General features: G+C 70.1%; 746 protein-coding genes, 1 tRNA gene, 10 pseudogenes and 2 riboswitches (2 of these 759 running past the window's edge). Of the genes and pseudogenes, 389 read left to right on the top strand and 368 right to left on the bottom strand.

The genetic code is table 11. From position 1 onward, the window contains the following. From VZQ01_RS23370 to VZQ01_RS23380, 3 genes are all read right to left on the bottom strand, one after another. Positions 1-1,166, bottom strand: partial view of a metallophosphoesterase gene (locus tag VZQ01_RS23370; RefSeq protein WP_370640393.1) — the 5' portion only. It extends 13 nt beyond the left edge of the window; only the first 1,166 of its 1,179 coding nucleotides appear in the window; its start codon is at positions 1,164-1,166; its stop codon lies beyond the left edge, outside the window. A 34-nt stretch (positions 1,167-1,200) separates the two neighbouring features. Then, positions 1,201-2,325, bottom strand: a complete 1,125-nt coding sequence (locus tag VZQ01_RS23375; protein ID WP_046716674.1) for a response regulator transcription factor — start codon at positions 2,323-2,325, stop codon at positions 1,201-1,203. A gap of 468 nt (positions 2,326-2,793) precedes the next feature. After that, complete coding sequence (locus VZQ01_RS23380; RefSeq protein WP_223749588.1) at positions 2,794-3,198, bottom strand: hypothetical protein; 405 nt, start codon at positions 3,196-3,198, stop codon at positions 2,794-2,796. Positions 3,199-3,208: 10 nt separating this feature from the next. Here VZQ01_RS23380 and VZQ01_RS23385 point away from each other — a divergent pair, with 10 nt between their 5' ends. The 3 genes from VZQ01_RS23385 (at position 3,209) to VZQ01_RS23395 (ending at position 7,667) form a co-directional block, all read left to right on the top strand. Beyond that, complete coding sequence (locus VZQ01_RS23385) at positions 3,209-3,640, top strand: hypothetical protein (RefSeq protein WP_426744587.1); 432 nt, start codon at positions 3,209-3,211, stop codon at positions 3,638-3,640. Beyond that, positions 3,637-6,480, top strand: coding sequence for a lipoprotein N-acyltransferase Lnb domain-containing protein (locus tag VZQ01_RS23390; protein WP_426744589.1), 2,844 nt, complete (start codon positions 3,637-3,639; stop codon positions 6,478-6,480). The genes VZQ01_RS23385 and VZQ01_RS23390 overlap by 4 nt, the downstream gene beginning before the upstream one ends. A gap of 698 nt (positions 6,481-7,178) precedes the next feature. Then, positions 7,179-7,667 carry a YajG family lipoprotein gene (locus tag VZQ01_RS23395; RefSeq protein ID WP_223749591.1) on the top strand — a complete coding sequence of 163 codons (489 nt, stop codon included), beginning with the start codon at positions 7,179-7,181 and terminating at the stop codon, positions 7,665-7,667. Between the two features lie 32 nt (positions 7,668-7,699). On the opposite strand, the gene VZQ01_RS23400 is transcribed toward VZQ01_RS23395, so the two are convergent. Further along, a complete protein-coding gene (locus VZQ01_RS23400) occupies positions 7,700-8,368 on the bottom strand; it encodes a dienelactone hydrolase family protein (RefSeq protein ID WP_223749592.1) in 669 nt (222 codons plus the stop codon). A gap of 93 nt (positions 8,369-8,461) precedes the next feature. On the opposite strand from VZQ01_RS23400, the gene VZQ01_RS23405 reads away from it, so the two are divergent. After that, positions 8,462-8,968, top strand: a complete 507-nt coding sequence (locus VZQ01_RS23405; protein ID WP_408888876.1) for a GreA/GreB family elongation factor — start codon at positions 8,462-8,464, stop codon at positions 8,966-8,968. Between the two features lie 9 nt (positions 8,969-8,977). On the opposite strand, the gene VZQ01_RS23410 is transcribed toward VZQ01_RS23405, so the two are convergent. After that, a complete protein-coding gene (locus tag VZQ01_RS23410) occupies positions 8,978-9,694 on the bottom strand; it encodes a class I SAM-dependent methyltransferase (protein ID WP_426744591.1) in 717 nt (238 codons plus the stop codon). Positions 9,695-9,784: 90 nt separating this feature from the next. Between VZQ01_RS23410 and VZQ01_RS23415 the strand changes: the two genes are divergently transcribed. The 9 genes from VZQ01_RS23415 (at position 9,785) to VZQ01_RS23455 (ending at position 20,920) form a co-directional block, all read left to right on the top strand. Then, positions 9,785-10,891, top strand: a complete 1,107-nt coding sequence (locus VZQ01_RS23415) for a vWA domain-containing protein (RefSeq protein ID WP_426744593.1) — start codon at positions 9,785-9,787, stop codon at positions 10,889-10,891. Further along, positions 10,888-12,318, top strand: coding sequence for a choice-of-anchor D domain-containing protein (locus tag VZQ01_RS23420; protein ID WP_426744595.1), 1,431 nt, complete (start codon positions 10,888-10,890; stop codon positions 12,316-12,318). The genes VZQ01_RS23415 and VZQ01_RS23420 overlap by 4 nt, the downstream gene beginning before the upstream one ends. Before the next feature lie 773 nt (positions 12,319-13,091). Beyond that, positions 13,092-13,775 carry a hypothetical protein gene (locus tag VZQ01_RS23425; protein WP_426744597.1) on the top strand — a complete coding sequence of 228 codons (684 nt, stop codon included), beginning with the start codon at positions 13,092-13,094 and terminating at the stop codon, positions 13,773-13,775. Further along, positions 13,772-16,852 carry an IPT/TIG domain-containing protein gene (locus VZQ01_RS23430; RefSeq protein WP_426744599.1) on the top strand — a complete coding sequence of 1,027 codons (3,081 nt, stop codon included), beginning with the start codon at positions 13,772-13,774 and terminating at the stop codon, positions 16,850-16,852. The genes VZQ01_RS23425 and VZQ01_RS23430 overlap by 4 nt, the downstream gene beginning before the upstream one ends. After that, complete coding sequence (locus VZQ01_RS23435; RefSeq protein WP_267699117.1) at positions 16,849-17,901, top strand: hypothetical protein; 1,053 nt, start codon at positions 16,849-16,851, stop codon at positions 17,899-17,901. The genes VZQ01_RS23430 and VZQ01_RS23435 overlap by 4 nt, the downstream gene beginning before the upstream one ends. A 122-nt stretch (positions 17,902-18,023) precedes the next feature. Beyond that, positions 18,024-18,512 carry a hypothetical protein gene (locus VZQ01_RS23440; protein WP_223782848.1) on the top strand — a complete coding sequence of 163 codons (489 nt, stop codon included), beginning with the start codon at positions 18,024-18,026 and terminating at the stop codon, positions 18,510-18,512. A 105-nt stretch (positions 18,513-18,617) separates the two neighbouring features. Beyond that, complete coding sequence (locus VZQ01_RS23445; protein WP_223749600.1) at positions 18,618-19,343, top strand: SDR family NAD(P)-dependent oxidoreductase; 726 nt, start codon at positions 18,618-18,620, stop codon at positions 19,341-19,343. After that, complete coding sequence (locus tag VZQ01_RS23450; protein WP_426744601.1) at positions 19,340-20,161, top strand: dihydroneopterin aldolase; 822 nt, start codon at positions 19,340-19,342, stop codon at positions 20,159-20,161. Before VZQ01_RS23445 ends, VZQ01_RS23450 begins: the two co-directional genes overlap by 4 nt. A 15-nt stretch (positions 20,162-20,176) precedes the next feature. Beyond that, positions 20,177-20,920 (top strand): queuosine precursor transporter, encoded by a 744-nt coding sequence (locus VZQ01_RS23455; RefSeq protein ID WP_223749602.1) that lies wholly within the window; start codon positions 20,177-20,179, stop codon positions 20,918-20,920. Positions 20,921-20,929: 9 nt separating this feature from the next. Here VZQ01_RS23455 and VZQ01_RS23460 read toward each other — a convergent pair whose 3' ends face one another. The 7 genes from VZQ01_RS23460 to VZQ01_RS23490 all read right to left on the bottom strand — a co-directional run bounded on the left by VZQ01_RS23460 (position 20,930) and on the right by VZQ01_RS23490 (position 27,081). After that, complete coding sequence (locus VZQ01_RS23460; protein WP_426744603.1) at positions 20,930-22,243, bottom strand: outer membrane protein assembly factor BamB family protein; 1,314 nt, start codon at positions 22,241-22,243, stop codon at positions 20,930-20,932. Between the two features lie 89 nt (positions 22,244-22,332). Beyond that, positions 22,333-23,100 carry an ATP-grasp domain-containing protein gene (locus VZQ01_RS23465; RefSeq protein WP_426744605.1) on the bottom strand — a complete coding sequence of 256 codons (768 nt, stop codon included), beginning with the start codon at positions 23,098-23,100 and terminating at the stop codon, positions 22,333-22,335. 8 nt (positions 23,101-23,108) lie between these two features. Beyond that, positions 23,109-24,017, bottom strand: coding sequence for an alpha/beta fold hydrolase (locus VZQ01_RS23470; protein WP_223749605.1), 909 nt, complete (start codon positions 24,015-24,017; stop codon positions 23,109-23,111). Then, on the bottom strand, positions 24,014-25,138 hold the full coding sequence (locus tag VZQ01_RS23475) for an alpha/beta fold hydrolase (protein WP_267699122.1): 1,125 nt from the start codon (positions 25,136-25,138) through the stop codon (positions 24,014-24,016). Before VZQ01_RS23475 ends, VZQ01_RS23470 begins: the two co-directional genes overlap by 4 nt. After that, the gene (locus VZQ01_RS23480) at positions 25,135-25,548 is read right to left on the bottom strand and encodes a hypothetical protein (RefSeq protein ID WP_074954179.1); all 414 of its coding nucleotides are present in this window, start codon (positions 25,546-25,548) and stop codon (positions 25,135-25,137) included. The genes VZQ01_RS23475 and VZQ01_RS23480 overlap by 4 nt, the downstream gene beginning before the upstream one ends. Before the next feature lie 40 nt (positions 25,549-25,588). Beyond that, positions 25,589-26,155, bottom strand: coding sequence for a Uma2 family endonuclease (locus tag VZQ01_RS23485; protein ID WP_248544661.1), 567 nt, complete (start codon positions 26,153-26,155; stop codon positions 25,589-25,591). A 176-nt stretch (positions 26,156-26,331) separates the two neighbouring features. Next, positions 26,332-27,081, bottom strand: coding sequence for an SDR family oxidoreductase (locus VZQ01_RS23490; RefSeq protein ID WP_223749609.1), 750 nt, complete (start codon positions 27,079-27,081; stop codon positions 26,332-26,334). A 430-nt stretch (positions 27,082-27,511) separates the two neighbouring features. Between VZQ01_RS23490 and VZQ01_RS23495 the strand changes: the two genes are divergently transcribed. The 3 genes from VZQ01_RS23495 (at position 27,512) to VZQ01_RS23505 (ending at position 33,113) form a co-directional block, all read left to right on the top strand. Next, on the top strand, positions 27,512-29,170 hold the full coding sequence (locus VZQ01_RS23495) for a right-handed parallel beta-helix repeat-containing protein (protein WP_426744608.1): 1,659 nt from the start codon (positions 27,512-27,514) through the stop codon (positions 29,168-29,170). A gap of 168 nt (positions 29,171-29,338) precedes the next feature. Next, positions 29,339-31,204 carry a PAS domain S-box protein gene (locus tag VZQ01_RS23500; RefSeq protein ID WP_255653490.1) on the top strand — a complete coding sequence of 622 codons (1,866 nt, stop codon included), beginning with the start codon at positions 29,339-29,341 and terminating at the stop codon, positions 31,202-31,204. A gap of 10 nt (positions 31,205-31,214) precedes the next feature. Continuing rightward, a complete protein-coding gene (locus tag VZQ01_RS23505) occupies positions 31,215-33,113 on the top strand; it encodes an ATP-binding protein (RefSeq protein WP_223749710.1) in 1,899 nt (632 codons plus the stop codon). 16 nt (positions 33,114-33,129) lie between these two features. Here VZQ01_RS23505 and VZQ01_RS23510 read toward each other — a convergent pair whose 3' ends face one another. The 3 genes from VZQ01_RS23510 to VZQ01_RS23520 all read right to left on the bottom strand — a co-directional run bounded on the left by VZQ01_RS23510 (position 33,130) and on the right by VZQ01_RS23520 (position 40,644). Further along, positions 33,130-38,022, bottom strand: coding sequence for a hypothetical protein (locus VZQ01_RS23510; RefSeq protein ID WP_426744610.1), 4,893 nt, complete (start codon positions 38,020-38,022; stop codon positions 33,130-33,132). Between the two features lie 214 nt (positions 38,023-38,236). Then, the gene (locus tag VZQ01_RS23515) at positions 38,237-39,325 is read right to left on the bottom strand and encodes a bifunctional methionine sulfoxide reductase B/A protein (RefSeq protein WP_267701165.1); all 1,089 of its coding nucleotides are present in this window, start codon (positions 39,323-39,325) and stop codon (positions 38,237-38,239) included. 440 nt (positions 39,326-39,765) lie between these two features. Then, entirely contained in the window at positions 39,766-40,644 is an 879-nt protein-coding gene (locus VZQ01_RS23520) for a GspE/PulE/PilB domain-containing protein (RefSeq protein WP_267699127.1), read from the bottom strand. Positions 40,645-40,967: 323 nt separating this feature from the next. Between VZQ01_RS23520 and VZQ01_RS23525 the strand changes: the two genes are divergently transcribed. From VZQ01_RS23525 to VZQ01_RS23540, 4 genes are all read left to right on the top strand, one after another. Then, positions 40,968-41,708 (top strand): MotA/TolQ/ExbB proton channel family protein, encoded by a 741-nt coding sequence (locus VZQ01_RS23525; protein WP_046716649.1) that lies wholly within the window; start codon positions 40,968-40,970, stop codon positions 41,706-41,708. 130 nt (positions 41,709-41,838) lie between these two features. Beyond that, positions 41,839-42,327 (top strand): ExbD/TolR family protein, encoded by a 489-nt coding sequence (locus VZQ01_RS23530; RefSeq protein ID WP_046716648.1) that lies wholly within the window; start codon positions 41,839-41,841, stop codon positions 42,325-42,327. Positions 42,328-42,351: 24 nt separating this feature from the next. Beyond that, positions 42,352-42,930, top strand: a complete 579-nt coding sequence (locus VZQ01_RS23535; protein WP_141327011.1) for an ExbD/TolR family protein — start codon at positions 42,352-42,354, stop codon at positions 42,928-42,930. Between the two features lie 84 nt (positions 42,931-43,014). Further along, the gene (locus tag VZQ01_RS23540) at positions 43,015-43,674 is read left to right on the top strand and encodes an HAD family hydrolase (protein WP_223749614.1); all 660 of its coding nucleotides are present in this window, start codon (positions 43,015-43,017) and stop codon (positions 43,672-43,674) included. Positions 43,675-43,684: 10 nt separating this feature from the next. Here VZQ01_RS23540 and VZQ01_RS23545 read toward each other — a convergent pair whose 3' ends face one another. Beyond that, a complete protein-coding gene (locus VZQ01_RS23545) occupies positions 43,685-44,446 on the bottom strand; it encodes a helix-turn-helix transcriptional regulator (RefSeq protein WP_426744613.1) in 762 nt (253 codons plus the stop codon). A gap of 145 nt (positions 44,447-44,591) precedes the next feature. Between VZQ01_RS23545 and VZQ01_RS23550 the strand changes: the two genes are divergently transcribed. The 3 genes from VZQ01_RS23550 to VZQ01_RS23560 all read left to right on the top strand — a co-directional run bounded on the left by VZQ01_RS23550 (position 44,592) and on the right by VZQ01_RS23560 (position 46,928). After that, entirely contained in the window at positions 44,592-45,194 is a 603-nt protein-coding gene (locus VZQ01_RS23550; RefSeq protein WP_223749616.1) for a putative glycolipid-binding domain-containing protein, read from the top strand. Positions 45,195-45,267: 73 nt separating this feature from the next. Further along, a complete protein-coding gene (locus tag VZQ01_RS23555; protein WP_267699133.1) occupies positions 45,268-45,822 on the top strand; it encodes a hypothetical protein in 555 nt (184 codons plus the stop codon). A gap of 233 nt (positions 45,823-46,055) precedes the next feature. Further along, positions 46,056-46,928 (top strand): hypothetical protein, encoded by an 873-nt coding sequence (locus VZQ01_RS23560; protein ID WP_426744615.1) that lies wholly within the window; start codon positions 46,056-46,058, stop codon positions 46,926-46,928. A gap of 64 nt (positions 46,929-46,992) precedes the next feature. On the opposite strand, the gene VZQ01_RS23565 is transcribed toward VZQ01_RS23560, so the two are convergent. Beyond that, positions 46,993-47,214 (bottom strand): DUF5683 domain-containing protein, encoded by a 222-nt coding sequence (locus VZQ01_RS23565; protein ID WP_046716643.1) that lies wholly within the window; start codon positions 47,212-47,214, stop codon positions 46,993-46,995. Positions 47,215-47,407: 193 nt separating this feature from the next. Here VZQ01_RS23565 and espC point away from each other — a divergent pair, with 193 nt between their 5' ends. Further along, positions 47,408-49,882: a serine histidine kinase EspC gene (gene espC / locus VZQ01_RS23570; RefSeq protein WP_426744616.1), complete on the top strand. Its 2,475-nt coding sequence runs from the start codon at positions 47,408-47,410 to the stop codon at positions 49,880-49,882. 25 nt (positions 49,883-49,907) lie between these two features. Here the strand turns inward: espC and VZQ01_RS23575 are convergent, their stop codons facing one another. Together VZQ01_RS23575 and VZQ01_RS23580 are read right to left on the bottom strand one after the other, a co-directional pair. Beyond that, positions 49,908-51,953 carry a PKD domain-containing protein gene (locus VZQ01_RS23575; protein WP_426744617.1) on the bottom strand — a complete coding sequence of 682 codons (2,046 nt, stop codon included), beginning with the start codon at positions 51,951-51,953 and terminating at the stop codon, positions 49,908-49,910. Positions 51,954-52,118: 165 nt separating this feature from the next. Continuing rightward, entirely contained in the window at positions 52,119-53,366 is a 1,248-nt protein-coding gene (locus VZQ01_RS23580; protein ID WP_426744618.1) for a serine hydrolase domain-containing protein, read from the bottom strand. A 75-nt stretch (positions 53,367-53,441) separates the two neighbouring features. On the opposite strand from VZQ01_RS23580, the gene VZQ01_RS23585 reads away from it, so the two are divergent. From VZQ01_RS23585 to trxA, 6 genes are all read left to right on the top strand, one after another. Beyond that, positions 53,442-54,083, top strand: coding sequence for a TetR/AcrR family transcriptional regulator (locus VZQ01_RS23585; protein WP_426748986.1), 642 nt, complete (start codon positions 53,442-53,444; stop codon positions 54,081-54,083). Positions 54,084-54,230: 147 nt separating this feature from the next. Beyond that, positions 54,231-54,890, top strand: a complete 660-nt coding sequence (locus VZQ01_RS23590) for an LON peptidase substrate-binding domain-containing protein (protein WP_223782831.1) — start codon at positions 54,231-54,233, stop codon at positions 54,888-54,890. Positions 54,891-54,983: 93 nt separating this feature from the next. Then, positions 54,984-56,876 (top strand): NAD(+) synthase, encoded by a 1,893-nt coding sequence (nadE, locus tag VZQ01_RS23595; RefSeq protein ID WP_426744620.1) that lies wholly within the window; start codon positions 54,984-54,986, stop codon positions 56,874-56,876. A 152-nt stretch (positions 56,877-57,028) separates the two neighbouring features. Then, complete coding sequence (locus VZQ01_RS23600) at positions 57,029-58,177, top strand: outer membrane protein (RefSeq protein ID WP_223749624.1); 1,149 nt, start codon at positions 57,029-57,031, stop codon at positions 58,175-58,177. A gap of 144 nt (positions 58,178-58,321) precedes the next feature. Further along, positions 58,322-58,645, top strand: a complete 324-nt coding sequence (locus tag VZQ01_RS23605) for an FKBP-type peptidyl-prolyl cis-trans isomerase (protein ID WP_046716635.1) — start codon at positions 58,322-58,324, stop codon at positions 58,643-58,645. A 40-nt stretch (positions 58,646-58,685) separates the two neighbouring features. Continuing rightward, a complete protein-coding gene (trxA, locus tag VZQ01_RS23610) occupies positions 58,686-59,066 on the top strand; it encodes a thioredoxin (protein ID WP_141326991.1) in 381 nt (126 codons plus the stop codon). A gap of 58 nt (positions 59,067-59,124) precedes the next feature. Here the strand turns inward: trxA and VZQ01_RS23615 are convergent, their stop codons facing one another. Next, the gene (locus VZQ01_RS23615; RefSeq protein WP_223749625.1) at positions 59,125-59,718 is read right to left on the bottom strand and encodes a DUF2378 family protein; all 594 of its coding nucleotides are present in this window, start codon (positions 59,716-59,718) and stop codon (positions 59,125-59,127) included. Between the two features lie 66 nt (positions 59,719-59,784). Then, complete coding sequence (locus VZQ01_RS23620) at positions 59,785-60,657, bottom strand: hypothetical protein (RefSeq protein ID WP_426744621.1); 873 nt, start codon at positions 60,655-60,657, stop codon at positions 59,785-59,787. 113 nt (positions 60,658-60,770) lie between these two features. Between VZQ01_RS23620 and VZQ01_RS23625 the strand changes: the two genes are divergently transcribed. Together VZQ01_RS23625 and VZQ01_RS23630 are read left to right on the top strand one after the other, a co-directional pair. Continuing rightward, the gene (locus VZQ01_RS23625; protein ID WP_426744623.1) at positions 60,771-63,689 is read left to right on the top strand and encodes a TonB family protein; all 2,919 of its coding nucleotides are present in this window, start codon (positions 60,771-60,773) and stop codon (positions 63,687-63,689) included. Continuing rightward, positions 63,686-64,534 carry a hypothetical protein gene (locus VZQ01_RS23630; protein ID WP_267699144.1) on the top strand — a complete coding sequence of 283 codons (849 nt, stop codon included), beginning with the start codon at positions 63,686-63,688 and terminating at the stop codon, positions 64,532-64,534. Before VZQ01_RS23625 ends, VZQ01_RS23630 begins: the two co-directional genes overlap by 4 nt. Here the strand turns inward: VZQ01_RS23630 and VZQ01_RS23635 are convergent. After that, on the bottom strand, positions 64,529-65,782 hold the full coding sequence (locus VZQ01_RS23635; protein WP_426744625.1) for a sterol desaturase family protein: 1,254 nt from the start codon (positions 65,780-65,782) through the stop codon (positions 64,529-64,531). The genes VZQ01_RS23630 and VZQ01_RS23635 overlap by 6 nt on opposite strands. Before the next feature lie 67 nt (positions 65,783-65,849). Between VZQ01_RS23635 and VZQ01_RS23640 the strand changes: the two genes are divergently transcribed. Beyond that, positions 65,850-66,437, top strand: a complete 588-nt coding sequence (locus VZQ01_RS23640; RefSeq protein WP_074954110.1) for a Crp/Fnr family transcriptional regulator — start codon at positions 65,850-65,852, stop codon at positions 66,435-66,437. 49 nt (positions 66,438-66,486) lie between these two features. Here VZQ01_RS23640 and VZQ01_RS23645 read toward each other — a convergent pair whose 3' ends face one another. The 10 genes from VZQ01_RS23645 to VZQ01_RS23690 all read right to left on the bottom strand — a co-directional run bounded on the left by VZQ01_RS23645 (position 66,487) and on the right by VZQ01_RS23690 (position 74,891). After that, positions 66,487-67,737 (bottom strand): Ig-like domain-containing domain, encoded by a 1,251-nt coding sequence (locus tag VZQ01_RS23645; protein WP_426744627.1) that lies wholly within the window; start codon positions 67,735-67,737, stop codon positions 66,487-66,489. 108 nt (positions 67,738-67,845) lie between these two features. Continuing rightward, the gene (locus tag VZQ01_RS23650; RefSeq protein ID WP_426744629.1) at positions 67,846-68,550 is read right to left on the bottom strand and encodes a hypothetical protein; all 705 of its coding nucleotides are present in this window, start codon (positions 68,548-68,550) and stop codon (positions 67,846-67,848) included. Positions 68,551-68,695: 145 nt separating this feature from the next. After that, a complete protein-coding gene (locus VZQ01_RS23655) occupies positions 68,696-69,337 on the bottom strand; it encodes a hypothetical protein (protein ID WP_426744631.1) in 642 nt (213 codons plus the stop codon). 126 nt (positions 69,338-69,463) lie between these two features. After that, positions 69,464-70,072 (bottom strand): hypothetical protein, encoded by a 609-nt coding sequence (locus tag VZQ01_RS23660; protein ID WP_223782823.1) that lies wholly within the window; start codon positions 70,070-70,072, stop codon positions 69,464-69,466. 58 nt (positions 70,073-70,130) lie between these two features. Then, the gene (locus VZQ01_RS23665; protein WP_426744633.1) at positions 70,131-70,817 is read right to left on the bottom strand and encodes a hypothetical protein; all 687 of its coding nucleotides are present in this window, start codon (positions 70,815-70,817) and stop codon (positions 70,131-70,133) included. A 792-nt stretch (positions 70,818-71,609) separates the two neighbouring features. Further along, a complete protein-coding gene (locus VZQ01_RS23670; RefSeq protein WP_408888902.1) occupies positions 71,610-72,146 on the bottom strand; it encodes a MarR family winged helix-turn-helix transcriptional regulator in 537 nt (178 codons plus the stop codon). Between the two features lie 201 nt (positions 72,147-72,347). Next, positions 72,348-72,977, bottom strand: coding sequence for an EcsC family protein (locus VZQ01_RS23675; protein WP_223749636.1), 630 nt, complete (start codon positions 72,975-72,977; stop codon positions 72,348-72,350). 36 nt (positions 72,978-73,013) lie between these two features. Continuing rightward, positions 73,014-73,457 (bottom strand): hypothetical protein, encoded by a 444-nt coding sequence (locus VZQ01_RS23680; RefSeq protein WP_223749637.1) that lies wholly within the window; start codon positions 73,455-73,457, stop codon positions 73,014-73,016. A gap of 102 nt (positions 73,458-73,559) precedes the next feature. Continuing rightward, on the bottom strand, positions 73,560-73,952 hold the full coding sequence (gene panD / locus VZQ01_RS23685) for an aspartate 1-decarboxylase (protein WP_141329993.1): 393 nt from the start codon (positions 73,950-73,952) through the stop codon (positions 73,560-73,562). A 96-nt stretch (positions 73,953-74,048) separates the two neighbouring features. Then, a complete protein-coding gene (locus VZQ01_RS23690) occupies positions 74,049-74,891 on the bottom strand; it encodes an LEA/WHy family protein (protein ID WP_223749638.1) in 843 nt (280 codons plus the stop codon). Positions 74,892-75,028: 137 nt separating this feature from the next. Between VZQ01_RS23690 and VZQ01_RS23695 the strand changes: the two genes are divergently transcribed. From VZQ01_RS23695 to VZQ01_RS23715, 5 genes are all read left to right on the top strand, one after another. Then, the gene (locus VZQ01_RS23695; RefSeq protein WP_426744636.1) at positions 75,029-76,522 is read left to right on the top strand and encodes an alpha/beta hydrolase; all 1,494 of its coding nucleotides are present in this window, start codon (positions 75,029-75,031) and stop codon (positions 76,520-76,522) included. Positions 76,523-76,535: 13 nt separating this feature from the next. Further along, positions 76,536-77,270 (top strand): ABC transporter ATP-binding protein, encoded by a 735-nt coding sequence (locus VZQ01_RS23700; protein ID WP_223749640.1) that lies wholly within the window; start codon positions 76,536-76,538, stop codon positions 77,268-77,270. Beyond that, positions 77,267-78,436, top strand: a complete 1,170-nt coding sequence (locus VZQ01_RS23705; protein WP_426744639.1) for an ABC transporter permease — start codon at positions 77,267-77,269, stop codon at positions 78,434-78,436. Before VZQ01_RS23700 ends, VZQ01_RS23705 begins: the two co-directional genes overlap by 4 nt. A 95-nt stretch (positions 78,437-78,531) precedes the next feature. Further along, positions 78,532-79,599 (top strand): DUF2804 domain-containing protein, encoded by a 1,068-nt coding sequence (locus tag VZQ01_RS23710; protein WP_426744640.1) that lies wholly within the window; start codon positions 78,532-78,534, stop codon positions 79,597-79,599. A 96-nt stretch (positions 79,600-79,695) separates the two neighbouring features. After that, positions 79,696-80,808, top strand: coding sequence for a hypothetical protein (locus VZQ01_RS23715; protein WP_426744642.1), 1,113 nt, complete (start codon positions 79,696-79,698; stop codon positions 80,806-80,808). A gap of 35 nt (positions 80,809-80,843) precedes the next feature. Here VZQ01_RS23715 and VZQ01_RS23720 read toward each other — a convergent pair whose 3' ends face one another. The 3 genes from VZQ01_RS23720 to VZQ01_RS23730 all read right to left on the bottom strand — a co-directional run bounded on the left by VZQ01_RS23720 (position 80,844) and on the right by VZQ01_RS23730 (position 85,424). Continuing rightward, on the bottom strand, positions 80,844-82,199 hold the full coding sequence (locus VZQ01_RS23720; RefSeq protein WP_408888906.1) for a DUF6986 family protein: 1,356 nt from the start codon (positions 82,197-82,199) through the stop codon (positions 80,844-80,846). A 27-nt stretch (positions 82,200-82,226) separates the two neighbouring features. After that, positions 82,227-84,785 carry a M1 family metallopeptidase gene (locus VZQ01_RS23725; RefSeq protein ID WP_426744644.1) on the bottom strand — a complete coding sequence of 853 codons (2,559 nt, stop codon included), beginning with the start codon at positions 84,783-84,785 and terminating at the stop codon, positions 82,227-82,229. 114 nt (positions 84,786-84,899) lie between these two features. Next, positions 84,900-85,424 carry a hypothetical protein gene (locus VZQ01_RS23730; protein WP_223782818.1) on the bottom strand — a complete coding sequence of 175 codons (525 nt, stop codon included), beginning with the start codon at positions 85,422-85,424 and terminating at the stop codon, positions 84,900-84,902. 189 nt (positions 85,425-85,613) lie between these two features. Between VZQ01_RS23730 and VZQ01_RS23735 the strand changes: the two genes are divergently transcribed. Further along, positions 85,614-86,273, top strand: a complete 660-nt coding sequence (locus VZQ01_RS23735; protein ID WP_223749647.1) for a CHAP domain-containing protein — start codon at positions 85,614-85,616, stop codon at positions 86,271-86,273. A gap of 188 nt (positions 86,274-86,461) precedes the next feature. Then, positions 86,462-87,226, top strand: coding sequence for a transglycosylase domain-containing protein (locus VZQ01_RS23740; protein WP_370640395.1), 765 nt, complete (start codon positions 86,462-86,464; stop codon positions 87,224-87,226). 140 nt (positions 87,227-87,366) lie between these two features. Here the strand turns inward: VZQ01_RS23740 and VZQ01_RS23745 are convergent, their stop codons facing one another. The 3 genes from VZQ01_RS23745 to VZQ01_RS23755 all read right to left on the bottom strand — a co-directional run bounded on the left by VZQ01_RS23745 (position 87,367) and on the right by VZQ01_RS23755 (position 90,758). Next, the gene (locus VZQ01_RS23745) at positions 87,367-89,265 is read right to left on the bottom strand and encodes a CBM96 family carbohydrate-binding protein (protein ID WP_426744647.1); all 1,899 of its coding nucleotides are present in this window, start codon (positions 89,263-89,265) and stop codon (positions 87,367-87,369) included. A gap of 198 nt (positions 89,266-89,463) precedes the next feature. Further along, entirely contained in the window at positions 89,464-90,048 is a 585-nt protein-coding gene (locus VZQ01_RS23750) for a hypothetical protein (protein WP_223749650.1), read from the bottom strand. Next, positions 90,045-90,758: a hypothetical protein gene (locus VZQ01_RS23755; RefSeq protein ID WP_408888909.1), complete on the bottom strand. Its 714-nt coding sequence runs from the start codon at positions 90,756-90,758 to the stop codon at positions 90,045-90,047. The genes VZQ01_RS23750 and VZQ01_RS23755 overlap by 4 nt, the downstream gene beginning before the upstream one ends. A 241-nt stretch (positions 90,759-90,999) precedes the next feature. Here VZQ01_RS23755 and VZQ01_RS23760 point away from each other — a divergent pair. Together VZQ01_RS23760 and VZQ01_RS23765 are read left to right on the top strand one after the other, a co-directional pair. Continuing rightward, positions 91,000-92,340 (top strand): annotated as a pseudogene (locus VZQ01_RS23760) (AHH domain-containing protein). A 49-nt stretch (positions 92,341-92,389) separates the two neighbouring features. After that, a complete protein-coding gene (locus VZQ01_RS23765; protein ID WP_426744649.1) occupies positions 92,390-92,935 on the top strand; it encodes an imm11 family protein in 546 nt (181 codons plus the stop codon). A 27-nt stretch (positions 92,936-92,962) separates the two neighbouring features. Here the strand turns inward: VZQ01_RS23765 and VZQ01_RS23770 are convergent. Further along, a pseudogene (locus VZQ01_RS23770) lies at positions 92,963-93,658 on the bottom strand (IS630 family transposase); the annotation flags it as partial. A gap of 119 nt (positions 93,659-93,777) precedes the next feature. Here VZQ01_RS23770 and VZQ01_RS23775 point away from each other — a divergent pair. Beyond that, complete coding sequence (locus VZQ01_RS23775; RefSeq protein ID WP_426744651.1) at positions 93,778-94,956, top strand: IS256 family transposase; 1,179 nt, start codon at positions 93,778-93,780, stop codon at positions 94,954-94,956. A 1,215-nt stretch (positions 94,957-96,171) separates the two neighbouring features. Here the strand turns inward: VZQ01_RS23775 and VZQ01_RS23780 are convergent. From VZQ01_RS23780 to VZQ01_RS23850, 15 genes are all read right to left on the bottom strand, one after another. Continuing rightward, on the bottom strand, positions 96,172-97,383 hold the full coding sequence (locus VZQ01_RS23780; RefSeq protein WP_426744653.1) for a helix-turn-helix domain-containing protein: 1,212 nt from the start codon (positions 97,381-97,383) through the stop codon (positions 96,172-96,174). Next, positions 97,376-98,482 carry a virulence RhuM family protein gene (locus VZQ01_RS23785; protein ID WP_426744655.1) on the bottom strand — a complete coding sequence of 369 codons (1,107 nt, stop codon included), beginning with the start codon at positions 98,480-98,482 and terminating at the stop codon, positions 97,376-97,378. The genes VZQ01_RS23780 and VZQ01_RS23785 overlap by 8 nt, the downstream gene beginning before the upstream one ends. Next, positions 98,479-99,225 (bottom strand): hypothetical protein, encoded by a 747-nt coding sequence (locus tag VZQ01_RS23790; protein ID WP_426744657.1) that lies wholly within the window; start codon positions 99,223-99,225, stop codon positions 98,479-98,481. The genes VZQ01_RS23785 and VZQ01_RS23790 overlap by 4 nt, the downstream gene beginning before the upstream one ends. Further along, complete coding sequence (locus VZQ01_RS23795; RefSeq protein WP_426744659.1) at positions 99,222-100,487, bottom strand: hypothetical protein; 1,266 nt, start codon at positions 100,485-100,487, stop codon at positions 99,222-99,224. The genes VZQ01_RS23790 and VZQ01_RS23795 overlap by 4 nt, the downstream gene beginning before the upstream one ends. Continuing rightward, entirely contained in the window at positions 100,484-100,759 is a 276-nt protein-coding gene (locus tag VZQ01_RS23800; RefSeq protein WP_426744661.1) for a hypothetical protein, read from the bottom strand. The genes VZQ01_RS23795 and VZQ01_RS23800 overlap by 4 nt, the downstream gene beginning before the upstream one ends. 257 nt (positions 100,760-101,016) lie before the next feature. Then, complete coding sequence (locus VZQ01_RS23805) at positions 101,017-101,850, bottom strand: TIGR02391 family protein (RefSeq protein WP_426744663.1); 834 nt, start codon at positions 101,848-101,850, stop codon at positions 101,017-101,019. After that, the gene (locus tag VZQ01_RS23810) at positions 101,850-102,788 is read right to left on the bottom strand and encodes a hypothetical protein (protein WP_426744665.1); all 939 of its coding nucleotides are present in this window, start codon (positions 102,786-102,788) and stop codon (positions 101,850-101,852) included. Before VZQ01_RS23810 ends, VZQ01_RS23805 begins: the two co-directional genes overlap by 1 nt. After that, positions 102,788-104,533, bottom strand: a complete 1,746-nt coding sequence (locus VZQ01_RS23815) for an AAA family ATPase (protein WP_426744667.1) — start codon at positions 104,531-104,533, stop codon at positions 102,788-102,790. Before VZQ01_RS23815 ends, VZQ01_RS23810 begins: the two co-directional genes overlap by 1 nt. A gap of 196 nt (positions 104,534-104,729) precedes the next feature. Then, positions 104,730-106,235 carry an ATP-binding protein gene (locus VZQ01_RS23820; RefSeq protein WP_426744668.1) on the bottom strand — a complete coding sequence of 502 codons (1,506 nt, stop codon included), beginning with the start codon at positions 106,233-106,235 and terminating at the stop codon, positions 104,730-104,732. After that, positions 106,232-111,607 (bottom strand): hypothetical protein, encoded by a 5,376-nt coding sequence (locus VZQ01_RS23825; protein ID WP_426744669.1) that lies wholly within the window; start codon positions 111,605-111,607, stop codon positions 106,232-106,234. The genes VZQ01_RS23820 and VZQ01_RS23825 overlap by 4 nt, the downstream gene beginning before the upstream one ends. Further along, complete coding sequence (locus VZQ01_RS23830; protein WP_426744670.1) at positions 111,604-112,521, bottom strand: hypothetical protein; 918 nt, start codon at positions 112,519-112,521, stop codon at positions 111,604-111,606. The genes VZQ01_RS23825 and VZQ01_RS23830 overlap by 4 nt, the downstream gene beginning before the upstream one ends. Continuing rightward, complete coding sequence (locus VZQ01_RS23835; RefSeq protein ID WP_426744672.1) at positions 112,518-113,729, bottom strand: restriction endonuclease subunit S; 1,212 nt, start codon at positions 113,727-113,729, stop codon at positions 112,518-112,520. Before VZQ01_RS23835 ends, VZQ01_RS23830 begins: the two co-directional genes overlap by 4 nt. Then, on the bottom strand, positions 113,726-115,234 hold the full coding sequence (locus VZQ01_RS23840; protein WP_426744673.1) for a type I restriction-modification system subunit M: 1,509 nt from the start codon (positions 115,232-115,234) through the stop codon (positions 113,726-113,728). Before VZQ01_RS23840 ends, VZQ01_RS23835 begins: the two co-directional genes overlap by 4 nt. Further along, positions 115,231-118,635, bottom strand: a complete 3,405-nt coding sequence (locus tag VZQ01_RS23845; RefSeq protein WP_426744674.1) for a DEAD/DEAH box helicase family protein — start codon at positions 118,633-118,635, stop codon at positions 115,231-115,233. Before VZQ01_RS23845 ends, VZQ01_RS23840 begins: the two co-directional genes overlap by 4 nt. 67 nt (positions 118,636-118,702) lie before the next feature. Beyond that, on the bottom strand, positions 118,703-120,226 hold the full coding sequence (locus VZQ01_RS23850; protein ID WP_426744676.1) for a sigma-54 interaction domain-containing protein: 1,524 nt from the start codon (positions 120,224-120,226) through the stop codon (positions 118,703-118,705). A 121-nt stretch (positions 120,227-120,347) separates the two neighbouring features. On the opposite strand from VZQ01_RS23850, the gene VZQ01_RS23855 reads away from it, so the two are divergent. Then, on the top strand, positions 120,348-122,036 hold the full coding sequence (locus tag VZQ01_RS23855; RefSeq protein ID WP_426744677.1) for a hypothetical protein: 1,689 nt from the start codon (positions 120,348-120,350) through the stop codon (positions 122,034-122,036). A gap of 30 nt (positions 122,037-122,066) precedes the next feature. Then, positions 122,067-123,137: a DUF3644 domain-containing protein gene (locus VZQ01_RS23860; RefSeq protein ID WP_426744678.1), complete on the top strand. Its 1,071-nt coding sequence runs from the start codon at positions 122,067-122,069 to the stop codon at positions 123,135-123,137. On the opposite strand, the gene VZQ01_RS23865 is transcribed toward VZQ01_RS23860, so the two are convergent. From VZQ01_RS23865 to VZQ01_RS23880, 4 genes are all read right to left on the bottom strand, one after another. Then, complete coding sequence (locus tag VZQ01_RS23865; protein WP_426744680.1) at positions 123,123-123,329, bottom strand: hypothetical protein; 207 nt, start codon at positions 123,327-123,329, stop codon at positions 123,123-123,125. The two genes, VZQ01_RS23860 and VZQ01_RS23865, sit on opposite strands and share 15 nt — an antisense overlap. 208 nt (positions 123,330-123,537) lie before the next feature. Next, complete coding sequence (locus VZQ01_RS23870; protein WP_426744682.1) at positions 123,538-125,097, bottom strand: recombinase family protein; 1,560 nt, start codon at positions 125,095-125,097, stop codon at positions 123,538-123,540. Further along, positions 125,094-125,579 carry a DUF2924 domain-containing protein gene (locus VZQ01_RS23875; protein WP_426744683.1) on the bottom strand — a complete coding sequence of 162 codons (486 nt, stop codon included), beginning with the start codon at positions 125,577-125,579 and terminating at the stop codon, positions 125,094-125,096. Before VZQ01_RS23875 ends, VZQ01_RS23870 begins: the two co-directional genes overlap by 4 nt. Further along, on the bottom strand, positions 125,576-125,767 hold the full coding sequence (locus tag VZQ01_RS23880; RefSeq protein ID WP_426744684.1) for a hypothetical protein: 192 nt from the start codon (positions 125,765-125,767) through the stop codon (positions 125,576-125,578). Before VZQ01_RS23880 ends, VZQ01_RS23875 begins: the two co-directional genes overlap by 4 nt. Before the next feature lie 122 nt (positions 125,768-125,889). Between VZQ01_RS23880 and VZQ01_RS23885 the strand changes: the two genes are divergently transcribed. The 8 genes from VZQ01_RS23885 (at position 125,890) to VZQ01_RS23920 (ending at position 132,954) form a co-directional block, all read left to right on the top strand. After that, the gene (locus tag VZQ01_RS23885; RefSeq protein WP_426744685.1) at positions 125,890-127,206 is read left to right on the top strand and encodes a CHC2 zinc finger domain-containing protein; all 1,317 of its coding nucleotides are present in this window, start codon (positions 125,890-125,892) and stop codon (positions 127,204-127,206) included. A gap of 1,277 nt (positions 127,207-128,483) precedes the next feature. Then, positions 128,484-128,888: a helix-turn-helix domain-containing protein gene (locus tag VZQ01_RS23890; RefSeq protein ID WP_426744686.1), complete on the top strand. Its 405-nt coding sequence runs from the start codon at positions 128,484-128,486 to the stop codon at positions 128,886-128,888. 29 nt (positions 128,889-128,917) lie between these two features. Next, the gene (locus VZQ01_RS23895; RefSeq protein ID WP_408891716.1) at positions 128,918-129,466 is read left to right on the top strand and encodes an IS630 family transposase; all 549 of its coding nucleotides are present in this window, start codon (positions 128,918-128,920) and stop codon (positions 129,464-129,466) included. A 125-nt stretch (positions 129,467-129,591) separates the two neighbouring features. After that, on the top strand, positions 129,592-130,110 hold the full coding sequence (locus VZQ01_RS23900) for a hypothetical protein (protein ID WP_426744687.1): 519 nt from the start codon (positions 129,592-129,594) through the stop codon (positions 130,108-130,110). 238 nt (positions 130,111-130,348) lie between these two features. Then, positions 130,349-130,912 (top strand): hypothetical protein, encoded by a 564-nt coding sequence (locus tag VZQ01_RS23905; protein ID WP_426744688.1) that lies wholly within the window; start codon positions 130,349-130,351, stop codon positions 130,910-130,912. 25 nt (positions 130,913-130,937) lie between these two features. Then, positions 130,938-131,510 (top strand): hypothetical protein, encoded by a 573-nt coding sequence (locus tag VZQ01_RS23910; protein ID WP_426744689.1) that lies wholly within the window; start codon positions 130,938-130,940, stop codon positions 131,508-131,510. After that, complete coding sequence (locus VZQ01_RS23915; RefSeq protein ID WP_426744691.1) at positions 131,507-132,193, top strand: hypothetical protein; 687 nt, start codon at positions 131,507-131,509, stop codon at positions 132,191-132,193. Before VZQ01_RS23910 ends, VZQ01_RS23915 begins: the two co-directional genes overlap by 4 nt. Then, entirely contained in the window at positions 132,190-132,954 is a 765-nt protein-coding gene (locus VZQ01_RS23920) for a hypothetical protein (protein WP_426744693.1), read from the top strand. The genes VZQ01_RS23915 and VZQ01_RS23920 overlap by 4 nt, the downstream gene beginning before the upstream one ends. Before the next feature lie 348 nt (positions 132,955-133,302). On the opposite strand, the gene VZQ01_RS23925 is transcribed toward VZQ01_RS23920, so the two are convergent. Next, positions 133,303-134,433, bottom strand: a complete 1,131-nt coding sequence (locus tag VZQ01_RS23925; RefSeq protein ID WP_426744695.1) for an IS630 family transposase — start codon at positions 134,431-134,433, stop codon at positions 133,303-133,305. Here VZQ01_RS23925 and VZQ01_RS23930 point away from each other — a divergent pair. The 7 genes from VZQ01_RS23930 (at position 134,432) to VZQ01_RS23960 (ending at position 142,827) form a co-directional block, all read left to right on the top strand. After that, positions 134,432-134,734 (top strand): LexA family protein, encoded by a 303-nt coding sequence (locus VZQ01_RS23930; protein WP_426744697.1) that lies wholly within the window; start codon positions 134,432-134,434, stop codon positions 134,732-134,734. The genes VZQ01_RS23925 and VZQ01_RS23930 overlap by 2 nt on opposite strands. Before the next feature lie 106 nt (positions 134,735-134,840). Next, the gene (locus VZQ01_RS23935) at positions 134,841-136,214 is read left to right on the top strand and encodes a phosphatidylglycerol lysyltransferase domain-containing protein (protein WP_426744699.1); all 1,374 of its coding nucleotides are present in this window, start codon (positions 134,841-134,843) and stop codon (positions 136,212-136,214) included. A 181-nt stretch (positions 136,215-136,395) separates the two neighbouring features. Continuing rightward, positions 136,396-137,709, top strand: a complete 1,314-nt coding sequence (locus VZQ01_RS23940) for a cytochrome-c peroxidase (protein ID WP_223749655.1) — start codon at positions 136,396-136,398, stop codon at positions 137,707-137,709. A gap of 13 nt (positions 137,710-137,722) precedes the next feature. After that, positions 137,723-138,841 (top strand): metallophosphoesterase family protein, encoded by a 1,119-nt coding sequence (locus tag VZQ01_RS23945; protein WP_141325564.1) that lies wholly within the window; start codon positions 137,723-137,725, stop codon positions 138,839-138,841. 15 nt (positions 138,842-138,856) lie between these two features. After that, on the top strand, positions 138,857-139,696 hold the full coding sequence (locus tag VZQ01_RS23950; protein ID WP_426744702.1) for a c-type cytochrome: 840 nt from the start codon (positions 138,857-138,859) through the stop codon (positions 139,694-139,696). A 162-nt stretch (positions 139,697-139,858) separates the two neighbouring features. Further along, positions 139,859-140,587 (top strand): 2OG-Fe dioxygenase family protein, encoded by a 729-nt coding sequence (locus VZQ01_RS23955; RefSeq protein ID WP_426744704.1) that lies wholly within the window; start codon positions 139,859-139,861, stop codon positions 140,585-140,587. 149 nt (positions 140,588-140,736) lie between these two features. Next, positions 140,737-142,827, top strand: coding sequence for a prolyl oligopeptidase family serine peptidase (locus tag VZQ01_RS23960; protein ID WP_408888913.1), 2,091 nt, complete (start codon positions 140,737-140,739; stop codon positions 142,825-142,827). On the opposite strand, the gene VZQ01_RS23965 is transcribed toward VZQ01_RS23960, so the two are convergent. The 4 genes from VZQ01_RS23965 to VZQ01_RS23980 are packed head-to-tail and all read right to left on the bottom strand — an operon-like array spanning position 142,824 to position 146,015. After that, entirely contained in the window at positions 142,824-143,630 is an 807-nt protein-coding gene (locus VZQ01_RS23965; protein ID WP_046716604.1) for an ABC transporter permease, read from the bottom strand. The genes VZQ01_RS23960 and VZQ01_RS23965 overlap by 4 nt on opposite strands. Positions 143,631-143,634: 4 nt before the next feature. Next, positions 143,635-144,393, bottom strand: coding sequence for an ABC transporter ATP-binding protein (locus tag VZQ01_RS23970; RefSeq protein WP_426744707.1), 759 nt, complete (start codon positions 144,391-144,393; stop codon positions 143,635-143,637). Next, complete coding sequence (locus tag VZQ01_RS23975; RefSeq protein ID WP_426744709.1) at positions 144,393-145,346, bottom strand: YdeI/OmpD-associated family protein; 954 nt, start codon at positions 145,344-145,346, stop codon at positions 144,393-144,395. Before VZQ01_RS23975 ends, VZQ01_RS23970 begins: the two co-directional genes overlap by 1 nt. A 30-nt stretch (positions 145,347-145,376) precedes the next feature. After that, a complete protein-coding gene (locus VZQ01_RS23980; protein WP_426744711.1) occupies positions 145,377-146,015 on the bottom strand; it encodes a macro domain-containing protein in 639 nt (212 codons plus the stop codon). A gap of 47 nt (positions 146,016-146,062) precedes the next feature. On the opposite strand from VZQ01_RS23980, the gene VZQ01_RS23985 reads away from it, so the two are divergent. Further along, positions 146,063-146,836 (top strand): glutathione S-transferase family protein, encoded by a 774-nt coding sequence (locus VZQ01_RS23985; RefSeq protein WP_426744713.1) that lies wholly within the window; start codon positions 146,063-146,065, stop codon positions 146,834-146,836. A gap of 6 nt (positions 146,837-146,842) precedes the next feature. On the opposite strand, the gene VZQ01_RS23990 is transcribed toward VZQ01_RS23985, so the two are convergent. After that, the gene (locus VZQ01_RS23990) at positions 146,843-147,607 is read right to left on the bottom strand and encodes a hypothetical protein (RefSeq protein WP_223782804.1); all 765 of its coding nucleotides are present in this window, start codon (positions 147,605-147,607) and stop codon (positions 146,843-146,845) included. A gap of 121 nt (positions 147,608-147,728) precedes the next feature. Between VZQ01_RS23990 and VZQ01_RS23995 the strand changes: the two genes are divergently transcribed. Both VZQ01_RS23995 and VZQ01_RS24000 read left to right on the top strand, forming a co-directional pair. Then, entirely contained in the window at positions 147,729-149,072 is a 1,344-nt protein-coding gene (locus VZQ01_RS23995) for an AHH domain-containing protein (protein ID WP_426744715.1), read from the top strand. 15 nt (positions 149,073-149,087) lie between these two features. Then, positions 149,088-149,657 (top strand): imm11 family protein, encoded by a 570-nt coding sequence (locus VZQ01_RS24000; RefSeq protein ID WP_426744716.1) that lies wholly within the window; start codon positions 149,088-149,090, stop codon positions 149,655-149,657. 70 nt (positions 149,658-149,727) lie between these two features. Here the strand turns inward: VZQ01_RS24000 and VZQ01_RS24005 are convergent, their stop codons facing one another. Further along, on the bottom strand, positions 149,728-150,762 hold the full coding sequence (locus VZQ01_RS24005; RefSeq protein WP_011556714.1) for a rod shape-determining protein: 1,035 nt from the start codon (positions 150,760-150,762) through the stop codon (positions 149,728-149,730). A gap of 185 nt (positions 150,763-150,947) precedes the next feature. Continuing rightward, positions 150,948-151,496: a putative ABC transporter permease gene (locus VZQ01_RS24010; protein WP_141325547.1), complete on the bottom strand. Its 549-nt coding sequence runs from the start codon at positions 151,494-151,496 to the stop codon at positions 150,948-150,950. 379 nt (positions 151,497-151,875) lie between these two features. Between VZQ01_RS24010 and VZQ01_RS24015 the strand changes: the two genes are divergently transcribed. From VZQ01_RS24015 to VZQ01_RS24025, 3 genes are all read left to right on the top strand, one after another. Next, positions 151,876-152,352 (top strand): hypothetical protein, encoded by a 477-nt coding sequence (locus tag VZQ01_RS24015; protein ID WP_408888919.1) that lies wholly within the window; start codon positions 151,876-151,878, stop codon positions 152,350-152,352. A gap of 185 nt (positions 152,353-152,537) precedes the next feature. Next, positions 152,538-154,652 carry a monovalent cation:proton antiporter family protein gene (locus VZQ01_RS24020; protein ID WP_223782801.1) on the top strand — a complete coding sequence of 705 codons (2,115 nt, stop codon included), beginning with the start codon at positions 152,538-152,540 and terminating at the stop codon, positions 154,650-154,652. Between the two features lie 218 nt (positions 154,653-154,870). After that, positions 154,871-155,560, top strand: a complete 690-nt coding sequence (locus VZQ01_RS24025; RefSeq protein ID WP_223749667.1) for a hypothetical protein — start codon at positions 154,871-154,873, stop codon at positions 155,558-155,560. Between the two features lie 114 nt (positions 155,561-155,674). Here VZQ01_RS24025 and VZQ01_RS24030 read toward each other — a convergent pair whose 3' ends face one another. Continuing rightward, positions 155,675-156,394: a glycosyltransferase family 2 protein gene (locus VZQ01_RS24030; protein ID WP_223749668.1), complete on the bottom strand. Its 720-nt coding sequence runs from the start codon at positions 156,392-156,394 to the stop codon at positions 155,675-155,677. Between the two features lie 200 nt (positions 156,395-156,594). On the opposite strand from VZQ01_RS24030, the gene VZQ01_RS24035 reads away from it, so the two are divergent. After that, on the top strand, positions 156,595-159,090 hold the full coding sequence (locus VZQ01_RS24035; protein WP_426744719.1) for an ATP-binding response regulator: 2,496 nt from the start codon (positions 156,595-156,597) through the stop codon (positions 159,088-159,090). Here the strand turns inward: VZQ01_RS24035 and VZQ01_RS24040 are convergent. Then, positions 159,068-160,510 (bottom strand): pyridoxal phosphate-dependent decarboxylase family protein, encoded by a 1,443-nt coding sequence (locus VZQ01_RS24040; RefSeq protein ID WP_408888922.1) that lies wholly within the window; start codon positions 160,508-160,510, stop codon positions 159,068-159,070. The genes VZQ01_RS24035 and VZQ01_RS24040 overlap by 23 nt on opposite strands. 129 nt (positions 160,511-160,639) lie before the next feature. On the opposite strand from VZQ01_RS24040, the gene VZQ01_RS24045 reads away from it, so the two are divergent. Continuing rightward, positions 160,640-160,876, top strand: coding sequence for a SelT/SelW/SelH family protein (locus tag VZQ01_RS24045; RefSeq protein ID WP_255653472.1), 237 nt, complete (start codon positions 160,640-160,642; stop codon positions 160,874-160,876). A gap of 64 nt (positions 160,877-160,940) precedes the next feature. On the opposite strand, the gene VZQ01_RS24050 is transcribed toward VZQ01_RS24045, so the two are convergent. Beyond that, positions 160,941-162,611, bottom strand: a complete 1,671-nt coding sequence (locus VZQ01_RS24050) for a DUF1501 domain-containing protein (RefSeq protein WP_223749671.1) — start codon at positions 162,609-162,611, stop codon at positions 160,941-160,943. Between the two features lie 22 nt (positions 162,612-162,633). Further along, positions 162,634-165,030, bottom strand: coding sequence for a carbohydrate-binding domain-containing protein (locus tag VZQ01_RS24055; protein WP_426744721.1), 2,397 nt, complete (start codon positions 165,028-165,030; stop codon positions 162,634-162,636). A 208-nt stretch (positions 165,031-165,238) separates the two neighbouring features. Between VZQ01_RS24055 and VZQ01_RS24060 the strand changes: the two genes are divergently transcribed. From VZQ01_RS24060 to VZQ01_RS24070, 3 genes are all read left to right on the top strand, one after another. After that, positions 165,239-165,586: a hypothetical protein gene (locus VZQ01_RS24060; RefSeq protein WP_426744722.1), complete on the top strand. Its 348-nt coding sequence runs from the start codon at positions 165,239-165,241 to the stop codon at positions 165,584-165,586. 54 nt (positions 165,587-165,640) lie between these two features. Then, positions 165,641-166,465: a 2,3,4,5-tetrahydropyridine-2,6-dicarboxylate N-succinyltransferase gene (locus tag VZQ01_RS24065; protein WP_082165473.1), complete on the top strand. Its 825-nt coding sequence runs from the start codon at positions 165,641-165,643 to the stop codon at positions 166,463-166,465. A gap of 67 nt (positions 166,466-166,532) precedes the next feature. Next, the gene (locus VZQ01_RS24070; RefSeq protein WP_426744724.1) at positions 166,533-167,171 is read left to right on the top strand and encodes a cupin domain-containing protein; all 639 of its coding nucleotides are present in this window, start codon (positions 166,533-166,535) and stop codon (positions 167,169-167,171) included. 36 nt (positions 167,172-167,207) lie between these two features. On the opposite strand, the gene VZQ01_RS24075 is transcribed toward VZQ01_RS24070, so the two are convergent. Next, entirely contained in the window at positions 167,208-168,659 is a 1,452-nt protein-coding gene (locus VZQ01_RS24075) for an ankyrin repeat domain-containing protein (RefSeq protein ID WP_408888927.1), read from the bottom strand. Between the two features lie 193 nt (positions 168,660-168,852). Here VZQ01_RS24075 and dapE point away from each other — a divergent pair, with 193 nt between their 5' ends. Then, positions 168,853-169,935, top strand: a complete 1,083-nt coding sequence (gene dapE, locus VZQ01_RS24080; protein ID WP_046716586.1) for a succinyl-diaminopimelate desuccinylase — start codon at positions 168,853-168,855, stop codon at positions 169,933-169,935. 56 nt (positions 169,936-169,991) lie between these two features. On the opposite strand, the gene VZQ01_RS24085 is transcribed toward dapE, so the two are convergent. Further along, the gene (locus VZQ01_RS24085) at positions 169,992-171,578 is read right to left on the bottom strand and encodes an IS1182 family transposase (RefSeq protein ID WP_408891322.1); all 1,587 of its coding nucleotides are present in this window, start codon (positions 171,576-171,578) and stop codon (positions 169,992-169,994) included. Between the two features lie 150 nt (positions 171,579-171,728). On the opposite strand from VZQ01_RS24085, the gene VZQ01_RS24090 reads away from it, so the two are divergent. Further along, entirely contained in the window at positions 171,729-172,856 is a 1,128-nt protein-coding gene (locus VZQ01_RS24090; protein WP_426744727.1) for a sensor histidine kinase, read from the top strand. Then, positions 172,853-173,611 (top strand): LytR/AlgR family response regulator transcription factor, encoded by a 759-nt coding sequence (locus tag VZQ01_RS24095; protein ID WP_141329175.1) that lies wholly within the window; start codon positions 172,853-172,855, stop codon positions 173,609-173,611. The genes VZQ01_RS24090 and VZQ01_RS24095 overlap by 4 nt, the downstream gene beginning before the upstream one ends. A 4-nt stretch (positions 173,612-173,615) precedes the next feature. Here VZQ01_RS24095 and VZQ01_RS24100 read toward each other — a convergent pair whose 3' ends face one another. Then, positions 173,616-173,975, bottom strand: coding sequence for a hypothetical protein (locus VZQ01_RS24100; RefSeq protein WP_426744729.1), 360 nt, complete (start codon positions 173,973-173,975; stop codon positions 173,616-173,618). 179 nt (positions 173,976-174,154) lie between these two features. Between VZQ01_RS24100 and VZQ01_RS24105 the strand changes: the two genes are divergently transcribed. Next, positions 174,155-175,309, top strand: a complete 1,155-nt coding sequence (locus VZQ01_RS24105; RefSeq protein ID WP_426744731.1) for a tetratricopeptide repeat protein — start codon at positions 174,155-174,157, stop codon at positions 175,307-175,309. A 130-nt stretch (positions 175,310-175,439) separates the two neighbouring features. Then, positions 175,440-175,832, top strand: coding sequence for a hypothetical protein (locus VZQ01_RS24110; RefSeq protein WP_046716582.1), 393 nt, complete (start codon positions 175,440-175,442; stop codon positions 175,830-175,832). A gap of 280 nt (positions 175,833-176,112) precedes the next feature. On the opposite strand, the gene VZQ01_RS24115 is transcribed toward VZQ01_RS24110, so the two are convergent. From VZQ01_RS24115 to glpK, 5 genes are all read right to left on the bottom strand, one after another. After that, positions 176,113-177,573, bottom strand: a complete 1,461-nt coding sequence (locus tag VZQ01_RS24115; RefSeq protein WP_426744733.1) for a hypothetical protein — start codon at positions 177,571-177,573, stop codon at positions 176,113-176,115. Between the two features lie 302 nt (positions 177,574-177,875). Next, positions 177,876-179,138, bottom strand: a complete 1,263-nt coding sequence (locus VZQ01_RS24120; RefSeq protein ID WP_223782909.1) for a hypothetical protein — start codon at positions 179,136-179,138, stop codon at positions 177,876-177,878. Between the two features lie 29 nt (positions 179,139-179,167). Next, positions 179,168-179,479 (bottom strand): 4a-hydroxytetrahydrobiopterin dehydratase, encoded by a 312-nt coding sequence (locus VZQ01_RS24125; protein ID WP_223749685.1) that lies wholly within the window; start codon positions 179,477-179,479, stop codon positions 179,168-179,170. Between the two features lie 45 nt (positions 179,480-179,524). Continuing rightward, on the bottom strand, positions 179,525-180,901 hold the full coding sequence (locus VZQ01_RS24130; RefSeq protein WP_426744736.1) for a hypothetical protein: 1,377 nt from the start codon (positions 180,899-180,901) through the stop codon (positions 179,525-179,527). Then, the gene (gene glpK / locus VZQ01_RS24135) at positions 180,898-182,388 is read right to left on the bottom strand and encodes a glycerol kinase GlpK (protein ID WP_223749687.1); all 1,491 of its coding nucleotides are present in this window, start codon (positions 182,386-182,388) and stop codon (positions 180,898-180,900) included. Before glpK ends, VZQ01_RS24130 begins: the two co-directional genes overlap by 4 nt. Before the next feature lie 241 nt (positions 182,389-182,629). On the opposite strand from glpK, the gene VZQ01_RS24140 reads away from it, so the two are divergent. After that, positions 182,630-183,604 (top strand): MBL fold metallo-hydrolase, encoded by a 975-nt coding sequence (locus VZQ01_RS24140; RefSeq protein WP_426744738.1) that lies wholly within the window; start codon positions 182,630-182,632, stop codon positions 183,602-183,604. Here the strand turns inward: VZQ01_RS24140 and VZQ01_RS24145 are convergent. The 6 genes from VZQ01_RS24145 to VZQ01_RS24170 form a co-directional block, all read right to left on the bottom strand. After that, positions 183,579-184,409, bottom strand: a complete 831-nt coding sequence (locus tag VZQ01_RS24145; protein WP_426744740.1) for an AraC family transcriptional regulator — start codon at positions 184,407-184,409, stop codon at positions 183,579-183,581. The genes VZQ01_RS24140 and VZQ01_RS24145 overlap by 26 nt on opposite strands. Before the next feature lie 27 nt (positions 184,410-184,436). Next, on the bottom strand, positions 184,437-184,994 hold the full coding sequence (locus VZQ01_RS24150) for a hypothetical protein (protein WP_426744742.1): 558 nt from the start codon (positions 184,992-184,994) through the stop codon (positions 184,437-184,439). A 45-nt stretch (positions 184,995-185,039) separates the two neighbouring features. Continuing rightward, complete coding sequence (locus VZQ01_RS24155; protein WP_426744744.1) at positions 185,040-186,284, bottom strand: lipocalin-like domain-containing protein; 1,245 nt, start codon at positions 186,282-186,284, stop codon at positions 185,040-185,042. Between the two features lie 4 nt (positions 186,285-186,288). Further along, on the bottom strand, positions 186,289-188,826 hold the full coding sequence (locus VZQ01_RS24160) for an FtsX-like permease family protein (protein ID WP_426744746.1): 2,538 nt from the start codon (positions 188,824-188,826) through the stop codon (positions 186,289-186,291). A gap of 328 nt (positions 188,827-189,154) precedes the next feature. Then, positions 189,155-189,865: an ABC transporter ATP-binding protein gene (locus VZQ01_RS24165; RefSeq protein ID WP_408888943.1), complete on the bottom strand. Its 711-nt coding sequence runs from the start codon at positions 189,863-189,865 to the stop codon at positions 189,155-189,157. A 54-nt stretch (positions 189,866-189,919) separates the two neighbouring features. Further along, positions 189,920-190,720 (bottom strand): alpha/beta hydrolase, encoded by an 801-nt coding sequence (locus tag VZQ01_RS24170; RefSeq protein ID WP_267701168.1) that lies wholly within the window; start codon positions 190,718-190,720, stop codon positions 189,920-189,922. A 69-nt stretch (positions 190,721-190,789) separates the two neighbouring features. Between VZQ01_RS24170 and VZQ01_RS24175 the strand changes: the two genes are divergently transcribed. Next, complete coding sequence (locus VZQ01_RS24175; protein WP_046716576.1) at positions 190,790-191,080, top strand: DUF3467 domain-containing protein; 291 nt, start codon at positions 190,790-190,792, stop codon at positions 191,078-191,080. A gap of 13 nt (positions 191,081-191,093) precedes the next feature. Here VZQ01_RS24175 and VZQ01_RS24180 read toward each other — a convergent pair whose 3' ends face one another. After that, a complete protein-coding gene (locus VZQ01_RS24180; protein ID WP_426744748.1) occupies positions 191,094-191,348 on the bottom strand; it encodes a hypothetical protein in 255 nt (84 codons plus the stop codon). A 193-nt stretch (positions 191,349-191,541) separates the two neighbouring features. Between VZQ01_RS24180 and VZQ01_RS24185 the strand changes: the two genes are divergently transcribed. The 7 genes from VZQ01_RS24185 (at position 191,542) to VZQ01_RS24215 (ending at position 196,825) form a co-directional block, all read left to right on the top strand. Then, positions 191,542-192,297 (top strand): hypothetical protein, encoded by a 756-nt coding sequence (locus VZQ01_RS24185; protein ID WP_074953978.1) that lies wholly within the window; start codon positions 191,542-191,544, stop codon positions 192,295-192,297. 23 nt (positions 192,298-192,320) lie between these two features. Then, positions 192,321-193,235, top strand: a complete 915-nt coding sequence (gene hemF / locus VZQ01_RS24190) for an oxygen-dependent coproporphyrinogen oxidase (RefSeq protein WP_141330512.1) — start codon at positions 192,321-192,323, stop codon at positions 193,233-193,235. A gap of 5 nt (positions 193,236-193,240) precedes the next feature. Further along, entirely contained in the window at positions 193,241-193,723 is a 483-nt protein-coding gene (locus VZQ01_RS24195; RefSeq protein ID WP_223749695.1) for a hypothetical protein, read from the top strand. 315 nt (positions 193,724-194,038) lie between these two features. Further along, complete coding sequence (locus tag VZQ01_RS24200; RefSeq protein WP_426744751.1) at positions 194,039-194,956, top strand: Immediate early protein ICP0; 918 nt, start codon at positions 194,039-194,041, stop codon at positions 194,954-194,956. Positions 194,957-195,034: 78 nt separating this feature from the next. Next, the gene (locus tag VZQ01_RS24205) at positions 195,035-195,649 is read left to right on the top strand and encodes an RNA polymerase sigma factor (protein ID WP_141330510.1); all 615 of its coding nucleotides are present in this window, start codon (positions 195,035-195,037) and stop codon (positions 195,647-195,649) included. Between the two features lie 79 nt (positions 195,650-195,728). Continuing rightward, on the top strand, positions 195,729-196,370 hold the full coding sequence (locus tag VZQ01_RS24210) for an anti-sigma factor family protein (protein ID WP_046716569.1): 642 nt from the start codon (positions 195,729-195,731) through the stop codon (positions 196,368-196,370). Next, positions 196,367-196,825, top strand: coding sequence for a hypothetical protein (locus tag VZQ01_RS24215; protein ID WP_420715346.1), 459 nt, complete (start codon positions 196,367-196,369; stop codon positions 196,823-196,825). Before VZQ01_RS24210 ends, VZQ01_RS24215 begins: the two co-directional genes overlap by 4 nt. 50 nt (positions 196,826-196,875) lie before the next feature. Here VZQ01_RS24215 and VZQ01_RS24220 read toward each other — a convergent pair whose 3' ends face one another. Both VZQ01_RS24220 and VZQ01_RS24225 read right to left on the bottom strand, forming a co-directional pair. Next, on the bottom strand, positions 196,876-197,661 hold the full coding sequence (locus VZQ01_RS24220; RefSeq protein WP_223749698.1) for a hypothetical protein: 786 nt from the start codon (positions 197,659-197,661) through the stop codon (positions 196,876-196,878). A 116-nt stretch (positions 197,662-197,777) separates the two neighbouring features. After that, the gene (locus tag VZQ01_RS24225) at positions 197,778-198,350 is read right to left on the bottom strand and encodes a hypothetical protein (RefSeq protein ID WP_223749699.1); all 573 of its coding nucleotides are present in this window, start codon (positions 198,348-198,350) and stop codon (positions 197,778-197,780) included. Positions 198,351-198,754: 404 nt separating this feature from the next. On the opposite strand from VZQ01_RS24225, the gene VZQ01_RS24230 reads away from it, so the two are divergent. From VZQ01_RS24230 to VZQ01_RS24240, 3 genes are all read left to right on the top strand, one after another. After that, positions 198,755-198,991, top strand: a complete 237-nt coding sequence (locus tag VZQ01_RS24230; RefSeq protein WP_046716565.1) for a hypothetical protein — start codon at positions 198,755-198,757, stop codon at positions 198,989-198,991. A 72-nt stretch (positions 198,992-199,063) separates the two neighbouring features. Further along, entirely contained in the window at positions 199,064-200,680 is a 1,617-nt protein-coding gene (locus VZQ01_RS24235) for a phospholipase D-like domain-containing protein (RefSeq protein ID WP_223749700.1), read from the top strand. A 124-nt stretch (positions 200,681-200,804) separates the two neighbouring features. Next, positions 200,805-202,208 (top strand): hypothetical protein, encoded by a 1,404-nt coding sequence (locus VZQ01_RS24240; RefSeq protein WP_223749701.1) that lies wholly within the window; start codon positions 200,805-200,807, stop codon positions 202,206-202,208. Positions 202,209-202,219: 11 nt separating this feature from the next. Here VZQ01_RS24240 and VZQ01_RS24245 read toward each other — a convergent pair whose 3' ends face one another. After that, complete coding sequence (locus VZQ01_RS24245; protein WP_426744753.1) at positions 202,220-204,523, bottom strand: PAS domain-containing sensor histidine kinase; 2,304 nt, start codon at positions 204,521-204,523, stop codon at positions 202,220-202,222. A gap of 197 nt (positions 204,524-204,720) precedes the next feature. On the opposite strand from VZQ01_RS24245, the gene VZQ01_RS24250 reads away from it, so the two are divergent. The 4 genes from VZQ01_RS24250 (at position 204,721) to VZQ01_RS24265 (ending at position 210,358) form a co-directional block, all read left to right on the top strand. Continuing rightward, complete coding sequence (locus tag VZQ01_RS24250) at positions 204,721-205,107, top strand: BlaI/MecI/CopY family transcriptional regulator (RefSeq protein ID WP_426744755.1); 387 nt, start codon at positions 204,721-204,723, stop codon at positions 205,105-205,107. Positions 205,108-205,110: 3 nt separating this feature from the next. Then, positions 205,111-207,297 carry a M56 family metallopeptidase gene (locus tag VZQ01_RS24255; protein ID WP_426744757.1) on the top strand — a complete coding sequence of 729 codons (2,187 nt, stop codon included), beginning with the start codon at positions 205,111-205,113 and terminating at the stop codon, positions 207,295-207,297. Positions 207,298-207,388: 91 nt separating this feature from the next. After that, positions 207,389-209,107, top strand: coding sequence for an aldehyde dehydrogenase family protein (locus VZQ01_RS24260; RefSeq protein WP_426744759.1), 1,719 nt, complete (start codon positions 207,389-207,391; stop codon positions 209,105-209,107). Positions 209,108-209,185: 78 nt separating this feature from the next. After that, the gene (locus VZQ01_RS24265; protein WP_141330287.1) at positions 209,186-210,358 is read left to right on the top strand and encodes a tetratricopeptide repeat protein; all 1,173 of its coding nucleotides are present in this window, start codon (positions 209,186-209,188) and stop codon (positions 210,356-210,358) included. 237 nt (positions 210,359-210,595) lie between these two features. Here VZQ01_RS24265 and VZQ01_RS24270 read toward each other — a convergent pair whose 3' ends face one another. From VZQ01_RS24270 to VZQ01_RS24280, 3 genes are read right to left on the bottom strand one after another with little or no spacing between them, the layout of a single operon-like run. Continuing rightward, positions 210,596-211,726 carry an NAD-binding protein gene (locus VZQ01_RS24270; RefSeq protein ID WP_223749705.1) on the bottom strand — a complete coding sequence of 377 codons (1,131 nt, stop codon included), beginning with the start codon at positions 211,724-211,726 and terminating at the stop codon, positions 210,596-210,598. Next, positions 211,723-213,318 carry a cation:proton antiporter gene (locus VZQ01_RS24275; RefSeq protein ID WP_223749706.1) on the bottom strand — a complete coding sequence of 532 codons (1,596 nt, stop codon included), beginning with the start codon at positions 213,316-213,318 and terminating at the stop codon, positions 211,723-211,725. Before VZQ01_RS24275 ends, VZQ01_RS24270 begins: the two co-directional genes overlap by 4 nt. Positions 213,319-213,366: 48 nt before the next feature. Next, entirely contained in the window at positions 213,367-214,533 is a 1,167-nt protein-coding gene (locus tag VZQ01_RS24280) for a PQQ-dependent sugar dehydrogenase (RefSeq protein ID WP_426744762.1), read from the bottom strand. Between the two features lie 211 nt (positions 214,534-214,744). Here VZQ01_RS24280 and VZQ01_RS24285 point away from each other — a divergent pair, with 211 nt between their 5' ends. After that, a complete protein-coding gene (locus tag VZQ01_RS24285) occupies positions 214,745-215,326 on the top strand; it encodes a type 1 glutamine amidotransferase domain-containing protein (RefSeq protein WP_426744764.1) in 582 nt (193 codons plus the stop codon). 141 nt (positions 215,327-215,467) lie between these two features. On the opposite strand, the gene yjjJ is transcribed toward VZQ01_RS24285, so the two are convergent. Both yjjJ and VZQ01_RS24295 read right to left on the bottom strand, forming a co-directional pair. After that, positions 215,468-216,769: a type II toxin-antitoxin system HipA family toxin YjjJ gene (gene yjjJ / locus VZQ01_RS24290; protein WP_426744765.1), complete on the bottom strand. Its 1,302-nt coding sequence runs from the start codon at positions 216,767-216,769 to the stop codon at positions 215,468-215,470. 194 nt (positions 216,770-216,963) lie between these two features. Continuing rightward, the gene (locus tag VZQ01_RS24295; RefSeq protein ID WP_426744767.1) at positions 216,964-217,893 is read right to left on the bottom strand and encodes a DUF1684 domain-containing protein; all 930 of its coding nucleotides are present in this window, start codon (positions 217,891-217,893) and stop codon (positions 216,964-216,966) included. 113 nt (positions 217,894-218,006) lie between these two features. Here VZQ01_RS24295 and VZQ01_RS24300 point away from each other — a divergent pair, with 113 nt between their 5' ends. Genes VZQ01_RS24300 through VZQ01_RS24310 form a run of 3 tightly spaced genes read left to right on the top strand, consistent with a single transcriptional unit; the run spans position 218,007 to position 219,433 of the window. Continuing rightward, positions 218,007-218,852, top strand: a complete 846-nt coding sequence (locus VZQ01_RS24300; RefSeq protein WP_223750650.1) for a 2-oxo acid dehydrogenase subunit E2 — start codon at positions 218,007-218,009, stop codon at positions 218,850-218,852. 32 nt (positions 218,853-218,884) lie between these two features. After that, complete coding sequence (locus VZQ01_RS24305; protein WP_141330261.1) at positions 218,885-219,118, top strand: hypothetical protein; 234 nt, start codon at positions 218,885-218,887, stop codon at positions 219,116-219,118. An 18-nt stretch (positions 219,119-219,136) separates the two neighbouring features. Then, positions 219,137-219,433 (top strand): cyclic-phosphate processing receiver domain-containing protein, encoded by a 297-nt coding sequence (locus VZQ01_RS24310; protein WP_223782775.1) that lies wholly within the window; start codon positions 219,137-219,139, stop codon positions 219,431-219,433. Between the two features lie 148 nt (positions 219,434-219,581). Here the strand turns inward: VZQ01_RS24310 and VZQ01_RS24315 are convergent, their stop codons facing one another. The 3 genes from VZQ01_RS24315 to VZQ01_RS24325 all read right to left on the bottom strand — a co-directional run bounded on the left by VZQ01_RS24315 (position 219,582) and on the right by VZQ01_RS24325 (position 223,842). After that, positions 219,582-220,487, bottom strand: coding sequence for a hypothetical protein (locus VZQ01_RS24315; protein ID WP_426744770.1), 906 nt, complete (start codon positions 220,485-220,487; stop codon positions 219,582-219,584). A gap of 83 nt (positions 220,488-220,570) precedes the next feature. Continuing rightward, a complete protein-coding gene (locus tag VZQ01_RS24320; protein WP_426744772.1) occupies positions 220,571-221,350 on the bottom strand; it encodes a hypothetical protein in 780 nt (259 codons plus the stop codon). 50 nt (positions 221,351-221,400) lie between these two features. Further along, entirely contained in the window at positions 221,401-223,842 is a 2,442-nt protein-coding gene (locus VZQ01_RS24325; protein ID WP_223782772.1) for a TonB-dependent receptor domain-containing protein, read from the bottom strand. A 173-nt stretch (positions 223,843-224,015) separates the two neighbouring features. Here VZQ01_RS24325 and VZQ01_RS24330 point away from each other — a divergent pair, with 173 nt between their 5' ends. The 5 genes from VZQ01_RS24330 (at position 224,016) to VZQ01_RS24350 (ending at position 238,375) form a co-directional block, all read left to right on the top strand. Then, the gene (locus VZQ01_RS24330) at positions 224,016-224,906 is read left to right on the top strand and encodes a hypothetical protein (RefSeq protein ID WP_426744774.1); all 891 of its coding nucleotides are present in this window, start codon (positions 224,016-224,018) and stop codon (positions 224,904-224,906) included. A 420-nt stretch (positions 224,907-225,326) separates the two neighbouring features. After that, positions 225,327-232,493 (top strand): HAMP domain-containing protein, encoded by a 7,167-nt coding sequence (locus tag VZQ01_RS24335; protein WP_420715383.1) that lies wholly within the window; start codon positions 225,327-225,329, stop codon positions 232,491-232,493. A gap of 122 nt (positions 232,494-232,615) precedes the next feature. Beyond that, positions 232,616-234,595 carry a hybrid sensor histidine kinase/response regulator gene (locus tag VZQ01_RS24340; RefSeq protein ID WP_223750657.1) on the top strand — a complete coding sequence of 660 codons (1,980 nt, stop codon included), beginning with the start codon at positions 232,616-232,618 and terminating at the stop codon, positions 234,593-234,595. Positions 234,596-234,848: 253 nt separating this feature from the next. Further along, positions 234,849-235,832: an AAA family ATPase gene (locus tag VZQ01_RS24345; protein WP_223750658.1), complete on the top strand. Its 984-nt coding sequence runs from the start codon at positions 234,849-234,851 to the stop codon at positions 235,830-235,832. Positions 235,833-235,852: 20 nt separating this feature from the next. Further along, complete coding sequence (locus tag VZQ01_RS24350) at positions 235,853-238,375, top strand: S8 family peptidase (RefSeq protein ID WP_426744776.1); 2,523 nt, start codon at positions 235,853-235,855, stop codon at positions 238,373-238,375. Between the two features lie 35 nt (positions 238,376-238,410). On the opposite strand, the gene VZQ01_RS24355 is transcribed toward VZQ01_RS24350, so the two are convergent. Then, positions 238,411-240,702 (bottom strand): hypothetical protein, encoded by a 2,292-nt coding sequence (locus tag VZQ01_RS24355; protein ID WP_223750660.1) that lies wholly within the window; start codon positions 240,700-240,702, stop codon positions 238,411-238,413. A gap of 116 nt (positions 240,703-240,818) precedes the next feature. Continuing rightward, positions 240,819-241,763 carry a drug/metabolite exporter YedA gene (gene yedA, locus VZQ01_RS24360; RefSeq protein WP_426744778.1) on the bottom strand — a complete coding sequence of 315 codons (945 nt, stop codon included), beginning with the start codon at positions 241,761-241,763 and terminating at the stop codon, positions 240,819-240,821. Positions 241,764-242,023: 260 nt separating this feature from the next. Between yedA and hrcA the strand changes: the two genes are divergently transcribed. Next, the gene (gene hrcA, locus VZQ01_RS24365) at positions 242,024-243,055 is read left to right on the top strand and encodes a heat-inducible transcriptional repressor HrcA (protein ID WP_046716540.1); all 1,032 of its coding nucleotides are present in this window, start codon (positions 242,024-242,026) and stop codon (positions 243,053-243,055) included. A 32-nt stretch (positions 243,056-243,087) separates the two neighbouring features. Here the strand turns inward: hrcA and VZQ01_RS24370 are convergent, their stop codons facing one another. The 3 genes from VZQ01_RS24370 to VZQ01_RS24380 form a co-directional block, all read right to left on the bottom strand. Beyond that, the gene (locus VZQ01_RS24370; protein WP_426744781.1) at positions 243,088-245,958 is read right to left on the bottom strand and encodes a carboxypeptidase regulatory-like domain-containing protein; all 2,871 of its coding nucleotides are present in this window, start codon (positions 245,956-245,958) and stop codon (positions 243,088-243,090) included. A gap of 52 nt (positions 245,959-246,010) precedes the next feature. Next, positions 246,011-246,916, bottom strand: a complete 906-nt coding sequence (locus VZQ01_RS24375) for a lipid kinase (protein ID WP_324289149.1) — start codon at positions 246,914-246,916, stop codon at positions 246,011-246,013. 526 nt (positions 246,917-247,442) lie between these two features. Beyond that, positions 247,443-248,303, bottom strand: a complete 861-nt coding sequence (locus VZQ01_RS24380) for an EF-hand domain-containing protein (protein ID WP_426744783.1) — start codon at positions 248,301-248,303, stop codon at positions 247,443-247,445. Positions 248,304-248,466: 163 nt separating this feature from the next. On the opposite strand from VZQ01_RS24380, the gene VZQ01_RS24385 reads away from it, so the two are divergent. Next, positions 248,467-248,937 (top strand): transcriptional regulator, encoded by a 471-nt coding sequence (locus VZQ01_RS24385; RefSeq protein ID WP_267699218.1) that lies wholly within the window; start codon positions 248,467-248,469, stop codon positions 248,935-248,937. A gap of 150 nt (positions 248,938-249,087) precedes the next feature. Here the strand turns inward: VZQ01_RS24385 and VZQ01_RS24390 are convergent, their stop codons facing one another. The 3 genes from VZQ01_RS24390 to VZQ01_RS24400 all read right to left on the bottom strand — a co-directional run bounded on the left by VZQ01_RS24390 (position 249,088) and on the right by VZQ01_RS24400 (position 251,096). Further along, positions 249,088-249,804 (bottom strand): HAD family hydrolase, encoded by a 717-nt coding sequence (locus VZQ01_RS24390; RefSeq protein ID WP_141326661.1) that lies wholly within the window; start codon positions 249,802-249,804, stop codon positions 249,088-249,090. A gap of 42 nt (positions 249,805-249,846) precedes the next feature. Next, the gene (locus tag VZQ01_RS24395) at positions 249,847-250,647 is read right to left on the bottom strand and encodes a hypothetical protein (protein ID WP_223750665.1); all 801 of its coding nucleotides are present in this window, start codon (positions 250,645-250,647) and stop codon (positions 249,847-249,849) included. 101 nt (positions 250,648-250,748) lie between these two features. Then, positions 250,749-251,096, bottom strand: coding sequence for a hypothetical protein (locus tag VZQ01_RS24400; protein WP_223750666.1), 348 nt, complete (start codon positions 251,094-251,096; stop codon positions 250,749-250,751). 212 nt (positions 251,097-251,308) lie between these two features. Between VZQ01_RS24400 and VZQ01_RS24405 the strand changes: the two genes are divergently transcribed. The 5 genes from VZQ01_RS24405 to VZQ01_RS24425 all read left to right on the top strand — a co-directional run bounded on the left by VZQ01_RS24405 (position 251,309) and on the right by VZQ01_RS24425 (position 258,148). Further along, entirely contained in the window at positions 251,309-252,304 is a 996-nt protein-coding gene (locus VZQ01_RS24405) for a site-2 protease family protein (RefSeq protein WP_267699220.1), read from the top strand. Then, positions 252,301-253,053 carry a hypothetical protein gene (locus VZQ01_RS24410; RefSeq protein WP_223750668.1) on the top strand — a complete coding sequence of 251 codons (753 nt, stop codon included), beginning with the start codon at positions 252,301-252,303 and terminating at the stop codon, positions 253,051-253,053. The genes VZQ01_RS24405 and VZQ01_RS24410 overlap by 4 nt, the downstream gene beginning before the upstream one ends. A 139-nt stretch (positions 253,054-253,192) precedes the next feature. Then, the gene (gene yoaA, locus VZQ01_RS24415) at positions 253,193-255,190 is read left to right on the top strand and encodes a DNA repair helicase YoaA (RefSeq protein WP_223782770.1); all 1,998 of its coding nucleotides are present in this window, start codon (positions 253,193-253,195) and stop codon (positions 255,188-255,190) included. 132 nt (positions 255,191-255,322) lie between these two features. Continuing rightward, positions 255,323-256,642, top strand: a complete 1,320-nt coding sequence (locus VZQ01_RS24420) for a hypothetical protein (protein ID WP_426744787.1) — start codon at positions 255,323-255,325, stop codon at positions 256,640-256,642. A gap of 102 nt (positions 256,643-256,744) precedes the next feature. Beyond that, complete coding sequence (locus tag VZQ01_RS24425) at positions 256,745-258,148, top strand: hypothetical protein (RefSeq protein WP_426744789.1); 1,404 nt, start codon at positions 256,745-256,747, stop codon at positions 258,146-258,148. Positions 258,149-258,151: 3 nt separating this feature from the next. On the opposite strand, the gene VZQ01_RS24430 is transcribed toward VZQ01_RS24425, so the two are convergent. After that, the gene (locus tag VZQ01_RS24430; RefSeq protein ID WP_426744790.1) at positions 258,152-260,383 is read right to left on the bottom strand and encodes a TonB-dependent receptor; all 2,232 of its coding nucleotides are present in this window, start codon (positions 260,381-260,383) and stop codon (positions 258,152-258,154) included. Between the two features lie 143 nt (positions 260,384-260,526). On the opposite strand from VZQ01_RS24430, the gene VZQ01_RS24435 reads away from it, so the two are divergent. Beyond that, positions 260,527-260,850 carry a hypothetical protein gene (locus VZQ01_RS24435; RefSeq protein WP_426744792.1) on the top strand — a complete coding sequence of 108 codons (324 nt, stop codon included), beginning with the start codon at positions 260,527-260,529 and terminating at the stop codon, positions 260,848-260,850. Here VZQ01_RS24435 and VZQ01_RS24440 read toward each other — a convergent pair. Together VZQ01_RS24440 and VZQ01_RS24445 are read right to left on the bottom strand one after the other, a co-directional pair. Continuing rightward, positions 260,839-261,117, bottom strand: coding sequence for a LysR family transcriptional regulator (locus VZQ01_RS24440; RefSeq protein ID WP_046718573.1), 279 nt, complete (start codon positions 261,115-261,117; stop codon positions 260,839-260,841). The genes VZQ01_RS24435 and VZQ01_RS24440 overlap by 12 nt on opposite strands. A gap of 108 nt (positions 261,118-261,225) precedes the next feature. After that, positions 261,226-261,483 carry a hypothetical protein gene (locus VZQ01_RS24445; RefSeq protein ID WP_426744794.1) on the bottom strand — a complete coding sequence of 86 codons (258 nt, stop codon included), beginning with the start codon at positions 261,481-261,483 and terminating at the stop codon, positions 261,226-261,228. A gap of 290 nt (positions 261,484-261,773) precedes the next feature. On the opposite strand from VZQ01_RS24445, the gene map reads away from it, so the two are divergent. The 4 genes from map (at position 261,774) to VZQ01_RS24465 (ending at position 266,460) form a co-directional block, all read left to right on the top strand. After that, complete coding sequence (map, locus tag VZQ01_RS24450) at positions 261,774-262,580, top strand: type I methionyl aminopeptidase (RefSeq protein ID WP_223750676.1); 807 nt, start codon at positions 261,774-261,776, stop codon at positions 262,578-262,580. 554 nt (positions 262,581-263,134) lie between these two features. Continuing rightward, positions 263,135-263,581, top strand: coding sequence for a hypothetical protein (locus tag VZQ01_RS24455; RefSeq protein WP_426744796.1), 447 nt, complete (start codon positions 263,135-263,137; stop codon positions 263,579-263,581). Beyond that, positions 263,578-265,341 (top strand): zinc metalloprotease, encoded by a 1,764-nt coding sequence (locus tag VZQ01_RS24460; protein ID WP_426744798.1) that lies wholly within the window; start codon positions 263,578-263,580, stop codon positions 265,339-265,341. Before VZQ01_RS24455 ends, VZQ01_RS24460 begins: the two co-directional genes overlap by 4 nt. Before the next feature lie 471 nt (positions 265,342-265,812). Then, complete coding sequence (locus VZQ01_RS24465; RefSeq protein WP_426744800.1) at positions 265,813-266,460, top strand: hypothetical protein; 648 nt, start codon at positions 265,813-265,815, stop codon at positions 266,458-266,460. Between the two features lie 19 nt (positions 266,461-266,479). On the opposite strand, the gene VZQ01_RS24470 is transcribed toward VZQ01_RS24465, so the two are convergent. The 5 genes from VZQ01_RS24470 to VZQ01_RS24490 all read right to left on the bottom strand — a co-directional run bounded on the left by VZQ01_RS24470 (position 266,480) and on the right by VZQ01_RS24490 (position 271,899). Beyond that, positions 266,480-267,004, bottom strand: a complete 525-nt coding sequence (locus tag VZQ01_RS24470) for a GNAT family N-acetyltransferase (RefSeq protein ID WP_267699232.1) — start codon at positions 267,002-267,004, stop codon at positions 266,480-266,482. A 61-nt stretch (positions 267,005-267,065) separates the two neighbouring features. Beyond that, positions 267,066-267,884: a hypothetical protein gene (locus VZQ01_RS24475; RefSeq protein ID WP_426744802.1), complete on the bottom strand. Its 819-nt coding sequence runs from the start codon at positions 267,882-267,884 to the stop codon at positions 267,066-267,068. 56 nt (positions 267,885-267,940) lie between these two features. Next, a complete protein-coding gene (locus VZQ01_RS24480; RefSeq protein ID WP_426744804.1) occupies positions 267,941-269,044 on the bottom strand; it encodes a type IV pilus twitching motility protein PilT in 1,104 nt (367 codons plus the stop codon). 1 nt (position 269,045) lies between these two features. After that, entirely contained in the window at positions 269,046-271,070 is a 2,025-nt protein-coding gene (locus VZQ01_RS24485; protein WP_426744806.1) for a type IV pilus twitching motility protein PilT, read from the bottom strand. A 292-nt stretch (positions 271,071-271,362) separates the two neighbouring features. Then, positions 271,363-271,899, bottom strand: a complete 537-nt coding sequence (locus VZQ01_RS24490; RefSeq protein WP_141331932.1) for a GNAT family N-acetyltransferase — start codon at positions 271,897-271,899, stop codon at positions 271,363-271,365. Positions 271,900-272,188: 289 nt separating this feature from the next. Between VZQ01_RS24490 and VZQ01_RS24495 the strand changes: the two genes are divergently transcribed. The 19 genes from VZQ01_RS24495 to VZQ01_RS24585 all read left to right on the top strand — a co-directional run bounded on the left by VZQ01_RS24495 (position 272,189) and on the right by VZQ01_RS24585 (position 293,479). Then, positions 272,189-272,908, top strand: a complete 720-nt coding sequence (locus VZQ01_RS24495; RefSeq protein ID WP_223750683.1) for a GTP-binding protein — start codon at positions 272,189-272,191, stop codon at positions 272,906-272,908. Further along, positions 272,905-274,407 carry an ATP-binding protein gene (locus VZQ01_RS24500; RefSeq protein ID WP_408888968.1) on the top strand — a complete coding sequence of 501 codons (1,503 nt, stop codon included), beginning with the start codon at positions 272,905-272,907 and terminating at the stop codon, positions 274,405-274,407. Before VZQ01_RS24495 ends, VZQ01_RS24500 begins: the two co-directional genes overlap by 4 nt. Positions 274,408-274,518: 111 nt before the next feature. Continuing rightward, entirely contained in the window at positions 274,519-275,106 is a 588-nt protein-coding gene (locus VZQ01_RS24505; protein WP_426744808.1) for an NYN domain-containing protein, read from the top strand. A 170-nt stretch (positions 275,107-275,276) separates the two neighbouring features. Beyond that, a complete protein-coding gene (locus VZQ01_RS24510) occupies positions 275,277-275,699 on the top strand; it encodes a VOC family protein (RefSeq protein WP_223750685.1) in 423 nt (140 codons plus the stop codon). Positions 275,700-275,703: 4 nt separating this feature from the next. Beyond that, positions 275,704-276,045, top strand: a complete 342-nt coding sequence (locus VZQ01_RS24515) for an ArsR/SmtB family transcription factor (RefSeq protein WP_223750686.1) — start codon at positions 275,704-275,706, stop codon at positions 276,043-276,045. Positions 276,046-276,061: 16 nt separating this feature from the next. After that, positions 276,062-276,553 (top strand): SRPBCC domain-containing protein, encoded by a 492-nt coding sequence (locus VZQ01_RS24520; RefSeq protein WP_267699235.1) that lies wholly within the window; start codon positions 276,062-276,064, stop codon positions 276,551-276,553. Positions 276,554-276,992: 439 nt separating this feature from the next. Further along, complete coding sequence (locus VZQ01_RS24525) at positions 276,993-278,600, top strand: hypothetical protein (RefSeq protein ID WP_223750688.1); 1,608 nt, start codon at positions 276,993-276,995, stop codon at positions 278,598-278,600. 191 nt (positions 278,601-278,791) lie between these two features. After that, entirely contained in the window at positions 278,792-280,684 is a 1,893-nt protein-coding gene (locus VZQ01_RS24530) for a Hint domain-containing protein (RefSeq protein WP_223782759.1), read from the top strand. Between the two features lie 110 nt (positions 280,685-280,794). Then, a complete protein-coding gene (locus VZQ01_RS24535; protein ID WP_426744812.1) occupies positions 280,795-282,543 on the top strand; it encodes a hypothetical protein in 1,749 nt (582 codons plus the stop codon). Between the two features lie 28 nt (positions 282,544-282,571). Continuing rightward, entirely contained in the window at positions 282,572-283,522 is a 951-nt protein-coding gene (gene thiL / locus VZQ01_RS24540) for a thiamine-phosphate kinase (protein WP_223750691.1), read from the top strand. 116 nt (positions 283,523-283,638) lie between these two features. Further along, complete coding sequence (locus VZQ01_RS24545) at positions 283,639-284,982, top strand: methyl-accepting chemotaxis protein (RefSeq protein WP_255653669.1); 1,344 nt, start codon at positions 283,639-283,641, stop codon at positions 284,980-284,982. After that, a complete protein-coding gene (locus tag VZQ01_RS24550) occupies positions 284,979-285,869 on the top strand; it encodes an MmcQ/YjbR family DNA-binding protein (protein ID WP_426744814.1) in 891 nt (296 codons plus the stop codon). The genes VZQ01_RS24545 and VZQ01_RS24550 overlap by 4 nt, the downstream gene beginning before the upstream one ends. Positions 285,870-285,884: 15 nt before the next feature. Continuing rightward, a complete protein-coding gene (locus VZQ01_RS24555; RefSeq protein WP_046716504.1) occupies positions 285,885-286,307 on the top strand; it encodes a chemotaxis protein CheW in 423 nt (140 codons plus the stop codon). 75 nt (positions 286,308-286,382) lie between these two features. Next, positions 286,383-286,757, top strand: a complete 375-nt coding sequence (locus VZQ01_RS24560; RefSeq protein ID WP_046716503.1) for a response regulator — start codon at positions 286,383-286,385, stop codon at positions 286,755-286,757. 50 nt (positions 286,758-286,807) lie between these two features. Next, complete coding sequence (locus tag VZQ01_RS24565; RefSeq protein ID WP_426744816.1) at positions 286,808-289,528, top strand: chemotaxis protein CheA; 2,721 nt, start codon at positions 286,808-286,810, stop codon at positions 289,526-289,528. Beyond that, positions 289,525-290,124, top strand: coding sequence for a chemotaxis protein CheC (locus tag VZQ01_RS24570; RefSeq protein WP_426744818.1), 600 nt, complete (start codon positions 289,525-289,527; stop codon positions 290,122-290,124). Before VZQ01_RS24565 ends, VZQ01_RS24570 begins: the two co-directional genes overlap by 4 nt. Before the next feature lie 24 nt (positions 290,125-290,148). Next, positions 290,149-290,901: a nickel pincer cofactor biosynthesis protein LarB gene (larB, locus tag VZQ01_RS24575; RefSeq protein ID WP_046716500.1), complete on the top strand. Its 753-nt coding sequence runs from the start codon at positions 290,149-290,151 to the stop codon at positions 290,899-290,901. A 5-nt stretch (positions 290,902-290,906) separates the two neighbouring features. Beyond that, on the top strand, positions 290,907-292,079 hold the full coding sequence (larC, locus tag VZQ01_RS24580) for a nickel pincer cofactor biosynthesis protein LarC (RefSeq protein ID WP_426744820.1): 1,173 nt from the start codon (positions 290,907-290,909) through the stop codon (positions 292,077-292,079). A gap of 140 nt (positions 292,080-292,219) precedes the next feature. Beyond that, positions 292,220-293,479, top strand: a complete 1,260-nt coding sequence (locus tag VZQ01_RS24585; RefSeq protein WP_426744822.1) for an SH3 domain-containing protein — start codon at positions 292,220-292,222, stop codon at positions 293,477-293,479. A 45-nt stretch (positions 293,480-293,524) separates the two neighbouring features. On the opposite strand, the gene VZQ01_RS24590 is transcribed toward VZQ01_RS24585, so the two are convergent. From VZQ01_RS24590 to VZQ01_RS24605, 4 genes are all read right to left on the bottom strand, one after another. Then, a complete protein-coding gene (locus VZQ01_RS24590) occupies positions 293,525-294,238 on the bottom strand; it encodes a hypothetical protein (protein WP_426744823.1) in 714 nt (237 codons plus the stop codon). Continuing rightward, the gene (locus VZQ01_RS24595) at positions 294,235-295,803 is read right to left on the bottom strand and encodes a Ycf46 family AAA ATPase (RefSeq protein WP_223750699.1); all 1,569 of its coding nucleotides are present in this window, start codon (positions 295,801-295,803) and stop codon (positions 294,235-294,237) included. The genes VZQ01_RS24590 and VZQ01_RS24595 overlap by 4 nt, the downstream gene beginning before the upstream one ends. A gap of 88 nt (positions 295,804-295,891) precedes the next feature. Next, a complete protein-coding gene (locus tag VZQ01_RS24600) occupies positions 295,892-296,653 on the bottom strand; it encodes a VOC family protein (RefSeq protein WP_426744826.1) in 762 nt (253 codons plus the stop codon). 39 nt (positions 296,654-296,692) lie between these two features. Continuing rightward, positions 296,693-297,688, bottom strand: coding sequence for a Gfo/Idh/MocA family protein (locus VZQ01_RS24605; RefSeq protein WP_426744828.1), 996 nt, complete (start codon positions 297,686-297,688; stop codon positions 296,693-296,695). Between the two features lie 131 nt (positions 297,689-297,819). Here VZQ01_RS24605 and VZQ01_RS24610 point away from each other — a divergent pair, with 131 nt between their 5' ends. Further along, positions 297,820-298,533 carry a DUF2238 domain-containing protein gene (locus tag VZQ01_RS24610; protein WP_426744830.1) on the top strand — a complete coding sequence of 238 codons (714 nt, stop codon included), beginning with the start codon at positions 297,820-297,822 and terminating at the stop codon, positions 298,531-298,533. On the opposite strand, the gene VZQ01_RS24615 is transcribed toward VZQ01_RS24610, so the two are convergent. Both VZQ01_RS24615 and VZQ01_RS24620 read right to left on the bottom strand, forming a co-directional pair. Next, positions 298,520-299,017, bottom strand: coding sequence for a hypothetical protein (locus VZQ01_RS24615; protein WP_046716492.1), 498 nt, complete (start codon positions 299,015-299,017; stop codon positions 298,520-298,522). The genes VZQ01_RS24610 and VZQ01_RS24615 overlap by 14 nt on opposite strands. A 149-nt stretch (positions 299,018-299,166) precedes the next feature. Continuing rightward, positions 299,167-300,555, bottom strand: coding sequence for an ATP-binding protein (locus tag VZQ01_RS24620; RefSeq protein WP_223750702.1), 1,389 nt, complete (start codon positions 300,553-300,555; stop codon positions 299,167-299,169). Between the two features lie 229 nt (positions 300,556-300,784). Between VZQ01_RS24620 and VZQ01_RS24625 the strand changes: the two genes are divergently transcribed. Then, positions 300,785-302,332 (top strand): ATP-binding protein, encoded by a 1,548-nt coding sequence (locus VZQ01_RS24625; protein ID WP_426744833.1) that lies wholly within the window; start codon positions 300,785-300,787, stop codon positions 302,330-302,332. Positions 302,333-302,335: 3 nt separating this feature from the next. Here the strand turns inward: VZQ01_RS24625 and VZQ01_RS24630 are convergent, their stop codons facing one another. The 12 genes from VZQ01_RS24630 to VZQ01_RS24685 all read right to left on the bottom strand — a co-directional run bounded on the left by VZQ01_RS24630 (position 302,336) and on the right by VZQ01_RS24685 (position 318,680). Next, on the bottom strand, positions 302,336-303,358 hold the full coding sequence (locus VZQ01_RS24630) for a sensor histidine kinase (protein WP_426744835.1): 1,023 nt from the start codon (positions 303,356-303,358) through the stop codon (positions 302,336-302,338). Between the two features lies 1 nt (position 303,359). Further along, positions 303,360-305,021: an FAD-dependent oxidoreductase gene (locus VZQ01_RS24635; protein WP_426744837.1), complete on the bottom strand. Its 1,662-nt coding sequence runs from the start codon at positions 305,019-305,021 to the stop codon at positions 303,360-303,362. A 105-nt stretch (positions 305,022-305,126) separates the two neighbouring features. After that, positions 305,127-307,172: a DUF7151 family protein gene (locus tag VZQ01_RS24640; RefSeq protein ID WP_408888982.1), complete on the bottom strand. Its 2,046-nt coding sequence runs from the start codon at positions 307,170-307,172 to the stop codon at positions 305,127-305,129. Positions 307,173-307,226: 54 nt separating this feature from the next. Next, on the bottom strand, positions 307,227-309,119 hold the full coding sequence (locus tag VZQ01_RS24645) for a DUF7151 family protein (RefSeq protein ID WP_426744838.1): 1,893 nt from the start codon (positions 309,117-309,119) through the stop codon (positions 307,227-307,229). Continuing rightward, a complete protein-coding gene (locus VZQ01_RS24650; RefSeq protein WP_426744839.1) occupies positions 309,116-311,056 on the bottom strand; it encodes a DUF7151 family protein in 1,941 nt (646 codons plus the stop codon). Before VZQ01_RS24650 ends, VZQ01_RS24645 begins: the two co-directional genes overlap by 4 nt. 26 nt (positions 311,057-311,082) lie before the next feature. Next, on the bottom strand, positions 311,083-312,813 hold the full coding sequence (locus tag VZQ01_RS24655; protein ID WP_223750709.1) for a caspase family protein: 1,731 nt from the start codon (positions 312,811-312,813) through the stop codon (positions 311,083-311,085). Beyond that, a complete protein-coding gene (locus VZQ01_RS24660; RefSeq protein WP_194869257.1) occupies positions 312,810-313,556 on the bottom strand; it encodes a hypothetical protein in 747 nt (248 codons plus the stop codon). The genes VZQ01_RS24655 and VZQ01_RS24660 overlap by 4 nt, the downstream gene beginning before the upstream one ends. Beyond that, positions 313,553-314,248: an RNA polymerase sigma factor gene (locus tag VZQ01_RS24665; RefSeq protein ID WP_223750710.1), complete on the bottom strand. Its 696-nt coding sequence runs from the start codon at positions 314,246-314,248 to the stop codon at positions 313,553-313,555. Before VZQ01_RS24665 ends, VZQ01_RS24660 begins: the two co-directional genes overlap by 4 nt. Before the next feature lie 209 nt (positions 314,249-314,457). Beyond that, on the bottom strand, positions 314,458-314,886 hold the full coding sequence (locus VZQ01_RS24670) for an ADP-ribosylation/crystallin J1 (protein ID WP_223750711.1): 429 nt from the start codon (positions 314,884-314,886) through the stop codon (positions 314,458-314,460). Between the two features lie 93 nt (positions 314,887-314,979). Next, entirely contained in the window at positions 314,980-315,279 is a 300-nt protein-coding gene (locus VZQ01_RS24675) for a MafI2 family immunity protein (RefSeq protein WP_223750712.1), read from the bottom strand. Then, on the bottom strand, positions 315,276-316,127 hold the full coding sequence (locus VZQ01_RS24680; RefSeq protein WP_426744840.1) for a polymorphic toxin type 50 domain-containing protein: 852 nt from the start codon (positions 316,125-316,127) through the stop codon (positions 315,276-315,278). The genes VZQ01_RS24675 and VZQ01_RS24680 overlap by 4 nt, the downstream gene beginning before the upstream one ends. Before the next feature lie 276 nt (positions 316,128-316,403). Then, positions 316,404-318,680 (bottom strand): lamin tail domain-containing protein, encoded by a 2,277-nt coding sequence (locus VZQ01_RS24685; protein WP_426744841.1) that lies wholly within the window; start codon positions 318,678-318,680, stop codon positions 316,404-316,406. Positions 318,681-318,882: 202 nt separating this feature from the next. Here VZQ01_RS24685 and VZQ01_RS24690 point away from each other — a divergent pair, with 202 nt between their 5' ends. The 5 genes from VZQ01_RS24690 (at position 318,883) to VZQ01_RS24710 (ending at position 324,207) form a co-directional block, all read left to right on the top strand. Next, entirely contained in the window at positions 318,883-319,368 is a 486-nt protein-coding gene (locus VZQ01_RS24690) for a transcriptional regulator (protein ID WP_223750715.1), read from the top strand. Positions 319,369-319,464: 96 nt separating this feature from the next. Next, on the top strand, positions 319,465-320,367 hold the full coding sequence (gene grpE / locus VZQ01_RS24695; RefSeq protein WP_223750716.1) for a nucleotide exchange factor GrpE: 903 nt from the start codon (positions 319,465-319,467) through the stop codon (positions 320,365-320,367). Positions 320,368-320,372: 5 nt separating this feature from the next. After that, positions 320,373-322,196 carry a molecular chaperone DnaK gene (dnaK, locus tag VZQ01_RS24700; RefSeq protein ID WP_141326698.1) on the top strand — a complete coding sequence of 608 codons (1,824 nt, stop codon included), beginning with the start codon at positions 320,373-320,375 and terminating at the stop codon, positions 322,194-322,196. Between the two features lie 89 nt (positions 322,197-322,285). Further along, on the top strand, positions 322,286-322,585 hold the full coding sequence (locus VZQ01_RS24705; RefSeq protein ID WP_223750717.1) for a hypothetical protein: 300 nt from the start codon (positions 322,286-322,288) through the stop codon (positions 322,583-322,585). 143 nt (positions 322,586-322,728) lie between these two features. Next, on the top strand, positions 322,729-324,207 hold the full coding sequence (locus VZQ01_RS24710; RefSeq protein ID WP_267701169.1) for a serine/threonine-protein kinase: 1,479 nt from the start codon (positions 322,729-322,731) through the stop codon (positions 324,205-324,207). 72 nt (positions 324,208-324,279) lie between these two features. Here the strand turns inward: VZQ01_RS24710 and VZQ01_RS24715 are convergent, their stop codons facing one another. Beyond that, positions 324,280-325,140 carry a YsnF/AvaK domain-containing protein gene (locus VZQ01_RS24715; protein WP_426744842.1) on the bottom strand — a complete coding sequence of 287 codons (861 nt, stop codon included), beginning with the start codon at positions 325,138-325,140 and terminating at the stop codon, positions 324,280-324,282. 366 nt (positions 325,141-325,506) lie between these two features. On the opposite strand from VZQ01_RS24715, the gene VZQ01_RS24720 reads away from it, so the two are divergent. The 8 genes from VZQ01_RS24720 to VZQ01_RS24755 all read left to right on the top strand — a co-directional run bounded on the left by VZQ01_RS24720 (position 325,507) and on the right by VZQ01_RS24755 (position 334,571). After that, positions 325,507-326,715, top strand: coding sequence for an ABC transporter substrate-binding protein (locus VZQ01_RS24720; protein ID WP_141331476.1), 1,209 nt, complete (start codon positions 325,507-325,509; stop codon positions 326,713-326,715). After that, the gene (locus tag VZQ01_RS24725; RefSeq protein ID WP_046716478.1) at positions 326,716-327,636 is read left to right on the top strand and encodes a branched-chain amino acid ABC transporter permease; all 921 of its coding nucleotides are present in this window, start codon (positions 326,716-326,718) and stop codon (positions 327,634-327,636) included. Further along, positions 327,636-328,700, top strand: coding sequence for a branched-chain amino acid ABC transporter permease (locus VZQ01_RS24730; RefSeq protein WP_248543065.1), 1,065 nt, complete (start codon positions 327,636-327,638; stop codon positions 328,698-328,700). Before VZQ01_RS24725 ends, VZQ01_RS24730 begins: the two co-directional genes overlap by 1 nt. Beyond that, the gene (locus VZQ01_RS24735) at positions 328,697-329,581 is read left to right on the top strand and encodes an ABC transporter ATP-binding protein (protein ID WP_267699254.1); all 885 of its coding nucleotides are present in this window, start codon (positions 328,697-328,699) and stop codon (positions 329,579-329,581) included. The genes VZQ01_RS24730 and VZQ01_RS24735 overlap by 4 nt, the downstream gene beginning before the upstream one ends. Next, positions 329,578-330,333, top strand: coding sequence for an ABC transporter ATP-binding protein (locus VZQ01_RS24740; protein WP_267699255.1), 756 nt, complete (start codon positions 329,578-329,580; stop codon positions 330,331-330,333). The genes VZQ01_RS24735 and VZQ01_RS24740 overlap by 4 nt, the downstream gene beginning before the upstream one ends. Before the next feature lie 188 nt (positions 330,334-330,521). Further along, entirely contained in the window at positions 330,522-331,295 is a 774-nt protein-coding gene (locus VZQ01_RS24745; RefSeq protein ID WP_426744843.1) for a hypothetical protein, read from the top strand. 163 nt (positions 331,296-331,458) lie between these two features. Continuing rightward, positions 331,459-333,678: a WD40/YVTN/BNR-like repeat-containing protein gene (locus VZQ01_RS24750; protein ID WP_426744844.1), complete on the top strand. Its 2,220-nt coding sequence runs from the start codon at positions 331,459-331,461 to the stop codon at positions 333,676-333,678. A 125-nt stretch (positions 333,679-333,803) separates the two neighbouring features. After that, on the top strand, positions 333,804-334,571 hold the full coding sequence (locus tag VZQ01_RS24755) for a methyltransferase domain-containing protein (RefSeq protein WP_426744845.1): 768 nt from the start codon (positions 333,804-333,806) through the stop codon (positions 334,569-334,571). A 9-nt stretch (positions 334,572-334,580) separates the two neighbouring features. Here the strand turns inward: VZQ01_RS24755 and VZQ01_RS24760 are convergent, their stop codons facing one another. The 4 genes from VZQ01_RS24760 to VZQ01_RS24775 form a co-directional block, all read right to left on the bottom strand. Continuing rightward, positions 334,581-336,644, bottom strand: coding sequence for a MopE-related protein (locus VZQ01_RS24760; RefSeq protein ID WP_426744846.1), 2,064 nt, complete (start codon positions 336,642-336,644; stop codon positions 334,581-334,583). 85 nt (positions 336,645-336,729) lie between these two features. Then, complete coding sequence (locus VZQ01_RS24765; protein ID WP_426744847.1) at positions 336,730-337,347, bottom strand: YiiX family permuted papain-like enzyme; 618 nt, start codon at positions 337,345-337,347, stop codon at positions 336,730-336,732. A 233-nt stretch (positions 337,348-337,580) separates the two neighbouring features. Continuing rightward, on the bottom strand, positions 337,581-338,135 hold the full coding sequence (gene thpR / locus VZQ01_RS24770) for an RNA 2',3'-cyclic phosphodiesterase (protein WP_426744848.1): 555 nt from the start codon (positions 338,133-338,135) through the stop codon (positions 337,581-337,583). Positions 338,136-338,138: 3 nt separating this feature from the next. Beyond that, a complete protein-coding gene (locus VZQ01_RS24775) occupies positions 338,139-338,663 on the bottom strand; it encodes a metal-dependent hydrolase (protein ID WP_223750728.1) in 525 nt (174 codons plus the stop codon). A gap of 102 nt (positions 338,664-338,765) precedes the next feature. Between VZQ01_RS24775 and VZQ01_RS24780 the strand changes: the two genes are divergently transcribed. After that, on the top strand, positions 338,766-340,010 hold the full coding sequence (locus tag VZQ01_RS24780; RefSeq protein ID WP_426744849.1) for an adenylate/guanylate cyclase domain-containing protein: 1,245 nt from the start codon (positions 338,766-338,768) through the stop codon (positions 340,008-340,010). A 69-nt stretch (positions 340,011-340,079) separates the two neighbouring features. Here VZQ01_RS24780 and proS read toward each other — a convergent pair whose 3' ends face one another. Then, the gene (gene proS / locus VZQ01_RS24785) at positions 340,080-341,513 is read right to left on the bottom strand and encodes a proline--tRNA ligase (protein ID WP_223750730.1); all 1,434 of its coding nucleotides are present in this window, start codon (positions 341,511-341,513) and stop codon (positions 340,080-340,082) included. A 401-nt stretch (positions 341,514-341,914) separates the two neighbouring features. Between proS and VZQ01_RS24790 the strand changes: the two genes are divergently transcribed. After that, on the top strand, positions 341,915-342,538 hold the full coding sequence (locus VZQ01_RS24790; protein ID WP_223750731.1) for an MXAN_6652 family MXYO-CTERM-anchored protein: 624 nt from the start codon (positions 341,915-341,917) through the stop codon (positions 342,536-342,538). Between the two features lie 83 nt (positions 342,539-342,621). After that, positions 342,622-343,464, top strand: coding sequence for an endonuclease/exonuclease/phosphatase family protein (locus VZQ01_RS24795; RefSeq protein ID WP_223750732.1), 843 nt, complete (start codon positions 342,622-342,624; stop codon positions 343,462-343,464). Here the strand turns inward: VZQ01_RS24795 and VZQ01_RS24800 are convergent. Together VZQ01_RS24800 and VZQ01_RS24805 are read right to left on the bottom strand one after the other, a co-directional pair. Then, positions 343,451-344,002, bottom strand: coding sequence for a hypothetical protein (locus VZQ01_RS24800; RefSeq protein ID WP_426744850.1), 552 nt, complete (start codon positions 344,000-344,002; stop codon positions 343,451-343,453). The two genes, VZQ01_RS24795 and VZQ01_RS24800, sit on opposite strands and share 14 nt — an antisense overlap. Before the next feature lie 111 nt (positions 344,003-344,113). Continuing rightward, positions 344,114-344,497: a hypothetical protein gene (locus VZQ01_RS24805; protein ID WP_194869560.1), complete on the bottom strand. Its 384-nt coding sequence runs from the start codon at positions 344,495-344,497 to the stop codon at positions 344,114-344,116. Positions 344,498-344,657: 160 nt separating this feature from the next. On the opposite strand from VZQ01_RS24805, the gene VZQ01_RS24810 reads away from it, so the two are divergent. Together VZQ01_RS24810 and VZQ01_RS24815 are read left to right on the top strand one after the other, a co-directional pair. Beyond that, positions 344,658-346,019, top strand: coding sequence for a hypothetical protein (locus VZQ01_RS24810; RefSeq protein ID WP_426744851.1), 1,362 nt, complete (start codon positions 344,658-344,660; stop codon positions 346,017-346,019). Between the two features lie 35 nt (positions 346,020-346,054). Beyond that, positions 346,055-346,705 (top strand): YdcF family protein, encoded by a 651-nt coding sequence (locus VZQ01_RS24815; RefSeq protein WP_426744852.1) that lies wholly within the window; start codon positions 346,055-346,057, stop codon positions 346,703-346,705. On the opposite strand, the gene VZQ01_RS24820 is transcribed toward VZQ01_RS24815, so the two are convergent. After that, positions 346,686-348,194: a trypsin-like peptidase domain-containing protein gene (locus VZQ01_RS24820; protein ID WP_223750736.1), complete on the bottom strand. Its 1,509-nt coding sequence runs from the start codon at positions 348,192-348,194 to the stop codon at positions 346,686-346,688. The two genes, VZQ01_RS24815 and VZQ01_RS24820, sit on opposite strands and share 20 nt — an antisense overlap. Positions 348,195-348,296: 102 nt before the next feature. Continuing rightward, positions 348,297-348,827, bottom strand: coding sequence for a MarR family winged helix-turn-helix transcriptional regulator (locus tag VZQ01_RS24825; protein ID WP_194869602.1), 531 nt, complete (start codon positions 348,825-348,827; stop codon positions 348,297-348,299). A gap of 98 nt (positions 348,828-348,925) precedes the next feature. On the opposite strand from VZQ01_RS24825, the gene modA reads away from it, so the two are divergent. Genes modA through modC form a run of 3 tightly spaced genes read left to right on the top strand, consistent with a single transcriptional unit; the run spans position 348,926 to position 351,428 of the window. Then, positions 348,926-349,687 (top strand): molybdate ABC transporter substrate-binding protein, encoded by a 762-nt coding sequence (gene modA, locus VZQ01_RS24830; RefSeq protein ID WP_223782732.1) that lies wholly within the window; start codon positions 348,926-348,928, stop codon positions 349,685-349,687. Further along, on the top strand, positions 349,684-350,361 hold the full coding sequence (modB, locus tag VZQ01_RS24835; protein WP_223750738.1) for a molybdate ABC transporter permease subunit: 678 nt from the start codon (positions 349,684-349,686) through the stop codon (positions 350,359-350,361). The genes modA and modB overlap by 4 nt, the downstream gene beginning before the upstream one ends. Next, the gene (gene modC, locus VZQ01_RS24840) at positions 350,358-351,428 is read left to right on the top strand and encodes a molybdenum ABC transporter ATP-binding protein (protein WP_223750739.1); all 1,071 of its coding nucleotides are present in this window, start codon (positions 350,358-350,360) and stop codon (positions 351,426-351,428) included. Before modB ends, modC begins: the two co-directional genes overlap by 4 nt. Positions 351,429-351,492: 64 nt before the next feature. Here the strand turns inward: modC and VZQ01_RS24845 are convergent, their stop codons facing one another. The 4 genes from VZQ01_RS24845 to VZQ01_RS24860 all read right to left on the bottom strand — a co-directional run bounded on the left by VZQ01_RS24845 (position 351,493) and on the right by VZQ01_RS24860 (position 359,107). Further along, a complete protein-coding gene (locus VZQ01_RS24845; RefSeq protein ID WP_426744853.1) occupies positions 351,493-354,498 on the bottom strand; it encodes an Ig-like domain-containing domain in 3,006 nt (1,001 codons plus the stop codon). 205 nt (positions 354,499-354,703) lie between these two features. Beyond that, positions 354,704-356,731, bottom strand: coding sequence for a glycosyl hydrolase family 18 protein (locus VZQ01_RS24850; RefSeq protein ID WP_426744854.1), 2,028 nt, complete (start codon positions 356,729-356,731; stop codon positions 354,704-354,706). 160 nt (positions 356,732-356,891) lie between these two features. Beyond that, positions 356,892-358,058 (bottom strand): N-acetylglucosamine-6-phosphate deacetylase, encoded by a 1,167-nt coding sequence (gene nagA, locus VZQ01_RS24855; RefSeq protein WP_426744855.1) that lies wholly within the window; start codon positions 358,056-358,058, stop codon positions 356,892-356,894. Next, a complete protein-coding gene (locus tag VZQ01_RS24860) occupies positions 358,055-359,107 on the bottom strand; it encodes an SIS domain-containing protein (RefSeq protein WP_426744856.1) in 1,053 nt (350 codons plus the stop codon). The genes nagA and VZQ01_RS24860 overlap by 4 nt, the downstream gene beginning before the upstream one ends. Positions 359,108-359,369: 262 nt before the next feature. Here VZQ01_RS24860 and glgC point away from each other — a divergent pair, with 262 nt between their 5' ends. The 3 genes from glgC (at position 359,370) to VZQ01_RS24875 (ending at position 363,266) form a co-directional block, all read left to right on the top strand. Continuing rightward, on the top strand, positions 359,370-360,617 hold the full coding sequence (gene glgC, locus VZQ01_RS24865) for a glucose-1-phosphate adenylyltransferase (RefSeq protein ID WP_426744857.1): 1,248 nt from the start codon (positions 359,370-359,372) through the stop codon (positions 360,615-360,617). Positions 360,618-360,885: 268 nt separating this feature from the next. Beyond that, positions 360,886-361,782 carry an HmuY family protein gene (locus tag VZQ01_RS24870; RefSeq protein WP_426744858.1) on the top strand — a complete coding sequence of 299 codons (897 nt, stop codon included), beginning with the start codon at positions 360,886-360,888 and terminating at the stop codon, positions 361,780-361,782. A gap of 44 nt (positions 361,783-361,826) precedes the next feature. Continuing rightward, positions 361,827-363,266, top strand: a complete 1,440-nt coding sequence (locus tag VZQ01_RS24875; protein WP_426744859.1) for an MXAN_6640 family putative metalloprotease — start codon at positions 361,827-361,829, stop codon at positions 363,264-363,266. 35 nt (positions 363,267-363,301) lie between these two features. Here VZQ01_RS24875 and VZQ01_RS24880 read toward each other — a convergent pair whose 3' ends face one another. Beyond that, positions 363,302-364,432 carry a TonB family protein gene (locus VZQ01_RS24880; RefSeq protein ID WP_426744860.1) on the bottom strand — a complete coding sequence of 377 codons (1,131 nt, stop codon included), beginning with the start codon at positions 364,430-364,432 and terminating at the stop codon, positions 363,302-363,304. 263 nt (positions 364,433-364,695) lie between these two features. On the opposite strand from VZQ01_RS24880, the gene VZQ01_RS24885 reads away from it, so the two are divergent. The 5 genes from VZQ01_RS24885 (at position 364,696) to VZQ01_RS24905 (ending at position 369,761) form a co-directional block, all read left to right on the top strand. Further along, positions 364,696-365,781, top strand: a complete 1,086-nt coding sequence (locus VZQ01_RS24885; protein ID WP_426744861.1) for a type III polyketide synthase — start codon at positions 364,696-364,698, stop codon at positions 365,779-365,781. Then, entirely contained in the window at positions 365,775-366,350 is a 576-nt protein-coding gene (locus VZQ01_RS24890; RefSeq protein ID WP_426744862.1) for an isoprenylcysteine carboxyl methyltransferase family protein, read from the top strand. Before VZQ01_RS24885 ends, VZQ01_RS24890 begins: the two co-directional genes overlap by 7 nt. After that, the gene (locus VZQ01_RS24895) at positions 366,343-366,621 is read left to right on the top strand and encodes a phosphopantetheine-binding protein (protein ID WP_141332129.1); all 279 of its coding nucleotides are present in this window, start codon (positions 366,343-366,345) and stop codon (positions 366,619-366,621) included. Before VZQ01_RS24890 ends, VZQ01_RS24895 begins: the two co-directional genes overlap by 8 nt. A 44-nt stretch (positions 366,622-366,665) precedes the next feature. Beyond that, entirely contained in the window at positions 366,666-368,372 is a 1,707-nt protein-coding gene (locus VZQ01_RS24900; RefSeq protein ID WP_426748987.1) for a fatty acyl-AMP ligase, read from the top strand. Between the two features lie 291 nt (positions 368,373-368,663). Then, on the top strand, positions 368,664-369,761 hold the full coding sequence (locus VZQ01_RS24905) for an NAD(P)/FAD-dependent oxidoreductase (protein ID WP_426744863.1): 1,098 nt from the start codon (positions 368,664-368,666) through the stop codon (positions 369,759-369,761). A gap of 8 nt (positions 369,762-369,769) precedes the next feature. Here the strand turns inward: VZQ01_RS24905 and VZQ01_RS24910 are convergent, their stop codons facing one another. Continuing rightward, on the bottom strand, positions 369,770-370,414 hold the full coding sequence (locus VZQ01_RS24910) for a TetR/AcrR family transcriptional regulator (protein WP_426744864.1): 645 nt from the start codon (positions 370,412-370,414) through the stop codon (positions 369,770-369,772). A 90-nt stretch (positions 370,415-370,504) separates the two neighbouring features. On the opposite strand from VZQ01_RS24910, the gene VZQ01_RS24915 reads away from it, so the two are divergent. Both VZQ01_RS24915 and VZQ01_RS24920 read left to right on the top strand, forming a co-directional pair. After that, on the top strand, positions 370,505-371,548 hold the full coding sequence (locus VZQ01_RS24915; RefSeq protein WP_223782724.1) for an SDR family oxidoreductase: 1,044 nt from the start codon (positions 370,505-370,507) through the stop codon (positions 371,546-371,548). A 97-nt stretch (positions 371,549-371,645) separates the two neighbouring features. Continuing rightward, positions 371,646-372,755: an MBL fold metallo-hydrolase gene (locus VZQ01_RS24920; protein WP_426744865.1), complete on the top strand. Its 1,110-nt coding sequence runs from the start codon at positions 371,646-371,648 to the stop codon at positions 372,753-372,755. A gap of 3 nt (positions 372,756-372,758) precedes the next feature. Here the strand turns inward: VZQ01_RS24920 and VZQ01_RS24925 are convergent, their stop codons facing one another. Continuing rightward, positions 372,759-374,114: a DoxX family membrane protein gene (locus tag VZQ01_RS24925; RefSeq protein WP_426744866.1), complete on the bottom strand. Its 1,356-nt coding sequence runs from the start codon at positions 374,112-374,114 to the stop codon at positions 372,759-372,761. 348 nt (positions 374,115-374,462) lie between these two features. Further along, positions 374,463-375,404: a LysR family transcriptional regulator gene (locus VZQ01_RS24930; protein WP_223782722.1), complete on the bottom strand. Its 942-nt coding sequence runs from the start codon at positions 375,402-375,404 to the stop codon at positions 374,463-374,465. Positions 375,405-375,510: 106 nt separating this feature from the next. Between VZQ01_RS24930 and VZQ01_RS24935 the strand changes: the two genes are divergently transcribed. The 3 genes from VZQ01_RS24935 to VZQ01_RS24945 all read left to right on the top strand — a co-directional run bounded on the left by VZQ01_RS24935 (position 375,511) and on the right by VZQ01_RS24945 (position 379,209). Next, positions 375,511-377,235, top strand: a complete 1,725-nt coding sequence (locus VZQ01_RS24935; protein WP_426744867.1) for an alkaline phosphatase family protein — start codon at positions 375,511-375,513, stop codon at positions 377,233-377,235. Positions 377,236-377,739: 504 nt separating this feature from the next. After that, positions 377,740-378,303 (top strand): regulatory protein RecX, encoded by a 564-nt coding sequence (locus VZQ01_RS24940; protein ID WP_046716438.1) that lies wholly within the window; start codon positions 377,740-377,742, stop codon positions 378,301-378,303. A 129-nt stretch (positions 378,304-378,432) separates the two neighbouring features. Continuing rightward, positions 378,433-379,209, top strand: coding sequence for an alpha/beta fold hydrolase (locus tag VZQ01_RS24945; protein ID WP_223782720.1), 777 nt, complete (start codon positions 378,433-378,435; stop codon positions 379,207-379,209). Between the two features lie 3 nt (positions 379,210-379,212). Here the strand turns inward: VZQ01_RS24945 and VZQ01_RS24950 are convergent, their stop codons facing one another. Further along, a complete protein-coding gene (locus VZQ01_RS24950; protein WP_426744868.1) occupies positions 379,213-380,124 on the bottom strand; it encodes a LysR family transcriptional regulator in 912 nt (303 codons plus the stop codon). A 90-nt stretch (positions 380,125-380,214) separates the two neighbouring features. Here VZQ01_RS24950 and VZQ01_RS24955 point away from each other — a divergent pair, with 90 nt between their 5' ends. Then, the gene (locus tag VZQ01_RS24955; RefSeq protein ID WP_426744869.1) at positions 380,215-381,330 is read left to right on the top strand and encodes an aldo/keto reductase; all 1,116 of its coding nucleotides are present in this window, start codon (positions 380,215-380,217) and stop codon (positions 381,328-381,330) included. 3 nt (positions 381,331-381,333) lie between these two features. On the opposite strand, the gene VZQ01_RS24960 is transcribed toward VZQ01_RS24955, so the two are convergent. The 7 genes from VZQ01_RS24960 to VZQ01_RS24990 all read right to left on the bottom strand — a co-directional run bounded on the left by VZQ01_RS24960 (position 381,334) and on the right by VZQ01_RS24990 (position 387,755). Beyond that, a complete protein-coding gene (locus VZQ01_RS24960; protein ID WP_426744870.1) occupies positions 381,334-381,852 on the bottom strand; it encodes a Uma2 family endonuclease in 519 nt (172 codons plus the stop codon). 121 nt (positions 381,853-381,973) lie between these two features. Then, positions 381,974-382,564 (bottom strand): Uma2 family endonuclease, encoded by a 591-nt coding sequence (locus tag VZQ01_RS24965; RefSeq protein ID WP_426744871.1) that lies wholly within the window; start codon positions 382,562-382,564, stop codon positions 381,974-381,976. A gap of 64 nt (positions 382,565-382,628) precedes the next feature. Next, positions 382,629-383,366 carry an SDR family oxidoreductase gene (locus tag VZQ01_RS24970; RefSeq protein ID WP_046716433.1) on the bottom strand — a complete coding sequence of 246 codons (738 nt, stop codon included), beginning with the start codon at positions 383,364-383,366 and terminating at the stop codon, positions 382,629-382,631. Between the two features lie 24 nt (positions 383,367-383,390). Then, positions 383,391-384,782 carry an FAD-binding oxidoreductase gene (locus VZQ01_RS24975; protein ID WP_223782717.1) on the bottom strand — a complete coding sequence of 464 codons (1,392 nt, stop codon included), beginning with the start codon at positions 384,780-384,782 and terminating at the stop codon, positions 383,391-383,393. A 13-nt stretch (positions 384,783-384,795) separates the two neighbouring features. After that, on the bottom strand, positions 384,796-386,241 hold the full coding sequence (locus tag VZQ01_RS24980; RefSeq protein ID WP_426744872.1) for a UbiA family prenyltransferase: 1,446 nt from the start codon (positions 386,239-386,241) through the stop codon (positions 384,796-384,798). Between the two features lie 75 nt (positions 386,242-386,316). Then, positions 386,317-387,360, bottom strand: coding sequence for a class I SAM-dependent methyltransferase (locus tag VZQ01_RS24985; protein WP_046716431.1), 1,044 nt, complete (start codon positions 387,358-387,360; stop codon positions 386,317-386,319). Positions 387,361-387,371: 11 nt separating this feature from the next. Continuing rightward, positions 387,372-387,755, bottom strand: coding sequence for an MXAN_6627.5 family MYXO-CTERM protein (locus VZQ01_RS24990; RefSeq protein ID WP_426744873.1), 384 nt, complete (start codon positions 387,753-387,755; stop codon positions 387,372-387,374). A gap of 114 nt (positions 387,756-387,869) precedes the next feature. Between VZQ01_RS24990 and VZQ01_RS24995 the strand changes: the two genes are divergently transcribed. Further along, complete coding sequence (locus VZQ01_RS24995; protein WP_141326514.1) at positions 387,870-389,198, top strand: response regulator; 1,329 nt, start codon at positions 387,870-387,872, stop codon at positions 389,196-389,198. 73 nt (positions 389,199-389,271) lie between these two features. Here VZQ01_RS24995 and VZQ01_RS25000 read toward each other — a convergent pair whose 3' ends face one another. Then, complete coding sequence (locus VZQ01_RS25000; RefSeq protein ID WP_267699283.1) at positions 389,272-389,919, bottom strand: hypothetical protein; 648 nt, start codon at positions 389,917-389,919, stop codon at positions 389,272-389,274. A gap of 57 nt (positions 389,920-389,976) precedes the next feature. On the opposite strand from VZQ01_RS25000, the gene VZQ01_RS25005 reads away from it, so the two are divergent. The 4 genes from VZQ01_RS25005 (at position 389,977) to VZQ01_RS25020 (ending at position 392,739) form a co-directional block, all read left to right on the top strand. After that, positions 389,977-390,477, top strand: a complete 501-nt coding sequence (locus tag VZQ01_RS25005) for a hypothetical protein (RefSeq protein WP_141326511.1) — start codon at positions 389,977-389,979, stop codon at positions 390,475-390,477. A 57-nt stretch (positions 390,478-390,534) separates the two neighbouring features. Next, positions 390,535-391,491 carry a thioredoxin-dependent thiol peroxidase gene (bcp, locus tag VZQ01_RS25010; RefSeq protein WP_223782715.1) on the top strand — a complete coding sequence of 319 codons (957 nt, stop codon included), beginning with the start codon at positions 390,535-390,537 and terminating at the stop codon, positions 391,489-391,491. 283 nt (positions 391,492-391,774) lie between these two features. Further along, entirely contained in the window at positions 391,775-392,260 is a 486-nt protein-coding gene (locus VZQ01_RS25015) for a hypothetical protein (RefSeq protein ID WP_141326506.1), read from the top strand. A 98-nt stretch (positions 392,261-392,358) separates the two neighbouring features. Further along, complete coding sequence (locus VZQ01_RS25020; RefSeq protein WP_223782714.1) at positions 392,359-392,739, top strand: hypothetical protein; 381 nt, start codon at positions 392,359-392,361, stop codon at positions 392,737-392,739. A 285-nt stretch (positions 392,740-393,024) separates the two neighbouring features. Here VZQ01_RS25020 and nagZ read toward each other — a convergent pair whose 3' ends face one another. After that, positions 393,025-394,089 carry a beta-N-acetylhexosaminidase gene (gene nagZ, locus VZQ01_RS25025; RefSeq protein ID WP_426748988.1) on the bottom strand — a complete coding sequence of 355 codons (1,065 nt, stop codon included), beginning with the start codon at positions 394,087-394,089 and terminating at the stop codon, positions 393,025-393,027. Between the two features lie 231 nt (positions 394,090-394,320). Here nagZ and VZQ01_RS25030 point away from each other — a divergent pair, with 231 nt between their 5' ends. Both VZQ01_RS25030 and dbpA read left to right on the top strand, forming a co-directional pair. After that, positions 394,321-394,713 (top strand): DUF488 domain-containing protein, encoded by a 393-nt coding sequence (locus VZQ01_RS25030; protein WP_426744874.1) that lies wholly within the window; start codon positions 394,321-394,323, stop codon positions 394,711-394,713. A 91-nt stretch (positions 394,714-394,804) separates the two neighbouring features. After that, entirely contained in the window at positions 394,805-396,187 is a 1,383-nt protein-coding gene (dbpA, locus tag VZQ01_RS25035) for an ATP-dependent RNA helicase DbpA (RefSeq protein ID WP_223782710.1), read from the top strand. 6 nt (positions 396,188-396,193) lie between these two features. On the opposite strand, the gene VZQ01_RS25040 is transcribed toward dbpA, so the two are convergent. The 4 genes from VZQ01_RS25040 to VZQ01_RS25055 are packed head-to-tail and all read right to left on the bottom strand — an operon-like array spanning position 396,194 to position 401,114. Continuing rightward, entirely contained in the window at positions 396,194-397,090 is an 897-nt protein-coding gene (locus VZQ01_RS25040) for a hypothetical protein (protein WP_426744875.1), read from the bottom strand. Positions 397,091-397,101: 11 nt separating this feature from the next. Continuing rightward, complete coding sequence (locus tag VZQ01_RS25045) at positions 397,102-399,204, bottom strand: BatA domain-containing protein (protein ID WP_408889010.1); 2,103 nt, start codon at positions 399,202-399,204, stop codon at positions 397,102-397,104. Further along, positions 399,201-400,079, bottom strand: a complete 879-nt coding sequence (locus tag VZQ01_RS25050; protein WP_408889011.1) for a DUF58 domain-containing protein — start codon at positions 400,077-400,079, stop codon at positions 399,201-399,203. Before VZQ01_RS25050 ends, VZQ01_RS25045 begins: the two co-directional genes overlap by 4 nt. 6 nt (positions 400,080-400,085) lie before the next feature. Then, entirely contained in the window at positions 400,086-401,114 is a 1,029-nt protein-coding gene (locus tag VZQ01_RS25055; protein WP_223750775.1) for an AAA family ATPase, read from the bottom strand. A gap of 268 nt (positions 401,115-401,382) precedes the next feature. Between VZQ01_RS25055 and VZQ01_RS25060 the strand changes: the two genes are divergently transcribed. The 3 genes from VZQ01_RS25060 to VZQ01_RS25070 all read left to right on the top strand — a co-directional run bounded on the left by VZQ01_RS25060 (position 401,383) and on the right by VZQ01_RS25070 (position 403,553). Next, complete coding sequence (locus VZQ01_RS25060; protein ID WP_426744876.1) at positions 401,383-402,756, top strand: hypothetical protein; 1,374 nt, start codon at positions 401,383-401,385, stop codon at positions 402,754-402,756. A gap of 84 nt (positions 402,757-402,840) precedes the next feature. Beyond that, positions 402,841-403,158 carry an ArsR/SmtB family transcription factor gene (locus VZQ01_RS25065; protein WP_223750777.1) on the top strand — a complete coding sequence of 106 codons (318 nt, stop codon included), beginning with the start codon at positions 402,841-402,843 and terminating at the stop codon, positions 403,156-403,158. Further along, the gene (locus VZQ01_RS25070; RefSeq protein WP_426744877.1) at positions 403,155-403,553 is read left to right on the top strand and encodes an SRPBCC family protein; all 399 of its coding nucleotides are present in this window, start codon (positions 403,155-403,157) and stop codon (positions 403,551-403,553) included. Before VZQ01_RS25065 ends, VZQ01_RS25070 begins: the two co-directional genes overlap by 4 nt. A gap of 57 nt (positions 403,554-403,610) precedes the next feature. Here VZQ01_RS25070 and VZQ01_RS25075 read toward each other — a convergent pair whose 3' ends face one another. Further along, positions 403,611-405,320: a DUF3466 family protein gene (locus VZQ01_RS25075; RefSeq protein WP_426744878.1), complete on the bottom strand. Its 1,710-nt coding sequence runs from the start codon at positions 405,318-405,320 to the stop codon at positions 403,611-403,613. A 232-nt stretch (positions 405,321-405,552) separates the two neighbouring features. Between VZQ01_RS25075 and VZQ01_RS25080 the strand changes: the two genes are divergently transcribed. After that, positions 405,553-407,004, top strand: a complete 1,452-nt coding sequence (locus VZQ01_RS25080) for a metallophosphoesterase (RefSeq protein WP_426744879.1) — start codon at positions 405,553-405,555, stop codon at positions 407,002-407,004. A 58-nt stretch (positions 407,005-407,062) separates the two neighbouring features. Here the strand turns inward: VZQ01_RS25080 and VZQ01_RS25085 are convergent, their stop codons facing one another. Together VZQ01_RS25085 and VZQ01_RS25090 are read right to left on the bottom strand one after the other, a co-directional pair. Further along, positions 407,063-408,478: a fibro-slime domain-containing protein gene (locus tag VZQ01_RS25085; protein ID WP_426744880.1), complete on the bottom strand. Its 1,416-nt coding sequence runs from the start codon at positions 408,476-408,478 to the stop codon at positions 407,063-407,065. Positions 408,479-408,691: 213 nt separating this feature from the next. Further along, complete coding sequence (locus tag VZQ01_RS25090; protein WP_426744881.1) at positions 408,692-409,870, bottom strand: hypothetical protein; 1,179 nt, start codon at positions 409,868-409,870, stop codon at positions 408,692-408,694. 143 nt (positions 409,871-410,013) lie between these two features. Between VZQ01_RS25090 and VZQ01_RS25095 the strand changes: the two genes are divergently transcribed. The 3 genes from VZQ01_RS25095 to fliB are packed head-to-tail and all read left to right on the top strand — an operon-like array spanning position 410,014 to position 415,129. Continuing rightward, on the top strand, positions 410,014-413,595 hold the full coding sequence (locus tag VZQ01_RS25095; protein WP_426744882.1) for a TIGR02266 family protein: 3,582 nt from the start codon (positions 410,014-410,016) through the stop codon (positions 413,593-413,595). Positions 413,596-413,613: 18 nt separating this feature from the next. Then, positions 413,614-413,853, top strand: a complete 240-nt coding sequence (locus VZQ01_RS25100; protein WP_426744883.1) for a ClpX C4-type zinc finger protein — start codon at positions 413,614-413,616, stop codon at positions 413,851-413,853. 13 nt (positions 413,854-413,866) lie between these two features. Further along, positions 413,867-415,129, top strand: coding sequence for a flagellin lysine-N-methylase (gene fliB / locus VZQ01_RS25105; protein ID WP_223746927.1), 1,263 nt, complete (start codon positions 413,867-413,869; stop codon positions 415,127-415,129). Between the two features lie 26 nt (positions 415,130-415,155). On the opposite strand, the gene VZQ01_RS25110 is transcribed toward fliB, so the two are convergent. After that, positions 415,156-415,776 carry a DsbA family oxidoreductase gene (locus tag VZQ01_RS25110; protein WP_426744884.1) on the bottom strand — a complete coding sequence of 207 codons (621 nt, stop codon included), beginning with the start codon at positions 415,774-415,776 and terminating at the stop codon, positions 415,156-415,158. Between the two features lie 220 nt (positions 415,777-415,996). Here VZQ01_RS25110 and VZQ01_RS25115 point away from each other — a divergent pair, with 220 nt between their 5' ends. Continuing rightward, positions 415,997-418,030 (top strand): alpha/beta hydrolase family protein, encoded by a 2,034-nt coding sequence (locus VZQ01_RS25115; protein WP_267699298.1) that lies wholly within the window; start codon positions 415,997-415,999, stop codon positions 418,028-418,030. 74 nt (positions 418,031-418,104) lie between these two features. On the opposite strand, the gene VZQ01_RS25120 is transcribed toward VZQ01_RS25115, so the two are convergent. The 8 genes from VZQ01_RS25120 to VZQ01_RS25155 all read right to left on the bottom strand — a co-directional run bounded on the left by VZQ01_RS25120 (position 418,105) and on the right by VZQ01_RS25155 (position 428,229). Continuing rightward, positions 418,105-418,383 carry a hypothetical protein gene (locus VZQ01_RS25120; RefSeq protein ID WP_141332695.1) on the bottom strand — a complete coding sequence of 93 codons (279 nt, stop codon included), beginning with the start codon at positions 418,381-418,383 and terminating at the stop codon, positions 418,105-418,107. A gap of 61 nt (positions 418,384-418,444) precedes the next feature. Continuing rightward, positions 418,445-419,152 carry a DUF4142 domain-containing protein gene (locus VZQ01_RS25125; RefSeq protein WP_267699299.1) on the bottom strand — a complete coding sequence of 236 codons (708 nt, stop codon included), beginning with the start codon at positions 419,150-419,152 and terminating at the stop codon, positions 418,445-418,447. A gap of 428 nt (positions 419,153-419,580) precedes the next feature. Continuing rightward, positions 419,581-421,335 carry a peptidase MA family metallohydrolase gene (locus VZQ01_RS25130; RefSeq protein WP_223782696.1) on the bottom strand — a complete coding sequence of 585 codons (1,755 nt, stop codon included), beginning with the start codon at positions 421,333-421,335 and terminating at the stop codon, positions 419,581-419,583. A gap of 11 nt (positions 421,336-421,346) precedes the next feature. Further along, a complete protein-coding gene (locus VZQ01_RS25135; protein ID WP_426744885.1) occupies positions 421,347-424,490 on the bottom strand; it encodes a DUF4175 family protein in 3,144 nt (1,047 codons plus the stop codon). 446 nt (positions 424,491-424,936) lie between these two features. After that, complete coding sequence (locus VZQ01_RS25140; protein ID WP_223747243.1) at positions 424,937-425,482, bottom strand: MarR family winged helix-turn-helix transcriptional regulator; 546 nt, start codon at positions 425,480-425,482, stop codon at positions 424,937-424,939. A gap of 277 nt (positions 425,483-425,759) precedes the next feature. Next, positions 425,760-427,472 (bottom strand): dipeptidase, encoded by a 1,713-nt coding sequence (locus VZQ01_RS25145; RefSeq protein WP_223746933.1) that lies wholly within the window; start codon positions 427,470-427,472, stop codon positions 425,760-425,762. A gap of 158 nt (positions 427,473-427,630) precedes the next feature. Then, positions 427,631-427,984, bottom strand: a complete 354-nt coding sequence (locus tag VZQ01_RS25150) for a ComEA family DNA-binding protein (protein ID WP_267699302.1) — start codon at positions 427,982-427,984, stop codon at positions 427,631-427,633. Next, positions 427,981-428,229, bottom strand: coding sequence for a hypothetical protein (locus VZQ01_RS25155; RefSeq protein ID WP_194869429.1), 249 nt, complete (start codon positions 428,227-428,229; stop codon positions 427,981-427,983). Before VZQ01_RS25155 ends, VZQ01_RS25150 begins: the two co-directional genes overlap by 4 nt. A gap of 310 nt (positions 428,230-428,539) precedes the next feature. Between VZQ01_RS25155 and VZQ01_RS25160 the strand changes: the two genes are divergently transcribed. The 3 genes from VZQ01_RS25160 (at position 428,540) to VZQ01_RS25170 (ending at position 430,957) form a co-directional block, all read left to right on the top strand. Continuing rightward, entirely contained in the window at positions 428,540-429,436 is an 897-nt protein-coding gene (locus VZQ01_RS25160) for an MBL fold metallo-hydrolase (RefSeq protein ID WP_426744886.1), read from the top strand. Between the two features lie 194 nt (positions 429,437-429,630). After that, positions 429,631-430,092: a carboxymuconolactone decarboxylase family protein gene (locus VZQ01_RS25165; RefSeq protein WP_223746936.1), complete on the top strand. Its 462-nt coding sequence runs from the start codon at positions 429,631-429,633 to the stop codon at positions 430,090-430,092. 61 nt (positions 430,093-430,153) lie between these two features. Further along, positions 430,154-430,957, top strand: coding sequence for a sigma-70 family RNA polymerase sigma factor (locus VZQ01_RS25170; RefSeq protein ID WP_426748989.1), 804 nt, complete (start codon positions 430,154-430,156; stop codon positions 430,955-430,957). Positions 430,958-431,092: 135 nt separating this feature from the next. Here VZQ01_RS25170 and VZQ01_RS25175 read toward each other — a convergent pair whose 3' ends face one another. Then, complete coding sequence (locus tag VZQ01_RS25175) at positions 431,093-433,954, bottom strand: hypothetical protein (protein ID WP_223782692.1); 2,862 nt, start codon at positions 433,952-433,954, stop codon at positions 431,093-431,095. 268 nt (positions 433,955-434,222) lie between these two features. Between VZQ01_RS25175 and VZQ01_RS25180 the strand changes: the two genes are divergently transcribed. From VZQ01_RS25180 to VZQ01_RS25250, 15 genes are all read left to right on the top strand, one after another. Next, on the top strand, positions 434,223-435,476 hold the full coding sequence (locus VZQ01_RS25180) for a dipeptidase (protein WP_426744887.1): 1,254 nt from the start codon (positions 434,223-434,225) through the stop codon (positions 435,474-435,476). A 160-nt stretch (positions 435,477-435,636) separates the two neighbouring features. Then, a complete protein-coding gene (locus VZQ01_RS25185) occupies positions 435,637-436,737 on the top strand; it encodes a hypothetical protein (protein WP_223746939.1) in 1,101 nt (366 codons plus the stop codon). A 44-nt stretch (positions 436,738-436,781) separates the two neighbouring features. Next, complete coding sequence (locus VZQ01_RS25190; RefSeq protein ID WP_426744888.1) at positions 436,782-437,378, top strand: RNA polymerase sigma factor; 597 nt, start codon at positions 436,782-436,784, stop codon at positions 437,376-437,378. Then, on the top strand, positions 437,375-438,238 hold the full coding sequence (locus VZQ01_RS25195) for a tetratricopeptide repeat protein (RefSeq protein WP_426744889.1): 864 nt from the start codon (positions 437,375-437,377) through the stop codon (positions 438,236-438,238). The genes VZQ01_RS25190 and VZQ01_RS25195 overlap by 4 nt, the downstream gene beginning before the upstream one ends. Next, the gene (locus VZQ01_RS25200; RefSeq protein WP_426744890.1) at positions 438,235-439,512 is read left to right on the top strand and encodes a DUF7305 domain-containing protein; all 1,278 of its coding nucleotides are present in this window, start codon (positions 438,235-438,237) and stop codon (positions 439,510-439,512) included. Before VZQ01_RS25195 ends, VZQ01_RS25200 begins: the two co-directional genes overlap by 4 nt. A gap of 74 nt (positions 439,513-439,586) precedes the next feature. Beyond that, positions 439,587-440,108 (top strand): FHA domain-containing protein, encoded by a 522-nt coding sequence (locus tag VZQ01_RS25205; protein WP_223746943.1) that lies wholly within the window; start codon positions 439,587-439,589, stop codon positions 440,106-440,108. A gap of 9 nt (positions 440,109-440,117) precedes the next feature. Continuing rightward, a riboswitch (cobalamin riboswitch) is annotated at positions 440,118-440,364 on the top strand. A 59-nt stretch (positions 440,365-440,423) separates the two neighbouring features. Next, the gene (locus tag VZQ01_RS25210; RefSeq protein WP_426744891.1) at positions 440,424-442,385 is read left to right on the top strand and encodes a TonB-dependent receptor plug domain-containing protein; all 1,962 of its coding nucleotides are present in this window, start codon (positions 440,424-440,426) and stop codon (positions 442,383-442,385) included. A 333-nt stretch (positions 442,386-442,718) separates the two neighbouring features. Beyond that, the gene (locus tag VZQ01_RS25215; protein WP_426744892.1) at positions 442,719-444,332 is read left to right on the top strand and encodes an MXAN_6577-like cysteine-rich protein; all 1,614 of its coding nucleotides are present in this window, start codon (positions 442,719-442,721) and stop codon (positions 444,330-444,332) included. 19 nt (positions 444,333-444,351) lie between these two features. Beyond that, a riboswitch (cobalamin riboswitch) is annotated at positions 444,352-444,567 on the top strand. 185 nt (positions 444,568-444,752) lie between these two features. Then, a complete protein-coding gene (locus tag VZQ01_RS25220) occupies positions 444,753-446,129 on the top strand; it encodes a hypothetical protein (protein ID WP_223782915.1) in 1,377 nt (458 codons plus the stop codon). Further along, entirely contained in the window at positions 446,126-446,854 is a 729-nt protein-coding gene (locus tag VZQ01_RS25225; protein ID WP_426744893.1) for a cell surface protein, read from the top strand. Before VZQ01_RS25220 ends, VZQ01_RS25225 begins: the two co-directional genes overlap by 4 nt. Continuing rightward, a complete protein-coding gene (locus VZQ01_RS25230; RefSeq protein WP_426744894.1) occupies positions 446,851-447,342 on the top strand; it encodes a QcrA and Rieske domain-containing protein in 492 nt (163 codons plus the stop codon). Before VZQ01_RS25225 ends, VZQ01_RS25230 begins: the two co-directional genes overlap by 4 nt. A 151-nt stretch (positions 447,343-447,493) precedes the next feature. Next, on the top strand, positions 447,494-449,176 hold the full coding sequence (locus tag VZQ01_RS25235; RefSeq protein ID WP_223746948.1) for an adenylate/guanylate cyclase domain-containing protein: 1,683 nt from the start codon (positions 447,494-447,496) through the stop codon (positions 449,174-449,176). 176 nt (positions 449,177-449,352) lie between these two features. Further along, positions 449,353-453,066 (top strand): serine/threonine-protein kinase, encoded by a 3,714-nt coding sequence (locus tag VZQ01_RS25240; protein ID WP_426748990.1) that lies wholly within the window; start codon positions 449,353-449,355, stop codon positions 453,064-453,066. 75 nt (positions 453,067-453,141) lie between these two features. Further along, a complete protein-coding gene (locus VZQ01_RS25245; protein ID WP_223746950.1) occupies positions 453,142-454,833 on the top strand; it encodes a carbon starvation CstA family protein in 1,692 nt (563 codons plus the stop codon). 21 nt (positions 454,834-454,854) lie between these two features. After that, the gene (locus tag VZQ01_RS25250) at positions 454,855-457,575 is read left to right on the top strand and encodes a fused MFS/spermidine synthase (RefSeq protein ID WP_426744895.1); all 2,721 of its coding nucleotides are present in this window, start codon (positions 454,855-454,857) and stop codon (positions 457,573-457,575) included. 2 nt (positions 457,576-457,577) lie between these two features. Here VZQ01_RS25250 and VZQ01_RS25255 read toward each other — a convergent pair whose 3' ends face one another. Beyond that, a complete protein-coding gene (locus VZQ01_RS25255) occupies positions 457,578-458,354 on the bottom strand; it encodes a YoaK family protein (protein WP_223746952.1) in 777 nt (258 codons plus the stop codon). A 65-nt stretch (positions 458,355-458,419) separates the two neighbouring features. Beyond that, on the bottom strand, positions 458,420-458,764 hold the full coding sequence (locus tag VZQ01_RS25260) for a histidine triad nucleotide-binding protein (RefSeq protein ID WP_223746953.1): 345 nt from the start codon (positions 458,762-458,764) through the stop codon (positions 458,420-458,422). 197 nt (positions 458,765-458,961) lie between these two features. On the opposite strand from VZQ01_RS25260, the gene hprK reads away from it, so the two are divergent. The 7 genes from hprK (at position 458,962) to VZQ01_RS25295 (ending at position 465,651) form a co-directional block, all read left to right on the top strand. Beyond that, complete coding sequence (hprK, locus tag VZQ01_RS25265; protein WP_223747245.1) at positions 458,962-459,927, top strand: HPr(Ser) kinase/phosphatase; 966 nt, start codon at positions 458,962-458,964, stop codon at positions 459,925-459,927. Positions 459,928-459,962: 35 nt separating this feature from the next. Continuing rightward, positions 459,963-460,787, top strand: a complete 825-nt coding sequence (rapZ, locus tag VZQ01_RS25270) for an RNase adapter RapZ (protein WP_248543098.1) — start codon at positions 459,963-459,965, stop codon at positions 460,785-460,787. Positions 460,788-460,793: 6 nt separating this feature from the next. After that, positions 460,794-461,342 (top strand): manganese efflux pump MntP, encoded by a 549-nt coding sequence (locus tag VZQ01_RS25275; RefSeq protein WP_223746954.1) that lies wholly within the window; start codon positions 460,794-460,796, stop codon positions 461,340-461,342. A gap of 143 nt (positions 461,343-461,485) precedes the next feature. Continuing rightward, on the top strand, positions 461,486-463,009 hold the full coding sequence (locus VZQ01_RS25280; protein WP_426744896.1) for a flavin-containing monooxygenase: 1,524 nt from the start codon (positions 461,486-461,488) through the stop codon (positions 463,007-463,009). Then, a complete protein-coding gene (locus tag VZQ01_RS25285; RefSeq protein WP_267699318.1) occupies positions 463,002-464,105 on the top strand; it encodes an alpha/beta hydrolase in 1,104 nt (367 codons plus the stop codon). Before VZQ01_RS25280 ends, VZQ01_RS25285 begins: the two co-directional genes overlap by 8 nt. Further along, positions 464,102-464,947 (top strand): SDR family NAD(P)-dependent oxidoreductase, encoded by an 846-nt coding sequence (locus tag VZQ01_RS25290; RefSeq protein WP_141328636.1) that lies wholly within the window; start codon positions 464,102-464,104, stop codon positions 464,945-464,947. Before VZQ01_RS25285 ends, VZQ01_RS25290 begins: the two co-directional genes overlap by 4 nt. Beyond that, positions 464,944-465,651: a QsdR family transcriptional regulator gene (locus VZQ01_RS25295; protein ID WP_426744897.1), complete on the top strand. Its 708-nt coding sequence runs from the start codon at positions 464,944-464,946 to the stop codon at positions 465,649-465,651. The genes VZQ01_RS25290 and VZQ01_RS25295 overlap by 4 nt, the downstream gene beginning before the upstream one ends. Before the next feature lie 3 nt (positions 465,652-465,654). Here VZQ01_RS25295 and VZQ01_RS25300 read toward each other — a convergent pair whose 3' ends face one another. Then, positions 465,655-466,380 (bottom strand): immunity 52 family protein, encoded by a 726-nt coding sequence (locus VZQ01_RS25300; RefSeq protein WP_426744898.1) that lies wholly within the window; start codon positions 466,378-466,380, stop codon positions 465,655-465,657. 13 nt (positions 466,381-466,393) lie between these two features. Then, positions 466,394-466,630: a hypothetical protein gene (locus VZQ01_RS25305; RefSeq protein ID WP_426744899.1), complete on the bottom strand. Its 237-nt coding sequence runs from the start codon at positions 466,628-466,630 to the stop codon at positions 466,394-466,396. Positions 466,631-467,068: 438 nt separating this feature from the next. On the opposite strand from VZQ01_RS25305, the gene VZQ01_RS25310 reads away from it, so the two are divergent. Next, the gene (locus VZQ01_RS25310; protein WP_426744900.1) at positions 467,069-467,692 is read left to right on the top strand and encodes a hypothetical protein; all 624 of its coding nucleotides are present in this window, start codon (positions 467,069-467,071) and stop codon (positions 467,690-467,692) included. A gap of 149 nt (positions 467,693-467,841) precedes the next feature. On the opposite strand, the gene VZQ01_RS25315 is transcribed toward VZQ01_RS25310, so the two are convergent. The 12 genes from VZQ01_RS25315 to VZQ01_RS25370 all read right to left on the bottom strand — a co-directional run bounded on the left by VZQ01_RS25315 (position 467,842) and on the right by VZQ01_RS25370 (position 484,530). Beyond that, entirely contained in the window at positions 467,842-468,486 is a 645-nt protein-coding gene (locus tag VZQ01_RS25315; protein ID WP_426744901.1) for a putative glycoside hydrolase, read from the bottom strand. Further along, positions 468,483-469,037 carry a hypothetical protein gene (locus VZQ01_RS25320; RefSeq protein WP_194869357.1) on the bottom strand — a complete coding sequence of 185 codons (555 nt, stop codon included), beginning with the start codon at positions 469,035-469,037 and terminating at the stop codon, positions 468,483-468,485. Before VZQ01_RS25320 ends, VZQ01_RS25315 begins: the two co-directional genes overlap by 4 nt. Before the next feature lie 10 nt (positions 469,038-469,047). After that, entirely contained in the window at positions 469,048-472,377 is a 3,330-nt protein-coding gene (locus tag VZQ01_RS25325) for a glycoside hydrolase 5 family protein (protein ID WP_426744902.1), read from the bottom strand. Continuing rightward, positions 472,374-473,744, bottom strand: a complete 1,371-nt coding sequence (locus tag VZQ01_RS25330; protein WP_141328648.1) for a GH1 family beta-glucosidase — start codon at positions 473,742-473,744, stop codon at positions 472,374-472,376. The genes VZQ01_RS25325 and VZQ01_RS25330 overlap by 4 nt, the downstream gene beginning before the upstream one ends. Beyond that, complete coding sequence (locus tag VZQ01_RS25335; protein WP_223746964.1) at positions 473,725-474,720, bottom strand: ABC transporter ATP-binding protein; 996 nt, start codon at positions 474,718-474,720, stop codon at positions 473,725-473,727. Before VZQ01_RS25335 ends, VZQ01_RS25330 begins: the two co-directional genes overlap by 20 nt. Beyond that, positions 474,717-476,471: a dipeptide/oligopeptide/nickel ABC transporter permease/ATP-binding protein gene (locus tag VZQ01_RS25340; RefSeq protein WP_426744903.1), complete on the bottom strand. Its 1,755-nt coding sequence runs from the start codon at positions 476,469-476,471 to the stop codon at positions 474,717-474,719. The genes VZQ01_RS25335 and VZQ01_RS25340 overlap by 4 nt, the downstream gene beginning before the upstream one ends. After that, positions 476,464-477,444, bottom strand: a complete 981-nt coding sequence (locus VZQ01_RS25345; RefSeq protein WP_141328654.1) for an ABC transporter permease — start codon at positions 477,442-477,444, stop codon at positions 476,464-476,466. The genes VZQ01_RS25340 and VZQ01_RS25345 overlap by 8 nt, the downstream gene beginning before the upstream one ends. 2 nt (positions 477,445-477,446) lie before the next feature. After that, the gene (locus VZQ01_RS25350) at positions 477,447-479,096 is read right to left on the bottom strand and encodes an ABC transporter substrate-binding protein (protein ID WP_426744904.1); all 1,650 of its coding nucleotides are present in this window, start codon (positions 479,094-479,096) and stop codon (positions 477,447-477,449) included. Then, positions 479,093-479,938, bottom strand: a complete 846-nt coding sequence (locus VZQ01_RS25355) for a glycoside hydrolase family 16 protein (protein WP_426744905.1) — start codon at positions 479,936-479,938, stop codon at positions 479,093-479,095. The genes VZQ01_RS25350 and VZQ01_RS25355 overlap by 4 nt, the downstream gene beginning before the upstream one ends. After that, positions 479,935-481,161, bottom strand: coding sequence for an ROK family transcriptional regulator (locus tag VZQ01_RS25360; protein ID WP_426744906.1), 1,227 nt, complete (start codon positions 481,159-481,161; stop codon positions 479,935-479,937). Before VZQ01_RS25360 ends, VZQ01_RS25355 begins: the two co-directional genes overlap by 4 nt. 43 nt (positions 481,162-481,204) lie before the next feature. Next, positions 481,205-481,948 carry a hypothetical protein gene (locus VZQ01_RS25365; RefSeq protein ID WP_267699326.1) on the bottom strand — a complete coding sequence of 248 codons (744 nt, stop codon included), beginning with the start codon at positions 481,946-481,948 and terminating at the stop codon, positions 481,205-481,207. Positions 481,949-482,460: 512 nt separating this feature from the next. Further along, positions 482,461-484,530 (bottom strand): hypothetical protein, encoded by a 2,070-nt coding sequence (locus tag VZQ01_RS25370; RefSeq protein WP_426744907.1) that lies wholly within the window; start codon positions 484,528-484,530, stop codon positions 482,461-482,463. A gap of 166 nt (positions 484,531-484,696) precedes the next feature. Between VZQ01_RS25370 and VZQ01_RS25375 the strand changes: the two genes are divergently transcribed. After that, a complete protein-coding gene (locus tag VZQ01_RS25375) occupies positions 484,697-485,332 on the top strand; it encodes a dioxygenase family protein (RefSeq protein ID WP_267699328.1) in 636 nt (211 codons plus the stop codon). On the opposite strand, the gene VZQ01_RS25380 is transcribed toward VZQ01_RS25375, so the two are convergent. The 5 genes from VZQ01_RS25380 to VZQ01_RS25400 form a co-directional block, all read right to left on the bottom strand. After that, on the bottom strand, positions 485,333-487,381 hold the full coding sequence (locus VZQ01_RS25380) for a TonB-dependent receptor plug domain-containing protein (protein ID WP_426744908.1): 2,049 nt from the start codon (positions 487,379-487,381) through the stop codon (positions 485,333-485,335). A gap of 89 nt (positions 487,382-487,470) precedes the next feature. Continuing rightward, positions 487,471-488,484, bottom strand: coding sequence for a PEGA domain-containing protein (locus VZQ01_RS25385; RefSeq protein WP_223782667.1), 1,014 nt, complete (start codon positions 488,482-488,484; stop codon positions 487,471-487,473). Positions 488,485-488,535: 51 nt separating this feature from the next. Continuing rightward, the gene (locus VZQ01_RS25390; protein ID WP_223782666.1) at positions 488,536-489,750 is read right to left on the bottom strand and encodes a serine/threonine-protein kinase; all 1,215 of its coding nucleotides are present in this window, start codon (positions 489,748-489,750) and stop codon (positions 488,536-488,538) included. A gap of 119 nt (positions 489,751-489,869) precedes the next feature. Further along, the gene (locus VZQ01_RS25395; protein ID WP_426744909.1) at positions 489,870-490,586 is read right to left on the bottom strand and encodes an imm11 family protein; all 717 of its coding nucleotides are present in this window, start codon (positions 490,584-490,586) and stop codon (positions 489,870-489,872) included. Between the two features lie 164 nt (positions 490,587-490,750). Further along, entirely contained in the window at positions 490,751-491,458 is a 708-nt protein-coding gene (locus VZQ01_RS25400; protein WP_408889049.1) for a metallophosphoesterase family protein, read from the bottom strand. Between the two features lie 214 nt (positions 491,459-491,672). On the opposite strand from VZQ01_RS25400, the gene VZQ01_RS25405 reads away from it, so the two are divergent. Both VZQ01_RS25405 and VZQ01_RS25410 read left to right on the top strand, forming a co-directional pair. Beyond that, positions 491,673-492,686, top strand: a complete 1,014-nt coding sequence (locus VZQ01_RS25405; protein WP_370640336.1) for an SPFH domain-containing protein — start codon at positions 491,673-491,675, stop codon at positions 492,684-492,686. 24 nt (positions 492,687-492,710) lie between these two features. Continuing rightward, entirely contained in the window at positions 492,711-493,631 is a 921-nt protein-coding gene (locus VZQ01_RS25410; protein ID WP_408889050.1) for a diacylglycerol kinase catalytic domain-containing protein, read from the top strand. A 24-nt stretch (positions 493,632-493,655) separates the two neighbouring features. Here the strand turns inward: VZQ01_RS25410 and VZQ01_RS25415 are convergent, their stop codons facing one another. From VZQ01_RS25415 to VZQ01_RS25425, 3 genes are all read right to left on the bottom strand, one after another. Further along, a complete protein-coding gene (locus VZQ01_RS25415) occupies positions 493,656-494,225 on the bottom strand; it encodes a protease (RefSeq protein ID WP_223746977.1) in 570 nt (189 codons plus the stop codon). A gap of 120 nt (positions 494,226-494,345) precedes the next feature. After that, positions 494,346-495,452 carry a M35 family metallo-endopeptidase gene (locus VZQ01_RS25420; protein WP_426744910.1) on the bottom strand — a complete coding sequence of 369 codons (1,107 nt, stop codon included), beginning with the start codon at positions 495,450-495,452 and terminating at the stop codon, positions 494,346-494,348. A 489-nt stretch (positions 495,453-495,941) separates the two neighbouring features. Next, on the bottom strand, positions 495,942-496,433 hold the full coding sequence (locus VZQ01_RS25425; protein ID WP_223746979.1) for a peroxiredoxin: 492 nt from the start codon (positions 496,431-496,433) through the stop codon (positions 495,942-495,944). A 429-nt stretch (positions 496,434-496,862) separates the two neighbouring features. Here VZQ01_RS25425 and VZQ01_RS25430 point away from each other — a divergent pair, with 429 nt between their 5' ends. The 7 genes from VZQ01_RS25430 to VZQ01_RS25460 all read left to right on the top strand — a co-directional run bounded on the left by VZQ01_RS25430 (position 496,863) and on the right by VZQ01_RS25460 (position 501,905). Further along, the gene (locus VZQ01_RS25430) at positions 496,863-497,285 is read left to right on the top strand and encodes a PTS sugar transporter subunit IIA (protein WP_223746980.1); all 423 of its coding nucleotides are present in this window, start codon (positions 496,863-496,865) and stop codon (positions 497,283-497,285) included. Positions 497,286-497,318: 33 nt separating this feature from the next. Continuing rightward, the gene (locus VZQ01_RS25435; RefSeq protein ID WP_046716356.1) at positions 497,319-497,804 is read left to right on the top strand and encodes a PTS sugar transporter subunit IIB; all 486 of its coding nucleotides are present in this window, start codon (positions 497,319-497,321) and stop codon (positions 497,802-497,804) included. Positions 497,805-497,808: 4 nt separating this feature from the next. After that, positions 497,809-498,528, top strand: coding sequence for a PTS sugar transporter subunit IIC (locus VZQ01_RS25440; protein ID WP_223746981.1), 720 nt, complete (start codon positions 497,809-497,811; stop codon positions 498,526-498,528). Next, positions 498,525-499,292 carry a PTS system mannose/fructose/sorbose family transporter subunit IID gene (locus VZQ01_RS25445; protein ID WP_141327233.1) on the top strand — a complete coding sequence of 256 codons (768 nt, stop codon included), beginning with the start codon at positions 498,525-498,527 and terminating at the stop codon, positions 499,290-499,292. Before VZQ01_RS25440 ends, VZQ01_RS25445 begins: the two co-directional genes overlap by 4 nt. Positions 499,293-499,313: 21 nt before the next feature. Beyond that, a complete protein-coding gene (locus VZQ01_RS25450; protein ID WP_141327235.1) occupies positions 499,314-499,592 on the top strand; it encodes an HPr family phosphocarrier protein in 279 nt (92 codons plus the stop codon). Between the two features lie 46 nt (positions 499,593-499,638). Next, positions 499,639-501,459 (top strand): phosphoenolpyruvate--protein phosphotransferase, encoded by a 1,821-nt coding sequence (ptsP, locus tag VZQ01_RS25455; protein WP_223782661.1) that lies wholly within the window; start codon positions 499,639-499,641, stop codon positions 501,457-501,459. An 86-nt stretch (positions 501,460-501,545) separates the two neighbouring features. Further along, the gene (locus tag VZQ01_RS25460) at positions 501,546-501,905 is read left to right on the top strand and encodes a hypothetical protein (protein ID WP_267699335.1); all 360 of its coding nucleotides are present in this window, start codon (positions 501,546-501,548) and stop codon (positions 501,903-501,905) included. 12 nt (positions 501,906-501,917) lie between these two features. Here VZQ01_RS25460 and VZQ01_RS25465 read toward each other — a convergent pair whose 3' ends face one another. The 5 genes from VZQ01_RS25465 to VZQ01_RS25485 all read right to left on the bottom strand — a co-directional run bounded on the left by VZQ01_RS25465 (position 501,918) and on the right by VZQ01_RS25485 (position 508,732). Further along, positions 501,918-502,403: an MgtC/SapB family protein gene (locus tag VZQ01_RS25465; protein ID WP_255665582.1), complete on the bottom strand. Its 486-nt coding sequence runs from the start codon at positions 502,401-502,403 to the stop codon at positions 501,918-501,920. A 33-nt stretch (positions 502,404-502,436) separates the two neighbouring features. Next, positions 502,437-503,036 (bottom strand): MXAN_6521/LA_1396 family lipoprotein, encoded by a 600-nt coding sequence (locus VZQ01_RS25470; protein WP_223782658.1) that lies wholly within the window; start codon positions 503,034-503,036, stop codon positions 502,437-502,439. Positions 503,037-503,122: 86 nt separating this feature from the next. Beyond that, the gene (locus VZQ01_RS25475; protein WP_223782657.1) at positions 503,123-505,801 is read right to left on the bottom strand and encodes an efflux RND transporter permease subunit; all 2,679 of its coding nucleotides are present in this window, start codon (positions 505,799-505,801) and stop codon (positions 503,123-503,125) included. A gap of 111 nt (positions 505,802-505,912) precedes the next feature. Then, positions 505,913-508,048: a site-specific recombinase gene (locus VZQ01_RS25480; protein WP_426744911.1), complete on the bottom strand. Its 2,136-nt coding sequence runs from the start codon at positions 508,046-508,048 to the stop codon at positions 505,913-505,915. A 108-nt stretch (positions 508,049-508,156) separates the two neighbouring features. Further along, positions 508,157-508,732 (bottom strand): Tgt2/MlaC family protein, encoded by a 576-nt coding sequence (locus VZQ01_RS25485; RefSeq protein WP_141327244.1) that lies wholly within the window; start codon positions 508,730-508,732, stop codon positions 508,157-508,159. Positions 508,733-508,963: 231 nt separating this feature from the next. Between VZQ01_RS25485 and metK the strand changes: the two genes are divergently transcribed. Next, positions 508,964-510,142 carry a methionine adenosyltransferase gene (gene metK, locus VZQ01_RS25490; protein ID WP_223746987.1) on the top strand — a complete coding sequence of 393 codons (1,179 nt, stop codon included), beginning with the start codon at positions 508,964-508,966 and terminating at the stop codon, positions 510,140-510,142. 92 nt (positions 510,143-510,234) lie between these two features. On the opposite strand, the gene VZQ01_RS25495 is transcribed toward metK, so the two are convergent. Beyond that, complete coding sequence (locus VZQ01_RS25495; RefSeq protein WP_426744912.1) at positions 510,235-511,059, bottom strand: penicillin-binding transpeptidase domain-containing protein; 825 nt, start codon at positions 511,057-511,059, stop codon at positions 510,235-510,237. Positions 511,060-511,379: 320 nt separating this feature from the next. Here VZQ01_RS25495 and VZQ01_RS25500 point away from each other — a divergent pair, with 320 nt between their 5' ends. Continuing rightward, the gene (locus VZQ01_RS25500; protein WP_426744913.1) at positions 511,380-514,040 is read left to right on the top strand and encodes a CHAT domain-containing protein; all 2,661 of its coding nucleotides are present in this window, start codon (positions 511,380-511,382) and stop codon (positions 514,038-514,040) included. A gap of 45 nt (positions 514,041-514,085) precedes the next feature. Continuing rightward, entirely contained in the window at positions 514,086-514,742 is a 657-nt protein-coding gene (locus VZQ01_RS25505; RefSeq protein ID WP_223782654.1) for a hypothetical protein, read from the top strand. Positions 514,743-514,818: 76 nt separating this feature from the next. Here VZQ01_RS25505 and VZQ01_RS25510 read toward each other — a convergent pair whose 3' ends face one another. Both VZQ01_RS25510 and VZQ01_RS25515 read right to left on the bottom strand, forming a co-directional pair. Next, positions 514,819-516,621, bottom strand: coding sequence for a TIGR02996 domain-containing protein (locus tag VZQ01_RS25510; protein WP_426744914.1), 1,803 nt, complete (start codon positions 516,619-516,621; stop codon positions 514,819-514,821). Between the two features lie 10 nt (positions 516,622-516,631). Continuing rightward, complete coding sequence (locus VZQ01_RS25515; RefSeq protein WP_046716343.1) at positions 516,632-517,102, bottom strand: YchJ family protein; 471 nt, start codon at positions 517,100-517,102, stop codon at positions 516,632-516,634. A gap of 126 nt (positions 517,103-517,228) precedes the next feature. Here VZQ01_RS25515 and VZQ01_RS25520 point away from each other — a divergent pair, with 126 nt between their 5' ends. Together VZQ01_RS25520 and VZQ01_RS25525 are read left to right on the top strand one after the other, a co-directional pair. After that, the gene (locus tag VZQ01_RS25520) at positions 517,229-518,122 is read left to right on the top strand and encodes an undecaprenyl-diphosphate phosphatase (RefSeq protein WP_426744915.1); all 894 of its coding nucleotides are present in this window, start codon (positions 517,229-517,231) and stop codon (positions 518,120-518,122) included. A 19-nt stretch (positions 518,123-518,141) separates the two neighbouring features. Further along, on the top strand, positions 518,142-518,753 hold the full coding sequence (locus VZQ01_RS25525; RefSeq protein WP_082165458.1) for an NUDIX hydrolase: 612 nt from the start codon (positions 518,142-518,144) through the stop codon (positions 518,751-518,753). On the opposite strand, the gene VZQ01_RS25530 is transcribed toward VZQ01_RS25525, so the two are convergent. Both VZQ01_RS25530 and VZQ01_RS25535 read right to left on the bottom strand, forming a co-directional pair. After that, positions 518,750-520,168 carry an MBOAT family O-acyltransferase gene (locus VZQ01_RS25530; protein ID WP_426744916.1) on the bottom strand — a complete coding sequence of 473 codons (1,419 nt, stop codon included), beginning with the start codon at positions 520,166-520,168 and terminating at the stop codon, positions 518,750-518,752. The genes VZQ01_RS25525 and VZQ01_RS25530 overlap by 4 nt on opposite strands. Before the next feature lies 1 nt (position 520,169). After that, on the bottom strand, positions 520,170-523,106 hold the full coding sequence (locus tag VZQ01_RS25535) for a GDSL-type esterase/lipase family protein (protein ID WP_426748991.1): 2,937 nt from the start codon (positions 523,104-523,106) through the stop codon (positions 520,170-520,172). Between the two features lie 70 nt (positions 523,107-523,176). On the opposite strand from VZQ01_RS25535, the gene VZQ01_RS25540 reads away from it, so the two are divergent. The 6 genes from VZQ01_RS25540 (at position 523,177) to tpx (ending at position 530,585) form a co-directional block, all read left to right on the top strand. Beyond that, positions 523,177-524,241: a mannose-1-phosphate guanylyltransferase gene (locus tag VZQ01_RS25540; RefSeq protein ID WP_426744917.1), complete on the top strand. Its 1,065-nt coding sequence runs from the start codon at positions 523,177-523,179 to the stop codon at positions 524,239-524,241. Between the two features lie 201 nt (positions 524,242-524,442). After that, the gene (locus VZQ01_RS25545) at positions 524,443-526,386 is read left to right on the top strand and encodes a serine/threonine-protein kinase (protein ID WP_426744918.1); all 1,944 of its coding nucleotides are present in this window, start codon (positions 524,443-524,445) and stop codon (positions 526,384-526,386) included. A gap of 796 nt (positions 526,387-527,182) precedes the next feature. Next, complete coding sequence (locus tag VZQ01_RS25550) at positions 527,183-528,553, top strand: phosphomannomutase/phosphoglucomutase (protein ID WP_426744919.1); 1,371 nt, start codon at positions 527,183-527,185, stop codon at positions 528,551-528,553. Further along, a complete protein-coding gene (locus VZQ01_RS25555) occupies positions 528,550-529,101 on the top strand; it encodes an NADPH-dependent FMN reductase (RefSeq protein ID WP_141328863.1) in 552 nt (183 codons plus the stop codon). The genes VZQ01_RS25550 and VZQ01_RS25555 overlap by 4 nt, the downstream gene beginning before the upstream one ends. A gap of 14 nt (positions 529,102-529,115) precedes the next feature. Next, positions 529,116-530,048: an ROK family protein gene (locus VZQ01_RS25560; protein ID WP_426744920.1), complete on the top strand. Its 933-nt coding sequence runs from the start codon at positions 529,116-529,118 to the stop codon at positions 530,046-530,048. 18 nt (positions 530,049-530,066) lie between these two features. Next, entirely contained in the window at positions 530,067-530,585 is a 519-nt protein-coding gene (tpx, locus tag VZQ01_RS25565; RefSeq protein ID WP_223747000.1) for a thiol peroxidase, read from the top strand. A gap of 30 nt (positions 530,586-530,615) precedes the next feature. On the opposite strand, the gene VZQ01_RS25570 is transcribed toward tpx, so the two are convergent. Continuing rightward, positions 530,616-531,020, bottom strand: a complete 405-nt coding sequence (locus tag VZQ01_RS25570; protein ID WP_267699351.1) for a hypothetical protein — start codon at positions 531,018-531,020, stop codon at positions 530,616-530,618. 134 nt (positions 531,021-531,154) lie between these two features. On the opposite strand from VZQ01_RS25570, the gene VZQ01_RS25575 reads away from it, so the two are divergent. Continuing rightward, on the top strand, positions 531,155-531,964 hold the full coding sequence (locus tag VZQ01_RS25575) for a helix-turn-helix domain-containing protein (protein ID WP_305070652.1): 810 nt from the start codon (positions 531,155-531,157) through the stop codon (positions 531,962-531,964). A gap of 63 nt (positions 531,965-532,027) precedes the next feature. Here VZQ01_RS25575 and VZQ01_RS25580 read toward each other — a convergent pair whose 3' ends face one another. The 3 genes from VZQ01_RS25580 to VZQ01_RS25590 are packed head-to-tail and all read right to left on the bottom strand — an operon-like array spanning position 532,028 to position 534,778. Next, positions 532,028-532,576 carry a M23 family metallopeptidase gene (locus VZQ01_RS25580; protein WP_223782648.1) on the bottom strand — a complete coding sequence of 183 codons (549 nt, stop codon included), beginning with the start codon at positions 532,574-532,576 and terminating at the stop codon, positions 532,028-532,030. A 52-nt stretch (positions 532,577-532,628) separates the two neighbouring features. Further along, positions 532,629-533,603, bottom strand: coding sequence for a HEAT repeat domain-containing protein (locus VZQ01_RS25585; protein WP_426744921.1), 975 nt, complete (start codon positions 533,601-533,603; stop codon positions 532,629-532,631). A gap of 11 nt (positions 533,604-533,614) precedes the next feature. Continuing rightward, the gene (locus VZQ01_RS25590; RefSeq protein ID WP_223747003.1) at positions 533,615-534,778 is read right to left on the bottom strand and encodes a HEAT repeat domain-containing protein; all 1,164 of its coding nucleotides are present in this window, start codon (positions 534,776-534,778) and stop codon (positions 533,615-533,617) included. A 183-nt stretch (positions 534,779-534,961) separates the two neighbouring features. Here VZQ01_RS25590 and VZQ01_RS25595 point away from each other — a divergent pair, with 183 nt between their 5' ends. Then, on the top strand, positions 534,962-537,814 hold the full coding sequence (locus VZQ01_RS25595; RefSeq protein WP_426744922.1) for a cation-translocating P-type ATPase: 2,853 nt from the start codon (positions 534,962-534,964) through the stop codon (positions 537,812-537,814). Between the two features lie 3 nt (positions 537,815-537,817). Here the strand turns inward: VZQ01_RS25595 and VZQ01_RS25600 are convergent, their stop codons facing one another. Continuing rightward, entirely contained in the window at positions 537,818-538,735 is a 918-nt protein-coding gene (locus VZQ01_RS25600) for a DUF547 domain-containing protein (RefSeq protein WP_426744923.1), read from the bottom strand. A 241-nt stretch (positions 538,736-538,976) separates the two neighbouring features. Here VZQ01_RS25600 and VZQ01_RS25605 point away from each other — a divergent pair, with 241 nt between their 5' ends. After that, positions 538,977-542,174, top strand: a complete 3,198-nt coding sequence (locus tag VZQ01_RS25605) for a TonB-dependent receptor (RefSeq protein ID WP_426744924.1) — start codon at positions 538,977-538,979, stop codon at positions 542,172-542,174. Between the two features lie 27 nt (positions 542,175-542,201). Next, entirely contained in the window at positions 542,202-542,945 is a 744-nt protein-coding gene (locus VZQ01_RS25610) for a hypothetical protein (RefSeq protein WP_223747009.1), read from the top strand. A 336-nt stretch (positions 542,946-543,281) separates the two neighbouring features. Here the strand turns inward: VZQ01_RS25610 and VZQ01_RS25615 are convergent, their stop codons facing one another. From VZQ01_RS25615 to VZQ01_RS25630, 4 genes are all read right to left on the bottom strand, one after another. Beyond that, on the bottom strand, positions 543,282-544,610 hold the full coding sequence (locus VZQ01_RS25615) for a right-handed parallel beta-helix repeat-containing protein (RefSeq protein ID WP_267699361.1): 1,329 nt from the start codon (positions 544,608-544,610) through the stop codon (positions 543,282-543,284). Between the two features lie 201 nt (positions 544,611-544,811). Beyond that, positions 544,812-546,005, bottom strand: a complete 1,194-nt coding sequence (locus VZQ01_RS25620; RefSeq protein ID WP_426744925.1) for an LLM class flavin-dependent oxidoreductase — start codon at positions 546,003-546,005, stop codon at positions 544,812-544,814. A 187-nt stretch (positions 546,006-546,192) separates the two neighbouring features. Continuing rightward, positions 546,193-546,948: a DUF5953 family protein gene (locus tag VZQ01_RS25625; RefSeq protein WP_426744926.1), complete on the bottom strand. Its 756-nt coding sequence runs from the start codon at positions 546,946-546,948 to the stop codon at positions 546,193-546,195. Continuing rightward, the gene (locus VZQ01_RS25630; protein ID WP_426744927.1) at positions 546,945-547,841 is read right to left on the bottom strand and encodes a DUF6310 domain-containing protein; all 897 of its coding nucleotides are present in this window, start codon (positions 547,839-547,841) and stop codon (positions 546,945-546,947) included. The genes VZQ01_RS25625 and VZQ01_RS25630 overlap by 4 nt, the downstream gene beginning before the upstream one ends. A gap of 103 nt (positions 547,842-547,944) precedes the next feature. On the opposite strand from VZQ01_RS25630, the gene VZQ01_RS25635 reads away from it, so the two are divergent. The 8 genes from VZQ01_RS25635 (at position 547,945) to VZQ01_RS25670 (ending at position 556,961) form a co-directional block, all read left to right on the top strand. Then, entirely contained in the window at positions 547,945-548,931 is a 987-nt protein-coding gene (locus VZQ01_RS25635; RefSeq protein ID WP_408889065.1) for an RNA ligase family protein, read from the top strand. Between the two features lie 187 nt (positions 548,932-549,118). After that, entirely contained in the window at positions 549,119-549,985 is an 867-nt protein-coding gene (locus VZQ01_RS25640) for a TolB family protein (protein ID WP_223747015.1), read from the top strand. Beyond that, positions 549,982-550,623, top strand: a complete 642-nt coding sequence (locus tag VZQ01_RS25645; protein ID WP_426744928.1) for a M23 family metallopeptidase — start codon at positions 549,982-549,984, stop codon at positions 550,621-550,623. Before VZQ01_RS25640 ends, VZQ01_RS25645 begins: the two co-directional genes overlap by 4 nt. 64 nt (positions 550,624-550,687) lie before the next feature. After that, entirely contained in the window at positions 550,688-551,893 is a 1,206-nt protein-coding gene (locus VZQ01_RS25650) for an RICIN domain-containing protein (protein ID WP_223747017.1), read from the top strand. A 303-nt stretch (positions 551,894-552,196) separates the two neighbouring features. After that, positions 552,197-554,518, top strand: coding sequence for a Kelch repeat-containing protein (locus VZQ01_RS25655; protein ID WP_426744929.1), 2,322 nt, complete (start codon positions 552,197-552,199; stop codon positions 554,516-554,518). Positions 554,519-554,663: 145 nt separating this feature from the next. Next, complete coding sequence (locus VZQ01_RS25660) at positions 554,664-555,308, top strand: HAD family hydrolase (RefSeq protein ID WP_408889068.1); 645 nt, start codon at positions 554,664-554,666, stop codon at positions 555,306-555,308. Between the two features lie 23 nt (positions 555,309-555,331). Then, on the top strand, positions 555,332-556,378 hold the full coding sequence (locus VZQ01_RS25665) for a Rieske 2Fe-2S domain-containing protein (protein ID WP_426744930.1): 1,047 nt from the start codon (positions 555,332-555,334) through the stop codon (positions 556,376-556,378). Between the two features lie 7 nt (positions 556,379-556,385). After that, positions 556,386-556,961, top strand: a complete 576-nt coding sequence (locus VZQ01_RS25670) for an RNA polymerase sigma factor (protein ID WP_223747021.1) — start codon at positions 556,386-556,388, stop codon at positions 556,959-556,961. A gap of 137 nt (positions 556,962-557,098) precedes the next feature. On the opposite strand, the gene VZQ01_RS25675 is transcribed toward VZQ01_RS25670, so the two are convergent. Both VZQ01_RS25675 and VZQ01_RS25680 read right to left on the bottom strand, forming a co-directional pair. Further along, positions 557,099-557,311, bottom strand: a complete 213-nt coding sequence (locus VZQ01_RS25675) for a hypothetical protein (protein WP_267699368.1) — start codon at positions 557,309-557,311, stop codon at positions 557,099-557,101. A gap of 151 nt (positions 557,312-557,462) precedes the next feature. Beyond that, positions 557,463-558,887 carry a TolC family protein gene (locus tag VZQ01_RS25680; RefSeq protein ID WP_426744931.1) on the bottom strand — a complete coding sequence of 475 codons (1,425 nt, stop codon included), beginning with the start codon at positions 558,885-558,887 and terminating at the stop codon, positions 557,463-557,465. Positions 558,888-559,204: 317 nt separating this feature from the next. Between VZQ01_RS25680 and VZQ01_RS25685 the strand changes: the two genes are divergently transcribed. Continuing rightward, positions 559,205-559,696 carry a MarR family winged helix-turn-helix transcriptional regulator gene (locus VZQ01_RS25685; RefSeq protein WP_223747024.1) on the top strand — a complete coding sequence of 164 codons (492 nt, stop codon included), beginning with the start codon at positions 559,205-559,207 and terminating at the stop codon, positions 559,694-559,696. Positions 559,697-559,715: 19 nt separating this feature from the next. Here VZQ01_RS25685 and VZQ01_RS25690 read toward each other — a convergent pair whose 3' ends face one another. The 4 genes from VZQ01_RS25690 to VZQ01_RS25705 all read right to left on the bottom strand — a co-directional run bounded on the left by VZQ01_RS25690 (position 559,716) and on the right by VZQ01_RS25705 (position 563,132). Beyond that, entirely contained in the window at positions 559,716-560,513 is a 798-nt protein-coding gene (locus VZQ01_RS25690; protein WP_426744932.1) for an energy transducer TonB, read from the bottom strand. A 16-nt stretch (positions 560,514-560,529) separates the two neighbouring features. Continuing rightward, entirely contained in the window at positions 560,530-560,964 is a 435-nt protein-coding gene (locus tag VZQ01_RS25695; RefSeq protein ID WP_141333310.1) for an ExbD/TolR family protein, read from the bottom strand. Positions 560,965-560,967: 3 nt separating this feature from the next. Beyond that, positions 560,968-561,681: a MotA/TolQ/ExbB proton channel family protein gene (locus tag VZQ01_RS25700; RefSeq protein ID WP_046716312.1), complete on the bottom strand. Its 714-nt coding sequence runs from the start codon at positions 561,679-561,681 to the stop codon at positions 560,968-560,970. Positions 561,682-561,854: 173 nt separating this feature from the next. Continuing rightward, the gene (locus VZQ01_RS25705) at positions 561,855-563,132 is read right to left on the bottom strand and encodes a PQQ-dependent sugar dehydrogenase (RefSeq protein ID WP_426744933.1); all 1,278 of its coding nucleotides are present in this window, start codon (positions 563,130-563,132) and stop codon (positions 561,855-561,857) included. Positions 563,133-563,366: 234 nt separating this feature from the next. On the opposite strand from VZQ01_RS25705, the gene VZQ01_RS25710 reads away from it, so the two are divergent. Then, positions 563,367-563,789, top strand: coding sequence for a hypothetical protein (locus VZQ01_RS25710; RefSeq protein ID WP_426744934.1), 423 nt, complete (start codon positions 563,367-563,369; stop codon positions 563,787-563,789). Between the two features lie 10 nt (positions 563,790-563,799). Here the strand turns inward: VZQ01_RS25710 and VZQ01_RS25715 are convergent, their stop codons facing one another. The 6 genes from VZQ01_RS25715 to VZQ01_RS25740 all read right to left on the bottom strand — a co-directional run bounded on the left by VZQ01_RS25715 (position 563,800) and on the right by VZQ01_RS25740 (position 569,614). Then, on the bottom strand, positions 563,800-564,729 hold the full coding sequence (locus VZQ01_RS25715) for a hypothetical protein (protein WP_426744935.1): 930 nt from the start codon (positions 564,727-564,729) through the stop codon (positions 563,800-563,802). Between the two features lie 134 nt (positions 564,730-564,863). Continuing rightward, positions 564,864-565,154: a hypothetical protein gene (locus tag VZQ01_RS25720; RefSeq protein ID WP_046716308.1), complete on the bottom strand. Its 291-nt coding sequence runs from the start codon at positions 565,152-565,154 to the stop codon at positions 564,864-564,866. 112 nt (positions 565,155-565,266) lie between these two features. Continuing rightward, entirely contained in the window at positions 565,267-566,262 is a 996-nt protein-coding gene (locus VZQ01_RS25725) for an aldo/keto reductase family protein (RefSeq protein WP_426744936.1), read from the bottom strand. 12 nt (positions 566,263-566,274) lie between these two features. Beyond that, positions 566,275-566,757, bottom strand: coding sequence for a DoxX family protein (locus VZQ01_RS25730; RefSeq protein WP_141331101.1), 483 nt, complete (start codon positions 566,755-566,757; stop codon positions 566,275-566,277). A 50-nt stretch (positions 566,758-566,807) separates the two neighbouring features. Next, complete coding sequence (locus tag VZQ01_RS25735; RefSeq protein ID WP_408889073.1) at positions 566,808-567,584, bottom strand: helix-turn-helix domain-containing protein; 777 nt, start codon at positions 567,582-567,584, stop codon at positions 566,808-566,810. Positions 567,585-567,646: 62 nt separating this feature from the next. Next, positions 567,647-569,614, bottom strand: a complete 1,968-nt coding sequence (locus VZQ01_RS25740) for an alpha-amylase family glycosyl hydrolase (RefSeq protein ID WP_426744937.1) — start codon at positions 569,612-569,614, stop codon at positions 567,647-567,649. A 240-nt stretch (positions 569,615-569,854) separates the two neighbouring features. Here VZQ01_RS25740 and VZQ01_RS25745 point away from each other — a divergent pair, with 240 nt between their 5' ends. From VZQ01_RS25745 to VZQ01_RS25780, 8 genes are read left to right on the top strand one after another with little or no spacing between them, the layout of a single operon-like run. Continuing rightward, positions 569,855-571,510 (top strand): hypothetical protein, encoded by a 1,656-nt coding sequence (locus VZQ01_RS25745; protein WP_426744938.1) that lies wholly within the window; start codon positions 569,855-569,857, stop codon positions 571,508-571,510. Between the two features lie 20 nt (positions 571,511-571,530). Then, complete coding sequence (locus VZQ01_RS25750; protein WP_223747035.1) at positions 571,531-572,529, top strand: AAA family ATPase; 999 nt, start codon at positions 571,531-571,533, stop codon at positions 572,527-572,529. Then, complete coding sequence (locus tag VZQ01_RS25755) at positions 572,522-574,288, top strand: hypothetical protein (RefSeq protein WP_426744939.1); 1,767 nt, start codon at positions 572,522-572,524, stop codon at positions 574,286-574,288. Before VZQ01_RS25750 ends, VZQ01_RS25755 begins: the two co-directional genes overlap by 8 nt. Then, positions 574,285-575,259 (top strand): ABC transporter ATP-binding protein, encoded by a 975-nt coding sequence (locus tag VZQ01_RS25760; RefSeq protein WP_223747037.1) that lies wholly within the window; start codon positions 574,285-574,287, stop codon positions 575,257-575,259. Before VZQ01_RS25755 ends, VZQ01_RS25760 begins: the two co-directional genes overlap by 4 nt. After that, complete coding sequence (locus VZQ01_RS25765) at positions 575,256-576,779, top strand: ABC transporter permease (RefSeq protein WP_223782626.1); 1,524 nt, start codon at positions 575,256-575,258, stop codon at positions 576,777-576,779. The genes VZQ01_RS25760 and VZQ01_RS25765 overlap by 4 nt, the downstream gene beginning before the upstream one ends. A 14-nt stretch (positions 576,780-576,793) precedes the next feature. After that, the gene (locus tag VZQ01_RS25770; protein WP_267699378.1) at positions 576,794-577,642 is read left to right on the top strand and encodes a DUF58 domain-containing protein; all 849 of its coding nucleotides are present in this window, start codon (positions 576,794-576,796) and stop codon (positions 577,640-577,642) included. Further along, the gene (locus VZQ01_RS25775; RefSeq protein ID WP_426744940.1) at positions 577,639-579,369 is read left to right on the top strand and encodes a vWA domain-containing protein; all 1,731 of its coding nucleotides are present in this window, start codon (positions 577,639-577,641) and stop codon (positions 579,367-579,369) included. The genes VZQ01_RS25770 and VZQ01_RS25775 overlap by 4 nt, the downstream gene beginning before the upstream one ends. Beyond that, positions 579,366-582,131, top strand: a complete 2,766-nt coding sequence (locus VZQ01_RS25780; RefSeq protein ID WP_426744941.1) for a VWA domain-containing protein — start codon at positions 579,366-579,368, stop codon at positions 582,129-582,131. The genes VZQ01_RS25775 and VZQ01_RS25780 overlap by 4 nt, the downstream gene beginning before the upstream one ends. 33 nt (positions 582,132-582,164) lie before the next feature. Here the strand turns inward: VZQ01_RS25780 and VZQ01_RS25785 are convergent, their stop codons facing one another. Beyond that, positions 582,165-583,421, bottom strand: coding sequence for a calcium-binding protein (locus VZQ01_RS25785; protein ID WP_426744942.1), 1,257 nt, complete (start codon positions 583,419-583,421; stop codon positions 582,165-582,167). Positions 583,422-583,727: 306 nt separating this feature from the next. Here VZQ01_RS25785 and VZQ01_RS25790 point away from each other — a divergent pair, with 306 nt between their 5' ends. Beyond that, positions 583,728-585,410 (top strand): hypothetical protein, encoded by a 1,683-nt coding sequence (locus tag VZQ01_RS25790; protein ID WP_426744943.1) that lies wholly within the window; start codon positions 583,728-583,730, stop codon positions 585,408-585,410. A 47-nt stretch (positions 585,411-585,457) separates the two neighbouring features. On the opposite strand, the gene VZQ01_RS25795 is transcribed toward VZQ01_RS25790, so the two are convergent. Next, entirely contained in the window at positions 585,458-586,771 is a 1,314-nt protein-coding gene (locus VZQ01_RS25795) for a hypothetical protein (RefSeq protein ID WP_267699382.1), read from the bottom strand. Between the two features lie 245 nt (positions 586,772-587,016). Between VZQ01_RS25795 and VZQ01_RS25800 the strand changes: the two genes are divergently transcribed. After that, positions 587,017-588,072: a hypothetical protein gene (locus tag VZQ01_RS25800; RefSeq protein ID WP_426744944.1), complete on the top strand. Its 1,056-nt coding sequence runs from the start codon at positions 587,017-587,019 to the stop codon at positions 588,070-588,072. 25 nt (positions 588,073-588,097) lie between these two features. On the opposite strand, the gene VZQ01_RS25805 is transcribed toward VZQ01_RS25800, so the two are convergent. Both VZQ01_RS25805 and VZQ01_RS25810 read right to left on the bottom strand, forming a co-directional pair. Further along, positions 588,098-592,810, bottom strand: a complete 4,713-nt coding sequence (locus tag VZQ01_RS25805; protein WP_426744945.1) for a translocation/assembly module TamB domain-containing protein — start codon at positions 592,808-592,810, stop codon at positions 588,098-588,100. Continuing rightward, on the bottom strand, positions 592,807-594,936 hold the full coding sequence (locus tag VZQ01_RS25810; RefSeq protein ID WP_228556874.1) for a BamA/TamA family outer membrane protein: 2,130 nt from the start codon (positions 594,934-594,936) through the stop codon (positions 592,807-592,809). The genes VZQ01_RS25805 and VZQ01_RS25810 overlap by 4 nt, the downstream gene beginning before the upstream one ends. 166 nt (positions 594,937-595,102) lie before the next feature. Between VZQ01_RS25810 and VZQ01_RS25815 the strand changes: the two genes are divergently transcribed. Continuing rightward, positions 595,103-595,411 (top strand): hypothetical protein, encoded by a 309-nt coding sequence (locus tag VZQ01_RS25815; protein WP_141325756.1) that lies wholly within the window; start codon positions 595,103-595,105, stop codon positions 595,409-595,411. A 65-nt stretch (positions 595,412-595,476) separates the two neighbouring features. Here the strand turns inward: VZQ01_RS25815 and VZQ01_RS25820 are convergent, their stop codons facing one another. Continuing rightward, a complete protein-coding gene (locus VZQ01_RS25820; RefSeq protein ID WP_426744946.1) occupies positions 595,477-597,027 on the bottom strand; it encodes a 4-alpha-glucanotransferase in 1,551 nt (516 codons plus the stop codon). Positions 597,028-597,161: 134 nt separating this feature from the next. Between VZQ01_RS25820 and VZQ01_RS25825 the strand changes: the two genes are divergently transcribed. The 4 genes from VZQ01_RS25825 to VZQ01_RS25840 all read left to right on the top strand — a co-directional run bounded on the left by VZQ01_RS25825 (position 597,162) and on the right by VZQ01_RS25840 (position 599,775). Continuing rightward, on the top strand, positions 597,162-597,749 hold the full coding sequence (locus VZQ01_RS25825) for a DNA-3-methyladenine glycosylase (RefSeq protein WP_141325767.1): 588 nt from the start codon (positions 597,162-597,164) through the stop codon (positions 597,747-597,749). A 35-nt stretch (positions 597,750-597,784) separates the two neighbouring features. Next, positions 597,785-598,399, top strand: coding sequence for an RNA polymerase sigma factor (locus VZQ01_RS25830; protein WP_141325754.1), 615 nt, complete (start codon positions 597,785-597,787; stop codon positions 598,397-598,399). A 69-nt stretch (positions 598,400-598,468) separates the two neighbouring features. Beyond that, the gene (locus VZQ01_RS25835; protein WP_046716292.1) at positions 598,469-598,708 is read left to right on the top strand and encodes an anti-sigma factor family protein; all 240 of its coding nucleotides are present in this window, start codon (positions 598,469-598,471) and stop codon (positions 598,706-598,708) included. Further along, positions 598,705-599,775, top strand: a complete 1,071-nt coding sequence (locus tag VZQ01_RS25840) for a radical SAM protein (RefSeq protein WP_426744947.1) — start codon at positions 598,705-598,707, stop codon at positions 599,773-599,775. The genes VZQ01_RS25835 and VZQ01_RS25840 overlap by 4 nt, the downstream gene beginning before the upstream one ends. A gap of 14 nt (positions 599,776-599,789) precedes the next feature. Here the strand turns inward: VZQ01_RS25840 and VZQ01_RS25845 are convergent, their stop codons facing one another. The 11 genes from VZQ01_RS25845 to VZQ01_RS25895 form a co-directional block, all read right to left on the bottom strand. Continuing rightward, positions 599,790-600,107 carry a hypothetical protein gene (locus VZQ01_RS25845; protein ID WP_426744948.1) on the bottom strand — a complete coding sequence of 106 codons (318 nt, stop codon included), beginning with the start codon at positions 600,105-600,107 and terminating at the stop codon, positions 599,790-599,792. A 26-nt stretch (positions 600,108-600,133) separates the two neighbouring features. Continuing rightward, positions 600,134-600,568 (bottom strand): hypothetical protein, encoded by a 435-nt coding sequence (locus VZQ01_RS25850; protein ID WP_223782614.1) that lies wholly within the window; start codon positions 600,566-600,568, stop codon positions 600,134-600,136. A gap of 35 nt (positions 600,569-600,603) precedes the next feature. Continuing rightward, positions 600,604-600,789 carry a hypothetical protein gene (locus VZQ01_RS25855; RefSeq protein ID WP_141325749.1) on the bottom strand — a complete coding sequence of 62 codons (186 nt, stop codon included), beginning with the start codon at positions 600,787-600,789 and terminating at the stop codon, positions 600,604-600,606. Between the two features lie 39 nt (positions 600,790-600,828). Beyond that, positions 600,829-601,626: a barstar family protein gene (locus tag VZQ01_RS25860; protein ID WP_426744949.1), complete on the bottom strand. Its 798-nt coding sequence runs from the start codon at positions 601,624-601,626 to the stop codon at positions 600,829-600,831. 837 nt (positions 601,627-602,463) lie between these two features. Beyond that, positions 602,464-609,336, bottom strand: a complete 6,873-nt coding sequence (locus VZQ01_RS25865) for an RHS repeat-associated core domain-containing protein (RefSeq protein WP_426744950.1) — start codon at positions 609,334-609,336, stop codon at positions 602,464-602,466. A gap of 64 nt (positions 609,337-609,400) precedes the next feature. Continuing rightward, positions 609,401-610,876, bottom strand: coding sequence for a putative metal-binding motif-containing protein (locus VZQ01_RS25870; protein WP_426744951.1), 1,476 nt, complete (start codon positions 610,874-610,876; stop codon positions 609,401-609,403). 516 nt (positions 610,877-611,392) lie between these two features. Beyond that, positions 611,393-612,127 carry an SAM-dependent methyltransferase gene (locus VZQ01_RS25875; RefSeq protein WP_426744952.1) on the bottom strand — a complete coding sequence of 245 codons (735 nt, stop codon included), beginning with the start codon at positions 612,125-612,127 and terminating at the stop codon, positions 611,393-611,395. 189 nt (positions 612,128-612,316) lie between these two features. Further along, positions 612,317-612,502, bottom strand: coding sequence for a hypothetical protein (locus VZQ01_RS25880; protein WP_223782609.1), 186 nt, complete (start codon positions 612,500-612,502; stop codon positions 612,317-612,319). Between the two features lie 7 nt (positions 612,503-612,509). Beyond that, on the bottom strand, positions 612,510-619,553 hold the full coding sequence (locus tag VZQ01_RS25885; RefSeq protein ID WP_426744953.1) for an RHS repeat-associated core domain-containing protein: 7,044 nt from the start codon (positions 619,551-619,553) through the stop codon (positions 612,510-612,512). A 31-nt stretch (positions 619,554-619,584) separates the two neighbouring features. Continuing rightward, on the bottom strand, positions 619,585-621,039 hold the full coding sequence (locus tag VZQ01_RS25890; protein ID WP_426744954.1) for a putative metal-binding motif-containing protein: 1,455 nt from the start codon (positions 621,037-621,039) through the stop codon (positions 619,585-619,587). Positions 621,040-621,526: 487 nt separating this feature from the next. Beyond that, positions 621,527-623,005, bottom strand: coding sequence for an amino acid permease (locus VZQ01_RS25895; protein WP_426744955.1), 1,479 nt, complete (start codon positions 623,003-623,005; stop codon positions 621,527-621,529). A gap of 364 nt (positions 623,006-623,369) precedes the next feature. Between VZQ01_RS25895 and VZQ01_RS25900 the strand changes: the two genes are divergently transcribed. Beyond that, on the top strand, positions 623,370-624,527 hold the full coding sequence (locus VZQ01_RS25900; RefSeq protein ID WP_426744956.1) for a DUF6183 family protein: 1,158 nt from the start codon (positions 623,370-623,372) through the stop codon (positions 624,525-624,527). Between the two features lie 96 nt (positions 624,528-624,623). After that, on the top strand, positions 624,624-626,210 hold the full coding sequence (locus VZQ01_RS25905) for an IS1182 family transposase (RefSeq protein ID WP_408891322.1): 1,587 nt from the start codon (positions 624,624-624,626) through the stop codon (positions 626,208-626,210). A 1-nt stretch (position 626,211) separates the two neighbouring features. Here VZQ01_RS25905 and VZQ01_RS25910 read toward each other — a convergent pair whose 3' ends face one another. Continuing rightward, positions 626,212-626,538 carry a hypothetical protein gene (locus VZQ01_RS25910; RefSeq protein ID WP_426744957.1) on the bottom strand — a complete coding sequence of 109 codons (327 nt, stop codon included), beginning with the start codon at positions 626,536-626,538 and terminating at the stop codon, positions 626,212-626,214. 157 nt (positions 626,539-626,695) lie between these two features. Here VZQ01_RS25910 and VZQ01_RS25915 point away from each other — a divergent pair, with 157 nt between their 5' ends. Together VZQ01_RS25915 and VZQ01_RS25920 are read left to right on the top strand one after the other, a co-directional pair. Continuing rightward, positions 626,696-627,316, top strand: a complete 621-nt coding sequence (locus tag VZQ01_RS25915; RefSeq protein WP_223747059.1) for a DedA family protein — start codon at positions 626,696-626,698, stop codon at positions 627,314-627,316. 67 nt (positions 627,317-627,383) lie between these two features. Further along, positions 627,384-629,522: a hypothetical protein gene (locus VZQ01_RS25920; RefSeq protein WP_426744958.1), complete on the top strand. Its 2,139-nt coding sequence runs from the start codon at positions 627,384-627,386 to the stop codon at positions 629,520-629,522. Position 629,523: 1 nt separating this feature from the next. Here VZQ01_RS25920 and VZQ01_RS25925 read toward each other — a convergent pair whose 3' ends face one another. Further along, entirely contained in the window at positions 629,524-632,667 is a 3,144-nt protein-coding gene (locus VZQ01_RS25925) for an ABC transporter substrate-binding protein (RefSeq protein WP_426744959.1), read from the bottom strand. A 66-nt stretch (positions 632,668-632,733) separates the two neighbouring features. Here VZQ01_RS25925 and VZQ01_RS25930 point away from each other — a divergent pair, with 66 nt between their 5' ends. Further along, entirely contained in the window at positions 632,734-633,753 is a 1,020-nt protein-coding gene (locus tag VZQ01_RS25930; RefSeq protein ID WP_426744960.1) for a lasso peptide biosynthesis protein, read from the top strand. A gap of 277 nt (positions 633,754-634,030) precedes the next feature. On the opposite strand, the gene VZQ01_RS25935 is transcribed toward VZQ01_RS25930, so the two are convergent. Continuing rightward, positions 634,031-635,056 carry an arginine N-succinyltransferase gene (locus VZQ01_RS25935; protein ID WP_408889097.1) on the bottom strand — a complete coding sequence of 342 codons (1,026 nt, stop codon included), beginning with the start codon at positions 635,054-635,056 and terminating at the stop codon, positions 634,031-634,033. A gap of 350 nt (positions 635,057-635,406) precedes the next feature. Between VZQ01_RS25935 and VZQ01_RS25940 the strand changes: the two genes are divergently transcribed. Beyond that, a complete protein-coding gene (locus tag VZQ01_RS25940) occupies positions 635,407-636,372 on the top strand; it encodes a heparin lyase I family protein (RefSeq protein ID WP_426744961.1) in 966 nt (321 codons plus the stop codon). A gap of 43 nt (positions 636,373-636,415) precedes the next feature. On the opposite strand, the gene VZQ01_RS25945 is transcribed toward VZQ01_RS25940, so the two are convergent. Then, a complete protein-coding gene (locus tag VZQ01_RS25945) occupies positions 636,416-637,168 on the bottom strand; it encodes a hypothetical protein (RefSeq protein WP_426744962.1) in 753 nt (250 codons plus the stop codon). 117 nt (positions 637,169-637,285) lie between these two features. On the opposite strand from VZQ01_RS25945, the gene VZQ01_RS25950 reads away from it, so the two are divergent. Both VZQ01_RS25950 and VZQ01_RS25955 read left to right on the top strand, forming a co-directional pair. Continuing rightward, complete coding sequence (locus VZQ01_RS25950) at positions 637,286-637,744, top strand: MarR family winged helix-turn-helix transcriptional regulator (RefSeq protein WP_223747065.1); 459 nt, start codon at positions 637,286-637,288, stop codon at positions 637,742-637,744. 54 nt (positions 637,745-637,798) lie between these two features. Next, positions 637,799-639,028: a hypothetical protein gene (locus VZQ01_RS25955; protein WP_426744963.1), complete on the top strand. Its 1,230-nt coding sequence runs from the start codon at positions 637,799-637,801 to the stop codon at positions 639,026-639,028. A 60-nt stretch (positions 639,029-639,088) separates the two neighbouring features. Here VZQ01_RS25955 and VZQ01_RS25960 read toward each other — a convergent pair whose 3' ends face one another. After that, complete coding sequence (locus VZQ01_RS25960; protein ID WP_426744964.1) at positions 639,089-640,033, bottom strand: haloalkane dehalogenase; 945 nt, start codon at positions 640,031-640,033, stop codon at positions 639,089-639,091. Positions 640,034-640,100: 67 nt separating this feature from the next. Between VZQ01_RS25960 and VZQ01_RS25965 the strand changes: the two genes are divergently transcribed. From VZQ01_RS25965 to VZQ01_RS25980, 4 genes are all read left to right on the top strand, one after another. After that, positions 640,101-641,012, top strand: coding sequence for a LysR family transcriptional regulator (locus VZQ01_RS25965; RefSeq protein ID WP_267699408.1), 912 nt, complete (start codon positions 640,101-640,103; stop codon positions 641,010-641,012). 169 nt (positions 641,013-641,181) lie between these two features. After that, positions 641,182-641,448: a hypothetical protein gene (locus VZQ01_RS25970; protein ID WP_408889101.1), complete on the top strand. Its 267-nt coding sequence runs from the start codon at positions 641,182-641,184 to the stop codon at positions 641,446-641,448. Positions 641,449-641,610: 162 nt separating this feature from the next. Beyond that, on the top strand, positions 641,611-642,201 hold the full coding sequence (locus VZQ01_RS25975) for a hypothetical protein (RefSeq protein WP_426744965.1): 591 nt from the start codon (positions 641,611-641,613) through the stop codon (positions 642,199-642,201). 161 nt (positions 642,202-642,362) lie between these two features. Continuing rightward, on the top strand, positions 642,363-643,064 hold the full coding sequence (locus tag VZQ01_RS25980; protein ID WP_223747071.1) for a hypothetical protein: 702 nt from the start codon (positions 642,363-642,365) through the stop codon (positions 643,062-643,064). 50 nt (positions 643,065-643,114) lie between these two features. Here VZQ01_RS25980 and VZQ01_RS25985 read toward each other — a convergent pair whose 3' ends face one another. Both VZQ01_RS25985 and VZQ01_RS25990 read right to left on the bottom strand, forming a co-directional pair. After that, positions 643,115-644,581 carry a hypothetical protein gene (locus VZQ01_RS25985; RefSeq protein WP_426744966.1) on the bottom strand — a complete coding sequence of 489 codons (1,467 nt, stop codon included), beginning with the start codon at positions 644,579-644,581 and terminating at the stop codon, positions 643,115-643,117. A 72-nt stretch (positions 644,582-644,653) separates the two neighbouring features. Continuing rightward, complete coding sequence (locus VZQ01_RS25990; RefSeq protein WP_223747073.1) at positions 644,654-645,451, bottom strand: TetR/AcrR family transcriptional regulator; 798 nt, start codon at positions 645,449-645,451, stop codon at positions 644,654-644,656. A gap of 89 nt (positions 645,452-645,540) precedes the next feature. Here VZQ01_RS25990 and VZQ01_RS25995 point away from each other — a divergent pair, with 89 nt between their 5' ends. Both VZQ01_RS25995 and VZQ01_RS26000 read left to right on the top strand, forming a co-directional pair. Beyond that, positions 645,541-645,945, top strand: a complete 405-nt coding sequence (locus VZQ01_RS25995; protein WP_223747074.1) for a VOC family protein — start codon at positions 645,541-645,543, stop codon at positions 645,943-645,945. Between the two features lie 53 nt (positions 645,946-645,998). Next, entirely contained in the window at positions 645,999-646,580 is a 582-nt protein-coding gene (locus VZQ01_RS26000) for a pyridoxal-dependent decarboxylase (RefSeq protein WP_426744967.1), read from the top strand. 15 nt (positions 646,581-646,595) lie between these two features. On the opposite strand, the gene VZQ01_RS26005 is transcribed toward VZQ01_RS26000, so the two are convergent. After that, positions 646,596-649,598, bottom strand: coding sequence for a DEAD/DEAH box helicase (locus VZQ01_RS26005; protein WP_426744968.1), 3,003 nt, complete (start codon positions 649,596-649,598; stop codon positions 646,596-646,598). Between the two features lie 527 nt (positions 649,599-650,125). Then, entirely contained in the window at positions 650,126-650,896 is a 771-nt protein-coding gene (locus tag VZQ01_RS26010; protein WP_426744969.1) for a Hachiman antiphage defense system protein HamA, read from the bottom strand. Positions 650,897-651,129: 233 nt separating this feature from the next. Between VZQ01_RS26010 and VZQ01_RS26015 the strand changes: the two genes are divergently transcribed. The 5 genes from VZQ01_RS26015 to VZQ01_RS26035 all read left to right on the top strand — a co-directional run bounded on the left by VZQ01_RS26015 (position 651,130) and on the right by VZQ01_RS26035 (position 656,597). Continuing rightward, positions 651,130-652,653: a pyridoxal-dependent decarboxylase gene (locus VZQ01_RS26015; RefSeq protein WP_426744970.1), complete on the top strand. Its 1,524-nt coding sequence runs from the start codon at positions 651,130-651,132 to the stop codon at positions 652,651-652,653. Between the two features lie 375 nt (positions 652,654-653,028). After that, positions 653,029-654,504 carry a serine hydrolase domain-containing protein gene (locus tag VZQ01_RS26020; protein WP_426744971.1) on the top strand — a complete coding sequence of 492 codons (1,476 nt, stop codon included), beginning with the start codon at positions 653,029-653,031 and terminating at the stop codon, positions 654,502-654,504. 60 nt (positions 654,505-654,564) lie between these two features. Next, positions 654,565-655,848: a TIGR04013 family B12-binding domain/radical SAM domain-containing protein gene (locus VZQ01_RS26025; RefSeq protein WP_248542895.1), complete on the top strand. Its 1,284-nt coding sequence runs from the start codon at positions 654,565-654,567 to the stop codon at positions 655,846-655,848. A 57-nt stretch (positions 655,849-655,905) separates the two neighbouring features. Next, positions 655,906-656,241 carry a hypothetical protein gene (locus tag VZQ01_RS26030; protein WP_141325406.1) on the top strand — a complete coding sequence of 112 codons (336 nt, stop codon included), beginning with the start codon at positions 655,906-655,908 and terminating at the stop codon, positions 656,239-656,241. A 104-nt stretch (positions 656,242-656,345) separates the two neighbouring features. Continuing rightward, on the top strand, positions 656,346-656,597 hold the full coding sequence (locus tag VZQ01_RS26035; protein ID WP_267699413.1) for a hypothetical protein: 252 nt from the start codon (positions 656,346-656,348) through the stop codon (positions 656,595-656,597). Positions 656,598-656,613: 16 nt separating this feature from the next. Here VZQ01_RS26035 and VZQ01_RS26040 read toward each other — a convergent pair whose 3' ends face one another. The 3 genes from VZQ01_RS26040 to aceB form a co-directional block, all read right to left on the bottom strand. After that, the gene (locus VZQ01_RS26040; protein ID WP_223747079.1) at positions 656,614-657,045 is read right to left on the bottom strand and encodes a hypothetical protein; all 432 of its coding nucleotides are present in this window, start codon (positions 657,043-657,045) and stop codon (positions 656,614-656,616) included. A gap of 193 nt (positions 657,046-657,238) precedes the next feature. Further along, on the bottom strand, positions 657,239-658,525 hold the full coding sequence (gene aceA / locus VZQ01_RS26045; RefSeq protein WP_223747080.1) for an isocitrate lyase: 1,287 nt from the start codon (positions 658,523-658,525) through the stop codon (positions 657,239-657,241). 40 nt (positions 658,526-658,565) lie between these two features. Further along, complete coding sequence (gene aceB / locus VZQ01_RS26050; RefSeq protein ID WP_267699414.1) at positions 658,566-660,191, bottom strand: malate synthase A; 1,626 nt, start codon at positions 660,189-660,191, stop codon at positions 658,566-658,568. Between the two features lie 270 nt (positions 660,192-660,461). Here aceB and VZQ01_RS26055 point away from each other — a divergent pair, with 270 nt between their 5' ends. The 4 genes from VZQ01_RS26055 (at position 660,462) to VZQ01_RS26070 (ending at position 663,803) form a co-directional block, all read left to right on the top strand. After that, entirely contained in the window at positions 660,462-660,812 is a 351-nt protein-coding gene (locus VZQ01_RS26055; protein ID WP_223747082.1) for a PspC domain-containing protein, read from the top strand. Between the two features lie 231 nt (positions 660,813-661,043). Further along, positions 661,044-662,438, top strand: coding sequence for a class II fumarate hydratase (gene fumC / locus VZQ01_RS26060; protein WP_426744972.1), 1,395 nt, complete (start codon positions 661,044-661,046; stop codon positions 662,436-662,438). 151 nt (positions 662,439-662,589) lie between these two features. Beyond that, positions 662,590-663,198, top strand: coding sequence for an ATP-dependent Clp endopeptidase proteolytic subunit ClpP (gene clpP, locus VZQ01_RS26065; RefSeq protein ID WP_141325392.1), 609 nt, complete (start codon positions 662,590-662,592; stop codon positions 663,196-663,198). Positions 663,199-663,380: 182 nt separating this feature from the next. After that, the gene (locus VZQ01_RS26070; protein WP_141325391.1) at positions 663,381-663,803 is read left to right on the top strand and encodes a hypothetical protein; all 423 of its coding nucleotides are present in this window, start codon (positions 663,381-663,383) and stop codon (positions 663,801-663,803) included. A gap of 1 nt (position 663,804) precedes the next feature. Here VZQ01_RS26070 and VZQ01_RS26075 read toward each other — a convergent pair whose 3' ends face one another. From VZQ01_RS26075 to VZQ01_RS26085, 3 genes are all read right to left on the bottom strand, one after another. Next, the gene (locus VZQ01_RS26075; protein WP_426744973.1) at positions 663,805-665,592 is read right to left on the bottom strand and encodes a bifunctional metallophosphatase/5'-nucleotidase; all 1,788 of its coding nucleotides are present in this window, start codon (positions 665,590-665,592) and stop codon (positions 663,805-663,807) included. A 137-nt stretch (positions 665,593-665,729) separates the two neighbouring features. After that, positions 665,730-667,685, bottom strand: coding sequence for a bifunctional metallophosphatase/5'-nucleotidase (locus VZQ01_RS26080; protein WP_426744974.1), 1,956 nt, complete (start codon positions 667,683-667,685; stop codon positions 665,730-665,732). 121 nt (positions 667,686-667,806) lie between these two features. After that, positions 667,807-668,265, bottom strand: coding sequence for a DUF3293 domain-containing protein (locus VZQ01_RS26085; RefSeq protein WP_223747086.1), 459 nt, complete (start codon positions 668,263-668,265; stop codon positions 667,807-667,809). 267 nt (positions 668,266-668,532) lie between these two features. Here VZQ01_RS26085 and VZQ01_RS26090 point away from each other — a divergent pair, with 267 nt between their 5' ends. Further along, positions 668,533-669,162, top strand: a complete 630-nt coding sequence (locus tag VZQ01_RS26090) for a hypothetical protein (RefSeq protein ID WP_267699418.1) — start codon at positions 668,533-668,535, stop codon at positions 669,160-669,162. Positions 669,163-669,174: 12 nt separating this feature from the next. On the opposite strand, the gene VZQ01_RS26095 is transcribed toward VZQ01_RS26090, so the two are convergent. Both VZQ01_RS26095 and VZQ01_RS26100 read right to left on the bottom strand, forming a co-directional pair. After that, positions 669,175-669,687, bottom strand: a complete 513-nt coding sequence (locus VZQ01_RS26095) for an ester cyclase (RefSeq protein WP_223747088.1) — start codon at positions 669,685-669,687, stop codon at positions 669,175-669,177. A 68-nt stretch (positions 669,688-669,755) separates the two neighbouring features. Continuing rightward, the gene (locus tag VZQ01_RS26100) at positions 669,756-672,095 is read right to left on the bottom strand and encodes an acyl-CoA dehydrogenase family protein (protein WP_223747089.1); all 2,340 of its coding nucleotides are present in this window, start codon (positions 672,093-672,095) and stop codon (positions 669,756-669,758) included. A gap of 143 nt (positions 672,096-672,238) precedes the next feature. Here VZQ01_RS26100 and VZQ01_RS26105 point away from each other — a divergent pair, with 143 nt between their 5' ends. Beyond that, on the top strand, positions 672,239-673,519 hold the full coding sequence (locus VZQ01_RS26105; protein WP_223747090.1) for a phospholipase D-like domain-containing protein: 1,281 nt from the start codon (positions 672,239-672,241) through the stop codon (positions 673,517-673,519). Between the two features lie 3 nt (positions 673,520-673,522). Here VZQ01_RS26105 and VZQ01_RS26110 read toward each other — a convergent pair whose 3' ends face one another. Together VZQ01_RS26110 and VZQ01_RS26115 are read right to left on the bottom strand one after the other, a co-directional pair. Next, positions 673,523-674,236 carry an endonuclease III domain-containing protein gene (locus VZQ01_RS26110; RefSeq protein ID WP_426744975.1) on the bottom strand — a complete coding sequence of 238 codons (714 nt, stop codon included), beginning with the start codon at positions 674,234-674,236 and terminating at the stop codon, positions 673,523-673,525. 162 nt (positions 674,237-674,398) lie between these two features. Further along, positions 674,399-674,905: a GNAT family N-acetyltransferase gene (locus VZQ01_RS26115; protein WP_223747092.1), complete on the bottom strand. Its 507-nt coding sequence runs from the start codon at positions 674,903-674,905 to the stop codon at positions 674,399-674,401. 201 nt (positions 674,906-675,106) lie between these two features. Here VZQ01_RS26115 and VZQ01_RS26120 point away from each other — a divergent pair, with 201 nt between their 5' ends. Then, on the top strand, positions 675,107-681,256 hold the full coding sequence (locus tag VZQ01_RS26120; protein WP_426744976.1) for a hypothetical protein: 6,150 nt from the start codon (positions 675,107-675,109) through the stop codon (positions 681,254-681,256). Positions 681,257-681,327: 71 nt separating this feature from the next. Continuing rightward, entirely contained in the window at positions 681,328-682,242 is a 915-nt protein-coding gene (locus VZQ01_RS26125) for an NlpC/P60 family protein (RefSeq protein WP_426744977.1), read from the top strand. Positions 682,243-682,256: 14 nt separating this feature from the next. Here VZQ01_RS26125 and VZQ01_RS26130 read toward each other — a convergent pair whose 3' ends face one another. Beyond that, complete coding sequence (locus VZQ01_RS26130; RefSeq protein WP_141324046.1) at positions 682,257-682,607, bottom strand: DUF2019 domain-containing protein; 351 nt, start codon at positions 682,605-682,607, stop codon at positions 682,257-682,259. Beyond that, positions 682,607-683,962: a SitA5 family polymorphic toxin gene (gene sitA5 / locus VZQ01_RS26135; RefSeq protein WP_223747094.1), complete on the bottom strand. Its 1,356-nt coding sequence runs from the start codon at positions 683,960-683,962 to the stop codon at positions 682,607-682,609. Before sitA5 ends, VZQ01_RS26130 begins: the two co-directional genes overlap by 1 nt. A gap of 162 nt (positions 683,963-684,124) precedes the next feature. Here sitA5 and VZQ01_RS26140 point away from each other — a divergent pair, with 162 nt between their 5' ends. Next, on the top strand, positions 684,125-684,547 hold the full coding sequence (locus VZQ01_RS26140; RefSeq protein ID WP_223747095.1) for a hypothetical protein: 423 nt from the start codon (positions 684,125-684,127) through the stop codon (positions 684,545-684,547). 34 nt (positions 684,548-684,581) lie between these two features. On the opposite strand, the gene VZQ01_RS26145 is transcribed toward VZQ01_RS26140, so the two are convergent. Beyond that, positions 684,582-687,185, bottom strand: a complete 2,604-nt coding sequence (locus VZQ01_RS26145; RefSeq protein WP_426744978.1) for a protein kinase domain-containing protein — start codon at positions 687,183-687,185, stop codon at positions 684,582-684,584. A gap of 154 nt (positions 687,186-687,339) precedes the next feature. Here VZQ01_RS26145 and VZQ01_RS26150 point away from each other — a divergent pair, with 154 nt between their 5' ends. The 7 genes from VZQ01_RS26150 to VZQ01_RS26180 all read left to right on the top strand — a co-directional run bounded on the left by VZQ01_RS26150 (position 687,340) and on the right by VZQ01_RS26180 (position 702,891). Then, positions 687,340-696,897 carry a flagellar hook-length control protein FliK gene (locus VZQ01_RS26150; protein WP_426744979.1) on the top strand — a complete coding sequence of 3,186 codons (9,558 nt, stop codon included), beginning with the start codon at positions 687,340-687,342 and terminating at the stop codon, positions 696,895-696,897. A 21-nt stretch (positions 696,898-696,918) separates the two neighbouring features. Further along, positions 696,919-697,518 (top strand): hypothetical protein, encoded by a 600-nt coding sequence (locus VZQ01_RS26155; RefSeq protein ID WP_223747098.1) that lies wholly within the window; start codon positions 696,919-696,921, stop codon positions 697,516-697,518. After that, positions 697,518-698,216 (top strand): 7-cyano-7-deazaguanine synthase QueC, encoded by a 699-nt coding sequence (gene queC, locus VZQ01_RS26160; RefSeq protein ID WP_141324036.1) that lies wholly within the window; start codon positions 697,518-697,520, stop codon positions 698,214-698,216. The genes VZQ01_RS26155 and queC overlap by 1 nt, the downstream gene beginning before the upstream one ends. Continuing rightward, positions 698,213-698,872 carry a D-alanyl-D-alanine dipeptidase gene (ddpX, locus tag VZQ01_RS26165; RefSeq protein WP_426744980.1) on the top strand — a complete coding sequence of 220 codons (660 nt, stop codon included), beginning with the start codon at positions 698,213-698,215 and terminating at the stop codon, positions 698,870-698,872. The genes queC and ddpX overlap by 4 nt, the downstream gene beginning before the upstream one ends. Before the next feature lie 88 nt (positions 698,873-698,960). Beyond that, positions 698,961-700,358, top strand: coding sequence for a YfbK domain-containing protein (locus tag VZQ01_RS26170; RefSeq protein WP_426744981.1), 1,398 nt, complete (start codon positions 698,961-698,963; stop codon positions 700,356-700,358). Between the two features lie 8 nt (positions 700,359-700,366). Then, complete coding sequence (locus VZQ01_RS26175) at positions 700,367-702,190, top strand: sensor histidine kinase (protein WP_426744982.1); 1,824 nt, start codon at positions 700,367-700,369, stop codon at positions 702,188-702,190. After that, positions 702,187-702,891, top strand: a complete 705-nt coding sequence (locus VZQ01_RS26180; protein WP_223747102.1) for a response regulator transcription factor — start codon at positions 702,187-702,189, stop codon at positions 702,889-702,891. The genes VZQ01_RS26175 and VZQ01_RS26180 overlap by 4 nt, the downstream gene beginning before the upstream one ends. A 6-nt stretch (positions 702,892-702,897) precedes the next feature. On the opposite strand, the gene VZQ01_RS26185 is transcribed toward VZQ01_RS26180, so the two are convergent. Both VZQ01_RS26185 and VZQ01_RS26190 read right to left on the bottom strand, forming a co-directional pair. Then, positions 702,898-703,812: a hypothetical protein gene (locus VZQ01_RS26185; protein WP_426744983.1), complete on the bottom strand. Its 915-nt coding sequence runs from the start codon at positions 703,810-703,812 to the stop codon at positions 702,898-702,900. Continuing rightward, on the bottom strand, positions 703,809-705,644 hold the full coding sequence (locus tag VZQ01_RS26190) for a protein-arginine deiminase family protein (RefSeq protein ID WP_426744984.1): 1,836 nt from the start codon (positions 705,642-705,644) through the stop codon (positions 703,809-703,811). Before VZQ01_RS26190 ends, VZQ01_RS26185 begins: the two co-directional genes overlap by 4 nt. Positions 705,645-705,807: 163 nt before the next feature. Here VZQ01_RS26190 and VZQ01_RS26195 point away from each other — a divergent pair, with 163 nt between their 5' ends. After that, entirely contained in the window at positions 705,808-707,412 is a 1,605-nt protein-coding gene (locus VZQ01_RS26195) for a DUF1800 domain-containing protein (RefSeq protein WP_426744985.1), read from the top strand. Between the two features lie 28 nt (positions 707,413-707,440). Here the strand turns inward: VZQ01_RS26195 and VZQ01_RS26200 are convergent, their stop codons facing one another. The 4 genes from VZQ01_RS26200 to VZQ01_RS26215 form a co-directional block, all read right to left on the bottom strand. After that, positions 707,441-708,019: an imm11 family protein gene (locus tag VZQ01_RS26200; RefSeq protein ID WP_426744986.1), complete on the bottom strand. Its 579-nt coding sequence runs from the start codon at positions 708,017-708,019 to the stop codon at positions 707,441-707,443. Between the two features lie 2 nt (positions 708,020-708,021). Next, positions 708,022-709,344, bottom strand: coding sequence for an AHH domain-containing protein (locus VZQ01_RS26205; RefSeq protein WP_267699432.1), 1,323 nt, complete (start codon positions 709,342-709,344; stop codon positions 708,022-708,024). Between the two features lie 246 nt (positions 709,345-709,590). Then, entirely contained in the window at positions 709,591-714,561 is a 4,971-nt protein-coding gene (locus tag VZQ01_RS26210) for an alpha/beta fold hydrolase (RefSeq protein ID WP_426744987.1), read from the bottom strand. 165 nt (positions 714,562-714,726) lie between these two features. Then, on the bottom strand, positions 714,727-715,647 hold the full coding sequence (locus VZQ01_RS26215; RefSeq protein WP_426744988.1) for a LysR family transcriptional regulator: 921 nt from the start codon (positions 715,645-715,647) through the stop codon (positions 714,727-714,729). A 104-nt stretch (positions 715,648-715,751) separates the two neighbouring features. Here VZQ01_RS26215 and VZQ01_RS26220 point away from each other — a divergent pair, with 104 nt between their 5' ends. The 3 genes from VZQ01_RS26220 to VZQ01_RS26230 all read left to right on the top strand — a co-directional run bounded on the left by VZQ01_RS26220 (position 715,752) and on the right by VZQ01_RS26230 (position 718,676). After that, positions 715,752-716,456, top strand: a complete 705-nt coding sequence (locus VZQ01_RS26220) for a type 1 glutamine amidotransferase domain-containing protein (protein WP_426744989.1) — start codon at positions 715,752-715,754, stop codon at positions 716,454-716,456. 138 nt (positions 716,457-716,594) lie between these two features. Beyond that, positions 716,595-717,833 carry a DUF1501 domain-containing protein gene (locus tag VZQ01_RS26225; protein ID WP_267699436.1) on the top strand — a complete coding sequence of 413 codons (1,239 nt, stop codon included), beginning with the start codon at positions 716,595-716,597 and terminating at the stop codon, positions 717,831-717,833. Positions 717,834-717,884: 51 nt separating this feature from the next. Continuing rightward, complete coding sequence (locus VZQ01_RS26230) at positions 717,885-718,676, top strand: alpha/beta hydrolase (RefSeq protein ID WP_426744990.1); 792 nt, start codon at positions 717,885-717,887, stop codon at positions 718,674-718,676. 20 nt (positions 718,677-718,696) lie between these two features. Here the strand turns inward: VZQ01_RS26230 and VZQ01_RS26235 are convergent, their stop codons facing one another. The 4 genes from VZQ01_RS26235 to VZQ01_RS26250 all read right to left on the bottom strand — a co-directional run bounded on the left by VZQ01_RS26235 (position 718,697) and on the right by VZQ01_RS26250 (position 720,599). Continuing rightward, entirely contained in the window at positions 718,697-719,137 is a 441-nt protein-coding gene (locus VZQ01_RS26235) for a CBS domain-containing protein (RefSeq protein ID WP_426744991.1), read from the bottom strand. 100 nt (positions 719,138-719,237) lie between these two features. Beyond that, positions 719,238-719,771 (bottom strand): SRPBCC family protein, encoded by a 534-nt coding sequence (locus VZQ01_RS26240; protein ID WP_223782562.1) that lies wholly within the window; start codon positions 719,769-719,771, stop codon positions 719,238-719,240. Further along, the gene (locus VZQ01_RS26245; RefSeq protein ID WP_426744992.1) at positions 719,764-720,237 is read right to left on the bottom strand and encodes an SRPBCC family protein; all 474 of its coding nucleotides are present in this window, start codon (positions 720,235-720,237) and stop codon (positions 719,764-719,766) included. The genes VZQ01_RS26240 and VZQ01_RS26245 overlap by 8 nt, the downstream gene beginning before the upstream one ends. Beyond that, positions 720,234-720,599, bottom strand: coding sequence for an ArsR/SmtB family transcription factor (locus VZQ01_RS26250; RefSeq protein WP_223747114.1), 366 nt, complete (start codon positions 720,597-720,599; stop codon positions 720,234-720,236). The genes VZQ01_RS26245 and VZQ01_RS26250 overlap by 4 nt, the downstream gene beginning before the upstream one ends. 96 nt (positions 720,600-720,695) lie before the next feature. Here VZQ01_RS26250 and VZQ01_RS26255 point away from each other — a divergent pair, with 96 nt between their 5' ends. The 3 genes from VZQ01_RS26255 (at position 720,696) to VZQ01_RS26265 (ending at position 723,422) form a co-directional block, all read left to right on the top strand. Then, positions 720,696-721,580, top strand: a complete 885-nt coding sequence (locus tag VZQ01_RS26255; protein WP_267699443.1) for an S-methyl-5'-thioadenosine phosphorylase — start codon at positions 720,696-720,698, stop codon at positions 721,578-721,580. After that, a complete protein-coding gene (mtnA, locus tag VZQ01_RS26260; protein ID WP_426744993.1) occupies positions 721,577-722,683 on the top strand; it encodes an S-methyl-5-thioribose-1-phosphate isomerase in 1,107 nt (368 codons plus the stop codon). Before VZQ01_RS26255 ends, mtnA begins: the two co-directional genes overlap by 4 nt. Before the next feature lie 76 nt (positions 722,684-722,759). Next, complete coding sequence (locus VZQ01_RS26265) at positions 722,760-723,422, top strand: class II aldolase/adducin family protein (protein WP_223747117.1); 663 nt, start codon at positions 722,760-722,762, stop codon at positions 723,420-723,422. Here the strand turns inward: VZQ01_RS26265 and VZQ01_RS26270 are convergent. Both VZQ01_RS26270 and VZQ01_RS26275 read right to left on the bottom strand, forming a co-directional pair. Further along, a complete protein-coding gene (locus VZQ01_RS26270; protein WP_426744994.1) occupies positions 723,403-724,671 on the bottom strand; it encodes a metallophosphoesterase in 1,269 nt (422 codons plus the stop codon). The two genes, VZQ01_RS26265 and VZQ01_RS26270, sit on opposite strands and share 20 nt — an antisense overlap. A gap of 169 nt (positions 724,672-724,840) precedes the next feature. Further along, entirely contained in the window at positions 724,841-725,377 is a 537-nt protein-coding gene (locus VZQ01_RS26275) for an FHA domain-containing protein (protein WP_223782557.1), read from the bottom strand. Between the two features lie 311 nt (positions 725,378-725,688). On the opposite strand from VZQ01_RS26275, the gene VZQ01_RS26280 reads away from it, so the two are divergent. The 4 genes from VZQ01_RS26280 (at position 725,689) to VZQ01_RS26295 (ending at position 729,305) form a co-directional block, all read left to right on the top strand. Then, a complete protein-coding gene (locus tag VZQ01_RS26280) occupies positions 725,689-726,039 on the top strand; it encodes a hypothetical protein (protein ID WP_223782556.1) in 351 nt (116 codons plus the stop codon). Positions 726,040-726,197: 158 nt separating this feature from the next. After that, a complete protein-coding gene (locus VZQ01_RS26285) occupies positions 726,198-728,228 on the top strand; it encodes a hypothetical protein (protein WP_426744995.1) in 2,031 nt (676 codons plus the stop codon). Positions 728,229-728,550: 322 nt separating this feature from the next. Continuing rightward, a complete protein-coding gene (locus VZQ01_RS26290) occupies positions 728,551-728,853 on the top strand; it encodes a hypothetical protein (protein WP_223747121.1) in 303 nt (100 codons plus the stop codon). Then, positions 728,850-729,305 (top strand): hypothetical protein, encoded by a 456-nt coding sequence (locus VZQ01_RS26295; RefSeq protein ID WP_426744996.1) that lies wholly within the window; start codon positions 728,850-728,852, stop codon positions 729,303-729,305. Before VZQ01_RS26290 ends, VZQ01_RS26295 begins: the two co-directional genes overlap by 4 nt. Before the next feature lie 48 nt (positions 729,306-729,353). On the opposite strand, the gene VZQ01_RS26300 is transcribed toward VZQ01_RS26295, so the two are convergent. The 3 genes from VZQ01_RS26300 to VZQ01_RS26310 form a co-directional block, all read right to left on the bottom strand. Next, the gene (locus VZQ01_RS26300; RefSeq protein WP_223747123.1) at positions 729,354-730,994 is read right to left on the bottom strand and encodes a long-chain fatty acid--CoA ligase; all 1,641 of its coding nucleotides are present in this window, start codon (positions 730,992-730,994) and stop codon (positions 729,354-729,356) included. A 101-nt stretch (positions 730,995-731,095) separates the two neighbouring features. Continuing rightward, on the bottom strand, positions 731,096-732,133 hold the full coding sequence (locus tag VZQ01_RS26305) for a 6-phosphofructokinase (RefSeq protein ID WP_141332983.1): 1,038 nt from the start codon (positions 732,131-732,133) through the stop codon (positions 731,096-731,098). A gap of 78 nt (positions 732,134-732,211) precedes the next feature. Continuing rightward, positions 732,212-733,639 (bottom strand): amidase, encoded by a 1,428-nt coding sequence (locus VZQ01_RS26310; protein WP_426744997.1) that lies wholly within the window; start codon positions 733,637-733,639, stop codon positions 732,212-732,214. A 193-nt stretch (positions 733,640-733,832) separates the two neighbouring features. Here VZQ01_RS26310 and VZQ01_RS26315 point away from each other — a divergent pair, with 193 nt between their 5' ends. Next, positions 733,833-734,576, top strand: coding sequence for a glucosamine-6-phosphate deaminase (locus VZQ01_RS26315; protein WP_426744998.1), 744 nt, complete (start codon positions 733,833-733,835; stop codon positions 734,574-734,576). 4 nt (positions 734,577-734,580) lie between these two features. Here the strand turns inward: VZQ01_RS26315 and VZQ01_RS26320 are convergent, their stop codons facing one another. Further along, positions 734,581-736,212 (bottom strand): vWA domain-containing protein, encoded by a 1,632-nt coding sequence (locus VZQ01_RS26320; RefSeq protein ID WP_426744999.1) that lies wholly within the window; start codon positions 736,210-736,212, stop codon positions 734,581-734,583. A gap of 590 nt (positions 736,213-736,802) precedes the next feature. Here VZQ01_RS26320 and roxB point away from each other — a divergent pair. After that, entirely contained in the window at positions 736,803-738,824 is a 2,022-nt protein-coding gene (gene roxB / locus VZQ01_RS26325; protein ID WP_426745000.1) for a rubber dioxygenase RoxB, read from the top strand. A gap of 300 nt (positions 738,825-739,124) precedes the next feature. Here the strand turns inward: roxB and VZQ01_RS26330 are convergent. Then, a pseudogene (locus VZQ01_RS26330) lies at positions 739,125-739,832 on the bottom strand (IS256 family transposase); the annotation flags it as partial. 75 nt (positions 739,833-739,907) lie between these two features. On the opposite strand from VZQ01_RS26330, the gene VZQ01_RS26335 reads away from it, so the two are divergent. Further along, positions 739,908-740,237, top strand: coding sequence for a hypothetical protein (locus VZQ01_RS26335; RefSeq protein WP_426749042.1), 330 nt, complete (start codon positions 739,908-739,910; stop codon positions 740,235-740,237). 27 nt (positions 740,238-740,264) lie between these two features. On the opposite strand, the gene VZQ01_RS26340 is transcribed toward VZQ01_RS26335, so the two are convergent. Together VZQ01_RS26340 and VZQ01_RS26345 are read right to left on the bottom strand one after the other, a co-directional pair. Next, positions 740,265-740,486, bottom strand: a complete 222-nt coding sequence (locus VZQ01_RS26340; RefSeq protein WP_426745001.1) for a hypothetical protein — start codon at positions 740,484-740,486, stop codon at positions 740,265-740,267. 685 nt (positions 740,487-741,171) lie between these two features. Beyond that, the gene (locus tag VZQ01_RS26345; protein WP_426745002.1) at positions 741,172-741,393 is read right to left on the bottom strand and encodes a hypothetical protein; all 222 of its coding nucleotides are present in this window, start codon (positions 741,391-741,393) and stop codon (positions 741,172-741,174) included. 433 nt (positions 741,394-741,826) lie between these two features. On the opposite strand from VZQ01_RS26345, the gene VZQ01_RS26350 reads away from it, so the two are divergent. Both VZQ01_RS26350 and VZQ01_RS26355 read left to right on the top strand, forming a co-directional pair. Continuing rightward, positions 741,827-743,167 (top strand): endonuclease/exonuclease/phosphatase family protein, encoded by a 1,341-nt coding sequence (locus VZQ01_RS26350; RefSeq protein WP_426745003.1) that lies wholly within the window; start codon positions 741,827-741,829, stop codon positions 743,165-743,167. Between the two features lie 98 nt (positions 743,168-743,265). Then, positions 743,266-744,093 carry a glycosyltransferase gene (locus VZQ01_RS26355; RefSeq protein ID WP_426745004.1) on the top strand — a complete coding sequence of 276 codons (828 nt, stop codon included), beginning with the start codon at positions 743,266-743,268 and terminating at the stop codon, positions 744,091-744,093. 66 nt (positions 744,094-744,159) lie between these two features. Here the strand turns inward: VZQ01_RS26355 and VZQ01_RS26360 are convergent, their stop codons facing one another. Both VZQ01_RS26360 and VZQ01_RS26365 read right to left on the bottom strand, forming a co-directional pair. Further along, positions 744,160-745,098, bottom strand: a complete 939-nt coding sequence (locus VZQ01_RS26360) for a lytic transglycosylase domain-containing protein (RefSeq protein ID WP_426745005.1) — start codon at positions 745,096-745,098, stop codon at positions 744,160-744,162. Between the two features lie 10 nt (positions 745,099-745,108). Continuing rightward, a complete protein-coding gene (locus VZQ01_RS26365) occupies positions 745,109-745,825 on the bottom strand; it encodes a TetR/AcrR family transcriptional regulator (RefSeq protein WP_426745006.1) in 717 nt (238 codons plus the stop codon). Positions 745,826-745,922: 97 nt separating this feature from the next. On the opposite strand from VZQ01_RS26365, the gene VZQ01_RS26370 reads away from it, so the two are divergent. Then, the gene (locus VZQ01_RS26370; RefSeq protein ID WP_141332766.1) at positions 745,923-746,438 is read left to right on the top strand and encodes a hypothetical protein; all 516 of its coding nucleotides are present in this window, start codon (positions 745,923-745,925) and stop codon (positions 746,436-746,438) included. A gap of 7 nt (positions 746,439-746,445) precedes the next feature. Here VZQ01_RS26370 and VZQ01_RS26375 read toward each other — a convergent pair whose 3' ends face one another. The 7 genes from VZQ01_RS26375 to VZQ01_RS26405 form a co-directional block, all read right to left on the bottom strand. Then, the gene (locus tag VZQ01_RS26375; protein ID WP_223747133.1) at positions 746,446-746,991 is read right to left on the bottom strand and encodes a hypothetical protein; all 546 of its coding nucleotides are present in this window, start codon (positions 746,989-746,991) and stop codon (positions 746,446-746,448) included. A 17-nt stretch (positions 746,992-747,008) separates the two neighbouring features. After that, the gene (locus tag VZQ01_RS26380; protein ID WP_223747134.1) at positions 747,009-747,638 is read right to left on the bottom strand and encodes a hypothetical protein; all 630 of its coding nucleotides are present in this window, start codon (positions 747,636-747,638) and stop codon (positions 747,009-747,011) included. A gap of 214 nt (positions 747,639-747,852) precedes the next feature. Next, complete coding sequence (locus tag VZQ01_RS26385; RefSeq protein ID WP_223747135.1) at positions 747,853-748,335, bottom strand: acyl-CoA thioesterase; 483 nt, start codon at positions 748,333-748,335, stop codon at positions 747,853-747,855. Then, positions 748,226-749,302: a YheT family hydrolase gene (locus VZQ01_RS26390; RefSeq protein WP_426745007.1), complete on the bottom strand. Its 1,077-nt coding sequence runs from the start codon at positions 749,300-749,302 to the stop codon at positions 748,226-748,228. Before VZQ01_RS26390 ends, VZQ01_RS26385 begins: the two co-directional genes overlap by 110 nt. Next, positions 749,295-750,026 carry a hypothetical protein gene (locus VZQ01_RS26395; protein WP_141332770.1) on the bottom strand — a complete coding sequence of 244 codons (732 nt, stop codon included), beginning with the start codon at positions 750,024-750,026 and terminating at the stop codon, positions 749,295-749,297. The genes VZQ01_RS26390 and VZQ01_RS26395 overlap by 8 nt, the downstream gene beginning before the upstream one ends. Before the next feature lie 5 nt (positions 750,027-750,031). Continuing rightward, complete coding sequence (locus VZQ01_RS26400) at positions 750,032-751,030, bottom strand: fatty acid desaturase (protein WP_426745008.1); 999 nt, start codon at positions 751,028-751,030, stop codon at positions 750,032-750,034. 247 nt (positions 751,031-751,277) lie between these two features. Continuing rightward, positions 751,278-752,162: a sigma factor-like helix-turn-helix DNA-binding protein gene (locus VZQ01_RS26405; RefSeq protein WP_426745009.1), complete on the bottom strand. Its 885-nt coding sequence runs from the start codon at positions 752,160-752,162 to the stop codon at positions 751,278-751,280. 41 nt (positions 752,163-752,203) lie between these two features. On the opposite strand from VZQ01_RS26405, the gene VZQ01_RS26410 reads away from it, so the two are divergent. Then, the gene (locus tag VZQ01_RS26410; protein WP_426745010.1) at positions 752,204-755,365 is read left to right on the top strand and encodes a tetratricopeptide repeat protein; all 3,162 of its coding nucleotides are present in this window, start codon (positions 752,204-752,206) and stop codon (positions 755,363-755,365) included. 12 nt (positions 755,366-755,377) lie between these two features. On the opposite strand, the gene VZQ01_RS26415 is transcribed toward VZQ01_RS26410, so the two are convergent. Then, a complete protein-coding gene (locus tag VZQ01_RS26415; protein WP_223747140.1) occupies positions 755,378-757,633 on the bottom strand; it encodes a CocE/NonD family hydrolase in 2,256 nt (751 codons plus the stop codon). A 334-nt stretch (positions 757,634-757,967) separates the two neighbouring features. Between VZQ01_RS26415 and VZQ01_RS26420 the strand changes: the two genes are divergently transcribed. From VZQ01_RS26420 to VZQ01_RS26430, 3 genes are read left to right on the top strand one after another with little or no spacing between them, the layout of a single operon-like run. Beyond that, entirely contained in the window at positions 757,968-758,423 is a 456-nt protein-coding gene (locus tag VZQ01_RS26420; RefSeq protein ID WP_426745011.1) for a hypothetical protein, read from the top strand. Between the two features lie 38 nt (positions 758,424-758,461). Then, entirely contained in the window at positions 758,462-758,914 is a 453-nt protein-coding gene (locus tag VZQ01_RS26425; protein ID WP_223747142.1) for a phage tail protein, read from the top strand. Beyond that, complete coding sequence (locus VZQ01_RS26430; protein ID WP_426745012.1) at positions 758,907-760,151, top strand: hypothetical protein; 1,245 nt, start codon at positions 758,907-758,909, stop codon at positions 760,149-760,151. Before VZQ01_RS26425 ends, VZQ01_RS26430 begins: the two co-directional genes overlap by 8 nt. 137 nt (positions 760,152-760,288) lie before the next feature. Here the strand turns inward: VZQ01_RS26430 and VZQ01_RS26435 are convergent, their stop codons facing one another. After that, positions 760,289-760,852, bottom strand: a complete 564-nt coding sequence (locus tag VZQ01_RS26435; RefSeq protein WP_223747144.1) for a hypothetical protein — start codon at positions 760,850-760,852, stop codon at positions 760,289-760,291. Between the two features lie 129 nt (positions 760,853-760,981). Between VZQ01_RS26435 and VZQ01_RS26440 the strand changes: the two genes are divergently transcribed. From VZQ01_RS26440 to VZQ01_RS26450, 3 genes are read left to right on the top strand one after another with little or no spacing between them, the layout of a single operon-like run. After that, a complete protein-coding gene (locus tag VZQ01_RS26440) occupies positions 760,982-762,307 on the top strand; it encodes a hypothetical protein (RefSeq protein ID WP_223782541.1) in 1,326 nt (441 codons plus the stop codon). Positions 762,308-762,353: 46 nt separating this feature from the next. Further along, a complete protein-coding gene (locus tag VZQ01_RS26445; RefSeq protein ID WP_426745013.1) occupies positions 762,354-763,679 on the top strand; it encodes a hypothetical protein in 1,326 nt (441 codons plus the stop codon). A 14-nt stretch (positions 763,680-763,693) separates the two neighbouring features. Further along, the gene (locus VZQ01_RS26450; RefSeq protein ID WP_426745014.1) at positions 763,694-764,998 is read left to right on the top strand and encodes a hypothetical protein; all 1,305 of its coding nucleotides are present in this window, start codon (positions 763,694-763,696) and stop codon (positions 764,996-764,998) included. Between the two features lie 37 nt (positions 764,999-765,035). Here the strand turns inward: VZQ01_RS26450 and VZQ01_RS26455 are convergent, their stop codons facing one another. The 3 genes from VZQ01_RS26455 to VZQ01_RS26465 all read right to left on the bottom strand — a co-directional run bounded on the left by VZQ01_RS26455 (position 765,036) and on the right by VZQ01_RS26465 (position 768,183). Further along, entirely contained in the window at positions 765,036-765,575 is a 540-nt protein-coding gene (locus VZQ01_RS26455) for a dihydrofolate reductase family protein (RefSeq protein ID WP_426745015.1), read from the bottom strand. A 383-nt stretch (positions 765,576-765,958) separates the two neighbouring features. Continuing rightward, positions 765,959-767,776 carry an EF-hand domain-containing protein gene (locus tag VZQ01_RS26460; RefSeq protein WP_426745016.1) on the bottom strand — a complete coding sequence of 606 codons (1,818 nt, stop codon included), beginning with the start codon at positions 767,774-767,776 and terminating at the stop codon, positions 765,959-765,961. A 23-nt stretch (positions 767,777-767,799) separates the two neighbouring features. Next, positions 767,800-768,183 (bottom strand): hypothetical protein, encoded by a 384-nt coding sequence (locus VZQ01_RS26465; RefSeq protein WP_223747150.1) that lies wholly within the window; start codon positions 768,181-768,183, stop codon positions 767,800-767,802. A gap of 169 nt (positions 768,184-768,352) precedes the next feature. Between VZQ01_RS26465 and VZQ01_RS26470 the strand changes: the two genes are divergently transcribed. Then, positions 768,353-769,762 (top strand): FAD-binding oxidoreductase, encoded by a 1,410-nt coding sequence (locus VZQ01_RS26470; protein WP_426745017.1) that lies wholly within the window; start codon positions 768,353-768,355, stop codon positions 769,760-769,762. An 18-nt stretch (positions 769,763-769,780) separates the two neighbouring features. On the opposite strand, the gene serA is transcribed toward VZQ01_RS26470, so the two are convergent. From serA to VZQ01_RS26485, 3 genes are all read right to left on the bottom strand, one after another. After that, on the bottom strand, positions 769,781-771,034 hold the full coding sequence (serA, locus tag VZQ01_RS26475; RefSeq protein WP_267699472.1) for a phosphoglycerate dehydrogenase: 1,254 nt from the start codon (positions 771,032-771,034) through the stop codon (positions 769,781-769,783). Between the two features lie 191 nt (positions 771,035-771,225). Next, a complete protein-coding gene (locus tag VZQ01_RS26480) occupies positions 771,226-772,887 on the bottom strand; it encodes a trypsin-like peptidase domain-containing protein (protein WP_426745018.1) in 1,662 nt (553 codons plus the stop codon). Positions 772,888-772,983: 96 nt separating this feature from the next. Further along, complete coding sequence (locus tag VZQ01_RS26485) at positions 772,984-773,361, bottom strand: SpoIIAA family protein (protein ID WP_426745019.1); 378 nt, start codon at positions 773,359-773,361, stop codon at positions 772,984-772,986. Between the two features lie 217 nt (positions 773,362-773,578). Here VZQ01_RS26485 and VZQ01_RS26490 point away from each other — a divergent pair, with 217 nt between their 5' ends. Both VZQ01_RS26490 and VZQ01_RS26495 read left to right on the top strand, forming a co-directional pair. Further along, complete coding sequence (locus VZQ01_RS26490) at positions 773,579-773,932, top strand: hypothetical protein (RefSeq protein WP_141326168.1); 354 nt, start codon at positions 773,579-773,581, stop codon at positions 773,930-773,932. A gap of 25 nt (positions 773,933-773,957) precedes the next feature. Beyond that, a complete protein-coding gene (locus VZQ01_RS26495; RefSeq protein ID WP_426745020.1) occupies positions 773,958-774,953 on the top strand; it encodes a serine/threonine-protein kinase in 996 nt (331 codons plus the stop codon). Here VZQ01_RS26495 and VZQ01_RS26500 read toward each other — a convergent pair. Then, positions 774,922-776,883: an alpha/beta hydrolase family protein gene (locus VZQ01_RS26500; RefSeq protein ID WP_426745021.1), complete on the bottom strand. Its 1,962-nt coding sequence runs from the start codon at positions 776,881-776,883 to the stop codon at positions 774,922-774,924. The two genes, VZQ01_RS26495 and VZQ01_RS26500, sit on opposite strands and share 32 nt — an antisense overlap. Positions 776,884-777,059: 176 nt before the next feature. On the opposite strand from VZQ01_RS26500, the gene VZQ01_RS26505 reads away from it, so the two are divergent. Further along, entirely contained in the window at positions 777,060-778,088 is a 1,029-nt protein-coding gene (locus tag VZQ01_RS26505; RefSeq protein WP_426745022.1) for a class I SAM-dependent methyltransferase, read from the top strand. A gap of 5 nt (positions 778,089-778,093) precedes the next feature. Here VZQ01_RS26505 and VZQ01_RS26510 read toward each other — a convergent pair whose 3' ends face one another. Continuing rightward, complete coding sequence (locus VZQ01_RS26510) at positions 778,094-783,043, bottom strand: protein kinase domain-containing protein (RefSeq protein WP_426745023.1); 4,950 nt, start codon at positions 783,041-783,043, stop codon at positions 778,094-778,096. A 353-nt stretch (positions 783,044-783,396) separates the two neighbouring features. Between VZQ01_RS26510 and VZQ01_RS26515 the strand changes: the two genes are divergently transcribed. The 3 genes from VZQ01_RS26515 to maiA all read left to right on the top strand — a co-directional run bounded on the left by VZQ01_RS26515 (position 783,397) and on the right by maiA (position 785,741). Beyond that, positions 783,397-783,984: a hypothetical protein gene (locus VZQ01_RS26515; RefSeq protein ID WP_426745024.1), complete on the top strand. Its 588-nt coding sequence runs from the start codon at positions 783,397-783,399 to the stop codon at positions 783,982-783,984. Positions 783,985-784,104: 120 nt separating this feature from the next. Beyond that, complete coding sequence (locus VZQ01_RS26520; RefSeq protein WP_074953112.1) at positions 784,105-785,085, top strand: fumarylacetoacetate hydrolase family protein; 981 nt, start codon at positions 784,105-784,107, stop codon at positions 785,083-785,085. Beyond that, positions 785,082-785,741, top strand: coding sequence for a maleylacetoacetate isomerase (gene maiA, locus VZQ01_RS26525; protein WP_223782530.1), 660 nt, complete (start codon positions 785,082-785,084; stop codon positions 785,739-785,741). The genes VZQ01_RS26520 and maiA overlap by 4 nt, the downstream gene beginning before the upstream one ends. A 46-nt stretch (positions 785,742-785,787) precedes the next feature. On the opposite strand, the gene VZQ01_RS26530 is transcribed toward maiA, so the two are convergent. After that, positions 785,788-786,204 carry an OsmC family protein gene (locus tag VZQ01_RS26530; RefSeq protein WP_426745025.1) on the bottom strand — a complete coding sequence of 139 codons (417 nt, stop codon included), beginning with the start codon at positions 786,202-786,204 and terminating at the stop codon, positions 785,788-785,790. 117 nt (positions 786,205-786,321) lie between these two features. Here VZQ01_RS26530 and chrA point away from each other — a divergent pair, with 117 nt between their 5' ends. Further along, positions 786,322-787,512 carry a chromate efflux transporter gene (chrA, locus tag VZQ01_RS26535; RefSeq protein ID WP_426745026.1) on the top strand — a complete coding sequence of 397 codons (1,191 nt, stop codon included), beginning with the start codon at positions 786,322-786,324 and terminating at the stop codon, positions 787,510-787,512. Here chrA and VZQ01_RS26540 read toward each other — a convergent pair. The 4 genes from VZQ01_RS26540 to ygfZ all read right to left on the bottom strand — a co-directional run bounded on the left by VZQ01_RS26540 (position 787,499) and on the right by ygfZ (position 791,148). Further along, positions 787,499-787,972 (bottom strand): hypothetical protein, encoded by a 474-nt coding sequence (locus VZQ01_RS26540; RefSeq protein WP_223782527.1) that lies wholly within the window; start codon positions 787,970-787,972, stop codon positions 787,499-787,501. The genes chrA and VZQ01_RS26540 overlap by 14 nt on opposite strands. Continuing rightward, positions 787,969-788,448 carry a hypothetical protein gene (locus tag VZQ01_RS26545; protein WP_223782526.1) on the bottom strand — a complete coding sequence of 160 codons (480 nt, stop codon included), beginning with the start codon at positions 788,446-788,448 and terminating at the stop codon, positions 787,969-787,971. Before VZQ01_RS26545 ends, VZQ01_RS26540 begins: the two co-directional genes overlap by 4 nt. Further along, positions 788,445-789,938, bottom strand: coding sequence for a fused MFS/spermidine synthase (locus VZQ01_RS26550; RefSeq protein ID WP_408889158.1), 1,494 nt, complete (start codon positions 789,936-789,938; stop codon positions 788,445-788,447). Before VZQ01_RS26550 ends, VZQ01_RS26545 begins: the two co-directional genes overlap by 4 nt. Before the next feature lie 133 nt (positions 789,939-790,071). Continuing rightward, a complete protein-coding gene (gene ygfZ, locus VZQ01_RS26555; protein ID WP_223782524.1) occupies positions 790,072-791,148 on the bottom strand; it encodes a CAF17-like 4Fe-4S cluster assembly/insertion protein YgfZ in 1,077 nt (358 codons plus the stop codon). A 38-nt stretch (positions 791,149-791,186) separates the two neighbouring features. Here ygfZ and VZQ01_RS26560 point away from each other — a divergent pair, with 38 nt between their 5' ends. The 3 genes from VZQ01_RS26560 to VZQ01_RS26570 are packed head-to-tail and all read left to right on the top strand — an operon-like array spanning position 791,187 to position 793,267. After that, complete coding sequence (locus VZQ01_RS26560; RefSeq protein WP_223747165.1) at positions 791,187-791,513, top strand: cupin domain-containing protein; 327 nt, start codon at positions 791,187-791,189, stop codon at positions 791,511-791,513. After that, entirely contained in the window at positions 791,510-792,868 is a 1,359-nt protein-coding gene (locus VZQ01_RS26565) for a vitamin K epoxide reductase/DsbA family protein (protein WP_141332824.1), read from the top strand. The genes VZQ01_RS26560 and VZQ01_RS26565 overlap by 4 nt, the downstream gene beginning before the upstream one ends. Before the next feature lie 12 nt (positions 792,869-792,880). Then, positions 792,881-793,267 carry a translation initiation factor gene (locus VZQ01_RS26570; RefSeq protein ID WP_141332825.1) on the top strand — a complete coding sequence of 129 codons (387 nt, stop codon included), beginning with the start codon at positions 792,881-792,883 and terminating at the stop codon, positions 793,265-793,267. A 111-nt stretch (positions 793,268-793,378) separates the two neighbouring features. On the opposite strand, the gene VZQ01_RS26575 is transcribed toward VZQ01_RS26570, so the two are convergent. After that, a complete protein-coding gene (locus VZQ01_RS26575; protein ID WP_223747167.1) occupies positions 793,379-794,383 on the bottom strand; it encodes an isocitrate dehydrogenase (NAD(+)) in 1,005 nt (334 codons plus the stop codon). Positions 794,384-794,516: 133 nt separating this feature from the next. Further along, positions 794,517-795,293 (bottom strand): DUF2270 domain-containing protein, encoded by a 777-nt coding sequence (locus VZQ01_RS26580; RefSeq protein ID WP_223747168.1) that lies wholly within the window; start codon positions 795,291-795,293, stop codon positions 794,517-794,519. 197 nt (positions 795,294-795,490) lie between these two features. On the opposite strand from VZQ01_RS26580, the gene VZQ01_RS26585 reads away from it, so the two are divergent. The 3 genes from VZQ01_RS26585 to VZQ01_RS26595 all read left to right on the top strand — a co-directional run bounded on the left by VZQ01_RS26585 (position 795,491) and on the right by VZQ01_RS26595 (position 799,407). Then, a complete protein-coding gene (locus tag VZQ01_RS26585; RefSeq protein WP_426745027.1) occupies positions 795,491-797,557 on the top strand; it encodes a hybrid sensor histidine kinase/response regulator in 2,067 nt (688 codons plus the stop codon). A 288-nt stretch (positions 797,558-797,845) separates the two neighbouring features. Further along, entirely contained in the window at positions 797,846-799,123 is a 1,278-nt protein-coding gene (locus tag VZQ01_RS26590) for a tetratricopeptide repeat protein (RefSeq protein WP_426745028.1), read from the top strand. Beyond that, positions 799,123-799,407: a hypothetical protein gene (locus tag VZQ01_RS26595; protein ID WP_267699489.1), complete on the top strand. Its 285-nt coding sequence runs from the start codon at positions 799,123-799,125 to the stop codon at positions 799,405-799,407. The genes VZQ01_RS26590 and VZQ01_RS26595 overlap by 1 nt, the downstream gene beginning before the upstream one ends. A 72-nt stretch (positions 799,408-799,479) precedes the next feature. Here VZQ01_RS26595 and VZQ01_RS26600 read toward each other — a convergent pair whose 3' ends face one another. Beyond that, positions 799,480-800,097 carry a DUF4230 domain-containing protein gene (locus VZQ01_RS26600; protein ID WP_426748992.1) on the bottom strand — a complete coding sequence of 206 codons (618 nt, stop codon included), beginning with the start codon at positions 800,095-800,097 and terminating at the stop codon, positions 799,480-799,482. Position 800,098: 1 nt separating this feature from the next. On the opposite strand from VZQ01_RS26600, the gene VZQ01_RS26605 reads away from it, so the two are divergent. Beyond that, entirely contained in the window at positions 800,099-800,791 is a 693-nt protein-coding gene (locus VZQ01_RS26605) for a 2OG-Fe(II) oxygenase (RefSeq protein WP_426745029.1), read from the top strand. Position 800,792: 1 nt separating this feature from the next. Here the strand turns inward: VZQ01_RS26605 and VZQ01_RS26610 are convergent, their stop codons facing one another. After that, positions 800,793-801,350, bottom strand: coding sequence for a helix-turn-helix domain-containing protein (locus VZQ01_RS26610; protein WP_046718499.1), 558 nt, complete (start codon positions 801,348-801,350; stop codon positions 800,793-800,795). Between the two features lie 91 nt (positions 801,351-801,441). Between VZQ01_RS26610 and VZQ01_RS26615 the strand changes: the two genes are divergently transcribed. Both VZQ01_RS26615 and VZQ01_RS26620 read left to right on the top strand, forming a co-directional pair. Beyond that, entirely contained in the window at positions 801,442-802,164 is a 723-nt protein-coding gene (locus VZQ01_RS26615) for an SDR family NAD(P)-dependent oxidoreductase (RefSeq protein WP_426745030.1), read from the top strand. Further along, on the top strand, positions 802,161-803,186 hold the full coding sequence (locus VZQ01_RS26620) for an S-adenosylmethionine:tRNA ribosyltransferase-isomerase (protein WP_426745031.1): 1,026 nt from the start codon (positions 802,161-802,163) through the stop codon (positions 803,184-803,186). Before VZQ01_RS26615 ends, VZQ01_RS26620 begins: the two co-directional genes overlap by 4 nt. Positions 803,187-803,196: 10 nt before the next feature. Here VZQ01_RS26620 and VZQ01_RS26625 read toward each other — a convergent pair whose 3' ends face one another. From VZQ01_RS26625 to VZQ01_RS26640, 4 genes are all read right to left on the bottom strand, one after another. Next, positions 803,197-804,417 carry a zinc-dependent alcohol dehydrogenase gene (locus tag VZQ01_RS26625; RefSeq protein WP_223747176.1) on the bottom strand — a complete coding sequence of 407 codons (1,221 nt, stop codon included), beginning with the start codon at positions 804,415-804,417 and terminating at the stop codon, positions 803,197-803,199. A 155-nt stretch (positions 804,418-804,572) separates the two neighbouring features. Then, complete coding sequence (locus VZQ01_RS26630) at positions 804,573-806,096, bottom strand: Ppx/GppA phosphatase family protein (protein WP_426745032.1); 1,524 nt, start codon at positions 806,094-806,096, stop codon at positions 804,573-804,575. A 122-nt stretch (positions 806,097-806,218) separates the two neighbouring features. Continuing rightward, positions 806,219-807,358, bottom strand: coding sequence for a phospholipase D-like domain-containing protein (locus VZQ01_RS26635; RefSeq protein ID WP_426745033.1), 1,140 nt, complete (start codon positions 807,356-807,358; stop codon positions 806,219-806,221). Between the two features lie 64 nt (positions 807,359-807,422). After that, a complete protein-coding gene (locus tag VZQ01_RS26640) occupies positions 807,423-807,629 on the bottom strand; it encodes a hypothetical protein (RefSeq protein ID WP_248542812.1) in 207 nt (68 codons plus the stop codon). Positions 807,630-807,811: 182 nt separating this feature from the next. Here VZQ01_RS26640 and VZQ01_RS26645 point away from each other — a divergent pair, with 182 nt between their 5' ends. Both VZQ01_RS26645 and VZQ01_RS26650 read left to right on the top strand, forming a co-directional pair. Beyond that, entirely contained in the window at positions 807,812-808,822 is a 1,011-nt protein-coding gene (locus tag VZQ01_RS26645; RefSeq protein ID WP_426748993.1) for a serine/threonine-protein kinase, read from the top strand. Positions 808,823-808,840: 18 nt separating this feature from the next. Next, positions 808,841-809,035, top strand: a complete 195-nt coding sequence (locus VZQ01_RS26650) for a hypothetical protein (RefSeq protein WP_141325293.1) — start codon at positions 808,841-808,843, stop codon at positions 809,033-809,035. A 59-nt stretch (positions 809,036-809,094) separates the two neighbouring features. Here VZQ01_RS26650 and queF read toward each other — a convergent pair whose 3' ends face one another. Beyond that, positions 809,095-809,457, bottom strand: a complete 363-nt coding sequence (gene queF, locus VZQ01_RS26655; RefSeq protein ID WP_141325292.1) for a preQ(1) synthase — start codon at positions 809,455-809,457, stop codon at positions 809,095-809,097. 196 nt (positions 809,458-809,653) lie between these two features. Here queF and VZQ01_RS26660 point away from each other — a divergent pair, with 196 nt between their 5' ends. After that, entirely contained in the window at positions 809,654-811,573 is a 1,920-nt protein-coding gene (locus tag VZQ01_RS26660) for an ATP-binding response regulator (protein WP_408889168.1), read from the top strand. 99 nt (positions 811,574-811,672) lie between these two features. Here VZQ01_RS26660 and VZQ01_RS26665 read toward each other — a convergent pair whose 3' ends face one another. Genes VZQ01_RS26665 through VZQ01_RS26675 form a run of 3 tightly spaced genes read right to left on the bottom strand, consistent with a single transcriptional unit; the run spans position 811,673 to position 815,661 of the window. Beyond that, a complete protein-coding gene (locus tag VZQ01_RS26665) occupies positions 811,673-812,422 on the bottom strand; it encodes a carbohydrate deacetylase (protein ID WP_426745034.1) in 750 nt (249 codons plus the stop codon). A 19-nt stretch (positions 812,423-812,441) separates the two neighbouring features. Beyond that, a complete protein-coding gene (locus VZQ01_RS26670) occupies positions 812,442-813,461 on the bottom strand; it encodes an extracellular catalytic domain type 1 short-chain-length polyhydroxyalkanoate depolymerase (RefSeq protein ID WP_426745035.1) in 1,020 nt (339 codons plus the stop codon). Positions 813,462-813,471: 10 nt separating this feature from the next. Next, positions 813,472-815,661 carry a serine/threonine-protein kinase gene (locus tag VZQ01_RS26675; protein WP_267699500.1) on the bottom strand — a complete coding sequence of 730 codons (2,190 nt, stop codon included), beginning with the start codon at positions 815,659-815,661 and terminating at the stop codon, positions 813,472-813,474. A gap of 788 nt (positions 815,662-816,449) precedes the next feature. Here VZQ01_RS26675 and VZQ01_RS26680 point away from each other — a divergent pair. Next, positions 816,450-817,733, top strand: a complete 1,284-nt coding sequence (locus VZQ01_RS26680) for an amidohydrolase family protein (RefSeq protein WP_223747250.1) — start codon at positions 816,450-816,452, stop codon at positions 817,731-817,733. A 50-nt stretch (positions 817,734-817,783) separates the two neighbouring features. After that, the gene (locus VZQ01_RS26685) at positions 817,784-818,329 is read left to right on the top strand and encodes a peroxiredoxin (protein WP_408889172.1); all 546 of its coding nucleotides are present in this window, start codon (positions 817,784-817,786) and stop codon (positions 818,327-818,329) included. 10 nt (positions 818,330-818,339) lie between these two features. On the opposite strand, the gene VZQ01_RS26690 is transcribed toward VZQ01_RS26685, so the two are convergent. The 6 genes from VZQ01_RS26690 to VZQ01_RS26715 form a co-directional block, all read right to left on the bottom strand. After that, a complete protein-coding gene (locus VZQ01_RS26690; RefSeq protein ID WP_046716146.1) occupies positions 818,340-818,849 on the bottom strand; it encodes a GNAT family N-acetyltransferase in 510 nt (169 codons plus the stop codon). Between the two features lie 107 nt (positions 818,850-818,956). Beyond that, on the bottom strand, positions 818,957-821,062 hold the full coding sequence (locus VZQ01_RS26695; protein WP_426745036.1) for a chloride channel protein: 2,106 nt from the start codon (positions 821,060-821,062) through the stop codon (positions 818,957-818,959). Positions 821,063-821,162: 100 nt separating this feature from the next. Further along, positions 821,163-821,981 carry a DUF1109 domain-containing protein gene (locus VZQ01_RS26700; RefSeq protein WP_426745037.1) on the bottom strand — a complete coding sequence of 273 codons (819 nt, stop codon included), beginning with the start codon at positions 821,979-821,981 and terminating at the stop codon, positions 821,163-821,165. After that, a complete protein-coding gene (locus VZQ01_RS26705; protein WP_248542805.1) occupies positions 821,978-822,541 on the bottom strand; it encodes an RNA polymerase sigma factor in 564 nt (187 codons plus the stop codon). The genes VZQ01_RS26700 and VZQ01_RS26705 overlap by 4 nt, the downstream gene beginning before the upstream one ends. Before the next feature lie 123 nt (positions 822,542-822,664). Further along, positions 822,665-823,756, bottom strand: a complete 1,092-nt coding sequence (locus VZQ01_RS26710; protein ID WP_426745038.1) for an acyl-CoA desaturase — start codon at positions 823,754-823,756, stop codon at positions 822,665-822,667. 86 nt (positions 823,757-823,842) lie between these two features. Continuing rightward, the gene (locus VZQ01_RS26715; protein WP_426745039.1) at positions 823,843-825,279 is read right to left on the bottom strand and encodes a M50 family metallopeptidase; all 1,437 of its coding nucleotides are present in this window, start codon (positions 825,277-825,279) and stop codon (positions 823,843-823,845) included. Positions 825,280-825,373: 94 nt separating this feature from the next. On the opposite strand from VZQ01_RS26715, the gene dusB reads away from it, so the two are divergent. Further along, entirely contained in the window at positions 825,374-826,396 is a 1,023-nt protein-coding gene (gene dusB, locus VZQ01_RS26720) for a tRNA dihydrouridine synthase DusB (protein WP_223747191.1), read from the top strand. Between the two features lie 16 nt (positions 826,397-826,412). Here the strand turns inward: dusB and VZQ01_RS26725 are convergent, their stop codons facing one another. Beyond that, positions 826,413-827,699 (bottom strand): glycoside hydrolase family 1 protein, encoded by a 1,287-nt coding sequence (locus VZQ01_RS26725; RefSeq protein ID WP_223782509.1) that lies wholly within the window; start codon positions 827,697-827,699, stop codon positions 826,413-826,415. 363 nt (positions 827,700-828,062) lie between these two features. Here VZQ01_RS26725 and VZQ01_RS26730 point away from each other — a divergent pair, with 363 nt between their 5' ends. The 4 genes from VZQ01_RS26730 (at position 828,063) to pyk (ending at position 832,387) form a co-directional block, all read left to right on the top strand. Beyond that, positions 828,063-828,281 (top strand): hypothetical protein, encoded by a 219-nt coding sequence (locus tag VZQ01_RS26730; RefSeq protein ID WP_046716140.1) that lies wholly within the window; start codon positions 828,063-828,065, stop codon positions 828,279-828,281. A gap of 98 nt (positions 828,282-828,379) precedes the next feature. Next, positions 828,380-829,837: an NFACT family protein gene (locus VZQ01_RS26735; RefSeq protein WP_426745040.1), complete on the top strand. Its 1,458-nt coding sequence runs from the start codon at positions 828,380-828,382 to the stop codon at positions 829,835-829,837. Between the two features lie 316 nt (positions 829,838-830,153). Beyond that, positions 830,154-830,858 (top strand): hypothetical protein, encoded by a 705-nt coding sequence (locus VZQ01_RS26740; protein ID WP_408889178.1) that lies wholly within the window; start codon positions 830,154-830,156, stop codon positions 830,856-830,858. Positions 830,859-830,959: 101 nt separating this feature from the next. After that, entirely contained in the window at positions 830,960-832,387 is a 1,428-nt protein-coding gene (gene pyk / locus VZQ01_RS26745; RefSeq protein ID WP_223747194.1) for a pyruvate kinase, read from the top strand. 249 nt (positions 832,388-832,636) lie between these two features. Here the strand turns inward: pyk and VZQ01_RS26750 are convergent, their stop codons facing one another. Continuing rightward, positions 832,637-834,166: a GAF and HD-GYP domain-containing protein gene (locus VZQ01_RS26750; protein WP_426745041.1), complete on the bottom strand. Its 1,530-nt coding sequence runs from the start codon at positions 834,164-834,166 to the stop codon at positions 832,637-832,639. Between the two features lie 172 nt (positions 834,167-834,338). Between VZQ01_RS26750 and rpe the strand changes: the two genes are divergently transcribed. Then, a complete protein-coding gene (rpe, locus tag VZQ01_RS26755) occupies positions 834,339-834,995 on the top strand; it encodes a ribulose-phosphate 3-epimerase (protein WP_408889180.1) in 657 nt (218 codons plus the stop codon). 10 nt (positions 834,996-835,005) lie between these two features. On the opposite strand, the gene VZQ01_RS26760 is transcribed toward rpe, so the two are convergent. Next, positions 835,006-835,386, bottom strand: a complete 381-nt coding sequence (locus VZQ01_RS26760) for a response regulator (protein WP_046718495.1) — start codon at positions 835,384-835,386, stop codon at positions 835,006-835,008. Positions 835,387-835,653: 267 nt separating this feature from the next. On the opposite strand from VZQ01_RS26760, the gene VZQ01_RS26765 reads away from it, so the two are divergent. Continuing rightward, positions 835,654-835,730: transfer RNA gene (locus VZQ01_RS26765), tRNA-Pro, on the top strand. Between the two features lie 227 nt (positions 835,731-835,957). On the opposite strand, the gene istB is transcribed toward VZQ01_RS26765, so the two are convergent. From istB to VZQ01_RS26780, 3 genes are all read right to left on the bottom strand, one after another. Then, positions 835,958-836,635, bottom strand: a complete 678-nt coding sequence (istB, locus tag VZQ01_RS26770; protein ID WP_426745042.1) for an IS21-like element helper ATPase IstB — start codon at positions 836,633-836,635, stop codon at positions 835,958-835,960. A 263-nt stretch (positions 836,636-836,898) separates the two neighbouring features. Beyond that, entirely contained in the window at positions 836,899-837,459 is a 561-nt protein-coding gene (locus VZQ01_RS26775; RefSeq protein ID WP_223782506.1) for a hypothetical protein, read from the bottom strand. Next, positions 837,456-838,667: a helix-turn-helix domain-containing protein gene (locus tag VZQ01_RS26780; protein ID WP_426745043.1), complete on the bottom strand. Its 1,212-nt coding sequence runs from the start codon at positions 838,665-838,667 to the stop codon at positions 837,456-837,458. Before VZQ01_RS26780 ends, VZQ01_RS26775 begins: the two co-directional genes overlap by 4 nt. 334 nt (positions 838,668-839,001) lie before the next feature. Here VZQ01_RS26780 and VZQ01_RS26785 point away from each other — a divergent pair, with 334 nt between their 5' ends. Next, positions 839,002-839,127 carry a hypothetical protein gene (locus VZQ01_RS26785; protein ID WP_426745044.1) on the top strand — a complete coding sequence of 42 codons (126 nt, stop codon included), beginning with the start codon at positions 839,002-839,004 and terminating at the stop codon, positions 839,125-839,127. 55 nt (positions 839,128-839,182) lie between these two features. On the opposite strand, the pseudogene VZQ01_RS26790 reads toward VZQ01_RS26785, so the two are convergent. After that, a pseudogene (locus VZQ01_RS26790) lies at positions 839,183-839,506 on the bottom strand (transposase domain-containing protein); the annotation flags it as partial. Here VZQ01_RS26790 and VZQ01_RS43465 point away from each other — a divergent pair. The 3 genes and pseudogenes from VZQ01_RS43465 to VZQ01_RS26800 form a co-directional block, all read left to right on the top strand. Further along, positions 839,494-839,625: pseudogene (locus VZQ01_RS43465) on the top strand (hypothetical protein); the annotation flags it as partial. The pseudogenes VZQ01_RS26790 and VZQ01_RS43465 sit on opposite strands and share 13 nt — an antisense overlap. 118 nt (positions 839,626-839,743) lie before the next feature. Next, positions 839,744-839,932, top strand: coding sequence for a hypothetical protein (locus VZQ01_RS26795; RefSeq protein ID WP_426745045.1), 189 nt, complete (start codon positions 839,744-839,746; stop codon positions 839,930-839,932). Further along, positions 839,919-840,251: pseudogene (locus VZQ01_RS26800) on the top strand (recombinase family protein); the annotation flags it as partial. The gene VZQ01_RS26795 and the pseudogene VZQ01_RS26800, both read left to right, overlap by 14 nt. A 121-nt stretch (positions 840,252-840,372) precedes the next feature. Here VZQ01_RS26800 and VZQ01_RS26805 read toward each other — a convergent pair. Genes VZQ01_RS26805 through VZQ01_RS26820 form a run of 4 tightly spaced genes read right to left on the bottom strand, consistent with a single transcriptional unit; the run spans position 840,373 to position 843,065 of the window. Continuing rightward, positions 840,373-840,729: a hypothetical protein gene (locus VZQ01_RS26805; protein ID WP_426749043.1), complete on the bottom strand. Its 357-nt coding sequence runs from the start codon at positions 840,727-840,729 to the stop codon at positions 840,373-840,375. Positions 840,730-840,740: 11 nt separating this feature from the next. Then, positions 840,741-842,222: an IS66 family transposase gene (tnpC, locus tag VZQ01_RS26810; protein ID WP_426745046.1), complete on the bottom strand. Its 1,482-nt coding sequence runs from the start codon at positions 842,220-842,222 to the stop codon at positions 840,741-840,743. 43 nt (positions 842,223-842,265) lie between these two features. Next, positions 842,266-842,691 (bottom strand): IS66 family insertion sequence element accessory protein TnpB, encoded by a 426-nt coding sequence (tnpB, locus tag VZQ01_RS26815; RefSeq protein ID WP_426745047.1) that lies wholly within the window; start codon positions 842,689-842,691, stop codon positions 842,266-842,268. Then, the gene (locus tag VZQ01_RS26820; protein ID WP_426745048.1) at positions 842,688-843,065 is read right to left on the bottom strand and encodes a transposase; all 378 of its coding nucleotides are present in this window, start codon (positions 843,063-843,065) and stop codon (positions 842,688-842,690) included. The genes tnpB (VZQ01_RS26815) and VZQ01_RS26820 overlap by 4 nt, the downstream gene beginning before the upstream one ends. Before the next feature lie 144 nt (positions 843,066-843,209). Between VZQ01_RS26820 and VZQ01_RS26825 the strand changes: the two genes are divergently transcribed. Next, positions 843,210-844,049, top strand: a complete 840-nt coding sequence (locus VZQ01_RS26825; RefSeq protein ID WP_426745049.1) for a recombinase family protein — start codon at positions 843,210-843,212, stop codon at positions 844,047-844,049. A gap of 333 nt (positions 844,050-844,382) precedes the next feature. On the opposite strand, the gene VZQ01_RS26830 is transcribed toward VZQ01_RS26825, so the two are convergent. Next, on the bottom strand, positions 844,383-845,165 hold the full coding sequence (locus tag VZQ01_RS26830) for an IS66 family transposase (protein WP_426745050.1): 783 nt from the start codon (positions 845,163-845,165) through the stop codon (positions 844,383-844,385). A gap of 160 nt (positions 845,166-845,325) precedes the next feature. Between VZQ01_RS26830 and VZQ01_RS26835 the strand changes: the two genes are divergently transcribed. Continuing rightward, positions 845,326-846,912, top strand: coding sequence for an IS1182 family transposase (locus tag VZQ01_RS26835; protein ID WP_408891322.1), 1,587 nt, complete (start codon positions 845,326-845,328; stop codon positions 846,910-846,912). A gap of 38 nt (positions 846,913-846,950) precedes the next feature. Here VZQ01_RS26835 and VZQ01_RS26840 read toward each other — a convergent pair whose 3' ends face one another. The 6 genes from VZQ01_RS26840 to VZQ01_RS26865 all read right to left on the bottom strand — a co-directional run bounded on the left by VZQ01_RS26840 (position 846,951) and on the right by VZQ01_RS26865 (position 857,235). Next, positions 846,951-848,297 carry an IS4 family transposase gene (locus tag VZQ01_RS26840; protein ID WP_223786035.1) on the bottom strand — a complete coding sequence of 449 codons (1,347 nt, stop codon included), beginning with the start codon at positions 848,295-848,297 and terminating at the stop codon, positions 846,951-846,953. Positions 848,298-848,382: 85 nt separating this feature from the next. Continuing rightward, positions 848,383-849,237, bottom strand: coding sequence for an IS66 family transposase (gene tnpC / locus VZQ01_RS26845; RefSeq protein ID WP_223786036.1), 855 nt, complete (start codon positions 849,235-849,237; stop codon positions 848,383-848,385). A gap of 109 nt (positions 849,238-849,346) precedes the next feature. Beyond that, on the bottom strand, positions 849,347-849,712 hold the full coding sequence (tnpB, locus tag VZQ01_RS26850; protein ID WP_267699515.1) for an IS66 family insertion sequence element accessory protein TnpB: 366 nt from the start codon (positions 849,710-849,712) through the stop codon (positions 849,347-849,349). Positions 849,713-849,716: 4 nt separating this feature from the next. Beyond that, positions 849,717-850,031 (bottom strand): IS66 family insertion sequence element accessory protein TnpA, encoded by a 315-nt coding sequence (gene tnpA, locus VZQ01_RS26855; protein ID WP_223786038.1) that lies wholly within the window; start codon positions 850,029-850,031, stop codon positions 849,717-849,719. 176 nt (positions 850,032-850,207) lie between these two features. Further along, complete coding sequence (locus tag VZQ01_RS26860) at positions 850,208-855,745, bottom strand: protein kinase domain-containing protein (protein ID WP_426745051.1); 5,538 nt, start codon at positions 855,743-855,745, stop codon at positions 850,208-850,210. Between the two features lie 311 nt (positions 855,746-856,056). Then, positions 856,057-857,235, bottom strand: coding sequence for an IS256 family transposase (locus tag VZQ01_RS26865; RefSeq protein WP_426745052.1), 1,179 nt, complete (start codon positions 857,233-857,235; stop codon positions 856,057-856,059). A 185-nt stretch (positions 857,236-857,420) separates the two neighbouring features. Here VZQ01_RS26865 and VZQ01_RS26870 point away from each other — a divergent pair, with 185 nt between their 5' ends. After that, positions 857,421-857,687 carry a hypothetical protein gene (locus tag VZQ01_RS26870; protein WP_426745053.1) on the top strand — a complete coding sequence of 89 codons (267 nt, stop codon included), beginning with the start codon at positions 857,421-857,423 and terminating at the stop codon, positions 857,685-857,687. Between the two features lie 848 nt (positions 857,688-858,535). Here VZQ01_RS26870 and VZQ01_RS26875 read toward each other — a convergent pair. After that, positions 858,536-859,039 carry a hypothetical protein gene (locus tag VZQ01_RS26875; RefSeq protein ID WP_267699520.1) on the bottom strand — a complete coding sequence of 168 codons (504 nt, stop codon included), beginning with the start codon at positions 859,037-859,039 and terminating at the stop codon, positions 858,536-858,538. Positions 859,040-859,231: 192 nt separating this feature from the next. Here VZQ01_RS26875 and VZQ01_RS26880 point away from each other — a divergent pair, with 192 nt between their 5' ends. Next, complete coding sequence (locus VZQ01_RS26880; protein ID WP_426745054.1) at positions 859,232-860,368, top strand: alpha/beta hydrolase fold domain-containing protein; 1,137 nt, start codon at positions 859,232-859,234, stop codon at positions 860,366-860,368. A 184-nt stretch (positions 860,369-860,552) separates the two neighbouring features. Next, a complete protein-coding gene (locus VZQ01_RS26885; protein ID WP_426745055.1) occupies positions 860,553-861,224 on the top strand; it encodes an RICIN domain-containing protein in 672 nt (223 codons plus the stop codon). A gap of 43 nt (positions 861,225-861,267) precedes the next feature. Here the strand turns inward: VZQ01_RS26885 and VZQ01_RS26890 are convergent, their stop codons facing one another. After that, positions 861,268-862,593 (bottom strand): IS701 family transposase, encoded by a 1,326-nt coding sequence (locus VZQ01_RS26890; protein WP_223752272.1) that lies wholly within the window; start codon positions 862,591-862,593, stop codon positions 861,268-861,270. 447 nt (positions 862,594-863,040) lie between these two features. Here VZQ01_RS26890 and VZQ01_RS26895 point away from each other — a divergent pair, with 447 nt between their 5' ends. The 3 genes from VZQ01_RS26895 (at position 863,041) to VZQ01_RS26905 (ending at position 865,511) form a co-directional block, all read left to right on the top strand. Next, positions 863,041-864,282 (top strand): lipase family protein, encoded by a 1,242-nt coding sequence (locus VZQ01_RS26895; protein ID WP_426745056.1) that lies wholly within the window; start codon positions 863,041-863,043, stop codon positions 864,280-864,282. A gap of 294 nt (positions 864,283-864,576) precedes the next feature. Continuing rightward, entirely contained in the window at positions 864,577-864,765 is a 189-nt protein-coding gene (locus VZQ01_RS26900) for a hypothetical protein (RefSeq protein ID WP_223747208.1), read from the top strand. A gap of 83 nt (positions 864,766-864,848) precedes the next feature. Then, positions 864,849-865,511 (top strand): hypothetical protein, encoded by a 663-nt coding sequence (locus VZQ01_RS26905; protein ID WP_426745057.1) that lies wholly within the window; start codon positions 864,849-864,851, stop codon positions 865,509-865,511. A gap of 10 nt (positions 865,512-865,521) precedes the next feature. Here the strand turns inward: VZQ01_RS26905 and VZQ01_RS26910 are convergent, their stop codons facing one another. Together VZQ01_RS26910 and VZQ01_RS26915 are read right to left on the bottom strand one after the other, a co-directional pair. Further along, the gene (locus VZQ01_RS26910; RefSeq protein ID WP_408889190.1) at positions 865,522-867,498 is read right to left on the bottom strand and encodes an eCIS core domain-containing protein; all 1,977 of its coding nucleotides are present in this window, start codon (positions 867,496-867,498) and stop codon (positions 865,522-865,524) included. Positions 867,499-867,667: 169 nt separating this feature from the next. After that, entirely contained in the window at positions 867,668-868,210 is a 543-nt protein-coding gene (locus VZQ01_RS26915) for a DUF3060 domain-containing protein (protein ID WP_426745058.1), read from the bottom strand. 175 nt (positions 868,211-868,385) lie between these two features. Here VZQ01_RS26915 and VZQ01_RS26920 point away from each other — a divergent pair, with 175 nt between their 5' ends. Next, on the top strand, positions 868,386-868,814 hold the full coding sequence (locus tag VZQ01_RS26920) for a hypothetical protein (RefSeq protein ID WP_426745059.1): 429 nt from the start codon (positions 868,386-868,388) through the stop codon (positions 868,812-868,814). 51 nt (positions 868,815-868,865) lie between these two features. Here the strand turns inward: VZQ01_RS26920 and VZQ01_RS26925 are convergent, their stop codons facing one another. Beyond that, complete coding sequence (locus VZQ01_RS26925) at positions 868,866-869,687, bottom strand: trypsin-like serine peptidase (protein WP_426745060.1); 822 nt, start codon at positions 869,685-869,687, stop codon at positions 868,866-868,868. Between the two features lie 259 nt (positions 869,688-869,946). Between VZQ01_RS26925 and VZQ01_RS26930 the strand changes: the two genes are divergently transcribed. Then, the gene (locus VZQ01_RS26930; RefSeq protein ID WP_426745061.1) at positions 869,947-871,881 is read left to right on the top strand and encodes an ankyrin repeat domain-containing protein; all 1,935 of its coding nucleotides are present in this window, start codon (positions 869,947-869,949) and stop codon (positions 871,879-871,881) included. Positions 871,882-871,955: 74 nt separating this feature from the next. On the opposite strand, the gene VZQ01_RS26935 is transcribed toward VZQ01_RS26930, so the two are convergent. Together VZQ01_RS26935 and VZQ01_RS26940 are read right to left on the bottom strand one after the other, a co-directional pair. After that, positions 871,956-873,479, bottom strand: coding sequence for a PKD domain-containing protein (locus tag VZQ01_RS26935; RefSeq protein ID WP_426745062.1), 1,524 nt, complete (start codon positions 873,477-873,479; stop codon positions 871,956-871,958). Between the two features lie 137 nt (positions 873,480-873,616). Beyond that, positions 873,617-875,713, bottom strand: a complete 2,097-nt coding sequence (locus VZQ01_RS26940; protein ID WP_426745063.1) for a lectin — start codon at positions 875,711-875,713, stop codon at positions 873,617-873,619. A gap of 371 nt (positions 875,714-876,084) precedes the next feature. Between VZQ01_RS26940 and nrfH the strand changes: the two genes are divergently transcribed. After that, the gene (nrfH, locus tag VZQ01_RS26945; RefSeq protein WP_223747217.1) at positions 876,085-876,603 is read left to right on the top strand and encodes a cytochrome c nitrite reductase small subunit; all 519 of its coding nucleotides are present in this window, start codon (positions 876,085-876,087) and stop codon (positions 876,601-876,603) included. Then, positions 876,600-878,084, top strand: a complete 1,485-nt coding sequence (locus VZQ01_RS26950; RefSeq protein WP_426745064.1) for an ammonia-forming cytochrome c nitrite reductase subunit c552 — start codon at positions 876,600-876,602, stop codon at positions 878,082-878,084. Before nrfH ends, VZQ01_RS26950 begins: the two co-directional genes overlap by 4 nt. Before the next feature lie 63 nt (positions 878,085-878,147). Here VZQ01_RS26950 and VZQ01_RS26955 read toward each other — a convergent pair whose 3' ends face one another. After that, entirely contained in the window at positions 878,148-878,432 is a 285-nt protein-coding gene (locus tag VZQ01_RS26955; protein WP_223781484.1) for a hypothetical protein, read from the bottom strand. A gap of 116 nt (positions 878,433-878,548) precedes the next feature. Next, positions 878,549-880,762 carry an RCC1 domain-containing protein gene (locus VZQ01_RS26960; protein WP_426745065.1) on the bottom strand — a complete coding sequence of 738 codons (2,214 nt, stop codon included), beginning with the start codon at positions 880,760-880,762 and terminating at the stop codon, positions 878,549-878,551. 244 nt (positions 880,763-881,006) lie between these two features. Between VZQ01_RS26960 and VZQ01_RS26965 the strand changes: the two genes are divergently transcribed. Next, positions 881,007-884,405 carry a hypothetical protein gene (locus tag VZQ01_RS26965; RefSeq protein WP_426745066.1) on the top strand — a complete coding sequence of 1,133 codons (3,399 nt, stop codon included), beginning with the start codon at positions 881,007-881,009 and terminating at the stop codon, positions 884,403-884,405. A gap of 90 nt (positions 884,406-884,495) precedes the next feature. Here VZQ01_RS26965 and hflC read toward each other — a convergent pair whose 3' ends face one another. The 3 genes from hflC to VZQ01_RS26980 all read right to left on the bottom strand — a co-directional run bounded on the left by hflC (position 884,496) and on the right by VZQ01_RS26980 (position 887,009). Continuing rightward, positions 884,496-885,434: a protease modulator HflC gene (hflC, locus tag VZQ01_RS26970; protein WP_248546311.1), complete on the bottom strand. Its 939-nt coding sequence runs from the start codon at positions 885,432-885,434 to the stop codon at positions 884,496-884,498. After that, positions 885,431-886,498, bottom strand: coding sequence for an FtsH protease activity modulator HflK (gene hflK, locus VZQ01_RS26975; RefSeq protein ID WP_223747224.1), 1,068 nt, complete (start codon positions 886,496-886,498; stop codon positions 885,431-885,433). Before hflK ends, hflC begins: the two co-directional genes overlap by 4 nt. 127 nt (positions 886,499-886,625) lie before the next feature. Then, complete coding sequence (locus tag VZQ01_RS26980; protein ID WP_223747225.1) at positions 886,626-887,009, bottom strand: hypothetical protein; 384 nt, start codon at positions 887,007-887,009, stop codon at positions 886,626-886,628. A 135-nt stretch (positions 887,010-887,144) separates the two neighbouring features. Here VZQ01_RS26980 and VZQ01_RS26985 point away from each other — a divergent pair, with 135 nt between their 5' ends. The 3 genes from VZQ01_RS26985 to VZQ01_RS26995 all read left to right on the top strand — a co-directional run bounded on the left by VZQ01_RS26985 (position 887,145) and on the right by VZQ01_RS26995 (position 889,315). Then, positions 887,145-887,921, top strand: coding sequence for a helix-turn-helix domain-containing protein (locus VZQ01_RS26985; protein ID WP_267699536.1), 777 nt, complete (start codon positions 887,145-887,147; stop codon positions 887,919-887,921). A 158-nt stretch (positions 887,922-888,079) separates the two neighbouring features. Continuing rightward, positions 888,080-888,805, top strand: a complete 726-nt coding sequence (locus VZQ01_RS26990) for a sulfotransferase domain-containing protein (protein WP_141327776.1) — start codon at positions 888,080-888,082, stop codon at positions 888,803-888,805. Between the two features lie 15 nt (positions 888,806-888,820). Next, entirely contained in the window at positions 888,821-889,315 is a 495-nt protein-coding gene (locus tag VZQ01_RS26995) for a VOC family protein (protein WP_426745067.1), read from the top strand. A gap of 7 nt (positions 889,316-889,322) precedes the next feature. Here VZQ01_RS26995 and VZQ01_RS27000 read toward each other — a convergent pair. The 3 genes and pseudogenes from VZQ01_RS27000 to VZQ01_RS27010 all read right to left on the bottom strand — a co-directional run. Continuing rightward, positions 889,323-889,451, bottom strand: a pseudogene (locus tag VZQ01_RS27000) (imm11 family protein); the annotation flags it as partial. Positions 889,452-889,639: 188 nt separating this feature from the next. Beyond that, entirely contained in the window at positions 889,640-891,319 is a 1,680-nt protein-coding gene (locus VZQ01_RS27005) for a carboxylesterase family protein (RefSeq protein ID WP_426745068.1), read from the bottom strand. Between the two features lie 129 nt (positions 891,320-891,448). Then, positions 891,449-892,195 (bottom strand): hypothetical protein, encoded by a 747-nt coding sequence (locus tag VZQ01_RS27010; protein WP_426745069.1) that lies wholly within the window; start codon positions 892,193-892,195, stop codon positions 891,449-891,451. A 308-nt stretch (positions 892,196-892,503) separates the two neighbouring features. On the opposite strand from VZQ01_RS27010, the gene VZQ01_RS27015 reads away from it, so the two are divergent. The 4 genes from VZQ01_RS27015 to VZQ01_RS27030 are packed head-to-tail and all read left to right on the top strand — an operon-like array spanning position 892,504 to position 896,118. Further along, the gene (locus tag VZQ01_RS27015) at positions 892,504-893,076 is read left to right on the top strand and encodes an RNA polymerase sigma factor (protein ID WP_141333301.1); all 573 of its coding nucleotides are present in this window, start codon (positions 892,504-892,506) and stop codon (positions 893,074-893,076) included. Between the two features lie 3 nt (positions 893,077-893,079). Next, complete coding sequence (locus VZQ01_RS27020; RefSeq protein ID WP_426745070.1) at positions 893,080-893,850, top strand: hypothetical protein; 771 nt, start codon at positions 893,080-893,082, stop codon at positions 893,848-893,850. 10 nt (positions 893,851-893,860) lie between these two features. Continuing rightward, positions 893,861-895,519 (top strand): caspase family protein, encoded by a 1,659-nt coding sequence (locus VZQ01_RS27025; RefSeq protein WP_426745071.1) that lies wholly within the window; start codon positions 893,861-893,863, stop codon positions 895,517-895,519. Continuing rightward, the gene (locus VZQ01_RS27030) at positions 895,519-896,118 is read left to right on the top strand and encodes a carboxypeptidase regulatory-like domain-containing protein (protein WP_223747233.1); all 600 of its coding nucleotides are present in this window, start codon (positions 895,519-895,521) and stop codon (positions 896,116-896,118) included. The genes VZQ01_RS27025 and VZQ01_RS27030 overlap by 1 nt, the downstream gene beginning before the upstream one ends. Before the next feature lie 6 nt (positions 896,119-896,124). Here the strand turns inward: VZQ01_RS27030 and VZQ01_RS27035 are convergent, their stop codons facing one another. The 3 genes from VZQ01_RS27035 to VZQ01_RS27045 all read right to left on the bottom strand — a co-directional run bounded on the left by VZQ01_RS27035 (position 896,125) and on the right by VZQ01_RS27045 (position 898,526). Then, positions 896,125-897,219: a glycosyltransferase family 4 protein gene (locus VZQ01_RS27035; RefSeq protein ID WP_426745072.1), complete on the bottom strand. Its 1,095-nt coding sequence runs from the start codon at positions 897,217-897,219 to the stop codon at positions 896,125-896,127. Between the two features lie 149 nt (positions 897,220-897,368). After that, on the bottom strand, positions 897,369-897,917 hold the full coding sequence (locus tag VZQ01_RS27040) for a P-loop nucleotide/nucleoside kinase family protein (protein ID WP_426745073.1): 549 nt from the start codon (positions 897,915-897,917) through the stop codon (positions 897,369-897,371). A 42-nt stretch (positions 897,918-897,959) separates the two neighbouring features. Beyond that, entirely contained in the window at positions 897,960-898,526 is a 567-nt protein-coding gene (locus VZQ01_RS27045; RefSeq protein WP_426745074.1) for a hypothetical protein, read from the bottom strand. Positions 898,527-898,812: 286 nt separating this feature from the next. On the opposite strand from VZQ01_RS27045, the gene VZQ01_RS27050 reads away from it, so the two are divergent. The 4 genes from VZQ01_RS27050 to VZQ01_RS27065 all read left to right on the top strand — a co-directional run bounded on the left by VZQ01_RS27050 (position 898,813) and on the right by VZQ01_RS27065 (position 902,863). Beyond that, complete coding sequence (locus VZQ01_RS27050; RefSeq protein WP_223747237.1) at positions 898,813-899,493, top strand: MotA/TolQ/ExbB proton channel family protein; 681 nt, start codon at positions 898,813-898,815, stop codon at positions 899,491-899,493. 166 nt (positions 899,494-899,659) lie between these two features. After that, positions 899,660-900,526, top strand: coding sequence for a DUF6345 domain-containing protein (locus VZQ01_RS27055; RefSeq protein ID WP_223781497.1), 867 nt, complete (start codon positions 899,660-899,662; stop codon positions 900,524-900,526). Between the two features lie 44 nt (positions 900,527-900,570). After that, positions 900,571-901,473 carry a hypothetical protein gene (locus VZQ01_RS27060; RefSeq protein WP_223747239.1) on the top strand — a complete coding sequence of 301 codons (903 nt, stop codon included), beginning with the start codon at positions 900,571-900,573 and terminating at the stop codon, positions 901,471-901,473. A gap of 202 nt (positions 901,474-901,675) precedes the next feature. Continuing rightward, positions 901,676-902,863 (top strand): site-specific integrase, encoded by a 1,188-nt coding sequence (locus VZQ01_RS27065; protein WP_223747240.1) that lies wholly within the window; start codon positions 901,676-901,678, stop codon positions 902,861-902,863. On the opposite strand, the gene VZQ01_RS27070 is transcribed toward VZQ01_RS27065, so the two are convergent. Beyond that, positions 902,838-903,266: a hypothetical protein gene (locus tag VZQ01_RS27070; RefSeq protein ID WP_223747241.1), complete on the bottom strand. Its 429-nt coding sequence runs from the start codon at positions 903,264-903,266 to the stop codon at positions 902,838-902,840. The genes VZQ01_RS27065 and VZQ01_RS27070 overlap by 26 nt on opposite strands. A gap of 2,339 nt (positions 903,267-905,605) precedes the next feature. On the opposite strand from VZQ01_RS27070, the pseudogene VZQ01_RS27075 reads away from it, so the two are divergent. The 13 genes and pseudogenes from VZQ01_RS27075 to VZQ01_RS27130 form a co-directional block, all read left to right on the top strand. Continuing rightward, positions 905,606-905,800 (top strand): annotated as a pseudogene (locus VZQ01_RS27075) (hypothetical protein); the annotation flags it as partial. An 18-nt stretch (positions 905,801-905,818) separates the two neighbouring features. Further along, entirely contained in the window at positions 905,819-907,606 is a 1,788-nt protein-coding gene (locus VZQ01_RS27080; protein WP_426748994.1) for a tetratricopeptide repeat protein, read from the top strand. A 1,766-nt stretch (positions 907,607-909,372) separates the two neighbouring features. Next, positions 909,373-910,263 carry a DUF2381 family protein gene (locus VZQ01_RS27085; RefSeq protein WP_223751404.1) on the top strand — a complete coding sequence of 297 codons (891 nt, stop codon included), beginning with the start codon at positions 909,373-909,375 and terminating at the stop codon, positions 910,261-910,263. Then, positions 910,260-912,047: a serine/threonine protein kinase gene (locus tag VZQ01_RS27090; protein ID WP_223751321.1), complete on the top strand. Its 1,788-nt coding sequence runs from the start codon at positions 910,260-910,262 to the stop codon at positions 912,045-912,047. Before VZQ01_RS27085 ends, VZQ01_RS27090 begins: the two co-directional genes overlap by 4 nt. 175 nt (positions 912,048-912,222) lie before the next feature. Further along, entirely contained in the window at positions 912,223-913,377 is a 1,155-nt protein-coding gene (locus VZQ01_RS27095) for a serine/threonine protein kinase (RefSeq protein WP_223751322.1), read from the top strand. A 145-nt stretch (positions 913,378-913,522) separates the two neighbouring features. Continuing rightward, on the top strand, positions 913,523-913,840 hold the full coding sequence (gene tnpA, locus VZQ01_RS27100; protein WP_426745075.1) for an IS66 family insertion sequence element accessory protein TnpA: 318 nt from the start codon (positions 913,523-913,525) through the stop codon (positions 913,838-913,840). A gap of 4 nt (positions 913,841-913,844) precedes the next feature. Further along, entirely contained in the window at positions 913,845-914,210 is a 366-nt protein-coding gene (gene tnpB, locus VZQ01_RS27105) for an IS66 family insertion sequence element accessory protein TnpB (protein ID WP_223786037.1), read from the top strand. 109 nt (positions 914,211-914,319) lie between these two features. After that, entirely contained in the window at positions 914,320-915,660 is a 1,341-nt protein-coding gene (gene tnpC, locus VZQ01_RS27110; protein ID WP_426745076.1) for an IS66 family transposase, read from the top strand. Beyond that, positions 915,608-915,718: pseudogene (locus VZQ01_RS43470) on the top strand (hypothetical protein); the annotation flags it as partial. The gene tnpC (VZQ01_RS27110) and the pseudogene VZQ01_RS43470, both read left to right, overlap by 53 nt. A 118-nt stretch (positions 915,719-915,836) precedes the next feature. Beyond that, positions 915,837-916,025, top strand: coding sequence for a hypothetical protein (locus tag VZQ01_RS27115; RefSeq protein WP_267697237.1), 189 nt, complete (start codon positions 915,837-915,839; stop codon positions 916,023-916,025). Further along, a complete protein-coding gene (locus VZQ01_RS27120; RefSeq protein ID WP_426745077.1) occupies positions 916,012-917,292 on the top strand; it encodes a recombinase family protein in 1,281 nt (426 codons plus the stop codon). Before VZQ01_RS27115 ends, VZQ01_RS27120 begins: the two co-directional genes overlap by 14 nt. A 3-nt stretch (positions 917,293-917,295) precedes the next feature. Beyond that, on the top strand, positions 917,296-918,114 hold the full coding sequence (locus VZQ01_RS27125; RefSeq protein ID WP_426745078.1) for a hypothetical protein: 819 nt from the start codon (positions 917,296-917,298) through the stop codon (positions 918,112-918,114). A 10-nt stretch (positions 918,115-918,124) separates the two neighbouring features. Then, positions 918,125-918,367 (top strand): annotated as a pseudogene (locus VZQ01_RS27130) (transposase domain-containing protein); the annotation flags it as partial. Between the two features lie 222 nt (positions 918,368-918,589). Here VZQ01_RS27130 and VZQ01_RS27135 read toward each other — a convergent pair. Both VZQ01_RS27135 and VZQ01_RS27140 read right to left on the bottom strand, forming a co-directional pair. Then, the gene (locus VZQ01_RS27135) at positions 918,590-919,318 is read right to left on the bottom strand and encodes an HNH endonuclease family protein (protein ID WP_223751323.1); all 729 of its coding nucleotides are present in this window, start codon (positions 919,316-919,318) and stop codon (positions 918,590-918,592) included. Between the two features lie 13 nt (positions 919,319-919,331). Continuing rightward, positions 919,332-920,011: the 3' portion of an AAA family ATPase gene (locus tag VZQ01_RS27140; protein ID WP_223751405.1), read on the bottom strand. It continues 382 nt past the right edge of the window; 680 of the gene's 1,062 nt are visible here — the last part of the coding sequence; its start codon lies beyond the right edge, outside the window — the gene reads right to left on this strand; its stop codon occupies positions 919,332-919,334.

The raw sequence follows: 920,011 nt of genomic DNA on the forward strand, positions 1-920,011 counted from the left end.
GTCCGAGCGGCGGCGGCGCGCGTGTCCAGGTCGAACAGCTCGTAGGACTCGACGGGGCAGTGGCTCATGCCTCCGTCGACGAAGACCAGCGCCGCCTGGGTGTCTCGCGGTGGCGGCGGCGCGCCGTGGGCGCAGTCCACCCGGGTCCCGTCCGTCACCAGGTTTCGCACCACGCCGTCGCGCGGCGTCAGGTTCGTGACGCCCATCAGCTCCAGCACCCGCTTGTCGCGCGTGTGGCCCACCACCTGGGTGAGCCCCCTGGGCAGTCGCCTCGGGTCGAAGCGCCGGCGCGGCGTCTGTCGGGTGCGCTCGGCGTCGTCGGGCTTCAGGCTGGGGCGCTGGTAGAAGATGCCCGTGCCCTCGCCCCGCGCGGCGTCGCCCGGCTGGTGCAGGTGGGGCACCTCCAGCGGTCCGCCCTTCCACCGCGCCACCGCGTCATCCACCGCGCCGTTGAGCGCGCGCGCCACCGCGTCCGCGTCCGCGTGCTGCTCGGGGGCGAGCCCCACCAGGTCCAGGTCCTCCCGCGTCACGCCCGCGTGGAGCACGACGAGCCCGGGGCCCGCGGCGTGGGCGGTCCGGAAGCGCCGCGCGCGCAGGAGGAACTCCACCCACGTGCGCTGCGGCTCACGGAAGTTGCCGAAGTCGCGCGCCACCAGCTCCGCGGTGGGCACCTGGGGCCAGCGCTTCAAGAAGGCCTGCTCACCCGCCTCGTCCGTGTGGCCCTTCTGGTAGACGCGGTCCGCCTCCGCCTGCGCGGTGGCGAAGCTCGCCGCGTCGAAGCCCGCGAGCTCGCCCACGCGGCCCAGGTCATGATTGCCGAGCAGCAGGGTGACCTGGTCCGCCGGGTGCGCGGAGAGCCACGCCACCAGGGCCAGCGCGCTGTCCGCGGCGCGCTGACGCTCCTCGGGCGGACCCCAGTCGAAGTGGTCCCCCACGGAGACGAGCTGGACGTCGGGCAGGAGCCAGCCCTCCGCGCTCAACAGCCCGTGGTGGTCGAGGATGCCCAGCACCTTGTCGAAGTCCGCCTGCGGGTCCCCCATCACGAGGCGGCGACGCCGGGGGACGCCCTCGGGCGGGGCGGAGAAGGGGCCCGAGTCCAGCGCGTGTCGGGCGCGGGCGCGGGCGGCCCGGAGGCGGAGGGCTGCGGAGTCGTTCACTCCGCCCATTGTAGACGCGCGGGCCCCGCGGGCGCGCGCGTCATCAGGACGTCTGGAAGAAGCGCGCGATGAGGGCCGAGCGGCTCTCCACGTGGGCCTTGGCGAGCAGGTGCGTGACGTGGACCTCGACGGTGCGCTCGGCGCAGCCCAGCCGGCCGGCGATGGACTTGTTCGTCTCGCCCTGGACGATGTGCGTGAGCACCTCCGACTCGCGCGCGGTGAGCGACCAGCGCGCGGCCAGGGCCTGCACCCGCGCCGCGGCGCTCGAGGCCGTGCCCGTGTCGATGGCCAGGTAGTGCGGAGGCAGCCCGGGAGTACGCAGCGGCGTGAGCGTCAGCGGGCCCGAACAGGGCACCCCCTGCGCGCCCCGGCGCAGCTGCTCCATCAGCTCCGGCTCTCCTCGGTCCAACCACACGCGGCCCGCGCTGTTGGCGTGCACCACGCGGCCGCTGCGGCTGACCACCCAGGCGGCGCGCCCCAGGGCCTCCATCGCCACCTCCAGCGCGGTGGACATCAGCCCCGACTCGCGCAGCCGCGTCTCCATCGTCAACCGCCGCTGCAGCGCGGGCGTCAGCGCCTGGAGCACCCGCTGCTCGCGCTCGGTGAAGGGCTCCTCGCGCATCAATCCCATCCAGCCCAGCAGCGCGGGGCCCTCGCACACCAGCGTGCGCAAAAAGGCCATGCGCTCCATCCCGAGCTGGCGATACACCGCCCCGGAGCGCACGTTGACTCGGTCCCTCTGCGCCTCCAGCTCCGCCTCGCTCAATCCCAGACGCCGCCCCACCTCATACGCGGGCAGGTCATGCAAGGGCATCTGCCGCGCCTCGGACTCCTGGAGCGAGCGGAAGTGCAGCGCCCGGTTGCGCTGGGCGGGCGCGGGACGTGCGGGGTCGTACCAGCCCCAAAGACTCTCCCGGTCCGACAGGAAGGTCTCCAGCGCGTCGAAGACCGCCTCCGTCGGCTGCGGGAAACCCGAGCTGTGGGAGTAGCTGACGTGGTAGCGGTCAGGTCCCACATCCACGCCGTAGGCCACCGCGCGCTCCGCCTTGAGCGTGTCGCGCAATGCCTCCAGGACCATGGGCAGGGACTCAGACCCCGGCTCCGCCTCGACGAGCAGGGCCTCCAGGTCCGCCAGGATACGCTGTTCCTCGGAATTCAAACGAATCAAGGTATCCTGAGTATACGATGCCAATGAGTGGCTCCCACTATCCCACCCGGACGTGGAAGTTGTGAGCTGTTGAGCATTGAGCTGCGACATGCCCTGGAGTCTGAGATGTCCGGGTGGAATCCGACATCAGGGGTTCCCCGGATGGTATTCCCATTGCGCTCGAAGAGACAATGAGGGGCAGGCCCACCGGGGGGAGGGCCTTTCGCGGTAGGTTTCATGTGAGCGCGCGCCGGGGTCGAAAGTCGATGCCCGGCGCGTTGCCCTTGAACCCCGCACCTCCCCGCCGCGTAGCGCCCGACGCACCTCCTGGGATGCCCGCTTCGCGCCTGGAGCCTGTCCTGGCCTCCCAAGGCCGCGAAACATCATGTGTTCCAGGCTCGGCACGTCACTGGCTAATTGATTCATGGAAATGAATTCCTTCCGTGAAATTGCACGGTGTCTCGTCATGCTTTCACGTCGAACGAATGCTCATTCACCAGGGAGGGTGTCTGGAATGACGACCAGGAGCTCGGCGCGTGCGTTGGGAATGGCGGTGTTGTTGGCGGTGACGGGGTGCAGGACACCCGGGGCGATGGGCCATGGCGGGATGAGCGCGTCGGAGGGCTCGTCGGATGGCTCTGGTTCCGGCTCGGGCTCGGGGGACTCGTCGAACGGGTCCGGTGACTCGTCGAATGGTTCGGGCGATTCGTCGAACGGGTCTGGGGACTCGTCGAACGAGTCGGGGGACTCGAGCGAGCGGACCTCGCACAGCTCGGAGGAGGGCGGCTCCAGCGAGTCGCGCTCCAGCGACCGCAGCGAGACGGGGACGAGCGAATCGGAGAGCGGCGGGGAGGGGAAGGAGTCGCGCTCGGAGACGAGCAACAGTGACAACAAGGATGGGCGCGTGGTGTCGGCGACGACGGTGGCGGCCACGGTGATTGGGCTGGGCGTGGTCATCTGGCGCGTCGTGGCGGCGGCGGAGCGACGCAAGGGGCCTCCTCCCGAGGAGGTGGGGCGCGCGGCGCAGGTGTATCTGCAGTCGAGGACGCACCAGCTGCGCGAGGACCTGGCGCTGGGCGCGGGGCCCACGGTGGAGGACCTGGCGGCGGCGGCGAGCATCCGTCGGGAGAACCTGCCGACGTTCGGCCGGCTCCTGCGCGCGAACCGGCGGGAGCTGCTGGCGATGGCGGACACGCGGACGCTCACGACCGAGCGCGCGCTGGCGTGGCTGGCGCGGGTGGGGGAGCTGGCGCGAACGGACCCGAGGCTCGATGAGGACCGACGCGCGTTCCTCGCGGTGCATGGGGAGGAGGTGGCCGCGGAGGTGGCGCGGTGAGCCGCGGCGTGGTGTGGCTCGTGGTGCTCCTCGCGCTGCCCGTGTGGGCGCGAGCGGCGGGGGTGGTGCGCGAGGGGGACTCGGAGCCGGGGGCCTCCCCGAACGAGGACTCGCTGGCGGCCCGTGTCCACGCCCTGTCCCGCGCGGGACTGGTGCTGCGAGACGCCGCGGCACGCGACGCCGTGCTCGTGCGTGAGGTGGAGCAGGGACTCCAGTCCCTGCCCCCCGCGATGAGGCGCTTCCCGGGCGGCCCGCTGGAGCTGGTGCTCCACGCCGAGTCCTCGCCGTTGGGCCTGGGAGACGGAACGCAGACTCGCCCCGACTGGTCCGAAGGCCACGCGCGCTTCCATCTCTACCGGTACGCACCGTCGAAGTACCGTCGCGCCACGCTGCGCCTCTCCCGGCTGACGGACGAGGACGCCGAGCGGCTGTGGCGACGTCGCGCGGTGGTGCACGCGGTGACGCAGCGGTGGGAGGACGTCTTCGCCTGGAGTCGAGAGACACGGTGGCGCCGGTTGTCCGGCTGGATGAAGCCCTTCGAGCGTCCCCTGGTCTGGAAGGAGCAGGCGCGCCTGCACTACGCGGGCGCCTTCAGTCGCGAGCGAGGTCAGCACAGCGCGGCCCTGGACCTGGTGACGTTCGCCGAGGAGCTGTTCGTCCCGGTGGAGTCCCTGCGCGAGGACGCGCTGTCCGTGGACGAGCAGGTGCGCTGCCAGGAGTTCTCCAAGACGCGCGCGCTGACGGAGTTGCTGGAGTCCTCGGGCCTGGGCGCCTGGCCCGTGCGCGCACCCTGTCCCGCCTTCGATGCCTGGGCCGAGCGCGACCTGCTCTCCCACCTCGAGGTGCTCATGGTCGCCGCCACGGGACGACAGCCCGAGTCCCTCTTCGGACATCTCCTCCTGCGCCCGGTGTGGCGCGAGGGCGCCCAGGTGCGCGGCCCCTCCTTCGAGCGTGTGGTGCAGCTCGTGGCCCTCACGGGCATGGAGCCCAAGGGCCTGGGCTATGTGGTGAAGGGGATGACGGGGAGCTACGACACCGTCTTCCTCACCGGCACGCTGGGCGACCTCGCGCACGAGTCGCTCGAGCTCGAGCAGCGCACCATCCGCCGCTTCCGCCTGCGCCTGACGCACGGTGAGGAGACGCGGATGCTCGAGCGCATCTGGGAGCTCGAGCGGCGCGGGTACATGGGCTACTACTTCTTCACCGACAACTGCGCGAGCGCGCTGCTCTTCCTGCTCAACGGTGTCCTGGAGAATGACCGTCAGGTGCGCCCGCCCGGACTCATGTGGGTCCTGCCCTCGGCGACGCTGGATGTGCTCGCGAGGCTGGAGGTGCTCGGCAAGGCAGGGCCCGCGGGCCCGCTGCTGGAGCTCGTCCCGGACGCCTTCGAGTCCACGGGAGAGCGCGCCGCGCGAGCGGACAAGACGCGCCGCGAGGCCCTGGAGTCGCTCTCCGGACACGTGGACGCGCGACCCTTGTCACGCCTCCTGTCCCTCCACGCGCAACTGCAATCCCGCGAGCCCGAGGTCCGAGGCGAAGCCTACGCCGCGCTTCCGAGAGTCGTGACGGCGGTGCTCGACACCGCGACCCCCTCCGCGCGCGCCACCGTGCGCCAGACGCTCCACGCCTACGTGGCCCACGCGGTGCGGGTCGAGCGCGCGGCGGTGGACCGCATGGACGGCGAGCGGCTGCGAATCGAACGTCAGCGATTGCTGGCCCTGAGGACGCCCGTGGCCGGCTCGGCCGAGGCGGGGATTCGCGAGCGCCAGCGGGTCTTCGAGCGAGAGGACGCGCTCCAGCGCAAGCTCGCGGTGCTGGACCGCACGGCGCTGCTCCAGCAGGCCCTGGCCACCGCGCCCCGTCGTCCACCGACGCCCGAGGAGCTGAAGGTCCTGGTCCGCGCCGAGCGCACCGAGGCCACCTTCATCCTCGCCACCGACGCACAGGGCGCACTCAACGACGGCGTGTTCGCGGACGTGGACGCGGTCGCCTTCCTCGGTGAGGACCGCCGCCGCAAGGTGGCGGACGAGACGCGCTGGGCGGCCTCGGCGCTGCGCGAGTCGGGCGCGGCGCGCACGGTGGTGAGCGTGGGCGTGGGCTTCCCCGACACGGGCGCCGTGCGCCCCCTGGTCAGCGTGCGCACCGCGGGCCTCGCGGAGGCGCTGGGCGATGCGCGCCAGCACGGCTTCCAGGCGAGCAGCGAGCTGCGCGTCCTCGACGGCGAGCTCTCGCTGGAGCCGCGCTGGGGACCGCCGCGCGTGGTGTCCACGGACATGACGCTGGTGGGCTACCGCACCTTGCAACGAGAGCCGCTCGCGCTGCGTGGCTCCGCGTGGGACTCGCTGGGCTGGGGCGCGGAGGCGCGCGTCGCCACGGACACGGCGCACGCGGAGCCCTACCGCGCCACCGTGCAGGCGGAGGCGCTGGTGGTCATCGACGAGGCCGCGCGCTTCTCGCGCTTCACGGCGGTGGGCGTGGGCGGGCTCGCGCGGATGCACTGGAGCCAGACCTCCCTCGCGCCCGCGGCGGGACCTCGCTTCTCGCTGACCCACCGCACGGGGCTGCCGGGCTCCGGCGCCAACGCGGTGCGCCTGGAGGCCGCCTACGCACCCACCTGGCGCCTGGGCGACGCGCGCCTCACGCACGAGGTGGGCGCATGGCTCCAGGTGGAGCTGTGGCTGGGGCGCGCGGGGCCCTTCGGCGTGCTGCTCACTCCTCGCGCACAGGCCCGGTGGGAGGGCTCACTCGCTCCACCGTCACGTCGGGATTCACCCGCACCGTCGACGTGGTGGTCCGGTATGTCGGACCGTCGGCTGCTGGTCGGGTTGGAGCTGCGCTGAGGTCCTCGGTGAACAGGGGGCGGCTGGCCGCGCCCGTCACGGCGCCGATGAACGTGCCGATGACATGCAGCGCTATCCAGCCTCCGAAGCCCAGCCCGGAGAAGATGCGCAGCGAGTTGTTGCCGGCGAAGAACGACAGCCCCGCGAGGATGGCGGGCACGGCGATGGAGCTCACCACCGCCGCGGCCAGCGCGCGCTTCAAGGTGCGCGCATGGAAGCCGCCGAACACGCCGCCGATGAGCCCGTTGAAGAGCGGCACGAAGAAGACGACGAGGCTGGTGAGGACCATCGTCACCACGCTCACGTCGAAGCGGTTGTGCTTGAGGTGGATGCCATCGGGCTTCATCCCGATGCCCGGCGGCAGCTCCGCGTAGGAGAACTCCCGGTGTACGTCGTGCACATAGGGCGGAGGCGAGGTGTCCTTGTCGGTGCGGACCATCTCCATGGGGTACGAGCCTTTCGCGGCGGGCGCGGTGCACCCGGCTCCCGTTCAGGTGGGGCTGGCGGCGGGCATCGGGAAGGGCCGCTGACTCCACCGGAGGGCGGGCCGGCTGGGTGGCCCCAGGCTCCTTCCGGGGAACAAACCCGGGAAAACCGCTTCCGTGCCCCGAGGGGCGGACGTGGTGGGGCTTGGCGGCCCGCCGTCTGCGGCTATGCTGCCGCGCCCGGTAGTCCCCTCACGTCCGTACGGAATTCCCATGAGCCTTCGTCGAGCCCTGCTGACCGTCGTCCTCTCCTCCACCGCCCTCCTGTCCGCCTGTGCCCTGCGCCCGACCTACCGGGAGCTGGTGGCGCCGAACGCCGCCGAAGTCACCGCGGGCCAGACGGTGGCGCTGCGCGTGGTGGACGGCGCTGGCAAGCCCGTGCAGGGCGCCAAGGTGCGCGCGGGCGAGCGCCGCACGCGCATGAACCTGGTCAGCGACGCGGACGGCCTGGTGACGCTGGAGACGAACGCCGACCTGCTGAAGGAGAACCCGCTGGTGGAGGTGGTGCTCCCCAAGGGCGTGTCGCAGTACCGCCTGCAGCTCGTTCCCTCGGGTCAGTCCCCCGCGGAGCTCGCGCCCCAGGCCCCCGCCGCCCCGGAGCAGGCGCCCGGCACCGAGGCCCCGGAGGCCCAGCCGACGACGCCCGCCTCGCCGGAGACCGCGCCCCAGGCTCCCGCCACGCCGGCGACCCCCGGCACCTGAGCCGGGAGTCGTGAGCCCCCTTCGCGCGAGGCTCAGCCGAGCTTCGCGCGGAGGAAGTCCACCGTCCGGGTCCACGCCCGCCGTGCATTGTCCGGCGAGTAGACCTCCGGACGGGTGTCGTTGAAGAAGGCGTGGTTCGCGTCGTAGCGGTGGAGCTCCGCCGGCACGTTCGCCTTCTTCAGCTTCGCCTCCAGCGCGTCCACCCGGTCCGGCGTGCACCAGTCATCCTGCGTCGCGAAGTGCCCGAGGATGGGCGCGCGGATTCGGGTGACGTCCACGCTGTCCGGCGGAATCCCGTAGAAGGGCACCACGGCGTCGAGCCCCGCGTCGTTCGCTCCCGCCAGCAGCGTCAGCGCGCCGCCCATGCAGAAGCCCAGGACGGCGACCTTCGTGCCGGCGCCGCCACGCTGGCGCAGCGCCTCCGTGGCGTCCTTGAGGGCCTGGCTGGCCTTGCCCCAGTCCATCTGGGACAGGAGCTTGTCGGCCTCCTGCGCGTCCTTCGTCGTGCGGCCGCCGTACAAATCGGCGGCGAAGACGGTGAAGCCCTCCTTCGCGAGCCGGTCGGCGATGCCTCGGATGTGCTCGTTGAGGCCCCACCACTCGTGGACGAGGACCACCGCGCCCTTCGCTGGAGTGGCTTCACTCAGATAGCCCGCCAGTTCCTGGCCCTGCTTGCCCGTCAGCCTTGCCTGCCCTGCCATGCGTGCACCCCTTGAGTGATGGACGAGGCGGCGTAGCTTAGTCTCACGGGCGCGAGGTGCCCGGGTCCGAAGTGGACTGTGTCGGAGGTCGGAATGTCGAAGGCGTTCACGAAGGAGGACTCGGGCGGGGACGAGGTGTTGGTGCCGCCGCGGCCGAAGTCCTCCTCGGGCGACAAGCGCTACATCACGCCGGAGGGCTATCGCGCCCTGCAGGAGGAGTTGGCGGCCACGCAGGGGCCGGACTCCGGGGCCGAGGGGCTGACGCCGCTGGAGGCGGGAGTCCGGCGCCAGGAGCGCGAGCGCCGCGCGCGTCACCTCGCCGCCACGCTGGAGGAGGTGCGCGTGGTGGAGCCGGAGGCGGCGCGGGAGGGCCGTGTCTTCTTCGGCGCGTGGGTGGAGCTGGAGGACGAGGGCGGCGAGCGCACGCGCTATCGCATCGTCGGCCTGGACGAAGCGGACGTGAAGTCGGGCCGGCTCAGCGTGGAGTCTCCGCTGGCGCGGGCACTGCTCGGCAAGGAGGTGGGAGATGCCGTGGTGGTGGAGCGGCCTCGCGGGGCGGTGGAGTACACCGTGGTGTCCGTGGAGTACGCGTCACATTGAGGCGCGGCGTCAGCGCTTCGTCGCGATGACGGTGGCCAGGGGCGTGAAGGGCTCGGGGAGGATGCCGTCGCGGACCTCGACGCTGAAGCCCTGTGCCTCCAGCAGCGCGCGGGCGCGCGGCACCAGGAACGTCAGGTAGTACATGACGAAGGGCGGCTTCCACAGGGCGTTGCGCACGCGCATGGCGGCGTTGAAGCTCCGGGCCACCCAGTAACCGGGGCGCAGCTTCGACGGTGGATGGCCGGTGACGAAGAGGAACCGCCCCCCGGGACGTAGGGCCTGGTGGATGCGCTGAATCAGCCGGGGCTCATCGGCTTCGAGGATGTGGCCGAAGGCGCCGAAGCACGTGGCCACGTCGAACGCGGCGTCGAAGGTCATCTCCAGCGCGTCACCCCGGACGAACTCGAGGGCGGCGGTGCCCGGTGCGCCGGAGAGCCTGCGGTCCGCTTCCTCGAGCATGCCCTGGCTCACGTCGATGCCGGTGACCCGCTCGCGGGCCAGCGGGCGCAGGTGGCGCATGGCGGCGCCGGTTCCACAGCACACGTCCAGCGCGGTGCCGACGGAGCCCGAGGGGCCCAGGGCTTCGATGGCGGCGCGGAGCACGGGGTCCGGTGTGCGGAAGGGCGTGTAGTCGAACTTGGGGGCGAGCAGGTCGTAGCCTTGCTCGACGGAGGAGAGGGCCTGCTCGGCCAGCTCGAGGAGGGTGGGCCCCTGACGGTGGAACATGGTGCCCGGGGATGTAGCGCACCCGGGGCCCGGTCAGGGCGGGTTCTCGGCGGAGATGTGCACCATGAACGCTCGGGGTAGGCTGGGCGGATGCGCCGTGTCGCCGTCGTCGCCTTCCTGGCGCTCCTCTTCGTCGACTGTCGGGATGAGCGATTGGTGCCGTCGCTCCCGCCGGGCTTCCACGTCGATACGTACGCGCAGCGCTCGGCGTCGGCGGTGGATGTGTTGTGGGTGGTGGATGATTCGGCCTCCATGGCGCCTCGCCAGGAGTCGCTCGCGCGCAACTTCCAGGCGTTCATCTCGCTCTTTCGCGAAGGGCGCATCGACTACCGCATGGGCGTGGCGACCACGGACACCTTCGCGCGTCCCGGGGAGCTGGTGGGCACGCCGCGGGTTCTGCGTCCGGACACGCCGGGGCTGGAGCAGGCCTTCGCGGACAGCGTGCGAGTGGGGACGGGAGGGAGCGCGTACGAGACGGGGCTGGAGGCCGCGCGTCAGGTGCTGGAGCGGCTGGCGCGCGAGAACGCGCCGGTGCTGGAGGCGCGAGCGGCCTGCGTGTCGAGCTGCGCCACGGATGCGTGTCGGGAGGCGTGTCGCGCGACACATGCGGTGGAGTTCCTGCGTCCGGACGCATGGCTGTATCTGGCGTTCGTGACGGACGAGGACGACCGCTCGCCGCACGACGTGCGCATGTACTGGCGGGAGTTCTCGCGAGCCAAGGGGCTGGGCAATGACGGGACGGTGGTGGCGTCGGCCATCATCGGGGATGTGCCCTCGAATGGCTGTGGCGCGGAGCCGGGGGCGCGGTACGCGGAGCTCGTGTCCTGGATGGGCGGAGCGCTGGGGAGCATCTGCGACGAGGACTTCGCCGAGACGCTGCGCACGCTGGCGACGAGCGCGGTGGGGCTGAGGCGCTCGTTCGCGCTCGCGCGTGTGCCTCGGGAGGACTCGCTGAGGGTCCGTGTTCGCCACGCCTGTGGGACGCCGGAGTCCTCCCTGAGGGCCTGTGTGTCGGTGGACCGCGCGGCTTGCGAGGGGCGGTCGGCGGAGGCGCTCGAGGTGGTGTGCGTCCCCGAGGCGGGAGGCGAGCACGGGTGGGTGTACCAACCCGAGCGTGGGACGGTGTTCTTCGCGGGGGACTCGGTGCCGGGGCTGGGGTCGCGGGTGGAGCTGGAGTACGTGGAGGAGGGGTCGTGAGGCGCGGGTGGCTCGTGTGCTGGCTGTTGGTGGCGGCCTGTGGGAGGGACGCGCCGCCGTCCTCGGTGGTGCCGCGCTGGGTGGCGCCCGCGTCCACACTGGATTTCGGTGCCGTGCCCGCGCTGAACGAACGCAAGGTGTCCCTGCCGTTGGTGAACGTGGGACGCGCGTCGCTGCGAGTGGTGAGCGCGGTGGTGAAGGAGGACGGCAGCCCGTTCCGAATCATCTCCGTTCCCGAGGAGGTGCCCGCGCAGGCAGAGACCCCACTGGTGCTGGCCTTCGTGCCGCCGCGTGAGTCGAGCTACACGGCGACGCTGGTGCTGCGCACGGACGACCCCATTCAAGAGGACGTCGAGGTGTCGCTGCGAGGAGAGGGGCGCACGGCCGCGGCGCTGGAGCTGGAGCCCGCGTTGCTCGACTTCGGGCGGGTCGCCGAGGGACATGTCGTGGTGCGGCCGGTGAGGCTTCGCTCGCGAGGGAGCGCGCCGCTCGTGCTGGAGTCACTGACGCTCGAATCGCCTGCGTCTCCTGTGTTCCAGCTCGTGGGCTCCACGCGGACGCCCGCGGTGCTGGACCTCGCGAGTGAGGTCGAGGTGTCGGTGCAATACGCGGTGCCGTCCGGTGTCGCCGCCGAGGACGTGAGTGGAGCCCTGGTGCTGCGGACCACGGACCCGGACCAGCGCGAGGCGCGAATGCAGCTGCGAGGCAGCGTGAATCTCGCGCCGGTGCCCGTGGTGAGCGCTCCGGGCGAGAGCGTGCCGGGAGGCGAAGTGGTGCTGGAGGGCACGGCCTCGATGGACCCGGATGGAGACGGTCCGCTCACGTACGCCTGGGAGCTGGTCTCGCTGCCCGTGGGCGCGCGTGCGCAGGTGTTGTCCCCAGGGGCGTCCAGCAGCGTGTTGCGCTTGGACCCGGTGGTGTCGGGTGAGTACGAGGTGGCGCTCACGGTGACGGATGCGGCGGGCGCGCGCAGCCTGCAACCCACGCGTGCGCGAGTCGTGGCGGTTCCCGCCCAACAACTGTGGGTGGACGTGACGTGGAGCCACGCGGAGACGGACCTGGACCTGCACGTGCTGCGAGGCGTGGACGCGGTGCTGGGGTCCGTCGATGACTGTCACTACGCGAACCCGCGTCCCGACTGGGGCGCACCCGGATTCGCTGAGGACCCGGAGCTGTTGAGGGATCGGCTGACGGGCTTCGGTCCGGAGGTCTTCGGCTACGAGAACCCCGTGTCAGGCACGTACCGGGTCGCGGTGGTGCTCTCGCGCGAGAACGGCGCCGTGGACCCGCGCAGTGAGGCCACGGTGCGGGTGTATGACCGGGGCGTGCTGAAGGGCGAGTTCCGTCGCACCCTGTCGCGCCAGGGCGAGGTGTGGACGGTGGCGGACGTGCAGTGGCCCTCGGGCGTCGTCACGGAGGCGCCGTGAGGACGGGGTGGTGGCTGTTGGGGCTGTGCTGGCTCTTCGCCTGTTCCTCCACGGAGAAGGTGCCACCGGGGCCGGATGTGGACCCCGACCCGAAGACCTGTGCACGGCGCGAGGACTGTGATGGAGGGCAGGTCTGCACGCTCGCCGAAGTGTGTGGCGCCTGTGAGTCGAGCGGTCAGTGTCGGCTCCGTGAGCGCTGCGAGGCCGGAGCCTGTGTCGCGCGCGAGGGCTGGGGCGAGGCGTGCGTGGCGCACGCGGACTGCGCCTTGGGACAGTGGTGTCGCCAGGGACTGTGCCGGGCGAGGGCCGACGTGGTGCTGTGCCCGATGGGCACACGTGAGGAATGTCCGACAGGTGAGCGGTGCAACGCGGGCGCGCTCGTGTGCGAGGAGGACCTCGGGTGCATCGAGGACTCGGACTGCGGCGCCGAGGAGCGCTGCAATCCGGGCCTGCATGCCTGTGTGCCACGCTGCACCGAGTCCACCGCGTCGGCGGTCTGCGCGGAAGGGGAGCACTGCTCAAACGAGCGCTGTGTGCGGTGCGAGGAGGATTCGGACTGCGCGGTGGGTTTCACCTGTGACGCCGCGGGCCGCTGCTCGGTGACGCCGAGGTGCTACTCGGACCGAGGCTGCACGGTGCCCCACGTGTGTCACCTGGCTAGTGGGCAGTGCCTGCCGAGCCTGCCGCCCTGCTCCTCGGACGACGACTGTGAGTCAGACCGACGCTGTGACCTCGGAAGCAGGGCCTGCATCCCCAGGAGCTGCCAGCCGGACGTGCTGGAGCCCAATGACACCGTGGCCACGGCCCATCCCGTGAGCGCGAGTCGCCATGTGCGGCTCACCCTGTGCCCAGGTGACGTGGACCACTATTCGCTCACGTTGGAGCGGGGTGACCAGCTCGGTGTGAATGTGGAGGCGGAGGTGTTCGCGGAGCCGGTGTTCTCCTCGTCCCTCCAGGATGCGAGTGGAAGGGTGCTGGCGACGGGGCGCTTCCGGTTGTCGCATGTCGTCGCGGAGCGAGGCCTGTACACGGTTCGCATCGCCTCCCGGGACGCGGTGCCGAGAGCCTACGACGTGGGCTTCTTCCTCTCGCGGGGAACACCTTGCGACGATGACGACCACGAGCCGAACGACACGGTCGAGACGGCCACGGCGTTGCCGGAGGACCTGAGGCTGGACGGGATGCTCTGTCCCGGGGACGCGGACCACCTGCGGTTCTCGGTGCCGCCCTCGCGTGGCGCACGGGTGTCACTGTCGGGCTACACGGCGGACCGCGGGCTGCTGCGCCTGTGTGTCCTGGAGGGTGGCACCGAGCTGGGGTGCTCAATCGACACGACGGGTGCCACGGTGGAGCTGCCCGCGTCGGCGGTGCAGGGCCAGTCGCTCACGGCCAGGGTCACTGGTGATGATGCGCGCACGACGAACGGCTACACGCTCCAGGCGGAGTGGCTCCCATGAGGACCACGTCATCGCGGGTGTTCATCCTCCTCGCCACGTTGCTCGCGGCATGTGGTGGCTCCCCACGCCCCCCAGGGATTCCGCCAGACGCAGGGAGCGTTCCTGATGCGGGAGCGCAAGACGCGGGGACCCACGCCGATGCGGGCGCACCGAGCGCGCCGGTGATTCAGTCCGCGCTGCCCGCGCGAGGTGGGCGGGGCGGCGGGACCTGGGTGACGCTGAAGGGCCGAGGCTTCGTCGAGGGCGTGGCCCGTACCGCACCCGAAGCAGCAGCGCGCACGACGCTGCGAGTCGGCTCGAATCCCGTCCGTGACTTCCAGCTCATCGACGACTCCACCCTCGACCTGCGCACGCCTCCTGGAGTGGCAGGCACAGTGGACCTCACGCTCCAGAACCCGAACGGCACGGCAGTCTGTGAGTCCTGCTTCACCTACGTCGAGAGCTTCGACGCCCGCGCGCTCTCGGAGGACACGGGGGCGCTCTCCGGAGGAGAGACCGTGTCGCTGCTCGGCGAGGGCTTCCCCGAGGGGCCAGGGCTCCAGGTCCTCTTCGGTGACATGGCGAGCCCCTCGGTCACGCGGGTCTCCTCGTCGGAGCTCCGTGTCCTCGTCCCCAGGGGGCGCGTGGCTGGCTCCGTGGACGTGCGAGTCCAGGGCCACGGTGTCGGTGACGTGCTCCGACGCGCGTATCGCTACCTCGAGGACACGCGCGTCACCCAGGTCTCACCGCTCACGGGTCCAAGAGAGGGAGGCACTGTCACCGTCATCACGGGCCAGGGCTTCGAGGGAGCGACCCAGGTCCTCCTCGGAGACACACCCGCCACCGGGCTCCAGGTGGAGTCCTCCACGCGAATCGTGGTGACCACTCCACCCTCACTGTCCATCGGAGTCGTGCCCATCCGCATCGTCACGCCGAGAGGCACCTGGACGGTGCGCCAGGGCTTTGCCTACGTGGACGACTCCCCGAGTGCACCGCTCGCCCTGCATGGAGTCTTCCCGAGAGTCGGAGCCCGGGACGATGGCACCGTGACGCTGATGGGGACCTCGCTCGATGCGCCCGACCTGTCCGTCACCTTCGATGCCGTCCAGGCGCAGCTCGTGAGTGCCACCGCGACGACTGCCACGGTCCGGGTCCCTCCCCGGGAGACGCTCCCGCGCACGGTCTCCGTGAGTGTCCAATCCGGCGCCATGAGCGCGAGCCTCACCCAGGGCTACACCTTCCGTCTCGCGCTCGACCAGGTGACGCCGGACCATGGGCCCGCGACAGGCGGAACCCAGGCTCGACTCACGGGAACCGCACTGCCTCCAGACGCCGTGGTGCACGTCGGCGCACTCTCCGCGCCACAAGTCACGGAGTCGAGCGAGACGGAGCTGCGCTTCCTCACACCACCAGGAGGCGCGGGGCCGCACTCGCTCCATGTCTCCTCCGCGAGCGACCCGGAGAACGAAGCGCTGCTTCCAGCGTCCTTCACCTACGAAGCCGCGCTCACCCTGTCCCAGGTCGAGCCCTCCCGTGGTGCCGTCGCTGGGGGCGCCCGGGTCACGGTAAGAGGCGCGGGCTTCGTCGACGGAACGTCCGTCACGTTCGGAGGAGAACCCGCCACCGACGTGCTCATCCACGACGCGCACACGCTGACCTGTCGCATCCCGGCCTCACGAATCCAGGGACCCGTGGAGGTCGCCGTCGTCCATGGCTCACAGCGCTCGGCGCTCCCCGAGTCCTTCCACTACTTCGACCCACGAGGCCCCGGAGGTCTCTCCGGCGAGCCCCTGATGGGCACGTTGAACGTCACGGTGCTCGACACGTCATCGGGGAGCTATGGCCAACCCGTCTCGGGAGCCACGGTGCTGCTGGGCCCGGACCCCACGCCCCTCCTCCATGGCGGCACGGACGCGCGAGGACAGCTCACGCTCTCGGACCCACGCATCGCGGGCGCGCAGGTCATCACGGTCTTCAAGCCGGGCCACGACGCGGTGACGGTGGCGGGCATCCGCTCGGAGAACCTGACGGTGCACCTGCGCCGTCTCGACCGTGAGGGCAACCCCGGCAATCCGCCCGTGCCCGCGACCGCGCGCGTCTCCGGCCGCGTGCGAGGCTTCAAGCCCCCGCGACCTCTTGGCGCCAATGAGGTGCTCGAGGCGCGAGTCTTCGTGGCCCAACCCAGCCCCTCGTCGGGTCCACCGTTCACGGGAACGGGCGACCGCCGCGCGGAGACCTGGCGAATCCGCGAGGACGGAGGCTCCTTCCTCGTCCTGGCCCAGCCCGGGCTGCGCGCCGTGTACGCGGTGCTGGGGGTGCTCAGGGACGGCGTGGACTTCGAGCCCTATCTGCTCGGCATCCGCCGAGGTGTCGCGGCCTCGGGGACGCGGGCGGCGGAGAGCCAGGACGTCATCTTCGACATGCACCTGGATGTCACCGCACCGCTCACCGTGGAGGGCCCACTCGTCATCGAGGGAGGAGAGGCACGGCATCAGGTCTACGCCTGGTTGGACCTGGGCGCGGAGGGCCTCGTGCCCCATCCCCACAACTGGGGCACGGGCACGCGCCTCTACACGAGCATCGAAGGACCCGGACCGCGCCTCGCTTTCCCACAGCTTCCCCACGTGGACGGCGCGAACCTGCTCTTCCTCGACCTGCTGCGAGGAGCCACCGCGTATCCCCAGAGCCTGCTGTACCACCGTCAGCCGGGAGCCCTGAACGGAGGCGTGACACTCGCGCCGATGTTGCCACTGCCTGTCTTCACCCAGCCGGGTGCTCGCTTCGAGGGCATGGTGTCTTGGACGCCCACGGCCTCCACCGCCACGCCCGAGGTGCAGTTGCTCACCCTGCTCGCGCCCGGAACGGAGGGCGGCGTCCGCTGGACGGCCGTGCTCCCGGGAGGGCAGACGCAGGTGACGCTCCCCGGACCCGCGCTCGCGGCACTCCGCGCAGAACTGCCCGAAGGCGCGCGACTGCGAGCCGACCTCTCCCTCGCGCGAGTCCCCCGCTTCGAGTACTCGCAATGGACCCATGACGCGTTGTCCACGGCGACCTGGACGGCGTATGTCCTCGGGCGCTCGGAGGTCTTCGACCCGTGATGCGCCGTTGGACGTGGCTCGCCGTGCCCCTGTTGCTCCTCCTCGCCGCGTGTCCGAGTGACTCCTCCGTGGACTCGGAGGGCTGTCGGGTGGACGCGGACTGTGGCTCGCCCACGGAGTGGTGCAACTCCGCGGGCTTCTGCCAGGACCGCGCTGGCTGCGAGTCGAACGCCGACTGCGCCGACGACTCCCTCTTCTGCGACACGAGCACCGGCACCTGTCTGACGCGAGGGCGCTGCGCCACGGATGTGCACTGCCCGTTGGGCGAAGTCTGCGACGTGTCGCGGACCACCTGTGTCACGGGCTGCCGCTCCTCCGGAGACTGTCCAGGCACCGCCTGTCGCTGCCAGGACGCGCCATGCCTCTGTGACGCCACCACGCCCGAGGGCCGCGCGGCCTGTGCGCTCGGTGTCTGCGACGCGGGCTTCTGCGCGGACGCGAGCGACTGTGCCTTCGGCGAGCGCTGCGGTGCCGCGACATGCTTCAGCGACTTCGACCCCGTGCGCCGTCCCTACTGCGCGAGCTGCACGTACGGCGGCGGTCTCCAGGTCTGTGGCCGTGGCGCCAACTTCTGTCTGCGGGAGACCGCGAGCCCCGGCACCGCCTTCTGCGGCGCGGACTGCTCGGAGGGACAGGGCTGTCCCCACGGCTACCAGTGCGCGGACGTGGTGGTCGTCGCCAGCCGTGCGCGCTGCCGCTCGGATGCGGAGTGCGCGCCCTCGCCGTCGCTGCCGTGCCGCGAGGATTCACACTGCGGACGCGGCGGTCAGTGCGTGAAGACCCAGGGCCAGGAAGTCGGCGCGTGCGCTGGGCGCTGCTCCATCGCGGAGGGCGACGTGGAGGGCTTCTGCACCTGCCAGCAGGACACCGACTGCGTGCAGGACGCGTGCAGCCAGGGCACGTGCACGGTGAGCCGTCGCGCGTGTGGCAGTGACGTCGACTGTCGCCCCATCCGCTGTGTGGACCACCAGGGCGCGGGGGGCTGCCTCGTGGGCCGCAACTGCGCGCCCGAGGAGGGCCTCACCTGTGCCGAGGTCGCTCCTCGCTGACGCCTCCGTGGAGTTCATGTCCTACATCGGCCCCCTATGTCCGAAGGGGGCGGAACTCCTGGTGTTTGAATGTTCCTGGGGGTGCCCCGTCAGAAGGTGCAACACGACGGAGGATGGACGACATGGCTTTCAAGACTGCTCTCGCGACCCTGGCTCTCGGCACCCTGTTCTTCGGTTCCTCGACGGCCCTCGCGGCCGACAGCAGCATGCGCGACTGGGCCACGCAGCAGGCCCGCCGCAACGATGACCGCCGCCACGACGACCGCCATGACGACCGCGGTCCCCGTCCCGACCGCTACGAGGCCCACGTCCACAACGGCCACTGCCACCACGCTCCGGCGCCGCGTCCGCCGCCGCGCTCGCAGGGCCGCTACGAGATGCAGACGGTGAGCCGCTGGGTCGAGGGTCGCTACGACCAGGTGTGGGTGCCGGAAGTCTGCCAGGAGCGCGGCAACCGCCGTCACCGCGTCACCCGCTGCACCGGTGGCTACTACGAGAACCAGTGGGTGCCGGGCCGTTACGTGCAGACCACGGAGTGGGTGTGGGTGTCCTACGACCGTGGCGGTGACTGGCGCTCCAACCGCGTGCACCCGGCCAGCTACGTCCGGTAGCACTCGCTGAAAGACCTCCAAGGGGACGAGGGGCGGTGCCGGGATACGGGGGTATCCGGCATCGCCCTTCGACTTTTCAGCGGGGCCTGTTAGTCAGTGCGCCGCATGGGGACGGCCTTCATCACCGGAGCAGGAATCCGCATCGGTCAAGCGGTGGCGAGGGCGCTGGCCCATGCCGGATATGACGTCGCGCTGCACGCGAACCGCTCGCTGGAGCCGCTGAGCTCGCTGGCGGACGAGCTGCGCGCCCTGGGCCGCCGGGTCACCGTGCACGCCGCCGACCTCAGCCGCCCCGAGGCGGTGGATGCCCTGGGCGCGAGCGTGCGCGAGGCCTGGCCCGCGCTCGACGTCGTCGTCCACAATGCGGGCCTCTACGAGCGTGTGCCCTTCGAGGACATCTCGCGCGAGCAGTACCGCACCATGCTCGGCGTCAACCTGGACGCGCCCTTCTTCCTCACGCAGGCGCTGTTGCCCTCGCTGCTCGCGGGGAAGGACCCCGTGGTGGTCCACATCTGCGACATCGCGGGCGAGCGGCCGGAGAGCCACTTCGCGCACTACTCGGTGAGCAAGGCGGGCCTGCTGATGTTGACGCGCGCGCTGGCGGTGGAGCTGGCCCCGCGCGTGCGGGTCAACGCGGTGTCGCCCGGCGTGGCCGCCTTCCCGGAGAGCTTCGACGCCGTCGCTCGCGAGCAGATTCTGCGCCGCATCCCCATGGGGCGCGAGGGCAGCGTGGAGGACGTGGCGCGCGCCGTCGTCTTCCTCGCGAAGGACGCCCCCTACATCACCGGGCAGGTCATCGCCGTCGACGGTGGCAGGAGCGTGATGCTGTGAGCGCCGAGCTGGCCTTCCATCCTCCCGTGGTGCGCGACAGCCAGGGGCACTCGCTGGATGTCATCGAGCTGCGCGGCCTCACGGTGGACTGCATCGTGGGCGTGTACAACCGCGAGCGCGTGCTGGCCCAGCCGCTGCGGTTGGACGTGGCCCTGTTCCTGGACACGCGCAACGCCGCCACGGGCGGACGGCTCGCGCACACCGTCAACTACGGGCGACTGGCGGGCGAGCTGCGCTTCCTGTTGGAGGCGTGTCGGTTCGAGCTGCTGGAGTCCGCCGTGGAGGCGGTGAGCCGCTACCTGCTCGTGCCGCCCACCCAGGATGTGCCGCGCGCGCAGGTGCAGGCGGCCACGGTGCGAGTCATCAAGCCCCTGGCGCTCGGTGGGCTCGCGCTGCCATCGCTCCAGGTGCACCGCACGGCCGAGCAGATGAGCTACGCCTCCGAGGAGCGCTCCTTCGGTCACCTGGACGTCATCCACGAGGGCGCGGGTTACGGCGTGCACCGTCTTCGCGTGAAGCCTGGTGGCAGTCTCCCGGCGAGCGAGGAGGCGGCGGTGGAGGCGAGCGACCTGGTGCTGGGGCCGGAGCTCCTGATGCAGGGCCACCCCGTGGCGCGAGGCATGGCGTTCCATGATGCCCCGTCCCTGGCGCGTCGTTACGACAACCCCTCGACGCAGGAGCAGACGGTGCTGCGGGTGTCTCGGCCCCGCGTCGTGACGTCCGAGGCGCCCCGGGTGCACGAGGCCCTCGGCGGGACTTCCTATTACCCTCTCGACGAGCCCGCGGCGCCGGGCCTGGCCGCCGACACGCTGCCCTGAGGACGACGCGACACCATGCAGCTCGACAGACGGATGCAGCTCTTCGTGGTGCTGGCGGCGGTGTTCGTCACGGCGCTGGTGGTGGGAGACCTCATCGCCGTGAAGCTGTTCGAGGTGCACCTGGGCGGCGTGGTGGCGGTGATGTCCATCGGCATCCTGCCCTTTCCGGTGACGTTCCTGCTGACGGACATCCTCAACGAGTTCTACGGCAAGAGGACGGCCCGCTTCGTCACGTGGGTGGGCTTCTTCATGGCCATCTTCGCCTTCGCGGTGATTGCCATCGCGGTGCAGGTGCCCATCGCGCCGCTGACGCGCGCGCCGGACTACCAGGGCACGGTGGAGAGCGCGTTCAACAACGTCTTCGACGGCTCGCAGCGCATCCTCGTCGCGTCGATGGCGGCCTATCTGGTGGGCCAGTTCACCGACATCGCCCTGTTCAACCTGCTCAAGCGCGTCACGAAGAACCGGCTCCTGTGGCTGCGCGCCACGGGCTCCACGCTGGTGTCACAGCTCATCGACACCGTGGTGATGCAGTTCGTCGCGTGGACGGGCGTGCTGCCCACGAAGGTCATCGTGGGCATCGTGCTCTCGTCCTACGTCGTGAAGGTGCTCGTGGCGGTGGGCCTGACGCCGTTCATCTACCTGGGCCACTCGCTGGTGGAGCGCAAGCTGGGCATCAAGCCCCTGGTGTTGGGCGCGGACGGTGAGCCCGAGCCTGCCGCGGACCTCGCAGCCCCCGCGCAGTCGCGCGCCGCCTGAGGCGGGGGCTCACGGCACCAGGCGCTGGAGGAAGGTGTCGGTGTCGTCGGCGGTGAAGGGCTCCTGGGCGCCGAAGGCCCGCGTGCCGGTGAACGAGCCCGCGCTCGCGAGGTCGCCTCCTGGCAGGAAGGTGATGTCCCGCAACTGGAGCCCCGGCGCGCAGGGCTCGGTGACATAGGGGGCTCTCCACGACAGCGCTCCCCGGGCGCTGAGTCGCGCCAGCTCCGAGCCGCAGCCATGACGGAAGAGCACCGCCGTGCCGCCGTTCACATCCGACGTGAGCCGCGCGCCGCTGGCCTCCGCCGACGCCGTGCCCGTCAGCGCGTGTCCCCACAGGGGGCGTCCCGCCGCATCCGCCGCGAGGATGAACGCGGCGCGCGGACAGCCCCGCGCATCACAGGTGGGCGAGAGCACGGAGCCACCCCAGTGCAGGGTGCCCGCGAAGTCGCCGGTGAAGCGCAGCCCGCCGTCCGCGGCGAAGGCGACGTGCGTGAAGTTCGGTGCGTCGGGGCCCACCTCCAGCTCCCAGTACACCTCGCCGACGGGTGACAGCCGGGCGATGAAGCCGATGCTCTCGAAGGGCGCCAGGGGCCGCTGGCCCACGAGCACCGCGCCGCCATCCGGGTCCAACGCCACGGCGGACGCCGAGGACATCGCGGGGAGCTCCTGGGACCACCGGACGGTGCCTCGCGCGTCGTAGCGCGTGACCAGCCGTCCGTGCGCCACCACCACTTCACCCTCGATGTCCGGCGTCAGCGCCTTGAGCGTGCCCGTCGAGCGGGCCCACTGCGGCGAGCCGTCCGCGGCCAGCTTCGCCACGAAGTGGCTGTCGGCGATGAGCGTCTCGCCCAGTCGCAGCCGTCCCTCCACCTTGCCGGCGATGAAGAGCTCCGCCGTGGAGGCGATGCCCAACAGCTGCGCGTGCGCGATGGCGGGGCCTCCCTCCGAGGAGGGCTCGGCCGTGAAGGTCCGCGTCCAGAGCACCTGCCCCGCGCCATCGTGATGCGACAGCACGAGCGACGTGCCGTTCGCCTCCACCGATGTGGGACCGGAGGTGCCCGTGGCCCGCGAGGTGCCCAGGAGCACCAGGCCGCCGAGCCCATCCGAGGCCAGGGCCACGACCTCCTGCTGTCCGGGGAGCCGCGAGTGGACGGTCCACCGCGCGTCACCGGGCTCGAGCTTCGGAGGCTCGGGAGGCTGCGGAGGAGGTTCCTCCTCGCGCGGAGGAGGCTCGATGGGGGCGTCGCTCCCACCACAGCCGAGCATGGTCCACATGCCCAGCATCAGCCCCGCCGTGCTTGCCCGCCACCGTCCCATGTTCATTCCCCGTGAATCCGCTCGTCCTCCGGCCGGTGGCCAAGCTGGGGTCCGATGCTCCCGGAGGCAAGGTGGGCGTTGGGGACTGAACGAAGTCAGGGCAGGGAGGCGCGCGAGCGGGTCAGCTCGCGCCAGCGCGCGAGGGTCAGCGCCGTGTAGGGCCCGCTCTCCAGGCCATAGGCGCCCAGCGAGAAGCCGTCATTCCACTCCACGAGGGCGGTCTCCCCCGAGGAGAGCACGCCGAAGTCCACGGCGTAGCCCGCGGTGGCCTCCCCGGAGGTCTCCAGCAGACGAAGGGCCTCGCGCACGCGCTCCTCGTCGAGCGCGACGGTGGGGTCCCCCGCGTAGTGACGGATGCCCACGGATGTGCCCTGCGCCACGAAGATGCGGTACTCGGTGCGCCACTGCACCACGTCCGAGCAGAGGAGCGGCGTGGCCCGAGACGCCCTCTCGAGGAAGAGCAAATCGTCGGCGCTCTGGAAGACATGCCCCGTGAAGCGCTTCCTGCGTCCCTGGGGCTTGGCGAACACAGGGGGACTGGAGACATCGAGCACCCTCGCGGTGAGCTCGCCCACCGTGCTGCTCCACAACCGGCGGTGGAGGAAGGGCGTGAGGCAGGAGGGATAGTCCCGGGTGGGGGGCGGCTCGATTCCGAGCTGCTTCAAGGCGCCCAGGACCGTGGGCACATAGCCCGCGACGAGCGTGTCCGGGGTCAGTGGGAGCTGTCGCCGCTCCAGGCGCTTGGCGGTGAAGCACTCCGTGGGGATGCCCAGCGCGCGCAGGCCCTCGAGCAGCAGGCGCATCTCCGGCTCCATCCGCCCGTGCGACTCCTCCTCGATGAAGGCCCGCGTCAGTCCGTGCATGCGGTGCCTCAGCCTCCCGCGCGCGCGAGCGGCGTGAGGATGTCGCGCCAGTGCGAGTAGAGGGAGAAGTGCCCTCCGCCCGGCAGGAAGTGGGGCACGGCGGTGGGGATGCGCGAGGCGAGATAGCGCCCCATCTGCGGCGGCACGATGCTGTCGCCGTCCCAGTACCAGAGGTCCACGTCGCGGCGAATCTCCTCGAGCGGGAAGTCCCACGGCGACGCGAGGATGTGGGCCTCACGGCGGATGCCCGCGACACCTTTGCGCGTGGCCTCGCGTCGCCAGCCCTGCACCTGCGCGGCGATGAGCGGGTCGGACAGCACGCGACGGTCATCCGGAGAGGCGTGGGCCATCACCGCGGCGAGCGCGCGGTCGGGGTTCGCGCGCACCTGTCGGTCATGCATCGCGAGCAGCGGGTGCAGCACCCACTCGGGCCAGGCGGCCATGGCGTAGGCGTTGCGGTAGTCGCGATTGACGCCCTCCATGCCCCCGGGGCGCTTGAGCGGCGAGGCGCCGGAGACGATGGCCGCGCGGAGGATGCGGTCGTCCAGGTGCCACGTGGAGACCGCGGCGTAGGGGCCACCCGCGGACACGCCGAAGAGGGAGAAGCGCCCGATGCCCAGCGCGTTGGCGAGCTGCTCCAGGTCGCTCGGGAAGTCGAGCAGCGTGCGGCCGGGTTGATGGTCGGACAGGCCGTAGCCGGGGCGGTCCGGCGTGATGAGGCGCACGCCGAGCCCGTGGGTGATGCGGTCATCCGGGTGGCGCATGTAGCGCGAGCCCGGATTGCCGTGGATGAAGAAGACGGGGACGCCGTCCAGGTCGCCCGACTCCACGTAGGCGAGCCGTCGCCCGTCCTTGAGTCGCAGGGAGCCTTCGCGCACCTGCACGCCGGAGGTCCTGTTCGAGAACGCGGTGTTCATGACTCCATCGCTTTCGAGCGAGCGCCAATCCATTCGGCGATGGAGGGCCACACGTGGGTGGAGCCCTTGCTGGATGCGGACAGGCCGATGTGGCCGACGGGGTAGCGCCGCGTCTCGGCGTCCTTCGTGCCCACCAGCTTCACCAGGGGCTCGCTCATGGCGGGGAAGGCGATGGTGTCCTGCTCGGCGATGACGTTGAGCACGGAGGCCTGGATGCGTCCCAGGTCGATGTTCTCTCCGCCGACCTTCATGCGTCCCTGGTGGAAGAGGTTCTGCTGGTAGCAGTCCTTGATGTACTGGCGATAGACCTCGCCGGGGAAGGGCACGGGGTCGGCGCCCCAGCGCTCCATCGCGAGGAACGTGGTGACGAAGTCCGGGTCGTCGATGCGGCGGCACACCTCCAGCCAGCGGGTGACGCGCTGCACGGGCGCCACCATGAGGAAGCCGCTCTCCAGCACGGGCGTGGGCACGTTGCCGTAGGCGTCCACCAGCGAGTCCACGTCGAAGTGGTTGGCGGAGGTCCACAGTGTGTAGACGCCGCCCTTGCTGAAGTCCACGGGCGTGGCCTGCGCCACCAGGTTGCGGATGCCCTCGGGATACAGCGACGTGTACGCGAGCGCGAGCGTGCCGCCCATGCAGTAGCCGTAGAGCGTCAAATCCCGGCTCTTGCTGACCCGGAGCGTCCAGCGCACGGCGGTCTGGATGAGCCCGCCGAGCAGGTCGGACCAGGTGAGGCGCTCCTCTTCCTGGCCGGGCACGCCCCAGTCGATGGCGTAGACGTCGAAGCCCTCGTTCGTGAGGTGCTCGATGAGGCTGCGGCCCGGCAGGAAGTCGAGGATGTACCAGCGGTTGATGAGCGAATAGACGAAGAGGATGGGCGTGCGGTGGCGTCGGCGGGGCGCGGCGTAGCGGAGCAGCCGCATGCTGCCGCGCGTGTACACCACGGTGTGGGGCGTGGCGCTGACGGGCGGCTCACGGACGCCGGACGCGCGCTCGATGAAGGGCTTGAGGTACGGGTACGGGTTGAAGGGGCGGGCCTTGAGCGCGTGGGCGACGGCGCGGGTGAGCTGGAGCTGGCCCGTGACGAAGGAGCGCAGGCGCTGGGGCGAGGAGGCGGTCATGGCGCGTCACCGGGCTTCTTCGCGGTGTCGGAGGCGGCCTCTTGTTTGTGGAGCAGGTCCACGACGACCTCGAGCTGGGAGCCGAGGGCCTCGACCTGGTCGTTCACGCGGCGGAGCTGGTCGCGGAGGTTCTCGACCTCGGACGTGGTGGGCAGGCGCAGGGTGCGCAGCGCGCCTTCGACGAAGCTGTTGCGGCGGATGCGGGCGTTGAGGCCCTGGCGCATCACGGTGCCGCTGGCGCGCAGATAGGTGGGGCTCTCGGCGACGCGAGAGAGGGCGCGGGTGAGGCCCTGTTCGGCGCGGGTGAACACCTTGCCCGTGCGCGTCTCCGGATGGGTGAGGTGGCCCAGGAGCTTCAGGCTCCGGGCGAGGAGTCCCCGAGGAGGAGGCGGACGTTCCGAGTCGCTCATGGCCTTGAGGCTAGCCCAAGGGTGCGCGGGAGCGCAGGGGTCAGCGCTCGAAAAGTGAACCGAGATTCATGTTTTGAGCGGCGAAGGGCTCGGCCCGGATGTTCTCGGCGCCGGTGTGCGTGGCGCAGGGCGTCCAACGCCCGGCCTCCAGCCGGTAGACCTCCAGTTGCTGCTGGCGTGGGTCCAACAGCCACAGGTGCTTCACGCCCGCGCGGGCATACAGGTTCATCTTCGCGCCCCGGTCCCGGGAGGCGGTGGAAGGGGAGAGGACCTCACACACCCAATCGGGAGCGGTCGTCATCCCCACGACCAGCGGGAGCTCGGGCATGCGCTCGTGTCGCCACGCGGCCAGGTCCGGCACGAGCACGTTCGGCCCCAGATGCAGCTCGGGCTCGGGCAGGAAGACCCAGCCCCCGGGGCCTCGCCTGCGGAGCCCCTGCTCGAACGGACTCAGCACGATTGCCAGCCGGATTGCCGCACGTCCATGGGGAGGCAGCGGACGCGGACTGACGTGCAGCTCACCGTCGATGATCTCCCCGACCACATGCTCAGGAAGCTCCTCGAGCGCTCGGTAGAGGCTCCTGTCGATGGGCGACTCGTCACTCATGTCGCCCCCAGGATGAGACTCCACCACCACCCGTGCAACCCGACCCCTGACCTCGTGCTGGATGTCCTCGTTCATCCGTTCAGCATGCATCATACCTCTGACATCCTCAATCAGCCTGAGGACTCATCAGGTATGAGACCCGGAGACCACGAAAACTCCGGGCCCTTCCAGTCCGCTCAGCCCTGACGCTTCACCGCGAGCGGCCCGAAGGCCTGCGCCACGGGCATCAGCGACATCACGTTGATGTTCACGTGGGCGGGCCGCGTCGCCACCCAGTGCACCGTGTCCGCGATGTCCTCGGGCGTCAGCGGCTGCGTGTTGGCGTACACCGACGCGGCGCGGGCGTCGTCACCGCGGAAGCGGACGTTGGAGAACTCCGTGCCGCCCACGAGCCCCGGCTCGATGTCCGTCACGCGCACCGCCGTGCCCAGCAGGTCCGCGCGCAGGTTCAGGCTGAACTGCTGCACGAACGCCTTGGTGGCCCCGTAGATGTTGCCACCCGGATACGGATAGTCCGCGGCCACCGAGCCCATGTTCACGATGTGCCCCCGGTTGCGCGCCACCATCCCGGGCAGCACCGCGTGCGTGCAGTACATGAGCCCCTTCACGTTCGTGTCGACCATCACCTCCCAGTCCTCGAGCTTCGCCGACTGCGCGGGCTCCAACCCCAACGCCAGCCCCGCGTTGTTCACCAACACGTCCACCTCGGCGAACCCGGCGGGCAGCCCGTCGACCACCCGCTTCACCGCCTCGCGGTCCGTCACGTCGAGCGTCACCGGCAACAGCCGTTCCCCCAGCTCCGCGCGCACCTTCTCCAACAGCTCCGTGCGGCGTCCGGTGGCGATGACCCGCGCGCCCTCCTGGATGAAGCGTCGCGCGATGGCCAGGCCGAACCCGGCCGTGGCTCCCGTAACCAGCACGTTCATGACGTCTCCTTCGGATGCGTTGCCCGCGCGCTAGATGGCACGGCCCACCGGCTCGCGCACGGGGAAAGGCCCGCCCTTCCTCCACTCCACGGCTCGTCAGGGCCGGCTTCACGACGCGCCCCCGCTCGCACGCTCCCGCCCGGAGCGGGCTTCTCCCAGAGTGAAGTCTGCATTCCCATCTCGGGAATGAATCCGCCTTCATCCGCACACCTCCCGAAATAGCGAGGCGAATCCGAGGCCGTCCGGACATCAGCACCGCTTCTTCGTGCTCCACGCAACCGCCTGGAATCGCGTTTCTCGCCTTCTTCCCCTCCGGCCTGGCGAGCCTGGCTTGCCGTTGCATCGGGGAATGAACAGGGCGCGAGCCCCGATTGGCGGCCGTCCCCGCGAGCGCCCCACACGCCGCGACCCACACAAGGAGTCCGACCGGATGCGCCAACGCTTACCGCTGATGACGGCTTGCTGCTCCGTGGCCCTGCTTGCCCTCCTCGCCTGCAACGGCAAGAGCGAGCTGACGCAGAACACGGGCTCAAGGCCGTCTCCGGACGGCACACCCTCGACGGGCACCGGGAACCCACCCGCGCCCACCACTCCCACGACGCCGACGAACCCCACCCCCGAGCCCTCCTCGCCCGACCCCGAGGAGCCCTCCGAACCCACCCCCACCCCCCAAGAGCCCACGCCGGAGCCAGAGCCGCAGCCGCCCCCCGAGCCGCCGAAGCCCAGCTACACGCGCATCCTCTGGGTGGCGCCCTCCGGCAGCGACAGCGCCTCCGGCACCGAGAACGCGCCCCTGCGCACCGTGACGCGCGCCCTGACGCTCATCGCGCCGGGCGAGGCCATCTATCTGAAGACGGGCAACTACGCCGAGCGCCTCAAGCTGGAGGAGCGAGGAGGCTCGGAGGCGAAGCGGCTCACCGTGAAGGCGGCGCCGGGCCACGCGCCCGTGGTGAAGCCCAGCGGTGAGTCCGCGCTGGTGGACGTGCGCGGCGCGTACTGGAACGTGGAGGGGCTCACGCTGGACGCGGCGGGCAGCTCCACCTTCGCCGTGCTGTGGCGGGGCAGCGCCGCGCACCACGGCGTGCTGCGCGACTGCGTGGCGAAGAACGGCACCGCGGGCGCGGGGCTCAACGTGTCGGAGAAGGCCCACGACATCCTCATCGAGGGCAACACCATCTCCAACTTCAGCCGCGGCAGCAGCGACAGCCACGGCGTCATCGTCCAGACGACGTCCAAGAACGTCGTGGTGCGCGGCAATGACATCCACCACAACTCGGGCGACGCCGTGCAGTGCATCGGCCCCGAGGGCGGCGCCACCGTGTCCGGCACCCCGTTCGACAACCTGCTCGTGGAGGACAACGAGCTGCACGAGAACCGGGAGAACGGCGTGGACGTGAAGACGTGCACCCGCGTCACCCTGCGCAACAACATCATCTGGGGTCACAAGGCCACGTCGTCCTCGCGCGGCGAGGGCATCGTCATCCACCTGTCCGCGTCCGACGTGACGGTGGAGGACAACGTGCTCTACGGCAACGGGCGCGCCATCAACGTCGGCGGCAACCGGGTGAACGGGCCGCCCGCGCGCATCGTCATCCGCCGCAACCTCATCCGCGACGGCCTGGGCGGCGGCGAGGACGGCGGCGGCATCCGTGTGGACACCACCAACGACGTCAAGGTGCAGCACAACACGGTGTGGAACATGCCGGGGCCGTGCCTCACCTTCGGCCACGGCGACACCGGGCCGAGCGCCAGCCTGGACGTGCGCAACAACGTGTTCGCGGGCTGCGCGGTGAATGTGCGCGCGGGCTCGGGGCGCTCGGGCGCGGTGATGGACGGCAACCTCTTCTTCCGCACGTCGGGGGCGGCCGTGTTCAACGTGGATGGCTCGGACACGGGGCTTGCGGACTGGCGCTCTCGCACGGGGCTGGACAAGCGCTCGTTGGAGAAGACCCCGGCCTTCGTCAACATCGACACCGGGGACTTCCGTCTGGGAGCGAACTCGGCGGGTCGCAACGCGGGTCTGGGGTTGGGATTGACCTTCTGTGGCACGGCCCCCGACCTGGGGGCATTCGAGTCGGACTGCCCCTGAGGCATCGGGGCGTGTAGAGTGGGCACCGTCCCCCCTACCGCCCCGACCCTCCACGTGCCGTCTCCGTTGGAATTCGCTCTTGGCATCACGCTGGTGCCTCCGGCCTCGCCCGCGCGGGAGCTCCTGGCCGCGTCCGCCGCGCGCGCCGGCCTGCGCGTGGTGGATGGCATGGAGGGCGCCGCCCTGGTGCTGGTGGACCTCACCGCGCTGGGCGGTGGCCCGGACCTCCAGGCCCTGCTCGACTCACCGCGCGCCTCGCACGTCACCCTGGTGGCCCTGGTGGAGCCCACCGAGCGGGGCTTCGCCGCCGCCGAGCCGCTGCGCCCCGCGGACGTGCTCACGGTGCCGGTGGCCGCGCACGAGCTCATCTTCCGCCTCCAGCGCGCCGCCGGACGACACCTGGAGCGCGAGGCCCAGGAGCGCGGTCAGGAGGACTTGTCGCTCCTGTTGGAGCTGACGGCCGACTACGCCGAGACGTCGGACGTGGAGGCGCTCCTGCACGGCGTCACCCGGCGTCTGGCGGAGAAGCTGGACATCGCGCGCGCCACGCTGGTGATGCTCGGCCGCAACGCGGACGAGGGCGTCATCGTCGCGGCGAGCGATGACCCGGCGCTCAAGGATTTGCGCATCGAGCTGTCGCGCTACCCGGAGATTCGCGAGGTGGTGCGCACCGGTCGCCCGGTGGTGATGGAGGAGGCGCCCACGCATCCGCTGCTCGGCGACGTGGAGCGGCGCGCGGTGGCGGCCCGGGGCATCCACGCCATCGCCGCGCTGCCCCTGCCCATCCGAGGCGAGGTGCGGGGCGTGCTGCTGCTGCGCGCGGCGGGACGGCGGCGGACGTTCACGCCTCGCGAAATCGACTTCCTCACCACGGTGGCGCACGCCACGGCGGTGGCACTGCGCAACGCGTCGGTGCTCCAGCTGGTGCGCGGGCAGACGGAGGCGGAGAAGACGGCGCGCCTGGCGGCCGAGGAGCAGGCGGCGTCCTTCAAGCCCTACCAGCTCTTCTTCGCGCACGTCAGCGAGGGTGTGGCCATCCTCGACGACAAGGCGAGCGTGCTGTCGCTCAACCCCTCCGGCGCGGCGATGCTGGACTATCCGGCGCCCGAGGCCCGGGGGCGGCACCTGCACCAGGTGACGCAGCCGGTGGACGACGGCGTGCTGATGGAGCTGGTGACGGCGGCGTCGCGCGGCGAGGCGCGCTCGGGCGTGGACGTGGAGGTGTGCACGGCCACGGGGCGCAAGCTGACGCTGTCGATGTCGGCGGCGCCGCTGCGAGACGAGGACGCGGCCACCATCCTGTCGTTCCGCGACGTCACCGACGCGCGGCGGCTGGAGGACGAGCTGCGCCAGACGAAGGACTTCCTGGAGCGGCTCATCGACTCGTCGGTGGACGCCATCATCGCCGCGGACCTGAAGGGGCGCATCATCCTCTTCAACAAGGGCGCGGAGGCGCTGTGCGGCTACACCGCGCAGGAGGCGATGGCGAACCTCACCGTGGAGCAGCTCTATCCGCCCGGCGTGGCGCGGCGAATCATGGCCACGCTCCGGGGGGCGGAGCACGGCGGCAAGGGCCGCATGTCGCTGACGCGCGAGGACCTGGTGCACCGCACCGGTGAGCGGGTGCCGGTGAACATGACGGCGTCCATCGTGTACGAGGGCGGGCGCGAGGCGTTCAGCGTCGGCATCTTCACGGACATGCGCGACCGGATGAAGCTGGAGCGCAAGCTGTCCGACGCGGAGACGCGGCTGGAGGAGAGCGAGAAGAGCGCCGTCATCGTCGCGCTCGCCGGCACCGCGGCGCACGAGCTCAATCAGCCGCTGACCTCGGTCATGGGGTACGCGGAGCTGCTCAAGCGCAAGCTGAAGGAAGAAGACTTCGCCTGGAAGCCGGTGGACATCATCTACCGCGAGGCGGAGCGCATGGCGGAGATCGTCCGGAAGATTGGGAAGATCACCCGCTACGAGACCAAGGCCTACATGGGGGAGCAGCAGATTCTCGACCTGGACAAGGCGACCTCCCATGAAGACTGAGACCCGCGCCATGCGCATCCCCAGCGGCCCAGGGCCCGAGTCCTTCCAGGCGTTCTTCGAGGCGCTCGACGCGCCCGTGGCGCTGTGTGACCCCACGCTGCGGCTCTTGGCGGTCAACGAGGCCTTCCACCGCTTCTGCGCGGACCACCAGGTCACGGTGGAGGACGTCGCGCGCACGCTGTCGTCGGTGGGCGTGCCGGTGGACAACTCGAGCTGCGACGTGGAGCTGCCGTTCGCCGGGAAGCCGGGCGCGGTGGTGACGCTGTCCAGGCGGGGGGACGTGGTCGCCGTGCGGGCGAGGAACGACCCGGAGCTGGCGCGCAACCGGCTGGTGGTGGCGGAGCGGGCGCTGCTCGAGCAGGCGCGCACGGAGGGCGTGCTGCTGGACCTGGGCCGCAGCGTGGCGGAGGCGGGAGGCGAGGAGGAGCTGGTGGCCGCGGTGGCGCGCGGGGTGAAGGAGCTGTTCCCCGGGCGCTCGTTCTGCATCCGAATCACCGACTCGCGCACGGGCGGGCTGACGTCGCTCTACGCGGAGGGCCGGCTGAAGGAGGGCGCGCACGAGCCGCTGGTGTTGCTGCAGCGCGCGGTGGAGAAGCTGAACCTGGGGCGCGCGGCGCTGCCGCCGGGGCGGGTGACGGTGCTGGGCGAGGTGCCGCTGCTCTTCGTCGGGAGCACGCATGGCGTGAGCGCGCCGCTGGTGGCGAGCGGGCAGCTCTTCGGCGCCATCAACATGGAGTACCCGGAGGGACTGGACGCGGACGTCCAGCACGACGAGCGCGTGCTGTTGCAGCTGGCCAGCCAGGTGGCGGTGGCGGTGAAGAACGCGAAGCTCATCGACGAGCTGACGTTCGTGCGCAAGTACCTGGAGGACCTGCTGGAGAAGGCGAACGCGCTCATCCTCGTCGCCAACCGGGACAAGCAGGTGGTGGTGTTCAACCAGGCGCTGAGCGCGCTCACGGGCTTCCGGAAGGAAGACGTGCTGGGCAAGGACATCTTCTGGCTGGTGCCGGAGAGCGAGCACCTGCGGCTGTCGCAGGTCATCGCGGCGGCGATTCGCGGCGAGTCGGTGAACAGCTTCGAGACGCGGCTGTTGTCACGCGAGGGCCACGAGGTGCGGGTGTCCTTCGCCACGTCGTCGATGCTGGCGCACCACGGCGAGGTGGAGGGGGTCATCGCCATCGGGCAGGACATCACGGTGGTGAAGGAGCTGGAGAAGCGCATCATCCACGCGGAGAAGCTCGCGTCGATTGGGCAGCTCGCGGCCAGCGTGGTGCATGAAATCAACAACCCGATGACGGCGGTGGCCACGTACGCGGACGCGCTGTTGCAGCGCTCGCGGACGACGCCGGGTGCGAACCCGGCGGACCAGGAGAAGCTGCGGAAGATTCTGGAGAGCAGCCATCGCATCCTGCGCTTCACGCGCGATTTGGTCAGCTATGCGCGGCCGGCGCAGGACCGGCCGGAGCGGGTGCAGCTCAACGCCGTGGTGGACATGGCGGTGGGCTTCTGTGAGCACGTGGTGGGGCAGGCGCGGGTGAGCGTGCACCGGGAGTACTCGGAGCTGCCGCCGCTGTCGGCGGTGCGGGCGAACCTGGTGCAGGTGTTCGTCAACCTCATCACCAACGCGTGTCACGCGATGCCGCCGGGCGGCTCGGTGATGCTCTCGACGCGGCGCGAGGGTCAGGAGGCGGTGGTGTCGGTGCGAGACACGGGCACGGGCATCGACCCGAAGCACCTGCAGCGCATCTTCGAGCCCTTCTTCACGACGAAGCCGGAAGGGAAGGGCACGGGGCTGGGGTTGTCCATCTGCCAGGGCATCGTGGAGAACCACGGTGGCCGGCTCACGGTGGAGAGCACCGTGGGCGCGGGTACCACGTTCTCCGTGCGACTGCCGCTGCCCGTGGAGTGACAGCGGCCGCCTGTGCTCAGTCCCAGCCGCGCAGCTCCACGCGGACCTTGCGCACCAGCAGCTCCCACTCCTGACGCTTCATCGTCGTCAGGATGCGACCGCCGATGAGCGTGAGGCCCGCGAGCGTCATCACCAGGAAGCCGATGCGATGGTCCCTCAGGCCCGCGTCGAGCAGGTTCGCCACCACGTCCAGCGTGAGGAACAGCGTGCCCAGCGCCAGGTACGCGCGAATCTGCAGCGCCATGCCCACCACGACGCCCAACAGGCACACACCTCCGAAGACGAGCGCATACGTCCCGTCCGGCGACTGGCCCACGCTCATCGCCAGCTTCGACGCGGCCGGCACGTACAGGAGCAGCCCGCCCAGGATGCGCACCGTGTTGCGCGCCGCGTGCGTCAGGCTCTCCGTGAAGAGCTGCCCCAGCATCAGCAGCAACAACCCCAGCGGCGCCAGGTAGATCTCCAGCCCCTCCAGTCCGAAGGCCAGCGCCGCGATGAGCAGCGCCAGGTTGCACGCCGCCGCCGCGAAGGCGCCGAACATCCGGCTGCGCTCCACCGCCCCCAGCGCCGCGTACAACAGGCCCGAGCCTCCCGCGAGCAGCGCCGCCTCCCGCGTCGCCTCGCCCGGCAACACCAGCGCCATGCCGATGGGCAAGAGCGCCGCGAACCTGCGCGTCGCCGCCTCCACCGGCTTCACCCCCGCGCGCCGCGCCATCACCGTCACGCCCACCAACACGAAGCCCAACGCCAGCGCGAAGAGCGCGTCGTGCTCGGCCCGAAGCCCGGAGGCGTACAGCGCCCGCACCATCGCGTACACGCCCACCACCGCGAGCTGCACGAAGTAGACGTGCCGCCCCGTGTGCTCCACCCAGGCGCAGTGCAGCGCCACCAGCACCGACAGGCCGATGGCCGCGATGGCCAGCCTCAGCGCCTCGTCGGACGGCTGCCCCACCACGGCGAAGAGCGCGAGCATCAGCCCGCTCGTCACCAGCCACCCGTCGCGCCCCCACGTCATCCCGCCCGCGATGTCCGGCCGCCGCGCCCGCGTCCACCGCTGCGCCGCCTGCATCGCCGCCACCGCTCCCGCGGCCGCGAGCGCCAGCGCCGCGCCATGCGCCGAGAACAGGTCGTCATAACGAAGCCAGGGGCCCGACAGGCTCGCGCGAATGGTGAAGAACGTCATCACCGAGGCCACCACCGTGGCCCCCATCATCCCCGTCGCCACCGCCGCGACGAGTGACGCGAACGCGCCCTTCCAGCGGAGCGCCGCCACCATCACCGCCGCCGAGGACAGCGCCAGCGTCACCGCGAAGGCCGGTGACACCATCCACGTCCCCCCCAGGCCGATGAGCACCTCTCCCAGGAGGTTGAGCGCCGCGAACGTCGGCGACGTGTCACCGTTCACCGCCAGCGCGTACAGCCCACCGGCTGCCAGGTAGACCATCATGGCCTGCTGGATGCGGACTCGTGCCGGTCCCTCGGGCATCCCACGCCGCGCCACCACCCACGGCCCCACCGTCACCACCAGCAGCCCCACCAGCGCCAGCAACGGACCCGGCCACGCCTCGAGGATGGGCACGCGATGCGCCGCCGCGTGCACCAACAAGAGGACGCTCACTCCCAGGACGCCCCGCCCCTTCGTCCGTGCCCCGCCGACGAACAGCACCACGCCCGTGGCGAAGACCAGCCCCGCCGCCGTCAGCCCGGGCTGGAAGAGCGCCGCCAGACTGACGAGCACCACCGTTGTGACCGCGCGACGGTGCAGCAGGTGCCGGAAGGACTCGGGCAGCCCACGAATCGAGGCCGCGGCGTAGACGAGCCCCACGGCCGCGATACCCACGAACGCGCGCTGCCACAGCAGGAACAGCGTGTCCCCGGGCGAAAGCCACGCGCCTTCCTGGAGCCAGTGGTAGCCCTCCGCGCCCGCTCGCACCCACTGTCCATCCGGTGGCGCCAGCGACACGAGCGACGGCCCCAGCAGCGACTGCCGTGCCGCCCAGAGCGCAGCCCCTGGAATCCCCAGGTACAGCCCCACGTTCGCCAGCGGCACCGAGCGGAACGAGCGCGCGAGCAACAACATCAGCATCGCCGCGCCCAGCACCATCAGCGGCGGGATGATGCCCAGCGCGCGAGACGGGTCCGGCAGGCCGACGAGCACCGCGCCCTTGAGCAGGACGAACACCAGCGCCAGCACGCCCGCGTGGGGCACCAGATGGTAGTGCGGCCCGTGAGAGGGCTTCTCCAGTCGCGCCGCCACCCACGGCCCGAAGCGCCGCGTCGCCAGCGCAATACCCCACAGCGCGATTCCGACGAGCGGATGGCGCATCGCCACGATGTCCGGAGGCAACGGACGACCCGCGCGGTTGATGATGGCCGTCAGCGCGATGAAGCCAGCCATCGCCGCCAGCGCCACCACCGTGCCGCGCAGCTGCCAGTCCACGAACCCACGCGACACGAAGGCCAGCAGCGCCACCGCGGCGAGCATCCCTCCCGCGAGCAGGCACAGCGCGCGCTCCGCGTCGGAGGGCAGCGTCAGCCAGTGGGCCAACGTGAGGGTCGCGATGATGGCCTGGGCCAGCGCCACCGTCGCGAAGCCGTCCGTGTAGAGCGACAGCCCTCGCGCTCCCAGGGGGAGGGGGACCAGGTCGAACACCTTCCGTCCCCAGAAGCCGCGCACGGGCGGCGTCCCGTCGGTCACCACGGGCACGCGAGGACGCAGGGCCGCGAAGACGGCGAAGCCGAACGCCACGGACGCGGCGACGAGCGCCGCCCGCGCCGACTGGAAGTCCCACGTGGTCCCCAGCACCTGCGACACGACGAGCGAGACACCCAGCGCCGCCAGGAGGGTGACCAGCCGGGTTTCATCCCGCCGCGCTCGCAGGAGCAACCACGCGGACGCCCACGCCGTGGGCAGCGCGAGCCACGCCGTGCCGGGCAGTCCCGAGAGCAGCTCGGGGACCACCGGCGAGACGGCGACGGACAGCACCACGCCCGCCGAGGCCAGCACCATCGAGAGGTCATCCAGCGGCAACAACGCGTCGCGCGGAGCCGCCGGCTTCGCCCACGCGAGCTGCACGTGCCCCACGACGCCGTAAAGCGTGGCCAGCAGCGCGAAGACCGCCAGTCGGCTCCACTCTCCCGTCAGCTCCGGGGTTCCATCCACGTAGGCCAGCGCGCCGAAGAGCGCGGCCAGGCCTCCCAGGTAATGCAGCGCGCGCCAGCGCCAGCCGCCCGTGACATGCGCGACCAGGGCGATGCACAGCCCCGTCAGGACGCGCGGCCACGGCGTGCTCTCGCCCTCGAAGCGCGCCACCAGCGGCATCGACGCCACCGTGGCGACGAGGCTCCACGTCAGCAGCTTGATGCTCAGCATCGCCGCCGCGAACCTGCGTGAAGCGAACATCAACCCGGACGCGGCCACGGCGCCGCCGAACACCCACCAGCCCGCATCCGTGGGCGCCACGACGCGCGCCACCAGCACACCCGCCAGCAGCGTGGCCATGACCGCGGGATGGACCAGGGCCCGACGTCGCGACTCGAGCAGGAAGAAGACTCCGGCGGCCACCACGGGCGCGAGCGCCGACGCGGCGGCGACCTGGAGGTCATCCCCGTCGCCCAGGGTGAACGCACCCAGCGCGCCCGCGAGGGCCCCGGCGGACAGCACCGCGTGCGCCACCGTCTCGACCACCGCGCTCAGTCGCGGATGCGTCCCGCGCGCGAACTCCGTGGTCGCGGCCAGCGCGAGCACCGTGGCGAGCCCCTGCGTCCAGAGCGTCATGCCCGCGAACAGCGCGCCGCCCGGCTCCATCGCGTCGAAGCCCGAGGGCGCGCTCGCCACGGCGAACACCGCCAGCCAGAGCGCGCCATAGAGCGCGGCGCAGGCGGACACCAGCACCGTGCTCGCGTCCTTCGCGGCCCGCCCTCGCCACAGCGTGGCACCCAGGGCCACCACACCCACCGACGCGCAGAGCACACGCGCCCACGGCGCATCGTCGAGCCCCATCAACGGCAGTCCCGCGAGCAGCGACGGGAACAGGGCCAGCGCGAGCGCCGACGCGGACGTCCCGTACAGCAACCGGCCCGCGGAGCGCAGCGGCACCAGTCCAATGGCCGTGACTCCGAGCGCCACGGGAATGCCCACCGTCAGCGACAGGCCCACGAGCGAGGACATCGCGATGAAGGCCACGGGCAGCAGCGCGAGCCCGATGCCCGACAGCACGCGGCCCACGGGCAACGAGCGGCGTGACAGGAACACCCCCAGCCCGATGAAGGCCGCGTGGTAGCCCCACAGCGCGCCCGTCACGAGGAGCTGCCGGGGCACGCCGCCCAACGCCTGCCAGGCCTCGCGCACGCCCATGAGCGAGCCGCCCAGCACCAGCACCGCGCCGAGGAACCACCAGATGAAATCATTGAGCCGGGCCGAGCTCGCGGGCTCCGCATCCAGCGCTACCATCGCCTCCAGCCCGCCGCTCAGCGCTCCAGAGGCATCCCGCGCGAAGAGCGACTGTCCCGAGCCCAGCGCGGAGCCCAGGTCGTCCTCGCTCGCGTCGCGGTCCCCGTGCTTGCGGCGAGCGGCCTGCTCACGCTCCTCCTTCGCCGCGTTGTCCAACGAGCGCGCGAGCGCTCCGGCCCATCCCCACGTCCAACCCTCCGCGCCTCGCACCGACGCGGCGACACCGTCCGCCCAGGCCTCCACGCGCGCGGCGGGGTCCAGCGGCGGCGCGACGGGCTCGACGGGGACGACTTCCGGCGCGGTGACGACCGCGGGCTCGGCGATGACCGGCGTCAGCGTTCCTTCGAGCCGCAGCGCGGTCGACTCATCGATGAGCGCGCCGTCGCGCCAGGACGCGATGTGTCGCCACAGCGTCGTCTTGACGAGGGCCTCGAAGTGCGGCTCGGTGACGGGCACGAGGGCGTTGCCACATTCCTGGCATGACTCCCCCGATGCCCCGTCGCGAAGTCGCGCGCAGACTGGGCAGATCATCCACCCAGCATAGCCGCACTCACACCCACCTCGCTTCGCCTGCTCGGCGGGTCATGAAACATCCAGCCTGAGTCGCGAAGTGCTCTCACGCTTTCCCCATCTCTGGGGCGTACGAGCGGCCTCGAGGGCGCGGGGTTTCTCAGTCCCTCATGTAATGGCAGGTGTATCCGCCTGGATTCTTCACCAGGTAGTCCTGGTGGTAGGCCTCGGCGGGGGTGAACTCACCGGCGCGGACGATTTGCGTGACGACGGGGCGCTTCCACTTCCCGGAGGCATCGACGCGGGCCTTCACGGCCTCGGCCACCTGCCACTGCCTGTCGGAGAGCACGAAGAGGGCGGAGCGGTACTGCGTGCCCACGTCATTGCCCTGGCGGTTGAGCGTCGTCGGGTCGTGCATGCGGAAGAACCACTGCTCCAGCAGCGTCTCGTAGCTGAGCACCTTGGGGTCGAACACCACGCGCACCGACTCGGCGTGTCCCGTCCTGCCCGTGCTCACGTCTTGATACGTGGGCCGCTCCAGCGAGCCCCCCGTGTAGCCGACGTCCGTCTGGAGCACGCCCGGAATCTTGCGCAGCAGGTCCTCCATCCCCCAGAAGCAGCCACCCGCGAGCAGCGCCGTCTCGGTGACACCGGACGCGGCCAGCGCCTTGCCCACGTCGACCTTCGGCGCCGCGGCGCTCGTGGGCTTGCGACCGAACAGCGCGAGCCACTCGCCGTACCCCTGCTTCTCCAAATCGTTCACGGACACGAAGCGCAGCGACGCGGAGTTGATGCAGTAGCGCTGCCCCGAGGGGCGCGGGCCGTCATCGAACAGGTGTCCCAGGTGCGAGTCGCCGGCCTTCGAGCGGACCTCGACGCGCACCATGCCCAGGCTCTCGTCGCGCTTCTCGACGACGCGGGCGGTGTCCACGGGCTTGGTGAAGCTGGGCCAGCCCGTGCCCGAGTCGAACTTGTCGCGCGAGGAGAACAGCGGCTCTCCGGTGACGACGTCGACGTAGAGCCCCTCTTCGTGGTGGTTCCAGTACGCGTTGCGGAACGGTGGCTCGGTCGCCGACTCCTGCGTCACCTGGTACGCGACAGGGGAGAGCGTGCGGCGCAGCTCCGCGTCCGAGGGCTTCTCGTAGCGGCGGGTGTCCTTCGTCACCGCGAGCGTCCCCGACTCGAGCGCGCCGCCTCCCGAAGCCGCGCCGCTCGCCTGGGTGCACGCCGCGAACACCGCGAACGCCATGCATAACCACAGGCTCCGCGAGGCGCTCGCTGAAGCGCGACGCGAGGTGACGACGAAGGTGGACGACATGGCGCAGACCTCTTCCGGTGACGCCGCGACGCGCGGGGGTTCTGTTCCCTTACGCGCGGGCCCCGAAGTCGGTTTCAGCCGCGGTGACACTTGTTTCGCGGGCGCCCCGGACAGCCGGCGGACGACCGAGCCCGCCGCGCCACGCATGCCCGCGAAAGACACGTCGCCAATCCCGCAGGGAGTCGAGGGAGGACCGGCCGTGGCGCCGCGCTTCGAGGCTCACGTGATATCGCGGTCGTTTCGAGCCCGCCGCGCTCCCCGACACGCACCTCGCCCTCGATGCGGGATGTCGGCGTCTCGAGGGCAGCCCCGCGAGGTGCGGATGAGTGCTGTCGCGACGCCCGCGCCAGCACCCGGAACGACGACGAGGCTCAGCCCTGCTGGGGCTTGTCCTCGTCGTCCAGCTCGCGGCTGAACTCCTCGTTCGTGAGCAGGCCCTTGCGCGCCATGATGCGCATCAGCGCCCAGAACTTCCGCTCCAGCTCCTCGACGCGGTCCGGGTCCTCGCGCGCCTGGCCGAACAGATAGTCCAGATCATCGAGCACGCCGCCGCCCGAGGCGGGCTTGGGCTTCGCCGCGGACTGCTCGCGCTTCTGCTTGCGCTGCTCCTCTCGCGTGCGGATCAACTCCGCCAGCGACGTGCGCTGCGTCGTCTCACCCGGAGGAAGCTCCTCGCCGACGATGACCTCCTCGTCATCCTCCTCGGGCGCGACCGGCGCGGGCTTCGCGGGCACCGCCGGACGCGGACGCGCCGTGGGGGCGGGCCGGGGCGGGGTCGCCGCCGCCGTGCCGCTCGCGGTCGCCACCGGCACCTTGTGGTAGTAGCGCAGGATGGCGCCACGCACGGCCGACAGCGCCGCCACGCGCACGCTGACCTTCAGTCCCGTGGTGAACTCGATCTCCTCCACCGCCGGCACGTTGAGTGGATCACTCATCGCGACCACGAGCTGACGGCGCCCGCCCACGCTCTCCAACGCGATGGGGAACAGGTCGTGCTGCTCGCAGAACCTGGCGCGCAGCATGTGCACCGCCGCCCACTCGGGAGTCACCGCCGCCAGGTCCACCTGCGGCATCCCCAGGGCCTGGCTCAGCGCCCCCGCGAGCGTCGCCTCGGTGATCGCCCCCTGCGCGATGAGTGTGGCTCCCAACCGCTGGCCCGATTTCCGATGGGCCGAAAGCCCCGCCTCGAGCTGCGCGACGCTGATCGCCCGCTGCTCCAGGAGCAGCTCGCCAATGCGCTTCCTCGCCATGGCGCCGGCATTACCACGCGGCCCCCAGGCGCCCAAGCGCCCGCAGACACAACCGCCCGTTCTTGGGAAGCCCCCGGAAATGGCCCGCATTGCTGCCTGGAGTCCATGCTGGCAAGGGGTACTCCAGCGCAAAATTCCTGTGAGATTTCAGCACTTAACGCCGGGCCCCCTGCCTTGACACCCCAGACAGCCATTCCTAAAGTCGGCACCACCGTTTTCAACATCCATTCCTGCCGCCCAATCACTGGGGCGCACGCCCGGGGGGGCGACAGGTTCTGGAAGGTCCGGAGCGCCGGGCCGAGCCGCCGTGGAGGCAAGACGCGATGAACCTGGGGTTTTTGACGAATCTGGCCGTGCTCGCCAACGCGGGGGGCCCCGAGCGGGGCTTCTTCGAAGAGATTGCCAAGCGCTGGGAGGCCGGTCAGTGGGGTATGTACCCCATCGCCGCGTGTCTCGTGGTGGCGCTGTCCATCATGGTCGAGCGCACCATCGTGCTGTTCGGCAAGGCCTCCATCAACAAGGAAGCCTTCCTGCGCGGCCTCAAGAAGCACATCTACGCGGGTGACCTGGACAAGGCCATCAACTACGTGGCGGGGCAGAAGTCCACGCCGCTGACCAGCGTCATCAAGGCCGGTCTGATGAACGTCCCGAAGGGCCAGGACGAAGTGCAGGCGGCGCTCGACGAGGCCACCCTGCGCGAGACGCCCCGCCTGGAGGCCCGCTCCGGCTACCTCGCGATGCTCGGCAACGCGGCGATGCTCGCCGGTCTGCTCGGCACCGTGTCGGGTCTCATCTCCTGCTTCGAGGCCGTGGCCAACGTGAACCCGGCCGACAAGGCGACCATTCTCGCCAACGGCATCTCCGAGGCCATGAACTGCACGGGCTTCGGGCTGGTGACGGCGATTCCCTGCCTCATCGCCTTCTCCGTGCTGATGGGTCGCACCCAGTCGCTGGTCAACGACATCAACGAGACCAGCGTCTCCGTGCTCAACCTCATCGTGGCGAACAAGGACAAGTTCAAGAACCTGAACGTCCCCGCCGCTCGGGACCACCACGACGACTGAGTCGGGCGCCCCGCTTCGGGGAACCCGCGACCCGGGCGCGCTGTCCTGTCCCCATGAGTGGGGACATACGGCGCGCCCCTTTCAGTCTCTTGCCGCGCCTCACCGCGCGGGGCCTTAGGAGGAGAACGCCATGGCCGGCGGAATGGACACAGGTCAAGGTGGCAAGGGCGGCAAGAAGCCGCTCGATACCGCCATCAACCTGACCGCTTTCATCGATCTGATGGCAGTGACCATCAGCTTCCTCATCATGACGGCCGTCTGGACCCAGATCGGTCGTCTCCAGGTGTCCCAGGCGGGAGGTCCCTCCACGGAGGAGGAGCCGCCCCCGACGGAGACCAAGACGGTTCAGTTGACGCTGCTCATCACCCCGACGGAGCTTCGGCTGTCGGCGGACCAGAGCACGTTCGACCCCATCCCCCTCACCAAGGACGGCAAGGGGAAGACGGACCTGTCCAAGCTGGTGGCGCGCTTCAAGGAGTTGAAGGCGCAGCTGCCGGACCAGACGGCCATCACCCTTCAGCCCGAGGACAAGGTCCGCTACGAGGACCTGGTCCGCATCATCGACGAGTGCATCGGCTCTGGGTTGCCCCAGGTGTCGGTGTCCGCGGCGATGGGCTAGCCGAGCACGGAGCCACACCCAGTCATGGCCATCAAGGTTCCAGGCAAGCGGTACGGCAAGCGCCTCCAGCACTCCAAGGTGTTCGGACACGGCGCGCACGGCAAGCGCAGCGGCTACGCCGACCTGCTCATCACGCCGCTGGTCGACATGTTCGTCATCATCGTGCTCTTCCTCATCGCGAACTTCTCCGCGACGGGTGAGGTGCTGATGATGACCAAGGACATCCAGCTGCCCGAGGCGGTCAACGTCGCCGAGGTGGAGATGCACCCCGTCGTCATGGTCTCCGGCGACCAGGTCAGCGTCTCCGGCACCATCGTCGGGCGCGTGGAGGACTTCTCCAAGGACGAGTACCTCAACATCCCCGCGCTGGAGGAGAAGCTGCGGGACATGAAGAAGCAGTTCGAGGACCTGCACGCGATGGCGAACGACGACGCCAACACGTTCAAGGGCGACATCAACATCCAGGCGCACAAGGACGTGGAGTACGCCATCATCAAGCGGGTGATGTTCAGCTGCGCCACGGCGGGCTACAACAACATCAACTTCGCGGTGATGACGGTGGCGCCCTCGGACGGTGGTGCCACCGCGGCGGCCACGCACTAGCGACGCGCATCCTCGAGCGGTCTGCTCGAACGCCCTGGCCCACCGTGGCCGGGGCGTTTTCGTTTTGTCTGGAGACCTCATCCCATGCAGCTTCGTGCCGTCTTCTTCGACCTCGATGGGACCCTGGTGGACTCGCTGGGCGACATCGCCGACGCGATGAACCATGCGCTCGCGCACCATGGCCTGCCCACGCATCCGGAGGCCGACTACCGCCGCTTCGTCGGCGAGGGGGTGAGGGAGCTGGCGCGCCGGGCGGTGCCCGCGGGCCGCGAGGACCAAGCGGCGCCGGTGCTGGAGACGTATCGGGCGTACTACGACGAGCACCTCTTCGACCGGACCGCGGCCTACCCGGGCATCCCCGGGATGCTGGACGCGCTCGCGCGGGACGGCGTGGTGATGGGCGTGCTGAGCAACAAGTCGGACAGCTTCGTGAAGCGGCTGGTGGAGCGGCTGTTGCCGGGGCTCCCCTTCGCCCGGGTGTATGGCGAGCGGCCCGGCATCCCGCGCAAGCCGGACCCGACGGCGGTGCTGGGGATGGCGACGGAGCTGGGGGTCGAGGCGGGCGTGTGCGGCTTCGTGGGGGACACGGCGGTGGACATGCTGACGGCGCGCGCGGCGGGGATGTACGGCGTGGGCGTCACGTGGGGCTTCCGCGACGTGGCGGAGCTGCACGGCAATGGCGCGCGCGCGGTGGCGACCACGGCGGAGGAGCTGCTCGCGGCGCTTCGCTCGGCCCGGGGCTGACGTCACGCGTTCAGACGGACCGGGTCCTCCTCGCGGCGCCCGGTGTCTGTCCGTAGCGACGGCGGAAGGCGTTGCCCAGGTGGCCCTGGTTGGCGAAGCCCGCCTCCAGCGCCACGTCCGCGAGCGGCAGCCGGGTGTCCAGCAGGAGGGCGAGCGCGTGTCGCAGCCGCACCTCCTGGAGGTGCTGGTGGATGCCGGTCCCCGTCACCTTGCGGAAGACGCGGCAGGCGTGGAACGGGGAGACGCCCGCGCTCGCGGCCAGGGTCTCGACGGAGACCCGCGTGTCGAAGTGAAGCGCGGCCTCGTGTGCGATGGCGTGGGCGATGTCGCGCTCGCGCGGGCTCACGGTGGTGGAGCCTCGCTCGCCGGGCGTGAGGATGAGGCCCAGGGCCTCCTCCACCTGGACGCGCTCCACGGGGTCCTCGCGGAGGAGGGACTGGAGGCGCACATAGGCCTCGGCGCTCACGGCGAGCGTCGACGCGTCCGGGTGCGACCAGCGACGCAGCCACGCTCCTCTCACGGACAGGCAGGCGTCGCCGCCGCCATGGGGATGGCGGATTTCACAGGGCCGCTGGGGACCGAGCCTCAGTCCGACGCCAGGGGACACCACGGCCCGCGTCCGCGAATCGCGGTACTGGAAGCGCCCGTGCAGCGCGAGGACGAGCCGCTCGCTGTCCACGCCTTCCTCCCGGGGCCTGGGGCTGTCGTGTCCGTCGCAGGTGACGCGGGCGAGCTGGAGGTCCGGCGCGCTGTACAGGAGCGAGGCGTGCATGCGCGGCATGTCGTGAACATGGCGCGTCGCCCGAGGCGCGGGCAAGCGGTCCGGTGCGCGTGTGCTCGCGAACAGTGGGAGCAAGGATGTGTAAGACGGCGCCGCCGCTGTTCCCTAGGGTGGTCTCTCTTCCACGGGCTACCCCATGACCTACCTGGACCTTCTCTCGAAGTCCTCGCGCCGCTGCGTCCGTGCCTGGCAATGGACGCGCGAAGACGAGCCCTGCGGCGAATACGCGGAGCTGCACGAGCTCGCTGATGGCTGGGCCCTGGCGGGCTCGGTGGTGCTCTCACGGGAGGGGACGCCCTTCCTCGCGGAGTACTCCGTGGAGAGCGATTCACGGTGGCGGACGCGACAGGTCCACGTCGCGCTGCGAGGGGCGGGTGTCTCGCGGACGCTGGACCTGCGCGTGGATGAGGGGCTGCGCTGGTGGCGAGGTCGCGAGGAGGTGGTCCAGTTCGCGGGCTGCACGGATGTGGACCTGGCCTTCTCTCCGTCGACGAACACGCTGCCCATCCGCAGGCTGTCGCTGGAGGTGGGGCAGGGCAGCGACGTGACGGCGGCGTGGGTGCGCATGCCGGACCTGTCGCTCGAGAAGCTGCCGCAGCGCTACACGCGCCTGTCCCCCACGCGCTATCGCTACGAGAGCGGCGGTGGCCGCTTCACCTCGGAGGTGGAGACGGATGAGCTCGGACTGGTGACGCGCTATCCGCCCGCGTGGGTGCGCGTGTCCTCCGCTTCGCGCTGAGTCCATCCCGGACAACGCAGTGCCATTCACAGGGGCGCCGAGCGACTTCGGTGCCTGATGGGAGACGTGCATCATGATGTCGAAGCCCGAGTCACCGCTCTCGCAGCGTGCGCTGGAGCTGCTGCGCGCGGACGGACCCTTGCCCGCGCTGGCGGATTCCCTCGCCTTGTTCGGCCGCTTCATCGGCGCCTGGGACGTGGACGTCGCGTTCTTCGACGCCACCGGTAGACAGACCTACCGCCAGCCCGGCGAGTGGTCCTTCTCGTGGGTCCTGGACGGACGCGTCATCCAGGACGTGCTCATCTATCCGAACCCCGAGGGGCTCGATGCTTCCGCGGGAGCGAGGCGCATCGGCACATCGCTGCGGCACTTCATCCCGGAGCAGGGCACCTGGCGTGTCGTGTGGATGGGCGCCACCGCGGGGTACCTCGTCTCGCTCGTTGGTCGCCCCGTCGGCGATGAAATCCACATCGAGGGGAAGGATATGGACGGCAAGCCGCTGCGCTGGATGTTCACCGCCGTCACCGACGACGCGTTCCTCTGGCGGGGCTTCATGTCGGACGACGGTGGTGCCACCTATCGGCTCACGCAGGAGATGCACGCGCGCCGCCGCGTCCATCGCACCTGAGTCGCAGGGGGCGCCTCACGGCGGGTGGCTTTCGCGGCCCCTCCCCACCCTTTACGATGGGGCCGTGAGGTGCATCGCTTGATGGAGCAGGGCCACGTGCCTGGGGTGAGGGGGCTGGCGGAGCATCGTCTCGGACGCAGGTCCGCGTGGACCGTTGGACGAGGCGTGCTCGCGAGGGTCCGATGCGCCGCGAAGCCGCAGTGCACGAGCCGTCATCTCCGGGAGGGGGTGACGTGAGCACCGCGACGAAGACGGAGGGCGCGCGAGCCGAGGCCGCCGAACAGAGCGCCGCTCCCTCCGGCGAAGTGGCGGCGCCATTGAACGAGCTGGTCGCCGTGCAAGCGCCGCCCGGCGACGCTCCGACAGCGACGGCTCCCAAGAGCCCACGTCGAAGCGCGGTGAGCGCGGCCCTCTCGAACCTGTGGCCCGTGCTGCGCGTGACGTTCTCGCTCCTCGGCTCGGGGCTGTGGGGCGCGCTCAAGGGGTTCTTCATCTTCGGTTGCGTCGGCCTCGCGCTGGCCCTCGCCTTCGTGCTGGCGCCGCTCTGGCTCGGGAGCGCGCGAGGGCCTCCCTGGCTGGACATGCTGAGCCTGGTGCTCATGCCCCTGTCGCTCGCGGTGACGGGCGGCTACGCGATGATGCTCCGTGGCGGCGCCTCCCGGCTCGGCGCGGAGGCGGAGAAGCGCGGCTGGCTGGGCTACCTCTACGCGGTCATCAAGCCCGCGGCGCGGCAGCTCGCCGGGCGCCTGCGGAGCAAGGGCACGCTCAGCCGCAAGGAGCTGCTCCGAGCCGTCAAGGAGTCGGTGGCCGAGCGCGCGAGCGAGCCCTCGGCGCCGTCCACCGTCGCCTCGCGACTGGGTGGGCTGGAGCGCTTCTTCATGGAGCAGTCCTACCGGGTGCTGGGCGCCATCGCCGTGCGCGCGGTGGTCGCCTCGCCGGATAGCGCCACGGCGGTGCGGGAGCTGGAGTCGCTGGCCATCGAGCGGCTGCAGGTCGCGCTCGTGGAGCGGCTGGAGGACCTGTTCCTCGTGCAGCAGGTTCTGGCGCTCGGCGTGGGGCTGCTCGTCGGCGCGATTCCGCTGTTCATCCTGCTGCTGCTGTCCTGACGAAAAGAAACGCGGGTCGGCCCTCCCCCTGGACCGACCCGCGCGAGCCCGCATCTCACGCCGTTCAGACGACGGTGACGCGGTACTTCTCCTTGTCCTCCGCGCGGTTGTAGGCCGTGGCCGCGGCGATGATGTGGCACACCCAGCCGAGACATCCGCCGGTGCCAATCCAGAAGCCGGGGGTGATGATGAGCCAGAAGACACCGCGCAGGATGTCCCCGTTGTAGATCTGCCCGACGCCTGGGATGAGGAAGGACAACAGGGCTGCGATTCCGGGACGCGACATCGTCTTGGTACCTCCTTGTTCTTCCCTACGCGCGCCGGCCGGAGCCATTGCATCCGGAGGGGCATCCCACCTATCGGCTCCTGGACGCTTGGCTGCCCTGCGCGGCGAGGGGAAGGTGCAATACCGTTCCCAGCCCGCTACCATGGTCCCACTTTGTGAACCCGTCGGGTCGGCGGACGGGCTTTCCGGGGGGATGGTCATCATCGGGCTGCTTCGAGCCAGCGCGCGCGCGCTTCGCGGGCGGCATCTCGTCGAGATGCTGGTCCTGGCCGGCGTGTACCTCGCCGTCGCTCGGCTGGGCCTCTCCCTGGCCACCGTGGGTGGAAATGTCAGCCCCGTGTGGCCCCCCACCGGTGTCGCGCTGGCCGCACTGGTGCTGCGTGGACCCGTGCTGTGGCCGGGCGTCTTCCTGGGCGCATGTCTGGCGACCCTGTCGACGGGAGCGCCCCCGGCGGTGGTGCTGGGCGTGGCCACGGGCAACACGCTGGCGATGGTGCTCGGCGCGCTCCTGACGCGGCGGCTGCGCATGGACGCGGACCTGTCACGCATCCGCGACGTGGTCGTCCTGTGTGTGGGCGCGGGCGCGGTGTGCACCGGGGTCAGCTCGCTCGTCGGGCCGCTGTGCCTGTTCTGGGGCGGCGTGCTGCCGTGGGAGCAGATGGGCCACGCCGTCTGGGTGTGGTGGGTGGGGGACATGATGGGCGTGCTCGTGGTGGCGCCGCCGCTGCTCGTGCTCAGCCGCCCCGCATGGCCCGCCCGCCTGGGCGAGGCGCTGGCGCTCTCCGGGCTCACGACGGTGCTGGGCGTGGGCATCTTCCTCTTCCGGAACTCGCAGCCGGGGCTCGCGCACGCGGCCAGCTTCCTGCTGTTCCCCATCTCCGCGCTGGCGGCGCTGCGCTTCGGACCGCGCGGCGCGGCGCTGGCGACGCTGGCCATCTCGGCGGTGGCCATCGTCGGCACGGTGCGCGGACAGGGGCCGTTCTCCTCGGGCAACGTGGCGCAGGACCTGCTCGTGCTCCAGCTCTTCATCGTCATCAACGCGGTGACGGGCCAGCTCCTGGCGGCGGCGAGCGAGGAGCGGCGGCGCGCGGTGGAGCGGCTGCAGCTGCTCGCCACCACGGTGCGCGGCGTGCACGAGGGCGTCTTCATCGCGGAGGTGGTGGGGCCCGGCCGGCTGCGCACCGTCTTCGCCAACGAGGCGCTGAGCATGCTCCTGGGCCGGCCTCCCGAGGAGATGGTGGACCAGGACCCGTGCCTGCTCTACGGCGACCAGGACCCCCGGCTCACGCAGCGCGTGCACTCGGCGCTCCAGGCGGGCGAGTCCCTCTGCGTCGAGGTGACGGTGCCGCGCAGGGATGGCCGCATCGTGTCCACGGAGGTGCTGCTGTCGCCGGTGCGCGCGACGGGCGGGGACGTGTCCCACTTCGTGGCCACCCATCGCGACATCACCGCGACCAAGGAGCTGCAGGCGCGGCTGGTGGCGGCCGAGCGCGTGGCCGCGGTGGGGACGCTCGCGGCGGGCGTGGGGCATGAAATCAACAACCCGCTGGCCTACCTGGTGCTGAACCTGGAGTCCGCCTCTCGCGCGCTGTCGGAGAACGGGATGATGGCGATGCGGGACGTGCAGGCCAGCGTGCGCGGCGCGCTGGAGGGCGCCGAGCGCATCCGCCTCATCGTCCGCGACCTCCAGGTGTTCAGCCGGCAGGGGGACCAGGAGCGCTCGCTGGTGGACCTCAACGCGCTGGTGCCTCCGGCGGTGCGCATCATCAGCCATGCGCTGCGCCACCGCGCGCGGCTGGTGGAGGAGTTCGGCCCGGTGCCCAAGGTGCTGGGCAGCGAGGCGCGACTGGGGCAGGTGCTGCTCAACCTGCTGGTCAACGCGATGCAGGCGGTGCCCGAGGGCAACCCGAGCCTCCACGAGGTGCGCGTGCGCACCAGCACGGACGTGACGGGCCGGGCCCGCGTGGACGTGGTGGACACGGGCGTGGGCATCGCCCCGCAGGTGATGTCGCGCATCTTCGAGCCCTTCTTCACCACCAAGCCCTCCGGAGAGGGGACTGGGCTGGGGCTCGCCATCTGCCAGCAGATCGTCCGCACGCACGGGGGCGACCTGGAGGTGCGCAGCGAGGAGGGCAAGGGCAGCGTCTTCACCATGTACCTGCCGGCGGCGCCGGTGCAGGTGGAGGTGCCGCCGCGCCCGGTGCCCCGGAGCAAGGTGCCCATGCCCTCGACGGGCAGGCGGGGGCGGGTGCTGGTGGTGGACGACGAGCCCCGGCTGGCGCAGTCGATGCGGCTGCTGCTGGAGCCCTACCACGACGTCGTCACGGCGACGCGCGGCCAGGATGCGCTCGCGCTGGTGGCGGCGGGGAACCGCTTCGACGTCATCCTGTGTGATTTGCAGATGCCGGAGATCGACGGCGCGGCGCTCTTCCGGCGCCTGGGGGTGATGGCGCCGGAGTTGATTGAGCGCGTGGTGTTCATCTCCGGCGGGGCCTACACCGCGGAGACGCGCGGCTTCATCGAGACGGTGCAGAACCTGGTGCTGGAGAAGCCCGTCCGGCCCGAGGTGCTGATGGCGTCGGTGGACGCCGCGCTGGCCGCGCTCGACTCGCGAGACGAGGACGAGCGCGAGCCGGTGGTGGCCCGCGCGGGCGGCGCGCGTCACTGAGGACGGCGCCACCCGGCGGAGCGTGTCACGGCTGACGGGTGCTGATGCGCTGCTGGAAGAGCCAGGTCCAGAGCGCCGGGTCCGCGAAGGCGTTCTGCCACACGGTGTTGGAGTGTCCCACGCCCGGGTAGGTGGTGATGGCGTGCATGGCGCTGGTGGTGCCTCCGCACTGCGTCTCCAGCTTCGTCTTGAGCGCGGTGGATTGGGACGCGGCGCCCATGGTGTCCGAGCCGCCATGGAAGGGCCAGATGGGCAGCGTGCGCAGGTTGCAGAGGTTGGTCGTGTTGGCGGAGACAGGATAATTGGTGACGGCGAGGGGGACGAAGGCCGAGACGCGGTCCATGTAGCTGGCGAGCCCGGTGGACTCGTAGAGGACGTTGGCGCCGCCGCTGAAGCCCGCGAAGTAGACGCGGTCCGCGTCGACCAGGAGGTCGCGCTTCAGCTCGCCAAGCAGCGCCATCAGGCTGCTGACGTTGAAGTAGGCGTTCTCTCCACTGACACGGCCGTTGGTCCAATAGTGCATGGACACGGCGATGGCACCGAAGCCCGCGCGGTAGGTGGCGTCGCGCAGGTTCCAGGCGAGCCCTTCCGCGTTGGTGTTCACCGCCTGGTGGTCGTTGGTCAGCATCACACCGCCGGTGCCGGGCAGCGAGAAGACGATGGGCCAGCGGGTGTTGCGGTCCGCGTTGTATCCGGCGGGGAGGAAGAGCGCGTAGGAGTAGCGGGCGTCCTGCACGGCGATCTGCTCACCGGCCGTGCACGACAGCGGACCGGTGGTGGGCGTGGTGGGATGGCCCATCACGCGCAGCTCGCGCACGTGGGCGTTGCTGGGGCCCAGGCCGGTGGCCGGGTCTCTGTATTCGAGCCACAGGAGGCGGACCTTGGAGGCGACCACGGGCATGGTGAAGGTCACCGTCTTCACGGTCGTCGTCTTGGGGTTGTTGCGCACGGAGCCGCCGGGGATGGGCTTCCAGCAGCCACCGTCCCACGCCAGCAGGTCGAAGTTGACGAGGGCCTCCGGGGAGTCGACGTAGAAGGACGAGTGCAGCTCCACGCCGTGGATGAGGAAGCTGCCCTGGAGGTCGATGTCCAGGTGCGTGCCCCGCTTGGTCGTCCAGCCGGACTTCCAGAAGGTGGACAGGTTGTCGTCGGTGACGCGAGCGGGGACGTTCGCTCCGTCGGTGGACAGGGCGGTGGCGGGCTTGTTCTTCGCCACGTTCGTCAGCGTGGTGGTGGGGTTGCTCACCGTCACGGTGACGTCGTCCGAGTGCGTGGCGCCGTCATCGTCCGCCACGGTGAGCCGGAAGACGTACGTGCCGGCCACGAGGCCGCTGAGGGAGAGCGTGGCGGTGTTGGCCCCCGTGAGGGTGACCGCGGGGCCGCTGACCTTCGTCCACGAGTACAGGGCGATGGTGCCGTCCGCGTCCGTGGCGGAGCCCGTGAGCGTGAGGCTCGACGTGGGCAGCACCACGCCCTGGTCCGCGCCGGCGTTGGCCACGGGCGGCTGGTTGGCCCCGGGCGTGGCGGGCGCGCCGAACACCCAGAGCTCCTTCACGCGGCAGTTCGAGCCCGCGGGCTCGTTGCACAGGAAGCGGACCTTCTGGCCCCGCACCACCTGCGTGAAGGTCCGGGACACGGCGACGCCCGTGGCCGGGTTGCCCGTCACCGTCGAGCCAGGGATGGGCTGCCAGCTCGTCCCGTCGTGGTACTGGAGCGCGAAGCTCGAGATGGCCCTGTCGCCCTGGTAGCCCGTGTAGACCTCCATCCGGTGGAGGTCGAACGTCCCCTGCAGGTCCACGTCGAGATACCGCTGCGAGGTGAAGTACTCACCGGTGCACCAGCGCGAGTCATCCGAGGTGATGTTCCCGTCCACCGCGTACTGCGGGAGGAAGACGTAGGGGTCCGTCTGGTATTGCGATGCCGTCGCCGGCTTGTTCAACGTGACGTTGACCAGCGTCTCCAGTGACGCCGACCGCGAGGACTCCTCGATGGGCGCCTGGGGCGTCGGGTCGCAACCGCTCAGCGCGAGGGCGCTGACACAGCTCCCCAGCAGGATGAAGGACTTGTTCAAGGCGAAATCTCCCGGACAGAACAGCAAAACAAGTTCTAGTCCAGGAGTGCACTCCAAGTACACGGGTAGGCTGGATGCTGAAGTTTCAGCGATACAGAAACATGTAGATGTCGCTAGCAGTCACCCGGCCCAGGCGATGCGGATGAGGCCCTTCGAGGCGCCGGACTACGGCTTCAGCCCCGCGTAGACGGCGTCACGCACGGCGCCGGGGAACGCGCCCGACATGCCCTCGAACGCGGTGTTGGTCAGCGTCACCACGGTGACGCCGCTGCGCGGGTCCACGAACCAATTGTGTCCGTACGCGCCACCCCACTGCCACGTGCCTTGCGCCTGCTCACCCTGCGCCTGCTCCGCGTCCGCCAGCACCGCGGAGATGAGCCCCCAGCCCCAGCCCGGTCCCTGCGTCTGCGACTCCGGCCCCACGTGCACCGCGCCGAGCTTGTCCACGGTGGTCTTCTTCAGCACCGGCGCGCCGCCCTTGCGCAGCGCCTCCAGGAACTTCACGTAGTCCGCCGCCGTCCCCACCATGCCCGCGCCGCCCGAGGCGTACGCCTCCGCGCTCAGCGCCCGTCCCGGTGAGAAGCGGACCTTTCCTCCCCAGAGCGGCACGTCCTGCGTCCTGCCCATGCGCGTCGGCGTGGGCTTGCCGTCCGCGTACGCCGCCACCAGTCGCGAGGCATCATCCGCCCGGAAGGACGTGTCCTTCAGGCCCAGGGGCCTGGTGACGAGCTTCGCCACGGCCTCCGGCAGCGGCGCCCCCGCGGCGCGAGAGACCACGGCGCCGAGCACGTCCGTCGACAGCGAGTAGTTCCAGCGCTGCCCCGGCTCGGAAGACAGCGGCACCGTCGCGAGCCTGCGCAGGTTCTCCTCCAACGTGAGCCCAGCCACCTCGTCCAGCCCGTCGGAGACGCCCGCCTTCTCATGGGCGGCCTCGTTCTGCGGCTGGAAGCCGTACGTCAGCCCCGAGGTGTGCGTCAGCAGGTGCTTCACCGTGATGACCGGCTCGCGGCCATCCGAGAGCTTCGGCCGGAAGTCAGGCAGCCACTTCGTGACGGGGTCCTCCAGCGACAGCTTCCCCTGGTCCACCAGCGCCAGCGCCGCCACCGAGACGAGCGGCTTCGTCATGGACGCCAGCCGGAACACACTGTCCTCGCGCATGGGGTGCTTCGCCTCCCGGTCGGCGAAGCCCGCGGCGCGGCGGTAGACGACCTTTCCATCGCGGAGCACGGTGACCACCGTGCCGACGATGCGCTGCTCGGCCAGGGCCTGGTCGATGACCGCATCCAGGTTGCGGGCCACCGCGGCCGGGCCGGTGGCCGTCGGGGCCGCGGTGGACTTGGGAGGGGACGTGGGAGCAGCGGAGGACACACCGAGGCTGGCAGCCACCAGCAGGCTGGCGATGGCAGGATTCATGGGTCGGGACTCCTTTTTATGTAGCGGGTGTTATTTAAATAGGACCCACCTTTGGGGATTTCAATAGTGAGCGTTATGAAAAAGGACCTGGCCCTCCATCCCCGACCCCGAGGTCGGCCCCGGGAGTTCGACGAGACGAAGGCCGTGGACCGGGCGCTGGAGGTGTTCTGGCGGCTGGGCTACGAGGGCGCGTCCGTGGCCCAGCTCACCCAGGCCATGGGGCTCACCGCGCCCAGCCTCTACGCCGCGTTCGGCTCCAAGGAGGGCCTGTACCGGCGGGTGCTGGAGCGCTACCAGCAGGGCCCGGGCGCCTACACCTGGAACGTGTTCACCGAGGAGCCCACCGTGAGGGCCGCCGTCGAGCGACTGCTGCGCGAGACGGCCCATCACTTCACGCGCCGCAAGCAGCCTCCCGGCTGCATGATTTCCACGGCGCTCCTGCGCTGCGCGGAGGAGCACCAGCCGGTGGCGGACTTCGTCGCGAGCCTGCGCACCCGCGCGGTGGGCGTGTTCCGCGAGCACATCCAGCGCGCCATCGCCAAGGGGGAGCTGCCCGCGGGCACGGACGCGGAGGCCATGGCCCGCTACCACGGCGCCATCATCCAGGGCATGTCCGTGCAGGCCCAGGACGGCGCGAGCGAGGCGGAATTGCTCGGGCTGGTGGAGGTGGCGATGCGGGCCTGGAGCCCTCCGGCCAGCCGGCCTCGCGCGCGCTGACCCGGGGGAACACCGCCCTCCCGGGCCAGAAAGTCCCTGCGAATCCGGCCGGTTGCGCCGCTCCTTGTCCCACCTCCCCCATGCCGCGCGGGTTTGCGGTGCGACGGGCGTCCGGGAGGCTTATCAACACGGGTAAGGATGCCCGACATGACCGCCCAAGAACGCGTCGAGACCGCCGCCGCCCGCGCGCTGAAGGTGTTTCCGCTGCCGTCGGCGGTGCTCTTCCCCCACACCCTCATCCCCCTGCACATCTTCGAGCCGCGCTACCGGGACATGGTGCGTGACGCGCTCGCGGGGGACCGCGTGGTGGCGCTGGCCCAGCTGGAGACGGGCTGGGAGGGCAACTACGAGGGGCGTCCCCCCATGCAGCCCATCATGTGCGCGGGCGTCATCGCCTGGGACGAGCAGGTGGAGGAGGGCCGCTACAACATCCTCCTGCAGGGCGTCAGCCGCATCCGGATGATCTCCGAGCTGTCGGGCGACAAGTCCTACCGCGAGGTGCGCGCGCAGGTGCTCGCGGACCACCCCTACCAGGGGCCCGAGGAGGAGCGGCTGCGACAGGCCGTCTTCGAGCTGGCCGGGCGCGTGCCGCCCACCTTCGCGGAGAGCCTGCTGCCGGTGGCGGCGCGCGCGGGCGGAGGGATGCTCGCGGACGTGGTGGCCTCGGCCATCATCCCGGAGGCCGAGCGGCGCCAGCAGCTGCTCGTCGAGCTGGACGTGAAGCGCCGGCTGGAGGCGGTGCTCGCGGACGTGGGGGAGCTCATCGCCCGGCTCCAGCCCGTGCGGCCCTCCGGCCCACTGAACTGAAGCACCCCGGGCCCCCCGTCGCGGGGCTTGCCTTGCGCGTCGCTCCAGGCATTGCTGGGCCCCTCGTCGGGAACGAAAGGGGAGTGGGGAACCATGCGGCTCGTGAAAGTCGGCATCGCCAGCGTCAACACCGTCGTCGGAGCCTTCGTCCGCAACACGGACCGGGCCCTGGCACTGGCGAAGCGGATGGCCGAGGACGGCGTCACCGTGGGCGTCTTCCAGGAGCAGCTCATCGCCGGCTACCCGGCCGAGGACATGGTGCAGTGGCAGGGCTTCATCGACCGGCAGTGGCCGGAGCTGGAGCGCTTCGCGAACCAGACGGCGTCGCTGCCCACGGTGTTCCTGGTGGGCGTGGGCGTGGCGCTGCAGGGCCAGCGGCTCAACTGCGCCGCGGTGGTGGCCGGAGGGCGGGTGCTGGGCCTGGTGCCCAAGGAGAAGCTGCCCACGTACAGCGTCTTCTATGAGGCGCGCACGTTCGGCCGCGGCCAGCCGGGCATGGCGGAGGTGTACCGGGGCGTGCCCCTGGGCGACTACCTGTTCCAGTTCGACTTCGGCCTCATCGCGCCGGAGGTCTGCGAGGACATCTGGAGCGCGGATGGCCCCATGCGCCGGCGCACGTACTCGGGCGCGGAGCTGGTCATCAACCTGTCCGCGTCCCCGTTCCGGCTGGGCTTCGTGGAGACGCGCCGCGAGCTCATCGCCACGCGCGCCGCGGACCACCAGTGCACCATCGCCTACTGCAACGCGGTGGGCAGCAACGACGGGCTCATCTTCGACGGCGGCGGCTTCCTCAACCAGAACGGTCGCCACGTCATGGAGACGCCGCGCTTCCAGGAGGGCTACGCGGCGGCCGTCGTCGACCTGGACCGCACCCTGCGCCTGAGGGGCGAGGCCACCACCTGGCGCGTGGACCGCGAGTCGTGGCTGTCCTCCGGTGGCAAGAGCGTGCCGGTGCTCGACTGCACCAAGACGGTGGCCACGCGGCGCGAGGCGCTCACGTACCCGGTGCCGCCGCACCGCAGCTTCTTCCTGCCCGCCCCCGACAAGCGCCGCCCCGCGCGCGAGGCATTGTGCGAGGACATCCTGGACGCGCTCGCGCTGGGCGTGGGCGACTACTTCGAGAAGACGCGCGCCTTCAAGGTGCTGGGCATCGCGCTGTCGGGCGGACGTGACTCGCTGCTCACGCTGCTCATCGCCCACCGCTACGCGAAGCGCGCGCGGCCGGAAAATCCTGGCTCGCTCATCCAGGCGTTCTACATGCCCAGCCGCTTCTCCAGCGACTCCACGCGCGAGGCGGCGGAGACGATTGCGCGCGAGCTGGGCGTGGCCTTCCAGGTGGTCTCCATCGACGAGGCCTTCGAGCGCGAGCGCGCCGTGGCCGAGACGATGCTGGGCGGTGCTCCCGTCACCGCCATCACCGAGCAGAACATCCAGGCCCGCCTGCGCGCCCAGCGCATGTGGAACTGGAGCAACTCCTGCGGCGGCCTGTTCCTGCAGACGGGCAACATGAGCGAGAAGTCGGTGGGCTACACCACCATCGGCGGAGATTTGATGGGCGCGCTCGCCGTCATCTCCAACGTGCCCAAGACGGTGGTGATGTACCTGCTGGACTACCTCCAGGAGACCACGGGCTACGAGGGCATCCGCAAGGTGCTCGCCAAGCCCGCGGGGCCAGAGCTGGCGCACAACCAGGTGGGCGAGGAGGAGCTGATGCCCTTCCCCATCCTGGACGCGTGCTTCTACCTGTTCGCCGCGGAGAAGCTCACGCCCGCGGAGATGCTCCAGGCGCTCACGGCCATGTTCCCGGAGGTGGACGCGACGCGGCTTGCGGGCCACGTGGACAAGTTCGTGCGGCTGTTCAACCAGTCCATCTACAAGTGGGTCCAGTCCCCGCTGTCGCTGCACATCGGCAACCTGGACCTGGACCGCGAGCGCGCGCTGCAGCTGCCCGTCGTCACCGGCTCCGAGTGGCTGCGCGCGAAGTGAGCCACTGAACGCGCCACCGTGTTGCCCGTGCCCCACGCCCGCCCGCTTGCTGGGCGTGGGGGCGCGCTGGGGTGATCTCCACCCTTGTGCTCCTTGCCGGATGTCGCCCCGGAAACAACCTTCATGTCAGCCACTCGACGACGGAGGGTTGGATGAAAGCGAAGATTCTGGCTGGCGCCATCGGGGCGCTCATGTACGGCACCTCGGCCTTGGCTTCGGATGGCGATTGCCCGCCGCCCCAGGCGAGCGCGGAGCGCCAGGGGCAAGGCGTGTTGTTGGCCCAGTCGCAGGACACCTCTTCGGGCAGCTCGGACGTGCTGCAGGAGGAAGACATCATCATCGAGACCGAGCCGGTGCCCGACTCCATGGGCGTGGACGACGACTCGGGCATCGGTGGCAGTGGAACGAGCGGGCAGGATGACTCCTCCAGTGGGAGCAGCCAGGCCCTCCCGCCCGCACAGGGCGAGCTGCGCATCAACATGCCGCTGCGTTGTGAGCCCGCGGACTCGCAGCAGCAGGGCACGGGTGGCAGCGGCTTCGACAGCCAGCAGCAGGGCATCCAGAGCGTGCCAGCTCCGGCCCCCGCTCCGTCCGCGCCGCAGCCTCGTCCCGAGGCGGGGGCTCCGGTGGAGCCGCAGTCGGAGTCCTATCCGGCGCCCGAGCAGGACGCCTTCGGTGGGAGCGGCGTCGCGGCGCCTCCTCCGGCGGACTATCGGCCCTCGGCGGAATCGGCCGAGCCCATCGAGCCGCTCGAGGTGAAGAAGAAGGACAAGCACGACATGAAAGGGCTGAGCCTGCTGCTCAACGGCGGTGTGGAGGGCTACACCGGCGCGCTGGCTCCGCAGCTCAACCCGGGCCCCACGGCGGGTGTGACGGCCGCCATCCGGCCCTCGAAGGTGTTCGGCATCGAGCTGGGCTACACCGGCGCGCTCAACAACATCGACTCCAAGCGCGGCGAGGTGGACACGGACGGTCCGGACCTGGTGCGCAACGGCGGTCAGGCGGTGGCGACGCTCGGGCTGACGCCCACCCCGTGGCAGCCGTACGTGCTGGGTGGCATCGGCATCAGCGACTACAACTTCCGAGGCGGCCAGTCGCTGGGCTACAAGGATGACACCGTGGGCAACGTGCCGGCTGGCGTGGGGCTGCGTGGCCACGTGGGCAACTTCACCGTGGACGCGCGCGCCAACTACAACTTCCTCTTCGACAAGGACTTCGCCCCGGGCATCGACTCCGGCGGCGGTGACTTCGACGGGGGCGGCAGCTACCAGGGCACCGTCAGCGTGGGTGGTACCTTCTGAGTGGCGGTCCTGACGCCTTCACACAGGGCGTAATCAGTGGCGCGGTGCCCGGTAGCCAACGGGCCCGCGCCGCTGTGTTTTCAGGTGCGGCGCGCGGGGCACCCGCGGGTTAAGGTGAAACCTTCCACTGCAACAGGAGAGGGAATGAGCCTGAAGGTCGAGGATTCGAAGGTGGGCACCGGGACGGAGGCCACCGCCGGCAAGTCGGTCACCGTGCACTACGTGGGGACGCTGACGGACGGCAAGAAGTTCGACAGCAGCCGGGACCGGGGCCAGGGCTTCACGTTCCGTCTCGGCGCGGGTCAGGTCATCCAGGGTTGGGACCAGGGCGTTGCGGGCATGAAGGTGGGCGGCGTGCGCAAGCTCACCATCCCCCCGGAGCTGGGCTACGGCTCGCGCGGCGCGGGCGGCGTCATCCCGCCCAACGCCACCCTGGTGTTCGAGGTGGAGCTGCTGGACGTCCGCTGAAGTCATGCCCCGCTGACGGCGGGGAGAAACGAGGGCCGTCATGGCGACGGTGGAAATCACCAAGGACAACTTCAAGGAAACCGTCGGCAAGGACGGTATCGTCATCCTGGACTGGTGGGCGTCGTGGTGCGGCCCGTGCCGCCTCTTCGCGCCCACCTTCGAGACGTCGTCCGGCAAGCACCCGGACATCGTCTTCGGGAAGATAGACACCGAGGCTCAGCCGGAGCTCTCCGGGGCCTTTGAAATCCGCTCCATTCCCACCCTCATGGTGTTCCGTGACGGCATCCTCCTGTTCGAGCAGGCGGGCGCGCTGCCGGCCGCCGCGCTGGAGGACCTGGTCCGTCAGGTGAGGGGCTTGGACATGGCGCAGGTGAAGAAGGAAATCGAGGAGCGCCGGGGCAAGGAAGCGCCCAAGGCCTGAGCGGCCTGGCTTCGCGCGAGCGGATGGAGGTCCGTCCGCTCGCGTGAGGTGGGGCGGCTCACCAGTGGATGAGCAGGGAGAAGTCCTTGTAGGGCGGCTCGCCCGACTCCAGCTCGACGCGGAAGCGGCGCTCGGGGTTGGTCTGCAAGAGGCCGCTGCGCACCAGGCCGCTGCACCACGCGGGGCCGAAGAACTCGTCCTTGAAGCTCAGGCGCGCGGTGGTGTCGGAGACGCGCTCGTACTCGCGCTCGCCGAAGGTGCTGGTGGCGCCCGCCAGGCCCGAGCCCACGGACAGGCCGCGGTGCGGGTCCTCGCCGGTGATGGCCATGACCATCTCGCCCACGGGGGCGGAGAAGACGTGGGAGGCGGCGGTGAAGGACAGCTGCTCCACCGCGGCCGCGTAGTCCTCACCCAGCTTCTCTCCCACGGACAGGGCGCCCTCGTGCAGCAGCGCCAGGTAGTCGCTGGCGGGCCGGTGGGTGGGCGCGCCGCGCGCGGGGACGGCGGGGATGGGCGCTTGGGCGGCGATGGCGAGCGACTGGCCCATCCTCCTGGCGATGCTCTCCCTGAGACAGTGGACGAACAGGTCGAGCACCAGGTGTTCGGGACGGCAGAGAGCCATGCGGGCTTGCAGGTGCGCGGGAGAGTCCATGTCACTTTCCTAGCGGCGCCCGGTGGGCCAAGTCCAGGGGGGCGGGCTCGTCCGCGGGTCGCTCCGTCATTTGGCGACCGTGCAAACCCCTCCGCCGTTGAGGTGGGCCTGGTCGACGATGCTCTGGGTGACGAATTGCTGCAGCGTGCGCACATCGTGGGCGCCGGGCAGATACACCACGGGTTGACCCGCCGCGTCGCGCAGCTCGCCTCCGTCCCGACCTCGCAGGTCGGTGAGCAGCTGGGAGGCGAGTCCCTCCGGAGTGATGAGGTTTCCCTCGGTCGCCGTCGCGGCGATGGCGTCGAAGCGCAGCTGCACGCCCCGGTGGGTCCCGAGCCTGTCGTAGAACATGTGTTCGGCGTGGATGGTGACCTCCACGTCCGCGCGTGAGCCCTCGGGGACGATGATGCCCTGGGTGCCGTCCACCCCGTTGATGCAGTCCACCATGCGCGCGTCGACGGGGAAGCCCATCCGGAATTCGAACACACCCACACCGGACTTCACCGCGCGCCCCTCCACCCAGTAGCTGAAGCCGCGCTCGCGCATGCTCCGCAGGTCGTCGGCGGAGACCTGTCCGTCCGCCAGCTCGGTGCCGTCGTGGGGAGGGCTGACCCGGAAGCCCACGTCCCAGCGGCCCGCGGGCAGGCCCGAAAGCTCCGTGAGCGGGATGTCTCCCTTCTGCACGTCCACCAGCACGTGGCGCGGGCTTTCGCGCACCTCGCCGGACGCGGACGTCAGGCGCACCTCGCCCAGGGACACCAGGTACTTGGTGAACTGCACGGACCAGCCATCCTGGAAGAGGGTGTCCGGCAGGCCGCGCTGGGTGCCGTCCCCACCGCTCATCGTCACGTGCACGTCTCCGGTGGCCACGTTGTCGCAGCCCGCGAACAGCAGGGGGGCGAGCACGCAGAGCAGGAGACCTCTCGGGTTCGTTTTCATGTTCCCGGGATGTATATGCAACCAAGTTGCGATTCAAGCGGGCTCGTTGTATCTGCGAGCGGTCGACGTTCGCGGTGGCGGGTGCCGCCGGTTCCAGGAGTGAGGGCCTCGCCGTGTGGATTGCGATGCTGGTGATGTGTGCGATGGGGGCGCTGGAGGAGGTGCCCATCACACCGCCGGTTCCGGTGGAGGCGGCGCCGCCGTCGATGCCCGTGGATGCGCCGGTGCTGGAGCGGCCGGCGACGGTGGTGTTGCGGCTGACCATCGACGAGGCGGGGGAGGTGTCGCGCGCGGAGGTGCAGGCCTCGGCGGGGCGGGTGTTCGACCGGGCGGCGATGGAGGCGGCGGTGCGGTGGCGCTTCCAGCCGGCGCGACGGGGTGAGGCGCCGCTCGAGGTGCGGGTGGATGTGCCGGTGCACTTCGTCCCGGAGGCGGCGGGTGGCGTGGGGGCGCACCATCATGGTGAGGCGATGGCCGCCACGGCGGTGCCGGCGCGAGGGAGCGAATCGACGGGCGCCCGGTCCACGTCGAATGGTTCGGCGGCTGGCGCAGAAGCGCCGAGCGAAGCGCCCGGTTCCGCGATGGAGTCCCGCTCTTCGCGGGATGCTTCGGCGCGAGGCGCGGCGGCTGGCTCAGAATCGTCGAGCGATGCGCCCGGTTCTGCGGCGGAGTCCGGCTCGTTGCGGAAGGCTTCGGCCCAAGGCTCGGCGGCTGGCGCTGCGTTGCCAGGCGAAGCGCCCGGTTCTGCGACGGCGTCACGCCCGGCACGGGGAGCTTCCGCCCTGGGCTTGGCGGCTGGTGGCGCATCGTCAGGCGAGGCGACGAGCCCCGCGTCATCGACGCAAGCAGGCTCCGCGCAGGGCGCTTCGACCCCGGACGACGCAGAGAGTTCGGATTCGTTACGGGAGCAGGGCGTCACAAGGGAGACGAAGTCCTCCGAGCGGGTCCTCTCCACCACCGTCCGCGATGTCGCCGCGGCGCCTCCGCCCGTCGCGGTGGGCGACTTCCACATCGAGGTGGGGCAGCTCGCGGACGTGCCGCGCAACTCCGCCTCCGACCTGATGTTGCTCGCGCCCGGCGTGATGCTCGCGAACCACGGAGGCGAAGGACACGCGGAGACGGTGTTCATCCGGGGCTTCGACGCGGGCGAGGGCAAGGACGTGGAGATGCGCCTCAACGGCGTGCCCCTCAATGAGGTCTCCCACGCGCACGGCCACGGCTACGCGGACACGTACTTCATCATCCCGGAGCTGGTGGACGCGCTTCGAGTGACGGAAGGTCCCTATGACGCGTCCCAGGGAGACTTCGGCGTGGCGGGCACGGTGGAGTACCAGCTCGGGCTGAAGCGCCGGGGGCTCACCACGTCGGTCAGCTATGGCAGCTTCGCCTCGCGTCGGCTCGCGCTGGTGTGGGGCCCGCCCGAGTCCAGCGAGGCCACCTTCGTGGGACTGCTCCTGCGTCAGGGCGACGGCTTCGGGCCGAATCGCTCGTTCGCCAACGCGAGCGCCATGGCGCAGGTGGAGCTGCTCCTCGGTGATGACACCCGGCTGCGGTTGCTCGGCACGAGCTATGGCGCGCGCTTCGCCTCCGCGGGTGTGGTGCGCGAGACGGACGTGGTGGACTCGCGGCTGCCCTGCGCGCCGGACGCGGACTCACAGTTCTTCTGCTTCTACGACGAGAACCAGGGCGGCGCGAGCCAGCGCCACATCGTCTCCGCCGAGCTCCAGTCTCGGCTGAAGCGCGGCGGCCGACTGGTGCAGCAGGGGTACGTGGTGCTGCGCCAGACGCGCATCCGCGACAACTTCACCGGTTTCATGCAGGACACCCCGCCCGTTGGTCAGTCCCAGCGAGGCGACACGGCGGAGGGCTTCTATCGCGGCAACACGCTGGGCCTGCGCGGTCGGTACATCCCGGGGCTCACGTTGCTGGGGGAAGCGCGTCCGCTGGAGCTGGGCTACGTGGCCCGCTACGACGACGTGCGCACGCGCTCACGGCGACTGCGGGACAGCGGCGGCGCGCCCTACGCCACGCTCTACGACAACCAGGTGCGCACCACGAACCTGGGTGGCTACGCGTCCCTGCGTGTCTCGCCCCGTCCCTGGCTCACGCTGCGCGCGGGCCTGCGGCTGGACACATTCCTGTTCGGCGTGGAGGACCTGAACCGTCCCGCGGTGGACCGGGACGGGCCCCGGCTCACGGATGAGTCCGTGGATGCCTATGGCTTCTTCGCCAGTCCCCGGGCCAGCGCGGAGGTGAAGCTGTCGCCCCGGCTCACGTGGATGACGAGCGCGGGGCTCGGCGCGCGCTCCAGTGACGCGGCCGCGCTGTCCGACGCGGAGCTGGCGCCGTATGCGCGGGTGGCCTCGGGAGAGACGGGGCTCGGCTGGCGGCTGGAGGGCGAGGGGCATCCGTACACCCTGGAGGCACGCGGCGCTGTCTTCGCCACCCGTGTGTCGCAGGACTTCGTCTTCGACGAGCGCCTGGGCCGCAATCAACCCATCGGCGCGTCGCAGCGCCTGGGCGCCTTCGCCACGGGCCGCTTCGTGTGGAGCGAGTGGATGGACGTGCAGGCCTCCATCGCCTGGGCGCGCGCCACGCTGCCCACGCCCGGCGCGTCCGCGTGGAAGCTGTGGGATGGCGCGGTGATGCCTTACATCCCGGCGCTGCTGGGTCGACTGGATGCGTCGGTGCGCGGCGACGTCACGCTCGCGGGGGAGCGCGTGGGCTGGAACGTGGCGTTGGGGCACAGCGCGGTGGGGCCTCGGCCGCTCCCGCTCGACCGCTACAGCGCGCCCGTCTTCCTCTTCGACGTGGCCACGCGCGCGCGCTGGAGCTGGGTGGAGTTCGGCGTGTCCGTGGAGAACGCGCTCGATACGCGCTGGCGTGAGACGGAGCTCAACTACGTCTCCAACTTCCGTGGCGCGGATGCGCCCGCCTCGCTGCTCGCCACGCGGCACTTCACCGCCGGGCCTCCGCGCACCTTTCGCGGCACCCTCACGCTGTACCTGGACTTCGAGGAGGACTCTCCATGAGCTCGCCCGTGTTTCCTCGCGGCATGTCCCGCCGTGCCTTCACGCTGGGCCTGGGCGCGGCCCTCGCGGCGGGTGGCTCAGCCTGTGGACTCTCCGGCACCGGTGGTCGCGGCATCGTGTTCCACATGGGCCTGCGCACCGCGCTCGCGCCCGAGGCCACGCAGCTCGGTGAGTTCACCACGGACACGGGCTGGGGCGTGCGGCTCACCTCGGCGCGGATGGTGCTGGGACCCATCTACCTCTTCGAGAACGCGTCCCCCCTCCAGCAACAGGCGCGCGGTGTCCTCCGCTCGCTGATGGACGTGCTCCTTCCCACGGCCCACGCGCACGACGGAGACTTCTTCTCCGGAGGCACGGTGCTCGGTGAGTGGGACCGCGAGGTGGTGTTCGACCTGCTCGCCCAGGGTGATGCGCGGGTGCTCGGGCGCTCTCCCGGCATCGCGGGCCGTGCGCGCTCGTTCTCCCTGCTGCTCCAGCCGCCCTCTCGGGCACTCGGCGACGAGGGCGCGGCGCTGCAGGGGCACTCCGTGCTGATGGAGGGCACGGCCTTCCGGGGCGAGCAGCGCGTCCCCTTCCGCGTCGCGCTCGACTTCCCTCCGCCCGTGGAGCTCCAGCGCGTGGACTTCGTGCCCATCGAGGCGGACCTGGACGACGACGGCCTCTTCGTCGTGGAGGTCCGCCCCCATCAGTGGTTCCAGGGCGCGCACTTCGACCGGCTCCCTCCGTCCACCGAGGGGCTCCCGGTGGACGTGACGGCCGAGACCCAGGTGCACCGCGCGTTGTCCGTCAACGTGCGGCGCTTCACCGCCTTCTCGGGGGCGTGGGAGCCGGGCTTCACGTCATGAGGTGCTCGCGCCACCGGGCACGGGCGACGCGCTCCGGCCGCTCACTCGCGAGATGCTCAGCCACACCAGCGTCACCGCGAGCCAGCCCACGGTGAGCGCCCGCCAGGACATGGGCGCGTTCGCCTGGACGAGCCACAGCGTCACGGCGCCCCCCATGGCGAACACCCGCGCCATCTCCAGCGGCAGCCCCCAGCGCTTGGACTCCATCATCCCGCCCCACGCGGTGGCCATGCCCCAGAAGAAGACGCTGAGCACCAGCTTCTGCCAGCCCGACAGCGGCGAGGCGTGGTGGCTGACCAGCAGCATGAAAGGCATCGACGCAATCATCTGGAAGACGAGGTAGCCGCGGATGTTGGGCAGCTCGGTGGACTGGAACTTCACCTCGACGCCCGTCTGGTTCCACTTCGTCTCCACGCGGGCCGGCAGGTCCGCGGGGCGCCAGCCGGTGGGCATCACCCACAGCCGCAGCTTGTCCCACCAGCTGCGCGTCTTCACCGCGTCGCTGCACAGCTTCGCCCAGAACTGGAAGTTGATGACGGTGGGGTCCCAGGTGTTGGGCGGCGTGGTGACGCCGTAGGAGCACTCCTCCGTCTCCTCCCGGTACGTGCCGAACAGCTTGTCCCAGATGATGAGGAAGCCCGCGTAGTTCTTGTCGATGTAGACGTCATTGCGCGCGTGGTGCACGCGGTGGTGCGACGGCGTGTTGAGCCAGGACTCAATCCACCGGGGCAGCTTGGGGATGACGCGGGTGTGGGGGATGAACTGGAGCACCAGGTGGAAGGCCACCATGGCGAGCACGGCCTCCGGCGAGAAGCCGATGACGACGAGCGGCCAGTAGAACAGGAACGAGAACAGCCGCTGGGTGACGCTGGCGCGCAGGGCCACCGCGTAGTTGAGCTCCTCGGTGGAGTGGTGGGGCGAGTGCGCGGCCCAGCCGATGTTGGTGCGGTGCCCGAAGCGGTGGAACCAGTAGAAGAGGAAGTCGACGCCCAGGAAGAGCCCGACGAGCGCCCACGGCGAGGTGCTGTCGATGCGCCAGAGGGACAGCTCGCCCAGCAGCGTGAACAGGGGCAGCACCATCAGCGCCACGGCCACGTTGACGCACTGGTTGAGGACCGCGGTGCCCACGCTCGCGATGGAGTCCTGGAAGCTGTAATAGCCGTTGCGCTTCGCCACGCAGTAGATGAACTCGCCCAGCGCCAGCGCGATGACGAAGGGCGTGGCGATGGCGTAGACGTTGATGGACATGCCCTCGGGTGTACGGCGCCCGGCTCGCTGGGCGCCTTAACCTGGGTTAACCTCGTCCCACCTACCCGTGAGATTCCCGACGCTCTACGAGCAGCTCGCCCCGCTCGGCCCCATTCCCCCGAGTGAGTGGGAGCGCGCCGAGTCGTTCGCGAGGGAGCAGGCGGTGGAGCGCAAGGCCCACTTCCTGCGTCCCGGAGACCCGGCGGACCGCTTCGCCGTGGTGCTCCAGGGCGTGTTCCGCCTGGTGCGCGTCTCCGCGCGGGGCGGCGAGTCGGTGAAGGCGTTCCGCGCCGAGGGTGAACTCCTGGGCGCCTACGCGGAGATGTTGCAGCGACAGCCGTCGATGACGTCCATCGAGGCGCTGGAGCCCGCACGGGTGCTGGTGTTCCGCACGCAGGACTTCCAGGCGCTGGAGGAGGGCCACACGTGCTGGGTGCGCGTGGCGCGCCGCGTCGCCGAGCGGCACTTCCTGTTGAAGGAGCGCCGCGAGCAGGAGTTCCTGGAGCTGTCCGCGGAGGAGCGGCTGGACACCTTCTGGGCGGAGCACCCGCACCTGCGCGGCCGCGTCCCGCAGCGCGACGTGGCGGCCTACCTGGGCATCACCGAGGTGGCCCTGAGCCGCATCATGTCCAGACGGCGCAAGCGCACCGAGTGAAGCCCGCACCCAGGGCCCACACGGTGCGCTCGGTCCTTCGACGCGCGCTTCAGTATCGCTCGAAGACGAAGGTGAACTTCTCCAGCGGCGTCGGGCCGTAGGTGAGGCGCAGGAAGCGGTCACCGGCGGGCGCGGTGAACTTCAGCGTGTGGGTGATGGCGGGCAGACAGACCTGCGGCGCGGGCGTCACGGTGGAGGGGACCACCGTCTCGGCCTCCGTCACGTCGTGCACCACGATGGGCACGTCCTGGTTCAGGTACAGGACGACCGGCCGGTCGCGCTCGTCCGAGACGACCTCCGAGTAGCCGAGGAACGCGCCGCCGTTCGCGGGGAGCGTCAGCTCGTAGAACTCGTGGGGCGCGTCCGTCGCGGGATACATGGCCGTGGGGGATGCGCCCGCCGTGACGGCGACAGGGGCCTCCAGCAGGGCGTGGCCACAGGCGTGCTCGGTGACGCCGTCGCGCTTGCCCGTGGTGAAGTCGAGCCGCCCGTCTCCCAGGCTCGCGTGCGTGGTGTCCAGCGCATGGCCTGCCTCGTTGCGCAGGAGCGTGAGGTCCACCGAGTAACGGCTCTCCTCTTCGAGCGGCGGCAGGTCCGACTCCGGCCGGGGAATCGAGACGGTGAGCGTCAGCGCGTCCTCGGACCAGGTGCCCGTGAGCGAGCGCGGGGCGTTGGCGGGCGCGCTCTCGTCCCGCAGCGTCACCCGGCCCTCCGTGACGTCCATCTTCTCGTTGAACGTGACGGTGACGAGCCGTCGCAGCGTCGTGCTCGTGCCGGCCTTGTACGTCTGCACCGGCAGCACACCCGTGGCGCCCTCCGCCGGATTCGAGGTCACGACGTGGGGCCGCGCGACGTCCGCGCCCACCTGGAACGAGAAGCTATACGCCGTCGCCTGTCGGTTGCCGGCGAGGTCCTCGAAGCGCTCCACCGTGACGTCCACCTTCGCGCCAGCGCGAAGGGGTTGTGTGGGGTGCGCGATGAGCGTGCGCCCCTCGTCCTCCCAGTGCCCCGTCTCCAGCGAGAGGGTGACGTCGCCATCCGCGGCGCGCACCGTGCCCGAGTCCCGCTGGACGGGCTCGCTGAAGCGCACCGTGATGGCGCTGCCGGGCGCCACGTCCACCGCGTCGGCCGCGGGCGTGGTGCCCGTCACCGTGGGCGGCGCGGTGTCGCCCGCGTCGGGGCCCGCGTCCGTCGTCGAGCCTGCATCCGGAGGCGTGGGCGTGGGGTCGTCATTGTCGCAGCCCGTCAGGGCCAGCAGGGTGCAGGTGGCCAGCAACGTGGCCGCGTTGGAGAAGCGCATCGGGTGTGACCTCGCGAGGGTGAGCCAAAGGACGAGGGCGGAGCACCCCGCATGTCTGGGGTGCCCCGCCGGGAGTCACGCGGACTCCTTGTGACGAATCAGCGACTGTCAGCAGTTGAAGATGGCGGGGTTGGTGTCGTCGCAGTCGAAGCGCGTCTTCGAGTAGCCGCTGTTGACCTCACAGGCGAAGCGGTAGACGGGCGTGTTCACGCCGTAGCCGTCACCGTCCTGGTCCCGGTAGTAGCGGTCGCGGTTGTTGTAGAGGTACTCGGGGACGATGCCCACCTGGTTGCCCGACGCGGTGGCCGAGACGACGATGTACTCGGTGCCCGGCGTGAGGTCGTAGACCTGCGCCTTGATGAGCGAGCAGCCCGTCTCCGCGACGGACTCGTTGATGAGCGGCGACACCGTCGCGCTGGTGGTGGCGTTCACCACGGTGAGGGCCACGTTCTTGTTCACGTAGAACGCGACGGACTCCACGGTGCCGCTCCCGGACACGTTGGTCGGGGTGAACGTCACCGAGCCCTCGGCGCCCGCCGGCAGGGTGAGCGTGTAGTGCTTGTGCTGCGTGCTGATGTCCGGCGCCGTGTCCACACGCGTGGCGCTGGCCGTCACGTTCACGTTGTCGCCGCTGTTGCTCGCGTGGGTGCACGCGTGCGTCGTCATGAGGGTGTCGTCCACCGACACGCACCCGGCCTCCAGCGGCTGCTCGGCCTGGCCGGTCGACTCCTGCTCCATGTCCTCCGTCGGTCCGCAGGCCGCGAGCGACAGCCCGAGCAACGCACCGCAGAGGGTCTGCTTCAGCATCTTCATGTGGGATTTCCTTTCAAGGCCGGGCGCGACGCGCGGGCACCGGAGCGGCGTCCCGAGACACGCCACGGCGCCGGTATTCATGTCTTAATGGTAACTCAGTTGCAATAACGGCGCGTACGATTTCCGGGAGTCATCGCGTGTCGCGTTACTGGAGGTGTTCGATGACCATGCCGAGCTCGGTGAGCGAGGTGGGGCCGAGCGTGAGCGTGTATTGGACGCGGTCGGTCAGCTCGTAGCCGACCATGTGTTTCAAGCCCGAGCAGAAGTCGCCGGTGGGCCTGGTGCCCGCGGGGGTCACGGTCTTCTGGACGGCGGTCTCCACGAGGGTGACGGGGACGTCCGGGGTGCTCAGGTAGACGACAAAGTTGCCGGAGGCGAAGGCCTTGTAGCTGAACGTGCCGGTGTACTGGCCATCCACCTCGCGCAGCTTCACGGTGTAGTAGGTGTGGAAGTCGTCGACGCGAGGGTCGCGGGTGGTGGAGGCGGTGACGGTGACGAAGGGTCCGCTTTCGACGTGCCAGCAGGCGTGCTCTCCGTCGTCGCCGAAGTCGAAGCCCTCGCTGGGGACGTAGTCGGGGTCCACGACGCAGGAGAGGCCGTCCTGCGCGGCCAGGTAGCCCTTGTTGCAGTGACACCAGTCACCCTCGGGCTCGCGGTGGATGTGGCCATGGGGCTCGCACGGGTCCGCCGAGGGCTCGGGCTTGGGTTCGGGCGGAGGGTCGTCGCCACCGCAGGCGGAGGTCGCCAGGGCGAGCGTGGCCAGGAGGGCACGGAGTTTCCAGCGCATGGGGGAGCGCTCCACGAAGGCTCGAGAGGTGGATGTCATTGAGAGGCGGGCTGGGAAGAAGGTCTTGAACGACGCTGCCTGGGGCGGAAGTGCCCGGAACGGTTCCAGGCACCCGCCGGTGAGGGGTTACTCCTCGTGGTGGTGACCGGCCTCCTCGACGATGAGCGAGAAGGAGGCGTTGCGGCGCAGCACGGAGCGGAACTCCAGGTAGTACTCGGTGTCGGCCTCGAGGTCCGCGAGGATGGTGGTCTTCAGCGCGCCGCAGACCTCGGCGGGGATTTCGTAGCGGCACTCACGCGCCACCTCGGTGCCGGTGGCCGCCTCGTAGATGCGCAGGCCGCGGTGGCGCGACAGCATGAAGGCGAACTCACCGGACTCGTCCGGGAGGAACGAGACGCGGCCGGCCCAGCCCCAGGAGTTCGTGCTCCGCGGCAGGCTGATGTTGAACGTGGTGTGGGGCGCGCTGACGTCCACCAGCACGGGGGCGCCGAGAGCCGCGGCGGTGACGGGCTCGAAGGGTCCCATCTCCGCGTGGATGCACGCGTGCTCGATGACCTCGTCGAGCTCCTCCGGCTCGTCGCAGGAGGGCAGGGCGCCGAAGAGCAGCGCGGACTCGCTGGTGGTCAGCGCCTCGGCCTGGACGGCCGGCTCCTCGGCGGTGGTGCCGCAGCCGGTGAGCAGGAGCGCGACGCTGGTGGCGAGCAGGGACTTGTGCAGCAGGGACTGGGGCTTCATCTGGGGACTTCTCCTTGTTGTGGGTACGGCGGGTGTGTCGACTGCGAAGGGCGGTGGCTCAGGGCGTGTCCGGGCGGAGCACGACCCAGGTGGCCAGGACCTGGCCCGAGGCGAGGTGTTCGGCGGGGAGTTGCAGGTGCGCGGCGTTGCCCGGCAGACGCAGCTCGGGCGTGAGGCGGAAGGCCGCGTCGTGCGTGGCCGCGTCCGGGAAGGTGACGCGCGTGACGCAGCCCGCGGCGAAGCAGCGCGGTGGCTCGGCCTCGACGGGCTGGATGCTCGTCGCCATCCGCTGTCGCCACGTGTCCAGCGCTTCTCGGGCCCCGGCGGTCCAGGGCTCCTGGCTCGCGCCCGTGGACTCCAGTGACGCGAGCACGGCGTCACGGCGCGCCTTGGGGTCGGCGGGGGCCTTGCGCAGGGCCTGGACGAGCAGCTTGCGTGACTCGGAGAGGGGGCGGCGTGCGCGGACGGAGGGCGCGGGTGGGAGCTGCTCGAGGTCGGGCGACTCGAACTCCAGCGGCTCGGGCTCGTCGGGGAGCGGAGGCTGGGTGGGCGCGGAGGACGGGGGGCGCGAGGGCGCCATGGGCTGGGGAGCCGCCACGACGGGCTCCTCCCGGCGCGCGGGCTCGACGTGGAAGTCCTGGGGTTCCACGGGCGGCGTCGGGAGGTCGGGGAGTCGCAACAGCGCGGACGCGACGCACGCGAGCGCGAGCCCCGCCACTCCCACGCTCCAGATGATTCGCTTCATCGCTCTGCTCCCGCGCCAGGACCGTGTCGGCGGCCGACGAGGGCGTCAGCCGGTCAGTCCCCGCGAACCCCGCAAATATGCAACTGAGATCTAAAAGTAATCAAGTTGCATTTACTGGACATGGCTCCGGCCTGGTCCGAGGGGTGGGCGAGTCGGGACCCGCTGCGGGGGTGTGTTGGGAGGCGCCGCGAACTCCGTGATGGGTGGCGGTGCGCCCCCGCGGCCGGTGGACTTGCGCGGCCTCGGGGGCCCGCCGCGCCGCGCGTCACGCGCACGACGTGCCCGCGCTGCTCGCGCGAATGCGAGGTGACTTGTTCCGGACGGTGAGGTCACCGTCGGACGCTCGCGGAGGGGCGGCACCTCGGGATGCAGGGCGCACGTGCCCCGGCGGCGATGTTCATGTGGATGTGGGAGGCTGCTCCCTCTGGAGTGGCAACCGTCCAGCGCTCGCGGAGCGAGGGCGTCACATCGGGAGGCCGCGTGGGTCGCCCTGGCCGCGACGCTGCACGAGTGCAGGGGCTGGTCCGTCCGGAGGGCACACGTCGTGCGCGCGAAGAGACGTCATCTCGGGATGCGTGAGCATCGCGCATGCCGTGATGCCCATGTTGGTGAGCGGAGGGCTGGCATCCAGTCGAGGCGCGGGTCCGCTGGGAGCGCTCACCCGTCACCCCGTCGCCGAGGAACACTCAGGTCGACGGGCGTCAGGGAGCCAGGACTTCACCGAGCCTCGCGCTCGGGGGCGACAGGAAGGCGCCGGACCCAGGATGGCCGGCGTCCACGAAACTCAGGAACTCAGGCCGCGCTGGCAGTGACGCCTACGTCCTCGACAGCGGCGAGTCGAGGTCGATGCGCCTGGGCCCGGTGGTTGGCCTCGGCCTCTTCGGCGGCCTGCTCCTCGGCGCGGTTCCAGCAACCCAGCGCCTCCACCCAGCCCTCGAGCAAGTCCATCAGCGCGCTGCGCTGCTCGCCCCCCAGCGGCATCAACAGGCGCGCCATGCGCTCCTGCACCACCGAGTCCGCGTTCTCCGCCAGCGCCCGTCCCTGCTCGGTGAGCCGCACGCGCACGCGCCGGCGGTCATGCCGCACCGAGCGCTCGCGCTGCACGAGCTTGGCATCCTCCAGCCGGTCCAGCAGCCGGCTCAGGCGGGGCAGGGCGATGCCGCCCAGGCGGTCGGCGAGCACGTTGACGGGCAGCAGGCTCTCGGCCTTCAGCCACCAGATGGCCTGGACCTCCATGGGGTCCAGCTCATGGTGAGGCAAGGCACCCAGGGGACTGGCGAGCGCGCCACACCGCGCCACATCGATGACCAGGTTGCGTAACCGCGCCACCTGAACACGCACTTCCGCCGAAAGCTCGGTCATCTTCGTGCCTCCGCCTCGCGGACACCGTCTCCCCGAACCGGCCCTTGGGAGTCCGTCGGTCGTCCGCCATGAATGGAGGGCTTTCGCCCCCTGCTTGGGGACGTGAACGTGGCGGCGAAGGAGGCATATCGGACCCGTTGGAATATTTCCGGATCCGCGGGGAAACCCTCACCCCGCCTGCTGGGGGCGCTGGGCCTTGGCCTTGGCGTGGGCCTTGTCGAAGCCCTCGTAGAAGCGCACGGCCTGCTCACCCACGCGCTGGATGTGCTGGTTGTTGAAGTACGCGGTGATGGGCGCGGCGACCAGCGGCATGGCCCGTCCCAGCGTGTGCATCCCGCCCTTCTCCAGCACCATCGCGGCCAGCTTCCCCATCACCTTGGGGCTGGAGCGCTGCACGGGGCCCAGGCCGTTGGCGTAGCCGAACAGGTCCAGCATCTCCCCCCGGGCGCGCTCGCTCTTGAGGTTCACCTTGTAGAGCGTGGCCACGTCCGTGAGCAGGATGATCTGCAGATAGGACATGAACAGCAGGTCCGCGGGCAGCGCCACCAGGCCGAAGACGCCGCTGACGCCGCCCACCATGCTGGCCAGGTTCTTCTTGTCGTCCACCAGACGTTGGGCCAGCTCCCGGGTGTCCGCGCGGGGGTAGCGCTTCTCCAGCTCCGCCACCCGCACCCGGGCCCGCTTCGTCTCCTGCAGGACGATGTCCGACAGCCGCGCCGCGCCGAGCTTCTTGAGCTCCGCCGGGGTCAGCTTCTTCATGAAGGCCAGCCGCTCGGCCACGCTGTCGTAGAAGGCCATGAGGTGTGTCTCCCGCCTCGGGTTGTCCCGGGTCCTCTAATAACCCCGCTCGGCGAGGTAGAGGTCCACCAGCGCGCCTTCCTCGTACCAGGCGTGGCGCATCTCCGCGTTGAACCAGCGCGAGTCCGGCTTCGCCCCGCGCACCTCCAGCTTCACCTGGTTGGGCGACGTGTCGATGACGGCCGCGCGCGCCTTGCACGCATAGCCCGGCTCCTCGCCGTAGCCCCCCTCCAGGCAGACCTCGTCACCGACCGAGAGGCGCCGCGTGTACTCGGTGGCCAGGTAGAGCGCCTCGTCGCAGTGGCCGCGCACCGAGGACTTCCCGTGGCCGGCGCAGCGCGTCTGGGGCGGCGCCTTGATGACGGGGATGGCCCCGTAGAGAGGGTCTTCGTCGTTGGGGTTGGGCCGGAACGAGCCCACCCCGGAACATCCGGAGAGTCCCAGCGCGAACACGCTGACTCCCGCCCACAGCCGCCTCATCGTGATGGTGCCTCCGGGGCCATGGGCCCCCCTCTAAAAGGTGGGGCGAGCATGGCAAAAGGCGCGCGGAGGCGAAAGCCGACGGCGGGAGGACGCCTGCCCTCAGGCAATCCGGCGGGCGGGCCCTGGAATCTCTTCCGTCTGTCCGGGGACGATGCGGTTGGCCGCGTCGACGAAGACGACCTTGGGCTTCCAGTCGCGGGCCTCGGCGTCCTCGACCTCGGCGAAGGTCGCGATGATGACCAGGTCGCCGGGCTTGTTGAGGTGCGCGGCGGCGCCGTTGATGCAGATGACGCCGCTGCCGGGCTCGCCCTCGAGGGCGTACGTCTCCAGGCGCGTGCCCTGGGTGACGTTCCAGATGGCCACCTTCTCGTTGGCGATGATGTCCGCCGCGCGGAGCAGGTTCAGGTCGATGGTGACCGAGCCCTCGTAGTCGAGGTCGGCCTGGGTCACCGTCGCGCGGTGGATCTTGGACTTGAAGAGGATGCGGCGCATGGCGTGTGTCCCACGAAGGGCGCCCAACCGTAACGGCTGTGACGCCCTGGGACAACCTTCAGGTGCGCTCCTGCCCGCCCGGCGCCCGGACGGGCGTCATTTCACGATGTTGACCAGCTGGCTCAGGTTGAGCGGGACGGACTGCGAGTCCGAGGTGAGCTTGCCGTCCAGGCTCAGCTTGGCGTTGCCCCCCGAGCGCAGCGCCACGGCGGCGGAGGCGGCCCGGGCGAAGTTGATGGTGAGCGGCAGCGTCACCTGCTTCGTCCCGCTGCCGTCGAGCATGCCCAGGTTGCCGGTGGACAGCGTACCCACATCCGCGCCGGCGACCTTGAGCGCGCCGGTGATTCCGGCGACGGGCAGGGGGAAGCTGTTGCGGTTGGTGATGGCCAGGGGGAACTCGACGGTGGCGCTGGTCAGCCCGATGTTGGTGATGCGCGGGGGCTGGAAGGCGACCTGGGGAATCTTGGGGACGTCGAACGCGCCCTCCTTCTGGAGGGGGAAGGAGAGCACGCCGATGGGCGTCTGCACGCCGACGCTGCCCTGGGCCTTGTAGGCGGCGCGGTCCTTGTTGAGGAAGGTCTCCACCACGGGGACGATGTCCGCGAAGCGCACGTTGGCGGGGAAGACCAGCTCGCTTCGGCCATTGGCCTTGAGGTTCAGGCCCTTGCGAGGCTTGCCGGCCACCACCTGCTTGCCCTCGACGAAGAACGAGTAGTCCACCGAGGCCAGCTCCAGACCGAAGCCGTTGGGGTTGTTGACCTCGTAGACCAGGTCGACGGTGGCGTCGGAGAGCGACGCGCTGGACAGCCGCGCCGTCTTGAAGGTGAGGGTGGGCTTCTTGAAGGCCTTCTTCAGCGCGCTCTGCAGGCCAGCGCAGCCGGCGAGGGTGGTGAAGCAGAGGGCGAACAGGACGAGGGCGAAGCGTTTCATCGTGGGCATGGGCGTATCACCAGACGGCCGCGCCCGCGTGGGATTCACGCTCGGGCGGTGTCGAGGCAATCACTTGCGGGGGCGGGTGTACTAGGAGGCGGCAGGTGTTAAAGGTCGGTGCGCCCGCACCCTACAGGGAGACACACTTGGCCGGGGCCCACACCCACATCTGCTCCATCCTCCGCCGCCTGACCTGGGTCCTCGGGCTCGTGGCGCTGTCGGCCTGCTCGCGGGGCGGTTCGTCCCCCCAGGCGCGCACCTTGAAGCTCGAGCCCTGCCAGTTGGAGGGGCTGGCGCCCCAGGCGCAGTGCGGCACGCTGGAGGTCTTCGAGAACCGGGAGGCGAAGACGGGCCGCAAGCTGTCCCTGCGCGTGGCGGTGGTGCCCGCGCTGGCGGCGCAGCCCCAGCCCGACCCCCTGGTGTTCCTGGCGGGAGGGCCCGGGCAGGCGGCCACCCGACTGGGCGCCGTGCTGCGCGCGGTGGAGCACATCCGCCGCCAGCGCGACATCGTGCTGGTGGACATGCGCGGCACGGGGGACTCGAGCCCGCTGGACTGCGAGTTCCTCCCGAAGGACGCCGGGCTGGCCGACTACTTCAGCGAAGACGACGACCTGGCGCCGCGCATCCGCGCGTGCCGGGAGCGCTGGGACGCGGACGTGCGGCAGTACACCACGCCCATCGCCATGGCGGACCTGGACGAGGTGCGCGCGGCGCTGGGGTACGAGAAGCTCAACCTCTGGGGCGGCTCCTACGGCACGCGCGCGGCGCTGGTGTACATGCGCCAGTATCCGCAGCGCGTGCGCACCGCCATCCTGGACGGCGTGGCGCCCATGAGCCTGTACCTGCCGCTGTACATGCCCCGCGACGCGCAGCGGGCGTTGGACCTGCTGCTGGCCCACTGCGAGAAGGACGCGGCCTGCGAGAAGAACTTCCCCCGGCTGCGCGCGCGCACGGAGGCCCTGCTGGAGAAGCTCTCCCAGGAGCCGGTGCGCGTGCGGGTGGCCCATCCGCGCACGGGCGTGCCGGAGGACATCGTGCTGACGCGCCAGGCCTTCGTCGGGTCGCTGTTCGGGCTGCTCTACAGCGCGGAGGACTCGTCGATGGTGCCGCTGATGCTGGACCGGGTGACCCAAGGTGACTGGGCGCCGTTCGTGGCGCTGAACGTGGGGCGCGGCGAGCGGATGGAGAAGACGCTCAGCCGGGGGCTCCAGATGGCGGTCATCTGCGCGGAGGACGTCCCGTTCCTCGACACGGCCGCGGTGGAGCGCGAGGCGAAGGGGACGTGGTTCGGCGCGGGGATGGGCCTGGAGATGATGAAGGCGTGCGAGGGCTGGCCCCGGGCGACGCTGCCCGCGGGCTTCCGCGAGGCGGTGGTGTCGGACGTGCCCACGCTGCTGCTCTCCGGAGAGCTGGACCCGGTGACGCCTCCGGCGTGGGCGGAGGAGGCGAAGCGCACGCTGAAGAACAGCCTGCACGTGCAGGTCCCGGGCGTGGGGCACAACACGCTGGGCGTCGACTGCGTGCGCAAGCTGATGGTGGACCTGGTGGCGGACGGTCGGGTGGACACGCTGAAGCCCTCGTGCGGCGCGGGACTCGCGCGTCCGCCCTTCTTCACGTCCTTCGCCGGACCGGTACCCTGAGGACGCGACGCGGATGATTCGAGCGACGAATCTGCACAAGCGGTTTGGCGCCGTGACGGCGGTGGAGGATGTGTCCTTCACCGCCGAGGACGGGATGATTACCGGGCTGCTCGGCCCCAACGGCGCGGGCAAGACGACGACGCTGCGGATGCTCTACACGCTGGTGCGCCCGGACAAGGGCACCGCGGTGGTGGACGACGTGGACGTGGTGGCGCGTCCCGAGGATGCGCGCCGGGGGCTGGGCGTGCTGCCGGACACCCGGGGCCTGTACCCGCGGCTCACCGCGCGCGAGCACGCGCGCTACTTCGGGGAGCTGCACGGGCTGTCGGGCGCGGCGCTCGACAAGCGCGTGGACGAGCTGGTGGACCTGCTGGACATGAAGGACATCGTCGACCGGCGGGTGGAGGGCTTCAGCCAGGGCGAGCGGGTGAAGGTGGCGCTGGCGCGGGCGCTGGTGCACGGGCCTCGCAACGTGCTGCTGGATGAGCCCACCAACGGCCTGGATGTGATGAGCACGCGCGCGGTGCGCACGCTCCTGCGCCGCCTGCGGGACGAGGGGCGGTGCATCGTCTTCTCCAGCCACGTCATGCAGGAGGTCGCCGCGCTGTGCGAGCGCGTCGTCGTGGTGGCGCATGGCCGGGTGGTGGCGGAAGGGACGCCGGAGGCGCTGCGGCAGGCCACCGGCAAGGACAGCCTGGAAGAGGCCTTCGTGGCGACCATCGGCAGTGAGCAGGGGTTGATGCAATGAAGCGGCTGGTGGGCAGTGTCCTGCGCAAGGAGCTGACGGACCACGTCCGGGACCGACGCACGCTCAGCTCCTCGCTCCTGTGGGCGGTGTTCGGTCCGCTGGTGTTCCTGGCGACCTTCCAGCTCATGTCCAACATGATGCGGGACAAGCCGCTGGAGCTGCCCGTGGTGGGCCGGCAGCACGCGCCCAGCCTGATGGCGTTCCTGGAGCGCCAGGGCGTGACGCTGAAGGAGGCGCCCTCGGACTACGAGGCGCGCGTGCGCACGGGCGTGCTGGACGTGGTGCTGGTGGTGCCGGAGGGCTACGGCCGGGACTTCTCCACCGGGCGCACCGCGGACGTGAGCCTCATCATGGACAGCTCGCGCACGGCGGCCCGCAAGTCGGTGCAGCGTGCGCGGATGATGGTGGAGATCTACTCGCGGCAGGTGGGCGACCAGCGGCTGTACGCGCGCGGCATGGCGCCGGAGCTGGCGATGCCGGTGGACGTGGAGGAGCTGGACCTGTCCACGCCCGAGCGCACCGCGGCCACGCTGTTCAACATGCTGCCGCTGTTCCTGGTGATGGCCACCTTCACGGGCGGCCTGCAGGTGGCGAGCGACACCATGGCGGGTGAGCGCGAGCGTGGCTCGCTGGAGCCGCTGCTGCTCAACCCGGCCCCGCGCGGGGCGCTGGTGGCCGGTAAGTGGCTGGCCACGGTGACGATGGCGGCGAGCACGGTGCTGGTGTCGCTCGTGGGCTTCGTATTGGTGGTGCGCGCGGTGCCGCTGGAGGAGCTGGGGCTCAAGGCGCGCATGGACCTGCCCATCGTCCTGGGGATGGTGCTGGCGGTGCTGCCGCTGACGCTGGCGGCCTCGGCGGTGCAGCTGTGGGTGTCCACCTATGCGCGCTCGTTCAAGGAGTCGCAGACGTACCTCAGCCTGCTGACGGTGGTGCCGACGCTGCCGGGCATGTTGCTGGCGATGTCGCCGGTGCAGACGCAGACGTGGATGTTCGCGGTGCCGGTGGCGGGCCAGCAGATGCTCGCGGCCGAGGTGATGCGGGGCGAGGCGCTGGGTCCGCTGCCCTTCCTGCTCGCCGCGGCGTCCAGCGTTCTGCTGGCGCTGGTGGCCCTGCGTGTGACCACGGGGTTGTTGTCGAAAGAGAAAATCGTCTTCGGCCGGGCCTGAGCGGGTGTGGGCAGTGTCGTCGAGGCGTCGGTTGGGGATGCGGGCTGGCCGACGCCGGGTGACATCGGCGGGAGGTTGGCCTCCAATGGGGTGTGATGACACCCGAGAGAGAAGCCCTCCTGCCCATCGCCCCGGCCTCCGTGGCCACCGCCCAGGGCGAGCCCCGATTCGGCACGTACCAGGGTGAGCTGCCCGAGGTGGACCTGCCCCGGTTGCTGGGCCGCTGGGCGCCCGAGCGCACCACGCGGTTGCTCAAGCGCAAGCGGTGGCACTACACCTTCACGGCGACGCCGGAGGTGGCCGCGCTCTTCGCGGTGGTGGACCTGGGGTACTCGGCGAGCGCGTTCGCGGTGGCGTTGGATTTGCGCGAGCGCAAGCCGCTGTGTGACGTGAGCTTCCTGGGCGTTCCCTGGCCCATGGTGTCCTTGGGGGACAAGCCCGGCGCGGGGCTCGACGCGTCGTTCCGCACGTTGGGTGGGAAGCTGGCCATCCGTCGGGGCGAGGAGGACGAGCGCTACCAGGTGGAGGTGGACGTCAGCCGCGTGCGCACGGGCAGCCTCAACACGTTCCAGTGGAATGGGGAGATGTTGGTGGCGGGTGGGCCTCCCGCGCTGACGGTGATTGCGCCGGTGCAGGGGGACGGGCTCGTCAACGTCACGATGAAGCGCAACGGGCTCTTGTCCTTCGGCAGCATCGAGGCGGGCGGCAAGCGCTTCCGGTTGGACGGGGGCGTGGGCGGCATCGACTACACGCAGGGGTACCTGGCGCGGCACACGGCGTGGCGCTGGGCGTTCGCGGCGGGGCGGCTGGCCGATGGGACGCCGGTGGGGCTGAACCTCGTGGAGGGCTTCAACGAGACGGCGACCGAGGCGAACGAGAACGCCTTCTGGCTGGGGGACCGGCTGTATCCGCTGGCGCGCGCGCGGTTCGAGTACGACACGAAGGATTTGCTCGGGCCGTGGCGGATGACGACGGTGGATGGCGCGGTGGACCTGCGCTTCACGCCGTTCTACGTGCACCGCGAGGAGCGCAACCTGCGGCTCATCATCAGCCACTTCGCCCAGCCGGTGGGCTTCTTCGACGGCACGGTGACGGTGGGGGGGCGGACACACCAGCTCTCGCACGTCCCCGGCGTGAGCGAGGACCAGGACATGCTCTGGTGAGGTCGAGGGGCGTGCGCCCGGGCTCGCATCGTGCGTGGTGCCCGGGGCCGGAGGCGCTAGGCTGGGAGGCCCACGCCGTTGGTCCGGAGTGAGCCCATGTCGTCGTGTCCGCACTGCGGTCAGCCGCTTTCCGATGCTCGCGTCTTCGCGTGCCCGTCCTGTGGGCAGAGCGTGGGGGCGTCCGCGCGTGGGACCGAGTTGCCGGACGACGCCGCGGAGTCGGCGCGCCGGGCCGCGGAGGCCACGGGGCGCGCGGTGCGCACGGTGCTCGAGGACCCTCGGCTGCGTGAGCGGCTTCCTGGGGGCTCGTTGCCGCTGCTCGGCTCGGGGCTCGTCGCGGCGGCGGTGCTGCTGCCGGGGCTTCCCTTCATCAGCGGGACGATTGGCATCCCGTGGTCGGTGGTGATGCTGGGCGGGAGCCTCCTGCTGGGGGCTCGGGAGTGGAGCGCGGCGGGGCGGCCGGTTCCTCCGCTCCTGGAGCAGCTCGCGCGGATGGCCGCGTCCGCCACGTTCCTGTTGCTCTACACGTCGCTGGTCATCACCTTCGCGTTCCTCTCGCTCGGGCTCGGGTTGGTGCCGCTGGTCTGGGTCGCGGCCGCGGTGGTGCTCGGGTATGTGCAGTGGCGCGTGTTCCAGGCGTCGGCCGCCGCGATGCCGGAGCTGCGGCCCGCGCCGGGGGCCGCGCGGTTGAAGCGCTGGGTGCTCGGCGGCGCGGCCGTGTGCGCGGTGTCGCTGCTGCTCACGTGGGGCTCGGGGATGCGGACGTGGACGTCGCTGGGTGGCTACGGCTACGACAACAGCCTCGTGCACGAGGTGGACAGCACCGGTCGCTCCACGGGGCACTCGTACATCGAAACCCGTTACGGGTGGCAGCCGGGCATCACCAACACGTTCACCTCGTTCGCGACGTCCGGGCGTGCTCGGCCCGGGGCGCCGCTGGTCGTCATGGCGCTGATGTCGCTCGCCATGCTGGCCGCCGTGCCCCGGCTCCGCGAGGCGATTCCGTCCCAGACGCCCTACATCCTGGCGGGCGCCATCACCGTGTGGGGGCTGCTGGGCCTGTCCCTGCGGCTGGGGCCGCTGGTCTTCCTCGCGGGGGCATTGGCCATCGACTTCGCGCTGTACCAGGCGCATCGCGCGGCGAACGCGCGGGAGGAGCCTCCGCCCGGGAACGGCGACTCATCGAGCTCCGGCCCGACGAGCGCCTGAGTCACGGGCCCGCTGTCATGGCGAGCCCGTGGGTCTCACCTGCCCGCGCGGCGTGACTCGACGATGGCCTTGAACGAGCGGCTGCGCAGTTCGTCCAGCGTGAGCCCCGTGGCGAGCACTTCTTCCTGACTGAGCGCGCCACAGCTCGAGCCGCGCAGGAAGAAGTTGAGCAGGCCCTGTCCCGTGGCCGCGTCGTCGAACACGTCGCCCACCAGCGTCGCCTGCGCCGCCTTCTCCATGAAGGCCTTGAGCCGCCGCGTGGCCGCGTCCAGCCCTTCGAGGAAGAACGCATACACGGCCGCGTAGCGCACCGGGAGCTGGGCCGGATGCAAGTCCCACCCCTGATACCAGCCGCGCTCCAGCGAGTGCCGGATGTGGCGATACGACATCTGCCACACCCGCTGCACCGCCTCCGCGTTCTCCCGCAACTGTGTGGGCAGGAGCGCCGTGTCCCCCTGCTTGCGATGCGGAGGCACCGGCATGACGTTCGTCGCGCCGTCCGCCATCTGGATGCCCGTGCCCGCGAGCGACACCTGCACCAAATCCCGCAGGAAGTCGCAGGCCGGGTGCAGCATGCTCTGCACATGCGCGCTCACACTGAGCGCCGCCGTGTAGTCATACAGCCCCAGGTGCACGCTGGAGCATCGCCCCGCCCCCGCGGCCACCAGCGCCGACAGGTGCAGCTTCCCCTCCCGGTCGAACAGGGCCTGCGGCGTCTCCACCATCAGCTCCAACCCCAGCGCTCCCTTCTCCAGGCCGTGCTCCGTCTCCAGCACCTCCAGGATGCGCGCGAGCGCGGCCACCTGCTCGGGCAACGCGACCTTGGGCAGCGTGACGACGAACGACGGCGGCACCTTTCCGCCGCTCTGCTCCAACAACGTCGTGACGAACAAGTCCAGCGTGCGCGACGCCCGCTCGAACAGCTCCTCGCTGAACGACTTCACCCGGATGCCGATGAACGGGGGCAACGTCCCCTGCTCGAGCCCCCGCGCCAGCTCCTTCGCCGCGGACACGGCGTGGCCATCCTCCTCCGCGTCGGAGCGGTGGCCGTAGCCGTCCTCGAAGTCGATGCGGTAGTCCTCCACCGGCTCGCGCTGGAGCTTGTCCACCACGCGCTCGTACACGCGCTGGGCGAACCTCCCTCGCTGGGGCAACCCCAGCCCGTGCGCCAGCTCGGCCGAGTCCGGCGCATAGTCCTTCAACGCACCGAGGGCCAGGTCCCCCAGCTTCCGCGCCGCCTCCGCGCGGAAGAGGTGCGCGCCGCCGTACACGACGTGCACCGGCTGGCGACGGGGGGAGTCCCCCGGGTACGTGCGTGAGAACCCGGCGTTGGCTCGCCGGAGGGACTCACGCACGCTGGAGAGGCTGTTGGGTGTCAGGGTGGTCTTCATCGAGTGCCTCTCGAACGGCGGCTCACGCTACGGCTGGCGCTTCAGCCAGGCGCTGACCTCCGGACCGCAGCGCTCCCGCAGCTCCACGTCCTGCGACAGCCGCTCCAGCGTCTGCGCCGTGGCCTGCTGCGCGTCGTTCACCGGCTGCTCCTTGAGCAGCGTCCTCACCGCGTCCAGGTGCTCGCGCGTGAGCAGCATGCCCAGCGACTCCACGATGCGGCGCACCAGCATCGGCGCGCCGCCCGTGCGGGCGACCACGTCCTTCCACTGCTTGCGCATCTGCGCCCACCAGGACTCGCGGCCCGTGCGGTTGGCGAGCAGGCCCGTGGCGAAGCTCGCCACGTCCTGCGTCTTCACCGTGTCCGAGAAGAACAACGCGCGCGCACGCTCGGCCAGCGCGGGCTCCTCGAACGCCGTCAGCGCCATCAGGTACCGGCGCTGCGTGGCCGGGTCCGGCTCCTTCGGCATCCGCTGCAGGAAGGTGTCGAACAGCTCCGAGTCCCCCGCGCGCGCCGCCATGGACACCGCCGCGTCGAGCAGGTTGGGCTCCAGCGCGTCACGCTCGCCCTTCAGCATCGACGTCACCCGCCGCCGCGCCTCCTCGAGCACCTTCGGCTCCCGCGCCAGACCGCCCAGCGCGCGCACCAGCGCCGCGCGCCGCAGCTTCACCCGGTCCGTCTCTCCGGCCAGCGCCTGCCACCCGAGCTTCTCCAGCCCCGGGCCCAACAGGCGCGCCACCCACGCGCGCACCCGCGCCTGGTCCTCGCCCTCCACCAGTCGGCTCTCCACGTACGCCAGCCGCCCCACCAGCTCGTCCAGGACCGAGTCATCCTCCTCGTTCCCGAACAGCGCGGCCAGGTCCAGCATGTCTCCCACCGTCGCCCGCCCCGAGCGCACCAGCGCCCACTGGTCCGCCAGCAGGGAGATGCGCTCCGACGGCGCCAGCACGTGCAGGTTCGCCGACAGGCCCGCGAGCGTCGCCTTGTCGTAGGCCACCCGGTAGAAGCCCGTGGAGCCCGCGTTGGCGCACAGCCACTTCACCGCGCCCGAGCCCGCCTCCAGCTTCACCGTGGCCTGCTTGTCGCGCAGCAGCACCCGCTGCTCCTTCACGCCGCTGGCGTCCTCGTACCGGAGCACCATGGGCACCGGCCACTTCTCCGCGCTCGCCACGCCGGGCTCCGAGTAGAAGCGCTCCTGCGACAGCGTCACCTCGCGGCCCTCCACGCGCGCCGTCACCAGGGGGAAGCCGCTCTGGCCCACCCACGCCGTGGCCAGCTCCTCCACCGGCTGCTTCGCCGCCTCACCCAGCGCGTTCCACAAATCCTCCTTCACCGCGTTGGCGCGCGCGTGCCGGCGCATGTACAGCCGGATGCCGTCGCGGAAGGGGCCCTCGCCGAGGAACCCTTCAATCATGCGCAGCACCGCGCCGCCCTTCTCGTAGGTGATCGCGTCGAAGCTCTCGCCCGCCTCACCCGCGTTGTTCACTTCGCCGTGGATGGGGTGCGTGGACTTGAGCGCGTCCAGGAACAGCGCGCTGGTGCGGTGCGAGTCGAAGTCCAGCCACATCCGCCACTCGGGGCGCCACTGGTCGACAATCTTGAAGGCAATCCACGTGGCGAACGCCTCGTTGAGCCACAGGTCGTCCCACCACACCATGGTGACCCAGTTGCCGAACCACTGGTGCGCCAGTTCGTGCGTCACCACCTCCGCCACGCGCTTCTGCACCGACAGCGGCGCGGTGGCCGGGTCGAGCAGCAGCGCCACCTCGCGGTAGGTAATCAGGCCGGCGTTCTCCATCGCGCCCGCCTCGAAGTCCGGGATGCCCACCTGGTCCACCTTGGTGAAGGCATACGGCAGGTCGAAGTATTCTTGGAGTCGCGGCAGCACCGCGAGCGCCACGTCCTGGCCGAAGCGCGTCAGGTGCTTCTTCTCCTCCAGCGCCCAGGTGCGCACGGGCACCGTGCCCACGTGCTCCACGGGCGTGCCCACCAGCGGGCCCACCACGAGCGCGATGAGGTAGCTGCTGAGCACCTCCGTCTCCTGGAACGTCACCTTCGTCAGCGCGCCGTCCTGCTCCTCCTTCACCACCGGGCCGTTGCCCAGCACCGCGAGGCCCTGGGGCACGCGGACGCTCAGCGACCACTTCGCCTTGAAGGCCGGCTCGTCGAACGAGGGGAAGACGCGGCGGGCGTCCGCGGCCTCGAACTGCGTGGCCGCCACCTTGCCCGCCGAGTACAGGCCGCGCAGGCCGTCCGTGAAGGGGCCCGTCCAGGCGACGTCCAGCTGCGCCTCGCCCTGGGGCAGCGGCGCGTCGAAGGTCAGCCGCACCGTCTCGCTCACGGCGTTGACCTGGATGGAGGCGGGCTTGTGCGACGCGCCACCCTTCGCGCGGAACGTCACGTCCCCCAGCTTCAGGGAGATGGCGTGGAGGATGATTTCGCGCGTGGGCTCCGCCAGCGTCACGTCCACGGTCTGCTGACCAGAGAAGGTCTTCGCCTCCAGGTCCAGGGTCAGCGTGGCCGCGTAGCGCTGGGGGCGAACGGTGAGGGGAAGGCGGAAGTTCTTGTCTTCGGTCGGATGCGCCATAGGGAGGCGGAATCTAGCCTCGCTCAGGGCGCGCGTTCCCACTTCTGTCACGCCGGTGCAAGAAACCTGTCGCCGGCCGGGTGGGGTGTCGTCCGCCACACCCTTCCCGCGGGCCTATCCCCGAGCCCCCTTCGGGCCGCGCGGGACGGGCTTGGGCACCAGCTGGTGGAAGAGGCTGGATTCGCGCTCGAAGAAGCCCTCGGTGTGGAAGGAGTGGGGCAGCTCCAGGAGCTGGAAGTCCAGGTGGTGACACAGCTCGTGCAGCAGCGTGCGCAGGTACGTGCGGAAGGCCACGACGCGCGCCTGCTTCGCGGTGCGCATCCAGACCTGGAGGCGGGGGAGGCGCCCGGCCTCCCAGGTGTACAGGCCGTGCAGCTCACCCTCCTCGGAGGACGGGCGGACCTCCAGCACCTGGACCCGGACGGTGGCCACGTCCAATCGCTCGCACAGGGCATCCGTCAGGGCCCGGCTCGCGCGCTCCAGCGGGGCCCGGGCTCCGCTGGCCAGCGTCTCACGCACGGCGTCGACGAGCGGCGCCAGCGCCCCGGGGGCCCTCACCCGCAGGGACTTCACCCCGTCGCTCATGCGGTAGCTGCGCTGCTGCTCGGGGTCGAGGTTCTCGTAGTAGGCGAAGGGCACGGGGCGGCCGCGCACTCTAGGCGACCGCCGTGCGGCGTGATGCGTCGAGGTGCCAGGAGGACGACTCACCGGGGCAGGGTGGGAAAGGGATTGCTCAAGGGAGGGGCGTGCGTGGGGTGGGGAGATGTTCGCGAGCGGACGTCGGAGGCGTCGAGGGACAGGGCACGTCCATTGCTGTGGCGTGCGGGTATGCATCGTGGCGTGTGGTTGGGGGCGTTGGTGGGGTTGTGGCTGTGGGGTGGAACGGCCGAGGCCGCGAGGCGGAGCCCTCCGAAGCGGGCCGCGGCCGTGTCCCTGTCGGACCGGGCCGTGTGGCGCGCGAAGGGCTGGGTGGGACTGGGCTCGCTGAAGACGGTGAGCAGCTCGGTCAACGATGACTGTTCGGGCCTGACGCAGCTGGCCTACCGCCGCCCCGGGCTCAGCCTGATGCCGTCGCTCACCCTGCCCGGGGAGAACGGCGTGAAGGCCATCTACCGGAAGGCGGGCTCTCTGGGCGCGCTTCGCCAGACGCCGAAGCCGGGGGACCTGGTGTTCTTCCGCGAGACGCTGGACCGCAACAAGGATGGACGTCGCAACGACGGGCTCACGCACATCGGCATCGTCGAGAAGGTGGGGAAGGACGGCACCGTCACCTTCGTGCATCGCGCGGGCGGTGGGGTGAAGCGCGGCCGCTTCAACCAGGCGCGCCCGGACGTGCACAAGGACGAGAAGGGGCGCGTCGTGAATGACTGGCTGCGCCGCCGCGAGAAGCGCCAGCGGGCCTACCTGGCGGGCGAGCTGGTGGCCGGCTTCGCCTCCGTGGACGACAGCTGGCAGGCGCCCGTCACCGCGTCTCGGACGCAGCGCTGAGGGGGAGGTGACGTCCGGGTCGTGAGGCGCTATGCACGGCGCTGATGTCGACCACGGATGGACGACCGGAAGGCTCGCCGGAGGGTCCCGAGGCCACGGCCCGGACGCCTTCGGTGGCGGCTGTGTCCTCGCAGGCCCCCGCGCCTCGTCGCCGTAGGACGTGGCGATTCAAGCTGGTGCTCGGGGCCGTGGCGCTGCTCCTCGGCTTCGGGCTGTACGAGTACGTCACGCTCCCCAAGGCCGCGTCACTCGAGAAGGAGAACCCGAAGTCGACCGCGCTGATGGACCAGCGCGCCGAGGAGGCTCGGGCCGAGGGGAAGAAGGTCCGTCGGCGCCAGCACTGGGTGCCGCTCGCGTCGGTGCCGAAGCACGCGGTGGACTCGGTGCTCATCTCCGAGGACGCGAGCTTCTATCTGCACGAGGGTGTGGACACGACGGAGATGCGCAAGGCGCTGGGGGAAGCGTGGGCGAAGGGGCAGCTGGGGCGCGGGGCGTCGACCATCACCCAGCAGCTCGCGAAGAACCTCTGGCTGTCGACGGACCGCAGCTTGTTCCGCAAGGCGAAGGAGCTGGTGCTCGCTCGGCGATTGGAGGACGCGCTCTCCAAGAAGCGCATCCTCACGCTGTACCTCAACGTCGTCGAGTGGGGGAACGGCGTCTATGGCATCGACGCCGGAGCGCGGGAGCACTTCGGGGTGTCCGCGTCACAGGTCTCCGTGGCCCAGGGGGCCATCCTCGCCGCGATGCTGCCCGCGCCGCGCAAGCGTGGTCCGTCCTCCGGCTCGCGCGCGCTGTGGCGGCGTGCGCACTGGATTGTGGACCGGATGGAGTCCGTGGGGCGCATCTCCGAGGCGCAGGCCACGGATGCGCGTGCAGACATCGACCGGTTGTTGGGGCGCACGCCCGCGGGGAAGAGCGACGACGGAGACGAAGGCGCGGACGACGACGCGTGACTTGCGCGATGGCTCGCGAAGCGCCAGGTGCCATCGTGCGCCTGGTTGATGCCCGTGCCTCTTCGCGCCGTCGCTCCGTGGAGCCTGCTTCACGAGCCTCCAAGGCGGCTCGTGGCCTCAGCTGAGCGGTGGTCGTGCGTTCAGTGCGTGAGCTGGAGGAACAGCAGGTCTCCCGCGCCTCGCGAGGTGTACGACGCGTCTCCGGGCGCCAGGGCTTTCGTGAAGGGAACGCAGAGCCGGGCCTGGCCACCATACGTGACTTGGAGGGCCACGCTGTCCGGCGCGGTGCTCCCCAGCTCCCGGGCGTCGAGGTGCTTCCCCGTGCTGTCGTAGCGCGCGACGAAGTGGAGGACTTCACCCCGTGAGAGCGCAGTGCTCCCGAGCGCGCCGCCTCCGAGGTCCAGCTTCGCGTCCCGCGTCCAGCCGGCGACGACCAGCTCGCCCTTCGAGCTGCGGCCCAGGGACTGGCCGCGCGCGGCTCCCGCGCCGCCCATGACGCGCGCCCAGCCATCCGCCGCCGTCTCGTGCAGCGTACCGAGCAGCACGTCCTCGCTCGCCTCGACCTCCTTCCCGTCGAAGGAGAACCGGCCGCTGACGTCACCGACGAAGGCCACGTCCCCACGTGCCATGGGCGTGAGCGCACGGATGCTGCCCTTGGCTCCGTTGAACGCGCGGAACCACTGCGGCGTGCCGTTCGCGGAGAGCTTGCCGAGGAACGGCGTCTCTCCGCCCGTCGCGTTCAGCAGCCACGAGTCCGTGTGCCCGCCGATGTAGATGAAGCCCGCTCCATCCGTGGCGAGTGCCTCCGCGCTCGAGCCCTCGTCCCCACCAGGAAACGCGAGCGACCAGTCGTGCGCCCCGCTCGCATGGAACTTCGCGAGGAAGAGGGCGGGCACGGAGTCATCCCGCGTCCGGTTCCCCGGGTCCGCGTAGAGCCTCCCGCGCCCCAGGCCCATCTCACCCGTGAAGTGGCCCGTGATGATGACGCTCCCTCGCGAGTCGAGCGTCACCGCCTGTGCCCTCGCGAGCCCCGAGCGCGTGTCCGAGAGCTCCGCGCGGAAGCCTCGGGACCACAGCGGTGTCCCTTCCGGGGACAGCTTGAGCAGGAAGATGCCGGACGCCACCGATGCCTCCTCGATGTACGTCAGCGCGCCCGTGCCCAGGTCTGGGTCACCCTGATACGCGCCCACGACCCAGACCTCACCCGAGGTCGCCACCGCGAGCCCCGTGGCCTCCACGCGCTCGCCCACCGCGTAGGCTCGCGACCACTGGTGCGAGCCATCCGCGCCGTAGCGCGCCACGACGAGTCCTCGCTCGCCCTGGAAGATTTCGCCGCCGAAGTCACCGCTGTCCTTGAAGGCGCCCGCGACGAGGAAGTCGAGCCCATCCTCCGCGCTCGCCATCGCCGTGACGCGCTCGTCTCCTGCTCCACCTCGATGCCAGCTCCAATCCGGTGCGGGTGTCCGAGGAGGCGCCGTCGGCTCCCGTGTCTCCACCACGAGGCGCGGCCGCATCGCCGGGTCCACGTCCTCGCGCGAGGCGAAGTCCGCGCCGTCGATGTCCGTCGAGAAGAGTCCGAAGTCCCGCGTGCCGTTCCCCGTCACCGCGGACGTCACATCCAGCTCCACCCAGCGGCCGGCGCGCACCTCCTTCGCGCCGGACAACGTGGGGCCCACCGCGGCGGGCTGCCGGTCGAACGTGACGCTGTCCTCCTTCCAGTCGGAGTCCACCAGCCGGACGACAGGCCCATGGCCCGAGCCGTTCGTCACGAACAGTCGCAACACCGCGCGCTTCACCGGGCCCTTCAGCCCCGACACCTCGAAGCGCAGGAAGGAGCGGTACTCGACGGGGGCGTCGTCCACGTAGAGCTGTGACGCGGCGCCGAAGTTCTTGTCGGGCCTGACGGAGTCGACGTGGGCATCCGCGACGGCGACGAAGGTGCCGCCTCCGGTCGCGAAGTCGCCCTGCTGGTCCAGGGGCGTCACCGCTTCGGGTGACGTGAGGCCGCCACAGTGCGGCAGCAACGCCAGGACCGCCATCGCCCCCGCCTCTCGCCATCCCCGCTTCCTGCTTCCGTGCATCGTCCCCCCCACGCCGCGTGCTCGCGAGGAGGCCGGCTGTGCATCGGGGGTGCCGCGCGCGGACGTGCGCGGCCCGACCCTCGCCTCATCCCGACGGACGAGGCGAGGGGCAAGGCGCTTCCTCCGAGGAAGAAGACGAGGGCCCGGCGTGGGGCGCTACAGTCCGCCCGCTTCCAGCGCGCCACCCAATCCCGGGAAGGGCTTGGTCAGCACGGCCTGGAACACGATGTCCTCGAGGACAATCTCGACGGGGAACCGGGGCGTACCCAGCCCGCTGCGCACCACGGTGTTGCTGACGATGAACCAGACGCGCCGCTTGCCCACGGCGTCCTTCAGCGCGGGATGGTCCAGTCGGATGGGCGTGCGGGTCTCCGGGTCGAAGTCCCGCGTGGGGAGGATCTCCGCCGCCTGCGCGTAGTACGCGGGCCGGTTCAGGTCCGAGTAGACGAGGGGCTCGTCCGGTGTGGCCTGCCCGGTGAAGGACAGCCGCATGGACGTGCGCAGCGTCAGCGACGGGGATGGGTTGACGATGGTGAACGTGGAGGAGACCTCCTCCACGACGATGTCCAGGTCCTCGGTGTTGACCGACTCCTCGGGCAGGTCGAGCGCCACCTCGGCGTAGACGGGCTGGAGCACGGAGGTGACGGGCACGCGCACGTCGAAGGGCTCGGTCGCGATGTCGATGCGCGCCGAGCAGCCGGACAACATCAGGACACTGCAGGCGAAGAGGGCGCGCATCATCGGAAGGACCAGGAGACATCGAAGACGGGAAGGACGGGGAGCGTCTCGCCGGGGACGGCCGGGTCGCTCAGGTCGACATACGTGGCGCCGAGGCCCAGGCCGAAGCCCTCGCCGCCGTAGCGGATGCCCGCGGCGGCGCGCAGCTTCGCGCCACCCTTCACCCGCACGCCGGCCTCCGCGACCACGGACCAGTGCCCGACGAAGTTGAAGGCCGCGCCGCCGGTGAAGGACAGGTAGTCGGTGGTGTAGCGCGCGTAGCGGGCCTCGCCCTGCACCAGCAGCCGGCCGAGCGACAGGCCGTAGACGGCGTAGAACGAGGGGCCCTGGAGCTCGGGCTCGAAGCGTTGCAGGCCGGTCGTCCGGGACTCGACGATGCCCGAGTAGACGGAGGCGCCGACGAAGTGCGTGTAGCGCGCGCCCAGGACGAAGCGGTGCGGGCCGGACGCGAGCGCCCAGCGCAGGCCCAGGTTGGGTGCGAGCAGCAGGTCCGCGTAGACGGAGGTGTCCAGCGCGAGCCCCGCGAACAACGGCAACGCGGAGCGCTGCAGCCCGAGCACGGGCGCGTCGATGACCTCCGCCGCGTCCGAGCCCATCAGTCGCGCGGTGTTGGTGCGCACGCCGACCGAGGGCTCCGCGGAGGCGGGCAGGGGAGACAGCCAGGAGACGAGGAGACTGCACAGGGCGGCGGTTCCGGTGCCAATGGCTCGCACGCGAGAACATCTGGAGTGTTTCAAATGGGGTGCTCCTGAAGTGGGCGACGCGGGTCCGGCGTGCGCCTCACGTGCGTCATCTTCGCACTTGGGTCCTCAGCTCGCCAACCACCTGACTGGCGGCCTCGTGCGAAGAGGATGGGGCGGGGGGAGAGGTCGTGCTGACACCAGATGTCAGGTGGCCATCACAGATGCTCCGGCATGGCATGCTCTTCCAAGGGACGCTTGTGAGGGGCATTGCATGCGACTTTGCTGGGCAGTGCCGCTGCTCCTGCTGATGTGCATCACGGGCTGTGCGACGACTCGCATCGTGCGGCTGGAAACCGGACAGGATTCCTTCGTTGTCACTCCGAGCGAGGAGCCAGGCGCGGAACTGGCGTCCGTCGAACTGGACGACGACGAGTTCGAAGCAGCTCTCACCGTGCTCGCTCGAGACGTTCGCCCGCAACGCAACCCGATGAGGCAAGCGAGAGACCTCTTTGGCGTTCCGCCCCGCGGTGGCGTGTATGGCTATGAGAGCCACCCGCCTCGGTTGACACTCCAGTCTCGAGAAGATGCGGACGGCCTTCGCCTGCTGGAGGCCTACGCGGACGAAGAGCTGACGCGTGCCTATGGACAGTGGTGCCAGCGAAAGGACCGGCCCGGAGACTGCCTGCGCCTGTTGGAGGAAGGCCCCTTGCTCGCCAGCGACGGCAAGTTCACCTGGGCCTTTGCCATCGCGATGGACTCGGTGTGGGAAGAGACCGCCGAAGCCTTGGAGGACATGGTGGACCCCGTCGCGGTCATGTCCACCATCACCGCCGGCGCGACGATGTAGCTCATGCTCTGGGCGCTGCCCGAGCCGCTCTCGAAGGGTGTCGCGGCGGCCTTCACATCCCTCGCCATCGCCTACCTGGGGGTGGATACGGTCTGGCGCCTGTTGGACGGCTGGCTGACGTTGGTGCGCGAAGTGGAGCGGGCGACGACCTACGCGCAGCTTCAGGTGGCGAGTGAGGCGTATGGAGAAGTGTTGGGAGAGAACGCGGCGCGCGTCTTCGTGATGCTCGCGACGGCCGGGGTGGGCAGCACCGCGGGGCTGGCTTCAAAGGCCGTGGGGCTGCCGGGGTCCGCCCAGGCGGCTCTCGCCGTGGAGTCTCAGGCTGGCATTCGCTATGTCGCTGTCGGAGGCGTGCGGACCGTCGCCGTGACGACGGAGGGCTTCACCTTGGCGCTCGCTCCCACCGCCATGGCCATGGCGAACCAGGGCGCGAGTGGTGGTGGTGAGCGGCACCACATCGCCACGAACAAGAACGATGTCTCATCGGCGAGAGGTGGACCCTGGTCGCCGCGATTCAGGCGGCTGTTCGCGAGGGCTGGCATGGAGCTCAAGGATCCTGAAAACATCGTCAGGGTCTCAGGTCACCAGGGGCCTCACCCCAAGAAGTACCATGATGCGGTCTTCTTGCGGCTCCAGGATGCATTGGGGCCGTGCCGGACGGTGGAGGCTTGCCGTGCAGCGCTCACGCGAGAGCTGCGCAATCTCGCCACGGAAGCCCAGACTTCAGGACCGGTCATCAACAGGCTCCTGACTCAAGGTAAGTAGGACCGGCGAGCAACCCACCATGCCGAATCCATCGCGATACTTCAGGCTCATGGAGAACGTCCAGGCAGGGAACTGGTACCTGGGCGATCCGCTCACGAAGCAGGGACACGAGCTGGAGGACTTCAGGGAATTCTCGTCGGGGCGACCCGCCCAGGTCTTCGACCGCCTGACAGTTCCCATCGACGAGCCCGGGAGGCGATTGGATTTCAGCACCGCGGGTGCCGGGGCGACCCCCATCGTGCACGTCAGGGTGGCCACCCTCTTCGCGGAAATGGCCCCGAACGACGTGCAGTTGATCCCTGTGAGCATCAAGGGCTGCCCCGATGAATACCTCATCCTCGTCGCGACGCGCCTCGTCCGATGTATCGACGATGAAGCCTCTGAGGAGGTGTTGTACTGGAAGCCGGAGGATGAGCGCCCGGACAAGCTCGGCATGTATCGAAGCGTCTTCGGGATGCGGATCGACCCCGCTCAAGTGGGTGACGCCAGGGTGTTCCGTCCCTGGGGATGGTCTGGCGTGCTCATCGTCTCCCAGGACATCAAGGCGGCGCTGGAGCGCGCGAACGTCACGGGCGCTGAGTTCGAGGAGGTCTAGTAGCTCGGCACAGAGGTTTTGAAGGGTTCAGGCAGCGGCTGTTGCTGCCTGGGCCTGGGGGTATGCTCGACCAAGCTTGGTGCGGGCGCCCTCGATGGTGAAGCGCCAGCGGATCCGGGCACGTTCCTTGTTTCGCATCCGCTCCCATCGGGCCACCTCCCGCTTCAGGGTGGCCTTGTTGGGGATGCGTCTGTCCAAGCACTGGCGGTTCAGCACGCCGATTTCAATCTCCACCATGTTCAGCCAGCTGGCGTGCTTGGGCACGAAGTGGAACTCCAGTCGTTTCAGAATCCGCCCGGCTTCTTCTGGAGGGAAGGCTTCATAGAGGGCGCCGGGGCTGTGCGTGGACAAATTGTCGAGTACTACCCGGATGGTGTCCGCCTCCGGGTAGTGCACGTCCACCAACTCGCGCATCCGCGCGGCGAAGTCCTTGGCGGTGCGCTGGTCCGAGACTTCGACGTGGCGCCAGGGGCGGTGCACGTCCAGAAAGACGAAGAGGTTGGCTGTTCCGTTCCTCTGGTACTCGTAGTCGTAGCGTCGGGGCTTGCCGGGCTCGGCAGGCAGAGGGGTGCGGACTTCTCCGATGAGCTGCGTGGGCGACTCGTCGAAGCACACTACCGGCCTCTTGGCATCCGGCGGCTCGGCGTAGAGTTCCAGCACGTCCTCCATTCGGGCGACGTACTCGGCATCCACCTTGAGGATGCACCACATGCGCTGCTGCCAGGTCGTGTCCCTATAAGTGTGTAGAAGGCAAGGAGGGACGAGCGGGAAAGAGGGAAGCTCCTCGGTGAAACCAACCGAGACGGTCTCCCCCTGGCAGGGGAGCCGAGGAGTTCCCTGAAGTGGACGATACCGAGTTTGCCGCGCCCTCGCACGAGGAGGTGCGCACCGACGTGCGAGGCCTGTTCCTGGGAGCCATCCGCATGACGCTGGAGATGCTGCTGGAAGAAGAGATTCGAGGGCTGGTGGGGGCCGGGCGATGGCAGCAGGTGGCGGGGCGGAAGGACCAGCGCAACGGCAGCTACCTGCGCGGCCTGCTGACGTCCATGGGGCACCTGGAGGTGGCCGTGCCCCGGACGCGGGCCAGCGGCTCAGCGGAGGCCGTCCTGGGGCGCTACAAACGGCGCAGCGAGGAACTCGACGAGGCGATTACCAGCGCATACGTGCAGGGCGTCTCCACGAGGAAGATGGGCCGGGTGACGCGAGCGCTCATGGGTGAGGAGGTTTCGCGTTCGACGGTGAGCCGAGTGACGAAGTCCCTCGAAGAGAAGGTGGAGGCCCTTCGCACCCAGCCTCTCACCCAGGCCTTCCCCTACCTGTACCTGGATGCCACCTTCCTGGACGCCCGGTGGGCGCGCACGGTGCAGAACGTCTCCGCCCTGGTGGCCTACGGCGTGGGAGAGGATGGGCACCGGCACCTGTTGGCCGTGACTCTGGGTGGCAGCGAGTCGCAGGACTCCTGGCTGGAGCTGCTGCGCCAACTGCTCGAGCGAGGGCTGAGGGGCGTGCGCCTGGTCATCGCCGACGGGCACGCGGGGCTGGCCGCCGCGGCCCGGCAGGCACTGCCCGAGGCCCAGCTCCAGCGCTGCACGGTGCACCTCACCCGGAACGTCCTCGCCAAGGCTCCCTGGCGCCTGCGCGGACGCCTCGGCAAGGAGACCTCGGCCGTCTTCGAGGCCCCCTCTCTCCAGGACGCCAGGAAGCGCCTAGAGGCGCTCCAGGCCGGGCTGGGCCGCCAGGTCCCCGAGGCCATGGCGTGCCTGCGCGAGGGCTTCGCCGCCGCCACCTGCTTCTTCTCCTTCCCCAAGGCCCACTGGAAGCGCCTGCGCAGCACCAACGGCCTGGAGCGTCTGCACGGCGAAGTGAAGCGCCGCATCCGCTCCGTGGGCGCCTTCCCGGACCGTGCCAGCGCGCTGCGTCTCATCACCGCCGTCGCCCTCGAAGTCACTGGCATCTGGGACGACCGTCGCTACCTCGACATGGCCCTGCTCAACTCAACCCCAGACACCGCCGCTGATTGACACCGCCAAGGAGCATTCCTCCCCCGAACCCCCTCCGAACAACTACACGCGATTCGGGACTTGACCCTCTCGCGCAGGCAGGCGGTATTTGTTCACGCGCAGCTCCGCGCGGGCGGAAACGGCCTCGCCTCTGCGGATCATCAGGGCCGTCTTGGGGCGGTCGCGGCGGACCGCTGCGCGGGCCTCGGCACGGCCCCGCAACGGGCGCTGGCGGCGAACGCGGGCGCATCCTCGGGTTGTCCCTGTCCTCGCCCAGCCGGAGCCACCACGGCGCGCGGGCAAGGGCCGAGAGGAGGGGCAGAGGGCCGTGCCGAGGACGCGGCCAAGAGTTTCTGAGGGCCGTCTCGGAGAGTCTGCGCGTGCGACGAAATCAGGAGTACCCAGTAAGGACTGAGGGCGTTTCGCTCTCTCGGTTAACAGAAACGAAGGGCCGGACTGGCCTCAAAAGGCTCCGGGCCGTCTTGGAGACAGGGAAGCGAAGCAACCCTGGAAGGTACGACATCGAAAGGCCTGGATTGTTAGAATCGGTCGTCCGAAGTGGTTAACAAAACTGTTAACCACTCTCGGCCTCTCTCTCCCCAAAACGGGTGAAAGAGCGGTCCAGAGAGCCCAATCGGCGGCGGAGGAGAGGGGGCATCTCGCTCTGCGGGGTAGAGAGCCGAGAGCGCCCTCTTCAGCACCGCGAGCCAGAATCCCTTGGGATTCAGCGGCTTAAGCACGAAGGCCCCGCGATATCATCGCGAGGCCCTGTTAAACAAAAAGGGCCCTACCGGTTGGTAGGGCCCTTCAAGTAGCTCCGGGACCGGGCTGCTTCGGCGAGGTCCGACGCGCCGTCGAGCCGAGAGAGCGCGAATGCGCAGACGCCCGCGGAGGATCGCGGCGCGCGGCGTTGAACGCGGGTCTCGGCGGAATGTTCGTCGCGTAGGTCGGGGTCGCCGTCGCCGATCGGCGTTCGGAGAGGGACCCGAGAACCGGAGGGATACCCCGCGTGGTCAACAGGTGTCGAGCGGCCTCCAGCCAGATCCCAAGAAACCTCCTCGGCGGCGTCCTCGACGACGCCGGCCCCCTTCGACAGCCGCCACCAGGCCGCCCACGTTGGCGCGAGGCGCGCAGGAAGTCCGGGTTGGCGCGCCTGGCGCGGCCTGCGGACAAAGGGCGACCGTGCGCGCCGTCCGCGAAGCAGGGGCGCGAAGGTGAGGTCCGCAGGTGTCATCGTCAGGCAGCCTTCGCGGGCGAGGCGTCGGCCACGAGCGCGTAGCCCTGGAGAATGCCGTTGGCGTACGGGCGGCGCTTGCGAACGTCGGCGAGGTCGATGACCGCGGCCTCGGGTTTGCTGGCCGCGAACTCCTCCGGCGTGCGCCCGTCGATGCCCTGGTGGGGGCGCTCGGTGTTCGCGTAGCGCCGGTACTCGTCGAGATAGAACTGGAGCTCCTTCGCGTCGGCCACGCGGATGTGCCGGAGCAGCTCGCGGCGGACGGAACCGATGGCACGCGCCGCGTAGCAGTTCATCGACGGCAGCCCGGTCAGCGTGACCTCCTCCTCGATCTCGAGCACGCGGAGCTGGCGCGCGAACTGCCCGGCGAAGTGCGTGCCGTGGTCGTGGACGACAGCCTTGGGCGCGCGCTTCTCGCGGGCGCAGACCTCGTTGAAGGTGCGGATGGTCCACACCGAGTCGACGTCCCAGCCGTCGTGGACGCGGAGGTCGAGCAGCTCGCGGGTGTGCACGTCGATGATGAGGAGCGCCTGGAGCCACACTCCCTTCGCCGTCTGCACCGCGAAGAAGTCGAGCGCCCAGAGCGCGTCCTTGGCGGTGGACCTCACGCGCTCGAAGTCGAGCTTCCTCCCCGGGCGCGGCGAGAACCCATTCTCCCTAAAGATGCGGGCGATGGTCGGTTCGCTCACGCGGATGCCCATGCGCCGCAGCTCCTCGCGGATGCGCCGCTGGCCCCACGCGCGGTTCTCGCGCTTCAGCGTCAGGATGAGCTCGACGACCTTCTCGTCGAGCGGCGGTCGCCCGCCCGTGGCTGGGCGCCGTCGCAGCGAGCGGAAGCGGGTCGCCCAGCGCCTGATGGTGCGCAGCGAAGCCGAGAGGAAGTAGCGCTGGAAGGGCTCGTCGCCGCGCGTGAGGAGGTACGCGAACACCTGCGCGGCGCGCGTGGCCATCGGCGTCGGCGCTGGCTCGGTGCGCTGAGCGAGCTCGGCCTCGAGCGCGTCGAACTGGGCCTTGAGCGCGATGTTCTCGCGGTACAGGCGCGCGGCCTCGGGCATCGTCGTGTTGCGCGGGAGGCGCGAGACGCGGTCCACCGTTGTGAGGAGCAAGTGGTAGAAACCGAACTCGACGGCGCGGAGCGTGAGCGCGGCCGCGCCCTTGATGCGGCCGCGGAGGTCGAGGGTGCGCGGCCTGGAGATCTTCGACGGCTCACTCATCGGAGGACTTCTTCCCTCGGGCCTTGCGCGGCCTGGGGGTCGACGCCGAGGGCTCGCCGCCCGCGAGCCGCTTCGTCTCGGCCACGACCCGATCGAAGTCGCTCTCGAAGAGCCGGTCTTGCACGATGCGGTACTTCTCGAACTCGCTGAGCGCGTGCTGTTTCGCCAGCTCCGCGCTCACCTTGCCGGCGTCCTGCAAGATCTCGCGGTCCCACAAGCGCAAGAAGCCTTGGAGACGTTCCTCCCAGTCGGCCATCGTCATCGGGATGCGCCGCGTCGCCTGCATCTCAGCCATGTCGAGGTAGGCCGAGACGATGCGCTGCATCTGGTCCATCTCGGTCGCCGAGAGGTAGTTCTTGGCGATCACCACGTCGTAGCGGTGGATCTTCCCCTGCGGCGCGCCCTCCCAGGTCGTCAGACCCATATGGGGCTGCTCGGCGTCGGCGCGATCGACGATCACCTCGGCGGCGGTCTGCCCATGCACCGCGAAGTGCAACTTGTTCTGCACGGCAGCGAAGAAACGCTGCGTCGCTGCGGCCCTCGCGTCGTAGTCCACCGAGGTCGCGTAGATGTCGGTGATCTTCTGGTAGAACTTGCGCTCCGAGAGGCGGATCTCCCGGACCTTCTCGAGCTGCCGATCGAAGAACTCCTGGGTGAGCACGCTGCCGCCGGACTTCAGGCGGTCCACGTCCATCACCCAGCCTTGGATGGTGTAGTCCCTCACCACCTGCGTGGCCCACTTGCGAAACTGGACCGCGCGCTCGTTCTCGATCTTGAAGCCGACGGCGATGATGGCCTGCAGGTTGTAGTGCTTGACGTTGTAGGTCTTTCCGTCGGCTGCAGTTGTTAAGTACTGCTTAACAACTGCCTCCTCAATGAGCTCCCGGTCCGTGAAGATGCGCTTGAGGTGCTGGCTGATGGCCGGGACGGTGACGTCGTAGAGCGTCGCCATCATCTTCTGCGACAGCCAGATGTTCTCGTCCTCGTAGCGCATCTCGACGGCCTGCTGCTGCGAGCCGGTAGCGGCGACGAAGGTCAGGTACTCGGCCGCCGACGAGCGCACGATGGAGACCTCGGGCGGTTGCTTCTTGCGGGTCACGCCGTGCCCCCCGGACTCGTTCTCGGCTTGAAGACGAGCGTTGCCACATCGTGGCGCTCGCCCGCGCTTCGGACCTCGACGAGAACCATCGGCCCGAGCGCTCGACCACTGACGTTGACGTCGACTGGGGGGCCACCCACCGGCTGCAGGCGGCCCTCCGCGAAGAGCTGGAGCGCGGCAGGCATCATGGCATGCACCGTCGCCGTGCCGTCTTCAGCGACTGCCCCACTGTGGCGGGCGTAGGGGAAGCTGAGAGACGAGGTTCTGTCGAGGCGAATCCTCACCTCATCGAGGAAGACACCGCCGATCGCGATCCGCTTGTCGACGGGCGGCGGCACCTCCGCGCGAACGCCGTCGGGCAAGCCCACGGTGCAGGTCAGCCGCCGCGCGCCCATCGAGTCCTCGTCGTAGGACCAGTCCTCTACGAGTCGCGGGTCGAGCCAGTGCGGGTTGAAGCGCTCGGCGAGGACGTCGAACGTCGCGGAGCCATGGCATTTCTGCCCCTGGAGTTGCTTCTTCAGCTCGTTCAACTCCTTCACCCGGCGTCGTTCCCAGCGCTTCGACGCGCGCACGCTGGCGTTCCAGAAGGACACCACCAGCGCGAGCACCTCTCTCGCCTGCTCGAGGGGTGCCCTGGAACCAAGCTCGCTGAGCAGCGGCGCGCCGACCTCGAGCACGAGCTCGGCGAGGTCAGCTTCGGGGAGGCGGACGCTCGTCCACGAGTTGGCGTAGCCGCGCGTCATGGATCCTCACCCTCCATCTCCTCCCATGTCTTTCCCGCCTCGACGGCGGCGAGGTTGAAGCGCGCGCCCTGGTTGTCGCTGGGGTTCAGCCAAAGCATCTTCGTGAAGACCGCCTTGGCCACGCGCAGGTCACCGAGACGCCACGCGCAGAGGCCGACGCCGTGCAGACAGCGCAGGAACGGGCGATTGTCGATGAGGCCCCACGCAAGCACGCCGTCGAAGTCCTTCCCGAGCGAGACGCCACCGATGGTGGTGCCCATCTCGTAGTGTCGAAGCGCCTGCTTGGGGTTGCGCTCGAACTCGATGTTGCCGAGGTGGGCGTGCGCGTCGAGGCAGCGAAGATCCTTCGCGAGCAGGTTCATCAGCAGGTCGTATGCGCCCCTCTCGTCGCCTGCCGAGCGCAGCTCAGCAGCTTCGAGAATCGGGTCGGAATCGAAGTCCTCGGGGTCGGCGCTGGGGATGACCTGCTCCAGCTCGAACATCGGCCGTTTGCCGCGCGCGATGATCGGCTTGGCCCAGTCTTCGATGGGCTCGCCTTCTTCGCCCCAGTACTCGTCGTTCGGGTCCCAGTCGCCTTGCTGGTGGAGGGCGAGCGGCGTCAGACCCAGCGCGAGCGCGTCGCAACGAGTCGAGCTGATGGAGCCCGAGATGTACGGATGCCGGGCGTGTGTCCACTCCTTTGTCGGCGTGACCGTGATTATCGACCCGGGCACCTCGTCGCGGACGGCGGTGCGCAGCGTCACCTCGCGGGCGGTGCCGAGCAGGCGGCAGCGGATCGCGTTCGACTTGCAGGCGAGCACGATGAGTTCCACGGACTTTCCGACGACGATGTCCTCGCTCGCGACCTTGTGTGGGCGCGGGGCGGTAGCCACCTGCGCGCTCGCCGCTGGAAGTCCAAGCCAGGCGCGGTACCTCGACACGAGCTGCGCGGCAGGGCTACCGAATGCGAACGTCACGTCCGCCAAGCCGACTTCGTAGGTGTTCTCGCCTCGCTGGCAACTGGCCAAGAGCCCGACGTGCGGCAGGCCAGGGTCGCGGAGCGCAGTCACCGTGACGGGCTCGCCGATCACGTGGGCGTCGGCAGGCAGCCTGAGGTCGGCGCGGGCCTGTGTCTCGAACTCTCCGAGGCCAGCCACATCGTCCTTCGCGCGCCGCCCGGGGACTCCTTCCACGAGGGCGACGTGGTCTGCGCTTTGTGGGTCAGCCGAGACGCGGCTGAGCTTCGCCTTCGTCTTTGAGGCCTTCTTCGGCGGCGTCTTCACGTCGGGATCCTCTCGTCGTCGTCGGACGCGGCGGCGTAGGCTTGGTTCGGGTGGGTCGGCTCGCCGGGGAACAGGCGGCGCAGGCGCCCCTCGGCAACCATCACAGAGGGGGCGAGGTCGGGCGGGAGCCCCGGTCGATCGGCCTCCGACTCCGGGTGATCCGCAGTCAGCTCCGGTCGATCCGCTTCCAACCCCTGCGTATCGATCGGGGGCTGCGCCCTGGGCCCCAACTCGTTGTAGCTCTTCGGCCCGGCCGCGTGCAGGGCGAGCAACTCGCGCTCACGCAGCCTGTGAGCTCGCGCCGCGAGTCCAGCGCCGGATCTCGGTGCGGACTTAGTGCCGACTTGGTGCCGCGGTGGCACCAAGTCGGGCGACGGCAGCATCGAGCAAGCGCTCCCCCGGTCGAACCCCTGCGTACTTGACCCCAATCCCTGGGTACGTGGCCTCAACCCGTGTGTACCCTCGGCCGAGAGCCCCTGTGTATGTGGCTCGAGTTCCGGCGCCCTGACACGCTCGACGCGACCGGTCATCATCGGCCGCCTCCTGGCACCCGTACGGCTCCTTCGAGACGGCGGTGAACGACCGGCACCATCGTCAGGAGGTCGAGCGCCTCCTGCTCGTCGACCGCCCAGCGAGCCTTGAGCTCGTGCGCGGTTGGGTTGCGGAACACTGCGAAGATGCCCTTCATCATGTGCGTCATGCAGCGCTGCTCGCTCTGCTCCGAGATCGAACGGAGCGTGTTCAGCGCCAGGATCGGCGTGCGCGAGCGACGATCGCGGTCGCGCATACCGAAGGCCTCATCGACGAGCTCCGATCCGTCGAGCGTCAAGCCTGAGAGCTGACGGACCTTCTCGGCCACGCTCTTGGTCGCTTCGAGCACTGCATGGAAGTAGTTTTCTTCGAGCAGCTCCGCGCGACAGGCCTTCAGCACATCGGCGTGAACCTGTCGCCGGACAAGCTCGGCCCGTAGGCGACCGGCGCGCGCTTCGGCCTCGCTCGCGGTACGGGCCCGCTGCGCAGCGACTACCTGACCCTGATCGTCAATGCCGAGGCCGCCCAGCGAGAGCACGGCGTTGAGTCCAGCCTGCCGCTCTGCGAACAACTGCGACTTGCCCACGTACCGCGCCGGGTGCATGGCGGCCTGCACGAAGGCGAGCACGTTGTTGGCCACGCCGTCACGCTGCTGACGCGCAGCCAGCGCCTCGTAGAGCCGATGTCGCTTCGTGATGCCTGGCGCGACGTCGTCGATCTGGCACTGACGAAGCAGCCCGCCGATCTCGGACCCCGTGAGACCGCCGCCCGTGTCACCGAGCACACCGCAGAGGGCTTCGAGGGTGGCGGTGTCGAGTCGCTCGATCGCCATCACGTCCCCTTCACGGTGAAGCGGTGGCGGGGAGCACGACGCGCAGAGTCGAAGCCGCGCTGGACGGCGTCGCGGTCATCGCGACCGAGGCGGGTCCAGGTGGTTTGCTCGTTGGGCTTCTTCGTCGTGCCGAACCCGTACGGCAGGCTGATGCCGATGAGGTCAGTGATCAGGTAGCGGTCGTGGATGTCATCCCAGAGGAAGACGTCCACCGAGAGTCCTGCGGTCCTGGCCGCCGTGGTGATGGCTGGCGTCAGCGCCGCGACCACGTCGTTCACCTGAGGGCGCTTGTCGTTGCCACCGCCGTACCAGGCCGCACGATGAATCTCGACGAGCGGCTTCACCGAACGAGAACGCAGCCCCGCAAGGAGCTTCATCAGGTCGCCGTACTGGTGGTGGTCCGTAGGATCGATGAACGGGTCGACGAAGATGAGCGAGTTGGCGTGCCGCAACACCGGCGCGAGGGCGGCCTCGTAGTCCACGAGCGTCCGCCCGAGGCGCAGCGACGGGCTCCGCGACGCCCACCAGGGCGCGCTCGATAGCTTGCTCACGGAGCTGACGATGGCGTTGCGAGCGTGCGGGACTGCCGTGGCATCCGTCGCGATCACGCCCGCGAGGGGCCGCGCCGAGTGGCTCGCGAGCGCCTCGGCGCACCAGTCGGTGTCGGTCTGCGGGGCCGTGGCGACGGCTGCGTCGGCGAGAACGATGCGCTGCTGCGTCCGCAGCTTCTTCAGCAGCTCCTTGCCGCGCTGGTGCCATGGGCGCGACGAGTCGTCGAACGTCTTGACCCATTCGCCGGAGCGCAGGTTGCGGACGAGTCCTTCGTGGAGGAGCACGTCCTTGAGGGCTTGCAGATGGAGGCCGCAGACCTCCTCGCTGGTGTAGGCCGTCACATCGAAGACACCCGGCGTGAGCGCGTACTCGGCGAGCAACGCCATCACAGCACCTCTCGAAGGCCTTCTTCGAAGAAGCCTCCGGGCCATGCCTTGACCAGCTCTCCGCGCTCGTTCAGCGGCATCTTGCGGCTGATGCTACGCGAACCGTCTTTCTCGACCAGCACCACGGAGACATCCTCTGGACGTACGGGGCGAACACCTTCCGGCACGGTGCCTTCGTGAGTCTCGCGCATGCGCCGCATGACCCGCAGGAGCAGATGCTCGCTGTGGGTCTCGACGAACATGATCCGGCGCTGCCCCTCACGGCTCGCGGCATCGAGGAGGAGATCGCCAAGCCCCACCTGCACGGCCGGGTGAACATGGATCTCCGGCTGCTCGACGAGCGAGAGACCACCGCGCCCTTCGATCGCCGCGACCACCACGGGGATGAGCTGAGAGATGCCGGCGCCCACCTCCGACGGCAGCACGAACGAGCCCGCGCCCGTGTCGAGCAAGAGGCGCCGCACTGTCTTGTCGACATGGCCTGCCGCGACGTCCTCGGCGTCGGCGTTGCCTTCGAAGAGCTGCTGCACGACCACCTTGCAGCCGACGTTGAGCTTGCGCAGCCAGTCGTTCGTCCGCTCGACGAGCGTGAGGCGATCCGCGAGGAGCAGGTCCCACGCGGCCAGGCCGTCGGCCCAGCTCGTGATGCGGCCGGCCCGCTCGTAGAGAAACCCGCGCGGCGGGATCGTGCGCAGCGGCCCGATGTATTGGGCGTCACGCAGGAAGCCCGTGAGCTGCGAGATCGTGCCGAGCACGACCATCTCCAAGAACGTGCGGACCTCCAGCGCAGCGTGCTCTCGGAGGGCAATGGACGCCTCGAGCGCCTCGACCTGTCGCTTCACCTCGTCGGACGCAGGCTTGAGTCGGAGCGAGACGAGCTCTTCTTTGTCGCCCTCGATGTCGCCTGCCGCCACGACCCGCAGGGGCTCGCCCGGCGCAGGCAGGGCTGACGCCCGAGTCCGCGCGAGCGCGAACACCGGCAGCGAGCGGCCATCGCCGAAGCCGCTGCCGTCGCCGAGCCCGGCGCCAGCGCCGCTTCCCCCGCCGTAGCCGCCTCCCTCGGCTTCCAGCTCCCGGTGCAGCTCCTCCTCCGGGATGGCGATCTGCTCCCAGGTTTCGGTGACGTCCGCCGGTGCGTGCTTGGCGGTGAGGGGGCGCCGAGTACCATCGGCCTCGATCGCGTAACCACCAGGCAACTCCCGCGTCTCGGTTGCAAGAAGCGGATGGCCAAGGTTGACGCGCGCGTGGAGCGGCTCCCCCTCGCGCATCGTCGCGCCGACCTCGAGCCACAGGAGGGGCTCGGAGTCGCCGTTCACGCCGATGCGCACCTGGCTGACGATCGGGCCTTGGAACGCGGTCGTGGTGCGGTGCTCGATGGTCAGCTCGAGCCACGCGCTCTCCACCTCGTCGTCGAGGTCGGGGAACGGGAAGTCGGTCAGGTCGCGCCCGAAGCGCTCGAGGCCGCCGGGCGTGGCGAACTCGGCGCGCAGCACGATGCCGCGCGCGGTGTCGTGCTGGTGGACGAGCCGAGCGAAGCCGCCGAGCTCGAGCACGTGGCCGCCCAGCTCGGTGCGATCGACGTCGGCCGAGCCGCGCTCGATCAGCTCGTGCAGGTAGACGAGCGCCTGCAGGATGCTGCTCTTGCCCGCGCTGTTCGCGCCGAACAGGAGGGTCAGCGGCGCGAAGTCGACGCGCTGGCGAGCCCCGATGCCCTTGAAGTTCTCGATCTCGAGCGAGGTCAGCATGAGGTCTCCTGCAAGCCCGCCAGCAAATGCCCAGCAAACACGCAACCACGCGTAAACACGCCGGAATCCATCCTCGGAGGGCACTCCCAGAGGGCTCGCAGCAAATACCCAGCAAATGACGTAAGGGCTCGACTTCGCGAAGGATTCTGGCTCGTCCGCCCCAGCGCCGGGTACCTCGCAGCAAGGAATGCCAGCCTCACGGCTTCCTCCTGGTGCTCGGGCCTGCGGCGTCGGCTGTCGCCCACCAGGGGATGTACTTCATGAGCTTCTTCGCGGCGTTCTCGTCAACGGGAGCGATGAGGCCTGCCGCGACCGTCTCCTTGATGAGCCGCGAAGCGGAAGCACTGTTCGCCTCGTTGAGGCCGAACCGCGCCCGTACCGAGGCGTTCGTCAGGTACTCGCGGTTCACGTAGCGAAGACACGCGTGTAGATAGCAGGAGCGGGTTCGCTCTTCGGCATCCATGCGCGAGAGAGGGCGGTGCGCGAAGAGAACCGCCCGCGTCGAGCCGACCGGCACCTCGAAGAGCGGCGCAGGGAGCTGGTATGACTCGGTCTGCGAGACGACCTTGTCCACGCCGCTGCCTCGCTCCTCGCAGATGCCCATGCGCCGCATGAGCGAGGCGAGCGCCTCGTTGCGCGAGCGCGGTGGCGCGTCCACGAAGCGGTCGGCCGCGACGAGCGGCTCCCCGGGGTTCGTCACCTCGAGACGGTCGGCGAACAGCTCCACCATCGGCCCAGCACCGGTGACGAAGAAGTCCTGGTGGATGAGCGCGTTGGCGACCAGCTCGCGCACCGCCAACTCAGGGTACATCGGCACCGACTTGCGCAGCGCCTGCCCGATGACCTCGTTCGACGGCACGAGCCCATTCACGAATGCGATGAGCGTCTCGAAGCCCGCCGCGTAGCCCTTGGACTCCACCTGCTCCTTGAGCGTCTTGAGTCGGCCACCGCCCTCGTAGACGATGACCCGCACGGCCTTGCGCCCGAGCGGACCGAAGTCGGTCAGCTTCTTCGCGAATAGCACCGCCCCAAGGTTGGTGATGTTCCAGCTCCCGGCGTCGCTCTTGCGGATGAGGGCGTCTTCTTCGAGCGCCGCGAGAATGCCTGTGCGGTGGTCCGGGAGCGGCCTGCCCGTCAGCTCGAAGTAGCTCGGATAGTCGAGCAGCGACAGCACCTCGTCACTCGTGGCGTTTTCGCGCGCGACGCCGATCTCGAAGGGCGTCTGGTCGAAGACGCGCCACAGCGCGCGCTCTTTCTCGGGCACGTCCTTGAGCTTCTTCTTGATGCTGCCGACCCGGACGTACTCGACGCCCTCGAAGCGAGTGGGCTGTCGCTGAGCTCGCTCGACCTCGAGCAACACCACTCGCTGCCCATCGACCTCGACGACGAAGAAGCGGAAGTGCAGCTTCGGCTCGAGCAGCCGCAGGAGCCAGCTCTCCAGCTCCTCGTTGCCGACCTTGGTCGCGTGCGGGTCGAAGCGCGTTCCGACGATGGCGTGGTCGCCGTCGCGCACGCCCCACAGCAGGTAGGCGAACGCCTTGCCCTCGAGCCCAGCGCTGTTGGCGAGCGCCGAGAGGTATTCGCCGATGAGCTTCGGCTCGGCGTTGTTCTCCTTGAACTCCACCCACTCGGTCTCGCGCGGCAGCTTGCACAGTTCGCGCACGAGGCCCGTGAGGTAGTCGGTCGACCGCGACGTTGTCATGCGAGCCCCCCAATGCGCCCTTGGAGTTCCAGTCCAAGAGGGTTCTGGCGCTCGACGAGCCATGCGAGGAGGCCACGAAACGCAACGAACGATTCACTCGACGCACGCAGCCGGTGTTGGTCTTGGTCCCAGACCATGTTCAGGAGCTTCGCCAGATCGTCGTCAACATCCTTCTCGCGGTACGTCGACTGCTTCTCCTCGAGCTGGAGCACCTTCAGGAACCACTCGAGCGTGCGCAGGCGAATGTGCACAGCAGGCGGCGTTGCGAGCCAGCGCGCGAACTTTCCTAGACGGCGCCCTTCCAGCGGTACTTTCTCCATCCAGGTGGTGATCACATCCCAGATGGAACTGACGTGATTGGCATGCCGCTCTGCCCATACGTCTTTGACCCAGTAGTCGATGCCGATGAGCGCGTCCCACACCTCTTCATGCCATGGCCAGCGCAGCTCGCCGTCGACCGCAACCAATGCGCGCTGCATCATCACACGGAGGAGCGGCGCGTAGCTTGCTGGCGTCCGTTCGGGCGCGAGGGCGCGCCGGTGTAGAGCTGTCAGGAAATTCTCCGGCCAATCATGTGCGTCGCTGTGAAGTTCGATGACCGCCGCACAGAACTGCTCGGGGTTTTCAGCCGGTCGCAATTGAAGCACCGCCGCAGCCACTCGCTCGAGGACCCATATTTCGTCCTCTTGGGGGTACTGATGATCACGTCGTCGCAGGTCTGCGCGTGGCCTCTCGGCGACGACCTCAAGGGCGACTCGCCAGAACTGGACAACCCTTGCCCGCTCCGCCGAGTCCTGCGCTTCATCGGGCAGCGGTATCCATTCGTGGCTGCAGCGCACCAGATGGAAGTCCAGATGCCTGAATCCGTCCCACTTGCGGCGAATTTCGTCGAGCTCAGCGAAGCGACTCGCGTCATCGAACCTGCGCCAGTCTTCGGCCAGAACACCGAACGAGCCCTCGACGAATGAAGAAATCGACTGCTCTACCCATGCTCCAATTTCAGTGACGAGGCGCTCGCGCGTCGCCTCATCGAACGGCGGGACCGCGTGCTGCAGTCTGCGTAACGCATCGATGCGAACCCGCACGTGGGCCCATCCGATCACGAGTCGGCGAAGTCGCTCGAAGTCGTCCCCAAGCGAGGCGCGACGCTCTGCACATCGCGAGAACAGCAGGCGGACCGCTGCGTACTTCTCCGTAAACACCAGATCGGCCACGAGACGACGCCACCGAACGTCCTGAGGTGCGCGTGCCCACAGCATGGCGGCCGACTCAGCGATGAAGCAGTCCCACGTCCATGTCGACACGTCGTGCTCGGAGTGGAACCCCTCGCGTTCAGGGAGATCGCTCGCCAGGAGAGATTCAAGGGCGACCTCAATCGCTGTACGTCGAGTCTCATCCTGGGAGGGCCACTGGTCGTGCCACAGAAATACAGCCGCGCCGCCAGTGATGGCATTGACGTACTCGTCCCCCAAACGCTCCTCGCCACCAGGAAGAGCAGGGCCATTCTCGGCAAGCTCCCGAATCCGTGCCCACGTCTGCCAGAGGTCCTGTAGCTGTGCGTCGGTCTGAACGCGTCGTTCATCGAGGATCGTTCTGCAGCGAATCGGAAAGCTCGTGACGAGCATCCGATCGTTCATCTCTTGCTGTTCGGTGGTTCTCTCGGCTTGCACGCGCTCGAGAGCGACGTTCACGATGACGTGGCCGTGTGTCGGGTCCTCGCGGACCTCGTAGTTGGCAGGGTCAAGCCACAGGTCGAGTTGTGTGGCCATCTCGCCGAGTTGGTCCCCGTCGGCCTCGCGCTTCTTCCACCAGTCTCGGGTCGACGAGAAGAAGGTCTGCATCTCTTTGCTCGTGAAGAGCCGCTCTGTCGCCACGTAGCGGAGGTCACGCTTTCGGTGTTCAAGACCGTGGAACTGTTGCGCAAGCTTGATGAACTCCTGCCCCCGCATGAAGGCACCGATCATCAGGTGGTTGCGCCCGTGCACGAGCTTGTTGATCTCCCACGAGTACAGTTCGGGAGCGGACAGCAAGGCCCGCAGGGGCCCGTCGAAAAGGCTCGGTTGCCTCTTACCGAGATCGCAGAGAACCCCGAGCGGCGCTACCGACTTGCTGCGAGCGAGAACAGCAGAGACCTCTTCGGCGATGTCATCGCCCGCGTCGAGGCGCATATAGAAATACTGCTCGAGCGCCATGAGCGAGGCTTCGACCGCGTCAGGGGGATTCCCGAGCCCTGAACTCCAGCCGTAGACGGTCGCATCACCTTGGAAGGTCAGAATGGTCGATCCCCCGTCGTGCAGGAGCAGACGCAGCACCGGGGCGGCAGCCATTGCTTGATCGACTTCTGCTTCGGTGTGCCCGTCCGCGATGGCGCGCGCGCACCACTCCCGCCGCTCGCGCTCGGCGCGCTCGCCAGCGCGTGCAGCGGCGAAGTCGACGAGCTGCATGATCAGCTCCAAGCCTTCTGCGAAGTTGCCACGAAGACACGCGAGGAACGGGCCCTGCGTGTAGAGCGCTGGGTGCCACTTATGGCGGCTCACGAGATCCAGTTCTCGCTCGTGCAGCCCACCGGATCCCCAGTACTCCTCGCGAGGCGGCTTGATCAGCGTTGCGAGGACAACTTCGCGAGCGACCGCCGGGCGCACTCGGTAGAGATGGTGAATGGCCGGAGTGTCGAGAACTACATCTTGAAAAGCCTCATCGACGCGCGCCAGTGGGCCGTCAGGCCACGGGCCTCGCATGACTCCTGTGCTGAACATGCTCCGTGGACGCAATCGCGGAGGTGGCGACTCATCGGCAGGCTCGACTGGCCGTGGAATGCGCTCCGCAGCAGTCCTCGCTATCAGCGCGACACCGTCTGGCCGCTCGGGCGCTGCCATCAACGCGCACTTGTAGAACCGCCCACGCTCGTCACGCTCTCTGTAGTCATGGCGTGAATCAACGGCGCGCTGGCCGAGCATGACAGCAAGTTCGGCAGCTTCGCGTCTCCGAACGGACCCGGTCGGAACGAACTCCAGCCACATCTGGACGATCCTGGCGATCTCGGGCGCGGCGCCACCAAGAGCGTCGCCGCGATGAGCGTGTAGGACTGCCAGGACATCGAGCCAATAGGGCCAATGGGGACGGCGGAAGGTCGCGCGAGCCTCGTTGGTATCCATGCCAACGGCACGAGCGATCTCCTGCATGCGCTCGTCGGGAACCGTAGCGAAGGCAAGGAAGCGCGTCAGAAGTCGGCGCAGAAGCTCGCCGTCTCCAGCGATGAGGTCCGGGAAGACGCTCTCGAGCAGCTGCCCAGCATTCATCGCGAACGCCGGAGCTTCGAGAAGGAGGTCTCGAACGATCGCCAGATTGCCGTCGCCGAAGGAGGCCATCAGCGTCCTCCACTCCGCGATACCGTTCGCACGCTCGAGCACGTGAATGCCGAGGAGCCGTATCGCTCGATGCCAGAGAGGCGATTCGTGTCGCGTTTGCAAGAACGCCGCGAGGTCGGCTCGATGGTTGAGGAGGACTCGAAGGCGAGCCCAGTCGCCATAGAGGTCGTGCGCGAACGCGAGGCGATCGTCAGGCAACTGCACGAGCAGTTGATCGGCGGTGAGCGAAGCAGCGGCAGGCAAAGAACCCGCGTCAAGGGTGTCAACCGAGACCGAGACTACGAGTTGGTCTGCCTGCGCCTGAGCGAGGCTGCGAGCAAACTGCCCGCGAGCGAGACGATCGGAGCCTCGATCGATCTCTGCGCTCCAGAACCACTCAGCGACGCTCGACTCGCCGACCCAACCAGAAGCATCAATGCTCGTTCCGCCGTCGAGGCGACGAACCACCAGATCGAGGAGCTTGAGGTTCGTGAGGAGCGACCCGACTTGCGGCTGAAGGAGAAGGCGCGCTAGCGCCGGAACGGCCTGTCGCGCTGGCTGAAGGTCCTCAATGCGAAGGGCCGATGTCGCATGAATGCTCCACGGGGTTACGGGCGCACCCGCGCGTTGCAGGCCTTCGAGCACTCTCGGCCACTCCTGCGACTGGCACACCGCGACGACGCGCCACTTCGTCGCTTGCGAGCTGGCACATGCCAACCGAAGCAGGGTCGCGACCATTCGGAACGACTGCTCTGCGTAGAGTCGATCGAGTCCATCGAGAATGACGACCGGCGCTCGGCTCGTCTCGCTCCCGAGTAGTTCCGCGAGAGGATGTCGAAGCTGGAGCGACGACTCAAACGCCCCAAAGTCCGCGGCGCGGTCGAGCGAAGAGGCATCGACCCATAGCGTGCGCTCACGATGCGGGACTCGTTGCTCGAAGACGGCCTTGGCCAACGCGGATTTCCCGACGCCAGACGAACCAAGCAGCGCGACCTGCGGGTGTTCGGAGATCGCCTGGATGATCTCAGCAACACGCTCAGCACGAGGCAGGCGAATGCGGTCGGCAATCGCGTCACGCACCAGACCAGCCTCGCGCGCCGAGCGCGCATCCAGCGTCACCCAGTCCCCGGCGTGGTCCGGGTAGTCAGCCAGCGCGATGCGCGCGCGTAGCCTGTCGACGAGGCCGAAAAGCGTGAGACTCCCGGCCTGCGGGCGCAGCTCGGCCGCAATTTCGCGAAGGATGCTCCACAGCGTCTTGGCGTCAGCCGCGATCTGGCTTCGTACGGCCCGACGGCACAGCTCAAGCGCACGGTTCTGTGACTCCGAGGCGACAGCTCCAAAGTCATGTTGGACGAAGCGAAGGCGTTGCAGAATGCGAGAGGTGTCGACGTTGGTCGTCGATCGGCCAAGTGACGCTGGGCACGAGAAAGTCTCGAACAGCGCTCGCTCGTCTGCGCTAGCCCAGCCTGGCGTCGCAAGGCGCGACGCGAAGAGTGCCGGGTCATTGGCGCGAGCCTTCTCGATCAACCCCGACACGGAGCCTGCGGCAGCCCCAGAGAGCGGGGCGGTGACAAGCCCCATGAAGTCGAGGGAGACGTCGAACACATTCGAGCCGATGTGGAACCACTGTTCCCAAGCGACGGCAACGAAGTCGGAGGGTGCAGACATGGCGGTGAACTGCGCGTTGCTCTTCACGGACAGCGCGAACCGATGGTGGGTGGCACCGGTCGCTGTCGTCACCAGTACGTCGTCCAGGAACCAACCATCGGGCCGCGTTTGGAAGTCGAGGCGAATCGGCGGACCATGTTCCACGCCGAAGACGGGCTCTCCCACCAGCGTGGCGGCGAGCAGCCACGCGCAGACGTCGTCCTCAAAGACGAAGCCGCCTCCACCTGTGTTCTTCGGCGGCGCGACGTTGGACGCCGCGGAGACGTTCTTCGCGGACGCGCGGGAACTTTGTGCAAGGGGGGCTTGCACAATCGTGGCCTCCGAGGCGGCTGCCTTGTTGCCGCGCGAGGTGGTCACGGTGCGCTCTCCTTGGTGGCGCTCGTGGCAGCCGCGTCAGCGCCCCAGCGGGGCGCGAGGCGCAGGATCGCTGCCGTTATCGCGATGGCGAGGTCTGCGTCCTCGCGGCTGAACTCCTCGTCGGGCACGCCATCGTGATGCGCGGGCGACAAGAAGAGCTGCATCGCGATCTGCAATACCGAGAAGCGCTCGGCCTGGGACAGATTGCGCGCGTTCTTCTGGAGGAACTGCGCGACCTCGTCGGATGCCCGACCGCCGAAGCCAGCGGTCTTGAGCGCGTCGAGCGCGATGCGGCACTCCTGCACCGTGTTTCGGTAGCGCCCGTCGTTGCGCGCGTTGACCGCGTTCATGACCCTCTGTCGGCCCACGCTGGTGGCCTCGGGCCCGTTCGTCGGAAGCCGCAGCTCGGTGAGGATGGAGTCGCAGTACCCGACGCTCTTGAGTACCGCGAGCCACTGTTCCTTCGGCACCTCGAACGCACGTTGTTCGACCGTCGGCACGACCTCGATGCCGGGTGCATACCCTTGGTGTTGCGCAAGCCGTACCGGATGCGCGACCAGCGTCATGAACAACGCGATCGAGCCTCCATCGCGCGCAGTCTCCAGCGCGACGAGCGCCTGGGTCGACAGCGCCAGCGTGAAGTGAACCGAAGCCGCCGAGGAGTGGCTTGGGGGCGAGACCAGACTCGTTGGGTTCGGTAATGCGAAGCCGAGGTTCAGCTCGCCGCGAGCGAAGCGCGCCGTGACCTCGCTTGGCTGAGGCACAAGGGAGATCGGGCCGTTCTCCTTCCATGGCCACTCGACCAATCGGAACGCAACATCGACGTGAAGCTGTGCGCCACCCGCGATTCTCCTTCCGCGAACGGCCGCCCCCGTCGCGTCCGCGACGATGCGCTGTCCGACCTGCCAGCTCATGAGAGGTTCCCTGAGAAGGCGCGGGCGACGAGGGTATTGAATAGGTCCTCGGTCTCTGTATCCGTCGTCATCCTCGCCGTCACCGCTCGTCCACGAAGAGTCACCCTCGCGAACTCTCGCTGGCGTTCGATTGGAGGCACCGGAATCCGCAGTGCCTTGATGAGCCCGAGGTTGAGCCCGCTCATGATCGCGCCACGATTCGCAGCGGCAATCTGCTGAAGGACCTCAGGATGCCTGAAGAGTGCCTGGGATACGAACTCGGGTTCGGCTTGCTTCCGATCGAGAGTGATCGTTGCGAGGTGCTTCGTCGTGATCGCCGTCGGAATGTCATCAGGCACAACCGCCGATCTGCCAGTGGTGCCCATGATCGTGACGATCACGTCGCCAGGGCGCACCGTGTAGCGTCGAAGGTCGTCGTACTTCTCCTGCGTGATGAAGCGTCGCTCCCCCCACGCGAAGCGGTTCTGCACCGCGTTGTCGATGCCCAGAACTGCGATGCCATCATCGACGAACTCGGAGTGACGAAGGTCGCTACCGAACGGGCCGGTACGCATCGCGTTGGGAATCTCCGCAGCAAGACTCTCGATCGTCCTCACCGGCCACGTCGAGTAGTCGCGCGCAGCAGGGCCCACCATGTCCAGGAACGCCGAGCGCAGCAGCTCCTCGGTGAGGGCGATGGCCTCCTTGCGCTTGCGGCGGATGGCGTCGGCCTTGTCGAGGATGTCGGCGATGCGCCGCTGCTCGGGGAGCGGCGGTACGGGCACGGGTAGGTTCTCAAAGACCTGGCCGGGCAGTCGCTTCGTTCCATGAGACGACTCCTCGGTGCTCGAGAGAACTCGCGGCTGAAGCCAGCGGAGGCACCGCGTCAGATAGCGCGAGTCGAGATCCGGCGCAGGGATCAGCGCTTTTACATCCTGGTTGAACGTCGCCTCGACGAGGGTGCGGCTGACGCGGAACTCGTTCGCGAGGCTCATGCCTCTCACGACGAAAAGGACAGTGCCGGGAGGCACAAGATTGCTGCCATTCGTCGCTCCCTCCGACGACACGTGCAGCTCGCTGTCACTGAGTTCGAATGCCTTCAGCTCCTTGGAGCTGTACCAGGGGATGCGACCCTCCCAATACGACGCGTTCGCCTTACTGGGCGTGCCACCGGAAAGCAGTCGACCGCACTCGGCGAGCGGACGTACCGGCCAAGACGAAGTCGTCACAACATCGCCTCCAGCTCGCTCAGGTCCTTCGCGATCTCCGCTTCGAGCTTGCGCAGCTTGGCGATGACCTTCTTCGGCGGCTCGTAGGTCACCGCTTCGTGCTTCGCTTCCTTGTAGCGGTTGATCGAGAGGTCGAAGTCCTTGGCCTCGATGTCGGCCACCGGCACCATGAAGTGCTTCGCCGTCCTGTCGGTGTCCTTCTTCGCGCTCCGCTTCCGCCAGCGCTCAAGCGCGTCGGGCAGGTCGTTGTCGCTCACCACGTCGCGCTTGTCGTCGAGCGAGAAGCCGTCGGCGCCGACGTCGTAGAAGAAGACATGGTCGGTCTTGCCCCCCTTGCTGAACACCAGGATGGCCGTCGACACGCCCGCGTAGGGCTTGAACACGCCGCTTGGCAGCGAGATGACCGCCTCGAGCTGGTTGTCCTTCACCAGCATGGCGCGTAGCGCGGTGTGCGCCTTGCTCGATCCGAACAGCACTCCGTCGGGCACGATGGTCGCGCTCCGTCCGCCCTTCTTGAGCATTCGCAGAATGAGCGCCACGAAGAGCAGCTCGGTCTTCTTCGTCTTCACCGCCTGCGTCAGCGTCGGGTGAACATCGCCCTCGTCGAGGCTGCCCTTGAACGGAGGGTTTGCGAGGATGACGTCGAAGCCGCCCATCGCCTGCTTGGCGAACTTCTCGGGGAAGCTGTTCGACAGCGTGTCCTGGTAGTGGATGTCAGGGTTGTCGACGCCGTGGAGCATCAGGTTCATCGACGCGATGCGGAGCATGGTCGCGTCGAAGTCGAAGCCGTGGAACATGCCGCCCTGGATGTGCGCGCGGTACGGCTCCAGCTTGTCGCCGGTGTAGATGACCTCGCCGTTCTCGCCCTTGAGCCGGCCCTGCGGCGAGGTGTGCTCCTTGAGCAGGTACTGCATCGTCTCGACGAGGAAGCCCGCCGTGCCGCAGGCCGGGTCACCGATGGTCTCGGTGGGCTTGGGCTCCAAGAGCTCCACCATGAAGCGGATGATGTGGCGGGGCGTGCGGAACTGGCCGTTGATGCCCGCCGTCGTGAGCTTCGAGAGCAGGTACTCGTAGAGGTCGCCCTTCGCGTCGCCGTCGGTGATGGGCAGCTTGTCGATCATGTTCACCGCCGAGACCAAGAGGCTCGGCTTCTGGATCATGAGCTGCGCGTCCTGCATGTACTCGGCGAACGTCGTCCCGCCGTTCAGCTTGCGGAAGTGCGGAAACACCTCGTCACGCACCACCCGCAACATCTCGGCTGCGTCCTTCTGCTTGAAGTTCTTCCAGCGGCGCGGGTCGGTCGCGCCCTTGAAGCGACCGTGGAACTCCTTCTTGGTGCGCTCGGCCTTGCGCTCGCCGGTGGTCTCCATCACGTCGAGGAGCCGCGCGAACATCAGGAACGAGATCTGCTCGATGACGGTGAGCGGGTTGGTGATGCCGCCGGTCCAGAACTCGGTCCAGAGCTTGTCGATGTCGCTCTTCTGCTGCGTGGTCAGGGTACTCATGCACTCACTCGTTTCGGCTCGAAGACGCTCAAGATGGCCAGCAGCTCATCGACGTCTGCCTTGTCGTTGAAGATGCCGTCCACGCTCTCGGCGTGGAGGGTGGTGAACGGCGGCTCGTACAGGCGTTCGAGCTCGATGCCGCCGTTCTGGGCGATGTAGTTCTGCAGCACCTGCAGGAAGCGGAGCTGCTGCGACGACAGGCGGGGGTGCTCGTGGACGAAGGCGGTGAAGGCCTTCTCGACGGCCTCGGCTTCGAGGCCCACGAGCCCACGGAACACCGAGAGCAGCGACCGCCGGGTCTCCGGGTCGTGCCCTGCGAGGTGCGTGACGTTGGCTTTGTCGTCGACCGAAAGGACGAGACGCGCCAGGTCTTCGAGTTCGGCTTCCTGCACCGTCTGCCCGGCGCGGATGCGAAGCAAGACCGGGTTGTTGGCGAAGTGCTCCTTGAGCACCTTCTCCACGCGCGTGCGGTACTCGACGAGGTCGAGCCCTTCGAGCTTCGGGATGTACGCCTGCGCGACATGGCCATCGTCGGTTACGTCGAAGACCTGCGGCGCCACGCGCGTCGTCGTGGGGAGCTGCTGGTACTTCATCACCGACCGCAGCTCGCTCCGCAGCCCTTCGAGGTGCTGGACCTCGACGGCGCTCCAGAAGCCCTTGTCGCGCACCTGCTTGATGGAGTCGGCCTTGGCCTTCACCGGCTGGAGGTTCTTGCCGAGCAGCTCCACAGCCTCCTCGACGCGGCCCTTCAGGTCCTGCACCTTGGGCCCGCTCGGGCCGCCCTTGAGCAGCTCGATCTGCAAGCGGGTCATGAGCAGGTCGAAACGGTAGGCGTCTTCGTCGCCTCGGATACTCCGGAGATGCTGCAGAGGGGCGACGATCGACAGCAGATCGGCCTTGGTGGCGGCGGCGAAGTGGTGGACGCGATCGCCGTCCGCGAGCTGCGTCAGCTCCTTCCACTTGTCGCGGGCGTCGATGGCGTTCGTGTCTCGCACCGCACGGATGTCGCCGAGGACCTGCTGCTCTGCGATCCCGATCGCGGCCTCGTCCATCTTGTCGATGGCGACCGAGAGCAGCTCCACGCGCGCCTCGAACAGGTGCTGAAGCAGCGACTTCTGCGGCGCGGGCTGCGCCTCTTTGTACTTCTCGTCGAAGAACCAGAAGTTCTGCCAGTGGTCGAAGATGAGGAACTCGGTCTTGTCCTTGCCGGGTCCGAAGAGGTCTTTGCGCAGGCGCGTGCCGCGACCGATCATCTGCCAGAACTTCACGTACGACTTCACCGGCTTGGCGAAGACCAGGTTCACCACTTCGGGCACGTCGATCCCGGTGTCCAGCATGTCGACCGAGATGGCGATGGTCAGCTCGTTCTCGGAGTTCTTGAAGTCGTCGATGAGCTGGTCCGCCTTTGCTTCCTGATTGTCGATGACGCGACAGAAGGCCGAGCCGTACTGCGGGTAGAGCTCGCTGAAGACCTCGGCGAGATGCACCGCGTGCAGGTGGTTCCGTGCGAAGACGATGGTCTTGCCGACATGCTGCCCCGTCGCCTCGCGGATGCCGCCCTCCATCAGCGAGCGCCAAATGGCGCGCGTGGTGTCCTTGTTGAAGAAGTACTTGTCGAGGTCTTCACTGTCGTAATCGACGGCCTGCGCTTGTGGATCCTGGTCCTCGAGCTCTGCGCGCTGCTCGGCGGTCATCTGCGAGTAGCGGAAGCCGTCGCGTGAGAACTTGGTGCTGACCTGCATCACCCGGAACGGGACGAGGTAGGCCGGCTTGGACTCGATCGCCTGCTGGAAGTCGAAGGCCGACGTGGGATCGCCGTTCTCGCAGGCGAAGAGCTCGTAGGTGTTGCGCTCGATGAACTTCACCGGCGTCGCGGTGAGACCGACTTCCAATGCGTCGAAGTACTGGAAGAGCGAGCGGAACTTCTTGTAGATGCTGCGGTGCGACTCGTCGGCAATGATGAGGTCGAAGAAGCCGACGTCGAAGTCCTCGTACGCCTTCATCATGGCCGGGTACGTCGCCAGGTAGATGCGCTTGTCGCGATCGTTGGCCGTCGAGGCATCGACGATCACGCGCGGCTCACCGGGCATGAACTCCTTGAAGACGCGGTCGGCCTGGCGGCGCAGCTCTTTGCGGTCGCAGAGAAAGAGGATGCGCTTCACCCAGCCCGCGCGCATCAGCACGTCGCAGAGGGAGATGGCGACGCGCGTCTTGCCCGTGCCGGTGGCTTGTACGACGAGGGCCTTGCGGAAGTTGCTCTCGAAGCGCTCGGACACGCGCTTGACCGCTTCGAGCTGGTACATGCGGTTGGCGATCGCGAGGTTCGGCTCTGCGTGGGCAAGCGCCTTCTTTCCAGTGCGCTGGTGGACTAGGTACTCGAGGCTGTCCTTCGAGTAGAAGCCATAGACCTTGCGGTACGGGTATCCCTGCGCGTCATCCCACAGGAAGACGTCGATGCCGTTGGTGAAGAACACGACGGGGCGCACGCCGGTCGCCTTCTCGAGCGCGTCGGCGTACTGGCGCGCTTGCTCGCCTCCTGCGCGCGCATCCTTCGCGGTCTTCTTCGCCTCGATGACCCCGAGCGGCTTGCCGTCGTCGCCGTAGAGCACGTAGTCGGCGAAGCCATCGCCGCTCGGCGTCGGGAGGCCCGCGAGCTTCAGCTCCTGCTTCACCTGCTCGGTGTTCTTGCCATCGATGCCGACGTTCCATCCGGCGGCGAGCAGGGCCTGGTCGATGAGGCGGCGGCGCGTGGTCGCTTCGTTGAACTCGAGGGCAGAGGCGACCTTCTGGCCCGCATCACGCAGCTTGGTCAGCTCGCTCGCGTTCTCCTCGGCAGTGCGCGTGGCTTCCGTCGCGGCGCGTTCGGCCTCGAGCCGCTTCTTGGTCTCCTCGTCGAGACGCTTGAGGACGGACTCGTACTTGGCTTCAGCGAGACGCAGCTTCTCGAGAGCGTCCTTCGTCTTGGCGGCGCTCGCCGGCTCGGGCGGTGGCGGCGTGTACTTCGGCGTGGCCTCGAGCTTGCCGCCATCGAGCTGCACGAAGAACCAGCGCGCGATGTCGAAGAGCTGCGCCAAGCACTCGAGCGAGAGCTGGCTGGTGATGGGGCGTCGCGGGTGCGCGGCGTGGTTGCCCGCCTTGCGCACGGCGTGGAGCTTGTTCTGGACGACCTCCGGCACCGCCTGCCGGAAGGCGGTCTCGTTCATCAGATCGTTCAGGTTGTCGGAGTACGGCGGGCGTAGGCGATAGCTCTCGTAGATGGCCGCGACCGCGTGCTCCACGAAGCTGCGCTGCTTGATGAGGGAGCTCGCAGGGTCTTCGTGGGCGTAGCGCTCGGCGAAGCCCGCGAGATCGGCCAGCCCGGCGCGGCGCGCGCGGAGGAACTCGAAGTTCACGGACTTCATGAACGGGACCTCCTCTCCTCGCGCGGCGTTGCTGAGCATGCCGGGCCCCATTTCAATGAACGTGCCATCAGCCCTGCACCTCGTAGGTCTTCAGCCAGTTCGTCAACGTCTGGTAGCTCGGCAGGCCCACGAGCTCCGTCGCCTTGGTCTTGTTGCCCTGCGCTTCGTCCATCGCTCGCTCGAGGTAGTGGCGCGCGACTTCTCTCAACAAGTCTCGCAGGTTGAAGCCGCCGCCGAGGGGCCGTCCGAGCACCTCTGGTCGCGTGCTCTTGGCGACTGGAAGCAGCGCTTCGCGCACGTCCTCCGATGAGATCGCGGCACCATCGCTCCAGATCGCGGCGCGGCGCAGGGTGTTGCCCAGCTCGCGCACGTTGCCCGGCCAGGGGTGCGAGAGAAGAAGATTCCTTGCGCCTACGGAAAGCTTCTTCTCTCTGAAGCCGGGCTCGCTCTGGGCCTCGCGATTCACCTGGACGAGCAGGTGGTCGATGAGCATGCCCACGTCGCCCTGGCGCTCGCGGAGCGGCGGGAGCTTCAGGACGGCCACGGCGAGCCGGTAGAAGAGGTCTTCGCGGAAGCGACCCGAGGCGATCTCCTCGGTCAGCGTGCGGTTGGTGGCGGCGACGATACGCACGTCGACCTTCACGGGCTTGCTCTCGCCAAGGGGCACGATCTCGCCCTCTTGGATGGCGCGCAGCAGCTTCACCTGCGTGGGCCCAGGCAGCTCGCCCAGCTCGTCGAGGAAGAGGGTCCCGCCGTCAGCCTCCTTGAAGTGGCCCTTGCGGTCCGCGCTCGCGCCCGTGAACGAGCCCTTCTTGTGACCGAACAGCTCCGACTCGACCAGCTCGGGGGGAATGGCGCCGCAGTTGACCGCGATGAATGTCCTGTCGCGGCGGGGGCTGGCGCGGTGGATGGCTCGGGCGAGCAGCTCCTTGCCGGTGCCCGATTCGCCCTCGATGAGGACCGGCACGCTGCGGACGGCGACGCGGCGGGCCCGCTCGATGAGCCGACTCATCACGCGGCTCTTGTGGATGATGTCGGCGAACTCGGGCGCCTCGGGCGGCGCGCCGGTGGCGATGTGCTTCAGGCGCTCGTCCTGCTCTCGGAGAAGGTCGGGCAGGAACTCGGCCGAGAGGTCGAAGGGCACCGAGGCCGTGCGGACGCCGTGCTCTCGCGACGACTCGATGAGCTCAGCGGGGAAGCGAGTCTTGCCGAGGATGATCCACACCGCCGCCATCGCGGGCGTGCCGGGCGAAAGGTGAAAAGAGAGCTGCGCGTCCTTCGCCTTGCCGAGGGCGTGCTCCACACCGCGTACCGCGGCCTCGTAGATCTCACCGAAGTTGGTCGGACCTGAGAGCTTGTGCGGTAGGACCTCGACGCGCGTCTTCGTGCGGCCCCTGAGCCACTTGAGGTACGGCTGGACGAGCTTGTCGTCGTAGTCGGAGAGGAGGAAGGCCTCGTGGAAGTCGAGGCTAGCGAGCGCCTGCGCGATCGGCCCCTGGCCCACCGACTCACTCTCGGTGGGCGCCCTCAGATCGGTCTTGCCGAGCCAGGCGACGAGCACATTGCGCACCAGCGGAGGATACAAGAACACTTACGGTACAACAAGAGGTCTTGTCAGGCGCAAACGCCTTAAACTATCGAAAAGACGGGAGCAGGAGGACCGGAGCGGGGTCCAGGCGATTGGCGCGGCGGCTGCAATGAGGCCCGGCATCATGACGAACAAGAATCGCACCGAGCCCCTGTCTGCCTCCGTTCTCTTCGCCGCCGAGGAGGTGACCCTCGATCTCCGCGATCGCCGCCCCGACAGCATCGCGCTGTTCGGCGATCTCGATGAGCCCGCGCGCGACCAGCTCGCGCACGACGCGTGGGCCATCGGCCTGCGCGCTCTCTCCAACGCTCACCAAGCGGCCCAAGAGTCGAAGCTGAAGGACATCGGATCGGCGCTCCTCGGCGACATCGACAAGCAGCTCAAGGTCTACGTCGAGCAGCAACAGCAGACGATCGGCGCGGTGCTCACGCGCTTCTTCGACCCCAAGGACGGCCAGGTCACGCAGCGCCTCTCGGCGTTCGTCGACGATCAAGGAGTCCTGGCGAGGCAGCTCCAGAAGTTCCTCGGCCCGCAGGGCAGCGTGCTCGCCGAGACGCTGGCCAAGCAGGTGGGCGAGACCAGTCCGCTCTTCAAGAAGCTCTCCCCCACCGACAGCACCGGCCTGGTGAAGGTGCTCGAGGCGCAGCTCCGCACCGTCATGGGCGAGGGCCACGCCGAGCTGGTGCGCGCGCTCGATCCGCTTGCCGAGGACGGTGCCGTGGCGCGCTTCCTCAAGAGCCTGCGCGAAGAACTGAAGGGTGCCGACGAAGATCGCCAGAAGCAGCTCTCGGCGGCCCTCGCCGCGCTCGACGCCAACGACGAGCAGTCGCTCCTGAGCCGCCTCGTGCGCGAGACGGAGCGCTCGCGCCGCGCGGTCTTGTCGGCCGTGAACCCGGAAGACCCGGCGTCACCGATGGCGATGCTGAAGGCGAGCCTCTCGAAGCTGTTGCAAGAGCAGTCGGCCTCGCAGCTCGCCCTGGTGAAGCGCCAGGAGGAGCGGCAAGTGCAGTTCGAGAAGGAGGTGCGCGAGGCGCTCGTGCGCATCGAGACCAAGCGCACGCAGGAGCTGAAGAGCACACGCGGCGGGCTGGTGTTCGAAGACGCGGTGATCGCCTTCGTGCGGAGCGCGACGCAGGGGGGCCCGTGTGTGTTCAACGCCACCGGTGCCACCGCGGGCATGGGCCGCAGCAAGAAGGGTGACGCCGTGGTGCGCTTCACCCAGGAAAGCGCGTTCGCGGGTGCGGGCGTGGTCTTCGAAGCCAAGCGCGACGCGAGCTACTCGGTGCAGAAGGCGCTCGACGAGCTCGATGCCGCCCGCAAGAACCGCGACGCGGCGGCGGGCGTCTTCGTGATGGCGCGGTCGCACGCGAGCGACGTGTTCCCGCGCTTCGCCCGTTACGGCAACAACGTGCTCGTCGTGTGGGATGACCAGGACCCGTTGACGGATGCCTACCTCCACGCGGCAGTGCTGCTCGGCGTCGGTCTCGTCACGCGCACCAAGACCGTCGGCGACGAAGGCGACATCAGCGCCCTGCGCGACATCGAGAAGCGCATCGAGGACGAGCTGGCTCGCCTCGAGAAGATGGAGAAGCACAGCGAGAACATCCGCAAGAACGTCGACGGTATCAGCGACGAGATCCGCAAGGCGCAGAAGAAGCTCGACCTGCTGCTGCGGAACGCGCGCAGCACGCTAACCGCGCTGAATGTCGAGGTGAGCGACGAGGCGCTCGAGCTCGAGAGCCCGATCGCCCTGCCGAAGGGCTCGTTCGATGCCGCGGTATTGGCGCTTCCCAGCGGCGGCGAGGCTGCGTGAGACTGATCGGCTCGCAGGAGACCGCACGAGATGCCCAAGTTCCGCCGCGACGTTCAGCCCTTGCTCGAGAGGTCGATCGATTCTCTGACCTTGGGAATTGAGCTATTCAACCGCCCCACCGACACGGCGCGAGCGCACGCGGTCCCGATGCTGCTCCATCACGCGTTCGAGCTCGTGTTGAAGGCTGCGATCCTCCAACGTGGGCGTCGCATTCACGACAAGACTTCCCGCTACACGTTCGGCTTCGACAAGTGCCTCGCAGTCGCCGAAGAGGAGCTGAGGCTGATCACGAAGGACGAGCGCGCCACCCTCTCGATTCTCGACGCGCACCGGGATACCGCCGCACACTTCTACGCCGAGATCAGCGAAGACGTGCTCTACGTGCTCGCCCAGTCGTCGGTGACCCTCTTCGACCGCCTGCTGACGACGGCGTTCAAGGAGTCGCTGGCCGACCGCATGGCTACCCGGGTGCTGCCGATTTCAGCACGTCCGCCGCGTGACCTGAATCTCTTGCTGGCCGCCGAGCTCACCGAGGTCGATGACCTCTTGAAGAAGGGGAAGCGCCAGGGAGCGCAGGCTGCCGCGAAGCTGCGGTCCATTCTCGCATTTGCGACCGCCGCTCGCGACGAGGCCCAGCGCGTGGCCGAGTCCGAGCTTCACGCCGCGATCGGTAAACGCCGTCGTGGCGCCGCGTGGGACGTGATTCTCCCCGAGGTCGCGCAGCTCAAGCTATCGACCGAGGGCGCTGGCATCCCCGTGACAATGAAGATCTCGAAGCAAGGCGCGATCCCGGTGCGAATCGCGCAGCCCGGCGAGGCCGTCGAGGGCGTTGTCGTCAAGCAGGAGGTCAACCCGTTCGACAAGTACAACCTGGGACGAGATGAGCTGGCCTCGAAGCTCAATCTCTCCGGTCCGCGGACCTCCGCGCTCATCATCGACCTCAAGATCTGCGACGATCCGGAGTGCTACCGAGAGATCAAGATCAAGAGCCAGGTGTGGAAGCGCTACAGCCCGAAGGCGCTGGATCGAATCCGTAGCGCGATCGCGGGCGGCGTGAGTGTGGACGAAGTGTGGCGGCGACATCGCTCAAAATTCACGTGAGCCGGTGGCCGGCGCCGCGACGGTCGGCAGCCCGCCCTTCAACCCCTCCCACTGCCGCCGCTGCTCCTGCCAGTCGACCGTCCCGAGCACCGCCTCGCGGAGGCCGCGCTCGCTCACCGGCTGGGCGCCCGGGGGACGCTCGAGGAAGAGGAGCTCCTCCTGCACCTCAGGCGCGAGGAGGAGCAGGTCCATGAGCTGGGTGACGCGCGCGTGAACCCGAGCTGGCGGGCCATGTCGGCGAAGTCGGCGAACTCCCCGCGCTCGAGTCGGCGGCGAAGGGAATGCGCGAGGGCGAGCTGCCGGGCGATGCGCGCGGGGTAGCGGCGCGTCGGGGCTCGCTTCGCGGCCTGCTGGTGCTGGCGCCAGGCGCGCCCGCCCTTGAAGGCGATGACGACCTCGGTCACGGCGCGGCCTCCGTCGTCGGCTGCGTGCTCGGCGGCGGCGCGGGCTCGTGGAACGTGACGCGGAGCGTGCCGCTCTCGGGGTCGACGCCGACGCGCGCGATGAGGGCGCGCAGCACCTCCCGGCGCTCCTCAGGCACGAGCGCCTCCCAGACTTCGTCGAAGGCGTCGAGCAGCTTGGCCACGTGCTCGCCCTTGGTGCGGAGCGCGGCGCAGGCGCGAAGACGCCGGTCGAGGTCCGCGATACCGGCGCAATGCTTGTCCGTCTCGCGCTCGAGCTCCCCGAGCCGCTCGGCGAGGAGGCGCCCCCCGGCATCGACGCTGCTGAACGCGCCGAGCAGGCGCTTGGCCTCGGCTCCGAGCCCGGTGATCCGCGCCTCGAGCCGGTCCTTCGTGGCTACCAGCTCGGCCTCGCCCTCGTCGCCCTCGGCGAGCGTCGCGAGGATGCGGTCCCGCAGCGCGCCGCTCTTCGCCAGCGCCTTCACCTGCGCGACGACGGCGGCCTCGACGTCGTTGGCGTTGAGCAGACCCGTGGGGCAGCGCAGGCCCTCCTGCGAGGCGCGGCAGCGGTAGTAGCGGTAGCGCTGCTTCTTGTGGTTGTACGCGTGGCTCGTGCTCATCGCCGCGTCGCAGGGCAGACAGCGAAGCAGTCCCGTCAGCAGCGACTCGCTCCGTCGCGGGCGACGCGTGCCGGCGCCGGCCGCACGCAGGTCGAGGGTGCGCTGCACGCGCTCGAAGACGTCCGGGTCGATGATGGGCTCGTGCTCGCCCAGGAAGAGGTCGTCGTTGTGGCGCACCTTGCCGATGTAGAGCGGGTTGCGGAGCAGCCGGTGGACGGCGTTCTTGTTGAACGGGCGCCCACGGGTGGTGCCGTCCTCGGCCACGCGCGTCCGCAGCGTGAGCCCGCGCGCGTTGAGCCGCTGCGCCGTGAGTGCCATCGAGAGGGTGCGCTCGTAGAGCTCGAAGACCAGCTTCACGATGGCGGCCTCCTCGGGCACGACTTCGAGCGCGCGGCGCTGGCGGTCGACGCGGTAGCCGAGCACCAGGGGGCCGCCGGTCCACTTCCCCCGGCGCTTCGCGGCGGCGATCTTGTCGCGCGTGCGCTCGCTGATCAGCTCCCGCTCGAACTGCGCGAACGAGAGCAGGATGTGAAGGACGAGCCGGCCCATCGACGATGAGGTGTCGAAGTGCTGCGTGATGCTCACGAAGGCGACGCGGCGCTTCTCGAAGCGCTCGACGAGACGCGCGAAGTCGAGCAGCGACCGGCTGAGGCGGTCGACCTTGTAGACGACCACGGTGTCGATCTCGCCGCGCTCGATGTCGTCGATGAGCCGCGTGAGCGCCGGGCGCTCGAGGTTGCCGCCGGTGAAGCCGCCGTCGTCGTACCGCGTGGGTAGCGCCTTCCAACCCTGGGCGGCCTGGCTCTTGATGAAGTGCTCGGCCGCCTCGCGCTGGGCGTCCAGCGTGTTGAAGTCGGAGTCGAGCCCCTCGGTCGTCGACTTGCGCGTGTAGATGGCGCACCGGACGACCTTCGGCTCCTTCACGAGCGCCGAGCTCATGCCGCCCCCTTCGCGCCGACCTTGAAGAACAAGAAGCCGTTCCAGCGCGAGCCTGCGATCTTGGTGGCGAGCGTCGAGAGGCTCGCGTAGCGTTCGCCGCGGTACTCGAAGCCCTCGGTCAGGACGCGCACCTCGTGGACCTCGCCGCGAAACTCGCGGCGCAGCACCGTACCCACGGGCGGGAGGCGCGGGTCGCGGGCGCTGGTCTCGACGATGCTCACGCTCGCCACGTTCCGGGGCGGACGGCGGCGCACGGGCGCCTTGTCCGCGAGCTCGGCGGCGCGGGCCTTGGCTCTCGGCGAGAGGCCGCCGTAGCGCTGCTCCTGCATGCGGTAGGCGATGCGCTTGAAGAGGTAGTCCTTGTCGCGGCTGGTGCTCTCCTCGCCGAAGACGGCGAGGTAGCGCTCGCGCAGCGCGGAGACGGGCAGCTCGCGCAGGGCGAGGATCTCGCGGATGAGCGGGTCGGTGGGCGTGTCGTTCATCGGGTGGTCTTCTCCTGGTTCGAGGCCGCGCCCATGACGGCTTCGGTCGCGCGAACAGGCAAGGCGTCGTTCTCGCGTTCAACAGCGCCGTGTTCGTGCGGGATGTCGGCGCCGAGCACGCGGCGCACGCCGCGCGCGAGGACGGTTGCCGCGATGTCGAGCCGGCGTTCGTAGTCCGTGGTGGCCATGCGGGATGCAAAGGCACCGCGCCCGGCGAACAGGGGACAAGCGACCGCGATCGGTCCGCCTGCGTGCGCACCTGTCCCCCGCTCGTTCGCGCCGTGGCTTTGCCTGTCCCGGAGATCGCCGCGTGGACCAGAGCAGCTTCGACCAGCTCGTCGCCGACGTGAAGGCGAGGACGGACCTCGTCGCCGTCGTCCGTCGGCACCTCGAGCTGCGCGAGAGCGGGAACCACTACGTCGGGCGATCCCTCAAGAACCCCGACACGACGCCGTCTCTCGTGGTCTGGCCCGACACGCAGAAGTGGCACGACTACTCGGGCGGTGGTTCGGGCGGCGGCGACGTGTTCGCGTTCGTGCAGTACGCCCGCGGCGTCCCCTTCATGTTGGCGCTCCGCGAACTGGCAGCCGACGCGGGCGTGCCGGTGCCCGGCACCTCGAACGCGGACCTCGAGCGGCTCCACGGACGGCAGCGTCTCGAAGAGCTCCTGACCGCCGCCGCCCGCTACTACCACCAGCAGCTCCGCGACCCGATGCGCTGGGACCTCGAGCGGGAGCGCGGCTACACCGAGGCCACCATCGACAAGAGCTGCCTGGGCTTTGGCGCGGGCGACCTGTGGGGCCATCTCGGCGAAGTCGGCGCGACGGACGACGAGCGCCTCTCCACCGGCCTCTTCGTGCCGCTCGGAGGCGGCCGGCACGCCGACTTCTTCGCCAACCGCCTCGTGTTCCCGTACTGGCGTGGCGGGCGAGTCGTCTACCTCATCGGCCGACGCACCTCGGCCTCGACGGACGCGGAGTGGGACGCGGCGAAGTATCGGAAGCTCCCGATGCGCTCGGAGCGGCACCCGTACATCTCGCCGCTGATCACGAACGACTACTTCTTCGGCGAGGACGACGCGAACGCCGACGGCCTGCTGCTCATCACGGAGGGCATCGCCGACGCCATCGCGGCGCAGCAGGCGGGCTTCAAGTGCCTGTCGCCGGTCACGACGACGTTCCGGGCGCAGGACCACGAGAAGCTGGTCCGCCTCACCGCGAAGGCCAGGCGCGTGGTCATCGTCAACGACAGCGAGGACAGCGGCGCGGGCGAGCGGGGCGCGCGAGACCGCGAGGGTGCTGCATGCGGCCGGCCGCGATGTGCGCATCGCCACCATTCCGAGGCCGGAGGGCGTCGCCAAGATCGACGTCAACGACGTCGTGCGTGCGCAGGGGGTCGACGGACTGGGTGCCGTGGTCGACGCGGCGAAGTCGCTGCCGATGTTTATGGTCGAGTACATCCCGGAAGGCATCGACCGCCGCGAGCTGGTCGACGCGCTGAGGCCCGTGGTCGAGGCGATGCGGCGGCAGTCGCCCATCGAGCAGAGCGAGCTGAAGGCCGTCATCGGCGCGCGGTTCTCACTCGCCAAGCGCGAGCTGAACCAGCAGCTCGCCGTCCTCGAGCGTGAGCTGCGGCGCGATCGGGCACGCGAACACGCCGACAAGCCGGTTGGTGACAAGCCCGGCATCATCGTCAACGACCGCCAGCGCAGCGCGCTCATCGGGGAGAGCAGCGCCGTCCTCACAGCCGCGAACGCCGCGCGCATCGATGAGGCGAAGGGAGCCGTGCCGGTGGGTCTGCCGCTGCTCTTCGTTCGAGGTGGCCGGGTCGTCGGGCTTCTGCGCGACAAGGAGGGCGAGGCGCCGAGGCTGAACGACCTCAACGCCACCGAGATGTACGGGCTCCTGGTCCGCTACGCCGACTGGCTCAGGCGGCGCGCCACCGAAGATGGCGTCACCTACGACGCCACAACGCCGCCCTTCGATGTGCCGCAGGACCTGCTCGCGTTCCCGTCGAAGGCGCTCTCGTCGCTCGACGCCGTCGTGTCCACGCCGGTCTTCGCGCGCGACGGCTCGCTGGTCTCGACGCCGGGCCACCACGCGAGTGAGTCGCTCTGGCTGCACCGCGATCCCTCGCTGGGGGAGCTGCACGTGCCTGAGTCGCCGACCGCAGCAGACGTCGCCGGCGCGCGCGGCCTGCTCCTCGAGCACCTCTTGTTCGACTTCCCGTTCGTCGACCCCAGCGACCGCACGCACATGATCGCCGCGCTGATCTTGCCGTTCGCACGGCGGCTCGTCACAGGCTGCACCCCGCTGCACGTCATCGAGGCGCCGACGCCAGGCTCGGGCAAGGGACTGCTCACCAACCTCCTCGGCATCATCGCGACCGGCGAGGTCTGCAACGGCTGCACGCTGCCCGGCGAGGAGGAGGAGGTCCGCAAAAAGCTCAGCGTCGAGCTGGCGATGGGGCGGCCCATCGTGTTGCTCGACAACCTCCCCGAGAAGCGCGTGACCGACAGCGCCACGCTCGCCTCGGTGCTGACGTCTGAGACGTGGACCGATCGGCTGCTCGGCGCGACGCGGATGCTGACCTTGCCGAACCGGGCGGTCTGGCTGTGCTCCGCGAACAACCCGCGTTTTCGCTCGAGCTCGTCCGGCGGTCGGTGCGCATCCGCATCGACCCGAAGCAGGACATGCCGTGGCACCGCTCGGGCTTCCGGCACGACCCCGTCCTAAGTAGGTCGCCGGAAGTTCCGAGACAAATGCCGGTCGCATGCGCATTTTCTGGACCATGCGACCGGCAAGGAGCCCTGCCGAACTGGGGCTGACAGCAGAGGACAGGCGGAAGCTGGAGCATGCGCTGCGAAGCGTGCGCGACGCCCGCCACTTCCGTCGACTACTGGCAGTGAGACTCCTCGCAGAGGGCAAAGGCCCGGGCGAGGCTGCGCATCTGGCAGCCCTGAGCCGGCCAGCCGTCTACTTCTGGCTGGAGCGCTATCTGGCGCAGCGTGACCCCGAAGCGCTGCGAGATGCCCCGCGGCAGGGGCGGCCGAGGAATGCGCCGCGCCTGACGGCCGAGCGCCTGCGCGAAGTCGTCCGAGGCAGCCCAGAGAAGCAGTCCTGGGCGAGCCACGGCTGGACGGTGCCGCTGCTGTGCACGCACCTGAAGCGACAGGGCATCGAGGTGTCGCCCCGTACACTGCGCCGCCGGCTGCACGAGGCGGGCCTGGCGTGGAAGCGGCCACGGTACGTGTACGCCACGGCGGCGCCCCATCCAGGGCAGAAAAAGGGGGCCTTGTCCGCCGTCTGAAACGGCTCAAACGCCTGTTCCCCCGGGCCGTGCTGCTCGTCATGGACAGCACGGTGCTGCGGTGGTTTCCGCCGCTGCGCGCCGCCTGGGCCCCCAGGGGAGAGCAGGCCGTGGTGCCGATTACAGGCGAGAACGCCAAGCGCACACTGTGGGGCGCCATCAACCCTCGCACCGGCAAGCGCGTGCTGCTGGCAACCCAGCGCGCCAGACGCGAAGACTTCATGGATTTTCTGCGCGCCCTGCGTGCCGCCTACCCCGGTCGCCCTCTGCTGCTGGTGTTGGACCGCGCCAGCTGTCACACGGCCCAGAAGTCCCAGCAGCTCGCCGCTCGCCTCGGAATCCACCTGCTGCTGTTGCCCAAGCAGCGCTCAGAACTCAACTGCATGGACCACTTGTGGCGCTCCCTGAAGCAACGCGTTTCCGCCAACCGTCAGTACCCCACGGTCGAGCAGCACGTCGGCGCCGCCATCCGATGGGTGCTGGGCCTTTCTGCACGGGACGCCCTCCGCAAGGCCGGCTGCCTCGCCGAGGGCTTCTGGCTACGCGATTTGTTAGAGAACTTCTGGCGACCTACTTAGACTGGGCGCGCGACAACCGACCGAAGCTCGTGCGCGCGCTCCTGACGTTGATTCGGGCCTGGGTCGCAGCAGGCAGACCCGCAGGCAAGAGGAGCCTCGGCAGTTTCGAGTCGTGGGCGCGCGTGATGGGCGGCGTCCTCGAGGTCGCCGGCATCGACGGCTTCCTCGCCAACTCGACGGAGTTCTACGCCGAAGCCGACGAGGAAGGCGAGGCGTGGCGCGCCTTCACGCGGGCGTGGTGGGAGAAGTTCGGGCCGACGCCGGTCCGCGTCCTCGATCTCAACGAGCTGTGCGACGTGCACCAGCTGCTCGTGCGCGAGCGAGGCGACGGCCCGGCAAGGTCGCAGCAGACGAAGCTCGGCAACCTGCTGCGCGCCAAGCGCGACCGCGTCTTCGGCGAGCTGCGCATCGGCCTCGCCCACGACGGCGGGCACAAGGGCAAGCTCTACGCGCTCGCCCTCATGAATGCCGAGCCGGCAGCGCCACCGAGCAGCGCCGAAGTCGGAGCGTGCGGCGGCTTCGTGGACCCGTGGGCCGACGACGCGCCCGCTGTGGCGCCGGGGAACCTCGAGGCCGAAACGGGAACCTTTGGGGAACGTTCGACGGGCCAGGTTCCCTCAGAGAAAGCCCCGGTCTCTCCATGAGTTACGGACCCGCGGGGAACCTCGGGAACCACTCGCCTCCTCTACGCGCGAGGGCGGCGAGATTTCTTTCAGCGCGGACGAGGAGAAGAATGAATATGTCTACGCATAGGGCCGGAGAGGGGCGTCCAGGTTCCCGAGGTTCCCCAGCCACCAGAAAGCTGGGTGATGTCGACGGGTTCGCGCCGGGAACCCCTCGGGGAACCTTGAGCACGTTCCCGCGACGGTCGGTGCGCTCCGCGTGCCGGCGACGCCGATCTTCGACGCCGCGTTCGCGAACGAGCTCATGCACGCGCTCCGTGGCAGCGTCCTACAGGCTCTTCGCAAGGCGCTCCTGCCTGACCACCGGTGCGTGCTCGCGGGCCATCTGCGCGAGGCGCTGTACTGGAGGTCGAAGCGAGGCGTGGTCGAGTACGCCCGCTGCGAGCCTCTGTTCGTGCTCTCGGGCGACAGGCGCTGGCCGCTCATCGTGCGGCTGACGATCAACAAGGGCCTCTCGGGCGTGCAGGGCAGCATCTTCGCTCGGCGCCTGCGCAAACCCGGCGACAACGTGTGGCGCGAGCCGGGCTGGGACTTCGAGCTTTTGGCGCTGCCCCACGAGGTGCTGGCCTACGTGCCGTACCTCGAAGGCGTCGTCCGGCAGCACGAGGGCAACGACGAGCCCGTCGTCCCGCCGCCGATCTCGACGAGGCTCATCGAGCACGATGGGAGCACATGGGCGGCGAGCCAAGGCGCGTGGCTCCTCAGCGAGAGCAGCCCGTTCTGCGCGTGCGCGGTCCCCTCGCCGCCGAACGCGGGGCTTTGAACGAGCAGCGAAGGAGCGCACGACGATGACCGATCCGATACCGACCAACGCCACGCCAACGACGGCCACCGACCTCGGCGCGGTCACCAGGCACCCGACGGTGGTGAAGCTGCGGGAGCTGTTCTTCGACGTGCTCTCGTTCGAGCTGCACCGCTTCACCGCGCTCGGGGACGGCGCCTCGTTCCTCTGCTGGCGCTCGAAGGACGGCAGCATCGCGTCGGCGCGCCTGGACCTGTTCGCGAAGCCGACCCGGGACAACCCGAGGCGTCTCGTCCTGCGCGTGGTCATCAACAAGGGTCCCGTCGATGACGTCGCCAACGTCGCCCGTCGGCGTGGGCTGCTCGCCGAGGGGGAGCTGTGGCGCAGCCCGAGCTGGGCGCTCGAAGCGTTCGTGACGCTCGACGAGCTGCTCAGCTCCGCGCCGTTCCTCGCGAGCCTGGTGCGCGCGCACGAGGAGAACGACGCCTCGCTGGTCATCGCCGCACCCTTCAAGACGGTGCTGGCGTCGGGCGATCCGCTGACCTGGGACGTGGTGGCGAGCGAAGCCGCGTGGGCGTCGATTGAACCACGCCTCTCGGGTCGGAAGGAGCGCGCATGACCCCCTCGACGAAGATCCTCGACGAGCGCGCCGCCGAGTGGCTCGAGGACCCGCCGGAGGTTCCGACGCTGCCGAGTGCCACCGGCTCCGAGCGGTACACAGCGGTCCTGTTCCGCGCGTTCCTCGCGGCGCTCGGCATTCGACTGCAGCGACCGACGGCGCGCATCTCGCGGTCGAGCCTCTGCTGGCGCGCGAGGAACGGCCGCGTCGAGCACGTCACCTGCGAGCCCTTCTTCTGCCCTTCTGAGGAGCCGCCGCATCACCCACTCCTCGTGCGCGTGCTCGTCAACAAGGTCGCGGTCGGCCTCATCAGCGAGGTGGACGCCGTCGCGGCGGCGGTCGCCCGTGAGAGCGGCCTCATCGAGGAGGACGATGAGCCGCGCCGACCACCACGGTGGTCGCTCGAGCTCGCCGTCCTCCCTGGCGAGCTGCTCCGCGTCGCGTCGTACATCGCCGACCTCGTGCGCGCCTCCGAGCGCGACGAAGACGAAGGCGCGGTCGAGCCGCCGATGCCAGCGGAGGTCCTCGTCGAGTCCGAGGGGCTTCACGGCACGCGGGCTCTCTACGTGTGGAGCGAACGCGCGTGGGACTACTTCGCGGACCGCGTGTGGATGGACGAGATCGTCCCCTCGAACTCGCACTTCATGGCTTTGCGAGGACAGCGAAGGAGCGCACAACGATGACCGATACCACCCAGGCGAACACCGAACAGACGGCGAAGAAGCTGGGACGCCCTCGCAAGGCCGACCCGCAGCGCGTCGACTACCACCAGATCGACACGCTGCTCGTCATGGGCGAGATGCGCGTCGACGCCGAGCGCGGGCCGGTGACCGAGTACCCGTCGTACCGCGAGCTCGCCAAGCGCTTCGGCATCAGCCACAGCCTCGTCGCGGCGTACTCGTCGAGGCACAACTGTCTGCGCCGTCGTGAGGCGGCCTCCGAGAAGATCCGCAAGGTCACCGACGAGAAGGTCATCGCCCGGCGCGGGACGGCGCTGGCCGAGGCGAAGGAGCGAATCCTCGCCATCATCGACCGCTTCCTCGAGGAGTTCGGCAAGGCGCTCGAGGAGGGCCGCGTGCGCGTCGACAGCGTGGCGGACCTCAACATCATGGTGCGCCTGCGCGAGTTCCTGCAGGGTGGGCCCGACTCGCGGCAGGAGGTGCGCGGCATGCCGTCGCTCGACGAGCTGTCCCGCCGGTACGCCGAGGCGCAGCGGCGCGAGAGGGAGGAAGGACCGAACGCGGGCGGCGTCGTGCGTCGCGAGCGCGCGCCCACGTCTGACGGACGCGCGCTGCTCGCGGAGCCCCCGGCCACCGCCTTCGCGAACGGTTCTACCGAACTGCCCGGTCACATCGAGCATGATCTCGACGAGGACGACGAGGACGACGAGGCCGCGCTGGATGCCGACGACGATGGCGACACCGACACCGCCGCTTCCGGTTGAAAGCGGCCATCCTCAACGCGCGCGGGCACGCGTTCTCGCGGACTTCGCGCGGGCGACAGAGCCCGAACGCCGCCGAGACGATGGCCGCTTTCCGCGCGTACGCCGTCGTGAAGAGTGACGATCGGCCGGCGCCGCGCGACGACGATGGCCCCCCCAGGGGGGAGGGTCAATTTTCGTGGCGCCGCCCGCGCCGGGAAGAGTGCCCGGGGCCCCTTCCGATAGAGGTCGATTCGAGGAAGTGACCAGGACCCCCGCGCCGAAGTGAGCGTCCAGAAACAGCGGTCGCGACGAGCGCCCTGGTCACTTTCGACCTGCAACTAGTAGCTCGGCACAGAGGTTTTGAAGGGTTCAGGCAGCGGCTGTTGCTGCCTGGGCCTGGGGGTATGCTCGACCAAGCTTGGTGCGGGCGCCCTCGATGGTGAAGCGCCAGCGGATCCGGGCACGTTCCTTGTTTCGCATCCGCTCCCATCGGGCCACCTCCCGCTTCAGGGTGGCCTTGTTGGGGATGCGTCTGTCCAAGCACTGGCGGTTCAGCACGCCGATTTCAATCTCCACCATGTTCAGCCAGCTGGCGTGCTTGGGCACGAAGTGGAACTCCAGTCGTTTCAGAATCCGCCCGGCTTCTTCTGGAGGGAAGGCTTCATAGAGGGCGCCGGGGCTGTGCGTGGACAAATTGTCGAGTACTACCCGGATGGTGTCCGCCTCCGGGTAGTGCACGTCCACCAACTCGCGCATCCGCGCGGCGAAGTCCTTGGCGGTGCGCTGGTCCGAGACTTCGACGTGGCGCCAGGGGCGGTGCACGTCCAGAAAGACGAAGAGGTTGGCTGTTCCGTTCCTCTGGTACTCGTAGTCGTAGCGTCGGGGCTTGCCGGGCTCGGCAGGCAGAGGGGTGCGGACTTCTCCGATGAGCTGCGTGGGCGACTCGTCGAAGCACACTACCGGCCTCTTGGCATCCGGCGGCTCGGCGTAGAGTTCCAGCACGTCCTCCATTCGGGCGACGTACTCGGCATCCACCTTGGGGATGCACCACATGCGCTGCTGCCAAGGCTTCAGCTCGTTCTGTGCCAGCCGTCGGCGGACCGTTTCCCGCGAGAGGTCCTCGTGCTCGGTCAGCCGTACCAGCTCATCGGCCAGCAGCTGAAGCGTCCAGCGCGCACGCCCCTTCGGAGGAATCGAGCAGGCCGTGGCCACCAGCAAGGCCTCCTGCTTGCCCGTCAACTTGCGCGAGGCGCCGGGCCTCTGCCTCTCGTGCAGGGCATGCTCCACGCCCCCTTCCACGAACCGCCGTTTGACGCGGTAGACGGTCGAGACGCCTACCCGGACGCTTCTGGCAATCTGCTCGTCGGTGGCTCGGGCATGAGCGGCTAGAAGAATCTGCGCGCGCTTGACCTGGCGCACCCGCCCCGTGCCGCCGCGCACCAGCGCCTCCAACCGCGACTTCTCCTCGGCGGCCAGGGTGACGAGGTAACGTACATTCATGCGCTCCGACTCCGTGAAAGGGGAGTCGGACTACCTCGCTGCCGCCGTGTCGATTCCCTCCGCCACCCCGCCCTTTACCGAGCTTCAAGGCCAATACCTGGCCTTCATCTACGCCTACACCAAGCTCAACCAACGCCCTCCAGCGGAGGCCGACATGCAGCGCTACTTCGGCACCACTGCCCCCTCTGTCCACCGCATGGTGCTGGAGCTTGAACGCCGAGGGCTCATCCGGCGCAGCGCCGGACAGGCCCGCAGCATTGAACTGCTGCTGGCCCCGGAACTTCTGCCCGTCCTACGCTGAGCAGGTCCAAGGCCAATCGGTCAGAACCTCTGTGCCGATGTACTAGTCCGATGGGCACGTTGTCGCCCGTGGGCTACCCTCGCGAGGAATGAGGAGCATCGAAGCCGTGGACGTCGAGCAAGCACACGCAGGGGAGGAGCGGGAGCTCGCGCTGGAGCTGCTGCGCCGGTTCGGCTGGAACGCCACGTCCTTCCAGGTGCTGATGCCGGGCTTCCGCTACTGGTTCGACCCCTCGGGTGACGCCTTCGTCGCGTACGTGGACACGGGTGGCGCGTGGGTGGCCGCCGGAGCCCCCATCGCCGCGGAGGCATCACTGGCTCGCGCGGCGGAGGGCTTCCGTGAGGCAGCGCGGCGCGAGGGTCGGCGCGTGTGCTTCTTCGCCACCGAGCCGCGCTTCACCGAGGCCGTCCCCATGGAGTCGCTCTCCATCGGCGAGCAGCCGGTGTGGGACCCCTCCCGCTGGGACACCGTGGTGCGCGGCAGCAAGAGCCTGCGTGAGCAGCTGCGCCGCGCGCGCTCTCACGGCGTGGCGGTCCGCGAGCTGCCCTCGGAGGCGCTGGAGAATCCGGAGCACCCCTCGCGGCAGGCGCTGGAGCGGCTCAAGAAGCGGTGGCTCGCGTCGCGGCGCATGGCCCCCATGGGCTTCCTGGTCCAACTGCGCCCGGACTCCTTCGCGCGCGAGCGGCGCGCCTTCGTCGCCGAGGCGAAGGGTGAGCTCATGGGCTTCCTGCTCATCTCCCCCGTCTACGCGCGCGACGGCTGGTTCCTCCAGGACCTGGTGAGAGATCCGGAGTCCCCCAATGGCACCGCGGAGGCCCTGGTGGACGCGGCCATGCGCACGGCCGCCGCCGAGGACCGCCGCTACGTGACGCTGGGCCTCGCGCCCCTCTCCGGCCCGGTGCGTCCGTGGCTGCGCCTGGCGCGCGCCTGCGGCCGACCCCTGTTCGACTTCGAGGGCCTGCGCACCTTCAAGGCGAAGTTCCGCCCCGACTCCTGGGTACCCCTCCACCTCTCGTATCCCGAGCCGCGCGGCGGCGTGCTCGCCGTCTACGACGCGCTGCGAGCCTTCGCGCGCGGCAGCCTGGTGCGCTTCGGCGTGGCCACGCTGCTCAGGCGGCCCCGCCTGCTGGTGCACGGGCTCGCGGTGCTGCTCGTGCCCTGGACGGCGCTGCTCGCGCTGCCCACCACCACGCGCTGGTTCCCATCGCTGCGCGTGCAGTGGAGCTGGGTGCTGTTCGACGTGGCGCTGGCCGCGGGCCTCTTCTCGCTGGTGCGCCGCTGGCGCGATGGACTGGCCACCACCCTGGTGTGCCTCACCGCCGCGGACGCGTGCCTCACCTTCGTCCAGGCCGCCGTCTACAACGCGCCCCGGGCACGCGGCCCCGTCGACTGGCTCGTCATCACCGCGGCCATCCTCGCGCCCGCCACCGCCTCCGGCCTGCTCGTGCGCGCTCGCGACTTCCGCCTGCCCGCGCGCTGACGCGCCGCGCTCATTCCCTGGCGGACATCCCGCCCTCGCGGGTTTCCACAGGTCGACACTCCTCCGAAAGTCGCCTGGACCCGAAGGCAGGGAGAATGGTGTTTTCCGGAAAGAGCTGTTCCGGCTTCGGGCGCCGCGACTTTCTCGCGGCGCCGTCCGTCGCCGGTTGGGAGGGGTGACCATGCGAACGCCGTGGGGCGTTGCCCTGTCGCTCGCCGTGTTGCTGTGGGTCCACGAGAGCCACGCCGCGCCCGAAGCCCCGCGCTCGGCTCCGCCACCCTCGCCGTTGCCGCCCGGGGTGTCGGCCGTGCTGTGGAAGCTGTCGGTGCCGGAGAGCGCGGCGCCCACGCCGGAGCGGGTGGCGTTGGGAGAGAAGCTCTACAACGAGAAGCGTCTGTCCCTGGATGACAGCGTGTCGTGCGCCACGTGCCACGACCCGGCCAAGGGCTTCACGGACCACCTGCCGGTGTCGGCGGGCGTGAAGGGCCAGTTCGGCATGCGCAACAGCCCCACGGTGCTCAACGCGCTCTTCAACGCCTCGCAGTTCTGGGACGGGCGCGCGGCGACGCTGGAGGACCAGGCGAAGCTGCCCATCCTCAACCCGGTGGAGATGGCCATGCCGTCCCCCGAGGCCGTGGTGGCCAAGCTCAAGGGCATCCCCGAGTACGTCACTGCCTTCCAGCAGGTCTTCAAGCGCGACATCAACTACGACGACCTGGCCGCGGCCATCGCCGCCTTCGAGCGCACGCAGTTCTCCGGCAGCGCCCGCTTCGACCGCTTCATCCACGGCGAGACGAAGGCGCTCAACGAGTCCGAGCGCCGGGGCTGGGCGCTGTTCAACGGCAAGGCGCGCTGCAACTCGTGCCACGCGGGCAACGCCGTGTCGCCGCTGTTCAGTGACCAGAAGTTCCACAACATCGGCGTGTCCGCCCACAACCAGGACTTCCCGCAGCTGGCCCGCGAGGGCCTGAAAATCGTCCGCCTGGGCGACGAGAAGCAGATCGACGAGCTGGCGCTCCAGACGCGCTTCTCCGAGCTGGGCCGCTTCCTGGTGACCAAGCAGGAGAACGACGTGGGGGCCTTCAAGACGCCCACGCTGCGCAACGTGGGCATCACCGCCCCGTACATGCACGACGGCACGCTCGCGACGCTGTGGGACGTCATGGACCACTACAACAAGGGCGGCGTGGCCAACCCGTTCCTCGATGGAGGGATGCAGCGGCTGGGGCTGACGGAGCCTGAAATCGACGACCTGGTGGCCTTCCTCTTCACGCTCACCGACGAGCGCTTCACGAAGCTCAACGGCCAGGAGCTGGCGAAGCAGCGCGCGCGCAAGAACAAGCGCCCGGAGCGGGACACCGCGGTGGCGATGGGGAAGAAGGGGAACCTGGGAGACCTGGCGCCCAATCCGGACCTGGCGGTGAAGAACCCGGCGGACATCGGCGCGTATGGCACCGAGACCTTGCCCAAACCCGCTTCGACGAAGCAGCCATGAGGAGGCGCCGTCCATGGGGAACAAGTTCCGCAGCATCGAGACGAAGCACCACGAGGAGCGCGACGCCTTCTTCGAGGGCCTCAAGCGCCTGGACCGCCGGGCCTTCCTGCGCGTCGCGGGCATGTCCGCCGGCATCGTCGCCGGCATGGGCCTGCGCACGCCGCAGAGCTTCCAGCTGGTCAACGTGGCGGAGGCACAAGGCACCAAGCCGCGCTTCACCTTCGCGTACATCTCCGACACGCACCTGTACGAGCAGAAGCTCAATGACCGCTTCGTGCGCTCCATCCTGAAGGCGGTGGACGACGTCAACGGGTTGGACCCGCAGCCGGACTTCGTCCTCTTCGGCGGGGACCTCGCCCAGCTGGGCGCGCCGGGTGAGCTGAAGCTGGGCGCCCAGATTCTCAAGAGCGTCAAGGCGCCCGTGAAGATGATGGTGGGCGAGCACGACTGGTTCCTCGACATGGGGGACATGTGGAAGGACCTGTTCGGCGCGCCGAACTACTCGTTCGACCACAAGGGCGTGCACTTCGTGGTGCTCAACTCCATCCTGGAGAAGGACTTCTGGACGGAGCGCAAGCTCACGCCGAAGGAGCGGATGCAGATTGTCGCGGGCCTGGACAACGGCATCCAGTCCCGCTTCGAGGTGGGCGAGCCGCAGCGCGCCTGGATGAAGCAAGACCTGGCGAAGGTGGACAAGAAGACCCCGGTCATCGTCTTCAGCCACTCGCCGCTCTACAAGTACTACCGCCCCTGGAACTTCTGGACGGATGACGCGGACGAGGTCCAGGCGCTGCTCAAGCCCTTCGACAAGGTCACCGTCATCCACGGGCACACGCACCAGTTGTTGTCGAACCGCATCGGCAACATCCAGTTCCACGGGATGCTGTCCACCGCGTGGCCGTGGCCGTACGCGCCCGAGGGCCTGCCGCAGCTCACGGTGCAGATGAACCGGCCGGACCCGTTCAGCCAGTTCGACGGGTGCGGAGACGGACGCATGGACGTGCTGGAGTCGGGTCTGGTGGACAAGCTGTACAACCTCTGGGAGCGCAACCCCATCACCGTCCGGGCCAGCTACCTGGGCTCGGGTGGGAAGCAGGACGCGCCGCCCCGAACGAAGCTCCCGAGCTACTGAGCGCGAGGCGACACGATGAACTTCCGGATGAAGCTGTGGGTGGGAACCGGAGCGCTGCTGTCCTTCGCGGGAGGCGTGGCCCTGGCCACCAGCCCCGCCGAGCGCCCCAAGACGTCCTCGCTGAAGACAGAGCCGCTGCCGCGTCACCAGGTGCCCGTGTCGAAGGACGGCAACCTGGTGGTGGGCATGTGCGACGGCCAGACGTCCCTGGAGGTCAAGGGCGTCAAGGAGGGCGAGTCGCTCACGCGCGAGCAGGCCCAGCGTGTGTCCGACGAGCTGATGGCCGCGTGGCACCAGAAGAACCCCGACGCGACGTGGGACCCGCCGCCCGTGCGGCGCGTGGTGGCGCAGGCCGCGAAGCAGCCACAGAAGCAGCCGCAGCCGAACCCGCCCATGGGCACCAACCAGCCCTCCACGGGCGGCGTGGTGCGCGAGGGCGGCGTCACCGCGGAGAGCGGCGGCCGCGAGGTGCGCAAGGAGGCCGGCGCGAACATCCAGGACGGCCACTCCTACGGCGCCTTCACGCCTCGCGATGAGGCGGTGTGGGCCGCGTCCACGCAGCAGTTCGTGGAGGAGGGCCACCGCGTGTTCCACGACGCGGCGGCGGTGGGCGGCACCATCGCGGTATCCTGTGACATGTGTCACCCGGATGCATCGAACACCCACCCGGAGACGTATCCGAAGTACCAGGTGCAACTGGGCCGCGTGGCGCTGCTCCGGGACATGATCAACTGGTGCATCGAGAACCCGGTGCGCGGCAAGCCGCTCGCGGATGGAGACCCGCGGATGCGCGCGATGGAGGCGTACATCTACGCGCAGCGCAAGGGCGTGAAGCTGGAGTACGGGAAGAAGTAGCCCGGGCGCGGGCCCGTGCCTCGCCGGAGCGGGGCACGGGTGCACAGTCGCGGCGACGGGCCACCAGAACAGTCCGGGGTCGGTTGGGGGACCGACGAGCCCGGGGCGCACGCGAGGGTTGACGGCGGTGTCCGGAAGGACGATGTCTCGCCGGCAAGACGCATGAGCTTCTCGCCCCCCATCAGCGCTCCCTCCGAAACCGTCAACGCCCTGAGAGACAGGGGCTACGCCGTGCTGGACCGCGCGGGCCTGTCCGCGCTGGTGGGCATCCCCGCCGCCAAGCTGGATGCGTGGCGGCCCACCTGGGATGCGCTGCCGGCGGACGGCTACCTGCGCGACGGTGGCCGGTATCGCACGCGCCGCCACTCGTGCTTCGTCGTGGAGGGCGACACCGTCACCCAGGTGCCCCACCGCGCACACTGGCAGCCCGTCGAGTACAACGCCCTGCACGGCGGCCTGGAGCGCTGGTTCGAGCCGATGACGTCCACCGTCGTCGAGCACCCCGAGTGGCCCCGGCTGCTCAGCCGCCTGGCGGCCTGCGGCTCGGCGCTCAAGGGCGCGCAGCCCTGGTACGTGGAGGCGCACCAGTTCCGCATCGACACCACGGATGGCATCGGCCGGCCGACGCCCGAGGGCGCGCACCGCGACGGCGTGGACTTCGTCGTGGTGCTGCTCGTCGGACGCGACGGCATCAAGGGCGGCGAGACGCGCGTGTTCGAGGCCGCCGGCCCCAACGGCATCCGCTTCACGCTGACGGAGCCCTGGTCGGCGCTGCTGCTCGACGACGAGCGCGTCATCCACGAGAGCACGCCCATCCAGCCGCTGGAGGCCGCGGGACACCGCGACACCCTGGTGCTCACCTTCCGCGCCAAGGGCTTCCAGGGCCCCTGAGCCGACGGGGTGACGGGGCGTGGGTGGTGGGGACCCCGCGCTTCAAGGGAAGCTGCCTGCCGTGTGGGAGGAAGCGGGGCCGCGGCCTGGAATGGGCGCGGCCGAGCCGTGTTGGAGGCCCGCCGCATCCCCACCAGGAGACGAGGACCATGGGCAGGTTGTTTGTCGCGCCGCTGCTGACCGGGCTGTTGACCGCTTCGGCGGCGATGGCGGAGGAGGACCCCTTCCTGTGGCTGGAGGAGGTGCAGGGACAGCGCGCGCTGGAGTGGGTGCGCGCGCAGAACGCGAAGACGGAGGCCGTGCTGGAGAAGGACCCGCGCTTCGAGCCCTTCCAGGCCGAGGCGCTGCGCATCTTCACCGCCACGGACCGCATCCCCGGGCCCTCGTTCCGCGCGGGCGGCGTGGACACCTTCTGGCAGGACGCGGCGAACCCTCGCGGCCAGTGGCGACACACCACCACGGAGGGCTACGCGAGCCCCACCATCCCCTGGCGGACGGTGCTGGACGTGGACGCGCTGTCGAAGACGGAGGGCGCCAACTGGATCTGGAAGGGCAAGGAGTGTCTGCCCCCCGCGGACCAGCGCTGCATCGTGCGCCTGTCCAACGGCGGCAAGGACGCGGTGGAGGCGCGCGAGTTCGACGCGGGCACGAAGCAGTTCGTCGAGAACGGCTTCAAGCTCACCGAGGGCAAGCAGTCCGTGGATTGGCTGGACGCGGACACGCTGCTCGTGGGCCGTGACTGGGGCGGGGACACGCTCACCGAGTCCGGTTACCCGTTCGTGCTCAAGCGCTGGAAGCGCGGCACGCCGGTGGAGCAGGCGACGGAGGTGTTTCGTGGCGAGCGCACGGACGTGTCCGCGTCGCCCATCATCCTGCGGGACGAGGAGGGCGTGCTCCAGGCGGTGTTCGTCAACCGCGGGGTGACGTTCTACGAGTCGGAGCTGTACCTCCTGGGAGACGCGGCGCCCGTGCGGCTGCCGTTCCCGAGGAAGGTGTCCTTCCAGGCCTTCCTCCAGGGCCAGGTGGTCTTCACCATCGAGGAGGACTGGGGCGGCTTCAAGCAGGGCGCGCTGCTGGCCTATCCGCTGGCGGCGCTGAAGGCGGACCCGGCGAAGGCGAAGCCCACGCTCATCCTCCAGCCCGGTCCTCGCCAGGGCATCGAGCGCGTGGCGGCCACGCGCAACCTGCTGCTCGTCAACGTGTACGAGGACGTGAAGGGCGCGCTGGACGTCTACACGCCGGGCAAGAAGCGCTGGACGCGCAAGCGGCTGGCGATGCCGAAGAACGCGTCGGTGGAGATCGTCGACACGTCCTCCTCGCACGACCAGGTGTTCGCGGGCGCGGAGGGCTTCCTGGAGCCTGGGTCGCTGTGGTTCGGCGACGCGGCGGCGGGGAAGGTGAAGCGCATCAAGTCCCTGCCCGCGCGCTTCGATGCGTCCAAGCACCGCGTCGAGCAGTTCTGGGTGAAGTCGAAGGACGGGACGAAGGTGCCGTACTTCCTGGTGCGCCCGGTGAAGCCGAAGGTGGCCGGCGTCACGCCGACGGTGGTGTACGGCTACGGCGGCTTCCAGGTGTCCAAGCCGCCCGTCTACCTGCCGGAGATGGGCAAGCTGTGGCTGGAGCGGGGCGGCGCGTACGTCGTCGCCAACATCCGCGGCGGTGGTGAGTTCGGCCCGAGCTGGCACCAGGCCGCCCTGCGCGAGAAGCGTCAGCGCGCGTTCGATGACTTCGCCGCGGTGCTGGAGGACCTGGTGCGCCGCAAGGTGACGTCGCCGAAGCACATCGGCATCTACGGGCGCTCGAATGGTGGCGTGCTCACCAGCGTGGTGATGACGCAGCGGCCGGAGCTGCTCAACGCGGCGGTCATCGAGAGCCCGCTCATCGACATGATGCGCTACCCGAAGCTGCCCGCGGGCGCGTCCTGGGTGGGCGAGTACGGCGACCCGGCGGTGCCCGAGGACGCGGCGTTCATCTCGAAGTACTCGGCCTACCAGAACCTGAAGCCGGGCGTGCGCTACCCCAAGCCGTACATCACCACGAACACGAAGGACGACCGCGTCCACCCGGGACACGCGCGCAAGTTCGCCGCGAAGCTGGAGTCCATGGGTCTGCCGTATCTGTATTACGAGAACACGGACGGCGGGCACAGCAACGACTCCGACCCGATGCTGAACGCGCGCCGGTGGGCGCTGCACCACGTGTACCTGTCGCAGCAGCTGATGGACGCCGCGGCGCCCTAGCTGACGCTCTCCGCGCTGTAGCGGGCGATGAGGCCCGTGCGCACGGCGTGGCGGAAGACGCGGGTGAAGAAGAAGGCGGCCAGCAGGATGTAGAGGATGGCGAGGCCGCCTCCCAGCGCCACCGTGGACCAGGACACCGAGCCACCGGCGACGATGGCTCGCATGCCCTCGAACACGTACGAGGGTGGCAGCATGCGGCTGATGCCCTGCATCCACGAGGGCAGCGTGGACAGCGGGTAGAAGACGCCGACGAACGGGGACAGGAGCGCGGGGATGGGCCAGATGAACCACTCCGCGGACGGCCCCAGCCGCAGCACCACCGCCGTGCCGATGATGCCCAGCGCGATGCCGAAGAGGAACAGCACGAGCAGGAACGGCACCAGCATGGCGCCATAGACGAGCATCGACAGGCCGAACACCGTGCCCGCGACGACGAGCATGACGACGAGGCCCACCGAGCTGGTCGCGATGCTGGAGAGCACCAGCCCCAGCACGTACTCGCTGATGGACATGGGCGTGGCGAAGACGTTGAGGAAGTTGCGCGACCAGACGTCCTCGAAGAAGGCCATCGTCACGCCCTGCATGACGCGGGTGAGGAAGTCCCAGAGGAGGACGGCGCCCAGCAGCGCGGGCACCAGGTCCATGCCGGGCTCGTGGGTGATGGTGCCCAGATAGCGGGTGATGAAGCCCCACAGGACGATGTCGATGGCCACCCACGCGAAGAGGGGGAAGACGCGCGAGGGGCTGCCCTTGAGCAGGTAGAACTGGCGCAGGACGACGGCGGCGGCGCGGGACAGTCGCATGGCTTCAGTGATTCCCCAGCGCGAGCGGCTCGCGGGCGACGGTGATGAACAGCTCCTCGAGCGTGGCCTTGCCGTGCTCCCGCGGCAGCTTGCGAGGGTCTCCCTGGAGCAGCACCTCGCCGCGCGACATGAAGAGGACGCGGTCGCAGACCTCCTCGACCTCGTACATGTTGTGGGACGTCCACAGCACGCCGCCGGTGCCCTGGGCCGCGAAGTCGCGGATGCGGGCGCGGATGTCCTTCGCGGTGGCCGGGTCCAGGGACGCGGTGGGCTCGTCGAGCAAGAGCAGCTGTGGCTGGTTGAGCATGGCCTTGGCGAGCGCCACGCGGGTCTGCTCGCCCGAGGACAGCACGCCGCTCTTGGTGTCGCGGAAGCGCACGAGGTCGAATTCCTTCAGCAGGGTCTCGGTGCGCTGGGAGACGTGCTTCACGCCGTAGATGAGCCCGAAGTAGCGCAGGTTCTGCTCGACGGTGAGGTTGCCGGGCAGGGGCGCGTAGACGGCGGCGAAGTTGGTGCGCTCCAGGGCCTGGGAGCGGTGCTTCGCCAGGTCCACGCCCTGGATGTGGATGGAGCCGGAGGTGGGCTCGAGCACGCCGAGCACCATGTTGATGGTCGTGGTCTTGCCGGCGCCGTTGGGGCCGAGCAGCCCGACGATTTCGTTGCGGCCCACCTCGAAGGAGATGCCGTCGACGGCGACGGTGCCCGCGTAGGTCTTGCACAGCTCGCGCACGGCGAGCACGGGGGAGGAACTGGAGGCGGGCATCAGGTGTGGATCTTCTCGTTCCGGGCGAGCATGTCGACGTACTCGGCGATCTTGCGGGCGCGGGTCTCCGCCTTCTTGACGTTCTGGACGCGGAACAGGATGGCGTAGCGGTTGACGGAGTTGAGTGTCGCGAAGAACGCCTGGGCGCGCGGGTTGGCGGCCAGGGCCTGGGCGAGGTCCTCCGGCACGGTGGCTGTGCGCGCGGAGTCGTAGGCGGCGTCCCAGCGGCCGTTCTTCTTCGCGTTCTCGACTTCGGCCAGCCCCGTGGGGCGCATCTTCCCGGCGTCGATGAGGGCGAGCACCTTCTCGCGGTTGATCTTCGACCAGATGCTGCGCGGGCCGCGTGGGGTGAAGCGCAGCAGGTACGCGGTCTCGTCGAAGCGGCCCTTCTGGCCGTCGATCCAACCCCAGATCAGCGCGACCTCCAGCGCCTCCTGGTAGGTGACCGAGGTGGGGCTGTGGCCCTTCTTCGTGAACTTGAGCCACGCGCCGCGCGTGGTGTGGTGCTTCTCCATCCAGCGGTCGAAGGCGGCGGGGGTCTCGAAGAAGACGATGGGCAGGCCGTCCGTGGGGGCGGGGGCGGACGGCGTCTTGGTCGCGGCGGGCGCGGACTTGGATGGCATGGGCGGGTTTCGAGCGGCGCTGGTGGTGGGCTTCGCGGCCGGGGACTTGTGGGGCGCGGCGCTGGCGAGCGTCTTTCGAGCACCGGCCTTGCGCGGCGCGGTGCTGGCGGTGGGCTTCGTGGCCGAGGACTTGCCGGTCGCCGCGCTGGCCGAGGGCTTCGGGGCGGAGGACTTGCCGCCCCTGGCGCCGCGAGGAGGCGTCTGCGGTGCCACGGACTTCGCGGCGAGGGCGTTCCGGGCGGCCTTCACGGGGGCGGTGGTCTTCCCGCGCTTCGACGCGGGGCGGGAGGACTGCTTCGTCGAGGAGCGGGGCTCGCGGGCAGGGCTCATGGGCCCGGCTTGTAGCACGGGTCCGCGGCGCTATGGCTTCAGCCGGGCGTCATCCGTCGCGGCTGCGCGGAGGGTGCCGGGGATGAAGTCCGGTCCCACCACGGTGCGCAGCCACGCGTCCTTCATCTGTCGCGCGCAGCGGAGGGCGGGCATGCGGCCGACGGCGGTGCCCAGGCCTGGGGTGAGGATGGTGCGGATGGGTGTCTTCGCCGTCTTGTTGTACGCGAGCACGCAGCGCAGCGAGGCGCGCATGGCGAGGTAGGCGTTCACCGTCTCGCTGACATCCGTGGGCACGCGCATGGTGGGCGCGCTGATGCACCAGGGAATCTCCTCGCGGCCGGTGGGGACGAGCACCGCGTTGCCCACGGGCAGCTCGCCGCCCCAGTCCTTCTCGAGCAGCTCGCGCAGGCGGTCCTGGACCTGCTGGCCGAGCTGGTACGTGTACACGGCGTCGATGCCGCCATCCATGAACCCGAAGCTGTTGGCGGGGCTGATGATGGCGTCGGCGCGGATGTCGATGGGGTCTTTGGGGGACACCTGTCCCTCTCGCTCGGAGAAGATGTCTCCTCGGGAGATGGTGACGCCGTCGAGGCCCGCGAACTCCTGGCGCCAGGCCTCCACCAGGGAGTGGCTGAGGTCACGCAGGTGCAGTCGGAGGGGAGGCGTCATGTCCTGGTTATACATCCCGCCCTGGTCCGGCGTAGGTTCCGGGGCCTATGCGCACTCTGTATGGGTTGCGGTACTCGGGTTGGACGGAGAAGGCCCTCTGGGCGTTGGACCACCACGGTGTCGACTACCGCTACCGCGAGCACACGCCGCTGACGGGTGAGCTGGCGCTGCGCTGGCGCACGCCGAAGGGCACGCGTCCCACGGTGCCGTTGCTCGTGGAGCCGGAGGGGGCGACGACGGGTTCGTTCTCGATTGCACGCAGGGCGGAGGCACAGGGGCGCGGTGCGCCGCTGTTTCCCGCGAGTGCGATGGAGACCATCGAGCGCTGGGAGCTGGTGAGCGACGCGGTACTGGGTGTCGCCCGGGCGAACGTGCTGCGCCGGATGCTCGAGAATCCGCGTGCGCAGCGGGAGAGCCTGCCTGGGTACATCCCTGGGTTTCTTCGGGGGCTGTCCGCGCCGGTGGCCCGACTGGGGGTGCGGTTCATCTCGCGCAAGCATCACGCGGTGGCGGACCCCGAGCGGGTGCTGCATGAGAAGGCGGTCCCCGCGTTGGAGCGGCTCCGCGCGGAGCTGAAGGGGCGTCCCTATCTGATGGACGGCTTCACGTACGCGGACATCACGGCGGGGCTGATGCTCCAGTTCGTGCGGCCCGTGGATGACGCGTGGTTGCCGGTGGGGCCGGGGACGCGTGAGGTGTGGCATCACGAGTCGCTGGCCGCGGCGTTCCCGGACCTGCTCGCGTGGAGGGACTCGCTGTATGCGAAGCACCGCCGCCCCGCGTTGTTGGGGGCTGGCGGTGTGGTGGCTCGCGCGAGCTGAAGCGGGCTACTTCGTCTTCGCGGGCGGGGTGCTCTGGGGGGCAGCCATGCGCTGACGAATCATCTCTTGAATCTGCTCGGGGGACTTGCCCTTGAAGTCCTCGGGCTTGAAGGAGCCCATGACGGAGTCGTTGGGGCCGGGGGCGTCGAGTTCCTCGTAGTCAGCGGGGATGGTGAAGAGGGAGGCAGGCTGCTCGCCGACCTTGATGTTGGTGACGTCGATTTCGGCCTGGAGCTTGCCCTTGGTGTCGAAGGTCTGGCTGCGCACGTAGGCGACCTCGGGGAGGTCGGTGGGGCGCCACACCTTCTGACGCTCGACGGCGCCCTCGGCACCGGGAGGGACACCTTCATAGATGACGGTGGGGTGGCCGTTGACCTTCTGGGTGCCGACCTTCTTGAAGCCCTGCTCCTTGAAGCACGCGTCGAAGTCCTGGTTCTTCCCGGAGCAGGCGCCGGGAATCTTCACGGACATGTCGTCGAGGTTGCGGGTGGTGGCGGCCTTGCGCTCGTGGAAGAGGGTGGAGCCGGTGCGCTTCTCCCAGTTGAAGAGGATGGACATTCCGCCGGGGACCTCGGCGGGGGACAGGTCCATGCGCAGCATGCCGGTGCGGCCGTACATCTTGCCCTTGGTCTCGGGGGCGGCCTTCTGGCCGGGCGGGGGCGCGCTCTTCACGCGCAGGTCACCGACCCAGTCCGCGAGCGCGGGCGAGGACACGAGCAGCGTGGCGGCGAGGACCTTCGACAACGTGTGACGAACCGTGGATGTGCTCATGGGCGCACCACAATCCAGGGCCTGTGTGGGTGTCAAACCCGCTCGTGCTCCCTTTCTGGCCCGGGTGAGGGGACGTGTCAGGGCCGCGAGGCATGGTTCGGGCTCCTGACACGGAGGGCCCATGTCGCCACGTTGGTGCGTCGCGCTGCTCATGCTGTTGACGGGAGTTGGGTGCTCCTCGGCCCGGGTCGTTCGTCTCGACACGGGGCGCGAGGTCCTGACCCTGGCGCCCCATGAGGAAGAGGGTGCGGAGCTGGCCGAGGCCCGACTCGAAGATGACGAGTTCGAGGATGCGATGAAGTCCCTGTCGCGTGATGTCGTTCCCTCGAACAACCCCATGAGGCAGGCCCGTGAATTGTTCGGGCTCCCCTCCCGCAGCGGGCTGTACCTCTACGAGCACCGGACGCACCGGCTCTCGGCCAGGGGCGAGCCTCCTGGTGAGGGGCCACACCTTCTGGAGACTTATGCGGACGAGGAGATGACCCAGGCCTATGGCCGATGGTGTCGGAACAAGGGGACGCCGGGCGACTGCCTGAGTCTGCTGGAGGAGGGTCCTCTGCTCGGCAGTGATGGCAAGTACGTGCTGGCGATGGCCATCGCCATGGGCTCGGTCTGGGAGGAGTCAGCCGAGGCGCTGGAGGACATGACCGACCCTCGGCAAGTCCTCTCGGTAGTGATGGCCTCGGTGACGATGTACATGCTCCTGTGGTCTCTGCCCGAGCCCGTGTCGAAGGGACTGGCGACGTTGCTGACAGTGACGGCCATCGCCTACCTGGGCGTCGACACGGTGTTGGGCATCATCGGTGGATGGTGCGCGCTCGTCAGGGATGTGGACCGTGCCACCACTTTCGAGCAGCTCGACGAAGCGGGCTCCGCATTTGGAGCGGTGCTGGGGGAGAACGCAGCGCGTGTCTTCGTGATGTTGGCCACCGCCGCTATCGGCAACACGGCGGGGTTGGCGGCGAAGTCAGCGCAACTGCCGGGCTCCGCACAGGCGGCGCTGGCGGTCGAATCTCAGGCGGGTTTCCAGTTCGCGGCCATGGGGGCGGTGCGTTCGGTCGCGGTGTCGGGCGAGGGACTCACCATCGCGCTCGCACCCAATGCGCTGGCGATGGCGGGTCGGGAAAACGGTGCGAGCAAGCCGCATCGCCATCACATCGCCACGGACAAGAACAGCATCTCCACTATCCGGGGTGGGCCCTGGACCCCATTGTTCCGGAAGCTGTTCCGGAGAGCAGGAATGGAGCTGAAAGACCCGGAGAATATCGTGGAGGTGAGGGGCCACAGGGGTCCTCACCCGCAGCGGTATCACGAAGCCGTCTATGCTCGGCTCAACGACTCGGTAAGGAGCTGTCGTACCGTGGAGACCTGTCGCAAGGCGCTGACCGCCGAACTCCGGTCCGTGGCCATCGAAGTCAGGACGAAGGGGACAGAGCTCCACGAACTGGTGACGAAGAGGAAGTGAGATAGAGAGCCAGATATGCCCAAGCGCTACTTCAAGCTCGCGCAGGTGATGGAGTCTGGGAACTGGACCCTGGGGGACCCCGCGGATGAGACGGGGCAGGAGGTGGAGGACCCATTTGTCTTCCGTGCCGGGCGAGCGCTTCCACCGCAAGGACGTTTGAGCATCCCCATCGAAGAGCCCGGGCGAAGCCTGGAGTTCAGCACCACGGCCCTCGGCATGGCGCCCGTCGTCCATGTCCGGGTCGCGGAGCTCTTCGCGGAGCTGGCACCTGACACGGTGCAGCTCCTCCCCATCGAAATCCAAGGGATGCCGGACCAGTACCTCCTCGTGGTCGTTACCCGGCTCATCCGCTGCATCGACGACCAAGCCTCCGACGAGGTCCGATACTGGAAGCCTGAACACGGCCAGCCCGACCGGGTGGGTGACTACAAGTCCGTCATCGGCATGCGCATCGACAAGTCGAAGGTCGGTGACGCCAAGGTGTTCCGCACCTGGGGCTGGGACCTGGGCCTCATCGTCTCCGAGGACCTCAAGCTCGCACTGGAGCGCGCTCAAGTCACCGGCGTGAGGTTCACCGAGGTCTGACCCCTGGAAACACGAACGGCGCCGGCCTCCAGGAGGCACGGCGCCGCGGTGCTCACGACAGGGCCGAGGCTCAGCCCGGCTGGCAGACCTGGCGGAGGATGTCGAGCGACTCCAGCGCCTTGCCCGCGCCAATCACCACGGCGGAAAGTGGGTCCTCGGCCAGGAACACCGGCAGGCCCGTCTCCTCACGCAACAGCGTGTCCAGGTTCTTCAGCAGCGCGCCACCACCGGCCAGCACGATGCCCCTGTCGGCGATGTCACCGGCCAGCTCCGGGGGCGTGCGCTCCAGCGTCAGCTTCACCGCCTCGACGATGCCGTTCACCGGCTCGGCGAGCGCGTCACGCACCTCGTCGCTCGACACCGTCAGCGTGCGCGGCACACCGGCCACCAGGTCGCGACCCTTGATCTCCATGGTCATGACCTCGTCCGTCGGATACGCCGTGCCGATGCCCATCTTGATGAGCTCCGCCGTGCGCTCGCCGATGAGCAGGTTGTACTTGCGCTTCACGTACTGGATGATCGCCTCGTCCAGCTTGTCGCCGCCGATGCGCACGCTCTTGGCGAACACGATGCCCGCCAGGCTGATGACCGCGACGTCGGACGTGCCACCGCCGATGTCCACAATCATGTTGCCGCTGGGCTCCGTCACCGGCAGGCCCGCGCCGATGGCCGCCGCCATCGGCTGCTCAATCAGGTAGACCTCGCGCGCGCCCGCGTTCGCCGCCGCCTCACGCACCGCGCGGCGCTCCACCTCCGTGATTCCAGAGGGGATGCCGATGATGATGCGCGGGTTCACCAGCGTCTTGCGGTTGTGCGCGCTCTGGATGAAGTAGCGCAGCATCGCCGCCGTGATTTCGAAGTCGGCGATGACGCCGTCCTTCATCGGCCGGATGGCGACGATGTTGCCCGGCGTGCGGCCCAACATCTCCTTGGCTTCCTTGCCCACCGCGAGGACCTTCTTGCCCCCGCGCGCGTCCTGCTGGACGGCCACCACCGAGGGCTCGTTGGACACGATGCCCTGACCGCGGATGTAGATGAGCGTGTTCGCCGTGCCGAGGTCGATGGCGAGGTCGCGCGAAAAGAGGGTGTGAAGCCAGTCGAACATACGAGGGCGGAAACTTTCGGAGAGTCGGCGGAATTTCCCGCTGGCGCGTGGGGGAATGCGGCCGCGAAGGTACTACGCGACGCGGCACGGAGGAAGAAAAGCCGGAAGCCCTTTCACAACCGCCTGGGGAGCAGTCGACCAGCGGACTCGGGCGGGGGAAGGTCCACCCCCCACGAACCCCCGCCTCAGGGGGAGACTTCCACCACCTGGGCCCGCTCGAAGCGCGTGGCCACCACACCCGCCTGCTCCGCCTCGCCCTCGGGAAGGCACCCGGCGGGCACCACCCCGGCCTCCTCGGCCTCCCGGTACTCGGGCGTGTGCCGCAAAGCCTCGCTGGTGACGTGGAGCAGCCCGTCGCGGACCGGCTCGAACAGCAGCGCGGTGAGGTACCAGGCGGGCGCGTAGTCCAGGCGGATGAGCCCGTGCACGCTCCAGCGGTGCGGCGTGTAGTCCCATGGGCAGCGGCCGAGCACCTTCTTCAAGAGCCACCCCGTGGCGTACTCCGCCCCGAAGATGAGGGCCGTGTAGGCCAGCGCCCTCACCGGCCGGGGCAGGGGCTTGAGCCTGGCGGAGACCTCCTCCAGCGCCAGCGCCGTCCCCCCGTAGATGGGGTGCATCCAGAGATAGGTCTGCGCCGTGGCGCTCCTGTCCCGGCGCAGGGCCGCGTTCGCCCCCGTGAAGAGGACCTCCAGCACCCAACCCGTGCACCCGTAGAGCAGGAATCGTGAAAGCACATCCCCAACCTAGGGATGCTCCCCCTCGGCGGCACGCCCATGCACGCGCCGCATCGACGCCTGCCATCGCTGTGCACGGGCGGACGTTGTCATCGTCCACGCGCGCCTTCGCGCCCCGTCCCGGTCGACTCATTCGTGGAGAGGAGGACATGGGCCTACAGCCCGGTGACGCACCCGCCTGGAACGGGGTGTCGTCCCCTCGCGTCAGGGCGCGTGGAGCCACGGGCACATGGCCGCGCCGCCGCTCCGCGCGCTCGCCACCTCGTCCGCGCGGTGGGGCTTGAGCGGACTGGCGGGCGGGGGACAACCCGCGCTTTACGGGGCCATGTCCGGCGTAGTACCTGAACGGCCGATGCGCTCCCCCGGCCCGACATCGCGAATGCCCGGTTCCGGGGGTGAACTGCTCCGTGCCGGGCTGCTGGCCCTGGGCATGGCGCTGGTCCTGGCGACCGTCCTGCGCGCCGGGGACGCCGAGTGCCCCACCCGAAGCACCCCCGAGCGCGGCTTCTACGCCGACTCCGGCGTGACGTCGGTGCTCCAGGGCGCCGGGTCCTCCAAGAAGTCCTCGCGGCGCTGGGGCGCGCAGTTCCACATCACGGACCTGGGCGGCTGGGACCTGGGGCTCCATGTGGGCGCGGGGCCCGTCGTCTTCGCGGCCTCCTCGGTGCGGACCCGCACGGGGCTGGAGCCGGACCTGCTGGCCCTGTACCGCTGGGGCCGCGAGCGTCACCACGCCTTCACGCGCGTCACCCTGCGCGAACGTCGTGCCCCGGCGGCGCCCACGTCGAGCGGGGAAGTCGCGGACCGTCCCTCCATCGCCAGTCGGACGCTGCGCGGACCGCCCGAGTTCGGCTGACCCGTGCGCGACGCGGGCCCTCTGCCGGGCCGGGGTCGCGCGTGGAGTCCCGCGGTGGTCCGGGCGAGAAGCCCGGCGTGACGTCGTCTTTTCCTTTCATCCCCGAGGGATGGCCCTTGTCTTTCCGAGTCCTCGGAAAAAAGCGGGGCGCGTCCCGTCCGAGTCTTCCAGATTGAGGTGACCTGATGCACGGAGCCCACGAGGTCCTCCAGGCCATTGCCATTGTCCTGTGCGTCGCCGCGGTGACGACGGTGGTCTTCCAGAAGCTGCGCCAGCCCGTGGTGCTCGGCTACATCCTCGCGGGCCTCGTGGTGGGCCCCTACCTGCCGATTCCGCTGGTCGCCAACCAGGAGGTGGTGACGACGCTGTCGGAGCTGGGCGTCATCCTGCTGATGTTCTCGCTCGGGCTGGAGTTCAGCCTGCGCAAGCTGTTCTCGGTGGGGTTCACCGCCGGGCTCACGGCCGTCATCCAGTGCAGCATCATGGTGTGGCTGGGCTTCGTGGTGGGGCGCGCCTTCGGCTGGACGACGCTGGAGAGCATCTTCACCGGCGCCATCATCGCCGTGTCCAGCACCACCATCATCGCCAAGGTGTTCGACGAGCAGGGCATCCGCGGGAAGCTGCGGGAGCTGGTGGTGGGCGTGCTCATCGTCGAGGACCTCATCGCGGTGCTGCTGATGGCCACGCTGACGGCCATCTCCACGGGCGCGGGCCTGTCGGTGAAGGACCTGACGCTGACCACGGGCAAGCTGGTGGCGTTCCTGGTGGGCCTGGTGGCGGTGGGCCTGTTCATCATCCCCCGGGCCATGCGCGCGGTCATCAAGCTGAACCGGCCGGAGACGACGCTCGTGACGAGCGTGGGCATCTGCTTCGCGGTGGCGCTGCTGGCCCAGTCGTTCGGCTACTCGGTGGCGCTGGGCGCGTTCCTGGCGGGCTCGCTGGTGGCGGAGTCGGGTGAGGAGAAGCTGGTCGAGCACCTGGTGCAGCCGGTGCGCGATATGTTCGCGGCCATCTTCTTCGTGTCGGTGGGCATGCTCATCAGCCCCGCGCTCATCATGGAGCACTGGGCGGCCATCCTGGTGCTCACCGTGGTGGTCATCGTCGGCAAGCTGGTCAGCGTGGCGCTGGGCGCGTTCCTGACGGGCAACAGCACGCGCACCTCCGTGCAGGCGGGCCTGAGCCTGGCGCAGATTGGCGAGTTCTCCTTCATCATCGCCGCGCTGGGCCTGTCGCTGAAGGCCACCGGCTCGTTCATCTACCCGGTGGCGGTGGCCGTGTCGGCCATCACCACGCTCACCACGCCCCTGCTCATCAAGGCCTCGGGGCCGGTGGCGTCGTGGGTGGACCGCAAGCTGCCCAAGCCCCTGCAGACCTTCGTCACGCTGTACGGTACGTGGGTGGAGCGGCTGCGGCAGGCGCCGCGTCGGGAGACGTTGGGCGCGGGCGTGCGGCGCCTCATCCGGCTGTTGGTGCTGGACGCGGTGCTGCTGGTGGTCCTGGTCATCGGCACGGCGCTGATGGCGGACCGCATGGCCCACTTCGTCGAGGTCCAGACGGGCGTGGACGAGGACCTGTCGAAGAACCTCATCCTGGGCGGCGCGGTGCTGCTGGCGGTGCCGTTCATCCTGGGCGTCATCGGCATGGCGCGGCGGCTGGGCTCGATTCTGTCGGAGGCGGCGCTGCCGGCGCGCAAGGACGGCAAGCTGGACCTGGCCGCGGCGCCTCGGCGGGTGCTGCTCGTCACGCTGCAGGTGGGCATCGTCCTGCTGGTGGCCATCCCCGTGGTGGTGGTGACGCAGCCCTTCTTGAAGGGCGTGGCGGGCCCCCTGGTGTTGCTGGTGCTGGTGGGCGCGCTGGGCGTCGCCTTCTGGCGCGGGGCGACCAATCTGCACGGCCACGTGCGCGCCGGCGCGCAGGTGCTGGTGGCGGCGCTGGCGGCGCAGTCGCACTCGAAGGAGCCGGGCGCGGAGGAGCACGCGCTGGACCACGTGCAGGGGCTGTTGCCGGGCCTGGGCGCGCCGGCCTCCGTGCGGCTGGAGGAGTCCAGCCCCGGCGCGGGCAAGACGCTGGCCCAGGTGAACCTGCGCGGCCTCACGGGCGCGACGGTGCTGGCCATCCAGCGTGGCGAGCAGAGCCTGTCGGTGCCCACCGCGCAGGAGGTGCTGCGGGTGGGCGACGTGCTCGCGCTGACGGGGACGAGCGAGGCGGTGGACGCGGCGAAGGCGCTGCTCCTGGGCGCGCCGCCCTCGGTGCCGCCGCCCGAGCCCCCTCCCACGGAGGAGACGCGCGCCCACGGGTAGCCTGTCCGCCTGGGGGGCGGTGAGCCTCACCGCCCCCGTCGCGCGACGCGGCCCCCGCGCCCGTGCGAGCACGCTCCCTTGCCTCACAGTCCACGGAAGGGGCGATGTGTCTGGGCGTCCTGCTCTCCGAGCGACGGCCCGACACCCGCCGCCGTGCCCCTGTCCTTCGTGCGCCTCGTTTTCACATTGAGAGGTCCACAGTGGTGGGGAGCACGACCATGAAAGATTTCCGAAGAGGGTGGTTGATTGGCGCGCTGGTGCCGGCGATGGCGCTGGGCTGGGCCTGTGAGTCCCGGCAGTCCGCGGATTCACGCAACGAGCAGGGCACAGGGGGCTCGGGTCGCACGACGGAGATGACGGGGGGCTCGCAGGACGCCGTCCCGAGTGGCGCCACGCAGGACCACGGCGGTGCGGGCTCGAGCGACGACGGCATCGGGGGCAGCGGCAGCAGCTCCGATGTCCAGGGCTCGGGCGCCCAGCCGGGCAGCACCGGCTCCGGTGTCTACGGCACGGGCGCGGGGGGCAGCAGCACCGGCTCGGATGTCAGCGGCTCGGGCTCGAGCGGCACCGGCTCCGACCTCAACGGCACGGGGGCGGGTGGCAGCGGCACCGGCAGCCAGGGCACTACCGGCTCCGACCTCAACGGCACGGGCTCCGGCGGCAGCGGCGCGAGCGGGACGGACACCACGGATACGTCGGGCACGAGCAGCACGAACGACCCGGCCACCAGCGGCACCAGCCCGGGAGGCACCGGCGGCACGGGCGCGAGCGGCACCAGCACGGGCAACCCGAACACCACGGGCGGCACCGGCGGCTCGGGCGCGGGGCTCGACAACAGCGGCTCCGGCGGCACCACGGGCACCAACGCGGGCCCCTCGGGCACCAGCGACAGCGGCACCCGGCGCTAGTCGTGAAGGGGCGTGTGTCCGGGCGGACCTCGTGCACGCGAGGCCCGCGCCGGACGACCCGGGAGGTCACCGTGTCCCGCGAGGGGACGGGGTCTTCCCGGACGACGCGCGTGACTAGCGCTTCAGCGCGTACTTGCCGATGGCGTAGAGGGCGCGCACGCCGTCCTTCCAGCCAATCTTCTTGCCCTCCTCGTACGTGCGCCCGTGGTAGCTGATGGGCACCTCGTAGATGCGCCAGTTGCCGCGGGCCACCTTGGCGGTGATTTCGGGCTCGAAGCCGAAGCGGTCCTCCTCGACCTCGACGGAGCGCAGCACCTCGGCGCGGAAGGCCTTGTAGCAGGTCTCCATGTCGGTGAGGTTCAGCCCGCTCGTCATGTTGGAGAGCGTGGTCAGCAGGTTGTTGATCACCGTGTGCCAGAAGTACAGCACCCGGCGGGGCGTCCCCGTGAAGCGGCTGCCGAAGACGACGTCGGCCTCACCGTCCAGGATGGGCTGAATCACCCGGGGGATGTCGCGCGGGTCGTACTCCAGGTCCGCGTCCTGCACGAGGATGATGTCCCCGGTGGCCTCGGCGAAGCCCCTGCGCAGCGCGGCGCCCTTGCCCTGGTTCTGCTCCTGGAACAGCACCCGGATTTCGTTGCGGTTCTTCGGCGTGCCCCCCAGCAGGCCCACACCCTGCTCGGCCAGCTGCTGCAACAGCTCCCGGCTTCCGTCCCGGGAGCAATCGTCCACGAGGACAAGCTCCTTGGGGAAGTCGACCGCGATGCAGCGGCGCAGCAGCTCCGCCAGGGTGGGAATCTCGTTGTAGACGGGGATGACCAGGGAGACGAGCATGTCGCCCCGGGCTCTATCGCATTTCGACCCGGGGGGCGACTGTCCAGCACCCGGCGCGTGTACCCACGTCTCCTGCCCTTTCCCCTCGCCCCGGTGTGAGATGGGGGGTGGCAAGAGTCACCTGTTTTGCATGGAATACTTCCTCCGGGGGGAACAGCCGTGGGGGCCCTCCGCCATGCGTGACAGTGGAAGGGAACGCCATGAACGACCAGCTCGGACATGCGGTGCGCGGCGCGGTTTCCCTGGAGCGGTTCTCCCAGCTCACAGAGGGCCTGCGGGACTTCTTCTACGGTGCCTGGAACATGCCACACGGGCACTGCTACCTGTGGAAACAGGACCTGGTGGCGATGCACGTCCTGTCGGACGTCCTCATCGGCTCGGCGTACTTCTTCATCTCGCTGACGCTGTACGCGCTGGTGCGGCGGGCGCGGCTGCCCTTCGGCGGGATGATTCTGTCGTTCGGGGTCTTCATCGGCGCGTGTGGGCTGACGCACCTGATGGAGGTGTGGAACGTCTGGTACTCGGCCTACTACCTGGGGGGCGGCATCAAGGTGGTGACGGCGGTGGCCTCGGTGGCCACGGGCATGTACCTGGTGCCGCTGCGCGGGCGGGTGGTGGAGGTGACGGAGGCGGCGCGGCTGTCCGAGGAGCGCCGGGTGCAGTTGGAGAAGAGCTCGCGGGAGCTGGAGACGCTGTACGCGAAGCTGAAGGCCTCCGAGGCGCAGCGCACCGGCTTCTTCGCCAACGTCAGCCATGAGCTGCGCACGCCGCTGACGCTCATCCTGGGGCCGGTGGACCGGCTGCTCCAGCAGGGCACGCTGCCGGACGCGGCGCACCGGGACTTGGAGGTGGTGCGCCGCAACGCGCGGGTGCTGCTCCGGCACGTCAACGCGCTGCTCGACGTGGCCAAGCTGGACGCGGGGCAGATGCGGCTGTCGTACGAGGAGGTGGACCTGGCGCGGCTGGTGCGGCTGGCCGCGGAGAACTTCGAGGGGCTGGTGGCCGAGCGCAAGCTGGACTTCGCGCTGGACTTGCCCGCGATGCTGCCGGCGCAGGTGGACCCGGAGAAGGTGGAGCGCGTGGTGCTCAACCTCCTGTCCAACGCGGCCAAGTTCACGCCCGAGGGCGGGCACATCCGCGTGGCGGTGAGCGCGGAGGCGGGGCAGGGGCGGCTGGTGGTGGAGGACAGCGGGCGGGGCGTGCCCGCCGAGCAGCGCGAGAGCATCTTCGAGCGCTTCCGCCAGGGGGACGCGGCCACCACGCGCGACACCGGGGGCACGGGGCTGGGGCTGGCCATCGCCCGGGACTTCGTGGCGCTGCACGAGGGGCGCATCTGGGTGGAGGAGCGCCCGGGTGGCGGCGCGCGCTTCGTGGTGGAGCTGCCGCTGCTCGCGCCCACGGGGGTGAAGCTCGCGGCGCGCGCGGACGCCCCGGCGCACGAGGTGGATGTCGAGGCGGCGCGCGCGGAGCTGGACGTGCTGCGGCCGCCCGAGCGCGAGGTGGCGGTGGCCACGCGGGCGGATGACTCGAGCCGGCCGCGCGTGCTGGTGGTGGAGGACACCCAGGAGATGCGCCGCTACGTGGTGGACACGCTGGCGAAGGACTTCCAGGTGGCCACCGCCGAGGACGGCCTGGAGGGGCTGGCGAAGGCGGAGCGGATGCTGCCGGACGTCATCGTGAGCGACTTGATGATGCCGCGCATGGGCGGAGACCAGCTGGTGCGCGCGGTGCGCACGCGCCCGGGGCTGGAGTCCACGCCCATCCTGCTGCTCACCGCGCGCGCGGATGATGCGCTGAGGGTGGACCTGCTGCGCGGCGGCGCGCAGGACTACGTGGTGAAGCCCTTCGTGTCCGAGGAGCTGGTGGCGCGGGTGACGAACCTGGCCGTGATGAAGCGCACGCGCGAGGTGCTCCAGGGGCTGCTCGCCGCGCGCTCGGTGGACCTGGAGGCGATGGCGCGCGAATTGGGCATGCGCAAGCGGCAGCTGGAGGTGGCGCTGGAGACCACCGAGCGCGCCAGCGCGTCGCGCAGCACGCTGCTGCAACTGGTGTCACACGAGCTGCGCACGCCGCTGTCGGTGTTGCAGCTCACCCAGCACGCGCTGCAGCGGGAGCTGGGAGGGCTGCCGCCCCGGGCGCTGGACATGTTCGACCGGATGCACCGCTCCACGCTGCGGCTGCGCGACATGGTGGAGATGGTGCTCCAGTACAACCAGCTGGAGGAGGGCAGGCTGGTGGTGCGGCGCGAGACGGTGGACCTGGGCGCGGTGGTGGACGAGGTGGTGGAGGAGGCGCGGCTGGAGGCGCGGCGCAAGGGGCTGGCGCTGGAGTGGGACCGGCCCCGGGGGCAGGCAGTGGCGCGCACGGATCCGCGCATCGTGCAGATGGTGCTGCTCAACCTGGTGTCCAACGCGGTGAAGTACACCGAGCAGGGCGGGGTGTCGGTGGCGGTGGAGGCGCGGCCCCAGGGCTGGCGCCTGCGGGTGCGCGACACCGGGCCTGGCATCCCCCGCGCCGAGCAGGCCCACATCTTCGAGCCCTTCTCACACCTGGAGCCCCTGGACCACAAGTCCAAGCCGGGCGTGGGGCTGGGGCTGACACTGGTGCGGGAGATGGTGTCGGTGCTGGGCGGCGTCGTCTCGGTGGCGTCCGAGCCCGGCGTCGGCAGCGAGTTCACCGTCGAGCTGCCGTCCTGAGCGCCTCCATCAGCGCGTCCAGGTCCGCGTCGGTGGTGAGCGGGTTGATGACGGTGACGCGCAGGAACACGCCCTGGGGCAGCTTCGTCTGCACCAGATAGAAGTCTCCGCGCGTCACCAGCCGCTCGCGCAGGCGCGCCTGCAGCGCGTCCCACGCCTCGGGCGGCACGTGTCCGGGGGTGTGGCGGAAGCAGAGGATGTTGCAGTCGGGCGGGACGGGGACCTGGAAGTCGCCGGCCTGGGAGAGCCGCTCGGCGAAGCGGCGGGTGAGGGCGTAGGACTCCGTCACCGCGTCGGCGAACAGGCGGGTGCCCAGCACGCTCAGGCAGGCGTACAGCTTGAGCGCCATCATCTCCTTGGTGCACTCCATCGTGCGCAGGGCCACGTCGCTCCACGGGCGCTCGGTGTCGCCGAAGAGGTAGCTGGCCTCCTGGGCGAAGGACTCGAAGGAGCGCGCGCCGTCGCGGAAGAGCACCGCCGTCACCAGCGCGGGCATGAGCAGGCCCTTGTGCGCGTCCCAGACGACGGAGTCCGCGCGGGCGATTCCGCGCACTTGATGTCGATGGGCGGCGCTGAGCGCGGCGGAGGCGCCGTGCGCCGCGTCCACGTGGAACCACAGGCCGTGGTGCTCGCAGAAGTCCGCCACGGGCTCCAGCGGGTCGAACGCGCCGGTGGCGGTGGAGCCCGCGCTGGCGACGACGGCGATGACCTTGCGGCCCTGCCGCGTGGCGGACTCCAGCGCGGGGCCGAGCGCGTCGGGGTGCAGGCGGAAGCGCTCGTCCACGGCGACGGGGATGGCGCCGCCCTGGCCCCAGCCCATGACGCGGAGGGCGCGCGACAGGCTGTAGTGGGCGGTGGCGGGCACCAGCACCGCGAGCGGCGGGCCCGCGTGGGCGCCCTCGTTCCAGGCGTCGTAGCCGGCCTTCGCCTGGCGGGCGGCGAGCAGGGCGGTGAGGTTGCCCAGGGAGCCGCCGGAGGTGAGCACGCCGTCCGCGGACTCCGGCAGGCCCAGGCGCGCGGCCATCCAGCGCAGCACGTTGCGCTCCATGGCGGTGGAGACGGGGCCCATCTCGTACACGGCCATGCCGTTGTTGAGCAGCGAGGAGACGGCGTCGCACAGCGCGGCCAGCGGCACGGGGGCCGTCACCTGGTGGCCCACGTAGCGCGGGTGGTGCAGGTGGTTGGAGCCGGAGAGCACGCGCGCCACCAGCTCCGCGAAGTCGCCCGTGGGCTCCTCGGGGAAGGCGGCGGGGAAGCGGTCCACACTCACCGCGGGCGCGGCCCAGGGCAGTACCGGCAGGCCCTCTCCGCGCTCGGCCTGGGCCAGGTAGTCCGCCAGCGTGTCCACCAGCCGCTGGCCCTCGCGGCGGAAGGACTCGACGTCATAGGCGGCGGCGATGCGCTCACGAAAGTCCGTCATGGCGGAGAAGAACCTAGCGCCGCGGACGGCGCGCGTCCTGTCCCCGGCGCCAGGCGTGGGCTGGCTCGCGGGCCGCGAACGCATTATCTCTTCGGGGACGGGGTCGAGCCCCGCGCGAGGAGACACGCCATGGCCGACAAGAAGGTCACGATTACGTACTGCAACTCCTGAGGCTACAAGCCCAGGGCCGCCCGTGCGGCGGCCGCGTTGAAGGACGAGCTGGATGTGGAGGCGGAGCTGAAGCCCGGGCCGTCGGGCAGCTACGAGGTCGCCGTCGACGGCAAGGTGGTCATCCGGAAGGCGTCGCTGGCCTTCCCCACGGACCAGGAGGTGGTGGACGCGGTGGCGCGCGTCCTCGACGCCTGAAGTCGCCTGAGCCTTGGGGGCCGCCTCCGGAGGGACGGTGGCGGCCCCGCATCATGCGGGCGCTTCAGCGCTTGATGAACGTCATGGGCGGGCGGTCGTTCTTGCCCTTGCCCGCGGCCTTGAGCGCCGCCGGGTCCAACCCGGACAGGTGGAGCGCCGTGGCGTACACGTGGCCGGCGTCGGACACGAAGCTGGTGGCGTTCTTGGTCCGCCCCGGCACCAGCAGGCCCGTGTCCGGGTCGTACGCCGGGTCCAGCGTGCCGTTGGGCATCATCGGGATGCCGTCCAGGGACGCGCTGCCCACGCGGCCATACTGCGTGTTGCCGCGCACGGTGCCACCCAGGAAGGCCACGCTGTTGACGCGCCAGTGCTGGCAGCAGTCCTGGAGCATGATCTCCTCGTACTTCTGCGCGTCCGTCACGCCCGCCTTGGCGAGGATGCCCTCCACGTCGCCCTGAATCGTGCGGCCCATCTCCGAGGCGAGGACGATGGTGGTGAAGTCGTAGTAGCTCTTGCCCGTGGTGCCGTAGGGCGTGGACTTGAGCTTCGCCACCAGCGTCCTGAGCGGGTTCCAGAGGTTCTTGCGCATCATGTCGCGCTGCTCCGTCTGGCCCTTGTTGTTCATGATGGAGCGGCGGTCGCGGTGCGTGTCGAACTGGCGCAGGCCGCGGTTCTCGATGAAGAAGCCGATGGACAGCCCCTTCGTCATCATCTCGTACGTCATCAACGCCTGCACGTTGGTGTTGGGCGTCTCCTTGGTGCGCGCGGGGTTGCCGTTGATGGACGACGAGTCCGTGGCCTCGTCCGCCGCGGTGATGCCGAACTCGGCGCGCAGCGTGGTGTGGGTGAACAGCGTGCGAGGGTCCAGGTTGATGCTGCCGCCGGCCGTCAGCGCCCGGTGAATCTGGAGCGCGGAGTTGAAGGCGCGCACCGACTCGCTGTTCTTCTCCGCCAGGAAGCTCGCCTGCAGGTTGTCGGTGAACTGGCGGATGCGCGCGTCGCGCTGGCCCTGCGCCACGTTGCCCAGCGACGCGAGCCGCTCGCGCATCGCCGCGGGCGTCTTGCCGTAGAGCGTGTGCGCGTGCACCGGGCCCAGCTTCTCGTAGTAGCCGGTGCCCTCGGGATAGGACGGGATGGACAGCTCACCGTCGGACAGCCACCGGTGCCACGAGACGTGGGGCAAGAGGAAGCCCGTGCCGTACGCCTCGCAGAACGCCTGCATCACCGTGCGCTCGTCCGCGCCCCGCTTGCCCGACAGCGACGCGCTGTACTTGCCGTAGTGGTACTCCCACCGTCCGCCCGAGTGGAAGGTGTTGCCGTTGTGGCTGGACACCACCGCCAGGTCGGGGAACAGGTCCAGGCCGTCCTGCGCCAGGTAGCCGTACTGGATGTTGCCCTGCGTCTTCGGCGGGTCCGACGGCGTGGCGCCGTAGCCCTTGGGCCGGTAGCGGTGGTTCGTCCACGACGGGGTGGGGCGCAGTTCGCCCGCGGGGATGACGCGGATGGAGTCATTGGGCGTGTGGACGGGGTTGAACATCGAGTACCCGTCCCAGCCTCCCTCCTGGAACCAGTAGATGAGGAAGCGGGGGTTGTCGGCCTCGGCGGCGGCGGCCTCGGCGAAGCCCAGCTCCTTCTTCGTCCCGGGCACTCCGAAGGCGCGGAAGAAGCGGAGCCAGTCCAGGGTGCTGATGGCGGCGCCCGCGGCGGCGCCCGCGAGGAATCGGCGGCGGTTCATGGCGGCGGTCCTTTGGGCGGCGCTACTGGCGCAGGTATTCGGGAGAGGTGGCGAGGGTCTTGAGCACGGCCTTGAGGTTGCCGTCGTGCTCGTGGCTGACGTCCCACAGGCGCTTGTAGATGGCGCGCTCGTCCTGCTCGTGGCGCATCTCGCGGCCGAACAGCAGGGCGAACTGGGCGTTGAGCGTGCGGCGCACGAAGGCCTCCTTCTTCACCGCCTGCGTGGCGAAGGCCTCCATGCCCTGGCCCTTGAAGGCATAGGTGGCGGCGAGGTTCCTGTCCGTGTCGTCCAGCGTGACGCCCTGCTCGTCCTGGGTGCGGTAGTTGCCCTCGTCGTCCCAGCGCAGGCGCTGGTGCGCCAGCGGGGTGAGCGTCTGGTGGCAGGAGTAGCAGATGCTGCTGGGGTCCACGGTGGAGGACGCGGTGGCCGCGCCGCGCATGTCGAAGACCTCGGCGGGGACCTCGTACAGGGTGCCCATGAAGTCCGTCATCACGCGCGCCGCGTAGTTGTAGTGCGGCAGGCCCGGCTTGTTCTTGATGAAGCCCTTCATCGTGAGCACGCCCGTCTTGCCGTGCTGCGGGGGGCGCGTCACCTGCTGGAAGCTTCCGTCCACCGAGTAGTCGCCGGTGAGCAGCTCCCCGAACGGCCGCTCCTGCTCGACCAGGAAGGTCCACAGCCGCGCGGGCTCGTCCGTGTCGGGCGTGCCCTCGCTCTCGGTGCGCACGCGCATGCGCTTGAAGTAGTTCGCCCGGAAGTCCGCCGAGGCCAGGTATCCGTCCACCATCGCCTCCCACGACTTCTGCCCGTCCTCCAGCGCGGTGAAGTCCTGCGCGGACGGCGGCCTGCCCAGCAGGTCCATGGCCAGCTTCACCAAGAGCAGCCGCTCGCGCTCCTTGCCCGTGAAGCGCTCGTACGAGGGCGGCAGCGTGAAGAGGAAGTCGGGCGCGCGCATCAGGCCCTCGCACAGGCCGCTCCAGGCCTTGGTGGCGTTGGCCTCGATGCCCAGCAGGTCCGTCACCAGCGCGTAGCCGTTGGCGCGCTCCTCGGGGGAGGAGGCCCGGTACAGCATCCGCCGGTAGAGCGTGTCCACCTTGGCCTTCGCCGCGTCCGCGCGCTGGGTGCCGGTGGCGGCCTCCGTGGGGCCGTACACCACGAGCGCGTCCACGTGCAGGTTGCGGTCGCAGACACCCGTCTCGCCGTAGTCGTTGGTGAAGCCCACCGTGAGGAGGTGGTCCCCGCCGGCGACGGCCTGCGTGTGCACGAAGTCCGCGTAGGCCGTGTTGTTGGCGACGCTCCACTCCTTCACCAGCACGCCGTCCACCTTGAGCTGCATGTTCGGCAGGTCCGGGCCGCACAGGTCCCCCTTGGCCTTCACCGTGAAGCGGTAGGTGGCGGACGCGGGGAAGACGTAGGGCTGCAGCGTGGTGAGGGTGCCGGTGGTGTAGAGGTTCCAGCCCGTGCTGCCGGACTTGCCGCCGGTGCTCGCGAGAATCTGCGTGCCCGCGGGGAGGGTGGTGCCCTCGCGCGCGGCGGCCTCCATCTCGTATGTCTTGGTGGTGGGCGCGGGGATGTCCGTCAGCGGCTGTGCCAGGTCCAGGCCCGTGAAGGGGCCCGTCTTGTGGGTGGCGGCCGTGAGGCACACGTCGCGCGACAGGTCATCCAGGCCCAGGAAGAAGTCGGCGGTGGCGACGCGCGCCTCGACGAAGTGGTCCTTGTAGTCCACGCCCCCGAGCAGGCCCACGTTCTGCGCGAAGCGGTCCACCCCGCCGCGCACCCAGTCGTCGTCGAAGACGGCCTTCACCTTGCCCTTGAGCTGCTCGAAGCCCAGGAAGGGATTGTCATACGTGGCGACGGAGGGGCCCCGGTAGGGCTCCAGGAGCGCCGGGGGGAACTCCTCGTCCGGACGCGACGAGGGCTGGCGCGTCTCCACCGCCTTGAGCTGACAGGTGAGCGCGGCCACCGCGGCGATTTCGCGCGCGTTCCACGCCGGCTCGCCGCGCGGCATGCGCGCGCTCTCGTCCGTCGTGACGAGGCGCGACAGCATGGAGCCCGACGCGGGCGTGAGGTAGCCGGCGGCGCGGATGGCGTAGAAGTTCTCCACGCCGTTGAGGCCCACCTTGAAGAGCCGGCCGCTCGTCGTCGCGTGGCAGGAGATGCAGCCGGACACCTCGCGCACCAGGGCCGGGTGCACCTCGCGCTCGAAGTCGGAGGCGATGCTCGCGAGCGTCACGCCCGCCGGCACCCGGTCCAGGTCACAGTCGAGCGTGCCGTCCTGCTGCACCGGCGGGGGCTGGGGGTTGGGGTTGCCGGGGCCCGGCAGACCTTGCATGTCGAGCGCCGCCTCGCCGAGGCATCCGGCGACGAACGACGCGAGCACTGCCACGGCGAGGCTCCACGGGCGCGAGGGGGTAGCGCTCATGTGCCCTCCAGGGGGGTGAGGGGTGACCCGATGCTGGCACGACCAGGGGACGATTGACCAGTTGTGGACACTGCTCAACGCGACAAAACAGAGAGTTGTCGGAATCCTTGGGGTTCAAGTTGCTGAGAGCAGGCGAGGAAGCGGACGCGCGAGGGGTGCTCCTCTGTGGGCAAGAGGAGGTGCACCTTGGGGGCAGGAGGTGGAACGCATGGCCTGGCCCGAGACGGCGTCGCCCTATGAGCGGCGCTCCATCACCCGAGGGATGCGCGTGCGCGACGAGGGCGGCGCGCTGCTGGGATACGTGGCGCTGTTGAGCGACACGCACCTCTACGTGCGTCGCTGGCCCTTCAGTCGGACCTGGGGCGAGGTGCCCATGGCCCGGGTGAGACATGTTTCACGGGGCGCTGTGGAGCTGGAGGGACGCGGGCACACGGAGGTGGCGCCCCGGACGTTGCATGGGGAGATCACCACGCAGACGCTCCCGCTGGCGGAGCCCGGCGGGCTGATTGAACCGGACGCGGGCCAGACGACGGAGCCGGACGCGTCCCACCCCTGAGGGCGGGCAGGTTGGTGCGGCGCGGCGCGCCGAAGTGTGCTTCAAGGTGGCGCCATGTTGCCCATCGAAGAACTGTCCCAGAAGGTCTCGGCCGCGTTCGCGGACCGGACGAAGCTCAAGGATGCGGACTTCGTGTCCGCCGTGCGCGAGACGGTGGCGCGCCTGGACGCGGGCGAGCTGCGCGTGGCGGAGAAGGGCCCGGACGGCTGGAAGGTCCACGCCTGGGTCAAGGAGGCCATCCTCCTGTTCTTCGCCGTGTCGGAGATGAAGGTGATGGAGGTGGGGCCCTTCGAGTTCCACGACAAGGTCCCCCTGAAGAAGAACCTGGACAAGGCGGGCGTGCGGGTCGTCCCGCCGGGCACGGTGCGCTACGGGGCCTTCGTGGAGCGGGGCGCGGTGGTGATGCCCGGCTACGTGAACATCGGCGCGCGCGTGGGCGCGGGCACCATGGTGGACACGTGGGCCACGGTGGGCAGCTGCGCGCAGGTGGGCAGCGACGTGCACCTGTCGGGTGGCGTGGGGCTGGGCGGGGTGCTCGAGCCGCCCACGGCGTCTCCCGTCATCATCGAGGACCGCGCCTTCCTGGGCAGCCGCTGCATCGTGGTGGAGGGCGTGGTGGTGGAGGAGGAGGCGGTGCTGGGCGCCAACGTGGTGCTCACCGCGTCCACGCAAATCATCGACGTCACCGGCCCCGAGGAGCGCGTCTACAAGGGCCGCGTCCCCGCGCGCAGCGTGGTGATTCCGGGCATGCGCGAGAAGCAGTTCCCCGCAGGCAAGTACATGGTGCCGTGCGCGCTCATCATCGGCCAGCGGACACAGTCCACGGACAAGAAGACGAGCCTCAACTCGGCCCTCCGCGACTTCGCGGTGGCGGTGTAGCCCCCAGGGAAATCCACCAGGGCGGCGGCTTCCGTAGTGCCCGTGTGATGGGACGGGATGGGACGCGATGACGGAGCACCTCGACGACATCCTGGCCGAGTGGGCACTGGGGACGCTGGACTCCTCTTCTCGGGAGGCCCTGGAGCGACACCTGGCGGCGTGCGAGCGCTGCCGGGTCGAGGCCGACCGCCTGGCCTCGGTGCGCGGGGGCCTGCTGGCGCTGGAGTCGCCGGTGGAGCCGCCGGCCGGGGTGCTGACCGCGTTGATGGCGCGGATGGAGGGGCCTGGCCGGCTGGAGCGCTTCACGCAGGAACTGGCGGCCTTCTTCGATGTGACGCGGGAGCGGGCGAGCGCGCTGCTCGAGTCGCTGGAGGATGCGTCGCTGTGGATGCCGGGGCCGGTGGAGGGCTCGGAGTTGTTCCCGGTGGAGACGGGCCCCGCGCGCGAGGGGATGATGGCCGCGGTGCTGCGGCTCAACCCGGGCGTGCGCTATCCGCGTCACACGCACCTGGGGCGCGAGTGGAACCTGGTGCTGGAGGGCGGGCTGCGCGAGGACGGCGGACACGAGGTGTGGCCTGGTGAGACGCTCGACAAGCTGGAGGGCAGCGCGCATGGCTTCACCGCGTTGCAGGGCCCCGCGTGTCTTTGCGCGTCGCTGCTGGAGGGCGCGACGGAGTTCGAGGAAGCGCTCGCACCGGCCGGCTGAGCGTGGAGCTCGACTTCATCCGGACGCTCTGAGGGGCTACTCGCGGAAGACGGGCAGGCCCTTGCTGATGCGGTGGAAGAGCTCGCCCTTGTCGAGGCGGGCCGGCTCGCCGTCCTCCTCTTCGTCCGTCTCCTCGGCGGTCTCGAAGACCTCGTCGACGAAGAGGGCCTTCAGCTCCTCCGCCACGCCGTCGCCGTAGCCCTGCGCGTAGGTGTCGATGTCGAAGTGGTGCTGCGCCTCGGTGCGGGCATCGAAGGCGTGGTCATCCTCGATGACGACGCGGGCCCGGATGGTGTTCGCCGAGAGCAGGTGGTCGTTGTAGTAGCCGAGCACCACGTCGCGCGCCTCGATGTCCTGGGCGACGCTGAACTCGCCGCTCGAGTAGAGCCCGTGGCACGTCAGCTTGCCCAGGATGTTCACCAGCGAGTCGTTGCCCGAGTCCCACACCACGCCGTGCACGATGACGTCCCCCGTCACCGCGAACGGCCGGCCGATGTCCAGGTCGCCGTCCACCTCCAGGTCGCCGTGGTGGAAGAAGGCGCTCCGGATGCTCAGCGACTCCCGGATGTGGACCTTCCTGGGCGGCGTGGTGAGCGTGTCCCGCAGCGTCTCCAGCTTGCCGAGGGCCTCGGCGGGGTCTCCATGGCCGTGCAGTCCCGTGATGGCCTCCTGCGCGGAGGCGATGGCGTGCTTGAAGGAGAGCTTCTGCTTCTTCTCCGTCAGGGCCCCGCGGAACGCCGCCTCGTCGATGGGGTAGGGGGCGAAGACGTCATCGCTCAGGGGAATGGCGACGCTGGCCTTGCCGCCCGCGGCCTCCAGTACCTGGATGACGGCGTTGAACCCGGCCGTCCGCTTGTTGTGCGCGACCCAGACCTCCTCCTTGGTGCGCAGCGCGATGCCCAGCGCCGTGCGGCCCTGGCCGTCGATGGCGTTCACATCGGCGCCGCGCTCCAGCATCAACTGGATGACGTCGGGGTCTCCGGAGACCACGGCGCTGTGGAGCGGCGTCCCGCCCCGCTCGTTGCGCGCGTCGAGGCGAGCCCCCGCGTCGAGCACCTCCTTGAGAAGCCTGGCGGTCGTCCAGCGGAACGCCGCGCCGTTCCCGTCCACCACGTCCGAGGGCACCTTCCCACCAGCGGCCTTCAAGAGGGCGATGAGCTCCAGCGCCAGCGCCTCGTTCTCCGGGGTCTTCTCCGAGGGGAAGGCGCGGGTCAGCGGCGTCTGCTGGTGGTTGTCCCGCGCATTCACATCCGCGCCCGCCTCGATGAGCGCGCGCACCACCGCGACGTCCGGGAGCGGATCCCCCTTCTGGTACTGCCCCTGGACGGCGTGGTGCAGGGCGCTCTGGCCATTGACGTCCCGAGCGTTCACGTCCGCGCCCTCGGCGAGCAGCTTCCTCACCGCGTCCACGGTGAGCTCCGCCTTCCATCGGCGCTTGTCGCCACAGAGGGAGAGCAGGGCCTGGGTCGCTTCGCTGTTCGACGACATTTCATCCTCGGAGGATTCGGGGCGGCGGCAGCTTCGGTGAACGTGCGATCAGTGTCACGCCCCGCCTTCGAGTGAGACGACGGAATCACCGGGCGTCAATCCGGAGGCTCTGGAGTCCTGGGGAGACCGGTTCGTTGTCGGAGAGCGGGGAGGCCAGCGAAGGGGGAGGGGGTGGGGTTATGGTGGTGTCCGCATGTCCTCTCAAGACCTCGCCACGAGGCTCGCCCGCACGACGCTCGAGCTGTGCCGCATCTCCAGTCCCATCACGCAGGAAGGCCCCATCGCGGACTTCGTCGAGCGCTGGGCGCTCCAGCACTTCCCACCCGGGGAGGTCTTCCGCGTGGGGCACACGTTGTTGCTCGGTCGTCTGGAGGACCCTCGCCCCACGGTGGCGCTCATCGGTCACCTGGACACGGTGCCCGCGCACCCGAGCGACCAGGGGCGTGAGCCTCGCATCGAGGGAGAGCGCGTCTTCGGCCTGGGCGCCTCGGACATGAAGGGCGGGCTCGCGGTGATGATGGCGCTGGCGGAGGACCTCCGTCGCGACACGCTGCCGGTCAACCTGGCCTTCCTCTTCTACGAGCGTGAGGAGGGCGCGTATGCGGAGAGCGGCCTCATCCCGTTGTTCGCGGCGCGCCCGGACCTGGCGAAGGTGAAGTTCGGCATCGCGATGGAGCCCACGGACAGCGAGGTGCAGGTGGGCTGCGTCGGCTCCATGCAGGTGACGGTGCGCTTCGGCGGACGCAGCGCGCACTCGGCGCGGCCGTGGCAGGGTGAGAACGCCATCCACAAGGCGGGCCCGTTCCTCACGGAACTCCTGGCGCGTCAGCGGGTGGAGGTGGATGTGCAGGGCTTCCGCTTCTACGAGGTCATCAACGCCACGCTGGCCAAGGGCGGCCGCGCGCGCAACGTCATCCCCGAGTCGTTCGAGCTGAACCTCAACTACCGCTTCGCGCCGGGAAAGAGCATCGAGCAGGCGAAGGCGGACGTGCACGCGCTCGTCGCGGGACGCGCGGAGGTCATCATCACGGATGCCTCGCCCAGCGGCCCCGTGGTGGCGGGCAATCCGCTGTTCCAGAAGCTGCTCGCCATCACCGGGCTGCCCGCCGCGTCGAAGCAGGCGTGGACGGACGTAGCCCGGTTCGGTGAGTGGGGCGTGGACGCCATCAACTACGGGCCCGGCGAGACGGCGCAGGCGCACCAGGCCAACGAGAGCGCGCCCATTGCTCCGCTCGCGGTGGCATACGAGAAGCTGGCGGCGTTCCTGAAGGGCTGAAGGGACGGGCTTCGGCAAGGGACGCGTGGACGGACTAGAGCGCCGAACAGGTTAGGTCACGCCGCGCGCTGGTAGCGAGCGGCGACCTCAAGGTTTTGGACGGCCGCGAGTCGCCTGAGGTCAAAGAGGTTGCGGCGCGTGCCTCGATAACGGGCCTTCGGGCCCTGGCGGTTGGCGAGATGTGCCAGGCGATGCTCGACACCGACACGCTCGCGGAGTTGTGCACGGCCTGCGCGCGACTGCAGACGTGAGCGAAGGCGCTTCTGGAGCCGCTCGTCGTCGCCCATCGTGACGCTGCGCCCCTTGCCGGACGCCGCCTGGGTACAACTCGGGCGCAGCTTGCACGGTCCGCAGGCTTCCGGGTCGAAGTGCACGACGGCGCCGGGCTCGAAGGGCTCCACCTCGCCAGCAGGACACGTAATGGTGCCGTCGCGGATGTTCACTTTGAAGTCGCGCTTGCCGAAGAGTCCGGGCTTCGCGCTGGCTCCACGCCACGGCCGGCAGACGACGTCGCCGCCGCTGGCCAGCACGTCTTCGGTCATGGGGCTGTTGAGGTACGCCCTGTCGATGAGCAGGACGTCGGGGAAGAGCTCCTGGTGGGCCATGTCTTCCTGCAGGGCCCCCGTCGCCTCCTCTTCGGGTCGGTTGGCCGGCGTCACGGCGCAGGCCACCACGAGCTCCGTGTCGAGGTCGGTGCCGACGTGCTGCTTGTAGCCATTGAAGCGCTTGCTCTTGCTCTTGCGCCCGTGGCGCATGTCCGGGTCCTCGATTGAGATGCGACGGTCGGCCGCCACGCCCTGCCGAATCTGCACTCCGCCCTCGGGACGCGGCTCAAGGTCCTGCGCCTTCACCTGCGCGAGCGCTTCGATGTAGCGCGTCAGTGGAGCCGCGACGCACGACTTCGACTGCTTCGCCACCCAGGCCATGAGACGGTCGAGCTGTCGGCACAGGCGATTGAGTGCGTCGAGCTTCGCGTCGGGCGCGCTCCAATCGATGTCGAGGCCGGCCTTGATGCTGCTGGCCATCAGCAACGGCGCATTCGCCTGCTGACACACCTCCTCGACGTCGGTGCCGAGCGCGAGCGCCATGCCCTCGGCCACCTTGCGGCCTGCGTGGCCGAGCAGGTTGATGGTGTCCTCAACCCGCCCGGCCCCTTCCAGAGGGCGGCTGTCCACCCCCACTCGCAGCGTCTTCGGCGTCTTCTTCGGGTCGAAGCCCTTCGTCCGCTTCGCCACCTCAACGGTGCGCTCCAGCAGCCGGCGGTCCATCTCGGTCGCGATGAGTCGCTCCCTGAATTGCTGCAGCCCGCCCTGGGAGAAGGCGGGCTCGTCCTCGTCCGCGCCGAGTCGGTCCAACACCATCCGCCACCGGCTGTCAGTGCCCGACAGGCACACGGCTTCGGCGTCCGATGCCTGCGTGTAGGCCTGCACCAACAGCGCCATGCACATCATCGCGGGCGGCTGCGGCTCTTGTCCCTGGCCCGTCTGTCGGTACATCGCTTCGAGCTCGTCCTGAAAGGCCTCGTCGAACAACTCGTGCCGATGCTCGCGCAGGAAGACGAAAAGCTTCCTGCTCTTCCCCGCCAGCTTCAGCAGGCGCTGCTCCCGTGCGCTCTGCTCCACAGCCGGCTTCCAGCGTTCCATGCGCCACCTCCGAAGGTGGCGACCTGATCACGCGACCACAGCCCGAGTCGATCCCCTACCGCTTGCCTGCTCCCTCGCCATAACCTGATCGGCGCTCTAGAGTCCACGCCGTCCATCATGTCGACGAGCCCGACCGTGTCATGGAGTCCCGTGTCCGCCGCTGAGTCCTCGTCCACCGGGGCTCGGTGGGGGCTGTCCTCGCGGTGGTTCTGGCCCGCGGTGATTCTGGCCGGGTACACGGTGCTCGCGCTGCTCTATGGGGCGCAGCTCTTCGTGTACCGCGCCTCGCACGGGGAGCCGCCGCGTCTGGGCGAGGCCCTGCTGACGGGCGCGTGTGTCTGGTACGCCTGGGCAGCGCTCACGCCGTTCGTGCTGGCGGTGGCGCGTCGGATTCGCGCGACGGGCCGGCCGTGGTTCGTGCAACTGCTGCTGCACCTGGTGCCCGGCGTGGGCTTCGCGGTGCTGGCGCTGGGGCTGTTCGCGGTGCTGCGCGAGTGGCTCGTGGTGGAGGTCAGCGGCGGCGCGTCCGCGGCGTGGACCTACTTCCTGTTCATCGCGTCGAAGACGACGGACTTCGACCTGCTCATCTACTTCTCCCTGGTGGGCATGGAGGCCGCGGTGGCGTACGCGCGGCGGATGCGCGAGGAGGCGGTGCGCGCGTCCCAGCTGGAGGCGCAGCTCGCGCAGGCCCAGCTGCAGCTCTTGCGCAGTCAGCTCCAGCCCCACTTCCTGTTCAATACGTTGCACGCCATCTCCGCGCTGATGCACCGGGATGTGGAGTCCGCGGACCGGATGGTGGGGCAGTTGAGCGAGCTGCTGCGCGCGAGCCTGGAGCGCGACGGGCGACACGAGGTCCCGCTCTCGGAGGAGCTGGAGCTGCTCTCGCCCTATCTGGACATCGAGCGCACGCGCTTCTCGGATCGGCTCCAGGTGGATGTCGATGTCGCGGAGGACGCGAGGGACGCGCTGGTGCCGTCGCTGTTGCTCCAGCCGCTCGTGGAGAACGCCATCCGACACGGCATCGCGCCGCGCAGGGGACCCGGGAAGGTCTGGGTCCGGGTCCGGCGTGATGGTGCGCGGCTGGCGGTGGAGGTGGAGGACGACGGGGTGGGGCCGCCGGCGGGGCGCACGGAGCTGGAGGAGGGAATCGGGCTGGGGGCCACGCGGGCGCGACTGGAGCGACTGCACGGTGTCGAGCAGTCGGTGACGTGGAAGGCGCGTGCGCCGAGCGGGTTCCTGCTCTCGCTCTCGCTGCCCTATCGGAGGACGCGGGCATGACGGTGCGCACGCTCATCGTCGATGACGAGCCGCTGGCGCGCGAGCGACTGCGGACGTTGCTGGCATCGGAGACGGACCTGCATCCCGTCGTAGAGTGCGGGGACGGGCAGGAGGCGCTGGAGCTTCTGGCGCGCGAGCGGCCGGCGCTGGTGTTCCTGGATGTGGAGATGCCGGAGCGGGACGGGTTCGGCGTGCTGGCGGAGCTGGGGCAGGCCGCGCCTCCCGTGGTCGTCTTCGTCACGGCGTGGCCGCAGCATGCCTTGCGTGCGTTCGATGCCGCCGCGGTGGACTACCTGCTCAAGCCATTCACGGTGGAGCGCTTCCGGCGCACGTTGACGCGGGTGCGGGAGCGACTGACGGCGCCTCCGGGAGACTTGCGGCAGCAGCTCCAGCGGATGTTCCAGGAGCTGAAGCCGGAGCCCACGGAGCGGCTCGTGGTGAAGTCGGCGACGCGGACGCTGCTGGTGCCGGTGGAGGACCTGGACTGGGTGGAGTCCGCGGGGAACTACGTCACGCTGCATGTCGGCACCCAGACACATCTGTTGCGCGAGACGATGGCGGAGCTGGAGGGGCGACTGCCGGCGCGGCGGTTCGCGCGGGTGCATCGCTCGGCGCTCGTGAACGTGGACCGGATTGTCTCCCTGACCCCCACGCTGTCCGGGGACCATCGACTGGTGCTGAAGGACGGCCAGGAGCTGACGCTGAGCCGCACGTACCGGGCCCGGCTGGAGCAGGTGCTCGGCCATCCGCTGTGAGCCGTCAGTCCTCTTCGAGCAGCGCGAGGGCGAGCGGCTTCGTCGTCCGGTTCAGGTTGATGGGCGACACCGCGCGGATGCGCTCCACCGACTCGCGGTCCCCGAGCAGCGCGAGCCCCAGCGAGGCCAGTCCGTATTCGTTGTGGGAGTTCGTCCTGGCGAAGAACGACTCGTCGAACACCCGGCGCAGCGTCGCAATCGCGCCCGTGTCCCCCGCGAGCGCCTGACGCGCCGCCACCGCGAGCTTCCGGTAGCCATTGCTGTCGTCCTCGCTCCACCGCATGGGGGACTCCCAGCGGACCACCTGCTCCAACAGGAGCGCCCGCGCTTGCTCCACGAGCTTCTGTCGTTCCTCGGCCGTCATGATGTCGCAGAGGGTAACCCCATCCGAGGCACCCCCGACAGCGGGACACTCATCCTTCCCCGTCCGCGGCTCGTCCCTCCCATCCGCGTCTCATCCCATCAGCGCCCCACGGCGCGACTGACTCCCTAGCCTCGTCTCCGCGATGGAGGGGCACGACGCCTCTCCCGGAGGACTCGGACATGCGGCAGGTCATCTGTGTGGGACTGGCATCACTCGTCACCGCTTGCGCGACCGGCCGGCCCGCCCAGGCCATCAACGCCGGCACCGCCGCGGAGCAGGGCCGCCCCTTCAGCGAGGCCGCCGTCACCGTGATGCAGGCCTACGATTTGGAGAGCCGCTTCGATGACGCCGTGTCGCTGGGTCAGTTCGCCAGTGAGCGCGCTCGGACCCTGAAGGACCCGGGAGGGGAAGCCCGCATCCTCGCCGAGCAGGGCCGCGTCATGTCCCGCATGCTCCGTCACCAGCCGGGGATGGACACCACCCAGGTGCTCGACGTGCTGCGCCGCGCGCGCCGCCTCGCCGACGCCTCGGGCGACGCCCGTGCCCGCGTCGCCGCGCTCGACGCCGAGGGCATGTTCCACTACTTCATCGTGCTCCTCACCGGCCAGGGCGAGTGGGCCCCCGTCGTCGCCCTCTTCGAGCAGGCCCGGGACCTCGCCGCGTCCTCCGGTGACACGCGAGGGCACATCGAGGCCCTGTTCCATCTGGGCCTCACCCAACAGTTCCAGGGCCAGGCCGAGGCCGCGAGGTCGACCTACGCGCATGGCCTGTCCCTCGCCCGCGCCTCGAACGACGTCCTGATGGAGTCCTACAACCTTCGCCACCTCGCCTCCCTCGACGAGGACCAGGGCCGGCTCGACTCCGCCATCACCCTGTATGAACAGTCCCTGCGGCTGCGCGAGCAGGTCGGCTTCAACACCGGCCAGATGTTCGCCCTGGTCGCCCTCGCCAACGTGCGCTCGCGCAAGGACCCCAAGGACGACCAGGCCCTGGCGCTCTCGGAGAAGGCCCTCGCCCTGGCTCGTCGGGTGAAGGACCCCGCCGGCCAGCGCGAGGCCCATACCTCCCTCGGCCGGCTCCACCTGCGCCGGGGCGATGTCCCCGCCGCGCTGCCCCATCTGGAGCAGGCCCTCACCAACGCGGAGTCCCACGAGGACTGGTGGTCCGCCGTCGATGCGTTGCTGGAGCTGGGCCGGGCCCACGCGCTGCTCGGGGAGAAGGCGCGCGTCGAGGAGCGACTGCGGCGCGCGCGCGCGGTGGCTTCCTCACGAGGACTGAAGGAAGCGCTCGGACAGGTGGAGAAGGCGGAGCGCGAACTCGGCTACGCACCCTGATGGGCGAGGCCCGACGCGCCATTCGTCCGCTGTCGTTCATCTTCGCGAGGGGGAGGGCTCTCATCGCGCGCGCACAGGCGTACGCTGCGTTTCGCATCGCCTGTTGTTCTCGTTCACCGGAGGAGATGGAATGACTCACGAGACCGTCAATTCGCAGATCACCGACAGCCTGGCCCCCTCGGAGATGGCCCTGGCTCCCTCGACGTCCTCGACGCGCAAGTCATCCTCGCGGCGCCGTCGCGCCACGAAGAAGGCGTCGGGCCGCACCGGTGCTCGCGCGAAGAAGACCACCTCGCGCCGCAAGGCCGCGGCGAAGCGCACGACCACGCGCGGAAAGACTGCTCGCAAGAAGACCCCGGCCCGGAGCAAGCGGGGCGGTGCTCGCAAGACGACCGCGCGTCGGACCGGAACGGCGGGTCGCACCGCTCGCAAGAGCCCGGCCCGTGGCCGCACCACCGCGCGCAAGGGGGCGGCTCGCAAGGGCGCGGCCCGGAAGACCTCGCGTCGCACCACGCGCCGCTAGGCGCCTTGTCCACACGCTCCGGTGAGCCGACCGCCTCGGGATGCAGGTGCCTTCCGAGCGGCGGCTGACCGGGGACTTCCGGCGCGAAGGCCACGCGCGCGCCGCGGATGTGTCTGTCTCGAGGCCCGGTGGGCTCAGCCGCCCCGGCGCCGCGCACCCATCACACGAGGGTGGACCCGACACGAGGCTCGACGCCGCTCGTCGCGGCGTGAGCCAAGAAGCCCGTGTCATCCGAGCGGAGGCGAAGGGCCCCGAGTCATGCTCGAGGCCCTCGCGCCGCCTATTGCTTCATGCGCAGCAGGAACAAATCACTGCGCGCCGGCGCGCGCCGGCCCGTGCCGAAGTCCGAGTTGCGGTCCGTGTGGCCGAACAGCAGGACATCGCCGTCCGGGAGCATGCCCACGAAGCGGAGGTCTTCCACGCCGTACAGCTCGCCTCGGGGCTGGGGCGGGTCGGAGATGTACAGCTTCAGCCCGAGCGACGCGCCGTCCGCGCCGTAGCGCAGGGCCACGGGCTGCGCCGAGCCCAGTCCATCCGGCCCCGCCGCGCCGTCCACGATGAGCGAGTACGTGAAGCCGCCCACCACCAGCTCGCCCGAGGGCTTCACCCCGAGCGCTCCGGCCCGCAGTCCATCGCCCAGGTTGCGGCTCCAGCGCTCCTTGCCCGCCGCGTCCGCGGACACGAGGAAGGGGCTCGCCCGGTACGCGTGGCCCTGGAGCTTCGCCGTCCCCCAGGACACCGTGCCCAGGAAGGAGCCGAGCGCCACCACCGTGCCCCGCGCATCCACCCCCACGTCGCTCACCGTGCCCTTCGCCTGCGCGAGCGGCCGCGCCCAGACCAGGGCACCCGTCGGCAGGTACACGGCGACGAACGCGCTGCCCTCGGAGGCGCCCTCCGAGCGCTGCGTCCCGAAGCGGACCGCGCCCGTGTAGCGCCCGCCCACCACCACGTGCCCGTCCGGCCCCAGGGCCATCGTGGTGATGAGGACGCGCGCGCCCTCGCCCTCCGCGCGTCCGACGTTCAGCGCCTGCTCGGGCTTGCCGTCCACCGAGTACGTCACCACCACCGCGCCGGAGCCGACCACGCCCTCGCCGAAGTCGGTGGAGCCGGAGGTGTTGAACGCGACCATCGGCCGTCCCTGGGCGTCGAGCAGCAGGTCCGCCACCGTCGCGTCGCCCCCGGGGACACGCGCCGTCCAGACCAGGTTGCCCGCCGAATCCAACCGCGCCAGGAACGCGCCGTCCCCCAGCTCCTGGGGCTCAAAGTCCACCAGGCCCCGGGCATCCACGGCCACGAAGAGCCCTCCCTCCGGTGCCGGCGCGACGCGTGCATTCACCTCCGCGCGCAGGGACTCCGGCGTCTGGGCCACGCGCACCGGATAGGCGCGTGTCCACCGCACGTCGCCCGTCTCCGCGCGGCGGGTGAGCACCAGCCGCACGGTGTCGTCCGTGGGCTGACGTTCCTGGAGGTCATCCAGCTCGTACTGCGCCGCCGTGAGGATGTCGCCGTTGGCGTCCACCGCGGCGCCCAGCGCCAGGTCATCCTGCGCGGTGCCCTCGCGCGCCATCCACAGCGTGCTCCCCGTCGTCGCCGGTGGCGGCGGAGGCGGAGGCTCCAGGGGCGGTGGACCCGCGTCGGGTGTCCCCGCGTCTGCCTCGGGAGGTGGAGTGCCCGCGTCCTCCTCGGGAGGAGGGAGCTCCTGCGCGGGTTCGGGACAGCCCCCTCGTCGTGGTTCGCTCACACAATCGGTTGGCTCCTCCGGGTCCGAGTCCTCACAGCCCGTCAGCCAGCCCGCCCAACCCAGCGCTGTCGCGCACGCGACAGTCCGCAACCACCGCCGCCCTTGATGCATGAAGCCCCCTCCGCACTCGGAGGGTCTCCATGCTGGTAGGTGCCAGCAATACCGTGTGCGATGTCTGCTCGCTCGCCCGCTTCGACGCGCGCGCCAGGTTTCCCACGAGGAGTGGCCGCGCGCCCTGGTCGCGCACCCGGTGTCGCCACGGAGGCCCGCGCGCTACCCACGTGCGGGCGCGCGCCGCGCCTTCAGCGCCAGAAGCCGATGGACAGACCGACGTTGGTGTAGCGGCTCGCCAGGTCGAAGGAGGCGTTGATGGACCAGTCCTCCCAGTAGCGCAGGACGAACACCTCGAAGCCGCCGGTGATGTGCGGCCGCGGCGGCCGGCCATCGAAGGGCGAGGGCTCCGCGTACACGCCCGCGCGCAGGCGAATCATCCCCGGCACGGTGTCGTGCTCCACGCCCAGCCGGGGCGCGAACTCGGAGGTGTGGCCCACGAGCTGCTCCTGGGCCGTGGACGCGAAGGTGCGCAGCGGCACCGCGTTGTCCACGCCGGACAAGAGGTCCACCTGCGCGCTGATGAGCCACCGTCCCGCGGGCGCGTCCCGGGGCTCCTCCTCCGGCACCGGGAGCGCGTCCCCGTCCACGAGCAGCTGCCGCCGCGCCGCGGGGGACAGGCGGTTGTAGCGCTCCGCGCCTTCGCCCAGCCGCCAGCTCGCGCCCAAAGACAGCACCGCGGGCGACACCACCGCGCTGAACAGCGTGCGGTCCGCCAGCACCGGCGCCTGGCCGTCCTTGCGGCGCCAGTCCGCCACCACCTCGGGCCGCACCGTCACGCCCAGCCGCCAGGCGCGGCCATGGGGGCGGTACAGCATGTCCACGGCCACGCCCGTGTCGCCGTAGCGCCAGTCCTCACCGCCGGAGGACAGCCGGAAGGTGGCCTGCGCCGCGTAGATGCCCAGCGCGAGGATGAAGTCGTCCTGGCCGAAGGACACCGCGCCCGCCAGCACCGACTGCGTCATGGACACGCGGATGCGCTCGCTGTCCGTCGCGCACGCCACCGTGGCGCAGTAGGTGACGGCGCTGTTGCGCAGCGCGAAGCCGATGCCGAAGCGCTTGTATTGCAGCAGCAGGCCGCCCAGCAGCTGCCGCCGGTCCTGGGACTCGTCCGCGCGGCCGTCGTTGTCCACGTCGCGCGCGCGTCCGCTGGTGAACGGCAGGTCCAGCCAGGACAGGGTGACGCCCAGGTCCCAGTCCTTCTCCAGCGCGGGGCCCCGGTGGGCCAGCGCCGCCAGGTTGCTGGGGAAGCCCGCCGCGCCCTCGGCGATGCCCACGTAGGCGCCCCCCAGCGCGACGACGCGCGCCGAGCCCAACAGCGAACCGGGGTTGAAGTACAGCCGCTCCGGACGCGGCTCCGTGGGCTGCTCGTCCTGCGCGAGCGCGGCGGACGACAGCATCACCACCGCGCACCCGACGAGCGCGCGCAGCCCCGCGAGGGTCCTGGAGGTCATCACGACGAAACCACTCACAGCCGAGGTGCTCACTTCTGGGGTACCACCTCGTCGAAGAGCCGGTCCGCCTCATGGGCGAGGTCGGTGTCCTTGGACGTCAGGCCGTTGGAGTCGTGTGTGACGAGCGCCAGCGTCACCTTGCGCCAGCGGATGTCGATGTCCGGGTGGTGGTCCGCCTTCTCGGCCGCGTGCGCCACGCGCTCCACGAAGGCGATGCCCGCGAGGAAGGACGGGGCCTCATAGGTGCGGCGAATCATCCCGCCTTCGTGCTTCCACTCGGGATGCTGGGCGAGGAAGGACTGGAGGGCCTCGGGCGCGAGCAGGGGGGCTTTCTGGGACATGGTGCCCTCCTTCATATCCGCTTGGCCGCCCGAGGAAAGCACCCGTCAGGGGGAGGACGTCCACGGATGCACGCGCACCCCCGGCGCGCCGAGACGGTTCACCGTCCAGGTGAAATGGTCCGAGATGCGCGTAATGTGATTCGCGTGTCCGGGGTCGGGTAGCAACGCGAGCACGAGCGCGGTTCGCTCCGCGTTCCATCGGGGCGTGGCGAGGGTTCCGACTCCGCTCGAGGACTTGAGCAGCGGATGGGAGGGCCCGGGCCGCAGCTCCTGCACGAAGCTGGTGATGCTGCTGTCCAGCGAGAGCGCGCCCGCCTCCTGGAGGCCGTGCGCGGCGCTCACTTCATGACGGTGCAGCACGGGGATGAAGCCGGTCGAGGTCTGCACCGTGTCACGGGTCCACACCACGCCCTCGCCATGGCCCACGGGCTCGCCGGCGAGCACCGCGCACGCGCGGGTGGTGCTGGGACGATAGAAGCCCCGCGCGTCCACCTGGAAGGGACAGGCCTGGGTGCGCGGGGTGAAGGTGACGGAGTCCTGCGCGGAGCTCACCAGCCACACGGTGTCCCCGCCGCGCACCAGGATGGCGCGGGTGCTGTCGGTGCCGAAGGTGAGCTGTGGTGTGGAGAGCGAGCTCCAGGGGGTGTTGGAGAAGGCGAGCACCCCTTCACCCTCGCGGAAGATGAAGCGGTGCAGCGTCGTCGCGTCCGCCACCAGGTACTCGTCCTCGGTGGCGAGCCGCGAGTGGGGCGTGCGGTCCGTGTCGTACGAGCCGGGCGGTAGGGGCGCGGCGCCGGTGAGGATGAGGGGGCCCGTGCCCGGGTCGACGTAGCGGCGCACCTCGGTTTCCGTCATCGCCCACACCACGTCTCCGGCCACGGCGGTGGCGGGCTGGGTCTCACGGCCCACGGGCTGGGGCAGCGTCCCCGGTTCGCGCAGGGCCAGGTGGTCGCACAGCCAGGTCCCGCTGCGCGTGCGGTCCACGAAGAGACAGGTGGGGCGCGGGTCGAGCGTCGCCACCGGGGGGAGCGAGCGCTCATCCTGGGCCACGTGGACGTCGAACTGACGCAGGCTACCCACGGGCGCGAACGCGACGATGACGTGGTGGCGGCCCGTGGACTTCGGCGTGAAGCGCACGGTGGCGAACCAGGTGCCCGGCTGCAACTCCACCGTGGCGGGCACGGGCAGGTTGTCGGGGCCGTGGACCTCCACGGTGACGGACTCGGGCGTGTGGGCGTCCTCCGGCGTGTCGCAGACCTGGGGGCTGGTGGCGGGGACGCGCACGCTCGCCGTCTCCCCTTGCGCGATGATGAGCGTGGGGGGCTCCGCCGCGCCGGTGAGGAAACACTCCTCGGGAGGCAGGGCGCCCGGGCAGCCCGTGAGCAAGGCCAGGGCGAGCAGGAGGAGCCGCCGGGACTTCATGCGCGCTCCACCGCGCGCTTCCACTTGGCGAGGTGACGCTCGCGCTCGGGCGGCTTCATCCTCGGCTTGAAGGTCTTGTCCGCCTTCCACGCGCGCTTGATGGCCTCCGGGCTGTCCCAGACGCCCGCGCCCAGGCCGCCCAGGAAGGCCGCGCCCAGGCTGGTGGTCTCCAGGTTCTTCGGACGCACCACGGGCACGCCGAGCAGGTCCGCCTGGTACTGCATGAGCAGGTTGTTGGCCGCGGCGCCGCCGTCCGCCTTGAAGACGGGGATGGTGCGGCCGCTGTCACGGCGCATCGCCTCGGCCAGGTCGTGAATCTGCAGGGCGATGCCCTCGAGCACCGCGCGCGCCATGTGGGCCACGGTGGTGGAGCGGTCCATGCCGGCGAACAGGCCGCGCGCCTCGGGGCGCCAGTGCGGCGCGCCCAGGCCGGCGAGCGCGGGGACGAAGACGACGTCGCCGGAGTCCTTCACGCTGGCGGCGAGCGCCTCGATGTCGGGGGCGCGCTTGATGGCCTTGAGGCCGTCGCGCATCCACTGCACGGCGGCGCCGGCGATGAAGCTGGAGCCCTCCAGCGCGTACGTGGTGGAGCCGGTGCCGCCCAGCCGCCACGCCACGGTGGTGAGCAGGCCCGCCGACGAGCGCACCGGCTCCGTGCCGGTGTTCATCAGGAGGAACGCGCCGGTGCCGTAGGTGCACTTGGATTCGCCGGGCTCGAAGCAGGCCTGGCCGAAGAGGGCGGCCTGCTGGTCGCCGGCCATGCCCGCCACGGGCACGCCGTCGGGCAGGCTGCGCATGCCGCGCGTGGTGCCGTAGACCTCGGCCGAGCCGCGAATCTGCGGCAGGCACGCGCCGGGCACGTCGAGCAGCGAGCGCATCTCGTCGCTCCACTGCAGGGTGCGCAGGTCCATCAGCAGGGTGCGGCTGGCGTTGGACACGTCGGTGACGTGGGTGGTGCCGCCGGTGAGCTTGTAGACGAGCCACGTGTCGATGGTGCCGAAGCACACGTCGCCGCGCTCGGCCTTGGCGCGCGCGCCCTTCACGTGCTCGAAGAGCCAGGTGAGCTTGGTGCCGGAGAAGTACGGGTCCACCACCAGGCCCGTCGTCTCGCGCACGCGGGGCTCCACGCCGCGCTCCTTGAGCTTGCGGCACAGGTCCGCGGTGCGCCGGTCCTGCCAGACGATGGCGCGGTGCAGGGGCTTGCCGGTGTCGCGGGTCCACAGGCCCGTCGTCTCGCGCTGGTTGGTGATGCCCACCGCGGAGATGTCCCGGCCGGTGAGCCCCGCGCTCTTGAGCGCCCGGGCGATGCACCACTCGCTGGTGGCCCAGATTTCATCCAGGTCGTGCTCCACCCAGGACGGCTTGGGGAAGTGCTGGGTGAACTCCTTGTAGGACTTGCCCACCACCTTGAGCTTCGAGTCGAGGATGGAGACGTGGGTGCCAGTGGTGCCCTGGTCCAGGGCCAGCACGTACTTCGTCTTCGGCATGAGGTGGGTCCTCCCGGGGATGTGGGGGGAACCTACTCCACGTCCCCGGCCGGTGTGGATGCCGTTGGCGGGGCGGTGTGTTGGCGCCCGCACGAGTCGGGCCCGTGGAGGGGCTTCGGCCGGGATGGCGGGTGGGAGCAAATCGATGGCTGATGCGCGAAAGCAGGCCAGGGGCCGCTGGCGCATCTTCCGCCTCGTTCGCCGGGCTCTCGGGTGGGGCCGGCCTTTCGACACGAGGTGGATGACGATGCGTGGGTTCGGGATGAAGTCGGTGGTGTGGCTGCTGGGCGCGCTGTTGGGGGTGGGCTGCGCGGGGACGAAGGCGGGGCTGGGGGAGGCGCGGCTCGAGCGCTACACGAGTGACGCGAGCGGGTTCGACACGCACTCGTTCTTCTACGACACGGGCGCGGAGGTGGTGGTGTTCGACGCGCAGTTCACGGAAGGGGAGGCGAACAAGGTGCTGGAGCACATCCGCGCGCGCACCGCGCATCCCATCCGCTACGTGGTCATCACGCATCCGAACCCGGACAAGTTCAACGGCGCGGCGGTGTTCCAGCGCGTGGGGGCGAAGGTGGTGGCGAGCAAGGCCACCGCCGAGGCGATTCCCGCCGTGCACGCGTACAAGAAGTTCTATTGGGTGAACGTGGCGAAGGCCTTCACGGAGGAGACCTATCCCGCCGAGGCCACGGTGGATGTCACCTTCACGGGGAGCTACTCGCTGCCGCTCGAAGGGGGCGCGAAGGTGGAGCTGACGGAGCTGAAGCACTCGGGTGTGACGGTGACGCAGACGGTGGCGTACGTGCCGGGGAGCGAGGCGCTCATCGTCGGGGATTTGGTGCACCACGGCGCGCACGCGTGGCTGGAGGGCGGGGTGCGCGAGGGCAAGGTGGTGCCGGACGTGGCGTCATGGAAGGCGGCGCTGGGGGAGCTGTCCGCGTGGCCTCGGTCCACGGTGCATGGCGGGCGAGGGGACAGCGCGCCGGTGATGGATGTGATTGAAGCGCAGCGGCGCTATTTGGATGGGATGGTGACGCTGGTGGAGGGGTACGCGGCGGAGCTGGGCGAGCGCGGGTCGGAGCTGTGCGGCGAGCAGGCGTCGACGCACTACGGGCAGTTGGAGCAGCGCGCGGTGGCGGCGTTCCCGGAGCTGAAGCTGCCGTACCTGGTGGGCTACGGCGTGTACGGCCTGGTCAACCGCGTCGCCTGCGGCGGGTAGGGGAGGGGAGCGCGGTGGTGCCCTTGGCGATGCGTTGGCGGAAGTCGCGGGGGCGCTCACCGGTGAAGGCGGTGAAGGCGTGGGTGAAGGCGGCGAGGCTCTCGAAGCCCACGGCGTAGGCGGTCTGCGTGACGCGGGCGCCGTCCTCGGCGAGCAGCTCCATGGCGCGCAGCATGCGGGCGTCGTGGAGGAAGCGGCGCCAGGAGGTGCCGGCCTCGTCATCGAAGCGGCGGGCGAGGGTGCGCTGGGAGAGTCCCGCGGCCTTCGCCGCGCCCGCGAGGGTGACGGGGCCTGGGAGGTGGGCCAGGGTGTAGGCCATGGCGCGCTCCAGCTCGGGTGTGCGGGCGCGGGGCAGGCGCCAGTCGCGAGGCTCCGCGCTCCATTCGGACAGCAGGTGCGCGAGGGTGGAGAAGAAGCTCTCGGCGACGGGGTCGCGAGGTGAGCGCTCGGGTCCCCAGCGGGTGGAGTGGAGGAGCATCTCGCGCGCGAGGGGTGGCAGGACGAAGACGCGGCAGTCGCCGGAGGGAGCGGCGGGGACGCGCGAGGGCTTCAGGTAGACGGTGCAGAGGGTGGCGGGCTGGGTGGTGCGGACGCGGTGGCGGGTGCCGGCGGCGAGCCAGGCGGCGCGTTGAGGAGGCAGGAGCCACTGGGCCTCGGCGACCTCGAGGTGGAGGGCGCCGCTGGCGGCGTAGAGGAGCTGGTGGCGACGGTGGGTGTGCCACGGGGAGGTGGAGGGGGACAGGGCGTCGGTGAGGCAGAAGGCGGACGCGGGCGCCGAGTCCACATCGACCAGGGGTCTGGGCACGGCTCCTCCGGGCTCGGGCGCGCGGCGTCACGAGCGGGCCCGAGCATACCGGGCCCGCAGCATCAACCAGTCCTTCAATTCGGGGTGCAGCCGAGTGAGGTCTGGCTCGGCGATTCGAGACAGGATGTTGAGTGCGTTCTTGATGTCCCGAAGCAGGAGCAGCTTATCTCGGGGGAACGCACGGATGTCTGACGAGGCCAGCAGGGCTTGTGCCTCTTGTGGGGCCAAGGTGGCCACGCGTTGGAACCACTCCCTCACGATTTCAGGGTCCAGGATGTCGTCCCCTTGTCGTGGACCCAGATCCTCGATGAGGCGTGCGCGCAGGTTCATGGCGGAGAGCCAGAACGAGTGCGCGGCGCGTGCCTGTGCGCTGTGGGCGAGCGCTTCGTATGTCCGCAGCGCGATCCGAGCCCATGGGAGGCTCTGCTCCTCGCCGGCTCGTGTCGCTATCGTGAAAGCGAAGACCTCCCAGTTGAAGTCCTCCTGGTCGACGGGCTGGCCAATCGTCACGTCTTCGAGCCACGCCGCGACCTCTTGGGCCGGTCTGGCCAGAACAGCATCGAAGAGGTCACGAGGGGTGTTCATGGCTCGCTTCTGTCGAGGGTTGGTATCGGTTTCGAGGTGTGCGCGTCAGTTCCCGCCGCGAGTCTCCGGGGTCCCACGGGCCCGGGTCTCCGGTCGCCTCGTGGTGGCGTGTGTGTCCGCGTAGCCCGTCAGCTCCACGTAGCCGCGTCCTCGCACCGGCTGGCCCGCACGATTGCCATCCAGCGCCACCGAGCCCTCCCAGTAGCGCACGCTCACCGGCAGCTCCTGGTCCGCGAGCTTCGGCGTCACCGTCAGCTCCAGCCCGAGCTTCGCCACGCGCAGCCTCCATCGCGACGGATACTCCCCACCGCGCGGGCTCTTCCACGTGCTCAGCACCGACAGCTCCACGTCGTCCCGGTTCAGATGCATCGACGCACTGTCCGCCGCGCCCACCGGCGGCACCCACGTCCCCGAGCTGAACGGGTCCACCGAGCCGTCCTTCTTCCTCAGTTGGTAGTACATCAGCTCGCTGCCGTCGGAGAGCTGCAACGAGAACCAATCCCAGCCCACCTGGTCCGGTCCCAGCGCGCTGGTGCTCCACTCGCGGTCCATCCAGCTCTCCCCCGTCACCGCGTACGTCTGTCCCTCCACCTTCACCGTGCCCCGCGAAGGCATCCGCGTCATCGAGTAGTAGTACGATGCGTTCCCCGGCTCCGCGCTCTTCTGGCTCAACCCCCGCTCACCCTCGAGCACCGGCGGCTTGCCCGGCTCCAACAACAACTCCAACGTCACATCCTCACCCTGCGCGCGCAGCCGCACCGGCCACATCGACGCGCCCGCGCTCGTGGCCTCCCAGCTCTCCAGCCACACCTTGAACGGCTGCGTGCTCGCCCCCGCCAGTCCCAGCGCGGCCCGGCTGTAGCGCTCCGCGACGTGGAACCGTCCCGCCGCCACGTCCGTCACCGTGAAGTGCCCCAGGTACACCTGCCGCGCTCCCCACGCCGAGTCACGCTGTGACTCCGTCGGCGACAGCGCATTGCGGAACAGCGTGAACTGATACCCGAACGCCCGTCCGTCCGCGGTCTCCAGATTTCCCGTCCAGTACCACCACTCCGTGCGGAACTCCGGATGCGGACCGTGGTCCTCGGGGAAGTGGAACTCACGAGGCTCGAAGGCCCGTGCATAGCCCTCCATCCCACCGTCGCTCCCGCCAAGCGCCGACGCCACCGTCAACGTGCCGCCCCGTGTCAGGGGCGGCAGCTCCGTCTCGCGCGTCACGAAGTACGCCGCCACCGCCAGCGCCACCAGCACCACCGCCGTCCCGATGACGAGCCCTCGGCCGTTGCTCATGGCGTCACTCCTCCCTCAACGCGAGCGCGGGATTGGCTCTCGCCATCCGCCACGCCGGGTACAGCCCCGCCAGCGCCGAGGCCACCAGCGCCAGCAACATCGCCTGACCCAACGTCTCCGACGTCCCCGCGAGCCGCAGCGTCCACCCGAAGGAGCGCTGGTTGATGACGTGCACCAGGATGTACGCCAGCCCCACGCCCAGCGGCATGGAGAACAACCCCGCCAGCAACCCCAACAGCCCCGTCTGCAGCGACACCAGCCCCCACAGTTGCCCCGGCGTCAGACCCATCGCGCGCAGCACCGCGAACTCGCGCGAGCGCTCCAGTTGCAATGACATCAACGCGCTCAGCACGCCCACGAACGCCACGCCGATGGCCAACAGCCGCAGCACCTGCGTAATCGTGAACGTGCGGTCGAACACCTCCATCGACGCTTGTCGCAGTGAGCGATTCGGGCGCACCAGCAGCGCCTGTTCATCCCCCGCTTGCGCTCGCACGGTGTTCACCAGCGCGTCCACGTCCTGCCCCGGCGCCGCGTACAGCGCGACGCCGCTGACGCCCCGGTCGTCGAACCAGCGGTCATACGTAGCGCGAGGCATCAGCATCGTCCCCACGTCGGAGCCGTAGTCGAAGTACACCCCGGCCACCTTGAAGTCATGTGGCCCCCGGTCCGTGGAGAGCCGCACCGTGTCGCCCACCTTCACGCGCCGATGGAACGCGAAGGGCTCGGACACGACGAGCGAGTCTTTTGACGCGTCCAGCTCGCGCCACACCGCGGCCTCGTCGCCGCCCTCCTTGAAGCGATAGGGCCGCGCCGGGGATTGGCTGAAGTCGACGGCGATCAGGTCCGTGGGAATCTCATCCGCGCGCACCAGCGCCACGCGCAGCGTGCTGCTGCCCGCGATGCCCGGCGTCGCGCGCAACTTCTCGGCGAGCCCCGGCACCATCGTGGCGCCACCTCGCCGCGCCACCAGTGACGGCGGCGAGATGAACACGTCCGCCTGGAGCGACGTCTCCAGCCAGGACAGCACCGTGCCCCGGAAGCTGGACACCATCAGTCCCACGCCCACCGTCGTCGCCACCGCCACCATCAGCGCCGCCAGCGCCACCGCCGTGCGGCTCAGGCTGGTCCTCACCCCACGCGCGGCCATGCGCCCGAGCAATCCGAACGAGAGCCCCAGCGGCAGCGCCGCGTACAGCGACAGCCGCTCCGTCACCCACGGCACCAACAGCGCCGCGCCAAGCAGCACCGCGAACAGGCCCACGTACGCGGGGAACAGCGCTGGCGTGGACCAGCTCAGGAGCCCCACGCCCACCGCGAGCACGGCGACTCCCAGCACCGCGAGCCGAGGCGCGCGAGTCCTCGACACATCCTCCAGCGTCGAGCGTCGCAGCGTCGTCGCCGGAGCCGAGCGCGCGGCCTCCCAGGCCGGCACCAGCGCCGCGAGCACCGTCGCGCCGAGCCCCAGCGCCAATCCCTTGGCCAACGTGAAGGGCTCCAGCGCCAGCCCGCGCACGCTCACCACGAAGTAGAGGTCATTGATGGTCTGGGTGATGAGCCCCACCAACCCACGACCCAACAGGATGCCGAGCAACAGCCCCGCCACGGTGCCCACGACGCCGAGCACCAGCGCCTCACCGAGCACCAGCGCGAACAGCTCGTTCCGCGTGATTCCCACCGCGCGCAGCCGTCCCAGCAGCCCGCGCCGCTGCACCACCGAGAACGTCATCGTGTTGTAGATGAGGAACATCCCCACCACGAGCGCGAGGAGCGACAGCGCGGTGAGGTTGGTGCGGAACGCCCGCGTCATCTGCTCCACCGTGTTCGCCCGTGCCGACGAGCGGACGACCTCTACGCCCTCGGGCAGCGTCGAGCGCAGCGCCTCTGCCTGTTCCTCCGTCAGTCGCAGGTCCACGCGCGTCAGCCGGCCCATGCGCCCCAGCACCTCCTGTGCCGTGGACACGTCCGTCAGCACCAGCGCCTCCAGGGCGCGCGCGGTGTCCTCGTCGGCGGGAGCGAGCAGCGCGGCGATACGCAGCGAGACCTCACGACCCTCCACTCGCACCGGCAGACGCTCTCCCGCGCGGACACCCAGGGCGCGCGCGGCGCGCTCACTCAAGAGCACCGCGCCCGGCTCGGTGAGCAGCGCGCCCACGTCACCGACCGCTTCGCCTCCCGCGTATGCGCGAAAGGGGGACTCCATGAACGGGTCCACGCCCAGCACCGTGAGTGTGCGCCGGTCTCCGACAGCGGCCTGCACGTAGCCCTCGACGACGGGTGCCGCCACGGGCGCGTCCTGTCGCAGGCGCAGGTTCCGATACACGTCCTCCGACAATCCCGACGTCCCGCCCACCAGCTGATGTGTGGCACGCCCGGCCACTGCGTCGGTGGAGCGCTCGAAGGCGCGAAGCGCGCTGCCGCTCGCCAGGTCGATGGACACCACCACCGCAACACCCAGCGCGATGCCGAGGAGGGACAACGCCGTCAGCCACGGATGCCGCCCCAGGTGACGCAGGCTGGAGCGCACGAGCAGGTTCCTCACGGGCGCCTCCCGGTCCGTGCTTCAGGAGCGTCGCGGTTTCCATCCTCGATGGCCGTATAGCTCGCCCACTCTCGGGCGCTCGTGTGTGCGACACGCCGTTCCGCACCCCGACCGCACCAGTTCATGCGCGCTTCTTTGGCGGCGCCTCGCGCTCCATCAAGAACGATGCCCTGACAGCTCGCCCACGCCCTGGCGCCCCTTCGTGCGAAGCGCTGTTCCGAACCGGGCCGGTTCACGCGTGCTTCTCTCGCGGTGCCTCGCGCTCCATCCATCTCGATGCGCAGGTGGCTCGCCCACCCCCAGGTGCCCGTGCGTGCGATGTCCCCGCTCACGGCCGCTCCCTTCGTGGCGCCTCGCGCTCCACCAGTCTCCCGCCCACCATCTCCAGCACCCGGTCCGCGCGCGCCACCAACCCCGGCTCATGCGTGACGACGAGCGCGCACGCCTGTCCCCGCCGCGTGAGCCCCTCCAGCAAATCCAGCACCTGCCGCCCTGTGGCCTCGTCCAGGTTCCCCGTGGGCTCATCCGCCAACAGCAACGGCGGCGCATGTGCCAGCGCCCGCGCCACCGCCACGCGCTGCTGCTCTCCGCCCGACAGCCGGTCCGGGAAGCTGCCCCCGCGGTTCGCCAGCCCCACCTGCTCCAACAGCTCGCGCGCCCGCGCCCCCGCCTTCGCCGCGTCGCTCCCGTTCAGCTCCACCGGCAGCCGCACGTTCTCCTCCACCGTCAACGTGGGCAGCAGGTTGAAGGCCTGGAAGATGAACCCCACGCGCTCGCGGCGCAGCAGCGTCCGCTCACGCTCGCTCAGCGCGCCCAGGTTCTTCCCATCGACGTGCACCTCGCCGCGCGTGGGCAGGTCGATGCCGCTGATGAGGTTGAGCAGCGTGGACTTGCCCGAGCCGCTGCGGCCCAGCAGCACCACGAACTCACCGCGCCACAGCGACAGGCTCACCCCGGAGAGCACCTCGCGCGCGGTGTCGCCTTCGACATAGGACTTGGTGACGTCTCTCAGCTCGACGACGGGAGGCGTGTCGGACATGGGTGGGCTCTTGATACACGGGTGCCCGGCTTTTCGCCGCGCCCCGAACCCACCTCATGCGCCCGCGGGTTGTGGCTCCCATTCCCCGAAGTCACGCCACTGCCCCAGGAAGTCCGCCACCTCCCGCGCGAACAGCCGCCCGTCCGTGTCCCGCGGAATCACATGGAAGCCGCGCCGCAGCGACACCACGCGCACACACGGCGACGCCGTGAGCCGCCGCGCCAGCCACCGGCCCCCCTCCGGGTCCACCACGTGGTCCTGCTCGGCCACCGCCACCAACACCGGACAGCGCACCTGCGCCACCCGCCGCGCCGCCTCGTCCTGCAGCGTCACCAAGTCCCTGAGCCGCGCCACCGGGAACGCCGACAGCACCGGCGCCTCCGCCAGCGCCACCGGGTCCGAGATGTCCGTGCCCGTCTTCTCCACCCACGGCCGCGCCCACTCCAGCAGCGGCGTGCGCGACAACTGTCGGATGAGCATCATCCGAGGCCCCCGGAACCGAATCGCCGGCGCCGCGAGCGCCAACGCCCGCACCGCCTCCGGCCGCTCCGCCGCCAGCCCCAGCGCCAACAACGCCCCCATGGACAGCCCCGCCACGTAGACGCTGGAGTGCCCCCGCAAATCGTCCAGCGCCTCCAGCGCCGCCTCCCGCCAGTCCCGCCAGGTGACGCGCAACAGCGCCTGGGGCGTCGTGCCATGGCCGGGCAAGAGGGGGGCCACCACCCGCATGCCCCGCGCGGCCAGCGCCTCGCCCAGGGGCCTCACATCCCAGGGACTGCCGGTGAAGCCGTGAAGCAAGAGGCACGCCTCCGGGCCTTGCCCCAGGTCGAAGGGCCCCGTCTTCGCCGCGTCCATCGGGAGCAAGGTGTCCATCATGAAGACACGCTGGTCACGCGAGGGCCCAGGCGCTATGCCACATGCCTCATGGCGGACACTCCGAAGCCCCCGGACATGCAGTTGCAGATTCAAATCGACGAGGACGTCGCCAATGGTCAGTACGCCAACATGGCCCTCGTGAACCACACGGACACGGAATTCACCCTGGACTTCATCTACGTCCAGCCGCAGCAGCTGCGGGCCAAGGTGCGCTCGCGCATCATCACCAGCCCCAAGCACATGAAGCGGCTGATGCTGGCCATGCAGGACAACCTCAACCGCTACGAGGCGAAGTACGGCCCCATCGTCCTGCGCGAGGACGACGGGGGCATGCACTGACGCCCGGGCGCGCTCACTCCTCGGTGGGCTCGCTGGGGTCCCTGCCCAGCGCCAGGTAGTGCTGGGCCCGCGTCTCCAGGAACGCGGCGAAGCGCGGCTCCACCCGCTCCAGCACCTCCCACTCGAAGTCCGGCGCCCGGCGCACGACGGGCTTCGACGGCGACAGCGGCTCGCCCAGGACGTACGTGCCCGTGGGCGCCTGGGCCAGCTTGGAGTCGCGGTCCCCCGCGCCGAGGCTCGGTTGCGACCTGGCCAGGCCGTCACCCACGTCGAGAGGCGTGGGCGCATGAGGATGTGTCCGGAGGTGGCCCCGTACGTGGAGTGACGTGAAGCACGGTCCGACGCCCGGGGCGATGGCGTGGGCTTCGCGTGCTGGAACGCACGGGGCGTGGTCCCCATATCGCCCGGGCCCGGGAACGGATTTGGCATCCACCCCGCAGGGGCGCAGACTTGGCTCCACCGTGCTCCGATTCCTCGTGCCGTTGTTCGTGCTGCTCCTCGCCCGCGACGCCTTCGCCCAGTGCCTGGGGGACGGCGTGCAGGTCTTCCCCACGCCGGGCGCCATCGTCCCCATCAACAGCCGCTTCCTCCTGGAGGGCGTGGGCACGGCCCGCGAGCCGGTGGTGGCGCTGGTGGGCAAGAAGCTGCGGCTGGTGGCGGACGGCCACGAGGCGGAGGTGAAGGCGCAGCGCGGTTGGGAGAGCAGCCTGGGCCGGGCCACCATCATCCTCAAGGTGGTGGGCAAGCTGGAGGCGGACAAGCGCTACACGCTGCGCATCGACGAGGCGCTGCCCAACGTGGCGCTGCTCAACGGCCGCGGCGGCGCGGTGCTGCCCGAGTGGCACACCGGCAAGGGCGCCGACACCCAGCCGCCGCGCTGGCTCAAGCGCCCCGCCGTCTCCGAGGGTTTCCTGCGTCGCACCGCCCAGGGCACCGCCCGCTTCGTGCGCTTGAACCTGTCCCTGCGCGAGGAGAGCCCCGCCTACCTGGTGGTCAAGCTGGAGCCCCGGCGCCCGGGCCCCAGCGTGCAGCAGTACGTGGTGCCGGTGACGAACAACGCGGCCTTCATCGGCCATGAGGCGTGCAGCGGGACGTTCGCCATGGAGGACGGCCGCAGCTACCGCGCCCGCATCGAGGCGTTCGATGCCGCCGGGCACAACGCGCCCCCCGTTCCTCCTGTGGACTTCGAGGCGCCGGCCGACTACTCCGCGCAGTGAGTGGGCATCGCCGGGAGCCGAGCATGACGAAGGTGGACGTGGAGAGTCTCAAGGAGCGGATGGCCGCCTTCACCCAGTCCCTGCAGGACGAAATCTGTCAGGCGCTGGAGACGCTGGATGGCTCGGCCCGCTTCCGCGAGGACCCGTGGCAGCGCCCCGGCGGCGGCGGCGGGCGCACCCGCGTGCTGGAGGACGGCGCCGTGCTGGAGAAGGCGGGCGTCAACACCTCGGTGGTCTTCGGCGAGCTGGAGGACCAGTTCGCCAAGAAGCTCCAGGGCGAGGGGCGCAGCTTCTGGGCCGGCGGCATCTCCCTGGTGCTCCACCCGCGCAACCCCCACGTGCCCACCGTGCACGCCAACTACCGCTTCATCCACCAGGGCGGCAAGGCGTGGTTCGGCGGCGGCGCGGACCTGACGCCGTACTACCTCTACGAAGAGGACGCGGCGCACTTCCACCGCGTGCACAAGGCCGCGTGCGACAAGCACGACGCCGCCTACTACCCGCGCTTCAAGGCGGCGTGCGACCAGTACTTCTTCCTGCGCCACCGCGACGAGACGCGCGGCGTGGGCGGCGTCTTCTTCGAGAACATGGGGGGCGAGCTGGAGCGCGAGTTCGACTTCGTGCGCGACTGCGGCCGGGCCTTCGTGGACGCGTACCTGCCCATCGCCCAGAAGCGCAAGGACACGCCCTACACCCCCGAGCAGCGCGTCTGGCAGGAGGTGCGGCGCGGCCGGTACGTGGAGTTCAACCTCGTGTACGACCGGGGCACCGTCTTCGGCCTGGAGACGCGCGGGCGCACCGAGTCCATCCTCATGTCCCTGCCGCCCCAGACGCGCTGGCGCTACGACTTCCACCCGGAGCCCGGCACCTGGGAGGCCCGGCTGGTGGACGTGCTGCGCAGCCCGCGCGACTGGGCCGCGTGGACGAAGGAGGGCTGAGCGCCATGGCGAAGACACCCGCACCGAGCGGTATGGGCAGGAAGTGGCCCTTCGCCGTCGTCGGGCTCGTGCTCGCGACCGGGGCCGCCTTCGTGTTCGCGTACCGGCTGTCGCCCGCGCCCGCCGAGCCGCTGACGGACCGCGAGGCGCGCCTCAACGTGCTGGCTTTGTGTGACGCGGTGCAGGCCTACCGCGACGAGCACGGCAACTACCAGCTCGCCGGGCCCACGCCGCGGGAGGTGCCCCGGGGCGGCCGCGCGGTGCCCTTCCCGGAGGACGAGGCCTTCCACCGGCTGGGCTTCGAGCCCCAGGACGGCGTGCGCTTCCAGTACGAGGTGGTGCTGCAGGAGAGCCCCGTGGGCGAGCCGGAGGTGTCGTGCCTGGCGCGCGGCGACTTCGACGCGGACGGGCTCAACTCCGTCTACCGCGTGCGCCTGGACTCCAATGGCATGACGACGCCCATCGAGGTCGAGCGCGAGGGCGAGTAGCCCCCGGGCGCAACCCGCCCCGCTCCTGGCGCGAGAATCCGGGAGATGGGCCACGTCGGAGACATCCGGGCGCCTCGCGAGGGCCCCCGCTCGGGCAGGGGAGGTGGGCGCCCGGGCTCGGGGACACCGCCCGCCGGCCTGCCTGTGCTCCCTGGGGACGGCGTGGCGCACGGCACCGAGCCTGGCCGCCCGCCGCGCGCGTCGGTGGCGGACACTTCGTTCAACCCCCGGAACGGTCCTCCGGAGCGACCCGCGCTAGGCTCCGACCCTCTCGAGCAGCCGCCGTCCCACTCCACGGCCGATGAGGAACCCGCCATGTCTTCTTCCTCGCGCGTCCCCTCTGCCTTCGCCCGGCTGGCCCAGCACATCCTCAAGTCGCCGGCGGGCCCCATCCCCCGCGTGGGCCCCAAGGCGCCGGAGCGCGGCGGCCTCCCGGGGGGCAACAAGGACGGCTTCAAGAGCCAGGTGCCCACCACGGGCCAGCCGACGCTGGGGGGCCAGGAGCGCGCCCCGCTGCGCAAGGTGGCGGAGCTGGTGCCCCCTGGACTGGAGAAGCTGGTGGGCAAGCAGGAGCTGGGCGTGCGCTTCGGCTCGGACGCGGCGCTCCTGTCCGCGCACCTGCAGCCCTCGGGCATGTCCGGCTCCGAGCGCGCCACCCGGCTGTGGGCCTTCTTCGCCGCGTACGCGGAGACGGCCGCCGCCCAGCCGCCCCAGAAGGAGGGCCAGGAGGCCTTCCGGGAGTCGCTGGAGGGCCACGGCTTCGCGGAGCTGCGCGACGCGAACACGGGGAAGGACGGCGTGACGCAGGGGCTGTGGGTGCTGGAGGCCCGCACGCCCGACGAGGCCCGCGAGCGCGTGGCCAGCGTCCGGCTGGAGCCGCCCCCGGAGGTCCGCCACTCGGAGGCCGCGGTGCGCGCCGAGGGGACCGTCGACCCGGGGCTCGCGGCCCAGGCCCGGGGCCCGGACTCGCTGCGAGGCGCGCCCGCGCCCATCGCGATGCGGCCGGCGGAGTCCCAGGAGCGGGACGAGGGCGAGCCGGACGACGAGGGCCTCCCGCGCCGCACGACGAACAAGAAGCTGGGCGCGATGATGCTCTGGAACGTGCTGCACCGCTTCCGTGACGACGCCGAGGACGGCTCGGTGGCGCAGGGGCAGTGGGACCGGGTGGCCTTCGGGGCGGTGCTGGCCCTGGTGGGAATCGCGCTCGTCGTGCTGGCGCTCGTCAGCCTCTAGGGCGGGCGAGGGGGACTCTTCCGGTCCGCGTGCGAAAAGTCTCGGCCCCCGCCGGCTTGTGGTACGTTGCCGCACCCATTGGCAACCGACGACCTCACACTCGTCAAGCGCGTCCGGAGCGGCGACCAACGCGCCTTCAAGCTCCTCGTCGAGCGTTACCAGCGCAAGGTGTACGCAGTCGCGCTCGGCATGCTCAAGGACAAGGAGGAGGCGATGGACGTCTCCCAGGAGGCGTTCGTCAAGGTCTACAAGTACCTGGACCACTTCAAGGGCGACTCGTCCTTCTACACGTGGCTCTACCGCATCACCGTGAACATCTGCATCGACGTGCTGCGAAAGCGCGGCGGTGGAGGCGAGGCGGTGGAGTTCGACGAGAGCCAGGCCATGGACCTGTCCGAGGCGCGCATCGGCGCTTTGGGCAGCCGCCTGGGCACCAACCCCCAGAAGAGCGCGCTGAGGCGGGAGCTGGCGGAGAAGATTCAGGAGGCCCTGAGCACGGTGCCGGAGAAGCACCGCGCCATCCTGCTGCTCCGGGAGATCGAAGGCATGTCCTACGAGGACCTGGCCCGCACGCTCGATATTCCCAAGGGCACCGTGATGAGCCGGCTGTTCCATGCCCGGGCCAAGGTCCAGAAAATCCTGAGTGAATACCTGGAGTTGGACGAAGCGAAGAGCGGCGTGGGGAACGAATGAAGGGCCCTCGAATATCTGAGGGGACCCGGCGTCACAGCCACAGCATTCGCAGCTTCCACCACCGAGCAGGGTGAAGGTTATGGCCGGAAATCCCGCATGTGAGCGTTTCGTCCCCATGCTCTCTCCGTACGTCGACGGAGAGCTGACGCCCGCGGAGCGGGTGAACGTGGAGCGGCATCTCACCGCCTGCCGAGACTGCACCGGGCGCGCGGCGGACCTGCGCGCCGAGTCGGGCCTGCTCCGGGTCGGTCTGGACATGGCGGTGGACGACGTCGACTTCAAGGACTTCGCCCAGAAGGTCATGGCGCGGGTGACGCCGGAGAAGCCGCCCCTGTTGGAGCGGCTCAAGCTGGCCCTGTCGGAGATGTTCCTCTACCAGCGCACGGCGATGGTCTCCTCGCTGGCCACCGCGGCGGTGCTGGTGGCGGTGGGCCTGCCGCTGCTGCTCAGCGACAGGGCCCCGGTGGGCTACGGCGCCGAGCGCATGACGGTGAAGTCCATCCAGCCCTACCAGGACGCGCGCGTGGCGCCCGTGGTGATGGAGACGGACAATGGTGGCACCATCATCTGGCTGGTCGACGAGGAGACGCAGGACGACCCGTCCCAGGAGGATGAGGAGCAGGGCGAGGACATTGGGGGCGGCCTTCGTGGCGGCAAGGGAGTAAAACCCCTGGGCAAGCCGAAGTCGGAAGTGGAGCGGCCCTCGGGAGGTCCCCTGTGATGAGACACATGTCGTCCGGCCGGGTGTTGCTGGCCGTGCTGGGCCTGGGCGTGCTCATGCCGCTGGTGAGCCAGGCCCAGGAGGAGCAGAAGGTCCGCGTCCAGGTGGAGGTGGTGCTCGCCTCCAAGAAGGGCACGGAGGTGGACCCTCCGGAGCTGGCGAAGATGAAGGAGCAGTTCCAGAAGCAGAACTTCAACTTCACCTCCTTCAAGCGGCTGTCCAACGACACGCTGGACGTCACCGCGAAGCAGTCCACCGAGGTGAAGCTGCCCAACGGCAGCAACGCGTCGCTGCAACTGGTGGGCATGAAGGACGGCACCGCCACCGTGCGCGTGGCCATCCCCCGCCAGCCCACGCTGGACGTGGAGCTGGGCCGTCAGGGCGCCGTCTACCAGAAGGCCGGCAAGCACGTGGGCGGAGAGCTCATCCTGGTGCTCTCCCCGCCCTCGAAGTAACCCCGGGCCGGCCGCGTCACGCTTTGGCCGGCCAAGGTCTTCTCGGGACTTCAGGCGGCCCGGTCCACCGCGAGCGCCACGTCGCTGAAGTCCGTCTCGTCCACCTCGAAGGGCTCCTCGACGCGCGAGGGCGCCGGGGCCACCGTCGCCTGGCGGGGCTCGGCCTGGTCGGCGCGCTCGTGCTCCAGGTGGATGCGCAGCCCGTCGAACATGGTGTCGAACGCGCGGTAGACGCGGTCCACCATGGCCAGGGCATCGCGGCGCACCTCGGGCTCCAGCACCATGGCCTCCAGCTCCGCCGCCAGCTCCTGCTCGAACATGGCGTGCTGCGCCTCGGCCTGCATGTGGTGGTCGGAGAAGTACTTGAGCCGCTCATCGGCGCCCTGCGCCGCGCTGACGATGGCGGTGCGGCTGAAGAACACGTGGCTGGTGGACTCCAGCGCCCACAAGAGGACGATGCGCAGCCGGTCGTCCACCGGCCGGTACACCTCGCTGATGATGGCGTAGGCGGCGTCGCGCGTCTTCGCGTGCGCCTTGCCGTAGAGCGCGCCGATGCTCAGCGAGCCCCCGGTGAGCTGGGCGATGTCGTCCTCGAACCACTGGTCATGGCCGCCCTCCTCCGCGTGGTGGCGCGTGGCGAGCATCTTGAGATGAGCGTCCTGGATGAAGTGCGCGTTGAGGCGCAGCACGTCCTGGAACGTCATCACCCAGAACGTCAGGCGCGGCGCGAACGCCATCACCTGCTCAATCGGGCGGTCCTGCTTCAGGTCCGAGAAGAAGGGGTGTGAGGCGAACCGCTCCTCGCACACCGCGATGTGTTGGAGCACGGCCTTCATGGATGTCCCTCCCAGATGCGGATGCTTGGACTCCGCTCGGCCCTGGCGGAGTGTCTTGTCGAAGCGCCCAGGCCCACGCAGGGGAGATGTGTGGGCTTGGAGGCCAGCGGTGTGCGCTACCAACTGATGTTGTACGTACAGGCCCCATCTCCCCGGCGACGGCAACTCTTGGGGTCATGTTCAATACGCACCCAAAGAGAATCCTTGGGGCGGAATTTGTCGGTGATTGCCTCCAGGAGGCCGTAGTCCAGGTCGCACGGGTAGGGATTGTCGCAGCGCATCCTCGCGTTGCGCTTGTCCACGGGCTCGAAGTGGTAGCCGCCGATGTTGCCCTTGCCGCGGTGGTTCATGCCGTAGGCCATGTTCACGCCGCGCAGCCCCTTCTCCAGCGTGTCGATGTCCGGCGGGAAGTGCGCGCTGTCCGGAATCTTCCGGCCAATCGTTCGCACCGTGCTGGGGCCAATCTTGTCGAACACCAGGCTGAAGGACTTCAGCAGCGCGGACATCGGGTACCAGGTCTTGGCCTCCAGCGGGGTGATGCCATTCTCCGCGAGGATGCGCAGCGCCCGCGCCTGGGCCAGCTCCATCCCGTTGACGATGGCGAGGATGGACTGACCGATGACCTCGATGCCCTGGTAGGACGCGAAGGCCGGAGGGGTGGGATGGACGGAGGGGGTCTTCAATTCCATACGTGGCTGACCTCGCGATTCGATGCCACGCATTGAACCGGGTTTCGCGGGTATTTTCAAATTGACTGATATGTTCAAACTTTTCCGTTGCTGTGGATGTTTTGGATTGGGGCGGGGCTGACCCATGTCTCACTGTCTCGTGTCTGATTCCAGACAGTCATGTGTGGCGTGGGACGTGGGGGTGGGTGTGCCCATGCGGGGCTGGGAACATTGGGTGCGGAGATCGCCGCACGGACTGAAAAAATGGCAGTCCTTCCAGCCCTCCGGGCGGGGGCGAGTGCCGCAAACCCGCGAGAGGACAGGGGGAGGCGGCTCGGCACGTGGGTTGCTCAAGGGCAGGGGGCAGTCGGGCGGCGGCGGTGGCGGCGGGATTACGCGGTAACCCTCATCCTTGGAGAAGAACCATGGCGAAGACTCAGCGGCGTGGAGCGGTCATCCGGAAGGCTCGGCAGGTCAAGGCGACGACGGCCCGTGCGGTGTCGGGGGCTGGCAAGAGCGCTCGCAAGGTGCAGGTGACGCTGGGGGACCTCATCGCGGCCGCGTTCGACACGGTGGGCGGCGAGGTGAAGAAGGTGAAGCAGGTGATGTCCTCGCAGGACATGGTGCTGGCCACCGGCAAGCACATCGTCTTCGTGGGCTGAGGGCCGGGGCCTTGGCGGTGAGGGCGCCACGAGCGCGTGGCGCCAGGGGAGGGCGGCGAGGGGGTTGGGTGTGTGAAGCGCATCATCATTCCCGGACGCAACTGCTGGACGGTGGAGGAAACGAGCGACGCGGGCGTTCTCGTGGATGGACGCGCCTACTACCGTGAGCTGTACCGGGCCGCGAAGAAGGCCCGGCGCTACATCGCGATGACGGGCTGGCAGTTCGACAGCGACGTGTCGCTCCTGAGAGGCGAGGACCTGGAGGAGGCGCGCGGCGGCGAGGTCCGCCTGCTGCCCATGCTGGACGCGCTGTGTCGGGCCAACCCCGAACTGCACGTGTACATCCTCGCGTGGGACTTCAGCCTGCTGCTCGCGATGGAGCGCGAGTGGATGCAGCACCTGCTGTTCAACTGGACGACGAACGAGCGCGTGCGCTTCCGCTTCGACCCGTCCAGTCCCTTGTATGGCGCGCACCACCAGAAGCTGGTGGTCATCGACGGCGTGCAGGCCTTCAGCGGCGGCATGGATGTCTGTGATTGTCGTTGGGACGACCGCGACCACCGGCTGAGCTCGTCGCTGCGCTGCGACAGCGGCAGGGACCCGCATGGGCCCTACCACGACGTGCAGGCCGTGTTCACCGGACCGGTGGTGGGCCGGCTGACGGAGCTGTTCGAGGCGAGATGGGCGCACTCGGGCGGCGGCGAGCTGCACCTGCCGACGGTGGCGCGCGACGACGTGACGTTCAGCTCGAGCGTGCCGGCGCCGCCGGGGCCGGTGGCCATCAGCCGCACGTTCGGCAAGACGCTGCTGCCGCCCCAGGAGGCCGTGCAGGAGGTGCGCGCGCTGTTCCTGGACGCCATCGAGGCGGCCGACCGGTTCATCTACATCGAGAACCAGTACTTCTCCTCCCGCGCCATCTTCCAGGCGCTGGTGCGCCGCTTCCGCGAGTCCGGGCGTCCACCCATCCAGGTGGTGCTGGTGTTGCCCAAGCAGCCCGAGGCGCTGCGCGAGCAACTGGCCATGGGCATCGCCCAGGTGCGGCTGCTGCGCGCGCTGGAGCGGGTGGCGCGCGAGACGGGCAACACCTTCCGCGTGTACTGCTCGGCGGCGCGCGACGAGCAGACGGGCGAGGACGTCTATACCTACATCCACTCGAAGGTGATGGTGGTGGACGACCGCTTCCTCACGCTGGGCTCGGCCAACACCACCAACCGCAGCCTGGGGTTGGACTCGGAGCTGAACCTGAGCTGGGAGGCGGAGGCCGACGGCGACGCGGTGTCGCGCGCCATCCGCCGCGTGCGGGTGTCGTTGATGGCCGAGCACGCGGGGCTGTCCGGCGCGGAGACGCTGGCGCCGCTGATGCGCGCGGACGCGGGGCTGGTGGACTGGCTGGACGCGGTGGCGAGCGCGGGGCTGCACCGGCTGCGCCCGCACCCCATGGAGACGGTGTTCGACCAGAGCCCGCTGCTCAAGTCGCTGGAGCCCGAGGACCTGGTCATCGACCCGGAGGACTCCGTGCTGGACGAGTCCCTCTTCGAGGCGCTGCGCGGCGGCGAGGACGGGCTGTTCGCCTCCGGCATCCGCCTGCTGTCGCGCTGGCTGGTGGGCGCGGCCGAGGAGCGGCCCCACCGGGCCATCCTCCCCGCGGACGCGGACTCCGAGGGGGGCGGCCAGTACGGCGGAGGGTGACGCACCCGTCACTCCCGGGGTGTCACCCGTCGGGTGGGTGTGCCGAGGCTCGGCAGTGTCACCCACACCCGGGCGGCGGCCGGGCGCTTCGCCGGAGGGCGGGGCCGGGTAGACTCGGGAGACGATGACTGGCGCCCCCCTCCTCGTCCTGTTCGCCCTCGTTACCCACCAGAGCTCCACCATCTCCGAGGAGGGGCCCTCGGATGAGAGCTCCATCTCCTCCGGCCAGCAGACGCCCGTGTCCAAGGCGCGCCTGGACGAGCCCGCGCCCCCGGGCAGCCGCAAGGGCGGTGACGGCTTCGGCTTCGGCGGGCAGCTGGAGGTGGGCGGGCTGAGCCTGCCGTCCGGCACACCGGGGGGCGGGCAGGACCTGTTCATCCGCGTCTACCCGTCGCTGGGGCTGACGAAGGGAGACTCCTTCGTGCTGCGGCTGGGGGCGAACCTCCGGATGCGCATGGTGGACGAGGAGCCGAAGCAGGCGGACGGGGACTACGGCGCGCGCCTGCGCCGCGAGGACTGGGATGAGCTGAGCGACATGGGGCAGGTGGTGCGCATGCTGCGCATCGGCCAGGAGGGCCGGCCGTTCTTCCTGCGCGTGGAGCCCTTCGTCGAGGAGTCGCTGGGCCGGGGCTACCTGATGGGCCGCTACAGCAACGTGCTGTCGCCCGACTACCACCCGGCCGGCGGCTCGCTGACGGTGGTGAAGGGGCCGGTGCGCGCGGAGGTCATCGCGAGCGACGTGCTCGCCGCGCGCATCTTCGCCGCGGAGGTGATGTTGGACCTGGGCCGCGCGGCCAGCGACGACGCGAACCGCTTCGACCGCTACCTGCTCCGCCTGTCCGCCGCGCACGACGCGGGCAAGGCCGGCGGCGAGTCCCCCAACATGACGCTCACCTCGCTGGGCGGCGACATCGCGCTGTACAAGGGCGAGCGGCTGCGCGCGTGGGCGCTCCTGGGCGGCGGCGCGCGCTTCGCCGAGTCGCACTCTCCGGCGGTGGGCGGCCTGTTGGGCGTGGCCTTCGAGGGGCAGCTGGCCAGCGGCACGCAGCTGAGCGTGACGGTGCAGGGCCGCCGTCAGGGCGGGCGCTTCCGCTTCGGCATGTTCGGCCCGGACTACGAGCTGGGGCGCTTCTCCGGCACGGGCCTGGCGGAGCAGCCCATCGCGGACGAGGAGCTGCCCACGGGCTTCTCCGGCTACCTGGAGGCCTCCATCGCCAAGGGCAGCGCGGACACCACGCTGCTGCTGGGCAGCGTGGCCGCGCAGTATCACGGCTTCGGCCGCACGGACCTGGACGTGTCCGCGGGCTTCGAGCTGCCCGGCGGGCGCACCCGCGTGCTGGGCCGCGCGGTGCTGACGGCGCTGGGAGACCGGCCGCGCTACTCGGTGAGCGCGGAGGTGCGTCAGCGCCTGGTGAACCACCTGTACGCCTGGGGCTCCGGCGGCACGGTGCACTTCCCGCAGGCGGACAACGTGCTGGTGCGCGGCGTGACGGTGGGCGCGGGCGTGGGCGTGGACTTCCAGCGCTGAAGGCGCGCGCCTCAGGGGGCCAGGGGCAGGGTGAAGTGGAAGGTGGAGCCGTGGCCCACGCGGGTGTCCACCCAGATGTGGCCGCCGTGGCGCTCGATGATGTCGCGGCAGATGTAGAGCCCCAGGCCCAGCCCGCCGAAGCCGGAGATGGGCGCGTTGCGCGCGCGGAAGAAGCGCTGGAACAGGTGCTCGCGCTGGTCCTCGGGGATGCCGATGCCGGAGTCGCGCACGGACACGTGGGCGCAGCTCCCGTCGCGCTCCAGCTTCAGCCGCACGCAGCCCCCGGTGGGGCTGTACTTGAAGGCGTTCTCCAGCAGGTTCGACAGCACCTGCGCGAGCCGCCCGCGGTCCCCCAGCACGACGAGCGGCTCGGGCGGGACCACGCGCTCCAGGGTGTGCTGTCCCGTGAGCGGGCGTGTCTCCGCGAGCACCTCGTCGATGAGCGTCTGGAGCTCCACGGCGCCCCGGTGCAGCTCCAGCCGTCCCGCCTCGATGCGGGTGGCGTCCAGCAGGTCGTGGATGAGCAGCGACAGGCGCGACACCTGGGAGAGCGCCTTGTCCACGTGGTGGGGCTTGGGGGCGTGGCCCTGGGTGGCCTGCTGCTTCATCATCTGCAGGTGCAGCTTGAGCGGCGTCAGCGGCGTCTTCAGCTCGTGGGCGGCGATGGACAGGAAGTCGTCGCGGACGCGGATGGCCTCCTGGGCCTCCTTGAGCAGCCGCTCGCGCTCCTGTCGGGCGCGGTGCTCCTCGGTCACCTCCACGACGACGGCGCCCAGGCCGACGATGCCCGCGCTGGGCGTGCTCACCGGGTAGTAGCTGACGCGCCAGTGGCGCAATTCCTCCGGCGTCGCGGGCACGTTGCCGGACATCTCCATGTCGCTCATGGGGATGCCCGTCTCCATCACCTGGAGCATCAGCGGCGCGAAGTGCGGCGCCATGAGCGGGTTGGCCTCCCACACGGTCCGCCCCAGCTCCCACTCGCGCGAGTGGCCGTGCAGTGACGCGAGCGCGGTGTTGATGCGCAGGTAGCGCAGGTCCCGGCCGATGAACGCGAGCCCCACGGGCGCGTGGTCGAGGAAGGTGTCGAGCAGCGCGAAGGACTCCTCGGTCCGCTCGCGCGCGTTCTGCTCCGCGACCAGCAGCCGCTCCCGCTCCACCTTCGCGCGGCGCTCCTGCGTCACGTCCCGGTAGCTCCACACCCGGCCGATGACGGCGTCGCCCATCCGCTGTGGCAGCGACGTGCCCTCCAGCACGCGGCCGTCCTTCATCTCGATGACGTCCACGTGGACGGCGTCGGAGGGGATGTACTGCTCCTGGATGCTGGTGAGGAACGCCTCCGGGTCCATCGTCTGGGGCGCGGCGTGGCGGAGGGCCGCCTCCGCGATGCGCGGGCGCAGCAGCGCGTCGCTCAGGTCCCACATGTCCTGGAAGCGCTTGTTGAAGGCGATGATGCGCCGCTCCGCGTCCACCACGATGACGCCGTCCGCGATGGAGTCGAACGTCGCGCGCAGCACGGAGTGGGTGTGCTCCAGGCGCTCGCGCGCGCGGCGCTGCTCGGTGACATCCACCAGCAACCCGCGCAGCCTCACCGGCTGGCCCTCCTCCGCGGTGGCGGTGACCTGCGTCCGCATCCACACGGCCTGGTCGCTGTCGGTCATCATGCGGAACTCCAGCTCGTGGGTGCGCCCCTGGCGCAGCGCGCCCAGGCAGGTGGCCATGACGCGGCTCCAATCCTCCGGATGGACATGGCGCGCCCAGAAGTCGGGCTCGCTCACCCAGCGCCGCGCTTGCAGCCCCAGCAGCCGCTCCGCCTGGTTGCTGACGAAGGTGAAGCGGAACTCCGCGTCCGCCTCCCACACGATGCCGTCGATGCTGTCGATGAGGCTCTCGTAGTGCTCGCGCACGTGCTCCGCGCTCGGGGCGGCGTGCGCTGTTCGCGGGGCCTGGCGCGGCTGGAGCCGGGCGCATGCGCCCACGAGCGAGCCGTCGTCCCCGTACACGGGGAGCACCACGGCGAAGAGACGCTGTCCCTGCCCGCTGCCCTCACCCAGCCCTTGCTCGCCCGCCAGCGCGGCCCGCACGGCGGTGAAGAGCCAGGGCATGCGCGCGAGGACCTCGCGGCAGGAGCGGCCCTGCTCTCCACCGCCCTCCCAGCCGGCCGCCAGCGCGAGCACCGGGTCCATCCAGATGACGCCTCCCTGGGCGTCGACGACGAGCGCGGCGCGCAGGTCGCGGCCCACCTGGAGCAGCCGCTCGTGGGGCGTCACGGGGCGCGAGGCGGCCTGGGCACCCGGGCCCGCCTGCCATCGTCGCATGTCGCCCTTCGCCATGCGCTCCACCTTCCGTGCCCATGCCGCCTGCTCCCGTCCCGGACCTGGGAGGGCGCTGTTTCAAACATGGGACGCGCTCCGGGCCCGCGAAAGGGCGCCGCTCCCCTGGAGCCTCGCGCTTGACTACGTTTGTAGTCACGCGTACCTTCTTCGTGACTACAGTTGTCGTCACGGGATGCGCCATGAAGAAGCCGGTGGGTGAGCAGGAGCTGTCGGTGCTGCGGTACGTGGCCGAGCATGGGCCGGCCACGGTGGGCGAGGTGGCGGAGCGCTTCGGCGAGGCGCAGGGCCTGGCGCGCTCCACCATCCTGACGGTGATGGAGCGGCTGCGGCAGAAGGGGTACCTCACGCGGCGCAAGGTGGACGGCGTGTTCCAGTACGCCTCGCCGGTGCCGGAGGGGGAGCTGCTGCGGGGCGTGGTGGACGACTTCGTGCAGAGGACGTTGTCCGGCTCGCTGTCGCCGTTCGCCGCGTATCTGTCGGAGGCGGAGGATGTCTCCGACGCGGAGCTGGCGCAGCTGCAGGACGTGGTGGCTCGGCTTCGCTCGAAGAAGAAGAAGAAGGACTAGCCCATGCGAACGGAATGGCTCGTGGATGTGGCCGCGTGGCTGTCGTCATGGCCGGAGGGACTGTGGCGCGCTTCGTGGCAGGGCGCGCTGTGCGCGGGGCTGGTGTGGGCGCTGACGCGGCTGTGGACGCGGATGCCGGCCGCGGTGCGCGCGGGGCTGTGGTGGCTGGTGACGCTCAAGTTCGTGGTGTCGCTGGTGGGGCCTCATCCGCTGTCGCTGCCGGTGTTGCCCGCGTCGCTCTCGTTCCTGGGCGGCGCGTCGGCGGAGCCGGTGGCCTCGCTGGCGCAGGTCGAGCCCTCGACGCCGGTGGTGCATGGGGCGTACGTGGAGGCGCCGGTGTACCGCGGGGTGGGCACGCGGGAGGTGCACGTGGAGAAGCGCGAGGTCGCGTCGGAGGGGCTCGTCGTGTCGCCGGTCGCGCCTCGCGACGAGGTGGCGGGGTGGACGCGCGTGCTGGCGTCCCATGGGAAGGCGCTCCTCTTGTGGGCGGTGCTCGCGGCGTGGCTCGGGGGCGTGGTGTGGCGGCTGCGGGCGCAGGCTCGCAACTGGGTGACGATGGCGCGGCTGCGTCGGGATGCGCGGTGCTTGAATCATCCGGACCTGGAGGAGGAGGTCCGCGAGCTGGCCGCCAGCGCGGGGCTGCGGCGCGTGCCGGCGTTGCTCGTGTCGGACCAGGTGACGAGCCCGCTGGCCACGGGGTTGTGGGAGCCCGTGGTGGTGCTGCCGACGAAGGCGGTGCGACGGCTGCCGCTGGCGGGGCTGCGCATGGCGCTGGCGCACGAGGTGGCGCACCTGAAGCGCGGCGACTTGTGGCTCGGCTGGGTGCCGGCGCTCACGGAGGCGCTGTTGTTCTTCCATCCGCTCGCGCGGCGCGCGGTGAAGGAATACGCGCTGGCTCGCGAGGAGGCGTGTGACGCGGAGGCCCTGCGTCTCACCGGCGCGGAGCCCGCGGATTACGGCGAGCTGCTGCTCGCCTTCGGGGTCGCCCGTCCCCATGGAAGCGCCGCGGCGCTCGGCGCCTCGGACCACGTTCACGCGTTGCACAGGAGGTTGAGCATGCTGGAGCACGTCGACATCGGTTCCTCCCATTCCCGTCGCTGGTTGAAGGTGACGCTGTCCGTGCTGGGCCTCGTGGCCCTGGTGCCCTTCCAGGTCGTCGCCCGGCCGGAAGGACAGGACACGTCGAAGGCACCGGCGCCCGCCGCCGCGCCTTCTCCGGCGCCCGCCGCCGAGACGCCGGCCTCGCCGTCCCAGAAGCAGGGCACGACGCGCACCGGCGTGATGCCCGCGCCGACGCCGGCCTCGCCCGCCGCTCCGCGAACGTCGGTGTCGCCCACGGCCCCGGCTGCGGTGACGCCGCCGACGCTCGTGACGCCGCTGACGCCCTCGATGCGCGTGACGCCGCCGACGCCTCCGACGCCGATGATGGGGAGCGCGCCGCGTCCTCCCACGCCGCCGACGCCGATGATGGCCATGGCGGGTGGGCCCCCGGCGCCGAAGCCGCCGCGTCCTCCCGAGCCGCTCGATGACGACTCCGGCTACGTGCTGCTGTCCGGCGACAGCGCGACGATGAACGGCAGCATGGTGGACCTGCAGCTCGCCAAGATGTTCAAGGACAAGAAGGGCGGCGAGCTGCTCTACGTCCGCCGCAAGGGCGAGACCTTCCTCATCCGCGACGCGGCCACGCTGAAGACGGTGCGCGAGGCGCTCAACGACGTGCGGACCGCGGGCGAGGCGCAGGGCAAGGTCGGCGAGCGCCAGGGCGCGCTGGGCCGCGAGCAGGGCGCGCTCGGCATGAAGCAGGGCGCGCTGGGCATCAAGCAGAGCGAGCTCGGCCTGCGGCACGCGGAGCTGGCCCACAAGCGCGCCGGGCTGCGCTTCGAGTCGAACCGCGCGGACGCCCTGCCCGAGGCCGAGCGGGAGCGCCGCCAGGCGGAGCTCGACAAGCAGGAGGGGGAGCTGGACAAGCAGATCGACGCGCTCGACGAGCAGCAGGAAGCGTTGAGCCGTGAGCAGGAGGCGCTCGGCCGCGAGCAGGAGAAGCTCGGCGAGCGTCAGGAAGCGCTCGGTCGCGAACAGGAGAAGGTCAGCGAGAAGGCCGAAGCCCTGCGACGCGAGGCCGAGCGCAAGGTCCAGTCCCTCATCGACGAGGCCCTGAAGAAGGGCCTGGGCCAGCCGCTGCCCACCTGATGACGGTTGCCGGCGGGCACCTGGGACGCGGGGATGAGCGCTCCTCTACCGTGAGAGGAGCCACCCGCCCTCTCACAGGAGGCCCCGTCCGATGAGTCTCGCCGCAAGTCCGCAGGGAACCCCCGCCGGAGCGCTCGAGTCCGCCATCCAGCGCGTGAAGTCGGGCTCGCTCTCCTGGGTGAAGCTCACGCTGCCGGAGCGAATCTCCCTCCTGGAGGAGCTGGGGCGGGGCTATGTCGCCATCGCGGAGCCGAGCGTGCGCGCGGCGTGCGAGGCGAAGGGCATCAAACCCGACAGTCCGCTGGCCGGTGAGGAGTGGCTGTCGGGCCCCATGGTGGTGGTGCGCAACCTGCGCCTGTTGGCCGCCTCGCTCCGGGACATCCAGCACCACGGGGTCCCCCGCATCCCCGCCTCCCGCCTGCGCACGCTCGAGGACGGGAGGCTCGCGGCGCGCATCTTCCCCATGGACTCGCTGGAGGGGATGTTGCTGCCGCGCAACGAGGGCGAGGTCCACTTCCAGCCCGGCGTCACCGCCGCCAACCTGCGCGAGCACCAGGCCGCGTTCTACCGGGAGCCGCACGGCGGCCGGCTGTGCGCGGTGTTGGGCGCGGGCAACGTCAACTCCATCCCCCCGGCGGACTGTCTCTACAAGCTGTTCGTCGAGGGCACCGCCTGCGTGCTCAAGATGAACCCGGTGAACGCCTACCTGGGGCCCTTCCTGGAGCAGGCGTTCGCCCCGCTGGTGCGCCGGGGCTTCTTCGCGGTGGTGTACGGCGGAGCGGCGGAGGGCGCGGCGCTGGTGTCACATCCCGCGGTGGACGAGGTCCACATCACCGGCAGCGACAAGACGCATGACGCGCTGGTGTGGGGACCGCCGGGGCCCGAGTCGGACGCGCGGCGGGCCCGGAACGAGCCGCTCCTGAAGAAGCCCTTCACCAGCGAGCTGGGCAACATCTCCCCGGTGGTGGTGGTGCCGGGGCCGTACTCGGACGGCGAGCTGCGCTTCCAGGCGGACAACATCGCCGGCATGGTGGCCAACAACGCGTCCTTCAACTGCAACTCGGCGAAGCTGCTGGTGCAGCCGAAGTCGTGGAGCGCGCGCTCGCGCGTGGTCGACGCGGTGGAGGCGAGCCTGGGCAGGGCGGCCGTGCGGCGCGCGTACTACCCGGGCGCGGACCAGCGCTGGCGTCAGTTCACCGAAGGCCGCGCGCACCTGCGCCAGGTGGGCCGGGCCGCGGAGGGGGAGCTGCCCTACGCGCTGATTGCCGACGTGGACCCGCTCCAGACGCAGGACCGCGTCTTCCGCCAGGAGCCGTGGTGCACGGTGTTGTCGGAGACGGGGCTGGAGGGGACGGACGACCCGGTGGCCTTCCTGGCGCGCGCGGTGGCGTTCCTGAACGAGAAGGTGTGGGGCACGCTGAACGCCACGCTCATCGTGCATCCGGGCTCTCTGAAGGACGCGGAGGTCTGCCGCGCGGTGGAGAAGGCGGTGCGCGAGCTGCGCTACGGCACGGTGGCGGTGAACACGTGGCCCGCGGCGGCGTACGCGCTGGTGTCGCTGCCGTGGGGCGGGCATCCGTCCTCGACGCCGCGAGACATCCAGAGCGGGCTGGGCTGGGTGCACAACACGTTGATGCTGGAGGGGGTGGAGAAGTCGGTCCTCCGCGCGCCGCTGACGAACCTGCCGGCGCCTCCGTGGGTGCCGGGGCACCGTGGGGTGGGTGAGCTGGGACAGCGGCTGGTCCAGTTCGAGAAATCGCCCTCGTGGCTCAAGGTGCCGGGCATCGCGGCGGCGGCCCTGCGTCGCTGAGTGTCACGACCCGCTCTCCCAGCGCAGGGCGGGGGGCCTCGGGGTGTCGGGGCGCCAGCGCCGTGATAAACCCGGCGCATGTCATCGACGCATGCTCGGGAAGGCGGACGGCTGCTCCAGGTGGGGCAGCCGCAGGAGGCGGTGAAGAGTTTCCAGAAGGGGCTCGCCATCGACCCGGACGACGTGGAGTGCCTGCTGGGGCTCGTCCGGACGTACCTGAGCACGGGCGCGGCGGCGGACGCGGAGACGGCGGCGCTGCGGCTGTTGAAGGTGAAGCCGGACCACGCGGAGGGCCAGGCGCACCTGGCCATGCTGCGGGCGCAGGCGGGGAGCGCCGAGGCGCTGGAGGCGCTCAAGGCGTTGGCCTCGGCGCCGACGGCGGGCTACTTCGAGCGCTTCAACCTGGGCGGGCTGCTGCTGGACCGGGGGGATCTGGAGGGCGCGAAGGCCGCGTACGAGTCCGCGCTCCAGGTGGCGCCGGGCAGCGCGCACGTGCACTTCGAGCTGGGCCGCATTGGCCTGGCGCAGGGGCAGGCGGGCGCGGCGGTGACGCACTTCCAGAAGGCGTCCGAGGCCGCGCCGCAGGAGGCGATGCCGCTGCTGATGCTGTCGCGCGCGCACGCGGCGCAGGGCTCGCTGGGGCTGGGCATCCAGGCGGGCACGCAGGCGCTGGAGAAGGCGCAGGGCGGGCTGCGGCGCGCGGTGCTGGAGGATTTGTTCAAGCTGTACCTGTCCGGGGGCAGCCCCGAGGGGGCGAAGCGCACCGCGCAGGAGCTGCGCCAGTTCGACCCGTCGCACGTCAACTACGTCTACATGCACGGCCTCGCGATGATGAGCGCGGCGCAGTTCCCGGAGGCGAAGGCGCTCTTCGAGGAGGCGCTGCGGCTGGCGCCGCGAAGCTGGCAGACGCTCCAGGCGCTGGCGCAGATGCATGGCGCGCTGGGTGAGCGCGCGGAGATGCGCCGACGGATGGAGGAGGCGGTGGCGCTGGTCCCCACGGAGCTGGGGCCCGTGAATGACCTGGCGTTGCTGCTGATGCAGGACGACCAGCACGCCGTCGCGAAGCCCCTGCTGGAGCGCGCGCTGGCGGCGCATCCCGAGGATGCGACCACGCACCTGAACATGGCGGTGGCCACGTTCCTGACGGACCGTCAGGCGTGCATCCACCACGCGCAGAAGGCGCTCGCGCTGGGCGAAGGCGTGGTGCGCGAGCAGGCCGAGCGGTTGTTGAAGACGCTCAACGCGGGCTGAGGTGTCCGAGCGACGGGGCGCATCGGTGCCCCGTCCGCTCCGGTCCTCGATTCGTGCGCTCGCGCTGGGTGAGCGCATCGTGCGCGAGCAGAGAAGACGCTGTCCGAGGGGGCGGGGCATCGCAGTGCCTCGTCCGCTCCGGTCCTCGATTCATGCGCGGTGCCCGTGCCGCCCGGAGACGCGAGCCTCGCGATGCCGACGGTTCAGCGCCATCGCCTCGCGCTCAGGTCCGAGCCCTTACCGTCCGAAGAGCCCCCACCGCTTGTGCGCCTTGCCACCCTGGGCCCGTGACAGCCGCTCGCCCAGGATGCGGCTCATCTCCAGCGCCACGCCGGGGTTGGCCATGACGACGCTGCGGAAGTCCTCGCGGCCCACCGCGGCCAGCTCGCACGCCGTCGCCGTCACCGCCGTGGCCGTGCGCGGCTCGCCCGTCAGCAACGCCAGCTCACCGAAGAACCCCCCGGGCTTCACCAGGGCCACGGCCTGTCCACCCGTGTCCTTGAGCTGCACCTCGCCGGAGAGCACCACGTAGAAGCTCTCGCCCGCGTCACCCTGGCGGAACAGCTCCGTGCCCGCCGGCCGCTGGAGGTGCTCCGCGCCGCGCGCCACCGTCTCCAGCTCCTCCGGATTCAACGGCGCCAGGAAGTCCACCTTGCGCAGCGTGGCCGCCAGCGCCGCCGCGCCCGTGGTGCCCACCGGCTCCGCCGTGAGGAACGTCACCGCGTCCGCCAGGTGCGCCCGCCGCGCCACGAGGATGATGGTGTGCCCCGCGCGCAGCACGGTGCTCCCGTCCGGCAGCGTCGCCCGCCCCTGCGGGTCCACCATGCCGATGAACACGCACTCGCGCGGGAAGCCCTCCATCGCCCGCACCTGCGCCACCGTCTGCCCCGCCACCCGCGCGCGCAAGGGCAGCTCCAGCTCGAACAGCACCGTGTCGCCGTCACCCAGCGGCAGCGAGCCCGCCACCTGCGGGAAGTCGATGGCCGTGGTCATCTTCGCGACCACCACCTCGGCCTCGGCCACCAGCTCCTTCACGCCCGCGAGCCGGTACGCCTCGCGATAGCTGGTGTCCAGCATGCGCACCATGATGCGCGCCGGCGACATGCTGCGCACCAGCATGGCGAACGCCAGGTTCTCCGGGTCTCGCGCCAGCACCCCCGCGGCCACGTCCGCCGAGGAGATGCCCGCCGCCTCCAGCACCTGGGGACTCGTCGCGTCCCCGCACACGGCCACCACGCCCACCTCGTCGAACAGGCGCGCGCAGATGCCCGCGTCCCGCTCGATGACCGTCACCGTGTGCTGCTCGGCCACCAGCCGCGCCGCCAGCACGCTGCCCACCCGGCCCCCTCCCGCGATGATGATTTTCACGACGCCTTCCTCCCGTGCTCCGCCGTCGGCTCCTCGCCGTGCGCGCCGTGCAGCATCTTCTCCAGGTTCAACGTGCGCTCATCCAGCTGCGCCAGCATGTGCTCCGCCGTCGTCTCGGGGATGAGCCCGCTCCTGCGCGCGTTCTGCAACGCCGTGCGCTCCGCGTCGATGAGCCGCCGCCGCATGGCGATGAGGTCCTTCGCGCCCTGCGCCAGATGGTGCTCGTTGAGCCGGCGCAGCTCCCGCTCCGCGCGCGCGATGCTCACCTGGTACTCGCTGCGCAGGTGCTCATACGCCGCCCGGGGCACCAGCCCCTGCTCGTGCAGCGTCGCCAGCTCCTGATGCGCCGCCCGGCTGGCGATGAGCCGGCCGCGCTGCTCGGACATGGACAGCGCCACCTCGTCCTGCTGGAACAAGCCCAACCACTTCAACGCGCGCGTGAGCGCCATGCCCTGTCCCACGAGCGACACCAGCGTCACGCCGAACGCGATGGCCACCAGCTTCTCGCGCCCCGGCGTCGTCGCCGGCAGACCCAGCGCGAGCCCGATGGAGAGCGCGCCCTTGATGTTCCCCACGATGAAGACGTGCTGCCACCGGGGCGGCACCGCCTCCGCCGGACGCGCGAGCTTGAGCAGCAAGAAGGGCAGGTAGATGGCCACCGCGCGCCCGGCGAGCACACAGCCCACCGCGATGAGCGTCTCCGGCACGTAGTCGCGCAGCGTCTGCGGCTTCGTGGTGAGCCCCACCGCGAGGAACAGGAAGGTGTTCACCCCGAAGGTGGCGTACTCCCAGAAGGAGTGGATGGCCACCTGGCTCTGCGGCGACGCCTCCCTGCGCAGGCTGACACCCACGGCGAGCCCCGCGACGACGGCGGCGATGGCGCCCGACAGGTGGAGCTGCTCGGCGACCACGAACGACGCGAGCGCCACGGCCGTCGTCACCATGATTTCGGCGAGCGGGTCCTCGGTGCGACGGATGACGAAGCCGCCGAGCATGCCCACCGCCAGCCCCACCACCGCGCCGCCCGCGGAGGCCAGCAGCACGCGCGCGGCGAGCATGGGGATGGACGGCGCCGCCGCTCCCGCCACCACGCTGGCGATGGCCGCGTAGGCCACCAGCGCGGTGCCGTCGTTGAAGAGGCTCTCCCCTTGGATGATGCCCGACAGCCGCGAGGGCACCGGCGCGCGGCGGAACGCGTAGAGGATGGAGACGGTGTCCGTCACGGCGAGCAGCGCGCCCAGCAGCAGCGCGGGCCAGATGGGCAGGTCCACCAGCACGTGCAGGAGCGAGCCCGTGGCGCCGATGGCCAGCACCATGCCCAACGTGGACAGGATGAGGATGGGCAGGGCATTGGCGCGGATGCCATTGAGGTCCGCGGTGATGCCTCCCTCGAAGAGCAGCGCCGGGAGGCAGACGAGGAACACCACCTCCGGGTTGAGGGGCGGCACGCCGGGGAGCAGGTTGCCCACCGAGATGAGCAGCCCTCCCACCACGAGCGCCACGTTGTAGGGCATGTTCGCCCGTTTGGCCGCGATGGCCAGGACGATGGCTGCCACCATCAATCCAATGACGAGGGGCATCTCCAAGTGCACGGCGCGCAGTCTTCCAGAACGCGCGAGCGCCCGTAAGGCCCCCGTGCGTCAACGCCGCAAGCGCAGGATGAGGTCCTTGCGAGGCCCGCAGTCGCCTCGGCCGTCGCAGTTGCTGGTGGTGACGTACAGGTGGCCGTCCGGCCCCATGCTCACCTCCCTCAGCCGGCCATGCGTGTCGCGCAGGTACACCTCGTGCCGGGCCACCCGGGCGGGGTTGCCCTGGTCGAACTCCACCCGGTGCAGGTGCTTTGAGCCCAACGTTCCGATGAGCAGCGAGCCCGTCCACTCGGGGATGGCGGTGCCGGTGTAGAGCGCGGCGCCGCCGGGAGGCATGGCGTCCGCGAAGGTGAGCGACGGCGTCACCCAGCCTTCGTGCGCCTCGCACGAGTAGATGCCGGGCCAGCCCAGGTTGCCGCCGGGGCGCGCGAGGCTGACCTCGTCATGTCCTCGGCGCATCGTCTCGCCGCTCGGGCCGTGGTCGGTGACGTACAGCGTGGTGGCATCCTTCCAGTCCCAGCCCTGGAGGTTGCGCAGGCCGGTGAGGAAGGCAGGCGAGTGGGGGAAGGGGTTGTCCTGGGGCACCTGGCCGTCGGGGGTGAGGCGCAGGAGCTTGCCGGCGGGGTCGTTCACATCCTGGGAGCGGTCGGGTGAGCGGGCGTCGCCGGTGCCCGCGTAGAGCATGCCGTCCGGGCCGAAGCGCAGGCGTCCGCCGTCGTGGTACGTGGCGGAGGGGATGTTTCCGAAGACGACGCGGTCGAAGGTGGCGGTGGTGTGGTCCTCGGAGAGCGTCCACCGCTCGATGCGGTTCTCGTCCTGTCCGCCGGCGTCGGTGGTGACGTAGACGTAGAACTGGCGGTTCGTGGTGAAGTCCGGGTGTGCGGCGATGCCGAGCAGTCCGCCCTCCGCGGCGCGGGTGATGCGCACGGTGGCCACGGGTTGGGGTTGGAGGGCGCCGGCCTTGAGCAGGCGGATGCGGCCGGGGCGCTCGGTGACGAGCGCGTCACCGCCGGGCAGCCAGGCGATGCCCCACGGGACTTCGAGTCCCTCGGCGACGACGTCCACGGTGATGGGGACGGTGCCGTCCGGGCCCCAGTCGTCGGCGACGCGCACGCAGTCCTGGGAGTTGGAGGTGCCCTGGGACTGGCTCTTGCGGCAGGCGGAGGCCGACAGGGCGAGCACGACGAGGCTCGGGGCAAGCAGGCGAGGGACGCGCATGGGGCGATTAATGTCCGGCGGTGAGCGCTCACGCCAGCGCCGAGGGTGCTCGGGGGCGGAGGGGTGGACGGTTCATCGGGTGAGAGGGTCCCTGAGGGGAGGGCGGGCAGGCGGACGGGCCGGGGCTGCGATCACGCCTTTTTCGCGGTGGGGCGCGTGGGCACCTTCAGCGCACGGGACAACCCACCCAGGTGAAGCAAGGAGACGTCCTATGGCGCGCATCGCGTTCATCCTCGCCGACGACTTCGAGGATGCGGAGTTTCGTGTGCCCTATGACCGCGTGAAGCAGGCGGGGCACGAGGCGGTCATCATCGGCCTGGAGGCTGGCGAGCCGGTGAAGGGGAAGAAGGGGGAGGAGGTCATCACGCCGGAGAAGGCCGTGAGGAACGTGTCCTCGCGGGAGTTCGACGCGCTGGTGATTCCTGGCGGTTATTCGCCGGACCACCTGCGCATGGACATCGACATGGTGGGCTTCGTGCGGGACTTCTTCCGGGCGGACAAGCCGCTGGCGGCCATCTGCCATGCGCCGTGGATGTTCGTGGAGGCGGACATCGCGGATGGGCGGACGCTCACCTCGTGGCCGTCGTTGAAGACGGACCTCATCAACGCGGGCGCGCGCTGGGTGGACCGTGAGGTGGTGGAGGACGGCAACGTCATCACCTCGCGCAACCCGGGGGACCTGCTGGCGTTCAGCGAGGCGCTGCTGCGTCAGGTGGAGCACGGGATTGCGCGGAGACTGGAGGCACCGCTCGCCCCCGAGGCCGCGTCGGAGCAGCCTCCGACGATGCACTGAGCAGGGGCACTCTCGTATCGGTCCTCTCCAGGGCTGCATGCTCATGGGCGAGCTCCCGCGAAGACAACGCGGGAGCAGCGCCCCCCTCATGCTGCCGCGCATGTCGGTGCGCTCCCGCGAGAGAAGACGCAGTGCCCTCGTTCAAACGGGCTGCTGTTGCATGAATGCTCGCAACGACTCGGCACAGGCCGCGCAGCGCTCGCGGAAAGGGGCGCTGAGCGCGGGCTCCTGGGTGAGTTGCTCCCAGTAGGCGAGGGCCCGATGGGCGGCGTCGGGCCAGACGTCCAGCGTGGTCGCGTTGGGAGGCTGGGGTGTGTACTCGCGCTCGACCAGGTTCGTGCCCACGGGCGCGAACATCATCGGCAGCATGTCGTACGAGGGTGCGAGTCGGAACCGCTTCGGTCCTTCCGTGAAGAAGGCGAGGTTGCCGAAGTGCCGGTCGGAGTTGCCGATGAGCTGACCGAAGACGTCGAGCCACCGCGCCTGGCGCGCGTCCTCCTCGGAGATGAAGCGAGCCTCGCACAGCTTCAGCGTGGCCTGGGTCCAGGTGCCACGCACGCCGAGGTACGCATTGTCGATGGCGCCGAGTGAGAGCAGGCCGCGTCTTCCACGGAGGCCGACGCGGTCGAAGCGCTCGACCTCGAGGAAGCGATAGCCCTCCGCATCGAACCAGCGTGTCGCCGCCGCGGCGTGCCCCGCACCTCGGATGGTCTCGAGCGCGAGGTGCTCGGTGACGAGCAGGTCCTTCCAGCGAGACACGGCCGCGCCTTCGTCATTGCCCGCGAACTTCACGATGACGTGCCGGTCCTTCACGCGCGTCACGAACTTGGGGTGCTCGCCTCCCGCGGAAGCGCCAGGATGTCCCTGCCCGGAGGCCCGAGCGAGCCGGGGATGGTCCTGGGGCGTGGCGTGGGTATCGGGCGTCGCGAGATACCGGTCGAGTGATTCATCGCCGAGGATGAAATCTCCGACGCAGTCCTCGCCTCGCAGCGCGAGCGCGACCAGACAGTCATCATCCGTCCAGTCCGCCACGCGCTGGGGCAGGGCGAGCTCGGGATATCGCAGGGAGAAGGTCCGACCGATGTAGCCCTGGGGACTCATGTCCGCCGCGAAGGGTGGCAGCCCCTCGAACAGCTCGGATTCCCCCTTCACGCGGTCGAGCCAGTGACGTCCCCCCGCGAGCAGGTGGAGATCTCCGTCCCGATGGATGGTACCTGTCTCGTCGATGCGATGGAGGCTCAGCCGCGTGCCGAGTGAAGGCAGTGAGCGTGTCCGCGCATAGCGCGTCGCGGGGCCTTTCCCCATGCGGCACAGCCGGTCTCCCGCGGCCGCGAGCAAGCGTGTCACCGTGGGCCGAGAGACCTGGAGCCACGTGGCGAGCTCGCTCGCCTGCGCATCGCCGCGACGGCCGAGCGCCGCGAGAAGCTGTTCCACCGTGGCCATGCCCGTGCCTCCGCATACTCCCGAAGTCCTCCTCCGTGAGCAGAAGAGTGATTCGATTCGTGAGCAGAACACAGGACGCGCGCGCGCCGCGTTCTGAGGCTTCCATCTCTTTGGAATCACGATGGAAAATGAACGGGCCGGCCCGCGATGGATGCGGAGCCGGCCCGTGGGATGAGTCGATTTTCGTCCGTGGCTCAGTGGTCGCCGTAGCGCTTCTCACCGGCCTCCACGCGCAGGGCCAGGCGGTTGCCGCGCGGGGGCAGGGGGCAGGTGGCGAAGCGGGTGAACGCGCAGGGCGGGTTGTAGGCGCGGTTGAAGTCGAGCACCACCTGGCCGTCCTTCGGCATGTCCGCGTACAGGAAGCGGCCCGCGCCGTACGTCGAATCGCGGTTGGTCTCGTCCGCGAAGATGACGAAGAGCTGGTTGGAGCCGTCCTCCACCGGCGTCAGGCGGTACTCCTTGCCCGCCACCGTGAAGACGAGCGTGCCCGGGGCCTTCATCTCCTCCGTGGTGCCCAGCACGTTGGGGACCTGGAGCATGCGCGGCGTCTCGGCGGGCTCGAAGCGCGCGGTGACGCGCCAGGCGTTGCTCGCGGGGTACGTGGGGATGCCGTGGAACCCCGTGCGCGCGGGCGACTGCGAGTCCTTCACCCGCACGCCCACCTTGTCGCCGCGCTGGATGACGTGGAAGTTGAGGCTGCCGAGCTTCAGCACATCCGGCGAGCCCTGCTCGTCCGTCTTCAACGCGCCGCCGGTGAAGGGCTCGCCGTTGCGCGTGAACTGCACGCCCTTCTCGGGCTGGAAGGAGACCTCCTTCCCCTTGCGCGTGAAGGTGCCGAGCTTCGGCGGCGTGCCGTCCGGGAAGTCCAGCTTGTTCTCCGGCGCGGAGCCGGCGGTCTGCGAGCCCTCCTCCAGCCAGAACAGACCCACGAGGGACAGCCAGCCGTCCTCGGACTGGAGTCGCTGGAGGCGCTGCTCGTGCCACGTGCGGGTGGCGGCGGTGATGTCTTCGGGCGTCGAGGGGGCGGGCACGTTCTTGGCGGGGGCGGCGGGTTTCGGGGTCGCGGCCTTGGGGGCCGGCGCGGCGTGAAGGGCGAGGGACAGGGCCAGGGCGATGGGCGTCATGTCGGGGGCCTCGGTGGAGGGCTGGCTGCGGACGACCTGTCTAACAGGGTGCCCTCCGCCGCGCAGGGTGGGGTTGCAGGAGCGTTGGACTCCATGCGAAGCCCGGGCTCTTCGTGGACCTCGACCTGAAGCCGGCGCCGCCTCCTGGGGCCTTCCGCAAGCTCGCCCTGGGGGCCTGGGGCGCGCCTCGGGACCCGACGTCCTATGCCGCACTCGAGGTGCGCATGGAGCGCGCGCTCGTGTTCCTGGAGGCGTGGCGCGAGCGGACGGGGCAGCGGCTCACCGTGACACACCTGGTGGCCAAGGCCGCCGCGGACGCGCTGCGGCTGTACCCCGAGGCCAACGTGCTCATGCGCTGGGGCAGTCCGTCTCCGCGCGTCGACGTGGGCGTGTGCGTGCTCGTGGTGCAGCCCGAGCCGTCGGGGCGCGTGGACCTGACGACGGCCACGGTGCACCGCGCGGACACGCTGTCGCTCGCGGACTTCGTGCGGGCGATGGAGGGCGTGGTGGGGCGGGTGCGCTCGCGGGAGGACGCGGTCATCGAGCGGGGCAAGCGCCGCTCGTATCGCATCCCGGGGATGTTCATGGGGTGGGCGCTGCGGCTGTTGTCCTTCGTGTGGTTCACGCTGAACGTGGACCTGCGCTGGGTGGGGATGCCGAGGGACCCGTTCGGCTCGGTGGTGGTGACGAGCCTGGGCACGCTGGGGCTCGAACGGGGCTACGTGGCGACCGTGCCGTACACGCGGGTGCCGTTGGTGCTGGCGCCGTGCTCCGTGCGGACCGAGCCGGTGGTGGAGGCGGGGGAGCTGGTGCCGGGGAAGGTGATGACGCTGACGTGTACGTGGGATGCGCGGGCGCTGGATGTGGAGGTGGTGGCGCGGGTGCTCCGGCATGTCGGGGAGGTGCTGGAGTCGCCCGAGGAGACCCTGGGGGCTGCGAGCGGGACGCAGGTGGGGTAGAACGGGGCGTCGTCACCGCTGGAGGTCTGGTCATGCCCGTGGATACGAACCGCCGTGTTGCTTCCGCTCGTCCCGTGGGACGCGCGCTCGGAGGGCAGGACCGCTACGAGAAGGAGGCCCTCGAGGGCCCCGCGGAGGGAGGTCTGGCGATGGCTCGGCGGCAGCGGCTGGCGGGCGGTCCCAACCGGGTAGAGGGGGAGAGCCCCTTCGCCGCGAAGATGCGTCAGCTCGCCGAGGGCAAGTCGTCGAAGGACGGCGGACGCTGACTCGCCTGGGGTGACGCGGTGAGAGTGTATCTGGATGACGAGCGGCCCACTCCCGAGGGCTGGGTGGCTGTCCGTTGGCCGGAAGAGGCCATCGCGTTGCTCGAGGGAGGACAGGTGGTCGAGCTCAGCCTCGACCATGACCTCGGGGATGACGAGCACGGCACGGGGTATGACGTGCTGCTGTGGCTGGAGGAAGCGGTGGCCACGCGAGGCTTCGTTCCTCCGCGAGTCCGTGTGCACTCGGCGAACAGCTCGGCGCGCCAGAAGATGGAGCTGGCGATTGTGCGCATCGAGCGGTTCGCGCGGGAGCGGTGAAGGTCGCTTCGCGCGGGAGCTGGCGACACGAGGCGCGCAGGCCGCGCGCCGAGGCGCCCGCGCGGGCAGGACGCGGACCCAGCTCATGGTTCGCGCGTGAGCGAGAGGTGCTTGCGCCGGGGCCTGACGTGAGCGCCTCCGCCGGGAATCAGCGCGAGCGCGGTGTCACCTGGATTCGGGTCGCGTCGGAGGTGCCATCCGCGATGAGGTTGTAGGCGGCCTGGACGGCGGTGCCCTGTGGCAGGCCCTGCGTCGAGATGCGCTGCCCGTTGCGGACGATGCGGGTGTTCTCGCCGACGCGCAGGTCGTAGAGGTCCCCGGTCTCCGAGTCCTTGATGACAATCCGGTCCTGGGTGGCCGAGGTCACCTGTCCGCGCATGACGACGTTCGCGACGATAGTCTTCTCGGGGTCGGCGTTCACGTCGCCGGTGTCATTGGCGGAGGCGTCCTGTCGAGGCGCGCTCGCTGGGCCCGAGCCTCCCGTGCCGTCCTGCTGCTTCCCCGAGTCATCGTCATTGGCATGTCCGCCTCGGAGCGCGTTGACCTGTCGCTGGAGTCGCAGGACATCGTTGCGAAGCATGGCGACCTCTCGGGTCAGGTCTCTCTGGCTCAGGTCCTCTCCGGACGCGGCTGCCTCCGCGCTGCCGCCTCGTGCATCGCCCGCCGCATCTCGCGGCTCGGTGCCCTGGCGCGTGGGCTCGGGGCGACCGGCGGGCACGGAGTCCTTGTTGCCAGAGCCGCCCGTTCCGCGCGCATCCGACGCATTGTTGCCTGTGTCCGTGCCGCCAGCGTTGGTGTTCGAGGTGTTGCCAGCGCCACCGGTCGCCTGCGTGGTGGTGGTCGTGCTGGAGATGTCTTCAGCGCCCGTGGACCCATAGGGAACGACGGAGAAGGTCCCGGACGGATAGGTGCCAGGTGCCTGGTTGGCGCCGACGCCCGACTGGGATTGAGAGGACGTCCCTGCGCCCGCTCCGCTGCCCGCTGATTGGGCGAGGGCGACAGGAGACAAGAGGAAGCTGAACGTCAGGGCCGCGGTGCAGAGCGCTCGTCGCATGGGTGGGGTCCTTTCCTCGTGCTCAAACTTGAGGCGAGGACGGCCAGCGACAAGCGAGCCTCACGGAGGGCTCGGCCCCGTGGCTACTCGGGGAGCGGCGTGGTGACCCGAGACTCCAGCACGCGTGTCAGCGCGGGTTGTCCACAAGTTCCCCAGTCGATGGGGCGCACCGTGAGGAACAGCGGTGCGCGGAGGGCCGTCGCCAGCGCCGGCTCATCGAGCCCCTCGCGGTCATGCAGCGTCCACAGCAGCGCATCACGGACCGCATGGAGTTGTTCCCGCTCGCACCACGGGTCCACGCGCCAGGAGAGCTGCCCCAGTGCCATGAGCAGCGCCAGGTCCTCGACGGGGAGCTGGGTCCAGCTTCGCGCGAGGAACACGGGGACGCCGCGCCTCACGCTCGACGCGTGCCACCGTGACTCGATGGCGGCGACCCGCCAGTCCGCCTCATCCCAGTGGCGCGTGAGCCAGATGGCCAGGGCGACCCGGTCGAGCTCTCGGAGCGGGACCGTTGCGCGTGCATTCAGGACGTTGAGCCAACGGCTCGCCGCATCCAGCGCATGCTCGAAGCCCTCGGGCAGGGATTCGTCCTCACACGCATGTCGGGAGAGCGTGAAGTCCAGGAGGCCGTGGACCACGGTCCAGGACCAGATCGGCTGGACGTGCCGCGTGGAGGAGTCCAGGTCCCGCCACCATGTCACCCGCTGACGCGCGGACGGCGTGAGCCCTTGGGTGGGCGATGGAGGAAGCTCCGGTAGCCGCGCGAGCGCGTACCGGTAGACACACTCCACCGTGGCCAGCGGCGCCACGAGGATGAGGCTCAGCAGCCACAGGAGGGTCCGCGCGGGGAGGATGCGACGCATGGCCGGCCCGCTGTGCAACACGTGGACCAACTCGAGCCCGCACCCCGGGCTCAGAACGCGTACCGTGCCCCGAGCCGTACCTGTCGGGGCGTCTGGTACGCGGGGAGGATGGCGACTTCACGGTCCGAGGCGAGCGAGTCGTCGTCCTGGGAGTCGAAGACGTTGAGGACGTCGAGGTGGAACTCGATGGCCTGCCTCCGCTCCACGTTGTAGCGGACAGCCAGTCGTGCATCCACGGTATGCATCCACGGCTCGTGTTGCTCGGTGGTTCCAATGCGTGCCCCAGCAATGCCAACGTACGAGGCACCCACGGATACCCCCCAGCTTCCGTTACGCGGATTGAACGTCCGGCTGCCGGAGAGCTTCAGTACATGCGGCCGATTCAAAATGCCGCGCTGTTCCTCGAGGGTCGCTCCTTGGAGCCGTGACCACGTGTAGGCGAGCAACATCGACCAGCTGTCATGAAAGTTTCGATCCACCTCGAACGTCACCGAGTCGTGTCTGCTCCGAGGTGCGGGGAACTCCGCGCCCAGGCCGCGTCCGGGATTGACGAGCAGGAGGTCACCACGCTCGAGGTCCTGGATGAGCTGGAGTCCCGCGGTCCGTATGCGACGTGCATAGACAATGCTCGCGGAAGTGATGAACTCGGGAGCGAACTCGACGCCAGTCACCCACTCCGTGGTGGCGGGAGGTGTCAGTGAGGGGGCCAGCCGGACGTTCGTCACCACCCCCTCGGTGTCCTGGTGGGGGCGCAGCAGGCTGAGCAGGACACGTCCGTGATACCTCGCGTAGTTCGCGAAGATGCGCAGTTGCTGCTGTCCCCGGGACACGGTCGAGGACGACATCGTGACGCCAAGGCGCGGCGACAGCGTGTGTGACGCCACGTCTCCCCCGTGAATCCGACCTCCGACCGACTGGGCGTCGTACCGGAGCCCGGTATTGAAGGTGAGCCAGTCAGAGGGGCTCCAGGTGTCCTGGAGATAGGCGCTCACGAACCCGCTGTGGGTCTCAGGGAGTGGTGTCGCCACCAGGGTATTTCGCTCCCAACGATGGATGCCCCGCTCGACCGAGACGCCCATCTGCGGAATATGGAGCAGTCCCCATATCTCGCCGGAGTACATCGCCCGGGCTGAGGCCTGATATCGGTGTGTCGCCTGGTCGCCGACGTCGCAGTCCATGGGCCAGTCGTCGACAGAACCGCCGCAGACCGAGCCAGTCTCTTCAGCCGGTCGATGCTCACGTGGGGGGCTCGTGGTCACGCGCTGTCCCAGCCAGCCTGCATGGGCATCCAGCAGCAGCCGCTTCTCGAAGAACGCGCCGTTGTAGTCAAGCGCCACCCGCGAAGTGTCGCGGTCCACTTCTCCTGACGCCGATTCGACGGTCTGCCATCGAGAGAGGGAGGGGGCGGTTACCGCAATCAAGGAGAGGTTGTGGTCGTAGTTGAGGAGGTAGGTCAATCTTCCCAAGGCCTGGACCTCGCGGTGGTCGATGAACGACCGGCTCCCGCCAGCGTGCTCGGTTGGGGTCTGTTCCACTCGTGCGAGGGCGGGGACCACCCCCATGAAGAACCACAATTTGTCCTTGGCGACGGGGCCATGGAGCGTCACTCCGAACGCGCCTTGATTGAGGACGGCGCGTCGCACGGAGGGCTCCCCGAGCCTCGTGTTGACGTGACCACTCTCCGCCAGCACGCCAGGGACCCACTCAATGAAGGCGTGTCCTCTGAGGTCGTTGGAGCCGGAGCTGGAGTTCTGTTCGACGATGACACCTGTCGCGCCTCCCTGCTGCGCCCTGAGGCCATGGGTGAACACGGTCGCGTCCTGGAGGAACTCCAGGCTCAGTGGGAGTGCGTTGCGCCCCGTTACGGCATCCCGCGTGGACAGGCCATCCAGGAGGTACTCATTCTCCCAGGGGCTCGTGCCCAGCAGCGTGCTGCCCTGGCGTGTCTCCACCATGTTCGATGCCAGGAGGAGGAAACCCTCCAGGGTGCGCATGGCTCGCCGTCCCGCCAATGGGCGCTGTGCCAACGCGCTGAAGCCAAGGTCGGTTGAGAGGTCCGTCGACACGCTCGAACTGGAGTCGTCGGCAACGGTAGGGCCGCAGTAGAGTATGTCCTCCCATTCGTCGGGTGACCCCTGCTCGAGCAGGACATCGACCCGGAGTTCTTGCCCCGCGAGCTTGCGGACCTCGGTTCGACGCAAGGGGATGTACAGCTCATGCTCGAAGAGAAGGGTATAAGTCCCTGGGGGCACCGACGGAATACGGTACGTGCCCTCCACATCCGTCACGACAGTGTTCTCCTCGGGAAGCTCCGCCGTCATGGCCGTCACCACCACGTCCGGCACGGGCAACTGGCTCACCGCGTCCACCACCTTGCCCACGATGACGTCCGTGGCCTCCTCTGCGCGCGTCGTGGGCGCCCAGGCCACCCCCACCAGGACTCCGACGACACCGCACACCCGCGCGAGCTGAGACACAGTCAGGTTCTTCACCCGCGTGAAGATTCCACGCAGCTCTCGCGCGCTTCCTCATGGTTCCCTCACGAAGCAGGCGAGCATCCATGCCGATTCCGTGATGTGCTGGAATGCACCTCGGGGGGAGTGGCCTGGAGACAGGCCGGGCGCTATGCGTAGGGCCGGGCGGCGCGAGGCAGCGAGGAGTCACCTTGAGCGGACGCGAGAGCGCGGTGACCACGGGAAGGAAGAACGCGCGTGCTCCCGCCAGGAACACCCGCGCGCGCAGCCTCAGGCCCTGGCCCCTCACCCTCGCCTCCGCCGTCTCCCTGGGCCTGCTCCTCTACGTCGCCACCACCAGCCTGCCCTACCTCGTGTCCTCCCCCACGACGGACCCGAACTTCGGCGCCCTCAACCACTGTCTCTTCAAGGCCCACCCCGAGGCCCGGCTCGGCTGGGCCGTCTCGCCCGATGCCTCCCGCGCCGCCGTCTTCGGCGCCCACTCCGTCGCCACCTGCGGCCCCGCCAACGCCACCACGCGCCATGACCTCACCGGCGCGCTCGCCATCGCCTTCGACGCGGACAACCACCTGTGGCTCTCCGCCGGAAACCGCCTCCTGCGCGAGGACGGCGCCACCCTCGTCCCCATGGGCGACTTCCAGCCCATCGCCCTCGCCGGACACGCGCACGGCATGCTCGCCCTCGATGCCTCGGGGCAGCTCGTCTCCGTCTCCTCCAACGGCTCCGTGCTCGCGCAGACCCAGGTCCCTGCCTCCACCGCCCGGCTCTCCGTCGGCGCCGATGGCGTGCTCGCCGCCGTGCTCTCCGACGGACACCTCCGCGTCTACGACACCCGCTCCCTCTCCCACCGCCCCCTCGATGTCCCCTGTCAGGTGGAAACGATGTGGTGGCTGGACGCACCCGAGCAGTTGATGATCGGCTGTTCCCCGACCGGGGCGCCGTCGTTCTCGCTCGATGTGCGGACGGGGGAGCGGACTCCCGTGCCCGAGGGCCGCGCGTTGGCCCCTGCTCGCCGGCTCTCCGGTCGGCCGCTTTATGTCCAGGGCTGCGACGGTTTTCCCTGCACGGCGCCGCCGCCCTGACATGTTGGACAGAGGCTGTGGGTTCCGCATGTTTCACGCGCGGTATCCATCGCCCGGGCTCGAAGTTCAGTAAGCGACAAATCACCTGGAGGACCGGGGCTTTGATTCGACAAGCCCGCGAACTCACAGGAGATTCGCTCCTGCCCGTCCGCTGCGAGGTCTCGGCTCGCGGCGTTCATCCCGATCAGAAGGGTTCTCCTCGTGGACGACACCAAGGTTCCCAGCTCCAACGGCAATGGCAGGAAGCGCGCCTCGACGCGCAAGCCCCGGAGCGAAGCGGCGTCCAGCCCGCAGCTCGCGGCCAACCGCGTCGAGTCCGAGCGCACGCGCGGCCGTGCCGCCGAGGACGGCGGCAGACAGACGGGCGGCCGAGGCGGCGGCGCGAGGACGCCGGGCGCGCGCATCCGCGGGGATGACCCCATGCAGACGCTGCTCGCCGCGCTGCGGGCCGTGCAAGGCGGCGACTTCTCCGTGCGCCTGCCGGACTTCACCTCCGTGCCGGTGATGGACGACATCTCCCGCGCCTTCAACGCGGTGGTGACCCTCAACTCCGCCATGACGCACGAGATGGTGCGCGTGGCGCGAGTCGTCGGCCGCGAGGGCCGCATGGCCGAGCGCGTATCGCTGGGCGACGGGCGCGGAGACTGGGCCACGAGCATCAACTCCATCAACGCGCTCATCGGCGACCTGGTGCAGCCGACCACGGAAGTCGCGCGCGTGCTGGTGGCCGTGGCCGAGGGCGACCTCACCCAGAAGATGGCCCTGGAAATCGACGGCCAGCCGGTGAAGGGCGAGTTCCTGCGCATCGGCACCACCGTGAACGCGATGCTCGACCAGCTCAACTCGTTCGCCGCCGAGGTGACGCGCGTCGCGCGCGAGGTCGGCAGCGACGGCAAGCTGGGCGGTCAGGCCGAGGTGAAGGGCGTCTCCGGCGTCTGGAAGGACCTCACCGACAACGTGAACCTGATGGCCAACAACCTCACGGCCCAGGTGCGCAACATCGCCGAGGTGTCCACCGCCGTCGCCAACGGCGACCTGTCGAAGAAGATCACGGTGGACGCGCGCGGCGAGGTGCTCGAGCTCAAGAGCACCATCAACACGATGGTGGACCAGCTCAACGGCTTCGCCTCCGAAGTGACGCGCGTGGCGCGCGAGGTGGGCACGGAAGGAAAGCTGGGCGGTCAGGCCGCGGTGCCCGGTGTCTCCGGCACGTGGAAGGACCTCACCGACAACGTGAACTTCATGGCGTCCAACCTCACCACCCAGGTGCGCGGCATCGTGAAGGTGGTGACGGCGGTCGCCAACGGCGACCTCACCCAGAAGCTGATGGTGCCGTCGCAGGGCGAAATCGCCGCGCTGGGCTCCACGCTCAACAACATGACGGACACGCTCAACGTCTTCGCGCAGCAGGTGACGAGCGTGGCGCGCACCGTGGGCGTCGAGGGCAAGCTGGGCGCCCAGGCCCAGGTGCCCGGCGCCGCCGGCACGTGGAAGGACCTCACCGACAACGTGAACCTGATGGCCAACAACCTCACGGCCCAGGTGCGCAACATCGCCGACGTGACGACGGCCGTCGCCAAGGGTGACCTGTCCAAGAAGATCACCGTGGACGTGAAGGGCGAGGTGATGGAGCTGAAGGACACCATCAACACGATGGTGGACCAGCTGCGCGCCTTCGCCTCCGAGGTGACGCGCGTCGCGCGCGAGGTGGGCACCGACGGCAAGCTGGGCGGTCAGGCCGACGTGAAGGGCGTTGCCGGCGTGTGGAAGGACCTCACCGACAACGTGAACTCGATGGCCTCCAACCTCACCACCCAGGTGCGCAACATCGCCCTGGTGACGACGTCGGTGGCCAACGGCGACCTGTCGAAGAAGATCACCGTCGACGCGCGCGGCGAGATTCTCGAGCTGAAGAACACCATCAACACGATGGTGGACCAGCTCAACTCGTTCGCCTCGGAAGTGACGCGCGTGGCGCGCGAGGTCGGCACCCACGGCAAGCTGGGCGGTCAGGCCGAGGTGAAGGGCGTCTCCGGCACGTGGAAGGACCTCACCGACAACGTGAACGTGATGGCCGTGAACCTTACGACCCAGGTGCGCGGCATCGCCAAGGTCGTGACGGCGGTCGCCAACGGCGACCTCACGCAGCGCCTGAAGATGGAGGCCAAGGGCGAGGTCGCCGAGCTGGCCGACACCATCAACGCGATGACGCAGACCCTGTCCATCTTCGCGCAGCAGGTGACGGACGTCGCGCGCACGGTGGGCGTGGAGGGCAAGCTGGGCGCCCAGGCCGTGGTGCCGGGCGTCGCCGGCACGTGGAAGGACCTCACCAACAACGTGAACCTGCTCGCGAACAACCTCACCGACCAGGTCCGCAACATCGCAGAGGTCACCACGGCGGTCGCCAATGGTGACCTGTCGAAGAAGATCACCGTCGACGCCAAGGGCGAGGTGCTGGAGCTCAAGAGCACCATCAACACGATGGTGGACCAGCTCCGAGGCTTCGCGTCCGAGGTGACTCGCGTCGCCAAGGAGGTCGGCACCGAGGGGAAGCTGGGCGGTCAGGCCGAGGTGCGCGGGGTGTCCGGCGTCTGGAAGGACCTCACGGACAACGTGAACTTCATGGCGTCCAACCTCACCAGCCAGGTGCGCGGCATCGTGCGCGTGGTGACGGCGGTCGCCAACGGTGACCTCACCCAGAAGCTGATGATGGACGCGAAGGGCGAGATCGCCGCGCTCGCGGACACCATCAACGCGATGACGCAGACCCTGTCCATCTTCGCGCAGCAGGTGACGGACGTCGCGCGCACGGTGGGCGTGGAAGGCAAGCTGGGTGCCCAGGCCGAGGTGCCGGGCGTCGCCGGCACGTGGAAGGACCTCACCAACAACGTGAACCTGCTGGCCAACAACCTCACGGCCCAGGTGCGAAACATCGCCGAGGTGACGACGGCGGTCGCCAACGGTGACCTGTCCAAGAAGATCACCGTCGATGCCAAGGGCGAGGTGCTGGAGCTCAAGAGCACCATCAACACGATGGTGGACCAGCTCCGCGCGTTCGCCGCCGAGGTGACCCGCGTCGCCAAGGAGGTCGGCACCGAAGGAAAGCTGGGCGGACAGGCCGACGTGAAGGGCGTGTCCGGCGTGTGGAAGGACCTCACCGACAACGTGAACGTGCTGGCCGGCAACCTCACCGACCAGGTGCGAAACATCGCCAAGGTCACGACGGCCGTCGCCAACGGCGACCTGTCACAGAAGATCACCGTCTCCGTGAAGGGTGAGGTGCTGGAGCTGAAGAACACCATCAACACGATGGTGGACCAGCTCCGAGGCTTCGCGTCCGAGGTGACCCGCGTCGCCAAGGAGGTCGGCACCGAGGGCAAGCTGGGTGGTCAGGCCGCGGTGCCCGGCGTCGCCGGCGTGTGGAAGGACCTCACCGACAACGTGAACGTGCTGGCCGGCAACCTCACCGACCAGGTGCGAAACATCGCCAAGGTCACGACGGCGGTCGCCAACGGGGACCTGTCGCAGAAGATCTCCGTCGAGGCCCGGGGCGAGATCCTCGAACTCAAGAGCACCATCAACACGATGGTGGACCAGCTCCGCGCGTTCGCCGCCGAGGTGACTCGCGTCGCCAAGGAGGTCGGTACGGACGGCAAGCTCGGTGGTCAGGCCGCGGTGCCCGGCGTCGCCGGCACGTGGAAGGACCTCACCGACAACGTGAACTCGATGGCCTCCAACCTCACCGCGCAGGTGCGAAACATCGCGCTGGTGACCACGGCGGTGGCCAACGGTGACCTGTCCAAGAAGATCACCGTCGATGCCAAGGGTGAAATCCTCGAGCTGAAGGACACCATCAACATCATGGTGGACCAGCTCAACTCGTTCGCCTCGGAAGTGACGCGCGTCGCGCGCGAGGTCGGCACCGAAGGAAAGCTGGGCGGTCAGGCGGAAGTGCGCGGGGTGTCCGGCGTGTGGAAGGACCTCACGGACAACGTGAACTTCATGGCCCGCAACCTCACCACGCAGGTGCGCGGCATCGTCAAGGTCGTGACGGCCGTCGCCAACGGCGACCTCAAGCAGAAGCTGGTGGTCGAGGCGAAGGGCGAGGTCGCCGCGCTCGCGGAGACCATCAACAACATGACGGACACCCTGGGCACCTTCGCCGAGCAGGTGTCCACCGTGGCCCGCGAAGTGGGTGTCGAGGGGAAGCTGGGCGGTCAGGCCCGCGTGCCCGGTGTGGCCGGCACGTGGAAGGACCTCACCGACAACGTGAACTTCATGGCCTCCAACCTCACCACGCAGGTGCGCGGCATCGTGCGCGTGGTGACGGCGGTGGCGAACGGCGACCTCACCCAGAAGCTCATCGTCGACGCGAAGGGCGAGGTGGCCGCGCTCGCGGACACCATCAACAACATGACGGACACGCTGGGCACCTTCGCCGAGCAGGTGTCCACCGTGGCCCGCGAGGTCGGTATCGAAGGAAAGCTGGGCGGCCAGGCCCGCGTGCCCGGCGCTCGCGGCACGTGGCGGCAGCTGACCGACAACGTGAACCAGCTGGCCGGGACGCTGACCAGCCAGCTGCGCGCCATCTCCGACGTGGCCACCGCGGTGACGAAGGGTGACCTCACCCGCAGCATCACCGTCGTCGCCGAGGGCGAGGTCGCCGCGCTGAAGGACAACATTAATCAGATGATCGTCAACCTGCGTGAGACCACGCAGAAGAACCAGGAGCAGGACTGGCTCAAGACGAACCTGGCGAAGTTCAGCGGCATGATGCAGGGCCAGAAGAGCCTGGACGCCGTCAGCCGCCTCATCATGAGCGAGCTGACGCCGCTGGTCTCCGCCCACCACGGCGCCTTCTTCCTGATGGACACCGACTCCGGGACGCCGGTGCTCAAGCTGACCAGCACCTACGCCTACCGGGAGCGCAAGCACATCGCCAACCGCTTCCGCCTGGGCGAGGGGCTCGTCGGTCAGTGCGCCCTGGAGCGCAAGACCATCCTCCTCACCCACGTCCCGCCGGACTACATCACCATCTCCTCCGGCCTGGGTGAGTCCGCCCCGCTCAACATCATCGTCCTGCCCGTCCTCTTCGAGGGCGAGGTGAAGGCGGTCATCGAGCTGGCCTCGTTCCACACCTTCAGCGCCATCCATCAAATCTTCCTGGACCAGCTCACCGAGAGCATCGGCGTGGTCCTGAACATGATCATGGCGAACATGCGCACCGAGCAGCTCCTGCAGCAGTCGCAGGGGCTCACTCAGGAGCTGCAGAGCCAGTCGCGCGAGCTCACCCAGCAGCAGGACGCGCTCAAGCGCAGCAACAGCGAGCTGGAGGAGAAGGCGAAGCTGCTCGAGGAGCAGAACCGCCGCGTCGAGGAGAAGAACAACGAGGTCGAGCGCGCCCGCGTCAGCCTGGAGGAGAAGGCCGAGCAGCTCACCGTCATCTCCAAGTACAAGAGCGAGTTCCTGGCCAACATGAGCCACGAGCTGCGCACGCCGCTCAACAGCCTGCTCATCCTGGCCAAGCTCCTGTCGGACAACAAGGACGGCAACCTCTCCACCAAGCAGGTGGAGTACGCCAACACCATCTACGCGTCCGGCGGAGACCTGCTCAGCCTCATCAACGAAATCCTCGACCTGTCCAAGGTGGAGGCCGGCAAGATGCAGGTGGAGCCCCGGGACATCGTCCTCACGGAGCTCAACCAGTTCATCGACCGCGGCTTCCGCCCGGTGGCCGAGCAGAAGAACCTGGCCTTCACCGTGGAGGTCGCGCAGGGCACCCCGCGCGCCATCCGCACCGACCCGCAGCGGCTGCAGCAGGTGCTCAAGAACCTGCTCTCCAACGCCTTCAAGTTCACCGACGAAGGCAGCGTGAAGCTGACGGTGAAGCTGGCCGAGCCCGGCGCGCGGCTGGAGCACGAGGTGCTCAAGCGCTCGCGCTACGTCATCGCCTTCGCGGTGACGGACACGGGCATCGGCATCGCCAAGGACAAGCAGCGCCTCATCTTCGAGGCCTTCCAGCAGGCGGACGGCTCCACCGCGCGCAAGTACGGCGGCACCGGCCTGGGCCTGTCCATCAGCCGCGAAATCGCCAAGCTGCTGGGCGGCGAAATCCACGTCAGCAGCGAGCCGCGCAAGGGCAGCACCTTCACGCTGTACCTGCCGCCCGAGTACGTGGGCCCCGACGACGACGGCCTGCCGGCCCTGCCCGCCATGCCCGCGCCGCTCGAGCCCCTGATGCCCCGCGGCAGCAACGTGGTGCCGGAGGCCCCGCTGCCTCCCGCGCCGGCGCCGGTGCCTCCCGCCGTGGCGGAGAGCGGCCACGTGCTGGACGCCGCGCTGCCGCCCCCGGTGGACTCGCTCCTGCCGCCGCTCGCGGTGGAGGATGACCGCGACCACATCCGCGAGGGTGACCGCGTCCTGCTCATCATCGAGGACGACCTGAAGTTCGCCCGCATCATGGTGCAGCTGGCGCGTGAGAAGGGCTTCAAGGCCCTGGTCGCCACCCGCGGCGACACCGGCCTGTCCATGGCCAACGAGTTCCAGCCGCACGCGGTGACGCTCGACATCCAGCTGCCCGTGGTGGACGGCTGGAGCGTGCTCGACAGGCTCAAGCGCAACCCGCGCACGCGCCACATCCCCGTCCACATCATCAGCGTCATGGACAAGCACCTGGGCAACGCCCAGGGCGCGTTCGGCTACCTCACCAAGCCCGTCAGCAAGGAAGGGCTGGAGCGGGTGTTCAACCAGCTGGCGCGCTTCCTGGAGCGCAAGGAGCGCCGCCTGCTGCTCGTCGAGGACGACGACGTGCAGCGCAGCAGCCTGGTCAGCCTGCTCGCCGAGGGAGGTGACGTCGTCGTCACGGCCGTGGCCACCGGCCAGGAGGTCCTCCAGAAGCTGGAGGAGGGTGAGTACGACTGCCTGGTCATCGACCTGCTGCTGCCCGACATGGACGGCATCAAGCTGGTGGAGGAGGTCAAGACCCAGCAGCGCTTCCGGGATTTGCCCATCGTCATCTACACGGGCAAGGAGCTCACGCCCAAGGACGAGGCCCGCCTGCGCCGCTACACCGGCAGCGTCATCCTCAAGAGCGGAACGAAGAGTCCCGAACAGTTGCTCAGCGACACCGCGCTGTTCCTGCACCGGCTGGACCAGAATCTGCCTCCCCGGGCGCGGGCGGCGCTGGCCCAGCGCAACGAGGAGGAGTCCGAGCTTGTTGGCAAGAAGGTGCTCGTCGTCGATGACGACATGCGCAACATCTTCGCCCTCACCAGCGTGCTGGAGAACCACGGCATGCAGGTGGTCTTCGCGGAGAACGGGCGGGCGGCCATCGAGACGCTCGAGCAGCACCGCGACGTGGATGTCGTCCTGATGGACGTGATGATGCCGGAGATGGACGGGTACGAGACCATGCGGGCCATCCGCAAGGACCTCCGGTACGCCAGCCTCCCCATCATCGCCGTGACGGCCAAGGCGCTGAAGGACGACCGGGAGAAGTGCATGGCCGCAGGGGCCAGCGACTACCTGCCCAAGCCGGTGGATACGGACAAGCTTCTGGAGCTCATCCGTCTGTGGGTATCGGCATGACGAAGAGAGGGTCCGATTGATGGCTAGCGCACGACTCGTCTTTGCCGGGCTTTTGACCGGCGGAGGCCGCGCCTAGCCTGTCCGGCCAGTAAACGGTCGGGGCATACCTTGCTCCTATTTCAATGACGCCTAGCGAACACATCTCCGCCGAACGCCCGCAGGACAGCAGCACCCGTTCCAGGGCGAGCATCTTGATGGTGGACGACCACCCGTCCAACCTGCTGGCGCTGGAGGCCATCCTCGAGCCGTTGGGGCAGGAGCTCGTCAAGGCGACGAGCGGCGAGGAGGCGCTCAAGTTCCTCCTGCAGCGCGACTTCGCCGTCATCCTGATGGACGTGCAGATGCCGGGGCTGGATGGCTTCCAGACGGCCACGCTCATCAAGCAGCGCGAGCGCACCCGCACCATCCCCATCATCTTCCTCACCGCGCTCAGCCGCGACGCGGCCCACATCTTCAAGGGCTACGCGCACGGCGCGGTGGACTACCTGCTCAAGCCCTTCGACCCGGAAATCCTCCGCTCGAAGGTCAGCGTCTTCGTGGACCTGTTCCTCAAGGAGCAGCAAATCCAGCGGCAGGCGGCCTTGCTGCGTCAGCGCGAGCGCGAGGCGATGGAGCGCCAGAGCGAGCTGCGCTACCGGCGGCTCACCGAGTCGCTGCCGGAGGTGATGTGGGCGGCGCGCGCGGACGGCTCGTTCACGTACGCGAACCGCGCGGGGCGTGACTACACGGGCATCCACGAGGAGCAGCCGCTGTCCTTGAGCACCTTCCTGGAGTTCGTGCACCCGGTGGACCGCGAGGAGATGCGGCAGGCGTGGGAGACGGCCATCCGCTCCAGTCAGCGGGTGGAGCGCGAGTTCCGCCTGCGCCGGTTCGACGGTGTGTATCGCTGGCACCTGGCACGCGCGGTGCCGGAGCGGGACGAGACGGGCCACGTGGTGGGATGGATTGCGGTGGCCACGGACATCGACGACAAGCGCCGCGCCGAGGAGGCGCTGGGGCGCTTCAAGATGACGCTGGACGCGACGCTGGACTGCGTCCTGATGTTCTCGCCGGACTCGCTGACGTTGACGTACGCGAACGCGGGCGCGGCGAAGCAGCTGGCGAGCACCACGGATGAGCTGGTGGGGCTGTCGGTGCTGGAGGTGGAGGGGGCGTTCGACGAGGCGGGCTTCCGCAAGCTGCTGGCGCCGCTGGTGAGTGGGACGCTGCCCAGCCAGACGTACTCCACGACGCACCGGCGGCGGGATGGCAGCGAGGTGCCGGTGGAGGTGGTGCTCCAGTTCGTGTCGGCGGCGGAGGGGCCCGGGCGGTTCATCTCCGTGGCGCGCGACATCACCGAGCGGCAGCGCGCGGAGACGGCGCTGCGGCTGGCGAGCGAGGCGAAGGACGCGTTCCTGGCGGCGGCGAGCCACGAGCTGCGCACGCCGCTGGCGGCGGCCAAGGGGCACGCGCACCTGGCGCTCCTGAAGCTGGGGGGCGAGACGGAGGCGGGGCCGGGCAAGTCGCTGAAAATCATCAACCGTCAGATTGACCGGATGGCGAAGCTGGTCGAGGACCTGCTGGACATCAGCCGGCTGCAGGCAGGAAGGCTGTCGCTGGAGCTGGAGCGGTTCGACTTCAGCCAGCTGGTGCACGAGACGCGCGACCGGATGGCGGTGTTGTCGCAGGGGCATGAAATCCAGGTGGAGACGCCGGAGAACCTGGAGGGCATCTGGGACCGCGGGCGGCTGGACCAGGTGCTGACGAACCTCTTGTCCAACGCCATCCGTTACTCGCCGGAGGGCGGGGCGGTGCTGGTGCGGCTGACGGGGGAGGGGAGCGAGGGCGTGCACCTGTCCGTGAAGGACAGCGGCGTGGGGATTCCCAAGGACAAGCAGGCGCTCATCTTCGAGCGCTTCGGCCGCGCGCACGGCAGCAAGTACGGCGGACTGGGCCTGGGGCTCACCATCAGCCAGGGCATCGTCGAGCAGCACGGCGGCCGCATCTGGGTGGAGTCCCCGGGCGTGCCGGGACAGGGCTCCACCTTCAACGTGTGGCTGCCGCGCGAGACGGAAGTGCCGGGCGTGCACCACACGCAGCCCGGCCCGCGCACGGCGAGCTGACGAGGGGCGCGAGCGTCCCGTCGGATGGAAGTAGGGTATGCGGGCGGGACTCCTTCGGGAGTCTGCTCGGCGCTCAGGACGCCCCTGTCACGCTGGGTTTCCACCGGAGTGGCGCGAGCCTTGGCTGTCCCGATGTCGCCCTGGCCCCTGGCCGAGAATGTGCAGTTCCTCGGCTTCGGGTTCAGAATTCACGGGTGGTATCATGGGAACCGAATGGTCCCTGTCTGACTGTTCAGGGTACAACGAAGCCGTCATGGCCAGCGCAGAGCAAGTCAAGGCACTCATCCGAAGTCATGCCGATGGCGATGATGCCCGGTTCTACGCGATTGCAATCCAGGTCGCGGCTCAGGCCGCGCGCAGCGGGCATGGCAAGTTCGCCCAGGAACTGCGTGACCTCGTCGACCAGGTCAAGGCACGCGCGCCGACGGTTCCTTCTCGGGGTGCGAAAGCTGTTCCCCTGGCCCAACCTCGTGGCGAGCTCGCGGGACTGCTGACAGTCGGCTATCCGAAGACGCGCCTGAGCACGATGGCGCTCTCTGCTTCGTTGGAGGGTCGGCTCGAGCGAGTGCTGACCGAGCAGCGTGAGCGTGACCGCTTGCGCGAGCATGGTTTCTCGCCGATGCGGAAGCTGCTGCTGGTGGGACCGCCGGGGACGGGTAAGACGATGAGCGCGGCCGCGCTCGCTGGGGAGCTGGGGCTGCCGCTCTTCAGCATCCAGCTCGACGGGCTCATCACGAAGTTCATGGGTGAGACCGCGGCGAAGCTCCGGCTCGTCTTCGACGCGATTCTGTCGACCCGGGGCGTGTACTTCTTCGACGAGTTCGATGCACTGGGTAGCGAGCGCGGCGGTAGGAATGATGTCGGCGAGATTCGCCGCGTGCTCAACTCGTTCCTCCAGTTTCTGGAGCAAGATGAGTCCGACAGCCTCGTGTTGGGCGCGACCAACCACGTTGGACTGCTTGACCGTGCTCTTTTCCGTCGCTTCGACGCTGTGCTCGAATATGCGTTGCCCACGGCGGAGATTGCGACGCGGGTGATGCGGAACCGGTTGGCCATGCTGGATACCGGTGGGGTCGACTGGGATGCAGTAGAGAAGTCGGCTGAGGGATTGAGCCATGGGGAGATTGCGATGGCCTGCGAGCAGGCCGCCAAGAACGCAATCCTCGACCACCGCACCGCAGTGAGTGACGCGGAGCTCAGGGCTGCTCTGCGTGAGCGTCGTGACACGCATGCCTAGCGAGTCAGGAGAACTGACGCGTGCCGGCTCCTCGAAACCGTAAGCACATCCTCGTTCCTGGGCGGCCTAAAGCGGCTCCGTACAAACCTTACGGGAAGGACATTCCCGAGAAGAAGGTGCCTCCACCCGAGGGTCGTACCCGGCACGGCGAGGCACTCACGCATGCGCTCAATGTTGCCGTTGTCGAAGCGACTCAGCGTCGCGCCGAAGTCGACTTCGACGTGCATGGCGCCGAGCCTGGACTCTATGTGCAGTTCGAGAGTCAGCCCGGGGTACCTCTCCAGCTCAGCTCGCTCGAAGATATTCGCCAGGGTATCGAGCTTGTCGCCGTCACTCACGCGCAGACGGAGGAGCCTGAGCCTCGACGCATTGAGCGTGCGACGGTCTTTGTTCCTGACGGCAAGGTGACGCACTTCCTCAAGCGGTTCGAGGATTACGCGAAGAGCGCTCCGAAGGCGAAGAAAGAGCGGCGTCACGAGGACATGCTCGACCCCGTGGCGACTCTCCGTCTCGCCACCTTGCGGGGATTATGGACTGATGCGACCGAGGTCTACCCTCAAGATAACGAAGTCATCTGGTGGGAGGTGTGGCTGCGCCGTCAGGATGGGAGTGAGCTTGCGCGCCTCATGGAGTTCGCGGTGCACCAGTCGCTCGCCGTTGCGTCCAGGCGACTCCAGTTCGAGGACCGCATCGTCACGCTCGTGCGGGCGTCACCGGCACGGCTTTCGGCGTCCATCGATGTCCTCAACGATGTGGCCGAGGTCCGGAAGGCGAAGGAGGTGGCGACGGGCATCGTCGACTCTTCGCCGGTCGAGCAAGCGGATTGGGGGAGGGACCTGCTTGGACGCACCACACCTGCATCCGCGCGCGCGCCCGCAGTCTGTATCCTCGATACGGGAGTGAACCGAGGGCACCCGCTCCTCTCGGCCTCCCTGCAGGCCGCTGATTGCCATGCTTTCGATACTGAGTGGGGGACACATGACCACCACGGGCATGGCACCGAGATGGCAGGTCTCGCGCTCTTCGGTGACCTCACACCGCACCTCGCGAGCCGTCAGCCCGTCCCGCTCCGTCATCACCTCGAGTCCGTGAAGATTCTGCCGCCCGAAGGGAAGAACCCTCCGGACCTTTATGGGGCTATCACCGCGGATGCCGTGAACCGTGTCGAAATCCAGGCACCCGAGCGCAGGCGCTGCTTTTCGATGGCGATCTCCACGACGGATGGGCGCGACCGAGGGCAGCCGACGTCGTGGTCCGCAGCAGTCGATGCGCTTGCCGCCGGTCGTATGTTCGACCCGAGCACGCAAGGGCTCGAGTACCTCGATGATGGCGTCGACGCTGCGAGGCGTCTTTTCGTCCTCTGTGCTGGCAACGTAGGCGAGTTGCATGTGAATCACATCGAGAACAGTGACACCGACTCGATACACGACCCAGGGCAAGCGTGGAACGCGCTCACCGTGGGCGGATTCACCGAGAAGGCGGTCATCAACGACCCGACGTGGTCGCATATGTCGCCCGTAGCGAGACCCGGAGAATTGTCGCCTTGGAGTACGACGAGCCTGCTCTTCGCGGAGGCCTGGCCCATCAAACCCGACGTGGTCTTCGAGGCTGGCAACGTCATGAAGAGCGCGAAAGGGGAGGTTGATTTTCCATGTCCCGACCTGAGTCTGCTTTCCACCTACTTCCGTCCGGCGGAGCAGTCCTTCGTGTTGAGCTGGGCGACCAGTGCGGCGACAGCACAGGCGGCGCGCTTGTCCTCGTTCATCGCCGCTGAATACCCAACGCTGTGGCCTGAGTCCGTGCGGGCACTGCTGGTGCATTCCGCGGAGTGGACTTCGCAAATGCGCGCGAGTCTCCAAGGTGCCAGCGGAAAACGAGCGCGTGCTCGCCTTGTCCGTCGATACGGGTTTGGAGTGCCGAACAGCGACCGTGCCCTGCGTAGCGCGAATGACGCGCTCACGTTGATTGCCCAGGCGAGCATCCGCCCCTTCGAAGAGGGGAAGATGCGCGAGATTCAGTTCTTCGAGCTGCCGTGGCCGCGCGCGGTGCTACAGGGGCTCGGAGGTGCACGGGTTCGTCTGCGCGTGACGCTCTCCTACTTCATCGAGCCAAATCCTGGGCGTCGAGGATGGAAGCACCGTCACCGCTATGCCTCGCACGGGCTGCGCTTCGATCTGAAGGGACGCACCGAGTCGATGGAGGAGTTCCGAAAGCGGCTCAACCAGAAGGCGCTCGAAGATGGCGAGAGGCGACCGTCGTACGGTGGGGATTCCGACAAATGGTACCTCGGTGAACAGTCTCGGAATCGAGGATCCCTCCACTCCGACATCCTGGAGGGCTGCTCCGCAGCGGACCTCGCCGAGCGAGGCGTCATCGCCGTCTACCCGGTCAGCGGATGGTGGAAAGACCAGCCCAGGCGGGACCGGAGTGAGCAGGGCGCGCGGTACGCGCTCATCGTGTCGATTGAGACGCCCGGCGTCGAAGCCGATATCTGGACGCCCGTCGCGGAAGAGGTCGGCTTGCCGGTCGATACCGAGCAGTAGCCTGCTGACGAGGGGCGCGAGGGCGCCCCCTCGCGTCACAGGTTGAAGCCCACGTTGCCCACGGAGATGCTGGGTCCGAAGATGAAGGACCAGCGGCTCGAGTCGACGACGGAGCCGTCCGAGCGGCGGGTGATGTCGTCGCGGAACTCCCGCGCCACCCACGCCTGCGCGCCCACCGCGGCGCCCGGACCGATGGGCACCCGCAAGCTCAGCCCCATCACCACCGCCAACGTCGGCGGGAACTCGATGTCGCCGGACTGGGGAATCAATCCCATGCCCATCAGCCCCATCTCGAAGCCGAGCAGCCGCTCCTGGCCTTCGTCATTCAAGAGCGCCAGGCGCGACACCACGCCGAAGTTGAGGATGAGCTGACCGCTGGGCTCCGTGGCCCGGTAGAGACCCGCCGGAATCGTCGCCGTCGTGTACAGCCGCAGCCGCCCGCCGCTGACGATGGCCGTCCACTGCGCCGACGGCAGCCCCGAGCGGTCCGCCGTGCTCAGCGCATAGCGCGACTCGTCCGCCACCAGCGACACCTGCACGAGAATCCGGTCGAACTGGCCCAGCTGCCCCGGCACCGGAATCGTGCGCGTCTCCCCCTGCGGCCGCAGCAACATGCGCTGCTCCACCTGGCTCTCCCCGCGCGCCGAACCATCCGGCTTGGTGACGCCGATGCGCAGCACCACCTCCTGCGCGCCCTGCTCGGGCTTGAGCCGCTCGCGGTGGATGACCACCCGACAGGAGTTGCGCATGGCGTAGTCGATGCGGTGCGGACGGCTGGGCTCCAGCACCCGGTCCTTGCCGTCCTTGTCCGCGCACACCAGCTCCACCACGCTCTCCACCCGGATGGGCACGCTCGCCTCGCGCACCGAGCGCTGCACCCGCTCCGTGACGACCACCAGGTCCGTGGTGGCCAGCTCCCCCGGCAGCGTGGAGAGCTGATAGCCGAAGCGCAGCGACACGAAGCCGCCCGCGGTGGGCTCGCCCTGCACGTACGTCGTCCCGTCGCGCGTCGTGACGGTGTACGCGCCCGCCACGGGGCGCGGCACGAAGCGCCCCTGCTCGCCGCTGGCCGCCACGTGCAGCTCCGCGGGCCGGTTGATGGGGATGAAGTCGATGGTGCCCTGGTCGCCCAGCTCCAGCGACGCCCTGGGCACCGGCAACGGCTGCGTCCTCGTCGTGTCCGACGCCACCACCGAGCCCTCCACCCGCGACGTCTGCGCGCTCACTGTCACTTGCTGCTCGGACGTGCCGCCGGTGCGCAGGAGCACGTAGGTGCCGTCGGAGGCCTTCACCACGCGCTCCACGCGGGCGCGCTGGTCGTTCATGGCCCAGAGCAGCTTGCGCGGGTCGTGCTGACAGGACACGTCCAGGCGGACCACCATCGCGGAGTTCTCCGCGTCGCGCAGCACCGTGCCGTCCACCGCCGTCAGCGGACACGCGAGCACCGGCAGCGTCTCCACCAGCACCTGGTCCAGCGCCTCGCCGCGCGCGAAGTAGATGCGCGGCGCGAGCCTCAGCCGCAGCGTCACGCTGACGTCCACGCCCGGCACGTTGCGCAACGACACCGAGCCCTCGTTCACCTCGCAGCGCACCGGACCGCAGTCCACCGACGCCAGCGCCTCCGAGTGGCTCAGCGCCACGAAGCCCGGCCCGCGCGACACGTCCACGCCCGCCGACTGGATGAGCGGCTGGGTGAGCACCACGCGCCCGGGACGCAGGCGGAAGGTCTCCGGGTCCACCACGTTGCCGGACGCATCGAACGTGGTGACGTCCTTGCCCCAGCGCCCATGCGGCGGCGTCCAGTACAGCGCCGCGTCCGTGGGCAGCCCGCGCGCCACCGGCACCGTGCAGTTGCCCGGGCCTCGCTCCACGGAGGGCGTCAGGCACACGTCCTGACCCTCCATCAACGTCGGCTCGGCCACCGTGCGCGGCGTGCCGCTCCAGGCGACGCCCACGTGCGACAGCCCCGTGCCGCGCAGCTCCACCCGGCCCTCGTCGGGGAAGAAGTTGGTGCCCGCCGCGTCCACGCGCGGGAAGGGGCCGGTGGCGATGACGGTGACGCGCTCCTCCGTCGTCTCGCACTGGCCACCCGTGGGCGCGACCTTCAGCTCGAGGATGCGCGCGTCATCCTGCTCCACGCGCGCGGGAGGCTTGAGCGAGCGTCCGTCCGGCGACAGCGTCCAGCCGGCCCTCACGGGGCCACACAGCGTGCCCTTGGCGGTGACGGGGACGCTCGGGCCTCCCTCGGGGACCTGGATGACGGGAGCGGCGGTGGACACGCCCGTCACGAGCAGGCAGGCGAGGCAGAGCGCGCGAAGGGATTCCATCCCTCCGTTAAACAGCCCGAGACGCCACCAGCGTCAAGCGCCGTCTGCCCTCGCCGCCCCGGGTTGACACCGGACGTGTGTCCCCCCGGGCACGGCGGGTCCGCGAACGTCGTCCCTCAGCGCCTGCGTGTCAGCAGCACCACGGCGCCAAGAATCGCGGCCATGGCCACCCACGCCAGGGGACTCAGGGATTCGCCGGCGAACACCGCGCCCAGCAGCACCGCCACCACCGGGTTGACGTACGCGTAGCTGGTGGCGAGCGAGGGGCTCGCGTGCCGCATCATGTACGCATACGCGCTGTAGCCCACCAGCGAGCCGAACGTCACCAGGTACGCGAAGGCCGCCCACGCGCGCGGCTCCGGCATCACGTCGAACGATTCGCCGCGCAACAGCCCGAAGAGCAGCATCAGCGCGCCGCCGCACAGCATCTGCGCCGCGGGCGCCATCATGCCCGTGGGCATGGGCATGCGCCGGCCCAGCACCGAGCCCAGCGCCCAGCTCGCCGGCGACACCAGCAGCACCAGCGTGGGCAGCAGGCTTCCGCCCAGCTCACCTCCCAGGTTGAGCAGCACGATGCCGCCGAAGCCCACCGCCAGCCCCCAGCGCTCCAGCTTCCCGGGCCACTGTCCGAAGAGCCCACCGAACAGCGCCGACCACATGGGCAGGCTGCCCACCACCAGCGCCGCCACGCCCGAGGGCACCCACTGCTGCGCGAAGACGAGCCCGCCGTTGCCCACGCCCAGAAGCAGCGTGCCCACCACCGCGCTCGCGCCCCACTGTCGCCCGGTGGGCACGGGTGTGCCCTTGAGCCACAGCGCCGCGAACATCAGCGTCCCCGCCAGCAGGAACCGCGTCCCCGACGCGAGGAACGGCGGCATGCCTCCCTGGAGCACCCAGCGGATGGCCAGATAGGTGGACCCCCAAACGAGGTACAGCGTCACCAGGCACAAGAGGAGGCGGCCGCGCGGGGCGCTCGGGGTGGGCGTGTCCGCGAGGGAGACGGAGGTGAGGGTGGGGGCGGGAGGCGCGGACAGGGATGACGCGGCGGATGAGGCGGTCACGGTGGCGCGGCTTGTAGCGTCGGCACACCCCGTCGGCCATGTGAGCATTGCCATACCCCACAGTCGGTCGTTCTCCCGGGCGATACAGTGCGAGTGCCCGCCCGCTCGGACGCTGGCGGACGGGGCGCGGTGGGGGCCCGCTGTCGGCCGCTCGGCGGATGGGGCGTGGATTGAACCCGCGGACGCGCTTTCTTACACTTGGGTGTTGGAGCGGTGGCCGCGAGGTGGTGGGCCACGGGCTCCCAAGTGAGAGCGCCTGGATGTCCGAAGAGCTGGGTGAACGCGAGAAGGAAGTCCTCCGAGCCGTGGTGCAGGAGTACATCTCCACGGGCGGGCCGGTGGGCAGCCAGCAGCTCACCCGGCGCCCTGGGTTCGAGGTCTCCTCGGCGACCATGCGCAACGTGCTGGCCGACCTGGAGGAGCTGGGTTTCCTGGAGAAGCCGCACACGTCGGCCGGCCGGGTCCCCACGGATGCGGGCTACCGCTTCTACGTGGACACGCTCGTCAAGCTGAAGGACCCGACGCCCAGGGACCGGGAGCTCATCCACGCGGGCCTGTTCCATGAGGCGAACCTGGAGGAGATGCTGGGCGAGGCGAGCCGCATCCTCCACTCGCTGACGCGGCATGCGGGCGTGGTGGTGACGCCTCGGCCCGACTCGGCGGTGTTCCGGCGCATCGAGTTCGTCCGGCTGCGCGAGGACCGGGTGCTGGCCATCCTCGTCGGGCAGAGCGGGCAGGTGGTCAACAAGGCCATCACGGTGGACTTCCCCATCACCTCGGACGAGCTGATGCGGGCGAGCAACTTCCTGTCGGAGCTGCTGCACGAGGTGCCGCTCGAGGAGGCGCGCGAGCGCATCCGCGCGGAGATGGACCAGGAGCAGGCGCTCTACAACGCGCTGACGGCGAAGGCGCTCAAGCTGGGCGCGGCCGCCACGGACCTGCCGACGACGGAGCGCGTGCTCATCCAGGGCACCGGCTCCTTCCTGGAGCAGCCGGAGTTCGCGGACGTGGAGCGGATGCGAGCGCTGTTCAAGGCGCTCGATGAGAAGCACCGGTTGCTGTCGCTGCTGGACCGGGTGCAGCGCGCGAACGAGATGCAGATCTTCATCGGCGCGGAGAGCGACTTCTCGGCCGCGGGTGACGTGACGGTCATCGCCAGCCCCTACGGGAACCAGGAGCAGGTGCTGGGCACGGTGGGCGTCATCGGCCCGACGCGCATGGACTACCGGCGCGTGATTCCGCTGGTGAACTTCACCGCGCAGGTACTCTCGCGCGTGCTGGAGAAGGTGTAGCCCGACGCAGGGACGGGCGCGTGCCGCGCGGCCTACTCCGCGCGGGTGGCGAACAGCTCGCGCTCCTGACCTTCGCGTCGCACCTGGAGCCGCACGGGTGAGCCCGGCGTGCCCCGTGTCCTGGCCTCCGCCTCCGCGCGGTCCCTCACCACGAGGCCATCCACGGAGACCAGCCGGTCTCCCACCACCACGCCCGCGCGCGCGGCGGGCCCGTCCGGCGTCAGCCACGCGACCTCCACCGAGCCGCGCGCCTCGCTGAAGCCCGCCCCCACCGTGCCCGGCTGCGCGCGGCGCGGAGACACCGTCACGTCGCCCACGTCCGTCGTCTCGCCCGGCTTCACCTTCACCGCGCGCGTCTCCACGCGGCCCTCGAACGGCATCAGGCGCACCGTGTGCGGCCCGGGGCGCACGTCCGGGAGCTGGAAGCGTCCGTCCGGGCCGGTGTGCGTGTCGGGCTTCGCGGACACGGGCTGGTCCAGGAACACCGCCACGCCCGCGGCCGGTCCCCCATTGCGCGCCCACACCGCGCGCCCCGCGATTCCCGCGGCGCCCGTCCCCTCGAGCTCCACCTCCACCTCGCTCGCGCCGCCCGGCGTCAGCGCCACCTGCGCGGAGCCCGTGCGCCCGTCTCTCGCGCGCACGTGCACCTTCAGCGCCTGTCCCGGCGCGTCGAGCAGCTCGAACGTGTCACCCGTGAAGTGCCGCGTCGACGGCGCCTCCGCCTCCCAGGGCAGCTCCTCGCCGCTCGCCTCCGTCAGCGTCAACGTGAAGCCATCCGGGGGGGTACCCCCTTTCGCGACCAGTTTCCCGCGCAGGCGCGCCGCCGGCTTCAGCCGCAGCTCCACCAGACCCTGACCCTCGCTCACCGAGGGCACCCTCACCGTGCGTCCCGCGTTGTACGCCGCCAGCTCCGCGAGCGGCGGCGCGCCCTGGGGACGCGTGGGGACCTCGAACGTGCCCTCCTCGTTTGCCTGCACGCGCAGGATGAAGGGCATGTCACCGCCCTGCACCGCCGCGACGATGGCGAAGGGACTGGGGGCGCCGGAGGGCTCGCGCACCGTGCCGGAGATGCCGCGCTCCTCGAGCAGCACCAGGTCCTGCTGCACCGCGCTCCCCGCATGGACCGTGACGCTGGGGTCATCGTCCTGGAAGTAGATGAAGCGCGCGCGCGGCAGCACCGCGGTGAGCTGGTACACGCCCGCGGGCAGCTCCATCGAGTACACGCCCTGCGCGTCCGTCTCCGCGTAGCTGATGTTCGCCGCGCCGCCGCCCGTCGACGTGCGGGCCACGGCGCGCACCAGCGCGGGCTCGGACGGAGGCTTGCCGGACGCCTGCGTCACGCGGCCCTGCACCATGCCGGTGTCCGCCAGCACCAGCGTCGTCCAGACAGACCGCTTCGGCAGCAGCGTCTCCACCTTCTCCGTCCATCCCTGGACGCCCTCGCGCCGCGCGCGCACGTGCACCTGTCCGGGGACCAGCTCCCGGAACGCGAACGCGCCCCTCGCGTCGGTGTGCGTGGTGCGCGCCGCCACACCCGAGCGGCGGCCCGCGTCCAGGCGCACCTCCGCGCCCTCCACGGGCGTGCCGCGCGCGTCCTGGACGATGCCCTGCAGGCTGGCGCTCGCGGGCTCCAGCTCGAAGTCCAGCTGCGTGAAGACGCCGGTGCCGACCTCCACGTTCGCCTTCATGCCTCGCGAGAAGCCCGGCGACTGGACCACCACGTCGTAGCTGCCGGGAGGCAGGCCCAGCCGGTAGATGCCGCCACCGCCGAGCGTCGTGCGCGCGAGCTCCCCCTGGCTGTCCGCGGGGTGCACCACCAGCTCCGCGGAGCGCACCGGGAAGGCGACGTCGGTGGAGCGCACCTCGCCCGTCAGGCCACCCTCGGCGCCCAGCGTGAGGGTGAGGCCGCGCAGCGTCTGGCCGGGGCCCACGAACAACGTCCCGGGCGCGCGACCGACCGCGTCGCCACGCTGCGCGGTCAGCACCCAGTTGCCCATGCCCACTTCCAACGCGAACCCGCCGCCCTCGCTCGAAATCGTCTCCAGGGGCGTCAGGCCTCCCGTGGCCCGCACCCGCGCGCCAGGGGCGGGCTGCCCCTTCGCGTCCACGACATAGCCCTCCAGCGTGCCCGCGCCCCACAGCCCCACCACCAGCTCCCCCTGCTGCGGGACGTGGAGGAAGAGCAGCTCGCGGCGGCTGAAGCCGGGCGCCTGCGCGGTGAGCCGGTAGCGGCCGGGCGCGAGGCCGGACAGCTCGAACTGGCCACGGCCGTCGCTCGTCGCCGTGGCCGCCTCCTCCGCGAGCTCCACGGGCTGGGCCCAGGAGAAGGCCGTGCCCGGGTAGGGATGGAGCGTCACCTCGGCCAGGGGCACCGGCTCACCGCCGCCCTCCTCCACCGTGCGGCCTCGCAACGTCACGCCCTCGGTCAGCGTCAGCTCGACCACCGTCTGGGGCAGGTCCTCCGGGCGGGTGGCCTCGCGGCGCGCGGGGGCGTGGCCCGGGGCTTGCGCCGTGACGAGATAGTCACCGGGGCGCGCGGGGAGCTGGACGGTGCCGTCCGGGCCCGTGGTCCCCTCGCTGGTGAGTCGCCACGTGGGCTCGCGGCGTTCATCGGGAGGCCGGCGGAAGGCGCGCACCTTCGCGCCCGCCAGGGGCCCCTGGGGCCCGGTGACGCGCACGAGGAAGGCGCCCTCGTCGGGCGTCACCGGCGTGTCACGCGGCGTGGCGGGCGCGGAGCTTCCAGGGGCGGGCCGCGTCGTCTCGCCGTTGAGGGGGCGAGGCGGGGTGGGCTCCTTCGCGGGGGCCGCCTCGCCCTGATGCGGGACTCGGAGCCAGAGCAGGAGCACGGCGCAGAGGGCCAGGAAGGCGGCGATGATGAAGGGACGGTGGAAACGCTGTCGCATGGCTCGTCCTCGCGGAAAGGCCAGCGTAAGCCACCCTGAAACAATTCGGAATTCAGGAGGGCGCGGGGGCGTAGACGCGCAGCGCCGCGGGGGCCACCTCGAAGCGCATGGGCGTCATCCCGATGAGCTCCCCGTCCGCGTTGATCTCCTGGGCGGGCGTGGCCTCGACGTAGAGGCGCGCTGCGCGCAGCGAGGTGACGGCGGGGTGGTCCACATGCTCTCCGCTGCGGAGCGACAGGGCCACGCGCGCCAGGGTGGCCAGGTCCTGGAGCTGGCCCAGGCCCGTGCCGTCGCGGCCCGAGCTCGCCGACGGGGCCTCGATGGCGTAGACGTGCAGCCGTCGGTCGTCCAGTCGCGCGTCCGGCGCCACCATGATGCCCGCGCCGTGGTAGCGGCCATTGCCCACCACGAGCTGGAGCACGTCCATCTCCACCTCCTGTTCGTCCGCCTTGAGCCGGATGCGGAAGGGCTTGAGGTCCATCACCTCGGCGGCGGCGGCCACGGGATAGGCGAGCACGCCGGCGCGCTGCTTGAGTCGCTTCGTCAGGCGCTTGGCGATGGCGGTGGCCAGGCCCAGGCTCGCCGCGTTGAGGAAGGGGCGACCATTGGCGAGGCCCACGTCCACGCGCGCCGCGTAGCCCCGGGCGATGACGTCGCACGCGGCCTCCACGTCGGCGGGGATTCCCAGCGAGCGCGCGAAGTCGTTGCCCGTGCCCAGCGGCAGCACGCCGAGCGTCACGTCGCGACCCAGCAGGTGGCCCACAGCGCCGCTCAGCGTCCCGTCTCCACCTCCGACGAGGATGCGGCGCGTGCCCCGCTCGAGCAGCTGTTCCAGCACGCGGCGCAGTCGTCCGCTTCTGGACAACGCATGGCTCTCCGCCAGCACGACACCCCGGGAGGCGAGGGCGCTCCTGGCGAGCGCATAGGCTTCCCGGCCCGAGCGGGACTGCGTGTTCACGACCAAAGCCGCGGGGCCCTCGTCGAGAGGCAGCCGGCGGGGAGGCTCGATGAGCGCGGGTTCCAGGGACCTTCTCCTTGTCGCGTGGTCGGCAAGATGTGCACGCCCCGTCCGCGAGGCCAGCGGGCCCCGGAGGACGAGGCTCGCGGCGAGCGCGGGGCCGGGAGCCTCCTCCTGGGGCCAGGCCCTCCATCCGGAGGGTGAAGGGCTCGGTGTGGGCCTGCGAGCCCGCCCGACACGACGGAGGACGTCATGGCTCCATGCGTGGGGCCGGGCTCCTGGGGATCTCCCGTAGGGCGGAGCCTCGGGTGGACGCAGCGGCTTCGTATCGGTGGGGCACCACGGGCCTGGCGGCCGCAGCGGATGGACGCAGCGGCTTCGTGTCGGTGGGGCACCACGGGCCTGGCGGCCGCAGCGGATGGACGCAGCGGCTTCGTGTCGGTGGAGGCGTTCGAGCGACCCTGTTCGCCGCAGCGGGTGGGCCCCGCAGCTTCGTGCCGGTTCGGTGGCGCGCGGACGCAGCGGCTCAGCGCTCCGCGTCGTGGCCTTCGGTGATGCGCTGCTGAAGGGCTTCTCTCAGCGGTAATGCCTCCGCGGTGCTCAGCACGCCGTCCGCGTCGGTGTCGTACGTGGTGAGCACCTCCGCGCGCCGCTTCCAGGCCGCCTCCACGCGCGCCTTGCGCAGCGTCGCGCGCTCCGATGCATCGAGCACACCATCGCGATTCACATCGTACGTCTCGAGCCGCTCCCGTCGCAGGAGCTCCCAGCGGGCGCGCCGCGCCTCACGCACGACCCGTCGCTCGGTCTCATCCAGGACGCCATCGCCGTTCGTGTCGTACTGCTCCAGTCGCTGCGCACGCAGGCGCTGGCAACGTGCCTCCATGGCATCCCCCAGCGCGGCGCGCTCCTCGGGCGACAGCGCGCCGTCCGCGTCCTGGTCGAAGACCCAGCGCACACGCCAGAAGGCCTGCGGTCGGACACGCCGGCCCTCGTGCACCCGTCGGGAGTCGAGGCTGTCGCGTCGCTCGCCCTGGTCCACGCGCAGCGCGCGAAGCTCTCGCCGTCCCAGCACACCATCCGCGTTCTCGTCATGGCGGGCCACGACCCGAGCGCGGTGCGCCTCGAAGTCGCACACGTCACCGGTGTCCGTGGGCTCGGTCCGCCCGTCCTCCAATTCCTCCTCCACCATGGCCTCCAGCCGTGGCGTGTCCGCGTCCACCACCGCGTCCTCGCCGAGCCCGCCCTCTTCCTCGGCGAGCGCGAGGTAGGACGCGGCCTCGCGGACATGGGGCGCGGCGGCTTCGTCCGAATCGGGGCCGCAGGCGGTCAGTCCCCACGCGAGGGCGAGGCGCAGCGTGGCGGCGAGGATGCGGGTGCGTCGGTTCATCGGATGCGCTCCGGGTGAGGGGCCGCGGTGTCCGGCCTCGCACGGCTCGAACCCCTTGGGTGGGAAGAAGTTGCCGCGCCCCTTCCCTGTGCATGGGTGGCTGCGCACCTTCCAGGCAAGGCCGGCCCTGTGCCGGTGGAGCACACAGCCCGGAGGGCGACGCATGGCACGAGGAAGCAAGGCGAAGTACACGGCGAAACAGAAGCGGATGGCCGAGCACATCGAGAAGGGCTACGAGGACAAGGGCACTTCGGAGAAGACCGCGGAGGCTCGGGCCTGGGCCACGGTGAACAAGCTCACCGGTGGCGGCATGAAGGGCGGCTCCGGCAGCAAGGCGAAGGCGGCGCGCCGTCGTCCCAAGGCCCGCGCCAACGCGCGCAAGGCCGGAAGCAAGGGAGGCCGCCGCACGGCCACCAAGCGCGCCACGTCCAGCCGGAAGTCCACCGCGCGCAAGCCCACGCGCGCCACGCGCTCCGGCAGCAAGTCCACCGCGCGCCGCACGGCCGCCAGGCGCGCCACGGCCCGTCGCTCATCCACGAGCAGCCGCTCTCGCGGCGGCACGGCGCGCAAGACCACCAGCCGTCGCGGCACCACCGCCCGGCGGACCTCGCGCGGCGGGCGCTCGCGCAAGTAGCAGTCCCCAGGTCAGGCGCCTCCATCTCGAGTGAGGCGGTGCGCCTGGCCTGTCATGCGTTTCGAGCCAGGCTCGACGAGGTGCCTGACGCGCGCCAGCGGGCGAGCAGGACCCGATGCGCCGTCCGGAGTCCGGCGGCGCACGCGGCGCTCAGCGCGGCTCTTCATCCTTGGCGGCGGGCGACGCGCCCGGCCCGTTCCACGGCCACTCCACCGAGGACTCCTCGGCCAGCCGCAGCAGCTCCCCCGCGTCCTTCACCAGCGTGCGGCAGCCCGCCGCGCGCAGGTCCTCGGCCAGGAAGCCCCCGGCCAGCACACCCACCGTGGGCAGGCCCAGCTTGCCGGCGGCGAGCGCGTCGTAGGGCGTGTCCCCCACGACCACCGCGGTGCTCACGTCCGGGCGGCCCAGCCGCGCCAGCGCGCTCTCGAAGATGTCCGGGTGGGGCTTGCTCTTGTCCACCTCGTCCTTGCTGGCCTTGGCCTCGTACAGGCCCTCGATGCCGCACAGCCGCACGTAGTGCTTGAGCTCCTCGTCCTTCGCGCTGGACGCCAGCGCCAGCCGCCGCCCCTGCTGACGCAGCCGCTGGAACAGCTCCCGCACGCGCGGGAAGGGCCGCACCTTGGGCAGGAACTCGTCCAGGAACAGCTTGGAGCGGTACTCCTCGATCTCCTTGCCGAAGCGCTCCAGCTCCTCGTCGTTGAAGAACACGGGGATGAGCTGGTCGGCGCCCTTGCCAATCTGGCTGCGCACGTGCGCGAAGGGGACATCCCGTCCGAAATGCAGGAACGAGCGTCGCCACGCCTCGGCGTGCTCGTCCACCGAGTCCACCAGCGTTCCATCCACGTCGAAGATGACGTTCTCCACCATCACTCGCCTCCCGGGCGAAAGTGGGGACGCACCTGTCGAGGGTCAACCGCCCGAGGGAGGGTTCTCCTCCGTGGCCTCCACGAGTGTCCGCGTCTTCACATCGTAGCCCTCGGGCGCCACGAGGGTGAAGGCGTCGTTGGGCGGCGGCTTCGTCAGCTCCAGCTGGATGAGCGTCGTCGCGCCCACCTTGCGGCCTCCCAGCCAGCGGCTCAGCCGCTTCGGCACGCACAGGCCCAGCTGGGGGTCGCAGTGCTCCTCCTCCATCCGCACCTCCGCCTCCGTCCCGTCCGGCGAGCGCGAGCGCTTGGTCAGGAAGTCGAGCTGCGGCCAGCGCAGCACGTACACCAGCTCCACTCCCTGGGCCTCGCCGCCGAGCGACAACGAGAGCTCCACGGCCTCCTCGGCGCGCGCGTGCTTCACCCGGCGCAGCGTGGCCCCGTGCGACACCAGCGGCGCGCGGAAGCCCTCGGGGATGAAGGCGCTGAAGGTCTGCGTGAGGAAGCCCGCGAGCTTCGCCGGAGGCAGCTCCGACTTGAACGTGGTGAAGCGCTTCTCCCCGTCGAGCTGCTCGAACAGGTGCGTGCCGTCCCACGAGAAGATGCGCGCGGGGGGCTCGCCCAGCGTGCCGCGCATGCGGTCCGGCGCGCGGTGCTCGAAGGTGAAGGGCACCGCGTCCTGGCCCTCGTCCTTCACAATCCCGATGATGCCGTAGCCGGACAGCTTCTGGTCACGCTCGACCAGCCGCGTCTTCACCTGCGAGGCCAGCGCCGCGACGTCGTCCGACTTCCGAGAGCAGCCCGCGAGGACGAGCACGACACAGCACACGAAGAGGCGAGGGGACATGGGGCGCGAGTGGGGCAGGAGGAGGGCTGAAAAGCAAGGAGGCCCGCCTGTCGCCAGGGGGCCTCCCGAGGTCGCCGAACCCTGAAGGGCCGGCTGCCTGACTACTTCACCGCCACGCCGGTGGCCGTGGAGGAGGTCACGCCGATGATGGTGCCGAACAGGGCGTAGATGCCGTGGCGGGGCGTGGTGCTGGCCGACTTCAGGTCGACCTTGGAGGCGCCCATGGCCTTCGCCTCGGCGATGAGGAGCTTGTTGACGACGGTGTCCAGGTCGCTCTGGACGATGTCGATGATGTGGAAGATGGCGGTCAGGCCCAGCGCGTTCGTCTGGATGACGGCCACGGCCTCACCGTTGGCGGCGATTTCGGTCCCGGAGACAACGGCGCTCTCGACGCTGGTGCAGCCGATGAGGCTGGACGCGGCAACGGCCGACAGGATGAGCTTCTTCATGGTTTTCCCCTCTAGTGAGTGTCGCTTGTCCGGTGGACGAGCACCCACGAGGGCGCACGTCCGTTTGAAAGTGACCTTCAAGCGGGCGCGGTCGTACCAGATGTCGACCCCATGTCAAGGTCCGTCCGGACACACTGTATGGCCATGGTGGATGCGCGCCCGCGTTGTAATGCGCACCTCGCCTTGCTAGCCCAGAACCCGAGGCTCCCTGAATGGACTCCGTCCCCGTCGCACGTCCCGCGCCCAGGTACTGGCTGCACCTCTTGCTGCTGCTGTTGACGGTGGCGACGACCTTCACGTCCTACCTGCTCTACTTCCACTTCCAGCGGCCGTACTCGCCCGACGAGGTCTCCACCGAGGCCGCCACGCGCGCGCTGTCGTTCAGCCTTTCTCTGCTCGCGATTCTCGGTTCTCACGAGATGGGTCACTACGTGCTGGCGCGCCTGCACCGGGTGGACACGTCGCTGCCGTACTTCATCCCGCTGCCGGTGTTGGGCGTGGGCACGCTGGGCGCGGTCATCCGCATCCGCGACCGAATCCCCCACCGCAACGCGCTGGTGGACATCGGCGCGGCGGGGCCGCTGGCGGGGCTGGTCGTCGCGCTGCCCATCCTGTACTGGGGGCTGTCTCACTCGGCGGTGGTGGACGCGCCGAAGGTCGCCTCGCAGTTCCCCGGCGAGTCCTCGCTGTGGGTGTACGGCAAGGAGCTGTTCACCTGGGTGATGGCGAAGGTGACCCACGCGCCGCCCGCGCCGGAGCAAGCCTTCCATGGCGTGCAGACCCTGTTTGGTGACAGCCTGTTGATGCAGGGGCTGACGTGGCTGGCATTGGGCCCCCTGCCGGAGGGGAAGGACGTGCTGGTGCATCCGGTGGTCATCGCGGGCTGGTTCGGTCTGCTCGTCACGTTGCTCAACCTGATGCCCATGGGGCAGCTGGATGGGGGGCACCTGGCGTTCGCGGTGCTGGGGCGCCACGCGCACTGGGTGGGGCGGCTGATGGCCGCCGTGCTGCTGTTCCTCACGCTCTTCGTCACCGCGTCCTGGGGGCTGTGGCTCCTGGTGACGAGCAAGGTGGTGGGCTTCGGGCATCCGGAGGTCGTGTACCCGCAGGAGCCGCTCAGCCCCACGCGCAAGCTCATCTGCGCGCTGTGCCTGCTGGCCCTCATCGGCTGCGCGATGCCCGTGCCCCTGCGTCAGGTGGTGTCATGAAGTTCCAGTGCGAGGCGTGCGAGCGGCTCATCCCCCTGGAGTCCTACCGGCTGGAGTCCGGAGGGCTGGTGGTGTCGTGTCAGCGGTGCGGCGCGGAGAGTCGCGCTCGGGCCGCGCAGCCGCTGGCGGTGACGCCGTCGGTGGGCGGCGAGCCGCTCGCCAGCGCGAGGCCCGCGGAGGAGCCCGTGTTGGAGTCCGCCGCGCGCGCCGGTGCTCCGGCCCTGCGGGTGGTGCGGGGCGCGGTGGCCGCGGCGCCGCCGCTGGACGACGAAGCGCTCTTCGTGCCGCCGCCCGGTCACTGCCCCAAGTGTGTGTCGACGCGGCGCGAGGTGGACACGTCCTGCTCGCAGTGCGGGTTGGTGTACGCCAACTTCGTGGAGTCGGAGCACCAGCCCTCGGAGGCGCTGCGCGAGGAGTGGCGCCGGCTGGCGGGGGAGTGGGGACAGTGGGAGGCGCATGACCGGCTGCTGACCCTGGCCATGGGGCGCGGGGAGCTGGCGACGGCGGGCCGGCTGTACCGCGTGCGGCTGGCGCGGGCGCCGGACGACGCGGTGGCGCAGCGGGCGCGGGAGGAGATCGTCCGCCGCGCCACGGTGGTGGTGCCCACGGAGGTGGAGGGCGCGGGGGCGTCGCTGCTGTCGCGGCGGATGCGCGGGGTGGCCATCGCGGTGCTCTTCCTGGTGGTGCTGCTGATGTCCGCCTTCATCATCCAGCGCGTCGGCGTGCTCCTGTCCGGCGACGTGCCCTGACGAATCCTCCGGCGCGAAACGCCCCGTCGCCAGGCGGCCGGCCGTGCGGGCCGTGGCGCTCGCGGGTGGTCGGAAACGGGCTCCGGACGCGGGTGGCTGCTATCGTGTCGGGCCGCTTGCGCGAGGCTGGCCACTCCCGATGACGCTCCCCGTCTCTCCCACTCTGTCCGTCGATGGCCTGCTCGGTCCGGGGGGCGCGCTCCAGGTGGCGCTGCCGGCGTACGAGCACCGCCCGGAGCAGCTCCAGATGGCGCGCGCCGTGGAGCGGGCCTTCGCCGAGCGCAGCTACCTGTTGGCGGAGGCCGGCACGGGCACGGGCAAGACGCTCGCCTACCTGGTGCCCGCGCTCTTGTCGGGCCGGCGCGTCGTCGTGTCCACGGCGACGAAGACCTTGCAGGACCAGATCTTCTTCAAGGACCTGCCGCTGTTGCGCGAGAAGATGGGCCTCACCTTCGAGGCGGCCTACCTCAAGGGGCGCAACAACTACCTCTGCCTGCACCGCTACGAGGCGTTCTCCAAGGACCCGCAGTTCGCCACGCGCGAGGAGTCGCGCTACTGGCCCAAGCTGAAGGCCTGGGCGGAGGACACGCAGACGGGCGACCGCGGCGAGCTGGATTTGCCCGAGTCCTTCAGCGCCTGGCCCCGGCTGTCCACCACGTCCGAGACGTGCGTGGGCACGCGCTGCCCGCTGTACGAGACGTGCTTCGTCACGCGCATGCGGAAGCGCGCGGAGGGCGCGGACCTGCTGGTGGTCAACCACCACCTGTTCTTCGCGGACCTGTCCCTGCGCAGCTCCGGCAAGCGCACCGAGGGCGTGCTGCCCTTCTACGAGGCGGTCATCTTCGACGAGGCGCACGCGCTCGAGGACGCGGCGAGCGGGCACTTCGGCGTGGGTGTCTCCAACTACCGGTTGGAGGAGCTGGCGCGCGACGCGGTGGCGGCGCTGAAGGAGGAGGACTCGCGGCACGCCATGCTGCGCGCGCTGGCGGCCCGGCTGCGCACCGGCGCGGACGCCTTCTTCGCGCAGGCGCCCCGCGCGCTGGGGCTGTCCGGCCACGAGGCGTCGGTGACGCTCCAGGCGGAGGGCATGGCGAAGCTCACCAGCGCGCTGGGCGGCGTGCGCGAGGGGCTGGGCGCGCTGTCCGCCTTCACCGCGGGCGAGCGCGAGCCGGAGCTGGCGGCCATCACCCGCCGCGCGGACGAACTGGAGGAGCAGCTCACCTTCCTGGAGAAGGCGGAGTCGACGGACCACGTGTACTGGGCGGAGCAGCGCGGCAAGGGCCTGTTCCTGCGCGCCAGTCCCATCGACGTGGCGAAGGAGCTGCGCGAGCGGATGTACGGCGCGCTCGACACCGTGGTGTACACGTCCGCGACGCTGGCGGCGGAGAGCCGCTTCGACTTCTTCGCCCGGCGCATGGGGCTGTACGGCGAGGACGGCCAGACGGTGACGCGCGTGCGGACGCTGGCGGTGCCCAGCCCCTTCGACTATCCGCGCCAGGCCGCGCTGTACCTGCCCACGCACCTGCCGGACCCCACCGCGCCGGGCTTCATCGAGGCGGCGGCGGAAGAAATCATCCGGCTGTGCGAGGTGACGGGCGGGCGCGCCTTCGTGCTCTTCACGTCGCTGCGCAACATGGTGCGCGCGTACGAGCTGACGGCGGGGCGGCTGCCGTATCAAGCCCTGCTGCAGGGCGAGCGTCCCAAGGCGCAGCTCCTGGAGGCGTTCCGCGACACGCCCAGCGTGCTCTTCGCGGCGCACAGCTTCTGGGAGGGCGTGGACGTGCCCGGGGACGCGCTGAGCCTGGTCATCATCGACCGGCTCCCGTTCGCCTCGCCGGGAGACCCGCTGGTGGCCGCGCGCATCAAGCAGCTGCAGTCCCGGGGTGAGGAGCCCTTCGAGCAGTACCAGCTGCCCCAGGCGGCGCTGGCCTTGCGCCAGGGCTTCGGCCGGCTGATTCGCACACAGTCCGACAAGGGCATCGTCACGATGCTGGACCGGCGCATCCGCACCAAGGCGTACGGGCAGGTGTTCCTGGACAGCCTCCCGGACGCGCGCCGGGTGGATGACCTGGTGGAGCTGAGCCGCTGGTTCAACGGCCCGGTGCGCCCCCTGCGCATCCTGCGGCCGGTGGACTGAGCGGCGGATTTTCCGGGCGGAAATGGCCCGGATAAATCGCCCGCTGCGTATGCCCCTGGCGGGGTGTGTCCCCTCCTGTCGTCCCCGCTCCCAGGGTGTTTCGTGGATTGGGCTGTCCTGCTCTGCTCGAGAGTGCTCCTGCTCGCCGCCGTGGCGGGGGTGGTGGCGTGTGAGCCCATCGTCCTGTCGCCCTGGGCCATCGCGAAGCCGCCCGACGCGGGCGCCGTGGATGACGACCCGGATGTCGATGACGCCGGAGCGGACGGCGGCGAGCCCACGCCGGGTGAGGACGCGGGGGAGGACGGCGGCGAGCCCACGCCGGGCGAGGACGGCGGCGCCGATGGCGGCCCCGGTGACGCGGGGGACGCGGGAGGTGGCGTCGGGAACGACGGCCCGGTGCTGGGAGACGGCGGCGTCGACGTGCGGATGAGCGAGTGGAGCGGGTGCGACGCGGGCTGGCAGCAGCGCACCGTGCTGCCCGCGGGCACCAAGGGGTACGGCAGCTTCGCGCTCGACGCGGACGGTGACGCGTACTTCATCGAGCACACCGACGACATCCTGCGCGTGGGGACGACGAAGCCCTGGCGCACGTTCCCGAGGACGGGGTGGTTGGGGCCGCAGCCCTACGTGGTCGGCGTGCGCGTGGGTCCGACGGGAGAGGTCCACGTGGCGTTGAGCCCGCGCTACCTCGAGGGCGACACGGACGTCCCCGTCCACTTCCTGCGCTACACCGCGGGCCGGTGGGTCCACACCGTGAAGCCTGGCGGGTTGCTGTGGGACCTGGAGGTGGACTCGCGCGGACACCTGCACGCGATGTCCACGTGGATCGGCCCGGAGAACCGCCTCCTGTACACACATGGACCGCCGGACGCGCTGGTGGTCGAGGAGACGGGGCTCGTGCTCGATGACGACATCTACCGGGCGAGCCTCCAGCTGGATGCCCGGGGACACGCGCATGTGGCCTTCATCCCGAGGAAGCCCCGGGGCATCCACTACGCCACGAACGCGTCCGGCGCCTGGGTGGAGGAGCCCGTCTCCTCGCAGGGGGACGATGGCTACCTCGCGCTGTCGCCCTCGGGGACGCCGTACATCGCCTGGATGGACAGCACCCACATCATGCTGGCCTCGCGGGACGCGCAGACGGGATGGACCGCGGTGTCCGTCGGCGACGAAAGGGCCTCGATGGAGGCGCTGGCCGTGAGCCCGACGGGTGTTGTGCACCTGTTGTTAACGGTGTGGGACGGCTCGCCGCTGCACCTGAGCAACGCGAGTGGTGGCTGGGTGCGGACGAGGCTCGGCCCCGAGCCCCTCGGCTTTCCTCCTTCCGCGACGGGGTCGTCGATGGAGCTGGATTCACAGGGCCGCGCGCACGTGATGCACACGTGGCTGAAGCCCGACGAGGTGAGCGGCAGGCCGCTGCGAACCATGGACTCCTATCGGCAATGTCAGTGAATGGGCCCGCCTGGGCCCCCGCGTGATTTCGGATACAGTTCCCTCTCGCTTCCTTCATCACCGACGTGGCCCTCGGGTCCGTCTCCGCTCCCCAGGTTGCTCGTGGACCGCTCGCCCTCTCTCCGACTGCGTCTCGTCCTGCTGTGTGTCTCGGTGGGGCTGTGCGCGTGTGAGCCCATCATCGACCCCAAGAAGTGGATCGGGCTCCAGGAGGACGCTGGCGGCAAGAGCCGGGACGCGGGGAGGGATGATGGCGGCGAGCCGGAGACGGGCCTCGACGCCGGAGACGACGCGGGACCTCCGCCCATGATGCGGGACGCCGGGCCGGATGCAGGGGAGGACGGCGGGCAGGGGGATGGCGGTGAGCTGCTCCCTCCGGCGGACGGCGGGGTGGATGAGGATGGCGGGACGCCGGACGCGGGAGGGTGGCCGCACAACCCGGATGGCCCCGTGCTGAGTGACGCGGGCGTCGACGCGCGCATGTCGGCCTGGAGCGCGTGCGAGCAGGGCTGGCAGAAGCGCAACCTGCTGCCCGAGGGCACCAAGGGCTACGCGCACTTCGCGCTCGACGCGGACGGTGACGCGTACCTCATCGAGTTCACCGACGACATCGTGCGGGTGCCGACGACGAAGCCCTGGCGTACGTTTCCGAGGACGGGCTTCATGGGGCCGCCGCCCTGGCCGGGTGGCATCCGAGTGGACGCCTCGGGCGAGGTCCACGTGGCCCTGAGTCCGCAGTTCGCGCAGGGCGCCACGGATGTCCCCACGCACTTCTTCCGCTACACGTCGGGCCGCTGGGTCGAGACGCGGATGGCGAGCGGTCTGGTGAAGAGCCTCGAATTGGACGCGCAAGGCCAAATCCATGCGCTGTCCACGTGGATCGGCGCGGAGCACCGCCTCATGCACACGCACGGGCCTCCGGGGGCGCTCGTGGTGGAGGACACGGGCCTGCGGGCCCTGGACCGGTCTGCTTTCACCTCGCTGAAGGTGGACGGGCAAGGCAAGGCCCACCTGGTCTACGCGGGGTATCCGCAGAAGCGCCTCCACTACGCCACGAACGCCTCGGGCACCTGGGTGTCGGAGGTCGTCGCCGAGGCGTGGGGAGCCCCCTACCTCGCGCTGTCGCCCTCCGGCGTCCCGCATGTCGGATGGAGCTCGGGCGGAGGGACCTGGCTGAGCGTCCGTGACGGGCAGGGCGTCTGGTCCACGACGCTCGTCACGCAGGAGAGCACCCAGCTCGACGGGCTGAGCGTGGGGCCCGCGGAGACGGTGCACGCGGTGACGATAGGGACCGACGGTCCCCTGGATTATTGGACCCGCACGCAGGATGGCTGGGCGAAGACGACCCTTGATGCTCACGAAGGGCCGGGCACGCGCTCCTTCATGGATGCCGCCCTGGAGCTGGATGCGCAACAGCGCGCGCACGTGATGCTCACCTCGGTGTTCGTGCCGGAGGTCGGGGCCAGGCCGCTGCGGCGCGTGGACTATTTCCGCCAGTGTCCGTGAGGCTCACGGCGCATCCCTGAGGCGCAGGCCCACGCGCGCGAGCACGGGCGGGCCCAGGGTGTCCACGCCGGCGCGGCCGGCCAGGTACTCGCGGTCGAAGAGGTTCTCCACGGCGGCGAACAGGTCCACCTTCCAGAAGAGCCGTCGGCTGACGGCGGCGTCCACCACGAGCGCGCCGCCCATGCCGCGCTCGTTCAGGTCGTCCTCGAACTGGGGGCCGATGACGCGAAGCTGCACGGTGGTGGTGAACAGGCGCGGGTCCTCGAAGGTGAGGCTGGCGGCGCCGCGGTGCCTGGGGTCCTGCGCGAGCTGGCGGCCCACCAGCTCGGGTTGACCGGGGGCCTTCGTGACGGTGGGGTCCACGAAGGTGTACGCGAGCAGCGCGGTCCAGCGGCGTGACAGTCGCCAGTCGACGCTGGCCTCCACGCCGCGCACGCGGGCGCGCCCCAGGTTCTGCCGCTGTCGGCCCGCGTTGCCCGGCAGGGTGACGTTGGTGATGGGGTCCTCGAGCACGTTCCAGAAGCCGGTGACGCGCGCGGTGAGGGCGCGCAGGGGTTCGACCTCGACGCCGGCCTCGGCGCCCCACAGGCGCTCGGCGGAGAGGTCCGCGTTGGCGGCGGTGAGGACGGTGCCGACCTGGAAGGGGCGATAGAGCTCGTTGAGGGTGGGGGCCCGGAACGCGCGATAGCCGGAGGCGCGGAAGGTGACGGGGTCCCACGGGCGCACGCGCAGGCCCAGCCGTGGGCTGAGCTGGTGCTCGGTGCGGTCGTCGTACCGGGTGGTGTCCGTGGCGCCGTTGACGCGCTCCACGCGCTGCTGGCCGCGGGTGTTGCGCCACGCATCCAGGCGGAGCGCGGCGGACAGCTCCACGGCGGGGATGGGAGCGTAGAGGTCCTGCAGGAAGAGGCCGCCGCTCCACTGGGTGCCGCCGGCCTCGCGGGCGACGAGCGCCTCGGGGGCCTGGGTGGCGGGGAAGAGCTGCTCCTGCGAGGTGCCGGTCATGCGGCGGGCGTCGAGCCCCGTGGAGAGTTGATGGGTACCGCCCGCGCTCCAGGCGGGCGCGGTCCACACGAGGGAGGCGCCCTGGTCGTTGGCGGGGACGTCCTGGGAGGCGGCGCGGACCTCGGTGGCACGGTCCTGCGCCACGCGGGCGCGGTCCTGTTCGAAGCGGAGCGCGCGGCCGAAGAGGTCGAGGGTGAAGGTGCCGCGGGCCTCGGTCTGGAGGCGCGCGCTCGCGCCGAACTGCGCGAGCTCCACGCGGGCGGTGGTGAAGCGGGTGCCTCCGTTCTGGTTCTCGCGGAAGAGGTTGGCGCGGGCGGAGAGGGTGAGCGTGTCGGTGGGCTGGGCCTCGACGCGGCCGTTGAGCACGACGTGGTTGCTGGGCGTGTCGCCGTCGATGGCGCCGCGCTGGCCGGGGCTGACGATGCGGTAGCCGTCGCTGGTGAGCAGCTCGGTCTCCAGGGCGGCGGCGACGGGGCCCCAGCGCTGGGCGCCGCGCGCTGCGACGAGGCCGGTGCCGCGGTTGCCATAGGAGACGTCGGCGTCGAGGGCGGGGCCGGTGATGGGACGGGAGATGAGCTGCACGACGCCGCCGAGCGCGGAGCTGCCGTAGAGGGCGGAGCCGCCGCCGGGGACGACCTCGATGCGCTCCAGGCCCAGTCGTGGAAGGGAGCGCCAGAAGACCCAGCCTCCGAGCGGGTCGTTGACGGGGACACCGTCGAGGAGGACGAGCGTGCGCGCGACGCCGGAGGGCGCCAGGCCGCGCAGGTTGAGTCCCTGCGCGGTGGGGTCGGAGACGAGGCTCGGGGTCCGACGGAAGGTGGCGACGGACGGCAGCGAGCGGACCAGGGTGTCCTGGGTCAGCGTGGGGCTGCGGTCGATCTCCTCGCGAGGCAGCACCACGGTGGTGGCGGGCACGTCGCGGATGGGACGCGGCAGCCGCGTGCCCGTGACGACGGTGCGCGAGGTCGAGTCGGGCTCCGCGGGCTCAGGTGTGTCGTCGACGGGGGGCGGGCTCGTGGACGCGGGTTGCGCGACGACATGGCCAGGGAGGTGAGGACCTTCGTGCGCCGTCGGGGTCGTGCGAGTCGACGCGGCGGTGACAACGTCAAGCGGCGGGGGATTCGTCTCGGGGTCGGCGGACTGGGCCCAGGTCGCGGACGCGAGCAGCGCACCTGGAAGCAGGAGGCACCCACGGAGCTTCGACGAGGTGAGGCGAGACGACCTGCGAGGCATGTTCGGGTGGTCCCTTCCGGTGGGAGGCGAGGTGCCTCAGTATGCGCGGGGCGCGCACCGAGTCATGGCTTGACCATGGCGAAGCGGTCCTGGTCCCGTGTGACTTCGTCCGATGGGCGACGCGAGGCGGAGAGAAGCACCCGATGTCCACGTCAGAAGAGATGGCGCGTGGAGGGCACGGCACGGGTGGCGTCCTGCGGATCCTCGAGGTCCGGAGACTCGACGCGCTGGACTGTGCGCTCGTCATCGAAGTGGCGGGGCTCCGCCATGAGCTGCGCGCCGAGCGCGTGGGGCAGAGCCCCTTGCTCGACATGTCGGTGGGTGACTTGTCTCCGTACCGGCTCTTCCGCGAGCTGCCGCTCAGCGCCCACCAGGTGCGGCAATGGGTTCGAGCCGCGGCCCTCGTTCACCGAGGAGAGACCCTGTCGCTGCCCTTGGAAGTCGCGGGCGAGACATCACCCGTCTGATTCACGCGGCGCGAGCCCGCGCACCGTGAGCACCGCCGTGTCCACCTCCGCGAGGATGCGGCGCGCGTGGTGCAGGAAGACCTCGCCAGCCGGCAGCAGGCGCATGCCCTGGCGCGTGCGCTCGAACAGCCGGGTGCCCAGCTCATCCTCCAGCGCGAGGATGTGCCGGCTGAGCGGCGGCTGCGTCAGGTGGAGCCGACGCGCGGCACGGCCCACGTGCTTCTCCTCGGCCACGGCGACGAAGGACTGGAGGTGCGTGATGCTCACGACCCCCACGTTATCGAGACCGCCCCCCGACGTGCACCCCCCATCCCCCGCCCCTGTTCCGAATCCAGCAGGAGGGCGACCGGCCGCCCGCTGATATCCTCGAATCCCTCATGTCGGACGGCAGGAGCTGGAGCATGCATGGAAGCTGCTGGGCACCGAGCCGTCCCAGCCCAAGGGCACCCCTCGAACCCGCTCGGGCGGCACGCTTCCGCGCACCTGGATGCCCAGGCCGCCCGCCGCCGCGGGGCTGAGCATCCAGGGCACCGTGGTGGACGCATGGGGACAACCCTTCTTGGGTGCCCAGGTCTCCGGCTCCAGGCCCATCGAGGGCGAGACGATTTCGACGCTGCCGTGCCCCGAGGACACGCCGACCTCCGTGTCGATGCACGAAGAGGATGATGACCGGACTTTCCCGCCCACGCGGAGCCCGCCGTGGTGCTTGCCGTGGACCGATCGCTGGCCTCGATTGGATGACACGACACAGCTGGCGTCTGGGGATGTCTCTGATGCTCCCTCGAGTGACTGCCGGGAAGTCCGCGACAGGGAGTTCTGGGCGGTCTACACCATGCAGTTCAACTGCTACACGCCCTGACGTCCGGGGACGATGCTGAAACAGCATTGGACGCTCCCGGGCGGGACGGTCACCTTGTCCCGCCATGGGAACTCCACTCTTCAAGGACGCGGAGGTCGAGCGTCTGCGGCTGGCGGGCGCGGCGGCCGCCGGCACGCTCGCCTGGGTCGCGCGGCGGCTGGCGCCGGGCATCTCCACCGAGGACATCAACCAGTGGGTGCGCGAGGACACGGCGCGGCGGGGCGGCATCCCCAGCCAGCTGGGCTACCACGGCTTCCCGGCCACGGTCTGCACCAGCCGCAACCACGTCGTCTGTCACGGCGTGCCGGACCCGAACGAGCGGCTGGCGCCTGGTGACATCATCAACGTGGATGTCACCACGAACCTGAATGGCTATCACGGGGACACCTCCGCCACGTTCTGCATCGGCGAGGTGTCCGCGGACGCGAGGCACGTGGTGGACGTGGCCCGCAGGTGTCGGGACATCGGCATCTCCGTGGTGCGCCATGGCGCGAAGCTGGGCGACATCGGCGCGGCCATCCAGGAACTGGCGGAGAAGGAGGGGTGCAGCATCGTGCGCGAGTTCGGCGGGCACGGCATCGGCCGCTCGATGCACGGGCCTCCTCACGTCGCGCACTTCGGCAAGAAGGGCACGGGCATCACCCTGCGCTCGGGCATGGTCATCACCATCGAGCCGATGGTGAACCTGGGGCGTCCCGACATCCGCATCCTGGAGGACGAGTGGACGGTGGTGACGGTGGACGGCAGCCTCTCCGCGCAGTTCGAGCACACCGTGCTGGTGACGCGCGAGGGCTGCGAGATTCTCACGCCCAATCCGGGCCTCCCGCTCTCAGTGGGTCCGATGCCGGCGTCCGCCGGGGCGCACCCGTGAGCGGGGCTTCGACGCGTCTTCGTTGAGCAGGACGCCTGTCGAGCCCCACCAGCTGAAGGGCCTCGTCGCATGTCTTCGCGCCGGCCTCTTGCGGCTCCAGGGAGGGGAGGTGCCGGAAGGGGGACGTCAAGCTCGCGGACAACAAGCTCCACACGGTAGCGGGTGTCCGTTGAGCGAGAGGGCCGCTCCTGGTCACGGGCGACCGAAGCTTTTCCGCCAGGCGCGTTGAGGTCCCGTCGGCCATGGGGCCGGAGGGCATGTGTCGGGTGAGAGAGGATTCATCCCGTGAGGGCATGTCCTGGCATGAGCACGGGGTGTTGGAGACCGGGCGGAGGTGGCCCTGCCGCCGCGTGGCCTGGGACGGGTGCTAGCATCAGGCGCGAGGGGGGCGGATGCGCGCACGAGCAGGCTTGAGTGGAGTGATATTGGGCGCGGTGCTCGTCACCCTGGGCATCTGCGTGTCGGTGCCACCCGGTCGGCGTGAGGCGACAGCCGCAGAGCCTCTTGCGGTGGCCACGTCCCCGTCATCCGTGACGAAGGACCCTCCGAAGGCGATGCCGGATCCCGTGCTCCGTGTGGAGCAGGTGAAGGGCGCGGGTGGAGCGACGGTCCAGGTCGCGGGCCTCGTGCCCCCGGACTCCGCGCTGGCGCGCTTCGCGAAAGACGCGCTGGTGCCGCTGACGGCGCAGGAGCAGGCATTGCTGCGCGAGGAGTCGGTGGATGACCTGTCCGCGCTCGTGGCGCGCACGGAGCGGGCCTTCATGGACGCCACCCCCGAGACGCGCGCACGGCTGGAGCGGCGCTACCACGCGGCGCTCGACCTGGTCGCGAAGCTCTCCGCCCCCCTCGCGGAGGATGCGCGGGCACGCGAGGTGGATGCCCGCTACCGGCAGGCGCTCGCGCGGGAGCAGGAGAAGTGGCGGGAGCTCTCGCCCGAGGACCGAGCCCGGGCGCAGGACACGTTCAAGGAATGGTTCTTCCAGGGGGAGCAGACGCGATGAAGGGTTTCATGGGAGCGCTGCGCGCGGTCGTGCTGCTGGCACCGATGTTGGCGTGGGCGGGGCCGCACTACGTGGCCCCGAGGGACTGGGGCAGCTTCATCTGGCTGAGCACCTGGCTGGAGGCCGGACAGAGCTACACGTTCGAGACACGGGAACTCTCGGGCTCGGCGCCGGACACGGTGCTGCACGTGCTGCGGGACAGGAACGGCTGGAGCCAGGTGGCGGTGAGCGATGACTGCCTGGGCGGGACGCGCTCGTGCGTGACCTTCGTGGCGCCGGACACGGGCTACTACCGCGTCTGGGTTCGCGCCTACGCGGACGGGCGCGGCGGCACGGCGAGCGTGTACCGCAACAACGAGCGCATCCTGACGAATCAGCCCTTCGGGGGCGTGCCGGTGCTCTTCGCGTGGAATGCGAAGGACACCTTCCGGGCCTCGGCGGCCACGCCGGGAGGTGGAGACCACCTGCTCTTCCTGCTGCGCTCGAACACCGAGTACCTGCAGCACGATGACGACAGCGGCCCCAAGTACTACCCGCTCGTCACCGCGGCGAGCACGCAGAACGTGGGCACGCAGCGCGTGGTGGTGGGCCGCTTCCCCGGGAGCACGGGCACGGCGAGCTTCATCCACGACGAGGAGCTCTGGTCCACCATCTTCGACGACAATGATGATGACGAGGACGGCCTGTCGGACGCGCTGGAGCCGCTCCTCGGGCTGCAGGCCGACGAGGAGGACTCGGATGGGGACGGCATCCCGGACACGTTGGAGGTGTTCGGCAACGACGGCTTCTCCTTCTCCGAGTGGGGGAGCCCCACGAAGCGGGACATCTTCGTGGAGGTGGACTGGATGCAGCACCCGACGAACCCGTACCTCACCCGGCAGCCCTATGCGGGGCTGGTGGCAGACGCGGCGGCGGTGTTCGCGCAGGACTCGGGTGGGAGCGTGCGGCTGCATGCCTTCATCGACAACCCGCTGCCGTGGAGCGAGGTGGTCTGCTACGGGAGCTGCACGGGCGGCGTGGACTTCTATTCACTGAAGGGCAGCCACTTCTCGTCGACGAACCCGGAGCGCCGGCCGTACTTCCACTATGCGATGTGGGCGTACCGGCACACGAGCCTCAGCACGTGCTCCTCGGGCAAGGCGGAGATGCTGGGCAATGACCTCATCGTCAGCATGGGCTGCTTCAGCAGCCCGAGCATCCAGGAGCAGCGAGGCACCTTCATCCACGAGCTGGGGCACAACCTGGACCTGGACCACAACGGCAACGACGTGGGGGGACAGTACAGCGTGGTGCACGACAGCGTGATGAACTACCGCTACCAGTTCACGGGCGTGAGCCACTCCGGCTGGCATTCGTACTCGTTCGGCGACAACGGCTGCGCGACGTGTGGCTCCTCGCCGAAGTACGAGTGTGTCTCCTGTCGGGACGGGTTCCTCGGATGCAGCTTCCCGGGGTGTGGCTCGTGTGACTGTGACGTGGGCGAGTGGGGCTCGCTGGAGGTCGACTTCACCGACGACGGGGACGCGGATGACGGCGCGGAGCGCGGCGTGAAGCGCTCGCTGCTCACGCGGTACGCGCCGGATGACAAGGGCGGGCCCGCGCGGTTCCAGCCTCGGGTTCCGCACGAGGAGCGCTCGGTGAGCCGCAGGCGTGAGGACGTCCGCCGCAAGCGGGAGCGATTGCTGGCGCGGGGGCGGGTGGAGGGGCGGGACTTCCACGTGTCCGCGGACGGGACGCTGCTGTACGCGGAGTGTCTCTGATGGGCCCGGACCGGAGGCCAGGCGGGACGACGAGACGCGTGCCTCGCGAGGCCTCTCGAAGTGGCCCCGCGCTCATGTTGCGCGTGGAACCGTCCGGGCGATGAAAAGGCATCCGCGATGATGAGGCGAGAGGTCGCATGTGACGGTTGGGGGCGGCCGAGGTGGCGCGCGGCGTCGCGCGTGCTCGTCGTTAGTGGGGGACTGGTGTTGGCGCTCGCCCACACAGCGTGCCTGTCCCGGACAGAGCCCGCGCGGTCGGACGCTGGCGAGTCGTCCACGACAGCGTCAGGTGGGTCCTCTCCTTCTTCGAACGATGGCGGTCGCGCGCCTGTCTCTCGGGAAGCGGGCGCCATGGTCATGGCGTCGCCGGAGGTCCGAACGCCCAGGGCCGCGTCGCCCGCCTGGGGCTCCTCCGCGACGACCGACTCGCATCGGGCCTGTGACGAGCTGTGGCGAGAGGGGAGGGTGGAGGTGGCATTCAAGGAGGAGCCGGAGACGCTGGCGCTCGAGCGCGAGGGGCCTCGTTTGGAGCGTCAGTTCCAGGTGGCCCGACAGCTGCGAGGCGCCTACCGCCACGCGGACCAGTGGGCTTCGGTCCTCCAGTACGCGAAAGGCGAAGTGCACGGAGGCGTGAGCTACGGGCTCACGGTGCCGGAGGTTTTGGCGGATCTGACCGGGCGCATCTTGACGTGGGCCAGTCATCGCGAGCCCGCGAGCTGTCTGTCCGGTGATGGCGACCAACCTGCGCTCCTCGCGGGTGACACGCTCCGAGACGAGCAGGGGCGCTTGCTGTTGCTCACGGTGCCGAGCGCGCCCACGACGCCGGACGGAGAGGTCCTGTTGCCTCCGGGGCTCGTGCCGGAGCTGAAGGTGCACTGGGAGCTGGCGGGCTGTGAAGCGAAGCCGGGCGAGCGGACCCGTGGCGCGAGGCTGCGCTTCGAGGGACCACGGGGACGCGACTCGGCGCCTGTCACGGTCTCCGTGGGAGAGACGAAGCAGTTGCTGTTGAAGGGCCTCCGCTACGAGGTCCGCGTGGCCAGGGCCCGCGCGGATGCCTCCGACCGCTGCGGCCAGGCCGTGTTCACGCTGTTCCGCGAGGGGCTGCGCGAGCGTCTGTAGAAGGCGCTTCGATGGGACTTCACCCCACCACGTACAGCCGGTGGGGAACGTCTCCCGTCCCGTAGGGGATGATGCGCTCGAAGCGCAGCCCCAGTCGCTCCGCCACGCGCACGGAGGGCACATTGTCGGGATGGATGATGGCGACCAGCGGAACCTCCGGCAGGTGCAGCCGCGCCTTCTCCATCGCCACCCGGCTCACCTCGGTCGCGAACCCCGAGCCCCACGTGGACGGGAAGAACCGATAGGCCAGGTTCAACACCGTCCGCCCCTCGAGCGGCTTGTGCCGCACACCTCCGACTCCCACGACGACGCCGGGCGCCTCGCGCCGCTCCACCGCCCAGTACCCCACGCCCCGCTCGGCCCAATCCCCCAGCCACCGCGACAGCAGCTCCCGCGCTTCTTCCCGCGTACTCATCGCGGCGGAGGCATCGACCAGGTTCGTCCTCGGGTCGCTGTGCAGCTCGAACATCGCCTCCACGTCGCTCTCGCGGAAGGCGCGCAGCCGCAGCCGCTCGGTGTCCACCTGCTCCAGACCGTGAATCATGCGCCCATCCTGGTTCAGGGACCTGTCGCCCACCACCGACTTCGCACGCGCACCAGGAGTCTCAGGGCGGCAGGTTCGTCAGCTTGGGGACCGGGAGGCTCCTGAGCGTGGCGTCCAGGTCGAACGTGTGGCGGTGGAAGGCGCGAAGGAAGTCCAGCGCAGGCCCCCGGGTCGACGCGGGTCTTTGAGGCCGGCTCCAGTCTCGGGGTGTGCGCGCGTGGACCTCGATGGCGTCCAGGAAGGGAAGCACGTCGTGCACCCCCATCAACAGCCGGAGTGAGTCGTCGCCGTGAAAGACCGTGTGGCGCTGACCATCGTGCCCGAGTCGCTTGCTCCAGCCCTTGGCGGAGGCTCGCTTGAGGTACCCGTTGAAAGCCTTCTGCCCTCCAGCGATGCGCAACAGTCGCCGCAGCAGTTGCGCCATCAACCCCCGTTCAGAGCGCCACCGGTTCTTGCTGACCCATCGCCGCGCTTCCCAGGAGGCCAGGTCCGCGGTGCTCATGAAATGCTCGTCGCCACGCAAATGGTCGAGCGCGTGGGCGCCGATGAGGCCCTCCGGCACGACGCCTCGGATGCGACTCAGGCGGGAGTCCCTCGGCTCCTCGGCGGTGCGGTGCTTCGCCCAGCGGATGAACGGGTTCACCTTGTCGGACCGGCGTCGACGGTGCACCACCCAGCCCATCTTCGACGCGGCATCCTCGTCGAGGTCGGCGCAGTCCTCGAAGAGGTCCGGCTCCAGCGCCAGCCGGGAGACGCGGACCCGGACGGCGCGCCGCGTGCTCCGGCTCTGGCTGGCCCGATACCAACGGGCCTGCTCCCGCCACTGCGAGGGCAACAGGCTGCGCGCCATCTGCAAGGACTTCTCGTCGCCGTAGAGCATGTCGCCCCTCTCGCGGGCGCGAGGGACGAAATGCCACGGCATTCCTGACACGGGCGCTACGCCTTCATCGACTCCGGCAGCACCCAGTCCGGCTTGAGCCGCTGGATGACCTTGGCCAGGTTCTCCTTGTCCTGGGCCTTCTCCAGCGCCGCGTCGGGCGTGATGACGTTGTCGCGCACCAGGCGCTCCAGGTGCATGTCCAGGGTCTGCATGCCCTGGCCCTGGCCCGCCTGCATCTTGGACGCAATCTGGAAGACCTTGCCCTCGCGAATCATCGCCGCGATGGCCGCGCCGCCCACCAGGATTTCCAGCGCCGCCACGCGGCCCTTGCCGTCCGCCGTCTTGATGAGCTGCTGGGCGACGATGCCCGCAAGGCTCTCCGCGAGCATGCCGCGCACCTGCGCCTGCTCGTCCGCGGGGAACGAGTTGATGATGCGGTCGATGGTCGCCGGCGCGCTGTTGGTGTGCACCGTGGCGAACACCAGCACGCCGAAGCTCGCGAGCTGGAGCGCCAGCTTCATCGTCTCGTTGGTGCGCAGCTCGCCGATGAGGATGACGTTGGGGTCTTCGCGGCCCGCCGAGCGGATGGCCGTGGCGAAGCTCGACGCGTGCGGGCCCACCTCGCGGTGCGTCACCTGCGCCTTCGCGGACTCGTGGACGAACTCCACCGGGTCCTCGATGGTGAGGATGTGCGCCGGGCGCGTCTGGTTGATGTGGTTCACCATGCCCGCGAGCGTGGTGGACTTGCCGCTGCCCGTCGGTCCCGTCACCAGCACCAGGCCGCTGCGACGCTCGGCCAGCTTGCGCACGATGTCGGGCGTCTTCAGGTCGTCGAGCGTGAGCACCTTGCTCGGAATGGTGCGGAACACCGCGCCCAGGCCCGTCTGCTTGTAGAAGTAGTTCGCGCGAAAGCGCGCCTTCGTCCCGTAGCCGTAGGCAAAGTCGAGGTCCAGCTCCTCGACAATCTGTCGCTTCTGCGCCGGGTTGACGATTTCGAAGAGCAGCCCCTCCAGCTCCTGCGTCGTCAGCGCCGCCTCGCGCAGGGGCGTGAGCTCCCCGCGGATGCGGCCCATGGGGGGATAGCCGACGCTCAGGTGCAGGTCGCTGCCCTTCTGCTCCAGAAGGATGTCGAAGAACTGGGCGATGCGTGGCGTGCTCATCTCAGCCCCCCTTCCTTCCCATCAGCGAGCCCATCTTGCTGAGCAGCCGCGCGCTGTCCTGCGGCGTCTCCGGCGCGGCCACCGCCGTGCCCGGCCTGCGTCCCGTCACCACCGCCTCCAGCTCGTCCGGGTTGTCCACGAAGCCCTTGGCCACCTCCAGCTTCACCTTGCCCGCGCGCACCAGGTCCGCCATCGAGTCCTCGAAGCGGACGATGCCCAGGCTCTTGCCGCGCTGCTGCAGCGAGGGAATCTGGTACGTCTTGTTGTCGCGGATGAGGTTGCCCAGCGCGACGGAGCCCGGCAGCACCTCCGCCGCGGCCACCATGCTCTTGCCGTCCGCGCTCGCCATCAGCCGCTGGCTGACGATGAGGCGCAGGCCGCTCGACAGCGACAGGCGCACCTGCTGCTGGTCCGCGGGCGGGAACAGGTCGATGAGCCGGTCGATGGTCTTCGCCGCGCTCGGCGTGTTCATGGTGCTGATGAGCAGGTGGCCCGTCTCCGCGGCCGCCAGCGCCATGCGCACCGTCTCCGTGTCGCGCAGCTCGCCCACGACGATGACGTCCGGGTCCTCGCGGAGGCTGCCCTTGAGCGCGCTGGCGAAGGTGCGCGTGTGCGCGCCCACCTCGCGCTGGCTGATGAGCGCCTTCTTGCGCGGGTGCACGAACTCGACCGGGTCCTCCACGGTGAGGATGTGGTGGGACGTGTGGCTGTTGATGAGGTCCACCAGCGCCGCCAGGGTGCTCGTCTTGCCATGGCCGGACGGGCCGGTGATGACGATGAGGCCCTGGTGGTGGTGCGTGGCCTTCGCGATGTCCTGGGGCAGGCCGAGCGACTCGAGCGTGGGGATGTCGCGGGCGATGACGCGGAAGGTGCCCTTGAGGCCCGTGCGGTGCCGCGAGACGTTGACGCGGAAGCGCCCCATCTCCGGCGAGTCGAGCGAGAAGTCGCAGCTGCCGTCGCGCTCCAGCACGGCGCGCAGCCGCTCCGGCACCACGGGCAGCAGCATGCCCTCCACGCGCGCGGCGTCGAGCACGCCGCCCTGGGGGACCAGGTCCCCGGCGAGGCGGAAGAGCACGGGGCGCTCGGCCACCACGTGCACGTCGCTGGCGCGCACGCTGCGGCCCTGCTCCAGCACCACCGCCAGGTCCCGGGCCCCACCCGTCAGCCGCGACGCCGCGAGGGTCCGCGCGGCCTCCTGCGTGCCCGCGCTCGAATACCCGCCCTGCGAGGGGGCATACCCGGTCGAGGTGTTCTGCGCCGCCGCACCCTGTGCGCCGTAGCCCGCCGATGCGCCCGGTGACGAGGCCTGTCCCGCGTCGTGTGCGCCGTAGCCCGCCGAAGCGGGCTGCGCGCCGTAACCCGCTGAAGCGCCCGGCGACGTGGCCTGTCCCGTGGTGCCCTGCGCACCGTAACCGGCCGCCGCGCCCGGCGACGCGGCCTGCGCGCCGTGGCCCCCGGTGGCCACGTTCCTCGCAGCCGACTGTGCGCCGTACCCGGCTGCCGCGCTCGTGGCCTGTCCCGCACCTTGTGCGGCGTAGCCCGCCGAAGCGCCTTGTCCGCCGTACCCTGCCGCGCCCTGTCCCGCGCCTTGCGCGGAGGCGCCCGCTGAAGCAGCGGCTTGTCCGCCGTACCCTGCCGCGCCCTGCACGGCCGCGGCGGGAGCTCGCGCGGTCGCCGGAGCCGCCGCGGTCGATGCGGCCGGAGCCGCCGCCGTGGCGCCCGCCTCCGCCGCGCGCGACAGCCTCAGGTGCATGAGGTCGCCCCGGCGCTGGGCGGCGATGGACAGCGCGCCCAACCCGTTGGCGTTGACGGACCACTGCGACGGTGAATCCGACACGGTGGAGGCCCGGGCCACGCCCACCATGGCCTGCAGCGCGCGCACGACGTCCTCCGTCGTCACCGCCGCCGGGTCCACCGGCTCATAGCCACTGCTCCCCCGAATCATCGGCGGTCGGCCCGTGGCCAGGGTCAGCTCCGTCACTCCAGGCCGCGACAGATGGCGCAACAGCTCAGCAAGGGGTCTCATGCGGAAGTCGACTCGGGCTGGGGCGAAGCGCGAAGCGCGAAGCGCGGGGGTGGTCCGCAGGATAGTCGACAACGCGTCGAATGCGCCCACCCCCCGGTCCATCCTGGTGCTTCTTCCCCCGCGCCACGCCCGCCTGCCGTCGCCACGCGCAGTGGGCCCCACACCCACCTGTCAGCGGTGGACGGAGTCGATTCGCCAGGGTGGGGGAGGGGGCTCCGGGGCCCCTGAGGGCCCGCTCGGAGCGAGGGCGGGAGGCAAGCGGCCTCCCGCCAGGTACACCATGGGCGCGGGACTACAGCTCGCGCGACATCAGGAGCCGCAGCTTGCCGGACTTCTTGGACACCACCGTGGCCACGGTGGTGAAGCCCGCCTTGCGGTAGAAGCCCACCGCGGGCGCGTTGGACGGGTCCACGCGCAGGGCAATGGTCTTGCGGTACATGTCCCGCGCGGCCCGGAGCGCCTGCTCCAGCACCACCATCCCCAGACCCTTCTTGCGCAGCTCCGGCTTCACCACGATGTTGCGCAGGTAGGCAGCGCCGGGCACCGGGCCGTCGCGCTCCACCGTGACGTAGCCGACGATCTGGCTCTGCAGCCGGGCCACGTGGATGAAGGGCTTGAGCTGGGTCAGGGCCTTGAGGCTGTCCTCCTGCGTCTCACCCCGGCTCTTCCAGGGTTCGGAGCTGGCGCGCAGGGCCGCCACCGCCGTCATGTCCTCGTCGGTGGGCAGGGTGAACTTCACCGCCGCCATCAGGTCGTTGGGGAGGCCCACCACATCCAGCACCGGGGCTGGGGCCATCTCCACGCCCGGGTCCACCTGCTTCATCGTCATCGCCATCTCCTCCGTCGCGCTGCGATCCTAACCGCACCCCCGCCACCGGTGCACGCGGTGATTCCGCGCACATTGTCTTCTCAAGTGAGGAGTTTGCCTCCCCCTGGCACGAGAGGGTCGGATTCGGGTCAACCCCACCTTCGCCGGCGCCATTCCAGGGCAGAGGCCCCGCTTCCACGGCCGCCATCCGGCCGGCCTTCCGCGAAGCAGGCGTTCCCACTATAAAAACCCTGGTCGTCACCGGAGGGCTGGCCTCTCCTCCCCTCGACTCCGCCTGCCCGAGCACCCCTTGCAACTGAACCACGCCCAGCGCGAGCTGACGCTCAAGATCGTCTACTACGGTCCCGGACTCAGCGGGAAGACGACGAACCTGCGTCAGCTCCACGCCCGCGCGTACCCGGAGGTCCGGGGTCGGTTGCTGACGGTGGACACACACGACGACCGGACGCTGTTCTTCGATCTGCTGCCTGTCTTCTTCTCCACGTCCTCGGGCTTCAAGGTGAAGGTGAAGCTCTTCACGGTGCCCGGGCAGGTCATCCACAACGCGACCCGGCGCATCGTGCTGCAGGGGGCCGACGCGGTGGTGTTCATCGCGGACAGCCGGCACAGCGCGACGGCGGAGAACAACGCCTACTGGCGCAACCTGCAGGACAACATGAAGGAGAACGGGCTGGACCCCGCGCAGGTGCCCGTCGTCATCCAGTTCAACAAGCGGGACCTGCCCGACGCGCGCACGGACGCGGAGCTGGAGGAGGCGCGCAAGCGCGGCGGCGAGGCCGTGGTGGGCGCGGTGGCCCTCAAGGGCGAGGGCGTGCTGGAGACCTTCCACGCCGTGGCGCAGGCGGCCTACCGGCGGCTGGACGCGCGCGCGCACCTGGCGCGCAACGTGGGCCTCACCGAGGCGGAGTTCCTGTCCCAGGTCTTCGGCCGCATGGACCTGTCGGGCACCGCGCTGGCCGGGCGCTACGCCGCCGTCACCCGCGATGAGCAGGTGGGGGGCGGGCGATGAGCGGCTATCAGGGCAGCGTGCCCCCGGAGGGCTCGCGCCGCGAGTCCGTGCTCCAGCGCCGGCTGTCCCTGGGAGAGATGCTGGACCTCCCGTCGTTCTCGGAGGTGGTGAAGAGCTTCAGCGAGCTGTACCGCGTGGGCATCAAGGTGCTCGACGCGCGCGGCACCAAGCTGGCCGACGTGAAGGTGGGCCACGGCGACTTCTGCGCGTACGTCTTCTCCTTCCCGGACGGCCGCTCGCGCTGCACCGCCACCGTGGCGCGCGTGAAGGACGGCCCCGTCGTCCCGCTCAACGGCGCGCGCGTGGCCCAGGGCGACGGCGCGGAGGAGGCGGGCCTCATCGCGCTGCCGTGCTTCACCGGCCTGCGCTACCTGGTGATGCCCGTGCGCTGGGAGGGCGACTTCCTGGGCCGCGTCATCCTGGGGCCCTTCACCCCCGAGGAGCTGGGCGACTTCCCGGACACGCTCACGGACATCCCCGCGCTGGAGCTCACGCGCGCCCAGGAGCTGGTGTCCAAGGTGCGCCGCGCGCCCGAGCGCACCGTGGTGCAGGTGCTGACGCACTTCGGTCAGGTGCTCGCCGCGCTCGTCGCCAGCGGCCACCGCACCTACCTGACGACGCAGCTGCACATCGAGGCGATGCTGGAGACGCACCGCGAGCTGGAGGCGCAGAACACGCGCCTGGCCCAGGTGAACACGCGCCTCAAGGAGCTGGACCGGCTCAAATCCACCTTCCTGGGCACGGTGAGCCACGAGCTGCGCACGCCCCTGGCGTCCATCATCGGCTACTCGGAGATGCTCGCCGAGGGCCTGGCCGGCGTGCTCAACCCCGAGCAGCTGCTCTACGTGCGCACCATCGTCGAGAAGGGCGAGTCGCTGCTCAACCTCATCTCGTCCATCCTCGACCTGAGCCAGATTGAAGCCGGCAAGCTGCGGCTGTCGGTGGGGCCGGTGGACCTGGCCAGCGTCATCCAGACGGCGGTCTCCAGCGTGCTGCCCCAGGCGCAGAGAAAGGGCGTGGAGCTGGAGGTGCGCCTGCCGCCCGTGCCCAGGCCCCGGCTGGCGGGCGACGCGGACAAGCTGCGCCAGGTGCTGGTGAACCTGCTCGCCAACGCGCTGAAGTTCACGTCGTCCGGAGGGCGGGTGTCGGTGGTGATGTCGGAGGCGGGCGTCCAGGACGCGCTGGGCCTCACCGGCTACCGCGTCTGCGTGGAGGACACCGGCGTGGGCATCCGCGAGGACCAGTTCGAGCGCATCTTCCAGAGCTTCTATCAGGTGGACGGCAGCTCCACGCGCGAGCACGGCGGCGCGGGGCTGGGCCTGGCCATCGTGAAGAGCCTGGTGGAGGGCCACGGCGGCAAGGTGTTCGTGGAGAGCGAGTTCGGGCGCGGCTCGCGCTTCACGGTGGTGCTGCCCATGCAGCCGCCCATCCCCGAGCACGGCCTGCTGGCCGCCCCCGCGCCCGTGCCCGAGCTGCCCCCGGGGCCCGACCGCTTCTGACGCGGGAGGTCGACCGGGACCGTGCCTTCCCGGGCGCGGGACGTGGCGCGTCGTGGACGTGTCACACGCAATCCCCCCGGAAGGCATCGCCCGGGCGTATTGTCCGCGCCCATGCTCACCGGACGTCCTTCCGCCGCTTCCTACGTGCTCATCGATGCGGAGAACATCGACTGGGCCGTCTCCAACGTCGTCGGCCGTAAACCCGAGTCGCAGGACCGCGTGCAGTTCGACCGTCTGGTCGCCTTCTGCGAGACGTACTTCCCCGCGCCCGTGCGCTGCGTGGTGGTGCTCAACGCGCGCGGCGAGCAGCTGCCCGACGTGATGATTGGCTTCATCCGCGCGCTGAAGTCCGCGGGCTGCGAGGTGGCGCTGCTCTACGGACGGCCGGACCAGAAGGTGGTGGACCTGGGCATCCTCAAGCTCCTGGAGACCATCCGCACCCAGCGGCCCAAGGCGGCCGTGGGCCTGGCCAGCCACGACGGCGGTGACTTCGCCGAGGCCCTCAAGCCCATGATCGAGGAGAAGCGCCAGGTGGCCGTGCTCGGCCTGCGCGAGTACGTCAGCCAGCGCTTCCGGGACCTGGTCCCCGCGGGCCTCAAGATTGTCGACCTGGAGCTCAACGCGAAGGTGTTCCAGCGCCCGCTGCCCCGGCTCCTGCCGGTCAACGTGGACGAGTTCGACCCGATGCTGTTCGTCTAGCGCGCCGCTCCCCGCGCACCGCCGGCCGGAGCCCCACCGAGGGCCCGGCCGACTTTCCACACGCTTCGCGAGCCGCGCCCCTCGCCGTGCGCGTCGCGCTTGCGGATGGTTAACGATGGCGTTAAATATTGCCCCAGCGGTTAACGATTCGTTCGCCAAGGAGACACGCCATGAAGCCGGTTCCCGAGGGGTTCTCACGCATCAGTCCCGGGCTGTTCTATGAGGACGCGCCCAAGGCCATCGACTGGTTGGAGAAGGCCTTCGGCTTCCAGACGCGGCTGAAGGTGGAGGGCGCGCCGGGCGTCATCGTCCACTCGGAGCTCGTGTATGGCGAGGCCGTCATCCTGGTGAACTCGGTCTCCCCCAAGTTCCCGGGCCGCACGACGGGGAGCACGAGCGCGTGCTACCTGATGGTGTACGTGGATGACGTGGACGCGCACTGCGCGCGGGCCAAGGCCGCGGGCGCCCGGATCACCCAGGAGCCGAAGACCACGGACTACGGCGAGGACTACTGGACGGACCGGGGCTACGGCGCCGAGGACCTGGAGGGCCACTCCTGGTGGTTCGCCCAGCGGATGTCCTCCAAGGGCTGACGCCATGGGAGCCGCCCGTCGCCTGGATGAGACCTTCGCCGCGCTGGCCGACCCCACCCGTCGAGGGGTCATCGACCTGCTCTGCGAGGAGCCCCGGCGCGCGGGCGAGCTGGCCGCCGCCTTCGACATGTCCGCGCCCGCCATGTCCCGTCACCTGCGCGTGCTGCGCAAGACGGGGCTGGTGGAGGAGGAGGCCCTCGAGGACGACGCCCGGGTGAAGGTGTACCGGCTGCGCCCCGAGCGCTTCGGGGAGCTGCGCGCGTGGCTCGACGAGGTGGAGTCCTTCTGGAGCGACCAGCTCTCCGCCTTCAAGGCCCACGCCGAACGCACCCGCAAGAAGACCTGAGCCTCGAGGCCCCGAGATGACGACGCCGCAGACCGCCCGCGTGACGACCTTCCTCCGCCTGGAGCCCCAGGTGGCCTTCGAAATCTTCACCGAGGAGACCAACCTCTGGTGGCGCAAGGGGCCCCGCTTCCGGGGCTCCCGCTCGCCCGACAGCGTGGTGCGCTTCGAGGGCGGCGCCGGAGGCCGGCTGGTGGAGGAGGACGCCGAGGGCGTCTTCGAGATTGGCCGCGTGCTGGCGTGGGAGCCGGGCCTCCACCTGCGCTTCGAGTGGCGCGGCAGGAACTTCGCGCCCGGCGAGCTCACCGAGGTGGAGGTGCGCTTCGAGTCCGCCGAGGGCGGCACCCGCGTCGTCCTGGAGCACCGCGGCTGGGAGTCGCTGCGCCCCGACCACCCCGTGCGTCATGGCCAGGACGTCGCCGCCTTCCTCGCGATGATGGGCCTGTGGTGGGCGGGCCTCACCACCGCGCTGCGCACCGTGGCCTCCCGCCCGACGCCACGCGTTGAATGACTGTCAGCGATTAGCCCTGTCATAAAATTCCAGATGCCGCCCTCGCGGGCATGTATGCTGTTGGCGTCCGAACGTGTGGCCCCGAGCCCCGTCGCGCGCGCCTGCCCGCGGACAACCCTCTGACACATGTCTCGCGTACTCACCGGACGCGCCCTCGCGTGCGTCCGGGACGCGGGCGCGCGTGTCCGCTCGGGACCCGGCGCGTCCGCTCCTGACGCCGCGTGCGTCCCATTGGGTGTGCCTGCGCGTGCAGTCTTGACGCACCCAGGGTCAAGTCCTCACATGTCGTGGGAATTCCGTAGAGCACCCGCATGGATGGCTGGGTGGGATTTGTGGTGAATCCGATTCTGTCTTGTAAATATTTGTTGAATGCTTCATAAGGGCGCGCGTTGGACAGACGTGGTGAAACCAGTTGTGTCAATCCGAAGAGGGGGAGCATATGGACAAGCGCATCCGGCGCTCGTGTCTTGCTTTGGCATCGATTCTGGCTCTCGCCGGCTGTAGCACGCAGGAGGACGTGGTGGAGGCCGAGGCCCCACCCGCCGCGCGGCCCGCGCCGTTGCACTCCGAGCGCGGCGGCATCGGCCTCTTGCTCGCCTCCGGCGACAAGTCGGCGATGAACACGGTGACGGTCAACACGTTCCGCTCGCTCATCGTCACCGAGACGGCCATCGTCAACAACTTCTCCCTGCGCGAGGTCATGGACCAGCTCGCCGTGCAGAGCGGCGTGGCGGGGATGACGGGCCTCAAGCTCTACCGCCAGCTCTGGGACACGCAGAACCCGACGCCGGGGCAGATCAACCCGAACCAGCACTGCAACGACCAGATGTCGGGCTCGCAGTCCGTCTTCAACAGCTTCCCGTACCAGTGCCGCAACGCGGAGGGCGCCCAGGCCGGCCAGGACCCGTTCAACGTCGCGACGCAGGGCTACCGGGCGGTGGGCCTGTTCAACCGCTTCGACCTGGCGCCCGCGGACGGCTCCAACTGCGGCGAGTACCGCATCGTCTTCGCGCGCAGGTCCGGAGAGACCAACGCCGGCCAGCGCAACTTCATGATCTTCGAGGCCGTGCTGCCCAACCCCCACCAGGACGAGGGGCTGGACGGGTGCCTGCCGGTGGCGGAGTTCTGGCAGCGGCTGACGACCAACCCGGATGTGGCCTCGCGCACCCAGCAGCTGCGGGCGTTCTATCTGCAGGGCCTGCCGGGCTTCCGGCCGGTGGTGCACATCGACAACTACGGCGCGGACCCGGCGACCGTCGCGGGCCAGATTCGCACCAACCAGTTCATGCAGGCCAACTGGCTCTTGCGTGAGTTCAAGCTGCAGAAGACGTGTCTGGCCGGCACGTGCACGTCGCTGAGGGCCATCCTCTCCACGGACAAGGTGAACCCGTTCGGCCCGCTGTTCAGCCCGACGTCCACGCACGCCCGGGCCGAGGACTTCCGCTTCTTCTTCGCCAGCCAGGTGGAGGCGCTGGCGCGCAACGACGTCAACCTCTTCAACATGGACGTGCAGGACCAGTTCAACGCGGGCCAGTCCGACGCGCAGGGCACGGAGAACAACTACACCTTCCACTTCGGCAACAACGCCTCCGCGCTGCGCACGCTCATCCAGAACGAGCTCACCCGCATCGGCAGCACGCTGACGCCCAACCAGATTGTGTCCCGCGCCAAGGCGCTGTCGTGCGCGGGCTGCCACGACCTGAGCAACGGCAACAACCTGGGCGGCGGCGTGGTGTGGCCCGCCTCGCTGGGCTTCACCCACGTGAGCGAGCTGACGGAGGAGGGGCCCGAGGGCACGCGCTTCCGCATCTCCCCGGCGCTCACCAACGTCTTCCTGCCGCACAGGAAGGCCGTCCTGGAGGAGTACCTGAGCCGCCCGCGCCCGTGCCACAACGTGTGCAACCCGGGCAACCCCATCGCCACCCACTGCTCGCCGTGCGCGGCGGCGGTGTGCGAGGGCGACCCGTTCTGCTGCTCGGGCTCCTGGGACGTCATCTGCGTGGAGGCGGCGCAGGACGTCTGCGGCCTGGCCTGCAACGCGCAGTAGTCAGCGACTCCAGGTGTCCCGGCGGGCGGTCGTCGCACCCCCGCGCCCGTCGGGACGCCTGGCCGTAGCGGTCATGCGCGGGCCTTTCGGCAGACAGGCCCGCCCTGGGGGGCAGCGGTCCACACGCAGGTCTGAGTGTCGTCGGTGTGGTTGTCGTCGTCGGCAGTCCACTGCAGCAGAGGGGGTTACACATGAAGCCGTGCTCGCGTTTCTCGGTGCCTGTTACCGCGGCCCTGCCGCTCGTCGCGCTCGCGACGTCCGCCTGGGCCGGCCCGTTGCGCTCCCCGGACCGGGGGTTGGACGGGGCCACGCTGGTGGAGGACTCGCAGTACATGCGCCGCGTCTTCGAGGAGAAGACCCGGGGCGCCGGTGGCGAGAGCATCGCCATCGACCTGGCCGACCCGGCCCAGTACCGCTTCGTGATGAACCGCCTGCGCGGCTCCGGGAAGACGGTCGCCAATTCGCCCCGGCTCTTCGAGCGGCTGGCGCTGGCGCAGAGGAAGGCCCTGGCGCACCAGGCCGCGGGCACGCAGGCCGCGCCGCTGGCCAACAACTGGGGCTGTGACCACTTCCTCAACCTGACCCGCGGCGTCACCAGCGGCTCGGTGCGCGTCTACGAGAGCAACCCCTGGGCCGCGTGCCTCAACGGCGCCAGCTACGTGTACACGGACATCGTCGCCTTCAACGCGAACAACGCGGAGACGCAGACGACGGTGGTGGACTCGGCCTCCGGCGAGGAGTACGCGGCCGGCCAGAGCTTCGACGACGTCATCGTGCGGCCGGCCATCCCGGTGAACCAGGACCGGCAGGTCATCCTCGACTCGATGATGATCGCCATGAACGAGAACACGGGTGAGGAGGTCGTCACCTTCGTGCGCGGCCAGTCGAGCACGACGACGGGCGGCGCGGACCTGGCGCTCGAGCACCCGCGCCTGTCGGTGCCCAACAGCGGCAAGCTGAACACGGAGCTGTGCCAGATGCGCGGCGGCATCGACTGTGACTACGCCGCGGTGGGCGCCACGCTGGCGCCCTCGGGGGCCAACACCCCGACGAGCATCGCGCTGCGCAACCCCGCCGTGACGGCCTCGTGGGTGGGGGATGCCAGCAACAACTTCCCCCTGACGCGCGCGTGGGACTGGAGCCACGTCTACGTGCCCACCAAGTTCACCTTCAACGCGGGCAGCAAGAACGGCATCGCCTGCGTCATCAAGGAGATCCTCCCGGGCTCGAAGGTGCGCCTGGTCAAGCCCATCACGGGCGGCACCTGCATGAGCCAGGCGGACCTGACGCCCTTCCTCACCAGCTCCATCAACAGCCAGACGGCGAACGTGACGCTGCTGGCGGACCTGACGCGGGAGACGTCCATCGCGGGCACGGGCGTCGAGAACTGCGCGATGCAGACCATCATCAACCAGCCGGTGGAGTACGTCATCACGGTGAGCACCAAGGTGAACTGCGGCACGGCGGCGAACACGCCGGCCTCGGTGACGGTGCGCATGCTGTCCGACTCGCGCTATCGCTATGGTGTGCAGGTGTGGAACTCCTGCATGGCGGAGGGCACGCAGGTGGTGCTGGCCGATGGCAGCGTCGTCCCGGTGGAGTCGGTGAAGCGCGGCCAGCGCATCGTGACGAACGCGAAGGGTGACACGCTCACCGTGCGCGACGTCCAGGTGGGTGGCGAGCGCGACGCGATGGTGAACCTGCGTGACGACAAGGGCCACGCGGTCAGCCTGACCGACAAGCACCCGGTCATCATGGCGGATGGCAGGCCGCTGGCGGCCGGCAAGCTGAAGGTGGCGGACCAGGTCAGCACCCGCGAGGGCGTGGCCACGCTGACCTCCGTCACGCGCGAGAAGTACACGGGCAAGGTCTACAACTTCAGCCTGGGGACGACCGAGGAGCTGGCGCGCGCGGGGAAGCACGCGAACACGATGTTCGCCAACGGCTTCCGCGTGGGTGACAACGCGATGCAGGGCGAGCTGACGGCGCCCGTGGCGGACTCGCGCGAGACGCTCGAGCGTCTGCCGGCCTCGTGGCACAAGGACTACGCCCTGGCCCCCGCGTTCGTGGCGGGGCAGCGCTAGCTCGCGGTTTCGAGGAACGAAGCACCGCCGCCCCACCGACGCGCCTGGCGCCGGTGGGGCGTTCTGTCTGGGTGGGCACGAGAGACAACCTGGTGACGACAGGAGCACGGATGCGGAACACGGTGGTGATGAGCGTGCTGGTGATGGGCTTGCTGGCCTGCGGAGACGCGCCACCCCGGCCACCGCCGCCGGGCTTCTGTCCGGAGCGTCCCGCCGCCGTGGAGCCCGGGAGGCCCGGTCAGGTGCCGCTGCGGGTGCGCCCGCCCGAGCGGCTCGAGGCGTGGAGGGCCCGCGTGGGGCTCGCGCGCACGCCGTCGGCGGTGGGGGCGCGAGCGCCCGAGCGGCTCGAGGCGGGGAGCGCCCGTGCGGGGCTTGCGCGGGTAGGGTCGTCGGGGTCGCCCGAGGCGTGGCGGGCTGGCGAGGGGCGCGCGCGCGCGTTGTCCGTGGAAGCGCCTGAGCACTTCGCTTCGTGGCGAACCCACGCGGAGCTCTCGCGGGCGGGGACTTCCGAGCGGCTCGAGGCGTGGAGTGCTCGTACGGGGCTCTCGTCCGTGGCGCCATCGGCGCAGACCGCGGTGGACCTGACGGGCCGCTCGTGGTGGGCCACGCCGTGTCTCGTGGGAACTCCGGGCCTGGAGGTGGCGACGCCCCGGGTGGCCGTGACGGAGTCCGGCCGCGCGATGGCGGTGTGGACCGAGAGCGACGGACTCGACGCGTGGCTGTGGGCCAGCGAGTACACGCCGACCACGGGATGGTCTTCCGCGCGCAAGGTGGACCTCTTCCGCGAGCTCCCGGACGACGAGCTCCGGGTGCGGCAGCCGCAGGTCGTCGCCGACGGCGAGGGTCGCGTGCTGTTGATGTGGCTCCAGAGCGAGGGCTCGACGGCGACGCAGCTGTGGTCCGCGCGGCACGTGCCGGGCGAGGGATGGAGCAAGGCGGACCGTGTGCTGGCGCATCCCCTGGGAGACGCGACTCACCTGGAACTCGCGCGCGACGCGGCGGGCGGCTTCACCGTCATCTGGACGCAGTTCGACGGCGACACGTTCAGCGAGAACGTCTGGACCACCCGCGGCTCGCCCGCGATGGGCTGGGAGCCCGCGCGCCGCATCGACACGCCCGCGCCGGGCTTCTCCCTGGCGCCTCGGGTGTCGGTGAGCTCGGACGGCCACGTGGTGGTGGGGTGGGACCGCTTCGACGAGCTGGAGGGCATCCCCGTGGCGTGGTTCAGCCGGTGGACCCCCTCCGAGGGCTGGAGCGCCGCGGAGCGCCTGAGCCCTCCAGGCGTGGACGGCTTCTACGCGGAGCCCGTGGCGGGGCCGGGCGGCACGGCGCTCGCGCTGTGGAGCGGCCTGGGCGCGGTGGAGGTGGAGCTGTGGGCGCGGCGCTTCGTGCCCGGCTCGGGCTGGTCCACGCCCGAGCGCCTGGAGGAGGTCCTCGGCAGCTCCGGCGCGGCCCAGGCCACCGCGGAGCGGGAGGGACGCACCCTGGTGGTCTGGCCCCGCGCGCGCGACGGCGTCACCCGCTTGTCCAGCCGGCCCTTCGACTTCACCCGCGGCTTCCGTCCGCGCGAGGACGTGGCCCCGCCGCCGAAGGGGCTCGTCGCCCTGGACCCGCGGGTGGTGTCGGTGAGCGCGTGGGAGTCGCTCGCCGTCTGGACCCAGGAGGTCGAGGGCGGCCGGCGCATCGCCGCCAGTCGCTACGTCCTCGGCCGAGGCTGGGGACCCGCGACCTGGCTCGACACGGAGACCTCCGCACAGACGGGCTTTGCGCACGTGGCCGTGGGCGCGCGGGGCGACGCCGTGGCCACCTGGCTGCACGGGGGCGAGGTGCCCGGCGTGGGCCTCAGCGTCTTCCAATAGACGCGCCCTTGGTCTTTGCTGTCGGACGATGCCTGGTGAGTTCGACTTCATCCGCCGCTTCCTCGGCCACTTCCCCAAGGCCCGGGTGCCGGTGGGCCCCGGGGACGACTGCGCGGTGCTCGCGCCCTCGCGCGGGGCGCTGTGCGTCACCACCGACGCCGTGGTGGAGGACGTGCACTTCACCCGCGCGTCCTTCTCCCCCGCGGACATCGGCCACAAGGCGCTCGCGGTGAACCTCTCGGACGTGGCCTCCATGGGCGCCACGCCGCGCTGGTTCGTCTGCGCGCTCGCGCTGCCCAGGGACTTCCCTCCCGCGCACCTGTCGGGCATCGCCCGGGGCATGGCGGCGCTCGCCCGCGAGCACCGCGTGGCGCTGGTGGGCGGCAACTTCACCTCCGCGCGCGAGCTGTCCATCACCATCACCGCCACCGGCGAGCTCTCCCGCCCTCCGCTCACCCGCGCGGGGGCCCGGCCCGGTGACTGGCTCTACGTGTCCGGCACGCTCGGCGACGCGAGGCTGGGGCTCGCCCACCTGCGCGCCGGGGTGAAGCGCGGCGCCAGCGTCCAACGCCAACGCCGACCCCGACCTCGCGTCGCCCTGGGCCAGCTCGCCGCGCGCTTCGCATCCGCGGCACTGGATGTTTCCGATGGTCTTGCACAGGACCTGGGTCACCTGTGCACCGCGTCCGGGGTGCGCGCGGTGGTGGAGCTGGCGAAGCTGCCGATGTCGGCCGCGGTGCGGCGGGAGCTGGGCCCCGAGGGGGCGCTGGCGGGCGGGGAGGACTACGAGCTGCTCATGGCCGTCCCCTCGGCGCGGGGGCGTGCCTTCGAGCGGGCGTGTGCTCGGGGCGGCCATCCGGTGACGCGCGTGGGGGCGCTCTCGGAGGGGGTGGGGTGGGTGATCCACGACGAGTCCGGACGCGACGTGCGCCGGCCGGGCGGGTTCGACCACTTCCGACAAGCCTCCCGGGTGGATTGACCCTGCCCGACAGCAAGGCTAAACCCAGGGCGCTTCCGCCCCTCCCCCGAAAGCATCCCGTGCGCCGTCCCCTACGTGACGACACTGCCCCCGGATTGACGCCTCGCCGCGAGCCCCTGCAGCGCCTGGTGCGCGCCGCGGTGGACGGGCGTCGTACGACCAAGGTGGTCTCCCTCCAGTCCAGCATCACCAAGGGTTACGTGGTGCTGGGGCTGGCGCTCACCATCTGGATGGTCGCCTCGGAGCCGCTGGCGCAAGGGCTGGTCGAGATGCTGGGCCTGGACCAGGTGGCGGAGTGGAAGGTGGCCATCCGGATGCTCGGGGCCATTGGAATCACCGGCCTTGCCGCCTTCGCGCTGCCGTCGCTGCTGGCGCGCGTCACGCGCGTGAAGGTGCTGAGCAACTCCGCGTACGAGATTTCGCAGGGGGACCTGTCCAAGCCGGTGGCCGCCGAGGGCGGCAGCACGCGCGACGAAATCGACGAGCTGACGGGCGCCATCATCCGCATGCAGGAGAACCTGCGCGAGCTGGTGGGCAAGATTCAAGAGACGGCCAAGAGCGTGGCCGACACGGCCATCGACCTGCAGCGCTCGGCGGAGAACGTCAACGGCTCCACGGAGGAAGTGGGCTCGTCGATGAACATCATCGCGGGCGGCGCGGAGACGCAGTCGCAGCTGGTGTCCAAGGCCTCCAAGGTCATCACGGAGATGGCCAGCAGCATCCAGCGCACGACGGGCAGCGCGGAGGACGCGGCGCGCACGACGGCGGAGACGAGCAGCGCGGCGGAGGATGGCTCCAAGGCGGCGCGGCTGGCCGGCGACAAGGTGAAGAAGGTCTTCAACCGCATCGAGTCCGCCAGCCAGCAGGTGTTCGCCTTCGGCGAGAAGACGCAGGAGATCTCGAAGATCGTCGACGCCATCACCCAGGTGGCGCAGCAGACGAACCTGCTGGCGCTCAACGCGACGATTGAAGCGGCGCGCGCGGGTGAGTACGGCCGAGGCTTCGCGGTGGTGGCCGACGAGGTGCGCAAGCTGGCGGAGAGCGCGGGCCGTTCCGCCGAGCAGATCTCCAAGCTGGCGCGCGACATCTCCGGTCAGTCGACGTCCGTGGTGAGCGCCATGAAGGAGGGCATCGCGGAGCTGGCGGAGGGCCGCGAGGACCTCACCAACATCGTGCGCTCCATGGGCGCCATCACCGACACCATCCGCAAGGGCTCCGAGAAGGTGCACCTCATCTCCGAGAGCACCCGCGAGCAGCACAAGGGCAGCGAGGAGATGGTGAAGGCCATCGAGGAGATCAAGCTGGTGGCGCGCAACAACGCCGCCTCCACCGAGGCCATCCAGTCCGTCATCCAGGAGCAGACGGCCGCCGTGTCGCGGATGACGTCGCTGGCGAGCGAGCTGACCAACCTCTCCGTCGAGCTGCAGAGCGTGGTGCGCAGCTTCCGTCTGGGGCCATGAGCCAGGGCGCCACCGTCGTGTTGGGCGCCGCGGAGGCGCGGCTGCGCGAGGTGATGCTCGCCCTGCCGGACGTCACCGAGGAGTTCCCCTGGGGACACCGCACCGCGAAGGTGCGCGGGAAGATGTTCGCCATCCTCGTGCTCGACGAGGAGGGGCTGCGCGTCACGACCAAGCTGCCCACGTCCAACGAGGCGGCGCTGATGCTCCCGTTCGCCGAGCCCACGGGCTACGGCCTGGGCAAGAGCGGCTGGGTGACGGCGCGCTTCTCCCCCGGACAGGAGGTCCCGGTGGAGCTGATGGCCCTGTGGATCCAGGAGAGCTTCCGCGCCGTGGCGCCCAAGTCCCTGGGGGACGGTGCGGCCGTGGTGAAGAAGTCCGCCGCGAGCAAGACGAAGGCGGTGGGCGCGGAGTCGACGGTGTCGGGCGCGACGGTGAAGGCGTCGGGCGCGAAGGCGAAGCCGGCCGCCGCGAAGCTGACGACGGCGAGCGCGAAGGTGAAGTCGACGGGCGCGAAGCTGAAGCCCGCCGCCGCGAAGCCGAAGACGGTGAGCGCGAAGGCGAAGTCGACGGGCGCGAAGGTGAAGCCAGCCGCCACGAAGCCGAAGACCGCGAGCGCGAAGGTGAAGTCGTCGGACGCGAAGCTGAAGCCAGCCGCCACGAAGCCGAAGACGGTGAGCGCGAACGTGAAGTCGACGGGCGTGGAGGCGAAGGCCGTGGGGGTGAAGGCGGCACCCGCAGGCTCGAAGACCTCGGGCGCGCAGGTGAAGCGTCCTGGCAAGAAGGTGGCTGCGGCGGCAGGCAAACCGTCCGCGAGGAAAGTGGCGCCCGGGGGGAAGCGGCCCCGCACGGCGCGACGCGCCACGGCGTCCCGCTCAATGCAAAGCTGATACAACACGACCTCTGTGCGGCACGTCATCTTCCGGGTGGAGAAGGAGCGCTACGGACTGCCCTTGTCGGCGGTGCGGGAGGTCGTCGTGCCTCCGGAGCGCTTCACCCGGGTGCCGCGCGCGCCGGCTGCGATTACCGGGGTGATGAACCTGCGGGGCCGGGTGGTGACGGTGGTGGAGCTGCGCCAGCTGTTGGGGCTCCCGGATGGGGCCTCGCCCCCGTCCCGCGTGGTTCTTCTGGACCGCGGCCGGAGGGATCTGGGACTGTTGGTGACGGATGTGGATGGAATCGAGGCGGTCGAGCGGGTGAGCACGGCGCCGGGGAAGTCGACACCGGCCATCCGTGGCGTCGCCCGGCTGGGTGGGCTGGGAGTGACCGTGCTGGACCCGGAGGGACTGGACGCCGCGGTGGTTGCCTTGTTCACCCATTCCAAGTGAGTAGCCCCCTGGAAAGCGCGGGTGCTAGTGTGCGCGCTCCTCTAGGCTAGGCGATTCGGAGGCGGAGTTCTTCACATGGCTAAGCGGGTCCTGGTCGTCGACGATGCCATCTTCATGCGCAACATGATCAAGGACATCTTCGCGTCTGGAGGGTTCGAGGTCGTCGGCGAAGCGGCCAATGGCCTGGAGGCCGTGGAGAAGTACAAGGAGCTCAAGCCCGACCTCACGACGATGGACATCGTCATGCCGTTCAAGAGCGGCATCGAGGCGACGCGGGAGATCATCAAGCACGACAGCAGCGCGGTGGTCATCATGTGCTCCGCGCTCGGTCAGGAGAGCCTGGTGATGGAGGCCATCGAGGCGGGCGCCTCGGACTTCATCGTCAAGCCGTTCCGCGCCGAGGACGTGCTGGGTGTGGTGAAGAAGGTCCTGGGAGTGGGAGGGGCGTGAGCGACGTCGCCCGCGGGCGGTCACTCGGCGCTTTCTGAACGAGGTCGGGCATGACGATGGACATGTCCCGTTACCTGGGCCTCTTCATCTCGGAGGCCACCGAGCACCTCGAGGCGCTCGGCAGGGACCTGGTACAGCTGGAGCGCGAGGGGTCCTCGAGCGCCGTGGACTCGATGTTCCGCCACGCCCACTCCGTGAAGGGCATGGCGTCGTCGATGGGCTTCGAGCCCATCGCGATTCTGGCGCACCGGGTGGAGGACCTGGTGGACGCCGTGCGGCAGGACCGCAGCCGGCTGGACCGGGACCTGGTGGACCTGCTGCTGAGTGCCTCGGACACGCTGCTGGCGCAGGTGCGCGCCGTGGCCGAGGGACATCCTCCGGATGAAGCCGCCCCGCTCCTGGCGCAGCTCGCCGCCCGCGTCACCACGATGACGGGCCATGCCCCCACCGCCACGCGCGTCGCGAAGGTGACCGTGCTCAAGCCGGAGGGCTCCGACGGCGGAGATTCCTCGGGCGGCTCCGGGGGCGGCACGGGCACGGCGGGTGGTGGCTCTGGCGCGAGTGGTTCGGGCGCGACGGGTGGTGGTTCCGGGACGGGTGGTTCGGGCACGACTGGCGGCTCGGGCGCGACGGGTGGTGGCTCTGGCGCGAGTGGTTCGGGCGCGGGCTCGACGGGTGGCTCCGGCGCGAGTGGTTCGGGCGCGGGCTCGACGGGTGGCTCCGGCGCAGGCGGTGGTGGCGCCTCTGGCGCGGGCTCGACGGGTGGTTCGGGTGCCACGGGTGGTGGTTCCTCCGGCGCGGGCTCGACGGATGGTGGTGCTGGCGGGGGTGGCTCGGGCACGACCGGCGGCCCGGGGGCGGGCAGCAGGGGCGCGACGGGCGCGGCAGGTGGTGCGGGCTCGTCTGGCGGCGCGAGTGACGGTGCAGGCTCGACGAGCGGCGTGAGCTCGACGGGCGGCAACGGTTCACCGGGCGGCACGGCCAGTGGTCCAGCCTCTGCGTCCGGTGCCGCTCCCGGCACGTCCTCCCCATCGAACGGCCCCACGGGCACGAGCGGCGCGGACCTCGGTCCCCAGTCGCCGGTCCCTCCCCGACTGACCTCATTGGACCCGGGGGTCGGCGGTGTGCGCGAGGTGCTCGGCATCGGCGCGCCCGCGTCCTCTCCGCACGGCAACGCGTCCACGGGAGCCCCGCTCGGACTCGGTGACGTGGCGTTGAACGACCTGGGCACGGCGCTCAAGGCGGCCTCCACGGCGCCGCTGCCCGGCGAGCGCCCCGAAGGCGGCACGCAGCGCTGGGCGGTGCGGCTGCGCATCTCCCCCACGTGCCAGGTGCCCGGCGTGCGCGCCTTCCTGGTGCACAAGCGGCTCACCACGCTGGGCACGCTGGTGGACCTGCGGCCCGCGCTCGAGGAGCTCAAGGCCGGTCGCATCCCGGACGGCTACATCCAGCTGGAGCTGGAGACGTCCGTGGGCGAGGCGGGCATCCAGCAGTCGCTCAAGAACGTGGCCGAGGTGGACGTCGTCTCGGTGAAGCCCGCCGTGGCGGTCCCCCTCCCCGTGGTCGCCCCGGCGTCGGCGTCGGAGGCGGGGCGCGGCGTGGGCGCGGACTCCTCGTCGCGCACGGTGCGCGTGCGCACGGAGCTGCTCGACTACTTTCTCGACACCGTGGGTGAGCTGATGCTCGCCACGGCGCGCCTGCGCGAGGTGGGCAAGGTGCTGCCGGAGAACGTGCGCCCCGCGCTGGAGGAGGGCGTCTACCGGCTGCACACGCTGGTGAAGGACCTGCACGACAAGGTGATGACGGCGCGCATGACGCCGCTGTCGCTCATCACCGACCGGCTCCCCCGCGCCGCGCGCGACATCGCCCGGCGCAAGGAGCGCGAGGTCGACCTGGTCATCACCGGCGCCGAAATCGAGCTGGACCGCGCCATCCTCGACGAGCTGGCGGACCCGCTGCTGCACCTGCTGCGCAACTGCATCGACCACGGCCTGGAGTCGCCCGAGGAGCGCGTCGCCGCGAAGAAGGGCCCGCGCGGGCGCGTGCTCGTGGCCGTCAAGCGCGCCAGGGACCGCGTCATCATCGAGCTGGAGGACGACGGCCGCGGCATGAACCCCGCGAAGCTGAAGTCCGCCGCGGTGGCTCGCGGCCTGCTCACCCCGGAGGCCGCCGCGCGGATGACGGACCGCGAGGCCTTCATGCTGTCGTGCCTGCCGGGCGTGTCCACGGCCAAGGACGTGACGGACATCTCCGGCCGAGGCGTGGGCATGGACGCCGTCAAGCGCGTGGTGGAGAGCGTGGGTGGCACGCTCGAAATCGACAGCGAGACGGGCCGGGGCACGCGCTTCACGCTGCGGCTGCCGCTGACGGTGGCGGTGGTGCACCTGCTGCTCGTGGAGGTGGGCGAGGAGGTCTTCGGTCTGCCCATCGCCAAGGTGGTGGGCGCCACGGAGGCGGACAGCGACGCGCTCAGCCGCAGCCGCGAGACGGCGCTCCTGCCGCACGGCAACTCGCTGTTGCCCGTGCACGCGCTGGACTCGCTCGTCGGCGTGCCGGCGCCCGGCCTGCGCGGGGTGCGGCCCTTCGTGGTGATGGAGGGGGACTCCGGACGGGTGGCGCTGGGTGTGGACCGGCTGCTCGGCCAGGAGGAAGTGGTGCTCAAGCCGCTGTCGCGCCCGCTGGACCTGTTGCCCGGCCTCTCCGGGGTGACCATCCTCGGCAGCGGCCGTCCGGTCTTCATCCTGGATGTTCCGAGGTTACTGTCCGCGTGAGCCCGCCTCTTCCCAGCGATGCGCAGCTCGATGCCCTGCGCGAGGTGGCCAACATCGGCTGCGGCCATGCGGCCAACGCGCTCTCCCGGCTCATGGGCGGACGTCAGGTGGACCTGTCCGTCCCCCGCGTGGTGCTCACCGGCCCCGAGGACGCCGCGGGGCTGTTGGGCGGCGACGCGTCCGCGGTGGCGGCCTGGCTCGCCATCACGGGCGCCTTGAGGGGCGTGCTGATGCTGGCCCTGCCGGCCTCGGATGCGCAGGCGCTGGAGACGCTGCTGCTGGGCGCGCAGGAGTGCGGGCAGGCCGAGCGCGACAGCGCGGTGTCGGAGGCGGCGAACATCGTCGCGAGCGCGTGCCTGTCCGCCATCGGCAAGCTGACGTCCTGGCGGCTGATGCCGTCGGTGCCCACGCTGCGGCGGGCGAGCGCTCGCGAGCTGGTGGGCGCGGCGGTGGGGCAGGTGGAGGGCGACCCTGGCCGCGTGGTGGTGCTGGAGGCGCGCTTCATGGCGGCGGCCACGCCCCCGGTGAGCGGGCAGCTGTTGCTGGTGCTGGAGCGCGACAGCTCCCGGGCGCTCCTGGCGCGGCTGGGCGTGTAGCCCGTTTCGGGGTACAGGGGCGCCATGGATGAGAAGGCGCTGAAGCAGCTCCTGGGGAGCGTGAAGTCGGGCCGCGTCTCGGTGGATGACGCCGTGGGCAAGCTCAAGGACCTCCCCTTCGCGGAGCTGGGGTACGCGACGCTCGACACCCACCGCAACCTGCGCTTCGGCTTCCCGGAGGTGGTGCTGGGCGAGCCCAAGACGGTGGAGCAGCTGCTGGGCATCGTCGGCGCGCTGGTGGAGCGCAAGCAGACGGTGCTGGTGACGCGGCTGCAGCCGGACAAGGCGGAGGCGCTGGTGGCCCGCTTCCCCAAGGGCCTGTACCACCCGGTGGCGCGCATCTTCCATCTCAAACAGGGCAAGGTGCGCGCGGGCCGCGTGGCCATCGTCACCGCGGGCACCAGCGACATCCCCGTGGCGGAGGAGGCCGCGGTGACGGCCGAGGCCATGGGCGCGGAGGTGCGCCGCGTCTACGACGTGGGCGTGGCGGGCATCCACCGGCTCTTGCGGCGCCGGGAGGAGATTCAGGAGTGCCACGCCGCGGTGGTGGTGGCGGGCATGGAGGGCGCGCTGGCGAGCGCGTTGGGCGGGCTCGTCGGCATCCCCATCGTCGCGGTGCCCACGTCGGTGGGCTACGGCGCCAACTTCAAGGGCGTGTCCGCGCTGCTGGCGATGGTGAACTCGTGCGCCTCCAACGTGGCGACGGTGAACATCGACAACGGCTTCGGTGGGGGCTTCTACGCCGCGCTCGTCTCGCGCACGAAGGGGCGGCGGTGAGCGGCATGCGACGCATCCTCTACCTGGAGCCGGTGGGCGGCATCGCCGGGGACATGTTCCTGGCGGCGGGCATCGACCTGGGATTGGAGCCCGCGGCGATTGAGGCGGCGCTGCGAGGGCTGAGCGTCCCGGGCTGGAAGCTGGCGGTGGGCCGCGCGGTGCGCCACGCCATCAGCGGCACGCACCTGGACGTGGTGCTGGACGCGCGCGAGGCCCATCCGCACCGCGCCTACGCGGACATCCGCCGCCTCATCGAGTCCGCGTCCACGCTGCCGCCTCGCGCGAAGGAGCGGGCGCTCGCGGTGTTCCGCGCGATTGGCGAGGCCGAGGCGAAGGTGCACGGCGTCTCCATCGACGACATCCACTTCCACGAGGTGGGCGCGGTGGACTCCATCGTCGACATCTGCGGCGCGGCGGTGGTGCTGGAGCTCATGGGCGACCCGGAGGTCCACGCGGCGCCGCCGCCCCTGGGCAGCGGCTCCATCCGCGTGGCGCACGGCATGATGCCCATCCCCGTGCCGGCCACGCTGGAGCTCTTGCGCGATGTCCCCGTGCGCTTCGAGGGCGTGGGCGAGCTGACCACGCCCACCGGAGCGGCGCTGCTCAAGGTGCTCGCGAAGATTGGCCACCCGCCCGACTTCATCGTCGAGAAGGTGGGCTACGGCGTGGGCACGAAGGACTTCCGCGACCGGCCCAACGTGCTGCGCGCGTCGCTGGGGCGGCTGGAGGACTCGCGCACCGAGGGCCTGTGGGTGGTGGAGGCCAACCTGGACGACGCCACGCCGCAGCTCTTGGGGCACCTGGTGGAGCGGCTGCTCGCGGTGGGCGCGCTGGACGCGTGGGTGGCGCCCGTCGTGATGAAGAAGAGCCGCCCGGGCCACCTCTTGAGCGCGCTGGTGGAGGGCGGCCTGCGCGACACCACGGTGGACCTGCTCCTGCGCGAGTCCACGTCCCTGGGCGTGCGCTACCACCGCGTCGAGCGTCAGGCCCTGGCGCGCGACTGGGTGGAGGTGGAGACGCCCTGGGGCCGCGTCCGCGTGAAGCGGGGCCTGCGTGACGGCGCCGTCCTCAACGCGCATCCGGAGTTCGAGGACTGCCGCCGCGTCGCCGAGGCCGCCGGGGTCCCCGTGAAGCAGGTGGTGGCCGCCGCCCTGGTGGCGCTCGGCCTCCCCTCCTGACGTGACCAGCCCGCGTCCAGATGACGGATGAACGCCGGGCCCTGGTCATGTGAAAACATTTCGAGTAGAATGTTTTCAGTAGAGGGGGAAATTACATGACTGATGCAATTCGTAGGGGTCTCGGTCCTATCATCCGCACCGTGGCGAACGCCACTGTCCAGCAGGCGGTGCCGCCCGCGATGCAGCCGGCGGCCAAGGCGGTGGTGGACTTCGCGGTGTCCTCGTTCGAGCAGGGCAAGCCCGCCCGGGCGCCCATGTCGCTGCAGGTTCCGCCACCGCCCCCTCCTCCCTTGATGGAGGGAGGCGGCCAGGGCAACGCGACGCTGGAGGTGGGGGACGTGCTCCAGGTCACGTCGGGAATCGGCGTGAATCTGCGGGAGACGCCGAGCGCGGACAGCAAGCGGCTCGGTGGTTTCGGCAACACGACGCGGCTGGAGGTCGTCGCGCCTCCAGAGGGGACGCCGGAGCAGAACGGCTTCGTCTACGTGAGCGGGCCCGACGGCGCCAGGGGCTGGGTGAGCACCGAGTTCACGCGGGAGCTGACGGAGGCCGAGGCGGCCCAGGCGCCCGCGACGACGGCCAGCTCCACCGATGTCACCACGGAAGCGGCGGCCGCGTACCAGCCCGTCTATGTCGACCAGTTCAAAGTGGAGAAGGACGTCGGCGGGGATGAGCAGAACGCGAACTGTGGCCCCGCGGCCACGCTCACGGCGCTGCGCAACGAGGGGCTGGAGATTCCGCTCATCGACATGCTGCCGCCGGACAGCCTGCTCGGACAGCGGACCACCGGCGCCGAGGTCCAGGCGGTGCGCTACTGGGGCAACCAGGAGAATGACTCTGGGGATGACGGCGTCACCACGGACGCGGATGGGAAGAACATCCTGCGCGAGTCGGAGAACGACCACTACACGGGCATCGTGGACATCCAGAACGCCGTGACGAAGGCGGGCGGCACCACGGCCTCTGTTGCCCCGAACACCACGGCCATCGCCGAGGCCGTGCGCAACGGCAGCACCGTCGTGGTGTTGGGCACCTTCCTCGAGTTCGTCAAGGCGACGCCCGAGACGCCCGAGGCGCTGCGGGCTCCCGGTGACCTTGTCTACGCGGACAAGGATGCGGACGGCGTGGCGGACACGAATGACGCAGGGGAGAAGATCCTGGCCACGAAGGCGAAGTCGGACACCTGGACGCGAGGGGGTGGCGCCGTCGAGCACTTCGTCGCAGTCGTTGGGATGGCGGAGAGTGGCAACTTCATCGTGTGCGACCCGGCGCATCCGCTGAAGGCGCCCATCGAGGTCGAGCCCTCGAAGCTCGAGGCCTTCATGCGCGGCAACGGAGGCACCCACCCCATCGCCGTCAACGGGGCGAGCACCTCGGAGACAGAGACCACCGGCGGGTAGTGGTGGTGTCAGCGCGACCGCTTCCTCGGCTGGAAGAGGGAGCGGTCAGCGCAGGCGCCAGCGGTGGCGCAACGCCGACCTGGGCACGAACAGCAGCACGAAGACGATGAGCAGCCACGCGCCCACCACGCGGGTGTTGCCCGTCCCGAAGCGCATCAGGCCCGCGCACACGCCGACGCAGCCCGCCACCGTGAGGCACCGCGTGAGCGTGTTGGGCAGCAGCGCCAGGAGCCCCGTGCCCACGGTGGAGTGCCGCGCGAAGATGCGCCAGCCCCGGTAGGACTGCTCCTCGGCGCGCAGCTTCTCCAGGAGATACGCGTAGCGCTCCGAGTCCGCGCGGCGCTCCTGCTCCAGCCGTTCGAGCGCGCCCTGTCGCTCCTCGCCCTGCTCACGGGTGCGCGCCTCTCGCCGCTCCGCCGCGAGCCTGGCCCGATGCTCCAGTTGCTGCGGTGTCCCCAGGTCCGCGCCGCACTGCTGACAGAGCTTCGCGAAGCGACCGTTGTCGGAGTCGCAGATGGCGCAGCGCGGGAAATCCCAGGCCTCTTCCAGGCTCGCGGCGCGCGGCTCCAGCACCACGGGGGCCTCCGCCTTGAAGCGCTCCAGGTGGGCCTCGGGGACGTCGCCCTGGGGCAGCGCGCCGCGCTCGGCGATGTCCTCGAAGCGGCGGCCACCGTCCTGCAACTGGGAGGGTTGCTCGCGCTTCGAGCGCTCGCTCCGGTCCTTCTCCAGGTGCAGGAAGCGCGACAGCTTGGGACTCATGGCGCCCTCTCGACCAGCGCGCCCGAGGACGAGGCCGGACGCGTGCGCCCCTTGGCCCAGTCGCGCAGGCGGCGAATCTCATCCCGCATCGTCACCGACAGCGGGAAGGTGTCCCGCAGGGTGCGCACCAGGTGCTGCTGCGCCAGCTCGGAGTTCTCCGCGAAGGCTTCATACAGACCGGCCACCACCACCTGCTCGATTTCGGCGCCGCTGAAGCCCTGGGTGAGCGTGGCCAGCTCCGCCACGTCGAAGTCCGAGGGCTCGCGCTTCCGGCGTCGCAGGTGGATGCGGAAGATGTCCTCGCGCTCGGCCTGCTCGGGCAGGTCGATGAAGAAGATCTCGTCGAAGCGGCCCTTGCGCAGCACCTCCGGGGGCAAGCCCTCGATGCGGTTGGCGGTGGCGACGACGAACACGGGCGCTGTCTTCTCCTGGAGCCACGTGAGCAGCGTGCCGAAGACGCGCGCGGACACGCCGCTGTCCGCGGTGCTCGAGGAGGCCACGCCCGACAGCCCCTTCTCGATTTCATCCACCCACAGCACCACGGGCGCCACGCCCTCGGCCACGCGGATGGCCTTGCGCAGGTTCTCCTCGGACGAGCCGATGAGCCCGCTGAAGATGCGGCCCATGTCCAGGCGCAGGAGCGGCAGGTTCCAGTGCGCGCTGATGGCCTTCGCGGTGAGGCTCTTGCCGCAGCCCTGCACGCCGAGCAGCAGCAGCCCCCGAGGCTCGGGGAGGCCGAATTGTCGGGCCCGCTCGCCGAAGGCCGCGGTGCGCTGGCTCAGCCAGGCCTTGAGGTACTCCAGGCCGCCCACGTTCCCCAGGGACTCCTCGGGGGGGTAGTACTCGAGCAGCCCGCTCTTGCGAATCACCTGGCGCTTCTCGTCCTGGATGCGCTTGATGTCCTCGGGGCCCAGCTTGCCGTCATGGGCGATGGCCTTGGCGAAGGCGTTCTCCGCCTCCGACATCGTCAGCCCGAGCGCGGCCTTGATGAGCTGGTCGGCGTGCTCGCGCGACAGCTCGATGGTGGCCTTGTTCGTGCGGCGCACCACCGCGACGATTTCCCTCAGGAGCTTGAGCAAGTCGTTGTACCCGGGCATGGGCACGTCGATGACGGAGACCTCCTTCTCCAGCTCCACGGGGATGAGCAGCGTGGGCGACAGGAGGATGAGGGTGGTGAAGGTGCTCTTGAGGAAGTGCGCCAGCTCCCGCAGGGCGCGCACCACGCCCTTCTCCTCCAGGTAGGGATGGAAGTCCTTGAGGACCACCAGCGCGGGCTCGCCCAGCTTCTCGATGGCGGCCAGCGCGTCGAGGGGGTTGCGCGTGTCGTCGGGCAGCGGCGCGGCGCGCGTGGTGCCGGAGGCGCGCAGGCCCTTGGTGATGGACCACTGGAACAGCGCCTTGCCGTGCGCGCGCGCCAGCTCCGCGAGGATGGCGTCCACGCGGTGCTCCTCCCACGACACCAGGTAGAGCAGCGGGTAGCGGGCCCGCACGAGGATGTCGAGCTCCTCGAGCCACGGCTCGGCGGGACGGTGGGCGTTGGCGCTGCCAGGGGTGGGGGACGACATTCCCCCGCTACTCTAGTGGGCCCCCTCGCCAGACGAAAACGAGGGCCCCTGCAATGGCTTGCGCCCGACAGGCCCTCGACGCGACGGGCTACGTGGGGTGGATGAGGGTGAAGCCCGCCCCGGCGGAGTCCGTCACGATGCAGAAGCGTCCGAAGGGCGAGTCCGTGGGAGGGACATGGACGTGGCCGCCCAATCGTTTGACCTGCTCGGCCGCCCCGTCGACGTCAGCGGTGGCGAAATAGTTCATCCAGTGGGGCGGCAGGTCCTTGGGCCACATGATGCCCATCTGGAGCACGCCGGCCACGGGCGCGCCGCCCTGGTGGAGGGCCCAGTAGCTCATGTCGTCCCGCTTGCGGGGCTCCAGGCCGAAGAGGGCGGCGTAGAAGTCCTTCGCGCGGACGCCATCACGGGTGTTCAGGTCGTGCCAGGTCATGCTGCCCGGCTCTCGGACGACCTGGGCGCCCTGGTGCTTGCCGGACTGCCAGAGATTGAAGCCCGCGCCGGTGGGGTCCACGCAGGACGCGAACGTCCCCAGGCCCGAGGCATCCGTGGGGGGCACGACCAGCTTGCCGCCCAGTTCCACGACACGCGCGGCCAGGGCCATCGCGTCGGCGGCCTCGAAGCAGAGCGCCCAGGACGCGCGGCCGGGTGAGGCGGGGGCCTTCAGGCTCATGCCCGCGACCTTGCGGCCGCCGAGCTGGCACATCGTGTAGTGGGCGTCCTCCTTCGGACCGACGAGGAACTCCCAGCCGAAGAGCTCGCCGTAGAAGCGGCGCGCGCCCTCCAGGTCGGGCGTGCTCAGGTCCACCCAGTTGGGAGTGCCCGGAGCGTGGTGGTGGATGGAAGGCATGGGGTCGTCCTCGGGTGCAGGGGTGTGGGTGGCGGGAGTCTATTCGTGCGGCACGGGGACTCGACGGCCCTCGGAGTCGGAGCGGAGCGCCGCCGCGAGGACCTCTTGCACGAGGGCACCGTCATCGAGGGTGGCGAGCCCGTCGCGAGGCGCGTGACTTCGCAGGCCGAGGAACCTGCGGGCGGTCTCCGCGTGGGCCTGGGCCCAGGGCTCGAGCTGTCCGGGGTGGGGCTCGGCGCCGGGGGCGACGTCGCTCCAGCCGCCGTGCTCGAAGCCGCGGATGGAGGAGATGCACCAGCCTTCGCGTGAGGGCACATAGCCCGCGGAGAAGCCCACCTCCCAGTCCTGGCCGAGCAGGCTCCAGCCCCCGTGGATTCCGGGCTCCGCGCAGGCGGCGTGGGTGAGGACGAGGACCGCGCCGTTGGAGAGCCCGACGTGCAGCGCGGCGGTGTGGATGGGGCGCCCGGAGAGCGTGGCCTGTACCCACAGCGGCGTCGCGTCCGTCAGCCACAGCGCGGCATCGAGGACGTGGGACAGGCCGCCCCAGTCTCCCGAGGCGTCCTCGACGTTGGATTCATGGCGCGGGACGAAGCCGGTGCGCAGCGTGACGACGAGGTGCTGCACCTTGCGTCCCGAGAGCCAGGACTTCAGCGCGCGTACGGGTGGCAGCATGCGATAGGGGAAGTTGACGGCGCTGGGGCTCGACAGGGCACGGGCGCGGAGGACGACGCGCCGCGCGTCCTCGACGGTGCGCGTGAGGGGCTTCTCGCACAGCACCGCGCGCCCGGCTTCGAGGGCCGTGAGCAGGTGCGTCGCGTGCTGTGCATCGGGGCTCGCGACCACGACAGCGTCCACGGCGGCACACAGCTCATGGACCTCCGTGGTGGCGAGGGGAATCCCCTCACGCTCGGCCACCGCGCGCGTGGACTCCGGTGAGCGGCCGCACATCGCCACCACCTGCGCGCCCGCCGCGCGGAACGCGCCCACGTGCATGAGTCCCCACCGGGTGCCGATGATGCCGATGCGCGTCGTCATGCGGCGCAGCCTGCCAGAGATGACCCGCGTGCGTGCTCGCGAGCGACCCGGCGACGCCCGTTCCATCTCCGTGCCATGCTGCGCCGCGCCCGTCCTCCCCGAGTCCGGACATGACCGAGCAAAGGCCCGCCATGCAGCCCGCAGTCCCGCTCGACGCTCCCGCCGTCGACAGCGTCGCGCCGTTCTATCCGCCCGTGCGAGGGTCCCGTGAGGAGGCGCGCACCCCGCTGCTGCTCGCGGCCGTGCTCGCGCCCATCCTCGTCGCCACGTTCTTCCTCAGCCCCGCCGGCAAGCTCAACTGGTTGCTGGAGGTGGGCCCCGGTCTCGCCGGTATGATTGCGCTGGCCGCCACGTTCCGCCGCTTCCCGATGTCGCGCTGGGTCTACGTCTGCGTCTTCCTGCACATCCTCGTGCTGACCTACGGCGGCTACTACACCTACGCGCTCACGCCCCTGGGCAACTGGGTGCGCGACGCGCTGGAGCTGTCCCGCAATCCCTACGACCGGCTGGGGCACTTCGTGCAGGGCTTCTTCCCCGCGTTCATCATCCGCGAGGTCCTGCTGCGCTCCACGCCGCTGCGTCGGGGCGGGTGGCTCAACTTCCTCACCGGCTCGGTGGCGCTCGCCATCAGCGCCTTCTACGAGCTGCTCGAGTGGTGGGCCGCGCTCGCGCTGGACCCGGCCGGCGGTGACGCGTTCCTCGGCACCCAGGGCGACATCTGGGATGCGCAGTGGGACATGTTCCTCGCCCTCTGCGGCGCCGTGCTGGCCATGCTCCTCTTCGGCCGCGCCCACCTGAGGAGCGTGGAGCGCCTGGTGACCCGCGCCCGCGTCACATCCACTTGAGCGAGTAGCGCTGCATCCCCATGCGAGGCGTCGTCTTCGCCTCTGTGACAATCTTCCCGAAGCCCATCAGGAAGCCCCGGAACGTCCCCAACAGCAGCGGGGCCGGCAGCCGCGAGCCGCTCTCCAGCTCCGCCGCCAGCGGCATGAAGGCCACCGTGCGCGCGCTGTCCGTCGAGGGCAGCCCCTTCACCAGTGAGCGCAGCACCGAGTCGAAGTCTCCGAACACCTTCTCCACCGAGTCGAAGCCCTTGGCCCGCGCCAGCGGCAACGTGCGCATCCCCGAGCGCTGGGCGATGGCCTCCACCGCCCGGTCTCCCAGCGACTTGTGCAGCTCGCGCATGATGTGCACGTAGTCCTCCCACGCGTACCACGTGTCGTCGCGCATGCCGTTGATGGTGCGCTGGTGCGTGGGAAAACGCGACGCCGCCGCCGTCATCGAGCCGAGGATGGCCTTGAACCAGGCGCCCTGGATTTCGCCGGACATGGAGTGCTCCCCCTGACGTGGACACACTCCACCTTCATGCCGCGCCCGGAGCCAGTCTGGGGCCTCCGCCTGCGTGCACGGCTCGACGCTCGCCGTGCACTTCCGTCACCCGGTGGATGCTCCGCGCGTGCGCCGGATGACAGCCGCCCTCACGCCGGCAGCCGCACCTGCACCCGCGTGTGCCCCGGCGCGGAGAGCACGCGCACGTCCCCTCCATGCCGCTCGATGATGCGCCGGCTGATGTCCAGCCCCAGCCCCGCCGCGTTCGGCTTCGTGCTGAAGAAGGGCTCGAAGATGCGCGGCATCAAGTCCTTCGGGATGCCGGGCCCGTCGTCCGCCACCTCCACCACCAGCCCCCGCGCCTCCGTCCACGTGCGCAGCCGCAGCGTGCCGCCCCGCTCCCCCAGCGCCTCCAGCGCGTTGAGCACCAGCTGCGTCCACACCTCGTCGAGCGCGTGGGCCTCCGCCTGGAGCTTCGGCGCGTCCGAGGCGAACTGCCGCTCGATGCGGACGTGGTCTCCCTCCAGCCGGTGACGCAGCGCCGACAGCGCGTTCTCCAGGCCTTCGTGGACGTCCACCTCGGAGGGTTGCGCCCGGTCCATGAAGCTGTAGGCCTTCACGCCCTCCACCAGCGCGTGCACCCGCGCGCTGCCGCGCTCCACCTCCGCCAGCAGCACGTCACCGCTCACCGCGGCCACCAACCAGGACAGCGTGTCGCGCAGCAGCGCCTCACCCACGCGGCGCGCCACCGAGTCCAGCCAGGCCACATCCAGCCCGGAGGCCACCAGCGCGGGCGCCACGTCCCACGCGTCCGTCATCCCGCGAAGCTCCAGCCACGAGCCGATCTCCTCCTCGCGCTGCGTGCGCGCGAGCGGCTCCAGCGCCGGCGTGGCCCGCGCGCGGTCGGCGGCCTCGCGGGGCAGGGCCAAGAGCGCCCCGCGCTGCGCGGAGGACAGCCCATGCTGCCCGAGCGCCATCGCCCGCGCGGACACCAGCCGCAGCGTGTCCCGCAGCCGCGACGCGCTCCGGTTCGCCGACGCCGCGGGGTTGCCCAGCTCCGGCGCGAGCCCCGCCACCATCTGCCCCGGCTTCAACGCCAGCGGCTGCTGCGTGGACACCACCTCCTGCGGCTGGGTGCGCTGGGCCGCGACCTCCATCAGCCCCCGGCTCAAGGACGGCGCCAGTCGCAAGAGCTCCCAGAAGGCGGCGGGCTCCAACCTCAGCAGGCGCACGTCCGTGTGCGCGTGCCCGGTGGTGGGGTAGGGCGAGTTCAGGAAGAGGATGAGCTCCCCGAAGATGTCGCCTGCCTCCAGCGCGCCGGTGGGCGTGTCCTGCTCGCCCACGCGGCGGGCCCACACCGTGCGGCCCTCGAGGATGATGGAGAGCCCGTCCGCCGGGTCGCCCTGCGCGGCGACGCGGGCCCCCGCTGGGAAGTGGAGCTGCCGCCCATGGCTGGCCACCCAGTGCAGTTGCTCGTCGCCCAGCCGGGAGAACAGCGGTACCCGGCGCAGCGCTGTGACGATGTCCTCGCTTCCCATGTCGCCTGGATGCTGCCTGGGTGGACGGAAGGGTGTCCATCTCCACCTGCACCCGAGGCCCGGAATCGTCCGAACGTCCGGTGCGCGCATCGCCCACCCACATCCGGACAGGGCAGGCAGCCGCCGCCCGAGGGCCCCTCCGGGAGGCGGACAGCGGAGCGCGGAGGACGGCGGGCACGGAGGGCGGGGCGCACTGTTCGGGGGAACCCCGTCGAAAAGGAGCCTCCGCATGGAGCCGCATGTCGCTCCCCCGCCACGCCCCGACGCCCCGGGTCCGGTGCCGCGTCCCACCCTGGCGAGCGCGGAGGACGGAGACGCGGCGGAGCGCTTCCTCGCGGAGCTGCGAAGCAGCACCCTCTTCTCGGAAGTGGACGAGGAGGAGGCCGAGCGCCTGCGCGCCGAGTCCACCCACCTGGAGCTCCAACCCCAGGAGTGGCTGGGCCACGAGGGCGAGCCCGCCTCCTTCTACCTCATCCTCGAGGGCGAGATTCGCATCACCAAGACCGTGGGCGGCGTGGAGACGCTCATCTCCGTGTTCCGCGCGGGCGACTTCTTCGGCGAGGTGCCGCTGCTGCTCGGCCAGTGCTTCCTCGCCAGCAGCCGCGCGCTCACGCACTGTCGGCTCCTGCGGCTGTCGCACCCGTCCTTCTGGCGGATGCTCGCGGACTGTCCCACGGCCAATCAGCGCATCCTGAGCAAGATGGCCGAGCGCATGAAGGCGCTCCAGTCCATCTCGCTCCAGCAGGAGAAGCTCGCCTCGCTGGGCACGCTCGCGGCGGGGCTGGCGCATGAGCTGAACAACCCCGTGTCCGCCGTGATGCGCGGTGTGCGCGCGCTGGGCGACCGTCTGCGCGAGCTGCCCTCGCTGGCCCTGTCCCTGGACTGCCGCACGCTGTCCGAGCCCCAGGTGCGCGCGCTGGAGGCCCGCGGCTCGGTGTCACCCGAGACGCTCAACCCGCTGGACAAGGGCGACGCGGAGGACGCGCTCGCGCGCTGGTTGGACGCGCGCGGCGTGGAGGAGGCCTGGGTGATGGCGCCGGACCTGGTGGAGTCGGGGCTGTCGCTCGAGAAGCTGGAGCACGAGCTGGCGTCGCTGTCGGGCGAGGTGCTGAAGGGCACGCTGCGCTGGGTGGCCGCCACGCGGGGCATCTCCGTGCTGCTCGACGAGGTGGGGCAGGCCGGAGGTCGCATCGCCTCGCTGGTGAACGCGGCCCGCGCGTACACGTACCTGGACGAGGCTCCGCTGCAGCGCGTGGACGTCCATGACGGACTGGAGAGCACGCTGGCGGTGCTGGGCCACCGGCTGCGCGGCGTCCAGGTGGTGCGCGAGTACGACCGGAGCCTGCCGCCCATCACCGCGTACGGCACGGAGCTCAACCAGGTGTGGACCAGCCTCATCGAGAACGCGACCGACGCCATCAAGGAGCACGGCGGCGGCACGCTGCGGCTGCGCACGCACCGGGACACGGACCACGTGGTGGTCGAGGTGGTGGACGACGGGCCCGGCATTCCGCCCGAGGTGCTGCCGCGCATCTTCGACCCGTTCTTCACCACGAAGGGCGTGGGCGAGGGCACGGGCCTGGGGCTGAGCATCACCCACCGCGTGGTGTCGCTGCTCCACCAGGGCGAGGTCATCGTCACCTCGCGCCCCGGCGAGACGTGCTTCCAGGTCCGTCTGCCCTTCGAGCTCGACGGTGCCTTCATCCCCGAGCCCGCGCGTCCGCGCGCGCCCTCGCCGCGTCAGCGTCCGGAGCCCGAGGAGCTGCGCGGCGCGTGAGCCTCACTTCAGGGGCAGGCGTATCTGGAAGGCGGTGCGGCCCGGCCTCGACTCCACGCGAACGTCGCCGTGATGCCGGTCCACGATGACGCGGCGGATGATGTCCAGGCCCAGGCCGGTGCCCTGGCCCATGGGCTTGGTGGTGAAGAAGGGCTCCCAGATGCGCGGCAGCAGCTCGGGCGGAATGCCGGGCCCATCGTCCACCACCTCCACGAGGAGGGAGTCTTCGTCCTTCGCGGTGCGCACCGTGAGGTGGCCCTTGCCGCCCATGGCGTCGATGGCGTTGTCGACCAGGTTGGTCCACACGTGGTTCAGCATCCCGGGCAGCGCCTGCACGCGCGGGAGGCTCCGGTCGTACTCGCGCTTCACCTCGACGCCGTGCTTCAGCTTGTAGTTGAGCAGGAGCAGCGTGTTCTCCAGCCCCTCGTGCACGTCCACGGGCTCGGGCTGCTCCTTGCCCGCGTGGGTATAGGACTTCACCGCGCCCGCCAGCTCCGCCAGCCGCGTGGTGCTCTGCCGCACCTCCGCCAGCAGCGCGCGCGTGCGCACCAGGGCCTCCAGCCACGCGAGCGCGTCCGGCAGCGCCTGGGCGGGCAGGGCCTGGGTGAGCGGCTCCAATTGCGCCTCGCCGATGCCCGCGTCCAGCAACGTGGGGGACAGGTCCCACGCGTTCACCACGCCCTTCGCGTCCATCCACGTGGCCAGCGCATCCTCGGCGTCGCCGCGCGTGAGCGGGTCCATGTCGCGGGTCGCGCCCCGGCCCTGGCTCTGGCGACAGGTGCGCAGCAGCAGCTGTCGCTGGGCCTGTGTCAGTCGCCACTGGTCCAACGCGACGGACAGGTCCTCCTGCGCGTCCATGGCCTGGGTGAGCTGCTCGGTGGCGCGTCGGCCCGCGGAGGCCGGGTTGTTCATCTCGTGCGCGAGCCCCGCCGCGTGTCGCCCCAGCGCGGCCAGCTTCTCCTGGCGCAGCACGGTGTGCTCCAGGCACCGCAGTCGCTCCTGGGGCTGCTTCGGGTCCACGGACACGTCACACCTCGCTCAGGTACTGGTGGATGAAGGAGATGGCGATGGAGCCCTCGCCCACGCCGGAGGCCACGCGCTTGATGGAGGCGTGGCGCACGTCGCCCGCGGCGAAGATGCCCGGCACGCTCGTCTCCAGCAGGAAGGGCGCCCGCTCCGGCTTCCACCCCTTGGGCCGCTGTCCGGCCGGCATCAGGTCCGGGCCGGTGAGGATGTAGCCGCGCTCGTCGCGCGCCACCAGCCCGTCCAGCCACTCCGTCCTCGGCACCGCGCCAATCATCACGAACAGCGTGCTCGCGGGCACGGTGCGCTCGGGCTGTCCGCGCGTGGCCAACGTGACGGACTCCAGATGCGCGCCGCCCTCCACGCGCGTCACCTCCGTGTCGAGCAGCACCGTGACGTTGGCGAGCGAGCGCACCTGCTCGACCAGATAATGGGACATGCCCTTCTCCAGCGAGTCCCCGCGCACCACCAGCGTCACCCGACGGGCGAACTGCGCGAAGTAGAGCGCGGCCTGCCCGGCGGAGTTGGCGCCGCCGATGATGTAGACCTCCTCGTCCTTGCACGACAGCGCCTCCGTGCGCGACGAGCCGTAGTAGACGCCCGCCCCGGTGAGCGCCTCCATGCCGGGCGTGGAGAGCTTCTTCCACTGCACGCCCATGGCGAGCAGCAGCGCGTGGCAGCTGAGCTCCGTGCCGTCCGCGAGCGTGACGATGCGGTACGGGTCCTCCACGCGCAGGTGGCTTACCTCCTGCGGCGTCAGTATTTCCACCCCGAACCGCGCCGCCTGCGCCACCGCGCGCCGCGCCAGGTCCGAGCCGCTCAGCCCCGCGGGGAAGCCCAGGTAGTTCTCGATGCGCGAGCTGGTGCCCGCCTGTCCTCCCGGCGCGCTGCGCTCCACCATGACGGTGCCCAGCCCCTCGGACGCGCCATACACCGCGGCCGCCAGCCCCGCGGGACCTCCGCCGATGATGACCAGGTCATAGAAGGGCTTGGTGGCGCGCACCTTCAAGCCGATGCGCTCGGCCACCTCCAGGGTGGACGGGCCCATCAACCGCGTGCCGTCCGGGAAGAGCACCAGCGGCAGCTTCTCCACGGCGGCGCCTCCGGCCTGCGCGAGCAGCAGGCGGCCCTCGTCGCTGGCCTCCACGTCGAGCCACTGGTAGGGCACCTGGTTGCTGCCCAGGAAGTCGCGCAGCGCATGCGAGCGGGGGGCCCAGCGGTTGCCCAGCACGCGGATGCCCTCGAAGGTCGGCGGGTGGTGCGCCCACCACTCCTCCAGCAGGTCCGTCAGCACCGGATACAGGCGCTCCTCGGGCGGCTCCCACGGCTTGAGCAGGTAGTGGTCCAGCCGCACCTCGTTGATGGCGTGGATGGCCGCCTGCGTGTCCGCGTACGCGGTGAGCAGCACGCGCCGGGCCTCGTCGTAGAGCGTCTTCGCCTGCTCCAGGAACTTCACGCCGGACATGCCCGGCATGCGCTGGTCCACGAGGAAGAGCGCCACCGGGTCGCCGCGCAGCCGCAGCTGGCGCACCGTCTCCAGCGCGGCCTCTCCCCGGTCCGCGCTGAGCACCCGGTACTCGCGGCCGTACTGACGCCGCAAGTCGCGCTCCACCGCGCGAAGCACCTCCGTGTCGTCGTCCACCGCGAGGATGACGGGCTTGGCCATGCGCACGCTCCTCCGGGAAGGAGCGCATCGGCGCGGCTTCGTGCCCCAGGCGACGGGACGGGCGGCCCGTGGCGCGCTCGGGGGGCGGGCGTCAGCCCGGGGGATTCAAGGGGGCGTGCACACCGCCGTCGTGTCGTTGCCGTAGAGGGAGCGCTCGTCCTCGGGGCCGGTGAAGACGGCGTCCGCTCTCGCGGTGACATGGCATTGGGACAGTTGGGGGTTGTCGCGCACCACGAAGGAGCCCCGGACCTGCGTCAGGGCCTGGAGCCCGAACTCGGTGAGGGCCGGGTTCTCGCGCACCGACAGCGTGTCGAGGGTGCGGAGGTTGTGCAGGCCCGCGAGGCTCGGCAGTGCGTGGTTCTCGTTGATTTGCAGGTGGGTCAGCGATTCGAGGGGCTCGAAGGCCATGAGGCTCGTGAGCTTCGGGTTGCCGCCGATGGCGAGCGTGCCGTTCAAGGCGCGCAGCCCTTCGAGCCCCGTGACGAGGTCCAGGTTGTCGTTCAGGACGAGGACGAAGGCGTGCCCCGTGTCCCGCAGGGCGGGGAGCGGGCCGAGGGTGGTCAACGCCGGGTTCTGCGTGATGAACAGGCCCTCGACCCGGGAGAGCCGGGGCAGGCTGACGTGCTTCAGGTTCGCGTTGGTCTCCAGCACGAAGGCTCCGCCCACGGCCTCGAGGCGGGTCAGCGCCGCCACGTCTGCCAGCAGGCCATTCTCCATCACGGAGAAGTCGCCACCGACGCCGCGCAGCAGGTCCAGCCCCTCGAGCGACGTCAGGCTGGGATTGTCCCGGAGGAAGAAGTTCGCGCCGACGTGGGTGAGCTGGGAGAGCTTCAGTTTCCTGAGGAGCCGGTTCCGCTCGATGACCACGTCCCCCGAGAGCGTGTCCACGAAGGGCAGGGGGCCCAGCTCCAGGAGGGAGAAGTTGTCCGTCACCCGCAGACCTTTGCGCGGCGCGACCGAGGACAGACCGGCCCAGGGCAGCTGGAGGTTCCGCTCCACCCGCAGGGAGCCGCCCACATACACGGGTTGCGGCACGGGAGCGTTGGTGGGACCGAGCGACACCAGCCGCAGGACGTCGTGGTCGGAGAACGACAGGTCCTCGCGCACGAAGCGAAGGGAGGTCAGGACCACGCGGGAGAGCTGTGGGTTCGACTGGATGCGCAGGCTTCCGTCCACGGCTTCCAGGCCTGGCAGCGCGAGCTCGAGGAGGCTGGGAGAGGAGACGACGAGGTCGCCCCGGATGCGGGAGATGCCCTGGAGGGCCGCGACGTCCGCGTCCGTCGTCACGACATAGTCGCCGTCGTAGGTCGCGGAGGGATGGCAGACATACGCGACGTCGAGGACCTCGCTCTGTTGGAGCACACCGTCCTGGTCGAGGTCATTGCCCGCCGCCACCACGACGCCGCCAGAGACGCAGTTCATCCCCGCGGGCTCGTCGGCATGGCGCCACGACAGCGTGTTCATCGTCGAGGCGCAGAGCTGACTGACGGCCCTCACCTCGTCGTCGTCGAGCGCGCCGTCGCCGTCGTGGTCCGGTCCCGACTCCACCGCGTACCTGGACTGGGTGCCGCATGCACCGCCCACGCCCAGGGCCTCGAGCCGCGAGAGGACCCGCGCGGGCTCCATGCAGCCCACGACCTCACGGGAGATTTCACCGGCCTGGAGCAGTCCGTCCCCGTTCGCGTCGAGCCCCGCCTGGGTGACCTGTCCTCCAAGCGGGCAGGTCTCACCCATGGGCTCGCGCCGCAGGTGCACCAGCACGCCGGGGAGGGGGGTGGCGCAGAAGTAGTCGACGTCGTCCACCTCGTCGTCCTCGAGCGTGCCGTTCGCGTTGGTGTCCACGCCCGTCTCCACCGCGAGACCACCATGCTCGCAGTGCTCGCCTGCGGGCTCGCCGCGGGTGCGCAGCCTCGCCTGGGGCGGCGCGGGCGTGCACAGGTACTCCGCGCGGGTGACCTCGTCGTCGGCGAGCAGGCCGTCGCCGTTGAGGTCCTCGCCCGCGTACGCCACCTGCCCGCCGTGCGCGCAGTGCTCGCCGGGTGGCACCCCCTCCTTGCGGCTCAACGTCGGGCGCGACTCGAGGAAGCTGCCCAGTCGGATGTCATCACAGCCGCACAGCCAGGCCAGCGGCACCAGCCAGTACCACCGCATGGGAGCCCCCTTTCTTCCCGGGCACGGAGGCCCGGCTCGCACGACGTGTCGCCTTCAGGGACAGGTGGCCGCGTCGTCGTTGCCCGCCACCAGGTAGACGTTCCCCGGACCGGTGTAGATGCGCTCGCCGAAGGCCCTCACCCGGCACGTGGGAAGCTGGGGATTGCGCTGGATGGAGAAGTACCGCGACACCTGCTGCACCGCGGGCAGCCCCAGCTCCGTCAGGACGGGGTTGTCCAGCAGCATCAGCGACTCCAGGGTGCGCAGGCCCTTGAGGTCCGCGAGGCTGGTCAGCGCGCCGTTCTGCTCCGAGGCCAGCCCCGTCAGTCGCTCCACGCCCGCTAGCCCCGTCAGCGTCGTCAGCGCGGGGTTGTTGTAGAGGCTCAGCCACGACAGCATCCGCAGCGACTCCATGCCGCGCACCTCCACCAGGCGCGCGTGGGCCTCCAGCGAGAGGGTGCCTCGAATGCCCTGCAGCCGGGGCATGTTCCCCCACCACGCCAGCGCGTCGTTGCGCGAGAAGAAGATGCTCTCCACCTGCGCGAGCGAGCCCAGCCCGTGGCTGTCGACGAGCGCCGCGTTGAGCCGGACCTCCAGCGTCACCCCGATGGTGTGCAGCGCCCCCAGCCCCGTCAGCGTGCGCAGCGCGGGGTTGTTCGTCACCTCCAGGTTCTTGCCGATGTGCTCCAGCCGCGTGCCCTCCAGGGTCGTCAGGCGCGCGTTGTTCTCGATGAGGACGCTCTGCGCCACGCTCGTCAGGTTGGGCAGCGGCAGGAGCTCCAGCGCGGGGTTGTCCTTGATGCGCAGCGAGCCCGTCAGCGTCTGGATGGCGCGCAGTCCCAGGCCCTCCGACGAGTGGGTGAGCCGCGCGTTGTCCTCGATGAGCACGCCGCCCCGCGGCACCACCGACTGGAGCCCGTCCAGGCTCTGGAGCCGGGGGTTGTGCGCCACCTCCAGATGGGTGCCCACCCAGGAGGTCTGTCCCGTCGCGCCGCCCACCGTCACCGTCTCCAGCGCGGCGTTGTTCAGCACGCTCAGCCCCTGGCCGATGAAGCGCAGCCCGGGGAGCTCCAGCCGCGTGAGGGACGCGTTGTCCTGCACGTACAGCGTGCCGTCGACGACCTCCAGCGCGGTGAGCTGGATTTCGGCGACCGGGGTGTTGCCCGTCCTCACCTCCAGGTTGCCCCGGATGCGGGAGATGCCCTTCAGCACGGCCACGTCCACCGGCCCCCGGATGACGAAGGTGCCGTCGAACGTGTTCAGGTCCTCGCAGATGGGATTCGAGGCGAGCACCTCCTCGTCGTCGAGCACCCCGTCCGCGTCCAGGTCCATGCCCGCGCTGACGCGGGTGCCCCCGGCCGCGCACGTCGGCTCCCAGGCGCGCGTGACGAGCAGTCGGGAGGTCTCCACGCAGACCTCCAGGCGGGTGCGCACCTCGTCGTCGCCGAGCACCTCGTCGCCGTCCTCGTCGTGGCCCGCCTCGACGACGGTGAGCGTGGTGGGCTCCAGGCAGACGCGGGAGGAGGGCGTGGCCGCTCGCGTGCGCGTGAGCAGCTGGGCCTCGGCGATGTCGCGGCACGAATACACCTCGCGGGCGACCTCGGGCGTGTCCAGCACGCCGTCCTGATTGAAGTCGTGGCCGGCGCGGGTGACCCACCCTCCGCCCGGACACCGCTCGCCCGGGGGCACCGGCTGCTGCTCCACCCGCATCTGCGTCTCGGCGATGGCGCAGACGAGCGTCGAGCCCGTGACCTCCTCGTCGTCGAGCACGCCGTTGCGGTTGTCGTCCGTGCCCACCAGCACGTCGCGGCCTCCCAGCTCACACCTCTCGCCGGGCAGCTCCACCACCTCCCGGCTGAGCGCTGTCGGGTGGTCCATCAGGTCGCGGATGCGCAGGGAGTCACACCCCGCCGCGAGCGGCAGCAGGGCCAGCCAGGTCCATCTCATGGTGCGTCTTCTCCAGCGGCGGCCCCGCGGGCCGCGACCGGCTCTCCGGGGAGGAGCAGGGGCGAGGAGCAGGGCGTCTGCTCGTCGTTGTCCTGGACCGTGCGCGTCCCGCCCCGGAGGGCGCGGTCCGCCAGCTGGTTCGCCAGACATGACGGCAGCGACGGGTTGCGCTGGATGGTCAGCGTGGCGCCGACCTCCGTCAGCCCGTCCAGGTCCAACGTCAGCAGCCGGGGGTTGTCCTGGATGGTCAGGTCCGACACGGACAGGAGCTTGCGCAGGCCCGCCAGGCCTTGCAGGGAGGCGTTGTCCCGCACCACGAGCGAGCGCAGGCTCCGGACGCGGTCCAGGCCCGAGACATCCCACAGCAAGGCGTTGTCCAGGAGCTCCAGGCCGGCGACCGACTCCAGGCGCGGGAAGGCGCCCAGGCTCGACAGCTTCGGGCAGTAGGCCACCACGAGCTGGCCGCGGATGGACTGGAGGTTCGTGAAGTCGAACGCCTCCAGCCGAGGGCTGTTCATCAGCATCAGCGAGCCCACGTGGTTGAGCCCCGGCATCGCGTCGATGGAGTGCAGGGACTCGTTGTTGCTCACCATGAAGACGTCATGGACCGCGCGCAGGGACGACAGCCCCGACAAGCGGCTGAGCGAGGCGTTGTTGCCGATGTCGATGGACTGCCCCACCTCCAGCAGGTCGGGGAAGCTCATCGTGGTCAACACCGGGTTGTTGTGGATGGCGAGCGAGCCCCCCACCGTCCGGAGGTTCTGGAACGGCAGGCGGCTGAGGCTCTTGTGGTCGGCGACGGAGAGCGTCCCCCCCAGGTCCGTGAGGTCCCACGACACCAGGCTCTGCGCCGAGTCGTTGTAGGCGAGGAAGAGGTCCTGACGGACGCGCACGCTGCGCAGCCCGTCCAGGCTCTCCAGCCGGGGGTTGTTCCAGACCGAGAGGTTGTTCTCCAGCCACACCGGCTGGGGCTGCGTCGCCGCGCCGAAGCGCAGCACCGTGAGCTCCAGGTTGACGAAGATCTGCACCTCGTTGCCCACGAAGCGCAGCGCGTCCAGCTCCAGGCGCGTCAGCGCGGCGTTCTCCGACACGATCAACCCGCCGGAGATCTCCGCCAATCGCGGCAGCACGAGCTGCTCCAGCGGCGTGCGGAAGAGCACGAGCGAGCCCTCGATGCGGACGAGCGTCTTGAGCAGCGCGAAGTCCTCCGCGGTGGTCGCGAAGAGGTCTCCGTCGAGGATGGGCGCTCCCTGGCACACCCGCCTGCGCTGGGTGACCTCCTGCTCCTGGAGGACGCCGTCGGCGTTCTGGTCCGCTCCGGAGTCCACCCGGTGGCCGCCCATCGCGCAGCGCGCCCCGACGGGCTCGCTCTCCAGCCGCGCCAGGATTCGCGAGGGGGCTTCGCCACAGTGCACCGCCAGGGACCTCCGCTCGATGGCCCCGAGCTGGCCGTCGCCATCCAGGTCGGGCCCCGCTTCCACCAGCGTGCCTTCTCCTTCGCACGCGGGATATCCCTCCGCGACGCCCCGCACCCGGACGTTCACCGGATACACGCCCGTGCAGTCGAGCCGCTCGTGGGTGACCTCCGCGTCGCTCAGCTCGCCGTCGCGGTTCTGGTCCAGTCCGGAGCGCGTGCTCACGCCGCCCAGGGGGCACGAATCGGTGGGCTCCACGGGGCGCGCCTGCGTCACCCAGTCCAGCGGCTGGCCGTCGCAGTCGTAGTGCTCCGACATGACCTCGGTGCCGGTCAGCAGCCCGTCCTCGTTCTGGTCGATGCCGGTGAGCACCCGGTCCCCACCGAACGGGCACCGGCCTCCGGGAGGCTCGACCTCGAAGCGGGTCAGCGGCGGGTAGCGCCAGGTGAGCTGCGACAGGTTGATTCCGTCGCAGCCGGCGAGCAGCAGGCCCAGCAGCGTCACTCCCAGACGTCGCATCATGAGGCCCCCTGAGGCCGCTCGGCGCTTCAGCGTCGGAACGCGAGCTCGAGACCGAACATCGTGTCCCACGCGTCATCGCCATCCAGCGTGACGCGGTCCGCGGAGGCCGTGGCGGCCAGCCGCAGGTGCATGCCCAGGAGCCGTCCCGACGCCCCCGCCGCGAGGTGGCCCGTGGAGACGGTGAGGTCCCCCATGCGCTTGTTCGGCGACGACACCCCGAGCATGCCCCAGCCCGCTCCGGCCTCCACGAACAGCGGGGTGCGCCGCACGTCCCGGGTGCCCACCAGCGCCAGCACCGTGGCGCGGTGCGTGCGCACGTTCTCGAACCGCTTGGGCATCACCGTGTAGCTGGCGCGCCCGCCGTAATAGAAGTTCGAGTCGCCCTGGCTGCGCCACGACAGGCTGGGGCCGGTGGCGTACGCGTCGAGCCCCAGCGGCGCCTGCTGGCCCACCAGCCCCACCTCCAGGCCGGAGAAGAACGGGTGGGGGGCCGTCAACACGAGCGAGCGGGGCACGAAGCCGCCGCCCTCGGCCGGCGGGAAGGCGCGGGAGAAGTCCACGGGGACCAGGCCCGCGGCGGCCACGTACTGGTCATAGAAGTTCTTGTCGAGCGGCACCGCGAACAGGCCCCGGCGCAGCGCCTCCTCGGCGGGGCCACGCTCCTGGAGCTCGCGCGGCTTCAAGTCCAGCACCCCCTGGCTCAGCTCCGCCAGGGTGATGCGCGCCTCGCTGGTGGGGGTGCGCAGCCAGTACACGTCGCGCTCGGGCAGCCGCAGCATCACGTACTGGTCCTCCGCGCGCCGCACGTCCGCGAGCCGCCGGCCCTCCGCGTCCTCCACGGACACGCGCGACTGGCCGAAGTTCGAGCTCAGCACCAGGCTGGGGCCCGCGGGCGCGGCGCCGACGAGCGGCCGGCGCGGCTCGCCGGTGGGCGCGAAGGCGTGGATGCTCAGCCGCGCGGGCAGGCCCTTGACGCCCTGCAGTGACGCGGACACGAAGGCGCCCAGCTCGCTGTACTCCACCTGCCCGTCGCCGTTGATGTCGGCGGCGCCCAACAGGCCCGAGCGCGCCACGTGGCTGAAGACGCCGGCGCGGATGCGCGACCACTCGTGCGTCTCGCCGTCGTCGCTCTCCGCGAACACGGCGCCCACCATGGGGCGCGTGGCCAGCTGCTCGCGCGCGAGCATGCCGCGCAGCTCCGCCAGCACCGCCGCCTCCGTCTGCCCGCCGCGGCTGCCGACGACACCCGAGGCGCGGCACGCGTCCACGATGAGGTGCACGTAGTCGGCGGCGAGCGGGTCCACCACGTCCGCGTAGAGGCTCGACTTGTCCAGCCGGCCCCCGGCCAGCGTGAAGTAGGCGCGGCCCGCCTCGTCCGTGTTGCCGTGGCCCACGTACACCACGAGCACGTCCGTGGCGCGGCCCGCCTCGTCATCGGCCAGGCTGGCGGCGCGCAGCCGGGCCACCTCGCGCTTCACTTCTTCCGGCGTGGGCGGCCGCGCGCCCGCGAGCACGGGCCGTCCCCCCGCGCGCGTCGCCGCGTCGGGGTCCACCAGCAGCGTCGTCTCCACGCCCAGCCGTTGCAGCGTCTCCGCCCACAGCACGCCGTCATCGTCGGCGAAGCGCAGCGCGGGCAGCGACGGGTCGTCGCTCCCGTTGTGGGCAATCACGAGGGCACGTCGGACCAGGGCATCCGCCGAGGCGTCGCGGGCTGCGAAGAGCGCGGCGACCCCGAGGAGCACTCCCAGCTTGTTCATGGACCTTCCTCTACCCTCAGTGTCTGCTTGAGCACCACTGCCCCCCCCTGCTCCTCCCCTCGCAAGGCCGCCAGGGCCGCGGACGGGCTGCCGGCGAACGCGGCGGTCACCTCCGCCTCACCCACCGTTTCCGGCAGGGGCACCGTCAGCTCCAGCGGTGCCTCCTGACCCGGGGTGCCCGTCAGCACGAAGGGCCCCGCCATCAGCTCCGCGCGCTGGGTGCCGCGGACCTGGAGGGCCACGTGGGTGTAGGGCGCCTGTCCTCCGGCGGCGAAGGCAAGCATGGCGCCGGCGGGGCAGGCCTCGCTCGCGTGGAGCTCCTTGAGCGGCTGTCCGGGCGTGGCGCAGAAGATGCGCAGCGCGACGCCGGGTGGGGGCGTGCCCAGGCCCCGCGAGCGGAACTCGTCCCGGGGCAGCGACGTGAGCACCACCGCGAGCACCACCGCCGCCAGCGCGCCGCCCAGGGCCGTCAGCGAGGGCCAGCGCGCGGGCGCCTCCAGGGGCGCGGCCGCCGCGAGCGCGGCCTCCAGGCCGCCTTCCGTCAGCGCGTGCCGCTCCACGGAGGAGGGCGCCTCCAGCGAGCCTTCCAGGGCGCGCTGCGCCCGGGCCCAGCGTTCATAGAGCGGGCCACATCGGTGACACAGATGCGCATGGCGCAGCAGGCGGGCGGCCTGGGGCGAGGGCAGCTCACCCTGGGCCTGTCGCGTCAGTCCCGCGTCGATGTGTCGCTCGTACCACCTCATGATGGGATGCTCCCTATGGCGCACAGGGCGAGGGTCGCCAGGAGCACACCCAGCTCCATGCGCCCGGGCTCCGCCGCCGTCTCCAACCAGCCGGAGGTCTTCAGGTACTCGGTGAACTGCGTGCGCAGCCGCCGCTCGCGCACCCGGACCTCTCCGCGGGTGAGCTGCAGCTGCTCGGCGGCGCTCTCCTGGGACAGCCCGTCCACGAAGCGCAGCTGGGCGAGCGCGCGGGCCTCCTCGGGCTGGGACTCCAGGAAGCGGCGCACCAGCTCGCGCACCTCGGTGCCCAGCGCCTCCTCCTCCGGGCTGCGTCCCTCGTTGGGGAGCTGACCGAGCTCCGGCGCCTCGTCCAGGGACACCGCTTCCCGGGACACCCGCCCCGATGCGCGCATCAGGTCGATGGCCGTGGAGCGCGCCACCGTCAGCAGGAAGCCCAGGTAGGGGCGGACCCCGTCGTAGGCCTGTCGCATGTTGGGGCGGAACGCGCGCACGAATGTCTCCTGGTGGGCCGCGTCCAGGTCCAGCGCGGACAGGGAGATGGTGCGGCTGGCTCCTCCCTCCGCGCCCACCGCGAACCGTCGTGAGAGGTAGCGCAGCACCTCCGGCGAATAGGCGCGGTACACCTGGGTGAGGACGGTGGTGTCCCCACGACGGAAGGACTCCAGGACGGAGCGGTCATTGCCTGGCAGCACGGTGTCTCCGACCCACGCGAGCCGAGTCCGAGCCCAATGCCCGGCCAGCCGTCATCCTCGAAAAAGGATACGGAGCGTGCCCTCGAAATGGGTCGTCCACCTCAACGAAGAGGGGTCGATTTCCTTGCGTGGCGGGTCGGAAATAGTTGCCGGGAGGGGGCTTTCCCTCCCGGCGGCACTTCAGGCTGGACGGGCCCGGGCCCTTGGCTTCAGCGCGCCGGGCGGGCCACGGTGTGCGGGTCGCCGGCGGGGACCCAGGGGATGGCGGGGCCCTGGTAGTCCGGGCCGAACCAGGCCTCGAGGAAGCGGATGGGGCCCACGAGGTGGGCGTTGAACTCCGCGAGCTCCTCGGCGGGGACCCACAGCTCCTGATGGAGCCTGGCCCCCACGGTGCGGACGGGGTAGCGGGCGAGGAAGGGGGCCTCCACGTCGAAGGCGGTGACGAAGCCCACGTGGCCACTGCCCGCGTCCGGCGCGTTCCAGTCCCGGGCAATCTGCCGGGCGTAGTCCACGTTCATCACGGGGTAGAAGAAGGGCTGGTCCGGCAGCCGGGGAGGGAAGCCTCGGCCGTCGACCTCCCGGACGAGCTGCGCCTCCTTCAGCCCCACCGGGCGGTACAGCGTGAGCGTCTCCACCATGGGCGTCTCCTCGAGGAAGGGCGGGGCCATGCCGGGACAGGCATGGCGTGCCGTCGACGAGGGCTGGCGTGACGCCCTGACCGCTTCCGAGGGCTACGACTCCTGGCGGTAGTACACCCACGCCCGGTCCTTGGGAATCAGGGCCGGGGGGTCCAGGCGGATCAACTCGTGGGAGATCTCGTGGTCGTCGGGAAAGTCCGCGATGAGCTCGGTCTCCACCTCGGACATCGTCTCGCGGTCCTCGTCGCGAATCGCGCCGTCGAAGAACGCCTCGAAGTGCAGCCTGGTGTCATCGAAGCGGACGGTGACGGCGCGCAGCCGGGAGGGGATGGCTCCCAGCAGCGCCCGCTGCAGCGACAGGTGGACCAGGCTGCTTCGGTTGGGGGTGCTCATGGATTGGCGGGGACGATATGCGCGCCCTGACTCGAGTAGTGGATGATTCCGCGCGTCGTCGGCTGGCCGTTGACCTGACCGATGACCTCGCCGAAGTCCACCCGTTCCCGGAAACCCGGCTGACCGCGCGCGACGTTACCCACCGGCTGGCCCTGGCCGGAGAAGCGGTCCAGCAGGCCCTGCGGGTTGGGGTGCGTGAAGGGGCTGCGGCCCGGGATGTAGTTCTGGTGCCCGACGATGTGCTTGCCCTGCTTGGCCTCCTCCAGCAGCACCCTCGCCGCGGCGGGCGCGGCCACACCCTCCACACCCGCGGCCGCCGCCGCTCCACCCACGCGGGGGGCGATGGCACCCGCCGCGGCGCGGGCCGCCCCGACGCCTCCCAGCAGCATCGAGGAGAGGCTCACGGCGTTCTGCGCGGCGGCCTCCGCCTGCGAGCGGGGCTGGATGGCCAGGTCGGTGCGGAAGCGGAAGTCGATGCCGGCGGCCCCCAGGCCCCGGTTGACGCCGGCGTTCACCAGGCTGGCGGAGTCCAGCACGAGGTTCGCGGCGCCCGTGGCGTAGCCCCGGGCCGTGTCCGCGGCCCAGTTGCCGACCCGCTGGGCCCAGCTCGCGCGCGGCGCCTCGGCGGGAGCGCCCGGCGCGGCGCCCGTCACCGCCTGGGCGACCTGTCGGCGCTCTCCCGCCGGAGCGGGGTCGAAGCTGGAGACGCCGCGGAACTCCGCGGGAGGCTGCGCCCGAGGCGCGCTCGCCGGCGCGGCGGGCTCCGTCCGGGGTGCCTCACGCGGGGCCTCCTCTCGCGAGGTGACAGGCGTGGGGGGACGACGCGTGGACAAGGGAGGGAGGGACATCGGTCTTCTCCGGCTCGACTGGCTTTGAGGAGATTATCCCTCACACCTGACCTTGAGTTGCGTTTGGGGAAAGGCCAGTTGATTCAGGGGTTTGCCCTGATTCCTTTCAAAGACTTCCATCGTGGGATGGGAAGACCCGCCTGGGTCGATGTTGAAGCGGGAGCGCTCCGACCCACCCCGCGCCAATGGGGCGCGGACGAGGTCGAAGGCTCCCGCCGTCGATGCTGGGCGTCCGGGCTTGCGAGAGCCCGTCGCCCGTGTGGCCTTCCGCGCGGCTCAGAAGGCCGAGCCGTCCACGCGGCGCCCTGGGGACGCGAGCGAGGAGGACAGCGAATCGTGGCGCACCCATTCGCCCGCGCCCGTGCCGTCCGGGTTGCGGTTGAAGGAGACGCCCAGCGTGGTGCTGCCGTAGGAGGCGTGGTCCTGCTCGGAGCCGTCCGGACGGACCAGGTAGGCGGAGTCGTTCGAGCGGTTGAAGCGAAGTCCGTCGCCACCGTTGGCGCCCGCGGTGTTGGGCACGCCCATGGGCACGGCCGAGGCGTCGCCATACACGGTGTAGACGGCGCCCGGCTGCAGCATCGTCCCCGCGGGGAAGACGTGGCGCGCGGGCTTGTCGCCGCGCCGGGACTCGTCGTCATGCAGCGAGTAGCCGCCCAGGTTCACCGCGGCAGTGCCGGTGTTGCGCACTTCCACGAACATCTTGTCGTAGTCCGGCGTGGTGCTCCCGCTCGGCGGCAGGGGCTGGGGCAGGTACTCGTTGATGAACAGCGTGGGCACGGGCCGGTTGAGCGTGAATGGGGCATCGCTGATGTCCGCCAGGGTGGAGTCCGCCGCGTCGTTGATGCGCACCCGCGCGGTGGAGGAGCCCTCCGAGGGCACCGTCCACGTGAAGCTGCCCGAGGCCGCGGGCACGGAGGTGGCGATGTCGCTCCACACCACGCCGTTGTCGAGCGAGTACTGCAGCCGCACGTTCTGCACGCCGGAGGCCGTCCAGGTGATGTCGAACGTGCTGCCCGCGGCGAGCACCTCGCCCCCGTTGGGCGCGGTGACCTTCAGCGTGCGCGCCGTCACCTGCCCGAAGTTGTAGCGGCTGATGATGGGGTAGTGGTCGGACGTGGTGGTGCCATAGCGGGTGATGCTCGGGCGCAGCACCGCGGCGGACCCCGGGACGTAGGACTCCAGCATCTCGTTGCTGACCAGCTGGTGGTCGATGAACGTGTTGCGGCTCACCGTGGAGCCGATGCCCGACACGGACATCTCCTGGGTGACGAAGCGGTAGTTGTCGGCGTCGTCCACGAAGTTCCGATAGGGCGTGTCGCGGTTGTTGACGGTGGAGACGTCCACGTCATCGTTCCAGTCGCCCACCACCATCACCCGCTGCGTGGGCATGCTGCTGTCCAGGTAGCCCTTGAGCAGCTGCCCCGCCTCGAGCCGCCGCTCGTAGTCCGCCGACTCGGTGCCGTTGCTCGTGGCCTTCATGTGCAGCATCAGCACGGACAGGTCCACGTTCGTGCCGGACCGGGTGACGCGCAGGTCCACCCGCAGCGGCGGCCGGCCCGCGAAGTAGTAGTCGCTCGAACCCAGCACGATGCGCGCCTCGCGCACCTGCACCAGACCCTTCTTGTAGAGGATGCCCAGCTTCTGCTCGTCGGCGTCGTAATAGAAGGAGCCGGACGGCACGAGCGGGTCGCTGGCCAGGAAGCCGTCGTACTCGGGAAGCTGCGCCTTGAGCTGCTCGAAGTGCGCCGCGTCGACCACCTCCGCCAGTCCCCAGACATCCACGCCCGCGCCGGCAATCACCGTCTTCACGTTGGCCAGCTGGAGCGCCTCATCCGACGGCCCCTGTCCCGTGTGGCCGAACCACTCGATGTTCCAGTTGCCCACCGACAGGGGGAAGCTCGTCGAGGGGCCGCCATCCGTCCCGCCTCCGTCCGGCGTGCCCGTGCCCGGCTTCACCTCCAGCGAGTAGCGCGCCTGCGCGGCGATGCCGCTGGCGTCCTCCACCTTCACCGTGAAGCTGGTCGTGCCCGCGAGCGTCGCGACGCCGGTCACCTCGCCGTCCTGCGACAGCGACAGGCCCTCCGGCAGCGCGCCCTCCACCACGGAGAACGTCACCGGGGGCCGCCCGCCCACGCCACCGAAGGTGTACGTGTAGCCATTGCCCGCCACGGCCGCCGTGAGCGTCGCGCCCACGAGCGCCGGCGCCGGCCACACCTTGAGGGTGTACGTCCGCGAGTCCTCGCTCTTCTCCACGTCCACCACGTCGACCTGGAGGGAGTAGTCCCCCGCGGCGCTCGCCGGGCCCGTCAGCCGCCCGTCCGTCGAGTAGAACGAGAAGCCCGGGGGCACCTCCGACTTCAGCGTGTAGCGCAGGGGCGCCGTCCCCCCCGTGGCGGTGATCCGCGTGTCGTAGGGCGCGCCCACCGTGGTGTCGGTCAGCGCGGAGATGTTGGGCAGCTTCGGGCCGCTGCCGGGGGTCGGGTCGTCCCCACCGGAGCAGGCGCCCAGGAAGGTCAGGATGAGCAGCATCCCGACCGCGCGTTGGATGGACATGAAGGTGGTCTCCCCGAGAAGCGGTGGGGGCTCGGCCGTTCCCCCTATATGGAATCAGACACTCTAGCCGTATCCCGTGGGGGGATGCTCGCGGGACGTGTCCCCTCGGGGAACTGCAATGGCGCCGGGGGATGTCCGTGACATATTCGAGGGCCGCGAAACCCACGGGGGGCGCCGCCGCCCGGACGAGAGGACCTGCGCAATGGCCGAGAAGTGGGACAAGCACCTGATGGAGTTCCTCAAGCGCACCGGCGACGAGCTCAAGCGCACCACCGATGACCTGCGCGGCGAGGCCCAGCGCCTCCTCAAGGAAGTGAAGGACCCGGACAAGCAGGCCAAGGTGAAGGAGGGCCTGGTGCAGCTGCGCACCTGGGCCGCCAGCACCACCAAGGTCGCCGCGGAGAAGATTGAAACCGCCGTGCGCCAGGTCGAGGGCGCCGTGGAGCGCGCCTTCCGTCCCGAGGAGGGCGAGGCGGGCGCGCCGGGCACCACGAAGTCCGAGGCCGCCGACGCCGAGGCCCCCCGGGCCCCGCGCCCCAAGCCCGAACCCAAGGCCGCGAAGAAGGCCGCCCCCGGCACCAAGTCCATCGGCCGCAAGAAGGCCAGCGGCCGCCCGGCCGCCAAGAAGGCCGCTCCAACTTCCAAGAAGACCGTCGGCCGCGCGAAGAAGCCCACCGCCGGAGCGTGAAGTTCCGCCCGGCCTTGAATCAGACAGGTCCGGACTTCCGGTTCCGGTTCCGTCAGTCATTGCCGCCAGTTGGAACGGTGTGCGGCGCGTGAGATAGTGCGCGCCGTGGCCGGCTCCAGTGAAAAGGACAGCATCCAGGCGGAAATCGGGCAGGACGTCATCGACGCGGCGGTCCGCAGCGTCGAGCGTCGCATGGAGGATGAAGAGGTGACCGTCATCGAGGTGGAGGCCCCCCAGGCCGCTGCTTCCGAGGACGCGGCCGCCTCCGTCGCCCCCGAGGATTCCGTGCCTCCCCAGGACTCCCCAGCGCCCTCCGCGACCGCGGAAGAGGTCGCCCAGCTCCGTCAGGAGGTGGAGTCGCTCAAGGCGCAGGTCGAGTTCAGCCAGGCCAAGGGTCGCGAGACCATGGAGCGGCTGCGCGAGGCGCACGAGCGCGCCAAGGAGGCGCAGGACCGCATGGTCCGCGCCGCCGCGGACCTGGAGAACTACCGCAAGCGCGCGCAGAAGGAGAAGGAGGAGGTCCAGCGCTTCGGCTCGGAGAAGCTGCTCAAGGACCTGCTCCCGGTGATGGACAACCTGGACCGCGCGCTCGAGGCCGCGACCAAGTCGCCCGACATCGAGAGCTTCCAGAAGGGCGTGGCCATGACGCGCAAGTCCTTCGAGGACGCGCTCGGCCGCCACGGCGTGAAGTCCTTCAGCGCCAAGGGCCAGCCGTTCGACCCGCGCATGCACGAGGCCATCCAGCAGGTGGAGACGGCCGACACGCCCGCGGGCCACGTGGTCTACGAGGTGGTGCGCGGCTTCTTCCTCAACGAGCGCCTGGTGCGCCCGGCCATGGTCGTCGTCGCGCGCGCGCCCGAGGCCGTCGCCGCGCCCGTCGTGGACGCCGCCGCCTCATCCACCCCCGCGCCCGCCGAGGACTCACCTCCGGCGGAAGCCGAGCCGCGGGCCGAAGCACCCGAGCAGCACACGGACAGCACTTCCGGGGGGAGTCAGTAAGCATCATGGGCAAGGTGATTGGAATCGACCTGGGGACCACCAACTCCTGCGTCGCCGTCATGGAAGGCGGCGAGCCGGTGGTCATCCCCAACAGCGAGGGCAGCCGCACCACGCCCTCCATGGTGGGCTTCACGGACTCCGGTGAGCGGCTGGTGGGCCAGATTGCCAAGCGGCAGGCCATCACCAACCCGGAGAACACCGTGTTCGCCGTGAAGCGGCTCATCGGTCGGAAGTTCGACTCGCCGGAGGCCAAGAAGGCCATCGGCGTGAGCGCCTTCAAGGTGGCCGCGAGCCCCAACGGCGACGCCTGGGTGGAGATCCGCGGCAAGGGCCACAGCCCGCCGGAGGTCTCCGCCATCGTCCTGATGAAGATGAAGCAGACGGCGGAGGACTACCTCGGCGAGCCCGTCACCGAGGCGGTCATCACCGTCCCCGCGTACTTCAACGACAGCCAGCGTCAGGCCACCAAGGACGCCGGCCGCATCGCGGGCCTCAACGTCCTGCGCATCATCAACGAGCCCACCGCCGCGGCGCTCGCGTACGGCCTGGACAAGGTCAAGGACGGCGGCACCGAGCGCGTGGCCGTGTACGATTTGGGCGGCGGCACGTTCGATATCTCCATCCTGGAACTGACCGCCGGCGTCTTCGAGGTGAAGAGCACCAACGGCGACACGTTCCTGGGCGGCGAGGACTTCGACCAGCGGCTCATCGACTACCTGGCCAAGCGCTTCGCCGAGCAGAACAACGGCCTGGACCTGCGCCGCGACCGCATGGCGCTGCAGCGCCTGAAGGAGGCCGCCGAGCGCGCCAAGCACGAGCTGTCCAGCGCGCCCGAGACGGAGGTGAACCTGCCGTTCATCACCGCGGATGCCTCCGGCCCCAAGCACCTGACGGAGACGGTGGACCGCTCCACCTTCGAGGCGCTGGTGGCGGACCTCATCGACCGCACCATCGAGCCCTGCAAGATCGCCCTCAAGGACGCGGGCCTGACCGCGCAGCACGTCAACCAGGTGCTCCTGGTGGGCGGCATGACGCGCATGCCCCGCGTGCAGCAGAAGGTGCGCGAGTTCTTCGGCAAGGAGCCGCACAAGGGCATCAACCCGGATGAGGTCGTCGCCGTGGGCGCGGCCATCCAGGGCGGCGTGCTCAAGGGCGAGGTGAAGGACGTCCTCCTGCTGGACGTGACGCCGCTGTCCCTGGGCGTCGAGACGGCCGGCGGCGTCTTCACGAAGATCATCGACAAGAACACCACCATCCCCTGCAAGAAGAGCCAGGTGTTCTCCACCGCGGTGGACAACCAGCCGCTGGTGAGCGTGCACGTGCTCCAGGGCGAGCGCGAGATGGCGGCGGACAACAAGACGCTGGCCCGCTTCGAGCTGGTGGGCATCCCGCCGGCGCCGCGTGGCGTGCCGCAGATTGAAGTGTCGTTCGACATCGACGCCAACGGCATCGTGCACGTCAGCGCCAAGGACCTGGGCACCGGCAAGGTCCAGCAGGTGCGCGTGGTGAGCAACTCCGGCCTGTCGGAGGCCGAAATCCAGGCGATGATCAACGACGCCCAGTCGCACGCCGCCGACGACAAGAAGAAGAAGGAGCTGGCGGAGCTGCGCAACAACGCGGACGGCCTCATCTACACCACCGAGAAGAGCCTGGAGGAGTACGCCAGCCTCCTGTCGGAGAAGGACCGCGAGGAGATCAAGTCGGACCTGGAGCGGCTCAAGGGCCTGCTCAACACCTCCGACCCGGTCGCCCTCAAGGAGGCCTTCCAGCGCCTGGAGGGCAGCGCCTACCGCATCGCCGACGCCATCTACACGGGCCAGGCGAGCTGAAGCACCCGCCTCACGGGCGGGGGGATGCAATCGCCGGAACCCTTCCGGCGTAGAGTCAGTCTCCCCCTGTCCGTTCCGAGGTCTCAGTCATGGATCCAGTCGAAGGCGTCGTCATGGTGCTCGTGGTGGCGATGACGTGCGGCATCCCCCTGTTGGGGTTGACGCTGCGCTTCTCGCTCAAGCCCGTGCTGGAGGCCTTCATCCGCCTGCGCGAGGCCCAGCTGGGCTCCCACCCGGAGAACGCCCTGCTGCGCGAGCGCGTGGCCTACCTGGAGCGCGTGCTGGAGGCCCACGGCCTCATCGAGGACCGCCGCGTGGTGCTCCCCACCAGCCCCTCCGAGCGCCTGCCGCCCGGCGCCACGGCCCTGAAGGACCGCGAGCGCGTCTAGGCGGCGGGTGTCGTTGACCCACGCACGCTGTTGTCGGTCCCTGACTTCCCGGGGAATCCCTCCCAGGTTGTAATGGGGGGGTGGAATTCCCTTCCTTGGAGACAGAGGTCGCGTTCCTGCGTGGGCTGGTGGCCGTGCAGCGGATGGCGGACGACATCCTGGAGGACTGCCTCCAGCGCGGTCTGACGCTGGACGCGGGCCTGGACGTCTTCCTCACGCAGTGCGCGCGCATGGTGCATGCGCCCGCGGGCTTCGTCTCCCTGCGCGGCACCCGGGGGCCCGTGCTGACGCGGGTGCTGGGCGAATTGGGCGCGGACGTGTTCGAGGCGGCGCTGTGGCGCGGCCCCCGCCGGCTGCCCAACGGGCGGATGCTCTTCTGCACCCGGCTGAAGCTGGGCACGCTGGAGCTGGGCGGGATGGGGCTCGCGGTGGAGGGCGCCTTCCCGGACGGCGGCGGGCTGGTGATGAAGCTGGTGGAGGCCATCGGCGAGCAGCTCGACACGTCGGTGCTGGCCTTCCTGGCGCTGACGGACGGGCAGGGCCCGCTGGAGCGGCTGGACGACCTGGCCATGGACGACACGCCGGTGCCGCGCGGGCGCATCGGCAAGTACGAGGTCCTCACGCCCCTGGGCACCGGCGGCATGGCCCAGGTGCTGGTGGCGCGGGCCCGGGGCCCGGAGGGGCTGGGCCGGCTGGTGGCCCTCAAGCGCATCCTCCCGCACCTGACGGCGGACCCGGCCATCGTCCAGCAGTTCCTGGACGAGGCGCGCATCGGCCTGCGGCTGGCGCACCCCAACTTGGTGCACGTGTACGACTTCGGCGAGGCGCAGGGGGCGTACTTCATCGCCATGGAGCTGGTGCGGGGCGTGGACCTGGACCGGCTCCTGCGCGCGCGCCGGGGGCCCCTGATGCCCGAGCAGGCGGTGGCGGTGGTGGTGCAGGCGCTGCACGGCCTGCAGGCGGCGCACTCGCTCAAGGGCGAGGACGGCAAGCCGCTGCACCTGGTGCACCGCGACCTGTCCCCGCACAACCTGATGGTGGGCTTCGACGGGCGGGTGAAGATTCTCGACTTCGGGGTGGCCAAGGCGCGCGCCCAGCGGACCATGACGCTGCCGGGCATCGTGAAGGGCAAGCCCCTGTACATGTCCCCGGAGCAGGCGCGGGGACAGCGGCTGGACGCGCGCAGTGATTTGTTCGCGATGGGGCTCATCCTCTACGAGGCGCTCACCGGCAAGCGGGCGTTCGACCGGGGCGACGAGCTGCGCTCCATGCAGGCCATCTGCGACGAGCGGCTGACGCGCCCGGACTCCATCTCCCAGCCGCTGTGGGACGTGCTGGAGATGGCCCTGGCCAAGTCGCCCACGGCGCGCTTCTCCGACGCCCTGGAGATGGCGGAGCGGCTGCAGGACGCCCTCACGCCGGTGAAGGACGCGGAGCTGGCGCGGCTGATGGCCCGGCACTTCCCGGACCGGCTGCGCGAGTTGCAGCAGCTGGACCGCACCGAGGCGCAGCAGGGCCGCCTGGGCGTGTCACCGCCCGCGGTGGCGCAGGACATCGAGGACGTGGACACCGAGCCGCGCCCGCGTCCCTCGCCCCAGCCCCAGAAGAAGGCCGCGCGCTGACCCCGGCACCGCCCCCGTGCTGTCGGGGAGCGGTGGCCGGGTGCCATGCCTTCACTTCACGCGACCGATGCCTCAGGAGCGGCGCAGCGACGGGTCGTCGGACGTCGCGTTGAGGGTGCGCGGCGCGTCGACCTCGCCCTCGGTGCGGATGTCCACGTTCTCGTGGCGCACCCGCTCGGTGAAGCGGCGCTCCTCCTCGACGACGTCCTTGTGGATGACGACCTCCTCGTCGAGCACCTGGCGCTTGATGACCTCCGCCTCCTCGGCGTGCAGGGGGACGACGATGGTCTCGTCCTTGAACGCGCCCGTCACCGGCGTGTCCGACGTCACCGCCCGCCGCTCCACGCGGACCCGCTCGTGGCGCAGGGGGACCTTCACCACCTCCTCCTCCTCCACGATCTCCTTGTGCACGCGCAGCTCTCCGGCCTGCATGTCGTGCTTCTCCACGCTCAGCCGCTCCCGGTGGACAGGGATGGAGATGTCACGGTTGTCGTTCCACTCCGTCTTGGCGCGCCGCAGCTCCGTGTCCGCCTTCATGTTGGCCTGGTAGCCGACGTCCTCCTTCAAGCCCGTGGTGGGCAGCGGCGTCACCGAGGCCCGGCTCGCGTTCAGGTCCGTCTCCCGCACGCGCGTCTCCGTCACCGTGCGCTCGGACGCCAGCCCCATGGCGCCGGCGGTGCCCAGGTCCGCGCCGCTCCGGGTGCGCTCCGCCTCGGAGACCTGCTGCAGGGCCTCCTTGCCGCGGTTGAGGATGACCTCCCCGTTGCGAATCTCGCTCACCTCGGTGAAGGAGACCCGGTAGTCCTTGGGGAAGAACAGGCCTCTCTCGATGTGGAACGCGTCGTCGCCGATGGCGAAGACCTTGCCGAGCTTCTCGTCGTCGATGCTGCGGACAACCATCCCTTCGCGTACGTCCTTCTTGTTCTTGAGCATGGCTGGCTCCTCCTGAATGCCTCCTGCTGCATCACCGGGAAGGTGGGAGCGGGTCCGCGGATGAACAGTGTCTCGCCAACATGCGTGCTCAGGGCTCGCCCCCGTGGTCGCCGTCGCGCCCATGCCCGCCTGCCCTCGCGAACGCGGCCCTGTCCACTTTCCGGGCACCCCCGGCGAAGCGGGTGGGAGGACGCCGGAGCCTGGGATTCGAGCGCTCCACCCTCGACGGGGGCTCGCGTGACGCGCCGCACGGAGGGTACGTGGGGGGAGGGCCTGTCTGGCAGCGCGCTTGACCCATGGAGAGGGCTCCCCTAGAAAACCGGGGCTTTGACTCGCAGCACCCCCTGTTGAGGAGGATTGCTCCGCATGCGACGCCTTGCCCCGATGCTGCTCGCCGCGCTCGCCGTCTTGGCGGCCGCCTGCGAGAAGAAGACGCAGCCCACCCCTTCCGGTGAGGCCGGCACGCAGGCCGCGCAGGGACAGGCCCCAAGCCCCGGCGGCGGCACGCCCGCGGGCGCGGACACCATCCTGCTGGGCCAGGTGGGCGCGCTCACCGGAGGCCAGGCGACGTTCGGCATCTCCACGCGCAACGGCATCGAGCTGGCGCTCAAGGAGGCCAACGCCGCGGGCGGCGTGAACGGCAAGAAGCTGGCGATCCGCGTCTACGACAACCAGAGCAAGCCGGAGGAGGCCGCGCAGGCCGCCACCCGCCTGATTACGCAGGACAAGGTGGTGCTCATCCTGGGCGACGTGGCCTCGTCCAACTCGCTGGCCATGGCGGAGAAGGCGCAGGCGGCGGGCGTGCCCATGATTACCCCTTCGTCCACCAACACCACGGTGACGGAGAAGGGCGACTACATCTTCCGCGTGTGCTTCATCGACCCGTTCCAGGGCTTCGTGATGGCGAAGTTCGCCCGCGACGACCTGAAGCTCGGCAAGGTGGCGGTGCTGCAGGACAACAAGAGCGCCTACTCCATCGACCTGTCGGGCGTGTTCACGCGCAAGTTCACGGAGATGGGTGGGAAGATCGCCACCACTGAGAGCTACAGCCAGGGCGACACCGACTACCGCGCGCAGCTGACCGCCATCAAGAAGACGCAGCCGGACGGCATCTACGTGCCGGGCTACTACAGCGAGGTGGGCGTCATCGCCCGCCAGGCGCGCGAGGTGGGCCTCAAGGTGCCGCTGATGGGCGGCGACGGCTGGGACTCCGAGAAGCTCTTCGAGCTGGGCGGCAGCGCCATCACCGGCAGCTACTTCTCCAATCACTACTCGCCGGACAACCCGGACCCCCGCGTGCAGAAGTTCATCGCGGACTACAAGGCGGCCTACGGCGGCGTCCCGGACGCGCTCGCGGCGCTGGGCTACGACGCGGCCCGCGTGGCGATTGAAGCGCTCAAGCGCGCCAAGGATTTGAGCGGCCCGTCCGTGCGCGACGCGATTGCCCAGACCAAGGACTTCCCGGGCGTGGCGGGCACCGTCACCCTGGATGAGAAGCGCAACGCCGTGAAGTCCGCCGTCGTCCTCAAGGTCGGGGATGGCAAGACGCAGTACGTGACGACCATCAATCCCTAAATGGCGCAGCTCCTCCAGCACCTCATCAACGGCCTGGCCGCCGGCACCATCTACGCGCTCGTCGCGCTCGGCTACACGATGGTGTACGGCGTCCTCAAGCTCATCAACTTCGCCCACGGCGACGTCATGATGGTCGGCGTCTACATGGGCTACGCCACCGCGTTCGCGATCGGACGCGAGGCGCGCGGCTCGTTCCTGGGCATCGCCGCCGTCTTCGCGGTGGCCATGCTGGGCTGCGCGCTCATGGGCTTCCTCATCGAGCGCTTCGCCTACCGGCCCCTGCGCGAGAAGCCCCGGCTGACGGCGCTCATCACCGCCATCGGCATCTCCTTCGCCCTGTCCTACGGCTTCCAACTGGACATCGGCTTCCTGCCGGGCGCCAGCCCCCGCGCGTTCCCCGAAATCATCGAGCCCACCGAGTGGCTCATCATCGGAGACCGCGACGTCGTGGTGTGGAACTGGCAGGTCATCAGCTTCCTCATCGCCGTGGGGTTGATGGTGGGCCTGCAGTACCTGGTGTTCGGCACGCGCTTCGGCCGGGCCATGCGCGCGGTGTCCTGGGACCACCGGGTGGCGGCGCTGATGGGCATCCCCACCGACCGGGTCATCGCGCTGACGTTCATGCTCAGCAGCGGCCTGGCCGCGGGCGCGGGCCTGCTCTACGCCATCAAGGACACGTCGGTGAGCCCGCTGATGGGCCTGTACGTGGGCCTCAAGGCCTTCGTCGCGGCGGTGATTGGCGGCATCGGCCACGTGCCGGGCGCGGTGGTGGGCGCGCTGGTGCTGGGGCTGGTGGAGGAGTTCGTCGTCGGCTACGCGGCCAGCACCTGGCGCGACGCGGTGGCCTTCGGCTTCCTCATCCTGGTGCTGCTCGTGAAGCCCGGTGGCCTGTTCGGCCGGGTCGCCGCGGAGAAGGTCTGATGGAGACCCCCGCGCTTCCCATCCCCGAGGCCCGCACGCTCGTGCCGCCCTCGCTGCGTGGCGTGCTGCCGTTGCTCGTCGCCATCCCCACGCTGGTGCTGTTCCAGTGGGCGCTGAGCGGCTCCGACTTCGCCACGTACCTGTTGTCCGTCGTCGGCGTGAACATCATCCTCGCGGTGAGCCTCAACATCGTGAACGGGATGACGGGGCAGTTCTCCATCGGCCACGCGGGCTTCATGGCCGTGGGCGCGTACATCGCCGGGTACTGCTCGCTGCAGCTCAAGGAGGTGGCGCTGTCCTTCCTCCCCGTGGCGGCCAGCGACCAGGTGCTCTTCACCGTGGCGCTGCTCGCGGGCGGCGTCGCGGCGGCGGCGTGCGGCTTCCTGGTGGGCCTGCCGTCCCTGCGCCTGCGCGGTGACTACCTGGCCATCGTCACGCTGGGCTTCGGCGAAATCATCCGCGTCGTGGTGCAGAACACGGACGCGTTCGGCCGCGCGCTGGGCCTGTCGGGCATCCCCCAGTACTCGAGCCCCGGCATGGTGTTCTTCTGGGTGTTCCTGGTGGTGCTGGCCGCGCGCCGCATCGCCGGCTCCAGCCACGGCCGCAGCCTGTGGGCCATCCGCGAGGACGAGGTGGCCGCCGAGGCCATGGGCGTGGACACCACCGGCTACAAGGTGCGCGCGTTCGTCTTCTCGTCGTTCTTCGCGGGCATCGCCGGCGGCCTGTTCGCCCACTTCGTGCCCATCATCAACCCCGGCTCCTTCACCTTCGTGCGCTCGATGGAAATCGTCGTCATGGTGGTGCTGGGCGGCCTGGGCTCCACCACGGGCGCCTTCGTCGCGGCCATCTTCCTGACGCTGCTGCCCGAAGGCATGCGCTCCCTGTTCGGCGCGCTGGGCACCGAGGGCAGCCTGGCGCAGCGGGTGGACCAGATTCGCATGCCCATCTACGGCCTGTTGCTCGTCGTCTTGATGCTCGCCAGGCCCCAGGGCCTGTTCGGCACGAAGGAGATCTGGGACGTGCTGCCACGGTGGCTGCCCCGCAAGCGCCGGGGGCTGGCGTGAGCGCGAACGTGACGGCCCTCTCCTCCACGTCCCCCGAGCCCGTGCTGGTGGCGGACGGCGTGAGCATCCAGTTCGGCGGCCTCAAGGCGCTCACCGACTTCCACCTGTCCATCCGGCAGGGGGACCTGCTGGGCCTCATCGGCCCCAACGGCGCGGGCAAGTCCACCGCGTTCAACGTGCTGACGGGCGTCTACCAGCCCACCCAGGGCGTGGTGCGCGTGGGCGGCACGCAGGTCAACGGGCGCAAGCCGCATCAAATCAACCTGCTGGGCGTGGCGCGCACCTTCCAGAACATCCGCCTGTTCCGCGCGCTCTCCGCGCTGGACAACGTGAAGGTGGCCTGCCGCGCTCAGACGGCGCTGCACCAGTCCAGCCTCAGCGTGGGCTCCAAGCTGCGCAACGCGGCCCACAACTACGCGGACTGGTGGCGCTCGCTCCTGCTCACCCCGGGCTTCCAGCGCGAGGAGCGGCGGCTGACCGAGCAGGCCGAGCACCTGCTGGAGGTCATGGGCCTGTCGCACCGCCGCGACGAGGAGGCGCGAAACCTCCCCTACGGTGAGCAGCGCCGGCTGGAGATTGCCCGCGCCCTGGGCAGCCAGCCCCGGGTGCTGCTGCTCGACGAGCCCGCCGCCGGCATGAACACGCGCGAGAAGGCGGACCTGATGGTGCTCATCCGCAAGCTGCGCGACGACTTCAAGCTGGGTGTGCTGGTCATCGAGCACGACATGAAGCTGGTGATGGGCATCTGCGAGCGCATCACCGTGCTGGACCACGGCGAGACCATCGCGCGCGGGGCGCCCGCCGAGGTGCGCAGCGACCGCAAGGTCATCGAGGCGTACCTGGGCGACAGCTACCTGGAGAGTCACGGAGGCGCGGCGTGAGCGAGGCGCAGGTGAAGACGCTGGGTGAGCGCCAGGCCTTCGCGCCGCTCCTGACGGTGGAGGGCATCAAGGTCCACTACGGCGCCATCCAGGCCCTGAAGGGCGTGTCGCTGACGGTGGGCAAGGGTGAAGTCGTCGCCCTCATCGGCGCCAACGGCGCGGGCAAGACGAGCACCCTGCGCGCGGTGAGCGGCATGCTCAAGGCCAGCGCCGGGAAGATTCGCTTCGGCGGCCAGGACACCACCCACCTCAAGGCGCACCAGCTGGTGCCCCGGGGCATGGCGCACGCGCCGGAGGGGCGGGGCATCTTCCCCAACATGTCCGTGCTGGAGAACCTGGAGCTGGGCGCCTACCTGCGCCGCGACACCGCGGAGGTGAAGGCGGACATGGAGAAGAGCTTCACGCTCTTCCCCGTGCTCAAGGAGCGGCGCACCCAGATGGCGGGCACGCTGTCCGGCGGCGAGCAGCAGATGCTCGCCATCGCCCGCGCGCTGCTCAGCCGGCCCCAGCTGCTCTTGTTGGACGAGCCCTCGCTGGGCCTCGCCCCGCAGGTGACGGAGACCATCTTCCGCACCCTGCGCGAGGTGAACCAGACGGGTGTCAGCGTGCTGCTGGTGGAGCAGAACGCCCACCTGGCGCTCAACTGCGCCCACTACGGCTACGTGCTGGAGACGGGCGAGGTGGCGATGGCGGGCCCCGGCAAGGCGCTCCTGGAGAGCGCGGAGGTGCGCCGGGCCTACCTGGGTGAATAGCTTCCGGAGGCCGATTTTCAGCCTCCGAAGCGCCCGCTTCCGTCCGGCCGCGGACGCTTCTGGGGTGTGCGTGACACCTGGAAACTGGCGGCCGTCCCAATCTCGGGTAGTCAGAAGTCGAGCAGTTCTATTAGCGTCGTCCGACGCACCGCGTTCATCTCCCACACCAAATTTCAGGAAGCGCGCCCATGCCTTCGTTGTCTCGCCTCCTTGCCGCCCTTGCCACCCTGTCGCTGATTTCACTCGCGTGCGTCAGCGCCCAGAAGACCGACTCCAACCAGCAGGCGACCTCCACCGTCGAGGAGCTGCCGAACGAGGGCGGTGAGTCGGGGGGCCAGCCGGCCGCCGCCGCGGGCCCGCAGCTGACCGAGGTGACGGCCGAAGAGGGCTTCACCGTGAAGATGCCGGGCCAGCCCCAGGTCCAGCGCCAGAAGGTGAACATCCCCGCGGGCGAGGTCTCCACGGCGGCGTACTCGCTGCAGACCGCCGAGGGCGTCATCTACTCCATCAGCACCGCGGACTACCCGGAGAAGGTCGTCGCGAGCCGTCCTCCCGAGGCGTTCCTCAACGAGGGCCGCGACGGCCTCACCAACCAGCTCAAGGGCACCGTCAGCAACGAGCAGGAGCTCACGCTGGATGGCTACCCCGGCAAGTCCTACACGGTGTCCTCGCCCAACGGCGAGGTGCGCGCGCGCAACTACCTGGTGGGCCCGCGCCTCTACACCATGCTGGTCCTCTACAACCCGAGCATCGGCGCGCCGGGCGCGGAGGACTTCCTGGGCTCGCTGGGGCTGGTGAATCCTCCTCCGGCCATTCCGCGCGCGGGCGCGGCGGGCGCGGATGGTGGCGTGGGTGACGGTGGCACGGACCCGGACGCAGGCGCTGTCGAGGCCACCGCTCCGGACGCCGGTGCCCCGGATGCGGGCGCTCCCGCCCCCGCGAAGCGTCGTCGCGCCAAGTAGTCGGAGGGCTCGCCCCGGGCCGCGCTCCCTTCGCTGGGGAGCGTGCAGCCGGCGACACGGGCCCCGTTGCTGTTCAACGGATGGGGGCCCGCACGCTGCGGGGTGACTTCCCTCGGTAGGTGCTCGCCCACATTCTCTCCTCGGATGTCCGGGGAGGGGATTCATGACAGGGCTTGCAGGGGCCTTGCTCGCCGCGGTGCTCGCGGCGGGTGGGACGGCGTTGGTACCGGTGAGCGGGGGCAATGCCCTCACGCTCCCGGCGCAGCGCCACATCGTTCGAGTCGAGACAGGCAGTGGTCGTCCCGCGAGCCTGCTGGTGGCCATCCAGCACGGCAACGTGGAGTCCAAGGGGCTGGTGCTCTACCGCTCCGAGGACGCGCTGCGCACGGTGCGGCGGGTGGGCGACATCCAGTCGGATGCCACGCACGCGGACCGGGCGGAGCTGCTCGCGGTGGGGCGGGACGTGGCGCTCGTGTATTCCTACGAGGGGCCACAGCTGGAGCCCTCCAGCCGGCATGACGTCTGGTTCCAGTGGTGGCGCTACCAGTCCGGCGCGGACACGTGGACGCCGGAGCCGGCGGTGCGGGTGATGAACGCGGACGCGAGCACGGGCTACTCGCGGGCGCTGCTCGCGCGGGACTCGAAGGGGCGGCTGTGGGTGCAGGCCTTCCGGCTGGAGGCGGATGGAGGCTCCACGGCGGTGGTGGCGGTGTCCACGGACGAGGGGCAGAGCTTCGGTGGGCACCAGGCGCTGGACAAGGTGCGCAGGCGCGGCGGGGGGCGGCTGCTGAGCGTGGGGACGCGGCTGGTCTTCGTCTACGCCATGCATGACGGCTTCGTGCCCACGCGGATGCGCGTGCGCGACGACGACGACCCGACGGGCACCTGGGCGCCGGTGCGCGAGGCGTTCTCCGACGGCATCTACCATGGCGCGGCGCTGAGCGCGGTGGCGGACGGCCGGGGCGGCATGCACCTGGTCTACAAGGACGAGCAGGAGCGGCTGTACCACCGGCGCTTCGACGGGACGTCCTTCGGTCCTCGCACGCTGGTGGAGGGCACGTCGGACTGGGCAATCCAGGCCGCGGTCACCCGCGTGGGGGACTCGCTCTACATCTTCTACAACCGCATGCGCGTGCTCAACGCGCACTACGAGCTGCGCGCGAAGGTGCTCGCGCCGGACGGCACGCTGGGCAGCGCGGTGACGCTGGATGGGGACGCGACGTTCAAGGGCTATCCCAACGCGGTGGACGTGCTGCCCTCGGACAGCGCGGAGGTGCCGTGCCTGTATGGCGAGGCGCCGGACGCGAGCTCGCGGGGCACGGTGTCGCGGGTGGCGTGGGTGCGGGACGAGGAGCCGCCGGGGGAGGGGCCGTTCTCGCTCGACGTGGTGCGCTCCTCCTCCAGTCACGAGCTGCTCGCGGTGGATGGGGCCGGCACGCTGTACGGGCTCGCGGTGGGGGGCGAGCGCTCGCGGCTGATGGCGAGCACGGATGGGGGTGTGAGCTTCTCCGCGCGGAGCCAGGACAGCGGCAACCTGTGGACGATGGCGGCGATGTCGAACGGGACGCTGCTGGCGGTGGTGAGTCACAGCGGCGCGTACTTCCTGAAGCGCTCGACGGACGGCGGGCGCACGTGGCGGGACGAGGTGAGCCTGGGCAGCTACCGGGCGATGGGGCCGCGCAGCTTCGCGCAGCTCGGGAACACCTGGTTCTTCCTCGAGTACCAGACGTTCACCTCGTCCGCGGTGCCGGTGCGGCTGTGGGCGAGCACGGACAGCGGGGCGAGCTGGAGTGTGCGCTCCACGCTGACGGCGCACCGGCATGGCCATGCGCTGGTGGCGGACCCGGCGACGGGCGCGCTGTGGGCGATGATGGGCAGCAACAAGACGCAGGCGGCGGTGCTGCGCTCGACGGATGGCGGGCGGACGTGGACGTCGATGCTGCAGGGCTACGCGGCCAACGGCGTGGCGGGCGGGGTGCTGGCGGACGGCACGCTGCTGCTCGGCCAGTCGACGCTGTTCGAGCCCGAGCATCCGAAGCTGCTGCGGGTGTCGCGCACGGGGCAGGTGAGCACGGTGTTCGAGCTGCCGGGGCCGGCGTACTCGCTGGCGGCGGCGCCCGGGGGTGGCTGGGTGCTGGGCACGGCGTGGTCCAGCGCCGGGGATGTGCACGCGGCGGGGGATGTCTTCGTGCGGCTGTTCACCAGCGGCGATGGGGCGACGTGGAGCGAGGCGCGGCGGTATGAGCGGCTGGGTGGCGCGGACCTGGCGCGCGCCGACGTGTGGGGCGTGCTGCCCTCCGGGGACCTGGTGGTGCGGATGGAGAACGTGAGCGGCTTCGGGAGCGCGGGGACGGGCTTCCAGGTGCTGCGCATCCGACGCTGAGCGTGAGGCGTGAGGTGGGGCCCGAGTGCTCCACCTCACGGTGCACGTCGGTGTGCGAGCACGGGCCCACGTCGTGGGTTACATCCTCCGGTGCGCGACGTGGGCGCGTCACCGGGAGGACAGGCATGTGGGACCCGACGCAGTACACGCGCTTCCGTGACGAGCGGAAGCGCCCGTTCTTCGAGCTGCTGTCGCGCGTGGACGCGCAGTCCCCCTCGCACGTGGCGGACCTGGGCTGCGGGACGGGGGACCTCACGCGCGTGCTGTCCGAGCGCTGGCCCCGGGCCCGGGTGGTGGGCGTGGACTCCTCGGTGGAGATGGTCGAGGAGGCGCGCCGCCGCCCGGCCTCGGCCACCGTGCGCTTCGAGGTGGGGGATCTGGCGGACTGGAGTCCGGAGCAGCCGCTGGACGTGCTCGTGTCGAACGCGGCGCTGCACTGGCTGCCGGACCACGCGACGTTGATGGGGCGCCTGGTGGCGAAGCTGGCCCCGAGCGCCGTGCTGGCCTTCCAGGTCCCCGCCAACTTCGAGGCGCCCTCACATCGGCTCGTCGACGAGGTGCGCGGCCTGCCGCGCTTCGCCGCGAAGCTCGCGCCCGTGCGACGCAGGCCCGTGGAGACGCTGGAGCGCTATGAGTCCCTGCTCTCCGACCTGGGCCTGTCCGTGGACGCGTGGGAGACCACGTACCTGCACCTGCTGCCGGGCGAGGACGCGGTGCTCCAGTGGCTGCTGGGCACGACGCTGCGCCCCGTGCTGGCGGCGCTGGGGGGCGAGGAGGGCCAGGCCTTCGTGGAGGAGCTGCGGCCCCGGCTGCGTCAGGCGTACCCCGCGCATGCGCGGGGCACTCCGTTCCTTTTCACCCGCCGCTTCGTGGTGGCGCGACGGGGCGGGTGACTCGAGCGGCTACGGCCACGCCGGCCAGCGGACGATGCGCCCGTCGTTGCCGACCACCCACAGGTCATCGGGACCCGTTCCGGTGATGTCGTTGTAGCGCCTGTCTCCCGAGTAGACATTCGTCCACGACTGCCCGTCGTACCGGTAGATGTGCTGGTTGGCGCAGGTGGCGTACGCCGAGCCAGCGCCGAAGGCGATGACAGACGTCAGTTGATGGTTGTTGGGGAAGGTCTGCCGGGTCCACGTCGTGCCGTTGACCTTCCTCAACACCGTTCCACCGTCGCCCACGGCGAAGGCCACCCGCTCGTTGACCACCCAGACGCCTCGCAGGCGCTGGGCTCCAATCGTGTCCTGCTCGGCGTTCTCCGACTCCCAGCGGCTGTTGCCCGGGTTGAACCGGAAGACCCGCGGGCCCCCCGACTGCCCGCCCACCAGCAGCAGGTGCGCATGGGAGATGCCATGCACGTCCTCGACCTTGGGGAGCGGGTTGTTGGCGGCATTGTAGTCGAGCGTGCCGCCGCCATCCCATGCGAAAGCCTGGCCCGTCGTCGCTGAGTCGGTGTCATTGGGCGACGCGGCGCCGTGAATCGTGAGCACCCCGCCGTTCCTCACGCCCGTCAGGCCGAAGATCCACTTGTCATCGTCCGACACCTGGGTGCAACCCGAGGCGTTGACGTCCTGGTGCGCCTTCTTGCCGCCCTCTGAGCCGAGCCACACCCTGCCATTGTTGCCAGGGTCGGCCCAGACGGCGCGCCACTGCGTGTCGGACGCGCCGCAGCCCGTGTCCGAGGTGACGGAGAAGTTGGTGGCGCTCGGCACCAGCTTCGCGAGCCGGTCGTCGTGGCCGCCCACCCACACGCCGCCCTTCGTCCACGAGGAGGCGGAGTACCAGTGCTTCTGTCCTCCACTGGTGACGGTCCGGCTGCTCCATGCCGGAGCCGCGCCACCCGGGCACACCGCCTGCGCGTTCTCGGGCTGATCATCGCAGTCGTTGTCCAGCCCGTCGCAAATCTCCGGAGCGCCCGGATACGTGCGCGCGTTGCCGTCGTTGCAGTCCGTGCTGTTGGTGACCCAGACACCCGCGGGCTTCACGCAGGAGCGCACCTCGCCGGCGGCCGCGCCGAAGCCATCACCGTCCTCGTCCGGGTACCAGGCCGTCGGCGTCGCCGCGGACACACAGATGACCCCCAGCTTGTCATCCGCGCAGGCATAGGCGCCCGCGCACTGGAACGCGTCCGTGCACACCTGGGTGAGCTGGGGGAAGTCCTCGTCCAGCTGGCCGTCGCAGTTGGTGTCCTCGCCGTCGCAGCGGTCCTGGATGCCCGGGTGCACGCTGAAGGCGTCGTCGTTGCAGTCGTCCGGCGGGCCCGACGTGTAGCCCTCGGGCGTGGCGTTGCAGACGATGAGCGGCTCGGAGCCCAGCCGCCCGTGTCCGTCCCGGTCGTTGTCCGGGTACACGCTGCGGCTCGGGGGTGTCTCACAGTACTGGACGAAGTCCGTCAGGTCGCAGCGGTAGACACCGTGACAGTCCGCCGACGTCGAGCAGCTCGCGCCCAGCTGGAAGTGCTCCGCGTCACCGACGCCGTCGCAGTTGTCGTCCCGGTCGTTGCACCGCTCCTCGACGCCCGGGTTGATGTCGGCCACGTCGTCCCGGCAGTCGGTGCCGTTGCTGCTCACGTCGACATAGCCGTCCTCGTCCGCGTCCACCGCCTGCAACGTCAGCGTGGTGTCCTGGATGGCATCCATCACCAGCGTCACGCGCTGCGAGTCGGTGACCACGCCGTCACCCACGCAGGCCTGCTCGAAGGCCGTGGCGCGCACCTCCACCGTCTTTCCCCAGTCCGTCGGAGGCGCCACGCCCACCGTCATCGTGCCGCCCTGGGCCCGCGTCCCGCGCAGCTCCGTCACGTCCTGGGTGAGCTCCTTGCCGCTCTCCACGTCGCGCGCTTGCACGCGCAGGCAGCCGGGCAGGAAACGGGTGTAGTTCACCGTGACCTTCACCGCGCCCTGGGTGACGTCCTTCTTGCAGCCGACGATGAGGACCAAGGGGAGTACGAGCAGGAGGCGTCTCATGAGACGGAGTCTACCTGCTCCGGGCCCTGTCTCACGTGTTCGCGTGACGGGGTTGAATACACCCCCGGATATGCGGAAGGCCCTGCTAGGGCACTTCCGGAAAATCCGAGTGAACCACAGACAGGCGGGTATCCCGGGCCAGGCTCGCCGGCGTTATCAGGGTCAGCTCGAGGGGCGCCTTGGCGCCGTAGCGCTCACGCATCTGTTTGCGCAGGTCCGCGATGTCGAGCGAGCCCAGCGTCTCCAGCTCGCCGTACTCCACGCCCGCGCCCTGGGCGTACGCCTTGCGCACCAGCTCCGAGCAGTACATCGCGTCGTCGCCCCACTCGAAGCGCCAGTCGTACGGCTTGCCCAGATGGGCCTTGGCCGCCGCGAGCACGCGCTGCTTCGTCTTCGCGTCGATGTCCTCCGCGCGCAGCACCAGGATGCGGTCCTTCACGCCGCGCGCCTTCCACTTCGCGAAGGGGACGCGCTGCACGGGCTGCACGGCCTCCACCACGAAGGCGCCCTTTTCGGTGACCTCCACCAGGCCCACGTGGGACAGCGGGCTGTGCGTGGCCACCTGGATGGCCTGCGACTGCCGCGAGCGCGAGGTGTGCAGGACGATGTCCCCCGTCCGCAGCTTCGCCTCCAGCGCATCGCGTGGCGCCGCGACCGCGCTGAGTCCCCACAGCCACAGCGCCCACCCCATCATCCACCGCATGTGCCCGTCCTTTCCGGCGCTTGCGTGCGCTCGGCTGGGTGGATTGCAGGGGTGGTGCCAGCGCGCGTCCGGGGGTGGTCGTCCTGACACCGTGGGAGTCTGCCCTCGCCGTGGCTCGCACGAGTGGGCGCCGCGTCGGCGCGGTGTGTGGGCTCGTTTGTGGCACACGCCATCCGTCAGCGCGTGAGCGGGTGAGCTGGCACCGCGTTGGAGCGGGGCGCGACCACGCGCCATCAGCTCGCGCGCGTGAGCGGTACCTCCACCACGGGGACGTAGTCGGGCCCTCTGCTCTCGAACAACACGAGCCGGTCCACGCGCCCCTCGCCCAGCTCGACGCTCGCCAGGGCCTGCGCGCACGCGAGCAGCGCGGGGTCGCCCCTGGGCGCCTTGGCCCGGGCCAGCGTCAGGTGGGGCGCGTAGTCGCGGTGCTCGGGCTCGAAGCCGAGCGGGAGCAGCTGCGCGGCCGTGTCCGCCTGCAGCGCCTCGAGCGCCTCGACGTCTCCTCGCACGTGGGACCAGAGCACGCGCGGATGTGACGGCGTGCCGAACGTGCCGCCGCCTCCCACGGACAAGGTGAACGGCGCGTGGCGCGGGCCCACCGACGCGAGGGCCTCACGGATGGCGGGCAGCCGCGAGGACTCCACCTCCCCCAGGAACACCAACGTGAGGTGCACCCCCTCGGCGCGCACGAAGCGGGCCGTGGGCGCCAGCGCGCGCAGTCGCGACAGCTCCTCGGCAGCGCGCGCCTCGATGACATCGCCCAGCGTGACGGCGGTGAACAGTCGCATGGCTCAGCTCCTCCTCGCGGACCGGCGCGGCCAGAGCGCATAGGCCCAGAGGGGGATGAACGCGAGCAGCTCCGCGCCGACGACGTACATCCCTCGCGGCGACAGCATGCCCGCGCCGATGGGGGACACGGGCAGCGGACGCACGGGCGCGAACATGCGCGCGTTGGAGAAGGGCCACAGGAGCGCCGCGCCCAGCCCGCCGTCGGTGAGCGCGTCCAGGAGCCCGTGGCTCGCCACCGCGAGGAACGCGAGCCCTCCCCATCTCGTGGCGGAGGCGCCTCGCCACCTCGCCACCAGGGCCACCAGCAGCGCGATGCCCGCGGCGAAGGCGAACGAGTGCGACGCGCCGCGGTGTCCCCAAGGCGCCGAGTAGGGGATGCGGAACACGAAGGCCACCACGTCCGCGTCGGGCAAGAGCGCCAGCGCGGAGAACAGCGCCATGGAGGCGAGCAGCCGCCTCGTCGCCCTGCCGTTCGCTTCGTACCTCCCCAACGCCAGCCCCACCGCCACGTGACCGATGCTCGCCATGGATGTCTCCGGCCCGCGAGGATAGCCGTCCGCGAGGACCCAGGCTCGTGTCTCGGACCTCCCTGGAGGGGCGAGGGGAGGGTGGGCTAGCGTGACAGGGGCATGCGGAGGCTCTCCCAGGTCGAGGATACGCTGCGGCGGAGGTTGGCCGGGTGGCGCGCGCAGGTCGGCGAGTGGCTCAACCGTGTCCGCGCCGTCGGCGTGGTGTGCTGGCTGGGGATGGCGCTCCAGCTCGAGTGGCGCGTGCCGCCCTCCGTGCTCGTCGCCTACCTGGTGCTGGCCGTGGCGCTGTGGGCCGGCGCGCGCAGGTGGCCCTCGCTGGGACGCCGTCCGGCGCTCGGGCTCGCGTTCCTGGACATGCCCGCCATCTTCGTCCTCCAGTCGCTTGCCATCGGCGCGGTGGACAACGACAACGCGGTGTCGATTTCACTGCTGACGTTGGGCGTGTACATCGTGCTGGTGGTGCTCGTGTCGCTGGTGACGCTCTCGCCCGTCATCGTCGTGCTGGCCACCGCGCTCGCCATCGGCCTGGAGGCCGCGCTGGTGTTCCAGGCGGGCCTCGCGTGGGAGGCGTTCCTGCCGGGGCTGGTGCTGGTGCTGTCCTTGGGCGCGGCGGCCGCGTCCTTCATCGGCCGGCAGGTGCTGGGGCTGGTGACGCAGGTGGCGCGCGAGGAGATGCGCCTGGAGCGGCTGGGGCGCTACTTCTCGCCGGAGGTCGCGCGGCAGATTGCCCAGCACGGCTCCGAGGCCGGGGGCGGTGAGCACCGCGAGGTGACGCTGCTGTTCTCCGACATCCGCGGCTTCACCTCCATGTCCGAGCGCCTGGAGAGCCCCCAGGTGGTGGCGCTGCTCAACGAGTACCTGTCGCGCATGGTGGACGTGGTGTTCCGCCACGGCGGGACGCTCGACAAGTTCATCGGCGACGGCATCCTCGCGTACTTCGGCGCGCCGCTGGATTTGCCCGGGCACCCGCGCTCCGCGGTGGCGTGTGGACTGGCGATGCTGGAGGCGCTGGAGACGCTCAACGCCGAGCGCGTGGCGCGCGGAGAGGAGCCGCTGCGCATCGGCATCGGCATCCACACCGGGCGCGTGGTGGTGGGGGACGTGGGCAGCGCGCAGCGGCGCGAGTACACGGTGATTGGCGACGCGGTGAACCTGGCCAGCCGCATCGAGGGCCTGACGAAGAAGGTCGGCGTGCCCATGCTGGTGTCGGAGGCCACGTGCCGCGCGTGCGAGGCGGACCCCTCGCTGTCGTTCGAGCCGGCCACGACGCTGCCCGTCGCGGGCAAGACGGAGCCGGTGGCGACGTTCGTCCCGGGACGGCGGGCGCTGCGCGAGGTGGGCTGAGAAAGCGCGAGGGCCGCGAGGGGAGCGACACGGCTCCTCCCACGGCCCTCGGTGTCTACAAGGGACGGCTCAGTACGCCTTGGAGAACACGATGCGGCCCGGCGAGTCCTCACCGGTGACGATGCACTTGCCCGGCTCCTGCTTGAGGGCGAAGGGCCGGTTGCGCGTGGTCAGGCCCGTCTCCTCCTTGATGCGGGCCTCCACCTTGGGGTCCAGGTTCCAGTGGGCGAGCAGGAAGCCCGCGTCCGCCTTCTCCTTCATCTCCTCGTAGGAGTTGACCTCGAAGGTGTGCGCCTCGCGGAAGTCCTTGGCCTTCTGGAACAGGTCCTTCTGCATGCTGTCCAGCATGGACTGGGCCTTGGCGGCGGCCTCGCCGAGCGGGATGAACTCCTTCACCTTCAGGTCGCGGCGCACCATGACGCAGGTGCCCTTGGCCAGGTCCTTGGGCCCGATTTCGATGCGCACGCAGGTGCCGGTGAGCTCGTGCTCGAAGTACTTGAAGCCCGGGCCCTTGCTGTCGTCGTCGTCCACCACGACGCCCAGGCCCGCCTTGCGCAGGTCGGCGGCGAGTCCGTGGCTCTTCTCCAGGACCTGGGCCTTCTCCGCGTCGGTGGCCTTGCCGAAGATGGGGATGATGACGACGTGGTTGGAGGCGAGCTTCGGCGGGACGATGAGACCCGAGTCATCCGAGTGGGTCATGATGAGGCCGCCGATGAGGCGCGTGGAGACGCCCCAGGACGTCTGCCAGACGAAGTGCTCGCGGCCGTCGCGGCCCTGGAACTTGGTCTCGAAGGCCTTGGCGAAGTTCTGGCCCAGGTTGTGGCTGGTGCCGGCCTGCAGGGCCTTCTTGTCCTGCATCATGGCTTCGATGCTGTAGGTGCGCAGGGCGCCGGCGAAGCGCTCGGACTCGGACTTGCGGCCCGTCATGACGGGCATGGCCATGTAGTCCTCGGCGAAGGTCCGGTAGACCTCCAGCATCTGGAGGGTCTCCTTCTCCGCGTCCTCCTCGGTCTCATGACAGGTGTGGCCTTCCTGCCAGAGGAACTCGGTGGTGCGCAGGAACAGGCGGGTGCGCATCTCCCAGCGCATGACGTTGGCCCACTGGTTGAGCAGCAGGGGGAGGTCGCGGTAGCTCTGGATCCACTTGGCGAAGCTGCGGTTGATGATGGTCTCGGAGGTGGGCCGGATGACGTAGGGCTCCTCGAGCTTGGCGCCGCCCGCGTGGGTGACGACGGCGAGCTGGGGGTTGAAGCCCTCGACGTGCTCGGCCTCCTTCTTGAGGTAGCTCTCGGGGATGAGCAGCGGGAAGTAGGCGTTCTTGTGGCCCAGGTCCTTGAACATCTTGTCCAGGACGCGCTGCATGTTCTCCCAGATGGCGTAGCCGTTGGGCCGGATGACCATGCAGCCCTTCACGTCCGAGTAGTCGGCGAGCTTCGCCTTCTGGACCACGTCGACGTACCACTCGGAAAAGCCCTTCTCGCGGGGCGTGAGCTTCTCGGCCATGTGCGGAGCACCCTTCTAAAGTCGTGGAAAGAGGACGGTTGCCTACGATGGGGCCACCCAGAAATCAACGGCCCCGTCGCTCCGGACCTCCCCCGTGTGTCACCCTGACGGGCACGCGGGGCACGTCCGCTGGGTGCGAGGAGGGCGGTGAGTCCATCACCCGCGGCCTCGCGAGCCCCTCGTGAGACATGTGTTCGAGCCGCCTCTTGCCAGTGGCTTGCGCACCCTTACGAGGTGTCGGCCGGGACCTCTGATACCGAGTGACTGGAGTCCTCGCGTCAGGGCGAAACCCTCGACGAAACCGTCACGTGGGCCCTCCCGGGCGAGTGCTGGGAAGCGTTGCCGCGTCGCGGTATGAAGGTCTCCCCCTTCCTTCTCGGGTTCCTCAACCTGGAGGCTTCATGCAGTCGTTCCTTCCGTCCCTCAAGGTCGCCGGCGTCCTGGCCGCGTGCCTCGTCTCTGGCTCCGCCTTCGCCTACGCCACCGGCCAGAGCAACTACAGCGGCAAGAGCGGGCAGACCTGCTCCTCCGGCTGCCACTCGCGCTCGGGTACCGCGCCCACGGTGACCATCGAGGGCCCCGCCACGCTCAACCCCGGCCAGACGGGCAGCTACACCCTGGTCATCACCGGCGGCCCCGGCGTGCGCGGTGGCTACAACGTCGCCGTGGACGGCGAGGCCACCCTCACCGCCGGCGGCTCCGACTCCAAGAAGCTCTCCGGCGAGCTCACACACTCCCAGCCGAAGCCCTTCACCGACGGCTCCGTGCGCTTCGCCTTCAGCGTCGTCGCCCCGTCCACCGGCACCACCCTCACCCTCTTCGGCGCCGGCAACTCCACCAACGGCAACGGCGAGGACACCGGTGACGCGTCCGCTGGCACCCAGCTCAAGGTGAAGGTCGGTGATGGTGGCGGCGACGGCGGTGGCGACGATGACAGCGGTGGCTGCTCCGCCGCCGGCGGCGCGCCCCTGCTCGGCGCGGCGCTGATGCTGCTCGGCGCGCGCCTGCGCCGCCGCGAGGAGTAGCCCGCCCGCCTGCCCATCGGACAGGCCCCGGAGGGCGGGGCGACAACGGACGACGGCGCGACGTAGCATCGCGCCTTCGCCCCATGCACCTCCGCCTCCTCCCCATGCTGCTCATGCTGGGGCCGCTCGCGTGTGCGACCGGCCCCGGTCTCCTCCCGCCCGAAGTCCCCGTGGCCGCCGTGCACCGCGAGCCCGGGACCCTGCGGGTGATGACCTTCAACATCCAGTCCGGCGCCCGCGGCCTCGACGGCGTGGCTCGCGTCATCCGCGCCTCCGTGCCGGATGTCGTCGCGCTCCAGGAGGTCGACGTCGGCTCGGCCCGCGCCGGCGGCGTGGACCAGGTGGAGGCCCTCGCGCGCCTCACCGGCCTGCCCCACCGCGCGCACTTCCGCACCACGGACCTCCACGGCGGCGCGTACGGCATCGCGCTGTTGTCCCGCTTCCCGCTCGAGGCGCTCGCGCAATACCCGCTGCCCAACCCCCAGGGCGCCGAGCCGCGCACGCTCGCCCACGCGGTGATGAACGTGGATGGCCGCGAGGTGAGCGTCTACCTCACGCACCTCATCCGCCGACCCTTCAACGCCCGCGCGCGCCTGCGCCAGAGCGCGTTCGTGGCGAACCTGCTCGCCCGCGACACGCGGCCCCACCTGCTCATGGGCGACCTCAACGACGACCCGGACTCGAACCCGCTGCGCCTGCTGCGCCGGCAGATGAAGGACGTCGTCGCCGCCACGGGCGGAGCACGGGGCACCTACCCCATGCCCCTGTTCCTGCCCACGCTGCGCATCGACTACGTGCTGGCGTGTGACGCCTTCACGCCCGTGGCCAGCCGCGTGCTGCGCGTGGACGCGTCCGACCACTACCCGGTGGTGGCGGACCTGCGCCTGGACGTGTCCGCGTCCACCGCCGCGCTCAGCTCACGTTGAAGCGGTAGAGCACGTCCGGGTCCTTGCGCGTGAAGCCCTTGAGCACCTCGTGCTTCATGTTCTTCGCGCCCAGGAACGTCAGGCCGCCCGCCGCGAAGCCCATCACCGACAGCTCGAAGTACACGTGCGGCTTGGGCACCTTGAAGATGTGCAGGTCCGTGTAGCCCTGACCCGGCAGCACCTCCATCTCGCCCTCGGTGAAGTAGCCCTTCCAGATGCCGGGCGTGAAGAAGAGGAAGCGGCGGAAGTCGCCGGGGCTGAACATCGCCTTGAGCTGCCCCTGTCCCAGCGCGTACTCGGCGGACTTCACGCCGAACTGCCACCACACGCCCTGGTCCCCGCCATAGAAGCGCTGGAGCAACTCCTCGTTGAACCGGAGGAACGCATCCACCGGGATGCGCGTCACCGGGAGGATGGGCAGGGAGAAGACGGGCTCGCGTTTCTTGATGTCCGCCAGGAAGTCCCGCCACGCCTGCTCACCGTGCGCCTGCACCGTCATCTGCTGCCGTGCCAGGAACGCCACGCCTTTGACTTCCATCCGTGTGCCTCCACTGCTGCCCCGCGCGGGGCCGCGCTCGGGGAGTCCGTCCCGGGTGTCTCCCGGGAAGGTTAGGGTGCTCGGGCTCGCGCCGCAGGCGCCGCCCGGTCGCTACTCGAGCTGAAGACCACAGTCGGCGCACGCCCCCTCCACCAGGGGCGCGACGGTGCCGCAGGCGGGGCAGGGGGGCTCGCCCTCCTCGGACGCGGGCAGCACGAAGGGCGCGGCGCCCTGTGCCAGCACGCCCTCGCGCTGGATGCTGTCCATCCAGCGCTGCTGGAGCAGCGTGGCCACGCGCACGCCGTCCTCGGGGCGCACCAGCACCTGGAACTTCGGGCTGCAGCCCGGCTTCGCGCACGCCTCGCGGTGCACCAGCGCCGGGACGTCCGCTTCGAGACATGCGTCCACCAGACGTCGCGCGTCCGCCAGCGCCATCTCCGCGCACGGCACCAGCTCCACGTCCGAGAGCGCCTTCGCCACTTCATCCTGGGTCATCACCCGGTGGATTGGAGCCCACGCGCGGGCCCCGCGTCCAGATGCGGCTGGTCATCTCGCACCCGGGGGCCCCTCGACCGGACAGCCGCCGGTCCCCACCCTGCCCGACGCTTCCTCGGAATTTCATGGGCCTGCGCAGGTGGTTTGGGGGCACGACGCGATGCTTCATGGCGGACGGGGCTGGAGGGTGGGCTGGGGGGTGGTGGTGCTCGCCCTGGCCTGTGAGCGGCACGAGCTCCCGGCTCCGGAGAAGGACTCGAGCGTCGAGCGTGTCACCCGGGGCGCGCGTCCGACGGGGGCGACGCGGTGGGTGCGGCCGTTGACGGGGCCGGGGCGCGAGTCGGCCGCGGGGCTCGCGCACGACGCGCGGGGCGAGGTGGTGGTGGCGCTCAACTCGGACGCCGCGGTGGCGGACTTCTTCGGTCCGCTGCTCAACCCTCGCACGGGGCCGGTGACACCGGAGACCTTCGCGGTGGCGCGCTACGGCACGGGCGGCGAGCGTCAGTGGTCGCTGTCGTTGCCGGGGTTCGCGGAGGTGCTCGGGGTGAGCGCTCGCGGGCGAGTCTTCGTGGTGGGGCGCAACGTGGCGGGGGCGGACCTGGGGAGCGGACCGTTGCCGGCGGGCCGGTTCCTGCTGGAGCTGGGGCGTGACGGAGTCTTCATCCGGGCGCGGAGCCTGGAGTCGCTCGGGGTGCCGGACACGCTGGTTCCTCGGCATGCGGACGTGGATGGGTTGGGCAACCTGGTGCTGGTGGGCTCTGTGTTTGATGCGAAGCGGGGTCGGGTTCCCGCCGCGGTGAAGCTGGACGCGAAGGGCGCGCTGCTCTGGACGTATGCGAACGAAGGGCAGGGCGAGGCGGTGTCAGCGGCCGTGGACGCGGAGGGGCAGGTCTACATCGCGGGGGCGCTCCAGGCTTCGCGTGTTCGTGGGGCCATGGACTCGCAGCCGTTCCTGGTGAAGCTGGATGCGCGAGGGCGGGCGCGGTGGGAGCGGCGGCTCGACACACGCTCGGGCCGTGCCACGGGCGTGGCGGTGCAGGGGCAGCGGGTGCTGGTGACGGGGGGCTTCACCGCGCCGCTCACGTTCCTGGAGCGGACCCATGGGGTGGAGGGTGGAGGCGGCAGGGGGTTCGTGGCGGCGTTCGACCCGGAGGGCGCGCCGCGCTGGCTGCGTGACTTCGGCTTCATGGGCACGGGCCTCGCGTTGGACGCGCAGGAGGGAGCGCTCGTCGTCGGTCGGTACGAGGAGGGGGATGATTTGGGCACCGGCCCCATGGCGGGTGTTCCCGGCAGTCGCATGAACCTGTTCCTGGTGAAGCTGGACCGCGTGGATGGCGTGGTGCACTGGGCGCGGGGCTTTCCCCGGGAGGCGCTCGGTGATGGCGACTCCGTGAGGGACTTCGTGTCGCTGTCGACGAAGGGGCCGGGCGCGGTGTTGGGCACGCAGCTCGGGCCAGTGGACCTGGGCACGGGTCGGCTGGAGGGCGAGTGGGAGCTGTTCCTCGGTGGCTTCGAGCCCTGAGGTAAACGCGTCGTCTCGCGGATAGTGTGGGGCACGTGCCTCCCGCTTCGCTGCGCTCCCGTCCTGGTCGTCTCCGCCGGCTGCTCGTCGTGTCCATCGGCGTGGTGACGTGTGGTGTGTTCGGCCTCGCGTTCTGGGTGGACCGCTTCGGTCAGCGCGAGCGCGCCGAGTCCTCGGATGCGGTGGTGGTGCTGGGCGCGCGGGTGCTGGCGGGCGGTGTCCCCTCCGGTGCGCTGCGAGCACGCACGGAGCAGGCGGTGGCGCTGTACCAGCGCGGTGTGGCGTCGAGGCTCGTGTTCTCCGGAGGCGTGGGCGTGCATCCTCCCTCGGAGGCACGCGCGATGCTGGCGCTGGCGACCCGACTGGGCGTGCCCCCGGAGGCGTGCGTGCTGGAGGAGGAGAGTCACTCCACCGACGACAACGCGCGCCTGACGTCGGCCCTGCTGCGAGAGCTGGGGGCGCGGCGCGTGGTGGTGGTGTCGGACCCGTATCACCTGCTGCGCGCGCGGCAGTACTTCCGACTCAACGGCTTCGAGGTGCTCACCAGCCCCGCGCTCCAGACGGAGCGCAACCTGAGCTGGGTGGACCGCTGCTACTGGACGATGCGCGAGGCCCTCGCCCTGCTGCTGCACCCACGCGTGCTGCTCGCGCGAGCGCCCGCGGACGTCACGACTCCGGCGCCTTGAGCGCGCGCAGCACGCGGTCGCCGCCAGGCATCGCCACGCGCAGCAGCACGGACTCACCGGGCTCGGCCTCGCGCAGGGCCTGCGCCAAATCCGAGGCGCGGCGCACGGCCCGACCCGACGCCTCCACCACCACCATGCCGGGCACCAGTCCCGCGCGCTCGGCGCTGGACCCCGGGACGACGTCCGTCACCAGCGCGCCCGCGCGAGGCAGCTCCTGCGCCCGCGCCAGCCTCGGGTCCATGTCCGACAGCGTGAGCCCCACGCGTTGATGCGCCGGTGCCTCGGGCTCCTCGGCGGGACGTCGCGCGGCCACGCCCTCCAGGTCCGGCCGGGTGCCCAGCGTCACGTTCACCTCGGTCTTCTTCCCATCGCGATACACGGTGAGCGGCAGCGTGCTGCCCGGCGCCTTCAGCGCCACGGTGCGCGTGAGCGCGCGTCCCGAGGCGATGGGCCGTCCCCCCGCCTCGACGATGAGGTCATCCGGACGCAGCCCCGCCTCAGCCGCCGGAGTGCCCTGGGTCACATCGGTGACGAGCGCGCCATCGCGCACCGGCACCCCCAGCGCGGCGCCCAGATCCGGCGTCACGTCCTGAACCGCCACGCCCAGCCATCCCCGGGTGACGGTGCCCTCCTTCTCCAACTGGGGCAGCAGCTGCTTCACCAGCGTGCTGGGCACGGCGAAGCCGATGCCGGAGCCCTGGCCCGCGATGGCGGTGTTGATGCCCACCACCTCGCCCTGGAGGTTGAACAGCGGCCCGCCGGAGTTGCCCGGGTTGATGGCGGCGTCCGTCTGGAGGAAGTCGTCGAAGGGGCCCGCCTGGATGTCGCGCGCCTTGGCGGAGACGATGCCCAGGCTGACGCTCGAGTCCAGGCCGAAGGGATTGCCGATGGCCACCACCCAGTCACCCACGCGCAGCGCGTCCGAGTCGCCCAGCTTCACCACGGGCAGCTTCTCCACCTTCCCCTGGAGCTGGAGCACCGCCACGTCCGTGAGCGGGTCCGTGCCCACGACCTTCGCGTCCTGCTGTCGCCCGTCGGAGAAGTGCACCTGGATGGACCTGGCGCCCTGCACCACATGATTGTTGGTGAGCACCAGCCCACGCGCGTCCACCACGAAGCCGGAGCCGAGCCCCTGGCGTGGCCCCTCTTCACGAGGGTCCTCGAAGGGCGAGCCGAACGGGAGCGCGCCGCCGAACGTCCCACCTCGACCCTCGTCACCCCACGGCGAGCCCGGACGCGAGCGACGGGTGGGCGCCGCGTCCCGCACCTCCACCTTGACGACCGCGGGCTGCACCGACGCGACCAGCGGCGCGACGGACGCGAGCGCCGCGTTCATGTCCGGCGGCATGACCTGCTTCGCGGGCGCGGACTCAGCGCTCGGGGACCCGGTGGAGGCAGGCGGAGGAGCGGGCGCCTCCTCCTGGCCGCGTCGGCAGGCCGACAGCATCAGGACCAGGGCCAGGACTCCCGTGCTTCTGCATCCCTTCATCACGTTCCTCCCTCGGGCCCACGCGACGTCACGGGAGTGAGTTGGGGCGCCTCGCTGCTGGCGGCACGCAAGAGCGGGTGTTGCTCGCCCGCTCGGGGGACATCAGGCCGAGCGCTCGCGGGAGGGCGTGGCCGCGGCCGCGCCCAGCGTGTCCATGCGGCGCAGGAGCTTCTCCAGGATGCGGAAGAGCGCCTTGCGGTCGCCCGCGTCGAGGATGTGGAGCAACTGCCCCATGCCCTGCATCACGAAGCGCTCGAGCCGCTGGTAGGTCTGCAGGCCATCGGTGGTGAGCCGACAGCGCACGACGCGGCGGTCCTCGGCGGTGCGCTCGCGCACCAGGTGTCCCTCGCGCTCCAGCCGGTCGACGAGCCCCGTGACGGTCTTCTCGGTGACCCCCAGCCGGCGGGCGAGCTCACCCATCGTGAGCGCGCCGTCCTGGCCGAGCCACAGCAGCGCATGGACCTGGGGCGCGGTGAACTGGAGCTGCTCGCACGTGGCGGCGATGGGGTCGCGGAGCGAACGGCGCCGGCCCATGGCGAGCAGCAGGTGCTGGAGCCTCAGCACGTCCGCCGACAGGTCCTCATCCTCTTTAGAATGGATATTCCGGGACACGGAGTATGGCTTAGCGGGCATGGCCCCACGGGTCAACCCGTTGTCACGGCGTGGGCTGCCGTGCGGACAATGCGCTCCTTCGCCGACGGTGGTGAGAGGAGCGTGCAGGAGTGCGTACCATGTTTCGGCTGTACGTGACGTCCCTGTTCCTCGTGTCCTTGTTGGCGCGGGCGGAGGAGGGGCTCGTCTTCGCGGCGGCCAGCACCACGGACGTGCTCGAGGAGCTGCGGCCGGCCTTCACGAAGGCCACGGGCCACACGGTGGTGCTGGCGCTGGGCTCGTCGGGAGATTTGGCCCGCCAGGCGATGGCGGGCGCGCCGGCGGATGCGTTCCTGTCGGCGGACGTGGCTCGGATGGAGGCCGTGCAGGCGGCGGGCCTGGTGCGGCGTGGCTCGCGGGTGGAGCTGCTGTCGAACCGGCTGGTGGTGGTGGTGCCGGTGGGCGCGAAGGTGGCGCCGGGCAGGGCGGAGGACCTGAAGGGGCTGAAGCGGCTGGTGCTGGCGGACCCGGGCATCGTGCCCGCGGGGGTGTACGCGAAGGCGTGGTTGGAGAAGGTCGGGGTGTGGAAGGACGTGGAGGGGAAGGTGGTGCCGGCGTTGGACGTGCGGGGTGCGTTGGCGGCGGTGGAGGCGGGGCGGGTGGAGGCGGGGGTGGTGTACGCGACGGACGCGGCGCAGTCGAAGAAGGTGCGGGTGGCGTTCGAGGTGCCGTCGTCGGATGCGCCGCGCATCGTCTATCCGGTGGCGGCGCTGGTGAAGGGCAAGGCGCCGGAGGTCGGCGTCGCCTTCGTGAAGTTCCTCCAGACGGAGCCCGCGCGAGCGGCCTTCCAGCGCCATGGCTTCGTCGTGCTTTCGGCCGACGCGGGGACGAAGGCGCGGTGACAGCCGACACGGTGGGGTTGGTGGGGTTCACGGTGACGGTGGCGGCGGTGGCCACGCTGGTCATCCTTCCGCCCGGGGTGGCGGTGGCCTACGCGTTGTCGCGCTGGCGAGGGCCGGGGCGGGGCGTGGTGGACACGGTGCTGGCGCTGCCGCTGGTGTTGCCGCCGACGGCGGTGGGGTTGGTGTTGTTGGAGTTGCTCGGGCGCGAGGGGCCGCTGGGGCGTGTGTTGGATGCGATGGGCGTGGAGGTGGTGTTCACGCCGGGGGCGGTGGTGCTGGCGAGCGCGGTGATGGCGTTCCCGCTGCTCGTGCGCTCGGCGCGCTCGGGGTTCGAGGAGGTGGACCCCCGGTTGGTGGCGGTGGCGCGCACGTTGGGGGATTCGCGGGCGCGAGCGTTCTTCCGGGTGACGTTGCCGCTGGCGTGGCGCGGGGTGGTGGTGGGCGCGCTGCTGGCGTTCTCGCGAGCGCTCGGTGAGTTCGGCGCGACGGTGCTGGTGGCGGGGAACATCCCGGGGCGCACGCAGACGTTGTCGCTGGCCATCTTCCAGTACACGCAGCTGGGGCAGGACGCGGAAGCTCTGCGACTGGCGGGCATCGCGGCGCTGCTGGCGTTCGTCGCGGTGTACGCCACGGAAGGGCTGACGCGGTGGCGGGGACGGCGGGTGCGCGCGTGAGCCTGGAGCTGTCGGTTCGATTGCCGCTGGCGCGCTTCGTGTTGGAGGTGGACGCGCGGCTGGAGGGCGCGTCGGTGGCGGTGCTGGGGCGCTCGGGGTCGGGGAAGACGTCGCTGTTGGAGGTGCTGGCGGGGCTGCGGTCCGGTGCGCGAGGGCGCGTCGTCGTGGGTGGGCGCGTGCTGTTGGACAGTGGGGCGCGCGTGGAGGTGCCGCCGGAGGCGCGGCGCATGGGCTACGTGCCGCAGGACGCGCTGTTGTTCCCGCACCTCACGGCGGAAGAGAACGTGCGTTACGGCGCGCGGAAGGGGAGGCCGTCGCGCTTCGACGAGGCGGTGGGGTTGCTCGAGCTGGGGCCGTTGCTGCATCGCTATCCGGCGACGCTGTCGGGGGGCGAGAAGCAACGCGTGGCCTTGGCGCGAGCGTTGGCGACGGACCCGGCGTTGTTGCTGCTCGATGAGCCGTTGGCCGCGCTGGACGTGACGCTGAAGGAGCGGGTGCTGCCGTATCTGCTGCGCGTTCGCGACGAGGCGCGGGTGCCGATGTTGTACGTGACGCACCAACTGGGTGAGGCGCGGGTATTGGCGAAGGAGGCGGTGCTCCTGGACGAAGGGCGCGTGCGCGCGGCGGGGCCGGCGTCCCAGGTGTTGGGAGCGTCGGCGCGGGGGCTGCTGGCGTCGGAGGCGGAGGGTGAGGAGAACATCCTCGAGGGCGTGTTGGAGCGTCCCGACGAGGGCGGCACGCGCCTGCGGGTGACGCAGGGCTTGGGGCTCTGGGTGCCGGACGCGCCGGAGCTGGCGGTGGGCGCGCGAGCGGCCTACGCGGTGCCGGCGAGCGACATCCTGCTCTCCATGGGCGTGCTGTCCGGAGTGTCCGCTCGCAACGTGCTCGCGGGCACGGTGGTGGGTGTGGAGAGCGCGGGAGCAGGAGAGGCCGCGGCCACCGTGGATGTCGAAGGCGTGCGCTGGGTGGTGCGGCTCACCGAGGCCTCCGTGCGCGAGCTGGGCGTGAGCACGGGCGCCCGTGTGTACCTCGCGGTGAAGACCGCGGCGTGCCGCCGTCTGCGGTGAGCCGCTCGCTCTTCACCTCCGGCCCCAGCAGTCCCAGGGGCCGGAGGCAATCCACGGACGCCGCCTACTCGAAGACGGCCGAGACCAGGGAGTTGATGCCCGCGCCCGTGTCCCGCCGCGTCCAGATGACGGCCGCGCCTCCGAGTGGGCTGGTGGCCACCTCGAGAGAGCCGAGGTAGCCCTTCACGGTGGCGAAATCGAGCCGCTGGGGGGCGGTCCAGCCCGTACCCGGCACGAAGCGTCGAGCCCAGACGGCCGTGGCCGCTCCCTCGTCGACGCCATAGACGACCATGGCCGAGCCCGAGGGGGAGACGTGGAGGTCATTGCCCCCGCCGTAGTCCGATGCGAGCAGTTGGGCCGGCTGCCAGCCAGAGCCCTTCACGTAACGAGCACACCACAGCCCCGCGTCGGAGTTGGCGTCCGACTGACTCCAGACGACGAATGTATTGCCGGCCGCATCCGCGGCCACCGTTGGCTCTCCAAGGGACGTTCCCTGCGTGTGGAGGGTTACCGACTGGTCGTCGAAGCCGGAGTTGACATGGAAGGAGTTCGCGTACAGCTGGTTCACGCCGAGGTACGTGCGAATCCAGACGGCGAAGCCCGTCCCATCCGCGCTCAGGGCGATTTGCGGATAGCGGCCTCCGATGCTTGCGCCACGCGTCGGCGCGCTCCAGCTCCAGAAGCCCTGGCGCGAGTACTGGAGCGGGCCGGTGGGCTCGGACCAGACCAGCACCCCGTTTCCACGCGAGTCCACTCCGACATCATGTCCGTCCCACAGATAGGACCAGGTCGCGTTGTCCATGGTGCGCACGAGGACTGGCGTTCCCCAGCCCGAGCTCCCGGCGTACGGCTGTACCCACAGGAAGGTCTGCGTGGAGCTCTCCTCGACCCAGGAGGCGAGGGCCGCCTGGTTGGGCGCCGCCACCAGGCGGGTGGCCACCGCATTGCGCCCCGTGTTCTCGCCGAGCACCTGCGGCACGCTCCAGCTCTGGACGCTGCTGTCGGCGCCCGAGGCGAGGACGCTGTAGGCCCTGCGGATGCTGGAGCTCCCCTCCGGCCACGCCTCCACGACGGCGAGCGGGGTGCCGTCGGACAGGGTCGTGAGCGCGGCCGGGTTGGGAAGTGACGTGGAGAGGCTCCCCGCGCCCACGGCCTGGTCCGTCTCCCAGGCCGCGCCTGGCTTGTGTCGTCGCGCGCGGAGCCCGTCGTTGACGTACAGGGACGTCGCCACACCAGAGGCGTCCATCGTGAGCACCGCGGCGGTCGCGTGGTCGCTCGGGTTGCTCGAGAGGACCTGGGGGGCGCTCCACTGGGCCGCGCGGACCGAGTAGCCCCAGCTGTGTGAAGAGGTCATCGCGTTGCCAGCGAGGTCCTTCACCCCGTCGAGGACCACGCCCACCTGCGCGCCGAACGCCGGCCCCGGCTTCAGCGTGAGCGTGCACTTGCCCGCCGCGCAGGTCACCGCGCTTCCGGTCAACGCCTTGCCGTCCGCCGTGAGCTGGAACGAGGCCGGTGTCACGCTGGTGGTGTCGAGCGTCGTCTCGCTGAACGACACCTCGATGACGGTCCAGGGAGCGGCCGTGGCCGAGGACGCGGCGGGCGTGGCGGACACCACGCGCGGCGGCGTGACGTCCACGATGAACCCATCCGACCTCTTCCAGCCCGACGTGTTCCCGGCCGCGTCCACCGCGCGCACGCAGCTGTAATAGCGCTGCTCGGCCAGGGTGAGCACCGTGAGCTCCGCGGACGACGTGGCGCCGACATCCTGGATGCTGCTCGCGTTGCCGGGGCACGCCGGGGTGGACGTCACGGCGAGCTCGTAGCGCTGGATGCCCACCGCGTCGCTGAAGCCGGACCAGCGCGCCGCCGCGCGCGTGGTGCTGTTCTGATAGGCGAGCTCCGGTCCGGTGAGACCATCCATCACCGTGGCGGCCAGCTCCGAGGGTGCCGTGCTGTCCTCCACGAAGGTCAGCGCCGCGGAGCAGGCCGAGACGTTCCCGACCGAGTCCGTCGCCTGGGCCACGTAGCTCGACGTGCTGTTGTCGCCCACGGCGAGTGGCAGGGTGGCCAGACCCTGATGGTCGGCGGTCCGAGAGGCGAGCGCTCCTCCCACACACGTCGCGCCCGCGAAGACGCGCACCTGGGCTCCCGGCTCGGTGGTGACGTGGAGGACTGGCGCGTTGTGGTTGGCGGGGCTGACGGGGGTGGTGGCGAGGGCTGGCGTCGCGGGCGGCGTGCTGTCCTCGCGATATACGGGGCCCACGGTGCAGGCCGAGGTGTTGCCCGCCGCATCGGTGGTGGACACGTACGTGCCCGTGACGCTGTCGTCCGTGACGGACATGCGCAGGGAGAACGTGCCGGCTGCGTCCGCCACCTGGGTGTCGACCGGTGTCCCGGAGCAGGTCTCGTCCAGGTAGAGCCGGGCGGTGGCCGCCGACTCCGTGCTGCCGATGAGGCGCGGGGCGTTGTCGTTGGCGACCGCCGAGGGCGACAGCCGGAGGTTCGAGAGTGTCGGCGGCGTGCTGTCCTCGCGGTAGTTCACTCCCTGGGACGAGCACGCGGAGACGTTCCCGGCCAGGTCGATGGCCAGCCCGTGGAAGGAGACCCACGCGTCGTCGGACACCGTCACGGGGATGGAGACCTGGCCCGTGGTGTCCGCGGTGCCCTCGCCGGCGATGGCGCCGGAGCAGCCCGCGACGGTGTAGAGGCGCACGCGCGCGCCGGGCTCGGTCCTGGCCAGGATGCGAGGAGCGTTGTCATTGGCGGGGGAGACGGGCGTGGTCCCCACGAGCGTCGGCGCGTCGGGAGGCGTGGTGTCCTCCGGAGTCCCAGCATCCGGGGTGCCCGCGTCAGGTGTCCCCGAGTCGGGTGTCCCCGAGTCGGGTGTCCCCGCGTCGGGTGTCCCCGCGTCCGCGAGGCCCGCGTCGGGTGCTCCCGCGTCCGGAGTGCCCGAGTCTGGCACCGGCGTACCGGAGTCCGTCCCGGAGTCCGGCTGCGTCGAGCCATCAGGTGTTCCGTTCCCACTTCCCCCACAAGCAGCCAGCAGCCAACCACTCACGACTGCGACCACGAGCCCCCTCGGCATCGCTCTGCTTTTCATACGCCCCTTTGTCTGGCGAGACGCCTTCTCGCAGGCGCCATCTAACACGAGGCGTGGTGGCGCGGAGCAAGCGGGTCGAGGGACATCTCCCGCGAAGCCAGACCGCCCGCATGGGCGCGGTTGCACGCAGAGGCGGAGCCGAGACCCAGGCTCCGCCCCCCGTGCTTCACCGGTTTCAGCGCAGTCGCTGGTACAGCGTGTCGAGCAGCGTGCCGTCGTCGCCGCTCAGCTCCCAGAACATCGCGCCGCCCAGGTTCTTGTTCAGGATGTAGTCCGACTTCGCGTTCAGCGTGGACGGGTCGTCGTACGCAATCCACACCTTGGTCGTCGGGCTGTAGACGTAGGCCTCCTTCGCCTCGGGGTGGGTGAACTTGGCGTAGCCCGAGCCCGCGCGCTCGTAGTTGACCTTGATGTCCTTGTAGTCGAACACACCCGTCAGGCCCGACTGGCCGTCATCCCACGTGCCCTTGGTGGGCACGCCGCTCTGGAACAGGCCGTTGTTCACGTTCGGCACGCCGCCCCAGCCTCGGCCGTAGAACGGGACGCCCACGACAATCTTGTCCGGCGCCACGCCCAGCTCGAGCATCTTCGCCACCGAGCCGTCCGTGTAGAAGCCCGTCCCCGCCGCCGGGTCGCCCGTCACGCGGTAGAGCGCCGAGTGGAAGTTCACCGTGCTCTCGAATGAGCCGTGGTAGTCGTAGCTCATCACGTTGATCCAATCGAGGATGTTGGACAGGTTCTTCGTCTCCTGCTTGTTCGTCAGCAGGTCCGGCGACGCGCCCGTGGCGATGGTGAGCAGGTACGGCTTGCCCGTCTGCGCCGTCACCGCGTTGAGCTGGTTGCGGAACTCGGCCATCAGCAGCGTGTAGTTCTGCTTGTCCGCGGGGCTGTTGGTGTTGCCCGGCAGGCCGCCACCCACCGGGTACTCCCAGTCGATGTCGATGCCGTCGAACACACCCACGCCGTTCGCCGGGTCCACGCCGGGGTACTGGCCCTTGATGAACAGGTCGATGCAGGACTTCACGAACGCGGCCCGCGAGGCCTGCGTCGCCGCCACCTGCGAGAAGTACGTCGACCACGTCCAGCCGCCCACCGAGATGAGCACCTTCAGGTGTGACTGCGTCTTCTTCAGCTCCTGGAACGCGCGGAAGTTGCCGCGCAGCGCACCCGGGTTCCACTCGCCCGGCCAGCCGCCGCCCTTGTCGATGTCCGCGAACGAGTCACCGAGGACGCACCGCCCGTCCGCCGAGATGTTCGAGAAGGCGTAGTTGATGTGCGTCAGCTTCGCCGCGGGGATGTTCGCGACCTGGTAATTGCGCGAGTAGATGCCCCACTGGGTGAAGTAGCCCACGATGCGCTTGCCGCCACCCGGCTGTCCCGGAATCGCGACCTGCACGGTGACCTGCTTCGTGCCCACGTTGCCGGCCTGGTCGTACGCCCGCAGCGTGTACGAGTACGAGCCGTTCTGCGCCGGGCCGGAGAAGGTCCGCGAGTAGCTCAGCGCCGTGGACACCACGGCGCCGTTCTCCAAAATCTCCACCCGGTCCACGCCCACGTTGTCCGTCGCGGTGGCGCTGAGGGTCAGCGTCCCCGCCGCGGTGATGTTCGTCGAGCTGGCGTTCAGCGTGACGGTGGGCGCGGTGGTGTCACCGGGGACGGAGATGGCCACCTGCACGGTGACCTGCCGCGTGCCCACGTTGCCGGCCTGGTCGAAGGCGCGGAAGGTGTACGTGTACGAGCCGTTCTGCGCGGAGCCGGAGAAGTTGCGCGAGTAGCTCAGGCTCGTGGAGACCACGGTGCCGTTCTCGAGAATCTCCACGCGGTCCACGCCCACGTTGTCCGTCGCCGTGGCGGTGAGGGTCAGCGTCCCCGGCGCGGTGACGTTCGTCGAGCTGGCGTTCAGCGTGACGGTGGGCGCGGTGGTGTCCCCGCCGCCCGCGGGTCCCAAATCCAGCCACAGCGCGGCCACCGCCACGGGCGTCCAGTCCGCCTGCGAGGTGTGCGCCTGACGGCATTGATAGAGCCGTCCACCGTAGGTGACCTGCGCGCCCGTCGCGTAGGCGACGCCCGCCGCCCACTCGGCGACGAGCGGCGCGCGCATCACACTGCCCTGGCCCTCGCCGTGTGACGGGGAGACCTCTCCGCACCCGCTCGCGGACAGGGCCGAGACCATCAGTCCAATGAACCACTTGCTGCGACGCATGCTTGCTCTCCTCGCTTCGTTGGACGCGAGTCCGGAACCGCTCGGGAACTCGTTTCCAGGAAGGAGGCGTGGACCGGATTTTCCGGGTCAAAGCCTCACGCAATGAATGGTGTGAGTGGAAGAACACGCAGCCACCGGAAGTGACGCGAGCGTCACCTGCTCAGTGCCACTGTTCGTTTCCATCCACCCAGGTGGCGAGCACGCTGACGTCGTCACGCAGCAGCGCGAGGTTCGCGCGCCGCCCGGGTACGAGCTCGCCCAACCGCGACTCCAGACCGAGCAACCGGGCGGGGTAGAGCGAGGCCATGCGCAGCGCCTCCTCGAAAGGCACGCCCAGGAGTCGAACGGTGTTGCGCACCGCCGACGCCATGTCGATGTCCGCGCCCGCCAGCGTGCCGTCCTCCGTCACCAGTCGCCCATCGCGCCGCAGGATGGTGTGTCCATACAGCGTGAAGGTCGTTTCCTGCGTGCCCACGGGAGGCATCGCGTCCGTGACGAGGAAGACCTTGCCGCGAGGCTTGGCCTTCAGGAGCTGACGCAGGTTCGCCGGGTGCACATGGACGCCGTCCACGATGACGCCGCACCACGCGTCATCGGACTCGAAGCCCGCGACCACGGGGCCGGGCTGTCGCCCCTGCACCGGAGGCATCGCGTTGAACAGGTGCGTGAAGCCGCGCACACCCGACGCAAGTGATTGCACGGTCCGCTCGTAGCTCGCCGCCGTGTGGCCCGCGAACAACACCGCGCCCGAGGCGCTGAGCTTCTGGAGGAACAGGTCCTCCACGCGCTCCGGCGCGAGCGTCATCAACAGCCTGCCCCCAGCCCGAACCAGTCGCTCGCTGAGCGCGACGAGGGACACGAGGTCCTCGGCTCCGGGCTGACGGATGTGGTGCGGCGCATGGACGCCCGGGCGCTCGGGGCTGATGAACGGGCCTTCCAGGTGGACGCCGAGCACGCCGCTCCCGGGCTGCTCCAGCGCGCGCGCTGCGGCGTCACAGGCGAGCCGGGTGCGCTCGGGTGCATCGGTGATGAACGTGGGCAGCAGGCTCGTGGTGCCCGAGCGGCGCAGCGTGGACGCGATGGTGAGCGCCGCGTCGACCGTGGGTGAGTCGTTGAACAGCACCCCGCCCGCGCCGTTCACCTGGAGGTCGATGAAGCCGGGGGCGAGCAGGGTGTCTGCGGGCAGCTCGAGGGTGGAGAGCCCCACGGGCGCCTCGTGGCGCGGCACCACGGCGGCGACGCGTCCGGCGTCGAGCACCACCGAGTGGCCCTCGAGGATGCGCTCGCCGGTGAACACGCGCGAGCCCGTGAGGATGTGTCTGGTCACACCGTCTCCGTCACCTTGCGAAGGTTCGCGGGGGCATCCGGGTCCATTCCGCGCGCCGTGGCGAGCCGGTGGACCGCCAGGTAGAAGCTCTGCACCTGGCACAGTGGCGCAATCGCCAGGGGAACACCAGGAACGGTGGGCAGCGTCGCGGCGCCGGGGACGGGGAGCACCGTGCGCACCTCCGCGCCCAGCTCCATCATCCGGCGCACCACCGCGCGCGTGCCCTCGGCGGAGCCGTCCTCCTGTCCCAGCGCGATGACGGGGAAGCCCGGCTGCACCAGGCCGAGCGGGCCGTGGGCCACCTCGGCCGCGCTGAAGGCCTCGGCGTGCAGGCGGCAGGTCTCCTTGAGCTTCAGCGCCAGCTCGAGCGCCGCGCCCAGGCCGCTGCCCCGGCCGACGACATACAGGCTCTGCGCGTCGACGAGCGTCTGCAGCGCGGGCCACCAGTCGAGCGCGCACGCCGAGGCGAGGGCCTCCGGGAGCGCGGCGACGGCCTCGTGCAGCGCGGGGCTTGCGGACCAGTGCGCCGCCAGCCGCAGGAACGCGAGGCCGGAGAGCAGATACGACTTGGTCGCGGCGACGGCGCGCTCGGGGCCCGCGTCCAGGGGGATGCTCACGTCACACAAGGCGCCGAGCGGCGCGGAGGCGTCATTGACGAACCCCACGACGAGCGCGCCCGAGGCCTTCGCCGCCTCCGTCAGCCGCAGCAGGTCGGGGCTCTGCCCGGACTGCGAGACGGCGATGAAGAGCGAGTCGCGCAGGTCCAGCGCGTGCGCGCCGTAGATGGACGCCACGCTGGGGCCCACCGAGGCCACCGCGCGGCCGAGCGTCGTCTCGATGAGGTACTTCCCGTAGACCGCCGCGTGGTCCGAGCTGCCCCGCGCGCAGGTGACGACGAAGCGAGGAGGCTGGCGCTGCAGCCGCTCCCCCAGCGCCACGAACATGTCCTCGCTCCGTGCCAGCTGGAGCCGGGCGACCCCGGGAGTCTCCGCGGCCTCGCGCGCCATGATGGGCAATCGACTCGACTCCTGACTCCATGTCCCGCTCACGCTCGACTCCACGAAGACACCTGGGCCTCGCTCAAGAGATAGGGCGCGACGCGGACCTGCTCCACTTCCTCGTGGCCGGCTGCTCGACAGTGAGCCATCCGCCTTGGACCGAGTGTCCGTCGATGGACGGCCCTCCAGGCGTCGCTCCAGGCGGGAGTCCGGCCCCGTTGACGCACGCGGACATCCCGAGCCCGCGCGCCGCGAAAACGGACAACCTCCCTGGGCCCCCTATACTGCGGCGCCAGGGAGGCAACACCTCGACATGGGCACGCGAATCCTGGGCATGGTGCTGGCCGGAGGCCAGGGAACCCGGCTGGCGCCGCTGACGCTGCGACGCTCGAAGCCGGCGGTGCCCTTCGGCTCGAAGTTCCGCATCATCGACTTCGCGCTCAACAACTTCATCAACTCCGGCATCTACTCCATCTACGTCCTGACGCAGTTCAAGGCGCAGTCGTTGACGGAGCACATCCAGCGCGGCTGGCGCTTCGGCTCGGTGTTGTTGTCGGACTACTTCATCACGCTCGTCCCCGCGCAGATGTACCTGTACGAGGAGCTGGGGCCCGTCTGGTACCGGGGCACCGCGGACGCCATCTACCAGAACATGCACCTGGTGGAGAACCACCGCCCCGAGCACCTGGCCATCTTCTCCGGCGACCACATCTACAAGATGAACGTGGCGCACATGCTGGAGCAGCACGAGGCCCAGCGCGCCGACATCACCATCGCCGCGTACCCCACGCCGCTCGCCGACGCGCACCGCTTCGGCGTCATGCAGGTGGACGAGCGCGGCCGCGTGACGGAGTTCCAGGAGAAGCCCAAGAACCCCAAGCCCATCCCCGGCCGGCCCGACACCGCGCTCGCCAGCATGGGCAACTACATCTTCCGCAGCAAGGTGCTCGCGGAGTTGCTGGAGATCGACGCGAAGTCGGAGGGCTCGCAGCACGACTTCGGCAAGGACGTGCTGCCGCGCGCGCTCAAGGACGGCTATCACATCCACGCGTACGACTTCGCCAAGAACCCCATCCCCGGCCAGACGGGGCCCAACACCTACTGGCGCGACGTGGGCACGCTGGACGCGTACCACGAGGCGTCCATGGACCTGGTGTCGGTGAACCCGGAGTTTGACATCTTCAACGCCGAGTGGCCGCTGCGCACCGCCAGCGAGTACAGCCCGCCCGCCAAGTTCGTCCACGAGTCCGGTGACCGCGTGGGCCGCGCGCTCAACTCCATGGTGGCCGGCGGCTGCATCATCTCCGGCGGCGTGGTGCGCGAGAGCATCCTCTTCCGCCGCGCGCGCGTGAACAGCTACGCCAGCGTGCAGCGCTCCGTCATCTTCGACGAGGTCGACATCGGCCGGCATGCCCAGGTGAAGAACGCCATCATCGACAAGGGCGTGCGCGTGCCGCCCAACGCGAAGGTGGGCTACGACCTGGACGCCGACCGCGCCCGGGGCTTCACCGTCACCGAGAGCGGCATCGTTGTGGTGCCCAAGGGCTACCGCTTCGAGTAGCCCCCGCCGCCTCCGCTCCCCGTCCTCCCAGGAGGCCTCCCGAGGCCTTCGCGGGGCTTGTCCTGTCTTCATCCGGGTTTCCGGGGTTTGAAATCCAATATTGAATATGAGAATCGTTATCAAGTAGGGTGCCGCCCTGTCGAGTGAGGTGGAGCCCTCGGGGCGTGCGGTGTGCGCGCGCGTGAAGGGGGGCCCTCGACGAGGAAGGCCGGGGCCCCCGCTCCGGTGGGCACGTCACGCAGTCCGTTCAGGGAAGAGGGATACGAAGATGAGTCATACCGAGCAGGCGTTGCCGAGGCGCGCCGGACAGCAGGGCCTGTGGGTCCTGGTCGCCGTGGTCATGTCGTTGGCGTTGCTGGCGAGCTGCGGAGATGACGACAAGGACCCCACGCCCAACCCCACGCCGGACGCGGGCCAGCAGGACGACGCGGGCACGCCGGACTCGGGCACGCCGGACTCGGGCACGCCGGATTCAGGGACGCCGGACGCGGGGCCGCAGGTGTGTGGCCCGACGACGGTGAACTGCGCCGAGCAGACCATCGACACGCTGTCGCTGCGCACGGTGGTGAACACGGGCGTGGTGCGTGAGGAGGGGACGACGTCGGGCGAGTTCCTGACGTTCGTGGACTCCACCGCGGGCGGTCTCAACCCGACGATGTCCTATACGTACCTGCGGTTCACGGCGACGGGCGCCGAGCAGGTCCAGATTCACGACCACCAGGCGCTGGTGTCGCAGGACTGGGACATCGCGGTGCGTCGCTACACGATGCGCGTCAACAGCGGCACGTCGGGTCCGTCGTGCGTGTCGGTGGCGAAGGTCGCCGAGGGCACCACGTTCGCGCAGGTGGCGGCGGTGGATTCCTCCTGGACGTTCGAGACGGAGAAGTGGTGGGACGACTCCTCGGGCACCTGCACGCTCATCCCGGATGACTCGGGCCTGAACGGTCCGAAGACGGCGCTGGGCGCGTTCTGGGAGTACCCGGTGCGCTGCGTGCAGATGACGGGGCAGGTGTTCGCGGTGCGCCTGGCGGATGGTCGTCACGTGAAGCTGGAGGTGATGGGCTATTACGAGCCCGCCGCGCAGCAGACGTGCAACGAGACGGGCGCGGCGCCGACGCCGAGCGGCTCGGGTTCCATCCGCATCAAGTGGGCGTTCCTGCCGTGAGACTCGGGGCGTGGCTTCTGCTGCTTCCCTTGGGATGTGGCCCCGTGGAGTCGACGCGGGCGCCGCACGAGCGTCCGGAGACGTTGACCGAGGGGCGACAGGGGCAGCAGGCGGGAGCGCGCCCCACCTCGCCCCTGGCGGTGCCGCCGAGCTTCGGCGCGGGTGAGCAGGTGGAGTCGGTGGTGTCCCCGAAGGGGCGCTTCCGCATCCACTTCTCCCGCGTCGGGCTCAACGCGGTGCCTGCGGGGGACGCCGATGGCAGCGGCGTGCCCGACGCCGTCGAGGTCGTCGGGCGCGCGTATGAGCGCGTCGCGGACTTCTACGTGAGCCTGGGCTTCGTGTTGCCGGGCAGCGACGCGGCGGTGGCGGACAACGGCGGGGACGGCCTGTTCGACGTGTACCTGGTGGACTTCGCCGGCGTCGCGGACGGGGCGTTCCGGCTGGACGACTGCGAGACGGAGTCGGGCCTGCGGTGCGTGGGGCACATGCTCCAGGAGAACGACTTCGCGGGGTACGACTACCCCTCGTACGAGACGGCGGTGGACATCCTCGCCAGCCACGAGTTCTTCCATGCGGTGCAGTCCGCGTACCGGACGGGCATGGGCGGCGTGGTGACGGAGGGCACGGCGGTGTGGGCCAGCGAGCGGTTCGACGCGTCGCTGGATGACCTGGAGCACTTCTCCGCGTCGTACCTGTCGCGCACGGAGCTGAGCCTGGTGCAGGACCCCACGGGGCCGGCGGCGTCCTTCAGCTATGGCGCGAGCCTGTTCTTCCAGTACCTGGGCGAGCGCGTGGGTGACGCGGCCATCCTGCGCCTGTGGGAGCAGAGCGTCACCTCGCCGGAGGTGCGGTGGCCGGTGGTGGTGGACCGCCTCCTGGGGCGCGACTGGAGCTTGAGCTTCGACGCCGCGTTCACGGAGTTCTCGACGTGGAACCTGTCCACGGGCGCGCGGGCGAATGCGTCACAGGGCTACGCGCGGGGTGGCGGTTACGAGGGGCTCAAGCCGGCCGTGAAGACGCTGCCCTCTCAGGAGGCGGACGTCCGGCTGACGACCGCGTCGGCGCGCTACTTCGAGGTGCCGGGTGGCTCGGAGCGGGTGTGGGCTCGGTATGTGCCTCGGGACGTCGCGAACTCGTCGCAGCAGCACCTGCTGGTGGCGGCGGTGACGGACACCGCGGTGCTGCGGGTGACGCGCGTGGATGGGCCGGGGACGCTGACCGCGAACGTGACGGCGTCGGATGCGAGCCGGGTCATCATCGCGGTGGTGGACGGTCGCCACGAGGGCACGGGCCGCTACGGCACGCTGTGCCTCACGGGTGAGACGTCTGGCGCGCCGTGTGTCGAGGTGACACCGGAGCCCGAGCCTGAGCCCGAGGTGCCCCAGACTCCCGACGATGACGACAGTGGCTGCGCGGCCGCGCCCGGTGCGCTGGGCTGGGCGGCGCTGATGCTCGTAGGGGTGGGACGGCGACGGCGGCCGTGAGGACGGCGAGGCCCGCCCGACCAAGGGCTCCTGCGTCAGGGGTCCTCGGGAGTCGCGGCGTCGAGCGTCGACGCTGCTTGGGGTGATGCTGGAGCGGGCCCTGTCGCGCACTTCTCCTGGTACGTGGTGAGCGTGCGCTGGAAGCGCTCCCGCTCCTCGCGAGGCCACTCCGCAGGCAGCTTCATGACGGCCTCCCGCTGCTCCTGGACGGCTTGCTGGCAGCGGCCCTGGTGGAAGGCGACGAGGGCGCTCGTCTCCAGCGCATAGGCGTTGTCACGTGCCCGCCTGCGCCCAATGATCGCGAGCGGTGCCGCCTCCTCGTGACGCCCGGCCCTCGCGTAGAGCCATGCAAGCTCCGTCGCGCTCCACCAGTACTCGGGGCTGAGCTGATTCAGTCCGCGCAGCGCCTCTTCGTAGCCAGGGTCCTCGGCGCGGTCTCTCGCCATGGCCCGCGCCAGGTGGCCCCAGGCCTCGATGCTGTCGGGGAAGGCCTTCACACGGGTCATGCCCCACGCGAGCTCCTGCTCCGGCGTGAGGTCCATCTCCGAAGTGACGGTGTCCCGCTTGACGGTGTAGTGGATTTCGATGGGATGGCCCGCGAGGGTCGCCGGGTGGAAGCGCATGCTCGCCACGGTCTTCAGCACGGCCTGGTCGAGAGCGTCGGTCGCGGACTCCACGAGTCGGATGTCCCGCAGTCGCCCGTTCGTTCCGACGATGAACCCGACGACGACCATCGCGAGGGTCTTCTGGCGATAGACCTCGTGAGGAAACTCGTGCACCACCCGCGAGTAGCCCACGGGCGGCCCGAACTCCTCGCGCAGGAAGTCGCAGGCCTGAAGCAGGTCCGCCTGTGAGCAGGCGGCGCCGAGGTCCGCCTGGGCTTGTCTGACCTGCTCCTCGGTGGGTTTGCCCGCGAGGACTCGCGTGGCCTCCGCGAAGATGGCGGGAGCCTCCTCGGCGGTCACGCTGACGCTCGGGCCTGTGTCGCGACGCGGGGCGAGCACCCCCATGTACACGGGTGGGCTGTAGGGGCGCGGGTTCAGGTACTGGTCCATGTCCCAGGAGAGCTGTCCATGGCTCGCGGGCAGGGTGGGAAGCGGACGCGAATGACCACACGCGGTGAGCCCCAGGAGCACGGCGCCCAGGACGAAGTTTGCGAATCTCATCGCGCCGCACGCTAGCGTGACCCGCCCTCGCGCATAAAGGTGTGCCCAAGGCGTGTCGAAGGTCGTCCCGGCGCACGCGGTCCGCTGTCCTCCGCGAGACACGGGCAGCCCGGTGCCTTCACGCGCGCGAGCCCGCCGTCTACCGTGTGACACTGAAAGGCGCCGCGGCGTCGGGACTCGTTCAGTCGGGGGGACAGGTGTCGCGTCCTCCACGCGTTTCCGACTAAGCGTACCCCTGAGCGCCGCACGGACCCGAGACCTTCATGCACAGCGCAACCGGCCAGGACAGCAGCTCGCCCTTCATCCGCTCCGTGGGAAGAGCCCTCCCGCCTCACTACGCCTCGCAGGAACAGCTCATCGCCGCCTTCCGCGAGCTGTGGGCCACGCGCCACTTCAACCTGGAGCGCCTGGAGGACCTGCACCGCGCCGTCCAGGTCGGAGGCCGCTATCTGGCGCTCCCCATCGACGCGTACCGCGAGCTCGTCACCTTCCAGCAACGCAACGACGCCTGGATTCGCGAGGCCACCGCCCTCAGCGAGTCGGTGGTGCGCAGGACACTCGAGCAGGCGGAGCTGACGCCCACGGACGTGGACCACGTCTTCTTCGTCACCGTGACGGGCATCTCCACCCCCAGCGTCGAGGCGCGGCTCGCCAACCGGCTGCGCTTCCGCGAGGACTTCAAGCGCACGCCCATCTTCGGGCTCGGCTGCGTCGCGGGCGCGGCCGGCATGGCACGCGCCGCCGACTACCTGCGCGCCTTCCCCACGCACACCGCCCTGCTGGTGTCCGCGGAGCTGTGCTCGCTGACGCTGCAGCGCGAGGACCTGTCCATCCCCAACATCATCGCCTCCGGCCTCTTCGGCGACGGCGCCGCGTGCGCGGTGCTCCGGGGCGCCCAGGCCCCCGGCGCCCGAGGTCCCCGCGTGGTGGCCTCCCGCTCCGTCTTCTACCCGGACACCGAGCGCACCATGGGCTGGGACGTGGTGGACTCGGGCTTCAAGGTCGTGCTGTCCGCGAAGGTGCCCCACCTGGTCAAGGACCACATCCGCGGCAACGTGGACGCCTTCCTCGCGAGCCACGGCTTGAAGCGCGATGACATCCGTCACTGGGTGGCGCATACCGGCGGGCCCAAGGTGCTCGAGTCCTTCGAGCAGGCCCTGGAGCTGCCCCAGGAGGCGCTCACGCGCTCGTGGGCGTCGCTGCGCGAGGTGGGCAACCTGTCCTCCTCGTCGGTGCTCTTCGTGCTGGGTGAGACGCTGGAGAAGGCGGACGCGAAGCCGGGGGACTGGGGCCTGATGATGGCGATGGGTCCGGGCTTCTGCGCGGAGATGGTGCTCTTGCGATGGTGACGCTCACGCAAGGGGTGTTCTTGGGGTACATGGGCGCGCTCGTGCTGGAGCGGCTCGTGGAGCTGGTGCTCTCCAAGCGCAACGCGGCGTGGGCCTTCGCGCGGGGAGGGGTGGAGACGGGGCAGCGTCACTACCGCTTCATGGTGGTGTTCCACACCCTGTTCCTCGTCGCGTGCGTGGCGGAGGTGTTCCTCCTGCACCGGTCCTTCCCGGGCGTGCTGGGCTGGGCGGCGCTCGGCGGCGCGCTCGTGGCGCAGGGGCTTCGCTACTGGGCCATCTCCACGCTGGGCTCGAGGTGGAACTCGCGCATCATCGTCGTGCCGGGCCTGCCCCCCGTGGAGGGGGGGCCGTACCGCTTCCTGCGCCACCCCAACTACGTCGCGGTGGTGCTGGAGCTGGCGTGTGTGCCGCTCATCCATGGCGCGTGGTGGACGGCCGTGTGCTTCTCGGTGGGGAACCTGGGGTTGCTCTTCGTGCGCATCCGCGCGGAGGAGGCGGCCCTGGGGGACGTGTACGCGAAGGCGTTCTCCCATCGTCCCCGTTTCCTTCCGGAGATGCCCCGTGGCTGAGCTCGAACTGGAGGTCCTGGCGGAGATTCGTCGCATCGCCGCCGAGGAGCTGGAGTGGAAGGGCGAGGTGGAGCCCGGGCTCGACCTCCTCAAGGACCTGCAGCTCGACAGCCTGGGGCTGACGGTGCTGGCGGTGGGGCTGGAGAACCGCTTCCGCATCCGCTTGTCGGAGGAGGACGCGCAGGGGGTACGCACGGTGGGGGACCTGACGAAGCTGGTGGAGCGGCGCGTGCTGTCCACCGCGCGCGTGGCGACGGAGGTCCGTTCGTGAGGGGACCCACGCTGCCCGCGGTGCGGTTCCCCACGGTGAACGCGATGCTCGCGTCGACGGCCGAAACGGACTTCCGGCTGACGTTCGTGGACGCGGCCGAGAAGGAGACCTCGCTGTCCTGGGCGGAGGTGTACCGACGCGCGCGGCGCACGGCGGCGGGGCTGTCGCGCCTGGGCGTGCGCGAGGGGGAGCGGGTGGCGCTGCTCTTGCCCACCTCGCCGGCCTTCATGGATGCCTACTTCGGCGCGTTGCTCGCGGGCGCGGTGCCGGTGCCCCTGTATCCGCCGGTGCGGCTGGGGCGACTGGAGGAGTACCACCGGACGACGGCGCGGATGCTCCAGGTGACGGAGGCGTGCCTGGTGCTGACGGACTCGCGGGTGCGGCTGCTGTTGGGCCCGAGCGTGGAGAAGTCCCGTCCCCGCCTGGGCTGCCACACGGTGGAGGACGTCTCGCGCGACGACGAGGGGCGCGAGGTGGAGGTGGGCGCCAACGCGCTGGGCCTCGTCCAGTTCTCCTCCGGCTCCACGGTGGACCCCAAGCCGGTGGCGCTGACGCACGGGGCGCTGCTGGCGCAGCTGAGGGCGCTGGAGGTGGCGATGCCGGTGCCGCCCGACAGTCCCCGGGTGGGCGTGAGCTGGCTGCCGCTGTACCACGACATGGGGCTCATCGGCTGTCTGCTCTCGGCGCTGCACTATCCGGGGAACCTGGTGCTGATTCCGCCCGAGGCCTTCCTGGCGCGCCCCGCGCTGTGGCTTCGCGCGGTGTCCAGGCACCGGGGCTTCATCTCGCCGGCGCCGAACTTCGCGTATGGCCTGTGTTTGAAGCGGGTGAAGGACGCGGAGCTGGAGGGCGTGGACCTGTCGTCGTGGAAGCACGCGCTCAACGGCGCGGAGCCGGTGTCCGCGGAGACGCTGCAGCGCTTCGTGGAGCGCTTCGAGCGGTGGGGCTTCTCCGCGCGCGCGCTGCGCCCGGTGTACGGACTGTCCGAGGCGTCGCTGGCCGTGACGTTCCCTCCGGAGGGCCGGGGTCCCCGCTCGCTGGGCGTGGACCCGGGGCTGCTCGCGAGCGAGGGCCGGGTGGAGGAGGGGGCGCGGAGGCTGGTGAGCGTGGGCTCGCCGGTGGCGGGCTTCGAGGTGGAGGTTCGCGACGAGCAGGGCGGGGTGTTGCCGGACAAGCGCGTGGGGAAGGTCTTCACGCGTGGGCCGTCGCTGATGAGCAGCTACTTCGGGGATGCGCTGTCCACGCGGCGCGCGCTGACGCTGGACGGGTGGCTGGACACGGGAGACCTGGGCTTCATCGCGGAGGGGGAGCTGTACCTGACGGGGCGCGCGAAGGACGTGGTCATCATCCGCGGGGCGAACCACGCGCCGCAGTCCTTCGAGGAGCCGCTCCAGTCGGTGGAGGGCGTGCGCACGGGGTGCGCGGTGGCGCTCGGCTTCACGCCCGAGGGTGGACAGGACGAGGCGCTGCTCATCCTCGCGGAGCGGGGTGGGACGGACGCCGACGAGGTGGTGGAGGAGCGCATCCGCGCGGCGGTGGTGGAGGCCACGGGCGTGCGTCCGCACACGGTGAAGCTGCTGGAGCCGGGGACGCTGCCGCGCACGTCGAGCGGGAAGCTGCGTCGGATGGAGGCGCTGCGGCGTCATCTCACCGGAGAGCTGTCGCCGCCGAAGAAGGTGGGAATGGTGGGCATGGCGGTGGAGATGGCGCGCAGCGCGCTCGCCATGGCGCGGGCGGAGCACGACACGTGAGTCGTCGACACTCCAGAGAACCGCCGTCGCCGAAGGTGGGCATGGCGGCGGAGATGGCGCGCGGCGCGCTCGCCATGGCGCGGGCGGAGCACGACACGTGAGTCGTCGAAACTCCGGAGAGGGTGGGCAAGGAGCTTCGTTTGTGAGACGCCGCGCCGCGCGGGTCCTGGCGGGAGACGTCCCCTGCGCGACAGGTGGCGAGAGGCCGAGCGCCACGCGGGGCCGAGCACCGCGCGGCTCCCGGATGTGGCGCCATTGCGCGGAGGCGAGGTCTCTGGCGGAGTCCGCGCCATGAGTCGGTATGACGTCGCGGTGGTGGGAGGAGGCCCGGCCGGGCTCGCCGTGGCCATCCACGCCGCGACGCGGGGACTGAACACCGTGGTCCTGGAGCGCGCCTCCTTCCCGGCCGACAAGGCCTGCGGCGAGGGGCTCATGCCCGCGGGGCTCGCGGCCCTGGAGCGGCTGGGCGCGCTCACGCACCTGGACCGCTCGCAGAGCGCGCCGTTCGTGGGCATCCGCTACGTGCAGGAGGATGGCAGCACGGCGGAGGGGATCCTCCCCGCGCCAGGAGGGCTCGGCGTGCGTCGGGTGGCGCTCGCCGAGGCGCTCGTCACCCGCGCGCGTGAAGCGGGCGCCGAGCTCCGTGAGCGCACCCACGTGGTGTCGCATCGCCGCGTCGGCGACGGCGTGACGCTGGAGCTGGTCGACGGAGAGGTCCAGGCGCGGATGCTGGTGGCCGCGGACGGGCTCGCCTCACCCCTGCGGCGCGCGGAGGGACTCGAACTGGACGCGGAGGGGCCTCGGCGCTTCGGCCTGCGCCGCCACTTCCAGCTCGAACCCTGGACCCCCTACGTCGAGGTGCACTTCGCGAACGGCGTGGAGGCCTACGTCACGCCCGCGGGCGCCCGGCGCGTGGGGCTCGCCTTCCTCTGGGAGGACGGAGGCGTGGAGGGGCGCGTGGGCTTCGAGACGCTGCTGTCGCGCTTCCCGAAGCTCGAGGCGCGCCTGTCCGCCGCGACGCCGGACTCGCAGGTGCGAGGCGCGGGTCCGCTGGCGCGCGTGGCCCGCGTGCGCGTGGCGGACCGCTTCGCCCTGGTGGGCGACGCCGCGGGCTACGTGGACGCGCTCACCGGAGAAGGCCTCTCCCTCGCCTTCTCCTGCGCGGAGTCGCTGGGCGAGCTCCTGCCGGACGCGCTCGCGAGAGGAGCGACGCGCGACGTGCTCCAGCCCTACGAGGCGCGCTTCCAGCAGGTGTTCCGCAAGTACGCCTGGGCCACGCGCTCACTCCTGATGCTGGCGCGCCGTCCCTGGCTGCGACGCCCCATCGTCCGGATGCTCGGCCACAGCCCGTGGCTCTTCGAGCGCATCCTCCACTCCGTCGTCGGGTGAGCCGAGCCTCACGGCCCCTTGCCCACCACCCATCCGACGAACATCTCCGACGAGCGCTCCAGCAGCGGCTCGATGGAGTCACTCTGGCTCTTCTTGCGCAGCGGCCCCTCGTTCCACAGCGACGCGAGCCCGTGCACCCAGGACCAGATGGTGAAGGCCAGGATGTCCATCTCCACCTTGCCCCCCGAGGCCGCGCGGACCTCCTGCGCCAGCTCCTGCAGCCGCGCGTAGGCGCGCATGCCTTCGGTGTGGATGCCCGCGTACTTCTCCACGTCGCTCCACTCCTGCCGGAACATCACCCGGTAGTGCGCCGGGTGCTCCACCGCGAAGCGCACGTAGCACCGCGCGAGCGCCTTGAGCTGGCCGTCGATGCGCGGCGCCCGGGCCTTCGTCATCGCCTCGTCCATCCGCGCGTTGAGCGCCCGATACCCCTCCTCCGCCACCGCCGCCAGCAGCGCGTCCTTGTCCCGGAAGTGGTGATACGGCGCCGCCGCCGTGACGCCCGCGCGCCGCGCCACCTCCCGCAGCGACACCGCGCCCACGTCCTCCGTCGCGATGAGCTTCAACGTCGCGTCCACCAGCGCCTGCCGCAAATCCCCGTGGTGGTACGTGCGCCGCTTGGGCGCCGCCGCCTTCTTCGTCCGGGTCGTCATTGCCCCAGCCTCCTTGCCCGCCCGTTCATCTTGACAGTGTTCAGACCGGCCTTTATTTGAACATCGTTCACATTAACGGGGAGCCGCTGGATGCGCGCATTCGTCACGGGCAGCACGGGGCTGTTGGGCAACAACGTGGTGCGGGCGTTGGTGGCGGGGGGGCACACGGTGCGGGCGCTGGCGCGCTCGCCGGCGAAGGCGCGCCAGGTGCTCGGTGGGCTGTCCGGTGTGGAGGTGGTGGAAGGGGACATGTTGGACGTGAAGGGCTTCGCGGCCGCGCTGGAGGGTTGTGACGTGGTCATCCACACGGCGGCGTACTTCCGCGAATACTACGCGGCGGGAGACCACTGGCCGAAGCTGTATGCCATCAACGTGACGGCCACGGTGGCGCTGGCGGAGGAGGCCCAGCAGCGCGGGGTGAAGCGCTTCGTGGACATCAGCTCCTCGGGCACGGTGGGCGCCAAGGCGGACGGCTCGCCCGGGGACGAGTCGACGCCGCCCGCGGCGCTGCTCGCCGGCAACCTCTACTTCAAGAGCAAGGTGGAGTCGGAGCGGGAGCTCAACGCCTTCAGCGCGCGCACGGGCATGGACGTGGTCTACATCCTGCCGGGGTGGATGTTCGGTCCCGGGGACGCGGGGCCCACCGCCGCGGGGCAGCTCATCCTGGACCTGGCCGCGGGGAAGATGCCGGCCCTGCTCGAGGGAGGCTCGTGCCTGGTGGACGCGCGCGACGTGGCCGAGGCCACCGTGGTGGCGGCCCAGAAGGGACGCTCGGGGGAGCGCTACCTGGTGGGCGGCGAGTTCGTGGACCTGGGCACGCTGACGCGGACGATTGAGGCGGTGTCGGGCATCCCCGCGCCGCGCAGGGTGCTGCCCCACGCGCTGGCGCTGATGTTGGGCGCGCTGGGGCAGACGTGGGCCCGGCTGACGGGGGGCGAGACGGCGCTGACGGTGGAGGGGGTGCGCGTCATGCGCGCGAAGCTGCGGGTGGACTCGTCCAAGGCGAAGCGGGAGCTGGGGGTGCGCTTCCGCCCGCTGGAGCAGACGCTGCGCGACACGGTGGACTGGCTGCGTGAGCACAAGCCCCAGATGGCGTCCGCCGCGAAGCGTCCTCGGGTGGCCACGTCCTCCTGAAGAGTCCTGCGCGGCCGCGTGCCCGCCATTACGATGGAGACCCGCCCTCGCCCTGACCGGAGGGCGTGGCCGTTGGCTTCGATGGAGCGTCGCCCCCATGCCCCAGGCGTCCCTGGCCCGTTGGTTTCCCTCGTCGACCGCCCTGTGGGGCCTGCTCGCCTGCGCGCCGCTCGTGGGCGGCTGCCTCTTCGCGGGCCCCAGCCACCGGGGGCCGCCGATGGCGCATTTCGACGGGGAGAAGTTCCAGAACATCGGTGACGCGCCGATGCTGTCGGCGTCCGAGCTGATTGGCGCGGCGCTGAAGGAGCCTCGCGGCGCGTGGCGCGAGTACGAGGACCTTCCCCCCGGCAGGCCCCCGCCCGAGCGCGTGGGCCCGGGCAAGCTCAAGGTCACGCTCATCAACCACGCCACCGTGCTCATCCAGGCGGACGGGGTGAATGTGCTGACGGACCCCATCTACTCGGAGCGGCCCAGCCCGGTGCCGTGGGTGGGGCCCAAGCGGGTGCACCCGCCGGGCATCCGCTTCGAGGACCTGCCGCCCATCGACGTGGTGGTGGTGAGCCACAACCACTACGACCACATGGACCTGCCCACGCTGCGCAGGCTGGAGGCGGCGCACCAGCCGCGCTTCATCGTCGGGCTGGGCAACAAGGCGCTCCTGGATGACGAGGGGTTCCGTCACGTGGAGGAGCTGGACTGGTGGCAGGCCACGCGGGTGACGCCGGAGGTGTCGGTGACGGCGGTGCCCGCGCAGCACCGCTCGAACCGGGGGCTCACGGACCAGGCGGAGACGCTGTGGGCCGGGTACGTGGTGTCGACCACGGGCGGGCCGGCGTTCTTCGCGGGGGACACGGGCTTCGGTCCGCACTTCGCGATGATGGCCGCGCGCTTCGGGCCCATGCGGTTGTCGGTGTTGCCGATTGGGGCCTACCGGCCGCGCGTGCTCCACACGGTGCACATGGGGCCGCGCGAGGCGCTGGATGCGCACAAGGTGCTCGGCTCCTCCACGTCGGTGGCCATGCACCACAACACCTTCCCCATGGCCTTCGACGGGCAGGACGAGGCGAAGTTCCTGCTGTTGCGGCTGCTCGCGCGCGAGGAGGTGCGCCCGCGTTTCTGGGCGCTGGGCTTCGGCGAGGGGCGCTTCGTGGAGCCCCTGCCCCAGACGCCCGCCGCGGTGGCGAGCGTGTGCCCGGCGGAGCGGTAGGCGTCAGCGGTTGTAGGGCTTCTCCTGCACCCAGTGGAAGCCGCGTCCGCGCAGCTCGAAGTTCGAGATGTCCACCGGCTTCAGTCGAACGTGGACCTTCGCGCCGTCGACCTCGCCCTCGAGCACGAAGTGCTCCGCATCCGGCGTCTCGCGCTGGAGGGTGGCCACGGGCTTGGCGTCGTCGCCCCGTCCCGACATGAGGAGGATGGACTTGCCGGCCTCGCCCTCCTTCACGGGGAAGTAGCGGCGTACGTCATTCATCAGCCGGGCGGCCACCACATTGCGGCCGACGGAGACGGCGCGCCAGCGATGCGGGTCCGTCAGCAGGGGCGGGAGCTCCTGGCCGTTCCGGGTGAAGGACTCGACCTTGTAGAGGCCTCCGAAGAGCGGCGGGGGCGCGCCGTCGCCCCACTGGGTGTAGCGCTCGTGGCCCTTGGTGACGTTGTTGTGGAGCAGCCAGCCGATGAAGAGGACCTTCACGGCACGCGAGGCCCAGAAGACGCGCGGGGAGAGGGTGAAGGGGAGCTCGAGGGACGCGGGCTGGGTGGCGCGGTTGAGGACGAAGACGTTGGCGAGCCGGCGCAGGTCCGGCAGCGTGAGGAAGACGGCGAAGAGCAGGAGCTGGGTGGAGTAGAGCTTGACGGGGACGTCGTAGAAGAAGTTCAGCGCGACGACGTTGGACATGACGCCGATGACCACCAGCGCTCCGAGCGTGGTGGTGCGACGGGCGAGCAGCAGCAGGCCGCCCAGCACCTCGGCGCCTCCGGTGAAGAGGTTGTAGCCGGGGGAGTGGCCCATGAAGGTCCACAACAGGCCCATGGGGGAGAAGTCGCCGAGGGACTGGGTGAGCCGCTCGACGGACGCCATGGGGAACTGCGACTTGAAGACCTTGGAGAAGCCGTAGCCCAGCATGGGGACGGCCAGCAGGTAGCGCACGTAGAGGTGCAGCAGGGCGTGGGCCTTCTCGTAGCGCGGACGTCGCCGGTCGACGAGGGACCACACGCCGGTCGCGACGAGGGCGAGCGCGAGGAAGACGGCGGTCTGGGCATAGTCGATGGCCTTGTCGCCGCTGCCCGTCTGCGCGAGAGAGAGCTCGCCCTGGTAGCCGGCCACGTTGCGGGTGACCCAGGGGACCACGAGGTTCCAGAAGTCGGAGATGGCCTCGGAGATGGGCTCGCCGATGACGGGGACGACATACACCGGGAAGGGGAAGGCGTAGAGGAGGACGTAGGCGCAGACGAAGCGGAAGCCGAGTCGCTTCGCCAGGCTCCACGGAGGAAGGGACGGCTCGGGCGCGACGGTGGGCGTCACGGGCGCGACGGGCTCGGGCGCGGAAGGGACGGGGGCGGCGGTGGTCATGGCGGCCTCGGACCGCCGAGCGTAGCCAGGGGCGTCGCGCGGACTCAAAAGGTGGTTGTCCGGTGGGGTGACGCGACGCGTGGTGAACGAGCGTGTCGGGCGCTGGGGCGTCGGCGGTCACGCGCGTTTGGGGGGCTGGGGCGGCGGTCGCGTGCGTTCGGAGACAGGGGAGTGTCGACGCTCACGAGTGTTTGTATCGGTATCAGGTGGTGCGTCATCGACGCGGCTTGTCCGAGGTGCCTTGTGAACCCCGCGCGTGAGGCTTCGTCGTCGAGAGCGAGCGGTGCGTTGGCGCGATGCGGCGGGGCGTCTCGCCAGAGACCGCCGTCCCTGCTCGGTCGGACCCCTTCAGCGAGCGGAGCGTCGTGTGGGGCGGCGACGCGGCTGGCTTCGAGGCGCGGCGGTCAGGGGCTTCTCGCCCTCGGTGCGCAGGGCGTCGATGAGCCGGAGCGCCGAGGGGTTCTCGGGCGCGTTCGCGCGTTGCACGGAGTAGATGAGGTTGGTGACCTGCTTGCGGCCGGGCGCGGGGGCGATGACGACGGTGCCCTGGCGCGCGGCCTGGGCGACACAGTGGTCGGGGAGGATGGACCAGCCGTGTCCGGCGGCCACCGTGCCCACCACCTCCTCCAGCTCCTCGAAGTGGTACGTGCCGCGCATCGAGCGGGGCTGTCGTCCGTAGTGCCCCTCGAACCACTTGCCGAAGACGTACTCGCACTCGTCATAGGTGACGAAGGTCAGGTCCTCGAAGGCCTCGAGCCGCGGGAAGGTCTTCCCCTTGGCGCCAGGGGGCCCGACGAGCACGAGCTGTTCTCGCCACACGGGCGCGGTGAGCAGCCGGCTGGACACATGGGGCAGGTAGACGAAACCCACGTCACAGGCGCCGTCCTCCAGGGACTTGAAGACCTGTTCGGCCGTGGGGAAGCGCAGGGAGTATGGGGCCGCGAGTCGCTGACGGGCGAGCAGGGGATAGAGCACGTAGCGACCGAAGCCGCTCACGGAGGCGATGCGCAGGGGCTCGGCGGGTGCGTCACCGGTCCGCAGTCCGCGCGCGAGTCGGCCGAACTCGTCGAAGAAGCGCTCGCACAGGGCATGCAGCTTCGCGCCCGCGTCGGTGAGGGTGAGCGTGCGCGTGGTGCGGTCGAAGAGCACGGTGCCGAGCTGCTCCTCGAGCTGACGCACCTGGTAGCTCACCGCGGGCTGGGTACGGTGGAGCACGGTCGCCGCGCGACTGAAGCCGCGCTCCCGGCTCACGACGAAGAAGGTCTGGAGATAGCGAGGGTCCAGGTCCATCCAACCATTCTATGGGATTCATCCAGTCTATCCATTGGATGGATGAGGGCCGTGGCTCGCAGGATGCCTTCCACGCCGCGGTGCTCGCGGTGGTGGAGGCGGAACCATGGCGGCTTCGTTGAGTCGGGTGCTCATGTCGGTCGGCTGTCTGCTGGGGGCGCCGGGCTCCGGAGCGGGGCAGGCGCGGGAGTCGGAGCTGTCCTCGGGCAGGGTGGGGAGGCGGCAGGTGGCGCCGCCGCGGGGTGGCTCGCGGCCGGTGGTGTCGCCGGGCGAGGAGGTGGGGGCGAGGCCGTCGCTGGTGGTGTTCCTGGTGTTCGATGGACTTCGCTACGACGACCTGGAGCGCTGGCGTCACCGCATGGGGCCGGGCGGTTTCCGTCGGCTCCTGGAGGGTGGCACCGTCTTCGATGCCGCGCGCTATCCGTACGCGACGACGAAGACGTGTCCGGGGCACGCGACGCTCGCGACAGGGGCGCTCCCCGGAGCGCACGGCATCATCTCGAACGAGTGGTACGAGCGGGAGACGGGCGCGGACGTGAGCTGTGTTCGGGACCCGGCCAGCCCGCCGCTCGATGACCCGAAGGGGAAGGGGGTGTCGCCCTGGCGGCTGCGGGTGGCGACGTTGGGAGACCGCTTGCTGGAGACGCACGGTGGCTCCTCGCGCGTGGTGTCGGTGTCACTGAAGGACCGCGCGGCCATCATGCTGGGCGGGCAGCGCGGGCAGGCGTACTGGTGGGGCGCGAAGGGCTTCACCACGAGCCGTCACCATGCGCGCGAGCTGCCGACCTGGGTGTCCGAGTTCAATCAGGCCCTGGGCTCGCGGAGGGGAGGCGCGTGGGCACGGAGTGCGGAGGCGTCCGTGTATGGCTCGCTGGGCCCGGATGATGACGCGCGCGAGCGCCCGCCCGAGGGACTGGGGCGGACGTTCCCCCATCCGCTGACCACGGAGGAGGCGTTCCTGTACACGCCGCTGGGGGCGGAGACGTTGTTCGAGCTCGCGCTCGCGGGCGTGAAGGCGGAGCAACTGGGCAAGCGCCCGGGGGCGCGAGACTTGCTGGCCATCGGCATGTCGAGCGTGGACGTGGTGAGCCACAGCTTCGGGCCGGAGAGTCACGAGACGGTGGACATGCTCCTCCGGTTGGACCGGGCGCTGGCCGTATTCCTGGAGGCGATGGACCGAGAGGTGGGGCTGTCGAAGGTGTTGGTCGCGATGAGCGCGGACCATGGGATGGCGCCCGCGCCCGCGCGAGCCGAGCAGCGGTTGTCGGGGGAGACGGTGACGCGGGACGTGGACGCGGCGATGGATGAGGCCTTCGGCGCGGAGGACTGGGTGGAGGCGTTCAGCGCGCCGCATCTGTACCTTCGTCAGGCGCGATTGAAGGCGCGGGGTGTGTCGCTGGAGCAGGCGGTCGAGGTGGCGAAGAAGGCGGCGCGGGCCGTGCCGGGAATCGCGGAGGTGGTGTCCGCTGCGGAGGTGAGCGCGGACCGGGCGGAGGGTTTTGCCCGGAGGGTGCGGCAGGAGTACGTGCCCGCGCGCTCGGGAGAGCTGGTGCTCATCGCGGACCCGCATGTGCTGCTCGCGCCGGATGACGACCATGCGAGCACGCACGGGACGCCCTACGAGTACGACACGCACGTGCCGCTCATCCTCTACGGCCAGGGGCTGCCCGCCGTGCGACATGGGCGCGCCGTGACGCCACTGGACCTGGCGCCCACGCTGGCCTCCTGGCTGGGCGTGGCGCTGCCGGAGGCCTCGGGGCTGCCGCTCTGTGAGGCGCTGCCCCCACGCGCAGGCACGCCCGCTTCGTGCTCGGAGCCTGCTACACGGTGATGCGAGGGGCTCGCGGCTCCGTGAGGTGCTGCCCTATGAACAGGCACGCCCGCTTCGTGCTCGGAGCCTGCGGCTACACGGTGATGCGAGGGGCTCGCGGTGATGCTGAAGCCACCGTGAGGCGCTGCCCCCACGAATCGGCACGCCTGCTTCATGTTCGTAGCGCGCGGCCATACCGTGATGCGGGGAGTGTTCGCGGCAGTGCTCCAGGCCCTGTGACTCCGCAGTCCTGCTCTCCCGCTGATGCTCCGCGCAAGTGAAGGAAAGAGGGCGTGCGGTGGTGCGCGAGGGGCAGTGACTTCGCGGGTCCGCTCGGTGGCCCGACCTCCCTGCGAGGCGATGGCTCGCTGGGGCGTGGACCCCGTCGTCCGGGCGGCGCTGTCATCCGCGCGTCCTCGGCAGTGGGGGAGGCGGACGAGGGGCCTGCTCGTCCGTCCGCCCTCGTTTCGTCGGGGTATCACCCGAGCGGCGTCTTCGTCGGACCGCCCTGATAGATAGGGCGGCGTGGAAGACGACCGGACCGGACAGGACAGCAGGCCCCCGAGGAAGCAGAAGCGACCCCGGAAGGTGTCCGCTCGCTACCTGGAGAACGCGGCGCTGCACTACTTGAAGCGCTACGCCTCCACGGTGAGCCAGCTCAAGCGCGTGCTCGTGCGCCGCGTGGACCGCTCGGTGAAGGAGCACGGCGGGGACCGCGCGGAGGCGCTCGGGTGGATTGACGCGCTCACGCAGAAGCTCATCCGCAACGGCCTCATCAACGATGATGCCTACGCGGGCATGAAGGCGCAGTCGCTGCGCGCGGCCGGGCGCAGCACGCGGGTGATTGCGCAGAAGCTGCGGATGAAGGGCGTGGCCGCGGACCTGGTGCAGCGCAAGCTGGCGCAGGCCACCGCGGAGGTCTCCGACGAGGACGCCGCGCGCATCTGGGCCCGCAAGAAGCGCCTGGGCCCCTTTCGCAAGAACCTGGCGACGCGCGAGGAGAACCGTCAGAGGGATTTGGCCTCCCTGGCGCGCGCGGGCTTCTCGTTCGGGATTGCGAAGAAGATCATCGACGGGTCGCTCGACTGAGCATGGCCGTGCGCGGCCCGTGATGCCGTGAAGCAGTTTTGCGCGAAAGAACGAAGCTATCAAGTCGCGCCGCGTTCCCGTACGTCCCCGCGCGACCGGAATGTCTCCGGTCACGCACGGGGGCATGGGATGAACGCGACGCGAGAGACGCGCACAGTCACGCTGGAGGACCTGCGGCTGCACTGCACGCTGCTGGGCGAGGGGCCTCCGTTGCTCCTCCTTCACGGCTTCACCGGTGCGGGCGAGGACTGGGGCCACGTGTTCGACCTGGACGCGCTGGCCCGTGAGTACCGGCTCGTCATCCCCGACCTGCGAGGCCACGGCCGGAGCCACAATCCCTCGGAGGACTTCACCACGCGCCAGTGCGCGACGGATGTCCTCGCGCTCCTGGACGCGCTGGGCATCGAGCGGTGCCGAGCCATCGGGATGAGCCTGGGTGGCAACACGCTGCTTCACGTCGCCACGCGAGCACCCGCGCGCGTGGAGCGGATGGTGCTGGTCTCCAGCACGCCGTACTACCCCGCGTCGGCCCGCCGCATCATGGCGACCTACACGGAGGCGTCGCGCTCGGAGGCGGAGTGGGCGGACCTGCGCTCGAAGCACGTCCACGGAGACGCGCAGATTCGAGCCCTGTGGCGACACGTCCGAGGCTTCGCGGACAGCTTCGATGACATGAGCTTCACGCCGCCGCACCTGGGAACGGTGCGCGCGCCGACGCTGCTCGTCCAGGGAGACCAGGACCCGCTCTATCCGGTGGAGCTGACGGTGGAGCTGCACCGCTCCATTCCGGAGTCCCGCTTGTGGGTCGTCCCTGGTGAGGGCCATGTCCCGCTCTTCGGGGCGTGGCGTGAGGTCTTCGTCCGCACGGCGCTGGCGTTCCTTTCGGGGCCGACGCCCACGGGGTGAGCCTCAGGCGCGTGTGGGCGTGGGAAGCATCTTCCGGGCGAGCGCGACGAAGGCCTTCAGCGCGGGTGAGGCGCGAGCCCGGTGGGGGTAGTACAGGAAGAGGCCCGGGACGGAGGGTGCCCAGTCTTCCAGCACGGCCCGCAGCGTCCCCTCGCGCAACGCCGGGGTGAGCTCCGGCTCGGCGAGGTACGCCAGGCCCACGCCCGCCACGGCCATGCGCCGCGTGAACTGCGAGTCGTCCGTGACGAGCGGCCCCTTCACCGCGATGCGCAGCTGCTTGCGCCCGCGCTCCAGCTCCCAGTGGTACGGCAGGCCCGTGGTGGGGGCGCGGTAGCCGATGCACTCGTGCTGCGCCAGGTCCGCGGGGCGCGTCGGCGTCCCATGCTTCTTCAGGTAGGCCGGCGAGCCGACGATGAGGAAGCGGAAGGAGGGCGACAGGCGCAGCTGCACCATGTCGCGCTCCACGGACTCCGTCAGCCGCAGTCCCGCGTCGAGTCCCTCCGTCACGATGTTCACGAACCGGTCCGTGACCCGGACGTCGACGCGGACATGGGGATGCTCCTGGAGGAAGCGGGGGATGACAGGCTCGATGACGGTGGCGAGCCCCATCACGGGCACCGTGAGCCGGAGCGTGCCGCTGATTTCGGACACGTCCGCGGACAGGTGCTCCAGCGCGCCCAGCGCCGACTCCAGTCCTGGCCCCGCGCGCTCCAGCAGGCGCTGCCCCATGTCCGTGAGCGACACGCTGCGCGTGGTGCGGGAGAGCAGGGCGCCGCCCACGCGCTCCTCCAGCATGCGCACCGTCTGGCTCACCGCGGAGGTGGAGACGCGAAGCTCCTTTCCCGCGCGCGTGAAGCTCTTGTGCCGGGCGACGGCGACGAACGCGGCGAGCTCGTTCAGGGGTGTCAGGGCCATTGTGAAGCCATCCTAAACAGTGTTTGCGATTCCAGTCTCTTCTCGAAAAAGCCCGTGGGCGGCAGTTTGAGGTCATCCACGGAGGCACGCATGACGACGACGAACCGCATCGACACGCTGTCGAGGTACCACCTGCTGGGCCGCTCGGGCCTGCGGGTGAGCCCGCTCGCGCTGGGGGCCATGACGTTCGGCACGGAGTTGGGTTGGGGCAGCCCCAAGGACACGGCGCACCGGCTGCTGGCCCGCTACCTGGAGGCGGGCGGCAACTTCATCGACACGGCGGATGGGTACACGGGCGGCACGAGCGAGGCGTTCATCGGGGACTACTTCGCGGAGCACGGCGGACGGGACAGCGCCGTCATCGCGACGAAGTTCACCGTGAACGCGATTCCCGGGGACCCGAACGCGGGCGGCAATGGGCGCAAGAACCTCCGGCGCTCGCTGGAGGCGTCGCTGCGTCGGTTGAAGACGGACTACGTGGACCTGTACTGGCTGCACGCGTGGGACGGAATCACGCCGCTCGAGGAGGTGATGTCCACGATGACGGACCTCGTGCGCTCGGGGAAGGTCCGCTACATCGGGCTCTCGGACGTGCCGGCCTGGTACTTCGCGCGGGCGCAGACGCTGGCGGAGAAGGAGGGGTGGGAGCGGGTGGCCGCGTTGCAGCTCGAGTACTCGCTGGTGGAGCGCAACATCGAGCGCGAGCACATCCCGGCCGCGTTGCAGCTGGGCGCGAGCATCACGCCGTGGAGTCCGCTGGCCTCGGGGTTGTTGTCGGGCAAGTACACGCGGGAGCGCGGCGTGGTGAAGGGGGATGGGCGCGTGGCGGCCATCCAGGGGGGAGGGAACCCGGGCTTCGAGAAGCTCTTCACGGAGCGCAACTGGGGCATCGTGGAGGCGCTGCTGGAGGTGGCGCGGGAGCTGGACAGGCCGCCGGCGCAGGTGGCGCTGGCGTGGGTGACGCGGCGGCCGGGCGTGGCGTCGACCATCATCGGGGCGACGAAGCCGGAGCAGCTGGAGGCGAACCTGCGCGCGCTGGACGTGGTGATTCCGGAGGCGCAGGCGGCGAAGCTGGAGGCGGCGAGCCGTCCGGAGCTCGTCCACCCGTACCACTTCTTCGAGAACGAGTTCTTCACCAGCGGCATGTTCACGGGAGGCACGTCCGTGCGAGCGGAGCCCACGTGGTTCCGCCCGGCGGCGCGCTGAGCCTCAAGGCATGGGACGCTGGAGCGAGCGCCACAGCCAGCTCCAGCGCAGCGGCAGGTCCTCGAAGGGCGGGACGCGGATGAGGTCCTCGTGCTCGTGATGGACGGCCACTTCGCTCCAGTGGCCCTCGCGCAGCTCGCTCACGGTGAGCGTGCGCGCCTCCAGGTCGATGAGCCACAGGTGGCGGATTCCGAGCCTCGCGTAGAACGGACGCTTGATGCGCACGTCGTACGAGCGGGTGGACGGCGACAGGATTTCACAGACCCAGTCGGGCACGGTGGTCCACTGTCGCTCGGGGAGCGTGGGGACTCGCTCGCGTCGCCAGCCGGCGAGGTCGGGGATGAACTCGGGAGAGCCCTCGGCCTGGATGCCGGGCTCGACCATGAGCCACCAGCCGCCCGGGCCGGGATTGCCGAGCTGGAAGGGACCATCCAGCTCGCCGAAGAGTCTCAAGCCCAGATACACATGTCCGCCCCCGGGGCGGGCATGCGTGTACAGCGCACCATCGATGATCTCGCCCACGACGCCCTCGGGCAGAGCCTCGAGGTCGGCGAGGGTCGCGACACCCTTTGTCTCGCGCTTGCCGTAGGCCATGCCCCGAGTGTGGAGATAGCAGCGTCGTCTGACAAGCCGACGCGAGAGGCTATGTCCCGGAGGTGGTTTCCAGGAGCGGCCAGAGCTCGCCGAGCCTCAGCTCGAGGTCCTCGAACGGAGGCACTCGGATGACGTCCTCATCGCAGTAGGTCCCGACCTCCACCCACTGTCCCTCGCGCAGCTCGCTCACCAGCAAGGTGCGTGCGTCCAGGTCGATGAACCACAGATGATTGATGCCTATCCGCGCGTAGAAGGGGCGCTTGATGCGCAGGTCGTAGGCGCGCGTCGATGGCGACAGGACTTCACAGGCCCAGTCGGGCGCGACGAGCCACGAGCCCGTCGGAATCCTCGCCACCCGGTCCTTCCTCCACCCCGCGACATCCGGAATGAACTCAGGAGAGCCCTCCAGTCGGATACCGGGCTCCACTTGAATCCACCAACCTCCAGGCCCACCTCGCCCCTGCTGGAAGGGCCCTCGGAGTGCGGCAAACAGGCCGCCCAGCGTGTCCATATGCCCAGCACGCGGCTGGGCATGCACATACAACGTTCCCTCGATGATCTCGCCCACGACGCCCTCGGGCAGAGCCTCGATGTCGGCGAGGGTCGCGACACCCTCTGTTTCGCGTTTGCCGTAGGCCATGCCCCGAGTGTGGAGATAGCAAAGCCGTCTGACAAGCAGCGCCGCTCCCGGCGTCCGTTTACAGCTAGAGCTTCAACTTCTTGAACACGGATTCCGGGATGCTCTTGATGATGAGCATGATGAGCGCCCAGATGCCGGGGACGTAGACCTCGTTCTTGCGCCCGTCCGCCGCGCTCAGGAGTCCGCGCGCCACCTTCTCCGGCGAGGCGAACAGCTTGTTCTTCGGGATGTGCGCCGTCATCGGCGTGTCCACGAAGCCGGGCTTCACCGTCACCACCGCCACGTTGGACTTCGCCAGCCGGTTGCGCAGGCCCTGGAGGAACACGTTCAGCGCGCCCTTCGACGCGCCGTACACGTAGTTGCTCTGCCGGCCGCGGTCTCCCGCCACCGACGAAATCACCACCAGCGTGCCCGCCTTCTGCGCCTCGAAGCGGTTCGCCAGCGCCGTCAGGAGCGACACCGCGCTCAGGAAGTTGGTGCGCAGCACCGCCTCCGTCGCCGCCCACGAGCGCTGCGCCTCCGTCTGGTCTCCCAGCACCCCGTGCGCCAGCACCACGCCGTCCAGCCCGCCCAGCGCCTGGAACGCCCCGTCCACCAGCGCCTCGTGCGCGCTGAAGTCATTCAGGTCGAGCGCCTTCGACTCCACCTTCGCGGCGCCCCGCGTGGCGGCATCCTTCGCCACCGCGTCCAGGTTCTCCACGTTGCGGCCCACCAGGTACAGCGAGGCACCGCGCGCGGCGAGCAGTCTCACCGTCGCCTGGGCAATGGCGCTGGTGGCGCCGAGGACGAGCACTTTCTTCATGGGGCTTGGAATCTCGAAGAGGGGTCAGCGAAGCGCAAGCAGGGATTGCGGCGCGGCGGCTCCGCCCTTCCGCTCCGACTCCAGCGAGAAGGGCAGGGCCACCGGGTTCATCCGCCGCCAGAAGGACGAGGAGAAGGCCGGGTCGATGTAGCCCGCGAACTCCGCGCGGCGCGGGAAGTACGCCGCGAAGCTCTCCGGGCTCATCCGCGCGTCCTTCGCCGGATACACCGCGCCGCCCGCCTCGCGCGTGAGCTTGTCCAGGTCCTCCACCAACCGGTACGTCTTCTCCCCCCGGTTGGCGAAGTCCATGGCCAGCGTCACGCCCTGGCGCGGGAAGGACAGCCACCCTGGAGAGGGGATGTCACCGAAGGTCTTCAACACCGACAGGAAGCTGGGCAGCGCGCCGCGCGAGCTGCGCTCCAGGATTTCCTTCAGCGCGTCGCGCGCCGTCGCGTACGGCACCACGCACTGGAACTGGAGGAAGCCACGCCGGCCGTAGATGCGGTTCCAGCCGTAGATGGCGTCCAGCGGATAGAAGAACGGATCGTAGTGCGTCAGCCGCTGCTTCGGCTTGCCGTTCTGCCGGTGGAAGTACAGCCAGTTGAACGCCGACACCGACAGCCGGTTGAGGCAGAACGCCGGCATGTCCATGGGCACCGCCAGCCCCATGCCGTGCGACAGGTGGCTCTTCGCCAACGGCAGCCGGTCGAACTGCGGCGGCGCGAAGTTGCCCCGGTAGAGCAGCCCGCGCCCCAGCTTCCGGCCCCGCGCCAGGCAGTCCACCCACGCCATGGTGAACTCGTGGTCCGCCTCGGACTCGCGCGCCACGACCAGGAACTCATCCAGGTTCCCGAAGGGCACCGTCTCCTGCAACACGAACGGGTTGCTGATGGGCTTGAGCTGCACCTCCGCCCACGTGACGAGCCCCGTGAGCCCCAGGCCCCCAATCGTCGCCCCGTACCAGTCCGGGTTCTCGTCCGGCGCGCACACCCGGCGGCTGCCATCCGAGCGCAAGAGCTCGAAGCGGCGCACGTACCGGCCGAACGTCCCGCCACGGTGGTGGTTCTTGCCGTGCACGTCGTTGGCGATGGCGCCGCCCACCGTCACGTACTTGGTGCCCGGCGTCACCGGCAGGAACCAGCCGCGCGGCACCGCCAGACGCAAGAGCGTGTCCAGCGACACGCCCGCCTCGCAGCGCACCACGCCCGTCGCCGCGTCGAACGCGATGAGCCGGTCCAGCCCGGAGGTGAGCAGCAGCGTGCCGCCCCCGTTCAGACACGAGTCGCCATAGCTGCGCCCCAGCCCGTGCGGCAGCACCGCGCCGGACACCTCGGGCAGCGCGTCCGAGCGCCACGTCAGCGCGTGCGTGCGCTGCTCGACTCGGGGATAGCGTCCCCAGGACTCCAGTGCCTTCATCGCGCAAGCCCTCTCACGTGGCCGCCCACAGCACCAGGGCCGCGACCAGCCCCACCGCGTAGCTCACCCGGTCCCTCAGCGCGAAGACGAGCGGGTCCTCGTTCACCTGCCCGCGATGCGCCAGCACCCAGATGCGGCCCACCCAGTACAGCATCACCGGGCACAAGAGCCACAGCCGCTCGGGGTGGTCGTAGTACACCGTCACCTCCTTCGAGGTGATGTACAGCGCCAGCACCAGCACCGACACCTGGCCCGCCGCCGCGCCCAGGCTGGCCAGCTGCTCGTAGTCCTGCGCCAGGTAGCCTCGCCCGTGCGCGGAGGTCTCGTTGGACAGCCGGAGCCTGCGCACCTCGGAAAGCCGCTTCACCAGCGCCAGCGACAGGAACAGGAACATGCTGAACATCAACAGCCAGCTCGACGTGGGCACGCCCACCGCCAGCGAGCCGCCGAAGATGCGCACCGTGTACAGGCCCGCCAGCACCAGCACGTCCAGCATCACCACCTGCTTGAGCCTCAGCGAGTACGCCAGGGTCAGCGCGTAGTACGTCGCCAGGAGCGCCGCGAAGGCGGGCGGCAACAACAGACACACCGCCGCGCCCGCCAGCAGCAGGAGGGGCGCCATCACCACCCCCACGCTCACCGGCAGCGTGCACGCCGCGAACGGACGGTTCTTCTTCGTCGGGTGCCGCCGGTCGGCGTCCAGGTCCAGCAGGTCGTTGAGCACGTACACGCTGGACGCGCACAGGCTGAACGCCACGAAACCCAACACCGCCTTGAGCAGCAGGTCCGGCGACGCGGCCTTGTGCGCGGCGAGCAGCGGCACGAACACCAGCGCGTTCTTCGCCCACTGGTGCACGCGCAGCGCCTTCACCCAGACGCGGGGGCTCGTCTTCGGCTTCTCGAAGACCTTGTGCACGGCGCGTCCCAGCCCGTGCGCCTGCTTCAGCACGCCCGAGGGCGCGTGCACCACCACCACCTGCCGCGACTCGCGCCACAAGGGCACGTCCACCGCGTCGTTGCCCGCGTAGTCGAACGTGCCGAGCGACGCCTTCAGCTTCGCGAGCTTGCGCGCCCCGGACAGGTTCTCCTGGCCGTCGCTCGCGTGCACCTCGGCGAACAGCCCCAGGTGCGAGGCCACGGCCTGCGCGATGCGCTGGTCCGCCGCGGTGGCGAGCACCAGCCTGCGCCCTTTCGCCTTCTCCTCCTGGAGGAAGCCGAGCAGCTCCTCGTTATAGGGCAGCAGCGAGGCGTCCAGCGCGGCGCGCCGGGCCACCTCCGCCTTGAAGTACGCCTTGCCCTTGAGGACCCACAGGGGAAGGAGCAGCACCAGCCAGGGCGCGCGCTTGAAGAGGACGAGCAGGTTCTCGTGCAGCGTGTCGGTGCGCACCAGCGTCCCGTCGAGGTCGACGGCGAGCGCCACGTCTGGCGAATCAGCGGAGAGGGGAGTCTCGGGAACCATGGGCAACGGGAGGCGCAGGGTAGCCCATCGGCGCCTCCTCCAGGGGGCGGAAGGACGTGCCCGCCCGGACGAGACTCAGTCGAGCCGCGCCACGTGCAGCGTCTGCAGGGGCAGGTGGCGGATGGGCCGGCTGCTCTCGATGCGATAGCCCGCGTCGTCCAGGAAGCCCTCCACCTCGGCCGGCGTGTACGCCGCCGCGCCCGACGTCACGAAGTAGTGCAGGCCGATGAGCGGCGCGGAGCTGGAGGGGTCCTGGATGTCCTCGCGCAGGTACTCGAGCACCGCCAGCGTCCCCTTGGGCGCCAGCGCCCCCCGGATGCGGCGCAGGAGCGCCACGTTCTGCGCGGGCGTCAGGTGGTGCATCACCTGGAACAGCAGCACCCCGTCATACGGGCCGCCCAGGTCCGCGGTGAGGATGTCCCCGGCCTGGTGGGTGACCAGGTGGCTCAGCCCCGCGCAGGCGATGATGTCCCGCCCCACGCGCACGCTGCCCTCCAGGTCCAGCACCGTCGCCTTCAGGCCCCGGTTGCGCCGGCACATCTCCGCCGCGAACCAGCCGTGCGCCCCGCCCAAATCCAAGAGCGTCTTCGCGCCCCGGGGCAGGGGGATGGCGCTCGTCACCTCGGGGGCCGCCAGCCGGGCGAGCTGGTGCATGGCGTGGATGTAGTCACGCCAGCGCGGGTCCTCGGGGGCGAAGCCGTGGATGTCCACCGCCTCGCCCGTGCGCACCACGCCCTCCACCTGGCTCCACCAGTCCCACTGCGCGTAGTTGAACTCCAGGAACGCCCCCACGTACTGGGGCGAGCGCGGGTCCAGCCACCGCTTCGAGCGGGGCGCCAGCCGGTAGCGGCCGTCGCGCTGACGCTCCACCGCCTCACAGGCGATGAGGGCCTCCAGCAGCGAGCGCATCCCCTCGGGGGACAGCTTCAGCCGGGCGGCCAGCGCCTCGGAGGTCGCCGCGCCGTCCGCCAGCGCGCCGTACACCCCCAGCCGCACCCCCGCCATCAGCGTGCGCGAGGCCATCATCCCGAAGAAGGCATGGGCCAGGGGCTTGGGGGCCAGGTTGAGCCAGTCCGCCACGCGCTCCAGCAGGTTGTCCGCCTTGAGGCCCAGCCGCATGCACGCGTCCCCTATCCTCGGTTGCGCCGGGGCCGGGCCAGTCCGACCAGACCCACCAGCACCAGCGCACCCTCCGCGCCCATCAGACAGCCTACCTGCTCCGCCTTGCGCACACCCGTGTAACGGCACTTCCCGTCATCACAGGTGAAGCGCGCCGAACAGTCGCCGCTGTGGCGGCAGACGGTGTTCACCCGCCCGGTGCCGTCCTCGCCCTCCGGGTTGTCGCGGTCCGGCCCGCCCTCGCCGGAGGATGCGTCCGGCAGGGGGATGATGATGCCCCCGTCGGCGCCCGCGTCGTCAGCAGACTGGGCCCACGCGAGCGCGGGGGACACGAGGGACAGGCACGCCAGCAGACCGAGGGTCCGGGCACGGAACAGGTGACGGAGAGAGGCCATGACGGGGTCGTCACCCTAACCGCCCGGCGGCACAGATGCATCCACCGTGGAAAGGGGAGGCCGGGGGTAGATTGTCCCACCCCCTGGCTGGCATCTGGTAGCGTACGGCCCGCGATGGCCGCCCCCAGAATCCTCGTCGTCGATGACAACCCGGAGCTTCTCTCCCTCCTCACGCAGCTCTTCGAGGACGCGGGCTACGAGGTCGTCGGCGCCAGCCGCGGCAAGCAGGCCATCGAGGTGGCCAAGGCGAATCCCCCCGGCGCGGCCGTCTTGGACATCCTGCTGCCGGACATGATGGGCTATCCGCTGGCGGACGCGCTGCGCAAGGACAACCCGCAGCTGCCGCTGCTCTTCATCACCGGCGTCTTCAAGGGCGGCAAGCACGCGCTGGAGGCGCGCCAGAAGTACCAGGCGGCCGGCTACTTCGAGAAACCCTTCGAGGCGCAGAAGCTCCTGGAGGCCGTCACCAAGGTCCTCGCCCCCGAGAAGAAGGCCCCGCCCCCAGGCTCGCTCCAGGACGCCTTCGAGGTGGAGCTGGACATCGACGTGGAGGAGGAGGGCCCCCAGGACGTCATGGAGCTGACGGGCCGCATCAAGGTGACGGGCGGCGGCAACATCACCGCGGAGATTCGCGGCGCCAACCTCACCGCCAGCCCCATGCAGAAGGTGCCGGCCACCCAGGTGCGGCCGCCCACGCCGGGCCGTCCGCCGGACCAGCCGCCCCCGGGCTCGGGCGCGCCGGGCAGCCGCCGGGGCGAGCTGAAGGACAACCTGCCCTCGCTGCTCACCGCCTACTACCTGTCCCGGGAGACGGGCGAGCTGGGCATCCAGAAGGGCAAGGTGAAGAAGGTCGTCTACTTCGAGAAGGGCATGCCCGTGTTCGCCCTCTCCAACCTGCTCGCGGACCGCTTCGGCCAGTTCCTGGTCCGCGTGGGGAAGATCAAGCCCGAGCAGCTCCAGGACGCCTCCGCCGTGGCGGGACAGACCAACCGCCGCACAGGCGACGTGCTGGTGGAGCGCGGGCTGCTCAAGGACACCGAGCGGCTGTACTACGTGGGCCAGCAGGTGAAGGCGGTCATCTACTCGCTCTTCGCCTGGGATGAAGCCACGTACGTGATGAGCTTCCGGGAGAAGGCCAGCGCGGAGTCCATCAAGCTGGACGTGCACCCCGGCAACCTCATCGTCCGCGGCATCAAGAAGCTCTACAAGCCGGAGCGCCTGCGCAGGCTCCTGCAGCCCGAGGACCGGCTCATCCCGGCGGTGGCCCCCGCGTACCAGTTCAACGAGGTGGAGCTGGAGCGGTGGGAGGCGGAGCTGCTGCCCAAGATTGACGGCATCCGCACGGTGGCGGAGCTGCTCGCGTTCGCCAACCGCCCCGAGCACGTCGTCTACGGGTTCCTGGTGGCGATGATGTCGCTGGGCATCCTGGAGAAGCGCTCGTAGGCCTCGTGGGCCCGGGCGTCGTCCTCGACGAGAGGGGACGCCCGTGGAGCCCCGAGGGAGTTTCGGGAGGTGCTCAGCCGCCCGTCAGGCGGGAGCCGATCCAGAACAGGCCGAGCGCGCCGGAGGCCAGCGCCACCGCGCGCTGGACCCAGGCGGTGATGCGCGCGTTGAGGCGGGTGAGGCCCTCGGCGAAGAGCAGTCCCACCGCGCCCATGCCGATGAGGATGCCCAGGGCGAAGCCGGGCAGGTAGGTCCACGCGGCCAGGCTCATGCTGCCGCCGACGAGCAGCGGGGGCAGGGCGAGCAGCAGCGAGCGCACGCCGCTGACGGCCATCAGCGCGCCGGCGGCGGTGCTGACGGTGTGCACGTGCTGGTGGGGCTCCTTCGCGTGGCCGGGCAGGTGGGGGTGGCCGTGGTCCAGGCTGCTGGGGAAGAGCAGGGCGGCGACGGCGAGCGCCACCAGCACGGCGCCGCCGAAGATTTCGGCCCAGCGCTCGAAGGTCTCCGACAGGCCCACGCCGGCCAGCAGGCACACCGCGGCGATGCCGCCCAGCATGGCCGCGTGCCCCAGCGCGAAGCGGAAGGCGGTGATGATGGCCGCCTTGCGCCGGCCGCCGTTCAGGGTTCCGAGCGTCGCCACGGCGGCGCAATGGTCCGGCCCCACGGCATGGAGCAGGCCCTGGAACAGACCGAGCAGGAAGGCGAGGAGGATGGGCGGCACGGCCCGTCACCCTAGCCGCGCTTCCCTCCAGAGGCCAGCAGGAGGTACCTACGCAGCATGTGGACTGCCTTCCAGCGGCCTGCCGCCGCGCTCCCAATCCTGCTGTGCCTGGTGTTCTCCACCGGGTGTGACTCCGGCCCCGAGAAGCTGCGCGAGGCCGACGTGAAGTACCAGGCCCTGGTGGACCAGGGCGTGCGTCCCACGGACCCGGCCTGGGACGAGGTCGTCGCGGCGCTGGAGGCGGTGCCCAAGGACTCGCGCTCCCGTCCGGAAGCCGACAAGCGGCTGGCGGCCATCCGGGGCCTGCGGGGCAAGCTGCCCCCGCGTCCGCTGGCGACCCCGGGCGCGACGGGCCCCGGCACCGACGACTCCGACGCCAAGCGCGCCGCGTGCGAGGCGCTGGCGAAGAAGCTGGGCGTGGCGGACGACGCCGCGCGCGAGCCGCTGCAGGCGGCGTTGACGCAGTGTCAGAAGGAGCTGGTGCGCATCGAGTCGCACAGCCACCCGCCGGGGGAGCATGGCCACGAGCACGGCCATGAGGCGCCCGCGACGAAGTAGCGCGCGTGGGGGAGATTGAGAACGTGCCCTGTTTGTGGCTATGGAACGCGCATGCCCATGCCCCAAGCAGGTGACGCGGCTCCCGACTTCCAACTGCAGGACCAGGACGGCAACACCGTGACGCTCTCGCGGTTCGCGGGGAAGAACGTCGTCCTCTATTTCTATCCGAAGGATGACACTCCCGGGTGCACCGTGGAGGCGTGCAGCTTCCGCGACGAGCACTCGACGCTGGAGGCCGCGGGCGCCGTGGTGCTCGGCGTGTCCGCGGACAGCACCGCGAGCCACCGGAAGTTCGCGACCAAGTTCAGCCTGCCCTTCCCGCTGCTGGCGGACACCGAGCACCAGATGTCGGAGGCGTACGGCGTCTGGGGCGAGAAGTCGCTGTACGGGCGCAAGTTCCTGGGCATCACCCGCGCGACGTTCCTCATCGGGCCGGATGGCAAGGTGAAGCAGGTGTGGCCGAAGGTGAAGGTGACCGGGCACGTGGTGGAGGTGCTCGCCGCGCTGGGCGCGAAGCCCACGAGCCTTCCCACGGGGGAGTTACCGGCGCCGGGCTCGAGCCCGAGCGTGGAGGAGTCGAGCGCGGGTGACGAGGACGCGCGCGAGGCTCCGGTCGCGAGCGCTCCGGCGCCCGCTCCGGCGAGAGTGCCGGTGACGCGGTTCGATGCGCCGAAGCGCAAGGCGCCGCGTGACACGGGGACGGGTGCCACGGCCCAGGTGGAGGCTCCCGAGGCTCGCCCGGCGAAGGCCGCGCCCGTGACGAAGGCCGCGCCCGCGAAGAAGGCGGCTCCGGCGAAGAAGTCGGCCGCGCCCGTGAAGAAGAGTGCCGCGAAGAAGGCGGCTCCGGCGAAGAAGACCGCGCCCGTGAAGAAGGGGGCTCCGGCGAAGAAGTCGGCCGCGAAGAAGGCCGTGCCCGCCAAGAAGGGTGCCGCGAAGAAGTCGGCTCCGGTGAAGAAGGGGGCTGCGAAGAAGAGCGCTCCCGCGAAGAAGGCAGCTCGCGCGAAGAAGAAGTGAAGTCGCTTCGCTGAGTGGCGGGCTCGTCGATCCACGCAAATCTTGCGTGTTCCGGGCCCGCCCTCGCAAACCCTTCGCATCCGCCCGAATACACCTTCTGTCTGGAAGAAGCGTGGATGGTCACGCGGACCTCCTCGCCTGACGAAGTCATGAAGAGGACTGTTCGCACGCGCTCGCGAGGGTTTAATTGAGCAGGCGGCCGAGGGCCGCCATGTACCTGTTTCGTGGGTGGACGCCGTCGAGTGTCCACCTTCGATGAACGGGAACCTCAAAGGGAGTGGACATGCGCGAGCTGAATCTTCGACGGTGGACCCAGGTGGCGGCGCTGACGATGGGCGCGCTGTGGACCGTGGGTTGTGGTGCGCTTCCCGAGACGGGAGGCAAGCAGCCGGGCGAGCCGCGAGGCGGCGCGTTCGCCCAGCGTGGCATCCAGCCGAGCGCCCTGCTGGACATGGAGGGCAACGTGCACCCCGAGAAGTCTCCGCCGTGGTTGATGACCGCGGACCGGGGCCACAACGGCACCATCAAGGAGATTGGCTCCAGCATCGACCCGCGCACGCCCAAGCTCGACGGTCAGCAGAACAAGTCCCTCTGGGATGACTCGGGCAAGATGATGCAGGACCGCTACGGCAGCGCCACCTACTCCCCCACGGCGCAGGGCCTGGGCGGCGAGGACGGCGCCATGACGGGGACCGTCACGGACCACCACCGCTCCTGGGGCTACCGCCCGCTCGGCTGGCAGGACCGCAACGCCCACTCGCGCCGCTAGGCGCCCGGCGTGCCCTCGCCCATCCCCCCGCCGCCGTGGACGGGGGGATGCGTATCCATCCTTCTGGAGCCTCGGATGGCTCGCCGGAGGGATTGCACATGAACCACCGAACCGCGCGCCGTTGGCTCCTGCCTGGGGCCCTGGTCGTCATCACCTCGCTGGGCACCGCCTGCGGGGATTGGGGTGGCTCCTGGTACCAGGGCAACTCCAACGAGGCCCAGCCCTTGAGCAGCTTCGGTCCCGGTACGGGGGGCTCGGGCCCGAACATCGCCCCGGTGCAGGACCGCGTGGGCGAGAATCTTCCGCCCACCGCCGTGAACAACGTGCCGCCTCGCGTGCAGCCCGGAATCGCCCAAGGCGACCCGGACGCCATCCGCCGTGAGGAGGAGAAGGAGGCCCGGCAGGACCGCGAGGAGGCGAAGGACTCCGCTCCGGCGCGAGCGCCCGCCCAGACTCCACCTCCCGACAACACACACTGAGCCGCTGCCTCCAGGCCCGGGCGCCCCCTGGGTCCGGGAGCCGGGTCCACCCCCGGTCGCCGCCCTGCGCGAGCAGGGTCGCATCACTCCGCCCGTGAGCATTCATCCGAAGGACAGCGCCCCTCGGGCGTGGCCTCGCAAGAAGGCTTCGTCCGCGAGCGCCCTGGGCGAAATGGCCGCACGAGATGGACGTGGCCTCACGGGGCTTCCCCGTGCGCCCTCGTCGGCACGTGCGTGGCGCGACGGCCCGCGGGGGCGAGCCGAGCGGGCTCCACCCGCGAGCCCTCAGCGCGACGCGAGCATGACCTCGGTCGGGTCCTTGCCCGCGAAGGCGCTGTCGAGCCCCTGGGCCAGCGCCAGATGCTCGGCCCCGCCGAGCGTGGCGAGCCGGTCCTCCGCCGGGTGCGCGAAGCGCGCGGAGAGCACATCCAGCCGGCGATGCGCCTCGATGATGCGCTCGCGCGGAATCCGTCCGGACTCCACCGCCTTCACCACCGCCTCGATGGCGCGCCGCTGCACGTCCACCTGATGGCACACGAGGAACAGGTCCACCCCCGCGAGCGTGCCGCGCACGGCGGCCTCCTCCACGGAGTAGTGCGCCGCGATGGCCTTCATCTCCAAATCGTCGCTGACGAGCACCCCGTCGAACCCCAGCTCCTGGCGCAGCACGCCCGTCAGCACGCGCTCGCTCATCGTCGCGGGCATCTCCTTGTCCAGCGCGTCGAACATGACATGCGCCGTCATCAGCGACGCCAGCCGCGCCTGCGCGAAGGCCCGGAAGGGCACCAGCTCCACGCGCCGCAGCCGCTCCAGGTCATGCGGCAGCCGAGGCAGCGTCAGGTGGCTGTCCGTCATCGTGTCGCCGTGCCCAGGGAAGTGCTTTCCGCAGGACGCGACCCCTCCGGCCTCGAGCCCGCGAGCGAGCGCCACGCCCAGCCGCCCCACCTCCTCCGCGTCCCGGCTGAAGCTCCGGTCGCCGATGACGGGATTGGCCGGATTGGTGTCCACGTCCAGCACCGGCGCGAAGTCCCAGTCGAAGCCCACCGCGCGCAGTTCGTGTGCGAGCAGCCGTCCCACGCGCTCCACGACGCCCGCGTCCCCGCGCTGTCCCAGCTCCCGCATCGGGGGCAGGGTGGTGAACGGCGCGCCGCGCAGCCGGGCCACGCGTCCACCCTCCTGGTCCACCGAGAGGATGAACGGCCGGCCCGCGCGCACCTTGAGCGCGTGGCACAGCGCCGCCGTCTCCTGGGCCGTGCCCACGTTGCGCTTGAACAGGATGGCGCCGTAGATGCCGTCATCCATCAGCGACGCCAGGTCGGCGTCGACGCGGGTTCCAGGAAAGCCCACCATGAACAGGCGGGCACAGTCGCGATACAGGGCGGAGGCGGTCACCCGCGCAGTGTCGCACTCCCTGGGCCAGGGCTGGAGACCGGAATGCGCCGCGCCGCCCCGGGCGTCGTCTGCTCGTCAACTCCCGGGGCGTCCGGGCCCATCGGGATGCCGGTCCGCGCGCGGGCGCTCCACCTTGCTCAGGGGACCCGTGAGACGAGGGCGCCCATCGACCCAGGGGGCAGGCAGGCCATGATTCAGCTCGCGCGCGTGTATCACCATCTGGAGCCCGGGGACTCGGACGGCGCTCGCTTCCTCGTGGAGCGGCTGTGGCCCCGGGGCATCCAGAAGACCCGGCTCGAGCTCGACGGCTGGCTCAAGGACGTGGCGCCGAGCACGGAGCTGCGCAAGTGGTATGGCCATGACCCGGCGCGCTGGAAGGAGTTCCAGCGCCGCTATGCCCGGGAGCTCTCCTCGCACGACGAGGCGCTCGCGCCCCTCCTCGAGGCGGCCCGCCAAGGCGACGTGACGCTGCTGTACAGCGCGCGCGACGAGGACCACAACAGCGCCGTCGTCCTGAAGGACTACCTGGAGAAGCAGCGGCGGCGTCCGGCCAGGCGGCGCCGTCGCCCCACGGTGCACTGACTCGGGGGGCTTGTTCCACCCCGGGCGACTGCTACAAGGGCGCGCTGATGCTCCGAGGCACCTTCCGCGCCTCCGTTCAATCGAGGCCCTGATGGATTTCGCCACGCTCGCGCTGTCTCCCCCGCTGCTCCAGGTCCTGGGGGAGCTCGGCTTCCAGTCCGCCACGCCCATCCAGGCGCAGAGCATCCCCGTGCTGCTCCAGGGCAAGGACCTGGTCGGCCAGGCCCGCACGGGCAGCGGCAAGACCGCCGCCTTCGCGCTGCCCCTCTTGCGTCAGGTGCGGCTCCAGGACCGTCGGGTCCAGTCGCTGGTGCTGTGCCCCACGCGCGAGCTGTGCGCGCAGGTGGCGGGCGAAATCCGCAAGCTGGGCCGCAGGCTCCCGGGGCTCCAGGTGCTGGTGCTCGCGGGTGGCCAGCCCATCCGCCCGCAGCTGGAGGCGCTGGAGAAGGGCGCTCACATCGCGGTGGGCACCCCTGGCCGAATCATCGACGTGCTGGACCGCGACGCGCTGGACACCCGTGGGGTGGCCACGGTGGTGCTGGACGAGGCGGACCGGATGCTCGACATGGGCTTCCGCGAGGACATGGAGCGCATCCTCGGCGCCATGCCGTCGCGCCGGCAGACGGTGCTCTTCTCCGCGACCTTCCCGCCGGACATCGCGGCCCTGAGCCGCGCGTTCCAGAAGGAGCCGGTGCGCGTGACGGTGGAGGACACCGAGGCCGCGCCGCCCATCCGCCAGCTTCGCTACAACTCCGCGCCGGAGGACAAGCCGGCGATGCTGCTCAAGGTCCTCCACCGCCACATGCCGGCGTCCGCCATCGTCTTCTGCAACCACAAGGCGACGGTGGTGGAGCTGACGAAGTCGCTCTCCGACGCGGGCGTCAGCGTGGACGGGCTGCAGGGCGACCTGGAGCAGTTCGAGAGAGACCGCGTCATGGCGAAGTTCCGCAACCTCAGCACGCGCGTGCTGGTGGCCACGGACGTGGCGGGGCGAGGCATCGACGTGGAGGCGCTCGACGCCGTCGTCAACTTCGACATGCCCTTCCAGCCCGAGCCGTACGTGCACCGCATCGGCCGCACCGGACGCGCGGGCCGCACGGGCCTCGCCATCGCGCTGGTGACGCCGCGCGACGAGCGCAAGGTGGAGGAGATCGAACAGGCCCTCGGCGTGAAGCTGGAGACGGGCGACCAGGCCGCGCTGGAGGAGACGTTCATGAAGCCCGGCGCGCTCGGCTCCGAGTGGGAGACGCTCTACATCTCTGCCGGTCGCAAGGACAAGATGCGGCCGGGCGACATCCTCGGCGCGCTGACGGGCGAGGCGGGCGGGTTCGCCGCGACGGACGTGGGCAAGATCGAGATCCAGGACCACATCGCCTACGTCGCCGTCGCCCGGCGCGTGTCCCGCATCGCCTTCCAGCGCTTGAGCGAGGGCCGCATCAAGGGCCGCAAGCACAAGATTGAGCGCGTGAAGTAACGGCGCTCAAGCCGGAGGCGGCGGGAGCCTGCGCACCTCGAAGTCGAACTCGCGCAGCTGTCCCCGCAGGAAGTCCGCGATGTACGCCAGGTGCGCGGGGAAGGGCGCCGAGTCCAGGAGCGCGAGGGCCTCGTCCCGCTTCTCCAGCTCGCGAAAGGCCTCCACCCGCAGCAGCCGATTCTCGTCCGAGTCCGAGGTCACGAGGTGGGCCAGCACGTGCAGGTTGCTGAGCACCGCCCGCGTGCGCCTCCACGGGCTGCGCCAGGATGCGCCCTGGTGATGGGGCGCGTTGCTCATCCACCACAGGTGCTGGCGCGCCTCCCACTCCCACGCGGGGGGCCGCAGCAGGTTCTCCCGCAGGACGAACTGGAGCTCCGCCTCGGACGGGTGCTCCAACCTGGGCGCCTCCTTCCACTCGCGCGGGAGCAACGAGCGCGTCGACTGCGCTGTCGTGGACTCCAGCGAGACGCGCGCGCCCAGCTCCACGAAGCGACTGGTGAGTCGTCCCACCACCTCCTCGTTCCATGCGCCCAGCGACGCAGGGAGCTTGTCGAGCACCCGCCGGGCCTCCGTCGGTGACATCCCCAGCTCGCGGCTCAAGAGACTCATCACCTCTGCGCGGCGTCCGCCGGCGTGGGCGAGCGTGACGCGGGTGGCAGGCTCCTCGTGAGGCACGGTGCGCTCCGTGAGGTCGCCGAGTGGGAGCAACTCACTCGCCCGAAACAGCTCGCGGCACGAATCACAGCGGGAGAAGACCGGGACGCGCATCCACATCGGTGGGTCCTCCCACCAGCCATCCGTCCATATCGTCAGGCCCAGCGTGTTGAAGCTGGCGAGGGACCGGCGCAGGTGCGGCGCTCCACAGTGCGGACAGGCGACGACGACGTCGGGGCCGGGCATCATGGCCCCGAAGTCTATTTGCGCAGCAGCGTGCCCTCGAAGAAGAACGCCACGCACGCGGCCAGGATGAGCCACGTCCACAGCGGCACCGAAGGTCGGTCCTCGTCGCCGCTGGACGCCTTCACCGTCTCCTCGCCGAAGTACGCGGTGAGCGTCTCCTGCGGCACGCGCGTCAAGTCGCTCTCGGCCGGGTCCAGCGTCGCCGCGAAGGACAGCGCGGGCACCATCTTCCCCTCCGCGCCCAGCACCGAGTACGCCCCCGGCTCCAGCACCGGCCCCGCCACGACGGAGCCCTCCGTCTGCTCCTTCAGCGGCAGCTCCGAGCCGTCCGGCGCCTTCACCGCCGTCACCTTCTGCGAGCCCTCCGGACGCAAGCTCGCCAGCTCACCCACGCGCACGCGCACCTCCTCGCGCTCCTCCAGCGAGCCGGTGAGGTACGCCGCGAAGCGCTGCATCAGCGGCAGGAAGCTGGTGCGGATGGCGAAGTCGCTCCAGTCGCGGTCCACCGTGCTGGTGAACAGCGCCACGCGGCCCTTGCCCTTGCGCATCACCGCGACGGCGGGCGCCCCGTCCTCGTACGTGGCCAGCACCTGGCTGGCGCCTGGGGACGTGGGGTTGTCCGCCTCCAGCAGCATGTAGCGGTAGAAGCGCGCGCCCACGAGGCCCTCCTCGGCGCGTCCGGTGAAGGGCGAGAAGAGCACGTGCTCCTGGTTCACCTGCGCCAGCCGCGCCGCCTTCGTCTCCGCCTCCGGGTCCGTGTCGCGCTCCGCGCTGGTGCGCAGCACGCGCAGCGGCCGGGGCAGCACCGCGCCCAGCTTCTGGTTGTAGTCCTCCGTGTTCACCCGGTCGCCCATGCTGACGAACAGGCCGCCGCCGTTCTCCACGAAGGTGGACAGCCGCGCCGCCTCCTCCGCGTTCGGCGCCGCCACGTTGAGCAGCAGCACCAGGTCGTACGTGGAGAAGTCCTCGCGCAGCCCCACCTCCGCGTCGCGCACGGCCACCTCCACCGGAGAGCCCGGCGCCGTCAGCGCCGCGTCCACGAAGAAGGCCTCGTCCCGGTAGCGCGTCGCGTGCGGCGCGCCGTTCACCACCAGCGCCTTGAGCGCGCGGGGCACCGGCAGCACGAACGCCCGTCGGTCATCCTCCGCCAGCGCGTCCGGCGCGAGCGTCACCTGGCCCACCACCGTGCCGCCCTGCGGGAAGCGCACCGTGAGCGCCTTCTGCGTGGTGCCACCGGCGGGCACGTCGACGAAGCCCTTGGCCAGCGTCGTCTCGCCCGTGCGCACCGCGGCCTCCAAATCCTTGACTGCCTCCGTCCCGAAGTTGCGCACCGTGAAGGTGAACTGGAACGCGCGCGGGCCGGCCTGCAGCGCGGGCTCCACCTTGAGGTCGACGATGGCGTGGTTGGCGAGCGTCTCCTTGCCCTCGGCCACGTCGCGCAGCACCACCTCCGGCTTCACCGGCGCGCCCGTGGGCCCCTTCACCGTGGGCGGCGGGGCCTCCAGCCGGAACGCCGTGGCCGCCATGTCGGAGACCACCACCAGCCGCTTGGCCGGCATCGGGTTCTCCTCCAACGAGCGCGCCGCCAGGTCCATGCAGCGCGACAGGTCCGCGCCGCCGTACGTCGGCTTCGCCTCGTCCACGAGCGCGCGCAGCCGACCCCGGTCGAACCCCGGAGGCGGCGGCGCCGCGGGCGAGCCCGTGCACACCACCACCGTGGCGGGCTCCTCGGGCAGCAGGTCCCTCAGCGCGTCGCGCGCCTCGTCCCGGCCCCGCTCGAAGAGCGACGTGCCGTCCGCCCAGCGCATGGACAGGGACGCGTCCAGGATGATGGCCGTCGCGGCGGGGCCCTTCACCACCTGCGCGGCCTGCGCGTCGCGCGTCAGCTCCGGCTTGGCGAGCGCGATGGGGATGGCCAGCAGGATGAGCGTGCGCAGCACGTACAGGAGCAGGCGCTTCAGCTTGAGGCGACTGGCGGTGCGCTTCTGGCTGCGCAGCACGAAGGCCAGCGGACCGAACGGATGGGGACGCGGCCTTCGCCGGTCGAACAGGTGCACCAGCAGGGGGATGAGGGCGCCCAGCGCGCCCAGCAGCATCCACGGATTGCCGAACGTCACCCGCGCCTCCCGCGCCGCGCCAGGTACCGCAGCAGCACGTCGTCCAGCTTCTCGTCCGTGCGCACCAGCTCGTAGTCCACGTCCGCCTCCGCGCACGACGTCTTCACGTTCGCCAGGAAGGCGTGGAACTCCTCCAGGTAGCTCTCCTTGATTTCACGCGGGTTCACCTCGATGCGGCCCTCGCCCTCCATGTCCATGAAGAGCGTGGGGTCATCGAAGGGGAACGTCAGCTCCGCCGGGTCCACGACGTGGAACAGCGACACGTCGTTCTTGCGCTGCCTGAGCGCCAGCACCCGCTTGAGCGCGTCCTGCTTCTCGTCGAGCAAATCCGACAGGACGATGACGGTGGAGCGCCGGGGCAGCACCTCCGCCAGGTGGTCCGCCGCGCTGCCCAGGTCCGTGGTGCCGCCGGCCGCCGTCGCATCCAGCGTGTCGAGCAGCACGTTCAGGTGGCCCGCGGACGCTCGCGGGGGCACGTCCTTCCACTTGCCACCCGTGAGCAGCGCCAGGCCCGCCGCGTCCTGCTGACGCACCAGCAGGTACGACAGCGCGCCCGCCAGCGTCGTCGCTACCTCCAGCTTGGACAAGGCGCCGCTCTGGTAGCCCATGGAGGCGGACGCATCCACCACCATCACCGCGCGCAGGTTCGTCTCGTGCTCGAAGCGCTTGACGTAGTACTTGTCGAACTTGCCGTACGCCTTCCAGTCCAGGTGGCGCAGCTCGTCGCCGGGCGCGTACTCCTTGTGCTCGGCGAACTCCACGCTCTGCCCCTGATGGGGGCTCTTGTGGAGGCCGGACAGCACCCCCTCCATCACCGCGCGGGCACGCAGCTTCACGCCCTTGAGGCGGGCCAGCGTCTGGGCATCGAGCAGCACGCGGCGCTAGCCCTTCACCACCGTGAGGAGCTGGTCCACGAGCTTCACGGACGTGATTCCCTCGCTCTCCGCGGTGAAGTTGGGCAGCACGCGGTGGCGCAGCACCGGCCGCGCCAGCGCGCGCACGTCCTCCACCGTCGCCACGAAGCGCCCGTGGAGAATCGCGCGCGCCTTGGCCGCGAGCACCAGGTACTGGCTGGCGCGAGGGCCCGCGCCCCACGACACGTTCTTCGCCACGAAGTCCGGCACGCCCGCTTCCTTGGGCCGGGTGTTGCGCACCAGCTCCACCGCGAAGCGCACCACGTGGTCCGGCACCGGCACGCGCCGCACCAGGTCCTGGAGCGCGACGATGCGCTCGGGCGACAGAATCTTCTCGAGCGTCGGCTGCTCGCCGCCGGTGGTGCTCTTGACGATTTGGATCTCCTCCTCGGCGGTGGGGTAGCCCACGTCCACCAGGAACATGAACCGGTCCAGCTGCGCCTCGGGCAGGGGGTAGGTGCCCTCCTGCTCGATGGGGTTCTGCGTGGCGAAGACGAGGAAGGGCGGGGCCAGCGGATACGTGCGGCCGCCGGCGGTGATGCGGTACTCCTGCATGGCCTGCAGCAGCGCGGCCTGCGTCTTGGGCGGCGTGCGGTTCACCTCGTCGGCCAGGATGATGTTGGCGAACAGGGGGCCCTGCACGAAGCGGAAGTTGCGCCGGCCGGTGGTGCGGTCCTCCTCCAGGATGTCCGTGCCGGTGATGTCCGAGGGCATCAGGTCCGGGGTGAACTGGATGCGGTTGAAGGACAGGTTCAGCACGTCCGCCAGGGTGGAGATGAGCAGCGTCTTGGCCAGGCCCGGCACGCCGACGAACAGGCAGTGGCCCCGGCTGAAGAGCGAGATGAGCAGGTGCTCCACCACCTCGCGCTGCCCGACGACGCGCTTCTCGATTTGAGCGACGATGGCGTTACGGGCCTGGGCAAGCTCCTCGACTGCGCGGAGGTCGTCGCTCGAGGCATCGGGCACGGGACGTGGGGCGGGGGCGGCGCTTTCCATGGAAGGAGTCTCTTAATTCGCGGGCGGCGCCCGGACCAACGGTTTCCTCCTTCCGAGCGGCCGAGTCGTGCGGTGGCAACCGTTGGAGTGGGGGCCTATTCCGCTGTCACACACTCGGGGACAAGCCCCCGAGCCCCCCAGTCGCCTGCACGCCCCCCGGGCGGGTGTCTCCCCCCGAGGGGCAGGGGGAATGCCACGTCCCGGACACGCTGCTTACCGTCTCCGGAGAGCCGGCTCGCGAAGGACGGCGGCGGCTCGGGGAGCACGCATGCGGTCAGAGCGAGCGGGGCGTTGGTTCCAGGGCTGGAGGTGGCTCGCGCCGCTGGCCCTCCTGTGGGGCGTGGGGCTGGCGTGTGGCTCGGAGCCGGGCAACCCGGAGCCCCCCGGGGAGGAGGCCGCGCCGGGCATGGACGATGGCGCCAACCCGGGCTCGGGCACGCCGCCGAAGTCGGGCACCCGGCCGCCCTCCGAGGGCGAGGGTGCGCAGGTGCCCTGGGAGGCCCGGGTGGGCGGGCCCCAGGACGACTCGGGGACCGGCGTCGCCGTGGGGCGCGACGGGGACGTGGTGCTGGTGGTGTCGCAGACGCCCCGGCAGGACGCGGACCGCGAGCCGGTGGCCGGGGAGCGGCTGGGGGTGGTGCTGGGACGGTACGCGGCGGATGGGACGCCGCGCTGGACGCGGGAGTTCCCCCGCGAGCGCCTGTCGGATTTGCGCGTGGCGGCGTCACCGGGGCCGGACGGCGCGGTGTTCCTCACGGGCAACGCGTTCCTGTACCCGGCGAACTTCGGGCTGGGCCCGGCGCAGGACGGCTTCCTGGTGCGCTTCTCCGAGGACGGCGAGCCGACGTGGCAGCAGCGCGTGGGGCAGAAGGCCCAGTCGGTGGTGGCGGACGCGGACGGCGGCGTGGTGGTGGCGGGCGAGGAGTGGGTGGGGGCGCTGAAGGACCCGGTGCTGACGCACTACGCGGCGGACGGCTCGGTGCGCTGGACGCGGCGCTTCACCGGGACGGGCGAGGAGACGGCGCTGCACGCGGTGGCGCTGGCGCCGTCGGGGCGCGTGGTGCTCGCCGGGCAGCTCGAGGACACGCTGGAGGTGGATGGCGAGTCCTTCGGCGCGAAGGGCCGTCGCGGCTTCGTGGTGCTGGAGTTCGATGAGGCGGGGAAGCTGGTGTGGGGGCGCGAGCTGCCAGGGGCCAAGGGCCGGGTGACGGCGGTGGCGGTGGGGCCGCAGGGCGGCGTCTCCGTGGCGGGCGACTTCGCGGGGCTGCTCGTGTGGGGCGGCACGTCGCTGGGCACGCAGGGGCCGTTCGTGCTCGCCGTGGGCGCGGAGGGCGAGGTGCGCTGGCTGAAGCAGCCCGAGTGCGGCGAGCAGGCCCAGGAGGGCGTGGCCGCGGCCGTGGACGAGACGGGCGCCGTCTCCGTGGCCTGTGGGGACGTGCTCACGCGCTATCCCATGGACGGCTCGGACCAGGCGCGGCGCGTGCTGCGGGCGCGCGAGTGTCCGAGCGGCCAGTGCAGGCTCGCGGTGACGGGGCTCGCGGCGATGCCGGGACAGGGGCTGGTCGCCTCGGGCTGGCTGCGCGAGGGTGAAGGGGAGACGTGGAACCAGGAGGCGCTCCTGTGGCGAATCGCGCCCTGGTGACCTGAGCCGACGCACGTCGGGCCTTCGAGGCGATGCGTCGGAAGAAGTTGACGCGTCGGAAGTTTCCGACGTATTTCTTCACGCATGCAGAAGGTCGACGTCTTCTCCGCGCTCGCCAATCCGGTGAGGCGCGAGATTCTGGTGCAGCTGCGCAAGGGGCCTCGCAAGGTGGGAGACCTGGCGAGTCACTTCGACGTGGGGCGGCCGGCGGTCTCGGAGCACCTTCAGGTCTTGCGCAAGGCGAGCCTCGTGCGTGAGGAGCCTCGGGGGCGCGAGCGCTACTACCACCTGGACCCGCGTCCGCTGTCCGAGGTCGGCGGCTGGCTGGAGACGTTCGAGCGCTACTGGAAGCAGCGGCTCGGCGACCTGGAACAGCTTCTCGACGAGGAGGACGCTTCATGAAGGAAGCCGGAGTGATTCGGGTCAGCCAGGTCTATTCGCAGCCACCGGCGAAGGTGTGGCGCGCGCTCACCGAGCCCGTGCTCGTGGCGCGCTGGTGGGCCCCGGGAGACATCCGCGCCGAGGTGGGCCACCGCTTCGAGATGGACATGGGACAGTGGGGCAAGCAGCGCTGCGAGGTGCTCGCCGTGGAGCCCGAGCGGCTGTTCCGCATCCAGTTCGCGCTGAACACCACCATTACATGGACGCTGGTGTCGGAGGGGACGGGGACGCGGCTGGAGCTGACGCACGAGGGCTTCGACCTGGACTCGCCGATGGGACGGCGCGCCTTCGAGGGGATGAAGCCCGGCTGGCCGGGTGTGCTCGCGCGCATCGCCCCGGTGGCCGAGGAGCTCTGACGCGCATGCGCCCCGCCCGGCGTGTGTCGCCGGACGGGGCGCGGTGTTGTGTCGGGGCTACTGTCGCACGAGCTTGAAGGCGGTGCTGGTGCCGTTGAAGCGGCCGAAGCCGACGATGTCGCCGCGGGTGTTGATGCCCTCGGCGGACAGGAGCGTCCAGCCGCTGTCCGCGGGAATCAGCGTGTTGAGGTCGTGGATGCGCTCGTCGACCCAGAGCACGGCGGCGGCGGTGCCCAGCGACGCGTTGCCGTGGTACTGGCCCACGTAGCCGACAATCCAGCCCGACGCGTTGATGGCCTTCGCCTCGCTGTGGATGGCGGTGGGCTGGCTCGCCAGCGTGCCCAGGCTCCGGACGGTGCCGTCGCTCCAGGTGAAGGCGTTGTAGATGGGCGAGCCGCCCGATGTCGCGCCGATGACGGCGGAGCCCACCACCTGCCGCGACTCGTTCACCGCGTAGGCCTGGCTCGCGAGGCTCACGTCCAGCGCGCCGACGTTGACGAGCTGGCCCTGCGCCGTCCAGAGCGTGGCGCGCGTGACGCCCTGCGCGTTCTTCGAGTACCCCACCACGTCACCCGCGTTGTTGATGTCCCACGCGCGGGCCAGCGTGTTGCCCTGGCCATCCAGCGAGCCCAGCTCCGTCATCGTCCCGTCCACCCAGCGGAACGCGCGACTGGTGGTGCCGTTGGACGAGCCGCCGACGATGACGCCGCTGTCGTTGATGCCGGTCGCCACCGCGGACGCGCCGCCGAGCGTGCCCAGGTCTGTCATCACGCCGTTCTCCCAGCGGAAGGCGCGGGGGGTGTTGTTGTCGCTCTCGCCCACCACCACGCCGCTCGCGTTGAGGCCGTAGGCACGGCTGAAGTTGTTGCTGCCCGGGAGGATGCCCAGCTCGGTGATGCTCTCCTCGCTCCAGCGGTAGGCGATGAGCGGCGGCGGCGTGCCGGTGATGACCGTCGAGCGCACGTTGCCCACCACCTGCCCCGCGTCGTTCAGCTCCAGCGCGAAGCTGCCGCTGCCCGAGGGGTACATGATGGGGACGATGGTGTACGTGGGCAGCGCGGGGTTCGGCTGCTCGGGGACACAGGTGCCGTTCTCCTCCACGTAGCCCGCGTCACAGTGGCAGTGGTCACCGTGGCTGTGGCCGTGCTCGCCGCAGCCGGGCTCCGGCTCCGTCTCCGGGACGCAGGTGCCGTTCTCCTCCACGTAGCCCGCGTCACAGTGGCAGTGGTCACCGTGGCTGTGGCCGTGCTCGCCGCAGTCGAGGACCGGCTCCGTCTGGGGCACGCAGGTGCCTTCCTTCTCCTCGTAGCCTTCGTCGCAGTGGCAGTGGTCACCGTGCGCGTGGCCGTGCTCGCCGCAGTCGGGGCCCGTCACGGGGGCGGCGACACACGTGCCGTCCTGCTCGACGTACCCTTCGTCACAGTGGCAGTGGTCACCGTGCGCGTGGCCGTGCTCGCCACAGTCCGGCCCCGGCTCGGGCGCGACGACGCAGGTGCCGTTCTGCTCGGTGTAGCCTTCGTCGCAGTGGCAGTGGTCGCCGTGCAGATGGCCGTGGCCTCCGCACTCGATGACGGGCTCCTCGGCGACGACACACGTGAGGCCGTCCGCGACATAGCCCTCGTCGCAGTGACAGTGGTCGCCGTGCAGGTGGCCGTGGCCGCCGCACTCAGTGGTCTCGTCGGGCCCGGGCTCGTCCGAGGAGCCGCAGCTCACCATGAGGACGGCCGTGACGGCCAGGAATGCCAGATGGAGGGGTCTTGGATGCATGACTGTTCCCGGGGAGGTGCGAAGGGCGGAGCGCTCACTCGCCTTCGAGGTGCGGGCGTTATGTCATGCGAGGATTGTTTATGCAACCGTGTTGCATCTATGTCTCGTGTCCGGTTTTGGCCTGTTTGACATCGATGTTTTGATTGACCAGGAATCAAGTCATTGCCTGGGTCAATCGGGTCGAAGAGGCTTTCGAGGAGCAGCGAGTCGTGTTCCTTCGAGAGGAGACATCATGGGTTCATGGAGAGTCGCGGGGTCCTTGGCGCTGGTGGCGGGGCTGTGGGCGTGTGGTGGTGGCGCGCCCGTGGAGCCCGCCGGGACAGCGTCCAGCGAGGCGGCGCTCGACTGCGCCGCGCTGGGTTCGCCCGTGTATCACCGCATCCGGCCGAGCAATGGCGACAGCCTCTACACGCTGAACGCCAATGAGGCGACGAACGCGGGAACGACGTACGGCTACACGGAGGACCGGGGCGTGGCGTTCCGGGCCTCGGGAATCACGGGGACGGGGCTGTCGCCCGTGTATCGCATCTACAGCCCGAGTCGGACCGAGCACTTCTGGACCATCGACGCGGCGGAGAAGCAGCAGCTGGTGACGCAGGGCGGCTTCACCACCGACGAGGGCGTGGGCTTCTTCGCGTCGGCGACGGCCTCGCCGTGCCTGGTGCCCGTCTACCGCTACGCGAACGACACGCTGAGGAAGCACCGCTTCGCCATCACCGCCCAGGAGCGCGCGGCGCTCAGCGCGGCGGGCTGGGTGGACCAGGGCATCCGCTTCCACGTGGCCCCCGCGACGCCGCAGCCGGTGGACACGAAGTTCACGCTGGTCATCGTCCCGGACACCCAGAACGAGGTCGTCTCCAGCTCCACGCTCATCGACCACCGCATGCAGTGGCTCGCGGACAACAAGGCCGCGCTGGACATCCGCTTCGTGGGCCACACGGGCGACATGGCCAACTGGGACACGCCGGACCACATCCAGTACGTCCGCGCGGGCAACGCCTTCCAGAAGCTGGACGCGGCGGGGATTCCCTACGCCATCGCCATCGGCAACCACGACACCGCGGCCACCTGTCCGGGCGGCAGCGCCTGCCCCGGCAACGTGAACGCCAACCTGCGCAACACCACCACGTTCAACACGTACTTCCCGCCGACGCGCTTCACCCGGCTGGGCGGCGTGTTCGAGGCGGGCAAGAGCGACAACTCCTTCCACACCTTCTCGGCGGGCGGGCTGAACTGGCTGGTGCTCAGCCTGGAGCTGTGGGCGCGCACGGACGCGGTGACGTGGGCCCGGAACGTGCTCGCGCAGCACCCGAACCACAACGTCATCGTGCTGACGCACTCCCACCAGAACAGCGGCGGCGGCATCGAGCAGGGCAACGGCGGCTACGGCAACAACAGCCCCCAGTACGTGTTCGACAACGCGCTCAAGCTGTACCCCAACGTGCGGTTCATCTTCTCCGGGCACGTGGGCACGCACGCCTACCGCGCGGTGACGGGCACGCAGGGCAACACCATCCATCAGATGCTGACCACCTACCACGACGGGTCCTCGAACCCGACGCGGCTCATCGAAATCGACACCGCCGCGAACACCTTCTCGTCGCGCGTGTACCTGCCCTACACGAACGTCGAGAAGACGGACGGCTCGAAGTTCACCGTCACCAACGTGTCCTGGGTGCGCTGAGGCACTTCACGCCACCGCTTCCGAGGAATGAGTGCCTCGGAAGCGGCGGCGTCGGGACTCAGAACAGCTCGAGCTGGCAGTACGCGCTGCAGCCGTCCTGGCTGTTCAGGTTGCCGTCGTCGCACTGCTCCCCCGAGGAGAGCTGCACGACGCCGTCCCCGCAGCGAGGCCCGAAGATGCAGCCCGCGGCGCACTGGCCATAGCCGCCGTCGTTGACGCCGTCGTCGCACTGCTCGCCCGGGTCCACCGTGCCGTTGCCGCACAGGAGCTGGGGGTGGGGGATGCACGCGGTGTACTGGCGGGGGTAGTGGAAGTTCTGGAGGCCCAGCCGGTAGGAGGAGCCGGTGGTGTGACGCTCCGCCTGGAACACGGCGAGCTGGTAGACGCCGCCTGGCGTGAGGCCCAGCGGGGTGGCGAGCGCGGCCAGGCTGACGCTGCCCGTCTCGGGGCCATGGATGCCGCCCAGGTCCAGCGCGAGCCGGCCGTTGACGAACACCCAGACGTCGTCATCTCCCCGGAAGCGGATGACCTCGGTGCCGTTGTACTGGAACCAGTGGCGCGTCTCGCTGGTGAAGCTGAAGTTGCGCGGCCGCGCGGGGGCGCCGTAGTCGTTGCGCAGGGGCTCCTGGCCCGCCGCGACCCACCCCGCGTTGTCGAGCGGGAAGAAGAACGCGTTGTCGTAGAGGTACTCGTTGTCAGGCGTCCGCGTGAGCTGCAGGTTGCCGACGAGCGGCAGGTTGACGTTGGGCACGTCACGGAACCACTGGTCGAACGCGTACTGGCCATGCGTCGTCAGCGAGCTCACCCCGACCTTCGCGTAGACGGGCTTGTTGTCGGGGCCCAGGGTGGAGGCCACGATGCCCCGCTCACTGCCGTTCTTGTTCTGGAAGTCGATGTGGCCGCGCGGCAGGCCGCCCGTGGCGGGCAGGTCGTAGCCGCGGAAGTCACGGTAGACGATGGGAAGCTCCAGCGCGGAAGGGGGCGGCGCCTCGAGGACCTGGCAGAGGAAGCCCGGCTCGAGCTGGCACGTCGGCGAGCACCCGTCGTGGGCCACGGTGTTGCCGTCGTCACAGGCCTCGGAGGAGTTGGGCTCGAGCCGGCCGTCGCCGCAGCGGGCCTCACAGCTGCCGTTGAGGCAGCGGGGCTCGCGCTTGCACAGGGGCGTGCAGCCATCGCCCAGGTTGTAGTTGCCGTCGTCGCACTCCTCGGAGGGGTGCTTGATGGCGTCGCCACAGAGGGCGGAGCCGGCGTCGGGTTCAGGAGGTCCGGCGTCGGGCTCGGAGGGGCCGGCGTCGGTGGCGGGGCCGGCGTCGGCCTCTCCACAGCCGGGCTCCAGCTCCATCCCGGGGGACTGCCACGGGTCCTTCACCGGAGCGAGGCCGGCGTCATCTTCGCGGCCGCAGGCGAACAGCGTGACGACGAGGGCGGCGAGCAACACGCTCGCCAGTCGGGGGGACTGAGGAAGTGTCTGCATTGTCGATGGGATTCCAGGTGGGTGAGGCGTGAGCCGGGGCGCATCCTGCTCCCGCCGTCTGACATTCCGTGGAACGCACCATCAGTTGGTTTGCTTTGGTTTCTGGATTACATGTGTCTCCCGGTGCGGGAGTGTGGTCGCCGGGCGTCGGGTAGATCCGGGCGTCGGGACTGCCCGTGGGGAGGTCGGAAGCCAGGGTGCCACGACAGGGTTTCAACCCGGCGGCACCGGAGGCCGGGGACTTCGTGCGGCAGCGGAAAGGGCGCCGTCCAGCTTCAGGTCCTGGTTCAGCCCCGCATCCTTGCTCACCCGCCAGATGCGCTGGTCCAGGTAGTAGTGGTGCAGGGCGAAGCCCCAGATGAAGCCGGCCATGAAGTCCCGCAGCGTCAGCCCCGTGCCCAGCGCGAGCTTCGCGTCGAACACGCCGCAGCCCGGATGCGCGCCGAAGCCACACCCCAGGCCCCGGTACACCAGGGTGAAGGCGATGCCGCACACCGCATAGAAGATGAACCGCTGGCTCACCTTCGGCGCCCAGCCGAAGGACGCCGGGTCCACCCCCGCCGAGTGATAGCGATTGCGGTGATAGAACCAGACGATGCCGTGGTACTGCACGTTGTGGAACGCCGTCACCGCCACCGCGAACATGATGAAGTCCATCCGCGCGGACACCGACGGCCAGAACACCACCGCCGACAGCCCCACCGCGGCCCCCATCATCAACAACTTGGGCCCGTTCACCGGCTGCCCCTTCCGCCAGCGCCACACCTGACGCCCCGCGCTCAAGAGCACCACCGCCGCCACCAGCGTGAAGCACGCCGCGGCGACCACCGGCTCCCAGCTCGGCGTGCCCGTCAGCCCCAATTGCTTGCGCGCCCCCGGATGCGTCACCGCGAACGCCACGAACGGCGCGACGAGCCCCACGTAGAGCGTCACGCTGTCCAGCCGCTGGTCCACTCGCGACGTCTCCCCCGACTTGCGCTGGTACAACCGCATCAGCCCGTAGTGCTGCCGCACCACGTGCCAGTACGCCCACAGCGCGGCGAAGGTGAGGAACAACACGAACGGCAGCTTGCTGCCGACGAGCAACGACACCCCGAAGCACACCGGCCCCAGCGCGAACCAGCCCAGGCTCCCCAGCAGCAGCCGCCTGCGCGTCTTCCACTCGCGCGCGTCCAGGTACGTGCGCGACACCGTCGCGAACAGGTGCGGCCCATCCAGCACCAACACCCACGCCCACCACAAAGCCAGGCTGCTCACCCCCGCCCCGGCATGAAGTCCGACAAGGATGAGGCTCGCGCAGGCGCCGCCCACCGTGGAAATCAAGTCGTGGCGTCGGTCGACCAGCCAGCCGGTGCGCGGCGCCACCGCGACGGTGAGAGGGATGGTGCTCATGGACGCCTCCTCGCGGCGCACGACATTACAGGAAGGTGCAGGTAGGCCGCAGGCCCACCTGTCCTGGTTCCTCGGCCTGCCAACCAACCGAGGCCCCAAAACCCTCTTGAGAAGGGGGCGGTGTACCGCGATGGTGGTGCGTTATGGATCAAGGCAGGCGCACCACGGACCGGAAGGCAGTCGGTCTGTTGGTGAAGCTCAAGCATGAAAGCGTGGGGAGCTTCGCGGAGGAGTTCGCCACCAACCTGAGCCCGGGCGGGATGTTCATCCGCTCGCGCACCCCGCAGCCCGTGGGGACACCCGTCAAGTTCGAGGTGCAGATCGCCGGCGGCGTGCGCGTGCTGCGCGGCACCGCCGACGTGCGCTGGGTCCGTGAAGTGGGAGACCCCGCGGGACCTCCCGGCATGGGGCTCCAGTTCCACGAGCTGGACCCGGCCAGCCGCGCGCTGGTGGACATGATGCTCCTGCAGCGCAAGCCGGAGGCCCCCGCGGCCGCCGTCTCGCCGCTGCCCGCCATCGCCCCGTCCGTCGCGCCGCTGGCCCCCTCCATCGCGCCGGCTGTCGCGCCCGTGCAGGCCCGGCCCGCACCCGCGCCCGTGGCGAAGCCCGCCGCGGCGCCTCGTGGGCCCGCGCTGGACTCGCTGTTCGATGACCTGGACGCGCCGGCGTCTCCGGGGCTCGACGAGCCCTTCGACTTCTCCCCGCCGCCCGCCGCGCCCGCTGATGACGTGGACATCCCGCTCGAGGAGCTCATCGCGAGCACGCCGCCCCCGCCCGCCGCGCCGCTGATGGACGAGCCGCTGCCCGGGTTCGAGCTGTCGCTCGACGAGGCGCCGCTCGCGCAGGGCGAGATGCTCGATGAGGCGCCCATCGAGGTCGGCCTCTCCGTGGAGGACGAGTCGTCCTCGGCGGCGAGCCCCAGCGGCCCGATGGAGTTCGACCTCGACATGTCCGAGGCCACCGGGGCTCCGGCGCCTTCCGCCGCGAAGCCCAAGGGGGGCGCAACCGAGTTCGACCTGGACTTTGGTGACGCGGTGGAAGAGACGCCCGCGCGTCCCACCGCCGCCGCGAAGCCCGCGGGTGGCGCGTTCGAGTTCGACTTCAGTGACGTGGTGGAGGAGACGCCCGCGCCGCCGCCTCCGCGCCCCAGTGCGCCGCCTCCGCCCGCCGCCGCGAAGCCCGCGGGTGGCGCGTTCGAGTTCGACCTCGATTTCAGTGATGCGATGGAGGAGACGCCCGCGCCGCCGCCTCCGCGCCCCAGTGCGCCGCCTCCGCCCGCCGCCGCGAAGCCCGCGGGAGGTGCGTTCGAGTTCGACATGGACCTGAGCGACGCGATGGAGGAGGCCCCCGTCGCGCCGCCGCCTCCTCGTGCCAGCGCGCCGCCTCCGGCGCGTCCCGCCGCCGCAGCGAAGCCCGCGGGGGGCGCGTTCGAGTTCGACCTGGACCTGAGCGATGCGGTGGAAGAGGCCCCGGTCTCTCCGCCTCCGCCTCCTCGTCCCAGCGCTCCGCCTCCCGCCGCGGCGAAGCCCGCCGGAGGTGCGCTCGAGTTCGACCTGGACCTGAGCGACGCGGTGGAGGAGGCCCCGGCCGCGCCGCCCCCGCGCCCCGTCGCGCCGCCGCCTCCTCCCGCCGCCGCCGCGAAGCCTCGCAGTGGTGGCAGCCTGGAGTTCGACCTGGACTTCAGTGACGCGGTGGAGGAGCTGCCTCCCGCCGCGCCGCCTCCGACGCGCACCTCACCGCCGCCGCCTCCCTCCTCGGCTCGCCCGGCGGGCGGCGTCGAGTTCGACCTGGACCTGTCGGGCATGGGCGGCAGCGCGCCTCCGGGCGTGGCCGCTCCCCGCGCGCCCGTGGCCCAGGCCCGGCCGCCGCCGCCCCCGCCTCCGGCCGCGTTCCAGCCGCCGCCTCCCGCGCCCGCGGCTCCGTCACTGCCCAACGTGCGCCGCGAGGCCCCCAGGGCTCCCGAGCCGGTGGGGACTCCCACGGTGCTGACGCCGGCCGCCCCCAAGGCCGCGCCCGTCGCGCCCGCGCTCGACGAGCGGGGTCTGCCCAGGACGGTCTTCCTCCCGCCGCCTCCGCAGATCGCCGGCACGGGCCCCGTCATCGGCATCGACCTGGGCACCACCAACTCGTGCGTGGCGCTCCTGTCCAACGGCCGCCCGGTCGTGCTGCGCTCGCGCGAGGGCTACAACACGATTCCGTCGGTCATCTCGCTCAACGCGCAGAACAAGCTGCTCGTCAGCCACCGCGCGAAGAACCAGCTGGTGCTGCGCCCCCAGCACACCATCTACGGCGCGAAGCGACTGGTGGGCCGGCCCTACGACAGCGCCGTGGTGAACCAGGTCCGCGAGCGCTTCCACTACGACATCGTCCCGGACGCGGCGGGCCGCGCCGCCGTGCGGCTGATGGACAGCGTGCTCTCGCTCGAGGAGGTGCAGGCCATCATCCTCCGCGAGTGCAAGGAGATGGCGGAGGCCCACCTCAACCAGAAGGTGGAGCGCGCGGTGGTGACGGTGCCCGCGTACTACTCCGAGCCGCAGCGTGAGGCCGTGCGCAAGTCCGGCATCCTCGCGGGCCTCAAGGTGGAGCGCATCCTCAACGAGCCCACCTCCGCGGCGCTCGCCTACGGCCTCAACCGCGAGCTCAACAAGCGCGTCCTCGTCTACGACCTGGGCGGCGGTACCTTCGACGCCACCATCCTCAAGATCGAGAAGAACGTCTTCGAGGTGCTCGGCACCGGCGGCGACATCTTCCTGGGCGGTATCGACTTCGACAACCTCATCGTCGACTTCCTGCTCAAGCGCTTCCAGGAGAAGGAGGGCCTGGCGTTCAACGGCGACGGCATCGCGCTGTCCCGCGTGAGCGACGCCGCCGAGCGCGCGAAGATGGCCCTCTCCGAGCGCGCCAGCTTCGAGGTCCACATCCCGATGTTGATGATGGACGACTCGGGGCGCCCTCGGGATTTGCGCGTGGTGATGACGCGGCAGGAGCTGGAGAAGATCTGCGACCCGCTGCTCAGCCGCACCGTGGACGTGGTGCGCGACGTGCTCCTGGACGCGAAGCTGAAGGCGGCCGAGGTGGACGACATCATCCTCGTGGGCGGCATGAGCCGCATGCCGCTGGTGCGCGACAAGCTCAAGGGCCTGTTCGGCAAGGGGCCGCAGGCGAGCGTCAACGCGGACGAGGCCGTGGCGCTGGGCGCGGCGCTGTACTCGGGCTCGGTGGACAAGGTGAGCAGCGTGGTGCTCATCGACGTGCTGCCCATGACGGTGGGCATCGCGATGCCCGGTGGCGCCTTCAAGCGCGTCATCGAGCGCAACAGCCCGCTGCCCGCGCAGCGCTCGTTCGCGCTGAGCACGTCGAAGGACAACGAGGAGGTCCTCGAGCTGTCCATCTTCCAGGGCGAGGACAATCACATCTCCGCCAACGAGTACCTGGGCACCGTGCGCATCGAGGGCCTGCCCCGAGGGCCGAAGGGCTCGGTGCGCGTGGCCGTCACCATCAAGCTCGATTCGGAGTGCGTGCTGCACGTCGAGGCGCGCGAGTACTCCACGCGCAAGGAAGTGAAGGCCACGCTGGCCACGCGCTACTCGCCCGAGGAGCTGCAGAAGCAGCTGCAGGTGAGCAAGGAGTCGGTGAAGGCCGCCGAGGAGCGTCGTGGCGCGGACCTGAAGGAGCGCGCGGGCGGATTCTGGGGCTTCGTGAAGAAGGCGCTGGGCCGGAAGTAGCCTGTGAGGAATGGGGAGATGAAAGGACCGTACGTCTCGAATCAGCCCACGCCGGCCCGGCGGCGCTGCTCGTTCTGCGGCGCCCTGGCGCATCAGGCGGGGCGGCTGCAGGCGGGCATGGGGAGCGCCGCCATCTGTGATGCGTGTGTGGTGCGGCTGTTCGCGACGCTGGACCGCGAGGCCTTCTCCGTGACCGCGCCGCCTGTGTCGGGTGACGCGGTGGTGGTGGGGCTGCGGGGCGGCTCGGACGACGCCTGAGCTCGAAAGGTCCATGTCCGCCACGGCTCCCCGGTATCTGACGCGCTTCCAGTGCCTCGCGGACACGTGTGAGGACACGTGCTGCGCGGGGCTCGTGGTGCCGGTGAGCGACGCGCGGTGGAAGGTGCTGCGCGACGCGGTGGCGGGAGGACCGGACGCGGCGCGGGTCGCGGCGCTCGTGCTGCCCGACCCGGGCAGTGGCGTGGGCGCGGAGGCCGCGTACATCGCGAAGCGCGAGGACGGGCTGTGCTCGTTCCTCGATGCCCGGAAGCTGTGCTCGTTGCATCGCGCGTACGGCGAGGCGGTGTTGCCGGATGCGTGCGCGGTGTTCCCGCGTGTGGCCACGCGCAGGGCAGGGCGGCTGGAGGTGACGGGCTCGTTCGGTTGTCCGGAGGTGGTGCGGCTGTGCCTGCTCGCGGAGGATGCGCTGGAGCCGGTACCGGTGGACGCGTCGCTCGCGGCGCGGCCCGAGCTGGCGCGAGCGCTGGGCGGAGAGGACGCGGGCGACGCGTGGACGTGGCATGCGGCGCGGGTGCGCGAGGTGGCGCTGCGCATCCTGGAGCGACGCGAGTACCCGTATGCCTCGCGGCTGTTCATGCTGGGGGAGCTGGCCCGGCGGCTCGGGGCCTTCTACTTCCGGGGGACGGAGGCGTTTCGAGACGAAGCACTGCTCCTCTCGACGCTCTCTGACTTCGAGGCACCGTCGACGCTGGACGCGCTGCACGCGATGGTGTCCTCGGTGCGACTGCCCGGCGGCCCGTGGGCCGGCATCTGCGGCGCGGTGCTGCGCGCGCGCATCGACGGCGTCCGGGGCGCGCGGTTCCAGGCGTGGGCCCGCGCCATCCAGGCGTCCTACGGTGGTCCGAGCGCCGCGCCGGACGACGTCTGGGCCCAGTACTCCGAGCGACGCGCCCGACTGGAGCCCGTGCTCGGCGAGCGCATCGAGCAGTACTTCCGTCACCACGCGGTGAACCACTGGCTGCGCAACCCGTTCACCGACAGCCCCTCGGTGATGGACTCCGTCTTCAAGCTGACCCTGCGCGCCGCGATGCTGCGCTGGGCGCTGTTCGGACATCCCGAGGTCGTCGCGCTGTGTGAAGACCCCACACCGAGCGATGCCCGTGCGCGCCTCGACGCCGCGGCCGTGGAGTGCTTCCAGCTCAGCGCGAAGCACCTGGAACAATCACCGGAGCTGCACGACCTCGCGCAGGGGCTCTCCGGTGGCGCGGGACCCGACTCGCTCCCGCGCATGCTCGTGCTGCTCCAGGGCATGTAGCGAGCGCGAGTCGCCCCGCGCCCACCTCACGTCGTCGTGCGAGGCTTCGCGCCCAGCCGCTCCATCGCCTGCTTGAACACGGCGTAGTCCTGCGCGCCCTGGATGCCGAAGCGCTCACCCAGCACGAACGTGGGCACCGCGCTGACGCCCATCTCCTGCGCCGCGCGCACCGCGTCCTCCACCACCTTCGCGAACTCGCCGCCCTCCACCGCGCGCTGGAGCGCGTCCGCGTCCAGCCCCACCTCCTCGGCCGCGCCCCGGAGCGTCTCCCACTGCCAGAGGTCCTGACCCTCGCTCCAGTACCGGCGCAGGATGGCCGCGTGGTACGGCTCCAGCTTGCCCTGCGTCCTCGCGTACTCCGTGGCCTGGTGCGCCCGCCGCGTGGACGGAATCACGTCCCGGTCCACCATCTTCAGCCCCGCCTGCGCCGCGCGGACCTTGAGGGGGTTGTTCGGGTCCTTCATCTTCTCGCGGATGTGCGCGGGCAGGGGCAGCCCCTCCGGCGGCGTCTCCGGGCGCAGGAAGAAGGGCTGCCAGTCCACCTGGATGTCGAACTCCTGCTGGAGCTTCTTGACCTCCTGGAGACCGACGTAGCACCAGGGACACACGAAGTCGGACCAGACACGCACGCTGACGGGTGGGCTCATGCCCCTCTCACTAACCGGACTGGCGCGTCACGTCATGGCTTCCGCTCCCGGGAAGTCCCGACCCCACTTTCCATGACGCGCCGGGCATACGGGCGCCCCTCGCATGTTCCGACGCCCCAAGGTGGACAGCGCCCGGAGGAGCGGGCACGGTCCACCCCCGAAAACCCCGCCCGAGCGCTCGCCTGGATGGACGCGCGCGGGCCCACCCCAGGAGGACACCTTGCCGCTGTCGCTTGTCGCGGCCCTGGCCCTCGCCGCCACCCCGGCGCCGGCCAAGACCCAGCCGTTCAACCACCACGACATGATTTCGATGCGCCGGCTGAGCAACCCGCGCGTCTCTCCCGACGGGACCCAGGTCGCCTACGTCCTGCGCTCCACGGATCTGGAGGCCAACCGCGGCCGCACGGACTTGTGGCTCGTCGGCGTCGACGGGAGCGCCCCGCGCCAGCTCACCTCGCACCCGGACGCGGACTCGGACCCCACCTGGGCCCCGGACGGCAAGAGCCTCTTCTTCCTGTCCTCGCGCGGCGGCTCCTCCCAGGTGTGGCGCCTGCCCATCGACGGCGGCGAGCCCACCCAGGTGACGAAGCTCCCCCTGGACGTCGGCACCTTCCGCCTGTCCCCGGACGGCGCGCGGCTGGCCGTGTCCATGGAGGTGTTCCCCGACTGCGCTGGTCTCGACTGCAACACCCAGCGTGAGGCGGAGCGCTCCAAGCGCAAGGCCACCGGCCGCACCTACGACAAGCTCTTCGCGCGTCACTGGGACACGTGGAAGGACGGCCGCCGCTCGCACATCTTCGTCGTCCCCGTGGCCGGCGGCACGCCCGTGGACCTGATGAAGGGCATGGACGCGGACGGCCCCACCAAGCCCTTCGGCGGACCGGAGGAGTACACCTTCACGCCCGACGGCAAGAGCGTCGTCTTCACCGCGCGCGACGTGGGCCGCACCGAGTCCTGGTCCACGGATTTGGACCTCTTCGTCTCCCCCATCGACGGGAAGGCCAGGCCCCGCAAGCTCACCGAGAAGAACCGCGCCACCGACACCAGCCCCGTCTTCAGCCCGGACGGCAAGTCGCTCGCGTACCTGGCCATGTCCCGCCCCGGCTACGAGGCGGACCGCTACCGCGTCATCGTGCGCGCGTGGCCCGGCGGCCAGGAGCGCGTGCTCGCCGAGGACTGGGACCGCTCCGCCGGCGGCCTCGCCTGGAGCCCCGACAGCAAGACGCTGTTCGCCACCGCGGGCCACATCGGCCAGCAGCCCCTGTTCGCGCTCGACGTGGCCTCGGGCAAGGTGCGGCAGATTACGAAGGACGGCACGGACGACTCGCCGCAGCCGGCCGCCGGCAACCGCCTGGTCTACGTGCACGATGACCTGGACTCGCCCGCGGACCTGTTCGTCATGAACCAGGACGGCACGGGTACCAAGCAGCTCACCCAGGTGAACCAGGACACGCTCGCGCGCGTGCGCTTCGGCGGCTTCGAGCAGTTCGAGTTCCCGGGCTGGAACAACGAGACGGTGCGCGCCTACGTGGTGAAGCCGGTCGACTTCGACCCGAAGCGCCAGTACCCGCTGGCCTTCCTCATCCACGGCGGACCGCAGGGCTCGTTCGGCAACCACTTCCACTACCGATGGAACCCGCAGGTGTACGCGGGCCGCGGCTACGTGGCGGTCATGGTCGACTTCCACGGCTCCACCGGCTACGGGCAGGCCTTCACCGACGCCATCCGCGACGACTGGGGCGGCAAGCCGCTCGAGGATTTGCAGAAGGGCCTGGCCGCCGCGCTGCAGCGCTACCCGTTCATCTCCAAGGAGAAGAAGTGCGCGCTGGGCGCCAGCTACGGCGGGTACATGATCAACTGGATTGCCGGCAACTGGGCGGACGGCTTCAAGTGCCTGGTCAACCACGACGGCATCCTGGATGAGCGCATGGGCTACTTCGACACCGAGGAGCTGTGGTTCCCGGAGTGGGAGCACAAGGGCACGCCCTGGGAGAACCCCGAGGGCTACCGCAAGCACAGCCCCATCGAGCACGTGGGCAAGTGGAAGACGCCGATGATGGTGATTCACGGCGGCCAGGACTTCCGCGTGGTGGAGACGCAGGGCCTGGGCACCTTCACCGCGCTCCAGCGCCGCGGCATCCCCTCCAAGCTGCTCTACTTCCCGGAGGAGAACCACTGGGTGCTGCGCCCCGCCAACAGCCTGCAGTGGCACGACGAGGTGCTCGGCTGGCTGGACCAGTGGACGCGCAACTAGCTCACGCCTGAAGCCGTCCCAGGGGCCCTTCGCGCGGAACATCGCGCGAGGGGCCCTTCCATGTCAGGGGTGCTTCAGGGGACGACGAAGCACTCGTCGATGCAGTGCTCCAGGTACTCCGAACAGCTCCGGTCGGAGATGCAGTCGGCACACTCGGCCACGCGCTCGCGCCGCTCGTCGGAGTCGCGGTCGTCGACCCAGTCGTTGATGCGGTCCGCGCACTTGCCCGTGTCGTCGCTGCCCGGGAAGCACTCCTTGCGGAGGTCACAGATGGTGTCGGCGTTGCTGGAGCAGCCGGTGAGCACCGCTCCGAGCGCCACCAGGGTCGTCACTGCGAGGGTTCGGATGGACATGTCGTGGTGTCCTACCGCACCCAGTGACGTCCTGGAATAGCCCTCGGAGCGGCGTGCGGGACTAGTTCTTCTTCGTCCCCATGTCGCCGTGGCCCGCGTGGTCCTTGTTGCCAGCCGGAGCGGGCGAGGCGCCGGAGCCGCCCACGGCCATGCCGTCATCCAGCTTGCCCAGAATCTGCCAGGCCTGCTCGCGGTGGGCGGGGACCTTCTGGGTGAGCTCGGTGAACATCGCCGTCAGCTCGGGACTGGCCGAGGGCATGCCCTGCCGCGCGGCGAGCACCTTGCCGAGCACGGCGTCATGGTCGCCCACCTGGGCCGCCATGTAACAGGAGTCGAAGGGCGCGCCCTGGAGGACGGTCAGCTCCTCCATCGTGGCCTTGTCCTGGGCCATCATCTTCTTCTCCACGTCGTTCATGGCCTTGGGCATGTCCGAGAGCTTCAGGCCCTTGCTCTTCGCATAGGCCATGAGCTTCTCGTCCATGGCGGTGTGGTCCTTGACCATCATCTCGCCAAAGGAGCGCACCTCGGCGTTCTGGGAGTTCTTCTGCGCGAGCTGGCCCGCCTGGATCTCCTGCTGGTTGGCGTAGTGCAGCCGCTCCAGCAGGGCCTTCTCATCGGTGGGGGCCATGAAGCCGCGGTACTCGGCCATGCCCTTCTGCGTCGTCGAGGGCTTCATGGCGGGCGTCGCCGACGCGCCGCTCTGCGCGAGCGCCGCGCCACCGGTGAACAGGGAGACTGCGAGGGCAAGGCCAGGAAGGGTGCGCTTCATGTGGACTGCTCCTTTCACGTCGGGAATCCAGCACTGTCGGGCCGCGGGCACGCACCTTGGGCCAACGCATGGTCCGTGGTGCGCGGAGCGGCGCGCGTCCGTGCGACAGCGCACGAACGCCGATGAGGACGTGGGGCAGTCAACGCTGGGACTGTACGGGTGTCGGACCAGAGGTGTCGGGTGCCTCACTTCCCCGGCGTGAAGCTAGGCACCCCCTGACAGGTCGGCTGCGCGCGCACAGGCCGGCTCGCTCCCCGGCCCGACGGGCGCGAGGGACGTGCGGGGTGGCCCGCGTTCGCGGGCGACAGGCTCCTTCAACAACGGCCTGCGTCGAGGGCGGGCCGCCTTCAGCGGTCGGCGTCGGAAGCGCTCAAGGGCAAGAGCGCCTTCCGCAGCCGGCGTCGGGCGCGCTCGAACGCAGAGCGCCTTCAGCGGCCGGCGTCGGGTGTGCTCGCGGCGGGAGCGGCGGGCGCCTTGGGCTTGTCGCCGCCGGAGGCGGGCACGCTGGTGCCGGACAGCTCCGCCTCCTCCTGGAGGAACCTGCGCGCCAGCTCGTCCACCTCTTCGGGCTTCAGGCCCGTGAGCACCGCGGTCGCCGTCTTCGCGCGGCCCGCCAGCTCCGCCTCGCCGAGCGCGCCGTGGATGCGCGTGAGCGCCACGTGGATCTCCGGGTCGAACGGGTCCGACGCGAGCGCCTCCAGGTACGCCGTCTTCGACTTCGGGTAGTCCTTGCGGTGCAGGAGGATGCGGCCCAGGTGCACGTTGGTGGCGGGCGCGCCGGGGTGCACGCGCAGGCTGCCGCGCAGCACGCTCTCCGCCTCGTCCAGGCGCTTGAGCTCCAGGAGCGTCAGCGCGTACTTGTTGGAGACGGACTCGTACTTGTCGCCCACCAGCTTGTGCGCCTTGGCGTACTCCTCGGCGGCGGCCTTCACCCGGTTTCGCTCGCGCAACAGCTCCCCCAGGTGCGCGAACTTGCGCGCGGGGACCTCCTGCACCTCGTTGAAGTCACCGAAGGAGATTTCACGGCCCTTCTTCTCGCCGTCCTCCTTCACCTTGCCCTTGGCGTCCTCCTTCAGCACCACGCGGTCGTCGCGCGGCACCAGCTCCATGGGGAAGGGCTGCTTCTTGATGTGGGCGAGCCAGGCCTTCTCGAACAGGCCGAACGGCATGCCCATGGCCGTCTCCACCGCCTTCTTGTCGGACTGGCCGGCCTTGAGCCCCTGCACCACGGCGCGCAGGCCCGCGGCGCCCTTGGACTGGTGGACGTAGTCGATGGCGTAGAACACCTCCGCGAACGCGGTGGCCGCGTCCTCCGCGGTGGGCAAGAGCGCGATGGACGGGTGCATCTTCTCGAACGGGATGAGCTTGTCCGCCTTCACGCGCTTGCCGAGCAGCGCCTGCGTGGAGGGCGTCATCGCCAGGCCCGCCTTGCCGCGCCAGCGCGACTCCAGGAACTTGGCCAGGCCCTCGTGCAACCAGATGGGCACCGTGTTGCGGCTCATCTGGCTGACGACGAGGTGGATGTACTCGTGCGCCAGCGTGTCCTGCCAGTCGTAGCCCTGCGCCACCGCCTTGGGGCTGGTCACCATCAGCTTGTTGAACTTGCAGATGGCGATGGTGCCGGTGGTGCGGATCTGCTTCTCGGTGAGCGTGCTGACCTTGGCCAGCTCGCGCGCGTTGTTCACCACCTCCACGCGAATCTTGCCGCCCGGAGGCGTCCAGCCCAGGTCCTCCGCCATGGCGCGGTGGATGGCCTCCAGCGTCTCCAGCGCGTACGGCACCAGCACCGCCTCCTTCCCCTTGGGGTAGAGGAAGATGAAGTGCTCGCTCTCCGCGCGCTGGTGGTTCTTGACGATGTCGCGCGTGTCCTTGGCCAGCCGCAGGTAGCTGCCCGGCTTGTCCTCGATGTTGGCGCCCTGCAGCAGGCCCACCGCGTCGTCGTAGCGGCCCTCCTCGAAGGCCACGCGGCCCTGGTAGTACTTCAGGGGCTCCACGTCGGCGGGAATCAGCGCCTCCACCTCGGACAGCTCGCGCCGGGCGCCCGGCACGTCCCAGTCATCCAGCGCCGACTCCACCTGGCCCAGGCGCGTCTTCACCTCGTCCTTGAGCGAGGACTCCTGCGCGGAGGCGGGCATGGCCGCGCACAGGCCCAGCGCCAGCACCAGCGCTCCCCAGTGATTCATCCGGGCGTCCCTCACTTCACCAGCTCCTCGTAGTAGCGCTTCACCTGCTCGCGGTACTTCTCCGGCGCGCCCTGCTTCATCGCGTCCAGCAGGTCCTTGCGGAACTCCTTGGGCGCCTGGAAGGCGTCCTCGTCGGGCAGCTCCACCTGGTCCTTGGGGTCTCGTCCGGACTGGCCCTGCTTGCGCCCGCTCATGCCGCCCGGCAGCGGCAGCCCGCCCTTCCTGCCCTTCTGGCCCTGCTGCATCTGCTGCTGGAACTGCTTCAGGCCCTCGAGCGCCGCCTGCTGCTCGCCGTAGCCCCGGCCCGGGTCCTTGCCCTGCATGCGCTGGGCGGCCTCACCCATGCGCTGGCCCACGCCCTCCATCTGCTGCGCGGCCTCCTCGCCGAACAGGGGCGCGGTCTGCTCCATCTCCTCCATCTGCTGGCGCAGCCCCTGCGCGCGCTGCTCCAACTGCTGCTGCTGCTGGGCGAGCTGCTGCAGCTGCTGCTTCTCCTGCTGGGACAGCTGCGAGCCGGGAGGAGGGAAGAGGTTCTGGAGCTGGCGGTTGACGTCCTGCACGTTGCGCGCGTCGCGGTCCAGCCGCTGCGCCAGCTCCGAGGACTGCTGGCGCACCTCGGGCGGGTTGCCGAACATCTCGTCGAGCTGCTTCTGCTGCTCGCCCATGCCGGCCAGCTGGCGGGCGGCGTCCTCGGCGCGGGCGGCGGCCTCGGCGGCCAGGTCGAAGTCGTTCACCTTCAGCGCGTTCTCCACGTTGGACAGCTCCGACTGGGCCTCCTCCAGCGGGCGCGCGGCGCGGCTGTTGAGGTGCTCCGGGTTGAGCTTGTCGTAGCTCTGCTGGGCCTGCTGCACCTTGCGCAAGAGCTCGTCCTTGATGGCCTCGCCGCGCTGGGAGAGCTTCTCCTTGTTCTGCGCCCGGGCCTGGTCGCGCAGCTGGCGCGTCTGCTCCGCCACGCGCTGCTGCTCGTCGACGGTGCCCTTGAGCTCCTCCATGAACTTGCCGAACTTCTCGGCCAGCTCCGGGTACTGCTCGCCGCCGAACTCCTCGTTGGCGTCGTCCAGGCCCTTGAGCATCTCGTCCATCTGCATGCCCAGCTCCTGCAGCTTCGCGAGCGCCTCGTCCGTCTTGCCCTCGCGCATCAGCTTCTCGACGTCGTCCAGGGCGGACTGCAGGTCCTGCTCCTTCATCATCTCCGACAGGGCCTCGGCGTTGAGGTGCTCGTCGCGGATGCCCTTGCGCATCTCCGCCATGCGCTGCATCAGCTCCTGGATGCGCGCCTTGAGCTGTTGAATCTGCTCCATCACCGCCTGGCGCGCGGCCTCGTCCGGGTTGGCCTTGAAGTCCTCGATGAGGCGCGACAGCTCGCGGCGCTCGCCGGCCAGCTGCCTGGCCATCTCCTGCAGCGCCTCCAGCTTCTGCCGGTCCAGCAGCGCCTCCAGGTAGAGGATGTCCTTCTCCAGCTCGGTAATCTCCTCCGTCACCACGGCGGTGAGGCGGTTGCCGGTGCCCCAGTCCTCGCCGCGCGAGCGCTGGGTGCGCAGGAACAGGCGGCGGAAGTCCGCGGTGCCGTTGATGTGGCTGCCCAGCGACTCGGAGATGTTGGCCAGCGCGGAGACCAGCTCGGTGGGGACATCGCGCTCGCGCGACAGCGTCTGCGCCAGGGTGCGCATGTCGGTGATGAGCTGCTGGCCGCTGGTGTCCACCGCGCCCGCGGCGGCGATGGCCTGCGCGTCCTTCTGCTTCGCGCGGTCAGGCCCCTCCAGGCGGTCCGCCAGGTGGTCCACCATGCGGCCCCAGAGCTGCTCGGCCTTCTCCAGCGCGGCGCGGTGGTGCTCGGCGGCGGAGTAGATGCGCAGCACGTGCGTGCGGCTGACGCCCTTCTTGGGGCCCTCCACCGCGTCGTTGTCCTGCGCCTCCACGAAGTACGTAATCCGGTCGCCCGCGTCGACCTTGAGCGAGCCCAGGTCCCACGTGTACGTGTCGCGGCTCCGCCGGCCGTCCTCGCGTCGGAGCGGCACGCGCGTGTCCTGCTGCGCGCCGGGCGTGCGGAAGACGAGCGACAGGCCGGACAGGCCGTAGTCGTCGGTGGCCTCGTACTTGAGCGTCACCTTCTGGCCGGGGTCCACCTCCAGCTCCGCGGCGGGCGTCAAGAGCGACACCTGCGGCGCCTTGTCCGCCTCCACGGTGAGGGGGATGTCGGGGCCCACGGCGATGGGCTTCTCGCGCGTGCCGTAGAAGGCGAAGCGGTAGTGGCCGCCCTGCTTGGCGACGAAGGTGCCCGTCAAATCCCGGTTGCCCGTCACCTGGAGCGGCAGGGCCTCGCCGTTGATGACCAGCTCCGCGCGCTCCACGGGGCGGTCCGAGCGCGTCTTGATTTGAATCTCCGTGCCGGCCGGGGCGCTCACCGCGCCGTCGGTGCCGGGGACGGTGCGCTGGGACAGGCCGGTGTACGCGGGGTAGCGATACGTCAGCTCGATGTCGCCGGTAATCGGCTCCACCTGGGCCTTGGCCTCGGGCGTCTTCGCCGTGTCGAGCACGCGCTTGACGCCCGCGGCCCACTTCTCGCCGAACAGGCCCATCACCAGCGCGAGCAGCAGCAGCACGCCGCAGGCGGCCAGGGCGGTGCGCTGCGCGGGGCGCGAGTCGACGACGGAGCGCGCGTCCACGGTGCGCACGCGCATGTCCATCTGCTGGAGGAAGGCCTGGGCCAGCTCGGGCGAGCCGTTGGCGTGCGCGCCGTCCTCGCGCATCAGCTCCACGGCGGCGAGCACGTCCAGGGACAGCTCCGGGCGGCGCTCACCGACGAGCCGCGCGGTGAGCGTGTCATCCCCCACGCGGCGGCGCGCGAGCCACAGCCCGAAGACACACGCCAGCGCCACGCCCACCGGCAGCGCCAGGCCCAGCAGGCTGCCGCCCAGGCGCGGCGCCCACAGGCCCAGCAGGCCTCCGCCCACCCACAAGACGCACGCGGCCAGGAACCCCAGCGCGGTGCCCTGCAGCCACAGGTAGCGCCGCTGGCGCTGGCGCACGGAGGCCAGGAGCGCCCGGACCCCTTCGCCTCGCGAGCGCCGGCCCCTCGACGCGGGGGCGGACGGAGGGGGAGGTGGCGGGGGCGGCAGCTCGGGGCCTGGGCTCTGCGGGGTGTCGAGGTTCACGCTGTCCTGTCCGCTCGTTCGCGAGGCAACCCCCGACAGGGGTGCCTATTTCCCGATTCTCTAGCAACGTCCGACGCGCCGCGAGGAGCTTGGACACGTCGATTTCGCTCGGGACGCGGCGAGGGTGTCCGACGCACGAAGGACGCGGCCGACGGAGGGTCCGGGAGGCAACGCGCGAGGGCCGTGCCCTTCGTCCCGACGGGGCGCGCCAAGTGCCCGTCATGACTCGGAAGCGGGCCAGGGCTCGGGACTCGGATGCGCCCTGGGGCACGGGATGGCGAGCACCTCGTCTGGCGGGCAGGCGGGGGAGCGGCCCACGCACGAACGGGAAGGGACGGAGGCGCCTCGCCGCGCTCGAGCCACGCGGGGGCCATTCACTCCGGAGGGGCGGCGCCGAGGTTCTCGGCCCGCGAGGGGGGCGGGCCGTGACGCTGCTCGGCGACGGACTACTTGCGGACCTCTTCCTTGCGCGCCTCGTCCGCGCCCATCTCCACCTCGGACGGCTGCAGCCCACCCAGCTCCTGCGCGAGCGCGGTGAGCACGTCCTGGGTGGCGAGGATGCGCGAGCGCGACAGCCGCCCGAGCACGCGCTGCACGGCGGACTCGACGGTGCCCTCGGAGGGGATGTCGAGCGAGCGCCCCGCCTCGGTCAGCGCGAACAGCGCCTTGCGCCCGTCGAGCGGATCCGACTTGCGCTCCAGCAGGGCGCGCTTCTCCAGCCGCTTGAGGACACCCGTCAGCGTGCTGGGGTGGACGTGGAGGATCTGCGCGAGCGTCCCCGCGGTGATGCCGGGGAAGCGGCCCACCAGCCGGATGACCAGCCGCTGCGGACCCGTCAGGCCCAGCGTCGACTCCATCCGCTTCGAGGTGGACTGGAGCCCGTGGTCCACGGCCCACAACAGCCGCATGAACTCGAGCACTTCGCCGAGGGGCGGCCCCTTGAGCCGCTCGCCTTCGTGAGGTTCCGGTTCCCCGGTGGCCGCGTCCTTCATGCCTTCATCTTCCTTCACCTGCCGTCTCCCTGTCTCTGCCATGTCCATGGAGCCGCGGGAGGTGTCCAATCCTCGGGGTCCCCCGCCGCCAGATGGCGTTGTCTATCAGTCACTGAGGACAGAAGGGTGGGGCTTTCGTGCCCCGGCCCCGCAGGACCCCTCAGGGGAGCGCCCGGCCGCCCACCCCGCCAGGTGGGGGCCGGAGCGCCGGATTCCTCGGTGGGCACTCCGGAACATGGAAGGCCCGAGGCCTCCCCGGGAGGGGAGGGCGGGACGCTCAGGGCGCGGGCGCCACGGTGGGCTTGGGGGCGGCCGGGGCGGGGGGCGCCTTGTTGGCGGGCGCGGGGGGGGCGGCGGGCTTGGGCTCCTCGGGCTCGGGCGGCATCTGGATGCTCTTGCCGCGCTCCTGCGCGATGCGCCGGTACCAGCTGTCCGGGTACTTGGGGTGGTTCACCTTGCCCTGCTCGTCGCGGACGTTACCGTCGATGTACTTCACGAGCAGCGTCTCGCCGAGCTTCCTCCAGCGCGTGTGGACCTTCTCGCCCTGGCTGAGCGAGTACTCGGTGAGGTAGCGCCGGGCCTCCTCGGGGCTGCGCTTGTAGTGCTCCAGCGCGGTGCGCTCGATGTCGGCCTGGTCCGCGAGGAACTGGCCCTCCAGCGCGCCCTGCTCCTTGTGCACGTCCACGGACATGTCGCTCCAGCGCGCGTAGGCCTGGTTGGACACCCAGTTGAACACCCAGAAGGACGAGTCCCAGGAGAAGCTGCCCCGGCTGGCCACGCCCTGGGCGAAGTTGCGCGGCACCTCGCGGATGCCCGCGTACATGGGCGTGTAGACCGTCATGGACGTGTCATCCACGCCGAACCACAGCACGCCGCCGATGGGGGCGGGCATGGAGGCGCGCATCTGGGCGACGAAGGAGAAGCCCGTCTGCTGCGTGGAGATGGCGCGCTCGTGCACGTACTTCTTGCCATCCACCTCCCACGTCATCGGCCGCCACCGGTACGGCAGGGCGTAGGGGCCCGCGCCCACGTCCTTCGTCATGTCGAGCGGCGTGCCGTCGAAGTGGTCGCGCATCAGCGACATCACGTCCTGCACGGACAACTTCTTGTCGGGCTTCACCCACAGGGGCAGCCGCTTGTTGGGGGCCGAGCCGTCCGCGTACTCCGGCCCGAAGTTCTTCGACGGGGCCGCGCGCCGGAAGATGCTCCACACGCGCGCCTCGGAGAAGCGCTGCCCGCCGAAGTCGAGCGGGTTGTACGTCTGGGCGAAGCTGAAGTCCTTGTCCGCGCCCTTGAACCAGCCCTTCTCGCGCGCGAAGGAGATGACGTCCTTGGAGAAGAGCACGTTCTCCGGGTCGTTCATCGGGAACTGCTCGATGCGCGCCTGGTTGGCGTGCGCGGTGATGTGGCCCTCGGGCAGCTTGCGCGCCACCCACACGGCGCCCTTCTGGCCCGCGCCCTTGCCAATCATCTCCAGCAGCCACGCCTCCTTGGGGTCGGCGATGGAGAAGGACTCGCCGCCGGACGCGTAGCCGTGCTCGGCCACCAGCGTGGTCATGACCTGGATGGCCTCGCGCGCCGTCTTCGCGCGCTCCAGCGCGATGTAGATGAGCGAGCCGTAGTCGACGATGCCGGCGGGGCCCTCCAGCTCCTTGCGGCCACCGAAGGTGGACTCGCCGATGGACAGCTGGTGCTCGTTCATGTTGCCCACGACGGAGTACGTCACCGGGGCCTCGGGGATGCGCCCCAGGTGCTTGCCGGTGTCCCACTCGATGATGTCGCGCTGGGCCCCCGCGGCGTGGCGGCGGGCGGGCGTGTAGTACAGCTCACCGTAGAGCTCGTGGGCGTCCGCGGCGTACGTCATCAGGGTGGCGCCGTCCGCCGTGGCCCCCTTGTTGACCAGCATGCTGGTACACGCGAGCACGGGCGGAGCGACCAGCGCGGCCGACACGGGCAGCGCGGTGAGCAGTCGGGGCAGTCGTCGGTTCATGGCGGCGGATGCTCTACCAGCCAGGGCCCGGATACAAACGTCCGTTGCGATGCGCCGGGGCGTCCCCGGGCTTGCCCCCTCACCCAGCAGTCGCCGCCCGGGCCACGAAGGGAGAAAACCCGGGCGGCGACCTTTCCCGAAAGAATGGACTCGTTGCGTCAGTTGTTCGTGGCGACCACCTCCTTTCCGTCCGCGGGAATGAGGACCTGCTCCACCCTCAGGGTGGTGGGGCCGTCGAGCGCGAGGTGGGGCTTGAGCTTGAGGAACTTCTTCTTGCCGAAGCCCTTCACCCGCACGAGCTCCTCCACGCGCTGGAAGCGGCGCTTCTCCCGATGCTGGATGATGCGCTGCGCCGCCTTCTCACCGATGCCCGGGAGCAGGTCGAGCTGTGAGGCCGAGGCCTCGTTGAGGTTCACCACGCCCGTGAACTGGTGGCGTGGCCTGGCCGCCTCCGCTGCGTTGGGCCACCCCACCCAGAGGCCCACGAGCAGCGCCGCCCACACGGCCCTCACGAGTGGCCACCCACGGGCGCGGCGTCCAGGCCCACCTCGCCCGCGTAGCGCCCGCCCATGCCCGGGGTCTCGCGCTTCTCCGCCGCCTCCCGCACGTGCAGCTTGCCGTCCAGCGGCAGCACATCCAGCAGCACGTTGAGCGAGCCGTCCTTGTTCACGAACGCGCTGCCCGCCCTCACCCAGATGCTCCCGCCCTTGCCCTCACGAATGGAGAACACCGCCAGTCGCTTCCCCGCCATCAGCATCATCCACCTCCACACTCGACACCGCGCCACCACGGCGCGGACCGCCTCATTCGTTCGACCGCCTGAGGTCGACTCCGGCATGAGCAGCCGTCGTGCCAGCGCGTGCTCCCTCTGGAGAGGTGGTCGCGCCACCGTGCGTGTGCGCGCGAGCCGTCCCACCGCGAGGACGGGCGACGGGACTCCAGCGGCTTCTCGCGAGGCGAGAGCGTCACGGTGGACGTGGGGATGAACCGTGTCGGGGCTCGGGAATGAAATCGCGGGGCGTTTGCTAAGACGCGCCGTGCCGCGTCACCCGCCGTCTGGAGGTTCCATGAAGGCCGTCGCCGCCGTGCTCGTCCTGTTGCCGTGTCTCGCGCTCTCTCAGGAGCGCGACTTTTCCCAGGTGGAGGTGCGCGCGACGCCGGTAGCGGGCAACATCCACCTGCTCCAGGGCGCGGGTGGCAACATCGCCGTCTCCGTGGGGTCGGACGGCCAGCTCATGGTGGACACCGAGTTCGCGCCCCTCGCCGACAAGCTGCGCGCGGCCCTCAAGAAGCTCGGCAGGCAGCGGCTGGCCTATGTGGTCAACACGCACGTGCACAGCGACCACACCGGAGGCAACGCCGCCTTCGGACGCGAGGCGACGCTCATCGCCCACGCCGCCGTTCGCGAGCGCATGTCCAAGCCGAGGACGCGCCGAGGAGAGACACTTCCTCCCGCGCCGGAGCACGCGCGCCCCGTCGTCACCTTTCAACAAGGCCTGAGCCTCTGGTTCAACGGCGAGGAGGTGCGCCTGACGCACCTGCCCGCGGGCCACACGGACGGCGACAGCGTGGTGCTCTTCGTCGGCAGCAACGTCCTGCACACCGGCGACCTCTTCTTCGCGGACCGCTTCCCCGTCATCGACCTGGAGGCGGGCGGCAACGTGGAGGGCTACGTGCGCAACGCGGAGGCGCTGCTCGCGGGCCTGCCTCCCGGCGTGCGCATCATCCCGGGCCACGGACCGCTCAGCGGCCGCGAGGCGCTGGAGCGCTTCGTCGCCATGCTGCGCGAGACGACGACGCTCGTGCGGCGCAAGAAGGTCGCGGGCAAGACGCTGGAGCAGGTGAAGGCCGAGGGCCTGCCGGAGAAGTTCAAGGGCTTCGGCGAGGGGCACGTCAAGACGGACCGCTGGCTGGAGACCGTCTACACGGGCCTGGGCGTGGCGGCGCCGGGCGCGCGTCCCTGAGGGGCCCTTCATCCCCCTCGCCGCTGCCTCGCGAGCAGCCCGGCCCGTCAGGCAGGCCCGCGTGGCGCCGGCTGGGTGAGCCAGTCCCACGCCCAGACGCCTTGGACATTCGACAGGGCCATGTCACACGGTGCATCGGCTGCGTCGTCCTTGGGGCTGGAAGGGCACTTCGCCCCCAGAACGAGGAGCCGTACATGAAGCCCAGGATGAACGCCTTCGCGGTCGCGCCCGACGCCCTCAACCTCATGGTGGATTTCAGCAAGAAGGTGGAGGCCCTGGGCCTGGAGCCGAGCCTCCGCGAGCTCGTGAAGATCCGCTCGTCCCAGATCAATGGCTGCGCCTTCTGCATCCACCTGCACACCCGCGCCGCCCGCGCCCAGGGGGAGACCGAGGAGCGCATCTTCCTGCTGAACGGCTGGCGTGAGTCGCCGCTGTACACCGAGCGTGAGCGCGCGGCCCTGGGCTGGACCGAGGCCCTGACGCTCCTGTCCACGACCCACGCTCCGGATGAGGACTACGCCGCGCTCGAACCCCACTTCACCCCGGAAGAAATCGTGAAGCTGACCCTCCTGATTGGCCTCATCAACACCGCGAACCGGCTCGTGCTCGGCTTCCGCATGGTCCACCCGGTGAGCCCGCGCAGTGAAGCCGCCTGACTCGACGCCCGCGGACGTCTTCGACCCGCTCCGCCCCCGGCTGCTCCGCATCGCCTACCGGATGCTGGGCATCGTCGCGGAGGCGGAGGACGTGGTGCAGGAGGCGTATCTGCGCTGGCATCAGACGGACCGCGAGGCCGTGCGGGACGCCGAGGCCGTGCTCGTCCGCACGGTGACGCGCCTGTGCCTGGATGTCCTGAAGTCCGCGCGCGTCCGGCGCGAGGAGTACGTGGGGACCTGGCTGCCGGAGCCCATCATCGAAACAGTGGAGGGCGATGATTTGACGCTGACCTTGATGATGGCCCTGGAGCGCCTGTCACCCCTGGAGCGCGCCGCGTTCCTGTTGCACGACGTGTTCGGCATGGACTTCGAGCAGGTGGCGAAGGCCCTCGACCGCGCTCCCGCGGCGTGCCGCCAGCTCGCCAGCCGGGCGCGAGCGCATGTGCGGGAGGCCCGGCCCCGCTTCCCCGTGACGGAGGCGAAGGGCCATGAGCTGGCACGGGCGTTCCATGCCGCGTCCCAGAGCGGTGACATGCAGGCGCTCCAGACCCTGCTGGCCCAGGACGCCGTCCTGTATGCCGACGGCGGTGGCAAGGCGAGGGCGATTCCCAATCCCGTCTACGGTCAGGAGAAGCTGCTGCGCTTCTTCCAGGGGGTGTGGCGCGCTCCCGCCGTGAGCTCGGCGCAGCTGGTTCACGAGGGCACCATCGACGGCCTGCCCGCGTACGTCACGGTGGATGCGGAGGGGGTGTTGCAGACCACGGCGTTCGGCATCGAGGACGGCCGCATCGTCGCCATCTATGTCATGCGCAATCCCGACAAGCTGAAGGGCATCCGGCACAGGGTGGTGGGCGAGTCGCCGTAGTGGGGCTCTGACGCGACGAAGGACGCTCCACCGCTCCGTCCTCGTCGTCCTGGGAACCACCCCATCGCTCGCCGCCGAGCCCGCGCGCTCGGGGCCTTTCGCCCGTGGGGGCGCACGCAGGCGCCCCCGGCTCCATCACAGCTCGTGGTAGGGCTTCTTCGTGGACAGGGGGTTGGACCGGCTCACGCCCGACAGGTTCCCCACGCTGTTGCTCCGTCGCAGCATGGGGCTGGGCGCGCCCACGTGCTGCGAGAGGTCATCGGGCGCCTGGGGCAGGTCCATCGCCTTGGCCTCCGCAATCACGGTCATGTGGGCCACCCGCAGGTCCATCGCCGCGGTCCGCGGGTTGTCGGGGGGCGCGGGCAGCGCGCCGTCATGCTCGACCAGGTACACCGCCAGCTGGACGGCCCACGCGCCACAGCTGTCCTGGGCGAGCGCTTCGTTCCCGTCGCGGTCGTCCTGGTAGCGGACGGTGCAGCTCTCCGCCTCGATGCCAGGGAATGGCAGGTTGAGCAGCTGGAGGTCCTCCACCGGCACGTCGTCGGGGCTGAGCGGGTCGATGTAGAGCAGCTTCGCCTTGCGACGTCCCAGGAGGTTCGGCGCCCCGAGCGTGATGTAGAGCAGCGCCCAGTGGTTGCGGTGGCGGTGGAGCGGCTGGATGATGACGGTCGTCGCCGTGGTGATGGCCCCATGGACGGCGGTGCTGTACGCGGAGCGGTTCATCTCCCGCCACTGGACGCGGCTGATGCCGGGGAGGACCGCGACGTGCGGGTGGCCCTGGAGGTAGTAGCGCTGGAGGCAGTAGATGTCGTCCTCCTCGTAGTAGGTCCCCTCGTCGTCGAGCTTCGGGAGGGCGCTGGGGTCGCTGAAGTGTCCCAGGGCCTCGTACTCCTTGCGCTTCGACTCCAGGTCCTCGGCCTCCTTCTCCCCGTCCCGCGGCGAGCCCGACTCCTGGCTCCCGGAGACCTGGGACTTCTTCTTGCGAGGCAAGTCGATGACCCGAGGGGAGGGCTCCGCCAGCACCCGCCGCTTCACCTTGCCCAGGTTGTGAGGGCTCAGCAGGGGGAAGTCATGGACGCGGGGCCGGACGGGCACGACGACGTCCTGGCTCGGGGGTTGGATGACCACGAGGGGGCTCCCCAGCGACAGGCTCCCGGGGAGCTTGAGGTTCGGGCGGTCGAAGTCGATGCCCGTGTTGAAGAGGTCCAGGTTGCGCATCAGCAGGCGCTGCTCGAGCATCATCCTGCGGAAGTTCGTCTCCACGGAGGAGAGGACGTTCAGCTCCCGGGCCGTCTTCCCCTCCTTGGACTTGAGCTTGAGCTGGTGCTTGAGCAGCCCATCGAAGAAGGTCTGGACCGACAGGGGGGTGCCACAGACACGCATGATGCCGTGGACGAGGTCTCCTCCCGTCGGGTGCTTGCTCGCGCTCTCGACCAGGATCAGCAACCCGCCTGCTCGCGACGTCTTCGACGTGGCCAGGAAGCCCTGGAAGAAGGCCAGGTACTCGGCCCGCTCCAGGGTGGTGTTGTTGGTCGTGTCGATGATGATGGCCCCGAGCTCTCGCGCGGACACGAAGGGCTTGTTGTCGATGTTGATGGGATTGGGCGCGCCGTCGAAGACCAGGACGCGGGTGCCGACCTTGCTGTCCAGTGACGCGTAGAGCTCGTCATGGTCGAGCTCGAAGTAGGGCGCCCAGGACTGGATGGGCAGGGGCTCGCCCTGGGAGTCCAGCTTGGCGCCGCCCTTCGAGGAGAACAGCCAGTTCGAATACAGCATCCCGAACATCGTCGCCGACCGGAGCGCGGCCATGCCCGACACCAGCGAGGCCTTCTTGAGGACGAGCCTGTCGTTCACCTCGACCGGCGCGTCTCCGTCTCCCTTGGTGGGCTTCCTCGACGGCAGCAGGTCCGAGTCGTCATCCTCGTACTCGGACTCCGACCCGTAGCCTGAGTCATCGGGCTCGGGCTTGCGCTTCTTCTTGGGACCCTGGACGCGTGGGAGGACGCCCGCGAGGGTGTAGGAGACCTGGTTGTTCTCGAAGGCCCAGGAGCACGCCACCTCGCTGCCGTTGAAGTTGCCGATGAGCTCCGCGTAGTTCGCCGCCGTGGCCTTGGGGGAGTTGTTCGTCAGGGCGTGCAAGGCCGACATCAGGCGGTCGAGCGCGGCGAGCTGGTCATCCCCATAGCCCTCCAGGGACGTGATGAGCTTGATGACCGGCGGCACCTTCGAGGGCACCACCTTGGGCATCACCTTGAGCATCGCGGTGATGAACTCGCCGGTGAAGTCGAGCGCCTCGATGATGGCCTCGGCCCCGGCGGCAGGAGGCAAGAGCCCCGGGTCCAGCCGGATGCCGTTGGGGATGTCCGCGAGCGTGGGGAAGACCGAGCCGAAGCCCTCGCGTGAGACGACCTCGATGCCAATGCCGCGGGCGCGCAGCGCGCGCGTGAGCCTGGCCCCGAAGACGCACTGGATGATTCGCCACTGGCCCTGGTTGTTCAGCTTCGAGGGGAAGGCCTGCGCCTCGTTTCCGAGGATGCACAGCATCGGATAGCCGTGAATCTGCCAGCCCGGGCCTCGCTCCATCGCGAGCCGCGTGCCCCCCTCGACGTGGAAGCTCTTGCCCTTCTGCACGAAGCCGGCGAGCACCGCCTGGCACACCGCCCGCTTGGACAGGATGGCGATGTCGCTGAGCGGCACGGCCAGCCCAGCGCAACCCTCCTCGAACAGGGAGAGCAGCGAGTACATGCCGCCCCCGTTGCTGAGCGGCTGACGTCCGCCTCCCTTCGACGAGGTGTCGAGCGGCTTGCCCCGGCCCAGCACGAAGCCCGGGCTGTACGAGCGGGGATAGGACCGCGTCCCCAGGTTCGCGCCCGTCGAGAACCTCGTGAAGGGCACCATCGAGTTCGCGGACGCGAGCATGACCTGGTGCAGCCACTCGAGGTCGTAGGTGATGCGGATGCTGCCCGCTTCTTGAGCTGCCTCGACTTGCCACACCATCGACCGGCTCCTTGGTTCCCCATCGGACGAGCCCGGGTGCGCATCGGGGGACGCGCGGCGTCGGGAGGGACCTGGCCGGAGGTTTTGCATGCGTCGCGCCAGGGTGGACTTCACTCGGGAGCGCGCGGGATGGGGCCCCTGGCGCACCGTTCCCGGGGCGCTTGCGTCGTGCCTGGACGCACGTTCGTCCCGAGGGGACGCGGCTTCAACCCATCCCCTCTCCGTGAAAGAGTGCGCCCACCCGTCCCGCCGTCCCGAGGTGCCTTGCGTGAACCGCTCCGTCCTCGCCGCCCTGGTCGTCCTGGGAACCGCCCCGTCGCTCGCCGCGGCGCCCGCGCCCGTCTCCGCCAAGGCCCGCGCCATCCATGACTCGGCGCTCATCATCGACACCCACGTGGACACGCCCCTGCGCATGCTCAACGAGGGCTTCGACGTGGGCTCCAAGCCGCCCAATGGCCAGGGGCACCTGGACCTGACGCGCGCGCGGGAGGGCAACCTGGGCGCGGCCTTCTTCTCCATCTGGGTGGAGCCCAAGGAGTACGCCGGCCGCTACACGCACCAGGCGCTGCGCATCATCGACTCGGTGCACACCGCGGTGGAGCAGCACCCGGACCAGATGGTGCTCGCGCTGTCGTCCAGGGACATCGTCGCCGCGCGCTCCGGCAAGCAGAAGAGGCTGGCCACGCTGCTGGGCGTCGAGGGCGGCCACGCCATCCAGAACGATTTGGGCGTGCTGCGCGACTTCTACCGCCTGGGCGTGCGCTACATGACGCTCACCTGGTCCAACACGAACGAGTGGGCCGACTCGTCGGGCGACATCACCGACACCACCGTGAAGCACCACGACGGCCTCACCGACTTCGGCCGCGACGTGGTGCGGGAGATGAACCGGCTGGGCATGCTCGTGGACGTCTCGCACGTGTCCGACAAGACCTTCTTCGACACGCTGAAGGTGACGCGCGCGCCGGTGATTGCCTCGCACTCGTCCGCTCGCGCGCTCACGGACCACCCGCGCAACATGACGGACGAGATGCTCAAGGCCGTGGCTGCCAACCGCGGCGTCGTCATGGTGAACTTCTTCTCCGCCTTCGTCGACGACGACTACCGCAAGGCCTACGCCGCCATGTCCCAGGAGCGCGCCGCCGCCCTGGCCGCGGTGGAGGCGAAGCACCAGGACTCCGACCCCGTCACGCGCTTCCGAGCCCAGTCCCAGGCCGGCTGGGAGTGGGCCGCCAAGGTGCCGCGTCCTCCGCTCAAGGCCGTCATCGACCACATCGACCACATCGCGAAGGTGGCCGGCGTGGACCACGTGGGCCTGGGCTCGGACTTCGATGGCATCAACTCCGCGCCACAGGGACTCGACTCGGTCGCGGACCTGCCGCGAATCACCGAGGCGCTGCTCGCCCGGGGCTACACGCGGGAGCAGCTGCACAAGATCCTGGGCGGCAATCTCCTACGGGTCTTCCGCGATGCGGAGGCCGTCAGCCGCGAGCTGCGCTCACCCCCCAGCGTCCGGCGCTGATTCCAGGCCCCGCGAGGGCAGGCGGCGGCACGAGGGAACGTGACGCCTGTCCGCCCGGGATTGCAGGCGCGGCGCATCTTTTCCGATGCACCTGCTGTACAGCGGGTCCGGGGAACCCGGGGGCTTCCTTCGGCCACACGCGAAAGCTAGCCTCGCGTTCATGGCATCGGGCGTCGTGTTGATTCGGCTGGGGCTCGTCGCCGCCCTGTGCCTGGGCGTGGAGGCTCGCGCGGAGGACGGCGGCGGCGCATGGCTGGCCGTGGCGCGCATTGCCTCCGCGGAGGACGGCGCCCTGCTCGAGCGCGTGCGCGGACAGAGCAGCGACCTGCCGGTGGAGCTGCGCGCCATGCCGGGCCCCTCCCTGGAGGGCCCGCCCCAGGCCCAGTGGCGCTCCGCCGTCGAGCTCGCGGACGCGCACCAGGCCCGCGCGGTGCTCTGGTTCCAGCGCTCCGGCTCCGAGCTGCGCGTCCACTTCGCCGAGCCCGGCAGCCGGCACCTCTTCATCCGCACCGCGAAGCTGGAGGGACAACCCGGCGCGCTCGAGTGGTCCGCGGGCGCCGAGGCCGTGGCGCTCGTGGTGCGCTCCGCCCTGCGCGCGGTGGAGGCGGGCACGCCCCTGGGCGAGGTGGTGGAGGCCGCCGCGCCCCCCGTGCCCGTGCTCGAACCCGAGGCCGGCCCCGTCGTCGTGCCCCCGGAGCTGTGGACCTATCCGCCGGCCTCGAAGGACGCGCGCTCCCTGCGGTGGCAGGTGATGGTGGGCGGGCTCGCCGCGCTGGATGGGTACACGGACTCCGGCCAGCAGGGGTTCCTGATTGGCTCCGGGTGGGAGTTCCCCTCGGCGCGGCTGCGGCTGCTGCTCTCGCTGAGCCTGGCGCGCATGCTCCCGGATGGGCGCACCGACGTGAAGCTGGAGCAGTACTCGGGCGGGCTGTGGCTGGACTTCCCGCTGCTGGAGACGGGCGCCCTGCGCTGGGGCCTGGGCGCGGGGGCGGGCCTGCTGCTCTTCGGCCGCAGCACGGAGTCGTACTTCCCGGGCATCCAGGCCGCCAAGCCGCGCTTCATCCCCGCGCTGCTGGTGGGGCCCGACACGTCCCTGCGGTGGAGCTTCTCGCGGCTGCTCGCCGTGGAGCTGTCCGTGGCCGCCGACGCGGCGGTGGGGCGGCCCGAGCTGGGTTACTCCGAGAATGGAAACTTCGTGCCACGCAATCAGGGTTGGGCCATCCGGCCCAGGGCGTCCCTGGCGCTGGTGCTGCTGCCATGAGCGGTGATGACCCGTTTTCGCCTCGGCCTCCCTCCATGGGGTCGATGACGAGCACGGGTCCGGAAGCCATCGGCAGGGCAAGACCTGGAGTGGACCCGCGCATCCAGGCGGCCATCCAGGGGCGCAAGGAGGCCGCCGAGTCCTTGCTGCTGGAGCTCTTGCCCCGGGTGCGCAACCTGGTGCGCTACCTGGTGCACGGCGACGGGGACGTGGAGGACATCGCCCAGGAGGCGCTCATCGCGCTGCTCCGGGGGCTGCCCTCGTACCGGGGAGAGGGGCCGTTCCACTCGTGGGCGGACCGGGTGGTCGCGAGGACCACCTTCGCGTGGCTCCGGCGCGCCCGGGGCACCGAGGCGCGCAGGGGCGAGGAGCCGGCGGAGCTGATGGCGGTGCCGTCCGAGGACGCGCCGCCGGACGAGTACGTCCACCGCCGTCGCATGGTGATGCTGCTGGACCGTATCCCCGACGAGCAGCGGCATGCGATGGTGCTGCACCATGTGCTCGGCATGAGCGTGCCGGAGGTGTCGGACGAGCTGGGGATTCCCTTCGAGACGATTCGCAGCCGCCTGCGGCTGGGTCGCACGGCGCTGCGCGCGCTGGCCACGGATGCGGGTGGCGCTCCGGAGGGAGGTGCGGCATGAGTCGGCTCGTGGATGAGGACGGGCCGGACGAGCTGCTTATGCCGTTGGATGACGGCTCCGGACCCGCGCGCCGGTTGTCGCGGCAGAAGTCCGCCGCGCTGGTGCAGGCCGCGCTCCTGGCCGCGATGGACGCGCCGTCGCCGCCCCCGCGTCGGCGACACCGGCCGCATTGGTGGATGGGCGGGGCCCTGCTCGTGGTCGGCGCCGCGGCGGTCGCGACCTGGCAGCTCTGGCGTCGCCAGGAGCCTGTTGCTCCGGAGGACACCGCGGTCATCGCTCCCTCCGCGCCGCTGGTGCCCCGCGCCGAGCCCGTCGTGCCCGTGCCCGAGGTGCTCGCGCCGGAGCCGCCCGTGCCGTCGGTGCCCGGTGCGGTCGCGCGAGAGCGGTCCGTGCCTCCAGGGCCGGAGGTGCCCGATGCGGTCGCTCTGGAGCCCATCGCTCCGGTGAAGCCCCGGATGAGCGCGCCGTCCGCCGCGCCCGCGCCGGAGGACCTGCTGCGCCGGGCCAACGCGCATCGGGCCACCGGACAGTGGAAGGCGGCCGAGGCGCTCTACCTGCGCGTCATCCGCGCCGAGCCCCAGGGCATGTCCGCGTACGTCGCGCGCGTGGCCTCGGGCGCGTTGAGGCTGGAGCACCTGGGCGATGCGCGCGGGGCGCTGCGCCAGTACCAGGAGGCCCTGAAGGGCTGGCCCGGGGGCTTGTTGGAAGAAGAGGCGAGCCACGGTGTCACCGAGGCGCTGCGCGCGCTGGGGGACCGGGACGGCGAGGTGCGCGCGTTGGAGGACTTCGTCGCGCGTCACCCCGATTCGCCCCATGCCGTGGCGGCCCGGAAGCGGCTGAAGGAGGTCTCAGGTCGATGAGTCGCGCCAACGTGTCGCCGTGGAAGTCCGGGACGAAGGTCCTCTGCGTGCTGGGGTTGGTGGGCGCCTGGAGCGCGTGCGAGGTGAAGGACCCGGTGGCCTTCATCGAGACGCCTCGCAACGACGCGGGGCCGGTGGCCTCGTCGGACGCCGGGCCGACGACGGGCGAGGGCGAGCAGCCCGCCGATGACCACACCGCCTTCTGCGCGTCCACGGGGCCGCTGCTCCTGGTGGGCGACAGCCTCACGGGCGCGAAGGTGTGCAGCGGGCACCTGGCCGAGCGGGCCTTCCGCTACGCGCTGTGCTCGTGCGAGCGGCTGGCCTTCAGCGCGTCGCTCACCACGGATGCGTTCAAGAGCTCGCTGGGCAAGTACGTGCCGGGCGGCAAGGGCGGTGCGGTGGCGACGAACGGCGGCGTCGCGGCCAACGACACGCTGACGATTGGCGGCGGGCTGAGCGCGGGCGGCGCGGACGGCATCCTGCTGGGGCGCGGCCTGTCGGTGGGCGGCGGGCTGTACAGCGGCGGTCCGCTCAGCGGCAACGTGTCCGCGCAGGTGACGGGGGACGCGTGGGTGCGCGGCGACGTGGGGCTCGCGTCGCTGAGCGTGGCGGGCAAGCTGGCGGTGCCCGCGGAGCGCAGCATGTCCGGCACGGTGACGGCCGCCGAGGTGCTGCGCGAGCCGGTGGACTCGGTGTCGCCGTGCGCGTGCGGGGACACCGCGTCGGTGGTGGACATCCAGGGGCTCATCGCCAACCACGCTCGCGAGAACCACAACGACGTCATCGACCTGGAGCCCTCGGCGCTGCAGGGCTTCACCGGCGAGCGCACGCTGGAGCTGCCGTGCGGGCGCTTCTTCCTGACGGGCATCGAGGGCCAGGGCCGGCTGAACCTCGTGGTGCGCGAGCGCACCGCGCTCTTCGTGCGGGACAGCGTCGTCATCGGCGAGCGGCTCTCGGTGGAGGTGGTGCCGCCGGGGGAGCTGGACTTGTTCGTGGGCGGCGACATGACGGTGGCCGGCCAGCTCCTGCTGGGGTCCGTGGACGCGCCGGCGAAGGTGCGCGTGTACGCCGCGGGGACGGGGACGCTGGGCATCTCCGCGGGCAGTGTGCTCGCGGGAAACCTCTACGCGCCCGGCGCCACGCTGACGCTCAGCGGCAACGCGGAGGTGTTCGGCTCCGTCTTCGTGCGCCACATCGAGTCGTCCGGCACGCTGGCGTTGCACTACGACTCCGACATCCTCTCGCTGGCGAGCGCCTGCGGAACCGTGGAGTGACGCAAGGGGGGTGGACAGGGCGAGGGGGCGTGCACAGGTTTGCGTGCACACCTTCCCGGCCTGGAGGGCTCGTCGTGCTCCACCGTCTGTCCGCGCTGATGTCCCGGCTCCAGGAGGACCGCGAAGCCCTGCTGCGGGAGGTCGGGTGGCCCGTTCTGGTGTGGGACTCCATGCCGAGCCGTCCGCGCTCCGTGGCGCAGGCGGAGCCGCCGACGCTGAAGGTGCCGATTCCATCGCGAGTCGTGGAGCCCGTGGTGTTCGAGCTGTGTCCGCGCTTCCCTGGCCGAGGGCCGGAGGTGATGGTGGGCCGCAGCCCCGAGTGCGACATCGTCCTGCCCGAGCCCACCGTGTCGCGACAGCACGCGCGCTTCCGTCCGGAACCGCACACCGAGGTGTGGAGCGTGACGGACCTGGAGAGCCACGGCGGCACCTTCGTGGAGGGGGTGCTGATTGTACCGGGGCGCTCGACGCCGCTGTTCAGCCAGGCCTCGCTGCGACTGGGGGGCGCGCAGGTGGTGTTCCTGCAGGCGAGCGCCTTCGAGTCCTACGCGCGCGCGTGCGAGGTGTCGTCCCGGGTGCGCTTGACGCGCTGGTAGTCAGCTCCTAGAAGGGGTGCGCCCTTGGGTGCCCATGTCGGGCTTTCAAGAGGGAAGCCGGTGCGATTCCGGCGCGGTCCCGCCACTGTGAATGGGCCGCCCTGAGGTCAGGGCCGGGGACTTCGGTTGTCGCCACTCCGGCGGTGTCCAGGCGGACGCTCCGGGGGAAGGCGGAAGCCCCCTTCCAGCCAGACGCGTCGTGCGCCTGGAGCTGGAGTCCATCAGCCAGGAGACCTGCCCGAGGGTGCGGACGTGTCGCGTGGCGGCACGTGCGGATGGCCTTCTCTCTTCGATGGAGAGAGCGGAAGGCGGAGCATGCGGCGCACCTTCCTCGCCGGGCACCTGGTGTGCCTGGCGCTCAGCCTGCCTTCCGGAGCGCGCGCGCAGGCGACGGACGACGTCGTCGTGCCCGCGACGGTGGTGCGAGGCAAGGCGCCGCCGCCTCCCGACGCCCCCGAGCGCCGCGACCCCACGGGCGCCATCACCGTCATCGACGCGAGCGAGCATGCGGGCGAGGCGCGGGACACGGCGGAGCTGCTCGTGGGCTCGGTGGGGCTCGCGGTGCAGGACTCGGGTGGCTACGGGCAGAGCAAGAGCCTGGTGGTGCGCGGCGCGGCGTCGAACGGGGTGCTGGTGTTCCTGGATGGAATCCCGCTCAACGGCGCGGGCGGCATGGCGGACCTGTCGCAGGTGCCGGCCGCATTGGTGGAGCGACTGGAGGTGCTGCGCGGGGGCGCGGGGGCTCGCTATGGCTCGGGAGGGCTCGGCGGCGCGGTGAACATCGTCACGCGCGCGCCGTCGTCGCACGTGCGGGCCAGTGGAGAGGTGGTCTACGGGAGCTGGAACACGGCGCTGGGGCACGTGGCCATCACCGGGCCTTTGTTGGACGGGAACGCGCTGGTGCTGCTGCACGCGGGGCGCTCGGATGGGGACTTCGCGTACGAGCTGGATGAGCTGCCCGCGGTGCCGGACAACCCCGTCACGGCGGAGGCGCGCGCGCGCAACGACGCGAAGGGGGGAGGCGTGCTGCTGCGGTATCGGCGGCGGCTCCCGGGGGGCTCGCGGCTGGATGTGCTGTCCGAGCTGTCGCTGGAGGACCGCGCGATTCCGGGCACGGTACAGAACCCCCAGTCCGCGGGGCGACAGGACCTGGACCGGCTGTCATTGGGCGTGCGGTGGTTGGGGACGCAGGCGAGTGCGAGGGGCTTCTTCCGTCGCGATGGCCTGGAGGTGACGGGGGGGCTGCTGGGGGCGGGAGGTCCGCAGCGGCATGTCGTGGGTGGGGTGGAGGTGGAGGGGCGGACGCTGCTCGGGGGCGGGCATGCGCTGACGGCCACGGTGGCGTCGTCGGGGGAGCAGGTCACCCAGGCGAAGGGCGCGCAGTCCGCGAGCTGGTGGCGCGGCAGTGTCATGGTGATGGACGAGTGGGCGCTGGTGGCTGACGTGTTGAGCGTCGTGCCGTCGCTGCGGTTCGAGCGGGTGGGGCCCTACTGGTTGTTCTCGCCGAAGGTCGGCGCGTGGCTGTCGTTGGGCGGAGGCGTGGGGCTTCGGGCGAACGCGGGACAGTCGCATCGCGCGCCGTCGTTCCTGGAGCTGTACATCCGTCAGGGGACGTTGTTGCCCAATCCGGGGCTGAGGCCCGAGCGGGCGCTCTACGCGGACGCGGCGGTGGTCTGGGACTCCCAGGCGACGGTGGCGGGGGCTCCTCGGTGGAGTGTGACGGCGGGCGGCTTCGCGGCGCTTTACGAGGACCTCATCGCGTACGAGCTGTATCCGCCGATGATGGCGCGGCCGTACAACTTCGACGCCGCGCGGGTGTGGGGCGCGGAGCTGGAGGCGGAGGCGCGGCTGCTCTCGTGGCTGTCGGCGAGCGGTGGCTACACGTGGCTGCGCACGCAGAACCGGTTTGGAGACCCGCGCTACTTCAACCAGGACCTGCCCAATCGCCCGCGACACAAGTGGGTGGGGCGCCTGCGCGCGGGGCCGGAGTGGCTCAACGCGCGCACCGAGGTGCTGTATCAGGCGTCGCAGTTCGTCAACCGCACGGGCACGCGCTCTCTGCCCTCGCGCACGCTGTGGAGCGTGGGGGCCTCCAGCACCTTCCTGCACCGGCCCGAGGTGACGCTGTCGGTCGAGGTGAAGAACCTGCTCGACGCGCGGGTACAGGACTTCACCGGCTTCCCGCTGCCAGGGCGCGCGGCGTACGCGACGCTCGCGGTGTCGCTCGAGCCGGCTCCTTCTGCTCCCGAGGGCTCGAATGCACCGCGTGCTCCGTGAGCCCGGACGCCGGAGTTGTTCCGGAGCGCGTGGCGTGCGAGGTGACACCGCGCCGTCGCCAGTCGGTGTGCGGTCCTCTCAGCCGCCCGCGCAACTCTCGCTGGGCCGCTCGGCTCATGAGCTGCGCGCCCTGCGCGCTCGCGTGCCCATGCCGGTCGTTCACGGCACCCGTTGCAGCGCCGTCCTCTCGCAGGGGGCATCTCGCACGCACGCTCCTCGCGTCCGGTTCGTCCGTGGGGCCCGCTCGCGAGGTGCGCGTCGCATGTGTTCGCTCTCCCTGGCACCGGTCGTTCGCGGTGATGCCGCGCCTGCCTTCCCCTTCCTGAGGACTCGATGCTTCCTGTTCCTTCCTTCGTAGCGCCCAGGCTGCTCGTCCTGTCGCTGCTCTGTGCCTCGGCGCTCGTGCTCACGGGCTGTCCGGATGAGGGCGTGGTCTGCACCTCCGGCCTCGTCGTCTGTGACGGCGCCTGCGTGGACACGCGGAGCGACACCGCGCACTGCGGCGCCTGTGGCACCACGTGCTCCTCGGGGGAGGTCTGTCAGGACGGCGCCTGTGGTTGCCGCGCGGGCACCGAGTCCTGCAACGGCGCCTGCGTGGACACCGCGACGGATGTCGCCCACTGCGGCGCGTGTGGCTCGGCCTGTGCCGCCGGGCAGGTCTGCGAGTCCGGCACCTGTCGCGAGGGCTGCTCCGAGGGGCTGCTGCGCTGCTCCGGCGCGTGCGTGGACGGCCAGACGGACGCGCTCCACTGCGGCGCCTGCGGCAACGTGTGCCCCGACGCGCAGTCCTGCCGCTCCGGGCGTTGCACCTACGACGTCGTGGCCGCGTGCTTCACCAACGGGCAGCTCGTGGGCCTCCAGGCGGGGACGGACCAGCTCGGACCTCGCCGAGAGTTCGGCGCGGGCATCCAGGCGCTCGCGTCCTGGGATGGCTTCGTGCTCGGCGCGGACATGACCAACGGCAAGCTGCTCCAGGCGCCTGGAGGCAACCTGGGCGCGCTCGTCGAGGAGGACTCGCTGGGCGTCGTGTCCGGCTCCCCCAATGACATCCTCGTGGACCCGCCCCACGTGTACGTCATCGACTCGGTGAACAACACGCTCCAGGTGCTCCGCCGTGACGGTCCGTCCCACGGCAACGGCCTGGGCCTGCGCACCGTGGGGCAGTTGAACCTCGGCCCGAACACCAGCCCCCAGGCGCTCGCGCGCTTCGGCGACCTGCTCTACATCCCGCTCTTCGGCACCGGCAGCTCCAACTTCCAGCACGGCAACGCCGTGGCGCGCGTGGACATCTCCGACCCCACGCAGCCGCGCAAGGTGGACACGCTGTCGCTCACCGGCCTGGACCTGAAGCCCTTCGACGGCACGGGCTCCATGCCCCTGCCGTTCTCGGTGACGGCGACGCGCACCCACGTGTACGTGGCGCTCACCAACCTCAACCCCGCCAACGACTACCGCCCCAACGGGCCGGGCATGCTCGCGCGCATCGACCCCGCCACCGGCGCCGTCAGCGCCATCGACCTGGGCCAGGAGCGCTGCCTCAACGCGGGCTACGTGGAAGCCGTCGGTGACCAGCTCGTGGTCGCCTGCATCGGTGAGGCCATCTACGACACGGCCAACGGCTACCTCGCCACGTCCGTTCGCTCCACGGGGCTGGTGCTGGTGAAGAACGATGTCCCCGTGGCCTCCTACGCGCTGAATCCCGGCTGTCAGCCCGGCGCACCGGGTTGCCTGTTGTCGGTGGCCAGCCGCTTCGCCGTGTCCCGAGGCGCGGTGTACCTGGCGGACACCAACGCGGGCCGCGTCTTCGTCGTGGAGGTCGGTGATGGCACCCTCACCGAGCGCAGGGGCTCCTCCACGCCCACCGCGAAGGGCCCCGCGCTGGAGGCGTGCCCGGTGGACCCTCGACGCCCCGTGTCCAACGCCATCGACGTCACCGCGCTCCATTGACAATGCCTGTCGCCCGCCATATCCCGGCCGCGTCCTCGGTGCCGTCGTGCGAACCACGGCGGCTCTAGGGAACCCGGTGCGAATCCGGGACTGCCCCGCAGCGGTGTGCAGGAACGACCGCCGTCATTGAAGCACTGGTCCCTCACGGGACTGGGAAGCGACGGCCACTAGGTGGGCGCCCTCCGGGGCTCCCGCGCCTGCGAGTCCGAAAACCTGCCGTGGACCCGTGCCCCTTGGGCACGGACATCACCGAGGCCTCCGAGGGGAGGCGGCGGAGGCGTCAGCCCATTCACCGCGCACCGTGGGGTGCTCGGGTGCCCGCCTTCGACCGCGTCCTCCTGGAAGCCCACCCGCCCGTGGGGGCGGAGAGGGACGAGGACGCAGATGAAGACGGCTGAATCGAAGCGCGCGAAACCTTGGATGAAGTCCGCATCACTGGCCGTGGCCTCCTTCGCCGTGGCCCTGCTCGGCACCGGCTGCAACCCGGAGTGTGTCGACCCATTCGACTGCCGCGCCGACAACGGCGAGGCCCCCGCGGGGCAGCAGTGGGTCTGCGTCGACGAGCGGTGCGAGACCGAGCCTGCCCCCACCACCCCGACGCCCGACGCGGGGACGCCGGATTCGGGCACGCCCGACGCGGGCCCGCCGGACTCCGGGACGCCGGATTCTGGTACGCCGGACTCCGGCACGCCCGACGCGGGTCAGCCGGACTCGGGCACGCCCGACGCGGGTGAGCCGGATGCAGGTGCGCCGGACGCGGGTGAGCCGGATGCCGGCCCCGTGGTGGTCGACTGCGCGACGGTGCCGCTGGACCCGAAGCTGGGCACGCTCGTGCTCCAGCCGGGCTTCGTCGCCGCCGAGTCCGTGGCGCTGTCGCCGGACATCCTCGCGCTCGGTGCCTCTCCGGGTCCCACGTATGCGTTCTACGGCATCCAGGGACGGGGCAAGGACGCCGCGCTGTACTCGCTGGGCACCTGGCCCGACCTGCTGCCGGGCACCACGAAGCTCTTCGACATCATCACCCCCGCGGACCGCGAGGGCGGCGCCACGGTGTACCCGAACGGCTACGTCATCAACGACGGCCTGCGCGTCTTCACCGGCTACACGCTGGGCGCCACGGGCTCGCCGGGCAACGTCGCCGCGTATGACCTGGCCACGCCGGCCAACTCGAGCTTCGTCGTCGCGCCCAAGAACTTCTCCGCGGCGGCCTTCACGTCCGGGGAGCTGAGCGCGGTGCTCGTCAACGGCGGCGGTCTGGGCTCGGCCTCCGACCTGGCTGTCTATGGTCTCGTGACGTCCACGGACCCCATGGGCACGGTGCGCGCGGTCAACTTCCCGCAGGGTGACGTGGTGGGCAGCGGCTTCACCGCCGTGACGGACACGGGCGTCGCCGCGCTGGGCTACTTCGACCAGAACTTCGTCAACGTCCTCCACGGCGTGGCGCCCACGACGCTCGCCACCGCCATCACCAGCGGCACGCCGCTGGACCTGGGCACCCAGGCGAAGGTCGACGTGGGCAGCGACTTCAACGACGTCGCGGCCTTCGGCGGTGGCGTGGTGCTCAACCGCGGCGCCTACGCTCCCCCGGACTACGACTTCGTCGCCACCGACGTGTCCCGCTACGCGCTGTCGGTCGGCGCGAATGACGCCGTGACGGTGGGCGCGCGCGTGCCCGTGCTCACCTACGTCAACCAGTGCACCACGGTGCGGATGCTCAAGGCGCTCGGCTCCGACGTGCTCGTCGGCGTGTCCGACCGCAACGGCCGGCGCCTGGTGCGCCTCCAGGTGGCGCCGTGAGCACGCGCGCCTCCTCGTGGTTCGGTCGCGGCACCGTGCTCGCCCTGGCGCTGAGCCTGTCCGCGTGCGGTGGGGACGAGGCTCCCGTCACGGACGACGACGCGGGGCCCGGTGACTCGGGGACCGACGCGAGCCCCTCGCGGCCCGCTGACCCGTACGCCGACGAGGTGGTCGAGTACCTGCCCGGCCCCGGCGCGGGCTTCGGACAGGACCGCTTCCCGTCCATCGTCCTGGGCGCGCCGGTGGGCGGGGGGCTGGACAGCGGCTCGCTGGATGTCCTCTCGCTGGGGCAGGGTGGCTCCATCACCCTGCGCTTCACGGACCTCGCGGTGGTGGATGGCCCGGGCGTGGACCTGCTCGTCTTCGAGAACGGCTTCCTCATCGCCGGAGGCCCGCGCGCCTTCACCGAGCGGGGCCGCGTCTCGGTGAGCGACGACGGCGTGCAGTGGCACGAGTTCCCCTGCGCCCCCTCGGACGCGACGAACAACTACCCGGGCTGCGCGGGCGTGCGTCCCGTGACGGCCAACCCCGCCGCTGGCATCAGCGCCACGGACCCCGCCGTGGCCGGCGGTGACGGGTTCGACCTGGCCACCGTGGGCCTCGCCCGGGCGCGCTACGTGCGCATCGTCGACGCGGGCACCAACGGCTCGGCGGGCACCTCCGCGGGGTTCGACCTGGACGCCGTCGCCGTGGTGAACGGCGTGTCGCTGACCGCCGCGCCATGACGGACCTGGACCGCCGCGCCGCGCTCCTCACGTTGGCCCGGGGCGGCTGTGCCCTGGCCACGCTGGGCGCGGGGTGCGGCGGCGAGTGGCGGGAGGCCATCGTCCTGGCCCCTCCGCCCGAGGGCGCCTCCTGCCCCGACCTCCCCCAGCCCGGCACCGCCGCCGAGGGCTGGGTGGAGGTGCGGCTCGAAGCGCATCCGGGCCTCGAGTCCCCCGGAGGCCACGCCCGGGTGCACGCGCCCGAGGCCCTGCTGGACGTGCTGCTCGTCCACACGACGCCCGGGTGCTTCGTGGCGCTGTGGCGCATCTGCACGCACGGCGACTGCGGCGTGGACTGGCGGCCCCAGGAGGGCGTGGTGGAGTGCCCCTGCCACGGCTCGCGCTTCGCCCTGGACGGCGCCGTCCTCCAGGGCCCGGCCCAGCGCCCGCTGGCGGCGTTCACCGCGGTGCGGCAAGGCGCGTCCGTCTTCATCCACCGGCCGCGCTGAGCCCCGCACCCGAGGGGACGTCCCGGCGCACTGTCAGTCCTGACCCGGCGGCGGGCCCTTGCGCCGGGAGTCCGGGTCAGCCCCGTCCCCCTCCGGGGCACGGGTCTCCCTCTCTTACGTTGAGAGAGAGTCGTGTAATGTCGGGGATTCGATGTGGCAGATCATCATCAACGGGCCCGGCTACTTCGACACGTCCTATGACTTGCCCGAGGGCGTGACGAGCCTGGGCCGCGCCGACGAGAACGACATCGTGCTGGGCGGAGACCTGGTCTCCCGCCGGCACGCGCGCCTCTACGTGGAGGCGGACATCCTGCGCATCGAGGACCTGGGCAGCCGCAACGGCAGCCGCGTCAACGGCGCGCCCCTGCAGGGCTCCCGGCAGCTGTCCCCCGGCGACTCCGTGGCGCTGGGCGAGAACACGCTCGCGGTGCGCCAGCCCAACACCGTGGAGAACGCCGCCACGGAGATGGTGGACCTGGGCGCCGGCGGCGTCGTGCGCTTCGGCCACGGGCAGGACGTGGGGCCCTCCGTCCTGCTCGCCAAGAGCGTGCGCGACGCGGACGTGCTGCGCCTGCTCGACAACGTGGGGCCGGTGCCCTTCGAGGACTTCAACCAGCAGGCCTCGTTCGTCCCCCCGGCCAGCCCCCGCGTGGCGCAGGAGACGCTGGTGTTGATGTTCCGCACCGCGGAAGCGCTCTCCACCGCCACCACGCTGTCCACCTTCCTGGACCTGACCATGGACCGGCTGCTGGAGCGCACCGACGCCACCACGGCGGTGGTGCTGCTCAAGCACCCCACGGGCGCGCTCGTCCCCGCGGCGGTGCGCCACCGGGGACGGCTGGCCAAGGGCGAGGTGCCGGTGTCCGACGCCATCGTCGACGAGGCGCTTCGCCAGGGCCGCGCGCTCGCGGTGGGCGACGTGCGCGACGACCGCCGCTTCGCCGCGCGCGAGAGCGTCATCCTCTACGGCGTGGCCAGCGTGCTGTGCATCCCCATCGGCTCCGAGGCCCCGTACCAGGGCGTGCTCTACGTCAACACCTCCGCCAAGGGGGACGGGCTGGAGCCCATGCTGGACGCGTGCTCGGCGGTGGCGCACCTGGTGGCCACCGGCGTGCAGAAGTTCTCCCCGCGCGACGGCGGCGCCACGCAGGAGCGACTGCGCCGCTCGCTGGAGCGCTTCCACCCGCCCGACGTCGCCGAGCGCCGCGCCACCGAGGCCCAGCGCCAGGGCGGCAGGCTGCCGGGCCTGGAGGAGCGCACCCTCACCGTGCTGCACGTGGAGCTGGTGGGCTTCCCCGCCCTGGCGTCGCGCATCGGCGGGGCGAAGGCGACCAGCCTGCTGAGCGACTTCCACTCGCGCGCCACCGGCATCGTGTTCAGCTTCGAGGCCACCGTGGAGTCCTTCATCGGTGAGTCCATGCGGGCCCTGTTCGGCGTGCCGTACGTGAAGGGCGAGGACTCCGTGCGGGCGGTGCGGGCGGCCTTGGCCCTGCGCTCGGACTGGGAGCGGGCGATGAGCCGCCGTCCCCTGGACGAGCGCTGCTCGCTCCGGATGGCCCTGCACACCACGCGCGCCCTGGTGGGGATGATCGGCAACGAGGTCCGCCCCGACTACACCGCCGTGGGCGAGGGCATGTCCGTGGCCACCTGGCTGGCGGCGACGGGCAACCCCGGGCAGGTGTTGATTTCCGGTAAGGTGCTGGCGGCCGTGGCGGCCCGCTTCGACGTGATGCCCCTGGGGGAGCGGCTGGTGCGCCCCCCCAAGGAGAAGGTGGCCGCCTTCGAGGTCCTCGACGAGGACGTCGGGGTGTTGACCAACCCCGGCCTGCGGTGAAACCCCCTGCGGCAGGTTGACGGGTTGATGGACCAGGGCAAGCCAGGGTTCAATGGGCGCCCGAGTGGTGGACCCCCGCCCCCATGAACGCTCATAACCCCTCCGCCCGGCTGCGCCCGTTCCGGCCCCAGCCCTTTGGCCGGTACACCCTCCTGTCCCATCTGGCGACGGGCGGCATGGGTGAAATCTATCTCGCGAGGCTGGAGGGCGCGCAGGGCTTCGAGAAGCTCTGCGTCATCAAGAAGATCCTCCCGCAGCTCGCCGAGGACACCGACTTCGTCGAGCGCTTCGTGGGGGAGGCGCGCACGCTCGTCCGCCTGAGCCACGGCTCCATCGCCCAGGTGCTGGACATGGGGCTGCACGAGGGCGAGGCCTACATGGCCCTCGAGCACGTGGACGGCAAGGACCTGCGCAAGGTGGCCGCCCGGGTGGGGGACAGGCAGGTTCCGCTGCCGCTGACGTTCATCCTCTACGTCATGGGCCGGGTGCTGGACGCGCTGGCGTACGCGCACCGCAAGAAGGACGACGACGGGGAGGACCTGAAGCTGGTCCACCGGGACATCTCGCCGCAGAACATCCTCATCTCCTACGAGGGGGAGGTGAAGGTCATCGACTTCGGGCTGGCCAAGAGCCGGCTGTCGGCGGCGAAGACGAACCCGAGCATCATCCTGGGCAAGTTCCTCTACATGTCCCCGGAGCAGGCCCGGCACCAGCCGGTGGACCGGCGCGCGGACCTGTACGCGGTGGGCCTGACGCTCTACGAGCTCATCTGTGGGAAGAACCCCTTCGACGGCATCCACCCCGGCGAGCTGATGTCCGTGGTGGCCAACCCGAAGGTGGCGCCGCTGGACGAGGTGGAGCCGCTCACGCCGCGCTCGGTGACGGCGCTGGTGGCCAAGGCGCTGGAGGTGGACCCGGCGCAGCGCTTCCAGACGGCGGAGGAGTTCCGCGGCCGGCTGCAGGCGTGCCTGATGGAGATCGACCCCAGCGCGGGGCCGGAGAGCGTCAGCCGCTTCATGCGCGAGCTGTTCACCGCGGACTTCCAGTCCGAGCGCCGGCTGCTCGCGAGCCTCAAGGACGTGCCGCGCGGTGGCTACGCCGAGGCGCGCGCCGCGGCTCCGGAGCCCTCGGAGGAGGGGGCCGCGCCGCGTCCGTCGCCGCCCGCGGGGGCGATGTTGCCGGCGAAGACCATCCGCCTGGATGGGCCGGTGGAGGCGCTGTCCTTCCATCCGACGCGGCGCAGTCGCGATGGTGGGCCCGTGGATGACGGGGAGACGCGTCCAGGCATCCCGATGGATGAGTCCACCCGGCCCGCCTTCCCGCTGGAGGCGCTGGAGGAGGAGGCTCGGGTGCGGGCGGCCCGGCTGAATCCGGACACGTCGCCCTCCCTGTCCGTGGAGGTGGCGCCCGAGGTGGCCGCCCGCCCGCCCGCGCCGCCGCCCGCCGTCGCGCCCGCGCCTCGGCCGCCGTCGCAGACGCGCGAGGTCCCGCTCACGACCATGCCCGCGGAGGCGATTCCTCCCGCGCCGCCACCGCCACCTTCGCGCCCGGACACGCGGCCCACGGAGCTGGAGCTGCTGCCCGTGGGCGCGGTCGTCGGCCCCGCGGACGGGCAGGGGAGCCCCTACGACGCCACCGACCCCCGCGCGGAGCCGCTGCGTCCCTTCGGTGAGGACCCGCGTGGCGCGGCGTCCCGGCCCGCCACGTTCAGCGGCGGGAACCCGCGTCCTCCTCCGCCTCCCGTCACACCGCCTCCCGCGGCGGTGATGCCCCAGCGGCAGGCGCTCGTGCCTCCTGGCGCGCCGGCACCGGCGTCTCCGGCGCGCTCCGGGGTGATGGTGATGCCCGCTGTCAGCGTGCCTTCCGAGGCGCCGGCTTCGGGTGTGACGACGCGGCCTGGACCTGGGGCCGCGATGCCCTTCGCGGGTGAGCAGCCCGCGTCCGGTGTGACGACGCGGCCTGGACCTGGGGCCGCGATGCCCTTCGCGGGTGAGCAGCCCGCGTCGGGTGTGACGACGCGGCCTGGACCTGGGGCCTCGGTGCCCTTCGCGGGTGAGCAGCCCGCGTCGGGTGTGACGACGCGGCCAGGACCGGGGGCCTCGGTGCCCTCGGCTGGCGAGGCGCCGGCGTCCGGCGTGACGACGCGACCCGGACCTGGGGCCGCGATGCCCTTCGCGGGCGAGCAGCCCGCGTCCGGTGTGACGACGCGGCCAGGACCTGGGGCAGCCACCGCCGCGCCGCCCCCAGGTTCTCCGTCGCGCTCGGGCGCGATGACCATGCCTCCGGCCGCCGCATCCGCGCGCGGTGGCTCCCTGACGTCGAACCCCGGCGTGCCGTCGCGCTCGGGTGCGATGTCGATGCCCGACGCGGCGCTGACGTCGAACCCCGGCGTGCCGTCGCGCTCGGGAGTGATGACAGGGCAGGGCGCCGCGTTGACGTCGAACCCTGGCGTGCCGTCGCGCTCGGGCGCGTTGCCGGTGCAGGGCGCCGCGTTGACGTCGAACCCCGGCGTGCCGTCGCGCTCGGGCGCGTTGCCGGTGCAGGGCGCCGCGTTGACGTCGAACCCCGGTGTGCCGTCGCGCTCGGGCGCGAAGGTGGGCGAGCCGGGCGTGGTGGTCTCCTATCTCGAGTCTTCGGGCGGTGACGCGGACGCCGAGATGCCGGTGCTCACGCCCGAGCAGATGGGACACGGCGAGCCGTCGGAGCGCCTGGAGGAGATGGACACCAATCCCCGGGCGTCGCGGCCCGGGCGAGCGGAGCGCTACGAGGACACGCACCCGCGCGCGCCTCGGGACGCGGACACCGACCCTCGGGGTCCACGCGTGGCGGACATGCAGGCCCGCGCCGCCGTCCACGAGGACACCCAGCCTCGCGTCGTCCTGGACGAGAGCCTCCTGCGTGACGCGGAGGGCGTCGCGCGCGACGACGAGGAGCGCTCGGGTGTCTCGCGTCCGAAGACGGGCTCGCGCCGCGTGAGGCCGTCCTCCCCGGGCATGGCGCCCGCGCCGGGGCGACGCACGGGGGGCAGCCGTCCCGTGGTCGTCGCCGTGCCCGAGGAGGAGGAAGAGGACGCGGACGTGCGCGTGTCCATGGCCTCGCACGAGGAGACGCGGCGCACGTCGGTGCCCTCGCGGCCCAACGTCCCCGTCCGTCGCCCGTCGGAGGACACGCGCAAGACCACCGTGCCCAAGCGCGGCAAGCGCAGCTCCGCGCTGACGTGGGTGGTGGTGCTGGGCGGCTTGGGCGCGCTGACGGCGGGAGCGGCGTTCCTCCTGTCGGACCCCCAGGTCCGGGGAATGGTGATGAACCAGCTCGGGCAGCTCGGCCTCGTCGCCAAGGGACCCGAGGGAGCTCCGAGCCCCGTGGCTCCTGGCGCGAAGGCCCCGAAGGCCCCTGGGGACGGTGCCGCGGAGCCCAAGCCGGGCGCCGTGGTGGCGGAGCAGGCCCCCGTGGAGGCGGCGGCCCCTGGCGAGCAGGCCCCGGCTGACAATCCCGCGGCGGTGGACAGCCCGCCGTCCGCGCCTCCCGAGGCCGAGGCGGCCACCGCGCCGAAGAGCGCCGAGGACGATGACGGCTCGTTGCTGGCGCCCCTGGGGAAGCCGGCTCCGAAGGCCCCCGCGCCGAAGCGCGCCAACACCAATCGCGTGCGCATCATCAAGGGCGCGGGCCCGCAGACCGAGCTGGCACGCGAGTGGAAGGCGGCGAACGCCGAGTTCAAGAAGCTCGAGGCCCTCCGGTCCTGCGACAACCTGGGGTTCCTCTGCCAGAAGCGGGACGACCTGGATGAAGAAGTCGCCGCCGCCCAAGGGGAGTCCAACCCCGAGCTCTTGAAGACGGTGAGGAACTTCAGGAAGCAGGTCCAAGGCAAGCTGGCGTCAGGCGACCCGTGACGCCGTTGCCGTCGTCCTCGGACTTCCAGGAGCCAGGGTGTTGACCGGAAGTCCGGGTCGGGAAAGCCTCGCGGCATGAGCCTCCCCCTGATTGCTGGAGTGTTCCTGGTGGTGCTGGCGCTGGGCTATCGCTTCTACGGAGGCTTCATCGCCCGGCAGTTCCGCCTGGATTCTGGAGCGGTGACGCCCGCGCACGCGAAGAGCGACGGCGTGGACTTCGTCCCGACCAGGCCCTTCTACCTGTTGGGTCAGCACTTCAGCGCGATTGCCGCGGCCGGGCCCATCGCCGGGCCCATCCTGGCGGCGCAGCAGTTCGGTTGGTTGCCGGCGCTCTTGTGGATTGCGGTGGGCTCGGTGTTCATCGGGGCGATGCATGACTTCGCCACGCTGGTGGCGAGCATCCGCCACGGCGCGGTCTCCATCGCGGAGGTGGTGCGCAGCCACCTGGGGCCCACCGCGGGGCTGGCGATGCTGGCCTTCATCTGGGTGGCGCTCGTCTACGTCATCGTCGCCTTCACGGACGCGACGGCGGCCACGTTCGTCAGCGGCGACGCGGAGCTGGAGGGGCTCACCTTCCGCTTCAACCCGGGCGGCGCGGTGGCGTTCGCGTCCATCGCGTACCTGCTGCTGGCGGTGGTGATGGGGCTGGTGGACCGCTGGCTCAAGCCGCCCCTGTGGCTGCAGACGCTCATCTTCGTGCCGGCGACGCTGGGCGTGGTGTACCTGGGCACGCGCATGTCCACGCTGCTGGTGCTGGATGCGCGAGGCTGGTCCGCGCTCATCCTGGCGTACTGCTTCGTCGCGTCGCTCACGCCCGTCTGGGTGCTGCTGCAGCCGCGCGGCTACCTGGGCGGCTTCGTGCTGTACGCCGCGCTGGCGGTGGGCGTGGTGGGCATCTTCTACGGCGGGCTGAGCGGAGAGCTGTCCATCCAGCAGCCCGCCTTCTCGGGCTTCAACGTCCCGGGGCCCGGCGGCGCGCTGTTCCCGTTCCTCTTCGTCACCATCGCGTGCGGCGCGTGCTCGGGGTTCCACGGGCTGGTGTGTTCGGGCACCACGTCGAAGCAGATCGACAAGGAGCCGCACTGCAAGCCGGTGGGCTACGGGGCGATGTTGCTGGAGGGCTTCGTGGCGGTCATCGCGCTGGCGACGGTGATGGTCGCCACCAAGGCGGAGCTGACGGGCAAGGCGCCGGGCGCGGTGTATGGCGCGGGGCTGGGGCGCTTCATCGTCACGGTGCTGGGCAAGGAGTACCTCGTCATCGCGACGACCTTCGGGGCCATGGCCTTCTCCACCTTCGTGTTCGACACGCTGGACGTGTCCACGCGGCTGGGGCGCTACATCCTCCAGGAGTTGTCGGGGAAGAAGGGCAAGGGCGCGGCGATGGTGGCCACCGCGGTGACGTGTGGAGTGCCGCTGGCCTTCGTGCTGCTGGCGGGCTCGGGAGCGTGGCGCTCGTTCTGGACGTTGTTCGGTACGTCGAACCAACTGCTCGCGTCGCTGTCGCTGCTCGGGGTCTGCGTGTGGCTCAAGAGCACGGGCCGGCCCTATGTGTATGCGTTGGTGCCCATGATGTTCGTGGGGGCTGTCACGCTCACCAGCCTGGTGCTCCTGGTGCGCGAGGCGCTGTCGCCGGCGAGCTCGGCGGCGTCGCGGGTGAACGGGGTGGTGGCGGTGGTGTTGCTCGCGTTGGCGCTGTCCCTCTTCGCCGCTGGGTCGCGCGCGCTGCGCTCCCGGCGCCATCCTCCCGCCGCGGCGCCGGCTGTCTGACGTACGCCTCCCAGGGTCTCCATGCTTCGATACTCCGTCGCCATCTTCACGAGCGCCTTCCTGTTGTTCGGGGTGCAGCCCCTGGCGGGGCGCTATGCGCTGCCCTGGTACGGCGGGACGCCCGGTGTGTGGACGGCGTGCATGCTCTTCTTCCAGGCGGCGCTCCTGGGCGGCTATGCGTACTCGCACGGGCTGGCCTCCCGGCTGACGCCGCGCCTGCAGGCGAAGGTGCACCTGGGTGTGCTGGCGTTGGCGGTGGCCGTGTTGGGGGTGAGGGCGCTGTGGGTGGGCTCGCCGGTGGCGCCGGGGCCCGAGTGGCGTCCGGTGGGCACGGACCTGGCGGTGCCGCGACTGCTGGCGATGCTGGCGGTCACCATCGGCCTGCCGTTCTTCGTGCTGAGCACCACGGGGCCGCTGCTCCAGTCCTGGTTCGCGAGGGCGCGGCCGGGGCGTTCGCCGTACGTGCTGTATGCGCTGTCGAACGTGGGCTCGCTGCTCGCGCTGCTGGGCTATCCGTTCCTGGTGGAGCCCTGGGTGGGGCGGGGCGCGCAGGCGTGGGGCTGGGGCGTGGGCTTCGTCCTCTTCGCGGTGGCCTGCGCGGTGTGCGCGGTGGATGTGCTGCGCCATGAGCGCTCGGCGGCGGCTCCCGTCGAGGGACAGCTCGGCGTCACGGTGACGCACGTGGCGGCGGACGCGGCGTCACGGCTCGCGGTGGGGGCTGGCGCAGCAGGGGGCTCGGGCTCCGATGCGAATGCCACGCTCGTGGCAGGCGCGGCGTCACAGCTCGCGGTGGGTGCTGGCGCAACAGGGGGCTCGGGCGCCGATGCGAATGTCGCGCTCATGGGAGGCTCGCGCGAAGCCGAGCCACACGTCGCGGCGGGCGCTGGCAGAGTGGTCTCGGGCATCGATGCGAAGGCCTCGCCCGTGGCGGGCGCGGAGCCGCGAGCGACGGTAGGGGTTGGCGGAACGGTTTCGGGCGTCGATGCGAAGGCCTCGCCCGTGGCGGGCGCGGAGCCGCGAGCGACGGGAACGGTTTCGGGCGTCGATGCGAGCGAGGCTCTCGCCGGAGGCGCTTCGCGCGGGGGGACCGCCGGGCACGCCACGGACACCGAGGCCGCGCACGCGGCCGCCTTCGAGGCGATGAAGCAGGAGGCGCGCGGTGGCGCGCCGGACGCCCCTGTGATGGAGCACCCGTCGAAGCCCGGCCTGAGGAACACGCTGGAGTGGCTGGGGCTGTCCACCTGCGCCTCCGTGCTGCTGCTCGCCACGACGAACCAGCTCTCGCAGGACGTGGCCGCGGGCCCGTTCCTCTGGGTGCTGCCGCTCGCCGTCTACCTGCTCACCTTCATCCTCGCCTTCTCGCGCGAGTCCTTCTACTCGCGCACGCTGTACTCGGTGCTGCTCATCGCCTCGGGCGCCGCGGCGGCGCACGCGCACGCGGCGGGTCCGCACTTCCCGCTGCCGCTGCTGCTGCTGGCCTACGCCGCGTCACTCTTCGCCGGTTGCATGGTGTGCCACGGTGAGCTGTTCCGGCTGCGCCCCGCGCCTCGGCACCTGAGCGCCTTCTACCTGTGGGTCTCCGCGGGCGGTGTGCTGGGCGCGCTGTTCGTCAGCGGCGTGGCCACGAACTTCTTCCGCGCCTACTGGGAGTATCCGCTCTCGCTGGGCGGCTGCTGCCTCGTGGCGCTGTTGGGCCTGGCGAAGGCGCCCCCGGACGAGACGCGCGGCCGGCGCGTGAGCCGGATGCTGCGCGGCGCGATGCTCATGATGGTGACGACGAACCTGTTCCTCTCGATGAGCCAGGACCTGGAGCGGGCCCGGTTCAGCGAGCGCAACTTCTTCGGCGTGGTGCGGGTGATGGAGCAGAACGCGGAGGACCCGGCGCTCCACCTCTTCGGCCTGCGCCACGGCGCCGTCACCCACGGCTGGCAGCTCGCCTCACCGGAGAACCGTACGCGGCCCACGACCTATTACACGCGCGAGGCCGGACTGGGCCTGGCCATCGCCGAGCAGCGTCGACTGCGCCAGGCGGTGGGACTGCCCCCTGGCCTGCACGTGGGTGTGCTCGGCCTGGGCGTGGGCACCAGCGCGGCGCTGCTCGAGAAGGGCGACCGGAGCCGCTACTACGAAATCAACCCGGCGGTCATCGAGCTGGCCCAGGGCAAGGGCGGCTTCTTCAGCTTCCTCGCGGACTCACCGGCCACCGCGACGATGGTGGAGGGCGACGCGAGAATCTCCCTGGAGCAGGAGCTGGAGCGCGGCGAGCCGCAGGGCTTCGACGTGCTGTCCCTGGACGTCTTCTCCTCGGACGCGGTGCCCGTGCACCTGCTCACCGAGGAGGCGGTGGCCCTCTACAAGCAGCACCTGGCCCCCCACGGCGTGCTGGCGATGCACATCAGCAACGTGCACCTGGACCTGGTGCCGGTGGCGCTGGCGCACGCGCGCAAGCTGGGCATGCACGCGACGTTCGTCTTCCACGAGACGAAGGACGACGCCCTGCGCAGCAACTGGATGCTGCTGAGCCCGGACCGCGAGTTCTCCTGGGGGCCCACCTTCACCCGCGCCACCGCGCGCGTGCGGCGCCTGGGCCTGCGCGGCGAGCCGGACTTCACCTGGACCGATGACCGCAGCAGCGTGCTGCGCGTGCTGCGCCAGGGCGGCCCCGACTCGCGCGTCCTGGACGTGGAGGCCTCCTCGGGCCCGCCGCCCACCCAGCCCCTGGCCCAGCCCGCGTCCCCGTGAGGTCACGCCCGTGACGTGGAGCCTCGCGGCGCCCCGCGCGCCGCGGCCGGGCTCAAGTCCAGCCCGATGAGCAGCAGCAGCACCACACACGGCAGCCCCAGCGCCGCGGGCCCGTGGCGCAGGTAGAGCAACGGCCCGCCGGTGCACCCCAGCAGGAACGACAGCCCCAGTCCCAGGTGCAGCCGCGTGCGCTCGAACTCGATGGCCGAGGGCAGGGCGCGCAGGCGCCTGAGCACCCCCGTCACCCCCTGGCCGCGCGAGCCATCCCGCACCCACGCGAACATCTGCACCAGCTGGATGCCGATGTCCGTGAGGATGCCGGTGACATGCGTCGTGCGCACCACCGCGCCGGACACGCGCGTGACGAGCGCGTTCTGCAGCCCCATCGCGAACGCCAGCGCCCACAGCAGCACCGGCGCACGCGCACCCGGCGCCGCGTCGAGCGCCACGCCGATGCCCGCCAGCGTCACCACCTCCACCGCGAGCGCGGCCACGTGCCGACCCCGCTCGCGCCGTCGGGACGCATCCAGCAGCGCCGCCGCGCACACCGCGCCGACCACGAAGGCCAGCAGCACCTGGGCGGCCCGGAACGCCAGCGCGCCGTCCCCCAGCGCGAGCGACTCGCCCAGGGACGCCATGTTCCCGGACATGTGGGACGTGTGCACGCCGAGCGCCACGAAGCCCGTCGCGTTCACCGTGCCCGCCACCGCCGCGAGCAGCAGGGCCAGCACCGTGTAGGCACGACGATTCGCGGGAGTCGATTCCGTGGAGAAGGGCATCGCCGGCGCACCCCTCGCGCCTCACGGGACAGACACTAGCAACCGGTGGGCCCCACCGCTTCGCCTCACCCCGGAGGCCAGGTGAGCGAGCGGCCAGCCAGGAGGTGCAGGTGGATGTGGAACACCGTCTGCCCCGCATCGCCGTTCGTGTTCATCACCACCCGGTAGCCGTTGGCGTCGTGGCCCAGTTGCTTGGCCAGCTTCGCCGCCGCGGTGAAGAGGTGGCCCACCGTGGCCTCGTCCTCCGCCGCGATGTCGTTCACCGTCGGGATGTGCTTGTGGGGGATGAACAGGACGTGCGTGGGCGCCTGAGGGTTGATGTCCTTGAACGCCAGGCAGACGTCGTCCTTGTAGACCACTTTGGCCGGGATGAGGCCGTCTCGAATCTTGCAGAAGAGGCAGTCGGACATGGCCGGGGCTTACCAACCGGCGGGACGCCGGGAAATGGCCATGGCGCGCATTGTTGAGGCGCCAAGCGGTGGCCCCGGACCCCCGGGGCCGGCAGGCCGGTGGTCGGGTGGGCAATCGGCGGTGGAGGTGGGGGACGACACCCCCCGTGGGCACTTCGACTCAAAAGGTCCCACCGGTGATATTCCAGGCCCCGACGATGAAATCCATCCGCATCTCCCAGCTCATCGAGGACCACGACTACGACCTGCGGCTGACGCTCGTCGCGGGTGCGGCGGGCCTGACGAGGACGGTGGACTCGCCGCGCATCCAGAAGCCGGGGCTGGCGCTGGCGGGGTTCACCGAGCACCTCCACCCCCGCCGCGTCCAGGTGTTCGGCAACACCGAGATTTCCTACCTGGCCACCCTCCCCGAGTCGCGGCAGCGCGAGGCCCTGTCCAAGCTCTTCGAGGAGGAGGACCTGGCCTGCGTCGTCGTCACCAAGGAGCTGGAGATTCCCCCCGTGCTGGTCACCGCCTGCGAGGCGGAGGGCCTGGCCCTGATGAAGACGCCGCTGCTCTCCAGCGACTTCATCACCCGCGTCCAGTCCTTCCTGGAGGAGGCCCTCACCGAGTCCAGCAGCCTGCACGGCGTGCTGATGGACGTCTTCGGCGTGGGCATCCTGCTCCTGGGCAAGAGTGGCATCGGCAAGAGCGAGATTGCCCTGGACCTGGTGATGCGCGCCCACCGTCTGGTGGCCGACGACATCGTCGACGTCACCCGCCGCAAGGGCGCCGTCTACGGGGCCGGTAATCCGGTCATCAAGCACCACATGGAAATCCGGGGCTTGGGCATCATCAACATCAAGGACCTGTTCGGCGTGGCGGCGGTCCGCGAGCAGAAGAAGATCGAGCTCGTCATCGAGTTGCAGGAATGGGACCCCCATCAGGAGTACGACCGGCTGGGGGTGGAGGACAAGCACCTGCAGATTGTGGGTGTGGACATCCCGCTGTCGGTGGTACCCGTGCGTCCTGGCCGTAACATGGCGACCATCATCGAGGTGGCCGCCCGCAACCAGTTGTTGAAGCATCAGGGCCACCACTCGGCGCGGGAGTTCGCCGAGCGGCTCAACCGGGCCATCGCCGAAGGGGCGATGCGCCGCACCCTGGGAGAAGAGGTCGAGTGACCGCGCCCGCGAAACAGTTGGTCGTCATCACCGGCATGTCCGGCTCCGGCAAGTCCACCGCCATCCGGGCGTTGGAGGACGCGGGGTTCTTCTGCATCGACAACCTGCCGGTGGTGCTGTTGCCCAAGCTCACGGAGCTGGCGGGCGGTGGCAACATCGAGCGCATGGCGCTGGTGGTGGACGTGCGCGAGGGCGTCTTCCTCAAGGAGGCCCCGCGCATGCTCGACGAGGTGCGTCGCGCCGGCCACCACGTGGAGGTGCTCTTCCTCGACTCGAGCGACGACAGCCTCATCCGTCGCTTCAGCGAGACGCGCCGCCGCCATCCTCTCGCCCCCAACGGCACCGTCGCCGACGGCATCAAGGCGGAGCGCGAGGCGCTGAGGGATTTGCGCGAAATCGCGGACCAGGTCATCGACTCGTCGGTGCTCAACGTCCACGACCTGAAGCGCATGGTGCAGGCGCGCTTCAGCCCGGAGCCCGCCGCGGGCCCCAGCCTGTCGGTGATGTCGTTCGGCTACCGCTACGGCGTGCCGCCGCAGGCGGACCTGGTGCTGGACGTGCGCTTCTTGCCCAACCCGTACTTCGTCCCGGAGATGAAGGGGCTGACGGGCAAGGTGCCGAAGGTGGCCGCGTACGTGCTGGACCGCGACGAGGCGCAGCAGTTCCTCGAGAAGGTGGTGGACCTCTGCCGCTTCCTGTTCCCCCGCTACCAGAAGGAGGGGAAGGCGTACCTCACGGTGGCGCTGGGGTGCACGGGTGGCAAGCACCGCTCGGTGGCCATCGCGGCGGAGCTCACCCGCCGGCTGACCGATGAGAACACCCGCGTCCAGCTATGGGACCGGGACATCGAGAAGGAATAGCCGGAGATGACCCTGTTCCTGCTCGCGCTCGGGGTGGCGATGGACGCCACCGCCGTCTCCGGAGGCATGGCCATCCGCGGGGCGCGTCCGCCAGACATCCTGAAGCTGGCGGTGACGTTCGGCCTGTTCCAGTTCGGCATGTCCCTGGCCGGCGCGCTCGGGGGCAAGGTCATCCTCACGCGCTTCGCGGCGGTGGACCACTGGATTGCCTTCGGGCTGCTCGCCCTGGTGGGCGGGCACATGATCTACGAGGCGTTCTCCCACGACGAGGAGGAGCGCGCCGCGTCGACGGGCATCAAGCTGCCCATGCTGATGACGCTGGGCGTGGCCACCAGCATCGACGCGCTCGCCGTCGGCGTGACGCTGCCCGCGCTGGAGCTGGGCGTCATTCTCTCCACCGGCCTCATCGGCGTGCTCACCTTCGTGCTGTCCGTCCTGGGCGCGTGGGCGGGCAAGCGGCTGGGTGAGCGCTTCGGCACCAGCATCGAACTGCTCGGAGGCGTGGTGCTCATCGGCATCGGCCTCAAGACGCTCGTCGAGCACCTGAACCACTGACGTCCCCACTGGCGGGCCCTCGCGAGCGACGGCCTTGTCGGAAATGAGTCAAGGTTGCGAAGTGACTCATGACGCGCCATGGTGGGAATCCGTAGCGCGGGTGGGGTGGGCGACGGGCGGGTTTCCTGGAGCGGAGGTTGGTGATGTCCCTGGCTCGGGTCCGACACTTCCACGTGGCCATCGCTGGCAGCGGCTTTGGTGGCCTGGGCATGGCCATCCGGCTGAAGCAGGAGGGGATGGAGGACTTCGTCATCCTGGAGCGGGCGGGGGACGTGGGCGGCGTCTGGCGGGACAACGTGTACCCGGGCTGCGCGTGTGACGTGCCCTCGCACCTGTACTCGTTCTCCTTCGCGCCCAACCCGCGTTGGTCGCGGGCCTACTCATCGCAGCCGGAGATTCACGCGTACCTGCGTGACTGCGCGGGGCGCTTCGGGGTGCTGCCGCACGTGCGCTTCCACCACACCGTGGAGGAGGCCTCCTGGGACGAGGCCGCGCAGCACTGGCGCCTCCAGACGTCCCAGGGGCTGTTCACCGCGGACGTGTTCATCTTCGCGGCGGGCGCGTTCAGCGAGCCCGTGGTGCCCACGCTGCCGGGGTTGGAGCGCTTCCAGGGCAAGGTGATGCACTCGGCCCGGTGGGATTCGAGCTACGCGCTGGAGGGGCGCCGGGTGGCGGTGGTGGGCACGGGCGCGTCCGCCATCCAGTTCGTGCCGGTCATCCAGCCGAAGGTGTCGCGGCTGGTCCTGTTCCAGCGCACGCCGCCGTGGATTCTGCCGCGCGAGGACCGTCCCATCGCCGCATGGAGACAGTGGCTGTATGCGCGAGTCCCCGGGGCGCGGTGGCTGACGCGCCTGGGCATCTACGCGGTGAAGGAGCTGTCCGCGCTGGCCTTCATGCACCCGTGGATCATCCGGCTTGCCCAGCGAGGGGCGAAGCGGCACCTGCGCGACTCGGTGAAGGACCCGGTGCTGCGCGAGAAGCTCACGCCCGGCTACACGATGGGCTGCAAGCGCGTGCTCGTCTCGGACGACTACCTGCCGGCGCTGACCCGGGACAATGTCGAGGTCGTCACGGAGGGCCTCCAGGAGGTGCGCGAGCACTCCGTCGTCACCACGACGGGCGCGGAGCACCCGGTGGACGCGCTCATCTTCGGCACGGGCTTCCAAATCACGGAGCCGGCCTTCGCGCGACACATCCGGGGACGGGATGGGCGCTCGCTGACCGAGACGTGGGCGGGGAGCATGAAGGCGCACCTGGGCACGTCGGTGAGCGGCTTCCCCAACTTCTTCATGCTGCTGGGACCCAACACGGGGCTGGGACACACGTCCGTCATCCTGATGATGGAGGCCCAGTTCGCGCATGTGCTCAGCGCGCTGCGCTACCTGGAGGGGCGAGGGCTCGCGGCGGTGGAGCCCACGTCCGACGCGCAGGAGGCGTTCATCCAGGACGTCGACACGCGGATGGCGCGGACGGTCTGGCTCACGGGCGGGTGCGTGAGCTGGTATCTGGACGCCACCGGGCGCAACTCCACGCTGTGGCCCGGCTTCACGTTCTCCTACCACCATCGAGTCTCCGCCTTCGAGCCGTCGGAGTACGTGGCCATCGCCCGGCACGGGCGCTCGAGCGCGACGACGGGGACTCGTCACCGGAAGCTGGCACATGGCTGATGACACGAAGCTCACCCTCCTGGAGCGCCTGGAGTTCAAGGTCGCGAGCGCGCTGTTCCGCCTGCCGCCGCCGATGCTGGTGCGCTTGTCCGGCAAGCCGCCGGTGGTGATTGACGGGCTGCGCCTGCACCCCGAGGTGCAGCTGCTGCTCTCGCTGCGGGAGCGCAAGGGCGTGCCCCGGAAGTCGGAGCTGCCTCTCGCCGAGTCGCGGAACCGGCTGCGGCGCGAGGCGCTGATGCACTCGGGGGCGCTGGAGCCGGTGGCGTCGGTGACGTCGCGGGTGCTCGAGACGAAGCAGGGCCCGCTGCGGGCGCGGCACTATGTCCCGCCCGGGGACTCACGGGGGCGGCCGCTGCTGGTGTTCTTCCATGGCGGTGGGTTCGTGATGGGGGATTTGGACACGCATGACTCGCCGTGCCGGCGGCTGTGTCACCACGCGGGCGTGCACGTGCTCTCCATCGACTACCGGCTGGCGCCCGAGCACCCGTTCCCCTCGGCGGTGGAGGACGCGATTGCCGCGTTCGAGTGGGCGCTGGAGCACGCGGCGTCGCTGGGCGCGGACCCGGAGCGGGTGGCGGTGGGAGGTGACAGCGCGGGTGGGAACCTGGCGGCCGTCGTCGCGCAGCACACGGTGCGCGAGGGCACGCGCAAGCCGGCGCTCCAGTTCCTGTTGTACCCGACGATGGACCGCACCCGGGACTGGGGCTCGCTGTCGCACTTCGCGGAGGGGTTCTTCCTCACGCGCGTGGATGTCGAGTGGTACCAGGAGCAGTACATGATGGGCAGCACGACGCCGCTGGCGGACCCCCGGGTCTCTCCGCGTCAGGAGAAGTCGCTGGCGGGGGCGCCACCGGCGCTCATCGTCACGGCGGGGTTCGACCCGCTGCGGGACGAGGCGGAGGCGTACGCGACGGCGCTGCGGGAGGCGGGGACGCCGACGACGCTGCGCCGCTTCGATTCGCTGGTGCATGCGTTCGCGAACATGTCGGGACTGAGTCGGGCGTGTCGGGAGGCGACGGTGGAGGTCGCGCGGTTGCTGCGCCGGATGCTCGACGAGGTGGAGCCGAGCCGGGCGCGAAACGGAGCCAGCACATGAAGACGGTGAAGGACAAGGTCGCGGCAATCACGGGCGCGGGCTCGGGCATTGGCCGGGCCACGGCGGTGCTGCTGGCGAAGCGGGGCTGTCACCTGGCGCTGTCGGACGTGAATCCGCAGGGCCTGGCGGAGACGGAGGCGAAGTGCCGGGAGCACGGGGTGCGCGTGCGGGTGGACCGGGTGGACGTGGCGAAGCGCGAAGAGGTGCACGCGTGGGCGGACGAGGTGGCGCGGGAGTTCGGCGCGGTGCACATCGTCATCAACAACGCGGGGGTGGCGTTGGGGGCGACCATCGAGGACACGCGGTACGAGGACTTCGAGTGGTTGATGAACATCAACTTCTGGGGCGTGGTGTACGGCACGAAGGCGTTCCTGCCGCACCTGAAGGCGGTGGACGCGGGGCACATCGTCAACGTGTCGAGTGTGTTCGGGCTCATCGGGGTGCCGACGCAGGCGGCGTACAACGCGGCGAAGTTCGCGGTGAAGGGGTTCACGGAGGCGCTGCGGCAGGAGCTGGAGGTGGAGGGGGGGAGCATCGGCGTCACGTGTGTGCACCCTGGGGGCATCAAGACGAACATCGCGCGCAACGCGAGGGTGACGGTGCGGCGGGGGTGGACGGATGAGCGCTCGTCGAGTGACTTCGAGAAGGCGTTCGCCACGACGCCGGAGCGCGCGGCGGAGGACATCGTCACGGCCATCCACAAGAACCGGCGTCGTCAGCTCATCGGGGGTGACGCGGTGCTCATCGACTTCATGCAGCGGCTGTTGCCCACGCTGTACCAGCGCGTGTTGGTGGCGGGGATGAAGCGGCGGCGGCGGAAGATGCTGAGCGCGGCGACATGAAGCGGACGGGGGCGAAGCCCGTGCGGCGGAGCGCGAAGGGGGCGCCGTCGAGGACGACGCGTCCGGCCTCGCGCGAGAAGGCGCGGGTGCGGGTGACGCCGTTGTCGAAGCGGTTGGAGGCGTCCTCGCGGGCGACGCCGAGGGATTTGTTCGCGTTGGCGATGCGGTGGTGGAGTGAGGGGGAGCGGTTCGACATCGGCAGGATGGCGCAGGAGCTGGGCGTCAGTCGGGCGACGGTGTTCCGGTGGGCGGGGACGCGCGAGCTGCTCTACGGGGAGGTGCTCTCGTCCCGGTTCGATGCGGCGCTGACGGCGGCGAGGGGCGAGTTCCAGGGCGAGGGCGCGGCGTACCTGGCGGACGTCACCGAGCGGCTCATCCAGTTGATTGTGGAAGACGCGCCGCTCAGGCGCTTCATCCAGCAGGACTCCGAGTACGCGATGCGCGTGCTGATGTCGAAGAGCAGCCGCGTGGAGGAGCGCTGCGCGGCGAGCATCCGCAGGGCGTTGGAGGAGGGCGTGCGGGACAAGCTCATCCGCCCGGCGATGAACCTGGATGCGCTGTCGAACGTCATCGTCCGGGTGGGACAGTTCTTCCTGTACCGGGACGCGCTGACGGGAGACCCACCGGACGTGGAGTCCGCGATTACAGCGACGCTCATCCTGCTCACCGCGGAGGCGGGCGACGCGCGGTGGCGCAGGCGGTGAGACTCAGGGGTGGCCGCTGAGTGGCTTCAGTAGCCCTGCCTGGTCCAACAGCGCTCGCACTTGCTCCGCCAAGGCCACGTGTTCCGGGTTGCTCACCGTGAAGCGTTCGGGGGTGAGGATGATGAGCGTGCCCTTGTCGCCCACGGCTTCGACGCGCACCGGAGAGGGAAGGGGCGGCACCGTGCCCCGATGCCGTGCGAGATAGGTGACCCAGCCCACGTAAGGAGTCCCCTTGGGACGGTGTGGCTTCTGCAGGTCTCGGTGTTGCTCCGAAATCGCCACGCCCCAATCCGGCTCCCAGGCGTCAGCTGTATGTCGCAGGAGCGCTGAGAGCGCGGGTTCCGACAGGAGCCGCTCCAAGCTCGGGCCTCGGCTGGGTAACGTGTAGACACACCGGTTTCCGACCCATTCAGAGCGGCCACCGCACGCGATGAGGAAGCTGGTGGTCTCGTCGTCATCACTGGCGCCATTCCACCCTGCGATGCTGAATCCCAGCTCGTCGACGACCCGGTCCTTGCTCCGGCGGACGAAAGGCTCCAGCTCCGCCAACTGAGGAAGCAGTGGGCGCTTCAGTGCTTCGGCGCGTGACTTGCCCTGTTGGAACCAGTGCGCGAGCGAGGAGTCCACCGCTGGAAGCCGCTCGAGAAGGACTTGGAACCGACGCGCGCACTCCTCCGCCGACTCCTTCCTGGCCCCCCAATAGACTCCCGCGTAGTAGCTCTCGGTCACGGCTCAAGGTTCCTCAGGGAAGAGGAGGCGTGAAGATGACTTCGATTCCCTCGACATCGTTGGCATCGAACAACTTCCGGATGGCCTCGGTGGTTCTCTCCTCCGCGATGTGCCATCGAATGGGCGCCCCTCTTGCGACGGCGCGCTGACGATTCGCCTGGTCGACGATCGCCTTGGCGCCCGACCCTTCGAACCAGACCTTCGGCTTGAGGTCGTCGAGAAAACTTCTTGTGTATCCCGGTGCCTGCATACCCAGAAACGCGCCGTTGGCAAGGGTATCGAATCGTCTTGCTTGTGTGTGGGATTGCGAGAGAGTGTTTTGTGTTTCGAGGACCCTGTCTCGTCGCTGGGGCGGGGCGGGTTTGTGTACATGTTCTTGTGGAGGATGTGTTGATGCTGTTGTTCTGAAGGTGTCGAGACTTGAATCGGATTTCAGCTGCTTGCGGGGATGGGCCGACTAAAGGCAGAAGCTATGGGCGGGGTGTTTGAGTGGAGTTGGCCTATTGAGGATTTAGTGTGAATCTTCTCTGGTAGATAGAGCCTCAAGAGACGGCGAAGAGGGGTCGTTGTGCACCCCTCTTTCTGCCCTAGCTCCGAGTATGCATGGGAAGTTCTAGCGGTTGAGTGAAGATAGGCGACCGCGTAGTATGCATCCTAGTTCAGCATTTTTTTGGGGGGGAGTATACCAATGCGATTCTTGACCGGGGAATTCATACTTGAGTTCCGTGCCAATGGTGGCACGGTTGTTTTCTTGAGAAGTTGCTGGATTACGACAATTGTGTATGGCCTTGCGGTGTTGTTGAGGGAGGTTACAGATACCAACGCTATTTTGTGGACCTTGAGTTTCGGTAGTTTTCGGTTGGCTGTTAATCAGACGATTCCTTGGATCGGAGCAATTTTTGCGGGTGTGTACATTGCGCTGTATGCGAGATTCGCCTCGCAGTGGTCATATATTGCATCGTTGTATAATCAGATTATCCAGACGGAGTGCGATCCGAATTCAAGCACGAAGGCGATAGCTGTTTGGTGGGCTGCCTTCATTGAGGATGCGGAAGATCTGCACCTCGCCTTTAAGCCGATGTTTGCGGCTATTATTCGATACTTGCTGGTCAATAAGGAGGATGTGCGGATTGAGTTTGAGCAAGGCGCTCCTGGCGGAAGGGCGCGCCTAGAGAGCCTTCTGCTCCGTGTTGATCGAGTGTGTAAGGCGGCTGGAAAGAAGTGGCCCCATCTTGTAGATAATTCTAATGTTGCGAGTCTCCCTCTGCCGCACGCTTCTGAGGAGTCTCCTGGTGAGAGAAAGTCTAGTTGAGGAGGTGCGCGCGGAGTCGCGCGCCACATCCCCACCCAGTCCCTCTCTGGAGGAGACACGCGGGAGCCGCGAGGGCGTGTCTGTGATGCACCGGATTTCGTACTTCGGCCCGCTCCCCGTCGCCTGGGAAGCGGGCCCAATCCCAACCGCTAGTTCGTGAAGTACAGATTGTCGAGCAAGAGCGTATTACCCGAGGGCCCCGCGCCGGACAGCAGCACGAACGGCGCCTGCACCGCCGCCAGGTTCACGCCCCCCGCCGCGAAGTCCGCCAGGGGGATGGCCAGGTGGTGCCACTGTCCATCATTCGCATACCCATACTTCGTCGCGTCGACCTGGAAGCCCTCCGTGTCGTTCATCCCAATCTTCACCGCGGCGAACCCCGGGTCCGACGACTGCAGGCTCACGTGCAGCGTCTTCCATCCGTCCAGGCTGCGCGGTGTGTCCCAGTGGATGCCGAAGCCGAGCCACGCCTTGCCCGCGTGGACCACCCGGTCCGACAGCTTCCCCTCCACGCGCGTCGTCGACGAAGCAATCGAGACCGTGCCCTCGTACAGGTAGATGTGCGAGTCCACGTCGTTGATGATGATCTCCTCCGAGCGTCCTCCCTCGTAGAAGCCCACGAACAGCCGCCGCTGGCCCTGCTGGTAGGGGAACGGCCCCGGCAGGAACTCCTCCTCCGGATTCGGTCCCGCGTCCCCCTGCACCGACGGCTGGTGGTTCTCGTAGTCGGACTCGCCAGGGTCCGGTCGGCAGGCCCCCAGCATCAACAGAACGACACCCAAGGTCCGCTTCATGGCCGCACCGCCTTGTCCGCGCCGCTCGAGGTCCGCACCAGCACCCACCCGCCCGTCACCGTCCCACCCATCTCCACGATGGCCTTGTACGCCGGCGTCACCAGCTCGTACTGAATCGTCCCCGTGGCGTCGTACGTCACCGCGTCCGGGAAGTTGTCGAGCACCGACTGGTACGCCTTGATGGCCAGCTCGCGCACCACCGGCAGGTCCTGCTGCGACGCGAGCCCGTTCTGGTACACGCCCAGCAGGTTCAACCCCACGTAGTACTGCGCCTCGCCATACGGTCCGCGCGCCAGCAGCGTGGCCCACGCGTAGAACGAGGCCACCGGCCCCGCGTTGGCCTGGATGAGCCACTTCGTCTCCGTCCCTGGCGTCGAGTCCACGAAGGGGTTGTTCGGGTCGTCCAGGACCGTGGTGCTCGGGTGCACGCCCATCGTCGCGTCGTGCACCTGGAGCGTCAGGTCCTCCATCGACTCGCCATAGACATAGCTCGCGCGGTCGTAGCACCCGGAGGCCGCCAGCGCCGCGAGGAGCACAAGACACGTCTTCATCCGTCGTCCCTCAGAGCGAAAGGATTGCATACGCACCCACCTCGTATTCGCGGCCCTCGAGCCCCTCGGCGATGGCCGTCGTGCTCAGGCCCTCCGAGTACTCGTTCAGCATGCGCACCAGCCCTCGCAGACCGAAGCGCGTGGACACCGCCCCCAGCACCGGACGCTTCAGGCCGTAGGACAAGTCGCCTCCGACCTGCAGCGGATAGGTGAGGTTGAAGATGCGGTGGTAGTCGTACGGACCCCAGTCGTTGAAGCGCACCTGCGCCGCCAGGAGCAGTGTGTCGTACAGCGCGTTGGCGTCCAGTCCGAAGCGGCGCACCTGCCGCGCGTCCTCGCCACCCGACTGGTTGCTGCCCACGAACGCCGTGCCGTACAGCTTCAGCCGCTGCGACGGATTGCCCACCATGCGCAGCGACGCCTCCCACTCGTCCCGAGCGGGCGGAGCCCCGGCGAACGGCACCGCGCTGCCATCCGCGAGGATGGCGATGCTCGCGTCACGCGACGTCGGCTGGTGGCGGTACACCAGGTCCAGGCCCGCGGCGAACGGCGCGTCCTCGCGCATCTCCCGGTCCCACTGCCAGAACCACGTCCCGGGCGTCGGGTCGAAGGTGATGAGCAGCTCCGCGCCCAGCGTCTCGCGGTTGTCGAGCACCGTGAACGCGTCCTGCAACACGTTGCGCGCGCGCACCGCCGGGAAGTACGTGCCCGTCTCCTGGTCGAACGTGTCGGGGATGTTCGGGTTCGGTCCGATGAGCGGCTTCTGGTACAGCAGATTGGGCGCCACCTCGATGGTGCCCAGCTGGAACGCCGCGCCCGCCTGCGCGCCGAAGTGGTTGCCGCGTCCGCTCTCCCGCAGGCTCCAGCCCGTGAGCACGATGCTCGGCTCCGGGCCGCCGTCCGCCACGAGTCCCCGGAACGAGCCCTGCGCGAACACGCGCGCCCCGCCGAAGTCATACGTGGCCCGCGCCTTGGCGCCGAGCGTGTCGAGGAACTGCACCTTGTCGCGCAGCACCTCCTGGCCCGTGCCCTGGTAGCCGGGGCCGTTCGTCTCGCGTGTCCAGGTGAACTCCTCGCCGATGCGCTGCGGCGCCGCGAGGATGCCACCCACGTCCACGGACAGCGACCCCTGGTTCCACTCGAAGGTCAGCGCCGTGCGGCGCGCCACCCGCTCACGGATGACGGAGGCCGTCTGCTGCGTGCCGCCGCGCGCGATGTCCTCCTGGTGCACCAGCGTCAGCGCCGCGTTGCCGAAGCCCTTGCGGTACTTGGCGACGATGGAGGGGTTGGCGCCCCAGTACAGCTCCGGGCCGATGGCGATCTTGAACCCCTCGTACGCGCGCTTGCCGCTGAGCACCACGCCGAAGGGCGCGTTGCCGTGGTAGATGTCGATGTTCGGCCCGTAGTTGGCCTCGCGGTACAGGCCGAAGAAGTCGCCCTCCTCGCCCCAGTGGTAGTGGCCGACGCGGTAGAAGCCCTCGAGCGCGAAGTCCGTGCGGTCCAGCTTGAACTCCGCCTGGTACAGCGCGAACCGGTCGAACCCCGACACGCCCGGCTGCGCCACGCCCGGCGTCGGAGAGACACCCGGCGTGGGCGTCGTCGGCGCGGGCGTGTTGCCCCGGTTCTCGTAGAACAGGTTGTTGAGGCGGTTGGTGGCCACGTTGCCCACCACGTTGAACGACGCGCGCCCGTACACGCCGGTGGCGGGCTGGAGCGCCAGGTCGAAGAAGATGGACTCCGTGTGGTCGGAGGCCGTCTGGTTCGGCCGCGTCGTCGCGATGCTCCCGCGCGACAGCGAGCTGTCCATCACCAGCCGCAGGTTGGACACGCGCACCGCGCTGAGCTCATCCGCCTTCGCCAGGGCGATGGAGGACTCGTACCCCTTCGACAGCTCCGAGGGCCGCAGCGCCCCGAAGTGCGCGTGGATGCGGTCCAGGTCCGTCTCCTCCGCGTACGGGTCCAGCCGGAAGGCCGCCTGCAAGAGGTAGTAGGCCGTGCGCGGCTGGATGCGGGAGATGCCCGCGTCATCCGGCGTGCCGAGCGCGCAGATGCCGAACCACTCCTCGTTCATGTTGTTCTGGCCCGGCACGAAGTCCGCCGCGTAGCCGCCGTTGGGCCACGACGCCGTGGTGTCGTGCAGGGAGAGGTTGGTCTCCTGGCCCATCTTCCACCAGCCATCCACCCACTGGAACACGAAGCCGCCGAGCGCGTTGCCCACGCGGCCCTGGCCGTATGTCTGGGTGTAGATCTCCTCCCACTGCTGTCGCAGGTACTCGGCCTGCGCCAGGTGGTCCTCGCGGCCCTCCTTCGCGTTGTACGCGTCCGCGCCGAACTCGGAGAAGAGCACCGGCTTGTCCACCTTGCGCAGCACCTCCTCGTACAAGTCACGGACGCTCGGGCCGCGGTAGACGTTGGCGCCGAAGATGTCGATGTCCGCGGCGTGCTGCGCCACCAGGTCGATGTACTGGAGGTCGCCGTTCGCCAGGGCCACCGGGTGGTTCACGTCGCGCGCCTTGATGGTCCGCGCCGCTTCCCCCATCAGCGTGTAGAGGTGCACCGCGCGCGCGGCGTCCTCCTGGCCGGGCAGCGCCTCGATTTCATACGAGGTCCAGTGCAGGCCGTAGTTGTTCTCGTTGCCGAGCAGCCACAGCAGCACGCCGGGGACGCCCCGGTAGACTTCCACCTTCTTCGCCAGCTCCGCGAGCAGCGCCTCGCGGTGCGTCTTGTTGGAGTAGTCGATGTTCGGCACGAAGGCGCCGTTGACGGTGGCGCCGTAGCGGCCCATCAGCGGGTTCACCACGGTGGTGATGCCGTAGTTCTTGAAGATGAACTCCACCCAGCGCGGCGGGATGTCGTCGAACTGGCGGATGGAGTTGACGCCCATGTCGCGCAGCAGCGTCATCTCGCGCGCCAGCACCGCGCGCACGAAGTCGTCGGGCTGGTTCCAGAGCGAATAGCGGTAGTTCTCGCCGATGGGCGTGTAGCCCCAGTTCATGCCGCGCATCAGGAAGTCGCGGCCGTCCACCTTCAGCTTGAAGCCCCGCTCGTCGCGGTACACCTTGACGACGGTGGCCTTCTCCGCGCCCGCCGTGACGTCCACGGTGGGCAGGGCGATGGGCTGCGGTGACGGCGCGGGACTCGGAGGTCCCTCGGGCAGCGTGGACGTGGTGGGAGGAGGCGCGCCGCCGGGCTGCGCGGCGGCGGGCGGCGCGTTATCCACGGGCGCCGCGGGAGGCTGCGCCGCGCCGGGTTGGACGGGAGGCGCCTGGACCTCCTGGGCGAGGCCGGAGGGCGCGTGCAGGGCGAGGGTCAGCAGGGGTGCGAGGAACAGGGCTCTCATGCGGCCAGCTCCACATCCAGCCCGTTCTGGGCCACCACGGCGCGGTACAGGTGCGCGCTGTCCTTGGGGATGCGCTTCTGGGTGGCGTAGTCGACGTAGACCATGCCGAAGCGCTTCTGGTAGCCGTAGGCCCACTCGAAGTTGTCCAGCAGGGACCAGGCGAAGTAGCCCTGGAGGGGCACGCCCTGGCGGATGGCCTCGAGCGAGGCCTCCAGGTGCAGCCGCAGGTACTGCACGCGCTTGGTGTCGCGCACGCGGCCGTCCGCGTCGGGGCCCGTGCCGTACGCGGCGCCGTTCTCCGTCACGTAGAGGCGGCCCGGGTTGTAGTCCTGGTGCAGCCGCACGAGCAGCTGGGTGAGGCCGTGGGGGCTCACCTCCCAGTCCATCTCCGTCTTCTCGCTGCTGACGTGGACGGTGCGCGGCGCGTTCTGCGATTCGGGGATGCGGTCGCTGCGCAGGACGGCGCGGTTGTAGTAGTTGACCCCGAGGAAATCGATGGGCGTGGAGATGTCCTCCAGGTCTCCGGCGCGCAGGAAGGGCAGGGTGTCCGACTTCAGGTGGCCTGCGGCGACATGGTCCTGGATGACGTCACGCGGGTAGCCGCGTCCGTAGAGCGGGTCCAGGTACCAGCGGTTGAAGCCGCCGTCGAAGGAGCGGCAGGCCTCCAGGTCCTCGGCGCTGGGCGACGCGGGCTCGGCGGGCACCAGGTTGAGGGTGATGCCCACGTCCGCCTGGGACACGTTGGAGCGCAGCACGGGCACCGCCTGTCCGTGGGACAGGAGTACGTGGTGGGCCGTGGCCAGGGCCTGGCCCCAGTCCTTGATGCCGGGCGCGTGCTCACCGTTGGCGTAGCCCAGCACGCTGATGCACCAGGGCTCGTTGTGCGTAATCCAGCGCTTCGCGCGGTCGCCGAGCTTCTGGCTCACGACGTCCGCGTACTCGACGAAGGCGCTCACCGTGTCGCGCGAGGCCCAGCCGCCCTGGTCCTGGAGCGCCTGGGGGAGGTCCCAGTGGTACAGGGTGACGCAGGGCTCGATGCCGGCCTCCAGCAGGCCGTCGACCAGCCGTGAGTAGAAGTCCAGGCCGGCCTGGCTCACCTTGCCGCGGCCGGTGGGGAGGATGCGGGGCCACGCGATGGAGAAGCGGTAGGACTTCAGTCCCATCCAGCGCATCAGCTCCACGTCCTCGCGCCACCGATGGTAGTGGTCGCAGGCGACGTTGCCGTTGGTGCCGTCCTGAATCTTCCCAGGCGTGGCGGAGAAACGGTCCCAGATGGATTCACCGCGCCCGTCCACATCGGTGGCGCCTTCAATCTGGTACGAGGAGGTGGCGACACCCCACACGAAGTCACGAGGAAACTGCCGCATCGTCAGGGACTCCTTTCGAGGACTCGAGGTGGCAGCGGACGTGGTGCTCCGCCGCGGAATGGTGGAAGGGGGGAATCGATTCGTGACAGCGCACGTCCGCGTGCGGACAGCGCGGGGCGAAGGCGCAGCCCAATGGCGGTGCGGGCCCGGCGGGAGTGCGAGCGGGCAGCGGCGTGCGCAGGAAGTCCACGCCGTCCGGCACCGCGGAGAGCAGCAGGCGCGTGTACGGGTGGCGAGGTGCCTGGAGCACCTCGCGGGTGTGGCCCGTCTCCACGACGCTGCCCGCGTAGAGCACCAGCACGCGGTCCGCGAGGTGTCGCGCGCTCGCCAGGTCGTGGGTGATGAAGAGGATGCCGATGCCGCGCTCGCGCGTCAGCCCCTTGAGGAGCTGGAGCACGCCCCGGCGCGTGGAGACGTCGAGCATCGACGTGGGCTCGTCCGCGATGATGACGTCGGGTTCGACGGCCAGCGCTCGGGCCACCGCGACGCGCTGCCGCTGGCCTCCGGACAGCTCGTGCGGATAGCGCTGGGCGAACTGCTCCACGGGCGTCAGGCCCACGGACTCCAGCAGCGCGTGCACGCGGCGCTTGAGCTCCACGCCCTGGGCCTTGCCGTGGCGCAGGAGCGAGCGCTCCAGGTGATAGGCCACGGTGTGCACGGGGTTGAGCGAGGCGAACGGGTCCTGGAACACCATCTGCACGCGGGCGCGGTAGGACAGCGACGCGGCGCGGCCGTCGTGCGCGAGGACGTTCTCTCCGTGCAGACGCAGCTCGCCGCCGTCCGGGGTGTCCAGCCGCGCGAGCAGGCGCGCCAGGGTGCTCTTGCCGCTGCCGGACTCACCGACGAGCGCGAGGATTTCGCCGCGCTCCAGTGAGAAGGAGACGTCCTGCAACACCTTGCGCCGCGAGCGCGAGAGGAATCCGCCCAGCGGGAAGCTCTTCGACAAGCGCGTGGCCTCCAGGAGCGGCGGGCTCATCGGCGACCTCCGGGCAGCGCGGCCTGTGCGGGTTTGAGTGAGGCGTGCTCCAGGACATCCGGTGGCGGCGGCGCCACATCGGCCGCGCCGAGGTGCGGGAAGGACGAGAGCAAGAGCCGCGTGTAGGGATGCTTCGCGTCCGTGCGCAGCCGCTGTGCCGTGTCCACCTCCACCAGCTTGCCGGCCTGGAGGATGCCCACCCGGTCCGCGAGCGCCAGCAACAGCGGCAGGTCATGCGTGATGAACAGGACGGCGAAGCCCAGCCGGTCCTTCAGCTCCACCACCCGCTGCAGCAGCTCCTTCTGCACCACCACATCGAGCGCCGTCGTGGGCTCGTCCATCACCACCAGCTTCGGCTCCAGCGCCAATGCCAGCGCGATGCCCACCCGCTGCCGCATGCCGCCCGACAACTGATGCGGCCACGCATGCACCAGCTCCGGCTTCAGTCCCACCATCGCGAGCATCTCGCGCGCCCGCGCATAGGACGCCGCGCGGGAACTCCCTCCGTGCGCCGCCAGCGTGTCGTGGAACTGCTCCCCCAATGAGAGCACCGGGTTGAGCGCGCTCATCGCGCTCTGGAACACCATCGACACGCGGCTCCAGCGGAAATCGCGCATCGCATCGGGCGACAGCGCGGTGACGTCCGTTCCATCGAACAGGATGCGCCCCTGCGTAATCGCCGCCGACGGAGGCAACAGCCGCAACAGCGCGTAGCCGAGCGTCGACTTGCCGCTCCCCGACTCACCCGCCAGCCCGAACACCTCTCCCGGCGCGATGTCGAGCGAGACCTGGTCCACCACCCGCGAAGGCCCCGAGGCCGTCATGTACTCGATGGACACCCCACGCACGCTCAGGAGCACACCGGGCGTGGGCGCCTCGGACGACGACTCGACCGCCTTCGCGGGCACCGGCGCCGAAGGGGGCGCCCGCAGCGCGGGGTTCGTCACCTCATCGATGGCGGAGCTCAGCAGCGTGAGCGAGAAGCCCACCAGCGCGATGCACAGGCCCGTGGGGACGAAGATCCACCACGAGCGCGTCAGGAGCGCCGCGTCGTTGCCGGCCCAGTACAGGTTGGTGCCCCACGTCACCGCGCCCACGTCGCCCAGGCCCAGGAACTCCAGCCCCACCTGCGCGCCCACCGCGTACAGCGTGTTCCCGATGAACGACGACGCCACCAGCGACGCCATGTTGGGCAAGAGCTCCCGGGTGATGATGCGCGCGTGGCTCTCCCCGGCCACCACCGCCGCCGCCACGAAGTCCCGACCTCGCAAGGCCAGCGCCTCCGCCCGGAACACCCGCGCGTTCCACGCCCAGCCCGCGAACGTGAGCACCACCACCATGCGCATCGGCCCCGAGGGCAGGTACGCCCCCAGCACGATGGCCAACGGCAGACCCGGGATGACCAGGAACACGTTGGTGGTGAGCGTCAGCGCGTCGTCCACACGCCGGCCCAGGTAGCCCGCCGTGATTCCCACCAGCGCGCCCACCAGCGTCACCAGCGCGCCCACCGCGAAGCCGATGGCCAGGGTCTCCCGCGCGCCGACCACCGTCTGCGCGAGCACGTCCTGTCCCTGGCCCGTGGTGCCGAACCAGTGCGCGCGCGAGGGCGGCTGGTGCGGCTGGCCCACCAGCTCCGTGGGGTCCATCACCAGCCACGGGCCCACCAGCGCGAGCACGAGGAAGCCCAGCAGGATGCTGCCTCCCACCGCCGCCTTGCGCTGGCGGAGCAGGCGTCGAAGGGTCTCACGCATGGGCGCGGGTCCTCGGGTCCAGCCAGAGGCAGAGCAGGTCCACCGCGAAGTTCGCGGCGAGCACCGCCAGCGTGATGACCAGGAAGAGCCCCTGCATCAGCGGGTAGTCCTGGTTGCGCACCGCGAGGATGAGCAGGTAGCCCGTCCCCGGATACGAGAAGACAATCTCCGTCAGCAGCGAGCCGCTGAGCACGAACCCCAGCGCCATCCCGAAGCCCGTCACGTTGGGCAGCAGCGCGTTGCGCGCCGCGTACCGCAGCATCACCTGCCGGGGCGGCAGCCCCTTCGCGTGCGCCAGCCGCAGCGTGTCCGTGCCCAGCACGGCCACCATGGTGTTGCGCATGCTCAGCATCCACCCGCCCAGCGTGGCCACCACGATGGACGTCGCCGGCAGCACCGCGTGCCGCCCCACGTCCGCGATGAACGAGAGCGTCAGCCCCGGCTCCACGTCGTGCGAGTACGCGTGCCGCAGCGGGAACCACCCCAGCCCGAAGCCGAAGAGGTACAGCGCCAGCATGGCCAGCCAGAAGTAGGGGAAGGCCCCCAGGAACGCGAGCGCCGGCGCCAGCGCGGAGTCCATCCATCCGCCCCGGTTCCACGCCGCCAGCACGCCCAGCATCGTCCCCACCGCGAAGCTGATGACCACCGCGCACCCGGCCAGCCCCACCGTCCACAAGAGCCCCGTGCCGATGACCTCCGACACGCGCGACGGGTAGTACGCGTAGGACAGCCCCAGGTCGCCCGAGAGCAGGTGCTTCAGGTACGTGACGTACTGCACGTGCCACGGCGCGTCCGTGAAGCCGAAGGCCGTCTTCAGCGCCACCAGCGCCTCCGGCGAGATGCGCCCCTCGAAGCGCGCGAACATCGCCGTGGCCGGATCTCCAGGCGCGAGCCTCGGGATGACGAAGTTCATCGTCAGCGAGGCCCACGCCGCGAGCAGATAGAAGCCGAGCCTGCGAAGCACGTAGGACATGGTCAGGGCTCCCTCGGCGTGAGGGTCGTCAGCACCAGCAGGCTGTCCGGCTCGGCGTGCGGGGACAGCCGCGCGTACGGGTTCGCCTCGGAGGGAAAGCCGGTGAAGCGCTTGGAGTTGGCCTCACCCCAGGACGGGTTCGGGAACAGCGGAATCGCGGGCGCCGTCTCCGAGAAGCGCCGCTGCACCTGCGCCATCAGCGCCTGCTGCTCCTCGCGCGAGTCGGTGCCCTCGAAGCGCTCCAGCAGCGCGTCCGTCTGCGCGTCGCCGTAGCGCTGCCAGTTCGCCGCGGCCACCTCGCCCACCGGCCGCACCGTCGCCGAGGACAGCATCCACTTGTAGAAGGTGTACGGCGTGGGCCCGTCCAGTGACCACGAGATGGCCAGCTGGAACTCGCCCTTCTGCAGCCGCGCCTGCCACGCGCCGAACTCGTACGTGCGCAGCTGCGCCTGCAGCCCCAGCTTGCGCAAGTCGCGCGCGACCACCTGGCCCGCGCGCACCCAGTCGGACCAGCCGCCCACCACCTCGATGTCCAGCGTCAGCGGCAGGCCGTCCTTGCCACGCCGCAGCCCGTCCTCGCCCGCGATGAGGCCCGCCTCGTCCAAGAGCCGCGCGGCCTCCTTCGCGTCGTGGCGCACCCACGCGTCGTCCGCGACGTCCGCGTCCCGCCAGCCCGCGTACGCGTCATTGAGGCCCGTGGCGTCCGCCGGCCGCGTGTAGCCGTACATCGCGATTTCGACCAGCCGCTCGCGGTCCAGCGCCATGCTCAGCGCCTTGCGCACGCGCACGTCGTCCAGCGGCGGCCGCGTGGTGTTCGGGTAGAGGAAGACGGTGCTGCCGTAGAGCGGGAACCAGCGCGCGTGGTGCTTCGGGTCCTTGGACACGAAGGTGCGGTCCACCGCGGGGACGAAGTTGCCCGCCCAGTCCACCTCGCCCTCCACCAGCGCCAGGTTCGCCTGGTCATTGGTGGGGAACGCCAGGAAGCGCAGCGCGCGCACCGCGGGCTTGCCGGGCTGCCAGTAGTACGGGTTGCGACCCAGCTCGTACACCTGGTTGCGGAACAGGCTCACCTGCGTGAAGGGGCCGGTGGCCACCGGGCTCGGGTTGGTGAAGGTCACCGGGTCCGCCACCCGCTCCCAGATGTGCTTGGGGACGATGGGCTGCGCGGCCAGGTCTCCGAAGCCCGGGATGAACAGGCGCGAGAACTGGAACGCCACCGTGTGCGGCCCCTCGGCGCGCACGTCCGACAGGAAGCGCCACACGCCGCCCGCGTCCAGCGCCGCGTGCTTGCGCAACAGCTGGAACGTGTACGCCACGTCCTCCGCGCTGAAGGCCCTGCCGTCGGACCAGCGCACGCCCTCGCGCAAGGTGAAGCGCAGCGTGCGGCGGTCCTCGGACCACGCATGCCCGGTGGCGAGCCACGGCGTGAAGCCGCCGGTGGACGGCGTGTAGAGCTCCAGGCACTCGTAGATGCCCGCGCGCGTGGGCCACCTGGAGCCCGCGCCCGGGAACAGCGGGTTGAAGTTGCGCACCCACGCGCTCTGCTGCTCCACGGAGACGAACAGCGTCCCGGGCGGACGGGGCCTGGGCTCGTTCGAGCACGCGGCCAACGTCAGCAGGAGGAGGGGGAGCAGTGAGGCCGCGGGCCTCATTCCGCCCTCGCGTAGACGCGCACGTAGTCCACGCGCATCGTCTGGGGGAACTGGGTGGTCCCGTCGATGGGCCCCACGTAGTTGCCGCCCACCGCGATATTCAGGATGAGGAAGTGGGGATGGTCGAACACCCAGCGCCGGTTGGCCGGCAAGTCCCTGGGCGTCACCTCGAGGAACGCGACGTCGTCGACGAACCAGCGGATGCGGTCGGGGTCCCACTCCACCGCGTAGAGGTGGAAGTCCTCGTACAGCTTGCCCCCGCTGACCACGTGCTCGCCGCCGACGTTCTCCCCGCCCGAGTAGCCCGGGCCGTGCAGCGAGCCCCGGACGATGGCGGGCAGCTGGCCCCGGTGCTCCATGATGTCGATTTCGCCGCACTCGGGCCAACCGACCTGCGGGAAGTTGGCGCCCAGCATCCAGAACGCCGGCCAGATGCCCTTGCCGGTGGGCAGCTGGATGCGCGCCTCGAAGCGGCCGTACGCGCGCTCGAACTTGCCGCGCGTGTTCAGGCGCGCGGAGGTGTAGTCGTTGCCCTGGTAGCGCTCCTTGCGCGCGGTGATGACCAGGTAGCCCTCGCCATCCAGTGACGCGTTCTCCGTGCGCGCGGTGTTGTGCTCGTACTGGGCGTTGCCCCAGCCGTCTCCTCCGACGTCCGCGTTCCACCGCTCGGGGGAGGGCGGGGTGCCCGGTGCGCCGTCGAACTCGTCCTGCCAGACCAGCCGCCAATCCTGATGCGAGGGCTGGTGGATGGTGGGAGGGGGCTCGATGCTCTTGGAGCGGGCCGGGTCACAGGCCACGCTCCCCAGGAGCAGGCACCACGCGAGGAGTCGGCTGGAGGTCATGCGATTCTTCCGACGTGTTGGAGTGGGAACAGCGTGCGGTCCCGGAGGGCCGCCTGGAGCACGAGCGTCGCCGCGCCCACCGCGATGGACTTGTCGCCCAGCGCGGAGGTGACGATGCGCGTCTCCGCCATGGACGTGGACAGCGCGCGCTTGCGCACCGAGGTCCGCAAGGGGTCCAGCAGCAGGTCCCCCACGGAGGAGATTTCTCCGCCGAGCACGACGATGGCGGGGTTGAGCAGGTTGAGCAGGCCCGCCACCGCGATGCCCAGGTACTGGCCCAGCCCGTCGATGATCTGCCGCGCCGCCGCGTCTCCGGCGCGCGCGCCCTCGACGATTTCGCGGATGGTCGGCGCCTTGCGGCCCTTGGTGCCCATCAGCTCCCGCGCGCGCTCCACCAACGCGCCGGACCCGATGAGGGTGACCAGGCAGCCGCGCAGTCCGCACAGGCACGGCGGCCCCGCGGAGTCCACGGCGATGTGGCCAATCTCTCCGGCCGTCCCTCCGGCGCCGCGGTACACGTCGCCGTGGATGATGTGGCCCGAGCCGATGCCCGTGGCCAGCTTGATGTACGTCAGGTCCTCCCCGTTGATGCCCGCGCCCCAGTAGCACTCCGCCAGCGCGCCCAGGTTCGCGTCGTTGTCCACCAGCACCGGCAGGTCGAACGTGCTGCCCAGCGCCTCGCGCACGTCGTAGCCGCGCCAGGCCGGCAGGATGAGCGGCGAGAGCTTCCCCGGCGCGGACGGGTGCACCGGGCTGGGCGCGGCCACGCCCAGGCCCACTACGGACTTGCGGGGCACGCGCTCGGCGTCCAGGCACTCCTGCACCAGCGCCCGGATGGACTTGAGCGTGCCTTCGGGGTCGTTGCGCACCTGCTGCGCGCTGTTGCGGTGCGTGCGCACGCGGCCTCGCAGGTCCGTGAGCACGACGGTGACGTGGGTGGCGCCCATCTCCACGCCGAGGATGCTGAAGGCGTCATCCCGGAAGCCGATGAGCGTGGGCCGGCGGCCACCCCGGGACACGCCGGCGCCGATGCTGCGCACCAGCCCGGAGTGCTCCAGGTCCGCGACGATGGCCGACACGGTGGACGGGCTGAGCTCCGTCCTCCGGGCAATCTCCGCCCGGGAAATCTGGCGCTCGCGCCAGATCATGTTCAGCAGCAGGCTGCTGTTCTGCGCCCGCATGCCCGCCGCGTCGACCGTCCGTGCCGCCGTTCCCACTTTCATCGTCCCCTTACGCTCCGTTCCACCGCGTGGAGGATGGTGGGGGTCACCGCCACTGGATGTCGTCGATGAAGAAGACGACCGGAGAGGGCTTGCCTCCCGCGACCCAGCCAAAACCACCCACCACCTTCCGGTATCGGACGCGGCTGACGTCGATTGTGTACTCAGTTGGCGTCGTCGTGAGCGTCACGTCGCCGGTATCCAGCGTGAATCCGTCCGCCTTGGTGCTCAGGCCGGCCAGGAACTTGACGACCTCGCCGCCCGAGGCTCCCCAGGCGTAGAAGGAGAGCACGGAGGCGCCGTCCGGGATTTCGAAGCCGGGCAGGTCGCCCCAGTTGCTCTCCGGGTACTGCCACCACACGCCGCCCCAGTTGTTGCCGCCCACCGTATAGGTGAACTTGTGGCAGGTGCCCTTGCCCGTGCCGGGCCGAGGCGAGGCGCACTCGGACGCATAGGTGATGGTGCCCTGCTCGCCGTCGCCCATGTAGCCGCTGGCCGCCCAGTGGCTGTCCACCGCCAGGGGCAGCGTCACCGTGGGGCCCGCGTCCGGCGTGCCCGCGTCCGGAGGAGGCCCGCCCGCGTCCGGCGTCCCTGAATCAGGAGTCCCCGAGTCAGGCGTCCCGGAGTCGGGCGCACCGGCGTCCGGCGTCCCCGCGTCGGGCTTCGTCCCCGCGTCGGCGGGCGGGTCTTGCGTCTTGTCGTCCTCTTCCGGGTCACACGCGCCGAGCAGACTCATGGCGGCGAGCATCCCCGCCGCGGCACACGTCCAGGCGAAACGCTTGTGCTGCATGGGCTTCCCCTCCCTGCTGGAAAACTTCGTTCTTGCTGCGAAGAAACCAGTCGACGCACACAGGTGGCGCTCGCACGGTGCGATGCGTCATGAAAAGCGCTCTGCTTCAGAGGAGCGTGCGGTGAATCACGCCGTGCCCATCGCCCACACCCCCGGGGCCCACCGTCACTCCGCGACGAACCGGCGCCGCATTCGTTCGAGTGGCGAAGAAAGTACCAGTGACGTCTGGCGGATTGCAAGTTCGCGCACGTCTGCGTTTGCGGCGCGCGCAGGGGACAATGCCTGACGCGACGCGGCGGTGGCGCTGGTGAGAGTCATTGTCCACGCGGGCGCGAAGTCGTGAAGGCTGGCGCGCGGCGGGGGCGGAAAACTTCATTCGTCGAGCGAATGAAGTGGGGGCGGGACGGGGTGCTGCTCACGTCCGGTGTCGGGAGGAACGACGAGGCCGGCGGACACGATAGCGGGTGTCCGCCGGCCAGGACAAATCGAGGCGGTGTGCGAATGCAGCGCGGTTACGGGCTGGCGGTGAGCAGGTTCGTCATGGAGACGACGAAGGTGTAGTAGCCGCCGCCGTGGGTGGGCGGGGGCGGGTTCTGGCGCATCCACGCGGCGAGCTGCTCGGGGGTGCCGTTGGGGAGGGCGGTCCGGGCCTCTTCGAAGTAGTTGAGGAAGGTGCGCACGCCGGAGTTCGCGGGGGTCGTCTGTCCCTCGGGCGCGATGAGCCCCATCATCTGGTCGATTTCGGAGGGCTCCAGGTCGAAGGCCTGGGCCACCTCCCGCAGGCCGGCGGTGTCGGTGAGGCGGCGCGTCACCAAATCCCTCATGCGTGGGAAGTCGAGGCCGAGCGCCGCCAGGTCGCGGGCCTGGCTGGGGTAGGTGGACACGAACTCCACGCGGGCCGCGGCGTCGGGGATGCCGAACGCGGTGGCGCGCTCGGTGACGGCGCGGCGCACCTCCTCGTCGCGCAGGTAGCTCTCCCGGGCCTGGCCAATCTGGTTGAGGACGAAGAGGGTGGCGGCCACGGCGAAGCCCGGGGCGCCGGTGAGGATGCCCGCGAAGGACAGGGCGCCCGTGACGACGCTCGCGGCCTGCACGGCCACCTGGATGTGGGTGCCCTGGTTCTGCTCCTGGCGCGAGAGCAGCTCCACCACGTTGAGGCTCGCGGCCACCATGCCCAGGATGTTGCTGGCCTTGCCCACCAGCTTCGCCAGGGCGGGGGCATTCGCCGCCAGGTTCGCCGTGTGCTGGGCCGCTCCCTCGAGGACGGGGAACCTGCCGGCGGCGGAGGAGGTGACGCGGTGGAGCACCGACGCCACGGTGCCCAGGCTGAGGCTGACGGCCGCGGCGCCCATGCCCACCTTGCTCAAGGGGCCGGTGATTCCCAGCAGGACGTTGGGCTCGGAGAACACCTCGGGCCGCGTGAACATGGCCACCGAGAGCGCGGAGGTGACCAGCGACATGGCGCCGGCGCCGCCCTGCGTGGCCGCGTGGGTGGACAGCGCGGTGAGGGCGGCCACGTCGCCAGTGACGGCGCGCGACAGCGTGTCCAGCGTCGCCTGGGGGTTGGGGCCCAGGATGCTGGCCTGGACGCTCGCGGGCATCGCGTCGATGAGCGCGCGGCTGGCGGCCACGGCCTGCTCGGGCGTCTGTCCCTTCGCGAGCGCGTCCGCCATGGTGGCGTTGAGCGCGGGGCCGTAGACCTGGGCCTCCAGGTTGACGCCCGCGCCGCTGGCGAGGGGGGTCATCAGCGGGGCGTTGTTGGCCAGGAAGTCCACCGCGGCGCCCGCCTGGGGCGAGTCGGCGACCAGGGCCAGGCCCTCGAACAGCGCGGCCGCGGCGGTGGGCGTGGTGTAGGGCGAGCCCGCGTGGTGCTCGGCGAGGTAGCTCGTGAGCGCGTCGCCGTTGGCTTCGAGGTGGGCGGCGAAGTCGGCCACGGCCGCGTCGCGCGCCGCGTAGACGCCGGCGTTCTGCTCGCGGTAGCCGGCGATGTACGCGTCACGCTCCTCGGTGGTCAGCGTGGGGCCGAGCAGCGCCAGGTCGTTGGCGAGCTGCACCTCCGTCGCGTCGACCGCCTCCTGCGCCGCGGTGGCGGAGGCGGACAGCGTCTGCATCCGCGCGTACGCCTCCGCGCCCGTCAGGCCCGGCGCGACCTGGGCGCGAGAGGTCGCCGTCGTGCCCTCGGGCCCACCCCCGCGCGAGACGAGGCCGCCGTTGCCCGTGCCTCCGAGCAGGTTGCCTCGTCCTCCGTTCAGGAGGCTCGCGCTGGCCCCGGAGCCATTGAGCAGGGCCATGCCGCCGTTCATCAACATCCCCGCGGTGACTGTGCCGCCGCTGCCCTGGCCCCCGTGCTGCGTCGGCACATGAGGCCCGGGCTTGCCCGCGCCGGCCGTGTCGCCGTTCTTCGCGGCCCACTTGCGGAGGTCCGACTTGCGCGTGTCCTCGGCCTCGAAGCCGCTGTCCTGCTTCTGGTAGCGCGGCGTGGGCGCAGGAGGCGGCGGTGGCGGAGCCGGCCGGGCGGCCTCGGCCTCGGGCGGCGGCGTGGGAACGAACGACGGGGATGGGCTGGACGGAATCCGGGACATGTCGCGCGACCTCGCGTTGAAAACTTTCAACGGAAGTGTCGCGGCCCGCGCGTCGTCGGATGAATTAAACCGAGTTAAATCCGCGCCGCCTCGAGTGTCTTCGGCACGGGGCCCGGCGGCTGGGAATCGAGGCCCCGCTCCTCCGTTGTGGAGGTCCATGCGAGCGATGAAGCGACGAGAGGTCCTGGTGGGGTTGGGCGCCTGCGCGGCCGGCGCGGTGGTGGGAGCCTGCGCGGAGGCGGGTGGGGCGGTGCCCCGGGCGCGGCCGGACCTCTACGCGTGCGAGGGCTGTGAAGCGGTGGCCGAGCGCGCGCCGGAATCGATGACGTCCCGCGTCCAGCTCGCCTCGTCGACGGAGCCGGGCGAGCGGATGGTGCTGACGGGGCGGGTGCTGAGCCCTGGCACGCGAGCCCCCGTGGCGGGTGTCATCGTCTATGCCCACCACACCAACGCGCAGGGGCTGTATGCGAACGGGGGCAAGGAGACGACGTGGAGCCGGCGTCACGGCCGGCTGCGAGGGTGGGCACGGACAGGGAAGGACGGTGTCTACACGTTCGACACCATCAAGCCCGCGCCCTATCCGGACGGTTCGATGCCCGCCCACGTGCACCTGTTCCTCGGCGAGCCCGGCCGCGCTCCGTACCACGTCGATGACGCCGTGTTCGACGGCGAGTACGGCGTGACGGCGGAGTACCGCGCGAAGCAGGAGCTGCGCGGCGGCAGCGGCATCCTCAAGCTGTCACGCTCGCCCGCAGGCGTGTGGCTGGCGACGCGGGACATCGTGCTGGAGCTGCATCCCTAGTCACGGCTCGCTCAGCGCCGGGTCGAACAGGTAGCTCAGGCGGACGAGGAACTCGCGCGAGAACACGGGCAGCGGCGCATGGCCGCCGTTGTACGGCTGGGCGATGCGGAAGTTCGTCCCGAGGATGTTGTAGACGCCCGCGCCCACCTCCAGCCCTGGCGTGAGCACATCCCGCGCGCGCACGTAGAGGTTGAGCAGCAGCTGCGTCGGCAGCTCCTCCACGGCCGAGCGGCCCTGGTCATCCGGCACGTCCACCGCGAAGCGCCGCCCCACCAGCACCGCCGTCGGGTTCACCGACAGCCACGGCTTGAGCTTCAGGCTGCCGGACAGCGAGGCCTTGTGCGTGGGCATCCCGGTGAACGCGTTGGAGTGTCCGGGCACCTGGTAGTCGGCCACGTCGTTGCGGCCCGAGGGCGCGTAGAACGAGTAGCTCAGCGCCACCCGTCCCCAGCTCCCCTTCAGGTGGTAGTCCAGCTCCACGCCCCGGCTGCCGAGCCGCCCCAGGTTGCGGTACGCCTCCTCGTTCGTCACCGCGTCGTACGAGTAGATGATGGGGTCGGAGACGCCCACGTCGAAGGCGTTGGCGCTCAGCGCGTGGCCCTCGCCCAGGCGCAGCGTGCCCTCCAGCTCGTACACCGTGGTGCGCTCGGGCTTCACGTCCGCGCCCAGGCTGATGTTCTCGATGCCCGGCGCGCGGAAGGCGCGGCTGAACAGCGCCTTGCCGCTGAACGGACCGAAGGCGCGCAGGAGCACCAGGCGCGGCACGAAGGAGCTGCCGAAGGCGCTGTGGTTCTCATAGCGCGCGCCCGCCACCACGGTGGCGATGGGGTTCTCCGAGAACGCCTCCACGAAGCCCGCGACGTTCAGATAGGAGACGCTCGTCGCGCCGTCCGCGCCGAAGGCCGTCTGCAGTCCCACGTCCGCGGGCCCCTCCAGCCGCCCCTGGTCCGACGCCACGTCCACGCCGCCGGTGAGCTGCAGGTAGTCCAGCGCCGCCCAGCGCGCCATCGTCCGGCCGCGCAGCCGCATCACCCGCTTCTCGTAATAGAACTCCGAGCCCTGGTCCGTGTCGCGGAACGGCTCGGCGAGCGTCAGGTTGAGGCGGGGGATGATTTCAAGCCGCTCGCTCGGGCGGAAGCGGTTGCTCAGCTCCGCGTGGAAGGACTCGAAGTCGGTGGCCGCGGGCGCGTCCAGCACCTCGTCGAAGGCGACGATGGCCGACGTGGCGAAGCGCTGGTACAGCACGCTCAACTGCAGGTCCCGGTAGCCCACGCCCGCCTGCACCGTCGTCGGGTCCAGCTTCGTGTTGCCGCCCAGCTGCGCGGTGTTGCCGAAGAAGTCCTCGAAGCGCCCGTCGCTGCGCTGCCCCTGGCCCAGCGACGCGGAGGCGAAGACGCTCAGGCCCGGCGCGGACTCGAACACCTTGCGGCCCGACAGCGTGAGGCTGCGCCGCCCGTTGACCGACTCCAGCTGGCCATAGGTGCCCGACACCATCAGGTCCGAGCTGCCCTGTACGCCGCGGGTGATGACGTTGATGACGGCCAGCTCCGCGTTGCCGCCGTAGATGACCGAGCCGGGGCCGCGCACCACCTCGATGCGCTCGATGAGCTCCACCGGCAGCTCGTTGCCCAGCTGCATCGTCGAGTAGAGCTGCTCGTTGAGCTCCTTGCCGTCGACGACGAGCAGCACCTTGCCCTCGTAACCCCACAGGCCGCGGAAGCCCGGCCCCACCGTGCCCTGCGTGTCCACGCCGAAGAAGAAGCCCGGCACCTGGAGCAGCACGTCCATCAGGTCGCGCGCGCCCGAGTCGCGAATCTCCTCCGCCGTCAGCGACGTCACCACCGCGGGCGAGTCGCGCAGCCGGGTGATGGCGAACGAGGCCACCTGGCTGTGCACGTCCGACTCCCCGTCCAGCGGCAGCTCCTCCTGCGCGCGGGCCTCGGGCGCGGGCTCGGACGGGGGCTCGGGCTCCTCCCACTGGGCGAGGGCGGGAGCTGCGCACAGGAGCAGCGAGAGCAGACCGGGGCGGAGCCGATGACGGCGGACCATGGTGACCTCCAGGCAATGACGGGGCGTGGGCGTCCCAAGGCCCTCGTCAGACATTCGGAATGGGGAGCGGTGCGGGGAACGAGGGGCGTTCAGCGCACCCGGACGGCGACACGACGGCCTGCTTCGACCTCGACGCTCATGCGACGCTTCACCTCGCCGTTGACGCGGACTTCCACGCGGGCGGGGCCGGCGGGGAGGTTCTGGGCGACGAGGGGTGGAAAGCCATAAGGGCGGTTGTTGACCCAGACCTCGCCGTAGAGCGACGGGGAGCTGATGTCGAGCTCCCCTCGCCCCGTCGCCTCGGCCTTCACCGCCACGGGCGCGGCGGCGGCGACGGGGGGCGTGGGCTGCGGCTCGGTGGGCGCGGTGGTGGCCACGGGGCGCGGAGGGGCGGGCGGCGCCAGCTGCTCGCTCACGTCCCGGTTGAGGGAGTGCACGCCGTCCTCCTCCAGCACCACCGTCTCCTCCATCAACCGGCGCTCCCCCTGCGCGAGCGCCACCCGGTAGGTGCCCGGCCGCAGCGGCAGCCGCGCGGGCGTCATGTCCACCGCCTTGCCGTCCACCTGCACCACCAGCCCCGGAGGCGTGGAGGTCACCAGCAACAGCCCGTTGCGCGGCTCCTCGACCACCGGGGGCGGCTCCTCCTTGGTGTGCTGCGGACTCGCTCGGGACGGACTCGAGCGCGAGGGCTTCGCGCGCGGCGGCGTCCGCGTGACGGCGGGCTCCCGCGCCGGCCTGGCGGGCTCCACGCGCGTCCGGTCGCGCTCGCGGGACTGGAGGTCCGTGGCGATGCGCAGGAGCTCGACCAGGTCTCCGCCCGGCGTCCTTCGCAGGCTCAGGGCCTCGGTGAACTCGCGGACGGCGATGTCGTAGTCGCGGTCCTCCAAGGCGGCGAGCCCCGCGGCGCGGCGGGCGCGGGACAGCCCCTCGTTCGCGTCCTCCGAAGGCGGCGCGGGGGCGGTGACGGGCGGCGTGGGGGTGGCCGAGACGGGAGGGGGAGGAGGCACGTCCGACGCGCGGCGCTTGCGCACGACCACGTACGCCATGGCGTTGATGGCGAGCGTTCCGACGACGATGACGGCAATCCAGGTCTTCTGTTTCATCCGCTTCTCGGTCTCACCGCCGCGTCCACCCCGGCGCGAAGGCCGTCACCCTCAGGCGACGAAGTACCAGAACAGGGCACTGGCACAGATGGCGGCTCCGGCCGTCAGGACCACGGGCCAGGGAAAGGGCGGCTCGCCCACGGGCAGGGGCCCGGGAGGCGGGCTGTGCACCGTGGCCGACGTGCGCTCCTCCACCGGAGGCCCGGGCCGCGCGCCCGGCACGTCGTCCAGGGGGGACATGTGCCCGGAGGACATGCCGCTGCCGGAGGCCCCGCTGAAGGCGGCCAGCGCCGCGCCCGTGCTCCCGGGTCGGTCCGCGGGGAACAGCGACGTCACCAGCGACGCCAGCTCGCGCCCGCCCGACGTCCAGTGCTGCGACGCGCGGAAGCGCTCCAGGTCCATCGCCAACTCGCGAGCGCTCTGGTAGCGCGCGTCCGGCTCCTTCTCCAGCAGCCGCAGGATGATGCGCTCCAGCTCCGGCGCGAAGCCCGGTGACACCTGTGACGGAGGCGTCACCTGCACCTGGGTGGCGGCGACGATGGTCTGCTCCACCGTCTCGCGCTTGAACAGGCGTTTGCCGGTGGAGGCCTCGTAGAGGACGATGCCCAGCGAGAACAGGTCCGAGCGGTGGTCCAGCTCCCGGTTCGTTATCTGCTCCGGGGACATGTACGCGTACTTGCCCTTCACCACCCCGACGCTCGTGCGCTCCACGTTGACCGCGCTCTTGACGATGCCGAAGTCGGCCAGCTTGACGATGCCGTCACGCGACACCAGCACGTTGCCCGGCGTCACGTCCCGGTGCACCAGCTTCAGCGGCGTGCCGTCCGGCAGCGTCTTCGAGTGCGCGTACGCCAGCGCGTCCGCCACCGCGATGCCCACGTCCACCGCCACCCGCTGTCCCAGGGGGAACGCCGACTTCCACGCGTGCCGCAGCACCCGGTCCAGCGACTGGCCCTGGATCCACTCCATGGCCAGGTAGTACTGGCCATCAATCTTCCCGAAGTCGAAGACCTGCACGATGTTCGGATGCGTCAGCAGCGCGGCCACCTTCGCCTCGTCCGCGAACATCCGGCTGAACGCCTCCAGGTTGGCGTACTCCGGCAGCACCCGCTTGATGACACACGGCTTGGAGAAGCCGTCCGGACCGTCGATGGAGGCCAGGAAGATGTGCGCCATCCCCCCCGCGGCCAGCCGCTGGAGGATTCTGTACTTCCCGAAGAAGGCCTCTTCCACGGGGGCCGGCACCGGCACGTCGAGCCTGTCCAACGGTCGCCTCGGTAAAAACCTGTAAGGCGAGAAAGATACATTCCGTCTGACTACCCCTCAAGTTCGTGACTCTCGGAGTATCAGCCAGGCGGGCGTCTCGAGCGTCGGGGGCCGGTGGGTCATTCGCCGCGCGGTTTGCGCCGGCTCTTGCGGCGGGGTTTGCGTCGGGCGGGGGGCGGCCTGGTCACCTCGGCGAAGCGCACGCCGCTGACGCCCGCGTGCTCCAGGGCCTCTTTGATGCCCTCGGAGACGATGAGGCTGACGGGCCAGCCCCAGGTGCGCAGGACGCGGGCGCCGCCGGTCTTCTCCGGGTCGATGCGCAGGCCCTTCACGGTGCGGTAGTGGCCCACGCGCTCGGGAGGGGCGTCCTGGGCGGTGTAGTGGGCGACCTCCGCGCAGCCGCGCTCGTCGATACAGCGCATCAGCCGGGTGGCGACGAGGATGAAGTACGGCTCGCTCTCGCCCTCCACCTCCACGGGGAGCAGCTGCACGTCGTCCGGGGCCAGCTCCCGGAAGACGGAGGCCACGGTGGCGTGGACCACGGGGGTGAGCCCCGCACCGGCCAGCGAGAAGTCCAGGGGCCGCCCCGGGGGCTCGACGGTGAGCTTCAGCCGCCCCCTCTGGAGCACCGGGGCACCCGAGGTGAAGAACCAGACGGAGTCCATCTTCCGCCCCTCCACGGACACCGGGTCGCTCAGCTCCCGGCGGGCCGGGTGGCGGAAGTCGTCGTGCAGGTCGAAGTAGCGGGCGGCGCGGGCCGTCCTCGGGGGAGCTCTCCGCGCGGCGGACGCACGGGGGGGCCTGTCCGGAGTCTCCTCGGAAGGTGCCGCGCCCATGCGTGGAGTCCCTTCGGAGGAGGCCGGACCCGGAATGCGCCGCGCGAGCAGCCGGAGCGCGTGGGTGAGCCGCCTGAACATCCGCCGATGTTACTTCGCACCTCCCGGGTGGGGGCGAGCGGAACGTGAGGGCGCCCGCTCGCGCGCCTTCCTGGCCAGGCGGCCTACCAGGAGGTGTGCAGCGCGTAGCGGCCCGCGCGGGTGTCCAGGCTGAGGAAGGAGAACTGCCCCTCCGAGCAGGTGCCGCTGTTGAGGAACAGCCGGCTGCCGTGCTCCACCTTCATGCCCAGGTGGGTGTGGCCGGTGACGACGACGTCCGCCTGCTGCTCGTGGGCCCGCGCCAGGGCCCAGCGCTGGAAGGTGCAGCGCTCCGGGTCCGGCGTCGCGTGCGTCAGCCGGACATCCAGCGCCTGGAACATGCGGAACATCGCGTGCAGCCGCATGCGCCTGAGCCACGCGCCCGTCCACACCGCGGCCTCCGACAGCCAGCGCGCCTTGCGGATGACCCAGTCGTGGTGGTGACCGTGGGTGAAGAGCATCCGCACCCCGTCCGCCTCCAGGACCAGCTGCTCGGGCGCCCCCAGCACCGTGCCCGCCACCAGGTCGTGGTTGCCGTGGATGTAGTGGTACTGGGGCTGGGAGAAGCGCCGGACCAGCTCCGGGTGGGCGGCGCGAGCGGCCGCCAGCTCGGCCGCCTGGCGTCCCGGGGTCCTGGAGGTGAGCGTCTCGAAGATGTCCCCCAACAGGACGATGCGCTCGAAGTTGCCCTCCAGCCCCCGCAGGAAGCGCAGGAAGGCCGTGTCCTCGTGGCCGAAGTGGTCCGCCACGTCGCGTCTGCCCAGGTGCAGGTCCGAAATCACCGCGATGCGCATGGCGTGCCCTGTTCCTCACCCGGTTTGCCCCGCAAGGCTGCGCACGCCCCCCGCGTCGCGCCACGAAATCCGCGGGCCCTGTCGCCGCGCGGATGTTCCCCACCTCCGGGACTCTTCCACCGGCGGTCACACTTCGGGTTGCCTTCGTGTCGGTTGGACACTAATAATGGTGTCGAAATAACACGAAGTGGCGAAGCATCGAGGGGTGGACCCCATGGTCATCGGCTACATGAAGGCGGCACCGACGTCGTACGTGATGCAGTTCGAGGGGGGACGGATGGTGCGGGAGGGGGCGGGGCTGTCGTTCTTCTACTGGAAGCCGTCCGCGACGCTGGTGAGCGTGCCCCTGTCGAGCGCGGACGTACCCTTCGTGTTCAACGAGGTGACGCGGGACTTCCAGGCGGTGACGCTGCAGGGGCAGCTGACGTACCGGGTGGCGGACGCGCGCAAGCTTGCGGGGTTGTTGGACTACTCGCTGTCGGCGTCGGGGCGCTACCGCTCGGAGGACCCGGAGAAGCTGCCGGAGCGGCTGGTGCAGGTGGCCCAGGTGCGGGCGCGCACGGTGGTGCAGGGCCTGAGCTTGCGCGAGGTGCTGGTGAGCGCGCAGACGATTGAGGACCAGGTGCTCGCGTCGCTCGCCTCGGCCGAGCCCATCCGCGCGCTGGGGGTGGAGGTGATGGCGTTCTCGCTGCTCTCCGCCAAGCCGACGCCGGAGATGGCGCGGGCCCTGGAGGCGGAGGCGCGCGAGGGGCTGCAGCGCCAGGCGGACGAGGCCATCTACGCGCGCCGCAACGCCGCGGTGGAGCAGGAGCGGCGCATCAAGGAGAGCGAGCTGGCCACGGAGCTGGCCGTGCAGGAGCGCCAGCGGCAGCTGCGTGAGGCGAAGATGGCGGCGGACATCGCGGTGGAGGAGCAGCGCGCGGCGCTGATGGAGCGGTGGACCCAGAACGAGAAGCAGGCCGCGGACGCGCGCGCCTACGCGCTGGAGAAGACGCTGGCGCCCGTGCGCGGCGTGGACTGGAAGACGCTGATGGCCACCTCGGCGAGCGGCGGGGACCCCGCGCTCAACATCGCGCTCGCCTTCCGGGAGATGGCGGAGAACGCGCAGCGCATCGGCGAGCTGAACGTGTCGCCGGACCTGCTCCACTCGCTGATGAGCGCTGGTGCGGGGAGCAAGCCGCCGCAGGTCTCCGCGCCGCGCGCGCCGTCGCCCGGCCGCGAGCGCTGAAGCCACGAGAGGGGAGGGCACGCCATGTTCGAGAAGATTCTCCTGGTCACCCGGCGCACGCGGCTGGCGGGGCTGGTGGAGCGCTTCAACACGAAGAAGCAGGCCAAGTTCTACGTGGAGAACGCGGGGCAGGACTTCGACGAGTTCGAGCGCGAGGACCAGGCCTATGCGCGCGCGGTGGACCGGCTGCGCGACTCGCTGGACGTGGGGCTGCCGGTGCAGCAGGTGGACCGCGGCCTGGTGCCCACCTTCCTCTTCACCGGGAAGGAGGTGGTCGTCGTCGCCGGGCAGGACGGGCTGGTGGCGAACGTGGCCAAGTACGTGGGGGAGCAGCCGCTGGTGGGCGTGAACCCGGACCCGGACCGCTTCGACGGCGTGCTCCTGCCCTATGAAGTCCCGCAGGCCCGGGCCGCGGTGCGCAAGGTGCTGGAGGGCAAGGCGCGCACGCGCGGCGTCACGCTGGCGGAGGCGCGGCTGGAGGACGGGCAGCGGCTGCTCGCGTTCAACGACCTGTTCATCGGCGCCCGCACGCACGTGTCGGCGCGCTACCGGCTGAGCCACGGGGGACAGGAGGAGGCGCAGTCGTCCAGCGGGGTGCTGGTGTCCACCGGCGCGGGCTCCAGCGGGTGGCTGTCCTCCGTCTTCACGCTGGCGCGGGCGCTCACCGCGCGCACGGGCGGGGTGCCGGGCGGGGAGTGGCGGCTGTCGTGGGAGGAGCCCCGGCTGGCCTTCGTGGTGCGCGAGCCCTTCGTCAGCCGCAACTCGAGCGCGGAGCTGGTGGGCGGCTTCGTGACGCCCGAGCAGGAGCTGGTGCTGGAGTCGCGGATGCCGTCCGGGGGCGTCATCTTCAGCGACGGGATGGAGGAGGACTTCCTCGCGTTCGGCGCGGGGGCCCGCGCCCACATCCGTCCGGCGAAGCAGCGCGCGCGGCTGGTGATGGCCTGAGGGCCGCGCGCGCCCGGCTCCGGGTCAGGTCACCGTCACTTCGATGTCGGGGCAGTCCACCGCGGTGTCGTGGAACTCGCCGTTGAGGGCGGGCACCTTCGCCGCGTCCGTGGTGACGTCCATCAGCGGGCCCTCGAAGTGGATGCGGTAGGTGCCCGGCGTCTGGACGCCGTACACCTGCGCCACGTCGACGCTGCGCTCCTCCGACGCGCCCGGGGCGAGCGTGGCGTAGGAGGACGCGTCCGGCGGCCCGCGCTTGACCATGGGGCCCAGGTAGGGCTGCTCCGTGGCGGAGCCCGCGAGCGTCACCTTGAAGAAGTTGTTGCGGACGCCCTCCAGCGGCGTGTGCCACTTGAGCACGTACACCGGCTGCTCGGAGGTGTTGGTGAGCTTGAAGCGCACCTCCACCGGCTCGCCCGCCTTCACCTGGGCGGGCGCGCTCAGCGAGCACTCCAGCGTCTTCTTCGCCATGGCTGCCGTCTCCTCGGGCCGCGCGTCGACTGGCGGCGGCGCCTCTTCCTTGCGGGCCGCGCAGCCCGCCACGGCGATGGCCGCGGTCAAGAGCGCGATGCGACCTGCGTGTGCGTGCTTCATGTGTTGGACCCTCCGCCCTTCGCTCCGGGAGCGCGAGAGGCGCGCCCCTCGACAAAAAAGAAAGCGGGGACGCCCGGCCGCGCCCCCGCTTCCCCTTCACATCATGTCAACGGCGCGCTGTCACGGCAGCGCGGGCGTGTTCTCCGCGAAGTACTCGTGGCTGTCCGCGTTGTCGCGGGCGCGCGCGGAGTTGGACGTGGCCAGGCTGCGGCAGGCGCTCTGGCCGTAGGCGTGGTCATCCGTGTCCGCCACCACGGTGAAGTGGCTCATCTCGTGGACCAGCGTGCCGCCCTTGGAGTCGGTGCCGGACATGGGCGCGCTCCAGAAGGCGTTGCACACGTAGATGCGGTAGTGCCCGTTCTTGTAGACGTACGCGTAGGCGCTGTCCGTGCAAGCGCAGTCGACGACGACGTTCTTCGTGTCGAACGCGTTCTTGATGGCCGCGAAGTGCGACCGGATGGTGGCCACGTTCGTCGCGGTGTTCGTGCCGAACCATGTGGTGTAGCGCTGGCCGATGGTGCCGTTCAGGTAGTTGACGGCGCCGTTCGTCATCGACTGCGCGGTGGTGAACGCCGTCGACACCGTGGAGGCCGGGCGCGAGCCCGTGCAGCTCGACGTGGACAGCGCCTGCGCGGAGACGGTGTCGTTGCCCCAGGCGACGGGCGGCTGGAACTGACGGCCCTCCACGAACACGCTCAGGCTGTCGGAGGCCAGCTGGGACAGGCCCTGGTGGCCCTCGTCCGAGTGGTGGCCCTCCGAGTCGTAGCGGATGCTGTAGCTGCCCGTCTTCGCGAAGTCGTAGATGGTGGCCAGGTCCACCGTGTAGGAGACGCTCTCTCCGGCCGCCAGGCGCAGGAAGTCCGTCGTCGCCGGCGTGGCCCACTTGTAGTGACGGCCGTTGTACTCCGCCTTCTGCCCGTCCACCGTCACCTGGAACAGGTCCTCCTTGATGCCGTCCGTCGGCGTGTGCCACTTGAGCACCCGCACCGTGTCCCGCGACACGTTGGTGAGCGTCACCTGCACGTTGACGCCCTCGCGCGCCGCGTAGGACTGGCTCGGCACCGACAGCTTCACCGCCACATCCCCGGCGACGGCGTCACGCGCGCTCTCGCCCGCGGTGGGGACGTCTGCCGCACGCTCGTCCGGCGCACCACACGCCGCCAACAGCGACACGCTGACAACGGCACCCATCCACCCATTGAGGCGACCACCTGAGCTGAAGCTCATGTCGGGGACTTCCTTTCGGGGATTGCTTTGGGGAGTGACTTCGCGGAGCGCGCGGTGGTCCTCATTCGGAGAATGCGGTCCTGTCGCGCTATCCAGCTTATAGCTCCGTTCACTCCACCCCGTCCAGGCCCGACATGTCGGGTGGCTACGGGCGCGCGTAGGCGACGAGCAGCGCCACCATGCCGACGGCGTACCCGAGCACCACGGGGCCGAGCGCGAAGAGGACGGCGTCGTAGAGGCTTTCAGTCTGGGTGTTCATGGCCTGGGTTCCTTGCGTGGCGCCGCGCGTCCATCGCGTGGCACCCGGACCCATGAGCAAGGCGTGGGCCATGACCTGTCCGGGCGGGAAACCCCATGCACTTCGCGCGGTTGAAGCGGGCCCGGGGGGGCGCGCGCCATCAGGGCCCGCGCAAGGTGTTCGCGCCTGGGACGCGCGCGTGCGGCCGCGGTATCGGCCCTCACGCGCGCGTGCAGGGGTTGCGTCGTGGCTCAGGGAGAAGCGGCGCTCTTGGAGGCGAGCGAGCGGACGAGCTCCAGCGCGCGGCGCACATGCTCGCCCACGCGAAGCTGGGATTCGAAGCTGTCCTGGACGATGCCCTGGCGGTCCACCACGAAGGTGACGCGGCCGGGCAGCATGCCGAGGAACGACGCGCCCACGCCGAAGGCCTCGCGCGCCTGACCCTTCTCGTCGCTCAGCAGCACGAAGGGCAGGCGGTGCTTGGCGGCGAAGCCCTGGTGGGACGCCACCGAGTCGCCGCTGATGCCCACCACCTCCGCGCCCGCCGCGACGAAGTCCTCGTACTGATCTCTCAACCCGCAGGCCTGCACGGTACAACCCGGTGAGTCGTCGCGCGGGTAGAAGTAGACGACGAGCACCTTCTGCCCCACCAGGTCCTTGAGGCGCACCGGCTGGTTGCCCGCGCCCGTCAGCGTCACGTCCGGCAGCACATCGCCCTGCTTCAGCAGCTTGTTCTTCGCCACGCTTGGCTCCTCCCGCACGCACCCGGTGCTACAGACCCGTGCCGTCGACGCGTCAGTCAACCATGCCCCCGAGGGAGGGGCGAGCTTGCGGACGAGCGCCAACACGCACGGGGTGCACAGCCTGTCCCCTCGCTTTCCGAGAGAGCGCGTGGGCGCGGTGTCACGCGCAACCGCGCCGCACGCATCCACGATACTTCCACCGCATCTGAATCAGCGTGGGGGCGGCGGGTGTTGCTCCCACGTCCGGCAGGCGACAGCCCTGCGCGCGGCCGGACCCGAAATTTCGGGCACGGGAAGCAATGGCGTCTTACCTTTCGAGACAAGACGTGAGAGCTTAGCTACGGGTACAGGGCGGAAACTTTCGCCGAGGTTGCGCAAGATGCCGTTCAGGCGTAGGACGCAGCCTCGGGGGGTTGGTCAGGAGTGAACATGGTCGGCCTCGTCGTCGCATCGCACGGGCGTTTGGCGGAGGAGCTGGTCTCCACCGCGGAACAGATCGTGGGGAAGCTCCCCGCGGTGGCAACCTGCAACATCGAGCCGGGGACTCCCGTCGAGGACCTCCGCGCGAAGATGAAGCAGGCGGTGTCGCGCGTGGATACGGGTGATGGCGTCATCATCCTCGCGGACCTGTTCGGAGGTACGCCCTGCAAGGAGTCGCTGATGATGTGTCAGCGCATGAACCTGGAGGTCCTGGCGGGCGTCAACCTGCCCATGCTCCTCAAGGCCAACTCGCTTCGCTCCGAGCAGATGACCCTCCCGGAGATGGCCAACCAGCTCGCGTCCTATGGTCAGCGCAACATCACCTGTGCATCCGCCCTGCTTCGCGAGGCCCAGCAGCAGCCGCGAACTTGACCAACTGGCGCGGGTCGGCGATTCGAGACGGCTGTGATCACCCTGGTCCGCGTCGACAACCGCCTCATCCACGGCCAGGTCGTCGAGGCCTGGCTGCCGCACCTCAAGGTCTCCCGCGTCGTCGTCGCGGATGACGAGGCGGCCTCCAGCCCGCTCATCCGCGCCGCCATGGCGCTCGCGGTGCAGAGCGCCATCGAGGTGCAGATCCTCCCCCTGTCCCAGGTGGACTTCGCCGCCCTGTCCAAGGACGGGGTGCGCACGCTGGTGCTCCTGCGCGACGTGGCCTCGGTGCCCTTCGCGTACGCGCACGGGCTCTCCCTGGGCGAGCTCAACCTGGGCAACGTGCACTTCGGCACGGGGCGCCGGCAGGTGTCCCCCTCCGTGTTCCTGGCCGAGGCGGAGCTGCGCACGCTGCAGCAGCTGGCCGAGCAGGGCGTGCGCGTGGAGGCCCGAGCCGTCCCCGCGGAGAAGCCCGTGGAGCTGCCGGACCTCTCCGAGCGGTGGGTGAAGGCCGGGTGAACACGTGAGCGTCCTCTGGACCCAGGTGGCGCTCGCGGGGTTGTGGGGCGGACTGGTGGCCGTGGAGCGCAAGGCGTTCCTGCAGGCCATGCTGTCGCGCCCATTGGTGGCCTCCACCGTGATGGGGCTCTTGCTCAACGACGTGCCCTCGGGCCTGGGCGTGGGGCTGCTCCTGGAGCTGTTCTTCCTGGGCACCGCCAACCTGGGCGCGTCCCTGCCGGAGAACGACACGCTGGCGGCCACCGCCACCAGCGCGGCGGCGTGCACGATTACGCTCGCCTCGGGCGCGGGCTCCACGCCGGCCATCTGGTCGCTCGCGGTGCTGCTGTTCATCGGCATGGGCCGGGTGGGGCGGCGCGCGGACCGGCTGTTGGAGGGCTACTCGGCCCGGCTGGCGCGCGTGGCGCTCGCCTCCGCGGAGGCCGGCAACCTCACGCGCGCCATGCGGCAGAACCTGTGGGGCATGTGGCCGCACTTCGTGGTGTACGGCGTGCTGACGGCCCTGTGCGCGCTGGCGGGCTTCTTCGTGGAGCCGGCGCTGCAGTCGCTGCCGCCCATGCTGGTGCGGGGGCTGGCGTGGGCGTGGCCGGCCATGGCCTCGGTGGCGGCGGCCATCGCGGCGCAGGGCAGCCACGCCCGGAAGGCGCCCCTGTACGCGGCCCTGGGCGCGGCGGCGGTGACGGTGGCGGTGGTGCTGTACGTGCTCCAGGGGCATGACGCGTGAGCGCTCCGGACACCACGCTTCCCTGGGGAGTGCTGCTGCGCGTCTTCATGCGCTCGCTCTTCCTGCAGGCGTCGTGGAACCCCAAGGGCATGCAGAACCTGGGGCTGGCCTACGCGGTGTTCCCCGCGCTCGAGTGGCTGTACGCGGCGGGCGCCGCGCGCGAGGAGGCGGTGCGCCGGCACCTGGTCTTCTTCAACACGCACCCCTACGTCGCCGCGGCGATTGTCGGCGGCGTCGTCTTCCACGAGGAGCGCATCTGTCGGGGGGAGGAGACCCCGGACAAGGTGGTGGCCTTCAAGGCGGCGCTGATGGGGCCGCTGGCGGCGCTGGGGGACGGGTTCTTCTGGCTGTCGCTCAAGCCCGCGGCGGGCGCGGTGGGGGCGGCGCTGGTGCCGCTCCTGGGCCTGTGGGCGGTGCCCGTCTTCCTGGTGCTCTACAACCTGGTGCACCTGCTGCTCCGGGTGAGGCTGTACTGGCTGGGGCTCACCCTGGGGGACCGGCTGGTGGAGGCGGTGGCGAAGGCCAACCTGCCGGCCCGGGGGGCGCGGCTGCGGACGGTGGCGGCGCTGTGCGCCGGCGGGCTGGCGGCGTGGCTGGCGGTGTCCTTCGGGGCGAACGCGGGCGGGGCGCACGCGCCCTTCCTGGCGGCCGGGTGTCTGGCCCTGGGGGTTGCATCCTACGTGCTGGTCAGCCGTCGGGTGCCCAACTACGTGGTGCTCTACCTCGCGGCGACGCTGGCCTGCGCGGCGGGTGCCTTCCTTTAAGACGAGAGGTAGGAGTCGCGAATGGCAACGGTGGCCGAGGGAACATACGAGATCATCAACGAGCTGGGGCTGCACGCCCGGGCCGCGGCGCAGATGGTCAAGGTGGCCAACCGCTTCAAGAGCGACGTGCTCATCGAGGCGCAGGGACAGCGGGCCAACGCCAAGTCCATCATGGGGGTGCTGATGCTGGCGGCCGCCCAGGGGGTGCAGGTGAAGCTGACCTGTAAGGGAGATGACGCCGACGCGTGTCTCCAGGAGCTGGCAAAGCTCATCGCCGACCGTTTTGGCGAGTCCAAGTGACGGATGACAATGCAAATGCGGTAGGACGGGGAGGGAACAAAGACACGTGAGCAGCCAGGCCACTCCCACACTGAGGTTGATGGGCATCGGCGCCTCACCCGGCGTGGCGGTCGGCCACGCCTTCATCCTGGACCGGAAGCGCATCCGCACGCCCAAGCTGCGGCTGGCGGAGGCGGAGGTCGAGCCCGAGCGGATGCGGATGAAGACGGCGGTGGACCTGTCGGACCGCCAGCTCGCCGAGCTCAAGGAACAGATTACGCGCACCGAGGGCAGCGACCACGCGCTCATCCTCGAGGCGCACCGGCTGATGCTCCACGACCCGATGCTGGTGGACGCCGTCAACCAGCTCATCGTCGAGGACCGCATCAACGCCGAGTGGGCCGTCCGGCGGGTGGCCCGCAAGATAAAGCACCTGTTCGACAACATCCCGGACGAGTACTTCCGCGAGCGCCGCTCGGACGTGGACTACGTGGCGGACCGCATCATCCGCAACCTGATGGGCCAGGTGGTGGACGAGGAGGTGGAGGTCCCCGCGGAGGCCATCGTCGTCGCGCATGATTTGCCGCCCGCGGACGCGTCGCTGATGGCGCGCAGCGGCCGCGTGGCGGGCTTCGTGACGGACCTGGGCGGTCAGACGAGCCACACCGCCATCGTCGCCCGCGCGCGGGAGACGCCCGCGGTGGTGGGCGCCGGCCGCGCCAGCGAGCAGATCTCCCCGGGGGACCTGGTGGCCATGGACGGCACCCGGGGCATCATCCTGGTGAACCCCACGGAGGAGCAGCTCCAGAGCTTCCGCGAGGAGCAGCGCCGCCACCAGGAGGCCGAGCAGCTGGCGCTGGCCACCAAGGACCTGGAGGCGGTGAGCACCGACGGCTTCCGCATCCGGCTCAACGGCAACATGGAGTTCCTGGAGGAGATTCCGTCCCTCCTGGCGCACGGCGCGGAGGGCATCGGCCTGTACCGCACCGAGTTCATGTTCCTGGACCGCAAGACGGCGCCCACGGAGGAGGAGCACTACCGCGCCTACCGGCAGGTGCTGGAGGCCATGGGCGGCAAGCCCGTCACCATCCGCACGCTCGATTTGGGCGGCGACAAGGTGCCGGGCAAGACGAAGCACGAGAAGGAGCCCAACCCGGCGATGGGCCTGAGGGCCATCCGCTACTGCCTGTCCAACCGGGAGCTGTTCCGCGTCCAGCTGCGCGCGCTCCTGCGCGCCAGCGTGCACGGCAACCTGCGGCTGATGTTCCCCCTCATCTGCGGGGTGAGCGAGCTGCGCGAGGCCCGCAGCGAGCTGGAGGCGTGCCGCACCGAGCTGGGCCGCGCGGGCGTGCCCGTGGGCAAGCGCTTCCCGGTGGGCATCATGGTGGAGACGCCCAGCGCGGCGATGATTGCCGACCGCCTGGCGCAGGAGGCGGACTTCTTCTCGGTGGGGACCAACGACCTCATCCAGTACTCGCTGGCCATCGACCGCCAGAACCGCGAGGTGGCCTACCTCTACCGTCCGCTGCACCTGTCGGTGCTGCGCATGCTGGAGACCATCGTCCACGCGGCCAAGGCGGCCAACATCCCCGTGTCCATGTGCGGGGAGATGGCGGGAGACCCGCTCTACACGCTGGTGCTGCTGGCGCTCGGGTTCGACGAGCTGTCCATGACGTCCGGGCAGATTCCGGCCGTCAAACGCTTCCTGCGCCGGGTGGGCCGCAAGGACGCGACGGAGCTGTTGCGCGAGGCGATGGAGCTGACCACCGCGGAGGAAATCGAGCGCTTCATGCGCACGGAGATGGACCGGCGCTTCGTCGACACGCCGGAGCCCGCGGCCGCCCACGAGTCCCCCGGCGACACGCCGTCCGGACGCACCACGGGCTGAAGCCCGCCTCGCACTCCCTGGAGCGCGAGGCGAGGGCCCGGCTGCCCGCCCGCCGGGCAGGGGCCCCGTGCCGGAGGAGGGCGGGCATGCCCAACTTCCAGGTCGGCACCGGACTTCGGGAGGCGGGTGTGTTCAATCCAGCGGACATCCAGAAGGGCATGACGGCCAGGGACAGGGACGGGGAGAACCTGGGCCTCATCACCGCCGTGGACGCGGCGGGGTTCCTCATCGAGAAGGGCAGCTACTTCCCGCGCGACTACCGCGTGTCCTTCTCCGACGTGACGGACATCGACCGCGACGACGTGTACCTGCGCGAGGACCTGGCCAGCCTGCCCGGCGTCAGGCCGGACGTGCTGGCGGCGCGCGGCGAGGTGGCCCGGCGGCTGCCGCTCCAGCACGACGCCACGGGCGCGCTCGGCGCGGCCCCCGCGGACTGGGACCGGTAGGGCGCGGCCCGCTCACTCCGGGCTCTCGTCCTCCGGGTGCTCGGGGACGCGGCCCTCCACCTTCAGACCCCGGCGGGCGCGGTGCCGGCGGATGGCCTTCTCCAGGGGGCGCAGACCCGCCAGCGCCACCAGGGCGATGACCACCGTGGTGATGGCCGCCCAGTGGAAGCCCATGCCCACCGCCAGCCCCACGGACGCGGTGAGCCACAGGTTGGCCGCCGTCGTCAGCCCCTTCACCTGGCCCTGGTCGCGGATGATGGCGCCCGCGCCCAGGAAGCCGATGCCCACCACCACCTGGCTGGCGATGCGGCTGACGTCCGCGCGCGAGCCCTCCGGCGCGCCCCCTGCCAGGGCCCCCTCCACGAAGACGCTGGAGAGCGTGAAGAGGCACGCCCCCAGCGACACGATGATGTGGGTCCGGAGCCCCGCCGACTGGCCGCGCAGCTCGCGCTCCAGGCCGAGCACGGCGCCCAAGAGCGCCGCGACCCCGAGCCTCATGACGATGAGCGTCTCCTCCACGATGGGAGGAGCCTACTCACCCAGCTCGATTTTCTCGTCCTTGTCCGCTTCGGTGAGTTCGGGATTGGGCAGCGTGTCGAGCGTGGCGGCGAGCAGCTTGGTGGTGGGCACGACGTACGGCGCCACCTCCTCGCCCAGCTCCTGGCTGAACTTCTGCACCCGCGCCGCGTAGTCCTCGTCGCGTGAGCCCCAGCTCCCCGCGGCCTGGGCCGCCCAGACCTCCTCGCCATCACTGCAGCGGAGCAGCTGCGCCTTCACCTCGGCCTCCGCGCCGTCGCCCTTCAACTGGATGGTGGGGTCCAGCCAGAGCACGCCCTCCACGCCCTCGGTGCACAGCTCCTTGAAGGTGGTGTCCGTGGGGCGGCCGGGCAGCGCGACGTTGTCCTTCACGATGAAGTCGCGGTTCTGGTTCACCCACTGGCGGGCGATGAGGCTCCACAGCTCCCCCACCGCAGGCTTCTCGTCCGGCAGGGGCTGCGCCACCACCACCAGCCGCTTGGTCTGCTTGCGGTCCACCTGCGCGTAGTCCGGCCGCACGCGGTGGCTCTTCACCGCCGAACAGCCCGCGAGCAACCCCAGCCCGAGCACGGGCGCCCATCGCATCAGCCTCATGATGTCTCCCTCTCCCGGCCCCCTTTCCTCACGAAGGAGAAGGGGGCCTCGTTACCGCGCGGTTGTGTGACGTCGCTGCCCGCCGCTCAGGCCGCCCGCGTCGAGCCATCCTCGCCGCCGGAGGCGCTGCCCGTGCCGTCGCCCGGCGAGGACTCGCGCTTGCGGCGGTCATGCATGAGCTGCATCACCGCGGCCAGCACGGTGAAGGACACCACCAGCGTGGTGATGAGGCCGATGCAGGCCACCATGCCCATGGAGCGCAGGCCGTTGTGCGCCGCGGCCAAGAGCGCCGCGAAGCCCGCCACCGCCGTCAGCGTGGAGGACGCCACCGCCGCGCCCACGCTCCTGAGCGCCACGAGCGGGGAGGTGCCCTCCAGGAAGCGGTGCAGCAGGTACAGGCCGTGGCTCACCCCGAAGCCCAGGAGGATGGGCAGGATGATGATGTTCATGAAGTTCAGCCGCAGGCCGACGAGCGACATGATGCCCAGCATCATCGCCACGCCCACCCCCAGCGGAATCACGGACGCCAGCGCCAGCTTCGCGTTGCGGAAGTCCAGGAAGTGCATCGCGAGAATCCACAGCGCGGTGAGCACCACCGTGACCTTGCCGTCCCAGAGGACGATGCGCGCCAGCTTCGCGTACAGCTGCGTGGCGCCCGCGGCGCGGAACTCCTTCTGCGCCGTCTGCGTCTTCGGGTCGAAGTCATCCTTGTCGAAGCGGCCCGGGTAGTAGGTGGCGGGGATGGCGCGCGTCTCGTCGGCGAACTGCATCATCTTCTGGCCGTCGAACAGGTCCACGCTCGAGTAGATGAACGTCAGCCAGCCGCGGTTCTCCGGCTGCGCGCTGGGCAGGTTCTGGAACTGGCTCTTGTAGTTGGCCGGCACGCCGTGCACGTCGAAGGGCTTCGCGTCGAGCACCTTCATGAAGAAGGCGGCGTTCTCCTGCATCTCCGGCGGCAGCGCGGCGATGGAGAAGCCGCGCGCCTCCAGGTTCGCCATGTCCTGCTTCCACTCCTGCAGCACCTTCTCGTTGGCCTTGGCCGTGGCTTCCGGCGGCACGAAGGTGAAGACGCTCACCACCTGGTCGATGGACGGGTACTTCTCCGGGTGGTCGGTCAGCTCGCGGTAGATGCCCTCCGCCTCGTCCAGGTCCTTGGTGTAGATGGCCATGGGGTCGCTGGAGATGTTGAAGCGGGCGTTGATCTCGTCCTGCAGCAACACCGACGACATGCCGTCCGGGATGAGCGCGCGGGTGTTGTAGTTGAAGCCCACGCCGTGCTTCACGCGCTCGAAGAAGCCCAGGTTGCCCTCGGGGGGCTCGCCCGTGCCGGCCCAGGGCACGGCCGCCGCGCAGATGAGCGCGACGAGCGCGGTGCTCACGCCCAGCACCAGCCCGGGGCGGGGGATGCGCAGCTCCTGGCCGCTGGAGGAGTTGGTCGGCGGCGGCTTCATCTCGCCGATGAGCTTCTTGGGCCACGCCGGGTTGATGCGGCCGAACAGCGCCAGGAGCGCCGCGCTCCACACGAACAGCGTCAGGCCCAGGATGAGCGTGCCGCAGCCGGCCAGGAAGCCGAACTGGGAGAAGCCGCGGAACTCGCTCACCATCAGCACGAAGAACGAGCCACCCGTCACCACCGCGGCCACCGCCGCCGGCCGGCCCGCGTTGACGAAGGCGTCCACGATGGCCTCGTCGTACGGCTTGCCCGCGCCCAGCTCCAGCCGCGTGCGGAAGGTGAAGTGGATGCCGTAGTCGATGCCAAAGCCCATCAGGATGCCGCCCAGGATGGACGTGATCATGTTGAGCTCACCAATCGTCGCGTAGGTGAAGCCCAGCGTGTAGAGGGTGCCAATCACCGTGCCGCTCACCACGATGAACGTGGGCGCCAGCTTCCGGAAGAAGACGATGGTGATGAGGAAGATGGTGACCAGCGCGATGATGGTGACGGGCTCGAGCGACTCCTCGATCGCGAACGAGTCATCCACCGTCGTCTTGTACGAGCCGGTGTAGCCGTAGGCGATGGTCTTCGCGTCGCCCATCAGCTTGTAGTCCTCGACGAGCTTCGGCTTGCCGTCCTGCGCGGAGTACGCGGCCAGGTCCTTGTTGAGCTTGTCGAGGTAGTCCTTCGTCTTGCCAATCTCCGTGGTGTCCCACATCGGCTTGATGAGGATGAGCACCATCTTCTTGTCGGCGGAGATGTTGTAGTCGTCGCGGATGCTCTTCTTGCCGACGGACGAGTACTTGTCGACCAGGTCCTGGAGGTTCAGCTCCACGGGCTTGGTGGCGCCCATGTCGATGTAGAAGGGGTTGCTGCGGCGCAGCTTGTCCTCGAGGAAGGCCATGATGCGGCGCTTGCCCTCCACCAGGTCCTCCGTCTTCACGAAGAGGACCATGTTCTGCTGGATGAACTCGACCGGCAGCTTGTAGCTGACGGTGCGCACGTGCTCCTTGTCCGCCTGGAGCATGCCGGCGATGTCGTCCGCCGTGCGCTTCATGGCGGCCTCGTCCGTCGAGCGCAGGGCCAGCATCAGGAAGCCGCTGCCGCCCACCATGTCGATGACCTGCTTGACGTCCTTCACCTCCTGGAGGTCCTGGGAGATGAGGTCGAGCTGGTTCGAGTTGATGCGCAGCTGCAGCGTGGCCCAGGTGGACACGGCCAGCAGCGTCAGCAGCACGGCCAGGACGGTGCCGGGCCGGCGGACCAGGAGCCTCGCGAAGCTGTAGGCGAAGCGAGAATGGGAGTTCGGGTTTCGAGGAGCGCCGCTCATTCGCGGCGACCCTAGCGGCAAACGCCCGGCCCCGGAAGCGCGGCATGACCTGCCCGGCCGGCTCCCGGGCCGCGAGGAAGGGCCGCTCGGACCCTGGGAATAAACGCCCCGTCAGGAGCCGCCGTGCTCCAGGGCGGGGGCCGCCGGGGGCTCCTCGGGGGGCAGGAAGAAGGAGCGGGGGGCCGAGAGGAAGCGGGCCACGACCGCCCGCAGGAACGGCAGGGCCTCCGCGGTGGGCACGTCGCGCGCGCGAACGGCCACCCCCAGCGCCAGGCTGAACGACACCGCGAAGTTGATGACCCCGATGAGCCCCACGCCCACGAGCGCCCACAGGAAGTCCGGCTGGAGCACCCCGTGCGGGCCCAGCGCCGCGCCCGCCATGGCCAGGCCGCCGAGCGCGAAGGTGACGTGGCGGATGTCCAGGGGCAGCCCCACGAAGCGCCCCAGTATCGTCATCAGCGCCAGGAGGAAGCCCAGCGTCACGTTGGCGCCCAGACCCGACGCCGCGTGCGCCAGCCCCTCCGCGAGCCGGTGCGCGCCCCGCTCCCCGAGCAGCCTGCGCGTCAGTCGGTGGTGCGCGAGCGCCTCCGGCAGCCGCCGGTACACCACGAAGTTCTCCAGCCACCCGCCCGCCACGCTGGACAGCCACAGCAGCACGCCGGTGAGGGCCGCGTACAACAGCGCGCCGCTCTTCCACGGGTGCATGGAGGCCACCGTGGCCTGGGCCTTGGCGGGGCTCAAGAACGGCTGCCCCGTGGCCACCTGCCACAGCAGGGCCAGCACCACGGCCGCGGGCAGCACGCAGCCCAGGTTTCCCGCGAAGGCGGCCAGCTGGGAGCGGGTGATGCGCGGGATGATGTCCACCAGGCTGGAGAGCCGGTCCCCCCGCGCGCCCTCGCCGATGGCGCCCGCCAGCGTGGCCGCCGTGACGGAGGGCTGCTTGGTGGCCAGCGTGAAGCCCAGCGCCTGGATGAGCAGGAACGCGACCGCGTAGTTGAGGCCCACGCCCAGGAACGCGAAGAGCGGGGCCAGCGGCAGCGTGGCGAGCAGGAACTTGCTGGCCACCGCGACGGCCGTCACCAGTCCGCCGCCCGCCGCCGAGTGCACCATGGCGTGGAACTCCGGGCGCGTGGTGGTGATGTAGTGCTCTCCCGAGTGGCCCGCGCGCTCGATGATCTTGCGCGCCAGCATCCGCACGTTGCGCCGCGCCAGCTCCACCACGGAGCGGTCCGCGTGCGCCCGCCGCAGCAGGTCCGACAGCAGGCCCAGCGCCTCACGCCAGCGCGGCTCGCCCCGGGGCGCGCCCAGCACCCGCGCGATGGCCTCCATGCGCTCCAGGCTCCGGCGGATGCGCTCCAGCCGGTACACCAGGTCCACGCTGACGCCCGCCTCCTCCAGGTGCCGCGACACGCTGCCCACCACCCGTCGGCAGTCGTCCACGCACGTGCTCAGGTCCCGCAGGGTGTCCTGGGCCGCGTCGCGCGCCAGCACCGCGTCGCACACCAGCCGCAGCCGCAGGAAGGGCGAGGCGCGCAGCGAGGTCTCCGGCGTGCGGTCCCTCACGTCCTCGGTGGTGCCCAGCGCCGCCGTCTGCAGGGCCAGGAGCAACAGCGCGTCCATCAGGTCCGCGCGCACGCGGGCGCCCGGCTGGGGCATGGGGGGGCGCGGCTCGCCCACCAGCGCGGACAGCTTCGCGAGCAGGGCGGGCGACAGGTGCGAGAGCCACACCGCGTCCTCGGGCACGGGGAACAGCCGCAGGAGCAGCTCCGACAGCTTGCCGGGCTCGGGCGGCGCGGGCAGCACCGCCCGGGCCAGCCGGTCGGACGCCTCCGCGAAGAAGCCCTGGCCCGCGGGCAGGCCCACCTGGGCGAAGAGCTTCAGGCCCCGGCTGCCGTCGCACACGCCGGACACCAGGAGGGTGAGGCTCGCGCGCATGGCGGGCTCGCCCTCCAGCACGCGCACCATCAGCGCGAGCCTCGCGTCGGCGGGGGGCTGCTGCGGCTCGGTGTCGTCCACCAGGGCGTGCGCGGGGAGGCGCTCGCGCAGCCACGCCATCCACCGCTCCACCCAGGTGAGCCGTGCCTCCAGGCCGTCCTCGGGGACGTCGCGCAAGAGCCGGTACAGGTCGCGCACGGCGGGGTGGCCCGGCGCGCGGGGCGCGTACTGCATGCAGAACGCGTCCACCTCCCGCTCGGAGGGGCCGTGCTGGGAGCGGCTCGGAGGTGCAACGGAGTGGGAGGCGGTCATCAACCAGGCCAGAGGGGGAGGGACAGACTACGCCAGCCCGGCATCCCCTCGGAACCCCTCCGGCGACCTGGGGCCTGGTGGCCTGGTCGCCGGGAGTGGGCGCGGCGGCTACTTCTTCGCCAGCTCCTGCCGCATGCGGCCCAGCAGCAGGTCCCACCCGCCCTGCTTGAGCAGCGGCTGCACCTGGGTGTCGCGGATGTCCTGGAGCATGGAGGAGCCGAGCACCGTCACGTCGACCACCTTCCACGCGGCCGCGTCCTTCACCAGGCGGTACTTCAGCTTCATCTCCTGCGTCTTCAGCGGGTGCTTGATGAAGACGACCGAGTCCACCGTGGCCTCGCCGCCGTTCACCTCGGCGGGCGAGTAGACGATGTCCTCCAGCGACTTGAAGTTCTCGCGCACGCGCGGGAAGGCAATCTTCGCGAACAGGCCGTGGAAGAGGCTGACGAACTCCTTGCGCTGCTCGTCGGTCCCCTTGGACCACTCGTCGCCGAGCAGGTACTTGCCCTGCTCCTCACCGCCGAAGAGCTTGAGCGCGGCGGCGTCCCGCTCGTAGCGCACGGACGACACCACCGTCTTCACGGGCTTGACGACCGGGTCGTCCTTCTTCGGCGCCGCGGCGGCCGCGGGCAGTGCGAAGGCGAAGGCGACCAGGAGGGAGAGGGTACGGAAGCGGGCGTTCATGTCGGGCGAGTCCTCCAACGGGATTGCTCGGCGTTCTGTTAGCCCAGGAGAACGTCGGGCGCCTCGCGAAATTCATCCCCATGCGGGCCGAGGGCTTCTGGCCATGCCCGTTTGCCCAGGGGGCACCCGCGAATGTGCGGGCATTGATGGCTGTTTGACTCCCCCAGGACCACACTTTAGTGTCCTGCCCTTCGCGCGTCGTCTGCGCCTCCTTCTCTCTACAGAGCCGACATGCCTACCGACTTCCTCTTCACGTCTGAATCCGTCACCGAGGGCCACCCGGACAAGATCGCCGACCAGATCTCCGACGGTGTCCTGGATGCCATCATCGCCAAGGACCCCCAGGCCCGCGTCGCGGTGGAGACGCTGGTCAAGACGGGCCTGGCCATCGTCGCGGGTGAGGTGACGACGAACACCTACGTGGACATCCCGCGCATCGTGCGCAGCACCATCTGCAAGATCGGCTACACCGACAGCTCGATGGGCTACGACGGCAACACCTGCGGCGTGATGGTGGCCATCGAGGGCCAGAGCCAGGACATCGCGCGCGGCGTGGACAACAAGAAGGACCAGGGCGCTGGTGACCAGGGCATGATGTTCGGCTTCGCGTGCGACGAGACGCCGGAGCTGATGCCCGCCCCGCTGCACTACGCGCACGCGCTCACGCGCAAGCTCGCCGACGTGCGCCGCAAGCAGCACGACTGGCTGCGCCCGGACGGCAAGAGCCAGGTGACGGTGGAGTACCGCGAGGGCCGCCCGGTGCGCATCGACGCGGTGGTGGTGTCCACGCAGCACTCGGAGGAGATCTCCAACAAGCGCATCCAGGAGGCCATCCGCGAGGACGTCATCGCGAAGGCGCTCCCCAAGAAGCTCATCGACAACAAGACGAAGTTCTTCATCAACCCCACGGGTCGGTTCGTGGTGGGTGGCCCCATGGGCGACTCGGGCCTGACGGGTCGGAAGATCATCGTCGACACCTACGGCGGCATGGGCCGTCACGGCGGCGGCGCGTTCAGCGGCAAGGACCCGTCCAAGGTGGACCGCTCGGCGGCGTACATGGGCCGCTACATCGCGAAGAACGTCGTGGCCGCGGGCCTGGCGCGTCGTTGCGAGGTGCAGGTGTCCTACGCCATCGGCGTGGCCGAGCCGGTCAGCGTGATGGTGGAGACGTTCGGCACCGCCACCGTCCCCGAGGAGCGCATCGCCAAGGCCATCCGCCAGACGTTCGGCCTGCGTCCGCGCGAAATCACCGAGGGCCTGGACCTGCTGCGGCCCATCTACCAGAAGACCGCCGCGTACGGTCACTTCGGCCGCTCCGAGAAGGAGTTCACCTGGGAGCGCACCGACCGCAAGGACGCCCTGCGCGACGCCGCCAACAGCACCAGCTCCCGCCGCCTGAAGGCGGTCTGAGGTCGCTGACACACCCGGCCGTCACGGTCGGGTCTCGACGCGGGCCGCTTCCCGGATGTGGGGGCGGCCCGTCGTCTTTTCCAGGCGTCGTGTCAGAGCAGCCCTTGCGCCTGGAGCGCCTCGATGGCGGCGGGGAGCGCGAGGTTCTTCGACGGGGACTTGCTGCCGGGCGGCTGCTTCACGGCGCTGACGAAGACGTGGCGTCCCTTGGGGGAGGACACGTGCCCCACCAGCCACATCACGTCTCCGTCCTTGGCGTCCTGGTGCCAGCCCGTCTTCGCGCTGAGGGTGGCGTGGTCCTTCCAGGGGCCTCCCAGGTTGAGGCCGTCACGCACGCTGGCGACGGTGTCGGGGCCGTGGACCAGCGTGGCCTGGACGGCCTCGAGGACGCGGGGGCTGACGAGGAGCTGGCCCCGGTACATGCGCGCGAGGAAGTCGAGCTGCGCGTCGGGGGAGATGCGCAGCGGGCCGCCGAGCCAGAAGCGGGTGATGTCGCCGGAGGCCTTGCGGTTGCCGTAGTCCAGGCGCATGAGCCATTGCTCCATGCGCTCGCGGCCAATCTGCTTCGCGGTGCCCTGGAAGACCCACAGCGCCGAGCGGCGCATCGCGGTGTCGAGCGTCTGGTCCTGGTTCCACATGGCGATGGCGTGCTGGGTGCCGTCCCACTTGCGCACCTCGTCCGTGCTCGACACGACGCCGGTCTCCAGGGCGATGAGCGCGTGGGGCACCTTGAAGGTGGAGGCCGGGACGAGCGGCGTGGCGCACAGCTTCGCGCCGTTGCGTGTGACTTCGCCGGAGTCCAGGTCCATCACGAGGAAGCAGCCGGGGTGCTTGGGCGTCTTGGGCGGTGCCGCGAGCGCGCTGGTGGTGACGAGGAGGAAGACGAGCACTGCGCGGAGGGAGCGGCGGCGGGACATGGGACTCCTGGGCGATGGGGGCGCTGCTGTGTCGGGCGTGCGCTTGGAGCAAGGTGTGGGCCAGGAGGACCCGCCTGGGACGGAGTCGTGCGCGTGGTTGGAGGACCACACGGGTGCGGTGATTCGTCCGCACCGCCGTGGTTCGAAGCGGCGTAGCGTGTGACGGGAAGATTCTGGCGACCCGTCGTTGAGCGGGCATGGGCTGCCAGGGCACATACGCGGGGAGTTCGCCGGTGGATGCAGGGTCCGGGTCCTGGATTCCGAGGCCGAAGTCGGCCGTTCTCGTGGCGTTGGTGGTGGTGGTGGGAGGCGCGGCACTCATGGCGGGCTTGCGCTCGCGCCGCGTCGCTCCCGTGTCGCCCGAGCTGTTCCTCACCAGCGCCCCCGTGCGCATGCTCGAGGCCCGGGTCAGCTATCCGGGCGCGGACGTGTATCGGCCCTATGGGCCTCTGCGCTCGGCGGCGGACGCGGGCCGCGCGGCTCCGGCGCCCCTGAGCGAGCTGGCGCGACTGGAGTCCGAGGGTGACATGCACGGCCTCGCGGCGGCCTATCTGGTGCGCCGCAACGCGGAGATGGCCGCGCCCTATCTCGCGAAGGCGGGCACCTCTCCGGATGTCGCGAGCGACCAGGCCATCATGGCGCTGGACCGCGGTGACTCGGCCTCCGCGCTCGCGCTGCTGGAGGGGGTGCTCGCCTCGCGGCCCACGCATGCACAGGCCCTGTGGAACCGCGCGCTGGTGCTGCGGGACCTGGAACTCTGGGCGCTGGCCGCGCAGTCGTTCGACGCGGTGGCCGCGCTGGGCGAGTCCGGCTGGGCCCAGGAGGCGACCTCTCGCGCCCAGGCCGCGCGCGGTCGGCTGCGAGGCACCGAGGACTGGCGAAAGACGTCGACGTGGGGCCAGTCCCTCGTCGTGGAGGGCGCGCGTGTGCCCGATGACGTGCTCCGCGCACAGCCCGGCATCTTCCGCATGTACTTCTACGAGGCCCTGCGCGCGGCCCCCACCGTGGAGCGCGTGCGCGCCCTGGAGCCGATGGCCGCGACGCTGGACGCGCACTCGGGCGGCACCGCCCTGCGCGCGGCTCTCCAGTGGACCCTGACGCGGGACTTCCAGCTCCGCGCGCCTCTGGCCCGTCGCTATCTGGAGCTGTACCGCACCCATCAGGTCGAGGGTGGCTTCGCCGCGTTCCTCGAGGACGTGCGTCGCGCCGGAGAGCAGGACCTGTTCCTGGGCGCGCTCGTTCGTGAGAGCAAGGTGGCCGACCACCTGGACGAGGTCTCCCGGCTCGTCGCGAAGCTCCAGGACCCGTGGTTCACGCTGCTCCTGGAGCACGAGCGCGCACTGCAGGCCATCTCCCGAGGCGAGCTGCTCCAGGCCGAGCAGCTCCTGCTGAGCGCGGCGGCGCGGTGCCAGCAACACCCGCTGGGCTATCGCTGCATCCCCATCGAGTCCGACCTGGGCGACCTCTATCGTCAGCTCCACCGGTTGGCCGAGGCCCAGCGTCACCTGCTGGCCGCGCGCGCGCTGTACCGCGTGGACCCGCGCTGGGGAGAGGCGCAGCTCCTGCTCCAGCTCGGACAGCTCGCGCGCTACCAGGGCGATGCGGCGCTCGCACGCGGCTACCTGGATGAAGCGCTGGCCCAGCGTCCCGACGACTGCACCATCCGTCACTTCGTCCGCGCCAACGATGCGCTCGCCTTGCTGGAAGCGTTCTCCGTGGAGAGCGCGCAGGCCCGCATGCGCGAGGCGCTCGCGTGCAAGACGCCCCTGCTGTTGTCGGGCGCGAAGACGCTGGCGGACCTGGCCCGGCTCCAGCCGGACTCCGCGCTGGACGCGCGCCTCGTGCAGGGCCTGGCGGAGCGACGCCAGAAGGGGAACCTCACGCCGGGCGAGTCCGCGCTGCTGACGCACATCGAGGGCCGCTATGTCGTGGAGCGCGACCGGCCGCGCGGCGAGGCCCTGCTGCGCCAGTCCATCGCCGAGGCCGCGAAGCTGCCCGTCACCAGCGTGGATGCCCGCAAGGCCCGCGCGTACAGCTACACGTCGCTGCTCTTCTCCTCCGCCAAGGCGGGCGAGTACGAGCAGGCGTGGCGCCTCTTCGGTGAAGAGGTGGGCGGACAGCTCCCCGGGCGCTGTGTCCTGGCCGTCACCACGGACGTCGAGCGCACCTTCGTGCTGGTGCGAGGCCCGGAAGGTCAGCTCGTCGGTCACCACGACGCGAGCCGCAGGGCCCCGCTGCACGACGAGCTCCAGGGGCTCATCCCCGATGCGATGACGGACCTGCTGCGCGCCTGTCCGGCGGTGGAGGTGGTGGCGCGCCCGCCGCTCCATGGTCGCGCGGGGCTGCTGCCGGAGGACCTCGCCTGGGCGTACCACTCGGTGCGCGCGTCGCCCGTCGCGTCCGGTACGCGGACGCCTCGCCGCCTCGTCGTCGCCGACGTGCAGGCGCCCGAGGCGCTGGGCCTGCCGATGCTCGGAGGCTGGGCGGGGCTGCCCGGAGACGAGGCCACGATGCTGCTCGGACGCCAGGCCACGCCGTCCCGCGTGCTGGAGGCGATGACGGACGCGACGCAGATCGAGGTCCACGCCCATGGGCTGATGAATCCGGATGTGTCCGAGGCCTCGTTGCTGGTCCTGTCGCCGGAGCCGAGCGGCCGCTACGCGCTCACCGCCGGCGAGGTGCGCGGGGCGAAGCTGCGCGGCCAGCCGCTGGTCATCCTCGGCGCATGTCGGGCCGCGCATGGCGCCGCGTGGACGTACGAGCGCTTCAGCCTGCCGGTGGCCTTCCTGGACGCGGGCGCGAGCACGGTGCTCGCGGCGACGGTGGATGTGCCGGACGCGGAAGCAGGACCTTTCTTCAATGCCGTGAGGGAGCGGATTCAGCACGGCGAGCGCGCGGCCAACGCGCTGAGGGACGTGCGGATGGCCTGGATGAAGCGAGACCCACGCAGCTGGGTGCGCTCCGTCCTGGTCTTCGATTGACGGCGGGATGGGCCCGCCTGGATGGACTGGAGGGGGAACGACGATATGAAGACCTCGAAGAAGCTGATGATGTGTGTGCTGTTCGTGGGTGCCTTGACGGGATGCCGCACGCTGGGCTCGCGGCCGACGCCAAGCCCCTCGTGCCCGGAGGTGGCGCCGCTGCCGAAGGTGCCGACCATCCAGGCCCTGCCTCCCAACGCGGAGCTGCCCGAGGGCGCCACGCAGGTGGTCGTCGGACTGTGCCGCAGGACGGGCCAGTACCTCGCGCTGGGCGTCGCTCCCGAGCAGGGGCGCTTCGCGTACGCGGTGGCGGGCAGCCGGGGGACCAGCGATGCGTTCTTCGCGCGCGTCCAGCGGCTCGGCCTGCCGATGACGGTGTTCAGCGCGCCGGTGAAGCTGCGCAAGGGCGGCTCGGTGGGCAGCTCGGCGGTGGACACGAGCTCCGACCCGCAGCAGGGCAACCCCCAGGAGGACAAGGACCCGACGGAGGGGCCGACGTACGACCCCTGCATCAATCAGCAGGACGAGATTGGCGACAAGCCGCCGCCGGACCCGACGGACGAGGGCGGCGCCGCGCCCACGGTCCCCAACTCGTTCGCGAGCCTGGCCTGGCAGACGGCCAGCGCCATCGACGCGGCCTCGGACCCCGCGCCGGAGAAGCCGGACACCACGTCGCCCACGGGCTCGACGGTGCCTCGGTAGTCAGGTGAGTCGAGGCGAGGAGCCCGGACCGTGCACCGGGCTCCTCGCGGCGGGGGGACGAGCCGTGTCCCGTCCCTCACTCCGCGAGCACGCCATCGAGCTCGCCGACCCGTCGCAAGACCTCGTGCCTCGCCGCCGTGCGGAGCCGATGGTCCAGGATGAGCTTCGAGCGCTTGAAGGGTTCGAGCCGGTCGATTCGCTCGAGCCCCGCCAGGAGGTCATCGCGCACGAGCTCCTCGTGGGGCTCGTTCATCGCGGTGGTGAAGAGGTGGACCTCGTGCCTCCCATCGGGTCCACGCACGAAGCGGAAGCCGCAGCTCCAGTCCTTGGAGTCGTTGCGTACCAGCCGGAGCGTGAGGTCCGGGACCTTCAGCCTCGGGACGAGCGGGATGAGGGCCAGCGCCTCCGCGGCGGAGGGGCCACTGACGTAGACGCGGAGCTGGAGGCGCTCCAGCCTGGACACGAGTGGTGACTCCAGGAATCGAGCGGCCCACCAGTGGAAGGCGAAGATGTCCAGGTGGCGCAGCGAGGGGAACGCGCTGGGGTCCTGGGCCAGCTCCACCCATTGGTCGAGCGCGCCACGCATCGCGAGGGACTCGAGCCCGGGCCGCTTCGCCAGGTCCTGCGTCCTCACGTCGCTGTTCACGAGCGAGCGCAGCGACTTCATCACCGGGTCCGTGGTGACGTCGTAGTCCCCGCGACCTTCCAGGTGCTCCACCGTGGCCCAGAGCGGATGACCCGCCGTCTTCTGGATGGCGCTCCGCAGGGCGCTCGAGTTGCCCTGCTTCAGCGCGGCGTGGGACAGGAAGCCCCGCGTGAAGACGCAGTCGGGCTTGAGCACCTCGTCGAGCGGACCGAGCAGCTCCTTGCGCGCGTTCTCGAGAAGCTCCCGCTCGCGCTTGCGCTCGGCGGTGGTGAGCGACCGACGCGTGGCCTCGAGCTGCAGGGCGATGAGCTCGCCGCGCGGATGGCCTTGCTCCAGCAGCACATCCGCCAGCACCGCGCGCGCCTCGTTGTCTCCTGGCTCCTCCAACACCCGCGCGAGCAGCGCCTCCGCGTCCCCGCCCTTCCTTGGCGCGACAGGCTCCGCCCCCCGCGGCTCCGCGTCGACAGGGAGGACGGCCCCGTGGGCCGCATTGGAGTGTTCGCCCACGGCCCAGGTCTTCCCTGGCGCGACGGGCTCCGCCCCCCGCTGCTCCGCGTCGACAGGGAGGACGGCCCCGTGGGCTGCATTGGAGTGTTCGCCCACGTCCCAGGCCTTCCGAGGCGCGACGGGCTCGGCCTCCCGCATCTCCGCGTCGACGTGGATGATGGCCTGGTGGTCCGCGGCGGAGAGCTCACCTTCGCGGGCCGCGGCGTCGAGCTGGGCGCGAATCCGGTCGACGTGGCTCGCGAAGAAGGCCTCGGCGTCGTCCTCCACGTCGTAGCCCTTGCGCGCCTTCAGCACCGTGCTCGCGGCACGAGCATCCCGGATGCGGCGCGCCAGGGGCGCAAGCCTCGTCCAGAAGGGACGCGCGCCAGTGCTGGTGAAGGGAGGCTCCGCGAACTGGCTCGCGACCCAGCGGTCGATGCGCGGGTCCTCGGGCCAATCCGCGAGCGCCTCCAGCCGGGGCCTCGCCTTCACCGAGCCCTTGTCGAGCAGCGCCGCGAGCAGCGTCGTGAGCGTCGCGGCATCCCGCCTCTCGGCGAGCGCGTCCCAGTCCTTGGGTGCGGGCAGGTCCCTCGCGAGCTTCTTGCCCAGTCCGACGATGCGCTCGGCCAGCACCGTGTGGGGCGCTGCGCGCCAGCGCGTGAGCAGGTTCTCCAGGACACCCGCCCAGTCCCCCTGCTTCGTGGCCTCCTCCAGCGCGGGCGACTTCTTCTTCGGCGCGGCGGGCATCGAAGACCTCCTACCGGGGGAACGTCGCCAGGGTAAGGGACTCGGGAGGGACGGTCAGCTCGCGGAGCATCAAGGTGTGCCCGGACAGGTAGCGCCAGCCGACCCCGTCATGGCGGAAGTCCGAGCGCTCGACGAAGGAGCGCTCCTTTCCCTTCTCGAACACCTTGGCGAAGAAGAGCACCTGGGCGTTGCCCTGGGCGTCCGGCGCCTGTCGGTCCATCACCACCAGCTTGGGGAACTGGTGCCCCTGGGCGAAGGCGCGCAGCTCCCGCACCACGTCGGCCTCGGGCCGGGCGCGGTCCGGGTGCTGGGGGTGGAGTGTCTTCCACAGGTAGGAGGCCTCACGCTGGGCGAAGGCGCTGTAGCGGCTGCGCATCAGCCGCTCGGCGTCGGGGGCTTCCGCCTCGCCCTTGTGGAAGGGGGCGCAGCACTCGCGGTAGCGCAGGCCGGAGGAACAGGGGCAGGGTGGGGCAGGGGGCATGTCTCGGGAGGGGAGCCTACCTGGACCGGTGGTGGGTCGGGAGCGCCGCATGCTCTGCGAGTCACACACGCACAGGAACGCCCTTGCTGGCGGCGGTGTCCGGGCATACATCCCGGGACCGCGCCTATGAGCCTTATTGAAGCCATCGTCCTGGGACTGGTCCAGGGTCTCACGGAGTTCCTGCCCATCAGCTCCACCGCCCACCTGCGCATCGCGCCGGAGCTGTTCGGCTGGAAGGACCCGGGGGCCGCGTACTCGGCCGTCATCCAGTTGGGCACGGTGGCCGCCGTGCTCATCTACTTCCGCAAGGACATCGTCTCCCTCGTCACCGCCTTCTTCAAGGGCCTGGCGAAGCGCGAGCCCTTCGGCACCGTGGAGTCGCGCCTCGCGTGGTTCGTCCTGGTGGGCACGCTGCCCATCGGCCTGTGCGGCCTCGCCTTCAAGAAGGCCATCGAGACGCAGTTCCGCTCGCTCTACGTCATCTCCGGCAGCCTCATCATCCTGGCCATCATCCTCTTCGTGGTGGAGAAGCGCGCCTCCCACAAGCGGACGCTGGCGGACATGACGTGGCGGGACGGCATCCTCATCGGCCTGTGGCAGGCGCTGGCGCTCATCCCGGGCTCGTCGCGCTCGGGCACCACGCTGACGGGCGGCCTGTCGCTGGGCCTCAAGCGCGAGGACGCCGCGCGCTACTCGTTCCTCCTGTCCATCCCCGCCACCACGCTCGCGGGCATCTTCGAGCTCAAGCACCTGCTGGAAGCCACCGAGCGGCCCAGCGCCGTGTCGCTCTGGGTGGGCACGCTGGTGGCGTTCGCCTCGGGCATGGCGGCCATCGCGTGGTTGTTGAACTACCTGCGCTCGCGCACCACGCTGGTGTTCGTGGTCTACCGCGTGGCGCTGGGCGTGCTGCTGCTGGTGCTGCTCCAGATGAACATGCTCAAGCCGCTGTCGGGCGTGGAGAACGTGGACGTGCCGCCCGAGCCGGGCAAGCAGCAGCTCGAGAAGCAGATCACCGACTGAGTCGCGGAGGCGTGGCGTCGTGAGCGTGGAGTCGTTGTTCCAGGCGGTGGAGGCGCGGTTGTCCACGCGCCCCGCGCGCAGCGTGGACCTGCCAGGGCTGGTGCTGCGCGAGGCCTCCGTGCTGGTGCCGCTGTTCGAGCGCGACGGCGTGCCCCACATGGTGTTCACCCGCCGCCCGGCCACGCTGCGCACCCACGCCAACCAGTACAGCTACCCCGGCGGAGGCCGCGACGCGGAGGACCTGACGCCGCTGCACACCGCGCTGCGCGAGACGGAAGAGGAGCTGGGCATCGACCGGCGCGGCGTGCGCGTGCTGGGCATGCTGGACGAGGTGCCCACCATCTCGCAGTACCGCGTGCGGCCCTTCGTGGGCGTGATTCCGGGGGACGGCCGCTACACGCCGAGCCCGGAGGAGGTCGCCTTCATCCTGGAGGTGCCGCTGGCGCGCCTGCTGGACCCGGCCATCCTGCGCGTGGAGCGCAAGGAGGTCTTCGGCGCGGAGCGGGACTTGTACTTCTACACGTACGAGTCCCACGTCATCTGGGGCGCCACCGCGCGCATCCTCCGCGACTTCCTCACGCAGCTGTCGCAGGTGCCGGACTTCGAGTCGTTCCTCGGCGCGCGCGGCTAGAACTGCAGGTAGACGTACGGCCGCGCCTCCACGGACGCCAGGTGGCGGATGCCCAGGCCGAGCACCACGAGCGCCATCGCGCGCACGGGCACCGGCATCCGGACGAACGCCTCCGAGGCCACCGTGTACAGCTTCATCGGCACCACGTGGAAGAACACCGCCGCGGCCAGCATGCCCCACACCAGCGGGCTGACGTTGGCGATGCCCGGCACGCCCGCCATCATCCGCGCGTAGAACTCCCCCGCGTCCGTCATGGAGTGCGCGCGGAACACCACGCGCGTGAGCACCACCAGCGTGAAGGTGGCCAGCATGCCCGCCGCGACGCGGGGGATGCCCGGGTTCTCCGGCTTGCCCACCGACCACTCCCAGCAGCGCGTCAGCCCCAGCGCCACGCCGTGCACCGCGCCCCACACGGCGAAGCGCCAGTCCGCCCCGTGCCACAGGCCGCCCAGCACCATCACCGTCATCAGGTTGAAGAGCACGCGCGGCTTGGACACGCGGTTGCCGCCCAAGGGCCGGTACAGGTAGTCCCGGAGCCACGTGGACAGGCTCATGTGCCACCGGTTCCAGAACTCGCCCACGTTCTTCGCCAGGTACGGCCGGTTGAAGTTCTCCGGGAACTTGAAGCCGAACAGCGCCGCCACGCCCAGCGCGATGTCCGAGTAGCCCGAGAAGTCGTAGTAGAGCTCGAAGGTGTAGGCCACCGCGGCGACGATGCACTCGGCGGAGGCGTACTTCTCCGGCGCGGCGAACACCGGGTCCACGATTCCGCTGCCCAGCACGTCCGCGATGACCAGCTTCTTCACCAGGCCCACGGCAATCCGGAACATCGCCCGGCCGCCGTCCTCGGGCGTCAGCGTGGGCACGTCGCGGAAGCGCTCGAGCAGCTCCGACGCGCGGATGATGGGACCGCTCACCACGCGCGGGAAGAACAGCATGTAGAGCAGGTGCTCGAGGAACGAGTGCTCGGAGCTGGCCTTCCCCCGGTACACGTCCACCGTGTAGCTGATGGCCTGGAAGACGTAGAACGACAGGCCCAGCGGCAGAATCAAATCGAACGGCGTCTCGCGGACGTGCAGGCCCCACGAGGCCGGAATCAGCGAGAGCGCCGTCTGGCGCAAGAGCTCCAGGTACTTGAAGCCCGCGAGCAGCCCCAGGTTCGACACCACCGACAGCGTGACGAGCAGCTTGCGCACGCCGGGCGACCGCGCGCGGCCCATGCCCTTGACGAGCACATGGTCCACGGTGACGCCCGCCAGGAAGATGAGCAGCGGGAAGGGCGTGAAGGCCGTGTAGAAGAAGACGCTGGCGCCCAGCAGCACCAGCATGCGCGGCCAGTAGTGACGGTGCACCGCCCAGTAGAGCGCGAACACCGCGATGACGAACACGAGGTACTGGAGGCTGTGCGACAGCACGTCAGTTCCCCTCCATGCGCGCGGTGGGCTCGCCCTTCTTGCGCGCCTCGTAGGCCGACAGGAAGTCCCGGGCGAAGCTCGCCGCCAGTCGCTCGTAGCCCTCGGGCGTCAGGTGCACGCCGTCCGTGTGCCCGTACACCGGCCGCGAGCGCTGCCAGCGCAGCATGGCCCGCTCACCGCCCATGGCCGCGCGAGGTGACCAGTACGCGCACCCCGCGTCCCGCGCGACGCGAGGCAGCGTGTCCAGCACCGTCGCCAGCGAGGGCGCCTCCGTCCAGTGTCCGCTCGCGTCCTTCGCCAGCCGGTCCGTGGGGCCCAGCACCAGGCACTCCGCGTTGCCCGTGGCCTTGCGCAGCCGCGAGATGAGCGCCGTGTAGTCGCCCGACAACCCCTGCGCGTCCAGGCCGACGAGGTTCGCCTCGTTGGTGCCGTACCAGAACACGAGCAGGTCCGGCCGCCGCGACGCGAGCTGCGCGTCCACCGCCGCCGCGTCCATGTCCCGCAGGGTGAAGGACGTGGAGCCCGGCAGCCCCAGCGCGTCCAGCACCACGCCCGGCGTGTCGTACTCCAGCGCCGCGCCCAGCACGGTGACCTTGCTGTTCGGCGCCGCCGCGACCTCCACCTCGTGCGAGGTGCCGGTGACGGGGAAGGAGCGGATGCGCACGGTGGGCGCGGTGAGCGGCTCGGGCGGAGGCGCGTCCGGGGGGATGTCCTCGCCGTCCACGCGGATGTCCGGCGACGCCACGTCCGGCACGTCCAGCGCGTACAGGTCCAACCGGCCCGTGCGCGACTTCTCCTCGGGGCAGCCCTTGCAGAACTGGATGCGCAGCTTGGAGCCCGGCGCGCCCACGGCGCGGATGCCCGTCAGGCCCCACACACCGCCCGGCGCAGAGTCCAGCGCGTCCTCCACCTTCCACTCGCCCGTCAGCTCGCGCGCCACGCGCGCCTTGTCCAGGCGCGGCGAGGACTTGCCCGCGGCGATGAAGCCCCGGCCCGCGTCACCGAAGCGCTGGGCGAGCACGTCGCGCACCGCGTCCGTGAAGTAGTGCGACGCGGTATGCGACGCGCCCAGCTGGGCGATGCCCACGCGCAGCGCCTCGCCGGACTCGCGGCGGCGCAGCTTGTCGAAGGTCCGCGTCAGCGCGATGTCCGCGTCCTGCAGCCCCGGCGTGTCCGCCACCGGCACCAGCGGGGTGTGCGCCTTGGCGAAGCTGCGCTGGAGCGCGAGGTCGAAGAGGTGGCCCAGCAGGTCGGAGCCCTTGGCGCGCGGGTGCACCAGGTCCTCCAGCATCAGCCCCGCCTCCAGCCACCGCAGCGCCGCGCCCTCGCCACCCATGGCGTTGTATGCGTCCCAGAACGCGCAGCCGCCCAGGCGCGCCTCCTCGCGGAAGATGTCGGAGACCTCCTTGGACCCACGGCGTGGCACCGGCTCGCCGCCCATGGTCCGCACGCCCGCGTCGATGGGCGACATCACCAGGCACGCCGCGTCCGGCACGTTGGTGCGCACGCGGGAGACCAGCTCCTTCATCTGCGCGCGCACCTCCTCCAAGGTGGTGCGCTCGCGCGAGTAGAAGAACGCCTCGTTGCCGCCCACCATCAGCACCACCATGGACGGCTTGCGCTGGCGCAGCTGCGCGCGGAAGGCCGCGGGCTGGGCGCGCAGGTACACCTCCGCCATGCCGCCCAGCAGGCCCACCGTGTCGTAGATGACGCCCGGCGTGCCCGTCTCCAGCGTCACGCCGTGCAGCTCCACCCGGCCGGACGTGGTGAGCGTGAGCGTCCTGGCGCCCTCGGGCAGGTTCACCCGCGCGAAGGCCGCCTCCGACTTCGTCTTCGAGAAGCCGCGCGTCTGGATGCGCTGCAGCGGACGGCCGTCCACCGACAGCTGCACGGAGCCGCTGGAGGGCTGGGCCAGGAAGAACAGCTCCGCGACCCTGGCTCCTTCCGCGTCGTACTTCGTGTTCTGCGAGCCGCCCGCCGCGGTGAAGGCCACACCCGTCCAGCCCACCCTGTCTCGGGGCCACTTGGTGTCCACCAGCCGCTCGATGGTCCACCCGTCCGAGCCCCGTCCGGAGCGCGTCCACCGGCCCGCGCTCGCGGGGCGGGTGATGAAGAGGAAGCCCTTGCCGCCCGAGCCGAAGCGCTCCTGGAGCCTGTCGCGCACCACGTCGGTGATGTAGTCGGACGCCACCAGCGAGTCGCCCAGGTGCACCACGCGCACGGGCGTGCGTCGGGTGTCCGCGCGCAGCTCGCCCAGCGCCTTGTGGAACGGGGCGAGCCCGTCCTCCTCGCACGTGCCATCCGAGCGCGCCTTGCGGCAGTTGAGCTCGATGTCCACGTGCTGGGCGCTCATCTTCTCGCGCAGCGCCTCCAGTTCCACGGCGCGGGCCAGGGAAGGCGCGCTCAGCTCCTCCAGGCCGATGCCCGGCACGGTGGGCACCACGGGCTGGTCGGGGGGGAGCGCGGCGACGTCGGTGCCCGCGTCCTCGCCCGCATCGTCCTCGGGGGGCGCGGTGGGCTTCGTCGGCTGGCCCGCGGCCACCTCCGTCTCCGGCGCGGGCACGGGCTGGCCCCCCAGGAACCTCGCCGGGACGGTCAGCGCGACCAGCTTCTCCTGCAAGGGACCGCGCTGGAGGGAGGGCAGGGGGCGCCACGCCTCCGGAATCGGGGCGAGCGAAAGCCCCAACGTCAGCGCGATGGTGAGGAGGAGCGTCAGCCCGGTGGATCTGGCCTTGAGGAAGTCCAACAGCGCGGCATGAGACTGGCTTTTCGGGGGCGGGTCAAAACTCCCGCCACTTCCGGCCGCTTCACCGTCCGGAGGGCGTCCGGCCGGGCGGGGTGGGCGGGAAGGTGGGAGTCGCAACGGCTCTGGAGGGGCTGGCTTCGTCACGGCTGCCCTCTTTCCCGGAAAGGCCGAAACGGTATGGTGCGCCGCCAGTCACGCCGGGGGGAAGACCCTGGCGCTTCTCGCTGGCTCCGAGCCGGCACTCGCAGGAGTCGTACCCCGCATGGCCCTCTACCCCGTCATCATGGCCGGTGGCTCCGGCACGCGTTTCTGGCCGCTGTCCCGGCAGGCGCGCCCCAAGCAGTTCCTGCCGCTCGCCTCGAAGCTGCCGCTCATCACCGACACCGCCCAGCGCCTCAAGGGCCTGGCCACGGTGAAGAACACCTTCATCGTGTGCGGCCCGCTGCACGCGAAGGCCGCCGCGAAGCTGGTGAAGGGCCTTCCCAAGCCCAACCTCCTGGTGGAGCCCGTGGCCCGCAACACCGCGCCCGCCATCGCGCTCGCCGCGGTGCAGGTGGCCGCCCGCGACCCGAAGGGCGTCATGGTGGTGTTGCCCTCCGACCACCACGTGGCCGACGTGCCGGGCTTCAAGCGCGTGTTGGAGCAGGCCGCGCGCATCGCCGAGGGGGGCCACATCGTCACCCTGGGCATCCAGCCGAACCGCCCGGAGACGGGCTACGGCTACATCCAGGTGGGTGACGCGCTGGAGGGCGGCGGACGCGCGGTGAAGGCGTTCAAGGAGAAGCCCGACCCCCAGACGGCGCAGGCCTACGTGTCCTCCGGTGAGTACCTGTGGAACGGCGGCATCTTCGTCTTCCGCGCGGACGTCATCCTGGCCGCCTTCGAGCAGCACATGCCAGAGATGAAGAAGGGCCTGAAGGCCCTGCGTGATGCCGCCGGCAAGCGCACCTTCGGCGCGGTGCTCAAGAAGGTGTTCCCCAAGCTGCCGTCCATCTCCATCGACTACGGCGTGATGGAGAAGGCCTCCAACATCGCGGTGCTGCCGGGTGACTTTGGCTGGTCGGACGTCGGCTCCTTCGCGGCCATCCCCGAGGTGCGCCCCGCGGACGCGCACGGCAACGTCATCTCCGGCGACCTGGCCGTCGTGGTGGACTGCAAGGGCTGCATCGTGCTCGCCGACAAGCGCCCGCTGTCCGTCGTGGGCCTCACCGACGTGGTGGTGGTGGACTCCGGCGACGCGGTGCTGGTGGTGCCCCGCGAGAAGAGCCAGGACGTGCGCAAGGTGGTCGAGGCCCTCAAGGCCCGCAAGCTGCAGAAGTACCTGTAGGTGCAGGCGCCCAGTGTGCGCTGGAGAAACTTCCGACCCCGGGGCTGAAAGAACTTCCGCTCCGTGGGTAACGGGGTTCTCCGCTTTCTCGTCCCGGCGGGAGGTTGTCGTGTCCAGTCGCTGACGAAGTCGGGGGTGCACGCCGGTTGCAGGGCCGTCGCCGCCCGCCCCATCCCGGGGCGGACGGGGCGGAGCTCGAACATGGCTTGCAATCACTGCGCGGTGGAGCATCCGGTGGGGTCGGTGTGTCCTCGGGCGCCGTCCCTGGAGGGGCAGCGGCACGGCCCGCTGGTGCTGGGCGCGGCGTTGGGCTCGGGGGCGTTGGGGACGGTGTACCTAGCGGAGCACACGCCCACGGGGCACCGCTTCGCGGTGAAGGTGCTGCACCCGCACCTGGCGGCCCAGCCGGTGGTGCGCTCGCGCTTCCTGGCGGAGGCCCGCGCGCTGCGCTCGCTCAAGCACCGCCATGTGGCGCGGGTGCTGGACGCGCGCATCGGCCCCGCGGGGCTGCCGTGCATGCTGATGGAGCACGCGGAGGGGGAGCCCTTCTCGAAGCTGCCCATGCCGCTGGCTCCGGCGGAAGTCGTGCTGGTGCTGGCCCAGGCGCTGTGCGCGCTGGAGGTCGCCCACGCGCAGGGCCGCGTGCACGGGGGGCTGAGCGCGGACAGCCTGGTGCTGACGTGGGACTCGCGGGGGGAGCGGCGGGTGAAGGTGCTGGGCTTCGGCTCGCGCGAGGTGCTCACCGCCAGCCTGTCCCGCGAGGAGCGCGCGTGCGGCATGGTGGTGGGCTCGCCCGCGTTCCTCGCGCCCGAGCAGTGGGCGCAGGACACGGTGGATGGGCGCACGGACATCTACGCCCTGGGCGTGGTGGGCTACCTGCTGGCCACGGGCCGGCTGCCCTTCGGCTTCGGGCGCGTGGGGGCGCTGTCGCCCGCGGCGCCGCATGAGCTCAACCCTCGCGTGCCGCGCGCTCTCTCGGACGTGCTGCTGCGCGCGCTCTCGCAGAGCCCCGGGGAGCGGTTCCCGGACGCCGTCTCCTTCCGCGAGGCGCTGCTGGACAGCCAGGGCATCGGCCGGGTGCGGCCCGCGCCCCCGCAGCGCACGCGCACGTCGCGCGGGAGCATCTCCATCTTCGGCCACATCCTCCCGGAGGACGACGCCACGCCGCTGCACCGCGCGCTGCGCGAGGTCGCCTACGAGCAGGTGCCGACGGCCGAGCTGACGCCGCCGAAGATGGAGTCGCCCCGGGGCCTGCTCGTGCGGCTGGGGCTGGCCACGGACGCGGAGCTGGTGCCGGTGCGCCTGGGGGATGTGACGGTGGACGGCTTCTTCGCCACGTGGGCGGGGGTGCTGCCTCCGCTCGCCTCGCAGCTCCCGGTGGAGCTGACGTTCAAGGGCCGCAAGGTGGCGTGCGACTGCGACGTGGTCCGCCATGTCACGCGCGAGGAGGCGCGGGCGTGGAACGGTGAGTCGGGGCTGCACGTGCAGTTCGCGGGCGAGGCGGCGCGGGAGCTCCTGGCGCACGCGCTGGGGTTGGGCTCGGGGCCGCGCGCGCTGGAGGCGGAGCCGGTGCCGGACGCGGAGCTGGCCCGGGTGCTGTCGCGCGCGGCGGTGGTGGAGAAGGACCCGTACGCGCTGCTCGGCGCGCTGCCGCACGAGGACTTCGAGGCGGTGCGCCGTCGCGCGACCTCGGCGCTGCGCAGGCTGAACCTCTTCCGTCAGCGCACCCTGCCCCTGGGGCAGCGTCAGGCGCTGGAGGCGCTGCTGCGCCGGGTGGAGGCGGCGGGCCGCATGCTGACCGACGTGGTGTCGCGCGCCGGCTACGACGCCACGCGGGGGAACCTCGCGGGCGTCACGCGCTGCCTCGACGCGGGGCTGGCGGATGAGCAGGCGGAGGTGATGCGCGGTGCCTTCCTCGCGGCGCGTCCGCTGGCGGAGTCGCGGGCCCGGGCGCTCTTCACGCAGGGCCACGCGCTGGAGGTTCGGGGGCAGCACGACGCGGCTCTCGAGCGCTACGCGGAGGCGCTGGCGTTGGATCCGCTCAACGCCTCCTGGCTGCGCCACTACCAGGTCCTGCGCGGGCAGCCGCGCCCTGAGGTGCCGCTCTCCATCGAGAGCGCCGGCGTGGAGGTCACCGCGCACTGAAGGCGCGCGCATTCCGAAGGGGCGCTTCCAGCGGAGCGAGGGTGCGGAGGTCACCGCGTACCGAAGGCGCGCGTGTTCCGGAGGGACGCTTCAAGCGGAGCGTGGGTGTGGAGGTCACCGCGCACTGAAGGCGCGCGTGTTCCGGAGGGACGCTCCCAGCGGAGCGAGGGTGCGGAGGTCACCGCGTACCGAAGGCGCGCGTGTTCCGGAGGGGCGCTCCCAGCGGAGCGCGGGTGCGGAGGTCACCGCGTACCGAAGGCACGCGTGTTCCGGAGGGGTGCCCCCAGCGGAGCGTGAGCGCCGTGGACTCAGGTCCGGCCTCTACCGAGGCCGTGCTCGTGACCCTGGCGATACGGCGAGCACGCACTCGGGCCTCTACCGAGGCCGCCCTCGTGACCCTGGCGATACGGTGAGCACGCACTCGGGCCTTGCCGAGGCGGCGCCCGCTGCCGAGGAGAGGCCGCTGGCACGCGCTCGGCGGCCGCGCCGTCGAGGCGGGGCCCACCCGAACTTCTCCGACCCATGAGGGCTCGCCTGGAGGGCGTTCGCCCCAGGAGGCCGGCCCGACTGGAGCGCTCGCCTCCCTCGACAGAGGGAGCCCGGACCCCCGGTCGCCCCACAGCCGGGCGGGTGTGGGGGTTGATTGGCACCCCAGGGATTCACAGGGGCGCCGAGGGAGCATCGTTCAGCAGCCCGCGCAGGCCCCCTGTCGGGTGCCGGGAACCGTTGCGCTCGTGTAGAGTCCGCCGCCCTCTGTCATGCCCTCCGGTTCCAGGAGGAGGGCGGGGACACCTTCATGAACGCGCATATCTTCCGCGAGTACGACATCCGGGGTCTGGTGGACAAGGACCTCACGGCCGAAGTGGTGGAGCTGCTGGGCAAGGGCCTGGGCACCATCATCCGCCGCAACGGCGGCCGCTTCATCGCCGTGGGCCGCGACTGCCGCGAGTCCTCCACCCGCTTCCGAGACTCGCTCTGTGCCGGCCTGACGTCCACGGGCCTCAACGTCTTCGACGTGGGCGTGGTGCCCACGCCGCTGACCTACTTCGCCGCCAACACCCTGCCGGTGGATGGCCTGGCCATGATTACCGGCAGCCACAACCCGCCCGAGTACAACGGCTTCAAGATTGGCGCGGGCAAGACGACCTTCCACAGCCACGAAATCCAGGCCCTGCGCCGCCTCATCGAGGCGCGGGACTTCGAGGTCTCGAAGACGCCCGGCACCGTGACGCCGTACGACATCATCACCCCCTACAACCACTTCGTCCGCCAGACGGTGAAGGTGGGCCGCAAGGGGATGAAGATCGTCATCGACGCGGGCAACGGCACCGGCGGCGCCATCGCCGTCCCCCTGTTCGAGTCCATGGGCTTCGACGTGGTGCCCCTGTTCTGCGAGATGGACGCGACGTTCCCCAACCACCACCCGGACCCCACCGTGGTGGAGAACCTCCAGGACCTCATCGCCGCGGTGAAGCGCGAGAAGGCCGAGGTGGGCATCGCCTACGATGGTGACAGCGACCGCATCGGCGTCATCGACGACCAGGGCAACATCCTCTGGGGCGACCAGCTCATGGTCCTCTTCAGCCGCTACGTCCTCAAGGACAGCCCGGGCGCGGCCATCGTCGGCGAGGTCAAGTGCAGCTACACGCTGTACGACGACATCGCCAAGCGCGGCGGCAAGCCCGTGATGTGGAAGGCGGGCCACTCGCTCATCAAGGCGAAGATGAAGGAGGAGCACGCGGAGCTGGCCGGCGAGATGAGCGGCCACATCTTCTTCAAGAACCGCTACTTCGGCTTCGACGACGCGGTGTACTCGTCCGCGCGCCTGCTCGAAATCCTCACCCACGAGAAGCAGAAGATGTCGGAGCTGCTCGCGGACGTGCCGAAGACCTACGCCAGCCCCGAGCTGCGCTTCGACACGAAGGAGGAGAAGAAGTTCGAGATGGTCAAGCGCGCCACGGAGACGCTGCGCGCGGCGGGCCACGACATCATCGACGTGGACGGCGTGCGCGTGACGTTCCCCGACGGCTGGGGCCTCATCCGCGCCTCCAACACCCAGCCCATCCTGGTGCTGCGCTTCGAGGCCAACACGCCCGAGCGCCTCAAGGAGATCCAGGCCCTCATCGAGGGCACCGTGGCCCAGGTGCAGCGTGAGGTGGGAGGGTGAGCGCGCCTCGAATCCTGGCCATCGCGGGCAGCCTGCGCACCGGCGGCTTCAACCAGAAGCTCCTGGCGCTGGCCGTCGAGAAGGCCCGCGCGCTCGGCGCGGACGTGGACGTGGTGGACCTCAAGACGGTGGGCGTGCCGCTCTACGACGGTGACGTGGAAGCCCAGGGCCTGCCCCCGAGCGTCGTCGCCCTGCGCGAGCGGGTGGCGAAGGCCCAGGGCCTCCTCATCTCGAGCCCCGAGTACAACTCGTCGATTCCAGGCGGCCTGAAGAACGCCATCGACTGGGCGTCGCGTGCGCCCGGCCGGCTGTTCCAGGGCAAGTGGACGGCCATCATGGGCGCAAGCCCCGGCAACTTCGGCACCGCGCGCATGCAGCCGCACCTGCGGCAGGTGATGTCGTCGGTGGGCGCGCTGGTGCTGCCCACGCAGGTGCACCTGGCGCGGGCCGCGGAGGCCTTCACGCCGGAGGGCCGGTTCAAGGACGACGCGCGGCAGCAGGAAGTCGAGGCGCTGGTGACCGAGCTGGTCCAGCGCGTGAAAGGCTAGAGGGGAACACCGCCATGCCGACGCTGGGAATCGACCTGGGGGGGACGTTCGCTCGAGCCGCCGTGGTGGACGAGGCGGGGAAGCTGCTCGCGTCGACCAAGGTGGCGCTCGCCGAGCGCAGCCCGTCCGGGGTGGTGGAGACCATCGCCCAGGCCGCCTCCGAAGCGGTGCGGTCCGCGGGTGTGCCGGTGGACGCCTGCGGCGTGGGCGCGGCCGCGCAGATCCACAAGGACTCCGGGGTGCTGTCGGTGGCCCCCAACCTGGGCTGGCGCAACGTGCCCCTGGGCAAGATGCTCACGGACCGGCTGAAGCAGCCGGTGAAGGTGGTGAACGACCTGTCCGCCGCCGCGTGGGGTGAGCTGCACGCGGGCGCGGGCCGTGGCGCGCAGGACCTGCTGGTGGTGTTCGTCGGCTCGGGCGTGGGCAGCGCCATCATCGCCGGCGGGCGCCTCCTGGAGGGCGCGGGCGGGGTGGCGGCCGAGCTGGGCCACATCAAGGTCGTCCCCGACGGGCGGCGCTGCGGCTGCGGCGAGCAGGGCTGCCTGGAGGCGTATACCGGGGGCCACAACCTCATCGCCCAGTCGAAGGAGCTGCTCGTCGCGGGCCGTGCTCCGCTGCTCGCGAAGCTCGTGGAGAACGACGCCTCCCGGCTGACCCCGGTGTCGCTGGAAGAGGCGGCGGAAGCAGGCGACGAGGCCGCTCGGGAGGTGTATGAGCGGGCCGCGCGTTTCCTGGCGCTGGCGGTGGCCAACCAGGTGACGGTGTTGAACCCGGCGAGGCTCATTCTCGGGGGTGGGGTGTTGAACCACTGCCCTGGGATGCGGCGCCGGGTGTTGGACGGTGTGAGGGCGTGGGCGTCCCAGACGTCCCGCGAGGGGTTGCTCATCGCCGACGCGGAGCTCGGCGACGACAGCGGCCTCATTGGTGCGGCACTGCTGGCCGCGTGACGTGAGAGGAGTGCAGTGATGGCCGAGTTCAAGGACCAGGTCACCTACCGCGGCAAGCCGGTGACGCTGGAGGGCGACGGGCAGGTGCAGGTGGGCGACCTCGCGCCCGACTTCACCGTGTACAAGGGCTTCTACGAGTCCCACCGCCTGTCGGAGCTCAAGGGGCAGGTGGTGGTGTTGAGCGTGGCGCCGAGCGTGGACACCAAGGTCTGCGCCATCCAGCTGCGCATGTTCAACCAGCAGGCGACGCAGCTGGGGCCGGACGTGAAGGTCTGGTACCTGAGCCTGGATTTGCCCTTCGCCCTCAACCGCTTCAGCGCGGCCGAGGGCATCCAGAACGTGGCGGTGCTCTCGGACTACAAGGACCGGGACTTCGCGCGGAAGTACGGGCTGTACATGAAGGAGCTGGGCCTCCTGGCGCGCAGCACCTTCGTGGTGGACCGCGAGGGCCGGGTGGTGTTCCGCGAAATCGTCCCGGAGATGATGCACGAGCCGGACTACGACGCCGCGCTGGAGGCGGTGCGCAAGGCGCTCTGAGGCGCGCCTCGCGCCGCGCTCGACGCACGCTCAGGCGGGCACCATGCGGGCCTGCTTGAGGGCCATCAGCTCCAGGCAGCTGAAGGCGGCCACGGCCACGGCCTGCACCACGGTGAAGGCCACGCCCCAGACGGTGGGCTGCACCCAGCCCGTGGCGAGCAGCGCCAGGCTGTCCACCGTCCACAGCACGTTGGCGCCGATGATGGCCCAGACGAGCCCCCGGGGGACGAGGGGCCGGTTGGCCAGGAACACGAGCAGCGCGGCGAAGGGCAGCAGGCTGAAGCCCGCCGAGCGCAGCAGCGTGACGGGCAGGCCGAGCAGCTCGCTCAGGGGCTGGGCGGCGAAGAACATCAGGGCACCGGTGGCGCCGCTGATGAGGCCGTCGGCGAGCAGGATGTGGCCCAGGAAGGTACGCGACGCGGGAATGGCGCTCATGGCTGTGTCCTTGGAATGCGGCGCCGGGGAAATCCCGCCGCCGTCTGGGGACACACATTGCGCGTGGGCGGTGCGCGGGTCGATTACGCGGGAGGTAATGGGCAGGCTTCCCCGTTGTTCCTAGGGTCAGGGGCATGATGATGCCGAGCCGTCCGGTGGGAGAGTTGCTGCGCGAGTGGCGTCAGCGCCGCAGCCTGAGTCAGTTGGACCTGGCGTGCCGCGCGGAGGTGTCCGCCCGCCACGTGAGCTTCCTGGAGACGGGGCGCTCCACGCCGAGCCGGGACATGCTGCTGCACCTGGCCGAGGAGCTGGACGTGCCGCTGCGCGAGCGCAACACGCTGCTCGTGGCGGCGGGCTTCGCGCCCGTCTACTCGGAGAACGAGCTGGACGGGCCGCGCATGACGGCGGCGCGCGAGGCGGTGGAGCTGGTGCTCTCCGGACACGAGCCGTACCCGGCGCTCGCGGTGGACCGGCACTGGCACCTCGTCACGGCCAACCGCGCGGTGGGCGTGCTCCTGGAGGGCATCCCCGGCGAGCTGCTCCAGCCCCCCGTCAACGTGCTGCGGCTGAGCCTGCACCCGGACGGCCTGGGCCGGCGCATCCTCAACCTGGAGCAGTGGCGCGCGCACGTGCTGGCCAGGCTGCAGCGGCAGGTGTCGACCACCGCGGACGCGACGCTGGCGGCGCTGCTCGACGAGCTGCGGGGGATGGGGCCGGTGCCGAGCCACGCGTCCGAGCCGGACTACGCGGGGGTGGTGGTGCCCCTTCGCATCATGACGCCCCGGGGCGTGCTGGCCTTCATCGGCACGACGACGGTGTTCGGCACGCCGGTGGACGTCACCCTGGCGGAGCTGGCGATTGAGTCCTTCTTCCCCGCGGACGCGGCGACGGGGGAAATCCTGCGCCGGGCCGCCGCCGAGGCCCCGCGGCGCTCCGACGCGTGAAACAAGGACGCCCCGCCTCGGCCATAGGGAAACCGGAGCGGGGCGCGGGTTTGGGGACTGCGACTACAGCGTGGGCGTACCCACGCGATTGCTGCAATACGCACTGGAGCCGCACGTGGTGCCGACGCTGGTGTACCAGGCCGTCTTGCGGGTGCCGTACTGGCGGTTGTCCGCGTGCACGTGCGCGCCGGTGGAGTTGCCCGTGGAGCCCACCAGGCCCAGCGCGCAGCGGTCGCAGGTCTTGGAGCCGGAGGACACGTTGGAGTTCAGGTGGAGCTGGCGGAAGTCCCAGCCGCTGCCGCCGGTGACGACGTAGTAGTTGCCCGCGCCGCCGTTGCAGCTGGTGCCGCCGCTGCAGTTGTTCGCACAGCCGCCGTAGTAGGCGTAGTAGCGGCTGACGTTGATCATCCCGCGGTGGTTCCACACGCTGCACGTGCCATTGCTCATGTCGAGCGCGTTGTGGCTGCTGCCCGAGCACGAGTAGTACGTCGTGGAGCCCACGCGCGCGGCCGTGTCACAGATGGGACCGACGGCCGTCGCCGACGACGCGCTCGTGGACCACCCCGTCACGGCCAAGGCCACCGTGGCCAACATCCACTTCAATGCCTTCATGGAACTGCCTCCTCTGGTTGTTTCGCTGCGGCACTGCCCGGTGATGCAGGGGTCACCTCCTCAGCCGCTGCTTCTCGCGCAGCAGCAGGTGCCACTCCTGGAGGTTGAGCTTCAGCGCGGACAGCCACGCGTCGATTTCAGGGTCCATGCGCGGGTCCACGCCGCGCAGCGACTCCAGCAGGGGCCGCGCGGAGGACTGCCCCAGCCGGGCGATGCCCTCGAGCGCCGCCTTGCGCACCGCCGGATTCGGGTCCCCGCGGAAGGCCTCCACCAGCGCGCGCCGCGCCCCCGCTGACTCCGCTCCCGGCGCGCCTCCCAGCGCCGTCGCCGCCGCCGCGCGCAGCTCCGGGGACTCGGCCTTCAGGTGCCGGGTGACGCGCTCCACCGTCTCGTGGCCCACGGCCTCCATGGACACCTCGCCCAAGAGCCTCGCCGCCACCGCGGGGTCCTCGGCCGCCGACGCCACCGCCACCGTCGTCTCCGACACCGTGCGGTCATGGCCCGAGTACACCTGTGCGCTCTCCGCCAGCAGGTTGTCGGCCACCGCCTGGCGCACCTCCGGGGAGCTGTCGCGCACCAGCTGCTCGTACGTCACCACGCCGCCGTTCTTCGCCATGAACTCCACGGAGGGCGTGGCCCTGAGGGCCCGCACCGCCGCCGCGCGCGCCGCCGGGTCCGCGTCTCCCGCGGCCCGGGCCAGCAGCGGCTGCACCAGTCCGGGCGACTCCGCGTGACTTGCCTTCGTGGCCAGCGCCGCGCCCAGGGCCTCCAGCACCTCCGGCTGGTGCTCGCGCTCCAGCGCGGCCTGCAGCTCCCCGGCGGGCATGGCCAGCGCCGCCTCGCGCAGCCGCGCCTTCACGTAGTGCTTCAGCGCGGGTGAGCCGTCCTTCATCGCCGCGCGCACGTCGCGGAGCATCGTCTCCACCGAGCACGTCTCGGGCGTCAAGAGCGGCGCGGCCGCGCTCGCCGGCCCCGCCGCGCCCAGGAGGAACGACACCAGGAGCCCGCGCCCCCATCGCCTGTTCATGAGGGCATGCATCAGTGCGGCGCTCCTTCCTCGACGAGGCACGCGTGGTGCTCGCCCTTGCCCAGCCAGATGCGGGCGAAGTCCACGGTGCCGGAGGCGTACAGCTGCTGGAACTCGGTGTAGTCGCGCTGGAAGCGCGGGTCCTTCGCGGCGAGCCTCGCCAGCATCGGCAGCGCTCCCTCTCCCGCGGCGCGCACGGCGAAGCGGAAGATGGCCCAGCGCACGCAGACGTCGTGCTCCTTGTCGAACGCCGCCTCGTAGATTTTCAGCGCCTGCTCGGGCTCGCGCGTGACGCCCAGCCGGAAGGCGGCCATCTCCCGCACGTCGCGCTCGCGGTCCGTGGTGAGGATGTGCTCCAGCTCGTCGAAGGACTCCGGGCCGATGAGCGGGTCGGAGTACGACGGCATCTCCAGCGCGAGCAACCGCACCGCCATGTCGTCCGAGGTGCCGGCGATGGAGAGCAGCTCCTTCCAGTACGGCGCATGGGTGCCCGTGCGCTCGAAGTCCTCCTTCATCACCCGGCCCAGCGTGCGCGTGGCCACCCACGCGGTGGAGTCCGCCGTCTCGTCCAGGGCCACCGCCTTGAGCCGCGCCAGGTCCCCGGGCGACAGCCGCCGCTGGGTCTCCAGGGCGTCCAGCGCCGCCGAGCGGTTCTGGGTCGGCAGGCTCTTGTCCTCGCCCATCCCCAGGAGCGCCGCCGACACCTTCGCGTCGTGCACGGCTGGCGCCGCCTTCACGGCCTCCAGGTAGAGCCCCAGCTCCGGAGGGCTGGCCTGCTTCGCCCACTCGATGACCTGCAGCGCGCGCCCCGCGTCCTGCCCCACGAGCTCCGTCAGGCGCTCCTGGAGGTAGGTCGCCAGCAGGTTGTCGCGGTGCCCCACCGCCACCCCCAGCGCCGCGCGCAGCGCGTCCAGCGAGGTCGCCTTGTCCAGCTCCCGCAGGCCATCCCAGCACCCGGGCATCGGCAGCTGCTCCACCGCGGGCGTCGGCTCCGAGGCCGGCGGCACCCCCGAGGGCGTGCCCACCATGACGCCGCTGGAGGTGGGCGGCCTCGCGGCGCTCGCGGCGGGGGCGGATTCATTCGAGGAGGCAGACAGGCCTCGGGTCAGCAGCGCGACGACCGAGGCCACCAGCACCACCCCCAACAGGACCACACCGGACTTTTTGGAGTTCATCAGGACGAAGTCGAGAAGCTCGTGATTCCTTTAATTCTTGATTACTTGGAAATCGCGAGCCAGGCAACGGCTTTGTCACGGCCGCGACGCGTCGCCTGCCTCCTGCGAGGGCGGGCGTGGGGCGCGGGCCTGGGGCGGACATAGCTTGAGGGGAGAGAGCTGGTTGCTGACTGGGGGAGTCGAATGCGCGAGCCGCCACCCGCCGCGTCCGGCGTCGAGGACGCACGTGAGCCCGCTTCGGGAGCGGTGCCCTGGCATGCCCTGCCGGTCGAGCGGGCCTTCGAGCGGCTGGAGAGCGGACCGTCAGGGCTGACGGACGAGCAGGCGCGCGAGCGGCTCTCCCGTCATGGGCCCAACGTCCTGGAGCGACAGAAGGGCGAGGGGCCGCTGAAGCTGTTGTGGCGACAGGTGAACAGTCCGTTCATCTGGGTGCTCATCGTGTCGGCGGTGCTGGCGGTGGTGATGGGCAAGGTGACGGACGGGCTGGTGGTGGCCGCCGTGGTGGTGCTCAACACGCTCATCGGCTTCGTGCAGGAGTTCCGCGCGGGCAAGGCCATCGAGGCGCTCAGCCGGATGGTGCCGCAGAACGCGACGGTGGTGCGCGCGGGCCACAAGCGCGCGGTGCCCGCCGCGGAGCTGGTGCCCGGGGATGTGGTGGAGATTGCCGCCGGGGACAAGGTGCCCGCGGACATGCGGCTGGTGGGCTCGCGCAACCTCCAGGTGGAGGAGGCCGCGCTCACGGGCGAGTCCGTGCCGGCGTCGAAGCAGCCCTCGGTGGTGGCCAAGGACGCGGAGCTGGGGGACAGGACGAGCGTCGTCTTCGGCGGCACGCTGGTGACCTCGGGCGTGGGGCAGGCGGTGGTCATCGCGACGGGAGGCGCCACGGAGCTGGGGCGCATCTCGGAGATGTTGAGCGAAGCGACGGATTTGCAGACGCCGCTGACGAAGGCGCTCGCGAGCATCGCCAAGGTCATCACCGTGGCCATCCTCGTCGTATCGGTGCTGCTGCTCGGGGTGGGGCTGTGGCGCGGGTATGACATGAGCGAGGCGGTGGTGGTGGCCATCACCCTGGCGGTGGCGGCGATTCCGGAGGGCCTGCCCGCCATCGTCACCATCGCCCTGGCCATCGGCGTGCAGCGCATGGCGGCCCGGCGCGCGGTCATCCGCAAGCTGCCCGCGGTGGAGACGCTGGGCAGCACCACCGTCATCTGCTCGGACAAGACGGGCACGCTCACGCGCAACGAGATGACGGTGCAGGCCCTGTGGACGCCGACGGGGCGCTACACCGTCACCGGCGTGGGGTACGCGCCCCGGGGCGAGCTGCGCCGCGACGGCCCGGCGCTCAGCGAGTCGCTCCTGCCCGACGACGCGAAGGAGCTGCTGCTCGCGGGCGCGCTGTGCAACGACGCGGCGCTGGAGGGCGGTGACGGCGACTGGCGGATGACGGGCGACCCGACGGAGGGCGCGCTGGTGGTGGCGGCGGAGAAGGCGGGCCTGCGCGTGGAGGAGTCCCGCTCGCGCTTCACCCGCGTGGACGCCATCCCGTTCGAGTCGGAGAACCAGTTCATGGCCACGCTGCACGACGACGGCCGCGCGGGCCGCGTGGTGCTCCTCAAGGGCGCGCCCGAGGTGGTCCTGGCGCGCTGCGAGCTGGACGGCGCGGCGTCACGTGAGGCGGTGCTGGAGGAAGTGGAGCGGCTGGCGCGGCGGGGCATGCGCGTGCTCGCGGTGGCGTCGCGGCAGGTGCCCGAGGCGAAGGACGACCTGGCGCTCGAGGACGTCGAGGGTGGGCTGGAGCTCCTGGGCCTGCAGGGGATGATGGACCCTCCGCGCGAGGAGGCCATCGAGGCGGTGCGCGCCTGTCACGAGGCGGGCATCGTCGTGAAGATGATCACGGGCGACCACCTGGCGACGGCGGAGGCCATCGGCGCGAAGCTGGGTCTTCAAGAGGCGGGGATGCCGGGCGTCGCGGGCGCGAAGCTGGGGGCGCTGGACGACGCGCAGCTGGCGCACGTGGCCGAGAGCACGAACGTCTTCGCGCGCGTGGCGCCGGAGCACAAGCTGCGCCTGGTGCGCGCGCTCCAGGGCCGAGGGCACGTGGTGGCGATGACGGGCGACGGGGTGAATGACGCGCCCGCGCTCAAGCAGGCGAACATCGGCGTGGCGATGGGAATCACCGGCACGGCGGTGTCCAAGGAGGCGGCGGACATCGTCCTCACGGATGACAACTTCGCCTCCATCGCGGCGGCGGTGGAGGAGGGGCGGCGCGTCTACGACAACCTCATCAAGTCGCTCGCCTTCGTGCTGCCCACCAACCTGGGGCTCGCGCTCATCCTGCTGTGCGGCGTGGCGTTCTTCCCCATCCAGGACATCGGCGGGAGGGCGGTGCCGCTGATGGCGATGCTGCCCACGCAGCTGTTGTGGATCAACCTGGTGGCCACGGTGTCGCTCGCGCTGCCGCTGGCGTTCGAGGCGCGCGAGTCGGACGTGATGCGCCGCAGGCCGCGCCGTCCGGACGCACCGGTGCTCAGCCACTTCGTGGTGATGCGCACGGGGCTGGTCGCGCTGCTCATGGCGGCGGGGGCCATCGGCCTGTTCCTCTGGGAGTACTCGCGCGAGCTGCCGGCGGTGGGGCACGCGCGGGCGCTGGCCGAGGCGCAGACGATGGCGGTGAACACCGTCATCAGCTTCCAGATTTTCTACATGGTGATGTGCCGCACGCTCACGGGCTCCGTGCGCAAGGTGGGCCTGTTCAGCAACCCCACGGTGTTCATGGGCATCGGCGCGCTGGTGCTGCTGCAGCTCGCGTTCATGTACGTGCCCTTCATGCGGAGCATCTTCGGAACGGCGCCCCTGTCGCTGGAGGCCATCGGCCTGTCCGTGCTGGTGGGCGCGGTGGTGCTGCCCGCCGTCGGCCTGGAGAAGTGGCTGCGAGGACGCAAGGACGGCGGCCCCGTGCAGCGGCCCCGCGCCCGGGAGCGGGGGGACGAGGACCACACGCCGCCGCCCGGCAGACGCGAGCGGCTGCCCGCGTAGGCGTCAGCGCTCCGAGCGGACCTCGCGCGCCGCCGCATCCGGGAGCGCGGGGTCCTCCGGCTCGTACACGATGTGGCAGCGGTCCAGCTTCGGCCCACAGGCGTGGTCCAGGTCCGCGCGCGTGTCGCAGCCGGGACGCTCCTCGCAGGTGTCCGGCAGGAACGCCCAGACGAACTGGAGCACGTTGCCCCGGCGCCCCTCGGGCAGCGCGGCGAGGAAGTCCTCGCGCCAGGTCTCGAACAGCTTCGCCAGGTACACCGTGTCGCGGTCCAGGCGCACGTGGCGCTTGTCGCCCACGAACCGGCGGCTGGCCTCGTTGAGCTGCGCGTCGAGGAACTCGGGCTGGAAGTGGGTGCTGTCCATGCGAGGCCCGCCGCGCGTGGCCTGGAACAGCGCCAGGTGGATGCGCGGGTCGGCGTACTCCCGGGCGAGGATGCGGTGGTGCAGCGACCACAGCGTCATGCGCCGCCCGCCCACCTGCCACGAGCGTCCCCAAAAGAAGCGCCCGAGCAGCGGCCCGTGCACGCTCTCCAGATAGGGATACCCATCCACCACCTGCTGGAGCACCAGCGCGTGGTAGGCATTGAGCCAGAAGGCCAGCGCGTCCTCCGACGTCGGGAAGACGTCCGGACGGTTGTGCGGCGAGAACGACGCCAGCGATTCGACGAACCGGTCCAGCTCCGCGCGCTCGCGGCCGATGGAGGAGAAGTCCACATCCCCATCCGCGCGCACGTGCCGGAGCACCTTCTCGTAGCCCTGATAGTGGAAGGGCTCCGACGCGGACGGGACGGAGGCCGGCAGCAGGCCCTGCACATACAGCGCGGCCAGGGCGACCAGCGTGCTCGCGACGGCGAACACCACGGCGGGCACCAGGAGGCGGCGGCGGGAGGGCAGGGGAGCGTCCACGGGAGCGCGCAGCATAGACCAGTGCCGCGTCGCCCCGCGTCCGTCCGCCGCTCCGTCGCCCAGGCCGCGGGCGAGGCAGCGGCCCCTGTCGTGCCGAGGACGGTGGCCGCCCTCCAGCCCCACGCGGGCTCCGGATGGGCCCGTCCCCGCCCAGCCCGGTGACGCACCCCGGCGTGCCTACTGTTTAATTGGGGATTGTTGCTTTCTCGCGTCTTGAGACAGAGTGCCCTCCGGAATCAAAGGGAGGGAGTCAGCTTTGTCCATACGTGTGGGTCTCGCCCGCGGGGTGTGTCTCGCGGTCCTGCTCTGTGGCGCCGGAGCGTTCGCTCAAGGCGTCTCGGTCATCACCGGCACCATCACCAGCGCGGAGGACAAGAAGGCGCTGGGGGACGCGGTGGTGACGGCCACCTCGCCGAAGCTGCAGGGTGAGCGGGTGGTGGTCTCGGATGCGAGCGGCCTGTATCGCATCCCGCAGCTGCCGCCGGGCACGTACACGCTGCGCGTGGAGCGCGAGGGCTTCGAGCCCTTCGTGCGTCCGGACATCGTGCTGCGGCTGGACCGCACCATCCGGGTGAACATCCAACTGCTGCCCTCGGCGTTCGGCGAGGAGATCTCCATCAGCGCGGCGCCCACGCTGGACGTGGGCTCGAGCACGCAGGGCATGAGCGTGGACGCGGACTTCCTGCGCAACGTGGCCGTCATCCGTCCGGGCAGCAAGGGCTCCGCGTCGCGCTCGTTCGAGTCGCTGGCGGAGCTGGCGCCCGGCGCGGTGGAGGACCGCTACGGCGTGAGCGTCAGCGGCAGCAGCTCCCCGGAGAGCCAGTACGTGGTGGATGGCCTGTCGGTGAACGACCCGGGCGTGGGCACGCTGGGCACGCCGCTGTCGGTGGAGTTCGTCCAGGAGGTCAACGTCATCACCGGCGGCTACATGCCGGAGTACGGCCGCTCCACGGGCGGCGTGCTCAACGTCGTCACCAAGTCGGGCTCCAACGAGTTCCACGGCTCGGTGTTCGCGAACATGGCGCCGGGCTCGCTGCAGCGCAACGGCACCATCGTCCAGCAGGAGGGCAGCGTCATCTCCGCGCAGGGGCAGCCGTGGAACCAGGGAGACTTCGGGTTCGATTTGGGCGGCCCCATCATCAAGGACAAGCTCTGGTTCTACGCGGGCCTGGCGCCGTCGTTCAATCGCATCCGCGTGGACCGGCAGTTGAGCGCGCTGGAGATCTGCGGCGAGGGCGACACGAGGCCGGGCTGCACGAAGGCGGGCGACCGGGTCCGCGACCCGGAGACGGGCTTCGGGTTGGCGACGCCCATCGAGGGCTCGCGCACGCTGCGCTTCGCGGATGAGCGCAGCCTCCAGTACATGACCAAGCTGACGTACCTCTTCAACCCGGACCACAACCTGTCCGTGTCGGTGTTCGGCACGCCGCGCTCGTCGGGTGGCTCGGGCAAGTACTCCTTCAGCGACGACGGTGACCCGGAGGTGTGCGTGGGCCTGTCCTGCACCGCCTTCGTGCAGGGGAGCTACGACTCCATCGCCACGCGCCGCAGCAACGGGGTGATGGACATCGTCGCCAAGCAGTCGTCGTCCTTCTTCGACAAGAAGTTCCTGGTCGACGCGACGCTTGGCTGGCACCACCAGGCGGACAGCACGCTGCCGTCGGATGGCTCGGGGCTGTTGTCGCCCACGGGCCTGGCCGCGGAGCCGAACATCGCCTGGCGCCGCACGAGCAACCCCGGCCCGCGCTCCATCACCTTCTTCGAGACGCTGCGCGACCCGTCCGTCTGTGGCGCCACGCCGGAGGAGCAGCAGCTGCGGTGTCCCATCCGGGCCTACTCCACGGGAGGTCCCGGCACCATCAGCGAGCAGGAACTGGACCGTTTCCAGGGCAAGGTGATGGGCACCTTCCTGTTCCAGGCGCTCGGCCACCACATCATCAAGGCGGGCTTCGACGCGGAGCGGATGAGCTTCTACAACAATCGCGCGCGCACGGGCGGCGCTCCCTGGCAGGAGTGCGCCAACGGCCGCTGCTTCTTCACTCTCAACCAGTACGGCTACCTCGAGGGCCCGGACCAGCCGGTGTTCCTGGCCAGCAAGGAGGGCACGTCCACGTCGATGACGGTGGGCGGCTTCGTGCAGGACAGCTGGTCCATCCTGGACAAGGTGACGCTCAACGCGGGCCTGCGCTACGACGTGCAGACCATCCGAGGTCTGGACGACAAGGTGGGCCTGCATCTGCCCAACCAGTGGTCGCCGCGCGTGGGGCTCATCTACGACTTCACCCAGCAGGGGCGCTCGAAGCTGTTCGTCAACTTCGCGCGCTTCTTCGAGAACGTGCCGTTGGATTTGGCGGACCTGTCCTTCCCGCAGCAGCAGCTCCTGTCCGCCACGTACGGTGCGGAGAACTGCCTGCCGAGCGACCGGGAGTCACGGCTCACGGGCTGCATGGCGCCGGGCAACCGTCAGACCATCGGCAGCCGGGAGGGGCCGAACCAGCGCTGGGACGCGCAGGGTGGAGACCGCGTGCCGGTGGACCCGAACATCCGCGCGCAGTCCGCGGACGAAATCATGGTGGGTGGTGAGTACGAGGTGCTGCTCGGCCGCTTCGGCCTGACGTACACGCGGCGCGTGCTCAACGACGTCATCGAGGACATGAGCCGCGATGACGGCAACACCTTCTTCCTGGGCAACCCGGGCAAGGGGTTCTCGACGGACTTCCCCGAGGCGAAGCGCCACTACGACGCGGTGAACCTGTACTACCAGAAGGCGTTCACCGACGGCTGGCTGGCCCAGGCCAGCTACACGTGGTCCAAGCTGCGCGGCAACTACTCGGGTCTGTTCCGCGCGGACACCGGCCAGTTGTCGCCCAACCTCACGCGCGACTTCGACCTGGTGTCGCTGACCACCAACCGCGACGGTCCGCTGCCCGGGGACCGCACGCACTCGTTCAAGGCGTTCGGTGCGCGGGAGTTCAACCTGACGCGCACGACGAGCCTGAACGTGGGTGGTGGCTATCGGAGCCGCTCGGGCACGCCGCTCAACTACCTGGGCGCGCATCCTCGGCGCAGCGGCTCGGAGACGTTCATCCTGCCGCGAGGCAGCGCGGGTCGGCTGCCGTGGGTGCACAACATCGATACCCGCGTGAGCGTGAACCAGAAGCTGAGTGGCGACTACGTGCTGAGCATGTCGCTGGACGTGTTCAACGTCTTCAACTTCCAGCAGTACACGGCGGTGGACCAGACACTGACGAATACGCGGGTCTACGCCATCGAGCAGGGGGGCAAGCCCGCGGACCTGTCGGCGTGCCTCGTCGCCAACAACCCGGACTGCAAGGTCATCTCGACGGCGACGAACCTGCCCATCGTCCCCGCGGACATCAACCCCAACTTCAAGCGTCCCACGGCCTACCAGGCGCCGCGCTCCGTGCGGCTGGGCGCGAAGCTGACCTTCTAGGCGCTCGCCATGAAAGGACATCTGCCAATGATTCGTGGAATGGGATGGAGCGCGCTGGCGGCGCTGGTGCTCGCGGGCTGTGGGGTGGAGGACCCGGAGGCGCAGTGTGTGGTGGCGCGGGCCGTGACGGACGGCTCCATCGGCTCGTTCGCCACGGTGTACACGCTGCTGCCGGGACAGAACCCCGACCTGCAGTGCGCGCGGTTGGCGCCGGAGGCGGTGGGGATGCAGAAGTACTTCAGCCAGGACCCCAAGGCGCCGGACACGGTGGCGCTGCGCAGCGCGCGGATGGGGAAGCTGCTGGTGGACTTCAAGGACCGGCCGGACCTGGATGCGTCGCACACGCCGTACTCGGTGGGGCCGTTGGCCAGCGAGGGGCCGGGGGCGGACAATTTCTGCGACGTGCCGCAGTTGTCGACGACGCGTCTGGAGGTGCCGGCGACGGACACGCTGCCCGCGCAGAGCTTCGCGTACGAGTGGTCCAACCTGCGCATCTACAACACGCCGGGGATTCCCGGGACGCAGTTCAAGGCGGACCTGCGCTACTCGGAGAACGGGTGCACGGCGACGTACCAGGCCAAGGGCATCTGGCCGGTGGTGAGCTGCGCCACCGCGGGCAAGCCGGACGACGTGAAGTGCGACCCGTACCCGGACTTCGAGGCGGGCCGCCTGCGTGGCTCGGGAATCAATCCCGTGTTCCCGGTGAAGTGTGACCCCGTCGCGCTCATCTGCGTGCTCACGGGGGAAGTGCCGTCCGACGAGACGCCCTGAGCGAGCGTCGAGCCCCTTCCCGCTTCTGTGGATTGAAGCGGGGAGGGGGCGTGGCTCCTTGCGCGGCGGCCTGCGCGGAAGGGGCGCTGGTGAGTGAGTGTCAGGCGAGCTGAAGCCGCGCGTGCGTCGAGTCCGTCTTGCTCCGTGCGTTGGCGCGAGCTGCAAGAGCCTCTCCGCGAGAAGACGCCCCGAGGGCCGAGTCCCTTCCTGCGCTGTACGTCGCTGCAAGCGGAAGGGGCGCGCCGGTGAGCGGCCTTCAGGCGAGAGATGCCGGGCTCGGTCTCGCCGAGTCCAGGCTCGCTCGGGACAGTCGAACGGGTGGGACTTCCCCTGCTCCTACTGGAGTGGGGTGGACTTCTGGTCCACGCCCGACACGCGGCGCCACTGCGCGAGGCTGCGGGTCTCCTCGGGGTCGGCCTTGAAGGTGCCCTCGGCGGCGTACTGGTTGCCGTCCATCTTCAGGCCGGGGCGGTGCTTGCCCAGTCGCACCAGGTGCCGACCCTGGATGGAGTTGCCGCGCACGGTGAGGTTCTCGCTGGGCGCGCCGTTGGAGCCCAGCCCGAGCATCATCCCGAAGCCCTCCGTGTCGGAGATGGTGTTGCCCACCACCGTCACGTCGCGCGAGTTCTCCACGCGGATGCCCGCGCCGTCGCTGCCGCCGCTCTGGGTGATGCCCTTGATGGTGTTGCCGCGCACCACGACGTTGGCGGGGCTGGGCTGGTTCCCCTCGCGCGAGCCGCCCACCGCGATGCCGCGTCCCGCGTCGGAGATGCGGTTGCCCTCGATGCGCACGTTCCGCGCGGAGAAGTGGACGACGACGGCCTCGCCCGCCGACGTGGGGGACTTGCGGAAGCCGTACATCGTGTTGTCACGGATGACGACGTCGTGGCACGTCTTGATGTCCACGGCGTTCTCGTCGTTGTCGTGGAGTTGGTTGCCCTCGATGACCACGTTGCGCGCGGGCGCCTGACCCTTGCGGTCCGGCAGCAGGCACTGCACCGAGTCGCCCGAGTTCCCGTGGATGTCATTGCCGCGCACGGTGATGTTCCGCGACGTGGCCTGGATGACCACGCCGTGCGAGTCGCCCTTGGGCGCCCGGCGGAAATCGTGGATGTGGTTGTTCTCGATGAGCACGTCGCGCGCGCCACCGTGCGTCGCGACGCCGGCGCCCAGCGTGCCGTGGTGGATGTGGCAGCCGGTGAGCACCGCGCCGGTGGTGTCGCCCTCGAAGAGGACGGCGAAGCGCGGCTGCCCGCGCACGTCGATCTCGAAGCCCTCGATGACCCAGTGGGGCTTTCGCACCTGCACCAGCGTGCCGCCGCGCGCCGTCGGAATGATGCGGGGCTTGCCCTCGCCCAGCAGCGTGATGGGGGCGTTCGGCTTGCCGGCCTTCACGGCGGGGCCATCGATGAAGACGCCCTCGGCGTACTCACCTGCCTGGACGCGGATGACCTCGCCGGGACCCGCGTTGCGCACCGCGCGGCCGATGGTCCGGAACGGGGCGCGCTTCGTCCCCGCGGCCATGTCGTTGCCCGAGGGGCTCACGTACCACTCGCGGGTGAAGCGGCGGGGACGCGGGGAGGAGGCCTTCGCGACGCTCTCCTGGCTGCCCTGCTCCCGGGCACTCGGGGGCTCTGCCGCCCATGCGGGCGTCGTGGCCCACATGGCGCAGGCAAGGCCCCATCCCAGTGTTCGCTGGCCGACCCTCATCCCCATCCCCTTCCGCACGAGACCGTCCCCAAGGTGCGCACGATGGCGCCCTGGGGAAGCGGGGCGAGGTGGGAGTTGTGCGCCCTGGCGAGCGAGGCGCCGGGACGGAGGACTCCAGGAGCGACGAACGGTCCTCGGAGCCCTCCGCCAGGGGGCTCAGGGAGGCGCGGGCGTCTTGAACTCGGGGATGAGCTCGCCGGTGAGGCGGATGCTCTTGAGCACGGCCTCGTGGGAGAGGGCGCCCACCTGGTGGAAGGACATCAGCGCGTCGATGCCCAGGGCCTCGTAGCGCTTGAGGCCCTGGCGCACCTGGTCCTTCGTCCCGACGATGAGCGAGTCCTGGGCGCTCAGCACCTCCCAGACCTGCTCATCGGGCACGGCCTCGCCGGACATGATGCGGCCGAGGATGCGCTGGGCCTGGGACTGGGGTGCGTTGGGGTCCTTGCGTCGCAGGTACTGGCCCGTGAGCCCGCCGCCAGCGGGGTCCTTGGCGAGCGCTTCCAGCTCCGCGGCGGATTTGACGAAGTGGTCCTTGGCCTCGAAGAACGTGAAGGAGCCGCTGGTGTACCAGGCGGCGGCCTTCGCGGCGCCGTTCTGCATCGCCTCGCGCTCGGTGTCAGCGCAGTGCACGAAGGTGAAGAAGGCCACCTGGTCGTTCACGAAGTCGCCGACGGGCTCACAGCGGGTCCGCAGCGCTTCGCGGTAGAGGTGGATCATCTCCGCGACTTCTTCGGGGGAGGCCCACAGCGTCACGCCGAGCGCGCCGACGCCGTTGCGTCCGGCCTGTTCGAAGGACGCGGGGCTGGAGCACGCCTGCCACAGCGGCGGGTGCGGCTTGCGGAAGGGCTTGGGGACGACGTTGATGTCCTTGACGCGGAAGTCCGGTGAGTCCCAGGAGAACTTCTCCTGGGTCCACAGCTTCGGAATCATCTGGAAGGCCTGCTGCATCTGCGAGCGGGTGGCGTCGGGCTCGATGTTGAAGACGCGCCACTCGGGGATGGTGCTGCGGGCCATGCCGAGCTGGAAGCGGCCGCCGCTCAGGTGGTCGAGGAACGCGGAGCGCTCGGCGATGCGGATGGGGTGGTTGAAGCGCGCGGGCGCGAGCGCCGCGGAGTGCCCCACGTGGATGTTCTGGGTGCCCATCGCGATGGCGGTGAGCATGACCTCGGGTGCGGAGCTGTAGCTGAACTCCACCGCAGTGTGGTGTTCCACCTGCCACCAGACGCCGTAGCCCATCTCGTCCGCGAGCCGCGCCTGTTCCAGCGTCTCACGGATGAGATGATGCTCGTGGTCCGCGCCCGTCCACCGCTCCTTCGGGTGCTGCATCTCCGAGAAGATGTCGAGTCTCATGTCCGGTCCTCCCCCTGTAGACCTCGGGTTGCGGAAGACTGTAGCACCGTGGGTGAAGCAATCCGTTCCCCTGGCCCAATCCTTGTCAGGGGGAGGGCCTGGGTTGACATCCATTGTTTGTTTCGGCGGAGGGGCCCGCAAGCGCCGGTTCCTCGTGATGGACGTGCGGGCACCCGGAGCCGAGGAGTCAAGACGCCGCGCGGCCACCGATTTCCGGGAAGCGCGCATAGGCGCGCTGGAGCGCGTCCAGATGAGCGGGGTCGTCCAGGTCGAGTGGTGCCTCCGTGAGCTGTACGACCCAGCCCCCTGTCGCCGTGCGTCGAGCCCGTGAGAGCAGCTCCGCGTCACGGGAGGGGTCCGGGAACCCAATGGCCTGTGCGGCGGCGGAGGACCAATAGTTCAGCCACCCGAGGTGACGTGGCGTCTCAGGTGAATGGATGTCCCATGGCATCTTCAACGCGGGCAGTCCGAGTGGCGGCTTGCTGGGGCCGTATCTCTTCGGGCCGGTCTGGTCCGCGATGACCTCCATGATGGCCCCCGGTGCCACGAGGCCCCACAGCGCCCGGATGCCCTCTGCCACTTGCTCCAACACATCCGCAGCTGCCGCGAGAGCGACCGTGTCCTGCGGTAGCTTCGCATGAACCTGAAGCTGGGGCTGGCCTCCTGGACTCTCACTGGCGAGTTGTTGCCGCCCTACAACCGTCACCGGGTAGCGCTCGTCCCCGTTGCAAACAAGAGGAAACTCTCCGCGTGCGGCTGCCTCGGCGAGCCATGCGTCGCGCTTGGGTATCGCGATGAGCTGACCTTTATTTGAAACCTGCCACGTCATGCTCAGGCCGGGGAACGCCCGCTCCAAGCCGTGGACGGCAGCGAGCGGACGGCCATCGTTCTCACTGAGCGCAGATGCATAGAGGTTCAGAATGAGGCGGTTTCGAGTGCTCATCGCGTGCACCCCGTCACGACAATGTCAAAGGTGTCGTCTGCCATCTTCAGTTCAGCTTTGTGCGTAACGGTGCTGACGCCAATGACGAAGTCATAGCCACAAGTCCGTGCGATACTCCGCGCATCCTTGAACTCTCTTATCTGGTCTTCGATGACCCGTTCCCGGAGGAAGTCACTGTACGTGTCGAACTGGTAGGTCTTGATTTCCCATAGGACACGCGCACCGACTTGAAGCGCATCGAAGCGCTTGCCACCCACCAGCACGTCCATTCCAGGATATCGGTTGGGCGGAAACTTATCGGCGCACTCGTCATGGGCGGCATCCTCGCCCGCGTGCGGCACCGGGACGGGCTTGCAGTCCGGTCGGCGCTCACTCGCCACTGGCTCGGTCGGTCCTGGAGGAAACCAGTCCTGCCCTGATGGCTTGGGCTTTCGGTCTGCCGCAGGCTTCTTGAGGGGCTGCGTCTGGACCTCGGACCTTGCGCTCGCACGGGATGCCCGCCGATACGCAGCCAACTCCTCGCTGATGGCGGCTGCCACCACGACCGCACCTGCGACAATCACGGCCCCGACGATGATTTCGGGCGCAATCAGAACGCAGACGCCCAAGCCAAGTGCGGCGGCTCCCGCGGAGGCGACCGAGCATCGTCCCGTGACATCACGAAACTCGAGCCGGTCATGGTCGAGCGAATGGAAGCACCGCTCCACCAGCACGGCCCATTCGTTGGAGGCCTCCCGCACCACACAGCGCCCGTCATCCACCCACGGCAGAGTCGCCGCTCTCTGGAGGTTGGCGACCCTGGAGTCTTGGGCCGCTGAGCCTCGTGTGTTCGACTCTGTCGTCGCGCAGGCCGAGAGTAGCAGCAGAAGTGCGGCGCAGGCGCGGAGTCGCATGGTCACGTCCGTTCAATCAGGCCGGGCTGTCGCGGGTCAAGAAGGGCCAACCGCGTCCGAGCGGGGACAGCGCCGCGCGGCCACTTCAGGCATTCTCCCGCGCATGGCACAGCCACCTCCCTTCCGGACCTACGCGAAGATGCCCGCGGCGGGCGAGCCGAAGTCGGTCCCCAGTCCCGGCGGCCCGTGGATCGCACTGGAGAAGGTCCATGGCGCGCAGCTCGTCATCGCCGTGCGTGAGGGACAGGCGTGGTTCGGCAAACGCAAGGCGTGGCTGACCGAGGAGGAGTCCTTCTTCGGATGGCAGCTCGTCCGAGCACAGCTGGGCCACGCCGCCGAGCAGATGGCCCAGGCGCTGGGGGCGGCCACCAGCACGTTGTACTTCTACGGAGAGCTCTTCGGCGGGCACTATCCGCATCCCCAGGTGCCACCCGTGCCGGGCCTGTCCGCCGTGCAGACGGGCATCTGGTATGCGCCAGACCTTCGCTGGTCTCCGTTCGACGTCCTGCTCGCGCGAGATGATGAAGACGAGGGCGTCTTGCTGGCCCACCCGGAGCTGGAGGCCGCGGCGAGGGACGCGGGGCTCATGACGCCTCCCGTGCTTCGCAGGGGAACCCGCGGCGACATGGACAGCGTCCCCACCCGGTTTCCGACGCGGGTCCCCGGCCTGTTGGGGTTGCCGACGCTCGCCGACAACGTGGCGGAGGGGCTGGTCATCAAGAGCGAACTGCGCGTCTCCCCGAGCGCGCGTGCCTCCGTCAAACGGAAGATCGACGAGTTCAGCGAGGGCCGCTTCGACGAGAGCGAGGCGTGGAGTCCGCACCAGCCCCTCTCTGTGGAGACGCTCGTGGACTGGTCCTTGAGATTGGTCAACCCCGCGCGAATCGCCAGCGCCATCTCCAAGTGTGGACGCGACCACGTCGACGCCCTGCTCGACGAAGTGGTCCTCGACGTGCGCGTGGACCTGGAGCTGGCGTTCCCGCTTGCCTATCGCTCGCTCGATGTCGCGGCGGAGGAACTCCTCTCGTCTCGGATTCGCGAGCGAGCCCGTGTGCTCATCCAAGCCGCGCTGGTGCCTCACGGTGTGTGACGACAAATGGACAGCATCCCGCCATCTTCAATCGGCCTCCCATTTTCTTCTGTCGCCGTGAATACACGCAGTCTTCAATTTTGCGTGGGCAAGTAATTATTGATTTCCAGGCAACTCGTTCCTGAGCGGCAGGAAAACCCATTCGTCACACATCACCGAATGGGTTTCCCCTCACCCCTGGAGCGACATGAGAAGACAATTCCTGGCACTCACCGTGCTGACGCTGGCTGCGACCAGCGCCGCCGCGGCGGACCGCATGAATCCGACGGACCTGCGCCGCGTGACGAAGGCGCGTGAGCACCTCGTCCCCGCCGTCGCGAAGGAGTTCGGACCCAAGGCCCGGTTCGTCCACCTCTTCGGGCAGGGCAAGGGAATGCTGGCCGGCGTCGTCGCGGAGATTCCCGCCGACGCCCTGGGCACGGACGAGCTGCCGCTGCTGGCCATCGTCCAGTATGACGAAACCACGGGCGCGGTGCGCGTGGTGGGCCGTGAGTTCAAGTACCGCGAGGCCCGCACGGTAGGCCCCGAGGTGGCGCTGCTGGATGGCGAGGGCAATCTGCACCTGCGCGACGCCAACGGCCGCGAGCGTCTGCTGGCGCAAGGCGTGGGCGGGGACCTGTTCCCCACGGCGAAGGGCGACGCCCTGGTGGCCACACTGGCGATGTCCCGTGGGCCCAAGCACGAGACCTCCGTGGGCCTCATCGACCTGAAGGGCCGCGTGAAGGTGCTCGCGGATGGGCCCGGCGTGGACGCGACGCCCAGCATCTCTCCGGATGGACGGACCGTGGTCTTCGTCTCCGGCCGCACCACCGTCGCATCGTTCTACGTGACGGACGTGGACGGCGCGGCGCCCAGGCAGCTCACCAACCTCGGGATGGACAGCACGATGCTGTATGGCGGCCCGCCCAAGGGCTTCGTGCCACCGCCCGTCTCCAGTCATCACATGACGTGGTTGAGCGACGACGTGCTCCGCTACAACGCGGGCGGCGGGGAGTTCTGGAAGCTGAACGTGCGGACGGGCGAGGCCTCCGCGGACCTGGGCGGTGAGAAATGAGTCTCGCGATTCGGCAACTGCTCATGCTGGCGCTGTGTGTCCTTCCGGCCCTGGCCTCCGCGCAGACGATGTTCCGCTTCCCCGCGTCGCAGCTCGCGGACCAGTGTGGCAACGGCGGCTGTACCGTGAGCGCCTACAAGGACTACGGCGGTCGGGACTACGCGTGTGGAGGCGTGCGCTACAGCGGCCACACGGGCACGGACTACGCGCTGGTCGGCGGGTTCAGCAAGATGGACTACGGCGTCTGGGCGATGAACGCCGCGCGGGGCTACATCGAGTCCAACGTGGATGGGTATTACGACCGGTGCAACTACTGGAACCAGTCCAACCCCTACGCCGCCTGTGGTCTCTACACAGCCAACTACATCATCATGCGGCACCCGGACAACACCCAGACCTGGTACTGGCACCTGAAGGCCTATACGCAGCAGTTCGCCCGGGGCACGTCGCTCGACTGCGCCTACTGGATTGCGCGGGTGGGCTCGTCCGGGGCCTCCACGGGGCCGCACCTGCACTTCGAATACTGGGTGCCGGGCTACGGCACGGATGACCCGTACGCGGGTTCCTGCGGCACTCCACACACGCGTTGGACCTCACAGGGCGCGTACCGGGGCCTGCCGGGAATCGCCTGTCAGTAGCTCACGCTTCCATCGCCGGCGTGGTGGGTTGGGATTGCCCGCCACGCCTGGCGTAGGATGAGGCGTGCACTCTCCAAGATGGCTCCTCCTGGTTGCCCTGACGTTCGCCTGCGTCGCCTCCGCGGCAAGCCCCGCTCCCAGCTACCGGACCCGGGCCATCGAGGGCTGGACGGTTCGCATCGATGACCGCCTGCTGTCAGCGGCGAACAAGCCCCTGACGGACAAGGCCCTGGTGCTCCTGGGGGCGCAGCTCAAGGAGGTCGTCCGGCTCATCCCCGCGGGGCCCGTGGCGCAGCTCCGCAAGGTGACGCTGTGGCTGTCGCCGCCCTATCCCGACGCGCCGGATGCGGCCCGGTACCATGCTGGCAGGGTCTGGCTGGGCCAGCCCGGTCGCAACATGGCGATGCTGAAGGGCATCGAGTTCTCGAACGTCCTCATCTTCGAGAAGGAAACCAGGCGGATGCCGCTCTTCGTGCTCCACGAGCTCGCCCACGCCTATTACGACCAGGTGCTCCACCAGCACGCCGACATCCGGGCCGCCTATGCGCGCGCGGTGGCAAGCAAGAACTACGAATGCGTGGAGCGTCGGCGTGCGTCCGACAAGCCCATCACGTTCGAGCGTGCGTATGCCATCCTCGACGACTGGGAGTACTTCTCGGAGACCTCGGAGGCGTTCTTCGGCCGCAACGACTACTTCCCATTCACGCGTGAAGAGCTGGCCAGTCACGACCCGGGCATGCTCATGCTGCTCGAGCGGATGTGGCAGATGCCCACGACCACGGCCACGCCTCCCGCCACGCCACCTCCGTCCGCCGACTTCGATGCGCGTTGCTACTACCGGCTGACGACCCTGTGGCAGGGCGAGGGCATGTCGCTGGACATCCTCGGGGATGGCAAGGACGACAACGTGCCCATCCTCGCCAGGTCGGCGGAGCTCACGGGTCAGAAGTGGAAGGTGACGCCGGAGGCCAACGGCTACTACCGGTTGACGACCCAGTGGCGTGGGGCCGACCTGTCCCTGGCCAGCACCGCCGACAATCGCCCCCTGCTCGTCAAGACCGCGGATGTTCCGGAGCAGCGGTGGAAGTTGATTCCGGAGCCCAACGGCATCTATCGGCTGACCACCCAGGCGCAGGGTGATGCGCAGTCCCTGGGCATCCTCAATGACAGCAAGGAGAACAACATCTCCGTCCTCTCCAAGACGACCTGCAATGACTCGGCACAGTTGTGGAAGGTGACCTCCGAGTGGCCCGTGAAAGAGGCGCTGTGAGCGACGCCCCGATGGGCGTGCTGGCCACTCGTTCGGGTCAAGGCGACTCCAGGGCGAGGCCGTCCGCTCCCATGGGTCCGTCCCTGTCACGCGAGGGTCTGGGCTGACATCCATTGTTTGTTTGAAGTGAGGGTGTTTCCCGGGCGCGAGGGAATGGTCTACTTCGCGGGCTCGCACGCGCTGGTTCCCTCAAGGCGCGTGTGAGCGTTTCCCCACGGCCCGCGACCCTCCGCTCACCTTGCATCCACCTCCTTCGTCGGAGGGCGAGGCCGTTTCCTGCTCGTGCTGGAAAGGAACGCCCGAATGAGGATGCAAGCCAGGCAGCGCTGGAGTCAGTTGTGTTGGGTCATCGCGATGGTGTTCACCGTCTGGGGCTGTGGCTCCTCCGTTGAGCAGGAGCAGACGGGCTCCGTGGAGTTCATGAGCGCGGTGTCCGACGCGCTCGCGGGAGAGGACGTCACCCGCGTCACGGTGACGCTGACGGCCACGGGCGTGCCCGCGTCGACGGTGGTGTTGACGCAGGAGTCCGGGGCGTGGCGCGGCACGTTCCACCAGGTGCCCGTGGGCAGCGCGCGGACCTTCACGGCGGAGGCGTTCGATTCACAGGGCGCGCTGCGCTATCGCGGCGTGGCGGAGGGTGTCACCATCGTCGCGGGCGAGACGGCGGTGGTGGCAATCACGCTCCAGTCGCTCTCCAGTGGTACCCCGTTCGAGAACACGGTGCCGTGCATCGACTCGCTCATCGCGTCGGCGAGCGTGGTGATGCCGGGTGGGAGCATCGTCCTTCGCGCCACGGCGCACGACAAGGACACCCAGGACACGATTTCGTACGCGTGGAGCGCGACCGGTGGCTCCTTCACCACGACGGGCACGGCGACCACCACGTGGACCGCGCCGCAGGTGGCGGGTGAGTTCGCGCTGACGCTCACGGTGACGGACTCGCGTGGCGCGGCGACGAGCCTGCGCATCGACGTGCGGACGCTGTCGACGGATGGCGGGGCGGGGATGGGCAGCGCGAACGTGACGGTGTCCTTCAACATGGCGCCCACGGTGCGCGGAATCACGGTCACCCGTTCTCCGGTGCCGGTGGGGCAGGGGACCACTGTCACCGTGGACGCGGTGGACGCGGATGGGGATGCGCTGAGCTACCAGTGGTCCACGACGTGCGCGGGTGCGTGGACGCAGGCGACGTCCGCCGCCGCGACCTTCACGCCGAGCGCCGTGCCGGCCGGTGACCCGTGTGGCAACTGCGCGCTCAACGTCAGCGTGTCGGACGCGCACGGTGGACGGACGCAGGGCACGCTGCGCATCTGCGTGGGCCCTGGCACCGGTCCGAGCATCCCTCCGCGCATCGTGCAGGCGTACCAGTCCGCGACCACGGTGGCGGGCGGTGAGTCGGTGACGCTGCGGGTGCTGGCGGAGGACGGAGATGGCGGGGCGCTCGGCTTCGGCTGGGCGGCGAGCGTCGGCACGCTGGGCACGGCGACGAGCGGCTTCACCTCCAGCGAGGTGCGATGGACGGCGCCGGCCTGTGTCGCGCAGGGCAGCGCGCCGACCGTGACGGCCACCGTCACGAATGCTCGCGGCTTCTCCGCGTCACACACGTTCAACGTGAGCGTGGTGAATGGGACGAACTGTGGCAGTGGCTCCGCCGCGAAGTGGGATGCGACGGGGAGCATGCTTGAGGCGCGCATCCGCCATCAGTCCCTCGTGCTGCCGTCTGGCAAGGTGCTGGTGACTGGAGGGTATGCCGGCTCGACCTTCATGCCTTCGGCTGAACTCTACAACCCGGAGACGGGGAACTGGACTTCCGCAGGCAGCATGCGCCGGGCTCGCATCAACCACACGATGACCGTGCTGCCCTCCGGCAAGGTTCTCGTGGCAGGAGGTCTTGCGAGCACGAGTGTGAACTCGCTCATGCGCGACGTGGACCTATATGACCCGCAGACGAACACCTGGACAGCAGCGGCTCCGATGACGTTCGAACGGGAGTCGCATACGGCGACGTTGCTGCCCTCAGGCAAGGTCCTGGTGATTGGTGGTACGTACTTCACGAGCGGAGGGATACGCATTCCCGAGCTTTATGACCCCGAGACGAACTCCTGGACGCCTGTTGCGACCGTGAATGCGACGATGAATCGTTCGGGCCACTTCGCGCTCCTGTTGCCGTCGGGAAAGGTCTTGGTCGCGGGAGGTGGTGCGCCAGCCGAACTCTATGATGTGGCCACGGACACTTGGAGCCTTGCTACGGGGCTGACGGGAACCTCCTGGACGCGAGCCTTCTTGTTGCCCTCCGGAAGGGTCCTCGTTCACGCCAGCAGCTCTTTGGCGGAGTACGACCCAGCACTCAACCAGCAGAGGACTGCCGGCTCCTGGATTCACGGTCGGACCTGGTCGTGTCTGCTCATGCTTCCGTCTGGGCGCCTGCTCCAGACGGGAGGCACGGAGGGTATCAGCGCGACCGCTGAGCTGTTCGACCCCTCGGTTGGGACGGCTCGCTATATCGTGAGCATGCCCACGACGCGGGCCTATGCCCCATGCTCCCTGCTTTCGAATGGCAAGGTGCTCATCTCCGGTGGCATGGGCGACACGGTCTTCAACACCGCCATCCTCTTCACCCCGTAACCCACACAGTCCCGCCACCCTCGCGTGACACGGCGCGAGGGTGACGGCCCCTCTCCGGGCACCTGTGCGCTCACAGGCTCGGGTGCCCATCCCCCACGGCTCCAAACACGTGCCCCCAACCCCCGAACCACGTATGCAGGAGCGCATGAGCCGCGCTGACTCCCGTGGAATCCTCTTCGACCTCGACGGCACGCTGGTGGACTCGCTGCCGGACATCATCGACAGCTTCCTGTACGCCTTCCCCGCGAATGGCCTCCAGGCTCCCACCTACGCCCAGGTGCGCGCCCTCATCGGCCTGCCGCTCGACATCATGTACGCGGAGTTCGCGCCCCAGCACGTGCCCGCGCTGTGCGCCTCCTACCGCGAGCACTACCCGCTCAACTTCCACCGCAACTCCCGCCCGTACCCCGGCGTCCTCGAGCTCCTCCACACCCTGCGCGAGCGCGGCTACCTGCTGGCCGTCGCCACCACCAAGAAGAGCCCCATGGCCCGCCGCTTCGTCGACGCCATGGGCCTGGGTGACGTCCTCCACCACGTCCAGGGCACCGACGACTTCCCCCACAAGCCCGCGCCGGACGTCCTCCACCGCGCCCTCGCCGCGCTCGGCACGCAGGGCCTGTGGATGGTCGGGGACACCTCCCTGGACCTCCGCGCCGGCAAGGCCGCCGGCCTGCGCACCTACGGTGTCACCTGGGGCACTCACCCCGTGGAGGAGCTCGCCCGTGAAACGCCGGATGAGCTCCAGCCAGACCTGAAAAGACTGCTGGAGCGCCTTCCTCCCCTGTCCTGAGTGGCCCGCTATACTTGGAAAGTATGGAGCCACTGCCCGACGTCCTTCGTCACTTCCACCCCGTGCTCCCTTCCGAGTCGCTTCGCCGAGAGCCCGTGCGCGTGGAGGTGGCCGGTCGGGCCTACGCGCTGTTCCGGGACGAGAAGGGGAGCCCCGCGGCGCTGGCGGACACGTGTCCCCACCGCTTCGCGCCCCTGTCCAAGGGCAAGGTGCGCCCGGACGGCCGGCTCCAGTGCCCGTACCACGGCTGGCGCTTCGACTCGCAGGGCCGGGGCTCCAATCCCAGCCAACCCGAGCTCAAGCACTGCGACGTGAAGAGCTTCCAGGTCGTGGAGCACCACGGCTACCTGTGGCTGGCCCACCGGGAGACGCCGCGCTCGGCCCTGCCCGAGCTGCCCCTGAACGACGGCTACGTCTTCGGCGGCAGCTTCTCGGTGCCCTTCGAGGCGCCGCTGCACGTCTCGCTCGACAACTTCAGCGAGGACGAGCACACGCCCTACGTGCACACCCGCCTGGGCTGGGACGACCCGCACGCGGGCCAGGTCGAGTTCGACGCGACGAACCACGACGACCACACCGAGGTCCACTACCGCGCCCCCCAGCGCCCCGCGCTCCTGATGAAGCTGCTCGGCGTGCGCAGCGGCGACTTCTTCCACAATGACTGGGTGACGCGCTTCGACCCCGTGCAGAGCGAGTACGTCGTGAGCTGGGTGTCCCCCACGGGGCAGAAGCGGCCGTTCATCACCCGCGCCAACATCTTCTTCGTGCCGGAGACGGCCAGGCGCACGCGCCTGCATGTCTTCTCCTTCCTGCGCTGCGTGCACCCGTGGCTCACCCCCTTTCTGCCCGTGGCGGCGAAGGTGGCGCGCGAGCTCACCCGCTGGGAGATTGTCGACGACGCGCGCTTCATCCCCACCGTCGCGGACACGCCCTACAGCCACAAGGGCATGCGGCTGGACCGCTACGACAAGCCGCTCGTCCACCAGCGCCGGCTGATGGAGCGCATCTATTTCCGTCAGCCTCGCGCCGTCACCGAGGACGAGGTGCCCGTGCGAGAGGCGGTAGGCTGAAGGGCGCATGAGCCTGGATGAACGCGTCCTCGAAACCCTCGTGGCCCAGCGAAGGCGCTTCCTCGCCTTCCTGGCCCCGCGTGTCGGCAGCCCCGAGGAGGCCGAGGAGGTCCTCCAGCTCGCCCTGGTGAAGGGCCTGGAGAAGGGCGAGGCCCTGCGCGACGAGGAGAGCGCGGTGGCCTGGTTCTACCGCCTCCTGCGCAACGTGCTGGTGGACCGCCACCGCCGCGCGCGGCGCGAGTCCCAGGCCCTGGCCCTCGAGGAGGCCGAGGCGCCTCGCTCCACCGAGGACACCGCCGCGCTCGAGTCCACCGTGTGCGCGTGCGTGGCGGGGCTCGCCGACACCCTCAAGCCCGAGTACGCCCAGGCCATCCGCCGCGTGGACCTGGAGGGCACGCCCGTCTCCGCCTTCGCGGGGGAAGAGGGGCTCACCGCCAACAACGCCGCCGTGCGCCTGCACCGCGCCCGGCAGGCCCTGGGCCGCAGGCTCATCGAGCTGTGCGGGACGTGCTGCACCCACGGCTGCGTGGACTGCGTCTGCGAGCCGGACCGTCCCCGCGTGGGTGACGCGCCTTCATCCTGAGGTGGGGTGGAGCCGCGGTGCCTGCATCCGCGCACGCAAGGCGCGAGGGCTCGACGCGGAGGGGATTCCCGAGGGCCGTCTTGCTTCGTGGAGTCATGTGCTCCACGAAGGCTCGACGGATTCCCGCTGGACGGGCGTCAGTGCGCCGGTTGAGCGGGTTCCTGTTGCGGCTGCGAGCCAACCCCGACCCGGGCCTCGTACGCGTTGCAACCGCTCGCGCCGGAGACCTTCAGGTCGAACTTCCGCAGACTCGCCTGCATGCAGCGCTGCGTCTCGTTGTCACTGGGGTTGGGCTTGTCGCTGGCGAAGTAGCGACAACCCTTGCAGTTGCCCCACGTTCCTTCCGCCATGTTGACCTCCTCGGTGAAAAGGGTGCTTCGACTTCTCTCCGAGGGTGGGGCCGGTGGTGGGCTCCCACAAGAGCCCCGCCCACCCGCCCCGGGAAGCGGTCGCCCCGGTGCCTGGCGTCGAGCGTCCAGGCCACCGGATGGCGCTTGAAGCCTACTGCTGCTCGGGTGCCGGCTGCTCCGTCTGCACCGGCGCGTCCTGCGGCGCGGTCTGCTGCTGCAGCTGGGTGGCGTCGCCGGGCAGCGGCTGCACCACGGGCGGCGCGGCGCTCTCGTCCTTCAGGTCCGAGTCGAGGCTGCGCGCCTCGAACGCACCCACCGAGCGCAACAGCTTCAGCGCCGCGACGGAGGCCTGGAGCCGCTCGGCCACCAGGCCAATCTCCGCCTGCGTCAGCGCCGTGTTCGCGTCCGCGACCTCCAGGTACGTGGCGACGCCCGCCTTGAAGGAGACGTCCGTCAGCCGCTGGCCCTCACGCGCCAGCTCCACCGTCTGCTCCGCCTTGAGGCGGTTGGCCAGCGCGCTCTCCAGGTCCAGCTGCGCCGTCTTCACTTCCTGCCGCGCCGTCAGCTCCGCCTTGCGCTGCGTGGCCAGCGACTCGGCGATGCGGGCGGAAGCCTCGGAGAGGTTCGCCTCGCGAAGCCCGCCATCCCACAGCGTCCAGTTGGCGCCGAAGGTGATGAGCCACACGTCCGAGCGGCCCTGGAAGCCCGCCGCGTTCGCCACGCGGAACTGACCGGTGACGCCCAGCGTGGGCAGGTAGCTGAACCACACGCCGCGCTTGTTGATGCGCGCCAGCTCCGTCGTCTCACGGGCCGCGGCCACGTCCGCGCGCTGCTCCAGCGACTTCTGCACCAGCACCTCCGCCTCCGTCTTCACCGGCACCTGCGGCTCGGGAGGAGGCGCCACCTCGAAGTCCGGGCTGTCCAACGCCAGGAGCGTCGCCAGCACCAGCTTCGCGGACGCCAGCGCGTTCCTCGCGCGGATGAGGTCCTGCTCGGCGCGCGACAGGTCCTGCTCGGCGCGCAAGAGCGCCACGCGCGTCACCGTGCCGGCGTCGAAGCGGATCTTCGTGTCCTTGGCGCGGGCGCCGTTGAGCTCCACCAGCCGCTCCTGCACCGTCACCGCCTGGGCCTGCGCCGCGGCGCCGTAGTACGCCTGCGCCACGCCGAAGAGGATTTCGCGCCGGGCCTGCTCCACGTTGAGCTCCGCGACGCGCTCGCTCTTGTACGCGGCCTGGATGCCCGCCCACAGCTGCGGGGCGATGATGGCCTGACGCACCTCCGCCTGGAACTGGCGCTGCACCAGGGGCTGGATGACCACCGGCTCGGGGCCCAGCGGGCCGGGGGGGATGATGGCCGCGTTGGAGTTGCGGATGATGGCCGCGCCCACGGTGACGGTGGGCAGGTAGCCCGCCCACGCCTTGCGCGACGCCGTGTCCGCCTGCCGCAGCCGGGCCTGGGCCGCCTTCAGGTCCAGGTTCTCCTTGCGCGCCTGATTGAGCGCGTCCTCCAGTGTCAGCACGGGGGGCGGTGCCGCGGCCAGGGTGGCCGCCAGGGTCAACGCCAGAAGTGAGCTCATAACCGCCTCTGCCTCCTCGTGGAGCCCCGCGCCGGCGCGGTGTGCCCCATTTGCGTCCTCGAAGGACTTGCTACGGGTTGTGTCTTGGGTGCGCGCGCCCGGGCGTCTTGCCCGGGTGCGTCATGCTCTGTGGGAATTCAGCGCGAAGTGCCGAACCGGCTCTTATGAAGTTCGTCCGCCGCCGCATCGCTTCTTCCGCCGTCCTGTTCCGGGTCCGGCCCCACATAGGCCATGTCGTTCTATTTTGGAAGCTCCGGAATGTAGTAACCCTCAATAGTTGATGAAGTCAATTGTTTAGGTGGGCGGGGTGAATTACCATGAGGGGCATGAGCGGAAGCAGCGAGAGTCTGGAGCGACGCGGCAGGTCACCGGACGCCGGGCAGCAGGCCCCTGAGGAGGCGGGGCTGCCCAGGCAGGCGTGGACGCTGCTGTTCGAGCTGATGCACGCGCACATGCGCAACTTCCCCGCGCTGGCGGCGGAGTTCGAGCTGTCCCCGGTGCAGGCGCACGTGGTGCGTCAGCTGGGCGAGGGCCCGCTGGCGATGAGCACGCTGGCCAACTACCTGTCCTGTGACGCGTCGAACGTGACGGGCCTGGTGGACCGCATGGAGGCGCGGGGCCTCGTCGAGCGGCGCAGCAGCGAGCAGGACCGGCGCGTGAAGATGCTGGTGCTGACGGAGGCGGGCGTGGCCCTGCGCGAGCGGCTGCTCGAGCGGCTGGCGGAGCCGCCCGAGCCCATCGCCGCGCTGTCGGACGAGGACCTGCGCGCGCTGCGAGACATCATGCGCCGGGCGCTGCGCTCGCAGTGACGGCGCGCCCCCGGCGCCTTCAGTCCAGCAGGAACGTGTACGAGTACTTCATCTCCGTGGAGACCGCCTCACCGCCCTTGATGGCGGGCTTGAAGCGGAAGCGCTTGATGGCGTCGCGGGCCGCCTCGTTGAGGCCGTAGCCCGGGCCGGAGAGCACCTTGGCGGAGACGACGCGGCCCTCGTTGTCGATGGTGATGGACAGCGTCACCGTGCCCTCGATGCCGGCGCGGCGCGCCTCCTCCGGGTAGGGGACCTTCACCTCGGAGGCCACGGTGGGCTCGGAGTCCACCTGGTAGATGGGCGTGTACTTGGGCGCCGAGTACCCCTTCACGTCCTTGGGGTCCTTCGCGGTGCTGTCCACCTTGCCGTAGGACGTGTTGCCCACGGGCGCGGCGAACGAGCCGGCGCTGGTGGTGGACGACATCGTCATGCCCACCACGAGCGGCGGCGGCTTGGCCTGGGGCGTGGGCGGCGGCGACTCGTTGGGCGGCGGCGGGGCCTGCTCGGGCGGAGGCGGCTGGGGCTTGGTCTCCGCGACCTTGATGGGCGGCGGCTTGACCGGCTTGGGCTTGGGCGGAGGCGGCTTGGGCTCCTCCTTCTTCTCCTCGGGAGGCGGCGGCGGAGGGGGCTTTTGCACCTCCACCATGACCAGCTCCACGGGGCGCTGCACCACCGGCCGGGGCCGGTCCGCCATGTGGCTCAGGTACCAGAAGCCCACGCCGTGCAGCACCAGCGACACGAGCAGGAAGGCGCCCACGAACACGAGCGAGCGCTCGCGGCGGGGAAAGGAGTTGTCTTGGAGGACCGCCTGGCTCATGTGCTGGGTCGTGCCGTCAGGGAGTGGCGGGCGCGGCCGCGGGGGCCACGTCCTTCTCGATGTTGAGGGCGAACTTCGCGATGCCCTGGCCCTTCACCGTGTCGATGAGGCGCATCACCTGACCGTAGGCGATGGTCTGGTCGGCGCTGATGATGGCGCGCGTGTCCTTGTCCTTGGCCACCGCCTCCGCGACCTTGGTGGTCAGCTCCGGCTCCGTCACCTGCGCGCCGTCGAAGTAGAGCTTGCCCTCCTTGTCAAGCACCACGTTGACCAGGCCCTGCACCGTCTCGCCGCCGTTGGCCGCGCGGGGCAGGTCCACCTCCACCGTCTCGCGGACGATGAAGTTCGCCGTCACCATGAAGATGATGAGCAGCACCAGCACCACGTCCACCAGCGGCGTGACGTTGATGCCCGTGATTTCCTCTTCGTTGTCCTGCGCGCCGCCCGCCATGACCTAGCGGACCTCCGCGGCGCGGGCGGCCGTGTCCGGCGTGCGACCCGAGGCGCGCATGCTGCCGACGAGCGCGTGGCCCAGGGCGTTGGTGCGGCTGGTGACCGTCTTCAACTGACGGTTGAAGATGTTGAAGGCGACGACGGCGGGAATCGCGACGGCCAGGCCCACCGCCGTGGCGACGAGCGCCTCGGAGATGCCGGCCATGACGGTCTGCTGGATGGCCGCGCCCTTCACGTTGCTGGCGCCCAAATCATTGAACGCCTTGATGATGCCGAGCACGGTGCCGAACAGACCGATGAACGGCGCGTTGTTGCCCAGCGTGCCCAGGAAGGACAGGAAGCGCTCGTACTGGGGACGCTCGCGCGCGACGGTGGAGGCGATGACCTGCTCCACGGTGTCGGCGCCCTGCGCGCTGGCGGCGAGCGCCTCGCGGATGACGGCGGCCTCCATGCCCGTCTTGCCCTCGATGGCCTTGCGCCCCGCATCGAAGTCGCCCTTCGCGAGCCGCACCGCGAGCGCCTCCGAGTCCGGCAGCCGGTGGCGGGCGAAGTACACCGCGCGCTCCAGCATGATGGCGATGGAGAGCACCGAGAGGACGACGAGAATCCAGAGGACCCACTCGGCGGACGTGAGCGTGACGCCGAGCAGCTTGCTGCTGAGCCAGCCGAGCTCGGAATGCCCTGACTGGGCCAGGAGGATGGGGGGGAGCGTCATGCGCCCATCTGTTTCTCCGTCCGCCCTGAAAGTCAAATGGATCAGCCGGTTTGTCCGCTTCCCGGGCCCTCGGGCCACGACTGGAAACACATTTGTTGCCCGGCCGTCCGCCCCTTTTCAGGCCCGTCTCCCCACGCGGACTCGGAGTGCTGGTCCGCGTGGGTCCGGCACCTTCATTGGGGTGTCATCTTGAGCAGGCGGCCGTTCGGGTCGTCGGTGAGCAGGTACAGCGCGCCCTCGGGGCCCTGGACCACCTCGCGCACCCGCGCGTTGTTGGCGGGCTTGAGCCGCTCCTCGCCCACCACCCGGTCATCCTGGAGGACGAGCCGGATGAGCGCGTGCCCCGACAGCGCCCCGATGAAGATGTTGCCCTGCCACTCCGGGAACAGGTTCCCCGAGTAGATGGTCATCCCGGATGGAGATACCACCGGGTTCCAGAAGTAAACGGGTTGCTCCATGCCCGGGCCCTGGCCGGACTGGTGGATGGGGGCTCCGGAGTACTCGGTGCCGTAGCCGATGGTGGGCCAGCCGTAGTCCTTGCCGCGCTCCACCAGGTTGAGCTCGTCGCCGCCCAACGGGCCCATCTCCGCCTCCCAGAGCCGGCCGCGTGAGTCGAGCGCGGCGGCCAGGATGTTGCGGTGGCCCAGGGAGAAGATCTCCGAGCGGGCGCCGACCTGGTTGTAGAAGGGGTTGTTCGAGGGGACGGTGCCGTCGGGGAAGATGCGGACGATCTTGCCGAAGTGGCTGTTGAGCTGTCGGGCCTGGACGCGGCCAGGGAGGATGGAGCGCTCGCCCAGCGTGACGAACAGGGTGCCGTCCGGGTGGAACACGATGCGCCCGCCCGCGTGCAGCGTCGAGTCCAGCGTGGGCTTCATTCGGAAGATGATTTGCAGGGCCTCGATGCGCGGCTGGGGGCCGTCCACCAGCTTGCCTCGCGCGACGGCCAGGCCGTTGCCCGCGGTGGGCCGGCCGTTGCCCGCCTCGCGCGGCTCGTAATAGCTCCAGTAGATGTAGCGGCTCTGGGCGTAGTCGGGGCCCACCTCCACGTCCATCAGCCCGCCCTGGCCCCGGCCGTCCACGGGCGGCAGGCCCGCCACGGGCGCGGACTTCGCGCCCTGCTGGGTGACGATGTAGAGCTTCCCGGTGGGCTTCTCCGTCACCAGCATCCGCCCGTCCGGGAGGAAGGCGATGGCCCAGGGATAGTTGAAGCCACTTGCAATGGTGGTGACTTTGTAACGCGTCTGCGAAACGACGACGGGGCCGTTGGTCTGGCCGGGGAAGGCGGGAGGGAAGGGGGACGCGAGGGTGGCGGTGCCCTGGGGGCTGGGAGGCGGCTCGGCGGGCGTCGCCGCCTGTGGGGGAGGGGGCGCGGCGCTCTGGGCGTGGGCGGTTCCCGTGAGGGACAGGAAGAGGGCGCAGGCGAGGCTCGACAAAGACAGACACAAGCGCATGGGGCTCCTCGGCGGGTGGTGGGTGGTCGAAGGGCAGCTAACCATCGCGTGCGCGGGCCGAGGCCCGAGGCTCGGGGGGCTGTGGCCGGTTGGACAGGTGAAGGGTTCGGCGTCTGTCCTTGCAAGGACTCGCACGTCCCCGGAGGGCAGGAGGAGCGTCGCGGCGACGACAGACTTCCCCGACGGCGGGGACTTGAGGGACAGTCGGGAGCCTTCCTCCTGGAGGACTCCCGCATGTCGAACAAGCCGCCCGATGACGATTCCTGGCGCTCCGTCCCGCCGCCGCCCCGGCCGCCGCACATGCCTCCGGAGTCCGATGTGTCGACGCGCGACCCGCGGATTCCCGAGGGCAGCGCGGACTACTCCGCGGCGCTGGCGGACTCCGCGGCGTACAAGCGCGGGGACATCACCTTCGAGGAACTCCAGCGTCGCGTGCTCGCTCGGGCGCTCCCTCCGCATCCCCTGGGGGACGGGTATCTCATGATGACGCCCCCGCCTCCGCCCCCGGGCATTCGCTCGAGCTTCAATCCCCTGCGGATGCCGGGCGACTGGCGCGGGACGTGGGGGGAAGTCGCGATGACGCTCTTCGCGGGTGACATCACCCATGCGGAGTACGAGCGACTCCACGCGGCGGCGCATCCAGACTGCCGGCGCTGAGCGCCTGGCGTCACTCGGGATAGGACGACTTCGCGCTGGGCTTCGGCGCGTCGCGCTGGCGCCGGTACTCCTCCCAGTTCCGGCGGGACACGGCCTCGCTCTCGAGCTCCTGGCGCAGCTTGCCCGGGTACTCGGCGGCGATGATGGGGGCGAAGGTCTCCAGGGCCTCCTTGAGCGCGGGGAAGGGCACCGCGTCCTTGTCGACGAGGATCTCCCAGGGCTCCGACGTCGAACCCCGCTGCATGGTGAAGCCGACGCCCTGCTCCAGCCAGGTCTGGGGCACCTCGATGCGCAGGATGCCGTGGGTGTTGCTGTCGCAGTCCTGCATGGAGACGGCTTTGGGGTACCTGTTGCGGCCCTTGGCGTCCCACCGCTTGTATTCGATGCTGCAGGCCTCGAGCGGTCGGAGCTGCTCCTGGACGGAGGCGAGCTCGGCCAGGTCTCCCACGTCCGAGGTCCGCAGGAAGCCCTCCTTCTGCAGGCCGATGGCCACCGCGGCCAGTCCCCCGCCGGCCGCGAGGATGAAGCACAGCATGACGAGCACCCACCAACTGGATGGCTGCTTGCGGGGGCCGGGGAGCGCGGGGAGGGGCGCGGGCTCGTGGACGTCGATGTTCTCGAGGGCGGCGCGTCCGAACAGCGGCGCCGCGTGGTAGCCGCAGAAGAAGGCGGCGAGCCAGGAGAGGGCGCGCACCCAGTTGGCGGTGGGCGTGATGGGCAGGAAGGTCAGACCCTGGAGCCACACGAGCGTCTTCGCCGCGAGCATGCCCGTGGTGAGCACCATGGCCGTGGCGAACAGGGTGACGTTCACGAGAGTCATGAAGGTCGACGAGCGCGAGCGGGCGAGGGGCAGGACGGCGGGGAGCAGGCGCAGCAGCTTCGGGTACACCCACCGGCCCACGAAGAACCCCGCGAGCAGCGGAATCCAGAGCAGCAGCATGCCAGATGGCCTGGGCCTTGAAGAGTGGATCCATGCAGTGAAGATGCTCCGAGTGGCTCGCCCCTTGAAAGCCCCTTCGCGCAGCCGAAAGGCAAAAGAAACCCAGGGGCGAAAAGCGCCCCCGGGTCGAGGGCCTACTTGCAGATCTCCTTGGTCAGCTTGTCGCGCTGGGCCTGCTCGGAGGTGGCGCGCTTGACGGCGTCCTCCATGGCGTCGTCGGCCTTCTCCAGCGCGTCGAGCGCGCGGCTGTGGGCGCGGCCCTTCTTGGCGGCGACGAGCACCTCGCGCATGTCCTTGCGGGCCTGCTTCAGGGTGGTGAGCTGACCCTCGCGCTCGACGTACTCCTTCTTCGCCGCCTTGCACTCGGGCGTCTGCGCGGACGCGCTCGACGCGAACAGGATTGCGGAGATTACGAACCAACGCACACGCCACCTCCAGGAGAAGGACCTGGGCGCGAGTATAGGGCGGCGCGACGACGGGGTGCAGCGGCGCGAGCACGCCGGGCTCACGTGGAGACCCGGCGCGTCGCGTGGGGCTTCAAATCTTGCGGTCCGGCACGTCGGTGAGGGCGGGGTTGCGCTCGATGACGGGGCCGAGCACGTCGTCGATGCGGCGCATCAGCTCGGGCTCCAGCTTCACGCCGGCGGCCTTCACGGTGTCGTGGACCTGCTCGGGGCGGGAGGCGCCGATGATGGCGGAGGAGACGCCCTTGTTCTGGAGCACCCAGGCGACGGCGAGCTGGGCCATGGTGAGGCCGGCCTCTTGCGCGAGCGGCTTGAGGTTCTGCACGCGGGTGAGCACGTCCTCCTTGAGGAAGCGCGCGATGAAGCGCGAGCCGGTGGGGTCGGTGGCGCGGCTGCCCGCGGGCGGCGGCTTGCCGGGGAGGTACTTGCCGGTGAGCACGCCCATGGCCATGGGGGACCAGACAATCTGACCGAGGCCCTCGTCGAGGGACGCGGGGATGACGTCTGCCTCGATGACACGCCAGAGCATGGAGTACTGGGGCTGGCTGGAGACGAAGGGAATCTTCAGCTCGCGGGCGAGCTTCGCGCCCTGGCGGATCTGCTCGCCGGTCCACTCGGAGACGCCGATGTAGAGGGCCTTGCCCTGACGGACGATGTCGGCGAAGGCGAGCATCGTCTCCTCGAGCGGCGTGGCGCTGTCGAAGCGGTGGGCCTGATAGAGGTCCACGTAGTCCGTCTGGAGGCGGGTGAGCGAGCCGTGGATGGACTCCATGATGTGCTTGCGCGACAGGCCCCAGTCGTTCTTCCCGGGGCCGGTGGGCCAGTAGACCTTGGTGAACAGCTCGTAGCTGGCGCGGCGCTGGCCCTTGAGGGCTCGGCCGAGGACGGACTCGGCGCGGGTGCTCGCGTAGACGTCGGCGGTGTCGAACGTGGTGATGCCCACGTCCTGCGCGGCCTTCACGCACGCGAGCGCGGCCTCTTCTTCCACCTGGGAGCCGTGCGTGAGCCAGTTGCCGAAGGAGATTTCACTGACGGCCAGACCGCTGCGACCAAGATGACGGAAGTTCATGGGGCGGCGAGCCTAACCAGCCATGGCGCGCCTCGCACGGCTTTGGGAGGGCAACAGTCCACCGGCCCACGCCACCCAGGCGATGTAGACGAGTTGGAAGGGGAGGCGCAGCCAGAAGTACCAGTCCGGGAAGGGCAGCACGTGTGAGGCGGAGTTGGCCGAGGCCTCGTGGAGGTTCGCGGGGAGGATGGCGACGAGCAGTGCGATGAGGCCGAGTGCCGCGAGCTTTCGGGTGCGCGGGAGGAGGAGGCCCACGCCGCCTGCGACTTCGAGCACGCCGGACAGGAGCGTCCAGAAGCGGGGTGAGGGGAGCTGCGGCGGAATCATCGCGTCGTAGCGCGCGGGCATGAGGAAGTGCATGACGCCGGCGCCGATGAAGAAGAGGCCCGCGGCCATGGCGGCGCGGCTCGCGGGGGTGGAGAGCGCGGGCAGCCTGCGCAGCGGGGGCAGGTGGAAGAGGGCGAAGAACGAGAGCAGCACGAGGGCGAAGGACACGGCGAGGCTCCTGGCTCGGAAGGTCGGGAGGGGGCCCGGCCTGACGCTGCTCAAGATGCGTCGGGGGCCCTGGCCTGGGCTTGAACGAACTGGCTGCGACGTTGGAGGAAGGAGGGCGTGGTGCCGAACATGCGCCGGAAGGTGCGCGTCAGGTGGGCGGAGTCGGAGAAGCCGGCGGCGTGCGCGGCCTCTCCGGCGGTGCGTCCGGAGGCGATGGCGCCGGCGGCGCGCTGGAGTCTGAGCCAGAGGAGATAGGGGCGCAGGGGCACGCCGGTGGACTCGGTGAAGGCGTGCATCAGGCGGCCGGAGGACAGGCCGGCGACCTCGGCGAGCGCTTCGAGGGAGGTGTCCTCGGGAGCGGGGTCGGCGCGCAGGTGGCGCAGGAGCTTGCGCACGCGAGGGTGCATGCGCGGGGCGGCGGTGGTGCTGGGGCCGGCGAGGGCTTCCAGCGTGGACTCCATCCACGGGCCGATGTCCGCGTGGGGAATGGGCCCCGCGCGCGGCAGACTGGCGAGCAGGGCGTCGCGCGCGGCCTCGTCGAAGAGTCGGACGGATTCGGTGAGGGACGCGCGGAGGCGCAGACCGTCATGGCTCTCGGGCTCGACGAAGAGGAGGACGACCTCCGTGCCTCGGGCATCGAGCGCGTGTGGGACATCGGGCCCCACGAGGACTCCGGCCGCGCGCGTGTCCTTCCTGGCCGAGTCCACTCGGATGGAGAGCGTGCCCGTGCGGCACAGCATGAGGTGCATCGCGTGGTGGGCGTGCTTCGACGACATGTCCCCGGGGCCCCACATGGCGAGCGCGGCCGGCCACACCACCAGGGGCATGTCCGGCCACGGAGCGCGAGGCGCGAGGTCAGGAGGTCGGGCGAGCAGCATCCGCCCGCAGGCTACCAGCGGTCCCTGGAGAGAATCACCGCGCTGTACGCGCCCAGGGACACGGCTCCGCGCGCGGGCATTCCATCCCGCTCTCCCCATGTGCTCCAGAAGTCGTGCACGTGCGTGCCACCGAAGTCCGGGGAGTAGCCCTGCCAGTCGCTGTTGAACCGCACCCGCCACAGTCCATCCGAGGGCAGGCCCAGCTCGTACCCGCTGAACGTCCGGTGCCCCAGGTTCACGATGACCACCACGTCGTCACCCGCTCCCCCGTGCTGCCACCGGTGGAACGCGAGCACCTTGTCGTCGTGGTTCAGGTGGAAGACGTTGACGCCCTCGCCCCGCAGCCCCGCGCTCGTGTCGTGCCAGTTGCGCCGCAGGCGGATGAGGTCCCGATGCGCCTGGAGGATTCCCCCGAACCAGTCCGACTTGTTCCAGTCCAGCGGGTCCCCATCATCGAAGTGCCCGTCCTCCAGGAACTCCTGCCCCATGAACAACATCGGAATCCCCGGCGCCGTCAGCGTCAGCGCCGCGCCCAGCAACGCCTTCTTCTTCGCCAGCACGTCCCCGGGGTTGTACGGCGACACCTCCGTGGGCAACCGGCTGCGGCCGTTCGCCACCTCGTCGTGGCTCTCCGTGAAGATGACCCGCTGCATCGACTGACCGTTGTAACGGAAGTACAGCGCGTCCCGGACCGCGCTCAAGTCCCGCCACTCGTCGAACGGCGCCGTGAGCGCGGCGCGCACCGGGTGCACGAAGGCCGCGTCCCACTGCGCGTCGAACCCCGCTCCCTGCGGATGCGTCACCGCCGGGTCCGCCGCCATGTCCTCCGCGATGAGCAGCTTCCACGGGAACTCGCGCTTCACCGCCTCAGTAATCGAGCGCAACAACTCCCAGCCCGCCGGATTGTCCACGCCGCTCGTGGTGCGAATCTCCTTCGTCGCGTCCACGCGCAAGCCATCCATGTGGTACTCGCGCAGCCACATCAGCGCGTTGTCACGCAGGTAGTCGCGCACCTCGTGACGCCCGTAGTCCGGACGCGTGTCCCCCCACGGCGTGCTCGCGCGCCAGTCCGCGTAGAAGTACACGCCCCCTCGGCCGAACGTCTCTCCATCGAAGTCCCAGTGCGGCAAGTCACTGGGCCCCAGGTGGTTGTAGACCACGTCCATGATGACGCCGATGCCGCGCCGGTGCGCCTCGTCCACGAAGCGCTTCAGGTCGTTCGGCGCGCCATACGTGCTCTCCGGCGCGAACGGGAACGTCGGGTTGTAGCCCCACGAGAAGTCCCCCGCGAACTCCGCCGAGGGCATCAGCTCCACCAGGTTCACGCCCAAATCCCTCAGGTAGTCGAGCTTGTCGATGGCGCTCAACCAGTGCCCCGGCCCCCAGCCCGGTGAGTCGTGGAACGTGCCGATGTGCAGCTCGTAGATGACCGCCTCGTGCCGCGCGGGCATCTGGAAGTGCCCGTCGTACCGCCACACGAAGTCACGGTGGTCCAGGATGACGCTGTTGCCCGTGGAGTTCGTGACGTCCGCGGCCCTCGGGTCGTTGCGCCAGCGCCAGTCGCCGTAACGGCCCTGCACGATGTACTGGTACTGCTGTCCGTTGTACGCCCCCTGGATGTCCCGGGAGAAGTTGCCCGAGGGCTCGCGCGCCAGCTCCACCGCGTGCCAGTGGCTGAAGTCCCCCACCACCTGCACGCGCTGCGCATGCGGCGCCCACACGCGGAACGTCGCGCCGCCGTCGTACGGAATCACGCCCATGCCCGGACGCCAGGACGGCTCCGGCTGTGCCTCCATCGGAACGAACGCCGTGAGCTCGCCCGGGACCTGGAGCTGCTCCGCCGGTCCGAACAACTCGGGCGCCGAGCGCGAGCGCGCGGTGCGCCGTGACACCTCGTTGCCTCGGGCCCTGCACGCCGTCTCGCTGAAGTCCTTGCGCGGCTGGCGCACCTCGTTCGATTTCGCCTCTCGCGTCGACATGGATTCCCCCCGGAAAGCGGATGCTTCGCGATGCGCCGCATTCCGACAGCGCGCCGCATCCAGGGCAAAGCCCACCTTGCCGCCCCCCGTTCAGTTCAGGGCAGTGCCCGGGTGTTTTCCCGTCCTTCGAGAGCAGGCGACCGTTCAGGTCGACACGAACGCCGCCCACCTGCCCTCGCCGACGCTCGACACCGAGCGGCTTGTCCGGGCACCCCGAGTGTCCGACACTGGTCCTTCCTCATGGCCGCCAGCGAAGAACGCCGCCTCCAGGCTCTGGTGCTTGCTCCGGTGCGCCGCGTCCAGCGACGCCTCAATGCCCTCGCGTGGGCGGAGGCCGGCCTCGCTCCCCTCTGGGCCACCAGCACCGCCTGCGTGCTGGCCCGGCTCCTGTTGCGCCAGCAGTGCGTCTGGGCCCTGCCGCCGCTCGTGCTCGCGGGCCTCGCATGGTGGTGGCGACGTGCCCGCGCGCGCCATGTCTCGCTCGAGCATGCGGCCGTGCTCGCGGACCGCTCGGCCAACGCGGGCGGGTTGCTGCTCACCCGGCTGGAGCGCCCCGTGGGGGAGTGGGAGCTCTCCGTCAATCAGCTCGCCCGCGAGGTGAAGCCTCCGCAGCTGAAGTGGCAGCGCCCCGTGGCGGCGCTCGCCGGCGCGCTGGTGTTCGCCCTCATCGGCTTCCTGATGCCGTTGCCCGCACCGCGCGCGTCCCGGGGTGTCCATGCCGCCGCCGCGGCGAAGGTGGACGCGGTGAAGGCACAGGCCGAGGCCCTGGCCCGCGAGGAGCCCCTGGGCGAGGCCGTGGAGGACGAGCTGCGTCGCCTGTCCGAGGAAGTGGCTTCGGGTCGCTTCGACTCGGGTGACTGGGAGGCCGCCGACTCGATGGAGCGTCGACTCGCCGAGCGCGCCGCCGAGGCCGCCGCCGAGCTGGCCCAGGCCTCCGAGGCCGCGCGTGAGCTGGAGGATGCGCTCGGCGCCGCGGGGGGCGCGGAGTCCGCGTCCCGTGAGCGCGAGGCCCTCGAGCGCGCGCTCATGGCGCTCCAGTCCGCGGGCGCGGAGGGCTCGGCGCAAGAGGGCTCCGAGAACGGGCAGCAGGGCTCGGAGCAGGGCGCGTCGAACTCGGGGCAACAGGGCGGTGAGCAGGGCCAGGCGAACGCGGGACAACAGGGCGGCGAGCAGGGCGCACCGAACTCCGGGCAACAGGGCGGCGAGCAGGGCCAGGCGAACGCGGGACAGCAAGGCGGCAATCCGAGCGAAGGTCAGCAGGGCGCTTCGCGACAGGAGCAGGCGCGCGCCCAGTCCTCCGGTTCGGTGGACCAGATCTCGGAACTGCGCCAGTCGCTGGAGCGTCGAAGGCAGTCGCTCGCCCAGCGCTTCGAGCCGCGTGAGGGGCAGGGCGCGCAGGCCCGCAGTCAACGCTCGCGTCCTCGACAAGGCTCGAGCGGGCGGCAGGAAGGCAGTCGCCAGCAAGCGGGCCAGGGACAAGGTGGCGAGGGGCAAGAAGGCGGTGAAGGGCAGGAAGGCGGCGAGGGGCAGGAGGGTGGCGAAGGCCAGGGCGGCGGGCGCGGCAACAGCCAGGGCCACGCGAGTCGCGCGGTGCGCCAGGGCGCGGGCTCGGGGGCTCCCTCGGAAGGGGGCGGCTCGAATCCGCTCGTCTTCGGGGGCGCGGCGGAGATGGACCCGGACCGGCTCGCGTTCGAGCCGCTTCCGGAGGGACACGGCGGCGAGGCCGGTGAGCTGTGGGGGCTCGAGGCGGCGGACCCTCGGCGAGGCACGGGGGCCCGGGGCGCGGCGCGCGGTCAGGGGACCAGCGCTCAGGGCGACGCGGCGGCGGGGACCGGCGGACAGCCGCTGTTGCCGCGCAACCGCGACCTCGTGAAGCGGTACTTTGGTGGAGAGTAGTCCGGAAGGGGAGAACACACGTGGCAGCGGAACTTCTCAGTCCCGCCGAGGCGCAGGGGGCGGCGGAGGTGGCGAACCAGCTCAAGGCCCGGCTCGACACCGTCATGCTGGACCAGCAGACCGTCGTCGAGCAGGTCGTCATGGCGGTGCTCGCGCGCGGACACGTGCTGCTCGAGGGCCTGCCCGGCCTGGGCAAGACGGAGCTGTGCAAGTCGCTGGCGAAGCTGCTCGCGCTGCCCTTCCGCCGCATCCAGTTCACCCCGGACCTCCTGCCCGGCGACATCACCGGCACCTACGTGCTGGAGGGCGAGGGCCGCCGCGACTTCGTCTTCCGCGAGGGTCCGCTGTTCGCCAGCCTCGTGCTCGCGGATGAAATCAACCGCTCCAGCCCGAAGACGCAGGCCGCGCTGCTGGAGGCCATGCAGGAGCGCCGCGTGACGGTGCTCGGCCAGACGCGCGCGCTGCCGGACCCGTTCTTCGTGCTCGCCACGCAGAACCCCATCGAGCTGGAGGGCACCTATCCCCTGCCCGAGGCCCAGCTCGACCGCTTCCTCTTCCGCATCCAGGTGCCCCCCGTGGGCGCCAAGACGCTGCGCGCGCTGCTCACCACGCGCGTGCGCGGCGCGCCGCCGGAGCTGTCCCCCGTGCTCGACGCGGACGGGCTCGCGCGCCTGTTTGCCGCCGTGGACCGCGTCCACCTGCCCGGCCCGGTGGCGGACTTCATCGGGCGGCTGGTGGAGGCGAGCGACCCGCGCCAGGCCTCCGCGCCCGAGGCCGTCCGCCGCTTCGTGCGTTATGGCGCGAGCCCCCGCGCCGCGCTCGCGCTCGCGGCGGCCGGACGCGCGCGGGCCTTGATGCACGGCCGGCCCAACGTCGGCTTCGACGACGTGGTGGCCGCCGCCCCCGCCGCGCTCAACCACCGGCTGGTGCTCGCGTACGAGGCCTCGCTGGAGAAGGTGTCCGCGTCGGACGTGGTGGGCGCGCTGCTGCAGGCCGTGCCCGAGGTGCCGCGTGACTAGCGTCGTGGTGCTGTCGGTGTGGCTGCTCCTGGGGACCCCGCCGCCGGTCGTCGAGGCGGCCGCTCCCGTGGACGTCGCCACCGCCGCCACGGCCGTGAAGGCGCCTACCGGCTACCGCGATGCGAGCGGCTCGGTGGACTCGCTCGCCCAGGACTACCTGCGCGTCACGGTGCGCCGGGGCTCGCTCAAGCCCCAGCGCGGCTACTGGGCGGCGGAGGTGACCCTCCACAACGGCGACGCCCAGCCGCACCCGGTGCACCTGTCCTTCCGACCCTCCTACGGCGACGTCACGCACGCCGTCGAGCGCACCGTGGAGCTGGCGCCTCGCCAGCGGCTCGTCACCTGGTTGATGGCGCCCGTGGCCTGGCACTCCGGCGCGCTGACCGTCGAGGTCCCCGGCCTGCCGCCCATCACCGAGCACCTGTTCCCCGACAACGACCGCTTCGAGCACGTGCTGGTGGTGGGCAACAGCGAGTCCTTCGAGGCCGTCACGGGCCTGACCAAGACGCCGGAGCAGGAGGACCCGCTGTTCTCCGTGCGCTTCATCGACGCGCAAGAGGCGCCGCGCGAGCTGGCGGCCTACGCGGGCTTCGAGATGGTGGTCCTCACCGAGACGGCGACGAAGGTCCCCGCGGATGTGTGGGCCGTGCTGGAGTCCTATGCGCTGTCGGGAGGCCGGCTCGTCGTCGCCAACCCTCCGAGGGACTTGCGCGAGCGGCTGCAACTGCTCCAGTCCGTCCCGCTCCAGGACGGGCCCTACGCCTTCGGCGGCGTGTGGACCTGCGACAACTCCGCGGCCACGTGTCGGCACAAGATTCAGTCGGAGCTGTCGACCCTCACGGACGACAACCGGGGCAAGACGCGCCCGCAGGGGCTGCGCTCACGGTGGGCCTCGAAGGTGTCGTTCGGTGACGACGAGGCGCCGCTGCTGGGCACCGCCCGCGCGCCGGTGGGGCCGTTCCTGCTCCTGATGACGGCGTTCGCGCTGCTGGTGGGGCCCGGGGCCTGGTGGCTGACGAAGCGCCGGGGCCCGGTGGCGGTGCTCATCGCGGTGCCCGCCGTGTCGCTGGTGACGTGTCTGGTGCTCATCGCCTGGTCCGTGCTGGTGGATGGCTTCGCGGTGCACACGGCGCGCTACAGCCTGACGTACCTGGATGGCGCCCGGGCCCGCGCGGTGACGGTGGGGTTGTCGGGCTGGTACGCGAACCTGTCACCCGAGCCGCTGCGCCTGCCCTCGTCGAGCGTGCTCATCGCTCCGCACGACACGGAGGACCTGATGGCCGACCTGGACTGGACGGGCGGGCTCACCGTGGGAGATGGCTTCCTGCCACCGCGCACCTATCGCGAGTGGGGAGAGCTCGCGGTGGTCCCCTCGCGCGCCCGACTGGTGCTGGTGGAGACGGGCGGAGAACCCAAGGTCCAGAACGCGCTGGGCGTCGTCGTGGAGGAAGGCATCCTGCGCTGGAACGGTCAGGTGCGCCGGCTGCCCCGGCTGGCGGATGGCGAGGAGGGCGCGCTGGGGGCCGCGGAGCCGGACCTGGGGCCCTCGCAGGCCAACGCGGCGGACACCCTGGTGGAGGTGGGCATGCCCTCCTCGGCCCAGTACCGCCTGCAGGCCGCGCTGCCGCTCTTCCGCAGGGAGCTGAAGGACAAGGAGTTCGTCGTGCGCACGAGTGGCCCGGGCCCGTTGCCCACCAGCGCCTTGAGCGCGGAGGTGGAGGCGAGCGTGCATCTGATTCGGGGCGAGGTGAGGCCATGAGCGCGTTGCTGGAGGTGAAGGGCCTCAGGCGCGACTACGGCGCCCTGCGGGCGGTGGACGACGTGTCCTTCCAACTGGAGGCGGGCAGCATCCTGGGGTTCATCGGTCCGAACGGCGCGGGCAAGAGCACCACGCTGCGCATCCTCGCGACGCTGGACGCGCCCACGTCCGGCGAGGTGCTGCTCGGGGGCCACTCGCTGGTGGACACGCCGGACAAGGTGCGGCCGCTCATCGGCTACATGCCGGACCGGTACGGCACCTATGACGACGTCACCGTCTTCGAGTTCCTGGACTTCTTCGCGCGCGCCTATGGGCTGACGGGCGCGAAGCGGCGCCAGCGCGTGGAGTCGGTGATGGGCTTCACGGGCCTGGGGCCGCTCGCGGACAAGCTCACCACCGCGCTGTCCAAGGGAATGCGGCAGCGCGTGGCGTTGGGGCGCACGCTGTTGCACGACCCCCAGCTGCTCTTGTTGGACGAGCCGGCGGATGGCCTGGACCCCCGGGCGCGCATCGAGCTGCGCGAGCTGCTGCGGGCGCTGGCGGACCAGGGCAAGGCGGTCATCATCTCCAGCCACATCCTCACGGAGCTGGCTGAAATCTGCGACACGTGCGCCATCATCGAGCAGGGGCGCCTGCTGGCCACGGGCAAGGTGGAGGACCTGCTCCAGCAGGACACGAACCTCGCCTCGGTGGAGCTGACGGTGCGCCTGGCGACGGGGCCGGAGTCGGAAGGTGCGTGGGCGCGCGCGGAGCGGCTCCTGCTGGAGCAGCCCCGGGTGTCGCGGGTGTCGAAGGAGGGTGAGTCCCTGCGGGTGGGTCTGGAGCTGGAGCCCGGCACGGGCGCGGACGTGGCGTCGGCGGCGCTCCTGGCGGTGCTGGTGACGGCGGGCCTGCCGGTGTGCGCGTTCGGCATGCGTGAGCGCAACCTCGAGGATGCCTTCATGACGGTGACGAAGGGGAGGCTCGCGTGAGCGCGCCCATGGAGACGACCTCGGGGGCGCCCGTGGCGGAGCCGACCGGTGGCGCGGTGTCCGCGAGCGGCGGCGGCTTCCAGGCGCGGTGGGGGGACCGGCTCAACCCGCTGGTGGTGAAGGAGGTCCGTCAGGGCTTCCGCACGCGCATCTTCTGGGCGTGCTTCGGGTTGATGCTGCTGTCGTGCGTGGTGCTGGCGCTGGTGGCCTTCGTGCAGACGCGGGACGCGGCGTTCTCCCAGTTCGGGCAGACGTACTTCTTCGCGTTCTTCGTGTGCCTGGCGGTGGTGCACTTCTTCGTGATTCCGTACAGCGCGTACCGCTCGCTGGCGCGGGAGCGCGAGGACGACACGTGGGTGCTGCTGGTGCTCACGGGGCTGGGGCCTCGGAGGATTCTACGGGGCAAGGTGCTGTCGTTCCTGGTGCAGGCGGCGCTGTATGCCTCGGCGGTGGGGCCCTTCCTGCTCTTCAGCTACTACCTCAACGGCATCGCGCTGCCGACCATCCTGGTGGTGTTGGGGTTGAGCGCGGCGTGGCTCGTGTTCCTCACGGTGGTGGCGGTGTGCGCGGCGACGCTGGCGGACAGCCGGATGGGGCGGGGCCTGGTGCACTTCGTGGTGCTGGGCGCGTTGGGCCTCGCGTTCGCGATGGCGCTCGGCATCGCTAGCGCGCTGACGGACGCGGCGGACCGGCTGCTGCACACGGACGGGGTGTTGCTCGCGATGAGCATCTGTCTGGGGTTGATGCTCCTGGACGGGTGGCTGTTGTTCGAGGTGGCCGCGTCGCGGCTGTCCTTGTCCACGGAGGACTACACGCGCGGCCCGCGTCGGGCGGTGGCGGCGCAGATGGGGGTGGCCCTGCTCGCGGGCCTGGTGCTCTGGTGGGTGGATGACAAGAAGCACGTGGTGACGGAGGTGTTCGCCACGCTGGGGACGGTGCACCTGACGCTGGTGAGCCTGTTCATGGCCTCGGACGTGGATGGACAGGCGCGCGCGCTGCGAGCGGACACGGGCCCCTGGTCGCTGATGCGGCCGGGGGCGCTGCGGGGCTTCCGGCTGGCGGTGTTGCTGTTGGTGGGCTGGAACGTCGCGTGGTTCCTGGCGGCGCTCTTCTCCGAGCACACCTCGTCGCGCAGCGAGCCGTTCCGCATGGTGATGGCGGTGATGCCGGCGTACTCGGTCCTCTACCTGTCGCTGGCGTTGCTGTTGGGGCGGATGTCGAAGTCGGACCGGTTCTCCTCGCCCGCGGCGGTGCGGCTGCTCTTCGTGGCGACGGTGGGTATGGCCGCGGGCCTGCCGCCGCTCTTCGCGGAGGTGGTGGGGCTGGAGGCGGGCGATTCGTTGATCAACCTCCTGAACCCGGTGGTGGGGGTGGCCAACTTCTCGTCGCATGACTACTCCACGGGGCTGCCCGAGATGTCCTGGGCCATGGTGGGCTTCCTGGGAGGGCTGGCGCTGCTGTGCGCGTTCCTGGCCGACCGGGTGCTGACCGAGCGTGAGAAGCGGGCCCATCGGCTGTGAGCGGGCCCGCTCCCATGGACGAAGCGGCGGTGGGGCGGCTGGCCCCGGGGCTCGCGCTGGCGCTGCCGCGAGGGCCGCACCGGGGCCGGGTGGGCGAGGTGCGCGCGTCGTCGATGGGCAGCTCGTTGGAGCTGCATGACTTCCGGGCGTATCAGCCGGGAGATGACCTGCGGCAGCTCGACTGGAACGCGGTGGCGCGGACCGATGAGCTCATCCTCCGGGTGCGGCAGGACGAGGTGTCGCCCCGGGTGGAGGTGGTGGTGGATGGCTCTCGCTCCATGGCGCTGTCGCCGCGCAAGGCCGCGTGCGCGAAGGAGCTGGCGCTGCTGGTGTGCGAGGTGGCGGCGCGGCAGGGGTTGAGCCCGACGCTGCTGACCACGGCGGTCCGCGCGGAGCGGATGCAGGGGGCGGGGTGTCGGGCGGTGCTGCGGGCGCTCGAGTTCGACGCGCGGGATGACCTGGCGACGGCGCTGGGGCGACTGCCTCCGCCCCGGCCCTGTGGGCTGCGCGTGGTGGTGAGTGACTTCCTGTTCGAGGCGGACCTGCCCGCGCTGGTGTCCCGGCTGTCGCGTGGGGCGGCGGGGTGCTTCCTGGTGCAGGTGTTGGATGAGGAGGACCTGTCGCCGTCGGGCGGCGAGGGCGCGAGGTTGGTGGATTCGGAGAGCGGCGCGGCGTTGGAGGAGCTGCTGACGGAGGACGTGCTGGCGGCGTATGCGCGGCGCTTCGAGGAGCATCAGAGATTGCTGCGGGGCGCGGCGCTGCGTGCGCGTGGGCTGTTGGTGACGGCGCCTGCCACGGAGTCGCTGGCCGCGCTGGTGGCGGGGCCGCTGCATCCGCTCTTCGTGGCGGGAGGTGGCGCGTGAGCTTCGGCTTCCCGTGGGGCTTGCTGGCCCTGGGCGCGCTGGTGCCGTTGGTGGCGGCGTACTTCCTGCGGCGGCGGCAGAAGCCGGTGGTGGTGAGCGCGCTGTTCCTGTGGCGTACGCCGAGCCCTCGCGCCGAGGCGGGGCCTCGCTGGGAGCGCTTCACGCGGGAGGTGTCGCTGCTGCTGGAGGTGCTCGCGGTCATCGCCGCGGCGCTGTATCTGGCGGACGTGCGACTGGGTGAGTCGGCTCGGAGCCGACACCTGGTGCTCGTGGTGGATGGGAGCCTGTCCATGTCCGCGCGGGGGCCGGACAACGTGACGGTGCTGGAGTTGGTGCGCCGCGAGGCCGCGCGTCGGGTGGAGACCGCGAAGGCCACGCGGGTGACAGTGCTGGCGACGGGCATGACGCCCCGAGTGCTCGCGGGGCCGGAGGCGGAGCCTTCGCGGGCGTTGGCCGCGCTGGAGTCCTTCAATGCGCTGGGCGCGGACCATGACCCCATCCCCACGTTGTTGTGGGCACAGGAACTCGCGGGACCGGGGAAGCACGTGGACTTCTTCACCGATGCGCCGCCGGCCGAGGGGCTCGTGGTGCCCGCGCCGGTGCGGTGGACGGCGCTGGGCACGGCGCGCGACAACGTGGCGCTCGTCTCCGCGCAGCGGAAGGACGAAGGCGGTGCGTCGACGGTGACGTTGCGGGTGGCGCGCTTCGGTGTGAGTCCGGACTCGGTGTCGGTGCGGATGACCGCGCAGCCTGGGGCGGGCGCGAAGCAGGGGACGTCGCGCGCGGAGACGGTGTCGTTCAAGGATGGGGAGACGGCCACGGTGCGCGTCACGTTCCAGGACGCGGGCGAGGTGAGTGTCTTCATCGCTCCGGATGCACTGCCGGAGGACAACCGGGCGACGCTGCCCGTGTCGTCGGCGCGGCCGCTCGCGGTGCGTTTGGCGCAGGGGCTGGGGCCGCTGGAGCGGGGCGCGCTGGAGCGCTTCGTCTCGGCCATCCCGGACCTGTCGCGCGAGGCCGCGGCGGAGGACGTGTTGCTCATCGGTCCGCAAGGCACGGATGCAAGGGTGACGGTGGGAGCCACGGGCAAGCCCCGGACCTTCGTGGGGCCGTTCTTCTCCGAGAAGGGACATCCGCTGCTCGACGACGTGCAGCTCGCGGGCGTGCGTTGGTCCGCGGGGGAGAATCCGCCCGGACGTCCGCTCATCACCGCGGGGGAAGCGGTGCTGGTGTCGGAGGGAGAGGACGGACGTGTGCACCTCAACATCGACCTGGCTCGCTCCAATGTGCAGCGTGTGTCCGCGTGGCCGGTGTTGCTGGGCAACGTGGTGCGCGAGGCGCGTCGCTCGCGGGAGGGCTTCGCGCGAAGGCAGCTCTCGCTGGGCGAGCCGCTCCAGGTGGTGACGCTGCCCGGCGAGCGCTACACGCTGGTGGGGCCGGAGGGGGAGAAGCCCGTGTTCGGCGCGGGCGCGGTGAGCCTGCCTCCGCCTTCCTCGCCTGGACGCTACGAACTGGAGCGCGACGGTGAAGTCGTCGACGCCGCGGTGGTGCTGACGATGGATGCGCGCGAGTCGGACCTGCGCGGACGCGGCAGCGTGGACATCCCCCCGCGTGAGTCCGGCGAGGATGCAGAGGGAGCAGGGGCCTCCGAGCGGATGCGCTGGCCGCTGGTGCTGCTCCTGCTCGCGCTGATGGGCGACTTCTACGTCACGAGGCGGGTGTCATGACCTTCGCGCTCCCGCAGGCGTGGATGCTGCTCATCCCGCTCGGCCTCTTCCTGTGGAAGTACGGCCGCAGGCCCGGTCCGCCGATGTGGCTGCGCGCCACGTTGGTCGTGCTGGTGGTCGGCGCGCTGTCCGGCCCGAGCTGCCGCCGCGAGGACGCGGGCAGTGACGTGGTCGTCATCGTGGACCGCTCGGCCTCCATGCCTCGCGACGTGGACCGCACGGCCCAGGAGCTCATCTCGCACCTGGAATCCCAGCGGCGCCCCGGCGACCGCGTGGGCGTCATCACCTTCGGCCGCGAGGCCCGGGTGGAACAGCCCCTGTCTTCGGTCGGCGCTTTCGGTGGCTTCAGCCGACCGTTGGACGCCGAGGCGTCGGACCTGTCCGGCGCGCTCGACGCCGCCAATGTCCTCATCCCGCAAGAGCGCACCGGCCGCGTGCTCGTCCTCTCCGACGGCCGCGCCACCGGCACGGATGCACGAGGCGCGGCGCGCAGGCTCGCGGCCCGAGGCATCGCCGTGGACTGGCGACAGCTCGCCCGGCCCGAGCCCGCGCTGGACGTCGCCGTCGTCTCGCTCGACGTGCCCACCGTCGTGGCCGCGCGCGAGCCCTTCCAGTTCTCCGCCCAGGTGTACGCCTCGGCGGCCGTCACCGGCACCGTGCGCCTGGAGCGCAACGGCCGCGTGCTCGTGAAAGGTCCCTTCGACTTCCTGCCCGGCCCCAACGTGCTGCCGCTCAGGGACCTCATCGAGGAGCCCGGCCTCGCGCGCTACCAGCTCACCGTGGAGGTCCCCGGCGACGGCGTGGTGGAGAACGACAAGGGCCTCGCGGTGCTGCGCGTCGAGGGCCCGGGCCGCGTGCTGCTGCTCACCCACCAACCCAAGGGCACGCTCGCGCAGGCGCTCCAGGCCACGGGCCTGCTCGTCGATGTCCGCGCCCCCTTCCGCCTGTCCCTCGATGACCTGGACGGCGTGGGCAGCGTGGTGCTCGAGAACGTGGACGCGAACCTGCTCGGCGAACCGGGCCTCAACGCGCTCGCGTCCTACGTGGAGCAGGCCGGCGGCGGGCTCGTGATGACCGGCGGACGCGAGAGCTTCGGCGAGGGCGGCTACCGTCGCTCGCCCATCGAGCCCCTTCTCCCCGTGTCGCTGGAGATGCGCGAGGAGGTCCGCCGTGCCTCCATCGCCATCAGCATCCTGATGGACTGCTCGTGCTCCATGGGCGCCACCGTGCCCGACGGGCGCACCAAGATGGAGGTCGCCGCCGAGGGCGTCGTCGCCGCGCTCTCGCTGCTCAACCCCCAGGACGAGGCCTCCGTGCACATGATCGACACGGAGACCCACGAAATCTTCCCGCTGCGCTCGGTCCAGGCGGGCCTGCCCTTCGACAAGGTCGCCCAGGGCTTCAGCGGAGGCGGCGGCATCTACGTGGGCGAGGCGCTGCGCTCCGGCCGCAAGCAAATCCTCCAGAGCGACAAGGCCACGCGCCACGTGCTGCTCTTCTCCGACGCCGCGGACTCCGAGGAGCCCGACGACTTCCGGCGCACGCTCGAGGAACTCCAATCCAAGTCGGTGACGGTGTCGGTCATCGGCCTGGGCACGCCGAAGGACTCCGACGCGAAGCTCCTCATGGAAGTGGCCCAGCGCGGCGGCGGACGCATCTACTTCGCCGAGGACGCGATGAGCCTGCCGCGCATCTTCAGCCAGGAGACGCTCGCGGTCGCCCGGGCCACCTTCATCGACGAGCCCGTGTCGATGGAGGCCGCGCCCGACCTGCCGCTCCTGGGCCGGCTCCCCTCCGAGGGCCTGCCCCAGGTGGGCGGCTACAACCTCACGTACCTGCGCCCTCAAGCCAACGTGGCGCTGCGCACGCTCGACACCCACGCGGCCCCGGTCCTCGCGATGTGGCCCCGAGGCGCGGGCCGCACCGTGGCCTTCACCGCCGAGGTCGACGGCCCGTTCACCGGAGAGCTGCGCCAGTGGGCCTCGCTGCGCGCGACGCTGGAGGCGATGGTGCGCTGGACGCTGGCGGGCTCGTCTCCGCTGGGCGAGGCGGTGGTGCGCTCCGAGCGCCGCGGACACCTCCTGCGGGTGACGCTGGACCTGCCTCCCGAGGCGCCGCTGCCCGGCACGCTGCCCTCGATGATGTTGCTCGCGGGCGATGGCAGGTCGGAGCCGGTGGAGCTGCCCATGCGCTGGGAGGACGACGACCGGCTGGTGGCGGAGCTCCCACTGGAAGGCAGCGGCACATGGCACCCGGTGGTCCGCGTGGGCACGCGCGCCTTGAGGGCACCGCCCGTCGCGCTGCCGTACGCTCCGGAGTTCGAGCCAGGAAGTCCGAAGGAGGGTCTGGCGCTGCTGCGCGCCCTCGCCGCCGTGGGAGGCGGCGTGGAGCGACTGTCCATGACGGGCCTCTTCGCCGAGGCCCCCGAGTCCGAGGGCCAGCTCGCGCTGGCGCCGTGGTTGGTGTCGCTCGCGATGCTGGTGTTGCTCACCGAGGTCGCCGTGAGGCGCTTCCTCTCCGCGCCCCGGCAGCGCGTGGCCTCCGCGACTTCACGGGGCACCGCCACGCCGAGAGGGGCCGCTCCCGGCGTGACGATGCCCACACCCGACAGCACACGGGGCGCCTTGGAGTCGCCCACGTCCACCTCGAGCACCCCGGAGCCGAAGACAGACACCTCCGGGGCGAAGCCAGCAGGGGAGGGCGGCGTGGACTCGGCGCTGGAGGCCGCGCGCGCCCGCTCCCGTCGTCGCCTGGACCGGTGAGCGGCGAGATGCACCGCCCAGCTCGGGCCGGGTTCACAGATACGGCGTGGTGCTCACCGGATTGCCGAGTTCGCTCTGGAGCGTGTTGCGCACGGACATGCTCACGGGCCACCGCCAGGCAATCTCGAACACGTCGGCCAGGTTGACGTTGGCCGCGCGGCTGGCGGCGAGCACGAAGTTGTCCGCCGAGGTGTAGGGGCTCGTCGCCGTGCCGGGGATGGCGCCCACCTTGCGCCAGAGCTGGAAGATGAAGGGCCAGCCGTGGACGTGCTTGAGGCGGAGCACGAAGGAGGCGAACAGGTCCGTCGTGTCCAGGCCGCCGACGCCCTGCTTCACGAGCAGCGTATTCGCCCAGTCATGCTGGTAGCACGTCGTGCTGCCCGGCGAGACGCGCGTGCCGGAGACGCCCGGCGTCGTGCACGGCGCCGTGAGGGTGCGGTACGTGTTCACCAGGGCCTTCACGTTGTTGTAGAGGCCCGCGTGCCCCGTGGAGACGGGCAGCGCGTAATAGTCCATGGACAGGAAGCGCATCAGCACCGCGTAGCCCGTCACCATGGCGTGGGCGTAGTTGCCGTTGGTGGACGCGAGCTGGTTCTCGTAGAACCAGAAGTTGCGGCCCAGCTCGTAGAATCCCGTGTTGTTGAGCGTCGCCACCGTGGCGAGGGCTTCCGCGCAGATGTCCGTCTGGTACAGGTTGTAGCGGAACTCGATGCCCGTCCGGCCGCGCTCACCGCAGGCCGGGTCCGTGGAGCTGCCGCAGCCCGTCGCGTACCCCGAGGGCAGCACGGCCATGCTGTTCAAGCCGTAGTAGTTGCGGAAGAGCGAGGGCTGAGCGCCCGTGACGTCCTTGTAGAAGGTGTAGCCCCGGTCGAACCCATCCACCAGCAGGGCCATCTGCGCGGTGATTTCCTTCGTCGAGCTCGCGCAGGTGGTGATGTCCGGCGTGCGCAGGGCGACGTACTGCCCCTTCCAGACATAGAGCGAGTGCGTCAGCCCCTGCTGCGACGTGTAGTTCGCGCGGAGCTGGCAGTACCAGGAATAGGCGTCGTTGAAGTTGCGGTACGCGGCCTGGAAGCCATTCGTGTGCTGCGTCTGGCACGCCTGGTTGAGGTCCATTCCCAGGTACTGGCCATTCTTGTAGCAGGACCAGCCATACGCATTGTTCGCGGTCAGCGTGGCGAAGGCTCCCGAGCCGTAGCGCTGCACGCAGTGCGCGGTGAGGTCCAGCCCGGGCAGTTGGAGGGCGGCCTGCGCGCTCCCCGGCGCGACGGCTCCCCAGACCAACGCCACGGCTCCAACGGCCCCAAGACATGAACGAGCAATCGCGGAGCGCCTGGCGCCCCACGGCTGGTGCTGAGACATGTGGTGATTCCCCCTCTGCGAAATGACGCGGGCCGCCCCGACCTGGAGGTGTCGTCACGGGATGAGGGGGCGGCCCGCTCCCCTTGAAGCTCACAGGGTAAAGACGAGATACACGGAAAGAGCGGGGTGCACAACTGGGTCAAAATAGTTCCCTACTATCAAAAGTTGATGCTCGGTTCATGCGGTCAGGACCACCCCAGGAGGTGGGAGGGATTCGGGGTAAGAGGGCGGCCGATGACGGACGCACGGTGGACGCGCGTGGGACTTGGGCTGGGACTCCTGGGGTTGGGGGGGCTGGCCGCGCGACTGGCCTTGCACAAGGCCTTCAGCATCGACGAGTTCCAGTATGCCCATGCGGCGTGGCTCGTCTCGAAGGGGCAGGTCCCTTACCGGGACTTCTTCGAGGTGCACTTCCCGCTCGTGTACCAGGCGCTGGCGCCGTTGTTCTGGCTGCTGGGGGACTCGCCCAGGGGCGTGCTCGCGTTGCGCGCGGCCATGCTGGTGCCGCTGTTGGGGAGCTGTGTCGCGGTGGCGGTGCTGAACCGGCGCGAGGGCCCGGTCGTGCGCTGGCTGGGGCCGCTGCTGCTGCTCTCGTGCGTGCCCTTCACGCGCTTCGCCACGGAGATTCGTCCGGATGCGCTATCCACGGCGCTGTTCCTGGGCGTGCTCGCGGCGCTGTCGGTGCGGCCGGGGACGCGGTGGCCAGGCTTCGTGGCGGGGCTGGCGTACGTGGCCGCGCTGTGGGCCTCGCAGAAGGTGCTGTTCTTCGGCGGGGTGGTGGGCGCGGCGCTCGCGGTGGACCTGATGGTTCGGCGCGGACGTGCACCCGCGCTGGTGACGCAGCCGGGGATGTTCCTGGCGGGCGCGGGCGTGGGGCTCGCGGCGGTGGCGGCGTACCTCACGGCGACGGCGTCGTGGAGCGCGTGGTGGCAATGGTGCTTCGTGTGGGCCGCCGAGCACCAGCGTCACTATCCCGGCTTCTCGCCATGGGACTACATGGGGCCGCTCTTGCGTGAGCAGCCGTGGCTCTTCGGCCTGGCGGGGCTGGGCGTGGCGGCGACGGTGCGACGGTGGTGGAGCGCGGGGCCCGCGCGCTGGGCGGACACGGACCTGCTGTTGCTGCTCGCGGTGGTGGCGACGTTCGGCTCCTACGCGCTCCAGCGCGCGCCCTTCCCATACAGCCTGCTGCCCTGGCTGGGCGTGCTCGCGCCGTTCATGGCGCGTGGGGTGGGCGTCCTCGTCGAGCACGTGCGCGCGCGGGTGGCCCTGGGCGTGGCGCTGGGCGTGCTCGTCTGCCTTCAGGCGTGGCGCTTGGAGTCGCTGCTCGACGGGGAGGGCAATGCCAGACAGCGGGAGGTGCTCGAGCGCATCGCCACGCTCACGGGGCCGGAGGACGTGGCCTATGACAACTCCGGCGGCTACGTGAGCCGGCCGCACGCGCACTTCTACTTCTACACGGATGCGTACCTGCGCGGCGCCATCCCGGACCAACTGGCCCGCGAGGTGCCCGAGGCGCTGGTGGAGAAGGGCTGCGTGCTGCGCGTGGATGACCTGCGGACGTCCGGGTTGCCGCCCGGGCTGCGCGGGTTCCTCGACACGCACTACCAGCCGTACGACGGGGACCTGTTCCTCTGGGGCCAGCGGTACGACGTGAAGAACGGGGACAGGCTGGAGGACCGCTTCCTCGCCGTGCGGCAGGGGCGCTACTTCGTCGAGCCCGCGTCGGTGCTCGAGACGGGCGCGCTGTTCATCGATGGCCAGCGGGTGACCCAGGCGGAGCTCGTGCTCGAGCGCGGCGAGCACCCGGTGCGCTACGAGGGCCCCGCGGAGCACTTCCACCTGCTCTGGCTGCCTCGCGACGGCCGGCGGTGGACGCCGAGGCCGGACGCGAGGCCCACCTACTCACGCCTGTTCTGAACGGGGCGGGAGCGCGATTCACCGCGGTCCCGCCTCCGTCCGGACGGCTACTTCACGCAAGGCACCTGTCCACCGGCCTGCTCGTACGCACGGACGCGGCTGGCCAGGTTGCCGTTGTCGGTCTCCGGCGACGTCTGTCGGCCCTCACCCGCGCCGAAGGAGAAGCCCACGGAGTGCGCGGCGGCGAGCTCCGCGGTGTGCGAGAAGAAGTAGTCCACGCGGTTGTCCTTCCAGCGCGTGTTGTTGTTCGGCAGGCTCATGTTGCCCACCGGCAACTGCCACCAGAAGTTCGGCTTGCCCAGGCGCTCGGAGATGGCGGCGGCCCAGGTGAAGGCCTGGCGGAAGTGGGGCAGCTTGCGGTTGTCCACGTCCCACCACGTCTCCTCGCCGATGCTGTCGTAGAAGCCCGCGTCGCGGTCCGACGCCTCCACGACGATGAAGTCCGTGTCCGCCGCGCCCAGCTTCGACAGGAAGTCGGCCACCTTGCGCGCCTCGGCCGCGATGTCGAAGGACGCGTTGGTGTTGAGGTACACGTCGACGCGCGTCGACCAGGGACTCGCGTGCAGGCTCACCTTCGCGTTCGGCGCGTACTTGCGCGCCATCGCAATCATGCAGCGGCTCAGGCCCGACGCGGTGTTCGCCATGCCTCCGCAATCCGTGTTGTTCGCGCTCGCCACCTGCGCGGGCACCGAGTCCGGGTTGCCATTGGAGAAGAACTGGAGATAGCCCCACAGGTCCGGCTCCAGGTGGAGCAGGGCGCGCGCGCTGCCCACCTGCTGCAGCGTGAAGCGATAGTCCGCGAAGTAGCGCCGCATCACCGCCGCGTCGTTGAGTGCCGTGAGTTGCTGCTCGCCCTCGCCCGAAGGGCCCACGCTGCCCAGCAACTGCTGGTAGTACGTGATGAACGGAATCTGCGGTTTCTTTCGCCCCGCTGCCGCAGATACGAACGTGCGTATGTAGTCTCCCGGTGGCTGCGACAGGTCCTGCCAGCACCCCCACCACGAGCATTCTCCGTTCGCGCAGGATGTTCCCCCAGCGCTGCACCCAGAAGTGCACGACGTGCACACGTTGTTCGAGTCCACCAGTCCGCTGGCGATGTACAGGTAATGCACGTCGAATGGAGCGCTGGCCGCAGTGCTGTCCTCCATTTGCGCGCCTACCAGTAGCCGGTCCTTGCCCAGCGACTCCAGGAACGTCTCTCCCAGGCAGTCGCCGCTGGCGGTGCCACCCCCATCCGGATTGTTCGTCCCGCCATCCGCCGCGGGTGTCTTGTCGTCGTCATCCGAGCTGGAGCAACCGCCCAGCACCGCGAGGGACAAGCTGACCACCACCAGACGCTTCAGCCACATCGAGCAGGGCATGTGCATACGCCCGGGACGCTAGCCCGACGCGCCGCGTGAGCCTCAAGTCCCCTGGACTCCAGGACAGCGCTCGCGCTCATGGCGCCCATCCAGCTTGGCGCCAATAATCTGTTATTCCTTCAATTCAAGAAATTCTTGAGACGTGAGGCAGGGGCCGGGTAGACGAGAAGGCTCCCCCCCTGCCGGGCCCGCTGGGAGGCGAGCGCTTCACTCGCGGGCACGGCGCATCTCCCCTCGAGGCCGTGATGAAGACGCGACTGTGGTGGCTCATGGTGCCCGCGCTGTTGGCGGTTGGCTGTGGCCCTGTCGAAGAGGAGCAGGACGAGTTCGTCGACGAGCTGACCGGACAGGTGTTGCAGCGAGCCACGGTGAAGTACGACATGCACCGGCTGCTGGAGGACGACAACCTCCTGGGCCACCAGTGGATTACGACCGAGCAGGTGCAGGCCTTCCTGACGCAGCAGGGCTCGTACCTGGCCACGTATCGGGACCCGGCCTTCAGCAACAAGACGGCGGCGGCGCTCATCGTCGAGCGCTCCAAGGCGTTCGGCATCAGCCCGCTGTACATGCTCGCGCGCATCCAGGTGGAGTCCAGCCTGGTGCAGAGCGGCACCTCCAACAACCTGAGCAAGGCGACCGGCTGTGGTTGTCCCGACAGCAGCGGGTGTGACGCGCAATACGTGGGCTTCGGCAAGCAGATTGATTGCTCGGCGAAGAAGCTGCGCGGCTACTTCACGGACCTGGACGCGGGGCGGGCCACCGTGTCCGGCTGGAAGGTGGGCACGGCGAAGGCGACGTTGGACCCGTGCACGGTGAAGCCGACCAACAAGGCCACCGCGGCGCTCTACACGTACACGCCCTGGGTGGGCGCGTACGCGACGCAGTGTGGCCGCACGACGGTGGGCGGCTCGTCGCTGGTGTCGGTCATCTACCACCGGTACGCGGATGGCGGCTTCAACTGGGGGGCCCCGACGTCCACGGGCTGCGTGTCGGAGACGGCGGGCACGACGGTGCCGGAGCTCGGCTGCGTGCAGAGCTCGTCCGATGCGATGTGGCGCCAGTGCGTCTCCGGCGTCTTCACCGCGGGCAGCACCACGCGTCCCACCAACTGCACCCAGGCGTGGCCGTGGTGCTCCTCCGCCACGCTGGGCCGCTCGGTGCCCGCGCGCACCTGCGTGCAGTCCTCGTCGAACCAGCAGTGGAGCCAGTGCGGCGTGGGCGGCGCGTGGGTGAGCTCGCCCATGGCGCCCGACAGCGGCGCGGGCCCGGTGGGCGCGTGCTTCGAGATGTACTGGCTGTAGCCCCCTCGCGCTTGGAGGGCGGCCCTCAGTACTCGTTGGTCCAGATGAGGTCGAGGCCGCCCGAGCGGGCGTCGCCGTACTGTCCTTCCAGGCTCCAGCGCGGTCCGAACTGGTACTCGAAGCGGACCGCGTTGGAGTTCTCACCCTGCTGGATGTTGGCGCCCACGCGTCCGGTGTAGCCGACGTAGATTTTGTCGGTGACGTAGGTGCCCACCTCCAGCTTGGTGCCGGCGATGCCCGCGCCGCCCGCTTCAATCGACAGCACGTCCAGCGGCAGCTTCGCGGCCAGCGCCTTGCGCGCCTCGTTGGCGACGAGCGATCCCACCACGGAGGCCGCCTGCGCGCTGGCCGTCATGGACGCGCCGGAGCCTCGCTCCAGCGTGCGCCGGCCGGTGGCGAGCAGCGTGTAGATTTCGGACTCGGGCAGGGGCGGCTCGCTCGTGGGCTTCAGGGTGATGTCGCGGCCCTGGCCCCGGATGGTGACGTACACCGTGATGTTGGAGCTCTCGGCGCGGTGCTCCGCGGTGACGTTGATGTACGGGACGGTGGGCGGGCCGGTGAAGCTCACCAGGCTGTCGCGCTGCACGTCGAAGCGGCGGCCCAGCACGTCCACGCGGCCGCGCAGCACGCGCACCTGTCCGAAGAGGCGCGCCACGTCGGTGTACTCGACGCGGAAGTCCTCCGACAGGCCCAGCTCCACGTTGAGGTCGCTGCCCTTCACCCAGATGTTTCGTGGCGCGTTCACGTTCACCCAGTACGCACGCTGGGGCTTCGGCTCGTCGCCCGTCTCCAGGTCCTCCTCCGCGTCGGCGGGCGTCGGAGGCTCCGTGGCCGGACCCGCGGCGACCTCGGGCTCGGGGTCTCCGGGCGAGGGCTGCTGGGGCTGCTTGCGCTTGCGCCGCTCGATGGGCTGACCGTTGCGCACGAGCACCACGTCGCCGGGGCGCTCCAGGTCCTGGAGGTCCTTGCGCTTGGCCTCGGGCAGCTCGACGGTGGCCTCCGGCACGGAGACGTTGCGCAGGTTGACCAGCCGCTCGGAGATAGTGCCCTCCACCTTCGCGCGCAGGCTCAGCACCGCCATCAGCTGGTCGTCGAAGACGATGGGGAAGTCGCGGGCGCGCAGCGGGTAGGGGTTGTCCTGGGGGCTGGTCAGCTCGTACTCGCCCCGGGGGTTGCGCGTGGCCGTCAGCGGCGCGTCCAGCCAGACGGTGCCGCCGCCGGCCTTCATGGACAGCGTGTTGATGGCCAGGCGCTCCTGGCTGGCCTCCAGCGCCAGCTGGATGTCGCGGTACTCACCCAGCCCCATCAGCGCGAGCTTGCCGTCCTTCCACTTCATCGACCCCTGGAAGGTGGGCACCGCGAGCGTGCCCGCGAGCTTCGCGTCCGCCTGAATCAGCCCGCCGATGCTGCGCAGCATCTCCGCCGCGCCGGACAGGAACGACGGGTCGAAGTCCTTCGCCTGCAGCGTCACCTCCATGGGCGCGCGCGAGGTGTCCAGGCCGCGGCGAATCGCGGGCAGCGACACGTCCAGCTCCAGGCCGCCGTCCACCATCATGGTGCCGCCCGACGGCGCGGTGAGCAGCACGTCGAACTTGGAGCGCGCGTCCTGGTAGCCGTACTGCAACCGCGCCTGCCCCAGCGCCAGCGCGCCCATGCCCAGCTTCTGCACGCCGGCGGTCAGCTCCATGCGCGGCGCGTCCAGCGTGCCTCGCGCGGCCAGCTCCACCGCCAGCTCGCCCTGCAGGCCCTTCTGGGACGACGGCGCGCCCGTCCGCTGCGCGCGCTCACCCGTGGCGCGCGCCTTGGCCACGCCGGGTAGCTGCTGCAGCGACACCGGGCCCAGCCGGCCCTTGAGCTGGAAGGGGATGTGTCCGTAGACCTCCTGGTCCTGCAGCGCGCCCAGCGGCGCGTCCAGCGTGAGGTCCAGCTGCGCCAGGGGCCCGTCCTCGCGCTGCGCGGCCAGCGTCACGCGCACGTCCTGGTCGTCACCCACCACGCCCAGCTGGCTGTTCATCGGCGGCAGCCCGTACGCGGTGAGCCCCACGCCCAGCACGCTCAGGCGCGCCTGGGGCACCAGCGCGGAGCCGGTGAGGTTGAGCTGCACCGACACGTTGCCGCCGGGCTTCTGCAGTCCGCCCACGCCCTCGAACTGGGCCAGGGGCAGCTCCGCCACGCGGGCCTCCAGGTCCACCGACGCGGAGAGGAGGTCCTCGGCTTGCGGCGGCCGCGCCATCATCCCGCCCACCGTGAAGGGCGTGCGCAGCACCACGTACGTCTGCTGGGTGCCCAGCCCGCGCATGTCCAGGCGCGCGTCCAGCGTGCCGTCTTCCTTGTCGGAGGCCGCGCGCAGCTCGAAGTCCAGCGGGGCCTTCAAGGCGAAGCCCGGGGGCGGCGCGCTGTAGTTCACCTGCTGGCCGCTCACCACGAAGTCCAGGCGCGGGTCCCTCGCGGTGCCGTCCACCACGAGCTGGGCGGACACGGTGCCGCTCACCGGCTCCGGGCGCTCGAGCAGCTTCATCACCCCGGCCAGGTCCACGCCCTCCAGGTTCGCCTTGAGCAACAACGTGTCCTTGCGCCGCTTCAGCACGCCCTGCACCGGCACGTCGAAGTTCGCGGTGAGCTTCGCCACCGGCAGGCCCGCGGAGAGCGTGCCCTGCGCGCGGTCCTTCACGTACGTCGCGTCCAGCGCGAGCTGCAGGTCCTCGTAGCCCTTGGCGCGCCCGTCGCTCCAGCTCAGCTTCACCTGCGCGTCCGGGCGCGGCATCCGGCCCTGCGCGGTGACGAAGCCCGACACCGTGCCGCCCAGCCCCAGCGACTCCGGCACCGCGACGCGCGGCAGCAGCGACAGGTCCACCGCTTCCAGGTCCACGCGCGCCGTCAGCCGCTCGTTGACCAGCAGGGCGCGCACGCCCAGCGCCTGTCCGCCCGAGCCGAGCCGCAGCGCGGGCTCCACCTCCACCTTGCCCCCGCCGAAGCCCACGTGCGTGGGGCCTTGCAGCTTCCACGTCGCCTCCGGCCACGACAAGGTCAGCGCCTCCAGCGCCAGCCCCATGCCGTCGTCGTCCACCAGCCCCGCGAGCGTCAGCCCCAGCGCCGTGTCGCCCATGACGCGCACGCTGGCCTCCAGGCGGCGCTCCTCGGTGGCGATGCCCACGGACACGTCGCGGAACAGTCGCTCGCCCACCTTCAGCACGCCCACCACCAGCGTCGCGTCGGTCGTCAGCGGGCGGGTGGCGTCCGGCACCTCCGCGTTCAGCGTGAGGTTGCGAATCGCGTAGTCGCCGTAGGTCAGCGACGTGAAGTTGCCCTGCGCCACCACGCCGGGCGCGCGCACGGGGCCCTCCACCTTGAACTCCAGCGTGCCGCTGCCGGAGATGGGCGGCACCGCGCCGGGCAGCAGCTTCGTCAGCGAGTCGGACAGCAGGGCCAGGTTGCCCGCCGTCAGCCCGCCGTCGATGCGCACCGCCTGCGCCGTGCCCTGGCCCTTGGCCTGGAGCGAGGCGCCCGGCACCAGCACCAGGAGCCGCGACAGCGTGTACTGGCCGTCCTTCGCCTTCGCGTGCAGCTCCACGGGCCCCAGCGGCTGGCCCTTGAAGCGCGACGGCGACACGGTGAGGTCCACCTCGCCGTCGAGCGTCTCCAGGCTGGTGCCGCCGCCCTTCGCGCTCAGGTCCGCGGACAGGCTCGTCTTCGGCCCCTCGGCCACGAGCGCGGACAGGTCCACGCCTCGCACCTTCACGGTGACGCCGCGGGTGCGCAGGCGCTCCAGGTCCACGTCGCCCTTCAGCTCGAGCGTCGCGTCCGCCGCCTTGCCGGACAGCTGGGCCTGGGCCAGGTCACCCTCGATGCCCGCCGTGCCCTCCACGTGCACGGGCACCAGCAGGGGCCACGAGGGCACGAAGCCGCGCGGCAGCTCCGGCGGCACGGTGAGCTTGCGCACCACCAGGTCCGCCTTCAGGGCGCCAGGAGGCTGGCCGGGCGGCGTCTCGGCGGGGAGCTTCGCGTTGGCGCTCGCGTCGAGCAGGAGCCCCGCGAGGTCCAGCTTCACGTCCGCGTCCAGCGCGCCCTCCTCGCCGCCGCCCTTGAGGCTCAGCTTCACGGGGCCCTTCGTCGGCTGCGTCAGGGCCGCGGTGGCCTCCAGCGTGGCGCCGAAGCCCTGCGTCGCCGCGGCGAAGTGTCCGGAGGCCGTGGCGTCCAGGTCCTCCAGCCGCGCGTGCCGCTCGCCGCCGTCCTCCAGCTCCTGCCGGAAGTCGACGTAGCCGTCCTGGAGCACCAGCGCGTCCAGGTCCACGCGCAGCTTGCCGCGCGGACCGGGTGGCTCCTCGGGCTTGGGCACGCGGGGCGCAATCGCGCGCGACAGGTTCAACCCGCGCTCGTCCTGGGCCAGGTAGAGGCGGGGCGCCTCGATGCGGGCCTCCGTCAATCGGACCTGTTGCTGGAGGAGTCCGCCCAGCCGCACGCGGGCCTCGACGCGGGCAATCTCCGCGACCAGCTCCCCCTCCGGGTCATACAGCTTCACCCCGGTGAGCACCGCGCCCGGCGGCGCCAGGTCCAGGCCCCCGACTTCGAGCCTGCCGGAGAACTGCTCGTTGGCGATTTGAAGCCCCTTGCCCACCAGGAACCGCTCGCCCGGCGCGGACGTCGCCCAGACGAGCACGCCCACCACGGCGAGCACGATGAAGGCCAGGCCGCCCAGCAGCCCCCACAGCAGTCGTCGCCCCCAGCGTCGCCGGCTCAAAACGCCTCTCCAATCGACAGGTGCAGCGCGCACTGTCCGTCAGGGGCCCCCGCGAAGGTCGCCTGCCGGGAGGTGGGTCCATCCGGCTTCCACTTGCTGCCGATGCCGAAGCATCCACCGGAGGACGGATAGATGTACCCCGGCGTGGCCACGGGCAATCCCTGGCCCAGGTTGAGCCGCCGCGCGATGTCCAGGCGGATGGGGCCCACCACCGTCAGGTAGCGCAGCCCCAGGCCCACCGCGTGGTAGTGCTCGGGACCGAACAGCCGCGGCGCGCGCGGCGAGTCGAAGCCCTCCACCCCCACCAGGCCCGAGTCCCAGAACGTCGCCAGCATGATGCTCTCGGTGATCTGGTAGCGCAGCTCCAGCGAGGTCTCTATCAGGCTGTTGCCGCCCACCGGCACCGTCTCCCACTCCTCGTTCTGCACCGGGGTGTCCGGCTCGCCGTCCCCGTTGGTGTCCTCCTGCTTCTCCAGCGCGGCCAGGGGCGACAGGCGCTGGCCGTTGAAGCCGCGCATGGACGTGGCGCCGCCGGAGAAGAAGCGCGTGACGATGGAGCTCTGCGAGTTGCCCGCCGGGTTGAGCGTCCCCATCCGCAGCTTGCCCGCCAGCACCACGCGCTTCTCCTCGCCGAAGGAGCGGTAGAAGCGCAGGTCCGGCAGCAGCCGCACGTAGTTGAAGTCACCCTGCAGGAAGCCGCCGCCCTTCTGCACGGACATGCTCACGTAGTAGCCGTCGCGCGGCTCCACCGGGTCGTCGCGCCGGTCCCACGCGAACGCGACCTCCAGGAAGGAGAGCGACACGTCACAGCGCGTCTGCCCCTCGCCGCAGCCCAGGATGACGGGCGGCACGCGCGAGTCCGCGCTCACCCGACCCGACAGCCGGTACACCTGGAGGTTGTAGGACGGGAAGACGGAGAAGTTGCGGTGCGGCTGCCAGATGACGCCCGTCTGCAACCGGCCGCCGTAGAAGTCGTAGGCCTGCTCCAGGCCCTTCTCCAGCGTGAGCGAGGTCTGCTGGCGCAAGTCCCGGAAGAGGAAGCGCGGCTGCTCGTACTCGCCCGTCACCTCGAACACCGGGCCCTGCTTCGACGTGCTCAGGATGTTGGGGATGAAGGCGTAACCGGCGCGACCCCGCACCGTCACCCGGCGCAGGCCGCCCAGGAAGTTGCGGTGCGTCCACTCGCCCAGCGCGCGGACCTCCTGGCGCGCGGCGTCCACGCCGATACCACCACCCAGCCGCACCGAGCGGAACGGCGCCTCGCGCACGTCCACCACGACGGGCACCGTGGCGGACTCGCGGTCCGGCGCGCCCCGGTTCACCTTCACCGCGCCGAACACGCCCATGCGGAACACGCGCGCCTGCGCCTCCGCGAGCGCCGTCTCGCTGTACCAGTCCCCCTTGCGCAGCGCGCCCTGCACCTGCTCGATGATGCGGCGCGGAGGCACCTCGGGGTTGGCGTCCGTGGCCACGAAGGTGTTGCCGAAGCGGTAGCGAAGTCCCGGCTTCACGTCGAGCCGCACCCGGGCCAGCTTCGTGTCCACGTCCACCTGGACCTCGCCCGACACCTCGGCCTCCGCGTAACCCTGCTCGCGCAGCTGCTCCTGCATCGCGCCCTTGGACTCCTCCCACGGCCCCTCGCGGAAGATGTCGCCCTTCTTGAAGGGCAGCTTCGACTCGAGCCGCTCGCGGTGCTTGCCGCGCTCCTCCTCCGGCAGCGCCTGCAGCCCCTCGATGGTGATGTCGCCGATGCGCGTGGGCTCGCCCTCGTTCACCTCCACGAAGAGCTCCACCGCGTCGCCCTTGGGCTTCACCTCGCTGTCCACCACCTCCGCCTGGTAGTAGCCCTGGGCCTGGTAGTAGCGCTCGATGCGGCGCAGGTCCGCCTGCCACGCGTTGGGGTCGAAGTAGTTGGGCCCGCCGAACGGCCAGAACGCCCACCACGGCGTCTGCGACGTGAGGATGCGGTCCTTGATGTCTCCCTCGCTCACCTGCTTCGTGCCCTCGATGTCGAGCCTGGCGACCTTGGGTCCCGGGGGCGGCGTGGACGTGGTGGCACAACCCGCCATGCTCAGGAGCAGGGCGACGGTGGCGATGCGGAGGAGTCGGAGCAGGTCAACGGCCACGGACTGTTCATACCCGGAAGGCAAGAGGGGCAGCGCGTCTTGTGGAGGACGACCTCCTCCCTTTGTCGCATTCCAACGTCTCTTCATCCCGGCCTCTGTCGGCAAGTCCTTGCTCGAAACACCTCGACACGTGCAAGCCGCGCCAAGGTGCGCCAGATTGGGGGCCATGCTCCTGTCCCGCCGAATCAGAGTCCTGGTGTTCTGCGTGGTGTCGGCGCTCGCCTCCGCCTGCGGCGTGGATGACGACGAGGTCGTCAAACTCCGAGAAGGTGAGAGCCTCGCGGACGCCGAGTACTGCGGCTCCTTCGGCTGCGAGCAGATCTACGAGTTCTGCGCCGAGGTATTCCTGGAATTCGGCCGCTCTCCGCCCATCTGCGTCACCGAGGACGTCTGCGACAGGCTCGAGTGCGCGAACTCCAACCGCCGCTGCGCCATCTTCGATGGCTTCCCCGGTCAGGTGAAGTGCATCGACTGAGGTGAGGGCCACGCCACCGCGCCCGGGTGCGAATCACCCCGGGCACGGCGGTGGGAAGGCGTCCTTCAGCGGCGCGCGGAGGCGGTGAGCCAGGCCAGCTTCTCGGCGGCCTCGCGCGTCGTGGCGTCGTTGAGCAGCGAGCCCACGTCCTGGGCGATGCGGTAGGCCCAGTTCGAGTCGCTCATGGAGCCCGGCAGGTTGATGCGGTCCCGGGTGCCGAGCACGTCCTGCCAGGGCAGCACGCACAAATCACTGCCCGAGTTGAGCGCCGCGGCCAGCAGGGCCCGGTGCACCTCCGGGGTGAACTCGCGCGACACCGGCACGCCGTGGAGCTCCGGCCACGCGCGGGCGGCGGCCTGGCGCTCGTCGTCGCGGGCGCCCTCCCACCACTCCACCATGGTGTCGGTGTCGTGGGTGCCCGTCGTCACCAGGGAGATTGCGGGGAACTGGTGGGGGTTGCGGTACGTGTTGTCGTCGCGCTCCCAGCGCATCACGCGGTAGCCGGGCAGCTTGAGCTCCGCGAGGATGTGGCGCACGAAGGGCGGAATCACGCCCAGGTCCTCGGCGACGATGCCCGCGCCCTCGGAGAGCAGCTCGAAGTGCTTGCGGCCCAGCCGCTTGTGGCTCTCCTCGTCCGGCGGGATGAAGCGCCCGGTGGGCGTCTGCTCGTCGCGAATCCACTGACGGAAGTAGCCCACCGCGTGGTCCACGCGGCGCAAGTCATAGTAGCTGGCGGCCTTCTTCGCGCGCGCCTTGAGCCAGGCGTAGTCGTCCTTCTGCATGGCGACGAAGTCGAAGTAGGGCAGGCCCCAGTCCTGGCCCGTGGCGGAGAAGTCATCCGGCGGCACGCCCAGCCGCGCGTCGCGGCGCAGGATGGTGGGGTTGGCCCAGCAGTCCGCGCTGTCCTGGCCGATGATGAACGGCTCGTCGCCGCACAGGAGCACGTCCTGGGCGCGGGCCTTGGCGCGCGCGGCGTTCCACTGCTCCTCGGCCACCCACTGCAGCCACGCGTGGTAGCGCACCCGGCGCTCCAATTCCTTCCCCTTGGCGGCGAGCGCCTCCGGCTGACGGGTGCGCAGGCCCTCCGGCCACTCCCACCACGCGCGGCGGTCCTCCTGCTCGCTGATGGCGGTGAAGAGGGCGTAGGTCTCCAGCCAGCCAGCCTGGGCGTCGCGCCACCGGGCGAAGGCGCGGGCGCGCTCGGACTGGGTGGCCCAGTGCTGCGCCTCGAAGGTGTCGAACGCGCGCGCCAGGGCGGCGTCCTTCAGGGGGAAGACCAGGTCGTAGCGGATGCGCGGGGCGCTCCGGGCCTCGGCGAGCTGCCGGCGCTGCTCGTCGGAGAGCGCGGCCTCGCCGCCCGAGGCGGTGAACTCCGGCAGCGCGTGCAGGTCGATGAAGAGCGGGTTGAGGCCGAACGCCGAGCGGGTGGCGTAGGGGCTGGAGTCACCCGGCGCGGTGGGCAGCAGCGGCAACAGCATCAGCAGGCGCTGACGCCCGAGCTTCATCCAGGAGAACAGGCCGTCGAGCGCGCCGAAGTCACCGATGCCGAAATCCGTCGGGGAGCGCAGGGAGAAGAGCGGAAGCAGGAGACCGGAGAGCCGGCCGGGGGTGGACATGGTGCGGCGCAATCTGCACCAGCCCCGCGCTGGAGTGAACTGGTCCGGCGACAGGAAGTGCAGGGCCGTTTTCCGCTGGTGGACGGTTGTCCATTCCAAGGCGCAAGTCGGCCCTGACCGGTACACTGCTGGACGTGAGCGTGTTGCCTTCGTCCTTCTACGCGCGCCCGGCCCTCGTCGTGGCGCGGGAGCTGCTCGGTACGCTGCTCGTCGTGCAGGCGTCCGACGGCGCCCGGCGGGTGGGGCGAATCGTCGAGACCGAGGCCTATATCGGCGAGCACGACCTGGCCTGCCACGCCGCCAAGGGGCTCACCCCTCGCACCGAGGTCATGTTCGGCCCGCCGGGAAAGGCCTACATGTATCTCATCTATGGGATGCACCACTGCTTCAACGTGGTGACGGACGCGCCCGGGGTGGGGGCGGCGGTGCTGGTGCGCGCGGTGGAGCCGGTGGAGGGGCTGGACGCAGGCGCGCGCACGGACGGGCCCGGCAAGCTGTGCAAGGCGATGGGGCTGACGCTCGCGCACAACCGGGTGGACCTGGCCTCACCGGGGCTGCACCTGCTCCCGGGTGTGCCGGTGGAGGAGGGGCGGGTGGAGAAGGGCCCCCGCATCGGCGTGGAGTACGCGGGGGCGTGGGCGGACGAGCCCTTCCGGCTGTGGGTCCGGGACAGTCAACATGTCAGCAAGCGGCCTGGGACGAGGCGTCGCAACCGCGCTTGACGAAGGCGCTTCCGGCTGGTTGGGTGCGCCCCGCCATGTCCGACGAGGTCGCCACGGAAGATGATCGCCAGCTCCTCGCCCGCGCGCAGGACGGGGACATGTCCGCCTTCGAGGCCCTGGTGGGAGCCCACCAGGACAAGGTGTACGGTCTGGCGCTGCGGATGACGCGCTCGGAGGCGGACGCCGCCGAAATCACCCAGGACACCTTCCTGTCGGCCTACCAACATCTCAAGGATTTCCGCGGGGATGCGGCCTTCGGCTCGTGGGTGCACCGCATCGCGGCCAACCATGCGCTCATGCGCCTGCGCCACCGGCGGGTGGCCCAGGCGGCCGAGGCGGAGCTCCAGGGGCCGGAGTTCACCCCCCGGGGTACGCTGGCGGACTACCCCCAGACGGACTGGAGTCGGGACGCCGAGGAGAAGGCCCTGGACGCGGAGCTGGGCCAGGCCATCCGGCAGGCGGCGGACCGCCTGCCCGAGGGGTATCGTGAGGTCTTCCTCTTGAAAGACGTGGACGGCCTCAGTTACGAACAGATTGCGGAAGTGACGGGGGATTCCATCCCCGCCATCAAGAGCCGCCTGCACCGGGCTCGTCTCGCGCTCCGGGAAGCCATCGACGCCTTCTACAACCGCGACAATCCCGGGCCGTGAAACGCGAACGGGGGGCTCCGCATCTTCCGAAGCGAGGACGAGGGCGCGCCGCAGCCAGCCGAGGTTCGGATGTACACCTGTAAAGACTCCATCAACCTCCTGCTGGAATACCTCGAGGGCGAGATGTCGCCCGAGGATTCGCGCCATCTCCAGGAGCACCTGTCCGGGTGCAGCCCCTGTGAGGAGTTCCTCCGCACGTACCGGGCGACGCCCAGTCTGTGCAAGCGCGCGCTGGCGGCGAGGATGCCGAAGGAGGTCAGCACCAAGCTGACGGACTTCCTTCGCACCAAAATCAAGTCCGCCTCGTGAACCTGAAGCAACTCTCGCTCCCGGAGCTGGAGGCGGCGCTCGCGCCGCTCTCCCCGTCCCCCACTGCGGTGCGCAAGGTGTTCGCGGCCGTCTTCGCCCACGGCCGCAAGTCCGTGACGGAGGTGGCGCGCTCGCCGCAGGTGCCCCGCCGGGTGACGGACTACCTGGAAGCCCACGCCGAGATGCCGAGCCTCCAAATCGTGGAGCGCCGCAAGGCGGACGACGGCTTCGTGAAGTACCTCTTCGATTCCCCGCTGGGCGGGCGGATTGAAGCGGTCCGCATCCCCATCTTCGACGAGAAGTACGTCATCTGCGTGTCCAGCCAGGTGGGCTGCGCGCTGGCGTGCGACTTCTGCATGACGGGGAAGTTGGGCTTCAAACGGAACCTGTATACCTGGGAGATATTGGACCAGGTGCTGCAGGTGAGGGCGGAGGCGGACCGGCCGGTGCGGGGTGTGGTGTTCATGGGGATGGGCGAGCCGCTGCTGAACTACAAGGAGACGCTGCGGGCGGCGGGCATCCTGTCGAACCCGGCGGGGTTCTCGATTGCGGGCACGGCGATTACGTTCTCCACGGCGGGGCATGTGCCGGCGATTCGGCGCTACACGCGGGAGGGGCATCCGTACCGGCTGGCGTTCTCGGTGACGAGCGCGATGCCGGAGAAGCGGGCGAAGGTGCTCCCGATTGAGAAGACGCATCCGTTGCCGGAGCTGATTGAGGCCATCCGCGAGTACAGCCAGGTGCGGCGTGAGCGGGCGATGATTGCCTATGTGGCCATCTCCGGCTTCAACCTGGAGCGCGAGGACGCGGAGGCGCTGAAGGTGGCGTTCGAGGGGATTCCCATCAAGGTGGACCTCATCGACGTGACGGACCCGACGGGGAAGTACCTGCCGCCGTCGGCGGAGGAGCTGAGCGCGTTCCGGGACTACTTGCAGGTTCTGAAGGCGCCGGTGGCGCGGCGGTATTCAGGGGGCAAGGAGATTGGGGCTGCGTGCGGGACGCTGGCGGCGACGCAGTACGGCGGCACGGTGATGCCGGTGCCTGGGGCTTCGACCACGACTCCGTGACGGTGGGCGTGGGCTCACTGCGTTGGCGGCGTCAGGTCTTCGCGGAGGATTCGTTCTCGCCAGAGCCGTGAGCGCTCGGCGAACAGCTTCTCGTTCTCCTCCAGGCTCAGGCCTTTGGGCATCGAGGCATCGAGCCGCAGCGCATCGCCGTAGATGTGCAGGAAGCGCGCTCGATGTTCCCAGCCGTCGAAACAGGGGGCGTGGAAGGACGCGTCCTGATACCCCCAGAGTGAATGCCCCTTGGGGATGAAAGCGGGGAACATCACCGGGGCGTCGTCGATGACCTGTTTGCAGAGGATGCATCGACTGAGGCCGGGGAAGAATTGCGCCATGGAGAAGTCCGTTGGAGAGCGCTCGACTACTGAGTGGGGTCTTGGGTTGAGGCGTCGCTCTTGAGGAACAGCTTCGCTCCACTGTGGGCAAGCCGTTCTCGGAGCAGCTCCATCTCGACACGTGTGCCCTCCGCCAATTGACGTGGCAGGGACTTACACAGTTCGCCCGTGTCCTGGATGCTCATGCCCATGACGTCGCGGACTGCGTGGAGAAGCTGGCCTCTTCGTGGGCCTGGTTCTTCGAGACGCAGCGTCCATTTCCCGTGCGTTTCGTAGAAGAGATGGCGGAGGTCTTCCGGGATGCGGGAGTCGTCGCTCTCGAAGGTGTCTCCGCATTCGAGGCAGTGGAACGAGCTGGCGAAGCCCAGCCCCTTGCTCCTTGCCGTCGCCGTGTGGGTGCACTGTTGGAGTGTTCCGCACTGACGACACGACATGCTCGTGGTGATTGTCTCGCGAACCATCTCGTCGTCCTGAGCCCTGCGAGTCCCTCTCGCTGTTAGCGAGGCGTGTTCGCATCCTCTTCGTTGTGCAGGTCGTAGACGGTGCGCGTGCCGTGCTTTTCCTCGAGAAGATTGAAGGCCTCTTCGCCGTCTACCGCCATCACTGTCACCGGTGTTCCAGGCCAAGTGAGGTTCGGGGTCCAGATGAACGCTTTGTACTCTTTCAATTTCTTCTGGGTCATCTCTGTCTGCCTCAAGGGATTCGTGTGCGGAAATAAGTGTCAGAACGTCCCGGCCAGGTACTTGTGTGCGAGGGCTTCAAGGTTCTCCTGGACGCCCAACGCAATGGCTTTGTGAAGGAGTTCCACGCACGAAGGGACATCATCGTTCGGAATGCGTTCACCCGGGATGGTCCTGTTGTGGCTGAGCAGGACGAGCAGGCTCCATGTCGCCTGCTCCCTCAATTCGAGTGATTCGTGGACGCAGAGGCTGGGGAGGGCTCTGGCGAAACGTTCCCGGTCCCAGCCCCGCATCCTGAAGGCAAGGTAGAGTGCATTCCGGATTTGACGCGTCGACCCGTCACGCTGCTCGACGATGTTCATCACGAACTCGAAGCCGTCGAACTTCTGGGAGATGAACTGGAGTTCATCCCGAACGCTGCTGCTGTCCAGCTCCGCCTTGAGTCGCCTCCAGGGTGACCTGGGGCGGATATCCGCGAGCGGCGCCAGGACCCGGTGCCTGTGCTTCTTCGCGAACACGACATCCAGCGCGTAGTCAGTCCTCCCTCGCCAGCTCCCGGCGGACTCCTCCAGCACATGCAGATAGGTGCTGAGGTCCTCGGGAGACAGGGTCGGGAGCTCGTCGTGGATGAGCGTGATGCGTCCCGCTGGGAGCCAGGAGAGATCCCTGAGGGACCTGGAGAGCGCTTCCCACGTTCGCCTGAAGGAATCGGGCAGTCGCAGCGCGGCTTCGAGCGACTGCATCAACTGCTCGGTGCCAGAGGTGCCCGCGGAAACGCGTCCGACATGTGTGCCCTTGGGATGCAACCCTTCGACGTTCTTCACGAAGTAGATGGACATGGGGCGTGGGTGACCCGAATGGGCGAGGCTCATGGAATGCCTCGGAGGCATGGGCCCGTGCAACCTCCGGGCCCTGACGCCTCTGAGGTGAGCCCCTCAACCCCTCCCGTCCATTGTGCGGGACTCGACTCTGGGCCGCAGTCCCGGACCGAGTGAGGACCACCTTGAATTGGAGCAAGACGAAGAGGGGCTCGGGCGGCGTGAAGCCCGTTTGCTCGAGCATGCCAGTCGGAGCCGCATCGGACTCGATGGGAGCCATCCTCGCGTCGTAGTGGCCGGCACGGCCCGAGCCGAAGACTGGGATGATGTAGTGGACGAAAGGTGTGGTGTCGGCGTGGGGCATGACGTGTCCTCGAAAGCTGGATGCGGCGTCGAGGATGCGCGCCAAACTGGCAGATTGGTAGAGCAGGCGTGCAGACCACATCGACAGATTGCAGGGCCGATGGCGGCCGCGGGCGTCCTGAATGACAAAAAGGTTTGCGCCCGATTGCTTTGAGGCGAGGCCCGGTAAAATGCCCGTGGGGTGGGAGCACAGTCCAGGCTTGAGGCCGTGGTCTGTGCTCTTCCGTCGGTAACGGACGCGCGATCTAGAAACTCGCGAGCCCATCCTCAACTGGCTCAAACTGATTCATCTGCCTGGGTGGCTATCGAGGTGTCTTGGCATCTTCCTCGTTGTGTAGGTTGAAGACAGTGCCTTTGCCATGCTCTTGCTCAAGGAGTCTGCGCGCCTCGTGCAGACTGGTCGCCAAGACGGTCACTCGCTGGCCGGGGCGAGTGGGATCTTGAGTCCAGATGATAGCCTTGTACTCCCTCAAGTTCTTATTGTTCATATTGTGTCTATCTGTATGGCTTCAGGCAGATGTCGCTATGGCAGAATGCCCCGATGACGGTGCCTGCTTTTTGAAGTACGTCGGAAATTCCTTCGGGTGTCATCCTTGATACGTCATAGAAGTGTACTTCTGCATAATCGCCAAATTCTTCGATGTCCTGTACTAGAAAGCGGGCCTCTGCAGAAATGGTGCCATTGAGTTCGCCATGTGCTCCGGTGAGTATGTGCACATCGCCCTTGTAAAGACCACTGTTCACGTACGTCGCGAAGTCTTCCTGACGGATCACACCGGAGGATGTCCAAACTTCTCCACCCGCCGCATTCTTCGACATGGAGAAGAATCCACGACCGTTGCTCATGCTTCGCGACCGGACGACACCTCCGACCTTCTCCATCAACCTGCGCGCACTTGAGACAGGGGTTCTGAGCGCGGCCGCAACGCTCCCTCCTGATTCGAGGGCTCCCAGAATGCTCGCGCCAGCGGCGAGTGTGTAGAAGGCCGTCTTCCCCGCACCGAGGACGCAGCGGCCTGCTTCTCCGTTGCCGCAGGCTGACTCTGTTTCGAGATAACTCTCACCCGCTGAAACGAATGGGATGAACTCGTTGACGGCGAGGCTTGCCGCTGCGAGTTTGCTGACAGGGGCGTACCTGTCATATGCCGTCGACGCGTTGAGCACGCTGTCGAGTTGACTGCGCACCATCCCTGTTGCTGCCCGACAGCCGAGATGCGGACCGCAGGGATTGTTTTCAAGACCGGCGTTCAGACGTGAGGAGGCCTCTGTGAGGAGCGACGTCAGTGCAGACTTCGACGAGCCGGAGCTCTGTCCGATGTCATTCGTGTGATGAGCATCGGGCTGGGTCTTGGCGTCGTCGAGCGACTCGACGCTGGGTACCTTGAAGTCTGTGTTGGGCAGGAACAGCGACGGGCCAGGCATGGCCAGATGCCGCTCCAGTGAGCTCCTGATGAGGCTCTGGTTTGACAGCGGCGCCCCCGTCCATCCAGGGCCCCAACTGCTGACCAAACTCCCTCCGTAGGGCGTGAAGCCACTCGGGTCCGTGTATCGGAGGGGGTTGTTGAGGACGTACGAGTATGCGTTGTAGGCCTGAGCGGAGCCCGGCTCGGCGATGACCGGGTCCACGCTGAGGAACTTCATCATCCGCGGGTCGTAGATGCGCCCGCGCATGTTGATGAGGCCCAGTTCGTCATCCTGCTCGTGTCCCGTGTAGCCCTGGCGCGCGCCCGTGTGGCTCGTCGTGGAAGCCTGCGCGAGGTTCGTCGCCTGTCGCCTTCCGCCGAAGGGCTCGTACTTGATGCGTTCGAGCACCGTGCCGAAGGCATCCGTCACCGTGTCGGGGCTGCCCTGCGGGTCGTTGAGGAAGTAACGCGTGGACTCTGACGTCGAGCCCTCCTGCCACGACAGCTCGGCGACGACACCCTCGGGGCTGGGGATGCTGACGATGTGGGTGACCGTCGAGCCCTGCTTGCGGCGCTGGTAGAGGCCTCCGACGTAGAGGGTCTCCTCCTGTCGATCATCGGAGTGCTTGCGGACACGGGTGCCGGAGGCGTCGTAGTCGAAGCGGACGGTGCCGCTCGACGAGGTGATGCTCTCGGGCAGGTTGGAGGGTGCGTACTGCACGGAGCGCACCAGTGCGCCTTGGGCATCACGCATCGCGAGCTGGTTGCCGCGGTGGTCGTACTCGTAGGTGAAGGACTCGGCGCCCAACTGGGCCTGCTTGACGGCGTGAGGACCACCCGACGTACCGCCGGTGTACTGGAAGCTCGCGGAGGGCTCCCAGCCGGAGACAGGCGAGCGGCTGAGCATGTTGCCGAGCTTGTCGTACTGGAACTGGACGTCGAGCGTCTGGCAGTCCTGCTGGACCTTCCAGCGCTCGAGCCGGTCCAGCGCGTCGTAGGTGTACTTCTGCGTGACGCCGACCATGAGGTCGTGGCGCGCCGCGAGGTTGTCGTTGTAGGTGTAGTCGTAAGCGAGGCTCTGGATCTTGTTTCCGTTGTGGCGAGCCTCCTGGAAGCGCAGGCGTCCCTGGCTGTCATACTGGAAACCCCTTGCAACGCCATTGCCGTAGTGGGCTGTCTTGAGCCGACCCATGCTGTCTCTCGCGTACGCTCGCCAGTAGACTGCAAGTGGGCGCGTCGTGTCGGTCGAGTAGATGGTCGCGAGACTCCCTTGGTTCGTGAAGGAGTACCCCACTGTGAACGGCACTCCATCTCGCGCGACAGGGTAGGTGAGCCGATTCACTCGCCCGAAGTCGTCGTATTCGCGACTCATCACCAGCGTGTCGCCGCCCACTCGCAGCGCAGTGTCCGTCTCGCGCCCGAAGAGGTCGTACACATGGTCCCTGATGACGACTCCATCGGGGTTGCCAGAAGGCGTGCGGGTCGCACGCGACAGTCGTCGCATCGCGCCCGGACCCCTGTCGTAGACGTAGTCCAAACGCTCCTTCTCGTTGGTCGCCGAGAGGACGCGCCCCAGGAGATCTCGCTGATACGTGGTCGTCAGCCGGCTTGTCGTCCCTGCGGGAGCATCAGACTGACTCTTGAGCTCGCCAAAGGCGTTGTAGAGGAACAGCCTTGTCCCCGCGCCGGGGTCGACTGATCGTTCCACGCGCCCAGACGCATCGTAGAAGTGGGAACTCCGGTTCCCAGCGGGGTCATCAAGGTGCTCCAGGCGACCGAAGGGGCCGTAGGTGTAGGTCATGGTTGCTTCCAGGGCCGTTCCAGGCGCCTCGGTCGCCCGAGTCAGCAGCCCACGGAAGTCGACGAGCGTCCGCTTCATCTGCCCGGCCGCATCGATTGAGACGGCTTGCGAAGTGTAGGGGGTCGTCGATGCGTACAGGAGTGTTTCGACGAGCATGCCGCGAGGCCCTGTGGCCGAGTCGCCGATGCGGCGCGCCGTGACTCGTCCAAGCGGGTCGTACTCGAATGCCTCCCAGGTCGGCATCTCCGTCGTCAGTCGAGGGGCTTCCTGCTTCACCACGCGACCCAGGTCGTCATATTCGGTGGTGGAGAGCACGGTCTGTCCATCGAATCGCAGCGCACGGTGCGATACCGGGCGGCCGAGGACGTCGAACGACGTCGTGGCCTCAGTCACTCCTGCCGCGCCGGTATTCGTGCTTGCCTGGACGCGGAGCTGGGGCGTCGAGCCCTGCCACTCGTAGAAGCTGCGCACGATGGACTTGTCCGCCGGAGCGGTCGATGGCCCCTGATAGAGTGGCGTCGCGATTCGCTCGCGGCCGAAGCCATCGTATTGAATGCGCATGTGGACCCCGTTGGGGTCTTCCGTCTGCGCAAGAACGCCGAGACCCGGATGGAAGAGGTAGCGCCAGGTGGCGCCCTCTGCGTCCGTGGTCGTCGCAAGTTGTGTCTGATCCAGGTCGTCGTAGCTCACCGACTCCGTGCGCACTTCCCCGCTGCCATGCAGGGACACCTGCACGACGAGCCCCTTGTCGTTTCGTGCGAAGACCGCCTTGAGATATGTCTCCGAGGTCGTCGGCGTCACCGCCTCTCCTGCGAGGGACGGTGCTGTCTCGGTGCTCTCCAGTTGCCCCCGGGTGCCGTACGTCATCCGCTTCGTGTGGACATTGGTCGCGGCGGGCTGTCCCTGGCACCCAAGCTCCACGCTTCGAGGGCACGACATCCATGAGGTCGTGGCGGTCCAGACCCCGGTGGGCACCCAGTTCGCGGAGTCGAAGTCGCCAGGTTCAATGCTCGTCCGAACCTGTTCGGTCTTGTCGGCCCCGTGGATGAGCGATGTCTGAGAGATGGGGGTGCCCTTGTCGTCGAGCTCGAGCAGACTCTCTTTCTCGGACACCACGGTCGTCGAGGTACCCTTGACCTCTCGTACCGTTTCCACGAATCGCCGTGCGTACTGCTGGTAGCCGGGGGCATAGCCTTGCGGCGTCCTTGCATACGTCCAGTTCCGCTGGGTCCGCAGCGCGGTGTTGGCGTCCACCTGGACTTCGATCACCTCCTCGCGCGGGAGGTGCGCTTGGAGCGCGGAGGCCCTCCGGTTCGGGCCCTCCACCATGGAGATGTTGTCGAAGCTCGTGGTCGTCCGGGCGCCCGTCACCTCGTCAATGACGATTCGTTGACCGAAGCCGAGCCACCCCAATCCTCGAGTGTCGGAGAGGCCATCTCGATAGAGGTAACGCCATCTGTTCACCCGGCGCTCGTTGACGTTGAGTACCATGCTGGAGACGACGCGCATCGACTCAGGTGCGAGGCGGAGCCAGGGCTTCTGGGCATCCTCGATGTAGGAACTCGAGTAGAACGGCTCGATAGGAGGAGCACTGCCGAGAGGGTTTTTCTGTGACAGGGGGGTATAGGTGAAGGAGTAGCTGGCGTCTTGATTGAACCTGACGGCCTTGAGGACATCCGTCGCGTGGCTCCGCAGTGCGACGCGAAGGTCGTTTCCCTGCCTGTAGGTGAAGTCCAGCAGGCCATCGTTGTTCACGTCGACGACCTGGGCCCATTCGAGGTTGTCTCCGCTGGGGACGGAGGTCAGTTGTTCGAAACGGGTGAAGTCTCCCTTCGGGCCAGCCAGCCACAGTTTGACAGGGGTGTTTCGCTTGAAGATGGCCAGGTCGATGCGCCCGTCACCGTCGAAGTCACCGTGTTCCGTCTTGGCTCCATCCAGCAGGGTAGCAAGGTCGCTGGAGAGCACGGTTCTCTGGACGGGGTTGAACCCGCTCCCAGAGTTGAGTTGGACCCAAAGCTCTGGCGCTGTATCGGTCACGTACATGTCGCCAAGCGTGACGGCATCACTCAGTCCATCTCCATTGACGTCAATGAAGTCAAACGTGAAGGCTCGCGTGGAGCCGAAGTATGGAGGCCGCTGTGGTGGTTCTTTGATTCTGGTCTTGATGACCTTCATTTCAGCTACGTTCGGATTGGTATCGGAAAACTCCGAGTAGGAGAGCGCATCGAGAAGGCCACCTCCGTTGAGTCCGACGCCGAGGAGGCTCATCTTTCCGCTGCCATCGAGATCTACGGCACGGACGCCGAAGCGAGAAGGTAAGAAGAATCCGGGAGAAGTCAGCTTGGTGGTGCGTTTGGTCGCGGGGAAGACTTCGATGCTCTTCAGGGGCGAGGGAAGCCAATCCTCGTGTCGTCCCATCCAGACTCGGTCGTTTCTCACGTCCCCGTCGACGTCGAGCCAGTATTGAGAGTTTGGCTCTGAACCGGCGATCTCCGTGGCTGCTGATTCTTTGTGGACATAGCCGTACATGGGCGTGGGAGGATGGTTTGGTTTGTTTTTTGGAACCTCCCAAAAACACGAGAGGGCCGTCACGGAAGACTTTCCGAAGCCATCCCAGTCCGTCACTACGGGAAAGAGATCTCTCTCGTGTCTCTTGCCGCAATAGTCGCCATCTCCTCCATCCTCGAAGATGACGCTGCCTTCGATATTGAACCAGGGGTACCAGAGCGCTGCGCCAACGGAGTCAGATGCTTCGAGCATGGGAGACGCTGCATCCGGGAATCGAAGAACCCGCATGATGTCTCGCCAATTCTCTTTTGTGTAGTCCGTGAGAGGGTTTTCCTCTGACGGATAGTGGAGATCCAACTTCTGGATTCGCTCGGAGCGGACGAAGTATGCGACACCTCGACGTCCGGCTCCCAAGCCAAAGGAGTTGAGACCCGCTCCTGCCGCGGCATCGCTGACATTCGTGGCAGGAGGAGTCTTGAACTCCCACGAGCCTTGCTCCCATTCGAAGTGCAAAGGCGGCTTGCAGATGCTGCTGCCATCGCACTCGCGCAGTGTCGTCAGGAGACTGCGCTTGCTGACAGTTCCTTCGGTGTAGTCAAAGTCGTAGTAACGCAGCAGGACCGTCGAGAGAGAGGCTGCCCCAGGTGCCAGCCCCGGCCCCTTCATGTTGATTCGCGAGAGCCTGAAGTCACGGCCAACCTGAACGCCGCTCAGGTATCCCGAGAAGGCATCTGCCCGCTCTTCATATTCGAAGGTGACCTCTCGGTGCCCTGGCTCGATGACGCCGGACGCGTTGCGAAGCTGGGTGTAGACGATTCGAGTGGGGCGATGCCAGAGACCCGTGTTCGCTCCAGCGGGAGCTTGCGCATAGAAGATCTCCATGCGGTTCCCAAATGGGTCTTCGACAGAGGAAAGGGCCCAGGCGATGGCGGCCGCCTGCTCGAGACGAAGGATGGCATCGTTTCTCGCCCCTGTGCCGCGACCATAGGTTCGGACGAGCCCATCCTTCCCTCGAACTTCGAACGTGTCTGGATCGATGGGACTGTTGCCCGGGGGGATGCGAATGGATGAGTAGGTGTCCTGCTCGGTCTTGAAGTGGTTCTGCCCGGAGGGGGCGGGTACGAGCCTCATCCCATCCAGACAGTAGGCCCTCGAGTAATGGTTGATCTCCGGGATATAGACCGTGAGGCTCAGTTCGACAGGGTGGAGCTTTCCATCTCTCGCAAAAGAATTGGGGCAGCGTGTGATCTGCGACAGCCCCGCGAGGTTGAAGCCCGGGCCAAGAATGCCGTCGCTTCCCTGGCTGTCGTAGACGATGGAGAGAGAAGGTTGGATTCCCGCGCGACCGGGAGGAACCCAGAGGGGGATGGACACCGCGGCTGAGCCGCTGGCCGTGACGTCCGCCGAGAACGGGATGGCCCCTGGCGTCGACTGCCCCGCCGGCCCCGTGGCGAGAATCGTGTCCTGCCTCAGTTCAAAGGGTATGCTCTGGGCCGCACCCAGCGCCTTGGTGAGTTGCGTGCTGTGCTCTACCTCCTGGTCCCGAGGACTGGATGGCGCGCAGCTGACGAGCTGGGCTCCATAGACAAAGAGCATGACGTGCGTCGCGATGAACCGGCGCAACGAGGAATGATGAACGGGTTTTTCTGGGCTCATGATGGCAATACACTCCGAGCAGGGCGGAGGGCTTCCGCCTGTGGATGCAGTCAGTGGACTCGTGTTACTGGCACCGCGACTGTTCGCAGACGCCTGCTTCGTCGATGCTCGCGTTGCAGTTGTTGTCGACGCCGTCACAGACTTCCGCGGCGCCCGGGCTCACGTTGGACCGGCTGTCATCACAGTCTCCGCCGGCGCGAGCCGTGCGCTCAGGCTGGCGGCACGCTCGTGTGCTCATCCAGGTGGCTCCATAGCCGTCTTGATCCTGGTCCGCGTAGAAGTCGAGCCAGGCGTTCGGGTTGGTGGAGTCGTCCGCCAGGCCATTGCAGTCTTCGTCGATGCCGTTGGCGCAGACTTCCGGAGCAGGGGTTCCGGGAACGCACGTGCCGTAGTCTCCCCACTCGCAGACCTCTCGAGGAGGCTTCCCATCACGGCCCGGTTCCATCCAGCAGGCCGTGGTGCACGCGGGGACACTTCGCGCGCAAGCCCCTACGCCACAGGTCTTCGGAGGGACGTCGTCCACCTGGCCATTGCAGTTGTTGTCGATCTGGTCGCAGATCTCCTCGGAGGGAGGCAGGGGCGTGCAGGACTGCTCGACTCCATTGCGACATGCCGGGACGCTGTTCGCGCATGCACCGACGCCGCAGGTCTTCTGGGCCGAGGGATGAACCGCGGCGTTCTTGTCGTTGCAGTCCAGGCTGTTCAGGGACGCCCCAGGAGGGACGCTGCAACCACTTCCGATGGGGGCACTTGTTGCACCGAATCCGTCGCCATCCTCATCGCGGTAGAACGTCAGTTGCACGCCCTCGTCCGTCATCCCATTGCAGTTGTCGTCGACCCCATTGCAGACCTCTGCGGGCTTGGGGGTGCCGGGGACGCAGAAGTTGGATCTCCAGGTGCAGACCTCGACGGGCGGCTTCCCGTCATGGCGCTCTTCCAGTTCGCAGATATTGGCGCACGCGGGCACCGTGCGCTGGCAGGTGCCAACACCGCAGGTGACCGGAGGGAGGTCATCCACCTGGCCATTGCAGTTGTTGTCGAGCTGGTCGCAGACCTCCTCGGTGGGAAGCCGGGGCGTACAGACCTGCTCGACTCCATTGATGCAGGCCTGGATGCTGGTCGCGCAGGCTCCGATGCCACAGGACTTCACGACGCCCGGCTTGACGGCGGACGAGGTGTCATTGCAGTCGGTCGCGTCCGTCACGTAGCCGGAGGGCTGGCCACATGAGTCCTTCCAGGTCGCCGGCGATCCGAAGCCATCGCCATCCGCATCGCGGTAGTATCTCCGCCACTGCCAGATGGAGGCGTTGTTGTCGTTGCAGTCGCTGTTGTTGCTGACCCAGCCGGGCTGGGCACAGGCTGCCTTCCCGACGCCCGCGCCCTTCCCGTCTCCGTCCGCGTCACGGTAGAGGGTGAGAATCAGTCCTTCGTCGATGAGCCCGTCACAGTCGTTGTCGACGCCGTCACAGACCTCCGGAGTGCATTCGGGGTCGGGGTCGGGGAACGGCTCGCAACCGTTGCAGGCCATGGGGGCAGCCATGGGGCCCGCGTCAGCCTGGGACATCGGCAGCGTGGGCTCCGAGGCGAGGACCGGTGGTGTGACGAGAAGGACGAGGAGTGCCGTGAGATGCAATGCCTGGAGCGCAAGGCGGGGTGGCGGGCGACGCGCTTGAGTCATGGTGAGCCTTCGGTCGAGCGACGAGGGTCTCGCGATGCCCTGGCTTGCGTCGGGATGGCCGTGTTCGGCCGTGCCGTCCAAGTGGACTCGCGTGGTCCGCTGTTGTGCAACGGACGCGCCGGAGACCTTCCTCGACGGAGGGCTGCGCGGGGCTCGGCACGAGTCCGCAACACGGGACTCGAGTCCAACGCCGATGATGCACAGCTAGAAGCTTGCTGCTGGAGGGGACCAGGAAGTGGGTCGATCCAGCCTCTACTCAGGCGATCGAACTCTCACTCTGGAATGGGTGCGCCCTGGGCGGGCCCGTGCGCCAGTGCGGCGTCCGGGCCCCGAGAGCGTCAAGCGCGTGGCTCCTTCATCAGGTCCACCGCACGGGACTCAGCCCTGGGACGCAGTCCTGGACTGGGTGAGGAACACCTTGAACTGGAGCGAGACGAAGAGCGGCTTGGGCGTCGTGAAGCCCGCCTGCTCGAGCATTCCGGCCAGGACCGCGTCGGACTCGATGGGCGTCACCTTGGCGTCGAAGAGCTTGCGACGATGGTCCAGCTCCTCCTTGGGGATTCCATGGGCCCGCAGGCGGCGGAACTCCACATCCGTCAGCACCGGGTCCTTTCCGACGCGGCAGCCGATGACCAGGGGCGCTCCGGGCTTGAGCCGACGAGCCACCTCGCGCAGCAGCTCCAGGCGGGCCGCGTCCCCCTCGACATGGTGCAGGATGCCCATCATCTGCGCGCCGTCGAACGGAGGGCCCTCCGGAAGGCTCTTCAGCTCCCCCACGTGGATGTGCGTGCGAGAGAGCAACCCCTCGGTCTCCAGGCGTTTCCGGGCCACGTCGAGCATGGCTGAGGAAGGGTCGATGCCCGTGAAGCGCCAACCCGGGACATCGAAGCGCAGGTAGGGCACCAGCTCCATCCCCGTGCCCAGGCCCACGGCGAGCAGAGAAGCGTCCTGCAGGCTGTCGAGTCGGGACGTCATCGCGCTGGCCACCAGCTCGTACATCGCCTGGACGCCCGCGAGGCTGAGCGCGGCCTGGGCATCGTAATGAGCGGCGCGGTCCGCGCCGAAGCCTGGAACGATGTGGTGGACGGAATGTGCGGAGTGGTCGTGGGCCATGACGTGTCCTCGAAAGTCGGATGAGTCTTTCGAAGATGCGCGCCGCGCCGCCAGACCGGTAGAGCGCGGATTCAGGCCACATCGGCGGATTGTCGGGCCTGCGCCCCTCCCACGAAGAAGGGCCCGCGACCCGTGAGTCGCGAGCCCTTCCTCAACTACCTCGAACTGGCGCCTGCTGCGCCAGCCCGGTCAGCGAATCGTGTTCGCTTCCTCTTCGTTGTGCAGGTCGTGGACGGTGCCCTTGCCATGCTTCTCCTCCAACATGTCGAAGGCCTCTTCGGGGTCCGTCGCCATCACGCTCACTCGCAGGCCCGGCCGAGTGAGGTCCCGAGTCCAGATGAACCCTTTGTACTCTTTCAACTTCTTCTGGGTCATGTCGTGCCTACCTGAAGGGCGCGAGGCAGCGGTCACTGTAGCAGAAGGCTCCGAAGATGCTCCCCTCGCTTCGGAGGATGTTCGTGATCTCCTCGGGCGACAGCTTGTTGATGTCGTGGACGGTCACGTTGGGCGCGTTTCGCCAGCGAAGCCTGTCTTCCTTGTGGAGTCTCATGTCCTGAAGCAGCCTGCCATTCGCCTGCCCATGGGTTCCTGAGAGAATCTGCACATTGCCCTTGAGGCGGGCTTCATCCACGAGGTGCGCGAAGTCCATCTGGATGATCTCCCCGTTGGAGGTCCAGACCTCTCCGCCCGCCGCGTTCTTGCTCATGGAGAAGGTGCCACGAGGTGGGAGCGTTCGACCCCTGAGCGAGCGGGTCACCTGGTTCATCGCGCTGCGCGCGCTCGAGACCGGAGCCTTGAGGACCCCTGCCACACCAGCGCCCGATTCGATGAGGGACAAGAGGCTGGCGCCAGAGGCCAGCGTGTAGAACGTGGTCTTGCCCGCGCCCACGGCGCAACCGCCCGCGTCTCCCTTGCTACAGGCCGACTTGGTCTCGAGATAGCTCTCACCCGCGGACACGAACGGGATGAACTCGTTGATGGCGAAGCTGGCCGCCGCGAGCTTGCTGACCGGCGCATAGCGGTCATAGAGCGTCGACGCATTGAGCATGCTCTCGAGCTGCGACCTCGTCATCGCCCGGCTCAGATGGCAGCCCACCATCGGACCGCACGGGACCTTGTCGGCGACCGCGTTGAACGTGCTCGACGCCGTCGTGAGCAGGGACGTCAACCCGGACCTGGACGACCCCGAGCTCTGTCCGATGTCGTTCGTGTGACGCGCATCGGGCTGGGTCCTCGTGTCATCCAGCGACTGGATGCTGGGCACCTTGAAGTCGACGCTGGGCAGGTACAGGGACGGGCCCGGCATGGACAGGTGGCGCTCCAGTGCGCCCATGATGCGGCTCTGGTGCGACTGCGGCGCTCCCGTCCAGCCACCCCCCCAACTGCTGACCAGCTCCCCGCCATACGGCGTGAAGCCGCTGGGGTCGGTGTAGCGCAGGGGGTTGTTGAGGACGTACGAGTACGCGTTGTAGGCCTGAGCGGAGCCCGGCTCGGCGATGACCGGGTCCACGCTGAGGAACTTCATCACCCGCGGGTCGTAGATGCGCCCGCGCATGTTGATGAGCCCCAGCTCATCGTCCTGCTCGTGCCCGGTGAACCCCCGGCGCGCGCCGGAGTGGTTCGTCGCGGAGGCCTGCGCCAGGTTCGTCGCCTGACGCTTGCCGCCGAAGGGCTCGTACTTGATGCGCTCGAGCACCGCGCCCGAGGCATCCGTCACCGTGTCGGGGCTGCCCTGCGGGTCGTTGAGGAAGTAGCGCGTGGACTCCGACGTCGAGCCCTCCTGCCACGACAGCTCGGCGACGACGCCCTCGGGGCTGGGGATGCTGACGATGTGGGTGACCGTCGAGCCCTGCTTGCGGCGCTGGTAGAGGCCACCGACGTAGACGGTCTCATCATCTTGCCCGTTGTCGGCGTACTTGCGGACGCGGGTGCCGGAGGCGTCGTAGTCGAAGCGGACGGTGCTGCTCGGCGCCGTGCTGCTCGACGAGGTGATGCTCTCGGGCAGGTTGGCCGGGGTGTATTGCACCGAGCGCACCAGCGCGCCCTGGGCATCGCGCATCGCGAGCTGGTTGCCGCGGTGGTCATACTCGTAGGTGAAGGACTCGGCGCCCAGCTGCGCCTGCTTGACGGCGTGGGGGCCGCCCGAGCTGCCGCCGGTGTACTGGAGGCTCGCGGAGGGCTCCCAGCCGGAGACAGGCGAGCGGCTGAGCAGGTTACCGACCGGGTCGTACTGGAACTGCACGTCGAGCGTCTGGCAGTTCTGCTGGACCTTCCAGCGCTCGAGCCGGTCCAGCGCGTCGTAGGTGTACTTCTGCGTGACGCCGACCATGAGGTCGTGGCGCGCGGAGAGGTTGTCGTTGGCCGTGTACTCGTAGGCCAGGCGCTGGACGTCGGTGAGGTGCTTCTTGGCCTCGGTGAAGCGCAGCCGTCCCTGCGTGTCGTAGCGGAAGACGCGCGAGACACCGTTGCCGTAGTGGGCCGTCTTGAGCCGGCCCATGCTGTCGCGCTCGTAGGCCCGCCAGTAGGTCGTGATGCTGTTGGAGCGGTAGACGCTCGAGAGCTCCCCCCGGTCGGTGTACGAGTAGTTGATCGAGAAGGGCTGACCGTTGAGCTGCGCCGGATAGGTGAGGCGACCGACGCGACCGTAGTCGTCGTACTCACGACCCAGGCTGCGCGTGGTGCCGGCCACCTTCTGGGAGAGGCCCGTCTCCCGGCCGTACACGTCGTAGAGATAGGCGGTGTCGACGGCCTCCACCGAGGTCCCCACGGGCGTGCGGCTCGCGCGGGTCAGCCGCCCCTTTCCTCCCGGCCCCTCGTCGTACCAGTACTGGAGGGATTCCTTCGGATTGGTCGCCGTGAGGACTCGGCCGAGCAAGTCCCGCTCGTACGTGGTGGTGATGCGGCCGGCCGCTCCCTCCGGCGCGTCGGAGTGGCTCTTGAGTTCACCGAAGGCGTTGTAGACGAACAGCCGCGTCCCGGAGTTGGGGTCGACCGTGCGCTCCAGCCGCCCCACGGCGTCATAGAAGCGCGAGCTGCGATGGTTGGCCGGGTCATCCGTGTGCTCCAGTCGGCCGAATGGGCCGTAGGAGTACTTCATGGTGGCGGCCTTCACCGTGCCCCAAGCCTCGGTCGCTTCGACCATCAGCCCGCGGAAGTCGGTGAGCGACTTCTTCACCTGTCCGAGCGCATCCGTCGACGTCGCCTGGGCCGAGTAGGGCTGGGGCGCCGAGTAGGCGATGCCCTCGAGGAGCCTCCCGTTGGGTCCCGTGCTCCCATCCGCGAAGCGGCGCGCTGTGACGCGGCCGAGCGCGTCGTACTCGTGCAGCTCCCACGTGGGCGGCTCGGTGCTGGTCCTGGGCAGCTCCGTCTTCACCACGCGCCCGAGCACGTCGTAGGTGAGCGTGGTGGTCACCGGCTGACCATCGAAGCGCGGGGACTGGGTCGTCACCGGTCGGCCCATCGTGTCGAACCGGATGACGGTCTCGTCGAACACGCCGTTGCCCGTGGCGACCCGCGTCCGGTGCTGCGGCAGAGTGCCGTTCCACTCGTAGAACGTCTCGACGACGGACCTGTTCGCCGGCGCCGCCGAGGGGCCCTGGTACAGCGGCGTCACGATGCGCTGGCGGCCGAAGCCGTCGTACTGCAGGCGCACGTGGGCGTCGTTCGGGTCCTTCGTCTGGGCGAGCACGCCCAGGCCCGGATGGAAGAGATACCTCCAGGTGAGCCCTTCCGCGTCCGTGGTGCTCGCCAACTGGGTCTGGTCGACGCCGTCGTACGTCACCGTCTCGGAGCGGGTGACGCCGTTCGCGCCCTGCTGGGAGACCTGCTCGACCAGTCCCTTGGCGTTCCGCGCGAAGGTGGTCTTCAGATAGGTCTCGGACGTCGTCGCCGTCGAGGACTCGTTGACGAGCGACGGCTCGTTCTCGGTGGACGACACCTGTCCCTGGGCGTCGTGGGTCACCTTCATCGTCCGGACGTTGGCGGCAGCGGGTTGACCCGCGCAGCCCGGGCTGTTCGGGAGCAGTCTGTCGCAGGACATCCACGAGGTCGTGATGGTCCAGGTGCCTCGGGGCAGCCAGGTGGCGGCGTCGAAGTCCGGCGTCGTGACGACCTGCTCCTGCTCGGTCGTCAAGGCGCCGTGGGTGAGCACGGTCCGCGACACCGGCGTGCCGTAGGCATCCAGCGTGGTGAGCGTCTCCTTCTCGGACACGGGCGTCACCGCGCCGCCCCGGCGCTCGCTGACGGTCTCCGAGATGCGCGTGGCGTACTGCTGATAGGTCGCGGCATACGGCTGCGCCACCGTGCGCGCGTACGTCCACTGGCGCTTCGTCTCGAGCCGGGTGTTGGCGTCGAGCGGGACTTCGGTCAGCTCCTCCACCGGGAGGTGGGCCAGCGGCGCGATGGCCTTGCGCTCGGTGCCCTCCTTCGCGGAGACGTTGTCGTAGGTCGTCGTGGTGCGAGCACCCGTCACCTCGTCGATGACGATGCGCTGGCCGAAGCCCTTCCAGCCCAGGCCTCGCGTATCGGAGAGCCCGGTGCGGTACAGGTGCCGCCAGCTCTGGATGCGCTGCTCGTTGGAGTTGACGGACAGGCGCGAGACGACGCGCATCGACTCCGGCGCTAGGCGCAGCCACGGGGTCGTGGTCGTCTCCGTGTAGTTTCGCAGGTAGAAGGGCTCGCTCGGTGTGACGGCGCCGTGCGGGTTGGCCTGGGAGAGCGGCGCGTACTCGAACGAGTAGCTCAGGCCGGAGTAGCCCTGGTACGTGGCGAGCTGCACGTTGCCGTGCACCCGCTTGAGTTCGTCCACCGGCTTCTGGCGCCGGGCGATGCGCAGCTCGTTGCCCACGCGATAGGTGAGGTCCAAGAGGCCGTCGTTGTTGACGTCGATGACCTGCGACCAGTCCTTGCTGTCGCCGCTGGAAGGAATCGACAGGTTCAACAGCTGGGTGAACTCACCCCGCGGGCCCGCCAGCAGCACCTGGACGGGATGGCCCGGACGGAAGACCGCCAGGTCCACGCGACCGTCCCCGTCGAAGTCGCCGTGCTCGGTCTTCGCGCCCAGGAGCGCGGTCTTGAAGCTCTCCGGGAGCTCCGTCTCACGCATCTCCGTGAAGCCCTTGCCCGTGTTGAACTGGACCCGGAGCTTGAGCTGGGAGTCGGTCGCCTGCAGTTGTCCCAGCGTCACTGCGTCCTGGAGGCCGTCGCCGTTGACGTCGATGAAGTCGAAGGTGAAGGCGTAGAGGCTCGGGAAGAAGAACGGCAGGCCGGGCGGCCGGCGCAGCGTGGTCGGCACGATGTTCAGCTGGCCCGCGGTGGTGCTGCCCGAGGTCACCTCCCGGAAGCTGACCGCATCCAGGAAGCTGCTCGCGTCCGGGTGCGAGCCCAGGCCCACCAGGCTCAGCTTGCCGGTGCCGTCCAGGTCCGCCACGCGCACACCCGCGCGCGTGCTCTGGCCGTAGAGCGCCGGTGACATGGTGTTCGCCCGGGGGGCTTGCACCATGGGCGGACGCAGGGTGGAGGGGACGGGCTGGGTGATGACGACCCGCCGCACGATTTGGCTGTTCGGGTTGCTCGTATCCTCGAGGTCGACCTGGTGCCGGCCCACCCAGACGCGCTCGTTGCGCCGGTCGCCATCCACGTCCAGCCAGTACTGGGGATTCAGCTCGGAGCCGACCCAGTGGATTTCATTGACCGCACGCGAGACCTGATGCGCATAGGCGGGCGTGAGGTAGGGGCTGCCCGGGAACTTGTTCCAGGCACACGAGAGGCCCACCACCGAGGAGCGGCCCGAGCCATCCCAGTCCGTGACCAGGGGGAAGAGGTTGCGCTCCGAGCGATTGCCGCAGAAGCGGTTGGAGTCTCCGCCGCCGAAGGGACCGCCATCCGCGTCGAGATAGGGATACCAGAGGACCAGGCCGCTGACGTCCGACGGGTCGAGCGTGGTGGAGGCGGCGTCCGGGTACTGCAACAGCCGCATCCGGTCCTCCCAGTTCTGGATGGTGACGTCCGTGACGTACTCGGGGGGGCCCAGGTCGCGCTCCTGCATGAGGACGGAGCCGGTGAAGTACGCGAGGCCCTGACGGCCCGCGCCCAGCCCGAAGGCGCTGAGCCCCGCGCCCGCCTTCGCGTTGCTCACGTTGACCGTGGGCAGGTAGTCGAAGTCCCAGGAGCCCTGCTCCCAGTCGAAGCGGACGGGCGTCTTGCAGACGTCGGCGCCATCGCACTCGCGCAGCTCCGTCAGCAGGCTGCGCTGGCTGACGGTGCCCTGGTAGTACTTGAGCTTGTACGAGCGCAGCGGGACCTTGGAGAGCGTGCTCGCGCCGGGCGCCAGGCCCGGGCCCTTCATGTTGATGCGTGACAGCCGGAAGTCGCGTCCGACCTTCACCCCGGAGAGGTATCCGGTGAAGGTGTCCGGCCGGGACTCGTACTCGAAGGTGACCTCGCGCTGGCCCTCCTCGACGGTGACCTGCGTCGAGCCGGTCTCCGGGTTGACGACTTCGCGGCGGAAGCCGGTGTAGGTGATGCGCGACGGGCGGTGCCAGGCGACGGACGAGGCGTCGGTGGCGGGGGCCTGGTCGTAATGCACATCCATCCGGTTGCCGAACCGGTCCCGGACGGAGGCGAGCGCCCAGGTGAGGGTCACCGCCTGGTTGTCCTCCGACGCGATGGTGTTGTTGGCGCCGCGGATGGGCGTCGAGTGGAAGCCCCGGACGAGCGCGTCGTCCCGCTGCACCCCGGAGACGGTGGTCGTCCTGCCGTAGGTCCGGATGAGCCCGTCGCGCCCCCGCACCTCGAAGGTCAATGCCTCCAGGTGGTTGCCGCCGGTGATGGTGATGGCGGTGGAGGGGTCCGCCTCCGTCGTGAACCTGTCCCAGGTGGAGCCCACCAGCCGCGAGCCATCCAGACAGTAGACACGGGTGTAGTCCTGGACTCCTCCGGAGAGCATCCAGTGACGCGTGTCCGCGGCCAGGAGCTTCCCGTCGCGCGCGAACGAGTTGGGGCAGAGCGTGATTTGCGACAGGCCCGCCAGGTTGAAGCCCGGGCCGAGCAGGCCGTCACTGCCCTGGCTGTCGTAGACGATGGAGAGCGAGGGCTGGATGCCCGCGCGTCCCGGTGGAACCCAGAGCGGAATGGCGACGTTGGCCGAGCCGCCCGGCGACACGTCCGCGGTGAACGGGGTGATGCCCGGGGCCTCGGGGGTGGCGGAGGTGGTGGGGAGGATGGTGTCGGAGCGCAGCTCGAACGGGACGTTGTCGAGCGCGGCCCGGGCCCGCGCGACTTCGCCGGCGCCGCCAGGCTCGTCGGAGGGTGAGCCCGCTGGCACGCAGCCACTCAACAGCTGCGTGCCATAGAAGAACAGCATCGCGTTCGCCGCGAAGCGCTTGAGGCGCCCCGGGGGACGCGGAGGTCGTGAGTCGTGTCTCATTGGGGAAGGACCGTGATGAGTCGGAAGGGGGTTACTGGCAGAGGGACTGGTCGCAGACATTTCCTTCGTCCAGCGTCCCCGAGCAGTTGTTGTCGATGCCGTCGCAGACCTCGGCGGCGCCTGGCTTCATGTCGGCGCGGGTGTCGTCGCAATCCCCGCCCGTGCGGACCGTGCCCATGGGCTGGTAGCAGGCCCGCGTCGAGTTCCAATCCGCGCCGTAACCGTCATGATCCTGGTCCGGATAGAAGGTCAGCCACGCGGCGCTGTTGCTCGAGTCATCGGCGATGCCGTTGCAGTCCTCGTCGATGTCGTTCGCGCACACCTCCGCGGAGGGCGCGCCGGGCGTGCACAGGCCGTACTCGCCCCACTCGCAGACCTCCTTGGGCGGCTTGTCGGGCTGGGTCTCCACCATCTCGCAGAGCTCACCGCAGGCCGGGGCGGTGCGACGGCACGCGCCCGTGCCGCAGGCGATGGTGATGTCGTCCACCGCGCCGTTGCAGTCGTTGTCCGCCTTGTCGCAAATCTCGACGCCGGGGGGACGCGGGGTGCAGGTCTGCTCGACGCCGTTGACGCAGGCCTGGACGCTGACGCGGCACTCGCCCACGCCACACTGCTTCACGGCGCCGGGCTTCACGTTGAAGTCGTGGTCGTTGCAGTCCGAGGCATTGGGCGCGGCTCCGCCCGGGACGGTGCAGGCCATGCCGATGGGCGCGCCCGCGCCGTACCCGTCACCGTCGTTGTCGCGGTAGTAGGTCGTCATGACACCGTCGTCGATGGTGCCGTTGCAGTTGTCGTCGATGTTGTTGCAGGTCTCGGCCCTGGCCGGGCCCGGGGTGCAGCTGTTCGCCATCCACTCGCAGACCTCGACGGGCGGCTTGTTGGGGTTCGTCTCCACCAGCTCGCAGACGTCGGCGCAGGCGGCCACCGTGCGCTGGCAGTAGCCCGTGCCACAGGTGATGGGCGGCAGGTCGTCCGCCACGCCGTTGCAGTTGTTGTCCAGCTTGTCGCAAACCTCGGCGGTCGCGGGCTTGGGGACGCAGGCCTGCTCCACGCCGTTGACGCAGGCCTGGACCGTGCGCGCGCACTCGCCGACGCCGCAGGACTTGATGACCCCCGGCTTCACGCCAGCGTTGGCGTCGTTGCAGTCCGTGGCGTCCGCGACGTAGCCCGCGGGGATGCCACAGGAGTCCTGCCACTGGTTGGGATTGCCGTAGCCATCTCCATCCGCGTCCCGGTAGAAGCGGCCGGCCTGCCAGACGGACGCGTTGGAGTCGTTGCAGTCCGTGTTGTTGGTGACCCAGCCGTAGTCGACGCAGCCCTGGACCGCGGCGCCCGCGCCCTTCCCGTCACCGTCCGCGTCGCGGTAGACGGTGCGCTTGACGCCCTCGTCAATCTGCCCGTCGCAGTCGTTGTCGACGCCGTCGCAGATCTCCGGGTCGCAGATGGGCTCGGGCTCGCAGTCGGGACAGCCCGGGGGCGGCAGCATCTGCGCTCCCGACTTCGCGCTGGGGCTCGAGGTGGAGCTGGAGGGCGTGCTCGCCGGGGCCGCGAGGACCAGGCTGGAGGCAAGCAATGGGAGTAATGCCAAGACATACGAAGGGAGTCGCCACACACGCGTGTGGGACCCAGGTGGTCGTTTCATGAGGTGCTTTCGTGGTGAACGAGCGGGGCGCTCGCGAGGCGCGAACGGGCGGCCATGGCGCACTGCTCGCCGTCAGACGGTGAATCCTGGCGAGTGTGCACGCGTGGGCCCGGTGCTGCGTGGACGCGCGCTTCCCTCATAAAAGAGGAATCACTCAAAAATCAAGCAGGCCACCCCATACCCAGAGAGCGCGCTCGGCCAGGAATTGCAGAGGGGCCGGGTATACGTATCGACGAATTGTCTTGGGTTGCCGGGGCTGAAAATCAGCCCGCTTTCCACGTGCTACGTCGGGATTCTTCCGGACATTGGAGCTGCAATCGGTGCATGCCGCTCAGGGCTCGGGTTTCGCGGGGGTCGGCCGGCCGGTCCGGGAGCCCGAGCCGGCTCCAGGATGCGAGGCCCTGGGGGGAGGCTGGCGCCAGCCGGGCTTGCGCAGGGCGTAGAACACGAAGGGCACGGCGGCCAGGGAGAGGACGAGCCCAGCCAGCCGCGCCACGTAGGCCGCGGCGTTCTGCACGCCCAGCTGCTTGGGGGGCACGAAGCCGACGAGGAAGGCGAGGACACAGGCCACCAGTCCGACTCCCGCGAGCACGGGCAGCATGGGCGCCCGGTAGCCCCGCGGCAGGTCAGGCTGCGTGCGGCGCAGGCGCAGCGCGGCGAGGAACAGCAGCCCATACATGGGGATGTAGAGCTGCGTCGTCATCGCGTCGAGCGCCCAGTAGACCTGGTTGACATCCCGGGCGAAGAAGAACAGCAGCGCCAGCAGGGCCACCAGCACCGCCTGCGTGGCGAGCAGGCCCGTGGGCGTGCCGTGTGTGTTGGTGCGCTGGAAGAAAGGTGGGAGCAAGCCCTTGCGCCCCACGAGCAGCAGGCTGTGATTGGGGCCGAGTATCCACGTGAGCACCGTGCCCAGCGTGGCCACCAGGAACAGCACGGCGATGAGCGGCGCCACGCGCCTCATCCCGAACGTGGACAGGTAGGTCTCGAATGCCTGGATGAGCCCCGCGCTCAGGTCCACACGGGTGCGCGGCACCGCCACCGCGACGCCCAGCGTGGCGAACACGAAGATGCTGGTGGCGAGCAGCGCCATCACCACCATCGCCTTCGGATAACCGTGCCGCGCGTCGCGCATCTCCCGCACGTGCACCGCGCTCACCTCCACGCCGCCGAAGGCCAGGAAGTTGCCCACCACCAGCACGAGCCCGCCGATGCCGGACCACGGCGGCACCCAGTCGCGCGCGCCCAGCGGGGCCGCCGAGCCGTGCCCACCGACGAGATAGACCACCGCCAGCACCGACAGCAGCGCCGTGGGCAGGACGATGCCCAGAAGCACGCTCCACACCGAGAACAGCGAGGCGTGTCTCACGCCGTGCATCGCCACCGCCGCGCACAGCCCGAAGCCCACCATCACGAAGGCGCCGTTGAACGGTCCGCTGCGCGCGAGGTCCGGCGACACCACGAAGGCCAGGTTCCCCGCCGCGAACGACAGGAGCAGCGGATAGAAGATGACGTTCTGCACCCACTGCTGCCACGCCGCGCAGAACGCCCACTTCTCCCCGAAGGCCTCGTGCACCCACGTGAAGACGCCGCCCGGCCAGGTGCTGCCCAGCTCCGCCGCGACGAAGGCCGCGGGCAGCAGGAAGACCAGCGCCGGGATGAGGTACAGCACCACCGAGCCCAGGCCGTACTCGGACATCGCCGCCACGTTCGTCAGGTTGATGACCGCCGAGGCCGACAGGAGTCCCATCGCGGGCCAGCGCATGCCGTGGCCCGGTTGCTTCGTGGACAGATGGGGGGACGGCCCTGACATGGTGGCGCTCCTCTTGGCCCAGGGAGTTCCCAACGCCACCTCGCCCCGTCAAGGTGCGCCCCGGTGGGGAACGTGCTCGAGCGGAAGCGCCGCGGCCGAGATGTGGGGTTTCGCGTGCTCGCCCGAGCCCCGCGTCCCGGGCGACAGAGCTGGGGACGGCTGGAGTGACGCAGCGACGGCGCGTTTGGGGTTGTCGGGCCGTAAATCCAGTCAGGCTTCAACGACTCCTTGCCACGAGTTCGTGCTGCCCCTGGGATACGTTTCAGGAGGGCGCCGTGGGACAGGAGCTCGGTGTTTCGAGGCAGAGAGCAGGGTGCCATCGGCCCCCGGTTCCCTTGTACGCTCGCATTCCATGAGTTCGACGGTGAGCGCGTTCCTCGACGACATCTCCACCCGCGACGGACTGAAGGCGGCGCGGGCGCGAATCGACCAGTTGGGAGAAGCGCGGGCCTACCCGGCGCTGGTGGCGGTCGCGGCGGAGTTGGAGGCGCGGCTGGCCTCGACGCCCGCGGAGGGCCGGGAGCGGCTGCACGCCCTCTCGGACCACCTGGAGGAGGTGCTGGCCAAGGGCCAGGACGTGGACAGCGCCCTGACCCTCCTGGAGGTCGCCCGTCAGCCGCGTGACGCGCGCTACCAGGGACGTCTCTCCGCCGCGCGACGGGAGCAGGAGCTGGCGGCGCTGCTGGGGACCCATCGCAACGCGGCGAGCTTCGTGGAGCTCTGCTCCCACCGGCAAGGCCCCGAGGACCTGCTGGAGCTGTTCGCGTGTGGCGTCCACGAGTTCGTGCTGCGCGGCGCGGACCTGTCCTCGGTGCCCGGGGTCCTGGCGCTCCAGGAGGAGCTGTCGCGACGCGGTCATCCGCTGGCGGCGCTGCCGCTCCAGCGTCGACGCTGGGAGTCCTCGTTCGGGCGCATCATGGGGATGGAGGAGCTCGACCCGTACGACACGCTCGGGGAGCGGCTGTCCTCGGCGTCACGGGAGGACGAAGAGGACGAGTACACCGCGCCCGACATCCGGCTGGCGACGCAGGACGAGCCCGTGCCTCCGGGGCTCGCGGCCGTCCTGGTCGCGGAGGACGGGGAGGGGACTCACGAGGTCATCGAGCAGCGGGTGCTCAAGCTGCGTCCCGCGCTGCCCAAGGCGCCCTCGGACACGATGACCTCGCTGCTCATCGACCTGGGCCTGCCGCTCATGAAGGACGCGGCCTTCGTGGTGTGCGAGCGGGACACGCTGTCGCGCGTGTCCGACTTCTTCTTCTCCCGGGTGGCGTCCCGCGCTCGTGGGTGGCTGGGCGCGGCGTATGGACGTCTGGCGTTGTGGCGCACGCTCGAGGCGCTCGGTGGCATCGAGGTCTCCTGGTCCAGCGATGCCCCCGAGAAGCGCTGGAACGCCTGCACCTGGTACCAGTTCAAGGGCTCCTGGCAGGACGCGCGTCCCCCTGTCATGGGGGTCGTCTGTCTTCGCCCCGGTGGGACATCGCTCGCGCTCGTCGCGGTCCACGAGCGGGCGTCATACTTCTAGAGCGCCGATCAGGTTATGGCGAGGGAGCAGGCAAGCGGTAGGGGATCGACTCGGGCTGTGGTCGCGTGATCAGGTCGCCACCTTCGGAGGTGGCGCATGGAACGCTGGAAGCCGGCTGTGGAGCAGAGCGCACGGGAGCAGCGCCTGCTGAAGCTGGCGGGGAAGAGCAGGAAGCTTTTCGTCTTCCTGCGCGAGCATCGGCACGAGTTGTTCGACGAGGCCTTTCAGGACGAGCTCGAAGCGATGTACCGACAGACGGGCCAGGGACAAGAGCCGCAGCCGCCCGCGATGATGTGCATGGCGCTGTTGGTGCAGGCCTACACGCAGGCATCGGACGCCGAAGCCGTGTGCCTGTCGGGCACTGACAGCCGGTGGCGGATGGTGTTGGACCGACTCGGCGCGGACGAGGACGAGCCCGCCTTCTCCCAGGGCGGGCTGCAGCAATTCAGGGAGCGACTCATCGCGACCGAGATGGACCGCCGGCTGCTGGAGCGCACCGTTGAGGTGGCGAAGCGGACGAAGGGCTTCGACCCGAAGAAGACGCCGAAGACGCTGCGCGTGGGGGTGGACAGCCGCCCTCTGGAAGGGGCCGGGCGGGTTGAGGACACCATCAACCTGCTCGGCCACGCAGGCCGCAAGGTGGCCGAGGGCATGGCGCTCGCGCTCGGCACCGACGTCGAGGAGGTGTGTCAGCAGGCGAATGCGCCGTTGCTGATGGCCAGCAGCATCAAGGCCGGCCTCGACATCGATTGGAGCGCGCCCGACGCGAAGCTCGACGCACTCAATCGCCTGTGCCGACAGCTCGACCGTCTCATGGCCTGGGTGGCGAAGCAGTCGAAGTCGTGCGTCGCGGCTCCACTGACGCGCTACATCGAAGCGCTCGCGCAGGTGAAGGCGCAGGACCTTGAGCCGCGTCCCGAGGGCGGAGTGCAGATTCGGCAGGGCGTGGCGGCCGACCGTCGCATCTCAATCGAGGACCCGGACATGCGCCACGGGCGCAAGAGCAAGAGCAAGCGCTTCAATGGCTACAAGCAGCACGTCGGCACCGACCTCGACACGGAGCTCGTGGTGGCCTGCGCCGTGACGCCGGCCAACCGACCCGAAGAGGAGGCGACGGGGGCCCTGCAGGAAGACATGGCCCACCAGGAGCTCTTCCCCGACGTCCTGCTCATCGACAGGGCGTACCTCAACAGCCCCATGACCGAAGACGTGCTGGCCAGCGGCGGCGACGTCGTCTGCCGGCCGTGGCGTGGAGCCAGCGCGAAGCCCGGACTCTTCGGCAAGCGCGACTTCAAAGTGAACATCCGCGACGGCACCATTACGTGTCCTGCTGGCGAGGTGGAGCCCTTCGAGCCCGGCGCCGTCGTGCACTTCGACCCGGAAGCCTGCGGACCGTGCAAGCTGCGCCCGAGTTGTACCCAGGCGGCGTCCGGCAAGGGGCGCAGCGTCACGATGGGCGACGACGAGCGGCTCCAGAAGCGCCTTCGCTCACGTCTGCAGTCGCGCGCAGGCCGTGCACAACTCCGCGAGCGTGTCGGTGTCGAGCATCGCCTGGCACATCTCGCCAACCGCCAGGGCCCGAAGGCCCGTTATCGAGGCACGCGCCGCAACCTCTTTGACCTCAGGCGACTCGCGGCCGTCCAAAACCTTGAGGTCGCCGCTCGCTACCAGCGCGCGGCGTGACCTAACCTGTTCGGCGCTCTAGGGACCTGCGCTTCCACAGGCGGAAGGCCCGCTTCGCTCCGTGGCCATCGGGGTCGCGAGGCTGGTTGAACTCCAGGAGCCGCTCGTTCTTCAGCTCGTTGGCGATGAAGCCCACCGCGCCGCCGCTCTCGTAGCCGCGCCACGTCTGGCTGCGCTGGATGGCGCCCTCGAAGAACCGCTGGCCCTCGGGCGTGTCCTCGACGAGCCCCTGGTAGACGAGGAACCGCCAGGCCTCGTCGGCATTCCCCTGGAGGTCGACGACGTGCAACGAGGTGGTCAGCCTGTCCCAGTAGCGCGGAAGAATCATGGCGGCGACTCCGACTCCCGAGTTCGAGCGGAGCATAGCCGACGTCCCGGGCACGGTGCTGTCGTTGCACTGTTCACCAACGGCCACTCACGCTTTCCCCTCCGCGAGGGCTGCCTTATGACGGGTGCCTGGCACCTGGAGGAGGTCGTTCGCGCGGATGGTGGAATACATCGACCAGCTCATCGGGGCGCTCGGTCCCCTGGGGCTCCTGGTGTTGGGCGTGGCCGCGGCGCTGGAGTACGTGGTGCCTCCCTTCCCGGGGGACACCATCACCCTGCTGGGCGGCGTGTACGCGGTGCGCGGTGAGCAGTCGATGGTGCTCGTGTTTCTCGTGGTGACGGCGGGCAGCGTGGTGGGCGCGGCCATCAACTACGCGGTGGGCCACTGGCTGGCGGGGCGCTTCGACGCGAACCCGGGGCGCAGCTACCTGGGCATCAGCCACGCGCGGCTCTCCGAGGTGCAATCCCGGATGCGGCGCAACGGGCCCTGGCTGCTGCTGGCCAATCGCTTCCTGCCCGGCATCCGCGGGCTCATCTTCGTCGCGGCGGGTGCCTCGCGCGTGCCGCGCATCAACGCGCTGGGGCTGGGGGCGCTGTCCGCCATGGCGCACACGGGGCTGGTGCTCGCGCTGGGGGCCGCCGTGGGTGGAAATCTGGAGCGGCTGTCGGCGCTGATGAGCCGCTACCAGTACGCCGTGGTGGGGCTGGTGGCGGTGGGCGCGGTGGCGGTGTTGGTGCGCATGTTCGCCCGGCGACGGGCTCCGGCCCCCGGGCCTTGAGTCCTCGGGACGACGGCATTCCACGGCGACGTTGCATGGGGCGGCCCGGGCGCGCTTGAGTCGAGGGATGGCCTCGCGCACCTCTTCGTGGACGCTCCTGCTCGTCGCGCTCGCGCTGTCGCTGACGGGCTGTCGCTGTGGGGATGACTCGGGCACGGGCGACGCGCGCCAGGGCTTCCGTCCCCAGGAGACGGAGGTCGACTTCGGTCGCGCCCTGGAGGGCAGCCTCACGCGCAGGCAGGTGACGCTGCTGGCCACCGGACGCGCGAGCCTCACCGTGACGGCGTCCGTGGGCGCGCCCTTCAGCGTGGCGAGCGCGGAGGTCACCGTGCCGGGCAGCGGGACGACGGTGGTGGAGGTGGACTTCCTCGCGGCCAACGGGCCCGCGGAGGGGACGCTGACGCTGACGGGCGCGGGGCGCTCGGAGACGGTGCGACTGACGGGCCTGGGGGTGCGGCCGCTCACGTGTGTGCCATCGAGCCCCTGTCACGAGTCGAGCTTCGACCTGGCCACGGGCACCTGCATCGAGCGGGCGCTGGAGGATGGCGCCACCTGCATCCCCACCAGTCGCTGCGTGGTGAACGGGCGCTGCGACTCGGGTGCTTGCGTGGGCTCTCCTCGCACGTGTGATGACGACAACCCGTGCACGGTGGACGCGTGCTCGCCCTCGCAGGGCTGCGTGACGGCGCCGGTGGTGTGTCCGACGCCGAGCAACCGGTGCAAGGTGGGCGTGTGCGACCGGGACGAGGGTTGCCAGGAGGTGGACGCCGAGGACTTCATCCCGTGTGGGCCCGGGGACTGCAAGTCGGCGCGGCTGTGCTTCAACGGCTCGTGTGACGAGTTCGACACGCCGGACGGCATCGTCTGCGCTCCCGCCACCGCATGCCGTGGCGAGGGGACCTGTCAGGATGGCGAGTGCGAGCGGCCCGACGCGGGGGACCTGGTGGCGGAGTTCAGCCAGCAGCTCGGTGGTGAGCCCGTGGGGGCTCCCGCGCTGCTGGTGCAGGACGGTGCGTTGTTCTCTTCCGTGTGTGACGAGGATGCGGGCTGCCGGCTCGTGTCCTTCACCCAGAGCGGGCTGCTGCGCTTCGAGTCGCCCTATCCGGATGGGGGCGCACGCACGCTGCTGGCCGCGTCCGATGCGGGGGTGGTGGTGGCTGCGCCGGAGGGGCTGGAGTCGTATGCCCCGCGCACTCCGGGCGCGCGACAGTGGGAGGCGTCGTGGACGTCGCTCGGTGCTCCTTCGGATGCGGGGCCGTGGCTGGGTCACGTGGAAGCGGGGCAGGTCGCGCTGACGGCGGCGGGGGATGTGGTGGCGCATGTGGCGTGGGGCCCGGTGCCGGAGGATGGTGGCGCGGTGGCGGTGCCCGAGAGCACGCGGTGGGTCTGGCTCGCGGGACGTGAGGATGCGGGCACGGTGCTGCGTGCGGGGCCCGTGGAGGCGTGGCGCGGTGAGGCGCGGCTCGCGCTCGACGCGGAGGAGACGGCGTTCCGGTACACGGTGGATGGGCGGCTGGAGCGCGCGGACTTCGAGCCGGATGGAGGCTCGCTGCTCATCTCGGAGCTGGCGGACGGTGGTGTCCCGGGTGGGAGCGCGTCGCTCGCGGTGGCGGGGGGCTCGTTGTTCGTGGGGACCCGGGCCTTCGTGTCCACGGATGGTGGTGCGCCGGTGTCGGTCGATTGGGACGCAGGCTCGCGGACGCTGACGCCGCTGGCCGAGCCCGCGCTGCTGTCCTCCGCGGGGAACCCTGGCTACGTGTTCGCGCGCTCCTGCTCGCGCACGGATGGCCTGCCGTGTGCGCCCGACGAGGAGCGCACGGTGCTGCGCGCGGTGGACTCCACCACGGGGTTGGTGGCGTGGGAGGTGGACGCGCTGCCCTTCGAGGAGGTGCCGGGCTCGTTCCACGACGCGACGCTCATCGAAGGTGACGCGGTGGGCGTGCTCGCCGACGCCGAACGCACGGACGGGAGGCAGGTGTGGCTCCAGTTCTTCGCGCGAGGGAAGAAGGTGGAGATGTGCGCGCTCCCCGGACGACCGACGCGCGTCGCGGGCAGCACGTTCTCCGGTGGCCGGCTGCTCGTCGTGTTGGAGCGTGATGGCGTCTGGCGCGTGGAGGCGTACGGGATGGGTGGCATCCAGGAGTCGACCTTCGGCTGGCCCCAACGATACGGGAGCCCGTCGGGCGTGAGGCGCGAGGCGCGCTGAGTCACTCCGTCGTGTTCGTATCCACCCAGAGGGTCTCGAAGCGGACCTGGGGCGGCGTCTGGTGCAGCCGCAGTCCCTGCACGGCCGCCGAGGCCGCCGCGTGCACGCGCTCGTGGTACAGCGGGATGAGCGGGCAGTCGTCGCGGAACAGGTGCTCGGCGCGCACGTAGAGCTGCTGGCGCAGCTCCGGGTCGATGGACACGCGCGCCTCGGAGGTGATGCGGTCCAGCTCCGGGTTGCGGTAGCCCACCGGGTACACCGTCTGCGCGCTGGAGTTCAGCAGGAAGTAGAGGAACGTGTCCGGGTCCGGGAAGTCCGCCAGCCACAGCGTGCGGAAGGCCGACATCTTCCCGTCGCGCAGCCGCGTCAGGTACTCCTCCGGCGCCAGCTCCACGTGCTCCAACTGCAACAGCCCCGCCTGCATCAGCGGACGGAACAACACTGCGTCCTCGGTCGACGTGTCGCGCCCCACCGGGTGGTGCAGCGTGAGCTTCAGCCGGCGCAGTCCCGCGTCGCGCAACAACTGCTCCGCCAGCGCCACGTCGGGCGACGGCAGGGGCGCCATCTCGGAGCCCGCCAGCAGCTCCGGCGGCGTCAGCGTGCGCGCCACCCGCGCACCCGGGTGGAACTGCTCCACCAATCCGATGATGTCCATGCCCGCGCGCAGCGCCCGACGTACCCGCACGTCGTCATAGGGCGGCTCGCGCAGGTTGAGCGCGACGAAGGCCGTGGAGGGCGTGGTGCTCGCCAGCACCTGGAGCGACTCCAGGCCCGGCACCTCCACGTGCTCCGCCGAGAGGAACGACACCAGGTCCGCCGTGCCCGCGCGCAGCCTCGACACCGCCTCCTGCCGCGAGTCGACGAGCTGGAACTCCAGCCGGTCCAAGAGCGGCGTCCCCGAGCGCCAGTAGGACGGATTGCGCTCCATCACCACGCGCTCCGGCTCCAGTGACATGACGCGGAAGGGGCCCGTGCCCACCAGCCGCCCGCTCCCGTCCATCCTCGCCACCGAGGTGGCCGTGAGCGCCATCAGGTGCAGGAAGAACGCCTTCGGCTCGCGCAGCCGTATCTCCAGCGTGGCGTCGTCCAGCACCTCGATGCCCGTCACCTCGCGCGCCAGGCCCGACGAGAACTCGGGCGCGCCCTCCACGTCCTCGAGCAGGCTGCGGTCCGGCGAGCGCACCGCCGGGTCCAACAGGCGCTCCAGGTGTCGCTTCACATCGCCCGCCGTCAAGAGCGAGCCGTCGTGGAACGTGACGCCCTTGCGCAGATAGAAGCGATAGCGGCGCGCGGACGGGTCCGCGTCCCAGCGCTCGGCCAGGTCCGGCTCCAGGCCGCCGTCCTCCAGTCGCACGAGCCCGGAGAACGAACACGCGGTGAGCTCGGAGAGCTGGTTCTCCACGCTGAACAGCGGGTCCACCGCCTGGCGGTTGCGCAGCGAGGCGGACTGGTGCAGCACCACGCGCAGCGTGCCGCCCGTGCGAGGCTGGGGCAGGCGGAAGCGGAACACCTCCGTCTCCAGTCCCACCGCCTCGTGGCCCAGCTGGTCCACCGTGCGCGTCAGCCCGTCGCCGATGCGGATGACCCGGCGCGCGTCCTCGCGCACCTGCGCCACCTCCTCGCGGATGGACGCGTCCGCGCGGGTGAGCACCACGTTGGCGGTGCGCAGCTCTTCAATCGCCGCGCTCAGGCGCACCACGGACTCGGACAGGTCCCGTCCCGTGCGCGCCTGGTCCTCGGCCTTCTGCGAGGCGCCGTGGCCCACGCGGGCCATCTCCTGCGTCTGGCGCACCAGCTCGCGCGCGTGGCCGGCCTGTTCAATCGCCATGCGCGTGACGTCCTCCACGCGCCGGGCCACGCGGCGGCTCGCCTCGACGACGGTGGCGCCCTGGGCCTCCAGCCGCTGCGTCTCCGTCACCGTGGCTTCCACGGCGCTGAAGGTGCGCTGGGTGATGGTGCGAATCTCCACCAGCGCCTCGGACGCGCGGTCTCCCAGCGCGACGCCGGTGGTGGCCTGCTCGCGGCCCTCGTGCACCAGCGTCACCGCGGTCATCACCGCGTCGCGGATGCCGGACACCATGGCGGCGATTTCGCGCGTGGAGCGCGTGGTGCGCTCGGCCAGGTTGCGAATCTCGTTGGCCACCACGCCGAAGGGGCGGCCGTGCTCGCCGGCCTGCGCGGCGATGATGGCGGCGTTGAGGGCGAGCAGGTTCGTCTGGTCTGCAATTTCCTGGATGACGTCGACGATGCGGCCGATCTCCGCGGAGCGCGAGCCCAGCGTGCCCATCAGCTCCGCGGCCTTCCGGACGGTCTCCTCCACCCGGTACATGCCCTTGACGCTGTCGCCCACCAGCACCTCGCCGCGCTCGGCGGTCGCCGTCACGGCCAGGGCCAGCTGGTTCGTCTCGCTGGCGCGCCTGCGCACGGAGTCGATGCCACCCTCGACCAGCGCCACGAAGTTCTCCGCCTCCGCGGCGAAGCGCGCCAGCTCGTCACCCGAGGACGCGATGTTGGCCAGCCGCTCGCTCATCGCCTGCATCAGCGAGGTGGTGTGGTTGGCGAAGTCGTTCACCTGCGACAGCGACTCCACCACCTGCTCCAGCCGCTCCGTCATCTCCAGCAGCGCGCCGGTGGTGTCCACCGCGAACACCTCCAGCTGGTGCACGCGCTTGCCCACCACCTGGAGGCTGCCGCCCATGCCGCTGACGGAGTGCAGCGTGCGCTCCACCGCGCCACCCTGGCGCCGCGCGGCCTCCAGCAGGCTCAGGGCCTGCTCACTCACCTCGTTGCTGGTGCGGTGCAGGTTCGCCGTCACCCGCTGCACCTGCGACAGCGCGCGGCGCAGCGACAGGATGAGCCGGCGGACGTCTTCATGCCCCTCGTAGCGGAAGCCGCCCGTGGTGGTGAGGTCGCCCTCGGCCAGCTGGGCCATGACGCGCCGCCGGGCCAGCCTGCGCAGCGCCGCCCAGCGGAACCACGACAGGTAGCCGCCCACGATGTAGAGCGTGGGCGTGGCGAACAGCAGCGCCGTCCACGCGGACACGTCCAGCCGCTGGCCGGTGAGCTGGAGCACGCCCCCCAGCACGAGCGCGGAGAGCAGACCGGCCGCCAGGCCGAACGCGAAGAGGTACCGTTTGGCGCCCATGGACCCGGGGAAGGGTACTCCGGCTTCTCGCGCCGGTCCTCAAAACGCCGCAGACTCGTCCCCCTCGTGCCCATCCTGCTCGCCCTCCTGGCCCTGGCCCTCCCCGCGAACCCCGTCAGTCCGGGCTCGGCGCGGGCCCACCCGCCCGAGGAGACGGCCCGCTACGTCTTCGCCTGGCGCGGGGTGCCCGTGGGGACCGTGACGCTGACGCGGGAGGCGGCGGCCTTCCGGTACGACAGCCACCACCTGCACACGAGAGGGGAGGACTCGGGCGCGCGTCGACGCACGGCGTTGCTGGAGGTGGACGCCGAGGGCCGGCTCGTCGGCCGCCCGGTGGTGCCCCAGGCGCTGTGGCTGTGGCGCGGGCCTCCCACCCTGGGTTGCGTCACGGGGCGCGAGGAGCTCTCCGGTCGCGAGGGCCCGCACTGCGTCACCGGTGGGACGGCCCCCTGGGTGGAGGGCACGCTCCTGGGGACACCCTTCCGGGCCCGCTACGACGCGCGCGGCCGCATGGACGTGCTGGAGGTGGGGGAGTCCCGCTTCACGGTGGCGTCGCCCGGCACGCGGCTGGTGGCGCCTCCGGACTTCTTCGCCCAGGGGCTGCCGGTGGAGGGCGAGCGCGGGGCGCTGACCCTGGTGCCCGCGCTGGAGGTGCCCGCGAGACTTCCGGGCATGACGCCCTGGACGGCCCGGGCCGCGAGGGCGCTGGCGGCGCGGGTGCACGCGGCCTTCATCGAGAAGGGACCGAGCGCGGCCGACTGGCGCGAGGACGGCGAGGGCGAGGCGGGTGGCTGCCTGGCGCACGCGCTGCGCTTCGCGGCGAAAGCCCGCAAGCAGGGCGTGAAGGTGGCCCTGGTGCATGGGTTGTTGGTGGTGGACGGCGGGCCCGCGCGGCCGCATGCGTGGGTTCGCGTGGCGCTGGAGGACGGGGGCACGCTGGAGCTGGACCCCACGTCGATGGACCCGGTGCGCGCGGACACGCACCTGCCCGTGGCGCTGGCGGATGCGCAAGGTCCAGCGCTGGAGGCTGGGGCCCGGTGGCTCGCGCTGCTGCGCGGAGACCACCGCGTGGTGAGACGTCCGTAAGGGCGTTGCCGGTGGCGCTGGCGGATGCACAGGGTCCAGCACTGGAGGCTGGCACTTACTGGCTGGCCCTCATGCGCGCAGAGCACCGCTTGGTGCTGCATCCGTGAGCGCTCTGCCTGCGGCGCTGGAAGCCGGCGCGCGCTGGCCCTCCTACGCGGAGAGCACCGCGTGGTGAGACGTCCGTGAGTGCGCTGCCCGCGGCGCTGGCGGACGCGCTGGAGGCCGGCGCGCGCTGGCCTCCAGGCAAGACCACCGCGTGCTGCGACGTCCGTGAGTGCTACTCGAACGGGATGACGGACAGCTTCGCGCCGGCGCTCGCGCCCAGAATCTCCTTGGCGCGCGCGGGCAGGTAGGCCACCTGGTTGTCCAGCCGGGCGTGGCAGCGCACCGAGCGGAAGCGGTTGCGGCCCGACTCGCGCTCGAAGGCGACCAGGACGTCATCCCCCTCCAGCTCGAAGTCCTCGGCTGCCAGCTTCACCGTGCGGTACTTGCGCACCAGCGTCACGTCGCCCGTGTTCGCCTCGAAGTGGGGCCCGCCGTCGAACGGGTCGATGCGCTCCACGTACCGGAAGCCCACGCGCTCCAGCATGCGCTGCACGCCGCGCGTCTGCGGCCCCACCTCGCCGAGCACCTTCTGCACCCGGTCCGGGAAGAGCGACGCGTAGATGTCCGACGCGGGGAACAGCTCCTTGATGAACTCCTTGTTCTGCCGGCTGAGGCGGTCCGCCTCCAGGTACGTCAGGCCGGTGAACTTCTTGCCGCACGCCTCCCACAGCAGGCTGCGTCCATCCGGCAACAGCGGCGGGAGCAGCTCCGCCAGCACCCGGGGACGGAACAGCCGCCGGTGCATGGCGATGAACAGGAAGCGCACGTAGGACAGCTGCTTGCCGGGCTTGTCCGGCGTGGCGCGGTAGGGCGGGTCCACCACCAGCCCGCCGATTTCGGTGGGGCCCTCGTAGTTGTAGGCGATGGACAGCACCTTGTGCCGCAGGTGGCGCTCCAGGGACGCGGAGTAGTGCTCCCGCTCGCTCACCTCGTAGTAGATGTGCGGCGCCTCGTACGTGCCGTGCTGGGCGATGATCATCGACGTGCCGATGATGAGCCCGTTGCGCATGTCCTCCAGCACGAAGAGGTACTCGCGCTCGAAGGGGTTCTTCACCTTCCCGGCGAAGCTCTTCACCGACTTGTCGATGATGCTCTCGAGCGTCTCCTCGTTGTTCGGCAGGTTCACCGTGTTGAGCACGGCGGCGAGCCGCTTGAGGCCGGCCAGGTCGGTCTTCTGGACGTCACGCAGGACAAGCATGGGTGCACCCGGGACGCTGCCGGAACGGAGCGCCGGAAGGGGTGGGGACCATACACCACACCCCCTGCGAACGGTCAGCCCATGGCTCCCTTGTTTCCTTGTGTGACGCGCTGAGTCATAAGCTGAACTCACCGGTTCGGCCGGGTGGTGCGCGCCCGTTCCACTCGCCGAAACATTTATCAGACATCCATCCCCCTGCCCGGATGCTCGCTCTGTTGTCAGGCAAGAGGGAAGATTTTGCCGGGGGAATGAAACACGGAATCGTTTCGGCTACGGTCTGTCGAAGGTTGGCTTTCAAACCTTCGCAAGGACATGTGCCATTGAGAGTCTTTGTCCCTGGATTGCTGGCGATGTTCCTGCTCCCTGGCCTGGCGTCGGGGGAGGTCATCTGGCGCGGTGACTTCGAGACGGGCAACCGCTCGCAGTACACGCGCGAGCAGATGGTCAGCTCGGACCGCCTGTTGGTGGTGAGCAACCCCGTGGCCGAGGGGAAGTACGCGCTCAAGGTCACCGTGAAGCAGGGCGATGATCCCATCAACTCCAGTGGCAACCGCAACGAGCTGGTGTACCTGGGCAAGGAGAAGGAGGGCTCGGAGTACTACTACCGTTGGAAGGTGATGTTCGCGCCGGACTTCCCCAGCGTGGACACGTGGCAGCTCTTCACGCAGTGGCACCATGACGGCTGCTGCGGCTCGCCTCCGCTGGAGTTCTACGTGCGCGGCGAGGAGATGCGCATGGCGCTCAACTCCGACTCCACGATTCCGTGGCGCGGCAAGCTCGTGCGAGGCGTCTGGCACGAGTTCATCCTGCACGTGAAGTGGTCCGCGAAGGCGAGCACGGGCTTCGTGGAGCTGTGGCACAACAAGGAGAAGGTGCTCGCGAAGCGCGCCGCCGCGACGATGTACGCGGGGCAGAACAACTACCTGAAGCTGGGCCTGTACCGCAGTGACACCGTGAAGCCGGTGGGCGTGCTGTACCACGACGGTTTCATCCAGGCGACGACGCTCGCGGACGTGCTGCCCACGACGCCCACCCCCACGCCCGACGCGGGCACGCCCGTGGACGCGGGCACACCCGGGGCGGACGCGGGGACGGCGGATGCCGGGGCGTCCGAGGTGGACGCGGGGACGCCCGTGGCGGATGCGGGCTCCCGGCCGGACGAGTCACCGGGCGGTGTGATTCCTCCCGGCGGTCTGTCCCCGAGCGAGGACGACGAGGAGGCCGTGGGCTGCAACAGCTCCGGCGGTCCGCTCGCAGGGATGGCGTTGTTGGGGTTGATGGGGCTCATCGGCGCGCGTCGGCGTCGGCGCTCCTGAGCCTGCGTGGAGGGCTCGGGAGCGGCGTTCCCGAGTCCCCCGCTCACAGCTCCTGGGCCTGCTCGCGCTTCTTCTCCAGGGCCTCCAGCTCGGTGGAGCGCTTGCCCAGGTGGGGCTCCAGGAAGCGGCTCACGTAGTCGAGCGTGAGCCTGCGGGTGTCGGGCTGCTGCCAGCCGGTGAGCTGGAGCTTCGTCTCCGCGTCCTTCCACGACTTCTCCACGACGTAGTCGGACTGCGCCGCGAGCGCCTCGACGCGGACCTTGTTCTCGTAGGCGAGGTCGTCCGCGGTGGTGCGGGAGCGTCGGGTGCCTTCACCCAGGCTGCGGTTGTAGGACTCCGCGCTGCGCACGCGCGCCTCCGCCTCCTCGGCCGTGTCCCGCCGCGAGGTGGGCTCGCCGTACTTCATGGACAAGAGCTCCGAGAGCGCGTCGAAGTCCTCGCGCAGGGGCGCGCCGGTGTCGAAGCGCAGCGACACGACGGCCAGCTTGTTCAGCGTGAACTGGAAGTCCACCGTCGCCGGGCGGTCCGTGACGCGCAGGGCGACGCGCAGGTCACCTTCGGACGACGTCGTCCGGGCCTCGGGGTAGAGCGCGCGGACCTCGTCGGGAGACATACCCCACCGCGTCTCCTGGAACCCGCTCTTGCCTCGGTGGTTCGCCAGCTCCTCGGCGGCGAAGGCGCTGTTGGACTCGCGGATGGACTCCCGGCGCTCGAGCAGCGCTTGCTGTCGGGCGGAGCTTCCACAGGCGGCGGCCAGCAGGCACAGGGGGAGAAGTCCGGCGAGGGGGCGAAGCATCTCAGGCTCCTGGGGGCGGGGATTCAGCTCCCTGGACGACCGGAGGCTCCGGAAATTCACGCGAACCGGGGTGGCGGCGCTTTTGACAGGGCACTGTCAATCAGCCAGCCTGTGGGCATGGCGAAATACACGACGGCCGGGTCGACCTTCACGGACCTGGTGCTCGAAATCTTCCAGAACAACGGCCTCTTGCTGGCGGCGGGGGACCGGTTGGCGGCGCCGTCGGGGCTGACGAGCGCGCGGTGGCAGGTGTTGGGGGTGGTGGACCACGAGCCCGCGCCGGTGGCGAACGTGGCGCGGTCCATCGGGTTGACGCGGCAGAGCGTGCAGCAGACGGCGGACGCGCTGGAGGCGGAGGGGTTCATCGAGTACGAGGAGAACCCGCACCACCGTCGGGCCAAGTTGATGCGATTGACGCCGAAGGGGCGCGAGCGGCTGCGCGAGGTGGAGGCCCGGCAGCTCGCGTGGGCCAACAAGCTGGGCGGAAAGCTGACCGCGGCGTCCTTGAAGACGGTGGTGGGCACGCTGCGCGAGGTGCGCGAGGCGCTGGAGCAGGACGCGTCCACGAACGCGTGAGTGGGGATGCGCACGCAGCGTGAATAGGGCGTGTCGGCGTGCGTCATCAGGCGCATGCACGACATCTTGCGCCGCACGGTGCTCACCGCACTGTTGGCCACGTCCGCGACGGCGTGGGCCGAATCATCTCAGTCCCCCGACGTCACGGTCTCCCCGGTGCCGTTGATTGCCCTGGCTCCTGGCCGGGTTGTCTACGCCGACTCGCAGGGCTCGCGGAATCTCGCCGAGTGCGAGTACGTGGAGGAGCGCAAGTGGCTGGCGGGACCCGAGAAGGGGACGCGGTTCCAGGAGAAGGAGCCGTGCTCGCTCTGGTTCCTGGCGGTGCATCCGTCCACGGGACGTTGGGCGATGTCGCTCTCCGTGGGCGGGGACGAGGGGCACGAGCGCCTGGTGAGCGTGACGCTCGCGGGGCGGAAGCTCGAGGTGCCCCGGAGCAAGTCGGGGCGCGCGAAGCAGGGCTCCTTCCTCGTGATGGGGGACCTGAACGGGGTCGTGGGGGTGACGCCCGGCGTTGCTTCGCAGTGGACCGAGAACAACGTCCACCACTCGCAGATGCCGATGATGTTCACGGAGGATGGCGCTCGGGTGCTCGTCACCAATGGAACGGTGACGACCACGGATTGGTGGAGCTGGAGCTTTGGTCCGAAGCCCGAGGGCATTCGCGTGTTGCCGGTGCACCAGACGGACAAGGCGGGCAATGAGGTGCTGCCAGGCGAGTCGCGCACGGTGCTGCGTCATGACAAGGGGGGTGTCCGCATCGCCACGATGGACCCCACTGGGACGAAGCCGTGGAAGGTGGGGCCGCCGCTGAAGCTGAGGCGCAAGGGGATGCTGTCGCCCATGGTGATAGGGGACACGATGGTCTTCTATCGCGAGGGGACGCAGGACGAGGGCGGCAACTGCGAGGGCGCGGACTCGGCCACCTATCGTCGTGTGGACTTGCGCACGGGGCAGGAGCGCGTCTGGAAGACCCATGACACCTACTGCAGCAGCTACGAGCTCACGGCGGGGAGCCCGCGGCGCAAGTCGGTGTTCTTCATCGAGAGCAACTACTACGAGAGGAAGCTCTCCCAGTTGTACGAGTACTCGGTCGAGCGGGACGAGGTCCGGGTGACGAAGGCCGAGGGCTTCGAGGGCGCGCACGACATCAGCGAGGATGGGCGGACGCTGCTGCTCTACGACCAGGGACGCTCGGTCGCCGTGTTCGATGCCGATACGGATGAGTACGTCTGGCTCAAGGGCTTTGGGCGAATCACCGACGCGGGGCTGTTGGACCTGCGCTGAGGGTCGTCAGGGCTCGCTCTTGGCGGAAGTCGAGCAGGCCCTGTTCGGTTCGCGGTGAGCCTACCAGCCCTGATGGTCGAGCCAGCTTCGGAGTGCTTGGGCGATGTCCTCGGGCACGTCCTCCGGCGCGTGGTGGCCCGCCGGGCCGAGGGGGACGATTTCGAGGCGCGGGAACTGGGTGCGGGCCCACTCGATGGTCTTCGGCGCGCTGAGGCTGCCGCCATCGAACGTCAACAGGAGCGCGGGCTTCCCGGTGGGCTGGGCGAGCCAGGCGTCGTAGCGCTCGATGACGGCGGCGACATCGGCGGGGCTGCCGTCGATGGGAATCTCCCGGGGCCACTGGAGCATGGGGCGCCGTGACGCGGCGTCGGGGTAGGGCGCGTAGTAGGCCGCCCGGGCGCTGTCGGTGAGGCCCGTCTTGACGCCGTTGCTGAGCGAGCGCTCGAGGAACTCGTTCTGTTCGAGCACCATCTGCTCGCCGACGCCGGGTGTGCGCAGTGCGCGGAACAGCTTCTCTCCCTGGGGCGGCCATTCGCTCCAGTGCATGGGGCGCAGGAAGGTCTCGAAGACGACGACGCCGCGCACGCGGTCCGGGTGCCGAGCGGCCCAGTCGAGGGCGAGCACGCCGCCCCAGTCGTAGCCGACGAGCACGACGTCGCGCAGACCGAGCGCGTCGAACCAGGCGTCGAGGTATCGCGCATGGTCGGCGTACCGGTAGGCGATGTCGGGCTTGCCGGAGCTCCCCATGCCGATGAGGTCGGGTGCGAGGCATCGACCCTTGTCCGCGAGCTGGGGTGTCACGTTGCGCCAGACGTACGAGGAGGTGGGGTTGCCGTGGAGGAACACGATGGGTGAGCCGGTGCCCTCCTCACGGTAGGAGAGGAAGGAGTCGAGGACGGGGAGTTGGTGGGTGGTGGGCATGGGCGTGGGGTGGGGGATGACGGGTGCGGATGCGTGGCACGCGATGAGCGCGCCGGTGGCGAGCCAGCCGAGCAGTCTGTGCATGGCCCCAATATGTGCCCGGAGCGTCCTCGCTGGCCGTGATGGTTCGTGAGCAGTAACCTCACGGGAAATGAGCATTCAGATCGGGGCCATCGACCTCAACCTGCTCCTGGTGCTCCACACCGTGCTCGCCGAGCGCAGCGTGGTCCGAGCGTCGGAGCGGCTCCATGTGACGCCGTCGGCCATCAGCAACAGCCTGGCGCGGCTGCGTGCGCTGCTCGGAGACCCGCTGGTGACGCGCAAGGGGCGGGGAATCGTCCCGACGCCCAGGGCGCTCGCGTTGGCTCCGGCGATTGGTCGCGGGCTGCGGGAGATGGAGCTGGCGCTCCATGAGGTCCCGTTCGAGCCGGAGCGCTGCACGCAGACCTTCACGTTGGCGGTCGCGGATGCGGGGCAGCTGACGTGGGTGCCGCGCATCGCGGCGCTGATGCGTCGGGAGATGCCGGACGCGCGGCTTTCCGTGGTGGGCATCGACTCGCTCGTGTCGCTGGGGGATTTGGGGTCGGGGCAGGTGGACCTGCACCTGGGGCTCGCGGGGAAGGGGACGGGGCTGCACCTCGAACCGTTGCTGACGGAGCGCACGCTGCTGGTGGCGCGCCGAGGGCATCCGGTGCTGGGCAAGCGGCTGTCCGCGCGGGCGCTGGGAGGGCTCCAGCATGTCCGGGTGGAGATGGTGCCGGGGAAGAGCTTCCGTGACGCCGTGGGGGCCGCGTACGCGCGGGCGGGGATTGCTCGGGAGGTGGTGATGGCGGTGCCGTCGTTCACGGCGGCGGCGGCGGTGGTCGCCACGACGGACCTGGTCGCGACGCTGCCGGAGTCACTGGTCAGCGAGAAGGGGGCGAGGTTCGCGGTGCAGGCGGTGGATGCGCCGATTCCTCCGCACACGGTGCGAATCTCGATGTGCTGGCACGAGCGCACCCACGTGGACCCGGCGGCGCGCTACTTCCGCGAGCTGGTGCGGCGCGGTGTCCTGGCGTCCTGAAGTGGTCCGGGCCGACCCTTCGGCGTGTCTTCGGCGGGCATGATAGAGAATGGGGATGGAGTCGTTGGCGGCGACGTGTCCTCTTCATCCCGAGCGCCTCGCGGACGGGACATGCGGTCGATGTGGCACCTTCGTGTGTGAGGGCTGCCGCAGGTGGCAGGTGGGGAGGATGCTGTGCCTTCGCTGCCACAAGGTGGCGCTGGGGGAGAAGCCATCCAGGAGGGCGACGCTCGCGGTCGTCTTCGCCACGTTGGGGTTCTGCGGATTCGTCCCGGGGCTCGTCGGACTGGTGCTGGGCTACCAGGAGCTGGCGGCCATCCGCGCGGGCACGTCGCCCGGGTCGGGCGAGGGCTGGGCGGTGCTGGCGCGCAACGTGGGGTGGTTCCACCTGGCGGTGCTGGTTGTCATTGGCGTCGGGTTGATGCTCCAGGGGTGAGGGATTTCCGTCGGGTTGCGTGTACGCTTCGCGGTCAGGCCGATGGACTCCATGGAGTCCGAGGGCCGACGTCTTCTGACGCATCAAGTGGGGGCATGAATGGCTACGAGGAAGTTCGCGCTGGAGGCGGGTGGTCCTCAGCGTCTCGAGTTTGTGTGGGGGATGTTCTGGAGGAACTTCACGGTGGTCCTCGACGGCCAGGTCGTGGGAACGTCGGAGGGCGGAGCCTCCGCGCTGAAGAAGGGGGTGCGGTTCACGCTGCCGGACCGGACCGTGCTGGACGTACAGCTCCAGTCCGGAGTGCTCAGCGCGGAGCTGGCGGTGAAGCGCAATGGACTCCCGTTGCCCGGGTCGTCGACGGACCCCGAGCAGCAGATCAAGACCGCGGCCTACATGCTGTATGTCCTGGCGGGCCTGAACACGCTGCTGGGCGTCATCGGCATGCTGACGGCGAGCGAGGAGATGGAGGCGCTCGGGCTGGGCATCGGCTCCATCGTCTTCGGCGCGCTGGTGGCCGTGTTCGGCTTCTTCACCTATCGGGCCACGAGGTTCGGGCCCATCCTCGCGGCCCTGCTGTACATCGGCGACACCGTGGTGACGTTGATGGATTCGATTGATGCCGGTGGCAAACCGAACATCTTCGGATTCGTCGTCCGCGTGTACATCATCGTCACGCTGGTCAAGGCCGCGCAGGCGGCGGGTGAGCTGAAGCGGCGGGAGCAGGAGAACGCCGGCGTGTCACTCCAGCCCTGAGGCTGGATACGTCAGATGTGGGTTGGCTCGTCCCATGCGGGCCATTGTGCACGGCGCAATGGCCCGGTCTCGAGCATCGGAGCGGATGGGGTCGTTGCCACCCTCTGTTGTCGCTCTTCGAAACGAGCCATGCTCTTTCAGCCTTTGGGTTGGAGGGGACCATGGCGATACCCGTGCTGAAAGTGCTGCAGTTGGTTGATGGCAAGGGGCTGCGAACCCTGGCTGCGTTACGGAAGGTGAGTGACCGTCGCGCCGACGCGGAGCTGAGGCAGGCTCTGGCGACGGCCTACAAAGATTCGCTCCAGCAGCTGATTCTCGACCTTGATCGCGAGGCGCTCTATCGGCTGTTGCGTCGCCCATTCCGGTGGAAGGACCGTCGCTACTTCTCGCCGGATATTGGCAGCTATACGCAGGCCCAGATGGTGGCCTTCGCTCGTACGATCTTCATTCAAGGCGAAATCCCCCCAGAGTTCGGAAAAGAGTCCATGAACTCCGAGCTCAATCTGGACGAGCACTTCGTTCGTCCCGTGACGAAGGCGGGCGCCGCACTCAAGACAGCGGCGTCGAAGGGGATGGAATCCGACGAAGAGGTGGGGCACACGGTGGTCGCGCCATCCGTGGGTTATCTCATCGGGCTCTCGCACGACTGGAGCCGGCCTCGCATTGTCAGCGCTGTTCTGCGCGGGCTCGGAATGGAGGTGCCGGAGCGCTTGCGAACCTCCCGTTTCCAGGAGGCCGTGCGCAAGTTGGTGGACCTGGGCATCGAGATGTCCGATGCGGATTCCGGCAAGGTACTGACCCACAAGGACCCCTCGCCTGGAGTCGATGGAAAGGTGCGGCTGCGCAAGATTGCGCGGCCTTAAGGCTCCAGGCGCGAGTCGTCGGATGCAGGTGACGGCTCGCGCCGTGGGACTCAGCGCTGTCCCGACTCCAGGCCCGGGCGGTCGTCGAAGAGCTGGACCCAACGGCCGTCGAAGCCGCCGTTCGCGGGCAGGTACCAGGCCCCCGACAACCAGAAGCCCTGCTCCACGCCGTCCGTCGAGTCCGTGAAGCCCGTGTGCACGAAGTAGTCGTGCTGCCACCAGAACGAGGACGGCGACGTCGTGTAGCCGCTCGCGCTCGCCCGCGTCTGGCCCCGTGAGTCCACCGCCGTGCTCGCGTAGGCGTTGTCGTGGAAGGCGTTGGAGCCGCCCCCTCCGAAGTCGGAGGCGCTGTCGTTCATCTCGTACGTCCCGACGAACCACTTCTTCGCGATGTACCCCTCGCGGTCATCGTCGTTCTCCACGTCCCGCGTCTTGGGGAAGAAGCGCTGCATGCCCGCGCTCACCTCCGTGGCGCCGCCCTCGTTCACCAGCGCGCTCTCCAGGTAGAAGTCGATGGGCCCCGCGTCCAACCAGTGCGTCGCGTAGCCGCCGTGCTGCCAGTGCGTGGGCAGGATGTCCGCCAGGTCCTGGAGCTCATACGTGACGCGCTTCACGTTGGGCCAGGTGATGGTCTTCCCGTTGTCGTAGCGGCTCGCCAGCGCATCCGCCGTCGCGTACGTGAGCGCCCGCGCTCCGAACGCCGCCACCGCGTCCGCCGAGCCCTCCGGCACGAAGGCATAGTGCACGTTCTTCCGCCCGCCATCGTTGTTCACCCCCGCCTCCGCCTTGCCCGCGCTCGCCATCCGCCCCGCGAAGAACGCATACGGGTCCGTCACGAAGCGCAGCTCCTGCCCATGCGCCGCCGCGAGCTTGTCCGACCACTCCGCCTGCCAGATGAGCAGGTGCTTGCCCGTGGCCGTCTGCATGAAGTTCAAGTCCACGTGTCCCGCGCGGCGCACCACGTTGCGCTTGTGCTGCGTCACCACCGCGTACGCCACGGACTCGCCACTGCCCGGTGCGCCCACCGCGTTCGTCACCAGCATCTCCACCCGCTCCCAGTCGTGGAGCTGGTAGTCCCCGGCCGCGTTCTTATCGAGCGCGTGATACACGTGGTAGATGAGCTTCAGGTTCTTGCGCCCATCCATGAACTCGATGAGCGACGTGTAGAGCGTCGGACGGATGCGCCAGGCGTCATACGCGCTCGGCCCCGCCCGCGAGGCGTCCACGTACTGGGGGATGCGCTTCCAGTTCAGCTTGTTGTTGGAGAAGTTCCCGTCCCGGTCGAAGTCGAAGCTCGTCACCCAGTCATAGCCGTGCCGCCCGTCGTCCCCGTTGCCCCGCTTGAGCAGCACGGGCGCGTAGTACTGGAGGAACGCCTGCCGCTGCTCCGTGGTCAGTGTCCACGCCTGCGCGTAGGCGCTCGTGGGCCAGCTCAGCGCCGCGAAGGTCAGGGCCAGCACGCCGTACAGGCCAAGCCGTGAGTACCGGGGAGCACGTCTCGTGATGTCTGGGGTCATGCCCCCAGCAAACCACGGCCTTCCCTCTCAAGATGAGCAAAGCGAGAATAAGTCACTTTCTCGAAAGGGCGCTCATCGGGGTGTGCGAGGAGGGGACCTTCGTGGCTGTCTGGCCTGGATGAGCGCGCCCAGCCCATCGAGGACGCGCTGGAGGCCGAAGCCGAAGGCATGGTCCGGACTGTAGGCGGCCCCGTGGGCTGCTCCCGCCGCGGCCCCCACACGTGAGGCCAGGGGATAGCGGGCCGGGTCCATGACGCGGGCCAGCAGCGGCTCGTTCGCCTTCCACCAGGCCTCCTCGGTCTTCGCCGTCTCGACGGAGGCCGCGCGTGCTCGGCTCGTGCTCCTCGCGGAGGATTCGACGAAGCCCAGCACGAAGGTCAGCGCCGCATCCATCTCGACATCGTCCAGGCCGAGCCCTTCCAGCGCGCCGAGCTCGTGCTCGTACTTCGCCATCAACCCAGGGCCCAGGGGCGGGCGACTGGTGGCGATGTCGCTCATCCAGGGGTGCCGCTCGTACAGCGCATGGTTGTCGCGGGCCACCGCCTCGAGCCGGGCGCGCCAGCCCGTGTCCTCGGGCGCGCGACGCGGCATGTCCGCGTAGAGCTGGTCGAGCATCAGGTCCACCAGCTCCGCCTTGCCCGGGACATACGTGTAGAGCGTCATCGGGCCCACCGAGAGCCGCTCGGCCAGCTTGCGCATGGTCAGCGCTTCCAGGCCCTCCAGGTCCGCCAGCTCCACCGCCGAGGCGATGATGCCGTCGACGCTCAGCGTCGGCTTGGGCCCCCGCTGCCCCGCCGAGGGGACGTCCTTCCTCCAGAGCAGCTCCAGCGTCCGGGCGGGGTCCCCCGCGCCGCTGCGATGTGTCGCCATGCGCTCTCCAGTGCCAGAGCCCGCCTTGACTGGCTACTCCGTACATTGTACGTATATTCTCGTCCACATCGAGCCGGAGGCCTGTCCGCATGCGCATCACCGCATCCGCCATCTCGCTGAATGTCGAAGATGTGTCCGCGTCCGCGGCGTTCATGAAGCGCCACTTCGGGTTCACGGAGGACATGTCCGCGGACGGGTTCGTGTCCCTGTCGCGCAAGGACGCGGGGTTCAACCTCATCTTCCTGCGCACGGGGCTCGAGTCGCTCAAGCCCGAGTCGCTCAAGCACCGCAAGGCGGAGGGCATCCTCGTCGCGTTCGTCGTCGACGACATCGACGCCGAGTACCGACGGCTGCAGGACGAGGGCGTCCGAATCCTCACGCCCATCGAGACCGAGCCCTGGGGCGAGCGCTTCTTCCAGGTCGCGGATGACAATGGCGTCATCCTCCAGCTGGTCCAATGGATGCACCCGCCTCCGGAAGGCGTGGTGAGTTGAGGCCGCGCGGCGACCTGCTTGAAGCGACCCGAGGCTCGTGCGAGGTGTCGGCCATGCGCGACGAATCGAACCGTGGTGATGGCGGCGTGCCCCATCTGAGCCCCGAGGAGTTTCGTGAGCTGGGCCACCGGCTGGTGGACTGGGTCGCCGACTATCAGCAGCGGCTGGAGTCCTTCCCCGTGCGCTCGCAGGTGGCGCCGGGGGAGGTCGCCTCGAAGCTGCCCCTGCGTCCTCCGGAGGAGGGGCTCGACGGGGTGAAGGGCTGGGATGCGGTCCTCAAGGATTTGGAGGACGTCATCCTGCCGGGCGTGACGCATTGGCAGTCGCCGTCGTTCTTCGCGTACTTCCCCGCGAATGCCTCGGGGCCGGCGGTGCTCGGGGAGCTGTTGTCGGCGGGCCTGGGGGTGCAGGGCATGCTCTGGTCCACCAGTCCGGCTGCGACGGAGCTGGAGACGCGCGTGGTGGATTGGCTCGTGGACCTGACGGGGCTGCCCGAGGACTTCCGCTCCACCTCCGCGCGAGGCGGCATTCCGTGTGGCGGGGAACCATGTTGCTCCCCGCTGTTCAGTTGCGGCCGGCCATCCGAGCTGCCCATCGAAGCGACACTCGGATCGAGTTCTTTGCGAACAGTCTAAATTAGTCGTGATGCACTAGTCGATCGGGCCAAAGCAACTAGCGGTGATCTGTCTTTTGTCCACAGTTGCTCGTGCGAATATGCAGTGCGCTTCGACGTTAGGTGGCCAAGTCTTCGCCTTGCCGAGAATCTGATAATCAGGAGTACAGATAAGCAGTTCTGGGTCGGTAGAGGTTCGTATGATTCTCAAGTCGGAACCAGAAAGAACTGAGCTTGAGTCAACTGTCCAGACTACGTCAATTAACTCCTCCCATCGCCCCCACTCTCGGTTCCGTTCGTGCTGCCTGCTTTGAATGAAAGTGTCCCAGATGATTTGTTTCTCGGTGCTTGACCAGTAGCTTCCTGTTGCTATGACAGGTGCGATACTTCTCAAGTACAGATCGAGGCCCCGAGGGTTGGTGAAATTTCCAGGAAAATCTTGCAGGAGTTGCAATGCTATTTCTCGCGACGGGAACCCCGACTGGAGAAAGATTGCAGCCTGGAGCGTTGGCACTCCGTATGTAAGTGCCCTTGATGTTGCTCCATTAAGCAGAGAAGCCAGCGGATGTTCTAGTATCGCAGCTTGAGCCCTGACTGCCTCTAGCGCCCAGACCATGCGATATACAAGCCCATCTTGAACAAATTCAATGTAGTTTGGTCCCTGGATAGAAACCTGTGCGGCGAGTGGGGTGCCGCGCAGCCAGTGTGCAGTTGCTAGTTTCCAATCGGAAGGGCGGTCTTTGGGAGAAGTGGCGAATTTAGGAATGTCCGATAGGTGTTCGATTAAGGAAATGGTGTGTAAGACTGCATCCTCTGTGTTCCCTGTCGTGAACGACAAGTCTGCGCGAGCGAGTTCGTCGGCGAGAGTATCTAGGATGCTGCTCATGGCTCCGCCCGTGCTTTGGCCTACGCTAGAGGCAAAAAGAGCTCTTCGTTGGGGCGGGGTTGTATTTGACCAAAGCCATTCAGCTCTGCTGCTGAGGAGACCTTTTATAGCCCCTTGGACTTCGGGTGGTTCACGAACTAGATGGCGACGCCACAATGAGCTTTGAAGCGTGTCGTCTAGGCGCTGAGCTATTTCCGAAGGAGGGCAGTCTAGTTGCTCGACGGATGCAAGTATTGCGGTGTCTAAGCTGTCGAGTAGTTCAATTCCTGTGTGTTCGCTCTTGTCGTCGTCATTGCCCGGAGGGTGCTCTGATGATGAGGGCTTACGTGTGTACCAAGTGTCGTCTGAATCCCACACCCCTGAGGTGTTGAATATGTACTCTTCAAGCTCAGCCCAGGAGCAATCACCCAAGTGATGGCGAAGCCGCTCAGCCAATTCAGCAACGAGTTCGACTAGGCCACTCTTTAGTTGCCGAGTTTGTGCTGCAGAGAGCAAGCTCTCGAACTCGCGTTGTTTTTTTGTCTGCTTGGTGTGGGATTTGTCGGAAATGGGGTATATGGAGAGACCATCCAAATCGACAAATGCGCGACCTGCTCGCCCCATTACATTGGATAGCTCCTCGGGTGGTATTAATGTTGGGATGCGCGTGGATCTTCCGTTGCTTGTTACGACTTTGCTGCCGCGATGAATCCCTCTGAGAATGAGAGCACTGCATGAGAGGTCGATGCCTTGTGCTAAGGTTGGTGAGGCGAATGCTACTTTGAGATACCTAGCAGCGAGCAGGTTTTCGATTTCTGCCAGGAACGCACGAGGTAGGCCGCCATGGTGAACTGCTAATCCGTGGTGTAGTGCGCGCACGGCAGTGTGCTCCTTGCCTAGGTACTCATTGCCGATGGCAATTGCGCGTGCTAATAGGTTGTGTGCGTCGGTCTTTACTGGGATGGCTGGTGCGTGTTTTTGTTTTATAAGTGTGATGTATGTCCGAGCAAGGGCTTCAACGGACCGTCGCTGGGGGCAGTAAACGAGAACTGAGTGTTGATCTGTGAGAAGGCGCTTAATGAGTGCTGCAACGAGTTCGTTGTCGTTTTGAGGGAAATCATTCTTGCGTTGTTTGGTCGCGGGCTTTTCTTCTTCGAGAAACTGCGGGACGAAAGGTTCTTCGTCAACAAGGAAGTCCAGGCGGCCGTTTGGTGCGTTCCAACGCAGGACGGCGGGGCGCTGTCTGGTTGGGCGCCACGTTGATTGCACTGGCCCTCCAGGGGAGTCAGACCGCAACCATGCAGTGAAATCGGAGAACGCCTCTCCGGGGGAGAAGATGGCAGACAAGCAGACCAATCTCCTGTTGGAGGCATCTGCTCGACTTAGAAGTCGTTGAACAAGAACTTCGTATCGTACTTCTCGAGCTCCGAGTCCAATCATATGGCCCTCGTCGAGTACGATTAGTCCGACTGTGTTGAGAAGGTCTGGCTGCTGTCGGATCGAGAAGTCTAGTTTCTCTGGAGTGGCTACGACAATGTCATCTTTATCGAGCGCTTCTATATCCGCATTTGCAACACCGCTTGCGCCATAGAGTGCCGAGACTGAGTAGCCGAGAGGGCGGAAAGTCCGAGCAAGGGTCTGTTCGACTTGCGCAGATAGGGCACGCAGCGGGGTTACGTAGATAACGCGTAGCTTGTCCGCCAGCGTTCGGAGGATGCAGAGTTCGGCAATTCGAGTCTTCCCAGCGCTGGTGGGGAGTGCGACAATCAGATTGTCGCTCGTGTTCACCGAACGAGATGCTGCTTCGACCTGTGAGGGCCAAAGATCCGTTGCGGCGACCTGCTTGCTTAGTTGGAGTGCAATGAAGTCTCGTCGAAGCTCTTGCCAGTGCGCGCTGGCTGGGCCTTCGATTGTCGGAGGCAGCCTTGCGTGAAGGTTAAAGCTCCATAAGTCCATGGCAAGATGTCGTGCCAGTGTATTGATCCACCATAGCGGGACATGCTGTGCCTGGGTTGCTGCAGTGCAACCGGCAGTGAGCCGTTCAAGAGCTGTCTTGAATGTGTCGTGACTTCCTGTGGTCAGTGAGAAGTCGAGGAGCCCAAGTGCTCGAAATAGATTCTTTGTTATTGAGAGGGCAGCCAAGTCCTCAATGTCGAAACTATCGTCTTCGCTCATCAGCCGAGCCGCGACGGTAGATTCGGCGAGTGCTGAGTCTAGGAGTTTACTAGAAAGAAAGGCTCTTAAGTCTTGAAAATTGCGCCGCAGAATGAGCGCGAGCGCTTTTTCCGAAGACGAGAGATTGAGTTGATCTAGCTGGTGAGGAATTAAGCAGAACGAGCGAGCGGCATACCGTGCTAAATGAAAGCTCGCGGCCGCTACGAGTAAATGGAAACCGCGTACGGGATTGGTGGGAGGCCCTTTCCTAACGGCGAACTCAATGGCTTCTGCTGCGGAGAGTAATGCTTTGTTTATTGTGGTTGTGTCGCCTGAGAGTTCTCGAAGACGCAATGCTGATGCGAGAACTGAGTAGCCATGATCGAGAAGATCGGAAGTGAGACTCTCTGAGAATGCCCTTACGCCAGGGGGCGTGTTTCCGTCTTTCCAAATCAGCGCGCGCGCATCTCCTTTGGCGAGAAGCCGGTTTCTCGCGCCTGGTGTGAGTAGGCGATTTAGGCGTGCTTCAATTTGCTCTCTGGTTTCACTCATAGTGAGCTGAAGATGTCTTCAATCAGTGACTGGTGGTTGGTTACGCGAAACCCGACTAGTTTTCGGGTGATGTTGTTTTTGGCGGGGGCAGCGTGAGGAGTTAGTGCTGTCAGTGGATCGTTTTCAGAAAGGGTAAAGATGAGGTGCTCAATATTCTTGAGCAAAGGGGGTTTCTCTTGTAGGGAGTTGAATATTCGGGCCATGGAGTCATTGTTGGTTTCGTCCAGCCTTCGGGCGACGAATGACAACGACGCCGGGTTAGGTCTTCCGTCATGCTTTTCTAATGCGGTGCAGGCTGTCTTGACGACGCTTTGGGCAATGCTTTTCTTGCTTTTTACCTCACCCTTTAAGACTTTTAGGGGGGAGCCCTGTGGGGAGATGACGATGGCTATTATGTCGTCCCCTCGCATCGCGAGATTGCGATCGTCTTTGTATCTTAGTTTTCGGATTGGAATAGTGTATTGGGTGAACTGGGTGACGTATTCTGTTGCTAGGATTTCGGCGAGGTCTCCTGAGCGTACTCTCTTGGTTTGTGGTAGGGCTGTGCGAACCTTTTCAAGGGCGTACGAGAATTCGCCGGTGGCTTCGATGCTCTTGATGAGATCTAGGCTGTGGTAGTGGTTTGCTATTGTGAGCTTGAGGGCGTTCCATATGGCGGTTCGCGCGCCGGGACGTTCGGTGTGGATGTGTATGTTGGGTGGAAGTCCTGGTGAGGTGAGCTTTTCGCTCAGCCAATCTTTCAGAGAGACGTTTTCTGGGGTCTTCAAGTTCCCTCCATGGGCACCTCAGGCTCGCAGAGTTGACCACGCGTGGCTTCTGCGGAATAGGAGGTTGATGTGACCCAGGGTGCGGGTCGGCGTTGACGGTAGGTTGCGTGTTGGGACATGATTGCTGGTTGTAGTCTCTCCGTCTGGATTGAGAGTTGGTTCGGTCGATATAGCTCCGAGAGCTTCTCAATGAGTGCTTGTGCTCCAATTGGCGCTCGTGCGAGGGGGCTCCCATGCGCGACGAATCGAACCGTGGTGATGGCGGCGTGCCCCATCTGAGCCCCGAGGAGTTTCGTGAGCTGGGCCACCGGCTGGTGGACTGGGTCGCCGACTATCAGCAGCGGTTGGAGTCCTTTCCCGTGCGCTCGCAGGTGGCGCCCGGGGAGGTCGCCTCGAAGCTGCCTCTGCGTCCGCCGGAGGAGGGGCTCGACGGTGTGAAGGGTTGGGATGCCGTCCTCAGGGATTTGGAGGACGTCATCCTGCCGGGTGTGACGCATTGGCAGTCGCCGTCGTTCTTCGCGTACTTCCCCGCGAACGCCTCGGGGCCGGCGGTGCTCGGTGAGCTGCTGTCCGCGGGGCTGGGTGTGCAGGGCATGCTCTGGTCCACGAGTCCCGCAGCGACGGAGCTGGAGACGCGCGTGGTGGACTGGCTCGTGGACCTCCTGGGGTTGCCCGAGGACTTCCGCTCCACCTCCGCGCGAGGCGGCGGTGTCATCCAGGGCACCGCGAGCGAGGCCACGCTCGTGGCCATGGTGGCGGCTCGGGAGCGCGTGCGTCGTTACGGCGCCCCCGCGAACTCCGAGTGGGTGGCCTATGCCTCCACCCAGGCCCACTCGTCCGTGCTCAAGGCCGCCATGCTGTGCGGCGTGGCGCACGGCGCGGAGGACACGACGCATGTGCGGCTCATCGAGACGAACGACCGCTATGGGATGCGGCCCGAGCTGCTGGAGCGCGCCATCCTCGAGGACCTCGGCGCGGGGCGCGTGCCCTTCTTCGTCTGCGCCACCGTGGGCAGCACGTCATCCGGCGCGGTGGACCCGGTCCGCGCCATCGGCGAGGTGATGGCTCGCACGCCGGTGCGCTCCACCGGTGGTTGGCTGCACATCGACGCGGCGTGGGCGGGCTCGGCGCTGGTGTGTCCCGAGCACCGGGGTTTGCTCGACAGCATGAACCGGGTGGACTCGTTCGCCTTCAACCCGCACAAGTGGCTGCTCACCAACTTCGACTGCAATGCCTTCTTTACGCGCGACCGGCAGGCGCTGCTCGACGCGCTCAGCGTGACGCCGGAGTACCTGCGCAACGCCGCGAGCGCGAGCGGCGCGGTCATCGACTACCGCGACTGGCAGGTGCCACTGGGTCGCCGCTTCCGTGCGCTCAAGCTGTGGTTCGTGCTGCGTCACTACGGCGCGAAGGGGCTGCGCGCGCACATCCGTGAGCATGTGCGCCTGGCGCAGTGCTTCGAGTCCTGGGTGAAGGAGGATTCGCGCTTCGAGCTGGCCGTGCCCCGCTCACTGTCGCTGGTGTGCTTCCGCTTGAAGCCGCTTCCGGGTGAGGCAGTGAAGGACACGGATGCGAGGAACCGCGAGCTGCTGGAGCGCGTGAATGCCTCCGGCAAGGTGTTCCTCACGCACACGGTGTTGCCCTCGGTGGAAGGAGCGCCCGCACGGTACGTGTTGCGGATGGCCATCGGCGCGGCGACGACGGAGGAGCGACATGTGCGTGCCGCCTGGGAGTTGCTCGTCGCCTCTGTCCGCTGACACCGCGTGCGAGGGAATACACGCGCGAAGGGCGTGCCCTTCGGCCGACGGCGCGCCCGCGCGAACGCAGATGAGGCTGGAGGGCTCTTCTCCCGTCCGCTGACACCGCGTCCGTGTGGCACGTGGGCTTCCTCGTGCGCCTTTACATGGCGAAATGAAATGAGTCTCGGTGGCGGGCGTTCACACCCCGCCCGCATCACGGGCCCTGCCGTGCACCACACCCCTACCCGGAGTCATCTCTTGTCGCGACGCGTCCTGTTCCTGCCGCTCTGCGCGCTTTTGGCCTGTGCTCACGCCTCTCCCGCGGATACAGCTTCGCGCGCTCCTTCCCAGACCCTCAGCTCCGGGCGGATTGCGCCTGAGGCCACGAGCGCCATGACCCGCTCCTGGATGGCCCAGCGTGAGGGAGACCTGCCCAAGGCCCAGGACGAGCTCCGTCGCGCGTGGGACGCGGGGCACCATGCTCCCGAGCTGGCTCGGGTCGCGGCGAACGTGGCCGCGGAGGCGAAGGACACAGCGGCCGCCTTCACCTGGCTGGAGCGCGCCCTGGACGTGGGCTACGCCGACCCGGGTGGACTGCTCCACGCCAAGGCCCTGGCTCCCGTGCGCGAGCTGCCGGGCTACGACGCCCTGGTGGAGCGCGCGCGGAAGAACGCTCGCGAGGCTCGCAGCACCTGGGGCGTGGGCTCCGGACTGGAGAAGACCACCCCGAGCGAGGCCGGCCTGTCCGAGCCCGCGCTCGCCGCGCTGCTGAAGGCCGCCGAGGACTCCGGCTCGGCGGGCCTCGTGCTGCTGCGCCACGGCAAGCTCGTGGGCGAGTGGTACTTCGGCGGCGACACGCACCGCATCGAGGCCATGTCCGCCACCAAGGGCATGGTGGCGCTGGCCATCGGCCTGCTCATCGACGAGGGGAAGATTCCCTCCCTGGACACGCCCGTGTCCGCCTTCTTCCCCGAGTGGAAGGACGGCCTCAAGGGCCAGGTGACGGTGCGACACCTGCTCAACCACACGTCGGGGCTGGCCGCGAACAGGGGGACCCTGGACATCTACGCGTCGAACGACTTCGTGCGCTACGCGCTCGACTCGGAGGTGACGGACACGCCGGGCAGCAAGCACGCGTACAACAACAAGGCCACGAACCTGGTGGCCGGCATCGTCGAGCGCGCGTCGGGCGAGAAGATGGATGTGTACCTGGCTCGACGGCTGTTCGCGCCACTCGGCATCCGAGACTTCCGCTGGGACACGGACCCGTCGGGCAATCCCGTGGGCATGGCGGGCCTGCAGCTCCACCCGTTGGACTTCGCCAAGGTGGGGCAGATGCTCCTCCAGGGCGGGATGTGGCAGGGCCAACGCATCCTGAGCACGGAGTGGATTCACGCGATGGGCGGCGCGCCCTCGCAGCCGCACATGCCCACGGGCGGCCTCCTGTGGTGGCTCCTCTACGAGGATGGGATGAGCGTCACGCTGGGCTCGGACATGCTGGAGCAGGCGCTCCGCAATGGCTTCCCCGAGGCGTCGCTCGCGCCGCTGCGGGAGATCGCGGACCGGCCTCTGCCCCAGAAGGACTTCTACCCGGCGTTCATGGCGAAGCTGGGAGGAGACTCGAACCGGGCCCGGGACTTCATGATGAAGTCCGCGCCCTTCAACCTGAAGCAGGCCGTGGAGGGGGCTCCGAGCGGCTTCGCGGCGGTGGGCCAGGGCGGAAACCGGGTGCTCGTCCTGCCCAGGTATGACCTCGTGGCCGTGCGCATGTCGGACCCCGATGAGCGCGTCTCCGACGAGGTCCTCGAGTTCACCGCGTTCGCCGAACTGGTGCTCCGCCTGGTCCGCCCCGAGCCCACCGCCCGCTGACCCGCCTGCTCGCACCGAGGCCCTCGCCTCCGGGGCCGTGTGGCATCATGCCGTCCGCTCATGGTGCCGCACCGTCCCGTCTCGCTCGTCCTCAGCTATCAGTACCCAGGCAAGTACGCCTTCACCGTGCTGGCGGGCGCCGTCGAGTCGGACCCGGCGCTCGCGGACGTGAAGCTGTTCTTTCCCCGTGAGCGCGAGACGCTGCTCGCCACGCTCAAGGAGCGCCATGACGCAGGCGACACCGTGGTCGCCGCGTGGTCCTTCTACTCGGCCAGCTTCGCGGCCTCCGCGGAGGAGCTGGCCTGGGTGCGCGAGCGGCTGGAGGGGCGCTTTGTCCTCTGCATCGCCGGCGGCGTGCACGCGACGGCCGAGCCGCTGCAGACACTCCAGGCCGGCTTCGACCTCATCGCCATCGGCGAGGGCGAGCACTCCCTGCGCGAGCTGCTCGGCCGCGTCCAGCGCGGGGAGGAGCCCCGGGACACGCACGGCGTGGCCCACCTGAAGGATGGCAAGCTGGTGCAGCACGGGCGAGGGGAGGGCGTGAAGCTGGATGACTTCCCGCCGTTCGCCGCGCGCAACGCGATGTTCGGTGCCATCGAAATCACGCGCGGCTGCATCTACGCGTGCCGCTTCTGCCAGACGCCCTTCATGAGCAAGGCGCGCTTCCGCCACCGCTCCGTGGCCAACGTGGCGCACTGGGCGCGCGAGCTGCGCCGCTCGGGCCGCCGCGACATCCGCTTCATCACGCCGACGTCCATGTCCTACGGCACCGGCGACGAGACGATGAACCTGGCCGCGGTGGAGGAGCTGCTCGCGGCGGTGCGCGAGGCCATGGCCCCCGACGGGCGCATCTACTACGGCACCTTCCCCTCGGAGGTCCGCCCCGAGCACGTCACGCCCGAGGCGCTCGCCGTCCTCAAGCGCTACGTCCACAACGACAACCTCATCATCGGCGGCCAGTCCGGCTCCGAGCGCATCCTCCAGAGCACCCGCCGGGGCCACGACGTGGAGACGGTGGTGCGGGCCACCCGGCTCGCGGTGGAAGGCGGCTTCGTGCCCAACGTGGACTTCATCCTCGGGCTTCCGGGCGAAGAGGCCGACGACGTCGCCGCCACCGTCGCCCTCATGGAGCGACTGGCGGAGCTGGGCGCGCGTGTGCACGGCCACACCTTCATGCCGCTGCCCGGAACGCCTTTTCGAGATGCGCCCCCAGGACGCGTGGACGCCGAGACGCAGACGAAGCTGGACCGGCTCGCGTCCCAGGGGCGGCTGTACGGCCACTGGAAGCAGCAGGTCGCCCTCGCGGAGGGCATCGCCCAGCGTCGCCGGCCCCGAGCGGGCTAGCGTCCCCCGTCACTTCGTCGGGCCCGCGCGCGGCGAGGCGCTTAGGATGGGAGCGCGATGTCCTCCGACGAGACTCCCTACTGGCTGCTCATCTCCGTCCTCTTCAGCTCCCAGCCGCTGACGCCCTCGCTCGCCATGACGCTGCACCAGACGGCGTACGAGCTGCACGAGCGGGGTGAAGGGGTGAAGGAGGTCGCCGGCGACATGCTCAGCGGCAAGGTGCACAACCTACGCAAGAACGTCGCCCTGGGTGGCATCGCGGGCCCCGCCTTCGAGGCGGAGATCGAGACCGAGCGCGGCTCCGGCGTGGTGCGCTTCATCCTCACGAGGCAGGGACTGGAGATGATGCGTCAGCAGCCCGCGACGCCGCCCCGTCCGAAGTACCTCAACTGAGGCCACGGGCTCCCGGTCGCCTGCTCCCTGTGCTGCGTGCGGTGCCCGGTGTCTCCATCTTCGAGGCACGGGCTCACCTCAGCACCCTCGAAGGAGCGACAGCCATGGACCCGAAGGACTATCTCAAGAAGCCGCTCGGCATCCCCCTGGACCCCGCGAAGCAGAAGGACCCGGAGGAGGATGGAGACCGCGTGCCCGCGGAGGGCCGCGCCGAGTTCCTCAATGACGTGACGGAGCAGGACGGCGGCCAGCGCACCGACGTGGGGCCACCGTACGACGGCTCGGGAGACTTGCAGCAGGGCCAGCGCGCCGAGTACCTCGAGCGCGCCGAGCGCAAGGAACCGAAGAAGGACTGACTGGCGACGCGCGGGGCTACTCGCGGTCCAGCGACACCTTGTTGCGGTTGCCCATGTGGAAGATGGAGTTGTTCAGCGTCGCCGCGGACAGCTCGGCCAGCTCCATCATCACCTTCTGCTCCTCGGCCTCCTTGGAGCCCGCGGCGGCGGTGGGCGACTGCGCCTTGCCCTGCCCGGAGGCGCCGTCCTGGATGGGAGGACGGCCCACGGCGGCGAGGTAGGAGTTCATGATGCCGCTGTGCGGCGCGCTGCCCACCGAGTTGAGCGCCGACTGCACCACCAGCCCGCCGGTGGACATCAGCGGATCACCCGGCCGGTTCGCGGGGGACATCGCCGCGCGCTGGTTCTGCTGGATGAGCGAGCCGAACCCGACGTTCGCCGACTGCACGCCGGCCTGGGGACGGGGGACCTGGACCTGGGGACCCGTGAACGAGTTGATGCGGCTCATGGCTGGCTCCGTGGCGGTCCGAGGGCGCAATTGGCGCGGATCTCGGAGGTCTGCCCACATTATCGGGCAACCCCGGGAGAAGTTGCGTCCGGGGGCCTCACGCCTGCTCGAAGGGCGGAAAAACGACCAGAGGCCGCGGGGTTAGGACCCCACGGCCTCCGGTGTCAGGCGTCTTCAGGCGCCGCCAGGGCGATTAGAACTGGTGGGCCTCGGTGGACTCGTGGAGCGCCAGGGTGCTGGCGGAGCCGCCGGAGATGACCTCGGCGACCTGGTCGAAGTAGCCGGTGCCGACCTCGCGCTGGTGACGCGTGGCGGTGTAGCCGTCCTTCTCGGAGCCGAACTCGCCCTGCTGGAACTCGCTGTAGGCCGCCATGCCGCGGTCCTTGTACTTGCGCGCCAGCTCGTACATCGAGTGGTTCAGCGCGTGGAATCCGGCCAGGGTGACGAACTGGAACTTGTAGCCCATGGCACCCAGCTCGCGCTGGAACTTGGCGATGGTGGCGTCGTCCAGGTTCTTCTTCCAGTTGAAGGACGGCGAGCAGTTGTACGCGAGCAGCTTGTTGGGGAACTTCTCGCGGATGGACTCGGCGAACTTCTTGGCCTGCGCGAGGTCCGGGGTGCTGGTCTCGCACCACACGAGGTCCGCGTAGGGCGCGTAGGCGAGGCCGCGGGCGATGGCGCAGTCGAGGCCGCCGTTGATGCGGTAGAAGCCCTCGGAGGTGCGGCCGTTCTTGCGGTCGATGAAGGCGTGGTCGTACTCGTCCGCGTCGGACATGAGCAGCTTGGCGCTGTCGGCGTCCGTGCGAGCGACGAGCAGGGTGGGCACGCCCATCACGTCGGCGGCGAGGCGCGCGGCGGTGAGGGTGCGGATGAAGTGGCTGGTGGGCACCAGCACCTTGCCGCCCATGTGGCCACACTTCTTCTCGCTGGCCAGCTGGTCCTCGAAGTGGACGCCCGCGGCGCCGGCTTCGATCATGCCCTTCATCAGCTCATAGGCGTTGAGCGGGCCGCCGAAGCCGGCCTCGGCGTCCGCCATGATGGGCGCGAACCAGTAGCGGTCGCTCTTGCCCTCGGCGTGGTCGATCTGGTCCGCGCGGCGCAGGGCGTTGTTGATCTTCCGCACCACGGTGGGGACGGAGTCGACCGGGTAGAGGCTCTGGTCCGGGTACATCTGCCCGGCGGAGTTGGCGTCGGCGGCGACCTGCCAGCCGGAGAGGTAGATGGCCTTGAGGCCCGCGCGGACCATCTGCACGGCCTGGTTGCCGGTGAGGGCGCCGAGCGCGTTGATGTAGTCCTCGGTGTGGAGCAGCTCCCACAGCCGCTTGGCGCCGACCTCGGCCAGCGTGTAGCTGATGGGCAGCGTGCCGCGCAGCTTCAGGACGTCCTTGTCGGTGTAGTTGCGCTTGATGCCCTCGAAGCGGCGGGCGTGGAGCTTGGCGTGAGGGGAGGCGTCCGGGGTGGTCGTGGTGGCGTCGTACATCGCAGGCTCCTCGGTGATGCGTTGAAGGGTTGGAAAGGGTTCAGCGGTTGGCGTCGAGCGCCGCGTAGGCGGGCAGGGTGAGGAAGTCCTCGAAGGCGGGCGCGGTGGACAGGCGCTCGAAGAGCTCGCGGGCGCGGGTGACGTGCTCGCGGCCGTACTTCTCGTGGACGCCCTCCTTCTCGAGGTGGGCCATCTCCTCGGAGAGCAGCGTCTGGAACAGCTCGGGCGTGACCTTGCGGCCGTCGTCGAGCGAGGCGCCGTGGTGCAGCCACTGCCACACCTGGGCGCGGGAGATTTCGGCGGTGGCCGCGTCCTCCATGAGGTTGTAGAGGGGCACGCAGCCCAGGCCGCCGAGCCACGCGGCGGTGTACTGGATGCCCACGCGCAGGTTGTGGCGCAGGCCCTCCTCGGTGCGGGTGCCGGAGGGGACCTTGAGCAGGTCGGCCTCGGTGACGCGCACGTCCTCGCGCTTGTTGGCGAGCTGGTTGGGGCCCTTCATGTTCGCGTCGAAGATGTCGCGCGCGATGGAGACCAGGCCCGGGTGGGCGACCCACGTGCCGTCGTGGCCGTTCTTCACCTCGCGCAGCTTGTCGGCGCGGACCTTCTCCAGGACGGCCTCGTTGGCGGCGGCGTCCCCCTTGATGGGGATGAAGGCCGCCATGCCGCCCATGGCGTGCACGCCGCGGCGGTGGCAGGTCTGGATGAGCAGCTGCGAGTAGGCGTTGAGGAACGCCTTGTCCATGGTGACCTGGCCGCGATCGGGCAGCACGACGCTGGTGTCGGACTGGAGCGTCTTGATGAAGCTGAAGATGTAGTCCCAGCGGCCGCAGTTGAGGCCGGCGGAGTGCTCGCGCAGCTCGTACAGGATTTCGTCCATCTCGAAGGCCGCGGGGAGCGTCTCGATGAGGACGGTGGCCTTGATGGTGCCGCGGGGGATGCCGAGCGTGTCCTGGGCCATGAGGAACACGTCGTTCCAGAGGCGGGCCTCCAGGTGGCTCTGCATCTTGGGCAGGTAGAAGTAGGGGCCGGTGCCGCGGGCGAGCTGCTCGCGGACGTTGTGGAAGAAGAAGAGGCCGAAGTCGAAGAGGGAGCCGGAGATGGGCTTGCCGTCGACTTCGACGTGGCGCTCGGGCAGGTGCCAGCCGCGAGGGCGCACGAAGAGGACGGCGGGCTTGTCGACCAGGGCGTAGTGCTTGCCGTTGTCGCCGGTGAAGGAGATGGAGCGGCGCACGGCGTCGCGCAGGTTGACTTGCCCGCGCACGACGTTGTCCCAGGTGGGGCTGTTGGCGTCCTCGAAGTCCGCCATGAAGACGTTGGCCCCCGAGTTGAGGGCGTTGATGATCATCTTCCGGTCCACCGGGCCGGTGATTTCCACGCGGCGGTCCTGGAGGTCCGGAGGCAGCGGGGCGACCGTCCACTGGGCGTCCCGGACGGACTTCGTCTCCGGGAGGAAGTGGGGGCGCTCACCCTTGCGCCAGGCGGCCTGGACCTGCTTGCGGCGCTCCAGGAGGCCCTCGCGGCGCTCCCCGAAGGCGCGCACCAGCTTCGCCACGAAGTCCAGGGCGGCCGGGGTGAGCACCTCGGCGTAGTCGGGGTGCCACGGCCCCTTCACCTCTACGCCAGCGCTGAAGGCCGGGCTCTTCGAAGAGGGGACTTCCGTGGGCATCTCGGCTCCTTGGCTTGGTGCGTTGTAAATCTACGGCAACGGGTCGGAAAATGAATCTTCCGAGGGCAAAATGGAAGTGCGCGTCAATTTCTGCCTGCTTGCCTGTAATGCTGTCAACAGCCGGCGGATTAAATCTGTAAATCAACAGACGTGACGCGGGGTTGCGAGCAGGGGGGCGCCGGGTGCCGGGGACGCAATCAGCGACGGCGAGGTGCGTAGGTAGGGTCGAGGGTGCTCGCCGCCAAGGGGTCCCCTCACGGGAGACACGTCATGGACGCGATGAAGCGGTGCTCGGGGTGCGCGGAGGAGATTCGGATGGAGGCCTCGCGCTGCGCCCGGTGTGGAATCCGGGTGGAGCGGCTGCACCGCGGCGTCGAGGGCCGCGCCGTGGCCGGCGTCTGCGCGATGCTCGCTCGCGAGCTGGGAATCGACGTGGCCCTGGTGCGCGTGGCCGTCGTCGTGGCCACCTTGTTCTCCGGCGGCACGCTTCCGCTCGTCTACGTCCTGCTCTGGGCGTTCACCCCGACCTCCGCGTTGGGGCGGGCTCCCCTGCAGCGCACGCTGAACTGGTTGTCGCGCTTCGGGGAGTCGGAGACGCCTCGCTTGGAGCGGCGGGTCTAGGCACACGGCCAGGGGGCACGGCTCGCGGGCCCCTCGGCTCGCCGTGGGTCCCCCCGCCAGCGGGCGGGGCCCCCCACGCCGGCCGTCCCGCTCCTCTGTGTCACGCGTTCGCGGTGTCCTGCTTATCGGCGCGTTCTGCTCACGGCTCGACGGTTCTCCTCGTCTCCCGGTGACCCGTTGACCGGCCTGTTATGCGTGGGCTCCAGGATTCTCTCCTCCAGGAGCCCGCCCTTGAGCACTCGCGACGTCCGCATCGAGAAGGACACCTTCGGCCCCATCGAGGTCCCCGCCGACCGCCTCTGGGGCGCCCAGACGCAGCGCAGCCTCCAGAACTTCGACATCTCCACCGAGCGCATGCCTCCCGCGCTCATCCGCGCGCTCGTGCTCGTCAAGAAGGCCGCCGCCCTCGTCAACGTCGAGAACGGCTCGCTCTCCCACGAGAAGGGCGACGCCATCGTCCGCGCCTCCGACGAGGTCCTCGCCGGCAAGCATGACGCGGAGTTCCCGCTCAGCATCTGGCAGACCGGCAGCGGCACCCAGACGAACATGAACACCAACGAGGTGCTCGCCAACCGCGCCTCGGAGCTGCTCGGCGGCGAACGCGGTGAGCAGCGCCGCGTCCACGCCAACGACGACGTCAACAAGGGGCAGAGCTCCAACGACGTCTTCCCCACCGCGATGAGCGTCGCCGCCGCCACCGCCATCGCCGAGCGGGTGCTCCCCGAGCTCGACGCGCTTCGCGACGTGCTCGCCGACAAGTCCCGCGCCTTCATGGACGTGGTGAAGATTGGCCGCACCCACCTCCAGGACGCCACGCCCCTCACCCTGGGCCAGGAGCTGAGCGGCTATGTCGCGCAGCTCGCCCATGCTCGCGCGCACCTGGAGCGCGTGCTTCCCCACCTGCACGAGCTGGCCCTGGGGGGGACGGCTGTCGGCACGGGGCTCAATGCCCCCAAGGGGTACGCCGAGCGCGTCGCCCAGGAGATTGCCCGCCTCACCGGCCTGCCCTTCGTCACCGCCCCCAACAAGTTCGAGGCCCTGGCCGCCAACGACGCCCTGGTCCACGCGCATGGCGCCCTCAAGGGCCTGGCCTGCGCGCTCTTCAAGATCGCCAACGACATCCGCTGGCTGTCCTCCGGCCCCCGCTCCGGCCTGGGCGAAATCACCATCCCGGAGAACGAGCCCGGCAGCTCCATCATGCCCGGCAAGGTCAACCCCACCCAGAGCGAGGCCCTCACCATGCTCTGCGCCCAGGTCATGGGCAACGACGTCGCCGTCAGCGTGGGCGGCGCCTCCGGCAACTTCGAGCTCAACGTCTTCAAGCCCCTCATCATCCACAACGTCCTGCAGAGCTGCCGGCTGCTGGCCGACGGCATGCGCAGCTTCCGCCTCCACTGCGCCGTGGGCATCGAGCCCCACCGCGCCCGCATCCAGGAGAACCTGGAGCGCAGCCTGATGCTCGTCACCGCCCTCAACCCGCACATCGGCTACGACAACGCCGCGCGCATCGCCAAGAAGGCCCACAAGGAGGGCAAGACGCTCAAGGAGGTCGCCGTCGAGCTGGGCCTCGTCACCGCCGAACAGTTCGACCAGTGGGTCCGCCCGGAGAAGATGACCGGCCTGTAGGCGCCGGGTGTCCTACACGCCGTCGTCCCTCCTCCGGACGCCCCGTCGAGGGCCCACCGGGGGAGGGGACGGGGTGGAACCGTGGGCCAGCGCACGCTGCGGGAAGAAGGGGCGGGCGCGCGCGCGGCAGGACGATTAGGGTAGGGGAGCCATGAACGTCCCCTTCGTCATCGAGACCACGCACCGCGGCGAGCGGGCGTACGACCTGTACAGCCGGCTCCTCAAGGACCGCATCATCATGCTGGGCACGCCCGTCAACGATGACGTGGCCAACATCATCGTCGCCCAGCTGCTCTTCCTCGAGTCCGAGGACCCCGACAAGGGCATCAACCTCTACATCAACTCGCCCGGTGGCTCCGTCACCGCCGGCCTGGCCATCTACGACACCATGCAGTACGTGAAGTGTCCGGTGTCCACCATCTGCGTGGGACAGGCCGCCTCCATGGGCGCGCTGCTCCTGCTCGCCGGCGCCAAGGGCAAGCGCTACGCCCTGCCCAACAGCCGCATCATGATTCACCAGCCGCTCGGCGGCGCCCAGGGCCAGGCCACCGACATCGACATCCAGGCCAAGGAAATCCTCCGCCTGCGCAGCTACATCAACGGCCTCATCGTCAAGCACACCGGCCACACCATCGAGCGCATCGAGAAGGACACCGAGCGCGACTACTTCATGAGCGCCGAGGACGCGCGCCAGTACGGCCTCATCGACGAAGTGGTGGAGAAGCAGCGCCTCATCTCCCCGACGCCGTCGAACAAGTAATCCGTCCTCGCACCCCCGCTCCTCATGGCGGAGCGGGGGCGCCTGGAGACGTCGCGCGGGATTCCCGACGCCCCTGGAGGCGCAGGTTCCGCGCTGGTGCTCCGAGCAGGCGCAAGACTCGCGCGCCTCCGAAGTCGCTCTCCAGGGATGCGGGTGGCACGTCCCATGCTCAACTTGTGGACATGTCCAGGCTCAGCTCGCGCCCCCTCCCTCGACTCCTGCTGACCGCCGCCTTCCTGGCCGGAGCGGGCTGTGTTGGGCCCACCGGCCGGCCGCCCCAGCCTCCCAGCTCGGCCTCCGTGCAAGCGGAGCTGGGCGAGCGTGACGTCATCCAGGCCGGCGAGGAATACGCCCGCAACAACAGCCTGGTGCTCTCCGAGGCCGGCGAGGCCGTGGAGATACGCCCCAACTACTGGCGCATCCGCTTCGGCCTCAAGGACCAGCCGGGCCGCGGCATCGAGCTGGAGTTCGACGAGGTGGCCCGGCGTGTGACGCGCACCCAGGAGATTGAAATCCTCCCGGGCTCCACCGTGTCGCCCGACAACGTGCCCGGACGGGGCGCGGATGTCCCGGCCGGGGGGCAGGGGCGCGGTCCCGTCCCCTGACTCAGGGCAGCGCGGTGATGCGGTCCAGCGCGGGCGCCGCCAGGGGGCTCGACTGGGAGCTGTGCGCTTTCAGGTAGGCCTCCAGCGCGTCACTGTCGATGGCGCCGCCCAGGCGGTTCGTCCCCTGCGTGAGCACCGCGAAGCCATCCCCGCCGCCCGCGAGGAAGTTGTTCACCGTCACGCGGTAGGTCGCCGCTGCATCCAACGGCTCGCCGTCGAGGCGGATGGACGCCGGGTCGATGCGACCGCCGATGGGCGCCGACGCGCTGAACGCGTACGTGAACCCCGCCGAGGGGTGGAGGATGCGGGTGACGACGTTGGGGCCCACCTGCTGCCACTGTCGCTCCAGCAGCTCCTCGATTTGCGCGCCCGTCAGCGTCAGGGTGACCAGGCTGTTGCCGAAGGGCTGCGTGGTGAAGGCCTCGCCGAAGGTGACCTCGCCCTGGGCGATGTCCGCGCGCACGCCGCCCGGGTTCATGAAGGCCACCCGCGCTCCGCCCAGGTTCGCCGCCCGCGTCGCCGCGAGCTGCGAGTCCGCGATGACGAAGCCCAGCGTGGACTGCCCCGCCGGGTCCGCCTGGGTGAAGGGCGTCTTGAGCGTCTCGGCCACCCAGCCGATGACCCGGTTGGCCAGGGGCGTGGCGAGCTGCTGGTAGCGCGTCACCAGCTCCTTCACCGGCCCGTCCTCCTTCACGTCGCGCGTGACGATGAGGTTGTTCGCCTTGGCCTCCACCACGTCGCCGGTCGCCTTGCTCAAGGTCAGGTCGATGTCGGTGACGAGCCGCCCCGCCGACGCGGCGCTCGTGACGACCTTGCCGTCGATGACGCAGTTGTAGGCCTGGTGCGTGTGGCCGGTGACGATGACGTCCACCGCGTCGTCGAGTCCCTTCGCGATGGCCACGATGGGCCCGGAGATTCCGCCGCCCTCGCCCTTGCCCCGGCACTCGTTGATGAGCGAGCCCGGCGCGGGCACGCCGCCCTCGTGCACCACGACGATGATGGCCTCCACGCCCTGCTGGCGCAGCTGGGGCACCAGCGCGTTCACCGTCTCCACCTCGTCCTGGAAGGCGAGGCCCGCGACGCCCGTGGGCGTGACGATTTGAGGTGTGCCCTCCAGCGTCATGCCGATGAAGGCGACCTTCACGCCCTCGAACTCGCGCACGTCGTAGCGGGGGAACAGCGTGCGGTCCGCGCCCGTGGCCACGTTGGCCGCCAGGAACTTGAACTTCGCGCCCGCGAAGCCATCCCCGTCCAGGCAGCCATCCACCGGGTGGCAGCCGCCCGCCTGCATGCGCAAAAGCTCCGTGCTGCCCTCGTCGAACTCGTGGTTGCCCACCGCGACCAGGTCCAGGCCGATGAGGTTCATCGCCTCGATGGTGGGCTCGTCGTGGAAGAGCCCTGACAGCAGCGGGGAGGCGCCGATGAGGTCTCCTGCCGCCACCACCACCGTGTTGGGGTTGGTGGCCCGGAGGTCCGCCAGGTGCTTCGCGAAGTACGACGCGCCGCCCGCGCTCACGCGCACCGGACCGCCGTCGGCGTCCACGCCCGTCTGAATCTGCCCGTTGCTGCCCCCGGGCGGCTCGAGCTGCCCGTGGAAGTCGTTGAACGCGAGGACCTGCACGCTCACCGTCTCGGAGCCCGCGTCCGCCGTGGGCCCCTGGGTGGGTCGCTGGGCGCGAGCTGCGCCTTGGCAGCCGCCGTGGGCGAACAGGAGCACGCCGGTGAGGAAGGCTCCGGCCAGGAGGAAGACGCCGGGGAGCGCGCCCAGGCGCGGGGTGGACCGTGACATGAGGAGGGGGCTCTCGAGGGTCAGGACAGGGGCGGGAACCTACTCCGCCCGGCGCACCCTGGCGCGTCTTCGTGGAGGCCGCTCGAGGCCCGTGGCGCGCGGGGGACAGGGACACGGCCCCGTCCCCCGGAGCGACGCTACGGCAGCCGGGTGACGCGATTGAGCGCCGGGGCGGGGAGCGGGTTCGCCGCGCTGCTGCGCGCCTTCAGGTAGGTCTCCATCGCGTCGACGTCCATGGCGCCAGTCAGCCGGTTCGTCCCCTCGGTGAACACCGAGAAGCCATCACTCCCACTCGCGATGTAGTTGTTCGCGGTGACGCGGTAGTTCGCCGCCGGGTCCACCGTCACGCCGTTGATCCGGATGGACGCCGGGTCGACGCGGCTCCCGACGGGCGCCGACGCGCTGAACGAATAGGTGAAGCCCGCCGACGGAAGCAGCATGAGGGTGGCTCCCGACGGCCGCCACTGTTGCTCCAACACCCCATCGATTTGCGCGCCCGTCAGCGTCATGGTGACCAGGCTGTTGCCGAACGGCTGCGCGGTGAAGGCCTCGCCGTAGGTGACCTCGCCCTGGGCGATGTCCGCGCGCACGCCGCCCGGGTTCATGAAGGCCACGTGCGCCCCACCCAGGTTCGCGGGCTTCGTCGCCTCCAGCTGCGAGTCCGCGATGACGAGGCCCAGGGTGGACTGGCCCAAGGAGTCCGACTGGTTCCTGAGCGTCTGCGCCACCCAGCCGATGACCCGGTTGGCCAGGGGCGTGGCGAGCTCCTGGTACTTCGTCACCAGCTCCTTCACCGCGCCGACCTCCTGCACGTCGCGCGTGACGATGACGTTGTTCGCTCGCGCCGCCACGACGTCGCCCGTCGCCTTGCTCAACGTCAGGTCGATGTCCGTGACGAGCTGCCCCATCGACGAGGCGCTCGTGACGACCTTGCCATCGATGACGCAGTTGTAGGCCTGGTGCGTGTGGCCGCTGACGACGACATCCACCGCGTCGTTGAGTCCCTTGACCAGGCCCACGATGGCACCTGAGATGAGGCCGTCCGCACCCGCGCCCTTGCAATCGTTCACCAGGGAGCCCGGGGTCGCGACGCCGCCCTGGTGCACCACCACGATGATGGCTTCGATGCCCTGCTGCCGCAGCTCCGGCACCAGCGCGTTCACCGTCTGCACTTCGTCCTTGAAGGTGAGCCCCTCCACGCCCGAGGCAATGACGCTTGCCGGCGTTTCCTCCAACGTCATGCCGATGAAGGCGACCTTCACGCCCTCGAACTCGCGGATGTCGTAGCGGGGGAACAGCGTGCGGTCCACGCCCGTGGCCACGTTGGCCGCCAGGAACTTGAACTTCGCGCCCGCGAAGCCATCCCCGTCCAGGCAGCCATCCACCGGGTGGCAGCCGCCCGCCTGCATGCGCAAAAGCTCCGTGCTGCCCTCGTCGAACTCGTGGTTGCCCACCGCGACCAGGTCCAGGCCGATGAGGTTCATCGCCTCGATGGTGGGCTCGTCGTGGAAGAGCCCCGACAGCAGCGGGGAGGCGCCGATGAGGTCTCCTGCCGCCACCACCACCGTGTTGGGGTTGGTGGCCCGCAGGGCCGCGATGTGCCGGGCGAAGTACGTCACGCCGCCCGCGTTCACCCGCACCGGTCCACCGTCGGGGGCCACGCCCGCCAGAACCTGGCCCGAGGGCTGCTCGAGCTGCCCGTGGAAGTCATTGAAGGCCAGGATCTGCATGCTCACCGTGGTGGGGCCTGAGTCCGGCGCCCCCGCGTCGGGCCTCCCCGCGTCGGGGCTCCCCGCGTCAGGCGTTCCCGCGTCGGGAGCCCCCGCGTCGGGCGTCCCCGCGTCCGTGCCCGCATCCGGGGGCGGCTGCTGGACGGGGTGCTGCACGCAGCGCTGTTCCTCGCAGGCCCACTCCTTGCCCTCGTCCGGTGCGCCGTTGTCGTAGCGGCAGTCGGTGGCGTTCCGGCAATCGCGCTCATCACCTCCGCAGCCGCCATGGACGAAGAGGAGCATGCCGGTGAGGAACGCTCCGGCGAGCAGGAAGGGGCTGGGGCGCGCTCCCAGAAGGGACGAGCGCGGTGTGGCTTGAGGCATCGAGAGAACTCCAACGCACGGGGGCGGTGAAACCTACCCCGGTTCGTGGATGGATGGCTCGACTTCACGGCGGAACGGTGGAACCCGTGTTGCGACACGGGGTTGCTGCTGTGGCCCTGCTTCAAGGAACGGGCGGCGGCGCTTCGCAGCCGCACAGCAGCAGCTCCGCGGGGCCTCCGGTGCGCCCCACCAGGATGGCCACCTGGCCATGGGCGCGACCGAAGCGCTCCGCCTCCGAGCGAGGCAGGCCCGGGACGAAGAGGCTCTGCTCGGACCAGCTCCCGTCCTCGGCCTCGCCGATGGCGGGGGCGATGACGAAGCCGCCCGCGACCAGCTGGGAAATCAGTCGTTCCTGGGCTCGCTGGTTCTCGTCCTTGCCGCGAGGCCTTGAGCCTGGATTCCACGCGGTCAGGAACGCCCATTCGCGGTGGCCGCGCGCGGTCAGCTCCGCGTCGAGCGCGGGGTGGAGCCGGCCGACTCGCAGCACCTGCTCCACGCCTCCGGTGGAGGCATGAGGACGGATGACGTAGCGCGTGGCCCGGTATGCCCCCAACAGCCGCTCCTGGTCGAGCTGTCTCATTCCCGCATTCTCGCGTCGGCGCCGCCTCCGTGTCAGCCCCCCGGGCCTCATCAACGTGAGCCGCGGTGTGTCACATGTCTTCCCCGACACGTGTCTTGAATCACGCAGTGGACGGAGCGCTCTCGGGGACGCGCGCCGCGAGGGCCACATCGCGGCGGGGGCCAGGTCCGGTCGGGGCGGCGCTCCGGGAGCGCGGGCGGTCCGGTCCGCCTTCCGCTAACGTGCGGTGCGTCAGACGCGTGGAGCGCTCCGACGGGAGGCACGAAGATGGATTCGCTGGATGCTCGGTTGGAGCGACTGGAGCGCCGCTGCCGGCGGCTGCAGGGACTGACCTTCTCGGCGCTCGCGGTGGCGGGGCTCGGGCTGGGCGTGGCCGCGCTGAAGCCCGCGCCGACGCTGGGAGGCGGAGAGCTGGTGGCCTCGCGTCTGGTGCTCAACGATGCGCACGGACAGCGGCGCGCGTCGCTCGGACTGGATGACGCCGGCACCACGGGCCTGGTGCTGCATGACCAGGCGGGGCGTCCGCGCGCGCTCCTCGGCGTGGCCCAGGACGGCTCGCCCCGGCTGCGCTTCTCCACCGCGGAGGGCGAGTCCCTCGCCGAGCTCACCGTCTACTCGGACGAGGCCCCGCGCCTCACCCTGTCCAAGCCAGGGGGCGTGGACCTGTTCGCGGTGGGCCTCCAGGTGGATGGCTCCTCGCGCCTGGAACTGGCGGACGCGGATGGCCGACCCCGCGCGATTCTCGGCGCGGATGAGCACGGCTCCCCGGGCCTGCTGCTGGTGGACCGCCGGGGCCAGCCGCGCGTGGAGCTGCGCGTGAGCCCCTCCGAGGGCGCCAGCCTCCGCGTGGAGGGCCGCAACGGCGAGGTCTTCCAGGCGCCCGCCGTCCTTCAGTGAGTCGCCGCCCCGCTACGGCTGGGGCGGGACGACGCGGTAGCCGCGCTGGAGCAGGGGCGTGAGTCGGTCGGAGATGTCCCACGACTCGACCACCTTCCCGTCGCGCATCCGGTACAGCGAATGCCCGGCGAGCGCGAGCGGCCGGGGCTTGCCCGCGTCGTCCAGGTTCAGCGGGTCCGTGCCGGCGGCCTTCCAGTGCACCAGCACCAGGTCCTGGTCCGCCACCACGTGGAGGATGTCGAAGCGCAGGTCCGGGAACGTCTGGAAGGTGGCCTCGGCCTGCTGGAGCACCACGGCCGGGCCCACCACGTCCTTGGGCGCGCCCTGCGAGTGGTCCACGTAGTCCTCGGCGAACAGCTCCGGGACGCGGTCCAGCTTGCGCAGGTTGTAGAGCTCCTCGGTGAGCAGCCGGGCCCGTTGACGGTTCTGCTCCTCCTGCTGTGCGGCGCGCTCCACCGGAGACACGGACGCACACGCGGACAACATTCCAAGAACGCAGAGCCACAGCGTCGTGGTGGTTTTCATGGCCCGGGAAGCTGGGCAGCCTCGCCCAGCCCGTCAGCCCCCCAGGGCCCCCAATTGTTCAGCGGGCGTCACGCCGACAGATGCCCCAGTCCGATGGGCGCCGCGATGCACGTGTCCGGAATCCCGAAGGCATCCACCAGCGCCACCGCGTCCGGCCGCAGCTCCGTGCACAGCTTCACGATTTCCTTGCGGATGGCCAGCGCCTTGCCGCCCTCCATGAGGCTGTTCTCCTGGAACCAGCCGCTCGCGGCCTCCAGGCAGGACAGGCCGTAGAGGTCGCACAGCCGCCCGAGCACCACCTTGAGGCCCGGGTCCTGGACCGTGTTCACCCCGTGGATGAACTGCTCGAGCACCACGCGCTCGATGTGCGCGTGCGCCAGGGCGACCAGGTGCGCCTGGACCTGGTTGAAGGCGGCGAAGGCCTCCACACCCGCCGTCAGCCGCTTGCGGATGCGCCGCGCCACCGAGGCGAGCAGGTCCTCCTCGCGGTAGCGCAGGAAGCGCAGCTGGAAGTCGTCGTCGCGCAGGTGCTCGCTGCCCGTGCGCCGCACGGCGATGGGGTTCTTGTCCGCCATGGCCGTGGCCTTGTCCGCGATGAGCTTGAGCACCGCGTAGACCCGGTCGTCCTCGAAGCGCTGGCGGTAGTCCGTCAGCAGGCTCTTGGCGACCAGCTGCATCAGCACCGTGTTGTCGCCCTCGAAGGTGGTGAAGATGTCCGTGTCGTCCTTCAGCGCCGACAGCCGGTTGGCCTCCAGGTAGCCCTGGCCGCCGCACGCCTCGCGCGCCTCCTGGAGCACCGCCGTGCAGTTCCAGGAAGCATACGCCTTGAGGCCCGCCGCCAGCGCCTCCACCTCCATGGAGTCCTCCTCGGTGCGCTTCACGTAGCGCTCCACCAGGTGCTCCAGCGCGAAGTCGAGCGCGTACGTCTTCGCCAGCGGCTTGAGCAGCCGCAGCTGGTGCGTCTGGTGGTCGAGCAGCCGCACCTCGGGCGCGCCCGGCGGGCCGAACTGGCGGCGCAGGTCCCCGTAGCGCACCGCGATGGTCAGCCCGCTCTTGGCCGCGCTCAAGGACGCGCACGCCACGCTCACCCGGCCCGCCACCAGCGTGCCCAGCATGGTGAAGAACCTGCGCCCGTCGCTGGAGATGGAGCTGGTGTACTCGCCCTCGGCACTGACCTGTCCGAAGCGGTCCAGCAGGTTCTCCCGGGGCACGCGCACGTGGTCGAACCAGATGCGGCCGTTGTCCACGCCGTTGAGGCCCATCTTCCGGCCGCAGTCCTCGATGCGCACGCCGGGCAGCACCTGGCCGCGCTCGTCGCGCAGCGGCACCAGCAGCGCGTGCACGCCCAGCCCCTTGCCGCCGACCTCCAGCTGCGCGAACACCGTGGCGATGCGCCCGTGGCGCGCGGCGTTGCCGATCCACTCCTTGCGCGCGCCCTCGGACGGGGTGTGCACGATGAAGTCGCCGGCCTCCGCGTCGTAGCGCGCCACCGTCTCCACGTCGCGCACGTTGGAGCCGTGGCCCAGCTCGCTCATGGCGAAGCAGCCGGGCAATTCCAGCGTGGCGACCTTGGGCAGGTACTCGCGGTGGTGCTTCTGGGTGCCGAGAAAGAGGATGCTCGCGCCGAACAGGCCGAAGTGCACGCCCGCCTTCACCACGAGGCTCAGGTCGAAGAGGGCGAGCGTCTCGAACGAGGCGATGAAGGCGCCCAGGTCCGCGCCGGCCTCGTCGCCCTCCGGGAACGCGATGCGGCCCAGGCCCTGGTCGGCCAGCTGCTTGAGCCAGGCGAAGACCTGCTCGCGCTGCTTGTCCGTGTCGAGCGTGCGCTGATAGCGGAAGGTCGGGTCCTCCAGCCACTTGCGCACCTGGGAGCGGACCTCCGGGTACTTGCGGTCCAGCACCGCGCGCAGCGCCTCGGGGGCGAAGGAGGTGGGCTCGGTGGGGCCGATGCGGCGTGGCTCGTGCGCGGCGGCGGGCACCAGGGCGCGGACAGCCTCGCGTCCGGAGACGCCCAGCACGGCCTCCAGCGAGGCCAAGGCGCGCACCAGCTCCGGCATGCTCGAGGGCAGCTCCTTCGAGTCCGCGACGAGCTCTGTCAGCTTCGCGCCCAGCTCGGAGAGGCTCTCCTGGGGGCTGAGCCTCAGGCGCTCGGCGGAGGCGCGGATGTGCTCGCGCACCAGGGCCAGCTCGTTGGAGCTGGGTGGCATCAGCGGATCCAACCAGCGGGCGAGCACGGTGTTGGAGCGCAGGTCCAACCACGGCTGGGCGCGCGCGGCGGTGCCCAGCATCCGAATCTCCGCGGGCGTCAGCTCACCGTCCGTCCAGGCCACGTACAGCATGGGGACCAGGGGGGCCAGGCGGGGCAGCGACAGCAGCTCCTTCGCGGTTGGACGAATCTCTTCCACCATCAGTCGGCTCTCCAGCAAGCGAGGGAAGAGGCCCAGTGTGGCCAGCCCGGTGCCGGGCGGCAATGGGAGAGAGCACCTGCCTGTCGGGCAGGCGGCCAGGCCCTGCATGCCGGGGCTGGACAGTGTCCCTAGCTTGCCACGTCATGGACGAGCCCCAGGACCTCTCGGAGACGGAGATTCTTCCCCAGCCCGGCGCCCACGGCTTCGATGCGGGGAGCGAGCGCGGCAAGCACGAGATGAAGGGGCCCTTCGAGCTGCCTCCAGGGCCTCAGGGCTTCTCGTTCTCTCTTTATCAGTCCACCGGCGCGGCGCTCATGACGGGCCACCGCCTGGAGCTCCTGGACAACGGCGCGGTGTTCGACCGCATGGTGGAGGACATCCGCGCGGCCCGGGAGAGCGTCCACATCCTGGTCTACATCTGGCGGCCCTGCGACGTGTCGGACCGCATCATCGACGCGCTGGTGGACCGCGCCCACGCGGGCGTGGCGTGCCGCGTGGTGGTGGACCCGGTGGGCAGCGAGGAGCTGAGCGGGGACAAGGACTTCGACCAGAAGGTGGAGAAGGTGCTCTCGGCCGCGGGCGTGGAGGTGCACTACTACCGGCTGCTCGCGGGCAAGGTGATGGGGCGGCTGCTGGGGCGCTCGCACCAGAAGCTGGTCATCATCGACGGACGCATCGCGTACACGGGTGGCTTCGGCTTCTGGAAGGTGTGGGAGGGAGACGGGCTGTCGCCGGAGGAGTGGCGCGACACCAGCGTGCGTGTCGAGGGGCCCGCCGCGCGCGACATGCAGCTGTCCTTCTCGCGCTACTGGCAGGAGTCGGGCGGTGGGCTGCTGCCACCGGACACCTTCCCGGAGCCGATGCTGGTGGGGGACGCCGAGGCGTGCTTCGTGGAGAGCGCGGGCAAGCTGGGCATCACCGACGCGGAGCGGATGGTGCGCATGGTCATCGCCGCCGCGCGCGAGCGCCTGTGGATCGCCAACGCGTACTTCTCACCGCCCAACGAAATCCTGGAGCAGCTGGAGGAGAAGTGTCGCCAGGGCGTGGAGATTCGCGTGCTGGGGCCCGGGCCCGTGCATGACGTGAAGATCATCCGCGCCTCGCAGCGCTCCACCTATGAGCGACTGCTCGACGCGGGGGTGCGCATCTACGAGTACCAGCCGTCGATGATGCACGCGAAGACGATGATCGTGGACGACTGGCTCGCGGTGGTGGGCTCGACGAACATGGATTCGCTGTCGCTCAACAAGCTGGGCGAGGGCTCGCTCATCATCCACGACAAGGAGTTCGTCCGGAAGATGGAGCGGTGCTGGGCCAAGGACCTGCGCGTGTCCAAGGAGATCTCGCTGGAGAACGGCGGTCGCACCAACCCGTGGCGGCGACTGGCTCGCCGGGCCACGCAGCTGGTGGGGCACGACCGGTAATCGTCAGCGAGGGTTCGTCACGCCGACCTGCCGGCAGGCGCTGAGCACCGGGCACGTGGAGCACCTGGGGCGCGAGCCCGTGCACACGTGCTTGCCGAAGGGTACCAGCAGGCGGTTGAGCTCCACCCAGTACCTGCGCGGGAGCTGGGTCTCGAGCGCGGCCATGGTCGCCTCGGGCGTGGTGGCCTTCACGTAGCCCCAGCGGTTCGTCACACGGTGCACGTGGATGTCCACGCTGATGGCCTCGTGCCCGCAGGCGATGCCGAGCGCCAGGTGCGCGCACTTGGGGCCCACGCCCTTGAAGGACTGGAGGACACGGGCATCGCAGGGCAGGGTGCCCGCGAACTCGTCCCGCGTGCGCACGGCGATGGCGTGGAGTTGATGGGCCTTGGCTTCGTGGAAGGTGACGGGGCGGATGAGTGCGTCGATGGCGGCGGTGCCCAGGCGCGCGAGGGCCTTGGGTGTGGAGGCGCGCTCGAGCAGCCGGAGCGCCGCGGGCAGGCTGACTTCATCCAGGGTGCGGATGGAGAGGATGCAGGCGACGAGCTGCTCGAAGAGGCTGTCGTGGCCCCGGGCGGACAGCGCGAACATCGCCGCGTCCGCGAAGTCGCGCACCGTGTGACGCACGCGCGCGAGCACGTCGTCGATGTCGAAGGGGACCTTGTCCGGGCGGGGCGCGGGCTCGGAGACCACGGCTGCTTCGGGCCGTGCCCTCACGGTCCTCGCGCTCGTCGGTGACGGTGCCCTGCGGCGTCCGGGAGGCTTGGGTCCTCTTCCCGCCATTCAGTCCCCCTCCTTGTCCGAGAAGATGGGGACAGGGAGGAGCACTGACCCGAAGGGGCTCAGGGGACGGTGGCAGGGCAGGGGGGCGGGGGCGCTTCAGCTCGCGGGCTTCGTGAGGTCCAGCGCGTACCAGTGGTCGCAGCCGAAGTGGCCCGTGCTTCCCAGGGGGGCGCAGAGTGGCTCGAAGCCGAGGCGGCGGTAGAGCTTCTGCGCCTGTGTCATGGAGGCGAGCGTCTCCAGGTAGCAGCGCTGGAAGCCTGCCTCGCGCGCGAAGTCGAGACAGCGGCGCAGCATGCGCTCGCCCGCTCCCAGGCCACGCGCCTCGGGGAGGAAGTACATCTTGCGCAGCTCGCACACGCCCGGGTCTCCGCCCTCCAGCGGGGCGATGCCGCCGCCACCGATGACGCGGCCCGCGCGCTCCACCACGAAGTACGCGTGGCGCGGGCGCGCGTAGGCGGTGCTCATGGTGTCAACCTCGGGGTCGTGGATGGCGAAGCCGGGACCATCGGCTCCGAACTCGGGCATCACCGCGCGGATGACGCCCGCCACGGCGGCATCATCCGTGGGTCGGATGGGACGCAGGGTCAGCTCGTCGTTGCTCATGGGGGCGGACGCTCCCACGGAATGCGAGGTGGGGCCAGGGGGACTCCGGGCGTGACGGGTGCGTCGGAGTGCGTGCACCCGTTGTGCACCTGCCTGCACAGGTGCCACCCGGACGACGCACCTGGAATGAGGGGGCGGCTTTCCACGCGCTGGATATCCCAGGCATTCTGGGTGGCATGTCCGTTGTAGAGGGGGAGCTTCATGTACTGCCCTGATTGCCGACAGGAGCGCCTGGGTCAGTTCCACCAGTGCGCACTCTGTGGCACGGCGATGACCTCGCGGCCTCGTTCCGAGCTGGACGCGGAGCTCGCTCACGTCCACTTCCTCCTGTCCGAGCTGGCGCGCTGGGATGCCACCGAGGTTCCCCCCAACGTCCGTCGCTTCCTGTCCGAGCGCTACGAGCGTCAGGCCCGAATCCTCCTCTCCGTGCTCGCCGAGTCGCCGGCGCCGGTGACGGCGAATCGGGCGGCGCCGCCGCGCACGGAGGACGGCGCCGCGGCGGCTGGCGGCGGAGCGCCTTCGCGCCCCGGTGAGTGGCCCGCGGTGGTTCCCGATGTGGATGGGGTGCACGCGGGGGCCACGGTGCTGCCCGTGACGGGCTTCGTGCAGGGAGCGGAGACGGTTGCCGCGGAGGCCGCGTGGCGGTCGAGCGAGGCCGGGACGCGCGATGCCGCGGAGCCGTCCGTGCGGGGCCCGGGAGATTCCACGGCGAGCGGCGCTTCGGTGATTCGGGAGGCGGGCGGAGCGTGGGGCGCGGAGGCGTCCTCGCAGCGCTCGGGCGAGGCGGTGAAGGCGTCTTCTCAGCGCTCGGGCGAGGCGGTGATTCGGGAGGCGGGCGGAGCGTGGGGCGCGGAGGCGTCCTCGCAGCGCTCGGGCGAGGCGGTGACTCGGGAGGCGGACGGAGCTTGGGGCGCGGAGGCGTCCGTGGCGAGTGGCGCCTCGGTGATTCAGGATGCCCACGGCGCAAGGGGTGTCACGTCTGGCGCTGATGTGGCCGCGGAGCATCCGCAGGCGGGTCTGTCGTGGCGCGAGGGTGATTCTGTTCCTGGCGCGGACGCGTCGGTGGCGAGTGGTGCCTCGGTGGGGCGCGACGCTCACGGTGTGAGCGAGGTCACGCCGGGCTCGGAGCGTCCGAAGACGGGCCTGCCGTGGGGCGAGGGTGAGTACGTACCTCGTCCGGATGCCTCCGTGACGCGAGATGCGAGCGGCACGTGGAGCTCGGGTGAATCCGCGTCGCGTGCCGATGATGGGCACGCGTCGAGCACATCGGCGGCGTTGCGTACGGAAGGTGCTTCCTCTGCTTCGAGAGACGAGGCGAAGCGTGAGGCCGAGCGCGCCGCGAGGGCGGCATCGACGCGACGTCCAGGCGCTCGCGCGTCGCCGCATGCTCGGGTGTCCGGACCGGGCGCCGAGGCGCATCCGCTCCCCGAGGACGCTTCCGCGCCGTCGTTCGAGGCGCCGCAGCCTGGGGGCCCGACGGCCCGGTTCGTCGAGCAGGCCTCGTCGTGGAATCGCGTGTGGAAGCCGTTCCTCTACGAAAGCATCATGTGGTTCGTCGGGGCCTTCCTCGTCCTCTCGGGCCTGCTCTACTTCGTGTTCGAGCGTTGGGCCGGGATGAGCTCCGTCAGTCGCTCGGTGGCCATCTTCCTGGCCACGGCGGGGGCCTCCGCGTTCTTCTCCATCATGGGCGCGGTCCTCGGGCGGCGCGAGGCCCTGCGCGGTCCGGGGCGCATCCTCGGGGTCATCGGCTCGGCGGCGGCTCCCCTCGCGGGCATTGCCTTGTCGCCCACCGGGTTCGGCGACGGCAACCTGGGGCCGTGGTGGCTCACTCCGGCGCTGCTGGTCTGGGCGGGAGTCTCGGCCTGGTTCGTGCGCAAGCCCGCGGAGGCCTTCGATGCCCCCTCGCGTCCCTTCGTCCAGGCCTCGCTCGTCGCCAGCATCTTGATGATGGGACTGGCTCCGCTGGCCGCGAGGCTCGGGGGCGCCGCGCTGTGGCTCAACCTCCTGCCGTGCGTGCTCTTCTTCCTGCTGTCCTCGCGCACCCCTTCGAGTCCTCGAGAAGGGAGCGCGCTGGCCTTCGCGCTCGCCGCGCCGCTGTACCTGCTCATCGCCTACGCGGTGCGCCTGCACCTGGCGCTCGTCCACGCGGGGGCTCCGCCCGACGCGGGCCTCTATGCGCCCTTCGTCGCGTTCCTGCTCGCCTCCGCCCATCGCTTCCGTGCCCTGCCCGCCGAGCGCGCGACGGACACGCTGTCGCTGGGCGTGGTCTCCCTCCAGGCGATGTGCCTGGTCGCCGCCATCGGTGCCCCGCCGCCCACGTTCTTCGTCACCGCCGCCGTCATCACCTGGACGCTGCTGTCGCTGGCGAGCGGCGCCCTCCATCGCCTGCCATGGGTGTATCCCGCCTATGCCGCGCTCTACTTCTCGTATGCCACCAGCGGCCAGCTGGTGCCGGGGCCGCTGAAGCGGCTGCTCGACACGCTCAAGGCCTCGCTCGGCTATCCCGTCGCGGAGCGGCTGCCCGTGCAGTACGGCGCGCTGACGGCGCTGCCCTTCGTGCTCGCGGGCGTGGTGCTCGCGGTGTCGCGGCTGTGGCGCGGTGAGCGCACCGGACAGGCGCGCGACGTCGCCTTCGCGGAGGTGCTGCTGCGCTGCACGGCCGTGGCCGGCGTCCTCTTCTCCTTCCACGGAATCGCCGGTCCCGACGCGCGCCCGGCCCTCTGGAGCGTGCTCGGCATGTCGGTGGTGTGTCTGGGCACCGGCCTGCTCGTGGACCGCTTCTACCTGAAGGTCGTCGGCGCGCTGCTGATGCTGGTGGTGCCGCCGCTGGCCATCCAGGTCCTCTCGGTCGAGGCCGCGTCCGTGGTGGCCGGATTGCTGGCGCTCGGACTGTCGGGCGTGTCCCTGGTGTGCACCGCGCGCACGCGGACACTGGTGGCCCCCGTGGGGGGATTGCTGGCCACGGCCGGCTTCCTGATGGGGCTGTTCAGCGACTTCGGCTTCACGCCGATGGCGGGCGCGGTGCTGTGTGGCGCGAGCATGCTCGTCATCGCGTGGAGCCTGCGCAACGCGTACGTCGTGGCCTACGCCGTCCTGCTGGCGGCCGCCCTGGTGCCGAAGCTCGCGCTCCAGGTGTCCGTCACGGCGATGGCCTTCTCGCTGGTCTTCGTCGCGCTGGCGCTCGCCGTCGTCGCCGAGCGGGGCCGGCTGCTGCGGCAGCTGAGCGGGGTGGCGGTCTTCTACGCGCTCTTCGGGTTCCTGGCGGGAATCATCGGCACCGTGAGTGGCCTGGGCGTGGTGATGCTCTTGTCGGCCGGAGCCATCGCCGTGGTGTCTCGCACGCTCCCCCTCGCGCGGCCCCTGGCGGTGTTCATCGCGGCCTTCGCGCTGCTGCCGGACCTGGGGCGCTCGTTCTCACCCTGGGGCGGGCTGATGACGCCGGCGATGTCCATGGGGGCGTTCATCCTCTGGGCCCTGGGGTCTTCACTGAGCGCGGCGCGCTGGGGGCGCAGCCCGAGCACCACTGTCGCGGCGCTCGTGGCGTGGACCTTCCCCTTCCTCGCGGTCGCGGAGGCGAAGTCCTGGCAGGAGAACACCTTCATCCTCGCCACGGCCTTCGCCGCGCTGCTCACCGCGAGGGCCATGCCCGCCGCGCTCAGCGTCGGCGTGGCCGCGCTGTATGCCGCCATCGGCCTGTACGCCACGGGGCCCATGGCGCTGCTGGGCCTGGCCACGGTGCTCGCCGTCCTCGCGGTGCTCGAGGAGGTCCCCGCGGTGCTGCGGGTGGGCGCGGGGGGCCGCCGCTTCGCGATGGTGGCGACGGTGGCCTCCGCGCTGGTGATGGTCCCCACGGTGGTGCGCTGGGACGATGCGCCCCCCGCCTGGATGGCCCTGGGCGCCATGGCGCTGCCGCTATTGTGGACGCGCGCCACGCGTCAGCCCTTCTTCGCGTGCCTCGGTGTGCCCTTCGCCTTCGTGGGCTTCCTGGCGATGGGTGGGGACACGCCCACGTGGGCCTTCGCGCTGCCGCTCTTGTCGCTGGCCGTGACGCGGGCGGTGGAGCATGTGCCCGGCTTCAGCACCCTGTTGCTGCGCTCGAACGAGGTGGCGGTCCGCAACCGGCTGTCGCTGGGCATGCAGGTCAGCCTCGCGCTGCTCACGCCGATGGTGCTGCTGACGTCGTGGATGGGGCCGCTGCCGGTGTACTTCCTCACGGCCTCGCTGGCGCTGATGCCCGGGCCCATGCCGTTCCTGCGCGTGTGCGGCGCCTCGCTGCTGCTCATCACCGTTCCCGAGGCGCGGCCCATCGTCACGGTCCTCCTGCTGGCGCTCGCGCTGGCCGAGCACCACGTGGCGCCGAGGCTCTGGGCCTTCTTCCGCAGTCCGCCGGACGCGCAGCTGCGTCAGGTCTCCGTCATCACCGCGCTGGTCATCGCTGCGCTGCCCGTGCTGGAGGACCCGTCGCCGTCGAGGCTCGCGGGCCTCGCGGGTGTGGTGGCCGCGTCCGCGTTCCTCCTGTCCCTGCGCTGGCTGTTGGTGCCGGCGCTCCTGGGACTCGCGCTCGCGTGCGTGGGGCAGACGGAGACACGCCACTTCCTGGAGTGGCGGCCCGAGGCGGGGCTGCCCATCGTCGCGCTGGCGCTGGGCGCCGCCGTGCTGTCCGCCTTCTGTCAGTCGGGGAGCGTGCAGCGCTCGCTCAACAAGGGGGTGGGGCGGTTGATGCCCGGCCTGGGCGGCACGTGGAGCGAGCCCCTGTGGGCAGGGAGCACGGGTGTATTGGGGCTGCTGCTCCTGGCGAGGCTCGCGGCCACGGGGCCTGGAGCGCTCGCGCCGCACGTGGCGCTGGGGGCCGGAGTGACGTCGCTGGTGTTGATGGCGACGCGCGAGCGGTGGATGGCGAATGTGGCCACGGTGCTGCTCGGGTTGTCGCTGGTGGCGGCGGTGCCCTTCGTGTGGGTGCCCGCCGCTGTCAGTGGCGCGGGGCTGGCGCTGTGCGTGGCGGGCATGTTCCTGGATGCGCGAGGGGTGCGCGTGGGCGCGGCCCTGCACCATGGCGGTTGGGTGCTGGCGCTGATGTCGCTGTCGGCGCTGCGCGACCTGCGGCACATCGGGACGCCGCTGTGCTTCGTGTTCGGTCTGGGGGCGGCGTGGGCGGTGGTGTGGCGCCGGAGCGAGCGCGAGGCGGCGGGCTGGCTGGCGTCGCTCGTGGCGGCGCATGGCGTGATGATGCACCTGGGCGCGGTGTTCTCCACGGGGCGTGGCTCGGAGTTCATCCTCCCGTACCTGGGCGCGCTCAGCGGGCTGCTCGCCGCGCTCGCCCTGTTCGTGGCGGGCCGGGAGGTGCGTCGGGGCGTGGGGCTGGGCTTCACCGTCGTGGCGCTGATGGAGGTGATGTTCGGCCTGGGGTTGCTGGGGCCGCAAGGGGACGCGCTGCGCGAGGCGCTCGTCGCGTGCGGAGCGCTGGCGGTGCTGCTCGTCGCGCTGGTGCGCCATGCCTCCCGGGAGGAGGACGAGCCCGCCGCGTTCCTGGCGCAGGCGGTGCTCGCGCTGGGGTACCTGTCCATGCGCATGCTCGGCATGGGAGCGCAGCCGAACTCCGGAGACAGCCTGGCGGCGCTGGTGGGCGGCGCGCTCTTCACGGGCCTGTACTTCTTCGTGCAGCGCGAGGGCTCGGGGCTCACGGTCTTCCGGAGGCCCGCCTTGTGGGGCGCGTACCTGTTCCCGATGGCGGGCCTGCTCTCCGCGCCGTGGGGCGAGCCGCTCCAGGTGGCCGCGCTGCTGGTGGGACACGCCGCGCACTTCGCCGCGCTGGCCTCGCATCCGACGCGCAGGGGCTCGGCCTCGCTCGCGTCGGTGGTGGCCTTCAACGTCGCGCTCTTCCTGGTGTGGCAGGGCACGGGGCACGGCGAGCCGCAGTTCTACGTCATCCCCGCGGGCCTCTCGCTGCTCGCGCTGCTGCGCGTGTTCCGGGGCGCCATCGAGCAGGACACGTATGCGCGGCTGCGCGCGGTGGCCGTCACCGTCATCTACGTGGCCGGCGCGTGGAAGCCGCTGATGTTCGACGACGGTGGGGCGATGCTCCTGTGCGTGTTCCTCTGCGTGGTGGGCGTGGGCTTCGGCATCGCGTTGCGCATCCGCTCCTACGTGTACCTGGGCACCGCGTTCCTGGTGACGTGTGTGGCGGCGAACCTGGTGCGCTTCGGCATGAGGGACCACCGCGTCGCGGCCGCCTCGCTGTTCATCATGGGCCTGTTCGTCATCGGCTCCATGGTGATGCTCAGCGCCCACCGTGCCGCACTCCTCCAGAGGTACACGCGGGTCCGCGCACTGCTGTCCACCTGGGAGGGGTGACACTTCGAGTTCTTGGCGACGGGCCCCACCTGTGGGATTGAATGCGGCCGCCTTTGTTGGAGGGTCGTCGGTTGTCCAGTCCTCGCCTGCTCGCCATCGTTCCGCTGTGTGCCCTCATCGGCTGCGCCACCGTGAAGTCCCGCGACGTCGGGACCGCTCCGGAGGTGATGCCTTCTTCAGTGCCGGAGTCCACCGGGGAGGGCACCCAGGTGCCCGCGTCCGACACGACTCCGGCAGTGGCCCCCGAGGCTGCGTCCGCGAGCGAGATGGTGGCACCGGTGGTCGCGGAGGCACCTCGCGGCGAGCGTGCGCCGGCCGTCGTCGCCACCGTGATGTCCGAGGAGAGGGCCCGGCCGCTGGTGACGGGGGTCATCTCCGCCGCGCTGGAGGCCGTCGCGCTGGTCACGAGTCCGGCGACGGACTCCGCGGGGTTCTGGGAGGCGTACCGCACGCCGATGCAGCTGGCGCGGCTCATCGTGTCGCGCTCGATGCAGCTCGTCGGTGAGCGCAACCTGGGGCGCGTGAGCCGGGGGATGCCGAACGACTGCTCGGGCTTCGTGCGGCTGGCGTATCTCTCCGCGGGCATTGATTTGGTGGCGCACGGCTTCCTCGCGGGGGAGAACGCCGTCTCGGCCATCTTCCGCCGCGCGACGCAGGGGGGCCGGCTGCACCAGCACGCGCCGCGTCCGGGCGACCTCGTCTTCTTCCGCGAGACGTATGACCGCAACCGCGATGGTCGCCGCAATGATGGGATGACCCACATCGGCGTGGTGGAGGCGATTGGAGAAGACGGCACCGTCACCTTCATCCACCGAGGCAGCAAGGGCGTGGCCCGCAGCCGCATGAACCTGGCCCATCCGGACAAGCACCAGCTCTCCCAGGGGGGCCCCGTGGTGAACGACTTCCTGCGCCCGGCGAGCAAGGGCTCTCGCGCCTATGTCACGGGGGAGCTCTTCGTCTCCTACGCGTCTCCCGAGGGGCTGTAGATTTCCGGTGGTGGCTACTCCGGGTCCAGCGCCCAGGTTCCGTTCTCCCAGTGTTTCAGGGTCATGATGGCGTCGAGGGCACCGACGCCTCCTTCCTTCGCCGCCGCCTCCAACACGGCCTTGGCTTCTTCCGTCCGGTAGCGGAGCAGAAAGCCCGCCGCCATGGCGCGAACGTCCGTGCGGGGATGCGTCAGCAGGACTGTGAGGGCTTCTCGACCTGCGTTCCCCTGGGCTCGGAGTTGCTGAAGCGCCGCGATGTACTGCTTGGCGTGGCGGTTGCCCGTCCTGGCATCTCCTCGCCGGATGGCATCGGTCTGGGCCGCGACGTTCTTCGCGATTCGCTCGACCAGTTCCTCCAGCGTCATCACCAGAGCCCCTTGCTCACGTTCTCGATGGCCAGCAGTCCGAACTCGCGCTGCGCCTCATACGACTGCGTGCTCAGCCACTGCCTCACGGTCTGTGTATACGACTGCGTGATGGGATGGCGAATCGATGAGTAGAGGGCGCTGACCTCCGTGTGCAGGTCCTTGTTCAAGGGGATGATGTTCTCGGTGTTGTGGAGGGACTGGGGGCCGAAGCGCGTCACATTGCCCGGGGTCTGCTCGACGATGTGGTGCCACTGCTTGTCCTGGCCCGCCGGGCCCATTGCCTTCTTGAATCCACTGAACGAGCCCCAGGCCTTGTAGCCCGTAGGACGCGTCTTCGCGGAGGCTCCGCCTCCCTTGCCGCCGGCCGCCATGGCCACCGCGTTGGGCGCGAGGGCGATGGTGACGGTCTCCGCACTCACCGCCACCGTGCCGACGTCCGCGACCGCCGCGAGCCTGATGCCCAGCTGGGCTTCGGCCTGCACCGCCGCCTGCGAGGCGCCGGGAAACTTTGGCACCTTCGCCCCCAGGCCCGCCGCCGTGTTTCCAATGGCGGCGGTGGCCAGCATGGCGAACGCTCGCGCCGCGTTGCGGCCCATGACCTGGCCGTAGCGCTCTCCCGCCTCGCGTAGCTCGTCGAACGTGGTGGCCTGCTCTGCCTCCTCCACCAATCGCTTGAAGCCCACGATGAGGCTCCAGAAGGTATCGACCCCGACATAGGCGATGAGCGAGGCGGTCATCACCGCGGCCACGCCCTTCGAGAGAGGCTCGGGCACCGCGAGCAGGATGCAGTACGTGGTCCACGTCCAGAGAACCGCCGCCATCACGGCCTGTGGGTCGGCCAGGTCCTTGAAGGCATCCATCATCTCTTCCCACACGACGCCCTGTGCCAAGGCCATGGCCAGGGCGTAACGGCCATCGCCGGTGACAGTGGAGGTCTCCACCAGGATGCGCAGACAATCGCCGGGCTTGTTCGAGCGTTCGCACCAGCGCAGGTAGGCACGCGTCAGTTCCACCTCGGTCGTGGGTGGTTCGCCCTCCAGGTGGGCGCCCGGTCCCAGCGGGATGACACGATGAACGCGTGGCTCGTACAGGTACGCACCGCTGCGCGAACCCACCTCGAACAACCGCCGGGCTGCATCCTGGGGATGGGGGGATGGCCGCACGCTCTGGGTTAGCGCTTCCACGGCTTCAACGAAGTCGTCTTCGTCCAACTCCACTGGCGCGCCATCGCCGCTGGTAGGGGTGAGGATGGTGGGCTCGCCGTGGCCCGTGTGCAGGCGCACGGACTTCGTGGTGCCGCTGCATCCGGCCAGCATCACGAGCAGTAGAGGAAGCGCCCATCGTGGCGGCATGCGGAGCCCTCGCGCTGGCTTCCGTTCGCGGAAGCCCATCGTCGACCTGTGGTCGTGGAATATTAGTTGGACCAACTCCTACGCGTCTCCCGAGGGGCTGTAGATTTCCAGTCGACATCCCGCACCCCGCGTGGCTTTGAAGCTCCGCGAGGTTGTTGCGTCATGTCGGGCATGAGAATCGCCCTGCTTGTCGGTGGTCTGTTGCTCGCCTCGGGCTGTGTCGTGCACTCGCGCTCCGAGCCGCGCCCCGGTCCCTCGCGGCCTCCGCCCCGCCCGTCCTCCATGTCCTACAAGGAGGCCGTGGACCGGGGCTTCGGGGAGTGTCGCTCGCGCCGCTATGACTGCCGCCTCAAGGAGGCGCACCGCACCGGACGCGATGTCTGGAAGGTGAAGTTCGAGGCCTCGGCGCCGGGCGCCCGGGGCCACCTGCACCTCGAATACGACGCCTTCTCCCGCAACCTGCTCAGGGTGGACGAGAAGGTGAAGGCACGCCGGGACAGGGACGACGATTGGGATGACGACGACCACCACCATCACGGTCGCGGCAAGGGCAAGAAGAAGGGGCACGCCCACCGCGACGACTGACGCGCGCCGCGCCCGGGACGGGATTCCCGGGCCTTCAGCCGCCCTTCTTGTTCAGCCGCTGCAGGGCCCGGTTCGCCTCGGCCTGACCGCAGTCTCCGCTCTTGCCGACCTCCAGCTCCGCGAGGCGGACGAGGGCGGGGACGGCGTCCATGTTGCCCAGCACGCCCAGCCTCCGCGCGGCGAGCCGGCGCAGCTCACACTCCTTGGCCTCCAGCGCCTTGGCGTAGCCCTCGACCAGGTCGAACCCGTCCGTCTCCTTCGCGGCGTCCAGGTAGCGCACCGCTCCCCACTGCTTGAGCGAGAAGTCGCTCTCCACCAGGTCGATGAAGTACGGACGCACCCGCTCCCGGGGGATGTTGCTCAAGAGCTTGCGCAACTCGTCGGAGTCCTTGCGGCCGTAGTCCTCCGCGAGCCCGTCCAGAATCGAGTCCTCCACGCCGGCGCGACCCTCGTCGTCCAACGTGGCGAGCAGCACCCGCTCCTTGTCGTGGTTGCCGAGCGCGTGGTGCGTCGCCGCGAGCGCACGCCGCACCGAGGCCTGCTTCTGCTCCTCGTTCGACGTCGCGTTCAGCAGCGCGAGCGCCTCCTCCGTCCTGCCATCCTCCAACAGCGACAGGGCCTTCACCGCGGGGCGATTCAAGTGCCACACCCACGCGGCGACGAGCAGCAGGAGCACCCCCACCACCGCACCCGCGTGCTTCGGCTTCGCGCGCGCCAGGGCCACGGTGGCCTGGGCGCGTGCCTTCAACTTCGCGGGCGTCAGCTCCTCGCGCAACCACGGCCCCGCCACTCGCAGCGACTGTCGGGGCGAGAAGTCGCGCACGCGCTGGAGCCGCTCACGGGCCCGCTGGGTCATCGAGGCCCAGGCCACGCCCGTCCTGCGCAGCGCCGGAGCGATGTGCACCGCGAGCGCGCTCTGCTTCTCGAAGCGGCCACCGAAGGGCGGCCCCTCGGCCATCCGCAGGCAACGGTACAGCTGGAGCTGCTCCTCGCGGCCGGGCAGGGTAATGGAGCCACACGGCTCCACCTCCGCCTCGGCGCGGTTGCGCGCCAGGTTCACCGCCTCCGTGAAGGTGACCTCACCCGCGGCGGCGACGTGCTCCACCGTCTCCACCACCTCCATGGGCTCGCCCAGCACGGTGTCGGCGGTGAGCAGCACCTCGCCCGCGTGCAGACACACGCGCACGTTCAGCCGCTCCCCGTCGGGCAGCGACTGGTTGTGGCGCCACAGCTTGTCCTGCATCGCCATGCCGCACAGCACCGCCGCGGTGGGCGAGCGGAACACCACCAGGAGCGCGTCGCCGCGCTTCTGCACCAGCCGTCCGTCGTGCTCCTTCACCAGCGGAATCAGCAGGCGGTCATGCGTCTCCAGCATCCGCGCGTTCTCTTCGTGCGTCTGCCGGCTGGTGCGCTCGGTGAAGCCCTGGATGTCGGTGAGCATCACCGTCAGGTTCTGCGGCTTCACCACCGAGTTGCTGCCGGACAGGGACGGGCCCGCGCCCGACGGCCGCGTGCCGAAGGCCGCCGTGCCCGTGCGCACCATGCCCGGCGGAAGACTGTGCGCGCCCGAGGTGGCCACCGCGCCGTACGCGGCCGTCCCCTGACTGATGCGCTGGGACGTGGCGGGCACCGGAGCCTCCGCGCCGCCGAACACGGAGGTCCCGGTGGGACCGGGCGTGGCCACCACGGGCGTCTCGCCCGTGCCGAAGACGGACGTGCCCGAGGGTGAGGTGACGGTGGCGGGCATCCCGACGTAGGCGGGCGTGCCCAGCCCCGGCGTCAGCGAGGAGAGCGAGGCGTGGGCCGCGGCGAGGGCATCCGCCAGCTCGTGCGCGCTCTGCGTGCGCTTGGCCGGGTTCTTCTCCAAGAGCTTCATCACCAGCGACAGCAGGCCGATGTAGCGCGACAGCGACGGGGCGGCCCGGTCCAACGGCAGCGGCGCGTGCGAGGCGTGCTGCGCGAGGAAGTGCCGCGCCTGGGGCCCGTCGAACGGCAGGCGCCCGGAGAGCACCCGGTAGATGAGCACGCCGAAGGTGTACAGGTCGCTGCGCGTGTCCACCTTCGCGCCCACCGCCTGCTCCGGCGACAGGTACTCGGGGGTGCCGAGCACCACGCCCACCTGGCTGACGTTGCTCTGCGCGTCCGGCTCCACGAGCCGCGCGATGCCGAAGTCGAGCAGCCGCGCCTGCTCACCGCGCGCGCCGGGGGAGATGAAGACGTTCTCCGGCTTCAGGTCGCGGTGGATGATGCCCTTGTCGTGGATGGCGGCCAGGCCCTCGGCGAGCTGGTGGAGCAGCGGCAGCGCGCGCCCTGGCGGCATGGGCCCCCGGGTGAGCACGTCGTAGAGGCTCTCGCCCTCCACGAACTCCATCACCAGGCAGGCGTGATCTCCCGACTCGCCGAAGTCGACGATGTGGACGACGGCGGGGTGCTCGACGGCGGAGAGGAGGCGGGCCTCGCGCTTGAAGCGCTCGGCCATGCCGGGCTGGGCGTTGAGGTCGTGGTGAAGGACCTTGATGGCCACCTTGCGGCCCAAGGAGACCTGTTCACCCAGGTACACTTCCCCCATGCCGCCCGAGCCCAACGGACGGAGGACTCGGAAGCGACCGTCGAGGACGAGAGAGTCGGGAGCCAGCACGCCGGGCGCATCTTGTCCGACTTCGCGTTCGCGCGCATGACGAACCGCACGGGGGCGGCCCTGGGGCCGCTCTGCCCCTCCGGCTGCCCCCCGGGCGGGGGATTGCCATAAATTTCGGGGGCTTGGGCACCGTGGTAGCGTCCAGGCTCCCGCGATGGCCAACGAGAGCGACTCCCCCAAGCCCACCGCGGCGCCCGATGCGCGCGCCGCCGCACCCGAGCTGCGCCTGCTGGACCGCAGGGCCTTCGTGGGCTTCCCCGCGCTCGAAGTCACGCCCGGGCTGCGCATCTCCGACTTCGCCCTCCAGATTCCGGACGTCAGCTTCCCCTTCAACGTCAGCGCCGGGGCCACGCGTTATCAGCGCAAGAAGCTGAGCTTCGGCTTCCTGGAGCTGAGCGTCGACGCGGACCTCGTCACGCGGCGGGTGGCGGAGCTGGCCGGGAAGCTGGCGGGCATCGAGGAGCTGCGGCTGCACTTCCGTCCCGGCTACCTGGAGGGCCAGGGGCGGCTGCCCGCGCCGGAGCGCACGCCGTTCACGTTCAAGGTCGCCTTCGACGCGGATGGCGAGAAGCTCGCCATCTACCTGTACGACGTGCGGCTGTACGGCTTCTCGTCGACGCCGTCGGTGCAGGTGCCGGGGCTGTTGTCCGCGGCGGTGGGCGCGCTGGCGCTGGTGCCCGACGTGGAGGTGCGCGGGGCCTCGGGGTTCTCCACGCGCGTGCTGCCCGCGCTGTGTCAGCTGGCGGCGGTGAGCCGTGGCTACAAGATGCCGTCGCTGGACACGGCGCGCCTGTCCGCCGCCGAGGTGTCGAGCACGGGCCTGCGGCTGCGCTTCGCGGCGGGGGGCCTGCCGCCGCCGTCCGCGCCGGACGAGGAGCTGCTGCTCACGCTCGAGGGCGCGCGGGCGTTCGCGGACGCGGAGGGGCTGGTCGCCCAGGGCCGTCTGGCCGAGGCGCGGCAGGTGTATCTGCAGGCCGGGGACGCGCAGGACGCGCACCCGTTCGCGGCGGAGCGGCTGTTGTCGCTGCTGGTCGCGGACCCCCAGGCGCACGAGCTGGCCCTGGACGTGGCGGCCACGCTCCAGCGCAGGCGGGACCGGAGCCCCGCGGCGCTGTGGGGCGAGGCGGTGGTGCGCGAGCGCCGGGGCGAGGGGGCTCGCGCGGCCGAGCGCTATCTGGCGCTGTGCGCGCTGGCCCGGCGCACGTCCGAGGAGGCCGCGGCCTTCTTCTCCGCCGAGGCCGCCGCGCGCTGCTCTCGCGACACCGCGCCCCAGGTCGCGGTGAAGGCGCTGCACGAGCTGCTGGGGCTCAAGCCGGACCACCTGCCGTCGCTCAAGGCGCTGGCGCGCGCGTCGGACCAGGCGCGCGACAGGGCCGGCGCGGTGCGGGCCTATCGCCGGCTGGCGGCGCTCGCTCGCGACCCGCACGAGGCCGCCGACGCGCACGTGCACCTGGCCCGGCTGTGCGCGCAGACGGAGGACGACATCGCCGGCGCGCGCCTGCACTGCGAGGCCGCGCTGCGACTGGCGCCGGACCAGGCCGATGCGCTGCTGCTGCTCGGTGAGCTGTGTCACCGCGGCGGCGAGCATCTGCGCGCGCTGAAGGCGTTGGACCGCCTGCGCGAGGTGTCCATGGCCCGGCACGAGCTGGACCGGGTGGGCCACGCCGACCTGATGGCCGGCCGCGTGTGGGAAGAGGGCCTGAAGCAGCCGGAGAACGCGCTGCTGCGCTACCGCGAGGCGGTGTCGCTGCTGCCCGGCGAGCCCGAGCCGCTGTTCGCCGCCGCGCGCGTGGCGGAGGGACTGGGCCGGCTGCAGGAGGCGCTCGCGGGCTACCAGCAGGCGCTGGAGCTGGCGGGGCCGGCGCCGCGCTCGGAGGGCATCCGCCACGCGGCGCATGCCAGCCACCACGCGTTGGCCAGGCTGTACCGCTCGCGGCTGGGAGACCCGGCGCGCTCGCGCGAGCACCTGGAGTCCGCGCTCGCGCTGGACCCTCGCGACGCGCTGGCGCTCGAGGAGCTGATTCCGTACTTCCGCATCACCGGCAAGTCGCTGGAGCTGGCCGACGCGCTGGAGAAGTCCGCCGCGCTCCAGGACGAGCCTGGCAAGCGCGCCGCGGCCTGGGCGGAGGCGGGCGAGCTGTACCGCGGGCGGCTGCAGCAGCCGGAGAAGGCGGAGCGGCTGCTGCTGCTCGCGCTGGAGGCGGACGCCGACCACCGGCCGTCGCTGGAGTCGCTGCTGGCGCTGGCCGAGGCGCGCCGCGACGGTCCGCTGCTCACGCGGTGCCTGTCCGCGCTGGCGCGGCTGTCCACCGACGTGAAGGAGCGCGCGCAGAAGTACCGGCGCCTCGCGGTGGCCGCGCGCGACCTGGCGTTCGACCTGGACCTGGCGGTGCACTCGCTGCAGGAGGTGCTCCGCGCGGAGCCGGATGACCTGCCGGCGCTGGGTGAGCTGTGCGCCCTGCAGCGCAAGCGCGCGGACATGGCCGGGCTGGCCGTGGCGCTGGAGGAGCGCGCGCGGGTGGCCGAGGCACAGGGCGACAAGCGTCTGGCGGCGGCCGCGCTGCGAGAGCTGGCCGGAGTGCTGGAGGCCCGGCTGGGGCGCGTGGGCGATGCGCTGGTGGCGCTGGAGAAGGCGGCGCGGCTCGCGCCCGACTCCGCGGTGCTGCTGGACCTGGCGGACCTGTCCCTGCGCTGCGACCGCCCCGAGCATGCGCGGCGCGCGCTGGAGTCGCTCTTGTCCACGCTGCCTCGCACGGCGGCGCCGGAGAAGCTGGCGGACGTGCGGGCCCGACTGGGACGCGCGTGCGAGATGCTCGGCGACCGCGAGGGCGCCATCGCCGCGTACGCGCAGGCGTTGCCCTTGCGCCGGCTGGACGACGCGCTGGCCGCGCGGCTGGAGGCCCTCTACACGGAGGCCGGCGAGACGCAGGCGCTGGCCGAGCTGTGGGCGGGCCGCGCGCAGGCCCTGATGGGCGCCGAGCGCGCCGAGGAGGCCGCGCCGCTGTTCCTGCAGAGCGCTCGCGCGCTGCTGGAGCGGGGCGAGAAGTCCGCGGCGCTGCTGCGCCTGTCCGCCGCGCTGGAGGCGAGCCCCGAGGGCCCGCTGGCGGCCGAGGTGCTGGAGTCGCTGGCCGAGCTGGAGCTGGAGCGGGGCGAGAAGCTGGAGGCCGCGCGCCTGTACGCGCGCCGCGCCGTGCTGGTGCCCGAGGACCGCGCGGGTGCGCGGCTCCTGTTCCGCGCGTCGCTGCTGGCGGCGGGGACCAGTCGCGAGGAGGCGTTCCTCGCCGAGGCGCTGGAGCGCGATGCGTCCTTCGCTCCCGCGCGGCAGCGCCGGGGTGAGCTGAAGCTGCCCACCGATGCGCGGGCCGCGCTGGACGACTTCGAGGCGGTGCTGGCGCTGCCTCCCGTGGACGCCGACGCGCCTCGCGAGGCGGAGCGCGTGTCCCTCACGCGCAAGGCCGCGGGCGCCGCCGTGCGCGCGGGCCGGACCGACTCCGCGCGCCGCCTGTTGGCCGAGTACTGCATCCGCGCGCCGGAGGACCTGGACGCGCGCGTGGAGCTGGCCAGCCTGCACCGCAAGGCGGGCGCCCGCGAGGCGCTGGCGGACCTGCTGGTGGAGCTGTGGCCGCGCCTGTCCGGCGAGCCTCGCCGCGCGGCCCGTCGCGAGCTGGCGGAGCTGTCGCTGTCGCTGGGGCGCGCGGGCGCGGCGATGGACTCGCTGCGCAGCCTGCGCATCGAGGAGCCGCACGACACGTGGGCGGCGCAGGCGCTGCTCGACTTGCTGCCCCCGCCGGGCACGGGCTCCGTGGAGGAGGAGGCCGAGCGTCTGGAGCTGTTGGGCGCCCTGGTGACCTCGTCGTCGGGAGATGAGCGCGCGGAGTTGCTCGCGCGCCGCGCCGTGCTGCACCGCGCGGCCCACCGGGTGTCCGCCGCGCGCGAGGACTTCTCCGAGGCCGCCACGCTGTCTCGCCGGCCCGCGCCGCTGCTGCTGGCGCTGGCGGAGCTGGCGCGTGAGTCCGAGGACGAGGCGGGTGAGCTGGAGGTGTGGCGTCGCGCGGTGGTCGCCGATGCCCAGCTCGGCGCGCGCGCCCGCGAGCGACTGCTCGCCCTGGGGACGACGCTGGCGGAGAAGGACGTCCGGCCGCTGGCGCGCGAGGCGCTGCTCGCCGCCGTGGCCCTGTCGCCCTCGGAGGCGGAGCGCTGCGACGCCTGGTTCACCCTGGCCGACCTGGCCCGCCGTGACGAGCGTCCGGACGAGGAGGCCACCGCGCTGGCCGAGGCCGCGAGGCAGGGCCCCACGCCCCGCCGCGTCGAGGCGCACCTGGCCCGCGCCGCGCTGCTCGAGTCGCGCGGAGCGCTGGCCGATGCGCGCGAGAGCCTGCGGGCGGCGCTGGCGCTGGCGCCCCGACACGCGGGCGCCACGGCGTCGCTGCTGCGCGTGCTGCGGACCCTGGGAGACTGGGCCGCGCTGGCCGAGGTGCTCGCGGCCGAGGCGCCCCACGCTGGCGCGGGCGAGGCCGCGACGATGTACTCGGAGCTGGCGTCGCTCTACCTGGAGCGACTGGACCAGCCGGGCCCCGCCGAGGCGGCGCTGCGCCACGCGCTGCGGCTGACCCCGGACGACGCGAACGCGCGGCGCCAGCTGGTGTCCCTGGTCGCGGGCCGGGGCGAGCTGCGCGAGGCCGCTGCGCTGCTGGAGACCGCCGCCGAGAGCGCGAGCGCGACGGAGGCCGCCACGCTGCTGCGCGAGGGCGCCGCCTACGCGCGCGACGCGGAGGACCTGGAGCGCGCGCTGAAGCTGTCGCGCAAGGCGCACGCCCTGGTGCCCGCGCGCGGCGCGGAGCTGGCCTCGCTGGCGGAGCTGCTCTACCTGCGCGGCGCGGTGGTGGAGGCGCTGCCGCTCCAGGAGACGCTGGCGCTCGCGGTGGACTTCTCGGGCGACGCCGCGTCCGTCGACGCCGCCGAGGCCACCTGGCTGCGGCTGGGCGAGCTGGCGGAGAGCGCGGGCGAGACGAAGCGCGCGGTGGGCGCGTACCGGAAGCTGCTCGCCGAGCGGCCCCTGTGCGAGGCCGCGGTGCAGCGGCTCTCCGCGCTCCTGGAGAAGGACGACCCGCGCGGCGCCTTCGAGGTGCTCGTCACCCACGCGCGCTCGCTGGCGCCGTCCGAGGACACGGTGCGGCGGCTCGTGGTGCTGGCGGACAGGGCGCGCGCGTCGCTCGCGGACGCGGGCGTCGCGGCGTCGCTCTTGTCGCACGCGGCGCAGATGGCCCAGACGCCGCTGCCCCTGCGACTGCGGCTCGCCGCGCTGTACCGCGAGACGGGTCGCTCTCTGGAGCTGCTCACGGAGCTGCGTCAGGTGGCCGCGCTCAGCCTCCAGGTGGGCGACGTGGCGGCGACGCTCGCGGCCTACGACGAAGAGGCCAGGCTCGCCGAGTCCACCGGCCGCGCGGACGACGCGCTGCGCGCGCTCGCGGATGCACGCGACCTGCTGGCGTCGCGTGGCCGTCCCGCCGAGGCCGCCGTGTCCGAGCGCCGCCGCGCGGAGCTCTTGCGCGACGTGAAGCTGGACCTCTCGGCCGCGGAGGGCGCGCTGGACCGGGCCTTCTCGCTGGCGGAGGACCTGGGCACCGCCCGACTGGGCGCCGCGCTGGCCGAGCGCCGCGACGACGCCGAGGCCGAGGCCCTGTGGCTGGAGCGCGCGCTGCCGCTGCTGGACGACGCCAGGCAGGCCGCGGCGCTGCGGCTGCGGCTGGCGAAGCTGCACCTGGGCGTGCTCGCGGACGCGGAGGAGGCGGAGCGCTTCCTGCGCGAGGCGCTGCGCGAGGACCGCTCGCTCGAGGAGGCCGAGTCGCTGCTGGCCCGGCTGCTGGAGCGCGACGGCCGCATGGCGGAGCTGGCCGCCTGGTACGAGGAGTGCGCCGAGGGCGAGCCGGACGCGGAGCGCCGCGCAGAGCTGCTCCAGCGCGCCGCCGTGCTTTACCGCGACAGGGCGGGGCGCCCCGACGCGGCCGCCGCGGCCTTCATCGCCGCGCGCTCGGCGCGCCCGGACGACCTGGACCTCACCGCGCAGGCCGCGGAGCTGTTGCACGAGGTGAAGCGGCACGCGGACGCCGCCGAGTTCGACGCGGTGCTGCTGGAGGCCGACCCGTTCCGCGAGCCCGTCTTCACCCGGCACCGCGCCTTCCTGGAGGAGTCCGAGGACAACCAGTCGCTCGCGGAGCTGATGTTGCGGCGCGCCCAGCGTCAGTCCGACGTGGACGCCGCGGCCAGCTACCTGGCGGCGGCCCGGGCCTTCCGCGCGGGAGGCGCCCGCGAGCGCGCGCTCCTGTGCGAGGACCGCGCCTTCGAGCTGGACCCCGCGAGCGTCGAGGCCTTCGAGCAGGTGCGCGAGCGCGCGGCCACGGACGTGCGCCGGTTGTCGGAGCTGCTCGCCCAGCGCGCGCGAGCCCTGCCTCGCGAGCAGTCGCTGCCCCTCCTGCGCGAGCGCGCCACGCGCCTGCTGGACGCGGGAGAGGCGCTGCTGGCCGCCGAGGCCTTCGACGTGTACTTGGCGAGCGCGGGCGACGATGTGGAAGCGCTGTCCGCCCGCGCGGAGCTGGCGGCTCGCAGTGGTGGCCCCGCCGCCGCGCGGCCGTATGACCGGCGGCTCCTGGACGCGGGGGGAGACGCGCTGCCGGTGCCGGTGCGCGCGCGGACCTGGCTGCGGCTGGGCCACGCGTCGCTGGGGGCGAACGCGTACCACGACGCGGCGGATGCCTTCGAGTCGGTGGTGTCGCTGGAGCCCGACGGCGAGCGCGGCCGCGAGGCGCTGTCGCTGCTGGCGGAGGTGCACTCGCGCACGGGCAACGCGCCGGGCCTGTACCGCGCCTCGCTGCAGCTGGCCCGGCGCGCGGAGGACACGGCGACGGCGGAGGTGCTGTACCGCCGCGCGGCGGACCTGTTCGAGGACCCGAGGGAGGCCATCGACGCGCTGCTGCCCCTGGCGCGGCTGCGTCCCGCGGACGCCTCCGTCATCGACCGCGCCGTCGCGGGCCTGCGCGCGATGGGCCGCCACGGCGACCTCTTGGCGGTATACGAGTCCGGCGCCGAGGCCGCGGGAGGCGCCCGCGCCGCCGAGCTGCTCCTGGCCGCCGCCACCGTGGCCGCCGAGTCGCTCGCGGACGCGGACGCGGCGTGGGAGCTCACCCAGCGCGCCGCCGAGGCCGCGCCCGAGGACGTCACCGCGCTGCGTGCCCTGGTGACGGGGCTGCGCGAGCGCCGCGACACGGGCCGGCTGCGTCAGGCCCTGAAGCGGCTGGTGCCGCGCCTGGAGGACGCGGACGAGGCGGCGCTGCTGCGGCTGGAGCTGGCCGCGCTGCTGGAGGCCGAGGGCGAGACGTCCACGGCCCGCGAGGCGCTGGAGGCGGTGGTGGAGCGCGGCGCCTCGGGCGCGGGCTATGCCGTCGCGCTGGAGGAGCTGGAGAAGCTGCTGACGGACGCGCCCGCGCGCCGGGCCGAGGTCCAGGTGGCCCGCGCCGAGCTGACGTCGGGGCGCGAGCGTCGCTCGCTGATGCTCGCGGCGGCCCGTGCCTTCGAGAGCGCGGGGCGGCTGCCGGACGCGCTGAAGGCGGCGAAGGCCGCGGCGGCCGTCGAGCCGGACGTGGACGCGACGCTGCGGGTCGCCCACCTGTACCGGGCCTCGGGCGAGGCGCCCAAGGCCGCGACGGCGCTGCTGCAGGCGGCCCGGCTCGCGTCTCCGGACGAGCGTCCGCCGCTGCTGCTGGAGGCCGCGGACCTCTGGGAGAAGGCGGGCGAGCACGGCGAGGCGCTGGAGGTCATCGAGCGCATCGCCACCGAGGCGCCGGACATGCTCGCGCCGTCGGAGCTGGCGGAGCGCTTCGGCCGGCTGGGCGCCTTCGCCCGCGCGCTCGAGGTCGGCTTCGCGCCCGCCATGCTGGCCGGCGAGCTGACGGACGCGCTGGCCATGGCCGCGCAGGCCGGCGACGCGGCCCGCACGCGCGAGGCGCTGTGGGCCCTGGTCGCGCAGGCGGACGCGGACCCCGCCCACGCCTCCGCGCTCGCGGACGGGCTGCGCGCGGAGCACGACGCGGAGGGGCTGCTGGAGCTGGCGGCCCTGTCCGTGTCCAGGGACGCCGCCTTCGCCGTGGCCCTGCGCGACGAGGTGCTGCGCGCCCCGGACGCGCCGGAGCTGCAGCGCCTGCGCGCGCTGGAGGAGCTGTCGACCGACGCGGGCTTCGCGGCCCGGCTCACGCTGCTGTTGCCCGGCCTGGAGAAGCACCCGGAGGTGCTCTCGGAGGCGGTGCTGAACCGGGTGCGCGCGCTGCCGGACGCGTCGCGTGTGGAAGCGCTCGCCATGGCGGCGGAGGGCTGGACGTCCCGCCGCAAGTCGCTGCTGCTCGAGCGCCACATGCTGGAGTTCAGCCTGGGGCGCTTCGACGCCGCCGCGCGCACGCTGGGCCAGCTCATCGAGGTGGAGGAGGACGCGCGCGCACGCGCCACCCTGCACCTGGAGCAGGGCGAGCTGTTGCTCAGCCCGCTGGAGCGGACCGACGAGGCCCGCGCGGCCTTCGAGCGCGCGCTGGAGGATGACGCCACCTGCGTGACGGCGCTGCACAACCTGCTCGCGCTGGTGGACGAGGCCGAGGACCCGGCCGTCTTCGTATCCCTCGCCGAGCGCCTGGTGGCCACGGAAGGGCCCGCCGCCGCGACGCAGCACCGCGAGCGCTGGGCGGACGCGTACGAGATGCTGGGCCAGGTGGCCGAGGCCGCCGCCCAGCTGGAGGCGCTGCCGGAGACCGAGGAGCGCCTGGCCCGCCGCGCGAGGCTCGCGGAGGAGCGGGGCCTGACGGGCGAGGCGCTGCGGCTTCGCGAGCGGCTCACCGACGAGCCGGGGATGCTGGAGTCCATCCTGCGCGGCTACCTGGACGCGCAGCTGGTGGCGCCCGCGGCCCGGCTCGCCGAGCGCCTCTTCGACGTCGCCGGCCTGTCGCCGGAAGTCCTCCGCCTGGCCTGTGAGCGGCTGTCGCCCGTGTCCGAGGGCGCCGTGTTCGCCACGCGCGTGTGGCCGGGGCTGTTGCGCGCATCCCCGCTGGACGTGGATGGCTGGACGCTCTACGCCGAGGCCCTGCGGCTCGTCGGACGTCAGGACGCGGCCGAGCGCGCGGATGGCATCGGCGCGGCGCTGTCCTCCAGCACGGCGCTGGTGACGCGCGTGCCGGTGTCGCCGCTGCCTTTGCCCTCGGGCTTCCAGCACGCGCCGCCCGCCCGGGTGCTGCCGGTGACGACCGAGAGCTTCCCGCGCCTGTTCGCCGCGCTGCGGCCCGCGCTGACGTCCCTGGGCGCCGGGGCGCTGTCGGTGGGCGTGGACCCCATCGGCGGGGTGGAGGCGTACCTCACCGCGCCGGACGCCCTCGTGCTGGGCGCGGGCGCGCTCGCGTGCTTCGACGCAGTGGAGCTGGGCTATCTGTGCGCGCTGGCCCTGGCGCTCGGAGAGGCGGGCGTGAAGCTTTCCCGCCCGGGCGAAGTCCCCGGCTTCGACGAAGCGGCCGTGGCGGCCTTCCGCGCGGTGCCCTCGTCGCTCGCGGCGGGGCGCGTGCTGGCCCGGCTGGATGCCAAGGTGCGCGGGGGTGACCCGGCGCGGGTGGATGTGGGCGCGGTGCTCGCACAGGGGGAGACCTTCCGGGCGGTGGCCCTTTGCGTGCTCGACCTCGGGTAGCCGTGTAGCCTGCCCGGCCGTATGCGCCTGAAGCCCCTGCTGCTCTCCGTCCTCCCCGCCGCCGCCGTCGTCGCGGCCATGGCCTGCAACACGGACCCGGTGTACCCAGGCAACCAGTTCCTGGGCACCTTCCAGTTCGAGGCCCGACTGGACCCGGCGAACACCACCTGCGACGCCTCCATGCCGGAGTTCGCGCAGGTGGACGACGCGGGCGTGTTCCGCTTCGAGGGCACGTTCTCCCGCAACGAGGACGGCGGCCCGGGGTGGTTCACCGTGCAGGGCTTCAACCGCGACGCGAAGTTCGAGGGGCAGCAGGTCGACTCCATGCTCCGCGCGACGTCGCTGCGCGCGTCCTGTGGCAGCACCTGCAAGGACTCCCAGATTGAGGAGTCCCTGAAGGTGACGCTCTTCAGCGACAGCCAGGCGCGGCTGCTCAACCGCGACTGCAACGGCTTCGACGGCGGCATCCCCGACGCCAGCCCGCCGGCCCCCACGGAGAGTGGCTACGACGTGGCGCTCGCGTGTGGCGCGCTGACGGACGTCTTCCTGCCGGGCTCGTGTACGTGTAATCCGACGACGTGCAGGACTGCGTACAAGGTGCAGGGAGTGCGGAGGGACTGATGACGAAGCGTGCGGTGGTGCTGACCTCGGGGGGCCTGGACTCGACGACGTGCGTGGCCATGGCGAAGGCGAAGGGCTTCGAGCCGGTGTGCCTGGCGGTGGCGTATGGCCAGCGGCACGCGGTGGAACTCGAGCGGGCGCGCGAGGTGGCGACGGCCCTGGGCGTGAAGGACTTCCGGGTGGTGGGCATCGACCTGCGCCAGGTGGGCGGCTCCGCGCTGACGGCGGACATCGACGTGCCCAAGGACCGGCCGGCGGACGAGATGAGCCACGGCGTCCCGGTGACGTACGTGCCCGCGCGCAACGCGCTGTTCCTCTCGCTGGCGCTGGGACTGGCCGAGGTGGTGGGCGCCACGGACATCTACATCGGCGTCAACGCGGTGGACTACAGCGGCTACCCCGACTGCCGGCCGGAGTTCATCCGCTCCTTCGAGGCGATGGCCAACCTGGCGACGAAGGCGGGCGTCGAGGGCGCGCGCTTCACGGTGCACGCGCCGCTGTCCGGCCTGACGAAGGCGGACATCATCCGCGAGGGCGTCCGCCTGGGCGTGGACTACGGCATCACCCACTCCTGCTACGACCCGGACGCGCAGGGCCGCGCCTGCGGGCGCTGTGACAGCTGCCTGCTGCGCAAGAAGGGCTTCGAGGAGGCCGGCGTGCCGGACCCGACGCGCTACACGGTGGAGGCCGGAGCATGAGGACGTGGGTACTCGTGGCGGCGCTGGGCCTGTCGACTCCGGTGCTCGCGGAGGATGCGGGGAAGAAGAAGGCCAAGCCCGCGAGCACCTCGCCGCTGGTGGACGCCTCCACGGTGGTGGAGGACCTGGCGCTGGACCTGCGCTATGCGACGGAGGACAACTTCCTGAAGAAGAAGGTGTACCCGGACACGGCGCGCTGTCTGCTGCTGCCGGAGTCCGCGCGCAAGCTGAAGGCGGCCGCGGACGTGCTCCGGCCCAAGGGCTACCGGCTCAAGGTCTACGACTGCTACCGGCCTCGCGCGGTGCAGTGGGAGATGTGGAAGATCATGCCCGTGCCCGGCTACGTGGCGGACCCGCGCAAGGGCTCCAACCACAACCGGGGCGGCGCGGTGGACCTGACGCTGGTGACGCTGGACGGGCAGGAGGTGGAGATGCCCACCGCCTTCGACACCTTCACGCCCGCCGCGCACCACGGCTACGCGGGAGGCACCGAGGCGTCGCGCCGTCATCGCGAGGTGCTGCGCGAGGCGATGCTGGGCGCGGGCTTCACGCCCAACCGCATGGAGTGGTGGCACTACGACTTGCCGGACGCGAAGTCGCGGCCGGTGCTGGATGTGCCCTTCACGTCGGAGAAGCAGGGCGGGCAGGCGGGCTGACGGCGCCATGATGGAACCGTGATGATGCCGGCGGGCCGCCTGCGGCAGGCTTCGCACCATCCCAAGGAAGGCCGTGCCCGGTGTCCGCGTGAAGCCCTCGACGAAGAGCGCCCTGCTTCGCTCCCTCTGCGGAGTCCTCCTGTGCCTCGCCGCTCCGGCGTGGGCCCAGGTGGGCGAGGTGACGGGCGTGGTCTCCGAGGCCAAGGACGCGCGTCCCCTGGCGGGCGTGAAGGTCCACGCCACGTCCCCCGTGCTGCCCTCACCGCGCACCGTGACGACGGATGAGCGGGGCCAGTATCGGCTCGCGTCCCTGCCGGTGGGGCTCTACACGCTGCGCTTCGAGAGGGAGTCCTTCCAGCCCGTCACCCGCGAGGGCGTGCGCGTGGAGGCGGGACGGACGCTCGGCGTGGCGGTGGCGCTCCAGGCGCTGCCCGTGTCGCATCATCCCTTCGCGTCCCTGACGCCGTTCGCGCCGCCGCTGCGACTGGAGTCGGACGGAGTCGCCTGGATGGCGGTGCCCCGCGAGGGAGACATCCGGGACCGCGCGCCGCCGTGGGCGCTGCCCCAGGTGTCGCTGCTCGCCGCCGAGGGCTCCGGTGAGCGCCGCTATGTGCCGGGCAGCAAGTTCCTGCGCGACTCGGACCTGCGGGGCCATGGCGTCAACCCCACCATCGACACCGAGGAGGAGAACGCCTCCACGTACCCGCTGCGGGTGAGCACGGCCTCGTACGCGCTGACGCGGGGCCACCTGGAGCGCGACTCGCTCCCGGCCGAGGAGGCGGTGCGGGTGGAGGACTTCGTCAACAGCTTCTCTCCCAAGGAGGGCGGCGAGAACGCGGGTCCGTTCATCGTCGACGTGGAGGGGTTCCCCTCGCCCAGCCGCAAGGGCTACCACGTGGTGCGCGTGACGCTGCGCACGCGCGCGGCCTTCAGCGACGTGGGCGTGCAGCTCGAGTTCGACAAGCGCGCGGTGGCCCGCTATCGCCTGGTGGGTTACGAGAATCCGTCCGCGACTCCTCCGGAGCCGCTCGGCGACGACGTGACGCCGGACCCCGTGCCCCTGGCCGCGGGCGCGACCGTCACCGCCATCTACGAGGTGAAGCTGATTGCTCCGGCCATCGCCTTCGGTGTCCTGCGCATCCTCTACGAGGAGGGCGAGGACACCATGTGGCGCCGCGCGCACAAGCTGTTGCCCTCCAGCGCCTTGCGCTCGTCCATGGCGCGCGCCTCGCCCGACACGAGGCTGACCTACGTGGCCGCCGCCTTCGCGGAGAAGCTGCGCGGCTCACCGTGGACGCGCTCGCTCGACTGGGCGCGGCTGCACGCGCTCTGGCAGGACCTGGGTGAGCCGCTGGTGAGCCGGCCGGACGTGGCGAACCTGGGCGCGCTCATCAAGAAGGCGGGGACGCTCGACGCGCGCAAGGAGCGCCCCGGCGCGGACGGCGCGAGCCTGGACCCCGACCTGCTCCCGAGCTCCGGGAGGTAGCCGCGACGATGCTCCGCCGGCTGCTGCCCATGCTCGTCGCGCTGGTGCTCGGCCTCCTCGGGCTCGCCTGGGGACTGGGCTCCCTGCACCGCATCTTCGCCGAGGAGCGCGAGGACGCCCGGCGCTCGCTCGACTCGCGGCGCGAGGCCCTGGAGCAGTACGCCCGCGCGTCCCTGACGCAGACGCTGAGGGACCGTCTGGAGGCGGCGCGGCCCGCGCTGGAGGCCGCGGTGACGGACCCGCTGGCGCCCGCCACGGGACTCTATCTGCGCGAGCGCGGCACCCAGGTGCTGCCCCGGCTGGCGCTCCACGACACCGGCGAAGACGCCCCCGCGAGCGAGCGGTACGCGCGGCTGCGCGCGGGCACCGAGGTGGCGGAGGACAAGGACGACCCATGGGCGGAGCGGCTCGCGAGGACGCGCGCGGTGGAGACGGCGCTGGCCCGAGGCGACCGACGCGCCTCCACGGTGGCGCTGATGGCGCTGCTCCAGCACCGCTCGCAATACGTGCTCGCCTCGACCCGGGATGTGCCCGGTCTGCTCGTGGTGCTCGAAGCCCTGGCGGAGAAGGGCGACCCGGTGCCGCAGCTCATGCAGGCCCTGGTGCGCGAGGGCCTGTCGGACGGCCGCGGGGGCCGGTTGGACGGCTTGCAGCGCCTGCTGTTGTCGCGCCGCTCGCGCTTCACGCCCACGGACTTCCAGTTCCTGCTCACGCGCGTGGCGACGCTCTCGTCGAAGGTGGGCGCGCCTGTTGAGGACTTGCGGGCCCGCGCGAGCGAACTCGTGAAGAGCCCCTTGCCGCTGCCGGACTCGCTCCCCGGCCCGGCCCTGGTGCGCGCGGGGTGGTACCTGGAGCCGCGCGGAGGCAACCAGGTGCGCGGCGTGGCGGTGGACGCGGGTGTGCTGCTCGCGTCGCTCACGCGGGAGATGCGCGAGCGCGGGCTCCTGGACGTCGAAGGAACGGTGAAGCTGCTCGGTGACGCGCCCGTGGTGGCCGTGGACGCGCTGCCCTTGTCGGTGGTGACGCCCGAGTGGGGCCGCGCCGAGACGGCGCTGGAGCGGCGCTACCGGCTGAAGACGGGCATGGTGCTGTTGTGCGCGGGGCTGGCGGTGGGCATCGCCGCGCTGGCCTTCCTCGCGCAGCACCGCAAGTACCGCTTCCTGGAGCTGAAGAGCGACTTCGTGGCCACGGTGTCCCACGAGCTGCGCACGCCGCTGGCCTCCATCCGCCTGCTCGCGGAGACGCTCGAGTGGCGGCTGGCCGAGGGCGCCGAGGCGCGTGACTACCCGGGCCGAATCGTCCGCGAGGCGGACGGCCTGGGCTTCCTGGTGGAGAACCTGCTGTCCTTCAATCGCATCGACAAGGGCCGCTGGGTGGCGCGGCTGGAGCCGGTGCGCCTGGAGGAGCTGGTGGCGCTGATGCGTCGTGACTTGGAGGCCTGGTCCAAGGTGCCGGTGGAACTGGAGGCGCACGTGGGCGAGCTGTCCCTGCGCGCCGACTCCCAGCTGCTGCGCCTGCTGCTCTCCAACCTCGCGCGCAACGCGTGCGCCTACAACACCCGGCAGCCGGTGCGCCTGCGCGTGGAGGCGCTGCCCGGCGGGCGCGTGCGCTTCTCCGACAACGGCGTGGGCATTCCACCCCAGGACTGGGAGCGCGTCTTCGGCGAGTTCGTCCGCCTGCCCGGCCAGGGCCGCGAGGTGCCCGGCAGCGGCCTGGGCCTGGCGCTGTGCCGCCGCATCATGCGTCTTCACGGAGGCACCCTGCGCGTGGTGGCCTCCAGTCCTGAAGGCACCACCTTCGAGCTCTCGTTTCCTCCGACTGCGACGATATGAACCCCACCCAGCCCACCATCCTCCTCGTGGAGGACGATCCGAACCTGCGGCTCGCGCTGCGTGACAGCCTGGAGCACCAGGGCGGCTACGCCGTGGAGGAGGCCTCCTCCGTGCGCGAGGCCCGCGAACACCTCTCCCGCGGCGCCTTCCAGCTCATCCTCCTGGACGTCATGCTGCCGGACGGCGACGGCTACTCGCTGTGCCGCGCGCTGCGCGAGGAGGGCGTCGGCACGCCGGTGTTGATGCTCACCGCGCGCACGCTGGAGGACGACGTGGTGCGCGGCTTCGAGGCGGGCGCGCAGGACTACCTGGGCAAGCCCTACCGGCTGCGGGAGCTGCTCGCGCGAGTGGGCGCGCTGGTGCGCCGCGCGGGAGGCGCCGCGCCCGCCAAGCAGGTGCGCTTCGGCGGCTACCGGATGGACCTGGACCGCCGCAAGGTGGAGAACCCCGACGGCGCGAGCGTGGAGCTGACGCGCACGGAGTTCGACCTGCTGGCCTTCCTGGTGAAGGAGCGCGAGCGGGTGCTGCGCCGGGACGATATCCTGGACGCGGTGTGGGGGCGCGACGTCGTCGTGGACCCGCACACCGTGGACAACTTCGTCTCCAGCTTGAAGAAGAAGCTGGGGTGGAACAGCGCCTCGCGCTTCGCCATCCAGACGGTGCGCGGGGTGGGCTACCGCATGGAAATCGAGGCGCCCTGAGGTCCCTCAGCGCAGCGGGTTGTTGACCACCTGCCGCTCCAGGGACTCCAGGCCCGCGCGCTGCGCATCCGGCGTCCGCGTCCGGGCTGTCTGGACGAGCGTGAGCGTCTCCGGCGCGTCCACGCGCAGCACCGCCTGGGTGAGGGCGCGCTGGGTGTCTCCCGAGTAGTCCGTCCACGCGTGGACCAGGGCCTCCGCGGCCATGCGGCGCACGGCGCCTTCCTCCTCGCGGTGCTTCACCTGCGGCGTCTTCCAGGCCCACGCGGAGCCGATGTCACCGAGTGCCTGCGCGACGCGGCGGGCGACCTCCGGCTCGGGCCGTGCCGCGAGCGCCTCCGCCAGCCGCTGCGCCACCGTCAGCCTGCGGCAGGACCCCATGGCGCGCAGCACCGTGAGCCCGCGAGTGCCCGACTCGCCAGACAGCGTGATGAGCAGCGTCGCGGCCTCGTCCGACTCCAGCTTCGCCAGCGCGGTCGCCGCCGCACGGCGCGCGGGACGTCGGGTCTCCGGACCTTCGAGCAGGTGCTTCCACAGGGGCAACAGCCGCGCGTCCCGCAGCTCGCCGGTGGCTTCAATCATCCCCACTTGAAGGGCCAGCTTCGCGGAGTCGCGCTCGGGCTGGGGTGCCTGCCCCGTGTCGAACGCGAGCCGCTCCACCATGGGCCACAGTCCTTGGGGGCCGAGCTGGCGGAACAGCGGCGCGACGGCGGCGAGTGTCCCGCGCTTGCGCGCATCCCAGACGCCCACCTGGGCGACGGCCGCCTCCAGCCGCGTGAAGGCCTCGGGCGTCTGCTGCCGCGCCTTCGCCACCTCCTCGCGCAGCGCGCCCAGGCCGTCCGTCTGCGCGAGGGCGGGCAGGGTGAGCAGCATCAACAGCAACGACACGGCGGCGCGCGGGCCGCGTGACAGCGAGGCGCTCATCGACCGCCCTCCCACCACTTCACGGGGGACGGGACGCGCGCGGCGTTCGTCGCGCAATGCACCTCACCACCCCCCACGTGGTAGAGGTCCCAGGTGTCGGACCAGTGCACGCGGATGCCGTGCGGTGCCAGGGCCTGCTCCAGTTGCGCCTTGAAGAGGTCCTTCCCGTCGATGACCGGGCCATGCGGGTCCGGCGCGATGACGAGCGAGCGGGACACCGACAGCAGGTTCACGGTGCCAGGCTGCAGCGCCGTCGCGCCGTTGGTTGAACCCTGGAACAGGAAGGGCACGCGGACGACCTCCGCGTCGGTGATTCCCGTCTCCTCGCGGAGCACGGCCAGTTGCTCCTCGATTTCGAGCGCGGCCATCGCGTTGGTGTCCATCACCCCGGCGTGGTCCAGCAGCGTCGACACCGTCATCTCCGCCGGCTGCTCCATCACCCAGCGCTTGCCCTCGAAGAGCTTCGCCTCGCCATGTCCGCGCGCCTGCGCGTCCATCAGCATGCGCCGCGCCAGGGCGGGGTCGGCCACCAGGGCGACCCAGCCGCGCGGCGAGTCCACCGGCAGGAAGCTGACCGTCTCATCGACATGCGCCACGGCGAGCCACGACGTGTCCAGGTACACCACGGGCTGGACGGCCTGCGCGTCGAGCATCCGCGTGAAGCTCGGGTCCAGCTGGAAGTCGGGCTCGGAGTCGGGGCCCCGGCCGCGCAGCAGCCGCCCCAGCGGATACTTCACGCCGTCCTTCTCGTAGGGTGGGATGACCTCCGTGTTGCCCATGGAGTTGAGGGTCTGCGATTCGGGCGACAGGCCCGACTGGTACTGCTGCACCGCCGCCTGGTCCCGGCCGCGCAGCCAGTAGACGATGCGGCCGGCCTCGCGCAGCGGCACCGGGCGCTCGCCCGCGTTGACGTTGGCCGAGCGGAGGTTGACCTGGATGACGTGCTGTCCGCCGCCCTCGGTGGGCAGCGCCATGTACGCGGGCTCGAAGTAGTCCTGGGCCCACAGGTCATCCACCGCGAACTCGGAGAAGAGCGTGGGCTCCCTCGAGCTGACGAGCGCGCCGCCCAGGTCCTCGCGGAAGCGCGCCGACGCCTCGGTGTCCAGGCGCGACACGTAGACGTTGCGCACCGGCGTCAGGTGATGGAACAGCACCACGGGCGCCACGCGCATCATCACCGTGTCCCGGAACAGCTCCTGCGGCCGGTCCACGTGGTAGATGGTCAGCGTCACCTCCACGCGGCCATCCCACACCGCGGCGTCCCGGACGATGTCGTTCGCCTCGATGGCCAGGTCCACGCCCTCGCGCAAGTCCCGGGCCGACAGCGGCAGCACGTTGGCGATGCGGAACGACAGGAACTCCCCATCCATGCGCTTGAACAGACGCACCTTGTCCGAGCCCGCGCCCGTCACGGACACGCTGCCCACCGCGTAGCTTGGCGCTCCGGGCCACGGCGCGACACGCAGCCGCGCGAGGTCCTTCAAGTCCTCCTCGCCGTTGACCTCGGTGTCCTGGGAGTCGTTGCAGCCGGCGAGCTGCTCGTCGCTGAGCTGGGTGAAGGACGGACTGAAGGGACAGGCCTTCTGGTCGTCGTCGATGTTGGCCAGGAAGATGGCGCCACGCTCGGCGCTCCAGGTCTCCTCGCCGGCTTCGTCCCGCTCGTCGACCACGCCGTCGCGGTTGACGTCCGCGAGCAGGTCCACGTGCGGCTCGAACGGCGCGGTGAGCCGGTCCGAGTTGCTGCCGGTATCACCACCGGAATCGAAGAGGGCGGAGCACCCGCCGAGCATCACCAGCGAGAGCAGCCACCCCAGGGGCGCGGGGGTCTTCATCGTTGGCCTCCATACGAAAAGCAGCGGGGCTCGGGTACAAGCAACGGTTGGTGCGAGCCAGCAGGTGTTCAGGAGGCAAGGGATGTTTGACAGGGTGGGCGAGCAGGCATCTCGGAGCGCGGGTCGTAACCTCGCGCGTGCTCGTGGGTTCTCGGAGGCAGCCATGCGCCTCGTGTCCCTCGGTTTCCTGTCGGCCTTGCTGCTCTCATGTGCGAGCACTTCACACCCGGCGCGGAGTGAGGCGCCTATCGAGGACTTCGGACCGGGCGCGGAGGTGCACCTGCTGCAGCGATGGGCCTTCGGTCCGTCGGCGCGGGAGCTGGCGGAGGTGCGTCGCCTGGGCGTGCGCGGTTGGGTGGAGGCGCGGCTCGTGCGTCGGGACGCGCCGATGTCGCCGGCGCTGGCCGGGAAGCTCCAGGCCCTGCCCACGTTGGAGATGTCGATGTCCCAGCTGCTCGACGCGTACCCGAACCGGAAGGAGCGGGAGCAGGCGCTCCTGGCTGGCCGCGAGCTGGAGCGCCCGGCGCGAATCGGTGCGGAGCTCTCCGCGGCGAAGCTGCTGCGCGCCGTCGAGGGACCGAATCCGCTCGAGGAGGTGCTGGTGGACTTCTGGTTCAACCACTTCAACGTCTCCGCGGACAAGGGCGTGGTGCGGTGGATGGTGACGTCGTACGAGCGCGACGCCATCCGTCCGCATGTCTTCGGGCGCTTCCGGACGTTGCTCGGCGCCACGGCGCGCCACCCGGCGATGCTCGTCTATCTGGACAACTGGAGGAGCACGCGTGACGGCATGCCGGAGCGGGGCCGCGCGCGGAGGGACGTGGAGGACGAGGGCGAGGTGGAGATGGACGCCGAGCCCAGGCCGGGGCTCAACGAGAACTACGCGCGGGAGCTGCTGGAGCTGCACACGTTGGGCGTGGAGGGCGGCTACTCGCAGACGGACGTGCGCGAGGTGGCGCGGTGCTTCACGGGGTGGAGCGTGAAGAAGCCGCGCGAGGCGCCCCAGTTCGTCTTCCGTCGTCGGGCGCATGACCCGGGGGCGAAGCGTGTGCTGGGGCAGGAGTTCGCGGCGGGAGGTGGGGAGGCGGATGGGGAGCGGGTGTTGGACGTGCTCGCGCGGCATCCGTCCACGGCGCGGCATCTGGCGACGAAGCTGGCGCGGCGCTTCGTGTCGGACTCGCCGCCGCCGGCGCTGGTGGACCGGTTGGCGAAGGTGTTCCTCGACACGGACGGGGATTTGTCGTCGGTGTATCGCGCGCTGTTGGACGCGCCGGAGTTCTGGGCGCCCGAGGCGCGTGGGGCGAAGGTGAAGACACCCTTCGAGTTCGTGGTGTCCGCGTTGCGTGCGACGGGGGCGGAGGTGCAGGTGCAGCCCCGGCTGGTGCAGGCGGTGGCGAAGATGGGGGAGCCCCTGTACCGGGCGCCTGCGCCCACGGGCTTCCCCGAGGTGGCGGCGCCGTGGGTGAACAGCGGCTCGCTGGTGGCGCGGCTGAACTTCGGGTTGGACCTGGTGTCCGGCAGGATGCCTGGAGCGCGCGTGGTGATGGAGACCGTCGCGTGGCCCGCAGCGCCCACGGCGGAGGCGTGGCTGGAGGCGCTCGGGCTCGCGCTCCTGGGCACACCGCCGTCGGAGGAGACGAAGGCGACGGTGCTCGACGCGCTCTCCCGCCGGAAGGAATCGGCGAGCGCCGAGGCGGAGCGAGGGCCCGTCGACGTGGCCCTCATCGCCGGCCTGCTGCTGGGCTCACCGGAGTTCCAGCGGCAGTAGGGGCCGCTCGTGCACGAGGTGGGACGACTCAAACCTCTTCGAACTTCGCACCGAAGACACCATTGGCCTCCAGTGCCTCCTTGAGCTCTTCGTCGACGATGATGGGCGTTGGCCATCCCCACAGCCGGAACACGCGCGCCTCACCCACCTTCGCCCTGTCGATGCGCAGTCCGATGACGGACCGGTACTGCCCGACAAGCTCCGCGTGCAGTGGCTCATCCGCAGTGATGCGCTGTACCTCTCGGCAGGCGGCATCATCGATGCCTCGAATCTCCCGAGCCACGTTCAAGATGAAGTAGGGCTGGGATTGCCCCTCGACATCGACAGGGAAGAGCTGCACGTCATCCGAAGCCAGTTCCCGGAAGATGGACGCGACACGCTCCGCGACAATGGGGGTCAACCCCGTACCGGCGAATGCGATGTCGAGAGGCTCTCCCGGTTGTTCGACCGGGACTCGCAGCCGCTCTTGAAGCCCGACAGGCTTTCCCTGCCCGAACATCCAAGGGTCTTCGAGCGGCTGGCCCCGGGCATCGACCAGGTCGTCCAAGCGCCAGCGTCCGCCCTTCAGGTAGACATCCATCTTCATGCTGAAGAAGCGTCGTTCCATGTCTATTCCTGGGACCCCTTCGTGATGAGGGTGCGCAGCACGGAGCCCTCCCTTACGAGTTCCCGAGCAATCTGGGCAAGTTCTTCCACCAGCAACGCCCGACAGCGCGCTGTTCCCCGGCACTGTCGCGTCATGCGCTCGATGCGCTCGAAGACGGCCTCGTGGTACTCGCGCGGGTGAGGGCCCTGGTGCCCTTTGATGCGCACGAGGTTCGCGGGGTCATCCAGCTTCATCCCCGCACGCTTGAAGACGCGTTCGAACTCCGGAGTCCAGGGGCCGCCGTTCACGTCGGAGACCGTGTTCTTGTCCGTGCAGATGTGATGCACGTTGCCTTCGGCGTCCCCCTGGATGCCCCCGACAGCGCCCACCATGGGGGCCGTCCCCTCTCCAGCTCCCATCGCGGTCGCGGCGACCGCGGTGGGCGCGAGCGTCACGTTGAGGACTCCGGCCGCGGAGACGGAGATGGCCTGGACCTCTCCGCCCAGCGCTCCAGCGAGCAGGAAGCCCCCTTCCAGTGGGGCGCGGCTCGCGGCCTGCGCGAAGCCCGGCAGCCTCGGGCCCTGGGCCGCCATCGCGCTCCTTCCTCCGAGCGCGGAGAGGGCAACCACCACCAGGACCCGAGCCCCGTTGTCGCCCAGCACCTTGCCGAAGCGATGTCCGGCTCGTGCCAGCTCCTCGACGCTCATCGCGTCGCGGGACTCGTCCATGAGGTGCAGGAAGCCCTGCCCGAGGTTCCAGACAGGCCCCGTTCCCAGGTAGGCAATCAGGGATGCGGTGAGGGCGACGGCCACCAGCTTCGTGATGGGCTCCGGCGCGACGAGCATCACGAGCGCCGTCCCAATCATCGTCGTCACCATGGCGCGCAAGGCCGCGGCGTTCACCATGTCCCGAATCGCTTCCTCGACGCCGTCCCAGACCGTGTCGAGGGCGAAGTAGAGCGCCATCATCCGCCGCTCCATGGGCCCGAGCGTCAACCCACCGGCAAGCATGCCCATGCAGGTGAGAGGCTCTTCCTGGCGCTGACAGATGCGCTCGTACGCGGACTGGGACTGCTGCCCGTGGACACCATCGACGAGCCCGCCAGACGAAGCGAGCAGTGCGCGTGGGTCTCCTTGCTCCATCTCGCGGAACGCGACATCCAGCTTCATGTCGAGCACGAGCTGGGTGACCGCGTGCTTGAAAGCGTCCTCGTCCATCTCGACAGGCGCGGACTGGACGGGCGTGTAGGAGATAAGCCCTCCGCGCCCCGTGTCGAGATGGACAATGCGAGTCGATGCACACCCACTCGCAAGCAGCAACAGCGCGACAACGCTTGAAGCTCTCATGTGACCCCCGGATTCGACCGCCAGCGAAGCGGCGAGCGAACCGGGGCATACCAGTTGCCACTGACGTCCTCAGAGATGCATCATCACTCATTCAACCTCGAAGGTTCATGGCCTTCGTGGTCGATGACCGGCTGCAGACACATCGAGGCCGTGGTCCCACCAGTCACACAGGCGCACATGCCCGCTGAGGCGGGCACACCGGGAAAGTGGGCTTGTGCCGGCGCCGCGCCTCGAGCGGTCCGGCCGTCACTCCGCGGACGCGCCTTGCTGGAACCCCTCCCTCTGGGGCTTGAAGGGCGAGGTGCCACCCACGAGTTCATTCCGGGGCGGAGGGTTGCTCGTGGGGCACTCGACGCCGGAGAGGTAGTCGAGCCCGTGGAGGTCGTGGTTCTGGAGGAAGCGGCGGATGAGGTCGGCCATCTCCTCGGGACGCTCCATCAGGACCAGGTGGTCGGCCTCCCGGATGGTGGTGAACAGCGCGCCGGGAATCGTCGCGGCCAGGTTGCGCACATGGGCTGGCGGAGTGAGCGGGTCGAACTCGCCGGTGAAGGCGAGGACGGGGCGCTTCAGGATGCGCAGGCTCGGGTCCCGGGCCTCGGCGATCAACCGGTTCTGCACGTCGGCGTAGCGAAGCGCCTCGCGCGGTGTGACGGCATGGAAGGCCTTCTCCACCAGCACCCGCGTGGCCTCCGCTTCACGCACGTGGTTGCGCGGGTCCTGGTTCATGGTCGCCTCCACCAGGCCCTGGACGAACGTGTCGAGCTCTCCCTCCAGGATCTGCTCGGCGCGGATGTCGATGCGCACGGCGGACTGGTCGGGAAGCTCCGTCGCCGCCCCCACCAGGATGAGGCGGTCGATGCTGTCCGGATAGCGGTGCGCGAACTCGTAGGCCGTCGAACCGCCGTAGGAGATACCGATGACGTTGATGCGCGGATGGCCCAGGTGCGCGCGCAGGTGCTCCAGACAATCCGCGAGGAAGTCGAAGCCGAACTCCGGCGCCAGGTCGTCCGCCACGCCCGTGCCGGGCAGGTCCGCCATGATGAGCGTGCCGAGCGGATGCAGCAGGTGCTCGAGCTTCGGCAGCGCATACATGTCCTGGAAGGCGCCGCTGATGATGAGCAGCGGCGACTCGATGAGCGGCTTCTCGGGACCCGGCACCACGCGGTAGGCGTAGCGCAGCCCCCGGAAGCTCACGAACTGCGTCTCGGACGTCGAGTCCCCCGCGAGCAGCGCCGCGAGCGCGTTGACCGTGCGGCAGCGCAGCACCTCCGCCCACCGGACCTCGCGCTCGAAGGCCGTCTCCAGTGCCCGGTGCAGTTGCGCCAGTTGGATGGAGTTGCCGCCCACATCGAAGAAGTCGTCGTCGACGCCGACGTCGGGCTGTCCGAGCGCGTCGGCGAAGAGGCGGCGAATCTTCCGCGTCGAGTCCGTCGCTTCCACCACCGGCTGGATGGCCTCGGTGGCCTCGGCCGCAGAGATGGAGACCGGAACCCCCGCCGCGTCCACGATGCGAATCGGCGCGAGGGAGATCTTCGCCAGCTCGACATGGCGCGAGGCGCCCCGAGCGACGATGCGGCGCAGCGCGCGCGGACGGCCGTCCAACCTCGCGCGGAAGTGATGTCCTCCCGAAAGGAACCCGACCCAGCTGACGGTGTGCGGCGCGGCGGCGGCGATGGCCAGCGACTCCAAAGCCTGCGCGGGCTCCATGATGGCGTGGCCTCGCGCCGCGGCCTGCCCCGTCACCTCCAGGTCCGCGGTGCGCTCATCGCGCCAGTAGCTCCAGCCGATGCTCTGGCAGACAGGCGCGTCCGCCGCCCCGCGGCTCTGTGCGTGACACTGCTCGGCGAAGGCCTCGAGCGTGGCGTTGCCGGCGGCATGCGCGCCCTGGAGCGCCCCGCCCACGGCGCCGACGACCGAGGAGAACAGGATGAGGCGACAGCCGGGGCGTTGCTTCGCGACGCGCCACAGACTCCATGCACCCGCGAGCTTCGGGTCCAGCGCGGCGGCCAGGTCTCCGGGCGCGAGCTGGAGCAGGGTCTTCTCCGCGTAGTGCCCCGCCAGGTGCAGCATCCTGTCGACCGGCCGCGACCAGTGCGCCTCCGCCTGCTCGATGGCGGCGCGCACGGCGTCCGCGTCTCCGACGTCGACGGCGCGATACAGCACCTCGCCTCGACTCCGCAGCGCCGCCAGGGCCGCGCGTGACACCTCGGGCAGGCCCGCCTCGGGCGTACGGCCGAGCAGCAGCACCCGGGCCTGGTACCGGGTGACGAGCCACTCGGTGAGGACCCGACCCACGTGACCCAGCCCCCCGGTGATGACGAACAGGCTGTTCGGCTCGAAGCCGGGCACGTCGATGAGCGAGCCCTCCGCGTGCGTGGGCACCATCCTCGCCACGTGGCGACCCTCCGCCCTCCAGGCGACGAGGGGCTCGACGCTGAGCGCATCGACCTCGGCCAGGATGCGGCGCGCGTTGCCCTCCGAAGCTCCAGCGGGCAGGTCCACGTGGCTCGTGCGAAGCCAGGGCAGCTCGAGCTGCGCGGTCGCCAACAGGCCGCGCAGGGGCGCGTGATGCACGGCGACCTGGTCGTCCTCACCGACGCGCAGGCTGTGGCTGGCGATGACCTTCAACAGCACCTGCTCGGGCCGCTGCGCATCGAGGGCACCGAGCAGCGGGACGAGCCAGCCACACGCCCGCAGGCAGGCCTCACGCTGCGCCTCGAAGGACTCGGGGACGCCCATCGCGGAGGGCGCGGAGAGGTGGAGGATGTGTCGGGGCAGCAGCCCCTCCTCGCGCAGCTGCTTGAAGAGCTGGAGGTGGTGGACCGGGTTCTCCACATCCAGGCGATAACGGCGCGGTCCCTCTTGGATGAGCCCGGGCGTCGAGGCCGGGATGAGGGTGACATGCGGCTGGTCGCGACGCTCCAGCTCCTGGCGGAGGGCCTCACCCAGTCGCGCGTCATCCTCGATGAGGAGCGCCACGGAGGTCCGCTCCGCGCCATGCACGTCGGTGTCCAGCGGCGCCGCGGGCCAGGTGGTCCGGTAGAACCACGCGGGCAGCCGCTCGTGCGTGTCCGCGCGAGGCTTCGCCGCCTCCAGCTTCGCCGCGTAGCGACTGGCGAGCTGCGTGCGCTGAATCTTGCCCAGGTCCGTCTTGGGGATGTCCGCGCGCTCGACGGGGACGAGGTGGTGGGGCTGGACGCCATGGTTCCTGGCCACCGCGGCGCGGATGCTGCGCAAGGCCTCCTGCTCGTTCGTGCCCGGCAGCAGGTGGAAGAAGAGCGCGAGCTGGTCCGTCGACGCTCCACTCAAGCGGAGCGCACACGCGGCGGTGAACGAGCGGTCGATGAACGGCAGCTCCTCCACGGTGGCTTCAATCTCGTGGCCGAAGTGGTTGGCGCCGTTGATGATGATGGTGTCGCGCGAGCGGCCGGTCAGCGTCAGGCGCCCGTCGCGCAGGAAGGCGCGGTCCCCGGTGCGGAACCAACCATCCTGCGTGAAGGACTCGCGGTTGACGGCGTCGTTGTCGACATAGCCGCGCAGCACCGACGGCCCCTGAATCTGCAGGGCGCCAATCTCCCCCTCGGGCAGCACCTGGTCCTCGTCGTCCACGATGCGCAGTCGCACGCCCGGGATGGGCGGCCCGAGCGCGACGACGGAGTCCTCATCCGACGACGTGGAGAGGTTGAAGTCGGAGTGGTAGGTGACGCCCGACGAAGTCTCCGACATCCCCCATGCCGGCCATATGGCGGAGTCGCGCAGGCCGTGGGACGAAAGGGCCCGCAGGAACTCCCGCGCCGTCCTGGAGACGATGGCCTCGCCCCCGTTGACCAGGATGCGGACCCGGGAGAGGTCCCACCGCTGCGCCGACGGCTTGCGGCCCAGCTCACCGACAATCAACCCGAAGGCGAAGTGGGGCGCCCAGCTCAGCGTGGCGCCGTGGCGCTCCATCCAATCGAGCCAGCGCAGGGGCTCGCCGAGGATGAGCTGCGTGGGGACATGCACCTCGGCGCAGGAGGAGAGGATGTCCCGGGTGTGGACCATCGCCAGGCTGCCGCCGTGCTCCAGCGGCATCCAGTGGAAGGACACGTCCTGGGGGCCCGTGTTCATCACCCGCGCGGTGCCACGAGCCTCGGTGAGGATGGCCTTGTGGCTCAGGGGCACTGTCTTGGGCGTGCCCGTGCTGCCGGAGGTGAACAGGAGCAGCGTGATGTCGTCGGGCGTCGCGTCCAGGTGCGGCTTCGCCGGCTCATGGCGGGCGAGCTCCTCGACGGTGGCCGTCCTCACCGTGTGGCCGTGGCTCGTGGCGAACGCCTGGAGTGAGGCCTGCTGCGAGGCGTCGATGAGGACGAGGGGCTCGCGCAGCGCCTTCCAGGCCGCCAGCAGCTTGCTCACCCCGGGAATCCCCTCGGCGTACTCGGCGGGAGTCGCGATGGGCGCGGGCACCAGGCCCGCGAGGATGCAGCCCCAGAACGCGGTGATGAAGTCGCGCGTCCCCGGCAACTGGAACATCACCCGCTGGCCCGCCGTGAGCCCCTCACTCCGCAGCCCTCCGGCGACTCGCAGGGCCCTCGACAGCAGCTCGCGGTAGGTGTCGGTCCGCTCCACGCCCTCCGCCTCGACGTGGACGATTCTCTGCTCCGGCGTCCGCGCCACCGCCGCGAGCAGGACCTCGGTCAACGTCCGCTCCGCGCCAGAAAGGGCCGGGCCACCGTCGGCGAGCGCTTCCCGGACCGAGTGTCCGGCAGTGCTCGTCGCGATGGCCGGAAGGTTGCTCCGGTCAACCATGGAGGAGGAGTCCGGCGCGCGTCGGAGCCTCAAGGCTCCGGGCGTGGAGTCCGCGTCGCCGACGGACACCTGGAAGTGTCCGGAGCCCAGCAGGGCGTCGACGACGCGTTGGCAGTGCATGACGAGTGTCTCGTCGAGCACCGCGAGGCCCAGGTCCTCCAGGTCACCTGGACGTCGCGAGGGCGGCAGGGCATGGACGAGGACGATGTCCAGGGGCCCGAGCTGTCGAGGACAGTGGGCGCGCAGGTGCTCGAGGACGGCTTGCTCGGTCAGGGGGCCTCGGGTGGCCACGTGGACCCGGAACCCCTCCTGGGCCGTCCCCGAGCTGGCGGTGCGAGGGGTGACGACACAATCCGCGACGGTCCTCATCTTCAAGACTGCGGCGCGAACGACGGCCTGCGTTTCGGGGTCCTGGTTCGACGACAACCGCATGGGCGCTCCCCCTCGAAGAATTTTGAGGGGGGATGGATAGGCAAGGCCTTGGGCACCGCCTACCGGTCCTGGCGTACGAGGCGGGTATCCGTGATTCCTTTCCAGACACGGCCGCTCCGCGCCCCGTCGGAGATTCGACGCTCCAGCGGGCCGTGACAGAACCCTTCATGCACGCTGGCCACGTCTGTCCTTCGTCAAGAGCCAGTCGCGGACCGCGAGGAATCGCGCGGTGGGCGCGGCGGCCTTGCGCCAGGCCACCCAGAGGGTCCCCGAGGGACGACGCGCTGCGCGTCGCGGTGCCTCGAGCGCTGCGACTCGGCCCTCGCGCAGTGCCGGCTGGACCAGGTAGTCGGGTAGCACCGCCAACCCCACGCCCGCCTCCACCAGCGCGAGCATCTCGTCGAGGTTGGCGATGCGGCAGACCACCTGCGTCGGCAGCGGCTCCTTCGCGCCGAAGGCCGCGCGCCACCAGGGCAGGAGCATGGCCAGGTCCGAGTCGAAGGCGACGAAGCGATGCGCGGCGAAGTCGCGGGCGCTCCTCGGTGTCCCCCAGCGCTTCAGGTAGCCGGGGGAGGCCACGGCGACGAACTGCTCCTGGGCCACCGGGTGCAGCTCCAGACCCGGAGCCTCGGGCAACAGACCGACGATGCCCAGGTCCAGCTCGCCGTCGAGGAGCCTGCGCGCGACGCGGCTGGGGACATCGAAGCGGACGTCCAGTCGCAGCTCGGGATGCGCGGCCAGCAGGGACGGCAGCCGCGGGCGCAGCCAGTAGCGGAAGAAGGGCCAGGGGCCGCCCAGCGCCACCTCGCCGCGCACCACGCGATGCGTCTCGGAGGCCTCCTCCACGGCGGCGTCCAGCGCGGGCAGGTGCTCTCCCAGTCGAGCGACGAGCGCCGCTCCGGCGGAGGTGAGCCGGGCCCTGCGCCCCACGCGCTCGAACAGCGCGACCCCCGTGTGTCGCTCGAGCGCCTTGAGCTGCTGTCCCACGGCGGACGCGGTGATGCCCAGTCGCGCCGCGGCGGCGGCGTGGGTCCCCGCGCGGCTGACTTCCCACAGCGTCCAGAGGGCTTCGCGATTGCCAAGCATGGCTTGAGCTTATGTGAAGAAGCCCTCGGTTTTCTGGGCGGACCTCCAGGCGTATCCCTTTCGCCGTGGGGCCCCTCCTCGGGGGCCCGCGAGGGAGCCGTGTCATGGAAGAGATGCTGACCGCCGTGAAGGTCCTGTTGATTGTCACCAGCCACTCGCAGTTCGGGGACACGGGAGAGAAGACCGGCTTCTGGCTGGAGGAGCTGGCCGCGCCCTACGAGGCGTTCGTCGAAGCGGGGGCGCAGGTGGACATCGCGTCCCCGGAGGGTGGCGCCGCGCCGGTGGACCCTCGCAGCGAGAAGGAGCAGACCGAGTCCACGAAGGCGTTCCTGTCGGACGCGCAGGCGAAGAAGAAGCTGGCGAACACGCTCAAGCTCGCGAAGGTGAAGGACTCGTACGACGCGTACTTCGTCGTGGGCGGGCACGGCGTGATGTGGGACCTGTCGAAGCACGCGCCCACGCACAAGCTGTTGTCCGCCGGGTACGCGCGGGGCGCGGTGGTGGCGGCGGTCTGCCACGGGCCCGCGGCGCTGGTGGGGGTGAAGGGGCCGGACGGGCAGCCGCTGGTGAAGGGCAAGCGCGTGGCGGGCTTCAGCAACGCGGAGGAGAAGGCGGCGAAGTTCGACGCCATCGTCCCGTTCGCGCTGGAGACGCGGCTGAAGGAACTGGGAGCCCGCTACGAGTCGGGCCCGCTGTGGGAGAGCTTCGTCGTGGCCGACGGCCGGCTCGTCACCGGGCAGAACCCGGCGTCGTCCGCCGCCACCGCGCGCGAGGTGCTCCGCCAACTGCGCGAGAAGAAGCAGCCCTGACGGAGGCTCGAGGCGGCTCCACCTGAACGATGTGCCGTCATGGGGGCGGAGGTGCGCTCGTAACCTCCGGACCGAACGGGTGTTGAATGGGCGGACCTCGCCGCCTCGCGGGGCCGACCACCCTGGAGTCCCAGCCGCATGCCCCAGTCCCTCTCTCGACGCCGTCTGCTGCATGCGCTGGGTCTGTCCGGAGTGGGGCTCCTGTTCACGCCAGGTCTCCTGCGTGGCGTCCAGGCGGGCACACCTCCTTCACGGCGCACGTTGGTGACGGTGTTCCTCCGGGGCGGAGTGGACGGACTCTCGCTCGTCCCGCCTGTCGAGGACGCGGCCTACCACCGCGCGCGCCCCTCGCTCGCGCTGAAGTCCACGGGCGAGGGCGCCGCGCTGCCCCTGTCCTCGCCCTTCGGCCTGCACCCACGTTTGGAGCCCCTGCTCCCGCTGTGGAAGGAAGGACAGCTCGCGGTGCTGCACGGCGTGGGACTGCCCACCCCGGTCCGCTCGCACTTCGATGCCCAGGACTTCGTGGAGTCCGGAACGCCGGGCCGCAAGTCGACGCCGGATGGTTGGCTCAACCGCGCGCTGGGCTCCGAGGCGCAGGTCCCCTCCGCGCCGCTGCGCGCCGTGGCGCTGCAGTCCACGCTGCCCCGAGCACTCTTTGGTGACGCGGGCGCGCTGGCCATGGGGCGACTGGAGGAGTTCCGGCTGCGCGTGGGCAACCGGGGAGCACGGGCCACTCGCGGCTTCGAGGCGCTCTATGCCGGCGCCGTGGACGACGCGCTGCGGACCACGGGGCAGGGCGCCTTCGAGGCCCTCTCGCACCTGGACGAAGAGCAGCTCGCCCGGCTGCCGCCCACCTCCGGCGCCGAGTACCCACGCGCGCCCCTGGGCCAGCGACTGGCGGACATCGCCCGGCTCATCAAGGGCGACGTGGGCCTGGAGGTCGCCGCCACGGAGATGGGCGGCTGGGACACCCACGCGGCGCAGGGCGCGGCCACGGGCACCTTCGCCAATCGCTGCGCGGAGCTGTCCGGCGCGCTGTCCGCCTTCGCGCGCGACCTGGGCCCACGGCTCGAGCACGTGACGGTGGTGGTCCTGACGGAGTTCGGCCGCACCGTGCGGGAGAACGGCAGTCGAGGCACGGACCACGGCGTCGGGAGCGCGATGCTCGTGCTCGGCGGCGGTGTGCGCGGAGGTCGGGTGTACGGGCGCTTCGAGCCCCTGACCGCGGACCGGCTCCAGGATGGCCGGGACGTGCCCGCGTGGACCGACGTGCGCGCCCCGCTGTCCGAGGCCCTGCGCGCCTGCCGCCCCGGCGTGGACCTGACCCGGGTGTTCCCGGGGTACACACCCGGCACCGCGCTGGGGCTGTTCACATAGCGCGGTCCGGAATGGGGCAGACTGGGCGGGGCCATGGTCCGCCTCCGCCGCATGCTCACCCTCCTCCTCTCCGTCTTCGCGGTCCTCTACGTCGCGCTGTGCGTCGCGGCCTTCGTCTTCCAGCGCTCGCTGCTCTTCCCCGCGCCGAAGGCCGCCACCCTGCTCCCCGCGGCGCACGGCTTCAGCCGTCTGCCGTTGAGCGCAGGGGCCTACGTGGACCTGCTCCAGTTGCCAGGGCCCGAGGGCGCGCCGACCGTGGTGCACTTCCACGGCAACGGGGAGCAGCTCCTCGACCAGCTCGACCTGGGCCTGTTCCTCCAGGCGAACGGCCTGGGCTTCCTGGCCGTCGAGTACCCGGGCTACGGCGCCTCCCCCGGAGCACCCTCCGAGCAGGGCATCTACGCGGCGGCGGAGGCCGCGCTCGCGCTGCTGCGCACCCAGGGGGTCCCGCCGGAGCGCACGGTGCTCAGCGGCCGCAGCCTGGGCACGGGCGTCGCGGTGGAGATGGCGCGCCGGGGCCATGGCGCGCGCATCATGCTGGTGGCGCCCTACACCTCCATCCCCGACATGGCGGCGACGATGCTGCCCTTCCTCCCCACCTCGCTGCTCGTGAGGGACCGCTTCGACACCCTGTCGAAGGCGCAGGGGCTCGACCTGCCGGTGCTCATCATCCACGGTGAGCAGGACACCCTCATCCCGGTGGAGATGGGGCGCCAGCTGGGCACCCGCTTCCCTCGCGCCACGGTGGTGACGGTGCCGGACGCGGGGCACAACGACGTGCTGGAGCGCTCGGGGCCGGACCGCGTGCAACGCATGGCCGCGTTCGCGCTCGGCGGCGACTGAGGCTCCAGCGCACGCCGTCGTCAGTGCACCTGCGACGCGGACTGCGTGTCGATGGAGACCTCGCGCATCAGCTCGGCGGTCTCCTCCGCGCCCAGACGCTTCACCAGGTCCGCCTGCGCCACCATGCCGCAGACGGTGTTGTCGTCGTCGAGCACCACCATTCGCCGCACCTGGTTCTGCTCCATCAACGCCAGACAGTCCTCCAAGGGGGTGTCGCGGTACACGGTGGCCGCGGGCGCGCTCATCGCCGCCGTCACGTCCAGCATGTAGGGGTCCTTCCCCTTGGCGATGATGCGGCAGGTGATGTCCCGGTCCGTGATGATGCCCAGCGGCCGGTTGTCGGCGTCGATGACGGGCAGGGCCCCGCAGTCACACTCGACCATCCATCGCGCCGCCTGTTCGATGCCCGTGTCGGGCAGACAGGTGACGGGATTGGCGGTCATGGCTTCTTCGACCTTCATGGCGACCTCCCAGGGAGAATGAGTCTCCCCAGGAAGGTGCGCCTCGAGGTCCCAAGTCGCGGCGGGCAACAAGGCGAGGGCCCGTCACGCGCCGAGGACTTCAATCCCGAGGGAAGCGCTCCTCGTACTCGGCCTCCAGGCGTGCGTGGGTGGACCAGAAGCCGCGAGGCGTCTGTCCGCGCAGCTGGTCCTCGAGGATGCCCAGGTGGGTGTCCCAGCCGCTCGCGACGCTGACGCGGTCCTCGCGCGTGACGAGGCGCCGGTGCGTGACGACGAGCAGCACGTCCGAGCCCCGAGCGCTCAGCTCGAAGGTGACCTCGGAGGGGGCGCCCGTCTGCTCGGCCCAGGTGTAGCTCAGCACGTGTGGCGGCTCGCAGCGGAGCACGCGCCCCGTGTGACGATGGCCATCGCGCATCACCTGATAGCGCTGGGGCACCGGCTCGTGGGAGAGGTGGGCGTGCTGGAAGCGCAGCTCGACGCTTCCACCTTCGCGCAGCTCCATGTCCCCGGCGGCGAGCCACTTCCCGCGCAGCTCCGGGTCGGTGAGGAACGCCCACACGCGCTCCAGCGGACCCGGCAGCACGCGCTCCAGGCGCACCGTCTGGGGCTCGGTGACGACGCCGTGTTCAGCCATGGCGCGGGGGCTCCCCGGCCAGCTCGCGCGCCAGGGTGGTGAGCATGGTGGCCCAGCCCGCCTGCGTGCGGTCCGCATACTCCGCCCACGTGTCCGACATGACGTGCGTCAACGTCAGCTCACAGCCCGCGTCCCTCGGCCGGAAGTCCAGGGTGACGCGGCTGATGTTCTCCTCGCTCATCGGCTCCTCGCGGATGGCCCACGTGAAGACCAGTCGCTGGGGACGGGCTATCTCCAGATAGGTCCCGATGTGGTCGATGTCCTGACCCTTCCTGCGCACGAGGAAGGAGAAGCCGCCGCCCACGCGCGCGTCGAGCCGCAGGTGCACCACCTCCTCGTCGCGCACACCCGGGCCCCACATCCACCGGCCGAGCGTCTCGGGGCTCAGCCACGCGTCGAAGACGCGCTCGGCGCTGGCGGGGAAGAAGCGGGTGAGCTGGACCTGGACCGTCTTCGAGGCATTCACCGGGTGCGTCCTTTCTTGGGGGAAGGGGGCGTGGGAGCCTCGCCGCGCAGCAGGCTCTCCAGCATGTCGAGCCGCTCGCTCCAGAAGCGCTCGTAGTAGCGAATCCAGTCCTGCGCGTCCGACAGCGGCCGGGCGTTGAGCCGGCAGACGTGCGTGCGGCCCTTCACCTCGCGGTGCACCAGCCCCGCACGCTCCAGCACCTTGATGTGCTTGGACGCCGCGGCCAGGGACATCTGGAAGGGCGCCGCCAGCTCTCCGACGCTGCGCTCGTGCACCGACAGGTTGCGCAGCATCGCCCGACGTGTCGGGTCGGACAGCGCATGGAACGTGTGGTCGAGCTGGCTCGCGTGTTGTTCAACCATGAGGTTGAATATAGAGCCGCGCGTGACGCTGTCAACCCACGTGGGCCGCGAGGAGGCTGCTACGCTGGCGGCGCCCCTCGACCCCGGAGAAGACCCATGTCCCGAGCCCCCGCGCCCGTCATCGGCATCATCGGTGGCAGTGGCCTGTACCAGATGGATGGCCTGAAGGACGTCGCGTGGAGGAAGGTGTCGTCGCCCTTCGGCGAGCCCTCCGACGAGCTGTGCTTCGGCACGCTCGAGGGCACGCAAGTGGTGTTCCTGCCCCGCCATGGTCGCGGGCACCGCATCGCCCCGAGCGACATCGACTTCCGGGCGAACATCGACGCGCTCAAGCGCAGCGGGGTGACGGACCTCTTGTCGCTGTCCGCGGTGGGCAGCCTGCGCGAGGACCTGCCGCCGGGCACCTTCGTGGTGGTGGACCAGTTCGTGGACCGCACCTTCGCGCGGGAGAAGAGCTTCTTCGGCACGGGGTTGGTGGCGCACGTGTCCATGGCGAAGCCCACGTGCTCGCGCTTGGGGGAGGCGGTGGTGGCCGCGTGCGAAGCGCTGGGCGTGGCCGCGCACCGGGGCGGCACCTATCTGGCGATGGAGGGGCCGCAGTTCTCCTCGCTCGCGGAGAGCCGGCTGTATCGGACGTGGGGCTGTGACGTCATCGGCATGACGAACATGCCGGAGGCCAAGCTCGCCCGTGAGGCGGAGCTCTGTTACGCGACGGTGGCCATGGTGACGGACTTCGACTGCTGGCACCCCGAGCACGACGCCGTCACGGTGGACCAGGTCGTCTCGGTGCTCGTGGGCAACGCGGGCAAGGCGCGCTCGCTGGTGAAGCAGGTGGTGCCGCTGCTCGGAGGACACGAGGGGCCCTGTCGGCAGGGGTGTCAGCGCGCGCTGGAGCACGCGCTCATCACCGCGCCGGACGCCCGCGACGCGGCGATGGTGGAGAAGCTGTCGTCGGTGGCCGGACGGGTGCTCGGGCGATGAAGGTCCACGGCAAGCCCACCCGCGCCGTCTGGCTGGAGCCGGATGCCCGCGCGGTGGGCATCATCGACCAGACGCGGCTGCCCCACGCCTTCGTCACCGCGCGACTGGAGACGCTGGACGAGGCCGCGCACGCCATCCGCGCGATGCGGGTGCGGGGCGCTCCGCTCATCGGCGCGACGGCCGCCTACGGGGTCTGGCTGGCCTTGCGCGCGGATGCCTCCGACGCGGCGCTGACGCGTGCGCTCGCGGTGCTGGGTGAGACGCGGCCCACCGCCGTGAACCTGCACTGGGCGCTGGAGGAGATGCGCCGTGTGCTGACCCCGCTGCCGCCCGCCGAGCGCGTGGAGGCGGCGAAGCGGCGCGCGGCGGAGCTGTGCGACGAGGACGTGGCCATCAACCGCGCGCTGGGCGAGCACGGCCTGAAGCTCCTGGAGGCCGCGTGGGAGAAGAAGGGGAGGAAGGGACGGCTGGAGGTGCTCACCCACTGCAACGCGGGGTGGCTCGCGACGGTGGACTTCGGCACGGCGCTCTCGCCCATCTACCTGGCGCACGACGCGGGCCTGCCCGTGCATGTCTGGGTGGATGAGACGCGCCCGCGCAACCAGGGCTCGCAGCTGACGGCGTGGGAGCTGGGGCAGCATGGTGTCCCGCACACCGTCATCGCCGACAACGTGGGCGGCCACCTCATGCAGCACGGGCAGGTGGACCTGTGCATCGTCGGCACGGACCGCACCACGGCCCACGGTGATGTGGCGAACAAGATTGGCACCTACCTCAAGGCGCTCGCGGCGAAGGACAACGGCGTGCCTTTCTATGTGGCCCTGCCCTCGCCCACCATCGACTGGAGTCTGCGCGACGGCGTGCGGGAGATTCCCATCGAGCAGCGCGATGGCTCCGAATTGAGCGACGTCACGGGCCGGCTCGCCTCGGGGGAGGTGGCCACGGTGCGGGTGACACCGGAGGGCAGCCCCTCCGCCAACTACGCCTTCGACGTGACGCCCGCGCGATTGGTGACAGCGCTCATCACCGAGCGGGGCGTGTGTCCGGCGAGTGAGGCGGGCCTGCGCTCGCTGTTCCCGGAGCGCGCGGAGGTGAGGCCATGAAGGACGAGCAAGGCGTATGTCCGGCGAGCCAGGACGGCCTGCGCTCGCTGTTCCCGGAGCGCGCGAGGATGGGCTCATGAAGGACGAGCGCGTCGTGCGAGAGGCGATGATCGCCACCTGCCGCAAGATGAACGCGGCGGGGCTCAACCAGGGCACGAGCGGCAACTTGAGCGTGCGCGTGGACGGGGGCTTCCTGCTGACGCCCACCGGCATGGACTACGAAGTGCTGGTGCCCGAGGACATGGTCCTCATGCGCATGGATGGAAGCCACGAGGGCCCACGGCGTCCGTCGTCCGAGTGGCAGCTCCACCGGGACATCCTGGAGGCCCGTTCGGAGGTGGGCGCGGTGCTGCACGCGCACTCCATGTTCAGCACCACGCTGGCGTGTCTTCGCCGGGGCATCCCGGCCTTCCACTACATGGTCTGCGCGGCGGGCGGCGTCGACGTGCGGTGCGCGCCGTACGCCACCTTCGGCACCGCGGAGCTGGCGCGAAACGTCCTGGACGCGCTGGAGGGCCGCAAGGCGTGCCTGATGGCGAACCACGGCATGCTGGCGCTGGGGCGGGACCTGCCCTCGGCCTTCAAGCTGGCGGTGGAGGTGGAGACGCTCGCGGCCATGTACTGGCGAGCGCTCCAGGTGGGCGAGCCCGTGCTGCTCGACGACGCGGAGATGGCGCGCGTGCTGGAGAAGTTCAAGACCTACGGCCAGCAGTCCGCGCTCACGCCGAGCGGAGCGTGAGCACCGTCACCTCGGGCGGGACGCCCAGGCGGAAGGGTAGCCAGTGTCCGGTGCCGCCGGACACGTAGAGCTGGTGGTCGCCCTGGCGGTAGCGGCCGAGCATGTACTGGAAGGCGAAGAAGAAGAACGGCATCCCGAAGAAGGCCACCTGGCCACCATGGGTGTGGCCCGCCAGCGTCAGCCGCGCCCCGCGCTCGGCGGCGTGGTCGAAGAAGTCCGGGTGGTGCGTGAGGCACAGCACCACCTCGTCGGGAGAGACGCCCTGGAAGGCCTGCTCGGCGGACTGCTTCATGCGCGCGGCCTTCACGCGGTGGCTGCGGCCGGACATGGGGTAGTCCACGCCCACGACGCGAACGCGCTGGCCGCCGTGCTCGAAGGTGTGGGACTCGTCCACGAGCAGGCGCACCGGGCTGCCCCGCGACTGGGACTTCGCGTAGGCCTCCACGACCTCGTCCAGCCCGCGCCAGTGCTCGTGGTTGCCGAGCACCGCCAGCATTCCGTGAGGCGCGCGGCACTCCTCCAGCGCGGCCATGGTGGCGTCGAGCTGGTCCAGGTCATCGATGAGGTCCCCCGTCATCACCTGGAGGTCCACCTGGGCCTCGTTCATCGCGGCCACCGTGTCGCGCAGGTACTGGGTGTCGATGAAGGTGCCCACGTGTACGTCGGTAATCTGGCCGATGCGGAAGCCATCCAGCGCGGCGGGCAGGCCCGGCAGGCGCACCTCCACCGACTCCACCTTGAAGCCCATGGAGCCGCTGGCCAGGCCCGCCGTGCTCGTCCCCACCGCGAGCAGCGGCACCGCGCGCCCCGCGTTCGTCAGGAGGTTGCGCCGGCTCATCCTCGCGGACGTCAGCGACTCCAGGGCGCTGGCCTGCGTGGAGTGGGGGGCGGGTGTTCCGCTGGGGACGGACTCGGGGGCCTCGGGGACCGGGGCCTGGGTCGTCATGACGTCAGGGGAGGCCTTCGCCCGGGCGCGGCGGTCCATCCACCGGCGCAGCAGGGCCAGGGGGCCGCCGACGAGGAAGATGATGATGGCGGAGATGGACCAGCCCGTGGCGAGGATGCGCAGCAGGGCGGGGACCTCGGAGGTGCGTCCGGTGATGGCGGGCACCAGCCAGACGGCCAGGGACAGCGCCGAGCCGCCGAGCAACACCCACCGGCGCCACCCTCGCGCCATCGCGGGCCAGAACGACTTCAGGACGGTCCAGGCGACCACGTAGACCAGGAAGAGAAGCAACGGCCTGACCATCAACACGCTCCCAAGCGCACGAGAACCGCAGTCATAGCGCCGGGCCGCATGCCCCGCCGCACGAAGTGGCTGAATGTAGGTGATGCCCCTGTCACCGAGGCTCGCCTGGGCGCCAGGGCGTCCTCCCTACGTCCGCGCGGCCCGGGACATTCCCCAGGGCGTGTGGGCTTCAGCCCCGGGCGCCGGGGCTGGCCATGCGCAGGTGCGCGTGCAGCGTCTCGGTGCGCAGGTAGAGGAACTGGGCATCGCCGAAACCCAGCGCGTCGCCATCCGTGAGCAGCACGTCCTGCTCGGGCGTCAGCGCGGCGGTGTTGACCCAGGTCCCGTTCATCGAGCCCACGTCCCGGACCGAGCAGTCCCCCGCCGAGGCGTGCCACTTGAGCGTGGCGTGGTGCTTGGACACGGACGGGTCCGGGACGATGAGCGTGCAGCCCTCCATCCGTCCCACGGTGAGCTCCTGCCCGTCCACGGCCGGACGCAGGAAGTGGACCTCCAGCGCGTCGAAGCCGCGCAGCATGACGAAGAGCCGGTCCACCAGCCGGGTGCGGTGCGCCATGCCCACGGTGCGCGCCTCGCCCAGCCGCATCGCCACCTGTTGGAAGACGGGCTCGGGCGGCTGTTGGACGAGGACCACGGGCCCGGAGGCGTCGAGGAAGGCTTCCAGGGTTGCCAGGGCGAACGGGCGCAGTTGCTTCACGGACGGCATGGTGGCCACAACCTACCCCGAAGCCGCGGGCCCTGGCGCGCACCCGCACGCACCAGGCCGCCGCCGTCCACCAGCGAACGCTCCCACGTGAGCACATGGAGCGGGTTTGGTCCGGGTTCTTCGGAAGGTTTCATGGAGGCACGCGCGAGGCTCAATCCATGCGCAGTGATTGCGAGTGGCTGTAATCCCAGACCCGAGACGAGGCTGGAAACATTTCAGCTAGTGGCTATCAACGATGGAGAAGGCTCGACAATCATTGCATATCCGCCCACGGAGCTCGGGTCGGTGGGCTCCATCACCAGGAGAAGCGCATGAAGGCACTGTCATTCGTGATGGTCGCGGCTGTTTCCATGGGCGTGCTCGCCGGTTGCGGCGAGGGCACCACGCCGGAGGCGACAGTCGACGACAAGGGGCCCCGGTACGAGGCCACGCTGAACGATGGGAGGTCCGTGATCGTGCGGGACGCCTCGGGCGAGAGCAACGTGAGCGCCCAGGCCATCGAAGGTGAGCGCACCGTCACCCAGGCCGCGTGTTGGGTGACGTTGCAGTGGTGCAGCGAGCCGGGCACCGGCGACATCGTCTGCACCCAGAACGGCGGCTGCACGACGGCGCAGTTCATCGCCGCGTGCATCTCGCTCGCCGAGGATATCTGCGGAATCTGATACATCCGTGGAAGCTCAGCGTCAGCCCCAGGTGAGGGCTGACGCTGCATGGCGGTGCGTGGCGCGGTGTGTCGTGAGATGAGGCTTTGCGCTCGCGGCGTGTCCGGTGACACTCGTGTGACACAGACATTTGTGTTCGCGCGAGGAGCGTCCAAGCCATGTGGGAGCGAATGAGGAAGCACGGCGCCTGGGTGTTGGCGGCGTCGTTGTTGGCGTTGAGCGGGTGCTCGGACTCGGACGATGACCTGCCGACGCCGGACGCCGGGGCGCAGCCCGACGCGGGGACGCCGGACGCGGGGGCACCGGACTCGGGCTCGGAGCTGCCGCCGTTGCAGGTGCCGGAGGGCTGCAACCCGCTGGCATCCGAGCATGACTGCCTGTTGCCGTATCCCTCGGACTACTTCCTGAAGGAGGACGCGGCGCTGCCTTCGGGACATCGGGTGACGCTGAGCGCGGCCGCGAAGCTGAAGACGCGGGATGGGACGCCGTTCGACTTCACGGACCTGCATCCGGCGGATGGGTATTCGCATGGCACGCAGATGCTGGCGCTGTTCCCGGGCGGGGTGGATGACACGGGGCTGCCCTCGGTGACGCGGCCCACGGCGGCGACGTCGGGGAGCACGGTGTTGCTGGAGGCGGAAGCCGGCACGGGCGTGCTGCACTTCGCGGAGCTGGACCCTCGGGCGGCGGCGGACGCGCGGCGGGCGCTGCTGGTGCGGCCGGCGGTGCGGCTGAAGGGTGGGACGCGCTACATCGTGGCGCTGCGCGGGCTGAAGGCGAAGGACGGCGCGCCGGTGCCGGTGCCGGAGGGCTTCCGCCGCATCCGGGATGGACAGACGGCGGGGGACGCGCTGCTGGCGCCGCTGGCCCGGCGCTACGAGGCGGACATCTTCCCGGCGCTGGAGGCGGCGGGGGTGCCGCGCGCGGAGCTGCAGCTCGCGTGGGACTTCACGACGGAGACCGAGGAGAACGTCACGCGGGACATGTTGGACGTGCGTCGGCTGGCGATGGAGGCGATGGAGGCCACGCCGCCGGTGGTGACGGTGACGGAGGTGACGAACGACGTGGACGCGAACATCGCGCGTCGCATCAAGGGGACGCTGCGGGTGCCGCTGTTCATGGAGACGGCGCAGCCCGGAGCGCTGCTGGCGCGGGATGCGCAGGGGCGGGTGCGGCGCAATGGCGAGGCGGAGGTGCCCTTCACGCTTCAGATTCCCCGGAGTGTCTGGGGGCAGGGCGTGGCGCCGGTGCGGCTGCTCCAGTACGGGCACGGCTTCTTCGGCGGGCAGGGGGAGGCGGACGGCTCGTTCGTGCGGCCGTTCGTGCAGGCGACGCGGATGGTGGTGGTGACGGTGGACTGGTGGGGCATGTCGCAGGCGGACGCGCCGGGGGTGGTGGGGGCGATGGCGCAGCAGCCGGGGCAGACGATGCGCTTCTCGGACCGGGTGCATCAGGGGATGGTGAACCAGATGGCGGTGACGTACGCGGCGCGCACGACGCTCCGGGACGTGCCGGAGCTGAGCGACAACGGGGTGCTCGTGTACGAGCCGGGGCAGACGTACTTCTACGGCATCAGTCAGGGGCACATCCTGGGCGGGACGTACGTGGCGCTCTCGCCGCATCTCGAGCGCGCGGTGTTCAGCGTGGGTGGGGCGGACTTCTCGCTGATGATGTTCCGGGCGAAGCCCTTCGCGCCGTTCCTGCAGGCGATCGCCGCGGCGGTGCCGGACGCGCTGGACCAGCAGAAGTTCGCTGCGATGACGCAGACGGGGTTCGACCGCATCGACCCGCTGACGTACGCGCCGCACGTGTTGAAGACGCCGTACGAAGGTGGCCCCGCGTCGCGCAAGGTGTTGGTGCAGTACGGCCTGGGCGATGCACAGGTGCCCAACGTGGCGACGGAGCTGCATGCGCGGGCGATGGGGCTGACGCAACAGTTGCCGGCGACGTGGCGCGTGCCGGAGCTGCCGGCGGTGGAGGGCGTCCTCGACGGCGCGGCGCTGGTGCAGTTCGACTTCGGGTTGCCCTCGCCGTTGCCGGGCACGGTGGCGAACCTGCCGGCGGACGACAACCCGGTGCACGAGGGTGTGCGTCGCAACACGAAGGGCCGTGAGCAGGTGGACCTGTTCCTCAGGCCCGACGGCAAGGTGGAGGCCACCTGCGGCGGCGTCTGCCTCGGCGCGAACTGACGCGGTGGGCTGAACGTGTAAGCCGTAGTTACAAGTTCGTGGATGGCTCCGCGTTGGTTCGGAAATCGTGCGCCGTGAGGCGTGTGGCTTGCAGCGGAGACGGTCCGCGCTCGTGAAGGGGCGCGGACCGTCCAACCTGTGAGACTGCATGCATCGTCTGAGTGAATCGCCGGGCCATACGGCCCCTGTCGTGATGGGGCCGCGAAGGAGGGTAGGGAGTAGACAGCACGACCTGGGGGGTGAGACACCCGGGATGGACCTCGCGCCCCTTCGGGCCGAAGTCCGTCGAGGCGAGAGTGCTCGGGCTCGACAGGGAGGGCTCATGACGCGGTACTGGCTTTCGTTCGACTTGGGGCTCCGGGGCAACTACGACGACCTCTACCGGTGGTTGGCGAAGCTGGACGCGCGCGAGTGTGGTGACGGCATGGCGACGTTCACCACGGAGCAGACGCCCGTGCAGCTCAAGCGGGCCCTCAAGCCCATCGTGGGCAAGAAGGGGCGGGCCTACCTGATTGGCTCCGACAAGGAAGGGAAGTGGAGCGGCAAGTGGCTCTTCGGCAACCGGCGTCCCGCCCCGTGGGTCGGCTACGTCGAGCTCGCCGGTGAGGAGCAGGACGACGCATGAAGGTCTGTGTCGATGCCTGCTTCCTGCTCGCGCTCTATGATCCGAGGGATGGTCTCCACGGCGTCGCCAAGGCGCTGTTCGAGAAGCTGTTCGACTCGACTGCCCACGAACTGGTGGTGCCCTGGCCCATCCTCTACGAGACGGTGTCGACGCGCATGGCTCGCAGGAGCGCGTCGATGGGGCTGCTGGAGCGGGACTTGAAGCGCCTGCGGCAGCGCAACCGGCTGTCGATGTTGTTCGACCGGAAGATGCGCGAGCAGGCGCTCTCGGAGTGCTTCGAGGAGCTGACGAAGGACGGTGGTTACCGCGCCCTGAGTCTGGTGGACCGGGTGGTGCGGCTGATGCTGCTCAGTCGGAGCCACCGGCTCCACGCCCTCGTCACCTTCAACCGGGGCGACTTCGAGGACGTGTGCCGGCAGCGGAAGATCCAGCTCATCGACCAGCAGGGCTGACGAGCTTGGGGCCCACCGTCCTTCCACGGACGGCGGGCCCACCGTGCCTCACCCCGCGGCGGTGCTCGGGTTCTTGATGAGGTGGTCGCCGTAGTCCTCACGGAGCTTCGTCTTGAGGAACTTCCCGGTGGACGTGCGCGGAATCTGCTCGATGAAGAGGTAGTCGTCCGGCAGCCAGAACTTGGCGAACTGCTTCGCCAGGTGCTCCGTCAGCGCCTCCTTGCTCACCGCCTGCCCCGGCTTGAGCACCACCGCCGCCAGCGGGCGCTCGTCCCACCGCGCATGCCGCCCGGCGAACACCGCCGCCTCCAGCACCGCCGGGTGGCTCATCAGCGCGTTCTCCAGCGCCACCGACGAAATCCACTCCCCGCCTGACTTGATGACGTCCTTGCTCCGGTCGCAGATGCGCACATACCCATCCGCGTCCAACGTGACGACATCCCCCGTCCTGAACCAGCCATCCGCCGTGAACCGGTCCGCCCCCTCGCCGCCGTAGTACGAGCCCGCCACCCACGGCCCGCGCACCTCCAGCTCACCCATCGTCGCGCCGTCCCAAGGCAACGCCTTCCCGTCCTCCCCCATCACCCGCGTCTCCACGAACGGCAGCGCGAAGCCCTGCGAGCTCTGCGCCCCCAGCTGCGCCTTCGCGTCCGCGTGGCGAAGCGCCTGCTTCACCTTCGCCATCGTCCCCACCGGGTTCATCTCCGTCATGCCCCAGGCGTGCGTCACCTCCAGCCCGTGCCGCTGCCGGAAGCCGTCAATCATCGCCGGCGGCGCCGCCGAGCCTCCAATCAACATCGTCCGCATCGCGCTCAGGTCCCACTTCTTCGGGTCCTGGTCCAACAACGCGAGGATGCCCAGCCAGATGGTCGGCACTCCGCCCGCCACCGTCACCTTCTCCGCCGACATCAACTCCAGGAGCGACGGCGGGTCCAGGTGCGGCCCCGGCATCACCATCCGCGCCCCCGTGAGCAGCGCGTCGAACGGCAACCCCCACGCCGCCGCGTGGAACATGGGCACCACCGGCAACACCGAGTCCGCCTCGCCGATGCCCGTCAAATCCTTCATGCAGCACACCAGCGTGTGCAACGTGATGGACCGATGGCTGAACAGCACCCCCTTGGGGTTGCCCGTCGTGCCCGACGTGTAGCAGAGCATCGCCGCGCTGTTCTCCTCCAGCGTGGGGAAGTCGAACGTCTCCGGCTCCGCCGCGAGCAGCTGCTCGTAGTCCAGCGTCCCCTCCGGCGCGGGCCCCGCGTCCGGGATGACGATGACATGGCGGATGCTCGGCACCTGCGCCGCGAACTTCTCGAACAGGGGCCACAGCGAGCGGTCCACCAGCACCACCGTGTCCTCCGCGTGCCGTGCGATGTAGGCCAGGTCGTTCGGATGCAGTCGCAGGTTGAGCGTGTGCACCACCGCGCCCATCGCCGGAATCCCGAAGTACGCCTCCAGGTGCCGGTAGTGGTTCCAGCTCAGCGTCGCCACCCTGTCGCCGGCCTTCACCCCCAGCCGCTTCAGCGCGTTCATCAGCCGGCACGTGCGCTTGTAGAAGTCCGCGTACGTATAGCGGTGCATCGACTTGTCCGGATTGCGGCTGACGATTTCGGAGCGCGGGTAGTACGTCCGCGCGCGCTCCAGGAAGTGCGTCAACGTCAGCGGGAAGTCCATCATGCGGCCTGGCAGCATCGGCACGTCCCTTCGAGGCGAGGGTGGGGTGCCGATGCTACCGGATGCGCGCTCGGGCCAGGGTCCCGCGTCACTCGCGGCCCGAGTGTTGCTGCGTTGCGTTAGCCGAAGAACACCTGGGCGACCTCGAAGAACTCCGTCGGGACGCGCTTGAGCTCCTTGGTGGCGGCGGCCAGCTCCACGCTGACGATTTCGTTGCCCTTGAGCGCGGCCATCTTCCCGAACTCGCCCCGGGCGACCATGTCGCACGCGTGCACGCCGTAGCGCGTGGCCAGCACGCGGTCATGCGCGGTGGGCGCGCCGCCGCGCTGGATGTGGCCCAGCACGGACACGCGCGTCTCGAAGCCCGTGCGGCGCTCGATCTCCTGCGCGACGATGTTGCCCACGCCGCCCAGCCGGGGCCGGCCCGCCTCGTCCAGCGCGCCGCTCGTCACCAGCTGCTCGCCCTGGTCCGCGGACAGCTTGATGCGCGTGCCCTCGGCCACCACGACGATGGAGAAGCTGCGTCCGCCCGCGTGGCGGCTGCGGATGTGCTCGGCCACGCGCTCCAGGTCCGCGGGAATCTCCGGCACCAGGATGACGTCCGCGCCGCCGGCGATGCCCGCGTAGGTGGCAATCCAGCCCACGTGCCGGCCCATCACCTCGCAGACGATGACGCGCTTGTGCGACTCGGCCGTCGAGTGCAGCCGGTCCACCGCCTCCGTGGCAATCGCCACCGCGGTGTCGAAGCCGAAGGTGAAGTCGGTGCCGTTCAGGTCGTTGTCGATGGTCTTCGGCACGCCCACGATTCGCAGCCCCTCCTGGGACATGCGCGTGGCGGCGGACAGCGTGCCCTCGCCGCCGATGGCGATGACGGCGTGGATGCCGTTGCGCTCGATGGCGCGCTTCACCTTCTCCAGGCCGTTCTCCACCTTGAACGGGTTGACGCGCGAGGTGCCCAGGATGGTGCCGCCCCGGTGGAGGATGCCGGAGGTCGTCTCGCGGGTGAGGCGGAAGTGGTTGTCCTCGAGCAGGCCCTTCCACCCGTCGCGGAGGCCCATCATCTCGAAACCGTGGGCGGAGGCGCGGCGGACGAGGGCGCGGATGACGGCGTTCAGGCCGGGGCAGTCACCCCCGCCGGTAAGCACGGCGACTTTCATGAAGAATGTTTTATCGCGCCTTGCACCCGACGTGCTGATGAAGTTTGCCCGAGCGCCCTGCGACGGGAGGAGCGGCCCCTAGCCGAACACCGACGGCCGCCGGTGAGTCCACGGGTGCGCGGCCTCCAGCTGCGACGCCAGCCGCAAGAGCGTGGCTTCATCCCCGAAGCGGGCGATGAACTGCACGCCCACCGGCAGTCCCTCGGGACTCCAGTGGAGGGGCACGCTCATCGCCGGGTTGCCCGCCATGTTGGCCATGGGGCAGTAGGGCGTGAAGCCCGCCGCGCGGAACAGGGGAGCGAGCGGCGCGTCGGGCAGGGACGCGAACGTCCCCAGCACGGGCGCGGGCTCGGTGACGGTGGGCAAGAGCCACACGTCCACGTCCTCGAAGTGCCGGGCGAAGACGCGGCCGAAGCGCAGGATTTCCGTCTGCGCGTGCAGGTAGGCCGACAGGCCCTGGCTCAGCCCGTGTTGATACAGCGCCCAGGTGAAGGGCTCGAAGTCCTCGGCCGAGGGCGCGCGGCCCAGGCGGCGCGAGAGCCCCTCCACGGTGTTCACCACGCCACAGGCCCAGGCCGTCATGAAGTGCTGGCCGAGCGTGTCGTCGCCGGGAATCTGGAGGTTGCCCTCGAGGACGGAGTGGCCCAGGCCCTCGAGCCGCTTCGCGGTGGCGACGACGGCGCTGAGGCACTCGGGGTGGACGGGGGCGCCCACCGCGTTGCGCAGCGTCAGGCCGATGCGCAGCCGACCCGGGGGTGCGCCGACCTCCAGGCCGTAGGGACGGGCCTTGGGCGGGGCGTGGTAGGGCGCGCCGAGGTCGGGCCCCTCGGTGGCGTCGAGCAGCGCCGCGCTGTCTCTCACCGTGCGGGTGAGGGCATGCTCGCCTATCAGCCAGTGGACACTGTCGGCCAGCTCCGGCCCGGTGGGGTTCCTGCCCCGGCTGGGCTTGAGGCCGAACAGGCCACACGCGGACGCGGGGATGCGGATGGAGCCGCCGCCGTCGGAGGCGTGCGCGAAGGGCACCATGCCGCTGGCCACCGCCGCCGCCGCGCCGCCGCTGGAGCCTCCCGGCGTGCGCGTCACGTCCCACGGGTTGCGACACGGTCCGTGCAGCGAGCCCTCCGTCGTGGGGAGCAGCCCCAGCTCCGACGTGTTGGTCTTCCCCAGGACGACGAGCCCCGCGCGCAGGTAGCGCTTGACGAGCTCGCTGTCATGGCCCGGCGCGAAGTCCTTCGCGAAGCGCGAGCCGAAGGTGAGCGGATAGCCCTCCTGCGCGGCGAGCAAATCCTTGAGGAGGAAGGGCACGCCGGTGAAGGGCCCTTCGGGCAGTGGAGCCTTCGCCCTGAGGCGCGCGGTCTCGAACTGCGTCTGCACCACGGCGTTGAGCCGGGGGTTGCAGCGCTCGATGCGGGAGATGGCCGCGTCCACGAGCTCCAGCGGAGTCACCTCCCGGCGCCGCACGAGGTCGGCCTGGGCGGTGGCGTCGAGGCTGATGAAGGGGTCCATGGGGCGGGCACTCTACCCGTGCGTGCGCCACGCGCGGTATGACGCGTCGCGTTCGCGTGGTGTCGGCAATGACGGCAGTTGCTGCAACAGTCACGGACATGCCTCTGGGTGAACGGCTTCGTGACTCCCGGGTGGTGTTGAGGCGCCGGAGAACATGTTCGTGTGCGCGGCTCTTTTCGAGCGAGGAGCCTCCATGAACATCCGGGTCTTCGAGTCCGAGCAGGAAGCGGCCGCCGCGTGCGCCGCGCGCATCGCCGAGGCGGTGACGGCGCATCCGTCGTTGGTGTTGGGGTTGCCCACGGGGCGCACGCCGCTGAATGTCTACCGGGAGCTGGTGGCGCTGCAGGCCCGGCGGCGGCTGGACTGGTCGATGGCGCGGACGTTCAACCTGGAGGAGTGGGTGGGGTTGTCGCCGGAGGAGGGCGGCAGCTTCCACGCGTACATGGAGCGGCACCTGTTCCGACATGTGAACCTGTCGAAGGAGCGCATCCACTTCCTCGACGGCGCGGCGCCGGACCTCGCCCAGGAGTGCGAGCGCTACGAGGCGGAGCTGATGGCGGAGGGGGGGCTGGGATTGGTGTTGGTGGGCGTGGGCGCGGACGGGCACCTGGCGTTCAACGCGCCGTCGGACAGCCTGCGCGCGCGCTGTCACCGGGCGAAGCTGAGCCGGGGGGCGCGCGAGGCGAACGCGATGTTCTTCGGGGATGACGCGAGCCGCGTGCCGCTGGAGGTGCTGACGCTGGGCATGGGCGCGCTCATCCAGTCGCGCCGGGCGATGCTGCTGGCGTTCGGCGCGCAGAAGGCGGAGGCGGTGAAGGCGCTGGTGGAGGGGCCGCTGACGCCTTCGTGTCCCGCGTCGTTCCTGCAACTGCACCGCGACGTGGAGGTGTGGCTGGACGTGCCCGCCGCGAGCGCGCTGGCGGGCCGCGTCCAGTAGGGCCTCAGCGCGAGCTGCTGGCGAGGCGCGGGGCGAGAAGCTGGCGCAGCTTGCCGAGCAGCGTGAGGAACTCCACGCGGTCCTCCTGCCCGTGGGTGGCGTCCGCCGCGAGCGAGTGGATGCGCGAGAAGTTGCGCTCGTCGGTGGTCAGGGTGCCGCGCAGCAGGTCCGCGGTGCTGGCGACCGCCGCCGCGAAGCGCAGGTCCTCCGAGGCGCGGTCCAGCGACGCCTTCACCTCGTTGCGGTTCAGCACGAAGCGCTGCTCGGCGGCCTCGGAGTCACCCGGCTTCTTGGCGCGCACGCGCACGGTGGCCACCGTGTCCCCCTTGCCCGTCAAGTCCAGCTCGTAGAGCGCGGTGACGGTGTGGCCCGCGCCCACCTCGCCCGCGTCGACGTCGTCCTTGCGGAAGTCTGCGTCGGCGATGGCGCGGTTCTCGTAGCCGAGCAGCCGGTACGCGCGCACCGCGGTGCGGTCGAACTCCACTTGAATCTTCACGTCCTGGGCGATGACCTCCAGCGTGCCGCCCAGCTGGTCGCGGAACACGCGCTGCGCCTCGCGCTCCGAGTCGATGTAGTAGCAGTTGCCGTTGCCCTGGTTGGCCAGCTTCTCCATCAGCTCGTCACGGTAGTTGCCCATGCCGAAGCCAATGGTGGACAGGGTGACGCCCTCCTTCACGTACTGACGGATGCTGCCGAGCATCGTCTCCACCGTCTGGTTGCGGCCCAGGTTGGTGTCGCCGTCCGTCAGCACGATGACGCGCGAGACGCGCTGTGAGCCCGCCATGCGCACCGCCTGACGGTAGGCGAGCTCCAGGCCATCCCCCATGGCGGTGCCACCGCCCGCGGAGAGCGCGTCGATGGCGGCGTTGATGCGCTTGCGCTCCTTGGCGGGCGTGGGCTCGAGCACGGTGGACACGCCGCCGGCGTAGGTGGTGATGGCCACGGTGTCGTGGGGGTTGAGCCCCTCCACCGCGAGCTTCACCGACTTCTGGACGAGCGCCAGCCGGTCGGGCCCCTGCATGGAGCCGCTGGTGTCCACGAGGAAGACCAGGTGTGTGGGCTTGCGCTCGGCCTTGGCGACGTGGCGTCCCTGGAGGCTCACCCTGAGCAGGTGCTGGCGCTCCGCGAAGGGCGACGGCGCGGCCTCGAGCGCGACGTGGAACGGGCCCTGTCCGGGCGGCGGCGCGGGGATGGCGTAGCGGAAGTAGTTGACCCACTCCTCCACGCGCACGTTGGAGGGGTGGGGGAGCTGGTGCTCCGTCACGGAGCGGCGGAACTGGGTGTAGGAGGCGGTGTCCACGTCCACCGCGAAGGTGGAGAGGGCGTCCTCGCGCACGTCGGTGCGCGGATTGATGGCCTGGGGCGCGCCGCTGGGGGCCGGGGCCTGTGCGACGGGGACGCTGGCCCGCTGCCCGGTGTCGGAGTCGCCATAGGCGTCGTTGTTGCCGAAGGTCCTCATGCTCTTGCGCTGGAGGCCCTCCGAGCCCGAGGCGACGGCCTCATGGTTCCCCGTGAGCGACGAGGCGCTGGCGCCGAAGAGCTTGCGGATGTTGTCGCCGTACAGCGTGACGCCGCCGCCGAGCAGCGCGAGCGTGACGAACAGCGTGACGAGGATGCGGGTGAAGCGCTTGCTCATGGGGCCTCGGGGTGTGGCGGAAGAAGGCATTGCGTGGAGGGACTCGTCTCATGGGCGCCTCACCGCGCGCGTCCGTCATCCGCCCGAGGTCGGTCATCGGGAGGAGGTCGGTCATCCGACCGATGCCCTCGTGCGGGAGGAGCCGGAGGCGGGACGCCTCGGATTGGATGTCTGGGATTGCCCCAGCTCCGTCGGAAAGTGGACAGCCATGGAAAGAGGGCTTGTTGACGGTCTGCCAATAGGAGGGCATCCTTTCTGGCGAAGCAGTCACGAGTGGCCCCCATGCGCTCCTTCCCCTGGTCCTCGATTGCCGAGCAGGTCTCGCTCCTCGCGCGCTCGAGTGGAGTGACGACCGTGCGTGGGACGAGGGCTGTCGGGTGCGCTCGGCGAGGCGCCCGACGATGTCCCCTCCGCGCGCACTTCCGCCTCGCTGTCAGGGATGCCCGCCCTGGAGTCCGCCGTGGTGGCGGCGCTCTGGACGGGCCTGGCCTGCTCCCCTCCGTGTCTTGGCGGCCGGGAAGCGGGAACACGCAGCGAAGGAGCGTTTCATGCGCGTCGTCAGGAAGTCACTCACAGGAAGCCGTTACGCCGTGTCATTCATTCGCACGTGGGTTGCCGTGGCGACGCTGGCGGTCCCCGGCGTCGGCGCCGCGAATGACTTGTTGAAGAGCAGTCGAGGCGGTTCGGTGCAGTGGGACTTCTGCTACGGCAAGGCGGACAGCACGCTGTTGCCCGTGGACCCGCGCACGCTGGTGCAGCCGGGCATCAGCAACGGCAAGGCGGTGCACTTCAACGCCTATTGGAAGAACTGCCACGTCGACCCGGTGGCGGTGAAGGAGGTCGGCGCGGCGAAGACGTGCGGCGAGCTGCGCGCGCGCTTCGACCACGGCGAGGGCCTGCTGACCAACGGCCACCCCGGAGTGGGCGCGCTGTTCACCGGCACCGACTACACCGTGCCCGAGGCCGCGTTCGGCATCGCGACGTTCTCCGCCGCGCAGTACAACGAGCTGTGGCGGGTCTGGGGCTTTCCCTTCCGTCCCGACAACTTCGACACCCTGGTCTCGCAACGCTACGGCTCGGGGTTGAGTCCCAAGCGCAACCCCTATCCGCTGCCGGGGCAGTTCCCCAACCTCTCCAACGGCGGCAGCGGGCAGCTGCCGGAGATGCTCACGCAGCTGCGCAATCCGGATGGCAGCTGGAGCGGGCGCATCGGCGTCACCTGCCACGCCTGCCACAGCGGCATGGTGGGAAAGCCCTCGGATGGTCCGGGGATGGGTGTCCAGGTGGGCGGTGGCAGCAGCCTGGCGGACCTGGACCTGTTCCTGAGTGACTTGCTGCCACTGGGGTATCCCGCGTCGCTGGCCACGTTCCTGAACCTCAACCGCACGCGTGGCACGAACAACGCCAGTGACATCAACCTGGCCTTCCTGTTCCCGGACGAGAAGCTGCTGCGTCCCTCGGAGGTGATTGGGCTCATCAACTCCGGCTCCACCGCCGGCATGGACACGCCGGCGTGGTGGAACATGGGGCACCGTCCGGTGAAGTTCGTCGACGGGGTGTTCCCGATGGATGCGCCGCGCGTGGACATGGTGTTCTACACGCCGTTCATCGGTCTGTTCGGAAGTGCCGGCGGGCCGCTGAGCGAGGCGGGACAGGACTGGATGCGGGAGAACGGCCCGTCGCTCAACACCTGGGTGGACGCGCTGAAGTCCCCGCCGTATCCGCTGCCCATCAACCCGACGTTGGCGGAGCAGGGGGCGGTGCTGTTCCACACGCTCGACATGTGGGCGCCCTCGCGCAACAACACGGTGCCCCGGCCGCAGGGCAACGGCTCGTGCGCCAGCTGCCACGGCGCGTACGCGCCCCGGTACGTCAACGACCCGTCCTTCCTCGCGTCCCCGACGCTGGAGGGCATGGCGAGCTACATCGTCCCGCTGGACATCATCGGCACGGACCCCGTGCGCGTGAACACGAACAACGCGGCGGTGCAGTCGGCGGGGGCGAAGAACTTCTTCGGCTATCCGACGACGGCGGGGACGGACCAGGACTGCGGTCCGCAGAACCAGCCGCACATCCGGGGCAACCGCCCGCTGGGCTATCTGGCGCCGCCGCTCTACGGCGTCTGGGCCACGGCGCCGTACTTCCACAACGGCTCGGTGCCGAACGTGTGGGAGGTGCTCAAGCCGTCGGACCGCAAGCCCATCTGGCGCCGGGTCTCCACGCCGCCGCGGTGGGACCAGCCGTTGGTGGTGATGGGGTTCGACACGGACCTGCAGCGCGCGTTCGACTCGACGAAGCTGGGGTGGAAGTACGACACGATTGCCTGCAAGTGGCGCGGGCCGTTGAACCCGGCGGTGTCGCCGTACATCAACTGCCAGCCGGGGGATGAGTTCACCACGCCGCTGGCTCAGGAGCTGATGAACGTGCTGTTCAGCAACCTGATTGTCTCCTGGAACATCCTCTTCCCGCCCACGCGCACGCGGCAGCAGCTGGAGGACCGGAAGATCTACAACACGAACGCCTTCGGCCAGGACAACGGCGGGCACGAGTTCAACTCCGTGCTCACCGACCCGGAGCGTCTGGCGCTCATCGAGTACATGAAGACGCTGTAGGCGGCAGGATGGCGCGTGGACCCGCTGCCTCTTCACGGAGGCAGCGGAGTCCCGAGCGCGCAGCGAGCGAAGAGTGCCCATGGAGGAGGGCGCCTCCTTCAAGAACGAGTGCCTGGAGAAATCCCCGAGGATGAGCGACTGTTGGCGCGAAAGCGATGAAGCGTCCAACCAAGACGCCAAAGACCCGCCATCCCGAGAAAGTCGCGGCGGCGCTACGACCGTCCGCAAGATCGGGGGGCAAGTCCCGAATCTTGTGTAGTTGGTTTGGAGGGGTTCGGGGGAGGAAGGCTCCTTGGAGGGTCATGCAGCGGTGTCTGAGTTTGACTTCAGCAGGGACATATCGAGGTAGCGGCGGTCGTCCCAGACTCCGGTGACTTCGAGGGCGACGGCGGTGATGAGGCGCAGGGCGCTGACGCGGTCCGGGAAGGCGCCGACGGAGCGGATGGGGCGCTTGACCTCGCCATGGAGGCACTCCAGACCGTTGGTGCTGCGCAGGCGCTTCCAATGGGCCTTGGGGAAGGCGAAGAAGCAGGAGGCAGCGGCGAAGCCCTGGCGCAGGCACTCCATGGCCTCGGGCACCTGGGGCCCCACGCCTTTCTGGAGAGACTCCATTCGCTTCCTGGCGTCCTGGAGGGTGGGTGCCTCGAAGATGGCCGACGTCTGTTTGCCCAGCCGCCCGCGCAGCCTCCAGGGGGCCTTGGCGAGCACGTTGCGAGTGAGATGCACCGTGCAGCGCTGCAACCGCGCCTCGGGCAGGGCCTGTCGGGCCGCCGCGGCCAGGCCCGCGTGCCCGTCGGCGCTGACGAGCCTCACGCCCGTCAGCCCCTGCTCCGGCAGTTGGCGCAGCAACTCAAGCCACGAGTCCTGCGACTCGCTGCCGCCCAGGGAAATGGCCAACAGGTGGCGGTGCCCATCCTCTCCCACGCCGTAGGCCACCAGGGCGGAGACGTTCTGCACCGTGCGCGCCCACCTCGCGTCCAGGAAGGTGGCGTCCAGGTAGCGGTCGGGGTTGCGGATTATGGCGTCAGTGGTGGGAGCTTCAAGGCGCTCTGCAGGTACCTGCGCACTCGCACCTTCCCGGACGTGGAGAAGTTCGAGGTCGTGATGTTCTGCTCCCAGCTCTCGCGCGAGAAGCTCCTGACCGCGGTCCAGGACTACGACAACAAGGGCAAGTTCGCCGAAGCCCTGGTCCTGCCCTTCGAGGACTTCCTCCCGAACCCCAAGCTCGGAGGCGACACCCCGAAGAACTTCCACGGGCGCGGCTCCATCAAGTGGGCCTGGGATGACTTTGGCGAGAAGCGCCGATACGGCGCCCTCGAGGACGGAGCCGCCTCAGAGGAGGATGCCTACTTCGAAAAGATGAGGAAGGAGATCCACGACCTGTTGAGGTCAGGCAATTTCGAGCGCGGATGAGGGCCCGGGTCCTTCCTCGTGCCCGCTTCAGTCGGAGCGCTGCGTGCTGCCGCGTGACCGGGAGGCATACGGCAGTACGAACAGGTACAGGCCGGTGAGCAGGAGCAGGAGGAGTGGAGGCAGCGCCAGGTAGGCGACCCAGACGGGGGGCGCCTCCAGCCCCAGGACGACGATGTTGGCGATGACCACCAGCGTGAAGGCGATGGACAGCCAGCGGTGGGTCTGACGGATTCCTCGGTTCCAGCTCATGGGTCGCTCCTGGGATGAGTCACCACTGTGGAGTCGCGTGCGGGCGATTGCTTCTCGAATCCTGCTCGACCGGCATGCGCTACGTTCCGGTGGATATGGCGAAGCCCAAGAGGAGGCAGACATCCGTGGTCGATGCGTTCGGCAATGCCTGGAGCGACTGTGTCCCCGCGCTCGGGGGGACATCGAGTCGACGGAGTCGGCTGTGGGGCTGAAGATGCCCGCCGAACTCGCGAAGTTGTTTGAGCATAGGGCAACCGCATCGAGTGCGTATGGCTGGATCTGCATGCCAAGGTCACGCGCAATCACCGCTGCCGCACCATGGCCCACTTCGTGGTGCGGGTACATGCCTATCTCAATGCGCGAAATGCACAGCGCGCTGCCTTTCCATCCTTGCGCCGAGCCGACCTCAAGCGCGCCTCTTGACGTCGTGCAAGAATCGAAATCGTTGGTTCAGACTTCGTGGAGAGGGGCGCAAGGCTCAGCCCTGGCGCGTGCTCGGCGTCGCGGTGGGCTTCGCCGCGACTGGCCTTGATGCAGGCGGCTTCGCTGGAGGCGCCGCAGCCCGGGTCTTCATGGCTCCCGCCGACGTCGCCGCGAGAGGGGAGGGCGCGACCTTCGACACCTTCGTCGTCGCGGACTGTGCGCGCGCGTGCGACGGCCTTGCGCACCCTCGCCTGCGTTGGCCTCACCGCCGGAGCCGGCTTTTCCACCGCCGACGGCACGGGTCGCGATGAGCGGCTTTGATGTCGTCGACGGTGACCGCGTCCAGCCCGCGCTCCACGAAGAGCTTCAGCGCCACTTCCTCCAGCTTCTTCGTCCGCGGGTGTTTGGAATCGAGGCCGGGGTGGAATCCTCCGGGCCTCGACTCGGGGAAGTGATGTCTTGGGTGCGCCGCACGCGCCGCCATGGCCCCGCTCTCGTTTCCACCGGGCTCGTGGGGCGCCGGGGCACCGTCCCCTCCGGTGCTCGCCGCCGCAGAAGCGGAAGAGTCCATTGGTGCCGTGCTGTCGCTGGGCAGCGGCCGGATGGATCGTCGATGCAAGACGCGGAATGTGTTCGTCAGGAATTGCTGGTTTGCTCAATGGCAAGCGACTGGGGGTGCTGGGTGGATACGCTTGCGGCGCGGTCGAGAACGTCGCGGTGTGCACGTCAGGTTCCACAGCCGGAGAAGTCATTGGCCCGGTTCGGCGTGAGTTCGTGGTGCTCAAGGATTTACGACCCGAACGTTTGTTGTGGTGCAGTCCAAACCGTATGCGGGTGTGAGCCAGACATTCGTCTATCGACTGATTCCAGGGGATCTCATGAGCATTCATTTGACTTCAAGTGTTTCAACTCCGCGTGTGGCCTCGCTCGTTCTCAAACTCATCCCCTTCAGCCTGTTGGGACTGCTCCTCATCGCGCCCGAAAGCCAAGCCGCGTGTATCGAGGGAGCGCGCTCGTCGTGCGAGTACCCGGGCGGAGAGTGCCCTGGCGAGAAGGTCTGCAACGACGGGCAGTGGAGTGACTGTGAGCCGCGGGTCTGCAACCCGGTCGAAATCTCTCCCACGTTGAGGTCGGTGGGGCTGGGAACCGCCAACGAGATCTTCGTCTCTCGTACGAGCTCCGGGCTGCTGCGCCCGTTCGTCCATTCACGGGTCTTCTCGCTCATCGCCCAGATCAACTCCGGCCCGGCCGTGCAGACGCTGCGGATGTCGGGCACCGTAGGCGTCACGTGTGAGCTCGACGGCGTGGAGACGACCTTCACCTCGTCCTTCCAGCAGGACCAGAACGGCAACGGCACGACGGCGGGCCTCTCCTTCAGCCGGACGTTCGATACGTCCACCGCCGTGTGCCCCACGGGGTACCGGCGCCTCTCGGTGAGCTACGAGGCCCGCACCACGGTCATCCTCGCGAACGCGGGCGGGACCTTCGCCACGTACCCGGGCAAGGCGGAGTACCTGCGGTGGCTCAAGTTCATGACCTGGAACATCCACCACGGTGTGGGGCGCGACGGGGTATTGAACCTACAGGCCATCTCCAACACGCTGCTGGCCTCGGGCGCCCACTTCGCGGGGTTCCAGGACGTGGATAACCACTGGTCGGGCCGCAGTGACTGCCAGAACCAGCCCGCGATGCTGCAGCAGCAGACAGGGATGTCCATGCGCTACAGCCCGAGCGTGGACGAGGGCGGCAACATCTTCCAGTGCGGGACCTCCCACCGCAAGCAGTACGGCAACCTCCTGCTCAGCCGCTTCCCCATCGTGGCCGACAGCATCGGGTTCCTCTACCACCCCGTGGACTACGAGCGCCGCAGCGCGCTCAGCGGCGTGGTGTCGATTGGTGGGACGCAGCTCACCATCGTCTCGTCCCACCTCCACCATGGCACCAGTCCGACGGATGGGCTCATCCGTAACTTCCAAGCGGAAAGCCTGATGGTGTTCATCAGCAACCACGCGGGGCCGGCTCCCAAGATCCTGATGGCCGACCTCAATGCGCCGGAGAACGCGGCGGAGCTGAGCTGGGTGAACGCTGGCATGCAGGACGCGTGGTTCGCGGCGGGCAATCCCTCCTCCGACCGCATCGACTACATCTACACGACTCCGGGCCTCCCGGTGGCGCGCGCCTTCAAGCTGCCGTCGAATGCCTCGGACCACGACGCGGTGATGGCGTGGGTCGCGCTGGAGCCCGCGACGGTCCCCTAGCCCCGGGGCTTCAGGAGTGCCTTCCAGCGGGAAACAGGTGGGTTAGGCTCCAGCGGGACACGGTCGCATCCAGTCCGTGTGGGAAAGGCGGCGGAGGCGTGCGACTCGCTGGGTACGTGATTCACGGAAACAACCAGGACACCTTGCCCAGGTGTCTGGAAGGCCTGCTGGCGGTTTGTGATGAGGTCGTCGCCCTGGACTCCATGTCCACGGACGGCTCCACGGAGATTGCCCGGAGGATGGGCGCACGCTCCGTGTCGGTGGCCTGGGCGGGCTATGGCGCCGCCCGGGCCGCCGCCATCCAGGCGCTGGGCCCCTCCGACTATGTCTTCTTCCTCGACTCGGATGAACACCTGGGGGCGGAGGCCATCCAGGCGATCCGGACCTGGAAGGAGAGCCAGCCCCAGGAGGCCGTCTACAGGCTGCCCCGGCACGACTGGGCGGAGGTCGACGGCCGCCGTTTCCTGTACCGCACGGAGTGGCGTGCGCGCCTCATCCGCAGGGATGTCGCCGTGTGGCGGCCGGAGATGATTGTCCATGAGGCCTTGCCGCGCATGCGCGCGGGGCGGCTCTCCGCGCCCATCGAGCACCGGTTCGCCACGTCCGTCTCGCTGCGCTCCGCCAAGGAGCACCGCTACGCGCTGCTCTGGGCGGTCATGGCCTTGGCGGAGGGGCGCAAGTCCAAGCCCGCGGTGTTCCAGCGCCCCGCGCATGTCCTCCGGGATGGGCTGCTGCATGGGGCGTTGTGGCGCGGCGGATGGGCCGCGTTGAAGCTCGCATGGGTGGTGGCGGGGTACCACGCAGCCAAGTACCGCTACCTCCGCGACCTGCGACAGGGCGGATACCCGGAACTGGTTCGAGCCTTCCAGGAGCGACGCTACGGCGAGCTGTTCCAGCAGGTCCGGACCCTGGAACTCGAGCCCTGACGTCGAAGGTGGCCCTCGGTGATGCGCCCGGGGGACCGGTTCAGGGGCAGGCACCTGATAGGGGACTCAGCCCTGTTGGGACTGGGGGCGCACCGAGGACTTCGCCTGTGTCGCGCGAGTCGTGGTCTTCTTAGGGACGGCCTGAGGTTTCTTCGCGGGGGCCTTGCTGGATGAGGTGGCGGGTACGGGCCTGGTCGTGACGGGCTTCAACGTGGATATGGGCGCTCGCCGCGTCGAGGACGCCCCCTTCGTCGTCTCGGGCTGGGGCCGAGCGGGGGCCACGGCCTTGCGCGCCCCCGTCTGCGCCGGCCTCATCGCCGGAGCCGGCTTCACCACCACCGCCGCGCGCACGGGCGTCTCCACGGCCACCACGGGCACGGGCCGCGCGCGCGCCGCCACCACGGGCCGCGCAGGCGGCTCAGGCCGCGTCCGTGCCCACGCCGTGAGCACCTTCGGCACGTAGTACTCCGTCTCCCCGTTCCTCGGCACGCGCCCGTTCACCGCGCCGGGCCCCGCGTTGTACGCGGCCACCGCGAGCCGCACGTCACGGAAGCGCCGCAGCTGCTCGGCCAGGTACCGCGCGCTCCCGTCCAGCGCCGGCTCCGGGTCGAACGGGTCCTCCACGCCGAGCATCTTCGCCGTCGTCGGCATCAGCTGCCCCGGGCCCATCGCACCCGCCGGGGAGATGCGGTGCACCCGCCCCTCCGACTCCACCAGCACCAGCGCGTGCAGCAGCCCCTCGGGCAGCCCGTGCCGTCGCTCCGCTCGCGCGATGAGCGGCTCCAGCGGCTCATGCCCATCCCACAGACACGAGGGCCGGTGCGCCGCGTACGAGCGCAGCGCGTTCACCTTCATCTCCAGGAACGAGGGCGACAGGGGCGAGATGTGCGTGTCCCCCAGCCACGCGACGGCCGTGTTGATGAGCACCAGCGGCGCCACCGCCGCCAGCCCCACCCACGCCCACCACGGAATGCTGAAGCCACCCAGGGCCCGCTTGCGTCCCACCTCCCCACCCTTAAGGGCGCTTTCCCCCTCCGTCCAACTTCCGGCGCCCCCCACGTCCACCCGGCGGCACCCTCAGTCCATCCAGCACCAACGTGGTGAGCGCGTCCGGCAGCTCCAGCGGGTTGCCGATGTCCTCCTCGCTCAACACCGCGAGCAACAGCCGCTCCACCGCCCCCACCACCGCGAGCCCGCTCACCGCCGGGCGGATGGGCCGCAAGAGCCCGTGCGTGTGCGCCTTCTGGGTGATGGCCACCGCGTGCCGGGACACCTCGCGCGACAGCTGCGCCACCTTCGTGCGCGCCCCCACCGCCGGCCCCCGGCTCTCCTGCAGGTACAGCCGCACCACGCCCGGGTACTGCAAGAGCGCGCTGGCGATGACCGCCGCCATCGCCCGGTACGCCTCGAACATCGCCTCCACGCCGCGCGCCCCCGCGAGCGCCCGTCCACACGCCTCCAGCCCCGACAACAGCTCCGCGCGCACGGGTGAAAGCAGCGCCTCCACCAGCGCCGGTTTGTCGGCGAAGTACCGGTAGAACGTCCCCTTGGCCACCCCCGCCGCCTGGGTGATGTCGTCGATGGTGACCGCGTCCAGCCCCCGCTCCACGAAGAGCGTCAGCGCCGCGTCCTCCAGCGCCTTCGTCCGCTCCCGCCGCGCCGTCTCCCGCACGCCCCCCGGACGCCCCGGACGCTTGTCCGCCTCCCTGGCCCCTCGCTTCGGACTCACCATCGTGCGCTCCGACGCATCGCGTGATACATAAAGAGTGACCAAATAGTCATGATATCGAGGGCGGGGCGTCGACCGGGCGCTCCGTGGGAGAGCGACGATGATTGGCATCCCTCTGGGCTGGGCGTACTCCAATTTCGGCGAATGGGCGCTGCACAAGTACGTGCTGCACGGCCTGGGGCGCCGCCGCGGGAGCTTCTGGGGCTTCCACTGGCACGAGCACCACCAGGCCTCGCGCCGGCACGACATGCTGGACGACCAGTACCTGCGCTCCTTGTGGACGTGGTCCGCGCAGACCAAGGAGCTCTTGGGGCTGGCGGTGCTGGCGCTCGCGCACGCGCCCCTGTTGCCGGTGGCGCCGTTCTTCGTGGGCACCGTCTGGGCCTGCGCGGCCAACTACTACCGCGTCCACCGCCGCGCCCACCTGGACCCGAAGTGGGCCCGGGAGCACCTGCCGTGGCACTGCGACCACCACCTGGGCACGGACCAGAACGCCAACTGGTGCGTCACCCATCCGTTCTTCGACAACGTCCTGGGCACCCGCCGCGAGTACCTGGGCGTGCAGCCCGTGCACGCGGGAGAGCGCCATTCCGTGGCCTCTCCCGCGCACCCGTGAGGCGGACCTAGAACACCAGGTCGAAGTAGTTCGCCTTGGCGCGCACGCCCGCGCACGCCTCCAGCCGGGCGCTCCAGTCGCGCGTGGGCAGCGAGCCGCGCGCGGTGAAGACCAGCTGCAGCGAGTCCTCGCGCGCCATGTCCAGCAGGTTCACCGCGCCGCTGCCCGTCAGCCGGATGGACTGGGTGGGCGTGGTGCTGGCGCGGCGGTACTCACCGATGAGGATGCTCTCGGAGGTGCCAGGCTTCACCACCGACACGCTGGCGCGCTCGATGCCGCTCAGGTCCGTGCTGGACGTCACCTCGAAGCCGCGGAGCCTGAGCTCCGTCTCCACGTCGGTGTCCTCGGGGAGCACGTCGTCGAAGTCGCCCAGCGGGAAGTCGAGCGCGTACTCGATGTCGGCGGAGCCGGGGAAGGCGGCGGGGAAGTCCACGTTCGGCTCGGCCTTGCAGATCTCCTCGGCCTCCGCCTCGATGAAGAACAACGAGTCGCAACCGGTGGCGACGAGCGCGCAGGTGGAGAGCACCAGGGCGCGGAAGGAAGTCGTTCGCATGGTGGGGGCTCCTGGCCTTAGAAGAAGTAGAAGAGGAACCCCACCTTGACGGAGGGGATGGTGGCGCGAACGGTGAGGTTGCGGGCGGTGATGTCCGACTCGTCGGTGGCGTCCTCGATGAGGGCGGTGGCGTCCTTCACGCCCATCCGCACGTAGCTCAGGCCCAGGTGCAGGAAGAAGTTGAAGCGGCTGGCCGCGCCAATCTCCAGGCCCACGCTGCCGGCCACGTAGTTGTAGCTGATGTCCTGGATGGCGGACGTCGCCCGCGAGGGCTCGGCGCCCAGCCAGTCCACCACGTCGTTGTAGTCCGAGCCGAAGTAGTACCCGGCCTCGGCGTTGATGGACGGCGCGATGAAGGTCTGCAGGGGCAGGATGCTCAACCCGCCGCGCAGGCCCAGGCTCAGCGTGTTGGTGGTGGGCCCCGCCTGCAGCCGCAGCCAGGGCACCGGCTTGAGCACCGCGGACAGGCCGATGCCGTGGGGCGCGCCCGCGTCCACCAGCAGGCCGAAGCGGTAGGGTGAGTCGCCTCCGCCCTCCTGGGCGTGGGCGGCGGCGCCAGTGGCCAGCGCCGTGAGGCAGGCCAGCGCCGTGCCGTGTCGTCGTAGGAATGCCGCGCGTCGTCTCGTCGAGGGTGTCGCCGTCGTCATGTGCTGTTCCACGAAGGGAAGTCCCGGCCCGGGCGAGCATCATTCGGCGCCACGCTCCGAAACGGAAGTCGCGCGCTCGAAAATGATGCCGGCGGCCGCCTCAAGGCACGGAAAGCCCCGGGTTCCCGGCGCCGGCCCCGAGGAGGGGAGGCCCGCTGCCCGGTGTACACCAGGCAACGAAACCTCCCACACGCCTCGGGCCCTGCAGGCGACGTCAGCCCTGGAGCGCCTCGGTGCGGCCCTGGCGCGCGTTGACGGCCTCGATGACCTGCGCGGGCGCAATCACACCCTGGCGGCCGAGGATGACGGCGGTGGACTCACCCTCCGCCACCACCTTGCCGTTCGAGATGAACTGGTGCGTGGCGTAGAAGTACTTCTCGTCCCAGCGCGAAATCGTCATCGACACCGTGTACTTGCGGAACGGCGGCAGCGCCTTTTTGTAGTCCATGGTGTGGCGCACGATGATGGGCGCCCACTTGTTCTTCATCATCAGCGCCGCCAGCCCCGTGCGCACGAACAGGTCCACCCGGTTCAAGTCACACACCGTGAGGAACCGCCCGTTGTTCATGTGCAGGTTCAGGTCCAGGTCATTGGGCAGCACGCGCTGCTGGAGGGTGCTGGTCAGCGCGTCCACCTTCATCTGCGGCTTCCACAGCGAGGACACGAGCACCCACAACATCCGGAGATAGAGATTCATGTGCTTCGCGCTGCTCCTGCAGGAAGAACGAGATGAGGCGGGACGGCGGATAGTAGCCAAAGCCGGAAGCGTGGCGGTACATGAAACCCAGATGGCCCCCGTGCGGTGTGAGCTCCAGTTGCACGTGGGAGCGCAGCTCGCCCGGTGAGGGCAGCGTGTCGGGCGCCACCAGCGGGTCGTCTCCGGCGTTGAGGATGAGGAAGGGCGTCTGGATGTCGCCCAGGAACTGCCGGCTGCTGCAGCGGCGGTAGTAGTCCTGGGCGTCGCTGAAGCCATGCAGCGGCGCGGTGAACACCTCGTCGAAGTCGCGGATGCCGCGCAGGCCCGACAGCGCGCCCAGCCGCGAGGCGTACTCGGGCAGGTGTGCCTTGAGTCGCGCCACGCGCTGGTAGGAGCGCAGCACGCGCAGCTGATAGAGCTGGTTGATGCCCTCGTACGCGCGGGCGGCGGTGCTGGCCAGGTCGAACGTCAGCGACACGGCGGCCGCGGCGCGCAGGTGGCTGTGGTGGCCCGTCTGCGCGAGGTAGCGGATGACCATGCTGCCGCCCAGCGAGAAGCCCACCGCGTACAGCGGCGTGGTGGGCTCCTGCTCGCGCACGGTGGCGACGAGCCAGCCCAGGTGCTCGGTGAAGCCCGCGTGGTAGAAGGGCGCCAGCCGGTTGGGCACCGCGCCGCCCCGGTGGCAGAGCACCGCCGCGCGCAGGCCGCGCCGGGACAGCTCTCCCAACAGCGCGCGGATGTACGTGGAGTCGGGCGTGCCCTGCATCCCGGGCAGCAGGATGAACAGCGGCCCTGAGCCCTCGCGGTTCAGCCAGTGCACGTCCACGAAGTCGCCGTCGGGCAGCTCGTGCCGGCGCTGCTCGATGGCCACGTCGAAGCGCCGCGGGTCCAGGTGCGGCGCCACCGTCTGCACGTGCGAGTGCCTGAGCCACCACGGGGCCTGGAAGCCGGAGGCAGGCTCACCCACGGACGGCCTCGACGGGCGGCGTGGCCGTGTCCTCGGGCAGCGGCATGCCGATGCGCGCCATGACCTCCAAATCCTTGGGCGTGTAGGGCCGCGTGCGTCGGCGCACGTAGTCCGCGCCCAGCACCAGGTTGAAGTTGGACACGCCGCCGTAGCGGTGGTGCAGGAAGTGGTTGCGGTAGATGGCGCGGCCGTAGCGCGTGCGCAGGAACCACGCGAGCCACCGGGGCGCGGTGCGCTGCCCCTCCTCGAACGGGCGGTGCAGGTACGGGTGCACGAAGTGGCTCATGAACGGCGGCAGGAGCAGCGTCACGCACCCGGCCAGGAAGGCGATGGGCTTGAGCGTGAAGTAGAAGAGCGGGAAGAAGATGACCAGCGGCGAGACGAAGACGAACGCGCCCTCGCCGTGCAGCTTCGTGGCGAACGCGCCCTTGATGATGGTGACGCCGTGCTTGCCGCGCTGGAGCAGCTCCTCGGTGAGCTTCGTCTTCTCCTCCTCGTCGCGGAACTGGGTGACGTGGTCCCCACGGAAGGTGCGCACGTGGTGGATGGTGTGGTGGGAGAAGTGCGTGTTGATGAGCGGCCGGAACAGCCACGGCGCGCGCTGCCAGAAGCGCACGGCCTTGGGGCGCGCGTCGGACACGTACTCGTGCATGAAGGACTCGATGTACGAGGCGATGACGTAGCCGAGCACGAGCCCGAGGAGGACATGGATGAGGTCGGACATGGGAGTCAGTGCTCCTCTCCGGAGAGGGTGAGCAGGCGGTCCAGCCGACCGGGTGAGGGGGCCGGAGCCGCCAGGAGCGCGGGTGCGCCCCGGGGTGGGGTGGGGGGAAAGCCCGTCATGCGGCCTTGCGACGCGTCGTAGACCTTGAGGCGGAAGGCCTTCAGCGACTCGAACAGGCCCAGGCGCACGCCGTGGCCCTCCAAGTCATGCTGCTGCATGTAGTCGCGCAGCAGGTAGCCAGGCACCTGCGGCTTGAGGTGGTGCACGTGGTGCAGGTTGATGGCGCCGAAGGTCCACTCGAGCACGCGCGGCAGCACCAGGAAGCTGCTGCCCTTGAGCGCGGAGTCCTTGAGCGTCCAGCGCGCGTGCGGCACCCAGTACGGCTCCTCCACCTGGTGCTGCACGAAGAACAGCCAGATGCCCAGGCCCGCGGCCACCTGGGTGATGATGAGGTGCATCAGGAAGAAGCGCGGCCAGTCACCGAAGGCGAGGAAGGCCGCGTGGACCGCGACGAGCGCCAGGTTTGTCACCCAGATGGAGCGGCGCTCCGGCACGCGTGAGCTGGGCACCAGCGTGGGCAGGCGGAAGCGGAACATGAACTGGAACACCGGGCCGATGCCGAGCAGCACCGCGGGGTGGCGGTAGAGCCGGTAGCGCAGCCGCTCGGCGGGGCGGAGCGCCTGGTACTCGTCCGCCGTCATCGTCACGATGTCGCCCGTGCCCCGGCGCTCCAAGTCACCACTGGTGCTGTGATGCACCAGGTGCATGGCGCGCCAGTACGCGTGCGGCGCCAGCGTCAGGAGCCCGAGCCACGTGCCCACCCGGTCATTCAGTGACGGGCGCGCGAAGAGCGAGCGGTGGGAGCAGTCGTGCTGGAGGATGAAGACTCGCACCAGCGTGACGCCCGCGAGCACCGCGAGCCCCAGACCCAGCGCCAGGGACTGCGCGAGGGCCACGTAGCTGGCGGCGGTGAGCAGCAGATATGCGCCCGCCGTGCCCACCACGTGGAGCAGGCTCCGGGTGGTGCGGGGTTGCCAGCGGGCTGTCGGTGCGGGGTTGGGTGCGGGTGAAGATTGTGGGGTGTGGGGTGTGGGATGAGCTGTCATGGTTGTCTCGACGCTGCGGGCCGGCCCCCCGGAACCATTGATTTCTCCATCAATGGACATAACCGCCGTGACGCGTCGCGACAAGGACTTCGCAGGTTTTGCGATGATTTGGTAGTTTTCTTGGTTGGTTGTGCCTCGGGGACTGTCAGGGGCGCAACAGTCGATGGAGGCTCACCTCGAGCTGGCTGCGGATGAGGGCCAGCAGGCTCTCCAGTTCGGCGGGGGCCAGCTGGAGCCGGCGGATGAGCGCGTCGCGGGTGCGCTCGACGAGCTGCTCACGGGCCTGGGCAATCCAGCGCGCGGCGGTGGAGCGGGAGGTCTGGTACATGAGGCCCACGGAGTCCACCGAGAGGTTGTCGACATGGTGCAGGCGCAGCAGGCCGCGCTCCCGGGGGGAGAGCGTGGCGAGGGCCTCCTGGAGACACTCCCGGAAGTCCTCCTGATGCCGCGCCCGGATGAAGCTCAGCTCCGCGTCCCCGCCCACCAGCGCGTCCGCGTCCGAGGGCAGCGCGTCCAGCGCCACGTGACGGGGCACCTCCGCGTGCAGGTCCGCGAGCAGCCGCGTGGCCACCGCGCGCACCCAGCGCTCCAGGGGGCCTCGGCCCGTGTACGTGGCGATGCGCGGCAGGGGCGCGCCCTCGGCGACGAGGAGCCGGTGGCGCAGGCGCTGCTTCAGCTCGGCGACGCGCTCGGCGTCCTCGGCGGGGAACCACGCGCCCACGCGGGCGAACACGCTCGTGTCCAGCAGGGCCAGGGCGGTGGTGTCCGCGTGCGCGCACGCGTAGGTCAAGAGCAGCTCGCCCGCGTGCACCTGCTCCAACAGCGCGCACGGGTCCTTCGACGCGGGCATGCGCGCGGCCAGGTGGCGCACGAAGTCCTCGGGCTGGAAGCACAGCGTGGGTTGCTCGTGTCGGGCGCGGGCGAGGAGGGCCTGCAGCCGCGCCTCCAGCGTTCCAAGGTCTTCTTCCGACGACGTCTTCACGGGTGTCACGGCGACGAAGGTCCGACTCAGCCCCAATGCATCCCCCATGGCGGGGGAGTCTATCCGGGGATGGGTGAAGGGGGGACGGCATGGGTGAGGGCACCTGTCCGGATGAGGCGGAGCTGGCCGACCTGGTGCAAGGGTTGGTGTCGGGGGACGCGCTGGCTTCGCTGGAGCGTCACCTGGATGGGTGCGGGCTGTGTCGGCGCGTGGTGGTGGTGCTCGCGGGAGGCGAGGCGCGCGCGGAGTCGGTGGCCGCCTCGGCGGATGCGGGCATGCCCCGGTTGGAGCGCGGCGCCCGGGTGGGGCACTACGAGGTGCTGGAGCACGTGGGCCTGGGCGCCATGGGCGTGGTGTTCGCCGCGAACGACCCGAGGCTGCACCGCAAGGTGGCCCTGAAGTTGTTGCGCTCGGACTGGGTGAAGGAGGGCGGCGCGGAGGACGCGCGCGAGCGCTTGTGGCGCGAGGCGCGGGCGCTGGCCCGGCTGTCCCACCCGCACGTCGTCGCGGTGCATGACGTGGGCGTGCATGGGGAGAGCCTCTTCATCGCCATGGACTTCGTGGAGGGGACCACGCTGCGGCGCTGGCTGCGGGCGGAGCCCCGGCGGTGGACAGAGGTGCTGGGCCGCTTCCTCCAGGCGGGCGAGGGCCTGGCGGCGGCGCATGCGCGGGGGTTGGTGCACCGCGACTTCAAGCCGGACAACGTGCTGGTGGGCGTGGATGGGCGCGTGCGGGTGACGGACTTCGGGCTCGCCCGGCTGACGCAGACCTCGCTGCCGGGGGGCGTGGAGTCCGCCGTGCTCGACGGGGCCTCCTCCGGGGACGCGGGGACGGTGACGCAGCCGGGGGCGCTGCTGGGGACGCCCGCGTACATGGCGCCCGAGCAGCTGGAGGGACGGCCCGCGGACGCGCGCAGCGACCAGTTCAGCTTCTGCGTGGCGTTGCACGAGGGGCTGTATGGCCGGCGTCCGTTCGAGGCGAGCTCGCGCGCGGCGCTCGTGCAGGCCATCCGCGCGGGGCCTCCGGTGTCGTCGGGGGAGGCGCGGGTGCCGGCGAGGATTCGCCGCGCGGTGCTGCGGGGCTTGAGCGCGGACCCGACGGCGCGGCATCCCTCGATGGAGGCGTTGCTCGCGGCGCTCACGCATCGGCCCCGGTGGGAGCGCTGGCGGATGGCGGCGGTGTGGGCGGGGGCGGCGACGCTCGCGGGGGTGGGGGCGGGGTTCTGGCTCCGGGAGACCACGCGGTGCGCGGGCGCGGACGGGCACCTGGTGGGTGTCTGGGATTCGGCGCTGCGAGGCCAGCTGGAGGCGGTCTTCACCGCGTCGGGTCTGCCATTGGCCCAGGAGGGCTTCGGCGCGACGGCGCGGCGGCTGGATGCGTATGCGGAGGCGATTGCCCGGATGGAGCGGGACTCGTGCGAGGCCACTCACGTGCGTGGTGAGCAGTCCGGGCGGATGTTGGATTTGCGGGGCATGTGTCTGGACCGGCGGCGCGAGGCGCTGCGCGCGTCGGTGACGCTGATGCTGCAAGGGGACGCGGCGGTGCTGGAGCGCGCGCCCCAGGCGGCGCACGCGCTGCCGGACCTGCTGCCCTGCGCGGACCGGGAGGCGCTGGCCAGCGTGGTGCCGCTGCCCGAGGACCCGGTGGTGCGTCAGCGATTGCAGGGCTTGCAGGCGCGGCTCGCGGAGGGCATGGCGTTGCAGGAGGCGGGGCAGCACGCGCGGGCGCGGCAGGTGGCGGAGGAGGTGCTCCAGGCCGTGCGGCAGACGGGGTATCGGCCGATGGAGGCGTCGGCGTTGTTCCTGCTGGGGTTGGTGGAGAAGGCGCATGCGCGCTTCACCGAGGCCGCGGAGGTCTTCGACGCGGCGCAGCTGGCGGCCCTGGCCGGACGGGACGATGACCTGATGGTCCGCGCGCTCATGGGGCTGGCGGACTCGGAGCTCCAGGGGCATGCGCGCTACGCGGAGGCGGAGCGGGCCGTGAGGCTGGCGGAGGCGACGCTGGAGCGGCTGGACATCCGACAGGCGCCCGGGGCGGCCGGAGAGCTGCATTTGTTCCGGGGGCACCTGTTCCATCGCAAGGGCGAGGCTGTCCGCGCGCAGGAGGACTTCCGTCGCGCGCTGGAGCTGTTCGAGCAGGCGCATGGGCCCGAGTCCCCGCGGCTGGACGCGCCGCTCACGGCGCTGGGGCTGATTCTCAACCTCCAGGGGCACTACGAGGAGGCGCGCGGTTACTACGAGCGCGCGCTGGAGCTGCAGCAGCGCGCGTACGGCCGCGAGCATCCGGTGTGTGTCAGCCACCTCAACAACGTGGCCACGGCGCTGCGGCTGCAGGGGCGGGTGGAGGAGGCGGTGGCGCGCTACGAGGAGGCGTTGTCGCTGGGGGAGCGGCGCCTGGGTGCGGCGCATTCGTCGACGAACATGGTGCGCGTCAACCTGGGGGACGCGCTCCAGCTCCAGGGCAGGCTCACGGAGGCGCTGGCGCGCTACGAGGAGGCGATGCCCGCGTTGCTGGCGGTGCACGGGGACACGCACCCGCGGGTGGCCTCGGTGCTCACGAGCATGGGCACTGCGTACGCGGACCTGGGCGAGTCGCGGCTGGCGCAGAAGTCCTATGGGGAGGCGCTGGCGGTGCAACGTCGGCTGCTGGGGCCGGAGCACCCCGACCTGGCGCTGACGTACAACAACCTGGCCTCGGTGATGTTGGACCTGGGGGAGCCTGGGAAGGCGCGGCCGCTGCTGCAGCTGGCGCGTGGGTTGTGGGAGAAGTCGCTGGGGCCGGAGCATCCGCGGGTCGCCTCGGTGTTGCAGAACCTGGCGAAGGCGGACCTGGCGGAGGGGCGGCTGGGCGCGGCGCACGCGGGGTTCGAGCGGGCGCTCGCGATGCGGCGCAAGGGCCTTGGGCCCGAGCACCCCAAGCTGGTGTCGACACTGACGCTGCTGGCGGAGGCGAAGCGCAGGCTGGAGGGGCCGCGCGCGGCGCTCGCGACGCTCCAGGAGGCGGTGCTCCTGGCGGGCAAGGCGCAGGTGACTCCGGCGGACCGGGCCAAGGCGCTGTTCTGGCTGGCCCGGGCGACGTGGGATTCGGACGGCTCGCGCGAGCAGGCGAGGACGCTCGCGAGGCAGGCCGAGGAGGCGCTGCGCAAGGCGCCCCGGACGACGGAGGCGCTGGCGCGCGAGGTGCGGCAGTGGCGGGCGCGGCATGACGCGTCGACGTCCCAGCGGGCCACGGGAGAGGCGAGGCGGCCGTGAGCCCCCGAGGGCTCAGGGCGCGGGCTGCCTCCACACGGGCAGGGTGAGCCGGCTTCCCGGCAGCCAGGTGATTTCGAGGGGCGTCTTCGCGTCCGCGAGGCGCTCGTCGCTGACGTCCTTGCCCGTGCCCAGGTTGAGCTGGGATTGCGCGTGCTTGTTGATGGCGACCACCGCGACCACCTGGCTCCCCACCTCGAGCCTGCGGCTGGTCATCCGTCCGCTCTGGAAGGTCAGGCGCTGGCGCTTGCCCGGAACGAGCAGCCGCCGCTGCTCGCGCTCCGCCACGTGGCTGGCGCGCTGGAGCACGTAGGACAGGTACACGTACTCCCCCTTCGCCGTGCGCTCGTAGAGCACCACGTAGAAGTCGAAGTCCTTCTTGTTGGTGATGAAGTCGAGCCGCCCGGCGAACAGCCCGCTCACCTCCAGGGCTTGCGTGAGCGGCTCGCCGACGTAGACGAAGCCGTCGCGCGGCGCCTCGAGCGTCGTGGACACGATGTCCGACGGCTCGTAGTGCGGCCCTGGCGAGCGGTCCTTGAAGTCCACGCGCAGCCGCTGCCGGGTCCCCGCCACGGGCGCCACTGTCGTCAGCCGGTGCGGAGCGCCCGTGGCCGAGGGCGCGAGGAACAGCTCCACCGCGCCGTTGCTCACACGCGCCAGGTCCGGCGCGTGCTTCCACGTGTTCGCCCCCATCACCTGGTAGTTGACGCGGTCCTTCAGCAACGCGGGCAGCGGCCCCTGTCGCAGCACGTGCTCCAGCCATTGGTAGCGCAGCGCATGCACGTCCAGTCGGGCCACGGGGTCGATGCGATAGCCCATCAGCTCGTCGCTCGACGCGTGCTGCCCGCCCATGTGGTCATACGGCCCGATGACGAAGTAGTGACGGGCGTCCGGCGCGTGCCTCAGGTGCTCGGTGAGGTAGTACATCGCGCTCAACGAACAGCCGTCGTAGTAGCCCGTCGTGGTGAGCACGGGGATGCGGATGCGCGCGAACTCCTGACGGTACGGAATCATCTTCCGCCAGTACGCGTCGTACGTCGGGTGCTCCAGCCAGCGCTGGAAGAAGGGATTGGGACGCCCGTCCAGCCGCTCCAGCGCGCGATAGGGCTCGCCGCTCGTGTACCAGCGCTCGTGGAGCGCATCCCACCGCGCCAGGTCGAAGTAGTCCGCGTCCGCCAGGCCCTTGTCGAGCGTGACGTAGCGCGGCCAGCGGTAGAAGAATCCCTGGAAGACGTTGCCCTGCATCGGCACGTCGATGCCCGGCGCCACCGGCACCGACGGCATGATGGCCTTGAGCGCCGGGTGCCCTCGCTTCGCCGCGGACCACTGCGTGAAGCCCTCGTAGCTCCCCCCGAACATCCCCACCTGCCCATCGCTCCACGGCTGGCGGCTCACCCAGTCGATGACGGCGACGGCGTCGTCCCCGTCATGCTCGAAGGGCACCGGAGCATCGGGGCTGTTGCGCTTGCCTCGCGTGAGCGCCGTCACCCCCGCGAAGCCATGCGCCGCCGAGCGCACCGCCTCCTGCTTGTTGAAGCCGTTGGCGTAGATGGTGAACGACATCGCCGTGGACAGCGGCGCCTGGGTCTTCCGGGGACGCGCGACGGTCACGGACACCCGTGCCCCGTCGGGCGTGGGCACCAGGACGTCCTCCTCGATGACGTAGCGGCGCGCCTCGTCCCGGACCCACAGGGGCTCGCTCGCGGGCAAGAGCTCCTGGAACACCTGATGGACCTGGTAGTGACGCACCAGCTCCACCGCCTGGGCTCGTGTCAGCCGCCCCGCCTTGCGCGCCTCGGCGAGTCGGGTGTCCAGCTCCCGTCGCGCCCGCTCCAGGTCGAAGCGGAACATCCCCCGCGCATCGAGCGCGACCCGGTCCTCCAGCGCGCCGAAGGTCCGGTCGAACGCCCCGCGCAGCGCGTCGGCGTACGGCGTCCCGCGCTCGGCCTGGGCCTGCTTCGCCAGCGCGTGGGCCTCGTACTGCAGGAAGGTGATGCCCTGCGTCGCTGTGTTCGCCTCCAACAGGGGCCGGAGCTCGCGGATGGACGCGACCGCGCCCGCGAAGTCACCTGACACCAGCTGGAACCGGAAGCGCTGGCCCAGTCGGGTGGCCAGGTCCTCGTCCGGAGGGTCCTTCAGCAGGGCCCTGGCGAGCACGGGCATCGCCTTCGCGAGCGCCTCGGGGGATTCGGACGTGGGGGACGCGAAATCGGCGGGTGTGGCTTTCGCGAGCGTGGCGAGCAGCAGGGTCAGCAGGAGGGCGCGCGGCATGAGTTCTTTCGAGGAGGTCCACGATAGGACGCGATGCCCGCGCATCCATGGACACCTGGTGCGGCCCAGGCGTCGAAGGTGCGCCCCGGGCCTACTTGTCGTGGGTTCATTCGTGTGCATCGCGCGTGTGCTCCGCCGGACGAAGCGGGTGTCGTGGCTGGGGGCCTGTTGGGCTCGCGACGTCGGCGCTGTCCCCGGGAGCACTTCCGGTGCCCCTCGGTCGGTGCGACCTTGCGAGCCCGGATATCACGGAGCTCACAGGCTCCGTGGAGGCCGGCCCAGGACCTGGGGGGACCGGATGATCGACGAAGTCGATCAACGCTTGAAGGCATGGGTGAGCCGCGTCGCCGGCGAAGCGCCCGTGTACCTCGGCGTCCCGGACCGGGAGGTCATCGAGCGCGGAGTGTGTCTTTACCTGCTGGAGCTGGGGCCCGCGCCTCCCGCGCGAGGTGGACGCCGGGGGCCGCTGCAGTTCTCGGTCTGCTACCTGGTCACCGCCGGCGCGGAGGCTCCCGAACAGGCGCACCGGCTGCTCGGCGAGCTGGTCTTCTCCGCGATGGAGGAGGCGGAGTTCGAGGTGGACCTGACGCCCGTGCCCGCCACGCTCTGGGCGGGGCTGCGCGTGCCACCGCGCCCCGGCTTCCGGCTGCGCCTGCCGGTCCGACGCGAGCGGCCCGCGTCCGTGGTGCACCGCGTGCGCTTCCCGGTCATCACCCAGCTGGTGCCCGCGGAGGCGCCGGCCGCCGAGCCCCAACCGTTGCCCATCCACTTGCCGCTGAAGGAGGACTGACGTGCCGAGCTCCCTCGCCGAAGTGGAGGAGGTGACCCATGACTGACGCCAAGGCGCCCGAGGTGGCCCCATCGCAGCAGGGGATGGGCACGCGCGTGGACCCCTTCCGCGCGTACAACTTCAAGCTGCTCATCGACGGGGTGAGCGAGGGGCACTTCACCCAGTGCACCGACCTGGAGGTGGAGGTCATCACGCCGCATCCCCGTGAGCGGCTCGCGGGGCCCGTGATGCACGGGGATTTGACGCTGCGCTACGGCGTCACGCAGTCCCCGGAGCTGTGGAACTGGTTCCTCGCGTCGATGAACGGGGGACCGTCGCGCAAGAACGTCTCCGTGCTGTTGTTTGACGGGGATGGGATGACGCAGAAGCTGCGGTGGGACCTCAACGAGGCCTGGCCGAAGAAGTGGCGGGCGGCTCCGCTGGACGTGCTCGGACAGCAGATCGCCGTCGACTCACTCACCCTCGTCTTCGAGTCCATCACCCGTGGTTGAGCGCGCGAGAGGACAGGTGTCCGGTGGGTGGCTGCGCTCCGTCGCCCGGCGGATGAAGGACTGGGCGCGGGCGGTGCTCTCCGAGGAGGAGGCGGACTTCGCCGCGGCGCTCTCCCAGGCGCGGTTGACTCCGGAGCGCGCGTGTCCCGCGACCCGCGGGCCGCCCATCACCGCGCCCCGGGGGCCACCGATGCCCCTGGCTTCCATCACGATGGTGACGGCGCCCGCGGTGAGCGTGGGGCCGCCGGAGCATTGGGTGCGGGACGTCCAGGCTCGGCGCGCCATGGGGCCTCCGGCGGACTGGGTGGCGCGGGTGCGCAAGGTCGCGCCCCATCTGGTCGAGGGGATGACGGACGAGGTGCCCACGCCGCCCTTGAGTGACGCGCATCTGTCCGCTCGCGCGCGCATGATGCTCTCGGGCAACGCGACGGACCCGGAGCCTCGGCGTCCCCTTCCACCTCCCGCGATGTCGCCCTCCATCCGCACGCGGCCTCCTGCTCCGCGTCTGTCCCGTCGGGTCGAGTCCCTCGCCACGACAGAGAACCCCGCGCCGATGTGGCGTGAGGGAGGGGCTTCTCCGCCGCCCGTGAGTACCTCGCCCACGCGGGACTCCACCGAGGTGGCGGCTCCGGGAGGGGCCGGGGCGCAAGGGGCCTGGGCTCATCCCTTCGCGTCGCCGCCGCACGCGCCCATTGAAGCGGAGCCCGCGCCGCTGCCCGTGGAGGGGCCCACGACGCCTGTCCCGCTGATGCTGCGGGGCGCGCCGTTCCCCAATCCGGTGCGCGTCGAGTCCACGCCGGTGTCTCCCTCGGAGGTGTGTGTGCCGCCGCTGGGGGAGCTGGACAACGATGATGGGCTCAGCTCGTCGGGACTGCCGCAGGGCATCTCCGCGTCCCAGGCCTCCGGTGTCCAGGGCCCCGTGGCCGTGCCTCGTGCCCGCTCCACCGCGGAGCTGTGGATTCCGCGCCGGCCCGGTGCCGAGGCCGCGCCCGTGCACGAGGAGCCGGCGCCTCGCGAGCCGCACGTCGCGAGCGGGCCTCGGACGACTCCCGGGAGGACGGAGACGTGGCCGGACGAGAGCGGTCAGGAAGAGCCGAGGCAGGCGGCGCATCCCGTCCAGGAAGAAGCGGGGTACCCCACCGCTTCGTCGCGGGACACCGACGACGAGGACGCCGCGCGCGAGCTGCGGCTGTGGGCGCAGATGCGCCGGCTCGAGCGGGAGCAGCGAGGTGAGTGATGGCCCGAGGGGCCTGCCCCATTTCGCATGAGGGTGCGCGAAGCGGTTGAGCGTTCGATGCCCGAGCCGTGCGTCGTGGGGGGCGCCTCGGGCCCGGCGTGCACCGGGTGGTCCGCCGCTCCAGGGGATTCGTGCCGTCACGAACCCGCGTCATCTCCTGGCTCGGCGGGCAGGGTGTCCCACCAGCGTGGCTCGTCCGGACTCTCCTCGAGCGCAGGGAAGTAGAAGGGGCTGCCCCAGCGCTCCTGGGCCCGCTGGCCCACTTCAATGGCGAGCACACGCGCGTCGCCCATCGTCTGGCCACTGGGGCGCATCGTCACCAGCGGGACGCAGGTGAAGCGAGGATGCGCGGTGGATGCACCCGGCAGGATGGCGAAGACATCGAGAGACCATCCGAACGAGTCGCCATCCCATTGCACCTCGATGGCCACGGGAGGATGGGGGAGCGCATCGAGCGCTTCACGTGCCCGCGCTCGCCACGCCTCGGGAGCGCTCTCCCTCCACCGGCGCGCCGCCTCCGCCTCGCCGAACGCGGGATGGAGCGTCTCCAGCTCCTGGGAGCGCCAGGTGAGCTGCTCGACCGCCGTGGCGAGCGGACAGCCCGTCCGCTTCCGCAGCATGGAGATGGCCGCGAAGAGCTCACGGGAGAGCAGGAGCGGGTCGACCTCGACGAGGACCTCGGGTGGGATGGACGGGCTCATGTTCCTGGGTGGGTCGCCGGGGAAGCGCTGCACGCGCCGGGACGCGGCGCGCAAGGACGAAGCGCTGCGCGGCCCCTGACCTGGGCGCTGCTCCCGTCCCCCTGCCTCGCCGGCTATGCTGTGCGCGCAATGTCCGAACGCACCCGAACCGGCGCCGCCCTGTCGGAGTCACGGGCGTCGGAGGGGGACCTGCGCCGCCGCCTGGAAGGGCGGGTGGAGCTCATCGAGTCAGCCCTCCGACGCTACCGCCTGCTCGCCGAGCAGCTCGAGTCCCGTCGCTGGCGACGCCAGGTGTGCGCCGCGCCGAGCCTGCTTCGTGAGGTCAGGGAGCTGGAGGGCTCGCTGACCGAGGCCCTGGAGCGCACGGAGCGCCGATGCGAGCTGGAGGGCTGGCCCGCCGACGCCCGGATTCCCACGTCGGCGCGGCGCATGCGCGACCTCCAGGCGCGAGTCTCCACCCTGGTCGACCGGCGGCTGGATGAGCTGCTCCGCCGCCCCGAGTCGCTGCCGCTGCGGGATGCCCTCGTGAAGCTCGAGGAGGTTTGTCTCCAGGATGTCTCGCTCGTGCGGACACCGGGGGAGCCCTTCTCGCTGCGCATCGGCTCGGCGGGAGGAGGGATGCAGTACGTGCTCGCAGCGCAGTTCGTCCTGGGCTTGTTCCTGGGCACGGTGCTGTTCGATGGACTGGGCAATTCGTTCAATTGGGGGATGGCGCTCGTGGTCACCGCGGTCGCGCTGTGGCTGCTGCTGCTCCTCACCGCGAGCCTGTTGCGACGTCGTACACCCGGCGTCCTCTGGCTGACGCCGGAGCGGCTGGTGTGGCTGGCGCCGGGAGGCGATCCGCCGGTGGTCGTGCGGTTGGACTCACTGGGGGACGGCGCCGTCGAACCAGAGGGGCCTTGGGGCACGTTGGCGGTGCGCGGTGACCGGTATCTCCACCTGCCTCGCTTCGGGCGCGAGAAGGTGGAGCGGCTGCGCGTGTTTCTCGAGTTGTTCCGCGTGCCCCAGGTCCGTGCCAACGCCTCGCGCGCCGAGCGGCCCGTGACGCTCGTGAGCTATCCCGCGCAGCTTCGTCGCAACAACCTCTGGACGCCGGGGCAGCTCGTGCTGTCGCACCGGGGCGTCTACTTCATTCCGGGCCTGGACTCGGACCCAGGTGCGGCCTTGTTGAAGGCCGCGACGGGGCGGAGGCTCGACTCACGCGTCGAGCTGACGTGGGTGCTGGAGGCGCTTCGCTGGCAGCCCGAGTCGGAGCTGGATGCGTTGCTGGCGCGGGCCATCGCGCAGACCCAGGGCGCCGCCTGGGCCTCCGTGGACGTGCGCGTGTCTCCCGACGTGGAGGAGGAGCAGGACGTCCACTTGTCGCGAGGGAAGGAAGTCCTCGTGGGCAAGCCGGCCTCGGACGACCGAGGCACGGTCCTCCAACTGCTCCACGGCTGGGGTGTCGGAGGGTAACGGTCGCTCCCAACCCGAGCGCCTGGCTGTCTATCCTGTGAGCGCGATGTCCGAACGCGTCCGAGCCGCCAGCGCCGTCCTGTCCGAGCCGCCAGCGTCGGAAGAGGACCTGCGTCTCCGCCTGGAAGGCCGGGTGGAGTTCATCGAGGTGGCCCTCTATCGCTACACGCCGCTCGTGGATGCGCTCGCATCACGCCACTGGCTGCGCCACCTGCGCGAGAAGCCGGACCTGTTGCGCAAGGTCCGCGAGCTGGAGGGCTTGTTGCCCGAGGTGATGGAGCACCTGGAGCGCCGGGGCAAGGTGGAGGGCTGGCCCCGGGGCTCACGGATTCCGCGCAGGTTGCGTCGGCTGCGCGAGGTCCGGGAGCGGGTCTTCAAGCTGCTCCATCGCAAGGCGGGCCTGCTGTTGTTGCTGACGGAGGACACGCCCCCGCGTGAGGCGCTCACGAGGCTGGATGACTACTGTCTCGAGGACGTCCCCGTCGCGCCGACACCGGGCGGGGCCTTCGCGATGCACGTCGGCGCCACGTCCCAGGTGATGCGCTACCTCAGGCCCTTGCTCATCCTCGCGGGGGGCTTGCTGGGGGCGGTGATGCTCCTGGGGCTGGCGCTCTCGTTCGACGCGTTCCTGGTGTTTGGCTTCGTCCTGTCCTGCCTGTGGCCCATCGCCGCCATCGCCATGGCCCTGCTGACCCTCCAGACCCCCGGCTCCGCCTGGCTGACGCCGGAGCGACTCGTGTGGTTGGCCCCGAGTGGGGAGCCGTCCGTGTCCGTGCGACTGGACTCGCTGGGTGATGGCGGCGTCCAACTGGAGCACGCTCGAAGGGGCACGCTGCGGCTGCGAGGCAATCGCGGTGTCCGCCTGCCCCGGCTCGGTCGCGAGAAGGCCGCGAGGCTGCGCGTGCTGCTCGAGTTGTTCCGCGCGCCCCAGGTCCGGGCCAACGCCGAGCGGCCGGTGGAACTGGTGACCTGGCCCGCGCGGCTTCGTCGCGGCGGGGTGTGGACCTCGGGCCAGCTCTTGATGTCGCCTGGGGGCGTGTCCTTGCTTCCCGACCCCGAGGTCGGCGCCGCGCTGTTGAAGGCCGCGACGGGGCGCACGCTGGACGGGCGCGTGGAGCTGGCCTGGGTGCTGGAGGGGCTTCGCTGGCAGCCCGAGTCGGAGCTGGAGGCCGTGCTGTCACGCGCGGTCGCGGCGACCGGTGGCACGGCCTGGTCTTCCGAGGACGTGCGGGTGGTTCCAGGCCTCGAAGGCGCACGGGAGGTCCACCTGGTGCGTGGCGAAGAGGCGCTCGTGGGCACGCCCGGCGCGAAGGAGCGGAGCGCCGTCCTCGCGCGCCTCCACGCCTGGGCATCCCGCGGGCCGACCCGGTAACCTCCCCCGAAGCCATGTCCCGACAAGACCTCGCCAAGCGGGCGCCTCGCGAAGGCCCCACCTCCGAGGACGTGCGCCTCCAACTGGAGGGTCGCGCCGAGGTGCTGGAGTCCGCGCACGCGCACATCGCCGCGCTGGAGTCCGCGCTGCGCAGCCGCGCCTGGAAGCGCAAGCTGCGCGCGAAGCCCACGCTCGTCGAGGAGTGGCTGGAGCAGCAACCCCGCGTCGCGGAGGCCCTGGAGCACGCGAAGCGCCGCGCCGAGCGCGAGGCCTGGCCCGAGTCGCTTCCCCTGATGCGCGTGCTGCGCGAGCTGGACGCGCGCTCGAGGCGGCTGGCACCGCTGGTGCGTCGGCGGCTGTCCCGCCACGCGTTCGTGTCCGGCCCCATCGCGCTGGCAACGGAGCTGCGTCGGCTGGACACGCTGGCGAAGCAGCAGGTGTCCCAGAACCTCCAGGAGGGCGAGGTGCTGCTCTTCCAGACGCAGCGCTCCGGCTCCGTGCCTGTCCGTCAGACACCGCTGCGCGGGTCCTCACTGGCGCTGGCGCTGCTGGGCGTGTCCGCGCTCATCTTCTTCCTGCCGGTGGATGGGCGCCCGGTGGGAGGCTGGTTGTTGATGGCGCTCCTCGTCGTCCCGATGGTCATGATGCTGCTGCGCTCCGGCTGGCTCACGATGACGAACGAGCGGCTCATGTGGACGCCGGTGTTCGGCGAGGCCGTGTCGGTGCCCCTGTCCTCCATCGCGCCGGGCGGAATCCAGGTGGGCAGGTTGTTCTCCTTGAGGGTGGATGGGACGCCGGGCGTCACGGTGCCCTACCTGATGGAGGCCAATCTGGTCGCCACGCTGCTCGAGCTGCACACGCAGGCTCCGCTGCGAGGGCTGGCGCGCTCCGGAGTGCGGCTGGAGAACGCGGTCCTCTATCCGGCGACGCTGCGAGAGGATGGGCAGGGGCGCTCGGGCTGGGCGGTGCTGCGGCCGAGCGGCGTGTCCTTCGTCCCCAATGGCCAGGGCCCCCAGGCGCTCGCCACGGTGCTGGGGCGGCCGAGCGCCATCCAGGCCGAGGTGAACTGGGTGTTGGACTCACTGCGCTGGCTGCCCGACTCGGAGCTCGACGGGGTGCTGGCGCGCGTGGTGGAGGCCACCGGGGGCGTGAGCTGGTCGGCCTGGGAGACCTCTCGACGCGGCGATGTGCCGCTGTGGAAGCGACTGACGCTCTCCCACGGACATCGGGTGCTCAGCGGACAGGTGGAGTGGTCCTCGCTGGGCGCGACGGAGAAGGTGCTGGGCTTCTGGCCGGAGGGCGGAGGCCACCCGAAGTGAGCATGCCCACCTCGGGTGCCTCCCGTGGGTCACTCGCTCAGCGCTGGACGTCGTACCGCAGCAGCACCACGCCGTTCTGGTAGACCTTGGTCGAGCGCAGCGCCAGCTCGAGGTGCCTGTCCAGCCTGGACACCAGCGGGATGCCCGAGCCGAGCAGCCGCGGGTTGAGCTTGACGAGCACCTCGTCCACCAGGCCCGCGGCGAAGAGCTGCGCGGCCAGGGCGCCACCGCCGGACAGGTAGATGCCCTTGCCCTCCTTCGCCTTCAGCGCGCGCACCGCGCCGACGACGTCGTCCGAGATGAGCTTCACCCGGGGATTCGGCGCCTCCTTCATGCTGCGCGAGACGACGAACGTCTCCAGGTACGGGTAGGGGTCGGTGACCTTGAACTTCAGGCCGACGTCATACGTCCGGCGGCCCATCAGTACCGTGTCGTAGTCGTGCTGCAGCGTGGCCATGTACTCGGTGGCGTGGTCGCCTTCGAAGACGAAGCAGTCGAAGGAGTCGTCCTCGCGGGCGATGTAGCCGTCGAGGGTGGTGGCGACGTGGTACGTGAGCTTGCGCGTCTGGGATTGCATACGGAGACCTCGGGAGTGGCTGGGTCCCGCCGCGCGCACGGATGGCGCTCCGCGCCGGAAGGCCGCGGTGGGACAGGGAAGGGACGCGTCACGGGCCGTGAGGGCTCGTGGCGCACGCTCTGGATGCCTGGGGAACAACTCCGCTGTCCGCGTGGACTCACGCCGAGCACGTTCGACGCCCGCACGGACTCAAGACAGAGCCGAGGGCGAGGTGCGCTTCGAGGAGCGGAGGTGTCAGTTGGAGGAGGTCATGGACAGCGCGGTTGCCCGCGCCGTCAAACACAATGGACCCGCCCTCGCATGAATGCAAGGGCTTGATTGTCGCTGTGTCCCGCTCCGGCACCGGACGAGCGTTCGTCCGATGTCACGCGAGGGAATGTTCTTCAGAAGTCGAGGATGAAGGTCTCGAGCGCCTCGTGCTCGGGGTCCGTCATCGTCGACGGGTCATGGTCGTTCGGGTCGTCGCCGAAGATGGACATGCCCGGAGGCACGGTGGTGCCGATGCACAGGATGCGGCGGGGCTCGGTGCCCACGCCGTCGCCGTCGTTGTCCGGGTACAGCACGGCCCAGCGGATGAGCGCCGCGTTCGCGTCATCGCAGTCATTGCCCGTGGCCTGGATGAAGTAGGGCGCGGGGAGCGTGGCGGCGGCGCAGCGCGTGCCGGACTCGGGCGTGGTGAAGCCGTCCCCGTCGCGGTCCACGTGCCGATACGAATGGCTCATCCAGCGACTTGAGTCGTCGTCCGCGCAGTCGCTCCCCAGCAGCGACCTGTTCGCGGGCGTCTGCCCGTTCGTGCACTGGTCCTCCGCGACGCCCGCGCCCACGCCGTCCCCATCCAGGTCCGGCCACGTGCGCAGCGTCTTGTGCACCGCCGCGTTCATGTCGTCGCAGTCCGGGCCCACGGAGAGGTTGAGGTAGCCGGCGGGCAGCGCCTCGCCCGCGCAGAGCTGGCCCGGGGCGGCCACGGTGTACCTGTCACCATCCACGTCCCGATAGGCATAGGACAGCCATTGCCACCGCGCGGCGTCGTCGTCCGCGCAGTCCTCGCCCGTCGTCGCGTAGCCCGAGGGCCGTGTGGTGCCCGCGCACACGGGGACCCTGGGGCCCACGCCCACGCCGTCTCCATCCGCGTCCCGGTAGAGGTCCCAGCGCACGCGCACCGTGGCGTCCCGGTCGTCGCAGTCGTCCCCTCGCGCGGTGGTGAGGTGGCCCGGCGGAAGCTCCGTGCCGGCGCAGACGTTGCCGGGCAACCACACCGTGTCTCCGTCGCCATCCGCGTCGCGGTAGGAGTAGTCGAGCAGCCGCCAGCGGGTGGCGTCCTCCGGCGCGCAGTCTCCACCAAAATAGACGTAGCCCGCGGGCGGCGTGTCGCCGATGCACAGGGCCAGCATGTCGCCGTCGCCAGCCCCGTCCCCGTCCTTGTCCGTGTAGACGCCGCGTACCTGGAACCGCGTCGCATCCGCTTCGTCGCAGTCCTTCGACAGCCAGTGGTCGACGTACCCCGGTGGCAGGGGCGCGCCCTGGGGCAGGCAGAGGCTGCCGGGCGACTCCCGGCCATACCCGTCCAGGTCCTCATCCCGGTACAGGTAGACGCGAGTCTGGCTGCGCGTCGGGTCTGTGGGGTCGCAATCGCCTGAGTGGGCCGCGTAGCCCGCGGGGAGGGGGTCCTGGGCGCAGATGGAGAAGGTTTCGATGCCATCTCCCACGCCATCCCCGTCCGCGTCGGGGTAGACCCAGGTGGACGCCTGGTAGCGCCTGTCCTCGTCATCGCAGTCCAGCGGTCCCGGCTGCTCGCGGTAGGGAAGCACGTGCTCTCCCACGCAGGCACTCACGAGGTTGGGACCCGTGGCCCCGTCCCCGTCGCGGTCCGGATACAGCCCTGGGACTTCCCGCCAGGTGCCAGGGTCCGTCGGGTTGCAGTCTCCCTCCACGGCGGACCAGCCCGGGGGCAGGTCGTGGGCGCCACACACCTTCTCCCGGAGGCCATGCCCCCGGCCGTCCCCATCGGTGTCCGCGTACCCCCAAAGCTCGCGCCAGCGCTGGCCGTCCGTCGGAGCGCAGTCCTGCGCGTCCAGGACGCCATCGCCGTCCGAGTCCGGTCGTGTCTCCTCGCCGCCCTTCTCGAGCCCGCTGCCACAGCCGACCTGGAGTGTCGTCAGGGCCAGCGCGAGCGGCAGCCAACTGCCTCGCATCGTGCGCATGGATGTGCCCCTCATCCTTGCCGTCAGGGCGCGGGCTGCGCCGTACGACGCGTGAGGCGACAGGACGGCTGTCCGCCAATCCATCGCTGGACCTTCAGCTCAAGCAGGTAGCGCCCCGGACGCGTCATGGCCAACAGCGCCATCCGGTCGCACCGCGAGCCATGCTGGCTGGCGTCGTAGTACGCGGGGTTCGAGTAGAACTCGAACTCGAAGGTCCGCGGGGCGCTCTCGCCCTGGAGTACGCCCCGTATCTCGATGACGTTGGCCTCCGTGATGGCGTAGCTGTCCACCGTCTCGAAGACGTAGGGCACGTCCACCTGGGGCGTCTCGCTCCAGGCCAGCGTCGAGGGCAGCAGCGCGGCCGCGGTCGACAGCACGAGGTTTCGGAGGACTCGACTCGGGGACATGTGGGGCAACCTGGGACGGGGGTGGGCAGGGCACACGAGGCCCCGCCGCATATACACCTCGAGGGGATTTTCCTGGCCTTTCCCCGGGATTTCCCGCCGGTCATCCAGGCGACCGGCGGCCCACGGCGCGCCTTGTCATACGCGGGCGCCTGCAATACGCCTGAGGCCCATGTCCTCCGACGCCGCGCTCCCCGCCGACTTCCTCGCCGCCCTCGCCGAGGGCTTCCCCCAGGACTTCCTCACCCGGGAGCCCGAGGAGCTGAAGGAGTACGGCCGCGACTGGACGCGCGTGTACGCCCCGGCCCCCAGCGCGGTGGCGCTGCCCCGCACCACGGACGAGGTCGCCCGGCTGCTCGCCCTCTGCCACCGGCACGGCGTGGCGGTGGTGCCCTCCGGCGGGCGCACGGGCCTGGCCGGCGGCGCGGTGGCGGCCAAGGGAGAGCTGGTGCTGTCCCTGCGGCGCATGGCGCACATGGGGCCGGTGGACCTGCTCGGCAACACGGTGCGCGTGCAGGCGGGCGCGGTGACGGAGGCGGTGCACCGCCACTGCGCCGAGCACGGCCTGACGTGGCCGGTGGACTTCGCCTCCAAGGGCTCGAGCACCGTGGGCGGCAACATCGCAACCAACGCGGGCGGGGTGAAGGTCATCCGCTACGGCCTCACCCGCAACTGGGTGCTGGGCCTGCAGGTCGTCACGGCGGAGGGCCGCGTGCTGGAGCTCAACGGCGCGCTGGAGAAGAACAACACCGGCCTGGACTTGCGCCAGCTCTTCATCGGCAGCGAGGGCACGCTGGGCGTCATCACCGAGGCCACGCTCAAGCTGACGCAGGTGCCCGGCAAGCAGGACGTCTTCCTCTTCGCCGTGCCGGACGTGGCCGCGGTGCTGCGGCTGTTCCGCGACGCGCGCGAGCAGACGGCCTTCGTCATCTCCGCCTACGAGTTCTTCACGGACCGCTGCCTTTCCCGCGTGCAGCGCCACCGCAAGCTGCGCTCACCGTTCGAGGCCGACAGCGGCTGCTACGTGCTGCTGGAGGCCGAGTCGCGTGACGCCTCCGCGGTGGAGGCGTGGCTGGGCTCGCTGTTCGAGCGGGGGCTGGTGACGGACGGCACCCAGGCGCAGGGCGCCGCGCAGGCCCAGGAGCTGTGGGCGCTGCGCGAGGGCATCAGCGAGAGCCTGTCCGCCACGGGCCTGCCCCACAAGAACGACATCTCGCTGCCCGTGGCCGGCCTGGAGGCCTTCTGCGCGGAGCTGGAGGCCGTGTTCCAGGCGCGCTACCCGGGGTGGGAGATCTGCCTCTTCGGCCACATCGGCGACGGCAACCTGCACGTCAACGTGATGAAGCCGGACGCCATGGACAAGGCGGAGTTCCTCGCCCACACGAAGCAGGCGGACCCCACCATGTTCGAGCTGGTGAGGAAGCACGCGGGCAGCATCTCCGCGGAGCACGGCATCGGCCTGTTGAAGAAGGACTACCTGGGCTACTCGCGCTCGGAGGAGGAGCTGGTGCTCTTGCGCGCGCTCAAGCGGACCCTGGACCCCCGGGGACTGCTCAACCCGGGGAAGGTGCTGGACGCCTGAGCGCGGCGCGGCGCGCGGTCAGGAGACGATGCGCGTCTTGATGTCGGTGGTGAGGCCCGCGATGGCGTCACACACCGGGCGCGACACGTCCTGGTCCAGGTCCATCACCAGGTAGCCGATGTTGGCGTCGGTGCTGAGGACCTGGGCGTGGATGTTGGCGTTCAGGTCGGAGACGATGCGGTTGATGTCGCGCAGCACGCCCGGGATGTTGCGGTGCACGTTGAGGATGCGGTGCGTGCCGGGGATGAGCGGCGCCTCCACCATGGGGAAGTTCACCGCACCCGTCGTCGCGCCCGTGCGGAAGAACTTGGAGAGGCTGACGGCCACCTCCTTGCCGATGGACGCCTGCGCCTCCTCGGTGGAGCCGCCGATGTGCGGCGTGAGCACCACGTTGGGCAGGTTCTGCAGCTCCGTCACGAAGCCGTCCGAGTTGCCCTCCGGCTCCTCCGGGTACACGTCCACCGCCGCGCCGCCCAGGTGCTTGGACTTGAGCGCCGCCGCCAGCGCGGCGATGTCCACCACCGTGCCCCGGCTGGCGTTGATGAGGCTCGCGCCCCGCTTCATCTTCGCGAACTGCTCGGCGCCCATCATCATGTGCGTGGACGTCAGCGCCGGCACGTGCAGCGTCACGAAGTCCGACTCGGCGAGCAGCTCGTCCAGCGTCGCCACCGAGCGCGAGTTGCCCAACGGCAGCTTCGTCATCACGTCGAAGTACACCACCCGCATGCCCAGGGACTCGGCGAGCACGCCCAGCTGCGAGCCGATGTGGCCGTAGCCGACGATGCCCAGCGTCTTGCCGCGCACCTCGTGGCTGCCGGTGGCCACCTTGCGCCACTGGCCGGTGTGCACCTCGCGGCTGCGGTCGAAGAGCTGGCGGGTGAGGACGATGATCTCCGCGATGACCATCTCCGCCACGCTGCGCGTGTTGCTGAAGGGCGCGTTGAAGACGGGGATGCCGTGCGTGTTGGCGGACGTCAGGTCCACCTGGTTGGTGCCGATGCAGAAGGCGCCGATGGCGAGCAGCTCCTCCGCGTGCACCAGCGCCTCGGAGGGCACCGTGGTCTTGCTGCGGATGCCCAGCAGGTGCACGCCCTTGAGCCGCTCGGCCAGCTCCGGCGGCTTGAGCGCGGAGCTGACACGCTCCACCTGGAAGCCCTCGGCGGCCAGCAGCTCCTCCGCGGACGGGTGGATGTTCTCCAGCAGCAGGGCGCGGAACGGACCCTCGTTGAGAATCGGGCGCGTCGGGGACGGCGGGAACCGGGCAGTGCTCATGTCGCCGTGCGTTATTCCCGGGCCCCCGGTGTGTCAAGCGCGGCTTGAGCAGGCGGGAGGGGCCGGTGTCTCGGGCAGGCAGGCCGCTGGCCCGGCGTGCGTGGAGGAAGTGGCCCCGAAGACAGAAGCGGGCGGCCCGTCTTCCACGGACCGCCCGCCTCGGTGAGTCAGGTGCCTTGCATCAGCGGGGACTACCGGAGCGTCCAGGCCACCGTGCCGGAGCAGGTGGTGGCGCCGTAGCAGCCAGCGCGAATCTGGTACGTCCCGCCCGCGCCCGCGGGCACGGTGTAGGTGGCGTGGGACAGCGAGCCGCAGGCGTCGTCGTTGCTCGTCACCTGCTGGCCCGCGCTGTTGTACAGGCGCAGGAAGGTGTCGCCGGTGCCGGAGGCGCCCGTCATCGAGCAGGTGCCGAAGGACAGCGACTGGCCGGCGGTGAGGGTGACGTCCTGGTTCGTGGTGCCCGTGCGCGCGCTGTTGGTGGCGGTGGCGGAGAAGTCGAACGTGCCGCTGGTGGGCGCGGGGGTGGAGCCGCCGCCCTCGAGCTTCCAGGCCACGGTGCCCGAGCAGGTGGTGGTGTCGTAGCAGCCCGCGCGGACCTCGTAGGTGCCCGCCGCCGTCGCGGTGAAGCTCAGCTGGGAGCCCCGGCCGTTGCACGCGTCGTCGTTCTCCGCGACCTGCAGGCCGCTCGGGCCGAACAGGCGCAGGTACGAGTCACCGACGACGGCCGCGTCCGGCACGCCGCAGGTGCCCACGGTGATTTTCTGCCCCGCCGTCAGCGCCACCGTCTTGTTGGTGGTGTTGACCGTGGCGCTGTAGGTGTTCTGGGCGGAGAAGGTGAAGGTGGAGCCGCCCGTCGGAGGCTGCGTGGTGCCGCACAGGCGCTGGCTGGTGGCCACCTTGCAGAACGCGGTGATGGCGGGCTGGACGTAGGTGATCTCCTCGCCCCCGCAGCCCGTCTCCGGGCAGTTGTTGACGACGTAGCAGCTCCCGCTGCGCACGTAGTCCTCGTCGCCGCGGACCAGGATGCCCGCCAGCGTGTGGTTGGCGGTCTCGTAGACGCCCGAGCCGGAGTTGCCCGCGAAGGTGTCCGTGGTGGCGATGAAGTAGTCCAGGGTGCTGGCGCGCGCGGTGCGCACCTTGCCGCCCGAATCAATCTTGAAGGGGATGCCGCTGCCCGAGCCGATGACGGCCACGCCCTCGCCCGCCGTCAGCGCGGTGTTGCCCGAGCGCACGGGCGCGGGGGTGAAGCGCGGCGCGGCGGAGCGGTCCAGCCGGATGATGGCGTAGTCGAGGTTCGTGCTGCCGCTGCCGGAGTCCAGCCGCCGCGTGACGATGGCCTTGCAGGAGAAGATGTCCGCCGTCGTCACCTTCTGCAGGGTGTCGGCGCCCGTGTTGTAGTAGTTGAAGACGAAGCGCGTGTCGGCGCAGTCGGCCGCGTTCTCCACGCAGTGGCCCGCCGTCAGCACCAGGTCATCGTCGATGAGCGTGCCCGAGCACCACGCGGCCGCCGGGTCGTTCCAGAAGCGCTGGTTGGTGCACAGGTTCTCGTACTCGCCCAGCGTGTAGGCGTAGAAGCCGACGTCGTCCGGGTTGGACGTGTCGAGCATGTCCGGGGACATCAGCGCCACGGTGGACTGCTCGGCGCGCTGGCGCAGCGTGGCGCTGGCGTGCGCGTACACGTCGAAGCGGTCATCCGTGCCGTACACCACGGGGCTCTCGCCGGAGCCCGTCTCCTCCGGCACCTCCGGCTCACCGGTGGGGGACTCGGGGCCCGGCTGACAGGCGGTGACGGCGACAGAACACAGGAGCGCGCCCAAGAGCTGCCGGGCGGCGCCATTCCGGATGTGGTGCATGAAGAGACGACTCCTGAAGTGGAACGGGCCCGCCCGCAAGGCCGGGCGGGGCTCACACTCTACCGGAGACGCCGGGGCCGCGCAGGGCGCGACGCTTCAGTCCGCCTCGGGGTTGCGCAGCCACTCCAGGGCTTCCTGCTTCGTCTCGAACGTGCGCGTGGGGATGGTGAGCATGGCCCGCTTCGTCATCCGCCACGCCTGCAGGCCGGAGGGGGCGTCACTGACGACCCGCGCCGAGCGCTTCATCCCGTGCAACTGCGCGTACGCGTTGAGCGCCGCCATGGAGGCCACCACGTCGGTGGGCATCACCCGCAACTGGGACTGGTCCACCAGCGCGGACCACTCCCCCGCGAAGCCGACAATCGCCTTCTTCACCTCCGTGAGGTACTCGGTGAGGTCCGCCGAGGTGACCTGCGGGGGATAGACGACCTCGAGGATTCGGTCCTGCGCGTGAACGGTGATCTGGAATGGCATGGGCGGTGACGGCTCCGAAGGCGCGCCATCCTAGCCTCAGCCGGTGACACTCCGATACCCGACGCTTCACCTGCCCCCGAAGACGGGTGGCAAAGGCCACCCTGTCCAGAAGCGCCGGGAATGTCAGACCCCCCGGCTAGTGACGTCCCTGCCGCCGAACCGGTACTGGCCTGCGTCGTAGGGCGTGGCCGGCGGTTCGAGCCGGCAAGGGGGTTACATGAACAGGAAGCTGTATGTCCTGGGCGCGGTGCTGGGCACCGTGCCGGGGCTGCTGCCGGGAGCCTGTCCGCCGGGGGATTTGCCCGCCGGAGAGGCACGACGGGAAGCCCAGGCGCCGGTGTCGGCGCATGGCAAGGGCAGGACGGAGCGCCGGGCCGTGGTGGCTCCGCCCGAGGCTCCCAAGGCCGTCCGGAGCGAGGACGCACGGGCGATAGGCGCGCGGGAGACGGAAGCACCCCGTCACCCGTGCGAGCTGATGACGGTGGTGAAGGTCCCCTGCGATGAGCGCCTGGAGACCTGTGAGTACACGTATTGGGAGTGCCCGGCGGCGGTGAACCCGCTCCGGGCCTGACGCAAGTCGAAGAGCGAGGCCCCTCATGATGCGCACCGACCGACAGGCAAGCCCCAGCACCCCCACGGCCTGGGGCGCGGAACCGCTCGTCGGGCAGGTGTTGCAGGGCCGTTTCCAGGTGGTGGCGCCGCTGGAGGGGCCGGGCACGCAGCGGGTGTACCGGGCCCTCCAGCTCCCGCTGGAGCGCACCGTGGCGCTGCGCGTGCTGGGCGCGCCCTTCGAGGACCTGGAGGCCCCGCGCCGCTTCTTCCAGGAGGCCCGCGCCGCGGCCAGGCTCGCCCATCCCCACACCGTCACCGTGCTGGACGCGGGGCGGCTGGAGGACGGGACGCTGTTCGTGGCCACGGAGTGGCTGGAGGGGCGCACGCTGCAGGAGGTGCTCGCCTCGGGGCCGCTGCCGTGGGCGCGGGCGGTGGCGTGGGCCCGGGCGCTGGGGCGCTCCCTGCGTCAGGCGCACCAGCGGGGCGTGGTGCACGGGGACGTGTCCCCGGGCAACGTCGTGCTGGTGGAGGAGGCGGGGGCGCACGTGAAGCTGCGCGGCTTCGGGCGCACGCGGCCCGTGATGTCGGAGTCGGCCCGGCTGTCGGTGCGGGAGCTGACCGAGGGCGACGCGGGGCTCGGCGCGCCCGCGTACATGGCGCCGGAGCGGGCGCGGCACGTGGCGGACGCGCGCGGGGACATCTACTCGCTGGGCGGGGTGCTCTTCCACATGCTGATGGGGCGGGTGCCGTTCGAGTCGGATGACCTGCTCGAACTCGTCTTCGCCCACCACAAGGAAATGCCTCCGCGCTTCTCGGAGCTGCGGCCCGACCTGGCCGTGCCGGAAGCGGTGGAGGCGGTGGTGCGGCGGTGTCTGGAGAAGCGCCCCGAGCAGCGCTTCGCGTCCATGGAGGCCCTGCTGGAGGCGCTCGGGGACGCAGCGTCGCGCGAGGTGGAGCCCGAGCAGGCGCCGGTGCGCGCGGCTTCGGACGCGCACCGGACGCGGGGGCCTAGTTGGTGGGGCCGCTGGCGGGCTTCTTGAGGTACTGGTCGAGGAACGCGCGGGTGCGGGAGTAGGCCTCCTCCTCGTTCTTCTTCTTGGTGAAGCCGTGGCCCTCGTCGGGGAAGAGCACGTACTCGACGGGGACCTTGCTCTTGCGCACCGCCTGGACGATTTCGTCCGACTCCGCCTGCAGCACGCGCGGGTCGTTGGCGCCCTGGATGACGAGCAGCGGCTGGCGAATCTTCTCCGCGTGGAACAGGGGGGAGATTTCGCGCAGCATCGCCTCCTGCGTCTCGGGGTTGCCCACCTCCTGGTAGAGCGCCTGGCGCCGTGACTCCCAGTGGGCGGGCATGCTCTTGAGGGTGCGCAGCCAGTTGGACACGCCGAAGATGTCCACGCCCACGTTGAAGACGCCCGGGTGGTACGTCAGCGCGGCCAGCGTCATGTAGCCGCCGTAGCTGCCGCCGATGATGCCCACGCGCTCGCCGTCCACGTACGGCAGGCTGGCCAGGTACTTCTTCGCCTCCACGCAGTCGAGCAGCGGCTCCTTGCCGTGCTTCTGGTCATCCGCCGTGTAGAACGTCTTGCCATAGCCGGAGCTGCCCCGGTTGTTGATGGCCAGCACCACGTAGCCGTGGTTGACCAGGTACTGAATCATCGGGCTGTAGCCCTTGCGGGACTGGCCACCGGGGCCGCCGTGCACCCAGATGAGCGCGGGCGCCCGCGTCTGGGCGGTGGCCTGGTGCGGCTTGAAGAGGATGTTGGGAATCACCATCCCGTCGAACGACTTGAAGCGCACCACCTCCGCGTCGACCAGGTCCTTGGCGTCGATTTCGGTGGTGAGGTTGTCCGTCAGGCGCGTGGCCTTCTTCGTCGTGAGGTCGAAGACGTAGAGGTTGTTGGGCGAGCGGTCCCCGCGGTGGTGGAAGGCCAGGCGCTTCTCACCGCGGCCGATGGACACGCTGGTGATGTCACCCTCGGGCAGCCGGGGCAGCTCCAGCTGCTTGCCCGTCTTCGTGTCCTGCACGCGGATGACGGTGCTGGCGTCCGCGTTGATGCCGGTGACGCGCAGCGCGCCGTTGCGGGAGAAGTACGTGTACATCACGTCCCAGTCCGTCTTCTCCACCTCCTCCATCTTCCCGGTGGCGAGCACGTAGCGCACCACGCGGGTGAACTCGGAGCCCTCGTCGGTGATGAGGTAGAGCGCGGTGGAGGTGGTGTCGAACTCGGCGGGGCTCCAGGTGGCGGTGCCCTGGTGCTGGCTGATGTGCTTGCGCTCCTTCGTGGCGAGGTTCAGCAGGTACACGTCGCTGTCGGCCGTGGTGTTGGTCTTCTCCAGGGCGAGCCACTTCTCGTCCGCGGACACGGCGCCCACGTCCAGGCCGTCCTCGTTCTGGTACAGCCGCGTGCGCTCGAACGTCTTCGCGTCGTAGCGGTACAGGTCCATGAAGCGCTCGTCGCGCTCGTTGGTGAGGACGTAGAAGCCCGCATCGTCCTGGCTCCAGCCGAAGAAGACGGCGCGGTGCTTGTCGCCCGGGGTGAGGTCCTTCTCCTTCCCGTCGGGCGTGCGCACGTAGAGGTGGTGCTGCTCGTTGCCGCCCTGGTCGCGCGTGAAGAGGATGCGGTCGTCCTTCGGGAAGTAGCTCACCGCGAAGGTGCTGTCCGTGGTGGAGCGGGTGAGCTGGGTGGGCTTGCCGCCCTTCACCGGCGCGGAGAAGACGTTGTAGATGCCCGTCTGGTTCGACGAGTACAGCACCCGCTGCTCGTCGGAGGAGAAGGACGCGCCCCGAATCAGGGTCGTCTTCATGAACTGCTCGATGGTGTAGTGCTTCGAGGGGCGCGTGGACGCGCGCTCGACCTTGGCCTTGCCGGACGCGGCGGCCTTGGGCGCGGCGGGATTGGCCAGCGCGAGGGAGGGGACGAGGGTCGCGAGGGCCATGGCCCGCGACACGGTGAACCAGGACGGCATGGTGGACTCCAGTGGGGGTGTGGAACCCGGAAGCGGCGCCGCCGCCCGGTGTCCCGCCTTGTACACGAACGACGTCGGGCGGGATTGCATGCGCTCGCGAGCCCGCTTCAAGGAGCGAGCGGGCGAGGGTTTTTCGCGGGAAGAGGAGCCGGGGCCCTCCGGGGTTGTGTTGGACGATGCAAGACCCCCAGAGGCCCCTGGTCCGACGCGCGCTCGAGCCTGTCCGTCACCGCGAGCGCAACCAACTCGTCCTGCCCGTCCCGGAGCGTCCAGCCGAGGAGGCTCTCGCGGAGGCTCGCGTGTGGCTCGACGGCATCCACGCGCGGATGCTGGAGGCCGACGATGACGTGCTGCGCCAGGACATGCACTCGCTGCACCTGGGGCTGCTCACGCTGCGGCGCCGCTGGAGCCCGGAGGACTGGAAGGCCTTCTGTCAGGACACCGCGCGCAAGCACCCGCTGCGCTCGTTCCTGCACCAGTGTCCCTTCACCCGCCGCGCCTTCGAGCGGCCCCGGGGGTACGCGGGCGACGCGGCGCTCATCGACTACCTCTACCTGGACCACGCCGCGGATGAGCTCCACGCGGGCCGGGAAATCTATCGGTACATGCACCAGCAGCCCAGCGCGGTGAGCGTGCGCGAGCGGCGGGACCTGCTCGCGCGCGAGCTGGACGCCACGGCCGAGCGGGTGCCGGGCGAGGCGCGCATCCTCTCCGTGGCGTGTGGCCACCTGCGCGAGGCGGAGGCCTCGGCGGCGGTGCGGGAGCGGCGCGTGCGGGAGCTCATCGCGTTCGACCAGGATGCGCTGAGCCTGGCGGAGATCTCCCACCACCAGCCGCTCGACGTGGTGAAGCCTCACTGCGGCTCGGTGCGCGCGCTGCTCGCGGGCAAGGAGTCCTTCGCGGACCTGGACTTCATCTACTCCGCGGGCCTGTACGACTACCTGTCCGACTCCGTCGCCACGCGGCTGACGGGGCTGCTCTTCAACATGCTGCGCGCGCGGGGGCGGCTGTTGGTGGCCAACTTCGCGCGCTTCCCGCCGGAGACCGGCTACATGGAGGCCTTCATGGACTGGTGGCTCCTGTACCGCGAGGAGGATGAGCTGCGCGGCTTCCTCGGCGAGGTGCCGCTGGAGCGGCTCGACTCCGTGCGGCTGTTCCGGGACGGCCAGGACAACGTCATCTACCTGGAGCTCGTGCGCCGCTGACGAACTCAGTGCACCGGAGGGCCCGGGGACTCCTGCGGTGAGGAGGCAGGCCCGGCGCGGGGCAGGGTGACGGTGAAGGTGGAGCCCTCACCCGGCGTGCTCTCCACGGCGATGGCGCCGCCCAGGGCCTGGACGATTTCGCGGACAATCCACAGGCCCAGCCCGAAGCCGCCGTAGTGTCGCACCGACACCGCGCGCTCGAAGCGGCCGAAGATGCGCGCGCGGTCCTCGTCGGCGATGCCGATGCCGGAGTCGCGCACCCGCAGCAGCGCCTGTCCGCCCTTCTCCTCGCCCAGGGTGATTTCAATCGGCTTGCCGGCGCCGTACTTCATCGCGTTGGAGAGGAGGTTGCCCACCACCTGCTCCAGTCGCATCGCGTCCCAGGAGCCGGTGAGCCGGGGGACTCGCGAGTCGAGCCGCACCGGGCACTCCGCGCGCACGAGCGCCTCGCGGCTGCGCTCCAGCTGCCCCTGGACGAGCGCCACCAGGTCCACCTCCGAGAGCTTGATGTGCAGCTGCCCCTGGGCGAGCCGGGAGATGTCCAGCAGGTCGCTCACCAGCCGCCCCAACCGCTGCGTCTGGGCGGAGGCGGACTCCAGCTTGGTGGAGAGCTTGCGGGGGGACAGCCCCGCGTCGCCGCTGGCGCGGACCTGGGCCTGGAGCCCCTGGATGTGGAGCTGCAGCGAGGTGAGCGGCGTCTTCAGCTCGTGGGCGGCGATGGAGAGGAAATCGTCGCGGCGGCGCACCGCCTCCTGCTCGGCCTCGAAGTTCTCCGCGTTCTCCAGGGCGGTGCCCGCGAGCACGGTGACGAACTCCGCCAGGTGCTCCTCCACCTCGCCGAACAGCGCGCCCACCTGACGGTGCGTGGCCAGGACGCAGGCCACCGTCTTGCCCCGGACCTGGAGCGGCGCGCACAAGAGTGAGCGCACCCCGGCGAGCTCCATGCTCTCGCTCGCCCCGCCCGGAAGGCCCTGGCCCATCACGGTGATGCGGCCCGTCTCCATCGCGCGGGCGATGGCGGTGCGGCTGGGGCCCTCGGTGTCCTCGTCCTCGGTGAGCACGCGCGGGTCCACGATGGCGCAGTGCTCGGCGCGCAGCAGCTCCAGCATGGACTGGCGCACGGCCTCGAACACCGCCTCGCGCGACAGGGCCGAAGCAAGCCGCCTCCCCGCCTCCAGCACGCGCGGGAAGCGGTCCACCAGCGAGAGCGCGCGGGTGCCACCCGGCTCCGCGACCTCGGGCGAGAGGCCCTCCTCCATCTCCGCCAGCTCGCGCGTGGCCACGGACAGGTCCGCCTCCGCGTCGGGCCAGCCGAGGGCGCGCCCCAGCTCTCCTCGCGCCTTCAGGCTCCGGGCGTGCTCGTGGCGCATCTTCAGGTCGCGCGCGGCCTGGAGGGACTGCTCGAGCCATTGACGGGCCCGGCGCTCCTGGCCCCGCAGCGCGGCGACCAGGGCCCGCTCCCGCAGGGCGTGGGGGAGGTTGTTGCGGTAGGTGCGCGCCAGGGCATGCGCGGCCTTCGCCGTCTTCTCGGCGCGCTCCAGCAGGGCGCGGCGCCTTCCGGCGGCCAGGGGTGAGGTGGCCTCCGCGAGCTGGCGCAGCGCGGTGGCGAGCAGCGGGGTGATGGGGGCCACGTACTCCTGACGCAGGTGGGCCTCGTCGACGAGCCGCGCGGCGCGCTCCAGCACCGCCACCGCGCCCGCCGCGTCGCCCTGGCGCATCCGGTGGAGGGCGTCCGCCTGGAGCACGCCCGCGAAGCTCTGCGGGTCCGGCTGGTCCGGGTTGGTCAGCTCTCCTTCCAGCAGCGCGCCCGGCAGCCTCCCGTCGGACGCCTTCGCCCAGGCCTCCAGGCCCAGCCGCACCGAGTAGCGGTCCCCCAGCGCGAGCGCGGCCGCGTGCAGCCGCTGGCTCGTCTCCAGCGCCTCGCGCAGCCGGCCCAGGCGGTAGAGGGCCATGGCCACCTGGAACGTGGCGTTGTTCACCTCCCACGGGTCTCCGGTGCGCTCGAGCAGGCGGATGGCCTGGGTGCACTTCTCGATGCAGTCCTCGAAGCGCGAGGACGCGTAGCAGGCGAGCCCGTAGAAGTGCAGCGTCTGGCCCTGGCCCCAGACGTCGTTCTGCTCCTGGCGCAGGGACAGCGACTTCTCCGCGTACGCGTAGGCCCGCTCGAACCAGGGCAGGGTGGTCAGCGCGGGCGAGTGCTCCGAGTACGCCTGCGCCAGCTCGGGCGTGGGCGGATAGCGCTCCGCGAGGTTCAGGTCCCTCAGGTGCGCCCACAGCACCGCCGCGCGGCCACGTCGGTACCAGTAGCCATACGCGAGCCGGCTGTAGAGCCGCACGGCCTGGAGGTCCTCGGTGCCGCCCTCGATGGGACGGCGCGCGAGGAACCAGCGCGGCGCCACCGTGTGCGCGGCCTGCGCGAGAATCTCCCACGCCGCGCTCGCGCCGGTGAGCAGGCCCCGGGGCGGCACCCAGCGTCCCATCAGCTTCAGGCCCTGCTCCAGCGCGACCGTGGCCTCGCCGAAGTCGCCGCGCTTGAAGGCGAGCTCACCCAGCTGGCCGAGGATGCGCGCCTGCTCCTGCTTCTCCCGCGCCAGCGACTGCGCGCGCTCCAGCTGCTGACGGGACTCCTCGTAGCGGCCGCGCAGCATGAGGACGTTGCCCAGGCCCGCCGCCACGCGGAAGCGGGTGCCCGCGTCCGCGCCCGCCGCGCCGCGCTCGGCGATGCGGTAGTTGAGCTCCGCGGACTCCAGCGCGAACCGCCCGCGCGCCAGCTCCGCCGCGACGAGCGCGTGGGGCAGCGCCTGCGTGTACTCACCCGCCGCGTCGAAGTGGTAGGCCAGCTCGAACGAGTCCTTCGTCGGCTGGGCCGCCGCCGAGCGCGCCGCCTGTCGGTGCAGCTCCCGCCGTCGCTGCGGCGTCAGCATGTCCAGCAGCACCTCGCGCAGCTTGTCGTGCACGAAGGTGTAGCGCGTGCCCTCCTCCCACAGCATGTGTCGGCGACGCGGCTCCTCCAGCGCGGCGCTCAGGTCCTCGCGGGACACGCCCGACAGCGCCTCCAGGCGCGACAGCTCGAAGGACTTGCCCAGCACCGCGCCCACCGACAAGAGGCGCCGCGAGGCCAGGGGCAACAGGCGCAGGCGCCGCACCAGGAACCCCGCGGCCTGTCGGGACGAGCGCGCGTGCGCCATCGCCGCCGGCTCCACGCTCCAGCCGGAGGGCCCCGGCACCAGCACGCCGTCCTCCACCAGCCCGTGCAGCACCGCGCTCGCCATGAAGGGGTTGCCCTCGGACAGCCGCGTCACCAGCTCCGTGGCCTCGCGGGGCAGCGTGCCCGCCATGGACTCCGTCAGGCGCGTCACCTCCGCCGCGCCCAGCGCGGACAAGCGCAGGTGCACCGTGGGCGCCAGCTTGCGCAGCACGTGCGTGGGGCCGATGTCCTCGCCACGGAAGGCGACGATGACGAGCACCCGTCCCTGTCCTTGTCGCCTCGCCTGGGACCAACCCTCCAGGGCCCGCAGGGTCAGCTCATCCGCCCACTGACAGTCGTCGAGCACCACCACGGCGGGCTCGTCCCGCGTGCCCAGCGCGCCGAGCAGCGCGGTGAGTGCCTGGATGCCACGGCTCTCACCCAGGGACTCGGGCCCCAGCGCCCGCGCGGAGGCGTGCGGCGCGGGACACAGGAGCGGCTCCAACTGCGGCAGCACCATGCACAGCCCCGCCTCCTGTCCGACGAGCCGCCCCCGCAGCGCCTCGGCCAGCGCGGGCCGCGCCGCGAGCGCCTGGGTGATGGCCGAGGCCACGCCGGTGAACAGCTGGAAGGGCCGCCGCGCCGCCTGGTCCTGCGCCTGTCCTTGCAGCACCCACGCGTGGTGTCTCGGAGCGCGGGCGGAGAGCTCCTCGAGCAGCCGGCTCTTGCCGCCGCCGGACTCGGCCTCCACCACCACCAGTCGCCCCGGGTCCGTCAGCGTGTGCTCGAGCTCGCGCTCCAGCGTGGCGACCTCCTCGTGGCGGCCGACGAAGGAGGGCTCGGTGAGGCTGCGCCGGGCGTCCCTCGCGCCGATGATGAGCTCCGGCTCCGCGTGGCCCTGGGAGAGCGCGTCCTCCAGCTCCAGCAGGTCCGCCAGCGCGGAGGCGGCCGACTGGTAGCGGTCCGAGGGGTCCGTCTGCAGCAGGCGCGAGACCAGCTCCTCCAAGGCGCGCGGCGCGTCCACGCCCACCGCGCGCAGCCGGGGCCGCGCGGACAGGTGCTGCCGGAGGACCTCGCCCACCGAGTCGCCCGTGAAGACGGGCACCCCGGCCAGCGACTCGAAGAGGACGACGCCCGTGGAGTACAGGTCCGAGGTGGCCTCCACGGGGCGATGCAGCAGGCCCGCCTGCTCCGGGGAGAGGTAGCGCGCGGTGCCCACCGGCAGGTCGCGCAGGGACGCATCCAGGCGCTCGCTGCGGGCGAGTCCGAAATCAATCAGCGTGGCGCGCGACAGCGGCTCGCCGGACACGATGAGGTTGGCGGGCTTCACGTCGCGGTGCAGCACGCCGTGGTGATGGGCCTCGGCCAGCGCGGACAACAGGCCCCGGCCCAGCGCGAGCGCCTCGGGGACGCTCAGCACGCCGCGCTCCAGGCGCGCCTCCAGGGACTCTCCCGTCAGCCAGGGGGTGACCAGGTACAGCCAGCCCTCCGAGGTGCCGATGTGGCGCACGGAGACGATGAAGGGGCTGTCGAGCCGCGCGAGCGTGGCGGCCTCGTGCTCCATGCGGTGACGCGCGGCGGGGACGAGCGCCGTGGTGGAGGTCACCTTGATGGCCACGCGCTCCCCGGTGCGCACGTCCACACCGGCCCACGTGGAGATTCCCCGGCCGACCTTCAGGCGCTGGACGAGCTCGAACCGGTGGCCCAGTCGGCGGCCCGGCCGCGGCTCTCCTGGAACGGCGCTGGCGGATTGGATGCCTTCAGCCATTCAGTGCCCTCGCGCTCCACTCCATGACGCAAAGGCGCCGTGGTTGGCCGCGCGTCCCGTCCTTTCCGGCAACGTTGGGTGTCGGACGGGCGCCGCCAAGGGAGTGGCCGGAGCACGCTTCCCGTGCGCCGACTCAGCCTTCAACAGCCGCACGCGCTCCGCTTCCCTCCTGCTTCTCGGCCATGCGGGCAGGCTGCTCGGACAGCGGGGGGGCGGGCGTGTCTGACTCGGGTGTGCCCGCACGTCGTCCGGCGGGCGACGGGGCAGGGGGCCGACCTTCCGGCAGGTGGGTGGCACATGCTACGCCGGTGCGTGAAGTCGCCGCTCCTTCCCTCCCCCTGAGGACCTGCTCCATGACGAAGTTCTCGCAGACGTTGCTGGCCGCGCTCGCGCTGTCCCTGCTGCTCCCCTTCGCCTCCGCGCGCGCCTCTGACTATCCGCCCGACTACCCCATCTGCAGCGTCTACGACTCCGTGACGACGGGGCCCTTCGAGGTCATCCGCCACACGCGCCGGCTGCCCGGCCGGCTGGCCACGCTCACCATCAGCTACCGGGGCTTCCTGCGGGGCTTGTACCCGGACCATCAGATCTCCATCTACGTCAGCCTCAACGGCCGTCAGCAGACGCTGGCCGCGAGCGCGGGCGCGAACAACGACGCCTATGTCTTCCTGAACGCGGGGCCGCGCGCGTGCACCAAGTGCATGCGGTACATGAACACGCCGCTGTGCAACGCGCACTTCGCGGCGGGAGGCCAGGAGGGCGTCTGGGTGTGCGAGCAGCCCTCGGCGGTGGAGAACGACTTGTTCTTCTATGCCTTCGACCAGAACGGCAACCAGAACGCGTGGGACATCCACGTGGCCGCGACGGCCGGCGGCCAGTGGGACAGCAATCTGGGCAACAACTACTTCGCGCGACTGCCGGCGCGGTCGAGCTGCTGGTAGTTTTCCGCCGAGAGCGTTCGCGGGCTGCACCCGAAGCTTGACTCCCCGAGAGCCCCGGCGGAAAAGCCGGGCTCATGAGGCGGCCCCCGCTGTATCCACCGGGCCGCGGGGAGCCCGGGATTGAAGCTCGCGACGCTCAAGGATGGAACCCGTGACGGGCGGCTCATCGTCGTCAAGCGGGACAACTCGGCCTATGCGCTGGCCACCAACGTGGCGCTGACGCTGCAAGCGGCGCTGGATGACTGGGACACGAAGGAGCCGCAGCTGCGCGCGCTCGCCCAGCAGCTGGAGACGGACAGTGTGCAGAGCCGTCCGCTGGACGTGAAGGCGCTGCATGCGCCGCTGCCGCGCGCGTACGAGTGGATTGACGGCAGCGCGTACATCAACCACGTCATCCTGGTGCGCAAGGCGCGCAACGCCGAGCCGCCGGCCACGCTGAAGACGGACCCGCTGGTGTACCAGGGTGGCTCGGGTGACTTCCTGGCGCCCACCGCGGACATCCCGCTGGCGGACGAGGCGTGGGGCATGGACTTCGAGAGCGAGGTCTGCGTCATCCTCGGCGACACGCCGCAGGGGACGAAGGCGGAGGACGCGGGCAAGCACGTGAAGCTGCTGATGCTGGCCAACGACGTCTCGCTGCGCAACCTCATCCCGGAGGAGCTGGCGAAGGGCTTCGGCTTCTTCCAGAGCAAGCCGGCGACGGCGTTCAGTCCGTTCGCGGTGACGCCGGACGAGCTGGGCTCGGCGTGGCGCGAAGGGCGGGTGCATCTGCGCATGCGCTCGGTGCTCAACGGCGTGCAGGTGGGCGACACGGACGCGGGGCCGGAGATGCACTTCTCCTTCTTCGACCTCATCCAGCACCTGTGCAAGACGCGCAGCTACACGGCGGGCACCATCCTGGGCAGCGGCACGGTGTCCAACGCGGACCGCGCGCGGGGCATCTCGTGTCTGGCCGAGCAGCGGATGATCGAGACGATCGAGGAGGGCAAGCCGAGGACGCCCTTCATGAAGCCCGGGGACACCATCGACATCGAGATGTCGGGTGAGGACGGGCAGAGCGTGTTCGGGCGAATCTCCCAGAAGGTGGTGAAGGTCCCATGAAGGGCCTTCGGCTGCACAACTACTGGCGCAGCTCCGCGTCGTGGCGGGTGCGCCTGACGTTGCACCTCAAGGGCCTGCCCTTCGAGTACGTGGCGGTGCACCTGCTGAAGGACGGTGGGCAGCAGAACTCGGACGCGTACCGGGCGGTCAATCCGATGCGCACGGTGCCCACGCTGGAGTGGACGGAGGCGGACGGCACGGAGCGCAGGTTGTCGCAGTCGCTCGCCATCGTGGAGTTGCTGCAGGAGCGCTTCCCCACGCCGTCGCTGTTCCCGGAGGACAGCTACCTGCGGGCGCGGACGAGGATGATGGCGGAGTACGTGAACTCCGGCATGCAGCCGTTGCAGAACCTGGCGGTGTTGCAGCGCATCAAGAGCGAGCTGAAGGGCGACGACAAGGCGTGGGGCGCGTATTGGAACGCCCGGGGCCTGGAGGCGCTGGAGACGATGGTGCAGCCCACGGCGGGACGCTTCTGCGTGGGGGACACCGTGTCGCTGGCGGACGTGTGCCTGGTGCCGCAGCTGTATGGCGCGCGTCGGTTCGCGTTGGACTTGTCTCCGTACCCGACGCTGCTGCGCATCGAGGCCGCGTGCGCGGAGCATCCCGCCTTCCAGGCGGCGCACCCGGACCGTCAGCCGGACGCGGCGCCGGCCTGAGGCGTGGTCGAGGAGCGCCCCGCCGTGGATGGGGCGCTCCGAGCATTCAGGGTGTCGGCGCGAAGGTCGTGTCGATGCGCAGCGCCCGAGAGAGCGTGAGCGTCACGGGCGTCTTCGCGGCGATTTCGAGCAGGCGCGCCTTCTGCTCCTCGGTGATGGCGGGGCCAACCGAGAGCACTCGCTCCACGCGCTCCACATCGTTCTCGCGCAACAGCTTGAGCTTCACGGTGAAGGGGCTCAGCTCCCAGCCCTTGCGCGACGCGTACATCTTCAACGTGATGGCGGTGCACGCGCCCAGTGAGCCCACCAGCAACTGGTAGGGCGCGGGGCCCTGGTCCGCGCCGCCCAGCGCCGCGGGCTCGTCCGCCTGGAAGTGGTGCTTGCCGGTGCGAATCGACTGCGTGTAGCCGGCCTGGCTCTCGACGACGGCCGCCGCGAGCAGCGTGGAGTCATGGGTGGTCATGAGGGCCATGAATCCAGGGCGCGGCCCGGGTGACAAGCGTCCACCCGTCCCACATGCGTCGAGCCACACGGATGTTTCGAGCCACCCTCCCTCTTCCGGGGGTAGCGTCCTCGGTGGATGTCGCCCCTGGAGCCCCAGAGCCCCTCCGTGCCGGACCGCGCCGCCGCGCTGCGCGAGCTGGCGTTGCTCTTCCTTCGCCTGGGCACCACGGCCTTCGGCGGCCCCGCCGCGCACATCGCCCTGATGGAGGACGAGGTCGTCCGCCGTCGGCGCTGGCTCACGCGCGAGGAGTTCGTGGACCTGCTCGGCGCGGCCAACCTCATCCCCGGCCCCAACTCCACCGAGCTGGCCATCCACATCGGCCACCGTCGCGCCGGCTGGCCCGGCCTGCTGGTCGCGGGAACGTGCTTCATCCTCCCCGCGTTCCTCATCGTCCTCGGCATCGCCTGGGGCTACTCGCGCTTCGGCGCACTGCCAGACGTGAGCGCGCTGCTCCACGGCGTCAAGGCGGTCATCATCGCCGTGGTCGCTCAGGCCCTGTGGGGACTCATGCGCACCGTGGTGAAGGGCCCACTCGCGGCCGTCGTGGGAATCGCCGCCGCCACCGCGGCCTTCCTCGGCGTCGATGAGCTGCTGCTGTTGCTGCTGTCGGGACTCGCCGTGTTCGGCTGGCGCGCGGCGACACGTCGCGGAGGAGCCTCGGGGCCTTCGACGGGAATGCTCGTCACGCCGTGGAGCACGCTGCTCCCGCTGGGCGCCGCGTCGGCGGCGGTGCCCTTCACGCAGCAGGGCCTGTTCCTCTTCTTCCTGAAGGTGGGCTCGGTGCTCTACGGCAGCGGGTACGTGCTGCTGGCGTTCCTTCGCTCGGACCTGGTGCAGCGGCTGGGCTGGCTGACCGAGGCGCAGTTGCTCGACGCGGTGGCGGTGGGACAGGTGACGCCCGGCCCCGTGTTCACCACGGCCACGTTCATCGGCTACGTGCTCGGCGGGCCCGTGGGCGCCACCGTGGCCACGGTGGGCATCTTCCTGCCCGCCTTCGTCTTCGTCGCGCTCAGCGGCCCCCTGGTGCCCCGGCTGCGCGAGTCCTGGGTGGCGGGGGCCTTCCTGGACGGCGTCAACGTGGCGTCCCTCGCGCTGATGGCCGTGGTGACGTGGCAGCTCGGCCGCGCGGCCCTGGTCGACGTGTGGACCGTGGGGCTCGCCGTCGTGTCGGCCGTGCTGCTCATCCGCTTCCGCGTCAACTCCGCCTGGCTGGTGCTCGGCGGAGGCGCGGTGGGGTGGCTGGTTCAAACCACTAGCGGGGCGTGAGCTTCGCCTCGCAGCGGGAGACCTCGACACCGGAAAGGTCCGAGCGCCGGTCGATGCACGTCAGCCGCAGGTGCTCGCCCTCACGCGTCGCCTCGCAGTGACGGTTGCCGTCCACCGCCGTCCCACCCGCGTCGGGCCGCACCACGCCGCCATCCGCGTCCACGTGGAGGGTGTGCGCCCGGTCATGCAACGACCAGTCACCCCGCTTCAAATCCACCTTGGCGCTGGCGCCGCCGTACTCGGGGAAGCCCAGGGGCTCGTTTCCCACGGCCGTCAGGTCGCACGAATCCTCGGGGACCCTCAACTGGAAGGAGCCGTTGCCGCCGCAGGTGTTCTCGGTCACGTCGAAGGTGACCTCCTGCGCGTCCTTCTCACAGTCGGGCGCGGAGTCCGCGATGAGCAGGACACCGGTGGCGGCGAGCACGGCGACGGAGGCGAGGTTCCTCAGCAACGGCATCATGATGGAACTCCTGGGGATGAGAGGGGCACGGCCCGCGCCTGGGACAGCAGCGAGGCGCGGCCGTACAGCACGGCGAGGACGACGAAGGGCAGGGTGAGCAGGTCCGAGACATCCGCCACCGCGCGGAAGCCACTGAGCCCCAACGGCGCGCCGATGGGACGCAGCCACTTACAGAACAAGTCCGCGAACGGCTGGGACACCTTGAGCGCGGTGAACAGCCCCGTCGTCACCAGCGCGCCCACGCCCAGCCTCACGCGCAGACTCCAGCGCGTGACGAGCACCAGCAGCGCGGACACATAGAGCGGCAGGAAGAAGCAGATGGCCACGTCCGACAACTTCCCGGTGAGCGTGTTGTGGAAGGTCGGCTTGAGGACGCGGTCGTTCACCGCCATCAGCACCACGGCGGCCAGCGGCATGGGCGCGAGGAACTCCGACATCGACGGCAGGGGCTTCGTCCCCCACGCGCGCCAGCTCACCGCAGCGCCTCCGAGCCCATCAGCGCCTTGAGGAGGATGGCGTCGGTCAGCATCTCCACCGGCGCGCGGTCATCCGTGAGCGGCTGCGCCGAGGCCACCGGCTGCAGCTCCCCCACCACGCGCGTCGCCAGGGGCCGCAGCGACAGCGGCAGCGAGGATGTCCGCGAGCTCAACCGCTCCCCCATGCCCTCCGGGCCCGCGAACAACAGCGTGTTGCTGTGGTTGCGCGCATCCGCCGCGAGCACCTGCGGGAACACCGTCGCCAGCGTCCCACCCACCGCGCGCACCACCGCGCGCTCATCGCGGAAGCGGCCCACGTTGAAGCAGGCCACGCCGCCCGGCTCCAGGTGCGCGGCCACTTCTTGAGCGAACTCGCGCGTCGTCAGGTGGAAGGGCACGTACGGGAAGCGGAACGCGTCCACGATGATGGCGTCGTAGCGCCGCGTGTCCCGGCGCAGGAACGTGCGCGCGTCCGCGATGTGCACCTCCACCTCCGTCCCCAGGCCGAAGTGCTGACGCGCCAGCTTCACCACCATCGCGTCCAGCTCCACGCCCACCACGTAGGCCCCCGGATACGTCTCCCGCAGCCCGCGCGCGCTCGTGCCCGCGCCCAGCCCCAACACCAGCACGCGCGGCGTCCGAGGCTCCTCGCGCGCCATCGCCGGCGTCAGCAGGTAGTGCGCGAACACCTCGTCGCGCACCGGCTGGCCTGGCACCCACGTGCTCTGCACCGCGAAGCCCTCGTCGAAGACCAGGCTGCGCGTGCCGCTCGGGGACTCCAGCACCTGGAGGAAGGCGTGCGGCGACTCGGCCACCTCGAGCGCCTGCGGATGTCGGGGCAGCGCGTGCGCCCCCAGCACCAGCGCCGCCGCGGGCACCCCCACCGCCAGCGCGCGCCACCGCCACCCCAGCCCCCACGTCGCCGTCAGCCCGAGCATCCCCGCGAAGCACGCCATGGCCCGCGCCGTCCCCAGCCACGGCAGCACCACGAAGGCCGCCAGCAGCGTCCCGACGATGCTCCCCAGCGTGGACGCCGACGACAGCCTCCCCGCGTGCGCCCCCGCCGACGTCACGCCCCCCAACCCCACGCGCACCAGGAACGGCCCCACCGCGCCCAGCGCGAGCAGCGGGGGAATCGCCACCAGCACCACCAGCGCCACCCGCCCCATGGCCTCCATCGGCCTGCCCGTCATCACCGCCGTCGTGGCCCCCGGCAGCAGCACCCTCGCGAGGAAGGGCAGCGCCGTGAGCAGCAGCGCCGCCACGCCGAGCGCCACCCGGAGTGGCTCCAGCCTCGCGGCCCGGTCCGCCACCCTGCCGCCCAGGTGCGCCCCCAGCGCCAGCCCGCCCAGCACCAGGGAGATGAGCGCCGCCCACACCGGGGTGCTGCTCCCGAAGTAGGGCGCCACCAGTCGCGAGGCCGCCATCTCCGACGCCATCACCGTGGCGCCAGAGAGGAAGGACAACCAGGTCAGCGAGGAGGGCTTCATGGGCGGGGGCGCCAACAGCAAGCCCCGTTCCATATTCAACAGCCCGTAACTCCGGGCCCCACGGGCAGACACACCGCGAGGCCCGCGACACCCCCGTCAGCGAGCCGTGGCCCGACTGACAGGATTGTCGTGCTCACCCCTTGAAGGGCAGGGCGGCCACCTTCACCGTCGCGGGGCCCTGAGCCAGGGTCAGCTCGGTGCCGGGCTCCAGCGAGTCGCGGTGCACGTACCCCAGGGCCACCCGCTGCCCACCCTGCGCGGGCGAGCGCACCACGCTGGTGAGCCAGCCCACCTTCTTCTCACCGCGGCGCAGCTCCGTGCCCGGCGCCGCCTCCACGTCGCCCAGCAAGAGCCCCGTCAGCTTGCGGTTCATGTGCCCGCGGAAGGTGGCCCGGGCGATGACCTCCTGCCCGATGTAGCACCCCTTGTTGTAGGAGATGGCGGACGGGCCCAGGTCCGCCTCCAGGGGGATGGTGGTGTCCACCATGTCCTGCCCGTAACGGGGCACCCCGGCCTCCACCCTCAAGAGCTCCAGCGTCTCGAAGCCCAGGGGCTTGAGGCCCAGGTCGGCGCCCGCCTGGCTCAAGGCCCGCCACACCGCCTCCAGGCCCGCGCGTGGCACCCACACGTCCACCCCGTGCGGCTCCAGCCGGGTGTTGCCCACCAGCAGGACGTCCTGCCCGGCCAGCGTCCCCGGGCGGGTGGCGTGGTGGGGCAGGGGGGCGAAGTCGGTGCCCAGTACGGCCGTGAGGAGCGCGCCCGTCCGGGGCCCGAGCAGCCGCAAGAGCCCGTGGTCGGCCGTGGCCTCATGCAGCTCGGCGTCCTCGGAGATGAGGTATTTCTCCAGGAACTCCCGGACCTTGGCGCCGGTGCCGGGCTCCACGTCCACGAGCAGGTCCGCCTCCCGTTTGAGGATGCGGGCGTCCGCCACCATGGCCCCCTTCACGTTCACCAGGGCGGCGTAGGCTGCGGTCCCGACGGGGAGGTTGTTCACCTCCTGTGTCACCATTCCATGTAGGAAGGTGACCCGGTCCTCCCCGGTGATTCGGAGGACCTCACGATAGGAGGCATCGTGCAGGGCCACGGCCTCACGGGCGGCCTGGTAGGCGTCCTCGGCGTTCCCGTAGTCGGCCACGACCTCCCGGCCGCCGACCTCGATGAAGCGGCCCCGCGCTTCTTCGTGAAGAAAATGCAGCGACAGCGGTTCCATGTCCGTCGCTATATAGAGGCGAAGGAGCGAATGCCACGATGGATGTGAAGCACCTGTCGTCCTTCCAGGACTTCTCCCCGGAGAAGCTCCGGAAGCACAACGTCTTTCAATCCGAGCGCTTCTTCCTGGATGTCTACTGCCTGGCGCCCGGGCAGGCCCAGAAGCCGCACCACCATGTGACCTCCGACAAGGTCTACGTCGTCCTCGAGGGCACCTGCCGCTTCCGCGTGGGTGCCGAGGAAGAGGTCCACACCGTGGGCGCGGCCGTGTTCGCCCCCGCGGGCGCCGAGCATGGGGTCACCAACGAAGGCCCCGCTCCCGCCCGACTGCTCGTCCTGATGACCCCGCCCCCGGAGCATGCATGAGTTCGAAGTCCTCCTCCAAGGCCGCCGTGGCGCTGCTGGTGCTGGGCGTGGCCGCGAGTGCCCTGTCCATCTTCCAGTGGAGCCAGCTGCTCACGCTGCGCGCCGGCGGCGCCACCGTGTGCGGCGTGTCCGACACGGTGAACTGCGAGACGGTGTGGAACTCGCCTTTCGCCACCCGGTTGCATGAGCTGTTCGGCATCCCCGTCGCCGGCCTGGGGCTGGTGTGGGGGCTGACGGTGGTGGCGCTGTCGGCGGTGTTCCTGGCGCGCGAGCGCTCGGGCAAGTCGGTGGCCCCGGCGTCGCAGGGGCTGAAGCTGACGGCGCTGGCGGGCGTGGCGTCGGTGTTCGTGTTCGCCTTCGCCAGCTACCAGACGGGCGTGGTGTGCCCCACGTGCCTGGGCACGTACGCGCTGGTGGCGCTCATCGCGGGCGTGGCCTTCAAGGGCTTGCCGAGCGTGGCGGGCGAGTGGGGCCCGGCGCTGGGCTGGACGGTGGGCGCCACGGTGCTGGTGTTCGTGGCGGTGGCCCTGCCGGGTCGCTCGCTGTCGACGCCCGCGCCCAAGGCGGGGGCGCTGCTTCCGCCCGCGCCCACGGAGACGACGGCGAACGCCACGACGGGGGCGGCGAGCGCGAACAGCTCGCCCGCGTCGCTGGAGGCGTACCTGAAGGGGCTGCCGATGGACCAGCAGCAGTTCATCTCCAACGCGCTGGCGATGTACCGCCGGGACACGCCGAAGCCCGCCGCGGCGCCGGCGCGGCGCCTGTATGGCCCGGCCACCGCGCCGGTGAAGATCGTCGAGTGGACCGACAGCAAGTGCCCCCACTGCAAGTCGTTGGTGGAGGAGCTGGCGGTGCTCAAGAAGCGCGTGCCGGAGGGCAAGCTGTCCCTGGAGGCGCGGCAGTTCCCGCTGGACGGCGCGTGCAACCCGGCGATGCAGCGGCGCGGGCCGGACGCCCCCACGGTTCGGTGCGTGGCGGCGAAGGCGCAGATCTGCCTGGAGGGCGCGTCGGACTTCTGGGAGCTGCGCGAGAAGCTCTTCGCGGCGCAGGCGATGCTGGACACGGAGCGGGTGATGGAGATCGCCTCGTCCGGTTCGATGTCCCGCTCTCAGCTGGAGTCGTGCCTGGCGAGCGCGGACACGGCGGCGAAGCTGCAGGAGGACACGTCGTACGCGCTGCGCTACCACTTCACCGGCACGCCGCTGGTGGTGGTGAACGGCCGTCAGGCGCTGCCGTCGGCGCCGTTCCTGTACGCGCTGGTGATGGCGGAGGGCAACCCGAGCGCGCCCGCGTTCGACGTGCTGCCGCCGCCGCGCGCCATGCCGATGGACGACCACGCGGGCCACAACCACTGAGTCCCGGACGCCATGGGCAAGCGTGACAAGAAGGACGCGCCCGCCGCGCCCCCGGCTCCGTTCCACAACCCCTTCGCCGCGCTGGCGGCGAAGCGGGAGGAGCTGCCGGTGGGGACGGTGGCGCCCGTGGCCGCGCCCCCGAGCAAGTCCGAGCCGAAGGGCCCGGCGCGCGCGGTGGTGCGCATGGAGCGCAAGGGCCGCGGTGGGAAGGAGGTCACCGTGGTGGAGCACCTGGAGCTGCCCGCGCCCCAGCGCGAGGTGTGGCTCAAGGCGCTGAAGAACTCGCTGGGCTGCGGCGGCGTGGTGGAGGACGACACGCTGGTGCTCCAGGGCGACCAGCGCGAGCGGCTCCCCGCGCTGCTCGAGGCGCGCGGCGTGCGCAAGGTGACGGTGGGCTGACGAGGCGGGCCCTTCGCTTCGCGGCTCGGTGGACGTCGTCCCCTGGCCACGAAAAAGCCCGGGCGCCTTCGACAGGCGGCCCGGGCTCGGGGTGCCACGGCTTCGTGACGACTACAGCGCGGCGATGATGGCGTCGGTGAACTCGCGCGTGGTGGCGCCGCCGCCCAAATCACCCGTGCGGACCTTGGCCTCGGTGTAGACCTTGTGGATGGCGTTCTCCATCCGGCGGGCCTCGTCGCGCATGTCCAGGTAGTCCAGCATCATCACGGCGGACATCATCAGCGCCGTGGGGTTCGCGATGCCCTTGCCCGCGATGTCCGGGGCCGTGCCGTGCACCGCCTCGAAGACCGCCGTGCGCTCGCCGATGTTCGCGCCGGGCACCACGCCCAGGCCGCCCACCAGACCCGCGCACAGGTCGCTCACGATGTCGCCGTACAGGTTCTCCAGCACCATCACGTCGAAGCGCGTCGGGTCCTTCACCAACTGCATGCAGAGGTTGTCGATGATGACTTCCTCGTAGTGGATCTCCGGGAACTCACGGCCCACCTTGCGGCAGCAGTCCAGGAACAGGCCGTCCGACAGCTTCATGATGTTGGCCTTGTGGACGGCCGTCACCTTCTTGCGGCCGTGCTTGCGCGCGTACTCGAACGCGAACTTCGCGATGCGCGTGGAGGCCTTCTCGGTGATGATCTTCAGCGCCTCGACGACGCCCGGGACGATGATGTGCTCCAGGCCCGAGTAGAGGCTCTCCGTGTTCTCGCGCACCACCACCAGGTCCACGTTCTCGTAGCGCGTCTTCACGTTCGGCACGCTCTTGACGGGCCGCAGCGACGAGTACAGGTCCAGGCGCTTGCGCAGGCCGACGTTCGCGGAGGGAAGTCCGCCGCCCACCACCGTGCCCGTGGGGCCCTTGAGCGCCACGCCGCTGCGCAGCACCGCCTCCACCGACTCGTGGGGCAGGTTGGTGCCGTACTTCGCCACCACCTCCGTGCCCGCGTCCTTGTACTCGAACTCGAGGGGAACCTTGAGCGCCTCGAGGACGCGAATGGTGGCCGCCATCACCTCGGGGCCGATGCCGTCGCCATTGAGGACCGTAACAGTGCGCGTGTTCGCCATGGGTGCGGATTCACAGCACAAATCCCCCGCTCCCGGAAGAACGAAAACTTCCAGCCGGACAGGTCGGCACATGGGGGCCATGAGCATGCCGAACCCTTCGGGGCCACCCGGCCTGCGAGCGAGGGCCGGGGCCTCAGTGCTCGGACGCCGCGTCCGGGCGACGGGGGGCCCTGCGGGTCGGCCGGTGCCGGCGGCGGATGGCGTAGGGCCGGTAGAAGGACTCCCACAGCGCGGCGCGTCGTCCCCGGGGCCGGGTGCGCAGCTCGCCCAGGGGCGCCCGGATGAAGAACGAGGAGATGAACAGGTAGGCGGCGCCGATGGTGATGAGCGCCAGCACCGCCATGACCAGGAACCCGGGTATCCACGCCACGTGGGCCCGGGCGACGAACTCGCCGAAGTCCTCGGGCGGCTTCGGGTGGCTGTAGACCTTGAAGAACCAGGTCATGAGCAGGACCAGCAGGATGGGCCCGTAGGTGCGGTTGAGCCGCGTGGAGATGGCCGACATCAGCGACAGCTGGATTTGCGGCCGGGACATCTCCACCGCCAGCTCGCGCAGGGCGTCGGGGTCCACCGGCTCGCGGCGCAGCATGGGGGCCCACCAGCCGTCCTCCAACAGGCGCACCCGCCGGTTCCACAGGTCGTAGTAGCGGTAGCGGCGCGCCTCGACGAGCAGGAAGGACACCACCATCCAGATGCCGACGAGGAAGGTGACGTGGGAGCTCTGCGGCGTGGCGAAGCCGAGCGAGATGACGGCGGCCGTCGTCGTCAGCGCCCAGTTGGTGGTGGTGTCCAGGCGCGTGCGCCAGGTGTCGGAGCGGCTCAGCTCGCCCCGGAAGAGCTGCGCCATGGCCTGCTGCGACAGCCATGGCGACTCCAGGAGGTCGTTCTTGATGGGCTCGTTGAGGGGCATCCGTTCCTGGAAGGTGGGCTGACGCGCCAGCGGGTGCAACGGCTCGCCCGGACGCCAGGGGGCGATCCGCGCGCCTTCCGCGAACGGCCCGTCGAGGGGCAGCCGACCGGGCGTGTCTGGACGGCGTCGGGGACGGGCAGGCGGGCGGGCGCCTGGGTGGCCATGGCGGGCGGCCATGCACACCTTGGCTTTTCAACGTGGCCCGTCTCGACCCCATCGAAGCCTTGTCGGAGCTGCTCCAGGGAGAGCAGGAGCGTGTGACGCGCCTGTGGGCGAAGCGTCTGCGCGCGGAGGTGTACGAGGTGGAGATTCCGGGCCGCGACTTGCGCGCTCCCCTGCGGCGACTGGTGGGGGAGATGGCGCGGCTGCTCAAGGACCGGGGCGAGGACGCGGTGCGGCTGTGGCCGGAGGTGGCGCGCTCGCACGGCGCGGACCGGTACACGCAGAACTTCGAGTCCGAGGACCTCACCCGCGAGTTCAAGTCGCTGGAGGAGGTGCTGCTGCACGTCTACGCGCGCCACCACGGTGGGCTGATTGAGCCCGAGGTGGCGGGCCTCATCGCGGAGCTGGTGTGGGAGGGGGACGCGGCGGCGCAGGCGTCGTACGCGCGGATTCTAAAGACGGAGGAGGTGCGCTTCCGGGAAGCGGCGGTGATGGAGTCGGTGCTCAACCACGTGGACGTGGGCATCCTCCTGGCGGAGGTGGACGGCACGGTGTCCTTCGCCACGCCTCCGGTGAGCCGGCTGATGGGTGTGCCGATGCGCGCGGTGGTGGGCGGGCGCGCGGTGAACACGCTCGCGCCGGTGCTGACGCAGGTGAACGCGCGGCACGCCTCGGGTGAGCCCTTCAAGGTCGCGGACATGCCCTTCGTGCGCGCGCTGAAGGAGCAGGGCCCGGTGCGCGGGGTGATGATGGTGGTGGAGCGCCCCGGTGGCGGCGAGGTGACGCTGGAGATGAGCGCCACGCCCGTGTGGGAGGAGGAGGGGGAGCTGGCGGGCGCCATCCAGACCTTCACGGACCGCACGGAGTCGGCGAACAAGACCAAGGCGCTGGAGAGCGCGTACGGGGAGCTGCGCCGGCTGCAGGGGCGGCTGTTGCAGCGCACGCGCCAGCAGGCGCTGGGGCAGCTGGCGGGCGGCGCGGCGCACGCGCTCAACAACTTCCTCAACGTGCTGCGGCTGCGAATCACGCTGTTGCAGCGCGAGTACAAGCCCGAGCACCTGGACGCGCTCGACAAGACGGTGCAGCAGATTGGCGAGCTGGTGGCGCGGCTGCAGGAGTTCAACGTCCAGCGCACCGAGGAGCGTCCCGTCGACGTGAAGGTGGACCAGACGGTGCGCGAGTCGCTGGAGCTGGCGCGCGGCGAGCTGGAGCAGCGCGAGCACCCGGTGTACGTGGAGCTGGACCTTCACGACCCGGGGGCGGTGCGCGCGGACGCGGCCTTCTTCCGCGAGCTGGTGGTGAACCTGCTGCTCGCGGCGCGGGACAGGATGGAGGAGGGCGGGCACCTGAAGGTGACGACGCGCGAGGAGGGCCCCGCGTGGCTCTCGCTGCGCATCCAGGACCAGGGCCCGTCGTATGCGTCGGAGGAGCTGTCGCACCTGTTCGACCCGCTCCGGCGGGACCCGGGGGCGCCGCAGCTGTCCTTGTACCTGGCCGTGGCGCGCGCGCAGGTGCAGCGCTGGGGCGGCGAGCTGACGGCGGAGAACGTGTCTTCGGGGAGCGGCGCGACGTTCGTGGTGCGGCTGCCCCGGGTGCGCGTGCCGTCGCCGAACGAGCCCACGCCGCCTCCGGAGAGCGTGACGCGGCCCCCGGTGTCGGCGCCCCGGCGCTTCCAGCAGACGCGCCGCGTGCTGGTGGTGGACGATGATTTGGACAACGCGCGGATGATGGCCGAGGTGCTGGGGGAGGAGGGCTACGAGGTGCAGGTGGCCCACGACCCCACCGTGGCGTTGGGCATGTGGGACCGGCGCCGCTACGACGCGGCCCTGCTGGACGCGGTGATGCCGGAGATGAGCGGCTGGGAGCTGGCGCGCGAGCTGCGCGAGAAGTCTCCCCAGGCGCTGCTCGCCATCGTCACGGGCATGGATGTGCGCGGACAGAACCGGGCGAATCTGGCCCTGGTGGACGCGGTGTTCCGCAAGCCCATCGACGTGGGCGCGCTGGATGACTTCCTCGCGCAGACGGATGGCGGGGAGGATGAGGAGGACACGTCGCCGGACGAGGAGGCTCCCGCCAGTCCGGGGCCGGATTCACAGCACTAGCGTGCTGCTGTGACTGTTCCGCGGTGGAGCACCGACAGGGGCCGCCGCCGGCCCTCCACCGCGGCCTTCACATCGCGCCGTCACGCGCCAAGCCAGGACGGGCATGGTGCCCGCAGGACCCTCTACCCACCATCCAACATCAGGGCATGTGAGTGTTTCCTGTTGGGTTGTTTGTCCATTCCGTCGGTGGGTATTCCCTGACGCCGTGGGGTGGTTGTCTGGCGTTGGGTTTGCGGGCGCGGTGCGGGGTGGTTCTTGAATCGGGCCTGGGCGTCTAGAGTCGCGGGCGTGAGCTTCTTGCTGGAAGTGGAGCGCATCCGCCGCAAGGTGGAGGCGGGTGAGGTCCTGAGTGACGCGGAGCTGGAGGTGCTGCGCGCGCGGGTGAGGGACGAGGACGGGCCGACGCCGCGCCTGGCGGTGGCGCACGCCCTCATCAACGCGGGCGCGGAGCGTGAGGCCCTGCCGCTCCTGGAGGCCTTGCGGCGGGACTTCCCCCAGCACGTCCCGGTGCAGTTGGGGCTCGCCCGGGCGCTCCTGGGGTTGGAGCGGCACGGAGACGCGGAGGCGCTGCTGCGACAGGTGCGCGCGCGGGAGCCGGACGACCCGGAGGTCCTCAAGGTGCTGGCCGTGCTGGCCCTGCGCCGGGGCGAGATGGACAAGGTCCAGGCCTACGTGAAGGACGCGCTGGCGAGGGATCCGTTCGACGCGGAGGCGCGGCTGTTGAAGGAGGAACTGGAGGCCGCGGACCTGCCTCCGCCGCCGGTGCCTCAGGAGCAGGTGCTCCGGCCGGAGTTCACCGCCGCGCTGGCGGGGGCGCTCACCCGGGCGCGCGTGGCGTTCCGCCGGCAGGGCAAGGACCTGCTGGTGAAGCTGGCGTCGGGCGGCGTGGGGCGCGTGGACCTGGGCTCGCTGTACGCGGCCTATCAGGAGGCGCCGGGCACGCAGGGGCTGGCGGCCTATGTCGAGGCGCTGGCGGCGCGGCTGGGCGGATTGGACTCGGGGCTCGGGGCCTCGGATGTGGCGTCGCTGGAGGCGAGGCTTCGGCCCGTGCTGCGTCCGGCGGACTTCGCGGCGAAGGCGGTGGGGGCGCTGCACCGGGAGGGGCCCGCGGGGCTCTCGGTCTTCTATGTGCTGGAGGACGCGGACTTCGTGCGCTACCTGCCGGAGTCCGCGCTGAAGGACTCGGGCCTGACGGTGGAGGCGGTGGACGCGGCGGCGTGGAGGAACCTGGAGCCCGCGCCCGTGAAGTCCGTCATCATCGACCGGGGCGAGGTGCGGCTGGCGGAGGGCTTCTCGGGCCTGTGGGCGGTGGCGGGCGGGGATGGGCTGGACGGCGCGCGGATGCTCACGGCAGGGCAGCGACGGCTGCTCACGGAGCAGGTGGGCGAAGGCGCGCTGTACGTGTCCCTGGTGCGGCGCGAGATGACGCTCGTCGCGAGGGCGTCAGATGCCTCGGCCCGAGCCGTGCTCACGGACCTCTTGCCGACCTCGGAGGGAATCGCGGGGCTATTCCTGCTGACCGAGGATGGTTTCGCCCGTGCCCCTGGACTCGAGGAGGGGCGTTGATGAGTGCTCCCTCCTCGGAGTGGGGCTCCGCCCTGCGGACGATGCGGAGGCTGTTCGAGCATGAGCCCACGGACAAGGAAAGTCTCAAGGAGTGGCAGAAGGAGGCCATGGCTTTGCTTCTACGGTTGGACACCATCCCTGAGAGCAATGACATGGAGGAAATCGCCTGGCACTTCCTCGACGATGCGGACATCCGTGTGAAGGACGAAGGGTACGCGCGAGTTCAACGAGAAGGGTTCGAGAGCTGGCTGAAGGACGCTGAGCGCGCCCTGCCGCCAGAGTGACCCGAGCGCGAAGCCTCAAGGCTCTGAAGTCCGTCGTTCGGTGAATGGCGTGGGTGGGGCGAAGTGCCAGCCTCACCCCGCGGTGGCGGACATCGGCAACCGCTCCACGAACAACACCTCGCGGTAGCCCACGGTGACGAGCAGCGCGCGCAGGGCCCGCTCGGCGGAGTCACGCGCCCGCTGCTGGAGCCGCGTGTCCGCGCGAACCTCCTGCTCGAACGCGAGCCGCGCCTTCTCCAGCAGCTGCGCCGTCTGCTCGCTGTCCAGGTTGGAGTCGATGACCTCCGTCTCCCCGGGGCGCAGCGCCACGCGCACGTCGATGGGCGGCATCACCACGTACACCTTCGTCCCCGCCACGTGCAGGTTCGACGGACCGAACCGCTGGAAGTCGAATCCCAGGTACGCATCCGCGAACACGATGGCGCGGCCGTGCGGATTCTGGATGGCGTGCCGCGCCCAGTTCATCACGTCCTTCCACAAGGCATCCGTCACCTGCGGCTCGGGCGTGAAGGTCACCTTCTTGTAGAGCGCGACCTCCAGCGTCTCCAGTCGCGCCACCTCGCGCATCTGGCTCACCACGGACGCGGTGTCCGGCGGGGCGGGGACGCGAGGCCTGAGCAGCCAGCCGGCCCCCAGGGCTCCGGCCGCGATGCCCAGCAGGACGGCGAGGATTCGCGTGAGGTGCGTCATCATGGCCCCCGAGTTTATCCCCTTCCGCGCCGCCCGCGTCTGGGGCACGGTGCGCCCAGGTGGAGTCGGCACGCTGCTGGAAGGAGCACGTGTGGAGTTGTCGGTCCAGGAAGTGGAGGCGCTGGGCGCGCGGGGGTATTTCACGCGCCCGGCTTTCCTCGGGGATGAAGCAGCCCTCGCGGCGCGGGCAGAAGCGCTGGCGAGGGCGGAATCCGGAGTACTTCATGCCGCGGGCATCCGGAGAGGCGCGGACCGGACGCTCGACACCCGCGTGAGGGGAGACCTCATCGGCTGGGTGACGCCTGAGCCCGACACGGCGCTCGGCGCCCTCTGGCGACAGTTCGAGCAGCTCGGCCAGGCGCTCTCGGCGGGCGCGTACCTGGGCCTGGGACGCTTCGACCTCCAGCTCGCCTGCTATCCCGGCGGCGGAGCGCACTACTCACGCCACTTCGACGCCTTCCCCGGCAAGTCCAACCGCAGGGCCACGGCCATCTGGTACGCCAACCCGGACTGGCGCGCCGAGCACGGAGGCCTGCTCCGCCTGCACCCCGAGGGAGAATCCCCCGTGGACGTGCCGCCGAGGCTCGACACCCTGGTCGTCTTCCTGAGCGAGCGCATCGAGCACGAGGTGCTACCCACCCACGCCCACCGCCTGGCGCTCACCGCCTGGTTCTACGGTCGCGACGCGGGCTGACTCACAACGGCGGCGCGAGCAGCACGACGGAGTAGCCCACCGCCGTGCGTGTGCCCGGGTTCTCGTACGAGTGCTTCTGGTCTCCCCGGAAGACGACCACGTCCCCGGGCTTGAGCAGGAAGCGCTCGCCGCTGGCCACCAGCACCAGCTCGCCCGACTCACAGGCCAGGTACTCCCGGGTGCCCGGCGTGTGGGGCACGCCCGTGATTCGCACGCCCGAGGGCAGCTCCACCCGGTCGAACTCCATGCCCGGCAGCGGGTCCGGCAGCAGCTTGCGAAGCTGCCCCGCGCCCCGCACCCGCGTCGTCAGGCTGTCACGCGGGTAGTGCCGAGCGCTGGCCCGAGGCTTCGCCACCAGCTCCTCCAGGGACACCTGGAGCGCGGAGGCCACGCGGTGCAGCACGGACAAGGTGGGGTTGGACGTCCCCGACTCCAGATTCGCCCACGTGGCCCGGGGCACTCCGGCAAGCTTCGACAGCTGGGCCTGCGTGGCGCCTCGCGTCTCGCGCAGCGTCCGGATGTTGCGGGCGAGCCGGCTCGGCAGGTCCTCTTCTTCCAGGGGCATGGGATGGCAATCTGCCAAAGGATTGGCGTGGACGCCATTTCATCAACGCCCCCCGGCTATCCCTCCCGGCAAGGAGGACATCCGAATGGACTTGAAGGGAAAGGCAGTCCTGGTGACGGGCGCGAGCCAGGGGCTGGGCAAGGCCCTGATGGGCCACTTCGCGCGTCGGGGCGCGCGGGTGGTGGGCGTGGCCCGGCACGCGCAACCGATGGAGGCCGTGGCCGAGTCCCTGCGCGCCGAGGGCCTGGAGGCGCACGGGCTCACCTACGACGTGGGCGACAAGGAGTCCATCTACCGGCTGGTCGGCGTGGCCGCGTCGCTGGTGGGGCCCGTGGACGTGCTGGTGCACAACGCGAGCACCCTGGGGCCCACGCCGCTGCCGCTGCTGCTCGACACCGCGTGCGAGGACCTGCAGCGCGTGCTCGAGGTCAACCTGGTGGGACCCTTCCGGCTCTCCAAGGCGGTGGTGGGCAACATGGTGGTGCGCGGGGGCGGGCTGGTGGTGACCATCACCTCCGACGCGGCGGTGGCGTCCTATCCGCGCTGGGGCGCCTACAGCGTGTCCAAGAGCGCGCTGGAGCACCTGGGCCGCATCTGGGCCGCGGAACTGGAGGGCACAGGGGTGCACTTCCTCAGCGTGGACCCGGGCGAGATGGACACGCGCATGCACGCCGACGCGATACCGGACGCGGACCGCTCCACGCTCGCCCGGCCCGAGGACGTGGCCGCTCGCATCGTGGCGCTGGTGGAGCGCCCGCTTCCGCCCAGTGGCTCCCGGCTGGAGGCCTCGCGCCTGGAGGCCGCATGAAGCCCGCGCGTTGGCCTGGAGAGCATCCGGAGGAAGGGCGGCTGTTGCACGTGGAGCCCCGAGCGCGCCGCTTCCAGGACGCCCACCTGAGGGAGCTGCCCTCCCTCCTGCGCGAGAAGGACCTGCTGGTGGTGAACGACGCGGCCACGTTCCCCGCCTCGCTGCAGGGGCGCACGGCGGCCGCGGAGCGCATCGAGCTGCGCCTGCTGTCGCACGAACCGGACGGCACGTGGCTCGCCGTGCTCTTCGGCGCGGGGGATTGGCGCAAGCGCACCGAGGACCGCCCCTCGCCGCCCGTGCTCGAAGCCGGGGCGCGCTTCACCGTCGTGGGCCTTTCCGCGCGGGTGGTGGAGGTGCTGCCGCCCTCGCCGTGCCTGTTGCGCGTGGCCTTCGAGGACGACGGCGCCGACCTCTGGTCCGCGCTCTACCAGGGCGGCCGCCCCGTGCAGTACGCGCACACCCTGGCGCCCCTGTCCCTGTGGCACGTGCAGACGGGCTACGGCGCCAGGCCCTGGGCCGTGGAGGCGCCCTCGGCGGGACTGCCCCTCACCTGGAACCTGCTGCTCGCCTTGCGCCGTCGCGGCGTGCGGCTCGCGTCCCTCACCCACGCGGCGGGCCTGTCCTCCACCGGAGACGCGGTGCTGGACGCGGCGCTGCCCCGGCCCGAGCGCTCGGACATCCCCGCCGTCACCGTGGCCCAGGTGGAGGCCACGCGCGCGGAGGGAGGACGCGTCGTCGCGGTGGGCACCACGGTGGTGCGCGCGCTGGAGGGCAGGGCGGCGATGAATGGCGGAAGGCTCGTGGCGGGGGAGTCGGTGACGGACCTCCTCCTCGGGCCGGGCTTCGTGCCGCGCGTGGTGGACGGCCTGCTCACCGGCATGCACGAGCCGGGCACCAGCCACCACGCGCTGCTCCAGGCCTTCGCCCCACTGTCCCTGCTCGGAGACGTGGCCGCGCACGCGGAGGCGAAGGGCTACCTGGGGCACGAGTTCGGGGACTCGTGCCTCATCCTGGATTCATGAGGGCCAAGGCTCACTGGAGCTGCGAGGGCTCCAGCTCCACCTTCACCCAGCCGGGCTTGCGCAGGTCGAAGTTGCGGTAGGCGTCCAGCGCGCTGGCCATGGGCTCCACGTGCGAGAGGATGGCCGTGGGGTCCACCTCGCCGGTGCGCACCAGCTCCAGCAGCCGGGGGATGTACTTGCGGTGGTTGCAGTTGCCCATGCGCAGGGTGAGGTTCTTGTTCATCGCCGCGCCGATGGGGAACGTGCGCACCTGCTGCGGGTAGACGCCGATGATGGACAGCGTGCCCGCCTTGGCCAGGCCCTCCACCGCCCATTGCAGCACCTGCGCGGGCGCGTCGCCGGGCACCCAGTTGTCGCCGTCCGGGTTCGTCTTGGGCGCAGCCTCCTTCACCTCGCGCTTGTGCTCCGCCTTCTGCGCGTGGGCCTCCTTCGCCGCAGGGCCCGCGTGCGCGTGCACCGCGTCCACGCCCACCGCGTCGATGGCCCGGTCCACGCCGATGCCGTTCGTCAGGCGCAAGAGCGTCGCCACCGGCTCCTCTTCATCGAAGTTGATGACCTCCGCGCCCTGGGCCCGCGCCAGCTCCAGCCGGTCCTCGTGGCAGTCGATGGCGAAGACGCGGCCGGCGCCGAGGAGCTTCGCGCTGACGATGGCGAACAACCCCACCGGGCCGCAGCCGAACACCGCCACGGTGTCGCCCGGTTTGATCTCCGCCAGCTCCGCGCCGAAGTAGCCCGTCGGGAAGATGTCGGAGACGAGGATGGCCTGCTCGTCGGTGACGCCGTCCGGAATCCGCACCAGCCCCGCGTTGGCGAAGGGCACGCGCACCTTCTCCGCCTGCATGCCGTGGAAGGGGCCCGTCGGCGCGGGGCCTCCGAAGAAGGCCGTGCCCGCGGCGGCGCCGTTGGGGTTCGCGTCGTTGCACTGCGAATGGTAGCCCGCGCGGCAGTACACGCAGTTGCCGCAGGCGATGGTGGACGGGATGACCACGCGGTCGCCCACGTTGAAGTTGCGCACGTCGTCGCCGAGCGCCTCGATGTAGCCCACGCCCTCGTGGCCCAGGATGGTGCCCGGCTTCATCCCCGGCATCGTCCCGCGAATCATGTGCAGGTCCGTGCCACAGATGGCGCTCGCCGACAGCTTGACGATGGCGTCCGTGGGCTTCTCCAGCCGGGGCTCCTCCACGTCGTCGAGCCGGATGTCCCCAATCCCATGGAATACGATGGCCTTCATCGGACTGCTCCTTCCCCTGCCGGGGGCCCGTGTCTGGAAAGACGAAAGGGCCCGCCCGCGGACGGACCCACACGCCTTGCAGCGTGGGCATCCGTCCGGATGGGGGCAAAGCGGGCACAGCCTCCTCTTCCGGCCAGCAGCCGGGGGGCCGTGCGTCAGCGCCCCGCGGTGTGGTGCACGTGGAAGGTGAGCTTGCGGCCGAAGACGCGGCGGAAGGGCACCACCTCGCGCTCGGCGTTCCACAGCTCCAGGTCCACCGGCTGACGCGCGTGCAGGTGCAGCGCCACGCCGTCACGGCCGTTGGTGGCGCGGAAGTCCTTGATGGGCTGGTGGTGGCTGTGGTCCAGCGAGTTGGCCACGCGCAGCAGGGTGGCGAGCTTGCGCACGGTGCGGGCCTCGGTGGGCGTCAGCCCCGCCATGCCCGAGTGCGCCAGCTCCGGAGGGCTCCTGCGGTGGTAGCGCGCCACGCGGGCCACCAGCTCCCGCTCGCGGTCCGACAGGCCCGGGATGTCCGCGTGCCGGATGAGGTAGTACGTGTGCTTGTGGTGCCGCTCGTAGTTCACCGCGTGGCCGATGTCGTGCAGCAGCGCGGCCGTCTCCAGATACGGGCGCACCGACAGCGGCAGCTGGTGCAGGGCGGCCAGGTCATCGAAGAGCCGCAGCGCCAGCCGCGTCACCTGCTTGGCGTGCTTCTCGTCGAAGAAGAAGCGCTGGCCCATGGCGATGGCCGCGTCGGACAGGCTGTGGTCGTCCGGTGGGTGGTGCGCCTCCTGGCGGTAGAGCAGGTCCACCAGGATGCCGTCGCGCAGGCCTCGGTTGACGACGCTGACCGACTCCACGCCCAGGTACTTCGCCACGCCCTCGAGGATGACGGCGCCGGAGACGATGATGTCCGCGCGCTTGGGGTCGAAGCGCTTCCTGCGCCGCTCCACCGGCATCTGCGCCAGCGCCTCCACCGTCTGCGTGAGCTGGCGCACGGTGGCGTTGCCGCTGTTCTCCGCCGAGGCGAAGGACACCACGGCGTTGATGGTGCCCGACGAGCCGAGCGCCACCCGGGGCAGGTGCGGCAGCTTGGGCGGCAGCGTCTTGCCCAGCACCTCCGACACGAAGCCGCGCATCAGCCGCAGCTGCTTCGTCGTCACCGTGCGCGACGCGTCGAACACCTCCGTGAGCCGCACCGAGCCCAGCCCCAGGCTCCACAGGTTGTCGGGCCGCTCGCCCACGGCGGTGGCCACCTCGGTGCTGCCCCCGCCGATGTCGATGAGCAGCGAGCGGGTGCCCGGCGGCTTGCGGTGCAGCACCCCCAGGCAGATGAGGCGCGCCTCCTCCTTGCCGCTGACGACCTCCAGGTTGAGGCCCGACTCCTCGCGCACGCGGCGGACGATGTCCGGGGCGTTGCGCGCCTCGCGCAGGGCGCTGGTGGCCACCGCGCGCACCTGCGCCTTGTGACGGCGGCACAGCGCTGAGTACCGGCGCAGCGTGGAGAGCAGCCGCTGGGCGGTGGCCTCCGGCATGGTGCCCGTGGCGAAGACGCCCTCACCGGGACGGATGGGGTCTCGCTCCTGGTGCAGCGTCTCGAGCGCCCCGTCGGCATCCGGCCGGGCGAGCTCCAAGCGGACGGCGTTCGTCCCCACGTCGATGGCGGCGAGTACGGGCTGGAGGGGGTGGCGTCTTGGCATGGTCGGGCGTCAGCGCAGTGTAGAGCCCCCGGACGCCCCGCGCAGCACGTCATCGACGGGAGCGGCCACTCGGCGGAGCGCTCCCCACTGCCCGTGTGACGTCCACGTGACGCCAGGGGGCTTCAGCGCTTGCGACGCCGGCCGATGAAGCTGGCGAAGCGCTCCGCGAAGCGCGCCACCGCCAGGCCCACGACGTCCAGCAGCCACCGCTGCAGCCCCGAGCGGCCGCATTGGTCGAGCAGCACGTGCCGGGACATCGCCACGTGCTTCTCCAGCCACAGCGCCGCCTGCGCCGCCACGCCGGGCTCCTCGGCCTCCACCAGCGTCTCCAGATTCACGAGCGAGAGCGGGTCCAGGTTGAAGCTGCCCACGAGCAGCGTCTGCCCATCCACCACCGCCGCCTTGGCGTGCAGCGTGGACGCGGTCCACTCGTGGATGCTCACGCCCGCGCGCAGGAAGGTGCCGTACAGCCGCATGGTGGCGGCCCTGGCGAAGATGACGTCGCTGCGGCCCGCGAGCAGCAGCGACACCCGCACGCCCCGGCGCGCCGCGCGCGTCAGCGCCCGCACGAAGGCCGCGTCGGGCAGGAAGTACGCGTGGGCGAGCAGCACCTCGTGCTTCGCGCCGTCGATGGCGGACAGGTAGCGCTTCCTCAGCCGGTGGCCTCCCGCGAAGCCGGACAGGAACAGGCGCACCGCCCCGGACGACAGCGCCGCCGCGCCCGCCGTGAGCTTCTCGCCGAGCTGCCGGCAGATGTCGCCTCGCAGCTCCACCGCCAGGTCCGCCCACCCGGGCACGTCCCCCTTCGCCGCATACGCATCCCCGATGTTGATGCCACCCAGGAACGCCACCGTGTCGTCGACGAGCAATATCTTGCGGTGGTTGCGCCACGAGCGCCCCAGGCACAGCGACGTGAGCGGGTTGTACACCCGCACCTTCGCGCCCGCGGCCCGCAGCGTCTGGGTGAGGTACGTGCTGTTGCCGATGCTGCCCCAGCCGTCCACCACCACCTTCACCGACACGCCCCGCTTCGCCGCGGCGACGAGCGCGTCCACGAAGAGCGCGCCCACGCCCTCGCGCTCGAAGGTGTAGACCTCCAGGTGGATGCGGTGCCGGGCGAAGGAGATGGCCTCCAGCATCCGGGGGTACGCCTCCGTCCCGCCGTCCAGCAGCGTGCACCGCTCATCCTCCCGCTCCGGAGCGAGCGCTCCGGGGACGGGGGCGGGGACGGGCGACGGGCGGACGGCGGCTTCGGGACGCATCACCTGGCCACCCTACAACTCTCCCGGGCCCAGGGGGACGGGCCCCGGGTGGAGCCAGGGGACTTCACCCGTCGTGCTTGCGTGCTCCCTTGCCCTTCCCCTTGTGACGGCACTCGTCGCCGTCCCAGTACTGGCTCGGGTGGCATTGCTTGCTGTTGCGCTTGGACTTCTTCGACTTGGACGGACGGTGGTCGTGGTGCACGTCCCGGTGGACGATGCAGCCGCCGAACATGCAGAGGGCGAGGAGGGGGGCGAGCAGACGCAGTGTCATGGTGTCGAGGGGGAATGCGGGGGCCTGTGGTCTCGGACCCGGCGGGTGTCGAAGCGGCCACGTGAGACATCGACGGTGCGCGTCCACTTCTGTACCCTTCGCACGTGCCTGCCGCGGAAAGAAGCGTGCGTCATCGCAAGATTGGCGCGTATCGAGTGCTCGGAGAGCTGGGCCGAGGTGGGATGGCCGTCGTGTATCGCGGCCTCCACGAGATGATTCAGCGCGAGGTGGCCATCAAGGAATTGCTGCCCGAGGGCAAGCGAGACCGCGAGACCTTGTCCCGCTTCCGTCGGGAGTCGCTCGCGCTGGCCGCCTTCCGCCACCAGAACATCGTCACGCTCTACGACCTGGTGGAGAAGAACGACAGCCTGTTCATGGTGATGGAGCTGGTGGACGGGCCCACCCTGCACACGCTCATCAAGGAAGGGCCGCTGCCCCCGGACGTCACGGGCGTCATCGCCGCGCGCATCGCCAGCGCGCTGGACCACGCGCACTTCCGGCACATCATCCACCGCGACCTGAAGCCCGCCAACGTCATGCTCACCAAGTCCGGTGACGTGAAGCTGATGGACTTCGGCATCGCCAAGGACGTGGGCCTGGAGGCCCTCACCCAGGCGGGCATGGCCGTGGGCACCCCGTCGTACATGTCCCCGGAGCAGGTGACGGGCGCGCCGCTGGATGGCCGCACCGACATCTTCTCGTTGGGCGTGCTGCTCTACGAAGCCCTCTCCGGCGCCCGGCCCTTCCACGGCAAGACGGCGGGCGAGGTCTTCGCGCGCATCCGCGACGGCAAGTACACGCCGCTGAACAAGGTGGCCCCCAACGTGCCCACGCCCCTGGTGCGCATCATCCAGCGCGCCATGGAGGTGAAGCCCGAGGACCGCTTCCCGGACGCCGCCGCCATGCGCCGCGAGCTGGACGTGTTCCTCGCCCAGGAGGTCCAGGTGTCGCACGCGGGGCTGCTCGTCGCCTTCCTGCGCCACCGCCAGAAGCTCACCGAGACGGAGGCGCAGCAGCTCTTGCGGCCCCAGGAGCTGGACGCGGCGGCGGAGGTCTTCGACACCTCGCGCTCGCGCTCCGGCGGCAAGCTCAAGTGGGCGCTGGCCGCGCTGGCGCTGGCGTCCGCCGCGGGCACCGGGCTCTACTTCACCCAGGCGCAGTGGGCGCCGCTCGTCCAGCAGCTCACGCGCTGACGAGGACAGGAGGCAGTCATGGGACGCATCGTCACCTTCGTGCTGGGCTTTGGAGTCCTCGTCGCCGCCGCGTGGTACGTCCTGCAGCGGCCGGCCAGGACGGACCCCGAGGCCGCCGCCGCGCGGCGCCTGGAGAACGTGCACAAGGCCGCTGATCGCGTGGAGACGGACCTCAACAAGAAGGCCGACGCCATCTTCGACAAGGTGGAGTAGGCCCCACGCGTCCGGAGGGACGGCGCCTCATGGCGACCGTCCACCCCGCACGGTGCGCCTCAAGCCTTCTTCTTCTCGTGCGTCACGGTGACGATGGTGCCGATGCCACCGCGCACGAACCAGTCACCGACCACCGTCAGCTTGCGCGGCTGGATGGCCTTGATGATGTCCTCGGCGATGGTGTTGGTGACCTTCTCGTGGAAGGCGCCCTCGTTGCGGTACGCCCACATGTAGAGCTTCAGGCTCTTGAGCTCGATGCAGCTCTGGTCGGGGACGTACGTGATCTTGAACCGGGCGAAGTCCGGCTGCCCCGTGAGCGGGCAGAGGCAGGTGAACTCCGGGACGTCGAACGCGATTTCGTAGTCGCGCTCGGGCGCCGGGTTGGGGAAGGTCTGGAGGTCCTTGGTCGGCTGCGAAGGCATGGCGCTGTCGTCTAGCACACCATCGCTACGTGTCATCCACGACGTGGAGTGGGGCCTTTCGGGAGGCCCGCCGGGGGTTCTGTCGAGCCCTCAACGCGGCACCCGTCCACCAGCGGGGAAAGCGGGGGGGCCCTCGGTTGCGCCTTCGCCGCGGGGTTCATAATCCCGGGAAGGCCCCCGCCACCTTCCCGAGCACATGACGCTTCCCCCTGACGTCGAAGAAGCCTTCTCGTGTCTCCCCCAGGCCCTGGTGCGCGTCGGTCCCGACCTGTGCGTCCAGTGGTGTGAGGCGAGCTTCGCCCGCAAGACGGGCCTGGCGCTGAGTCCCGGCCACAGCCTCCTGTCCGCGCTGGAGCAGGGCCGGAGCCTGGAGGCCATCGAGCTGGCCGTGCGCGAGGGCCGCGCCCACACCGGCCACGTCATCACCCGGGAGCTGCACCAGGTGCGCGTGCAGGTGAAGCCGGGCCGCGAGGAGGAGGTGCCCGGCGCCTGGCTGGTGGTGGAGCCCTCCGGCGTGGATGACGACGGGGCCTTTTCGCTGGCGGTGCGCGAGATTGCCCGCGCCGTGGGCGAGTCGCTGGAGGTGGACAGCGTCTGCGCGGCCGCGGTGGTGGCGCTGGTGAGGTGTGCCCAGGTGCGCCGCGCGGAGGTGTACCTCTGCGAGGAGGACGGCACGGAGCTGCGCCGCTCGGCGGTGTCGGACCTGGCGGGGACGGAGTCGCCGGAGGACTCGTTCGACCCGTCGGAGGACCCGTTCCACCAGGCGCTGACCCTGCGCCAGGCGCAGCTGGGCATCCAGCGCGGGTACGGGGACTCCTTGGGCTCCATCTTCGCGGCGGTGCCGCTGTGCGCGCCGCGTCGGACGGTGGGGCTCCTGCTGCTCTACAAGGAGCAGGGCACGTCCTTCTCCGCGCGGGAGCTGGAGCTGTGGACGGCGGCGGCCAACCAGCTCGCGGTGGCGGTGGAGAACGCGCGGCTCCTGAGGGAGGCGAAGGCGGCGCTCCAGGTGCGCGAGGAGTTCATGTCCATCGCGAGCCACGAGCTGAAGACGCCGCTCACGCCGCTGAAGCTGGGCCTGTACACGATGGAGCGCAGGCTCACGCTGGGGCAGCCGCTGGAGCTGTCCACGGTGCTGAAGTCCAAGCGCCAGGTCGAGCGGCTGGTGGGCTTGGTGGACGACCTCTTGGACGCGTCGAGGCTGGACGCGGGTCGGCTGGCCCTGGATTTGGCCCCGCTGGAGCTGGGGCAGCTGGTGGCGGAGGTGGTGGACCACTTCCGCGCGGCCTTCGAGCGCCCGTTCGCCGTGGAGGTGCCTCGCGAGCGGGTGTGGGTGCGAGGCGACAGGGACAGGCTGGAGCAGGTGTTGGTGAACCTGCTGGAGAACGCGCACAAGTACAGCCCGCCCGGGGAGCCGATTGTGGTGCGGGTGGAGAAGCTGGCGAGCGAGTCGCGCATCCACGTGCAGGACCACGGCATCGGGATTCCGGGCGCGGACCAGTCGCAGGTGTTCCAGCGCTTCTACCGGGCGCGCAACGTGTCGCACCGCAACTTCGGGGGCCTGGGGCTGGGGCTGTTCATCAGCCACTCCATCGCGAGGCTGCACGGGGGCTCGCTGACGCTGGCGAGCGCCGAGGGGCATGGGAGCACCTTCACCGTGAGCCTGCCGCGCATGCCGGCGCACGAGGTGAAGATGTTGCCCCGGCGGGTGTTGCTCCTGGACGAGGACTCGGCGCAGGAGGCGATGGCCGAGCGCGTGCTGTGCGCGGAGGGCTTCGAGGTGCTCACGGCGAGGGACGGGGCGGAGGCGCTCCGGCGGGCCACGCACCTGCCGGTGGACCTCATCGTGCTGTCCACCTCCGCGACGCATGGACAGGCGGGGGTGTTCCTGGAGACGTTCGCCACGCTGCCGCGCGCGCGTCCGGTGCCGATTCTGCTGGCCGGGGATGCCCGGCCGTGGTGGGCGCAGGAGGAGACGTCCCTGTGCACGCGGCCGTACGTCGCGGACGAGCTGGTGGCGCGCGTGCGCAACGTGCTGACGCAGGAGCGGCGCAGGACGGCGACCGCGCCCCACGTCGTCGAGGAAGTGGCCCAGGTGGGCCTGCTGACCCGGGCCTGAGCCCGCTGAGGGGCCGCGTGGCCTCGCGGCACCCGCGCGCCGGAGCTCTATCTCGCGGCCCCAGCGCTCGAGTGGCGAGGGGGCCGCCCCCGCAAGGCCTCAGTTCGCGGGAGCGAGCACGCCGAAGTCCACCGGCGTGAGCCCCAGCCGCGACAGGGCCTCCTTCGCCTTGGGGTCCACGAACGTGGCCAGCTCCACCTCGCGCTGCGCGGCGTAGCTGCTCTTCACCTTCTCGGGGCGGTAGCCCGGGTGGCACATCAGCTCGATGACGCCCTCGGAGGGCAGCGCCACCAGCTCCGCCTCCAGCCGCTCCAGCGTCCAGTACGGGTCATCGCTCGTGTCCCCCACGAAGTGCGTGTTCGTGGGCACGCCCAGCTTCTTCAGCGCGTGGCGCATGATGGAGTCGAGCGCGCGCACCGGCACCTTCGCGTCCCTGGCGGCCTTGGCCACGCCCTCCAGCACATTGGCGTGCAGGTGCAGGTGCCGGTGCACGTCGATGTGCTTCGGCGCGCGTCCGGTGAGCTGGGTGAAGCGCTCCAGCTGGGCGCGGGTCTCCGCCTCCACCACCTCCGCGGACAGCCCGGCGGCGCGGCCCTCGGTGAACTGCCCCTGGGCACCCAATGACTCGCGGGGGAACTCGCTCCACAGCGGCTGGCCCCGGGCCAGGTCCAGGTGCAGCCCCAGTGACAGGCCCCCCGACTCCTGGGCCGCGGCCTCGGAGTAGGGCGTGTTCACCATGAGGGAGGCCGAGGAGACGACCCCCTCTCGCATGGCCTTGAGGATGCCTCGGGTGATGGCGGGGTCGTGCCCCAGGTCGTCGGCGTTGATGACGAGCGTGCGTGTGCTCACGGAAGAAGTCTCCTGTGCGTCAGGGGCGCGGCCGGCCCTGGAAGAAGCGCCAGGCCTCGAGCGAGGCGTCCAGGTCGCGCGTGGGGTTGCCCGAGCTCACCGGACTGCCGGGCCAGGTGTGGTTGCCACCCTGCACGGTGCACAGCGACGCGGTGGCGCTCTCCGGAGCACATCCGGTGAACGCCACGCAGGTGCTGTTGCCCCGCTGATACGTCTGCTCCTCCGGCCCACCGCAGCCGTTGCGCTCCGCCCATCCGCGCACCGAGTCCCGCGCGGAGGGGTAGGGGCGACCGAAGGGGATGTTGCTGCCCCCCTCGTAGAGGATGACGGTGTCCTCCGTGCCGTGGATGTGCAGCACCGGCACGGGCCGGGACGGCGAGCACCCGCTCGAGGGCGCCATGCCGGACACGGGCGCGACGGCGGCGAACCTCCCCGCGCGCTCACAGGCCAGCCGGTACGAGAAGAAGCCCCCGTTGGAGAAGCCCGTGGCGAACGTGCGCCGGGGGTCCACGCACACGTGCGTGTCCAGGTCCGCCATCATCGCGTCCACGAAGCCCACGTCGTCCACCTGGGATAGCTGGGACGAGCCGCAGCACGCGCCCCCATTCCATCCCCGGGTGTTGTCCTGCGGGGGAGGAGGAGGGCCGCCGTTGAGCTCCTGGGCGCTGAGCCCGCGCGGGTACACGACGAGGAAGCCCTCGGTGTCGGCGAGCGTGGACAGCCCCGTCTGCCGCTCCAGCTGCTCGGGGTGGGAGCCATAGCCGTGGAAGGCGACCACGGTGGGCGTGGGGCGGGTGGCGTCGTAACCCGGGGGCACGTGCACCCGGTAGGCGCGCTCCCGTCCGTCGTGGGTCACTGTCCAGTCGTGGGTACCCGGGCCCGCGGACAGTCCCTGGCAGGACGCGCGGTCCGGCACCTGGGGCTCCGCCACGGGCGTGCCCGCGTCCGGCGGCGCCTGGGGCTCCGGCCGGGTGTCGGGTGACGAGGAACAGCCGAGAGCCGTCAGGAGGAGCAGTGCCGGGAAGGGGCCGCGGTGCATGGAGGGGAAGCTAATTCCCCGCCTGGCACTCCGCCGCGAGCCGCGTCGCGCGGTCGGGGAATCGTTCCTCCAGCGTACGCTTCACCTCGGCCACCGCCACCGCGTTGCCACCGTGAGCGTGGAGCTGACAACGCGCGGCCAGGGCCCGAGGGTCCTCCGGCGCCAGCTTGTCCGCCTCCCGATAGGCGCGCTCGGCCCCCGCGCTGTCGCCCTGTCGGAAGAGGACGGCCCCCAGGTAGTAGTGCGCCACGGCCAGCCGGCCGTCCTTGCGCAGCGCGCGCCTGAGCAGCGCCGCGGCCTCGTCCACGCGCTCCTGCCGGAAGCGCACGAAGCCCAGCTCCGCCAGGCTGACCGCGTCGTCCCGCTCGCGGGTCCAGGCCGACAGCACCGAGGCCGCCTCGTCCAGCCGTCCGCTCTGCGACAGCATCCGCCCGAAGCGGGGCGCCACCTTCGGCGAGCCCGGCTTCAGCACGTACGCCTTCGCCAGCGCCGCCACCGCGCCCGGCAGGTCGCCCTGTCGCTCGCGCAGGTCCGCCAGCATCAGCGCGGGGCGCAAATCCTTGGGCGCCAGCGCGAGCGCCTCATCCAACGCGCGCTCGGCCCGCTTGCCGCGGTTGAGCTCCGTCGCCGCGCGGGCCGCGAGCAGGTGCGCCTCCAGCTCCTTGGGAAAGCGCGTGGTGAAGGACTCCGCCAGCTCGGCCACCTCGGGGAAGGCCCCCGCGTCGACGAGCAGCGCGCCCGCCTGGGCCAGCTCCTCTGCCGTGGCGCGCACGTCGGTGCCCAGCCCGGAGAGCAGCGCCTTCTTCTCGGCCGCCGTGTCCGCGGCCGTCGCCTTCGCCAGCCGCTCCTGGGGCGCCGCCTCCGCGCGCTTCAGGTACCAGACACCTCCGCCCCCGAGCGCCGCCAGCCCGAGCGCCCCGGCCAGGATGGCCGCCACGCGCGAGCCCCCACGGCGCGAGGGTCCGCCCTCGCCGATGCCGGAAGGCGTGCCGCGCGTGGGCGGCGTCGAGTCCGTCGGAGAGGGGACGCGCGCGGGCTTCACGACCTGCGGAGCGACGGGCTCGACGGTCGCCGTGCGCGCGGGCTCGGGGAAGGTCTCGTCGTGGACCGTGGCGCCCACGTCCGGCAGCACGGGCCAGCCGGTGGGCACCGTCATGGCGGCGTGGGGGGCCACGTGGGGCTCGTAGCGGCGCGGGCCCGGCGGCGTGCCTCCGTGGGACGGGTCCGCCATGCGCGCGCGTCGGAGGGCCTGGCGCTTGGGGTCCTTCTCCGGCGGGAAGAGGGTGTCGACGTAGGCGGCGACCTCCTCCGCGGAGGCGACCTCGGCGGGGCCGCCGATGGCCTCGATGGCGTCGATGAAGGACTCGAGGCTGTCGAAGCGCGCGGCCGGGTCCCTCTGGAGCGCGGTGAGGCACACCAGCTCCAGCGCGCCGGGGACGGACGGGTCGAAGCCGGTGGGCGGACGGACGCGGCCCTCGGCGATGCGGCCCAGGACCTCCTCGGCCGTCATGCCGGTGAAGGGCCTGCGGCCACACAGCTGCTCGTACAACATGACGCCCGCGGCGAAGAGGTCCGCGCGGTGGTCCACGGGCTTGCCGGAAATCATCTCCGGCGACATGTAGAAGAACTTGCCCTTGAGCACGCCGGGCTCGGTGCCCGCGCCGAGCGCGTCCGCCTTGGCGATGCCGAAGTCGATGACCTTCACCGCGCCGTTGACGCCGACGTGGATGTTGTCCGGCGTGAAGTCGCGGTGGACGATGCGCAGGGGCCGGCCCGCCTCGTCCACGGCCCGGTGCGCGGCGTCCAGGCCGCGGCAGGCCTCCACGAGCACGCGCAGGGTGATGCCCAGGGGAACGCGCTGGCCGCGCTCGGCGGCCTCCTGGCGCAGCTCCGCGAACGAGCGTCCCTCGAGCAGCTCCATCGCGATGAAGGGCTCGGTGCCCTCCATGCCCAATTCGAGGATGGCGACGACGTTGGGGTGGCGCACCTGCGCGGTGATGCGCGCCTCGTTGAGGAACATCTGCACCACACGCCGGTCCGAGGCGAGGTGGGGCATCAGCCGCTTCACCGCGACGGCGGGCCCGCGCTGGCCATCATCCTCGAAGCGCCGCCCCAGGTAGACCTCCGCCATGCCGCCCGTCGCGATGCGCGCGGACAGACGGTAGCGACCGACCCAATAGGTGTTCGGACCCGACTCCAAGATGGCGCCAGTCTATGTGGAGAGCCTGTCTTCGTGCCCCCTCAGAAGTTCGAGGGGGCATGCCCGCTCGGTCTCGTCCGGGCCCGCTCGCCCGGCGCTCCCGTCCTCACGGCCTGCGTGGGAGCACGGGGTTTCCACGTGGCGAGGGCCGCGCGGGACACGTCCTCTCCACGACGTTCGTGCGCGTCGGCACGGTGTCCATCGGTGACCTGGGCTCGGGCCTCGTGAGCGCCTGGGCGGCGATCTGCCGACACGTGCCAGTCCAGGGCCCCGCCTCGTCGCATGGGAACGCTCGTTCTTCCGGGCGAGGCTGGCCCGCAGGGCCTGGGCGGAGCTCGCTGTCGGAGGAGGCGCTCCGCGGGGGCCCACCTCGTCGGAGAGGCATGCCCCGCCGAGAAGCGCTCATCACTTGGGGGCTCGCCACCGGAGCGCCGATGGGTGGGTGAGGCTCGAACGAGGTGGGCGATGCGACGCTCGACAGGGGGCCCCGTCTCGTCAGGACGAAGCTCGACCAAGCCTGGAGGGCGCGATGCCCGGCGGCGCGAACCATGTGCCCTGGTGTGTTCGTGCGACGCGCCTCCATCACCACTCCCACATCGTGGTGTGCGCCTGGGTGTGCCGGACCCCGTGCCCTCGACTCGGTGAGGGCCACCACGTCCGACGTCGCGGGTGGTGCGGTGTGCCTTACGCGGGGTGTGGGCGCCCCATCTGCTCGCTCGCGCGATGAGGGAGTGAGAGTGCTAACGTCCGGGCCCGCTGCCGCGCTTCGTTCTTCGTTCGGAGGGATGTTGGGAACCGTCCTCAAGGGTGGTTACGTCGTCGAGTTGGAGCCCGCGGTGGTGGAGCGCGTGGACCTGCGCATCGAGGGTGAGCGCATCGTCGCGCGAGGGCCGGACCTGGCGCCCCAGCCGGACGACGAGGTGGTGGCCCTCTCCGGCAAGCTCGTCTTCCCGGGCCTGGTGAGCGCGCACCACCGGCTGCACGCCGTGCTCGGACGGGGCATGCCGCGCAAGGCGATGGAGACGTACCAGGACAGCCTGGAGAAGGTGCTCTGGCCCTACGAGGACGCGCTGGACCTGGACGCCGTCCAGGTCGCCGCCTGCGCGGGCGGCCTGGAGGCGCTCCAGTGCGGCACCACCACGGTGGTCAACCTCCACTCCTCCCCGAGCGCGGTCTCCGGCTCGCTGGTGCGCCTGGCGCGCGGACTCCACGAGGTCGGCGTGCGTGGCGTGCTCGCCTACGCCGTGTCGGACCGCAACGGCGCGGTGGGCCGCGAGGAGGGCCTGGAGGAGACGGTGGGCTTCGCGCAGAAGGCGCAGGGTCGCTTCCGCGGACAGGTGGGCGCGGGCCCCTGCTTCACGCTGGGCCCCGACGCGCTCCAGGGACTGACCGAGGCTGTGAAGACCGCCAACACCGGCCTGCACCTCCCCCTGGCCGAGGACCCGCTCGACGAGCGACTGTCCAACGAGCGACACGGTGACTCGCCGGTGCCCCGGCTCCTGGCCGCGGGGCTGTTGTCGCCGCGCAGCCAGCTGGCGCACGTGGGGCACCTGGCGTGGGCGGACCTGGCGCAGGTGATTGCGACGGGCGCGTGGATGGTGCACACGCCGCGCGCCAACCAGGGCCTGGAGGTGGGCTATGCGCCGGCGCTGAAGTTCGGCGCGCGCGCCACGCTGGGCGCGGATGGCGTGTCCGCGGACCTCTTCGCGGAGGCCCAGGCGGCGTACCTGCGCTCGCGCGAGGCGGGGCAGGTCATCGACGTGCTGCGCTACCTGGCCAACGGCCACCGGCTGGCGTCCGCGCACTTCGGCGTGCCCATGGGCTCCATGCGCGAGGGCGCGCTCGCGGACCTGCTGGTGCTCGACTACCTGCCCGCCACGCCGCTGACGGCGGAGAACCTGGCGTGGCACGTGGTGTTCGGCCTGGGCAGCCGCCACGTGGAGGCGGTGATGGTGGACGGGGTGTGGCGCATGTGGGCGCGCCGGCCCTTGTCGGTGAACCCCTCGGTGGTGGCGGAGCAGGCGCGCGAGGCCGCGGCGGCGGTGTGGGCCCGGATGGGTGAGACGACGTAGGCCCTCGGGGTCGCTTGCCCGGGAGTGACGGGTCCGCTCTTATCCGAGGCATGCTCGCTCCCATACTGCTCGCAGGCCTGCTCAGCGCCGCCATCCCCGCCGTGGGGGACACCGCCCCGGACTTCACGGTGAAGGACACCGACGGCAAGGTCTACATCCTGTCGGAGATGGTGAAGCAGGGCCCCGTCATCGTCGCCTTCTTCCCCAAGGCCTTCACGGGCGGGTGCACCAAGCAGCTCAAGGCCTTCACCGCCCGGCACGCCGAAATCGAGAAGCTGCAGGGGCGCGTGCTCGCCTTCAGCACGGATGACGCGGAGACGCTCAAGCGCTTCAAGGCGGAGCTCGCGGCGCCGTTCCCCTTCATCCCCGACCCGCAGGGCAAGGTCGTCGAGTCCTACGACGTGAAGATGCCCCTGGTGACGGTGTCCAAGCGCTACACCTTCGTCGTGGGCGAGGGGCGCAAGGTGCTCAAGGTGGACGCGGGTGGCGACGCCATCGACCCGTCGGGCGCCATCACCTCCTGCTCCCAGGCCCAGCCCGCCGCGAAGGAGCCCGCTCCCGCCACGCCGGCGCCCGAGGCGAAGCCCAAGCCGTAGCGCCCGCGCTTCAGCGTCCGGAGCGCGGCGGCAGCTCGCGGTTGTCGAACATCTGCGCGGGCGAGTCGTCCACGAAGGTGTCCTCGAACCGCCCCTGCGTGTACTCGCGGATGACCTTGCGCCAGAAGGACGTGGCCGCGTGGTTGGCGGGCAGCTGGGACACCTCCCACAGCCCGCGGAAGCGCTCGAACACGGCGACGGCGGCGCGCCGGCCCAGGCCGTAGCCCCGCTCGCCGCGCAGGATGAAGAACTCGCTCATCCGGAAGTCGCGCCCCGGCGTCATGTACGGGAAGGGCGCCTGGGCCACGAAGGCGAAGCCCACCGTGCGGCCCTCCCAGCGCAGGAGCAGCGGGTGGACCTCCGACGACGGCGCCAGCCACGTCGGCAGGTAGTTGGGTGCCCAGTGGCCCTGCTCGTCCAGGCGGTAGCCGACCCCGAACTCGCTCAAGTCGTGCAGATAGAGCGGGTACAGGTTGCGCAGCAGCGGATGCTCGGCTGGGGTCGCGCGGCGTAGCTCCAAGGACGCCTCCGGAAGGGGCGCAGCATGTCCCATCCCCCGCGTGGCGACCACCCTCGCCACGCGGGCTCTTTCGTGGGGTGACACTGACCCCCGGCTCGGGGCCAGCGTCAGTGCGTGACTTCGGACGCGCCGACGGGCGCGTCACCGCGCGCGTGGTGCCGGGCGTGCTGGGCGAAGAGGAAGCGACGCACCGCCGCGCGGGTGAGCAGCCCCCGGGTGGCGATGCCCGTGGGCGCCGCGACGGGCAGCGCGTCCACGTCCTCCTGGTCCATCAGCCGCAGCGCTTGCGCCAGGTCCGTCTCCGGCGTGAGCACCGGCAGCTTGCGCGACAAGTCACTGGCCACCAGCAGCGGGTAGACGGACTCGTCGCGCCACACCTCGCGCAGCTGCTCCACCTGGACGATGCCGTACACCTCGCCCGCCGTGTCCAACACCGGCAGCGCGCCCGTCTCGGACGTGAGCAGCAGGTCCGCCAGCGGACGCACCGGCAGCCCCGCGGGCACGGGGGCCACGTGCTCCATCAGCGTCTGCACGTGGGTGCTCTCCAAGAGGTCCGCGTCGCTCAGGACCTTCGCCGCCTTGCGCTCGATGAGGTAGTGGCACAGCGCGGAGGCGATGGTGCACGTCACCATCAGCGGGAGGATGATGTCGTGGTTTCCGCTCAGCTCGTACAGCATCATCATCCCGGTGAGCGGGCCGCGGTTGAGCGCCGCCACCGCGCCGCCCATGCCCACCAGCGCGTACGCCCCGCTGGGGCCGGTGCTGGCCGGGAAGAAGTAGTGCACCAGCGTGCCGAAGGCCCCGCCCGCCATGGCGCCGATGACGGCCGCCGGGAAGAAGGTGCCGCCCGAGCCGCCCGAGCCGATGGTGACCGCGGTGGCCACGAGCTTGAGCAGGCACGCCGTCACGAGGAAGAAGAAGGGCAGCTTCCCCACCGCCGCCAGGTTGATGTAGTCGTGCCCGCTGCCCCACACCGTGGGGCTGATGAACGCGAGCAAGCCCGCGCACAGCCCGCCCAGGCCCGCGCGGAACGGCAGCGACTTGCGGCCCAGCCACGGCGACAGGGTGCCCGGCATCCGTCCATGGAAGAAGTGCTCCACCCCGTGCAGGAGCCGCACGAAGGCGAAGGCCAACAGGCCACAGCCGATGCCCAGCGCCGCGTACGCCAGCACCTCCGAGCCGCTCACCAGCTCGTATGGCACCTGCCGCAGCATGGGCGCCTCGCCCAGCACGCCCTGGCTCACCAGGGTGCCCGCCACGCTGGCCAGGATGATGGGGGAGAAGACGCGCAGCTCGAACTCGCGGAGGATGATCTCCATCGCGAACACCGCGCCGGCGATGGGCGCGTTGAAGGACGCGGAGATGCCCGCGCCCGCGCCGCAGGCCAGCAGGATGGACAGCTCCCGCCGGCTGAAGCCCAGGACGCGCCCCACGCTGGAGGCGAACGCCGCGCCGCCGTACACGATGGGCCCCTCGCGTCCGGCCGAGCCACCCGAGCCGATGGTGATGGCGGACGCCACCAGCTTCAACAGGCCCCGGTCCGCCGGCACCACGTTGGCGCCGCTCTTCACCGCGCGCACCACCTCGGGCACGCCGTGGCCATGTGTCTCCGGCCTGTCGCGCAGCAGCCGCCCCACCGCCATGCCGCCCAGCGTGGGCGCCAGCAGCATCAGCCACCAGGGCAGGTGCGGAATCGCGTCCGCCAGCGAGTGCGAGTGGCCGAAGACGCTGTTGAGCGCGGCCAGCGCCACCAGCGGGTAGTAGAGCGACAGCGCGCCCAGCGTCAGCAGGGCGAGCAGCCGCAGCCGTCGCTTCACCTCGTCGCGAGGGCCCCCCGGCTCGATGACCCGCGCGAGCAGCAGCCCGCCCAGCGCCAGCGGCGCTCCGACGATGGCGTACTCCGGATGCCACCGCGCGGAGGCGAACGCCTCCCACAGCGTCAAGAGCTGGCTGCGGCGCAGCGTGTGCGCCAGCTCCGCCGTGCCGAACGTCAGGCCCGTCACCAGGCCGATGAGGTTGGCGAAGATTCCAGCGGCCAGTCCGCTGTAGAGGCCCACCACCGCGCCCGCCACCGGCAGCACCGACGGGCCGGGCAGGCGCAGGCGGTTGGAGGCCTGCAAGGTCGCGTGAATCAGACGGCTCAGGTGTGCTCGCGCCCGCGCCCACAACGCGCGCTGGGAGGACGTCCCGGGCGGAGGTTCATCGGTATTCATTGGTCCTCCCACTAACCCATCGCGAACGCGGATGCTTCAACGTTCGTGAAGGGCCTGTCGGAACCTGGGCACGGCTCCGAGCGAGGGAGGAGCAGGCGGCCTAGGGCGCGTGGCTGCGGGTGGGCAGCAGGGCGCGCAGCAACAGGGTGATGCCCCCGAGCGCCAGCCAGGGGACCACGTGCCCGGCGAGCAGGTGAGGCGTCGTCCCGTCGGCGCAGTGCAGGTGGAGCACCAGCAGGCTGACACCTCCGGCCGACAGTCCGGCGGCGAGCGCGCGCACCGGGTGGTACGCGGAGCGACACAGCAGCACCAGCGTGAAGGCGAGCGGCACGGCGGTCACCGCCAGCTCGGTGCCCGCGCAGCCGAGGATGCCCGCCATGAGCGGAGCCGTCCGCACCCCGGAGCCCGACAGCACCACGGTGGCGCCCACCGAGAGCATCACCGCGATGACGCCGCCCCAGGGCACCGTCCTGCGATGAGGCGCCAGGGCGACATAGGCCCCGGAGGACAGGAGCGCGGTGAGCAGCAGCCCCACGCCCACGATGACGGGCACGTCGGCCCGGTTCGCCACCCAGGCCCCGTGGGCCAGCACGGCCAACGCCGTCATCGCGATGGCGCCGTGCACCCCCAGGAGCAGCAGCAGCTCGTGCCACCAGGGCCGGGCCCGGGGCCGCCGGGCCAGCGCCTCGTACGCGAAGCTGTGGGCCGCATCCAGGGACGCGCCCTCGCTCGCGAGCCGCTCGGTGGACGGCGCCAGCACCTCTCGCGCGAGGGGGTGGGAAAGCTTGCCAGGCGCCCCCATCAGGTCGAAGCCCCCCGTCATCGCCCGGCAGTCCGCGCAGGTCGCCACGTGGGACTCCAGCTCCGGGGGCAGCACCTCGCCCAGGCGGTCCATCACCCGAGAACACTCCGGCGTCATTCCATCGTCTCCGTGCGCAGGGCCGTGAGCAGCTCGCGCAGCCGCGCATAGCCCCGGTGGGCCCGCACCTTCACCGCGCTCTCGGTGAGGCCCAGGGTGTCGGCGATTTCGGCGAAGCCCATCCCCTCGAAGCGGTGCAGCAGGATGGGGATGCGCTGTCCTTCGGGGAGCTGGTCCAGCGCCTGCCGCACGGCCCGCTCCAGGCCCACGTCGCGCGGGCCGGTGCGCTCGTCGGCGACGACGGGCAGCTCGCCCTCGGGCGTCAGCTCCTCGGGCCGGCGTCCCCGGCGCTGGAAGTCCCGCGCGGCGTTGGTGGCGATGGCGTACAGCCACGGCTTGAAGCGCGAGCCCGGCTGGAAGCGCCCTCGCGAGCGCACCAGGGACATGAAGGTGTGCTGCACCAGGTCCTCGGCCGTGGCCTCGCTGCCCGTCAGGCGGGTGAGGTAGCCGCGCACCGGCCCCGCGTGGCGCTGGAAGAGCGCGTCGAACGCCGGGGGATGTCCCTCGCAGAACCGCGCCATCAGCACCTCGTCGGGGTCGGCGGCGACACAGGCGCGCACCGGGTCCTCTGCGGTACGCGCGGGCGCTGAGGCGGGTTTCATCGGCGGAGGCGGAGCCACGGACCGGCGCACTCTATCCCGTCACGGTGGACCCGGAAGCAAGGCGCGCCGCCGGGCTGCCGCTCACGGCTTGAGCAGCGGCTCGGGTGTGGGTGCGGAGGAGGGCAGGTGGTCCGCGGCGGCGGCCAGCGCCTCGCGCACCTTGCCCTCGGCGGCCGTCTTCGCGGCGAGGAGCTGGGCCTCCGCCGCGGACCTCGCGGCGACCAGCTGCGCCTCCGCGGCGGACTTCGCGGCGACCAGCTGCGCGCGAGCCCCACCCGCGCCGAAGAAGCTCGTCGGCGCGGCCAGCTCGGCGCGCTCCTCGGCCGTGTACTTGAGGTACGAGTACTTCGTCGCCTCGGACGGCAGCCGCAGGCCCTCCACCACCTTGAACCAGGAGAGCACCTTCAGCGAGTAGTAGCTGAGGTCCACCTCCCACCAGAACCAGCCCTGGTTGGCCGTGTTCTGGTGGTAGTGGTGGTTGTTGTGCCAGCCCTCGCCCAGGGTGACGAGCGCGAGCAGCCAGTTGTTCCGGCTGGTGTCCGTCGTCTTGTACCGGCGCTTGCCGAAGATGTGGCTCAGGGAGTTGATGGTGAACGTCCCGTGCCACAAGAGGGTGGTGCTCACGAAGTAGCCCCACACCAGCATGGAGAACCCGCCGATGAAGTAGAGCGCCACGGCCAGCGCAATCGACGGCACCAGGTGGAAGCGGTTGAGCCACACCAGCTCCGGGAAGCGCGCGAAGTCCTTGATGCCCTCCATGCGCGTCTTGCCGTACTTGTCGCAGAGAATCCAACCCACGTGGCTGAACCAGAAGCCCTTCTGCACGGGCGAGTGGATGTCCTCCCCCTGGTCCGAGTACCGGTGGTGGTGGCGGTGGTTGGCCGCCCACCAGAGGACACCCTTCTGCGTGGACGTGCTGCCCACCAGCGCCAGGATGAACTGGAAGACGCGCCCCGTCTTGAAGGCCCGGTGGGAGAAGTAGCGGTGGTAGCCCGCCGTGATTCCCCACATGCGGACGATGTACAGCCCCACACACACCGCCAGGTCCACCGGCTTCGCCCCCACGACGAAGGCGAAGAGGCACATGACGTGGACGCCGAAGAACGGGATGGACGACAGCCAGTTCAGTCGCTCGTCGTCCACGGGAGCCGCGGCAGGAGAGGATGTCTGCAAGGGAGCCTCGTGAGCGGAAGGAAGGCGGCGGACCCGAAGGTGCGCAGCCTCATCCCGCATCAACACCCCCTCCTGTCATGCCTCTGTCAGGAGGCGACGGATTGCTTCAGCTCCGTCAACCACTCCTCGAAAGCGGGCTGGCCGTGCAGTGCCGTCAGGTCCGAGTCGGACGCCGCATACGCCGCGTCCCGGAAGCCCAGCTCGCTGGCGCGCCGCAGCATGCGCATCGCGTCCGTGACGTTGCGCGCCCGGGCATGGGCACACGCGGCGTCGTACGCGATGCTCGCGCTCGGCGCGTGCTCCAGCGCCGCCTCGCCCACCGCCGCGGCCTCCGAGTACGCGCCCCGGATGAACAGCACGCGCTCGGCGCAGGAGTACGCCGCCGCGGGCTCCACGCCCGGCAGCTTGAGGGCCTCCGGCGCGCGGCCCAGGCGGATCAACGTCCCGGCATACTCATGCATCACCGTGCGGTCCGACGACGTCTGCCAGGCCTGCTTCCACCAATCCAGGGCGCGGGCGTCATCCCCCACCAGGGAGAAGGACGCCGCCACCGCGTGCGGCTCCACCTGAAGTCCCTGCACCTGGGAGAAGTGGTCCAGCGCCTGCCGCCCCTGGCCCTCCTTCAGCGCCACCCAGCCGAGCAGGTGGTGGGCGTGGCTCGCCAGCTCCGCCGTCAGCCCGTCGCCGCCCTCCAGCACCTGCGCCCCCAGCCGCCGCGCGTCATCCATCCGCCCCGCGTCCAGGGCGAACTTCCCCTCGCGCAGCTTCTGCGCGAGCGGGTTCTCCAGCGCGCCGCTGCTCAGCGTGCCCGAGGAACCGGAGCCCAGCGCCTCGGTCAGCATCCGGAACGCCTGGTAGCCGTACATGGCGAAGAAGATGCCGGCGAAGAGCCAGCCGGTGCTCAGGCTGTAGCCCACCACCGCCACGCACACGAGCAGGGCCAGCCCCTGGGACACCACCATGCCCCGGCGCGGCCCGAAGATGCGCGTGGACAGGGTGTTCACCAGCCGCCCGCCGTCCAGCGGCAGCACGGGCAGCATGTTGAAGATGGCCCAGATGAAGTTGGCCCCCGCGAAGGTGCGCAGGAAGAAGTCCAGCGCGGGTGAGCCCCCGCTCAGGAACAGGTACCCCACCAGGCACACCACGCCGAGCATCAGCCCGAACAGCGGGCCCGCCACGGTGATGACCACGTCCCGCTTCCAAGGAAGGGGGCCGGGGGTGTCGGTGGGCAGGGTGTGGCCGCCCAACCAGACGAGCGCGATGCTCGGCCGATAGCCGAAGAGGCGGCTGGCCAGGGCGTGCCCCAGCTCGTGGACCAGCACGGACACGAAGACGATGAGCATCCAGGAGAGGACGAACACCCCCATCGCGCTGGCCTGCCCCAGCGCGGGAGCCCCCGCGACCTGGGCGAAGGGCCAGCCGTTCTGGGCCGCTCTCATCGACGTGTACGCGATGATGGCGGAGACCAGCAGGTGGCTGGGATGGACCTCGACGGGAATGCTCCCGAGACGAAAGCGGAACATGGAGACGGACCTTAACCGTTGAAGGGCGGTTGCGCAGTCCGGAGCGCACATCCCGCGACCGGTTCTTTCGATTCCGCTAGGTTCCTCAGGCCCCATGCTGCGACTCGGCCCCTTCACGCTCGCGAATCCCTACGTCCTCGCCCCCATGGCCGGGGTCTCCGAGATGCCCTACCGGGTGCTCGCCTTCCGCATGGGCGCCGCCCTGTGCCCCACCGAGCTCGTCAGCTCGCAGGGCCTGATGCGGGCCAACCAGCGCACCTTGATGTACCTGCGCTTCGACGCCCAGGTGGAGAAGCCCTACTCGCTCCAGCTCTATGGAGGAGACCCGGAGGCCATGGGGCTCGCCGCCAGCGTCGGCAGGTCCCACGGCGCCCAGCTGCTCGACATCAACATGGGCTGCCCCGTGAAGAAGGTGACCAAGAACGGCGCCGGCAGCGCGCTGCTCTCCGACCCGCCCCGCGCCGCCGCCATCGTCCGCGCCATGCGAGAGGCCTCGGGCCTGCCCGTCACCTGCAAGATTCGCTCGGGCTGGGACGCCCGCTCCCGCAACTACCTCCAGATGGCGGAGGCCCTCCAGGAGGCGGGCTGCGCGGGGCTGGCCATCCACCCTCGCACCCGCGAGCAGGGCTACTCGGGCAGCGCCGACTGGAGCGTCATCGCCGACGTGAAGCGCCACTTCCCCGAGCTGCCCCTGTTCGGCAACGGCGACGTGAAGAGCTGCGAGGACGCGCGCCGGATGCTGGAGACCACCGGGTGCGACTTCGTGATGATTGGCCGCGCGGCCCTGGGCAACCCTTGGATTTTTCGCGAGCTGAACGGAGGCGAGCCGCCCACCCCCGAGGAGCGCTGCGCCCTGGTGCTGGAGCACTTCCATGCGCACCTGGCCTTCGTGGGGGACCCGCTCGGCGCGGTGCGCTCGTTCCGCCGGCACCTGGGCTGGTACGCCCATGGCCTGGTGGGCGCGGCGGTCTTCCGGGCCCGGGTGAACACCCTGGACGCACCGGAGGCCGTCGCCGACGCGGTGCGCGCCTTCTTCGCCACCGCGGACCGCGCCTCGAACTCGGGCGCGGCCTCCGAGGAGGAGCAGGACGTCGACTACCGGGCCGCGCTCGGCTGAGCGGGCCCGGAACTTCTTACAGCGGGGCCACGAGCTTCCGCCCGGTGGCCACCCGCCGGAAGTAGTCGCACGCGGGCGTGGGCCTGCGCTCCAGCGTGTCGAAGTCGACGTGGTAGAGGCCGAAGCGCGGGCCCCAGCCCTCCAGCCACTCGAAGTTGTCGAGCAGGCTCCAATAGAGGTAGCCCTGCACGTCCACGCCCTCGGCCCGCGCGGCGAGCACCTGTCCCAGGTGGGTGTGCAGGTACTGGGGCCTGCGCGTCCCGCTCCGGTCGTCGATGCCGTTCTCCGTAATCCACACCGGCTTGCCGTAGCGCTTCACGTCGCGCAGCGTCTGGAGGAAGCCCTCGGGCCAGTCCTCCCAGCCGATGTCCGTCAGGCCCCGCCCCTGGGTGTCGCGGTACTTGAACTCGATGAACGGCGGCCGGGGCACGAAGCGCAGGTGCGCGCGGCTGTAGTAGTTCACCCCCACGAACTCCGCCGAGTCGCGCGCCTCCGGGATGTCCACGCGGGTGGTGGCCACCCCCGGCATGTTCACCCGCAGCTTCCCGGTGGACAGCGCCTCATGGAAGGCGTGGTTGTAGGCTTGGCCCCCCAGCCGCACCAGCGCGCGGTCCAGCGGGTTCCACCAGCGGTCCGGCGCGAAGGCCAGCATGTTCTGGGAGATGCCCGTCTCCACCCGGCCCAGCCTCTCGCCCACTTCCCGCCGGGCCACCACGTGCGCGCGCACCAGGTTCTCCAGCGCCTTCATGGTGAGCGCCCCGTCGGCGATTCCCGGGGGGATGGCGCCCTGCAGGTAGCCGCCCAGCAGGAGCACCATGGGCTCGTTGAAGGTGATGACCCGCGCGTCCAGCCCCTCGAGCAGCGCCGCGCACCGGCGGGAATAACGGCGGAAGACCTCCACGCTCTCGGGCTGGTGCCACGGCGTCTCGCGGTGGAACCAGGTGGGGTGGGTGAAGTGGTGCAGCGTCACCACCGGCGTGAGGCCATGGGCCTTCATCTTGAGGAGCCGCTCCCGGTACCCCTCGAGCGCCGCCTCGTCGAAGCGCCCGCGCTCAGGCTCGATTCGCGCCCACTCCAGGGAGATGCGGAACGCGGTGGCCCCCACCGCCGTCGCCAGCCGGTAGTCCTCCTCGTAGCGGCTCCAGTGGTCCACCGCCCGCCCGCAGCGCGCGTGGGGCTCCTTCAATCTTCCAGCGCGCTCCCACTCGGCCCAGTCGTTCTCGATGCCGCCCTCCACCTGGTACGCCGACGTCGCGACGCCGAAGGTGAAGTCCGCGGGGAAGGTGCGCTCGGGGGTCCTCATCGTGGCCGCGCACCGTAGACGCCGACCTCCCTCGCGAAAAGCGCCGCGTGCCGCTCGGGCCTTTGCGCGGCAGCCGACAGTGCGTCCGCGCGAGCGCGGAAGCGAAGGCCTCCGTCGCGTCCGGAGCCGGAAAATCGGCCTCGCGCGCGATTCGGCGACGCGCCTCCGAAGTGTCCGCGAACCTCCGTTCGAGGCCCTCGGCACCGCTCGATGCCGAAAAATCGGCCTCGCCGCGCGATGCAATACATCACCATGCGTTGACACACTGGTGTGTCGCCCGTACCATTCACTTCAAGCACTCACTTTCATCAGGAAGAGTGCAGGGCCCCGGTTGACTGGGGCCAAATCACATGGAGGGTTCTGATGGCCGCCAAGAAGAAGACCGCGAAGAAGACCAGCGCGAAGGCTAAGAAGACGACCACCCGCAAGACGGCTGGCAAGACCGCGACCAAGAAGGCCGCGGCCAAGAAGGGCGGCGCCCGTAAGACGGCGGCTCGCGCCAAGAAGGCCCCCGCCCGTAAGAAGGCGGCCCGGGCGAAGAAGACCAGCGCGACGGCGGCCCCGGTTACGCCGGAGTCCTGAGCAGCAGGTCGTCATTCGCGGACGTCGGTTGACGTCCGGTGAACGGCTCGGCGAAACCCGCCGGGCCGTTTTTCTTTTGTCCGGACAGGAGGTTGCCCGTGTCGCTGCGTCCCGTGGAGCTCTCACAGGTGGTGGCGGAGGTGGGCAGTCAGCTGACGGGTGCGGTGGCCCAGAAGGCCTGGTGCCCCCTGCCGAGGCTGGCCTACCTGGAGCTGCGGGTCCCCGGACGCTCCATCCTCCTGTGCCTGTGCGCGGAGGGAGACCTGGCCCGCGTCTCCGCCGCCACCTCCCGCTTCCCCACGCCGGGCGAGCCCGCCCCCTTCCAGCGCTGGCTCCGCCACGAGCTGACCGGCGCGAAGCTCACCGGCGCCCGCTTCATGGAGGCCGAGCGCGTGGTGCGGCTCGACTTCGAGCGCGAGGAGGTGCGCCGTCACCTCGTGATGGAGCTGGGCTCTCCGGGGGGATTCCTCCTCTCGAGCGAGCAGAACCGGGTGCTGATGCTCTCGGGCGAGGGCTTCGGACCCCGCCGCAATCTGTACCCAGGCGCTGCGTGGACACCGCCGGAGCCCATGCCCGCCGAGGCGCTGGAGAAGGCGCTCAAGGTCGCCTCCCGCCTGGTGCCAACAGCGGGAGAGGTGCTCCCTTATTCCCACGCGGCCGAGCGGCTGCTCGGCGCCCGCGACCAGCAGAGCCGCGCCGAGTCCATCCGCCGCCGCCTCGCGCAGCCGTACCGCGCCCGCCTCAAGCGCTCCTCGCGCACCCTGGAGAAGGTGAGGGCGGAGGCCGCGCGCGGGCCGGAGGCGGAGAAGCACCGCCGGCTGGGGGAGCTGCTCGCGCAGAACCTCTTCCGCCTCAAGCGCGGCGCCACCGAGGTGACGCTCACCGAGTACACGGAGGAGGGCGCCCAGGAGGTCCGGGTGCCGCTGGACCCGAAGCGCACGCCCAAGGAGGAGGCGGACTGGCACTTCCACCAGTACCGGCGCCTCCTGCGCGGCGTGGAGCAGGCGCGCCACCGCGAGGCGGAGCTGGCGCGCGAGGTCGCCCACGCCCAGGCCGCGCTGGAGCAGGTGGAGCGCATGGACGAGGCGATGTTGTTGGCCCAGGTGGAGGTGCTGCACGTCTCCGCGGGCGGCGAGGCGACGCCGGAGGGCCGGCCCTTCAAGGAGTACGTGGGCCACGCGGGCGCGCGCATCTGGGTGGGCCGGGGCTCGGAGGACAACGACACGCTCACCTTCAAGCTCGCGCGGCCCTGGCACCTGTGGCTGCACGCGCGCGGCGTGCCGGGCAGCCACGTGGTGCTGCCCCTGGAGAAGGGACAGGAGCCCGCGCAGGAGGCGCTGCTCGACGCGGCGCACCTGGCGCTGCACCACTCGGGGGCGAAGGGCGAGCCCCGGGGCGAGGTGAGCTACGTGCCGGTGAAGTTCGTGCGCAAGGTGAAGGGCGGCGCGCACGGGCAGGTGACGTACACGCGCGAGAAGACCTTCGTGGTGCGCATGGAGCCCGAGCGGCTGGAGCGACTGCTCAAGTCCCGTCACACCGAGGTGCCCGCTCCGTGACGGATGCCGCCCCCGGAGTGTGAATCACCCGGGGACTCGGGGCGGACGCGGTTGACGGGCTGACGGAGGGCAGGCGGGCAGGGGCCTGCGGCCTTGAGTCCGGAGCCTTGGCGGGTACGATGCGCGACGAGTGACCTCCGAGTTTTTCCGTCAGATGTCCCTGTTCCCACGCGGCCTCTCCGCGGCCAGTCGGGCCACGGCGGCGGCCGCGGAGCCGCGCGCCCCGGACGTCGTCGCGGAGCTCGAGGCGCAGCTGGCGCCCCCGGCGCCCCGTCCTCCTCCGCCCCGCAACCGGGTGCCCGAGGAAGCGCCGCGCATGCTCAACGTCTCCTCCACGCGCGAGGACATGTGGAACCGCGCGGAGTCGCTCGCGTGGCGGCTGAGCGCGGAGCTGGGGATGCCGGTGAAGCTGGCGGTGACGGACAACCGCTCCACCATGGTGTCCTTCCGTCGGGGAGGCAACGCGCTGCAGCTGCGCCTGCACCACATGTTCCTGGACGCGCCGGAGACGGTGGTGCGCGCGGTGGCGGACTACGCGGGCCGGGGCCACCGCACCGCGGGCGTGCTGCTGGACGAGTACATCCGGGGACAGCAGCCGCGCATCCGTCAGGTGCGGCGCGAATCCGACGCGGACCTGAACCCGCTGGGTCGCTGTTTCGACCTGCAGGCGCTTTACAACGGGGTCAACGCGACATTTTTCGACAACGTCATCCAGGCGCGCATCGGCTGGGGGCGCATGCCGCCCCGGCGGCGTCGGAAGTCCATCCGCCTGGGCGTGTACGACCATCAGACGCGGGAGATTCGCATCCATCCCGCGCTGGACAGGCCCGAGGTGCCGGCCTTCTTCGTGGAGTTCATCGTCTACCACGAGATGCTCCATCAGCTCTTCCCGAGCACGGGGCGGGGCGGGCGCCGCGTCCACCATCCGCGCGCCTTCCGGGAGCGCGAGCGCACGTACCCGCACTACACGGCGGCGCTGCGCTGGGAGCGGGAGAACCTGGGCGTGTTGTTGCGCGGTTGATGGCTCTTCTGCTCGCTGGCTCATTTACCGGTTTACCGAGCGAAGCGACCCGTGGTGCGTGCTTGACGCCTCCATGAGGTCCACCCATCCTCCCGAGCCATATGCGACGAGCGAAGATTGTCTGCACCCTCGGGCCCGCGAGTCAGAGCCAGGAGATGTTGGAGGCGCTGCTGGAGAACGGCATGGACGTGGCGAGGTTGAACTTCTCCCACGGCAGCCACGAGCAGCACGCGGAGAACATCGCCAAGCTGCGCGCGGCCTCGCTGAAGGTGCGCAAGGCGGTGGGCATCCTGGGTGATTTGCAGGGCCCGAAGATTCGCACGGGCCGCTTCACCCAGGGCAGCACGGAGCTGAAGGAGGGGGGCACCTTCCACATCACCACGGACGAGACGGTGCCGGGCACGGACGACATCGTGTCGACGACGTACCCGTTCCTGGCGGCGGACGTGAATCCGGGGGACCGCATCCTGTTGGATGACGGCCTGCTGGAGCTGAAGGTGCTCCACACGGACAAGCAGAAGCTCATCAAGACGGAGGTCATCCACGGCGGCACGCTGAAGAACAACAAGGGCATCAACCTGCCCGGCGTGGCGGTGCGCGCGGAGGCGCTGACACCGAAGGACCGTGAGGACCTGGTCTTCGGCATCAAGGCGGGCGTGGACTACATCGCGCTGTCGTTCGTGCGGCAGCCCTCCGACCTGGACACGGCCCGTCAGGCGATGGCCGAGGTGGGCCGCACGGTGCCCATCATCGCCAAGCTGGAGAAGCCGGAGGCGATTGCGCGGCTGGACGCCATCCTGGACAAGACGGACGGGGTGATGGTGGCGCGCGGCGACCTGGGCGTGGAGATTCCGCCCGAGGAGGTGCCGGCGGTGCAGAAGGACATCATCCGGCGTTCGAACCTGCGCGGCCTGCCGGTCATCGTGGCGACGCAGATGTTGAACTCGATGATCGACAACCCGCGTCCCACGCGCGCCGAGGCGAGCGACGTGGCGAACGCGGTGTTCGACGGCGCGGACGCGGTGATGCTGTCGGGCGAGACGGCGAGCGGCAAGTTCCCCATCGAGTCCGTGCAGATGATGGAGCGCATCATCCTGGCGGCGGAGTCCTCGTCGCGGGTGCAGGGGCTGTCGCCGCGCATCGACGCGCCGCTGGGCGTGCCCTCGCACTTCCCGGACGTCATCGCGCGCGTGGCGTGCGAGGCGGCGAAGGCGAGCAACGCGTCGCTGATTGCGGCCTTCACCCTGTCGGGTGTGACGGCGCGGCTGTTGTCGCACTACCGGCCGACGGTGCCGATTGTGGCGTTCAGCCCGAACCAGGAGGTCCGTCGGCGACTGGCGCTCCTGTGGGGCGTGGTGCCGCGGGTGCTCGAGCCCATCCAGGACACGGAGGCGATGGTGCGCCGCGTGGAGGAGGAGCTGCTCGCGCGCGGACTGGGTCGCAAGGGTGACCGCATCGTCATCGTCTACGGCGCGCCCGTGGGGCAGCCGGGGAAGATCAACAGCCTGCGGCTGCACACCATCGGCTGAAGCCTGACGCCGTGAGGACCTGGGGCTCGCTGCTTCGCGCGGCGGGCCCCATTTGTTTTCTGAGGTCAGTGAAGTGCCGTGCTTCGAGGGCCGAGTCCTGGACGAGGGCGGAGCCGGAGCGAACCGTCGCCCGCCAGGCCAGGCCAGGCCTGGACTCGGCGAGGGTGGAGCTCCTACGCCGTGCTTCGACGGCCGAGCCCTCGGCGAGGGCGGAGCTGGTGAATGAGCTGTGCCAGAGAAGCCGGTCCGCTACTTCGGCGCGTGCTTCAGGGCGCGGCGGGGAATCTCGGCCTCGACGAAGATCTTGAACAGCTCGGGGTCGAGCTGCCCGTTCTGCGTCTCCTTCTTGAGGATGTCGAGCGCGAGCGTGTGCGGCACGGCCTTCTTGTAGGGACGGTCGCTGGCGGTGAGTGCGTCGTAGATGTCGGAGATGGACATCATGCGCGACTGGACGGGGATGGTGCGGTCGGGGATGGCGCGGGGGTAGCCGGTGCCGTCGAGCTTCTCGTGGTGCGCGTACGCGATTTCGGGCACGCGGCGCAGGGCGCGCGTCCACGGAATCTGTGTGAGGAAGCGGTAGGTGTGCTCGACGTGGCTCTCGATTTCGCGGCGCTCGTCGGCGGAGAGGGTGCCGCGGGGGATGGAGAGCGACTGGATTTCGCGCGGCAGGAGCAGCGGCTGCGTCTGGCCCGCGTCGTCCTGGAAGTTCAGGTGGCCCAGCTCCGTGAGCCGCTCGAAGCCGCCCTGCGCCAGCACCGTGGGCTGGTTGCAGGTGAGGACGAACTCGAACACCTCGTGCAGGTGCTTGAGCTCCGTGTCGAGCCGCTCGGTCTCCTCGGCTTCAATCTCCGCGAGCGCCGAGTCCCCGCGCTTCTTCACCGCCTCGAACCGCCGCCGGTAGCTCTGCAGCTGCAAATCCTTGCGAGCGAGCTGGAAGCGGGCGCGCAGCACCTCGAGCTCATGCGGATAGAGCTTCTCCGCCTTGACGAGGACGTTCTCCCGCACGCCGACCTTGCCGAAGTCGTGCAGGAGCGACGCGTAGCGCAGCTCCTGGATCTCGGTGGCGGAGAAGCGCACCTGGGTATACGGGCCGGTGGACTGGTGCTCCAGCGCCTGGGCCAGGGACACGGTGAGGTCGGCGACGCGGCCCGAGTGACCCGCCGTGGTCGGGTCCCGCTGCTCGATGGCGACGACGGACGCGGAGACGAACCCCTCGAACAGGCGGTTGATCTCCTCGTGGAGCAGGGCGTTCTCGATGGCGCCCGCGGCCTGCGCGCCCAGCGCGAGCAGCAGCTCCTCGTCCTCGGCGTTGAAGGCCAGGTCATCGAGCTTGTTGAGGGCCTGGATGACGCCGGTGACGTCGCCATTCGCGTCGCGCATGGGGACGCAGAGGATGGTCTTCGTCTGGTATCCGCTGGAGACGTCGAACGAGCGATTGAAGCGGGTGTCCGCGTAGGCGTCGGGGATGTTGATGATGGTGCCGGTGTGGGCGACCTGTCCGGCGATGCCGCTGCCCACGGGGAGCCGGATTTCGTTCTTCGAGCCCTGGGCCACCTTGCTCCACAGCTCGTTGCGCTCGCGGTCCAGGATGAAGAGCGAGCACCGGTCCGCCTCCACCACCTTGGTGGCCTCGTAGAGGATGAGCGGCAGCAGCAGGTCCAAGTCCCGCTCGGCGCTCATGGCCTTGGCCACGTCGAGGATGGACGTGAGCTTCGCCAGGCGGCGGGTGAGGTCGGGCTGCGGCGGAGTCGGCTGCTGCGCGAGGGCGGAAGAGGGCACCGGGTGGCTCCGGGCGAGGTGTGTCCTGCGGTTGTGCAGGATTCCAAGGTTGTAACACGCCCGGGCAGGTGGTCGCCCTGGGGCCCGACCTGCTTGGTTTTCTGCTTTAGAACGGACGTCGGGGAATTCCTTCGCTGTCGGGGTGAAAGGGAGCGGGGTATGTAGCGCCCCCATGAGCCGCCGCCCTGTCCGAATCTCGCCCTCGCTGTTGTCTTCAGACTTCGGTCGCCTGGCCGAGGAGGTCCGCGACATCGAAGCCGCGGGCGCCGATTGGATTCACGTCGACGTGATGGATGGGCGCTTCGTGCCGAACCTCACGATAGGGCCGGTGGTGGTGGAGGCCATCAAGCGGGCGGCGACGAAGCCGTTGGATGTGCACCTGATGATTGTCGAGCCGGAGAAGTACGTGGAGGCCTTCGCGAAGGCGGGGGCGGACGTGCTGACGGTGCACGTGGAGGCGAGCCCGCACCTGCACCGCACGCTGCAGCAGATTCGTCACGCGGGGGCGAAGCCGGCGGTGGTGTTGAACCCGAGCACGCCGTTGTCGGCCATCGAGGAGGTGCTGGGGGACGTGGAGATGGTGTTGTTGATGAGCGTGAACCCCGGGTTCGGGGGGCAGGGGTTCATCGAGTCGACGGTGGACAAGGTGCGCCGGCTGCGCGCGATGTTGGACGCGCGGGGGCTGTCCACGGACATCGAGGTGGACGGGGGCATCAACGCCGAGACGGCGAAGAAGGTGGTGGAGGCGGGGGCGACGGTGCTGGTAGCGGGCAGCTACGTCTTCGGGGCGAAGGACCGGGCGGCGGCCATCCGTTCGCTCCGGGGGTGACGGCGGGGTTTCAGGCCCGGGTGCGAGCCACGGTGGTGGCGAGTCGAGCGACGCGGGTCATGAAGGTGGGGTCGAAGGGCTTCACCTCGTAGTCGTCGGCGCCGAGCTCGAAGCAGACGTGGCGGGTGAACTGGTCCTCGACGCCGCTGAGGATGATGACCTTGCACTCGCGGGTGGCGGGGTCCTGCTTGAGCTGGGCGAGCAGGTCGCGGCCGTCCTGGTGCTGGTTGATGTCCAGGATGATGACGGCGGGCCGGTGGAGGCGGGCCAGCTCGAGGACGCGCTCCGACGTCGTGTCCGAGATGCACGTCAGGCCGGACCGCTTCGCCTCCCGGGCGAGGGCCGACACGATGAGCGGTTCATCATCGGAGATGAGGACGACGGGGGGCATGTTCGTATGGAGCTGCACGGCCAGCTGCCTTCTCGGCCCAGAGGGGACTGGTGAATATATCCGGAACTATCGGAATGTCAGGACAATTGTTAGAGGGGGGCAAGGGGCGAGGGGAGGAGCGAGGGTCTTTTCGGACCGCAGGAGGGTGGGGAGGTGGGGAGGGGGAAAGAAAAGGTGATCCGAGGACGTTGACTCAGCCGTGAGGCTCGGGTACTACCGCCGCACTTTCGCCGGTCCCGAGGAGTACCCGCCGGCGGACGGACATATCGGGGAGTGGCTCAGCCTGGTAGAGCACTTGGTTCGGGACCAAGGGGTCGCAGGTTCAAATCCTGTCTCCCCGACCATGATTTGACGGGCTGGAGATCCTTCGGGGTCTCCAGCCCGTTGCCGTTTAGGGGCCCGACGGTTGCTCGACCCGAGGCTGCTGTGGGCGGGTTTGTGTCAAGGACCGGGGTCATGGACTGCGGGAGGGTCGGCCAAGCGGATCGGGTTGCTGAGCTCGTCAGGGAGCCGCTGCTCAAGTTCGCGGCGTTGACGAGGTCGGGGTCGGCCAAGCGGATCCACGCCGTGGCTAGCGCGCTTCCGCAGCGGCGGCCTTTCGGCGCCGGACGGGAGGCGGATTGCGGTAGCTGTCGCCTTCGATGACCAGGACATGCGAGTGGTGCAGCAGCCTATCCATGGCGGCGCTGGCCATCAGCGGGTCCCCGAAGAGCGGAGGCCACTCTTCGATTGCGCGATTGGAGGTGATGACAGTGCTCTTGCGCTCGTACCTCTGTCGGACGACTTCGTAGAGGTCCACCGGCTCGTCCTGTGTCAGCCCGCGCAGGCCGAGGTCATCGATGATGAGCAGGTCCGGCGAGGTGAAGCGCAAGAGGCGCTTGTCGTAGGAGCCGTCGCCCCGGGCGGAGCGCAACTGCATGAGCAGTTCGTGGGTGCCGACGTATAGGGTGCTGAAGCCAGCACGGCACGCGCGGTGGCCGAGAGCCTGCGCCAGGTGGGACTTGCCCACGCCGGTGGGGCCGACGATGAGCACGTTGTCGTGGCGCTCGAGGAAGCCGCAGGTGCCCAGCTCCAGCACTTTGGCCTTGGGCACGCTGGGGTTGAAGTGGAAGTCGAAGTCCTCCAGCGACCTGGCGTGCTCGAAGGAGGCGCGACGCACGCGCTGGGAGAGTTGCTTGGAGTCGCGGCGCTCCACCTCGTCTCCCAGCAGCCGGTAGAGGAATTCGGAGTGGGAGAGGTTGTCGTCCACCGCCTGCTGACGTCGAGAAACCCAAACTGCATCATCAGGGATGGAAGACCAAGTGCCAGGAACTTATCGCACGCTTTTCGAAGCAAGCGTAGGCGGAGTTTCCAGTTGGCATTTCCCTTGAGAAGAGCTCGCTGATGGCAACACCTTCCGGTCGCATGCGCACTTTGTGCTGCGGGAAGGAAAGATGCTGCCTCCCCGCTACTGCGAGTAGTTCCTTGTGAAGGCGATGTCGAGAGCCCCGCTATGCACGGCCCTTGATCTATTTACGTATCCGGAGTCTTTCTGCTCAGGGAACGCATCAGATGTTCATTGCGCAGGTCGAAGCGACAGTGATAGCGGTTGCTCAGTAGCCTTTTTTGAAGGTCTTCGAGTTCATATTCGCTCAGATGGGCACGCTCGGCCGCCTCAAGTAGCACATCCTCAATGCTCTGCCATTCAACGAGCGGGGTTGTGTTGGCAGACATCCAGTTGCGACATTTCCAGTCATCACACAGTACGCCACCACCTTCTCGTCCTGCGATGATTGCACAGGCCAATTCGCCGAGGCCTGCCTTTCTTGGGGCGTTCAGTTGTGCAATTCGATCAAGATCGCCAAGAGTCAAGTTCCTTAATGTGATTTGACCAGAAGTGACGACCGCTCTTGCTATCTCCTGGGTTTCAGGGTGGGCTCTTTCACCCAGCAACTCAACCTTGAACACATACTCAGGGAAAGCTATGGGATTTCTCAGAGTTACGACCAGTCGTGTTTGCTCGATAATAAGGGAATGGATAAAGGTCGAGCTATCTAGCATCCAAAGGCCGACCTTGCCTTGAGCGAGCGTCATAGAGCGATTCCCGTTTCCACAGCAAAGGATGCCGCCTGCCGAGGAGTCATGTCTAGCATTTCTGTAAACCGTCCCATGGTAATCAAATTGCTAGACACGGCACGGCGAAGGAGCTCCAGGTAATAGGAACTCGTGCCATATTCTGTGGCAACTTGACGGCGCTCATACTGTTGCTGAGTTAGACCAAGAGGAACTTCCGGGTCGCGCTTCTCGCTCCGCGGGATTCGCTTGGGCATAACTTTCTTGAAGGACTCCAATGTTTTCTGAGAGATCCAGCCCTTGTCCTTCAATCGGATCGCAACCGTCACGGTGTTAATACGGTAGTCTCTTCCAATTCTGAGGGTAAGTTCGGCCACATCATCCGTCGTCTGGGGCTTGGGATAACGGTCTAGAGCGCTCAGGGGGAGAAGAAACTCTGAGGCAAAATTATTCGCTCTCAGCTCTATCCAATGGCTTTCTCGTTCAGACTGGGGTGTTTGTGTGCTGTCTCTCCGGCCTAATTCCCTATTGTTGTAGTACGAAACGATACAGCTTTCTCGATCAAGAACGCCTCGTTCAAAGAGGACATGGCAATACTCGTGCGCGGCTGAGAAAAATTGCCGAAACAAATCGTCATCGTAATTGATGAGGGCGCAAACCCCAGCCCGTGGATGGAGAAGCGTAACGCCTGAGAGATTTCCGTCTTCTAGGCGCTGACGCATCAGGCCGATTCCCTGCCGACGCATCAAATCGAAGATGTTCGAAATGGGCTCGTTTCCTAAGCCTAAGCGCTTTCTTTCGGCTTGTGCGGCCTGCTTTCCTTGATCCTTGTGTAGGATGTTTTTTTCGAATCGGTACACAGGAGGCGGAGACGGCTTGGGACACCCGAGCAGTATCTCTAGATCATGCTCTGCGGCTGCAAACGACATGAAGCGCCGAAGAGCTAAGAAATCTTTGGGATTAGGGGCTGCGAGCGCCCTAAATAGCTTCTTGATCCCCGTCTCAACGTCATCGAGACTTCGCGAGATAAAATAGCGAAAGTCTGTCTTGAGTGCCTGGGCGAGAATCAGAATGTAGTCTCCAGGCACAGGAGACAAGATGCCAGACTCAAGCTGTTCAATCACTATGGGTTGGACACCGAGAATCGCGGCCAACTGAGCCGGAGAAAAGCCAACCTCAATCCGTACTTCCTTGATTCTCCGTCCGATCTCTTCTGGGGGTAATGGCATTGCTCCTCATGCGTGAGCATTCTCAGCGGAAGATTTGCCTCAAGATATGCCAACAGGGTTCGAGTGTGCCACTGACATGTAGGAGCAAGGGGAACCCTGCTAGGGGAAGTAGACTGGCGTAAGAGTCTACGGAGGAAATTGTAGGAGAGAGTATGTCGGTGCCGACATGCTCTGTCTCCCACTTTGTCCTACGTCGGTGGTCGCATTCGCACTGCCACCATGTGGGGCTCGGTGGACTTGGCGCGCATTGTCGGCCAGTCGCTGCGTAACCGTCCGGCGAGCGACGTGGCGGGAGGCATTGCCGAGGTAGCAGTCGTGGTGGACCCTGGCCGGAATGTCGAAGCCGGCTGAGAAGCAGGAGTGGTTCCAGGTCGCCGAGGCCTTCGAGGCGAGCGGCCTGACGCAGAAGGAGTTCTCCACGCAGCGAGGATGTATCCGTCCGGTCAGCGACGTGGCGTAAGCGGTTGAAGACGGACGAGGTCCGTGCCCGGTAGACGCCACGACCGGAGGGGTGTTCAGGGAATGGGTTGGAGGTGCGACTCGGGAGGACCTGTGGTCTGCCGACGCTTCCACTCGTGCGGCAGCAGCTCTGCGATGCGCGAGTTGGGATGCGTCTGGACGCGTAGCAGGACGTCGGCCAGGTACGCCTCGGGATTGACGCCGTTGGCCTCGCAGGTGGCCACCAGCGCGTAGAGGCCCGCAAGGTTCTCTCCGGCGGCTTCGTGCCCGACGGAGAGGAAGTTCTTCCGGCCCAGAGCAACGCCCCGTTCATTCTGCCGTAAGCATCGCGGAAGTTGCCCAGGTCCAATACCAATGGCACCCCTTGGTGGGCCAGCAGGTTCCAGTCCTGTACCGAGAACATCGCAAAGGAGAGCAAGTCGCTATTTGCGAACTGCTTGATGGCTCGCGAGCGGTTGTCCCCGCCTGGATGCTGGAGCGGGCGGCTTGCGCGACGCTGACTTTCGGCATTCCGCGGGTTTCGTTGGAGGCACTTCGCGATTTGCGCCGGTTGCTCGACGCGCAGGCATCCGAGCACGCGTCGGCAACCACCTCAGGCTTGAGGGTGGAGGTCGCGCATGGCCAACCACCAGGAAAGGAAGCCGAAACAGCTCTCGCTCCCGCTCGGAAGGGCGCCGAGTCCCCGGGTCACCGAAGAGCAGCACCACCAAGTGGTACTGCTGCTCGCGCAGCTCCTGCTGAGCACGGTGCCTCCGCCAAGCCGCGGCGACGGCGCCGCGACGGAGGCCGGCGATGAACCGTACTGAGTTGCCGGAGACGGTCCTGCAGCGGCGCGCCATCGTCTACGTCCGTCAATCCACCGTCGCGCAGGTTCAGGACAACGTGGAGAGTCAGCGCCGCCAGTATGCGCTCGCTGACCTGGCGCGCGCCTACGGATTCCGTGACGTCGTCACCATCGATGAAGACCTTGGCCGCTCGGCCAGCGGGACGATCGCCCGTCCGGGCTTCGAGGCGCTGGTAGCACAACTTTGCCAGGGCCGCGTTGGAGCCGTCTTCTGCCTGGAGGCTTCCCGGCTGGCGCGCAACGGTCGTGAGTGGCACCACCTCCTGGAGTTGTGTGGCCTTGTGGATGCTCGCGTTGTCGACGGCGACGGTGCCTATGACCCGAGCGTGCCGAATGACCGTAACTCCTCGCCGCGCCCCGTCTGGTGCGGCGAGGAGATTCGTGAAAGGGGCGGCGCGGGAATCAGCGGCGAGGGGCGCGAGCTTCTGCCCAAAGGGAGACGTCACCGTTCGGCGCCTGGCGGAGTTCCCAGGCGCCGATGCCACGCAAGTCACGGGCGAAGAGCTGGCGCTTGCGGGCCACCAGCATGTCGATGGTAGCGCGCATGGTGGAGCGGCCCGGTTCTGGTAGCGCGTCGAGCCGGCGGTAGAGGTCCGGCAGCAAGTCTTCCCCGCCCCAGGCCGCGGTGACGAGCGCATTCCAGACGGTGATGGCCACCTGGAGGATGCTGCGACGTTGCTCGAGGGGCACGCTGGGGGGCATGCCTTCGAAGAGCGGCGAGGCGTAGTCCAGGAGGGTTGCCGAAATCTTCGTCTCCATGGAGGAACTCCTCAGTGGGCCATCATCTGATGGGGTAGTAGTGGCGGCTGCCCGCGCAGGGCGGCGAGCGCGGCGGCGCGCAGGTAGGCTTTCGGCTCGAGGCCGCACAGCTTCGCGGACTCCAGCAGTGAGTAGAAGAGGGCGGCGGCCTGGGTGCCACGACGGCTTCTGCTGCCGTAGTGATTCTTGCGTCCCACCACGGGCCCCCGCAGGGCGCGCTCGGTGGAGTTGTTGTCCAGGGACACGCGCGCGTCGTTGACGAAGCGGGTGAGGCCTGGCCACAGCTTGCCCAGGTACGCGAGCGCGCGTCCGAAGCCCGACTCGGGGAGCGCGGTCTGCGCGAGGGCCCACGCGTGCAGGCGCTCCAGCAGAGGGCGGCTGTGCTGCTGCCGGAGGGCCAGCAGGCGGGCTTCGTCGGGTGGCCCGGTGCGGTACTCCCGCTCGATTCGGTACAGCTCGCCGATGAGGTGAAGTGCGACGCCGGCCTCGGGCGCCCCGCACTCCAGGAACTTCCTTCGCGCGTGGGCCCAGCAGTGCGCGACACCGAAACGCCCCTGGCTGGCGGCGGCCAGCGCGTCGTACACCGCGTAGCCGTCCGTCATGAGCAGGCCAGAGTACCCCTTCAGCAGCTCGCGCGCCGCCTGGGCGCCGCGGCCCTCGGCCACGCGGTAGACAACGGCGGTGGACGAGGCGAGCGCCCACAGGTGCCACTTCGCCTGGCCCTGGCTGCCCAGCAGCGGCCAGCGCGTCTCGTCCGCGCCCAGCACTCCTCGCAGCAGTTGGTAGGCCCACAGCGCGTCGTAGGTGGGCAGCAGCAGACGCACCAGCGCCGCCAGCTGGTCCCACAGCGTCTGGCTGTCGCAGGTGAGGCCCTCGCGCGCCATGGCGCGCACCTGCCTCTCCAGCGGCAGGTGGTCCAGGTACTTGGAGGCGGCCACCTCGACGGCGAAGTCGAGGGAGTAGCGGCCGCCGGGCTGCAGCTTCTGGGGGCCAGGGGCCGTCTCGACGCACGCGTTGCACGCGCAGCGGTACTTCTGCCGGCGGTGGCGCTTGAGGACGAAGCGGCGCTCGAGGACGTCGACTTCCTCCGACTCCTCGAAGCAGCCCTCCATGGGCGCCAACTGCTCGCCGCAGGAGGGGCATTGCGTGTCGGCCTCGTCCAGCACGTGCACCACCTCTACCAGCGGGAGGGCCTGCTGCACACGCGGGCCATGGCCGCGCCGCACCGCTTCGGGGGCGCATGCGGCCTCGGGCCTGGGGGCCGGGCGCTTCTCGCTGGAGGGCGCGAAGAGCGCGGCGCGCGCATTGTCCAACTGGCGCTCCAACTCGGCCAGTCGTAGCTGGAGGTGCCTGGCGTCAGTGCCCTGCGCCGTCAGCAGCGCGCGGGTGAGTTCCACGTTGCGCCGCACCAGCCGGGCATTCTCCGCTTCGAGCAGGAGGGCGGCCTGTCGCAGCCGCTCCACGTCCTTCTCCTGTGTGAGGTGCACCGCCATGACTTACGTGCATGTGCCATGGCGGTGCGTCCGGAGGCAAGCGTCAGCGCCCGGTGCCGACGAAGGGCGCGCTGTCGGCATCCGCGCCTGCGCGCTGGCCACGCGCTCGCGCGAAGAGGGACAGCGGTGTCGCCGAGGCGGGAGCGCGCCCGACGAGCTCGCTGCCCTCGAAGAAGAGCGCGAGCTCGGAGAGCGCCAACTGCACGGGCGAGCCCGGTGCCTCGTGTTTCCAGAGGGCCGCGAAACGGCCTCGCTCCAAGCGCTTGGAGAACAGGCACAGCCCCGTACCATCGAAGAAGAGGGCCTTGGCCCGGCGACGACTCCTCCCCACGAAGAGGAAGACGTCACCCGACAGCAAGTCGCGGCCCATGTGGCCCGTCACCAGCGTGGCCAGCGTGTCGAAGCTCTTGCGCATGTCGCACGGCTGTCCATACGCGTACACCGCCAGCCGCCGGGTGGAGCCAATCATCCCCCCAACTCCCGCAGCAACCGCGCCACCTGCTTCAGCGTCAATCCTTCCACTCGCACGCCCCCGGCAGCGTGCACCACCGGGCGCTCCTGCTCTGCCTCGCGCTTCACCGCGACGGGGCGGAACACCCGCGACGTCTCCTTGCCTCCCTCGGGACTCACCCCTCCTCGCCGCACCTGCTGGTGCCACCTCGACAACGTCCAGGACGACATCCCCAACTCCTTGGCCGCCGCCTCCTGTGTCACCCCTTGCGCTTGCCGGCCCCTCACGTACTCCACCGCCTGCGCGCGGAAGGCCTCGTCGAACCGCAGCTTCACTCCCACTCCCGCTCGCGCCTTCGCCTGCGCTCGCAACGTCTCCCTCATCTGCTCCATGTCCATTCACTCGCTCCTCTGCCGGGGAGCGACAACCTCCTCACCTCATGCCTCACTTGTCACGACGGGCTCCGGCGAGGAGTTACGAATGACCGGCTACTCCTCGGGCTGAAGGGGACCATCAGTGAATTCGAGCTGACCCTGATGCGCCGCCGGCTCGTCGACGGAGCGCAGGCCAAGGCACGGCGCGGAGAACTCCATATTCCCGTGCCGGTCGGTTACCTGTGGGCCCAGGGGCCTGCCTTGGAAATAGACCCGGACCGGCGCGTGCAGGAAGCCATCCGTACGGTATTCCGACTCTTCGCGCGCCTGGAGAGCGCACGGCAGGTGCATCTGTCCATGTGCCGTGAGCGCCACCTGTTCCCACGGCCGAGCGATGGCAAGCGGTGGGGGGCACCCAGGTGCTGGACGCCACCGACCTACCGCAACATCATCAGCGTGTTACAGAATCCTGTCTACGCAGGCGTGTATGCGTATGGGAAGTCGACCCAGCGCACCCAGCTTGTCGAGGGGCGCCTTACGAAGAGCTACGGGCACCCCCGTCCCATGCACCTATGGACGGTGCTGCTGAGAGACCATCATGCAGGCTACATTTGCTGGGAAGAGTTCGAGCGCAACCAGGAACGCCTGCGGCGCAACGCGCACCGCCGCCCTGCTGGCAGCGCGAAGTCGGCAAGAGGCGGAGGAGCCCTGCTCTCGGGCCTGCTGCGTTGCCGCCGCTGTGGGCGCATGCTCCTCGTGGCGTACACCGGGCGTCCGCCGCGCCGCGCGCGCTACCTCTGTCACCGGGGCCGGGAGGCCCACGGCACCGCGCCCTGCATCTCCTTCGGCTCCTCTCGGCCGGACGACCTCGTTGCGGCCGAGGTGCTGCGAGCCGTCGCTCCCGTCGCCGTGGAAGCAGCAATAGCCGCCATGGACCTTGCCCAGCAGCAACACGCCGAGCGGCGGCGCGCCCTCGAACTCGAGAAGGAGCAGGCGAACTAGGAGGTGCGTCTCGCACAGCGTCGCTACGAAGCCGTTGACCCGGACAATCGACTCGTCGCCGCCGAGTTGGAAGCGCGATGGAATGCGGCACTCACGCAACTGCGTGCATGCGAGCAGCGCGTCAGTGAGCGGGAGCCTTCGTCTGCCTCCGTCCCGGACCGCGAAGCGCTGTTACGTTTGGCAGGCGACCTGCGCACAGCATGGGACGCCTCAGGGGCGGATGCCGCCTTGAAGCAGCGACTGGTGCGTACCCTGATTGAGGAGGTAGTCGTCGACATCGACGATGCTCGCCGAGAGCTGGTGCTCATCATTCACTGGCGGGGTGGGCAGCACTCAGAGGTGCGAGCACGCAAGCCCGCCACGGGAGAGCACCGCAAGCGTGCCTCCGCCGACGCCGATGCGATGATTCGTGCGATGGCTGGCGAGCAGTCGGACGCGGCCATGGCGGTACGTCTCAACCAGGCGGGCCACCGAACTGGCCACGGCCTTGCGTGGACCCATAGGCGCGTCGCTGCGTACCGACGGACGGCCCGAATTCCAGCCTACGCCTCTGGCCGGCAGGACAGCGGCTGGCTCACCATGCGGGATGCTGCCGCAGCCCTCGGCGTGCCGAACCAAGCCATTCGAAAACTCATCCAGTGTGGGCTTCTCCCCGCCAAGCAGGTGATGCCGGATGCTCCGTGGCAGATTCGAGCGGAGGACCTGCGAGCGACACACGTGCTTGAGGCCGTCCACAAGCGACGTAGGAGCCCTCGCGGCGCGAGCAAGCCCCGCCGTCGCGTGAAGCGGTCGACAACGCCCCGAAGAGGTGACGCACAATGAAACTCCCATTGCTGCCTTTCGCAGCGCCGCCTCCGAGCGGTTGTTGTCCAAAGGCAGCCGCTCGTTGTCGACGAAGCGCGTGAGGGCCTCCCACTGCTTCGTCGCGTAGGAGAGGGCCTGTCCCATGGGGCTCTTCGGCGGGTGGCGCGGCGTCTGGACTGCGAGCCACGTCGACAGACGCGCGAGAATGCGAGTGCTGGACTCCTGGCGCAGCGCTCGGTGCGCCGCGGTGCCCACGAGGTCCGCGTCCCGCGCCTGGGCTTCCACGCGGTAGAGCTCGAGGATGAAGTCCATCGCCTCCCGGGCTTCAGGCTCGGTGGACAGCGCCTCGAAGAAGCGACGACGCAGGTGGGCCTAGAGCGCCGATCAGGTTATGGCGAGGGAGCAGGCAAGCGGTAGGGGATCGACTCGGGCTGTGGTCGCGTGATCAGGTCGCCACCTTCGGAGGTGGCGCATGGAACGCTGGAAGCCGGCTGTGGAGCAGAGCGCACGGGAGCAGCGCCTGCTGAAGCTGGCGGGGAAGAGCAGGAAGCTTTTCGTCTTCCTGCGCGAGCATCGGCACGAGTTGTTCGACGAGGCCTTTCAGGACGAGCTCGAAGCGATGTACCGACAGACGGGCCAGGGACAAGAGCCGCAGCCGCCCGCGATGATGTGCATGGCGCTGTTGGTGCAGGCCTACACGCAGGCATCGGACGCCGAAGCCGTGTGCCTGTCGGGCACTGACAGCCGGTGGCGGATGGTGTTGGACCGACTCGGCGCGGACGAGGACGAGCCCGCCTTCTCCCAGGGCGGGCTGCAGCAATTCAGGGAGCGACTCATCGCGACCGAGATGGACCGCCGGCTGCTGGAGCGCACCGTTGAGGTGGCGAAGCGGACGAAGGGCTTCGACCCGAAGAAGACGCCGAAGACGCTGCGAGTGGGGGTGGACAGCCGCCCTCTGGAAGGGGCCGGGCGGGTTGAGGACACCATCAACCTGCTCGGCCACGCAGGCCGCAAGGTGGCCGAGGGCATGGCGCTCGCGCTCGGCACCGACGTCGAGGAGGTGTGTCAGCAGGCGAATGCGCCGTTGCTGATGGCCAGCAGCATCAAGGCCGGCCTCGACATCGATTGGAGCGCGCCCGACGCGAAGCTCGACGCACTCAATCGCCTGTGCCGACAGCTCGACCGTCTCATGGCCTGGGTGGCGAAGCAGTCGAAGTCGTGCGTCGCGGCTCCACTGACGCGCTACATCGAAGCGCTCGCGCAGGTGAAGGCGCAGGACCTTGAGCCGCGTCCCGAGGGCGGAGTGCAGATTCGGCAGGGCGTGGCGGCCGACCGTCGCATCTCAATCGAGGACCCGGACATGCGCCACGGGCGCAAGAGCAAGAGCAAGCGCTTCAATGGCTACAAGCAGCACGTCGGCACCGACCTCGACACGGAGCTCGTGGTGGCCTGCGCCGTGACGCCGGCCAACCGACCCGAAGAGGAGGCGACGGGGGCCCTGCAGGAAGACATGGCCCACCAGGAGCTCTTCCCCGACGTCCTGCTCATCGACAGGGCGTACCTCAACAGCCCCATGACCGAAGACGTGCTGGCCAGCGGCGGCGACGTCGTCTGCCGGCCGTGGCGTGGAGCCAGCGCGAAGCCCGGACTCTTCGGCAAGCGCGACTTCAAAGTGAACATCCGCGACGGCACCATTACGTGTCCTGCTGGCGAGGTGGAGCCCTTCGAGCCCGGCGCCGTCGTGCACTTCGACCCGGAAGCCTGCGGACCGTGCAAGCTGCGCCCGAGTTGTACCCAGGCGGCGTCCGGCAAGGGGCGCAGCGTCACGATGGGCGACGACGAGCGGCTCCAGAAGCGCCTTCGCTCACGTCTGCAGTCGCGCGCAGGCCGTGCACAACTCCGCGAGCGTGTCGGTGTCGAGCATCGCCTGGCACATCTCGCCAACCGCCAGGGCCCGAAGGCCCGTTATCGAGGCACGCGCCGCAACCTCTTTGACCTCAGGCGACTCGCGGCCGTCCAAAACCTTGAGGTCGCCGCTCGCTACCAGCGCGCGGCGTGACCTAACCTGTTCGGCGCTCTAGCAGCAATGCCGGTCAGTTAGGGCGGGGGGCGTTTCACCCACTTCTTGTCGTAGTTGCTCATCTTTATCTTTACGACGCGTGGGTGGCGCCTCTCGCTCCGTCGTTTCGGGAGCAGCAGCAGCCCCAGGTGCCTGCGCAAGTCGAGCAGGTGCTCCGGAATGCGGCCGGGTGCCAGCGGTGGAGTCGACCAGACCAGCCAAGCGGTGCGAATGAGCGCCAGCGCATTGACGAAGCTGATGCGCGTCGGCTCCACGCCCGCCTCGTGCGCTGCCCGCTCCATCTCCACGCGCACTAGATTATAGGCCAGCAGGATGCCCCACACTTCCTGGCGGACGCCCTGGGGCGTGCGACTGCGAATGGCCTCCTGCCGGTCCAACAGGTGCGTCTTGATTTCGTCGTACCCCAGCTCGATTTCCCACCGCTCGTGGTACAGCTGGACAATCTGCTGGGCCGGGTACTTCTTCGCGTCCAGCAGCGACGTCAGCAGCACGCCGGGACGGAAGCCGGGGCGCTTGTAGCGGATGGCTCTCATGCGGACGGCTTCGGGCATGGGCCTGGAGTTCGAAGCGCGCATGTGCCGAGTCACCGGCAGTTCCACCAGCTCATCGTTGGTGCCAAGGTGCTGGAGCGGGACGGGTTTCATCTGCGCCTTGGCTCGCACCAGCCAGTGCCGGTTGTTCTCTCCGGTCGCAATCTCCAGCAGGTCCCGCACGGCGGTGAAGTTGCGGTCGACGATGACTATCGAGTCCTCGGGCAGCTGACTCCACAGCTCTGCCGCCAGCGTCACCTCCCCAGTGGCGTAGGGCCCGAATCGCACTCCCGCCAGAAGGTGGGAGCGTGCCGCCATCAGCGCCACCGCGCGTATCGTCGGATAGGCGCTGCCGGCGCGAGTGCCGTTGCCCTGACTGCCACCGAACTGACTCCAATTGTCGGGAGAGTCCGGCACCCGCACCGTCGTGCCATCCAGCGCGTAGACGGACAGCCCGTGCCAGGCATGCGCCTTGGCGCTGCGGTGGGCCCAGGTCGAGGCCGTCGTCTGGAAGAGGTACTCCATCGGCTCGTCGCCCAATCGCTGGCGCGCCTGGGTCAGCGCACTGGGCGCCACGTCCGTGGCTCCCTTGCGTGCTGGCAACGCCACATTCAGCAGGGTGGCGACGCGCTGGATGGACTCGTTGCGCATCAGCGCCATGCCGACCACCAACCAGATGACCTGGTCGGCTGGCAGACGCCGACGGCGTATCGAAGCGAAGCCCGTAGCCACTACGGCTTCTTCCACCCACACCGGGTCGATGTGCTGCCGAAACCGCTCGAACTGCTCGGGAGCAACCAGCGCTGCACCCTGAACGGCCTGAGCCAGCCCCATGTGGCGATCTCCGAGAACGAGAGCGCCACACCCTCAACCAGCGCGTCGCCCCAGGCAAGGGCGACCTAACTGATCGGCATTGGGCCTAGCAGCCGACGCGCGTGCGGCCCTCCGGCAGCGTCACCGCGTTGTAGCCAGTGTACCCGTCCACCACGAGCGCGCCCGTGGTGCCTCCCAGCACGTCCTTGGGCGTCTTGCCCGCGCGCCCCAGGCTGAAGCGGTAGCCGATGAGCCACTCTCCCTGGGGCGTCTGGGTGAGGAATGTCCACAGGTAGCCCCGGCGCGTCTTCTTCACGTCCAGCACGCGCAGTGGCGTCTCGTCGGCCCACACCACCTCCGCAGAGGCGATGCACTGCAGCAGGTGCGAGGACAACGGTAGCAGCACCTCGGCGGACTGGTGGAAGAGGTCCGTCAGCGTGCTGCGGCTCATGGGGACCCCGCCGCGCTCCATCCGCTGAGCCAGCCGGTGCAGGGGCATGGCGTCCGCGCACTTGGAGACGACGACGTGGGCCAGGAGACCCGGCCCGTACTCGCCCTTGTCCACCACCTTGGGCGGCGCGGGCGCGGTGACGACACCTCGGCCGCAGGCGCACGCCAGGACCTCTTGCTCGTGCACCTGCTTCTCGAAGAAGGCCGGCACGTACTCGTACACCACCGTCCGGCGCCCCTCTCCCAGGGGCTTGAGGGCCTCGCTGCCGCACGCTGGGCAGCGCCGCTCCTCGGCGGGCACCTCGTGCGGGACTTCGCGCTCCACGGCCCCGGCGGCCTTACGGGCCGCGCGCTCGCGTCGCGTCTGCAGTGCGCTCGCGGCCCGGGCCGCCTCGTCCTCCGGGCTGGTGGACGACGGCTTCAGTTCCTTTGCCACCGGAGGCAGCTTTTCCGTCTTGCGGCCGAAGACGCGCCGCTCCAGCGCCGCCATCTTCGCCTCCAGCGACGTCATCCGTTCGCGAAGCTCTTCGGCTTCCTCGCGCCAGGGACAGAAGTGGTCTTGGGGCAGCTCGCGGGGCACCTGGTACCAACACCTCGCGGCGCCACGGCCTGTCCTCGCGCTACGAGGACGTGCGCCCGGGTGGCGTCCAGACGGGCGAGCGTTTGACGTCGGTGACATCCATGCCGCCCAGCAGCATCGCCAACTGCGTCGCGTCCAGGTGCACCGCGCTCGCGTCCGCGTCCACCTTCGGCAGCCGGAAGCGGCCCGTCTCCAGTCGCTTGTACAGCAGCACGAAGCCTCCCCGACTCCACGTCAGCACCTTGATGCGGTCGCCCCGCCTCGAGACGAAGGCGAAGAGGTGGCCGGAGTAGACGTCCTCGCCCCAGGCGGACTTCACCAGCGCCATGAGGCCGTCAATCGACTTGCGCATGTCCACCGCCTCGGTGGCCAGCACCACGCGCACGGACGCCGGAAGCGTGAACACGCGCTCACCCGCCCAGCACGGTGACGAGCCGGGCGACGTAATCGACGTCGGCGCCCGCGGGGAACCGCAACCTGGCTCCGCTGGCCAGCGCCACCTCGAGCAGCACAGGACTCACCTGCGCGACGGCCGATACCTCCACCGGCAGCAGGCGCACCTCCTGCGCCTTCCGGGGGCGCTGACGTCGGCGCCGGTATACCCACGACTGCAGCGTGCTCAGCCTCAACCCTCGCTGTGCGGAGAACTCCTTCTGCGTCAGGCCGCTCGCCTCGAAGGCCTCGGCGACCTGGAACCACTCCTGCTTCTCAGCCGGCTTCGACATTCCGGCCAGGGTCCACCACGACTGATACCCCGGCAATGCCTCCCGCCACGTCGCTCGCCGGACGGTTACGCAGCGACTGCGCGTCCTCGCCCTTCAGTCGGGCATTCTCGAGGGCGAGGGCTTCGAGACGCTGGCCCCCTGTGTCAGGGAGTTTGACGGGCACTCCGGTCATGGCCTCAACCGTGGAAGTCGAAGATGTCGACGGCTTCCTTGAGGACGTTGAGCGCGGCATCTCGCTGCGATGACGTGGTCTCGGCGGGCAGGACGATGTTCATTCGCAAGGGAATGCCCTCCGCCGTGAAGGAGCCATCGAGCACCAGGGGAATGATGTTCCCCGGGTCCTGGCTACCCTGTGGCAGGTGCCTGGCGATGTTGTCCAGCCGCAGCAGAGTGGGGCGTGAAGCCTTTGCATTCCGGTCCTTGGTGACGCGCTCCAGCCGGTAGACGAAGGGGAACAGGTTCCGGATGCGGCTGTCGAACTCCTCCAGTTTCGACATGACGAGGTGCCCCCGCTCGTCCACGCCCACCTTCATCGGCTCCTGCTTCTTCGCCTCAGGCAGCGTCTGGAGCTTGCCCGTCTTCCTGCGCGCCTCCGTGAGGGCCTTGAGTTCCTCGTCGTAGTCTGCGCGCGGTTGTTGCCCCAGCCGGCGGACGCGCTGAAGCCACAGTTCCGCGGTGAGCGGCTGCTGGAGCCGGACCCGAGCATGCCGGGCACAGCGCACCCCGAAGTCCTCCAGCAACACCACGTCGAGGTGGTTCTCCGAATAGTAGCGGGCTAGGGCCTCGAAGGTCGCAGTGGCGGCATCCGCCTCGCGGAACAGGTCCTCCCGGGCCACCTCTCGCAGCAACGGCACCAGCGCGGGACTCGCCGGCGGCTGGGCCAGGGCCGAGGCCAACTGGCGAATCAGGCGAGCCCCCTCCTGGGGGAACTTCACCCGGTACTCCTTCAAGACGGCCGGAATCTGCTGCGCCCCCTTGCCCAGCTCCGGCGTCGTCCTCATGAGGACGACCCACTTGTCCAACCACTGGGTGTCCCAGGGAACTGGCTGATTGGCCTGCGCCAGGGCATCCGCAGCATCCCCCAGCAGCGTCACGTAGTCCGCGCCCTTGCGCTCCCCGGCCGGGATGGACGACAGGGTCTGCCCGAAGAGGCGAATCGCGTCATCCTCCCGGTTGTCTAGGAAGGCGTCTCCCGCCTTCTCCCGAAGCTCCTTCCAGGTGTGCGGCTCAAGCACCGTTTCCAAGCTGCCCCTTACCTCCGAGGCGGATGGACGCTGCTCAGGGTCGCGAGAGAGCATCAGCAGAAGCAGGCTGGCTAGCCGAGTGGGCATGCGTGCTTCTTCCAGCAGGCGCTCCAGCCGCTCCGGTGTGCTGAACGCCTCACGCGGCTCGCACCCCGTCAGCACCCGGAGGAACAACGCCCCCAGCGAGTAGATGTCCGCGGGAGGGGTACGCCGGCCGCCCAGCGCCTTTTCCGGCGCGATGTAGCCGGGTGTGCCGAGGGCAGTCGTGCCGTCCTGGACGGGCTGCGTGTCGAACCCGGCGATGCCGAAGTCGATGAGGGTGGGTTCCCAGACCCCCATCTGCTGCGCCACCATGATGTTCCTGGGAGACAGGTCCTTGTGGACGATGTTCTCGGCGTGGCAGGCGCCAACGGCGTCGACAATCTTTTTCAGCAGGTGGACCTGGGCGACCACGTCGCCGCCAGGAAGAATCGTCTGCGCCGACGCGGGTTTCGTTCCCAGGACGGACTCCAGCGTCTCGCCATTGATGTAGTTGAGGACCACGACTCCACCGTGGCGATCGTCGATGCTGGCCCCCAGGAAGCCGACGACGTTCGGGTGGCGGATGCGGGACAGCACCTTCTTCTCCCGCTCGATGCGCTCGTGCAGCCCCACCGTGCCCTCAGGGTAGATGCGAAGCACGACGTCGTGCCCGCCTTCCTGCACGTTCTCCGCGAGCCAGATTTCCGCCTCTCCGCCCTTGTCCAGGAACTTGCGCTTCCGGTACCGCCCCAGCACCAAGTCCGGGTCCGGGCGAGAGGTGACGGGCTGGAGCTTCACCTTCTCCGGATCCAGCGCGGCGAGCTGCCGGCACAGCCACTCCCCACGAAGGTAGTGGCGCCCCCCTTCACGGGTCTGGATGAGGCCCATCTGGGCCAGCTCATCCAACTGGCGCTGAGGCTCTCCCGGCTCGAACTCCACGCTGTTGCGCTGGAGCCACGCATCCACGTCCGTGATGCGGACGTAGCCATCGAAGTCGCCCCGCTCATTCAGGGTCGAGGCCACCGCGCGCAGCACGGTGAGCTGGCGCAGCGTCGCTGCACCATCGTCCTCGTCCTCGTGGAGCATGTACTTGACGAACTCGGCGAGCCGCCCCGTCTGGGCATCGTCGTCCAGCAGGAGCGCGTCCGCATCCGCCACCGTGCACCAGCTCCGCTGCTGGTGCCGCAACATCTCCACCAGGAGGCCGCCCAGTCGATTCAGCACATAAGGATTGCCGCCGCTCAGGCTGATGAGCCGCCGGCGCGTGCGCCCGTCCAACTCCAGGGGAACCCGCTCGCGCAGGTAGCGGTCCGCCTCCTCGTTGGTCAGTTCCTTGACCTCGAAGGACTCCACGGCATTCGCCAAGTCGGTGGACTCCTGGACGAGCCCCTTGAGGCTCTGCAGGCCGCTCAGGACGAAGGCGACCTCTAGCTTGCCGCTGCGCTCATTGAAGTGCCGCAAGGCCGCCAGCAGCGCTAGGCGCTCCTGCTTGGAGCCCAGACCGGCAATCCACTTCTGGAACTCGTCGAGCAGCAGCAGGACCCGCGTCTTCTCCTTGAGCGACTCCGAGAGCCGGTCGAACCAGTGCAGGAAGCGCTGGGACATCTCGTCCGCCCGGCTCAGGTCCGTCACGTTCATCGCGGCCGCGTCCACCCCGCTGCGGGCCAGCGCCTCCACCAGCAGCTCGGACAGCGTCGAGAACGCGGTGGCGGCCGTGGTCATCCGTGGTCCGTTCCACACGTGGCGGCGAACGGAGAACAGCTTCTGTATCTCCCGGTCTCCCTCCAGCGAGGCGCAGATGGAGCTCTTTCCGCGCCGCCGCCGGCCGAAGATGACCGCGCGCACGGCCCGGCCCTGGCGCAGCCGCCCCCGCAATTTCTTGAAGCACGTCTGCACGGACGAGGACGACAGCCGGAAGGTCTTCTCGTCGTTGAGGTCGACGGGCTCGCCGTTGAAGCCCGTGATTTCCGCCTCCGCGAGCGCCCGCTCCTCGAACCGCAGCGGCAGCACGTAGCTCTCATCCTGCCCGCCGCCGAACCACGAGGAGCGAAGGGACAGCCGCAGCTCGCTGAACTGCTCCGCCTTGTCCGGGTCCAGCTCGAGCCGGCAGGCGATGACCACCGAGGACGTGTCCTCCAGGTTCTGGTCGCTCAGCCACGAGACGTGGAGCTCGGTAGGGGCGGAGCTGATGGGCGAGTCGCCCTTGGCGGGCCGACTCACCAGGATGCTGATGCCCCCCACGGCGGCGTCGCCGCCATTGCGCACGCGGATGGGGACTTCCACGAACCTAGCGCCGGGAGTGAGGGACAGGCCCTTCTCCGCGGCCTTGGGCAGCGCGATACCGGGCTTGGGGGCTGCATTGCTCCCGCGGCCCCGCTCCCAGAGCCTGCTGCCCATCGCCGCGACGAAGTCCGTGACGAGCGGCTGGAGGGACTTCAGCTTGGGCACGTCCGGCCGGGCCCCGCGCCGGGACTGCCGCTCTGCGTCGTCGAGGAAGTCCTCAATCGTTTCGGAGTCTTGGGGCTCGGCCCCGAGCGCCTGGAGGACGGCGTTGCGGCACTCAAGGCTCTTGTCGCGGCCGACGAGCGCCGCAGCGATGCCAATGCCGTCCAGCAGCCGGCGGGCCACGGCGGCCGAGGTCCGCGCTAGGGCGCCCACCGCCTGCGCCAGGGGCAGGTGAAGCCCTGGCGCCACCAGTTCCGCGCAGGCGCGCGCCAGGGCAGGGGACTTGCTCGCGGCCTCCGCGCACTCCAGCAGCCCTCGCTCCAGCTCTGCGGGAGTTCTGGAGGAGAGAACTCCCGCCAGCCGCCTGCGGCCCCGGCCGTCCAGCCGGTCCAGGGCCGCGCAATGAAGAGCCATGGCCGCCACGGCGACGTCGAAGTGCGGGGCCATGGGGTCCTTGCGAACCACCTCCTGGAGCTTCGCCGCCTCTCCCAGGAACTCGAGACATTGCGCCAGGGGCCGTATGGGCGTGTCCGCCCTGGCCACCGAGCCCCACAGGACCAGCAGGTTGCGGGCCGCGGCATTCACGGCGGCGGCGTCGGAGGCCGACGCGGGCACCTGGACGAGCACCGGCTCGTTGGCCCGGCCATCGACGGGCAGGAACGAGGGGACCTCTCCCGTCACTTCGTGGCGTGCTTCCTCGCGCAGACGCCCCAGCAGGCCCGCCGACATGAGCGCCGGGACAGCTCCTGTCACCCGGAAGCGCAGCTCGATGTCGCGCTCCTTGCTCCTAGGCGCGGGCGCCTCCTCGCGCACTCCCGGGGCCTCCACCCTGGAGCCGTTCGCGCGTGCCTTGAGCGTGGTGGCCACGTTCCGGTCGAACTGCTGGATCCTTTCGAGCAGGCCTTGCGCCCCCGCCGACGCGTCAGGCGGGGGGAGCAGCTCGATGGAGCCATCCAGGGAGGCCTCACCGAGCCGCTGGAACAGCGCCTCGACCTGCTTTTCGCACCGGGCGACCTCGGCCTCCAGCGCGGCTGGCAGCTTCGCCAGCCCCATGAGGGTGCAATCGAACGGAGCCACCGTCCCGAGCGACTTGCCCACCGCACTGGCGAGCTGATGGGCTTCCTGCTCCACGGAGGCGGACGCATCCGAGAGGTGCTGGATGCTCTCGGCAATCCGGCTGCCTAGGGTCTGCAACTGCCTGCCCAGGTCCAGCGCGGACCCGAAGGACTCGAGGGAGATGGATGCCAGGGAGCCGGTAGCGTCTTGCAGCCGCGTATTGGCCAGAGCGAGCCGCTCTCTCGTCGGCAGTTTCTCAATGGACGCCCTCAACCCCGCGCAGAGCGCCTGGACACAGGCGCGGTATTCGGCCAGCCGCGCACGGTGGCTCTCCTCGCTGGCGGGCGGAGGGGCCGCGGGGGCCGGGGCCTCTTCCGGCGGCTTGTGCCGCGTGCCAGAAGCGCCCACCGGGCGGCTGGGAGGCTGGAGCGGCCCCGACGGGAGTGCCAGGGGCGACTCCAGGGCGTGGAGGATGCGCTGGATGTCTCCCGAGAGGAACGCGATGAGGACGTTGATGAGGTCCAGCAACTCGTGCGGCGTCTCGTCGCGAATCTTCCTCAGGCTCTCGGCGGAGCGCTTGAGCTGCTCCCATTCGCCGGTTTCGAAGGCTTGGCGCACCCGGCTGAATGCGTTGTGGGCGCGATGGTCCAGGGTCGGGTCCTGCGAGGCGGTCAGGGCGATGCGCTGCAGGGTGCGCACGGCACTAGCCTGTCGCCCCCGGTCGTCGAGCGCCTCCGCCAAGAGTTTCGTGAGTTGGTCCGCGTCCGCGACGAGCCGCTTAAGGGTGGCGCCGTCGGCGCGCTTGGCCTCTTTCCCCAGCAGCCCCGCCTCCTTCGCGACCTGCCGCAGCAGGCTAATACCCAACTGGGCATTCACCTTGCGGAGCACGTCCTTGAGCGTCGTGCGCTCCTGCGCGGACAGGCTCTTGAGCGCGGTGGCGGACTGCATGCTGACCTCCAGGGTACTGGCGGGCACGGAGACCTCTTTACGGGCAGGAGCCGGTGCCGGCTTCGCGGGCAGGGGAGTGGAGTACGCACGCACGGCCCATTCCGGTCCCCGCTCCCTATGTTGGGCGTGGATGAGAGGATAGCGTGCCGCGAACCCGTAAACCCAGCTAGCGCCAGAGGATGCTGTGGGTTGGATTAGACTCACGGCGGTTCCGCCTGTCCTCCTGATGTCCAGGCAGACTGCCGGGTCAAGTCCCGAATCGTGTGTAGTTGTTCGGAGGGGGTTCGGGGGAGGAATGCTCCTTGGCGGTGTCAATCAGCGGCAGTGTCTGGGGTTGAGTTGAGCAGGGTCATGTCGAGGTAGCGGCGGTCGTCCCAGATACCAGTCACTTCGAGGGCGACGGCGGTGATGAGACGCAGCGCGCTGGCACGGTCCGGGAAGGCGCCCACGGAGCGGATGCGGCGCTTGACTTCGCCGTGCAGACGCTCCAGGCCGTTGGTGCTGCGCAGGCGCTTCCAGTGGGCCTTGGGGAAGGAGAAGAAGCAGGTGGCGGCGGCGAAGCCCTCGCGCAGGCACTCCATGGCCTCGGGGACCTGGCGGCCCAGTCCGGACTGGAGCGCCTCCAGACGCTTCCTGGCGTCCAGGAGAGAGGGGGCCTCGAAGACGGCCGAGGTCTCCTTGCCGAGGCGTCCGCGCAGGCGCCAGGGAGCCTTGGCGAGGACGTTCCGGGTGAGGTGCACCGTGCAGCGCTGGAGCTGGGCCTCGGGCAGTGCCTGCCGGGCCGCGGCGGCCAGTCCCGCGTGCCCGTCGGCGATGACGAGCCGCACGCCCCTCAACCCTCGCTCGAGCAGTTGGCGCAGCAGCTCCAGCCAGGAGTCCTGCGACTCGCTGCCACCCAGAGTCACGGCCAACAGGTGCCGGTGCCCATCCTCTCCCACGCCGTAGGCCACCAGGGCCGAGACGTTCTGCACCGTGCGCGCCCAGCGGGCGTCCAGGAAGGTGGCATCCAGGTACAGGTAGGGGAAGGCCTGGGTGAGAGGCTGGGTGCGAAGGGCCTCCACCTTCTCTTCGAGGGACTTCGTCACTCGGCTCACCGTCGAACGCGAAACCTCCGCCCCCATGAGCGCTCGCGTCACCCGGCCCATCTTCCGCGTGGAGACGCCCTGCACGTACGCGCTGGTAATCGCCTCGTCGAGTTCCTTGCTGCGCCGCTTGTAGCGGCCCAGGACGGCCTCCGCCGAGCCGCTGGCCCGCGTCCGGGGCACGGCCACCTCCAGGTGCCCCATGGACGTCAGCAGGCCTCGCAGGTAGCTGCCGTTGCGCTGGTCCTTCCGCCCTGCCGCCTGCTGCCAGCGCCCGGCCCCCACCAGCCCTCGAATCTCCTCCTCCAGCAGCATCTCCAGCGTCATGCGGATGGCTCCCAGGAACAGGCCTCGCACGTCGGTGCGCACCTCCTCGTGCGAGGGCGCGGCAAACTCGGTATCGTCCACTTCAGGGAACTCCTCGGCTCCCCTGCCAGGGGGAGACCGTCTCGGTTGGTTTCACCGAGGAGCTTCCCTCTTTCCCGCTCGTCCCTGCTCGCCGACTACACACTTATAGGGACACGACCCTCAGGTTCCTGGACGGGGTCTATCTGGATCCGGTTGATATCTCGGAGCCCCCATCCAACTCCTCGTTGCCGGGCATCATCGAGAACGATGGCATCTATGTGCTGGCGGCCAATGACTACATCGACCAGCGGGCATACACCATGAAGCGCGTGAGAATCGCCACCAAGCCCGACGGGACTTGGAACTGCGAAATCCATGCGGACAACCCAGAGACGCTCTGGGGCCATCGAGGCCGTTTCAACATCGTGAAGACGGACCGGGTTCACTTCGCCGCGCAGGTGATTGGGCTGGTTCGTGGTGCGGCCCCGGAACCCGAGCCTTCGGTACGTTGAACTTCGGCTCCATGCCCACGCGACGGGTACAATCCCCCGGGTTTGCTGCCTGTCGTAGAGGCCGGATTGGGAGTACGCGGTGCCGCATTGGCGGGAGTTGCTTCCTGATAGACGAGGCAGCCTCCCCCTGGGTGGAGACCTCGTACGCACGGACGCGTCGGGCCCGGCGGACGCCGCGGTTGCCATTCTTGGCGTGTACCCTGCCGCGACGAAGCTCTCCAGGTGGGAACATGATGGGCTGGTGTGCAACCTTCCGACTCAGGTCGAGCGGACCTCTTTCGAGCCTGTCTCTCGCTCCGGAAGGGACCTGGATGCGCGCTACCTCGCGCCGCTCGGTCTCAATCGGAGCTCCGTCCTCATCACGGACCTCTGGCCCTATTACCTGTCCACCACGGTGTCCGGGAAGCGCGGCCGCTCGATGGCGGACAACGTCGCGCGCTACGAGGCAGAGACAGGGAGGCGGACTGCCGTGGAGCCACGGCCTGCGCCAGATGAGCTCCTGGCGCGCTCCCGGGAGCTACCGGGTAATCTCGACCGACTCGCAGAGGTTCTCGGGAACCCAGCGCTGAGGCTCTTGCTGACGCTCGGCACCGAGGCAGCCGCGTTCGTTCGAGGACTGACGTCGATACGAGATGCTCAGAAGCTTCTCTATGGGGCGGCCGTTGAGCTGGAGCCATGGGGGCGGCCGCTCTCGATCGTGCATCTGACGCATCCAGGGAATCTGATGCGCAAGCACTCGGGATGGCAGCGGCGCCACGAAGACTGGTGCTCCGCTCTCGGGCACACGCTTGTCGCTCAGGCGCGTCGACGTTGAACTTGCGCTGGATATTGCCCCGCCAGGTCGGAACTCACGAGGGCATCCAGCCGGAGTGCCTGGCGGGGTGGAGACGGTCCAGTTCCGCGTGCCAGTGGGTGACCTGGTCCGAAGACACATCGAGGCGCGCGAGCCATGCCTGGAAGTAGCGCTCCAATTCGACGGACCGGGGATGTACTCCCCGGTGATGTCGAAGGAAGTCCTTGTAGTTCTGGACCTTGTCGGCGCGGAGCATGTCGTTGACCTCGGGCTCCGTGCTGAGCGCGATGTCTTCGGGCCCCATCAAGTCCGGTCGATGGGACAGGGCCGCGTTGGCCGTCTCCCGGTAGCCCAGCGCGAGCGCGAGGACTCGCGGGTCATCACTCACGCCATCGACCGGCGGCAAGGAGAGGTCCGCTCCCGTGGCGAGCGCTCGGGCCCAGGCTGCTGCGCGTTCGTCATCGTCCTGCACCAGGGGATGCAGGCAGTACGCGCGTTGAGCCCGGTCGCTCGCGCCCAGGGCGCGTAGCACCCACAGCCCTTCGTCGATGTGGTGCATGTACGGTACGCCGGAGCGTCGAGCGCGACGCTGTCCGTAGAACGTCTGAATCGCGAGATACTCGCGGGCACTCGCGTCCATCCCGTGAAGATGTCAGTCGGCGGCGATGGGCGCCATCTTCAAACGCCACGGTGTCGTGGGGCATGGCGCGACCGGTGCCGGACGCGTACCGTCCAGGGCACTCCGAACTCCATGCCGACCGTCCTGGCGCTACTTCACATCCTGGGCTGCGTGCTGCTCGCCGCCGTCTTCTTCGCTCCCGCCGGAGTGCCCACGCTCGTCCATCTGCTCAAGGGCATCCTGCGCGAGTACAGCCTGGTGATGCTGGTCCCCGCGCTCCTCACCGCGCTGGTGGCCGTCTGGTGCGCTCACGTGGACGTGTGGAAGTGGCTGCGCTGGGCGACCCCCACGTCCGCGCTGCTCGTCGGAGTCCTCGCGGCATGGCCCGCTGTCTCCGCCTGGCGGGTGGCCCGTGCGAACGACCTCCCGCTCGACCTCCGCGCGTATCTCCGTCCTCTCGTCGGTGCTCGCCCCCTCCCGAGTCAGACGGTTCGCTTCGCCGAAGCCGCGGGGCGCGAACTGCACGCCGACATCTTCCTTCCCCCAGGCGCTCCATCCACTCCACGCCCGGCGGTGCTCTACTTCCACGGTGGCGGTTGGCGCGGCGGCGAGCGCGCCTATGCCCGCGCCTGGGCCGACTTCTTCACCGCGAAGGGCTACGTCCTCATCGCCCTCGACTACCACCTCTTTCCTCCCGCCACCGGCATGTCTGCTCCGGGCGACGTCAAGTGCGGCATCCGCTGGGTCAAGGACCACGCGGCGAGTTACGGCATCGACCCAGCTCGACTCGTCCTGTTCGGTGAATCCGCGGGTGGGCACCTCGCGATGCTGGCGGCGTACTCCGCGGGCGACTCCCGCCTTCCTTCCTCCTGTGGTTCCGCCGCAGACACCGCCGTCGCCGCCGTCATCAGCTTCTACGCACCGGGCGACCTGGTGGCCCACGCCGCGCACAACGCCGACACGCTCGTGGGCTTCACCGGTGCTCCACTGGCCGGTCACCGCGAGCTGTACGAGCTGCTCTCTCCCATCCACTACATCGGTCCACGCGCTCCACCCACGCTCCTGCTCCACGGAGGCGCCGACAGCGTCGTGCCGCCCGAGGCCTCCCAGGAGATGGCCGCCCGGCTCGCGCAGTACGCAGTACCCCACGCGCTCTTCACGCTCCCGTACGCCGAGCACGGCTTCGACATCTGGGACGGCGGCTTCGGCCGACAGCTCGCCCGGGGACGGGTGGGATATTTCCTCCAGAAGTACGTGCCCGTCGAGTGACGCGGGCCGGGCGTGAATGAAATCCCCGGTCCCCCGTCATGAAGAGCACACGGTGAGCGGGACAGCGAGAGCGGCCCCGCCGCGGTGATTCCAGACAAGGAGAGGTCCCATGTTGGCGGTTCGCGGTGGCTCCGAGGGTATTCGTGCGCGTGAAAACCGGTCGTCCGCGAAGGGCAGGGGATGGATGGCGCTCGTGCTGCTGCTCCTGCCCATGACGGCGGCGGCGGGTCCCGGGCCGGATTACCGCTGGGACGAGTCTCGCAACCGCCCCGGTCCCAACCGCTGCCACAGCTCCTCGGAGTGCGACGGCGCGCGCACCTGCAGCCCCGCCGGTTGGTGCCAGGGCGAGGCCCGCCCGACTCCTCCGCCCCCGCCGCCGGGCCGGGGCCATGGTCACGGCCGCGATGAGCCGCGCCACCAGCGCACCTCCTTCATCCGCAGCAAGCTCGGGGGGCTCGTGCTCGACATCGAGGGCAACAACCGCTCGCTCGGCGCCGGACTCATCGCCCACCCCGCGAAGTCCCACCGCGAGGGCAACGACAACCAGCAGTGGGAGCTGGTGCCGACCCGCGGCGGCTACCTCATCCGCAGCAAGCTCAACGGACTCGTGCTCGACATCGATGGCGCGAACAAGGCGCCGGGAACCCGGGTCATCATGTGGGAAGCCCACGGCAGCCCCAACCAGGTATGGAAGCTCGTGCCCGGTCGCGCCCGCGGCACCTACTACATCCAGAGCGCCCTCAATGGCTTCGTGCTGGATATCGAGGGCGCCAGGAAGGATGGCGCGGGTCGGCTCATCGTCTACCCGATGCATCGCAAGGCGGCCGACAACCAGCTGTGGCGCGTGGACCTCTGACTCGACTTTCGCCATTTTAGAGCGAGGGAGAGAGCGCGGCGGTCTACTCCGCGCTCTCCAGAGATGGCGGGGCGCGAGAGGCAGCACGTAAGTTGGCGCGAAGTCGACGCGGCGAATGCCAGCGGGCCCGGGCCAGGGAGGATTGAGCCAGGCGGAGGACATCCGCGAAGCTGACCGTGGTCTTGGTGGTGTACCAGGGGCGCAGAGGCCACCTCATCTGTTGCCAGCTGGCGGTGAGCTCCAGGTACCAGAGGACGAGCAGGGTGTAGCTCAAGCCAGCGAAGGGAGCGGTGCGAAGCACGGCCAGGCGACGGCGGGCCCGCGAGTCGGCGAAGCCAAGCAGTTGCTTCAAGTCCCGGAAGAGCACTTCGATGCTCCACCTGAAGGCATACCGTTCCACCACTTCGAGGGCAGACAGGGAGGGGGCGGTGCAGAAGAAGACTCGCAGGGGGCGGCTTCCACTTGTCATCCGCACGACGACCACCTTGAGCATCCGCTCGCCGGCAGCACTCCTCCACCGGGCCACTACCTCCTTGTAGTCCACCTGCTGCGAGCGGCCGTAGAGCTGGGCTGTCAGCCGCATCCAGGGGAGTGCTGAATCTCTGGCAAGGGCCTCGGGCTTGGGCACCGGCACGTCACGCGTCAGCCAGCGGCCCGTTTTCCGCGAGCGGCAGCGGTGCACGCGCGGGCGCGTCAGCACTGCATCTGGACGCATGGCTCCGACGAAGACGAGCCGCTGCGGCAACCCCTTGAGCAGGGTGCTGCATGAGTACGCTTCGTCCGCGGCCAGTTCCAAAGGGCCCGTTGGCAGCCAGCTGAGGACACGCTCAACCAACTCTCGGCCCAACTGCGTTTTCTTCCGGTGCCGGATGTCCCTCCTCTGGCACTCGGCTTGGGTGCGGTAGAGCCGGAAGAGAACGGGCAGTGCCCAGGGGCGCGCAGCAAAGGGCACGTGCACCAGCACCGCGAGCGTCACCCAGACGTGGCCGAAGCAGAAGACGCGCATGGCCCGGGTGGAGCGAACCGCATCCAGGTGACTGCCCAGGCCGAAAACCTTCGGCCCCTTGTGACTGCAAAGGGTGTCATCGAGTACCAACCGCACGGGTCCCAATGCCGCCAGCTTCAACAGGAGCAGTCGGCCTACCTCGTCCGTACTCCACCGCGTCCGGGAGAAGAAGCGATGGAAGGCCGCATGGTGCTGCACGCCCGACACTCCCGCTGCCACCAGCGCCTCGGTAACGGCGTGCGTGCCTCCACTGCACACCCAGCCGGCGAACAGCACCAGGAAGCGGAGGAACGAGGGCTCGGTGAACGCCGGCCGAACCAGCTGCAGGACTCGAAGCAGTGCATACAAATGGGAAGCGGCCATCGCAGACCTCGAAGGTGCTGGAAGAGGCGTGTCTTGCCGGACACCTCTCTCAGCTGGTCTCGATGGCCGCTCTTTACCTACCCTCAGCCCTCTCTCCTCTCGGCCCCCTGCTTGGGCATCCCACCCCAAAAGGGCGAAAGTCGAGTCTGAGTCACCCACCTGAATCCGTGGGACCGTGGCGGCACTGCTCGAACAGGGTGCCGCCTTCGCCGTTGCTGGAGCCGCCTCGATGCACGTGGCCCGCGAGGGCAGGCGCGTGTCGGCTGGTTCACGACGGCGGCTCGCGACTCGCAGTGCTCCCGCCCGAGGCCCCGTGTCGGGCTTGTGAGCCGTTGGCTCGCTCTTCGAGACTGGACGCCCACGCCGACACCTTCGTCCAGCTCCCGCGCGCGCGGCACTCTCCTGGGAGTCGTCATGCCTGTCTCGCGCAGGTGCGCTGTGTCCCTCGTGTCCCTGGCCGTCCTCGTCTTCGCGTGCTCTCGCGGGTCGCCCCAGCCGCAGCAGGACGAGCTCCCTCCGTTCTATCGCACGCCTGACTCGCTCCCGACCTCCTCACCTGGCGATGTCCTCCGGCACGAGCCGCTCACGGGCTTCGCCGCGTTGGAGCAGGCGGGGAGCAACGTGCGCGTGCTGTACCGCTCGGATGCGGTGAAGGGGGACCGGCCCATCGCCGTGTCCGGAATCATCGCGCTCCCGAAGGGAGAACCGCCGGAAGGTGGATGGCCGGTGATTGCCTGGGCACACGGGACGGTGGGCGTGGCCGACAAGTGCGCGCCATCGCGCGATGTGCTGGGCTCGAGCGCCCATTGGTACAATCAGGCGCCGCAGCGGTTGCTGAACTACTTCCTGGGCGAGATGAAGTGGGCCGTGGTGATGACCGACTACGAGGGGCTCGGCACGGAGGGGCGGCACCCGTACCTGCTGGGACGCTCGCAGGCACGAGGCGTACTCGACAGCGTGGTGGCGGCGCACAAGCTGTACCCGGGCAAGCTGTCGAAGAAGTACGCCATCGTGGGCCATTCCCAGGGAGGACAGGCCGCGCTGTTCTCCGCGGCCGAGGCCCCGGAGCGGCTGCGAGGCAAGGACCTGGAGCTGGTGGGCGCGCTGGCCTATGCGCCAGGGTCCGCGATGCACCTGACGTTCCCGCTCGCGGTGCAGGTCGCGGAGGCCTCGCCGGACGCCGCGTTCATTCCACTCTTCCTCACCGGGGCCGCGGAGGGAGACCCGGACGGGGTGAAGCTGGAGCAGCTGCTCAAGCCGCAGGCCCTGAAGCTGTACGCGGAGGTCGACACGAAGTGCCGCACCGAGCTGAGCCTGACGGACTCGTGGGGGAGCTTCATCCCCAAGGGCAATGTGATGAGCGAGACCGCGAACTGGCCGCCGTTGCTCGCGCAGCTGCGGGCGATGCATCCGGGGTATCTGAGCATCGGAGTGCCGGTGCGCCTGGTGCAGGGGCGCCTGGATGCGCGCGTGAATCCGGCGCAGACGTGGGTCGTCCGCAACGAGCTCATCGCGCGTCGGGCCTCGGTGGAGTACGTGGGGTGCCCGGTGGCGGACCACTTCGGCGTGTTGGGCGATGACATCCCTGGCACCGTGGCCTGGCTGACCCAGCGCTTCGGAGGAAGCGCTCCTCCCGATGTCCTGAGCTCGTGCCAGGTCCTCACCGAGCTGTCATCCGTGACGCCCTAGCGGGAACCCACGCGCACACACCACGCCAGGGTGGAAGCCTCAAGACCCTCCTCGGGACTCACCCCACGTCGGCTGAATCCAGAGCGCTTCGCGTGGAGGTCGGGGCGCGACCTGCCGCGGACAGACGCGCCTCGTGGGCTCCAGAGGAGGTGCCTCTGTGGGGATGCGCCTCGCCGCAGGGTGGATTTTTCTGACGGCGGTGGTTGCATCCTGTGTGTGTTTGACTTGGAGCGGCTGAAAGGAAGACGCTGGTTGGACTCATGGCTGTCCATGAGCCCACGAGGAGAGGTGACCATGCGAGGCTTCATTGCTTTGGCTGCGTTCCTGACCCTGTCTGGCTGGACCGGGCGCACGGAGGCGCCGGCGGCATCCCCCGAGGAGTCGACCTCCGCGGAAATCATCTGTGCGAACATCACAAGCGAGTCCCTCTGCCGCATCAAGGGATGCGTCTGGGATTCGGAGTTCGGCACCTGCGGCGATTGAGCCGAGCCCCTCGGTCCAGGCCCTCGGGCAGGTGAGTCGACCGGGCCATTGACACGCGGCCCGGTCTTCCCTGCACTGTCGTCATGGCCGCTCCTCGCGAGGTCCCCATCATCCTCGGCGTCTTCGTCGCCCTGGCCGCGATGATGGCTCACGTCATCGCGACCCGGCTGGATGTGTCCTCGCCTCGACCCGAGGGCCCACGTGTCGCCCCGCTCGCCCCGGAGGCTCGGGCCCCATCGGCCTGGGACTGGGGTGTCATCGTGGGCGTTGGCGTCCTGGGGCTCGTGGCGCTCGGCGCGCAGGTCCGCTCCCGACGCTCGCGGTTGCTCCAGGAGGCCGCGATGCCCCCGCCCTCGGCGGAGGAGGCTGCGTCTCCAGGCCCGTCCGTCGCGCAGGCGCGGGCCTTCCTGGCGTGGCGCGGAGCGCGAAGGGTGCTGGCGCGACGCACGGGCCTCGTCCTGGCGGAGTGGAGTGCGTTCACGGCGCTGTCGCTGTGGCTCATGCTCCGCGCGCCTTCCGGGGACTGGCTGTCGTTCGCCCTGCCGTGCCTCCTGCTGGTGTTCCCCGCGCGCGTGTACGTGCGCTATCGGGAGGGGGAATCCCTCTGGGTGCCATGGATGCTGGGCCTGTCGGTGGTGGTGCTCGCCGCGACGCGCGAGCCTCGGTGCACGTGGGGGCTGCTGCTCATCGCCGGCGTGTGCCAGGTCTGCGTGTGGCGGCAGGAGCGGGGCACGTCGTCCGGGTGACGCCCTCGGCTCAGGCTCCGGAAATCACGGCGATGGCGGTCTCGGGTGTCATGCCCTCGGCCACCAGGGAGAGCAGCAGCGACTGTCTGAACTCCTGGGTGCGCAGAATCCAGCCGGGGATGATGTCCGGGAGCGAGGCGCTGACCATGCTCGCCGGTCCCAGGAGCGTGCGTCCCCATCGCTCGATGATGGTGCGGGCGAAGGCATCACTCTCGGGCGTGCGTCGCGCGGTGCTCCCCGTCCTGGGACGACGGGCTGGCGTGGACGTGGCCTCGGGCTCGGGCGCCAGCAGGCCGGTGAACACCCGCATCAGCGTGGAGGTGACCACGCCCACGCCGCCGCCGAACGCGGACAGGCCGCCCTGCAGGAGCGTGCCGCCGATGATGCGGGCCATGCCGCCCTCGACGAAGCGCAGGCCGGCGTTGCCCGCCATGTGCTCGAGCAGGGTGATGGGGAGCAGCCGCGCCGCGGCCCCACCTGAGGGCAGGAGCCTCGCGAGCGTCTGCGCCGGGAGCCCCGTGGCCTCCAGGATCGCGCCCTGCATGATGCCGCAACTCGTGGGCGTGCCGCGCAGCCAGCGAAGGATGGCATTGCCTCCACGCTGGGCGACGGCGACCGCCTGCTCGATGGTGACGGCGGCCTCCGCGGCCTCGATGACCACGTAGGCGTTGGCTCTCCGCGCGACGCTCTCCGCCAGCTGGGGCGTCAGGGCCTGGGGCACCTCCTGGAAGAGCACGCGCAGCGGACCGCCGTGGAGCTTCATGATCTGCCCCGCGGCGTTGCGGGCGTAGATGACGGCGTGATTCAGCCCGCCTTCCGTCACCGCGACCATGGCGCCGCGTCCCAGGGCTCGCTCCAGCTCGGTGGCCGCGGCCGCCCGCGTGGCGAAGACCGCGCCGCCCTCGCGACCGAAGGCCGCCGCTGTCTCGCGCGCCATCGCCTCCGTGAGGATTTCGCCTCCCTCGCGAACGACCAGCTCGCCCGCGGCGCGCCGGGCCACGGCGGTGCGGTAGACGGAGACCGGAACGCGGATGAGCGCCCGGCCCGCGACGCCCGCGGCGCCCAGCGTGGCGAAGTCGACCATCAGGAAGCCGGTGCCCAGGGCGCGCTGGAAGAACGACTCCGCCTCCCGAATCTGCTGGACCGAGCCGTAGACGGGCACGAGCGCCCAGAGGCTCCTGGAGGGGTCCGGGGCGCCCTCCGCGTGGCGCCGCTGGTTCTCCTCGGTGCTGTCGGAGGTGGCCCACGTGACGACGCCCGCCACCAATCCGATGCCCGCCAGCACGAGCCACGGCGCGATGCGGTGCAGGTCCTCTCCGGCGCCCTCGGTCAGCTCGTAGGGTGACTGGATGAGGGCCGCGCGGGTGGCGCGCTCGGCCTCGCGCTCGGAGGGCCAGGAGGGCTCGCTGATGCGGCCCCGGCCACCCCCGAGCCGCGCCTGGACGGTGTGCGCCAGCTCGTGCCCCAGGATGTGTCGCCCCGCGCCGCTCGCGACGTCGACGTCGCCTCCCAGGACGATGTGGTCGCCCAGCGTGAAGGCCGCGGCGCCCACGGACCTGGCCGCTTGTCTCGCGCCGGGGCCGGTGTGCAGGCGGACCGGTGACAGGTCGTAGCCGTAGGACTGCTCGAACGGCGCCCGGAGCCAGGCGGGGACAGGGTTGCCACCCGCGAGTCGGGACAGGGAGGGGGAGGCGTCACCCACGGGCGCGCGGGGCGTCAGCGCGGCGCGGAGCAGGTTCGTTCCGAACGTGCCCACCGTGGCCGCGACGGAGGTCGGGATGGCGCCCAGCGCCGGCCCCGGCCTGACGGGAGCGCTGGGGGCCTGCACCCTCCCCAGCGGCCGGGTCGTCGCGCCGCCGGGCATGGGACGCAAGGCGCGGGCGGGCGGGTACAGCGCGACGGTGCCGATGTCGAAGCGAGGAGCCCTGTCGGCGGACTCACCCGGGGAGACGTCCGAGGTGGGCGCGGCGGAGGGCTGTGCGGCCACCGTCCGGGTCACACGTGGAGGCGTGGCCTTCGGCGCCGGTGCGGGCGTGGCTGCGCGAGTCGCGGAGTGCAACGAGCCCATGGACGTCCCCCTCGTCGGACCTGCGGGGACATTGTACCCGAAAGGGGGGCGGAGGGCTGCCCGCCCCACCTCGGCGCGACGTTCCGGCTCAGCGCGCCTGGGAGATGCGGTTGTTGGTGCCGGTGTTGCTGATGCGCGGCTTCTTGCCCTTCTGCGGGCCCTGCTTCCAGACGACGTTGTTGTCGCTGCCCGTCGTCTCGATGCGGCGCACGGTGTGGGCGCTGACCTTGTTCTCGCTGCCCGTCACCTCGATGTACTCGCAGGTCCCGGTCAGGATGACCTGGTTGCTGGAGCCGACGATCTCCACCTTGCCGCCTTCGCCGCAGTCGTGCTTCACGGTGCGGTCGGAGTCGACCAGCTCGAGCGAGCCCTCGCTCTGGGACGTCGTCTCCGCCGCGTCGTCGTCGTCACGCGCCGCGGCGCCGTTGGCCTGGATGTCGACGCCCCCGCCGCGCACCCGGGCCGAGCCGTCGCGAGTCTCGATGGTGGCGCCTGGCGCCTTCACCCGGACGTTGCCGTCCTTGCCGACCTTGACCGACGCGGCCTCGTCGTCGTCCTGGGCGCTGGCGGACATCGACCCGAGCACACATGCGATGACGATGAAGGCCTTCGACTTGAATGGGTTGCGCATTGCGGTGGACCTCTTGTGTGGATGCACGCGCAATGTACGCACCGGCGGCGCGGAGATTCAAAATCCGCGCGATTCCTCGGGCGCCAGCCCCTGGATTGCAGTGGCCCTTCAGCTGGGCACCCGCAGCGGCAGGGGGCATGGCGGCGGTGTCCGAATCGTGCTTTCACGGGCGCCCATGACGGATGCGGACACCCCAGGTCGGTGGCTCGTCGAGCAGTCGGTCCGGCGACTCGTGGCGGAGTGGTCGTCCCGTGACGAGCAGCGTCGTCCTCGGGGAGCCTGGGTGGTGCTGTGGGGGGCCATCGCGCGCGACGAGGACCTCGAAGGGGCCACGGTGACGGTGCCGCTGCTCGCGGCCTGGTTCCTGACCGACGCCGGCTTCGTGCGGCGGGACGTGTGGAGCTACCTGCGCCACCGCGCGCTGCGGTGCTCGTCCGTGTTCTCTCCGCTGGCGACCGAGGTGGGCGTGCTCGAGGTCGCGCTGTATCGCGGTGGGACCCAAGTGTACGCGGCGAGCCACCTGGGTCCTCGGGACGCCTGCGGCGTGCGCCTGGAGCGGGGTCCGGATGGTGAGTTGATGGAGCAGCGCGTCTGGGTCTCGTGACGGTGCGCCGGGGGCAGATGTTGGATGTCAAAGGGGCCGAGGAGAATCGGCTCAGTGCGTGCCGGGACTCTCCTCCGCGGACTTCAGGAACGTGTTCCACGCGGTGAAGAAGCTCGCATTGAAGAGCCTTGCTCTGCCATCCGAGACATGCACGCCGACGAGGTAGTGCTTGCCTTCGCGTGTCACCCAGACAGGGCCTCCGCTGTTCCCGGTGGCCGTTTCGATGTCGTACGTCATGAGGTTGTTGTCGATGCCGACGACGACTCCGCTGCCCAGGTGGAGCGTGTGCGCATCGGAGATGTCGCCGCCGGGATACCCTCCGAGGAAGAGCGCTTCGCCGACGCGGGGCACGACCTGCGGGTCCACCAGGAACGGGTCATCACTCACGACGCTCGTCCCCAGGTCGATGAACGCGAAGTCGAACTCGAACTTTCGCTCCGAGCCATGCAGGCGCCATGCGTAGCCTGGCGCGGAGACCCGCTGCTGGATGTGTTCCCGATTCAAGCTCGCGATGACCGTCTGCGCCGTGGCCGTCTTCTGGTTGCAGCTGACGTCCACGTGGTCGAGCCACCCCAGGGGATAGTCGTAGACGTTGTGCGCCGCCGTGATGAGGTATCGACCCTGGGCCAGCGCGGCGCTCCCATTCGAGTAGACGTCGCCGATCCACAGCTTCTTGATGTTCCGCCGCCGGGTCGTCAGATGACACACGGCTTCCAGGGGGCTGGAGAGCTGTGTCACGGGCGACTGCTGCTGCCTGGCGGAGGAGGGCGCGGTTGGATGTGATTCATCCGGATACGGGTACGAGCCGAGGATGGAACAGCCGGTGGTCGACGCGGCGAGGACTGCCCAGAGCGCGGGGTGTTTGCGGAGCATTGTTCCTGGAAGGGGCTGTGGGAGGGGAGCGGCGTGCGACAACGGCGGGGCCTGGGGTGTGTGGGGCGTCACACCCGCAGCGTACCTGCCTCGACGCCCCTGGCTCGTGCCTTCCATCGCATCTCGGACCGAGAGAATTCTCGGATGGCGATGCTGTCCAGTCCTGGTGCGATTTCCGCACGGGCCATTCGGGGCCGTGGCAGTTTTCGGGGCCATGTCGCGTGCCCGGGAATCGAAGAAGGTGGATGTCGCTGCGCTGATGAAGAAGGCGGATGCGCTGCTGGACGAGATGCCGCCGCAGCTCGACCAGGCGGTGGTCCTGCTGCGTCAGGTGGTGGCGGAGGACCCCGAGCATCTGCTGGCGCTCCACTCCTTGAGCTGGTCGCTGGACGCGACCCGGCGCATGGAGCCCCATCGCTGGGCGCTCGAGGTGAAGGCCGAGCACTGGGCACTGCGTGACCGCATCCTCGCGCTGACCCGGGGCACGAAGCCCGGTGGCAAGCTGACGCTCGCGCAGAAGGCCCGCGCGTTGGCCCTGAGCCAGTGGGCCGAGGACGTGGTGCGAGGCACTCCGACTGTCGCCCAGCTCGACGAGGTGGAGGCCGCGCTCGACGAGTCCGAGCGCCTGCGGCCCCTGCCGGACCAGCAGCGCGGACGCCGCGGGCTCCAGGCCTGGCGCGCGCTCACCCAGGGCAAGAAGGAGCAGGGCTACCGCGAGCTGCTCTCCCTGCTGGAGGAGAACCCCGGCATGTCCGCCCAGGGCGTGACGGACGACGACGACCCGCTCAACTTCCAGGGCCTGGAGGGCGCCTTCTCCGACGAGGGCTTCCACACGTGGCTGCGCAAGCAGAAGCCCGCGAAGAAGAAGGGCAAGGCGCTCGACAAGGGACTGCTGCTCGCGGCGGGGCTCGATGCCCAGCCGTTCTTCGGCCCGGGCTTCGTGGGCAACAGTCGCACGGGCCGGGTGCTGGCGCTGCTCGCATTGGGCGCGGACCTGGAGGCGAAGGACTCCCGCAAGCAGGGCGTGCTGCACCTCGCCGCGATGGTGGATGACGCCGGGCTGGTGAAGGAGCTGCTGCGCCTGGGGGCCTCCACGGATGCTGTCGATGGAGACAAGTCCACGCCCCTCCATGCCGCCGCGGAGCACGGCAGCGTGGCCTGCATCGCCCCGCTCGCGAAGGGAGGCGTGCCCGTGGATGCGCTCGACGGCTCGGGGCGCACCGCGCTCTTCGAGGCGCGGACGGCGCAGGTGGCGAAGGCGCTCATCGACGCGGGGGCCAACCCCAACGCGGGCAAGGGCTGGACGCCGCTGCACCAGCACGCGCGCTTCAAGGAGCGTGGGCCCGTCATCGAGGTCCTGCTCGCGGCCGGCGCGGACGTCACGCTGAAGAACTCCAGCGGACAGACGCCGGTGCAGGAGGCGCTGGAGCACAAGCACGCGGCCCTCGCGCAATTGCTGGGCGCCAAGGCGCCCAAGGGCAAGACGGGTGCCCTGGATGTGCGCCCCCTGCTGGAGGCGCTGGAGCGTCGGCGCAAGGCGGTGCTCGCGTCCTGGTACTACGAGGGCGAGGAGGTGGACGCCATCGAGCAGGTCCTGAAGGGACTCGAGCTGCAGGGGGCCACCTCGTGGGACGAGCTCGCGGCCGCGCTCCGGGGCGAGTTCCCCTGGACGGTCATGGCCCTGGTGGAGCTCGCGCGGGACGTGCTCCCCGCCGAGGAGAAGACGCCTGGCTTCACCCAGGCGCCGCGCTTCGTCCGGGGGAACCTGGTGGTGAAGGGCGACGTGCACCTGGACGCGCCCCTGCTGGTGACGGGGGACCTGACGGTGAACGGGGTGCTGCGCAACGCGGGCCTGGAGGGACTGCTCGCGGTGGGAGGCACGCTGCGCGTCAGCGGGTTGGACACGGACGGCGAGGTCATCGTCGGCAAGGACGTGGAGGCCCAGGTCGTCTGGGGTCACGGCAACGACGCCTCGCTCCGGGTCGGCGGCGTGGTGAAGGCCGAGGTGGTCATCGCGGATGACCACGACGTGCAGGCGAAGGTGAAGGCGGAGCACCACTACGCGAATGGTGGGTTCGACGCCTCGGACGCGGCGCTCAAGAAGGTGTTCGTCCCGAAGGCCTTCAAGGGCAGGACGCTGGACCGGGAGAAGCTGTTCGACCTGCTGAGCAAGACCGGTGTCGTCCGGCTGTAGTCGGGCGTGCCTGCGCAGCGCGGTTCCAGCCGTGACGGGCCCGTGGGTCCATGTGGACGCACGGGCCCGGGCCGTCAGCGCACCTGGCTCACCAGCCACGTCTGGGCATCCGGGCGGCTCCAGAACTCATCCCAGCCGCTGTGGGTGGTGCCCGGCGTCACGGTGACCTGAATCTCCCCGGTGTAGTTGGGGCACTGGCGCAGCTGCGTCAGCACGCCGTCGGTGGGGTTGGTCCACTTCCACGCGTTGAACGTCCCGTCGCCCGAGTTGCCCGCGGCCCACAGCGGGAAGTCCGCGATGCTGCACAGCGGGTTGGCCACGGGCGACGTGTACGCCAGCGGCATCCCGCCCGCGTAGGTGCTCCGGTACTTGAGCAGCTGGTCATTCACCCCCGCGCCGCCGAAGGACAGGCCCGTCATCGTCACGCGGTCCGGGTCGATGTTGAAGCGGGTGATGGCCTCGAGCACCAGCGCGTGCGTGAGGTCCACGTTCCAATACGTGTCATACGGCGGCGTCGCGCCGATGCGCGGCGCGTGCGGCGCGATGACCACCGCCGGGTACGTGGTGACAATCGCCTTGCCCGGGATGAGCTGCCGGATGAACCCCTCCGGATTCGAGAGCACCGTCGTGTGGTCCGAGCTGAGCGTCGTGCCGCCCCGGCCATGCAGCGACAGGACCAGCGGGTACTTCTTCAGCGGGTCCGCGCCGTACTCGATGGGCAGGAACACCGCCGTGTCATATGTCCCGCCGCGCGACCACACGTGAATCTTCCCCGCGCGCGCGTCCGCGGCCTGCGTGCCCGCGTGCACCTTGACGCTCACCGTGTCCGACACCGCGGCCCCGCCGTTGTCCGTGGCGGTGAACCGGAAGATGTACGAGCCCGGCGTCAGGTTGCTCGCCGTCACCGTCCGCGTCGTCGCCCCCGTCAGCGTGGCCGGCGTCGGACCGAAGGCCTGTTGCCACTGATAGGTGGCGATGGTGCCGTCCGTGTCGCTCGCTGTGCCCTGGAGCTGGACCGAGTTGGCCGGCTGCACGATGGCCGTGTCGTTCCCCGCGAAGGCCGTGGGGGGCTGGTTGGCCAGCCGCGCGCCGCGCAGCTCCAGCTCCCGCACCCGGCACAGGCCGTCGCTCGACGCGCGCTTGCACGACAGGCGCACGTAGCGCGTCTCCAGCGGCTGCGCCAACGCGAGCGTCCAGGTGGGCTGCGTGTTGTTGATGACAGCGCCACCGGGCACGGGCTCGAAGCTGGCCGTGGTCGCCAGCCGGTGGTGGAAGTCGAAGTCGAGCATCTGCTGGCCCACGGTGTTGTCGCGGCCCGAGTACAGCGTGATGCCCTCGATGCGGTGGACGGCCTGCAGGTCCACCTCAATCCACTCGGGCGTCGTCGCCGAGGGCACCGAGGCCCCGGCCCACCGGTCCTCCGTGTTCAGGATGCCGTTGAAGGCCTTCGCGTTCGCGAACTGCGTCGGATACCCGTTGGGGTGGATGGAGGACGCCGTCGAGGGCTTGTTGAGCGCGACGTTCGTCGTCTGCGCCCAGGCGGGGAGGGCGACCAGCGAGAGGACCGCGGCGAGGAGGCTCGGGGGATGCCAGCGCATGAGGGGGACCTTTCAGCAGGGGGAGGTGACGAATCGTCACCGTGTTGCAAACGCACCGGCGCGGCGGAAGTCGCAAGGACGGGGTGCCGCCGCCCTGTCCCCGGCACGGTGGATGCCGGGGACAGGGGGAGACGCGCCTACTGTCCCAGCACGACGCGGAAGATGCGCTCGTTGCTGTTGTTCGGGATGCTGTCCTTGTCACCCTGGTTGGTGGTGGTCAGCCAGAGGTTTCCGTCCAGCGTCGGCTCCACGGTGCGCAGCCGGCCGTAGGTGCCGACGAAGAACTGCTGCACGTTCGTCAGCTCCGTGCCGCTGATGACCTCGCGGTAGAGGCGGGTGCCCCGGGCGCAGGCCACGTAGAGGACGTCGCGCACCACGGCGATGCCCGAGCACGAGCCCGCCGCGGTGGTGTAGGTCTGCTTCGGCGCGATGTAGCCGGGCGTCGCGCAGCCCGAGCCCCCCTGGGACACGGTGCCCTCGCAGTTGGGCCAGCCGTAGTTGCCGCCGCGCTGGATGAGGTTCGTCTCGTCCATCACCGAGTTGCCGAACTCCTGCTCCCACAGCCGCCCCTGCGAGTCGAACGCCAGCCCCTGGGGATTGCGGTGGCCGTAGCTCCACACGTAGTTGCCGAAGGGGTTGTCGGACGGGACGGTGCCGTCCGCGTTGAGCCGCAGCACCTTGCCCGCCAGGTTGTTGAGGTCCTGCGCGTAGGTCGCGTTCTGCGCGTCACCCGTGGCCGCGTAGAGCTTGCCGTCCGGTCCGAAGCGCAGCCGCCCGCCGTTGTGGAACTTGTTGCGGCCGATGCCCTGCAGCAGCACCTGGAGCGACGCCGTGTTCAGCGCCCCGTCCTCGTACCGCAGCCGGACGATGCGGTTGTCCGTGGGCGAGGTGTGCATGACGTACAGCCAGCGGTCCGTGGCGAAGGTGGGCGAGAGCACGATGCCCATCAGCCCGCCCTCACCGTCGGTGCTCTGCACGTTGGGCACCGTCCCCACCGACGTCTTCTGTCCCGTCACCGGGTCCAGCCGGATGATGTCCTGCGCGTCCCGGCGTCCGTAGAGCACCGCGCCGTCCGGCAGGCTGACCAGGCCCCACGGGATGTCCGTGTCCGTGGCCACCTGGGTGACGGAGCAGACGGGGTTGGTGCAGGCCTGGCCCGTCGTCACGCTCGCCGTGGTGCTCTGTGCGGACGCGTTGCCCTGCGCGTCCCGGGCGAGCACGCTGTAGACATAGGCGGTGTTCGCGGACAGGCCGCTGTCGACGAAGGTCGTCGCGGGCGGGGCGCCGGGCACCGTGGCCACCTGCACGCCGCCCCGGAACACGACATACGCGCTCACGCCCACGTTGTCCGTGGACGCCGTCCAGTTGAGCGTGACGCTGGTGCCCGTGGCGGTGGCGGTGAGGCCCGTGGGGATGCTCGGGGACTGGGTGTCCACCTGGCACGGCGGCGGGGTGATGCTCAGCGTGGCGCTGCCCTGCGACACGTTGCCCGCGGCGTCGCGCGCATTCACATACAGGCCCCACGTGGCGCCGGGGACCACCGTCAGCCCGGTGGAGAGGACGGCGCCGGAGACGGACTTCATGAGCTGACCGTCGTGGTAGACGTCGTAGAAGGCGACGCCCTGGTTGTCCGTGGACTCGGCCCACGACAGCGTGGCCGTGTTGCACGTCAGGTTCGTCACCACCAGCCCCGTGGGCACGGTGGGCGGCTGGGTGTCCGCCGGCAGGTTCCACTGCTGGTTCGTCTGACCGTTGCAATCCCAGACGATGACCGGCGAGCTGTTCGCGGTGGCCCCGCCGGACACGTCCAGGCACAGCGAGGACGCGGTGTGGACCACCGTGCCGTTGGCGTTGCGCACCCAGCGCTGGGCGGCCGCGCCCGTGCAGGCGCTGATGACCGCGCGCGCTCCGGCGGTGGCGGTGGCTGGCTGCACGCACCAGGCGCCGTCGAACACGCGCAGCTCGCCCTCGGGCGTGAAGAGGAACCGCTGGTTCCCCTGCCCGTGGCAGTCGTAGATGTTGAGGCCCTGGCCCGACGTCTGGCTGTTCTGCGACACGTCCAGGCAGCGGCCGGACTGCGCGCTGATGAGCCGCGTGCCCGCCGTCACCGCAGCGGACTGCGACCCGAGCTCCTCGCGGTCTGGCTCCGGCGTGGCTTCACAGGCGGCGAGGGTGGTGAGACATGCGGCGAGGATGATGCGGCTTGCTGCGACGGGCGGCGGACGACGAGTCATTGCCACGCTCCTTGTTTTCCGTCTTTTCACGGTATCCAGGTGCGGGCTCAAGCAATCTTCGGGTGTCGTGCGCCGCGGATGTTGAACTCCAGGCACGAGCGGCGCGCCCCTGTCGCACCTCGACGGGGGTTTTCGCAATCCGATGACATCTTTGCGGCGGGAGCGGAAGCTCGCGCGAGGGCTCGGCGCTGAACCCAGACGGGCCCGAGGGCCTCGTCGCACCGTCCTCGCCGCGCAGGATTTGCGCGCCTTTTCGGTGAGCGCGCATTCCTTTCGCCTTGGGTGTGGCCGTCACCCGGGGCCGGGGTTTTTGTCCAAGTCTTGTTCAAGTTCTACTTCCGCATCGCATGGGCATTGCTAGGTTGCGCGGCGTGCTCTGCGCGCCCCGCACCGTCCTGGCCGTGAGTCTCGGCATCGCGCTCGGCGTCGCGGTGGGCCTGGGAGGCTTCACCTTCGTCTACGCGAAGGGCGCGTCGTATCTGCGGGACGACCCGGCCGCGTGTGCCAACTGCCACATCATGAATGAGCAGTACGACGGCTGGCGCAAGAGCAGCCACCACGCGGTGGCCACCTGCAACGACTGTCACACGCCGGCGGGCTTGATTCCCAAGTACTACACGAAGGCGAGCAACGGCTTCTGGCACTCGTACTACTTCACCACCGGCACCTTCCCGGACCCCATCCGGCTGCGTCCGGGCAACCGGGTGGTGACGGAGAGCGCGTGCCGCAAGTGCCACGCCTCGATTGTCGAGGCCATCGAGACGCCCCCCGCGGGCCACGCGCAGGTGGCCCCTGGTGAGCAGCTCCAGTGCCTCACCTGTCACAACTCGGTGGGCCACCCCGAAGGCTCGGGCAACCCCGAGCTCATCCGTCAGGAGATTGCACGATGACCGAGCCCCAGAAGGCTCCTGGGAAGCGGCGCTGGTTGAGCGGCGTCCGGCTGGTGGTGGCGGTGGCCGTGGCGGCCGCGCTGGCCTCGGCGGGCGTCACCGCGCTCCTGGTCAACATCATGGAGCGCAAGCAGGAGGCGCGAAATCCGTTCTACCGGGTGGTGGAGCTGGACGACACCATCACCGACCCCGCCGTGTGGGGGAAGAACTTCCCGCTCCAGTACGACAGCTACAAGCGCACCGTGGACCAGCAGCGCACCCGCTACGGCGGCAGCGAGGCGGTGGCGCGCACGCCCACGAAGGCGGACCCGCGCTCGGTGGTGGCGCAGAGCCGGCTGGAGGAGGACCCGCGCCTCGTCACGATGTGGAGCGGTTACGCCTTTGCCACCGACTTCCGCGAGGAGCGCGGACACGCGCACATGCTCGAGGACCAGGTCTTCACCGAGCGGCAGCACGTGACGGCGCAGCCGGGCACCTGCATCCACTGCCACGGCAGCGTGTATGTGCCCTACAAGAAGCTGGGCGACGGGGACCTCATCAAGGGCTTCGAGAAGATGAACCAGCTGCCCTTCGCCGAGGCCCGGAAGCTCGTGGACCACCCGGTGTCCTGCATCGACTGCCATGACCCCACGACGATGCAGCTGCGCGTCACGCGCCCCGGATTCATCGAGGGCATCGCCGCGCTCAAGGCCAGCCAGGGCGTGCCCGACTTCAAGGTGAACGAGCACGCCACCCGCCAGGAGATGCGCACGTACGTCTGCGGGCAGTGCCACGTCGAGTACTACTTCAAGGGCAAGGAGAAGCGCCTGACCTACCCGTGGGCCAAGGGCATCCACATCGAGCAGATCATGGCCTACTACGACGAGGACGGGCACACCGACTGGACGCACAAGCTCACGGGCGCGAAGGTCCTCAAGGCGCAGCACCCCGAGTTCGAGATGTACAACCAGGGCATCCACGCCAGGAGCGGCGTGGCCTGCGCGGACTGCCACATGCCCTATCAGCGCGAGGGCGCCATGAAGGTCAGCGACCACCACGTGCGCAGCCCGCTGCTCAACATCAACCGCGCCTGCCAGACGTGTCACAAGTGGAGCGAGGCGGAGCTGCTCAGCCGCGCGGAGGCCATCCAGACGCGCACCTTCGAGACGCGAAACATCGCCATGGACGCGCTGGTGGACCTCATCCACGACCTGCAGAACGCCCAGAAGGCGGGCGTGTCCGACGAGGCGCTGGCCAAGGCGCGGGACTACCAGAAGCGCGCCCAGTTCTACCTGGACTTCGTGGAGGCGGAGAACTCGATGGGCTTCCACGCGGACCAGGAGGCGGTGCGCATCCTGGGCAACTCCATCAACTTCTCGCGCCTGGGACAGAACGCACTGCGCCCCGAGGGCGGGGCCTCCACCTCGCCGGACACGCGGCCCCAGGGTGCGCCGAAGCCGGTGCCCGCGGCCGCGGAAGGGACGCAGCAGGGCTCGCGGTGACGCGTCGGTGAGACACGGGGCGGACGGGCTTCCCGCCCCGTGCTTCACGTCGCGCGAGACGACTCAGGGACAGAAGCAGGCGCCCCGGCAGTCGAAGTCGCGATAACAGATGTTGGTGCCACACGCGGCGGTGCAGGTCTCCAGCGTGCCGTAGTAGTTGCTCGTGGAGTTGCACGTCCACTTCTGCGGGCAGATGGCCATCGCCGAGACTTCACCCTCGGAAGAAGGCGCCTCGCTGGAGATGGCCTCGGGCGCCTGCTCGGGCTCGCTCGGCGCGCCACCACCACAGCCGGTGATGGAGAGCGTCAGGGCGGCGACGGCCGCGATGAGCGACGAGGTGATTCGCATGGGAGACTCCTGGAGTGCTCTGTGGGGGCCAGCGGGGGATTGCTGGCTTTTGCAGGCTATTCCATGAATTCTTGCCCCCGCAACCCTGCGGTCATCCGGTTGCAAGAGGCGCGTCGTCAGTCCAGCAAGGACGGGATGGGGAGGATGGCGTCGAGCGGCTGGCCTCGGCCGAGCTGCCCGTCGGAGTTGCTTCCCCAGGACCAGACGGTGCCATCCGGCTGGACGACCAGCATGTGCTCGCCGCCCACCGCGAGAGACGTCGCGCCGCTGGTGATGCCGGACACCTGGACGGGGGCCGCGCCGCCACTCCAGGCGCCGTTGCCGGCCTGACCCCAGGGTGTGTTTCCGCCCGTCCACAGCTCGCCGCTGAGGGTGATGGCCGCGGACGCGTCCTCGCTGGTGACCACCTCGAGCATCCCCGGGATGACCATGGGACGCGGGCTGTAGTTGCTGGGGCTGCCCAGTCCCATGCCGGCACGGGAGGCGCCATGGCCCCAGCTCATCCCGCTCCCATCCGCCAGCAGCGCCATGCCGTGGTGGGTGCCGCCGCCGATGGCGAGGACATTGCTCAGCCCCGGAATCAGGACGGGTGTGAGCCGCTGGGTGGTCGTGGTGTCGGCGAGCTGGCCATAATCATTGCGTCCCCAGGCCCAGGCGGACCCGTCGTAGCGGATGGCGTAGGACGTGTGAGGTCCCGCGACGACCTTCATCACGTCGCTCAGGTTGGAGACCTGGACGGGCGTGGTCCGGGAGACGAGCGTTCCATCCCCCAGGGCGCCGTGGGTGTTGTCGCCCCAGGCAAAGATTGTCGAGTCGTCGCGCAGGGCGAGGCGGTGGGTGGCGCTGGTCGAGATGGCGATGATGTTCTGGAGTCCCGGCACCTGCGTGGGCGTCAGCGTGCCGCCGCCCCAGGCCCAGACCGTGTTGTCGTCGCGCAGGGCCAGGGACGTCCGGCCCGCCGCCGCGATGGCGATGACGTTCTGGAGTCCCGCGACAGGCGCTGGGAGGACGCGGCGCGAGGTGGTCCCATCGCCCAGCTGCCCCGCCTCATTGGAGCCCCAGGACCAGACGGTGCCCTGGGCGCTCAGCAGCAGGGAGTGCGCGGCGCCGGCCGCGACGGCGAGGGCGGGCTCGGTGAGCGGGATGAGTCCGGGGAGCGGATACAAGGTGACGGCGCCGTCACCGCGCTCGCCCTCATGGCTGGTTCCCCAGGTCCAGAGGGTGCCATCGCTGCGCAGCGCCAGGGCATGCGTCTCGCCCCCGGCGACCACCGAGACGCCCGTCAGCCCCGACACCTGGACCGGGGTGGCGCGGCGCTGCTTGGTGCCGTCTCCGAGCTGGCCCTGGGTGTTCTCGCCCCAGCTCCACACGGTGCCGTTGGACTTGAGGGCGAAGGAGGTGTCGAGGCCCGCCGAGACGTCGGTGACACCCGTGAGCCCGGCCACCTGGACGGGGGAGAGGTGGAGCGTATAGGTCGTCGGGTCCTGCATCCCCCAGCTCCACACGGTGCCGTCCGACTTCGCGGCCAGCGTGTGCCTGGGGCCGATGCTCACGGCCACGACGTTCGTCAGGCCGGGCACCTGCACGGGGACCATGCTGTTGCCCTGGGTGCTGCCGATGCCCAGCATCCCGAACTGGTTGCTCCCCCAGCACCAGAGCGTGCTGTCCGAGCGGATGGCACAGGAGGTCATGTACCGGGCGAACACGGCGACGACGTTCGTCAGCCCGGGGACGGGCGCGGGGGCGTAGCGGGTGCTGTCGACTCCTCCGTCGCCGAGCTGGCCTTCACCGTTGTAGCCCCAGGCCCACACCGTGCCATCGCCCTTCACCGCGAGGGTGTGCATGTCTCCGGCGGCCACCGCCACGACGCCTGTCAGGTTCGGGACCTGGACGGGCGTGGGGCGAAAGCCGACGGGGCCGTAGGGAAAGTCAGGGGTGCCCAGCTGTCCATGGGTGCCATCGCCCCAGGTCCAGACGGTGCCTCCCGAGCGGAGCGCCACGGAGTGGTAGTCGCCCGTGGCCACGGAGGTGATGGACGTCAGGCCGGGGACCTGCACCGGCGTGGCGGTGCTGGCCGTGCCGGGCTGGCCGAGCTGGCCGCGGAGGTTCTGCCCGGCGGCCCACACCGTTCCATCCGAGCGGATGGCGAGCGAGTGGCGGCGATTCGCGGCGAGCTTGACCCGGGGCCGCGTGCGGGAGATGGCGGTCTCATGTCTGCCTTCAGCCGGATGGTCGACGTCCGCCTCCTGCTGACCACAGCCCACGGACAGCAGGAGTCCCAGCGTGATACCCAATACACCGCGCAACCGTGATGACGACGGATGTGACATTCGACCCTCGTGTGAGATTGAAGCGGCGTCGAGACGAGGGCTGGGATTTCTTATTTAATGGGATAATCCGAGAGAGGCGTGGTCGTGCTTCCGCCGTGAAGACTTCGCCCCTCAGGGCGGCGCGTTCGTCACGGGCCCGGGCGGTTTCGCCACATCCCTCGCATCGCGTTCGTCAGCGCCCGGTACGAAACGCTCCTCCAGCGCCACCGGTGTCCTCCGGCGGCCCGTAGCGAGGAGCGTGTGCATGCGTCGCCCGATGTCCCTCAACGTCCTCTTCCTGGCGAGCGCCCTCACCCTGGCCTTCGTGCCCGGGTGTCAGGACGCCCCGCCCATCGACCCCACCCCCGGGCCGCTCGGCACCGTCTCGCAAGGGCTCACCTGCGGCGGCAGCCTCATCCCCGTGATGTCGGCCCGCGACAACCCCGTCAGCGGCCTCGTCATCGCCTCCAGCGAGTTCAACGCGTCCAACCCCGCCTGGCACGCGGTCGACGGCAGCGACAGCACCATGTGGCTCACCGCGAGCGGCCAATCCACCGCCTGGCTCACCTACGAGTTCTTCGACGGCGCGCGCACGCTCTCCCACTACGCCATCAAGTTCTCCAATGGCTCACTCAACAACCGCGCGCCGCGCGACTGGACGCTCCAGGGGTGGTCCGGCAGCGCGTGGAACACGCTGGACACCCGTACGCAGCAGACGAACTGGGGCGGCGCCGAGGAGCGTGAGTTCTCCATCACCACCCCCGGCGCCTACAGCAAGTACCGTCTGATGGTGACCGAGGACAACACCGCCGGCACGGGCGTGGATGTCCTCTCCATCGGCCGGCTGTCCTTCTACAACTGCGCCTGCGCCACCATCGTCAACCAGGTGCCCGCCATGACGAGCGCCACCGCGCCCTCGGGCACCGTCACGGGCTCCGGCTTCCTCCAGGTGGGCAATGAGCCGTGGAAGGCCTTCGACAACGTCGACACCTCCGCGTCCATGTGGCTCTCCTCCAAGGCGACGCCCTCCTGGCTCTCCTACGAGTGGCCGGGCGCCGCGCGTGTCCTCACCCGCTACGCCCTCAAGTTCCCCAACGGCGAGGCGACCACCCGCGCGCCGAAGAGCTGGACCCTCCAGGCCTGGAACGGCACCGCCTGGGTGGTCGTCGACACGCGCGTGGACGAGTTCAACTGGGCGAGCGCCGAGCGGCGCGAGTACCCGCTCAGCCTCCCCAGGGCCTTCAATCGCTTCAAGCTCGACATCACGGATGACAATGACCCGCGCACCGGCGTGGAGACCGTCTCCCTCGCGCGCGTGGAGTTGCTCGGCTGCGAGCGCGACACCACGCCGCCCATCGTCCCCTCGTTCTCCGCCTTCACCCCGGCCTCGCCCGGCAACCAGACGTCCATCACCCTCAACGGCGTCACCGAGGGGAACGCCACCGTGCGCCTCTTCTCCGGAGGCACCTGCGCGGGCTCGCCCATCGCGACCTTCCCGGCCACGGGCTCGGGCGCCTTCTCCCGCGCGCTCACCGTGGCGACCAACACCACCACCACGTTCTCCGCGAAGGCCGAGGACCTGGTCGGCAATGTCTCCGCGTGCTCGGCTCCCGTCAGCTACACGCACGACAACGTCGCGCCCGTCACCCCCTTCCAGCTCGCCTTCGTCCCCAGCGACACGGGCTCCGAGCTGAACCCGCAGCTCGAGGGCCGCACCGAGGCCGGCGCGGTCGTGCTCGTCTTCCGGAGCGCCAACTGCTCGGGGTCCGTGCCGACCACCGCCACGGCGCACGCCACCACCGGCGTCTTCAGCACCAACCGGGCGGTGTTCGCGAACACGGTGACGACCTTCTCCGTGCGCGCCGTGGACGCCGCGGGGAACCTGTCGGGCTGCACGTCCGTGGCGTACACGCATGACTCCGTCGCGCCGGCCGCGCCGACCTTCACGACGGGGCTGGTGCCCCTGTCCCAGGGCTCCATCGTCGCCGGCATGCGCGTCCAGGCCGAGCCCCGCTCGCGCCTCTTCCTCTTCTGGGGGAATGACTGCGCCAACCCGACGAGCACCGATGTCGCGGTGGACAGCGGCGGCAGCGCGCTGGTGCCCCTGGTCGCGAGCCAGGTCGGCGTCCCGATGTCCCTTCGCCTCCGGGACATGGCGGGCAACCTGTCGCCGTGCGTGGCCGTCGAGGAGACCTGCTTCGCGGGTTTCCGCGACTGCGACGGTGACCCGGTCAACGGCTGTGAGACCTCGGTGATGGAGGACGCGGCGAACTGCGGCGCGTGCGGCACCGTGTGCGCCGGCGCGCCTTCCGCCAGCGGGGTCTGCGGCGCGGGCACCTGCGGCCTCGCCTGCGCGGTGGGCACCTTCGACTGCGATGGCAGCCCCCTCAACGGCTGCGAGTCCAGCACGGCCTGCGCGCCCGGCGTGTGTCAGGTGTCGCCGGAGAACGAGCTGCTCATCACGGCGCTGCCCGTGGTGGAGGACCCGGTGCGGACCGTCAACGGCGGCGCCTGGACGTTCGGCACGCTGATGCGGCGCATGAACGGCGGCCAGAATCCGTCCGAGATGATTCGCACCTGGCTCAAGACATGGGAGACGAACCAGGTCATCGCGGGCCTGCCCGTCGCCGGACGTCCGAGCATCCTCCCCGACGTGCTCACGCCCTGGGAGACGCGCAGCGGCGGCCCGTCCGCGCCGCTCGACTTCAACACCGCGCCCTTCCGGCTGCTCGCCATCGTCAACCGCATCGACCTGCGCAGCGAGGGCACGCACTCGGGTGAGGGGCGCTTCGTCTTCGGTGTCACCACGCCCGCGGGGCTCGACCTGCCCTTCACCGTCATCCTCGAGTACATGCTGCCCGGCGACGGCCCGGAGGACATCCAGCGCTGGGCGCGGGACTGGCACGAGCTGGGCTCGCTGCCGCTCGGCAGCCCTCTCTACAACGCGAAGCTCCAGGCCCTCACCGACCGCTTCACCGAGCCCTTCGTCGCGCAGGGCCGCTTCATGGGCAGCGCCATCCACCAGGTGCGCACCAACGAGAACGCGCTGAACCCGCTGTGGGAGCTGCGCGAGTTCCACTTCGGTTCGAACGGGCTCGTCCCGTCCCCCGTGGCCCTCACGCCGGAGCTGAGCCTCAACAACTCGCCCCGGCTCGCGAGCTTCGTGCAGGAGAACGCCGCGGCCATCCTGGCCGGCACGCACGAGGTGCCCTCGCTGTACCAGGGACAGGCCTTCGTCGCCGGCTCGGCCCTGACGCCCTTCGGCCTGACGTGGTCCATCCCCGGTGCGGACCCGGAGGTCCGGCATCGCTTCTCGCTCAACACCTGCAATGGCTGCCACGCGGGTGAGACGCAGACGCCGTTCCTCCACGTCTTCCCGCGCTCCGCGGGAGCACCTTCGTTCCTGTCGCCCTTCCTCGTCAGCGCGCAGCCCGTGCCGGACCCGCTCACTGGCACGCCCCGCGTCTTCAACGACCTGGGACGACGGGATGACGATTTGGAGACGCTGGTGTGCGGCGCTCCGCAGGCGCTGGCGCCGAGCCTGGGCTCGGTGGGGGAGGGGCTGCTCGCGCCTCGCTCGCTGAGTGGCTCGTCGGCGCCGAAGTCGGACGCGGTGCCGGGCTTCCCGCCGCGCTCGAACCTGCCCCCGGGCCGCGTGCACTGACGCGCGGACGTCGTCACCGGAAATGAACGGGCCGGGCTCCATGTCACGTGCATGGAGTCCGGCCCGAGTGTTTTCGCGAAGTGGGTCCGGCTACTTCTTGGAGCTGCGCAGGTAGCGATAGAACTCCGAGTCGCTCCCGAGGAAGAGCGAGGTGGAGCGGTCCATCACCTGGGGGTAGGCCTCCAGCGTGCGCATGAACTGGTAGAACTCCGCGTCGCGACCGAAGGCGTCGGCGTAGATGCGCGTCGCCTCGGCGTCGGCCTTGCCGGTGATTTCCTGCGCCTTGCGGTAGGCCTCGGAGCGGATCTCCTTCAGGTCGCGCTCGCGCTGGCCGCGAATCTCCGCGGCGCGGCCCATGCCCTCCGAGCGTGAGCGCTCCGCGGTGCGCCGCCGCTCGGAAATCATGCGCTCGAAGACCTTCACCTGGACCTCGTCGACGTAGTTGATGCGACGAATCTGCACGTCGACCAGCTCCACGCCGAACTCCTTCACGATCTCCGCCGCGCGCAGGCGGATCTGCCGGGTGAGCTTGTCGCGGCCCTGGGCCACCTGCTCCTGCGACTCGCCGCGCTCCTCCTCGGTGGTGTACTCGTCGTCCTCGAACGGGCGGTTGGTGGAGCGCACCGCCTCAATCAGCGCGAAGGACGCGATGGTGTTGCGTGTCTCGCCGTCGATGATGTCGTCCAGCCGGGACTGCGCGTTGCGCTCGTCGCGCAGGCGCTGGAAGAAGCGCAGCGGGTCGACGATGCGCCAGCGGCCGAAGGTGTCCACCCAGATGTACTTCTTGTCCTTGGTGGGAATCTGGTTCGGGTCGCCGCGCCAGTCGAGCCAGCGCTTGTCGAAGCGGTTCACCGTGTCGACGAAGGGCTGCTTGAAGTGCAGGCCCGGCTCGGTGATGGACTGGCCGCGGGGCTGGCCGAAGCGGGTGATGACGGCCTGCTCGTGCTCGCTCAGGGTGTACGTGCTGGAGAAGCCCAGCACGATGGCGAGCACCGCGACGCCGAGGACAATCGTTGCCACGCGGCTCATCGCTGGGCCTCCGTCGTGTGCGCCGCGCCGGCGGCCGCGGAGTCCGGGCCGTCCATGCGCAACATGGGCGTGAGGCCCTTGAGGTTCTCGTCCATGACGACCTTCTGGCCGGTGCTGGTGAGCACCTGGCTCACGGTCTCCAGGTACATGCGGCGGCGGGTGACCTCGGGCGCCTTGCGGTACTCCTCGTAGACGCGGGTGAAGCGCTCGGCCTCGCCCTTGGCGCGGTTGACGCGCTCGATGGCGTAGCCCTCCGCGGAGCGCAGCGCCTCCTCGGCCTCGCCCTTGGCGCGCGGGATGGCGCGGTTGAGCTCGGCGAAGGCCTCGTTGATGGCGCGCTCCTTCTCCTGGATGGCCTGGTTGACCTCGTTGAAGGATGGCTTCACGGGGTCGGGCGGGTTGACGTCCTGGAGGACCACCTGCTGGATGTCCACGCCCGTCTCGTAGCGGTCCGCCAGGTCCTGGAGGAGCAGCTTGGACTGGGTGGCCACCGTCTGGCGGCCGGTGGTGAGGACCTCGTTGACGGAGTGGTCACCCACGACGGCGCGCATCGACGCCTCGGAGATGTCTCGCAGCATCCCCTCCACGTTCTTCACCTTGAAGAGGTACTTGTACGGGTCCTTGATCTTGTACTGGACGATCCACTCGACCACGGCGACGTTGAGGTCGCCGGTGAGCATCAGGGACTCGCGCTTCATGTCGGAGCCGCTGGCGGCGTAGGACGTGTTGCGCGCGCCCACGGACTCGGTGCGGAAGCCGAACTCCGCCTTGAGCTGGCGCTGCACCGGCACCTTGACGATGCGGTCGATGCCGTACGGCAGCCGGAAGTGCGGACCCGGCTCCACCGTGTCCACGAAACGCCCGAGCCGCAGGATGACGCCGACCTCGTCGGGCTCTACCTGCGCGTAGCTGGTGAACAGGCCCACCAGCAGGGCCAGGCCGACGCCACCGAAGAGCAGCCGGCGGCCCAAGCCTCGTTTGAGCTGCCTGCGCAGCTCATCCAGCACATCACCAGGATCCCGGCCATTCGGCTCGGGCTTCAATACGCGGGGGTCCCATGCCATCCTTCAGTCTTTGGACTACATAACATCCAGATGCAAGCGGGAACCCGGTCGCCGAGTGAAACAAGGGGCCACCTGGTTCCCTGGTGGCCCTCGTGAGATGGCGAGCACTCGGGGCCGGTCGTCCGGCTCACCGCGCGAGGCGAAGGCGCAGGGAGGGGGCGAGCTTGAGGGAGAAGACGCCGAGCACGCTCACGGCCTGGCTCGCGAGCATCACGAAGCCCAGGGTCGACAAGGTGGCGGAGTGGACGAGCATGAGGGCCACGCTCCCCAGGACCCAGGTGCCGTCCACGAGCAGGTGCACCAGGAGCATGCTCGTGGCGACGGGCGATTGGGTGGAGGCCCAGACGTTGATGCCGGCCCAGGGCACCAGGAACACGCCCAGGCCGAAGAGGAAGGACGGCGGCAGCGTCCATCCCGCGAGCGTGGTGAGCGGGGTGGCGACGAACAGCAAGGTGACGCCCATGCTGAAGGCGGCGAAGGCATCCAGGCGATAGACGAGGCGGTCGTTCATGGGGAATCCTCGGGTGATGGGATGCCTCGAAGACTCGGTGTTGCCTCGACTGCCCCGCAATGACCTGGGAGGGAAGTGTGTGGCCACCTCGCGTGTGGGCGCGCGATGAAGCGGACCGCGCTCCGGGAGGTCGAGGTGTCGACCCGGCGTCCGCGCAAGGGTGTCCCGAAGCCCCGGAGCGAGCTGGGGGCGTTGCTCAAGGACTGGCGCGCGTCGCGGGGCAAGAGCCAGCTGGCGCTGTCGTTCGACGCGGAGGTGTCGCCCCGGCATCTGGCCTTCATCGAGTCGGGCCGGACGGAGCCCAGCCAGGACATGGTCCTGCGATTGGCGGAGGCCTTGGGCCTGGGCTTGCGTGAGCGCAACGCGCTGCTGGTCGCGGCGGGGTATGCGCCCCAGTTCGGTGAGAGTGATTGGAACAGTGAGGAGATGCGCGAGCTGCGACAGGCGGCGGCGCTGATTCTCGGCGCGCACGAGCCGCATCCGGCGCTGGCGCTGGACGCGGCGTCGACGGTGCTGGATGCGAACGCGGGGGCGCTGGCGATGATGGGGCTGGGGCGCGACGCACTGGGGCGCACCAACCTGATGGACCTGGTCTTCGCGCCCGGGCGGGTCCGCTCCGCGATTGGGAACTGGCAGGACATCGCGGGCTACCTGCTCGGGCGGTTGAAGGAGAACGCGCGCCTGCGGGGGCCCGGGTCCGAGGTCGCGAACGTGCTGGCGAGAGTGCTCACGTACCCGGACGCGCGAGAGCTCCCCGCGAGGATGCCTGGCCGCTCCGCGGGCGTCCTGGTTCCGCTGACGTTCGTGGTCGATGGCGTCGCCACGCACTGGTTCACGACCGTGACGACCTTCGGGGCGCCGCTGCATGCCCTGGCGGAGGAGGTCACCATCGAGCAGTTCTACCCCCGCTGAGGTTCGGGGTGGGCGTGAGGGTTTGCGAGGTCTGCCTTCTGTCCTGGCGGCATTCTTCCAGTCGGGTGCTCTCGCGTGAGGGATTGGGCTTCTGTCCTCTCCAGGCAATGGCATAGGGTTGTCGCCAAACCCTGCTCGTGCAATCGGGAGGTACTGTCATGGACAGCGTGAAGTCCTACTCAGACTTCGAGAAGGAAGTGGACCCCCATGGGGATGCGCGGGCCGAACCGCTCATCATCCAGTTCGGCTTCCCGGGCAGCGGCTCCACCTTCGTCTGGCAGGTGCTCAACTCCATCCTGGGCAACGTGAAGAAGACCCACAAGTGTCCCCAGTTCCGGCCGGAGGACCGCGTGGTGGTCACGGTGCGGGACTTCCGAGACATCCTCTGTACCTACTTCAAGCGCGCCAACCTGCCCGTCACCAAGGCGAGCATCGACTTCCTGGTGAAGGAGCACGCGGAGGACAACTCCTCGTTCAGTGATTTGTACCGCGTCAGCGAGACGTGGGGTGACCGGAAGAACGTGCTCTGGCTGCGGTACGAGGACTTCTTCGGCAACTTCGATTACCTGTTCGGGCAGATCGAGCGGTTCTTCGGGATGAAGCTCACGGACGAGCAGAAGGAGCGGGCCCGCTCGAGCTACTCGTTGGAGGCGAACAAGGCGCGCTCGGAGCGCGTCGCCGTGGTCTGCCGGCAGGAGGGCGGGGCGGGGTGGATCGACGAGAAGTGGCAGGCCTACACCATCGACGGCATCAACGGGCTGCACGTCACGGGCGATGGCTCGGTGGGCAAGTGGCGGCAGATCATCCCGAAGGAGTGGCACGGCTACGTCAACGAGCTCCTGGCGGAGCCCCTGAAGCGCTACGGCTATCCGCTGGAGTCCTGAGGAGGGGTTCCCCGCATGAAGCTATCGGCTCGTGGTGAAGAGGTCCTGGCCGCCATCAACGACTCGGGCCTGAGCGTCGAGGAGAAGGCCGTGCTCGCGCGCGCGCTCCAGAAGAGCGTGGCGCGGGCGGGGCTTCTCCTCGGTCATCTCTCCTTCGGCGTGCGGGACATCGCGCGCGCCATCGCGTTCTACGACGCAGCGCTGGCGCCGCTGGGCTACACGCGGGTGTGGAGCTCGGAGCGCTCGGCGGGTTACGGCCCGGAGGGAGAGGGGGACACGCTGGCGCTGTTCCTGCGGCCGGAGGCCACGCCGCCCGGTGACGGCTTCCATCTGGCCTTCAATGCGCCGAGCCGGGAGGCCGTCGACGCCTTCCACGCCGCGTGCTTGAATCACGGGGGCAAGGACCAGGGAGCTCCTGGCCTGCGTCCGCACTACAGCGATACGTATTACGCGTGCTTCGTGACGGACCCGGATGGGCACAAGCTGGAGGCCGTCCATCAGCTGGGATGAGCTTTCCGACGCGTGCGCGCTCGAGCGCCTCTTTGATGTCCTCGGACACGATGAGCGCGATGGTCCATCCCCATGTCCGGAACACCTTGGCGTCGCCCACTCTCGTGGGGTCGATTCGCATGCCCGCGACGCCCCGGCCAGCAGGACGACGCGGTACACGCGCGTGCCGGACGCGGAGACGAAGAAACCCATCCATTAGGATCGACGCGTTCAGCAGGGCTTGCCCGAGGAGGGCAGGTGGAAGGCCGGCGCAGGATGCGCGCGGCCCTCCGGCGCGAGAAGGACCCGTTACCCGGGAGTGACGGGTCCACTTCGCGCTCTGCCTCACGGACGCTGCTGCGCGAGCATCCAGCTCAGCACCTTCGGCTCCTGGTAGACGCGGTCCCAGATGGAGTGGCCGCCATCGTGGAAGAGGGTGAAGAGCACCGGCTTCGCGGGAGGATTGCCGCTGGCGTCCTGCGCCGTCTGTCCATCGACCCACTCCCACCGCGCCGGGCCCTGACGGAAGAACGCCGTCTGCGCGCGGCTGGGGTACGTGTACGTGTCCATGACCGTCCCCGTGGCGCCCAGGGCCTGTCCCAGGCGCGTGAACCAGTCCCGCGTGCCCGTGTACGAGGCGGGGTCGTTGATGGCGTGCGAACCCCAGACCGCCAGGTTGGCGTTCACCATGGCCTGCGCGCGGGCGACGGAGGAGCCGTAGCCGCCGTTGCAGACCGGAATCGCGGCCGCCAGCTTCGCGGGGAAGGTGGACGCATACGAGAATGTGCCCGCGCCGCCCATGCTCAGGCCCGTCAGGTACACGCGCTTCCTGTCCACCTTGTACGTCGACAGCATTCGCTCGATGAAGGGGTCCAGGCTGTCGAGCGCCTCCTGGTCGTTCCAGAAGTTGGAGGTGCTCGTCTGGGGCGACACGAGGATGAAGGGATAGTCCTTCCCGTTCCTGTCGATGTACGACTGGAGCCCCATGTTGCGGACCCGGCCGAGCTGGGTCGGCCCGCCGTCTCCCCGCTCACCCGCGCCGTGCAGGAAGATGACGATGGGCCAGTTCGTGCCCGCGTCGTAGCCCGGCGGCAGGTACACGACGTGACCGTAGTTGCCCTGGAACACCCTCGTGGTGTCCTTGTAGATCTCCACGGTGGTCCCGCGTCCGTTCAGGGCGGGCTCCACCCGGACCTTCGTGCGGGAGCTCGCCGAGGCGCCCTGGTCATCCGTCACGCTCAGCTCGAACTCGTAGAGCCCCATCACCAGGCCGGAGGCCGTGGCGGACAGCGTGGTGGCGCCCGTCAGCGTCGCGGTGTTGGGACCGGAGACCTGTGTCCACTGCCGTGACACCACCGTCCCGTCCGGGTCGCTCGCCGTGCCCGTCAGCTGCGCCGACGACGTGGGCAGGATGAGCGTCTGGTCCAGGCCCGCGGAGGCGGTGGGCGGCACGTTGGCCGTCGTGCCCGCCGGGGTGCCGTAGACGACGATTTCGTTCGACGCGCCGTACATGCTGCGCGCGAAGTGGAGGTAACGCGTGCGCTGGCCCACCGTCAGCCACTTCCACTGCTCCCACCCGTTGGTGGTGAGGGAGAGGGGCGTGGACCAGGCCCCCGGCGCCCCGACGCTGAAGAAGACGGTGCCGGAGTCATACGTGTCGAACACGCCGACCTCCGTCACGTCGTACTGCTGCCCCAGGTCGATGACGAAACCCATGGGGTACTGGTTCTCGTTGTAGACGACGTTGCCCCAGGTCGTCGCGGGCTTGAAGGTCGAGCCCGCGCGCGGGTCCCCTATCAGGGCCTGCTCGTCATACAGGTTCTGATAGACGCCCAGCGTCGGGCGGACGCCGTCGGGTTGGACGTTGGCGGGGTCGATGACCAGCTTCTGCCCCACCAGCGGCGACGTCACCGTGGAGAGGGATTGTTCGACGCCGTCCCCCTCCTGTTGTGCACCACAGCCGACCAGCATGCCCAGCGAGGCGAAACCACACAGCCATGCTTCACGAAGCCGCGAACGAATCACGAAGGCCTCCTCATTCAGGATGGTGAGGAGGCCAAGGACAATCCAGATTAATCAGTGAAGTCCAGATTAATCATTTTCTGATGTTCCTGGGATGGGGTTGCCGTTGCAACCCGACTTCATTCCCGGGCTTCAGTCGTCGTCGTGGTCGTCGTCCTCGTCACCGTCCAGGTCGTCGTCGTCGAAGGCGTCGATGGAGCGGCGCAGGTTGTTCTCGATGGTGGAGCGGGCGGCCGCGTCGCGCGGGTCCAGCCGCTGTCCATTGCCATCGACGAACCAGCCGGTCGGGTCGATGTTGAGCGTGATGTTGGGCTCCTGGCCCTCCTTCACCTCGAAGCGCGCCTCGCGCTCCTGCTCCAGGCGGACGCTGGAGACGAAGCTGAAGGGCTGCCCGTCGATGTGGCCATCGATGATGACCGAGGCGCCGAGCTCGGCGAGCTCCCGCAGGGGCGCGTCCTGGCCCGCCTGGGCGACGGTGACCTTGCCGATGTCGAACTCGATTTCATCGAAGATGCCGGGCGTCACCCGCAGGTTGCCCACGGGGACGATGCGGCCATTCAGGTCCTCCGCGGACAGGTCGATGAGGACGGGCCCCAGCCGCTGCTCGTCGTCATCGCGCGGGCGCAGCTGGTCATCGTCGTCGTCGTCCCGGTCATCGTCGCGATCATCGCCCTCGTACTCCAGCTCCAGCTCGCGCACGGACAGGCGCACCCGGTCCAGCGTGATGCCGGCGGCGGGCTCCTCTTGCTGAGCGCTCTTGCCGACGGCCTGGGCGCCACGCGCCGCGCCCACCCGGGTGCTCAGTCCGACCTTGACGCTGTCCTCATTGCCGCAAGCCGCGAGCAGCATGGCGGACACGCACAATCCGATGAATCGCATACCTTCCATCTCCTGGTATCGAGGGACCTGGCGAGCGGCGTCTCCGGCCTGCCGCCGCCCGAAAATCCCGGTCTGGAAATGAAGGAGCCTTGAGGCCCGAATCGGCCACATCACCTCGCCTGCATGAAGGGCGGCGTGGCCGAAACGGGGCCCGTGACTCCTTCCCATGAGACAGGTACTGACTGGGGAGACATGGTTTGTGCGCGTGCCTCGAGATGGGAGTGCCTCCGGTGGTCCGGAGCCCTCTTCGTGTGCTCCCAGGTGGACGCACGTGGGGATGCGTGGGGGATGGGCGGGGGAGAGCGGGCGTGACGGAGGAGGAGGTCGCCACCTGCATCCGGCGGGCAGCCGAGGGGGCTCAGGACGCGCACCGCGAGCTGTACCAGCGCTTCCATGGGGCCGTGCGCCGCGTGGCGCTGGGCTACTCGGCCCTGGGGCCCGCGGAGGTGGAGGACGTGGTCCAGGAGACCTTCGTCCGGGCCTTCCGCGAGCTGCCCCGGCTCCAGCACCCCCGCGCCTTCGGGAGCTGGTTGGTGACGATTGCCCGCCACCACGCGCAGTCGCTCAGCCGGGGCGCCCAGCTGCGTGGTCGCGCGGCGGAGGACCTGGCGCTGGAGCTGGAGTCGACCACGCCCGCGATTCCTCCGGCGCTGGAGCTGGAGCGGCGCGTGGCGGTGGTGCGCGAGTTGATTGAAGCGCTGCCCGAGGGCCCCGAGAAGGAGACGGTGCGCCTGTTCTATCTGGAGGGTGAGCTGAGCGCGCGGGAGATCGCCGAGCGCCTGGGGCTGGGCAAGAGCGCGGTGACGATGCGCCTGGAGCGCTTCCGCGCGCGGGTGAAGCGCCAGTTGCTGTCGCGGCTGTTGGCCGCGGGAGTGGGATGAGCCATGGGTGACGCGAGCAGGCACCTGGATGCGCACAGCTGGCGGGCGCTGCGGGACAAGTCCCCCGACGCGGTGGCGTACTTCGCCGACCACCTGTCGCGGCCCTGCGGCGAGTGCGAGGCGTTCCTCGAGAAGAACGACGACGCGTTCGGCCTGGAGGCGATGACGGACGAGGCGCTCGGGAGCCTGGCTCCTGTTCGCGAGGACGCGGTGGGCTGGGCCCGCTTGCGCAAGCGGCTCGGTCCGCCTCGGCGCCTGTGGCTCTCCGGCGCGGTGGCGGTGGCTGTCGCCGCCATGGTCACCTTCGCGTTCCATCCCGCGATGCTGACGGGCGGGCAGCCGGGCACCTCGGTGCGACTGAAGGGCGGCGCCGCGCTGTCGCTGGAGCTGACGGCGCTCGCCCGGATGCTGGATGGGAACCTGCGCCCGCTGACGGATGGAGCGCAGCTTCCTCCCGAGGCCGTGGTGCTGGTGCGCTATCGCGCGAGCGAGCTGGCGGACGCGCTGCTCGCGCTGGAGTCGCCCGACGGCTCCGTGCAGATGCTGGGCGCCTACGCGCTGGAGGCGGGGACGCATGACCTGCGCGAGGACGGTGAGCTGGCGGGCGTGTCCCTGGAGGGCGAGCAGGGCCCGAGGACCCTCGTGCTGGCCGCGTGGCCCCGGGGGGAGGGCTCCCGGGAGGCTCGTGACGCGGCGCTCGCGCGAGGACGGGTGCCGGAAGAGGCGACGCTGGCCCGGCTCGGGTTGCGGGTGACTCCGGAGGGCGCTCGCTGAGCGTGGGCCCTTGATTCGCTTCCGGCTCCAGTTCGTCTTCTGTCTCGTGCTCGTGGCGCTCTCGGCCTGCGGTGGCGCGCGGGACAAGGGGAAGGCGGTGAAGGTGCGCCTGGACCCGGCGCGCCTCGCCTCGGCGCACGAGGGGGAGCGCCACGCGCTGCTCATCGGCATCGACCAGTACGACGACGACTCCTGGAACGACCTGCGCTATCCGGGCAAGGACGCGGAGGACCTGGGGCGCGTGCTGGCGGACCCGAGGCGTGGAGGTTTCGCCTCGGTGACGGTGCTCAACCGTCCGGAGCAGACGACGCGCGCGGGAGTGCTGGATGCGCTGCGGACGCTCCAGGCGCGCGCGTGGAATCCGAGGGACGTGGTGGTCGTCTACGTCTCCGGCCACGGCACGCTCGCGCGCGACACGCGGGGCGAGCTCCAGCGCTACCTGGTGATGCGCGACACGCGCTTCCGGGACGTGCAGGGCACGGGGCTGGAGATGGTGGTGCTGGAGCAGGCGCTGGAGCGGCTGGGCTCGCTGCGCCGGGTGCTGGTGCTGGCCACGTGCCACAGCGGCACGGGCAAGTCGCTGCTGCCGGAGTCGGTGCGCTCGGAGCTGGAGCGCACCAAGGCCGCGTTCCTCCCTCGCCCGTTGGAGGAGGACAGCCGCGCGTCGCTCGTCCTGTCCGCCAGTGATTGGGGCGAGGCGGCGCGCGAGGACGACGCGCTCGGCAATGACATCTACACCCACTTCTTCGTCCAGGCGCTCGACGGGCGCGCGGACCGCAACCGCGACGGCGCGGTGAGCGCCACCGAGGCGCACGACTGGGCGCGCCGCCACACGTGGACGTATACGCAGGGGCGCCAGCGCCCGAGCGTGCGGATGACGGAAGTGGGCGCGGACCCGGTGTTGCTCTCCGGCTCCCTGTCCCAGCCCGGCCAGCCGGAGGTGTTCTCCTACAGTCCTCGCCTGGAGGGCTTCACGCTCAAGGTGGATGGCGTGGACGCGGGGGAGCTGCCCGGCGGTGTGGCGCTCCCGGAGGGAAACCGCCGGCTGGGGCTGCACAAGGGCGGCGCGGTGTTGTGGGAGGACACGGTGGTGCTGCGTCCCGGGGAGCGTCGGGCGCTGGACTCGATGCTGCGCGAGCAGGCGGAGGGGCCTCGGCGCACCGTCTCGCTCGACATGGGCGTGCTGGGCTTCCTGGATGCCCGCAGCCGGCGCGAGGTCCTCCCGCGCACGTTGATGGCGGGCGCGGGCCTGCGGTGGCATGGGCTGCTGCTCGAGGAGCGGTTGGATGTGGGCGTGGACCTGGCCGTGGGGCAGGGGCGTCAGGCGCTCCAGTTGGAGCTGGGTGGGGCGGTGCCGGTGCGACACCGGGCGGTGATGTTGGGGCTGACGGTGGGGCCGTCGTGGGAGTGGGGGCGGCTGGGCGTGTCCACGGGGCCTCGTGTGGCCGCTCTGTGGATGGAGCGCTCCTTCCATTTGGACCTGTTGAAACAGGATGAGCGCTACTTCACGGTATGGCCTGGCTGGATGGCGGGAGTGTCATGGAAGCTGGGGGCGCGGTGGGTGCTGGAGGCCAAGGGGCAGCTGCTCTGGGCCTATGTGCCCGTGGACGGACGCACTCGCGCGGTGGGCTTCGGTGGCTTGTGGCTGAGCGGAGGGTATCGCTTCTGATGCGTGCGCCTGGACAGCCGTGGCTCCTGTCGATGCTCGTCCTCCTGGGGGCCTGCGGCGGCTTCAACAATGGTCAGCTGGGGGAGGGCACCGTGCGCGGGCGCATCCTCGGCGCCGATGCCGACGTGGCGTGGGTGAGCGTGTTCGGCGAGTCCGAGCTGATGACCGGTGTGTCCTCGGACGGCCGCTTCGAGCTGGAGGGCGTGCCCGCCAGGACGGTGGAGCTGTTCGTGCTGGCGTCGCGCACGCACGCGGCCCGGGTGCGGGTGGTGCCGCAGGGGGCTCGCATCATCGACGTGGGAGACATCGACGCGCCGCCGGGCGCCTTCATCACCGTGCGGCTGCGGGGGCCTGACGGCAACGTGCCCGAGGAGGGGGAGGTGGAGGTGGATGGCACGCCCTTCGATGACCTGCCGGTGGACCCGTCGACGGGCGAGCTGCGCGTGGGGCCCCTGCCCGAGGGGTGCTACGAGCTGGAGGTCGACGCGAAGGAGCACGCGAAGAAGGAGGAGCAGGTCTGCGTCCGCGAGGGCGAGGAGCGCCTGCACGACGTCGTCCTGGAGAAGGCCGACGACGATGACGAGGAGGACGACGACTAGCGGACTTCAGACGCCGGTGACGCCCCGGATGAAGGCGAGCATCTGGTCGCACGTCGCATGCAGGTCCATCCGCTCCTCGGCCATGCGGCGGGCCTCGTGTCCCATGGTGCGCAAGGTGTCGGGGCTCGACACCAGGGAGTCGAGGGCCCTCGCGAGCGCCGGGTAGTCGCCCGGGATGACGAGCCGCCCGTCCACGCCGTCCCGCACCAGCTCGCCCACGCCGCCCACGGGTGTGGCCACCACCGCGAGGCCCGCGGCCTTCGCCTCCGCGATGGCCCACGAGGACATGTCCGCCATCGTCGGCAGCACGAACAGGTCCGCCGCCTGCGCCAGCCCAATCAGCTCGGGCGAGTTGGGCCGGACGCCGGTGTGGACGCGGACGCCGGGCGGCGCCTCGAAGGTGTCGGACGTCACCAGGTCCATCCGCCAGTTCTTCAGTCGCGTCTCCCGGGCCCAGCGCAGGAGCAGGTGCCCGCCCTTGCGGCCCAGGTCCCCTCCGACGAAGAGCAGCCGCACCACGCCGTCCCGTGCCTTGCGCTCGGGGGCCGGACGCCACAGCCGCGTGTCCACGCTCGGCCAGACCACGTGCACGCGGGTGCGCGGAACGCCGTACTCCTCCACCAGCGAGCGCTTGGTGAACTCGGAGAAGGACAGCATGCCCTTCGCGATGGAGTAGGTGCGGCGATGCAGCGCGTTCTTCGCCCTGCCCACCCAGCCGGCGTGCTGCGAGCGCAGGCCGTAGTACCGCAGATAGTCCTCCAGGCCGCTCGGCGTGGCGTCCGTGGAGACCACGCTGGGCACGCGCCCCATGAAGTCGTGCGCCAGGTGCGCCATGCGCTGCGTGTGGACCACGGCGGCCTGCACCGGGGCCTGCGCGAGCGCCTGATTCAACGCCGAGCGTGTCCTCAGTCCCCCGCGAAGCGACAGGCGCGAGCGCACCAGGGGCAGGCCCTCCCAGAGGTCGTCCGCGTGCTCGTCGATGGGCAGCCACACCGGCGTGATGTCGGTGCGCGCGGCCATGGCGCTCTTGAGGTTCTGCAGGAAGACGGCGTTGCCGAGCGTCGTCTCGATGGCGAAGGCAATGCGTGGAGGCGCCGACATCGCTTGCACGTCCGTCCGTCGCAGCTGGCGGCGACATGCCGCGCACGGCACCCACCTAACTTCACTCCGTGGGCCTTGTTAAGGCCCATGAGCCTCCACGGCGCGGTTCTCAACGTGCGAGAAGATGCATGGTGGATGTGCCGACATCGTCACACCAACCTGAACCGTCCTTCAGTTATCGCCAGGCGCACGGCGGCCACCGTGGCGGCGGCATCCTGCTCGCTCGTGTCGAGCACATGACCCTCCGGGAGGGAGGCGTCTCGGAAGCCGCGCCAGATGCCACGCAGCACGGCGGCGTCCGTCAGTGCGTCCGACGTGGTGCGCGCCCGGGCACGTGCCACCGTCCGGGCCTCGTCCGGCAGGAGGATGACCAGCCGCAGGTCGAGTGGGTGTGTGCGCGCGGCGGCCAGCCAGGGCGCGAAGAACCAGGGGCCGATGACCCCATCGACCATCACCTCGTACCCGCCTGCGGCATAGGCCGTGGCGCTCGCGACCAGCGCGTTCATCACCGTGGTGTTCTGGTCATGGGCCTCGGTGCGCCAGGGTTCGAGGTAGCCCTGGCGCACGTAGGCATAGAAGTCATCCGAGGGAAGGTGGACCGCCCGCTCCTCGGGTGACTGCTCCGCCAGCCTCCGTGCCACGGTGGACTTTCCGACGCCCGACGGGCCGGAGACGAGGATGACACGCGGTGCGCTCATGTTGCCCAGCGTACCCCGGGGCCCCGGGCGAGGTGCTCCGGCTCACAACAACGGCGCGATGGTCAGCGTGGCGGGGCCGTCCAGGCGCGTCAGGCCGGACGGCGAGTTGCAGCCGTTCTCCAGGTCCTCGTTGAGGTAGGTGATGGTCTGGACCGCGCGGTTCCCCGCGAACTTGCCGGAGGTCACCGTGCCCGTCTGGACGAAGGCGAAGGTGGTGCTCTGCAGCGCGACCTTCACGGTGGTGAAGAGGACGGTGGAGGTCTCTCCGGTGTCCCACTGCAGCGTGAGGGTGCTGCGGTAGGTGGAGAGGAAGTTGTCGCACGAGTTGCCGGGGAACAGGACTGGCCCCACGGACCAGGTCGCGGTGGTCACGCGGGGGCCGAGCACGGTGGCGCACAGGCTGTAGGTCGTCTCTCCGGTGATGAGGACGTCCTGGGGCTCGTTCGTGAGCCCGGGGTTGAAGGTCACCGAGTTGGTCCCCGAGGGACAGCTCACCACCGCCGCTTGCGCGAGGGCTTGATGGACGGGGAGCGCCGCCACCAGCAGTCCCAGCAGCCGCGCGAGCGCGCCCCATCGGTTCCAGGAAGATTCACGAGCAGGTCCGGACATGGCTCCTCCGACTCCCACCGCCGACGTGGCGGCGATGACGCGTACGGTGACCCGGATGCGGGGCGTCCTGGAACTGTACCCGGGTCCACGTCTGTCCTGGGATGTATGCGCAATGCCTCACGGGGAGCCCGTCGCCGCCCATGACGCAACCATGACTGACTCATGGAAAGGCAAACGCCCGGGCCAGGTCCGCGCCTCGTACCTTGCTTCGCGAGTGCTCGAGTCGTCGTTCCCCCAGTGGCTCCGTCGCGGGGCCAACGCGCGAGGAGGCGCGTCCTGAACCACCATGAACTTCACCCTCATTGGTTTGTGGGGCCACATGGGCCCCTTCGCGAAGCTCATCGTCATCGTGATGGGCGTGATGTCCGTGTTGTCATTGCTCATCCTCGTCGAGCGCGCGCTCGTCTTCCGGACCGCGCGCCGCAACTCGCGCAGGTTCGCCTCGGAGCTGGCCACGCTGCTCGCCAACGGGGACTTCGACACCGCCGCCCACGTCAAGCTGGGGCCCGACGTGGGCTACCTCGGCCGCACCATCCGCGCCGGCCTGACGGCCTATCGCACCGCCTCCGATGACGACCGCAACGAGGTCATGGAGTCCGTCGCCCGGAACCTGGAGCGGCAGGCGCAGCGCGAGGTGCAGGGCATGAAGCGCGGCCTGGGACAATTGGCGACGGTGGCCTCCACCGCGCCCTTCGTGGGGTTGCTCGGGACGACGATGGGCATCGTCACCGCGTTCCAGCAGATGGGCGAGGCGGGCGCGGGCGGCATCGGGAACATCTCCACCGGCATCTCCGAGGCGCTGGTGACGACGGCCTTCGGCCTGCTCGTCGCCATCCCCGCGGTCATGGGCTACAACTCCCTGCAGGGCTGGGTGGACGCGCGCGCCGTGGACCTCGCCGAGGCGAGCAACGAGTTCCTCGACGTCGTGGCCCGGGTCCTCAAGCGCTCCCGCGTCGCGGCGGGCTGAGCCGGGCGCCGCGCGCGGCCTTCCGAATCCTCCTGGAAAATACGGCCGGGAATATCCGGGCCCAGGCTCGTTCAGGTGCCGAGGCCGGGAAGCAGAAGCGCGACGCGCTCCTTCCCGTCTCCGGCGTGCCATTCGGGCACGCCCTCCTTCGAGGGGGACCTGGACCATGAAGATTCGGACTCAAAAGAAGCAGTGGCTGGCAGGCGCGCTCGCGGGCGCCCTGCTCGTGCCGGCGGCGGCGCTGGCGAACGAGACGCACGCCTACGGCATCGCCAACTTCGGCGGCTCCGGGCAGTGCTCGGGCTCGTCGCACTCCGTGCACACCCAGACGGCGTCGGCGTTCGCCAGCTACTTCACGTCGCTGCGCAACTCCGGCCTCTGGTCCGACGTGCGCACGCTCTCCAACATGAACGTGACGCGGGACCTCTGGACGGACCCGGCCAAGGGCGCGGTGGGCGAGTCCAACGACGCCGCCCTCAACGCGGGCGTGGACGACGCGGACGTCATCTTCATCCACACGCACGGCGGCCACGAGGTGTCCACGCCGCGCAGCTCGCTGGTCATGGGCAGCAACAGCCCCTCCTGCTCGGCGCTCACGGACAGCCACATGCGGCTGGGCAACGGCAAGCTGGACATCGCCGTCATCAAGGCCTGCCGGTCCGGCAACATCGAGGTCTGGGAGCGGGGTGGCTACCGCCAGCAGTTGGTGACGGCGACCAGCGGCTTCAGCGTCTGGAATGCCTTCCACGGCGACTCGTCGTGCGGCGGCTTCGTGAAGGACTACCTCGAGGACTACCTGGAGGACTCCCGCAACGACGGCGTCGGTGAGAACTGGATTGATGAGGCCTACGACTGGGGCGTCATCTACGACGACTGCCCGGTCTCCATCGTCTTCGGAGACTCGAAGGCGAAGCGCAAGAGCATGTACGAGGCGGGTGGGTGGAGGGACCGCAAGAACACCGGCAGCAAGACGGGCTCCTCCTACTTCTACGTGAGCGGCTGCAACCCGGACAACGGTCGCAAGCTGCCCTGAGCCTTCCTCTCTCCACCCATCCATTCTTTTCGGACCTTGAAACCATGAAGACCCAACTCATCCGATTCCTGACCGCATTGCCTCTCACCGCGCTGCTCGGCTGCGACACCGCGGCGCCCCTGGCGGAGGAGGGCCAGGACACGGCGCCCGCGCAGGTGGCCCAGGCGGCGACCACCGTCAGCTTCGCCTTCGACTCCAGCGGCATCGCCGCGCTGCCCTCGGGCGCGCTTCCCACGCAGTTGCTGCCGGCCTCGGCCTTCAACGAGGCGATGGTCCAGCGCGGGCTCATCGGTACCTCCGAGTCCTTCACCGTCGCGGAGGAGCTGGGCACGCGCCGCGACCTGGAGTCGCCGTCCTGGCGGTTCGAGCGGGACATCTCGTCCGGCCGCGTGCTGGTGCTGAACAAGGTGGAGAGCGGCCCCGCGACGCCGCAGGAGCCCGGGGTGTTGCAGCGCAACTCCGTGGCGCGACTGCAGCGCTGGGGCATCCCTTCTGGGGAGATTGGCGAGATTCGCCAGGTGCAGTCCTTCCTTCAGAACGAGGAGGTGGGCGAGGTCTCGCCCGCGGAGCTGCACCGTCACAAGACGTTCGTGCTGCGCGCCATCAATGGCATCCGCGTGCAGGGGCACCGCGCGGTGGTGACGCACGGCGTGGACGGTGGCTTCCAGCGCGCGCTCATCCGCTGGCCGGCGCTGGCGCGTGAGGGGCACCTGCTGCGCACCCGCCTGAGCACGGCGGAGATCGAGCGCAAGGCGACCGAGGCGCTCGTGGCCGAGGGCCTGACGACGGGCCGCGTGCGGCTCAGCTGGAAGTACGTGCCGCGCCAGCTCACCGACGGCACCTGGGCGCTGACGCTGCAGGTCAACGCCTCGCTGCCCTCCGTCAACACGGACACCCACACCGAGGAGCCTCGGGTGATTGACGTGGATGTGAACGCCGTCCCGTAGTCGCGGTGTGTCACCTGCTCGCCCAGGCCTCTGGTGGACGGGGGAGGGTGGCAGGGTGGCGGCTTCGATTCCCGCCGCCTCCACTAGCAGCAACCCGCCGCTGTAAGCCGCGCCCCCTCCTGGCGAGGGGGCGCGGTTTGACTCCAGGGACCAAATCGGGTCAGTTGGGACCGAAATTGGACCAAATCGGAGTCGCAACGGCATGGGCAGTGGGAAGGTCTGGACTGGCAAGTGGAAGGGCGGGCGGACGTTCACGGCGAAGGACGGCCGCCCGGTGTACGTGCTGCGCAAGATGGTTGTGGGCAAGGCGTACACGGTTCACCTGGACGCGCGCAGCGAGACGGAAGCCGAGGCAGAGCTGGCCCTCTTCATGCGCGACCCGGAGGGCTACCGCACCCGGGGCGAGGCTCAGAAACTCAAGCAAGAGTCCGCCGTCTACATGGACGCGCCCACCGTGGGCCGCTACCTGGCGCACATGCGGCGCGCGGGCACCACCGAGCGCTACGTGGGCAATGTCGGCTTCTACCTCGCGGCATGGGCCGAAGCGCTCGCGGGGCGTGACCTGCGCGCCGTCACGCTCCAGGACTTGCTGCGCGAGTTGAACCGGCAACCCACCGCACGCAAGAACCGGATTACGGCCCTCAAGGCGTTCTGCGCGTGGCTGCGGGAGGAAGAGGGCGCGTTGACGGTGGCAGAGGACGCCACCATTTCCCTCAAGGTGCCCGCCAGCCGTCCCGAGAAGTCGGTACGCGACAAGGGTTACAGCATCGAAACCATCGAGCGCCTTTACAGCGCGATCTCCGGCTGGGAGTTCACCAACTTTCAGCAGGAGGCCACGCGGCGCACGACGGACGTGCAATGCGTGCGGGACGTGCTGTGCCTGCACGCCAAAACGGGCATGCACGGCACCGAGATTGAACGGCTCGCCCGGGGCGAGGGCAAGGTCACGGTGTTGAAGGAACCGGGGGAGATTGCCGCTACCCTGCGCTTCGTCCACAAGAGCGGGCGCGTTCACGTCCAGAGCATTGACCGGCAGACGCTCGCGGCCGTGCAACGGCTCCAGGCGCGCGGCGCGGCCCCGGTGGACAGCCACATTCGGCGCGTGGTGCGGCGGGCCTGCAAGTCCCTGGGCATGGAATTGGTCCGCTTCGGGGAGTTGCGGCACAGCTTCGTTACCTGGGCTTCCGAGTGCGGCCAGGAAGTGCGGCCCAAGTCCGGAGGGCTGCCGCTTGCCGCCATTGCCGCCGTGGTGGGGCACACTTCGCCCGCGACCACCAAGCGCTTCTACGAGAACGTGGCGGTGCCGCCCATGATCAAGGTGCCTATCCGGCTGGAGCACCCCGAAGACCCGGCGGTGCTGCCGCTCAAGAAGGTTGCCGCAGCATCCTGAGAATCGCGTCCCGTGTTTCCCGCCCGGTGGCAGTGCTCCGGGCGGGTTGCCGCTTGAGCTTGGGTGCTGGCTCGCGGCTGAAGCGCTCCTGAAGCGCTTCGATGCTCTCCAGCGTCACCATGGCCGTCTTGCCCACCTTCGGGGCGCGGCTGAGCGCACCCGCCTTGAGCAGTGCGAAGACCTGGGAGCGCCCGCAGCCGAGTAGCGCTTGCGCCGCGTCAACGGTGACGGCGCGTGCAGCTTGGACGGGGGCGGCCTGGGAGATGCGGGCGTGAATCGCGCCCACGGCTTCCCGCAGCCTCCGTAGCTCGTGGTGTATCTCCCGCAGCAATGCGGACTCGGCGCCGCCGTCCGCTGCGGGCTGCTGCTGCGTGGTGCTGGTGTCCTGCGTGGTTTCCTTCATGGCTGCTGACCTGCTGGTGCCGGGAGGCCGTGGAGGCTTCCTGGCGGTGTCCGCACTGAGGGGCCGCGATGCGTGGGCGGTGTCACCCGTCCCGAAGGTGTGCCCCCGGAATGAGGGCACCCCGCAGCGTCACTGCGTACCGGAAATTCTGCGGAACAACAAAAACAATTGTCAAACATTCCAGCAATGACTGGCCGCCCACCTTGACTGATATGGTTTCGCGCGAGACATGGGGTTTCGCCGTCTCTCGGAGGGAGTTTCGCGCGTGAGTTTCGCCATGGAGCGCGAAACGCCGCGGCGTATGTGATTGCATCGGTGGGTGCGCGAAACTGTGGTGGGGAATTGCGCCTCGACGGGCGGAACGTTTCGCGCGGAGGGGTGTCGCGGCGGCACAGTTTCGCGCGGGGCACCACGGCGGGCGGAACCCCAGGCGAAATGGCAGCGCGGGGCGCTGCGGGCGCGGAATCGCGCCACTGCTGGAAACGCGCCCTCATGGTGGGGCGCTGCGCGCCGGGCGCCACTCTGTGGCGCCGCGTTTCGCGCGGGACGCGGGGCGCGGAGTCTAGAAGCGCTGCCGGGGTTTCGCGCCGTCCCCGGCAGTGGCGGGCGAAGCGCCACGGCGAAACGCGCCCCTCGGGGCGCCGATTCGCGCTGCTGTACCCCGCTGGTGCTCCCGGCACCGGCATTTCGCCCCGCCCGCCGTACCCGAGGGCCGCGTTTCGCGCGGCGCTGGGGGTTTCGCGCGGGCGCTGGCGATTCGTCCGGATGGCCGCGCCCCAGTGCGCCACCAAGGGTGTTCCTGGCGCTGCCTCCCACCGAGGTTTCGCGCGTCGGTGCGGCTGGCGCTTGCTGGGTTGCCTGCCTCTCAGGGCTGCCGCCGTGACTCACTCCAAGCCCGAGGTGATGCTCGGCGTGGGCGGGCTCCAGGGAGCCCGGAGCCCGAGGCCGCACCGAGGGACGGCGACTTAGCTTCTGCGGCCCGTGCTCGTGGGGCCCTACGTGCCCGAGGTGGCACTCGGCACGGGCGCTGGTGGCCACCACGCACCGGGGCAGGCACCACAGCCCCGAGGTGGCGCTCGGCGCGAGCAAGCTCTACGGCCCCCGGGGTGGTGCTCGGCGCGGGCGATGGCGGCTGCCACGCACCGGGGCAGGCGCCACGGCCCGAAGTGGTGATCGGCGCGGGCAAGCTCTACGGCCAGAGGTGGTGCTCAGCGCGGGCGAAGCTCCAGGCCGCACGGAAGGACGGTGGGCGGATGGCTGCCAGGGCTCCGAGGTGGCGCTCGGCCTGGACGCCAAGAGGCCACCACGCAACGCAAGGGCTGTCCGACTGCCGTTGGTAGATGCTGGCAGGCACTATCCGCCCCCGTTCCGAATCAGAACCGATTTACGCGGGAGGCGCGGCGCGAAAGGGGCGGCCCCGCGTTCGCGCCACACTGAGACGGGGACTTTCGCGCATGGGTTCCCAATTGGAGCCCTTTCGCGCCGCCACTGTACCGGGCGGGGGTGAAGCGTCTCTGTCTAGGCGGAAGCGTTCCGGCACTCCGCAGCCCCTGTCCGTGCTGACTTCCTCGCGGCGCGAAACTGCGCCGCTTCCGTGCTGCCGAGGAGTTTCGCTTCCTGGAGGCCAGGCGCCGCGCCTCAAAGAGCGGCATCGCCGGTTTCCGTCGCGCCCGGCCGGGCGAAACGTCGCAACCGAGCCTCGGGAAGGCCGGTGCTGCTTCGCACGGGTGAGTTTCGCGCCCTCTTGGGTTTCGCCCGTGTTTGGAGCGGCTCAAGCCAGGGCGCCGCCTGTCTCATCACTTCGGGGCCCCTGGCAACCATCCGCCACCGCCCTTTCGCGCGGCCGGATTTTCGCCCGTGCCGAGCGCCACCTCGGGACCGTGGCGCCTGCCCGGTACGTGGTGGCCATTCGCCACCGCACTTCCGCGCGGCCCGGAGTTTCGCCCGCGCCGAGCGCCACCTCGGGCCGTAGAGCTTGCCCGTGCCGAGCATCACCTCGGAGCCCTGGCAGCCATCCGCCCACCGTCCTTCCGCGCGGCCGGAGTTTCGCCCGCGCCGAGCACCACCTCGGGGCTGTGGTGCCTGCCTGGTGCGTGGTGGCCATCCGCCCACCGTCCTTCCGCGCGGCCTGGAGTTTCGCCCGCGCCGAGCACCACCTCGGGGCCGTGGTGCCTGCCCGGTGCGTGGTGGCCGCCAGCGCTGCGCCGTATCTGTTCGCCGTGCCCCCTCGTGACCACTCGCTCAATGAGGCTGTAGAGGCTAGGGTCCAGGCAGGCGAACATAACGTGCGGAGCGTTTCTCGTCTGCGCTGGGGGCCAAGAATGTCAGGAGCGCAAGGAATGACAGTGAGGCTGAGCGTAGGGCTCTGCGTTTTGTTCGGGCTGCTGAGCGGGTGTGCTACGGGGGGAGAAGCGGCCTTGTCTCCCAACATTCCTCAACGGGCTAACGCACCTCAAACGGCCTGTGAGGGGGGCGAGGCTAAGGCTTGCAACAGCCTCGGCTTGCGCTACGCCCAAGGCCTCGGAGTGCCCCAGGACGAGCGGCGGGCCGCCATGCTCTTTGAGCAGGCCTGCACGGGTGGAGAGGCCGGGGGGTGCTTCGGCCTCGGCATGCACTACGCCCAGGGCCTCGGAGTGCCCCAGGACGAGCGCCGGGCCGCCACGCTCTTTGAGCAGGCCTGCACGGGTGGAGAGGCCCTGGGGTGCTACCACCTCGGCATGCGCTACACCCAGGGCCTCGGAGTGCCCAAGGACGAGCGCCGGGCCGCCACGCTGTATGAGCAGGCCTGCACGGGTGGAGAGGCCGGGGGGTGCACCAACCTAGGCGTGCTCTACGCCCGGGGCCTCGGAGTGCCCAAGGACGAGCGCCGGGCCGCCACGTTGTATGAGCAGGCCTGCACGGGTGGAGAGGCCAGGGGGTGCTTCAACCTCGGCGTGCGCTACGCCGAGGGCCTCGGAGTGCCCAAGAACGAGCGCCGAGCCGCCATGCTGTATGAGCAGGCCTGCACGGGTGGAGAGGCCAGGGGGTGCAACCACCTCGGCTTTGCCTACGCCAAGGGCCTCGGAGTGCCCAAGGACGAGCGGCGGGCCGCCATGCTGTATGAGCAGGCCGCCTGCACGGGTGGAGATTCCCTGGGGTGCTACAACCTCGGCTCGCGCTACACCCAGGGTCTCGGAGTGCCCAAGGACGAGCGCCGGGCCGCCACGCTCTTTGAGCAGGCCTGCACGGGTGGACATGCCGGGGGGTGCTTCAACCTCGGCTTTTCCTACGCCAAGGGCCTCGGAGTGCCCCAGGACGAGCGGCGGGCCGCCACGCTCTTTGAGCAAGCCTGCACGGGTGGACATGCCGGGGGGTGCTTCAACCTCGGCTTTTCCTACGCCAAGGGCCTCGGAGTGCCCCAGGACGAGCGGCGGGCCGCCACGCTCTTTGAGCAGGCCTGCACGGGTGGGAATGCCGGGGGGTGCACCAACCTCGGCTTTTCCTACGCCAAGGGCCTCGGAGTGCCCAAGGACGAGCGCCGGGCCGCCACGCTCTTTGAGCAGGCCTGCACGGGTGGAGAGGCCAGGGGGTGCACCAAACTCGGCTTTTCCTACGCCGAGGGCCTCGGAGTGCCCCAAGACGAGCGCCGGGCCGCCACGCTCTTTGAGCAGGCCTGCACGGGTGGAGAGGCCCTGGGGTGTTTGGGCCTCGGCTTGCGCTACGCCGAGGGCCTCGGAGTGCCCAAGGACGAGCGCCGGGCCGCCACGCTCTTTGAGCAGGCCTGCACGGGTGGAGAGGCCCTGGGGTGCTTCAGCCTCGGCAAGCGCTACGCCCAGGGCCTCGGAGTGCCCAAGGACGAGCGGCGGGCCGCCACGCTCTTTGAGCAGGCCTGCACGGGTGGAGAGGCCAGGGGGTGCTACATCCTCGGCTCTTTCTACGCCGAGGGCCTCGGAGTGCCCAAGAACGAGCGCCGGGCCGCCACGCTGTATGACCAGGCCTGCACGGGTGGAGAGGCCGGGGGGTGCTTCAGCCTCGGCTTTTTCTACGCCAAGGGCCTCGGAGTGCCCAAGGACGAGCGGCGGGCCGCCACGCTGTATGACCAGGCCTGCACGGGTGGAGAGGCCGGGGGGTGCACCAACCTCGGCTTTTCCTATGCCAAGGGCCTCGGAGTGCCTAAGGACGAGCGGCGGGCCGCTACGCTCTTTGAGCAGGCCTGCACGGGTGGGAATGCCGGGGGGTGCTACACCCTCGGCCTGCTCTACGCCAATGGCCTCGGAGTGCCCAAGGACGAGCGGCGGGCCGCCACGCTCTTTGAGCAGGCCTGCGGCGCTGGAATATCCGAAGCTTGCGCCATGCGATGAACAAGGCTTGATGCCCTGACAACACCAGACGGGGCACGGCGAACAGTTACGCTGCGCCGAGCACCACCTCGGGGCGTAGCACCACCTCGGGCCCTGGCAGCTATCCGCCCACCGCACTTTCGCGCGGCCGGAGTTTCGCCCGCGCTGAGCGCCACCTCGGGGCCGTGGTGCCTGCCCCGGTGCGTGGTGGCCGCCAGCGCCCGTGCCGAGCGCCACCTCGGGCCGTAGAGCTTGCCCGCGCCGAGCGCCACCTCGGGGCCGTGGTGCCTGCCCCGGTGCGCGGCAGTCGCCAGCGTCCGTGCCGAGCGCCGCCTCGGGGCCGCGGTGCCTGCCCGGTGCGTGGCAGCCGCCAGCGCCCGCGCCGAGCGCCACCTCGGGGCCGTGGTGCCTGCCCGGTGCGTGGCAGCCGCTAGCGCCCGCGCCGAGCACCACCTCGGGCCGTAGGTAGCGCTTGCCCGCGCCGAGCACCACCTCGGGCCGTGGCACCACCTCGGGCCCTGGCCGCCATCCGCCACTGCCCTTCCGCGCGGCCCGGAGTTTCGCCCGTGCCGAGCACCACCCCGGCGCCGTGGTCCCGGCCCGGTGCGTGGTGGCCGCCAGCGCCCGTGCCGAGCACCACCTCGGGCCCTGGCCGCCATCCGCCACCGTCCTTCCTCGCGGCCTGGAGCTTCGCCCGTGCCGAGCGCCACCTCGGGCCGTGGCGCCTGCCCGGTGCGTGGCAGCCATCCGCCACCGCCCTTCCGCGCGGCCGGAGTTTCGCCCGCGCCGAGCGCCACCTCGGGGCCGTGGCGCCTGCCCGGTACGTGGTGGCGATCCGCCCACCGCACTTCCGCGCGGCCCGGAGTTCCGCCCGCGCCGAGCGCCACCTCGGGCCGTGGCCGCCATCCGCCCACCGCCCTTCCGCGCGGCCGGAGTTTCGCCCGCGCCGAGCGCCACCTCGGGCCGTAGAGCTTGCCCGCCGAGCACCACCTCGGAGCCCTGGCAGCCATCCGCCACCACCCTTTCGCGCGGCCGGATTTTCGCCCGTGCCGAGCGCCACCTCGGGACCGTGGCGCCTGCCCGGTGCGTGGTGGCCATTCGCCACCGCACTTCCGCGCGGCCCGGAGTTTCGCCCGCGCCGAGCGCCACCTCAGGGCCGTGAGCTTGCCCGCGCCGAGCACCACCTCGGGGCCGTGGTGCCTGTCCGGTGCGTGGTGGCCGCCAGCGCTGCGCCGAACACCACGTCGGGGCGTAGCACCACCTCGGGCCCTGGCAGCCATCCGCCACCGCACTTCCGCGCGGCCTGGAGTTTCGCCCGCGCCGAGCGTCACCTCGGGCCGTGGTGCCTGCCCGGTACGTGGTGGCCGCCAGCGCCCGTGCCGAGCACCACCTCGGGCCCTGGCCGCCATCCGCCACCGTCCTTCCGCGCGGCCGGAGTTTCACCTGTGCCGAGCACCACCTCGGGCCGTGGTGTCCGTCCGGTGCGTGGTGGCGCCAGCGCCCGTGCCGAGCACCACCTCGGGCAGTAAAGCTTGCCCGCGCCGAGCACCACCTCGGGCCGTGACGCCTGCCCGGTGCGTTGCGCTGGCCAGTGTCCGCGCCGAGCGCATCCTCGGAGCACCCCGAGAGTGTGCCCACTGGCGCGCACGCGCCGGGGCTTCCGACCTGGCCCTCGTACCCGCGCGTTGCCCCGTGCCGAGCCGGGAGCGCGCTCGGCACGGGCAGGCGTCTGTTAGGGTCTACCCATGAGGTCACGTCCCTTGCCCCACGTTCCCGGGCTCTTGCTGGTGCTGCTGTCCATGGCCGCATGGGCAGCCGAAGCGCAGACGGCCCCCGGCCCTTCCCTTCGTTTCCGCCGCGTGCCCCTCACTGGAAAGCCCGAGGTGGTGCGGCTCGCAACGGGCATTCCCGCAACGCTCAACTTCGACGCGGCGATCAACCCGCAGAAGGTGCGGCTGGATGCTCCGGCCCGCGTCAAAATTTTGAGCACCGGGGAGCGCTCTGTCACCCTGCTTGCCGAGGGCGATTTGGGCGAAGGCGTGACGTTGCGCGTGCCGTTCCTGACTGAGCCCTCCCTCGCGGAGCCTGCCTTTCAGCTCGTCACGGATTCGGACGTGGCGGATTCGCAGGTGATGGTCTACCGCAGCGCCAACGCGCCGGAGTTGATGCAAGCACGGCTGACGGAGTTGGAGGCCCGCAGCGCCGCGTGCGAGGCGCAACTCTCCACCGAGCGCGAGCGCAGCAAGGCCACGGGCCCCGCCGCATGGGTCCTCTCCCGACAAGTTGATGCAGCGGGAGTGCGCGTTGACGAACTCAAGCGACTGTCCAACGTGGGCTCGGCGGGCATTGAGGCAACGTCCGTCCGCCGCTTCCTGGCGGATGGGTGGGCGGTGCTCCGCGTGCAGGTGGGGAACGGCTCCGGGCAGCCTTGGCGGCCAGGGCGGGCATGGCTGGAAAGTGCGGCCACCGGGCGCCGCACGGACGCGCGCACGGTGAGCATGGCGCCGGAAGTGCTGGCCCCCGAAACCTCGGGCCGCGTGGCGGTGGAGTTTGACGGGCCGCCCGGGAGCGTGGGGGAAGTCTTCCGGTTGGTGGTAGAGGACGCGGACGGCGCCCGGCGCCTCTCAGTCGCGGGCGTGGTGATGCAGGACACAGCGCAGGAGAAGAGTGGCCCATGATGACCGTGGATCCCCCCAACTTCCTCAAGCCCGGCGCCCGCCTCGGGGCCCCCTACCGGATTCGCGGTTGGAAGGGCGGCGGTGCCTATGGCGAGGTGTACGAGTGCGAAAGGCAGGGCAGGCCCTACGCCCTCAAGCTGTCCAAGCACCGCCAGTCCAGCGATGACCCGGGCAAGACGGACCAACGGCTGCTGCGGGAGTTGGTGTGCCTTGTCCAACTGGACCACCCGAACATTGCCAAGGTGCTGGGCTGGACACGCACTGACGAGGGTTACGGCTATCTGGTGCTGGAGTACGTCGAGGGGTGGACGCTGGCCCAATGGCTCCAGCAAACGCGCCCCACCTTCGCCCAGGTCCTGCACGTCTTCGCCAAACTGGCGGGTGCGCTCGCGTACATGCACCGCAGGGGCGTGCGGCACCGGGACGTGTCGCTGTCCAACGTCATGGTACGCAAGGCGGACGGCGAACCCGTCCTCATTGACCTGGGGGCGGGGGACTACTCCGGGGCACATGAGTTGACGGATTGGCCCTTGCCCCCGGGTACCGACCGCTACCGCTCGCCCGAGGCGGCCCGCTTCCTCAAGGCCCACCAGAACGACCCGAGCGCCCGGTACGACTTCCCCCCGGAAGATGACTTCTACTCGCTGGCGGTGTGTCTCTATGACGCGCTGACGGACGCGGAACCCACCCTCAAGGCGAACGCACGAAAGGTCCCGCGCCTCAACGTCAACAGCCCCACCATGGCCCCGCCCCCAGCCCGCAAGGTCAACCCGCGCGTGCCCGAGGCATTGAGTGCATGGGTAGAGCGGTGGTTGGTGCGCGACGTGGAGACGCGGCGGCCCGCGTTGGATGCCATGCCTAGCTCCCTGGAAGAGTTGGCGAAGCAAGGCGGCGCGGAATGGCTGGCCACCGTCCAGCCCTCGCCGGAAGAGGGCACCCCGGCCCCCGAGCAACAGCTTTCCCGGAAGCGGCGGCGCGTGCTGGCATGGGCCATGGCCGCTGGCGTGCTCGCGGCAGTCGCGGCGCTCGCGTGGCTACGCGCCGTCCCTTCGCAGGATGTGGCGCCGTCCCAGGCCGCGCCGGAGGCGCCAAGCACGCCGCAGGCGCCAGCCCCGGACAGTCCACCAACCCCGCCCGCGCCGTCTGCGGGTGCAGTACCGTCCCCATCCCAGGTGTCCCCTGCTGAGAAGGAAAGCCCCTCTGTGAGTGCCCCCACGAATCCGCCCCCGAGTGCGTCTGCCGCGAAGAAGCCGAAGAAGGCCGCGCCCGTCTTCAGCCCCGAATTCCTCAAGAAATGCGCCATGGCGGGTGCCAGTGCCGCCGCGTTGATGGGCTGCCCTGGCCCCCAGGTGACGCCCACGCGGGAGACGTGCCCCAAAGAAGCCGTGAGTGCCGCACAGGAAAGGCGCCTGGAGCACGATGCTTTTTTCAGCGTCCAAATTGACGTGAGTCAGCCATGCCCGAAGGGGAAGTTTTGCGACGTCACATTGCGCGACGGGCCGATTGAAAGCGTCGTGACGGAGGGCCGGTACGGGTTGCCCGATGGCACGCGGCTGTACGGCCAAGTCTGGACGGCAGGAGACGAGGTGGTCATCCGCTACACCCGCGCCGTGATTCCTCCCGGGATAACCAAGTATTACGCCGAGGGCACCGAACGGGCCTTCCCCATTTGCGCCGTGCTCGGCAACAACGGCGGCGCGAAGAAGCGGGAGGGCTCCAAGCCCGGCGCCGCGCGAGTGTACGCCTACGAAACCGCACGCATCATTCACGGGCGGTGGCCATAAGGCAGGGTGTAAAGGGTCTTTGCAGAAAACTGGCCCCGGTTGCTCTAGCAATAATGTTGCGATAACCCGGGCCTCAAACCTGGAGAGTCGTTCCCTTCCGGGACTACTCGCCAGTAGCTTCCTCCCTGCGTTCGCGCGGCTTCCGTGGCCGCGCATTCAGGAAGGAGACACCCTCATGCCTTACGCTGGCGCCCCGTGGTTTCCCCTGGGGACAGTCCTTTTCTCCCGTGGCAAGTCCACCTACGAATTGGTGGAAGACTTGGGCCCCGGCCACCACGGCGAGCGGGTGCTGGTGGCGCTGCGGCGCACCCATGGCGACGCAAGCGGAAGAGTCATCCTCAAGGCGTTGCCCCTGCCCGCCGTCACGTCCGAGTTGAAGCTGGCGCGCAAGCGGCTGGAGGAAGAGGTGAAGCTCGCCAGCTATTTGCGCCACCCGAACATTGCCCGCGTCTTCGGCATGCACAAAGCCCGGGGCGCGCTGTACGTGATTACGGAGTGCGTTTCCGGGTGCTCGCTCAATACGTTGGTGGAAGTGGCGTTGACGCATGGGCGCCACTTTCCCGAATCCTTCATGCTGTACGTGGGCACCCAGGTTGCCGGGGCCCTCGCGCACGCGCACGCCTGCCAGAGTGAGGAGGGCAAGCCGCTGAACATCGTCCACCGGGCGATTGACCCGGTACGGATTCGCGTGACGCTGGCGGGGGAAGTGAAGCTGATGGATTTCGGCATTGCGTCCGCGCGGCTTCCAGGCCAGCGCACTACCCGCCGACCCGGTGCACGGGGAGAAGTCTATTGGGCCTCGCCCGAGGCGTTGCTCGGGCAGCCCGAGCATGCGCGCTCGGACCTGTTCACGTTGGGCATGGTGCTGGTGGAACTCGCCACGGGCAGGCACCTCCTCAGTGCGCCCACCATGCTCACGGAAGACTTGTGGGAATTGGTCCCGGAAGGGGAGCGGGAGCGGTTGGGTGGCGCCATTGCGCGGGTACAGGAGGAATGGGGAGGAGTAAATCCAGAGGACACCGTTCTGCGGGCGGCCACCTTCACCCCGGCGGACGTGGACGCAGCAACGAAGGGACTGTCCGAATCCACGCGGGCCGTGTTCCGCAAGTTGCTGGGCCGCGACCCGGCAGAGCGCTACCCATCCGCCCTAGAACTGCAAGAGGGCTTGTCCAACGTGCTCCGGGAGCGTGGGGGTTACAGTGCCAAGAATGCGGCCGATGCCATCCAAGCGGCCCTGCGGCGGGCTGGCGAAGCGATGGCCCGGGACGAGGATGGAGCGCGGAGCGCGTTCTGCCAGGACGATATTACGACGGAGCCGACTCCCGCTTGAGGGCCCCATCCCGCCTGCAATACCGTTTCGTGCTGCCATGACAGACGAAGCTCTGCGCGCTTCCATCGGCCGCACCGTAACCGTCCGGCGAGCGACGTGGCGGGAGGCATTGCCGAGGCAGCAGTCGTGGTGGACCCTGGCCGGAATGTCGAAGCCGGCTGAGAAGCAGGAGTGGTTCCAGGTCGCCGAGGCCTTCGAGGCGAGCGGCCTGACGCAGAAGGAGTTCTCCACGCAGCGAGGATTGAGGCTGAGCACACTGCAGTCGTGGGTGTACCGGCGCCGCCGCCAGCACCCGCAGAAGGTCCCTGCGGTGCGGTTGCTGCCGGTGGAGGTCTCGGCCATTGCACCACCGCCGAGTCCCGCGCTGCTCGAGGTGGTGCTGGCCAGCGGAGCACGGCTGCGGTTCCCTGGGGGCGCCGACGTCGACTACGTGGTCCGGCTCGTCACCGCGCTGGGCGGGTGAGCGCGTGTTCACGCTTCCGGCGTCCGTGCGCGTGGTGCTGGCCACCGAGGCGGTGGACATGCGCAAGTCGATTGACGGCCTCATGGCGCTGGTGAAGTCCGCCTGGGGCGAGGACGTCTACTCCGGCCACCTCTTCGCCTTCGTCTCGAGGCGGGGCGACCGCATCAAGGTGCTGACGTGGAGTCGGGGAGGCTTCGTGCTGCTGTACAAGCGACTGGAGACGGGCCGTTTCCGGCTGCCGAAGGTGGACGCGGACGCGAGCGCGGTGCACCTGGACGCGACGCAGTTGGCGATGCTGCTGGACGGCATGGATGTCACCGACGTCAAACGCTCGCCCGTCTGGACGCCACCCGGGCGCACGTCCTCGTAGCGCGAGAACAGGCCGTGGCGCCGCGAGGTGTTGGTACCAGGTGCCACGAGAGCTGCCCCAAGACCACTTCTGTCCCTGGCGCGAGGAAGCCGAAGAGCTTCGCGAACGGATGACGTCGCTGGAGGCGAAGATGGCGGCGCTGGAGCGGCGCGTCTTCGGCCGCAAGACGGAAAAGCTGCCTCCGGTGGCAAAGGAACTGAAGCCGTCGTCCACCAGCCCGGAGGACGAGGCGGCCCGGGCCGCGAGCGCACTGCAGACGCGACGCGAGCGCGCGGCCCGTAAGGCCGCCGGGGCCGTGGAGCGCGTAGTCCCGCACGAGGTGCCCGCCGAGGAGCGGCGCTGCCCAGCGTGCGGCAGCGAGGCCCTCAAGCCCCTGGGAGAGGGGCGCCGGACGGTGGTGTACGAGTACGTGCCGGCTCTCTTTGAGAAGCAGGTGCACGTGCAAGAGGTCCTGGCGTGCGCCTGCGGCCGAGGTGTCGTCACCGCGCCCGCGCCGCCCAAGGTGGTGGACAAGGGCGAGTACGGGCCGGGTCTCCTGGCCCACGTCGTCGTCTCCAAGTGCGCGGACGCCATGCCCCTGCACCGGCTGGCTCAGCGGATGGAGCGCGGCGGGGTCCCCATGAGCCGCAGCACGCTGACGGACCTCTTCCACCAGTCCGCCGAGGTGCTGCTGCCGTTGTCCTCGCACCTGCTGCAGTGCATCGCCTCTGCGGAGGTGGTGTGGGCCGACGAGACGCCACTGCGCGTGCTGGACGTGAAGAAGACGCGCCGGGGCTACCTGTGGACATTCCTCACCCAGACGCCCCAGGGCGAGTGGCTCATCGGCTACCGCTTCAGCCTGGGGCGCGCGGGCAAGACGCCCAAGGACGTGCTGGGAGGCACCACGGGCGCGCTCGTGGTGGACGGGTACACCGGCTACAACGCGGTGACGCTGCCGGAGGGCCGCACTCGCGTCGGCTGCTGGGCCCACCTGCGTCGTCGCTTCTTCGAGGCGCTGTCCACCGCGCCTGAGGCCCGTGAAGCGATGGACCTCATCCTCGAACTCTACCGCGTGGAGGCCCAGGCACGGGACGCGGGCCTCGTGGGCACCGCGGCGCACCAAGCGCTGCGCCAGGAGTCCAGCACTCGTATTCTCGCGCGTCTGCGCGCGTGGCTCGCAGTCCAGACGCCGCTCCACCCGCCGAAGAGTCCCATGGGGCAGGCCCTCTCTTATGCGACGAAGCAATGGGAAGCGCTGACGCGCTTCGTCGAGGACGCGCGACTGCCTTTGGACAACAACCGCTCGGAGGCGGCGCTGAGAAAAGCCGCAACGCCCCGTTCATTCTGCCGTAAGCATCGCGGAAGTTGCCCAGGTCCAATACCAATGGCACCCCTTGGTGGGCCAGCAGGTTCCAGTCCTGTACCGAGAACATCGCAAAGGAGAGCAAGTCGCTATTTGCGAACTGCTTGATGGCTCGCGAGCGGTTGTCCCCGCCTGGATGCTGGAGCGGGCGGCTTGCGCGACGCTGACTTTCGGCATTCCGCGGGTTTCGTTGGAGGCACTTCGCGATTTGCGCCGGTTGCTCGACGCGCAGGCATCCGAGCACGCGTCGGCAACCACCTCAGGCTTGAGGGTGGAGGTCGCGCATGGCCAACCACCAGGAAAGGAAGCCGAAACAGCTCTCGCTCCCGCTCGGAAGGGCGCCGAGTCCCCGGGTCACCGAAGAGCAGCACCACCAAGTGGTACTGCTGCTCGCGCAGTTCCTGCTGAGCACGGTGCCTCCGCCAAGCCGCGGCGACGGCGCCGCGACGGAGGCCGGCGATGAACCGTACTGAGTTGCCGGAGACGGTCCTGCAGCGGCGCGCCATCGTCTACGTCCGTCAATCCACCGTCGCGCAGGTTCAGGACAACGTGGAGAGTCAGCGCCGCCAGTATGCGCTCGCTGACCTGGCGCGCGCCTACGGATTCCGTGACGTCGTCACCATCGATGAAGACCTTGGCCGCTCGGCCAGCGGGACGATCGCCCGTCCGGGCTTCGAGGCGCTGGTAGCACAACTTTGCCAGGGCCGCGTTGGAGCCGTCTTCTGCCTGGAGGCTTCCCGGCTGGCGCGCAACGGTCGTGAGTGGCACCACCTCCTGGAGTTGTGTGGCCTTGTGGATGCTCGCGTTGTCGACGGCGACGGTGCCTATGACCCGAGCGTGCCGAATGACCGGCTACTCCTCGGGCTGAAGGGGACCATCAGTGAATTCGAGCTGACCCTGATGCGCCGCCGGCTCATCGACGGAGCGCAGGCCAAGGCACGGCGCGGGGAACTCCATATTCCCGTGCCGGTCGGTTACCTGTGGGCCCAGGGGCCTGCCTTGGAAATAGACCCGGACCGGCGCGTGCAGGAAGCCATCCGTACGGTATTCCGACTCTTCGCGCGCCTGGAGAGCGCACGGCAGGTGCATCTGTCCATGTGCCGTGAGCGCCACCTGTTCCCACGGCCGAGCGATGGCAAGCGGTGGGGGGCACCCAGGTGCTGGACGCCACCGACCTACCGCAACATCATCAGCGTGTTACAGAATCCTGTCTACGCAGGCGTGTATGCGTATGGGAAGTCGACCCAGCGCACCCAGCTTGTCGAGGGGCGCCTTACGAAGAGCTACGGGCACCCCCGTCCCATGCACCTATGGACGGTGCTGCTGAGAGACCATCATGCAGGCTACATTCGCTGGGAAGAGTTCGAGCGCAACCAGGAACGCCTGCGGCGCAACGCGCACCGCCGCCCTGCTGGCAGCGCGAAGTCGGCAAGAGGCGGAGGAGCCCTGCTCTCGGGCCTGCTGCGTTGCCGCCGCTGTGGGCGCATGCTCCTCGTGGCGTACACCGGGCGTCCGCCGCGCCGCGCGCGCTACCTCTGTCACCGGGGCCGGGAGGCCCACGGCACCGCGCCCTGCATCTCCTTCGGCTCCTCTCGGCCGGACGACCTCGTTGCGGCCGAGGTGCTGCGAGCCGTCGCTCCCGTCGCCGTGGAAGCAGCAATAGCCGCCATGGACCTTGCCCAGCAGCAACACGCCGAGCGGCGGCGCGCCCTCGAACTCGAGAAGGAGCAGGCGAACTAGGAGGTGCGTCTCGCACAGCGTCGCTACGAAGCCGTTGACCCGGACAATCGACTCGTCGCCGCCGAGTTGGAAGCGCGATGGAATGCGGCACTCACGCAACTGCGTGCATGCGAGCAGCGCGTCAGTGAGCGGGAGCCTTCGTCTGCCTCCGTCCCGGACCGCGAAGCGCTGTTACGTTTGGCAGGCGACCTGCGCACAGCATGGGACGCCTCAGGGGCGGATGCCGCCTTGAAGCAGCGACTGGTGCGTACCCTGATTGAGGAGGTAGTCGTCGACATCGACGATGCTCGCCGAGAGCTGGTGCTCATCATTCACTGGCGGGGTGGGCAGCACTCAGAGGTGCGAGCACGCAAGCCCGCCACGGGAGAGCACCGCAAGCGTGCCTCCGCCGACGCCGATGCGATGATTCGTGCGATGGCTGGCGAGCAGTCGGACGCGGCCATGGCGGTACGTCTCAACCAGGCGGGCCACCGAACTGGCCACGGCCTTGCGTGGACCCATAGGCGCGTCGCTGCGTACCGACGGACGGCCCGAATTCCAGCCTACGCCTCTGGCCGGCAGGACAGCGGCTGGCTCACCATGCGGGATGCTGCCGCAGCCCTCGGCGTGCCGAACCAAGCCATTCGAAAACTCATCCAGTGTGGGCTTCTCCCCGCCAAGCAGGTGATGCCGGATGCTCCGTGGCAGATTCGAGCGGAGGACCTGCGAGCGACACACGTGCTCGAGGCCGTCCACAAGCGACGTAGGAGCCCTCGCGGCGCGAGCAAGCCCCGCCGTCGCGTGAAGCGGTCGACAACGCCCCGAAGAGGTGACGCACAATGAAACTCCCATTGCCCTCGGCAGGAAGAACTTTCTCTTCGTCGGGCACGAAGCTGCGGGTGAGAACCTCGCGGGCCTCTACGCCCTGGTGGCCACCTGCGAGGCCAACGGCGTCAACCCTGAGGCATACCTGGCTGACGTCCTGCTCCGCGTCCAGACGCATCCCAACTCGCGCATCGCGGAGCTGCTGCCTCACGAGTGGAAGCGTCGGCAGACCACCGGCCCGCCCGAGTCACACCCCCAACCCGCTTCCTGAACACACCTACGGCCCCGGCCTCTGTCGGGCACGGACCTCGTCCGTCTTCAACCCCTCACGCCACGTCGATGACCGGACGGATACGCCGCACCGCGAAAGCAGCGCGGCTGCGGCTGGGGCTCAGTCAAGCGGACGTGGCAGCCAGCATTAGATCCACGCGCGCCTACGTCGGACAGGCGGAAAAAGCAGTGTCGATCAAGTTCGGACGACCGGGAACCCAGGTCAGGTAGCCCACTCCTGAATCTCTTTGTTATTGCGCACCAATTCGAGCACAGAAGCAGGAATAGCCGTATGTGCCATTGGCTGTTGTGCAATCCTGATTGCGTATTGAAGAACAGCTGAGAACGAGTGTTGCCGCAGCACGGTCGCTAGAATTTTTGTTCGCACAAGATCGCCAGCGGCCTTTAACTGAGCATACATCTCAAGCAATGCAAGGATCGTCACCCACGCATTCCTTCGCCCCTGCTCCAGTGTCTGCCGATCAAGACCAAAAACCTCGATGCTCTTCTCTCCCTTAGGTGTACTGCTCACAAAGGAGCCGGTTTCTGGCACAAACTGCAAATAAGCAGCAGGATCCTCCGCTGTTGGATCAATCAACAATGGTGCGCCGTTGGCATCCAATGGAAACTGGCTGCGCTTGGCATTGCTATTACAATAAGAGCACGCGAGCAGAAAATTGAGCCAGTCAAAAGCTCGCTCTGGGTGCTGGCTCTTAGGCCAGAAATGCTCAATATCCGTGCCTAGACTATCTTCACAATACATGCAGCGCTGAATGCCAGATGCCATCTGCCTAAGCATCTCACGAACCTCTTTAAATGCGCTATTGCTCTGCAACTGCCAGAGTCGATCCACCTCTCCAACTTTATCTTTGGAGTTGGCCACTTTGGTTGCGCGGGCATGAAGAAAAGCTTGGGCGCGCGTAGAGAGTTGCCCTCTAGTTGTCCGCTTCATGTGGGCTGGGCCTTCATTTCGCGGCTTGAACGCCAAGTAGCGCTTTGACGTCGTCGAGAGCCCGCTCAACTGATGCTGTGGGTGTTAGAGGCAGGTCCATCTCAAGTTGCTGAGCCCGAGATAGGTCCTTTCTGGAAGCCCGCCCCTGCAACTGCTTGGCACGCAAGTGGCTGAGTTCGCGCCGCAGTCGATCAGTCTCATCAGACCAAGTCTTCTCAAGTCCAAAAAGCGCTGTCAGAACAGCTTCATCGGCAGTCCCATGCACAACTCTCTTGAAAGTTTCTTTGTCGACCATTGAGGCCGACCCTAGCTCGCCCGGCGCTGGCAGCCTGATAAGTCCGCCCTCGTCGGCAGCTTGGCAGATGTATGGGCTGTGTGTTGAAACAATGAACTGGATCCGAGGGAAATGACGCTTCATCCAAAAGCCCACCCGCTGCTGCCATGAGACATGCAGATGCGCATCAATCTCATCGGCGAGCACAACCCCAGGCAGGTCGACTTCGAGGTGGCCATTGTTGTTCTTGACTGGCAGTTCCCCGTAGCACTGCTGGAGAAGCCGAACAATATCGAGAACCAGAGCAACAATAACCCTGTATCCATCGCTCAGTTCGCGCAAAGGAAGCTCAGAGTTGCCTTGGGCGACCCATAGCCCCTCAGAGTCAATGCGTATTACTTTGACTTTGTCTGGGAGCA

This window comes from Myxococcus faecalis (assembly GCF_050039385.1).
Lineage (GTDB): Bacteria > Myxococcota > Myxococcia > Myxococcales > Myxococcaceae > Myxococcus > Myxococcus fulvus.

Bases quoted from the DNA above. Each gene is read 5' to 3' on its own strand.
- VZQ01_RS24915 (WP_223782724.1), top strand. From the start codon at position 370,505: ATGCGCGCATTCGTCACGGGCAGCACGGGGCTGTTGGGCAACAACGTG.
- VZQ01_RS24825 (WP_194869602.1), bottom strand. From the start codon at position 348,827: ATGCCCGCTAAGCCATACTCCGTGTCCCGGAATATCCATTCTAAAGAG.
- VZQ01_RS25865 (WP_426744950.1), bottom strand. From the start codon at position 609,336: ATGAGCCCAGAAAAACCCGTTCATCATTCCTCGTTGCGCCGGTTCATC.
- VZQ01_RS23815 (WP_426744667.1), bottom strand. From the start codon at position 104,533: ATGCTGACCTCGCTCGAGATCGAGAACTTCAAGGGCATCGGGGCTCGC.
- VZQ01_RS26685 (WP_408889172.1), top strand. From the start codon at position 817,784: ATGCTCGCTCCCATACTGCTCGCAGGCCTGCTCAGCGCCGCCATCCCC.
- VZQ01_RS27010 (WP_426745069.1), bottom strand. From the start codon at position 892,195: ATGCGATTCATCGGATTGTGCGTGTCCGCCATGCTGCTCGCGGCTTGC.
- VZQ01_RS25110 (WP_426744884.1), bottom strand. From the start codon at position 415,776: ATGAGCCCACCCGTCAGCGTGCGTGTCTGGTCCGACTTCGTGTGTCCC.
- VZQ01_RS25635 (WP_408889065.1), top strand. From the start codon at position 547,945: ATGGCACAGCCACCTCCCTTCCGGACCTACGCGAAGATGCCCGCGGCG.
- VZQ01_RS25875 (WP_426744952.1), bottom strand. From the start codon at position 612,127: ATGGCCCACGACCACTCCGCACATTCCGTCCACCACATCGTTCCAGGC.
- larC (WP_426744820.1), top strand. From the start codon at position 290,907: ATGCGACGCATCCTCTACCTGGAGCCGGTGGGCGGCATCGCCGGGGAC.
- VZQ01_RS24245 (WP_426744753.1), bottom strand. From the start codon at position 204,523: ATGCGACGATGGCAGGCGGGCCCGGGTGCCCAGGCCGCCTCGCGCCCC.
- VZQ01_RS25820 (WP_426744946.1), bottom strand. From the start codon at position 597,027: ATGTCCACCCCCGGCCGGCTCTCCGGTCTCCTGCTTCCGCTCTTCTCC.
- VZQ01_RS23465 (WP_426744605.1), bottom strand. From the start codon at position 23,100: ATGCACGGACTGACGCGGGCCTTCATCGAGGAGGAGTCGCACGGGCGG.
- VZQ01_RS25015 (WP_141326506.1), top strand. From the start codon at position 391,775: ATGCGCGAGCTGAATCTTCGACGGTGGACCCAGGTGGCGGCGCTGACG.
- VZQ01_RS24795 (WP_223750732.1), top strand. From the start codon at position 342,622: ATGCACCTCCGCCTCCTCCCCATGCTGCTCATGCTGGGGCCGCTCGCG.
- dbpA (WP_223782710.1), top strand. From the start codon at position 394,805: ATGGATTTCGCCACGCTCGCGCTGTCTCCCCCGCTGCTCCAGGTCCTG.
- VZQ01_RS26575 (WP_223747167.1), bottom strand. From the start codon at position 794,383: ATGGCGAACACGCGCACTGTTACGGTCCTCAATGGCGACGGCATCGGC.
- VZQ01_RS24670 (WP_223750711.1), bottom strand. From the start codon at position 314,886: ATGGTGGAGACGCTCACGCTGTACCGCCCGGTGGGGCTGAAGGAGGCG.
- rapZ (WP_248543098.1), top strand. From the start codon at position 459,963: ATGTCCGGCTCCGGCAAGTCCACCGCCATCCGGGCGTTGGAGGACGCG.
- VZQ01_RS24195 (WP_223749695.1), top strand. From the start codon at position 193,241: ATGGCGAAGACACCCGCACCGAGCGGTATGGGCAGGAAGTGGCCCTTC.
- VZQ01_RS23650 (WP_426744629.1), bottom strand. From the start codon at position 68,550: ATGAAGATGCTGAAGCAGACCCTCTGCGGTGCGTTGCTCGGGCTGTCG.
- VZQ01_RS23615 (WP_223749625.1), bottom strand. From the start codon at position 59,718: ATGGACTCTCCCGCGCACCTGCAAGCCCGCATGGCTCTCTGCCGTCCC.
- VZQ01_RS24935 (WP_426744867.1), top strand. From the start codon at position 375,511: ATGGCGGCTTCGTTGAGTCGGGTGCTCATGTCGGTCGGCTGTCTGCTG.
- VZQ01_RS23665 (WP_426744633.1), bottom strand. From the start codon at position 70,817: ATGAAGCGAATCATCTGGAGCGTGGGAGTGGCGGGGCTCGCGCTCGCG.
- VZQ01_RS24910 (WP_426744864.1), bottom strand. From the start codon at position 370,414: ATGACGACCCGGACGAAGAAGGCGGCGGCGCCCAAGCGGCGCACGTAC.
- VZQ01_RS24505 (WP_426744808.1), top strand. From the start codon at position 274,519: ATGCTCACCGGACGTCCTTCCGCCGCTTCCTACGTGCTCATCGATGCG.
- VZQ01_RS27030 (WP_223747233.1), top strand. From the start codon at position 895,519: ATGCGTGCGCCTGGACAGCCGTGGCTCCTGTCGATGCTCGTCCTCCTG.
- VZQ01_RS26905 (WP_426745057.1), top strand. From the start codon at position 864,849: ATGGCCGCTCCTCGCGAGGTCCCCATCATCCTCGGCGTCTTCGTCGCC.
- VZQ01_RS25965 (WP_267699408.1), top strand. From the start codon at position 640,101: ATGAGCATTCAGATCGGGGCCATCGACCTCAACCTGCTCCTGGTGCTC.
- VZQ01_RS24490 (WP_141331932.1), bottom strand. From the start codon at position 271,899: ATGACGATGAAGCAGGTGGACCCGGGCGTGGAGATGGCCCCAGCCCCG.
- VZQ01_RS24535 (WP_426744812.1), top strand. From the start codon at position 280,795: ATGCGGAACACGGTGGTGATGAGCGTGCTGGTGATGGGCTTGCTGGCC.
- VZQ01_RS23710 (WP_426744640.1), top strand. From the start codon at position 78,532: ATGACACCCGAGAGAGAAGCCCTCCTGCCCATCGCCCCGGCCTCCGTG.
- thiL (WP_223750691.1), top strand. From the start codon at position 282,572: ATGCCTGGTGAGTTCGACTTCATCCGCCGCTTCCTCGGCCACTTCCCC.
- VZQ01_RS26700 (WP_426745037.1), bottom strand. From the start codon at position 821,981: ATGACGCCGGAGTGTTCTCGGGTGATGGACCGCCTGGGCGAGGTGCTG.
- VZQ01_RS23690 (WP_223749638.1), bottom strand. From the start codon at position 74,891: ATGCCCACGATGAAACGCTTCGCCCTCGTCCTGTTCGCCCTCTGCTTC.
- VZQ01_RS25660 (WP_408889068.1), top strand. From the start codon at position 554,664: ATGAGCCGCGCTGACTCCCGTGGAATCCTCTTCGACCTCGACGGCACG.
- VZQ01_RS26250 (WP_223747114.1), bottom strand. From the start codon at position 720,599: ATGGTTGAACAACACGCGAGCCAGCTCGACCACACGTTCCATGCGCTG.
- VZQ01_RS24025 (WP_223749667.1), top strand. From the start codon at position 154,871: ATGAAAGATTTCCGAAGAGGGTGGTTGATTGGCGCGCTGGTGCCGGCG.
- VZQ01_RS24775 (WP_223750728.1), bottom strand. From the start codon at position 338,663: ATGGCGAGCATCGGTCACGTGGCGGTGGGGCTGGCGTTGGGGAGGTAC.
- VZQ01_RS23840 (WP_426744673.1), bottom strand. From the start codon at position 115,234: ATGAGTACCCTGACCACGCAGCAGAAGAGCGACATCGACAAGCTCTGG.
- VZQ01_RS25210 (WP_426744891.1), top strand. From the start codon at position 440,424: ATGCGGCGCACCTTCCTCGCCGGGCACCTGGTGTGCCTGGCGCTCAGC.
- VZQ01_RS26130 (WP_141324046.1), bottom strand. From the start codon at position 682,607: ATGACGCTGGAGGAACTGGTCGAGCGAATCGCGAAGAACGTCGCGGCC.
- VZQ01_RS25800 (WP_426744944.1), top strand. From the start codon at position 587,017: ATGAAGACGCGACTGTGGTGGCTCATGGTGCCCGCGCTGTTGGCGGTT.
- VZQ01_RS24260 (WP_426744759.1), top strand. From the start codon at position 207,389: ATGAGTCTCGCCGCAAGTCCGCAGGGAACCCCCGCCGGAGCGCTCGAG.
- VZQ01_RS24280 (WP_426744762.1), bottom strand. From the start codon at position 214,533: ATGCGCGTCCCTCGCCTGCTTGCCCCGAGCCTCGTCGTGCTCGCCCTG.
- VZQ01_RS23455 (WP_223749602.1), top strand. From the start codon at position 20,177: ATGCAGCTCGACAGACGGATGCAGCTCTTCGTGGTGCTGGCGGCGGTG.
- VZQ01_RS26035 (WP_267699413.1), top strand. From the start codon at position 656,346: ATGGACCCGAAGGACTATCTCAAGAAGCCGCTCGGCATCCCCCTGGAC.
- aceA (WP_223747080.1), bottom strand. From the start codon at position 658,525: ATGTACGACGCCACCACGACCACCCCGGACGCCTCCCCTCACGCCAAG.
- VZQ01_RS25355 (WP_426744905.1), bottom strand. From the start codon at position 479,938: ATGACCTCCAGCCGACTCCTCGCGTGGTGCCTGCTCCTGGGGAGCGTG.
- VZQ01_RS24040 (WP_408888922.1), bottom strand. From the start codon at position 160,510: ATGACGGACTTTCGTGAGCGCATCGCCGCCGCCTATGACGTCGAGTCC.
- VZQ01_RS24765 (WP_426744847.1), bottom strand. From the start codon at position 337,347: ATGCGGTGGATGATGGGGTGGGCGCTGTGGCTGTGGGGACTCAGCGCG.
- VZQ01_RS25165 (WP_223746936.1), top strand. From the start codon at position 429,631: ATGAAGCCCAGGATGAACGCCTTCGCGGTCGCGCCCGACGCCCTCAAC.
- VZQ01_RS25985 (WP_426744966.1), bottom strand. From the start codon at position 644,581: ATGACCCCAGACATCACGAGACGTGCTCCCCGGTACTCACGGCTTGGC.
- VZQ01_RS23745 (WP_426744647.1), bottom strand. From the start codon at position 89,265: ATGGCGGTCCTGGCGTTGCTGCCGCACTGTGGCGGCCTCACGTCACCC.
- VZQ01_RS23805 (WP_426744663.1), bottom strand. From the start codon at position 101,850: ATGGCGATCGAGCGACTCGACACCGCCACCCTCGAAGCCCTCTGCGGT.
- VZQ01_RS25280 (WP_426744896.1), top strand. From the start codon at position 461,486: ATGTCCCTGGCTCGGGTCCGACACTTCCACGTGGCCATCGCTGGCAGC.
- VZQ01_RS26615 (WP_426745030.1), top strand. From the start codon at position 801,442: ATGGACTTGAAGGGAAAGGCAGTCCTGGTGACGGGCGCGAGCCAGGGG.
- VZQ01_RS25680 (WP_426744931.1), bottom strand. From the start codon at position 558,887: ATGAGCTCACTTCTGGCGTTGACCCTGGCGGCCACCCTGGCCGCGGCA.
- VZQ01_RS23855 (WP_426744677.1), top strand. From the start codon at position 120,348: ATGACGAACAAGAATCGCACCGAGCCCCTGTCTGCCTCCGTTCTCTTC.
- VZQ01_RS26820 (WP_426745048.1), bottom strand. From the start codon at position 843,065: ATGGAGCAGATGAGGGAGACGTTGCGAGCGCAGGCGAAGGCGCGAGCG.
- VZQ01_RS23590 (WP_223782831.1), top strand. From the start codon at position 54,231: ATGACCGCCCAAGAACGCGTCGAGACCGCCGCCGCCCGCGCGCTGAAG.
- VZQ01_RS26995 (WP_426745067.1), top strand. From the start codon at position 888,821: ATGAAGCTATCGGCTCGTGGTGAAGAGGTCCTGGCCGCCATCAACGAC.
- VZQ01_RS25140 (WP_223747243.1), bottom strand. From the start codon at position 425,482: ATGAAGGACGCGGCCACCGGGGAACCGGAACCTCACGAAGGCGAGCGG.
- VZQ01_RS23460 (WP_426744603.1), bottom strand. From the start codon at position 22,243: ATGAACATGGGACGGTGGCGGGCAAGCACGGCGGGGCTGATGCTGGGC.
- VZQ01_RS24435 (WP_426744792.1), top strand. From the start codon at position 260,527: ATGTCCACGTCAGAAGAGATGGCGCGTGGAGGGCACGGCACGGGTGGC.
- VZQ01_RS25320 (WP_194869357.1), bottom strand. From the start codon at position 469,037: ATGAAGACGTGTCTTGTGCTCCTCGCGGCGCTGGCGGCCTCCGGGTGC.
- metK (WP_223746987.1), top strand. From the start codon at position 508,964: ATGCCTACCGACTTCCTCTTCACGTCTGAATCCGTCACCGAGGGCCAC.
- VZQ01_RS25145 (WP_223746933.1), bottom strand. From the start codon at position 427,472: ATGAACCGACGACTGCCCCGACTGCTCACCGCGCTGCCCGTGTCGGCC.
- map (WP_223750676.1), top strand. From the start codon at position 261,774: ATGGGAACTCCACTCTTCAAGGACGCGGAGGTCGAGCGTCTGCGGCTG.
- VZQ01_RS25655 (WP_426744929.1), top strand. From the start codon at position 552,197: ATGAGGATGCAAGCCAGGCAGCGCTGGAGTCAGTTGTGTTGGGTCATC.
- VZQ01_RS24760 (WP_426744846.1), bottom strand. From the start codon at position 336,644: ATGAGACGCCTCCTGCTCGTACTCCCCTTGGTCCTCATCGTCGGCTGC.
- VZQ01_RS24005 (WP_011556714.1), bottom strand. From the start codon at position 150,762: ATGTTCGACTGGCTTCACACCCTCTTTTCGCGCGACCTCGCCATCGAC.
- VZQ01_RS26255 (WP_267699443.1), top strand. From the start codon at position 720,696: ATGTCCCGAGCCCCCGCGCCCGTCATCGGCATCATCGGTGGCAGTGGC.
- VZQ01_RS27120 (WP_426745077.1), top strand. From the start codon at position 916,012: ATGAACCGTACTGAGTTGCCGGAGACGGTCCTGCAGCGGCGCGCCATC.
- VZQ01_RS24730 (WP_248543065.1), top strand. From the start codon at position 327,636: ATGGAGACCCCCGCGCTTCCCATCCCCGAGGCCCGCACGCTCGTGCCG.
- VZQ01_RS25275 (WP_223746954.1), top strand. From the start codon at position 460,794: ATGACCCTGTTCCTGCTCGCGCTCGGGGTGGCGATGGACGCCACCGCC.
- VZQ01_RS26695 (WP_426745036.1), bottom strand. From the start codon at position 821,062: ATGAATACCGATGAACCTCCGCCCGGGACGTCCTCCCAGCGCGCGTTG.
- VZQ01_RS25285 (WP_267699318.1), top strand. From the start codon at position 463,002: ATGGCTGATGACACGAAGCTCACCCTCCTGGAGCGCCTGGAGTTCAAG.
- VZQ01_RS25480 (WP_426744911.1), bottom strand. From the start codon at position 508,048: ATGACCGCCTCCCACTCCGTTGCACCTCCGAGCCGCTCCCAGCACGGC.
- VZQ01_RS26290 (WP_223747121.1), top strand. From the start codon at position 728,551: ATGACGCGGTACTGGCTTTCGTTCGACTTGGGGCTCCGGGGCAACTAC.
- VZQ01_RS26560 (WP_223747165.1), top strand. From the start codon at position 791,187: ATGGATGTGAAGCACCTGTCGTCCTTCCAGGACTTCTCCCCGGAGAAG.
- VZQ01_RS24255 (WP_426744757.1), top strand. From the start codon at position 205,111: ATGCGAACGGAATGGCTCGTGGATGTGGCCGCGTGGCTGTCGTCATGG.
- VZQ01_RS26940 (WP_426745063.1), bottom strand. From the start codon at position 875,713: ATGACTCGTCGTCCGCCGCCCGTCGCAGCAAGCCGCATCATCCTCGCC.
- VZQ01_RS26515 (WP_426745024.1), top strand. From the start codon at position 783,397: ATGACGAAGTTCTCGCAGACGTTGCTGGCCGCGCTCGCGCTGTCCCTG.
- VZQ01_RS25235 (WP_223746948.1), top strand. From the start codon at position 447,494: ATGTGGCAGATCATCATCAACGGGCCCGGCTACTTCGACACGTCCTAT.
- VZQ01_RS24340 (WP_223750657.1), top strand. From the start codon at position 232,616: ATGACGCCTAGCGAACACATCTCCGCCGAACGCCCGCAGGACAGCAGC.
- VZQ01_RS25065 (WP_223750777.1), top strand. From the start codon at position 402,841: ATGCAGAAGGTCGACGTCTTCTCCGCGCTCGCCAATCCGGTGAGGCGC.
- VZQ01_RS25520 (WP_426744915.1), top strand. From the start codon at position 517,229: ATGAGCCTTATTGAAGCCATCGTCCTGGGACTGGTCCAGGGTCTCACG.
- VZQ01_RS23910 (WP_426744689.1), top strand. From the start codon at position 130,938: ATGACCGATCCGATACCGACCAACGCCACGCCAACGACGGCCACCGAC.
- VZQ01_RS23700 (WP_223749640.1), top strand. From the start codon at position 76,536: ATGATTCGAGCGACGAATCTGCACAAGCGGTTTGGCGCCGTGACGGCG.
- VZQ01_RS25890 (WP_426744954.1), bottom strand. From the start codon at position 621,039: ATGCTGCCGCCCCCGGGCTGTCCCGACTGCGAGCCCGAGCCCATCTGC.
- VZQ01_RS26175 (WP_426744982.1), top strand. From the start codon at position 700,367: ATGCTCCGCCGGCTGCTGCCCATGCTCGTCGCGCTGGTGCTCGGCCTC.
- VZQ01_RS24130 (WP_426744736.1), bottom strand. From the start codon at position 180,901: ATGAAGTCCCGGCGGCTCCTCCTGCTCGCCCTGGCCTTGCTCACGGGC.
- VZQ01_RS26185 (WP_426744983.1), bottom strand. From the start codon at position 703,812: ATGAGCGCCTCGCTGTCACGCGGCCCGCGCGCCGCCGTGTCGTTGCTG.
- VZQ01_RS25515 (WP_046716343.1), bottom strand. From the start codon at position 517,102: ATGCCCCCTGCCCCACCCTGCCCCTGTTCCTCCGGCCTGCGCTACCGC.
- dapE (WP_046716586.1), top strand. From the start codon at position 168,853: ATGTCCTCTCAAGACCTCGCCACGAGGCTCGCCCGCACGACGCTCGAG.
- VZQ01_RS26880 (WP_426745054.1), top strand. From the start codon at position 859,232: ATGCCGACCGTCCTGGCGCTACTTCACATCCTGGGCTGCGTGCTGCTC.
- VZQ01_RS24710 (WP_267701169.1), top strand. From the start codon at position 322,729: ATGGCGGACGACATCCTGGAGGACTGCCTCCAGCGCGGTCTGACGCTG.
- VZQ01_RS24525 (WP_223750688.1), top strand. From the start codon at position 276,993: ATGGACAAGCGCATCCGGCGCTCGTGTCTTGCTTTGGCATCGATTCTG.
- VZQ01_RS24055 (WP_426744721.1), bottom strand. From the start codon at position 165,030: ATGAGCGCTACCCCCTCGCGCCCGTGGAGCCTCGCCGTGGCAGTGCTC.
- VZQ01_RS25830 (WP_141325754.1), top strand. From the start codon at position 597,785: ATGTCCGACGAGGTCGCCACGGAAGATGATCGCCAGCTCCTCGCCCGC.
- VZQ01_RS26070 (WP_141325391.1), top strand. From the start codon at position 663,381: ATGTCCAGGCTCAGCTCGCGCCCCCTCCCTCGACTCCTGCTGACCGCC.
- VZQ01_RS25790 (WP_426744943.1), top strand. From the start codon at position 583,728: ATGACGGACGCACGGTGGACGCGCGTGGGACTTGGGCTGGGACTCCTG.
- VZQ01_RS24395 (WP_223750665.1), bottom strand. From the start codon at position 250,647: ATGTCCCCTCGCCTCTTCGTGTGCTGTGTCGTGCTCGTCCTCGCGGGC.
- VZQ01_RS26075 (WP_426744973.1), bottom strand. From the start codon at position 665,592: ATGTCACGGTCCACCCCGCGCCTGGGCGCGCTCCCCGGCGTCTTCCTC.
- VZQ01_RS26825 (WP_426745049.1), top strand. From the start codon at position 843,210: ATGCGCCGCCGGCTCGTCGACGGAGCGCAGGCCAAGGCACGGCGCGGA.
- VZQ01_RS25550 (WP_426744919.1), top strand. From the start codon at position 527,183: ATGAACGCGCATATCTTCCGCGAGTACGACATCCGGGGTCTGGTGGAC.
- espC (WP_426744616.1), top strand. From the start codon at position 47,408: ATGGTCATCATCGGGCTGCTTCGAGCCAGCGCGCGCGCGCTTCGCGGG.
- VZQ01_RS26005 (WP_426744968.1), bottom strand. From the start codon at position 649,598: ATGAGCGAAGACGATAGTTTCGACATTGAGGACTTGGCTGCCCTCTCA.
- VZQ01_RS25395 (WP_426744909.1), bottom strand. From the start codon at position 490,586: ATGGGCGCGGCACCTTCCGAGGAGACTCCGGACAGGCCCCCCCGTGCG.
- VZQ01_RS24870 (WP_426744858.1), top strand. From the start codon at position 360,886: ATGAGTCATACCGAGCAGGCGTTGCCGAGGCGCGCCGGACAGCAGGGC.
- VZQ01_RS24640 (WP_408888982.1), bottom strand. From the start codon at position 307,172: ATGCGGTGGTACTGGCTGGTGCCGCTGGCCTGGCTGTGCGGCTGTGAT.
- VZQ01_RS23940 (WP_223749655.1), top strand. From the start codon at position 136,396: ATGCGAACGCCGTGGGGCGTTGCCCTGTCGCTCGCCGTGTTGCTGTGG.
- VZQ01_RS25470 (WP_223782658.1), bottom strand. From the start codon at position 503,036: ATGAGGCTGATGCGATGGGCGCCCGTGCTCGGGCTGGGGTTGCTCGCG.
- VZQ01_RS25870 (WP_426744951.1), bottom strand. From the start codon at position 610,876: ATGGCTGCCCCCATGGCCTGCAACGGTTGCGAGCCGTTCCCCGACCCC.
- VZQ01_RS25430 (WP_223746980.1), top strand. From the start codon at position 496,863: ATGGTCGGCCTCGTCGTCGCATCGCACGGGCGTTTGGCGGAGGAGCTG.
- VZQ01_RS25925 (WP_426744959.1), bottom strand. From the start codon at position 632,667: ATGGGCGCCAAACGGTACCTCTTCGCGTTCGGCCTGGCGGCCGGTCTG.
- VZQ01_RS23680 (WP_223749637.1), bottom strand. From the start codon at position 73,457: ATGAGGCGGCTGTGGGCGGGAGTCAGCGTGTTCGCGCTGGGACTCTCC.
- VZQ01_RS24780 (WP_426744849.1), top strand. From the start codon at position 338,766: ATGCGGAGGCTCTCCCAGGTCGAGGATACGCTGCGGCGGAGGTTGGCC.
- VZQ01_RS24565 (WP_426744816.1), top strand. From the start codon at position 286,808: ATGACGATGGACATGTCCCGTTACCTGGGCCTCTTCATCTCGGAGGCC.
- VZQ01_RS24405 (WP_267699220.1), top strand. From the start codon at position 251,309: ATGGACTCCGTCCCCGTCGCACGTCCCGCGCCCAGGTACTGGCTGCAC.
- VZQ01_RS23930 (WP_426744697.1), top strand. From the start codon at position 134,432: ATGCGCTCCGACTCCGTGAAAGGGGAGTCGGACTACCTCGCTGCCGCC.
- VZQ01_RS26435 (WP_223747144.1), bottom strand. From the start codon at position 760,852: ATGAGCCCGTCCATCCCACCCGAGGTCCTCGTCGAGGTCGACCCGCTC.
- VZQ01_RS25255 (WP_223746952.1), bottom strand. From the start codon at position 458,354: ATGCCCTTCTCCACGGAATCGACTCCCGCGAATCGTCGTGCCTACACG.
- VZQ01_RS26490 (WP_141326168.1), top strand. From the start codon at position 773,579: ATGAACAGGAAGCTGTATGTCCTGGGCGCGGTGCTGGGCACCGTGCCG.
- VZQ01_RS25630 (WP_426744927.1), bottom strand. From the start codon at position 547,841: ATGCGACTCCGCGCCTGCGCCGCACTTCTGCTGCTACTCTCGGCCTGC.
- VZQ01_RS23505 (WP_223749710.1), top strand. From the start codon at position 31,215: ATGCGCATCCCCAGCGGCCCAGGGCCCGAGTCCTTCCAGGCGTTCTTC.
- VZQ01_RS24100 (WP_426744729.1), bottom strand. From the start codon at position 173,975: ATGACGGCCGAGGAACGACAGAAGCTCGTGGAGCAAGCGCGGGCGCTC.
- VZQ01_RS23875 (WP_426744683.1), bottom strand. From the start codon at position 125,579: ATGAACGACACGCCCACCGACCCGCTCATCCGCGAGATCCTCGCCCTG.
- VZQ01_RS26780 (WP_426745043.1), bottom strand. From the start codon at position 838,667: ATGCCATTACCCCCAGAAGAGATCGGACGGAGAATCAAGGAAGTACGG.
- VZQ01_RS24320 (WP_426744772.1), bottom strand. From the start codon at position 221,350: ATGCGTCGCATCCTCCCCGCGCGGACCCTCCTGTGGCTGCTGAGCCTC.
- VZQ01_RS26495 (WP_426745020.1), top strand. From the start codon at position 773,958: ATGATGCGCACCGACCGACAGGCAAGCCCCAGCACCCCCACGGCCTGG.
- bcp (WP_223782715.1), top strand. From the start codon at position 390,535: ATGCCCCAAGCAGGTGACGCGGCTCCCGACTTCCAACTGCAGGACCAG.
- VZQ01_RS25850 (WP_223782614.1), bottom strand. From the start codon at position 600,568: ATGGTTCGCGAGACAATCACCACGAGCATGTCGTGTCGTCAGTGCGGA.
- dnaK (WP_141326698.1), top strand. From the start codon at position 320,373: ATGGGCAAGGTGATTGGAATCGACCTGGGGACCACCAACTCCTGCGTC.
- VZQ01_RS25330 (WP_141328648.1), bottom strand. From the start codon at position 473,744: ATGCGGCAGTTTCCTCGTGACTTCGTGTGGGGTGTCGCCACCTCCTCG.
- VZQ01_RS26345 (WP_426745002.1), bottom strand. From the start codon at position 741,393: ATGGCGGCGCGTGCGGCGCACCCAAGACATCACTTCCCCGAGTCGAGG.
- VZQ01_RS25725 (WP_426744936.1), bottom strand. From the start codon at position 566,262: ATGAACTTCCGTCATCTTGGTCGCAGCGGTCTGGCCGTCAGTGAAATC.
- VZQ01_RS25960 (WP_426744964.1), bottom strand. From the start codon at position 640,033: ATGCACAGACTGCTCGGCTGGCTCGCCACCGGCGCGCTCATCGCGTGC.
- VZQ01_RS23545 (WP_426744613.1), bottom strand. From the start codon at position 44,446: ATGCACGCCTCGCTCCTGTACAGCGCGCCGGACCTCCAGCTCGCCCGC.
- tpx (WP_223747000.1), top strand. From the start codon at position 530,067: ATGGCCGAGTTCAAGGACCAGGTCACCTACCGCGGCAAGCCGGTGACG.
- VZQ01_RS26150 (WP_426744979.1), top strand. From the start codon at position 687,340: ATGGCCAACGAGAGCGACTCCCCCAAGCCCACCGCGGCGCCCGATGCG.
- nadE (WP_426744620.1), top strand. From the start codon at position 54,984: ATGCGGCTCGTGAAAGTCGGCATCGCCAGCGTCAACACCGTCGTCGGA.
- VZQ01_RS23495 (WP_426744608.1), top strand. From the start codon at position 27,512: ATGCGCCAACGCTTACCGCTGATGACGGCTTGCTGCTCCGTGGCCCTG.
- VZQ01_RS25620 (WP_426744925.1), bottom strand. From the start codon at position 546,005: ATGAGACTCGACATCTTCTCGGAGATGCAGCACCCGAAGGAGCGGTGG.
- VZQ01_RS24685 (WP_426744841.1), bottom strand. From the start codon at position 318,680: ATGTCCATCCAACGCGCGGTCGGGATGCTGCTCATCCTGACCTTCCTG.
- VZQ01_RS27080 (WP_426748994.1), top strand. From the start codon at position 905,819: ATGCTCTTTGAGCAGGCCTGCACGGGTGGAGAGGCCGGGGGGTGCTTC.
- VZQ01_RS24390 (WP_141326661.1), bottom strand. From the start codon at position 249,804: ATGGTGGAGAACGTCATCTTCGACGTGGATGGAACGCTGGTGGACTCG.
- VZQ01_RS23820 (WP_426744668.1), bottom strand. From the start codon at position 106,235: ATGACAACGTCGCGGTCGACCGACTACCTCACGGGCCTCGTGCGCGAA.
- VZQ01_RS23990 (WP_223782804.1), bottom strand. From the start codon at position 147,607: ATGAGCACATCCACGGTTCGTCACACGTTGTCGAAGGTCCTCGCCGCC.
- VZQ01_RS26020 (WP_426744971.1), top strand. From the start codon at position 653,029: ATGACCCGCTCCTGGATGGCCCAGCGTGAGGGAGACCTGCCCAAGGCC.
- thpR (WP_426744848.1), bottom strand. From the start codon at position 338,135: ATGCGACTGTTCACCGCCGTCACGCTGGGCGATGTCATCGAGGCGCGC.
- VZQ01_RS25505 (WP_223782654.1), top strand. From the start codon at position 514,086: ATGAAGACCTCGAAGAAGCTGATGATGTGTGTGCTGTTCGTGGGTGCC.
- VZQ01_RS25590 (WP_223747003.1), bottom strand. From the start codon at position 534,778: ATGAACTCCAAAAAGTCCGGTGTGGTCCTGTTGGGGGTGGTGCTGGTG.
- VZQ01_RS26785 (WP_426745044.1), top strand. From the start codon at position 839,002: ATGTCGAAGCCGGCTGAGAAGCAGGAGTGGTTCCAGGTCGCCGAGGCC.
- VZQ01_RS27045 (WP_426745074.1), bottom strand. From the start codon at position 898,526: ATGTCCGGACCTGCTCGTGAATCTTCCTGGAACCGATGGGGCGCGCTC.
- VZQ01_RS25760 (WP_223747037.1), top strand. From the start codon at position 574,285: ATGAGCGCGTTGCTGGAGGTGAAGGGCCTCAGGCGCGACTACGGCGCC.
- VZQ01_RS26915 (WP_426745058.1), bottom strand. From the start codon at position 868,210: ATGCGCAACCCATTCAAGTCGAAGGCCTTCATCGTCATCGCATGTGTG.
- VZQ01_RS26040 (WP_223747079.1), bottom strand. From the start codon at position 657,045: ATGAGCCGCATCAACTCGTTCACGGGTCCCCAGGTCCAGGTCCCCCGT.
- VZQ01_RS24020 (WP_223782801.1), top strand. From the start codon at position 152,538: ATGCACGGAGCCCACGAGGTCCTCCAGGCCATTGCCATTGTCCTGTGC.
- VZQ01_RS25935 (WP_408889097.1), bottom strand. From the start codon at position 635,056: ATGCTTGTCCTGCGTGACGTCCAGAAGACCGACCTGGCCGGCCTCAAG.
- VZQ01_RS25510 (WP_426744914.1), bottom strand. From the start codon at position 516,621: ATGCCCGCCGCGCCGAAGAAGAAGTCGCCCGCGCTGGAGGAGGCCACG.
- VZQ01_RS26860 (WP_426745051.1), bottom strand. From the start codon at position 855,745: ATGCAGTCCGCCACCGCGCTCAAGAGCCTGTCCGCGCAGGAGCGCACG.
- VZQ01_RS26055 (WP_223747082.1), top strand. From the start codon at position 660,462: ATGGACGCGATGAAGCGGTGCTCGGGGTGCGCGGAGGAGATTCGGATG.
- VZQ01_RS23500 (WP_255653490.1), top strand. From the start codon at position 29,339: ATGGAGGGCGCCGCCCTGGTGCTGGTGGACCTCACCGCGCTGGGCGGT.
- VZQ01_RS25710 (WP_426744934.1), top strand. From the start codon at position 563,367: ATGTCGAACAAGCCGCCCGATGACGATTCCTGGCGCTCCGTCCCGCCG.
- VZQ01_RS25215 (WP_426744892.1), top strand. From the start codon at position 442,719: ATGCTTCCTGTTCCTTCCTTCGTAGCGCCCAGGCTGCTCGTCCTGTCG.
- yjjJ (WP_426744765.1), bottom strand. From the start codon at position 216,769: ATGGCCACGGTGGAACAGCTTCTCGCGGCGCTCGGCCGTCGCGGCGAT.
- VZQ01_RS24075 (WP_408888927.1), bottom strand. From the start codon at position 168,659: ATGTCGTCGAACAGCGAAGCGACCCAGGCCCTGCTCTCCCTCTGTGGC.
- VZQ01_RS25735 (WP_408889073.1), bottom strand. From the start codon at position 567,584: ATGCCCCTGGTGGTGTGGCCGGCCGCGCTCGCCATGTGGGGCCCCGGG.
- VZQ01_RS23430 (WP_426744599.1), top strand. From the start codon at position 13,772: ATGAGGACCACGTCATCGCGGGTGTTCATCCTCCTCGCCACGTTGCTC.
- VZQ01_RS25695 (WP_141333310.1), bottom strand. From the start codon at position 560,964: ATGGCGGGCGGCGCGCAGGACAACGAAGAGGAAATCACGGGCATCAAC.
- VZQ01_RS25385 (WP_223782667.1), bottom strand. From the start codon at position 488,484: ATGAAACAGAAGACCTGGATTGCCGTCATCGTCGTCGGAACGCTCGCC.
- VZQ01_RS25990 (WP_223747073.1), bottom strand. From the start codon at position 645,451: ATGGCGACACATCGCAGCGGCGCGGGGGACCCCGCCCGGACGCTGGAG.
- VZQ01_RS25910 (WP_426744957.1), bottom strand. From the start codon at position 626,538: ATGATTCTTCCGCGCTACTGGGACAGGCTGACCACCTCGTTGCACGTC.
- VZQ01_RS26405 (WP_426745009.1), bottom strand. From the start codon at position 752,162: ATGGGGGATGCATTGGGGCTGAGTCGGACCTTCGTCGCCGTGACACCC.
- VZQ01_RS26180 (WP_223747102.1), top strand. From the start codon at position 702,187: ATGAACCCCACCCAGCCCACCATCCTCCTCGTGGAGGACGATCCGAAC.
- VZQ01_RS27035 (WP_426745072.1), bottom strand. From the start codon at position 897,219: ATGTCGGCGCCTCCACGCATTGCCTTCGCCATCGAGACGACGCTCGGC.
- VZQ01_RS25905 (WP_408891322.1), top strand. From the start codon at position 624,624: ATGGAACGCTGGAAGCCGGCTGTGGAGCAGAGCGCACGGGAGCAGCGC.
- VZQ01_RS25815 (WP_141325756.1), top strand. From the start codon at position 595,103: ATGCTCCTGTCCCGCCGAATCAGAGTCCTGGTGTTCTGCGTGGTGTCG.
- VZQ01_RS23635 (WP_426744625.1), bottom strand. From the start codon at position 65,782: ATGTCCATCAACGTCTACGCCATCGCCACGCCCTTCGTCATCGCGCTG.
- VZQ01_RS23830 (WP_426744670.1), bottom strand. From the start codon at position 112,521: ATGAGCTGGCAGGTCGGACAGCGCATCGTCGCGGACGCGACGGGGGCG.
- VZQ01_RS24660 (WP_194869257.1), bottom strand. From the start codon at position 313,556: ATGAGGTGGTACGAGCGACACATCGACGCGGGACTGACGCGACAGGCC.
- VZQ01_RS25160 (WP_426744886.1), top strand. From the start codon at position 428,540: ATGAAGGCCGTCGCCGCCGTGCTCGTCCTGTTGCCGTGTCTCGCGCTC.
- VZQ01_RS26565 (WP_141332824.1), top strand. From the start codon at position 791,510: ATGAGTTCGAAGTCCTCCTCCAAGGCCGCCGTGGCGCTGCTGGTGCTG.
- VZQ01_RS23865 (WP_426744680.1), bottom strand. From the start codon at position 123,329: ATGGACCTGCTCCTCCTCGCGCCTGAGGTGCAGGAGGAGCTCCTCTTC.
- VZQ01_RS25915 (WP_223747059.1), top strand. From the start codon at position 626,696: ATGGTGGAATACATCGACCAGCTCATCGGGGCGCTCGGTCCCCTGGGG.
- VZQ01_RS26315 (WP_426744998.1), top strand. From the start codon at position 733,833: ATGAACATCCGGGTCTTCGAGTCCGAGCAGGAAGCGGCCGCCGCGTGC.
- VZQ01_RS25345 (WP_141328654.1), bottom strand. From the start codon at position 477,444: ATGTCCTACGTGCTTCGCAGGCTCGGCTTCTATCTGCTCGCGGCGTGG.
- VZQ01_RS23960 (WP_408888913.1), top strand. From the start codon at position 140,737: ATGGGCAGGTTGTTTGTCGCGCCGCTGCTGACCGGGCTGTTGACCGCT.
- VZQ01_RS24085 (WP_408891322.1), bottom strand. From the start codon at position 171,578: ATGGAACGCTGGAAGCCGGCTGTGGAGCAGAGCGCACGGGAGCAGCGC.
- VZQ01_RS24715 (WP_426744842.1), bottom strand. From the start codon at position 325,140: ATGCTCAAGAACAAGAAGGACGTACGCGAAGGGATGGTTGTCCGCAGC.
- VZQ01_RS26375 (WP_223747133.1), bottom strand. From the start codon at position 746,991: ATGCGAACGACTTCCTTCCGCGCCCTGGTGCTCTCCACCTGCGCGCTC.
- VZQ01_RS26465 (WP_223747150.1), bottom strand. From the start codon at position 768,183: ATGTCCCCGAGTCGAGTCCTCCGAAACCTCGTGCTGTCGACCGCGGCC.
- VZQ01_RS23410 (WP_426744591.1), bottom strand. From the start codon at position 9,694: ATGTTCCACCGTCAGGGGCCCACCCTCCTCGAGCTGGCCGAGCAGGCC.
- VZQ01_RS24015 (WP_408888919.1), top strand. From the start codon at position 151,876: ATGCCCGGTTCCGGGGGTGAACTGCTCCGTGCCGGGCTGCTGGCCCTG.
- VZQ01_RS25245 (WP_223746950.1), top strand. From the start codon at position 453,142: ATGAGCCTCCCCCTGATTGCTGGAGTGTTCCTGGTGGTGCTGGCGCTG.
- VZQ01_RS25370 (WP_426744907.1), bottom strand. From the start codon at position 484,530: ATGTCCCGGATTCCGTCCAGCCCATCCCCGTCGTTCGTTCCCACGCCG.
- VZQ01_RS23880 (WP_426744684.1), bottom strand. From the start codon at position 125,767: ATGGCCACCACGGACTACGAACGCCGGCTCGACATCGCGGCAACCGTC.
- VZQ01_RS24175 (WP_046716576.1), top strand. From the start codon at position 190,790: ATGGCGGACACTCCGAAGCCCCCGGACATGCAGTTGCAGATTCAAATC.
- VZQ01_RS24295 (WP_426744767.1), bottom strand. From the start codon at position 217,893: ATGACGCCCATCGCCCTGGCCCTGTCCCTCGCCCTTCACGCCGCGCCG.
- VZQ01_RS26155 (WP_223747098.1), top strand. From the start codon at position 696,919: ATGCGCCTGAAGCCCCTGCTGCTCTCCGTCCTCCCCGCCGCCGCCGTC.
- VZQ01_RS27060 (WP_223747239.1), top strand. From the start codon at position 900,571: ATGAAGACCCAACTCATCCGATTCCTGACCGCATTGCCTCTCACCGCG.
- VZQ01_RS26480 (WP_426745018.1), bottom strand. From the start codon at position 772,887: ATGCACCACATCCGGAATGGCGCCGCCCGGCAGCTCTTGGGCGCGCTC.
- VZQ01_RS26955 (WP_223781484.1), bottom strand. From the start codon at position 878,432: ATGCGAATCACCTCGTCGCTCATCGCGGCCGTCGCCGCCCTGACGCTC.
- VZQ01_RS24930 (WP_223782722.1), bottom strand. From the start codon at position 375,404: ATGGACCTGGACCCTCGCTATCTCCAGACCTTCTTCGTCGTGAGCCGG.
- VZQ01_RS23765 (WP_426744649.1), top strand. From the start codon at position 92,390: ATGGAGAACGTCCAGGCAGGGAACTGGTACCTGGGCGATCCGCTCACG.
- VZQ01_RS24150 (WP_426744742.1), bottom strand. From the start codon at position 184,994: ATGAACACCCCTCGTGACCTCTTCGATGCTGTTCTGGCCAGACCGGCC.
- VZQ01_RS25690 (WP_426744932.1), bottom strand. From the start codon at position 560,513: ATGAGCCAGGCGGTCCTCCAAGACAACTCCTTTCCCCGCCGCGAGCGC.
- VZQ01_RS23525 (WP_046716649.1), top strand. From the start codon at position 40,968: ATGAACCTGGGGTTTTTGACGAATCTGGCCGTGCTCGCCAACGCGGGG.
- VZQ01_RS23675 (WP_223749636.1), bottom strand. From the start codon at position 72,977: ATGGCCTTCTACGACAGCGTGGCCGAGCGGCTGGCCTTCATGAAGAAG.
- VZQ01_RS24110 (WP_046716582.1), top strand. From the start codon at position 175,440: ATGACTCACGAGACCGTCAATTCGCAGATCACCGACAGCCTGGCCCCC.
- VZQ01_RS24645 (WP_426744838.1), bottom strand. From the start codon at position 309,119: ATGAGATGGACCTGGCTGGCCCTGCTGCCGCTCGCGGCGGGGTGTGAC.
- VZQ01_RS25335 (WP_223746964.1), bottom strand. From the start codon at position 474,720: ATGAGCCCGCCGCTCCTGGAGGCCACGCGCTTGTCGAAGAGCTTCCCG.
- VZQ01_RS26095 (WP_223747088.1), bottom strand. From the start codon at position 669,687: ATGAAAACCACCACGACGCTGTGGCTCTGCGTTCTTGGAATGTTGTCC.
- VZQ01_RS26140 (WP_223747095.1), top strand. From the start codon at position 684,125: ATGTCGGGCATGAGAATCGCCCTGCTTGTCGGTGGTCTGTTGCTCGCC.
- VZQ01_RS25240 (WP_426748990.1), top strand. From the start codon at position 449,353: ATGGGTGAAATCTATCTCGCGAGGCTGGAGGGCGCGCAGGGCTTCGAG.
- VZQ01_RS24455 (WP_426744796.1), top strand. From the start codon at position 263,135: ATGCCGGATCCCGTGCTCCGTGTGGAGCAGGTGAAGGGCGCGGGTGGA.
- VZQ01_RS26595 (WP_267699489.1), top strand. From the start codon at position 799,123: ATGAGTGCTCCCTCCTCGGAGTGGGGCTCCGCCCTGCGGACGATGCGG.
- VZQ01_RS26795 (WP_426745045.1), top strand. From the start codon at position 839,744: ATGGCCAACCACCAGGAAAGGAAGCCGAAACAGCTCTCGCTCCCGCTC.
- VZQ01_RS24530 (WP_223782759.1), top strand. From the start codon at position 278,792: ATGAAGCCGTGCTCGCGTTTCTCGGTGCCTGTTACCGCGGCCCTGCCG.
- VZQ01_RS24790 (WP_223750731.1), top strand. From the start codon at position 341,915: ATGCAGTCGTTCCTTCCGTCCCTCAAGGTCGCCGGCGTCCTGGCCGCG.
- VZQ01_RS26450 (WP_426745014.1), top strand. From the start codon at position 763,694: ATGTCCCGACAAGACCTCGCCAAGCGGGCGCCTCGCGAAGGCCCCACC.
- VZQ01_RS24240 (WP_223749701.1), top strand. From the start codon at position 200,805: ATGACTGGCGCCCCCCTCCTCGTCCTGTTCGCCCTCGTTACCCACCAG.
- aceB (WP_267699414.1), bottom strand. From the start codon at position 660,191: ATGCCCACGGAAGTCCCCTCTTCGAAGAGCCCGGCCTTCAGCGCTGGC.
- VZQ01_RS24620 (WP_223750702.1), bottom strand. From the start codon at position 300,555: ATGGGAAGCGAGGACATCGTCACAGCGCTGCGCCGGGTACCGCTGTTC.
- VZQ01_RS26630 (WP_426745032.1), bottom strand. From the start codon at position 806,096: ATGCCAAGACGCCACCCCCTCCAGCCCGTACTCGCCGCCATCGACGTG.
- VZQ01_RS24920 (WP_426744865.1), top strand. From the start codon at position 371,646: ATGCCCCAGGCGTCCCTGGCCCGTTGGTTTCCCTCGTCGACCGCCCTG.
- VZQ01_RS25715 (WP_426744935.1), bottom strand. From the start codon at position 564,729: ATGCTGCTGCTCTGGATTCCGCTGCTCGCGGGGTTCTTCGTGGGCCGG.
- VZQ01_RS26605 (WP_426745029.1), top strand. From the start codon at position 800,099: ATGGCCCCCGAGTTTATCCCCTTCCGCGCCGCCCGCGTCTGGGGCACG.
- VZQ01_RS24650 (WP_426744839.1), bottom strand. From the start codon at position 311,056: ATGATGCGACGTCTGGGAGTGACGCTGCTGGGCCTGCTGCTCGCCGGC.
- VZQ01_RS26090 (WP_267699418.1), top strand. From the start codon at position 668,533: ATGGATTCGCTGGATGCTCGGTTGGAGCGACTGGAGCGCCGCTGCCGG.
- VZQ01_RS26210 (WP_426744987.1), bottom strand. From the start codon at position 714,561: ATGCGGTTGTCGTCGAACCAGGACCCCGAAACGCAGGCCGTCGTTCGC.
- VZQ01_RS24125 (WP_223749685.1), bottom strand. From the start codon at position 179,479: ATGTCCCAGAAAGCCCCCCTGCTCGCGCCCGAGGCCCTCCAGTCCTTC.
- hemF (WP_141330512.1), top strand. From the start codon at position 192,321: ATGACGAAGGTGGACGTGGAGAGTCTCAAGGAGCGGATGGCCGCCTTC.
- VZQ01_RS24065 (WP_082165473.1), top strand. From the start codon at position 165,641: ATGTTGCCCATCGAAGAACTGTCCCAGAAGGTCTCGGCCGCGTTCGCG.
- VZQ01_RS26000 (WP_426744967.1), top strand. From the start codon at position 645,999: ATGCGCGACGAATCGAACCGTGGTGATGGCGGCGTGCCCCATCTGAGC.
- VZQ01_RS24515 (WP_223750686.1), top strand. From the start codon at position 275,704: ATGGGAGCCGCCCGTCGCCTGGATGAGACCTTCGCCGCGCTGGCCGAC.
- VZQ01_RS24705 (WP_223750717.1), top strand. From the start codon at position 322,286: ATGGATCCAGTCGAAGGCGTCGTCATGGTGCTCGTGGTGGCGATGACG.
- VZQ01_RS24725 (WP_046716478.1), top strand. From the start codon at position 326,716: ATGGCGCAGCTCCTCCAGCACCTCATCAACGGCCTGGCCGCCGGCACC.
- VZQ01_RS25970 (WP_408889101.1), top strand. From the start codon at position 641,182: ATGCTGTGCCTTCGCTGCCACAAGGTGGCGCTGGGGGAGAAGCCATCC.
- VZQ01_RS26805 (WP_426749043.1), bottom strand. From the start codon at position 840,729: ATGGAGACGAAGATTTCGGCAACCCTCCTGGACTACGCCTCGCCGCTC.
- VZQ01_RS25740 (WP_426744937.1), bottom strand. From the start codon at position 569,614: ATGTCGACGCGAGAGGCGAAATCGAACGAGGTGCGCCAGCCGCGCAAG.
- VZQ01_RS24600 (WP_426744826.1), bottom strand. From the start codon at position 296,653: ATGCCTTCCATCCACCACCACGCTCCGGGCACTCCCAACTGGGTGGAC.
- VZQ01_RS26885 (WP_426745055.1), top strand. From the start codon at position 860,553: ATGGCGCTCGTGCTGCTGCTCCTGCCCATGACGGCGGCGGCGGGTCCC.
- VZQ01_RS24810 (WP_426744851.1), top strand. From the start codon at position 344,658: ATGCTTCATGGCGGACGGGGCTGGAGGGTGGGCTGGGGGGTGGTGGTG.
- VZQ01_RS24305 (WP_141330261.1), top strand. From the start codon at position 218,885: ATGCCCGTGGATACGAACCGCCGTGTTGCTTCCGCTCGTCCCGTGGGA.
- ddpX (WP_426744980.1), top strand. From the start codon at position 698,213: ATGAGGACGTGGGTACTCGTGGCGGCGCTGGGCCTGTCGACTCCGGTG.
- VZQ01_RS25030 (WP_426744874.1), top strand. From the start codon at position 394,321: ATGATTCAGCTCGCGCGCGTGTATCACCATCTGGAGCCCGGGGACTCG.
- VZQ01_RS23950 (WP_426744702.1), top strand. From the start codon at position 138,857: ATGAACTTCCGGATGAAGCTGTGGGTGGGAACCGGAGCGCTGCTGTCC.
- VZQ01_RS23715 (WP_426744642.1), top strand. From the start codon at position 79,696: ATGTCGTCGTGTCCGCACTGCGGTCAGCCGCTTTCCGATGCTCGCGTC.
- VZQ01_RS24315 (WP_426744770.1), bottom strand. From the start codon at position 220,487: ATGCGACGAGCGCTCTGCACCGCGGCCCTGACGTTCAGCTTCCTCTTG.
- VZQ01_RS25980 (WP_223747071.1), top strand. From the start codon at position 642,363: ATGGCGATACCCGTGCTGAAAGTGCTGCAGTTGGTTGATGGCAAGGGG.
- VZQ01_RS25885 (WP_426744953.1), bottom strand. From the start codon at position 619,553: ATGAGACACGACTCACGACCTCCGCGTCCCCCGGGGCGCCTCAAGCGC.
- nagZ (WP_426748988.1), bottom strand. From the start codon at position 394,089: ATGGTGGGCTTTCCTGGAACCCGCGTCGACGCCGACCTGGCGTCGCTG.
- VZQ01_RS23405 (WP_408888876.1), top strand. From the start codon at position 8,462: ATGTCGAAGGCGTTCACGAAGGAGGACTCGGGCGGGGACGAGGTGTTG.
- VZQ01_RS24890 (WP_426744862.1), top strand. From the start codon at position 365,775: ATGGTGACGCTCACGCAAGGGGTGTTCTTGGGGTACATGGGCGCGCTC.
- VZQ01_RS24590 (WP_426744823.1), bottom strand. From the start codon at position 294,238: ATGAGTCCCAAGCTGTCGCGCTTCCTGCACCTGGAGAAGGACCGGAGC.
- VZQ01_RS25540 (WP_426744917.1), top strand. From the start codon at position 523,177: ATGGCCCTCTACCCCGTCATCATGGCCGGTGGCTCCGGCACGCGTTTC.
- queF (WP_141325292.1), bottom strand. From the start codon at position 809,457: ATGCCTTCGCAGCCGACCAAGGACCTCCAGACCTTCCCCAACCCGGCG.
- VZQ01_RS25485 (WP_141327244.1), bottom strand. From the start codon at position 508,732: ATGAACGCCCGCTTCCGTACCCTCTCCCTCCTGGTCGCCTTCGCCTTC.
- VZQ01_RS25130 (WP_223782696.1), bottom strand. From the start codon at position 421,335: ATGAATCACTGGGGAGCGCTGGTGCTGGCGCTGGGCCTGTGCGCGGCC.
- yoaA (WP_223782770.1), top strand. From the start codon at position 253,193: ATGACGCTCCCCGTCTCTCCCACTCTGTCCGTCGATGGCCTGCTCGGT.
- maiA (WP_223782530.1), top strand. From the start codon at position 785,082: ATGAAGGGCCTTCGGCTGCACAACTACTGGCGCAGCTCCGCGTCGTGG.
- VZQ01_RS25465 (WP_255665582.1), bottom strand. From the start codon at position 502,403: ATGAGGCTCGGGGTCGCGGCGCTCTTGGGCGCCGTGCTCGGCCTGGAG.
- VZQ01_RS27050 (WP_223747237.1), top strand. From the start codon at position 898,813: ATGAACTTCACCCTCATTGGTTTGTGGGGCCACATGGGCCCCTTCGCG.
- VZQ01_RS25950 (WP_223747065.1), top strand. From the start codon at position 637,286: ATGGCGAAATACACGACGGCCGGGTCGACCTTCACGGACCTGGTGCTC.
- VZQ01_RS24625 (WP_426744833.1), top strand. From the start codon at position 300,785: ATGGAGCCGCATGTCGCTCCCCCGCCACGCCCCGACGCCCCGGGTCCG.
- VZQ01_RS25585 (WP_426744921.1), bottom strand. From the start codon at position 533,603: ATGAACAGGCGATGGGGGCGCGGGCTCCTGGTGTCGTTCCTCCTGGGC.
- VZQ01_RS26370 (WP_141332766.1), top strand. From the start codon at position 745,923: ATGATTGGCATCCCTCTGGGCTGGGCGTACTCCAATTTCGGCGAATGG.
- VZQ01_RS26230 (WP_426744990.1), top strand. From the start codon at position 717,885: ATGCTCACCCTCCTCCTCTCCGTCTTCGCGGTCCTCTACGTCGCGCTG.
- VZQ01_RS23415 (WP_426744593.1), top strand. From the start codon at position 9,785: ATGCGCCGTGTCGCCGTCGTCGCCTTCCTGGCGCTCCTCTTCGTCGAC.
- tnpC (WP_426745076.1), top strand. From the start codon at position 914,320: ATGACGTCGCTGGAGGCGAAGATGGCGGCGCTGGAGCGGCGCGTCTTC.
- VZQ01_RS25575 (WP_305070652.1), top strand. From the start codon at position 531,155: ATGATGATGCCGAGCCGTCCGGTGGGAGAGTTGCTGCGCGAGTGGCGT.
- VZQ01_RS24475 (WP_426744802.1), bottom strand. From the start codon at position 267,884: ATGCTCTACGGCGACGAGAAGTCCTTGCAGATGGCGCGCAGCCTGTTG.
- VZQ01_RS26625 (WP_223747176.1), bottom strand. From the start codon at position 804,417: ATGAAGGCCATCGTATTCCATGGGATTGGGGACATCCGGCTCGACGAC.
- VZQ01_RS25545 (WP_426744918.1), top strand. From the start codon at position 524,443: ATGGCTTGCAATCACTGCGCGGTGGAGCATCCGGTGGGGTCGGTGTGT.
- VZQ01_RS23925 (WP_426744695.1), bottom strand. From the start codon at position 134,433: ATGAATGTACGTTACCTCGTCACCCTGGCCGCCGAGGAGAAGTCGCGG.
- VZQ01_RS25365 (WP_267699326.1), bottom strand. From the start codon at position 481,948: ATGCAGCACAAGCGTTTCGCCTGGACGTGTGCCGCGGCGGGGATGCTC.
- VZQ01_RS26455 (WP_426745015.1), bottom strand. From the start codon at position 765,575: ATGCAATCCCAGACGCGCAAGCTCACGTACCACGTCGCCACCACCCTC.
- VZQ01_RS23550 (WP_223749616.1), top strand. From the start codon at position 44,592: ATGACCTACCTGGACCTTCTCTCGAAGTCCTCGCGCCGCTGCGTCCGT.
- VZQ01_RS24755 (WP_426744845.1), top strand. From the start codon at position 333,804: ATGTGGGACCCGACGCAGTACACGCGCTTCCGTGACGAGCGGAAGCGC.
- VZQ01_RS26500 (WP_426745021.1), bottom strand. From the start codon at position 776,883: ATGCCGTCCTGGTTCACCGTGTCGCGGGCCATGGCCCTCGCGACCCTC.
- VZQ01_RS26875 (WP_267699520.1), bottom strand. From the start codon at position 859,039: ATGCACCACATCGACGAAGGGCTGTGGGTGCTACGCGCCCTGGGCGCG.
- VZQ01_RS24995 (WP_141326514.1), top strand. From the start codon at position 387,870: ATGGCCGCCCCCAGAATCCTCGTCGTCGATGACAACCCGGAGCTTCTC.
- VZQ01_RS26725 (WP_223782509.1), bottom strand. From the start codon at position 827,699: ATGAGGACCCCCGAGCGCACCTTCCCCGCGGACTTCACCTTCGGCGTC.
- panD (WP_141329993.1), bottom strand. From the start codon at position 73,952: ATGCGCCGCATCCTCTTCAAGTCCAAGATCCACCGCGCGACGGTGACC.
- dusB (WP_223747191.1), top strand. From the start codon at position 825,374: ATGCTGCGACTCGGCCCCTTCACGCTCGCGAATCCCTACGTCCTCGCC.
- VZQ01_RS26395 (WP_141332770.1), bottom strand. From the start codon at position 750,026: ATGTCCGACCTCATCCATGTCCTCCTCGGGCTCGTGCTCGGCTACGTC.
- VZQ01_RS25665 (WP_426744930.1), top strand. From the start codon at position 555,332: ATGGAGCCACTGCCCGACGTCCTTCGTCACTTCCACCCCGTGCTCCCT.
- VZQ01_RS26470 (WP_426745017.1), top strand. From the start codon at position 768,353: ATGTCCTCCGACGCCGCGCTCCCCGCCGACTTCCTCGCCGCCCTCGCC.
- VZQ01_RS23980 (WP_426744711.1), bottom strand. From the start codon at position 146,015: ATGACGCCTCCCCTCCGACTGCACCTGCGTGACCTCAGCCACTCCCTG.
- VZQ01_RS25780 (WP_426744941.1), top strand. From the start codon at position 579,366: ATGACCTTCGCGCTCCCGCAGGCGTGGATGCTGCTCATCCCGCTCGGC.
- VZQ01_RS25415 (WP_223746977.1), bottom strand. From the start codon at position 494,225: ATGAAGCACGCACACGCAGGTCGCATCGCGCTCTTGACCGCGGCCATC.
- VZQ01_RS26415 (WP_223747140.1), bottom strand. From the start codon at position 757,633: ATGCCGCGCGCCCTCCTGCTGACCCTGCTGCTCGCCACGCTCGCGAAA.
- VZQ01_RS23515 (WP_267701165.1), bottom strand. From the start codon at position 39,325: ATGGCGTTCGCGGTGTTCGCGGCGTGCACCCAGGCGAGCGGCGCGGCT.
- hrcA (WP_046716540.1), top strand. From the start codon at position 242,024: ATGTCCGAAGAGCTGGGTGAACGCGAGAAGGAAGTCCTCCGAGCCGTG.
- VZQ01_RS24035 (WP_426744719.1), top strand. From the start codon at position 156,595: ATGAACGACCAGCTCGGACATGCGGTGCGCGGCGCGGTTTCCCTGGAG.
- VZQ01_RS24690 (WP_223750715.1), top strand. From the start codon at position 318,883: ATGGCCGAGAAGTGGGACAAGCACCTGATGGAGTTCCTCAAGCGCACC.
- VZQ01_RS23555 (WP_267699133.1), top strand. From the start codon at position 45,268: ATGATGTCGAAGCCCGAGTCACCGCTCTCGCAGCGTGCGCTGGAGCTG.
- VZQ01_RS23995 (WP_426744715.1), top strand. From the start codon at position 147,729: ATGTCGCCACGTTGGTGCGTCGCGCTGCTCATGCTGTTGACGGGAGTT.
- VZQ01_RS24470 (WP_267699232.1), bottom strand. From the start codon at position 267,004: ATGATTCACGGTCTGGAGCAGGTGGACACCGAGCGGCTGCGGCTGCGC.
- VZQ01_RS24480 (WP_426744804.1), bottom strand. From the start codon at position 269,044: ATGAGCACGCCACGCATCGCCCAGTTCTTCGACATCCTTCTGGAGCAG.
- VZQ01_RS25615 (WP_267699361.1), bottom strand. From the start codon at position 544,610: ATGTGGGCCACGACGCCCGCATGGGCGGCAGAGCCCCCGAGTGCCCGG.
- VZQ01_RS25005 (WP_141326511.1), top strand. From the start codon at position 389,977: ATGTGGACTGCCTTCCAGCGGCCTGCCGCCGCGCTCCCAATCCTGCTG.
- VZQ01_RS26600 (WP_426748992.1), bottom strand. From the start codon at position 800,097: ATGACGCACCTCACGCGAATCCTCGCCGTCCTGCTGGGCATCGCGGCC.
- VZQ01_RS26115 (WP_223747092.1), bottom strand. From the start codon at position 674,905: ATGAGCAACGACGAGCTGACCCTGCGTCCCATCCGACCCACGGATGAT.
- VZQ01_RS24155 (WP_426744744.1), bottom strand. From the start codon at position 186,284: ATGAGCAACGGCCGAGGGCTCGTCATCGGGACGGCGGTGGTGCTGGTG.
- VZQ01_RS26200 (WP_426744986.1), bottom strand. From the start codon at position 708,019: ATGGAACGACGCTTCTTCAGCATGAAGATGGATGTCTACCTGAAGGGC.
- serA (WP_267699472.1), bottom strand. From the start codon at position 771,034: ATGAGCACTGCCCGGTTCCCGCCGTCCCCGACGCGCCCGATTCTCAAC.
- VZQ01_RS25895 (WP_426744955.1), bottom strand. From the start codon at position 623,005: ATGTCAGGGCCGTCCCCCCATCTGTCCACGAAGCAACCGGGCCACGGC.
- VZQ01_RS25855 (WP_141325749.1), bottom strand. From the start codon at position 600,789: ATGACCCAGAAGAAATTGAAAGAGTACAAAGCGTTCATCTGGACCCCG.
- VZQ01_RS24500 (WP_408888968.1), top strand. From the start codon at position 272,905: ATGAGCGGCTATCAGGGCAGCGTGCCCCCGGAGGGCTCGCGCCGCGAG.
- VZQ01_RS24430 (WP_426744790.1), bottom strand. From the start codon at position 260,383: ATGCCTCGCAGGTCGTCTCGCCTCACCTCGTCGAAGCTCCGTGGGTGC.
- VZQ01_RS23620 (WP_426744621.1), bottom strand. From the start codon at position 60,657: ATGAAAACGAACCCGAGAGGTCTCCTGCTCTGCGTGCTCGCCCCCCTG.
- VZQ01_RS26660 (WP_408889168.1), top strand. From the start codon at position 809,654: ATGACGCTTCCCCCTGACGTCGAAGAAGCCTTCTCGTGTCTCCCCCAG.
- VZQ01_RS26830 (WP_426745050.1), bottom strand. From the start codon at position 845,165: ATGGACTTCATCCTCGAGCTCTACCGCGTGGAAGCCCAGGCGCGGGAC.
- VZQ01_RS26085 (WP_223747086.1), bottom strand. From the start codon at position 668,265: ATGAGACAGCTCGACCAGGAGCGGCTGTTGGGGGCATACCGGGCCACG.
- VZQ01_RS25955 (WP_426744963.1), top strand. From the start codon at position 637,799: ATGCACGACATCTTGCGCCGCACGGTGCTCACCGCACTGTTGGCCACG.
- VZQ01_RS25375 (WP_267699328.1), top strand. From the start codon at position 484,697: ATGAAGCGACGAGAGGTCCTGGTGGGGTTGGGCGCCTGCGCGGCCGGC.
- VZQ01_RS23705 (WP_426744639.1), top strand. From the start codon at position 77,267: ATGAAGCGGCTGGTGGGCAGTGTCCTGCGCAAGGAGCTGACGGACCAC.
- VZQ01_RS23975 (WP_426744709.1), bottom strand. From the start codon at position 145,346: ATGAGCCCTGCCCGCGAGCCCCGCTCCTCGACGAAGCAGTCCTCCCGC.
- VZQ01_RS25670 (WP_223747021.1), top strand. From the start codon at position 556,386: ATGAGCCTGGATGAACGCGTCCTCGAAACCCTCGTGGCCCAGCGAAGG.
- VZQ01_RS25185 (WP_223746939.1), top strand. From the start codon at position 435,637: ATGGCATCGGGCGTCGTGTTGATTCGGCTGGGGCTCGTCGCCGCCCTG.
- VZQ01_RS23920 (WP_426744693.1), top strand. From the start codon at position 132,190: ATGACCGATACCACCCAGGCGAACACCGAACAGACGGCGAAGAAGCTG.
- VZQ01_RS25500 (WP_426744913.1), top strand. From the start codon at position 511,380: ATGGCGGGCTTGCGCTCGCGCCGCGTCGCTCCCGTGTCGCCCGAGCTG.
- VZQ01_RS24050 (WP_223749671.1), bottom strand. From the start codon at position 162,611: ATGAACCGCCGCCGATTCCTCGCGGGCGCCGCCGCGGGCGCCGCCATC.
- VZQ01_RS23645 (WP_426744627.1), bottom strand. From the start codon at position 67,737: ATGCGCTTCTCCAACGCGGCCACGTTGCTGGCCACCTGCACCCTGCTG.
- VZQ01_RS24000 (WP_426744716.1), top strand. From the start codon at position 149,088: ATGCCCAAGCGCTACTTCAAGCTCGCGCAGGTGATGGAGTCTGGGAAC.
- VZQ01_RS23530 (WP_046716648.1), top strand. From the start codon at position 41,839: ATGGCCGGCGGAATGGACACAGGTCAAGGTGGCAAGGGCGGCAAGAAG.
- VZQ01_RS23970 (WP_426744707.1), bottom strand. From the start codon at position 144,393: ATGCCCGCCTCCAGTTCCTCCCCCGTGCTCGCCGTGCGCGAGCTGTGC.
- VZQ01_RS24335 (WP_420715383.1), top strand. From the start codon at position 225,327: ATGCAGACGCTGCTCGCCGCGCTGCGGGCCGTGCAAGGCGGCGACTTC.
- VZQ01_RS26305 (WP_141332983.1), bottom strand. From the start codon at position 732,133: ATGAAAGTCGCCGTGCTTACCGGCGGGGGTGACTGCCCCGGCCTGAAC.
- VZQ01_RS25095 (WP_426744882.1), top strand. From the start codon at position 410,014: ATGGATCAAGGCAGGCGCACCACGGACCGGAAGGCAGTCGGTCTGTTG.
- VZQ01_RS24265 (WP_141330287.1), top strand. From the start codon at position 209,186: ATGTCATCGACGCATGCTCGGGAAGGCGGACGGCTGCTCCAGGTGGGG.
- VZQ01_RS25625 (WP_426744926.1), bottom strand. From the start codon at position 546,948: ATGAGCACTCGAAACCGCCTCATTCTGAACCTCTATGCATCTGCGCTC.
- VZQ01_RS24550 (WP_426744814.1), top strand. From the start codon at position 284,979: ATGAGCCAGGGCGCCACCGTCGTGTTGGGCGCCGCGGAGGCGCGGCTG.
- VZQ01_RS23725 (WP_426744644.1), bottom strand. From the start codon at position 84,785: ATGGCGCATCCGACCGAAGACAAGAACTTCCGCCTTCCCCTCACCGTT.
- VZQ01_RS23735 (WP_223749647.1), top strand. From the start codon at position 85,614: ATGCATCGTGGCGTGTGGTTGGGGGCGTTGGTGGGGTTGTGGCTGTGG.
- VZQ01_RS25305 (WP_426744899.1), bottom strand. From the start codon at position 466,630: ATGCAGGCACCGGGATACACAAGAAGTTTTCTCGACGACCTCAAGCCG.
- ygfZ (WP_223782524.1), bottom strand. From the start codon at position 791,148: ATGGAACCGCTGTCGCTGCATTTTCTTCACGAAGAAGCGCGGGGCCGC.
- VZQ01_RS27055 (WP_223781497.1), top strand. From the start codon at position 899,660: ATGAAGATTCGGACTCAAAAGAAGCAGTGGCTGGCAGGCGCGCTCGCG.
- VZQ01_RS26190 (WP_426744984.1), bottom strand. From the start codon at position 705,644: ATGAAGACCCCCGCGCCCCTGGGGTGGCTGCTCTCGCTGGTGATGCTC.
- tnpC (WP_426745046.1), bottom strand. From the start codon at position 842,222: ATGGCGGTGCACCTCACACAGGAGAAGGACGTGGAGCGGCTGCGACAG.
- VZQ01_RS24805 (WP_194869560.1), bottom strand. From the start codon at position 344,497: ATGACCCAGGATGAAGTGGCGAAGGCGCTCTCGGACGTGGAGCTGGTG.
- VZQ01_RS24885 (WP_426744861.1), top strand. From the start codon at position 364,696: ATGCACAGCGCAACCGGCCAGGACAGCAGCTCGCCCTTCATCCGCTCC.
- VZQ01_RS24060 (WP_426744722.1), top strand. From the start codon at position 165,239: ATGGCCTGGCCCGAGACGGCGTCGCCCTATGAGCGGCGCTCCATCACC.
- VZQ01_RS23955 (WP_426744704.1), top strand. From the start codon at position 139,859: ATGAGCTTCTCGCCCCCCATCAGCGCTCCCTCCGAAACCGTCAACGCC.
- VZQ01_RS23540 (WP_223749614.1), top strand. From the start codon at position 43,015: ATGCAGCTTCGTGCCGTCTTCTTCGACCTCGATGGGACCCTGGTGGAC.
- VZQ01_RS23565 (WP_046716643.1), bottom strand. From the start codon at position 47,214: ATGTCGCGTCCCGGAATCGCAGCCCTGTTGTCCTTCCTCATCCCAGGC.
- glgC (WP_426744857.1), top strand. From the start codon at position 359,370: ATGGGCACGCGAATCCTGGGCATGGTGCTGGCCGGAGGCCAGGGAACC.
- VZQ01_RS25880 (WP_223782609.1), bottom strand. From the start codon at position 612,502: ATGACCCAGAAGAAGTTGAAAGAGTACAAAGGGTTCATCTGGACTCGG.
- VZQ01_RS25250 (WP_426744895.1), top strand. From the start codon at position 454,855: ATGCTTCGATACTCCGTCGCCATCTTCACGAGCGCCTTCCTGTTGTTC.
- VZQ01_RS25055 (WP_223750775.1), bottom strand. From the start codon at position 401,114: ATGGAAAGCGCCGCCCCCGCCCCACGTCCCGTGCCCGATGCCTCGAGC.
- VZQ01_RS25085 (WP_426744880.1), bottom strand. From the start codon at position 408,478: ATGCAGACACTTCCTCAGTCCCCCCGACTGGCGAGCGTGTTGCTCGCC.
- VZQ01_RS23780 (WP_426744653.1), bottom strand. From the start codon at position 97,383: ATGAGTGAGCCGTCGAAGATCTCCAGGCCGCGCACCCTCGACCTCCGC.
- VZQ01_RS24680 (WP_426744840.1), bottom strand. From the start codon at position 316,127: ATGTCCCTCCCTCCCTTGTCCACGCGTCGTCCCCCCACGCCTGTCACC.
- VZQ01_RS26410 (WP_426745010.1), top strand. From the start codon at position 752,204: ATGGGTGAGGGCACCTGTCCGGATGAGGCGGAGCTGGCCGACCTGGTG.
- VZQ01_RS26510 (WP_426745023.1), bottom strand. From the start codon at position 783,043: ATGGCTGAAGGCATCCAATCCGCCAGCGCCGTTCCAGGAGAGCCGCGG.
- VZQ01_RS24900 (WP_426748987.1), top strand. From the start codon at position 366,666: ATGCTCGCGTCGACGGCCGAAACGGACTTCCGGCTGACGTTCGTGGAC.
- VZQ01_RS26215 (WP_426744988.1), bottom strand. From the start codon at position 715,647: ATGCTTGGCAATCGCGAAGCCCTCTGGACGCTGTGGGAAGTCAGCCGC.
- VZQ01_RS25155 (WP_194869429.1), bottom strand. From the start codon at position 428,229: ATGCTGATGGCGGGGAAGCGACTGGCGGTGTTCTCCATTCGTGAGGGC.
- VZQ01_RS26285 (WP_426744995.1), top strand. From the start codon at position 726,198: ATGTGGGAGCGAATGAGGAAGCACGGCGCCTGGGTGTTGGCGGCGTCG.
- VZQ01_RS23945 (WP_141325564.1), top strand. From the start codon at position 137,723: ATGGGGAACAAGTTCCGCAGCATCGAGACGAAGCACCACGAGGAGCGC.
- VZQ01_RS23490 (WP_223749609.1), bottom strand. From the start codon at position 27,081: ATGAACGTGCTGGTTACGGGAGCCACGGCCGGGTTCGGCCTGGCCATC.
- VZQ01_RS24745 (WP_426744843.1), top strand. From the start codon at position 330,522: ATGCCTTCGTTGTCTCGCCTCCTTGCCGCCCTTGCCACCCTGTCGCTG.
- VZQ01_RS25705 (WP_426744933.1), bottom strand. From the start codon at position 563,132: ATGCGCTTGTGTCTGTCTTTGTCGAGCCTCGCCTGCGCCCTCTTCCTG.
- VZQ01_RS26570 (WP_141332825.1), top strand. From the start codon at position 792,881: ATGGGCAAGCGTGACAAGAAGGACGCGCCCGCCGCGCCCCCGGCTCCG.
- VZQ01_RS27040 (WP_426745073.1), bottom strand. From the start codon at position 897,917: ATGAGCGCACCGCGTGTCATCCTCGTCTCCGGCCCGTCGGGCGTCGGA.
- VZQ01_RS23900 (WP_426744687.1), top strand. From the start codon at position 129,592: ATGGGCGGCGTCCTCGAGGTCGCCGGCATCGACGGCTTCCTCGCCAAC.
- VZQ01_RS25995 (WP_223747074.1), top strand. From the start codon at position 645,541: ATGCGCATCACCGCATCCGCCATCTCGCTGAATGTCGAAGATGTGTCC.
- VZQ01_RS23655 (WP_426744631.1), bottom strand. From the start codon at position 69,337: ATGCGCTGGAAACTCCGTGCCCTCCTGGCCACGCTCGCCCTGGCGACC.
- VZQ01_RS25325 (WP_426744902.1), bottom strand. From the start codon at position 472,377: ATGAGAGCCCTGTTCCTCGCACCCCTGCTGACCCTCGCCCTGCACGCG.
- VZQ01_RS25410 (WP_408889050.1), top strand. From the start codon at position 492,711: ATGTTCGAGAAGATTCTCCTGGTCACCCGGCGCACGCGGCTGGCGGGG.
- VZQ01_RS23965 (WP_046716604.1), bottom strand. From the start codon at position 143,630: ATGCGACTGTCCCGCGCCGCCGCCGTCGTCCTGCGCCAGTTCTACCTG.
- VZQ01_RS25260 (WP_223746953.1), bottom strand. From the start codon at position 458,764: ATGTCCGACTGCCTCTTCTGCAAGATTCGAGACGGCCTCATCCCGGCC.
- VZQ01_RS25580 (WP_223782648.1), bottom strand. From the start codon at position 532,576: ATGAAGGCATTGAAGTGGATGTTGGCCACGGTGGCCTTGGCCGTGACG.
- VZQ01_RS23485 (WP_248544661.1), bottom strand. From the start codon at position 26,155: ATGAGTGACGAGTCGCCCATCGACAGGAGCCTCTACCGAGCGCTCGAG.
- VZQ01_RS23915 (WP_426744691.1), top strand. From the start codon at position 131,507: ATGACCCCCTCGACGAAGATCCTCGACGAGCGCGCCGCCGAGTGGCTC.
- VZQ01_RS24070 (WP_426744724.1), top strand. From the start codon at position 166,533: ATGACGGAGCACCTCGACGACATCCTGGCCGAGTGGGCACTGGGGACG.
- VZQ01_RS25350 (WP_426744904.1), bottom strand. From the start codon at position 479,096: ATGAGGCCCGCGGCCTCACTGCTCCCCCTCCTCCTGCTGACGTTGGCC.
- VZQ01_RS26580 (WP_223747168.1), bottom strand. From the start codon at position 795,293: ATGCCCCTCAACGAGCCCATCAAGAACGACCTCCTGGAGTCGCCATGG.
- VZQ01_RS24970 (WP_046716433.1), bottom strand. From the start codon at position 383,366: ATGAAGAAAGTGCTCGTCCTCGGCGCCACCAGCGCCATTGCCCAGGCG.
- VZQ01_RS23475 (WP_267699122.1), bottom strand. From the start codon at position 25,138: ATGACCGCCTCCTCGCCCCAGCGCCTGCGCTCCTTCGTCACGGGCCAG.
- VZQ01_RS24510 (WP_223750685.1), top strand. From the start codon at position 275,277: ATGAAGCCGGTTCCCGAGGGGTTCTCACGCATCAGTCCCGGGCTGTTC.
- VZQ01_RS23585 (WP_426748986.1), top strand. From the start codon at position 53,442: ATGAAAAAGGACCTGGCCCTCCATCCCCGACCCCGAGGTCGGCCCCGG.
- VZQ01_RS24095 (WP_141329175.1), top strand. From the start codon at position 172,853: ATGACGGTGCGCACGCTCATCGTCGATGACGAGCCGCTGGCGCGCGAG.
- VZQ01_RS26025 (WP_248542895.1), top strand. From the start codon at position 654,565: ATGGTGCCGCACCGTCCCGTCTCGCTCGTCCTCAGCTATCAGTACCCA.
- VZQ01_RS24990 (WP_426744873.1), bottom strand. From the start codon at position 387,755: ATGGCCTCTCTCCGTCACCTGTTCCGTGCCCGGACCCTCGGTCTGCTG.
- VZQ01_RS26320 (WP_426744999.1), bottom strand. From the start codon at position 736,212: ATGAGCAAGCGCTTCACCCGCATCCTCGTCACGCTGTTCGTCACGCTC.
- VZQ01_RS26835 (WP_408891322.1), top strand. From the start codon at position 845,326: ATGGAACGCTGGAAGCCGGCTGTGGAGCAGAGCGCACGGGAGCAGCGC.
- VZQ01_RS25475 (WP_223782657.1), bottom strand. From the start codon at position 505,801: ATGAGCGGCGCTCCTCGAAACCCGAACTCCCATTCTCGCTTCGCCTAC.
- VZQ01_RS24230 (WP_046716565.1), top strand. From the start codon at position 198,755: ATGGCGAAGACTCAGCGGCGTGGAGCGGTCATCCGGAAGGCTCGGCAG.
- VZQ01_RS25645 (WP_426744928.1), top strand. From the start codon at position 549,982: ATGAGTCTCGCGATTCGGCAACTGCTCATGCTGGCGCTGTGTGTCCTT.
- tnpC (WP_223786036.1), bottom strand. From the start codon at position 849,237: ATGACGTCGCTGGAGGCGAAGATGGCGGCGCTGGAGCGGCGCGTCTTC.
- VZQ01_RS23535 (WP_141327011.1), top strand. From the start codon at position 42,352: ATGGCCATCAAGGTTCCAGGCAAGCGGTACGGCAAGCGCCTCCAGCAC.
- VZQ01_RS27065 (WP_223747240.1), top strand. From the start codon at position 901,676: ATGGGCAGTGGGAAGGTCTGGACTGGCAAGTGGAAGGGCGGGCGGACG.
- VZQ01_RS26195 (WP_426744985.1), top strand. From the start codon at position 705,808: ATGCGCCTCGTGTCCCTCGGTTTCCTGTCGGCCTTGCTGCTCTCATGT.
- VZQ01_RS25220 (WP_223782915.1), top strand. From the start codon at position 444,753: ATGAAGTCCGCATCACTGGCCGTGGCCTCCTTCGCCGTGGCCCTGCTC.
- VZQ01_RS24905 (WP_426744863.1), top strand. From the start codon at position 368,664: ATGAGTCGGTATGACGTCGCGGTGGTGGGAGGAGGCCCGGCCGGGCTC.
- VZQ01_RS26715 (WP_426745039.1), bottom strand. From the start codon at position 825,279: ATGTTCCGCTTTCGTCTCGGGAGCATTCCCGTCGAGGTCCATCCCAGC.
- VZQ01_RS23810 (WP_426744665.1), bottom strand. From the start codon at position 102,788: ATGGCGTTGCTCGCCGAGTACGCGCTCACGCCGGGTGTCTTCGATGTG.
- modA (WP_223782732.1), top strand. From the start codon at position 348,926: ATGTTTCGGCTGTACGTGACGTCCCTGTTCCTCGTGTCCTTGTTGGCG.
- VZQ01_RS24980 (WP_426744872.1), bottom strand. From the start codon at position 386,241: ATGGTTCCCGAGACTCCCCTCTCCGCTGATTCGCCAGACGTGGCGCTC.
- VZQ01_RS24635 (WP_426744837.1), bottom strand. From the start codon at position 305,021: ATGGCCAAGCCCGTCATCCTCGCGGTGGACGACGACACGGAGGTGCTT.
- clpP (WP_141325392.1), top strand. From the start codon at position 662,590: ATGAACGTCCCCTTCGTCATCGAGACCACGCACCGCGGCGAGCGGGCG.
- VZQ01_RS25560 (WP_426744920.1), top strand. From the start codon at position 529,116: ATGCCGACGCTGGGAATCGACCTGGGGGGGACGTTCGCTCGAGCCGCC.
- tnpA (WP_223786038.1), bottom strand. From the start codon at position 850,031: ATGTCGAAGCCGGCTGAGAAGCAGGAGTGGTTCCAGGTCGCCGAGGCC.
- VZQ01_RS25595 (WP_426744922.1), top strand. From the start codon at position 534,962: ATGCGCGAGCCGCCACCCGCCGCGTCCGGCGTCGAGGACGCACGTGAG.
- larB (WP_046716500.1), top strand. From the start codon at position 290,149: ATGGATGAGAAGGCGCTGAAGCAGCTCCTGGGGAGCGTGAAGTCGGGC.
- VZQ01_RS24955 (WP_426744869.1), top strand. From the start codon at position 380,215: ATGACGACGACGAACCGCATCGACACGCTGTCGAGGTACCACCTGCTG.
- VZQ01_RS25120 (WP_141332695.1), bottom strand. From the start codon at position 418,383: ATGTCCATCCGAACCCTCGCAGTGACGACCCTGGTGGCGCTCGGAGCG.
- VZQ01_RS26310 (WP_426744997.1), bottom strand. From the start codon at position 733,639: ATGGACCCCTTCATCAGCCTCGACGCCACCGCCCAGGCCGACCTCGTG.
- mtnA (WP_426744993.1), top strand. From the start codon at position 721,577: ATGAAGGTCCACGGCAAGCCCACCCGCGCCGTCTGGCTGGAGCCGGAT.
- VZQ01_RS26080 (WP_426744974.1), bottom strand. From the start codon at position 667,685: ATGCCTCAAGCCACACCGCGCTCGTCCCTTCTGGGAGCGCGCCCCAGC.
- VZQ01_RS25495 (WP_426744912.1), bottom strand. From the start codon at position 511,059: ATGTCCCGCCGCCGCTCCCTCCGCGCAGTGCTCGTCTTCCTCCTCGTC.
- VZQ01_RS26935 (WP_426745062.1), bottom strand. From the start codon at position 873,479: ATGCGCTGGCATCCCCCGAGCCTCCTCGCCGCGGTCCTCTCGCTGGTC.
- VZQ01_RS23445 (WP_223749600.1), top strand. From the start codon at position 18,618: ATGGGGACGGCCTTCATCACCGGAGCAGGAATCCGCATCGGTCAAGCG.
- VZQ01_RS26440 (WP_223782541.1), top strand. From the start codon at position 760,982: ATGTCCGAACGCACCCGAACCGGCGCCGCCCTGTCGGAGTCACGGGCG.
- VZQ01_RS27095 (WP_223751322.1), top strand. From the start codon at position 912,223: ATGCCTTACGCTGGCGCCCCGTGGTTTCCCCTGGGGACAGTCCTTTTC.
- VZQ01_RS25295 (WP_426744897.1), top strand. From the start codon at position 464,944: ATGAAGCGGACGGGGGCGAAGCCCGTGCGGCGGAGCGCGAAGGGGGCG.
- VZQ01_RS25405 (WP_370640336.1), top strand. From the start codon at position 491,673: ATGGTCATCGGCTACATGAAGGCGGCACCGACGTCGTACGTGATGCAG.
- VZQ01_RS26240 (WP_223782562.1), bottom strand. From the start codon at position 719,771: ATGGCTGAACACGGCGTCGTCACCGAGCCCCAGACGGTGCGCCTGGAG.
- trxA (WP_141326991.1), top strand. From the start codon at position 58,686: ATGGCGACGGTGGAAATCACCAAGGACAACTTCAAGGAAACCGTCGGC.
- VZQ01_RS24750 (WP_426744844.1), top strand. From the start codon at position 331,459: ATGACAGGGCTTGCAGGGGCCTTGCTCGCCGCGGTGCTCGCGGCGGGT.
- VZQ01_RS26425 (WP_223747142.1), top strand. From the start codon at position 758,462: ATGACTGACGCCAAGGCGCCCGAGGTGGCCCCATCGCAGCAGGGGATG.
- VZQ01_RS26980 (WP_223747225.1), bottom strand. From the start codon at position 887,009: ATGAACGACCGCCTCGTCTATCGCCTGGATGCCTTCGCCGCCTTCAGC.
- VZQ01_RS25170 (WP_426748989.1), top strand. From the start codon at position 430,154: ATGCTGGGCATCGTCGCGGAGGCGGAGGACGTGGTGCAGGAGGCGTAT.
- VZQ01_RS26550 (WP_408889158.1), bottom strand. From the start codon at position 789,938: ATGAAGCCCTCCTCGCTGACCTGGTTGTCCTTCCTCTCTGGCGCCACG.
- VZQ01_RS24925 (WP_426744866.1), bottom strand. From the start codon at position 374,114: ATGACCACCGCCGCCCCCGTCCCTTCCGCGCCCGAGCCCGTCGCGCCC.
- VZQ01_RS24950 (WP_426744868.1), bottom strand. From the start codon at position 380,124: ATGGCCCTGACACCCCTGAACGAGCTCGCCGCGTTCGTCGCCGTCGCC.
- fliB (WP_223746927.1), top strand. From the start codon at position 413,867: ATGTCCGCCACGGCTCCCCGGTATCTGACGCGCTTCCAGTGCCTCGCG.
- VZQ01_RS25070 (WP_426744877.1), top strand. From the start codon at position 403,155: ATGAAGGAAGCCGGAGTGATTCGGGTCAGCCAGGTCTATTCGCAGCCA.
- hflC (WP_248546311.1), bottom strand. From the start codon at position 885,434: ATGAGCCGCGTGGCAACGATTGTCCTCGGCGTCGCGGTGCTCGCCATC.
- VZQ01_RS23870 (WP_426744682.1), bottom strand. From the start codon at position 125,097: ATGAGCTCGGCGCTCGTGAAGGAGCCGAAGGTCGTCCGGTGCGCCATC.
- VZQ01_RS24880 (WP_426744860.1), bottom strand. From the start codon at position 364,432: ATGAGATTCGCAAACTTCGTCCTGGGCGCCGTGCTCCTGGGGCTCACC.
- VZQ01_RS24850 (WP_426744854.1), bottom strand. From the start codon at position 356,731: ATGCGTCGCAGCAAGTGGTTCATTGGACTGATGGTCTCGGCCCTGTCC.
- VZQ01_RS25090 (WP_426744881.1), bottom strand. From the start codon at position 409,870: ATGAGCACCATCCCTCTCACCGTCGCGGTGGCGCCGCGCACCGGCTGG.
- VZQ01_RS23600 (WP_223749624.1), top strand. From the start codon at position 57,029: ATGAAAGCGAAGATTCTGGCTGGCGCCATCGGGGCGCTCATGTACGGC.
- VZQ01_RS26235 (WP_426744991.1), bottom strand. From the start codon at position 719,137: ATGAAGGTCGAAGAAGCCATGACCGCCAATCCCGTCACCTGTCTGCCC.
- VZQ01_RS23605 (WP_046716635.1), top strand. From the start codon at position 58,322: ATGAGCCTGAAGGTCGAGGATTCGAAGGTGGGCACCGGGACGGAGGCC.
- VZQ01_RS24945 (WP_223782720.1), top strand. From the start codon at position 378,433: ATGAACGCGACGCGAGAGACGCGCACAGTCACGCTGGAGGACCTGCGG.
- VZQ01_RS24250 (WP_426744755.1), top strand. From the start codon at position 204,721: ATGAAGAAGCCGGTGGGTGAGCAGGAGCTGTCGGTGCTGCGGTACGTG.
- VZQ01_RS25945 (WP_426744962.1), bottom strand. From the start codon at position 637,168: ATGCTTCGCCCCCTCGCCGGACTTCTCCCCCTGTGCCTGCTGGCCGCC.
- VZQ01_RS27070 (WP_223747241.1), bottom strand. From the start codon at position 903,266: ATGAAGGAAACCACGCAGGACACCAGCACCACGCAGCAGCAGCCCGCA.
- VZQ01_RS26205 (WP_267699432.1), bottom strand. From the start codon at position 709,344: ATGAGAGCTTCAAGCGTTGTCGCGCTGTTGCTGCTTGCGAGTGGGTGT.
- VZQ01_RS24400 (WP_223750666.1), bottom strand. From the start codon at position 251,096: ATGAAGAAGCTCATCCTGTCGGCCGTTGCCGCGTCCAGCCTCATCGGC.
- VZQ01_RS26295 (WP_426744996.1), top strand. From the start codon at position 728,850: ATGAAGGTCTGTGTCGATGCCTGCTTCCTGCTCGCGCTCTATGATCCG.
- VZQ01_RS24285 (WP_426744764.1), top strand. From the start codon at position 214,745: ATGGCGCGCATCGCGTTCATCCTCGCCGACGACTTCGAGGATGCGGAG.
- VZQ01_RS24560 (WP_046716503.1), top strand. From the start codon at position 286,383: ATGGCTAAGCGGGTCCTGGTCGTCGACGATGCCATCTTCATGCGCAAC.
- VZQ01_RS23400 (WP_223749592.1), bottom strand. From the start codon at position 8,368: ATGGCAGGGCAGGCAAGGCTGACGGGCAAGCAGGGCCAGGAACTGGCG.
- VZQ01_RS25745 (WP_426744938.1), top strand. From the start codon at position 569,855: ATGGCCGCCAGCGAAGAACGCCGCCTCCAGGCTCTGGTGCTTGCTCCG.
- VZQ01_RS24800 (WP_426744850.1), bottom strand. From the start codon at position 344,002: ATGGAAGTCAAAGGCGTGGCGTTCCTGGCACGGCAGCAGATGACGGTG.
- VZQ01_RS24030 (WP_223749668.1), bottom strand. From the start codon at position 156,394: ATGCTCGTCTCCCTGGTCATCCCCGTCTACAACGAGATTCCCACCCTG.
- VZQ01_RS25940 (WP_426744961.1), top strand. From the start codon at position 635,407: ATGTTCCTGCTCCCTGGCCTGGCGTCGGGGGAGGTCATCTGGCGCGGT.
- VZQ01_RS23985 (WP_426744713.1), top strand. From the start codon at position 146,063: ATGCGCACTCTGTATGGGTTGCGGTACTCGGGTTGGACGGAGAAGGCC.
- VZQ01_RS25640 (WP_223747015.1), top strand. From the start codon at position 549,119: ATGAGAAGACAATTCCTGGCACTCACCGTGCTGACGCTGGCTGCGACC.
- VZQ01_RS26275 (WP_223782557.1), bottom strand. From the start codon at position 725,377: ATGCCGTCCGTGAAGCAACTGCGCCCGTTCGCCCTGGCAACCCTGGAA.
- VZQ01_RS26100 (WP_223747089.1), bottom strand. From the start codon at position 672,095: ATGGTGGAAGAGATTCGTCCAACCGCGAAGGAGCTGCTGTCGCTGCCC.
- tnpB (WP_426745047.1), bottom strand. From the start codon at position 842,691: ATGATTGGCTCCACCCGGCGGCTGGCGGTGTACGCGTATGGACAGCCG.
- VZQ01_RS25100 (WP_426744883.1), top strand. From the start codon at position 413,614: ATGAAAGGACCGTACGTCTCGAATCAGCCCACGCCGGCCCGGCGGCGC.
- VZQ01_RS25200 (WP_426744890.1), top strand. From the start codon at position 438,235: ATGAGTCGCGCCAACGTGTCGCCGTGGAAGTCCGGGACGAAGGTCCTC.
- VZQ01_RS23750 (WP_223749650.1), bottom strand. From the start codon at position 90,048: ATGATGCGCGCCCTCTTCGCCTGCAGTGTCCTGATGTTGTCCGGCTGC.
- VZQ01_RS25860 (WP_426744949.1), bottom strand. From the start codon at position 601,626: ATGTCCATCTACTTCGTGAAGAACGTCGAAGGGTTGCATCCCAAGGGC.
- VZQ01_RS25125 (WP_267699299.1), bottom strand. From the start codon at position 419,152: ATGAAGCGCACCCTTCCTGGCCTTGCCCTCGCAGTCTCCCTGTTCACC.
- VZQ01_RS25230 (WP_426744894.1), top strand. From the start codon at position 446,851: ATGACGGACCTGGACCGCCGCGCCGCGCTCCTCACGTTGGCCCGGGGC.
- VZQ01_RS24975 (WP_223782717.1), bottom strand. From the start codon at position 384,782: ATGAAGGCACTGGAGTCCTGGGGACGCTATCCCCGAGTCGAGCAGCGC.
- VZQ01_RS26620 (WP_426745031.1), top strand. From the start codon at position 802,161: ATGAAGCCCGCGCGTTGGCCTGGAGAGCATCCGGAGGAAGGGCGGCTG.
- VZQ01_RS26990 (WP_141327776.1), top strand. From the start codon at position 888,080: ATGGACAGCGTGAAGTCCTACTCAGACTTCGAGAAGGAAGTGGACCCC.
- VZQ01_RS25400 (WP_408889049.1), bottom strand. From the start codon at position 491,458: ATGCGCATCGCGGTGATTTCGGACCTGCACCTGGGCAGACGCGACGTG.
- VZQ01_RS24140 (WP_426744738.1), top strand. From the start codon at position 182,630: ATGACGATGCGTGGGTTCGGGATGAAGTCGGTGGTGTGGCTGCTGGGC.
- VZQ01_RS25175 (WP_223782692.1), bottom strand. From the start codon at position 433,954: ATGGTGTGGCAAGTCGAGGCAGCTCAAGAAGCGGGCAGCATCCGCATC.
- VZQ01_RS26965 (WP_426745066.1), top strand. From the start codon at position 881,007: ATGCGTCGCCCGATGTCCCTCAACGTCCTCTTCCTGGCGAGCGCCCTC.
- VZQ01_RS25075 (WP_426744878.1), bottom strand. From the start codon at position 405,320: ATGCATCCAAGACCCCTCCATCTGGCATTCCTGGCCGTCACGGCCGTC.
- hflK (WP_223747224.1), bottom strand. From the start codon at position 886,498: ATGGCATGGGACCCCCGCGTATTGAAGCCCGAGCCGAATGGCCGGGAT.
- VZQ01_RS23395 (WP_223749591.1), top strand. From the start codon at position 7,179: ATGAGCCTTCGTCGAGCCCTGCTGACCGTCGTCCTCTCCTCCACCGCC.
- VZQ01_RS24105 (WP_426744731.1), top strand. From the start codon at position 174,155: ATGCGGCAGGTCATCTGTGTGGGACTGGCATCACTCGTCACCGCTTGC.
- sitA5 (WP_223747094.1), bottom strand. From the start codon at position 683,962: ATGCCGCCACGATGGGCGCTTCCTCTACTGCTCGTGATGCTGGCCGGA.
- VZQ01_RS24355 (WP_223750660.1), bottom strand. From the start codon at position 240,702: ATGGAATCCCTTCGCGCGCTCTGCCTCGCCTGCCTGCTCGTGACGGGC.
- VZQ01_RS26670 (WP_426745035.1), bottom strand. From the start codon at position 813,461: ATGCACCGCGGCCCCTTCCCGGCACTGCTCCTCCTGACGGCTCTCGGC.
- VZQ01_RS24965 (WP_426744871.1), bottom strand. From the start codon at position 382,564: ATGGCCTACGGCAAACGCGAAACAGAGGGTGTCGCGACCCTCGCCGAC.
- VZQ01_RS25080 (WP_426744879.1), top strand. From the start codon at position 405,553: ATGGGTTCATGGAGAGTCGCGGGGTCCTTGGCGCTGGTGGCGGGGCTG.
- VZQ01_RS26760 (WP_046718495.1), bottom strand. From the start codon at position 835,386: ATGCCCCCCGTCGTCCTCATCTCCGATGATGAACCGCTCATCGTGTCG.
- VZQ01_RS24655 (WP_223750709.1), bottom strand. From the start codon at position 312,813: ATGAACAAGCTGGGAGTGCTCCTCGGGGTCGCCGCGCTCTTCGCAGCC.
- VZQ01_RS25610 (WP_223747009.1), top strand. From the start codon at position 542,202: ATGATTCGTGGAATGGGATGGAGCGCGCTGGCGGCGCTGGTGCTCGCG.
- VZQ01_RS25360 (WP_426744906.1), bottom strand. From the start codon at position 481,161: ATGAAAGTGGGAACGGCGGCACGGACGGTCGACGCGGCGGGCATGCGG.
- proS (WP_223750730.1), bottom strand. From the start codon at position 341,513: ATGGCCGAGAAGCTCACGCCCCGCGAGAAGGGCTTTTCCGAGTGGTAC.
- queC (WP_141324036.1), top strand. From the start codon at position 697,518: ATGACGAAGCGTGCGGTGGTGCTGACCTCGGGGGGCCTGGACTCGACG.
- tnpA (WP_426745075.1), top strand. From the start codon at position 913,523: ATGTCGAAGCCGGCTGAGAAGCAGGAGTGGTTCCAGGTCGCCGAGGCC.
- chrA (WP_426745026.1), top strand. From the start codon at position 786,322: ATGTCGCCCCTGGAGCCCCAGAGCCCCTCCGTGCCGGACCGCGCCGCC.
- VZQ01_RS26445 (WP_426745013.1), top strand. From the start codon at position 762,354: ATGTCCGAACGCGTCCGAGCCGCCAGCGCCGTCCTGTCCGAGCCGCCA.
- VZQ01_RS25700 (WP_046716312.1), bottom strand. From the start codon at position 561,681: ATGACGCTCCCCCCCATCCTCCTGGCCCAGTCAGGGCATTCCGAGCTC.
- VZQ01_RS25020 (WP_223782714.1), top strand. From the start codon at position 392,359: ATGAACCACCGAACCGCGCGCCGTTGGCTCCTGCCTGGGGCCCTGGTC.
- VZQ01_RS24520 (WP_267699235.1), top strand. From the start codon at position 276,062: ATGACGACGCCGCAGACCGCCCGCGTGACGACCTTCCTCCGCCTGGAG.
- hprK (WP_223747245.1), top strand. From the start codon at position 458,962: ATGAAATCCATCCGCATCTCCCAGCTCATCGAGGACCACGACTACGAC.
- VZQ01_RS25315 (WP_426744901.1), bottom strand. From the start codon at position 468,486: ATGAAGCGGACCTTGGGTGTCGTTCTGTTGATGCTGGGGGCCTGCCGA.
- VZQ01_RS23520 (WP_267699127.1), bottom strand. From the start codon at position 40,644: ATGGCGAGGAAGCGCATTGGCGAGCTGCTCCTGGAGCAGCGGGCGATC.
- VZQ01_RS24370 (WP_426744781.1), bottom strand. From the start codon at position 245,958: ATGCGACAGCGTTTCCACCGTCCCTTCATCATCGCCGCCTTCCTGGCC.
- VZQ01_RS26220 (WP_426744989.1), top strand. From the start codon at position 715,752: ATGGAAGAGATGCTGACCGCCGTGAAGGTCCTGTTGATTGTCACCAGC.
- VZQ01_RS27135 (WP_223751323.1), bottom strand. From the start codon at position 919,318: ATGAAGCGGACAACTAGAGGGCAACTCTCTACGCGCGCCCAAGCTTTT.
- VZQ01_RS26265 (WP_223747117.1), top strand. From the start codon at position 722,760: ATGAAGGACGAGCGCGTCGTGCGAGAGGCGATGATCGCCACCTGCCGC.
- VZQ01_RS23440 (WP_223782848.1), top strand. From the start codon at position 18,024: ATGGCTTTCAAGACTGCTCTCGCGACCCTGGCTCTCGGCACCCTGTTC.
- VZQ01_RS24210 (WP_046716569.1), top strand. From the start codon at position 195,729: ATGGCCGGAAATCCCGCATGTGAGCGTTTCGTCCCCATGCTCTCTCCG.
- VZQ01_RS24985 (WP_046716431.1), bottom strand. From the start codon at position 387,360: ATGCGGCTGGGCCTCAAGGCGGACAACCTGCTGGAGCGCGTGGCGGAC.
- VZQ01_RS23790 (WP_426744657.1), bottom strand. From the start codon at position 99,225: ATGACGCGCGGCTACGCCAACTCGTGGACGAGCGTCCGCCTCCCCGAA.
- VZQ01_RS26225 (WP_267699436.1), top strand. From the start codon at position 716,595: ATGCCCCAGTCCCTCTCTCGACGCCGTCTGCTGCATGCGCTGGGTCTG.
- VZQ01_RS24460 (WP_426744798.1), top strand. From the start codon at position 263,578: ATGAAGGGTTTCATGGGAGCGCTGCGCGCGGTCGTGCTGCTGGCACCG.
- VZQ01_RS25570 (WP_267699351.1), bottom strand. From the start codon at position 531,020: ATGAGCGCCATTCCCGCGTCGCGTACCTTCCTGGGCCACATCCTGCTC.
- VZQ01_RS24170 (WP_267701168.1), bottom strand. From the start codon at position 190,720: ATGGACGCGGCGAAGACGGGGCCCTTCGACCTGGGGCAAGGCCCGGAG.
- VZQ01_RS25060 (WP_426744876.1), top strand. From the start codon at position 401,383: ATGCGGTCAGAGCGAGCGGGGCGTTGGTTCCAGGGCTGGAGGTGGCTC.
- VZQ01_RS26015 (WP_426744970.1), top strand. From the start codon at position 651,130: ATGCGCGACGAATCGAACCGTGGTGATGGCGGCGTGCCCCATCTGAGC.
- VZQ01_RS26530 (WP_426745025.1), bottom strand. From the start codon at position 786,204: ATGACCACCCATGACTCCACGCTGCTCGCGGCGGCCGTCGTCGAGAGC.
- VZQ01_RS26740 (WP_408889178.1), top strand. From the start codon at position 830,154: ATGCTCAACGTCTCCTCCACGCGCGAGGACATGTGGAACCGCGCGGAG.
- VZQ01_RS24605 (WP_426744828.1), bottom strand. From the start codon at position 297,688: ATGACGACGCGCATCGGCATCATCGGCACCCGGTGGGGACTCATGCAC.
- VZQ01_RS24485 (WP_426744806.1), bottom strand. From the start codon at position 271,070: ATGAGACCCCTTGCTGAGCTGTTGCGCCATCTGTCGCGGCCTGGAGTG.
- VZQ01_RS23860 (WP_426744678.1), top strand. From the start codon at position 122,067: ATGCCCAAGTTCCGCCGCGACGTTCAGCCCTTGCTCGAGAGGTCGATC.
- VZQ01_RS25190 (WP_426744888.1), top strand. From the start codon at position 436,782: ATGACGAGCACGGGTCCGGAAGCCATCGGCAGGGCAAGACCTGGAGTG.
- VZQ01_RS25675 (WP_267699368.1), bottom strand. From the start codon at position 557,311: ATGGCGGAAGGAACGTGGGGCAACTGCAAGGGTTGTCGCTACTTCGCC.
- glpK (WP_223749687.1), bottom strand. From the start codon at position 182,388: ATGCCGAAGACGAAGTACGTGCTGGCCCTGGACCAGGGCACCACTGGC.
- VZQ01_RS26485 (WP_426745019.1), bottom strand. From the start codon at position 773,361: ATGCCATTCCAGATCACCGTTCACGCGCAGGACCGAATCCTCGAGGTC.
- VZQ01_RS24675 (WP_223750712.1), bottom strand. From the start codon at position 315,279: ATGAGCACCCCCAACCGAAGCAGCCTGGTCCACCTGTCGCTGCAGCGG.
- VZQ01_RS24385 (WP_267699218.1), top strand. From the start codon at position 248,467: ATGGCACGAGGAAGCAAGGCGAAGTACACGGCGAAACAGAAGCGGATG.
- VZQ01_RS26380 (WP_223747134.1), bottom strand. From the start codon at position 747,638: ATGACGACGGCGACACCCTCGACGAGACGACGCGCGGCATTCCTACGA.
- VZQ01_RS23480 (WP_074954179.1), bottom strand. From the start codon at position 25,548: ATGAGCGACTCGGAACGTCCGCCTCCTCCTCGGGGACTCCTCGCCCGG.
- VZQ01_RS26950 (WP_426745064.1), top strand. From the start codon at position 876,600: ATGACCGAGCCCCAGAAGGCTCCTGGGAAGCGGCGCTGGTTGAGCGGC.
- VZQ01_RS26365 (WP_426745006.1), bottom strand. From the start codon at position 745,825: ATGGTGAGTCCGAAGCGAGGGGCCAGGGAGGCGGACAAGCGTCCGGGG.
- VZQ01_RS23845 (WP_426744674.1), bottom strand. From the start codon at position 118,635: ATGAAGTCCGTGAACTTCGAGTTCCTCCGCGCGCGCCGCGCCGGGCTG.
- VZQ01_RS26650 (WP_141325293.1), top strand. From the start codon at position 808,841: ATGGGACGCATCGTCACCTTCGTGCTGGGCTTTGGAGTCCTCGTCGCC.
- VZQ01_RS25290 (WP_141328636.1), top strand. From the start codon at position 464,102: ATGAAGACGGTGAAGGACAAGGTCGCGGCAATCACGGGCGCGGGCTCG.
- VZQ01_RS23580 (WP_426744618.1), bottom strand. From the start codon at position 53,366: ATGAATCCTGCCATCGCCAGCCTGCTGGTGGCTGCCAGCCTCGGTGTG.
- VZQ01_RS23630 (WP_267699144.1), top strand. From the start codon at position 63,686: ATGAGCTCGCCCGTGTTTCCTCGCGGCATGTCCCGCCGTGCCTTCACG.
- VZQ01_RS24720 (WP_141331476.1), top strand. From the start codon at position 325,507: ATGCGACGCCTTGCCCCGATGCTGCTCGCCGCGCTCGCCGTCTTGGCG.
- VZQ01_RS24165 (WP_408888943.1), bottom strand. From the start codon at position 189,865: ATGTCCGACACGCCTCCCGTCGTCGAGCTGAGAGACGTCACCAAGTCC.
- VZQ01_RS26930 (WP_426745061.1), top strand. From the start codon at position 869,947: ATGAAGAAGGCGGATGCGCTGCTGGACGAGATGCCGCCGCAGCTCGAC.
- VZQ01_RS26640 (WP_248542812.1), bottom strand. From the start codon at position 807,629: ATGACACTGCGTCTGCTCGCCCCCCTCCTCGCCCTCTGCATGTTCGGC.
- VZQ01_RS23720 (WP_408888906.1), bottom strand. From the start codon at position 82,199: ATGAAGACCACCCTGACACCCAACAGCCTCTCCAGCGTGCGTGAGTCC.
- VZQ01_RS25310 (WP_426744900.1), top strand. From the start codon at position 467,069: ATGCGATTCTTGACCGGGGAATTCATACTTGAGTTCCGTGCCAATGGT.
- VZQ01_RS26960 (WP_426745065.1), bottom strand. From the start codon at position 880,762: ATGTCACATCCGTCGTCATCACGGTTGCGCGGTGTATTGGGTATCACG.
- VZQ01_RS25450 (WP_141327235.1), top strand. From the start codon at position 499,314: ATGGCAACGGTGGCCGAGGGAACATACGAGATCATCAACGAGCTGGGG.
- VZQ01_RS25835 (WP_046716292.1), top strand. From the start codon at position 598,469: ATGTACACCTGTAAAGACTCCATCAACCTCCTGCTGGAATACCTCGAG.
- VZQ01_RS23470 (WP_223749605.1), bottom strand. From the start codon at position 24,017: ATGAACACCGCGTTCTCGAACAGGACCTCCGGCGTGCAGGTGCGCGAA.
- VZQ01_RS26645 (WP_426748993.1), top strand. From the start codon at position 807,812: ATGGCCGTCGTGTATCGCGGCCTCCACGAGATGATTCAGCGCGAGGTG.
- VZQ01_RS26030 (WP_141325406.1), top strand. From the start codon at position 655,906: ATGTCCTCCGACGAGACTCCCTACTGGCTGCTCATCTCCGTCCTCTTC.
- VZQ01_RS25685 (WP_223747024.1), top strand. From the start codon at position 559,205: ATGAGGGGCATGAGCGGAAGCAGCGAGAGTCTGGAGCGACGCGGCAGG.
- VZQ01_RS26270 (WP_426744994.1), bottom strand. From the start codon at position 724,671: ATGGTCAGGCCGTTGCTTCTCTTCCTGGTCTACGTGGTCGCCTGGACC.
- VZQ01_RS25040 (WP_426744875.1), bottom strand. From the start codon at position 397,090: ATGATGCCCGGCCCCGACGTCGTCGTCGCCTGTCCGCACTGTGGAGCG.
- VZQ01_RS26920 (WP_426745059.1), top strand. From the start codon at position 868,386: ATGACGGATGCGGACACCCCAGGTCGGTGGCTCGTCGAGCAGTCGGTC.
- VZQ01_RS24610 (WP_426744830.1), top strand. From the start codon at position 297,820: ATGCAGCCCGCAGTCCCGCTCGACGCTCCCGCCGTCGACAGCGTCGCG.
- VZQ01_RS25380 (WP_426744908.1), bottom strand. From the start codon at position 487,381: ATGGTCCGCCGTCATCGGCTCCGCCCCGGTCTGCTCTCGCTGCTCCTG.
- VZQ01_RS26280 (WP_223782556.1), top strand. From the start codon at position 725,689: ATGAAGGCACTGTCATTCGTGATGGTCGCGGCTGTTTCCATGGGCGTG.
- VZQ01_RS25195 (WP_426744889.1), top strand. From the start codon at position 437,375: ATGAGTCGGCTCGTGGATGAGGACGGGCCGGACGAGCTGCTTATGCCG.
- rpe (WP_408889180.1), top strand. From the start codon at position 834,339: ATGAGCCGCCGCCCTGTCCGAATCTCGCCCTCGCTGTTGTCTTCAGAC.
- VZQ01_RS25920 (WP_426744958.1), top strand. From the start codon at position 627,384: ATGGCCTCGCGCACCTCTTCGTGGACGCTCCTGCTCGTCGCGCTCGCG.
- VZQ01_RS24380 (WP_426744783.1), bottom strand. From the start codon at position 248,303: ATGAACCGACGCACCCGCATCCTCGCCGCCACGCTGCGCCTCGCCCTC.
- VZQ01_RS26635 (WP_426745033.1), bottom strand. From the start codon at position 807,358: ATGCGTCCCGAAGCCGCCGTCCGCCCGTCGCCCGTCCCCGCCCCCGTC.
- VZQ01_RS23660 (WP_223782823.1), bottom strand. From the start codon at position 70,072: ATGAAGCCCCAGTCCCTGCTGCACAAGTCCCTGCTCGCCACCAGCGTC.
- VZQ01_RS24120 (WP_223782909.1), bottom strand. From the start codon at position 179,138: ATGACCTCCAGGACCCTCGCGGGGCTGCGCGCGCTCGTCGGGTGCGCG.
- VZQ01_RS26505 (WP_426745022.1), top strand. From the start codon at position 777,060: ATGCAAGACCCCCAGAGGCCCCTGGTCCGACGCGCGCTCGAGCCTGTC.
- VZQ01_RS26460 (WP_426745016.1), bottom strand. From the start codon at position 767,776: ATGCGCACGATGCGAGGCAGTTGGCTGCCGCTCGCGCTGGCCCTGACG.
- VZQ01_RS26385 (WP_223747135.1), bottom strand. From the start codon at position 748,335: ATGAATCTCTATCTCCGGATGTTGTGGGTGCTCGTGTCCTCGCTGTGG.
- VZQ01_RS25340 (WP_426744903.1), bottom strand. From the start codon at position 476,471: ATGCGTGAGACCCTTCGACGCCTGCTCCGCCAGCGCAAGGCGGCGGTG.
- VZQ01_RS25770 (WP_267699378.1), top strand. From the start codon at position 576,794: ATGGACGAAGCGGCGGTGGGGCGGCTGGCCCCGGGGCTCGCGCTGGCG.
- VZQ01_RS24220 (WP_223749698.1), bottom strand. From the start codon at position 197,661: ATGAAGGCCGTGCTCCAACACATCGCGGTGTGCGAGGAGCGGTTCGCC.
- VZQ01_RS26730 (WP_046716140.1), top strand. From the start codon at position 828,063: ATGGCCGCCAAGAAGAAGACCGCGAAGAAGACCAGCGCGAAGGCTAAG.
- VZQ01_RS27020 (WP_426745070.1), top strand. From the start codon at position 893,080: ATGGGTGACGCGAGCAGGCACCTGGATGCGCACAGCTGGCGGGCGCTG.
- VZQ01_RS24615 (WP_046716492.1), bottom strand. From the start codon at position 299,017: ATGTCCGGCGAAATCCAGGGCGCCTGGTTCAAGGCCATCCTCGGCTCG.
- VZQ01_RS24345 (WP_223750658.1), top strand. From the start codon at position 234,849: ATGGCCAGCGCAGAGCAAGTCAAGGCACTCATCCGAAGTCATGCCGAT.
- VZQ01_RS26900 (WP_223747208.1), top strand. From the start codon at position 864,577: ATGCGAGGCTTCATTGCTTTGGCTGCGTTCCTGACCCTGTCTGGCTGG.
- VZQ01_RS26300 (WP_223747123.1), bottom strand. From the start codon at position 730,994: ATGCTGCCAGGCCGCATGATGGACTTCCCGCTGACGTTGACGCACTTC.
- VZQ01_RS24595 (WP_223750699.1), bottom strand. From the start codon at position 295,803: ATGTCGTCCCCCACCCCTGGCAGCGCCAACGCCCACCGTCCCGCCGAG.
- VZQ01_RS24225 (WP_223749699.1), bottom strand. From the start codon at position 198,350: ATGGAATTGAAGACCCCCTCCGTCCATCCCACCCCTCCGGCCTTCGCG.
- VZQ01_RS25975 (WP_426744965.1), top strand. From the start codon at position 641,611: ATGTTCTGGAGGAACTTCACGGTGGTCCTCGACGGCCAGGTCGTGGGA.
- VZQ01_RS25600 (WP_426744923.1), bottom strand. From the start codon at position 538,735: ATGCTGCGCGCTCCCGTGGACGCTCCCCTGCCCTCCCGCCGCCGCCTC.
- VZQ01_RS26340 (WP_426745001.1), bottom strand. From the start codon at position 740,486: ATGAGCTGGAACCGAGGAATCCGTCAGACCCACCGCTGGCTGTCCATC.
- VZQ01_RS25845 (WP_426744948.1), bottom strand. From the start codon at position 600,107: ATGGCGCAATTCTTCCCCGGCCTCAGTCGATGCATCCTCTGCAAACAG.
- VZQ01_RS27090 (WP_223751321.1), top strand. From the start codon at position 910,260: ATGATGACCGTGGATCCCCCCAACTTCCTCAAGCCCGGCGCCCGCCTC.
- VZQ01_RS25795 (WP_267699382.1), bottom strand. From the start codon at position 586,771: ATGCCCTGCTCGATGTGGCTGAAGCGTCTGGTGGTGGTCAGCTTGTCC.
- pyk (WP_223747194.1), top strand. From the start codon at position 830,960: ATGCGACGAGCGAAGATTGTCTGCACCCTCGGGCCCGCGAGTCAGAGC.
- VZQ01_RS26120 (WP_426744976.1), top strand. From the start codon at position 675,107: ATGTACTGCCCTGATTGCCGACAGGAGCGCCTGGGTCAGTTCCACCAG.
- VZQ01_RS24820 (WP_223750736.1), bottom strand. From the start codon at position 348,194: ATGAAGGGATGCAGAAGCACGGGAGTCCTGGCCCTGGTCCTGATGCTG.
- VZQ01_RS24200 (WP_426744751.1), top strand. From the start codon at position 194,039: ATGTCTTCTTCCTCGCGCGTCCCCTCTGCCTTCGCCCGGCTGGCCCAG.
- VZQ01_RS26925 (WP_426745060.1), bottom strand. From the start codon at position 869,687: ATGCTCCGCAAACACCCCGCGCTCTGGGCAGTCCTCGCCGCGTCGACC.
- VZQ01_RS26775 (WP_223782506.1), bottom strand. From the start codon at position 837,459: ATGACGCTCGCTCAAGGCAAGGTCGGCCTTTGGATGCTAGATAGCTCG.
- VZQ01_RS26890 (WP_223752272.1), bottom strand. From the start codon at position 862,593: ATGGCCGCTTCCCATTTGTATGCACTGCTTCGAGTCCTGCAGCTGGTT.
- VZQ01_RS25420 (WP_426744910.1), bottom strand. From the start codon at position 495,452: ATGAGCTTCAGCTCAGGTGGTCGCCTCAATGGGTGGATGGGTGCCGTT.
- VZQ01_RS27115 (WP_267697237.1), top strand. From the start codon at position 915,837: ATGGCCAACCACCAGGAAAGGAAGCCGAAACAGCTCTCGCTCCCGCTC.
- VZQ01_RS24410 (WP_223750668.1), top strand. From the start codon at position 252,301: ATGAAGTTCCAGTGCGAGGCGTGCGAGCGGCTCATCCCCCTGGAGTCC.
- VZQ01_RS26540 (WP_223782527.1), bottom strand. From the start codon at position 787,972: ATGATGCCGTTGCTGAGGAACCTCGCCTCCGTCGCCGTGCTCGCCGCC.
- VZQ01_RS25460 (WP_267699335.1), top strand. From the start codon at position 501,546: ATGCCCAACTTCCAGGTCGGCACCGGACTTCGGGAGGCGGGTGTGTTC.
- VZQ01_RS26840 (WP_223786035.1), bottom strand. From the start codon at position 848,297: ATGGGGCTGGCTCAGGCCGTTCAGGGTGCAGCGCTGGTTGCTCCCGAG.
- VZQ01_RS26105 (WP_223747090.1), top strand. From the start codon at position 672,239: ATGGACGAGCCCCAGGACCTCTCGGAGACGGAGATTCTTCCCCAGCCC.